The 915629-nt window shown below is 71.3% G+C and carries 823 protein-coding genes, 7 tRNA genes, 8 pseudogenes and 3 riboswitches (2 of these 841 running past the window's edge); of the genes and pseudogenes, 500 read left to right on the top strand and 338 right to left on the bottom strand.

What is annotated here, in order from left to right:
* The 6 genes from PYR72_RS20710 to PYR72_RS20685 form a co-directional block, all read left to right on the top strand.
* On the top strand, positions 1-59 hold the final stretch of the coding sequence (locus PYR72_RS20710; RefSeq protein WP_275456692.1) for a hypothetical protein. The gene continues 1219 nt to the left of window position 1, outside the view; the window shows 59 of its 1278 coding nt (coding positions 1220-1278); its start codon lies beyond the left edge, outside the window; its stop codon occupies positions 57-59.
* A 65-nt stretch (positions 60-124) separates the two neighbouring features.
* Positions 125-724 (top strand): TlpA disulfide reductase family protein, encoded by a 600-nt coding sequence (locus PYR72_RS20705; RefSeq protein ID WP_275456691.1) that lies wholly within the window; start codon positions 125-127, stop codon positions 722-724.
* 10 nt (positions 725-734) lie between these two features.
* A complete protein-coding gene (locus PYR72_RS20700; RefSeq protein ID WP_275460469.1) occupies positions 735-1514 on the top strand; it encodes a cytochrome c biogenesis CcdA family protein in 780 nt (259 codons plus the stop codon).
* A gap of 24 nt (positions 1515-1538) precedes the next feature.
* Positions 1539-3389: a cytochrome c biogenesis protein ResB gene (locus PYR72_RS20695; protein WP_275456690.1), complete on the top strand. Its 1851-nt coding sequence runs from the start codon at positions 1539-1541 to the stop codon at positions 3387-3389.
* Positions 3386-4522 carry a c-type cytochrome biogenesis protein CcsB gene (ccsB, locus tag PYR72_RS20690; RefSeq protein WP_275456689.1) on the top strand — a complete coding sequence of 379 codons (1137 nt, stop codon included), beginning with the start codon at positions 3386-3388 and terminating at the stop codon, positions 4520-4522. The genes PYR72_RS20695 and ccsB overlap by 4 nt, the downstream gene beginning before the upstream one ends.
* A 176-nt stretch (positions 4523-4698) precedes the next feature.
* Entirely contained in the window at positions 4699-6354 is a 1656-nt protein-coding gene (locus PYR72_RS20685; protein ID WP_275456688.1) for an alpha/beta hydrolase, read from the top strand.
* 59 nt (positions 6355-6413) lie between these two features.
* On the opposite strand, the gene PYR72_RS20680 is transcribed toward PYR72_RS20685, so the two are convergent.
* From PYR72_RS20680 to PYR72_RS20670, 3 genes are all read right to left on the bottom strand, one after another.
* Entirely contained in the window at positions 6414-8396 is a 1983-nt protein-coding gene (locus PYR72_RS20680; RefSeq protein WP_275456687.1) for a hypothetical protein, read from the bottom strand.
* A gap of 73 nt (positions 8397-8469) precedes the next feature.
* On the bottom strand, positions 8470-8580 hold the full coding sequence (locus PYR72_RS20675; RefSeq protein ID WP_275460468.1) for a DUF397 domain-containing protein: 111 nt from the start codon (positions 8578-8580) through the stop codon (positions 8470-8472).
* The gene (locus PYR72_RS20670) at positions 8540-9496 is read right to left on the bottom strand and encodes a helix-turn-helix transcriptional regulator (RefSeq protein ID WP_275456686.1); all 957 of its coding nucleotides are present in this window, start codon (positions 9494-9496) and stop codon (positions 8540-8542) included. Before PYR72_RS20670 ends, PYR72_RS20675 begins: the two co-directional genes overlap by 41 nt.
* A 122-nt stretch (positions 9497-9618) precedes the next feature.
* On the opposite strand from PYR72_RS20670, the gene PYR72_RS20665 reads away from it, so the two are divergent.
* The 3 genes from PYR72_RS20665 (at position 9619) to PYR72_RS20655 (ending at position 11856) form a co-directional block, all read left to right on the top strand.
* The gene (locus tag PYR72_RS20665) at positions 9619-9828 is read left to right on the top strand and encodes a hypothetical protein (RefSeq protein ID WP_013001564.1); all 210 of its coding nucleotides are present in this window, start codon (positions 9619-9621) and stop codon (positions 9826-9828) included.
* Positions 9825-10253 (top strand): hypothetical protein, encoded by a 429-nt coding sequence (locus PYR72_RS20660; RefSeq protein ID WP_013001563.1) that lies wholly within the window; start codon positions 9825-9827, stop codon positions 10251-10253. The genes PYR72_RS20665 and PYR72_RS20660 overlap by 4 nt, the downstream gene beginning before the upstream one ends.
* Before the next feature lie 652 nt (positions 10254-10905).
* On the top strand, positions 10906-11856 hold the full coding sequence (locus PYR72_RS20655) for an RIP homotypic interaction motif-containing protein (RefSeq protein ID WP_275456685.1): 951 nt from the start codon (positions 10906-10908) through the stop codon (positions 11854-11856).
* A gap of 39 nt (positions 11857-11895) precedes the next feature.
* Here the strand turns inward: PYR72_RS20655 and PYR72_RS20650 are convergent, their stop codons facing one another.
* The 15 genes and pseudogenes from PYR72_RS20650 to PYR72_RS20580 form a co-directional block, all read right to left on the bottom strand.
* Entirely contained in the window at positions 11896-12282 is a 387-nt protein-coding gene (locus tag PYR72_RS20650; protein ID WP_275456684.1) for a GntR family transcriptional regulator, read from the bottom strand.
* Positions 12275-13066 carry a hypothetical protein gene (locus tag PYR72_RS20645; protein WP_275456683.1) on the bottom strand — a complete coding sequence of 264 codons (792 nt, stop codon included), beginning with the start codon at positions 13064-13066 and terminating at the stop codon, positions 12275-12277. Before PYR72_RS20645 ends, PYR72_RS20650 begins: the two co-directional genes overlap by 8 nt.
* A gap of 137 nt (positions 13067-13203) precedes the next feature.
* Positions 13204-14205, bottom strand: a complete 1002-nt coding sequence (locus PYR72_RS20640; protein ID WP_275456682.1) for a 2-oxoglutarate and iron-dependent oxygenase domain-containing protein — start codon at positions 14203-14205, stop codon at positions 13204-13206.
* Positions 14162-14647 carry a nucleoside deaminase gene (locus PYR72_RS20635; protein ID WP_210550982.1) on the bottom strand — a complete coding sequence of 162 codons (486 nt, stop codon included), beginning with the start codon at positions 14645-14647 and terminating at the stop codon, positions 14162-14164. The genes PYR72_RS20640 and PYR72_RS20635 overlap by 44 nt, the downstream gene beginning before the upstream one ends.
* Positions 14648-14695: 48 nt before the next feature.
* Positions 14696-15121, bottom strand: coding sequence for a gas vesicle protein K (locus PYR72_RS20630; RefSeq protein WP_275456681.1), 426 nt, complete (start codon positions 15119-15121; stop codon positions 14696-14698).
* On the bottom strand, positions 15096-15413 hold the full coding sequence (locus PYR72_RS20625; protein WP_275456680.1) for a gas vesicle protein: 318 nt from the start codon (positions 15411-15413) through the stop codon (positions 15096-15098). Before PYR72_RS20625 ends, PYR72_RS20630 begins: the two co-directional genes overlap by 26 nt.
* A gap of 2 nt (positions 15414-15415) precedes the next feature.
* On the bottom strand, positions 15416-15940 hold the full coding sequence (gvpJ, locus tag PYR72_RS20620; RefSeq protein ID WP_275456679.1) for a gas vesicle protein GvpJ: 525 nt from the start codon (positions 15938-15940) through the stop codon (positions 15416-15418).
* Complete coding sequence (locus tag PYR72_RS20615) at positions 15937-17133, bottom strand: SRPBCC family protein (protein WP_275456678.1); 1197 nt, start codon at positions 17131-17133, stop codon at positions 15937-15939. The genes gvpJ and PYR72_RS20615 overlap by 4 nt, the downstream gene beginning before the upstream one ends.
* Complete coding sequence (locus tag PYR72_RS20610) at positions 17126-17779, bottom strand: ABC transporter substrate-binding protein (protein WP_275456677.1); 654 nt, start codon at positions 17777-17779, stop codon at positions 17126-17128. Before PYR72_RS20610 ends, PYR72_RS20615 begins: the two co-directional genes overlap by 8 nt.
* Positions 17776-18039: a gas vesicle protein GvpG gene (locus PYR72_RS20605; protein ID WP_275456676.1), complete on the bottom strand. Its 264-nt coding sequence runs from the start codon at positions 18037-18039 to the stop codon at positions 17776-17778. The genes PYR72_RS20610 and PYR72_RS20605 overlap by 4 nt, the downstream gene beginning before the upstream one ends.
* Positions 18040-18066: 27 nt before the next feature.
* On the bottom strand, positions 18067-18780 hold the full coding sequence (locus PYR72_RS20600) for a GvpL/GvpF family gas vesicle protein (protein ID WP_275456675.1): 714 nt from the start codon (positions 18778-18780) through the stop codon (positions 18067-18069).
* 8 nt (positions 18781-18788) lie between these two features.
* Positions 18789-19237: pseudogene (locus tag PYR72_RS20595) on the bottom strand (gas vesicle structural protein GvpA).
* 121 nt (positions 19238-19358) lie between these two features.
* Positions 19359-19688 (bottom strand): gas vesicle protein, encoded by a 330-nt coding sequence (locus tag PYR72_RS20590; RefSeq protein WP_275460467.1) that lies wholly within the window; start codon positions 19686-19688, stop codon positions 19359-19361.
* Between the two features lie 88 nt (positions 19689-19776).
* A complete protein-coding gene (locus PYR72_RS20585; protein WP_275456674.1) occupies positions 19777-20553 on the bottom strand; it encodes a MerR family transcriptional regulator in 777 nt (258 codons plus the stop codon).
* A gap of 49 nt (positions 20554-20602) precedes the next feature.
* On the bottom strand, positions 20603-21010 hold the full coding sequence (locus PYR72_RS20580) for a PLD nuclease N-terminal domain-containing protein (RefSeq protein WP_275456673.1): 408 nt from the start codon (positions 21008-21010) through the stop codon (positions 20603-20605).
* Between the two features lie 94 nt (positions 21011-21104).
* On the opposite strand from PYR72_RS20580, the gene PYR72_RS20575 reads away from it, so the two are divergent.
* From PYR72_RS20575 to PYR72_RS20565, 3 genes are read left to right on the top strand one after another with little or no spacing between them, the layout of a single operon-like run.
* Positions 21105-22562 carry a menaquinone biosynthesis decarboxylase gene (locus tag PYR72_RS20575; RefSeq protein WP_275456672.1) on the top strand — a complete coding sequence of 486 codons (1458 nt, stop codon included), beginning with the start codon at positions 21105-21107 and terminating at the stop codon, positions 22560-22562.
* Entirely contained in the window at positions 22559-23461 is a 903-nt protein-coding gene (mqnP, locus tag PYR72_RS20570) for a menaquinone biosynthesis prenyltransferase MqnP (protein ID WP_275456671.1), read from the top strand. The genes PYR72_RS20575 and mqnP overlap by 4 nt, the downstream gene beginning before the upstream one ends.
* A 45-nt stretch (positions 23462-23506) precedes the next feature.
* Positions 23507-24079 carry a Uma2 family endonuclease gene (locus tag PYR72_RS20565; protein ID WP_013001543.1) on the top strand — a complete coding sequence of 191 codons (573 nt, stop codon included), beginning with the start codon at positions 23507-23509 and terminating at the stop codon, positions 24077-24079.
* Here the strand turns inward: PYR72_RS20565 and PYR72_RS20560 are convergent.
* Positions 24069-24680, bottom strand: a complete 612-nt coding sequence (locus PYR72_RS20560; protein WP_275456670.1) for a rhomboid family intramembrane serine protease — start codon at positions 24678-24680, stop codon at positions 24069-24071. The two genes, PYR72_RS20565 and PYR72_RS20560, sit on opposite strands and share 11 nt — an antisense overlap.
* Before the next feature lie 108 nt (positions 24681-24788).
* Between PYR72_RS20560 and PYR72_RS20555 the strand changes: the two genes are divergently transcribed.
* The 6 genes and pseudogenes from PYR72_RS20555 to PYR72_RS20530 all read left to right on the top strand — a co-directional run bounded on the left by PYR72_RS20555 (position 24789) and on the right by PYR72_RS20530 (position 29232).
* Entirely contained in the window at positions 24789-25487 is a 699-nt protein-coding gene (locus PYR72_RS20555) for a UbiX family flavin prenyltransferase (protein WP_078852432.1), read from the top strand.
* A gap of 138 nt (positions 25488-25625) precedes the next feature.
* Positions 25626-26084 carry an Lrp/AsnC family transcriptional regulator gene (locus PYR72_RS20550; RefSeq protein ID WP_275456669.1) on the top strand — a complete coding sequence of 153 codons (459 nt, stop codon included), beginning with the start codon at positions 25626-25628 and terminating at the stop codon, positions 26082-26084.
* Between the two features lie 62 nt (positions 26085-26146).
* A complete protein-coding gene (gene mqnE / locus PYR72_RS20545) occupies positions 26147-27310 on the top strand; it encodes an aminofutalosine synthase MqnE (RefSeq protein ID WP_275456668.1) in 1164 nt (387 codons plus the stop codon).
* 191 nt (positions 27311-27501) lie between these two features.
* The gene (locus tag PYR72_RS20540; protein WP_275456667.1) at positions 27502-28026 is read left to right on the top strand and encodes a GNAT family N-acetyltransferase; all 525 of its coding nucleotides are present in this window, start codon (positions 27502-27504) and stop codon (positions 28024-28026) included.
* Between the two features lie 113 nt (positions 28027-28139).
* A pseudogene (locus tag PYR72_RS20535) lies at positions 28140-28430 on the top strand (DUF4229 domain-containing protein); the annotation flags it as partial.
* 142 nt (positions 28431-28572) lie between these two features.
* The gene (locus PYR72_RS20530; protein WP_275456665.1) at positions 28573-29232 is read left to right on the top strand and encodes a TetR/AcrR family transcriptional regulator; all 660 of its coding nucleotides are present in this window, start codon (positions 28573-28575) and stop codon (positions 29230-29232) included.
* A 167-nt stretch (positions 29233-29399) separates the two neighbouring features.
* Here PYR72_RS20530 and PYR72_RS20525 read toward each other — a convergent pair whose 3' ends face one another.
* Both PYR72_RS20525 and PYR72_RS20520 read right to left on the bottom strand, forming a co-directional pair.
* A complete protein-coding gene (locus PYR72_RS20525; protein ID WP_275456664.1) occupies positions 29400-30698 on the bottom strand; it encodes a DUF6716 putative glycosyltransferase in 1299 nt (432 codons plus the stop codon).
* Positions 30699-30957: 259 nt separating this feature from the next.
* On the bottom strand, positions 30958-31905 hold the full coding sequence (locus tag PYR72_RS20520) for a MaoC/PaaZ C-terminal domain-containing protein (RefSeq protein ID WP_275456663.1): 948 nt from the start codon (positions 31903-31905) through the stop codon (positions 30958-30960).
* Between the two features lie 293 nt (positions 31906-32198).
* Here PYR72_RS20520 and PYR72_RS20515 point away from each other — a divergent pair, with 293 nt between their 5' ends.
* A complete protein-coding gene (locus PYR72_RS20515; protein WP_275456662.1) occupies positions 32199-34157 on the top strand; it encodes a long-chain fatty acid--CoA ligase in 1959 nt (652 codons plus the stop codon).
* 32 nt (positions 34158-34189) lie between these two features.
* On the opposite strand, the gene PYR72_RS20510 is transcribed toward PYR72_RS20515, so the two are convergent.
* Entirely contained in the window at positions 34190-34681 is a 492-nt protein-coding gene (locus tag PYR72_RS20510) for a hypothetical protein (protein ID WP_275456661.1), read from the bottom strand.
* A gap of 160 nt (positions 34682-34841) precedes the next feature.
* Here PYR72_RS20510 and PYR72_RS20505 point away from each other — a divergent pair, with 160 nt between their 5' ends.
* Positions 34842-35333 (top strand): hypothetical protein, encoded by a 492-nt coding sequence (locus PYR72_RS20505; RefSeq protein ID WP_275456660.1) that lies wholly within the window; start codon positions 34842-34844, stop codon positions 35331-35333.
* Here the strand turns inward: PYR72_RS20505 and PYR72_RS20500 are convergent.
* Positions 35317-35826: a GNAT family N-acetyltransferase gene (locus PYR72_RS20500; protein WP_275456659.1), complete on the bottom strand. Its 510-nt coding sequence runs from the start codon at positions 35824-35826 to the stop codon at positions 35317-35319. The genes PYR72_RS20505 and PYR72_RS20500 overlap by 17 nt on opposite strands.
* 208 nt (positions 35827-36034) lie before the next feature.
* Here PYR72_RS20500 and PYR72_RS20495 point away from each other — a divergent pair, with 208 nt between their 5' ends.
* A complete protein-coding gene (locus PYR72_RS20495) occupies positions 36035-36550 on the top strand; it encodes a DUF4115 domain-containing protein (RefSeq protein WP_275456658.1) in 516 nt (171 codons plus the stop codon).
* A gap of 113 nt (positions 36551-36663) precedes the next feature.
* Here the strand turns inward: PYR72_RS20495 and PYR72_RS20490 are convergent, their stop codons facing one another.
* Complete coding sequence (locus tag PYR72_RS20490) at positions 36664-36867, bottom strand: cold-shock protein (protein WP_007490911.1); 204 nt, start codon at positions 36865-36867, stop codon at positions 36664-36666.
* A 378-nt stretch (positions 36868-37245) separates the two neighbouring features.
* Here PYR72_RS20490 and PYR72_RS20485 point away from each other — a divergent pair, with 378 nt between their 5' ends.
* The 5 genes from PYR72_RS20485 to PYR72_RS20465 all read left to right on the top strand — a co-directional run bounded on the left by PYR72_RS20485 (position 37246) and on the right by PYR72_RS20465 (position 42801).
* Positions 37246-38091, top strand: a complete 846-nt coding sequence (locus PYR72_RS20485) for a menaquinone biosynthesis protein (RefSeq protein WP_275456657.1) — start codon at positions 37246-37248, stop codon at positions 38089-38091.
* Positions 38092-38300: 209 nt separating this feature from the next.
* The gene (locus tag PYR72_RS20480) at positions 38301-40025 is read left to right on the top strand and encodes a serine/threonine-protein kinase (protein WP_275456656.1); all 1725 of its coding nucleotides are present in this window, start codon (positions 38301-38303) and stop codon (positions 40023-40025) included.
* Positions 40026-40231: 206 nt separating this feature from the next.
* Complete coding sequence (locus tag PYR72_RS20475) at positions 40232-41032, top strand: A24 family peptidase (protein WP_275456655.1); 801 nt, start codon at positions 40232-40234, stop codon at positions 41030-41032.
* 112 nt (positions 41033-41144) lie between these two features.
* Positions 41145-42344, top strand: a complete 1200-nt coding sequence (gene mqnC / locus PYR72_RS20470) for a cyclic dehypoxanthinyl futalosine synthase (RefSeq protein ID WP_275456654.1) — start codon at positions 41145-41147, stop codon at positions 42342-42344.
* 7 nt (positions 42345-42351) lie between these two features.
* Entirely contained in the window at positions 42352-42801 is a 450-nt protein-coding gene (locus PYR72_RS20465; RefSeq protein WP_275456653.1) for a hypothetical protein, read from the top strand.
* Between the two features lie 61 nt (positions 42802-42862).
* On the opposite strand, the gene PYR72_RS20460 is transcribed toward PYR72_RS20465, so the two are convergent.
* Positions 42863-43882 carry a chitinase gene (locus PYR72_RS20460; RefSeq protein ID WP_275460466.1) on the bottom strand — a complete coding sequence of 340 codons (1020 nt, stop codon included), beginning with the start codon at positions 43880-43882 and terminating at the stop codon, positions 42863-42865.
* Between the two features lie 383 nt (positions 43883-44265).
* Here PYR72_RS20460 and PYR72_RS20455 point away from each other — a divergent pair, with 383 nt between their 5' ends.
* Positions 44266-44964: a demethylmenaquinone methyltransferase gene (locus tag PYR72_RS20455; protein ID WP_059083502.1), complete on the top strand. Its 699-nt coding sequence runs from the start codon at positions 44266-44268 to the stop codon at positions 44962-44964.
* 368 nt (positions 44965-45332) lie between these two features.
* On the top strand, positions 45333-47138 hold the full coding sequence (locus PYR72_RS20450) for a zinc ribbon domain-containing protein (RefSeq protein WP_275456652.1): 1806 nt from the start codon (positions 45333-45335) through the stop codon (positions 47136-47138).
* 92 nt (positions 47139-47230) lie between these two features.
* Here the strand turns inward: PYR72_RS20450 and PYR72_RS20445 are convergent, their stop codons facing one another.
* Positions 47231-47500, bottom strand: coding sequence for a PASTA domain-containing protein (locus PYR72_RS20445; protein ID WP_046773910.1), 270 nt, complete (start codon positions 47498-47500; stop codon positions 47231-47233).
* A 196-nt stretch (positions 47501-47696) separates the two neighbouring features.
* Positions 47697-48203, bottom strand: coding sequence for a GNAT family N-acetyltransferase (locus PYR72_RS20440; RefSeq protein WP_275456651.1), 507 nt, complete (start codon positions 48201-48203; stop codon positions 47697-47699).
* Positions 48204-48349: 146 nt separating this feature from the next.
* Between PYR72_RS20440 and PYR72_RS20435 the strand changes: the two genes are divergently transcribed.
* A complete protein-coding gene (locus PYR72_RS20435; RefSeq protein WP_013001518.1) occupies positions 48350-49642 on the top strand; it encodes a geranylgeranyl reductase family protein in 1293 nt (430 codons plus the stop codon).
* A 309-nt stretch (positions 49643-49951) separates the two neighbouring features.
* Here PYR72_RS20435 and PYR72_RS20430 read toward each other — a convergent pair whose 3' ends face one another.
* Positions 49952-50788, bottom strand: coding sequence for a C40 family peptidase (locus PYR72_RS20430; RefSeq protein WP_059083506.1), 837 nt, complete (start codon positions 50786-50788; stop codon positions 49952-49954).
* A 716-nt stretch (positions 50789-51504) separates the two neighbouring features.
* On the opposite strand from PYR72_RS20430, the gene PYR72_RS20425 reads away from it, so the two are divergent.
* The 16 genes from PYR72_RS20425 (at position 51505) to PYR72_RS20350 (ending at position 70290) form a co-directional block, all read left to right on the top strand.
* A complete protein-coding gene (locus PYR72_RS20425) occupies positions 51505-51864 on the top strand; it encodes an NADH-quinone oxidoreductase subunit A (protein WP_005476348.1) in 360 nt (119 codons plus the stop codon).
* A 14-nt stretch (positions 51865-51878) separates the two neighbouring features.
* A complete protein-coding gene (locus PYR72_RS20420; RefSeq protein ID WP_003998928.1) occupies positions 51879-52433 on the top strand; it encodes an NADH-quinone oxidoreductase subunit B in 555 nt (184 codons plus the stop codon).
* Positions 52430-53173 (top strand): NADH-quinone oxidoreductase subunit C, encoded by a 744-nt coding sequence (locus PYR72_RS20415; protein WP_013001516.1) that lies wholly within the window; start codon positions 52430-52432, stop codon positions 53171-53173. Before PYR72_RS20420 ends, PYR72_RS20415 begins: the two co-directional genes overlap by 4 nt.
* The gene (locus PYR72_RS20410) at positions 53170-54510 is read left to right on the top strand and encodes an NADH-quinone oxidoreductase subunit D (protein WP_275456650.1); all 1341 of its coding nucleotides are present in this window, start codon (positions 53170-53172) and stop codon (positions 54508-54510) included. Before PYR72_RS20415 ends, PYR72_RS20410 begins: the two co-directional genes overlap by 4 nt.
* A 29-nt stretch (positions 54511-54539) precedes the next feature.
* The gene (nuoE, locus tag PYR72_RS20405; protein WP_275460465.1) at positions 54540-55370 is read left to right on the top strand and encodes an NADH-quinone oxidoreductase subunit NuoE; all 831 of its coding nucleotides are present in this window, start codon (positions 54540-54542) and stop codon (positions 55368-55370) included.
* Entirely contained in the window at positions 55370-56725 is a 1356-nt protein-coding gene (gene nuoF / locus PYR72_RS20400) for an NADH-quinone oxidoreductase subunit NuoF (protein ID WP_275456649.1), read from the top strand. Before nuoE ends, nuoF begins: the two co-directional genes overlap by 1 nt.
* Positions 56722-59226 carry an NADH-quinone oxidoreductase subunit G gene (locus PYR72_RS20395; protein ID WP_275456648.1) on the top strand — a complete coding sequence of 835 codons (2505 nt, stop codon included), beginning with the start codon at positions 56722-56724 and terminating at the stop codon, positions 59224-59226. Before nuoF ends, PYR72_RS20395 begins: the two co-directional genes overlap by 4 nt.
* Positions 59223-60587 carry an NADH-quinone oxidoreductase subunit NuoH gene (gene nuoH, locus PYR72_RS20390; RefSeq protein WP_275456647.1) on the top strand — a complete coding sequence of 455 codons (1365 nt, stop codon included), beginning with the start codon at positions 59223-59225 and terminating at the stop codon, positions 60585-60587. Before PYR72_RS20395 ends, nuoH begins: the two co-directional genes overlap by 4 nt.
* Positions 60580-61182, top strand: a complete 603-nt coding sequence (gene nuoI / locus PYR72_RS20385; protein ID WP_059083512.1) for an NADH-quinone oxidoreductase subunit NuoI — start codon at positions 60580-60582, stop codon at positions 61180-61182. The genes nuoH and nuoI overlap by 8 nt, the downstream gene beginning before the upstream one ends.
* Entirely contained in the window at positions 61179-62015 is an 837-nt protein-coding gene (locus tag PYR72_RS20380) for an NADH-quinone oxidoreductase subunit J (RefSeq protein WP_275456646.1), read from the top strand. Before nuoI ends, PYR72_RS20380 begins: the two co-directional genes overlap by 4 nt.
* Positions 62012-62311 (top strand): NADH-quinone oxidoreductase subunit NuoK, encoded by a 300-nt coding sequence (nuoK, locus tag PYR72_RS20375; protein ID WP_005481399.1) that lies wholly within the window; start codon positions 62012-62014, stop codon positions 62309-62311. The genes PYR72_RS20380 and nuoK (PYR72_RS20375) overlap by 4 nt, the downstream gene beginning before the upstream one ends.
* Before the next feature lie 15 nt (positions 62312-62326).
* Positions 62327-64219 (top strand): NADH-quinone oxidoreductase subunit L, encoded by a 1893-nt coding sequence (gene nuoL / locus PYR72_RS20370; protein ID WP_275456645.1) that lies wholly within the window; start codon positions 62327-62329, stop codon positions 64217-64219.
* Between the two features lie 5 nt (positions 64220-64224).
* Positions 64225-65796: an NADH-quinone oxidoreductase subunit M gene (locus PYR72_RS20365; RefSeq protein ID WP_275456644.1), complete on the top strand. Its 1572-nt coding sequence runs from the start codon at positions 64225-64227 to the stop codon at positions 65794-65796.
* Positions 65793-67442, top strand: coding sequence for an NADH-quinone oxidoreductase subunit NuoN (nuoN, locus tag PYR72_RS20360; RefSeq protein WP_275456643.1), 1650 nt, complete (start codon positions 65793-65795; stop codon positions 67440-67442). The genes PYR72_RS20365 and nuoN overlap by 4 nt, the downstream gene beginning before the upstream one ends.
* A 304-nt stretch (positions 67443-67746) precedes the next feature.
* On the top strand, positions 67747-69810 hold the full coding sequence (gene recQ, locus PYR72_RS20355; RefSeq protein WP_275456642.1) for a DNA helicase RecQ: 2064 nt from the start codon (positions 67747-67749) through the stop codon (positions 69808-69810).
* A 42-nt stretch (positions 69811-69852) separates the two neighbouring features.
* Positions 69853-70290 (top strand): DUF5959 family protein, encoded by a 438-nt coding sequence (locus tag PYR72_RS20350; protein WP_275456641.1) that lies wholly within the window; start codon positions 69853-69855, stop codon positions 70288-70290.
* 30 nt (positions 70291-70320) lie between these two features.
* Here PYR72_RS20350 and PYR72_RS20345 read toward each other — a convergent pair whose 3' ends face one another.
* From PYR72_RS20345 to fahA, 7 genes are all read right to left on the bottom strand, one after another.
* A complete protein-coding gene (locus tag PYR72_RS20345) occupies positions 70321-73119 on the bottom strand; it encodes a fumarate reductase/succinate dehydrogenase flavoprotein subunit (protein ID WP_275460464.1) in 2799 nt (932 codons plus the stop codon).
* Between the two features lie 151 nt (positions 73120-73270).
* A complete protein-coding gene (locus tag PYR72_RS20340) occupies positions 73271-74161 on the bottom strand; it encodes an ATP-binding cassette domain-containing protein (RefSeq protein WP_275456640.1) in 891 nt (296 codons plus the stop codon).
* Entirely contained in the window at positions 74145-75161 is a 1017-nt protein-coding gene (locus PYR72_RS20335) for an ABC transporter permease (protein ID WP_275456639.1), read from the bottom strand. The genes PYR72_RS20340 and PYR72_RS20335 overlap by 17 nt, the downstream gene beginning before the upstream one ends.
* A complete protein-coding gene (locus PYR72_RS20330) occupies positions 75158-76519 on the bottom strand; it encodes an ABC transporter substrate-binding protein (protein WP_275456638.1) in 1362 nt (453 codons plus the stop codon). Before PYR72_RS20330 ends, PYR72_RS20335 begins: the two co-directional genes overlap by 4 nt.
* Positions 76520-76551: 32 nt before the next feature.
* Positions 76552-76779 carry a ferredoxin family protein gene (locus PYR72_RS20325; protein ID WP_037723925.1) on the bottom strand — a complete coding sequence of 76 codons (228 nt, stop codon included), beginning with the start codon at positions 76777-76779 and terminating at the stop codon, positions 76552-76554.
* Positions 76780-76812: 33 nt separating this feature from the next.
* The gene (locus tag PYR72_RS20320; RefSeq protein ID WP_275456637.1) at positions 76813-77616 is read right to left on the bottom strand and encodes a GntR family transcriptional regulator; all 804 of its coding nucleotides are present in this window, start codon (positions 77614-77616) and stop codon (positions 76813-76815) included.
* A 592-nt stretch (positions 77617-78208) separates the two neighbouring features.
* Positions 78209-79453, bottom strand: coding sequence for a fumarylacetoacetase (gene fahA / locus PYR72_RS20315; protein ID WP_275456636.1), 1245 nt, complete (start codon positions 79451-79453; stop codon positions 78209-78211).
* A gap of 562 nt (positions 79454-80015) precedes the next feature.
* On the opposite strand from fahA, the gene PYR72_RS20310 reads away from it, so the two are divergent.
* The gene (locus PYR72_RS20310) at positions 80016-80822 is read left to right on the top strand and encodes a Cof-type HAD-IIB family hydrolase (protein WP_059083536.1); all 807 of its coding nucleotides are present in this window, start codon (positions 80016-80018) and stop codon (positions 80820-80822) included.
* Between the two features lie 116 nt (positions 80823-80938).
* Here PYR72_RS20310 and PYR72_RS20305 read toward each other — a convergent pair whose 3' ends face one another.
* Positions 80939-81691 carry a LysM peptidoglycan-binding domain-containing protein gene (locus tag PYR72_RS20305; protein ID WP_275456635.1) on the bottom strand — a complete coding sequence of 251 codons (753 nt, stop codon included), beginning with the start codon at positions 81689-81691 and terminating at the stop codon, positions 80939-80941.
* 4 nt (positions 81692-81695) lie between these two features.
* Positions 81696-81901: riboswitch (cyclic di-AMP (ydaO/yuaA leader) on the bottom strand.
* Between the two features lie 768 nt (positions 81902-82669).
* Between PYR72_RS20305 and PYR72_RS20300 the strand changes: the two genes are divergently transcribed.
* The 4 genes from PYR72_RS20300 (at position 82670) to PYR72_RS20285 (ending at position 87844) form a co-directional block, all read left to right on the top strand.
* Complete coding sequence (locus tag PYR72_RS20300; RefSeq protein ID WP_275456634.1) at positions 82670-83680, top strand: polyprenyl synthetase family protein; 1011 nt, start codon at positions 82670-82672, stop codon at positions 83678-83680.
* Between the two features lie 839 nt (positions 83681-84519).
* The gene (locus PYR72_RS20295) at positions 84520-85902 is read left to right on the top strand and encodes a sigma-E factor regulatory protein RseB domain-containing protein (protein WP_275456633.1); all 1383 of its coding nucleotides are present in this window, start codon (positions 84520-84522) and stop codon (positions 85900-85902) included.
* Between the two features lie 69 nt (positions 85903-85971).
* Complete coding sequence (locus tag PYR72_RS20290) at positions 85972-86931, top strand: ABC transporter ATP-binding protein (protein ID WP_275456632.1); 960 nt, start codon at positions 85972-85974, stop codon at positions 86929-86931.
* On the top strand, positions 86918-87844 hold the full coding sequence (locus tag PYR72_RS20285) for an ABC transporter permease (protein WP_275456631.1): 927 nt from the start codon (positions 86918-86920) through the stop codon (positions 87842-87844). The genes PYR72_RS20290 and PYR72_RS20285 overlap by 14 nt, the downstream gene beginning before the upstream one ends.
* Before the next feature lie 7 nt (positions 87845-87851).
* On the opposite strand, the gene PYR72_RS20280 is transcribed toward PYR72_RS20285, so the two are convergent.
* From PYR72_RS20280 to PYR72_RS20195, 18 genes are all read right to left on the bottom strand, one after another.
* Positions 87852-88454, bottom strand: coding sequence for an NAD(P)H-dependent oxidoreductase (locus PYR72_RS20280; protein WP_275456630.1), 603 nt, complete (start codon positions 88452-88454; stop codon positions 87852-87854).
* A gap of 129 nt (positions 88455-88583) precedes the next feature.
* Complete coding sequence (locus tag PYR72_RS20275; protein ID WP_275456629.1) at positions 88584-88856, bottom strand: DUF6406 domain-containing protein; 273 nt, start codon at positions 88854-88856, stop codon at positions 88584-88586.
* Positions 88857-88860: 4 nt separating this feature from the next.
* Positions 88861-90147 carry a C2 family cysteine protease gene (locus PYR72_RS20270; RefSeq protein WP_275456628.1) on the bottom strand — a complete coding sequence of 429 codons (1287 nt, stop codon included), beginning with the start codon at positions 90145-90147 and terminating at the stop codon, positions 88861-88863.
* Positions 90148-90569: 422 nt separating this feature from the next.
* Positions 90570-93365 (bottom strand): DUF87 domain-containing protein, encoded by a 2796-nt coding sequence (locus PYR72_RS20265; RefSeq protein WP_275456627.1) that lies wholly within the window; start codon positions 93363-93365, stop codon positions 90570-90572.
* Positions 93362-94309 carry a hypothetical protein gene (locus tag PYR72_RS20260; RefSeq protein WP_275456626.1) on the bottom strand — a complete coding sequence of 316 codons (948 nt, stop codon included), beginning with the start codon at positions 94307-94309 and terminating at the stop codon, positions 93362-93364. The genes PYR72_RS20265 and PYR72_RS20260 overlap by 4 nt, the downstream gene beginning before the upstream one ends.
* A 114-nt stretch (positions 94310-94423) precedes the next feature.
* A complete protein-coding gene (locus PYR72_RS20255) occupies positions 94424-94978 on the bottom strand; it encodes an NUDIX domain-containing protein (RefSeq protein WP_275456625.1) in 555 nt (184 codons plus the stop codon).
* Positions 94975-96189 (bottom strand): amidase, encoded by a 1215-nt coding sequence (locus tag PYR72_RS20250; RefSeq protein ID WP_275456624.1) that lies wholly within the window; start codon positions 96187-96189, stop codon positions 94975-94977. Before PYR72_RS20250 ends, PYR72_RS20255 begins: the two co-directional genes overlap by 4 nt.
* Positions 96186-97361 carry a tetrahydrofolate dehydrogenase/cyclohydrolase catalytic domain-containing protein gene (locus PYR72_RS20245; RefSeq protein WP_275456623.1) on the bottom strand — a complete coding sequence of 392 codons (1176 nt, stop codon included), beginning with the start codon at positions 97359-97361 and terminating at the stop codon, positions 96186-96188. Before PYR72_RS20245 ends, PYR72_RS20250 begins: the two co-directional genes overlap by 4 nt.
* Positions 97362-97368: 7 nt before the next feature.
* Complete coding sequence (locus PYR72_RS20240) at positions 97369-97827, bottom strand: hypothetical protein (protein ID WP_275456622.1); 459 nt, start codon at positions 97825-97827, stop codon at positions 97369-97371.
* 117 nt (positions 97828-97944) lie between these two features.
* Positions 97945-98394, bottom strand: coding sequence for a DUF4913 domain-containing protein (locus tag PYR72_RS20235; RefSeq protein WP_275456621.1), 450 nt, complete (start codon positions 98392-98394; stop codon positions 97945-97947).
* A 52-nt stretch (positions 98395-98446) separates the two neighbouring features.
* On the bottom strand, positions 98447-100198 hold the full coding sequence (locus tag PYR72_RS20230; protein ID WP_275456620.1) for a type IV secretory system conjugative DNA transfer family protein: 1752 nt from the start codon (positions 100196-100198) through the stop codon (positions 98447-98449).
* 224 nt (positions 100199-100422) lie between these two features.
* Positions 100423-101904, bottom strand: a complete 1482-nt coding sequence (locus PYR72_RS20225; protein WP_275456619.1) for an ATP/GTP-binding protein — start codon at positions 101902-101904, stop codon at positions 100423-100425.
* A complete protein-coding gene (locus PYR72_RS20220) occupies positions 101901-103394 on the bottom strand; it encodes an SCO6880 family protein (protein ID WP_275456618.1) in 1494 nt (497 codons plus the stop codon). The genes PYR72_RS20225 and PYR72_RS20220 overlap by 4 nt, the downstream gene beginning before the upstream one ends.
* A 139-nt stretch (positions 103395-103533) precedes the next feature.
* Positions 103534-104724, bottom strand: a complete 1191-nt coding sequence (locus PYR72_RS20215; protein ID WP_275456617.1) for a hypothetical protein — start codon at positions 104722-104724, stop codon at positions 103534-103536.
* A gap of 1 nt (position 104725) precedes the next feature.
* Complete coding sequence (locus tag PYR72_RS20210) at positions 104726-105514, bottom strand: hypothetical protein (RefSeq protein WP_275456616.1); 789 nt, start codon at positions 105512-105514, stop codon at positions 104726-104728.
* A gap of 31 nt (positions 105515-105545) precedes the next feature.
* Positions 105546-105842 carry a hypothetical protein gene (locus PYR72_RS20205; RefSeq protein WP_005481354.1) on the bottom strand — a complete coding sequence of 99 codons (297 nt, stop codon included), beginning with the start codon at positions 105840-105842 and terminating at the stop codon, positions 105546-105548.
* 1162 nt (positions 105843-107004) lie between these two features.
* The gene (locus PYR72_RS20200) at positions 107005-107265 is read right to left on the bottom strand and encodes a hypothetical protein (protein WP_275456615.1); all 261 of its coding nucleotides are present in this window, start codon (positions 107263-107265) and stop codon (positions 107005-107007) included.
* Positions 107262-107807: a DUF6668 family protein gene (locus PYR72_RS20195; protein ID WP_275456614.1), complete on the bottom strand. Its 546-nt coding sequence runs from the start codon at positions 107805-107807 to the stop codon at positions 107262-107264. The genes PYR72_RS20200 and PYR72_RS20195 overlap by 4 nt, the downstream gene beginning before the upstream one ends.
* 277 nt (positions 107808-108084) lie before the next feature.
* Here PYR72_RS20195 and PYR72_RS20190 point away from each other — a divergent pair, with 277 nt between their 5' ends.
* The 4 genes from PYR72_RS20190 to PYR72_RS20175 all read left to right on the top strand — a co-directional run bounded on the left by PYR72_RS20190 (position 108085) and on the right by PYR72_RS20175 (position 112876).
* The gene (locus PYR72_RS20190) at positions 108085-109119 is read left to right on the top strand and encodes a peptidoglycan DD-metalloendopeptidase family protein (RefSeq protein WP_059084944.1); all 1035 of its coding nucleotides are present in this window, start codon (positions 108085-108087) and stop codon (positions 109117-109119) included.
* A gap of 149 nt (positions 109120-109268) precedes the next feature.
* Complete coding sequence (locus tag PYR72_RS20185) at positions 109269-110048, top strand: hypothetical protein (RefSeq protein WP_275456613.1); 780 nt, start codon at positions 109269-109271, stop codon at positions 110046-110048.
* Between the two features lie 7 nt (positions 110049-110055).
* The gene (locus PYR72_RS20180; RefSeq protein WP_275456612.1) at positions 110056-112155 is read left to right on the top strand and encodes a hypothetical protein; all 2100 of its coding nucleotides are present in this window, start codon (positions 110056-110058) and stop codon (positions 112153-112155) included.
* Positions 112145-112876, top strand: coding sequence for a hypothetical protein (locus PYR72_RS20175; protein ID WP_275456611.1), 732 nt, complete (start codon positions 112145-112147; stop codon positions 112874-112876). The genes PYR72_RS20180 and PYR72_RS20175 overlap by 11 nt, the downstream gene beginning before the upstream one ends.
* Positions 112877-113007: 131 nt before the next feature.
* Here PYR72_RS20175 and PYR72_RS20170 read toward each other — a convergent pair whose 3' ends face one another.
* The 3 genes from PYR72_RS20170 to PYR72_RS20160 form a co-directional block, all read right to left on the bottom strand.
* Positions 113008-113967 (bottom strand): M28 family metallopeptidase, encoded by a 960-nt coding sequence (locus tag PYR72_RS20170; RefSeq protein WP_275460463.1) that lies wholly within the window; start codon positions 113965-113967, stop codon positions 113008-113010.
* A gap of 117 nt (positions 113968-114084) precedes the next feature.
* A complete protein-coding gene (gene rarD / locus PYR72_RS20165) occupies positions 114085-115044 on the bottom strand; it encodes an EamA family transporter RarD (protein ID WP_059084939.1) in 960 nt (319 codons plus the stop codon).
* 143 nt (positions 115045-115187) lie between these two features.
* Positions 115188-116042: an SDR family oxidoreductase gene (locus PYR72_RS20160; RefSeq protein WP_275456610.1), complete on the bottom strand. Its 855-nt coding sequence runs from the start codon at positions 116040-116042 to the stop codon at positions 115188-115190.
* Between the two features lie 91 nt (positions 116043-116133).
* On the opposite strand from PYR72_RS20160, the gene PYR72_RS20155 reads away from it, so the two are divergent.
* On the top strand, positions 116134-116553 hold the full coding sequence (locus PYR72_RS20155) for a helix-turn-helix domain-containing protein (protein WP_275456609.1): 420 nt from the start codon (positions 116134-116136) through the stop codon (positions 116551-116553).
* Positions 116554-116628: 75 nt separating this feature from the next.
* On the opposite strand, the gene PYR72_RS20150 is transcribed toward PYR72_RS20155, so the two are convergent.
* The 5 genes from PYR72_RS20150 to PYR72_RS20130 all read right to left on the bottom strand — a co-directional run bounded on the left by PYR72_RS20150 (position 116629) and on the right by PYR72_RS20130 (position 123755).
* Positions 116629-117690 (bottom strand): 2-oxoacid:ferredoxin oxidoreductase subunit beta, encoded by a 1062-nt coding sequence (locus PYR72_RS20150; RefSeq protein ID WP_275456608.1) that lies wholly within the window; start codon positions 117688-117690, stop codon positions 116629-116631.
* Positions 117683-119620 carry a 2-oxoacid:acceptor oxidoreductase subunit alpha gene (locus PYR72_RS20145; RefSeq protein WP_275456607.1) on the bottom strand — a complete coding sequence of 646 codons (1938 nt, stop codon included), beginning with the start codon at positions 119618-119620 and terminating at the stop codon, positions 117683-117685. The genes PYR72_RS20150 and PYR72_RS20145 overlap by 8 nt, the downstream gene beginning before the upstream one ends.
* A gap of 323 nt (positions 119621-119943) precedes the next feature.
* A complete protein-coding gene (locus tag PYR72_RS20140) occupies positions 119944-120630 on the bottom strand; it encodes a response regulator transcription factor (protein WP_343245532.1) in 687 nt (228 codons plus the stop codon).
* 360 nt (positions 120631-120990) lie between these two features.
* Positions 120991-122322: a sensor histidine kinase gene (locus PYR72_RS20135; RefSeq protein ID WP_275456605.1), complete on the bottom strand. Its 1332-nt coding sequence runs from the start codon at positions 122320-122322 to the stop codon at positions 120991-120993.
* 212 nt (positions 122323-122534) lie between these two features.
* Positions 122535-123755, bottom strand: coding sequence for a sensor domain-containing protein (locus tag PYR72_RS20130; RefSeq protein WP_275456604.1), 1221 nt, complete (start codon positions 123753-123755; stop codon positions 122535-122537).
* Between the two features lie 289 nt (positions 123756-124044).
* On the opposite strand from PYR72_RS20130, the gene PYR72_RS20125 reads away from it, so the two are divergent.
* The 12 genes from PYR72_RS20125 (at position 124045) to PYR72_RS20070 (ending at position 136128) form a co-directional block, all read left to right on the top strand.
* Positions 124045-124464 carry an NADH-quinone oxidoreductase subunit A gene (locus tag PYR72_RS20125; RefSeq protein ID WP_275456603.1) on the top strand — a complete coding sequence of 140 codons (420 nt, stop codon included), beginning with the start codon at positions 124045-124047 and terminating at the stop codon, positions 124462-124464.
* On the top strand, positions 124455-125132 hold the full coding sequence (locus PYR72_RS20120) for an NADH-quinone oxidoreductase subunit B (RefSeq protein ID WP_275456602.1): 678 nt from the start codon (positions 124455-124457) through the stop codon (positions 125130-125132). The genes PYR72_RS20125 and PYR72_RS20120 overlap by 10 nt, the downstream gene beginning before the upstream one ends.
* Positions 125129-126937, top strand: a complete 1809-nt coding sequence (locus tag PYR72_RS20115; protein ID WP_275456601.1) for an NADH-quinone oxidoreductase subunit C — start codon at positions 125129-125131, stop codon at positions 126935-126937. Before PYR72_RS20120 ends, PYR72_RS20115 begins: the two co-directional genes overlap by 4 nt.
* The gene (locus PYR72_RS20110) at positions 126934-127902 is read left to right on the top strand and encodes a complex I subunit 1 family protein (protein ID WP_275456600.1); all 969 of its coding nucleotides are present in this window, start codon (positions 126934-126936) and stop codon (positions 127900-127902) included. The genes PYR72_RS20115 and PYR72_RS20110 overlap by 4 nt, the downstream gene beginning before the upstream one ends.
* Positions 127903-127904: 2 nt before the next feature.
* Complete coding sequence (locus tag PYR72_RS20105) at positions 127905-128483, top strand: NADH-quinone oxidoreductase subunit I (RefSeq protein WP_275456599.1); 579 nt, start codon at positions 127905-127907, stop codon at positions 128481-128483.
* Positions 128480-129139 carry an NADH-quinone oxidoreductase subunit J gene (locus PYR72_RS20100; RefSeq protein ID WP_275456598.1) on the top strand — a complete coding sequence of 220 codons (660 nt, stop codon included), beginning with the start codon at positions 128480-128482 and terminating at the stop codon, positions 129137-129139. Before PYR72_RS20105 ends, PYR72_RS20100 begins: the two co-directional genes overlap by 4 nt.
* A complete protein-coding gene (gene nuoK / locus PYR72_RS20095) occupies positions 129139-129561 on the top strand; it encodes an NADH-quinone oxidoreductase subunit NuoK (RefSeq protein WP_275456597.1) in 423 nt (140 codons plus the stop codon). Before PYR72_RS20100 ends, nuoK (PYR72_RS20095) begins: the two co-directional genes overlap by 1 nt.
* On the top strand, positions 129558-131552 hold the full coding sequence (locus PYR72_RS20090) for an NADH-quinone oxidoreductase subunit L (RefSeq protein ID WP_275456596.1): 1995 nt from the start codon (positions 129558-129560) through the stop codon (positions 131550-131552). The genes nuoK (PYR72_RS20095) and PYR72_RS20090 overlap by 4 nt, the downstream gene beginning before the upstream one ends.
* Before the next feature lie 6 nt (positions 131553-131558).
* On the top strand, positions 131559-133136 hold the full coding sequence (locus PYR72_RS20085; protein ID WP_275456595.1) for an NADH-quinone oxidoreductase subunit M: 1578 nt from the start codon (positions 131559-131561) through the stop codon (positions 133134-133136).
* On the top strand, positions 133133-134695 hold the full coding sequence (locus PYR72_RS20080; RefSeq protein WP_275456594.1) for an NADH-quinone oxidoreductase subunit N: 1563 nt from the start codon (positions 133133-133135) through the stop codon (positions 134693-134695). Before PYR72_RS20085 ends, PYR72_RS20080 begins: the two co-directional genes overlap by 4 nt.
* A gap of 174 nt (positions 134696-134869) precedes the next feature.
* Entirely contained in the window at positions 134870-135733 is an 864-nt protein-coding gene (gene htpX, locus PYR72_RS20075) for a zinc metalloprotease HtpX (protein WP_275456593.1), read from the top strand.
* Positions 135730-136128, top strand: a complete 399-nt coding sequence (locus PYR72_RS20070) for a YccF domain-containing protein (protein ID WP_013001455.1) — start codon at positions 135730-135732, stop codon at positions 136126-136128. The genes htpX and PYR72_RS20070 overlap by 4 nt, the downstream gene beginning before the upstream one ends.
* Positions 136129-136167: 39 nt before the next feature.
* Here PYR72_RS20070 and PYR72_RS20065 read toward each other — a convergent pair whose 3' ends face one another.
* On the bottom strand, positions 136168-137424 hold the full coding sequence (locus PYR72_RS20065; protein WP_275456592.1) for an APC family permease: 1257 nt from the start codon (positions 137422-137424) through the stop codon (positions 136168-136170).
* 152 nt (positions 137425-137576) lie between these two features.
* Between PYR72_RS20065 and PYR72_RS20060 the strand changes: the two genes are divergently transcribed.
* On the top strand, positions 137577-137843 hold the full coding sequence (locus PYR72_RS20060) for a GlsB/YeaQ/YmgE family stress response membrane protein (RefSeq protein ID WP_059079086.1): 267 nt from the start codon (positions 137577-137579) through the stop codon (positions 137841-137843).
* Positions 137844-137895: 52 nt separating this feature from the next.
* Here PYR72_RS20060 and PYR72_RS20055 read toward each other — a convergent pair whose 3' ends face one another.
* A complete protein-coding gene (locus PYR72_RS20055; protein WP_059079085.1) occupies positions 137896-138384 on the bottom strand; it encodes a YajQ family cyclic di-GMP-binding protein in 489 nt (162 codons plus the stop codon).
* A gap of 166 nt (positions 138385-138550) precedes the next feature.
* On the opposite strand from PYR72_RS20055, the gene PYR72_RS20050 reads away from it, so the two are divergent.
* A tRNA-Tyr gene (locus PYR72_RS20050) sits at positions 138551-138632 on the top strand.
* A gap of 100 nt (positions 138633-138732) precedes the next feature.
* The gene (locus PYR72_RS20045; RefSeq protein WP_275456591.1) at positions 138733-138939 is read left to right on the top strand and encodes a hypothetical protein; all 207 of its coding nucleotides are present in this window, start codon (positions 138733-138735) and stop codon (positions 138937-138939) included.
* Positions 138940-138964: 25 nt separating this feature from the next.
* On the opposite strand, the gene PYR72_RS20040 is transcribed toward PYR72_RS20045, so the two are convergent.
* Positions 138965-139621 carry an SDR family oxidoreductase gene (locus PYR72_RS20040; RefSeq protein WP_013001450.1) on the bottom strand — a complete coding sequence of 219 codons (657 nt, stop codon included), beginning with the start codon at positions 139619-139621 and terminating at the stop codon, positions 138965-138967.
* A 120-nt stretch (positions 139622-139741) separates the two neighbouring features.
* Here PYR72_RS20040 and PYR72_RS20035 point away from each other — a divergent pair, with 120 nt between their 5' ends.
* Positions 139742-140770, top strand: coding sequence for a hypothetical protein (locus PYR72_RS20035; RefSeq protein WP_275456590.1), 1029 nt, complete (start codon positions 139742-139744; stop codon positions 140768-140770).
* A gap of 124 nt (positions 140771-140894) precedes the next feature.
* On the opposite strand, the gene PYR72_RS20030 is transcribed toward PYR72_RS20035, so the two are convergent.
* Positions 140895-142163 (bottom strand): amidohydrolase family protein, encoded by a 1269-nt coding sequence (locus PYR72_RS20030; RefSeq protein ID WP_275456589.1) that lies wholly within the window; start codon positions 142161-142163, stop codon positions 140895-140897.
* Between the two features lie 317 nt (positions 142164-142480).
* Here PYR72_RS20030 and PYR72_RS20025 point away from each other — a divergent pair.
* The 6 genes from PYR72_RS20025 to PYR72_RS20000 all read left to right on the top strand — a co-directional run bounded on the left by PYR72_RS20025 (position 142481) and on the right by PYR72_RS20000 (position 145096).
* A tRNA-Thr gene (locus PYR72_RS20025) sits at positions 142481-142553 on the top strand.
* A 46-nt stretch (positions 142554-142599) separates the two neighbouring features.
* Positions 142600-142672: transfer RNA gene (locus PYR72_RS20020), tRNA-Met, on the top strand.
* A gap of 91 nt (positions 142673-142763) precedes the next feature.
* Complete coding sequence (gene rpmG / locus PYR72_RS20015) at positions 142764-142928, top strand: 50S ribosomal protein L33 (protein ID WP_003948671.1); 165 nt, start codon at positions 142764-142766, stop codon at positions 142926-142928.
* A 149-nt stretch (positions 142929-143077) separates the two neighbouring features.
* Positions 143078-143530, top strand: coding sequence for a MaoC family dehydratase N-terminal domain-containing protein (locus PYR72_RS20010; RefSeq protein ID WP_275456588.1), 453 nt, complete (start codon positions 143078-143080; stop codon positions 143528-143530).
* 7 nt (positions 143531-143537) lie between these two features.
* Positions 143538-143966: a MaoC family dehydratase gene (locus PYR72_RS20005; protein WP_275456587.1), complete on the top strand. Its 429-nt coding sequence runs from the start codon at positions 143538-143540 to the stop codon at positions 143964-143966.
* A gap of 74 nt (positions 143967-144040) precedes the next feature.
* Complete coding sequence (locus tag PYR72_RS20000) at positions 144041-145096, top strand: UDP-N-acetylmuramate dehydrogenase (protein WP_275456586.1); 1056 nt, start codon at positions 144041-144043, stop codon at positions 145094-145096.
* Here PYR72_RS20000 and PYR72_RS19995 read toward each other — a convergent pair.
* Positions 145093-146142, bottom strand: a complete 1050-nt coding sequence (locus tag PYR72_RS19995; protein WP_275456585.1) for an adenosine deaminase — start codon at positions 146140-146142, stop codon at positions 145093-145095. The genes PYR72_RS20000 and PYR72_RS19995 overlap by 4 nt on opposite strands.
* Before the next feature lie 121 nt (positions 146143-146263).
* Entirely contained in the window at positions 146264-147490 is a 1227-nt protein-coding gene (locus PYR72_RS19990) for a pyridoxal phosphate-dependent aminotransferase (RefSeq protein WP_275456584.1), read from the bottom strand.
* 251 nt (positions 147491-147741) lie between these two features.
* On the opposite strand from PYR72_RS19990, the gene PYR72_RS19985 reads away from it, so the two are divergent.
* The 11 genes from PYR72_RS19985 (at position 147742) to PYR72_RS19935 (ending at position 161807) form a co-directional block, all read left to right on the top strand.
* A tRNA-Trp gene (locus PYR72_RS19985) sits at positions 147742-147814 on the top strand.
* Between the two features lie 114 nt (positions 147815-147928).
* Positions 147929-148219: a preprotein translocase subunit SecE gene (gene secE, locus PYR72_RS19980; protein ID WP_059079078.1), complete on the top strand. Its 291-nt coding sequence runs from the start codon at positions 147929-147931 to the stop codon at positions 148217-148219.
* Positions 148220-148296: 77 nt separating this feature from the next.
* Positions 148297-149157: a transcription termination/antitermination protein NusG gene (nusG, locus tag PYR72_RS19975; RefSeq protein WP_275456583.1), complete on the top strand. Its 861-nt coding sequence runs from the start codon at positions 148297-148299 to the stop codon at positions 149155-149157.
* A gap of 178 nt (positions 149158-149335) precedes the next feature.
* Positions 149336-149770, top strand: coding sequence for a 50S ribosomal protein L11 (gene rplK, locus PYR72_RS19970; RefSeq protein ID WP_005481290.1), 435 nt, complete (start codon positions 149336-149338; stop codon positions 149768-149770).
* A gap of 105 nt (positions 149771-149875) precedes the next feature.
* Positions 149876-150601: a 50S ribosomal protein L1 gene (gene rplA, locus PYR72_RS19965; protein WP_184904681.1), complete on the top strand. Its 726-nt coding sequence runs from the start codon at positions 149876-149878 to the stop codon at positions 150599-150601.
* A 236-nt stretch (positions 150602-150837) separates the two neighbouring features.
* The gene (locus PYR72_RS19960) at positions 150838-151767 is read left to right on the top strand and encodes a hypothetical protein (RefSeq protein WP_275456582.1); all 930 of its coding nucleotides are present in this window, start codon (positions 150838-150840) and stop codon (positions 151765-151767) included.
* 292 nt (positions 151768-152059) lie between these two features.
* Complete coding sequence (gene rplJ / locus PYR72_RS19955; RefSeq protein ID WP_013001439.1) at positions 152060-152590, top strand: 50S ribosomal protein L10; 531 nt, start codon at positions 152060-152062, stop codon at positions 152588-152590.
* 120 nt (positions 152591-152710) lie between these two features.
* The gene (rplL, locus tag PYR72_RS19950) at positions 152711-153094 is read left to right on the top strand and encodes a 50S ribosomal protein L7/L12 (protein ID WP_275460462.1); all 384 of its coding nucleotides are present in this window, start codon (positions 152711-152713) and stop codon (positions 153092-153094) included.
* Positions 153095-153740: 646 nt separating this feature from the next.
* Positions 153741-157226, top strand: a complete 3486-nt coding sequence (gene rpoB, locus PYR72_RS19945; RefSeq protein ID WP_059079075.1) for a DNA-directed RNA polymerase subunit beta — start codon at positions 153741-153743, stop codon at positions 157224-157226.
* 103 nt (positions 157227-157329) lie between these two features.
* Entirely contained in the window at positions 157330-161229 is a 3900-nt protein-coding gene (locus tag PYR72_RS19940; protein ID WP_275456581.1) for a DNA-directed RNA polymerase subunit beta', read from the top strand.
* A gap of 200 nt (positions 161230-161429) precedes the next feature.
* The gene (locus tag PYR72_RS19935; RefSeq protein ID WP_275456580.1) at positions 161430-161807 is read left to right on the top strand and encodes an FHA domain-containing protein; all 378 of its coding nucleotides are present in this window, start codon (positions 161430-161432) and stop codon (positions 161805-161807) included.
* Positions 161808-161904: 97 nt separating this feature from the next.
* Here PYR72_RS19935 and PYR72_RS19930 read toward each other — a convergent pair whose 3' ends face one another.
* Together PYR72_RS19930 and PYR72_RS19925 are read right to left on the bottom strand one after the other, a co-directional pair.
* Positions 161905-163209 carry a serine/threonine-protein kinase gene (locus PYR72_RS19930; RefSeq protein ID WP_275456579.1) on the bottom strand — a complete coding sequence of 435 codons (1305 nt, stop codon included), beginning with the start codon at positions 163207-163209 and terminating at the stop codon, positions 161905-161907.
* Positions 163206-164390 (bottom strand): hypothetical protein, encoded by a 1185-nt coding sequence (locus tag PYR72_RS19925; protein ID WP_275456578.1) that lies wholly within the window; start codon positions 164388-164390, stop codon positions 163206-163208. The genes PYR72_RS19930 and PYR72_RS19925 overlap by 4 nt, the downstream gene beginning before the upstream one ends.
* Positions 164391-164610: 220 nt before the next feature.
* On the opposite strand from PYR72_RS19925, the gene PYR72_RS19920 reads away from it, so the two are divergent.
* The 9 genes from PYR72_RS19920 (at position 164611) to PYR72_RS19880 (ending at position 175706) form a co-directional block, all read left to right on the top strand.
* Positions 164611-165090: a DUF1707 and DUF4190 domain-containing protein gene (locus PYR72_RS19920; RefSeq protein ID WP_275460461.1), complete on the top strand. Its 480-nt coding sequence runs from the start codon at positions 164611-164613 to the stop codon at positions 165088-165090.
* A 325-nt stretch (positions 165091-165415) separates the two neighbouring features.
* Positions 165416-165787, top strand: a complete 372-nt coding sequence (rpsL, locus tag PYR72_RS19915) for a 30S ribosomal protein S12 (RefSeq protein ID WP_003948652.1) — start codon at positions 165416-165418, stop codon at positions 165785-165787.
* A 2-nt stretch (positions 165788-165789) separates the two neighbouring features.
* Positions 165790-166260, top strand: coding sequence for a 30S ribosomal protein S7 (rpsG, locus tag PYR72_RS19910; RefSeq protein ID WP_005481264.1), 471 nt, complete (start codon positions 165790-165792; stop codon positions 166258-166260).
* 39 nt (positions 166261-166299) lie between these two features.
* Positions 166300-168426, top strand: coding sequence for an elongation factor G (gene fusA / locus PYR72_RS19905; RefSeq protein ID WP_059079068.1), 2127 nt, complete (start codon positions 166300-166302; stop codon positions 168424-168426).
* Between the two features lie 182 nt (positions 168427-168608).
* Positions 168609-169802 carry an elongation factor Tu gene (gene tuf, locus PYR72_RS19900; protein ID WP_013001430.1) on the top strand — a complete coding sequence of 398 codons (1194 nt, stop codon included), beginning with the start codon at positions 168609-168611 and terminating at the stop codon, positions 169800-169802.
* Between the two features lie 282 nt (positions 169803-170084).
* Positions 170085-170636, top strand: coding sequence for an RNA polymerase sigma factor (locus PYR72_RS19895; protein WP_275456577.1), 552 nt, complete (start codon positions 170085-170087; stop codon positions 170634-170636).
* A complete protein-coding gene (locus PYR72_RS19890; RefSeq protein ID WP_275456576.1) occupies positions 170633-171220 on the top strand; it encodes a hypothetical protein in 588 nt (195 codons plus the stop codon). The genes PYR72_RS19895 and PYR72_RS19890 overlap by 4 nt, the downstream gene beginning before the upstream one ends.
* Positions 171221-171390: 170 nt before the next feature.
* Complete coding sequence (locus PYR72_RS19885; protein WP_275456575.1) at positions 171391-174573, top strand: glycosyl hydrolase 115 family protein; 3183 nt, start codon at positions 171391-171393, stop codon at positions 174571-174573.
* Positions 174574-174587: 14 nt separating this feature from the next.
* Positions 174588-175706, top strand: a complete 1119-nt coding sequence (locus tag PYR72_RS19880) for an endo-1,4-beta-xylanase (RefSeq protein WP_275456574.1) — start codon at positions 174588-174590, stop codon at positions 175704-175706.
* Here PYR72_RS19880 and PYR72_RS19875 read toward each other — a convergent pair.
* Complete coding sequence (locus tag PYR72_RS19875; protein WP_275456573.1) at positions 175700-176491, bottom strand: hypothetical protein; 792 nt, start codon at positions 176489-176491, stop codon at positions 175700-175702. The two genes, PYR72_RS19880 and PYR72_RS19875, sit on opposite strands and share 7 nt — an antisense overlap.
* 113 nt (positions 176492-176604) lie before the next feature.
* On the opposite strand from PYR72_RS19875, the gene PYR72_RS19870 reads away from it, so the two are divergent.
* Together PYR72_RS19870 and PYR72_RS19865 are read left to right on the top strand one after the other, a co-directional pair.
* Entirely contained in the window at positions 176605-177174 is a 570-nt protein-coding gene (locus PYR72_RS19870; protein ID WP_275456572.1) for a hypothetical protein, read from the top strand.
* A 97-nt stretch (positions 177175-177271) separates the two neighbouring features.
* Positions 177272-178099: a hypothetical protein gene (locus tag PYR72_RS19865; RefSeq protein WP_275456571.1), complete on the top strand. Its 828-nt coding sequence runs from the start codon at positions 177272-177274 to the stop codon at positions 178097-178099.
* Here the strand turns inward: PYR72_RS19865 and PYR72_RS19860 are convergent.
* Positions 178039-178992: a helix-turn-helix domain-containing protein gene (locus PYR72_RS19860; protein WP_275456570.1), complete on the bottom strand. Its 954-nt coding sequence runs from the start codon at positions 178990-178992 to the stop codon at positions 178039-178041. The two genes, PYR72_RS19865 and PYR72_RS19860, sit on opposite strands and share 61 nt — an antisense overlap.
* 393 nt (positions 178993-179385) lie before the next feature.
* On the opposite strand from PYR72_RS19860, the pseudogene PYR72_RS19855 reads away from it, so the two are divergent.
* Positions 179386-179563, top strand: a pseudogene (locus PYR72_RS19855) (DUF397 domain-containing protein).
* Here PYR72_RS19855 and PYR72_RS19850 read toward each other — a convergent pair.
* Positions 179503-179955, bottom strand: coding sequence for a PIN domain nuclease (locus PYR72_RS19850; RefSeq protein WP_275456569.1), 453 nt, complete (start codon positions 179953-179955; stop codon positions 179503-179505). The pseudogene PYR72_RS19855 and the gene PYR72_RS19850 sit on opposite strands and share 61 nt — an antisense overlap.
* Positions 179952-180170 (bottom strand): DUF2191 domain-containing protein, encoded by a 219-nt coding sequence (locus tag PYR72_RS19845; protein ID WP_275456568.1) that lies wholly within the window; start codon positions 180168-180170, stop codon positions 179952-179954. The genes PYR72_RS19850 and PYR72_RS19845 overlap by 4 nt, the downstream gene beginning before the upstream one ends.
* A 178-nt stretch (positions 180171-180348) precedes the next feature.
* Between PYR72_RS19845 and PYR72_RS19840 the strand changes: the two genes are divergently transcribed.
* Positions 180349-181176, top strand: coding sequence for a hypothetical protein (locus PYR72_RS19840; protein ID WP_275456567.1), 828 nt, complete (start codon positions 180349-180351; stop codon positions 181174-181176).
* 9 nt (positions 181177-181185) lie between these two features.
* On the opposite strand, the gene PYR72_RS19835 is transcribed toward PYR72_RS19840, so the two are convergent.
* Positions 181186-183975, bottom strand: a complete 2790-nt coding sequence (locus tag PYR72_RS19835; RefSeq protein WP_275456566.1) for a poly(A) polymerase — start codon at positions 183973-183975, stop codon at positions 181186-181188.
* Between the two features lie 6 nt (positions 183976-183981).
* Entirely contained in the window at positions 183982-185658 is a 1677-nt protein-coding gene (locus tag PYR72_RS19830) for an RNA ligase family protein (RefSeq protein ID WP_275456565.1), read from the bottom strand.
* 113 nt (positions 185659-185771) lie between these two features.
* Here PYR72_RS19830 and PYR72_RS19825 point away from each other — a divergent pair, with 113 nt between their 5' ends.
* From PYR72_RS19825 to truA, 33 genes are all read left to right on the top strand, one after another.
* The gene (locus tag PYR72_RS19825) at positions 185772-186506 is read left to right on the top strand and encodes a YoaK family protein (protein WP_275456564.1); all 735 of its coding nucleotides are present in this window, start codon (positions 185772-185774) and stop codon (positions 186504-186506) included.
* 33 nt (positions 186507-186539) lie between these two features.
* On the top strand, positions 186540-186827 hold the full coding sequence (locus PYR72_RS19820; RefSeq protein ID WP_275456563.1) for a hypothetical protein: 288 nt from the start codon (positions 186540-186542) through the stop codon (positions 186825-186827).
* A 409-nt stretch (positions 186828-187236) separates the two neighbouring features.
* Positions 187237-187545 carry a 30S ribosomal protein S10 gene (gene rpsJ, locus PYR72_RS19815; protein WP_003948644.1) on the top strand — a complete coding sequence of 103 codons (309 nt, stop codon included), beginning with the start codon at positions 187237-187239 and terminating at the stop codon, positions 187543-187545.
* Between the two features lie 17 nt (positions 187546-187562).
* Positions 187563-188207: a 50S ribosomal protein L3 gene (gene rplC / locus PYR72_RS19810; RefSeq protein WP_020135811.1), complete on the top strand. Its 645-nt coding sequence runs from the start codon at positions 187563-187565 to the stop codon at positions 188205-188207.
* Positions 188208-188214: 7 nt separating this feature from the next.
* The gene (gene rplD, locus PYR72_RS19805; RefSeq protein ID WP_013001417.1) at positions 188215-188874 is read left to right on the top strand and encodes a 50S ribosomal protein L4; all 660 of its coding nucleotides are present in this window, start codon (positions 188215-188217) and stop codon (positions 188872-188874) included.
* Positions 188874-189293: a 50S ribosomal protein L23 gene (gene rplW / locus PYR72_RS19800; RefSeq protein WP_275456562.1), complete on the top strand. Its 420-nt coding sequence runs from the start codon at positions 188874-188876 to the stop codon at positions 189291-189293. The genes rplD and rplW overlap by 1 nt, the downstream gene beginning before the upstream one ends.
* Before the next feature lie 38 nt (positions 189294-189331).
* On the top strand, positions 189332-190168 hold the full coding sequence (gene rplB, locus PYR72_RS19795) for a 50S ribosomal protein L2 (protein ID WP_055517283.1): 837 nt from the start codon (positions 189332-189334) through the stop codon (positions 190166-190168).
* Positions 190169-190180: 12 nt separating this feature from the next.
* A complete protein-coding gene (rpsS, locus tag PYR72_RS19790; RefSeq protein ID WP_275456561.1) occupies positions 190181-190462 on the top strand; it encodes a 30S ribosomal protein S19 in 282 nt (93 codons plus the stop codon).
* Between the two features lie 42 nt (positions 190463-190504).
* Positions 190505-190852 carry a 50S ribosomal protein L22 gene (gene rplV / locus PYR72_RS19785; protein ID WP_184904641.1) on the top strand — a complete coding sequence of 116 codons (348 nt, stop codon included), beginning with the start codon at positions 190505-190507 and terminating at the stop codon, positions 190850-190852.
* Positions 190852-191685, top strand: coding sequence for a 30S ribosomal protein S3 (gene rpsC, locus PYR72_RS19780; protein WP_013001414.1), 834 nt, complete (start codon positions 190852-190854; stop codon positions 191683-191685). Before rplV ends, rpsC begins: the two co-directional genes overlap by 1 nt.
* A gap of 5 nt (positions 191686-191690) precedes the next feature.
* Complete coding sequence (gene rplP, locus PYR72_RS19775) at positions 191691-192110, top strand: 50S ribosomal protein L16 (protein ID WP_004927269.1); 420 nt, start codon at positions 191691-191693, stop codon at positions 192108-192110.
* Positions 192110-192334 carry a 50S ribosomal protein L29 gene (gene rpmC, locus PYR72_RS19770; protein ID WP_059079052.1) on the top strand — a complete coding sequence of 75 codons (225 nt, stop codon included), beginning with the start codon at positions 192110-192112 and terminating at the stop codon, positions 192332-192334. Before rplP ends, rpmC begins: the two co-directional genes overlap by 1 nt.
* Positions 192334-192621, top strand: a complete 288-nt coding sequence (rpsQ, locus tag PYR72_RS19765) for a 30S ribosomal protein S17 (protein WP_006130775.1) — start codon at positions 192334-192336, stop codon at positions 192619-192621. Before rpmC ends, rpsQ begins: the two co-directional genes overlap by 1 nt.
* 97 nt (positions 192622-192718) lie before the next feature.
* Positions 192719-193087, top strand: coding sequence for a 50S ribosomal protein L14 (rplN, locus tag PYR72_RS19760; RefSeq protein ID WP_003992364.1), 369 nt, complete (start codon positions 192719-192721; stop codon positions 193085-193087).
* A 2-nt stretch (positions 193088-193089) separates the two neighbouring features.
* The gene (gene rplX, locus PYR72_RS19755) at positions 193090-193413 is read left to right on the top strand and encodes a 50S ribosomal protein L24 (RefSeq protein ID WP_013001412.1); all 324 of its coding nucleotides are present in this window, start codon (positions 193090-193092) and stop codon (positions 193411-193413) included.
* Positions 193413-193970 carry a 50S ribosomal protein L5 gene (rplE, locus tag PYR72_RS19750; RefSeq protein ID WP_020135807.1) on the top strand — a complete coding sequence of 186 codons (558 nt, stop codon included), beginning with the start codon at positions 193413-193415 and terminating at the stop codon, positions 193968-193970. Before rplX ends, rplE begins: the two co-directional genes overlap by 1 nt.
* 5 nt (positions 193971-193975) lie before the next feature.
* Entirely contained in the window at positions 193976-194161 is a 186-nt protein-coding gene (locus PYR72_RS19745) for a type Z 30S ribosomal protein S14 (RefSeq protein ID WP_003948630.1), read from the top strand.
* A 215-nt stretch (positions 194162-194376) separates the two neighbouring features.
* Positions 194377-194775 (top strand): 30S ribosomal protein S8, encoded by a 399-nt coding sequence (gene rpsH, locus PYR72_RS19740; RefSeq protein WP_013001411.1) that lies wholly within the window; start codon positions 194377-194379, stop codon positions 194773-194775.
* A 25-nt stretch (positions 194776-194800) separates the two neighbouring features.
* Positions 194801-195340 carry a 50S ribosomal protein L6 gene (rplF, locus tag PYR72_RS19735; RefSeq protein WP_033528347.1) on the top strand — a complete coding sequence of 180 codons (540 nt, stop codon included), beginning with the start codon at positions 194801-194803 and terminating at the stop codon, positions 195338-195340.
* A 3-nt stretch (positions 195341-195343) separates the two neighbouring features.
* Entirely contained in the window at positions 195344-195727 is a 384-nt protein-coding gene (rplR, locus tag PYR72_RS19730; RefSeq protein ID WP_005481210.1) for a 50S ribosomal protein L18, read from the top strand.
* Positions 195728-195766: 39 nt separating this feature from the next.
* The gene (gene rpsE / locus PYR72_RS19725) at positions 195767-196372 is read left to right on the top strand and encodes a 30S ribosomal protein S5 (protein ID WP_009190144.1); all 606 of its coding nucleotides are present in this window, start codon (positions 195767-195769) and stop codon (positions 196370-196372) included.
* 2 nt (positions 196373-196374) lie between these two features.
* Positions 196375-196554 (top strand): 50S ribosomal protein L30, encoded by a 180-nt coding sequence (gene rpmD, locus PYR72_RS19720; protein ID WP_275456560.1) that lies wholly within the window; start codon positions 196375-196377, stop codon positions 196552-196554.
* A 2-nt stretch (positions 196555-196556) separates the two neighbouring features.
* Positions 196557-197012 carry a 50S ribosomal protein L15 gene (rplO, locus tag PYR72_RS19715; protein ID WP_059079051.1) on the top strand — a complete coding sequence of 152 codons (456 nt, stop codon included), beginning with the start codon at positions 196557-196559 and terminating at the stop codon, positions 197010-197012.
* A 242-nt stretch (positions 197013-197254) separates the two neighbouring features.
* On the top strand, positions 197255-198568 hold the full coding sequence (gene secY / locus PYR72_RS19710) for a preprotein translocase subunit SecY (protein WP_275456559.1): 1314 nt from the start codon (positions 197255-197257) through the stop codon (positions 198566-198568).
* A complete protein-coding gene (locus tag PYR72_RS19705; protein WP_046916495.1) occupies positions 198568-199230 on the top strand; it encodes an adenylate kinase in 663 nt (220 codons plus the stop codon). The genes secY and PYR72_RS19705 overlap by 1 nt, the downstream gene beginning before the upstream one ends.
* A 113-nt stretch (positions 199231-199343) precedes the next feature.
* The gene (gene map, locus PYR72_RS19700; RefSeq protein ID WP_275456558.1) at positions 199344-200180 is read left to right on the top strand and encodes a type I methionyl aminopeptidase; all 837 of its coding nucleotides are present in this window, start codon (positions 199344-199346) and stop codon (positions 200178-200180) included.
* Positions 200181-200357: 177 nt separating this feature from the next.
* On the top strand, positions 200358-200579 hold the full coding sequence (gene infA, locus PYR72_RS19695; protein ID WP_003948620.1) for a translation initiation factor IF-1: 222 nt from the start codon (positions 200358-200360) through the stop codon (positions 200577-200579).
* A gap of 73 nt (positions 200580-200652) precedes the next feature.
* Positions 200653-200766 (top strand): 50S ribosomal protein L36, encoded by a 114-nt coding sequence (rpmJ, locus tag PYR72_RS19690; protein ID WP_003998809.1) that lies wholly within the window; start codon positions 200653-200655, stop codon positions 200764-200766.
* 210 nt (positions 200767-200976) lie between these two features.
* On the top strand, positions 200977-201357 hold the full coding sequence (gene rpsM / locus PYR72_RS19685) for a 30S ribosomal protein S13 (RefSeq protein WP_030788235.1): 381 nt from the start codon (positions 200977-200979) through the stop codon (positions 201355-201357).
* A 70-nt stretch (positions 201358-201427) separates the two neighbouring features.
* Complete coding sequence (rpsK, locus tag PYR72_RS19680) at positions 201428-201832, top strand: 30S ribosomal protein S11 (RefSeq protein ID WP_003956432.1); 405 nt, start codon at positions 201428-201430, stop codon at positions 201830-201832.
* A 134-nt stretch (positions 201833-201966) separates the two neighbouring features.
* On the top strand, positions 201967-202989 hold the full coding sequence (locus PYR72_RS19675) for a DNA-directed RNA polymerase subunit alpha (RefSeq protein WP_003966937.1): 1023 nt from the start codon (positions 201967-201969) through the stop codon (positions 202987-202989).
* 173 nt (positions 202990-203162) lie between these two features.
* Positions 203163-203669: a 50S ribosomal protein L17 gene (gene rplQ, locus PYR72_RS19670; protein ID WP_275456557.1), complete on the top strand. Its 507-nt coding sequence runs from the start codon at positions 203163-203165 to the stop codon at positions 203667-203669.
* Positions 203670-203817: 148 nt separating this feature from the next.
* Complete coding sequence (truA, locus tag PYR72_RS19665; RefSeq protein WP_275456556.1) at positions 203818-204681, top strand: tRNA pseudouridine(38-40) synthase TruA; 864 nt, start codon at positions 203818-203820, stop codon at positions 204679-204681.
* A gap of 25 nt (positions 204682-204706) precedes the next feature.
* On the opposite strand, the gene PYR72_RS19660 is transcribed toward truA, so the two are convergent.
* The gene (locus tag PYR72_RS19660; protein WP_275456555.1) at positions 204707-205588 is read right to left on the bottom strand and encodes a hypothetical protein; all 882 of its coding nucleotides are present in this window, start codon (positions 205586-205588) and stop codon (positions 204707-204709) included.
* Between the two features lie 303 nt (positions 205589-205891).
* Here PYR72_RS19660 and rplM point away from each other — a divergent pair, with 303 nt between their 5' ends.
* From rplM to glmM, 3 genes are all read left to right on the top strand, one after another.
* Complete coding sequence (gene rplM / locus PYR72_RS19655; RefSeq protein ID WP_275456554.1) at positions 205892-206335, top strand: 50S ribosomal protein L13; 444 nt, start codon at positions 205892-205894, stop codon at positions 206333-206335.
* Positions 206336-206374: 39 nt separating this feature from the next.
* Positions 206375-206902 carry a 30S ribosomal protein S9 gene (gene rpsI, locus PYR72_RS19650; protein WP_059079046.1) on the top strand — a complete coding sequence of 176 codons (528 nt, stop codon included), beginning with the start codon at positions 206375-206377 and terminating at the stop codon, positions 206900-206902.
* Positions 206903-207136: 234 nt separating this feature from the next.
* Positions 207137-208495, top strand: a complete 1359-nt coding sequence (glmM, locus tag PYR72_RS19645; RefSeq protein ID WP_275456553.1) for a phosphoglucosamine mutase — start codon at positions 207137-207139, stop codon at positions 208493-208495.
* 162 nt (positions 208496-208657) lie between these two features.
* Here the strand turns inward: glmM and PYR72_RS19640 are convergent, their stop codons facing one another.
* Together PYR72_RS19640 and coaA are read right to left on the bottom strand one after the other, a co-directional pair.
* Entirely contained in the window at positions 208658-209590 is a 933-nt protein-coding gene (locus PYR72_RS19640) for a DUF389 domain-containing protein (protein WP_275456552.1), read from the bottom strand.
* Positions 209591-209618: 28 nt separating this feature from the next.
* Entirely contained in the window at positions 209619-210608 is a 990-nt protein-coding gene (gene coaA, locus PYR72_RS19635) for a type I pantothenate kinase (protein ID WP_059079044.1), read from the bottom strand.
* Positions 210609-210839: 231 nt separating this feature from the next.
* On the opposite strand from coaA, the gene PYR72_RS19630 reads away from it, so the two are divergent.
* Entirely contained in the window at positions 210840-211058 is a 219-nt protein-coding gene (locus tag PYR72_RS19630; protein WP_275456551.1) for a hypothetical protein, read from the top strand.
* A gap of 120 nt (positions 211059-211178) precedes the next feature.
* On the opposite strand, the gene PYR72_RS19625 is transcribed toward PYR72_RS19630, so the two are convergent.
* The 3 genes from PYR72_RS19625 to glmS all read right to left on the bottom strand — a co-directional run bounded on the left by PYR72_RS19625 (position 211179) and on the right by glmS (position 215079).
* Positions 211179-212621: an NAD(P)H-hydrate dehydratase gene (locus PYR72_RS19625; protein WP_275456550.1), complete on the bottom strand. Its 1443-nt coding sequence runs from the start codon at positions 212619-212621 to the stop codon at positions 211179-211181.
* Between the two features lie 207 nt (positions 212622-212828).
* On the bottom strand, positions 212829-213200 hold the full coding sequence (locus PYR72_RS19620; RefSeq protein ID WP_013001393.1) for a holo-ACP synthase: 372 nt from the start codon (positions 213198-213200) through the stop codon (positions 212829-212831).
* Between the two features lie 31 nt (positions 213201-213231).
* The gene (gene glmS, locus PYR72_RS19615; RefSeq protein WP_275456549.1) at positions 213232-215079 is read right to left on the bottom strand and encodes a glutamine--fructose-6-phosphate transaminase (isomerizing); all 1848 of its coding nucleotides are present in this window, start codon (positions 215077-215079) and stop codon (positions 213232-213234) included.
* A 170-nt stretch (positions 215080-215249) separates the two neighbouring features.
* Between glmS and PYR72_RS19610 the strand changes: the two are divergent.
* The 5 genes and pseudogenes from PYR72_RS19610 to PYR72_RS19590 all read left to right on the top strand — a co-directional run bounded on the left by PYR72_RS19610 (position 215250) and on the right by PYR72_RS19590 (position 219769).
* Positions 215250-216186, top strand: a pseudogene (locus PYR72_RS19610) (L,D-transpeptidase).
* A gap of 85 nt (positions 216187-216271) precedes the next feature.
* On the top strand, positions 216272-217432 hold the full coding sequence (alr, locus tag PYR72_RS19605) for an alanine racemase (protein ID WP_275456548.1): 1161 nt from the start codon (positions 216272-216274) through the stop codon (positions 217430-217432).
* Positions 217433-217678: 246 nt separating this feature from the next.
* Entirely contained in the window at positions 217679-218926 is a 1248-nt protein-coding gene (locus PYR72_RS19600) for an alpha/beta hydrolase (RefSeq protein WP_275456547.1), read from the top strand.
* The gene (gene tsaE / locus PYR72_RS19595) at positions 218892-219416 is read left to right on the top strand and encodes a tRNA (adenosine(37)-N6)-threonylcarbamoyltransferase complex ATPase subunit type 1 TsaE (protein ID WP_275456546.1); all 525 of its coding nucleotides are present in this window, start codon (positions 218892-218894) and stop codon (positions 219414-219416) included. Before PYR72_RS19600 ends, tsaE begins: the two co-directional genes overlap by 35 nt.
* 161 nt (positions 219417-219577) lie before the next feature.
* Complete coding sequence (locus PYR72_RS19590) at positions 219578-219769, top strand: hypothetical protein (RefSeq protein WP_275456545.1); 192 nt, start codon at positions 219578-219580, stop codon at positions 219767-219769.
* A gap of 426 nt (positions 219770-220195) precedes the next feature.
* On the opposite strand, the gene PYR72_RS19585 is transcribed toward PYR72_RS19590, so the two are convergent.
* Positions 220196-220756, bottom strand: a complete 561-nt coding sequence (locus PYR72_RS19585; protein ID WP_275456544.1) for a hypothetical protein — start codon at positions 220754-220756, stop codon at positions 220196-220198.
* Positions 220757-220880: 124 nt separating this feature from the next.
* Between PYR72_RS19585 and tsaB the strand changes: the two genes are divergently transcribed.
* The 4 genes from tsaB to PYR72_RS19565 are packed head-to-tail and all read left to right on the top strand — an operon-like array spanning position 220881 to position 223436.
* The gene (gene tsaB / locus PYR72_RS19580; protein ID WP_275456543.1) at positions 220881-221546 is read left to right on the top strand and encodes a tRNA (adenosine(37)-N6)-threonylcarbamoyltransferase complex dimerization subunit type 1 TsaB; all 666 of its coding nucleotides are present in this window, start codon (positions 220881-220883) and stop codon (positions 221544-221546) included.
* Positions 221543-222055 carry a ribosomal protein S18-alanine N-acetyltransferase gene (gene rimI, locus PYR72_RS19575; protein ID WP_275456542.1) on the top strand — a complete coding sequence of 171 codons (513 nt, stop codon included), beginning with the start codon at positions 221543-221545 and terminating at the stop codon, positions 222053-222055. Before tsaB ends, rimI begins: the two co-directional genes overlap by 4 nt.
* A gap of 14 nt (positions 222056-222069) precedes the next feature.
* Complete coding sequence (gene tsaD, locus PYR72_RS19570; protein ID WP_275456541.1) at positions 222070-223185, top strand: tRNA (adenosine(37)-N6)-threonylcarbamoyltransferase complex transferase subunit TsaD; 1116 nt, start codon at positions 222070-222072, stop codon at positions 223183-223185.
* Positions 223182-223436: a hypothetical protein gene (locus PYR72_RS19565; protein WP_275456540.1), complete on the top strand. Its 255-nt coding sequence runs from the start codon at positions 223182-223184 to the stop codon at positions 223434-223436. The genes tsaD and PYR72_RS19565 overlap by 4 nt, the downstream gene beginning before the upstream one ends.
* Here the strand turns inward: PYR72_RS19565 and PYR72_RS19560 are convergent.
* Positions 223390-224127: a PH domain-containing protein gene (locus PYR72_RS19560; RefSeq protein ID WP_275456539.1), complete on the bottom strand. Its 738-nt coding sequence runs from the start codon at positions 224125-224127 to the stop codon at positions 223390-223392. The genes PYR72_RS19565 and PYR72_RS19560 overlap by 47 nt on opposite strands.
* 118 nt (positions 224128-224245) lie before the next feature.
* On the opposite strand from PYR72_RS19560, the gene PYR72_RS19555 reads away from it, so the two are divergent.
* A complete protein-coding gene (locus PYR72_RS19555; protein ID WP_275456538.1) occupies positions 224246-225094 on the top strand; it encodes a helix-turn-helix transcriptional regulator in 849 nt (282 codons plus the stop codon).
* Positions 225091-225342: a DUF397 domain-containing protein gene (locus tag PYR72_RS19550; RefSeq protein ID WP_013001381.1), complete on the top strand. Its 252-nt coding sequence runs from the start codon at positions 225091-225093 to the stop codon at positions 225340-225342. The genes PYR72_RS19555 and PYR72_RS19550 overlap by 4 nt, the downstream gene beginning before the upstream one ends.
* A 10-nt stretch (positions 225343-225352) precedes the next feature.
* On the opposite strand, the gene PYR72_RS19545 is transcribed toward PYR72_RS19550, so the two are convergent.
* Genes PYR72_RS19545 through PYR72_RS19530 form a run of 4 tightly spaced genes read right to left on the bottom strand, consistent with a single transcriptional unit; the run spans position 225353 to position 230890 of the window.
* Complete coding sequence (locus tag PYR72_RS19545; RefSeq protein WP_275456537.1) at positions 225353-227638, bottom strand: glycoside hydrolase family 3 N-terminal domain-containing protein; 2286 nt, start codon at positions 227636-227638, stop codon at positions 225353-225355.
* A gap of 57 nt (positions 227639-227695) precedes the next feature.
* Positions 227696-228586 (bottom strand): carbohydrate ABC transporter permease, encoded by an 891-nt coding sequence (locus tag PYR72_RS19540; RefSeq protein WP_275460460.1) that lies wholly within the window; start codon positions 228584-228586, stop codon positions 227696-227698.
* A gap of 19 nt (positions 228587-228605) precedes the next feature.
* A complete protein-coding gene (locus PYR72_RS19535) occupies positions 228606-229529 on the bottom strand; it encodes a sugar ABC transporter permease (protein ID WP_275456536.1) in 924 nt (307 codons plus the stop codon).
* The gene (locus tag PYR72_RS19530) at positions 229526-230890 is read right to left on the bottom strand and encodes an extracellular solute-binding protein (RefSeq protein WP_275456535.1); all 1365 of its coding nucleotides are present in this window, start codon (positions 230888-230890) and stop codon (positions 229526-229528) included. Before PYR72_RS19530 ends, PYR72_RS19535 begins: the two co-directional genes overlap by 4 nt.
* A 129-nt stretch (positions 230891-231019) precedes the next feature.
* On the opposite strand from PYR72_RS19530, the gene PYR72_RS19525 reads away from it, so the two are divergent.
* The 5 genes from PYR72_RS19525 to PYR72_RS19505 all read left to right on the top strand — a co-directional run bounded on the left by PYR72_RS19525 (position 231020) and on the right by PYR72_RS19505 (position 237137).
* The gene (locus PYR72_RS19525; RefSeq protein ID WP_275456534.1) at positions 231020-232081 is read left to right on the top strand and encodes a LacI family DNA-binding transcriptional regulator; all 1062 of its coding nucleotides are present in this window, start codon (positions 231020-231022) and stop codon (positions 232079-232081) included.
* Positions 232082-232739: 658 nt separating this feature from the next.
* On the top strand, positions 232740-234137 hold the full coding sequence (locus tag PYR72_RS19520; RefSeq protein WP_275456533.1) for an endo-1,4-beta-xylanase: 1398 nt from the start codon (positions 232740-232742) through the stop codon (positions 234135-234137).
* Positions 234138-234196: 59 nt separating this feature from the next.
* Positions 234197-235267 (top strand): LCP family protein, encoded by a 1071-nt coding sequence (locus tag PYR72_RS19515; protein ID WP_275456532.1) that lies wholly within the window; start codon positions 234197-234199, stop codon positions 235265-235267.
* A gap of 148 nt (positions 235268-235415) precedes the next feature.
* Entirely contained in the window at positions 235416-235772 is a 357-nt protein-coding gene (locus tag PYR72_RS19510) for a YciI family protein (RefSeq protein WP_059079024.1), read from the top strand.
* 51 nt (positions 235773-235823) lie between these two features.
* Positions 235824-237137 (top strand): DUF6596 domain-containing protein, encoded by a 1314-nt coding sequence (locus PYR72_RS19505; protein ID WP_275456531.1) that lies wholly within the window; start codon positions 235824-235826, stop codon positions 237135-237137.
* A 25-nt stretch (positions 237138-237162) separates the two neighbouring features.
* Here PYR72_RS19505 and PYR72_RS19500 read toward each other — a convergent pair whose 3' ends face one another.
* On the bottom strand, positions 237163-238359 hold the full coding sequence (locus PYR72_RS19500; RefSeq protein WP_275456530.1) for a class I SAM-dependent methyltransferase: 1197 nt from the start codon (positions 238357-238359) through the stop codon (positions 237163-237165).
* Positions 238360-238541: 182 nt separating this feature from the next.
* Between PYR72_RS19500 and PYR72_RS19495 the strand changes: the two genes are divergently transcribed.
* The 4 genes from PYR72_RS19495 to groL all read left to right on the top strand — a co-directional run bounded on the left by PYR72_RS19495 (position 238542) and on the right by groL (position 242720).
* Positions 238542-239468 carry a polysaccharide deacetylase family protein gene (locus PYR72_RS19495; RefSeq protein WP_275456529.1) on the top strand — a complete coding sequence of 309 codons (927 nt, stop codon included), beginning with the start codon at positions 238542-238544 and terminating at the stop codon, positions 239466-239468.
* The gene (locus tag PYR72_RS19490) at positions 239465-240418 is read left to right on the top strand and encodes a polysaccharide deacetylase family protein (RefSeq protein ID WP_275456528.1); all 954 of its coding nucleotides are present in this window, start codon (positions 239465-239467) and stop codon (positions 240416-240418) included. Before PYR72_RS19495 ends, PYR72_RS19490 begins: the two co-directional genes overlap by 4 nt.
* Before the next feature lie 248 nt (positions 240419-240666).
* Entirely contained in the window at positions 240667-240975 is a 309-nt protein-coding gene (groES, locus tag PYR72_RS19485) for a co-chaperone GroES (protein ID WP_013001368.1), read from the top strand.
* A 119-nt stretch (positions 240976-241094) separates the two neighbouring features.
* Positions 241095-242720 carry a chaperonin GroEL gene (groL, locus tag PYR72_RS19480; RefSeq protein WP_275456527.1) on the top strand — a complete coding sequence of 542 codons (1626 nt, stop codon included), beginning with the start codon at positions 241095-241097 and terminating at the stop codon, positions 242718-242720.
* A 93-nt stretch (positions 242721-242813) separates the two neighbouring features.
* Here the strand turns inward: groL and PYR72_RS19475 are convergent, their stop codons facing one another.
* The 3 genes from PYR72_RS19475 to PYR72_RS19465 form a co-directional block, all read right to left on the bottom strand.
* A complete protein-coding gene (locus tag PYR72_RS19475) occupies positions 242814-243521 on the bottom strand; it encodes an ester cyclase (RefSeq protein WP_275456526.1) in 708 nt (235 codons plus the stop codon).
* 93 nt (positions 243522-243614) lie between these two features.
* Positions 243615-244388: an SDR family oxidoreductase gene (locus PYR72_RS19470; protein WP_275456525.1), complete on the bottom strand. Its 774-nt coding sequence runs from the start codon at positions 244386-244388 to the stop codon at positions 243615-243617.
* 135 nt (positions 244389-244523) lie between these two features.
* On the bottom strand, positions 244524-245189 hold the full coding sequence (locus PYR72_RS19465; protein WP_275456524.1) for an MOSC domain-containing protein: 666 nt from the start codon (positions 245187-245189) through the stop codon (positions 244524-244526).
* A gap of 81 nt (positions 245190-245270) precedes the next feature.
* On the opposite strand from PYR72_RS19465, the gene PYR72_RS19460 reads away from it, so the two are divergent.
* Positions 245271-246173, top strand: coding sequence for a LysR family transcriptional regulator (locus PYR72_RS19460; RefSeq protein ID WP_275456523.1), 903 nt, complete (start codon positions 245271-245273; stop codon positions 246171-246173).
* A gap of 65 nt (positions 246174-246238) precedes the next feature.
* On the opposite strand, the gene PYR72_RS19455 is transcribed toward PYR72_RS19460, so the two are convergent.
* On the bottom strand, positions 246239-246574 hold the full coding sequence (locus tag PYR72_RS19455; protein ID WP_275456522.1) for a WhiB family transcriptional regulator: 336 nt from the start codon (positions 246572-246574) through the stop codon (positions 246239-246241).
* Positions 246575-246966: 392 nt separating this feature from the next.
* Between PYR72_RS19455 and PYR72_RS19450 the strand changes: the two genes are divergently transcribed.
* The 4 genes from PYR72_RS19450 to PYR72_RS19435 all read left to right on the top strand — a co-directional run bounded on the left by PYR72_RS19450 (position 246967) and on the right by PYR72_RS19435 (position 251336).
* Complete coding sequence (locus PYR72_RS19450) at positions 246967-247578, top strand: response regulator transcription factor (protein WP_003948568.1); 612 nt, start codon at positions 246967-246969, stop codon at positions 247576-247578.
* A 280-nt stretch (positions 247579-247858) separates the two neighbouring features.
* A complete protein-coding gene (locus PYR72_RS19445) occupies positions 247859-248434 on the top strand; it encodes a sigma-70 family RNA polymerase sigma factor (protein WP_013001361.1) in 576 nt (191 codons plus the stop codon).
* 157 nt (positions 248435-248591) lie between these two features.
* Positions 248592-250094: an IMP dehydrogenase gene (gene guaB, locus PYR72_RS19440; protein ID WP_275456521.1), complete on the top strand. Its 1503-nt coding sequence runs from the start codon at positions 248592-248594 to the stop codon at positions 250092-250094.
* A 117-nt stretch (positions 250095-250211) separates the two neighbouring features.
* Positions 250212-251336 carry a GuaB3 family IMP dehydrogenase-related protein gene (locus PYR72_RS19435; RefSeq protein WP_013001359.1) on the top strand — a complete coding sequence of 375 codons (1125 nt, stop codon included), beginning with the start codon at positions 250212-250214 and terminating at the stop codon, positions 251334-251336.
* Positions 251337-251998: 662 nt separating this feature from the next.
* Here the strand turns inward: PYR72_RS19435 and PYR72_RS19430 are convergent.
* Positions 251999-253207 (bottom strand): nucleotide sugar dehydrogenase, encoded by a 1209-nt coding sequence (locus PYR72_RS19430; RefSeq protein ID WP_275456520.1) that lies wholly within the window; start codon positions 253205-253207, stop codon positions 251999-252001.
* A gap of 280 nt (positions 253208-253487) precedes the next feature.
* On the opposite strand from PYR72_RS19430, the gene PYR72_RS19425 reads away from it, so the two are divergent.
* From PYR72_RS19425 to PYR72_RS19400, 6 genes are all read left to right on the top strand, one after another.
* Positions 253488-255194, top strand: a complete 1707-nt coding sequence (locus tag PYR72_RS19425) for a glycerol-3-phosphate dehydrogenase/oxidase (RefSeq protein ID WP_275456519.1) — start codon at positions 253488-253490, stop codon at positions 255192-255194.
* A 194-nt stretch (positions 255195-255388) separates the two neighbouring features.
* A complete protein-coding gene (locus PYR72_RS19420; RefSeq protein WP_275460459.1) occupies positions 255389-257575 on the top strand; it encodes a serine/threonine-protein kinase in 2187 nt (728 codons plus the stop codon).
* A 411-nt stretch (positions 257576-257986) separates the two neighbouring features.
* The gene (locus PYR72_RS19415) at positions 257987-260638 is read left to right on the top strand and encodes a protein kinase (RefSeq protein WP_275456518.1); all 2652 of its coding nucleotides are present in this window, start codon (positions 257987-257989) and stop codon (positions 260636-260638) included.
* Positions 260639-260901: 263 nt separating this feature from the next.
* On the top strand, positions 260902-262599 hold the full coding sequence (locus tag PYR72_RS19410; protein ID WP_275460458.1) for a serine/threonine-protein kinase: 1698 nt from the start codon (positions 260902-260904) through the stop codon (positions 262597-262599).
* 154 nt (positions 262600-262753) lie between these two features.
* Positions 262754-264547 (top strand): serine/threonine-protein kinase, encoded by a 1794-nt coding sequence (locus tag PYR72_RS19405; protein ID WP_275456517.1) that lies wholly within the window; start codon positions 262754-262756, stop codon positions 264545-264547.
* 175 nt (positions 264548-264722) lie between these two features.
* Entirely contained in the window at positions 264723-266504 is a 1782-nt protein-coding gene (locus PYR72_RS19400) for a serine/threonine-protein kinase (protein ID WP_275456516.1), read from the top strand.
* Between the two features lie 76 nt (positions 266505-266580).
* Here the strand turns inward: PYR72_RS19400 and PYR72_RS19395 are convergent, their stop codons facing one another.
* Positions 266581-267546, bottom strand: coding sequence for an alpha/beta hydrolase (locus PYR72_RS19395; RefSeq protein ID WP_275456515.1), 966 nt, complete (start codon positions 267544-267546; stop codon positions 266581-266583).
* Positions 267547-267908: 362 nt separating this feature from the next.
* On the opposite strand from PYR72_RS19395, the gene PYR72_RS19390 reads away from it, so the two are divergent.
* From PYR72_RS19390 to PYR72_RS19375, 4 genes are all read left to right on the top strand, one after another.
* On the top strand, positions 267909-269300 hold the full coding sequence (locus PYR72_RS19390; RefSeq protein ID WP_275456514.1) for a diacylglycerol kinase family protein: 1392 nt from the start codon (positions 267909-267911) through the stop codon (positions 269298-269300).
* Between the two features lie 469 nt (positions 269301-269769).
* Positions 269770-271425 carry a succinic semialdehyde dehydrogenase gene (locus tag PYR72_RS19385; protein WP_275456513.1) on the top strand — a complete coding sequence of 552 codons (1656 nt, stop codon included), beginning with the start codon at positions 269770-269772 and terminating at the stop codon, positions 271423-271425.
* A gap of 39 nt (positions 271426-271464) precedes the next feature.
* Complete coding sequence (locus PYR72_RS19380; RefSeq protein WP_275456512.1) at positions 271465-273255, top strand: GMC family oxidoreductase; 1791 nt, start codon at positions 271465-271467, stop codon at positions 273253-273255.
* A 239-nt stretch (positions 273256-273494) separates the two neighbouring features.
* The gene (locus PYR72_RS19375) at positions 273495-274286 is read left to right on the top strand and encodes a hypothetical protein (protein WP_275456511.1); all 792 of its coding nucleotides are present in this window, start codon (positions 273495-273497) and stop codon (positions 274284-274286) included.
* A 467-nt stretch (positions 274287-274753) separates the two neighbouring features.
* On the opposite strand, the gene PYR72_RS19370 is transcribed toward PYR72_RS19375, so the two are convergent.
* Positions 274754-275089 (bottom strand): chorismate mutase, encoded by a 336-nt coding sequence (locus tag PYR72_RS19370; protein ID WP_275456510.1) that lies wholly within the window; start codon positions 275087-275089, stop codon positions 274754-274756.
* Positions 275090-275491: 402 nt separating this feature from the next.
* On the opposite strand from PYR72_RS19370, the gene guaA reads away from it, so the two are divergent.
* Entirely contained in the window at positions 275492-277072 is a 1581-nt protein-coding gene (gene guaA, locus PYR72_RS19365; RefSeq protein WP_275456509.1) for a glutamine-hydrolyzing GMP synthase, read from the top strand.
* 27 nt (positions 277073-277099) lie between these two features.
* Here guaA and PYR72_RS19360 read toward each other — a convergent pair whose 3' ends face one another.
* Complete coding sequence (locus tag PYR72_RS19360; RefSeq protein ID WP_275456508.1) at positions 277100-277582, bottom strand: pyridoxamine 5'-phosphate oxidase family protein; 483 nt, start codon at positions 277580-277582, stop codon at positions 277100-277102.
* Positions 277583-277792: 210 nt separating this feature from the next.
* Between PYR72_RS19360 and PYR72_RS19355 the strand changes: the two genes are divergently transcribed.
* Both PYR72_RS19355 and PYR72_RS19350 read left to right on the top strand, forming a co-directional pair.
* Positions 277793-278587, top strand: a complete 795-nt coding sequence (locus PYR72_RS19355) for a class II aldolase/adducin family protein (protein ID WP_275456507.1) — start codon at positions 277793-277795, stop codon at positions 278585-278587.
* A gap of 525 nt (positions 278588-279112) precedes the next feature.
* A complete protein-coding gene (locus tag PYR72_RS19350) occupies positions 279113-280363 on the top strand; it encodes a hypothetical protein (protein ID WP_275456506.1) in 1251 nt (416 codons plus the stop codon).
* On the opposite strand, the gene PYR72_RS19345 is transcribed toward PYR72_RS19350, so the two are convergent.
* The gene (locus tag PYR72_RS19345; protein ID WP_275456505.1) at positions 280336-280575 is read right to left on the bottom strand and encodes a hypothetical protein; all 240 of its coding nucleotides are present in this window, start codon (positions 280573-280575) and stop codon (positions 280336-280338) included. The two genes, PYR72_RS19350 and PYR72_RS19345, sit on opposite strands and share 28 nt — an antisense overlap.
* A 246-nt stretch (positions 280576-280821) precedes the next feature.
* On the opposite strand from PYR72_RS19345, the gene PYR72_RS19340 reads away from it, so the two are divergent.
* The gene (locus PYR72_RS19340; protein WP_013001339.1) at positions 280822-281364 is read left to right on the top strand and encodes a DoxX family protein; all 543 of its coding nucleotides are present in this window, start codon (positions 280822-280824) and stop codon (positions 281362-281364) included.
* A gap of 497 nt (positions 281365-281861) precedes the next feature.
* Here the strand turns inward: PYR72_RS19340 and PYR72_RS19335 are convergent, their stop codons facing one another.
* Positions 281862-283517: a PspC domain-containing protein gene (locus PYR72_RS19335; RefSeq protein ID WP_275456504.1), complete on the bottom strand. Its 1656-nt coding sequence runs from the start codon at positions 283515-283517 to the stop codon at positions 281862-281864.
* A 166-nt stretch (positions 283518-283683) separates the two neighbouring features.
* Between PYR72_RS19335 and PYR72_RS19330 the strand changes: the two genes are divergently transcribed.
* Positions 283684-284973 (top strand): ATP-binding protein, encoded by a 1290-nt coding sequence (locus tag PYR72_RS19330; RefSeq protein ID WP_275456503.1) that lies wholly within the window; start codon positions 283684-283686, stop codon positions 284971-284973.
* The gene (locus tag PYR72_RS19325) at positions 284970-285869 is read left to right on the top strand and encodes a response regulator transcription factor (RefSeq protein WP_275456502.1); all 900 of its coding nucleotides are present in this window, start codon (positions 284970-284972) and stop codon (positions 285867-285869) included. The genes PYR72_RS19330 and PYR72_RS19325 overlap by 4 nt, the downstream gene beginning before the upstream one ends.
* A gap of 289 nt (positions 285870-286158) precedes the next feature.
* On the opposite strand, the gene PYR72_RS19320 is transcribed toward PYR72_RS19325, so the two are convergent.
* Complete coding sequence (locus PYR72_RS19320; RefSeq protein ID WP_275456501.1) at positions 286159-287238, bottom strand: NlpC/P60 family protein; 1080 nt, start codon at positions 287236-287238, stop codon at positions 286159-286161.
* A 522-nt stretch (positions 287239-287760) separates the two neighbouring features.
* Between PYR72_RS19320 and PYR72_RS19315 the strand changes: the two genes are divergently transcribed.
* Complete coding sequence (locus PYR72_RS19315) at positions 287761-288114, top strand: hypothetical protein (protein ID WP_275456500.1); 354 nt, start codon at positions 287761-287763, stop codon at positions 288112-288114.
* A gap of 42 nt (positions 288115-288156) precedes the next feature.
* Here PYR72_RS19315 and PYR72_RS19310 read toward each other — a convergent pair whose 3' ends face one another.
* On the bottom strand, positions 288157-289437 hold the full coding sequence (locus tag PYR72_RS19310) for an NlpC/P60 family protein (protein ID WP_275456499.1): 1281 nt from the start codon (positions 289435-289437) through the stop codon (positions 288157-288159).
* A gap of 8 nt (positions 289438-289445) precedes the next feature.
* Positions 289446-289619: riboswitch (cyclic di-AMP (ydaO/yuaA leader) on the bottom strand.
* A gap of 263 nt (positions 289620-289882) precedes the next feature.
* Between PYR72_RS19310 and pcrA the strand changes: the two genes are divergently transcribed.
* Entirely contained in the window at positions 289883-292393 is a 2511-nt protein-coding gene (gene pcrA / locus PYR72_RS19305; RefSeq protein WP_275456498.1) for a DNA helicase PcrA, read from the top strand.
* Between the two features lie 140 nt (positions 292394-292533).
* Here the strand turns inward: pcrA and PYR72_RS19300 are convergent, their stop codons facing one another.
* Positions 292534-294144, bottom strand: a complete 1611-nt coding sequence (locus PYR72_RS19300) for a M23 family metallopeptidase (protein WP_275456497.1) — start codon at positions 294142-294144, stop codon at positions 292534-292536.
* 400 nt (positions 294145-294544) lie between these two features.
* A complete protein-coding gene (locus tag PYR72_RS19295) occupies positions 294545-295405 on the bottom strand; it encodes an alpha/beta fold hydrolase (protein WP_275456496.1) in 861 nt (286 codons plus the stop codon).
* Positions 295406-296051: 646 nt separating this feature from the next.
* On the opposite strand from PYR72_RS19295, the gene PYR72_RS19290 reads away from it, so the two are divergent.
* Positions 296052-296468, top strand: a complete 417-nt coding sequence (locus tag PYR72_RS19290; RefSeq protein WP_275456495.1) for a cobalamin B12-binding domain-containing protein — start codon at positions 296052-296054, stop codon at positions 296466-296468.
* Between the two features lie 55 nt (positions 296469-296523).
* Here the strand turns inward: PYR72_RS19290 and PYR72_RS19285 are convergent, their stop codons facing one another.
* A complete protein-coding gene (locus PYR72_RS19285; RefSeq protein ID WP_275456494.1) occupies positions 296524-298161 on the bottom strand; it encodes a DUF5691 domain-containing protein in 1638 nt (545 codons plus the stop codon).
* A gap of 62 nt (positions 298162-298223) precedes the next feature.
* Positions 298224-299603, bottom strand: a complete 1380-nt coding sequence (locus PYR72_RS19280; RefSeq protein ID WP_275456493.1) for an SWIM zinc finger family protein — start codon at positions 299601-299603, stop codon at positions 298224-298226.
* A gap of 133 nt (positions 299604-299736) precedes the next feature.
* Between PYR72_RS19280 and PYR72_RS19275 the strand changes: the two genes are divergently transcribed.
* From PYR72_RS19275 to sucD, 6 genes are all read left to right on the top strand, one after another.
* Positions 299737-300891 carry an AAA family ATPase gene (locus tag PYR72_RS19275; RefSeq protein ID WP_275456492.1) on the top strand — a complete coding sequence of 385 codons (1155 nt, stop codon included), beginning with the start codon at positions 299737-299739 and terminating at the stop codon, positions 300889-300891.
* Entirely contained in the window at positions 300888-303302 is a 2415-nt protein-coding gene (locus PYR72_RS19270) for a DUF5682 family protein (protein WP_275456491.1), read from the top strand. Before PYR72_RS19275 ends, PYR72_RS19270 begins: the two co-directional genes overlap by 4 nt.
* Positions 303303-303465: 163 nt before the next feature.
* Positions 303466-304716 carry a VWA domain-containing protein gene (locus PYR72_RS19265; protein WP_275456490.1) on the top strand — a complete coding sequence of 417 codons (1251 nt, stop codon included), beginning with the start codon at positions 303466-303468 and terminating at the stop codon, positions 304714-304716.
* A 243-nt stretch (positions 304717-304959) separates the two neighbouring features.
* Entirely contained in the window at positions 304960-305871 is a 912-nt protein-coding gene (locus PYR72_RS19260) for a hypothetical protein (RefSeq protein WP_275456489.1), read from the top strand.
* A 600-nt stretch (positions 305872-306471) separates the two neighbouring features.
* The gene (gene sucC, locus PYR72_RS19255) at positions 306472-307650 is read left to right on the top strand and encodes an ADP-forming succinate--CoA ligase subunit beta (RefSeq protein WP_275456488.1); all 1179 of its coding nucleotides are present in this window, start codon (positions 306472-306474) and stop codon (positions 307648-307650) included.
* Positions 307651-307671: 21 nt separating this feature from the next.
* Positions 307672-308556: a succinate--CoA ligase subunit alpha gene (sucD, locus tag PYR72_RS19250; protein WP_046915897.1), complete on the top strand. Its 885-nt coding sequence runs from the start codon at positions 307672-307674 to the stop codon at positions 308554-308556.
* Positions 308557-308706: 150 nt separating this feature from the next.
* On the opposite strand, the gene PYR72_RS19245 is transcribed toward sucD, so the two are convergent.
* A complete protein-coding gene (locus PYR72_RS19245) occupies positions 308707-309636 on the bottom strand; it encodes an RNA polymerase subunit sigma-70 (RefSeq protein WP_275456487.1) in 930 nt (309 codons plus the stop codon).
* A gap of 126 nt (positions 309637-309762) precedes the next feature.
* Here PYR72_RS19245 and PYR72_RS19240 point away from each other — a divergent pair, with 126 nt between their 5' ends.
* The gene (locus PYR72_RS19240; RefSeq protein ID WP_275456486.1) at positions 309763-311778 is read left to right on the top strand and encodes a DUF6350 family protein; all 2016 of its coding nucleotides are present in this window, start codon (positions 309763-309765) and stop codon (positions 311776-311778) included.
* Positions 311779-311873: 95 nt separating this feature from the next.
* Here the strand turns inward: PYR72_RS19240 and PYR72_RS19235 are convergent, their stop codons facing one another.
* On the bottom strand, positions 311874-312650 hold the full coding sequence (locus tag PYR72_RS19235; protein WP_275456485.1) for a hypothetical protein: 777 nt from the start codon (positions 312648-312650) through the stop codon (positions 311874-311876).
* 564 nt (positions 312651-313214) lie between these two features.
* Here PYR72_RS19235 and purN point away from each other — a divergent pair.
* The 3 genes from purN (at position 313215) to PYR72_RS19220 (ending at position 315979) form a co-directional block, all read left to right on the top strand.
* A complete protein-coding gene (gene purN, locus PYR72_RS19230) occupies positions 313215-313844 on the top strand; it encodes a phosphoribosylglycinamide formyltransferase (protein ID WP_275456484.1) in 630 nt (209 codons plus the stop codon).
* Positions 313841-315403, top strand: coding sequence for a bifunctional phosphoribosylaminoimidazolecarboxamide formyltransferase/IMP cyclohydrolase (gene purH, locus PYR72_RS19225; RefSeq protein ID WP_275456483.1), 1563 nt, complete (start codon positions 313841-313843; stop codon positions 315401-315403). The genes purN and purH overlap by 4 nt, the downstream gene beginning before the upstream one ends.
* A 186-nt stretch (positions 315404-315589) precedes the next feature.
* A complete protein-coding gene (locus tag PYR72_RS19220) occupies positions 315590-315979 on the top strand; it encodes a hypothetical protein (protein ID WP_275456482.1) in 390 nt (129 codons plus the stop codon).
* Between the two features lie 58 nt (positions 315980-316037).
* Here PYR72_RS19220 and PYR72_RS19215 read toward each other — a convergent pair whose 3' ends face one another.
* Entirely contained in the window at positions 316038-316616 is a 579-nt protein-coding gene (locus PYR72_RS19215) for a hypothetical protein (protein WP_275456481.1), read from the bottom strand.
* A 261-nt stretch (positions 316617-316877) separates the two neighbouring features.
* Between PYR72_RS19215 and PYR72_RS19210 the strand changes: the two genes are divergently transcribed.
* From PYR72_RS19210 to PYR72_RS19175, 8 genes are all read left to right on the top strand, one after another.
* The gene (locus tag PYR72_RS19210; RefSeq protein WP_275456480.1) at positions 316878-317732 is read left to right on the top strand and encodes a bifunctional methylenetetrahydrofolate dehydrogenase/methenyltetrahydrofolate cyclohydrolase; all 855 of its coding nucleotides are present in this window, start codon (positions 316878-316880) and stop codon (positions 317730-317732) included.
* 886 nt (positions 317733-318618) lie between these two features.
* Positions 318619-319143, top strand: a complete 525-nt coding sequence (locus PYR72_RS19205; protein ID WP_275456479.1) for a DUF3017 domain-containing protein — start codon at positions 318619-318621, stop codon at positions 319141-319143.
* A 627-nt stretch (positions 319144-319770) separates the two neighbouring features.
* The gene (locus PYR72_RS19200) at positions 319771-321051 is read left to right on the top strand and encodes an XRE family transcriptional regulator (protein ID WP_275456478.1); all 1281 of its coding nucleotides are present in this window, start codon (positions 319771-319773) and stop codon (positions 321049-321051) included.
* Positions 321052-321723: 672 nt separating this feature from the next.
* Positions 321724-322713 (top strand): malate dehydrogenase, encoded by a 990-nt coding sequence (locus tag PYR72_RS19195; protein ID WP_275456477.1) that lies wholly within the window; start codon positions 321724-321726, stop codon positions 322711-322713.
* Positions 322714-322892: 179 nt separating this feature from the next.
* Positions 322893-323663: a hypothetical protein gene (locus PYR72_RS19190; RefSeq protein ID WP_275456476.1), complete on the top strand. Its 771-nt coding sequence runs from the start codon at positions 322893-322895 to the stop codon at positions 323661-323663.
* Between the two features lie 240 nt (positions 323664-323903).
* Positions 323904-324290, top strand: a complete 387-nt coding sequence (locus PYR72_RS19185) for a hypothetical protein (protein WP_037727198.1) — start codon at positions 323904-323906, stop codon at positions 324288-324290.
* Between the two features lie 21 nt (positions 324291-324311).
* Positions 324312-325496 (top strand): glutathionylspermidine synthase family protein, encoded by a 1185-nt coding sequence (locus PYR72_RS19180; protein ID WP_275456475.1) that lies wholly within the window; start codon positions 324312-324314, stop codon positions 325494-325496.
* Positions 325497-325697: 201 nt separating this feature from the next.
* The gene (locus tag PYR72_RS19175; protein ID WP_275456474.1) at positions 325698-327146 is read left to right on the top strand and encodes a glycine hydroxymethyltransferase; all 1449 of its coding nucleotides are present in this window, start codon (positions 325698-325700) and stop codon (positions 327144-327146) included.
* 18 nt (positions 327147-327164) lie between these two features.
* Here PYR72_RS19175 and PYR72_RS19170 read toward each other — a convergent pair whose 3' ends face one another.
* The 3 genes from PYR72_RS19170 to PYR72_RS19160 form a co-directional block, all read right to left on the bottom strand.
* Positions 327165-327920, bottom strand: coding sequence for a hypothetical protein (locus PYR72_RS19170; protein WP_275456473.1), 756 nt, complete (start codon positions 327918-327920; stop codon positions 327165-327167).
* Between the two features lie 100 nt (positions 327921-328020).
* A complete protein-coding gene (locus tag PYR72_RS19165; protein WP_275456472.1) occupies positions 328021-328932 on the bottom strand; it encodes a hypothetical protein in 912 nt (303 codons plus the stop codon).
* Positions 328925-329545, bottom strand: a complete 621-nt coding sequence (locus PYR72_RS19160; RefSeq protein ID WP_275456471.1) for an RNA polymerase sigma factor — start codon at positions 329543-329545, stop codon at positions 328925-328927. Before PYR72_RS19160 ends, PYR72_RS19165 begins: the two co-directional genes overlap by 8 nt.
* Before the next feature lie 99 nt (positions 329546-329644).
* Here PYR72_RS19160 and trpS point away from each other — a divergent pair, with 99 nt between their 5' ends.
* Together trpS and PYR72_RS19150 are read left to right on the top strand one after the other, a co-directional pair.
* Positions 329645-330712 carry a tryptophan--tRNA ligase gene (trpS, locus tag PYR72_RS19155; protein ID WP_343245531.1) on the top strand — a complete coding sequence of 356 codons (1068 nt, stop codon included), beginning with the start codon at positions 329645-329647 and terminating at the stop codon, positions 330710-330712.
* 219 nt (positions 330713-330931) lie between these two features.
* Positions 330932-331531 (top strand): 2'-5' RNA ligase family protein, encoded by a 600-nt coding sequence (locus tag PYR72_RS19150; protein WP_275456470.1) that lies wholly within the window; start codon positions 330932-330934, stop codon positions 331529-331531.
* Positions 331532-331591: 60 nt separating this feature from the next.
* On the opposite strand, the gene PYR72_RS19145 is transcribed toward PYR72_RS19150, so the two are convergent.
* Both PYR72_RS19145 and PYR72_RS19140 read right to left on the bottom strand, forming a co-directional pair.
* The gene (locus PYR72_RS19145) at positions 331592-332347 is read right to left on the bottom strand and encodes a decaprenylphospho-beta-D-erythro-pentofuranosid-2-ulose 2-reductase (protein WP_275456469.1); all 756 of its coding nucleotides are present in this window, start codon (positions 332345-332347) and stop codon (positions 331592-331594) included.
* Positions 332348-332400: 53 nt separating this feature from the next.
* Positions 332401-333888, bottom strand: coding sequence for an FAD-binding oxidoreductase (locus PYR72_RS19140; RefSeq protein ID WP_275456468.1), 1488 nt, complete (start codon positions 333886-333888; stop codon positions 332401-332403).
* Positions 333889-334031: 143 nt separating this feature from the next.
* On the opposite strand from PYR72_RS19140, the gene PYR72_RS19135 reads away from it, so the two are divergent.
* From PYR72_RS19135 to PYR72_RS19125, 3 genes are all read left to right on the top strand, one after another.
* The gene (locus PYR72_RS19135) at positions 334032-334577 is read left to right on the top strand and encodes a phosphatase PAP2 family protein (protein WP_275456467.1); all 546 of its coding nucleotides are present in this window, start codon (positions 334032-334034) and stop codon (positions 334575-334577) included.
* On the top strand, positions 334570-335511 hold the full coding sequence (locus PYR72_RS19130) for a decaprenyl-phosphate phosphoribosyltransferase (protein ID WP_275456466.1): 942 nt from the start codon (positions 334570-334572) through the stop codon (positions 335509-335511). The genes PYR72_RS19135 and PYR72_RS19130 overlap by 8 nt, the downstream gene beginning before the upstream one ends.
* A gap of 127 nt (positions 335512-335638) precedes the next feature.
* Entirely contained in the window at positions 335639-336508 is an 870-nt protein-coding gene (locus PYR72_RS19125; RefSeq protein ID WP_275456465.1) for a YihY/virulence factor BrkB family protein, read from the top strand.
* Positions 336509-336591: 83 nt separating this feature from the next.
* On the opposite strand, the gene PYR72_RS19120 is transcribed toward PYR72_RS19125, so the two are convergent.
* Complete coding sequence (locus PYR72_RS19120) at positions 336592-337881, bottom strand: D-alanyl-D-alanine carboxypeptidase (protein ID WP_343245530.1); 1290 nt, start codon at positions 337879-337881, stop codon at positions 336592-336594.
* Positions 337882-338008: 127 nt separating this feature from the next.
* Here PYR72_RS19120 and PYR72_RS19115 point away from each other — a divergent pair, with 127 nt between their 5' ends.
* The 4 genes from PYR72_RS19115 (at position 338009) to PYR72_RS19100 (ending at position 341918) form a co-directional block, all read left to right on the top strand.
* Positions 338009-338251 carry a hypothetical protein gene (locus PYR72_RS19115; RefSeq protein WP_013001293.1) on the top strand — a complete coding sequence of 81 codons (243 nt, stop codon included), beginning with the start codon at positions 338009-338011 and terminating at the stop codon, positions 338249-338251.
* A 16-nt stretch (positions 338252-338267) separates the two neighbouring features.
* Positions 338268-339662, top strand: coding sequence for a metallophosphoesterase (locus tag PYR72_RS19110; RefSeq protein ID WP_275456463.1), 1395 nt, complete (start codon positions 338268-338270; stop codon positions 339660-339662).
* A 193-nt stretch (positions 339663-339855) separates the two neighbouring features.
* Positions 339856-341409 carry an ABC transporter substrate-binding protein gene (locus PYR72_RS19105; protein ID WP_275456462.1) on the top strand — a complete coding sequence of 518 codons (1554 nt, stop codon included), beginning with the start codon at positions 339856-339858 and terminating at the stop codon, positions 341407-341409.
* Between the two features lie 116 nt (positions 341410-341525).
* Positions 341526-341918 (top strand): ATP-binding protein, encoded by a 393-nt coding sequence (locus PYR72_RS19100; protein WP_275456461.1) that lies wholly within the window; start codon positions 341526-341528, stop codon positions 341916-341918.
* Positions 341919-342077: 159 nt separating this feature from the next.
* Here PYR72_RS19100 and PYR72_RS19095 read toward each other — a convergent pair whose 3' ends face one another.
* The 5 genes from PYR72_RS19095 to PYR72_RS19075 form a co-directional block, all read right to left on the bottom strand.
* The gene (locus PYR72_RS19095; protein WP_275456460.1) at positions 342078-342884 is read right to left on the bottom strand and encodes a TetR family transcriptional regulator; all 807 of its coding nucleotides are present in this window, start codon (positions 342882-342884) and stop codon (positions 342078-342080) included.
* A 9-nt stretch (positions 342885-342893) separates the two neighbouring features.
* Positions 342894-343412, bottom strand: coding sequence for a DCC1-like thiol-disulfide oxidoreductase family protein (locus PYR72_RS19090; protein ID WP_275456459.1), 519 nt, complete (start codon positions 343410-343412; stop codon positions 342894-342896).
* Positions 343409-343828: a hypothetical protein gene (locus tag PYR72_RS19085; protein ID WP_275456458.1), complete on the bottom strand. Its 420-nt coding sequence runs from the start codon at positions 343826-343828 to the stop codon at positions 343409-343411. The genes PYR72_RS19090 and PYR72_RS19085 overlap by 4 nt, the downstream gene beginning before the upstream one ends.
* Before the next feature lie 121 nt (positions 343829-343949).
* Entirely contained in the window at positions 343950-344375 is a 426-nt protein-coding gene (locus PYR72_RS19080; RefSeq protein WP_275456457.1) for a VOC family protein, read from the bottom strand.
* A gap of 173 nt (positions 344376-344548) precedes the next feature.
* Entirely contained in the window at positions 344549-348040 is a 3492-nt protein-coding gene (locus PYR72_RS19075) for a DNRLRE domain-containing protein (RefSeq protein ID WP_275456456.1), read from the bottom strand.
* Between the two features lie 488 nt (positions 348041-348528).
* On the opposite strand from PYR72_RS19075, the gene PYR72_RS19070 reads away from it, so the two are divergent.
* The 3 genes from PYR72_RS19070 (at position 348529) to PYR72_RS19060 (ending at position 357164) form a co-directional block, all read left to right on the top strand.
* Positions 348529-355809: a polymorphic toxin-type HINT domain-containing protein gene (locus PYR72_RS19070; RefSeq protein ID WP_275456455.1), complete on the top strand. Its 7281-nt coding sequence runs from the start codon at positions 348529-348531 to the stop codon at positions 355807-355809.
* Between the two features lie 127 nt (positions 355810-355936).
* Entirely contained in the window at positions 355937-356365 is a 429-nt protein-coding gene (locus PYR72_RS19065) for a hypothetical protein (protein WP_275456454.1), read from the top strand.
* Positions 356366-356927: 562 nt separating this feature from the next.
* Positions 356928-357164, top strand: coding sequence for a hypothetical protein (locus PYR72_RS19060; protein WP_275456453.1), 237 nt, complete (start codon positions 356928-356930; stop codon positions 357162-357164).
* Positions 357165-357526: 362 nt separating this feature from the next.
* Here PYR72_RS19060 and PYR72_RS19055 read toward each other — a convergent pair whose 3' ends face one another.
* From PYR72_RS19055 to PYR72_RS19045, 3 genes are all read right to left on the bottom strand, one after another.
* Positions 357527-358312, bottom strand: coding sequence for a hypothetical protein (locus tag PYR72_RS19055; RefSeq protein WP_275456452.1), 786 nt, complete (start codon positions 358310-358312; stop codon positions 357527-357529).
* An 87-nt stretch (positions 358313-358399) separates the two neighbouring features.
* Entirely contained in the window at positions 358400-358717 is a 318-nt protein-coding gene (locus PYR72_RS19050) for a helix-turn-helix transcriptional regulator (protein ID WP_275456451.1), read from the bottom strand.
* Positions 358714-359100 carry a type II toxin-antitoxin system RelE/ParE family toxin gene (locus PYR72_RS19045; protein WP_275456450.1) on the bottom strand — a complete coding sequence of 129 codons (387 nt, stop codon included), beginning with the start codon at positions 359098-359100 and terminating at the stop codon, positions 358714-358716. The genes PYR72_RS19050 and PYR72_RS19045 overlap by 4 nt, the downstream gene beginning before the upstream one ends.
* Before the next feature lie 470 nt (positions 359101-359570).
* Here PYR72_RS19045 and PYR72_RS19040 point away from each other — a divergent pair, with 470 nt between their 5' ends.
* From PYR72_RS19040 to PYR72_RS19030, 3 genes are all read left to right on the top strand, one after another.
* The gene (locus tag PYR72_RS19040) at positions 359571-360065 is read left to right on the top strand and encodes a TM2 domain-containing protein (protein WP_275456449.1); all 495 of its coding nucleotides are present in this window, start codon (positions 359571-359573) and stop codon (positions 360063-360065) included.
* The gene (locus tag PYR72_RS19035; protein ID WP_275456448.1) at positions 360058-360456 is read left to right on the top strand and encodes a DUF2752 domain-containing protein; all 399 of its coding nucleotides are present in this window, start codon (positions 360058-360060) and stop codon (positions 360454-360456) included. The genes PYR72_RS19040 and PYR72_RS19035 overlap by 8 nt, the downstream gene beginning before the upstream one ends.
* 337 nt (positions 360457-360793) lie before the next feature.
* Positions 360794-361057, top strand: coding sequence for a TM2 domain-containing protein (locus PYR72_RS19030; protein ID WP_013001272.1), 264 nt, complete (start codon positions 360794-360796; stop codon positions 361055-361057).
* Between the two features lie 201 nt (positions 361058-361258).
* Here the strand turns inward: PYR72_RS19030 and PYR72_RS19025 are convergent, their stop codons facing one another.
* From PYR72_RS19025 to PYR72_RS19005, 5 genes are all read right to left on the bottom strand, one after another.
* Positions 361259-362020 carry a succinate dehydrogenase iron-sulfur subunit gene (locus PYR72_RS19025; RefSeq protein WP_013001271.1) on the bottom strand — a complete coding sequence of 254 codons (762 nt, stop codon included), beginning with the start codon at positions 362018-362020 and terminating at the stop codon, positions 361259-361261.
* Entirely contained in the window at positions 362020-363774 is a 1755-nt protein-coding gene (sdhA, locus tag PYR72_RS19020; protein WP_275456447.1) for a succinate dehydrogenase flavoprotein subunit, read from the bottom strand. Before sdhA ends, PYR72_RS19025 begins: the two co-directional genes overlap by 1 nt.
* A gap of 23 nt (positions 363775-363797) precedes the next feature.
* Positions 363798-364289, bottom strand: a complete 492-nt coding sequence (locus tag PYR72_RS19015; protein WP_275456446.1) for a succinate dehydrogenase hydrophobic membrane anchor subunit — start codon at positions 364287-364289, stop codon at positions 363798-363800.
* A 5-nt stretch (positions 364290-364294) separates the two neighbouring features.
* Positions 364295-364675: a succinate dehydrogenase, cytochrome b556 subunit gene (sdhC, locus tag PYR72_RS19010; RefSeq protein ID WP_078531457.1), complete on the bottom strand. Its 381-nt coding sequence runs from the start codon at positions 364673-364675 to the stop codon at positions 364295-364297.
* A 280-nt stretch (positions 364676-364955) separates the two neighbouring features.
* Positions 364956-365612, bottom strand: a complete 657-nt coding sequence (locus PYR72_RS19005; RefSeq protein WP_275456445.1) for a 2-oxo-4-hydroxy-4-carboxy-5-ureidoimidazoline decarboxylase — start codon at positions 365610-365612, stop codon at positions 364956-364958.
* Between the two features lie 289 nt (positions 365613-365901).
* Between PYR72_RS19005 and PYR72_RS19000 the strand changes: the two genes are divergently transcribed.
* The 9 genes from PYR72_RS19000 (at position 365902) to PYR72_RS18960 (ending at position 374637) form a co-directional block, all read left to right on the top strand.
* Positions 365902-367497 carry a glycoside hydrolase family 20 protein gene (locus tag PYR72_RS19000; RefSeq protein ID WP_275460456.1) on the top strand — a complete coding sequence of 532 codons (1596 nt, stop codon included), beginning with the start codon at positions 365902-365904 and terminating at the stop codon, positions 367495-367497.
* Between the two features lie 175 nt (positions 367498-367672).
* The gene (locus tag PYR72_RS18995; protein WP_275456444.1) at positions 367673-368596 is read left to right on the top strand and encodes a DUF4328 domain-containing protein; all 924 of its coding nucleotides are present in this window, start codon (positions 367673-367675) and stop codon (positions 368594-368596) included.
* 55 nt (positions 368597-368651) lie between these two features.
* Complete coding sequence (locus PYR72_RS18990) at positions 368652-369197, top strand: hypothetical protein (protein ID WP_275456443.1); 546 nt, start codon at positions 368652-368654, stop codon at positions 369195-369197.
* An 85-nt stretch (positions 369198-369282) separates the two neighbouring features.
* Positions 369283-369900 (top strand): hypothetical protein, encoded by a 618-nt coding sequence (locus tag PYR72_RS18985; RefSeq protein ID WP_275456442.1) that lies wholly within the window; start codon positions 369283-369285, stop codon positions 369898-369900.
* 120 nt (positions 369901-370020) lie between these two features.
* Positions 370021-370503: a hypothetical protein gene (locus tag PYR72_RS18980; protein WP_275456441.1), complete on the top strand. Its 483-nt coding sequence runs from the start codon at positions 370021-370023 to the stop codon at positions 370501-370503.
* Positions 370504-370748: 245 nt separating this feature from the next.
* Positions 370749-371339 (top strand): RNA polymerase sigma factor, encoded by a 591-nt coding sequence (locus PYR72_RS18975; RefSeq protein WP_037727235.1) that lies wholly within the window; start codon positions 370749-370751, stop codon positions 371337-371339.
* Positions 371336-372301, top strand: coding sequence for a hypothetical protein (locus PYR72_RS18970; protein WP_275456439.1), 966 nt, complete (start codon positions 371336-371338; stop codon positions 372299-372301). The genes PYR72_RS18975 and PYR72_RS18970 overlap by 4 nt, the downstream gene beginning before the upstream one ends.
* A gap of 327 nt (positions 372302-372628) precedes the next feature.
* Positions 372629-373315 (top strand): RNA polymerase sigma factor, encoded by a 687-nt coding sequence (locus tag PYR72_RS18965; RefSeq protein ID WP_275460455.1) that lies wholly within the window; start codon positions 372629-372631, stop codon positions 373313-373315.
* Positions 373315-374637 (top strand): hypothetical protein, encoded by a 1323-nt coding sequence (locus PYR72_RS18960; RefSeq protein ID WP_275456438.1) that lies wholly within the window; start codon positions 373315-373317, stop codon positions 374635-374637. The genes PYR72_RS18965 and PYR72_RS18960 overlap by 1 nt, the downstream gene beginning before the upstream one ends.
* 284 nt (positions 374638-374921) lie before the next feature.
* On the opposite strand, the gene PYR72_RS18955 is transcribed toward PYR72_RS18960, so the two are convergent.
* Positions 374922-375848: a L,D-transpeptidase family protein gene (locus tag PYR72_RS18955; RefSeq protein WP_275456437.1), complete on the bottom strand. Its 927-nt coding sequence runs from the start codon at positions 375846-375848 to the stop codon at positions 374922-374924.
* A 213-nt stretch (positions 375849-376061) separates the two neighbouring features.
* On the opposite strand from PYR72_RS18955, the gene PYR72_RS18950 reads away from it, so the two are divergent.
* Together PYR72_RS18950 and leuE are read left to right on the top strand one after the other, a co-directional pair.
* Complete coding sequence (locus tag PYR72_RS18950; protein WP_275456436.1) at positions 376062-377642, top strand: methylmalonyl-CoA mutase family protein; 1581 nt, start codon at positions 376062-376064, stop codon at positions 377640-377642.
* Positions 377643-377691: 49 nt separating this feature from the next.
* Positions 377692-378345: a leucine efflux protein LeuE gene (gene leuE, locus PYR72_RS18945; protein WP_275456435.1), complete on the top strand. Its 654-nt coding sequence runs from the start codon at positions 377692-377694 to the stop codon at positions 378343-378345.
* On the opposite strand, the gene PYR72_RS18940 is transcribed toward leuE, so the two are convergent.
* From PYR72_RS18940 to PYR72_RS18925, 4 genes are all read right to left on the bottom strand, one after another.
* Positions 378342-379178: a class I SAM-dependent methyltransferase gene (locus tag PYR72_RS18940; protein ID WP_275456434.1), complete on the bottom strand. Its 837-nt coding sequence runs from the start codon at positions 379176-379178 to the stop codon at positions 378342-378344. The genes leuE and PYR72_RS18940 overlap by 4 nt on opposite strands.
* A gap of 295 nt (positions 379179-379473) precedes the next feature.
* Complete coding sequence (locus PYR72_RS18935; RefSeq protein WP_275460454.1) at positions 379474-380547, bottom strand: acyltransferase; 1074 nt, start codon at positions 380545-380547, stop codon at positions 379474-379476.
* Positions 380548-380642: 95 nt separating this feature from the next.
* Entirely contained in the window at positions 380643-381977 is a 1335-nt protein-coding gene (locus tag PYR72_RS18930; protein WP_275456433.1) for an alpha-2,8-polysialyltransferase family protein, read from the bottom strand.
* On the bottom strand, positions 381974-382951 hold the full coding sequence (locus tag PYR72_RS18925; RefSeq protein WP_275456432.1) for a glycosyltransferase family 2 protein: 978 nt from the start codon (positions 382949-382951) through the stop codon (positions 381974-381976). The genes PYR72_RS18930 and PYR72_RS18925 overlap by 4 nt, the downstream gene beginning before the upstream one ends.
* Before the next feature lie 198 nt (positions 382952-383149).
* On the opposite strand from PYR72_RS18925, the gene PYR72_RS18920 reads away from it, so the two are divergent.
* The 14 genes from PYR72_RS18920 (at position 383150) to PYR72_RS18855 (ending at position 400725) form a co-directional block, all read left to right on the top strand.
* A complete protein-coding gene (locus PYR72_RS18920; protein WP_275456431.1) occupies positions 383150-384517 on the top strand; it encodes a DUF6716 putative glycosyltransferase in 1368 nt (455 codons plus the stop codon).
* Positions 384518-384552: 35 nt separating this feature from the next.
* Positions 384553-386007 carry an N-acylneuraminate cytidylyltransferase gene (locus PYR72_RS18915; protein ID WP_275456430.1) on the top strand — a complete coding sequence of 485 codons (1455 nt, stop codon included), beginning with the start codon at positions 384553-384555 and terminating at the stop codon, positions 386005-386007.
* Between the two features lie 13 nt (positions 386008-386020).
* A complete protein-coding gene (locus tag PYR72_RS18910; protein WP_275456429.1) occupies positions 386021-386959 on the top strand; it encodes an N-acetylneuraminate synthase family protein in 939 nt (312 codons plus the stop codon).
* Positions 386960-387014: 55 nt separating this feature from the next.
* The gene (locus PYR72_RS18905) at positions 387015-388121 is read left to right on the top strand and encodes a hypothetical protein (protein WP_275456428.1); all 1107 of its coding nucleotides are present in this window, start codon (positions 387015-387017) and stop codon (positions 388119-388121) included.
* 141 nt (positions 388122-388262) lie between these two features.
* Positions 388263-389456, top strand: coding sequence for a low temperature requirement protein A (locus tag PYR72_RS18900; RefSeq protein WP_275456427.1), 1194 nt, complete (start codon positions 388263-388265; stop codon positions 389454-389456).
* A 765-nt stretch (positions 389457-390221) separates the two neighbouring features.
* Complete coding sequence (locus PYR72_RS18895) at positions 390222-391475, top strand: amidohydrolase (RefSeq protein ID WP_275456426.1); 1254 nt, start codon at positions 390222-390224, stop codon at positions 391473-391475.
* Positions 391476-391789: 314 nt separating this feature from the next.
* The gene (locus PYR72_RS18890) at positions 391790-392845 is read left to right on the top strand and encodes a BMP family ABC transporter substrate-binding protein (RefSeq protein WP_275456425.1); all 1056 of its coding nucleotides are present in this window, start codon (positions 391790-391792) and stop codon (positions 392843-392845) included.
* Positions 392846-393186: 341 nt separating this feature from the next.
* Positions 393187-394239 carry a BMP family ABC transporter substrate-binding protein gene (locus tag PYR72_RS18885; RefSeq protein ID WP_275456424.1) on the top strand — a complete coding sequence of 351 codons (1053 nt, stop codon included), beginning with the start codon at positions 393187-393189 and terminating at the stop codon, positions 394237-394239.
* A 299-nt stretch (positions 394240-394538) separates the two neighbouring features.
* Positions 394539-396107, top strand: a complete 1569-nt coding sequence (locus PYR72_RS18880; protein WP_275456423.1) for an ABC transporter ATP-binding protein — start codon at positions 394539-394541, stop codon at positions 396105-396107.
* Positions 396107-397252: an ABC transporter permease gene (locus PYR72_RS18875; protein ID WP_275456422.1), complete on the top strand. Its 1146-nt coding sequence runs from the start codon at positions 396107-396109 to the stop codon at positions 397250-397252. The genes PYR72_RS18880 and PYR72_RS18875 overlap by 1 nt, the downstream gene beginning before the upstream one ends.
* The gene (locus PYR72_RS18870; RefSeq protein WP_275456421.1) at positions 397249-398523 is read left to right on the top strand and encodes an ABC transporter permease; all 1275 of its coding nucleotides are present in this window, start codon (positions 397249-397251) and stop codon (positions 398521-398523) included. The genes PYR72_RS18875 and PYR72_RS18870 overlap by 4 nt, the downstream gene beginning before the upstream one ends.
* A complete protein-coding gene (locus PYR72_RS18865; protein ID WP_275456420.1) occupies positions 398520-398912 on the top strand; it encodes a cytidine deaminase in 393 nt (130 codons plus the stop codon). Before PYR72_RS18870 ends, PYR72_RS18865 begins: the two co-directional genes overlap by 4 nt.
* A gap of 87 nt (positions 398913-398999) precedes the next feature.
* Positions 399000-400283: a thymidine phosphorylase gene (locus PYR72_RS18860; RefSeq protein WP_275460453.1), complete on the top strand. Its 1284-nt coding sequence runs from the start codon at positions 399000-399002 to the stop codon at positions 400281-400283.
* 55 nt (positions 400284-400338) lie between these two features.
* Positions 400339-400725, top strand: a complete 387-nt coding sequence (locus tag PYR72_RS18855) for an STAS domain-containing protein (protein ID WP_275460452.1) — start codon at positions 400339-400341, stop codon at positions 400723-400725.
* Here PYR72_RS18855 and PYR72_RS18850 read toward each other — a convergent pair.
* Both PYR72_RS18850 and PYR72_RS18845 read right to left on the bottom strand, forming a co-directional pair.
* Positions 400618-401628 carry a sigma-70 family RNA polymerase sigma factor gene (locus PYR72_RS18850; RefSeq protein WP_275456419.1) on the bottom strand — a complete coding sequence of 337 codons (1011 nt, stop codon included), beginning with the start codon at positions 401626-401628 and terminating at the stop codon, positions 400618-400620. The two genes, PYR72_RS18855 and PYR72_RS18850, sit on opposite strands and share 108 nt — an antisense overlap.
* Positions 401629-401799: 171 nt before the next feature.
* Positions 401800-403107, bottom strand: a complete 1308-nt coding sequence (locus PYR72_RS18845) for an MFS transporter (RefSeq protein ID WP_275456418.1) — start codon at positions 403105-403107, stop codon at positions 401800-401802.
* Positions 403108-403173: 66 nt separating this feature from the next.
* Between PYR72_RS18845 and PYR72_RS18840 the strand changes: the two genes are divergently transcribed.
* Complete coding sequence (locus PYR72_RS18840; RefSeq protein WP_275460451.1) at positions 403174-404142, top strand: LysR family transcriptional regulator; 969 nt, start codon at positions 403174-403176, stop codon at positions 404140-404142.
* Between the two features lie 71 nt (positions 404143-404213).
* On the opposite strand, the gene PYR72_RS18835 is transcribed toward PYR72_RS18840, so the two are convergent.
* Positions 404214-404984: a prolyl oligopeptidase family serine peptidase gene (locus tag PYR72_RS18835; protein WP_275456417.1), complete on the bottom strand. Its 771-nt coding sequence runs from the start codon at positions 404982-404984 to the stop codon at positions 404214-404216.
* A gap of 113 nt (positions 404985-405097) precedes the next feature.
* On the opposite strand from PYR72_RS18835, the gene PYR72_RS18830 reads away from it, so the two are divergent.
* Together PYR72_RS18830 and PYR72_RS18825 are read left to right on the top strand one after the other, a co-directional pair.
* The gene (locus tag PYR72_RS18830) at positions 405098-406261 is read left to right on the top strand and encodes an adenosine deaminase (protein ID WP_275456416.1); all 1164 of its coding nucleotides are present in this window, start codon (positions 405098-405100) and stop codon (positions 406259-406261) included.
* Between the two features lie 133 nt (positions 406262-406394).
* On the top strand, positions 406395-406766 hold the full coding sequence (locus tag PYR72_RS18825) for a hypothetical protein (RefSeq protein ID WP_059078920.1): 372 nt from the start codon (positions 406395-406397) through the stop codon (positions 406764-406766).
* Positions 406767-406858: 92 nt separating this feature from the next.
* On the opposite strand, the gene PYR72_RS18820 is transcribed toward PYR72_RS18825, so the two are convergent.
* The 5 genes from PYR72_RS18820 to afsQ1 all read right to left on the bottom strand — a co-directional run bounded on the left by PYR72_RS18820 (position 406859) and on the right by afsQ1 (position 410758).
* Positions 406859-407059 (bottom strand): PspC domain-containing protein, encoded by a 201-nt coding sequence (locus PYR72_RS18820; protein ID WP_275456415.1) that lies wholly within the window; start codon positions 407057-407059, stop codon positions 406859-406861.
* 124 nt (positions 407060-407183) lie between these two features.
* Complete coding sequence (locus PYR72_RS18815; RefSeq protein ID WP_275456414.1) at positions 407184-407666, bottom strand: VanZ family protein; 483 nt, start codon at positions 407664-407666, stop codon at positions 407184-407186.
* A 127-nt stretch (positions 407667-407793) separates the two neighbouring features.
* The gene (locus PYR72_RS18810; protein ID WP_275460450.1) at positions 407794-408432 is read right to left on the bottom strand and encodes a hypothetical protein; all 639 of its coding nucleotides are present in this window, start codon (positions 408430-408432) and stop codon (positions 407794-407796) included.
* Between the two features lie 50 nt (positions 408433-408482).
* Positions 408483-410033, bottom strand: coding sequence for a HAMP domain-containing sensor histidine kinase (locus tag PYR72_RS18805; protein ID WP_275456413.1), 1551 nt, complete (start codon positions 410031-410033; stop codon positions 408483-408485).
* A 47-nt stretch (positions 410034-410080) separates the two neighbouring features.
* Positions 410081-410758, bottom strand: a complete 678-nt coding sequence (afsQ1, locus tag PYR72_RS18800; protein ID WP_013001223.1) for a two-component system response regulator AfsQ1 — start codon at positions 410756-410758, stop codon at positions 410081-410083.
* A gap of 308 nt (positions 410759-411066) precedes the next feature.
* Between afsQ1 and PYR72_RS18795 the strand changes: the two genes are divergently transcribed.
* On the top strand, positions 411067-411834 hold the full coding sequence (locus tag PYR72_RS18795) for a SigE family RNA polymerase sigma factor (protein WP_275456412.1): 768 nt from the start codon (positions 411067-411069) through the stop codon (positions 411832-411834).
* A gap of 292 nt (positions 411835-412126) precedes the next feature.
* Here the strand turns inward: PYR72_RS18795 and PYR72_RS18790 are convergent, their stop codons facing one another.
* On the bottom strand, positions 412127-412756 hold the full coding sequence (locus PYR72_RS18790; RefSeq protein ID WP_275456411.1) for a uridine kinase: 630 nt from the start codon (positions 412754-412756) through the stop codon (positions 412127-412129).
* Between the two features lie 140 nt (positions 412757-412896).
* Here PYR72_RS18790 and PYR72_RS18785 point away from each other — a divergent pair, with 140 nt between their 5' ends.
* A complete protein-coding gene (locus PYR72_RS18785) occupies positions 412897-413304 on the top strand; it encodes a hypothetical protein (RefSeq protein WP_037723140.1) in 408 nt (135 codons plus the stop codon).
* A gap of 98 nt (positions 413305-413402) precedes the next feature.
* Here PYR72_RS18785 and PYR72_RS18780 read toward each other — a convergent pair whose 3' ends face one another.
* Genes PYR72_RS18780 through deoC form a run of 3 tightly spaced genes read right to left on the bottom strand, consistent with a single transcriptional unit; the run spans position 413403 to position 416708 of the window.
* Positions 413403-414290 carry an aldehyde dehydrogenase family protein gene (locus PYR72_RS18780; RefSeq protein WP_275456410.1) on the bottom strand — a complete coding sequence of 296 codons (888 nt, stop codon included), beginning with the start codon at positions 414288-414290 and terminating at the stop codon, positions 413403-413405.
* Positions 414283-415719: an aldehyde dehydrogenase family protein gene (locus PYR72_RS18775; protein ID WP_275456409.1), complete on the bottom strand. Its 1437-nt coding sequence runs from the start codon at positions 415717-415719 to the stop codon at positions 414283-414285. Before PYR72_RS18775 ends, PYR72_RS18780 begins: the two co-directional genes overlap by 8 nt.
* Before the next feature lie 5 nt (positions 415720-415724).
* Positions 415725-416708, bottom strand: coding sequence for a deoxyribose-phosphate aldolase (deoC, locus tag PYR72_RS18770; protein WP_275460449.1), 984 nt, complete (start codon positions 416706-416708; stop codon positions 415725-415727).
* Positions 416709-416939: 231 nt separating this feature from the next.
* On the opposite strand from deoC, the gene PYR72_RS18765 reads away from it, so the two are divergent.
* Together PYR72_RS18765 and PYR72_RS18760 are read left to right on the top strand one after the other, a co-directional pair.
* Entirely contained in the window at positions 416940-417713 is a 774-nt protein-coding gene (locus tag PYR72_RS18765) for a PH domain-containing protein (RefSeq protein ID WP_275456408.1), read from the top strand.
* A 578-nt stretch (positions 417714-418291) separates the two neighbouring features.
* Positions 418292-420097: a hypothetical protein gene (locus tag PYR72_RS18760; RefSeq protein WP_275456407.1), complete on the top strand. Its 1806-nt coding sequence runs from the start codon at positions 418292-418294 to the stop codon at positions 420095-420097.
* Between the two features lie 10 nt (positions 420098-420107).
* Here the strand turns inward: PYR72_RS18760 and PYR72_RS18755 are convergent, their stop codons facing one another.
* The 3 genes from PYR72_RS18755 to PYR72_RS18745 form a co-directional block, all read right to left on the bottom strand.
* Positions 420108-421739: a phospho-sugar mutase gene (locus PYR72_RS18755; protein WP_275456406.1), complete on the bottom strand. Its 1632-nt coding sequence runs from the start codon at positions 421737-421739 to the stop codon at positions 420108-420110.
* A 299-nt stretch (positions 421740-422038) separates the two neighbouring features.
* Positions 422039-422863, bottom strand: coding sequence for a purine-nucleoside phosphorylase (locus PYR72_RS18750; protein ID WP_275456405.1), 825 nt, complete (start codon positions 422861-422863; stop codon positions 422039-422041).
* A 128-nt stretch (positions 422864-422991) separates the two neighbouring features.
* Complete coding sequence (locus PYR72_RS18745) at positions 422992-423429, bottom strand: gamma-glutamylcyclotransferase (protein WP_045562870.1); 438 nt, start codon at positions 423427-423429, stop codon at positions 422992-422994.
* Positions 423430-423598: 169 nt separating this feature from the next.
* Between PYR72_RS18745 and PYR72_RS18740 the strand changes: the two genes are divergently transcribed.
* Both PYR72_RS18740 and PYR72_RS18735 read left to right on the top strand, forming a co-directional pair.
* Positions 423599-425047 carry an NAD(P)H-quinone dehydrogenase gene (locus PYR72_RS18740; protein WP_275456404.1) on the top strand — a complete coding sequence of 483 codons (1449 nt, stop codon included), beginning with the start codon at positions 423599-423601 and terminating at the stop codon, positions 425045-425047.
* Between the two features lie 194 nt (positions 425048-425241).
* Complete coding sequence (locus PYR72_RS18735) at positions 425242-426249, top strand: DeoR/GlpR family DNA-binding transcription regulator (RefSeq protein ID WP_275456403.1); 1008 nt, start codon at positions 425242-425244, stop codon at positions 426247-426249.
* 111 nt (positions 426250-426360) lie between these two features.
* Here the strand turns inward: PYR72_RS18735 and PYR72_RS18730 are convergent, their stop codons facing one another.
* A complete protein-coding gene (locus tag PYR72_RS18730; protein WP_275456402.1) occupies positions 426361-426927 on the bottom strand; it encodes a TetR/AcrR family transcriptional regulator in 567 nt (188 codons plus the stop codon).
* 313 nt (positions 426928-427240) lie between these two features.
* A complete protein-coding gene (locus tag PYR72_RS18725) occupies positions 427241-429013 on the bottom strand; it encodes a biotin carboxylase N-terminal domain-containing protein (RefSeq protein ID WP_275456401.1) in 1773 nt (590 codons plus the stop codon).
* A 393-nt stretch (positions 429014-429406) separates the two neighbouring features.
* On the opposite strand from PYR72_RS18725, the gene PYR72_RS18720 reads away from it, so the two are divergent.
* The gene (locus PYR72_RS18720) at positions 429407-429862 is read left to right on the top strand and encodes a hypothetical protein (protein ID WP_275456400.1); all 456 of its coding nucleotides are present in this window, start codon (positions 429407-429409) and stop codon (positions 429860-429862) included.
* A 26-nt stretch (positions 429863-429888) separates the two neighbouring features.
* Here the strand turns inward: PYR72_RS18720 and PYR72_RS18715 are convergent, their stop codons facing one another.
* The 4 genes from PYR72_RS18715 to PYR72_RS18700 form a co-directional block, all read right to left on the bottom strand.
* A complete protein-coding gene (locus PYR72_RS18715; protein ID WP_275456399.1) occupies positions 429889-430509 on the bottom strand; it encodes a nucleoside triphosphate pyrophosphatase in 621 nt (206 codons plus the stop codon).
* A gap of 317 nt (positions 430510-430826) precedes the next feature.
* Positions 430827-430955 carry a hypothetical protein gene (locus PYR72_RS18710; protein ID WP_005480905.1) on the bottom strand — a complete coding sequence of 43 codons (129 nt, stop codon included), beginning with the start codon at positions 430953-430955 and terminating at the stop codon, positions 430827-430829.
* Between the two features lie 72 nt (positions 430956-431027).
* A complete protein-coding gene (locus PYR72_RS18705; protein ID WP_275456398.1) occupies positions 431028-431237 on the bottom strand; it encodes an acyl-CoA carboxylase epsilon subunit in 210 nt (69 codons plus the stop codon).
* Positions 431238-431262: 25 nt separating this feature from the next.
* Positions 431263-432870 (bottom strand): acyl-CoA carboxylase subunit beta, encoded by a 1608-nt coding sequence (locus tag PYR72_RS18700; RefSeq protein ID WP_275456397.1) that lies wholly within the window; start codon positions 432868-432870, stop codon positions 431263-431265.
* Positions 432871-433176: 306 nt separating this feature from the next.
* On the opposite strand from PYR72_RS18700, the gene PYR72_RS18695 reads away from it, so the two are divergent.
* Positions 433177-434064 carry a biotin--[acetyl-CoA-carboxylase] ligase gene (locus PYR72_RS18695; RefSeq protein WP_275456396.1) on the top strand — a complete coding sequence of 296 codons (888 nt, stop codon included), beginning with the start codon at positions 433177-433179 and terminating at the stop codon, positions 434062-434064.
* A 251-nt stretch (positions 434065-434315) separates the two neighbouring features.
* A complete protein-coding gene (locus tag PYR72_RS18690; RefSeq protein WP_059084995.1) occupies positions 434316-435479 on the top strand; it encodes an adenylate/guanylate cyclase domain-containing protein in 1164 nt (387 codons plus the stop codon).
* Positions 435480-435560: 81 nt separating this feature from the next.
* Here PYR72_RS18690 and PYR72_RS18685 read toward each other — a convergent pair whose 3' ends face one another.
* On the bottom strand, positions 435561-436358 hold the full coding sequence (locus tag PYR72_RS18685; protein ID WP_275456395.1) for a hypothetical protein: 798 nt from the start codon (positions 436356-436358) through the stop codon (positions 435561-435563).
* A 325-nt stretch (positions 436359-436683) separates the two neighbouring features.
* Between PYR72_RS18685 and PYR72_RS18680 the strand changes: the two genes are divergently transcribed.
* The 3 genes from PYR72_RS18680 to hutH all read left to right on the top strand — a co-directional run bounded on the left by PYR72_RS18680 (position 436684) and on the right by hutH (position 440896).
* Positions 436684-437517 (top strand): enoyl-CoA hydratase-related protein, encoded by an 834-nt coding sequence (locus PYR72_RS18680; protein ID WP_275456394.1) that lies wholly within the window; start codon positions 436684-436686, stop codon positions 437515-437517.
* A 282-nt stretch (positions 437518-437799) separates the two neighbouring features.
* A complete protein-coding gene (locus PYR72_RS18675) occupies positions 437800-438972 on the top strand; it encodes a sensor domain-containing diguanylate cyclase (RefSeq protein ID WP_275456393.1) in 1173 nt (390 codons plus the stop codon).
* A gap of 385 nt (positions 438973-439357) precedes the next feature.
* Positions 439358-440896, top strand: a complete 1539-nt coding sequence (hutH, locus tag PYR72_RS18670) for a histidine ammonia-lyase (RefSeq protein WP_275460448.1) — start codon at positions 439358-439360, stop codon at positions 440894-440896.
* A gap of 79 nt (positions 440897-440975) precedes the next feature.
* On the opposite strand, the gene PYR72_RS18665 is transcribed toward hutH, so the two are convergent.
* Positions 440976-441293: a hypothetical protein gene (locus PYR72_RS18665; RefSeq protein WP_275456392.1), complete on the bottom strand. Its 318-nt coding sequence runs from the start codon at positions 441291-441293 to the stop codon at positions 440976-440978.
* Between the two features lie 110 nt (positions 441294-441403).
* Here PYR72_RS18665 and PYR72_RS18660 point away from each other — a divergent pair, with 110 nt between their 5' ends.
* The 5 genes from PYR72_RS18660 (at position 441404) to PYR72_RS18640 (ending at position 449242) form a co-directional block, all read left to right on the top strand.
* Positions 441404-441748: a hypothetical protein gene (locus PYR72_RS18660; protein WP_275456391.1), complete on the top strand. Its 345-nt coding sequence runs from the start codon at positions 441404-441406 to the stop codon at positions 441746-441748.
* Positions 441749-441977: 229 nt separating this feature from the next.
* Entirely contained in the window at positions 441978-443228 is a 1251-nt protein-coding gene (locus PYR72_RS18655; RefSeq protein ID WP_275456390.1) for an Ig-like domain-containing protein, read from the top strand.
* A gap of 181 nt (positions 443229-443409) precedes the next feature.
* Positions 443410-444888 (top strand): ABC transporter permease, encoded by a 1479-nt coding sequence (locus tag PYR72_RS18650; protein ID WP_275456389.1) that lies wholly within the window; start codon positions 443410-443412, stop codon positions 444886-444888.
* Positions 444889-444954: 66 nt separating this feature from the next.
* Positions 444955-445638: an ABC transporter ATP-binding protein gene (locus PYR72_RS18645; RefSeq protein ID WP_275456388.1), complete on the top strand. Its 684-nt coding sequence runs from the start codon at positions 444955-444957 to the stop codon at positions 445636-445638.
* A gap of 247 nt (positions 445639-445885) precedes the next feature.
* Positions 445886-449242, top strand: a complete 3357-nt coding sequence (locus PYR72_RS18640) for a S8 family peptidase (RefSeq protein WP_275456387.1) — start codon at positions 445886-445888, stop codon at positions 449240-449242.
* Positions 449243-449309: 67 nt separating this feature from the next.
* Here the strand turns inward: PYR72_RS18640 and PYR72_RS18635 are convergent, their stop codons facing one another.
* Entirely contained in the window at positions 449310-450236 is a 927-nt protein-coding gene (locus PYR72_RS18635) for a helix-turn-helix transcriptional regulator (protein WP_275456386.1), read from the bottom strand.
* 170 nt (positions 450237-450406) lie between these two features.
* Between PYR72_RS18635 and PYR72_RS18630 the strand changes: the two genes are divergently transcribed.
* Both PYR72_RS18630 and msrA read left to right on the top strand, forming a co-directional pair.
* Complete coding sequence (locus PYR72_RS18630; RefSeq protein ID WP_275456385.1) at positions 450407-451450, top strand: NAD(P)-dependent alcohol dehydrogenase; 1044 nt, start codon at positions 450407-450409, stop codon at positions 451448-451450.
* Between the two features lie 163 nt (positions 451451-451613).
* Positions 451614-452126, top strand: coding sequence for a peptide-methionine (S)-S-oxide reductase MsrA (gene msrA, locus PYR72_RS18625; RefSeq protein WP_037729864.1), 513 nt, complete (start codon positions 451614-451616; stop codon positions 452124-452126).
* Between the two features lie 66 nt (positions 452127-452192).
* On the opposite strand, the gene PYR72_RS18620 is transcribed toward msrA, so the two are convergent.
* From PYR72_RS18620 to PYR72_RS18610, 3 genes are all read right to left on the bottom strand, one after another.
* Positions 452193-453305 carry a hypothetical protein gene (locus PYR72_RS18620; protein WP_275456384.1) on the bottom strand — a complete coding sequence of 371 codons (1113 nt, stop codon included), beginning with the start codon at positions 453303-453305 and terminating at the stop codon, positions 452193-452195.
* Positions 453302-454942: a M48 family metallopeptidase gene (locus PYR72_RS18615; RefSeq protein WP_275456383.1), complete on the bottom strand. Its 1641-nt coding sequence runs from the start codon at positions 454940-454942 to the stop codon at positions 453302-453304. The genes PYR72_RS18620 and PYR72_RS18615 overlap by 4 nt, the downstream gene beginning before the upstream one ends.
* Before the next feature lie 177 nt (positions 454943-455119).
* Positions 455120-456238: a hypothetical protein gene (locus PYR72_RS18610; RefSeq protein WP_275456382.1), complete on the bottom strand. Its 1119-nt coding sequence runs from the start codon at positions 456236-456238 to the stop codon at positions 455120-455122.
* 194 nt (positions 456239-456432) lie between these two features.
* Here PYR72_RS18610 and PYR72_RS18605 point away from each other — a divergent pair, with 194 nt between their 5' ends.
* On the top strand, positions 456433-457587 hold the full coding sequence (locus PYR72_RS18605; RefSeq protein WP_275456381.1) for a cystathionine gamma-synthase: 1155 nt from the start codon (positions 456433-456435) through the stop codon (positions 457585-457587).
* A gap of 16 nt (positions 457588-457603) precedes the next feature.
* On the opposite strand, the gene PYR72_RS18600 is transcribed toward PYR72_RS18605, so the two are convergent.
* From PYR72_RS18600 to PYR72_RS18590, 3 genes are all read right to left on the bottom strand, one after another.
* Positions 457604-457852, bottom strand: a complete 249-nt coding sequence (locus tag PYR72_RS18600) for a hypothetical protein (RefSeq protein WP_013001184.1) — start codon at positions 457850-457852, stop codon at positions 457604-457606.
* Positions 457849-458340 (bottom strand): sigma factor-like helix-turn-helix DNA-binding protein, encoded by a 492-nt coding sequence (locus tag PYR72_RS18595; protein WP_275456380.1) that lies wholly within the window; start codon positions 458338-458340, stop codon positions 457849-457851. The genes PYR72_RS18600 and PYR72_RS18595 overlap by 4 nt, the downstream gene beginning before the upstream one ends.
* A gap of 98 nt (positions 458341-458438) precedes the next feature.
* Entirely contained in the window at positions 458439-458933 is a 495-nt protein-coding gene (locus PYR72_RS18590) for a MarR family transcriptional regulator (protein ID WP_173402978.1), read from the bottom strand.
* 164 nt (positions 458934-459097) lie between these two features.
* On the opposite strand from PYR72_RS18590, the gene ilvA reads away from it, so the two are divergent.
* Positions 459098-460327 (top strand): threonine ammonia-lyase, encoded by a 1230-nt coding sequence (gene ilvA, locus PYR72_RS18585; protein ID WP_275456379.1) that lies wholly within the window; start codon positions 459098-459100, stop codon positions 460325-460327.
* A 103-nt stretch (positions 460328-460430) separates the two neighbouring features.
* Here the strand turns inward: ilvA and greA are convergent, their stop codons facing one another.
* Complete coding sequence (gene greA / locus PYR72_RS18580; RefSeq protein ID WP_013001180.1) at positions 460431-460931, bottom strand: transcription elongation factor GreA; 501 nt, start codon at positions 460929-460931, stop codon at positions 460431-460433.
* A gap of 197 nt (positions 460932-461128) precedes the next feature.
* Positions 461129-461527: a DUF4307 domain-containing protein gene (locus PYR72_RS18575; RefSeq protein WP_275456378.1), complete on the bottom strand. Its 399-nt coding sequence runs from the start codon at positions 461525-461527 to the stop codon at positions 461129-461131.
* Positions 461528-461778: 251 nt separating this feature from the next.
* On the opposite strand from PYR72_RS18575, the gene mca reads away from it, so the two are divergent.
* Both mca and PYR72_RS18565 read left to right on the top strand, forming a co-directional pair.
* Positions 461779-462630: a mycothiol conjugate amidase Mca gene (gene mca, locus PYR72_RS18570; protein WP_013001178.1), complete on the top strand. Its 852-nt coding sequence runs from the start codon at positions 461779-461781 to the stop codon at positions 462628-462630.
* Between the two features lie 21 nt (positions 462631-462651).
* Positions 462652-462897, top strand: a complete 246-nt coding sequence (locus PYR72_RS18565) for a hypothetical protein (protein WP_275456377.1) — start codon at positions 462652-462654, stop codon at positions 462895-462897.
* 141 nt (positions 462898-463038) lie between these two features.
* On the opposite strand, the gene PYR72_RS18560 is transcribed toward PYR72_RS18565, so the two are convergent.
* A complete protein-coding gene (locus tag PYR72_RS18560; protein ID WP_275456376.1) occupies positions 463039-466314 on the bottom strand; it encodes a tetratricopeptide repeat protein in 3276 nt (1091 codons plus the stop codon).
* Between the two features lie 205 nt (positions 466315-466519).
* On the opposite strand from PYR72_RS18560, the gene PYR72_RS18555 reads away from it, so the two are divergent.
* On the top strand, positions 466520-468151 hold the full coding sequence (locus tag PYR72_RS18555) for a recombinase family protein (RefSeq protein ID WP_275456375.1): 1632 nt from the start codon (positions 466520-466522) through the stop codon (positions 468149-468151).
* A 187-nt stretch (positions 468152-468338) separates the two neighbouring features.
* Here the strand turns inward: PYR72_RS18555 and PYR72_RS18550 are convergent, their stop codons facing one another.
* Positions 468339-468491: a hypothetical protein gene (locus tag PYR72_RS18550; RefSeq protein WP_275456374.1), complete on the bottom strand. Its 153-nt coding sequence runs from the start codon at positions 468489-468491 to the stop codon at positions 468339-468341.
* Between the two features lie 217 nt (positions 468492-468708).
* Here PYR72_RS18550 and PYR72_RS18545 point away from each other — a divergent pair, with 217 nt between their 5' ends.
* From PYR72_RS18545 to PYR72_RS18525, 5 genes are all read left to right on the top strand, one after another.
* Positions 468709-470766 (top strand): thioredoxin domain-containing protein, encoded by a 2058-nt coding sequence (locus tag PYR72_RS18545; protein WP_275456373.1) that lies wholly within the window; start codon positions 468709-468711, stop codon positions 470764-470766.
* A 212-nt stretch (positions 470767-470978) separates the two neighbouring features.
* Positions 470979-472241 carry a glycosyltransferase gene (locus PYR72_RS18540; RefSeq protein WP_275456372.1) on the top strand — a complete coding sequence of 421 codons (1263 nt, stop codon included), beginning with the start codon at positions 470979-470981 and terminating at the stop codon, positions 472239-472241.
* Positions 472238-474007, top strand: a complete 1770-nt coding sequence (locus PYR72_RS18535) for a phospholipid carrier-dependent glycosyltransferase (protein WP_275456371.1) — start codon at positions 472238-472240, stop codon at positions 474005-474007. Before PYR72_RS18540 ends, PYR72_RS18535 begins: the two co-directional genes overlap by 4 nt.
* Complete coding sequence (locus tag PYR72_RS18530) at positions 474004-475299, top strand: glycosyltransferase family 2 protein (protein ID WP_275456370.1); 1296 nt, start codon at positions 474004-474006, stop codon at positions 475297-475299. The genes PYR72_RS18535 and PYR72_RS18530 overlap by 4 nt, the downstream gene beginning before the upstream one ends.
* A gap of 11 nt (positions 475300-475310) precedes the next feature.
* Positions 475311-477770 (top strand): galactose oxidase early set domain-containing protein, encoded by a 2460-nt coding sequence (locus PYR72_RS18525; RefSeq protein ID WP_275460447.1) that lies wholly within the window; start codon positions 475311-475313, stop codon positions 477768-477770.
* Positions 477771-477884: 114 nt separating this feature from the next.
* Here PYR72_RS18525 and PYR72_RS18520 read toward each other — a convergent pair whose 3' ends face one another.
* Positions 477885-478361 (bottom strand): MarR family transcriptional regulator, encoded by a 477-nt coding sequence (locus tag PYR72_RS18520; RefSeq protein WP_275456369.1) that lies wholly within the window; start codon positions 478359-478361, stop codon positions 477885-477887.
* 85 nt (positions 478362-478446) lie between these two features.
* Between PYR72_RS18520 and PYR72_RS18515 the strand changes: the two genes are divergently transcribed.
* The gene (locus PYR72_RS18515; RefSeq protein WP_275456368.1) at positions 478447-479643 is read left to right on the top strand and encodes an FAD-dependent monooxygenase; all 1197 of its coding nucleotides are present in this window, start codon (positions 478447-478449) and stop codon (positions 479641-479643) included.
* A gap of 179 nt (positions 479644-479822) precedes the next feature.
* On the opposite strand, the gene PYR72_RS18510 is transcribed toward PYR72_RS18515, so the two are convergent.
* From PYR72_RS18510 to PYR72_RS18500, 3 genes are all read right to left on the bottom strand, one after another.
* Complete coding sequence (locus PYR72_RS18510; protein WP_275456367.1) at positions 479823-480083, bottom strand: hypothetical protein; 261 nt, start codon at positions 480081-480083, stop codon at positions 479823-479825.
* A gap of 199 nt (positions 480084-480282) precedes the next feature.
* Complete coding sequence (locus tag PYR72_RS18505; protein WP_275456366.1) at positions 480283-480603, bottom strand: hypothetical protein; 321 nt, start codon at positions 480601-480603, stop codon at positions 480283-480285.
* 173 nt (positions 480604-480776) lie between these two features.
* A complete protein-coding gene (locus PYR72_RS18500; RefSeq protein WP_275456365.1) occupies positions 480777-481496 on the bottom strand; it encodes a GntR family transcriptional regulator in 720 nt (239 codons plus the stop codon).
* A gap of 55 nt (positions 481497-481551) precedes the next feature.
* Here PYR72_RS18500 and PYR72_RS18495 point away from each other — a divergent pair, with 55 nt between their 5' ends.
* From PYR72_RS18495 to PYR72_RS18485, 3 genes and pseudogenes are all read left to right on the top strand, one after another.
* Positions 481552-482367: a class I SAM-dependent methyltransferase gene (locus PYR72_RS18495; protein ID WP_275456364.1), complete on the top strand. Its 816-nt coding sequence runs from the start codon at positions 481552-481554 to the stop codon at positions 482365-482367.
* Between the two features lie 90 nt (positions 482368-482457).
* Positions 482458-482922, top strand: a pseudogene (locus PYR72_RS18490) (IS5 family transposase); the annotation flags it as partial.
* A gap of 126 nt (positions 482923-483048) precedes the next feature.
* Positions 483049-484143 carry a hypothetical protein gene (locus PYR72_RS18485; RefSeq protein ID WP_275456363.1) on the top strand — a complete coding sequence of 365 codons (1095 nt, stop codon included), beginning with the start codon at positions 483049-483051 and terminating at the stop codon, positions 484141-484143.
* 666 nt (positions 484144-484809) lie between these two features.
* Here the strand turns inward: PYR72_RS18485 and PYR72_RS18480 are convergent.
* From PYR72_RS18480 to PYR72_RS18465, 4 genes are all read right to left on the bottom strand, one after another.
* Positions 484810-485535 carry a Mut7-C RNAse domain-containing protein gene (locus PYR72_RS18480; protein WP_275456362.1) on the bottom strand — a complete coding sequence of 242 codons (726 nt, stop codon included), beginning with the start codon at positions 485533-485535 and terminating at the stop codon, positions 484810-484812.
* A 33-nt stretch (positions 485536-485568) separates the two neighbouring features.
* The gene (locus PYR72_RS18475; RefSeq protein ID WP_275456361.1) at positions 485569-486234 is read right to left on the bottom strand and encodes a TetR family transcriptional regulator; all 666 of its coding nucleotides are present in this window, start codon (positions 486232-486234) and stop codon (positions 485569-485571) included.
* A gap of 4 nt (positions 486235-486238) precedes the next feature.
* Positions 486239-487828, bottom strand: a complete 1590-nt coding sequence (locus PYR72_RS18470; protein ID WP_275456360.1) for a DHA2 family efflux MFS transporter permease subunit — start codon at positions 487826-487828, stop codon at positions 486239-486241.
* Between the two features lie 134 nt (positions 487829-487962).
* Positions 487963-488721 (bottom strand): hemolysin III family protein, encoded by a 759-nt coding sequence (locus tag PYR72_RS18465; RefSeq protein ID WP_275456359.1) that lies wholly within the window; start codon positions 488719-488721, stop codon positions 487963-487965.
* 348 nt (positions 488722-489069) lie between these two features.
* Here PYR72_RS18465 and PYR72_RS18460 point away from each other — a divergent pair, with 348 nt between their 5' ends.
* From PYR72_RS18460 to PYR72_RS18430, 7 genes are all read left to right on the top strand, one after another.
* On the top strand, positions 489070-490905 hold the full coding sequence (locus PYR72_RS18460) for a phosphoenolpyruvate carboxykinase (GTP) (RefSeq protein WP_275456358.1): 1836 nt from the start codon (positions 489070-489072) through the stop codon (positions 490903-490905).
* Positions 490906-491373: 468 nt separating this feature from the next.
* Positions 491374-492363 carry a serine/threonine-protein kinase gene (locus PYR72_RS18455; protein WP_275456357.1) on the top strand — a complete coding sequence of 330 codons (990 nt, stop codon included), beginning with the start codon at positions 491374-491376 and terminating at the stop codon, positions 492361-492363.
* Positions 492350-492886 carry a hypothetical protein gene (locus PYR72_RS18450; RefSeq protein WP_343245529.1) on the top strand — a complete coding sequence of 179 codons (537 nt, stop codon included), beginning with the start codon at positions 492350-492352 and terminating at the stop codon, positions 492884-492886. The genes PYR72_RS18455 and PYR72_RS18450 overlap by 14 nt, the downstream gene beginning before the upstream one ends.
* Before the next feature lie 159 nt (positions 492887-493045).
* Positions 493046-494329, top strand: a complete 1284-nt coding sequence (locus PYR72_RS18445; RefSeq protein WP_275456355.1) for a hypothetical protein — start codon at positions 493046-493048, stop codon at positions 494327-494329.
* 108 nt (positions 494330-494437) lie between these two features.
* A complete protein-coding gene (locus PYR72_RS18440; RefSeq protein ID WP_013001156.1) occupies positions 494438-495199 on the top strand; it encodes a VWA domain-containing protein in 762 nt (253 codons plus the stop codon).
* Between the two features lies 1 nt (position 495200).
* Positions 495201-495986, top strand: a complete 786-nt coding sequence (locus PYR72_RS18435) for a PP2C family serine/threonine-protein phosphatase (protein ID WP_275456354.1) — start codon at positions 495201-495203, stop codon at positions 495984-495986.
* Positions 495987-496080: 94 nt separating this feature from the next.
* Positions 496081-497244: a hypothetical protein gene (locus PYR72_RS18430; RefSeq protein ID WP_275456353.1), complete on the top strand. Its 1164-nt coding sequence runs from the start codon at positions 496081-496083 to the stop codon at positions 497242-497244.
* Between the two features lie 147 nt (positions 497245-497391).
* Here PYR72_RS18430 and PYR72_RS18425 read toward each other — a convergent pair whose 3' ends face one another.
* The 6 genes from PYR72_RS18425 to PYR72_RS18400 all read right to left on the bottom strand — a co-directional run bounded on the left by PYR72_RS18425 (position 497392) and on the right by PYR72_RS18400 (position 504096).
* Positions 497392-497976 (bottom strand): hypothetical protein, encoded by a 585-nt coding sequence (locus PYR72_RS18425; protein WP_275460446.1) that lies wholly within the window; start codon positions 497974-497976, stop codon positions 497392-497394.
* A gap of 4 nt (positions 497977-497980) precedes the next feature.
* Entirely contained in the window at positions 497981-499585 is a 1605-nt protein-coding gene (locus PYR72_RS18420; RefSeq protein ID WP_275456352.1) for a substrate-binding and VWA domain-containing protein, read from the bottom strand.
* The gene (locus tag PYR72_RS18415) at positions 499582-500772 is read right to left on the bottom strand and encodes a toxic anion resistance protein (RefSeq protein WP_275456351.1); all 1191 of its coding nucleotides are present in this window, start codon (positions 500770-500772) and stop codon (positions 499582-499584) included. The genes PYR72_RS18420 and PYR72_RS18415 overlap by 4 nt, the downstream gene beginning before the upstream one ends.
* Positions 500773-500790: 18 nt before the next feature.
* Entirely contained in the window at positions 500791-501864 is a 1074-nt protein-coding gene (locus PYR72_RS18410; protein WP_275456350.1) for a substrate-binding domain-containing protein, read from the bottom strand.
* A gap of 468 nt (positions 501865-502332) precedes the next feature.
* On the bottom strand, positions 502333-502752 hold the full coding sequence (locus PYR72_RS18405) for a hypothetical protein (RefSeq protein WP_275456349.1): 420 nt from the start codon (positions 502750-502752) through the stop codon (positions 502333-502335).
* Positions 502753-502884: 132 nt separating this feature from the next.
* On the bottom strand, positions 502885-504096 hold the full coding sequence (locus tag PYR72_RS18400; RefSeq protein ID WP_059084843.1) for a pyridoxal phosphate-dependent aminotransferase: 1212 nt from the start codon (positions 504094-504096) through the stop codon (positions 502885-502887).
* Between the two features lie 203 nt (positions 504097-504299).
* On the opposite strand from PYR72_RS18400, the gene PYR72_RS18395 reads away from it, so the two are divergent.
* Together PYR72_RS18395 and PYR72_RS18390 are read left to right on the top strand one after the other, a co-directional pair.
* Complete coding sequence (locus tag PYR72_RS18395) at positions 504300-505148, top strand: hypothetical protein (RefSeq protein WP_275456348.1); 849 nt, start codon at positions 504300-504302, stop codon at positions 505146-505148.
* A 263-nt stretch (positions 505149-505411) separates the two neighbouring features.
* Positions 505412-506320, top strand: a complete 909-nt coding sequence (locus PYR72_RS18390) for a serine protease (RefSeq protein WP_275456347.1) — start codon at positions 505412-505414, stop codon at positions 506318-506320.
* A 9-nt stretch (positions 506321-506329) separates the two neighbouring features.
* On the opposite strand, the gene PYR72_RS18385 is transcribed toward PYR72_RS18390, so the two are convergent.
* A complete protein-coding gene (locus tag PYR72_RS18385) occupies positions 506330-507949 on the bottom strand; it encodes a D-aminoacylase (RefSeq protein WP_275456346.1) in 1620 nt (539 codons plus the stop codon).
* A gap of 49 nt (positions 507950-507998) precedes the next feature.
* Positions 507999-509288, bottom strand: a complete 1290-nt coding sequence (locus PYR72_RS18380; RefSeq protein WP_275456345.1) for an amino acid deaminase — start codon at positions 509286-509288, stop codon at positions 507999-508001.
* A gap of 125 nt (positions 509289-509413) precedes the next feature.
* Here PYR72_RS18380 and PYR72_RS18375 point away from each other — a divergent pair, with 125 nt between their 5' ends.
* The 4 genes from PYR72_RS18375 (at position 509414) to PYR72_RS18360 (ending at position 512634) form a co-directional block, all read left to right on the top strand.
* Complete coding sequence (locus PYR72_RS18375) at positions 509414-510694, top strand: PfkB family carbohydrate kinase (RefSeq protein WP_275456344.1); 1281 nt, start codon at positions 509414-509416, stop codon at positions 510692-510694.
* A complete protein-coding gene (locus tag PYR72_RS18370) occupies positions 510691-511452 on the top strand; it encodes an IclR family transcriptional regulator (RefSeq protein ID WP_275456343.1) in 762 nt (253 codons plus the stop codon). The genes PYR72_RS18375 and PYR72_RS18370 overlap by 4 nt, the downstream gene beginning before the upstream one ends.
* 16 nt (positions 511453-511468) lie before the next feature.
* Positions 511469-511882: a RidA family protein gene (locus PYR72_RS18365; RefSeq protein WP_275456342.1), complete on the top strand. Its 414-nt coding sequence runs from the start codon at positions 511469-511471 to the stop codon at positions 511880-511882.
* Between the two features lie 122 nt (positions 511883-512004).
* Entirely contained in the window at positions 512005-512634 is a 630-nt protein-coding gene (locus tag PYR72_RS18360) for a hypothetical protein (RefSeq protein ID WP_275456341.1), read from the top strand.
* A 105-nt stretch (positions 512635-512739) separates the two neighbouring features.
* Here PYR72_RS18360 and PYR72_RS18355 read toward each other — a convergent pair whose 3' ends face one another.
* A complete protein-coding gene (locus PYR72_RS18355) occupies positions 512740-514116 on the bottom strand; it encodes a M14 family metallopeptidase (protein ID WP_275456340.1) in 1377 nt (458 codons plus the stop codon).
* A 407-nt stretch (positions 514117-514523) separates the two neighbouring features.
* Between PYR72_RS18355 and PYR72_RS18350 the strand changes: the two genes are divergently transcribed.
* Together PYR72_RS18350 and PYR72_RS18345 are read left to right on the top strand one after the other, a co-directional pair.
* Complete coding sequence (locus tag PYR72_RS18350) at positions 514524-514922, top strand: ATP-binding protein (protein ID WP_275456339.1); 399 nt, start codon at positions 514524-514526, stop codon at positions 514920-514922.
* 259 nt (positions 514923-515181) lie between these two features.
* Positions 515182-516504, top strand: a complete 1323-nt coding sequence (locus PYR72_RS18345) for an Nramp family divalent metal transporter (RefSeq protein ID WP_275456338.1) — start codon at positions 515182-515184, stop codon at positions 516502-516504.
* A gap of 10 nt (positions 516505-516514) precedes the next feature.
* Here the strand turns inward: PYR72_RS18345 and PYR72_RS18340 are convergent, their stop codons facing one another.
* Together PYR72_RS18340 and PYR72_RS18335 are read right to left on the bottom strand one after the other, a co-directional pair.
* Complete coding sequence (locus tag PYR72_RS18340) at positions 516515-517789, bottom strand: hypothetical protein (protein WP_275456337.1); 1275 nt, start codon at positions 517787-517789, stop codon at positions 516515-516517.
* A 68-nt stretch (positions 517790-517857) separates the two neighbouring features.
* Positions 517858-518367, bottom strand: a complete 510-nt coding sequence (locus tag PYR72_RS18335) for a SigE family RNA polymerase sigma factor (protein WP_275456336.1) — start codon at positions 518365-518367, stop codon at positions 517858-517860.
* Between the two features lie 158 nt (positions 518368-518525).
* Here PYR72_RS18335 and PYR72_RS18330 point away from each other — a divergent pair, with 158 nt between their 5' ends.
* The gene (locus PYR72_RS18330) at positions 518526-519047 is read left to right on the top strand and encodes a hypothetical protein (protein ID WP_275460445.1); all 522 of its coding nucleotides are present in this window, start codon (positions 518526-518528) and stop codon (positions 519045-519047) included.
* Between the two features lies 1 nt (position 519048).
* Here the strand turns inward: PYR72_RS18330 and PYR72_RS18325 are convergent, their stop codons facing one another.
* The 3 genes from PYR72_RS18325 to PYR72_RS18315 all read right to left on the bottom strand — a co-directional run bounded on the left by PYR72_RS18325 (position 519049) and on the right by PYR72_RS18315 (position 522555).
* On the bottom strand, positions 519049-520053 hold the full coding sequence (locus tag PYR72_RS18325; RefSeq protein ID WP_275456335.1) for a CU044_5270 family protein: 1005 nt from the start codon (positions 520051-520053) through the stop codon (positions 519049-519051).
* Entirely contained in the window at positions 520050-520757 is a 708-nt protein-coding gene (locus tag PYR72_RS18320) for an RNA polymerase sigma factor (protein WP_275456334.1), read from the bottom strand. The genes PYR72_RS18325 and PYR72_RS18320 overlap by 4 nt, the downstream gene beginning before the upstream one ends.
* A gap of 100 nt (positions 520758-520857) precedes the next feature.
* Positions 520858-522555, bottom strand: a complete 1698-nt coding sequence (locus PYR72_RS18315) for a glycoside hydrolase family 18 protein (protein WP_275456333.1) — start codon at positions 522553-522555, stop codon at positions 520858-520860.
* Between the two features lie 336 nt (positions 522556-522891).
* Here PYR72_RS18315 and PYR72_RS18310 point away from each other — a divergent pair, with 336 nt between their 5' ends.
* The 13 genes from PYR72_RS18310 to PYR72_RS18250 all read left to right on the top strand — a co-directional run bounded on the left by PYR72_RS18310 (position 522892) and on the right by PYR72_RS18250 (position 534755).
* A complete protein-coding gene (locus PYR72_RS18310) occupies positions 522892-523761 on the top strand; it encodes a hypothetical protein (RefSeq protein WP_275456332.1) in 870 nt (289 codons plus the stop codon).
* Positions 523762-523849: 88 nt separating this feature from the next.
* Positions 523850-524566 carry a Flp pilus assembly protein CpaB gene (gene cpaB, locus PYR72_RS18305; RefSeq protein ID WP_275456331.1) on the top strand — a complete coding sequence of 239 codons (717 nt, stop codon included), beginning with the start codon at positions 523850-523852 and terminating at the stop codon, positions 524564-524566.
* 166 nt (positions 524567-524732) lie between these two features.
* The gene (locus PYR72_RS18300; RefSeq protein ID WP_275456330.1) at positions 524733-526346 is read left to right on the top strand and encodes an AAA family ATPase; all 1614 of its coding nucleotides are present in this window, start codon (positions 524733-524735) and stop codon (positions 526344-526346) included.
* 458 nt (positions 526347-526804) lie between these two features.
* A complete protein-coding gene (locus PYR72_RS18295; RefSeq protein WP_275456329.1) occupies positions 526805-527080 on the top strand; it encodes a hypothetical protein in 276 nt (91 codons plus the stop codon).
* Between the two features lie 96 nt (positions 527081-527176).
* Positions 527177-528517, top strand: a complete 1341-nt coding sequence (locus PYR72_RS18290) for a CpaF family protein (RefSeq protein ID WP_275456328.1) — start codon at positions 527177-527179, stop codon at positions 528515-528517.
* 136 nt (positions 528518-528653) lie between these two features.
* Positions 528654-529604: a type II secretion system F family protein gene (locus PYR72_RS18285; RefSeq protein WP_275460444.1), complete on the top strand. Its 951-nt coding sequence runs from the start codon at positions 528654-528656 to the stop codon at positions 529602-529604.
* 21 nt (positions 529605-529625) lie between these two features.
* Positions 529626-530528 (top strand): DUF5936 domain-containing protein, encoded by a 903-nt coding sequence (locus PYR72_RS18280; protein ID WP_275456327.1) that lies wholly within the window; start codon positions 529626-529628, stop codon positions 530526-530528.
* A complete protein-coding gene (locus tag PYR72_RS18275; protein WP_275456326.1) occupies positions 530528-531871 on the top strand; it encodes a histidine kinase in 1344 nt (447 codons plus the stop codon). Before PYR72_RS18280 ends, PYR72_RS18275 begins: the two co-directional genes overlap by 1 nt.
* Positions 531864-532577, top strand: coding sequence for a response regulator transcription factor (locus PYR72_RS18270; RefSeq protein ID WP_275456325.1), 714 nt, complete (start codon positions 531864-531866; stop codon positions 532575-532577). The genes PYR72_RS18275 and PYR72_RS18270 overlap by 8 nt, the downstream gene beginning before the upstream one ends.
* A gap of 105 nt (positions 532578-532682) precedes the next feature.
* Positions 532683-532892, top strand: coding sequence for a hypothetical protein (locus PYR72_RS18265; protein WP_275460443.1), 210 nt, complete (start codon positions 532683-532685; stop codon positions 532890-532892).
* Positions 532889-533503, top strand: coding sequence for a pilus assembly protein TadG-related protein (locus PYR72_RS18260; protein WP_275460442.1), 615 nt, complete (start codon positions 532889-532891; stop codon positions 533501-533503). The genes PYR72_RS18265 and PYR72_RS18260 overlap by 4 nt, the downstream gene beginning before the upstream one ends.
* 15 nt (positions 533504-533518) lie before the next feature.
* Complete coding sequence (locus PYR72_RS18255) at positions 533519-534112, top strand: hypothetical protein (protein WP_275456324.1); 594 nt, start codon at positions 533519-533521, stop codon at positions 534110-534112.
* Between the two features lie 7 nt (positions 534113-534119).
* A complete protein-coding gene (locus tag PYR72_RS18250) occupies positions 534120-534755 on the top strand; it encodes an OmpA family protein (protein WP_275456323.1) in 636 nt (211 codons plus the stop codon).
* Between the two features lie 13 nt (positions 534756-534768).
* On the opposite strand, the gene PYR72_RS18245 is transcribed toward PYR72_RS18250, so the two are convergent.
* Positions 534769-535041 carry a winged helix-turn-helix domain-containing protein gene (locus PYR72_RS18245; RefSeq protein ID WP_275456322.1) on the bottom strand — a complete coding sequence of 91 codons (273 nt, stop codon included), beginning with the start codon at positions 535039-535041 and terminating at the stop codon, positions 534769-534771.
* 93 nt (positions 535042-535134) lie between these two features.
* On the opposite strand from PYR72_RS18245, the gene PYR72_RS18240 reads away from it, so the two are divergent.
* Together PYR72_RS18240 and PYR72_RS18235 are read left to right on the top strand one after the other, a co-directional pair.
* Positions 535135-535458, top strand: a complete 324-nt coding sequence (locus PYR72_RS18240) for a hypothetical protein (RefSeq protein WP_275456321.1) — start codon at positions 535135-535137, stop codon at positions 535456-535458.
* A complete protein-coding gene (locus PYR72_RS18235) occupies positions 535455-535667 on the top strand; it encodes a hypothetical protein (protein WP_275456320.1) in 213 nt (70 codons plus the stop codon). Before PYR72_RS18240 ends, PYR72_RS18235 begins: the two co-directional genes overlap by 4 nt.
* On the opposite strand, the gene PYR72_RS18230 is transcribed toward PYR72_RS18235, so the two are convergent.
* The 5 genes from PYR72_RS18230 to PYR72_RS18210 form a co-directional block, all read right to left on the bottom strand.
* Positions 535664-537040, bottom strand: a complete 1377-nt coding sequence (locus PYR72_RS18230; RefSeq protein WP_275460441.1) for an AI-2E family transporter — start codon at positions 537038-537040, stop codon at positions 535664-535666. The genes PYR72_RS18235 and PYR72_RS18230 overlap by 4 nt on opposite strands.
* Before the next feature lie 164 nt (positions 537041-537204).
* Positions 537205-537930, bottom strand: coding sequence for a transglycosylase SLT domain-containing protein (locus PYR72_RS18225; RefSeq protein WP_275456319.1), 726 nt, complete (start codon positions 537928-537930; stop codon positions 537205-537207).
* Between the two features lie 395 nt (positions 537931-538325).
* Positions 538326-539651, bottom strand: a complete 1326-nt coding sequence (locus PYR72_RS18220) for a PhoH family protein (protein ID WP_275456318.1) — start codon at positions 539649-539651, stop codon at positions 538326-538328.
* A 326-nt stretch (positions 539652-539977) separates the two neighbouring features.
* Positions 539978-540751, bottom strand: coding sequence for an isoprenyl transferase (locus tag PYR72_RS18215; RefSeq protein WP_013001116.1), 774 nt, complete (start codon positions 540749-540751; stop codon positions 539978-539980).
* Positions 540752-541392: 641 nt separating this feature from the next.
* On the bottom strand, positions 541393-541554 hold the full coding sequence (locus PYR72_RS18210; RefSeq protein WP_275456317.1) for a hypothetical protein: 162 nt from the start codon (positions 541552-541554) through the stop codon (positions 541393-541395).
* On the opposite strand from PYR72_RS18210, the gene PYR72_RS18205 reads away from it, so the two are divergent.
* Positions 541544-542764, top strand: a complete 1221-nt coding sequence (locus PYR72_RS18205) for a winged helix DNA-binding domain-containing protein (RefSeq protein WP_275456316.1) — start codon at positions 541544-541546, stop codon at positions 542762-542764. The genes PYR72_RS18210 and PYR72_RS18205 overlap by 11 nt on opposite strands.
* Positions 542765-542773: 9 nt before the next feature.
* Here the strand turns inward: PYR72_RS18205 and PYR72_RS18200 are convergent, their stop codons facing one another.
* From PYR72_RS18200 to PYR72_RS18180, 5 genes are all read right to left on the bottom strand, one after another.
* Positions 542774-543568, bottom strand: a complete 795-nt coding sequence (locus PYR72_RS18200; protein ID WP_275456315.1) for a class I SAM-dependent methyltransferase — start codon at positions 543566-543568, stop codon at positions 542774-542776.
* 170 nt (positions 543569-543738) lie between these two features.
* Positions 543739-544272 (bottom strand): carboxymuconolactone decarboxylase family protein, encoded by a 534-nt coding sequence (locus PYR72_RS18195; protein ID WP_275456314.1) that lies wholly within the window; start codon positions 544270-544272, stop codon positions 543739-543741.
* A 79-nt stretch (positions 544273-544351) separates the two neighbouring features.
* On the bottom strand, positions 544352-546718 hold the full coding sequence (locus PYR72_RS18190) for an FtsX-like permease family protein (RefSeq protein ID WP_275456313.1): 2367 nt from the start codon (positions 546716-546718) through the stop codon (positions 544352-544354).
* Complete coding sequence (locus tag PYR72_RS18185) at positions 546715-547401, bottom strand: ABC transporter ATP-binding protein (protein ID WP_275456312.1); 687 nt, start codon at positions 547399-547401, stop codon at positions 546715-546717. Before PYR72_RS18185 ends, PYR72_RS18190 begins: the two co-directional genes overlap by 4 nt.
* Positions 547398-547925 carry a PadR family transcriptional regulator gene (locus PYR72_RS18180; RefSeq protein ID WP_275456311.1) on the bottom strand — a complete coding sequence of 176 codons (528 nt, stop codon included), beginning with the start codon at positions 547923-547925 and terminating at the stop codon, positions 547398-547400. Before PYR72_RS18180 ends, PYR72_RS18185 begins: the two co-directional genes overlap by 4 nt.
* Before the next feature lie 334 nt (positions 547926-548259).
* Here PYR72_RS18180 and PYR72_RS18175 point away from each other — a divergent pair, with 334 nt between their 5' ends.
* Positions 548260-550632 (top strand): transglycosylase domain-containing protein, encoded by a 2373-nt coding sequence (locus PYR72_RS18175; RefSeq protein ID WP_275460440.1) that lies wholly within the window; start codon positions 548260-548262, stop codon positions 550630-550632.
* A 65-nt stretch (positions 550633-550697) separates the two neighbouring features.
* Here PYR72_RS18175 and PYR72_RS18170 read toward each other — a convergent pair whose 3' ends face one another.
* The 3 genes from PYR72_RS18170 to PYR72_RS18160 form a co-directional block, all read right to left on the bottom strand.
* Positions 550698-552812, bottom strand: a complete 2115-nt coding sequence (locus tag PYR72_RS18170; RefSeq protein WP_275456310.1) for a SpoIIE family protein phosphatase — start codon at positions 552810-552812, stop codon at positions 550698-550700.
* A gap of 343 nt (positions 552813-553155) precedes the next feature.
* Complete coding sequence (locus PYR72_RS18165) at positions 553156-553848, bottom strand: DUF402 domain-containing protein (RefSeq protein ID WP_275456309.1); 693 nt, start codon at positions 553846-553848, stop codon at positions 553156-553158.
* Positions 553849-553962: 114 nt separating this feature from the next.
* Positions 553963-555348, bottom strand: coding sequence for a class II fumarate hydratase (locus PYR72_RS18160; RefSeq protein ID WP_275456308.1), 1386 nt, complete (start codon positions 555346-555348; stop codon positions 553963-553965).
* A 207-nt stretch (positions 555349-555555) separates the two neighbouring features.
* On the opposite strand from PYR72_RS18160, the gene PYR72_RS18155 reads away from it, so the two are divergent.
* On the top strand, positions 555556-556290 hold the full coding sequence (locus PYR72_RS18155) for a hypothetical protein (RefSeq protein WP_275456307.1): 735 nt from the start codon (positions 555556-555558) through the stop codon (positions 556288-556290).
* Between the two features lie 618 nt (positions 556291-556908).
* Here PYR72_RS18155 and PYR72_RS18150 read toward each other — a convergent pair.
* Entirely contained in the window at positions 556909-558576 is a 1668-nt protein-coding gene (locus PYR72_RS18150; protein ID WP_275456306.1) for a fumarate hydratase, read from the bottom strand.
* Between the two features lie 167 nt (positions 558577-558743).
* Here PYR72_RS18150 and PYR72_RS18145 point away from each other — a divergent pair, with 167 nt between their 5' ends.
* The gene (locus tag PYR72_RS18145; RefSeq protein ID WP_275456305.1) at positions 558744-559469 is read left to right on the top strand and encodes a DUF1707 domain-containing protein; all 726 of its coding nucleotides are present in this window, start codon (positions 558744-558746) and stop codon (positions 559467-559469) included.
* Between the two features lie 172 nt (positions 559470-559641).
* On the top strand, positions 559642-560019 hold the full coding sequence (locus PYR72_RS18140; RefSeq protein WP_041669242.1) for a WhiB family transcriptional regulator: 378 nt from the start codon (positions 559642-559644) through the stop codon (positions 560017-560019).
* Between the two features lie 172 nt (positions 560020-560191).
* Here the strand turns inward: PYR72_RS18140 and glpX are convergent, their stop codons facing one another.
* Positions 560192-561226, bottom strand: coding sequence for a class II fructose-bisphosphatase (gene glpX / locus PYR72_RS18135; RefSeq protein ID WP_005480703.1), 1035 nt, complete (start codon positions 561224-561226; stop codon positions 560192-560194).
* A gap of 125 nt (positions 561227-561351) precedes the next feature.
* Here glpX and PYR72_RS18130 point away from each other — a divergent pair, with 125 nt between their 5' ends.
* Together PYR72_RS18130 and PYR72_RS18125 are read left to right on the top strand one after the other, a co-directional pair.
* Entirely contained in the window at positions 561352-561870 is a 519-nt protein-coding gene (locus PYR72_RS18130; protein WP_275456304.1) for a DUF4245 domain-containing protein, read from the top strand.
* Between the two features lie 136 nt (positions 561871-562006).
* Positions 562007-563278 carry an IS30 family transposase gene (locus PYR72_RS18125; RefSeq protein WP_275456303.1) on the top strand — a complete coding sequence of 424 codons (1272 nt, stop codon included), beginning with the start codon at positions 562007-562009 and terminating at the stop codon, positions 563276-563278.
* Between the two features lie 81 nt (positions 563279-563359).
* On the opposite strand, the gene PYR72_RS18120 is transcribed toward PYR72_RS18125, so the two are convergent.
* From PYR72_RS18120 to xseA, 3 genes are all read right to left on the bottom strand, one after another.
* Positions 563360-563950, bottom strand: a complete 591-nt coding sequence (locus PYR72_RS18120; RefSeq protein WP_275456302.1) for a malonic semialdehyde reductase — start codon at positions 563948-563950, stop codon at positions 563360-563362.
* Between the two features lie 135 nt (positions 563951-564085).
* A complete protein-coding gene (locus tag PYR72_RS18115; protein WP_013001099.1) occupies positions 564086-564370 on the bottom strand; it encodes an exodeoxyribonuclease VII small subunit in 285 nt (94 codons plus the stop codon).
* A 10-nt stretch (positions 564371-564380) separates the two neighbouring features.
* On the bottom strand, positions 564381-565718 hold the full coding sequence (xseA, locus tag PYR72_RS18110; protein WP_275456301.1) for an exodeoxyribonuclease VII large subunit: 1338 nt from the start codon (positions 565716-565718) through the stop codon (positions 564381-564383).
* 313 nt (positions 565719-566031) lie between these two features.
* On the opposite strand from xseA, the gene PYR72_RS18105 reads away from it, so the two are divergent.
* The gene (locus tag PYR72_RS18105) at positions 566032-567033 is read left to right on the top strand and encodes a 4-hydroxy-3-methylbut-2-enyl diphosphate reductase (protein WP_275456300.1); all 1002 of its coding nucleotides are present in this window, start codon (positions 566032-566034) and stop codon (positions 567031-567033) included.
* A gap of 141 nt (positions 567034-567174) precedes the next feature.
* Positions 567175-567921 (top strand): ROK family protein, encoded by a 747-nt coding sequence (locus PYR72_RS18100; RefSeq protein WP_275456299.1) that lies wholly within the window; start codon positions 567175-567177, stop codon positions 567919-567921.
* Positions 567922-568005: 84 nt separating this feature from the next.
* On the opposite strand, the gene PYR72_RS42970 is transcribed toward PYR72_RS18100, so the two are convergent.
* Positions 568006-568593 carry a DUF6542 domain-containing protein gene (locus tag PYR72_RS42970; protein WP_343245528.1) on the bottom strand — a complete coding sequence of 196 codons (588 nt, stop codon included), beginning with the start codon at positions 568591-568593 and terminating at the stop codon, positions 568006-568008.
* Positions 568594-569023: 430 nt separating this feature from the next.
* Between PYR72_RS42970 and ychF the strand changes: the two genes are divergently transcribed.
* On the top strand, positions 569024-570112 hold the full coding sequence (gene ychF, locus PYR72_RS18090) for a redox-regulated ATPase YchF (RefSeq protein ID WP_013001094.1): 1089 nt from the start codon (positions 569024-569026) through the stop codon (positions 570110-570112).
* Between the two features lie 134 nt (positions 570113-570246).
* Here the strand turns inward: ychF and PYR72_RS18085 are convergent, their stop codons facing one another.
* Both PYR72_RS18085 and PYR72_RS18080 read right to left on the bottom strand, forming a co-directional pair.
* Positions 570247-570510 (bottom strand): type II toxin-antitoxin system RelE/ParE family toxin, encoded by a 264-nt coding sequence (locus tag PYR72_RS18085; protein ID WP_275456298.1) that lies wholly within the window; start codon positions 570508-570510, stop codon positions 570247-570249.
* Entirely contained in the window at positions 570503-570772 is a 270-nt protein-coding gene (locus tag PYR72_RS18080; protein WP_275456297.1) for a type II toxin-antitoxin system Phd/YefM family antitoxin, read from the bottom strand. The genes PYR72_RS18085 and PYR72_RS18080 overlap by 8 nt, the downstream gene beginning before the upstream one ends.
* A 147-nt stretch (positions 570773-570919) precedes the next feature.
* Here PYR72_RS18080 and PYR72_RS18075 point away from each other — a divergent pair, with 147 nt between their 5' ends.
* A complete protein-coding gene (locus PYR72_RS18075) occupies positions 570920-572023 on the top strand; it encodes a hypothetical protein (protein WP_275456296.1) in 1104 nt (367 codons plus the stop codon).
* A gap of 24 nt (positions 572024-572047) precedes the next feature.
* On the opposite strand, the gene PYR72_RS18070 is transcribed toward PYR72_RS18075, so the two are convergent.
* Entirely contained in the window at positions 572048-572677 is a 630-nt protein-coding gene (locus PYR72_RS18070; RefSeq protein WP_275456295.1) for a DUF6000 family protein, read from the bottom strand.
* Positions 572678-572851: 174 nt separating this feature from the next.
* Here PYR72_RS18070 and PYR72_RS18065 point away from each other — a divergent pair, with 174 nt between their 5' ends.
* Complete coding sequence (locus tag PYR72_RS18065) at positions 572852-573025, top strand: hypothetical protein (protein ID WP_199845390.1); 174 nt, start codon at positions 572852-572854, stop codon at positions 573023-573025.
* Here the strand turns inward: PYR72_RS18065 and PYR72_RS18060 are convergent.
* Positions 573019-574128, bottom strand: coding sequence for a threonine synthase (locus tag PYR72_RS18060; protein ID WP_275456294.1), 1110 nt, complete (start codon positions 574126-574128; stop codon positions 573019-573021). The two genes, PYR72_RS18065 and PYR72_RS18060, sit on opposite strands and share 7 nt — an antisense overlap.
* Positions 574129-574384: 256 nt before the next feature.
* Here PYR72_RS18060 and PYR72_RS18055 point away from each other — a divergent pair, with 256 nt between their 5' ends.
* The 6 genes from PYR72_RS18055 (at position 574385) to PYR72_RS18030 (ending at position 581531) form a co-directional block, all read left to right on the top strand.
* Entirely contained in the window at positions 574385-575587 is a 1203-nt protein-coding gene (locus PYR72_RS18055; RefSeq protein ID WP_275456293.1) for a DUF4190 domain-containing protein, read from the top strand.
* Between the two features lie 147 nt (positions 575588-575734).
* Positions 575735-576487 carry a GntR family transcriptional regulator gene (locus PYR72_RS18050; RefSeq protein ID WP_275456292.1) on the top strand — a complete coding sequence of 251 codons (753 nt, stop codon included), beginning with the start codon at positions 575735-575737 and terminating at the stop codon, positions 576485-576487.
* A 370-nt stretch (positions 576488-576857) separates the two neighbouring features.
* On the top strand, positions 576858-577064 hold the full coding sequence (locus tag PYR72_RS18045) for an SPOR domain-containing protein (protein ID WP_013000932.1): 207 nt from the start codon (positions 576858-576860) through the stop codon (positions 577062-577064).
* A 44-nt stretch (positions 577065-577108) separates the two neighbouring features.
* Complete coding sequence (locus PYR72_RS18040; RefSeq protein WP_275456291.1) at positions 577109-577513, top strand: (deoxy)nucleoside triphosphate pyrophosphohydrolase; 405 nt, start codon at positions 577109-577111, stop codon at positions 577511-577513.
* Between the two features lie 414 nt (positions 577514-577927).
* Positions 577928-578335 carry an ATP-binding protein gene (locus PYR72_RS18035; RefSeq protein WP_275456290.1) on the top strand — a complete coding sequence of 136 codons (408 nt, stop codon included), beginning with the start codon at positions 577928-577930 and terminating at the stop codon, positions 578333-578335.
* 682 nt (positions 578336-579017) lie between these two features.
* A complete protein-coding gene (locus tag PYR72_RS18030) occupies positions 579018-581531 on the top strand; it encodes a SpoIIE family protein phosphatase (protein WP_275456289.1) in 2514 nt (837 codons plus the stop codon).
* A gap of 27 nt (positions 581532-581558) precedes the next feature.
* Here the strand turns inward: PYR72_RS18030 and PYR72_RS18025 are convergent, their stop codons facing one another.
* From PYR72_RS18025 to PYR72_RS18005, 5 genes are all read right to left on the bottom strand, one after another.
* Positions 581559-583499: a hypothetical protein gene (locus PYR72_RS18025; protein ID WP_275456288.1), complete on the bottom strand. Its 1941-nt coding sequence runs from the start codon at positions 583497-583499 to the stop codon at positions 581559-581561.
* Between the two features lie 82 nt (positions 583500-583581).
* Positions 583582-584358: a succinate dehydrogenase/fumarate reductase iron-sulfur subunit gene (locus PYR72_RS18020; RefSeq protein WP_275456287.1), complete on the bottom strand. Its 777-nt coding sequence runs from the start codon at positions 584356-584358 to the stop codon at positions 583582-583584.
* A complete protein-coding gene (locus PYR72_RS18015; RefSeq protein WP_275456286.1) occupies positions 584355-586298 on the bottom strand; it encodes a fumarate reductase/succinate dehydrogenase flavoprotein subunit in 1944 nt (647 codons plus the stop codon). Before PYR72_RS18015 ends, PYR72_RS18020 begins: the two co-directional genes overlap by 4 nt.
* A 19-nt stretch (positions 586299-586317) precedes the next feature.
* Positions 586318-587154 carry a hypothetical protein gene (locus PYR72_RS18010; protein WP_275456285.1) on the bottom strand — a complete coding sequence of 279 codons (837 nt, stop codon included), beginning with the start codon at positions 587152-587154 and terminating at the stop codon, positions 586318-586320.
* Between the two features lie 67 nt (positions 587155-587221).
* On the bottom strand, positions 587222-587512 hold the full coding sequence (locus PYR72_RS18005; protein ID WP_275456284.1) for a hypothetical protein: 291 nt from the start codon (positions 587510-587512) through the stop codon (positions 587222-587224).
* Positions 587513-588029: 517 nt separating this feature from the next.
* Between PYR72_RS18005 and PYR72_RS18000 the strand changes: the two genes are divergently transcribed.
* Complete coding sequence (locus PYR72_RS18000; RefSeq protein ID WP_275456283.1) at positions 588030-590321, top strand: ABC transporter family substrate-binding protein; 2292 nt, start codon at positions 588030-588032, stop codon at positions 590319-590321.
* 79 nt (positions 590322-590400) lie between these two features.
* Here PYR72_RS18000 and PYR72_RS17995 read toward each other — a convergent pair whose 3' ends face one another.
* Complete coding sequence (locus tag PYR72_RS17995; RefSeq protein ID WP_275456282.1) at positions 590401-590853, bottom strand: hypothetical protein; 453 nt, start codon at positions 590851-590853, stop codon at positions 590401-590403.
* A gap of 395 nt (positions 590854-591248) precedes the next feature.
* Here PYR72_RS17995 and typA point away from each other — a divergent pair, with 395 nt between their 5' ends.
* The 6 genes from typA to PYR72_RS17965 all read left to right on the top strand — a co-directional run bounded on the left by typA (position 591249) and on the right by PYR72_RS17965 (position 599865).
* Positions 591249-593156: a translational GTPase TypA gene (gene typA, locus PYR72_RS17990; protein ID WP_275456281.1), complete on the top strand. Its 1908-nt coding sequence runs from the start codon at positions 591249-591251 to the stop codon at positions 593154-593156.
* Positions 593157-593620: 464 nt separating this feature from the next.
* Positions 593621-594667, top strand: a complete 1047-nt coding sequence (locus PYR72_RS17985; RefSeq protein WP_275456280.1) for an ABC transporter permease — start codon at positions 593621-593623, stop codon at positions 594665-594667.
* A 100-nt stretch (positions 594668-594767) separates the two neighbouring features.
* Positions 594768-596561 carry an ABC transporter substrate-binding protein gene (locus tag PYR72_RS17980; RefSeq protein WP_275456279.1) on the top strand — a complete coding sequence of 598 codons (1794 nt, stop codon included), beginning with the start codon at positions 594768-594770 and terminating at the stop codon, positions 596559-596561.
* Positions 596562-596659: 98 nt separating this feature from the next.
* Positions 596660-597637: an ABC transporter permease gene (locus PYR72_RS17975; RefSeq protein WP_275456278.1), complete on the top strand. Its 978-nt coding sequence runs from the start codon at positions 596660-596662 to the stop codon at positions 597635-597637.
* A 15-nt stretch (positions 597638-597652) separates the two neighbouring features.
* Positions 597653-598714, top strand: a complete 1062-nt coding sequence (locus PYR72_RS17970) for an ABC transporter ATP-binding protein (RefSeq protein ID WP_275456277.1) — start codon at positions 597653-597655, stop codon at positions 598712-598714.
* Between the two features lie 14 nt (positions 598715-598728).
* Complete coding sequence (locus PYR72_RS17965; RefSeq protein ID WP_275456276.1) at positions 598729-599865, top strand: dipeptide ABC transporter ATP-binding protein; 1137 nt, start codon at positions 598729-598731, stop codon at positions 599863-599865.
* A 236-nt stretch (positions 599866-600101) separates the two neighbouring features.
* On the opposite strand, the gene PYR72_RS17960 is transcribed toward PYR72_RS17965, so the two are convergent.
* Positions 600102-600656 (bottom strand): hypothetical protein, encoded by a 555-nt coding sequence (locus PYR72_RS17960; RefSeq protein ID WP_275456275.1) that lies wholly within the window; start codon positions 600654-600656, stop codon positions 600102-600104.
* Positions 600657-601270: 614 nt separating this feature from the next.
* Between PYR72_RS17960 and PYR72_RS17955 the strand changes: the two genes are divergently transcribed.
* Entirely contained in the window at positions 601271-601654 is a 384-nt protein-coding gene (locus PYR72_RS17955) for a VOC family protein (protein ID WP_275456274.1), read from the top strand.
* A 60-nt stretch (positions 601655-601714) separates the two neighbouring features.
* On the opposite strand, the gene PYR72_RS17950 is transcribed toward PYR72_RS17955, so the two are convergent.
* Genes PYR72_RS17950 through PYR72_RS17940 form a run of 3 tightly spaced genes read right to left on the bottom strand, consistent with a single transcriptional unit; the run spans position 601715 to position 605561 of the window.
* Positions 601715-602698 carry an ABC transporter permease gene (locus PYR72_RS17950; protein WP_275456273.1) on the bottom strand — a complete coding sequence of 328 codons (984 nt, stop codon included), beginning with the start codon at positions 602696-602698 and terminating at the stop codon, positions 601715-601717.
* A 23-nt stretch (positions 602699-602721) separates the two neighbouring features.
* Positions 602722-604512, bottom strand: coding sequence for an ABC transporter substrate-binding protein (locus tag PYR72_RS17945; protein WP_275456272.1), 1791 nt, complete (start codon positions 604510-604512; stop codon positions 602722-602724).
* Between the two features lie 47 nt (positions 604513-604559).
* Positions 604560-605561, bottom strand: coding sequence for an ABC transporter permease (locus PYR72_RS17940; RefSeq protein ID WP_275456271.1), 1002 nt, complete (start codon positions 605559-605561; stop codon positions 604560-604562).
* 460 nt (positions 605562-606021) lie between these two features.
* Between PYR72_RS17940 and PYR72_RS17935 the strand changes: the two genes are divergently transcribed.
* From PYR72_RS17935 to PYR72_RS17915, 5 genes are read left to right on the top strand one after another with little or no spacing between them, the layout of a single operon-like run.
* A complete protein-coding gene (locus tag PYR72_RS17935; RefSeq protein ID WP_275456270.1) occupies positions 606022-607665 on the top strand; it encodes an ABC transporter substrate-binding protein in 1644 nt (547 codons plus the stop codon).
* 6 nt (positions 607666-607671) lie between these two features.
* The gene (locus PYR72_RS17930; protein ID WP_275456269.1) at positions 607672-608595 is read left to right on the top strand and encodes an ABC transporter permease; all 924 of its coding nucleotides are present in this window, start codon (positions 607672-607674) and stop codon (positions 608593-608595) included.
* Positions 608588-609601: an ABC transporter permease gene (locus PYR72_RS17925; protein ID WP_275456268.1), complete on the top strand. Its 1014-nt coding sequence runs from the start codon at positions 608588-608590 to the stop codon at positions 609599-609601. The genes PYR72_RS17930 and PYR72_RS17925 overlap by 8 nt, the downstream gene beginning before the upstream one ends.
* 9 nt (positions 609602-609610) lie before the next feature.
* The gene (locus PYR72_RS17920; RefSeq protein ID WP_013000908.1) at positions 609611-610606 is read left to right on the top strand and encodes an ABC transporter ATP-binding protein; all 996 of its coding nucleotides are present in this window, start codon (positions 609611-609613) and stop codon (positions 610604-610606) included.
* The gene (locus PYR72_RS17915; protein ID WP_275456267.1) at positions 610587-611690 is read left to right on the top strand and encodes a dipeptide ABC transporter ATP-binding protein; all 1104 of its coding nucleotides are present in this window, start codon (positions 610587-610589) and stop codon (positions 611688-611690) included. Before PYR72_RS17920 ends, PYR72_RS17915 begins: the two co-directional genes overlap by 20 nt.
* A 176-nt stretch (positions 611691-611866) precedes the next feature.
* On the opposite strand, the gene PYR72_RS17910 is transcribed toward PYR72_RS17915, so the two are convergent.
* Positions 611867-613984, bottom strand: coding sequence for a prolyl oligopeptidase family serine peptidase (locus PYR72_RS17910; protein ID WP_275456266.1), 2118 nt, complete (start codon positions 613982-613984; stop codon positions 611867-611869).
* 224 nt (positions 613985-614208) lie between these two features.
* Between PYR72_RS17910 and PYR72_RS17905 the strand changes: the two genes are divergently transcribed.
* The 8 genes from PYR72_RS17905 to PYR72_RS17870 all read left to right on the top strand — a co-directional run bounded on the left by PYR72_RS17905 (position 614209) and on the right by PYR72_RS17870 (position 621941).
* A complete protein-coding gene (locus PYR72_RS17905) occupies positions 614209-614403 on the top strand; it encodes a hypothetical protein (protein WP_005480627.1) in 195 nt (64 codons plus the stop codon).
* Positions 614404-614525: 122 nt separating this feature from the next.
* Positions 614526-615497: an N-acetyl-1-D-myo-inositol-2-amino-2-deoxy-alpha-D-glucopyranoside deacetylase gene (mshB, locus tag PYR72_RS17900; RefSeq protein ID WP_275456265.1), complete on the top strand. Its 972-nt coding sequence runs from the start codon at positions 614526-614528 to the stop codon at positions 615495-615497.
* Between the two features lie 64 nt (positions 615498-615561).
* Positions 615562-615993: a DUF6113 family protein gene (locus tag PYR72_RS17895; protein WP_275456264.1), complete on the top strand. Its 432-nt coding sequence runs from the start codon at positions 615562-615564 to the stop codon at positions 615991-615993.
* A gap of 249 nt (positions 615994-616242) precedes the next feature.
* Positions 616243-618288: a hypothetical protein gene (locus PYR72_RS17890; RefSeq protein WP_275456263.1), complete on the top strand. Its 2046-nt coding sequence runs from the start codon at positions 616243-616245 to the stop codon at positions 618286-618288.
* Positions 618289-618452: 164 nt separating this feature from the next.
* A complete protein-coding gene (locus PYR72_RS17885; protein ID WP_275456262.1) occupies positions 618453-619406 on the top strand; it encodes an ABC transporter ATP-binding protein in 954 nt (317 codons plus the stop codon).
* Positions 619403-620143 carry an ABC transporter permease gene (locus tag PYR72_RS17880; protein ID WP_275456261.1) on the top strand — a complete coding sequence of 247 codons (741 nt, stop codon included), beginning with the start codon at positions 619403-619405 and terminating at the stop codon, positions 620141-620143. The genes PYR72_RS17885 and PYR72_RS17880 overlap by 4 nt, the downstream gene beginning before the upstream one ends.
* Entirely contained in the window at positions 620140-621330 is a 1191-nt protein-coding gene (locus PYR72_RS17875) for a sensor histidine kinase (protein ID WP_275456260.1), read from the top strand. The genes PYR72_RS17880 and PYR72_RS17875 overlap by 4 nt, the downstream gene beginning before the upstream one ends.
* Complete coding sequence (locus PYR72_RS17870) at positions 621327-621941, top strand: response regulator transcription factor (RefSeq protein WP_275456259.1); 615 nt, start codon at positions 621327-621329, stop codon at positions 621939-621941. Before PYR72_RS17875 ends, PYR72_RS17870 begins: the two co-directional genes overlap by 4 nt.
* A gap of 72 nt (positions 621942-622013) precedes the next feature.
* Here PYR72_RS17870 and PYR72_RS17865 read toward each other — a convergent pair whose 3' ends face one another.
* Together PYR72_RS17865 and PYR72_RS17860 are read right to left on the bottom strand one after the other, a co-directional pair.
* Positions 622014-622880 carry a transglutaminase-like domain-containing protein gene (locus PYR72_RS17865; RefSeq protein WP_275456258.1) on the bottom strand — a complete coding sequence of 289 codons (867 nt, stop codon included), beginning with the start codon at positions 622878-622880 and terminating at the stop codon, positions 622014-622016.
* Positions 622877-623929, bottom strand: coding sequence for a GNAT family N-acetyltransferase (locus PYR72_RS17860; protein WP_275456257.1), 1053 nt, complete (start codon positions 623927-623929; stop codon positions 622877-622879). Before PYR72_RS17860 ends, PYR72_RS17865 begins: the two co-directional genes overlap by 4 nt.
* A gap of 140 nt (positions 623930-624069) precedes the next feature.
* Between PYR72_RS17860 and fdxA the strand changes: the two genes are divergently transcribed.
* Both fdxA and PYR72_RS17850 read left to right on the top strand, forming a co-directional pair.
* Entirely contained in the window at positions 624070-624387 is a 318-nt protein-coding gene (gene fdxA, locus PYR72_RS17855; protein ID WP_005480604.1) for a ferredoxin, read from the top strand.
* Between the two features lie 137 nt (positions 624388-624524).
* A complete protein-coding gene (locus PYR72_RS17850; RefSeq protein WP_275456256.1) occupies positions 624525-625625 on the top strand; it encodes a bifunctional succinyldiaminopimelate transaminase/glutamate-prephenate aminotransferase in 1101 nt (366 codons plus the stop codon).
* Positions 625626-625731: 106 nt separating this feature from the next.
* Here the strand turns inward: PYR72_RS17850 and PYR72_RS17845 are convergent, their stop codons facing one another.
* The gene (locus tag PYR72_RS17845) at positions 625732-626145 is read right to left on the bottom strand and encodes an ATP-binding protein (protein WP_275456255.1); all 414 of its coding nucleotides are present in this window, start codon (positions 626143-626145) and stop codon (positions 625732-625734) included.
* 312 nt (positions 626146-626457) lie between these two features.
* Positions 626458-627414 carry a heavy metal transporter gene (locus PYR72_RS17840; RefSeq protein WP_275456254.1) on the bottom strand — a complete coding sequence of 319 codons (957 nt, stop codon included), beginning with the start codon at positions 627412-627414 and terminating at the stop codon, positions 626458-626460.
* A gap of 199 nt (positions 627415-627613) precedes the next feature.
* On the opposite strand from PYR72_RS17840, the gene dapE reads away from it, so the two are divergent.
* The gene (gene dapE / locus PYR72_RS17835) at positions 627614-628693 is read left to right on the top strand and encodes a succinyl-diaminopimelate desuccinylase (RefSeq protein WP_275456253.1); all 1080 of its coding nucleotides are present in this window, start codon (positions 627614-627616) and stop codon (positions 628691-628693) included.
* 105 nt (positions 628694-628798) lie between these two features.
* Positions 628799-629557: a TIGR00730 family Rossman fold protein gene (locus PYR72_RS17830; RefSeq protein WP_275456252.1), complete on the top strand. Its 759-nt coding sequence runs from the start codon at positions 628799-628801 to the stop codon at positions 629555-629557.
* Positions 629558-629681: 124 nt separating this feature from the next.
* Here the strand turns inward: PYR72_RS17830 and folP are convergent, their stop codons facing one another.
* Positions 629682-630542: a dihydropteroate synthase gene (gene folP / locus PYR72_RS17825; RefSeq protein ID WP_275456251.1), complete on the bottom strand. Its 861-nt coding sequence runs from the start codon at positions 630540-630542 to the stop codon at positions 629682-629684.
* A gap of 119 nt (positions 630543-630661) precedes the next feature.
* On the opposite strand from folP, the gene PYR72_RS17820 reads away from it, so the two are divergent.
* Together PYR72_RS17820 and PYR72_RS17815 are read left to right on the top strand one after the other, a co-directional pair.
* Positions 630662-631012, top strand: coding sequence for a DivIVA domain-containing protein (locus PYR72_RS17820; protein ID WP_275456250.1), 351 nt, complete (start codon positions 630662-630664; stop codon positions 631010-631012).
* On the top strand, positions 631009-631596 hold the full coding sequence (locus tag PYR72_RS17815) for a DNA-3-methyladenine glycosylase I (protein WP_275456249.1): 588 nt from the start codon (positions 631009-631011) through the stop codon (positions 631594-631596). Before PYR72_RS17820 ends, PYR72_RS17815 begins: the two co-directional genes overlap by 4 nt.
* 23 nt (positions 631597-631619) lie before the next feature.
* Here the strand turns inward: PYR72_RS17815 and PYR72_RS17810 are convergent, their stop codons facing one another.
* The gene (locus tag PYR72_RS17810; protein WP_275456248.1) at positions 631620-632411 is read right to left on the bottom strand and encodes an enoyl-CoA hydratase-related protein; all 792 of its coding nucleotides are present in this window, start codon (positions 632409-632411) and stop codon (positions 631620-631622) included.
* Positions 632412-632787: 376 nt separating this feature from the next.
* Here PYR72_RS17810 and PYR72_RS17805 point away from each other — a divergent pair, with 376 nt between their 5' ends.
* On the top strand, positions 632788-632955 hold the full coding sequence (locus tag PYR72_RS17805) for a DUF3117 domain-containing protein (protein WP_003966491.1): 168 nt from the start codon (positions 632788-632790) through the stop codon (positions 632953-632955).
* Between the two features lie 114 nt (positions 632956-633069).
* On the opposite strand, the gene PYR72_RS17800 is transcribed toward PYR72_RS17805, so the two are convergent.
* Entirely contained in the window at positions 633070-633771 is a 702-nt protein-coding gene (locus PYR72_RS17800) for an O-methyltransferase (RefSeq protein ID WP_078580110.1), read from the bottom strand.
* Between the two features lie 270 nt (positions 633772-634041).
* Between PYR72_RS17800 and sigE the strand changes: the two genes are divergently transcribed.
* The 5 genes from sigE (at position 634042) to PYR72_RS17775 (ending at position 639920) form a co-directional block, all read left to right on the top strand.
* Complete coding sequence (sigE, locus tag PYR72_RS17795; RefSeq protein WP_275456247.1) at positions 634042-634743, top strand: RNA polymerase sigma factor SigE; 702 nt, start codon at positions 634042-634044, stop codon at positions 634741-634743.
* Positions 634740-635933, top strand: coding sequence for an anti-sigma factor (locus PYR72_RS17790; RefSeq protein WP_275456246.1), 1194 nt, complete (start codon positions 634740-634742; stop codon positions 635931-635933). Before sigE ends, PYR72_RS17790 begins: the two co-directional genes overlap by 4 nt.
* A 143-nt stretch (positions 635934-636076) precedes the next feature.
* Positions 636077-638260: a trypsin-like peptidase domain-containing protein gene (locus PYR72_RS17785; RefSeq protein ID WP_275456245.1), complete on the top strand. Its 2184-nt coding sequence runs from the start codon at positions 636077-636079 to the stop codon at positions 638258-638260.
* Between the two features lie 234 nt (positions 638261-638494).
* Positions 638495-638971, top strand: a complete 477-nt coding sequence (locus PYR72_RS17780) for a sec-independent translocase (RefSeq protein ID WP_275456244.1) — start codon at positions 638495-638497, stop codon at positions 638969-638971.
* Positions 638972-639248: 277 nt separating this feature from the next.
* A complete protein-coding gene (locus tag PYR72_RS17775) occupies positions 639249-639920 on the top strand; it encodes a hypothetical protein (RefSeq protein ID WP_275456243.1) in 672 nt (223 codons plus the stop codon).
* Positions 639921-640040: 120 nt separating this feature from the next.
* Here the strand turns inward: PYR72_RS17775 and PYR72_RS17770 are convergent, their stop codons facing one another.
* Genes PYR72_RS17770 through PYR72_RS17760 form a run of 3 tightly spaced genes read right to left on the bottom strand, consistent with a single transcriptional unit; the run spans position 640041 to position 643186 of the window.
* The gene (locus PYR72_RS17770) at positions 640041-641174 is read right to left on the bottom strand and encodes an Mrp/NBP35 family ATP-binding protein (RefSeq protein WP_275456242.1); all 1134 of its coding nucleotides are present in this window, start codon (positions 641172-641174) and stop codon (positions 640041-640043) included.
* A 43-nt stretch (positions 641175-641217) separates the two neighbouring features.
* Positions 641218-641829 carry a DUF1003 domain-containing protein gene (locus tag PYR72_RS17765; RefSeq protein ID WP_275460439.1) on the bottom strand — a complete coding sequence of 204 codons (612 nt, stop codon included), beginning with the start codon at positions 641827-641829 and terminating at the stop codon, positions 641218-641220.
* A 52-nt stretch (positions 641830-641881) separates the two neighbouring features.
* Positions 641882-643186, bottom strand: a complete 1305-nt coding sequence (locus PYR72_RS17760) for a CBS domain-containing protein (protein ID WP_275456241.1) — start codon at positions 643184-643186, stop codon at positions 641882-641884.
* 176 nt (positions 643187-643362) lie between these two features.
* Here PYR72_RS17760 and PYR72_RS17755 point away from each other — a divergent pair, with 176 nt between their 5' ends.
* Complete coding sequence (locus tag PYR72_RS17755; protein WP_275456240.1) at positions 643363-644121, top strand: hypothetical protein; 759 nt, start codon at positions 643363-643365, stop codon at positions 644119-644121.
* 151 nt (positions 644122-644272) lie between these two features.
* Here the strand turns inward: PYR72_RS17755 and PYR72_RS17750 are convergent, their stop codons facing one another.
* Together PYR72_RS17750 and PYR72_RS17745 are read right to left on the bottom strand one after the other, a co-directional pair.
* Positions 644273-644851 (bottom strand): hypothetical protein, encoded by a 579-nt coding sequence (locus PYR72_RS17750; protein ID WP_275456239.1) that lies wholly within the window; start codon positions 644849-644851, stop codon positions 644273-644275.
* 80 nt (positions 644852-644931) lie between these two features.
* On the bottom strand, positions 644932-646056 hold the full coding sequence (locus PYR72_RS17745) for a magnesium and cobalt transport protein CorA (RefSeq protein ID WP_059079208.1): 1125 nt from the start codon (positions 646054-646056) through the stop codon (positions 644932-644934).
* A gap of 588 nt (positions 646057-646644) precedes the next feature.
* Here PYR72_RS17745 and PYR72_RS17740 point away from each other — a divergent pair.
* The 4 genes from PYR72_RS17740 to PYR72_RS17725 all read left to right on the top strand — a co-directional run bounded on the left by PYR72_RS17740 (position 646645) and on the right by PYR72_RS17725 (position 649935).
* Positions 646645-647229: a suppressor of fused domain protein gene (locus PYR72_RS17740; protein ID WP_275456238.1), complete on the top strand. Its 585-nt coding sequence runs from the start codon at positions 646645-646647 to the stop codon at positions 647227-647229.
* 253 nt (positions 647230-647482) lie between these two features.
* The gene (locus tag PYR72_RS17735; RefSeq protein WP_033525501.1) at positions 647483-648124 is read left to right on the top strand and encodes a DUF6758 family protein; all 642 of its coding nucleotides are present in this window, start codon (positions 647483-647485) and stop codon (positions 648122-648124) included.
* A gap of 157 nt (positions 648125-648281) precedes the next feature.
* Positions 648282-649142 carry a PHP domain-containing protein gene (locus tag PYR72_RS17730; protein WP_275456237.1) on the top strand — a complete coding sequence of 287 codons (861 nt, stop codon included), beginning with the start codon at positions 648282-648284 and terminating at the stop codon, positions 649140-649142.
* Positions 649143-649329: 187 nt separating this feature from the next.
* Positions 649330-649935, top strand: a complete 606-nt coding sequence (locus PYR72_RS17725; protein WP_013000871.1) for a MarC family protein — start codon at positions 649330-649332, stop codon at positions 649933-649935.
* Between the two features lie 78 nt (positions 649936-650013).
* Here PYR72_RS17725 and PYR72_RS17720 read toward each other — a convergent pair whose 3' ends face one another.
* On the bottom strand, positions 650014-650166 hold the full coding sequence (locus PYR72_RS17720) for a hypothetical protein (protein ID WP_020113966.1): 153 nt from the start codon (positions 650164-650166) through the stop codon (positions 650014-650016).
* A 237-nt stretch (positions 650167-650403) separates the two neighbouring features.
* Between PYR72_RS17720 and PYR72_RS17715 the strand changes: the two genes are divergently transcribed.
* Entirely contained in the window at positions 650404-651309 is a 906-nt protein-coding gene (locus PYR72_RS17715; protein WP_275460438.1) for an NYN domain-containing protein, read from the top strand.
* On the opposite strand, the gene PYR72_RS17710 is transcribed toward PYR72_RS17715, so the two are convergent.
* Entirely contained in the window at positions 651306-652187 is an 882-nt protein-coding gene (locus PYR72_RS17710) for an alpha/beta fold hydrolase (RefSeq protein WP_275456236.1), read from the bottom strand. The genes PYR72_RS17715 and PYR72_RS17710 overlap by 4 nt on opposite strands.
* Positions 652188-652490: 303 nt before the next feature.
* On the bottom strand, positions 652491-654878 hold the full coding sequence (locus tag PYR72_RS17705) for a DEAD/DEAH box helicase (protein WP_275456235.1): 2388 nt from the start codon (positions 654876-654878) through the stop codon (positions 652491-652493).
* Between the two features lie 501 nt (positions 654879-655379).
* Here PYR72_RS17705 and PYR72_RS17700 point away from each other — a divergent pair.
* Positions 655380-656156: a ferritin-like fold-containing protein gene (locus PYR72_RS17700; protein ID WP_013000866.1), complete on the top strand. Its 777-nt coding sequence runs from the start codon at positions 655380-655382 to the stop codon at positions 656154-656156.
* A gap of 165 nt (positions 656157-656321) precedes the next feature.
* Here PYR72_RS17700 and PYR72_RS17695 read toward each other — a convergent pair whose 3' ends face one another.
* The 4 genes from PYR72_RS17695 to PYR72_RS17680 all read right to left on the bottom strand — a co-directional run bounded on the left by PYR72_RS17695 (position 656322) and on the right by PYR72_RS17680 (position 658270).
* A complete protein-coding gene (locus tag PYR72_RS17695) occupies positions 656322-656594 on the bottom strand; it encodes a hypothetical protein (RefSeq protein WP_275456234.1) in 273 nt (90 codons plus the stop codon).
* A gap of 218 nt (positions 656595-656812) precedes the next feature.
* A complete protein-coding gene (locus PYR72_RS17690) occupies positions 656813-657040 on the bottom strand; it encodes a DUF3107 domain-containing protein (RefSeq protein ID WP_005480533.1) in 228 nt (75 codons plus the stop codon).
* A gap of 168 nt (positions 657041-657208) precedes the next feature.
* Entirely contained in the window at positions 657209-657850 is a 642-nt protein-coding gene (locus PYR72_RS17685; RefSeq protein ID WP_059079265.1) for a TetR/AcrR family transcriptional regulator, read from the bottom strand.
* Positions 657851-658051: 201 nt separating this feature from the next.
* On the bottom strand, positions 658052-658270 hold the full coding sequence (locus PYR72_RS17680; RefSeq protein WP_275456233.1) for a hypothetical protein: 219 nt from the start codon (positions 658268-658270) through the stop codon (positions 658052-658054).
* A gap of 383 nt (positions 658271-658653) precedes the next feature.
* Between PYR72_RS17680 and PYR72_RS17675 the strand changes: the two genes are divergently transcribed.
* From PYR72_RS17675 to moeZ, 7 genes are all read left to right on the top strand, one after another.
* Positions 658654-659715, top strand: a complete 1062-nt coding sequence (locus PYR72_RS17675; RefSeq protein WP_275456232.1) for an alpha/beta hydrolase — start codon at positions 658654-658656, stop codon at positions 659713-659715.
* Between the two features lie 8 nt (positions 659716-659723).
* Positions 659724-661478, top strand: a complete 1755-nt coding sequence (locus PYR72_RS17670; RefSeq protein ID WP_275456231.1) for a DUF3152 domain-containing protein — start codon at positions 659724-659726, stop codon at positions 661476-661478.
* A 222-nt stretch (positions 661479-661700) separates the two neighbouring features.
* Positions 661701-663749: a DUF3492 domain-containing protein gene (locus PYR72_RS17665; RefSeq protein WP_275456230.1), complete on the top strand. Its 2049-nt coding sequence runs from the start codon at positions 661701-661703 to the stop codon at positions 663747-663749.
* Positions 663746-665152 carry a hypothetical protein gene (locus tag PYR72_RS17660; RefSeq protein ID WP_275456229.1) on the top strand — a complete coding sequence of 469 codons (1407 nt, stop codon included), beginning with the start codon at positions 663746-663748 and terminating at the stop codon, positions 665150-665152. Before PYR72_RS17665 ends, PYR72_RS17660 begins: the two co-directional genes overlap by 4 nt.
* Positions 665153-665350: 198 nt before the next feature.
* Positions 665351-666310: an NAD-dependent epimerase/dehydratase family protein gene (locus PYR72_RS17655; protein WP_059079198.1), complete on the top strand. Its 960-nt coding sequence runs from the start codon at positions 665351-665353 to the stop codon at positions 666308-666310.
* The gene (locus PYR72_RS17650; RefSeq protein WP_275456228.1) at positions 666298-667032 is read left to right on the top strand and encodes a spherulation-specific family 4 protein; all 735 of its coding nucleotides are present in this window, start codon (positions 666298-666300) and stop codon (positions 667030-667032) included. The genes PYR72_RS17655 and PYR72_RS17650 overlap by 13 nt, the downstream gene beginning before the upstream one ends.
* A gap of 63 nt (positions 667033-667095) precedes the next feature.
* Positions 667096-668274, top strand: coding sequence for an adenylyltransferase/sulfurtransferase MoeZ (gene moeZ / locus PYR72_RS17645; protein ID WP_013000856.1), 1179 nt, complete (start codon positions 667096-667098; stop codon positions 668272-668274).
* A gap of 89 nt (positions 668275-668363) precedes the next feature.
* Here moeZ and PYR72_RS17640 read toward each other — a convergent pair whose 3' ends face one another.
* The 3 genes from PYR72_RS17640 to PYR72_RS17630 form a co-directional block, all read right to left on the bottom strand.
* Positions 668364-669905: an alpha/beta hydrolase gene (locus PYR72_RS17640; RefSeq protein ID WP_275456227.1), complete on the bottom strand. Its 1542-nt coding sequence runs from the start codon at positions 669903-669905 to the stop codon at positions 668364-668366.
* Positions 669906-670023: 118 nt separating this feature from the next.
* Positions 670024-671568, bottom strand: coding sequence for an alpha/beta fold hydrolase (locus PYR72_RS17635; RefSeq protein ID WP_275456226.1), 1545 nt, complete (start codon positions 671566-671568; stop codon positions 670024-670026).
* Between the two features lie 159 nt (positions 671569-671727).
* Positions 671728-674526: a lysylphosphatidylglycerol synthase transmembrane domain-containing protein gene (locus tag PYR72_RS17630; RefSeq protein ID WP_275456225.1), complete on the bottom strand. Its 2799-nt coding sequence runs from the start codon at positions 674524-674526 to the stop codon at positions 671728-671730.
* A 185-nt stretch (positions 674527-674711) separates the two neighbouring features.
* Between PYR72_RS17630 and PYR72_RS17625 the strand changes: the two genes are divergently transcribed.
* The 6 genes from PYR72_RS17625 to PYR72_RS17600 all read left to right on the top strand — a co-directional run bounded on the left by PYR72_RS17625 (position 674712) and on the right by PYR72_RS17600 (position 685649).
* The gene (locus PYR72_RS17625; RefSeq protein WP_343245527.1) at positions 674712-675077 is read left to right on the top strand and encodes an MGMT family protein; all 366 of its coding nucleotides are present in this window, start codon (positions 674712-674714) and stop codon (positions 675075-675077) included.
* Positions 675078-675388: 311 nt separating this feature from the next.
* Positions 675389-678742, top strand: a complete 3354-nt coding sequence (locus PYR72_RS17620) for an ATP-dependent DNA helicase (protein WP_275456223.1) — start codon at positions 675389-675391, stop codon at positions 678740-678742.
* Between the two features lie 58 nt (positions 678743-678800).
* Positions 678801-682499, top strand: coding sequence for an ATP-dependent DNA helicase (locus PYR72_RS17615; protein WP_275456222.1), 3699 nt, complete (start codon positions 678801-678803; stop codon positions 682497-682499).
* Positions 682500-682509: 10 nt separating this feature from the next.
* On the top strand, positions 682510-683949 hold the full coding sequence (locus PYR72_RS17610; RefSeq protein WP_275456221.1) for a dipeptidase: 1440 nt from the start codon (positions 682510-682512) through the stop codon (positions 683947-683949).
* 123 nt (positions 683950-684072) lie between these two features.
* Complete coding sequence (gene nudC, locus PYR72_RS17605; RefSeq protein ID WP_275456220.1) at positions 684073-685020, top strand: NAD(+) diphosphatase; 948 nt, start codon at positions 684073-684075, stop codon at positions 685018-685020.
* A gap of 95 nt (positions 685021-685115) precedes the next feature.
* Positions 685116-685649 carry a DUF6193 family natural product biosynthesis protein gene (locus PYR72_RS17600; protein ID WP_275456219.1) on the top strand — a complete coding sequence of 178 codons (534 nt, stop codon included), beginning with the start codon at positions 685116-685118 and terminating at the stop codon, positions 685647-685649.
* 81 nt (positions 685650-685730) lie between these two features.
* Here the strand turns inward: PYR72_RS17600 and PYR72_RS17595 are convergent, their stop codons facing one another.
* On the bottom strand, positions 685731-685988 hold the full coding sequence (locus PYR72_RS17595; protein WP_275456218.1) for a mycoredoxin: 258 nt from the start codon (positions 685986-685988) through the stop codon (positions 685731-685733).
* Between the two features lie 236 nt (positions 685989-686224).
* Between PYR72_RS17595 and PYR72_RS17590 the strand changes: the two genes are divergently transcribed.
* From PYR72_RS17590 to PYR72_RS17570, 5 genes are all read left to right on the top strand, one after another.
* Positions 686225-688447, top strand: a complete 2223-nt coding sequence (locus PYR72_RS17590) for an ATP-dependent DNA helicase UvrD2 (RefSeq protein ID WP_275456217.1) — start codon at positions 686225-686227, stop codon at positions 688445-688447.
* 164 nt (positions 688448-688611) lie between these two features.
* Complete coding sequence (locus tag PYR72_RS17585; RefSeq protein ID WP_275456216.1) at positions 688612-688935, top strand: hypothetical protein; 324 nt, start codon at positions 688612-688614, stop codon at positions 688933-688935.
* Positions 688936-689108: 173 nt separating this feature from the next.
* On the top strand, positions 689109-689477 hold the full coding sequence (locus tag PYR72_RS17580) for a WhiB family transcriptional regulator (protein WP_005480495.1): 369 nt from the start codon (positions 689109-689111) through the stop codon (positions 689475-689477).
* Complete coding sequence (locus tag PYR72_RS17575; protein ID WP_275456215.1) at positions 689474-689797, top strand: hypothetical protein; 324 nt, start codon at positions 689474-689476, stop codon at positions 689795-689797. Before PYR72_RS17580 ends, PYR72_RS17575 begins: the two co-directional genes overlap by 4 nt.
* 149 nt (positions 689798-689946) lie before the next feature.
* Complete coding sequence (locus tag PYR72_RS17570) at positions 689947-690156, top strand: hypothetical protein (protein WP_275456214.1); 210 nt, start codon at positions 689947-689949, stop codon at positions 690154-690156.
* 75 nt (positions 690157-690231) lie between these two features.
* Here the strand turns inward: PYR72_RS17570 and PYR72_RS17565 are convergent, their stop codons facing one another.
* Together PYR72_RS17565 and PYR72_RS17560 are read right to left on the bottom strand one after the other, a co-directional pair.
* Positions 690232-691587: an AarF/ABC1/UbiB kinase family protein gene (locus PYR72_RS17565; protein WP_275456213.1), complete on the bottom strand. Its 1356-nt coding sequence runs from the start codon at positions 691585-691587 to the stop codon at positions 690232-690234.
* Positions 691580-692845: a TOMM precursor leader peptide-binding protein gene (locus PYR72_RS17560; RefSeq protein WP_275456212.1), complete on the bottom strand. Its 1266-nt coding sequence runs from the start codon at positions 692843-692845 to the stop codon at positions 691580-691582. Before PYR72_RS17560 ends, PYR72_RS17565 begins: the two co-directional genes overlap by 8 nt.
* A 218-nt stretch (positions 692846-693063) precedes the next feature.
* Between PYR72_RS17560 and PYR72_RS17555 the strand changes: the two genes are divergently transcribed.
* The 4 genes from PYR72_RS17555 to PYR72_RS17540 all read left to right on the top strand — a co-directional run bounded on the left by PYR72_RS17555 (position 693064) and on the right by PYR72_RS17540 (position 696986).
* Positions 693064-693660: a M48 family metallopeptidase gene (locus tag PYR72_RS17555; protein ID WP_079081623.1), complete on the top strand. Its 597-nt coding sequence runs from the start codon at positions 693064-693066 to the stop codon at positions 693658-693660.
* A gap of 243 nt (positions 693661-693903) precedes the next feature.
* Positions 693904-695520 carry a TerD family protein gene (locus PYR72_RS17550; RefSeq protein ID WP_059079180.1) on the top strand — a complete coding sequence of 539 codons (1617 nt, stop codon included), beginning with the start codon at positions 693904-693906 and terminating at the stop codon, positions 695518-695520.
* A gap of 8 nt (positions 695521-695528) precedes the next feature.
* Positions 695529-696206: an AIM24 family protein gene (locus PYR72_RS17545; RefSeq protein WP_275456211.1), complete on the top strand. Its 678-nt coding sequence runs from the start codon at positions 695529-695531 to the stop codon at positions 696204-696206.
* A gap of 27 nt (positions 696207-696233) precedes the next feature.
* Positions 696234-696986 (top strand): AIM24 family protein, encoded by a 753-nt coding sequence (locus PYR72_RS17540; RefSeq protein ID WP_275456210.1) that lies wholly within the window; start codon positions 696234-696236, stop codon positions 696984-696986.
* 194 nt (positions 696987-697180) lie between these two features.
* Here the strand turns inward: PYR72_RS17540 and PYR72_RS17535 are convergent, their stop codons facing one another.
* Positions 697181-697696: an NUDIX hydrolase gene (locus tag PYR72_RS17535; RefSeq protein WP_275456209.1), complete on the bottom strand. Its 516-nt coding sequence runs from the start codon at positions 697694-697696 to the stop codon at positions 697181-697183.
* Positions 697693-699108 carry a zinc-dependent metalloprotease gene (locus PYR72_RS17530; RefSeq protein WP_013000835.1) on the bottom strand — a complete coding sequence of 472 codons (1416 nt, stop codon included), beginning with the start codon at positions 699106-699108 and terminating at the stop codon, positions 697693-697695. Before PYR72_RS17530 ends, PYR72_RS17535 begins: the two co-directional genes overlap by 4 nt.
* 190 nt (positions 699109-699298) lie before the next feature.
* On the opposite strand from PYR72_RS17530, the gene PYR72_RS17525 reads away from it, so the two are divergent.
* The 4 genes from PYR72_RS17525 to PYR72_RS17510 all read left to right on the top strand — a co-directional run bounded on the left by PYR72_RS17525 (position 699299) and on the right by PYR72_RS17510 (position 702604).
* On the top strand, positions 699299-700411 hold the full coding sequence (locus tag PYR72_RS17525) for an SDR family oxidoreductase (RefSeq protein WP_275456208.1): 1113 nt from the start codon (positions 699299-699301) through the stop codon (positions 700409-700411).
* A gap of 270 nt (positions 700412-700681) precedes the next feature.
* Positions 700682-701140, top strand: coding sequence for a molybdenum cofactor biosynthesis protein MoaE (locus PYR72_RS17520; protein ID WP_275456207.1), 459 nt, complete (start codon positions 700682-700684; stop codon positions 701138-701140).
* A 168-nt stretch (positions 701141-701308) separates the two neighbouring features.
* Positions 701309-701440, top strand: a complete 132-nt coding sequence (locus PYR72_RS17515) for a hypothetical protein (RefSeq protein WP_275456206.1) — start codon at positions 701309-701311, stop codon at positions 701438-701440.
* A gap of 66 nt (positions 701441-701506) precedes the next feature.
* Entirely contained in the window at positions 701507-702604 is a 1098-nt protein-coding gene (locus PYR72_RS17510; protein WP_275456205.1) for a PDZ domain-containing protein, read from the top strand.
* A gap of 96 nt (positions 702605-702700) precedes the next feature.
* Here PYR72_RS17510 and PYR72_RS17505 read toward each other — a convergent pair whose 3' ends face one another.
* Positions 702701-703243: a PPA1309 family protein gene (locus PYR72_RS17505; protein ID WP_275456204.1), complete on the bottom strand. Its 543-nt coding sequence runs from the start codon at positions 703241-703243 to the stop codon at positions 702701-702703.
* A gap of 163 nt (positions 703244-703406) precedes the next feature.
* Between PYR72_RS17505 and PYR72_RS17500 the strand changes: the two genes are divergently transcribed.
* From PYR72_RS17500 to PYR72_RS17485, 4 genes are all read left to right on the top strand, one after another.
* Positions 703407-706394 (top strand): UPF0182 family protein, encoded by a 2988-nt coding sequence (locus tag PYR72_RS17500; RefSeq protein ID WP_275460437.1) that lies wholly within the window; start codon positions 703407-703409, stop codon positions 706392-706394.
* 53 nt (positions 706395-706447) lie between these two features.
* Positions 706448-706521: transfer RNA gene (locus PYR72_RS17495), tRNA-Met, on the top strand.
* 171 nt (positions 706522-706692) lie between these two features.
* Positions 706693-708711, top strand: coding sequence for a sel1 repeat family protein (locus PYR72_RS17490; protein ID WP_275456203.1), 2019 nt, complete (start codon positions 706693-706695; stop codon positions 708709-708711).
* Between the two features lie 55 nt (positions 708712-708766).
* Positions 708767-708840 (top strand) — tRNA-Met (locus PYR72_RS17485).
* Positions 708841-708935: 95 nt separating this feature from the next.
* Here PYR72_RS17485 and PYR72_RS17480 read toward each other — a convergent pair.
* From PYR72_RS17480 to hisN, 3 genes are all read right to left on the bottom strand, one after another.
* Positions 708936-709355: a Fur family transcriptional regulator gene (locus tag PYR72_RS17480; RefSeq protein WP_275456202.1), complete on the bottom strand. Its 420-nt coding sequence runs from the start codon at positions 709353-709355 to the stop codon at positions 708936-708938.
* Positions 709356-709404: 49 nt separating this feature from the next.
* On the bottom strand, positions 709405-709839 hold the full coding sequence (locus tag PYR72_RS17475; RefSeq protein ID WP_275456201.1) for a CBS domain-containing protein: 435 nt from the start codon (positions 709837-709839) through the stop codon (positions 709405-709407).
* Positions 709840-710026: 187 nt separating this feature from the next.
* Complete coding sequence (gene hisN, locus PYR72_RS17470; RefSeq protein WP_275456200.1) at positions 710027-710827, bottom strand: histidinol-phosphatase; 801 nt, start codon at positions 710825-710827, stop codon at positions 710027-710029.
* A gap of 332 nt (positions 710828-711159) precedes the next feature.
* On the opposite strand from hisN, the gene PYR72_RS17465 reads away from it, so the two are divergent.
* Positions 711160-711783, top strand: a complete 624-nt coding sequence (locus tag PYR72_RS17465) for a TetR/AcrR family transcriptional regulator (protein WP_275456199.1) — start codon at positions 711160-711162, stop codon at positions 711781-711783.
* 33 nt (positions 711784-711816) lie between these two features.
* Here PYR72_RS17465 and PYR72_RS17460 read toward each other — a convergent pair whose 3' ends face one another.
* From PYR72_RS17460 to PYR72_RS17445, 4 genes are all read right to left on the bottom strand, one after another.
* Positions 711817-712140, bottom strand: coding sequence for a multidrug efflux SMR transporter (locus tag PYR72_RS17460; RefSeq protein WP_013000822.1), 324 nt, complete (start codon positions 712138-712140; stop codon positions 711817-711819).
* Between the two features lie 128 nt (positions 712141-712268).
* Entirely contained in the window at positions 712269-713282 is a 1014-nt protein-coding gene (gene rsgA, locus PYR72_RS17455) for a ribosome small subunit-dependent GTPase A (RefSeq protein ID WP_275456198.1), read from the bottom strand.
* A 16-nt stretch (positions 713283-713298) separates the two neighbouring features.
* On the bottom strand, positions 713299-714630 hold the full coding sequence (gene aroA, locus PYR72_RS17450; protein WP_275456197.1) for a 3-phosphoshikimate 1-carboxyvinyltransferase: 1332 nt from the start codon (positions 714628-714630) through the stop codon (positions 713299-713301).
* Between the two features lie 121 nt (positions 714631-714751).
* On the bottom strand, positions 714752-715474 hold the full coding sequence (locus tag PYR72_RS17445) for a M50 family metallopeptidase (RefSeq protein WP_275456196.1): 723 nt from the start codon (positions 715472-715474) through the stop codon (positions 714752-714754).
* A 104-nt stretch (positions 715475-715578) separates the two neighbouring features.
* Between PYR72_RS17445 and PYR72_RS17440 the strand changes: the two genes are divergently transcribed.
* The 4 genes from PYR72_RS17440 (at position 715579) to rsrA (ending at position 718306) form a co-directional block, all read left to right on the top strand.
* Positions 715579-716394 (top strand): SOS response-associated peptidase, encoded by an 816-nt coding sequence (locus PYR72_RS17440; protein WP_275456195.1) that lies wholly within the window; start codon positions 715579-715581, stop codon positions 716392-716394.
* A 1-nt stretch (position 716395) separates the two neighbouring features.
* Positions 716396-717055: an alpha/beta family hydrolase gene (locus PYR72_RS17435; protein ID WP_275456194.1), complete on the top strand. Its 660-nt coding sequence runs from the start codon at positions 716396-716398 to the stop codon at positions 717053-717055.
* A gap of 268 nt (positions 717056-717323) precedes the next feature.
* A complete protein-coding gene (gene sigR, locus PYR72_RS17430) occupies positions 717324-717995 on the top strand; it encodes an RNA polymerase sigma factor SigR (protein WP_013000816.1) in 672 nt (223 codons plus the stop codon).
* Positions 717992-718306, top strand: a complete 315-nt coding sequence (rsrA, locus tag PYR72_RS17425; RefSeq protein ID WP_013000815.1) for a mycothiol system anti-sigma-R factor — start codon at positions 717992-717994, stop codon at positions 718304-718306. The genes sigR and rsrA overlap by 4 nt, the downstream gene beginning before the upstream one ends.
* A 92-nt stretch (positions 718307-718398) precedes the next feature.
* On the opposite strand, the gene PYR72_RS17420 is transcribed toward rsrA, so the two are convergent.
* Positions 718399-718764, bottom strand: coding sequence for a hypothetical protein (locus PYR72_RS17420; RefSeq protein WP_275456193.1), 366 nt, complete (start codon positions 718762-718764; stop codon positions 718399-718401).
* A 195-nt stretch (positions 718765-718959) separates the two neighbouring features.
* Here PYR72_RS17420 and PYR72_RS17415 point away from each other — a divergent pair, with 195 nt between their 5' ends.
* The 6 genes from PYR72_RS17415 (at position 718960) to def (ending at position 723199) form a co-directional block, all read left to right on the top strand.
* Positions 718960-719301 (top strand): hypothetical protein, encoded by a 342-nt coding sequence (locus PYR72_RS17415; RefSeq protein WP_275460436.1) that lies wholly within the window; start codon positions 718960-718962, stop codon positions 719299-719301.
* A complete protein-coding gene (locus tag PYR72_RS17410) occupies positions 719298-720134 on the top strand; it encodes a hypothetical protein (RefSeq protein WP_275456192.1) in 837 nt (278 codons plus the stop codon). Before PYR72_RS17415 ends, PYR72_RS17410 begins: the two co-directional genes overlap by 4 nt.
* Complete coding sequence (locus tag PYR72_RS17405) at positions 720134-720637, top strand: hypothetical protein (protein ID WP_275456191.1); 504 nt, start codon at positions 720134-720136, stop codon at positions 720635-720637. Before PYR72_RS17410 ends, PYR72_RS17405 begins: the two co-directional genes overlap by 1 nt.
* Positions 720638-720737: 100 nt before the next feature.
* On the top strand, positions 720738-721127 hold the full coding sequence (locus PYR72_RS17400) for a roadblock/LC7 domain-containing protein (protein WP_275456190.1): 390 nt from the start codon (positions 720738-720740) through the stop codon (positions 721125-721127).
* 262 nt (positions 721128-721389) lie between these two features.
* Positions 721390-722397 (top strand): hypothetical protein, encoded by a 1008-nt coding sequence (locus PYR72_RS17395; protein ID WP_013000809.1) that lies wholly within the window; start codon positions 721390-721392, stop codon positions 722395-722397.
* Positions 722398-722548: 151 nt separating this feature from the next.
* The gene (gene def, locus PYR72_RS17390) at positions 722549-723199 is read left to right on the top strand and encodes a peptide deformylase (RefSeq protein ID WP_275456189.1); all 651 of its coding nucleotides are present in this window, start codon (positions 722549-722551) and stop codon (positions 723197-723199) included.
* Positions 723200-723248: 49 nt separating this feature from the next.
* Here the strand turns inward: def and PYR72_RS17385 are convergent, their stop codons facing one another.
* Positions 723249-724211: a helix-turn-helix domain-containing protein gene (locus PYR72_RS17385; RefSeq protein ID WP_275456188.1), complete on the bottom strand. Its 963-nt coding sequence runs from the start codon at positions 724209-724211 to the stop codon at positions 723249-723251.
* A 93-nt stretch (positions 724212-724304) separates the two neighbouring features.
* On the opposite strand from PYR72_RS17385, the gene PYR72_RS17380 reads away from it, so the two are divergent.
* Positions 724305-724475 carry a hypothetical protein gene (locus PYR72_RS17380; RefSeq protein ID WP_162934568.1) on the top strand — a complete coding sequence of 57 codons (171 nt, stop codon included), beginning with the start codon at positions 724305-724307 and terminating at the stop codon, positions 724473-724475.
* A 94-nt stretch (positions 724476-724569) separates the two neighbouring features.
* Here PYR72_RS17380 and PYR72_RS17375 read toward each other — a convergent pair whose 3' ends face one another.
* From PYR72_RS17375 to PYR72_RS17345, 7 genes are all read right to left on the bottom strand, one after another.
* Complete coding sequence (locus PYR72_RS17375; RefSeq protein ID WP_275456187.1) at positions 724570-725580, bottom strand: ribonucleotide-diphosphate reductase subunit beta; 1011 nt, start codon at positions 725578-725580, stop codon at positions 724570-724572.
* Positions 725580-728000: a ribonucleoside-diphosphate reductase subunit alpha gene (locus PYR72_RS17370; RefSeq protein WP_275456186.1), complete on the bottom strand. Its 2421-nt coding sequence runs from the start codon at positions 727998-728000 to the stop codon at positions 725580-725582. Before PYR72_RS17370 ends, PYR72_RS17375 begins: the two co-directional genes overlap by 1 nt.
* A 143-nt stretch (positions 728001-728143) precedes the next feature.
* A riboswitch (cobalamin riboswitch) is annotated at positions 728144-728233 on the bottom strand.
* Positions 728234-728321: 88 nt separating this feature from the next.
* Positions 728322-728828: a GNAT family N-acetyltransferase gene (locus tag PYR72_RS17365; protein ID WP_275456185.1), complete on the bottom strand. Its 507-nt coding sequence runs from the start codon at positions 728826-728828 to the stop codon at positions 728322-728324.
* A 108-nt stretch (positions 728829-728936) separates the two neighbouring features.
* Positions 728937-729926: a nucleoside hydrolase gene (locus PYR72_RS17360; protein WP_275456184.1), complete on the bottom strand. Its 990-nt coding sequence runs from the start codon at positions 729924-729926 to the stop codon at positions 728937-728939.
* Positions 729927-730232: 306 nt separating this feature from the next.
* Positions 730233-731861 carry a sodium:solute symporter family protein gene (locus tag PYR72_RS17355; protein ID WP_275456183.1) on the bottom strand — a complete coding sequence of 543 codons (1629 nt, stop codon included), beginning with the start codon at positions 731859-731861 and terminating at the stop codon, positions 730233-730235.
* A complete protein-coding gene (locus PYR72_RS17350; RefSeq protein ID WP_275456182.1) occupies positions 731858-732127 on the bottom strand; it encodes a DUF3311 domain-containing protein in 270 nt (89 codons plus the stop codon). Before PYR72_RS17350 ends, PYR72_RS17355 begins: the two co-directional genes overlap by 4 nt.
* 237 nt (positions 732128-732364) lie before the next feature.
* Complete coding sequence (locus PYR72_RS17345; RefSeq protein ID WP_275456181.1) at positions 732365-733129, bottom strand: GntR family transcriptional regulator; 765 nt, start codon at positions 733127-733129, stop codon at positions 732365-732367.
* A gap of 370 nt (positions 733130-733499) precedes the next feature.
* On the opposite strand from PYR72_RS17345, the gene PYR72_RS17340 reads away from it, so the two are divergent.
* The 4 genes from PYR72_RS17340 to PYR72_RS17325 all read left to right on the top strand — a co-directional run bounded on the left by PYR72_RS17340 (position 733500) and on the right by PYR72_RS17325 (position 738517).
* Positions 733500-734780, top strand: coding sequence for an extracellular solute-binding protein (locus PYR72_RS17340; RefSeq protein WP_275456180.1), 1281 nt, complete (start codon positions 733500-733502; stop codon positions 734778-734780).
* A gap of 340 nt (positions 734781-735120) precedes the next feature.
* Complete coding sequence (locus PYR72_RS17335; protein ID WP_275456179.1) at positions 735121-736119, top strand: sugar ABC transporter permease; 999 nt, start codon at positions 735121-735123, stop codon at positions 736117-736119.
* Positions 736116-736970, top strand: a complete 855-nt coding sequence (locus tag PYR72_RS17330; RefSeq protein ID WP_275456178.1) for a carbohydrate ABC transporter permease — start codon at positions 736116-736118, stop codon at positions 736968-736970. Before PYR72_RS17335 ends, PYR72_RS17330 begins: the two co-directional genes overlap by 4 nt.
* Positions 736971-736978: 8 nt before the next feature.
* The gene (locus PYR72_RS17325; RefSeq protein ID WP_275456177.1) at positions 736979-738517 is read left to right on the top strand and encodes a glycoside hydrolase family 3 protein; all 1539 of its coding nucleotides are present in this window, start codon (positions 736979-736981) and stop codon (positions 738515-738517) included.
* 354 nt (positions 738518-738871) lie between these two features.
* Here the strand turns inward: PYR72_RS17325 and nagB are convergent, their stop codons facing one another.
* Positions 738872-739657, bottom strand: coding sequence for a glucosamine-6-phosphate deaminase (gene nagB / locus PYR72_RS17320; RefSeq protein WP_275456176.1), 786 nt, complete (start codon positions 739655-739657; stop codon positions 738872-738874).
* 590 nt (positions 739658-740247) lie between these two features.
* Between nagB and PYR72_RS17315 the strand changes: the two genes are divergently transcribed.
* The gene (locus tag PYR72_RS17315) at positions 740248-741723 is read left to right on the top strand and encodes a PAS domain-containing sensor histidine kinase (RefSeq protein ID WP_275456175.1); all 1476 of its coding nucleotides are present in this window, start codon (positions 740248-740250) and stop codon (positions 741721-741723) included.
* Between the two features lie 215 nt (positions 741724-741938).
* Here the strand turns inward: PYR72_RS17315 and PYR72_RS17310 are convergent, their stop codons facing one another.
* Both PYR72_RS17310 and PYR72_RS17305 read right to left on the bottom strand, forming a co-directional pair.
* Entirely contained in the window at positions 741939-742196 is a 258-nt protein-coding gene (locus PYR72_RS17310; RefSeq protein WP_003992873.1) for a WhiB family transcriptional regulator, read from the bottom strand.
* A 318-nt stretch (positions 742197-742514) separates the two neighbouring features.
* A complete protein-coding gene (locus PYR72_RS17305; protein WP_275456174.1) occupies positions 742515-743486 on the bottom strand; it encodes a diacylglycerol kinase family protein in 972 nt (323 codons plus the stop codon).
* A gap of 121 nt (positions 743487-743607) precedes the next feature.
* On the opposite strand from PYR72_RS17305, the gene PYR72_RS17300 reads away from it, so the two are divergent.
* Positions 743608-744060, top strand: coding sequence for a hypothetical protein (locus tag PYR72_RS17300; RefSeq protein WP_275456173.1), 453 nt, complete (start codon positions 743608-743610; stop codon positions 744058-744060).
* A gap of 26 nt (positions 744061-744086) precedes the next feature.
* On the opposite strand, the gene PYR72_RS17295 is transcribed toward PYR72_RS17300, so the two are convergent.
* From PYR72_RS17295 to PYR72_RS17285, 3 genes are all read right to left on the bottom strand, one after another.
* A complete protein-coding gene (locus PYR72_RS17295; RefSeq protein WP_275456172.1) occupies positions 744087-745253 on the bottom strand; it encodes an RNA polymerase sigma factor SigF in 1167 nt (388 codons plus the stop codon).
* Positions 745250-745663, bottom strand: coding sequence for an anti-sigma regulatory factor (locus tag PYR72_RS17290; RefSeq protein ID WP_033525425.1), 414 nt, complete (start codon positions 745661-745663; stop codon positions 745250-745252). Before PYR72_RS17290 ends, PYR72_RS17295 begins: the two co-directional genes overlap by 4 nt.
* A 336-nt stretch (positions 745664-745999) precedes the next feature.
* On the bottom strand, positions 746000-746260 hold the full coding sequence (locus tag PYR72_RS17285) for a UBP-type zinc finger domain-containing protein (protein ID WP_013000789.1): 261 nt from the start codon (positions 746258-746260) through the stop codon (positions 746000-746002).
* A gap of 60 nt (positions 746261-746320) precedes the next feature.
* On the opposite strand from PYR72_RS17285, the gene PYR72_RS17280 reads away from it, so the two are divergent.
* Positions 746321-747916, top strand: coding sequence for a Na+/H+ antiporter (locus PYR72_RS17280; protein WP_275456171.1), 1596 nt, complete (start codon positions 746321-746323; stop codon positions 747914-747916).
* 15 nt (positions 747917-747931) lie between these two features.
* Here the strand turns inward: PYR72_RS17280 and PYR72_RS17275 are convergent, their stop codons facing one another.
* Complete coding sequence (locus tag PYR72_RS17275) at positions 747932-748864, bottom strand: pyridoxal-phosphate dependent enzyme (protein WP_275456170.1); 933 nt, start codon at positions 748862-748864, stop codon at positions 747932-747934.
* 86 nt (positions 748865-748950) lie between these two features.
* Positions 748951-749541: an N-acetylmuramoyl-L-alanine amidase gene (locus PYR72_RS17270; protein ID WP_275456169.1), complete on the bottom strand. Its 591-nt coding sequence runs from the start codon at positions 749539-749541 to the stop codon at positions 748951-748953.
* Positions 749542-749836: 295 nt separating this feature from the next.
* Between PYR72_RS17270 and PYR72_RS17265 the strand changes: the two genes are divergently transcribed.
* The 4 genes from PYR72_RS17265 (at position 749837) to PYR72_RS17250 (ending at position 753764) form a co-directional block, all read left to right on the top strand.
* Positions 749837-751243: a family 2B encapsulin nanocompartment shell protein gene (locus PYR72_RS17265; RefSeq protein ID WP_275456168.1), complete on the top strand. Its 1407-nt coding sequence runs from the start codon at positions 749837-749839 to the stop codon at positions 751241-751243.
* A gap of 78 nt (positions 751244-751321) precedes the next feature.
* Positions 751322-752551 (top strand): family 2 encapsulin nanocompartment cargo protein polyprenyl transferase, encoded by a 1230-nt coding sequence (locus PYR72_RS17260; RefSeq protein WP_275456167.1) that lies wholly within the window; start codon positions 751322-751324, stop codon positions 752549-752551.
* Between the two features lie 280 nt (positions 752552-752831).
* The gene (locus PYR72_RS17255) at positions 752832-753416 is read left to right on the top strand and encodes a dihydrofolate reductase family protein (protein ID WP_275456166.1); all 585 of its coding nucleotides are present in this window, start codon (positions 752832-752834) and stop codon (positions 753414-753416) included.
* A 105-nt stretch (positions 753417-753521) separates the two neighbouring features.
* On the top strand, positions 753522-753764 hold the full coding sequence (locus PYR72_RS17250; protein ID WP_275456165.1) for a hypothetical protein: 243 nt from the start codon (positions 753522-753524) through the stop codon (positions 753762-753764).
* An 82-nt stretch (positions 753765-753846) separates the two neighbouring features.
* On the opposite strand, the gene PYR72_RS17245 is transcribed toward PYR72_RS17250, so the two are convergent.
* From PYR72_RS17245 to PYR72_RS17215, 7 genes are all read right to left on the bottom strand, one after another.
* Positions 753847-754581, bottom strand: a complete 735-nt coding sequence (locus tag PYR72_RS17245; RefSeq protein WP_275460435.1) for a VOC family protein — start codon at positions 754579-754581, stop codon at positions 753847-753849.
* A gap of 220 nt (positions 754582-754801) precedes the next feature.
* Positions 754802-755290, bottom strand: a complete 489-nt coding sequence (locus PYR72_RS17240) for a VOC family protein (RefSeq protein ID WP_275456164.1) — start codon at positions 755288-755290, stop codon at positions 754802-754804.
* Positions 755291-755299: 9 nt separating this feature from the next.
* Entirely contained in the window at positions 755300-755725 is a 426-nt protein-coding gene (locus tag PYR72_RS17235) for a helix-turn-helix transcriptional regulator (RefSeq protein ID WP_275456163.1), read from the bottom strand.
* A 54-nt stretch (positions 755726-755779) separates the two neighbouring features.
* Entirely contained in the window at positions 755780-756676 is an 897-nt protein-coding gene (locus tag PYR72_RS17230) for a carbohydrate ABC transporter permease (protein ID WP_275456162.1), read from the bottom strand.
* A 2-nt stretch (positions 756677-756678) separates the two neighbouring features.
* The gene (locus PYR72_RS17225) at positions 756679-757665 is read right to left on the bottom strand and encodes a sugar ABC transporter permease (protein WP_059079259.1); all 987 of its coding nucleotides are present in this window, start codon (positions 757663-757665) and stop codon (positions 756679-756681) included.
* A gap of 181 nt (positions 757666-757846) precedes the next feature.
* Positions 757847-759208, bottom strand: coding sequence for a sugar ABC transporter substrate-binding protein (locus PYR72_RS17220; protein WP_275456160.1), 1362 nt, complete (start codon positions 759206-759208; stop codon positions 757847-757849).
* Positions 759209-759348: 140 nt separating this feature from the next.
* A complete protein-coding gene (locus tag PYR72_RS17215; protein WP_275456159.1) occupies positions 759349-760368 on the bottom strand; it encodes a LacI family DNA-binding transcriptional regulator in 1020 nt (339 codons plus the stop codon).
* Positions 760369-760549: 181 nt separating this feature from the next.
* Between PYR72_RS17215 and PYR72_RS17210 the strand changes: the two genes are divergently transcribed.
* Positions 760550-761911, top strand: a complete 1362-nt coding sequence (locus tag PYR72_RS17210; RefSeq protein WP_275456158.1) for a mucin-1 — start codon at positions 760550-760552, stop codon at positions 761909-761911.
* A 364-nt stretch (positions 761912-762275) separates the two neighbouring features.
* Here PYR72_RS17210 and PYR72_RS17205 read toward each other — a convergent pair whose 3' ends face one another.
* Positions 762276-762704, bottom strand: a complete 429-nt coding sequence (locus PYR72_RS17205; RefSeq protein ID WP_275456157.1) for an ankyrin repeat domain-containing protein — start codon at positions 762702-762704, stop codon at positions 762276-762278.
* 508 nt (positions 762705-763212) lie between these two features.
* Positions 763213-769021 (bottom strand): annotated as a pseudogene (locus PYR72_RS17200) (DNRLRE domain-containing protein); the annotation flags it as partial.
* Positions 769022-769953: 932 nt separating this feature from the next.
* On the opposite strand from PYR72_RS17200, the gene PYR72_RS17195 reads away from it, so the two are divergent.
* Both PYR72_RS17195 and PYR72_RS17190 read left to right on the top strand, forming a co-directional pair.
* Positions 769954-770499 carry an RNA polymerase sigma factor gene (locus PYR72_RS17195; protein ID WP_275456156.1) on the top strand — a complete coding sequence of 182 codons (546 nt, stop codon included), beginning with the start codon at positions 769954-769956 and terminating at the stop codon, positions 770497-770499.
* A complete protein-coding gene (locus PYR72_RS17190; protein ID WP_275456155.1) occupies positions 770496-771578 on the top strand; it encodes a hypothetical protein in 1083 nt (360 codons plus the stop codon). Before PYR72_RS17195 ends, PYR72_RS17190 begins: the two co-directional genes overlap by 4 nt.
* A 73-nt stretch (positions 771579-771651) precedes the next feature.
* On the opposite strand, the gene PYR72_RS17185 is transcribed toward PYR72_RS17190, so the two are convergent.
* Together PYR72_RS17185 and PYR72_RS17180 are read right to left on the bottom strand one after the other, a co-directional pair.
* Complete coding sequence (locus PYR72_RS17185; protein ID WP_275456154.1) at positions 771652-772365, bottom strand: hypothetical protein; 714 nt, start codon at positions 772363-772365, stop codon at positions 771652-771654.
* A gap of 467 nt (positions 772366-772832) precedes the next feature.
* The gene (locus PYR72_RS17180; RefSeq protein ID WP_275456153.1) at positions 772833-773189 is read right to left on the bottom strand and encodes an ASCH domain-containing protein; all 357 of its coding nucleotides are present in this window, start codon (positions 773187-773189) and stop codon (positions 772833-772835) included.
* Positions 773190-773263: 74 nt separating this feature from the next.
* Here PYR72_RS17180 and PYR72_RS17175 point away from each other — a divergent pair, with 74 nt between their 5' ends.
* Positions 773264-773644, top strand: coding sequence for a hypothetical protein (locus tag PYR72_RS17175; protein ID WP_275460679.1), 381 nt, complete (start codon positions 773264-773266; stop codon positions 773642-773644).
* 12 nt (positions 773645-773656) lie between these two features.
* Here the strand turns inward: PYR72_RS17175 and PYR72_RS17170 are convergent, their stop codons facing one another.
* From PYR72_RS17170 to PYR72_RS17155, 4 genes are all read right to left on the bottom strand, one after another.
* Positions 773657-775348, bottom strand: coding sequence for a mobilization protein (locus PYR72_RS17170; protein ID WP_275456152.1), 1692 nt, complete (start codon positions 775346-775348; stop codon positions 773657-773659).
* A complete protein-coding gene (locus PYR72_RS17165) occupies positions 775338-775943 on the bottom strand; it encodes a hypothetical protein (protein WP_275456151.1) in 606 nt (201 codons plus the stop codon). The genes PYR72_RS17170 and PYR72_RS17165 overlap by 11 nt, the downstream gene beginning before the upstream one ends.
* Positions 775944-776261: 318 nt before the next feature.
* On the bottom strand, positions 776262-777446 hold the full coding sequence (locus PYR72_RS17160) for a DUF3631 domain-containing protein (protein ID WP_343245562.1): 1185 nt from the start codon (positions 777444-777446) through the stop codon (positions 776262-776264).
* Positions 777447-778007: 561 nt separating this feature from the next.
* On the bottom strand, positions 778008-778202 hold the full coding sequence (locus tag PYR72_RS17155; protein WP_061334472.1) for a helix-turn-helix domain-containing protein: 195 nt from the start codon (positions 778200-778202) through the stop codon (positions 778008-778010).
* A 120-nt stretch (positions 778203-778322) separates the two neighbouring features.
* Between PYR72_RS17155 and PYR72_RS17150 the strand changes: the two genes are divergently transcribed.
* Together PYR72_RS17150 and PYR72_RS17145 are read left to right on the top strand one after the other, a co-directional pair.
* On the top strand, positions 778323-778826 hold the full coding sequence (locus PYR72_RS17150) for a helix-turn-helix transcriptional regulator (RefSeq protein ID WP_275456149.1): 504 nt from the start codon (positions 778323-778325) through the stop codon (positions 778824-778826).
* Between the two features lie 21 nt (positions 778827-778847).
* Positions 778848-780002, top strand: coding sequence for a site-specific integrase (locus PYR72_RS17145; protein WP_275456148.1), 1155 nt, complete (start codon positions 778848-778850; stop codon positions 780000-780002).
* A 7-nt stretch (positions 780003-780009) separates the two neighbouring features.
* On the opposite strand, the gene sodN is transcribed toward PYR72_RS17145, so the two are convergent.
* Positions 780010-780405 carry a superoxide dismutase, Ni gene (gene sodN, locus PYR72_RS17140; protein ID WP_005480378.1) on the bottom strand — a complete coding sequence of 132 codons (396 nt, stop codon included), beginning with the start codon at positions 780403-780405 and terminating at the stop codon, positions 780010-780012.
* A gap of 145 nt (positions 780406-780550) precedes the next feature.
* On the opposite strand from sodN, the gene sodX reads away from it, so the two are divergent.
* The gene (sodX, locus tag PYR72_RS17135; protein ID WP_059079257.1) at positions 780551-780985 is read left to right on the top strand and encodes a nickel-type superoxide dismutase maturation protease; all 435 of its coding nucleotides are present in this window, start codon (positions 780551-780553) and stop codon (positions 780983-780985) included.
* Here the strand turns inward: sodX and PYR72_RS17130 are convergent.
* Positions 780889-781518, bottom strand: a complete 630-nt coding sequence (locus tag PYR72_RS17130) for a CGNR zinc finger domain-containing protein (RefSeq protein WP_013000773.1) — start codon at positions 781516-781518, stop codon at positions 780889-780891. The genes sodX and PYR72_RS17130 overlap by 97 nt on opposite strands.
* A 115-nt stretch (positions 781519-781633) precedes the next feature.
* Between PYR72_RS17130 and PYR72_RS17125 the strand changes: the two genes are divergently transcribed.
* The gene (locus tag PYR72_RS17125) at positions 781634-782392 is read left to right on the top strand and encodes a class I SAM-dependent methyltransferase (protein WP_275456147.1); all 759 of its coding nucleotides are present in this window, start codon (positions 781634-781636) and stop codon (positions 782390-782392) included.
* A gap of 106 nt (positions 782393-782498) precedes the next feature.
* Here the strand turns inward: PYR72_RS17125 and PYR72_RS17120 are convergent, their stop codons facing one another.
* From PYR72_RS17120 to PYR72_RS17110, 3 genes are read right to left on the bottom strand one after another with little or no spacing between them, the layout of a single operon-like run.
* Positions 782499-783260, bottom strand: coding sequence for an amino acid ABC transporter ATP-binding protein (locus PYR72_RS17120; RefSeq protein ID WP_275456146.1), 762 nt, complete (start codon positions 783258-783260; stop codon positions 782499-782501).
* Positions 783257-784198: an amino acid ABC transporter permease gene (locus tag PYR72_RS17115; protein ID WP_275456145.1), complete on the bottom strand. Its 942-nt coding sequence runs from the start codon at positions 784196-784198 to the stop codon at positions 783257-783259. The genes PYR72_RS17120 and PYR72_RS17115 overlap by 4 nt, the downstream gene beginning before the upstream one ends.
* 36 nt (positions 784199-784234) lie before the next feature.
* Complete coding sequence (locus PYR72_RS17110; RefSeq protein ID WP_275456144.1) at positions 784235-785200, bottom strand: ABC transporter substrate-binding protein; 966 nt, start codon at positions 785198-785200, stop codon at positions 784235-784237.
* Between the two features lie 610 nt (positions 785201-785810).
* Between PYR72_RS17110 and PYR72_RS17105 the strand changes: the two genes are divergently transcribed.
* The 4 genes from PYR72_RS17105 to PYR72_RS17090 all read left to right on the top strand — a co-directional run bounded on the left by PYR72_RS17105 (position 785811) and on the right by PYR72_RS17090 (position 789204).
* On the top strand, positions 785811-787052 hold the full coding sequence (locus PYR72_RS17105; RefSeq protein ID WP_275456143.1) for an NADP-dependent malic enzyme: 1242 nt from the start codon (positions 785811-785813) through the stop codon (positions 787050-787052).
* Positions 787053-787349: 297 nt separating this feature from the next.
* Positions 787350-788315 (top strand): zinc-binding dehydrogenase, encoded by a 966-nt coding sequence (locus PYR72_RS17100; RefSeq protein ID WP_275456142.1) that lies wholly within the window; start codon positions 787350-787352, stop codon positions 788313-788315.
* A 98-nt stretch (positions 788316-788413) separates the two neighbouring features.
* Positions 788414-788623 carry a sigma factor-like helix-turn-helix DNA-binding protein gene (locus PYR72_RS17095; protein ID WP_275456141.1) on the top strand — a complete coding sequence of 70 codons (210 nt, stop codon included), beginning with the start codon at positions 788414-788416 and terminating at the stop codon, positions 788621-788623.
* The gene (locus tag PYR72_RS17090) at positions 788623-789204 is read left to right on the top strand and encodes a Clp protease N-terminal domain-containing protein (RefSeq protein WP_275456140.1); all 582 of its coding nucleotides are present in this window, start codon (positions 788623-788625) and stop codon (positions 789202-789204) included. The genes PYR72_RS17095 and PYR72_RS17090 overlap by 1 nt, the downstream gene beginning before the upstream one ends.
* A 37-nt stretch (positions 789205-789241) precedes the next feature.
* Here the strand turns inward: PYR72_RS17090 and PYR72_RS17085 are convergent, their stop codons facing one another.
* Together PYR72_RS17085 and PYR72_RS17080 are read right to left on the bottom strand one after the other, a co-directional pair.
* Positions 789242-790303, bottom strand: coding sequence for a PadR family transcriptional regulator (locus PYR72_RS17085; protein ID WP_275456139.1), 1062 nt, complete (start codon positions 790301-790303; stop codon positions 789242-789244).
* Between the two features lies 1 nt (position 790304).
* Positions 790305-791300, bottom strand: a complete 996-nt coding sequence (locus PYR72_RS17080; RefSeq protein ID WP_275456138.1) for a DUF4097 family beta strand repeat-containing protein — start codon at positions 791298-791300, stop codon at positions 790305-790307.
* Positions 791301-791505: 205 nt separating this feature from the next.
* On the opposite strand from PYR72_RS17080, the gene PYR72_RS17075 reads away from it, so the two are divergent.
* Positions 791506-792357: a hypothetical protein gene (locus PYR72_RS17075; protein WP_275456137.1), complete on the top strand. Its 852-nt coding sequence runs from the start codon at positions 791506-791508 to the stop codon at positions 792355-792357.
* 26 nt (positions 792358-792383) lie between these two features.
* Here the strand turns inward: PYR72_RS17075 and PYR72_RS17070 are convergent, their stop codons facing one another.
* The 5 genes from PYR72_RS17070 to PYR72_RS17050 form a co-directional block, all read right to left on the bottom strand.
* Positions 792384-792566, bottom strand: a complete 183-nt coding sequence (locus tag PYR72_RS17070; protein WP_275456136.1) for a DUF6104 family protein — start codon at positions 792564-792566, stop codon at positions 792384-792386.
* 86 nt (positions 792567-792652) lie between these two features.
* A complete protein-coding gene (locus tag PYR72_RS17065; protein ID WP_275456135.1) occupies positions 792653-796414 on the bottom strand; it encodes a multifunctional oxoglutarate decarboxylase/oxoglutarate dehydrogenase thiamine pyrophosphate-binding subunit/dihydrolipoyllysine-residue succinyltransferase subunit in 3762 nt (1253 codons plus the stop codon).
* 434 nt (positions 796415-796848) lie between these two features.
* Complete coding sequence (locus PYR72_RS17060) at positions 796849-797949, bottom strand: HAMP domain-containing sensor histidine kinase (RefSeq protein WP_013000760.1); 1101 nt, start codon at positions 797947-797949, stop codon at positions 796849-796851.
* A 66-nt stretch (positions 797950-798015) separates the two neighbouring features.
* A complete protein-coding gene (locus PYR72_RS17055; protein ID WP_013000759.1) occupies positions 798016-798753 on the bottom strand; it encodes a response regulator transcription factor in 738 nt (245 codons plus the stop codon).
* A gap of 131 nt (positions 798754-798884) precedes the next feature.
* Entirely contained in the window at positions 798885-799559 is a 675-nt protein-coding gene (locus PYR72_RS17050) for a spermidine synthase (protein WP_275456134.1), read from the bottom strand.
* 188 nt (positions 799560-799747) lie between these two features.
* Here PYR72_RS17050 and PYR72_RS17045 point away from each other — a divergent pair, with 188 nt between their 5' ends.
* The 3 genes from PYR72_RS17045 to PYR72_RS17035 all read left to right on the top strand — a co-directional run bounded on the left by PYR72_RS17045 (position 799748) and on the right by PYR72_RS17035 (position 804067).
* Entirely contained in the window at positions 799748-800605 is an 858-nt protein-coding gene (locus PYR72_RS17045) for a rhomboid-like protein (RefSeq protein WP_275456133.1), read from the top strand.
* A 403-nt stretch (positions 800606-801008) separates the two neighbouring features.
* A complete protein-coding gene (gene lon / locus PYR72_RS17040) occupies positions 801009-803411 on the top strand; it encodes an endopeptidase La (RefSeq protein ID WP_275456132.1) in 2403 nt (800 codons plus the stop codon).
* A 161-nt stretch (positions 803412-803572) separates the two neighbouring features.
* Positions 803573-804067: a MarR family transcriptional regulator gene (locus tag PYR72_RS17035; protein WP_275456131.1), complete on the top strand. Its 495-nt coding sequence runs from the start codon at positions 803573-803575 to the stop codon at positions 804065-804067.
* A 16-nt stretch (positions 804068-804083) separates the two neighbouring features.
* Here PYR72_RS17035 and PYR72_RS17030 read toward each other — a convergent pair whose 3' ends face one another.
* Complete coding sequence (locus tag PYR72_RS17030; protein ID WP_275456130.1) at positions 804084-804869, bottom strand: protein phosphatase 2C domain-containing protein; 786 nt, start codon at positions 804867-804869, stop codon at positions 804084-804086.
* 377 nt (positions 804870-805246) lie between these two features.
* On the opposite strand from PYR72_RS17030, the gene PYR72_RS17025 reads away from it, so the two are divergent.
* The 5 genes from PYR72_RS17025 to PYR72_RS17005 all read left to right on the top strand — a co-directional run bounded on the left by PYR72_RS17025 (position 805247) and on the right by PYR72_RS17005 (position 811259).
* On the top strand, positions 805247-808114 hold the full coding sequence (locus tag PYR72_RS17025; protein WP_275456129.1) for a nitrate- and nitrite sensing domain-containing protein: 2868 nt from the start codon (positions 805247-805249) through the stop codon (positions 808112-808114).
* Entirely contained in the window at positions 808111-808614 is a 504-nt protein-coding gene (locus tag PYR72_RS17020) for a roadblock/LC7 domain-containing protein (RefSeq protein ID WP_275456128.1), read from the top strand. Before PYR72_RS17025 ends, PYR72_RS17020 begins: the two co-directional genes overlap by 4 nt.
* Complete coding sequence (locus PYR72_RS17015) at positions 808611-809135, top strand: DUF742 domain-containing protein (RefSeq protein WP_275456127.1); 525 nt, start codon at positions 808611-808613, stop codon at positions 809133-809135. Before PYR72_RS17020 ends, PYR72_RS17015 begins: the two co-directional genes overlap by 4 nt.
* Positions 809136-809352: 217 nt before the next feature.
* Entirely contained in the window at positions 809353-809964 is a 612-nt protein-coding gene (locus PYR72_RS17010) for an ATP/GTP-binding protein (RefSeq protein ID WP_275460434.1), read from the top strand.
* A gap of 59 nt (positions 809965-810023) precedes the next feature.
* Positions 810024-811259, top strand: coding sequence for a styrene monooxygenase/indole monooxygenase family protein (locus PYR72_RS17005; protein ID WP_275456126.1), 1236 nt, complete (start codon positions 810024-810026; stop codon positions 811257-811259).
* 21 nt (positions 811260-811280) lie between these two features.
* On the opposite strand, the gene PYR72_RS17000 is transcribed toward PYR72_RS17005, so the two are convergent.
* The 4 genes from PYR72_RS17000 to PYR72_RS16985 form a co-directional block, all read right to left on the bottom strand.
* The gene (locus tag PYR72_RS17000; protein ID WP_275456125.1) at positions 811281-811952 is read right to left on the bottom strand and encodes a hypothetical protein; all 672 of its coding nucleotides are present in this window, start codon (positions 811950-811952) and stop codon (positions 811281-811283) included.
* 102 nt (positions 811953-812054) lie between these two features.
* A complete protein-coding gene (locus PYR72_RS16995) occupies positions 812055-812369 on the bottom strand; it encodes a hypothetical protein (RefSeq protein WP_275456124.1) in 315 nt (104 codons plus the stop codon).
* A 10-nt stretch (positions 812370-812379) separates the two neighbouring features.
* Positions 812380-813105 (bottom strand): TetR/AcrR family transcriptional regulator, encoded by a 726-nt coding sequence (locus tag PYR72_RS16990; protein WP_275456123.1) that lies wholly within the window; start codon positions 813103-813105, stop codon positions 812380-812382.
* A gap of 290 nt (positions 813106-813395) precedes the next feature.
* Entirely contained in the window at positions 813396-814352 is a 957-nt protein-coding gene (locus PYR72_RS16985) for a diiron oxygenase (protein WP_210533598.1), read from the bottom strand.
* Between the two features lie 171 nt (positions 814353-814523).
* Between PYR72_RS16985 and PYR72_RS16980 the strand changes: the two genes are divergently transcribed.
* Entirely contained in the window at positions 814524-815351 is an 828-nt protein-coding gene (locus tag PYR72_RS16980) for a hypothetical protein (RefSeq protein WP_275460433.1), read from the top strand.
* 9 nt (positions 815352-815360) lie between these two features.
* Here PYR72_RS16980 and PYR72_RS16975 read toward each other — a convergent pair whose 3' ends face one another.
* From PYR72_RS16975 to PYR72_RS16945, 7 genes are all read right to left on the bottom strand, one after another.
* Positions 815361-815849 carry a DUF3291 domain-containing protein gene (locus PYR72_RS16975; RefSeq protein WP_275456122.1) on the bottom strand — a complete coding sequence of 163 codons (489 nt, stop codon included), beginning with the start codon at positions 815847-815849 and terminating at the stop codon, positions 815361-815363.
* A 102-nt stretch (positions 815850-815951) separates the two neighbouring features.
* Positions 815952-817415 carry a penicillin-binding transpeptidase domain-containing protein gene (locus tag PYR72_RS16970; RefSeq protein ID WP_275456121.1) on the bottom strand — a complete coding sequence of 488 codons (1464 nt, stop codon included), beginning with the start codon at positions 817413-817415 and terminating at the stop codon, positions 815952-815954.
* Complete coding sequence (locus PYR72_RS16965; RefSeq protein WP_275456120.1) at positions 817412-818827, bottom strand: FtsW/RodA/SpoVE family cell cycle protein; 1416 nt, start codon at positions 818825-818827, stop codon at positions 817412-817414. Before PYR72_RS16965 ends, PYR72_RS16970 begins: the two co-directional genes overlap by 4 nt.
* 43 nt (positions 818828-818870) lie before the next feature.
* Positions 818871-819227 carry an SH3 domain-containing protein gene (locus tag PYR72_RS16960; protein WP_275456119.1) on the bottom strand — a complete coding sequence of 119 codons (357 nt, stop codon included), beginning with the start codon at positions 819225-819227 and terminating at the stop codon, positions 818871-818873.
* 300 nt (positions 819228-819527) lie between these two features.
* The gene (locus PYR72_RS16955; RefSeq protein WP_275456118.1) at positions 819528-820808 is read right to left on the bottom strand and encodes a HAMP domain-containing sensor histidine kinase; all 1281 of its coding nucleotides are present in this window, start codon (positions 820806-820808) and stop codon (positions 819528-819530) included.
* Positions 820805-821569 (bottom strand): hypothetical protein, encoded by a 765-nt coding sequence (locus PYR72_RS16950; protein WP_275456117.1) that lies wholly within the window; start codon positions 821567-821569, stop codon positions 820805-820807. Before PYR72_RS16950 ends, PYR72_RS16955 begins: the two co-directional genes overlap by 4 nt.
* Before the next feature lie 144 nt (positions 821570-821713).
* Positions 821714-822226 (bottom strand): dual specificity protein phosphatase family protein, encoded by a 513-nt coding sequence (locus PYR72_RS16945; protein WP_275456116.1) that lies wholly within the window; start codon positions 822224-822226, stop codon positions 821714-821716.
* Positions 822227-822330: 104 nt separating this feature from the next.
* Here PYR72_RS16945 and PYR72_RS16940 point away from each other — a divergent pair, with 104 nt between their 5' ends.
* Positions 822331-823134: a nuclease-related domain-containing protein gene (locus PYR72_RS16940; RefSeq protein WP_275456115.1), complete on the top strand. Its 804-nt coding sequence runs from the start codon at positions 822331-822333 to the stop codon at positions 823132-823134.
* Positions 823135-823146: 12 nt separating this feature from the next.
* Here PYR72_RS16940 and ligD read toward each other — a convergent pair whose 3' ends face one another.
* Both ligD and PYR72_RS16930 read right to left on the bottom strand, forming a co-directional pair.
* Entirely contained in the window at positions 823147-824028 is an 882-nt protein-coding gene (ligD, locus tag PYR72_RS16935) for a non-homologous end-joining DNA ligase (protein ID WP_275456114.1), read from the bottom strand.
* A 163-nt stretch (positions 824029-824191) separates the two neighbouring features.
* A complete protein-coding gene (locus PYR72_RS16930; RefSeq protein ID WP_275456113.1) occupies positions 824192-826600 on the bottom strand; it encodes an excinuclease ABC subunit UvrA in 2409 nt (802 codons plus the stop codon).
* Positions 826601-827182: 582 nt separating this feature from the next.
* On the opposite strand from PYR72_RS16930, the gene PYR72_RS16925 reads away from it, so the two are divergent.
* Entirely contained in the window at positions 827183-828286 is a 1104-nt protein-coding gene (locus PYR72_RS16925; RefSeq protein WP_275456112.1) for a Ku protein, read from the top strand.
* Between the two features lie 202 nt (positions 828287-828488).
* Here the strand turns inward: PYR72_RS16925 and PYR72_RS16920 are convergent, their stop codons facing one another.
* Positions 828489-829718 (bottom strand): lysylphosphatidylglycerol synthase transmembrane domain-containing protein, encoded by a 1230-nt coding sequence (locus tag PYR72_RS16920; protein ID WP_275456111.1) that lies wholly within the window; start codon positions 829716-829718, stop codon positions 828489-828491.
* A gap of 679 nt (positions 829719-830397) precedes the next feature.
* Here PYR72_RS16920 and PYR72_RS16915 point away from each other — a divergent pair.
* The 4 genes from PYR72_RS16915 (at position 830398) to PYR72_RS16900 (ending at position 834080) form a co-directional block, all read left to right on the top strand.
* Positions 830398-830796, top strand: a complete 399-nt coding sequence (locus PYR72_RS16915; RefSeq protein ID WP_275460432.1) for a hypothetical protein — start codon at positions 830398-830400, stop codon at positions 830794-830796.
* A 79-nt stretch (positions 830797-830875) separates the two neighbouring features.
* A complete protein-coding gene (locus PYR72_RS16910; protein ID WP_275456110.1) occupies positions 830876-832903 on the top strand; it encodes a hypothetical protein in 2028 nt (675 codons plus the stop codon).
* 202 nt (positions 832904-833105) lie between these two features.
* Positions 833106-833492 (top strand): DUF6083 domain-containing protein, encoded by a 387-nt coding sequence (locus PYR72_RS16905; RefSeq protein WP_275456109.1) that lies wholly within the window; start codon positions 833106-833108, stop codon positions 833490-833492.
* A gap of 225 nt (positions 833493-833717) precedes the next feature.
* The gene (locus PYR72_RS16900; RefSeq protein ID WP_275456108.1) at positions 833718-834080 is read left to right on the top strand and encodes a hypothetical protein; all 363 of its coding nucleotides are present in this window, start codon (positions 833718-833720) and stop codon (positions 834078-834080) included.
* A gap of 74 nt (positions 834081-834154) precedes the next feature.
* Here PYR72_RS16900 and PYR72_RS16895 read toward each other — a convergent pair whose 3' ends face one another.
* The 3 genes from PYR72_RS16895 to PYR72_RS16885 form a co-directional block, all read right to left on the bottom strand.
* Positions 834155-834904 carry a hypothetical protein gene (locus tag PYR72_RS16895; RefSeq protein ID WP_275456107.1) on the bottom strand — a complete coding sequence of 250 codons (750 nt, stop codon included), beginning with the start codon at positions 834902-834904 and terminating at the stop codon, positions 834155-834157.
* Between the two features lie 216 nt (positions 834905-835120).
* Positions 835121-835690: a DUF4232 domain-containing protein gene (locus PYR72_RS16890; RefSeq protein ID WP_275456106.1), complete on the bottom strand. Its 570-nt coding sequence runs from the start codon at positions 835688-835690 to the stop codon at positions 835121-835123.
* Between the two features lie 626 nt (positions 835691-836316).
* Positions 836317-839079, bottom strand: coding sequence for a tetratricopeptide repeat protein (locus PYR72_RS16885; RefSeq protein ID WP_275456105.1), 2763 nt, complete (start codon positions 839077-839079; stop codon positions 836317-836319).
* Positions 839080-842866: 3787 nt separating this feature from the next.
* Here PYR72_RS16885 and PYR72_RS16880 point away from each other — a divergent pair.
* The 15 genes from PYR72_RS16880 (at position 842867) to PYR72_RS16810 (ending at position 854561) form a co-directional block, all read left to right on the top strand.
* Entirely contained in the window at positions 842867-843415 is a 549-nt protein-coding gene (locus PYR72_RS16880) for a hypothetical protein (protein ID WP_275456104.1), read from the top strand.
* 511 nt (positions 843416-843926) lie between these two features.
* Positions 843927-844424 (top strand): hypothetical protein, encoded by a 498-nt coding sequence (locus tag PYR72_RS16875; RefSeq protein WP_275456103.1) that lies wholly within the window; start codon positions 843927-843929, stop codon positions 844422-844424.
* Positions 844425-844878: 454 nt separating this feature from the next.
* Complete coding sequence (locus PYR72_RS16870) at positions 844879-845730, top strand: helix-turn-helix transcriptional regulator (RefSeq protein WP_275456102.1); 852 nt, start codon at positions 844879-844881, stop codon at positions 845728-845730.
* Between the two features lie 93 nt (positions 845731-845823).
* Complete coding sequence (locus PYR72_RS16865; RefSeq protein ID WP_275456101.1) at positions 845824-846213, top strand: ATP-binding protein; 390 nt, start codon at positions 845824-845826, stop codon at positions 846211-846213.
* Between the two features lie 175 nt (positions 846214-846388).
* Complete coding sequence (locus PYR72_RS16860; protein WP_275456100.1) at positions 846389-847243, top strand: sigma factor-like helix-turn-helix DNA-binding protein; 855 nt, start codon at positions 846389-846391, stop codon at positions 847241-847243.
* Positions 847240-848061 carry an integrase gene (locus PYR72_RS16855; protein WP_275456099.1) on the top strand — a complete coding sequence of 274 codons (822 nt, stop codon included), beginning with the start codon at positions 847240-847242 and terminating at the stop codon, positions 848059-848061. Before PYR72_RS16860 ends, PYR72_RS16855 begins: the two co-directional genes overlap by 4 nt.
* A gap of 185 nt (positions 848062-848246) precedes the next feature.
* Positions 848247-848594, top strand: coding sequence for a hypothetical protein (locus PYR72_RS16850; RefSeq protein ID WP_060880825.1), 348 nt, complete (start codon positions 848247-848249; stop codon positions 848592-848594).
* A 5-nt stretch (positions 848595-848599) separates the two neighbouring features.
* Positions 848600-849967 carry an FtsK/SpoIIIE domain-containing protein gene (locus tag PYR72_RS16845; RefSeq protein WP_275456098.1) on the top strand — a complete coding sequence of 456 codons (1368 nt, stop codon included), beginning with the start codon at positions 848600-848602 and terminating at the stop codon, positions 849965-849967.
* Between the two features lie 85 nt (positions 849968-850052).
* Positions 850053-850802: a DUF2637 domain-containing protein gene (locus PYR72_RS16840; protein ID WP_275456097.1), complete on the top strand. Its 750-nt coding sequence runs from the start codon at positions 850053-850055 to the stop codon at positions 850800-850802.
* 16 nt (positions 850803-850818) lie between these two features.
* A complete protein-coding gene (locus PYR72_RS16835) occupies positions 850819-850998 on the top strand; it encodes a mobile element transfer protein (RefSeq protein WP_275456096.1) in 180 nt (59 codons plus the stop codon).
* Between the two features lie 20 nt (positions 850999-851018).
* Positions 851019-851174, top strand: coding sequence for a hypothetical protein (locus tag PYR72_RS16830; RefSeq protein WP_005476066.1), 156 nt, complete (start codon positions 851019-851021; stop codon positions 851172-851174).
* A 20-nt stretch (positions 851175-851194) separates the two neighbouring features.
* Positions 851195-851503 carry a SpdD-like protein gene (locus tag PYR72_RS16825; protein WP_275456095.1) on the top strand — a complete coding sequence of 103 codons (309 nt, stop codon included), beginning with the start codon at positions 851195-851197 and terminating at the stop codon, positions 851501-851503.
* A gap of 120 nt (positions 851504-851623) precedes the next feature.
* Positions 851624-852988: a replication initiator gene (locus PYR72_RS16820; RefSeq protein ID WP_275456094.1), complete on the top strand. Its 1365-nt coding sequence runs from the start codon at positions 851624-851626 to the stop codon at positions 852986-852988.
* A complete protein-coding gene (locus tag PYR72_RS16815; RefSeq protein ID WP_005480293.1) occupies positions 852988-853158 on the top strand; it encodes a helix-turn-helix domain-containing protein in 171 nt (56 codons plus the stop codon). The genes PYR72_RS16820 and PYR72_RS16815 overlap by 1 nt, the downstream gene beginning before the upstream one ends.
* Positions 853155-854561, top strand: coding sequence for a tyrosine-type recombinase/integrase (locus tag PYR72_RS16810; protein WP_275456093.1), 1407 nt, complete (start codon positions 853155-853157; stop codon positions 854559-854561). The genes PYR72_RS16815 and PYR72_RS16810 overlap by 4 nt, the downstream gene beginning before the upstream one ends.
* Before the next feature lie 229 nt (positions 854562-854790).
* Here PYR72_RS16810 and PYR72_RS16805 read toward each other — a convergent pair.
* Positions 854791-854862, bottom strand: a tRNA-Arg gene (locus PYR72_RS16805).
* Positions 854863-855035: 173 nt separating this feature from the next.
* Here PYR72_RS16805 and PYR72_RS16800 point away from each other — a divergent pair.
* The 26 genes from PYR72_RS16800 (at position 855036) to PYR72_RS16675 (ending at position 883850) form a co-directional block, all read left to right on the top strand.
* On the top strand, positions 855036-855554 hold the full coding sequence (locus PYR72_RS16800) for a response regulator (RefSeq protein WP_275456092.1): 519 nt from the start codon (positions 855036-855038) through the stop codon (positions 855552-855554).
* 194 nt (positions 855555-855748) lie between these two features.
* Positions 855749-856903, top strand: coding sequence for an ArgS-related anticodon-binding protein NrtL (gene nrtL, locus PYR72_RS16795; protein ID WP_275456091.1), 1155 nt, complete (start codon positions 855749-855751; stop codon positions 856901-856903).
* Positions 856904-857035: 132 nt separating this feature from the next.
* Complete coding sequence (gene lysA / locus PYR72_RS16790) at positions 857036-858427, top strand: diaminopimelate decarboxylase (protein ID WP_275456090.1); 1392 nt, start codon at positions 857036-857038, stop codon at positions 858425-858427.
* Positions 858428-858872: 445 nt separating this feature from the next.
* Positions 858873-860171 (top strand): homoserine dehydrogenase, encoded by a 1299-nt coding sequence (locus PYR72_RS16785; RefSeq protein ID WP_275460431.1) that lies wholly within the window; start codon positions 858873-858875, stop codon positions 860169-860171.
* 6 nt (positions 860172-860177) lie between these two features.
* Complete coding sequence (gene thrC, locus PYR72_RS16780) at positions 860178-861236, top strand: threonine synthase (RefSeq protein WP_059083611.1); 1059 nt, start codon at positions 860178-860180, stop codon at positions 861234-861236.
* Between the two features lie 451 nt (positions 861237-861687).
* Positions 861688-862641 carry a homoserine kinase gene (thrB, locus tag PYR72_RS16775; protein ID WP_275456089.1) on the top strand — a complete coding sequence of 318 codons (954 nt, stop codon included), beginning with the start codon at positions 861688-861690 and terminating at the stop codon, positions 862639-862641.
* Between the two features lie 408 nt (positions 862642-863049).
* A complete protein-coding gene (gene rho / locus PYR72_RS16770) occupies positions 863050-865074 on the top strand; it encodes a transcription termination factor Rho (RefSeq protein WP_275456088.1) in 2025 nt (674 codons plus the stop codon).
* 165 nt (positions 865075-865239) lie between these two features.
* On the top strand, positions 865240-866973 hold the full coding sequence (locus PYR72_RS16765) for a trypsin-like serine protease (protein ID WP_275460430.1): 1734 nt from the start codon (positions 865240-865242) through the stop codon (positions 866971-866973).
* 211 nt (positions 866974-867184) lie between these two features.
* Positions 867185-868330: an LCP family protein gene (locus PYR72_RS16760; protein ID WP_275456087.1), complete on the top strand. Its 1146-nt coding sequence runs from the start codon at positions 867185-867187 to the stop codon at positions 868328-868330.
* A 175-nt stretch (positions 868331-868505) separates the two neighbouring features.
* Positions 868506-868727 carry a 50S ribosomal protein L31 gene (gene rpmE / locus PYR72_RS16755; RefSeq protein ID WP_028804216.1) on the top strand — a complete coding sequence of 74 codons (222 nt, stop codon included), beginning with the start codon at positions 868506-868508 and terminating at the stop codon, positions 868725-868727.
* Between the two features lie 138 nt (positions 868728-868865).
* Positions 868866-869942 carry a peptide chain release factor 1 gene (gene prfA, locus PYR72_RS16750; protein WP_275456086.1) on the top strand — a complete coding sequence of 359 codons (1077 nt, stop codon included), beginning with the start codon at positions 868866-868868 and terminating at the stop codon, positions 869940-869942.
* 39 nt (positions 869943-869981) lie between these two features.
* A complete protein-coding gene (gene prmC, locus PYR72_RS16745; RefSeq protein ID WP_275456085.1) occupies positions 869982-870827 on the top strand; it encodes a peptide chain release factor N(5)-glutamine methyltransferase in 846 nt (281 codons plus the stop codon).
* A gap of 71 nt (positions 870828-870898) precedes the next feature.
* On the top strand, positions 870899-871546 hold the full coding sequence (locus tag PYR72_RS16740; protein WP_275456084.1) for an L-threonylcarbamoyladenylate synthase: 648 nt from the start codon (positions 870899-870901) through the stop codon (positions 871544-871546).
* Positions 871543-872214: a low molecular weight phosphatase family protein gene (locus PYR72_RS16735; RefSeq protein ID WP_037728589.1), complete on the top strand. Its 672-nt coding sequence runs from the start codon at positions 871543-871545 to the stop codon at positions 872212-872214. Before PYR72_RS16740 ends, PYR72_RS16735 begins: the two co-directional genes overlap by 4 nt.
* 109 nt (positions 872215-872323) lie before the next feature.
* Positions 872324-873562 (top strand): serine hydroxymethyltransferase, encoded by a 1239-nt coding sequence (gene glyA, locus PYR72_RS16730; protein ID WP_275456083.1) that lies wholly within the window; start codon positions 872324-872326, stop codon positions 873560-873562.
* 129 nt (positions 873563-873691) lie between these two features.
* Complete coding sequence (locus PYR72_RS16725) at positions 873692-874984, top strand: MraY family glycosyltransferase (protein WP_275456082.1); 1293 nt, start codon at positions 873692-873694, stop codon at positions 874982-874984.
* Positions 874985-875427: 443 nt separating this feature from the next.
* On the top strand, positions 875428-875865 hold the full coding sequence (locus PYR72_RS16720) for a hypothetical protein (protein ID WP_275456081.1): 438 nt from the start codon (positions 875428-875430) through the stop codon (positions 875863-875865).
* 273 nt (positions 875866-876138) lie between these two features.
* Positions 876139-876909 (top strand): F0F1 ATP synthase subunit A, encoded by a 771-nt coding sequence (gene atpB, locus PYR72_RS16715; RefSeq protein WP_275460429.1) that lies wholly within the window; start codon positions 876139-876141, stop codon positions 876907-876909.
* Positions 876910-876986: 77 nt separating this feature from the next.
* Positions 876987-877220 (top strand): ATP synthase F0 subunit C, encoded by a 234-nt coding sequence (atpE, locus tag PYR72_RS16710; RefSeq protein ID WP_037695385.1) that lies wholly within the window; start codon positions 876987-876989, stop codon positions 877218-877220.
* 41 nt (positions 877221-877261) lie between these two features.
* The gene (locus PYR72_RS16705) at positions 877262-877810 is read left to right on the top strand and encodes a F0F1 ATP synthase subunit B (protein ID WP_275456080.1); all 549 of its coding nucleotides are present in this window, start codon (positions 877262-877264) and stop codon (positions 877808-877810) included.
* Positions 877807-878622 carry a F0F1 ATP synthase subunit delta gene (locus tag PYR72_RS16700; protein WP_275456079.1) on the top strand — a complete coding sequence of 272 codons (816 nt, stop codon included), beginning with the start codon at positions 877807-877809 and terminating at the stop codon, positions 878620-878622. The genes PYR72_RS16705 and PYR72_RS16700 overlap by 4 nt, the downstream gene beginning before the upstream one ends.
* Before the next feature lie 152 nt (positions 878623-878774).
* Positions 878775-880370: a F0F1 ATP synthase subunit alpha gene (gene atpA / locus PYR72_RS16695; protein WP_275456078.1), complete on the top strand. Its 1596-nt coding sequence runs from the start codon at positions 878775-878777 to the stop codon at positions 880368-880370.
* Positions 880371-880391: 21 nt separating this feature from the next.
* Positions 880392-881309: a F0F1 ATP synthase subunit gamma gene (locus tag PYR72_RS16690; protein WP_275456077.1), complete on the top strand. Its 918-nt coding sequence runs from the start codon at positions 880392-880394 to the stop codon at positions 881307-881309.
* The gene (gene atpD, locus PYR72_RS16685) at positions 881309-882745 is read left to right on the top strand and encodes a F0F1 ATP synthase subunit beta (RefSeq protein ID WP_275456076.1); all 1437 of its coding nucleotides are present in this window, start codon (positions 881309-881311) and stop codon (positions 882743-882745) included. Before PYR72_RS16690 ends, atpD begins: the two co-directional genes overlap by 1 nt.
* A gap of 128 nt (positions 882746-882873) precedes the next feature.
* Complete coding sequence (locus tag PYR72_RS16680; RefSeq protein WP_013000654.1) at positions 882874-883248, top strand: F0F1 ATP synthase subunit epsilon; 375 nt, start codon at positions 882874-882876, stop codon at positions 883246-883248.
* A 149-nt stretch (positions 883249-883397) separates the two neighbouring features.
* Entirely contained in the window at positions 883398-883850 is a 453-nt protein-coding gene (locus PYR72_RS16675) for a DUF2550 domain-containing protein (protein ID WP_275456075.1), read from the top strand.
* A gap of 3 nt (positions 883851-883853) precedes the next feature.
* Here the strand turns inward: PYR72_RS16675 and PYR72_RS16670 are convergent, their stop codons facing one another.
* From PYR72_RS16670 to PYR72_RS16660, 3 genes are all read right to left on the bottom strand, one after another.
* The gene (locus tag PYR72_RS16670; protein ID WP_275456074.1) at positions 883854-885674 is read right to left on the bottom strand and encodes a glycoside hydrolase family 18 chitinase; all 1821 of its coding nucleotides are present in this window, start codon (positions 885672-885674) and stop codon (positions 883854-883856) included.
* A gap of 140 nt (positions 885675-885814) precedes the next feature.
* A complete protein-coding gene (locus PYR72_RS16665; protein WP_275456073.1) occupies positions 885815-886456 on the bottom strand; it encodes a response regulator transcription factor in 642 nt (213 codons plus the stop codon).
* Positions 886453-887640: a histidine kinase gene (locus PYR72_RS16660; protein WP_275456072.1), complete on the bottom strand. Its 1188-nt coding sequence runs from the start codon at positions 887638-887640 to the stop codon at positions 886453-886455. Before PYR72_RS16660 ends, PYR72_RS16665 begins: the two co-directional genes overlap by 4 nt.
* A 152-nt stretch (positions 887641-887792) precedes the next feature.
* On the opposite strand from PYR72_RS16660, the gene PYR72_RS16655 reads away from it, so the two are divergent.
* On the top strand, positions 887793-888380 hold the full coding sequence (locus tag PYR72_RS16655) for a hypothetical protein (protein ID WP_275456071.1): 588 nt from the start codon (positions 887793-887795) through the stop codon (positions 888378-888380).
* Positions 888377-888574 (top strand): DUF5708 family protein, encoded by a 198-nt coding sequence (locus PYR72_RS16650; RefSeq protein ID WP_275456070.1) that lies wholly within the window; start codon positions 888377-888379, stop codon positions 888572-888574. The genes PYR72_RS16655 and PYR72_RS16650 overlap by 4 nt, the downstream gene beginning before the upstream one ends.
* A gap of 75 nt (positions 888575-888649) precedes the next feature.
* Here PYR72_RS16650 and PYR72_RS16645 read toward each other — a convergent pair whose 3' ends face one another.
* Together PYR72_RS16645 and PYR72_RS16640 are read right to left on the bottom strand one after the other, a co-directional pair.
* Positions 888650-889222, bottom strand: coding sequence for a cob(I)yrinic acid a,c-diamide adenosyltransferase (locus PYR72_RS16645; RefSeq protein ID WP_275456069.1), 573 nt, complete (start codon positions 889220-889222; stop codon positions 888650-888652).
* Positions 889223-889235: 13 nt separating this feature from the next.
* A pseudogene (locus PYR72_RS16640) lies at positions 889236-889445 on the bottom strand (ABC transporter permease); the annotation flags it as partial.
* Positions 889446-889447: 2 nt separating this feature from the next.
* Here PYR72_RS16640 and PYR72_RS16635 point away from each other — a divergent pair.
* The 4 genes and pseudogenes from PYR72_RS16635 to PYR72_RS16620 form a co-directional block, all read left to right on the top strand.
* Positions 889448-889798: pseudogene (locus tag PYR72_RS16635) on the top strand (TetR/AcrR family transcriptional regulator); the annotation flags it as partial.
* Between the two features lie 129 nt (positions 889799-889927).
* The gene (locus PYR72_RS16630) at positions 889928-890776 is read left to right on the top strand and encodes a 3-hydroxyacyl-CoA dehydrogenase family protein (RefSeq protein ID WP_275456068.1); all 849 of its coding nucleotides are present in this window, start codon (positions 889928-889930) and stop codon (positions 890774-890776) included.
* Positions 890777-890960: 184 nt separating this feature from the next.
* Positions 890961-891284 carry an STAS domain-containing protein gene (locus tag PYR72_RS16625; protein ID WP_059083632.1) on the top strand — a complete coding sequence of 108 codons (324 nt, stop codon included), beginning with the start codon at positions 890961-890963 and terminating at the stop codon, positions 891282-891284.
* A gap of 256 nt (positions 891285-891540) precedes the next feature.
* Positions 891541-894114, top strand: coding sequence for an ATP-binding protein (locus PYR72_RS16620; RefSeq protein WP_275456067.1), 2574 nt, complete (start codon positions 891541-891543; stop codon positions 894112-894114).
* Positions 894115-894214: 100 nt separating this feature from the next.
* Here the strand turns inward: PYR72_RS16620 and nucS are convergent, their stop codons facing one another.
* A complete protein-coding gene (gene nucS / locus PYR72_RS16615) occupies positions 894215-894886 on the bottom strand; it encodes an endonuclease NucS (protein ID WP_275456066.1) in 672 nt (223 codons plus the stop codon).
* Between the two features lie 394 nt (positions 894887-895280).
* Between nucS and PYR72_RS16610 the strand changes: the two genes are divergently transcribed.
* Positions 895281-895673 carry an SCO5389 family protein gene (locus tag PYR72_RS16610; protein WP_005480204.1) on the top strand — a complete coding sequence of 131 codons (393 nt, stop codon included), beginning with the start codon at positions 895281-895283 and terminating at the stop codon, positions 895671-895673.
* A gap of 79 nt (positions 895674-895752) precedes the next feature.
* On the opposite strand, the gene PYR72_RS16605 is transcribed toward PYR72_RS16610, so the two are convergent.
* Positions 895753-896781 (bottom strand): LLM class flavin-dependent oxidoreductase, encoded by a 1029-nt coding sequence (locus PYR72_RS16605; protein ID WP_275456065.1) that lies wholly within the window; start codon positions 896779-896781, stop codon positions 895753-895755.
* Positions 896782-897002: 221 nt separating this feature from the next.
* Between PYR72_RS16605 and PYR72_RS16600 the strand changes: the two genes are divergently transcribed.
* Entirely contained in the window at positions 897003-897353 is a 351-nt protein-coding gene (locus PYR72_RS16600; protein WP_275456064.1) for an ATP/GTP-binding protein, read from the top strand.
* A 19-nt stretch (positions 897354-897372) separates the two neighbouring features.
* Here PYR72_RS16600 and PYR72_RS16595 read toward each other — a convergent pair whose 3' ends face one another.
* The 7 genes from PYR72_RS16595 to mce form a co-directional block, all read right to left on the bottom strand.
* Positions 897373-898239: an ABC transporter permease subunit gene (locus PYR72_RS16595; RefSeq protein WP_275456063.1), complete on the bottom strand. Its 867-nt coding sequence runs from the start codon at positions 898237-898239 to the stop codon at positions 897373-897375.
* Entirely contained in the window at positions 898236-899477 is a 1242-nt protein-coding gene (locus PYR72_RS16590) for an ABC transporter ATP-binding protein (protein ID WP_275456062.1), read from the bottom strand. Before PYR72_RS16590 ends, PYR72_RS16595 begins: the two co-directional genes overlap by 4 nt.
* A 170-nt stretch (positions 899478-899647) precedes the next feature.
* Positions 899648-900418, bottom strand: a complete 771-nt coding sequence (locus tag PYR72_RS16585; RefSeq protein ID WP_013000633.1) for an ABC transporter permease — start codon at positions 900416-900418, stop codon at positions 899648-899650.
* A 2-nt stretch (positions 900419-900420) separates the two neighbouring features.
* The gene (locus PYR72_RS16580; RefSeq protein WP_275456061.1) at positions 900421-901389 is read right to left on the bottom strand and encodes an ATP-binding cassette domain-containing protein; all 969 of its coding nucleotides are present in this window, start codon (positions 901387-901389) and stop codon (positions 900421-900423) included.
* Between the two features lie 275 nt (positions 901390-901664).
* A complete protein-coding gene (locus PYR72_RS16575) occupies positions 901665-902603 on the bottom strand; it encodes a cellulose-binding protein (protein WP_013000631.1) in 939 nt (312 codons plus the stop codon).
* Between the two features lie 258 nt (positions 902604-902861).
* Positions 902862-906713 (bottom strand): polarized growth protein Scy, encoded by a 3852-nt coding sequence (gene scy, locus PYR72_RS16570; protein ID WP_275456060.1) that lies wholly within the window; start codon positions 906711-906713, stop codon positions 902862-902864.
* Positions 906714-906989: 276 nt separating this feature from the next.
* Positions 906990-907430: a methylmalonyl-CoA epimerase gene (gene mce / locus PYR72_RS16565; RefSeq protein WP_013000629.1), complete on the bottom strand. Its 441-nt coding sequence runs from the start codon at positions 907428-907430 to the stop codon at positions 906990-906992.
* A gap of 152 nt (positions 907431-907582) precedes the next feature.
* Here mce and PYR72_RS16560 point away from each other — a divergent pair, with 152 nt between their 5' ends.
* The 3 genes from PYR72_RS16560 to PYR72_RS16550 all read left to right on the top strand — a co-directional run bounded on the left by PYR72_RS16560 (position 907583) and on the right by PYR72_RS16550 (position 911237).
* Positions 907583-908785 (top strand): acetyl-CoA C-acetyltransferase, encoded by a 1203-nt coding sequence (locus PYR72_RS16560; RefSeq protein ID WP_275456059.1) that lies wholly within the window; start codon positions 907583-907585, stop codon positions 908783-908785.
* 36 nt (positions 908786-908821) lie between these two features.
* Positions 908822-909778: a methylmalonyl Co-A mutase-associated GTPase MeaB gene (gene meaB / locus PYR72_RS16555; RefSeq protein ID WP_275456058.1), complete on the top strand. Its 957-nt coding sequence runs from the start codon at positions 908822-908824 to the stop codon at positions 909776-909778.
* Between the two features lie 238 nt (positions 909779-910016).
* A complete protein-coding gene (locus tag PYR72_RS16550; protein WP_275456057.1) occupies positions 910017-911237 on the top strand; it encodes an MFS transporter in 1221 nt (406 codons plus the stop codon).
* 85 nt (positions 911238-911322) lie between these two features.
* On the opposite strand, the gene PYR72_RS16545 is transcribed toward PYR72_RS16550, so the two are convergent.
* A complete protein-coding gene (locus PYR72_RS16545; RefSeq protein ID WP_275456056.1) occupies positions 911323-912036 on the bottom strand; it encodes a PepSY domain-containing protein in 714 nt (237 codons plus the stop codon).
* A 181-nt stretch (positions 912037-912217) separates the two neighbouring features.
* On the opposite strand from PYR72_RS16545, the gene PYR72_RS16540 reads away from it, so the two are divergent.
* Both PYR72_RS16540 and PYR72_RS16535 read left to right on the top strand, forming a co-directional pair.
* Positions 912218-912886, top strand: a complete 669-nt coding sequence (locus PYR72_RS16540) for a response regulator transcription factor (protein WP_275456055.1) — start codon at positions 912218-912220, stop codon at positions 912884-912886.
* Complete coding sequence (locus PYR72_RS16535; protein WP_275456054.1) at positions 912883-914382, top strand: HAMP domain-containing sensor histidine kinase; 1500 nt, start codon at positions 912883-912885, stop codon at positions 914380-914382. The genes PYR72_RS16540 and PYR72_RS16535 overlap by 4 nt, the downstream gene beginning before the upstream one ends.
* Before the next feature lie 32 nt (positions 914383-914414).
* Here the strand turns inward: PYR72_RS16535 and PYR72_RS16530 are convergent, their stop codons facing one another.
* A complete protein-coding gene (locus PYR72_RS16530) occupies positions 914415-914891 on the bottom strand; it encodes a MarR family transcriptional regulator (protein ID WP_013000622.1) in 477 nt (158 codons plus the stop codon).
* Positions 914892-915028: 137 nt separating this feature from the next.
* Positions 915029-915629: the 3' portion of an AIM24 family protein gene (locus PYR72_RS16525; protein WP_275460428.1), read on the bottom strand. It continues 197 nt past the right edge of the window; the window shows 601 of its 798 coding nt (coding positions 198-798); its start codon lies beyond the right edge, outside the window — the gene reads right to left on this strand; the stop codon is at positions 915029-915031.

Here is a 915629-nt window from a genome sequence, read left to right as displayed (position 1 = left end):
TGGGCCAGCGGCCCACGGGCGGGTGGAAGGAGTTCCTGGGGGCCGGTTCAGCCGCCTGACCTGCGGACACGGGGGCCGCTGACCCCGCCCGAAGCCCCCGAAACGGGCATGCGAAACTTTTCACATGAGTGTCCGTACGAGCCGCAGTCGTGCCGCTTTGCTCTCCGCCGGGGCCGCCGCCCTGGTCCTGACGCTGTCCGCCTGTGCGGGCGGCGGCATCGAGGGCGGAGGCGGCCAGACCGGGTTCATCACCGGCTCCGACGGGATCGCGACGGTGAAGAAGGGGGACCGGGACACCGCGCCCGATCTCTCCGGCAAGACCATCGACGGCGACCAGCTGGACCTCTCCGCCTACAAGGGCAAGATCATCGTCCTGAACGTGTGGGGCTCCTGGTGCGCACCGTGCCGGGCCGAGGCGCCCAACCTGGCGAAGGTCTCCGAGGACCTCGCCGGCCAGGGCGTGCAGTTCGTCGGCATCAACACACGGGACACCAGCACCCGGCCGGCGGTCGCCTTCGAGGAGCAGTACAAGGTCACGTACCCGAGCCTCTACGACCCCACCGGCAAGCTGCTGCTGCGCTTCGAGAAGGGCTCGCTCAACCCGCAGCTGATCCCCTCCACGCTGGTCATCGACCGGCAGGGCAAGCTCGCCGCACGCACGCAGCAGGCGCTCAGCGAGGAGAAGCTGCGCAAGATGCTCAAGCCGATCCTCGCGGAGAAGTGACGTGCCCGGAATGTCCGTCACGGCCGCCGCGCTGACCACGACCGCCACCGAGCTGGGCGACACCGTCTTCAACGGCGCCCTGCTGCTCGCCCTGCCGATCGCCGTCCTCGGCGGGCTCGTCTCCTTCTTCTCCCCCTGTGTCCTGCCGCTCGTGCCCGGCTATCTGTCGTACGTCACCGGCGTCGGCGGCACCGACCTGGTCGACGCCCGCCGGGGCCGGATGGTGGCCGGGGCCGGACTGTTCGTCCTCGGCTTCACCTTCGTGTTCGTGTCCGGCGGCGCGCTGTTCGGGTACTTCGGCCGGACCCTGCTGGAGCACCAGGACGTGCTCAACAAGGTGCTCGGCGTGCTCATGATCGCCATGGGCCTCTTCTTCATGGGGCTGATGCCCTGGTTCACCCAGCGCGAGTTCCGCTTCCACACCAGGCCGGCCACCGGGCTCGTGGGCGCCCCGATACTGGGCGCGCTCTTCGGCATCGGCTGGGTCCCCTGCATCGGACCCACCCTCACCTCCGTCAACGCCCTCGCCCTCGAACAGGCCAGCGCCGGGCGCGGGGCCCTGCTGATGGTGGCGTACTGTCTGGGGCTGGGCCTGCCCTTCGTGCTCGCCGCGGTGGCCTTCCGCAAGGCGCTCGGCGCCTTCGCCTGGGTCAAGCGGCACTACGCGTGGGTGCTGCGCATCGGCGGCGGCATGATGATCACGATCGGACTGCTCATGCTGACCGGCGCCTGGGACCGCATCATTCAGGAGATGCAGGTCTGGTCCGCCGGCTTCACCCCTGGGATCTGAGCCAATGACGACGGACCTGAGCCAATGACGACGACCGACTCCGGCAACCGCGAGAACGCCGCCCGGCCCGCGAGCGGGACCCCCGACGACAACGACCTCGGTGCCGCCGGCTCGCAGCTGTCCACCGCACCGGAGGAGGACGCACCCACCCTGCCCTCGCTCGGGGTGATCGGCTGGGCCCGCTGGTTCTGGCGGCAGCTGACGTCCATGCGGGTCGCGCTGCTGCTGCTGTTCATGCTGTCGCTCGCGGCCATCCCCGGCTCGCTGATCCCGCAGTCGGGCCAGGACGAGTCCCGCGTCGCCGACTTCATGCAGCGGCACGACACCCTGGGACCCCTCTACGAGAAGCTCGGGCTGTTCCACGTCTACAGCTCGGTGTGGTTCTCGGCGATCTACATCCTTCTCTTCGTCTCGCTCATCGGCTGCATCGTGCCCCGCACCGGGCAGTTCGTGGGCCAGCTCCGCGGCCGCCCGCCGGGGGCGCCCCGGCGCCTGACCCGCCTGCCCGCCTACGCGACCTGGCGCACGGAGGCCACGCCGGAGCAGGTGCGGGAGGCCGCGCTGCGGGCGTTGAAGAAGCGCCGGTTCCGCGCGCACGTCGCCGGGGACGCCGTCGCCGCCGAGAAGGGGTATCTGCGGGAGGCGGGCAACCTCGCCTTCCACATCGCCCTGATCGTGATGCTCGTCGCCTTCGCCTGGGGCCAGCTCTACCGGTCCGAGGGCAACAAGCTGATCGTCGAGGGCGACGGCTTCTCCAACGTCCTCCCCCAGTACGACGACTTCAAGTCCGGCAACCTCTTCACCGCCGACGACCTCAACCCGTTCAGCTTCGACCTCAGGAGCTTCCGGGGCACGTACGAGACGAGCGGCCCCAACAAGGGCACGCCCCGCGTCTTCGAGGCCGCCGTCGACTACGCGGTCGGCGCCGACGGCAAGGAGCGGTCGACCAGGATCGAGGTCAACAAGCCGCTGGAGATCGGCGACTCGAAGGTCTACCTCGTCAGCCACGGATACGCCCCCGTCCTCACCATCAAGGACGGGCGGGGCAAGGTCGTCTTCCAGGACGCCGCGCCGCTGCTGCCGCTGGACTCCAATGTCACCTCCACCGGTGCGATCAAGGTCATGGACGGTTACACCGATGCCGCGGGCAAGTGGGACCAGCTCGGTATCCAGGCCTTCTTCCTCCCGACGTACGGGGGCAAGAACACCGCCGTGGTCTCGCAGTTCCCCGCGCTGCTGAACCCCGTGCTCAACCTGGAGCCGTACCACGGTGACCTCCGGGTCAACGCGGGCATCCCGCAGAGCGTGTACCAGCTCGACAAGTCGAAGCTCAAGGGGTTCAAGGACTCCAAGGGCGCGCAGGTGCGGGAGAACCTGAAGATCGGCGAGTCCATGACGCTGCCGAACGGCGCGGGCACGATCACCTTCGACGGGGTCAAGGAGTGGGCCGGCTTCCAGATCACCCAGCAGCCCGGCAGCGGATGGGCCCTCGGCGGTGCGATCACCGCCATCCTCGGTCTCGCCGGATCGCTGTTCATCCAGCGCCGACGGGTGTGGGTGCGCGCGGTGGCCGGTCCCGACGGGGTCACCGTCGTCGAGATGGCCGGGCTCGGCCGCAGCGAGTCGGCGAAGGTGCCGGAGGAGCTGGGTGACTTGGCGGCAGTGGTGCATGCCCAGGCGCCGACGTTTGCTGAGCCTGGTTCTGATGGTGAGCCGTCCGCTGATGCCGAGGCCGAGGGCGGTGACGCTGACCGGCGCTTGCACGGTGCCGCTGCGCCCACCCGTGCCGCCCCAGCGGCACGATTGCCCGCAGGTAGTGCGGGCCCCGATGCCCCCCAACCCCCAGCCGTACCGTCCGAAGGGGCCGAGCAGTGACTCTCGCCGCCGCCACCAACGAAAACCTCGCGAACATCAGCAACACGCTGATCTACTCCGCGATGGCCGTCTACACCCTCGCCTTCTTCGCCTACATCGCCGAGTGGCTCTTCGGGAGCCGGAGCAAGGTCGGCCGTACGGCCGCCGCGCTGACCGCCGGCACCAAGGACGCCAAGGACGCCAAGGACGCCAAGAAGACCGACGCGCCCGCGGTGACGGTGCAGTCCGCCGGCGGGACCAGCGTCCTGGAGCGGCCGAAGGTGGTCGTGCGGGCCGCCGCCGGTGCCCGGGACGTGCCGGACGGACCCGGCGCGCACGGCGGGGACGAGCAGGGCGACCTCTACGGCCGTATCGCCGTGTCCCTCACCGCGCTGGCCTTCCTCGTCGAGTTCGGCGGGGTGCTCACCCGGGCCCTCTCGGTGCAGCGGGCGCCCTGGGGCAACATGTACGAGTTCAACATCACCTTCTCCACCGTGGCCGTCGGGGTGTACCTCGCGCTGCTCGCGCTGAAGAAGAACGTCCGCTGGCTCGGGCTTCCGCTGATCACGACGGTCCTCCTCGATCTCGGTCTCGCCGTCACTGTCTTGTACACCGCCAGTGACCAGTTGGTTCCCGCCCTGCACTCGTACTGGCTCTACATCCACGTCTCCACCGCGATCTTCTGCGGCGCGGTCTTCTACGTGGGCGCGGTCGGCACGATCCTGTACCTGTTCAAGGACTCCTACGAGAGCAAGCTCGCGGCCGGCGGGCGGCCCGGCCGGTTCGCGACCTCCGTCATGGAGCGGCTGCCCGCCTCGGCCTCCCTCGACAAGTTCTCGTACCGCGTCAACGCGGCCGTCTTCCCGCTGTGGACGTTCACGATCATCGCGGGCGCGATCTGGGCGGGCGACGCGTGGGGCCGCTACTGGGGCTGGGACCCCAAGGAGACCTGGTCGTTCATCACCTGGGTCGCCTACGCCTGCTACCTGCACGCCCGTGCCACGGCCGGCTGGAAGGGCCGCAAGGCCGCGTACATCGCGATCGTCGCCTTCGCCTGCTGGCTGTTCAACTACTACGGCGTGAACATCTTCGTCAGCGGCAAGCACTCCTACGCGGACGTGGGCCTGGCGGCGCTCCGGTCCGTGGGCGCCTGACCGCCCCGGCCCGGTTCCCTCTACAACTCCGGTACCACTCACCGCCGCCGCGTCATTCCCAGGGGGGAGGGAAGGGCGGCCCGGTGGGGGATCCGCAGGCGTGGCCCCGTCTTGAATGATCTTTCCTGTCCGAACGTGTGACCGGAAGGATCGAATTCGTGCGCAGAAGACGTCTCATGCCCCTGTTAGCCGTGAGCGTCACGGCGACGCTGGCTCCCGCACTCGCCACCTCCACCGCCACCGCCGCTCCGGCGGCCTCCCCGGCGACCACGTCTCTGTCGACCGCCTCCGTGTCGACCGCCTCCGCGGCGACCGCCGGGGGCGCGCTGGACCCGTACGTGAAGCAGAAGCCGAAGTGGAAGCGGTGCCACGCCGACGCTCCCGCGAAGTTCAAGTGCGCCACCATCAAGGTCCCGCTGGACTACCGGGCCCCCGGCGGCAAGCGGATCGACCTGGCCATATCCCGGCTGAGGAGCACCGCCCCCGACCAGCGCCACGGTGTGCTGTTCTCCAACCCCGGCGGCCCCGGGGGCTCGGGGCTCTTCATGCCGCTGGGGGTCCAGGAGATCCTCCCCAAGGCCGCACAGCGCAAGTACGACCTCATCGGCTTCGACCCGCGCGGTGTGGGGCAGAGCAGCCCGGTCTCCTGCGGTCTGAAGCCGAAGGAGGAGGACTGGCTGCGGCCCTACAAGAAGAAGACGTTCGCCAAGGACGTCGCCTGGGCCCGCACCGTCGCGGACAAGTGCGAGAAGAAGGCGGGTGCCACACTCCGGCACATCACCACGCGCAACACCGCGCGTGACATGGATCTGATCCGGGCGATCCTCGGTGAGAAGAAGATCTCGTACCTGGGGTACTCGTACGGCACCTACCTCGGCGCCGTCTACACCCAGCTCTTCCCGGGCCGGGCCGACCGGTTCGTGCTGGACAGCGCGGTCGAACCGGCGCGCGCCTGGCGGGGGATGATCCAGTGGTGGGCAGAGGGCGCCGAGCCCGCGTTCGACCGGTGGACCGAGTGGGCCGCCGCGCGGTCGGCGACCTACGGCCTCGGTGACACCCCGAAGAAGGTCGACCGGACCTTCTGGGACCTGGTCGCGCAGGCCGGTAGGAAGCCCATCGAGGTGGACGGGCAGGCGGTCACCGATGACGACATCCGCAGCGGTATGCGCGGGGCGGTCTTCAGCCCGGACTACGCCTCCGACATCATGATGGAGCTGAAGAAGGCCGCGGCCGGCCGGCCCGCCTCCACGAGGAAGCTCGCGGTGTTCGCCGGCTCCGAGAGGTCCCGGACGGCCGGTGCCGTCGCTGCCGCCAAGGTGCCGGCCGACAACGAGATGGCGAGCTTCTGGGCCGTGGTGTGCGGCGACAACTCGGCCGCGTGGTCCCGCGATCCCGAGAGCTACCGACGGGACGCCATCGCGGACAAGCGCCGCTACCCCCTCTTCGGTGACTTCGCGTCCAGCATCAAACCCTGTGCGTTCTGGGACAAGTCCGTGGAACGGGCGACCAAGGTGAACAACAAGGTCGGCTCCCTGGTCGTCCAGAACGAGTGGGACTCGCAGACCCCGCTGCCCAGCGGTCAGGCCCTGCACGCCGACCTGAAGGGCTCGAAGATGGTCACCGTCCACGGCGGCGAGGGCCACGGCGTCTATCCGAGCGGCAACGCGTGCTCGGACGGCGCGGTCAACGGCTACCTCCTCACCGGGAAGCTCCCGGCGAAGGACGTGACCTGCGAGGCGACGACGGGCTCGAACGAGGAGGCCCGGAAGAACCGGCAGCGGGACGTGCTCCCCGGTTCTCCGCTGCCTCAGCGTGCCCCGGACCGCTTCTGAGCGGTGAAGGCGGGGCGGAACCTCCCGGCGAGGTCCGCCCCTTCGGGCCGGATCGCGGGTCACCCCACGCGCAGGGGGCGGCCCGCGAGCGCGTCGTCCGGCCAGTCCCGCGACGCCCGCCGCAGGAGGACGTCGGCGGCCGGGCGGCCGGCGGAGAGCTGTTCCAGCTCCCGGCCCAGGCGTTCGGCGACCTCCGGGTCCGGCAGGACGAGGGGATCCGTCAGCTGCCACACCGCGTGCAGCACGCGGCGCACGCGCGCGTGCAGGGCCGGGTCCGGGCGGCCGAGGGCCACCGCGCCACGGTCGTCCGGGCCGTCGTCGTCCGGGCCGTGGTCGTACGGGCCGTGGTCGTACGGGGCCGACGCGATGAAGGCCAGGGACGTCAGCCAGGTGCGGAGGTCAGCCCCGGGGAACGTGTCGCAGAGGTGCGCCACCGCGAGGTCCGCGTTTCCCAGGGCGAGTTCGTGGTGGGCCCGGTGCGCCGCGCGGGCCGGACCGTAGTGGTCGGCCAGGGCGCGGTGGACCGCCCGGCTGCTCTTGCGGTCCGGGTCCCGGCGGCGCAGCCCGAGCAGGAGCAGGGTCCGCAGGAAGGGGTCGCCCACGAAGTGGCCGGGCGTCGGGGCGTGGCCCTCCCGGGCAAGACGGTCCTCCAGGGCCAGGACGGCCGGCTCGTCGAAGCCGTCCGGGAGCCGGGACCCGACGAGGGCGAGCGCGGAGTCACGGTCGTGGGCGGCGGCGAGAACGGCCAGCGCGTCGAGGTGGCGCTCGTTCGGGAGGAGACGGTCGAGCAGGACCCGGTACGTGGGGCGTTCGCCGTGGTCCTCGTCCTCGTCGTGCACGACCATGACGGCGGACAACAGCCCGGTGAGGGTGGTCACCCCTCGGGGCAGGTTCTGCCGGGCCGACTCGGCGATCAGCGCCGTGCCGAGCGGGCTGCCGCCGGTCAACCGGTGTGTCGCGTAGGGGAGTCGGGGAGGTACCGGCACCCCCGGGCAGGCCGCGCCGAGGACACGGAGCGTGTTCTCGCGGGAGAGCGGGGGGAGCGGGATCAGCAGGGCGCGGGACGACGGGGTGGCGCCCGGTGTCCAGCCGCTGGTACCGGTCGCCTCCGGCAGGGAGCGGCGGGCCGCGTTCCGCAGCGCCGGGTGGCCCTGCCCCCGCAGTCCGGCGAAGAACGCCACCTGGTCGGCCCGTCCGTCGGCCCGGTCCCGCAGCACCGACTCCAGCAGCCGCCGTCCCGCCGCCTCCTGCACGTTGTCGAGCAGGATCACCGGCCGCCCCGCCCGCTGCGGGCGCGGTACGACCCCCGCGTACGCGTCGTCCAGGTCCGCGAGCAGCGCCCGTACGAGATGGTGCTCGGCGTGGGTCCGGGCGTCGCCGCCCGCCCTGAAGTGCCGTGAGAGGAGGACCAGGCCGCGCTTGGGGTTCCCGGCCGCGTGCGGGTGGTCGCGGTACCAGACCGCGCCCCGGCGCAGCCGCCGGTGCGAGGACGACATCCCCTCGCTGAACGCCTCCAGCGCCGCCTCGATGATCGCCTCCACCGCCGGCCGCCCCTGCGCCGACAACGACGACACCAGCCGTGCCACGGCCTTCCCCACCCACCGTCCCGCCAGCCAGCCGCCCGTGTCGCTCAGCAGCAGGACCCGCTCGGCCTCCGCGCAGATCCTCGACAGTCCGCGGTCGCCCCAGCCCCCGGCCGCGACGGCGAGCAGCCCGCACGCCAGCCGGGGGAACGTGATCCGCCCCGCCCCGGCCACGGGCTCGCCGAGCTGCTCCGCGACGGCCGACAGCGCCTCGTACACGGGGGACCAGGTCTCCGGGGGCCGGCCCGGCGGAGGCCGGTCGAACCGTGTCTCCTCGCCGTCGATCAGCGCGACGGGGGTACGGCCCCGGTGCGCCTCCCGCAGCTCCCGCAGCGCGGTGCTCTTGCCGAGCCCCCGGGCTCCCGTCAGCACGATGAAGGGGAGTTCCTCGGAGTGCCCGTACGCCGTGGGTATGCCGGAGAGGGCGTGGGTCTGCGGTGTCGCCGTTGCCGTTGTCATAGCTGCTGTGGTTATCAACAGCTGCGGAGAGAGGGGCAGTTGTTTCGGAGTACGGCGAAGCCTGCCCGTTCGCTTACGAACCTGACCGCACGGCGCCTATGAAGGAGAGCCAGGCGGAGCGGTTGATGACCAGTACCGGGCCGTCAGGGTTCTTGCTGTCGCGGACGGGGACGAGGCCGGGGATATCGGGGGCAACTTCGATGCAATTGCCGCCGTCGTTGCCGCTGTGGCTGCTCTTGATCCAGATCGCCGTGCTCAGGTCGTACCTGTCCATGACGCTCGTACCCCTCCATCACGTCGCTGATCAGAGCGGCGGACTCGCGGGCTGACGGGATGTCCGCTCTGAGCACATCATAGGTCTGGCTGTCACGCGCGTAGGTCGCCGGATCATTGGCGAAGTGGCCGCTGTGCTGCGACTCCGAGTAGACCCACCGCTCGCCGGGAAGGTCGATCAGCGACATGGAGACCTTGGGGCGGGTGAGCCCGTAGAGATCTGCCGGGACCACCTGGATGCGAATGTTGGGCCGTTGTCCGACGCTGAGCAGATGGGCGCACTGGTCATGCATGACCTCTGGGCTCCCGACCGCGTTGCGCAGGCAGCTTTCGTCCAGAACCGCGATGTACAGCGGGCCACCGTCGGCCAGAAAGCGTGGCTGGCGGCTCATCCTGGCCCGGACACGCTCGTCCGCCTCGTCGCCGGTAAGGACCTGCGAGAACAGCGCGTGTGCGTATGTCGGTGTCTGTAACAGGCCCGGGACGAGCTGCTCTTGGTACTCCCGCAGCCCGACAGCCACCGAGTCCATCTCCACCCGGCGCTCGAACCAATCCGGATGCTGGACGGCCGGATACCAGTCCACCTTGGCCCAGATACGGGCCAACACCCCACCCGAGTCCAGCACCTCATCGCACCGCTTCGCCAACTGCTCGCTCGGTACCCGCGTGCCCGCCTCGACCTTCGCCACCTGCGAACGGTCGCACGGGACCTCTCTCGCCAGTGCCTCCTGCGTCAGCAGGGCCGCCTCGCGGTAGTGCCGCAGCACCTCGCCGAACAGGGCCGAACTCCCCGCCCCGCCCGCCCCTTCCGCGTTCCGCCGTGTCATGACGTCCCCCTCGTGCTGCCCGTGACAAAGGCGCAGTGCCACACGTACCGCATTGAAGGCGACCGTTCCCTTCCGCGACGCTGTGTACACCCAGAGTGACGGAACAGGGCTGTGGAGTGCGCGTGGAACCAGAGGGACAGCTTGTCTACGATCCGCGGACGCGGCGCGTGGGGGAGTACCGGGACAGGGTCGGGCCGTACGCGATGCTGCGCCCGGTGGGCGGTGGCCGGGAGTGGGAGGCGGACCCGGGGACGCTGCGGCCGGCGACGGCGGCGGAGCGGATCGGGGCGCAGGTGAGGGCGGCCAACCAGCGTACGAAGCGGAGGGTGTGACGTTGCGTCGGGATGAGCAGCTGGAGCGCCCGCCCGTTCCGGTGCCGGGTTGTGCGGCCTGCGCCGAGCTGGACGTTCGGCGTGGGGAGGCCAGGGCCCGGTACGACCGGAGCGCGGAGACCGACGCGAACGTGCTGCTGCGGCACCATCAGCGACGGGAGCACACCGGGGGCGGCCGTACGCGCCGGGTGTTCCGGTACGTGCCGTACGTCATCGCGCAGGACGCGACGGCGGAGCCGGAGTACGAGGCGCGGTGTGTGTCGGGGGACGAGACGGAGTGCGGCGCGGAGTCGGGCGTACGGAGTGACGCGGCGGCCGTGGAGGAGTGGCAGCGCAGACACACGCAGGAGACCCGGCACCTGCGCTACCGGCGGAGCTTCGGCGACTACTCGGTGCTGGAGCCGCTGGAGGAGGTGCCGTTGTGATGTCTTTGTCAGTCTTTTGAGGTGATTATCGGGTAACCGCCTTATGGGCTGGGTAGGACGGTCTCACTGTCGGCCGGAGGGGGACGGCGTTGGTGGAGATCATTGCTCTGGTTGCCACGGCCGTGGTGGCCGGTGTCGTGGCGGGCACCCAGACAGGTGTGTCCGAGGGGGTCGTGGAGTGGTTCAGGCGCAGGCGTCAGTGCGCGGCGTTGCCGGGTCCGGAGGATGCCTCGACGGCTCCGGAGAGTGCGTCGCCGGGGCCTGACCCCGGTCCGGGAGAGGGCATCGGGAGCGAGCCCGTGGGGCCGAACGCGGCGACGACCAGCGGGGGCGCGACGTATCACACGCAGATCAGCGAATCCGTCAACGTGTCGGTGGGCAATGGCACGCAGATCAACTACGGCGGGCGGCCGCGTCAGGGCCGCCGACACCCAGGGGGGCGGGTATGAGGGGTGGGAACTCCGGCCGTCACGTCGGCGGCGGCCTCGACCCGGCCATGGCGTTCCGGTCGGCACGCCCTCTGCCGCCTGCTCCCCCGCCCCCGGTGGGCAGGGGGATCCCGAGCGCAGTCCGGTCGGCACGCCCTCTGCCGCCTGCTCCCCCGCCCCCGGTCGGCGGGGGGATCCCGAGGGCGGTCCGGAGGTCGACGCGGGTGGTCCGGCGGGGCCTGCTGTGCGACGCGGTCCTGATCGTGGGGTGCCGAGGGGTGCAGGTCGGCGATCACAACGAGCAGTACAACCAGTACACCTACCGCCTGCGCACCCCGCACCTGGACTTCGCCCCCGTGCTGCGCCGCCCCGACGTGCGGGAACGGCTCGCCGCACTCGCTCTCGACCCCGAGAACCACGACAAGCGGGCCGCCGTCATGGAAGCGCTGGGTGCCCGGACGTGGAGCGTGCGGCGGGACGCGGTGCAACTGCGTGCCGTCCGGCGGGAGGACGGGAGCCGGAGCGTGCCGCGGGCCTCCGCCGTGCCGCCCCCGGTCGAGGAGGGCCGGGGGCAGTCCTTCGTGTTCATCCGCCACTGCCGGGGCGTGCAGGTCGGCCAACGCCTCCGGCAGTACAACGACTTCGCGTATGTGTGCCCGCGCCCCAGGGTCGACGAGCGGCAACTTCTGCGTGAGAGCCCCGGGCTGATGGAGGCGCTGGTCGACGTGGTGACCGGCCGGGCGGCGGCCGCCGCACTCACGGACGAGATCCACCGAGCCTTTGATGCGGCGTCCTTCGCGCCCCCGCCCCACCCGCCGTCGCGGTCCGGAACGCTCCAGGGGTACGACGGCGTCACCGTCGGGCGCGACAGCAGGGCCATCGACGAGTCGCGGCTCACCGCCGAGGTGAACGGGCGGAAGCTCGTACGCGACCTGGGGCGGGAGGCCGGTGTGGTCGCACGGCGGCGCCGGACGCTTGAACAGGACCGCCTCCGGGACGAGGAGCGAGCCCGGGACGTGGCGCGCCGGGCAGAGGAGCGAGCCCGGGCCGAGGAGCGAGCCCGGGACCAGGAACTAGCCCGGGACGTGGCCCAAGCCCGGGCTGCGGCGCGCCGGGACGCGGAGCGCCTCGGCCGCCGGTCTCGGGGGACACCGGGCCGGGGCGGGGGGTTGTGAGCTGAGTGCGCGGCGTTCCCTGAGCGCCACGACGGTGCCTCACGGCCGGTCCGGGCCCAGGGCTTCGCGGACCGCCGTCATGATCGCGTCGGCGTCGGCGCCCAGCGCGCGGGCGGACGCGGTGAAATCGCGGGCGAGCGTGGCCAGTCGGACGGTGTGCGGGCGGGCCGGGCCGGTGGGGGGCGCCGCCACGCGGGTGCCCGCGCCTCGGCGGGTGCGGATCAGGGCGCCGGCCTCCAGTTCGCGGTAGGCGCGGGCCACGGTGCCGGGGGCGAGCCCGAGGTCCGTGGCCAGCTGGCGGACCGTCGGCAGCCGGTCGCCCTCGGCCAGCCGCCCGGTGACGATCAGCGCGGCGAGCTGCGCGCGGATCTGCTCGTACGGCGGGACCTGGCTGGTGGTGTCGACGCGGACGGCGGCCTCACTCATCGTCGGAGGGCCCCTCTGCCGCCTCGTCGTCGACGGCCCGGGGCGCCACCACGGTGACGAGCGACCAGACGACGGTGAACAGGTTCAGCAGGGCCAGCGGGTAGAACACCCAGAAGGTGAGCACGCCCAGCACACCGGCGCAGCCCGTCTCCGTGAGCGCGAGGGAGACCATCAGCACGGCGTACAGCTGCTGGCTCGACACCAGCAGGCCCCAGGCCCCGGTGACCGCCCACGCGCGGTCCCGGCGCTGCTGTTCCCCGCCCGGGCCGTGGGCGATCCGGCGCAGCGCCCAGACGCAGGTGGGGGTGGCTATGGCGAGCGCGCCGAACATCGGGAGGGTGTAGTAGAGGCCGGGCCAGGGGCCGGCGGTCGCGCGCATCCCGTTGCAGGTGAGGGTGAGGACCTTGCCCGTACTGAGGATGCGGGCGGGGTCGACGGACGCCGTGGCGGCCGTGATCACGAGCAGGACGGCCAGGGAGACTCCCTGGAGGGCGATCAAGGGGCCCATGTGCGGAGGGACATGGTCTCTGACCAGGCGCGGGGCGAGACTCGCGGTGCGGACCGCCTCCTGGGGGCGCAGGGTCAGCGCGTCGGCGAGGAGGACCCCGGCCACCGCGCACAGGCCGAACGCGGTGAGGCAGAACACCACGCGCTGCTCGAACTCGACCTCCCCCAGCGTGGACAGCGCCTGGGCGGCCACGAGGCCGATGGCCAGTCCGGACCAGCGGGCGTAGTGATCGGCATGGTCGAGGAGCCGGTGCTGGAACGGGGCGGTGTCGAGCATGCGGAGATCCCCCCGGATCATCTTGTATCAAGCGGTGAGTACAAGATGCCGTGGGCCGGGATCTTGTGTCAAACACTCGATACAAGACGGGACGGTCGCCGGGGCGGGTGCGGTTCCGGGGGAGGCGGCGGGCGGGGTCAGCCGACCGTGATCGAGTCCAGCTGCGCCCGCAGGTAGACGTGCGAGTCCACCGGCGGGTGCGTCACCCGGCCGACCGGCGGCGGCACGGACTTCACGATCGTGCCCGGGGTGCACTCGCCGAAGTACACCAGCGACATCAGCTCCTCGGTGGGTTCGTCGGCCGGGGGCGGCAGCACCCGGTGGCGCCCGGAGCGCCAGCGGTCCCCGGTCCAACGGGCCAGCAGATCGCCGACGTTGACGGTGAAGGCGGCGGGGTCGTACGGGGCGTCCTCCCAGCCGCCCTCGTCCGTGAACACCTGCAGACCGCCCTTCCCGGCCTGCCGGTCGAGGATCGTGACCGTCCCGAAGTCGGTGTGCGGGCCGATGCGGAACTGGCCCGGCGCCGGGTCGCCGATGACGTCCGTGCCCGGGTACCAGTTGATGTTGAAGCCGTAGGTGGGGTGGCTCATGTGCCGGGAGAAGAAGTCCGGCTCCAGACCGAGCGCCTCGCCGAGGAGCGTGAGCAGCAGGTTCTCCAGCTCGCCCATCCGGGCCAGGTACTCCTCGCAGAGCGCCCGCAGTTCCGGCACCTCGGCCGGCCAGACGTTCGGCGCGTACCACTCGGCGTTCACGACCGGGTCGTCGAACGGCTCGTGCGTCGCGAACGTCAGCGACTCCTTGAGGTCCGGCGGGGTCTCCGTCCCCTCCGCGTACCCGTTCGCCTCGGCCCCCGGCCCGAGCCAGCCCCGCCCGCCGACCTTCACCTCGTACGCCCGCTTGGTCTCGGCGGGCAGCAGGAAGAAGGCGCGGGCGGCCTCCCGGACACGGGCGCGCAGGGCCGGGTCCACGCCGTGGCCGGTGACGAGCAGGAACCCGGCGCTCTGCAGCGCCTCGTCGACGGTGCGGGCGATCCGGGCGCGGGCCCCGGGGCCGCCGTCGCGCCAGGGGCGCAGGTCGATGGTGGGGATGCGGGGCCTACCGGCCGCTGCCGCTGCCGTCGCCGATGTCGCTGGGGTCACCGATGTCCTCGTTCCATAGGGCCGGTCGCTGCCGGACGAAGTCGCGCATCAGGGCCACGCACTCCGGGTCGTCGAGGAGCACGATCTCCACGCCGTGCTCGGCGAGCCAGTCGTGCCCGCCGTGGAAGGTCGTGGCCTCCCCGACGACCACCCGCGAGATCCCGAACTGCCGCACCAGCCCGGAGCAGTACCAGCACGGCGACAGCGTGGTCACCATCGTCGTGCCGCGATACGTCCGCTGCCGGCCCGCCGCGCGGAACGCCGCCGTCTCGGCGTGCGTGGAGGGGTCCCCGTCCTGGACGCGCCGGTTGTGGCCGCGCCCGAGCAGCGTGCCGTCCGGCCCGTAGAGCGCGGCCCCGATGGGGATGCCGCCCTCCGCCAGCCCGGTCCGGGCCTCCTCGACGGCGGTGGCGAGCCATGCGCGTGCCTGTGCCTGGTCCATGACCCCACTCTGCCCATGGGACGCCCCTCTCACCTGCGCCGCGCCGGATCAGGGCGGCGGGAGCAGGGGGCCGAGAGGGCCGAGGTCGAGGTTGAGGTCGTCCAGGGTGAGGCCGTAGCGGTCGCAGAGTTCGGTCATCCGGTCGTGCAGGACCATCAGGGTCATGCCGAGCCGTTCCTCCTGGTCCTCGGTGAGGCCGCCCCGGTCGACGCGGTGCAGGGCCTGGCGTTCCATCAGCTGGCGGAGCAGTTCGACGATGGTGAGGACCAGGCGGACGAGGTCCCGCTCGACCGTGTCGGGGTCGGTGCGCAGCCGCCGGGCGACGGCTCCCGGGCCGGCCCGCCCGGCGGACGGCGGGGGCAGGTCCTCCGCCCGCGCGGGGAGCAGGGAGAACGCGCGGCTCGCGGCGTCGGCCACCTCCCGGAGGCGGTCGCCGTGGGGGGCGCCGTCAGACCGGGGGTCCGGGACCGTCATCGGTTCCGCCTCCTTCCAGGGATGTTCCTCCCGGTTCCAGGGACTCCAGGGACGTCCGCTCGGGCAGCTCCAGCGCCCACTGCTCGTCCATCTGTTCGCGTACGGCGACGATCACCGCCCGCAGCGACACCCGCACCAGGTCGATGTCCGCCACGCTGAGGACGAGGTCCCCGGTGAGGACCACACCGCCGCTCAGGAGCCGGTCGAGGAGGTCGATCAGCGCGACCTGCCGCCCGCTGATCGGGCGGTCGTCGTCGGCGTACACATCAGGGCCGTCGGGGTCGCCGTACATGCTCAGGACCGCTCCTCGTCGCTGTCGTCGGCCTCCTCGCCCACCGGCCTGCGCCGCTTGCGCGGGGGCTCGGCCGGGCGGCTCTCGCTCCGGCTCGCCTGGCTCGCCTTACGGCCCGTGGCCCGGCGCTCGGCCGATCCGGCCGGTCGCGGCTTCCGCGCGGGCAGCTCCGGCGGCGCCTCGACGCGTTCGCGCAGCTCTCTCACCTCGGCGCGCAGGCGCTCATTCTCGTCGGCGAGCGAGCGCCGGCCGTCGGAGCGGGACGCGCGGGAGGACAGGGCGGGATCGTGCTCCCACCAGTCGATGCCGATCTCCTTGGCCTTGTCGACGGAGGCCACGAGGAGGCGCAGCTTGATGGTGAGCAGCTCGATGTCGAGCAGGTTGATCTTGATGTCCCCGACGATCACGATGCCCTTGTCGAGCACGCGTTCGAGGATGTCGGCGAGGTTCGCGCTGGAGCCCTGACCGCCGCCGTACGGGTACGGGCTCCGCGTCGGCGAGGGAACGGGGGAGTCGGACGGGGTCACGGCTCGCTCGACCTCCTCCTCGACCGCACCGGTTCGTCGCCCTCGTCGTCCTCGTCCTCAGCCTCCTCGTCCCCGCTCGGCTCCTCGTTCTCGTCCTCGTAGCCGCCCTCGTCCTCGTAGTCGTCCGCGGCCTCGTCGTCGTCCTCCCACTCGCCTTCCTCGTCCTCGTCCTCCGCGCGGGGTTCGTCGTCCTCGTCGTCCCGGTCGTCGTCGTACCGGTCCTCGTCGTCCTCGTCGTACCGGTCAGCCGCGTCGTTGCCGTCCTCGTCCTCGTCCTCCTCCTGCTCCTGGACCTCTCCGTCGCGGATCTCGCCCCGCCAGCCGCCGGTGGCCTCGCCGCGCATCATGACGAACGTGCGGTACAGCTTGAGGTCGAGGCGGGCCCGGCGGCCCTGGGCCCGGAAGAGGCCGCCCGTCTTCTCGAAGAGCCCCTTCGGGAAGTACTCCAGGACGAGCAGCACCTTGGTGAGGTTGTCCCCGAGCGGGTGGAAGGTGACGACGCCCCTGGTGGTGGCCTTGTCGCCCTCGGAGGTCCAGGCGATGCGTTCGTCGGGTATCTGCTCCGTGATGGTGGCGTGCCAGTGCCGGTTCGACTTGGCGACCTTGACGTGCCACTGCGTGGCGACCTCGTCCTTCTGCTCGACGCCGACCACACCCTTGGCGAACCGCTGGAACTCCTCGAACTGCGTCCACTGGTCGTACGCCTCACGCACCGGAACGCCCACGTCGATGTCCTCGATGATGGTGTGCCCCTTGCCGCTGCCGCCCGAGGGATCCTTGCCGTGGCCACCCTTGGAGAGGGCCTCCTTGGCCTTCTCGGCGACGCCCCCCGCCTTCTCGGCGACGCCCCCCGCCTTCTCGGTGACCTCCCCGGCCTTCTCGCCGACGGTGTCCTTCGCCTTGCCCGTGACACCCTTCGCCTTGTCGACCAGCGCGTCCTTGGCATGGGACGCGGTCGATTTCACCGCTCCCGCGCTCATGTCGCCCAGCTTGCGCGCGCCCGTGCCGAGGCCGTGGCCCACGCCCTGGAGCATCACCGAGAGCCGGGCCTGGATGTAGTCCTCCAGCTCCTCCTTCAGCCGGCTCGTGCCCGCGTTGCCGTTCGCGTGCCCGTTCCCGCCGGCTTCCTCGTCCTTCCTGCTGAGGGTGCCGGTACCAGCCGAGCCGCCTTTCGCCGTTCTGCCCTCAGCCATCGCCCTGCCTCCTCGACCGTGAGCCGCTGCCGCTCTTGGAGCGGCTCACGGCGGCGGTCTTCTTCGTCGCGCGCGGTGCGCTCTTGCGGGCCGTGGACCCGCCGCGCGAGGTCGTCGAACGTCCGCCGCTCCTCCGGGCGGCGGTGGTGCCGCCGGACCGCTTGGCTGGCCGCTTCCGGCCCTCCCCGGCCTTCTCGTCCTCCCCGGCCTTCTCGTCCTTCCCGTCGCCGTCGCCGTCGCCGTCGGCGTCTTCGGCCTCGGCCTCGGGATCGGGATCGGCGTCGGCATCCGTGTCGGCATCCGTGTCCGTGTCCGTGTCGGTTTCCGCCTCCGCCGCGTCCTGCGCGCCGTTCCCCTCGCCCCGTTCCCGCAGGCCCGCGGTGCGTTCGTGCAGGGTTCCGGCCAGGCTGTCGGCCTTCGACGACAGCACGGAGGTCGCCGCGGCCTTGCCCGCGCCCGTCAGTTCGGTGCGGATCTGCCGGGTGAGGTCGCCGAGGAACGGGGCGTCGATCGCCTTGCCCAGCTGTCCGGGTCTGACCTGGGAGCCGGCCAGCAGCGCCCCCAGGCCGAGGGCGAGTTTGGCCTTCTTCGTCCGCCCCAGCAGGTACCCGCCGAGGACGGCGGCGCCGATCGTGGCGTTGTTCATGACTGTGCCTCTCTCTGCTGCTGGAGCCGGTAGGCGCTGATCTCCTCCAGCCGGTGCAGCAACTCCTCCTCGCGCCGCGCGAACTCCTCCTCGCCGACCTGCCCCTCACTCCGCGCGCGCTCCAGCCGCACCAGCTCCTCCTGGACGGGAGCCGGGTCGTAGTACTCGTCCTCGGCGGCCTGCCGCACCTTGTCGACCACCCATCCGACGCCCCGCACGGGAGCGAACGGCAAGGTCAGAATGGTTCCGACCAGTCCCACCACAGCGCCTCCTCATCAGGGAACGCGTCAGACGAAGCTGTACGGCGGCAGCGGTCCGCGCAGCCGCAGCTCCACCCCTTCTCCCAGGGCCTCGGCCAGCTCCCCGCCGGCCTCGGCGAACTCCTCGGACCGCTCTCCGTCCACCAGGAAGGAGGCGCTCACGAAGTACTGCTGGGACGGCGGCGAGAGCTGCTCGGCACGGGCGTACGGCCGCAGCGCGGCCAGGGCCTCCTCGCCCAGCGCCTGCTGCCGGGCCTGTACCTCCCCGGCGACGAGTTCACCGAGGGCGAGGCGGTCCTCGTACGTACCGCCGCCCTCGCGGATCGTCTCGTTCAGCTCCCGGGCCTGCGCGGACTCCGTCAGGATGGCGCGCAGCAGGGTGTCCTCGTCCGCCACGCCCTTGACGTTGAACTCCGCGCACCCGGTGAGTTCGTCCAGGCTCCGGGAGTAGATCTCCGCCCGCTCCCGGAGCAGCGCCTCGACGGCGGACTCGTCCTCGGCGACGAACCCGAAGCTCAGCGGGAGGATGGTGCCGTCGGACCAGAGCTGTTCCTGGACCTCGTGATGGGCCTCCACGTCCCGGCGGCTGACCGAGAGCACCTCGGGGGCCTCGCTGACGACGGCGCTCAGACCGGCGCTGCTGACGGTCCGCAGCTCGGCGGGGTCCTCGCCGACGCCCCTGACGTCGTCCAGGCCCAGCGGATGCGCCTGCTTGGTGATGGCGTAGACGTACACCGACATCGGCTCGCTCACTCCTCACGCTCTCGGGAGGAACGGCGGCTCGCGCCGCGCTCGGAGCGCACCCGCTGCCTCTCGCGGCCGGACTCGCGGTCGTCGTCGCCGCGCCCCTTGTGGAGCGAATCGGTGACGGCCTCCACCGCGCCCGTCAGGGCCCCCTTGCTCTTGCCCTTGGCGCCGGACTCGACGGAGTCCCCGACGATGTCCGTCAGCTGGGAGGGGGCCTTGCGTCCCGCTTCCAGGTCAAGCCGGTTGCACGCCTCGGCGAAGCGCAGGTAGGTGTCGACGCTGGCCACCACGACCCGGGCGTCGATCTTCAGGATCTCGATGCCCACCAGGGACACCCGCACGAACGCGTCGATGACCAGGCCCCGGTCGAGGACCAGCTCCAGCACGTCGAGAGGTTCCCGGAGCCACCGCCGCGGGCGGCACCGGCGCCGCCCTCGCTCTGCGGCACCACAGTCACGATCTCTTCCCTTCCGGTACGGGAAGCCGTACGCCGGAGGGCTTTCGGGGCGCGGCCGTGTCGAGGGCCACCGGGTTCCGCGAGGCGGGTCAGCGGTGGCCGCGACCTCGGCGGCTCAGCGGGAACCCCGGTCGACCTGTGCGCGCGTGTACCGCCGGCCGCGCTCGTACGCCAGCAGCTTGCCCGCGGGATCCAGGGCGACCCGGTAGGCGGCCATCACACTGGTCGTCTGCGGGACGCGCTCCAGTTCCAGGACCTCGACCTGGGCCTCCCAGCCCTCCTCGGTCGGCTTCAGCGCGGAAACGGACTCGGGAGCGCGGCCCAGCAGCTCGGCGAGCTGCTCGACCGCGTTCCGCATGGCCTCGGGCGCGGAGACGCGTTCCTCGGCGGGCTCGGACTGCCCCGACGAGGAACGGCGCTTCTCCGACTCCCGGCCGTTCATCACTGTCACCTCTTGTCCGTATACCCATCATCGACCTTTTAAGCGGCATATGTGAATTTCTCGGGCATCGGGTGCCTTCAGCCGGGTGCTTTCAGCCGGAGGTCGCGTCGTCGGACGGTGCCAGACAGCCGTCGGACGGTGTCAGACAGCCGTCGGACGGTGTCAGATACGTGTGCAGCCGGCCCGCCCCCTCCAGCATGGCCGCCGTACGGGCGGTCAACGTGGTGTGACGGGTCGTGACCGCGGTGCGCAGGGCCTCGGTGCCGCCCTCGTCGCGCAGGTCCTCCAGGACGGGGCGGATCTGGTCCAGGAGGTAGTGGCTGCGGCGCAGGGCGAGGATGAAGCGGGCGTCGCGCACCTCGTCGGGGGTGTAGTGGCGGTAGCCGGTGCCGCGCTCGCGGCGGGGCGCGAGGAGACCGGCGGCCTCCCAGACACGGAGCGTCGAGGTGCGGACCCCGAGCAGGGCCGCGACCTCCCCGATCAGCAGGTCGGTGCCGGGGACGTCCTCCTCGGGCGGCTCCCCGGCCGACGTCCGCAGCGCCTCGGCGGTCGCCCGCAGCGCCACCCGCTCCGTGTGCAGCGCCGCGTGCGCCTCGTCCACCAGCGCCAGCGCCCCCGGCACGTCCCCCTCGTGCACGGTCCGCATGATCCGGGTGGCCGCCACCGCCCCGTACCCCTTCGACAGGGCCCGGTACGTCAGCAGGGCGCGCCGGTGCGCGTCCCCGAAGACCCGGTACCCCGACTCCGTGCGCGGGACCGGCGGGAGCACACCGGCCGCCTCGTAGTTGCGGATCTGCTGGGTGGAGACGCCACACAGGCGCGCGAGGTCGACGGGGCGCAGGCGGGGCGGGCGAGGCCGGTGCGGCATGCGGGACTTCCTCGTCGTACGCCGGTCCTCGCCGCCCTCTTCCCGGACGTCAGTCCTCGCTGTCCTTCTTGTCCCGCTGCTCGCCCTTCTCCTGCTCCTGGCGCCTCAACTCCTCCTCGCGGCGGCGGAGGTCGGCCTCCCAGCTCTTGAGCAGGGACTCGTCCTTCTTGTTGTCCTCGGCGAGGGACTTCAGGAACTCGGGGTTGTCGTCGGGGGCGACGTACTCGGTGCGATGGTTGCGGTGCCACTCGGAGGGCGTGCGCCCGCCCGCGGGGCCGCCCCGCAGCTTTCCGGCGGCGAGCCAGGCGATGGGGCCGACGATCCAGAAGAGCAGGATGATGAAGACCCAGGCGATCTTCGGCAGGTGCTTCGCCTCGTCCTCGGGGGTGTTGAGGCAGTCGATGAAGGCGTAGATCGTCAGTGCCAGCGGCACGAGGTACATCAACACCCTGAGCATGGAACGGCCCCCTGGAAGCGGTGGTGGTGACATCGGGGCAGTGCTCGGGGCCCCGTGACGGGGTCAGGGTAGCCCCTCGGGGATACTTGACCGCATGGCTTACGACGATCTTCGCTCCCTGCTCCGCGCACTGGAGCGCGAGGGCGATCTCAAGCGCATCAAGGCCGAAGTCGACCCCTACCTGGAGGTCGGGGAGATCGTCGACCGGGTCAACAAGGCCGGCGGCCCCGCCCTGCTGTTCGAGAACGTGAAGGGCTCCTCGATGCCCCTCGCGATGAACGTCTTCGGCACCGACCGCCGCCTGCTGAAGGCCCTCGGCCTGAAGTCGTACGGCGAGATCAGCGAGAAGATCGGCGGTCTGCTCAAGCCCGAGCTGCCGCAGGGCTTCGTCGGGGTGCGCGAGGCGTTCGGAAAGCTCGGCGCGATGACGCACGTCCCGCCGAAGAAGGTGAAGGCGGACAGCGCCCCCGTGCAGGAGGTGGTCCTCCAGGGCGAGGACGTGGACCTGGACCTGCTCCCGGCCCTCTTCACCTGGCCCAAGGACGGCGGCTCCTTCTTCAACCTGGGCCTCACCCACACCAAGCACCCCGAGACCGGCGTCCGCAACCTCGGCCTCTACCGCCTCCAGCGCCACGACAAGCGCACCATCGGCATGCACTGGCAGATCCACAAGGACAGCCGCAACCACTACCAGGTGGCGGCGAAGAGGGGCGAGCGGCTGCCGGTCGCCATCGCCTTCGGCTGCCCGCCCGCGGTGACGTACGCCTCCACGGCCCCGCTCCCCGGGGATATCGACGAGTACCTGTTCGCCGGGTTCGTCTCGGGCAAGCGGATCGAGATGGTCGACTGCAAGACCGTGCCGCTGCAGGTGCCGGCGCAGGCTGAGGTCGTGATCGAGGGCTGGCTGGAGCCCGGCGAGATGCTTCCCGAGGGCCCGTTCGGCGACCACACCGGCTTCTACACCCCGCAGGAACCGTTCCCCGCACTGAAGATCGACTGTGTGACGATGCGGAAGCGGCCGCTGCTGCAGTCGATCGTGGTCGGCCGCCCGCCGACGGAGGACGGCCCGCTGGGCCGGGCCACGGAGAGGTTCTTCCTCCCGCTCCTGAAGATCATCGTCCCGGACATCGTGGACTACCACCTCCCCGAGGCGGGCGGCTTCCACAACTGCGCGATCATCTCGATCGACAAGAAGTACCCCAAGCACGCGCAGAAGGTCATGCACGCGATCTGGGGCGCCCACATGATGTCCCTGACCAAGCTGATCGTGGTCGTCGACTCCGACTGCGACGTCCACGACCTCCACGAGGTCGCCTGGCGGGCGCTGGGCAACACGGACTACTCCCGCGACCTCTCGATCGTCGAGGGCCCCGTGGACCATCTGGACCACGCCTCCTACCAGCAGTTCTGGGGCGGTAAGGCGGGCATCGACGCGACGAAGAAGTGGATCGAGGAGGGGTACACGCGGGACGGGGGCTGGCCCGACATGGTCGAGTCGGACCCGGCCACGGCGGCGCTCGTCGACCGCCGCTGGAAGGAGTACGGCCTGTGACCAGCGCCTCCGCCGCGATCCCGCAGCCGGGGCGCACCAAGGCGTTCCTGCGGCTGGTGATGATCGAGCACTCGATCTTCGCGCTGCCCTTCGCGTACATCGCCGCGCTCACCGCCATGTTCCGGCTGGACGGCAACGTCCACTGGGTGCGGCTGCTCCTGGTCACCGTCTGCATGGTGGGGCTGCGCACCTTCGCGATGGCGGTCAACCGGATCATCGACCGGGAGATCGACGCCCGTAACCCGCGTACGGCCCACCGTGAACTGGTGACCGGGGCGATGTCGGTCCGGCACGCGTGGACCGGCGCGCTGATCGCCGTCGTGATCTTCCTCGGCTCGGCGGCGCTGCTGAACCCGCTCTGCCTGGCCCTGGCGCCCGTCGCCGTGATCCCGATGGTGGTCTACCCCTACGGGAAGCGATTCACGAACTACCCCCAGGCCATCCTCGGTCTCGCCCAGGCCATGGGGCCCGTCGGTGGCTGGCTCGCCATCACGGGGGAGTGGTCGTGGGAGGCGGTCGTCCTCGGCCTGGCGGTCGGCATCTGGATCGGGGGCTTCGACCTGATCTACGCCTGCCAGGACATCGACTCCGACCGCGAGTCCGGCGTGCTGTCGGTGCCGGCCCCCTTCGGCGTCCCGGCGGCGGTCTGGTCGGCACGGGTCTGTCACGTGCTGACGACGGCCCTGTTCGCCTGGTACGCGGTGCTCACGGACGCGGGTGCGTTCCTGTGGCTGGGGCTGGCGATCGTGGCGGGCGCGTTCGTGTACGAGCACACGATCGTGCGTCCGCACGACCTGTCGCGCCTGAACCGGGCGTTCTTCTCGGTCAACGGGTTCATCGGGATCGCCCTGTTCGTGTGTGCGCTGCTGGATCTGTTGGTTCGCGGCCTGACCCTCTGATTACCGTCGGCCTACCATCGAGGGCAGGACCCCAGGGAGGCCAGCGTGACCGTCTCGGGCATTGACCGCCTGCACTCGCAGCTCAGCAGGCTGGAGGACATGTTCCCCGGCTATCTGACGGAGATTGTCGAGGGCAGCATCGTGATGAACCCGGTCAGGCCGTTCCACGGGAAGACGATCCTGAGGGTGTCAAGGGACCTGGAGGATCAGCTTCCGCCGACCTGGGCACTGGTCAGCGACGTGGCGTTCCCGTTCGACGACGCCAACGAGTTCTGCCCGGACATCGCGGTCATCCCGGCGGAGGCGGAGGCGGAGAACCGCAGCTCGTATCCCGCCGACCTGATCGAGTTCGTGGCCGAAGTGGTGTCGCCGGAAAGCATTCGCCGTGACTACGAGATCAAGCCCCGCCGGTATGCCGCCCTGGGCGTCACCCACTACGTGATCCTGGACCCGCTCCAGGGCCACGCCGTCACGATGTGGAACCCCGGCCCTGACGGCTACCGGGGCCGCGACACCATTCCCTACGGCCCTGACCTGACCCTCGACACCCCCCTGGGCAAACTCACCATCGCCACCGGCCGGCTCCCCGTGGACCCGAAGGCGCGCCCTACGCGGTGAGCGCCGTGCGGGGTCCACGCCGGCGGAACACGAACGCCGCCACCACCCCCGCCACCAGCCCGATCAGGTGCCCCTGCCAGCTGATGCCGGTCTCGTTCGGGGCGATGCCCGCGAAGATCGCGCCGCCCCAGACGGCCGCGACCAGGACACCCACCGCGACTCCCAGCAGCCGGCGCTCGACGAAGCCGGTGACGACGAGGAAGCCGAAGAGCCCGAAGACGACGCCGGAGGCACCGGCCGTGTTCGTGTTGTCGGGGGACACGAGCCAGACGCCCAGCCCGTCCGCGACGATGATCAGCGCGCAGACGGCGGCGAAGCGCCGCAGACCCCCGAGCGCCGAGAGGAACCCCAGCACCAGCAGCGGCACGCTGTTCGCCGCGACATGGCCGAAGCCGAAATGGATGAACGAGGCGGGCACGACATCGGCCAGCTCGGGCACCGAACGGGGGACGATCCCGAAGTCGTCCAGCGCGTGACCCGTCGCCACGTCGATCACTTCGAGCAGCCACAGCAGCGCCACCCAGCCCACCATCAGCTTGGCCGCGGCCTTCGCCCGGTCCCCGTGCGACCACTCCCGCTCGGGACTCAGTGCCCCGCGCATTCCACCCGCCATGTCCGGCCCCCGCCTCGACTCGACTCGTCCCTCCAGGAAAACGGTCATGCCCCCTTGACCGGTTCCCGGCCCGCGGCGCCGGATAGGCTCGGGGTCGTGAACCCAGTCAAGCCAGGGAAGACGCCGCGTACGCCTTGGATCGTAGGGGTGTCCGGCGCATCCGGCACCCCATACGCCGCGGCCGTGCTGCGCGCGCTCCTCGCCGCCGGCGAGAGCGTCGACCTCGTGGTGTCCCGGGCCTCACGGCTCACCCTGCTCGACGAGACGGGCATCTCCTTCCGGGACGCCCACTGGCGCGAGGACCTGCGGGAATGGCTGGCCCGCGGCGCCGACGGCAAGCCCGGCACGTTCGCCGTGCATCTCGACGACGAGCGCGTGCGGTACTGGAGCGCCGGGGACCTGGCCGCCGGACCGTCCTCGGGCTCGTACCCCGTCAAGGGGATGCTGGTCGTGCCCGCGTCGACCGCGTGCGTCGCGGGCGTGGCCCTGGGGCTCTCCAAGGACCTGCTGCAGCGGGCGGCGAGCGTGACGCTCAAGGAGGGCCGCCGCCTGGTGGTCGCCGTACGCGAGACCCCGCTCAACGGCCAGACCCTGCGGCACCTGGTGACCCTGGACGAGGCGGGCGCGACCGTACTGCCCGCGTCCCCGGCCTTCTACGCGGGAGCCACGCACATCCAGGACCTGGTGGACTTCGTCGCCGGACGGGTGCTGGACGCGGCGGGCGTCCCCCACACCCTGTACCGGCGCTGGGAGGGCGAGGTGGGCGGCGCGCGCCCCGCGCACACGACCACCTGAGCGCCCCGCACGCTCACCCCTCGCGACGCACGACCCGTACGACCCGCACGACCAGACGCATCACTCACCCACGACCGCACGCATCACTCACCACGCAACTCTTCAGACGCAACTCTTCAGCGGAAGGCAACCGATCGCATGGACGCGGTGGACAGGCAGCTCATCCAGGCCCTGAGGGAGAACGGCCGGGCCTCCTACGCGGAGCTGGGACGCCTCGTCGGTCTGTCGGGACCCAGTGTCACCGACCGCATCAACCGGCTGGAGGCGGCCGGGGTCATCACCGGCTATCGCGCCACCGTCAACGCGGCCTCCCTCGGCCTCGGCGTGACCGCGCTCATCGGCATCTCCCTCTCCGACGCCGCCGACCACGAGGACGTGGCGACGCGCCTGCGGGACCTGGCCGAGATCGAGGACTGCTGGTTCATCGCGGGCGACGACTCCTTCATGCTCAAGGTGCGCGCCCCCGACGTGGACGGCCTGGAGAAGACCATCCGCCGGCTCTCCGGCACGAAGGGCGTCTCCCGGACCCGTACGACGATCGTGCTCTCCACCAAGTGGGAGAACCGGGTCGGTGAGCTGCCGGAGGAGGAGCAGTAGGGCGGTGCACGTAGGGTTGAGCGGCAAGTCGGTCCAACGGTCGGTCGGTGAAAGGTGTGGGCATGGACGTCGGGCTCAAGCGTGAGCTGGAGGAGAAGGTCCGCTCCGGCGAGCGGCTGACCCGCGAGGACGGCATCGCGCTGTACGAGTCGGACGACCTGGCCTGGCTGGGCGGTCTGGCGCACGAGGTGCGGACGCGGAAGAACGGTGACGTCGTCCACTTCAACGTCAACCGCCACCTGAACATGACCAACGTGTGCACGGCGTCGTGCGCGTACTGCTCCTTCCAGCGCAAGCCGGGGGAGAAGGACGCGTACACGATGCGCATCGAGGAGGCGGTGAAGCTCGCCAAGGCGATGGAGGGCGAGAACCTCACCGAGCTGCACATCGTCAACGGGCTGCACCCGAACCTGCCGTGGCGCTACTACCCGCGCTCCCTCAAGGAGCTGAAGGCCGCCCTCCCGAACGTCTCGCTGAAGGCCTTCACGGCCACCGAGATCCACCACTTCGAGACGATCAGCGGCCTCACCGCCTCGGAGATCCTCGACGAGCTGATCGACGCGGGCCTGGAGTCGCTGACGGGCGGCGGCGCGGAGATCTTCGACTGGGAGGTCCGGCAGCACATCGTCGACCACCGCACCCACTGGGAGGACTGGTCGCGGATCCACCGCCTGGCGCACGAGAAGGGGCTCAAGACCCCCTGCACCATGCTCTACGGTCACATCGAGGAGCCGCGCCACCGGGTGGACCACGTGCTGCGCCTGCGTGAACTGCAGGACGAGACCGGCGGCTTCCAGGTCTTCATCCCCCTGCGGTACCAGCACGACTTCGTCGACATGCAGGACGGCAAGGTCCGCAACCGCCTCCAGGCCCGCACCCAGATGGCGACGGGTGCCGAGGCCCTGAAGACCTTCGCGGTCTCCCGCCTTCTCTTCGACAACGTCCCGCACGTCAAGGTCTTCTGGGTCATGCACGGCGTCCAGACGGCCCAGCTGGCGCTGCAGCACGGCGCCGACGACATGGACGGCTCGGTCGTCGAGTACAAGATCACCCACGACGCGGACAACTACGGCACGCCGAACAAGCTGACCCGCGAGGACCTGCTGGACCTCATCCGCGACGCGGGCTTCCGCCCGGTGGAACGCAACACGCGGTACGAGATCATCCGCGAGTACGAGGGCCCGGACCCGGCCCGCAGGGAGTCCCCGCAGCCGATGCGGGTCTGAGAGGCCGCAGGCGCCCCTGAAAAGCACGGGGCGCAGCCCCTGCTTTTCAGGGGCGCGGGGAACTGCGCGAGAAGCCCCACCGGGCGGACGTGTGGGGGCGAGGGGCGCAGCCCCTCAAGGATGGGACGGGTAGGGGCGGCGGGGGCGAATCCCTCTTGAGGCGAGCCGCACGTAATGACTACGGTCACCCCATGCCCCTTACGTTCCACCTGGACCCGCCCCTCACCCCCACCCTCCACGAGAACATCCTCACCCTCTGGTCGGACGTCTCCAACGCCGGCGGAGCCGTGGGCTTCGTCCCCCCGGTCACCCCGCAGGACATCCGCCCGGAACTCCTCAAGCACCTCACCGCGATGGCGGACGGCAGACACCGCCTCCTCCTCGGCCTCGACGCACACGGCACCCCCGCCGCCACCGCGTTCTTCGCCTTCAACACCCACCGCCTGATGACCCACTGGGTCTGGCTCTACACGGTGATGGTCCACCCCGCCCACCAGGGCAAGGGCTACGGCCGCGCCCTCATGGCGGCGGCCGAGTCCGCGGCCCGCGGCTTCGACGGCATAGACGCCATCCGCCTCACCTGCCGGGGCGGCCACGGCCTGGAGCACTTCTACGCCTCCTGCGGCTACAAGGAGGTCGGCCGGGTCCCCGGCGCCATCCGTGTCGCCCCCGGGGACCACCGCGACGACATCACGATGCTCCTGCCCCTGACCTGAGCCCCGGCAACCCCCGTGCAAGATCGCACGCCGACCGTGCTTCACTGGAAGGCGCCCTTCGGCAGACGCGCCCCTCGGCAACGTCCGGAACGGAAACGGAAGAGTGGATTGAGATGCTCCGCTACACACTGATGCGCCTCGGTATCTTCGCGGGCTGCTTCGTGGTCGTCTGGGGCCTCGTCTACCTCGGCGTCGCGCCGCGCGGCCTCGGCTCCTCCAACGGCATGTGGATGATCATCCTCGCCCTGCTCGTCTCCGCGCCGATCAGCTTCGTCGCCCTGCGCAAGGAGCGCGACCGGGCCTCCGAGCGGATCGCCCCGCGCCTCGACCGCTCCATCGACCGCGTCAAGTCCAACCTCGCGGCCAACCGCAGCCAGGAGGACGAGGCCGACGACGACGCGCGGACGCCGGTGGCGGCCGAGACCGCCGGGCCCGCCAAGACGGCCGAGCCCGCCAAGACCGCCGAGCCCGCCAAGACGGCCGAGCCGGCGTCGGGCCAGGCTTCGTAGAGTCCCTCCCCGCCGCCCGGACCGTACGCTTGCCCGCATGGGTGCTGTGAAGAGCAAACGGATGCCCCGCGCGGTACGCGAACAGCAGATGCTGGACGCGGCGGTGCGGACCTTCGGGCAGCGCGGCTACCGGGCCGCGTCGATGGACGAGATCGCCGAACTGGCGGGCGTGTCCAAGCCGTTGGTGTATCTGTACCTGAACTCCAAGGAAGACCTCTTCACCGCCTGCATCCGCCGCGAGGTCACCGCGCTCACCACCGCCGTACGCGCCGGCGTCGATCCCGAGCTGCCCGCCGACCGTCAACTCTGGGAAGGGCTGCGCGCGTTCTTCACGCACACCGCCCGCAACCCGGACGCCTGGGCCGTGCTGCATCTGCAGGCGCGTACGCACGGCGAGCCGTTCGCCGCCGAAGTGGCGGCGATGCGGGAGGAGATGGTGGCGTTCGTGACCGGGCTGATCCTGGTCGCGGCCCGCGAGGCCCGGCGCGATCCCTCGCTGCCCGAGCGGGAGGTGGCGGGCCTCGCCGAGGGCCTCGTGGGCGCCGCCGAGGCCCTGGCGGCCTGGGCCAACGCGACCCCCGGCATCACCGCCCGGCAGGCCGCCGCGACCCTGATGAACTTCGCGTGGGCGGGCCTGGGCGACCTGATGGAGGGCCGCCCCTGGGCTCCGCCGCCCGAGGGGGAGCCCGGGGAGTAGCGACCATCGTCACCCGCGGCCCGGTGGGGGCTGGTCGCGCAGTTCCCCGCGCCCCTGAAGACACAGGCCCTGCGGGCCTGAAAAGCACAGGGCGCAGCCCCTGCTTTTCAGGGGCGCGGGGAACTGCGCGAGAAGCCCCCACCGGGCCGCGGCCGAACAGCGACCTCCTACGCCGCCCCCCACTTCCGCAGCGTGGGTGCCACCCGCTGCCGCCCCACCCGGTACAGCGACTTCGCCCCGCTGCGGGCCACCCGCCGGACCACGGCCTTGACCCGCCCCGCGTCACCCGCGGCGAACGTCCCCGGCAGCGGCCGCCCCTGCTCGTCCAAGCCGTGCCGCACGAGGAGGTCGCCCAGGTAGAGCCCCGCGCGCTGGGGCGTGTAGTAGGGCCGCAGCGGCGGCAGAACGGCACCGGCGCGCAGCGCGGCGACACGGGCGCGCGCGGCGGCGTACGGCTCGGACTTGCCGATGCCCTGCGCCCCCGACCAGGCCGGGTCGGGCTGCGGCAGCGCCCCCGCGTCGATGTCGTCCCAGGAGGCCAGGCAGCCGGAGTGCAGGAAGTAGTGGTTGCCGTGCGCCTCCCGGACACCGAAGTCGGTGAGGATCGCGGTGGGGATGCCCCGGTGCATCGACTCCAGCGCGGCCGTCGAGCTGACCGTCACCAGCAGATCCGTACGGTCCAGAACCTCGCCCATGTTGCCGTAGACGAGCCGCAGGTTGGGCGGCACGGTGTCGGCCAGCTCCTCGACGAGGAGCTGGTACGGGTCGGCCTCGACGTGGGTGGTCGCCTCCCCCGGCATGCTGCGCAGCTTGATCAGCACCTCCCGGTCGGGGTGCAGACGGGCGTGCGCGGCGGCCCGTTCGAGGAGCGCCAGCCGCGCGGCCTTGCCCTTCGGCACGGACGGCTGCACCGCGAAGGTCAGCGTGAACGGCCGCTCGCCGGCGGCCGACGGCAGGTACGGGTCGCCCCCGAGGAACGGCAGCGCGCACTCCACGACCGTGTCCGGGTCGACGCCCACGCTCGTGAACGCCTTCCGGAAGCGGGCCGCGTCGTAGGCCGAGTTGGCGAGGACGAGGTCGCTGCCGGCGCGGGTCAGCAGGCCGTCGACCATCTTCTCGTAGACGACACCGACGTACCCGGTGACCGTGAGGGGCCGTCGCTCCCGCCCGTCCCACGCGAGCCCCAGGCTGTGCGTGAGCGTGAGGACCGTGCCGCCCAGCAGCGCCATCACGACGATGTCGGCGGCGGCCAGCTCCTCGTCGCCGACCAGCTCGGCGGCGGACACCTCCCGCCGGGTGTCCGGCACGATCCCGATCTCGGCGAGCTGCCGCTCGGTCGGGGTCGACCGGCCGCTCAGGAAGTACGCGTCGAGCGCGTGCCCGGGCGCGAGCTGCCGAGCCACGGCCGCACCCCACTTCCAGCGGGTGTCGGAGTCGGCGAGAACGGCGATGCGTCTGGGAGGCATGGCTCAGGGCCCTTCCTGGCGTGAATCGTCCGGCGCGCGCCCCGGTTCGGCATGTTCGCGCGGTGCGGAGAGATTAAGAAGAAATCCTGAGCGTCGGATGAGCGATTTCCCGCCGTGGAGGGGCCCGGCCGGTGCGGAAGCCGTGCGTCCGCCGCGCCGGGCGCCGCAACTGCCCCGGTTTGTCGGGCAGTTGACGAAAGAGAGCACCGATCCGCGTCGCCTCGGCGTCAAGAAGAGTTCGAGCGATGTTCACGTGTGCTCAGACAACGAGCGGGTACACATGACCGCTCACATGGACCCGCGGCCGGACCCCCGGTCGGCCCGGCGCCGTGGCGTCGCCGCCGCGCAGCTCGAAGCCGCCCCAGGTCTCTCCGTCGGCCGCGTACGTCACCGTGCCCGGCAGGGACACCGGGGCCCGGAACTCCGCGCGGACCAGGGTCGCCGGGGGCGTGCCGTGCTCGGCGAGGCAGCGGGCCACGGTCCACATGCCGTGCGCGATGGCCCGGGGGAACCCGAACAGGCGGGCGCCGAGCGGATGCAGATGGATCGGGTTGCGGTCCCCGGACACCGCCCCGTACCGCCGCCCGACGTCCCCGCCCCACCGCCACTCGACCACCCCGGGCAGCACCGGCTCCCCCTCCGACCCACGCTCCCGCCCGGGCGCCGCCCCGTCCCCCCGTCCGTGCCGGGCGAGATACGTGCTCCGGGACTCCCAGGCGACTCCCACCCCCACCCCGAAGCCGCCCTCCTCCTCGTTGCCGTCGCGCACCTCGGTCACCACCGTCGCCTCGGTGCCCCGGCGGTGGGGTGTCAGCCCGTCGACGTACACGGTGATCTCGTACTCCCCGTGGGCGGGCAGCCGTCGGCGTCGGGTGATCTCGATCGACGTGTGCACGAGTCCGAGCAGGGGCAGCGGGAAGGCGCGGCCGGACATGATGCGCATGGCCAGCGGAAAGCCGAGGACGTGCGGGTACGTCAGCGGGACGGCGTCCTCCCCGGTGGGGAACCCGCAGACGCGCTCGTACGCGGCGAGACGCGCGAGGTCGATCCGGACGCCGGGCAGGAGGAGCCGCGGGAACCCGTCGGCGGTCCCGGCCGGGGAGTCCGCGCCCGCGAGCGCGCGGCTCTTGCGCGGTGAGCGGAGGGCGCCCCTGGCCAGCGCGGGGCCGAGGGCCGGTGGGGCGGCGAGGACGTGCGTCGGCTGCATCGGACGGTCTCCCCTTCCTCGCGCCGGGCTCCGCTCCCCGCGCCGGACCCGCTTCTTACTCATCAGTCAGGTTACCCGAGGTAAGAGCTGGGCAGACCTCTCCGGGCCCGGTGGACATGAACGACCCTCAGGTAACTTGGCACCCCCTTGACCTGCACAGGTACCGCGCGTCGGCGGTCCGTGACACTGCACATCCCCGGCCCCGTTCCACCTCCGGACCATCGCTACACTCACACGCACCTCACACACCAACCCCGTACGATCCGGGCACAACGAACGCCCAGGAGCCGCCCGTGTCCAGCCTCGAACACACCGAACCCGCGCCGGTGGAGCCCGAGTTGAAGCGGCTGGACGGGACCGTGCGGGAGGCGTACGTACCCGCGCTCGCCGAATCGGCGGCCTACGGCTCCCTCGCGGACATCCCGTTCGACAACGCGACCCACGCGCCCGACTCGGTCGTCCTCAGCCGCAAGCGCGGCGGCGGGCCGGCGGACGGGAACGCCGACGGGGACCCGGACCGGGAGCGGGGTGCCGACGCGGGCGACGGCGAGTGGCGGGACGTGACGGCGGCCGAGTTCGCCGCCGAGGTGCTGGCGCTCGCGAAGGGCCTGATCGCCGAGGGGCTGATGCCGGGCGACCGTATCGCGATCATGGCGCGGACGACGTACGAGTGGACGCTGCTGGACTTCGCGGCCTGGGCGGCGGGCCTGGTGACGGTCCCCGTCTACCCGACCTCCTCCGTCTTCCAGACCCGCTGGATCCTCCAGGACTCGGGCGCGGTCGCGCTGGCCGTGGAGACGACGGGCCAGGCCGCCGCCCTCGGCCCCGAACTGGACCGCATCCCCGACCTGCGCCACATGTGGGTCTTCGACAAGGGCCACCTCGGCCGGCTGGCCGAGCGGGGCCGGGACGTGTCCGACCAGGAAGTCGCCGTACGGCGCGGGGTGCTGGGCCCCGACACCCTCGCGACCCTCATCTACACCTCGGGCACCACCGGCCGCCCCAAGGGCTGCGCCCTCACCCACGGCAACTTCTGCGCCGAGGTCGACAACGCGATCGACCTCCTCTACCCGATCTTCCGCGCGAAGACGGACGAGGAGGCGTCCACCCTCCTCTTCCTCCCCCTCGCCCATGTGTTCGGCCGCATGGTGGCGATCGGCTGTATGCGGGCGAGGGTGCGCCTCGGCCACTCGCCGAGCTTCCGCACCGAGGACCTGCTCGCCGACCTCAAGTCCTTCCGCCCGACCTTCCTCCTGGTCATCCCCTACGTCCTGGAGAAGGTCTTCAACACGGCCCGCGCCTCCGCCGAACGCATGGGCCGCGCCTCCTCGTACGACAGGGCCGCCGCCGTGGCCCGCCGTTACGGCGAGGCCCTGGAGGCCGAGCAGCACGGCACCGGCCCCGGCCCCTCCGCCTTCCTCAGAACGGCCCGCACCTTCTACGACCCCCTGGTCTACCGGCGCATCCGCAAGGCGCTGGGCGGCAGGGTCCGTTACGTCATCTGCGGAGGCAGCCCCCTCGGCCGCCGCCTGGCCGCCTTCTACGCCGGCGCGGGCATCGACGTCTTCGAGGGCTACGGCATGACGGAGACGACGGCGGCCGTGACGGTCACCCCGCCCAATCTGCCCCGCCTGGGCACGGTCGGCCGCCCCCTCCCCGGCACGCGCGTCCGGATAGCCGCCGACGGCGAGATCCTCCTGCACGGCGGCCAGATCTTCCGCGGCTACTGGGACCCCCAGGCCGGCGGAGTCGTCCCCGCCGGCCCCGACGGCTGGTTCGCCACCGGCGACATCGGGCGGCTCGACGACGAGGGGTACCTCACGATCACCGGCCGCAAGAAGGAGATCCTCGTCACGGACAGCGGCAAGAACGTGGCCCCGGCCCCGCTGGAGAACTGGCTCCGCTCCCACCCCCTGATCGCCCAGGCCATGGTGATCGGCGACCGCCGCCCCTACGTCACCGCCCTGCTGACGCTCGACCCCGAGGGCATCACCCACTGGGCCCTGATGAACGCCAAGCAGGACCTCCCCCTCGACCACCTCGCCACGGACCCGGACCTGCGAGCCGTCCTGCAGCGCGCGGTGGACGAGGCCAACCGCCTCGTCTCACGCCCCGAGTCCATCCGCAGGTTCACGATCGTCCCCGGCGGCTTCACGGAGGAGGAGGGCCACCTCACCCCGTCGATGAAACTGCGCCGGGAGGTCGTGGAGCGCTCCTTCGCGGACGAGATCGAGGGGCTGTACGAGAAGTAGTCCGCGCCGGGGGCGACGCCCGCGGGACGGACCTACATCCCGGCGGCCGGGTCACCCTCCCCCAGCCCGACCCACCAGTGCCCGTCGTCCTTCACCAGCAGCAGCTCCTGCTTCTGGCCGGTCCTGTCGTAGGTGAGCCGGACGGGATTGAAGTAGTCCACGACCCCCTCCTCCACCAGGACGTCGACGTGCCCGCGCGCCCCCTCGCCGAACTCCCGGACCTGCTCGTAGGCGGCGCCCCGGGGCTCCTCGTACGCGGGCCCGGCCAGCTCCGTCAGCCCTTCCACATCACCGGCCTTGAGCCGCTGCACATAGGCCCGCACGACGGTGTCGACCTCCTCGGCCGTCTCCGCCACATCGGGGTACTCGGACTTGGCGGCCCGCACGGTCACATCAACCGTCGGCGCCCCGGCGAGCGAGTACGGCGCCCGGAACCAGTTCGCCCACACGACCGTCCCGACCCCGAGCACGACGACCAGCCCACCCCAGCCCAGCAGCACGCCCCGCCTCTTCAGTGACCCCACGACCCACCCCGTTCCGTTCCGTTCCGATCCGTTCCGACCAGTCGGCCGATGCCGACCCTCCCTAAGAGTCGTGCCGGCCGGGGGAGGTTGTACGGCCCTGACGCATGCCCAGGCCAACGGCCTGTCGTACGCGCGGACACAGCCGATACCGTGCGGTCGCATGGACCGAAGACGCATGACACGGATGTTCTCCTCTCCGTGGGGCCGGCTCTACACGGCAGCCACGCTCCTGGCCACCGCGCTCTGGATCTGGTCAGCCGTCCGGACCTTCGGAGAGCCGGGCTACCGGGACCCCTTCGCGGACCACCTGTCCTCCGCCGGCTGGGTCGTCTGCCTCTCCGGCTTCGTGTTCCTCGGCCTGCACGAGCGCCGGCTGCGGAGGCGGCGGGGCGAGGCCGAAGCCCTGGACGCACGGCGGGTGCTGGACGGCATCCGTTCCCTGCCCACCTCGGCCAACGGCAAGGTCGCCCTGGCGTTCGCCGCGCTCGGCGTGGCCGGGTGGATCTACGTGGGGGTAGGGGTGCGGCTGCTCGGCTGGGACATGCCACTGTTCCCGCCCGGCGACGACGGAGAGCTGGTCGTCCTGGCCGGGACGGTCGCCTGCGCCACCGCCGCGATCTTCGTGGCCACGCACTTCAAGGAGCGCCGCTGACCCGGCCGACCGACGTCGCGGACAGCTCGGCGACCACCTCGTCGTCCGCGTCCCCCTCACCGGAGGGCACCGGAACGAACCCCAGCGAGGTGTACAGGCGCTCGGCGGCGGTGTTCTCCGGGTGGTACGACAGGCGCAGGACCGTGCAGTCCGGACGGTCCGCCAGCCAGTGCAGCAGGGTCCGCGCCACCGCCCGCCCGACCCCCCTGCCCTGCTCGGCACCGTCGATCAGCATCCCGCCGACCCAGTACGAGCCGTCCTCGTCCCGCCCCCACATGACGTGCCCCACCACGGTGTCGTCGGCGCGGACCGCGAGCGAGTTCCACACGCCCTCGCGGAGGGACAGCAGGAGGTATCGAGCGGCCAGCGCCGGAACGTATCGCCGCTGGCCGTCCAGGGGAGCGACGTCCGCGACGGCCCGCCAGTTCTCGTCGTCGACCTCGTGCAGGGCGATCCGCCGCCCCATCCCGTCCACCAAGCCTTGATCGATCATGCGGGAAGGCTACGGTCGGACCGGCCGGTGAGGAAGGCGGTTCGCGAGGGAGGCGGTTCGCGAGGGAGGCGGTTCGCGAGGGAGGCGGTTCGCGAGGGAGGCGGCCGGGGGACGGGGGCCCGTTGATTCCCCGGCCCGGTTCGGGAACGTCCCCTCGTCCCGTGCCGTCCTAACGTGCGCGGTGTCACACCGGGGGAGGCTGACAGCAGTGGAGTCGGGGACTGATCTGCCGGGGCGTGGCGGCGCCCCCACGGGCGAACGCGGACCCGGTACGGAGGGCGGGGGCACGGGCCGTCCCCCGCGTCCGCGCGGGCCGGTCGCGGCCGTCATCGCCCTGCTCATCGTGGGCGTGCTCGTCGCCGCCGGGGTGTACATCGCGAACCGGGACGGGACGACCGGTGCGTCCCCGGGCCACGGGCCCGCCTCCTCGGCGGCCGACGGGTCCTCGGGCGGCGCCGACGCGAGAGACGGGGCGAACGAGGTCACGGTCCGTGTCACCGCCGAGGACGGCGGGAGCTGGGTCTCGGCGAAGGACGCGGCCGGCGAGCTGCTCTACGAGGGACTGCTCCGGCGGGGGGAGGCCAGGACCTTCTCCGCCGAGGAGTCGATCGATCTGGTCCTCGGTGAGGCGAGCGCCCTCCGCCTCGTGGTGAACGGGAAGAAGATCGACGGGGACTTCTCCGCCGGCAAGGTCACCCGACTGACCTATACGAAGGACGACTGACTCTCCGCGCCCCCGAAAGCCCCGGCACCGGGAAAAGGCAGGAGCCCCTGCGCCGAAAGGCAAGGGGCTCCTTGGGTACTGCGATCAGACGTCGTCAGAGGGGCATCCCTCGATCAGACGGGCGTGACGTTCTCCGCCTGCGGGCCCTTCGGGCCCTGCGTCACGTCGAAGGAGACCTGCTGGTTCTCCTCCAGCGAACGGAAGCCGTTCGCGTTGATGGCGGAGTAGTGGACGAAGACGTCCGGGCCGCCACCTTCCTGGGCGATGAAGCCAAAGCCCTTTTCGGCGTTGAACCACTTCACGGTTCCGGTAGCCATAAGCCCTCCTTGGGCCCAAAGGGTTGCCCTGCTCCAGAACCCTGCAAGTGTGAAAACAAGATGCCGCACAACTGCATACGTCTGAAAAGACGAGAGCCCGCGGTTACATGCTCCGCAGGCTCTGTACTGCAAGGGAAACCAAACTGCAACTTGCGGCGAGCCTAGCACGCGGGCAGGGGAATGCAATAGAGGGCAAGATCACGTCACCCGGATGTTTGATCGGTGCGACTCGGGGGTTGACGCATCGCCTCTTCCGTACCACCGGCCCCACCGGCGACACGCCGCCGAAAGCATTGACACGTGAAGGGCGTCCGGTGTCGGGAGCGCCTCCGGGCCCCCGGAGCCCGCACCGTACCCCATGAGGGCTAGCCTCGCGATGTGGACAATTCTCGCAACCGGCCGCGCGTCGGCCACATCCAGTTCCTGAACTGCCTGCCTCTGTACTGGGGGCTCGCGAGAACGGGCACGCTCCTCGACTTCGAGCTGACCAAGGACACCCCCGAGAAGCTCAGCGAGCAGCTGGTGCGTGGCGACCTCGACATCGGGCCCATCACGCTCGTGGAGTTCCTGCGCAACGCGGACGACCTGGTCGCCTTCCCCGACATCGCCGTCGGCTGCGACGGGCCGGTGATGTCCTGCGTCATCGTCTCCCAGGTACCCCTGGACCGCCTGGACGGCGCACGCGTCGCACTGGGCTCCACCTCGCGCACCTCCGTACGCCTGGCGCAGCTGCTGCTGGCCGAGAGCGTCGGCGTGCGGCCGTCGTACTACACCTGCCCGCCCGACCTCCCGCTGATGATGCAGGAGGCGGAGGCGGCGGTGCTGATCGGGGACGCGGCGCTGCGGGCCAATCTCCTCGACGCGCCGAACTTCGGCCTGGAGGTGCACGACCTGGGTGCCATGTGGAAGGCGTGGACGGGGCTGCCGTTCGTCTTCGCGGTGTGGGCGGCGCGGCGGGACTACCTGGAGCGGGAGCCCGAGGTCACCCGCAAGGTGCACGAGGCGTTCCTCGCCTCCCGCGACCTGTCCCTGACCGAGGTGGCGAAGGTCGCCGAGCAGGCCGCCCGCTGGGAGTCCTTCGACGAGCGGGTCCTGGAGCGGTACTTCACCACCCTGGACTTCCGCTTCGGCGAGCCCCAGCTGAGCGCGGTCGCCGAGTTCGCGCGGCGGGTCGGTCCCACCACGGGATTTCCGGCGGACGTGAAGGTCGACCTGCTTTCCTGAACATTTCCCCCGGAGTTCCCGGTGAAGTTACGGGAATTTCGTTTGACGAATTCCACGGTCCATGGCATCTCCCGCGGACCGGCCGCCGCGGCCCGCATTCCCCTTCGGGCGTACGGCACTACGCTGCTGGGGAGTCGTGCGCCGGGACGAGTTCGTACGGGGGAACCCACGGGGTGGCGCGCGAGAGACGTACGGGGGAGGTGCCGCCCATGCAACCGCTCGATGCCGGCGAGCCCACGGTCGTGGGGCCCTACCGGCTGCTGGGCCGGCTCGGGTCCGGCGGGATGGGCCGTGTCTATCTGGGGCGCAGCGCGGGCGGCCGTACCGTCGCCGTCAAGATCGTGCATCCGCACTTCGCCCTGGACGAGGAGTTCCGCGCGCGGTTCCGGCGCGAGGTCGACGCGGCCCGCCGCGTGGGCGGCTCCTGGACGGCCCCGGTGCTCGACGCGGACCCGGAGGCGTCCGTCCCCTGGGTGGCGACGGGCTACGCGGCCGGCCCCTCCCTCGCGGCGGCGATCGCGGACGGCGGGCACCTGCCGCCGCACTCGGTACGGGTCCTGGGCGCGGGCCTGGCGGAGGCGCTCTCGGCGGTGCACGCGCTGGGCCTGGTCCACCGTGACGTGAAGCCCTCGAACGTCCTGCTCACGGTGGACGGCCCCCTCCTCATCGACTTCGGCATCGCCCGCGCCACGGACGGCACGGCCTCGCTCACCTCCACGGGCGTGTCCATCGGCTCCCCCGGCTACATGTCCCCCGAACAGATCCTCGGCAAGGGCATCACCGGCGCGGCGGACGTCTTCTCCCTGGGCGCGGTCCTCGCGTACGCCGCGACCGGGCAGTCCCCCTTCCCCGGCGACTCCTCCGCCGCCCTCCTCTACAAGGTCGTCCACGAACCGCCGCTGCTGGACGGTCTGGAGGGTGACCTGCGGGACCTGGTCGAGCGCTGTCTGGCCAAGGACCCCACCGGCCGCCCGGGCCCCGACGAGATCGCCCGCACCCTGGCCCCCGAGGGCGCGGCCCGTCTGGTGTCGGCGGGCTGGCTGCCGGGGCCGCTGGTGGAACAGGTCGGCCGCAGCGCCGTCCAGGTGCTGAACCTGGAGGCGGCGGCGGACGTCCCGTCCGGGCCGGTGGGGTTCAGCAGCCCGTCGGTGGCGGGGGGCCCGACCGGTGACGGGCCCGCCGCGAGCGGGGTGTTCGGTCCGCCACCGGTGATGTCGGCACAGGCATCACCGGTGGCGCAGGTGTCGCAGGCGGCACCCGCTTCGCCCGAGACGTATGTGCCGGGGCAGCGGACCGAAGGGGCGGTGGCGGACGCGGTGCCCCCGGTGCCCGGCAAGCTGTCGGTGAGCGTGGCGGCCACGTCCACGGCCGCCGCGAACGGGCGCGGCCGGAGGGTGAGTTGCTCGGTCGCCCTGGCGATCGCGGGAGTCTTCGCGCTGGTGGGCGTGGGCATGCTGGTCGGGCCCGGGACGCTGTGGAACCGGGAGGAGAAGGGCGACGCGGCGGGCAAGGTGCCGTCGGCCGAGGCCAGTCCGAGCGGCAGCGGCCGGGACACGGAGGCGCCGGGGGACGCAACCGGCGAGCTGCCCAGGAAGTATCTGGGCACCTGGGAGGGCGACGGCTACGCCCTCTCCGGTAGCCTCCCCGCCGGCACCTTCACCGTCACCCTCGAACAGGCCGCGGTGGGCGGGACGTTGGGCACGTTCCGCTCCGTCGACCTCCTCGGCGGCACCTGCGACGACAAGCTCGTGCTCAAGAAGGTCACCGAGAAGAACATCGTCGCCACGAGCATCGCCGACACCGAGAACAACCCCGGCACCTGCACGACGAACACCCACGAGATCACCCTCACCCCGGTCGGCAAGGAACTCGACTACACCTCGACCAACGCGGACGCGGGCAGACCGACGGCCCGCCTGGCGAAGGTGGAGTAAGGCAGTCCGCGCCCCTGGACGGCAGAGGGCGTAGCCCCTGCCGTCCAGGGGCGCGGGGAACTGCGCGACCAGCCCCCACCGGGCGGACGTATGGGGGTCGAAGGGGCGCAGCCCCTGGAGGATGGGACGGGTAAGGGCGGCGGGGGCGACAACACGGCGAGAACACCCCGGTTCACCCCCACCCCGCCCCCTCATAGGCTGCCCCCGTGGATCCGGACCCCTGGCTGATCGCACTCACCCTGGCCGCCACCCTCTGGGGCGCGGCCGCGGGCACCCTGCTCCCCCGCCCCGCCTACCGCTTCACGGCCGACGAGGACACCCCCTGGCACCACGCATGCCCCGCCGGTCACCCCCTCACCGGCCCGGCCGGCGGCTGGCTGGGCCCCGCACGCTGCACCACCGTCCCCACCGCCGCAGTCACCCCCACCGCACCACCCGCGACACCCCGACCCCCCACCTGCGCCTACGGCCCCCGCACCCCCGCCGTCGCGACCCTGACCGCCCTCGTCTGCGCCTCCCTCGCCCTCGCCACCGGCCTCCGCCCCGAACTCGCCGTATGGCTGCTCCTCGCGCCCCTGGGCGTCCTGCTCGCCCTCGTGGACCTCGGCGCGCAACGCCTCCCCGACCCCCTCACCCTCCCCTTCGCGGGCCTGGCGCTCACCCTGCTGGGCGGGGCCGCGTTCGTCCCCGAGCACGCGGGGGAGTGGCGGACGGCGGCCTACGGCGCCCTCGCCCTCGGCGGCTTCTACTTCCTCTTCTTCCTCATCCGACCCGTCGCCCTCGGCTTCGGCGACGTGAAACTGGCCGTGGGCCTCGGCGCCGTCCTCGGCTGGTACGGCTGGGGCGCGCTGTACCTGGGCACGTTCGCCGGCGCGCTCATCGGCAGCGCGTTCACCGTGGTCGTGGCGGTCCGGGGCCGTGCGGTGCGCGGGCAGCTGGTGGCGCTGGGGCCGTTCATGATCGCCGGGGTGTACGTCGCGCTCCTGCTGGAGGCGTACGCGGCCTGAACGGGCCCCCGTTCCCGGGTCGTCCACAGGCGGACGGGCTGACGTCGGGTGAGGCCCGGCCCTGGCGTAGGCTGGCTTGGTCTGTTCAACCCTTACGAAAGGGACGCTCCCGGTGACCGAGAAGGCCGACCTCCAGTCCGTTCTCGACCGTGCCGCCGTGGGCGGGCGGATCACGCCAGAGGAGGCGCTCGACCTCTACCGCGACGCCCCGCTGCACGCGCTGGGCGCCGCCGCCGACGCCGTCCGCCGACGGCGGTACGCGGGCACGGAGCACATCGCGACGTACATCATCGAGCGGAACATCAACTACACGAACGTCTGCGTGACGGCGTGCAAGTTCTGTGCGTTCTACGCCCCGCCGAAGGCCAAGGACAAGGGCTGGACGCGCGACCTCGACGACATCCTGCGCCGCTGCGCGGAGACCGTCGAGCTGGGCGGCACCCAGATCATGTTCCAGGGCGGACACCACCCGGACTACGGGGTGGAGTACTACGAGACGCACTTCGCCGCCATCAAGAAGGCCTTCCCGCAGCTGGTCATCCACTCCCTCGGCGCGTCCGAGGTCGAGCACATGGCCCGGATCTCGAAGGTCGGCGTGGAGGAGGCGATCACGCGGATCCACGCGGCCGGTCTCGACTCCTTCGCCGGCGCCGGCGCGGAACTGCTTCCCGAGCGTCCCCGCAAGGCCATCGCCCCGCTGAAGGAGAGCGGCGAGCGCTGGCTGGAGATCATGGAGATCGCACACAAGCTGGGCGTCGAGTCCACGTCCACGATGCTCATGGGCACCGGCGAGACCAACGCCGAGCGCATCGAGCACCTGCGGATGATCCGAGACGTACAGGACCGGACGGGCGGCTTCCGGGCCTTCATCCCGTACACCTACCAGCCCGAGAACAACCACCTCAAGGGCCGTACGCAGGCCACGCTCTTCGAGTACCTGCGCATGATCGCCATCGCCCGGCTGTTCATGGACAACGTCGCCCACATCCAGGGCTCCTGGCTCACCACCGGCAAGGAGGTCGGCCAGCTCTCCCTGCACTACGGGGCGGACGACCTCGGTTCGATCATGCTGGAGGAGAACGTGGTCTCCTCCGCCGGTGCCAAGCACCGCTCCAACCGCATGGAGATCATCGACCTGATCCGCAAGGCAGGCCGCGTCCCGGCCCAGCGGACCACGACCTACGAGCACATCGTGGTCCACGAGGACCCGGCGAACGACCCGGTCGACGAGCGCGTCATGTCCCACATCTCCTCCACGGCCATCGAGGGCGGCACGGCCCACCCCGAGCTGAAGCTGCTCAACGCCAACTAGGGCTCCTGTGCTGACGATTCACGCCGCCGACGAGGTGCGGCGCACCTGGGACGACCCGGAGCCGATCAAGGACGGCGCCGTCGTGGTGGACGGCGCCGTGGTCCGGGCCGTGGGGGCGGCGGACGCCGTCCGGCAGCGGTTCCCGGACGCCCGGGTGCGGCGGTGGCCCGGTGTCCTCGGGCCCGGCCGGGTGCACGAGGGCCCGCTCCCGCAGGCCCCGTCGCCCCGCGAACGCATCCACGAGGTACTGAAGTCGGGCGCGACGGCGGTCCTGGACCAGCACGCCGGCACCCCGGAACTCCGTGCGGCCGCCGAGCGCAACCACCTGGCCGTACTGCCCCGCCCGCACGCCCCGGCGATCGTCGAACTGGGCCGCGCGGACCTGGTGGCCTTCGACGACTCCGGCGCCTGCGTGGCCACGGTGTGCGCGGGGCGCCTGGTCCACCGCCGCCGCTGAGCCGCTGAGCCGCTGAGCCGGTGAGCCGCTGAGCCGGTGACGGGCAGCTCCGTTCCCGCCGTCAGGGGCGCGGGGAGAACGCCTTCCCGAACGCCCCGTCCTCCTGGTCGACCCCACTGCAGTCGACCAGCGCGTCACGTGCCGCGCCCCCGCACTCCCGATCGCGGAACGTCGCCCACATCGACACCCAGGCCACTCCCTTCTCCTCCGCGAACTCCCGTACCTGCGCCGCGTCCTCCAGGGTGAACGTCTCGTTGTCGACGTCGTTGACGCCCGGCATCGGGGTCAGCGCCAGCGCCCTCCACGCCGTCGACTCGCTCATGCCGAGGACCGCGCGCAGCTGCCGGTGCGCCGACTCGGCCGCCCGCTGCGCGTAGTCGCCCATGTCACCGTCGTACGAACGGGCGTAGTTCATCGTCATGATGTTGACCGTGGTGACCTCCACGTCCTCGGCGGCGGCCGAGTCGAGCAGGGCCATGCCGTGGTCGTCGAGGCCGGACGGCATGACGGGGAGGGTGAAGGTGACGGAGAGGCCGGGGCGGTCCCGCTGGAGCAGCGCGATCGCCTCGGAGCGCAGGTCGACGGAGGCGGTGTCCCGCAGCGCGTCGCCCTCGACGTCGAAGTCCGCCGCGGTCGACCCGGCCGCGTCCAGGGCCGCGCCGTACGCCGCGGCCAGCTCGGGCGCGCTGTCGCAGACCTCGGCCAGCTCCGGCCCCGAGGCGCCGCCGAAGGAGACCCGCGCCGAGGCCCCGGAGGCGGTGAGCGCCGTGATCCGGGACCTGACCGCCGGGTCGTCGACGGCCTTCGTGCCGTTCCACGCGGGCGTGCACGCGTGGCCGTCGGCGATCACGAACGCCAGGTGGTAGGCGGCGGCCGACCCGGCGTCGTCGAGGCGTGAGGCGTCGGTGGCGCTCACGTACGGGGCGTACTCCGTGACCGGCCCTGGGGCCGACGGGCCCGTGGCCGAACCGGCAGGGCCCCCGCGTGCGGACCGGGAGCCGTCGGTGCTCGCGGTGCAGCCCGCGCAGGCCAGGACCGCCAGACAGAGCAGTCCGGCGGCGGTTCCCAGGGAATTCCTCACGGTACTCACGAGGGAAATGAAGCACACCCGGCCGCGCTGCAACCGTGCTTCCGCGGAATTGCGGAACCGAAGCCAGGTCACGGAACGGTGACCGGCAAAGGGTTTTCCAGTAGGGCAAACACGGCCTTACCGGTGGCGTGCCCGGCCCTGAAAGCAAACCTCTCGTGCTTCGCAGTCGTTCATGGATTCTCCGGGAAAGCGGACGGGCCGAGGCGTCTCCTTCCGGAATCCCGCGGGAGAAGTCGGGAATTGCCCGACCCATGACCGCTCGCCGTCCGGAAGAAAGCGGGATAGGTCCGTCGGTGAAAATCCCGGCCCCCGTCAGCGCGCGACAGGGCCGGGTGCCGCGGGGGAGTCCGGGCCGTACTGCCACAATGGGGCCCGTGACCCGCGCATCTCTGGACAAGCAGCCGCACGAAGTCGCCTCGATGTTCGACCGCGTGGCGAAACGGTACGACCTGACCAACGACGTGCTGTCCCTCGGACAGGACCGGCGCTGGCGCAAGGAGGTCGCGCAGGCGGTCGACGCCCGCCCCGCCCAGAAGATCCTGGACCTCGCGGCCGGCACGGGCACCTCGTCCCAGCCCTTCGCACGGACCGGCGCGTACGTGGTCCCGTGCGACTTCTCCCTCGGCATGCTCCGGGTCGGCAAGGAACGCACCCCCTGGCTGCCGTTCACCGCGGGCGACGCCACGAAACTGCCGTTCAAGGACGACACCTTCGACGCGGTGACGATCTCCTTCGGCCTGCGGAACGTGCAGGACACCGACACCGCGCTGCGCGAGCTGCACCGGGTGACCAAGCCCGGCGGGCGCGTCGTGATCTGCGAGTTCTCCCACCCGACCTGGACACCGTTCCGGACCGTCTACACCGAGTACCTGATGCGCGCGCTGCCGCCGGTCGCCCGCGCGGTGTCCTCCAACCCGGACGCGTACGTCTACCTCGCCGAGTCCATCCGTGCCTGGCCCGACCAGGCGGGCCTCGCCGAGCGGCTCCTCAAGGCCGGCTGGGACAAGGTGGCGTGGCGCAATCTGTCGGGCGGGATCGTCGCGCTGCACCGGGGGTTCAAGGCCCTCTCCTAGGGCCGCGGGGCGCCCGCCGCACTCCCGTTTCACCCGTACGAGGGATGCCCGCGAGGGAATCCTGTTGACGGGAACCGGTCAACAGAAACTACCGTCCGTTGATACGTCGGCACGCGCCGGTGATGTCCCCCGACGCACCGGCGCTTTCCCGACCACGGCGCATCACGGCCCGAGTTCTCTGGATGACGGAGCGTTCCATGACGTCCTACTGCCCGCACTGCGGAACACCCGGCCCCGACGAGGCGCGCTTCTGCATGACGTGCGGCCGGGAACGCCCTCCGGTCCCGGCGGCGGCGCCCGGCACGGGCAGCGGCGCGACTCCGGCCCCACCGGCCGCCCCGCCGACGGTTCCTCCGACGGTTCCCCCGGTGGTCCCTCCGACGGCGGGGCCGCCCTCGGTTCCGCCGGGCGCCCCACCGCTCGGCCCGCCACCGCCTCCGCCTCCGCCCGAGTACGCCCCCGTCCCCGCCCGACCCTCGCCCCTCGGCGCCTTCCTCGGCCGGGCCTTCCGGGGCGACTGGGCAGGTTCGGCCCTGGCCGCGCTCTGGCCGGTCGGGCTTCTCCTGGTCACGGCCGTCGCCCTGGCCGTCCCGTCGTACGGCCAGGGCGACGGCGGGGGCGAGGAGGACTTCGTCGGCTTCGGCGACCGTCTCGCCCTCGCCCTCGCCGGCCTCCTCCAGGGCCTCGGCGGCGGCTTCACCATCTCCGAGTCCGGCGGCGGCGACTACGCGGGCGACTACCCCTCCACCGAGGGCGCCCTCGCCGTGTCCCTGGTCCCGCTCACGGTCACCGCCCTCTTCGTCGGGGCCCTCTGCATCGGCGTACGGCTGCTCCGCACGCGGCTGGCGACCCGGGGCGCGTACGGAGGCGCGTACGCGAGCGCTCACGGGAGCGCGTACGGGAGCGCTTATGGGGGTGTGCCGGGCGGCGGCACGTACCCCGGCGGGTACGGCGGCACGTACGCCGGGGTGCCCGGGGCGGCGCCCGCCGGCGGCCGTACCGCCGGGCTCGAAGCGGCCGTGCGGGTCACGGTGCTGGTGACGGCCGCCGTTCTCGTGCTCGCCCTGTTCGGGCAGCCCGAGATCGCGGTCGTCGAGGTCTCGACGTCGGTCTGGCGCGCGACCCTCGGCGCGCTGCTGCTCACCGCCGCCGTCTGCGTCGGTCTGCTGCAGCGCGACGACCTGGCGGCCTGGCTGGCCGTCCGCCCCGGCGCCCGGGCCCTGTTCCGGGCGACCGGAACGGCCGTACGGGCCATGGGGATCGTCCTCGCCCTCTGCTCGCTCGTCGCGTTCGTCGTCCTCGCGGCGAACGACGAGTGGCAGGCCGAATGGGACGAGGACCTCAGCCCGCTCCTGCTCGTCCTGCTCGTCCTGCCCAATCTCGCCGTCCACCTCCTCGGGCTCTCCTGGGGTGCGTCCGTCCAGGGCGAGGCGGGCCGTACGGGTCTCGGGGGCGGCTCGTCGTACGACGGCGACTCCTCCGGGGACTACGGATTCGCCGAGTCGAGCCCCTACGGCGGTGGCTACGAGCACCGGGCGTTCGGGCTCTCCGAACTGGGTGACGTCGTGAACTCCTGGGCGGTCGTGGGCGCGTTGACGCTGGGCGCGGTCTGCGCCCTGACCCTCGGGATCGTCGCGGCCCGCCGCTCCTCGGGGCGCGGCGAGCAACTCCTCGCCGCCGGTGTCTTCTTCGGGCTGTTCCTCCTGCTCGCCGGGGTCAGCGGCTTCGGCATGGAGGCGTCCGGTTCCGCCAGGGCGGAGTTCAGCAGCGAGTTCTCGGCCGCGGGCCAGGTGGACGTGGGTCTCGATCTCGCCGAGGCGCTGTTGTTCGGTCTCCTGTGGGTCTTCGGCGCGGCCTTCCTCGCGCCCCATCTGCTCCGGATGACGGGAGCGCGCACGGCGGTCCCCGCCCCGCCGGTCCCGGCCGTGCCCGGCGGCGGTCCGACGGTCCCCGGGGTCCCGCACCAGCCCTCCGTGCCGGCCTCGACCCAGGTCACGGCCCCGGTCGCGGCGGCGTACGAGCCGCCGCTCGTCGAACTCGGCCACCGGTACCAGCAGCCGCCCGCGGCCCCGGCCGGGCCCCGCGGCCGGGCGCTCGTCTGGATCGTCACGATCGTCGCGGCCCTCGTGATCGGCGGGGGAGGGGCGGCGGCGATCCTGCTCTGGCAGAGGTAGCGCAGAGGTGGAGGGGCCCGGAGGGAAGTGGCGGCGACCCGCGCCCTGCGGGGGCGCGGGGGCCGCCCCGGGCCCCGGAGGCGCACGCCGGGCTACCGACGTGCCGCGAAGGGGTCCCCCGGCTCGTCCAGCGCCCTGCGCAACCCCGGCGGCGGCCCGCCGTGCCGGGGTTCGCGCACCCCGCCGCCGTCGTCGCCCGACTCGAACCACACGGTCACCGCGGCCCCGCGCGGCACCTTCACGCCCGGCGGCGGGTACTGCCGTACGACGTGGTCCACGGCGGCGAGTCGGAGGTCGGGCCGGTCGGGCGCGACGAGGGTCAGCCCGTCCGCCTCGGCCGTCTCGCGCGCGTCCACGGCCATCAGGCCGACGAACCGTGGCACACGCACTTCGAATGACTTGGGTGTTATGCGCACAGATGTTCACCCCCAGCGGTACCGGCAGAGTAGCCGCCGAGCGGGCCCGACCGGAAGCGCTGCGTGGCAATCCGTGGTAAATCGCTACGCTGGGTGACGAGTTGACGAAATCCCGAACAGGGAGCCCCTCAGACGGCTCCCCTCACAACGCCAGCCGGTAGCAGTGCCCCTCCTGCCGGGTGACCGGTGTCGTGTACGTCTCCGCCAGCTCCATGCCCAGCCGCCGGGTCACCGCTATCGACCGCTCGTTGCGGGCGTTGACCATCGCGACGACGCTGCCGACGCCCGCCGCGCGCACCCGCTCCAGGGTCTGCGTGGCGGCGGCGGTCACATACCCCTTGCCCCAGTGGCCCCGCGCGAGCCGCCAGCCGATCTCTATCTCCCCGGTCGGGCCCCACTCCCGGGGCCACGGCTGGGCGCCGGTGAAGCCGATGGCCCGGCCCTCCTCGTCGAGCATCGTCCACAGGCAGAAGCCGTGTTCGGCGTCATGGCGGCGCTGGCGCGCGGTGAGCTCCTCGTAGACGGACAGCTCGGCGCCACGGCCGCCGTGGAACTCCATGACCTCGGGATCGTCGAAGATCCGGTGCCAGGCCAAGGCGTCCTCGTCGGTGGGGACGCGCAGCCGTACGTCGGGCAGAGCTCGGTTCACAGGGGCAGCCCTTCAGCCGATGATCGGTACCGCTGAATAGACTGCCCATGTCCGACCCCGGTCGGCACATGTTTTCCGGCCGTCCGGTTCCGCCGGCGGCCGGCAGGCTTCGCTCCGCACCGTCTACTTCTTGGGGAGAACCCGTCGTGACCGAGCCCCAGCCCCTTACCGAACACACCGCCGATGTGATCGTCGTCGGGGCCGGGCCAGCCGGTTCCACCACCGCGTACTACCTGGCCAAGGCCGGCCTGGACGTACTGCTGCTGGAGAAGACCAGCTTCCCGAGGGAGAAGGTCTGCGGCGACGGCCTCACCCCGCGCGCCACCAAGCAGCTGGTGTCGATGGGCATCGACATCTCCGAGGAGGCCGGCTGGCTCCGCAACAAGGGTCTGCGGATCATCGGCGGCGGCGTCCGCCTCCAGCTCGACTGGCCGGATCTCGCCTCCTACCCGGACTACGGACTGGTCCGCAAGCGCGACGACTTCGACGAGCAGCTCGCCCGCCAGGCGCAGAAGGCGGGCGCCCGGCTGTACGAGCGCTGCAACGTGGGCGCACCGGTCATCGACGACCGCACCGGCCGGATCACCGGCGTGCACGCCAAGCTCGGCGAGGAGAAGCGGGAAGTCACCTTCCACGCCCCCCTGGTGGTCGCGGCCGACGGCAACTCCACCCGCCTCTCCCTCGCGATGGGCCTGCACCGCCGCGAGGACCGCCCGATGGGCGTCGCCGTCCGCACGTACTTCACCTCCCCGCGCCACGACGACGACTACCTGGAGTCCTGGCTGGAACTGTGGGACAAGCGCGGGCCGGGCGAGGACCGTCTCCTGCCCGGTTACGGCTGGATCTTCGGCATGGGCGACGGCACGTCCAACGTCGGTCTGGGCGTCCTCAACACCTCCGCCGCCTTCAAGGAGCTGGACTGGCGCGACGTGCTGAAGGCGTGGTGCGCGTCCATGCCCGAGGAGTGGGGCTACACCCCCGACAACATGACCGGGCCCATCCGCGGCGCCGCCCTCCCGATGGCCTTCAACCGCCAGCCCCACTACACCAAGGGCCTGCTGCTGGTCGGCGACGCCGGGGGCATGGTGAACCCGTTCAACGGCGAGGGCATCGCCTACGCCATGGAGTCGGGGCAGATCGCCGCCGACGTCATCGTGCAGGCCCACGCCCGTGCCACCCCCGGGCAGCGCGAACTCGCCCTGCAGCGCTACCCGCAGGTCCTCAAGGACACCTTCGGCGGCTACTACACTATGGGCCGCGCCTTCGTGAAGCTCATCGGCAACCCGAAGATCATGAAGCTCGCGACGCAGCGGGGTCTCACCCACCCGCTGCTGATGAAGTTCACCCTGAAGATGCTGGCCAACCTCACCGACCCCACCGGCGGTGACGCGATGGACCGCATCATCAACGGCCTGAGCAAGGTGGCCCCGAAGGCGTGACGCCCGGTCCGTCCCGACCGGGGTGTGCCGGGCCGTCCCGGAGCACCCCGGTCGGGACGGTGTCACCCGTCGGCCGGCGCCCGGTCACGTACACGCGCGTGCGGAGGTGTACCGGCCCCGGACGCGGGAACCCGTCAGGCGCGACGAGAGGGCCCCGTGGCGGCGGGAGCCGTCCCGTACTCCCGTGCGGGGCGGCGGCGGCCCTGTGGGGCTCCTGGGGCCTTTCCGAGGGCAGCCCGGAGGGCCGCTTCCCCTCGGGGGGAGCGGCCCTCTCGAAAAACGTCGGGGCGACCGCGTGCGGGCGGTGCCTCAGAGCACGCGCACCGCGCCCGTGGCCGGGTAGCCGGAGAGGTCCTGGATGACGACGCCCTTGGAGGGGTTCGCCGCGTCCAGGTACTGGCCGTTCCCGATGTAGACGCCCACGTGGTACGCGGAGCCCTTGGCGCCCCAGTACAGGATGTCGCCGACCTGCAGGTTGGACAGCGAGACCTCGGTGCCCTGCATCGACTGGTCCTGCGAGACCCGGGGAAGGGACACGCCGACCTGCTTGAAGGCGGCCTGCACCAGCGAGGAGCAGTCCCACGCGTTGGGCCCGGTGGCGCCCATGACGTAGGCGTCGCCGAGCTGCGCCTTGAGGAAGGCGATGACCGTGCCGACGCTGCCACTGGCGGGCGCCGTCGTCGTCGTGGTGGTGGTCGACGAGTTGGTCGTCAGGGTGGTCCGCTCGCTGTCGCGCGCGGCACGCTCGGCCTCGGCCTTGCGCTCGGCCTCGGCGGCGGCCTTCTTGCGGGCCTCTTCCTTCTTCGCCTTGACCAGGTCCTTCTCGGCCTGCTTGGCAGCCTGTTCGGCGGCCGTGTCACGCTCGGCCTGCAGCTGGTAGTCGGCCGCCATCGCCTGCGTGGCGTCCGCGGACTGCGCCGCCTGCGTGGCCAGGTCGGCCGTGAGGGTGGGCAGTTCGAGCGTCTGCGTCACCGGCTCCGCCGCGAAAGCCGACGTGGACGCGCCGGCCACTGCCACGGTGCTGAGAACGCCACCGGCGACTCCGGCGCGCATCGCGATCGAGGACGCGTTGCGGCGGGGTTTCCGGTGGCTGCGTATGTGAGCGGTGTGGGACATGGGTACAAGCGGTACCAGCGACTCCTCCATACCTTCAAGAAACGTGTGCTGCGCCACAGTTGTTCAACGGAGGCCCCAAATTCCCTGTGCGTCACTCTTTATTGACGCCGTAACGGGCATAGCGGACACCGGCCATCATGCCTGTGATCATGCACTTTCGTGAATACGTCCGAATTGCCCTGCGCTTACCATCGATCGCAGCGAGTGGCCAAGGCTCGTTGATTTGATCTCGCCGTGATGTGGCACAGGTCACAGAACTGTCACCGCCGACGCGGCGTCCCGCGCGCAGGGCGTCCGCCCCCGGCGCTCGTGAACGCGTGCACGCGTCCACATCCGTGCCCGGGACTCCCTCCGGGGTGTGAACGCCGCGCTCTACCAAGCGACCCCGTCCAGCACCAATTTGCATGCAGCGGAAATCTCTTGATATGGAGACGACCCTCGTGACCAGCGGTAACGAACGAAAATGTCACTTCTGGTGATCAGTCTGGCGCTTCCGGTATGAAGATCGACGGCCCTCCGACTCCATGATCCACCGTCAGGTGGTGGAGATCACAAACTCGGTGCTGTACCCCGTGTCGCAGATCACAGACCGGCAGGCATAGGATGCGGGGCAGTTGGGCTTGTGACCTGCTTCACATGTTCGCGATCTTCGTCGGGACGGGCGGAGTTCGTGGGACCGGTGGGGCGGTGATCAGGGCCGACGCAATCCGCCAGCAGTCAGTGCCGACTGAGAGGAGCGAGGAGCGGTGAACGCCTATGCGCCCATCCTCGTACTGGGAGCCCTCGGGGCAGGCTTTGCGATCTTCTCCGTGATCATGGCCTCGCTGATCGGCCCGAAGCGCTACAACCGGGCCAAGCTCGAGGCTTACGAGTGCGGGATCGAGCCCACCCCCACGCCGGCCGGCGGAGGGCGTTTCCCCATCAAGTACTACCTGACGGCGATGCTCTTCATCGTCTTCGACATCGAGATCGTCTTCCTCTACCCCTGGGCCGTCACCTTCGACGCCCTGGGTGTTTTCGGGCTCGTGGAGATGCTGCTCTTCGTGCTCACCGTCTTCGTCGCCTACGCGTACGTCTGGCGCCGCGGCGGCCTGGAATGGGACTGAGGGGCCTTTAAGCCATGGGACTCGAAGAAAAACTGCCGAGTGGTTTCCTGCTGACCACCGTCGAGCAGGCCGCGGGCTGGGTACGCAAGGCGTCCGTCTTCCCCGCCACCTTCGGCCTCGCCTGTTGTGCCATCGAGATGATGACCACGGGCGCGGGACGCTACGACCTGGCGCGCTTCGGAATGGAGGTGTTCCGGGGGTCGCCGCGCCAGGCGGACCTGATGATCGTGGCCGGCCGGGTCAGCCAGAAGATGGCGCCGGTGCTGCGGCAGGTCTACGACCAGATGCCCAATCCCAAGTGGGTGATCTCCATGGGGGTCTGCGCGTCGTCGGGCGGCATGTTCAACAACTACGCGATCGTCCAGGGCGTCGACCACATCGTCCCCGTCGACATCTACCTGCCGGGCTGCCCGCCGCGGCCCGAGATGCTGATGGACGCGATCCTCAAGCTCCACCAGAAGATCCAGACGTCCAAGCTGGGCGTGAACGCCGAGGAAGCGGCCCGCGAGGCGGAGGAAGCGGCACTCAAGGCGCTCCCCACCATCGAGATGAAGGGGCTGCTGCGATGAGCGACGCGAACGGGTCGAACGGGGTGAACCCCGAGAAGGATCTCGCCGCCTCCAACCTCCCCGGCCAGCGCGGCGACGGCGGTGAGGAGATCCGCGTCCAGCGCGGCATGTTCGGCGCGAACAACGGCGGCGACACCTCCGGCTACGGCGGCCTGGTCCGCTCCGTCCGGCTCCCCGGTGAGGCGAACCGCCCGTACGGCGGCTGGTTCGACGAGGTCGCCGACGAGCTGGAGGGCGCCCTGGAGGAACAGGGCCTGGTCCCGGAGAACGTGATCGACAAGACGGTCGTCGACCGCGGCGAGATCACCTTCCACATCGAGCGCGAGCACCTGCCGACCGTCGCCCGGACCCTGCGCGACGACCCGGCCCTGCGCTTCGAACTGTGCACCGGCGTCTCCGGCGTCCACTACCCCGGCGACAAGGGCCGCGAGCTGCACGCCGTCTACCACCTGCGCTCGATCACCCACAACCGGCTGATCCGCCTGGAGGTCTCCGCCCCCGACGCCGACCCGCACATCCCGTCGCTCGTCCCCGTCTATCCCACCAATGACTGGCACGAGCGCGAGACGTACGACTTCTTCGGCATCGTCTTCGACGGCCACCCCGCGCTGACGCGGATCATGATGCCGGACGACTGGCAGGGCTTCCCGCAGCGCAAGGACTACCCCCTCGGCGGCATCCCCGTCGAGTACAAGGGCGCCCAGATCCCGGCTCCGGACCAGCGGAGGTCGTACTCATGAGCACGCAGCACGCATCGGCGGAGTCCGCCGCCTCGGCGCGCGAGACCACCGAGGGCACCGTCTACACGGTCACCGGCGGCGACTGGGACGAGGTCGCCCAGACCGCGGCCCGGTCCGACGACGAACGCATCATCGTCAACATGGGTCCCCAGCACCCCTCCACCCACGGGGTGCTCCGGCTGATCCTGGAGATCGACGGCGAGACCGTCACCGAGGCCCGCTGCGGCATCGGCTACCTCCACACCGGCATCGAGAAGAACCTCGAATACCGCACGTGGACCCAGGGCACCACGTTCGTGACGCGCATGGACTACCTGACGCCGTTCTTCAACGAGACGGCGTACTGCCTCGCGGTCGAGAAGCTCCTCGGCATCGAGGACGAGATCCCCGACCGCGCCTCGATCATCCGCGTGCTCCTGATGGAGCTGAACCGGCTCTCCTCCCACCTGGTGTGCATCGCCACCGGCGGCATGGAGCTGGGCGCCACCACGATCATGATCTACGGCTTCCGTGATCGTGAACTCATTCTCGACATCTACGAGCTGATCACCGGCCTGCGCATGAACCACGCGTACATCCGGCCCGGCGGACTCGCCCAGGACCTGCCGCCCGGCGCGGTGGACCAGATCCGCGAGTTCGTGAAGAAGATGGAGAAGAACCTCCCCGAGTACGACAAGCTCGCCACCGGGAACCCCATCTTCAAGGCCCGGATGCAGGACATCGGCCACCTCGACCTGTCCGGCTGCATGGCCCTCGGCGCGACCGGCCCGATCCTGCGCTCCGCCGGCCTCCCGCACGACCTGCGCAAGGCGCAGCCGTACTGCGGGTACGAGACGTACGACTTCGACGTCCCGACCGCCGACACCTGCGACTCCTACGGCCGCTTCCTGATCCGGCTGGAGGAGATGCGCCAGTCCCTCCGGATCGTCGAGCAGTGCCTGGACCGGCTGCAGCCCGGCCCCGTCATGGTCGGCGACAAGAAGATCGCCTGGCCCGCCCAGCTCGCCCTGGGGCCGGACGGACTCGGCAACTCCCTGGACCACATCAAGAAGATCATGGGCACCTCCATGGAGGCCCTGATCCACCACTTCAAGCTGGTGACCGAGGGCTTCCGCGTCCCGCCGGGACAGGCGTACGCGGCGGTCGAGTCGCCCAAGGGCGAACTCGGGGTGCACGTCGTCTCCGACGGCGGCACCCGCCCCTTCCGGGTCCACTTCCGGGACCCGTCCTTCACCAATCTGCAGGCCATGGCGGCGATGTGCGAGGGCGGCCAGGTCGCCGACGTCATCGTCGCCGTCGCGTCCATCGACCCCGTGATGGGAGGCGTCGACCGGTGACCACCACCCCCGAGGGCGTCAGCCTGGGCATGCCCCAACTGCCCGCGCCCGACTTCCCGGACGACGTTCGAGCACGGCTGGAGCGGGACGCCGCCGAGGTCGTCGCCCGCTACCCGGACTCCCGGTCCGCCCTCCTGCCGCTGCTGCACCTCATGCAGGCCGAGGAGGGACATGTCACGCGCACCGGCGTGCGGTTCTGCGCCGACGTGCTCGGCCTGACCACCGCCGAGGTCACCGCCGTCGCCACCTTCTACTCCATGTACCGGCGCAAGCCGTCCGGCGACTACCAGGTGGGCGTCTGCACCAACACCCTGTGCGCGGTGATGGGCGGCGACGCGATCTTCGAGGCGCTCCAGGACCACCTGGGCGTCGGCAACGGCGAGACCACCGACGACGGCAAGGTCACGCTGGAGCACATCGAGTGCAACGCGGCCTGCGACTTCGCGCCGGTCGTGATGGTCAACTGGGAGTTCTTCGACAACCAGACCGTCGACAGCGCCAAGCGCCTCGTCGACGACCTGCGCGACGGGGCCGAGGTCGCGCCCACGCGCGGGGCCCCGCTGTGCACCTTCAAGGAGACCGCGCGGATCCTCGCCGGCTTCCCCGACGAGCGGCCCGGGGCCGTCGAGGCGAGCGGCGGCGCGGGCCCCGCCTCGCTGGTCGGCCTCCGCCTGGCCAAGGGCGAGACCGGACCCGCGCGCGTGGTCCACCCACGGGACGGCGGTCCGCAGGACGAGCCGCGCGGCAAGGTGCACGAGCCGTCACCCACCGAGCACCTCAGTTCGCACGACGCGCCGCAGGACACGTCGGCCTCGGACCCTGCCCACCCGGCCGGGCCTGCAGCCGAGGAGGGGGAGTGATGACGTTGGCACCCGAGATCAAGGGCACCAGCCCGGACAAGCTGCTCGCACCCGTGCTGTCGGCCTTCTGGGACGAGGACCGGGCCTGGTCCCTCGACGTCTACCGCAGACACGACGGCTACGAAGGTCTGCGCAAGGCACTGGCCATGTCCCCGGACGACGTCATCGCGTACGTCAAGGAGTCCGGGCTGCGCGGCCGGGGCGGCGCCGGTTTCCCGACCGGGATGAAGTGGCAGTTCATCCCGCAGGGGGACGGAAAGCCGCACTACCTGGTCGTCAACGCCGACGAGTCGGAGCCCGGGACGTGCAAGGACATCCCGCTCCTCTTCGCGAACCCGCACAGCCTCATCGAGGGCATGATCATCGCGTGCTACGCCATCCGGTCCGCGCACGCCTTCATCTATCTGCGCGGTGAGGTCGTCCCGGTCCTGCGACGGCTGCACGAGGCCGTCCGTGAGGCCTACGAGGCCGGCTTCCTCGGCGAGAACATCCTGGGCAGCGGACTCGACCTCGACATCACCGTGCACGCGGGCGCCGGCGCGTACATCTGCGGTGAGGAGACCGCGCTGCTCGACTCGCTCGAAGGCCGCCGTGGCCAGCCGCGACTGCGCCCTCCCTTCCCCGCCGTCGAGGGCCTCTACGCGTGCCCCACTGTCGTGAACAACGTCGAGTCCATCGCGTCGGTTCCCGCCATCCTGCACAAGGGCAAGGAATGGTTCCGGTCGATGGGCAGCGAGAAGTCCCCCGGCTTCACGCTCTACTCGCTCAGCGGCCATGTCGCGAGCCCCGGCCAGTACGAGGCGCCGCTCGGCATCACGCTGCGCCAGCTCCTGGAGATGAGCGGCGGGATGCGCCCCGGACACCGCCTCAAGTTCTGGACCCCGGGCGGCTCCTCGACCCCCATGTTCACCGACGAGCACCTCGACGTGCCCCTCGACTACGAGGGCGTGGGCGCCGCCGGTTCCATGCTCGGCACCAAGGCACTGCAGTGCTTCGACGAGACCACCTGCGTGGTGCGGGCCGTCACCCGCTGGACCGAGTTCTACGCCCACGAGTCCTGCGGCAAGTGCACCCCCTGTCGCGAAGGCACCTACTGGCTGGTCCAGTTGCTGCGTGACATCGAGGCCGGCAAGGGCGTCATGAGCGACCTCGACAAGCTGAACGACATCGCCGACAACATCAACGGCAAGTCCTTCTGCGCCCTCGGCGACGGCGCCGCCTCGCCGATCTTCTCCTCCCTCAAGTACTTCCGCGCGGAGTACGAGGACCACATCACGGGCCGTGGCTGCCCGTTCGACCCGGCCAGGTCGACGGTCTGGGCCGACAAGGACAAGCACGCGGAGGTGAACGCATGACCGTGACCACGAGCGCTCCCTCCGGGGGCGGCGAGGCGGCGGTCCCGCCGGAGGACCTGGTCTCGCTGACCATCGACGGCATCGACATCAGCGTGCCCAAGGGCACCCTGGTCATCCGGGCCGCCGAACAACTCGGCGTCGAGATCCCCCGCTTCTGCGACCACCCCCTCCTCGACCCGGTCGGCGCCTGCCGCCAGTGCATCGTCGAGGTCGAGGGCCAGCGCAAGCCCATGGCGTCCTGCACGATCACCTGTACGGACGGGATGGTCGTCAAGACGCACCTGACCTCCCCGGTCGCGGAGAAGGCCCAGAAGGGGGTGATGGAGCTCCTGCTCATCAACCACCCCCTGGACTGCCCGGTCTGCGACAAGGGCGGCGAGTGCCCCCTGCAGAACCAGGCCGTCTCGCACGGACAGGCCGAGTCCCGCTTCGAGGGCAGGAAGCGCACCTACGAGAAGCCCGTACCGATCTCCACGCAGGTACTGCTCGACCGTGAGCGGTGCGTGCTGTGCGCCCGCTGCACCCGGTTCTCCAACCAGGTCGCCGGCGACCCGATGATCGAACTGGTCGAGCGGGGCGCGCTGCAGCAGGTCGGCACCGGAGAGGGCGACCCCTTCGAGTCGTACTTCTCCGGCAACACCATCCAGATCTGCCCCGTCGGCGCGCTGACCTCGGCGGCGTACCGGTTCCGCTCCCGCCCCTTCGACCTCGTCTCCTCGCCGTCGGTCTGCGAGCACTGCTCCGGCGGCTGCGCCACCCGCACCGACCACCGGCGCGGCAAGGTCATGCGGCGCCTCGCGGCCAACGACCCCGAGGTCAACGAGGAGTGGATCTGCGACAAGGGACGGTTCGCGTTCCGCTACGCGCAGCGCCCGGACCGGCTCACCACCCCCCTCGTCCGCAACGCCGAGGGCGTCCTGGAGCCGGCGTCCTGGCCGGAGGCCCTGGAGGCCGCCGCCCGCGGACTCCTCGCCGCCCGCGGCCGGGCCGGTGTCCTCACCGGCGGCCGGCTCACCGTCGAGGACGCCTACGCGTACAGCAAGTTCGCGCGCGTGGCCCTCGACACCAACGACATCGACTTCCGCGCGCGCGTGCACAGCGGCGAGGAGGCCGACTTCCTGGCCGCCCGCGTCGCCGGCCGGGGCCGGGACCTCGACGGCAGCGGCGTCACGTACGCCGCCCTGGAGAAGGCCCCCGCGATCCTGCTGGTCGGGTTCGAGGCCGAGGAGGAGGCGCCCGGCGTCTTCCTGAGGCTGCGCAAGGCGTGGCGCAAGCACAAGCAGCAGGTGTACGCGCTGGCCACCCACGCCACCCGGGGCCTTGCGAAGGCCGGCGGCACGCTGCTGCCCGCCGCGCCCGGCACCGAGACCGAGTGGCTGGACGCCCTCGCGAGCGGCTTCGGGCTGGACGAGGACGGCACCCGGGCGGCCGAGGCGCTGCGCACCGAGGGCGCCGTGATCGTCGTCGGGGAGCGGTTCGCGGCCGTGGCGGGCGGTCTCACCGCCGCCGTCCGGGCCGCGTCCCTCACCGGTGCGAAGCTGGCGTGGATCCCGCGCCGGGCCGGGGAGCGGGCCGCCGTCGAGGCGGGCGCGCTGCCGTCGGCGCTGCCGGGCGGACGCCCCGCGACCGACCCGCGCGCGCGGGCCGAGGTCGCCGCAGCCTGGGGTGTCGCCGAACTCCCGACGCGCTACGGCCGGGACACCGGACAGATCGTCGAGGCCGCCGCCACCGGAGAGCTCGGGGCCCTGGTGGTGGCGGGTGTCGAGGTAGCCGACCTGCCCGACCCGCCGCGCGCGCGTGAGGCGCTCACCGCGGTGGGCTTCCTGGTGTCGCTGGAACTGCGGCCCAGCGAGGTCACCGACCGGGCGGACGTCGTCCTTCCGGTCGCCGCCGTCGCCGAGAAGGCGGGCACCTTCCTCAACTGGGAGGGCCGCGCCCGGATGTTCGAGGCCGCGCTGAAGCCCGACCAGATGACCCGCCGGGTGGCACCCACCGACGGACGGGTCCTGCAGATGCTGGCCGACGCCATGGACGTCCACCTGGGGCTGCCGGACCTGGCCACCACGCGCGCGGAGCTGGACCGCCTCGGCGGCTGGGACGGCGCGCGGGCCCACGAGCCGGTGGAGGTCGCGGCCGGACTGCCGCGCCCGGCCGCCGGGGAGGCCGTCCTCGCCGGACACCGGCTGCTGCTCGACCAGGGCCGCCTCCAGGACGGCGACGATGCCCTCGCCGGCACACGGCACGCCGCGCACGCGCGCGTGTCCGCCGCCACCGCCGCCGAGGCGGGCGTCAAGAACGGCGACGTCCTCGCGGTCAGCGGCCCCGCCGGAGCCGTCGAACTCCCGCTGCAGATCACCGAGATGCCCGACCGTGTCGTCTGGCTGCCGCTGAACTCCACCGGCTCGGGCGTCGCCTCCGACACCGGGGCGCAGCCCGGCGCACTCGTCCGTATCGGCCCCGCGACGCTCGCCGCCGAGGCCCCCGAGGAGGTGGAGGCATGACCGCGTACTCCCTCGCCGCGGAAGACCTCTCGATGTTCGGCCGCGACCCCTGGTGGCTGGTCGTCGTCAAGGCGGTGTTCTGCTTCGCCTTCCTGATGATCACCGTGCTCTTCTCCATCGTGTGGGAGCGCAAGGTCGTCGCCTGGATGCAGCTGCGCATCGGCCCCAACCGGCACGGCCCCTGGGGCATGCTCCAGTCCCTCGCCGACGGCATCAAGCTGATGCTGAAGGAAGACGTCATCGTCAAACGCGCGGACAAGGTCGTCTACGTCCTCGCACCGATCGTCGCGGCCATCCCGGCCTTCATGGCGATCGCGGTGATCCCCTTCGGCCCGGCCGGCAACGAGGTCTCGATCTTCGGCCAGCGCACCACGATGCAGCTGACCGACCTGCCGATCGCGATGCTCTACGTCCTCGCGGTCGCCTCGGTCGGCATCTACGGCATCGTGCTGGCGGGCTGGAGCTCCGGCTCCACCTACCCGCTGCTCGGCGGCCTGCGGTCCGCCGCCCAGATGATCTCGTACGAGATCGCCATGGGCGCCGCGTTCGCCTCCGTCTTCCTCTACTCGGGGTCGATGTCGACCTCCGCGATCGTGGAGGCGCAGCAGGACCGCTGGTACATCGTGCTGCTGCCGGTCTCGTTCCTGATCTACATCGTGACCATGGTCGGCGAGACCAACCGGGCCCCGTTCGACATGCCGGAGTCCGAGGGCGACCTGGTCGGCGGCTTCAACACCGAGTACTCGTCGATCAAGTTCGCGATGTTCATGCTCGCCGAGTACGTCAACATGGTCACCGTCTCCGCCGTGTCGGTGACGCTCTTCCTCGGCGGCTGGCGGGCCCCCTGGCCCGTCAGCACCTTCTGGGAGGGCGCCAACCACGGCTGGTGGCCGATGCTCTGGTTCGTGGTGAAGGTGCAGCTGCTGCTGTTCTTCTTCATCTGGCTGCGCGGCACCCTCCCGCGCGTCCGCTACGACCAGCTGATGAAGCTCGGCTGGAAGGTCCTGCTGCCGGTCTCCGTGGTCTGGCTGATGCTCGTCGCCACGGTGCGGACCCTGCGCAACGAGAACTACGACTTCGCCGAGATCGCCCTGTACGTGGCCGGCGCCGTCATCGTGCTGTTCCTGCTCTCCGTCGTCGCCGACATGTTCCGCGACCGGCGCGAGGCCCAGGACCTGCCCGCCGAACCGGCCGCCTTCGACCCGATGGCCGGCGGGTTCCCCGTACCGCCCCTGCCCGGACAGACCCTCCCGCCGGTGCCGCGCAGGCGTCCGCGCCGGGAACGGGAGCTGATTGTCAGTGGCGGGTCCGATACTGACAGTGACGGATCTTCGAATGGGAGGGAGGCGTCCGATGGCTGAGGAACCGAAAGAGAACAAGCAGGGGTTCCAGAACCCCGTCGCCGGCTTCGGCGTGACCTTCAAGGCCATGTTCAAGAAGCGGCTGACCGAGCAGTACCCGGAGCAGCAGAAGACCACGGCCCCGCGGTTCCACGGCCGGCACCAGCTCAACCGCCATCCGGACGGCCTGGAGAAGTGCGTCGGCTGCGAGCTGTGCGCCTGGGCGTGTCCCGCCGACGCCATCTACGTGGAGGGCGCCGACAACACCGACGAGGAGCGCTACTCGCCGGGCGAGAGGTACGGCGCCGTCTACCAGATCAACTACGCCCGCTGCATCCTGTGCGGCCTGTGCATCGAGGCGTGCCCCACGCGCGCGCTCACGATGACCAACGAGTTCGAGCTGGCGGACAGCAGCCGAGCCAACCTCATCTACACCAAGGAGCAGCTGCTCGCCGGGCTGGAGGAGGGCATGGTCGACTCGCCCCACTCGATCTTCCCGGGCACCGACGAGCAGGACTACTACCGGGGTCTGGTCACCGAGGCCGCGCCCGGCACGGTGCGGCAGGTCGCCGTCTCCAAGGGCGAGAAGCCAGAGGACGAGGAGGTGGACGCGTGAGCGCGCAACTCGCCGCCTACACCACGTCCACCGGTGAGGCCGTCCAGTTCTGGGTGCTCGGCACGGTCGCCGTCATCGGCGCCCTGTGCACCGTCTTCATGAAGCGGGCCGTGCACAGCGCGCTCTGCCTCGCGGGCACGATGGTGATCCTGGCGGTGTTCTACCTCGCCAACGGCGCCTACTTCCTGGGCATCGTGCAGATCGTCGTCTACACCGGCGCGATCATGATGCTGTTCCTGTTCGTGGTGATGCTCGTCGGCGTCACCGCGGCGGACTCCCTGAAGGAGACCATCAAGGGTCAGCGCTGGCTGGCCCTGCTGTGCGGCGCCGGCTTCGGCATCCTGCTGATCGCGGGCATCGGCAACGCCTCCCTGACGGAGTTCAACGGCCTGGGCACCGCGAACGCGGGCGGCAACGTGGAGGGCCTCGCGGCCCTGATCTTCACCGACTACGTGTTCGCCTTCGAGCTGACCGGCGCCCTGCTCATCACGGCCGCGGTGGGCGCCATGGTCCTCACCCACCGGGAGCGCACCGAGCGCGCCAAGACCCAGCGCGAGCTGGCCGAACAGCGCGTCCGCGAGGGCAAGCACCTCCCGCCGCTGCCGGCCCCGGGCGTCTACGCCCGGCACAACGCGGTCGACATCCCGGGCCTGCTGCCCGACGGCACCCCCTCGGAGCTGACCGTCAGCAAGACGCTGCGGGACCGGGGCCAGGTCCGTGACGTGTCGACCGAGGCGCTCAACGACCTCAAGGCCCTGGAACAGCGCGCCGAGGACCGCCTGGAGCGCACCCCGGGCGGAAACGGCGGCAAGAGCGGGGAGGCATCGAAGTGAATCCCGTCAACTACCTGTATCTCGCCGCCCTGCTGTTCACGATCGGCGCCACCGGCGTCCTGATCAGGCGGAACGCGATCGTGGTGTTCATGTGCGTGGAGCTGATGCTCAACGCCTGCAACCTCACCCTGGTCGCCTTCTCCCGGATGCACGGCAATCTCGACGGCCAGATCATCGCCTTCTTCACGATGGTCGTCGCCGCCGCGGAGGTCGTGGTCGGACTCGCGATCATCGTGTCGCTGTTCCGGTCCCGCCACTCGGCCTCGGTCGACGACGCCAGCCTGATGAAGCTGTAAGGGGTCGGAAGAATCGTGGAGAACCTGATTGCGCTGCTGATCGCGGCGCCCCTGCTCGGAGCCGCGGTCCTGCTGTGCGGCGGCCGGCGGTTCGACGCCGTCGGCCACTGGATCGGCACGGCGCTGGCCGCCGCCTCCTTCGTCATCGGTGTCGTCCTCTTCGCCGACATGCTCGGCAAGGAGGCCGAACACCGCGCGATGAGCCAGTTCCTGTTCAGCTGGATCCCCGTCGAGGGCTTCCAGGCGGACGTCGCCTTCCAGCTCGACCAGCTGTCGATGACGTTCGTCCTGCTGATCACCGGAGTCGGCTCGCTCATCCACGTGTACTCCATCGGGTACATGGAGCACGACGAGCGCCGCCGCTTCTTCGGCTATCTGAACCTGTTCCTCGCGGCGATGCTGCTGCTCGTCCTCGCCGACAACTACCTGCTGCTGTACGTCGGCTGGGAGGGCGTCGGCCTCGCCTCGTACCTGCTGATCGGCTTCTGGCAGCACAAGCCCAGCGCCGCGACCGCCGCGAAGAAGGCGTTCCTGGTCAACCGCGTCGGTGACGTGGGCCTGTCCATCGCCATCATGCTGATGTTCACCACCTTCGGGACCTTCGCCTTCGGGCCGGTCCTGAAGGCCACCGGTGACACCGGCGAGGGCACGCTCACCGCCATCGCGCTGATGCTGCTGCTGGCCGCCTGCGGCAAGTCCGCCCAGGTGCCGCTGCAGTCCTGGCTCGGGGACGCGATGGAGGGCCCGACCCCGGTCTCGGCCCTCATCCACGCCGCGACCATGGTCACCGCGGGCGTCTACCTGATCGTGCGGTCCGCGGACATCTTCAACGCGGCCCCGGACGCGCAGCTCGTCACCACCGTCGTCGGCGCGGTCACGCTCCTCTTCGGTGCGATCGTCGGTTGCGCGAAGGACGACATCAAGAAGGCCCTCGCCGGCTCGACGATGTCGCAGATCGGGTACATGGTGCTCGCCGCGGGCCTCGGCCCCATCGGCTACGTCTTCGCGATCATGCACCTGGTGACGCACGGCTTCTTCAAGGCCGGGCTCTTCCTCGGCGCCGGCTCGGTCATGCACGGCATGAACGACGAGGTCGACATGCGCAAGTACGGCGGCCTGCGGAAGTACATGCCGGTCACCTTCGTCACCTTCGGCCTCGGCTACCTCGCGATCATCGGCTTCCCCGGCCTGTCCGGCTTCTTCTCCAAGGACAAGATCATCGAGGCGGCGTTCGCCAAGGGCGGCACCGAGGGCTGGATCCTCGGCGGCGTGGCCCTGCTGGGCGCGGCCATCACCGCGTTCTACATGACCCGCGTGATGCTGATGACCTTCTTCGGCGAGAAGCGCTGGCAGCCCGACGAGCACGGCCACGAGCCGCACCCGCACGAGTCGCCCAAGGTCATGACGATCCCGATGATCGTCCTGGCCGTCGGATCGGTCTTCGGCGGCGCGTACTTCAGCATCGGCGACCGGTTCCTCCACTGGCTGGAGCCCGTCACCGGCCACCAGCACGGAAACCCGCCGATCGGCGCCGCCGCGGTCACCACGGCCACGGTCGCCGTGATGGTCATCGGCGTCGGCCTCGCCTGGCTCCAGTACGGGCGCAGGCCCGTCCCCGTCGTCGCCCCGCGCGGATCGCTGCTCACCCGGGCCGCCCGGCGCGACCTCTACCAGGACGACTTCAACCACGTCGTCCTCGTCCGCGGCGGGGAGCACCTCACGCGCTCCCTCGTCTACGTCGACCACACCCTGGTCGACGGTGTCGTCAACGGCACGGCGGCCTCGATGGGCGGCCTCTCCGGGCGGCTGCGCCGGATCCAGAACGGCTATGCCCGGTCGTACGCGGTCTCGATGTTCGGCGGTGCTGCGATCCTCATCGCCGCGACCCTGCTGATGAGGGCGGTCTGATACCGATGTCCTTTCCTCTGCTGACAGCGACGGCGGCGCTCCCAGCCCTCGGGGCGATCGCCACGGCCGCGGTACCGGCCCAGCGGCGCAACGCCGCGAAACTGCTGGCGCTGATCGTCTCGCTGGCCACGCTCGTGCTCGCCGCGATCGTCCTGTTCCGCTTCGACCCGGACGGCGACCGCTACCAGCTCACCGAGTCCCACGCCTGGATCGCGGACTTCGGGGTGCGCTACGAGCTGGGCGTGGACGGCATCGCGGTGGCGCTGATCGCGCTCACCGCCCTGCTGATCCCGTTCATCATCCTCGCGGGCTGGCACGACGCCGACCCCGTGGAGACCGGCAGCAAGCGGTGGCGGCCCACCCAGGGCTACTTCGCCCTCGTCCTGGCCGTCGAGGCGATGGTGATCATCTCCTTCGAGGCCACCGACGTCTTCCTCTTCTACATCTTCTTCGAAGCCATGCTCATCCCGATGTACTTCCTCATCGGCGGCTTCGGCGACCGTGCCCACCAGCACGGCGAGGAGACGGCGTCCACGCAGCGCTCGTACGCCGCGGTGAAGTTCCTCCTCTACAACCTGGTCGGCGGTCTGATCATGCTGGCCGCGGTGATCGGCCTGTACGTGGTCGCCGGGAACTTCTCGCTCCCGGAGATCGCCGAGGCCCGCGCCAACGGCACACTGGAGATGGCCACCAGCACCGAGCGGTGGCTGTTCCTCGGCTTCTTCTTCGCCTTCGCGGTGAAGGCCCCGCTGTGGCCGCTGCACACCTGGCTGCCCAACGCCATGCAGGAGTCCACCGCCCCGGTCGCCGTCCTCATCACGGCGGTCGTCGACAAGGTCGGCACCTTCGCGATGCTCCGCTTCTGCCTGGGGCTGTTCCCCGAGGCCAGCGAGTGGGCGACGCCCGTGATCCTGGTCCTCGCGCTGATCAGCATCATCTACGGGGCGCTGCTCGCGGTCGGCCAGCGCGACATCAAGCGGCTGGTGGCCTACGCGTCGATCTCGCACTTCGGGTTCATCATCCTGGGCATCTTCGCGATGACCAGCCAGGGCCAGTCCGGCGCGACGCTCTACATGGTCAACCACGGCATCTCGACCGCCGCGCTCATGCTGGTGGCGGGCTTCCTGATCTCCCGGCGCGGGTCCCGGCTCATCGCCGACTACGGCGGCGTGCAGAAGGTCGCCCCGGTGCTCGCCGGCACCTTCCTGATCGGCGGCCTCGCGACCCTGTCGCTGCCCGGACTCGCCCCGTTCGTCAGCGAGTTCCTGGTCCTGGTCGGCACCTTCGCGCGCTATCCGGTGATCGGGATCATCGCCACCGTCGGCATCGTCCTCGCCGCGCTCTACGTCCTCGTCCTCTACCAGCGGACGATGACCGGCCCGGTGAAGGCCGAGGTCGAGGGCATGCCCGATCTGCGGGCACGGGAGCTCGTGGTGGTCACCCCGCTGATCGTCCTGCTGCTCTTCCTCGGCGTCTACCCGAAGCCGCTCACCGACATCGTCAACCCGGCGGTGGAGCACACCATGTCCGACGTCCAGAAGAAGGACCCCCAGCCCGAGGTGGAGGCGGCCAAGTGAGCGCATCAGCCGTCCACAGCCTGTGGACAACCGCGGCCGACCCGATCACCAAGATCGACGCGCCGAAGATCGAATACGGGCAGCTGTCGCCCACCCTGATCGTCATCGGAGCGGCGATCCTCGGGGTGCTGATCGAGGCCTTCGTCCCCCGCAAGTCCCGCTACTACGCGCAGGTGTTCCTCTCCGTCGTCGCCCTCGCCGCGTCCTTCGCCGCGGTCGTCGCCCTCGCGGCCCGCGGCTACGGCACCACCAAGGCGGGCATCGCCGCCATGGGCGCCGTCGCCGTGGACGGACCGGCCCTGTTCCTCCAGGGCACGATCCTGCTGGCCGGCATCCTCGGCGTCTTCACCTTCGCCGAACGGCGCCTCGACCCCGAGACGCACGGCAACAAGGTCGACTCCTTCGCCGCGCAGGCCGCCTCCGTACCCGGAAGCGACAGCGAGAAGGCGGCCGTCAAGGCCGGCTTCACCACCACCGAGGTGTTCCCGCTGCTGCTGTTCGCCATCGGCGGCATGCTGATCTTCCCGGCGGCCAACGACCTGCTGACCCTGTTCATCGCCCTGGAGGTCTTCTCCCTCCCGCTGTACCTGCTGTGCGCCGTGGCCCGCCGCAAGCGGCTCATGTCGCAGGAGGCCGCGGTCAAGTACTTCCTGCTCGGCGCCTTCGCCTCCGCCTTCACCCTCTTCGGCATCGCCCTGCTGTACGGCTACGCCGGCTCGGTGAACTACGCCACGATCGCCCAGGTCGTCGACGGCACCATCGGCGACATCAACCCCGCCCTCGCCGACACCATGGGCAACGACGCGCTGCTGCTCATCGGCTCCGCCATGATCGTCATGGGCCTGCTGTTCAAGGTCGGCGCGGTGCCGTTCCACATGTGGACGCCCGACGTCTACCAGGGCGCGCCCACCCCGGTCACCGGCTTCATGGCCGCCGCGACCAAGGTGGCCGCCTTCGGCGCGCTGCTCCGGCTCCTGTACGTCGTCCTGCCCGGCCTGCGCTGGGACTGGCGGCCGGTCATGTGGGCCGTCGCCGTCGTCACCATGCTGGGCGGCGCGATCGTCGCCATCACCCAGACCGACATCAAGCGACTGCTCGCCTACTCGTCGATCGCCCACGCCGGGTTCATCCTCGCCGGTGTCATCGCGGCCTCGCCCGACGGCGTCTCGTCCGTGCTGTTCTACCTGGGCGCCTACTCGTTCGTCACGATCGGCGCGTTCGCCGTGGTGACCCTGGTGCGCGACGCGGGCGGCGAGGCCACCCACCTCTCCAAGTGGGCCGGGCTCGGCCGCAGATCGCCCCTGGTGGCGGCCGTGTTCGCGGTCTTCCTGCTCGCCTTCGCGGGCATTCCGCTGACCTCCGGGTTCGCGGGCAAGTTCGCCGTGTTCAAGGCGGCGGCGGAGGGCGGCGCGGGCGCGATCGTCGTGGTCGGTGTGATCTCCTCGGCCATCGCCGCGTTCTTCTACATCCGCGTCATCGTGCTGATGTTCTTCAGCGAGCCGCGGCCCGAGGGGCCGACCGTCGCCGTGCCGTCGCCGCTGACCATGACCGCGATCGCGGTCGGTGTCGCCGTCACGCTGGTGCTCGGCATCGCCCCGCAGTACTTCCTGGACCTCGCGGGCCAGGCGGGGGTGTTCGTGCGGTAGCGCTCCGCTCGGGCGGTGCGGACGTCGCGGGACCCGGCTCCTTCAGGGGCCGGGTCCCGCTGTTCGTACGGGGCCGGGTCCCGCTGTCGCCACCCGGCCGGGACCGCCCCGCACGGGTGGAGCCTGTGGATAACTCTGAGGCTGTCGGTGCGGGCGCCTATGGTGGCAAGGGCTGGAGGAAGCACGGACGGCCCGGCCACGAAGGCTCGGGCCGCGAGAACGCGGGCCGCGAAGACGCAGGGACGCAAGGGCACAGGGCGCAAGGGCACAGGGCGCAGGGACGCAAGGGCGCGGGGGACGGGCGATGATCGGAACGGGCGGGACGAGTGTGATGGCGGACGAAGGCAGGACCACCGGGACGGACAGCGAGGCGCTGGCCGTACTCCACCGGGTCTTCGGGTACGACGCCTTCCGGGGCGAGCAGGCGGCGGTCATCGAGCATGTGATCGCGGGCGGCGACGCGGTCGTGCTCATGCCGACCGGCGGCGGCAAGTCCCTCTGCTACCAGATCCCGTCCCTGGTCAGACCCGGTACGGGCATCGTGGTCTCCCCGCTCATCGCACTGATGCAGGACCAGGTGGACGCCCTGCGGGCGCTGGGCGTGCGTGCCGGGTTCATCAACTCCACCCAGGACTTCGACGAGCGGCGCCTGGTGGAGGCCGAGTTCCTCGCGGGGGAGCTGGACCTGCTGTACCTCGCGCCGGAGCGGCTGCGGCTCGACGCCACCCTCGACCTGCTCGGGCGCGGCAAGGTCGCGGTGTTCGCGATCGACGAGGCGCACTGCGTCTCCCAGTGGGGCCACGACTTCCGGCCCGACTACCTGTCCCTCTCCCTGCTCGGCGAGCGCTGGCCGGACGTGCCGCGCATCGCGCTCACCGCGACCGCCACCCGCGCGACGCACCGCGAGATCACCGAGCGGCTGGCCATGCCCCGGGCCCGCCACTTCGAGGCCAGCTTCGACCGGCCCAACATCCAGTACCGGATCGTCCCCAAGGCCGACCCGAAGAAGCAGCTCCTGTCCTTCCTGCGCCAGGAACACGCGGGCGACGCGGGCATCGTCTACTGCCTGTCCAGGAACTCGGTGGAGCGCACGGCGGAGTTCCTGAGCAAGAACGGCGTCGAGGCGGTGCCGTACCACGCCGGCCTCGACGCGGGGACCCGCGCCGCACACCAGTCGCGGTTCCTGCGCGAGGAAGGGCTCGTGGTCGTCGCCACGATCGCGTTCGGCATGGGCATCGACAAGCCCGACGTCCGGTTCGTCGCCCACCTGGACCTGCCGAAGTCGGTGGAGGGCTACTACCAGGAGACCGGCCGCGCCGGACGCGACGGACTGCCGTCCACGGCATGGATGGCGTACGGCCTCAACGACGTCATCCAGCAGCGGAAGATGATCCAGAGCGGCGAGGGCGACGAGGCGTTCCGTCGCCGGGCCGCAAGCCATCTCGACGCGATGCTGGGGCTGTGCGAGACCGCCCAGTGCCGCCGGGGCCAGCTGCTGCAGTACTTCGGCCAGGAACCGCAGGCCGAGGGCTGCGGCAACTGCGACACCTGCCTGGTGCCGCCGGAGACCTGGGACGGCACGGTCGCCGCGCAGAAGGTGCTCTCCACGGTGGTGCGGCTGCAGCGGGAGCGCGGGCAGAAGTTCGGCGCCGTGCAGATCGTCGACATCCTGCTGGGGCGGCGGACCGCGAAGGTCATCCAGTTCGACCACGACCAGCTCTCCGTCTTCGGCATCGGCGAGGAACTCTCCGAGGGGGAGTGGCGGGGTGTCGTCCGGCAGCTGCTCGCGGAGGGCATCCTCGCGGTCGAGGGCGAGTACGGCACGCTCGTGCTCACCGAGGAGAGCGGGGCGGTGCTGCGGCGGGAGCGGGACGTGCCGCTGCGCAAGGAACCGAAGAAGCCGGCGGCCCCGCGCTCGTCGTCCTCCGGCTCGGGCTCTTCCGGCTCCGGCCGGGGCGACCGCAAGCCGAAGGCGGCGGTCGAACTCCCCGACGAACTGCTCCCCGTCTTCGAGGCCCTGCGCGCCTGGCGCGCCGACCAGGCCCGCGAACAGGGCGTCCCGGCCTACGTCATCTTCCACGACGCCACCCTCCGCGAGATCGCGGCCACGGCCCCCACGTCCGTCGCCGAACTCGGCACGATCAGCGGAATCGGCGAGAAGAAACTGGCCACGTACGGGGAGGGGGTGCTGGGGGTGCTGGGTTCGCTGGGCGGGGACGCCGACGGGGCTCCGGCCCCGGCTCCGGAGGCGGCCCCGGCGGACGGGAACGCGCCGGGTTCGGCCTCGCGGGGCGCCACCGACAGGGGACGACACGACTACGACTGGCCCGACGTGGAGCCGGAGCCCGAGCACGACGACTGGGCCTAGGACGGTGAGGACGGAACGGCCACCGTCGCGAAGGAGACAGCGGTGGAACTCATACGCCTTGCGGACGACGAGAACAGCGTCGTCGTCCGCGTGGTGGGACCGGATGCCGGGTGCCCGCCGCGGGACGGTTGCCTCGACGTCGAGATCACGGTGACCAGCGCATTCGCCAACGGGCATCTCAAGGAGGTGTATCTGCTGCCGGAAGACCTGGAGGACTGGGCGGACGCGCTCGACCTGCTCGCCGAGGGCCGACCGGTGGTGTGGATGGACGACGGCCGTAATCCGGAGGTCCGGATCACACCGACGGGGCCGTACCACTCCCGAGGTCGTGACCTCGAAGCCGTCGAGGTCACGGTGAGGGACCCCGTGGTGTCGCTCACCTCGGTCCGTGTGCTGGTGCGGCTGCCGGACGACTGGGTCCACGCCGAGCGTCTGAGACTCGACCGGGTCCGGAAGGCGTGGCCGCTCCCGCCGGGCTGACTCCGTTCTCGTGGTGTTCCCGCACGTGACCTACGCGAGGCGGTCCGACCGGGCCGACAGCGCGCGGGACGCGTACGCCCTCACGTCGGCGTCGGAATCCTTTGTGGCGGTGGTGAGGGCGGCGCGGGCCTCCTCGGTGGTGGTGTGGTGGGTGAGGGAGAGGACCGTGGCCTTGCGGACGTCGGCGTTGGGGTCGGTGAGGGTGGCGGTCAGGGCGGGCACGGCCACGGGGGAGGGAGCGGTGGACAGGGCCGTGGCGGCGCCGGCGCGGACCTGCCAGGCGGGGTCGGTGAGGGCGGTCACCGCTCGGGCGGCGAGCGGCGGCGGGCAGCCGACGGTGCCGAGAGCGGCGTAGGCGGCGGCGCGGACCAGGGGGTCGGGGTCGGAGGCCAGGGCCGTCAGGGCGGGGAGGACGGCCGGGGGCAGGGGGTGCGCGGCGTCCGCCGCGACCGTGGCCAGCGCCTTGGCGATCGTGACGCGGACCTCGCGGGAGGGGTCGGTGGCCGCGGCCCCGGCCAGTTCGGTGGCGGCGTCGACCGAGACGAGGGCGCGTACGGCCTCGATGCGGACGGCGATGTCGGAGTCCGTCAGGGAGGCCGCGTACAGGGCGGTGTCGCCGAGGCTCAGGGCGCGCAGCACGTCCAGGGCGACGGCCCGGACGACAGGGTCGGGCTCGGCCAGCGCGGCGGCGAGGCCGTCGCGGAGGGCGGGCTCGGGCGGGAGCGTCTCGACGAGTTCCCGGAGCGAGGCCGCCGCGGCGGCGCGGACCTCGGCGGCGGAGTCGCGGAGCGCCCCGGCGAGGGCGCGGCCGGTGCCGGGCGGGACCGTCTCGGTGAGGACGGCGACCGCCTCACGGCGGACGGCGGGCGCCGGGTCGGCCAGATAGGGCCGCAGCGCGGCGAGTTCGGGCTGCTCCTCGGCGAGGGCGAGCAGTTCGAGGAGGCGGGGGGAGGAGGTCTCGGGGGTGGGGTGGGAGGGGAGGGGGAGGGCCCCCTCCCCCGACCCGGCACTCGCCGCCCCCGGAACCCCCGGAACCCCCGCGGCCACCGGCGCCACCTCCCGGGACCCCGCCGTCGCCACGTTCTCCGCGTGGACCTCGCCGAGGTGGCGGGAGGGGCCGCCGACCGGGGTGAACTCCTCGACGGGCACGAGGTAGGGGGCGACGGGGCGGGCGGTGAACTCCATGGCACCGGAGGCGGACTTGCGCAGGTCGAGGTGGTGGAACCAGGAGGCGTCGTCGCGGTGGGGGTGGTCGAGGCGGTCGTGGTAGAGGCCCCAGCGGGACTCGGTGCGGGCCAGGGAGGCGCGGGCGGCCATCTCGGCGCAGTCACGGATGAAGGAGACCTCGGCGCAGCGCATGAGTTCGTGCGGGGTGCGGGCGCCCATCCCGGCGATGTCGTCCCGCATCCGCTCGAAGGACTCCAGCGCCAGGGACAGGCGGGCGCCGGACTTCGGCGGCGCCACGTAGTCGTTGACGAAACGGCGGAGCTTGTACTCGACCTGGGGCTGCGGAGGGCCGTCCGGGTGGCGCAGCGGACGGTAGATCAGGTCGTGCGCCGCGCGGAGCTGGTCGGCGGGCAGCTCGCCCTCGTACGGGGTGTACCGGGAGGCGTCCGCGCCCGCGAGATCGCCGAAGACGAAGGCGCCGATCATGTAGTTGTGCGGGACGCAGGCGAGGTCACCGGCCGCGTACAGGCGGGGGACGGTCGTACGGGCCTGGTCGTCGACGCGTACGCCCGAGGCGGAGTGGCCGCCGCACAGGCCGATCTCCGAGATGTGCATCTCGATGTCGTGGGTGCGGTAGTCGTGGCCGCGGCCCGCGTGGAAGGTCCCGCGCGTGGGGCGTTCCGTCGTGTGCAGGATCGACTCCAGGGCGGAGACGGACTCCTCCGGGAGGTGGCTCAGCTTCAGATAGACGGGGGCGCGGTCGGAGGCGATCTCGGCGGCGAACTCGGCCATCATCTGGCCGGACCAGTAGTCGGAGTCGACGAAGCGTTCGCCGTGCCGGTTGACCTGGTAGCCCCCGAAGGGGTTGGCGACGTAGGCGCAGGCGGGGCCGTTGTAGTCCTTGATCAGCGGGTTGATCTGGAAGCACTCGATGCCGGTCAGTTCGGCGCCCGCGTGGTAGGCCATGGCGTAGCCGTCGCCCGCGTTGGTGGGGTTCTCGTAGGTGCCGTAGAGGTAGCCGGAGGCGGGCAGGCCGAGGCGGCCGCAGGCGCCGGTCGCGAGGATCACGGCTCCGGCGCGCACGGTGACGAACGCGCCGGTACGGGTGTGGAAGCCGACGGCCCCCACCGCCCGCCGGTCCTCGCCCTGGCCGGCCGTCAGCACACGCACCGGCATGACCCGGTTCTCGATGCGGATCCTCTCCCGCATCTCCCGGCGCCGCAGCTGCCGGTACAGGACCTTCTTGACGTCCTTGCCCTCCGGCATCGGCAGCACGTACGACCCGGAGCGGTGCACCTGGCGGACCGCGTACTCGTTGTGCTCGTCCTTCTCGAACTTCACCCCGTACGACTCCAGCCGGCGCACCATGTCGAAGCCGCGGGTGGCGGTCTGGCGGACGGTGGACTGGTCGACGATGCCGTCGTTGGCGCGGGTGATCTCGGCGACGTAGTCGTCCGGCTCGGCGCGGCCCGGGATGACGGCGTTGTTGACGCCGTCCATGCCCATGGCGAGGGCGCCGGAGTGGCGCACGTGCGCCTTCTCCAGGAGCAGGACGTCCGCGCCGTGCTCGGCGGCGGTCAGGGCCGCCATGGTGCCGGCGGTGCCCCCGCCGATGACGAGGACGTCGCAGGTCAGCTCCTCGGCGTCGGCGAGCGCCGGGATCGTGAGGGAGGTCTCCACCGTGTCCACCGGGATGCCTTTCGGGTGTTCCGGTACCTGAGTGCTCGGATGCCTGAGTGGCTCGGATGCCTGGGTGCTCGGGTACCTGGGTGCGCGGATTCTGGGGTGCTCGGATGCCTGGGTGCGCGCTCGCTCAGCCGCTGAGCGAGGTCAGGACGTCGCGGCGCAGGGCCGCGCGCGCCGGGTCGTCGTGGGCGGCGCGGTCGCGGGGGCGCGGAACCTCCCGTACGGCGGTGAGCCGGCCGGAGCCGAGGAGGGCGACGCGGTCGCCGAGGAACAGGGCCTCGTCCACGTCGTGGGTGACGAAGACGACCGTGGCGCCCGTGCCCCGCAACACCTCCACCAGCAGGTCCTGCATCCCGGCGCGGGTCTGTGCGTCGAGCGCGCCGAACGGCTCGTCCATCAGGACGGCGCGGGGGAGCCCGGCGAGCGCGCGGGCCAGCTGCGCGCGCTGGCGCTGTCCGCCGGAGACGCGGTGCGGGAGCTGCCGGGAGTACTCGGCGAGCCCGACCCGGGCCAGCCACGCCTCGGCCTGGGCGCGGCGTTCGGCGCGGGGCACGCCCCGGACGGCGAGCGGGAGTTCGACGTTGGCGCGCAGGGTGCGCCAGGGCAGGAGAGCGTCCTCCTGGAAGACGAGGGCGCGTTCGGCCCCCGGGCCGGTCAGCGGGGCCCCGTCCTGGGTGATCTCTCCGGCGAGCGGTGGCAGCAGGCCCGCCAGGGTGCGCAGGAGGGTCGACTTGCCGCAGCCGGAGGGGCCGACGACGGTGAGGATCTCGCCGGGGGCGATGTCCAGGCCCACGTCCGTCAGGGCGACGGCGTCGGGACGGCCGAGGTCGGCGCGGTGGAGAGCGAGCCGGGTGCCGCGCCCGGCGGCGGTCGCCCGCCGCCCCTCGGCGGGCGGTGCCGGTGTCCCCGCGCTCTCCCCGGCGGCCGGGGCCGGGGCCGGTGTCCCCGTCCCCTCCTCGACGGCCGTCGCCGGTGGCCGCGTACGGACCTGGGCCGGGGTCTCAGACGAGGTGCTCATCACGTGCCTCCTCGGGATCGGTCGCGGCGGGACCGGTCGCGGCGGGATCGGTCGCGGCGGGGGTGGTGGCCACGGCGTTGGTGGTGGTCACGGCGTCGGCGGTCGCGGGGGCGGTCTGCGGTCCTGCGGCGCGGGGCGCGGTGGTGCGCGGCCCCCGGGGACGGGCGGCGGGAGCGGTGGACGTGCGGGGCAGCCAGTGGGTCAGCCGGCGGCCGATCAGCTCCACGGCGGTCGACGTCAGCCAGCCCAGCACCCCGATCGTGGCCATGCCGACGAAGACGCCGGGGTAGTTGACGACCGTGTAGTCCTGCCAGGTGCGGTAGCCGACGCCGTACTGCCCGGAGATCATCTCGGCGGAGATCACACAGATCCATGACACCCCGATGCCGACCGACAGTCCGCCGAAGATGCCCGGCAGCGCGCCCGGCAGGACGACCGAGGCGAGGATCCGCCCGCGGCCGCCGCCCATCGTGCGGACCGCCTCCTCCCACACCGGGGTCAGGGCCCGTACCGCGTGCCGGGTGGAGACCAGCACCGGGAAGAACGCGGCGGTGAAGGTGATGAAGACGATGCCCTGCTCGTTGGAGGGGAACAGCAGGATCGCCACCGGGACGAGGGCGATCGCGGGGATCGGGCGGATCACCTCCAGGACCGGCCCGAGCAGGTCCTCGGCGAGGCGGGACCGGGCCACGAGGATGCCCACCGCCACCCCCAGCACCGCGGCCAGCAGGAAGCCGGTGAGGATGCGGGTGAGGCTGTCGGCCAGGTCGGTCCAGTAGTCCGGACCGGTCACCCGGTCCGCGAAGGCGTGCGCCACGTCGGTGACGGTGGGGAACTGCGAGAAACGCAGCCATACGTCGACGTCCAGGCTGGTCAGCAACTGCCACAGGGCGAGGGCCGCGACCAGGGACAGGGCGCGCAGGCCGTAGCGGGCGGCGGGACGGGGGCGGGGGCCGGGCGTCCGCACGCGCCGGGCGCCGGTTTTCGCGGGGCGGCTCACGAGGCCCGTTCCAGGGCGGCGGCGTAGGTGATGACCTCGGCGTCGTCGTGTCCGGCGACGTACGCCTTCGCCGTGGCCGGGGCGACGAAGGGCAGCAGCCGGTCGCCGTCGGCCACCCACACCGCCTTGTCGGCGAACCACTGGGTGCCGGTGGTGGCGTCCGGGACGTACGCGGCGCGGATGCCGTCCTTGTGTCCGGCGACGTAGGCGAGGAGTTCGCCGGGGGTCTCGAAGGACTTGGTCCCGTCGGCGTTCTTCGGCCAGACCTCGCTCGCGGCCGGGGCCGGTTCCGCCGCGAGCTGCTGCGCGTAGGAGGCGCCGAGGGCCTTGCGGACGTACCGGTCGTCGACGAAGGCGTCCACGTCCACGTCGCCCGTCAGCTTCGCGGCCTTGAGGACCGGCACGTCCTTCTTCAGGGCGGCGATCAGTGCGGGCTTGAGCGCGGGGTCGAAGGTCGCGATGCCGTGGGCGCCGTTGTAGAGGTAGACGACCTCGGCGGGCAGACCGGTGGCGTCGGCGACCTTCTCGGCGGCCTCGACGGGGTGCTCGTGGAGGTAGTCCGTGGCCTTGGCCTGGGCCTTGAGGAAGGCTTCCAGGACGACCGGCCGCTGTCGCGCGAAGTCCTCGCGGGCGGTCACGCCGTGGAAGGTCGGCAGGTCCAGTTGGGCCCCGTCGTACAGGGCCTTCGCCTTGCCCTGGTACGTCAGCAGTCCGGGCCAGGCCACGAACTGCGACAGCGCGTCGGTGCTGCCGGCGGAGAGGGCGGAGGCGCCGACGGCCGGCTGCTGGTTGAGCTTCTCGATGTCCTTGTCGGGGTCGAGGCCAGCCTCGCGCAGCGCCCGTACGAGGGTGCCGTCGGCCGCCGACCCGATGCTCGTCGAGACCTTCCTGCCCTTCAGGTCCTTGAGCGTGCCCAGCTTCGAACCGGGCGCCGTGACGATGGTGTTGAGGCCGCCCCGGAGGTTGTAGCCGGTGGCCGCGACGAGCCGGGTGGGCTTGCCGAGCTGCTTGCCGCGGGCCGCGTTGAGCAGCAGCGGGAAGTCGCCCATCGAGCCGATGTCGATCTTCCCGGCGGTCATCTGGGCGGTGATGGGGGCGCCGGTGGCGTAGTCCTGCCAGTCGACCTTGTACGTGGTCTTCCCGCCCAGCGCGTTCAGCTCGTCCTCGAAGTAGCCGAGGGAGCGCAGGAGGGTGCCCGCGGTGACGGTGTTGATGGTCTTGGACTGGTAGCCGACGGTGACGGTGACCGTCCCGCCGTCCGCCGCGGTGTCACTGCCGTTGCCGCAGGCGGTCAGCGTCAGGGGCAGCAGGAGGGCTGTGGCCAGGGTGACTGCTGTGGTGGCTGTGGTGGTCTTCATGGGAGTTCGGGCCTCTCACCGGAGCGGAGCGTTCAGCGGAGCAGGTAGGGCATGTTGACCGTGACGGCGCCGGTGGGACAGCGGGCCGCGCACGGGCCGCAGTACCAGCACTCGTCGACGTGCATGTACGCCTTGCCGTTGCTCTCGTCGATGGCCAGGGAGTCCAGCGGGCACATGTCCACGCAGAGGGTGCAGCCGTCGATGCACTTCGACTCGTCGATGGTCACGGGCACGTCGGCCCGCTGGGGCGCCACAGGCATGGCTGTCTCCAGGGAGGGGTGGAACAGGGGCTGTTACAGGGAGCGGTGCAGCAGACCGCTCATCGAGATGCGGTCGCCGCGGAAGCGGATGAACTCCAGGTCGACGGGGCGGCCGTCGGCGAGGTGGGTGAGCCGTTCCAGCATCAGGACGGCCGAGCCGCGCGGGGCTTCGAGGACGGCGGCGGAGTGGGTGTCCGCGTTCACCGCCTCCAGGGTGATCTCCGCGTGGCCGAGGCGGTGGCCGGTGATCGTCTCCAGCAGGCGGAAGACGTCGGTGTTCTCCAGGTCGGCGCCGAGCAGTGCCGTGCCGAGGTCCAGGGAGCCGAGGGCTAGGGGGATGTAGGTGAGGTCGAGGGAGAGGGGGAGGCCGTTCAGGCGGCGCAGGCGCTCGATGTAGAGGACGTCGGTGCCGGGCGTGAGCCGGAGGCGGTCGGCCACGGGGGCGGGGGCCGGTGCGGGGCCCATGGTGCGGACCTCGTTGGTGACCGTGCCGTGTTCGCGGAGGGTCTCCGCGAGCCCTTTCAGATGGTCGAGCCCGTGGGGGTACTTCCGGGCGACGACGACGGTGCCGACACCGGGGAAACGTTCCACCAGACCCTCGGCGCGCAGCAGGTCCAGGGCCTCGCGGACCGTGTTGCGGGTCGCGCGGTAGTCGGTGGCGAGGACGGACTCGTGGGGGAGGGTGCCGTCCCCGAAGCCGCCGGTGAGGAGCTGGCGGCGCAGGAGGTCGGCGAGCTGTCGCGCCTGGTCCGCACGCAGCCGGCGGCGCGCGCGGTGGGCGGCGACGGTGGTCGCGCCCTGGCCGGCGTGCTCTCGGACGCGGTCGGTGGGTGGCATGTTTCGAACCATACCGAAATGGTGGGGAAGGAATTGTTGCCGAAGTATTGCGCCACGTCGCCACCCCGGCCCGGCGGTTCTGAGCAGCGGTTATGCGACGGCGTGACGAAGATCTGCCACCGCCCCGTCCAGCAAGTGGGACAGGAAGGCCGCCAACTGGGACACCCTCTCCCCACACCCCGCGCCCCCGAAGGGGCGCGGGGAACGGCGCGAGCAACCACGACGCACGCGGGCGCCGCCGACGAGCCCCGGCCGTTACGGCGAGGAAGCGCCCGTCGGCGCGCAAGTGCGAGGCGCAGCTGATCTGCTGCCGCGCCCCGACAAGGGGCGCGGGGAACGGCGCGAGCAACCACGATGCACGCGGGCGCCGCCGACGTACCGCGGCCGTCACGGCGAAGAGGCGCCGCCCGGTGACCGAGTGCGGGGCGCACTGGAGCCGCCCCCGCTGGTCCGAAGGGGCGCGGGGAACGGCGCGAGCAACCACGACGCACGCACGCGCCGCCGGCGAACCGCCGCCCTCACGGCGAAGAGGCGCCGCCCGGCGACCGAGCGCCGGGTACACCCGACCCGCCCAACACCCCACCGCAGGCGACTAGTCCCGCGCCCGCACCCGCCCCCTCACCTCGCCCAGTTCCACCCGCGTCCCCCCGGGCCCGGGGGCCCAGCCCGTGAGGGTCACCTCGTCGCCGTCCTCCAGGAACGTCCGCTTGCCGTCGGGGAGATCGAGGACGTCCCGCCCGTTCCAGGTGAGCTCCAGCAGCGAACCCCGCTCACCCGCCTCCGCCCCGCTGACCGTGCCGGACCCGTAGAGGTCGCCCGTACGCAGGGACGCGCCGTTGACGGTCATGTGCGCCAGCTGCTGCGCGGCCGTCCAGTACATCGTGGAGAACGGCGGCTCCGAGACGACCTGCCCGTTGATCGCGACGCTGATCCGCAGGTCGTACCCCCCGAGGTCGACGTCCGGCCCGGAGTCGTCCAGATAGGGCAGCAGCGGATGCGTGCGCTCCGGCGGCGCCACCCGCGCCTCGTCCAGGGCCTCCAGCGGAGTGATCCACGCCGAGACGGACGTCGCGAAGGACTTGCCGAGGAACGGACCGAGCGGAACGTACTCCCACGCCTGCAGGTCACGGGCGGACCAGTCGTTGAGCAGGCAGAGCCCGAACACGTGGTCGCGGTAGTCCCGCAGGCCCACCGGCCGCCCCATCTCCGAGGGGACGCCCACCACGAACCCGACCTCCGCCTCGATGTCCAGGCGTACGGACGGGCCGAACACGGGCGCCGGATCGGCGGGCGCCTTGCGCTGCCCGGACGGCCGTACCACCTCCGTGCCGGAGACGACCACCGTGCCGGACCGGCCGTGGTAACCGATCGGCAGATGCTTCCAGTTGGGGGTCAGCGGGTCCGGGGAGTCGGGACGGAAGATCCGGCCCACGTTCCGCGCGTGGTTCTCCGAGGCGTAGAAGTCGACGTAGTCGGCCACCTCGAACGGCAGATGCAGACGTACGCCGGACAGCGCGTGGAAGTGCGGCGCGATCGTCTCCCGGTGCGAGGGCACCGTGAGCCACGCGGTCAGCGCCCGGCGGAGGTCCGACCAGGCGGTGCGCCCCGCCGCCAGCAGGGGGTTGAGCGTGGGGTGGGCCAGGAGCGCCGCGTACGGGGAGCCGAGGGCGTGGGCCGCGGCGGCGGCGTCCAGGACGTGGTCGCCGAGGCGGACGCCGACCGTACGGGCGTCGGAGCCGGCGGGGGAGAAGACGCCGTAGGGGAGGTTGTGCGGCCCGAAGGGGTGGCCCTCGGGGACGTCGAAGGGATCGCCTTCGGGGACATCGAAGGGGGGCATCGGGTGCTGCCTCGCTCTCGTGCTTTCCGTCGTTCCTCTGGTCGCGGCACACGTTACGGGGCGGTGCGAAGATCGGGGAGTGTCTGAAGAGTGCGCAATGTGCCGGTAAGGGAGTGGAAGGGGAGAAAGGTTCCGCCTTGATGGCCCCCGGGGGACTCGGGCGGGCCGAGATCCGGGGGTGGGGGGCCGGCGCGCGGGTGCGTGTGGTGGCGCGTGGCCGGGGTGTGGCGGCCGTCGGCGCGCCCCCGTGGAACCGGCCACGGCGACGCCCCGGCCCGCCGTCCGGAACGGCCCGGTCGTGGCGCGAGGGCTCGACGGACGGACGTACGGACGTACGGAACTGCGCGAGGTCGCCGGCGGCGGGGGTGCGGCGGGCCGGTCGCGGGGTGCGTGCGCGGGATCGGCGGACGGGCGGCGCCCGGACCCGCAGGCCGAGACAGGTCGGCTGAACTACCGTTCGGGCAAAGGGTGTTGACGCGAGGGGCGGTCGCGGTGGCCGGGATGCCGGACGTCGTCCGGCGACCGTCGAACCGATGGGGTGTGGCATCCGTATTCTCTGATCATGGCCGCTCCCACCGCATATTCACTCATCGCCACTGACCTGGACGGAACGCTCCTGCGCAATGACGACACGCTCTCCGACCGGTCCCTCGCCGCGCTGGCGCGGGCCACGGGGGCGGGTGCCAGGCACCTCGTGGTGACAGGACGGCCGGCGCCCAGAGTGCGCCCACTGCTGGAGGATCTCGGCGGCAGGGGGCTCGCGGTGTGCGGACAGGGCGCGCAGTTGTACGACCACGGCGCGGACCGGCTGCTCTGGTCCGTCACCCTGGACCGCGAGCTCGCCGAGACCGCGCTCGGCAAGATCGAGGCCGAGGTCGGGCAGGTGTACGCCGCCGTCGACCAGGACGGCGTCGACGGCCTCACCCTGATCGAGCCCGGCTACCTCATGCCCCACCCCACGCTGCCCGCGGTGCAGGTGCCGCGCCGGGACGACCTGTGGTGCGAGCCGATCAGCAAGGTGCTGCTGCGGCATCCCTATCTGTCGGACGACGAGTTGGCGTCGGCGGCGCGGATGGCGGTCGGCTCGCTGGCGACGGTCACCATGTCGGGGCCCGGCACCGTCGAACTCCAGCCGTGCGGCATCACGAAGGCGACGGGCCTCGCCCTGGCCGCCGACCATCTCGGGCTGACCGCGGACCGGACCATCGCCTTCGGCGACATGCCCAACGACATCCCGATGTTCGACTGGGCCGCGTACGGGGTCGCCATGGCCAACGCCCACCCCGAACTCAAGGCCGTCGCCGACGAGGTGACCCTCTCCAACGAGGACGACGGCATCGCGGTGGTGCTGGAGCGGCTCTTCCCGTGAACGGGCTGTTCCCCTGGGCCCGCCGGCCCAGGGGAGCAGATGGAGCAGATGGAGCAGATGGAGCAGATGGAGCAGATGGAGCAGATGGAGCAGATGGAGCGGATGAGCCGCAGGGCTCAGTAGGCGCCGAAGACGTTGTCGATCGAGCCGTACCGGTCGGCGGCGTAGTTGCACGCCGCCGTGATGTTCGCGACCGGGTCGTACGGGTCGTACGGGGTGCCGGACACGTGGTACGCGGCGAACGTCGGGTCGATGACCTGGAGGAGGCCCTTCGACGGGGTGCCCGCGGCGGCGTTGGAGTCCCAGTTGTTGATGGCCAGCGGGTTGCCCGAGGACTCGCGCATGACGTTGCGGTAGATCCCGTTGTACGTGCCGGGGATCCCCTTCTGCGCCATGATGTCCAGCGACTCGCGGATCCAGCCGTCGAGGTTGTTCGCGTAGGTCTTGGCCGACGCCTGCGTGGCCGTGGACGTCTTGGACGCGGTCGACGCCTTCTTGGCCGCGGCCGGCTTGGTGCCGTTCAGCTTCAGCTTCAGGCCCGGGCGGATCAGCGCCGGGTTGTCGCCGATGGCCGCGCGGTTGTTCTTGTACAGCTGCTGCCAGCCGCCCTTGGTGTGGTGCTTGCGGGCGATGGAGGAGAGCGTGTCGCCGGAGACCACGGTGTACGTCGTGGCCTTGGGCACCACCGCGGCGGGCGCGGCCTGCGGGGCCGACTGCACGGAGGCGGCGGCCTGGGCCGGGGCGGCGGCGTTCGCGGTCGTGGCGACCGTGAGCGGAAGGGCCAGCGCGGCCCCGCCGGTGCCGGCGGCGAGGAGGCCACGGGTCAGCGCGTTGCTTCTGGGACGACGGTGTTTGCCTTGTGCGGGCATGCTGAATTCCTCTCCGTCGCCTGCGAGGTGAGCTGTCGGGTTCGGGCTGGAGATGCCCGGCCTCGCACGTCGTCCCGGCGGCCGCTGTGCGTGCGGCGTCCGCTGGGCGTACTGCGCGTGGCTTCACCCCTAGCCGGTCCGAAGGGGGTTCTTCGGACCGACGGCTTACCTGGGTCCCCCGCTCCTGCCGTGCGTGGATGAGTGGTGATGGGTGGGGAGTCCGGGGCGGCGGCAGGATTCGGCGGTCCGTCCGGACGAGGTGTGAACGTATGCGAGAGCACACGATCGGAACAAGTCCTGGTTTGGCGCTTTGGTCCAGTTGACCTTGAGTTTGCTGCGATTCGACCCAAGATCGGCTCTTCGTCTCCTGGCTCAACTTGCCTACCGCAAAGGGAAAGTCGACGGCATGGCGGGCGGGCGTCGCGTGGCGGGCCGGAGAGGGCTGGTGACTCAACTCACGGGAGGAGTCGGGTGAAATGACGGTAAGTGGTAAATCGGTCAACTCGGACCTGGAGGGGCAGGTTCAAAAGGGGCGAAATCGGGACGTGTGGTGAAGGGGATGGTGGGTCCGGGGCGGGCCGGGGGCGGCGGGGGTGCCGGCCGGAGGTGTGGCTGGAGGTGTGGCTGGAGGTGCGGTCGGGGCGCGGAGGCGTTTCCGCGGGGGAGAACGGGTACGCGTCGCGGGTGGGCGCGGGCAGGGGTGCGGGCCCGGGCGTGGGCGGGCGCGCGGGTGGGCGCGGACGGGTGCGGCACGCGCGTCGATGGATATCGGCGTGTATGAGTTGATCAAGAATGGGAGGAGTGCGGTCCCATACCACTCCAGGCGAAGCCGTGGGCGCTCGCGGTGATCGAAAGGTGACCGGATACGCTGACTCGGGTGATGACAGCGACAGATCGACAAACCGTGTCATCGACCGTGAGAGCGACCTAGACCGACCGTGTGACCGTCATCAGACGTCAGCAGACAGGAGAACCCTCGTGACCGTCGTCGAGCCGTTCGGGCTGAGCGCGCGGGACCAGGCTCTCGAAGCCGATGTCCAGGCCGGAATGGCGGCCGTCGAGGAGGGTCTGCTGGAGGCGACCAAGAGCGAGGTCCCGTTCATCCAGGAGGCCGCCCAGCATCTGCTGCGCGCGGGGGGCAAGCGGTTCCGCCCGCTGCTGGTGATGCTCGCGGCGCAGTTCGGCGACCCCTACGCGCCGGGTGTCGTGCCCTCGGCGGTGGTGGTCGAGCTGACCCATCTCGCCACGCTGTACCACGACGACGTGATGGACGAGGCCGAGGTGCGCCGGGGCGTGCCGAGCGCCAACGCCCGCTGGGACAACTCCCTCGCCGTCCTCACCGGCGACTTCCTCTTCGCCCGCGCCTCGCACGTCCTCGCCGACCTCGGTCCCGATGCCGTCCGCATCCAGGCCGAGGCGTTCGAGCGGCTGGTCACCGGGCAGATCCTGGAGACCGCCGGGCCGCGCGACGGGCGCGACCCGATCGACCACTACCTCGACGTGCTCGGCGGCAAGACCGGCTCGCTGGTCGCGGTCGCCGGACGGCTCGGCGCGCTGATGGCGGGCGCCGACGAGACCGTGGTCGACGTGCTGACCCAGTACGGGGAGCGCCTCGGGGTGGCCTTCCAGCTCGCGGACGACGTCCTCGACGTCGCCTCCGACTCCCACGAGTCCGGCAAGACGCCCGGCACGGACCTCCGCGAGCACGTGCCGACCATGCCGGTGCTGCGGCTGCGCGAGCGGGCGGGGCGGCTGGGGCTGCCGGACGACATCGCCCTGTGCGAGCTGCTCGACTCCGACCTGACCGACGACGCCCGCCTCGCCGAGGCCCTGTCCCGCCTCCGCGTCCACCCCGCGCTGGAGCAGGCCCGCCGCGACACGGTCCGCTACGCCGAGGAGGCCCGGTCCGCCCTGGCACCGCTCCCGGAGTGCGACGCGAAGGCGGCCCTGGTGGAACTGTGCGACGCGGTGGTGCACCGGGCCGGTTAGCCCCGCCGCGGGCCACGGGGTCGGTTGGCTGTGCTGCGGGCTACCGGGGCGGTTTGCCTCGCTGCGGGCCACGGGGTCGGTTGGCTGTGCTGCGGGCTGCCGGGTCGGTTGGCTTCGCTGCGGGCCACCGGGTCGGTTGGCTTCGCTGCCGGCCTGCGCGAGGGCGGGGCCTGTCGGGGCCGGCCCCGGTGGGGTGCGGCGGTCGTCGCCGGTTCGCGGTGCGCGGGGTGCGGGGTGGGGTCGGTGGCCGGGCTCCTGGACCCATGCCGGTCGGCCGCTGGCCGCCGACGGGCGTGAGAGACGTGCGCGGTCGACCACCTCGGGCCCCTGGCCGCCCGGCTGCCGGGCCCGGTCCTGCCTCGTCCCGCAGGACTACATCGCGTACACCTCCCGGCTGCCCTGTCCTGCGCTGCCCTGCGCTGCCCTGCCCTGCCCTGCCCTGCCCCGCCCTGTCCTGTCCTGCGCTGCCCGGCCCGTCCTCGGCACCCCACCCCCCAACGGGCCCCGCACCCGTCGTAGGCCCGGCGGTGCCCCTGACCGGTACGGGCCCGCTGTTGTCCCCCGGGCGCCCGCGCCCGTGCGGGGCGGCAGGCGTGGGCCGGTGGTGTCGGGGTACTCCGACCACACCCCCGGCGGCCGTCCGTCCCGCACGACCCCTACGGGTCGGGTGGACGTTCGGACGCGTTGTGTCATCCCGTAGCAGTACGCCGAGTTGAGCCCGGAGTCTGACGCTTCTCCCCGGCCGATTTGGTCAGATGGGTATCACCACTCCTCACCGATTCGGGTGAGAATGGCGGCTCCTAGAAGATGCCGCCGCCGACGACGGAGGTAAGGCACACATGGCACCGTACGAAACCGACGACAGCGCCCGGTCCGGCGACGCCGCCGTGCTCGCGGCCGAGGCCGAGGAGACGCGCTCGGCACGGCGACGCAAGGCCGCGCGGTACGTCGTCCCGGTCACCGTGCTGGGCGTCGCCGCCGCGACCATCGGGCTCGTCCCGGCCTTCGCCGGCTCCGGTGACCCCGATCTGCCGAAGATCAGCGCGCAGGAACTCATCGAGAAGATCGCAGCGTCGGACGTGGAGCAGGTGTCCGGCACGGTGAAGATCACCACGGACCTCGGCCTCCCCGACCTGGGCGGCCTCGCGGAGGGCCTCGTCTCGCAGGCCGCCCCCTCCGGCGGGGACGGCGCGGACGGCGGCTCGGCCGCCGACCCCTCCGCCAAGCTCCTCGAACTCGCCGCCGGCACCCACACGTTGCGGGTCGCCACCGACGGTCCCGACAAGCAGAAGCTGTCGCTGCTGGACGACGCCGCCGAGTACAGCGTCATCCACAACGGCGACGACCTGTGGGCGTACGACAGCGCCTCGAACGAGGTCTACCACGCGACCGACGCCGGCGCGGGCAAGGACCAGCGCGGGCCCAAGGGCGCCCCCGACGGGTCCGAGGACGTGTCGGGCACGCCGCAGCAGCTCGCCGAGGAAGCCCTGAAGGCCGTGGACGACACCACGTCCGTGACCGTCGACGGGACCGCGCGGGTCGCCGGACGGGACGCGTACAAGCTGGTGATCGAGCCGAAGCAGTCCGGTTCGACGGTCGGGGCGATCTCGATCGCGGTCGACGCGAAGACGGGGCTGCCGCTGAAGTTCACGCTCACCCCGGCGAGCGGCGGCTCGGCCGTCGTGGACGCGGGCTTCACGAAGGTCGACTTCGGCAGGCCGAGCGCCTCGACGTTCGACTTCACCCCGCCGAAGGGCGCCAAGGTCACCGAGGCGGACGAGGCGGGCAGGCAGGGCGACCACGAGTCCGGCTTCGGCGACTCCCTGTTCGGGGAGCCCGGCAAGGGCGAGGGGTTCAAGGACGGGAAGAACACCGAGTCCCGCAAGGAGAGCAAGGGCCCCCGTGACTCCGGGAAGGGGTCCGAGGACGAGTTCGCGAGCGGGCGCGACGGGTTCAAGACGATCGGCAAGGGCTGGAGCACCATCGCCGTGTTCGACGACGGCGCCGAGGGCGGCGGCCTGCCCACCGGCGGCGAGTCCTCCGGCGACGCCCGGGTCGACGGCTTCATGAACTCCCTCGGCGACCCGGTCAAGGGCGAGTTCGGCTCGGGTACGGTCTTCAAGACCCGGCTGATCAACGTCCTGTTCACCGACGACGGCGCGGTGTACGCGGGCGCCGTCACCAAGGACGCGCTGGTGAAGGCGGCCGACGCGGCGAAGTAGCGATGTCGGCCGGTGGGCCGGGGCGGCGACACCGCCGCCCCGGCCCACCGGCCGTACCCGAGGGGAGCCATGACCGACGCAGCCATCCACACCCAGGGGCTGACCAAGACCTTCCGCGGCGGCCAGGTGGCCGTGGACCACCTGGAACTGACGGTGCCCGGCGGCAGCGTCTTCGGCTTCCTCGGCCCGAACGGCTCGGGCAAGACCACCACCATCCGCATGCTGATGGGCCTGATCGAGCCGACCTCCGGCACCGCCCGGGTCCTCGGCCTGCCCATGCCCCGCTCCACCCGGACGGTGCTCCCGCACGTGGGCGCCCTCATCGAGGGCCCCGCGCTCTACGGCTTCCTCTCCGGCCGCGACAACCTGCTGCGCTACGACTCCGCCGACCCCACCGCCGACCCGTGCACCCGGAGCGCACGGGTCGCCGCCGCGCTCGACCGGGTGGGGCTCGCGGCCGCCGCCGGCAAGAAGGCGAAGGCGTACTCGCTGGGCATGAAGCAACGCCTCGGCCTCGCGGCGGCGCTGCTCCAGCCGCGCCGCCTCCTCGTCCTGGACGAGCCGACCAACGGCCTCGACCCGCAGGGGATGCGCGAGATCCGCTCACTGGTACGGGAACTGGCGTCCGACGGCACCACCGTCTTCCTCTCCTCCCACCTGCTCGACGAGATCGAGCAGGTGTGCACCCACGCCGCCGTCATGGCCCGCGGCCGGCTCGTCGTCCAGGGCCCGGTGACCGAACTGGCCGCGGGCGCGCGCGGCCGTCTCGTCGTCCTCACCCCCGATACGGCGGACGCGGCCCGGGTGCTGAAGGAACAGGGCGTCGGGGACGTGGTCGTGACGGAGGACGAGGGAGCCGGGGGCGGCCGGGTGACGGCGGAACCGCCGGCCCCCGAGCGCGACCTGGCCGAACTGAACGCCGCACTGGTCGCCGCGGGCGTCCGCGTCCGCGGCTTCGCCCTCGAACGCGCCTCCCTGGAGGACGCGTTCGTGGCACTCACGGGGGAGGGCTTCGATGTCGCGGGTTGACACGCCGGAACCGGCCGCCACGGCCACCGCCGCAGCCGTCCCTCTGGCTGCCGCAGCCCGCAAGCCCAGCCTCCTGTGGACCCTCGGCCTTTTCCGCAGCGAGCTGCTGACCACCTTCCGCCGGTGGCGGACGATCGCGCTGCTGGGTGTGCTCGCGGCGGTGCCGGTCCTGGTCGGCATCGCGGTGCGGATCGAGACGGGGGACGGGTCCTCGGCGGGCGGCGGCCCGGACGGCGGTGGCGGGCCCGCGTTCATCGCGCAGATCACCAACAACGGGCTGTTCCTGGTGTTCACGGCCCTGGCCGCGACCCTCCCCTTCTTCCTGCCGATGGCCGTGGGCGTGATCGCCGGGGACACGATCGCGGGCGAGGCGAACGCGGGCACCCTGCGCTATCTGCTGGTCTCACCGGCCGGCCGTACCCGGCTGCTGCTCACCAAGTACGCGACGGTCATGACGTTCTGCCTGGTCGCGACCCTGGTCGTGGCCGTCTCCGCGCTGGCGGTCGGGGCACTGCTGTTCCCGCTCGGGGACCTGGCGACGATCTCCGGCACGAGCATCAGCTTCTCCGAGGGCCTGCTGCGCGCGCTGCTGATCGCCCTGGCGGTGGCCGCCTCGCTGACCGGGGTGGCGGCCCTCGGCCTGTTCGTCTCCACCCTCACCAACAGCGGTATCGCCGCGATGGCCACCACGGTCGGGCTCCTCATCACCGTCCAGATCCTCGACCAGATCCCCCAGCTCGACGCCCTCCACCCGTACTTCTTCTCCCACTACTGGCTCTCCTTCGCCGACCTCATGCGCGAGCCGGTCTACTGGGACGACCTCCAGCGCAACCTCGGCCTCCAGGCCCTGTACGCGGCGGTGTTCGGCTCGGCGGCGTGGGCGAGGTTCACGGCGAAGGACATCACCGCCTGACACCGCCTCAGGCGACGACGGCTTCCGTGTCGTAGGGGAAGCGTGCGTACGGCGGCTCGTCGGGCCCGGCGAAGAACGTCTTCGCGCGGGTGAGGGCCGCCGTGTCGCGGAGCACGTCACCGGGCTTGCTGCCGTTGCCCAGCAGGACTCCGCCGAACCGCATGCCCAGGTACGCGGCGGAGTGATTGAGCGTGCCGATGAGCGGCTCGGCGACCTCCTCCTCTTCGTGCGCGAGCGCGGTGACGCCCCACAGGGTGCGGCCGGCCATCGTCGCCTTGAAGTCGACCCCGGGCGTGCGCAGCCACCCCGACCAGTGGTCGAGGTACCGCTTGACCTGGGCGGACACGGAGTACCAGTACAGCGGCGACACGATCACGAGGTCCGTGGCGGCGAGCGTGGTGTCCAGCAGCAGTGCCCTGCTGTCGCCCCGCGGCCGTACGTGATCAGTGTCGTGCCGCAGATCGGCGAAGTCGGGCAGCGGGTGCGCCGCGAGGTCCAGCCAGCGCTGCTCGACCCCCTCGGGCAGCTGCTCGGCGGCCGCGCGGGCCAGCATCTCGGAATTGCCGTCCGACCGGCTGCTGCCGAGGACGAACAGGAAACGTCGGGTCATGGGCTCCCCCTGGGGCGGTGCGTGGATCGGCGGCGCACGACGACTACATGCATGAACAATATATGCGCATGCATGAGTCTGCCAAGGGGAAACTCCGGGGGACGCCTGCCGTGCCGTACGGCGATTCCCTCAGTCCGTGTCGGGCGTGGACTCGACCTTGCGCAGGACCACGTACTGGTCGTCGCCGGTGGCCGGCTTCTCGATCCGCTCGAAGGTCCAGGTCTGGTCCCGGACGGGGAAGGTGTCGCCGATGCCCAGCTCGAATTCCCGGTTCTCGTCGGTGATGACGATGAGGTAGACGGTGGCGGGGCTGTCGTCGGGGACTTGTACGTGACGCACGATGAACCGTGCGCCTTCGGTTCGTCCTTGCGTACCGCTGCGCAGCGCCAGTTGGTTGATCACAGTGTCACTCCGTGGTTGTGTAGCGGTTCTTCAGGTGCTTTCTGAACTCCTTGACAGAAAGCGGGTCCGGGTCCGCCCCGTTGTGCGGGTCTCGTAGGTGTATCAGCCCTCTGTCGTCTACCTCGGTCAGCTCATACGCATGTTTCTCGATGAGCCCATGCGGCAGGGGTCGGGAGTCTTTCTGGATCGCAATGGTTCCCACGAGTATCGGATGTCCATCGACCAGCTTCTCTCGGAATGTGTCCAAGAGCTGTCGGTCCGGGCTGCGGCCTTGCGGGTCGTACCGGGTGGGGAAGTCTTGGGTGTAGGCGGGCTCGCCGGTGAGCTGGGTGAGCAGCTCGGCCCGAACGTTGGGGTTGCTGCCTCGGTCCAGCCTTGCGTATCCCGAACTCGGCTTGGCCCGGTCCTCGCTCCATGTCTGATCGACTCCCGCGATGGCTTTCTCCAGGATGGAGGGCCAGGCCACCTCGCTGTTTCCTGAAGTGGCGAACACGGGGCTTTCTGAACTCATGGTCAGCGTGGGCAGATCTGGTGTGACACTCAGGGTGGTGACGGCACCCGTCGGTTGATAAAGACGCCAGCTGTCTGCATTGGGAGCGTATGTGGTCTGGTGGAGCGTCACTTCGTATGTTCCGTCGTCGTTCTCGCGAACGCATTGTGAAATCAGCTCTGGGCGATGCCCGGCGACCGCACCCATGGTCGCGATGACCCCGCAGTCGTTGAGCATGCCCTGCTGCGTCTGCTCCCGGGCCGGTGGGCCGTCGAAGAGGGGGAGGCGTGTGCCGTCGGGGCGGTCGAGAGGGGTGCCGTACTCGATCAGTGGCCCTATCCCCGGCAGGTCCACATTGTTGAAGTCCGGTCTGTCGATCGTCGCTTCCTTCGGCACCGGTACATCGGCCGGTTTCCCCACGTGCGAGAACACGTCGTGCGCCCAGTCGAGGAAGCCGCCCTCCGCCGTGTCGTCCGGCTCCTCGGCCTCGAAGGGATCGGGGGCCTCCGACAGGGCGGCCTGCGTCATGTCCGTCCGGGTCGGCTGCTCGACCATTGCCGGTTCCGTCGGCACCTCGCTGTCGACGGGGTGCGGTTCGGGTGCCGAGTCCGACTCGGTCGTCGCGGGTCCGGGCGCGGACGCCTCCGGCGGGGCGGGCGTCATGTCGCCGGAGGCGGCGGCCGGTGCCTCTGAAGGATCCGGGGCGTCCCTGGGGACGGCCGCATCCGGGGTCTCCGGGGTGGCGGTTTCGTCGAGATCCTCCGTGGCCTCGATCGGTGGTGGCAGGTCCGTCGGCTCCACCGGGGCAGATGCGTCCACGGGAGCCCTGGGAGCCACGGGCTCCGCAGACTCCGTGGGTTCCGGAGCTTCCAGGTCCTCCCGGGCTGTCGTCGGCTGCGGTGCCTCCAGCGGGTCCGGGGGCTCTGTCGGCTCCAGGTTCTCCGCCCGCCCGGCTGGTTCCGTCGGATCGCTGGGTTCCCTCGGTGCCTCGGGCGGGTGGGGTTCCCCGTGCTCCGCAGGGGCCGGTGTCTCTGCCGGAGTCGGTGCCTCCGTGGGTTCCGGAGCTTCCAGGTCCTCCCGGGCTGCCGCCGGCGCTGGTGCTTCCAGCTGGTCCGGGGGCTCCGTCGGTTCCGGGGCCTCTGTCGGCTCGCCCGTCGGGTCCGGTGCGTCCGTCGGGTCCGGTGCTGTCTCCGGGGGTGGTGGCTGTTCCGTGGGGCGGTCGCTCATGTGGAGGGTCCGGGGGTGGTGTGGGCGCGGTAGAGGCGGACCCACGGGAGGGTCTTGCGCTGCCAGGCGGCGCGGGCAAGGTGGATGAAGACGCAGGCCCGGTAGTCGCGCAGGGCGTCCGGGGCGGAGTCCCGGAGGGGGACCGTGTCCGCCAGCTCGGCGACCCACTCCGTCGTGTCGCTCCACCAGGCCGACTGCTCCGGCTTGGACTTGGGGTACCGAGCGACCCGCTCCTTGAGATCCTTCGCGTTCTCGGGCCAGACGGCAGTACTCGCGCGGGAGCGGAACGCACAGCGGTGGGCACAGCCGTCGCACTCGGGAAAGGGGGACAGGGCGTCGGACACCGGCGTCACCTCCGCCGCGAAATCACGGAAGCGGGAGGCCAGTTCAGGGGAGGTGGCCAAAGGAGCCCGGTGCACGCCCGCCTGCCGCGCCGCCGCCGCGCGGACGTCGGGCACCGTGATCAGAGCCGGGCGGTCGAGGCGGTCGTGGTGGGCGAAGGCGTGAAAGGGCTCCAGGGTGGCCGCGTAGCGCTCCTGGTCCGGGGAGAAGCGCATGGTGCCGCCGATCAGCTCACGATCGGCGACGGCGGGCAGCCGGTGCATGACCTTGAGGTTCGTGTTCTTGTACGCGTCCTCCACGAGCTTGCCGGGAACCTGCTCGACGATGACCACCCCCTCGCCGTACTTCCGGTTCTCGGCGAGGGTGTTGGCGAAGGCCTGCGCCGCCCGCGCCTGGGCGTTGCCCTCCTTCGCGTCACCGGACTGGGCGAGGGGCCGGCCGAGCAGACGGTGTGCCTCCTCGATCACGGTGACGTGGGAGAGCGAGCCGCCGGGGCGGTTCGCCTTGTAGTGCTCGGTCATCGTCTGGAGGATCAGGGCGGTCACGAGCGACTGTTCCTTCTCGTTGTCGCCGATCGCCGCCAGCTCCAGAACCACCGGGCGGCGCAGCAGTTCCGCCACCGGGTAGGAACGTGCCACGTCCAGCGTGCTGCCGCAGGCGCCCTCGGCCAGCGACTCGGCCCGCAGCCGGGACGCGGCCACGATGTTGTCCCGCACCTCGCCGGAGTAGTCCAGCCGCTCGCACTCCCGGCGCATCTCGGCGATGAAGTCACGCAACGTGGGCCACTCGTGGTCGGGGCCCGCGATGTCGGTCGGTACGACGCCCTTGCGCGCGTACGTGGCCCGCAGCGCCCGGTTGTAGATGCCCGGCAGCGGGTCCCACAGGCCGAACGCCGCGTCGAAGCAGGCCAGCAGCCCGGCCACATGGGTGCTGATGCGCACCCCGGCCGGCACCTCGAACGGGTTCAGGCGCAGGGGAGCCGTCGTCTCGTCCCCCACGGTGAGCACCACGAGGTCCTCGAACCCGGGACGTGTGGCGAGCCAGCGGTAGTCGTCCAGCTCGGAGTTGACCGGCTCGATGACGAGGAACGGAACCCGGTGGTCGCGCCACAGCTGCTCGCAGAACGCCAGGGTCGTGTTCGTCTTGCCCGAACCGGTGGTCCCGACGAACAGGGCGTGCCGAGTGAGGTCGTCCAGTCCGATGCCCAGAGGCCCGGCCGGGGTGTCGTGGACGAGCTGGCGGCCCAGGGTGATCGCGGGGCCGTCCGCGCGGTAGGCCGTCTCACCGGCGAGACCGGGGCGGCGCACCGGGAAACCGGTCATGTGGCCGTTCACCGCCAGGGGCAGCCGGAACGCAGCTCCCGCTTCGCGGGCGTCCACCAGCTCCGCGAGGAGCCGCAACTGCGGCGAGAGCGGTTCGGGCAGCCGCCACCAGTGGTCGCCGCCCCAGCGCCCGTGCTCCAGGGTGGTCAGCCCCTGCCAGGCGGCCGGGAGTTCACCGGGGCCGGGCCAGGCCACGCTGTGCGCCGGGCCGCTGAACGTCTCCGTGAGCACTCCCTGCTCACGTGCCCGTTCCTGCGGGGACACCGTCGCGCCGGCCAGCTCGGCCAGCGACTCCGGGATCCTCGCGGGTGAGGCCAGGGCGATCCGGATGCGGAAGGCGCGGCCGGTGTAGCGGCGCGCGGCGTCGGCGTACACCCGGGAGGCGTCCACGGCGAAGGCGTCCGGGGCGAGCTGGGCGCCCGGCGACCACAGACCGTCCGGCACCTGGCCCTGGGTGCCGAGCCGGCCGTACTGCGTGGCGACGCGGTGCAGCAGCGGTCCGAGGTCGTCCGGTACGACGTACGGTTCCAGGCCGATCGTGAGCATCACCGGGTACGGGTGCTCGGCCAGCGCCCGCCACAGCGCGTCCCACGGTGGCGCCGACGCGGTGAACGGCTGGGGAGAGAGGTAGTACCGCACTCCCGCGTCGGGACGGTTGGGCACCCCGGCTCGGTACCGCTTGCGGATCTCGGCCACACCCGCGACGGGCTCGGGCGTGAACGGGGTCAGCAGTCGTGTCACCTCGGCCGGGTCCTCGACCGGGCTCGCGAGCACATGGCGGGGCAGTGCGGCCAGCCGGGCGCGCAGCGCGAGCGCGGCCGCCTCCGCCCGGTCGGGCGTGGCCGCCGACACACGGCCGAGCAGGGCGCAGGTCATGCCCCGCTCCGCTGGATCGGTGAGGTAGCGCAACTCGACGCGCTCGCCGTGTGCCGTGCCCCACTGGCCGGTCAGCCAGGCCGTCTCGGCGGCGACCGCCTTGATCCGGCGGTCGTCCTCCGCGAGATCCGCGTACTCCCGGGTCTCGGTGAGATCGGCCGCGGCATCGACGCGTACCGCCGTCCAGGCCCAGACGGTCGTCCCGTCGGACACGGTCGGCACGCCGGCCGCCGTCCGGTCGGTGGCGCTCAACTCCCGTTCCAGTGCTGCCCGTTCGTGTCCATCGGGGCGTGCGGGGCGACGGGCGGTGCCGGCGGTGCCATGGGTATGTGACCCGTCGGACCCGCCGCCGGGTATCCGGGCGTCGGCTGCCCGGCCGGGTACACCGGCGGGGCAGGAGGTCCGGGCGGGGCGGCCGGGGCCGGGGCCGACCGGACCGGTGGCTCCTGGCCGAAGGCCGAGGCGAGGGGCACCTCGATGCCCTTGATCGCGATCTCCACACCTTCACGGGCTGCCGAGTGCACCGCTTCCCGCATGGCGCGCGGCCGGTCGGTGCGCAGCATCTGGTTGAGGCTGCCCGCGCGGTTCAGCATCGACGCGACGACATCCTTCACGAAGTGCCCGATCACGACGGCGCCGGAGCGGCTGCGCCACATCGTCCAGCCGACGTAGAGGCTGGTGCCGTAGGCGAAGACGGTCACATAGGCCACGTACCGGCCGCTGGTGACGACCAGTCGGTTGTGCACGACCTCCGGCGCGATGTCGCTGCGGATCCGGGCGGGAACGGCGGTGACGGGGATCCGGCGGCCGGTCAGCGCGGCGTAGATCGTCGCGTACGCGGAGGAGGAGGCCGCGGCCTTGTCCTCCAGGAGTGTCTTCCATTCCGAGATCGGCTCGTTCTGCCGGACCAGCAGGAAGACCACCCAGAACATGATGATCGAGAGAATCAGACCGGGGCCGAGGGCGTCGACGTCGGCCGTCAGGAGGGCCGGCAGCAGACCGACGACGAAGAAGACCAGGAACGACGCCACGGCCGCCTGGAACCACAGCTGTCTGACGGTCCTGAACTCCACGGACTCGTCGAAGCTCAGCTCGACGTCCCGGTACTGCAGCGTCTGATTGCGGTACGCCACGTTCGCGCCGACCGCGCCGGAGGCCGCCCAGTCGACGGGGCTCCCCGTCCCTGTCGTGTCCATCGTCCCCGTTCCCCGTCTCCCCGTGCCACGTTCTCCGCGCGCACGTATCCCCGTACACAAGTAGCCCGTAAGCCCTGGCGATTGATCACCCTAGACCAAGGCTCTGACAGTCAGTCACCGGTCCGGTACGGACGACGGCTCGTCGGAGCGTGCCAGCAGCAGGGCCATGACACCGACGAGCGTGGCGCTGCTGACGATCTCCCGGCGGGTGATGAGGCCCGGCACGTCGGTCAGGGGGATCCACTCCAGGCGATCGGACTCGTTGCGTTCCGTGGGCTCGCCGACGCGCCGGGCGTCGTCCGTGCGGAACACGAAGTGCCGGGTGTCGGTGACCCCGGCCGCCGGCTCGGCGTAGACCAGTTCCCGCAGTGACCCCGGCCGCCAGCCGGTTTCCTCCTCCAGCTCCCGCGCCGCCGCCTCCTCGGGGCGTTCGCCGTCCTCGACCAGGCCCATGGGCAGCTCCCAGGCCCAGGTGTCCGTGACGAATCGGTGGCGCCACATCATCAGGACCCGCTGCCGGGCGTCGACGGCCGCGGTGACGGCGAGGTCCCGCAGCCGGACCACGTGGTAGTCGCCGCGGGTGCCGTCGGGCTGCTCGACGTCCAGCGAGCGCAACCGCACCCAGGGGGTGTCGTGGATCACGTGCTCACCGTGGACGGTCCATCTCATGCCGGGTCCCCCGCTCTCGGTCCGGGGTGGTCCCGGACTGCTTCGGCGGCCTGCGCCACCCGCAGCAGCAGTGCCTCTTCGCCGTGCCGCGCCACCAGGTGCAGTCCGAGCGGGCAGCCGTCGGCGCCGAACCCGGCGGGAATGCTGGTGGCGGGGTGCCCGCTGAGGTTGAACGCCCAGGTCAGGGCCGTGGAGTAGCGGTCACCGGGGCCCTCGTGGCCGTGGGGCGCGTTGGGTGTGGTGGGGGTGAGGATCAGGTCGGCCTCGGTGAGGAGCGCGGCGAGCCGCCGGTCGTTCTCGGCACGGAGTTCCCGGGCGGCCCCGAGGGGGGCGGTTCCGGCGTCGGACGCCGGCGCGGAGCGCAGGGCCGACCAGGCGGAGACGGGGTCCGCCAGGCGCGGTGGCGCGCTCGGGCGTACGAGCCGGACGAGGCCGGCGTCCGCGAGGCGGAGCGCGGCGCGGTGGGCGACGGCGGCGGGTTCGGTATCGGTGTCGGCGAACCCGAGGTCGGCCGACCAGACGGCGGTGGGCGGCGGCCCGTACGCGCCCTCGGCGGTCTCGCCCGCCACGCACCGCCAGTACGCCGCCGCGTCCGAGGCGTGGCGGGCGAGGACGCCGGGAGCCGCGAGGCCGGTGCGGTCGGGGGAGGGGAGGCGGCCGTTGGTGGCCTTCAGGCCGACGACGCCGCACCAGGCCGCCGGGATACGGACCGACCCGGCGCCGTCCGTGCCGGTCGCCATCGGGACCAGGCCCGCGGCCACCGCCGCCGCGGACCCGGCGGAGGAGCCGCCCGGCGTCCGGTCGGCCCGCCAGGGGTTGACGGTCCGGCCACCCGCCCCGAGCCCCCAGGTCTGCCAGGGGGTGCCGGGGCCGGGCACGGAGGTCGCCCCCACGGGCACACACCCGGCCGCGACCAGCGCCCGCGCCGCCGCGCTCCGCAGCCCGCCCCGCCCCTTCACCCCGATCGGCACCCCGGCCAACGGCAACCACTCCCCACGAGCGACCCGCACGTCCACCTCGGCAGCCCACCGCAGCGCGTCCTCGGCCCACACCTCGACGAAGGAGCAGAGCGTCGGCTCGGCCCGCGCGATCCGGGTGAGCGCGTCCGCGACGACATCGACGGCGCGCAGCTCGCGGGCGCGCACCCCTTCGGCGGTCCGTACGGCCGAGAGCGGCGGGACGCCGTCGTGCGCGGTCACGGGCGCGGTCACCGGCCCGGTCCGGCCTGCGTGGGCGGCTTCGGCGGGTGGGGGAGCTGGGCACGGGCCTGGGCGGAGGGCCCGGCCGCGGGGTTGACCGTACCGGGGCCGACACCCCCGTTCCCGGCCCCGGTACGGAGTCTGGCCGCCTGCGCGATCGGGTTGCCGGGCGGCTGCGGTCCGGGGGTCTGCGGTCCGGGTGCATGCTGTCCGGGCGTCTGCCGTTCGGGCGTCTGCTGTCCGGGTGCCTGCTGTCCCGCCGCGACCGGGGTCCTGGCCTGCTGCTCCTGCGCGCCGCCGACCGCCTGCTCCTTGGTCAGGTACGGGCGCGGTTCGACCTTCCAGGCGGGGGCGGCCTGGTCCACCTCGCGGCGGACGACGCGTTCCATGAGGGTGGCCATCTCCACGGGGCCGATGCCGCCGGGCACGGGGGTGAGGTGCTGGGGGATGTCGTACGCCGCCCGCTGGACGTCACCCCGCACACTGCCGTCGGCCTGCGGTACGAACCCGGAGTCGACGACGAGCCGGTGATGGGGGCGGAGGTGGTCGGGGCCGAGGATGCCGGGGCTGCCGGTGACGGAGACGACGATGTCGGCGTCCCGTACCCGCCGCAGGTCGTCGCCGGCGTCCAGTTCCATCAGCCGGTGGCCCTGTTCGCGCAGGGTGGTGACGACACCCTGCCCGACGAACCCCTTGCTCCCCACGACCGCGATCAGCGGGTCGTCCTGGGCGAAGGGTTCCACGACCCGGCAGATGCCCTCGGCCGTCGCGCACGCGCGGTACGGGGAGCGGTCCTTGGTGAGCGCGTCGATGTCCTTGGCCGGGTCCATCCGCTGCACGAGCGGCTGGAGGTGGGCCGGCGGCGGGAACTGCACGATGATCGCCCGGGTCGCGTGATCCTGGTTGGCGCGCTCCAGCGTCTCGGCGAACTGCGCACGCGTGGTGCCCGGCGGCATCACCACATGGTCCGCCCGGAATCCCAGGTGCTCGAAGCTCTTCACCTTCTGCTCGGCGGAGACCTTCGACGCCTCCAGCTTGGCCTTCCACTCCGGCGGATCGTTCTCCGCCGCCTGGAAGCGGATGATCGTCACCCGCTGTTCCGTCGCGGCCACGGCGTCCCGGTAGGGGGCGTACAACTCCTTGGCCCGGCGCAGTACGTCGCGCCCCGACACCTGCTCGGTCATCCGCGGCTCACCTCCGTGTCGCTTCGTGGTCGATCCTGGCCAGCACCTGGCCGACCGGTTCGAGCCGGTGGCCGAGGAGTTCCTCCACGTCCTGGGCGGTGAAGGTCCGGTCGCCCGCGAGATCGTCGGTGTATCCCTCCGGGCCCGCCGTGAGGGTGATCAGGGTGAAGGACTCCGGGCCGGTCGGGTCGTGGTACGAGAACGCGCCGAAGTGGGCGATCCAGAAGACCTCGACCGGCTCGGTGCCGAACGCCCGGCGCAGGGCGGGCAGGACGGCGTCGGCGACGCTGCCGAAGTCGTCCGTGATGCCGCGGTCGTCGGGGTTGCTCGCCAGCTCGGACACGACGGCGACCGCCCGGCCGGTGACGGTCGAGTGCACGGCCCGTACCAGGGTGTGCGCCCGGCCCGCCCGGCGGTGGCGCCAGTCGACGACGTCCTCGAAGTACCGGAGGGTCGAGTTGTCCATGAATGTCTCTCCTGTCGGCCGCGGCCGCGATGGTCGATCCGGTTCCGCCGGTGGCCGCCCCGTGCTCGGCCGCGCGCATCGGTTCAGGGTAGGGGGGTGATCCGTCCGGGCCACGGTTCAGGCCCCCGGCCCGTACGGCTCCTCGGCCGCGTACGGTTCCTCGGTTCCGTACGGCTCCACGGGCACCGCTTGTTTCGCCCGGTGGGCGCCCGCCTTGCAGCCCGCGAACGGCCCTGCGGGGGAACGGAGTTCGGCCATGGCGGGACCGAGGTGGTCACGGTGCCAGACCGACGGGCCCGACAGGCCGGCCGTGGGGTCGGTGAGTTCCTGCCAGGCCAGCCACAGGGCGTGCAGCCGCGCCACCGCCTCCAGGTGCTCCCACCAGCGCGGGCACCACGGCTGCTGCGAGGTGACCTCGCGGCCGTAGACCGGGAGGAGCAGGTCCCCGACCCAGACGGCCAGGGCACTCATCTCCTGTGCGTACGCCTCGCCGTCGAGGTAGAGGACGAACGGCGGGGCCGCGGCGGCCGGCTGGGCGAGGCCGTGCTGGTCGACGGTGGTGGTCATCGGGTGCTCCCTTCGAAGAGTTCTTCCGGCCGCCGCGGGGACGGACGCGTTCTCATCTGACGATCGCCTCCGCCGCCCGCGCGGTGATCGCCTTGACCTCGGCCCGCGCGGCGAGGGCGATACGGTCGGCGCCGGGTTCGGCGTACCAGGGGCGCAGGCGGACGAGGGCGGGCCTGACGCCGGTGGCCAGGAGCAGGGCGGTGCCCTTCGGGAGGGCGCGGATGCGGTCGGCGGGCAGAATGCGTTCCAGGCGGTAGGAGGTGGAGCGGGAACGGCCGTCCTTGCTCCTGGAGTAGCTGACCGTCGACACGTCGTGCTCGCCGACCAGCCGGGACACCTTCTCCACGAAGTCGGCGTCGTCCAGACCCGCGCCGAGCAGCTTGATGGTGGCGGCGCTCCAGAGCGCGTCCATGCCCGCCTCGCCCCAGACCCGTGTGCCCTGGCGGTAACTCTGCAGCAGCGTCACGACGTTGATGCCGCGCGAGCCGAAGTGGGAGTAGAGGTCGGGCAGGTCGGAGATGCGGCAGACGTTGGCCGCCTCGTCGAGCACGGCCGTCATCGGCGGGTCCAGGCGGCCGCCCATCCGTTCGGCGGCCACCACGCCCGCGCGCAGTACGGAGTCCGCGCACGCGGCGATGACACCGGCCGCCGAGCCGCCGCCGTCCTTGGACAGGAGGTAAAGGGTGTCGGACGACAGTGCGTGCCGTTCGGGCAGGAACCGGGGCAGGCCCGGGTCCGGGCTCACCCAGGCCGCGATCGCCGGGTCCAGCAGGCAGGCCACGCACTGCCGGGCCGTCTCGTAGATGCCGTCGCGGGTCTCCACCGCGCCCAGGACGGTGCCCTGGAGCTGGTCGGCGAGAGCGGTCATACCGGCGTCGCGGAGCAGGTCGACCGGCGTACGGTCGGCCGGGTCCGCCAGCCAGGCCAGCACCTCGCCCACCTGCCGCTCACCCCGGTTCGCCGCGTGGAACAGGGCCGTGAGGGTGTTCTGGGCGGCGGAGATCCAGAAGTCGCGCTTCGTCGCGTCGTCGTTGACCGCGCCCACGAAGTGGCCGGCGAGACGGCGGGCACCCTCGATGGTGCCCGCGTCGGCGAGCATGTCCCACCACAGGCCGCGCGGGGTGTGCGCGATGCCCTGCGGGTCGAACGTCCACACCGTGCCGACGCGTTCGCGCTCCGCGCGGGTCACGCTGTACACGTCCGCCTTGTTCGAGGTCAGCAGCACGCTGCCACGGGCGCGCAGCACGCGCGGGACGGCGATGCCGGTGGACTTGCCGGCCCTCGGCGCCATCAGGTCCAGCTCCACGTCCTCGTAGCTGCTGCGCAGTTCGGGACCGCCGGGGTCCAAGTCGCCGAGGAGGTTGCCCGTGTCGTCCGGGGCGAGCCGGCCCGACGCCGGCAGGGACGGGCGGAGTTGGCGGGCCCGGGCGGCGGCGCCCTTCGGCAGGAGCCCGGCCAGTTCGCGGCGCCCAGCGAGGCCGGTGGGCTTTCCGCCGCGGCGCCGCAGGAGGACGACCGGGGCGATGAGCAGGGTGAGCGTGGCGCCGAAGACGGTGCCCATGCCGGCGGCGAGCGTGCCGGAGGAGGTCGTCGGCCAGAGGGCGACGGGGCCCTCCGTGACGAGGGTCTTCATCGTGGCCGGGGTGAAGGGGGGCGGGTCCCAGCCGGCTCCGGTGAGGGCTGCGGCGAGGGTGCCGCCGAGCCAGGCGCCGAGGAAGAGGGTGCCGACGAGCAGGGCGGTGACGGGGATGAGCCAGGGCAGGAGGTCGTCGGTGGTGGTGTGCTGGTGTTTGCGTGTGGTCATCTCTGTTCCCCCGTCAGCTGATCGGACTTTTCTTCGCCCCCGCCGCCCCTACCCGTCCGTCCGGTGGGGGCTGGTCGCGCAGTTCCCCGCGCCCCTTGAGGGCCTACGGCCACCTCAGGGGCAAAAAGCACGGGGCGCAGCCCCTGCTTTTTGAGGGGCGCGGGGAACTGCGCGAGAAGCCCCACGCACCCGCACCCGCCCATGAACCGGCACCCCCCACCCCATCAGGCGCCCTTCACCAGCGACGGAGTCCACCGCGTGTTCGTGTTGTGCAGCTCCCTCTCCGTGTCCGTGATCGACACCTTGATCGGGATGCCCGGCCGCCCGCCCACCTTGATCAGGAAGCGCCCACGCCCGGGCGGCTCCTCGTTGCCGCCGGTGCTCGCCCAGCCCGGCGGCGAGGACCACGACGACACGAGGTCGATCTCCCGCTCCGACAGGCCGACGATCTCGCCGAGTTCCCTCATCTCCGTACGGGGAAGGCCGGCGCACACCACCATCCCGGCCCGCTCCACGAAGCCGCGCGCCTTCGCCCGGTCGGCCGCGCTGCCCAGCGCCTCCGCGTCCTTGAGGGTGTGGGTGATCTTCGCGTCGCCGAGACCGAGGGAGCGGTTCAGGCGGGTGAGGGCGTCGATGCGTTCCACGATGCCGGAGGCGGCCCGCAGGGGGCGCCACAGCTCGTCCAGCACCGTGAAGAACCAGCGCTGCGGAGCCAGTCCCGCGTCCGCGAGGGCATGGGCCGCGGCGACCGTGCCGAGACCGTCCGACCAGGCCGCCAGCATCGCCGCGGCCGTGAGCTGCGTGTCCGCCTCACCGATGCGGGAGATGTCCACGCACACGGCCGGCGAGGCCGGGTCGATACGGGTGGAGGTCGCCGAGGCGAAGGTGTCGCCGAGAGGGCCGTCCAGCACGCCCAGCAGCGAGCGGTGCAGCGGGTCCACCGCCTCCTGGTAGCGGGTCATGTTCCCGCGGTCCAGGGTGACCGCGCGGACCCGGTCCGGGCCCTCGTCCAGGACCTTCAGCAGGTCGGGCAGGAGCGGGGCGCGCCCCGGCTTGGCCCGCTCGGTCAGATGGTGCAGACAGGCCGAGAGGACGGACTGCTCGTGGTCGTCCATGGGACGGCCCCGGACGATCGTGATCAGCGCCGCGACCATGTTCAGGACACGCCCGTGCGCCTCCGCCGCCAGCACCCGGCCCCGTTCCCCTCCGATGCGCAGCGCCGCCTCGCCCATCGCACCGGGGTCGAGGACGTTGATGCCGCCCACCCCGCGCCCGATGGAGATCACCTGGCCGCCGAGTGCCCGTACGGTGTCGGCGTAGTCCGGCTTGAGGTCGCCGAGGACCAGCGGCGTGACGCCCGTCGCCGCCATGCCGATCAGCATGCGGTTGACCAGGGTGGACTTGCCGAGGCCCGGCATGCCGAGCATGAAGAGGGACGGGTTGGAGATGTAACGGGCGCGGGTGAACCAGGAGATGGGGTCGCCGCAGACCGTGGCACCCGTGTGCAGGTGCTGGCCCAGCGGCACTCCGGTCATGGGGGCGCCGGAGCCCGCGGCGAACGGCCACAGACCGCACGCCTGGACCGTCGTGGCACGCCACATCGCGGGCGGGTCGACATGGCCGACCTGGCCACCGCCGGGGCCGAACCACCCGCGCGGGGGCGCGGTCTGAGGACGTACGGGACGTACAGCAGCGCGCTTGCTCACAGCGCCTCCCGGAGCTGGTACGGAACGAGGGTGTGCTCCCACGGCAGCAGGCCGACGGGGAGGGTGCAGGTGAACGCCGATGCCTGCATACGGTCGGCGGGGCGCATCAGGATGCGGGACGACGCCTGGAGGTTGCGTACGGTGACCGCCGCGTCCGGCAGCTGCTCCTCGCCGTCCACGGTGACCGTCACCATCAGCGAGAACTCCACGAGCCCGGCACCCGCCGCCTCCTCGGCGGCCGTCTGTTCGGCCGCCTGCATCTCGGAGCTGGCCCGGGCCTGGACCAGTCCCCGCTTGGAGCCCGCCATGAAGTGCGCGGTACGCCGGTCGGCCTCGACGATGCGGGCGGAGGTCGCCGGGTCGATCGGCCGGTAGACGAGCGAGACCCGCTTGCGGCGCGTGCCGGAGGCGGGCTCCAGCAGGCCCCGCAGCACGCTCGACCGGACCGTCCCGCGCGGCGCCAGCGTCAGCATCCAGGTCCGCGAGACACCCGAGTCGTGCTTGTACGCCTGCACCGACTCCACGGCGGCCGCCGGGCCCGCGTCCGCCCAGTCGAGGCCGGTCGTGGACTGCTCGGCCCGCGCGCTCAGCACGTCCGGGGCGACCGCGGGGTCGTACGCCACGCGGACGATCTCCGAGAGCCGCTCGGCGGACAAGGGGTACGCGGAGCCGCCGCCGGCCGCGACCAGGCCGGACAGCAGACCCGGCAGCCGCATGGACAGGTCGGTGATGACGTCCTGGACGTCCCGCTTGGGGCCGCCGGTGGGGCCGTAGGTGAGGGCGATGTACGTGTGCATCTCCGAGGAGGCGGAGGGGTAGCGCGCGACGACCTCCTCCATCACCGCGCGGGCCGCCGCCGGGGCGTCCGGCGCGATGCGCGGCAGGACCTCGGCGGCCAGCCGGGTCCCGGTGTCGGGCGCCGTCTCCACCACGACCTGGGCACCGCGCAGGCCGGGCTCGTGGGAGAGCCGGGCGAGCCAGTCGCCCCAGGACGCCACCCAGATGTCGACCTGCTCGGGGTCGACCAGCGAACCGCCGTCCGGCTCGCAGGCCAGGACCACCGTGCAGAGGTTGCGGCCGGGGTGGTGGAGCACCCCGAAGGCACGGTTGTAGGCGTCCCGGCCCTCGTACATCTTGGTGCGGGCCAGCAGGCCGGGCGGGTGGTGGCGGCCGCCGGGCCTCTTGGAGAGCGGGCCGGAGACGTAGGTGGTCGAGCCGTTCGCCTTGCGCCTGAGCCAACCGATACGCACCGCGACCACCTGGTAGATGTTGCGGCCGTCCACCGTGCGCAGCGCGAGCGGCGCGAGGAAGAGGCCGAGGGGGATGAGGACGAGGATCGCGGCCGACAGCGAGACCAGCGAGGCGAGGAGTGCGACCAGGAGTCCGCCGAAGGCGACGACGGTGCCGAGGAGGCCGAGTGGGCCGAGGCCGGGGCGGCGGGGCCTGCGCCAGTTTCCGTAGGTGGGACGCGTGAGGGCGTCGGTGGACATGGGGTTTCCTTCTTCCGGCTGAGGTCGCTGGGTCGAGTGCCTACGAGCTCGGGTGGATCTGTGTCGGTCTCTGTGTCGGTCTCTGTGTCGGTCGGGGCCGCGGGCCGCCCCGCGCCCCGTCGGGGGCGCGGGGCCCGGCCTACTGGTTGTGGCCCTTCATCCCGTCGTTGTCGTCGAGGGAACCGGCGACCTCGGACGCCGCCTGCATCCCGGTCTGGACGACGACCGCGGCGGCCTGCACCGCGACGGCCGCGCCCGCCGTGGCCGCGCCCGCGGCCGCGGTGCCGGCGGCCGCTCCGGCGCCTCCGGCGGCGCCACCGGCACCGCCCGCCGAGGAGCCCGCTCCCGCCGAGGGCGAGCCCTGGGGGCCCGCGGAGCCGCCGGCCCCGCCACCCCCGCCGCCTCCACCGGCCACGGAGGCGCCCGCGATGCTGACCGCGCCCGAGGCCATGTTGTTGGCGGCGCCCATGGCGACCGTGCCGCCGGAGGTGCCGCCGAGAGCGGCCGTGGCGGGGACGATCAGCTTGAGGAGGGCGGGCAGTGCGAACACCGCCATGATCAGCATGCCCATGCCCGCGATGATCGAGTTCAGGTCCTTGGTGCCCTTGGTCATCGCGGTGGCCGAGTAGATGATCAGGGCCGCCGCCGGCTTGTACAGCAGCCAGGCCGCGAGCCAGCCGATGTGCTTCTTCCACCAGCCCTCGCCCCACCCGGTCATCGAGGAGACGGCGGCCAGCGGCAGCGTGCCGACCAGCATGATCAGGACGCCGATGCGGATGTACATCAGCACGATCTGCACGAAGCTCGACAGCATCACCAGCAGGCCGAAGATCAGGACCAGACCCGGCTGGTTGAGCGTCAGCACGCCCAGCATCGTGGAGGCGTTGTCACCGAGGTCGGACCGCGCGTACACGTCCTTGGCGTACGCGTCCGACGCCGCCATCAGGGCCGTGACCACGGGGACCGAGGCCGCGCCGACGAGGATGACCTTCCACATCCCCATGAACGCCTGCTTCATGGACTGGCCCTTGCGGTCCACCGCCATGCGGATCGCGGCGATCAACAGCGAGGCCACCGCCACATAGGCGACGATCCAGTTGACCTCGGCGGTGATCTGGCCGATGGGACTGCCCGCGGCCGCCTGGCCGTGGCCTCCGCCGTTGCCCGCCGGGTCCTGCACGTCGACGCTCAGCCAGACGCCGTTGAGGGCCTTGAGCACTTCCGCCGCGCCGTCGCCGATCGCCTTGGCGAAGACGACCACGGCACCCTCGGTGAACTGCTTGCCGCCCTCTTCGATCACGCAGTCGTAGAGCTTCCAGGAGCAGGCCATCTCACGCCTCCCAGGTGACGAAGCCGTCGGTGCCGCTGACCTGCGACACCCCGCTGTAGACCGTGCCGTCGGGGTCGGGGCTGAGCTTCCAGTCGCCGTCCTGCCAGCGCATGGTCACCGAGGCGGAGCCGAAGCCGCCGTCGCCCATGCCGCGCACCAGGACCATCACGGTCGCCCGCGTCTCGTCGTACGACAGGACGGTGAAGCCGGCGTAGCCACCGGCGTCCGGCGAGCCCGTGGTGGACTTGTCGGCCTCCTGGGAGCGGCTCGCGATCAGCGCGTCGCGGCCCGCTCCCGGTACGACCTGCCGCTTCACGACCTTGCGCCAGCCGTCGTAGCTGAGGTGGTCGGTGATGGAGTGGGCCGCCATGACGGCGCCCATCGGGGTGTGCGCGAAGCAGAACCAGACCGGCCCGTCGTACTTCAGCGGGCCCGCCGCCTTCGAGACCGGGACCAGACCGGTGCCGTTGGCCTTCCAGCGGAAGTCGCCCGGCGCCTCGGTGGGCTTGGCCTGGTCGCGGTCGTCGGTGCGGCAGCCGGCGGGCCGCGTGTCCGAACCGCTGCCCTTCGAACCGGACTTGTCGTCCGGGGACGAGGTCGAGGTCGGCGCCGGGTCCGGGTCGCCGGACGCGCCGGCCGGTCCCTTCCCGCCGTCGCCCGTCACCGCGAAGAGGACCGCGAGGACGAGCAGCACCACCAGGAACCCGGCCGACAGGATCCAGCCCCGCTGCTGCCAGAACGGCTGCTCCCACTCTCCGCTGCCCCCGTGGGCCCGGCCGGAGTTCAGCATCGTCGCTCCCCCTTTCGACGTGCTCGGACGGCTAGAAGACGAAGTTCACGAGCGGGCCGGCGGTGGCGACCAGGACACAGCCGCCGAGGACCATGCCCAGCCGGCCCATGTGCTCCGAGCCCTCGCCGCGGCGCATGGAGATCGCCATCATCGCGCCGGTGATCAGCACCCCCGCGACGCCCGCGGCGGTGCCGGCCCAGGCCACGATGCCGAGCACGGTGTCGACCTTGCCGGTGAGTTCGGCGGGGGCGTCGCGGTTGGGGTTGGGCACCGTGCCGTCGGCCAGGTAGAGGGACTGATGCGCTTTGGCGGCTATCGCGTGCAGCATGTGGTTTCTCCCCGTGGTCTCGATCGGTCCGTCGTGGGTGGCGGTCCGACGTCGACTGATGTGAGCGGATGGGACATTGGGTGCTTCCGGGGCCGGCACGACGTGCCCGGGTTCCCGGCCGCCCTGTGAGCTTGGCGACTCCCGTGGGGCGAAACCAAGCGATGTAGTGATCCAGCACTAGCCGGTGACGTGCTCGTGACAGACGGGAAGCTCTCGTCATGTCCGGGACAGTGACGTGCCGTCAGAAAGGGCCGGACCTGCGGAGAAGCGGAGCGCTTCGCACCGGCGTTCGCCTTCGACGCGCTTCACATACGGCAACGACCCACCGGTTCCCGAGGAACCGACGGACCGTCGCCCCTGCCTGACGGCGGGTCTGTCGGGCGTGCGCTCGCGGGTCTGTCGAGTGTGCGTTGGCGGGTCTGTCGGGTCTGCGTACGCGGTCCGTCGGGCTTGCTGTGCGCCTGCCGCCGGGGGCCTTGTCCACGGTCTGCTGGGCGTGCGTTCGCGTGCCGCCGGGCGGCGTGTCCACGGCCTGCTGGGCAACCTGCTCGCGGGGCCGTCGGGTGTGCTGTACGCCTTGCCCGCAGCCCGTCGGGCGTGCGTCCGTGTGCCGCCGGGTGCCTTGGCCGCGTGTCTGCCGGGTGCGCGCTCGCGGTCCGGCGGGCGACCTGCTCACGGTCCATCAGGCTTGCGCTCTCTGCGTGCCGCGCGTCCTGCCGTTGCCTGGGGGTGTTCCGCCACGGTCTGCCGGGTGCCTTGTCCGCGGTCTGCCGGGCGGGCGTTCACGGTCCGTCGGGCGTACGTCCGCGTGGTCGCCCGGCGGCTTGTCCGCGGTCCGGCGGGCGACCCGCTCACGGTCCATCAGGCGCGCATTCCGCGTGCCGGGCGGGCGCCCATGGTTTGTCGGGCGTGCTGTCCGCTTGCACGGCTGCACGGCTGCACGGCTGCACGGCTGGGCGGCTTGTCGGGCGACCTGCTCACGGTCCGTCGGGTGCGCCCTGACCGCGGGCCGGGCCAGGCGTCCTGCCACGGTCTGCCCGGCGTCTCACCGCGGTCTGCCGGGCGCCTTGTTCACGGTTCGCCCGGCGTCTCGCCGTGGTCTGCCGGGCGCCCCCTTCGTGGTCTGCCCGGGCGGGCCGGTCGCGTGGTGTCCGTGCGTCGTCTACAGCACGAACGCCACGATCGGGCCCGCCGTCGCCCCGATGACGCAGGCGCCCAGCACCATGGCGAACTGGCTGAGGTGCTCGTCGCCCTCCCCGGACCTCAGGGAGATCGCCATCCGCGACCCGACGAGCAGCAGCCCGCACACCCCGGCCGCGGTCACCAGCCAGGCGAGGATGCTCAGCACGTAGTTCAGCTGGTTGGTGACCGCCGCCGGAGGCCCGGCCAGGGTGGTGGCGACGTCGTGCACGGTGCTGCTCATGGGGTCCTCCCGGTCAGTCGGGCCAGTGCCGCGCTCTCCCGCGGCGGGGGGCCGGTGAGATCGCCGGTGCGCCAGGCGGGCACCCAGGGCACGCGGTAGACGTCGATGACGGAACCGATCACCTTCATCCGCTGCACGAGCTGCCGGGGCAGCCGGCCGGGCGCGTCCGCGACCAGCACGATCGCGTCCAGGTCCAGTCCGGGCGGTGCGTCGCCCCGCCGGAAGATGTCCAGGGTGTGCGAGACCGCGTCGAGCCCGGCCGCGTGCGTACGCCCCACCAGCAGGACCGACGCCGGCTCGCCCTGTTCGGGGCGCGGCCAGTTGCGCCCCGTGTCATGGCCGCCGAAGACCGCCGCGAGGGTGGTGGACCCGGCACCCCCGTGCGTGGCGACCCAGGAGAACCGCCGCGTGCTCGCGGCCGCCCGGGACGGCGGGTCCTGCGGTTGCGCCGCCGGTTCCCCGACCGGCCCGCGCACCCAGATCTCCGGCCCGGCCGCCTGTCCCGTGCCCGGCTGCATCACCGCATCACCGCTCTCCACCACTCCCCGTTTCCACCGCTGATCCCAGCAGTCTTCCTGAGTCCCGGCGTGCCCGTCGCACCCCGGCGCGGTGCCCGCCGCCGGTTCCCTGTCCGGCGAGCCGCCCACCACCGATCTTCACGGCGTACGGACGGCTTGGGAATCGGGGCGTGAGTTCCTGCGACGAGCCTGTGACGCACCGGTGACGCGCGGAACGAGAGGGAGCGGCGAGACTCGTCGACAGGGACTCAAGTGGCAGGAGCATGACTGGACTTCGCCACTGTGGCGCTGAGGGGAGCAGATGTCCAACGGGGGAGGGTCCGTCACGACCTGGGTCGTCGGCGGCTGCGTGGCGGCCGTGCTGATGCCGGTGGTGATGATGGTCGCGGTGAGCGGGGGCGGTGAGGCCGAGGCCGAGGAGCAGGGCGTCGGCGGCGGCCTCAAGGCCGGTCAGGTTCCGGCGGAGTACGTGCCCTGGGTGCTCAAGGCGGGTGCCATGTGCGACGTCATCAAGCCGGCCGTGATCGCCGCGCAGATCGAGGCCGAGTCGGGGTGGAACCCGAACGCCAGGTCCCCGGTCGGCGCCGAGGGACTGAGCCAGTTCATGCCCGGCACCTGGCCGAGCTGGGGCAAGGACGACGACGGCAACGGCCGGGTCTCCCCGTACGACCCCGGTGACGCGATCATGGCGCAGGGCCGCTACGACTGCGCCCTCGCCCGGCAGGTCCAGGGCTACAAGGACAGCGGCCAGGCGACCGGCGAGACCCTCGACCTGGCGCTCGCCGCGTACAACGCCGGGCCGGGCGCCGTCCAGAAGTACGGCGGCATCCCGCCCTACACCGAGACCCGCAACTACGTCGTCCGCATCAAGTCGCTGATCTCCAAGTACGAGTCGGTGGACGACCCGCCGGGCAAGCTCCCGGACGGCAGGAAGATGGCCATGCCGGTCGCCGGCAACCCGCCCGTGACCTCCCCGTACGGCTGGCGCATGCACCCCATCCTCGGGGTCCGCAAGCTGCACACCGGCACCGACTTCGGCGTCGCCGAGGGCAAGCCGGTCCTCGCCGCCCGCGACGGCGTGGTCACCTTCGCGGGCTGGACCAACGGTTACGGCAACCGCGTCGTCATCTCCCACGGAACCATCGACGGCGACCGCATCTCCACGACCTACAACCACATGCTCGGCGGCCTCGGCGTCAGCGCCGGCGACAAGGTGAAGGTCGGCCAACGGGTCGGCCTGGTCGGCTCGACGGGTTACTCCACGGGCGCCCACCTCCACTTCGAGGTGATGCGGAACGACGCGTACGTGGATCCGGCGCCCTGGCTGGGGCTGTAGTGCGTACGCGGGAGACGCGGGAGACGCGGGAGACGCGGCAGATGCGGGAGACGCGGGACACCCGGGGGACACGGGCCACGCGAGCACGGCGCTCGTGGTGGACGACGCGATCGGCGAGGAAGGACACTGAGGTGAGGAGGGGGACGAGGGTGAACGCGAAGCACGAGGCGCGCGGCGGGCGCGCGGGGCGTGACGAGCGCACCGGGTGGCACGCGACCGCGCCCGTGACCGGGGGACGCGGCGGCGCGCGCAGGGCGTGCGCGGCGGTGCTCGCGACGGTGACCGGTGTGGCGGTCCTCGCCGCCTGCGGCCTGGAGGACCACCGCGAGACGGCGGGCGGCGGCACGGCCACGTCCGCCCCGCCCTTCACCCCCAAGGCGCCCCTGCCCTCCGGCCGGCCGCTCGGCCCGGACGCGCACGTCCCGAGCCCCACCGGGGTCGACGGCACCGACGCGACCGCCGTCGCGGAGGCATGGGTGCAGGTCGCGTACGGCCACGACACGAAGTACGACACCGGCCCGCACGACGCCGTCCTGCGCTCCGCCCGCTGGTTCACCGCCGCCAGGGCGAAGGCCGAGCGCTCGTACCGGCCCGCGAGCGGTGCCGGTGAGCAGTGGAACTCCTGGGCCGCGCACGAGGCGTGGACGACCGTCGACGTGGAGGCGGACGACGACGGCGACGCGCCCGCCGACTCGGCCCGGGACGCCTACCGCGCGCTCTTCGTCGACGGCACGGCACACGGCCGTGACGGCTGGACGGGAACCGGGCCGCAGGCCACGGTGTACGTGAAGCTGGTCCGCCCGGGCAAGGGCGAGCCATGGCGGGTGGACGGGGTGCGTACGGTGGAGGCAGCGGTGTCGGCACCGGACCCGTCCGGCTCCGACTCCGCAGCCCCGTCCACGACTTCTCCTTCTGCCCGACCCGAGTGAGGGAACGATGACTCGACTCAGCCGCGAACAGAAGCGGGAACTCAAGCGCACGGGACGCGCGCCGGCCGGGCTCACCCCGATCGACGTACGCGTCTCCGCCGAGACCGGTGCGACGGTCGGCGGCATGCCGGTGCCGTCGGCCGCGGGGGAGAGCCTGCAGCACGCCGCCCTCGACTACCTCCACCGCCTGGCCCTCGCCACCGGCCACCCCGTCCTCGCCACGGTCCACGACGAACGCATCGGCTACGTCGTCCCCCTCCAGGTCCAGGTCGACGGCTCCAGCCACTACGCCGGAGAACCCGTGCGGGTGGGCGAGCCACGGGGGTTCGCGGGAGCGGCCGCGGCCGAGCAGCCGGTCCCCGCGCAGGGCCCTCGTCGCGACAGGTCGACCCATGTCCTGCGCGCGGTGCCCGAGTCGGCAGCCGCCGAGCCGCGGCCGCCGGTCCCCGCGCACCACCTCCCGCCGGAGCCGCGCCGGCAGCCGGAGCCGACACCGGACGGCCAGGCACAGCCACAGGTTCAGCCCCAGCCCCAGGCACAGGCACACCCCCAGGTCCCACCGCAGGCACAGGCCGAGAGCCGGCAGCGTCACGAGGTACGGCCGGAGGCGCGAGCCGAGTGGCAGCAGCACCCGGACGTACGGCCGGAGGCCCAGGCTCCGCCGCAGGCCGCGGCCCCGCCGCAGTGGCAGGCTCAGGCCGGCCCGGAGCCGTCGGGATACCCCGGTCCGGAGGCGCGGCCGTCGGTCCCCGCGCAGCCGAAGCGGGAACCCAGAACGCTCCCGCTCGCGGCGGCGAAGTCCGCCCCCGCCCCTACTCCTGCCCCCGCGCCCTCGCACGCGCCGGAGCCGGTCGCCGCCGAGTTGACGTCGGAGGGGGCCCCGGCACAGCCCATGGCTCCGCAGGCGAAGCGGGAGCCCCGGACGATGCCGCTCACGGCGGCGAAGGAGAAGCGGGAAGGGCCGGCGCAGCCCGCGCCGGGCAGGGTCGCGCCGTCGACGTTCGTGCTGCGCGCGGTACCGGAACCGACGGAGGGCCCCCTGGCCCGCCCGCAGGCCGGGCCACCCCGCACGCCGGACCTCCCGCCGACCCCGCCGGGCGGCGCGTCGGACCCGGACGGCACTCCGCAGGCACCCGGGCCCACCCACGCCCCCGCCCCGGCCACCGGGACCGTCTCGCCGCCGACGGGCGAGTTCGGCCCGCTCCTGGACGTGGAGATGTCTCTCGTCCCGCCGACTCCGGCCTCCCTGGAGCCGCAGCCCTGGCCGCCGGCCCCGGCCGGCGAACCCTTCCCGGAGCAGACCTACGACCCGGTCGTGCCCGCCGACTCCGTGCCCGCCGACTCCATGCCCGTGGACTCCGTGCCGGACGCCGGGCCTGCCTCGCTGGAGCCCCAGCCCTGGCCGCCGACTCCGCCTCCGCTGCCGCCCCGCGCGACGGCGCCCGCGCCCGACCCGGAGCCCGCGCCTCCCGCGCCGCTCCTGCCGGAGGAGTCCGCGACGGACGCCTACTCCGCTCCCGAGTGGGCGGTGCTGGAGGAGGACAGCGACCCGAAGCCCGCGCCGGTCCGGGAGTTCGACGCCGTGGCCGAGGCGGTGCTGGACACGCCGGAGGAGGACGGCGGTGCGGCGTCACCGTTCGCCGAGCCCATGTCCCGCATCAACGAGGCGGTGAAGCTGGGCCGGATCCAGGAGGCCGCGGAGATGGCCGAGCAGACCGTCGCCCAGGCGACCGCCGCGCTGGGCCCGCTCCACCCCGAGGTGCTGAAGCTCCGTGAGCTGACCGCCTACATCGCCTACCTGGCCGGTGACGCCCTCCGCTCCTTCCACGTCTCGCTCGACCTGGCGGGTGTGCGCCACCGTCTGCGCGACGAGCGGGCCGCCTACGGCAACATCCAGAGCGCCGCGGCCGCCTGGCGCGCGGTCCGTGATCCGCTCCAGGGACTGCACCTGGGCCGGGACCTGATCGCCGTCTGGACCGACCTCGCCGCCGACGAGGGGCCCGCCGCCGACGACCTGGAACAGCTGGAGAAGGCCCGCACCCGGATGACCCGCCTCACCGAACGGGCCCGCGCCCTCGACTCCGCCCCGTACGTCCATGGCCAGTGACCTGGGAGGACATCGTCCGGAAGGCGGACCGGCCGGAGGGCCGGCCGGTGGACCGGCCCGGGCATCGGTCGAGGCCGGCGCCCGCTCGCGACGCGCCGTCCCCGCCCCCGCCCCGGACACGCCGGGCGCCCCGGCCGCCGGCCGGGGCGCCCGGGCGGCACGCCTGCGCTCCCCGTACCGGTCGTCCTCCGCACCCCCGGCCCCCCGCCCCCGGGTCGAGGTCACCTTCAACGAGCTGACCGGCACCATGAGCTGGCGCACCCTCGACCGGGCGGCGCCCGCGTCCGGCGCCCGGGACGGCACCGGGCGCACCCCGCACCGCCGTGCGTCCGGGACCGCTCCCTGGAGCGCCCGTGCCGCGGCCCTGCGTTCCGCCGGTGTGGACCCGTCCCGGGCTCCCGCCACCGGTGCCGCTCCGATCCCGACGCACCCCGCCGCCGTACGGTCCGCCCTGAGGGTCGACGTGGCCGCGCTCACCCCCGAGGCCGGGCGGAGCCATCTGGCCCGGCTCGGTGCCCTGCGGTCCGAGGAGGCGGCCGGACTCGCCCACGGCGCGGGGATGCCCGCGGCGGTCGCGTCCCGCCTCCGGTCGACGAGCGCGACCCCGGCCCAGACCCACGCCCTCACGGCCCGCCACGCCTCCGCCGCGACCCGCCCGCCGGCCGCCGCGCCCGTGCGACCGCGAACCCCCGACGCCCCCGCGCACCGGCCGGGACGCTGACCCACCCAACGCGCGCACGCCCAACGCGCGCACGCCCGGGACCGGCCACGGCGCTCCCCGCCGACCGGCCGACCCCGGGCACGCACCACCGGGAATCCAGGACCCCAGGACCCCAGGACTCCAGGCTCTGCCTACTCCGACAGCTCCCACACCGCGTACGCCGCCGCGTCGCTGTTCCGGTCGAGCGCCGTGTCGTTGATGTTCGACGTGTTGTCGCAGGACGAGTGGTAGCAGCGGTCGAACGCCTGGCCGGACGTACCGCCCCACTTGGTGGCCTGCGCGGCGGTCTTCGTGCGGCTGGCTCCGGTGAAGAGGCCGCCGACGGGGACGCCCGCGCTCTTGAACGGCGCGTGGTCGGAGCGGCCGTCGCCCTCGGTCTCGATCTCGGTCGGGACGCCGATCCCGGTGAAGTAGTCCTTGAAGGTCTGCTCGATGACACGGTCGTCGTCGTAGACGAAGTACCCGGGGTTCGGCGAGCCGATCATGTCGAAGTTGAGGTAGCCGCTGATGCGGGCCCGGTTCGCCGAGGACAGGTTGTTGACGTAGTAGCGGGAGCCGACGAGGCCCAGCTCCTCCGCGCCCCACCAGGCGAACCGCAGGTGCTTCGTGGGCTGGTAGTTCGCGCGGGCCACGGCCAGCGCGGTCTCCAGCACGGCGGCGGAGCCCGAGCCGTTGTCGTTGATACCGGCACCCGACGTGACGCTGTCCAGGTGTGAACCGGCCATGACAACCTGATTCGTGTCGCCGCCGGGCCAGTCCGCGATCAGGTTGTAGCCGGTGCGGCCGCCGGACGTGAAGGACTGCGTGGTGGTGACGAAGCCCGCCGCGTCGAGCTTGCCCTTCACGTAGTTCAGCGACGCCGTGTAACCGGCGCGGCCGTGGGCTCTGTTGCCGCCGTTGGCCGTGGCGATGGACTGGAACTGGGTGAGGTGGGCCTTGACGTTGGCCAGGGGGAGGTCGGGCGCGGCGAGCGCCGCGCCGGGGGCGGGCACGGGCGCCGCCCCGGCTATGGACCCGGTGGTGAACAGCGTGGCCACCGCGACGGCGGCGGCGAGGGTGGCGCGGCGTGCGGCTGGAACGGAGAGCTTCATAGTGGGGGCTCCGGATTCCATGGGATCACCCTGGACGCACTGTTGATGTGTCCATGGCGAAACCGGTGAATGAGGTGCCTGGATGGTGCGGGCGGGACTGACTCTCCGTCAAGGGTGCTATTTGGCCAGCGGGGTTCGCGCCTCGGCCACCTCGGCGACGGCGGTCAGCTCCTCCAGCCGCCGCCGCGCCGCCCGTGCCGTCCGCAGCGCGTCCCAGGTCAGCAGCGACAGCGCCAGCCACACCAGCGCGAAACCGGCCCACCGCTCGGGCGGCATCGCCTCGCGGAAGTAGACAACGCCCAGCAGGAACTGGAACACCGGCGCCAGGTACTGCAGCAGTCCCAGCGTGGACAGCGGCACCCGGATCGCGGCCGCTCCGAAGCAGACGAGCGGCAGCGCGGTCACCAGCCCGGTCGCGGCCAGGAGCAGGGCGTGCCCCGTCCCGTGCGCGCCGAAGGTGGCGTCCTGGCGGGAGCCCAGCCACAGCAGATAGGCCAGCGCGGGCAGGAACTGGATCGCGGTCTCCGCGGCGAGCGACTCGACGCCGCCCAGGTTGACCTTCTTCTTCACCAGCCCGTACGTGGCGAAGGAGAAGGCGAGGCAGAGGGAGATCCACGGCGGCCGTCCGTACCCGACGGTGAGCACGAGGACGGCCGCGAAGCCGACACCGACCGCCGTCCACTGCACGGGCCGCAGCCGTTCCTTCAGCAGCAGGACGCCGATGGCGATGGTGACGAGCGGGTTGATGAAGTACCCGAGGGACGCCTCGACCACCTGATGGGCGTTGACCGCCCAGATGTACACGCCCCAGTTGACGGTGATCACCGCCGCCGCGACGGCGACCAGGGCCAGCTTGCGCGGCTGCCGCAGCAGCTCACCGGCCCAGGACCAGCGCCGCAGCACCAGCAGGACGACACCGACGACCGCGAGGGACCAGACCATGCGGTGGGCGAGTATCTCCACCGCCCCGGAGGGCTTCAGCAGCGGCCAGAACAGCGGGACGATCCCCCACATTCCGTACGCGGCGAAGCCGTTCAGCAGCCCTATCCGGTGTTCGCCCCTCGACTGCGCCGCCACGGCCCCTCCTTCTCACCGGCCGCACCACCGCGACCCCAGCCCTGACGAAGGTAACGCCGGGCACCCCCGGCTGTCATGCCCGTATCGGCATACGGTCATGACAGCCGGGGGTGGCTCCTGGAGGAGTGGCGCCGCGCCGGCGGTCAGCCCTTCAGGGCCGTCGCGATCGAGTCCGCGAGCGGGGTGGTGGGGCGGCCGATGAGGCGGGAGAGGTCGCCGGAGGAAACGGCCAGCTCACCCTTCTCGATGGACGCGTCCACGCCCGCGAGGACGGCCGCGAAGCCCTCGGGGAGGCCGGCGCCGGTGAGGATGCCGACCAGCGCGTCGGCGGGCACGGGGTTGTTCGCTATCTCCTTGCCCGTCTGCGCGCTCAGCTCGGCCGCGTACTCGGCGAAGCTCCAGGCGATGTCGCCGCCCAGCTCGTACGTCTGGTTCTCGTGGCCCTCGCCGGTGAGTACGGCGACCGCGGCGGCGGCGTAGTCGGCGCGGGGCGCGGAGGAGACCCGGCCCTCGCCTGCGGCGTGCGTGACGGCGTTGTACTGCAGCACCGGCGCGAGCTGCTCGGTGTAGTTCTCGTGGTACCAGCCGTTGCGCAGCAGGGCGTACGGCAGGCCGGAGGCGAGCAGTGCCTCCTCGGTGGCCCGGTGGTCGTCCGCGAGGGCGGCCGTCAGGCTGCCGGGCGCGCTGGTGTAGGCGAGGAGCGCGACCCCGGCCGCCTTGGCGGCGTCGATCACGACCCGGTGCTGGGCGGTGCGGTCCTTGTCGACCTCGCTGCTGGAGATCAGCAGCACCTTGTCACCGGCGGCGAAGACGCCGTCGAAGGTCTCGGGGGTGCTGTAGTCGGCGACGGCGATCTTCACGCCGCGTGCCGCGAACCCGGCGGCCTTCTCCTCGCTGCGGACGACGGCCGTGATCTGCTCGGCCGGAACCTTCTCCAGCAGCCCCTCGACGACGAACTTGCCGAGGTGTCCGGTCGCTCCGGTGACGACGATGCTCATGGTGAAACTCCTCCAGGGGGGCGGGTACGCCACTAACCCTAGGGAGTGCGCTAACTCTGCGAAAGTACCCACTTTGAAGTAAGGTACTCACATGGCAGTAAGTGAGGTGTCGACGCAGCCCGCGATCACGGACGGGTCGAACGGCGGCGAGGGGATGTGCCCCCACCGCCTCGTCCTGGAGCACGTCACGAGCCGCTGGGGTGTCCTCGTCCTGATCTCGCTCCTGGAGCGGCCCTACCGCTTCAGCGAGCTGCGCCGGGCCATCGGCCGGGTCAGCGAGAAGATGCTGACCCAGACCCTCCAGACCCTGGAGCGCGACGGTCTCGTCCACCGCGACGCCAAGCCCGTCATCCCGCCCCGCGTCGACTACTCCCTCACCGACCTCGGCCGCGAGGCGGCCGAACAGGTCCGCGCGCTCGCGAGCTGGACCCAGGAGCGCATGGACCAGGTCCAGGCGGCCCGCCGGACGTACGACGAGGCGCGCCAGGCGTACGACAGGGCCCGGGCCTGAACCAGCCCCGGGCCCCACGCCTCAGCCGCCCACGCTCAGCCGTCAGCCGTCAGCGTGCGCGCGCAGTCGTTCACCTCAGCCCACGACCGTCCACGTGTCCCCGCCCGCCAGCAGCACCGACAGGTCGCCCTTGCCGAACTGCTCGACGGCGGAGTCGAGTTGGTCGGCCATCTGGGTGTCGTAGACGGGCCGCCGGACGGACCGCAGGACCCCGATCGGGGTGTGGTGGAGGGTGTCCGGATCGGCGAGCCGCGACAGCGCGAACGCGGTCGTCGGGGACGCCGCGTGCGCGTCGTGGACCAGGACCCGCGACTCGTTCTCGGGCGTGACGGTGACGACCCGCAGGTCACCGGTCGCCTCGTCCCGGACGACCCCTCGTGACCGCTCCGCCCCGAACCGGATCTGCTCGCCGTGCTCCAGCCGGATCACGGCCTCCTCCGCCTGCTGCCGGTCCTTGAGGACCTCGAAGGCGTTGTCGTTGAAGATGTTGCAGTTCTGGTAGATCTCCACCAGGGCCGTACCGGGGTGCGCCGCGGCCTGCCGCAGCACCTCCGTCAGGTGCTTGCGGTCGGAGTCGACCGTCCGCGCCACGAACGACGCCTCCGCCCCGATCGCCAGCGACACCGGGTTGAAGGGCGCGTCCAGCGACCCCATCGGCGTCGACTTGGTCACCTTCCCGACCTCGGAGGTGGGGGAGTACTGCCCCTTGGTCAGGCCGTAGATGCGGTTGTTGAAGAGCAGGATCTTCAGGTTCACGTTGCGCCGCAGGGCGTGGATGAGGTGGTTCCCGCCGATGGACAGCGCGTCGCCGTCACCGGTCACCACCCACACCGACAGGTCGCGCCGCGAGGTGGCGAGCCCGGTCGCGATGGCCGGCGCCCGCCCGTGGATCGAGTGCATCCCGTACGTGTCCATGTAGTACGGGAAGCGGGACGAGCAGCCGATGCCCGAGACGAAGACGATGTTCTCCTTCGCCAGGCCCAGTTCGGGCATGAAGCCCTGGACGGCGGCGAGGATCGCGTAGTCACCGCAGCCGGGGCACCAGCGCACCTCCTGGTCGGACTTGAAGTCCTTCATGGACTGCCGCCCCGTGGCCTTGGGGACCAGCTGCAGCAGCTCGTTGCCGATGTCAGCCATCGATGGCCTCCTTGAGAGCCGTGGCGAGCTGCTCCGCCTTGAACGGCATACCGTTCACCTGGTTGTACGAGTGGGCGTCGACCAGGTACTTCGCCCGGATCAGCGTGGCGAGCTGGCCGAGGTTCATCTCGGGGATCACCACCTTGTCGTAACGCCTCAGCACCGCACCCAGATTCCGCGGGAAGGGGTTGAGGTGCCGCAGATGGGCCTGGGCGATGGACTCCCCGGCCGTGCGCAGCCGCCGTACCGCCGCCGTGATCGGCCCGTACGTCGAGCCCCAGCCCAGCACCAGGGTCCGCGCCTCGTGCGGGTCGTCGACCTCGACGTCGGGGACGTCGATGCCGTCGATCTTCGCCTGCCGGGTGCGGACCATGAGGTCGTGGTTGGCGGGGTCGTAGGAGATGTTGCCGGTGCCGTCCTGCTTCTCGATGCCGCCGATGCGGTGTTCGAGGCCGGGGGTGCCCGGGATCGCCCAGGGGCGAGCGAGGGTCTCCGGGTCGCGCTTGTAGGGCCAGAACACCTCGGTGCCGTCGTCGAGGGTGTGATTGGGCCCCTGGGTGAACTGCACGGTCAGGTCCGGCAGTTCGTCCGTCTCCGGGATGCGCCAGGGTTCGCTGCCGTTGGCCAGGTAGCCGTCCGACAGCAGGAAGACGGGCGTACGGTACGTCAGCGCGATCCGTGCCGCCTCGATGGCCGCGTCGAAACAGTCGGCCGGAGTGCGCGGCGCGACGACCGGTACCGGTGCCTCGCCGTTCCTGCCGTACATCGCCTGGAGCAGATCCGCCTGCTCGGTCTTGGTGGGCAGTCCGGTGGACGGCCCGCCGCGCTGGATGTCGATGACGAGCAGCGGCAGTTCGAGCGAGACCGCGAGCCCGATGGTCTCCGACTTCAGTGCCACGCCCGGACCGGAGGTGGTGGTGACGGCGAGGGAACCCCCGAACGCGGCCCCCAGAGCGGCCCCGATGCCCGCGATCTCGTCCTCGGCCTGGAAGGTCCGCACACCGAAGTTCTTGTGCCTGCTCAACTCGTGCAGGATGTCCGAGGCCGGTGTGATCGGGTACGAGCCCAGGTAGAGCGGCAGATCCGCCTGCCGGGAGGCGGCGATCAGTCCGTATGACAGTGCCAGGTTCCCGGAGATGTTCCGGTAGGTGCCGACGGGGAAGGCGGTGGCGGCCGGCGCGACCTCGTAGGAGACGGCGAAGTCCTCGGTGGTCTCGCCGAAGTTCCAGCCGGCGCGGAAGGCGGCGAGGTTGGCCGCCGCGATCTCGGGCTTCTTGGCGAACTTGGCGGCCAGGAACTTCTCGGTGCCCTCGGTCGGCCGGTGGTACATCCAGGACAGCAGACCGAGCGCGAACATGTTCTTGCTGCGCTCGGCCTCCTTGCGGCTGAGGTCGAACTCCTTGAGCGCCTCGACGGTGAGGGCGGTCAGCGGCACCGGATGGACGCTGTAGCCGTCCAGCGACCCGTCCTCCAGGGGGCTGGTCGCGTAACCGACCTTCTGCATCGCCCGCTTGGTGAACTCGTCCGTGTTGACGATGATCTCCGCGCCGCGCGGCACGTCACCGAGGTTCGCCTTCAGGGCCGCCGGGTTCATGGCGACGAGCACGTTGGGCGCGTCGCCGGGGGTGAGGATGTCGTGGTCGGCGAAGTGCAGCTGGAAGCTGGAGACGCCGGGCAGGGTGCCGGCGGGGGCGCGGATCTCGGCGGGGAAGTTCGGCAGGGTGGAGAGATCGTTCCCGAACGACGCCGTCTCGGAGGTGAACCGGTCACCCGTGAGCTGCATCCCGTCACCGGAATCCCCGGCGAACCGGATGATCACCCGATCGAGTCGGCGGACGTCCTTCGTCCCGGCCGGTTTGCGCTGTTCTCTCAGTTCTCCCAGAGCGGCCTCGTCGGCCTGCTCCGCTGGGCTGCTGACCTGGCTGGTCACTGAACTGGACCTCCCTCGGGGCGGCTGTCCGGGAACGACCGTCCCGCCGGCCCTCCCAAGAACAACACTACGTCGGCAAGGGTGACCTTCCCTGACTCTTTCGCCTGATGGACGTTGTTTCGCCCACGCCCGGCGCCCTGACTTGTCATGGTTTACCCGCCCGTGTCACTTCCTTCGAGGACGCGCACCGCCCGGTCGGCGGTTCTCGGCCCGGGCGGCGACGGGCGAGCGGGACGGGCCCGCGTCACCACCTCGCGCGGGCGCGTCCCGCGTGGCCGCCCCGGCTCCCGCCTACTTCTCCTGTCTGACACAGTGTCAGAGGATCATGAATTGAGGTAGGTGAGCACCGCCAGCACCCGCCGGTGGTCCCCGTCGCTCTGGGACAGCCCCAGCTTCAGGAAGATGTTGCTGACGTGCTTCTCGACGGCTCCGTCGCTCACGACCAGCTGCCGGGCGATCGCCGAGTTGGTCCGCCCCTCCGCCATCAGCCCCAGCACCTCACGCTCCCGGGGGGTGAGCCCCGCGAGCACGTGCTGCTTCCGGCTCCGCCCCAGCAGCTGCGCGACCACCTCCGGGTCCAGCGCGGTACCGCCTCGCGCCACCCGGACCACCGCGTCCACGAACTCCCGGACCTCGGCCACCCGGTCCTTCAGCAGATACCCGACGCCGCGACTGGACCCCGCGAGCAGTTCGGTGGCGTAGCGCTCCTCCACGTACTGGGACAGGACGAGCACCCCCAGCTCCGGATGCTGCTTCCGCAGCTGTACGGCGGCCCGTACACCTTCGTCGGTGTGCGTCGGAGGCATCCGTACGTCCGCCACGACCACGTCCGGCAGGTCTCCCTGCGCCGCGAACTCCGTGATCGTCTTGATCAGGGCGTTCCCGTCCCCGACCCCCGCCACCACGTCGTGCCCACGGTCGGTCAGCAGCCGCGTCAGCCCCTCGCGCAACAGCACCGAATCCTCGGCGATGACCACCCGCACCCTGTCCTCCACGCCTCGTCCCCCCATGACACCCGCCCCCGGCCGGCCCGTGCGCTCCGGGCCCGCCCCGTACGACAGCCCCCAGCATTTCAGCATCGGGACGCCAGGGCTCCGCCGAGAGCGGGGATTCAGGTCAGGAACACCGGACAAGTGGCCGAATGCCGCCGCCCTGGAGGGAGAGGGCTCGGAAGTGCGTGGAGGGAGAGGGCTCGGAAGTGCGTGGAGGGGAGGGCTCGGAAGTGCGTGGAGGGGAGGACATGGAAGCGCGTCCAGGGTCGGACACCCCTGGACGCGCTTCCGTGCTTTCCCCGCCGCCGTCGCGCCTTGCCTCCGTCAGGCCGCCCCCACTCCCCTCAGGCCCCCACCCCCCTCAGGCCCCCATCCCCCTCAGACCGCCCGCCACGGCAGCTCCGCCGTCACGCGGGTCGGGCCGCCGGCCGGGGAGTCGACGACCAGGATGCCGTCGACCGCACCGATCCGCTCGGCGAGGCCCGCGAGACCGGAGCCGCTGCCGGTGTCGGCGCCGCCCACGCCGTCGTCGGCGACCTGGAGCATCAGCCGGTTCTCGACCTTCCACACGTCCACGGTCGCCCGCGAGGCCCCCGCGTGCTTGCTGACGTTCTGCAGCAGCTCGGAGACGGTGAAGTACGCGATGCCCTCGATCGCCGGCACCGGCCGCGCCGGCAGGTCCACGTCCACCACCACCGGCACCGTGCACCGCGACGCCACCGAGGAGAGCGCCGCGTCGAGCCCCCGGTCCGTCAGCACGGCGGGATGGATGCCCCGCGCGAGGTCCCGCAGCTCCTGGAGCGCCGTCTTCACCTCACCGTGTGCCGAGTCCACCATCACCGCCGCCGCCCGCGGGTCCTCCGCCAGCTTCTCCTTCGCCAGCCCCAGATCCATGGCCAGCGCCACCAGCCGGGCCTGCGCCCCGTCGTGCAGATCGCGCTCGATCCGCCGCAGATCGGCGGCGGCCGTGTCGACCACGACGCCCCGGTCCGACTCCAGCTCCACGACCCGCGCCCCCAGCCGCGACGGGCCGAGCAGCGCGCCCACCATCACCCGGTCGACCGTCGTCAGACCCCGCACGATCCACGGCGAGGCCATCGTGAACAGCAGCCCGACCAGCGCGGTCATGGTCACCTCGAACGGGTTGTCGAGATACACGGAGTGCGTCTCGTCCCCGTACAGCTGCAGCCCGTCCTGCCCGGCCCACACGGGGAACACCCAGAACCACAGGGGGTACGTCAGCATTGCCCACCCGTACGTCCAGAAGGTCACCGCCACGACGAACGAGAACACCGACCACGGGAACTGGATCACCGCGTACAGCAGCTGCCGCCACGACGACCCGCTGCGCAGCACGGCACCCATCCACGCCATCGCCCCGCGCCCCCTCGGCCGCAGCGGCTCCGGCGCGGACACCTCCGCCCCGAGCAGGGCCCGCGCCCGCGCACGCTCCAGCGCGCCGAACCCCCGGCACCCGGCCAGCCCCGCCGCCAGCACCGGAACCCCGAGGAACGTGATGAGCAGCCCCGCGCCGACCGACACCATCGTCACCGCGTACGTGAACAGCAGGATCCCGACCGGCAGGCCCAGCAGCACGTACCCGAACTCCCGCCAGCTGCGCGCCTCGACCGGCGCCCGCAACCCGGCCGGCAGCCGGTGCCGCCGCTCCTCGCCCCAACTCCCGTACCCGTCCCCGTACTCCATGGCCATCACCGTCGCCCGCCTTCGCTGGTCCCGCAGTCCCGATGTCGTACCTCCACCCTCCTCGCCCCCGCCCGCCGGAACCATGGAGCGCGTCGGCGTCTCGTTGCGGGGGTTTTCCCCACCCCTCCCGGACCCGCTGACGCCGAAGGGGCGCCCACGACCGGTCGTGGGCGCCCCTTCGGCGTCAGCGGGTTCGAGTGGGTCCGAGTGGGTCCGAGTCACCGCCCCCGCCACGGCAGCTCCGCGGTCACCGTCGTGGGCCCGCCCACCGGCGACTCGATCACGAACACCCCGTCGACCGCGTCCAGCCGCTCCGCCAGCCCCGCGATCCCGCTCCCGCCGTCGAGCCGCGCGCCCCCTCGCCCGTCGTCCCACACCTGGATCAGCAGCCGGTCGTCGGACCGCCAGACATCCACCGAGGCGGCCTTCGCCCCGCTGTGCTTACTGATGTTCTGCAGCAGCTCGGACACCGTGAAGTACGCGATGCCCTCGATCGCGGCGGCCGGCCGTACCGCCAGGTCGACGCTCACCTTCACCGGCGCGGCACAGCGCGAGGCGACCGAGGAGAGCGCCGCGTCGAGCCCCCGGTCCGTCAGCACGGCCGGATGGATGCCCCGCGCGAGGTCCCGCAGCTCCTGCAGCGCCAGCTTCACCTCCCCGTGCGCCTCCTCCACCATCGAGGCGGCCGCGTCCGGGTCCTCCAGCAGCTTCTCCTTGGCCAGCCCGAGCCCCATCGCCAGGTTCACCAGCCGGGCCTGCGCCCCGTCGTGCAGATCCCGTTCGATCCGCCGCATGTCGGCCGCGGCCGTGTCGACCACCACCCCCCGGTCGGACTCCAGCTCCGCGATCCGCCGCTCCAGCTCGTCGGACGGCGACAGCAGCGACCGCACCATCGCCCGGTCCACGTTCGTCAGCCCCCGCACGATGTACGGCAGCACCGGCCACGCCACGAACAGCCCCGTGAGGGTGATGACGAACGTCGTGACGGCCCACGGCATCCGGATCAGCTCGTACAGCATCGAACGCCAGCCGACGGGATCCTTCACGCTCATCCACACCTGCGCGACGAAGCCCTCGTCCGCCCGCCGGCCCTTGCCCCGCAGCGGCAGCGGACTCGGCTCGTCCACCCGCACCTTCAGCAGCCCCCGCGCCCGCATCCGCTCCAGCCGTCCCAGCTGCCGGGCCCCCATCAGCGCCGCGGCGAGCAGCGGAAAACCGATTACCGTCAACGTCAGGAAGGCACTGGTGAACAGCACCGTCGTCACGTACACGAACCCGAGCAGCGCGCAGGGCAGGTTCGCCAGCAGATGCGCGATCTCCCGCCACGTCTGTCCCCCGAAGGCGAACCGCGCCGGCGGCAACGGCTCCGACGGCGTCTGGCTGGAGGGCAGCGGACGGCCGTACGGCCGTCCGGAGCCGGAGGTTGGGGATGCGGTCATGCCCTCCACCCTGCCCGCCCGCCCCGGCTCCGCGCCATGAGGCGGACCGCCCCGGCCGCCCTGGGGAAAACCCCACCCCGCCCCGTGCTGCCCCATCCCGCCACTCTCTCCCCACGCGTCGTCCCGCCCGCCCGGCCCGACACCCGGGAGCACCGACCCGTGACGGGCTGCTTACGGTCTCTTTAGCAGGGCCTAGACTCCCGTGCGTACAGATCGTCGAACAGCGAAGCACGTACGGCGTCCGCAGCGCGTCCGTACGAATCGCCTGGCCAGGGAGCGAGGGACGGACGTGCCGGAACCGACCGTCGCCGTAGCGGCGCAGCCGACCGTCGCCGTCGCGGCGGACTACTTCCAGTCCTACTCGGTGGTCGGGCTGCTCGCCGCGGTGGGCGTGCTCTTCGTCGCCGTCGCCTTCGGCGCGGGTCGCCTGCTGCGCCCCGAGGTCCCCACCCGCGAGAAACTCCTGACGTACGAGTGCGGCGTCGACCCCGTCGGCGAGGGCTGGGCCCACACCCAGGTCCGCTACTACGTCTACGCCTTCCTCTACGTCATCTTCGCCATCGACTCGATCTTCCTCTTCCCCTGGGCGACGGTCTTCGCGGATCCCGGCTACGGCGCGACGACCCTCGTCGAGATGTTCGTCTTCCTCGGTTTCCTCGCCGTGGGCCTGCTCTACGCCTACAAGAAGGGCGTCCTGACGTGGACGTGACCCCAGAAACGAACCCCTCGGAGGCGGCGGACGCCCCGGGGCCCGTCCTCCTGCCGGAGCCGAAGCGGCTGGGCGCCCTGGCCCGTCTCGCCCCGGAGCCGATGAAGGTGATCCTCAACTGGGGCCGCCGCTACTCCCTCTGGGTCTTCAACTTCGGCCTCGCCTGCTGCGCGATCGAGTTCATCGCCGCGTCCATGGCCCGCCACGACTTCATCCGCCTCGGCGTGATCCCGTTCGCACCGGGCCCGCGTCAGGCCGACCTGATGGTGGTGTCGGGCACGGTCACGGACAAGATGGCCCCGGCGGTGAAGCGCCTGTACGAACAGATGCCGGAACCGAAGTACGTCATCTCCTTCGGCGCCTGCAGCAACTGCGGCGGCCCCTACTGGGACTCGTACTCCGTCACCAAGGGCGTCGACCAGATCATCCCCGTCGATGTCTACGTCCCCGGCTGCCCGCCCCGCCCCGAGGCCCTGCTCCAGGGCATCCTGAAGCTCCAGGAGAAGATCGCCCGGGAGTCCCTGGGGGAGCGGTACGGCACCGGCGGTGCCGGTACGGCTGCCGGACCGTCGGCGTCGGCCCTGCAGAGCGGCCTGGTGAAGCCGCCCGCCCTCGCCACCGGCGCCGGGACGGCCACCGGCGGCACCACCGAAGTGGGGGACAAGTGACCGGCTGGCTGCCCGCCCCCGCCGAGGAACTCTTCGGCCCGGAGGCCACCGCCGAGGAGTCGTACGGCGTCCTCACCGTGGACGTCCCGTCCGCCTCCTGGAACGAGGCGCTGCGCACGGCCCGCTCCACCCTGGGCTGCACCTACTTCGACTGGCTGAGCGCGGTCGACGAACCGGGCACGGGCTTCCGGGTCGCGGCGCACGTGGTGGCGCTGGCCCCGGTCCGCCGCCTGCTCCTGCGCACCACGGTCCCCCACGAGTCCCCGGTCCTGCCGACCGCCGTCGGCATCTACGCCGGCGCGGCCTGGCACGAACGCGAGACCCACGAGATGTTCGGCGTCCGCTTCGAGGGCCACCCCGCCCTGGACCACCTGCTCCTCCCCGAGAACTTCGAGGGGCACCCCCTGCGCAAGGACTTCGTCCTCGCCGCCCGCGTGGCGAAGGCATGGCCCGGGGCGAAGGAGCCGGGGGAGCCTGCGGCGGGCGCGGCGCACGGTGGGCCGAAACGCCGCCAGATGCTTCCCCCCGGCGTCCCCGACCCCAACGAGTGGGGCCCCCTCAAGGGCCAGCTCCCCCCGGCCCCGGCCCGCGGCACCGCCGACCGCCCGCCCCGACGCACCCGCACCGCGGCCGAGGGCTCAGCAGGCCGTGCGACCGCCGCTCCGGCCCCGGACGCTCCGGTTACGCCGGCCACCCCGCGTCGCGCCCGTTCGGCGGCTGAGGGCTCGGCGGGTCAGAGGGCTGCCGATTCGGCTTCGGACGCTTCGGGTTCGCCGGCCACCCCGCGTCGCGCCCGTTCGGCGGCGGAGGGCTCGGCGGGTCAGAGGGCTGCCGACTCGGCTCCGGACGCTCCGGGTTCGCCGGCCACCCCGCGTCGCGCCCGTTCGGCGGCTGAGGGCTCGGCGGGTCAGAGGGCTGCCGATTCGGCTCCGGACGCTTCGGGTTCGCCGGCCACCCCGCGTCGCGCCCGTTCGGCGGCTGAGGGCTCGGCGGGTCAGAGGGCTGCCGATTCGGCTCCGGACGCTCCGGGTACGCCGACCACACCGCGTCGCACGCGCTCGGCGGCGGAGGGCTCGGCGGGTCAGAGGGCTGCCGTCGGACCGGCTCCGGACGCGAGCGGCAGCCCCACGCCCCCGCGCCGTACGCGTGGCGCGAGCGAGGGGTCGGCCACGCAGCGCGCCGAGTCTCCTGGGACCCAGCCCTCCCCGGCCGGGCCCGACGCCCCCGAGTCCTCCCGGCCCGCCCCCGAGTCCCGGCCCGATCCCGAGTCCCGTCCCGCCTCCGAGTCCCGTTCCGCCTCCGGCCCGCAGCCCTCCTCCGGCAGCGAGACCACCCCCGGCGCCGAGACCACCCCCGGCGCCGAGGCCGCCCCCGGTACCGGGGCCACCCCCGCCGAGCGGACGTCTCCCGCCGGGCCGCGCCGCGCCCGCAGCGCGGCAGGAGGCTCGGCGAGCCAGCGCGAAGCGGCCCCGGACGCGGCCCCGGACGCGGCCCCGGACGCGGCCCCGGACGCGGCCCCCGGCCCGGTCGGGCCCGCGCCCCGCTCCACCCGGCCCGCCCCGCGCAGCGCGGACGCCCCCTGGCACCACGCCCGACCGGCCTTCGACGACCCCAAGCCCACCAGGCAGCCCGAGCCCGAGCGCGACCCCGAGCCAGAGGCCCAGCCCGAGCACGACCCCGAGGCCCAGACCGAGCCGCCCGGTGCCGCGACCGACGACGCGCCCCACGACAGCGGGGACCACGAGGACGACGTCACCCCCCGCGCCACCCCTGACCCCGAACCCCCCACGGGAGGCTCGCAGTGAACGACGCATCGGACGTCGCCCTGCGACTCCTCATCATCTTCGTCGTCTTCCTCACCTTCCCGCTGATCATCGGCCAGACCGAGCACAAGGTGATGGCCCACATGCAGGGCCGCCTCGGCCCCATGTACGCGGGCGGCTTCCACGGCTGGGCGCAGCTCGTCGCGGACGGCGTGAAGTTCGCCCAGAAGGAAGACATCGTCCCGGCCGGCGCCGACCGCCGTGTCTTCCAGCTCGCCCCGGCCGTGGCCCTCCTGCCGTACCTCCTCGTCCTCCTCGCCATCCCGATCGGCCCCGGCGAGGGCGCCGTCGGCGAGGTCATCGACGCCGGCGTCTTCTTCGTCCTCGCGGTGATGGGCGTCGGCGTCCTCGGTTCGCTCATGGCCGGGTGGGCCTCCGCCAACAAGTTCTCCCTCCTCGGCGGCCTGCGCACCGCCGCCCAGCTCCTCGCGTACGAACTCCCGATGCTGCTCACCGCCGCCTCGGTGGCGATGGCGGCCGGCACGGTCTCCCTCGTCGGCATCGTGGACGCCTTCGAGTGGTGGTGGCTCCCCTGGCAGATCGTCGGCGCGATCGTCTTCTTCGTCGCCGGCCTCGCCGAACTCCAGCGCCCGCCCTTCGACATGCCCGTCGCCGACTCGGAGATCATCTTCGGCGCCTACACCGAGTACACCGGCCTCCGCTTCGCCCTGTTCCTCCTCGCCGAGTACGCCGGCATCGTCGTCCTGTGCGGCCTGACCACCGTCCTCTTCCTCGGCGGCTGGCACGGCCCCTGGGGCGCCGAGGGCCTCGGCTGGGTCTGGACCCTCCTGAAGACCGCCGTCCTCGCCTTCGTGGTCATCTGGCTCCGCGTGACCTATCCCCGGCTGCGCGAGGACCAGCTCCAGAAGCTCTCCTGGACCCTTCTCGTCCCCCTCTCCCTCGCCCAGATCGCCCTCACCGGCGTCGTCAAGGTGGTGATCCGGTAGCCATGGCCCCGATCCCCGGCAGTGGCCTCGCCAAGGGCCTGGCCGTCACCCTCCGCACGATGACGAGGAAGACGGTCACCGAGCAGTACCCGGACGTCCAGCCCGAACTCCCGCCCCGCACCCGCGGCGTCATCGGGCTCTTCGAGGAGAACTGCACGGTCTGCATGCTGTGCGCCCGCGAGTGCCCGGACTGGTGCATCTACATCGACTCCCACAAGGAGACGGTCCCGCCCGCCGCCCCCGGCGGCCGCGAGCGCAGCCGCAACGTCCTCGACCGCTTCGCCATCGACTTCTCCCTCTGCATGTACTGCGGTATCTGCATCGAGGTCTGCCCCTTCGACGCCCTCTTCTGGTCCCCGGAGTTCGAGTACGCCGAGACCGACATCCACGAGCTGACCCACGAGCGCGACAAGCTCCGCGAGTGGATGTGGACCGTCCCCTCCCCACCGCCCCTGGACCCCGCGGCCGAGGAACCCAAGGAACTGGCCGCCGCCCGCAAGACCGCGGAGAAACTGGCGGCCACCCGGGTCGCCGAGACGGAACAAGCCGCCCTGACCGAGCCACCGGAGGGAGACGCGTGAGCCTCGTCGCAGCCGCCGCCGTCACCACGACGGACCCCGCCCTGGCCGCCTCCGCCCTGGCCGCCGTCGAGACCCGCGGTTTCCTCTCCCCGACCGGCGTCGAGATCGCCTTCCTCCTCGTGGGCCTGGTCACCTTCGGCGCCGCGATCGTCACCGTCACCACCCGGCAGCTCGTGCACGCCGCCCTGTGGCTGGTGGTGGCGCTCGGCGGGCTCGCCGTCGAGTACCTCCTGCTCACCGCCGAGTTCATCGCCTGGGTGCAGGTCCTCATCTACGTGGGTTCCGTCGTCGTCCTCCTCCTCTTCGGACTGATGCTCACCAAGGCCCCCATCGGCCGCTCCCCGGACGCCGACTCCGGCAACCGCTGGGCCGCCCTCACCGTGGCCGTCGCCGCGGCCGCCGCCCTTGTCTGGGTCGTCGTCGACGCCTTCCGCACCACCTGGATCGACCTCGACGGCCCGGCCGCCGGCTCCACCGAGGCCACCGGAGAGAGCCTCTTCCAGAACTGGGTCCTCCCCTTCGAGGCCCTCTCCGTCCTCCTCCTGGCCGCCCTGGTCGGCGCGATCGTCCTCTCCCGCAAGGCGAAGGCCGACCCGCCTCCCACGACCCCGAAGACCGCCAAGATCCCCGGGTCCGCCGACGGAGGTGCCCGCTGATGCACCTCGCCTACCCGGCCGTCCTCTCCGCCCTCCTCTTCTGCACCGGGCTCTACGGCGTCCTCGCCCGCCGCAACGCGATCCTCGTCCTGATGTCGGTCGAGCTGATGCTCAACGCCGTCAACCTCAACCTCGTCGCCTTCGACGTCTGGCTGAGCAAGGCCGCCGAGGAGACCCTTCACTCCGGCCAGGCCCTGACCCTGTTCACGATCACCATCGCCGCCGCCGAGATCGGCATCGGCCTGGCGATCGTGCTCGCCGTCCACCGCAACCGGGGCACCGCCGACATCGACAAGCTCCGCGACACCGCCGAGGGCCACGAACCCGACGGCCCCGAGAACCCCGACGGCCCCGAAGACCCCGCCGAAGCCGGAGAACCCGGCCGCCCCGGGCGGAGCGAGAAGGCTGAGGCCACCACGTGAGCACGACCACCCTCGCCGTCCTCGTCCCCCTCCTCCCGTTCCTCGGTGCCGCCGCCGGTCTGCTCCTCGGCCGCACCGCCCCCGGCTTCGTCCGCCCCCTCGCCGTACTGCCCACCCTCACGGCCTTCGTCCTGGCCGCGCTGGTCGCCGTACGCCAGGGCGGCGACCGGGCGGTCGACGCGGCCACCCAGCTCACCCCGACCGGCTCGGTCCCCATCGACCTCGCCCTGCACATCGACGGCTTCGCCGCCCTCGTCGCCGTCCTGGTCGGCCTCGTCGCCACCTGCGTGCAGATCTACTCGACGGGCTACCTCCGCGACGACCCGCGCTACCCCTCCTACGCCGCCCTCGTCTCCCTCTTCACCTCCGCGATGCTCCTCGTCGTCTACTCGGGCGACCTGATGGTGCTCCTGGTCGGCTGGGAGATCATGGGCATCTGCTCCTACTTCCTGGTCGGCCACTACTGGGAGACCCCGGAGGCCCGCGCCGCCTCCCTCAAGGCATTCCTGGTCACCAAACTCGGCGACGTCCCCTTCCTGATCGGTCTGTTCGCCCTCGCCACCGACGCCGGGTCGTTCCGGATCACCCGGATCCTGGCCACCGTCGCCGACGGCGGCCTCGACCACCCGACGCCCATCGCCCTGCTGCTCCTGGCCGGCGTCGCGGGCAAGTCGGCGCAGTTCCCCCTCCACACCTGGCTCCCCGACGCGATGGCGGGCCCGACCCCCGTCTCCGCGCTGATCCACGCCGCGACGATGGTCGCCGCCGGTGTCTACTTCGTCGCCCGCCTCCTCCCCGTGTTCGCCGCCTCCTCGGCGGCCCTGCTCGTCCTCGCCATCATGGCGGCCGTCACCATGACCGGCTCGGCCCTCGCCGCGCTCGCCCAGGACGACATCAAGCGCGTCCTCGCCTATTCGACGATCGGCCAGCTCGGCTACATGACCGGCGCCCTCGCCGTCGGCGACCGCGGTGCCGCCGTCTTCCACCTCATCTCCCACGGCGCCTTCAAGGCGCTGCTGTTCCTCGCGGCCGGCGTGATCATCCACGCCGCCGGCACCAACTCCCTGGCCGCCATGTCCCGCATGGGCCACCTGCGCGCCCGCGTCCCCGACGCCTTCTGGACGATGACCGTGGCGCTGCTCGCGCTCGCCGCGATCCCGCCCTTCAGCGGCTTCTTCTCCAAGGAGTCCGTCCTCGGAGCCGCCGAGCACGCCGCCGCCGGCCATGCCGAACCCGTCCCCGGCGCCGCCGGCTGGACCGTCCTCGTCGCCGGCGTCCTCACCGCCCTGCTCACCGCCGCCTACGCCACCCGGCTGTGGCTGCTCACCTTCCACGGCAAGGGCACCGAGGCCCCGGACCACGGCCGCCAGCCCCTCACGATGACCGTCGTGCTCTGGGTGCTCGCCGTCCCCTCCCTCGCCTTCGGCGCGCTCGCCTACGGCAGGCTCCCCGACTGGTTCGACGGCGACGACCTGGCCCCCACCCTGACCACGTCCGTCCTCGGCACGGGCGCCGCCCTGATCGGCGCCCTGCTGACGTACGCGGCCTGGCGGTCCACCCGGGCCGAGGCGGCCCGCGTCCCCCTGGGAGCCGTCGCCGCCCACCCGGAGGCGGACGCCGGCACGGTCGAGGCGGAGGCCATCGCCGGTCACACCCCCGCCTACGGGGACGTGGCCTCGGCACCCGACCCGGCGGACCCGGGCCGCCGGCTGCTCGGCCCGCTGCACCGCCACGCCGCCGCCGGCTTCCACCTGGACGCCCTCTACGCGGCCCTCTTCGTCCGCCCGGTCGAGGCCGGCGCACGTCTCGTCCGGTTCCTCGACCGCGAGGTCGTCGACACCTATGTGAACGGCGCGGGCACCCTGTCCCGCCTGCTGGGCGCGGCCGTCCGCCGGGCCCAGACCGGCAACGTCCAGACCTATGTGAGCGCGCTGCTCGCCGGCACCGTCGTCCTGGTGGTCGCCGCCCTCGTCGTCGCCACGGGAGCGTGAGCAGGCGTGATCGATATCAACGAGTCCGTGATGCAGGTCCTTCTGGCGTTGATCGTCGTCGGCCCGCTCATCGGCGCCGCCGCCGCTCTCCTGCCGGCCCCGCCGGGGCTGAAGGGGAAGTCACCCGAGCAGGCCGTGCTCCGGCACGGCGTCACCGTGACCGGCGCGGTCCTCATCGCCGCGATCGTCCTCGCGCTCGGCTTCGACCACGACCAGCCGTCGAAGATCCAGGCCAGTACGGACATCAGCTGGATCCCGGCACTCGACGTACGCATCCACCTCGGCATCGACGGCATCTCCCTCCCCCTGGTGGTCCTGACCGCGCTGCTGGCCTTCCTCTGCGCCCTCTACTCCTCCTCCAAGCCGCCCACGGGCCCGTCCCCGAAGGCGTTCGTCGCCCTGGTCCTCGTCCTGGAGTCCGGCACCCTCGCGACCTTCGCCGTCCTCGATCTGCTGCTGTTCTTCCTCGCGTTCGAGACGGTGCTCATCCCGATGTACTTCCTCATCGCCCGCTGGGGCGGTGAGCAACGCACACAGGCCGCCTGGAAGTTCATCCTCTACACCCTGCTCGGTTCCGTGGTCATGCTGCTGGGCCTGCTCCTGATCGGAATCAAGGCGGGCACATTCGACATGGTGGCACTCGCCACTGACAGTCACCCCGGACTGACCACCACCGTGCAGGTCGTCGCCGCTCTGTCCATCGGGATCGGACTAGCGGTCAAGACCCCGATGTGGCCGCTGCACAGCTGGCTGCCGGACGCCCACACCGCCGCCCCGACCGTCGGCTCGGTCCTGCTGGCCGGCGTCCTGCTGAAGATGGGCACCTACGGGTTCGTCCGCATCCTGCTGCCGATCACCCCGGACGGGTTCCGCACCTTCGCGCCCTACCTCGGCGCCTTCGCGGTCGTCGGCATCGTCTACGGCTCCCTCGCCTGCCTCGCCCTCGCCAAACAGGGCGCGAAGGGCGACCTCAAGCGCCTCATCGCGTACTCCTCCGTCGGCCACATGGGCTTCGTGCTGCTCGGCATCGCCACGATGACCCCGACCGGCGTGAACGGCGCCCTGTTCGCCAACATCGCCCACGGCCTCATCACCGGCCTGCTGTTCTTCCTGGTCGGCGCCCTCAAGGACCGCACCGGCACCACCGACCTGGACACCCTCGCCCAGGAGACCGGCGCCGCCCTCTACGGCAGGGCCCCACGCCTCGGCGGCCTGCTCGCCTTCGCCGCCGTCGCCTCCCTCGGACTGCCGGGACTCGCCGGGTTCTGGGGCGAGATGCTGGCGCTGTTCGGCGCGTTCGAGCCCGCCGAGGGCCTCAGCCGCTCGGCCTTCCTCACCTTCATGACGATCGCCGCGTTCGGCACCCTCCTCACCGCCGCGTACCTGCTGATCGTGGTCCGCCGCGTCTGCATGGGCGCCGCCCCGCACCCGGACGCCCCCCGGCTCGCGGACGTACAGCCGTACGAGTTCGCGGCCTGGACCCCGCTCGTCGCCCTCACCGTCCTCGCCGGCCTCTGGCCCGCGGCCCTCCTCGGTCTGACCGACCCGGCCGTGCAGCAGCTCCTCGCAGGAGGCACCCGTTGAGCTACCTGGCCGAGTCCGTCGCCCAGTCGGTGGTCCAGTCCGTCGACTGGCTCGCCGTCGCGCCGCCCACCATCGCCGCGGTCGTCGGCCTCGCCGTCCTCGTCGCCGACCTGTTCACCGGCGAGACGAAGCAGGCGGTCCTCGGCTGGACCTCCGTCGCGGGCCTCGTCGTCTCCCTGCTGGCCCTGCTGCCCCTCCTGGACGGCGACCGCGCCACCTTCTGCCTGACCGGCTCCCCGGACGTCTGCAGCTACACCGCCGACCGCTTCACCCTGGTCGTGCAGTTCCTGGTCCTCGGCGGCGCCCTCCTCGCCGCCCTGCTGTCGCTGACGGCCCTGACGGACGAGAAGAAGACCCTGCCCGCGGGGGAGTTCTGGTTCCTGCTGCTGTCCTCCGCGGCCGGTGCGGCGCTGCTGCCCGCCTCCCGCGACCTCGCGACCCTCGTCGTCGCGCTGGAGGTCGCCTCGCTGCCCGCCTTCGCCCTCGTCGGCATCCGGCTCGGCGACAGGCGGTCCTCCGAGGCCGCCCTGAAGTTCTTCCTGTCGTCCGTCACCGCCACCGCCGTCAGCCTGCTCGGCATCAGCTTCGTCTACGCCACGACCGGCACCCTCTACCTCACCGAGATCGCCGACCGCGTCCAGGACGTCGACGGCCAGTTCCACACCCTCACCCAGGCCGGCGTCGTCCTCACCCTCATCGGCTTCGCCTTCAAGACCGCCGCCGTCCCCTTCCACTTCTGGGTCCCCGACACCTACGTCGGCGCCCCCCTGCCCGTGGCCGCCTACCTGTCGGTCGTCGGCAAGGCGGTCGGCTTCTCCGGGCTGATCCTCATCACCGTCGTCGCCCTCCCGTCGTACGCCGACGTCTGGGGCCCCGCCCTCGTCGCCCTGGCCGCGCTCACCATGACCGTCGGCAACCTGGGCGCGCTCGCGCAGCGCTCCACGCGCGCGTACAGCGCGGTCCGGCTGCTCGCCTGGTCCTCCGTCGGCCAGGCCGGCTACCTGCTCGTCCCGATCGCGGCGGCCGCGTACGCCGACAACACCGAGGACGCCCGGAAGGCCGTCGGCTCCACGGTCGCGTACGCCCTGATGTACGCGGTGGTGAACCTGGGCGCCTTCGCCGTGGCCGCCCTGGTCGGCCGTACGAAGACCCTGAACCGTCTCGACGACTACCGCGGCCTGCACGCCTCCCGTCCCCTGTCCGCCCTGCTCCTGGCCTTCTTCCTGCTCTGCCTCGCGGGACTGCCGCCGGGCGTCATCGGCCTGTTCGCCAAGGTCACCGTCTTCTCGGCGGCCGTCGACGCGGGCCTCGGCTGGCTGGCCGTCGTGATGGCCGTCAACGTGGTGATCGCCCTCTTCTACTACCTCCGGTGGACGGCGCTGCTGTTCCGCGCCCGCGAGGAGGACGCCGAGGGCGCGACCACGGGCGAAGGCGCCCAGGTTCACCACCGCGTCCCGGCGCCCCTGACCGCCGCCCTCGCCCTGACCGGCATCGTCGGCATCGCCCTGTCCGGCGCACCCCAGCTCGTCCTGCGTTTCGCGGGCATCGGTCTCTTCTAGGACCCGGGCGGCCGGCCCGCCCCACCCGGACGGCCCACCGGCAGGGCCGCGCGCACAAGGGAACTAGTGCCTCCCGCCTGGCGTTGACCAGTACGGGAAGGTCCACTGAGAGGTGGAGTCGACAGCGACCAGCAAGCAAGGGGTTCCCCTGCCGCACGACTTGGAGGGCGTACCGTGCACCGCCGGCACAACGGGCTCAGGACCGCCGTACTCCTCGGGGGACTGTCCGCACTCATCATCGTCATCGGAAGCCTGTTCGGCCGTGTGGGCCTCGTCATCGCGGTCGTCGTCGCCCTCGGCACGAACGCGTACGCGTACTGGAACAGCGACAAACTGGCTCTACGCGCGATGCGTGCCCGCCCGGTCAGCGAGTTCGAGGCCCCGGCGCTCTACCGCATGGTCCGCGAACTCTCCATGCAGGCCCGGCAGCCCATGCCCCGCCTGTACATCTCCCCGACGGACGCCCCGAACGCCTTCGCGACCGGCCGCAACCCGCGCAACGCGGCCGTGTGCTGCACGGACGGCATCCTGCGCCTGCTCGACGAACGCGAGCTGCGCGGCGTGATCGGCCATGAGCTGAGCCACGTCCACAACCGGGACATCCTCATCTCGTCGGTGGCCGGTGCCCTCGCCTCCGTGATCATGTTCCTGGTGAACTTCGCCTGGCTGATCCCCATCGGCCGCTCGGACGACGACGACGGCCCCGGCCTCCTCGGCATGCTGCTGATCATGCTGCTGGGCCCGCTGGCCGCGTCCCTCATCCAGCTCGCCATCAGCCGCTCCCGGGAGTACGAGGCCGACGCCTCCGGCGCCCACCTCACCGGTGATCCACTTGCTCTCGCCAGCGCCCTTCGCAAACTGGAAACAGGGACCAAGCAGCTGCCGCTGCCCCCGGAGCCCCGGATCGAGACCGCGAGCCACATGATGATCGCGAACCCCTTCCGGCCCGGCCAGGGATTCTCCAAGATGTTCTCGACACATCCGCCGATGGCGGAACGCATCGCCCGACTCGAGAAGATGGCAGGTCGCCCCCAGTGAAGACCATTCTGAACATCATCTGGCTGATCCTCAGCGGCTTCTGGCTCTTCGTCGGCTACCTGTTCGCAGGGTTGCTCCTGTGCATCACGATCATCGGCATCCCGTTCGGCATCGCCTCGTTCCGCATCGGCGTCTACGCCCTGTGGCCCTTCGGGTACAGCGCCGTCGAACGCCGTGACGCGGGCGCGCCGTCCTGCGTCGGCAACATCCTGTGGCTGCTCCTGGCGGGCTGGTGGCTGGCACTGACCCACATCGTCACGGGCCTGGTGCTCTGCGTCACGATCATCGGCATCCCCTTCGGCATCGCCAACTTCAAGCTCGTGCCGGTCTCCCTGATGCCGCTGGGCCGCGAGATCGTCCGCTCCGACCAGCCCTTCGCCCAGCAGCGCTTCTAGCACCTGTCGCCCGGCCGCGGGGGGTCCACCGCAGCGGCCCTACCCGCTGCGTCCGGCCCACCACCGCCGTACGCCGTACGCCGCCGCCCCCACGCCCAGGACGGCGGCGCCCGCGCCCACCGACGCCGCCGGCAGCGCGAACGCCAGCACGGCGCACCCGACCAGCCCGATCACCGGCACCACGCGCGCGAGGGGCGCCGAACCCAGCGTCCAGGCGGACGCGTTGGCGATCGCGTAGTACGCCAGGACGCCGAAGGAGGAGAACCCGATCGCGCCCCGGACGTCGGCCGTGGCGGCCAGCACGGCGACCACCGCGCCCACGGCCAGCTCCGCCCGGTGCGGCACCTGGAAGCGCGGGTGCACGGCGGCCAGGGCGCCCGGCAGATGCCGGTCACGGGCCATGGCGAGGGTGGTGCGGGAGACGCCCAGGATGAGCGCCAGCAGCGACCCCAGCGCGGCCACCGCGGCCCCCGCCCGCACCACGGGCACCAGACCTGGCACCCCGGCCGCCCGCACCGCGTCGGCCAGCGGCGCGGTGGCGTGTCCCAGTCCGCCGGAGCCCAGCACCGCGAGAACCGCGACGGCGACAGCCGCGTACACGACCAGCGCGATGCCCAGCGCGAGCGGGATCGCGCGCGGGATGGTGCGCGCCGGATCCCGCACCTCCTCGCCCAGGGTCGCGATCCGCGCGTACCCGGCGAACGCGAAGAACAGCAGCCCGGCCGCCTCCAGCACCCCGCCCACGCCCCCCGACGCACCGCCGCCCAGCCGTCCCGCGTCGGCCTCCCCGGAGCCCAGGCACACGACCACCACGGCCGCGAGGACCGCGAGCACCACCGCCACGATCACCCGCGTCAGCCACGCCGACTTCTGGACGCCGCCGTAGTTCACGGCTGTCAGCGCCACCACGGCCGCCACCGCCACGGCGTGCGCCTGCCCCGGCCACACGTACGTCCCCACGGTGAGCGCCATCGCCGCGCACGAGGCCGTCTTGCCGACGACGAACGCCCAGCCGGCCAGATACCCCCAGAACGCGCCGAGCCGCTCACGCCCGTACACGTACGTGCCGCCCGACGCCGGGTACCGGGCCGCCAGCCGCGCCGACGACATCGCGTTGCAGTACGCCACGACGGCGGCGGCCGCGAGTCCGAACAACAGTCCCGACCCGGCAGCGCGCGCGGCGGGCCCCAGCGCGGCGAAGATCCCCGCGCCGACCATCGACCCGAGGCCGACGACCACCGCGTCCCCCACCCCGAGCGTGCGGCGCAGCTCGGCGCCCGATCCGGCCTGTGTCATGCGCCGCACCCTACTGACCACCGCAACCGTCGGATGTCGCGTCGGCGTCCTCCCGGACAACAGGGAAGAACGGCATGGTGCCCGGTCTCCGTGTGGGGGGAAACACAGCACGGCCGGCGCGGCTGTACGGCACGAAAGGGCAGGTTCACGGCATGAGCATCATCGGCTGGATCGTTCTGGGGCTGTTGGCCGGCGCCATCGCCAAACTCCTGCTGCCGGGCCGGGACCCGGGCGGCTTCATCGGCACGACCCTCATCGGGGTCGCGGGCGCGTTCATCGGCGGCTGGATCTCCGCCCGCTGGCTGGACCGCCCGATCTCCGAGGACTTCTACGACGGCGCCACCTGGGCGGCCGCGATCGGCGGCTCCCTGGTCCTGCTGATCGCCTACCGCATCCTGTTCGGCCACTCGCGCCGCTGAGCACGTCCGTCGCACGCGAACCCGGGTCCGGCCCGGGTCCGCGTGCGGACGGTCACCGGTAGTTGACGAACTGCACCGCGAAGTCGAAGTCCTTGCCCTTGAGGAGGCTGATCACGGCCTGCAGGTCGTCCCGGCTCTTGGAGCTGACGCGCAGCTCGTCGCCCTGGACCTGGGCCTTGACGCCCTTGGGGCCCTCGTCGCGGATGATCTTCGCCACCTTCTTGGCGTTCTCCTGGGAGATGCCCTCCTCGATCGACGCGAAGAGCTTGTACTCCTTGCCGGACAGCTGGGGCTCACCCGCGTCCAGCGACTTCAGGGAGATCCCGCGCTTGATCAGCTTGGACTGGAAGACGTCGAGGATGGCCTTGACCCGGTCCTCGGAGTTCGCCTCCATCAGGATCTTCTCGCCGGACCACGAGATCGAGGCGCCGACGCCCTTGAAGTCGTAGCGCTGCGAGATCTCCTTGGCGGCCTGGTTGAGGGCGTTGTCGACCTCCTGCCGCTCGACCTTCGAGACGATGTCGAAACTGGAGTCGGCCATGTCCTGTGGCTCCTTGAATTCGAGGTGTCGGGGGGCGACAAGCCTAGCCACCCCGGCCGCCGCGAGTACTGATCAATCAGGTGGCGGAGCACCCCCGGGCATCAGGTATCGTTTACGTCGTTGCCACAGAGCACCGCCGAAAAGCGGTTCGAAGGGCAGCATCCCAGGCGGTGTGCCCGAGTGGCCAATGGGAACGGACTGTAAATCCGTCGGCTATGCCTACCCAGGTTCGAATCCTGGCGCCGCCACGTGGAGGGAAGCCCCTCCGGACTGTGCAAGCAGTCCGGAGGGGCTTCTTCGTGTGCGTGGGTGTCCGGGAGTGTCAGTACGGCCGGGCACACTGACCGCATGTCATCGCGTCGCAGGAACTGCCCCGAGTGCCGTCGTGAGATCGCCGTCGTGGCGGGGCGGTTCGCGCGGCACGATCCGCCCGGAGCCGCCGGGGAGCTGGTGTCGTGCCCCGGGTCGCGCAGGCAGGCCCTGATCGGAGCGGCCCAGCCCGCGCTCGACGGGTACGTCGTGCCCGAATTCCCCGGTCAGCTGCCGCTGTTCTGAAGACCGGGGGACACCCTCCGGTGTCTCAGTTGCCCGCCACCGACTTCACGGCCACGGACACGGGCGTCGAGCCGCTGACGAGTTCCAGGGTCAGACCGGCGGTCGCCGGGGTCTCCAGGAGTTCGGCGAGGGTGGCGGCCACGTCGTCGCGCGGGACGGGGCCCCGGCCCGTGGACGCCTCCAGACGGACGAGGCCCGTGCCGGCGTCGTCCGTCAGCATCCCCGGGCGCAGGATCGTCCAGTCCAGCGCGTCCAGACCGCGTACGTACGCGTCGGCCTCGCCCTTGGCCCGCTGGTAGACGTCGAAGATCTCGTCGCCCTCGTGCGCCGGGTCCGCGCCCATGGACGAGACGACGAGATGACGGCGCACGCCCGCGCGTACCGCGGCGTCGGCGAACAGGACCGCGGCGCCGCGGTCGACCGTGTCCTTGCGGCCCGCCCCGCTGCCCGGTCCGGCGCCCGCCGCGAACACGGCGGCGTCCGCGCCCCGCAGATGCGCGGCGACCTCCTCGACCGACGCCGACTCCAGATCGCACAGCACCGGTTCGGCACCGGCCGCGCGCAGATCGTCCGACTGCTCGGCGCGGCGGATGATCCCCGCGACCTCGTGACCCCGTGCGGCGAGCAGTCGCTCCAGCCGCAGCGCGATCTGACCATGACCTCCGGCGATGACAATGCGCATGACTCCGACCGTACGCCCGAACGGACGCGACCGCCGCACAACCATCCGGCCGTCCCGGGCGTCTCACCCGTGTTCGCCGTGCCGGCGGACAACGGAACCACGGGGGGAAACATCACCGCCATGCGTACAGCCACGCGCAACAAGAACGTCGTACGCCGTGCCTTCACCGGTGCCGGCTGCGCGGCGGCCGTGCTCGTCACGGTGGCCGCGTGCGGCACCGTCCAGAACCTCACCGCGGGTCAGAAGGTCGACGGCGCCGTCGAACGGCTGGGCGAGCAGAAGTCGCTGGCCTTCGGGATGCGGCTCGACGCCGACCCGAAGGACCTCACCGCGCTGATGGGCGAGGACGGCGAGGAGATGCCGCCGGGGATGACGAAGTTCCTCACCGGCCTGCGCGTCGACGTGTCGGTCACGTCGAAGAAGCCGCTGGCCGAGTCCGGTGAGAAGGACATCGCCGGAATGGGCATGAAGGTCTCCGGCCACGACGGTGTGCTCGTCGAGTACCGGGTCGTCGGCGACTACACGTACTACCGCGCCGACATGGAGGCCATGGGCGAAGCGATCGGCCTTCCGTTCCCGAGCGCCGACGAACTGCCCGAGAGCGAGCAGCACTTGCGGCCCGTCCTCGAAGGCGACTGGGTCAAGGTGAACAACGCCGAGCTGCGCAAGGACGCGGGGGCCGGTGCCGGCCCGGGCGGCTCCGACGAGGTTGACGCCAAGACCCAGAAGAAGATGCTGGACGCCGTCCGTGGCGTCGTCGCCCGCGAGGTCGGCTTCAAGACCAAGGACAGCGGCGACGGCACCGAGGTCGTCACGGCCAAGGCCAACTTCCGCGACCTGCTCACCGGCATCGTCGACAAGCTCCAGCCGCTGGAGGGCGAGCTGCCGCCGGGAGCCGAACTCCCCACGGCCAAGGACATGAAGGACGCGCCGAACAAGAACGTCGCGGTCGACTTCACCCTCAAGAACGGCGACCTGACCCGGATCGAGACCGACCTCGCCGTCCTCGCCGACGACCCCGAGGGCGCCAAGGCCCCCCTGGTCCTCACCTTCGGCAAGGCCGGTGACATCAAGGCACCCAAGGGCGCTTCCGAGCTCCCCCTCGACGAGTTCGGCGGCCCCTTCGGCGGCGCGCTGTTCGGCGTCTGACACACCGGCGGGCCCGCAGCACGGGGGAGCGGGCACCCGCCCTCGCGGGCACGCGCGCAAGGAGGCCGGAGAACCTCCACGCGCGCGTGCCGCCCGCCCGGGTACGGGGCGCGGGTACGGCCCTTCACCCCCGCCCCTGCCGCGGCAGATCCACCGCCGCCCCCGCCCCGCCCGCCGCCGAGCCGCAGTACTCCCGTACCGCGCTGGTCCGCGCCACCACGCGCCCCCGGTGCACGACGACGCGGCTGTACCCGAGCGAGAGCACGCCCGCGAGCCGGGTGCCGCGCACGGCGAGGAGTTCGGCGGGGAAGCCGGCCTCGACGCGCACCTCGGGCAGACCGAGCCCCGCGCGCGCCACCCCGCTGACGGCGTCGTACGCCTCCTCGGGCCGCAGCCCGTACCGGGAGGCGAGCAGGAACGCGGCCTCCAGGGGGTCCCCGCGCCCGACGGGGTTCGACACGTCCCGCAGCGCCCCGCTGCCCGCCGCGACGCGCACCCCGGCCGCCCGCAGGAGCCGTACGGGGGCGGTCTCCCGGCCGTCCACGGTCCCGCAGCCGCCCTGCGGGAGGCAGACGACGGTCACGCCGGCCGCCGCGAGCTGGTCGGCGGCCCGTGCGGCGGCCTGCGCGGGAAGACGGCTCAGACCGCCGCACGGGCCCAGCGTGACGCCCGGCCGCAGGCCCCCCGCCATGGCCGTGAGCCGGGCGAGGCGGGCCGGGTCGTCGCCGTCGGTGTGCAGGTCGACCGGGCAGCCGTGCTCGGAGGCGATCTCCAGGACCGCCTCCACGTACCCCGTGGGATCGGGGTCCAGGTCCGGGCAGCCGCCGACCACCGAGGCGCCCATCTTCACCGCGTCCCGCAGGATCGCGAGCCCGTCCGCCCCGGCCACCCCGGTCAGTACCCGGGGCATCGCCACCGTCGTCAGCTCCGCGAGCCCGCGCAGGGTCTGCCGCGCCCGGAGCACCGCCGCCAGCGCCTCCAGACCCTGGACGTCGCCCACGCGCACATGCGAGCGGACGGCCGTGGCGCCGTGCCCGAGCTGCAGCAGCGCGGCCTCCGTGGCCCGGCGCTGGACGTCCTGGCCGTCGTGGGGGACCGGGCCCTCGACGTCGGCCGACAGGGCCGTGTCGCCGTGGGCGTGCGGCTCCGCGGGGGCCGGCAGGAGCAGATGGCCGCCGAGGTCCACCCGGGTGGCGGGTGTCCCGGACGCGGCGGGTCCCGCGCCCAGGCTGCCCGCCGTGCCGACCGCCTCGATCCGCCCGCCGCCCAGCCGTACGTCCACCACCCGGCCGTCGGTCAGCCGCGCCCCGCACAGCAGCAGGGCGCCTGCCTCGTCCGGGCCGGACGGCGGGCCGGAGGAGGAGGGGGACGGCTGCGGCTGGCTGTCGGGCATCGCACTCCCCGGGGGACACAAGATCACGCAGAGTGAGTCGAGCCTAGGCGGGCGGCACCTCCCCGTCGCGGAGGAGCGCAATAGTCGTACCGGTGTGCCTTTCCTGCCGGAGGCGCGCCGCGACGCGCCGGGGAGGGCCGGTGCCGAAGGGGCGCGTGGGGCCCGCGTGGCCTGGGTGAACGGCTCGGGAACGGCGCGGGAGCGGCCCGGCCGACCGCTCCGGAGGACGGCCGGAGGACCGCCGGGCGGCCCATGGATGCGGGCCGGGAAACGGATTTGGGCGATCGGCGGTGGGGCGTGTAATGTCTTCATCGCTCGCCCCAATAGCTCAGTCGGCAGAGCGTCTCCATGGTAAGGAGAAGGTCTACGGTTCGATTCCGTATTGGGGCTCTGGTGTGAAGGGTTCCCGTCGCAAGGCGGGAACTGATCGCATCACAGCGGTGTAGCTCAGTCGGTAGAGCAAGCGGCTCATAATCGCTGTGTCACCGGTTCAAGTCCGGTCACCGCTACTGACAGTAGCCGATTGCGGGGTCGGTCCTTCGATCGGCTACTCTTCTATGCGTTAAACCCTGTCCCATCCGTTCGTCAAGGAGCACTCACGTGGCTGCCACCGACGTCCGCCCGAAGATCACGCTGGCCTGCGTGGAGTGCAAGGAGCGGAACTACATCACCAAGAAGAACCGGCGTAACAACCCGGACCGACTGGAGATGAAGAAGCACTGCCCGCGTTGCAACGCGCACACCGCGCACCGCGAGACGCGATAAATCAGGCTCGTACGCGAGGCCGTCCCCGAGAGATCGGGGGCGGCCTCGCGTCGTTGCACGACCCGTACCGGTCAGTACCGCCGTATCAGCCGTATCAGGGCCGCGTACCGCCCGCCCTGTCCGCCGAGCAAGCAGGAGGTGCCGAGTCGATGGCGCTCGACCAGTCCTTCGTGGGGCGTTCCTACCCGCCCACCGACCCCTACGAGGTCGGCCGGGAGAAGATCCGCGAGTTCGCTGAGGCCGTGGGGGACACCAACCCCGTCTACACCGACCCGGAGGCCGCCAAGGCGCTCGGGTACGCCGATGTGATCGCCCCGCCGACCTTCGTGTTCTCGATCACCTTCAAGGCGGCCGGACAGGTCGTCCAGGACCCCCAGCTGGGCCTCGACTACAGCCGGGTGGTGCACGGCGACCAGAAGTTCGCCCACAAGCGCCCGGTGCGCGCCGGCGACCGCCTCACGGTCACCTCGACCATCGAGGCGATCAAGTCCCTGGCGGGCAACGACATCCTGGACATCCGCGGCGAGGTCCACGACGAGTCCGGCGAGCACGTCGTGACCGCCTGGACCAAGCTCGTGGCCCGTGCGGCCGAGGGGGCGTGAGGATCCGATGACCGCCAAGATCTCCTACGACGACGTCGAGGTCGGCACCGAACTGCCGCCGCAGACCTTCGGCGTGACCCGCGCCACCCTGGTCCGGTACGCGGGCGCCTCCGGCGACTTCAACCCGATCCACTGGAACGAGCGGTTCGCCAAGGAGGTGGGCCTCCCGGACGTCATCGCGCACGGCATGTTCACCATGGCCGAGGCGATCCGTGTCGTCACCGACTGGACCGGCGACCCGGGCGCGGTCGTCGAGTACGGCGTCCGCTTCACCAAGCCCGTGGTCGTCCCCGACGACGACGAGGGCGCGAGCATCGAGGTCAGCGCCAAGATCGGCGCCAAGCTCGACGACAACACCGTCCGCGTCGACCTCACGGCCATGAGTGCCGGGCAGAAGGTCCTCGGCATGTCCCGGGCCGTCGTACGCCTGCCCTGACCGCCCACGCGGCCCGGCCGCACCCCACGGTCCCCCGCCCCTCCCGGGTGCGGGGGTCTCGTACTCTTGAGCCCGTGCAGGAACTCCACGACGCCCCCCTCGCCCCGCTGACCACCTTCCGGCTGGGCGGGCCCGCGCGCCGGCTGATCACCGCGACCACCGACGACGAGGTGATCGCCGCCGTCCGCGAGGCCGACGACACCGGTACGCCGCTGCTGCTCATCGGCGGCGGCTCCAACCTGGTGATCGGGGACCAGGGCTTCGCCGGGACCGCGCTGGTCGTCGCCACGAAGGGCTTCGCGCTCGACGGGACACGACTGGAACTGGCCGCCGGCGAGGTGTGGACCGACGCGGTCGCCCGGACCGTCGAGGCCGGACTCGCCGGCATCGAGTGCCTGGCCGGCATCCCCGGCTCGGCCGGCGCCACCCCGATCCAGAACGTCGGGGCGTACGGCCAGGAGGTCGCCTCCACCATCACCGAGGTCGTCGCCTACGACCGCCGCACCCGCGAGACGGTCACCGTCCCGAACGCCGAGTGCGCCTTCTCGTACCGCCACAGCCGCTTCAAGGACGAGCCCGAGCGGTACGTCGTCCTGCGGGTCCGGTTCGAACTGGAGGACGCCGGCGGCCTGTCGGGACCGGTCAAGTACGCCGAGACGGCCCGCACGCTCGGCGTCGATCCCGGCGACCGGGTGCCCCTGGCCCGGGCCCGCGAGACCGTGCTGAAGCTGCGCGCCGGGAAGGGCATGGTCCTCGACCCCGAGGACCACGACACCTGGTCCGCCGGGTCGTTCTTCACCAACCCGATCCTCGACGACGAGCAGTTCGCCGCGTTCCACGCGCGCGTGCGGGAGCGGCTCGGTGCGGACGTCACCCCGCCCGCGTACGCCGCCGGGGACGGCCACACCAAGACCTCCGCCGCCTGGCTGATCGACAAGGCGGGCTTCACCAAGGGGTACGGCACCGGCCCCGCCCGGATCTCCACCAAGCACACCCTGGCCCTCACCAACCGGGGCGCGGCCACCACCGAGGACCTGCTGGCGCTGGCCCGCGAGGTCGTGGGCGGAGTCCGGGACGCCTTCGGCATCACCCTGGTCAACGAGCCGGTGACGGTCGGCGTCAGCCTCTAGGCCCCTTCACCCGCAGGGCCGGCCAGCCAGTCGTCCACCCCGGACAGCAACTTCGCCCGCTCGGCCTCCGGCGCCGCCGACGCCCGGATCGACTGCCGGGCCAGCTCGGCCAGTTCCGCGTCCGTGAAACCGTGGTGATGCCGGGCGATCTCGTACTGGGCCGCGAGGCGGGAGCCGAACAGCAGCGGGTCGTCCGCGCCGAGCGCCATCGGCACCCCGGCCTCGAACAGCGTGCGCAGGGGGACGTCCTGGGGCTTCTCGTAGACACCGAGCGCCACGTTCGAGGCGGGGCAGACCTCGCACGTCACGCCCCGGTCCGCGAGCCGCTTCAGCAGCCGCGGGTCCTCCGCCGCGCGCACGCCGTGCCCGATCCGTGAGGCGTGCAGATCGTCCAGGCAGTCCCGCACCGAGGACGGGCCGGTCAGCTCACCGCCGTGCGGCGCCGACAGCAGACCCCCCTCGCGCGCGATCGCGAAGGCCCGGTCGAAGTCCCTCGCCATGCCCCGGCGTTCGTCGTTGGAGAGCCCGAAACCGACCACGCCCCGGTCCGCGTACCGCACCGCCAGCCGGGCCAGCGTGCGCGCGTCCAGCGGGTGCTTCATCCGGTTCGCGGCCACCACCACCCGCATCCCGAGCCCGGTCTCCCGCACGGTGGTGTCCACCGCGTCCAGGATGACCTCCAGCGCCGGGATCAGCCCGCCCAGCCGCGGCGCGTACGACGTCGGGTCCACCTGGATCTCCAGCCAGCCCGAGCCGTCCCGCACGTCCTCCTCCGCGGCCTCCCGCACCAGCCGCTGGATGTCCTCGGGCCCTCGGACGCACGAGCGGGCCGCGTCGTACAGCCGCTGGAACCGGAACCACCCCCGCTCGTCCGTGGCCCGCAGCTTCGGCGGCTCCCCGCCGGTCAGCGCCTCGGCGAGCGCCTCGGGCAGCCGCACCCCGTACTTGTCGGCCAGTTCCAGCACGGTCGTGGGCCGCATCGACCCGGTGAAGTGCAGATGCAGATGGGCCTTGGGCAGTTCAGAGAGATCACGTACACGCTCCATCGCCCGATCCTGCCGCACGCCCCCGCCGTCCCGGTAGCGGAATCCCCGAACGTGGTCCGGCTCGCACGAACGACAGGGGGCCGCCCACCGGAATCGGTGGACGGCCCCCTGTCGACACACCTCAGTCCCGGGCCTCCGCCAGGAGCTTCTGGATGCGGGAGACACCCTCGACGAGATCCTCGTCACCCAGGGCGTACGACAGCCGCAGATAGCCGGGGGTGCCGAAGGCCTCGCCCGGGACGACCGCCACCTCGGCCTCCTCCAGGATCAGCGCGGCCAGCTCGACCGTGTCCTGCGGGCGCCTGCCCCGGATCTCCTTGCCGACCAGGTCCTTCACCGAGGGGTAGGCGTAGAACGCGCCCTCGGGCTCCGGGCAGAACACGCCGTCGATCTCGTTGAGCATCCGCACGATCGTCCGGCGGCGGCGGTCGAACGCCAGCTTCATCTCCTCGACGGCCGCCAGGTCGCCGGAGACGGCGGCCAGCGCGGCGACCTGGGCCACGTTGGAGACGTTCGACGTGGCGTGCGACTGCAGGTTGGTCGCGGCCTTCACGACGTCCTTCGGGCCGATGACCCAGCCCACACGCCAGCCCGTCATCGCGTACGTCTTCGCGACACCGTTGACGACGATGGTCTTGTCGGCCAGCTCGGGCACGACCACCGGCAGCGAGTGGAACTCCGCGTCGCCGTAGACCAGGTGCTCGTAGATCTCGTCGGTCAGGACCCACAGGCCCTTCTCGGCGGCCCAGCGGCCGATCTCCTCGATCTGCGCGCGGGTGTAGACCGCGCCGGTCGGGTTGGAGGGGGAGACGAACAGCAGCACCTTCGTGTTCTCGGTGCGGGCCGCCTCCAGCTGCTCCACGGAGACCCGGTAGCCGGTGGTCTCGTCGGCGACCACGTCGACCGGGACACCGCCGGCGAGACGGATCGACTCCGGGTACGTCGTCCAGTACGGCGCCGGGACGATGACCTCGTCGCCCGGGTCGAGGATCGCGGCGAAGGCCTCGTAGATGGCCTGCTTGCCGCCGTTGGTCACGAGGACCTGCGAGGCGTCGACCTCGTAACCGGAGTCGCGCAGGGTCTTGGCGGCGATCGCGGCCTTCAGCTCGGGCAGACCGCCGGCCGGCGTGTACCGGTGGTACTTCGGGTTCTTGCAGGCCTCGACGGCCGCCTCGACGATGTAGTCGGGGGTCGGGAAGTCGGGCTCGCCGGCGCCGAAGCCGATCACCGGACGCCCGGCGGCCTTGAGGGCCTTGGCCTTGGCGTCCACGGCGAGGGTGGCGGACTCGGAGATCGCGCCGATGCGCGCGGAGACCCGGCGCTCGGTGGGAGGGGTTGCAGCGCTCATGGGCCCCATCGTTCCAGACCGGAAACGCGCCGCACACGCGGGTTTCACAGACTGAACAGCGACGGAACAACCGTCCGTATCCGCGGCCGGAAACGGTCGATCTTCGGCGGGCAACGCCCCTGCGGACGCTTTCTGTTCGACGACAGCCCTCGGACCACGTATGCTCTGTCCTCGTTGGTCTTCACCGGCCGCGCCCGTCAGGTGCACACCGTGCACTCGGTCGGATGCGGTACGTTGGTGGAGAACCGCAAAGGGTCGTAGCTCAATTGGTAGAGCACTGGTCTCCAAAACCAGCGGTTGGGGGTTCAAGTCCCTCCGGCCCTGCTACACACTCCTCACGCCAGGATGTGTGCGCATGTACGTACAGCAATGTTCCGCCGTGCGGCTCAGACCGGGCGCGGCACGGCCACGACCCGGACCGGAATCAGGTGAGGATGAATGACGGACGCCGTGGGCTCCATCGACACGCCTGATGCCCAGGACGAGGTGCCCGAGGACAAGAAGAAGACCCGCAAGGGCGGCAAGCGTGCCAAGAAGGGCCCGCTGAAGCGCCTCGCGCTCTTCTACCGCCAGATCATCGCGGAGCTGCGGAAGGTCGTCTGGCCGACCCGCGCCCAGCTGACGACGTACACCTCCGTGGTCATCGTCTTCGTCGTCATCATGATCGGCCTTGTCACTGTGATTGACTTCGGCCTAGACAAGGCCGCCAAGTACGTCTTCGGCGGCTGAGCCGAAAGCGAAGGGCGCCGCGACTTGGCGCCCCTTTTCGCATGTTCCACCCCCATGATCCAGGAAGAAGCAGCCACGTGTCTGACCCGAACCTGAAGGACGCCATGGAGCCTCGCGGTGAAGGTGCCGAGTCCGTGGACGACGAACTCGACATCGTCGAGGGAGCGGACTCCGAGGACGGCGTCGACGAGTTCGAGACTGCCGAGGCCGAGGCGGGGGAGCCGGCCGAGGAAGAAGCCGTGCACGTCGAGGACGACACCGACGTCGAGGACTCCGAGGACGAGGACGCCGAAGAGGCCGTCGAGGAGGAGACCGAGCCGGTCGACCCCGTCGAGGCCCTGCGTGAGGAACTGCGGACCCTGCCGGGTGAGTGGTACGTCATCCACACGTACGCCGGCTACGAGAACCGCGTGAAGACCAACCTCGAACAGCGTGCCGTCTCGCTGAACGTCGAGGACTTCATCTTCCAGGCCGAAGTGCCGCAGGAAGAGGTCGCGCAGATCAAGAACGGCGAGCGCAAGACGATCCGCCAGAACAAGCTGCCCGGCTACGTCCTCGTCCGCATGGACCTGACGAACGAGTCCTGGGGCGTCGTCCGCAACACCCCCGGCGTCACCGGCTTCGTGGGCAACGCCTACGACCCGTACCCGCTGACCCTGGACGAGATCGTCAAGATGCTCGCTCCGGAGGCCGAGGAGAAGGCCGCCCGCGAGGCCGCCGAGGCCGAGGGCAAGCCGGCTCCCGCCCGCAAGGTCGAGGTCCAGGTGCTGGACTTCGAGGTCGGCGACTCGGTCACCGTCACGGACGGCCCGTTCGCCACGCTGCAGGCGACCATCAACGAGATCAACGCGGACTCGAAGAAGGTCAAGGGCCTCGTGGAGATCTTCGGCCGCGAGACGCCGGTCGAGCTGTCGTTCGACCAGATCCAGAAGAACTAGCCGGTCACCGGCTCCTTCCTGGACCGCCGCTTCCGAGCAGGTCAGACGGGCTGTCAAAGCCTGTCTGACCTGCTCGGTTTTTGGCCGCGCATCTATACCCGCTATCGTTGTGCGGTATGCCTTCATCTGGCCGCGAACCGGATGAGGGCGCACTCGAATCGAAAGGACCCGGAGAGCAATGCCTCCCAAGAAGAAGAAGGTCACGGGGCTCATCAAGCTCCAGATCAACGCCGGTGCGGCGAACCCCGCCCCGCCGGTCGGCCCCGCGCTCGGTCAGCACGGCGTCAACATCATGGAGTTCTGCAAGGCCTACAACGCCGCGACCGAGTCGCAGCGTGGCTGGGTGATCCCGGTGGAGATCACGGTCTACGAGGACCGCTCCTTCACCTTCGTCACCAAGACGCCGCCGGCCGCGAAGATGATCCTCAAGGCCGCGGGTGTCGAGAAGGGCTCCGGCGAGCCGCACAAGACCAAGGTCGCCAAGATCACCGAGGCGCAGGTCCGCGAGATCGCCACGACCAAGCTCCCCGACCTCAACGCCAACGACCTGGACGCGGCGTCCAAGATCATCGCCGGCACCGCCCGTTCCATGGGCATCACGGTCGAGGGCTGAGTTCCCCCTTCGTAGAACCTCGCGGCAGCCGTCGACGGCGGCCGCGCGTGGCAGGGCCTGCTCGGCCCGTACCACGACTCCTTTCAAGAACACACAGGAGCAGTTGTGAGCAAGCGCAGCAAGGCTCTCCGCGCTGCGGACGCCAAGGTCGACCGGGACAAGCTCTACGCCCCGCTCGAGGCCGTCCGTCTCGCCAAGGAGACCTCCACGTCCAAGTTCGACGGCACCGTCGAGGTCGCCTTCCGTCTGGGTGTCGACCCGCGCAAGGCCGACCAGATGGTCCGTGGCACCGTGAACCTCCCGCACGGCACCGGTAAGACCGCCCGGGTCCTGGTCTTCGCGACCGGTGACCGTGCCGAGGCCGCGACCGCCGCCGGCGCCGACATCGTCGGCTCCGACGAACTGATCGACGAGGTGGCGAAGGGCCGTCTGGACTTCGACGCCGTCGTCGCCACCCCGGACCTCATGGGCAAGGTCGGCCGCCTCGGCCGCGTGCTCGGTCCCCGTGGTCTCATGCCGAACCCCAAGACCGGCACCGTGACCCCGGACGTCGTGAAGGCCGTCAACGACATCAAGGGCGGCAAGATCGAGTTCCGCGTCGACAAGCACTCGAACCTGCACTTCATCATCGGCAAGACGTCGTTCGACGACACCAAGCTGGTGGAGAACTACGCCGCGGCGCTGGAGGAGATCCTCCGTCTGAAGCCGTCGGCCGCCAAGGGTCGCTACATCAAGAAGGCCGCGATCAGCACCACGATCGGCCCCGGCATTCCGGTCGACTCCAACCGCACCCGCAACCTCCTCGTCGAGGAGGACCCGGCCGCCGTCTGAGCCTGACGCTCACGGCAGCCGCGTCGCGGTCGCACAGCCCTGGCACGAGCCCCGCAGCCTTTCGAGGCGGCGGGGCTCGTGTCGTTCGCCGCCGTGTACCTGTACGGCTGTCCGCGCGTCTCTCCGTGCGTCCGTGCGTCCGCGGGGGAGTCGTAATGCCCACGACAGCCGCCGTCCGGCGGCGCTAGTGTCCCTGCCGTCCCACACGGGTGGGGCGTGAGGTTCCAGGGGGACAGATGAGGTTGGCCGGACACGGCTCCGTACGTCGTCACAGAGCCGTCGGCATCGCCGTCGTGGCCGCGCTGCTGGGCGCAGCCACCGCCTGCGGCGCGGAGCCGGGGGCGGAGACCGGGACGAAGCCGAAGACGCCCGCGGAGGCCGAGACCAAGCCCGCGACGCCCGCCGAGGCCGTGGCCCGGGCCGCGGAGCGGACGACGGACATCGCGTCGCTGCGCTACCGGGTCACCGGGACCCTGCCGGAACACGGGAAGATACGGGCGGAGGCGGCGATGACCGCGCGGCCGACCGCGATGCGGATGGACCTGACCGGGTGGGGCCCGACCGAGGGCAAGGCCCTGGAGGTGCGGTTCGCCGACGGGGTCATCTACGCCGAGGGGGACACGGCCGCCGTCGGCGCCCCGGACAAGCAGTGGATCAGCGCCGGGCCGGCCGTGTGGGGACGCGGCGGAGCGGACAACAACACGTACCGCGTGCTGCCCGCTCCGCTGGAGGCCAGCCCGCTCGCGCAGTCCACGCTCCTCACCGGCGCGAGCAAGGTCGCCGAGGTCGGCGCCGAGACGGTCGAGGGCGGCGGGGCCACGCACTACCGGGGCACCGTCACCTTCAAGAGCCTGCGGGCCGCCCAGGCGGCCGCCAAGGACAAGGCGACCCGGGAGCTGCGGACGACCAGCCTGGACCAGTTCATGATGCTGGGCATCGAGAAGACGCTCACCGTGGACCTGTGGGTCGGCGGGGACGGCCGGGCCGAGCGCTACCGGCTCCGGGGCGAGACCCGCGTCCTGAAGGAGGGGCGCATGGTCGACGGGGGCCCGCTCGACCTGACCGTCACCCTCCTGGACGTCGGCCGGCCGGTGACCGTCGAGACCCCGCCGGCCGAGGACACGGTCGACCTCGCCGAGCGGGTGGACGGGGCCACGGAGGGCTGAGCGGGGGCCTCCGGGGGCGGATTTGCCCGAGAGGGACACGGTCCCGTACTCTTCCGAGGAAGCCAAAGACCGCTGGTCGTTGCCGTGTGCTCGTGAGAGGGCGCGGTGGCCGAAGGATCCGCTGAACCGCGGACGACCCGCGCAGGTGACTGTGGAAGTTGCTCCTGGTCCGGTTCCGTCTTGTGCGGGATTCGTCCGGTCGAGCCACGCCCCGTGCGCCTGCGCCGGGGCGTTTCGTTTTCCCCAGCCCCTTCTGAGCGGTCCTCATCACCCGGAAGGAGGCCGACGCTCTATGGCAAGGCCCGACAAGGCTGCCGCGGTGGCCGAGCTCACGGAGCAGTTCCGTAGCTCGAACGCCGCCGTGCTGACCGAGTACCGGGGTCTCTCCGTGGCGCAGCTCAAGACGCTGCGTCGTTCGCTCGGTGAAGACGCCCAGTACGCCGTGGTGAAGAACACGCTGACCAAGATTGCGGCCAACGAGGCCGGGATCTCGACGCTCGACGACCTGTTCAACGGTCCGACGGCGGTCGCCTTCATCACCGGTGACCCGGTGACGTCGGCGAAGGGTCTTCGTGACTTCGCCAAGGACAACCCGAACCTCGTCATCAAGGGCGGTGTCCTTGACGGCAAGGCGCTGTCCGCCGACGAGATCAAGAAGCTCGCGGACCTCGAGTCCCGCGAGGTTCTGCTCTCCAAGCTGGCGGGTGCCTTCAAGGGCAAGCAGTCCCAGGCTGCGCAGCTCTTCCAGGCGCTTCCCTCGAAGCTCGTCCGCACCGTGGACGCGCTCCGTGCCAAGCAAGAAGAGCAGGGCGGTGCCGAGTAACTCGGCTCGCGAAATGACCGCCGCCTGAGGCAGTCCGCCTCGGGAAGCGGTCGTAGCGGGCCGTCGTACGCCCGCCAGACATGTACATCCGGCACCTGCCGAATTAAGTGGAAGGAAGCCATCATGGCTCTCACCCAGGACGAACTGCTCGCCGAGTTCGAGGGCATGACCCTCATCCAGCTCTCCGAGTTCGTGAAGGCGTTCGAGGAGAAGTTCGACGTCACCGCCGCCGCGGCCGTCGCCGTTGCCGGCCCCGCCGTCCCCGGCACCCCGGCCGAGGCCGCTGAGGAGCAGGACGAGTTCGACGTCGTCCTCACCGGCGCCGGCGAGAAGAAGATCCAGGTCATCAAGGTCGTGCGTGAGCTGACCTCGCTGGGCCTGAAGGAGGCCAAGGACCTCGTGGACGGCGCCCCGAAGCCCGTTCTCGAGAAGGTCGCCAAGGAGGCCGCCGAGAAGGCTGCCGAGTCCCTCAAGGCCGCCGGCGCCTCCGTCGAGGTCAAGTAAGGACGTACCGGTTCGCCGGTTCTCCTGGATCCGCGAGGATCCGTGCGGGGCGGTTTCGAGACAAGCCTAGAAAACTTGTTCGATGCTGTAACGCGAACGTACCGAAGGGCGATCACCCAACTGGGTGGTCGCCTTTCGGTGTTCCGGAACGTCGGCGGACGGCTGCCTTGCACTGTCGGTGGCGGCGAGTATGGTGATCTTCGTCGTGCCTCCGACACCCCAGGTGACGAGCCGCGAGTGACGATCGCGGCACCGGGGTCGGGCATGAGGGGCCTTGACGAACGGCACGCAGCGCGCAATTCTCAGGACGCGTCGTCACACCGATCCGAACTCCGAGGCATGGATCGACGGCGAAGAGGGCAGTATCAACGTGCGTTGAGGGCGTGGGCTTGCGTAGGTGTCGAGAACAACGAGGGTCTCAAAAAACCCGCACTGGACATCAGTGTGCCAAGTGGCTACACTGACCCTTTGCGCTGCCTGTTAGCTGTCCCCTGCCCGTCACCAGGGGCATGCCCTCGCTTGAGCATCGACGAACAGACCATTCCCGACCTGGCCTTTTGGTCAGATCAGGAACAGCCTGCTCTCTTTGCGCATAAGAGGGGCCGGTACGCGCGTAGTGAGTCCGAGCCCTCGGAAGGACCCCCTCTTGGCCGCCTCGCGCAACGCCTCGACCGCGAATACGAACCCCGCCGCCAGCACTGCCCCGCTGCGCATCTCTTTTGCAAAGATCAAGGAGCCTCTCGAGGTTCCCAACCTGCTCGCGCTGCAGACCGAGAGCTTTGACTGGCTGCTCGGCAACACCGCCTGGCAGAGTCGGGTCGAGGAGGCTCTGGAGAACGGACAGGACGTCCCCACCAAGTCCGGTCTGGAGGAGATCTTCGAGGAGATCTCCCCGATCGAGGACTTCTCCGGGTCGATGTCGCTGACGTTCCGCGACCACCGTTTCGAGCCGCCGAAGAACAGCATCGACGAGTGCAAGGACCGCGACTTCACGTACGCGGCCCCGCTCTTCGTCACCGCCGAGTTCACCAACAACGAGACCGGCGAGATCAAGTCCCAGACGGTCTTCATGGGCGACTTCCCGCTCATGACCCACAAGGGCACCTTCGTCATCAACGGCACCGAGCGTGTCGTCGTGTCGCAGCTGGTCCGTTCGCCGGGTGTCTACTTCGACTCCTCCATCGACAAGACGTCCGACAAGGACATCTTCTCCGCCAAGATCATCCCGTCCCGGGGTGCCTGGCTGGAGATGGAGATCGACAAGCGCGACATGGTCGGTGTGCGTATCGACCGCAAGCGCAAGCAGTCCGTGACCGTCCTCCTCAAGGCCCTCGGCTGGACCACCGAGCAGATCCTGGAGGAGTTCGGCGAGTACGAGTCCATGCGCGCCACCCTGGAGAAGGACCACACCCAGGGTCAGGACGACGCGCTGCTCGACATCTACCGCAAGCTGCGTCCGGGCGAGCCCCCCACGCGTGAGGCCGCGCAGACGCTGCTGGAGAACCTGTACTTCAACCCCAAGCGCTACGACCTCGCGAAGGTCGGCCGCTACAAGGTCAACAAGAAGCTGGGTGCGGAGGCTCCCCTCGACGCGGGCGTCCTGACCGTCGAGGACGTCATCTCGACGATCAAGTACCTGGTGAAGCTGCACGCGGGCGAGACCGAGACGGCCGCCGACAACGGCCAGACGATCGTCGTCGAGACCGACGACATCGACCACTTCGGCAACCGTCGTCTGCGCAGCGTCGGCGAGCTCATCCAGAACCAGGTCCGTACGGGTCTGGCGCGTATGGAGCGTGTCGTCCGCGAGCGCATGACGACCCAGGACGTCGAGGCGATCACGCCCCAGACCCTGATCAACATCCGGCCGGTCGTCGCCTCCATCAAGGAGTTCTTCGGCACCAGCCAGCTGTCGCAGTTCATGGACCAGAACAACCCGCTGTCGGGTCTGACGCACAAGCGTCGTCTCTCGGCGCTGGGTCCCGGTGGTCTGTCCCGTGAGCGGGCCGGCTTCGAGGTCCGTGACGTGCACCCCTCGCACTACGGCCGCATGTGCCCGATCGAGACGCCCGAAGGCCCGAACATCGGTCTGATCGGCTCGCTCGCCTCCTACGGCCGCGTCAACGCGTTCGGTTTCGTGGAGACGCCGTACCGCCGGGTCACCGACGGTGTCGTCACCGACGAGGTCGACTACCTGACGGCCGACGAAGAGGACCGGTTCGTCATCGCGCAGGCCAACGCCACGCTCGACGACGGCATGCGCTTCACCGAGAACCGCGTCCTGGTCCGCCGCCGTGGCGGCGAGGTCGACTACGTCCCCGGTGATGACGTCGACTACATGGACGTCTCGCCGCGCCAGATGGTGTCGGTCGCGACCGCCATGATCCCCTTCCTGGAGCACGACGACGCCAACCGTGCCCTCATGGGCGCGAACATGATGCGTCAGGCCGTGCCGCTCATCAAGAGCGAGTCCCCGCTCGTCGGCACCGGCATGGAGTACCGCTCCGCCGTCGACGCCGGCGACGTGGTCAAGGCCGAGAAGGCGGGTGTGGTCCAGGAGGTCTCCGCCGACTACATCACCACCACCAACGACGACGGCACGTACATCACGTACCGCCTGGCCAAGTTCGCCCGCTCCAACCAGGGCACCTCGGTCAACCAGAAGGTCATCGTCAACGAGGGCGACCGGATCATCGAGGGCCAGGTCCTGGCCGACGGTCCGGCCACCGAGAACGGCGAGATGGCGCTGGGCAAGAACCTGCTCGTGGCGTTCATGCCGTGGGAGGGTCACAACTACGAGGACGCGATCATCCTGTCGCAGCGCCTCGTGCAGGACGACGTCCTCTCCTCGATCCACATCGAGGAGCACGAGGTCGACGCCCGTGACACCAAGCTCGGCCCCGAGGAGATCACCCGGGACATCCCGAACGTCTCCGAGGAGGTCCTCGCCGACCTCGACGAGCGCGGCATCATCCGCATCGGTGCCGAGGTCGTCGCCGGCGACATCCTCGTCGGCAAGGTCACGCCCAAGGGTGAGACCGAGCTGACCCCCGAGGAGCGCCTGCTCCGCGCGATCTTCGGTGAGAAGGCCCGTGAGGTCCGTGACACCTCGCTGAAGGTGCCGCACGGCGAGATCGGCAAGGTCATCGGCGTCCGCGTCTTCGACCGCGAGGAGGGCGACGAGCTGCCGCCCGGCGTCAACCAGCTGGTCCGGGTGTACGTCGCCCAGAAGCGCAAGATCACCGACGGTGACAAGCTCGCCGGCCGTCACGGCAACAAGGGTGTCATCTCCAAGATCCTGCCGATCGAGGACATGCCGTTCCTGGAGGACGGCACCCCGGTCGACATCATCCTCAACCCGCTCGGCGTGCCGTCCCGCATGAACCCGGGACAGGTCCTGGAGATCCACCTCGGCTGGCTCGCCAGCCGCGGCTGGGACGTCTCCGGTCTGGCCGACGACTGGGCGAAGCGTCTGCAGGTCATCGGCGCCGACTCCGTCGCCCCCGGCACCAACGTCGCGACCCCGGTCTTCGACGGTGCCCGCGAGGACGAGCTGGCCGGTCTGCTCCAGCACACCATCCCGAACCGGGACGGCGAGCGCATGGTGCAGCCGACCGGCAAGGCGAGGCTGTTCGACGGCCGCTCCGGTGAGCCGTTCCCGGACCCGATCTCCATCGGGTACATGTACATCCTCAAGCTGCACCACCTGGTCGACGACAAGCTGCACGCCCGGTCGACCGGTCCGTACTCGATGATCACCCAGCAGCCGCTGGGTGGTAAGGCTCAGTTCGGTGGCCAGCGCTTCGGTGAGATGGAGGTGTGGGCGCTGGAGGCTTACGGCGCCGCGTACGCCCTCCAGGAGCTGCTGACCATCAAGTCCGACGACGTGACCGGCCGCGTGAAGGTCTACGAGGCCATCGTCAAGGGCGAGAACATCCCCGAGCCCGGCATCCCCGAGTCCTTCAAGGTGCTCATCAAGGAGATGCAGTCCCTGTGCCTCAACGTGGAGGTGCTGTCCTCGGACGGCATGTCCATCGAGATGCGCGACACCGACGAGGACGTCTTCCGCGCTGCGGAGGAGCTTGGCATCGACCTGTCCCGGCGCGAGCCGAGCAGCGTCGAAGAGGTCTGACGGGAGTTCGGCGGCCTTCACCGCGAGAAGCATGAAGGCCGCCGGCCCCAGGACCCCCGTATCAGACCCCATGACTTACAACCCTGAGAGGGATTGACGCATAGTGCTCGACGTCAACTTCTTCGACGAGCTCCGGATCGGTCTGGCCACCGCTGACGACATCCGTCAGTGGAGCCACGGCGAGGTCAAGAAGCCCGAGACGATCAACTACCGCACGCTCAAGCCCGAAAAGGACGGACTCTTCTGCGAGAAGATCTTCGGTCCGACCCGGGACTGGGAGTGCTACTGCGGCAAGTACAAGCGTGTCCGCTTCAAGGGCATCATCTGTGAGCGCTGTGGTGTCGAGGTCACTCGCGCCAAGGTGCGCCGTGAGCGGATGGGCCACATCGAGCTGGCCGCTCCCGTCACCCACATCTGGTACTTCAAGGGCGTCCCGTCGCGGCTGGGCTACCTGCTCGACCTCGCCCCGAAGGACCTGGAGAAGGTCATCTACTTCGCGGCGTACATGATCACGTACGTCGACGAGGAGCGCCGCACCCGCGACCTGCCCTCGCTGGAGGCCCACGTCTCCGTCGAGCGCCAGCAGGTCGAGAACCGCCGGGACGCCGACCTGGAGGCCCGCGCCAAGAAGCTCGAGACCGACCTGGCCGAGCTGGAGGCCGAGGGCGCCAAGGCCGACGTGCGCCGCAAGGTGCGCGAGGGCGCCGAGCGTGAGATGAAGCAGCTGCGCGACCGTACGCAGCGCGAGATCGACCGTCTCGACGAGGTGTGGACCCGGTTCAAGAACCTCAAGGTCCAGGACCTGGAGGGCGACGAGCTCCTCTACCGCGAGCTGCGTGACCGCTTCGGCACGTACTTCGACGGCTCGATGGGTGCCGCGGCGCTGCAGAAGCGCCTGGAGTCCTTCGACCTCGACGAGGAGGCCGAGCGCCTCCGCGAGATCATCCGTACCGGCAAGGGCCAGAAGAAGACCCGTGCGCTCAAGCGCCTCAAGGTCGTCTCCGCGTTCCTGCAGACCAGCAACAGCCCCAAGGGCATGGTGCTCGACTGCGTGCCGGTCATCCCGCCGGACCTCCGCCCGATGGTGCAGCTGGACGGTGGCCGCTTCGCGACCTCCGACCTGAACGACCTGTACCGCCGTGTGATCAACCGGAACAACCGACTGAAGCGGCTTCTCGACCTCGGCGCGCCCGAGATCATCGTGAACAACGAGAAGCGCATGCTCCAGGAGGCCGTGGACGCCCTCTTCGACAACGGTCGTCGTGGTCGCCCGGTCACCGGTCCCGGCAACCGCCCCCTGAAGTCCCTCAGCGACATGCTGAAGGGCAAGCAGGGCCGTTTCCGTCAGAACCTGCTCGGCAAGCGTGTGGACTACTCCGCGCGTTCCGTGATCGTCGTCGGCCCGCAGCTGAAGCTGCACCAGTGCGGTCTGCCGAAGGCGATGGCGCTGGAGCTCTTCAAGCCGTTCGTGATGAAGCGGCTCGTGGACCTCAACCACGCGCAGAACATCAAGAGCGCCAAGCGCATGGTGGAGCGCGGCCGCACCGTCGTGTACGACGTCCTCGAAGAGGTCATCGCCGAGCACCCGGTGCTGCTGAACCGTGCGCCCACCCTGCACCGTCTCGGCATCCAGGCCTTCGAGCCGCAGCTGGTCGAGGGCAAGGCCATCCAGATCCACCCGCTCGTCTGCACCGCGTTCAACGCGGACTTCGACGGTGACCAGATGGCCGTGCACCTGCCGCTCTCCGCGGAGGCGCAGGCCGAGGCCCGCATCCTGATGCTGTCCTCGAACAACATCCTCAAGCCCGCCGACGGCCGTCCGGTGACGATGCCGACCCAGGACATGGTCCTCGGTCTGTTCTTCCTCACCACCGACGGCGAACTGCGTGACACCAAGGGCGAGGGGCGTTCGTTCGCCTCCACGGCCGAGGCGATCATGGCGTTCGACGCCGGCGAGCTGGCGCTGCAGTCCGCGGTGGACATCCGCTTCCCGGTGGGCACCATCCCGCCGCGCGGCTGGACCCCGCCGGAGCGCGAGGAGGGCGAGCCGGAGTGGCAGCAGGGTGACAGCTTCCGTCTGAAGACCACGCTCGGCCGTGCCCTCTTCAACGAGCTGCTGCCCGAGGACTACCCGTTCGTCGACTACTCGGTGGGCAAGAAGCAGCTCTCCGAGATCGTCAACGACCTGGCCGAGCGCTACCCCAAGGTCATCGTGGCGGCGACGCTCGACAACCTGAAGGCGGCCGGCTTCTTCTGGGCGACCCGTTCCGGTGTCACCGTGGCCATCTCCGACGTCGTCGTCCCCGAGGCGAAGAAGGAGATCGTCCGCGGGTACGAGGCGCAGGACGAGAAGGTCCAGAAGCAGTACGAGCGCGGTCTGATCACCAAGGAAGAGCGCACGCAGGAGCTCATCGCGATCTGGACCAAGGCGACCAACGAGGTCGCCGAGGCGATGAACGCGAACTTCCCGAAGACGAACCCCATCTTCATGATGGTCGACTCGGGTGCCCGCGGAAACATGATGCAGATGCGTCAGATCGCCGGTATGCGTGGTCTGGTGTCGAACGCCAAGAACGAGACGATCCCGCGTCCCATCAAGGCGAGCTTCCGTGAAGGCCTCTCCGTCCTTGAGTACTTCATCTCCACGCACGGTGCCCGTAAGGGTCTGGCGGACACCGCCCTGCGTACCGCCGACTCGGGTTACCTGACCCGTCGTCTGGTGGACGTCTCGCAGGACGTCATCATCCGCGAGGAGGACTGCGGCACCGAGCGCGGTCTGAAGCTGCGGATCGCCTCGAAGGACGAGGCCGGCATCCTGCGCAAGGCCGAGGACGTCGAGACCAGCGTCTACGCCCGCATGCTCGCCGAGGACGTCGTCATCGACGGCAAGGTGATCGCGCCGGCCAACGTGGACCTGGGCGACGTGCTCATCGACCAGCTCGTGCACCACGGTGTCGAGGAGGTCAAGACCCGTTCGATCCTGACCTGTGAGTCCAAGGTCGGCACGTGTGCCATGTGCTACGGCCGCTCCCTGGCCACCGGCAAGCTGGTCGACATCGGTGAGGCGGTCGGCATCATCGCCGCCCAGTCCATCGGTGAGCCCGGTACCCAGCTGACGATGCGTACCTTCCACACCGGTGGTGTGGCCGGTGACGACATCACGCAGGGTCTGCCGCGTGTCGTCGAGCTCTTCGAGGCCCGTACGCCCAAGGGTGTCGCGCCGATCTCCGAGGCGGCCGGTCGCGTCCGCATCGAGGAGACGGAGAAGACCAAGAAGATCGTCATCACGCCGGACGACGGCAGCGACGAGACGGCGTTCCCGATCTCGAAGCGCGCCCGTCTGCTGGTGAGCGAGGGCGAGCACGTCGAGGTGGGCCAGAAGCTCACCGTGGGTGCCACCAACCCGCACGACGTGCTGCGCATCCTGGGTCAGCGTGCCGTCCAGGTCCACCTGGTCGGCGAGGTCCAGAAGGTCTACAACTCGCAGGGTGTGTCGATCCACGACAAGCACATCGAGATCATCATCCGGCAGATGCTGCGCCGCGTGACGATCATCGAGTCCGGCGACGCCGAGCTGCTGCCCGGTGAGCTGGTCGAGCGCTCGAAGTTCGAGACCGAGAACCGTCGTGTGGTCCAGGAGGGCGGTCACCCGGCCTCCGGTCGTCCGCAGCTGATGGGTATCACCAAGGCCTCGCTGGCGACGGAATCCTGGCTGTCGGCCGCCTCCTTCCAGGAGACGACCCGAGTCCTGACGGACGCGGCGATCAACGCCAAGTCCGACAGCCTCATCGGCCTCAAGGAGAACGTCATCATCGGTAAGCTCATCCCGGCCGGTACGGGTCTGTCCCGCTACCGCAACATCCGGGTCGAGCCGACCGAGGAGGCCAAGGCCGCGATGTACTCGGCCGTCGGCTACGACGACATCGACTACTCGCCGTTCGGCACGGGCTCCGGCCAGGCCGTTCCGCTGGAGGACTACGACTACGGTCCGTACAACCAGTAAGGCGTACGTCTGAAGCACCGAAGGGCGGTCACCCTGTGGGGGTGGCCGCCCTTCGGCGTGCGCGGGGCCGTGTGCCGCTGATCCCCTAGAATGTGGGACTGCCTTGGCGGCAACGGCGTTCCGTTGCGACGCCCTCCGCGGAGGGCGAAGGACGAAGGCGTGGGGGGCGTATGCGCCGATGCCCGTGCGGAGTCGTGGCCGTGCGGTCCGATCAACTGGTGTGCCGGGCGTGCTTCGCGCCGTACTCCCTCGACGCCTCCACCGGAGTCGAACTCGCTTTCCCCACCGGGGTGTTGACGGTCTCCCCCGGCCGGCCGCTCGTGCTGGGCAGAGAGGCCGACGCGGTCGCGGCCCGGCTGGTCGAACCGTACGGCAACCTCTCGCGTCGGCACGCCTCCGTACGGGTCGACCCGGACGGCCGTGCCTGGATCCGCGACGAGGGCTCGTTGAACGGCACCTACGTCGAGGAACGCAGGATCGTGTCGGGGGAGTGGGTGCCCCTGGCCGTCGGAGACCGGCTCAGGCTCGCGGCCGACCTGTGGGTTCTCGTCCGTGCCGTGGAGGGGGACGACGCATGAGACCCGACGGGTACGCCCTGCCCGAGCCGCTGGCCGGCGGCTTCGGCGTCAGCCGGGAGCGGGGGAGGCGTCGAGGAGCCGGTTCGGACTTGGCCGGTCAACCGGGCAGGCGCAGCCGCTCGATCACGCGGCGCAGTCGGTGGTGCGGCGGCAGGTCGCGGGCGACCTGGTCGCGCAGGCGGTGCAGTGTGGCCTCGGCGTCCTCGTGCCGGCCCAGACCGTCGAGGGACCGGACGCGGCCCAATTGGGCGGCCATCAGGGCGGGATCGGTGTAACGGTCCGCGGTGTGCAGACGCTCCGCGATATCGGCGAACGCGGCGTCCGCGGCGTGGAACCGGCCGGTGGTCAGGTGGTGTTCGGCGTCCTCCAGGGCCTGCCACAGATCGTCGTCCGGTGGTGGGGGCGCGACACCTGTCTCGATCTCGCGTTCCGCCGCCAGATCGACCGCGGCGCCGGCCGACGGCGCCGGGTCGTGGACCACGGGCTGCTCGACCGTCTCCTTCGGCCCGCCTCCCCGCTGCGTGGGCGTGTAGGCGAGCCGCGGTCGGCCGGCCGCCTCCAGCCGGTCCAGGATCGTCCGGAGCCGGACCGCCGAGCTGAAGGCGGTGGGGCGGGCCTTGGGGTCCTTGTCGAGCATGGCCGTGATCAGCGCGGCCAGGTCGGCCGGTACGGGGAGCGGGGGCGGCTCCTCGTTCAGCACCTTGAGCAGTGCCACGTCCCCGTTCGCGTCCCCGAAGGGCGTGCCTCCGGCCAGGAGGGCGTACAGGGTCACGCCCAGCGAGAACACGTCCGACGGGCCTGCCGCCGTGGCGCCGCGTGCCTGCTCCGGTGAGGCGTAGCCGGGTGTGCAGCCAGGGGTCGTACCCCTGCGCGTCAGCAGCGGGGCGGCCGGGGTGAGTGCCGAGACCAGACCGAAGTCGCAGAGCTTGGGACGGCCCGTTCCCGTCAGCAGGATGTTGGCGGGCTTGACGTCCCGGTGCCAGATCCGCAGGCGGTGCGCCGCCGACAGTGCCCCGGCGGACCGGGCACAGACGTCCACGGCCTGCGCCACCGGCAAGGGGCCGCTCTCCCGCAGCTTCTGCGCCAGGCTCGGGCCGTCCAGGAACTCCATCACGGAGAAGGGGGTGCCCTGGTGGGTTCCCCGGTCGAAGATCGTGACGATGTGGTCGTGCGCCAGCCTGGCCAGCGCGCGGACCTCCCGGTCGAAGCGGGCCAGTGCTTCCTGCCGCAGGTCGCCGGAGAGTTCGGCGAGCGGCAGGAGCACCTTGACCGCCACGCGCCGTCCCAGTTGCTCGTCGACGCCGGCGTAGACCTGGCCCTGGCCGCCCGCGCCGAGGAGTCGCTCCAGCCGGTAGCGGTCCGACAGGAGGGCGCCCTCCGCCGACGCGTGTGCGCCGCTCATCCGCGTCCCCCACGGCCACGCGGGGGACGCGCCCGCAGCATCGTCGGGCCCGTGTCGGCGGGAGTCAGCGGACGGGGCGGCTCGGCGGGCGTGCTGTCGAAGACGTACTGCCGGCCGCTCAGTTCCAGGGCGACCGTCTCGTGCAGGCGTACCAACTGCCCGGGACGCAGGATCCAGGTGCCGTCCCGGCGCAGTCGTACGTCGTCGTCGCCCGTCCGGCTGATCACGGTGCCGTTGGAACTGGTGTCCCGGACCCGGACGCGGCCGTCCGTGAACGCGACCGTGATGTGGCCGCGGCTCATCCAGGTACGGGCGGCGAAGCCGAGCCAGGGTGCCAGGGCGACTCCGTCCTGCCGTGCGGGCGCCCGGCCGACGGCGACCTCCGCGCCGAGCGGCACCACGAACCGCGTGCGTACGGTCTCGTCGACCCGCACCTTCAGCTGGACCCGGTCCCGCGTGGTTCCCACCGGGTCGAGTTCGAGTTCGTGGGTGGGGCACCAGACCCTGCCCTGTCGTCGGCGCGGCAGGGGCTGGTCGGTGGTCCGGCCGGTGCCGAACAGGGGACAGCCGGCTTCGGGGCACCGCCAGACCGTGGCGAGCAGATCCCGGCGCACACCGGGGCCCCGGCGGTCGTAGAGCCCGTAGGCAAGCAGGTCGGACTCCTCCCGCTTGCGGGAGATCTGCCACTCCTGAGGTGTGGGCATCACACGCGGGAGCACCGCGATGCCCAGGCCCGACGTGTCCGGTACGGGGCGCAGGAAACTGTCGGTGTTCCCGGCGATCCAAGGGTGGTCGGGAATCCGGTCGGCGAAGTTGTCGCAGGTGACCGCGGGCATGTCCAGGGCCTCGACCAGTTCCAGCAGCCGCGGATCCGCCACCGGCCGTACCTCCAGGAGCCCTTCGGCGGCCCACCGGGCCAGCAGTGCGCGTTCCGCCGCGGTCAGGTGGGTGTCGTGGAGCAGGGACCGGTCGCACACGCCGTAGATCCGGACGGAGTCGTCGCGGGCGAAGACGGCCAGTGCGTCGGCGAGCCGGGTGAGCCGGGACAGGTCGGCGGGGCGTTCGTTGATCAGGCCCTGTTCCCGCACCACGTTCGCGACGTCGACGACGAAGTCCGCGGTCATCGCGTCGAGCGAGAGTCTGGTTCCGGTGTGCCCGCCGCTGCCGTTGCCGGTGTCCATGACGGCTCAGCCTAGAAGTCCCGTTCCGCGGACGGGGCCGGGTCACGGAACCGCGACGGAAGATCGTCGAACCGTGACACAACAGGGGCAAGGGAACCGGTGCTGTGGCTTGCGCGTTGCAGCATCATGGAGGAACAACCAGTCCGGGGGAGTGTTTCTCGTGTCGAACCCGTCGTGGCAGCCGATTCCTTGGCAGCAGCCGCAGGGCAGCAGCCCTTCGATGCTCGCCGCACACGCCGACCGTGAGCGTGCCGTGGATGTCCTGAAGGCGGGGTTCAGCGAGGGCCGCCTGCCGCAGGACGAGTACGAGCGGCGCGTGGAGCGGGCCTACAAGGCGCGCACCGTGGGGGAGCTGTCCCTGCTGGTCGCCGATCTGCCCCAGGGCCCCTCGGGGATGCAGCCGACCGCGATGGGCGCCCCGGTGCCCAGGACGTTCATGCCGGCGCCCCTGCCGCTGCCGGCGACCAACGGCAAGGCCGTGGGCTCCATGGTGTGCGGGGTGCTCACCACCATGACGATGGGGCTCACCGGCATTCCCGCGGTCATTCTCGGCCACACCGCCCGCGCCGAGATCAGGCGTACGGGCGAGGGGGGCGACGGCTTCGCGCTGGCCGGGATCATCCTCGGCTGGCTCTCCGTGGCCGGCTGGGCCTTCTTCCTCCTCCTCATCGCCATTCTGGAGACGTCCGCGACCCCCTGATCCGGTGCCGCGTCCAGGAGTTCGGGGGGCGCGGGACCGTGCCGGCCGCCGGTTCCGCCGTGCGGGCGCCCCCTGCTCAAACCACCGCCCGCCCATTTGTTTTGACCGTAGCGAATGAGGTAGGTACGCTCAGACCTTGTGCCTGGGGTGTGCCCTGGCTCTCGTGCGTGCCTTCAACCGCACAGGGGGAGCCGTAAGCGGCCGCCGTACTCTGCGCCCTTTCTGCCTTGCGGCGGGAGTCTGCAGTTTCGACACACCCGACCGCGTGGGTCGGCGAATGTTCCAGGTTAGCTTCACCATTCGGCACACAGAAACCGGAGAAGTAGTGCCTACGATCCAGCAGCTGGTCCGTAAGGGCCGGCAGGACAAGGTCGAGAAGAACAAGACGCCCGCACTCGAGGGTTCGCCCCAGCGTCGCGGCGTCTGCACGCGTGTGTTCACGACCACCCCGAAGAAGCCGAACTCGGCCCTGCGTAAGGTCGCGCGTGTGCGTCTGACCAGCGGGATCGAGGTCACCGCTTACATTCCGGGTGAGGGACACAACCTGCAGGAGCACTCCATCGTGCTCGTGCGCGGCGGCCGTGTGAAGGACCTGCCCGGTGTTCGCTACAAGATCATCCGCGGTTCGCTCGACACCCAGGGTGTCAAGAACCGCAAGCAGGCCCGCAGCCGCTACGGCGCCAAGAAGGAGAAGTAAGAATGCCTCGTAAGGGCCCCGCCCCGAAGCGCCCGGTCATCATCGACCCGGTCTACGGTTCTCCTCTTGTCACGTCGCTGATCAACAAGGTGCTGCTGAACGGCAAGCGCTCCACCGCCGAGCGCATCGTGTACGGCGCCATGGAGGGCCTGCGCGAGAAGACCAGCAACGACCCGGTCATCACGCTGAAGCGCGCCCTGGAGAACATCAAGCCGACCCTCGAGGTCAAGTCCCGCCGTGTCGGTGGTGCGACGTACCAGGTTCCGATCGAGGTCAAGCCCGGTCGTGCCAACACGCTCGCGCTGCGCTGGCTGGTCGGTTACTCCCGCGCCCGTCGCGAGAAGACCATGACCGAGCGTCTGCTCAACGAGCTTCTCGACGCGTCCAACGGCCTCGGTGCCGCTGTGAAGAAGCGCGAGGACACCCACAAGATGGCCGAGTCCAACAAGGCCTTCGCGCACTACCGCTGGTAGTCGCTCCCCCCATCGAGACCGAGAGAAGACCGAAGCCTTATGGCTACCACTTCACTTGACCTGGCCAGGGTCCGCAACATCGGGATCATGGCCCACATCGACGCGGGCAAGACGACCACCACCGAGCGGATCCTCTTCTACACCGGCGTCAGCTACAAGATCGGTGAGGTCCACGACGGCGCTGCCACCATGGACTGGATGGAGCAGGAGCAGGAGCGTGGCATCACGATCACCTCTGCTGCCACCACCTGTCACTGGCCGCTCGAGGACAACGACTACACGATCAACATCATCGACACCCCGGGTCACGTCGACTTCACGGTCGAGGTGGAGCGTTCGCTCCGCGTGCTCGACGGTGCCGTCACGGTGTTCGACGGTGTCGCCGGTGTCGAGCCGCAGTCCGAGACCGTGTGGCGTCAGGCCGACCGCTACGGCGTGCCGCGCATCTGCTTCGTGAACAAGCTGGACCGTACGGGCGCGGAGTTCCACCGCTGTGTGGACATGATCTCCAGCCGCCTGGGCGCCGTCCCGCTCGTCATGCAGCTGCCGATCGGCGCCGAGGCCGACTTCAAGGGCGTCGTGGACCTGGTCCGCATGAAGGCGCTCGTGTGGTCCGCCGAGGCCGCCAAGGGCGAGATGTACGACGTCGTCGACATCCCGGCCACGCACACCGAGGCTGCCGAGGAGTACCGCGGCAAGCTGGTCGAGGCCGTCGCGGAGAACGACGACGAGATCATGGAGCTGTTCCTGGAGGGCCAGGAGCCCACCGAGGAGCAGCTGTACGCCGCGATCCGTCGCATCACCATCGCGTCCGGCAAGTCCGACGGCGTCACCGTCACCCCGGTGTTCTGTGGCACCGCGTTCAAGAACAAGGGCGTCCAGCCCCTGCTCGACGCGGTCGTGCGCTACCTCCCCACCCCGCTCGACGTCGAGGCCATCGAGGGCCACGCCGTGAACGACCCGGAGGAGGTCGTCAAGCGCAAGCCGTCCGACGACGAGCCGCTGTCCGCGCTGGCGTTCAAGATCATGAGCGACCCGCACCTCGGCAAGCTCACCTTCGTCCGGGTCTACTCGGGCCGCCTGGAGTCCGGCACCGCCGTGCTGAACTCCGTCAAGGGCAAGAAGGAGCGCATCGGCAAGATCTACCGTATGCACGCGAACAAGCGTGAGGAGATCGAGTCGGTGGGCGCCGGCGACATCATCGCCGTCATGGGTCTGAAGCAGACCACGACCGGTGAGACGCTGTGCGACGACAAGCAGCCGGTGATCCTGGAGTCCATGGACTTCCCGGCGCCGGTCATCCAGGTCGCCATCGAGCCCAAGTCCAAGGGTGACCAGGAGAAGCTGGGTGTCGCCATCCAGCGTCTCGCGGAGGAGGACCCCTCCTTCCAGGTTCACTCGGACGAGGAGACCGGCCAGACCATCATCGGTGGTATGGGCGAGCTGCACCTCGAGGTGCTGGTCGACCGTATGCGCCGTGAGTTCAAGGTCGAGGCCAACGTCGGCAAGCCGCAGGTCGCCTACCGCGAGACGATCCGCAAGGCCGTCGAGCGCGTCGACTACACGCACAAGAAGCAGACTGGTGGTACCGGCCAGTTCGCCAAGGTGCAGATCGCGATCGAGCCGATCGAGGGCGGCGACGCCTCGTACGAGTTCGTGAACAAGGTCACCGGTGGCCGTATCCCGAAGGAGTACATCCCTTCGGTGGACGCCGGTGCGCAGGAGGCCATGCAGTTCGGCATCCTCGCGGGCTACGAGATGACGGGCGTCCGCGTCACGCTCATCGACGGTGGCTACCACGAGGTCGACTCCTCCGAGCTCGCCTTCAAGATCGCCGGTTCGCAGGCCTTCAAGGAGGCCGCGCGCAAGGCGTCCCCCGTGCTGCTCGAGCCGATGATGGCCGTCGAGGTCACCACGCCCGAGGACTACATGGGTGAGGTCATCGGCGACATCAACTCCCGCCGTGGTCAGATCCAGGCCATGGAGGAGCGGGCCGGTGCCCGCGTCGTGAAGGGCCTCGTGCCCCTCTCGGAGATGTTCGGCTACGTCGGAGACCTCCGCAGCAAGACCTCGGGTCGCGCAAGCTACTCGATGCAGTTCGACTCCTACGCCGAGGTTCCGCGGAACGTCGCCGAGGAGATCATCGCGAAGGCCAAGGGCGAGTAACGCACTGCGTTGAACCACCGCGTTCCACGCACCGCGTAGACACGCTTTAGGCTTGACTCCGGAGCCTCGTGGGGCAAACAGCCGCAAACACGGTTGTTTGCCCCGGGACCCGGACTTTCCAGCAAAGATCACCTGGCGCCGATGAAGCAAGGCGTTCAGAACCACTCCACAGGAGGACCCCAGTGGCGAAGGCGAAGTTCGAGCGGACTAAGCCGCACGTCAACATCGGCACCATCGGTCACATCGACCACGGTAAGACGACCCTCACGGCCGCCATTACCAAGGTGCTGCACGACGCGTTCCCGGACCTGAACGAGGCCTCGGCGTTCGACCAGATCGACAAGGCTCCCGAGGAGCGCCAGCGCGGTATCACCATCTCCATCGCGCACGTCGAGTACCAGACGGAGACCCGTCACTACGCCCACGTCGACTGCCCCGGTCACGCGGACTACATCAAGAACATGATCACGGGTGCGGCGCAGATGGACGGCGCCATCCTCGTCGTCGCCGCCACCGACGGCCCGATGCCGCAGACCAAGGAGCACGTGCTCCTGGCCCGCCAGGTCGGCGTTCCGTACATCGTCGTCGCCCTGAACAAGGCCGACATGGTGGACGACGAGGAGATCCTGGAGCTCGTCGAGCTCGAGGTCCGTGAGCTGCTCTCCGAGTACGAGTTCCCGGGCGACGACCTGCCGGTCGTCAAGGTCTCGGCGCTCAAGGCGCTCGAGGGCGACAAGGAGTGGGGCAACTCCGTCCTCGAGCTGATGAAGGCCGTCGACGAGAACATCCCGCAGCCCGAGCGTGACGTCGACAAGCCGTTCCTGATGCCGATCGAGGACGTCTTCACGATCACCGGTCGTGGCACCGTCGTCACCGGCCGTATCGAGCGTGGTGTCCTCAAGGTCAACGAGACCGTCGACATCGTCGGTATCAAGCAGGAGAAGACCACCACCACGGTCACCGGCATCGAGATGTTCCGCAAGCTGCTCGACGAGGGCCAGGCCGGTGAGAACGTCGGTCTGCTCCTCCGTGGCATCAAGCGCGAGGACGTCGAGCGCGGCCAGGTCATCATCAAGCCCGGTTCGGTCACGCCGCACACCGAGTTCGAGGCCCAGGCCTACATCCTGTCCAAGGACGAGGGTGGCCGCCACACGCCGTTCTTCAACAACTACCGCCCGCAGTTCTACTTCCGTACGACGGACGTGACCGGCGTCGTGACCCTCCCCGAGGGCACCGAGATGGTCATGCCCGGCGACAACACGGAGATGAAGGTTGAGCTCATTCAGCCCATCGCCATGGAAGAGGGCCTGAAGTTCGCCATCCGTGAGGGTGGCCGGACCGTGGGCGCCGGCCAGGTCATCAAGATCACGAAGTGACCTTGAACTGACCCGGTAGGTCCGAGGACCCGGTTGGGTCCGAGGGCTCGGTAGTTCTCCGGGGAGGCCCGTACGACTTCGGTCGTACGGGCCTCTTCTGTTTCCCCGACTGTTTCCCCGACGCGCGCCGGCCGGTGGGGGCCCTCGGTCCCTCTCTGTCACGCCTTTCCTGTAACGCCTTTCCCTCCCCCGTCCAAGTACAGGTGACAGCACGACCGACCACGGGAGGTACGTACCTTGGCACCGGACAGCAGAGGCCCCGGCGGTCCGCCGGGAGGCGACATGTACGATCCGGCGGCCTTCGAGGTCTTCTACCGCCGTCATGTCGACGCCGTCACCCGCTTCATGGCCCGCCGGGTCACCGATCCGCACACCGTCGCCGATCTCACCGCCGAGACCTTCCTCGCGGTGATCGACTCCGCCCGCGCGTACCGCCCCGACCTCGGCAGCGAGACGGCCTGGCTCTACGGCATCGCGCGCAACGTGGTCGCGGCGGAGGCGCGGCGCAGCGCGCGGCAGAGCGTGCTCGGCGGCCGGATCGCCGGCCGTCGGCTGCTGGAGGCCGACGACATCGGCCGGCTGGAGGACAAGCTCGACGCGGAGGCGGCCGGACGGCGGGCACTGGCCGCGCTGGACGGGCTCCCCGAGGGCGAGCGCGCGGTCGTCGAACTGGTCGCCGTCGATCAGTTGAGCGTCTCCGAGGCCGCCACGGCGCTGGGGATACGCAAGGTCACGGCGCGCGTACGGCTGCACCGGGCCCGCCGGGCGCTCCGCTCGGCGGCGGTGGGCAGTGACCATCCGGCAGGACTCAGCTACGCAGGGGGAGAGGCATGACCACGAGGACGACGAAGACCTTCGAGGACCGGCTGCTGGACGAGCTCCGGCGGGAGATCGCGCTGCGGGCGGAGGACGTGCCGGAGCCCGCGCCCGTGCCCGCGGTCCGCCGCACGGTCACGACCCGGCGGGCGCTGGTCGCCCTCGCGGCGTGCGTCGCGGCGGCGGGGGTGGTGGTGGGGCTGCCGTCGTCGAGCGGTGGCTCGAAGGCGTACGCGGTGGAGCGGAACGACGACGGCACCGTCACCGTGACCGGTGAGGATCTTGCGGCCTGGGAGTACCGGGGAGAGCTGGCGGAGCAACTGCACGCCCTGGGCGTTCTGACGAGTTTCGACAGGCCCAGGAGCGGTTACGTCTGCGCGCAGCCGCGGGGCGAGACGCCGGGGCCGGAGAAGGTCACGGATCCGACCGCTCTGTGGACGTACACCCTGCGTCCTGGCGACACCCTGGTCTTCGAGAACCCGGAGCCGATCAAGGACTCGGTCAGCCCGGCAGGGAGCATGTACGTCGTCAAGGGGAAGGCGAAGCCCTGCAGGGAAGTGCCCTACGAGGGGGCGAAGTGGCTTGAGGAGTCCTTGAAGTGAGGTAGACCGAGCCGCCCGCACGGCATCGACCGTGCGGGCCGCCCCGGGCCTTCGGCACTTCGAAACTATTCGGCGCGTACGACCCGTTGTCCCCTCGCTTCACTCCCTCCACCATTTGTCATGGCGCTGAGCAAATTCAGCCTTCGGGACGACCGGTCGAGGGGTGTGGCATGTCCGCGGACGTCAGTCGGAGAACGGTTCTGGGAGCGGGTGCGGGGCTCGCCGTGGTGCCCGCTCTGCCGGGGGTGGCGCGGGCGGAGGAGGCATCCGTGGGGGGTGGGCCCACAGGGGGCGGGCTCACAGGGGCCAGGCTCACGGCGGGCGGGCCCAAGGTCACCGACCCCGGCGCGTACCTCTCCTTCACGCCCGTGCCGGGGGCGTTCGCGCTGGTCGGTGCGCCGGTGGTGGTCAGCCCCGAGGATCACCCCGGGGTCGTACGGGTCGCGGGGGATCTGCGGGACGACATCGAGCGGGTGACCGGGGTACGGCCGGGGGACGGGACGGCGGCCGAGGTCGTGCTGGTGGGGACCATCGGGCGGAGTCCGCTGATCGACGGTCTGATCGAGGCCGGGAAGCTGGACGTCGACGGGGTGCGGGGGCGGTGGGAGACCTCTCTGCAGACGGTCGTCGAGCGGCCGATGCCCGGGGTGCGGCGGGCCTTCGTGATCGCCGGCAGCGATCAGCGCGGCACGATCTTCGGGGCGTACGACGTGTCGTACGGCCTCGGTGTCTCGCCCTGGTACTGGTGGGACGACGTGCCGCCGGTGCGCCGGGACGCGGTGTACGTGCGGCCGGGCCGGTTCGGGCAGGGCACGCCGGCCGTGAAGTACCGCGGCGTCTTCATCAACGACGAGAACCCGGCGCTCGGGACGTGGGCGCCGGCGTACTTCGGGCCCGGAAAGGCGCCGGGGCACCCCGGGGGCTTCACCGCTGACTTCTGGGCGAAGGTCTTCGAGGTGCTGCTGAGGCTGAAGGGGAACTACGTCTGGCCGGCGGTGTGGGGGCGGGCCTTCGCCGAGGACGACCCGGAGAACCACGCGCGGGCGAAGCAGTACGGAGTTGTCATGGGCACGTCGCATGAGGCGCCCATGATGCGGGGCATCGAGGAGTGGAACCGCCATGCGGTGCCCGCCGTGCGGGACAGTGCGGGCAACGTGGTGACTCCCGGCCGGGACCCCTACGGGGGTACGGGGGAGTGGTCGTACCGCCGGAACGCCGAGGCCATCAGGGCGTACTGGCGGGACGGCATCCGGCGCATGGTCGAGGAGGACTTCGAGGGCGTCGTCACGCTGGGGATGCGGGGCAACGGCGACACGAGCCTGCCCGACGGCGACGGCATCGAGCTGATGCGGGAGATCATCGACACCCAGCGGCGGATCATCGCTGAGGTGACCGGCCGCCCGGTGGAGGAGACCCCGCAGGTGTGGACCCTCTACAAGGAGGTCCAGCGGTACTGGGACCGGGGCCTGCGGGCACCGGACGACGTCACCGTCGTCCTCACGGACGACAACTGGGGGAACATCCGCAAGCATCCGGACCCGGAGGGACCCGTACGGCCCGGAGGCTACGGGTTGTACTACCACTTCGACTACGTCGGTGTCGGACGGAACTACAAGTGGGTCGACACGGCGAACCTCGCGAACCTGTGGGAGCAGCTGCACCAGGCGGACGCGTACGGCAACCACGGGCTGTGGGTGGTGAACGTCGGCGACCTGAAGGGGAACGAGCTGCCGACCGAGTTTTTCATGAACTACGCCTGGAACCCCGGGCGTTGGGGCGTGAAGGAGCTGGAGGAGTGGGAGCGCGGTTTCGCGCGACAGAACTTCGGGGCCGAGGCGGCGGCGGAGATCGCCGAGGTGCTGGGCGCGTACGGGCAGCTCCAGGCCCGCCGTAAGCCGGAGCTGCTGAACCGCCGGATCACCCTCGACGAGGCGAAGGACCCCACGAAGGACGAGCGGGCGATCGTCTACGACGACCGGGAGACACCGTTCTTCTTCGGGCACCGTGAGCTGGAACGCGTCACGGAGGAGTGGCGGGCGCTCGCGAAGCGGGCCGAGCGGGTGGGGCGGCGGCTGCCGGCGGCGCTGCGGGACGCCTGGTTCGAACTGGTCGGCTACGAGGTGGCGGCCACCGCGAACCTGTACGAGCTGCGGGAGGCGGAATTCCAGAACCTGCTGTACGCGCGGCAGGGCCGGGCGGCGGCCAACGGCCGCGCCGAGGCCGCCGAGGCGGGACTCGCCCAGGATCTCGCGCTGGCCCACCGCTTCAACTCCGAGGTGGCGGGCGGGAAATGGCGGGGCTTCCAGACCCAGCCGCACATCGGCTACGGGGACGTGGAGCGCTACGGCCCGAATGCCGGGTGGCAGCAGCCGGAGCGGAACAACGTGGCGCTGCCGGACGAGATCTTCCCCCAGGTGCGGCGGATCGAGGTGCCGGAGGCGGCGGAGCTGGGGGTGGCGCTCGACGGGGCCGACGACGCGGGGGAGTGGTGGCCCCGGTCCCGTGCCGAGGCGGTGCTTCCGGTGCTCAGCCCCTACCAGACCGGGCCCCGGCAGTACGTGGAGGTCTTCAACCGGGGGCGTACGCCCTTCTCGTACCGGATCGAGTCGTCGGCGCCCTGGCTGGTGGTGGACCGGACCCGGGGGCGGGTCGAGGAGCAGGTGCGGGTCGGGGTCCGGGTGGACTGGGGGCGGGTGCCGGCCGGGGGCGCGCAGGCGTCCTTGACGGTGAGCGGGGCCGGGGCCTCCGTCGTGGTGAAGGCCGTCGCGGAGAAGCCGTCGGCGCGTGAGGCGCGCAGGCTGCGGGGGTTCGTCGAGGCGGGCGGGTACGTGGCGATCGACGCCGAGCACCACACGCGGGCGGTGGGGTCGCGCGACGGCCGGGTGGGCTGGCGCCGGATCGAGCGGATCGGGCGTACGGGGGCCGGGGTGACGCCGTGGCCGGTGACCGCCGCCCGGCAGACGCCGGGCGGGTCCGGGCCGCGGCTGGAGTACACGGTCGGTCTGCTGTCGGACGTGGACGAGGTGACGGTGCTGGCGTACCTCTCGCCCCGGAACCCCGCGCTCGCGACGGGCGGGCTGCGGTACGCCGTCTCCTTCGACGCGGACGCCCCGCAGGTCGTCGACGTCCACGCCGTCACCGGGGCCGACGACGGGCTCATGAACAGGCAGTGGGCGCGCCACACCTCGGACAACGTCAACGTGACGGCGACCCGGCACACGATCGCCGGACCCGGGGTGCACCGGCTGACGTTCTGGATGGTCGACCCGACGGTGGTGCTGCAACGGCTGGTGATCGACACGGGTGGGCTGACACCGACGTATCTGGGGCCGCTGGAGAGCCACCGGATCTGAGAAGGGACTCGTAGATGACGTACCTGAACCGCTTTCGCCTGCCCGTGCTCGGGGTGGTCGCCGGAGCGTTGCTGTCCACGGCGGTGGCCGTGCAGCCGGCCTCGGCGCACGGGACTCGTCCCGGGCCGCCGCTGCGGGCGCTCGCCGAGCGGGCCGGCGTCCGCATCGGGACGGCCGTCGACCTGGCGGCCCTCGCGGACGACCGGACGTACCGCAGGACGACCGTCCGGGAGTTCGACTCGGTGACCGCCGAGAACGCCATGAAGTGGGAGTCGGTGGAGCCGCAGCGGGGGGTGTACGACTGGAAGGCCGCCGACGACCTGGTGCGCTTCGCCCGCAAGAACGGGCAGGTCGTGCGCGGGCACACCCTGGTCTGGCACAGCCAGCTGCCGGCCTGGCTGACGGCCGGCGTGACGGACGGGTCGATCGGCGCGGCGGAGCTGCGCGGCATTCTCCGCAAGCACATCACCACCGAGGTGAAGCGGTACAAGGGGAAGATCCAGCAGTGGGACGTGGTGAACGAGGTCTTCGAGGAGGACGGCAGCCTGCGGAACTCGATCTGGCTGCGTGAGCTGGGGCCGTCGTACATCGCGGACGCCTTCCGCTGGGCGCACGCCGCCGACCCGAAGGCGAAGCTCTTCCTCAACGACTACAACGTGGAGGGCGTCAACGCGAAGTCCACGGCGTACTACGAACTGGCGAAGCGGCTGCGGGCCGAGGGCGTGCCGGTGCAGGGGTTCGGCGCCCAGGGGCACCTGGCGATCCAGTACGGCTTCCCGGGCCGGGTCGCGGAGAACCTCGCGCGCTTCGGGGCGCTGGGGATGCGGACGGCGTTCACGGAGGTGGACGTGCGGATGATCCTGCCGGTGGACGAGACGAAGGCGGCGACGCAGGCGAGCTACTACCGGCAGCTGCTGGACGCCTGCCTGGGGGCGCGTAGCTGCACGTCGTTCACGGTGTGGGGGTTCACGGACAAGTACTCGTGGGTGCCCGGGGTCTTCGACGGCGAGGGCTCGGCGACGCCGATGGACGAGACGTACGGGCGGAAGGCGGCGTACGGGGCGCTGCGGGACGGGCTGGCGGACGGGCGCCGTGGGCAGCGGCCGGTGACCGCCGCCTCCGCGGGTCAGTAGCGGCTGCGGAACAGGGCCCGGTCGCCCATGAACTCGCCGGTCATGGCCGCCGCGGCGAGCCGGTCCGCGAAGCGGTCGTACGCCGCGTACTCGCTCTCGGTGAGCGTGACCCGGCGTACGCCCCCGGCCGGGCCGCCAGCCGGGCCGCCAGCCGGGCCGCCGTCCGCGCCGACGGCGTGACGGTCGGGGGTGAGCGCGGCGGCCAGGGTCGTGACGTCCTCGTCGGGGGCGAGGGCCAGGACCGCGACCGTCCGGTCGACGGTGCCGACGTACGCGCCGGGGCTCGGCACGCTCTCGATGTCCGCCGAGCCGTCGGGGTGGTGGGTGACGAGGAGCGAGGGGCTGGCCTTCGCGCCGGCGCGCAGGGCGCGGCGGACCCGCTTGAGGGCGCGCAGGTCCTGCTCGGCCACGGTGACGGGGTGCAGGGGTATCAGCGGGGTGCCGTCCGGGGCGCGCAGCGCGCTGCCTCGGGCGGGGTCCGCGGTGGCGCCCTTCAACGACCGGCGGCTGCGCAGGGCGGGCGGGAACGCCCGGTGGACGTTCCCCCAGGCGTCGAGGGCCCTTGGCGCGTCCAGGCTGGTGAGGTGCTCCAGCCCCGGCGGGTAGGCGGGCGCGATGTGCTCGCCCACGCCGTTCTCCCGCGCGGCCCAGGCCGCGTGGTAGGGGGCGAGGAGGAGGTCGTTGGTCATGTAGAAGTCGTGCAGCCACTGGGGGTCCTGCGGGACGAGGACCGTGACGGTGGCGGGGGTGGTGGCGGGGGCGCGTCCGGGGCGTGCGGGAGGCATGCGGGTCCCTCTCGGCGATATCGTCATCATGACGAGATGCTATCGTCAGGCCGACGATATTCCTAGAGTGAACCGGGCGTCGGCGCTCATTTCGCCTCGGCTAACCTCACCGCATGTCTCTCACCGTTGATCAATTGGCCGGTTATGGGGAGCGGGATCTGGACGCCGATCTGGCGCGCTGGTTCCCCGACGCGTCGCGGGTCGACGTCCCGGCGTCCACCCGCTCGGTCGCACCCTTCCTCGCCAAGCTCCCGCCCGACGCCGCCACCGCGCTGGCCGCCTTCGACCGCCGGGTGCGCTCGGGAACCCTGCCCGGCGGATTCCTCGACATATATGACTGGTCGTACGCCTTCGACTTCGCGGCCAACGACTGCCAGATCCTCGACTCCGACTACGAGACGGAGCTGTCGGACGACGACGTGTGGTCCCTCGGCGCCGACGGGGGAGGCAACTACTACGTGATGCTGGCCAACGGGCGGGTCGCGGTGTGGTTCCACGAGGAGGAGGTCATCGAGGCCGAGACACAGTTCGACAGCCTCGACGTATTCCTCTGGTCGGTCGTCCGCTACCAGGCCGTGCGCGCCGGGGTCCTCGACCTGGCGGCGGTCGAGGCCGACTTCCACGCCCTCGGACAGCCCGGAGTGCTGGCGGAAGGGACCGGGCTCCTCGCCTCGCTGACGTGAGGGCGGGGTGCCAGGCGAGCGGCAAATCCGTCGGGCCGGGTGATCATCCTTGGTACTCTGCCGCCTCCCGTAGGAACGCGCTTTCGAAGAGGTGTGAATGAAGTCAGGCAGACGGACCGTCGCGGTGGCCACGCTCGTGGGGGCGCTCGGGTTCTCGGTGCTGAACGTGCCGGTGGCTCAGGCGGCGGACACCGGGATCACCGTGTCGGACATCGTCATCAACAAGGGCAGGCCGATCGTGGTCGGTACGTCGAAGGTGGTGGAGCCGTCCCTCAGCTTCACCATCTCCCTGCCCCCCGGGTACAGCACGGACGATCCGTTCAGGTACCACGCAGAGCCTTTCCTGTACCACGGCAACTTGAAGACGGCGGCCAAAACCGGAGAGAACTTCATCGGGCCCGGTGGATACACCTGCTACGAGATCACCTCCAAGAGGGCCGAGTGCGAGGGTGAGCTCCGCATCGACCCGCACCCGACCCGCGACAACGTCGACTCCAACAGTGACGCCACCACGTGGAAGGTCGCCGTGTCGCTGCGTCTGTTCAAGAACAGCGGCGGTCTGAAAGCGGCGGAGAGGGAGACCCGGTCCCAGACCGTCCGGCTCAAGCGCGCGGCCAAGGTCACCGCCGACGCCTCGCCCGAGCCGGTCGTCAAGGGCAAGGCGGTCACTGTCACGGGCAAGCTGACCCGGGCGAACTGGAGCACGAAGAAGTACAACGCCTACAGCGGGCGTACGGCCAGCCTGCAGTTCCGTGCCAAGGGCACCGATGGCTTCAAGACCGTCAAGAAGGCCACCACCAGCAGCACCGGTGCGTTGAAGGCCACGGTCGCCGCCTCCGTCGACGGTTCCTATCGCTGGGTGTACTACGGCAACTCGACGACCGGCGTCGCCACCAGTGCGGCGGACCACGTCGACGTGCGCTGACCCTCGCCGCCCCCAGCCCTCGTGAGCGTGACCCCCGCCACACTGGACCGGCAGTCGCGGCAGCGGCTTCCCGCCGGTCCCCGGAAGCCGCGGTCGCAGCCGTCGCAGTTCGTCATCCCGTAGTGGACGGACGGCGGTGACGCCGGGGCCCGGAACGGCGGCGGGGGCGGGAGCTGGGTCGCGAGGCGGTGGGCCAGCAGGGCGGCCGGGCGGTGGAGGGGTTCGTTCGGGAGATCGCCGGTCAGGGCGTCACGTACGGCGGTGGGGGTGAGGTCGCGCTCCAGCCAGGCGGCGACGCCCGGGGCGAGGTGGGCGGTGTCGCAGGCCGAGAGGAGCAGGCGGGGGTCCGCGCGGCGCAGGTCGGCGAGGAGGTCGGTGGCGGTCTGGAGGAGGGCGGGGGAGGGGTAGCCGGGCTGGGGGACGGTGGGGAGGGGCTTGCGGGGCGCCTTCTCCTTCCGGAGCGGGCGGCGTACGGGCTCGTCCTCCGCGTGGCCGTCACCGCGGCCGGGCTGGTTGCAGGAGATCGTGCGGGTGACGATGCGGCCACCGGGAACGCGTTCGCGCTCGCGGCGCAGATAGCCGTGGGCTTCGAGTTCGCGCAGGGCGGCGGCGATACGGGTCGTGCCCTCCGTGAAGCGGCCGGCGAGCGTCTTGATGTCGACGCGGGCGCCCTTCGGCAGCGACTGGATGTGGGCCCCCAGCCCGATCGCGAGGAGCGACAGCTCCGGATGCTGGGCGAGGTGGTTGCCGATCACGGTGAAGCGGCTGGTGTGGCGGGTGTGCTCGTGAATCAGGCCGCCGCCGGAGCGGGGGGCCGGGTGCCGGTTCGGGTGTTTGTTGTCGGCAAGCCGGGCCTGGGCGCGCGAGGGCGCGCTAGGGTTCTGCGTATCCATCGGGAAGGTCTCGTCTTCCTTGGTGGTCAGGCCCTCGCACTGGGATTGCAGTCCCGGCGGGGGCCGTCGTATGTCTGAGGTTGTTGTGCGGTTGCAGTGTCCTGCTGCGCTGAGCGTAAGGGCATCAACCGGCCCGAAATCCAGCCGAGTCGGCGATGTTCACCCGCGAGGGTGAGACCGCCCGCCGGGCGGGAGGAGGGGTGGGGTTTGGTGGGGGTTCTTTCTCTCCCGGGTGCTTTGAAGAAAGACCACCCGTCGCGCCGGAGTCCGCATTTCCGGGTTCCGGTGCCTGTCGGACGGTGACCTCGGCCCAGACCGTCTTGCGTGGGGGCAAATGGTGGCTTGACCTCCGAACCCAAGCACCTGCGCATCCTTGAGCTGCGGTATGGCACGATCCGGGCCCAGGCAAAGAGCAGCCACAGCGGAGGCAACGACGGCAACTCCTGCGTCGAGGTCGCCGTAACCCCCCGGCACTGTCCACGTCCGCGACTCCAAGGACATACGGCTCCCTCAGCTCACCCTCCTACCATCCGCCTGGTCGGACTTCGTGTCGTACGCGGCCGGGGGCTGAGCGCGGACGGCAGAAAGGCCGGGTCTGACCTTGGTGATCGCGGCGAAGTCGTCATCGACGTGGAGCAGGGTCAGGCGATGATGCTCGGCGGTGAGGGCGATCAGGATGTCGATCGGTGAGGGCCCTCTGTGGTGGCCGATCTGCAACAGGTCCCGCTGCACCGCGATGATCTTCGGCCATGGGTCGTCGATGACCGGCACCCAGCTGAAGGTCTGGCCGATCATGGTGAAGAAGGGTTCGTGGTCGCGGTCCGCGCGCAGGCCGGGCATCAGCTCCGATTCGACCGGCGGGCAGATGGCCACCAGGCCGCGTGCCACGCGATCGGGCCACGGCGCCCCGAGTTGGCCGCGCAGGAGCCGCCAGACGGCGGAAGTGTCGGCAAGGTAGGTCACAGCCCCGCTTGCTCCCTGGCTTCGAGTACGTCGAAGTCGAGGAAGTCCTCGGCGTTCGCCTGGAGCCAGCGCAGCGCGCGGGCTCGGTCGTCGGCGCTGATCGCCGCCGCTATGGCCAAGGCCCGGTTGATGGTGTCCCGCTTGGTCTTGGTGCCCAGCTGCTGCTGAGCGAAGGTCAGCATGTCGTCGTCGAGGTCGACCAGGGTCCTGGACATGGGGCCTCCCGCGCGAGTCGTATATACAGTCTCCGATCATATATCAAGCGGGGTCGCGGCAGGGGGGTCTGGCCGAATCCGCCGCTTCCAGGCGTTGCGCATGCTCTGTGGAATCGCCCCGCGATCACTCTTGGTACCCTGCCGCCTTCCGTAGGAACACGCTTTCGAAGAGGTGTGAATGAAGTCAGGCAGACGAACCGTCGCGGTGGCCACGCTCGTGGGGGCGCTCGGGTTCTCGGTGCTGAACGCGCCGGCGGCTCAGGCGGCGGACACCGGGATCACCGTGTCGGACATCGTCATCAACAAGGGCAAGCCGATCGTGGTCGGCACGACGAAGGAGGTGGCGCCACCGATCTCCTTCAACATCGCCCTGCCGGCGGGGCAGAGCACCGACAAGCCGTCCGGTTACACCGCTCACCCCTTCATCTACCGCGGTGACAGGAGCAAGGCCGTCGACACCGGCGACGGCTACATCGGCCCGGGTATCTACACGTGCTTCGAGGTCGACGCCAAGCACGCCCGCTGCGAGGGCGAGTTCCACATCGACCCGCACTGGAGCCGGAAGCAGGTCGACACCAACGCGGCCGCCACGACGTGGAAGACCGCCGTCGTCATGCGGCTGTGGAAGGCGAGCGGCGGCCTCAAGGCCGAGGAGTACGAGACCCGGTCCCAGACCGTGCAGCTCAAGCGCGCGGCCAGGGCCACCGTCGCCGCCACGCCGGAGACCGTGACCAAGGGCAGGAAGATCACCGTCACGGGCAAGCTCACCCGCGCGAACTGGAGCACCAAGAAGTACGGCGGCTACAGCGGCCGTACGGTCAGCCTCCAGTACCGGGCCTCGGACGCCACCTCCTTCAAGACGGTCAAGAAGGTCACGACCGGCAGCACCGGCGGCCTGAACACCACGGTCACCGCCTCGGCCGACGGCTTCTACCGCTGGGTGTACTACGGCAACTCGACGACCGACGCCGTCACCACCGCCAACGTCTACGTCGACGTCCGCTGACCTCCCGCTTCAGCGGAGCGTCGGTACCTCGCCGCCCTCGGCCCTCGTGAGCGTCACCCCCGCCAGGCCCCGCAGCCGACGGTCCGCCACCGCGGCCAGCGCCTCGGCGGCCGGCGGGGTCGGGCCGAGGCCGATGGCATAGCGGGCGGGGGCCGTGGTGAACGGGCGGGGCCAGGCGTGGCAGCCCGGCGCCAGCTCGGCGAGATCGGTGATCAGGGCCCGCATCCGGCCCCGTACCCGGCCCTCGTCCACGAGCCCGTCCGTGCCCGCGCCCGCCGTCACGACCGCCCAGGCGGCGTGGCGGCGGTGCAGTGGGGGAGGGGCCAGGACCTCGGCCCACGAGGCGCCCTCCTCCAGCGACTCCCAGGCCCGGAACAGCTCCTGGGTGATCAGGTCGCGCATGTCCGGCGTGACCTGGTCCGTGCAGGAGCGGACCGGGGCGGACGGCGTGGCGACGGTGAGGGGCCCGGCCGGGGCCCCTTCGAGGCCGCCGACCGGCTCGCGCCAGTCCCAGGCAGCCCAGGTCGCGAAGAAGTGCCGCAGGAGGCCGGAGGGCGGCAGATCTCCCGCCTCGACCGCCGTGCGGGCCGCCAGCACGGACCAGGCCAGGCCCGGCAAACCGCCGAACGGCGCCGAGTCCAGGCCCCGGGCCCGCGCCCACGCCTTGACCTGACGGGCGAGCCCCGCGAACGCCGGACCGTGGCCGCCCACCGAGGCGAGCACCGCCTCGGCGTCGCTCACCGCGCTGAGCGCGAGCGCCGCCGCCTCGCCCAGCTCGGCCCGGCGGGCCACCGCCTCCGCCGGGTCCATCGTCCCGGTGCCCACGACGGCCAGGTCCACGTCCAGGCCGTCGAGCCGCAGCCGCAGCCCGGGGACCCGCGCCCCGACCACCTCGCGCACATCCTCGGCTCCACCCAACTCCCTCCGCAGGGAACCGAGTTCGACGATGCCGGGGAGCGCCGCCACCAGGTCCAGGTCCGCACCGGGCAGCGCGCAGCCCATGCGCCGGGAACCGGCCACATGCACGACACCACCGGGGAGCGCGTCCGCGACGAGGCGCGTGACCCGGTCGACCACGCCGGCCTCGCCGCCCCCTTCGGGGGCGTGGGGCACCGCCTCCTCCGCCCAGCGCACCTCACCCGTCCCCAGGCTCACCGTTGCCCGCACCCGCATCGGCTCGTCCCCGCGCCGCGACAGCAGCGCCAGCTCGCCCACCCTGGCCGACCGGGGGGCGAGCCGGGCCGCGCACGCGGCGGCCAGGGCGTTCGGGTCGGTGGTGCGGCCCAGGCTCAGGTGCGGGGTGAAGCCCTCCTGACGGCCCCGGCAGCGCGGGAAGTGGCGTACGAGGGTGCCGTGCAGCTCGGCCCAGGGCCCCTCGCCGGCCGCCGCCGGGTCCAGCCACACCGTCGCGTCGTCCCGGTGGCCGAACCAGTGCACGCCCTCCAGCCGGATGTCGAACGGAGCCGTCACGGCCGCCCGCATCGATGTCGCGAGCACCGAGGCCGCCTCCTCGAAGGCGTGTTCCGGTACGAAGCCGAAGAGGACGTTCACATGGGGAGGCCAGCGGTGGATCTGCGGGTCGTGCGCACGCCGGATGTCCTGCAGCGGCGGCCACAGCTCCTCCGGAGGGAGCCACGCCAGAGCCGTACGGGCCGTCGGCCGGACGTCCAGCGCCGCGGGGGCGGGGTCGGCGGCGCCGGGCCCCACCTCCGCCCGTACCCCGTAGTGGTCCGAGACGAAGAGCCCGTCCGGCGAGGGCGTGTCCCCGTACAGCCCGGCCGAGCGCACGGCGAGCCCCGGCCCGCGCACCAACACCCGGTCCAGCCGGGACGCCCGGCCCGTCAGGGACGAGACCGCCGCCAGCGGGTTGGCGACCGGGTCGAAGGTCGGGGTCGCGTCGTCGGCGCCGTACGTCTCGCTCCAGGCGTCCCGCATCCCGAGCGTCACCTGGGGGGTGTCGCCGCCGTCGTTGAAGTCGCCCAGCAGGACGAGTCCGGCGTCCAGGGCCGCGAACCCCTCGGCGATCCGGGCCAGTTCGGCGGTCCGGCGGCCGGCGCCGTCGGTGGAGTGGTCGCTGCTCAGATGCGTCGCCGCGACGACGAGGGGGCGCTGCCCCGCCTCCACCACGACCGAGACCACCGCCTTGTGCGGGCCCAGCGCGTGGAACGCGGCCTCCCGCACCGGCAACCGGCTCAGCAGCAGCAGACCGCACTCCGCCACGTCCCGCCCGCGCGGGTCGGACCCCAGCGTCCACTCCGCCCGCACCCATGGCTCGCGCAGCAGCATCGTCAGCAGGGCCGCCTCGACCTCCTGCAACGCGATCACGTCGACCTCGGCGTCCCGCAGGGCGCGCAGCAGCAGTGGCCTGCGCCCGGCGCTGTCGATGAGGTCGGCGTCGTAGCGGTCCCAGAGGGTGTTCCAGGTCAGCACCCGGACGTTGTCCCCGCGGGCCGCTCCGTCGGCGCCCCGGGGGGCGCGCAGCGGCGCCCACTGTTCCCCGTCCCACGCGTGCGGCGTGCGCGCCGTGAAGAACGGCGCCCGCAGCAGACGGGACTCCCGCACGCGCCCCGCGTCCGTCGCGTCGATCCGGTCCACACCCGTCGCCCGGTCCCAGACCACCTCGCCGTCCGCCTCGACGAACAGCACCCGGTGCCACGGGATCTCGCCGCCGGGCACGAACGCGGGCAGCGGGACCCGCTTGGGCGCGGCGCCGCGCTGCAGCACGCCGAACACGAAGCGGGCCGGGTCGAAGCGCGCGTCCCAGCGCACCCGGTGGTAGATCTCCTCGCTCGTCCGCACGGTTCCTCAGACCTCTTCCTCTACGGTCCCGCTCGCCCCGACGTACCAGGTGCGGTGCGCGTCCCCCGGATAGGGCGGGGCGAAGCGGCGGAGCTGGGCGGTGAGCACCCCGGGCGGTACCGGGTGGGCGCGGCGGGAGTCGCGCCGGATCAGCTCGTCCTCCTCGACCAGGACCACGGCATGGGTGACCAGCGCGTTGCGGCGCTCCGCGACCGAGTGCACCAGCGAGCGCTGCGGGTGGGTGAGCGAGGTGGCGTCCCACACCGCCGTCCCGCCGGCGGCCAGCGCCGCGTCCAGCCGGTCGAGCCCCGCGCGCAGCACGTCCGGGTTGGCCCGCTGGTCGGCGCGCGCGCCCCACGCCTCGCGCAGCTCGTCCAGCGAGACGTACGCGTCCACGCCCGCGAGCCCCCGCGCGAAGGTGCTCTTGCCGCTGCCCGACGGCCCGACCAGCTGGATCAGTCTCGGGTAGGCCCCCGACCGCCAGCGCCAGGTCGCGGCGACGGCGCCCTCGCCGTCCGTGACGCGCCCCCGCGCGTACGCCTCGCGCGCCTCGGCCCGGCACCGGACCGCCGCGTCGGGCGACAGCCCGGCGAACGCCTCCCGCAGGACACCCTCGTCCAGCGGCCGCACCTCCTCGGCGTGCAGCGCCGACCACTCCACCAGCTCGCGCGCCGTCTCCGTCGCCGCCGTGGCGCGGGCGACCGCGTGCAGCAGCCCGAGATCGGCGGCGAGGGACAGCCGGGCCAGGCCCGTACGGCGGTCCTCGTCCGGGTACGGCCGGTGCAGCGCGGGATGCAGTCCGACGAGGTCGGCGACCCGGCGCGCGAGCGGCATGCCCACGACCCCGGCCAGCCGGGCCGCCAGCCGCGCACGGCGACCGCCGGGGCCGTGCGCGTGCAGCAGCGCGGCCAGGACGCCGGCGAGCCGGTCGTCACCGGTTTGCCCGCCGGCCGTGTCGAACCGGGCGAGGGCCTCCCGGTCCCCCTCGCCGGGCAGTCCGACCGCCTCCGCCAGCGCGTCGGGGTCGGCGTGCGCGCCGGAGCGCACCGCCCACAGCGGCGCCCGCGCCCCCAGACCGTTCTCGACGACGGCCGCGTGCATCCAGTGCGTGTCCGTCGTCACGTGCCCGGCCCGCACCCACTTCGCGACGCGGGCGCCGAACTCCTGCGCCCCGAAGCCGTCCACGACCCGGACGACGTACCCCTCCTGCCGCGCGAGGTCCGGCCGCAGCGCGCGCAGCGCCCGCTCGTCGAACGCGCCCCGCCACAGGACGCGCGGCACGGGCACGCCGAGTCCGCGCAGAAAGGCCACCGTCCGGTCCCAGTCCAGACAGCGCCCGTCCCCGTCCCACACCGAGAAGCCGTAGAACCAGCTGTCCAGGTCGTCGTAGGGGAGGGAGTGACGGGCGAACATGTTCTCGCCGCACACCCGCCAGCCCCGGGGTATCGCGTGCCCGATCCGGGCCTGGAGCGCCTTGACCCAGGTACGGGAGGGGTGGTGCGCGGAGTCCGGTGAGCGGGCGTGCAGGCCGTCGGCGTACAGCGTGGTGTTCTCGCCGTCCAGCTTCTCGGTCACGACGACCTCGCGGCCGCGCAGCCCGGACAGGTCGGTGACCCGGAGATCGTCGGCGGTGGCGCCGGGGGACCAGGGCAGATGCCGGGTCCGCGGATAGTGCGTACGCATCGTGAACGTTCCCCCGTGACAGCCGGTGTGCCTCAACGGCCGAGGTACCTGATCAGCCTAGGAGCGCGGGCGGGGGGCGGGCGAGCGGATTACCGGCGCCTTAGGGTCCGGTTATGAAGCCCAGAGCGGGCGTCGGGCTCACCTCGGTCATGGTGGCGCTGACGCTGACGACCGGCATGATCGAGGCCGTCAGCTTCCTCGTGCTCGGTCCGGTCTTCACGGCGGTGCAGACGGGCAACCTCCTCTTCCTCTCCTTCGCGCTCACCGGTGCCGCGGGTCTGTCCCCGGCCGCCGCGGGCGTCTCGTTCGCGGGGTTCACGGTCGGCGCGGTGCTCGGCTCCCGGTTCGAGTCGAGCGTGGACGCCCACGGCCGCCGCTGGTTCGTTCCCGCGCTGCTCGTCGAGGCACTGCTGCTGGGGCTCGGCGGACTGGTCGCCTGGCGCACCGGGCTCGACGTGACGGGCGGTCCGGCGGACGATCCGCACTACACCGTCGTCGCCCTGGTCGCCGTGGCCATGGGCGTACGCAACATCACCACCCTGCGGGCACGGGTCCCGGACGTCCCCACCACGGTGTCCACCCGTGCCCTGACCGCGCTGCTCAGCGGCCTGCCCCCGCACCCCGACGGCCATGTCGGGGCGGGCGCCAGGGACGAGGGCCGCCGTCTCGCCTCGGTCGCCGCGATGTTCGCCGGCGGCCTGCTGGGCGCGTGGCTGCTGCTGCGGGCAGGGGTGCACCCGGCGTTGGTCCTGCTGATCCCCGCCGCGCTGGTCCTCGCCCTGGGCGCGGGGTACTGGGCGAAGCGGCGGGGGCGTACGCCGGAGGCGCGCGGCCCGGCCGGATCGTGACGCCCCAGCGAAGTGGCTCTGGATCATGGACGCATGAGTTTCTCAGTGAGCCGTCTCGTCGGTGCGGCTCTCATAGTCGCCGGCATCACCGTCAGCCTCTGGCTGGCCCTCGGCGTACCCCAGGAATGGACCGGAGGGATGCGGTGGGCGGGGGGTGCGCTGCGGCTGACGTCCCTGGGAGTCATCGCCCTCGGAGCCTGTCTGGTGTATCCCGACCGCGCGACGGACACCCCGGGCGACGCCCCGGAGAGCGGCGATGCCGGCGCCTCGCACGGCGCCGATGCCGAGCCCTCGGACGGGCCCGACCCCTCCCGGGTTTGACCTGCGTCACTCTCGGGGTAATCTCTCCGGCTCGATTGGCGGAGCCGGTGGGCCGTATGGCAGACTAGCGGGGTTGCTCGGTCGAGTGTTGATGCTGCGCGCCTCCCGCCGGGAGGACCGGAAGCGAGTCCCACAGTACTCGTCGCCCCAACTGCCTTACGGCAGCGCTGGAGCGGACGTACGGGAATCTTTCGGGAAGTGTCAGTGCGGCGCCGGCCAGGCACCCGGTGGGCTTCTGCCCCCGGCCCACGGCTGTAGGTAGGGCCGTGTTTCCCGGACAGGGGATGCTCGGACAAGGGGCATCTGTGTCAGCGGAAGCGCGACACGCCCGACCGCGTGGGTCGGCGGAGCGGGTGACGGAACACCGGGTTCCAGAGCGTTAAACGAGACAAAGGACTACTGAGTAGCCATGGCGGGACAGAAGATCCGCATCCGGCTCAAGGCCTACGACCACGAGGTCATCGACTCCTCGGCGAAGAAGATCGTCGAGACGGTGACCCGCACTGGTGCGTCGGTCGCGGGCCCGGTGCCGCTGCCCACTGAGAAGAACGTGTACTGCGTCATCAAGTCGCCGCACAAGTACAAGGACTCGCGCGAGCACTTCGAGATGCGCACGCACAAGCGCCTGATCGACATCCTCGACCCGACGCCCAAGACCGTTGACTCTCTGATGCGACTCGACCTCCCGGCCGGTGTCGACATCGAGATCAAGCTCTGAGGGTCGGTGATCTGAGAATGGCTAAGCAGATCAAGGGAATCCTGGGCGAGAAGCTCGGCATGACGCAGGTGTGGGACGAGAACAACCGTGTTGTTCCGGTCACCGTCGTCAAGGCCGGCCCCAACGTCGTGACCCAGGTCCGTACGAACGATGTCGACGGCTACGAGTCGGTCCAGATCGCCTTCGGCGAGATCGACCCGCGCAAGGTGAACAAGCCCCTCAAGGGCCACTTCGCCAAGGCCGACGTCACTCCCCGCCGCCACCTCGTCGAGATCCGTACCGCTGACGCCAGCGAGTACACCCTCGGCCAGGAGATCACCGCCGAGGTGTTCGAGGCCGGCATCAAGGTCGACGTGACCGGCAAGAGCAAGGGCAAGGGCTTCGCCGGTGTCATGAAGCGTCACAACTTCAAGGGCCTCGGCGCCGGTCACGGCACCCAGCGCAAGCACCGCTCCCCCGGCTCCATCGGTGGCTGCGCCACCCCGGGCCGTGTGTTCAAGGGCCTCCGCATGGCGGGCCGCATGGGCAACGAGCGGGTCACCACCCAGAACCTGACCGTCCACGCCGTTGACGCGGAGAAGGGTCTGCTGCTCATCAAGGGCGCCGTCCCCGGTCCGAACGGCGGCCTCGTCCTGGTCCGCACCGCGGCCAAGGGGGCCTGAGGTACCGATGAGCACTGTTGACATCCTTTCGCCTGCCGGCGAGAAGACCGGAAGCGTCGAGCTCCCCGCGGAGATCTTCGGCGTGGAGAAGGTCAGCATCCCGCTGATCCACCAGGTCGTCGTCGCGCAGAACGCGGCTGCCCGTCAGGGCACGCACAAGACCAAGACCCGCGGCGAAGTCCGTGGTGGCGGTAAGAAGCCTTACCGGCAGAAGGGCACCGGCCGCGCCCGTCAGGGCTCGACCCGCGCGCCCCAGTTCGCCGGTGGTGGCGTCGTCCACGGCCCGCAGCCGCGTGACTACTCGCAGCGGACCCCGAAGAAGATGAAGGCCGCGGCCCTGCGCCACGCCCTCACCGACCGGGCCCGTCACAACCGCATCCACGTCGTCTCCGGCGTGATCGAGGGCGAGAACCCCTCCACCAAGGCCGCCAAGTCGCTGTTCGGCAAGATCTCGGAGCGCAAGAACCTGCTCCTGGTCGTCGAGCGCGCCGACGAGGCCGCGTGGCTCTCCGCCCGCAACCTGCCCCAGGTGCACATCCTGGAGCCGGGCCAGCTGAACACGTACGACGTGATCGTCTCCGACGATGTGGTCTTCACCCAGGGCGCCCTGGAGTCCTTCGTGTCCGGCCCGAACAAGGCCAACGACACCGAAGGGACTGAAGGCTGATGGCTATCCGTCACCCCTCCATCGCCTCCAAGGCGGCCAAGGCGGCCAAGGCCGCGCGCGTCGCCAAGGCGAAGCGCCACGCCACCGAGGGCAAGAACACCGTCGTCACCGCGCCCAGCAAGGCGTTCACGGACCCCCGTGACGTGCTGCTGAAGCCGGTCGTGTCGGAGAAGAGCTACGCGCTGCTCGACGAGGGCAAGTACACCTTCATCGTCGCGCCCGGCGCCAACAAGACCCAGATCAAGCAGGCCGTCCAGGCGGTCTTCTCGGTCAAGGTCACCGGGGTCAACACGATCAACCGCCAGGGCAAGCGCAAGCGGACCCGCACGGGCTTCGGCAAGCGTGCCGACAGCAAGCGCGCGATCGTGACCCTTGCCGAGGGCGACCGTATCGACATCTTCGGCGGTCCGACCGCGTAAGCGGGTCGGATCGTCCGATATCGGACGAGGACTGAGAAATGGGAATCCGCAAGTACAAGCCGACTACGCCGGGCCGTCGTGGTTCCAGCGTCGCCGACTTCGTCGAGATCACGCGGTCCACGCCGGAGAAGTCGCTGGTCCGCCCGCTGCACAGCAAGGGCGGCCGTAACAACGCCGGTCGTGTGACCGTTCGCCACCAGGGTGGCGGACACAAGCGCGCCTACCGTGTCATCGACTTCCGTCGTCACGACAAGGACGGCGTGCCGGCGAAGGTCGCGCACATCGAGTACGACCCCAACCGCACCGCGCGCATCGCGCTGCTGCACTACGCGGACGGCGAGAAGCGCTACATCCTCGCCCCGCGCAACCTGCAGCAGGGCGACCGGGTGGAGAACGGTCCCGGGGCCGACATCAAGCCGGGCAACAACCTGGCGCTCCGCAACATCCCGGTCGGTACCACGATCCACGCGATCGAGCTCCGTCCCGGTGGCGGCGCCAAGTTCGCCCGCTCCGCCGGTGCCTCCGTGCAGCTGCTCGCGAAGGAGGGCGCCTACGCCCACCTCCGCATGCCGTCCGGTGAGATCCGTCTGGTCGACGTGCGCTGCCGCGCCACCGTCGGCGAGGTCGGCAACGCCGAGCAGAGCAACATCAACTGGGGCAAGGCCGGCCGCAAGCGCTGGCTGGGCGTCCGCCCGACCGTCCGCGGTGTGGCGATGAACCCGGTTGACCACCCCCACGGTGGTGGTGAGGGCAAGACCTCCGGTGGTCGCCACCCGGTCAGCCCCTGGGGTCAGAAGGAGGGTCGTACTCGTTCGCCGAAGAAGGCTTCGAACAAGTACATCGTCCGCCGCCGCAAGACGAACAAGAAGCGCTAGGAGCGGGTTTAGATGCCGCGCAGTCTCAAGAAGGGGCCCTTCGTCGACGGACACCTCATCAAGAAGGTGGACGCCCAGAACGAAGCCGGCACCAAGAACGTCATCAAGACCTGGTCCCGTCGCTCGATGATCATCCCGGCCATGCTCGGCCACACGATCGCGGTGCACAACGGCAAGACCCACATTCCGGTGTTCGTCACCGAGTCGATGGTCGGCCACAAGCTCGGCGAGTTCTCGCCGACGCGCACCTTCCGGGGTCACGTCAAGGACGACCGGAAGTCGAAGCGCCGCTAACAGCGGGGTGGAATGACCATGACAGACACTGGAAGGACAACCATGGAAGCCAGGGCCCAGGCGCGGTACATCCGCGTCACGCCCATGAAGGCCCGCCGCGTGGTGGACCTCATCCGTGGCCTCGACGCCACGGAGGCTCAGGCGGTCCTGCGTTTCGCCCCGCAGGCCGCGAGCGTGCCGGTCGGCAAGGTGCTGGACAGCGCCATTGCCAACGCCGCGCACAACTACGACCACACGGACGCCTCCTCGCTGTTCATCAGCGAGGCGTACGTCGACGAGGGCCCGACCCTGAAGCGGTTCCGTCCGCGTGCCCAGGGCCGTGCCTACCGGATCCGCAAGCGGACCAGCCACATCACCGTGGTCGTCAGCAGCAAGGAAGGAACCCGGTAATGGGCCAGAAGGTAAACCCGCATGGGTTCCGGCTCGGTGTCACGACCGACTTCAAGTCGCGTTGGTACGCCGACAAGCTGTACAAGGACTACGTCAAGGAAGACGTCGCCATCCGTCGGATGATGACGTCCGGCATGGAGCGCGCCGGCATCTCGAAGGTGGAGATCGAGCGCACCCGTGACCGCGTCCGCGTCGACATCCACACCGCGCGTCCGGGCATCGTCATCGGCCGCCGCGGCGCCGAGGCCGACCGTATCCGCGGCGACCTGGAGAAGCTGACCGGCAAGCAGGTCCAGCTGAACATCCTCGAGGTCAAGAACCCGGAGACGGACGCTCAGCTGGTGGCCCAGGCCGTCGCCGAGCAGCTCTCCTCCCGCGTCTCCTTCCGCCGCGCCATGCGTAAGAGCATGCAGTCGGCGATGAAGGCCGGCGCCAAGGGCATCAAGATCCAGTGCGGTGGCCGCCTCGGTGGCGCCGAGATGTCCCGCTCGGAGTTCTACCGCGAGGGCCGTGTGCCCCTGCACACGCTCCGCGCGAACGTGGACTACGGCTTCTTCGAGGCCAAGACGACCTTCGGCCGCATCGGTGTGAAGGTCTGGATCTACAAGGGCGACGTCAAGAACATCGCCGAGGTCCGCGCCGAGAACGCCGCTGCCCGCGCCGGCAACCGCCCGGCCCGTGGTGGCGCTGACCGCCCCGCCGGCCGTGGTGGCCGCGGTGGCGAGCGTGGCGGTCGCGGTCGTAAGCCGCAGCAGGCTGCCGGCGCCGAGGCCCCCAAGGCCGAGGCTCCCGCTGCCGCCGCTCCGGCTGAGAGCACCGGAACGGAGGCCTGAGGGACATGCTGATCCCCCGTAGGGTCAAGCACCGCAAGCAGCACCACCCGAAGCGTCGTGGCCAGGCCAAGGGCGGGACGACGGTCGCGTTCGGCGAGTACGGCATCCAGGCCCTCACGCCGGCGTACGTGACCAACCGTCAGATCGAGGCGGCCCGTATCGCCATGACCCGCCACATCAAGCGTGGCGGCAAGGTCTGGATCAACATCTACCCGGACCGCCCGCTCACGAAGAAGCCCGCCGAGACCCGCATGGGTTCCGGTAAGGGTTCGCCGGAGTGGTGGATCGCGAACGTGCACCCGGGCCGGGTCATGTTCGAACTGTCCTACCCGAACGAGAAGATCGCCCGTGAGGCCCTGACTCGCGCCGCCCACAAGCTGCCGATGAAGTGCCGGATCGTCAAGCGCGAGGCAGGTGAAGCGTGATGTCGGCCGGTACCAAGGCGTCCGAGCTGCGCGAGCTGGGCAACGAGGAGCTGCTGAACAAGCTCCGCGAGGCCAAGGAAGAACTGTTCAACCTCCGCTTCCAGGCGGCGACCGGACAGCTCGAGAACCACGGCCGTCTGAAGGCGGTCCGCAAGGACATCGCGCGGATCTACACCCTGATGCGCGAGCGTGAGCTGGGCATCGAAACGGTGGAGAACGCCTGATGAGCGAGAACAACGTGACTGAGACGAACACCGAGGCGCGCGGATTCCGCAAGACCCGTGAGGGCATCGTCGTCAGCGACAAGATGGACAAGACCGTCGTCGTCGCCGTCGAGGACCGCAAGAAGCACGCCCTGTACGGCAAGGTCATCCGCAGCACGAGCAAGCTCAAGGCGCACGACGAGCAGAACGCCGCCGGCGTCGGCGACCGTGTCCTCCTCATGGAGACCCGGCCGCTGTCCGCCACGAAGCACTGGCGTGTCGTCGAGATCCTCGAGAAGGCCAAGTAATTTCCTGCGGGGCATTCCTCGCAGGACAGTTCCGCCAGGCTCCGGGGGCCGTTCCTGAACGGCCCCCGGGGAACCGGCAGACAATCAGGAGATAGACGTGATCCAGCAGGAGTCGCGACTGCGTGTCGCCGACAACACTGGTGCGAAGGAGATCCTTTGCATCCGTGTGCTCGGTGGCTCCGGTCGCCGCTACGCGGGCATCGGTGACGTCATCGTCGCCACCGTCAAGGACGCGATCCCCGGCGGCAACGTGAAGAAGGGTGACGTCATCAAGGCGGTCATCGTTCGCACCGTCAAGGAGCGCCGCCGTCCGGACGGCTCGTACATCCGCTTCGACGAGAACGCCGCCGTCATTCTCAAGAACGACGGCGACCCTCGTGGCACCCGTATCTTCGGCCCGGTCGGCCGGGAGCTGCGCGAGAAGAAGTTCATGAAGATCATCTCGCTCGCGCCGGAGGTGCTGTAAGCATGAAGATCAAGAAGGGCGACCTGGTCCAGGTCATCACCGGTAAGGACAAGGGCAAGCAGGGCAAGGTCATCGCGGCCTTCCCCCGCGAGGACCGCGTCCTGGTCGAGGGTGTCAACCGGGTCAAGAAGCACACCAAGGCCGGCCCGACCGCCAAGGGTTCGCAGGCCGGTGGCATCGTCACCGTCGAGGCGCCGATCCACGTCTCCAACGTCCAGCTGGTCGTGGAGAAGGACGGCAAGAAGGTCGTCACGCGTGTCGGCTACCGCTTCGACGACGAGGGCAACAAGGTTCGCGTTGCCAAGCGGACGGGTGAGGACATCTGATGGCTACCACCACGACTCCGCGTCTCAAGACGAAGTACCGCGAGGAGATCGCGGGCAAGCTGCGTGACGAGTTCAAGTACGAGAACGTCATGCAGATCCCCGGCCTCGTCAAGATCGTGGTCAACATGGGTGTGGGCGACGCCGCCCGCGACTCCAAGCTGATCGAGGGCGCCATCCGCGACCTCACCACGATCACCGGGCAGAAGCCGGCCGTCACCAAGGCCCGCAAGTCCATCGCGCAGTTCAAGCTGCGTGAGGGCCAGCCGATCGGTGCCCACGTCACGCTCCGTGGCGACCGCATGTGGGAGTTCCTGGACCGCACCCTGTCGCTCGCGCTCCCGCGCATCCGCGACTTCCGTGGTCTGTCCCCCAAGCAGTTCGACGGCCGTGGCAACTACACCTTCGGTCTCACCGAGCAGGTCATGTTCCACGAGATCGACCAGGACAAGATCGACCGTACCCGGGGTATGGACATCACCGTGGTGACCACGGCGACCAACGACGCTGAGGGCCGCGCCCTCCTTCGTCACCTCGGCTTCCCCTTCAAGGAGGCGTGAGCGAGATGGCGAAGAAGGCTCTGATCGCGAAGGCTGCTCGCAAGCCCAAGTTCGGCGTGCGTGGCTACACGCGCTGCCAGCGCTGCGGCCGTCCCCACTCCGTGTACCGCAAGTTCGGCCTGTGCCGCGTGTGCCTTCGTGAGATGGCTCACCGTGGCGAGCTGCCGGGCGTGACCAAGAGCTCCTGGTAGTCCCTGCTTTTCAGGGATTCCCGAAGCTCTCGGTAAGCACTGGGCGTGTCAGGCGCCCACCCTTCCATGGCTTAGGCTTGGAGGGTTGGGCGCCTGACGGTAGCCCGTACGACTTACTACGCCGTAGGTCCCCGCACCGCACCCGTCCCGCCACCGAGTGGGGAGAGGGATGGCGCATACAGGAAACCCCGGCGAGAGAGGCCGAAGGCCAATTCATGACCATGACTGATCCGATCGCAGACATGCTTACGCGTCTGCGGAACGCGAACTCGGCATACCACGACTCCGTGACGATGCCGGCATCGAAGATCAAGTCTCACATCGCGGAGATCCTCCAGCAGGAGGGCTTCATCACGGGCTGGAAGGTCGAGGACGCCGAGGTCGGCAAGAACCTCGTCCTGGAGCTGAAGTTCGGCCCCAACCGTGAGCGCTCCATCGCGGGCATCAAGCGGATCTCCAAGCCCGGTCTCCGGGTTTACGCGAAGTCCACCTCCCTGCCCAAGGTGCTGGGCGGCCTCGGCGTGGCGATCATCTCCACGTCCCACGGGCTCCTCACCGACAAGCAGGCCGGCAAGAAGGGCGTAGGCGGAGAAGTCCTCGCCTACGTCTGGTAGCGGAAAGGAATCGGAGGAAAAAGCTATGTCGCGTATTGGCAAGCTCCCCATCACGGTTCCCGCCGGCGTGGACGTCACCATCGACGGCCAGACGGTCTCGGTCAAGGGCCCCAAGGGCACGCTGACCCACACCGTCGTTGCGCCGATCGAGATCGCCAAGGGTGAGGACGGCGTTCTGAACGTCACCCGCCCCAACGACGAGCGTCAGAGCAAGGCCCTGCACGGCCTGTCCCGCACGCTGGTGGCGAACATGATCACCGGCGTGACCCAGGGTTACGTGAAGAAGCTCGAAATCAGCGGTGTCGGTTACCGCGTGCAGGCCAAGGGCTCGAACCTCGAGTTCGCGCTCGGCTACAGCCACCCGATCACCGTCGAGGCGCCCGAGGGCATCACCTTCAAGGTGGAGAACCCCACCCGGTTCTCGGTCGAGGGCATCGACAAGCAGAAGGTCGGCGAGGTTGCGGCCAACATCCGCAAGCTGCGCAAGCCCGACCCGTACAAGGCCAAGGGCGTCAAGTACGAGGGCGAAGTCATCCGCCGCAAGGTCGGAAAGGCGGGTAAGTAAGCCATGGCATACGGTACGAAGATCGCTAAGGGCGACGCTTACAAGCGTGCAGCCATCAAGCGGCGCCACATCCGGATCCGTAAGAAGGTCAACGGTACGGCTGAGCGTCCCCGCCTGGTCGTGACCCGCTCGAACCGCCACATCGTGGCCCAGGTGATCGACGACCTCAAGGGTCACACCCTTGCGTCGGCGTCCACCCTGGACTCCTCGATCCGTGGCGCGTCGGAGGACAAGTCGGCGCAGGCCGGCAAGGTCGGCGCCCTGGTCGCCGAGCGTGCCAAGGCCGCCGGTGTCGAGGCCGTCGTGTTCGACCGTGGTGGTAACCGGTACGCGGGTCGCATCGCGGCCCTGGCCGACGCCGCCCGCGAGGCCGGGCTCAAGTTCTGAGCTCGCTGCGTAGCTAGCGGAAAGAGAGAGGTAAATCCAATGGCTGGACCCCAGCGCCGCGGTGGCGGTGCCGGTGGCGGCGAGCGGCGGGACCGGAAGGGCCGTGACGGCGGCGCAGCTGCCGCCGAGAAGACCGCGTACGTTGAGCGCGTTGTCGCGATCAACCGCGTCGCCAAGGTTGTGAAGGGTGGTCGTCGCTTCAGCTTCACCGCGCTGGTCGTGGTGGGCGACGGTGACGGCACCGTGGGTGTCGGTTACGGCAAGGCCAAGGAGGTGCCGGCCGCCATCGCCAAGGGTGTGGAGGAGGCCAAGAAGCACTTCTTCAAGGTCCCCCGTATCCAGGGCACCATCCCCCACCCCATCCAGGGTGAGAAGGCTGCCGGCGTCGTCCTGCTCAAGCCCGCGTCCCCCGGTACCGGTGTTATCGCCGGTGGTCCGGTGCGTGCCGTGCTCGAGTGCGCCGGTATCCACGACGTGCTGTCGAAGTCGCTCGGCTCCGACAACGCCATCAACATCGTGCACGCGACCGTGGAGGCCCTGAAGGGTCTGCAGCGTCCCGAGGAGATCGCGGCCCGCCGCGGTCTGCCCCTTGAGGACGTCGCCCCCGCGGCTCTTCTCCGTGCGCGTGCCGGGGCGGGTGCGTAATCATGGCGCAGCTCAGGATTACGCAGGTCAAGTCCTACATCGGCAGCAAGCAGAACCACCGTGACACCCTGCGTTCCCTTGGTCTCAAGGGCATCAACACGCAGGTCGTCAAGGAGGACCGCCCCGAGTTCCGCGGCATGGTGCACACCGTCCGCCACCTCGTGACGGTTGAGGAGGTCTGATCATGGCGGAGAACAACCCGCTGAAGATCCACAACCTCCGTCCGGCCCCCGGCGCCAAGACCGCCAAGACCCGTGTCGGTCGTGGTGAGGCGTCGAAGGGTAAGACGGCCGGTCGTGGTACCAAGGGCACGAAGGCCCGCTACCAGGTTCCGGAGCGCTTCGAGGGTGGCCAGATGCCCCTCCACATGCGTCTCCCGAAGCTGAAGGGCTTCAAGAACCCGTTCAAGACGGAGTTCCAGGTCGTGAACCTGGACAAGCTCGCCGCCCTCTACCCCGAGGGTGGGGAGGTCACCGTTGCCGACCTGGTCGCCAAGGGTGCCGTCCGCAAGAACAGCCTCGTCAAGGTCCTCGGCCAGGGCGAGATCTCCGTGGCGCTGCAGGTGACGGTCGACGCCGTCTCCGGCTCCGCCAAGGAGAAGATCACCGCCGCCGGCGGTACCGTCACCGAGCTCGTCTGAACACATCAGGCGTCTCGATGACTTGAGCGATCCCGACCGGGGATACCCCACAAATGGGGTATCCCCGGTTGGTCGTTCCTAGGGAGGCAGTCCCGCCGGTAAGGTGGCCTGCACTGTCCGTTTTCACAGGGGACCCCTCACCGGGCACTCGCCGCGGCAGTTAAACGTTACGTAAGTCGTCCTCATCAGAATCTCAAAACCGTCACCCTTGACGCAGTAGCGCGGGGGTCGCAGGAGGCACCGTGCTCACCGCGTTCGCCCGGGCGTTCAAGACGCCCGACCTGCGCAAGAAGCTGCTCTTCACGCTCGGCATCATCGTGATCTACCGGATCGGCACGCACATCCCGATCCCGGGTGTCGACTACACCGCCGTCCAGTTCTGCATCGACCAGACCAAGAGCAACTCCGGTCTCTTCGGGCTGGTCAACATGTTCAGCGGTGGCGCGCTGCTGCAGATCACGATCTTCGCGCTCGGCATCATGCCGTACATCACGGCGAGCATCATTCTGCAGCTGCTGACCGTGGTGATCCCGCGTCTGGAAGCCCTGAAGAAGGAGGGGCAGTCCGGTACGGCGAAGATCACGCAGTACACGCGTTACCTGACGGTCGCCCTCGCCGTCCTCCAGGGCACCGGCCTCGTCGCCACCGCCCGCAGCGGCGCGCTGTTCAGCACGTGCCCGCAGGCCAACGCCATCGTTCCCGACGACTCGATCTTCACCACCCTGACCATGGTCGTCACCATGACCGCCGGTACGGCCGTCGTCATGTGGCTCGGTGAGCTGATCACCGACCGCGGCATCGGCAACGGCATGTCGATCCTGATGTTCATCTCGATCGCCGCCACCTTCCCGTCCGCTCTCTGGTCCATCAAGGAGCAGGGCGACCTGGCGGGCGGCTGGATCGAGTTCGGCATCGTCATCGCCGTCGGTCTGGTCATGGTCGCGCTGGTGGTCTTCGTCGAGCAGGCCCAGCGCCGGATCCCGGTCCAGTACGCGAAGCGCATGATCGGCCGTCGCTCCTACGGCGGCACGTCGACGTACATTCCGCTGAAGGTCAACCAGGCGGGCATCATCCCCGTGATCTTCGCCTCGTCGCTGCTCTACATTCCCGCGCTCGTGGTGCAGTTCTCCAACTCCACGGCGGGCTGGGCGGCCTGGATCACGAAGAACCTCGCGGACACCGCGGCTCCGGCGCACATCACGGTCTACTTCTTCCTCATCATCTTCTTCGCGTTCTTCTACGTGGCCATCTCGTTCAACCCCGAGGAAGTCGCGGACAACATGAAGAAGTATGGTGGCTTCATCCCGGGCATCCGGGCTGGCCGACCGACCGCTGAGTACCTGAGCTACGTACTCAACCGGATCACCTGGCCGGGTTCGCTGTACCTGGGTCTGATCGCTCTCGTGCCGACAATGGCGTTGGCACCCCTCGGGGCAAACCAGAACTTCCCGTTCGGCGGTACCAGCATCCTGATCATCGTGGGTGTGGGTCTGGAGACCGTGAAGCAGATCGAGAGCCAGCTCCAGCAGCGCAATTACGAAGGGTTCCTCCGCTGATGCGAATCGTCCTCGTCGGGCCGCCTGGTGCGGGTAAGGGAACGCAGGCCGCGTTCCTGGCCAGGAACCTGTCGATCCCGCACATCTCCACGGGCGACCTGTTCCGGGCCAACATCAGCAAGCAGACGGAGCTGGGCAAGCTCGCGAAGTCCTACATGGACAAGGGCGAGCTGGTGCCGGACGAGGTCACCATCGCCATGGCGAAGGACCGGATGGAGCAGCCGGACGCCGTGAACGGCTTCCTGCTCGACGGCTTCCCGCGCAACGTCTCGCAGGCCGAGGCGCTCGACGTGACGCTCCAGGACGAGTCCATGAACCTGGACGCCGTGCTGGACCTGGAGGTCCCCGAGGAGGAGGTCGTCAAGCGGATCGCCGGCCGGCGCATCTGCCGCAACGACTCCGCCCACGTCTTCCACGTCACGTACAAGAAGCCCAAGCAGGACGGCGTCTGCGACGTCTGCGGCGGCGAGCTGTACCAGCGGGACGACGACTCCGAGGAGACCGTCCGCAAGCGCCTGGAGGTCTACCACACGCAGACCGAGCCGATCATCGACTACTACAAGGCCCAGGGCCTCGTGGTGACGATCACGGCGCTCGGTCCGGTGGAGGACGTCACCCAGCGCGCCATGGAAGCGCTCAAGCGTGAGGACGACGGCCAGTAGGCCGTCGGACGGTACGTCGGCCGCGGTGCCCGTGAGGGGCGTCGCGGCCGTACTGTTGTGTAGGCACGACCCAGAGTTTCGACATTCGCGGAAGACGGAGAGCGCAGGCCCCCATGGTGCAGATCAAGAGCCCCGAGCAGATCGCCAAGATGCGCGAGGCGGGGCTGGTCGTCGCAGCCATCCACGCGGCCACCCGTGAGGCCGCCGTGCCGGGTGCCTCCACGAAGGATCTCGACGAGGTGGCCCGCAAGGTGCTCGCGGAGCACGGCGCCAAGTCGAACTTCCTCGGGTACGGCGGTTTCCCGGCGACGATCTGCACCTCGGTGAACGAGGTCGTGGTCCACGGGATCCCCAGCGACGAGGTCGTCCTGAAGGACGGCGACATCATCTCCATCGACTGCGGCGCCATCGTCGACGGCTGGCACGGTGACGCGGCCTACACCGCGTTCGTGGGTTCCGGTCACTCCCCGGAGCTGATCGAGCTGTCCCGGGTGACCGAGGAGTCCATGTGGGCCGGGATCGCGGCCATGAAGGTGGGCAACCGGCTGGTGGACGTCTCCCGGGCCATCGAGACGTACATCCGCCGGCAGCCCAAGCCGGGCGGCGGCAAGTACGGCATCGTCGAGGACTACGGCGGCCACGGCATCGGCACCGAGATGCACATGGACCCGCATCTGCTGAACTACGTCGAGCGGCGGCGCGGGAAGGGGCCCAAGCTCGTCCCCGGGTTCTGCCTGGCGATCGAGCCGATGGTGTCCCTGGGCACCCCGAAGACCGAGGTCCTCTCGGACGACTGGACCGTCGTGAGCACGGACGGGACCTGGTCCTCGCACTGGGAGCACTCTGTCGCGCTGACGGAGGCGGGGCCGCTGGTGCTGACGGCTCCCGACGGCGGTAAGGCGAAGCTGGCCGAGTACGGGATCGTCGCGGCTCCGGATCCGCTGGGCTGAGAGCGGCTGCGCCGCTTCCGGGGCGTGCGGCATAAGGATCTTCGACCTTGGGCATCCTTACCCGAATTCGTGTTTCTGGAGGCCCTGGCGTAGACTGACTCGTCGGCTCTCGTGTTTCCGTGTGTCCGCATCCGGTTACACCGAGTCGATCAAGGTAGTCGATTCGAAGGGCGAAGCGTGGCCAAGAAGCAAGGTGCCATCGAGATCGAGGGCACTGTCGTCGAGTCTCTTCCGAACGCCATGTTCAAGGTCGAGCTCCAGAACGGCCACCAGGTCCTGGCACACATCAGCGGCAAGATGCGTATGCACTACATCCGTATCCTCCCTGACGACCGGGTCGTGGTGGAGCTGTCTCCGTACGACCTGACGCGTGGCCGGATCGTCTACCGCTACAAGTAGATCTTGCCCCCGCTCTCCGTGCCCCGATCCGTCGGGTCGCGGGTGGTGGCACTGACCCGGAGAACCTCACCCCATGAAGGTCAAGCCGAGCGTCAAGAAGATCTGCGACAAGTGCAGGGTGATCCGCCGTCACGGTCGGGTCATGGTCATCTGCGAGAACCCGCGCCACAAGCAGCGCCAGGGCTGACGCACGACCGAACCCTCTGCTCTATTCGCAGAGATTCGCGCGACGCAAGCTGAATATGTTCATACGCAGGACCCAGGCGCGCTGAGCGTCTGACACCCCCGGCTCGGAGGCCGGGGACCCGTGCCGTACCTACTCCTCCCCTACAAGAGGAGGCCGGCGGCCGGGGCCCGGTTCTGTGGAAGACCTCCGACAATCACCAGGAGCCATTGAATGGCACGCGTTTCCGGTGTTGACATCCCGCGCGACAAGCGTGTGGAGGTCGCCCTCACCTACGTGTTCGGCATCGGCCGGACCCTCTCCCAGGAGACGCTGGCAGCGACCGGCGTCGACCCGAACACCCGCGTTCGCGACCTCTCCGAGGAGCAGCTCGTCGCGATCCGCGAGTACGTGGACAACAACATCAAGACCGAGGGTGACCTCCGTCGCGAGATCCAGGCCGACATCCGCCGCAAGGTGGAGATCGGCTGCTACCAGGGTCTCCGTCACCGTCGTGGTCTGCCCGTCCGCGGTCAGCGCACCAGCACCAACGCCCGCACCCGCAAGGGCCCGCGTCGCGCCATCGCCGGTAAGAAGAAGCCGGGCAAGAAGTAGTCCTCAGCGGACAACGCTTCATCAGCGGTCTTCGCTGTAGGACCGACCACCTCCCCGTAGGAGTTTGTAGATGCCCCCCAAGGGTCGTCAGGGCGCTGCCAAGAAGGTGCGCCGCAAGGAAAAGAAGAACGTCGCTCACGGCCACGCGCACATCAAGAGCACGTTCAACAACACGATCGTCTCCATCACGGACCCCTCGGGCAACGTGATCTCCTGGGCCTCCGCCGGCCACGTCGGCTTCAAGGGCTCCCGGAAGTCCACGCCGTTCGCCGCGCAGATGGCCGCCGAGTCGGCCGCCCGTCGCGCGCAGGAGCACGGCATGCGCAAGGTCGACGTGTTCGTCAAGGGCCCGGGCTCGGGTCGTGAGACGGCCATCCGTTCGCTGCAGGCGACCGGTCTCGAGGTCGGCTCCATCCAGGACGTCACGCCCACCCCGCACAACGGCTGCCGTCCCCCCAAGCGCCGCCGCGTCTGACCCTCCGGGTCGGACACACGGACTGCTTGGTCTGAGGTTTTCGGGCGGTATGGCTCTTCGGGGCCATATCGCCCGTACCCTTGTAGTTCTCAAGGGCGTCAAATAGTGGGCGCCCCTGACAGAAGGATCACCACATGCTGATCGCTCAGCGTCCCTCGTTGACCGAAGAGGTCGTCGACGAATTCCGCTCCCGGTTCGTGATCGAGCCGCTGGAGCCGGGCTTCGGCTACACCCTCGGCAACAGCCTCCGTCGTACGCTCCTGTCGTCGATCCCCGGTGCGGCTGTCACCAGCATCCGGATCGACGGTGTCCTGCACGAGTTCACCACCGTGCCGGGCGTCAAGGAGGACGTCACCGACCTGATCCTCAACATCAAGCAGCTGGTCGTCTCCTCGGAGCACGACGAGCCGGTCGTGATGTACCTGCGCAAGCAGGGCCCGGGTCTGGTCACCGCCGCCGACATCGCGCCCCCGGCCGGTGTCGAGGTGCACAACCCCGACCTCGTCCTCGCCACGCTCAACGGCAAGGGCAAGCTGGAGATGGAGCTGACGGTCGAGCGCGGCCGCGGTTACGTCTCCGCCGTGCAGAACAAGCAGGTGGGCCAGGAGATCGGCCGTATCCCGGTCGACTCGATCTACTCGCCGGTTCTCAAGGTCACGTACAAGGTCGAGGCCACGCGTGTCGAGCAGCGCACCGACTTCGACAAGCTGATCGTCGACGTCGAGACCAAGCAGGCCATGCGTCCCCGTGACGCCATGGCGTCGGCCGGTAAGACCCTGGTCGAGCTGTTCGGTCTGGCCCGTGAGCTGAACATCGACGCCGAGGGCATCGACATGGGTCCGTCCCCGACGGACGCCGCGCTCGCCGCCGATCTGGCGCTGCCGATCGAGGAGCTGGAGCTCACCGTTCGGTCGTACAACTGCCTCAAGCGTGAGGGCATCCACTCCGTGGGTGAGCTGGTCGCGCGCTCCGAGGCCGACCTGCTCGACATCCGCAACTTCGGTGCGAAGTCGATCGACGAGGTCAAGGCGAAGCTGGCGGGCATGGGCCTGGCGCTCAAGGACTCGCCTCCCGGGTTCGACCCGACCGCTGCCGCGGACGCCTTCGGTGCGGACGACGACGCGGACGCGGGCTTCGTGGAGACCGAGCAGTACTAAGAGCTCGGGCCATCCGGTCCGTACTCGGGTGCGGGTGCGCTGTGGCTTGTCGCGCAGTTCCCCGCGCCCCTTCCAGGCCCCTTCGGGGGCCTGGATCTCTGACGGGCGACCGCCTGCTCAGATACTGACCCCGGTACCTGATACGGCCGGGGCAGACACCTAGGAGAAACACCATGCCGAAGCCCACCAAGGGTGCCCGTCTGGGCGGCAGTGCCGCGCACGAGAAGCTGCTTCTCGCGAACCTCGCGAAGAGCCTCTTCGAGCACGGCCGCATCACCACCACCGAGGCGAAGGCCCGCCGTCTGCGGCCGTACGCCGAGCGTCTGATCACCAAGGGCAAGAAGGGCGACCTTCACAACCGCCGTCAGGTGCTCCAGGTCATCACGGACAAGAGCGTCGTGCACACGCTCTTCACCGAGATCGGCCCGCGGTACGAGAACCGTCCGGGTGGCTACACCCGTATCACCAAGATCGGTAACCGCCGTGGCGACAACGCGCCCATGGCCGTCATCGAGCTGGTCGAGGCGCTGACGGTCGCGCAGCAGGCCACCGGTGAGGCCGAGGCCGCCACCAAGCGTGCCGCCAAGGACGCGGAGGCGCCTGCCGCCGAGGCCACGGTGGACACCACCAAGGCCGACGACAGCGCGGACGAGGCTGCCGAGGAGTCCAAGGACGCGTAAGCGTTCTGCGGGGGCTGCGTTGTCGGCCGCGGGTTCGCCGTGGTTGATCGCGCAGTTCCCCGCGCCCCTGGAAGACGGGGCGCGTCTGAGTGGGTCCGTTCCCGTTACGGGAGCGGGCCCGCTTTTTTGTAGCTGAGAGGATCTTCGTGTGAGTGATGAAGCGGCGCCGGGTCATGTGCGTGTTCGGCTGGACCTGTCGTACGACGGGAGTGAGTTCTCCGGGTGGGCCAAGCAGGCCGGGGGGCGGCGGACCGTCCAGGGGGAGATCGAGGACGCGCTGCGGACCGTGACGCGGTCCGGGGAGACGTACGAGCTGACCGTGGCCGGGCGGACCGATGCCGGGGTGCACGCGCGCGGGCAGGTGGCGCACGTGGACCTGCCGGAGGCGGTCTGGCGTGAGCACCACGAGAAGCTGTTGAAGCGGCTCGCGGGGCGCCTGCCGAGGGACGTACGGGTCTGGGCCCTCAGAGAGGCGCCCAGCGGCTTCAACGCGCGGTTCTCGGCGATCTGGCGCCGGTACGCCTACCGGGTCACCGACAATCCCGGCGGTGTCGATCCGTTGCTGCGCGGCCACGTGCTGTGGCACGACTGGCCGCTCGACGTGGACGCGATGAACGAGGCGGCCCGGCTGCTGCTGGGCGAGCACGACTTCGCCGCCTACTGCAAGCGGCGCGAGGGCGCCACCACCATCCGTACGCTCCAGGAGCTGAGCCTGGTGCGGGGGGACGACGGGATCATCACCGCGACCGTGCGGGCCGACGCCTTCTGCCACAACATGGTGCGCTCGCTGATCGGGGCGCTGCTGTTCGTGGGGGACGGGCACCGGGGCGCCGACTGGCCGGGGAAGGTGCTGGCCGCGGGGGTGCGGGACTCCGCGGTGCACGTCGTACGGCCGCACGGGCTGACGCTGGAGGAGGTCGGCTATCCGGCGGACGAGCAGCTGGCCGCGCGGAGCAGGGAGGCGCGGAACCGGCGGACGCTGCCGGGGGCACCCGGGGCCGGCTGCTGCTGACCCCGGGACGGCCGGGCGGGGGCCGCTATCCCTCCGCGGCGGCGGCCGCCTGGGTCTCGCCCCGGCGGCGGATCTGCTCGAAGGTGGACCGGGCGAGGTCGTCGCCGGCGATGAAGACCGCCTTGTCCTTCTCAGTGACGTCCTTGCCGTCGGTGAAGCCGGACAGGGTGAAGTAGGCGTAGCGGCCGTAGGAGTTGAGGGTCGTCCGGCAGAACGTCGTGCGGCAGAAGGTGGGGACGCCCTCGCCGGAGAGGGAGACGATGGTGCTCTTCTTGTCCCAGTCGTCCTTGACCTTGGTCGCCTTCGCCTCGGTGTCGAACAGGGCGACGCCGATGGTGACCGCGATCTTCTCCCGGAAGTAGGTCACGCGCATGAAGCGGGTGCAGTCGTTGCTGCTCAGGAGGGTGCTCACGGTTCCCTGGACGGCCGAGGCGCAGTTCGTCGTCGAGGCCGTGGCGCCCTTGCGGTAGACGACGTCGTCGCGCTTGGTCAGCTGGGAGCCCGGGAAGAGGATGTTCGGGCTGATCGGCGCCTTGTCCTTGCCCGAGCTGGAGATGAACTCCTTCGGGTCCAGCGGCGGCGGCGCCGAGGTCGGCGCGAAGGACGGGTCGGCCTTGGCGCTGGCGCTCGGGATGTCCCCGGCGGTCGGCAGACTGTTCGGGCCGTTCGCCGTGGTGTTGCCGCTGTCGGTGTTGACGACGGCGACGGCCACGGCGACGCCTATGCCGACCGTGGCGAGGGCGCCGCCGACGATCAGCAGGAGTCTGCGGCGCCTGTTGCGTGTTTCGGACTGCTCGGCGAGTGACGCCCAGTCCGGGGTCCGGTTATTGGTGGAACCCCACTGATTGTCCCACGGATTGTGGGAACCCCCGGGGCTCCACTGAGACCCCCCCTGCCCAAAGCTCATGGGCCGCAGTTTAGACGGACGAAGGCATGCCTCACCCGGTTACGGGTGTGCCCTTCTTCCCTCGGAGGTCAGAGGCGTGGCCGGGGCCGTTTTGACCCGTCCGGGGCAGCGCGAGTACGCTTGCCGCTTGTTATGCGTATTGGCTCGGCCGTTCTCAGGCGCGAAGCCGCTACGTAGGTTCCCTGGAGCAGTTACCAGTGGGCGGCATACGGGCATCGTTCCCGGCACTGTCGTCCCCAGCTGCACGATCGCTTCAGTGATGCCATGTGTCAGCACCCATCCACTGAAGAAGAAGGCTGCGAAGTGCGTACGTACAGCCCTAAGCCCGGCGATGTGACTCGCCAGTGGCACGTCATTGACGCTCAGGACGTCGTCCTGGGCCGTCTGGCTACCACTGCCGCGAACCTCCTCCGCGGCAAGCACAAGCCGACCTATGCCCCGCACATGGACATGGGCGACTTCGTCATCATCATCAACGCCGACAAGGTTCACCTGTCCGGCAACAAGAAGACCCAGAAGCTGGCGTACCGCCACTCCGGCTACCCGGGTGGTCTGCGCTCCGTCCGTTACGACGAGCTGCTGGAGAAGAACCCCGAGAAGGCCGTCGAGAAGGCCATCAAGGGCATGATCCCCAAGAACTCCCTGGGCCGTCAGATGATCAGCAAGCTGAAGGTCTACTCGGGCGACCAGCACCCGCACGCTGCCCAGCAGCCGGTGCCGTTCGAGATCACCCAGGTCGCGCAGTAGTTCCGGCCACCCCAAACAGAAAAGAATCTGAGGAGAACCGTGGCCGAGACCACCGTTGAGCAGCCGGTCGAAGAGACCGAGACCGAGCTCGTCGACATCGAGAGCTACACCACCGAGTCCGAGGTCCCCGTCGAGGGTGAGTACACCTCGGAGTCGCTCGCCGGCCGCTTCGGCGACCCGCAGCCGGCCGCCGGCCTGGGCCGTCGCAAGAACGCCATCGCCCGCGTCCGGATCGTCCCGGGCTCCGGCAAGTGGAAGATCAACGGTCGCACCCTTGAGGACTACTTCCCCAACAAGGTGCACCAGCAGGAAGTCAACGAGCCCTTCAAGGTCCTGGAGCTCGAAGGCCGTTACGACGTCATCGCCCGCATCTCCGGTGGCGGTGTCTCCGGCCAGGCCGGTGCGCTCCGTCTCGGTGTCGCCCGCGCGCTGAACGAGGCCGACGTCGACAACAACCGTGGCGCCCTCAAGAAGGCCGGCTTCCTCCGCCGCGACGACCGTGCGGTCGAGCGCAAGAAGGCCGGTCTGAAGAAGGCCCGCAAGGCCCCGCAGTACAGCAAGCGCTAAATCCCGGCGCTTCGCCGCACCGCTCGCTTCGCCCCGGTGGCACACTCCCTGTGCCGCCGGGGCGGTTTGCGTAGCAGGGTTGACGGTTCATCGCAGACGTACACGCAGACTGTCGGTACAACCCCGAAAGGGGGAGGACAGTCTCAGGGGATGTACTGGGTCCCGGGACGAGAGGGACACTCGGTGGACACCCGGTACGAGCCGCACATTCTCAGCAATTCGGAGGACACCACTGTGGGACGACTCTTCGGCACGGACGGCGTGCGCGGTGTCGCCAACGCGGATCTGACGGCCGAGCTCGCGCTCGGACTCTCCGTCGCGGCGGCACACGTACTCGCCGAGGCGGGAACGTTCGAGGGCCACAAGCCGGTGGCGGTGGTCGGACGGGATCCGCGGGCGTCCGGAGAGTTCCTGGAGGCGGCCGTCGTGGCCGGCCTCGCCAGCGCGGGCGTCGACGTGCTCCGCGTCGGTGTGCTGCCCACGCCCGCCGTGGCCTTCCTCACCGGGGAGCTGGGCGCCGACCTCGGCGTGATGCTCTCCGCCAGCCACAACGCCATGCCCGACAACGGCATCAAGTTCTTCGCCCGCGGCGGCCACAAACTCGCCGACGACCTGGAGAACCGCATCGAGGGCGTGTACGAGGAGCACCGCACCGGGGCGCCCTGGGACCGGCCCACGGGCGCCGGGGTCGGGCGCGTCCGGTCGTACGACGAGGGCTTCGAGCGGTACGTCGCGCATCTGCTGGCCGCGCTCCCCAACCGCCTGGACGGCCTGAAGATCGTCCTCGACGAGGCGCACGGCGCCGCGGCCGGGGTCTCGCCGGAGGTGTTCACCCGGGCCGGTGCCGAGATCGTCACCATCGGGGCCGAGCCGGACGGGCTCAACATCAACGACGGGTGCGGGTCGACGCACCTCGGGAAGCTGCGGGCGGCCGTCGTCGAGCACGGGGCACATCTCGGCATCGCGCACGACGGGGACGCGGACCGGTGCCTCGCCGTGGACCACCAGGGCGACGAGGTCGACGGGGACCAGATCCTCGCGGTGCTCGCGCTGGCCATGCGGGAGCGGGGGGAGCTCCGCTCGGACACCGTGGTCGCGACCGTGATGTCCAACCTCGGCTTCAAGCTGGCGCTGGAGCGGGAGGGGCTGCGGCTCGTGCAGGCCGCGGTCGGGGACCGCTATGTGCTGGAGGAGATGAAGGAGCACGGGTACGCGCTCGGGGGCGAGCAGTCCGGGCACGTGATCATCTCCGACCACGCGACCACGGGGGACGGCACGCTGACCGGGCTGCTGCTGGCGGCCCGGGTCGCGCAGACCGGGCGTACGCTGCGGGAGCTCGCGGGCGTGATGGAGCGGCTGCCGCAGGTGCTCGTCAATGTGCCGGACGTGGACCGGTCGCGGGTGTCCACGTCGGCGGAGCTGGCGGCGGCGGTTGCCGAGGCCGAGGGGGAACTGGGTTCCACCGGGCGGGTGTTGCTGCGGCCTTCCGGGACCGAGCCGTTGGTTCGGGTGATGGTGGAGGCGGCCGACATCGAGCAGGCGCGTTCTGTCGCGGGGCGGCTCGCTGACGTGGTGAAGTCGGCGCTCGGGTAGTTCTTGCGTGCCGGGTAGGGGCGTGGGGTGCGGTTCGTTGCGGGCTGCGGGTGCGTGGGGGCTGGTCGCGCAGTTCCCCGCGCCCCTGAAACGCTGGGGCTGCGCCCCTTGCGTTTCAGACCCCCGCGCCCCTGAAGCGCGGGGGATGCGCCCCCCTGCTCCTCAGTTCGCCGGCTGACGGGTTTTGGACCACAGCCACTTCTGGAGCAGCAGGGTCAGGGTGCCCGCCAGGATGATGCCCAGGAGGTTCAGGAGCAGTTGCTCCGTCGAGCCGGCCGTCTGTTTCATGTCGCCGTAGGCCAGGGCCACCGCCGCGTTCGCGGCCGCCGGGACCGTGGTGACCGAGATGGCCACGCCCACCAGAGCCCCGGACTTCGCCGAGGTGAGGGAGAGGGTACCGGCGATGCCGGCCAGGACCGCCACGATGAACGAGAAGGCGTCGGGGGCGTAGACGAAGGCCGTGTTGGGGCGGTCCGCCTCCAGTTTGGCCTCGGTGAAGTAGCCGAGCGCGTCCATGAAGAGGCTGAAGGCGACCGTCACCGCCATGGCCGCCGCGAAGCCCACGAGGAGCGCGATCAGGGAGCGCAGGGCCAGGCGCGGGTGGCGTTGCACGATGGACGTGCTGATACCGGCCAGCGGGCCGAACTCGGGGCCGACGGCCATCGCGCCCACGATCAGGACCGCGTTGTCCAGGACCACACCGCAGGCCGCGATCATCGTGGCGAGCGTGATGAAGGCGACGTAGGTGACGGAGAGCGTCGACTCCTCGTGGGTGGCGTCCGTCAGGTGCTCCCACAGGACCGCGTCCGCGCCCTCGCCGGGCGCGTCCTTCTCCGCCCGGTCGGCCCGCTCGGAGAGGGACAGGTCGATGTTCTCCACGGCGATGGAGCCGGTCCTGTCGAGGTCCAGCGCCCGCAGCGCGCCGATCAGTTCGTCGCCCGCCTCGCGTGCCACGTCGCACATCACGACGTCGCCAGCGGGGTCGCGGGCGGCACCCGTCATGACGACGAGGTGGGTGGTGCCGACCGTGTCCTCGATCAGGCGCACCACCTCCTCGGTCCGGCCGGACGGGGTGATCAGGCGCAGATGCAGCATGCCCGCAGGGTAGCCGGGCCCCGTCGGGCTACAGCTTGCGGAGGCTGAGGCGGCGGACCTTGTGGTCGGCGCCCTTGCGGATGATGAGGGTGGCGCGGCCCCGGGTGGGGGCGATGTTCTCCACCAGGTTGGGCTTGTTGATGGTGCGCCAGAGGGTGCGGGCGTAGTCGAGGGCGTCGTCCTCGGAGACCTGGGTGTACTTGCGGAAGTAGGAGTCGGGCTTCTGGAAGGCGGTCTGGCGGAGCTTCTTGAAGCGGTTGAGGTACCAGCGCTCGATGTCGTCGGCGCCGGCGTCGACGTACACGCTGAAGTCGAAGTAGTCGGCGAGGCCGACGCGGGTGCGGCCGTCGCTGCCGGGCAGGGCGGGCTGCAGGACGTTCAGCCCCTCGACGATGAGGATGTCGGGGCGGCGGACCGTGAGCCGCTGGTCGGGGACGATGTCGTAGATGAGGTGGGAGTAGACGGGGGCCGTCACCTCGTCCTTGCCGGCCTTGATGTCGGCGACGAAACGGGTCAGGGCCCGGCGGTCGTAGGACTCGGGGAAGCCCTTGCGGGAGACCAGGCCGCGTTCCTGGAGGTCCTTCATGGGGAGCAGGAAGCCGTCGGTGGTGACCAGCTCCACGCGTGGGTGTTCGGGCCAGCGGGCGAGGAGGGCCTGGAGGAGACGGGCGACGGTGGACTTGCCGACGGCCACGGAACCGGCGACGCCTATGACGAACGGGGTGCCCGACTGGGAGCCCTGCTCGCCCAGGAAGGTGTTGAGGGCACCGCGCAGGCCGTCGGTGGCGCCGATGTAGAGGTTGAGGAGCCGGGACAGCGGCAGATAGATGTCCCGGACCTCGTCGAGGTCGATGACATCGCCCAGGCCGCGCAGCTTTTCGACCTCCTCGGCGTTGAGGGGGAGCGGCGTCTTTTCGCGCAGCGCGCTCCACTCGGCTCGGGTGAGGTCGACGTAGGGAGTCGCCTCCGGCCTGGGCCGGTGGGCGCTCCGCGGCAACGAGGAGACCGGTGAGATCACAGTCCATTGTTAACGGAGTTTGAACAGGGTGACGGGGTGGGGTCCGTCACGCCGGGGGGCACGGTAGAGCATCCACCTCTCACTGTGGGTGAAAAGTGACGAAGGTATGGACCTGGGGTGGGGGTGGGACTAGCGTCCGGGCCGCCGGGAGGGAGCCGCCTTCCGGCCGACCCCGGGCTGTGAGCCCGGGGGAATCGAGGTTGTCTGATGCCTTTTGGTGTACCTCTGCGGATGCGGGACGCCGTTCGGCGGAGGGCCGGCCGCGGTGACGCGGAGCTGGCCGGGCAGGTGTGCAGCGAGCTCTCGGTGGATCTGCCGGACGAGGATCTGGGCGAGTGTCTCTCCGACGCGATGGACATGTACCGGATGGGGAGCAAGCCCCGGTGCGAGGAGGCCGAGTACCTGGGGATGGTGCGGGAGGCGATCGAGCGGATCGAGGAGGGGAGTTGAAGGGCTGAGCCGGTCGTGGGGCGGGCCGGTCGGGGCGCGGACCGGTCGTGGGGCGGGTGGTCGGTCGGGGAGAGGGTCGGTCGAGGAGAGGGTCGGTCGAGGAAAGGGTGGCGGTGGGCGTCAGGCCGTGATGTCCCGCCAGGCCGCCGGGATCGACTCCGCCACGTCATGGGCGCCCGCCGGGGCGCCGTCGGCGGCGTAGCGGCCCGCCAGACCGTGCACGTACGCCGCCGCGCTCGCCGCGTCCAGAGGGGAGAGCCCCGCGGCGAGGAGCGAGCCCGCCAGGCCCGAGAGGACGTCACCGCTGCCCGCGGTGGCGAGCCAGGGCGTGCCGGTGGCGTTGACACGGACCGGCGTGCCGGGGTCCGGGGTCGCGATCAGGGTGGTGGAGCCCTTGAGGAGGACCGTCGCGTCGTAGGCGCGGGCCAGGTCGCGTACGGCGGTGAGGCGGGACGCCTCGACCTCCTCGCGGGAGATGCCGAGCAGGGCCGCGGCCTCGCCCGCGTGCGGGGTCAGCAGGGTCGGGGCCGTGCGGGTGCGTACGCTCTCGCGGTCGGCGAGGCGGAGGCCGTCGGCGTCGAGGAGGACGGGGACGTCGGTGGAGAGCGCTTCGGCGACGGGGGCCGGGTCGTCGCCGGCTCCGGGGCCGGCGACCCATGCCTGGACGCGGCCCGCCTTCTTCGGGCCCGTGTCCGAGACCAGGGTCTCCGGGAACCGGGCCAGGACCGCGTCGCCGGCCGCGCCGACGTAACGGACCGCGCCCGCGCCGCCGCGCAGGGCACCGGCGACCGCGAGGACCGCCGCGCCCGGGTAGCGGGCCGAGCCCGCCGCGATGCCCACGACCCCCCGGCGGTACTTGTCACTCTCCTGCGACGGGCGGGGGAGGAGGGCGGCCACGTCGGTGTGCTGGAGGGACTCCAGGGCGGGAGTGTCCGGGAGGGTGTCCGCGAGGCCGATGTCGACCAGCCGGACCGAGCCGGCGTACGTGCGGGCCGGGTCGATGAGGAGGCCCGGCTTGTGGGTGCCGAAGGTGACGGTGAGGTCGGCGCGGACGGCTTCGCCGTGCACCTCGCCGGTGTCCGCCTCGATGCCGCTCGGGAGGTCCACGGCGACGACGGTGGCGGGGGAGGCGGCGACCAGGGCGGCCAGGCGGGCCGCTTCCGGGCGCAGGCCGCCCTTGCCGCCGATGCCGACGACGCCGTCCAGGACGAGGCCGGCGCGGCGGATGTGGGCGTCGGCGGCGGTGGGGGTGGCGGTGGTGCCGCCTGCCCGGAGGAGGGCGTGCAGGGCGGCCGGGTGGGTGCGGTCGGGGGCGAGGAGTACGGCGGTCACTCCCGCGCCCCGCCGTGCCAGGCGGGCGCCGGCGTACAGCGCGTCGCCGCCGTTGTCGCCGCTGCCGGTGAGGACGACGACGCGGCTGCCGTAGACGCGGCGGGGGAGGATGTCGGCGCAGGCGGCGGCCAGGCCCGCGGCCGCGCGCTGCATCAGGGCGCCGTCGGGGAGGCGGGCCATGAGGGTGCGTTCGGCTGTGCGGACGGTTTCTACGCGGTGGGCTGAGCGCATGGGGACGAGTCTGCCTTGTGTGGGGTGCGGGTGGGGTGCGTTGTCGGGTGCGGGTGCGTGGGGCTTCTCGCGCAGTTCCCCGCGCCCCTGAAAGACACAGGCCCTGCGGGCCTGAAAAGCCTGGGGCGCAGCCCGGCTTTTCAGGGGCGCGGGGAACTGCGCGACCAGCCCCCACCCACCCGCACCCGACAGCGCACCCACCTCCCCTCACCCCTCCGCGATCACCACCGCCGACGCCACCCCCGCGTCATGGCTCAGGGAGATGTGCCAGGACGTGACGCCCAGCGCGGAGGCGCGGGACGCCACCGTGCCGGACACCCGCAGGCGCGGTTGGCCGGAGGGCTCCACATAGACCTCCGCGTCGGTCCAGCGCAGCCCGCTGGGCGCGCCGAGGGCCTTCGCGAGGGCCTCCTTCGCGGCGAAGCGGGCCGCGAGGGAGGCGACGCCCCGGCGTTCCCCGCTGGGCAGCAGCAGTTCGCTCGGGAGGAAGAGACGGTCGGCCAGACTGGGCGTGCGCTCCAGCGAGGCGCGGAAACGGTCGATCTCGGCGACGTCGATGCCGACTCCGATGATGGGCATGATCCGCACCCTACGGTGGACGCGGCGCCTCTCACTCCACGGTCACGGACTTCGCCAGGTTCCGCGGCTGGTCCACCTCGTTGCCCCGGGCGGTGGCCAGTTCGCACGCGAAGACCTGGAGGGGGACGGTGGCGACCAGCGGTTGCAGCAGGGTCGGGGTCACCGGGATGCGGATCAGGTGGTCGGCGTACGGGACGACCGCCTCGTCGCCCTCCTCCGCGATGACGATGGTGCGGGCGCCGCGCGCGCGGATCTCCTGGATGTTGGAGACGATCTTGTCGTGCAGGAGGGAGCGGCCCGCGGGGGAGGGGACCACGACGACCACCGGCAGGTCCTCCTCGATCAGCGCGATCGGGCCGTGTTTCAGCTCGCCCGCCGCGAAGCCCTCCGCGTGCATGTAGGCCAGCTCCTTGAGCTTCAGGGCGCCCTCCAGGGCCACCGGATAGCCCACGTGCCGGCCCAGGAACAGGACCGTGTCCTTGCCGGCGAGGGTGCGCGCCAGCTCCCGTACCGGCTCCATCGTCTCCAGGACCCGCTCCACCTCGCAGGAGATGCGGGAGAGGTCGCGGACCACCGCCCGGATCTCGTCGCCCCACTTCGTGCCGCGCACCTGGCCGAGATAGAGGGCGACGAGGTAGCAGGCCACCAGCTGGGTCAGGAACGCCTTCGTGGAGGCGACGGCCACCTCGGGGCCCGCGTGGGTGTAGAGGACCGCGTCGGACTCGCGGGGGATCGTCGAGCCGTTGGTGTTGCAGATGGCGAGGACCCGGGCGCCCTGTTCGCGGGCGTGCCGCAGGGCCATCAGCGTGTCCATGGTCTCGCCGGACTGGGAGATGGCGACGACCAGGGTGTGCGGGCCGAGGATCGGGTCCCGGTAGCGGAACTCGCTCGCCAGCTCCACCTCGCAGGGGATCCGCGTCCAGTGCTCGATGGCGTACTTGGCGATCAGGCCGGCGTGGAAGGCCGTACCGCACGCGACGATGACGACCTTGTCCAGCTCGCGCAGCTCCGCGTCGCGGATGCGGACCTCGTCCAGGCTCAGGGTGCCCGCCGCGTCGATACGGCCGAGGAGGGTGTCCGCGACCGCCTTGGGCTGCTCGGCGATCTCCTTGAGCATGAAGTAGTCGTAGCCGCCCTTCTCGGCCGCCGACGCGTCCCAGTCGACGTGGTAGGAGCGGACCTCGGCGGGGCGGCCGTCGAACGTCGTGACCGTGACGCCGTCGCGGCGCAGCTCGACCACCTGGTCCTGGCCCAGCTCGATCGCCGAGCGGGTGTGGGCGATGAACGCGGCCACGTCCGAGGCGAGGAACGCCTCGCCCTCGCCGACCCCGACGACCAGCGGCGAGTTCCGGCGGGCGCCCACGACCACGTCCGGCGCGTCCGCGTGCACCGCGACCAGCGTGAACGCCCCCTCCAGCCGGCGGCACACCAGGCGCATGGCCTCCGCGAGGTCGTCGCACGAGGAGAACTCCTCGGCGAGCAGATGGGCGACGACCTCGGTGTCCGTCTCGGAGAGCAGGTCGTGGCCGCGTCCCGCCAGTTCGGCCCGCAGCGCGGCGAAGTTCTCGATGATGCCGTTGTGGACGACGGCGACCCGGCCCGCGTTGTCCAGGTGCGGGTGGGCGTTGGCGTCGGTGGGGCCGCCGTGGGTGGCCCAGCGGGTGTGGCCGAGGCCGGTCGATCCGGTCGGCAGCGGGCGGCCGACCAGCTCCTTCTCCAAGTTGACCAGCTTCCCCGCCTTCTTCGCGGCGGCCAGGCCCCCGTCGGCGAGGACCGCCACGCCCGCGGAGTCGTACCCCCGGTACTCCAGCCGCCTCAGCCCGGCCAGGACCACGTCGAGCGCGGACTGTGCGCCGACGTATCCCACGATTCCGCACATATCAACCCCTGTGTCGTACCGCTCGCGACCTGTCGTGTGCCAAGGGTGACTGTACGTGACGCCGGTGGTGTCCGGTGAGCCCGCATATCGGGTGACTTCCTCCGCGCATATCGGGTGACCGTACGCGCGGCGACCTCACCCGGGCGAGTGCGGCACGTATGGCTGATCACATGACGAGCCGACATATGACGAGCGGGCGGCCGAGGTTGCGGACCCTGGCCGTGTGCCTCGCCCTGTTCCCCGCCCTGGTGACCGCGCTCCCCGCCGACGCCAACGCCGCCGCGGCTCCCCGCGTGCCGCTCCGCTCCGCCGTTCCGTCCGGCGACGGCCCCCTCGTCCCGGGTGTGCCGCCCGGCCCGCACCAGCCCTGGCAGATCGACACGCCGGACCAGGCGCTCCCGCCCCGGGTGTACGCGCCCGGCGCGGCGGAGGACGCGGTGGAGCCGAGGCGCGCGGCGGCCGGGACGTACGACCTCATCGAGTACGTGCCGCTCGGCGAGGCCCAGGCGTTCGCCGCGGCCGCCGTCACCTGTACGAAGCTGGTGGGGCCCTACCAGCGGCAGGTCGAGCGGTATCTGCGGCGGAAGGTGGACGGGAAGCAGTCGCGGGCCGACTGTCTGGCGATCCGGGCGTTCCAGATCAAGCAGCGCATCAAGCCGGCGATCGGCTTCGCGGGGCCGGTGACCTGGGCGCGGATGCAGCTGCTGGCCGCCCGCAAGAACCCCAACGCGGCCGGGAAGTGCCCGGTGCGGACGTACCGCGTGGCGTGCGTGGATCTGTCGCGGCAGCTGACCTGGGTGCAGAAGGGGAAGAAGGTGGTGTTCGGGCCGGTGCCGATGCGCAGCGGGCGGAAGGCGTACCCGACCAGGGCGGGGTGGCACAAGGTGTACTGGAAGCACAAGAACCACTGGTCGACGCTCTACAACACGCCTATGCCGTACAGCCAGTTCTTCAGCGGCGGACAGGCGTTCCACGCCGTCTACGGGTCCCTCTACACGGAGATCGGGTCCATGGGCTGTGTGAACCTGCGGGGACGCGCGGACGCTGTGGGGGGTGCTGAAGACGAAGGACCGGGTCTTCGTGTGGGGGAAGCGGCCGGGGAAGTGAGGCGGGCGCGGGCGGGGTCGTTCGTACGTCAGGGGCCGCGCCCGTTCGAAGGGGACGTCCGTGGCTCTGAGACACTGGGGCTGACATGAGTGAGACAGCACCTCTGCGGAGCGCGCCCCTGCGGGCCCGTGCCGAGATCGATCTGGATGCCCTGCGGGCCAATGTGCGGACCCTGCGCGCGCGGGCGGCGGGTGCCGAACTGATGGCCGTCGTCAAGTCCGACGCGTACGGCCACGGGGCCGTCCGGTGTGCCCGGGCCGCCGTCGAGGCCGGCGCGACCTGGCTCGGGACGGCCACGCCGGAGGAGGCGCTGGCGCTGCGGGCGGCGGGTCTGTCCGGGCGGCTGATGTGCTGGCTGTGGGCGCCGGGCGGACCCTGGCGCGAGGCGGTCGAGGCCGACATCGACGTCGCGGTCAGCGGGCTGTGGGCGCTGCGGGAGGTCACCGAGGCCGCCCGCGCCGCCGGACTGCGCGCGCGGGTGCAGCTCAAGGCCGACACCGGGCTCGGACGCAACGGCTGCGCGCCCGGCGACTGGCCGGAACTCGTCACCGAGGCGTTGCGGGCCGAGGCCGAGGGGCTGGTGAAGGTCACCGGACTCTGGTCGCACTTCGCCTGCGCCGACGAGCCCGGTCACCCCTCCATCGAGGCCCAGCTCACCCGCTTCCGCGACATGGTCGCCCACGCCGAGGAGCAGGGCGTCCGCCCCGAGGTGCGGCACATCGCCAACTCCCCGGCCACGCTCACCCTTCCGGACGCGCACTTCGACCTCGTCCGGACGGGCATCGCGGTCTACGGCGTCTCGCCCAGCCCGGAGCTGGGCAGCGCGGCCGACCTCGGGCTGCGACCCGTCATGCGGCTCAGCGCCTCCCTCGCGCTGGTCAAGCACGTCCCCGCCGGCCACGGTGTCAGCTACGGCCACCACTACGTCACGCCCGGCGCCACCACCCTCGGCCTGGTCCCCGTCGGCTACGCGGACGGCATCCCCCGGCACGCCTCCGGCACCGGGCCCGTCCTCGTCGGCGGCAAGTGGCGGACGGTCGCGGGCCGGGTCGCCATGGACCAGTTCGTCGTCGACCTCGGCGGGGACGAACCCGTCGCCGGGGACGAGGTCGTGCTGTTCGGGGCCGGTGACCGGGGCGAGCCGACCGCCGAGGACTGGGCGCAGGCGGCCGGGACCATCGCGTACGAGATCGTGACGCGCATCGGAACCCGTGTCCCGCGCGTCTACGTCGATACGGGTGAATGACCGGGCGCGTGCGGCCACGCGCGCGGCCCCCGAGGATGTGATCACGGGTGTCCGGCGCGGGCGCGCCGGGTGTGAACCGGGGTGTGATCCGGGGCACGTCCGGGCACGGGCATGAGCGGGCGGCCCCCGAACACGAGTAAGTGAAAGACGTACAGGACTGGACACTCCGTACGGATGTGCGGAGCGACAGCGACAGTGGTGGCGGGACCGGCAGCGGGACCGGACGTCGGCGAAGAGGAGCGGGACGTGAGCGAGAGCAGCGCGGAGGCCGTGGAGGCCGTCGCGAGCGCGGCCGCCGCCTCGGCCGCGTCCGGTGACGGCATCTGGCGCAGAGCGGGTGTCGCGGGGGCGGCGATAGGCGTGGTCGCGGCGGGCGCGGCGGCGGGCGTCGCCATAGAGCGGCTCACCGTCGGACGCGGCATGCGCCGCAAGGCCCAGCTCGCGCTCGACTCCACCGGCCCGTACGGGACGCTGCGCGGCACCCCCGGCAAGGCGTACGCCGACGACGGCACCGAGCTGTACTACGAGGTCGACGACGTCGAGCCCGAGGCCGGGCTCTCGCCCCGCAGACGCCGCCTCTTCGGCCGCAAGGCCCCCGCCCCGGTCACCGTCGTCTTCAGCCACGGCTACTGCCTCAACCAGGACTCCTGGCACTTCCAGCGGGCCGCGCTGCGCGGGGTCGTGCGGACCGTGCACTGGGACCAGCGCAGCCACGGCCGCTCCGGCCGGGGCGTGGCCCAGGTGAGGGACGGTCAGCCGGTCGCCATCGACCAGCTCGGGCGCGACCTGCGGGCCGTCATCGACGCGGCCGTGCCCGAGGGGCCCATCGTGCTCGTCGGGCACTCCATGGGCGGGATGACCGTCATGGCGCTGGCCGCGCACAGCCCCGAGCTGATCCGCGAGCGGGTCGTGGCCGTCGCTCTGGTCGGTACGTCCTCGGGGCGGCTCGGCGAGGTCAACTTCGGGCTGCCGGTCGCGGGCGTCAACGCGGTGCGGCGGGTGCTGCCCGGGGTGCTGAAGGCGCTGGGGCAGCAGGCGGCGCTGGTGGAGCGGGGGCGGCGGGCGACCGCCGATCTGTTCGCCGGGATCATCAAGCGGTACTCGTTCGCCTCGCGGGACGTCGACCCGGCGGTCGCGCGGTTCGCCGAACGGATGATCGAGGGCACGCCCATCGACGTGGTCGCCGAGTTCTATCCGGCGTTCACCGAGCACGACAAGACCGAGGCGCTCGTGGCCTTCGCGGAGCTGCCGGTGCTCGTGCTGGCCGGGGTGAAGGACCTCGTCACGCCGAGCGAGCACAGCGAGGCCATCGCCGATCTGCTGCCGGACGCGGAGCTGGTGCTCGTGCCGGACGCCGGGCATCTGGTGATGCTGGAGCACCCCGAGGTGGTGACCGACCGGCTCGCGGACCTGCTCACCCGGGCGGGGGCCGTGCCGGCGGGGGCTACCGTTACTGGTTATGGAAGCGCCAGCAGCACCGCACGCCCCGGGTGAGTCCGGGCCGTCCCTGCGGATCACCGTCCATTCACCCGACCAGATGCTGGAGCTGGGCCGTCGCCTGGCCAAGCTCCTGCGCGCGGGCGATCTCGTGATGCTCAACGGGGAGTTGGGCGCCGGGAAGACCACCCTCACCCGGGGGCTCGGGGAGGGGCTGGAGGTGCGGGGAGCGGTCACCTCGCCGACCTTCGTCATCGCCCGGGTGCATCCCTCGCTGGTGGCGGGGCCGCCGCTCGTCCACGTCGACGCGTACCGCCTGGGCGGCGGGCTCGACGAGATGGAGGACCTCGACCTCGACGTCTCCCTGCCCGATTCGGTGATCGTGGTGGAGTGGGGCGAGGGGAAGGTCGAGGAGCTGACGGACGACCGGCTGAGCGTCGTCATCCACCGGGCCGTCGGGGACACCACGGACGAGGTACGGCTGGTGACCGTCACCGGGCTGGGTGAACGGTGGGCGTCGGTGGAGCTGGGTGTGCTCTCGGCGTGACGCTCCGCGTTTGCGCTCCGCGTTTGCGCTCCGCTGGGTGGGGCGGGGGGTTCCGACGGGGTGTCGGTAAGTGTTGCGCGGGGTGTCCTCGGCGTGGTCACATGGGGACAGTTCTTGGTTAGGTGTACCTAACCTGGCTCGCCCGGCACCAGGAGGCGTCCATGTCGACAGCGGAACACAGGCCGAGGCCGTCCTTCTCCGGGGCGGGCGGGGTGTCGATGCGGGACCTTCTGGCTTCGTGTGCGGCGGCGCGGGCTGTCTCGACACCGCCGTCTGCGCCGCCTGTGGCTCCGCCGGTCAAGGGGGAGGGGCGGCGCGGGGTGGGTGAGCGGCGTCCCAGGGCTGCGGCGTAGCGCTCCGGGTGGGGTGGTCTCGGTGCGTGCGCGGCTGCGGGTGGGTGGGGGCTGGTCGCGCAGTTCCCCGCGCCCCTGAAATGACCGGCGATTCCGCTGGCCGGTGACTAGGAGAGCGCTCGGCTGCCCTCGCCCCTGGAATGACCGGCGGTGCCCCTGGCCGGTGGCTAAGAAGGCGCCCGGCTGCCCGCGCCCTGAAAAGACCGGCGATTCCGCTGGCCGGTGACCAAGAAAGCGCCCGGCTGCCCGCGCCGCTGAAAAGACCGGCGGTGCCCCTGGTCGGTGACTAAGAGGGCGCTCGGCCACCAGCAGTTCCCCGCGCCCCTGGAAGTGACCGGCGATTCCGCTGGTCGGTGACCAAGAAAGCACCCGGCTGCCATCGGAACCCCAGGTGACCAGCAGTCCCCCGGCGGCCACGTCGGACCCCTACTTGACCACGACCACCTTTGTGCCGATGCCCGCGAACAGCCACATCGCCTTGCCGTCCTTGCGGGACTCGCGGATGCCGCCCGTCTTGGTGGCGGGGTCCGGTTCGGGGGTGGAGCCGTCCACCGCCGCGCTGAAGCCGATGGAGACGCCGTCGACCGTGGCGAAGCGGACGACGTTCTCGATGGGGGTGCCGTCGGAGCCGGTGACGGCGGCGGAGCGGGACGAGACCGTGTAGGTCGCGGGGGTGGGGTCGACCGTGCTGGGGGTGACCTCGAACGTGCGGGTGACCTTCTCGTTGGCGCCGACCAGCCAGACGCGGTCGCCGTCCAGGGAGTAGACGACGCGTTCGCCGGTGCCCGAGCCCTCGGGAAGGAGCTTCTCCGTGTCCTTCTTCCGCTCACCGGGAGCCTTGGACTTCGGAAGTGCCGAGGACTTGGAGGGAGACGGCTTCCCGAGGTCGTCGGGCACGTGCGCCGACGCCTGATAGGCGAGGAAACCGACTGCGGCGACCGCCGCCGCGGTGAGCCCGGCCACGAATACCGAGCTGCTGCTGGCCACCTTCTGAGTCCACCTCTCGTACCCACGTACGCCTTTGAAGCACGTCTGTGCTGTGACGGTAGCAGCAGAGGGGACGTGTACCGGGTCGGCCGTGGCCCGGCCCGAAGCGCCGTAGGCTGTTTGCGTGCTCTTGCTCGCTCTGGATACCGCCACCCCCGCCGTCACCGTCGCGCTGCACGACGGGACGGACGTCGTCGCCGCGTCGAGCCAGGTGGACGCGCGACGCCACGGGGAACTGCTGCTGCCCGCCGTCGACCGGGTTCTCGCCGAGGCGGGCACCCGCCTCGACGCCGTCACCGGCATCGTCGTGGGCATCGGCCCCGGCCCGTACACCGGGCTGCGCGTCGGCCTCATGACCGCCGACACCTTCGGCCTCGTCCTCGGGGTCCCCGTCCACGGCCTGTGCACCCTCGACGGACTCGCGTACGCGGCCGGTGCCGAGGGCACGGTCGAGGGGCCGTTCGTGGTGGCCACCGACGCCCGGCGCAAGGAGGTGTACTGGGCGCGGTACGCGGACCCGCGGACGAGAACCACCGAACCCGCCGTCGACCGGCCCGCCGACATCGCCGACACCGTGGCCGGACTGCCCGCCGTCGGGGCCGGCGCGGTCCTCTACCCCGACGTCTTCCCGGACGCCCGCGGGCCCGAGCTCGTCTCCGCGGCCGCCCTCGCGGCGCTGGCCGCCGAGCGGCTGGCCTCGGGCGCGGAACTGGAGGCGCCCCGGCCGCTGTACCTGCGGCGGCCCGACGCCCAGGTGCCCAAGAACTACAAGGTGGTCACCCCCAAGTGACGACCCCGGTGCTGCGCGAGATGCGCTGGTGGGACATCGAGCCCGTCCTGGAGCTGGAGAAGGACCTCTTCCCGGAGGACGCCTGGTCCCGCGGCATGTTCTGGTCGGACCTCGCCCACGCGCGCGGACCCCACGCGACCCGGCGGTACTACGTCGCCGAGGAGGCCGGAGGTGACGGCGGCAGGCGGATCATCGGCTACGGGGGCCTGGCCTCCGCCGGGGACACCGCCGACGTACAGACCATCGCCGTCGCCCGTGAACACTGGGGCACCGGCCTCGGCGCGCTGATCCTCACCGAGCTGCTGCGGGCCGCCACCTCCTTCGAGTGCGCCCAGGTGATGCTCGAATGCCGGGTCGACAACGTCCGCGCCCAGAAGCTCTACGAACGCTTCGGCTTCGAGGCGATCGGCTTCCGCCGCGGCTACTACCAGCCGGGGAACGTGGACGCCCTCGTCATGCGCCTCAACGACCCTTCCGCATCCGTACAAGGAACCGAGATCAATGGCTAGGCATAGGGCTAGGGATGGCAAGGTCAATGGCTGACGAACCGCTGGTCCTGGGGATCGAGACCTCCTGCGACGAGACCGGTGTCGGCGTCGTGCGCGGCACGACCCTGCTGGCCGACGCGATCGCGTCGAGTGTCGACGAGCACGCCCGCTTCGGCGGGGTGGTCCCCGAGGTCGCCTCCCGCGCGCACCTGGAGGCGATGGTGCCGACCATCGACCGCGCGCTGAAGGAAGCGGGCGTGAGCCCGAAGGACCTCGACGGCATCGCCGTCACCGCCGGGCCGGGCCTCGCCGGCGCGCTGCTGGTGGGCGTCTCGGCGGCCAAGGCGTACGCGTACGCGCTCGGCAAGCCGCTCTACGGCGTCAACCACCTCGCCTCCCACATCTGCGTCGACCAGCTGGAGCACGGGGCACTGCCCGAGCCGACGATGGCGCTGCTGGTGTCCGGCGGCCACTCGTCGCTGCTGCTCTCCACGGACATCACCTCGGACGTACGGCCGATGGGCGCGACCATCGACGACGCGGCGGGCGAGGCTTTCGACAAGATCGCGCGCGTGCTGAACCTGGGCTTCCCGGGCGGTCCCGTCATCGACCGGTACGCGCGCGAGGGCGACCCGACGGCGATCGCGTTCCCGCGCGGTCTCACCGGTCCGCGCGACCCGGCCTACGACTTCTCCTTCTCCGGGCTGAAAACGGCCGTGGCCCGCTGGATCGAGGCGAAGCGGGCGGCCGGCGAGGAGGTGCCGGTGCGGGACGTGTCGGCGTCCTTCCAGGAGGCCGTCGTGGACGTGCTGACCCGCAAGGCCGTGCGCGCGTGCAAGGACGAGGGCGTCGACCACCTGATGATCGGCGGCGGCGTGGCCGCCAACTCCCGGCTGCGGGCGCTGGCGCAGGAGCGCTGCGAGAAGGCGGGCATCCGGCTCCGGGTACCGCGCCCGAAGCTCTGCACGGACAACGGCGCGATGGTCGCGGCCCTCGGCGCGGAGATGGTCGCCCGCAACCGTCCCGCCTCCAGCTGGGACCTCTCCGCCGACTCCTCCCTCCCGGTGACCGAACCGCACGTGCCGGGACACCACCACGACCACGACCACGATCACGTGCACGAGGTGAGCAAGGAGAACCTCTACTCGTGACCGTCGCGCTGATGTGGGAGGCGCGGGCGGTGGAGGGCCGGGGCTCCGAACTGCTCGCCTGGGCGCGGGCCCAGGAGCTTCCCGTACGGCCGCTGCGGCGCGAGACGCTGCGCGCGCCCCAGGACCGGGTGCTCGTCATCACCTGGTGGGACGCGGAGTACGACGCCGAGCTGCCCGAACTGCCCGAGCCCGGCGCGGAGTTGGTCAGCCGGGCGGTCCACCGGTGGCGGTTCGAGTCGCTGGACGGCTGAGGCGGCGGTAGCGGCGTTCACCGAGCCGGTCCAGGGCGGGGAAGCCGAGGGCGAGACAGAGCAGCGGCACGCCCCCGACCAGGAGCCAGGTGTGGGGCGGCCGGTCGGTGAACGCCATCCCCATGTCGACCACGAGCATGACGCCCGCGACGACCAGGCTCGCGATCACCGCCCGCCGCGCCGCCGTGCGCCGCCGCGCCCCTCGCGCGATGCGCGCCTCCACCTCCGGCCGCTCCTCGGCCGAGGTGAGCCCGAGCCGCAGGGCGGTGGCGTACAGGTCGGCGACCTCGGCGATCGGGTCGGCCAGCTGGTACTCGTCGAGGTGGGGGAGGCGGGCCCGGCGCCCGTCGAAGGCGTAGAGGTACCCCGACCAGCGGGGGACGCCGCCCTTGTTGTCCTCGACCCGGATGCCGTAGACGTCCGGCCACGCCCAGTGGCGCGTGCGCAGCGGTCCCCGGACGGTGATCCCGTCGGCCGTGACCGACGTCCGCGCCCGCCACTGCTCCAGCACCACCCGGCTCACCGTGGCCGCCCAGGCTGCCACGGCCAGCACGTTCCAGCCCGACGGGCCGAGCGTCGCCATCGCGTGCAGCGCGCTCGCGATGATCAGCGCCGCCGCGACCAGCGTGGTGAGGAAGGCCGGCGGTACTCTGCGCCGTCTTCGGTACTCCCGTTCGATGCCGTCGTCCACCGCGCCGTTATAGCCGCCCTCGGTGAACGTGGGGTAAGGGTGCCCCTCGCGCGTACGGAACGGGGAGTACGCGGCTGTTCGATGGACAGTACCGTGATCGTGCGGTCACTCTGGGTCGATGGTGCACGGTGTGGAGTGGGCGGCGCAGGGGCCGGGCGGTGAGCCCGAGTCGTCGGACAGCATGCGGGCGTTCGGGGCGGTGGTGCGGGCGCTGCGCGAGCATGCGGGGGTGAGCCGGGAGGAGTTCGGGGCGCTCGTCCATCTGTCCCGGCATTCTGTCGCCTCCATCGAGCTGGGGCGACGGCTCGCGGACCAGCGGTTCGTGGAACTGGCGGAGGAGGCCACGGGCGGCACGGGGGCGGTGCGGGGCGCTTTCCAACACATGGCTCGACAGCCGGGGTTGGCGGCTTGGTTCAGGACGTGGGCGAGGTTGGAGCAGGAGGCCGCCGTTCTGGATACGTACGAGTGCAGGCTTGTGCCGGGCCTGTTGCAGCCGGAGTCGTACGTCCGGGCGGTCTTCGAGAACGCGGTCCCGCCCCTCACCGACGGCGAGTTGGACACGCAGGTGGCTGTCCGGATGGAGCGACAGCAACTGTTGCGGGAGCGCCCCAACACCTCGTTCAGCTTCATCATCGAAGAGAGCGTGCTCCTGCGGGGGTTGGGTGGCCAGGAAGTGACGCGCTGCCTCTTGGACTACTTGCTGGAGTGCGCCGCGTTGCGTAACGCGAGCCTTCAGATCATGCCGTTGAAGCGCACGCAGCATGCCAGTCTGTCGGGGCCGCTCCAACTGGTGGAGACACCGGACGGGCGGCGGCTCGCCTATGCCGAAGGGCACATGAACGGTCGGCTCATCGCTGACGCGAAGGACGTGGCTCTCCTCAACCAGCGTTATGCGAAACTGCGGTCGCAGGCTCTCACTCCGGAAGACTCCGTGAGCTTGCTGGAGCGACTGCGAGGAACCCTATGACTACCGCCGAACTCGCTTGGTTCAAGTCCAGCTACAGCACGGACCAGGGTGACAGCTGCATCGAAGTCGCCCTGGAGTGGCACAGGTCCACCTACAGTGGCACCCAGGGTGACAACTGCATAGAGGTCGCCCCCACCCCCACCACCATCCACATCCGGGACTCCAAAGACACCACCCGCCCCCACCTCGGCCTCGGCCCCGCCGCCTGGGCCGCGTTCGTCGTGCACGCGGCGGCCCAGGCGGACTGAACCGCAGACCTCAGCTCTCTGCGGCCCGGACCTCCGTCTCGCAATGCAGCCGGCGGTCCGGGCCGACCTCCCGTACCGGGCCCTCCACCGTCAGCGCGGCGCGGTGGCGGATGTCCGTGCTGGACGCGCCCAGGCGCAGTTCCAGGGCACCCGGTTCCACCACGAGCCGTCCCGAGCGGTCCGCGAAGCACGAGACGTCGGGGTGGAAGCGGAACGTGACCCGCGAGGCATCCCCGGGCCCCAACTCCAGCCGCTGGTAGGCGATCAGACGCGTGTCGGGGCGCGTCACCGAGGCCACCGGGTCGTGCAGGTACAGCTGGACCACCTCCGCACCCGCCCGCTCACCCGTGTTGCGGACGGTCACCGACACGTCGTACCCCTCGTTCTCGAAGTCCGTCCATGCGAACGTCGTGTACGACAGGCCGTGCCCGAAGGGGTACAGCGGGGTCGGGTCGATGCTGCTCGCGCCGCCGAGCAGGCCCATGGGCGGCTGGAGGTACGTCCACGGCTGGCCGCCGGGGCGGTCGGGGACGCTGACCGGGAGGCGGCCGGAGGGGGAGACGCGGCCCGACAGCACGCCCGCCACCGACGGGCCGCCCTCCTCCCCGGGGAAGAACGCCTGCACGGTGGCCGCCAGACGGCCGTTCCAGCGGCCCAGCGCGTAGGGGCGGCCGGTCAGCAGGAGCAGGACCACCGGGGTGCCCGTGGCGACCAGCGCGTCCAGCAGCTTCGCCTGGACGCCCGGCAGCCGGAGGTCCTCCGCATCGCAGCCCTCGCCGGAGGTGCCCCGGCCGAAGAGTGCGGCGCGGTCGCCGAGGACCGCCACGCAGACGTCGGCCTCGGAGGCACGGGCGACCGCCTCGGGGAACCCGCCGGTGTCGGTGCCGTCGACCGTGCTGCCGGCGGCGTACGTGATCTTCGCGTCGGGGAGTTCCGTGCGCAGGGACGCAAGGACGGTCGGGATCTCGATGCCGAGGGCGGTGCCGGGGTGGGCGGGCAGGACGTGGGACGGGAAGGAGTAGCAGCCCAGCATGGCGAGCGGGTCGTCGGCGCGGGGGCCCACGACCGCGATCCGCAGGTCGGGGGCGAGCGGCAGCACGCCGCCGGGGTTGTCCAGCAGGACCACCGACTCCTCGGCCAGGCGGCGGGCCAGGGCGCGGTTGCGCGGGGGGTCGAGGTCCGCGGCGGCGGTGGCCGGCTCGGGGGTCCAGCCCTCGTCCAGGAGGCCCAGTTCGCACTTCTGGAGCAGGACGCGGCGCGCGGCGAGGTCCACCAGGGACTCGGGGATCTCGCCCGTCTTCACGGCCTCGATCAGGGGCTCGCCGTAGCAGCGCAGGCTCGGCAGCTCCACGTCGACGCCGGCGGCCAGCGCGGCGTGCGCGGCCTCGGCGCGGCTGCCCGCCACGCGGTGGTTGGTCTCCAGGAAGCCGATGGCGAAGTAGTCGGAGACGACGGTGCCGGTGAAGCCCCAGTCGTCGCGCAGGACTTCGGTGAGCAGGCGCCGGTCGGCCGAGACCGGGACGCCGTCGGTCTCCGTGTACGCGGCCATGACCGAGCGGGCGCCGCCCTCGCGCAGCGCCATCTCGAAGGGCGGCAGGACCACGTCGGCGAACTCGCGGACGCCCGCGCGCACGGGCGCGTGGTTGCGGGCGCCCACTGAGGCGGCGTACCCGGCGAAGTGCTTCAGCGTGGCCACGATCCCGGCCGACTCCAGGCCCCGTACGTACGCCGAGCCGATGGTGCCCACCAGGTACGGGTCCTCGCCCACGGTCTCCTCGACCCGTCCCCAGCGCGGGTCGCGGACGACGTCCAGGACGGGGGACAGGCCCTGGTGGACGCCGACCGACGCCATGTCGTGGCCGATGTTCCGGGCCATCTCCTCGACGAGCGAGGGGTCGAAGGTCGCGCCCCAGGCGAGGGGGACCGGGTACGCCGTGGCGCGCCAGCTGGTGAAACCGGCCAGGCACTCCTCGTGGGCGACGGCCGGGATGCCGAAGCGGTTCGCGGCCATGATGCGGCGCTGGAAGCGGGCCAGCACCTTGGCGCCCTCGGCCGGGTCGAGGGGGGCCGTGCCGAAGACGCGGGTCAGCTGGCCGAGGCCCCGGGTGATCAGCTCGTCGAAGTCGAACGCCTCCGTCATGCCCGCCTCGTCGGGGGCGATGTCCTCACCGTTCGCGTCGTTCTTCACCCACACGCCGTACAGCTGCGCGGTCTTTTCCTCCAGGGTCATCCTGGAGAGCAGGTCGTCGACCCGGGCCGCTGCGGGCAGGGCCGGGTCACGCCAAGGGGTTGTCATGAAACTCCTTCAGGGGTCGGCGAGTTTCAGAAGGTCGCGGGTGCCGAAGCAGGGGGGTCACTTGCCGCCCACGCCCATCAGCCCGCCCACCAGCGCCCGCCGCGCCACCAGGTACACGGCGAAGATCGGGATGCCGGAGAGGACGACCGAGGCGAGCAGGGCGGGGATGTTGACGCCGAACTGGCTGACGTAGTTGAACAGTCCGAGGGTGAGCACGCGGGGGCCGTCGGACTGGGTGAAGATCAGCGGGAAGAGGAAGCCGTTCCACGCCTGCAGCGCGGAGAAGATGACGACCGTGCTGATGCCGCCCTTGGCGAGCGGGATCGTCAGCTGGAAGAGCACCCGCAGAGGTGAGGCGCCGTCCAGGGCCATCGCCTCGTACAGGTCCTCCGAGACGTCCCGCAGGGTGCCGACCAGGACCAGCACGGAGACCGGCATCGCGAAGGCGGCCGTCGGCAGGATGACGGCCAGGAGGGTGTCGTAGAGGTCGAGTTTGGCGATCAGCAGGTACAACGGCACGACCACCGCCTGCGCCGGGATCGCCACGCCCAGGAGGAACAGCCGGAACGCGGCGTTCGACCAGCGGTCCCGGGTGCGGACAGCCACGTACGCGAGCGGGATAGACAGCACCAGGACGATGCCCACGACCGAGACGGCGACGATCACCGTGTTGCTCATCAGATGACCGAAGCCGCTGGTGAGGACGGTGTTGTAGTTGTCGAGGGTCGGGTCGGTGGGAGGCTTGAGGGGGTTGCCCGTCAGGGCCTTGTCCGCGCCCGTGAGCGACGCCGACAGCATCGCGTAGATCGGGATCAGGACGATGACCAGCCAGACGAACGCGCCCAGGCCCGCGACCGGGTTGGCGCGCCGGGTCCAGTGCCGGCGGCGCCGGGGCGACTCCGTGGACGGGCTCCCGTCCGGCTGCCGGGTCCTCGTGGGGCGCGCCAACGTGTCGTGTGACACTCCGTCACATCCCTTCGCGGGTGCTGCGCATGGCGCCGAAGCCCGTCAGCCGGACCAGGACCAGCGAGAGGCCCGTGGCGGCGATGACCAGGAACGACGCGATGGCGCTCGCGTAGCCGAAGTCGTACGTCTTGAAGCCGGCCTCGTACATCAGGTACGGCAGGATCGCGGTGTCCGTGCCGGGGCCGCCCTTGGTGAGGATCAGGACCGTCTCGAAGTACGTCAGGGAGCCGACGACCATCAGGACCGTGGACGTGGTGATCGTGTGCCGCAGCTGCGGCAGCGTGATCGAGAAGAACTGGCGGTAGCGGCCGGCGCCGTCGATGGCGGCGGCCTGGTAGAGGACTTCGGGGATCTGGCGGGCCCCGCCCTGGTAGATCAGGGTGTGGAAGGGGATGAACTGCCAGCCGCCGACGAAGACGATCGCGAGGAACGCGCCGCTCTGCGAGCCCAGGGTGTCCGCCTGGATGATGCCGAAGTTCGGGTCGAGCAGGGCGTAGAACAGGATCGCGATCGCCGTGGAGGAGAGCAGGAACGGCACGAAGAAGACCGCGGACAGGATCGCGCGGTTGCGCTGCCGGCCCGCCGCCCAGACGCCGAGCAGCAGGGCGATGACCGTCTGGAAGACCCAGCTGGCGACCGTCAGGACGACGGTCAGCCACAGGGACTGGGTCATCCGCGGGTCGTCGAGGAGCTTGCGCCAGTTGTCGAGGCCGACCGGCCGCGGGTCGCCCAGACCGTCCCAGCTGGTGAAGGAGAGGTAGAGGGCGAGGGCCATCGGGACGACCGCGAAGAACGTGAAGAACAGGACACCGGGAAGGGCCCAGGCGGCGTGCGGACGGCCGGCGCGGCTCGCGCGGTGCTCCGGCCCCTTCCGCGCCGTCGGCCCCTTTCCCGCCGCCGGGGCCTTCTCGACCGTGACGGTCACTTGAGCCCCTTGCACGCCGTCACGAACTCGCTCGGCGAGGACTTGCCCGCGAACAGCTTGCCGATCTCCGTGTGCATCTTGGTGCCGAGGCCGTCGCCGAGCGCCTGGTCCCAGGAGAGCGTGAAGGCGGGGGCCTTCTGCACCATGTCGTACTGGAACTTCGCGTACTCGGGGTTCGGCGCGGAGCCGAGGAGGGCGGCCGCGTTCGAGGTGGTCGGCACGTCGCCGTTGTCGATCAGGGCCTTCGCGTACGCCTCCGAGGCGCAGTCCTTGAGGAAGCCGACGGCCAGGTCCTTGTTCTTCGTCCGGGCGTTGATGGACCAGTAGTTGGTGGGGTTGCCGACGACGTTGCGGACATCGCCGGTGCCGCCCTCGACGGTCGGGAAGGGGGCCCAGCCGAGATTGCTCTTGGCGAAGTCCGGGAACTTGCCGAGCTGCGTCGAGTACTCCCAGGAGCCCATCAGGTGCATGGCGGCCTTGCCGCGCGCGAAGACCGCGGGGGCGCCGCCGTTGACGTACGACACCGAGGTGAACTTGGAGCCGAAGGCGCCGTCGTCGACGAGTTCCTTGACCAGTTCGGCGGCCCTGAGCATCGCGGGGTCGCCCCAGCCCTCGAAGTCGCCGTCCTGGATGCGCTTGAAGACCTGGGGGCCGCCGAGCCGGTCGACCAGGTACTCCAGCCACATCAGGTTGGGCCACAGGTCGGAGCCGCCGAGGGCGAAGGGGGTGATCCCGGCCTTCTTCAGCTTCGCGTTGTTGTCGAGCAGCTGGTCCCAGGTGGTGGGCGGCTGGAGCTTGTGCTCGGCGAAGACGGACTTGTTGTAGAAGAGGATCACCGGCTGCATGCCGCGCATCGGGATGCCGTAGTGGCGGCCCTTGAGGTCACCGGCCGAGAGCACCGAGGGCAGGAAGCCGTTCTTGAGCACCGGGTCGTCGTCGATGATGTCGGTGAGGTCGACGAGCTTGCCCGCGTCCTCGTACGGCTTGATCGAGCCGCCGCCCCAGTTGAAGAAGATGTCCGGGGCGCTGGGCGAGCCCATCGCCGTGCGGAGCTTGGGGGAGTAGTCGGAGCCGGGGACCTTCTGCAGCTTGACCGTGCCGCCGGCCTTCTTCGCCGCGGCCGACTTGTTGAACCGGTCGACGCTCGCCTGCTGGACCTTCACCGCGTCGTCGCCGTAGACGAACGCCGTGAGCGTCTTGCCGTCCCCGCCGCCGGCTCCACCGCCGGAGCCGCAGGCGGTGAGGCCGGTGCCCAGGCCCGCGGTGAGCAACGAGGCGGAACCGGCACCGAGGAACCAGCGCCTGCTGAACGGCCGGGCGCCCGTGCTCGTACCGGCGGCCTGACCTCTACTCGACTCCATGACAGCACCCTTCGCGAATGTTCAGCCGTTCGACAAGACGAATGTTTCGGATGACACTTCGAATGTTCCGGGAACGTATGGCCGCCGAAAGGGTTCGTCAAGAGGTCGCGCAGGGATACGATCCCGCTCATGAAGCCCGCGAAGCCCGAGGAAATCCAGACAAGAGCACGTGCGTCCCAGTCCACGCAGACCGCGACGCTCGCCGAGATCGCCCGGCAGGCCGGCGTTTCGGCTCCGACTGTTTCGAAGGTGCTCAACGGCCGTGCGGACGTCGCGCCCGCGACCCGCACCCGTGTCGAGGAGCTGCTGCGCGAGTACGGCTACCGCCGCCGGCGCGCCGAGGCGAGCCGGTCACCCCTCATCGACCTGGTCTTCCACGAGCTGGAGAGCGCGTGGGCGATGGAGGTCATCCGGGGAGTCGAGAACGTCGCGCGCGAGGAGGGCCTGAGCGTGGTCCTCTCCGAGAGCGCGGGGAGGCTCACCCCCGGCCGCACCTGGGCCGACCAGGTCGCCGCGCGCCGCCCGCACGGCGTCGTCCTCGTCCTGTCGGGGCTGGACGAGTCCCAGCGCGCCCTGCTCACCAGCCGCTCCATCCCGTTCGTCGTGATGGACCCCGCGGGCGACCCCGGTGACGACGTGCCCTCGATCGGCGCCACCAACTGGCAGGGGGGCCTCGCCGCGACCCGCCATCTCGTCGAACTGGGGCACCGGCGGATCGGTGCCATCAGCGGGCCCTCACGGATGATCTGCAGCCGCGCCCGGGTCGACGGCTACCGGGCCGCGCTGGAGACCGCCGGGCTGCCGGTCGCGGCCGACCTGATCAAGGCCGGGGACTTCCACCACGAGACCGGCTACCGGCTGGGGCTGGAGCTGCTGCGCCGCCCCGACCGCCCCACGGCGGTCTTCGCCGGCAACGACCTCCAGGCCCTCGGTCTCTACGAGGCCGCCCGCGAACTGGGCCTGCGCATCCCGGAGGACCTGAGCGTGGTCGGCTTCGACGACCTGCCGGTCGCCCGCTGGGTGGGCCCCCCGCTGACGACGGTCCGCCAGCCCCTGATGAAGATGGCCGAAGCGGCAGCCCGCCTGGTCCTGGACCTGGGCCGCCAGGACACCCCACCCACGGCGACAAGAGTAGAACTGGCAACCACCTTGGTGGTCCGAAGCAGCACGACCACACCCCCGGCGCCCTGAAGGGGCACGATTCCGGGGGGCGCGGGGAACGCCGCGATCTTTCCAGGGGCGCGGGGAACTGCGCGATCAACCCCGACGGCGGGGGGCCCGGCAGCGATCCGTACTGGGCAGGTGGGCTGCCGGTTTCTAGGGGCGCGGGGAACTGCGCGAAGAACCCCGACGGCGGGGGGCCCGGCAACGGTCCGCACCAGGCAGGTGGGCTGCCGGTTTCTAGGGGCGCGGGGAACTGCGCGAAGAACCCCGACGGCGGGGGGCCCGGCAACGGTCCGCACCAGGCAGGTGGGCTGCCGGTTTCTAGGGGCGCGGGGAACTGCGCGAAGAACCCCCACGGCGGGGGGCCCGGCAACGGCCCGCACCAGGCAGGTGGGCTGCCGGTTTCTAGGGGCGCGGGGAACTGCGCGATCAACCCCCACGGCGGGAGACCCGGCAACGGCCCGCACCAGGCAGCCGCGCTGCCGCTCTTCCCAGGGGCGCGGGGAACTGCGCGAAAGACCCCGACGGCGCGGCACCCGACCACAAACCGCACCCCGCACACCCCCACCCCACCCCAAGCAGAGCGCCATGGCCAAAAGTTGATGTATTGACGACTCGCACAACCCCCTCCACACTCCTCCGCAGTCAATCGGATGCACAACCGAAACTTTCGGAGGCACCCGCAATGAGAACCCCCAGAAATCCCAGGCGAGCCCGGATCACCCCGCTGCTCGCCACCCTCACCACCCTCGCCGCCGCCCTGATCGCCACCGCCCCCACCGCGAACGCCGCCCACGCCGCCGACCCGCCCCTACGGGACCTCGCCGCAGCCAAGGGCAAAGGCATCGGCACCGCCGTGACCGGCTCCAAGCTCACCGGCACCTACGGCGAGATCGCGGCGAGGGAGTTCAACTGGCTCACCCCGGGCAACGCCATGAAATGGGCCTCCGTCGAGCCCACCCGAGGCACCTTCGACTGGACCGAGGCCGACCGGATCGTCGACTTCGCCGAGGCCCACGACCAGGACGTACGCGGCCACACCCTGGTCTGGCACAGCCAGAACCCCGACTGGCTGCAGAACGGCACCTGGACCCCCGCCCAGCTCGGCCAGCTGATGAAGGACCACATCGCACTGGAGGTCGGCCGCTACAAGGGCCGCCTCGCCGCCTGGGACGTGGTGAACGAGCCCTTCAACGAGGACGGCACCTACCGCCGGACCCTCTGGTACAACGGCCTCGGCACCGACTACATCGCCCAGGCCCTCACCGCCGCCCGAGCCGCGGACCCCACCGCCAAGCTCTACATCAACGACTACAACGTCGAGGGCGTCAACGCCAAGAGCACGGCCCTCTACAACCTGGTCCGCGACCTGAAGGCACGCGGCGTCCCGATCGACGGCGTCGGCCTCCAGGCCCACCTGATCCTCGGCCAGGTCCCCGCCACCCTCCAGCAGAACATCCAGCGCTTCGCCGACCTCGGCGTGGACGTCGCCATCACGGAACTCGACATCCGGATGCAACTCCCGGCCACCCAGGCCAAACTGGCCCAGCAGCGCACCGAGTACGACGCCGTGGTGAAGGCGTGCGTCGCCGTGACCCGCTGCACCGCCGTCACCGTCTGGGGCTTCACCGACTCCGACTCCTGGATCCCGGACGTCTTCCCGGGCGAGGGCGCGGCCACCCCGTACGACGAGAACTACGCCCCGAAACCCGCCTACCACGGCATCGTGACGGCCCTCGGCGGCACGGTCACCGACCCCCCGGTCCCGGACGGCTGCTCGGCGGCGTACACCGTCGCCGGCCAGTGGAACACCGGCTTCACCGGCAACGTGACGATCCGCTGCGCCGCCGGCTCCTCGCTCTCCTCCTGGCGGGTCGCCTGGACCTTCGGCGCGGGCCAGCAGGTCTCCCAGGCGTGGAACGCGACCTGCACCCAGACCGGCACGGCCGTCAGCTGCTCCAACGCCTCCTGGAACGGCGGCGTCCCGAGCGGCGGTTCGGTGAGCTTCGGCTTCAACGGCACCTGGAGCGGCACCAACCCGGTGCCGACCGTGACCCTCGGCCGAGAAGCCCGCGAAGTCTGAGAATTTCCGAAGGAAACGCGGCAGGCAGTTCCTCGCCGTAACAATTCGGACGTACGTTCATGTGTGTGACGGGTGAAGGAAACGGGCGCGGGGACGAGGACAACGGGGACGCGGGCAGACGGCGGCGCCGGCTGAAGATCGCCGGCTTCGCCCTCGCCGGCGTCCTCGTGCTCGCCGCGAGCGGGCTGGGCTGGACGTTCTGGCGGCTCAACGCCAACATCAAGGGCGTCGACATCAACACCGCGCTCGGCGACGACCGCCCCGCGAGAACCACCACGACGGCCGCACCCGAGGCGTCGGCCACCCCCGACCCCCTGCCGAGCGGCGCGCTCAACATCCTCGTCCTCGGCTCCGACTCCCGCAGCGGCAAGGAGAACGCCGCGCTCGGCGGTGGCGACGAGGGCGCGGGCGCCCGCTCGGACACGGCGATGGTCGTCCACGTCGACGAGGGCCGGACCGGGGCGACCGTCGTCAGCATCCCCCGCGACACCCTGGTCACCCGCCCGTCCTGCCCGCTGGAGTCGGGCGGTTCGACGGCGGTGGCGTACAACGCGATGTTCAACAGCGCGTACGCGGTCGGCGGCCCGGTCTGCGCGGTGAAGACGGTCGAGTCGATGACGGGCGTCCGCATGGACCACTACATGGAGATCGACTTCGCCGGCTTCGCCAAGCTCGTCGACGCGCTCGGCGGGGTCACGGTCACCACGGACGAGGACATCGACGACGCCGACAGCCACCTCAAGCTGGCCGCGGGCACCCACCACCTCGACGGCGAGCAGGCGCTCGCCCTCGCCCGCACCCGCCACGGCATCGGCGACGGCAGCGACCTCGGCCGTATCGGCCTCCAGCAGAAGCTGGTGAAGGCCCTGCTGGACCAGATCTCCTCGACCGACCTCCTGACGAACCCCGCGCAGCTCTACCGGGCCGCCGACGCGGTCACCGCGAGCCTCACGACGGACACCGGCCTCGCCTCGATCACCGACCTGGTGCGCCTCGGCCGGAGCCTGGAGGGCCTGTCCTCCGCCGCCACCACGACCGTGATGATGCCGGTCGCGCCCGCCCCGTACGACAGCAACCGGGTGGTGGCACGGGAACCCGAGGCGAAAAAGCTCTGGGAGTCGCTGAAGTAGCGGGCGGCCGCCGCAGCGCGCCGGGGCGAGCGGGGGCGAAAAACTTCTCCCGGAAATTTCGGCGACCGTGTCGATCCGGGGTGCGGCCGTTCGACGCAGGGGTGAGAGTCGGGGAGAAGCCCCGGCCGCCGACGCACCTGGAGTCACCATGCCGCGCTATCTGTCGATGGTCCGGATCGACGAGACCAACGCCCCCGCCGAGGGCCCGAGCCCCGAGCTGATGCAGCGGATGGGGGACCTGATCGAGGAGATGACGAAGGCCGGCGTCCTGCTGGACACCGCCGGTCTGTCCCCGACCGCGCAGGGCACGCGGGTGCACTGGGAGAGCGGGAAGCTCTCCGTCACGGACGGGCCGTTCACCGAGTCCAAGGAGGTCGTGGGCGGGTACGCCATCGTCCAGGCCAAGGACATGGCCGAGGCGATCGAGTGGACCAAGCGGTTCCTGAAGGTGCACGAGGAGCACTGGACGGTCACCTGCGAGGTGCGGGAGATCATGGAGCCCTGAGCCGTCGGGTCCGCTTGGCCGGGGCGCCGACCGGGTGTCTGATGGTGGGCTGTGACCCCACAGCCCACCTCCGCGTCCGGTCCCGCCCCCGCCGACGCCCCCTCGTCCCGGCCCGCCTCCGACGCGGCCGTCGAGACGGTCGAGACCGTCTTCCGCATGGAGTCGCCCCGGATCATCGCCGGGGTCACGCGGATCGTCCGGGACGTCGGGATCGCGGAGGAACTGGCGCAGGACGCGCTGGTCGCGGCGCTGGAGCAGTGGCCGCGGGACGGGGTGCCGGACAATCCGGGCGCCTGGCTGACGACCACCGCCAAGCACCGGGCGATCGACCTCGTCCGCCGCCGGGAGCGGTACGCCAGCAAACTCGCCGAGGTGGGCCGGGACCTGGAGGCGGCGGGGCCCCACCTCGACCGGCCGGCCGACCCGGACGACATCGACGACGACCTCCTCCGCCTCGTCTTCACGGCCTGCCACCCCGTGCTCTCCGCCGAGGCCCGCATCGCCCTCACCCTGCGCCTCCTCGGCGGTCTGACCACCCCCGAGATCGCCCGCGCCTTCCTGGTCCCCGAGCCGACCATCGCCCAGCGCGTCGTCCGCGCCAAGCGCACGCTCGCCACGAGGAACGTCGCCTTCGAGGTGCCGTACGGCCCCGACCGCGAGGCCCGCCTCGACTCCGTGCTGGAAGTCATCTACCTGATCTTCAACGAGGGGTACGCGGCCACCGCCGGAGACGACCTGCTGCGCCCGGCCCTGTGCGAGGACGCCCTCCGGCTGGCCCGGGTGCTGGCCCAGCTGATGCCGAAGGAACCCGAGGTGCACGGCCTGGCGGCCCTGCTGGAACTCCAGGCGTCACGGGCCGCCGCCCGCACGGCTCCCTCCGGGGAACCGGTCCTGCTCGCCGACCAGGACCGCCGCCGCTGGAACCGCCCCCTCATCGCCCGGGGCTTCACCGCGCTCGGCCGCGCCACCGCCTGCGCGCCGGGCGCCCCGGGCCCGTACGCCCTCCAGGCCGCCATCGCCGCCTGCCACGCCCAGGCGTACACCTACGAGGAGACGGACTGGCCGAAGATCGTCACCCTGTACGCCCTGCTGGCCGCCCGGGCCCCGTCCCCGGTGGTGGAGCTGAACCGCGCGGTCGCCGTCTCCATGGCCGAGGGCCCCGGTCCCGCCCTGGAGATCGTGGACGGCCTCGCCGCCGCACCGGCCCTGCGCGACTACCACCTGCTGCCCAGCGTCCGCGGGGATCTGCTGAGGCGGCTGGGCCGGACGGAGGAGGCCCGCGCCGAGTTCGTACGGGCGGCCGGGCTGGCGCGCAACGAGCGGGAGCGGGCGTTGCTGCTGGCGCGGGCGGATGAGGGGGCGTGAGAAGCCCCGCCCGGGGCCGTAGGGGTCAGACCGGGTGGCCGATCAGCATTGCCGGCGCTCCCGCGACCCGGGTCAGGAAGACCGTCGCCGCGTTGCGTCCCTGCGGCTTGACCTTCTTGCGCAGTTCCTCCGGCTCCACGGCCGACCCACGCTTCTTCACGGTCAGGATGCCCACCTCGCGCTCCCGCAGCAGGGCCTTCAACTTCTTGACCCCGAAGGGGAGTCGGTCGGTGATCTCGTAGGCGGTGGCGTACGGGGTGACATGGTGCTCGTCGGCGGTGATGTAGGCGATCGTGGGGTCGATCAGCCCGCCTTCCAGGTCCCGCGCGACCTCGGCGACCAGATGGGCGCGGATGACGGCGCCGTCGGGCTCGTACAGGTACCGGCCGACCGGGCGGACCGGGGGATCGGGCAGCATCGTGTCGGGAGTGGCCCGGATGCCCGCCTCCGCGGGCAGCAGCATCGCGCGCCGCGCCCCCGGGGTGCCGTCCTCGCGGAACCACAGCACGGCCTCCTTCACATCGCCGCCGTCCGAGATCCACTCGGCCTCGGCGGCCGGGGGGATCGCCTCGTGCGGGATGCCGGGCGCGATCTTCAGCGCGCCCAGCGGGGCCTTCAGCGCGGCCGCCACGGCCCAGGACAGGGGCGGGGAGTAGGACTCCGGGTCGAAGATCCGGCCGCGCGCGGAGGAGCGCCGGGCCGGGTCGACGAACACGGCGTCGAACCCGGCGGTGTCCACCTCCGTCACGTCCGCCTCGCGCACCTCGATCAGCTCGGCGAGGCCCAGCGCGTCGGCGTTGGCGCGGGCGACCGCCGCCGTCAGCGGGTCGCGGTCGACGGCCAGCACCCGGATCCCGGCACGCGCCATCGCGATCGCGTCCCCGCCGATGCCGCAGCACAGGTCGGCGACCGACCGCACGCCGAGTGCCCGGAGGCATTCCGCCCGGTAGGCCGCCACGGACGTCCTGGTCGACTGCTCGACACCGTTCGGCGTGAAGAACATCCGCTCCGCGTCCGCCGCGCCGAACTTCGCCGCCGCGCGCTGCCGCAGCCGTGCCTGGGCGAGCGCCGCCGACACCAGGGGGGCCGGGTGGTCCCGGCGCAGCCGGGTCGCCACGGCCAGTTCCCGCGCCGGTTCGGTGTCGCGCACCTCGTCGAGGAGCGCGCGGCCCTCGGGGGTGAGCAGGGGGGCGAGGAAGGCGGCGGGGTCCAGGTCGTTCACCGGGCCATTGTCGGTCAGGGGGAGGGGGCGTGGGCCACTTGGTGGACGGTGGGGGCCGGACGGCGGTGTCGGGGCCGTGGAGCGGGGCCGTGCTGCGAGGATGCGGCGCCATGCGACTCGTACGACAAAATGATGTAAAGAGTGCGAAGCGGGCGCGTTTCTGGGGACGGGGACGGAGCGGCGTGTTCCGGGGCGGTGTCGCCGTGCTCGCCGCCGCGGTCATCGTGTCCGGGTGCGCCAGGGGAGACGGGGAGGACGTCGGACAGGGTGCGACCGGACGGGCGGGCACCACGGGGCCCGCCCATGGCCAGGAGCGCGGACAGCGGCCCCTCCAGGCGCCGGGCGCCCGCGCCCTCGACACGTACGCCGGGAAGCTGCGCCGGGCGCACGCCGCGCGGGTCGCCGCGGCGAAGCGCTGGGGACTGGCCGGGGTGCCCCTGCCCGCGCCGCCCCCTCCGGCCGAGAAGCCGGAACTCCGCACACGCGAGGGGTTCGAGGTCGACGGCCACGAGCGGGACGGACTCCCCCCGGTCCTCACCACCGTCCCCACCCGCGACAGGATCCTCTTCCTCACGATCGACGACGGCGCCGAGAAGGACCCCGCGTTCCTGCGGATGATGAGCGACCTGCGCGTCCCGTACACCGCCTTCCTCAGCGACTACCTGATCAAGGAGGACTACGGCTACTTCGCCCGGATGCGGGACCAGGGCGTGGTCCTCGGCAACCACACCCTCCACCACCGCCCTCTGCGCTCCCTCTCCCGCGCCGCCCAGGAACGCGAGATCTGCGGCATGCAGGACGTGATCGAGAAGCGCTACGGCGAGCGGCCCCGGCTCTTCCGGCCGCCGTACGGGAGCTACGACCGGGACACCCTGCGCGCCGCCGGGTCCTGTGGGATCGAGGTCGTCCCCCTCTGGAACGAGGAGGTCTTCGCCGACCGCTGGGAGCACCGCGAGGCGGACCGCCGGCTCCGCCCCGGCGACATCGTCCTGAGCCACTTCCGCGGCAGGTCCGACGGGAAGGGCACCATGCCCGACATGGTCCGCCGCTTCCTGGACCGGGCCACCGCCGAGGGCTACGCGGTGGCGAGGCTGGAGGACTACCTGTGACGGCCGGCGGGGCGCGCGGGCGTACGCCGGGCTCCCGCGCCCGCACCGCACCCGTCGCACTCGCCGCGCTGCTCGCCCTGGCCGCCCTGCTCCTCCCCGGGTGCGCGGCCGGTCCCGCCGCCCGGCCGGCCGCACCCGGGGCGGGCGCGACGGCGCACGACCCCCGCCCGGTCCCGGACACCCCCGGCGCGGAAGGCGGCGCCCGCGCTCCCGGACACAAGCACCCGCACCCCCACGCGCACCCCCACACGCCCGCGCACCCCCACACGCCCGCGTACCGCCGCTGGGGCCTCGCCGCCCCCCTCGCTCCCCCGCCCCGCGAGCCCGACCGGCCCTCCCGGCTCCGCGCGTCCGGCCCGGGGCTGCCGCCCGTCGTGGACCGCGTGCCGACCCGGGACAAGGTGGTCTTCCTGACGTACGACGACGGCGCGGAGAAGGACCCGAGATTCGTCGACATGGTGCGTGAGCTGCGGCTGCCGGTGAGCATGTTCCTGACGGACAGTGTCGTGGGGCCGGGGTACGGCCACTTCGCCCGGCTGCGGGCCGTCGGGGCGACCGTGCAGAACCACACCCTGGACCACACCGCCCTGCGCGGCCTGCCGTACGCGGGCCAGCGCGCCGAGATCTGCGGCCAGCAGCACAAGCTCAGGCAGCGCTTCGGCGCCCGGCCGACCCTGTTCCGCCCGCCCTACGGCCTCCACGACACCACCACGCTGCGCGCCGCCGCCGACTGCGGCATCGCGGCCGTCGTCCTGTGGCGCGCGTCCATGCAGATCCACGACCTCCGCTACGCCGTCGGCGACCGGCTGCGCCCCGGCGACATCGTCCTGGCCCAGTTCCGGGGCCCGGACCAGCTCAAGGGCGCCACCCTCACGCAGATGACGACGCGGCTGCTGCGCCGGATCCAGGAGCAGGGCCTCACCGTCGGCCGCCTGGAGGACTACCTCTGAGGCGGCGCCGCGGCGCCGGCAGGGCCCGCGGAACGACCCCCGGCGACCGCCCGCCGACCCGCCGCAACCCACTCGATTAGCAGTCCGCTTGACCGAGTGCTAATCACAGTCATAGTCTCAGGTCTGGCACTCCCCCCTGGAGAGTGCCAACCAGCGACGGGCAGGTCCGGCACCCGCGACGACGGATCCACCTGGTCGCCACCTCAGACAGTTAACCCCGTGAGATCTCCGAAGGGGGAGGTCGGATCGTGACGACCACCAGCTCCAAGGTTGCCATCAAGCCGCTCGAGGACCGCATCGTGGTCCAGCCGCTCGACGCCGAGCAGACCACCGCCTCTGGCCTGGTCATCCCGGACACCGCGAAGGAGAAGCCCCAGGAGGGCGTCATCCTCGCCGTCGGTCCGGGCCGCTTCGAGAACGGCGAGCGCCTGCCGCTCGACGTCAAGGTCGGCGACATCGTGCTGTACAGCAAGTACGGCGGCACCGAGGTGAAGTACAACGGCGAGGAGTACCTCGTCCTCTCGTCCCGCGACGTGCTCGCGGTCATCGAGAAGTAAGTCACCTCAAGCACATTCTGCTTGTGAGCTGCGCCCCGGGCCCCCGCCACCTTATGAAGCCGGGCGTCTGGGGCGCAGTTCGTTTCACCCACATTTTCCGAGAGGGCTGAACCGCTCCCATGGCGAAGATCCTGAAGTTCGACGAGGACGCCCGTCGCGCCCTCGAGCGCGGCGTCAACAAGCTGGCCGACACGGTCAAGGTGACGATCGGCCCCAAGGGCCGCAACGTCGTCATCGACAAGAAGTTCGGCGCCCCCACCATCACCAACGACGGCGTGACCATCGCCCGTGAGGTCGAGGTCGAGGACCCGTACGAGAACCTCGGTGCCCAGCTGGTGAAGGAGGTGGCGACCAAGACCAACGACATCGCGGGTGACGGCACCACCACCGCCACCGTGCTCGCCCAGGCGCTCGTGCGCGAGGGCCTGAAGAACGTCGCCGCGGGTGCCTCCCCGGCCGCCCTGAAGAAGGGCATCGACGCCGCGGTCAAGGCCGTGTCCGAGGAGCTCCTCGCGACCGCCCGCCCGATCGACGAGAAGTCGGACATCGCCGCCGTCGCCGGTCTCTCCGCCCAGGACCAGCAGGTCGGCGAGCTGATCGCCGAGGCCATGGACAAGGTCGGCAAGGACGGTGTCATCACCGTCGAGGAGTCCAACACCTTCGGTCTGGAGCTGGACTTCACCGAGGGCATGGCCTTCGACAAGGGCTACCTCTCCCCGTACTTCGTCACCGACCAGGAGCGTATGGAGGCCGTCCTCGACGACCCGTACATCCTCATCCACCAGGGCAAGATCGCGGCCATCGCCGACCTGCTGCCCCTGCTGGAGAAGGTCATCCAGGCCAACGCCTCGAAGCCGCTGCTGATCATCGCCGAGGACGTCGAGGGCGAGGCCCTGTCGACCCTGGTCGTGAACAAGATCCGCGGCACCTTCAACGCGGTCGCCGTCAAGGCCCCCGGCTTCGGCGACCGCCGCAAGGCGATGCTGCAGGACATGGCCACGCTGACCGGCGCCGAGGTCATCTCCGAGGAGGTCGGCCTCAAGCTCGACCAGGTCGGCCTGGACGTGCTCGGCTCCGCCCGCCGCGTCACCGTCACCAAGGACGACACCACGATCGTCGACGGCGCCGGTGACTCCGGTGCCGTGCAGGGCCGCGTCGCCCAGATCAAGGCCGAGATCGAGAACACGGACTCCGACTGGGACCGCGAGAAGCTCCAGGAGCGCCTCGCGAAGCTGGCCGGCGGCGTGTGCGTGATCAAGGTCGGCGCCGCCACCGAGGTGGAGCTGAAGGAGAAGAAGCACCGTCTGGAGGACGCCATCTCCGCGACCCGCGCCGCGGTCGAGGAGGGCATCGTCTCCGGTGGTGGCTCCGCGCTCGTCCACGCCGTGAAGGTCCTGGAGGGCAACCTCGGCAAGACCGGCGACGAGGCCACCGGTGTCGCCGTCGTCCGCAAGGCCGCCGTCGAGCCGCTGCGCTGGATCGCGGAGAACGCCGGCCTGGAGGGTTACGTCATCACCTCCAAGGTCGCCGAGCTGGACAAGGGCCAGGGCTTCAACGCCGCCACCGGCGAGTACGGCGACCTGGTGAAGTCCGGTGTCATCGACCCGGTCAAGGTCACCCGCTCCGCCCTGGAGAACGCCGCCTCCATCGCCTCCCTCCTCCTGACGACCGAGACCCTGGTCGTCGAGAAGAAGGAAGAGGAGCCGGCCGACGCGGGCCACGGCGGCCACGGCCACGCCCACTGACGTCCTCCGTCGGCAAGCCGTAGCGAAGGCCCGGCACCCCTCGGGGTGCCGGGCCTTCGCGCGTTCCACGCCGCCCACCGCTACCGGTACCGCCTACCGCTCCAGTGCGTCGAGCGCGCCCAGCTGCCCCATCAGCCCGAGCCGGTCGTACTCCCACCAGCCCTCGGCGATCTTCCCGTCCGACGAGAAGCGGTGGATCGTCGTGCCGGTCATGGTGGCCTCCCGTCCGGTGGCCGCCATCCCGAGGAAGTCGCCCCGGTGCGTGCCGTTCCACCTCCAGCGCGTGCACACCCGGTCCTCCTGGGCGATCTGGTCCCCGATCACGAACGAGAAGTCGAAGGCGGCCCGCCACATGCCGACCTCGCGCCTGACCGCGTCCATGCCGATGACGTCCTGCGGGTTGGCCGGATCGTGGTCGTGGTAGTCCTCGACCAACAGGTCGTCCAGTGGCGGCAGTTCACCCTCGGTTCCGATCGTCCCGAAGAACCTGCGTGCGGTGGCCGTGTACAACTGCTCGTCGCGCACCACGTCCAGATCGGTGAACGTGGGCATCTCGTCGCACAGCGCCACCATCTCCTGGAAGATCCGCTCCGTCTCCGGCAGCCCGGAGTTGCGCATCGCCTCCTCGTACGAGGGGAACTCCACGATCTCCACGAAGTGCGAGCCGTCCGAGCGGTCCTTCCCGATCACACTGTGTGTCGCGGTCCGCTTCCCCTTGGTCTGCTCCACCCAGGTGTCCATCAGCCGGTTCATCTCGTCGAACCGGCTGGTCCTGCAGTCGATGAGCTGCACGAATGTCATGACACACCGCCTCCGACCCCCCTGGGTCCGGATGAACAGCTCCATTGTCGCGCCGGGCCGCCGCCCCCACCCGCTGGACCGTTCGGGGGACGGCTACTGCGGCCCGTACTTGCGTCCCGTCTTCGAGCTGATCCCGCCCAGCATCCCCCGCGGCACCACCTTCACCACACCCATCAGGGCCTTGTAGCGCGGGTCGGGGACGGAGACCGTCCGGCCCCGGGACAGGTCGGCGAGGGCGGCGGTGACCAGCTTGTCGGCGTCGAGCCACATCCAGGACGGGATGCTGTCGGTGCCCATGCCGGCCCGGTCGTGGAACTCGGTGCGCACGAACCCCGGGCACAGCGCCATCAGCCGCACCCCGGTCCCGGCCAGGTCGCGCGCGGCCCCCTGGGTGAACTGCACGACCCACGCCTTCGACGCCCCGTAGGTGCCCCGCGGTACGAACGCGGCGACCGAGGCCACGTTCACCACTCCGCCCCGGCCGCGCTCGCGCATGGACTCGCAGGCCGCCGAGGTGAGACGCAGGACCGCCTCGCAGTGGACCTTGAGCATGCGCAGCTCGTCGGCCATGGAGACGTCGAGATAGCGGCCCTTGTTGCCGAAGCCGGCGTTGTTGATCAGCAGGTCGACGGGGTTCCTGCGGTCCGACAGGCGCCGCGCCACCGACTCGATGCCGTCGTCCGTCGCCAGGTCCGCCGTCAGCACCTCCGCCTCGACGCCGTGCCGGTCGTGCAGTTCGGTCGCCTGCTCCCGCAGCCGCTTGGTGTCACGCGCCACCAGCACCAGGTTGTGCCCGTCCGCCGCCAGGCGCCGCGCGAAGGCGGCACCGATCCCCGCGGTCGATCCCGTAATCAGAGCCGTTGTCATGGCGCAAGCGTAGTGACCGGAACCGTACGGTCCCCGCCCCCTCCACCGCACGTCCGGCGGCGGTTTCGCCCGTCTTCCGCGGAACATCCGCACCGGCGGGGCGCCTTCACGGACACCGCGCGGCCCGCCGGCCCGTCACTCCTGCCGCGCCGCGTGCTTCCGCGCCCTCTCCAGCAGCTCGGGATGGAGCGCCTCGCCCGCCGCCAACAGCCGTGGCAGCAGGTCGTGTTCGCCCATCGTGGCCCGGAAGGCGAGGTTCACGGTGACGTCGTGGGAGGGCCGGTGGACGATCTCGACGGGGTCCCCCGCACGGATCTCACCGGGCCGGATCACCCGCAGATACGCGCCGGGCGCGCCCTGCCGCGTGAAGCGCTTGACCCACCCCCGCTCGCCGAGATGACGCTGGAAGTTCAGACAGGGGACACGGCCGCACGTGATCTCCAGCACCAGCTCGGGGCCGATCCGCCAGCGTTCGCCGACGAGGGCGCCGGAGATGTCGAGGCCCGCGGTGGTGAGGTTCTCGCCGAAGGCCCCGCAGGGCAGGGTGCGGCCCAGTTCGCGCTCCCAGGCGTCCAGGTCCTCGCGGGCGAACGCGTACACGGCCTGGTCGTCACCGCCGTGATGCTCGGTGTTGCACACCGCGTCCCCGGCCACCCCGCTGGCGCCGACCCCCTTGGGTCCGGGCGCCGCCACCCGCACCGGTCCGTCCACCGGGCGCTTGTCGATGCCGGTGACGCGCTTCGACTCCTCCGGTACGTCGACGGCCCTGGGCCGCCCCACATTCAGCGACAGAATCCTCATACGGGCACGGTAGGCGGCCGGGAGTCAAAGCGTCGACGCGATATTCGGCGCCCCGCCCAAGCCGCGCTTATGCTCGACCGCGTGATCGAGGCCCGTCATCTCCGCGTCCTGCGCGCCGTCGCCGCCACCGGCTCCTTCTCGGCGGCCGGACGCGCGCTCGGCTGCACCCAGCCCGCCGTCAGCCAGCAGATGAAGGCGCTCGAATCCTCCGTCGGCACCCCGCTGCTCGTGCGCACCGGCCGCGAGACGCGGCTGACCCAGGCCGGCGAGGCCCTGGTGCGGCACGCGGCCGGCATCCTCGCCGGGCTCACGGCGGCCGAGGAGGAGGTCGCCGCCATCGCCGGGCTGCGCGCCGGCCGGGTCCGCCTGGTCTCCTTCCCCAGCGGCAGCTCCACCCTGGTGCCCACCGCCCTGGCGGCCCTGCGCGCCGCCCACCCCGGCACCCGGGTGTCCCTGGAGGAGGCCGAGCCGCCGCGCTCGGTCGAGATGCTCCGCGAGGGCGACTGCGACATCGCGCTCGCGTTCCGCTACGAGGGGGCGCCGGGCGCGGAGGAAGGGGAGTGGGCCGACCTGGTCGTCCGGCCCCTGCTCACGGACCGGCTCGTCGGGCTCGTCCCGCAGGGGCACCGGCTGGCCCGTACGGCGTCCATCGGCATCGGGGAACTCGCCGGGGAGCCCTGGATCGCCGGCTGCCCGCGCTGCCGGGGGCAGCTGGTGCGGGTCTGCGAGAGCGCGGGCTTCACGCCCCGTATCGACTTCGCGACCGACGACTACCCGGCGGTGGTCGGTCTGGTGGGCGCGGGCCTCGGGGTCGCCGTCCTGCCGGAGCTGGCGATCGAGTCCGTGCGCCCCAAGGGTGTGCGGATGGTGACGGTCGAGCCGGTGGTGCGCCGGGAGATCGTGGCGCTGACCCTGCCGGACCTGGCCCAGGTGCCCACGGTCGCGGCGACGCTGGACCGACTGGCCGGAGCGGCCGCGCGCTAGCGCCGGGCGGAGGCGCCGGACGGCTCGGGGCCGTCGAAGACTTAAAGAAACGTTCCTTCAGTCGTTCAGTCGTTTGATTCGCTATCGCCCCCCGGCGCGGACGCGGACGCCGTCACCAGCCGGTGGCGCGCCCTGCCCATGAGTTCCTCGCGCTCGTCCTCGGTCAGCCCGCCCCACACGCCGTACGGCTCACGCACCGCGAGGGCGTGGGCCGCGCACTGGGCGCGGACCGGGCATCGCATGCAGACCTCCTTGGCCGAGTTCTCACGAGCGCTCCGCGCCGCACCGCGTTCTCCTTCGGGGTGGAAGAAGAGCGAGCTGTCGACCCCGCGGCAGGCCGCGAGGAGCTGCCAGTCCCACAGGTCAGCGTTCGGTCCGGGAAGGCGGGAGAAATCTGCCATTACGTGTCCCCTTGTTGCCGTTATGGGCGGAGATGTTGCCCATGACCGTACATCGACTATCTAAGGAGATGAAAATATGACTCATTGCGAATCTAGCCTCAGACACCAACAAATGGGAAGAAAAACGGCTGAATGGGGCATAGGTTGTGGTGAAAGATTGAGGGTCCGTTGTGCATGTCTGCACCGTGTGCGCGCCCTCACGTAGAGTGCCGAAGGTAGCCGGCCATCCCGTAACTCTTTCGAGTGACCGTCGTTGAGACGGGCGGAGGCGGTTGAAGGAACAAGCGCTCGGGCAGGCGTTCGTGTCCGCTCGTGAGTGTCGACCGCACAGGTGACGATTTCGTACCAGCCTGGAGGCTCAAGGTGACGCGCATCAGCTGCGGAGGGCGGCCATGACATCCGTCCTCGTCTGCGACGACTCCCCGCTCGCCCGAGAGGCGCTGCGCCGCGCGGTGGCCACTGTGCCCGGCGTCGAGCGCGTGACCACGGCGGCCAACGGCGAGGAAGTCCTCCGCCGCTGGGGGGCCGACCGCTCGGATCTGATTCTGATGGACGTACGCATGCCCGGACTGGGCGGCGTCGAGACCGTACGGCGGCTGCTGTCCGCCGACCCCGGGGCGCGCATCATCATGCTCACCGTCGCCGAGGACCTGGACGGGGTGGCCCTCGCGGTCGCCGCCGGCGCACGGGGCTATCTGCACAAGGACGCCTCCCGCGCGGAGCTGCGCGCCACGGTGACCCAGGCCCTCGCCGACCCGACCTGGCGGCTCGCCCCGCGCCGGCTGCGCTCCGCCGAGATGGGCGCCGCGCCCACGCTCACCGCGCGTGAGATCCAGGTGCTGGAGGGCATGAGCCACGGCCGCTCCAACGCGGAGATCGGCCGAGAGCTGTTCCTCTCCGAGGACACCGTCAAGACCCACGCCCGGCGCCTGTTCAAGAAGCTCGGCGCCTCGGACCGCGCGCACGCGGTGGCGCTCGGCTTCCGCTGGGGCCTGGTTCGCTAGGTGAGCCACGACGGGGGTCCGGGATTCCCCGCCTGCCGCGAGGCGGGCGGGGGTGCTTACCGCGAGGTGGGCGCGGTGGTGAGCGGGGTCGTGCGGAGGCCCGCTGCTCGTTTCGCCGCGGATGCCGCATCCTTGAGGTGTGGAGCTTCTCGGGGAGCAGTCGAACGAGCGGGAGGGGAGGGCGCAGGAGATGGATTCCGGCGCACCTGCTCATAACGCTTCGGTGCACAACCATGGACGTGGCGCCACGGACCGGACGGCCGCAAGGCACCATGGACCGATGCGCGACGACGAGACGACAGCGATCGGTGCGCTCGTGCATCGCGCGGTCGACGGGGACGAGCAGGCCACGCACGATCTGCTCGCCCATGTCCACCCCTTGGCGCTGCGCTACTGCCGGACCCGTCTGTCCCGGCTCCCGGGCGACGCGCGGCACTTCGTGGAGGACCTGGCGCAGGAGGTCTGCGTCGCCGTCCTTCTCGCGCTGCCGCGCTACAAGGACACCGGCAGGCCGTTCGAGGCGTTCGTCTTCGCCATCGCCGGCCACAAGGTCGCCGACCTCCAGCGCGCCGCGATGCGCCACCCCGGATCGACGGCCGTCCCCTCGGACGAGATGCCCGAGCGTCCCGACGACTCACTCGGCCCCGAGGAGCGCGCCCTGCTCAGCAGCGACGCCGAGTGGGCCAAGAAACTCCTGGCCAACCTCCCCGAGAACCAGCGGGAACTGCTCCTGCTGAGGATCGCGGTGGGGCTCACCGCCGAGGAGACCGGGCAGATGCTGGGCATGTCACCGGGCGCGGTCCGGGTGGCCCAGCACCGCGCCCTCAGCAGGCTCCGGGCGCTCGCCGAGCAGTAGCCGTACGGGCTTCCGGACGCCTTCGCGTGAACACGGGAGGTGTGGATTCCGTACGAACATACGAAGCCCGGTATCACTTCGTACCGTGGAATGTGTGCCCCGCGCTTCCCGTTAGCATGGACATCCGCACCGATCAAGGCCATTTGGGGAAGGTGTCATGACTGCCAACGTCGACGGAGTGCCCGAAAAATTCGCGACCCTCGGGCTCACCTACGACGACGTGCTGCTGCTGCCGGGCGCATCCGAGGTGCTCCCCAACGCGGTCGACACCTCGTCCTGCATCTCCCGCAACGTCCGTGTCAACATCCCGCTGCTCTCGGCGGCGATGGACAAGGTCACCGAGTCCCGCATGGCGATCGCGATGGCCCGCCAGGGCGGCGTCGGCGTGCTGCACCGCAACCTGTCCGTCGAGGACCAGGTCAACCAGGTCGACCTCGTGAAGCGCTCCGAGTCCGGCATGGTCACCGACCCGATCACCGTGCACCCGGACGCCACGCTCGCCGAGGCCGACGCCCTGTGCGCCAAGTTCCGCATCAGCGGCGTCCCGGTGACCGACGGCAACAAGAAGCTCCTGGGCATCGTCACCAACCGCGACATGGCCTTCGAGACCGACCGCTCCCGCCAGGTGCGCGAGGTCATGACCCCGATGCCGCTGGTCACGGGCCAGGTCGGCATCTCCGGCGCGGACGCCATGGAGCTGCTGCGCCGTCACAAGATCGAGAAGCTGCCCCTGGTCGACGACGCGGGCATCCTCAAGGGCCTCATCACGGTCAAGGACTTCGTCAAGGCCGAGCAGTACCCGAACGCCGCCAAGGACTCCGAGGGCCGGCTGATCGTCGGCGCCGCCGTGGGCGCCAGCCCCGAGGCGCTGGAGCGGGCCCAGGCCCTGGCCGAGGCCGGCGTGGACTTCCTCGTCGTCGACACCTCGCACGGCCACAACAGCAACGCCCTGAGCTGGATGTCGAAGATCAAGTCGAGCGTCCCCGTCGACGTGATCGGCGGCAACGTCGCCACCCGCGACGGCGCCCAGGCGCTGATCGACGCCGGTGTCGACGGCATCAAGGTCGGCGTGGGCCCCGGCTCGATCTGTACGACCCGGGTGGTCGCCGGTATCGGCGTCCCGCAGGTCACCGCCATCTACGAGGCGTCCCTCGCCGCCCGCGCGGCCGGCGTCCCGCTCATCGGCGACGGCGGCCTGCAGTACTCCGGCGACATCGGCAAGGCGCTGGCCGCCGGCGCCGACACGGTCATGCTGGGCAGCCTCCTCGCCGGCTGCGAGGAGTCGCCCGGTGAGCTGCAGTTCATCAACGGCAAGCAGTTCAAGTCGTACCGCGGCATGGGCTCGCTGGGCGCCATGCAGTCCCGCGGCCAGGGCCGGTCGTACTCGAAGGACCGCTACTTCCAGGCCGAGGTGGCCGCCGACGACAAGCTCGTGCCCGAGGGCATCGAGGGCCAGGTGCCCTACCGCGGCCCCCTGGCCAACGTGCTGCACCAGCTCGTCGGCGGACTGCGCCAGACCATGGGGTACGTGGGCGCGGCCACCATCGAGGAGATGGAGACCAAGGGCCGCTTCGTCCGGATCACCTCCGCGGGCCTCAAGGAGAGCCACCCGCACGACATCCAGATGACGGTCGAGGCGCCGAACTACAGCCGTAAGTAACAGCCGCAGGCAGTCGGCACACTGCTCCAGGGCGGTTCCGGGCACTCCGGAACCGCCCTCGGCGTGCCCGTCGGCGATACTGGTAGACGCTGAACGCATCAGGGAAAGGCCACAGACGTGACTGAGATCGAGATCGGGCGCGGCAAGCGCGGCCGCCGGGCGTACGCCTTCGACGACATCGCCGTCGTCCCCAGCCGCCGTACGCGGGACCCGAAGGAGGTCTCGATCGCCTGGCAGATCGACGCCTACCGCTTCGAGCTGCCGTTCCTGGCCGCCCCCATGGACTCGGTCGTCTCCCCGGCCACCGCCATCCGCATCGGCGAGCTGGGCGGCCTCGGCGTCCTGAACCTCGAAGGGCTCTGGACGCGGTACGAGGACCCGCAGCCGCTGCTCGACGAGGTCACCGGCCTGCCCGACGAGGCCGCGACCCGCCGCCTCCAGGAGATCTACGCCGCCCCCATCAAGGAGGAGCTGATCGGGCAGCGCATCAAGGAGGTCCGCGACTCGGGTGTCGTGACCGCCGCCGCGCTCTCCCCGCAGCGCACCGCCCAGTTCTCCAAGGCCGTCGTGGACGCGGGCGTCGACATCTTCGTCATCCGCGGCACGACCGTGTCCGCGGAGCACGTCTCCGGCTCGCACGAGCCGCTGAACCTGAAGCAGTTCATCTACGAGCTGGACGTCCCCGTGATCGTCGGCGGCTGCGCCACCTACACGGCAGCCCTGCACCTGATGCGCACCGGCGCGGCCGGCGTCCTCGTCGGCTTCGGCGGCGGCGCCGCGCACACCACGCGCAACGTGCTCGGCATCCGGGTCCCGATGGCCACGGCGGTCGCCGACGTCGCCGCCGCCCGCCGGGACTACATGGACGAGTCCGGCGGCCGGTACGTGCACGTCATCGCCGACGGCGGTGTCGGCTGGTCCGGCGACATCCCCAAGGCGATCGCCTGCGGCGCCGACGCGGTGATGATGGGCTCCCCGCTGGCCCGCGCCACGGACGCGCCGGGCAAGGGCAACCACTGGGGCATGGAGGCGGTGAACGAGGAACTGCCGCGCGGCAAGAAGGTCGACCTCGGCACCGTCGGCACGATCGAGGAGGTCCTCACCGGACCCTCCCACACGCCCGACGGCTCCATGAACCTCTTCGGCGCGCTGCGCCGGGCGATGGCCACGACTGGGTACAGCGAGCTGAAGGAGTTCCAGCGGGTCGAGGTGACGGTCGCGGACTCGCAGCACATGCGGTGACGTGTCGCCGCGCTCGGCTTGAGCGGGGCTCTTGGGGCTCGGTCGCCTTCGGGTGACCGGGCCCTTTTGTGTGCCCAAGTGGGGTGGCGGGGGCGTGAGTTGTGGGGTGGGGGCGCGTGGGGGTGTTGGGGACGAATGTGGGCCGAATGGGCGTAGCCGGGCGATAGCGTTCCTGTCTGGCGCCCCAGTTCTGCTGGGAGCCCCCTTCCAAGGACCTGGTCCGGACCCCGCCCTCGGGGCCCGGCCCGATTCCGACGGACCGTCCACCGGGCTGATGGGCGGTGTCGTGGAAGGGGGCGCCCATGGGACGTCACCGCAAGCCCACCCGCTGGGACCGATTCCGTCTTCGGATGGTGCAGTGCCGGAGGAGGTGGATCTTGCGGATTTTCGGATGGTGAGCGGCCGCCCCCACGCGGAATAGGGGCGGACACTCCGTGAACCATCCAGGAGCCTGCCGCAGTAGCCGCTGCGGTGGGCTCCACCTTGTTGGTGAGATGGTGAGCGGCCGCCCCCGCACGAACTAGGGGCGGACACTCCGTGAACCATCCAGGAGCCTGCCGCAGAAGCCACTGCGGTGGGCTTCACCTGTTTTCGTACGGTACCGGGGTGGGGCTGTGTCTGCCACCAGCCCCGGAGGCCGGGGCCGTGTCGTGCGCCCCCTCTCACAACCTGTGCGCCGCCCCCGTGGGCGTGGCCCCCCGGGTGTCCAGCAGGAGTTGTGCCTTCACCGACAGGCCCTGGAGGTCGTAGGTGCGGTGCTGCTGGAGGAGGATCGTCAGGTCGGCGTCGGCGGTGGCCTCGTAGAGGGAGTCGGCGCGGGGGATGGGGCGGTCGAGGACGCTCCAGGTGGGGACGTGCGGGTCGTGGTAGCTGACGTGGGCGCCGAGTTCGATGAGGCGGCGGGCGATCTCGTCGGCGGGGGTGCCCTGTTGGTCGGGGACGTCGGGCTTGTAGGTGACCCCCAGGAGGAGGACGCGGGCGCCCCGGGCCGACTTGCCGTGCTCGTTGAGGAGGGTCGCGGCGCGCTGGACGACGTACTGGGGCATGCGGTGGTTGACGCGCTGGGCCAGCTCGACCATGCGCAGCGAGCGGGGGGCGTGGCCCGCGAGGTCCTGGGGGAGGGCGTGGCCGCCGACGCCGGGGCCGGGGCGGAACGCCTGGAAGCCGAAGGGCTTGGTCTCGGCGCAGCGGATGACGTCCCAGAGGTCGACGTTCAGGTCGTGGCAGAGCGCGGCCATCTCGTTGACCAGGGCGATGTTGACGTGGCGGTAGTTGGTCTCCAGGAGGTGGACCGTCTCCGCCTCGCGCAGCCCCCGCGCGCGTACCACCTTGTCGGTGAGGCGGCCGTAGAAGGCGGCGGCCGACTCCGTGCAGGCGGGGGTGAGGCCGCCGATCACCTTGGGGGTGTTGGCGGGGCCGAAGGCGCGGTTGCCGGGGTCGACGCGGGGCGGGGAGTAGGCGAGGTGGAAGTCGCGGCCCGCGCGGAGTCCGGAGCCCTCTTCGAGCAGGGGGCGCAGCAGGTCCCCGGTGGTGCCCGGCGGGACCGGGGACTCCAGGATGACCGTGGTGTGCGGGCGCAGCCGCGCGGCCAGCGTGCGGGCGGCCTCCTCGACCTGTGTGAGGTCGGGCGAGCCGTCGGCGCCGGGAGGGGTGGGCGCGCAGATGACCGCCGTACGCACCCGGCCGAGTTCGGCGGGGCTGGTGGTGGGCTTGAAGCCGCGGGCGAGCATGCGGCGCAGTTCGCCGGGGGTGAGGGAGCCGGAGTCGGGGCCGGTGCGGTAACCGAGCGTGGCGATGCCGGCGGCGACGGCGGCCTGGGCCAGCGGCAGCCCCAACTGGCCGAGTCCGATGACGGCGAGATCTGCGGGCATGGCGTGGGCCGTCCTTCCCAATAACCGAAGCGGGACAGACGCGCAAGCCCTGTGGACTGGACGAGCGAGCGCAATGTCACACTAGGCGTAAATATGACCGATATGCGGGATTGGGGGGTTGTTTTTCTGTGCGCGTCCCGCGGAGTTATCCACAGGCTGCGGGCGGGTGGTGGCCGAAGTCGGGCGAGAAGGTCAGAATTTTGGGCAGGGGGACATGAGCGGGTCCCGTCCGACGGGCGGGTACCGGCGGGGCCGGCGCGACCGACAGCAGGAGGCAGCGGTGAGGACAGCGGCACTGGGACCGGCGCAGCGCGCCGAGTCACTGGCGGGTATGGCCGAGCGCGAGCTGGACGTGCTGGTGGTGGGTGGTGGCGTGGTCGGTGCGGGCACGGCCCTGGACGCCGTGACCCGCGGTCTGTCCACGGGCCTGGTCGAGGCGCGTGACTGGGCGTCGGGCACGTCCAGCCGGTCCAGCAAACTGATCCACGGCGGTCTGCGCTATCTGGAGATGCTCGACTTCGCCCTCGTGCGCGAGGCGTTGAAGGAGCGCGGGCTGCTCCTGGAGCGGCTGGCGCCGCATCTGGTGAAGCCCGTGCCGTTCCTCTACCCCTTGCAGCACAAGGGCTGGGAGCGGTGGTACGCGGGCTCGGGCGTCGCTCTGTACGACGGGATGTCCATGGCGCGCGGGCACGGCCGGGGACTGCCGGTCCACCGCCATCTGACCCGCGCCCACGCCCTGCGCGTCGCCCCCTGCCTGAAGAAGGACGCGCTCGTCGGGGCCCTGCAGTACTACGACGCCCAGATGGACGACGCCCGCTATGTGGCCACCCTGGTGCGCACGGCCGCGTCGTACGGGGCGAAGGTCGCCAACCGCGCGCGGGTGACCGGCTTCCTGCGGGAGGGCGAGCGGGTGGTCGGGGCCCGGGTGCAGGACGTCGAGGCCGGCGGGGAGTACGAGATCCGCGCCCGGCAGGTCGTGAACGCCACCGGGGTGTGGACCGATGACACCCAGGCGATGGTCGGCGAGCGGGGCCAGTTCCACGTACGCGCCTCCAAGGGCATCCATCTGGTCGTACCCAAGGACCGGATCCACTCCACGACCGGTCTGATCCTGCGCACCGAGAAGTCCGTGCTGTTCGTGATCCCCTGGGGGCGGCACTGGATCGTGGGGACGACCGACACCGACTGGGACCTCGACAAGGCGCACCCGGCGGCCTCCAGCGCGGACATCGACTATCTGCTGGAGCATGTGAACTCGGTCCTGGCCGTGCCGCTGAGCCGCGACGACGTGCAAGGGGTCTACGCCGGACTGCGGCCCCTGCTCGCCGGGGAGTCGGACGCCACGAGCAAGCTCTCGCGGGAGCACATCGTGGCGCACCCGGTGCCCGGGCTGGTGGTCGTGGCCGGCGGCAAGTACACGACGTACCGGGTCATGGCCAAGGACGCGGTGGACGCGGCCGTGCACGGGCTGGACCAGCGGGTCGCGGAGTGTGTCACCGAGGACGTGCCGCTGCTGGGGGCGGAGGGGTACCGGGCGCTGTGGAACGCGCGGGCGCGGATCGCGGCGAGCACGGGGCTGCACGTGGTGCGGGTGGAGCATCTGCTGAACCGGTACGGCTCGGCGGCCGAGGAGGTGCTCGACCTGATCGCCTCCGACCCGTCGATGGGGGAGCCGTTGCACGCGGCCGACGACTATCTGCGGGCCGAGGTGGTGTACGCGGCCTCGCACGAGGGCGCCCGGCATCTCGACGACGTGCTCACCCGCAGGACGCGGATCTCCATCGAGACGTTCGACCGCGGGACGCGCAGCGCGCGGGAGGCCGCGGAGCTGATGGCGCCGGTGCTCGGCTGGGACAAGGACCAGATCGAGCGCGAGGTGCAGCACTACGAGAAGAGGGTCGAGGCGGAGCGGGAGTCACAGCGTCAGCCGGACGATCTGACCGCGGACGCGGCCCGGTTGGGGGCGCCGGACATCGTGCCGCTGTAGCCGGGAGCGCCCCGGTCCGCCGGGTGTCGGCGGGTGGTGTCCGTCCTCCACCCGCCCTCGCCCGTCCCCCACCTGTGTCTCTCCCGGCCCTTCTCGGCCGCCGCCGTGGCGGGTTGAGGGGGCCCAGGGCGTGGGGCGGTTGGCGGGTGGGTGACAATGGAGGCTCTGTCAGGGCGGGTTGCATGAGGGGACGCATGTCGGAGGCGGAGCGGGCTGGGGATTCCCGTCAGGACAAGGACGCACGTCTCCTCGCCGGGCGGTACCGGCTGGGAGGGGTGCTCGGTCGCGGCGGCATGGGCACGGTGTGGCGTGCCGAGGACGAGACGTTGGGCCGTACGGTCGCCGTCAAGGAGCTGAGGTTCCCGTCGAGCATCGACGCGGACGAGAAACGGCGCCTGATCACGCGCACCCTGCGCGAGGCCAAGGCGATCGCACGGATCCGCAACAACGCCGCGGTGACGGTCTTCGACGTCGTGCACGAGGACGACCGTCCGTGGATCGTGATGGAACTCGTCGAGGGCAAGTCGCTGGCCGAGGCCATCCGCGAGGACGGCGTGCTGGAACCGAAACGGGCCGCCGAGGTGGGGCTCGCCATCCTCGACGTGCTGCGCGCCGCGCACCGCGAGGGCATCCTGCACCGGGACGTGAAGCCGTCCAACGTGCTCATCGACAAGCACGACGGCCGGGTCGTCCTCACCGACTTCGGCATCGCCCAGGTCGAGGGCGACCCCTCCATCACCTCGACCGGCATGCTCGTGGGCGCGCCCTCGTACATCTCGCCGGAGCGCGCCCGCGGTCACAAGCCGGGGCCCGCGGCCGACCTGTGGTCGCTCGGCGGTCTGCTCTACGCGGCGGTCGAGGGGGTGCCGCCCTACGACAAGGGGTCGGCCATAGCGACCCTGACCGCGGTGATGACCGAGCCGGTGCCGGAGCCGAAGCGCGCCGGCCCCCTCAGGGACGTCATCTTCGGTCTGCTGACCAAGGATCCCGAGCGGCGGCTCGACGACGCCGGGGCGCGGGCGATGCTCAACACCGTGATCCACGCGCCCGAACCGAAGGACGTCGATCCGGTGGACGCGACCCGGGTCGTGCCGCTGCCGCCGGTGCCGGAGGAGCGCCCGAAGAAGCGCGGTTCCGGTGGCACGGGGGCCAAGGAGAGCGGCGGCGAGCGGCCGCGTGCGCCTCGGTGGTCGATGCGCAAGGGCGCGGCCGGGGCGGCGGCCGCCGGGGCCGGTGCCGGTGTGGCGCGGGGTGCCGGCGGCGGGGCCTCCGGCGGTGCGCCCGCCGGGCCTTCCGGCAAGGCCCCCGGCGGGGCGAACAGCGCGTCCGCGTCCTCGGCGGCCGTGACGACGCGGTCCGCCTCGGTCGGGCTGGCCTCGGGCACCGGTGCCGCGAAGGCCGGCGGCGCCGCGGGGCAGACCCCGAACGCGTCGGCGCCCGGGGTTCCGGGACCGCGTGCGGCGGGCGCCGCTGACAGCGCGGGGGCGGGGAACGCCGGTGCGCCGAAGCGGAGTTCCGGGTGGCCGCAGGTGCCGCCGCCGGACCTGCCGCCGCGGCCGGTGCCGCGCGCTCCGATCACGGACGTGGTGTCGCGGCGGACCCTGGCCGCCATCGCCGTTGCCGTGGTCCTGGTCGTCCTCGGAACGGTCCTGGTGCTCACCCGGGGCAACGACGACAGTTCCGACAACAGCAAGGGCGCCGACACCAAGGCGGCCGCGTCCCGCGGGGCGGCGTCGGGGAGCGACGCCGGCAGCAAGGGCGCGGACGACGACAAGGACGGCTCGGACGGCTCGGACGGCAAGGAGGGGGACAAGGGAAAGGACCAGGGGTCCGATCCCAGCCCGGACGGTGAGACGACGGACGAGGCCGGTGGTCCCGGCGGCAGCTCGCCGAGCCCCACGGGCGGGTCCGACGGCTCCGTGAGCGGTGACGGCTCCGGCTCGGGGACCCTCAAGACCGAGACGTACAAGAGCGGTCAGGGCTTCTCGATCGGGCTGCCCGACGGATGGACGTACGGGTCGACGGACGCCGCCGGTGCCCGCTTCTCCGGTCCCGAGGGCCAGCGGCTGCTCGTCGGCTGGACGACCACGCCGAAGAAAGACCCGGTCGCGGACTGGCGGAACCAGGAGCAGTACATGGTCCGCTCGCAGTACAAGCGGATCCGAATAGAGGCGGTGGACTACCGGGGCTGGAACGCGGCCGACTGGGAGTTCACCTACGTGGAGAGCGGGACGAAGTACCGGTCGATCGACCGCGGCTTCGTCGTCGACTCCCGGCAGGGCTACGCGCTGATGTACACCGCGAAGGCGTCCAAGTGGAGCGGAGAGCTGCGCAAGGACACATGGCGGACCTTCACGAAGACGTTCAAGCCGAAGTCGTGAGGTGCCGGGCGCCCGTTCGTGACGGGGTGAGGGCGCACCGTCCGTGACGGCGTGCGCCCGGGGCGCGCATCGGTCAGTGGTGTGCGCCGGTTCGTGCGGGGCCGTGTCCGTGTGCGGTTTCGTGCCTCGGTTCCGGGGGTCGCAGGGGGCGTGCGGGGGCGCGGGGCGGGGCGGCCCCCGCGATGTGAGCGCGGGCTTCGGTACTTGTGCCCGCCGGGTGAGTTCGGGGGCGGGCCTTCCGGGGAAGATCGGATGCGTTCGAGCACATTCGAGACGAACGAGATATCGCATCGAGTCAATGTGAGTTGCCTCCGGCACGTATCGTGAAGGGCTGCGGACCGTACGCATCAAGAGCGGAACGGGCCACAAGGCGAACGGAATTGACCAAGCGGGCGGTCGGGGGAGGGTGTCGTGGACGAATACGCGGGGCGAGTGCTCGCCGACCGCTATCGCCTGCCGCTGCCGCCCTCCGACGAGTACGAACTCGCCCCGGAGCTGCGCGCCTTCGACACCTACAGCGGTCAGGAGGTCCTGGTCCGGCAGGTGCCGCTGCCCGAGGTCGTCGAGGCGGAGATGCTCGACGCGGACGGGCTGCCCGAAGGCTATGTGGCGCGGGACGGCTCAGGCCACCGGGGAGCGGGGCGCACCGCACGCGGCTCCGCGGACCCCGCCGTACGCCGGGCCGTCGAGGCGGCGCAGGCCGCCGCGCAGATCCCCGACCATCCGCGGCTCGACCAGGTCTTCGACGTGTTCGCCGAGGGCGGCTCGCTGTGGATAGTGAGCGAACTGGTGCCCGCCCGTACCCTCGCGGCGCTGCTCGCCGAACAGCCGCTGACCCCGTACCGGGCGGCCGAGGTCGCCTCCGACGTGCTCACCGCGCTGCGGGCACTGCACGCCCACGGCTGGGTCCACCGGAACATCACCGCCCGTACGGTGCTGGTCTGCGACGACGGCCGGGTGATGCTGACCGGGCTGGCCGTCGGGGCGGCGGAAGAGGCGCTGTGCGGCTACGACCCGGTGCCCGCACGGGAGTTCGAGGACCGGCCACCCGGGGCACCCGGCGGCGGCGCGGTCGTGCCTGCCGTGGGGCCCGGCGGAGGACAGGCCGCGCGGCGTGACCCCGTACCGCCCGGTGGTCTCCCCGCCGCACGCGGGGCGGCGCCCGGGCGCACCGGCGGGAGCACGTTCGGCGCCGGGGACGCGGGCGAGGACCCCGAGGCCGCGCGGCGGGCGGCGATAGAGGCACGGGCGGGACGGACGACGGCCCCGGGCGCGGACCCCTCCGGGGGGCAGCGCGCGCTGGAGGCCGGCGGGGACGCCCGGGCGGCGAGGGCGGGCGCGATCGCCGCGTACCGGGCGGGCGCGCGCGCCGCCGCCCGGGTGCAGGACGACCAGCGGGGCGGACCGGGCACCGGGCTGCCCGCGCAGCGGCCGGCACCGCGGGACACCCCGGCGACGGGACCGGGCCGGGGCGGTGACCCCGCCTCCGGCGAGGGGACGCGCCCGGTGCCGCTCGGCCAGATCGCCGACCCCTACGGTGTCCTCGCGGGCGGCGGCGCCACCAGCGCCTGGCACGGTGCGGCACCCCGCGGCGGGACGACCGCGTCCGCCGCCGGCGGCCGGGGCGTCCCGGCGTCCGGGAACGCCTCGCCGTACCCCGCCGATCCGCTCGGCGACGCCCCGGCGGGCGGCGGCCGGGCCGACGGCGCCTACGACGACGGCGACACCGGCGCACACCGGCTCCCGGGACACGGACACGGGGTGCTCCAGGATTCCCGGCGCGGGCCCGCGACCGCGCTCGCCGCCGAACGGGCGCGGCAGGCACGGATGGCCGTGATCGGGCCGGTCACGGAACGGTGGGCGCCGGAGCAGGCCGGGCCGGTGCACGAGAACTGGCAGCTGGCGGCGCCGATCGGGCCCTCGACGGATCTGTGGGCGCTCGGCGCACTGCTGTTCCGGGCCGTGCAGGGACACGCGCCGTACCCGGAGGAGAACACCGCCGAGCTGGTGCAGCTGGTGTGCGCCGAGCCGCCCGCGTTCGCCGAGGAGTGCGGGCCGCTGCGCCCGGTCGTGGAGTCCCTGCTGCGCCAGGACCCCACCGAGCGGCTGGACTTCGAGGAACTGCGCGGCTGGCTGCGCTCCCTGGTGCGGTCGGCACCCGAACCCGAGGCCGGTACCCATGTCGTACCGGCGCCGCCCGTGGACGCGAGCCGGCTGCCGATCGTACGGCGACGCGGTGAACTCGTGCGCAGGCGCCGGGCCGGGCTGCCCGCGACCAGCGCGCACGCCCGCCACAAGCGCACCCGGGAGAAGCCCCCGCGGCCGCGCTCACTGGGCCGGAACCTGCTCCTGCTGATCCTGCTCGCGCTGGTCGCGGCGGTCACGTACGCCGTGGTGTTCATGCCGAAGGCCGCGCCGAGCGACGTGCGCGGTGACACGGGCAACCGGACGGACGGCGCCGGGCAGCACAGCCCGTCGCCCACGGCGAGCGACGCGCCCGGCTCCGACCAGAACGCCAACTCGCCCGACGGCGGGGAGAAGGACCACGACGAGGCGAGCCCGTCGCAGTCGTCCGGTTCGACGCAGACGCAGACCGGTGATCCCGAGGTCGCCCAGGGCTTCACCCTGCGCAAGGACCCCGAGGGGTTCCAGGTGGCCGTGGCCACCGGCTGGGACCGCGGTGCCAAGAACGGTCGCGGTCAGATCGTGTACTCCCGGGGCGACTTCGAGCTGATCCTCGTCCCCGGGCGGGACAGCAGGGCGACGTACGGCGGCGATCCGCTGAAGTACCAGCGGGAGGGCGAGCGCGAGTTGCAGCCCTTCCGCGACTCGTCCTGGGCCACGTCCACCGGGATGCGGCAGGTCGAGGTGGGCGGGGTGAGCTCGGCCGAGGGGCAGTTCACCTGGCAGGACTCCGAGGGACGCGGCGTCTACGTACGGAACCTCGCGATCCTCCTCGACGGCCGGTACCACGTCGTCCAGGTGCGCGGGCCGGAGGCGGAACGGGACGAGGTCACCCGGCTGTACGAGCAGGCGGCGGCCACGTACAAGGTGACCGGCTAGCGGCTAGCGGCTTGCGGCCTGTGGCTAGTGGCTAGTGGCTCGCGGAGAGCCGGACATGGCCGACGGCTGCTTCGGGAAGGGCGCGCGAGGGCGTCGGCGGGGCCAACGGGCGTGCGGGTGGACGGGCTTCGGAAGGTTGCGTTCCGGCCGTGGAAGCGAGAACCGTCACAGTGCTGTCTCCGTGCGGCCCGGCCGGTTCCCCGGGGCGCGAGCCGCTCCCTAATGTGACCCTGTCAAGAACATTGCGGGGCAACGTGAATCAGATGCAGGGGCTGCTCCTCGCGGGGCGCTACCGGCTGGCCGACACGATCGGCAGCGGAGGCATGGGACGGGTCTGGCGTGCGCACGATGAGGTGCTGCACCGGGCCGTCGCGATCAAGGAGCTGACGGCCGCGCTCTACGTCTCGGAGAGCGAGCAGGGCATCCTCCTGCAACGGACCCGGGCGGAGGCGCGCGCGGCGGCACGGATCAACCACTCGGCGGTCGTCACCGTGCACGACGTGCTGGAGCACGACGGCCGGCCGTGGATCGTCATGGAGCTGGTCGAAGGCGTCTCCCTGGCCGACGCGGTCAAGGAACGGGGGCGCGTCGAGGCGCGCGAGGCGGCGCGGATCGGGATGTGGGTGCTGCGCGCGCTGGGCGCCGCCCACCGGGCCGGCGTCCTGCACCGCGATGTGAAACCGGGCAACGTCCTGCTCGCCGAGGACGGCCGGGTCCTGCTGACCGACTTCGGGATCGCGCAGGTCGAGGGCGACACCACCATCACCCGGACCGGCGAGATCGTCGGGTCCGTCGACTACATCGCCCCCGAACGCGTGCGCGGGCACGACCCCGGGCCGGCGTCCGACCTGTGGTCGCTGGGCGCCACGCTGTACACGGCGGTCGAGGGCAAGTCGCCCTTCCGGCGCACCACACCGCTCACCACGATGCAGGCCGTGGTGGGCGAGGAAGCCGCCGAACCCGCGCAGGCCGGGCCGTTGGGGCCCGTCATCACCGCACTGCTCTGCAAGGACCCGGCGGTACGGCCCGCCGCCGCCGAGGTCGAGCAGATGCTCGCGGAGGCTGCGGAGGGGAGACGGCCACGGGTGGCGCAGGCGTATGTGCCGACCCTGCAGCATCCGGCGGGCGTGGACGACGACGACACGGGCGGCGCCGCCGCGCCGAACGGTGGGGCCGGTGGGGCCGGTACAGCCGGTGCGGCCGGTACGGACGCGGGTGGTGGGCCCGGCAGGGACGATGCGGAGGGCGGGCCCCGTACGGCTACGGGCGATGTGCCCGCCGCCGGGGACCACGGTCCGGGTGCCGGCCCCTTCGGTACTCCGGCCGCTCCGACGGCTCCGTCGTCCACCACCCGGCGGCGCGGCCGGGGCCGTACGGTCGTGGCCGTGCTCCTGCTGGCCGCGCTCGTCGGCGGCGGAGGCGCCGCCGCGATGCACTACGCGGACACGTGGCGCACGGACGGAGGCTCCACGGCCGGGGCGGACGGTGCGGACGACGGGGTGCCCGGCGGGTGGAAGCGCGTCGAGGACCCGGAGGGTTTCAGCCTCGCCCTGCCCCGGGGGTGGAAGCGGCAGGTGAAGGGGACGCAGATCGACTACACCCCGGACGACCGTGAGCACTTCCTCCGGATCGCCGTCGACGACTCGCCGGACTTCGACAGCCCGTACCACCACCAGCTCGACCTTGAGGAGCAGTTGCGGACGGCGCGGCCCGAGTACGAGCGGGTGACTCTGAAGGAGAACATCTTCCGCGACCGGCCGGGCGCCCTGTGGGACTTCACCTGGACCGCACCCGCGAAGGACACGGAGTTTCCCGGGCCGCGCCGGGCGATCGAACAGATGTATCTCTCCCGGGACGGCGTCGAGTACACGGTCTACATGTCCGCCCCCGCGGCCGACTGGAAGACGGCGGAGGAGCAGTTCTACGCGGTGCTGCGCAGTTGGCGGCCGCCGAAGCGATGAGCCGGGGCCGCCCTGCCGGCAGCGGAGCGAACCCGGCACGAGGGTCTCCCGCACGGCGCTCGCGTGGCGCTCGGGGGTCGCGCGTACGTCGCTTGTCGGCCAGGCCGTTCCGCGGCACCGGAGGGTTTCGGTCCGGTGCGGCATGATGGGGCGTATGGGGACCGAGGGGGAGAACGTCCGTCTCATAGCGGGCCGGTACCGGCTGGAGGCCAGGATCGGCCGCGGCGGTATGGGCATCGTGTGGCGCGCCACCGATGAACTCCTCGGCCGCCAGGTGGCGGTCAAGGAGCTGGCCTTCGACGACTCCCTGCCCGAGGAGCGGCTCCGGCAGCGCCGCGAGCGCACCCTGCGGGAGGCGCGCGCGGTCGCCCGGCTCGGGCACCCGCACATCATCGTCGTGCACGACGTCGTCGAGCAGGACGAACGCCCCTACATCGTCATGGAGTTGATCAACGGCGGCTCGCTCGCCGAGCGCATCGAGGCCGAGGGGCCCATGGACGCGCGCGAGGCGGCGCGGATCGGGATCGACCTGCTGGGCGCGCTGCGCCGGGCGCACGACGCCGGGGTGCTGCACCGCGACCTCAAGCCGGCGAACGTCCTGATGGAGACCGGGACCGACCGGGTCGTCCTCACCGACTTCGGCATCGCCCAGGTCGCCGGCGCGACCACGCTCACCGAGAGCGGGTCCTTCGTCGGCTCGCCCGAGTACACCGCGCCGGAGCGGATGGCCGGGACCCGCACCGGGCCGGAGTCCGACCTGTGGTCGCTGGGCGCGCTGCTGTGTGCCGTGCTCAGCGGTGAGTCGCCGTTCCGGCGCGACTCGCTGGGCGGCATCCTGCACGCGGTCGTCGTCGACGAGATCCGGCCGCCCGCGCAGGCCGCGCCGCTCCTCCCCGTCGTACGGGGGCTGCTGGAGCGTGATCCGGACCGCCGGCTCGACGCGACGGAGGCGGAGCGGCTGCTGCGGGCCTTCCGGGAGACCGGCCGGACACCGAGGACGACCAAGGCCCCGAGGACGTCGGCCGGTTACACCCCGACCCGGCGGGACGTGCCGCGCCCGGGGCGGGACGTGCGGCGCGCCGCCGGCGCGTCCGGGGGCACCGCCCCGGAGGGAGAGGCGCGGGGCGGGCAGGCGTCGTCCGGGGGGCCCGCGTCCGGCGGCCCCGAGGTGGCCCTGCGGGAGCAGCCCGCGCAGCAGCAGCCGCGCTCCACCCGCAGCGTGCTGGTCGCGGCCGCGCTGGTGGCGGCGATGGCCGGGGCGGGCGTCTCGGCCGCCGCGCTGCTGATGCGGGAGGGGGACGACGGCGGAGGCGGCGGCACGCCGGGCACCTCGGCACCGCGGACACCGGACGCCTCGCGGACCACGGGTGCGCCGTCCACGCCGGGCGGGTCCGGCGTGTCCGGTGGCGGGTCCGGCACGCCGGGTGCGCCGACGGACGGCACGGCGGGTACGTCGGCCGACGCCACGCCCACGGTCACGCGCTCGCGGGCGGCCACCGCGCCGGCCGCGCCCTCCGGGTACCGGCTGGCCGAGGACGACCGGGGCTTCAGCCTCGCCGTACCGGACGACTTCACCCGGGAGCCGCAAGGGAAGCGGGTGTTCTACATGTCGCCGGGGCAGGTGATCCGGATCGGCGTCAAGCTCGACGACCCGGAGGAGGGCGGGCCGGCCGGCGTGATGCGGCGCGCCCATGAGCAGGGGCCCTCGACGAACCCGGGCTACCGCGACGGCAGGGTCACCGAGACCACCCACGGCGGACGCCCCGCCGCGCTCTGGGAGTTCACCTGGGACGGCTTCAGCGCGGCGGAGGGCCCCCGGCACACGTACGACCTGTGCTGGGAGCAGGACGGGCGGCTGTACGACGTGTGGGTGTCGGCGCCCGTCGGGAAGGTGAGCGAGGCGAAGGAGTACTTCGACGTGGCGGTGGACACGTTCGTCCGCGGGTGAGCGGCGCTTCCGCGCGAGGTGCTTCCGCGAGAGGTCCGGCGGCGCTCCCCGGTGCCCTCGGCCGGCCTGCGCGTTCGTACCAAAGCGGAGATATGCGGCGTTCCGCGTCACGGGTCTGTGACCGGAAAGCGACGGGGGTGGATGTCGGCGGGTTCGCCGCGATACAGATGAGCGTATGAGCAGCGACGGGGGAGCCCCTTACGGATCCGGCTACGGATCCGGCTACGGACCGGACGAGCCGACGAGTTTCGGACTGCAACCGCCGCAGCCCGGCGTGCCGTACCCGGGGAACCCGTACGCTCAGCCGGCGGCGGCGGTGGCTCAGCCGACGCCGTCGCCCGCGGTGCAGGCGCCCTCGCCCGCGATGCAGGCGCCGACGCCGCCTCCCTCGGCACAGGCGCAGGCACAGGCGCAGTCGCAGGCGCAGTCGCAGGCGTCGCCACCCGCGCAGGACCCCGGCACCGGCCGCCTGATCGCGGGCCGTTACCGGCTGCTCGCCAAGCTCGGCCACGGCGGCATGGGCACGGTGTGGCGGGCCCAGGACGAGACGGTGGACCGTGAGGTCGCCGTCAAGGAGCCGCGTGTACCGGACCATCTTCCCGAGCGTGAACGGGCCAACGCCTTCGAGCGGATGCGCCGCGAGGCCCGTGCGGCGGCCCGGCTCGACCATCCCTCGGTCGTGAACGTGCACGACGTGGCGGTCGTGGACGGTCAGCCCTGGATCGTGATGGAGCTGGTCCGGGGACGTTCACTCGGCGACACCCTCCAGGAGGGCACCCTCGGGGTGCGGGACGCGGCGAGAATCGGCCTCGACGTGCTCGGCGCGCTGGAGGCGGCGCACGCGGCGGGCATCCTGCACCGGGACGTCAAGCCGGACAACGTCCTCCTCGGCCGCCACGACCGGGTCGTTCTCACCGACTTCGGCATCGCCCAGATCGAGGGCGAGACGAACCTGACGGACACCGGGGGCATCGTCGGCTCGCCCGAGTACATCGCCCCCGAGCGGGTGCTGGGCCAGCGGCCCGGTCCCGCGTCGGACCTCTGGTCGCTGGGCGTCGTCCTGTACGCCGCCACCGAGGGCGTGTCGCCGTTCCGGCGGAGCAACACGCCGGCGACCCTGCAGTCCGTCCTCAACGCCACGCCGGCGGCGCCCGCCTCGGCCACGGGCCCGCTCGCCGAGGCCATCAACGGCCTGCTGCAGAAGGACCCGGCGCGCCGCCCGGCCGCCGCGCGCGTCCGCGAACTGCTGGAGACGGCCGCGAACCCGCCGGTGCTCGCCCCCACCCAGGAGGTCCGGCACATCGCCGGGCCTCCGGCCGCGAACCACAGGGGCGTCCGGATCGGCCCCAAGACCCTCGCCGGGCTCGGCGCGGTGGTCGTCGCGGCCGCGGTGACGGCGTACCTGGTCGTCGCCGACCCCTTCGCGGGACCCCTGCCGGACGGCTGGAAGCAGCGGGACCTCGGTGCGAAGGTCGCCGCGAGCGTGGGGGTGCCCGGGGACTTCGTGAAGGACACGATCGAACCGGACGCCACGGACGGCACCATCGCGCAGTACAGCGACCCGAGCGGGCTGATCCGGATCAACGTCGACCGGGACGTCAAGAAGGACGACAAGGACGGCGAGATCCCGGACAACGCGCTGGACAAGGCGTACGCCGACTGGGAAGTGGTGAAGGACGGCGAGTACAGCCTGGACATCGCCGACACGCCGACACCGAAGGGGAAGCCGCAGGAGGCGACCTTCGAGGGCAAGGAGGCCGCCGAGAACACCATCAGGTACACGACCACCGACACACAGGCACCGCGGCTGCGTGAGGCGCGGGTCCTGTACTACCGGGCGGACAACGGCGACGTGTACCGGGTCTGGATCGACTATCCGGGCAAGGGACACTTCACCGGGCAGGGCCGCGAGATCGCGCGTACGGCCCTGGCGAACCTGCGGTTGGAGCACACCTAGGCGCTCCGTCACACCTAGGCGCTCCGTCACCCCTGGGCGCTCCGTGACACCCAGGCGCTCCGTCACACCCAGGCGCTCAGTACGCCCGCTCGGCGATCCAGGCCATGACCCGCTCGGCCACCTTCGGGTCGTCCAGCAGCGCGGCGCCGTGCGCGGAACCGGGCACGGTCTTCACCGTGACGCCGTTGGCGGGCATGTTGTGGTCCTTCTCCTCGGCCGTTTCGAGGTCGAGCGAGGGCTGGACGGGCGCGGCGTCGCCCCGGGAGTGGACCAGGTACATGGGCGCGTCGTCGGCCCCGGAGGCCCGGCTCCCGGCCGCCATGTCGTTCCAGGTCTCCCGGCAGCCCGGGCGGGGGGCCGCGGTGGCCGGGTCCTTCGCCCCCTGCGTGGGCGTGTCCGCCTTCTTCCGTGTCTCCTCCGCCGCCCCGGGCCGGGTCTCCGGGGAGCAGCGGGCCAGGATGACGGCGTTGTCGCGGAGCCTGCGCTGCCGGTCCGTCGCGGTGGCGGCGTTGCCGTCCCGCCAGGCGCGGTACGGGTCGACGACGGGGGACAGGCCCACCACGCCGTCGAGGTCGTAGGCGCCGGAGCGGTACGTCGCCACGGTGGTGGCGATCTGGCCCCCGGTGGAGGAGCCCAGGAGCACCATCCGGTGGATGTCGAGGTCGAAGTCGGCGGCGTGGCGACGGATCCAGTCGAGCGCGGACAGGGCGTCGGTGCGCTGGGCGGGCCAGGCGGCGTCGCTGTTCAGCCGGTAGTCCACGGTGAAGACGGCGTACCCGGCGTCGGCGAAGGTGCGCGACCAGGTGGCCCAGCCGGTGTCCTCGTGCCAGTAGCCGCCGTGCAGGATCACGAGGCCCGGCTGCGTCCCGTTCCGTTCCTCGCCGGCGGCGTTCCAGTAGGCGTCCAGGGTCTGCCGGGTGTGCGAGCCGTAGGAGTACGTGGCCTCGTTGCGGTCGGCCGCGGTGCTGTCGCGCGTGTCCGCGACGAGGAGCGCGGCGACCACCGCGGCGCAGAGAACCAGACAACCCCAGAGGCGACGCACGGCCACCCGCCCTTCGAAGAACGACCCGACGGCAGGCGTCCGTTGTCCCCGGGGCGCGGGGTCCGATCGACACGTCCGCGACCGCGTGTGGCTCGTCATGTCCACAGGGGGAGCGCCCACACGGCCTGCTCGCGTGCGCATCCGGACTATAGGCGGCCCGCTCGAACAAAAGCCAAGCGGGTCAGGGTGGTTGCCGTGAAGTGTTCGTGCGCGGCGGTGAAGCGGTCGTGCCCGGCACCGGCGAGCACGGGCGAGCACCGGCGAGGGCGACGCGGCCGGTGTCCCGGAGGCATCGCCTTGTCCGGCCCCTTGCCCCTAACATGCCGTGTCAAGTGCATGATCGGCGCGAAGGGCGAGCGAGCGTGGGCATCGAACACCTGGACGTGCGGGCTCACGCGAGACAGCGCTGGGCGGCCAGGGGCGCACTCGCCTGCGCCGCCCTCGCCGTCCTGCTGCCGCTCGGTTACGCGCGCGCCGCGAGCCTGCTGCTCGTCGCGGGCGTCGTGCTGGGCGCCGGTCTCACGGTGGCCTCGCTGTGGTGGGTCCTGATCCACCGCGGCGCCATCCGGATTGCCGCGGGTGTGCTGGCGGTGGCCGCGCCGGTCGGCGTCATCTGGTGGTTCGCCGCCGTGAACCTGCTGTGGGTCGTGATCGTCTCCGCCGGGCTCTGGGCCGTGGCCGTCTGGTCCGGCAAGTTCGCCCTCAGGACCACCAAGTCCCACCACGTCCATGTGCCCGAGCACCGCACCCCGGCCCCCACCCGCCCGTTCCTCATCATGAACCCCAAGTCGGGCGGCGGGAAGGTCGAGCGCTTCCGGCTGAAGGAGCGCGCCGAACGGCTCGGCGCCACGGTCCATCTGCTCGACCCCGCGCACCACGAGGACGTCGCCGTACTGGCCCGCGACGCCGTCAGGAACGGCGCCGACCTGCTCGGTGTCGCGGGCGGCGACGGCACCCAGGCCCAGGTCGCCGCCATCGCGGCGGCGTACGACGTGCCGCTCCTCGTCATCTCCGCCGGCACCCGCAACCACTTCGCCATGGACCTCGGCCTCGACCGCGACAACCCCGCCGCCTGCCTCGACGCCCTCACCGACAAGGGGGTGGAACTCCACGTCGACCTCGGGTACGCCAGCGGTCATCCGTTCGTCAACAACGCCTCCTTCGGCGCGTACGCCGCCGTCGTGCAGAGCCCCGCCTACCGCGACGACAAGGTCCGCACCACGCTGGAGCTGCTGCCCGAACTGCTCACCCACCAGCGGGGTCCGCGGCTCACCGCCCGCATCGGGGACGCCGTCATCGACGCGCCGCAGGCCGTCCTCGTCAGCAACAACGTCTACCGCAGCGACGACCTCGTCGGCCTCGGCCGCCGCGAACGGCTGGACGCCGGCGTGCTGGGTGTCGTCGGCGTGCGCGTCGACAGCGCCGCCGAGGCAGCCGGGATGGTCCTCGGCCCGAACGCCCCCGGGCTCAGCCTCCTCGTCGCGGACGAGATCGTCGTCGAGGCCGACCGGCCCGAGATCGAGGTCGGCGTCGACGGCGAGGCCCTGCTGCTGCCCACCCCCGTCCACTGCCGGGTCTCGCCGAAGGCCCTGCGCGTCCGCGTGCCCCGCGACCGGCCCGGCGTCCCCGAGCCCAAACCGCCCCTGGACTGGCGCCGGCTGCGCAAGCTCGCCGCCGCGGTCGGCCGCACGGCCCTGCCCAAGCACCGGGAACGGTACGGGTGGGCGCAGCGGTGGTGGGACCGGTGGCGTTGACCGCCCCGTCCCCTTCTGCCCGTCTCCTCCCGTCCGGTCTCCTCCCGTCCGGTCTCCTCCCGTCCGGTCTCCTCCCGTCCGGTCTCCTCCCGTCCGGTCTCCTCCCGTCCGGTCTCCTCCCGTCCGGTCTCCTCCCGTCCGGTCTCCTCCCGTCCGGTCTCCTCCCGTCCGGTCTCCTCCCGTCCGGTCTCCTCCCGTCCGGTCTCCTCCCGTCCGGTCTCCTCCCGTCCGGTCCCCTCCCGCCCCGTCCCCTCCCGTCCTGTTCGCCGCGCCGGTGACCCCCGGCCCGGGGGTGCGTCCCGCGGTTTCGAACAAGGTGACCGACGCCGCATTCGCGTCCGCACGGCACCGCCCGCCGCGCTGATCAGCGACTTCGTTGCCAGCGATCACTGGCGCGTTGTGGACGCCCGGTGAAACCCTGTTACCGCCGGGTACCCAAAGTCGTCCGGTCCGGAATACCCTGCGCGTCATGACGGACTCGCAGGCCCCCGAAAAGACCGGCACGACCACCACGGGAACGACCGGCACGGCACGGACGACCGGCACCAATCCCCTCGCGGCAGCGCCCCAGGGCGCCCGTACCGCCGCCGACGTGGTCACCCCCGAACTGGTCGCCCAGCTCACCAAGGGCGTGGTCGGCTCCGGCCGGACCGCCAACCACACCCCGTTCACCGGTGAGAAGCTGGCCGACCTGCCGGAGTCCACCCCCGAGGACGTGGCGACGGCCTACGAGCGGGCCCGCGCCGCCCAGGCCGTCTGGGCCCAGCGGCCGGTGCGCGAGCGCGCCGCCGTGCTCCTGCGCTTCCACGACCTGGTGCTGGAGCGTCAGGCCGAGGTGCTCGACCTCATCCAGCTGGAGACCGGCAAGGCCCGCCTCCACGCCCACGAGGAGGTCCAGGCCGTCGCGGTCGCCGCCCGCCACTACGGCCGCAAGGCCCCGTTCTACCTGAAGCCCAAGCGGCACACCGGCGCCGTACCGACCCTCACCAAGGTCACCGAGCTGCGCCACCCGCGCGGTGTGATCGGCCAGATCGCCCCCTGGAACTACCCGCTCGAACTCTCGGTCGGCGACGCGATCCCCGCCTTCGTCGCGGGCAACGCGGTCGTGATGAAGCCCGACACGGAGACCTGCCTGACCGCCCTGTGGGCCCGCGACCTGCTCATCGAGGCCGGCCTGCCCGCCGACGTCTTCCAGGTCGTCCTCGGCGAGGGCCCCGTCATCGGCCCCGAGGTCGTCCGGCACGCCGACTACGTCTCCTTCACCGGCTCCACCCGCACCGGCCGCGAGGTCGCCCAGGGCGCCGCCGCCCGCCTCGTCGGCGTCTCCCTCGAACTCGGCGGCAAGAACGCGATGCTGGTCCTCGCCGACGCCGACATAGAGAAGGCGGCGGCGGGCGCCGTCCGCGCCTGCTTCAGCTCCGCCGGCCAACTCTGCATCTCCATCGAGCGGTTGTACGTCCACGAGTCCATCGCCGACGCCTTCGTGGAGCGCTTCGCCGCCCGCACGAAGGCCATGCGCCTCGGCAAGTCCCTCGCGTACGGCGCCGAGATGGGCTCCCTGGTCGGCGAACGCCAGCTGGAGACCGTCACCCGGCACGTCGACGAGGCCGTGGAGAAGGGCGCCAAGGTCGTCGCGGGCGGCGTGGCCCGTCCCGACATCGGCCCCTACTTCTACGAGCCGACCATCCTCGACGGCGTCACGGAACCCATGTCCGTCTGCACCGAGGAGACCTTCGGCCCGGTCGTCTCGATCTACCGCTTCACGGACGAGGACGAGGCCATCGAGGAGGCCAACTCCACCGCGTACGGCCTCAACGCCTCCGTCTGGACCAAGGACGGCCGCCGCGGCCACGAGGTCGCCTCCCGGGTCCGCGCCGGCACGGTCAACGTCAACGAGGGCTACGCCTCCGCCTACGGCAGCGTCCAGTCCCCCATGGGCGGCATGAAGGACTCCGGACTCGGCCGCCGCCACGGCTCCGAGGGCATCCTCAAGTACACGGAGGCCCAGACGGTCGCCCAGCAGCGCCTGCTGCCCATGGCCCCCTCCTTCGGCATGGACGACGAGAAGTACGCCCAGTTCATGAGCCGCAGCCTGCGGGCCATGAAGGCGCTCCGGCTCCGCTAGGTCTTCGGGCCCGCCCACCGTTCTCAACGAGGAGAGCACGTGTCGTACGACTACGACGTCATCGTCGTCGGATCCGGTTTCGGCGGCTCGGTCACCGCCCTGCGTCTGACCGAGAAGGGCTACACGGTGGGCGTGCTCGAAGCGGGCCGCCGTTTCACGCGCGACTCGCTCCCGAAGAACTCCTGGGACCTGAAGAACTACCTCTGGGCCCCGGCCCTCGGTCTGTACGGCCTGCAGCGCATCCACCTGCTGGGCAACGTCATGGTGCTGGCCGGGGCCGGCGTGGGCGGCGGTTCCCTCAACTACGCCAACACGCTCTACGTACCGCCGAAACCGTTCTTCGAGGACCCGCAGTGGAAGGACATCACCGACTGGCAGGAGGAGCTGAAGCCGTACTACGACCAGGCCCGCCGCATGCTCGGCGTACGGCTCAACCCGACGATGACCCCGTCGGACGTGCACCTCAAGGCCACCGCCGAGCGGATGGGTGTCGGCGACAGCTTCCACCTCGCCCCGGTCGGTGTCTTCTTCGGCGACGGTGAGGACGCCGACGGCACGGCGAAGGCCGCCCCCGGTGAGCGGGTGGCGGACCCGTACTTCGGAGGCGCGGGTCCTGCCCGCAGGGCCTGCACCGAGTGCGGCGAGTGCATGACCGGCTGCCGCCACGGCGCCAAGAACACCCTCAACGAGAACTACCTCCACCTCGCCGAGAAGGCGGGCGCGGTCGTCCACCCGATGACCACGGTGGTCGCCGTGACGGAGGACTCGCAGGGCGGCTACGCCGTGTCGACCCTGCCGACCGACCGGCGGCGCAAGGGAGCGGGCCGCGTCCTGAAGGCCCGCCGCGTCGTCCTCGCGGCCGGCACCTACGGCACCCAGACCCTGCTCCACCGGATGAAGGCGAACGGGCAACTGCCGCACATCTCGGACCGGTTGGGCATGCTGACCCGCACCAACTCGGAGGCCCTGGTCGGCGCCCAGACCGACAGCCGCCGCTACCGCAAGGCCCACGGCGTGCCCGAGGTCGACTTCACGCGGGGCGTGGCGATCACCTCCTCCATCCACCCCGACGAGAACACCCACATCGAGCCGGTCCGCTACGGCAAGGGCTCCAACGCGATGGGCGGCCTGTCCATCCTCCAGGTCCCCTACGCGGGCGGCACCGCGACGGACGCCTCCCGTGTCCTCGGGTGGCTGGGACACGCGGTCAGGCATCCGCTGCTGGTGGCCCGTTCGCTCTCCAACCGCCGCTGGTCGGAGCGGACCATCATCGGTCTGGTGATGCAGTCGCTGGACAACTCCCTGTCGACGCACCTCAAGCCGAAGGGGCTCGGCAAGGGCCTGTTGACGGCACGCCAGGGTCATGGCGCGCCCAACCCCAAGCAGATCGAGGCCGCTTCCCGGGCCGCCTCCACCCTCGCCGCCGAGATCAACGGCTTCGCCGGCAGCAACGTGGGCGAGCTGATGGGCACCCCGCTCACCGCGCACTTCCTCGGCGGCTGTCCCATCGGCGCCACCGCGGCCGACGGCGTCATCGACCCGTACCACCGCCTCTACGGCCACCCCGGCATCTCCGTCGTCGACGGCGCCGCCGTCTCCGCGAACCTGGGCGTGAACCCCTCGCTGACCATCACGGCCCAGGCCGAGCGCGCCATGGCGCACTGGCCGAACAAGGGCGAGCCCGACCACCGCCCGGCCCCGGGCGCGGCCTACGAACGGCTCGGTCCCGTGCAGCCGCTGCGTCCGGCGGTCCCGGCGGACGCCTTCGGGGCGCTGCGGCTGCCCCTGGTGCCGGTGCCGACGGTGCCGCCGAAGAAGGAGAAGAAGTAGCGGAGAAGGACCCGCACCCCCCTCCGAGTGCGGGTTCTTCTCTCGTGTGCCAGGTGTGACCCATGAGCCGGGTGAAGGGTTGCCCCCGCGATGACAGTTTTCTTATGTGACCTGGATCACGTCCGACTGGGCCTGGGGCGACCCCCGAAACCGTTTGTGGTGTCGGGTCGCACGCATGATCTGATGTGCCCTGCGATGCCTCTGTGAGGCATGTGAAGAACGCCGTGAGGACGGGGAACATGAAGGTGGGGGACACGAAGGTGGGGGACGTGAACGTGGGGGACGTGAGGTCGAAGGTGTCGCGGGCGGTGGTGGCCGTCTCGGTCGCGGCCGTGCTGGGGCTCACCGCGGCGTGCGGCGGGGGCGGCGACGCGAGCGAGGACGGGGAGGCGAAGCCGTCGGCCAACGGCAGCGCGTCCGCCGGGGACGGCCAGGACGGGCAGGACGGCAAGGGCGGCGGAAAGGCCGCGCTGACCGAGGCCCAGCTGAAGGAGGCGGCCCTCGCGAAGGGGGACGTGAAGGGCTACAAGATCGCTGACATGCCCGCGGAGGACATGCCCGGCGTGCCCGTTCCCGCGAAGCCGGCCGCCTGCCAGCCCCTCGCGAACATGTTCAACTTCACCTCCGACCCGCAGCCGAAGGCCCGCGCGGGACGCACCGTGACCTCCGAGAACAAGCTCTCCGCGAGTGTCGTCTCCCTCGCCCTCGCCGCACACGAGCAGAGCGACGCCGAGAAGGTCATGGCCGACCTGCGCACCGCCACGGAGAACTGCGACGGATACGAGCACGTCGGCAACAAATACACCGGCGTCGAGTCCCTCCCCGCCCCGAAGCAGGGCGACGAGGCCGTCGCGTACAAGCTGAAGGCCGACATCGAGGGGGCCAAGATCCCGATGTCCTTCACGGTGGTGCGCAGCGGTTCGACGCTCATCGGGTTCTACTCGATGAACATGCTGGACGCGGACAAGGCCGAGGTGCCGGCCGCGATCCTCGACGCGCAGGTCGCGAAGGTGGAGAAGGTCGCCGGCTGAGCGGACGGACGACGTGACGAAGGGCCCCGCGGGACGGAAACCGCGGGGCCCTTCCGCGTCGGCACCGACGTCAGGGCCGCGCCGGTGCCTGGCAGCGGCGCCGGGGGGTGTGCGCCGCTTGGCGTGAAGGTGGACGAGGGTGGGGGCGGTGGCGCCCGGCGCACCTGGGGCGTGCGCCTGGTGCCGACCAGGGTGCGGTGCGGGATTCCGCCGGTCGGCCCCGGGCGTCCCCGGAGCCGGCCGTTCTCTTGCGTGACCGGGCTGCTGTCCCCTGCCGTCCGGTCACACCCCTGGAGCGAGGTCCCACGGCGCACGGCACGATCCGTACGCCTCATCGCTCCAGCGGAGCCACGCGTGGTTCTTTCGGGCCCGGACCTGGCTGGCACGGACACCGACACCAACGACGGGCGTCGTACGACGGTCACGCGCCGTACGGGTGAGAGGGCAGGCGTACGTACGTGCGCCGGTCAGACGCGACCCCGGCACAGCTCCAGCAGCGTCATGGCGAGCGCGGTGCCGGGCCTGCCGAGGGCGTCCCGGTAGTGGGCGAGGACGTCCATCTCGCGCGAGAGGTTCACACGGCGGCCGCCGGACTCGATCCGGGTCTGCTGGATCACGGTGGAGACGGCCGTCCGTTCCTGGATCAGGCCGATGATCCGGTCGTCGAGCGCGTCGATGCGTTCACGGGCGTCGGCGATCACCGCGGCCGCCTCGGCGGTGCGGGCGCCGGTGGTGGTCGTCTTCGTGGCGTGGGTGGTCGCGGCGGGCGTGGGCGTGGGCGTGGTCGTGGTCGTGGTGGTCATTGGGGGAGCTCCTGGCCGGGGGGTGAGGTCGGACGTGGCTTCCCGGAGCGGCAGGACCCGGACAACGCGAGGCGCCCCGGACCTGTCGGTCCGGGGCGCCTGGAAAGTCGCTGATCAGTAGCTCAAGCAACACGACCATGGCAGCCGGCGGACCGGATGCCATAGGTAAAGAGGAAGGTCGGGTGCGTGAGCATGGGCGCCAGTATGCCACGGCCTGTCCCGGCCTCGTCCGCACCGGGTCCGCGCCGGGTCCGCGCCAGGTCCGCCCCGGTCCGCTCCCGGGCGGGGCCGGTCCGCGCCCGGGCGGGGCCGGGGCCGGAGTCGCCGGTGGCCCGTTCCGCCGGGGCGTACCCCGGTAGACTCGACCTCACAGACCCCCGCCCCACCGCCGGAAGGCACCCCGTGTCATCAGCGAACCCCGCTGCCGCCGCACCCGACACCGTCCTGGTCGTCGACTTCGGCGCCCAGTACGCCCAGCTCATCGCCCGACGGGTCCGCGAGGCCCGGGTCTACAGCGAGATCGTGCCGAGCACCATGCCGGTCGCGGAGATGCTCGCCAAGAACCCGGCGGCGATCATCCTCTCCGGCGGCCCCTCCTCGGTCTACGCCGAGGGAGCCCCCCGCCTCGACCGCGAGATCTTCGAGGCCGGCGTCCCCGTTTTCGGCATGTGCTACGGCTTCCAGCTGATGGCCACCACCCTCGGCGGCACCGTCGACAACACGGGAGCGCGCGAGTACGGCCGTACGCCCCTGCATGTCGCCAAGCCCGGCAGCACCCTCTTCGAGGGCACCCCCGACGAGCAGTCGGTCTGGATGTCCCACGGCGACGCCTGCTCCGCCGCCCCCGAGGGCTTCTCCGTCACGGCCTCCACCGACGTCGTCCCGGTCGCCGCCTTCGAGAACGACGAGAAGAAGCTGTACGGCGTCCAGTACCACCCGGAGGTCATGCACTCCACGCACGGCCAGCAGGTCCTGGAGCACTTCCTCTACCGGGGCGCGGGCATCACCCCCAGCTGGACCACCGGCAACGTCATCGAGGAGCAGGTCGAGGCCATCCGCGAGCTGGTCGGCGACAAGCGCGCGATCTGCGGCCTGTCCGGCGGCGTGGACTCCGCCGTCGCCGCGGCCCTCGTCCAGAAGGCCATCGGCTCCCAGCTGACCTGCGTGTACGTCGACCACGGCCTCATGCGCAAGAACGAGACCGAGCAGGTCGAGAAGGACTTCGTCGCCGCGACCGGCGTCCAGCTGAAGGTCGTGGACGCCGAGGAGCGCTTCCTGAAGGCGCTGGCCGGGGTCTCCGACCCCGAGCAGAAGCGGAAGATCATCGGCCGCGAGTTCATCCGCGTCTTCGAGCAGGCCCAGGCGGAGATCATCGCCGACGAGGGCCCCGAGGTCGCGTTCCTGGTCCAGGGCACCCTCTACCCGGACGTCGTTGAGTCCGGCGGCGGCACCGGCACGGCCAACATCAAGTCCCACCACAACGTGGGCGGCCTCCCCGAGGACCTGGAGTTCCAGCTCATCGAGCCGCTCCGCAAGCTGTTCAAGGACGAGGTCCGGATGGTCGGCCAGGAGCTGGGGCTCCCGGAGGAGATCGTCCAGCGCCAGCCGTTCCCGGGCCCCGGCCTCGGCATCCGGATCGTCGGCGAGGTCACCAAGGACCGGCTCGACCTGCTCCGCGAGGCCGACGCCATCGCCCGTGAGGAGCTGACGGCGGCCGGCCTCGACCGTGACATCTGGCAGTGCCCGGTGGTGCTGCTGGCGGACGTCCGGTCCGTAGGCGTCCAGGGCGACGGCCGTACGTACGGTCACCCGATCGTCCTGCGCCCGGTGTCCAGCGAGGACGCCATGACCGCCGACTGGTCCCGGCTGCCGTACGAGGTCCTCGCGAAGATCTCGACCCGGATCACCAACGAGGTCGCGGACGTCAACCGGGTCGTCCTCGACGTGACGAGCAAGCCCCCGGGCACCATCGAGTGGGAGTGAGCCCTGCCGCGCTCGGCGTGGCGGAGCTCAGGTCCGTTTGAGGGTCCGCACCGGCTCTCCGGGCTTCCAGACCTGGACGACGAGGTACGTGTCGTCCTCGACGCAGGTCCGTACGACCTCCGTCAGCTCGGTGCGGAAGAGGTGGAACGGCTCCGGCGGTTCCACCTCTTCGCCGTACGCCGCCTTGACGGCGGGATCGTCGACCTCGACCGCCCGCCCGCTCACCCGCACGTCACCGCCGCCCATCTCCGTGCCCGGACCCGGGTTGGCCTGCAGCGAGAACCGCGGGTCCCGGCGCAGATCGAGCGCCTTGCGCGAGTCGGGCATCATCCCCAGCCACAGCTCCCCGTTCACGAACCGGACCTCCAGCCCGGTCGTCCGCGGGGAGCCGTCCCTGCGGAGGGTGGCGAGGATGTGATGGGTGAAGGCACCGAAGCGTGCCTCGACCGTCTGGGCGAGTTCGGGTTCGGCGGCGACGAACGCGCCCCAGTTCGCATGATTCTCCGGCATACGTCGAGTCTCGCGCGGATACCCGACACCCACTGTCCGGTTACCCCGTGCGACGTACGGCGGCGGTCCGACCCGGGTGAACGGTGTGCGGTGTGGCGCGCTTCCGTGACTTGCGTAACGGTTGCGCACTCTCTTCACGGGACGGGCCTGTTCTGCCAGGGGCACCGACGGTAACTTCCGAATCGTCAAGGAAGTCACCCTGGAGGACACATGCACGGGCCCACACCGCCCCTGCCCCTACCCACCGACCAGCTGCGGTTCGCCATGCCGCCGATGCACGAGACGGTGGAGGACGAGCGGCGGCACCGCAAGGAACGCCTGGCCGGGGCCCTGCGGATCTTCGGGCGTCTGGGCTTCGAGGAGGGCGTCTCGGGGCACATCACCGCGCGCGACCCGGAGTTCAGCGACTGTTTCTGGGTCAATCCCTTCGGGATGCCGTTCAAGCACGTCACCGTGAGTGACCTGGTCCTCGCCAACCAGGACGGACAGGTGATCGAGGGCCGCTACCACGTGAACCAGGCCGCCTTCACGGTCCACGCGCAGGTGCACGCCGCCCGCCCCGACGTCGTCGCGGTCGCGCACTGTCACTCCGTGCACGGCCGCGCGCTGGCCGCACTCGGCGAGCTGCTCGACCCGATCACCCAGGAGTCCTGCGCGTTCTACGAGGACCAGGCGCTCTACGACCACTACACGGGCGTCGCCGTCGACACGGAGGAGGGCCGCCGCATCGCCGGCGTGCTCGGCAGCCGCAAGGCGCTCGTGCTGCGCAACCACGGTCTGCTCACGGTCGGCGACTCGGTCGACGCGGCGGCGTGGTGGTTCCTGTCGATGGAACGCTCGGCCCAGGTGCAGCTCACGGCCAAGGCGGCGGGGCGTCCCCAGCTGATCGAACACCGGCTGGCCGCGGCGACGCGGGAGCAGGCGGGCGGCGACCTGGTGGCGTGGATCAACTACCAGCCCCTGTGGCAGGACATCAGCAGGAGCGAGCCGGACCTGCTGAGCTGACCGGGGTCCCTGTCCCCGGGGCCCGAGCCGGTCACGGAGACGCTCGGAGCCGCGTCAACACGGCCACCGGGACGTCACCCCGCCCCTCCCTCGCACGGAGTGGACCTGCCGGACGCGAACCGTGTCCCGTACGGCACAATTCGCTGTCATCGCGGCGCACTTGTACGGGCGCACGGCTGTGGCAGGGAGCGGACGTTCATACGGGTCCACGAGGCCCACGGGGCCCACGAGGCCCACGAGGCCCGGAGTCATCCACGAAGGTGCCGCCGGTGCCGGCACCGGCGGCCGAACCCAGGTGACGGTACTGACGACGGACGACAACGGTCCTGCTGACGGCCGTGCCGAAGACGGCCGCGAAGAGGCGGCCACGACGATGACGGCCGTGTAGAAGACGGTCGTGTGCAAGACGGCCGTGCAGAAGACGGCAGTGACAACGGCGGCGAATGCCGAGGGACGCGGTCGCGCAGGCGGACGCGGTGCGGGAAGGCGGGCTCGGGCGTGGCGGTGCAGGAGGCCAGAGGGGGCATGGGCGCGGCCCATGAGGGCGGGTGCATGTGCGGGGACTGCCCGCACGGGGCGCGTGCGGGACACCGGCGTGCGGTCGCCGAGTTCCTGCTGAAGCGGGAGGAGTTCGCGTCCGGGCAGGGACTGCCGGCGGCCGTCGCGCACTCCGCGTCCGCCTCCCGGCAGTGGGTCTCCGACGAACTCACCCAGTCCGCGGCCCTCGTCGCCGAACGCGGCCGCGTCGAGGGCGAGGCATGGCTCGGCCGTCTGTGGCCGCGCACGGCGATCGTCGTCTGGGCCGCCGTCGTGACCCTCCTCCTCGTCCAGTCCCTCACCGCGATCGGCGCGGGCTGGACGGCCGCCCGCACCGCCGGTCTGCTCGCCGCCCTGCTGGTCGGCGGGGCACTGACGGGCGCCGGGTATCTGCACCGGGCACGCGGCGGCGCCCTCGCCCCCGTCATCGGCGAGGACAACCGTCTCTCCACCTCCCGCGCGATCGCGGCCGCCTGGGTCCTCCTCGTCGCCTTCGCGGTCCTCGTCCTCGTCGGCCGACTGGCCGCCGCCTCCGACCACCGGGAACGCGACGCCCTCATCGCCGGACTCGACCTCACCCGCGGCGCGGGCATCGTGACCGTCCTGGCGGTGGTCTGCGGCATCGCGGTCCTGGTCCGCCGCGTCGTCGGCCTCCGGGTCCTCTCCCAGCGCCTGCAGAAGGTCCGCGCCGCCCGCCCCCGCGCCGCCGACCTCCTCACCGACGACTCCGGCCGAGGCAGCTTCACGGACATCCAGTACGTGCTCGTCAGCGCCGTCGCCCTCACCTTCGCGGCGGTACGCCTCGCCCGTCGCCCCGACCAGCTCCCGGACCTCCCCTGGGGCCTCGCCCTCCTCGTCCTGGTCTCCGCCGCCACCTACGTCGCCGGAAAGTACGCCGAGGGCGGCCGTCCCGTCGTCCTCTCCGTCGTCCGCGCCCGCGAGGCCGGCGACCTCGACGCCCCCATCCGCAACGGCGACGACATCGAGATCCGCGGCGCCGGTTTCGTCCCGCCCGGCGCACAGACCGCCGACCACCTCTCCCGCATGGTCGTCCGCATCGGCGCCGTCCACGTCCACGTCCCCCTCGTCCCCGTCGCCGGCGGCTTCAGCAACCCCACCGACGCCGTCCTCACCGCCCCCGTCCCCGCCGACGTCGAACCCGGCAAGGTCGACGTCCAGGTCGTCACGGCCGCCGGCGTGGAGACCAACCGCTACACGATCGAGGTCTCAGCGGACTGAGCGACCGCGTCGGGGACGGGGAGGATCGCGTCGGGGAGGCGACGGATCGCGTCGGGGAAGGGGAAGATCGCGTCGGGGCAGGACGTGGGCGCCTGCACGGGGGCGAGACGCGGGGGCGGGGCGGCGTAGGGCGGGGTGCGGGGCCGGAGGGCGGGCAGCGGGGGGGCCGGGGCGCCGGGAGGCCGGAGGCGGGCGCGGACTCGGGCGCGCATGGGCGTCGGCGTGGGGCGCAGACACGGTTCGGCGTGGGGCGCAGACACGGTTCGGCGTGGGGCGCAGACACGGTTCGGCGTAGGGACAGCCAGGCCCGGACATCGTCGGCGAAGCCGTAGTGGGCCCCTTCCGAAAAGCATCCCCGACCCGGAAAAACACGCCCGAACCATTGAGCACCCCCACCCCTGCGAACGTATCGTCTGTTGAGGGGTCAACGGCACGGCGGACAAGAGGCGGCGCAGACCATGACTCACGACATTCGCACGGACTCCTACACCTCCTATCGCGATGGCGGCCCCGACTGGCGAGACACCGCCACCCGCTACGCCCTGTTGCCCCTGCGCGTCTTCCTCGGCGTCACCTTCATCTACGCCGGCCTGGACAAACTCACCGACAGCGCGTTCATGGCAGCCTCGGGCTCCGGCTCCATCGGCGACATGATGAGCGCCACCAGGGACTCCGCCGCCATCCCAGCCATGATCGACATGGCCCTCAAGAACCCCGTCGGCTTCGGCTACGCCATCGCCATCGGCGAACTCGCCGTCGGTATCGGCGCCCTCCTCGGCCTCCTCACCCGTCTCGCCGCCTTCGGCGGCGCCCTGATCTCCCTCAGCCTCTGGCTGACAGTGAGCTGGTCGGCATCCCCGTACTACTACGGCAACGACCTCCCCTACCTCATGGCCTGGATCCCCCTGATCCTCGCCGGCGCCCCGGTACTGTCCGTGGACGCGGCCATCCGCTCCCGCCGTCACGGCGGCAGCAGGCACCGCGCACACGCCTACCGCTGAGCCCCGGGCCTCCCCCACCCGGAACGCACCCCACCCTGCTCCTCCCGGCGCAACTCGCTGCCGATTCGGGCTCAGCCCTCGATACCCCACACGGCAGCGCATCCGCGTGTTCCCGGCCGTCCGGGCAGGCTCATCCAGCGGAACCGCTCGGCCCTGTCGCCCCGCCCGGGTCCGCGCCGGTCGCCGTCCCGGCCGCCCCCGCGCTGCCAGCCGTACCGGCATCCTTTGTCGTCCCGGCCGTCCCGGCCGTCCCCGCCGCCCCAGCCGCCGCCCCGCTCTCGAACCCCGGCGGTGCAGACGGCTCTTTGCGTGCGCACGCCCCGCGCCCGCGTATCGCGAGGTTCAGGAGGCCCACCGCCCCCGCCAGACACAGCCCTCCGATCACGAGCGGTATCACCGCGAACCAAGGGGTCTGCCAGGCATCGCTCGCATCGCCCAGATACACGACACCGGCGGTGGTGAGGAAGAGGCCGGCTATGAGCTTCCCCGGCCGGAACTCATGACGCAGCACGGGCCACCTCCGCCTGTCCCACACCGACTTCGAGGTCGATGGCGAGCGTGCCGCCGCCGTCCGAGCCCTTCTCGGGGGAGAGCGTCAGCCGATCGCTCTTGTCCGGTGCCACGTCCACGTCCTCCTTGTCGTCACCCGGCAACTGGATGTCGCCGAGGCCCACTTGCACATCGAGCCGCACGGTGACGTCCCGCGGGACCACCACTCTCACCTTGCCCGCGCCCACCTCCACGCTCGTCGTCAGGGTCTCGCCCTCGGGTATGTCCACCCGGGTCAGGTCCAGCGTGCCCACGCCGGTTCCCAGCTCGTATCTGGGCTCCAGGCTCTTGGCGTTGCGCGGTGTCCACTCCGTACGGGCCCAGTCGGTGGTGATGTTCGCCGGGAGCGCCGCCGTGCACGCGAGCAGCCCCGCGGTGATCAGAGCCAGGAAGATCGACCCCGCTCCCGTACGGCCGAGAAAGGCGCTCAGGGCTATGCCCAGGCCGAACACCGTCAGCGCGCAGGCCAGGCCGGTCTGCAGGCTGGTGGCGAGAGGGTGGCCCTCCCAGGTAGCACCGGTGCCGAGGCCGCCGGCGAGCAGCGCGAGCAGGAATATCCAGCCGCCCGTCCACCGCGGACCGCGCGGTTTCGGCGGTCGCACGGCGCGGATGCCGCGGTGCGGGGGCATGACACCCCCGGCGATGTTGACGGCTGCCGCCATGTCGCGGTCGGCGGACGTCCACGGCCCCCACAGATAGCCCGTGCCGCCCACGTGCTGTCCGTCCTTGATGATCGGATCGCGCCACCAGGAGGGGTAGGCGGATGCCACGGGCGGTGCCTGGGCCTCCGGCGGGGCGTCGGCGACGGCCTGTGCGGCGAGCGGATCGGGGTCGGGGGCGCCGCGCTGCTGAGACCAGTACCCCGCGCCGGCCAGGAGCAGGGAGACGACCACGGAGAAGGTCAGGACGGTGGTGTTGCTCAGCATGGAAAGGAAGACGCCGCAGCCGACCAGCGCGAAGAGCACACCCGCGAGGGCCTGGCCGTCGACCCTGCCGGTCAGCAGCTTGCGTACCTCGTTCTCCTCCTCGTCGTCATACGGTATGAACAGCCAGGCGAAGCCGTAGAAGATGAGGCCGAAGCCGCCGGTCGCGGCGAGCACTGCCAGCACCACCCGGAAGATCACCGGATCCATGTCGCACTGTCGCCCTAGTCCGGCGCAGACACCGCCCAGCGTCTGATACCGCCGGTCGCGGCGGAACTTGTGCGGAGCGGCGGGCCCGCCGGCCGGATCGTCGGGGGAGGGACGCCCCGTCGAGCCAGGTGCGGACGGGCCCGCCGTCCCGGGGGAGGGGCGGCCGGCGGCTCCTGGGGAGGGACGACCGGTGGCTCCTGGGGAAGGCCGACCAGTGGCTCCGGAGGAGGCAGGATCGGTGGCTCCGGGACGGCCGGCGTTCGCAGCCTGATCCGTGTGGGCGCCCGCGCTCGCCCGCTCGGCCGAGCCCGTCTGTCGTCCCGGGTCCGCGTCCGTGCTCCCGTGTGCGCGCGGTTCCTCTGCCCCCGTGCCCGCGGGGGGCACGGCGTCCTGCGGCTCGTTCATGGGCCGCCGGGCGTCCGGACCCGAGCCGGGGCCCGGCTCCGCTGCCGCGTGCTGGTGATCCGTCATGCGTCCATCGTGACCGTCGAGCCGCCTCGATGGCAGTCGGGACGACCCTGGTCGAACCCTGATATCCGCCCCGGGATGTGTTCGATCACGCCCGGACCGAAGATCAGGGGCGTCTCGGGGATCGACCCTGATGCCTCGATCCGCCGTGCGTGTGAATATCGATGGCATGCCGGAAGCCGCAGCACTGCCAGTCGATACTCCGCGGCCCCCGCGCAAGCTCTACCGCAGCAGCGACGGACGCTGGCTCGGAGGCGTGGCGCGAGGGCTCGCCGGACATCTCGGTCTGCCCGTGACCTGGGTGCGGCTCGTCTTCGCCGGCCTCTTCCTCGCGGACGGCCTCGGTGCCCTGGTCTACGCGGCGTTCTGGTTCTTCGTCCCGCTCGGCGTGGGCGGCGTCGACAACCAGCGGCCGCCCGCCCTCGCCACCGAGACCTCCCCCGACGGCCGCCGCAGGCTCGTGGCCCGCAAACCCGACCGCGGCCAGATAGTCGCCCTGCTCCTCATGGTCGTCGTGGCCATGGTCTTCGTCGGCAACGTCGACCTCGGCGGAGCCGCCCGGGCCTATCTCTGGCCCACCGTGCTCGTCGCGGCCGGCGTCGCCCTGGTCTGGCGACAGGCGGACAACGCACGGCGGGCCCGCTGGGCCGAGGTCGGCCGTCGACGGCGGACGATCACGCTCCTTCGTTCCGTGGCCGGCGTCCTGCTGGTCACCGCGGGCGTGTCCGGGATATTCGTCCTGCAGGGCTCGGCCGCCCACCTGGGCTCGGTGCTGCAGGCCGCGCTCGCGGTGCTCGTGGGTATAACGCTGCTGGCCGGCCCGTATCTCGTCCGCATGACCCAGGACCTCTCCGAGGAGCGCCTGATGCGTATCCGCGCCCAGGAGCGCGCGGAGGTCGCGGCCCACGTCCATGACTCGGTGCTGCACACGCTGACCCTGATACAACGCAACGCGGACAGCCCGAACGAGGTGCGCCGCCTCGCCCGCGCCCAGGAGCGCGACCTGCGGAACTGGCTGTACAAGCCCGAGGGCACGGGGAAGGACGAGGACGACGAGCCGGACACCCTCGCGGAGGCCGTGCGACGCAACGCCGCGGAGGTCGAGGACAAGCACGGCGTTCCCATAGAGGTGGTGGTCGTGGGTGACTGCCCGCTCGACGAAGGACTGAGCGCACAGATGCAGGCCGCGCGCGAGGCGATGGTGAACGCGGCCAAGTACGGTGGCGAGGGCGGTGCCGTGCAGGTCTTCGCCGAGGTCGAGGGAAGGACGGTCTTCGTGTCCGTCCGTGACCGCGGTCCGGGCTTCGATCTCGACGCGATACCCGCCGACCGCATGGGGGTCAGAGAATCGATCATCGGCCGCATGGAGCGCAACGGCGGTACGGCACGGCTCCGCGCCGTACCGGACGGCGGCACGGAGGTCGAGTTGGAGATGGAGAGGGCGGAGACGACGTCATGAGTGACGCGAACGGGGCGAACGACCTTGCCGCAGGCGGTTCGGGCACGGGCCCGGCCGGGGACTGGAGCGGTGCGACCGCGCGGGGCACGGACGCGGCCGAGGGTGTGCCCGGCGAGTCCGGCCGGCCCGACTCGCCCTCCACGACCGCCGCGGTCGCCCCTGTCGGCGATCCGACCGGGCAGTCTGCTGCGGTCGAAAGCGGTGCCGGGGCGGGAGCCGCCGTCTCCGGGGCCGGGCGGCACGTCCGGGTCGTGCTGGTGGACGATCACCGGATGTTCCGTACGGGCGTGCAGGCCGAGATCGGGCAGACGGACCGTACCGGTGTGGAGGTCGTCGGGGAGGCGCCCGACGTCGACCAGGCGGTCTCGGTGATCACCAGTACGCGGCCCGAGGTGGTGCTCCTCGACGTGCATCTGCCCGGCGGCGGAGGCGTCGAAGTCCTGCGCCGCTGTTCCGCGTTGATGGCGGATGCCGAACAACCCGTCCGGTTCCTCGCGCTGTCCGTCTCTGATGCGGCGGAGGACGTGATCGGTGTGATCCGGGGAGGTGCGCGCGGCTATGTCACCAAGACGATCACCGGCTCGGACCTCGTCGACTCCATCTTCCGGGTGCAGGAGGGCGACGCCGTCTTCTCCCCTCGCCTGGCCGGCTTCGTTCTCGACGCCTTCGCCTCCACCGACGCCCCGCCCGTCGACGAGGATCTCGACCGGCTCACGCAGCGCGAACGCGAGGTGCTGCGTCTCATCGCCCGCGGTTACGCGTACAAGGAGATCGCCAAGCAGCTCTACATCTCGGTGAAGACGGTGGAGTCCCATGTCTCCGCCGTGCTGCGGAAGTTGCAGCTCTCCAATCGGCACGAGCTGACGAGATGGGCGACGGCACGACGTCTGGTGTGAGGAGCTGGAGGAGCTGACCGCGGGTGTCGGCGACCGGTGGCGCTGGCGGTGCCGGTGCTTCGGGCGGCGGGGCCGGCGCTCGGGCCTCGGCTTCCGGGAGCCGCCCGGTCCCGTTCACCGGCCCCGGACGGCTTGCCCGCCCAGCCCGGCCCGGGGCCGCCCAGCCCCGGCCCGCCCCGCTGCGCGTGCCTCCCGCCCCGTCTGCCCCGCCTCCTGCCAACCGGACGCGTCCTGGCTGGGGCGCCCGGTCGGCAGGCGAGTGTCCTGACCGAAGGCGTCCGGTCACGGGTCAGGTCACCCGCGTGGCTCCCGCGAAGGGCATCTCGTCGAGTGGGGCCACCCGCACCGGGGCCGAGGGGTTGGGCGCGTGGATCATCTGGCCGTTGCCGATGTAGATGCCGACATGGCTGATGCCGGAGTAGTAGAAGACGAGGTCGCCCGGGCGGAGTTCGGAACGGGAGACACGGCGGCCAGCGTTGATCTGGGAGTAGGTGGTGCGGGGGAGGGAGATGCCCGCGGCGCGGTAGGCCGCCAGGGTGAGACCGGAGCAGTCGAAGGCGTTCGGGCCGGTGGCGCCCCAGACGTAGGGGCTGCCGAGTTTGGAGAAGGCGTAGGAGACGGCCGCGGCGGCGCGGGAGTCGGGGGCGTCGGCGGTGGCGGAGGCCGGGGAGACCGGACCGGTGAGGTCGCGCCGGGGCGAGAGGGAGGAGCGGGAGGCGTGCCCCGTGGTGCCGCCCGAGGTGGCGAACCGTGCCCGGTCCTCCGTGGTGAGCCGGCCGAGCAGCCGCCGTGCGTCGGACAGCTTGGAGGTGACGGTCTTCTTGTGCCGCTTCAGCTCGGTCTGGCGCGTCTTGAGCGTGCCCAGCTCGACCCGGGCGGCGCCGCGCAGGCGTTCGATCTCCAGCAGTTGCTTCCGGACGCTGGCGACATCCGCCGACTGCCGGGTGCCGACCCGCTCGGCGAGGGCGGCGCCGTCCAGGTACCGGTCCGGGTCGGCGGAGAGCGCGAGCTGCCACGCGGGGTCCATGCCCCCGCGCCGGTACTGCGCCGCCGCCAGTGAACCCAGCTGGTCCCGTGCCGAGTTGAGCCGTTCGGTGCGGCGGGCGGCCTGGTCGCGCAGCTCCTCCAGGTTCTCCTGGGCCTTGTCGGCCTTCTCCTTCGCGCCGTTGTACTTCTCGGTGGCGACCTCGGCCTCGAGGAACAGCTTGTTCACTTTGGCCCTGACCTGTTCGGGCGTGAGCTGCGGGTCGGCGTGTCCGGTGCCGTCGAATCCGGTCGCCGTCGCGGCGCCCGCGAGGGCGAAGGTCGCGGCCGTGCGGACCGTATGGCCGCCGAGTGAGCGCTGTCTGGGCTTGCGGTGCGCTGCCACGTGGAGTCCACGTCCTCTCCGTACGACCGCCGTCCGCGGTACGGGCAGCGTCTGCCCGTACGGACCGCCTGGGGGGAGCGGTGGCACGTCCGGCGGCGGCCCGCACAGGGGGAGCGGGACGCCGCCGGACCTTCTCGGCGGTGGTGTCCGACTGCCGCCCCTGGCCGGGCGGCGGTGGGGAGCCGGTCACCTGAGGGAGGACGCTAAACCTGGGCGTGAGGGCCCGGTAACGCGTTGTACGGAAGTGGCGTGCACCGACCGTGAGGTGACCGTATGTGACCGTGATCTCACCCTGGCGCCGCCGCCTTCACGCTGAGCGATGACCGATCCGGTCATTTCGGACCACTCGGCGGCGTGACGGTGCTATGTGGCGCATATATGCAAGATCGAGTTCCGTGCCCCGGCAGTCCCAGAGGCTCCGGAGAACCCGGCAGCCCCAGAGGCTCCGGCAGTCCCAGAGGCCCCGGCGGTCCCGGCGACCCCCGCGCCCGGCCCGGTCGAGGGCTCTCATAGGCTCCGCGCATGGACGTACTCATCCACATCGTCGTCGCGCTCCACATCATCGGCATCGCCTCGCTCCTGGGCGGTTTCCTCACCCAGATGAAGGCCATGGGCCAGGGCACCGCCCGCTTCGTGCCCGCCATGCTCCACGGTGCCCTCACCATGCTCGTCACCGGCGTGCTCCTCGTCGGCCTCAACCAGGCCGACGACCAGCCCGTGAACAACATCAAGATCGGCGTCAAGCTCGCCCTGCTGATCGTGATCCTGGGGCTGGTCTATGTGAAGCGGGACGAGGAGAAGGTGGCGAAGCCGCTGTTCGGCCTGGTGGGGGCGCTGACCGTCGCGAACGTCTTCATCGCGGTGCTCTGGACCTGACGGTCCACGCCTCCCGGCGACCGTGCTTCCCGGCGACCGTGCCTACGCCGGCCGCACCACGCTGTGGACCGAGGACTCGCCGTCGTGGAAGACCGACTCCTCGCGGACGTACGTGCCCGGCTTCGGGGCGTGGATCATCATGCTGTTGCCGATGTAGAGACCGACGTGGCCGACGGTGTCGTGGAAGAGGACGAGGTCGCCCGGCCTGGCGTCGGCGAGGGGGACCGTGGTGCCGGCGGCGGCCTGGTCGTGGGTGGTGCGGGGGAGGTCGACGCCGGCGGCCTTCCAGGCGGCCTGGGTGAGGCCGGAGGGGTCGTAGGACCCGGGGCCGGTGGCGCCCCAGACGTACGGCTTGCCGATCTGCGCGCGGGCGAAGGCGATGGCCTTGGCGGCCTTCGTGGCGTACGCGGAGTCCTCCACCGGGACGGTGGACCCCGGGGTGGTGTCGGTGAACGTCCCCGTGCCGGTCGAGGCGTCCTCCGGGGTTGCCCACGAGCCCCCCTGGCCCGCCTGGGAGTCCTGCCCGTCCTGGGGGCCCTGGGCTTCCCGGGACTCCTGGGGCGCCGTCCGGGCCGCCTGCTGCCGAGCGAGTTCCTCCGCCTCGCGGTCGGCCTCCTCCCGCTCGCGCTGCTCGATCGCGCCGAGCCGGGTCCTCTCCTCGGCGGTGAGGGCGGACAGCAGTTCGCGGGCCCGGGCGAGCTTCGCCTGGACCGTGGCCTTGCGGGCCTTGAGGGTGTTCTGTGTCTCGGTGAGCTGGTCGAGGCTGTCGCTCGCCTCCCCGCGCTGCTCAGCCGCCTCGGCCAGGTCGCTCGCAGACTCGTCGACGGCTGCCTTCTGACGGCCCGTCGGCTGACCCGTCGGCTGACCCGCCGACCGGTCCGCCAGCTGTTCCGTCCGCTGGTTCCGGTCGAGGTAGGCCCGCAGGTCGTCCGCCGCCGACGGGGACGCCTGGTCGGAGGCCGCCGCGCCCGTGCGGTTCTCGGCCGCGGCGGGGGAACCCGGTTCCTCCCGCGTCTCGTTGAGCTTCTCCTGGCGCTTGGTGACGGCTTCGAGGAGGGTCTCGACCTGCCTCTTCGGCCTGGGCGTCTTCTCCCTGGCCGTGTTGTAGATCTCGGTCGTCGAACCGGCCCGGCGGTAGAGGTCGCCGACCTTCTTCTCGACCTCCTCCAGACTCGGCTTGTCGTCGGCGGAGGGCGCAGCCGTGGCCGTGGCCGTGCCCGTCTGGGAGAGCAGCGCCACGGAGGTGAGGGCTGCGGTCGCGAGAGCGGGGGTGCGTATGCCCGCGCGCGTTCCGGCCGGACGCGGCTTGCGGTGCGGCGCCATGGTTCGGCGTCTCCTTCCGTGGTCCGCCTACCGAGTTAGCTGTCGGGTTCGGGCGCATGCTTCGGAAGGTTTGCCCTACGGCCCTTGCCGCGTGCGGCGGTCGGGCCGATTCACCCCGGAGAACGGTGGGTCCCCGGCTCCGGCTGCCCCGATGGGCGCACCGGACTCGGCGGAGGTCGTGCGGCCCGGCGACGTTCGCCGGTTGGGTCGTACGGCCCAGAAGAAAAAGTTAGCCAACTCGTGTGGTCCGTGTGAAGGTTGATGTTCGATATGCCCGATACGTTTTCGTGACCTTAGCCTCTTCCGCGTGACAGGCGGTACGCTCGATCGCTCACCGTCGCACCGCGGTCGCGGTACGTGGCGCGGCGGGGCGGGTGCGCGGCCGGACGCGGACTTCCCGGGGCGGCCTCCCGCTGTCAGTGCGGGCGCCTAGACTCGGAGAGCGATGAGCAGCCTCTTTGACGACAGCTTCCTGGCGGACCTCCAGGCCCCCCGCGGCCACGCGGAGGAGCCCCCGCCGCCGCCCGAGGACGATCACGTACCGGAGTCGCTTCCGGACGATCTGTTCGGCGGGAAGTTCGACGTGCCTCCGGACCGGGACGCGTACTACCGCGACGGCGCCCCCCGCCCCGCGATCGACGCGGCGGCGCTGCTGGAGGGGCTGAACGACAACCAGCGCGCGGCCGTGGTCCACGCGGGCTCGCCCCTGCTCATCGTCGCCGGCGCCGGCTCCGGCAAGACCCGGGTGCTCACCCACCGCATCGCGCACCTGCTCGGCGAGCGGCGGGTCCACCCGGGGCAGATCCTCGCGATCACCTTCACCAACAAGGCCGCCGGCGAGATGAAGGAGCGCGTCGAGCAGCTCGTCGGCCCGCGCGCGAACGCGATGTGGGTCATGACCTTCCACAGCGCGTGCGTCCGGATCCTGCGGCGCGAGTCCAAGAAGCTCGGCTTCACGTCCTCCTTCTCGATCTACGACGCCGCCGACAGCAAGCGCCTGATGGCGCTCGTCTGCCGCGATCTGGACCTCGACCCGAAGCGCTTCCCGCCCAAGTCCTTCAGCGCCAAGATCTCGAACCTGAAGAACGAGCTGATCGACGAGGAGGACTTCGCCGCCCAGGCCACCGACGGCTTCGAGAAGACCCTCGCCCAGGCGTACGCGCTCTACCAGTCCCGCCTCCGCGAGGCGAACGCGCTCGACTTCGACGACCTGATCATGACGACGGTCAATCTGCTGCGCGCCTTCCCGGACGTCGCCGAGCACTATCGCCGCCGCTTCCGGCATGTCCTCGTCGACGAGTACCAGGACACCAACCACGCGCAGTACGCCCTGGTCAGAGAGCTGGTCGGCACCTCCGAGCACCCCGTGGACGTACCCCCCAACGAGTGGGACGTACCGCCCGCCGAGCTCTGCGTGGTGGGTGACGCCGACCAGTCGATCTACGCCTTCCGCGGCGCGACCATCCGCAACATCCTCCAGTTCGAGGAGGACTACCCGGACGCGACGACGATCCTGCTGGAGCAGAACTACCGCTCCACCCAGACCATCCTGAGCGCGGCCAACGCGGTCATCGAGCGCAACGAGTCCCGCCGCCCGAAGAACCTGTGGACCAACGCGGGCGCGGGCGCGCAGATCACCGGCTATGTCGCCGACACCGAGCACGACGAGGCCCAGTTCGTCGCCGACGAGATAGACCGGCTGACGGACGCGGGCGACGCGAAGGCCGGGGACGTCGCGGTCTTCTACCGGACGAACGCCCAGTCCCGTGTCTTCGAAGAGGTGTTCATCCGCGTCGGCCTGCCCTACAAGGTCGTCGGCGGCGTCCGCTTCTACGAGCGCAAGGAGGTCCGGGACGTCCTCGCGTATCTGCGTGTCCTCGCCAACCCGGAGGACTCCGTCCCGCTGCGCCGCATCCTCAACGTGCCCAAGCGCGGCATCGGCGACCGCGCGGAGGCGATGATCGACGCCCTGTCGCAGCGCGAGAAGATCAGCTTCCCGCAGGCGCTCAAGCGTGTCGACGAGGCCTACGGCATGGCGGCCCGGTCGACCAACGCGGTCAAGCGGTTCAACACGCTGATGGACGACCTGCGCACGGTCGTCGAGTCCGGCGCCGGACCCGCGACCATCCTGGAGGCGGTCCTCGAACGGACCGGCTACCTGGCCGAGTTGCAGGCGTCCACCGACCCCCAGGACGAGACCCGCATCGAGAACCTCCAGGAACTCGCCGCCGTCGCCCTGGAGTTCGAGCAGGAGTCCGGGGCCGCGGAAGCCGAGGGCGAGGCGGCGGCCGCGAACCCCGCCGGGCTCCCCGCCTTCCTGGAGCGGGTGGCGCTGGTGGCCGACTCCGACCAGATCCCGGACGAGGAGGAGGACGGCTCGGGCGTCATCACGCTCATGACCCTCCACACCGCCAAGGGCCTGGAGTTCCCGGTCGTCTTCCTCACCGGCATGGAGGACGGCGTCTTCCCGCACATGCGCGCCCTCGGCCAGACCAAGGAACTGGAGGAGGAGCGCCGTCTCGCGTACGTCGGGATCACCCGCGCGCGGGAACGGCTCTACCTCACCCGTTCCTCGCTCCGCAGCGCCTGGGGCCAGCCGTCGTACAACCCGCCGTCCCGCTTCCTGGAGGAGATCCCGGCGACCCATCTGGAGTGGAAGCGCACGGGTGCCTCCACACCGGTGTCCTCCGGACCGGCCTCCGGGATCGCGTCCTCGCTGTCGTCGTCCCGGTCCCGTTCCTCGGCCTCGGGGGCGTCCGGCTTCGCGACCCGCCGCGGCAACGAGAAGCCGGTGGTCTCGCTCGCCGTGGGCGACCGCGTCACCCACGACCAGTTCGGTCTCGGCACGGTCGTCGGCGTCGGGGGCTCGGGCGCCAACGCGGAGGCGACGATCGACTTCGGCGACGCCAAGCCGAAGCGGCTGCTGCTGCGGTACGCGCCGGTGGAGAAGCTGTAGCGGAGGGCGCGGGTCCGCCGTCCCGTGACACACGTCGGGCCCCTGCGTCGGCAGGGGCCCGGTCTTCGCTCGGATCCGTCTTGGTTCTGCTCGCTCTTCGTTCCCGTTGTCCGTGACGGTGGCCGCCGCCGCGGCGTCCGTCAGGTCGGGTCCAGTCCGTGGCTGCGCAGCCACGGCAGGGGGTCGATGGCGGAGCCGCCCGCCGGGTGGACCTCGAAGTGCAGGTGCGGGCCGGTCGAGTTGCCCGAGTTGCCGGAGTAGGCGATGGTGTCGCCGGCCTTCACGGTCGTACCGGAGGCGACCTTGTACGTGGAGAGGTGGCAGTACCAGGTCTCGGTGCCGTCCTTGGCGGTGACGATGACCATGTTGCCGTAGGCGGAGTTCCACTGGGTGCGCACGGTGCCGTCGGTCGCCGCCATCACCGGGGTGCCGTACGAGACCGGGAAGTCTATGCCGGTGTGCAGGGACATCCAGTTGACGCCGGACTGCCCGTAGTAGGCGCTCAGTCCGTGCTGGGAGACCGGGAGCGCGAACTTCGGCCGCAGCCGCTCCTTGCGCGCCGCGTCGGCCGCCGCCTTCTTCTGCTCCAGCTCCTGCTGCGCCTTGAGGTCGATGCGCTCCTGCGTCCGGCTCGCCCGGTCGGCGAAGTCGTCGGCCTCGGCGGAGAGGCTCTCCAGCTGGGTGTCGAGCTGGTTGTTGGCGGTGGACGGCTTCACGGCGGTGGCGTCCGACTTGACCGACGCCGTCGTCTCCGTGTCGTCCGACGTGGCGCCGACCGAGGCGGCCGCGATCCCCGCGACCCCCATGACACAGGCCGAGGGAACGGCCACGGTCAGCAGGGCGGAACGTTTGGCCGGAGGCTTGCGGCGCGACCGGGAGGCCGCGCGCGTGGCCGCCCTGCCGGGGCCGGCGCTCCTGGTCTCCGCCGGGGCGACCTCCTCCTCGCCGTCGAGGAGCGCAACGCGGTCCGCGTCCTCGCTCTCGAACTCGTCGTCCTCGGAGGGGTGTTCGTCCTGGTCGAACGGGGCGAGCTGCTCGAAGGTCGCGGTCGCCTGCTGGTGGAAGTCCGCCTCGGCCGAGAGGTCCACCACCACGGTCTGCGGGTGCTCGTGGGCCTCGTACGACTCGGAGGAGCTGCCACCGTGTTCGTACGACTCCGCGGCGGCGTCCTCGTGCTCGTCGCCGGCCGGGGTGCCGTCGCTGTTCCACTGCGTGGCGTCGAACGCGCCCGTGTCGAAGTGCTGGGCGCCGACCCACTGCTGGGTCTGGTCGGAGTGTCCCGACAGGCCCGTCTCGTCGGACGCTTCGGCCTGCAGCCAGCCGCTCGCGTCCCACTGGCCGCTCGCGTCGGGGCCCGACGGCTGGGTCGGGACCTGGGAGAGGTGGTCGTAACCGGCGGACCAGGACGTCGTTTCGTAACTGCCCGTGTCGTACGCGGCGTGGTGCTGCGCGGCGTACGGGTCGTAGTTCAGCGTCTGGTGGTTGCCCGTCGACCACTGCGAGGCGTCGTAGGAGCCGGTGCCGGTGCCGGTGTCATGGCCGGGCAGGTGACCGAAGAGGGGGTCGGTCGCGAAGGTACCGGTGGCGGGGGCGCCGTTGCCGGAGTCGAAACCGGTGGCGGGGACATCGCCGTACGTGGTGAAGTCGCCATAGCTGGCTTCCTGGTGGCCGTACGACGCGTAGTGCGCCGGGTCGGCTTCGGAAGCCGGAGCCGGGGGTGTTGCGGTCCCCGACAGATGACGATCGTTCACCAACTTCTCTTTCGCCTCGACGACAGGGGCTGGCAGAGCAGTGCGGCGACTGTACCCGGCGGTATGCGGGCGCGACAATCTTCAACGGGTTTCGTGCGCGCAGGAAACGGGCATTCGAGCGTCTTTCGGCGGTCAGTGGGGACGACCTTGGCCTTGCGTTCGAGAGCTGTTCGATAGTCGGTCGTCGTGTGGGGGTGACGGGACGCCCGTGCCGCCGGGGTCGAGGCGTTTCTCGGGGTGACGGCGGGCCGGAGGTGGGGCGCGTTCTCGCCGTCGGAAGGAGTGGCGCGGATCGGGCGCATGGTGGGGGCGCGTGGATGTGCGCCGGGTTTACCGCCTTACCTCCCTGTTCTGCCGCCGTGTGGCGAGCGTCACCATGCCGCTCTCGGCGGCAGCGGGCTCACGCGACGGTCAGGCCGCCCGGGCGGGCGGTGCTGCGGACGCCGGTCGACGGGTCGTCCAGCGCCTGCCGTATCTCGCCGACGACGGTGGGGTGCACGGGCAGCGCGAGGTGTCCGATGCCGGTGACCCGGATGTTCCGTGCCACCAGGTCGGGGTGGTCGATACCGGCGGTCTCCAGCGGGACCATCACATGGTCCAGATCGCTCCAGAACGCCACGAAATGCGTACGGCAGCCGGGAGCGGGCTCCCGCAGTTCCTCCAGCACCGCCGAACCGGGCCGCATCTGGCGGACGATGGGGTGCGCGTCCGCCAGCGGCACGGCCAGGGTCCCGCCGTGCGGGGTGCCGAGCGTGACGAGCGTACGGACGCGGAGGTCGCCGCCGAGCCGCTGCACGTAGTACCGCGCTATCAGTCCGCCGAGGCTGTGTCCGACGATGTCCACCCGGTCCTGGCCCGTGCGCTCGCAGACCTCCTCGATGTGCCGGCCGAGCAGTTCGGCGGCGGTGCGGATGTCACGGGTGAGGGGGGAGTAGTTGAGCGATTCGAGGTGCCGGCCGCCGTGCTGGGCGAGGGCGCGGCGCAGCAGGACGAAGACCGAGCGGTTGTCGATGAACCCGTGCAGCAGGACGACCGGGGGCCGCTCCTCGGTGGGGAGCCTGGGGGTGTCCGCCGCGGGGATCTCGGGGGCGGTCCGGCGCTCCTGGGTCATGCCGGACGGATAGAGCAGCAGGTGACCGGCCAGGATCGCCAGTTCCAGTGCGGTCGCCTTGAGCAGTGCCACGGAGAGGCCCGCGAGGCTCGTGGGCAGCAGTCGCTCGCAGAGCGGAAGAAGGGGCGTGACCGCCCTGGTGACCTTCATGCGACCTCCCGTCGGCAGACGGGCGGACGTCTGTGTCCCCCCGTGTGCCCTAGTGAAGGGTCGCGGACGGGAGCGGCGGGTGGCGGGTGCGGGGCGGCGTGACGCGATGCGTGTGGCGCGCGTGACGTGCGGTGCGTGTGCGATGCCTGAGGCGCCGATCACGCGGCGGGGTCCGGCGCTCCCGATCCCCCGCTGCCCTGTCCTCCGCCGTCTGCCGGTGCCGGTCCGTCCCGTCACCGTGACTCTTCGCGGCAGTGGGGCGGTACGGCGTCCTTCCGACGACTCTTCTGGTGCGCACGCTACCCCGTGGCGCGCACGCCGCGGGAGCCTGTGGCGTGCGGCCCGGGCGCAGCCCGGATGCCGCGATCACCTCCGTGATCACCTCGGTCCCCGCGACGCGTGAGCCGCGGAAACCGGGAGCAGTGCGCGGCGAACGTGTCCCATCGTGTGATGTCCCCCTCGCCCAGGACCGCGAAACTGCCGGTTACGGGATGCTGGAGTCAACGTGCGTTCCCTTCCGGGGAACCGCGGTGCGGGTAGGTGTCTTATGAAACCGATGCCTGATGTGAGCGGTTCTGCGCGGTTCGCGCGACATGGGTAGCTGTGTTCTGTTACGGGTTGGTTCAGTCGTTTCATGGAGGCAGTGATGGGTGTGGCAGCCGGTCCGATCCGCGTGGTCGTCGCCAAGCCGGGGCTCGACGGCCACGACCGGGGAGCCAAGGTGATCGCGCGGGCGCTGCGCGACGCCGGCATGGAGGTCATCTACACCGGCCTCCACCAGACTCCCGAACAGATCGTCGACACCGCGATCCAGGAGGACGCCGACGCGATCGGCCTCTCCATCCTCTCCGGCGCCCACAACACGCTCTTCGCGGCCGTCATCGACCTGTTGAAGGAGCGCGACGCCGAGGACATCCTCGTCTTCGGCGGTGGCATCATCCCCGAGGCGGACATCGCGCCCCTCAAGGACAAGGGAGTCGCCGAGATCTTCACGCCCGGGGCGACGACGGCGTCGATCGTGGAGTGGGTACGGGCGAACGCGCGGCAATCGACGGGGACTTAGGGAGGGGCCGCGCCGGTACCCGCACGCCGCCGAGAAGGACGGTCCGGGCCGGCCCTCAGACGCCGTCCGTCCCCGCCAGCTCACCCCGCATCGTCGCCCGCAGCCGCAACGTCGTCGCGAGCCGCTGGAACGCCTCCGCCCAGTACCCGCCCGCTCCCGGCGCCGCGTCCTCCGCATCCTCCGGCGTCGCGGTGAGCGGCTGGAGCCGCACCGCCTCCGCCGGATCCAGGCACCGCTCGGCCAGCCCCATCACACCACTGAAGCTCCATGGGTAACTCCCCGCGTCCCGAGCGATGTTGAGCGCGTCCACCACCGCCCGCCCCAGCGGGGGAGCCCACGGCACCGCGCACACCCCGAGCAGCTGGAACGCCTCCGACAGACCGTGCGTGGCGATGAACCCCGCCACCCACTCGGCCCGTTCCCCGCTTTCCAGCGTCGCCAGCAGCTTCGCCCGCTCGGCCAGCGACAACGCTCCCGGCCCGCCGGCCTCCGGTGTGGAGGGCGATCCCAGCAACGCCCGCGACCAGGCGGGATCCCGCTGTCGCACCGCCGCCCGGCACCACGCCCCGTGCACCTCGCCCTGCCAGCCGTCCGCGACCGGCAGTGCCACGATCTCCGCCGGTGTACGCCCCCCGAACCGCCGTGACCACGCCCCGAGCGGTGTCGCCTCCACCAACTGGCCCAGCCACCACGACCGTTCACCTCGCCCGGCCGGAGCCTTGGCCACCACGCCGTCCCGTTCCATACCGGGATCGCACTCGTGCGGGGCCTCGACCGCGAGCACGGTGGTTCCGGCGGTCGCCGTCGTGCCGCCCGTGTGGTCGACGGACACACACGCGGTCGCCCGTCTCGCCATCCGCCCCGCGAGCGCGGAGCCGGGCAGGGCGGACAGCAACTCCGCGGCCGTGGCCCGCACATTGCGGCTGCGGTCGGCCAACGCGGCCTCCAGGAAGGGCTCGTCCGCCGCCTCCAGCCCCGTGCGCAGCGTGTCGAGGAACAGGAGCCGGTCCTCGGCCCGCTCCGTCGACCACGTGCCCGACAGCATCGCGCGGGCCGAGGCGGCGTCCTCGGCCCGTATCGCCGTGAGCAGGGCGACGCGCTCCGCGAACAGGCCCTCCCGCCACAGGCGCCGGACCCGCTCGGGCTCGTCCGGGCCGGGCAGGGCCGCACCGCCGCCGGGTGCGGCGCGCAGCGCGAAACGCCACTCCTTGTTCAGCCGGGCCAGCCACAACGCCCGCTCGCCCGCGAAGGCGAGGACGGCGGGACGCAGATCGGTACGGCCGCGCGCCGCGTCCAGCAGCGCGGGCAGGGACTGCGGCGGCGCCGCGTAGCCGTGCGCGTTGGCCGAGGCCAGCCACTGGGGCAGCAGTTCCATCAGGTCGGGCGCGGTGCCCCGGCGTCCGCCACCGGTGCCGGGCCGGTCGGCCAGCAGCGTGGCCAGCCTTCGCGCCGCGGCGGGCGGCAGCGGCGGCCGCTCGTCCGGTGCCACCGGCGCCGGCCCGGCCGCCGCCCGCACCGGCCGTATCCCCGCCCGGCGCCGCACGGTCTCCACGGCCGCCGCGTCCAGCAACGCCACGGGCGCGGCGCGCCCCGTCGCGGGCCCGGCCGGCGTACGGCGGTCCGTCCCGAGCAGGGCGGACGTGACCAGCTCCTCCCATGTGGGCCGCGCCGAGGCGTCTGACGCGCTGCTCATGAGGTTCCTTCCGTCCGCCGCGCACCACTGCCCGCCACCATCGCCGCCGCTCCCGCCTTCGCTCAGCACAGCGTCACCGCCGGTCCGGCCGCCTGGCGCGCGCCCTCGGCCTCCGCCCACGCCGTCAGCGGGGTGAAGCCCCGGTGGCCGCACTCGCCGAAGACCGTCACGGGCAGTCCGCCGGAGAGGGACAGCAGACGCCACAGACCGGGGCGGGAGCGGGCGGAGGAGGTGAGGGGGAGGGCGAGATCGCCGTCGGCGTCCGCCAGTTGCCAGCGGTCGCCGTCCGGGACGGGGACCACGCGACCGAGGGTGACCGGGACGGAGTCCAGCCAGGGATCGTCCCGCAGGGCCGCGCCGTAGCGGGCCGCCGCCTCGGACGGAGTGATCCCCGGGGGACGTGCGGCGGAGGGTTCGGGCGCGGTGAAACGCTCGCCCAGGGCCGCCCGCAGCTGACCGGCACCCGGGTACGCCGACACCTCCGCCTCGAAGGCCAGCCCGACCGGCAGCGACAGCTCGGGGGCGCGGCCGGCGGCCCCGTAGGAGAGCAGCAGCGCCGTACGGCCCGACCCGAGGCCGTGCAACCAGATGCGACGGGTGGTCAGGGAGGCGTGGGCGTCGGACGTGTCGTACTGGGCGAGGACGAGCCAGCGGTCGTGGACCGGCGGGCCGTCCGGCGAGCCGGTCAGACCGATCCGGGAGCCGACCGTGGCCGCGAGACCCTTCGGCAGAGCATCGCGGCGCAGCCAGCCCTGGTCGAGAAGGTGCAGCAGAGCGCACTCCTCCAGCAGACGGGCCGGCCAGCCGGGGCCTGAGCCCGGTACGGCGCCCAACTCCCGCACGCGTGCGGCCAGTCCCGGAGCCTGGGCGTCGACCATGCGGGCCGCCGTCTCCTCCCACAGCCCGTACCCCGCCTGTTCCGCGGCGGCCAGGCCGCCGCGGAACAGGTCGGTCAGTCGCTGTTCGAGCTCCGTCGCGCCCGCGGTGACACGGTCGGCGCGCCGCTCGGCCCGGCGGCGCGCCGCCTCGGGGTCAGCGGACGTGGCCCCAGATGCCGCGCCCGTCCTCGTCGTCCTCGCCGCTGTGCGCGTACGGCGGCCGGACAGCCACTGCTGCGCCCAGTCCGGCGCCTGTCCGGACGGCACCGCGGCGGCGTCGCCCGCCCAGAGCAGGAGCAGCCCCAGCGCATGCTTGCACGGGAACTTCCTGCTCGGACAACCGCACTTGTACGCGGGCCCCGCGGAGTCCGCCACGTCGATGATCGTCTGATACGGCTTGCTGCCACTTCCTTTGCACAGTCCCCACACCGTCCCCTCGTCCGAACTGCCAGTACCCGACCACGGCCCTGCCGCGGCGAGTTTGCTTCCGGCTTTGCGCGACGCTGCGTCAGGTGCCAATGCCAGCACCTGCTCAGCCGTCCAGCGCACCCCCTGCTGAGTCATGTTCCGAAGGTAGATCCCACCACTGACAATTGGCTTGCGCGATCCAATTTCCGCAGGTCAGACTGGATTGTCAGTGGCGTGGTGCAGTGTGGTCAGCAGATCCGAACCGGCCGAGCTGGAGGGGGACTCAGCCATGCCTGCGTCCATTGGAACGACCACTGTCGACCCGAGCCGCAACCAGTCCGCGCCCGCGAACACGCGCACGGGCGGTGAGGTGCTGCGGGCGCACGCCGAGCACGCCTTCGCCGAGGAACTGACTGCGCTGGCCGCCCACGACGACCGGCCCCGGCCGGCCCGCTGGAAGCTCTCCCCGTGGGCCGTGGCCACCTATCTGCTCGGCGGGACGCTCCCCGACGGCACAGTGATCACACCGAAGTACGTCGGCCCCCGCCGCATCGTCGAGGTCGCGGTCACCACGCTCGCCACCGACCGCGCCCTGCTCCTGCTCGGCGTGCCCGGTACGGCCAAGACCTGGGTCTCCGAACACCTGGCGGCCGCCGTCAGCGGCGACTCCACGCTGCTCGTGCAGGGCACGGCCGGCACCCCGGAGGAGGCGATCCGCTACGGCTGGAACTACGCGCAGCTGCTCGCCCACGGCCCGAGCCGCGACGCCCTCGTGCCCAGCCCCGTCATGCGGGCCATGGCGGAGGGCATGACGGCCCGCGTCGAGGAGCTGACCCGCATCCCGGCCGACGTCCAGGACACCCTGATCACGATCCTGTCCGAGAAGACGCTGCCGATACCGGAGCTGGGGCAGGAGGTGCAGGCCGTCCGGGGTTTCAACCTCATCGCCACGGCCAACGACCGCGACCGCGGGGTGAACGACCTGTCGAGCGCGCTGCGCCGCCGTTTCAACACCGTGGTGCTGCCGCTGCCGGAGAGCGCCGACGCCGAGGTCGACATCGTCTCGCGCCGCGTCGACCAGATCGGCCGCTCCCTGGACCTGCCGGCCGTGCCCGACGGCGTCGACGAGATCCGCCGCGTCGTCACGGTCTTCCGCGAGCTGCGCGACGGCATCACGACGGACGGCCGGACGAAGCTGAAGTCGCCCAGCGGCACGCTGTCCACCGCCGAGGCGATCTCCGTCGTCACCGGCGGCCTCGCCCTCGCCGCCCACTTCGGCGACGGCGTCCTGCGCCCCTCCGACGTGGCCGCCGGCATCCTCGGCGCCGTCGTCCGTGACCCGGCCGCCGACCGGGTCGTCTGGCAGGAGTACCTGGAGGCGGTCGTCCGCGAGCGCGACGGCTGGACCGACTTCTACCGCGCGTGCCGCGAGGTGAGCGCGTGACGGGACAGGAGGAGGTGCGGGCCCGGGGAGCGGGCGGGGTGCGGGGGGCCGGGCCGCTGCTGCTCGGCGTGCGGCATCACGGGCCGGGATCGGCACGGGCCGTGCGGGCGGCGCTGGACGCGGCTCGGCCCGAGGTCGTGCTGATCGAGGGGCCGCCGGAGGCGGATGCGCTCGTTCCGCTCGCGGCCGACGAGGACATGCGGCCCCCGGTCGCGCTCCTCGCCCACGCCGTCGACGAGCCGGGCCGCTCCTCCTTCTGGCCCTTCGCCGAGTTCTCCCCGGAGTGGGTCGCCCTGCGCTGGGCCCTGGACCACGGTGTCCCGGCCCGCTTCATCGACCTCCCGGCCGCACACACGCTGGCCTGGGAGAGAGGGGAACCGGAGGTAGCCGCTCCGGACGGGCCGCCCGCCGAGCCGGACGAGGCCCTGCGGGGTGATCCGCTCGCCGCACTCGCCGAGGCCGCCGGGTACGACGACGCCGAGCGATGGTGGGAGGACGTCGTCGAGCACCGGGGGACGGGCGGGGACGTGTTCGCCCCGTTCGCCGTGCTGGAGGAGGCCATGGGGGCGCTGCGGGAGGTGTACGGCAGCGCGGGGCGCGACCGTGATCCGGTGCGCGAGGCGTACATGCGCCTGCAACTGCGCGCCGCGCGGGCGGAGTTCGGGGACGACGGCGTGGCCGTGGTGTGCGGTGCCTGGCACGTGCCCGCACTGCGGGAGAAGCGGACCGTGGCCGCCGACCGGGCCGCCTTGAAGGGCCTGCCCAGGGTCAGGGCCGACATGACCTGGGTGCCGTGGACGAACCGGCGACTGGCCCGCGCCGGCGGCTACGGGGCGGGAATCGACTCCCCGGGCTGGTACGGGCATCTGTTCGCCGCACCCGACCGCCCCGTGGAGCGATGGCTCACCAGGGTGGCGGGGCTGCTGCGCGCGGAGGACCGGATCGTGTCCTCCGCCCACGTCATCGAGGCGGTACGGCTGGCCGAGACGCTCGCCGCGATGCGCGGCCGCCCACTGCCGGGCCTCACCGAGACCACCGACGCCGTACGGGCGGTGATGTGCGACGGATCGGACGTACCGCTGTCGCTGGTGGCGGACCGGCTGGTGGTCGGCGACGTCCTCGGGGAGGTGCCCGACACGGCCCCTGCGGTGCCGCTGCAGCGGGACCTCACCCGGCTCCAGCGCGGGCTGCGGCTCAAGCCGGAGGCGCTGGAGCGGGAGGTGGAGCTCGACCTGCGCAAGGAGAACGACGCCGAGCGCAGCCGTCTGCTGCACCGGCTGCGGCTGCTCGGCGTCGAGTGGGGGGAGCCGACGACCTCGCGCGGCAGCACGGGCACGTTCCGGGAGACCTGGCGGCTGCGCTGGGAGCCCGAGCTGTCCGTGCGCGTCGCCGAGGCCGGAGTCTGGGGGACCACCGTGCTCGCGGCGACGACCGCCAAGGCCGAGGCGGACGCCGTCGCGGCCGGGTCGCTCGCCGGCATCACCGGCCTCGCCGAGCGCTGTCTCCTCGCCGGACTCCCCGACGCCCTGCCCGTCGTGATGCGCGTGCTCGCCGACCGTGCCGCCCTCGACGCCGACGTCGGCCGGCTCGCCCAGGCGCTCCCGGCCCTCGTCCGCTCGCTGCGCTACGGCGACGTCCGCGCCACCGACACCCGGGCGCTGGCCGAGGTCGCCGCCGGGCTCGCCGAGCGGGTCTTCGTCGGTCTGCCGCCCGCGTGCGCCGCGCTCGACACCGAGGCGGCACAGGAGATGCGCCGTCATGTCGACGCCGTGCACGGGGCGGTGGGCCTGCTCGGCGAAGCCGCCCCGGCGGTCGCCGCGACGGCGGACGACGCCAGCACGAGCGCGACCGGGACCGGGATACGGGGCCGCTGGCACGCGGTGCTCCACGTCCTCTCCGGACGGGACACGGTGCCGGGTGCGATCCGCGGGCGCGCCGTACGACTGCTGCTGGACGACGGCGAGTTGGCGCAGGACGAGGCGGCGCGGCTCATGGGGCTCGTGCTGTCGCCGGGGACGGCCCCGGCGGATGCGGCGGCGTGGATCGAGGGCTTCGTCGGCGGCGGCTCCGGCGGCGGAATGCTGCTCGTGCACGACGAACGGCTCCTCGCCCTGGTGGACGCCTGGCTCACCGGGGTACCGGCGGACGCGTTCACGGACGTACTGCCGTTGCTGCGGCGGACGTTCTCGGCGTACGAGCCGGGGGTGCGCCGCACGCTCGGCGAGCAGGTGCGGCGCGGACCGGGGCGGCGGGCGAGCGCGGCGGCCGGCGGCGGCGTACCCGGCTTCGCCGACGACCTGGACAGCGGCAGGGCGGACGCGGTGCTGCCGGTGCTGCGGCTGCTGCTCGGTCTCGACGGTGACGACGGCCGGGCGACCACGGAAGACGACCTGGTGGGGGTGGCGGGATGACGACCGAACGACTGCGCGAGCCCGGGCGGGGCGACGGCCCGATGGACGGAGCGAGGGACACCGGAGACGGGAACGGGCGTGGACAGGGAACGCGTCCGGGCAGGCGTCCGGCGACCGTCACGGTGATGCCGCTCTGGGCCCGGCCCGGGGCGGGGGTGCGCCCATGACGACCGGGGCGCGGACGCCGACGGAGGCAGGGGCGGAGGCACGGGCGGAGGAACAGACGGAGCACCGGGCGGAAGCGCGGCCGGAGGACCAGGCGGCGACGGACGCGGCCGACGAACGGCTGCGGCGCTGGCGGCTCGTGCTCGGCGGGGAGGCGGCGGACGGCACCGGGCACACGCTCGGCGGGCGCGACGCGGCGATGGACCAGGCGCTGTCCGCGCTGTACGGGAAGGGGGACAAGCCGCGCGCGGGGCAGGACCGTTCGGCGGGGCTCGGGGCGTCGGCGCCGTCCGTGGCGCGGTGGCTGGGGGACATCCGGACGTACTTCCCCTCCTCGGTCGTCCAGGTCATGCAGCGGGACGCCATCGACCGGCTGGGGCTGGCCGCGCTGCTGCTGGAGCCGGAGATGCTGGAGGCGGTGGAGGCGGACGTCCACCTCGTCGGCACCCTGCTCTCCCTCAACAAGGCCATGCCCGAGACGACCAGGGAGACCGCGCGGGCCGTCGTACGGAAGGTCGTCGAGGACCTGGAGAAGCGGCTCGCGACCCGGACCCGGGCCACGCTCACCGGCGCCCTCGACCGCAGTGCCCGCGTCAACCGGCCGCGCCACCACGACATCGACTGGAACCGCACGATCGCCGCCAACCTCAAGAACTACCTGCCGGACCACCGGACGGTCGTGCCCGAGCGGCTCATCGGCTACGGGCGGGCCTCGCGGTCGGTGAAGAAGGAGGTCGTCCTCTGCATCGACCAGTCCGGGTCGATGGCGGCCTCGGTCGTCCACGCGTCGGTGTTCGGGGCGGTGCTGGCGTCCATGCGGTCCCTCAGCACCCGGCTCGTCGTCTTCGACACGGCGGTCGTCGACCTCACCGACCAACTCGACGATCCGGTCGACGTCCTGTTCGGCACCCAGCTCGGGGGTGGCACGGACATCAACAGGGCGCTCGCGTACTGCCAGTCGCGCATCACCCGGCCCGCAGACACCGTGGTCGTGCTCATCAGCGACCTCTACGAGGGCGGGATACGCGACGAGATGCTGAAGCGGGTGGCGGCGATGAAGGCGTCGGGGGTGCAGTTCGTGACCCTGCTCGCCCTCTCCGACGAGGGAACGCCGGCCTACGACCGCGACCACGCGGCGTCCCTCGCGGCGCTCGGCGCACCCGCGTTCGCCTGCACGCCCGACCTCTTCCCGGAGGTGATGGCGGCGGCGATCGAGAAGCGGCCGTTGCCGATCCCGGACCGTGCGTGAAGGAGACCGCGGACGGACGACCGGACGGAGACGGGTGGGCCGTGACCGACGCGGTAGTCGATAACCGGACAAGGGAGGTTGAAAAGCGGACATGACCCTGCGTCGGTGACAGGGGGCTTGCGCGACGGCGGGAGTCCCGTGCGAGGATCGGCGGCGCTTCACAGCCTTCACACGGGCGTTCGCATCTCATGCGCTTTCACCCCGTACTCCGCCGTTCCGTCGCACGGGAGGGTCCTCCCCGTCTTGACCGCAGCAGCCCCGCTCCCCGGTGCCGGTGCCGTCCTGCGCGTGACGCGCGGGGCGGCCGGGCGTCGTGCGGTGCGGGTGGGGCTGCTGGTGGGCGGGCTGTTCGCGCTGGGCGTCCTGTGCGGCGCGCGGGCGAGCGCGGCGGACGAGGGGACGTCGGCCGTGTCCTCCCTTTCGGCCGCCGTCCCCACTGCCGCCACCGACCGGGTCGCTCCCGGCACCGGGCGGACCGGTCCGGTACTGCGGCCGGTGACCGAGCAGGTCGTACCGCCGGTCGTCCCTCCCGTGTTACGGCCCGTCACCGCGAGCGTGCCGGTGCTGGTGGATGACCTCGTCGAGACGGTCACCGGAGTGACGGCCGGGGTGGTGCCGCAGCTTCCCCCGGCGGGCGGCACGCCGTCGCTGCCCGAGGTGCCGGGGCTCCCGGAGCCGTCCGCGGGGACGACGCTGCCGGCGGAGGCTCCGCCTGTGGCGGTGACGCCGCGGGAGCCGGACCGGGCGGTGGCCGGCAGCCGCGGCCCGGCCGTCGACGATGACGACGGGAGCGGCGGGAGCGGCGGAAGCGGTGGCGAACGGGCTGCCGTCGCCCCCTCCGTCGCGTTCGGGCCGAAGGGTGTGGTCGGCGGCGCGACGGTCGTGTCGGCTCTTCTCCGCGACGCCGGTGCTGGTGCCGGTGCCGGGGACGATTCGCTCGTGCGGGTGTCTGCGCGATGGAGTCCCGGCGGTCCGGTGACCGGCGTCCTCGGCGGACGCTCCGCCGTGGACAACGGCGGGCCCCGCCACATGGAGGCGTCCACCCTCACCTCGCTCGACCGGGCGCCGCTGGGCGTCGTACCCGGCGCTCCCGTGACCGACGCCCCGGACGGCGTCCGGGACCGGCACCGGGACGTCCCCGAGTTCCCCGGCTAGGACCGGTCCCGGCTAGCACCGGTCCTGCCCTGCGCCGGTCTGTCGTCCCCTCTCGCGCGGAGCCCCGGCTCCACGGCCGACGCCTCCGCGGCGCGGCCCCGGCACCGGCCGAGACACCCCCGCGCCGCCCCGGGACATGACCCTCGCCCCGCCCCCGTAGCCGCGGTTTCGGGGGCGGCCCCAGACAGCCGACCCACGGCTCGCACCCGGACGGCCGAAAGCCGTCGGCCCGGTCCGGGCGGGAGTCGGGGACGGTGGCGGACGGTCTCCGATCGGGGAGGAGATCAACCGCCGGGGGCCCTTCGAACACGAGTGAAGGGCCTCGTAGGGACCTCACCGGACGTACCCCCGTCCGGTGAGGTCCCGCATACGCGGCACGGGGTGCCAGTGAGCGCGGCATCATGTGACAGGTATCACCGCTCAGGTGTGACCCGCGATTTAGGGGCCTCCCGGAAGCAGCGATAACCTGCGAGACGGACATGCCGCGCGCTCGGACACCGTGTGCGCCTCCCTTGTGACTCACGGCGGACGTCACGTTGCCCTTCGCGGCACGCCCACGCATCCAACGAACCGCTAGCTCACTGATAGGGACGGACGCGCGTGGACCTGTTCGAGTACCAGGCGAGGGACCTCTTCGCCAAGCACGATGTACCGGTGCTGGCCGGTGAAGTCATCGACACGCCTGAGGCGGCTCGCGCAGCCACCGAGCGTCTGGGTGGCAAGTCCGTGGTCAAGGCCCAGGTGAAGGTCGGCGGCCGCGGCAAGGCCGGCGGCGTGAAGCTCGCGGCGACCGCCGACGAGGCGGTCGAGCACGCGACCAACATCCTCGGCATGGACATCAAGGGCCACACGGTCCACAAGGTGATGATCGCCGAGACCGCTCCGGAGATCGTCGAGGAGTACTACGTCTCGTACCTCCTCGACCGCACCAACCGCACCTTCCTCTCCATCGCCTCCGTCGAGGGCGGCATGGAGATCGAGGAGGTGGCGGCCACCCGCCCCGAGGCCGTCGCCAAGACGCCGATCGACGCCAACGAGGGTGTGACCCCCGCGAAGGCCCGCGAGATCGTCGAGGCCGCGAACTTCCCGGCCGAGGTGGCCGACAAGGTCGCCGACGTCCTCGTGACGCTGTGGAAGACCTTCATCGAGGAGGACGCCCTCCTCGTCGAGGTCAACCCGCTGGCGAAGGTCGCCTCCGGCGACGTCATCGCCCTCGACGGCAAGGTCTCCCTGGACGAGAACGCGGACTTCCGCCACCCCGACCACGAGGAGCTCGTCGACCACGCGGCCGCGAACCCCCTGGAGGCCGCGGCCAAGGAGAAGAACCTCAACTACGTCAAGCTCGACGGTGAGGTCGGCATCATCGGCAACGGCGCGGGTCTCGTCATGAGCACCCTGGACGTCGTCGCGTACGCCGGTGAGAACCACGGTGGCGTCAAGCCCGCCAACTTCCTCGACATCGGCGGTGGCGCCTCCGCCGCCGTCATGGCGAACGGCCTGGAGATCATCCTGGGCGACCCGGACGTCAAGTCCGTGTTCGTCAACGTCTTCGGTGGCATCACCGCCTGTGACGAGGTCGCCAACGGCATCGTCCAGGCCCTGCAGCTGCTCAAGGACAAGGGCGAGGAAGTCACCAAGCCCCTCGTCGTCCGTCTGGACGGCAACAACGCCGAGCTGGGTCGCAAGATCCTCTCCGACGCCAACCACCCGCTGGTCCAGCGCGTGGACACCATGGACGGCGCGGCCGACAAGGCCGCCGAGCTCGCGGCCGCGAAGTAAGGGACGAGGGACAGAACAGCCATGGCTATCTTCCTCAACAAGGAATCCAAGGTCATCGTCCAGGGCATGACCGGTGCCACGGGCATGAAGCACACCAAGCTCATGCTGGCCGACGGCACGAACATCGTCGGTGGCGTGAACCCCCGCAAGGCGGGCACGACCGTCGACGTCGACGGCACCGAGATCCCGGTCTTCGGCACCGTCGCCGAGGCGATCGAGAAGACGGGCGCCAACGTGTCCGTCCTCTTCGTGCCGCCGGCCTTCGCCAAGGCCGCCGTCGTCGAGGCCATCGACGCCGAGATCCCGCTCGCGGTCGTCATCACCGAGGGCATCGCCGTCCACGACTCGGCCGCGTTCTACGCGTACGCCGGGTCCAAGGGCAACAAGACCCGGATCATCGGCCCGAACTGCCCGGGTCTGATCACCCCCGGCCAGTCGAACGCCGGCATCATCCCCGGTGACATCACCAAGCCGGGCCGCATCGGTCTGGTCTCGAAGTCCGGCACGCTGACGTACCAGATGATGTACGAACTCCGTGACATCGGCTTCTCCTCGGCCGTCGGCATCGGTGGCGACCCGGTCATCGGTACGACGCACATCGACGCGCTCGCCGCGTTCGAGGCCGACCCCGACACCGACCTCATCGTGATGATCGGTGAGATCGGTGGCGACGCGGAGGAGCGTGCCGCCGACTACATCAAGGCGAACGTGAAGAAGCCCGTCGTCGGTTACGTCGCCGGCTTCACCGCGCCCGAGGGCAAGACGATGGGCCACGCCGGCGCCATCGTCTCCGGCTCCTCCGGTACGGCCGCCGCGAAGAAGGAGGCCCTGGAGGCCGCCGGCGTCAAGGTGGGCAAGACGCCCACCGAGACGGCGAAGCTCGCGCGCGAGATCCTCGGCGGCTGACCTTCGGCTCGGCCGAGCCTTCGCGGGCCCGCACCCCTCCTCCGGGGGTGCGGGCCCGCAGGCGTTCCCGGGGGCTACCGACGCCACGCGTGCGCCCCCGGCTCAAGACGTCTGCGGCTCAGGACGCCCCCGGCTCAAGACGTCTGCGGCTCAGTGGGCCTCCGGATGCAGCCGTTCCGGTCCGGCGGCGCTGTCCGCCCGGAGCTTGGCCCGCAGCTTCTGCTCAGGGGCGGAGAGAGGGCCGGGGGCCGCTCGCGGCGGGACACCCTGCACCGGGACGCCCGGGGGAACGGGGGCCTCGTAGTGGTCGGGGGCCGTGTGCAGCGTGAGGGCGGTGGTGGTGAGGAGCAGCGTGGTGAAGGCGATGGCGGCGTGGATCCAGCGACGGGCGCGCAGGTCGGCCCGGGCCCGGATCGCGGGGGGCCGGACGGGGCCCGGACGGACGCCGGAGGGGAGTTCGGCCAGGAGGCGGCCGAGGTCGTCGGCCGCCACCGGCTTCGGGAGCCGCTCCGTGACCCTCGCGCGGGCGTAGAGCAGCCGGCCCGCCGCGGCGGGTGTGCTCGACTCCGTCTCGGCGGCGGTGTCGGGCAGGTCGAGCCCGACGCCGTCGTAGAGGAGCAGGGTGCGGCGGTACGGGGGCGGCAGGTCGAGCAGCGCGCTCAGCAGAGCGCGGTCGGTGGGGTCGGCCGGCGGCGGTTCGAGGTGCTGCCGGGAGCGGGGGCGCAGCCGGTGCCAGGGGGAGAGGGCGTACTCGTGGGCCGCCGCCCGCACCCAGCCCGCGGGGTCGCGGTCCACGGCCACCTCCGGCCAGCGGTGCCAGGCGAGCTGGAAGGCGCGCTCCACCGCCTCGCGCGCGAGCCGCCGCTGCCCGGTGAGCAGATAGGTCTGCTGTACGAGGGCGGGGGCGCAGTACGCGTAGAGCGCGTCGAAGGCCTGGCCGGGTGTCAGGCGCGGTGGGTCCGGCGCCGGGAGGCCGGCGTCGGGAGCGGCGTCGCCCGTGCCGAGCGGCTGCTGCTGGTACCACTCGGTTCCGTCCCGGCCGGGCGGCCCGCCGGGCGTCCTGGTCCCGGGCCGGGTCACCGGATCGCCTCCCCCGGAAGCGACCTCCGTTGGACCGATCTGCGTACGAAAAAACACATAAGCACATATTGAGCGACACGTGCACAAATACCCCGTTACACCCGTAAAGCGCGTGTCGTTGGGAGCATGGCCGACGTGACACACGCGACCGATCCGAACGACCCGTCGGCACCCGCCACGGCGTCCGGGGTGCCGATGAGGCCCGTGGCCTCCGCCCCGTCCCTGTACGCGTCCTCGCCCCGGTCGCCGCTGTCGCCGCTGCTCAGGCGGGCGCGCCGACGGTCGTCCAGGCTCGTCGCCGGGGTGCTCGGCGGGGCGCTGGCGGCGGGGCTCGGCCTGGGGGCGTTCGTGGCCCTCGTGACCGTGCTGTGGATCAGTTCGCCGTACCCCGACAGCGGGCCCGGCGGGGCGCTGCACGTGGCGGCGGCGCTGTGGCTGCTCTCCCACGGCGTGGAACTCGTCCGCACCGACACACTCTCCGGCGGCCCCGCGCCCGTCGGTCTCGTCCCCCTCTTCCTGCTCGCCCTGCCGGTGGTCCTGCTGCACCGATCGGCCCGCGACCACGCGGGCGACGGTTCCGGGGTGAGCGCCCGTGCGACGTGGGCCGGTCTGGTCATCGGCTACACGACCGTCGGCGCGGTGGTCACCCTCTACGCCTCGGGCGGAGTGCTGCGGCCGTCGTGGTGGTGGGCCGCGCTGTGCGTACCGCTGCTCGCGGCGCTCGCGGCGGGCACGGGGGTGTGGACGGCGCGCGGGTGCCCCCGGCCGCCGCTGCCCGCGCTCCTCGGCGGCGCCCCCGGGACGGCGGACCGGCTGCAGCTCGCGGCGGCCGCCTCACGTGCCGCCGGGGCGGGCGTTCTCGTGCTCGGCGGCGGTGGCGCGCTGCTGGTGGCCGTCTCCCTCGTGTGGCACGGCGGTGCGACCCGCGACTCCTTCCTCCAGCTCACCGAAGGGCTCTCCGGGCGGTTCGCCGTTCTGCTGCTCTGCCTCGCCCTCGTCCCGAACGCGGCGCTGTGGGCGGCTGCCTATGCCCTCGGCCCCGGCTTCCTGCTGGGCGCCGGACACCCCACCGGCCCGCTGGAAGCCGCCGCTCCGGCCGTTCTCCTGCCCCCGTTCCCCCTGCTCGCGGCCGTCCCGGCGGGCGGGGGCACGCCGGTGTACTGGGCCGTGGGGGCGGTGCCGCTCGCCGCGGGGGTGACGGTCGGCTGGTTCATCGCGGCGCGGGCCGCCGCCGCCCGGCCGGCGCCCTGGTCCGCGGTGCGCACGGGCGTCGCGGCCTTCCTCGCGGCCCTCCTCTCCGCCGCGGCTTTCGCTCTCCTCGCCCTTCTCGCGGGAGGGCGCCTCGGCGTCGCCTCGCTGACCGCGTTCGGACCGGTGTGGTGGCAGGCCGGCGGCGCGGCGGGGGCCTGGGTGGGCGCGGTGGGGATGCCGGTGGCGCTGGCCGCGCGGTGGTGGCGGATGCGCGCCCGCAGGAGAGCGGAGGAGGCCGAGAGGGCCGCTCGGGCGAGGCGGTCCGCGGTGCCGGTGGCCAGGGGCGCCGGGCAGGGCGGGGCGCAGGGGGAGCCCCAGGGCGGCGGGGCCGGAGGCCGGAAGCGGTCGTCGGCGGCCCGGCTGTTCCGGCGCCGGGCGAAGACGAGCGGGGGAGGCGCCGTGGCTTCCGGTGACCCGTCGGGCGGGCTCCGGGCGCCCGGGGCCCGCACCCGGCTCCCCGCGTGGTTCCCGGGTGCGAGGGGCACCGCGGCCGCGCCGGCGATCCCGGTCGGCTCCTCACCCGCCACGGTCGGCGCCCCCGGCCCCCACACCCCCGAGGCGGTCACCGGCACCACCCCTCCCGAGGCCGGCGGAACCGCCACGGCCGCCGCCGGGGCCGCTCCGGGCCCCGTGCCCGACACCACCGGGGACCACGGCGACCCCGTGGACGCCCCGTACGACGCCCTCGACCCGTACGCCTACGAGTCCGCCGCCGCCGTAACCTCACCCGTCTGGGACCCGGACGCCCGCGCCGCTCGCTGGGAGGCGCTGCGGGCGGCATTGCGCGAGGGAACCGCCTCCGACCGGGACGACTCCGACCGCACCCCGCCCCTTGACCGCACCCCGCTCCCCGATCGCACCCTGCCCCCTGACCGCGAGGACCCCGCCTGACGGCACGAAGGCGCGCCGCCGGTCACCCGGCGGCGCGCCTTCATCTTGCTCGGCCGTCAGGGCGCGCTGTCACTGCGCCCGTCAGGGGCGCGCTGTCACTGCGCGCCCAGCACCTCCCGCAGCGGCCCCTCCGGCAGGAGGTCCTTGCAGGCCTGGGCGGAGGTGGTGGTGAGGGAGTCGTTGACGCAGGTGTAGTAGTCCCGGTAGACGAACTGGGCCGTGAAGGTGACGGCGACGATGGCGAGGGCGATCGTGGAGGTCACCAGGCCGCTGATGGCTGCGGTCCGCTGCGGCCGGCCGCTCGGTTCGGGGGTCGCCGGCCGGTCCGGGTCGGGGACGGCCGGCTTGGCGCGCAGGGCGCTGACGGCCCAGTACACGGCCAGGGAGCCGAGCAGCAGGGCGACGTAGGGCCAGGCGAAGAGGGCGAAGAAGAAGGCCCACATACCCGAGAGCAGCGAGTACCGCGCGCGTCGCTGGGCGGGGTCCGTCGGGTCCCAGCGCAGTCCGCCGCCCGGACCACCCTCGGGGCCCTGCCCGGGCCCGCCCTGGCCGCCGGGACGCTGCCCGAAGGGTCCGCCGGAGGAGCGGCCGGGCTGCCGGTCGCTCCACTGACTGCCCCACGGCGTGTGACCGCCGCCGCGTCCCGTGCCGTCGTCGGTGTCGCGGCCGTCCGGCCGGCGCGGCTGCCACGGCCGGTCGGGCGTGCCCTCGGGCGGCGGGGCGAACGGGTTGTCGTCCGAAGCGCCTGCGCCCTGGCCCCGCCCGGGCTGCCCGGACTGCTCGTCGGTGTCCTCGCTCTCGCGCGGAGGCGTGGGCGAGGAACTCCGCTCGCGCAGCAGGAGCGAAGAAAGGCGGAAACTGCGGTCCGGCATCAGGAGTGCGTCTTCCCCTTGGTGAGTACGGCGTGACATCGGTGGTGTGCCCGGTGGTGCCCGGCGGGTGCACGGGACGGTGGACCCGGGCCGCCCTCCGGCGGTGGTCCGCCGGCCCCGGGTGGGTCCGGGTGGGTCCGGTCGTGGTCCCGGGGATGCCCGGTCGTGGTACCTGTCCTGTTCCAGTGGTGATCTCGGCGGTGAAATCTACTGGTAGCGCATGAGCTGTCACTCCTTGAACGCTCCGCACACCGACCGCGTTCCCGAGCCCACTCCCGGCAGACGCTACCTCCCGGCCACGCCCCCGTCCCACGGGGCCGTCCGGAGTGCCGGTATCGTTGCTGGCGGTCGGCCGCTTCGTAGACTTCCCCGTATCGGGGGACCCGAAGCATTCGTACGAAGGTACAAGTGCTCGGTCGGCAGACCTGAAGGTTCCCGTAAAACCCGCGGAACCCGCAGAACCTGCGGAACCCGCGGAACCCGCAGAACCTGCGGAACCCGCGGAACCCGCAGAACCTGCGGAACCCGTAGAAACCGTAGAACCCCCGTAGAAAGGGCCCCACCGTGGCCGCCAAGCCCGTGGCCAAGCGCCTCGTCGTGCTGGTCTCCGGATCCGGCACCAACCTCCAGGCGCTGCTGGACGCCATCGCCACGGCCGGCGTCGAGACCTACGGCGCCGAGATCGTGGCCGTCGGAGCCGACCGCGGTGGCATCGAGGGCCTCGCCCGCGCCGAGCGCGCCGGGCTGCCGACCTTCGTGTGCCGGGTCAAGGACCACGCGACGCGCGACGAGTGGGACGCGGCACTCGCCGACGCCGTCGCCGCGTACGAGCCGGACCTCGTCGTCTCCGCCGGGTTCATGAAGATCGTGGGGAAGCGGTTCCTGGCGCGCTTCGGTGGGCGGTTCGTCAACACCCACCCGGCGCTCCTCCCCAGTTTCCCGGGGGCCCACGGGGTGCGGGACGCGCTCGCGTACGGCGCCCGGGTCACCGGCTGCACCGTCCACTTCGTCGACGACGGCGTCGACACCGGACCGATCATCGCGCAGGGCGTGGTGGAGGTCAGGGACGAGGACGACGAGAGCGCTCTGCACGAGCGCATCAAGGAAGTCGAGCGAAGGCTGCTCGTCGATGTCGTGGGGCGGCTCGCCCGCAACGGCTATCGCATTGAGGGACGAAAGGTAGTTATCCAGTGACCGCCGACAGCAACAAGCGGCCCCTTCGCCGGGCGCTCGTCAGCGTCTACGACAAGACCGGGCTGGAGGAGCTGGCCCGCGGGCTGCACGAGGCCGGTGTCGAGCTCGTCTCCACCGGCTCCACGGCCGCGAAGATCGCCGCCGCGGGCGTCCCCGTCACCAAGGTCGAGGAGCTGACCGGCTTCCCCGAGTGCCTGGACGGCCGGGTCAAGACCCTTCACCCCAAGGTGCACGCGGGCATCCTCGCCGACCTGCGCCTGGAGGACCACCGGAACCAGCTCGCCGAGCTGGGCGTCGAGCCGTTCGACCTCGTCGTCGTCAACCTCTACCCGTTCCGGGAGACCGTCGCCTCCGGCGCCACCCCCGACGAGTGCGTCGAGCAGATCGACATCGGCGGCCCCTCCATGGTCCGCGCCGCCGCCAAGAACCACCCCTCCGTCGCGGTCGTCACCAGCCCCGCCCGGTACGCGGACGTCCTCGCGGCCGTCCAGCACGGCGGTTTCGACCTCGCCACCCGCAAGCGGCTCGCGGCCGAGGCGTTCCAGCACACGGCCGCGTACGACGTCGCCGTGGCCTCCTGGTTCGCGTCCTCGTACGCGCCGGCGGACGACTCGCAGTTCCCCGACTTCCTCGGGGCCACCTGGGAGCGGGCGCACACCCTGCGCTACGGCGAGAACCCGCACCAGCCGGCCGCGCTGTACGTCTCCGGCACCGGCGGTCTCGCCGAGGCCGAGCAGCTGCACGGCAAGGAGATGTCGTACAACAACTACACGGACACGGACGCCGCGCGCCGTGCCGCGTACGACCACGACGCGCCGGCCGTCGCGATCATCAAGCACGCGAACCCGTGCGGGATCGCGGTCGGCGCGGATGTCGCCGAGGCGCACCGCAAGGCGCACGCCTGCGACCCGCTGTCCGCGTTCGGCGGTGTGATCGCCGTCAACCGGCCGGTCTCCAAGGAGATGGCCGAGCAGGTCGCGGAGATCTTCACCGAGGTCATCGTCGCGCCCGACTACGAGGAGGGGGCCCTGGAGGCCCTCGCCAAGAAGAAGAACATCCGGGTGCTGAAGGCGCCGGGCGCGCCCGCCGCCCCGGTCGAGCTGAAGCCCGTCGACGGCGGTGCGCTGCTCCAGGTGACCGACCGGCTCCAGGCCGACGGCGACGACCCGGCGAGCTGGACCCTCGCGACCGGCGACGCCCTCGCCGCCGACGAGCTGGCCGAGCTGGCGTTCGCCTGGAGGGCCTGCCGCGCGGTGAAGTCCAACGCGATCCTGCTGGCCAAGGACGGCGCCTCGGTGGGTGTCGGAATGGGGCAGGTCAACCGTGTCGACTCCGCCAAGCTCGCGGTCGAGCGCGCCGGTGCCGAGCGCGCGCGGGGCGCGTACGCCGCCTCCGACGCGTTCTTCCCCTTCCCGGACGGGCTGGAGATCCTGACCGCGGCCGGCGTCAAGGCCGTGGTGCAGCCGGGCGGTTCGGTCCGTGACGAGCAGGTCGTCGAGGCCGCGCGGAAGGCGGGCGTGACGATGTACTTCACGGGGACGCGGCACTTCTTCCACTGAGCCGCTCCGCGCGTCGTAGGACGTAGGACACAGGACGAAGGGTCCGCCGGGCACACCGGCGGACCCTTCGCCGTGTCCGGCCGGGGCGGGCGCATGCGGAATGGCCGATATCCCGGTGCAGAGGCGTGCGTTCCGCTGCGAGGCTCGGGGGACCAGGCCAGCCATCCGGGACTCAGGGGGGCAGTCATGCGCGACAGATGGAATCGGTGGAATCGCTCGACTCGGCCGGGCCGGGCCGCCGTCATCGGCGCGGTGCTCGCGGTCGCGCTCGGGACGGGAATGGGCGGCAGCGCCGCCGCCACCGAGAACGTGGCGGCCGTGCCCTGCCCGACGGGGTTCGTGTGCCTCTCCACGGATCTCGCAGGTGCGGGCGTCCTTTACCGCGTCGCGGAAGGAGTAGCGGCCCATTTCCCTTCCTCGCCGCGTATCCGTGAGGCCACCAACAACACCCGTATCGACTACTGCGTCGTCGGCAGCTTCACCAGCTATCTGCTCCGCCCCGGCGAGACACGGACCCAGGACAGCGCCGTGCGTTCCGTGATACCCCGTCCGACCGGCGGGACCTGTCGGGCGTGAACGCGCCGAAGGGCCGCAACCCGGCTGCGGGGTACGGCCCTTCGCGTCGCCCGGCGGCTCAGTAGCGCGGGCGGTTGAACCACGCCTTGCCGGCGGCGTTGCCGACGAAGACGGCGATCAGGATGCCCAGCACCACGTGGACCAGGCCGATCAGCACGAACGGGAAGACGCCGAGGATCGCGGTGATGATGCCGAAGACGAGGGTGGCCACGCGTACGCCGTTGCCGCCCGACTTGAACTTCACGGCCATCATGATCGCGTAGCCGAGCCAGGCCGCCGCGAAGATGGCGATCGCCACCATCTGACCGGTGGGAATGTTGCCGAGCGCCTCGGCGAGGGCCGGGTCCTCGGCGCTGTCGCTCGCCGCGGACACCGCGATCGCGGCGATGGCGTAGAGCAGGACGCCGACCACCTGCAGGCCGACGATCACCCACAGCATGATGCGGGCCGCGTTCACCGAGCTGGGCATGGTCTCGGGTGCGTTCGGGTAGCCGCCGTACCCCTGGGAGACCGGCGGGGCGGTCGGGTAGCCGTACCCCGGCTGCTGGGGCGGGGTCTGCTGCGGGTAGCCGTACCCCGGGGCGGGTGGCTGCTGCTGGGGCTGTCCGTACGGGTTGTTCGGGTCGCCGAAGCTCATGCGGGGTTTCCTCCGTTGCCTGGTGCGGGGACGCGCGGCACGGTGCGGAGGAATGCCCTGGATTTTTTGAAATGGTCACGCCCCCCGGCAGTGCCCGCGGCACTGTGTCCCAATCGTTTTATATGCCCGCCCGGATGTCCAGGGAGATACGGCGGGTGTTGTGCAAGTGCAACACATCCGATCTTGGCGAAAGGGCCCGGCGGGCGTCCGCAGGGCGACCGGATTGGAACCCGGCGCCCGTCATCCGCGAAGATTGGGGCCATGAGCGCCCAGATTCTCGATGGCAAGGCCACCGCAGCCGCGATCAAGTCCGATCTGACCGCCCGCGTGGCGGTGCTGAAGGAGAAGGGCGTCACGCCCGGACTCGGCACGATCCTGGTCGGCGAAGACCCCGGCAGTCAGAAGTACGTCGCCGGCAAGCACCGCGACTGCGCGCAGGTCGGCATCGCGTCCATCCAGCGGGAACTGCCCGCGACCGCCACCCAGGAGGAGATCGAGGTGGTGGTGCGGGAACTCAACGAGGATCCCGCCTGCACCGGTTACATCGTCCAGCTGCCGCTGCCCAAGGGCATCGACGAGAACCGCATCCTCGAACTGATGGACCCCGACAAGGACGCGGACGGTCTGCACCCGATGAACCTCGGGCGCCTAGTGCTGAACGAGCCCGCGCCGCTGCCCTGCACCCCGAACGGCGTGCTCACCCTCCTCCGGCAGTACGGCGTCGAGATCAAGGGCGCCGAGGTCGTGGTCGTCGGGCGCGGGGTGACGATCGGGCGTCCGATGCCGCTGCTGCTCACCCGGCGCAGCGAGAACGCCACGGTGACCCAGTGCCACACCGGTACGCGTGACCTGGCCGCGCACCTGAGGAAGGCCGACATCATCGTCGCGGCGGCCGGCTCCGCCCACCTGATCCGGCCGGAGGACGTGAAGCCGGGCGCCGCCGTCCTCGACGTCGGCGTCTCCCGCTCCGCCGAGGGCAAGATCGTCGGCGATGTCCACCCCGGCGTCGCGGAGGTCGCCGGCTGGATCTCCCCGAACCCTGGCGGCGTCGGCCCGATGACCCGCGCACAGCTGCTCGTCAACGTGGTCGAGGCGGCGGAGCGCAGTGCCGGCTGACGGCGGCCCCGAGGGCGTTTCCGGGGAGCGGCGGGGGGCGGGGACGTCCGGGGCGTCGCCTGTCACGCAGGGGTCCTCTGACACGCAGGGGTCCTCTGCGGGGTCCGCCGCGCCGGGGTCTTCCGGCGCGTCCGTGGCGTCGGAGTCCTCTGAGGGCTCCGTCTCGCCGGGGTTCTCTGGGGAGTCCGTCACGGCTGGGAACTCCGGGGCGCCCGTCACGTCGGGGTCCTCTGGGGAGTCCGTCACGTCGGAGTCCTCCGGGACGTCCGGGGAGCCGGCGGCGTCCGCGAAGGCGCCCCGCCCGGGGCGGGCCGAGGCGTCGTCGGAGCCGACGGGTTCGGGTGAGCCGGACGGGCGTTCGGCGGGGGCGACGGGAGCGGCGGAGCCGATGGGAACGGCAGAGACGGCCGGAGCCGCGGAGACCGCCGGAGCCGCGGCGACGGCGCGAGCCGCGAAGTCGGCGCGAGCCGCGAAGACCGCGGGACCTGTGATGTCGGCCGGACCCGCGAAGACCGCCGGAGCGCCGGAGGCCCCGGGAGCCGGGAAGTCGGCGAGGGCTGCCGAGACGTTGGGAGCTGCGGAGGCGACTGGAGTTACGGAGACGGCCGCCGGGGCGGTTGTGTCCGATGCGTCCGGCGTGTCCGGTGGGGCCGAGGAGGCGTTGAGCCCCGCGCGGGCTGACGCTTCCCGGGCTTCGGGGCCGGCAGGGACGGGGGAGGCCGCGCGAGCGGCGGGCGTGGCGGAGACGGCCAACGGGCCGTCGGGCAAGGCCGAACGGCCGCGGGCCGCGGCCGACGGCGGGTCCGGGGAGACGGCGGACGGACCGAGGGCCGCGGGGCGGTCCGGGACGACGACAGACGGGGCTGCGGCGTCGGAGAGGGTGCACATGGCGAAGACCGCGGGGACGAGCGGGGCGGCAGGAACGGCCGAGGCGACCGGGACGGCCGAGGCCGCGGAGGAGATCGAGGTTCGTGATCACATCAGCGTGCCCGACGCCGAGGGCAGGCCCGTCCGTGGCACCCGGCGCTTTCCGATGTTCACCAAGGACACCGCACGGCCCGAGGGCGGTGGCCGGGCGGCGCCGCGCGAGGCGCCCGCGCCCGTGCGCCAGTGGCCGATCCTCGCCGTGCTGTCCACCGTGGCGCTGGGGCTGCTGCTCACCGCCCTGGACGCGTTCCGGGCCGGCACGATCCTGATCGGGGCCGCGCTGCTCGGCGGCGCGGTGCTGCGCTGGGCCGTCCGGGACGTCGGCATGCTCGCCGTCCGCTCCCGCTTCACGGACATGGCCACGTACATCTTCCTGGGCACCGCCATCGTGCTGCTCGCGCTGATGGCCCAGCCGAAGCCGCTGCTGGAGATCCCGTTCCTCAAGGACACCCTGCACTTCACGGTGGGCGACGAGGCAGGCTGAGACACCGCCCGCTGCGACGCGTACGACGGCGGTCCGTCCCCTCCCCCGAGCAAGGACGGACCGCCGTCGCGCTCCACGTTCCCGCCCGGCGAACGCTTCGTTCAACACCTGTCAGCCCGCTGTGGCACGGAAGTGACCATTCCGCCAAGGTGTCCGCGCCCGGCGACGGTGCCGGCCCCGGAAGGAAGCGGAGACGCGCGGCGCGTTCACTGACGCACACGTTAAAGAATTCGGTACCGGAGCGTTCAAGAACAGGGGTGATGTGAGCATTTGAGGTGATCCGGGATGTCTCGTGTGCAGTCCTGTGATTCCGCCCGGAAATCCGGGTGGCCGGTGGGACACTGGATCGCTGACGGTGCGGGGGCGCGCGCGGCGCGCGCTCCTGCCCGAAATGCTCCCGCGCGCCCCTTTCCCGGGAACTGACATCTCGACCGGGCGCATCCCAGTGGGTAGGCCAGAACGGGGCTCGTGGAGGGCCCCGGCCAGGTCCCGGACCAGGATTCAGCGAGGGCATCATGCGCGGCACGCGGACAGCGGGCACGGGGGGCAAGTTCAGAGTCGTACGGAGATCCGTGCGGAGATCCGTACGGGGGGAAGAGGGGGGAAGAAATGCCTCGTTGGAGGGCCTTGCCCGATGAACTCGATCCACAGGTCAGGGAGTTCGCGGGTCAGCTGCGCCGGCTCGTCGACCGCGGTGGACTGAGCATCGCAGCGGTGGCCGACCGCACGGGCTACAGCAAGACGTCCTGGGAGCGCTATCTCAACGGAAGGCTGCTCGCGCCGAAGGGCGCGATCGTCGCGCTGGCCGAGGTGACCGGAACCGATCCCGTCCACCTGGCCACCATGTGGGAGCTGGCCGAGCGGGCCTGGAGCCGCTCGGAGATGCGGCACGACATGACCATGGAGGCCATCCGTATCTCCCAGGCGCGTGCCGCCCTGGGCGAGACGGGCGGCCAGGCCACCGTCAAGGGCGGGGGACACGGCAGGGGAGGCCGGAGCGCGACCGCGACTCCGGGCGTGGCGGGCCCGGCGGGCGTCGCACCCTCGGTGCCGGTGCAGCCGCGCTCCTCGGCCGGCGACCGTGCCTCGCGCCCGCCCTACGGCGGGGGAGCGGCCTCCGCGGGCGCGTCGCGCATCAGTTGGGGTGCCACGCCCTCGGCATCGCCCTCGACATCGCCCTCGTCCTCGACGACGTCCTCGCCTTCGCCCACGGCCGCGTCGCGGGCGGGCGTGACCGGGGGGCGGTCCTCGACTGCCTCCCCCGTCCCGGGCTCGGCGTCGGTGTCGTCGGCGTCACCGCTCCGCGGTGCGGGCGGTGCGGGCGGTGCCGCGGTCGCCGGTGGTGCCTCGGCGCCGTCCGGTGTCTTCGGCCCGCCGCCGGGCGGGGGCCGGCCCGACGCCGGCGAGGCCCGGCCGAAGCGGCGCGTGCCCATGTTCCTCGCGGGAGCCGTCGGAGGTCTCGTCCTGATCGCGGGAGCCTTCTACCTCATCAACGGTGACGGGAAGGACCGGGCGGACGGCAAACCGCCCAGCTCCGCGTCGACCTCGGCCGGCACGAACCCCGACCTGCCGGCGGGTGTGAAGTGCAGTGGCAAGGACTGCGAGGGCAAGGACCCGGAGACCATGGGCTGCATCGGCGAGCTCGTGCGGACCGCCGACGAGGCCACCGTGGGGACCGCGCGGGTCGAGGTCCGCTACAGCAAGACCTGCCAGGCCGCCTGGGCCCGCATCACCGGCGCGGCCCAGGGCGACGAGGTCCAGGTCGCGGCGGGCATGAACAAGCAGACCGCCGCCATCGAAGCGGCAGGCGACAACATCGCCTACACCCTGATGATCAACGTGGAGGACGCGGGCGACGCCACGGCCTGCGCGACGCTGGCGTCGGGCCAGAAGGGCTGCACGGGGTAACGGCAAGCGGGTGGCGGGACGGAGGAGGGGCGGCGACCGGGCGGGGGGTCCGGTCGCGAGGCGGCGGGGGCGCGGCAGTTGGGCCGAGAGCGCGGTCGCGAGGCCGACGGGGCACGGTGGCCGGCAACGGACGGGTCGGTCGCGGGTCGGCGGGGCGCGATCACCCGGCGGCGGGGCCCGATCGCCGACCGGAGGGGCGCGGTGGTGAGGCGGGGGACCTCTCCGCGCGCCCCGGCCCCGGGCAACCGGGCCGGGGCGGAGGGGCAGGATCCACCAGCCGCCGGGGGCGTGACGCACCGTAGCCGTATCCGCCCTGAAAGTAGTTTCGAGGTAAAGGGAATGCGCGCCGGACTCCGGGGCATGCGGACAGTACCCCCACGGGAGTCCGGTCCGCCCGGGAGAGGATCCCCCATCCCCTCCTGGCCCGGCGCCCCCACAAAGGCGGCCGTCTGGTCCCTCCCCCCGGACCGGCGGCCGCCTTTTCATGCCACCCTCTCCGTGTGCGGCGGCGCGGAAGGACTTGTGGGCTGGGCCACACGAACCCCGGCCGTCCGGGATCCCGGATGCGCGATAGCCTGACCACCGATCTCTCTTGACGCCAAGAGATCGATCATTCGTACGTCCCACCAGGGGCAGGGACGCCCCACCGCCAGCTGTCATACGGAGAACGCCATGACCCGCACTCCCGTGAACGTCACCGTCACCGGCGCGGCCGGCCAGATCGGTTACGCCCTGCTCTTCCGCATCGCCTCCGGCCAGCTGCTCGGCGCGGACGTGCCGGTCAAGCTCCGCCTGCTGGAGATCACCCCGGCGCTCAAGGCCGCCGAGGGCACCGCCATGGAGCTCGACGACTGCGCCTTCCCGCTCCTCCAGGGCATCGACATCACGGACGACCCGAACGTCGCCTTCGACGGCGCCAACGTCGGCCTGCTCGTAGGCGCCCGCCCCCGCACCAAGGGCATGGAGCGCGGCGACCTGCTGGAGGCCAACGGCGGCATCTTCAAGCCGCAGGGCAAGGCCATCAACGACAACGCCGCGGACGACATCAAGGTCCTCGTCGTCGGCAACCCGGCCAACACCAACGCCCTCATCGCCCAGGCCGCCGCGCCGGACGTCCCCGCGGAGCGCTTCACCGCGATGACCCGCCTGGACCACAACCGCGCGCTGACCCAGCTGTCGAAGAAGACCGGCGTCCCGGTCTCCGAGATCCAGCGGCTCACGATCTGGGGCAACCACTCGGCGACCCAGTACCCGGACATCTTCCACGCCACCGTCGCCGGCAAGAACGCCGCCGAGGTCGTCAACGACGAGAAGTGGCTCGCCGAGGACTTCATCCCGACCGTCGCCAAGCGCGGCGCCGCCATCATCGAGGCCCGCGGCGCCTCGTCGGCCGCGTCCGCCGCCAACGCCGCCATCGACCACATCTACACCTGGGTCAACGGCACCGCCGAGGGCGACTGGGCCTCCATGGGCATCCCGTCCGACGGTTCCTACGGTGTGGCCGAGGGTCTCATCTCCTCCTTCCCCGTCACCGTCAAGGACGGCAAGTACGAGATCGTCCAGGGCCTGGAGATCAACGAGTTCTCCCGCGCCCGTATCGACGCCTCGGTCCAGGAGCTGGCCGAGGAGCGCGAGGCGGTCCGCGCGCTCGGCCTCATCTGAGCCGACGCCTTATAGCGTGCTCTCGCAGGCCCTGTCCCGGTTTCGACCAGGACGGGGCCTGTTCGTCGTGTACGCCGCTATCGTCGGTGCACGCATGTCGTGAGAACGTCGGCGGCCAGGGCCTCTCCGCACGCTCCCGTCTGCCGCGCGAAGGTGACGACAGGACCAGGGGGGACAGCATGACGAGGTGGGATCCGCACCAAGGGCGCTGGGTGGACGACGATCCCGGGCGCAGTGGTCCGGGGCCGCGTGTGGCCGTCGCCGTCGCCCTCGCGGCACTGCTCGGCGGCGGTCTCGGTTTCGGGGTGTGGACCCTGTCCCGGGACGACGACGGCCCGAGCCGGTCCGCCTCCGCGAGCAGTTCCCCGTCCACGCCGTCGCCCTCCGCCTCGGCGGCCGGCCCGGAGGACGACCGGAACAACGGCCCGGCCACACCGAAACGCTCGGACACGGACGCCGACACGATCGGCACTCCGGACACCCCCGGCTATGTCCGTTCCGACGACCCGGCCGGCTTCACCGTCGAGGTCCCCTCCGGCTGGAAACGCACCGCGAAGACGCCGACGGACAAGCCCACCGTCGTGACCTACGACTCCCCGGACGGCACCCGGATCCTCCAGCTCTTCCTGGTCAGTGAGGGCGGCCCCGCCGAGTCCATGGACCTGGCGGAGAACGCGAACTACGGGTTCGCCCGCCTCCCCGGCTATCGCGCCCTCGACCGCTCGGCGGCCGACGACGACAGCTACTCCGAGGTGGTCTACCGCTTCGACGGCGAGGGCGATCTGGGCCCCCGTCAGGTCATCGACCACCGCTTCCGCACAGCCGACGACAAGATCTACGGAGTCCGCCTCAGCGCCCCCGAGTCGACCCCCCTCGACGAACTCCGGGAACCGGTCGCCATGGTGACCACGTCCCTCTGCCCGACGGGCGCGACCTGCGTACGAGGCTGAGCACGCACCCTCGCCGCCCCCGCACCGGCGACGGACGGTTCCGGGCGAGCGGAGTCCCGCACCGGGCCTTCGCCGGGCCCGGTTGGCCCCTTCGCCGATCCGATCACTAGTGTGAGCGCCGATAAAGCGCACATAAGAATGTGACCGGCCATCACGTACCGCATCACGCACCGCATCGCGTACCGCGGGGCGAGCCGGTCGCGACACAGCAGGGGCCACGGGCCCGACGGGGGAGCACACATGGGAGAGCAGCGCAGGCGACTGCGGTCCAGCACGGTCGTACTCGGTGGGATGGGAGTCGTCGCGGCGGCCCTGACCTCCTGCGGATCCGATCCGGACCGCCGTTGCGTGGACCGCGACAGCTACGACTACGCCAACGGCTACAAGATCATCGCGGACCGGAACTGCAACTCGGGTTCCGGCTCCTCGTCCTACGGCAAGAACAGCAGGAGCAACAGCAGCGGCAACCGGAAGCAGGCCGGTTCGGCCGACGCCGCCTGGTACTACGACGCGGACGTCAGCCGAGGCCGGGCCGAGGACGGCACCTTCAGCCGCAGCGAGGCCGTCGACCGGGACGGCTTCGGCTGCTCGGGGGACGGCGACGGCTCCGGCTCCAGCGGCGGCTGACCCGGCGGACGGGACCGAACCATGGAACGCCGCACCATCGAACCCCGCCCGGGCTGGCAGGAGACCGTCGAGGAACAGGGGCTCATCTACCCCCTGACCCGCCACCCCGACGGCTCCCTGCGCCCCTACTGGGACGAGAGCGCCTACTACGTCTTCTCGCTCCCCGAGATCGAGGCCCTGGAGGAGGTCGTCGAGGAACTGCACGCCATGTGCCTGGCGGCGGCCGCGCACATCGTCGAGCACGACCGCTTCGCCGACCTCGGCATCACCGACCCGCGCCTCGTCGGCCTCGTCGCCGAGGCATGGCGCCGCCGGGCCGAACTGCCCTCCGTGTACGGCCGCTTCGACCTCCGCCACGACGGGACCGGCCCCGCCAAGCTGCTGGAGTACAACGCCGACACACCGACCTCGCTCGTCGAGGCGGCCAGTCCCCAGTGGTTCTGGATGGAGGAACGCTTCCCGGGCGCCGACCAGTGGAACTCCCTCCACGAACGCCTCGTCGACGCCTGGAAGAAGCAGTCCCGCCTCCTCCCGCCCGGCAGCCCCCTGTACTTCGCGCACTCCGCCGGCGACGAACTGGGCGAGGACCTGATGACGGTCGCCTATCTGAAGGAGACCGCCGAACAGGCCGGCCTGGACACCGACTGGATCTCCATGGAGGACATCGGCTGGGACCGCCTCGCGGACCGCTTCGTCGACAAGAAGCTCCGCTTCATCCGCAGCATCTTCAAGCTCTATCCCTGGGAGTGGCTCACCACCGACCGCTTCGCCCCCCACGTCCTCGCCACCCTCGACAACGGCGGCGGCACCGGGACCACGATGTGGATCGAGCCCGCCTGGAAGATGCTCCTGAGCAACAAGGCCCTCCTCGCCGTCCTGTGGGAGCTGTACCCCGGCCATCCGAACCTCCTCCCCGCCTATCTCGACGGCCCCCGTGAACTGGCCGCCACCACCGGCTACGTCGCCAAACCCCTCCTGGGCCGCGAGGGCGCCGGCGTCACCGTCCACGCGGCGGGCAGCGCCCCCGCCCTCCGCGAAGAGCCCTGCTGCTACCAGGAACTGGCGCCCCTGCCGGACTTCGACGGCAACCATGTCGTCCTCGGTGCCTGGGTCGTCGAGGACGCGTCGGCGGGCCTCGGCATCCGCGAGTCCTCGGGACTGGTCACCGACGAGTACGCCCGCTTTCTGCCCCATGTGATCCTCTGACGTCCGCGTTCCCCCTCGCCTTCGCCGTCGTTCGTATGGTGGACGCCCGGGCCCGGGCGTCCACCTTGCCCGATAGGGTGACCAGCGGGCCGTGACTGGCGCGCTGGGATGGGACGGACCATCGGGGAGCGGCCCGGGCAGGATGAGTGCCGTGCGCCTGGGCCGTACCGTGAACGCTGAACGCAACGTCCGGAGGTCCCCATGTCGTCCGAGCCCCTCTCCCACGAATCCACCGCCTTCCGTGCCGCCCTCGACGTGATCCGCGCCGTCGAGCCGCGCGTGGCCGACGCCATCGGCCAGGAGGTCGGCGACCAGCGCGAGATGCTCAAGCTGATCGCCTCCGAGAACTACGCCTCCCCGGCCACCCTCCTGGCCATGGGCAACTGGTTCAGCGACAAGTACGCCGAGGGCACCGTCGGCCGCCGCTTCTACGCCGGCTGCCGCAACGTCGACACCGTCGAGTCCCTCGCCGCCGAGCACGCCAGGGAACTCTTCGGCGCCCGCCACGCCTACGTCCAGCCGCACTCCGGCATCGACGCCAACCTCGTCGCCTTCTGGGCCGTCCTCGCCGACCGTGTCGAGGCCCCCTTCCTGGAGAAGACCGGCGCCCGCCAGGTCAACGACCTCTCCGAGGCCGACTGGGCCGAACTCCGCCAGGCCTTCGGCAACCAGCGCATGCTCGGTATGTCCCTGGACGCCGGCGGCCACCTCACCCACGGCTTCCGCCCCAACATCTCCGGCAAGATGTTCGACCAGCGGTCCTACGGCACCGACCCCGCCACGGGCCTCATCGACTACGAGGCCCTGCGCGCCTCCGCCCGTGACTTCAAGCCGCTGATCATCGTCGCCGGCTACTCCGCCTACCCCCGTCTCGTGAACTTCCGGATCATGCGCGAGATCGCCGACGAGGTCGGCGCCACGCTGATGGTGGACATGGCGCACTTCGCGGGCCTCGTCGCCGGCAAGGTCCTCACCGGCGACTTCGACCCCGTCCCGCACGCCCAGATCGTCACCACGACCACCCACAAGTCGCTGCGCGGCCCGCGCGGCGGCATGGTCCTGTGCGACGACTCCCTCAAGGACCAGGTCGACCGCGGCTGCCCGATGGTCCTCGGCGGCCCCCTCCCGCACGTCATGGCCGCCAAGGCCGTCGCCCTCGCCGAGGCCCGCCGGCCCGCCTTCCAGGACTACGCCCAGCGCATCGTCGACAACTCCCGCGCCCTCGCCGAGGGCCTGACGCGCCGGGGCGCCACCCTGGTCACCGGCGGCACCGACAACCACCTCAACCTGATCGACGTCGCCACCTCCTACGGTCTCACCGGCCGCCAGGCCGAGGCCGCGCTGCTCGACTCCGGCATCGTCACCAACCGCAACGCCATCCCGGCCGACCCGAACGGCGCCTGGTACACCTCCGGCATCCGCATCGGCACGCCCGCGCTGACCACGCGTGGTCTGGGCACCGCCGAGATGGACGAGGTCGCCGGCCTCATCGACCGTGTCCTGACCACCACGGAGCCGGGCACCACCAAGTCGGGCGCCCCCTCCAAGGCCCAGCACGTCCTCGACGCGAAGGTCGCCGACGAGATCTCCCGCCGTGCCACCGACCTCGTCGCCGGCTTCCCGCTGTACCCGGAGATCGACCTCGGCTGACCCCTGCCGCGTGACCGGTCAGACGTCCAGCAGCTCCTGCCGCCGCGGTGGTCCGGACCCGTTCCGGGCCGCCGCGCGGCGCAGCAGGAGCGTGGCGCCCCCGGACCCCAGGACCAGCCCCAGGGCCAGGGCGGGTATCGCCCAGTGGGCCCGGTCTGCCGCAGTCGGTGCGTCCGCCGCGTCCCGTGTGCCGGTGACCGTCCCACCGGAACCGGAACCGGAACCGGAACCGGCACCGGGGTCCGTGAGCGCCTCGGCCGAAGCTGTGTCCTGTCCCGCGTCCGAGGTCTCACCGAGGACCCCGAGACCTCGCAACAGCGCCCGCAGCTCCTCCGACTCCTTCGCCTTGTGCCAGACACCGTCGCCCGAGGCGGCGGTGTCCTGCGCCGTCTGCAGGTCCGTCCGGATCCAGACGTCCTTGGTGTCGGGTGCGGACAGGAACAGCCGGTCCACCCGCCAGGGCGTCACGTCATGGATCATCCACGTCACGGTGACCATGTCGCCCACCTTCTCTCCCCAGGTGTCCTCCGGTCCCCAGTCCGGCGCCTCCTCCCGGCTCCCCTCGAGTGCCGAGCCGGCCGGGGCCAGGAGCCGCTCCAGGAGGTCGTACCGCTTCTCCGTGCCGTACAGCGAGGCCGTCCGCTGACCGGTCGGTGAGACCAGCAGCACGCTGGTCGGCCCACCCGCCACCGAGGGCGGGGCCCCCAGCACAAGCAGGGCCACAGCGAGCAGTAACGCGCCCGTCACCGCCGTCAGTCGTCGCAGTCCGTGCATCCGACACCCCCGATCGATCCCGGTGCGGTCCGTCCGCACTCGCGGTGTCACTCCTGGTACACCGCTCGAAGCCCCGGGGTTCCCACCTCGGCGGGACCGATCAGTCCAGCGACTCCGCGATCTCCCGCGCCCGGTCCTTCGACGCCACGCCCTCCAGCCGCAGCGTGTACGCGTCGCCGTGGACCCACAGCAGGGTGGGCCCCGCCGTGCGCTCGGAACGGGTGAAACGGGAGCCGTCCTCGGAGGTCATCCAGAAGTGCAGGAGGTGCGGGTCCGGGAACCACAGGGCGTCGTAGGAGCCCCCGCCCAGCCGGACCCACTCGACGGCCCGCTCGCCCGCCACGGTCTTGCCGTACTCCGGCGCCAGCCGGGCCGCGTACTCGTCGAGCCGGACGGTGCGGCCCCGCTCCTGCCAGCAGAGGCTGATCACGAAGCGGCCCTTCGGCGCACGCGTCACGGACATCGCGTCCGGGGCGCCCAGCGCACCCGGCACCAGCGGGGCGAACCCCGCCCGCCGCCCTGCCTCGGCGAGCGTGACCGGGTCGGGGCAGCCCGGCGGCCCCGCCCCCGGCGCGGGCGTCGCCGACGGGTCGTACCGCACCTCGACCCCGCCGAAGCCGAACCAGTCACCCACCGCCGCCCGCACCGGCGGGGTGAGGACGAGCACGGTGAGCAGCCCGCACAGCGCGGCCGTCAGCGCGCGCCGGCGTGCCCCGGCCCACCGCCGTACCGCCCGCAGCCGCTCACCGGCGCCCGGTGGCTCGACCACCGGTGCCGGCACCTGCTCGGCGAGTATCTGCCGCAGCACCCGCTCGACCATGGTCTCGTCCCCGTCGGCCCCCGGCCGGTCCAGCGCCCTGCCGAGCGCCCGCAACTCCTCGGGCAGCCGGACGTCACGCCCCACACCGTCCGCGCCACCGCCACGCCCCACGCCACCGCCGCTCTCCGCGCCACCGCCCCCACGCTCACGCTCCCGCTCCTCGCCCCCGGACGGCCGGTCCGGCTCACTCACGTCCCCCACCCCCTCCCGCCTTTCCCAGGGCCTCGCCCGGCTCGAACTCCGGCAGCAGACGGCCCAGCCTGCGCAGCGCCCGGCTCAGCCGGGACTTCACCGTGCCCCGGGGCCAGCCGAGGGCCGCCGCCGTCTCCGGCTCGTCCATCTCCAGCAGATAGCGGTAGGTGACGACCAGCCGGTGCTCCTCGCTCAGCTTCTCCAGCGCGCCCAGCAGCGCCACGCGGCGCTCTATGGCCAGCGCGGCCACCGCCGGATCGGCCGAGGCCGGTATCAGCGGCTCGGCCTCGGCGTACGTCGCCTCGCGGTCGGCCAGGGACCGCTGGCGCCCCGCTGTCCGCACTGTGTTCCTCGTCTCATTGGCCACGATCGACAGCAGCCACGGCCGGAACGCGGAGCCGTCCCGGAAGCGGCCCAGGGAGCAGTACGCCTTGAAGAACGCCTGCTGCACCACGTCCTCCGCGTCCGCACCGGCGCCGAGCGCCCGGGCCGCCCGCAGCGCGATGCCCGTATGGGCGCGCACCAGCTCCGCATACGCCTCCGGCTCCCCGGCGCGCACGCGTGCGATGACCGCGGCCTCATCGACGATGCGGCCCCCCTCCCGCGTTCTCACATCATGGGTACACCGCCCGGACCGGATCGGTTCCCACCCGTGTCACATCTGTTTCCGGTCGGTTCCGGAACGCCCCCCGACACCTGAGAGAATGGGCACATGGCCTCTGACCGCCCACCCGTCGCCCACCACCGCCCTCAGACGGGGCGCTCCGCGCCGCTGCCTGGTTTGCGCGTGCTCTCCGGCATCCAGCCCACCGCCGGCTCGTTCCACCTCGGCAACTACCTCGGCGCCGTCCGCCAGTGGGTGGCCCTGCAGGAGTCCCACGACGCGTTCTACATGGTCGTCGACCTGCACGCGATCACCATCGCCCAGGACCCCGCGGACCTGCGCGCCAACACCCGGCTCGCCGTCGCGCAGCTGCTCGCCGCCGGCCTCGACCCGGAGCGCTGCACCCTCTTCGTCCAGAGCCACGTGCCCGAGCACGCCCAGCTCGCCTGGGTCATGAACTGCCTGACCGGCTTCGGTGAGGCCTCCCGCATGACCCAGTTCAAGGACAAGTCCGCCAAGCAGGGCGCCGACCGCGCGAGCGTCGGCCTCTTCACGTACCCGATCCTCCAGGTCGCGGACATCCTGCTGTACCAGGCGAACGAGGTGCCGGTCGGCGAGGACCAGCGCCAGCACATCGAGCTGACCCGTGACCTCGCCGAGCGCTTCAACGGCCGCTTCGGCGAGACCTTCACGATCCCGAAGCCGTACATCCTGAAGGAGACGGCGAAGATCTACGACCTGCAGGACCCGGCGATCAAGATGAGCAAGTCGGCGTCGACCCCCAAGGGGCTGATCAACCTGCTCGACGACCCGAAGGCCACCGCCAAGAAGGTCAAGAGCGCGGTCACCGACACCGACACCGTGATCCGCTACGACGCCGCCGAGAAGCCGGGCGTCAGCAACCTGCTCAGCATCTACTCGACCCTCACCGGGGCGGGTATCGCGGAACTGGAGCAGAAGTACGCCGGGAAGGGCTACGGTGCGCTCAAGACGGACCTCGCCGAGGTCATGGTCGAGTTCGTGACGCCCTTCCGGGAGCGCACCCAGCAGTATCTGGACGACCCGGAGACGCTCGACTCGATCCTGGCCAAGGGAGCCGAGAAGGCGCGCGCGGTCGCGGCGGAGACGCTCGCCCAGGCGTACGACAGGGTCGGCTTCCTGCCCGCCAAGCACTGAGCCTCAGTGCCGAGCCCCAGCACTGGGCCTCGGCACTGAGCCGCACCACCTCGGCCCCGAGCGCCGACCGCACCACCCGTCGCACCACCGACAGCGCCGCACATCACTCCCGCTGCGCCTGCCCGGAACACCGCCGTGGCCGTACAGTCGATAGCCGGTGCGACGGAGTGCGCCCCGCAGGAACACGACCACCCGCATGACACGACGACAGGAGACGACGTGGGGACCGTAACGATCGGTGTGTCGATCGCGGTCCCGGAGCCCCACGGCAGCCAGCTCCAGCAGCTGCGCGCGGGCTTCGGCGACGCCGCGGCTCACGGCATCCCCACGCATGTCACGCTGCTGCCGCCGACCGAGGTCGAGGCCGGCAGGCTGCCGGCGATCGAGACGCATCTCACCGAGGTCGCGGCGGCCGGCCGGCCCTTCCCGATGCGGCTGTCCGGCACGGGGACGTTCCGGCCGCTGTCACCCGTCGTGTTCGTGCGGATCGTCGAGGGAGCCGAAGCCTGCACCTGGCTGCAGAAGCAGGTCCGGGACGCCTCGGGGCCGGTGGCACGAGAGCTGAACTTCCCCTACCACCCGCACGTCACCGTGGCGCACGGCATCGCCGAGGAGGCGATGGACCGGGCGTTCGAGGAACTCGCAGGGTACGAGGCGCAGTGGCCCTGCACCGGCTTCGCGCTCTACGAGCAGGGCTCCGACGGGGTCTGGCGCAAGCTGCGGGAGTTCGCGTTCGGCGGGTCCGTCGTGCCCTCGCAGGCGGGGGCGCCGGTGGGCGACTCGGTGACGCTGCCGCTCGGAGGGCAGGGCCGGCCCTAGCCCGGTGGACCGGGTCTCCCGGCCCGGAAGTCCGGGGCCGGGAAGCGGCCCGGACAGGATCTACAGCGGCAGGCGGCGGAACACCGTCCTCGGCAGGTGCCGCAGGGCCGCCATCACCACCCGCAGCGAACCCGGGACCCACACCGTTTCCGAGCGTCGGCGCAGACCGAGTTCGATGGCGGTGGCGACCGCCTCCGGGGTCGTCGCGAGGGGGGACTCCGGACGGCCCGCCGTCATCCTCGTGCGGACGAAACCGGGGCGCACGAGCATGACGTGGGCGCCGGTGCCGTGCAGCGCGTCGCCGAGGCCCTGGGTGAAGGTGTCCAGGCCGGCCTTGCTGGAGCCGTAGATGAAGTTGGAGCGGCGGGGGCGCTCGGCGGCGACGGACGACAGGACGACCAGGGAGCCGTGGCCCTGCGCCTGGAGCGCCCGCCCGCACACCAGCGCGGACGAGACGGCGCCCGTGTAGTTGGTCTGGGCGACCCGCGCGGCGGCCACCGGGTCGCGTTCGTCGTCGGCCTGGTCGCCGAGCACGCCGAAGGCGAGGAGGACCATGTCGATGTCGCCCTCGGCGAAGACCTTGCCGAGGACCGCCTCGTGGGACTCGGGGTCGAGCGCGTCGAAGGTGACGGTGTGCGTCTGCGCGCCGAGTCCCCGCAGGTGGGCTGCCGCGTTCTCCAGGTCCTGGGAGGGGCGTCCCGCCAGCCACACCGTGCGGGTGCGGCGGGCGATCAGCCGGCGGGCCGTGGCGAGCGCGATGTCCGACGTGCCGCCGAGGATCAGCAGGGACTGGGGGGTGCCGAAGGCGTCCTTCATGACAGCTCCTGGGTGTGTGGGGGGACAGGGGGTTTCCACGGCGTCCTCGGCGCTCACAGGCCCAGGCGGCGGGCCAGATCCGAGACGAAGACCCCGCCCGGGTCCAACTCCCGGCGCAGTGCCCGGAATTCGGACAGCCGGGGGTACATGGCGGCCAGCAGTTCGGGGCGCAGTCGGGCGTCCTTGGCCAGGTAGACACGGCCGCCGGCGGCCGCGACCTCCTCGTCGAGGGTGTCCAGGAAGGTGCCGAGGCCGGGCAGGCCCGCCGGGATGTCCAGGGCGAGGGTCCAGCCGGGCATCGGGAAGGACAGCCAGCCGGGGTCGCCCTCGCCGAACCGCTTCAGCACGGCGAGGAAGGAGGAGCAGCGGCGCGCCGAGATCCGGCGCACGATCCGGCGCAGTGCCTCCTCGTGGCCGTGTCCGACGACGAACTGGTACTGCACGAAGCCGGACCTGCCGTAGAGCCGGTTCCAGTGCGGGACCCCGTCGAGCGGGTGGAAGAAGGCGGAGACGCGCTGGAGTTCGCCGGTGCGGGAGCGGGGGGCCCGGCGGTACCAGAGGTCGTTGAACAGGCTCATCGCCGTCCGCCCGAGGAGTCCGTCCGGAACATGGGCGGGGGCCGCAGGGAGCCGGCGGGGCCGGAACTCCAGCGGACCGGTGGACGCGTCCGGCCGGAGAGCGCCCCCGCCGGGGAGGAATCCGGTACGCGCGTGCGGGGCCGGCAGCCGCCCCGCACGCGTGCGCGAGGACCGCGGCCCCGGCTGCTCCAGCGCCGACAGGGGCGCGTGGTCGCCGCGGGTGAGGACCGCGCGCCCCGTGGAGGCGCCCCGGGCGAGCAGGTCGATCCAGGCGACGGAGTAGCGGTGGCGGTGGTCGCCGGCCGTCAGGCGGGAGAGCAGGTCGTCGAGGTCGCGGGCGCGTTCGGTGTCGACGGACATCCAGGACGTCTCGACGGGCAGGAGCCGTACGGTCGCGGTGAGGATGACACCGGTCAGGCCCATGCCGCCGGCCGTGGCGTCGAAGAGGGGGGTGCCGGGGACGGCCGTGCGGATCTCCCCGTCCGCCGTCAGCAGCTCCAGCGACAGCACGTGCCGGGCGAACGACCCCGAGACGTGGTGGTTCTTGCCGTGGATGTCGGCCGCGACGGCACCGCCGACGGTCACCTGGCGGGTCCCGGGGGTCACCGGCACGAACCAGCCCAGCGGGAGCAGCACCTCCATCAGCCGGTGCAGCGAGACGCCCGCGTCGCACAGGACCGTGCCGCCGTCCGCGTCGACGGCGTGGACCCGGTCGAGTCCGGTCATGTCGAGGACGGTCCCGCCCGCGTTCTGCGCCGCGTCCCCGTACGCCCGCCCCAGCCCCCGGGCGATCCCCCCGCGCGCCCCGCACGCCCGTACGGCGGCCACGGCCTCGTCGTACGTGCGCGGGCGGACCAGACGGGCGACGGTCGGGGCGGTGCGGCCCCAGCCGGCGACGGGGACGGTGCGGCCGGGGCTGGGGGGCGGGGGAGCCGGAGGGGCCCCGGTGGCGTCGGCTGGCATGCCCGCGACCGTATCGCCGTGTACGCGGAGGAACCGGGCGCGTCGGCGGGGCCGCTCTGCCGCCTCACCGAAATGGGTGATTAATGGGATGTCGTTCTAGATTGCCGCAGCTCCGGGACGGCCACCTAGAAGAGTGGTCTCGCATGGATGAAGTTGACGTCGTCGACGGCGTGCGCGGCCTGGACCGGCGGTTGCTCTCCGGACTGCACGCCCGGGGCGCGGACCCGCGCGTCGCGGCCGCCACGCGCGGACTGTCCCGGGCCGGGGAACACGGCCTGCTCTGGCTCGCGGGCGGGCTGGCGGGCGCCGCCGTCGACCGGGAGCGGCGCGGGGTCTGGCTGCGGGGCACGGCGCTGACCGCCGGGGCGCACCTGGCCAGCATGGGGGTCAAGAGAGTCGTCCGACGGCCCCGCCCCGCGCGCGTGCGGCCCCTGGTCCGCACGGCCGGACGGCACTCCTTCCCCAGCTCGCACGCCAGTTCGGCGGCAGCGGCGGTCGTCGTCGTCGTCTCCCACGGGGCCCCGGGAGCCCGTCTCGTGCTGGCCGCCGCGGCCCCGCTCGCCGCCGCGATGTGCCTGTCCCGGCTGGTGGCCGGGGTGCACTACCCGTCGGACGTGGCGGCGGGCGTCGCCCTCGGGGCGCTCACCGCGCGACTGGGCGCACGCTGGGTGGTGCACGGCCGTGGCTGAGCGCACCGTGCTCCTGGAACGGCGGACGGCACCGGGGCGGCTGCCTCCGAGGACCGGTCTCGCCCTCGGTCTCCTGCGCACCGCCCGCCCCCGCCAATGGATCAAGAACCTCCTGGTCGTCGCGGCGCCCGCGGCCGCCGGGGAACTGTTCACCCCGCGTGCGCTCACCCGGCTCCCGCTCGTCTTCGTCCTCTTCACGGCCTGTGCCGCCGCCGTGTACCTGATCAACGACGCGCGGGACGCCGAGGCCGACCGCGCGCACCCGGTCAAGCGCCACCGCCCGGTCGCCGCCGGACAGGTGCCCGTACCGGTCGCGTACGGCGTCGGCGGCGCCCTGGCCGTCCTCGCGCCCCTGGCCGCCGCGTGGCTCTGCTCGCCGTACACCTGTGCGCTGCTGACCGCGTACCTCGTCCTCCAACTCGCCTACTGCCTCAGCCTCAAGCACGTCCTCGTCGTCGATCTGGCGGTCGTCACGACCGGGTTCCTGATGCGGGCGATGGCCGGCGGGCCGGCGCTGGGCATTCCGCTGTCGCGCTGGTTCCTGATCACCACCGGGTTCGGGGCGCTGTTCATGGTCGCGGCCAAGCGCTACTCGGAGGCCGTGCAGATGGCCGACCGGCCCGGTGCCACCCGGGCGCTGCTCACCGAGTACACGGCCGGATACCTGCGCTTCGTCTGGCAGTTGGCCGCCGGGGTCGCCGTACTCGGCTACTGCCTGTGGGCCATGGAGGAGGGCGGCGTCCCGTCCGCCGGCGTCCTGCCCTGGCGTCAGCTGTCCATGGTCGCCTTCGTCCTGGCCGTGCTGCGCTACGCCGTCTTCGCCGACCGGGGCACGGCCGGCGAGCCCGAGGACGTCGTCCTGCACGACCGCGCCCTCACCCTCATCGCGGCGGTGTGGCTCACCATGTACGGGCTGGCGGTGGCGGACTGGTGACGCGACCGCCCCTGCCCCGCCACCGGGCCCGTGATCGCGCCGGGGGCGGTGGCGGCCGGAGCGGCTGAGCGGGCCGGTACGGGGGTACCCGGCATCGGTCGGCGACGAGTGGGGCAGAGTTCGGATCATGGACTGGCTGAAAAAGCTCCCCGGGGTGGGCCCCCTGGCGGAGCGTCTGATGACCACGCACGCGTGGCGGTCGTACGAGCGGCTGGACCGGGTGAAGTGGACCCGGCTGGCCGCCGCGATGACCTTCATCAGTTTCCTGGCGCTCTTCCCGCTGCTGACCGTGGTCGCCGCCATCGCCGCGGCGACCCTCGGCAAGGACAGGCAGCAGGACCTGGAGGACCGGCTCGCCGAGCAGGTGCCCGGCATCTCCGACCAGCTCGACATCGCCGGCCTCGTCGAGAACGCCGGCACGGTCGGGGTCATCGCCGGCGCGCTGCTGCTGTTCACCGGCATCGGCTGGGTCGGTGAGATGCGCGGCTGTCTGCGCGCGGTCTGGGAGAAGCCGGACCCCGACGAGAACCCCGTCCTAGCCAAGGCCAAGGACACGGGGGTCCTGGTAGGGCTCGGCGGCGCGGTCCTCGTCTCCCTGGCCGCCTCCACCGCCGCCTCCTGGGCCGTCGGGCGGTTCGCCGACGAGCTCGGCATCGACCGCGACGGCTGGGGCGGCATCCTCCTGCGGGTCGCCGCGTTCGCCGTCGCCGTCCTCGCCGACTTCCTGCTCCTCCTCTACGTCCTCACCCTGCTCCCCGGCGTCCACCCGCCCCGGCGCCGCCTCGTCGTGGCCGCCCTCATAGGAGCCGTGGGCTTCGAACTCCTGAAGCTGCTGCTGAGCGGCTATATGCAGGGCATCGCCTCGAAGAGCATGTACGGCGCGTTCGGCGTCCCCATCGCGCTGCTGCTCTGGATCAACTTCACCACCAAGCTGCTGCTGTACTGCGCGGCCTGGACGGCGGAGAGCGGCGAGGAGGCGGTGGAGCCGGCCGACTGAGGGGCGCGGAGGGCACGGGGGCGCGTGCCTTCCCCGAACCCGTCCTCAGCGCACCCGCACCCGCGTACCGCGTCCCGCCCCCTCTACTTCCGCCCCCGCAGAGGCCACTTCCGGTTCACCAGGAACACCGCACCGGCCACCAGCACCAGCACACCGCCCATGATCCCGAGCGCGACCCCGATGCCGCCGCCCCCGCCGGAGGCGCTCGCCGCCACGGACTTGCCACCCGCACCACCGGAGGCGGACGTCGGGGCCGTGGTCCCGGGCCCGGTGGTCGGCTCGGCACTGCCCCCGGAGGTATCCGCGCTCTTGGGCGGCACCAGTTCCCCCACCGGCGTCACCTTGCCCGAAGCCTTGAACCCCCAGTCGAGGAGGCTCGCGGTCTCCTTGTAGACCTGGTTGTGCTCGTTCTTCTCCGGGTGCATGACGGTGACGAGGAGAACCCGGCCGTCCCGTTCGGCGACCCCGGTGAAGGTGGCACCCGCGTTGGTGGTGTTGCCGTTCTTCACACCCGCGATGCCCTGGTAGGAGTCGAGACCACTGTCCCCGGTGAGCAGCCGGTTGGTGTTCTGGATCTCGAAGGACGACCGGCTCTTCTTGCCGTTCTTGCCCTTCTTCGTCTCGCCCGGGAATTTCGCCCGCACGGTCGAGCAGTACTCCCGGAAGTCCTTCTTCTGCAGCCCCGACCTTGCGAACAGGGTCAGGTCGTACGCCGAGGAGACCTGCCCCTTGGCGTCGTAGCCGTCGGGGCTGACGGCGTGCGTGTCGAGGGCCTGGAGCTCCTCGGCGTGCTCGTTCATGTCGGCGACGGTCTGTTTCACACCGCCGTTCATCGCCGACAGGACATGGACCGCGTCATTGCCGGAGCGAAGGAAGACACCGAGCCACAGATCGTGGACGGTGTACTTCTCGTCCTCCTTTATCCCGACCATGCTGGAGCCCGCGCCGATGCCCGCGAGGTCGGCGGGGACCACCTTGTGCTCGTCGTCCTTGTTGAACTTCGGCAGCAGCGTGTCCGCGAACAGCATCTTCAGCGTGCTCGCGGGGGCCAGCCGCCAGTGCGCGTTGTGCGCGGCCAGCACGTCGCCCGACTCGGCGTCCGCGACGATCCAGGAGCGGGCGCTGATGCCCTTGGGCAGCACCGGCGCGTCGCTGCCGAGGACCGCCTGGGTGCCCGGCCTGCCCAACTGCTCGCCGCCGACGGTCGACATGGTCGCCGGGGGAGTCGCGGACGGCGAGGCGCTCGAACTCGGGGACGGCTTCGCCGCGAAGGCCGGGGCGGCCGTCAGGGTCAGCGAGGAGAGGGCGAGGGACAGCAGGGTGGCTGAGGTGACCAGCAGGGGGCGCCTGGCGGTCTTCTGGGAGGCGGGCACGATCGAGAAAGTACATGGCTCCGACCGGTAAATCCCACCGCAGCACGCCGTGGCTCGTTCTCGTCGGCCAGCGCCCCCGCTCGCACCCCGGCGCGAAGACCCCGCGGTCGGCGGCGATACTGAACGCATGAAGCTCAGCCGCCCCCTCTCCTGGTTCCTGCTCGCCTTCGGGGTGTGGAGCTGGGTCATCTGGATCACTTTCATCAAAAACCTGTGGAAGGACGGCAGCGGGCTCGCGTTCGACGACGCGGGCGATCCGACGGCGTACTTCTGGGTGCATCTGACGCTCGCCGTCGTCTCCTTTGCTCTTGGGACGGCCATCGGGGTCATCGGGTTGCGTGGAGTGCGCGCCCTTCGCCGGACCGCGTGACCGGGAGTACGACGTGATGATCATTGTCTTCGTCCTTGTCGCCCTGCTGGTGCTGAGCGCCTTCGGGGCCCTGCACTGGTACGCGTGGCGCCGCCTGGTGCGCGACACGACCCGACGGCCGGGCCTCGCCAGACGGGTGGGCACGGTGGTGTTCGTCCTCGGACCGGCGCTGATGTTCGCGGGGTTCGCGGCCGAGCGCGCGCACGCCCCCTTCTGGCTGCAGCGGACGCTGACCTGGCCGGGCTTCATGTGGCTCGCCCTCTCCCTGTACCTGCTGCTGGCCCTGCTGGCGGGGGAGCTGCTACGGCCCCTGGTGAGCCGTCTGGTGGCGCGGCGCGCCCCGGCGCCCGCGCCGCGGCCCGAGCCGGCGGAACGTGAGCCCGAGCCCCAGCCGGTGCCGGCGGGGGCGCAGCCCACGGAGGCGACGGATCCCGCGCCCGCGCACGCCACGGCCACCGCGACCGCCGCGCCCCCGAGCAACGCACAGGCCACGACCGCCGCGAACACGGCGGCGGCCGCCGAGGCCGGGCCGCCGGCCCCGCCCTCCGCGACCGAGCCCCCGTCCGCCGCCCCGGCCCCCGCCGACCCGTCCCGCCGCCTCTTCGTCTCCCGGGTCGTCGGCGGGGCCGTCGCCGCCGCGGCCGTCGGCACGGTCGGCTACGGCACCTACGGGGTCGTCCGGGGCCCCAAGCTCAAGCGGGTCACCGTACCGTTGGCCAAACTGCCGCGCGCGGCCCACGGGTTCCGGATCGCGGTGGTCAGCGACATCCACCTCTCGCCGATGCTGGGCCGGGGCTTCGCGCAGAAGATCGTCGACACCATCAACTCGACCCAGCCCGACCTGATCGCGGTGGTCGGCGACCTGGTCGACGGTGACGTGGCCGACCTCGGCCCGGCCGCGGCGCCGCTCGCCGGACTGAAGGCGCGGCACGGCAGCTACTTCGTCACGGGCAACCACGAGTACATCTCCGGGGCCGGACAGTGGGTCGAGGAGGTGCGCCGGCTGGGCCTCACCCCGCTGGAGAACGCCCGCCGCGAGCTGCCGTATCTCGATCTCGCCGGGGTGAACGACATCGCGGGCGAGGACGAGGGCCAGGGCCCGGACTTCGCCAAGGCGCTCGGCGACCGGGACACCTCGCGGACCGTCGTGCTCATGGCGCACCAGCCCGTCCAGATCCACGACGCCGTCGACCACGGGGTCGACCTGCAGCTCTCCGGCCACACGCACGGGGGCCAGCTGTGGCCGATGACGTACGTCGCCCAGGCGGCCAATCCCACGCTCGCCGGTCTGGAGCGCTACGGCGACACCCAGCTCTACGTGAGCCGGGGCGCGGGCGCGTGGGGGCCGCCGGTCCGGGTCGGGGCGCCGTCGGACATCACGGTGGTGCAATTGGCGTCGAAGCAGGCGTGACGGGGCGTCAGGACCCTTTCCCTACCTGTTCGGAAGGCTTCTCGGCACGTGTGGGTGAGGCACTTACCGAGTTCTTTCGCAACTCAACAAAACCTGCCTTCCGTCAACACAGTCGACTGTGGTTAGGTGATCCGCGCCACCGCGAAACCACTGTGCGCAGTGGGCCGGGTGGGGTTCTTGGGAGGGGCGCCGGATGCGGTCGGTTCGCTTGAGGATTCTCGCGTCGCTGCTGGTGCTGGCGGTCGCGGCCATCGGTGGCTGGCAGTTGCTGCCGGCCCGGCTGGACGAGAACAGGACGATCACGGTCGGCACGACCGACACGGTCACCTCGCTCGACCCGGCCGGCGCCTACGACGCCGGCTCCTGGGCCATGTACAGCAACGTGTTCCAGTCGCTGCTGACCTTCGAGCCGGGCGGCGCCGCACCGGTGCCGGACGCCGCGCGGAGCTGCGCCTTCGTCGGCAACGCGCTCCTCGTCTACCGCTGCACCCTGCGCCCGGACCTGAAGTTCCCCAGCGGCCGCGAGGTCACCGGCAAGGACGTCAAGTACTCCTTCGACCGGGTCAAGCGCATCAACGCGGAGGTCGGCCCCGCCACCCTGCTCGACACCCTGCGGTCGGTCACCGCGAACGGGCTGACCGTCGACTTCCGCCTCTCCTCGCCGGACGCCACCTTCCCGTTCAAGGTGGCCACCGGCGCCGGGTCGATCGTCGACCGCACCAAGTACCCGACGAACAGGCTGCGCACCGAGGCCGGTGTCGACGGCACCGGCCCCTACTCCCTGGTCTCGATCAGCGCCGAGCAGGCCCGCCTCACGCCCAACCGCGCCTACCGGGGCGTCGCCCCGCTCACCGGCAGCCCCGTCCTCATGCGCTACTACGGCGACTCGGCCACGCTGCAGAAGGCGTGGAAGGCACGCCGGGTCGACGTCGTCACCCGCACGCTGCCGTCGCGGACCCTCGCCGCGCTGTCCCCCAGCGACCCCGACCAGCGGGTCACCGAGGCCGACAGCACCGAGACCCGCAACCTCGTGCTCGACGTGCGGGACGACTCACCCCTGCACGACCGCCGGGTACGGCAGGCGATGGCCGCGCTGATCAACCGCGAGAAGCTGGTCGCCGACGTCTACCAGGGCACCACCGACCCGCTCTACTCGCTCATCCCGGCCGGAATCACGGGTCACACCACCTCGTTCTTCGACGCCAACCCCCAGCCCGATCCGCAGCGGGCCCGCCGCCTCCTCGACGAGGCGGGCGTCAGCATGCCGGTGCGCTTCACCTACGGCTATGCCGAGGGCCGGGGCTCGGCCGCCGCCGAGGCCGCCGAACTGAAGGAGCAGCTGGAGGCGAGCGGCCTGTTCTACGTGACGACCAAGGCGTACGAGTGGACCGACTTCCAGAAGCGGTACGCCGAGGGCAAGCTGGACGCGTACGGGGTGGGCTGGGTCGCCGACTACCCCGACCCCGACACCTTCGGCGGGCCGCTCGTCGGCACCGGCAACTCACTGAGCAACGGCTACAGCAGTGAGCAGGTCGACCGTCTCGTCAAGGACAGCCAGCGCTACGCGGACCGCAGCCGGGCCGTGGCCGACTTCAAGGAACTGCAGGAGGTTGTGGCCCAGGACGTCCCGATGATCCCGCTGTGGCAGCGCAAGGAGTACGTGCTCAGCAGCGAGGACGTCGGCGGGACGCAGTATCTGTCGGACGACACCGGCGTGTTCCGGCTGTGGCGGCTGGAATGGATATGACAGACGCCGCGTGACAGGTGACGTGATCTCGTGGGCCCGGGGCGCGCGGGAGTGACACGGCGCACCCGCCCCGCGCATCTTCTGTGTCGGGGGCGGGTTCGGGGTGAGGAGCGAACGTGCTGAGACGCCACTCCTTCCGGCTGCCCCGCCATCCCGCGTCCGTGGGCCTCGTCCGGCGGCGCGTGCGGGAACACCTGACCGACTGGGGGCACGGTGAAGGCTCCCCGGACCTGGACGACATCGTGCTCGTCGCCTCCGAGCTCGCCAGCAACGTCGTACGCCACGGCCCCCTGCTGGAGCGGGAGTTCGAGGTCGCCGTGACCGCCCTGGCGGACGGGTCCTGCTTCATCGAGGTGTCGGACGAGGGGACGACCGTGCCCCGGCTCCAGGAGGTCGGGGAGTGGGACGAGACGGGGCGGGGGCTGCGGCTGGTGGATCACATCGCGGCGGCGTGGGGGGTGTGGAGCCGGGGACGGCACGGGAAGACCGTCTGGGCGTTGGTGGGGTGACCGTGCCGCTCCCGTGTCCGCGCTCGGCACGGCGGCGTGACCGTCGCTTCCCGGCCCGGAACGACGGCGGGACCGTCGCTTCCCGGCCCGGAACGACGGCGGGACCGTCGCTTCCCGTTCCGCCACGACGGCGGGACCATCGCTTTCCAGCCATCCCGATCAGTCCTTCCGCCCTGCCGCCCCCGGATCGGGCAGTACCTTCGTCATGCCCGGCAGGAAGTCCGTGAACAGCTCGTGGACCTCGCGGACCAGGGGGCGCAGCGCGCGGAACCGGGCGAGGGAGACGCCCCGGGTCGTCAGCCGGGCGCCGCGCTCGGCGAGCCGGTAGCTGCGGGCTCGCCCCTCGCTCCGGTCGAAGACCCAGTACAGGACGAGCCCCATGAGGGAGAGCCACATCAACTCCGGCAGGATCTCCCGGAGTTCGTCCGGAACCTTGGCCCGGGACCCGGCGAGCACCTCGCGGTGGATGGCGATGGACTCCTCGCGCGGCCCCTCCGACTCGGGGGAGAACGGGCTGAGCGGGCTCTGCGGATCGGCCGCGTTCTTGAAGAACTGCGCCGCGAACTCGTGGTACGGCTCCGCCACGTCCAGCCACGCCGTGAGCACCCCGGCGATCCGCGCCTCCAGGTCCTTCTCCCGCTCCAGCACGGGCCGCACCGCCACTAGGTGCTCGGCGCCGATCCGGTCGTAGAACCCCTGGATCAGGTGTTCCTTGCCGGCGAAGTAGTAGTACGCGTTCCCTACGGAGACCCCGGCCTCCTTCGCGATGGCCCGCATCGTCGTCTTGTCGTACCCGCGCTCCTGGAAGAGCCGCAGCGCGGTCTCCAGGATCAGCGCGCGGGTCTGCTCGGACTTCGCGGAGCCCTTGGGGCCGGATGGTTCCGTGCCGCCCCCGGGGCCGTCGGGCTCCGCGTCGAGCCGGTCGGCGGGGGGCTCTGGGCTGGGGCTGTCGTTCGCTGCGGGCACGGGCAGAGCCTAACGAGTCGGGCAGGTACCGGTGTCACAGTCACCGGGAGACCGGTACACCCAGCCGTACCGCCGGTCGTACGCCCATCCGTTCAGCTCGGCCCCGCCGCTCCCGCAGCCCGAGCCGGGCTGCCGGTGCGCGCCCCGCCACTTCGCGGCGGCGAGGACGGCCGTGCGCGCCAGCCGGGCCCCCGCCGGGGTGCTCAGCCGGTGCGCGAGCGGCCGGTGCTCGCGCAGCGCCCACAGACACACGATCCAGGCGGCGGACCCCCGGTACACCTGGCCGCCGTCCCCCACGATCGTGATCTCCTCCAGCGTCGCCCCGTGGTCGAGCGACGGAAACAGCCGCCGCGCCTCCCGCGACCCCGCCGCCACGAACGTCAGCGGAACCAACTGCCGCTGCCTGCCCAGCCATTCCCGCAGGAAGGCGCAGAGCCCGCACCCGGCGTCGAACAGCACGGTCAGCCCGCGGACCGGGACGCGCTCGGCGCCCCGGTCCACGGTGGCCGGCCCGGCCGTGGCGCTCACGCGTGCCCCGTCGGAGCGCCTGTCGGGGTGACCCAGCCCTGCGGCGGGACCGGCGGCAGCTGCTCCCGCTCCATGACGCCCCGCCGCCGGAACCTGTTCAGCACGAACACGTTCCCCAGGTGCAGCGCCCCGAGCACGAGCAGCACCACGCCGAGCTTCGCCGACACCGCCTCGAACACCTCGCGCGGGCTGGTGATGGCGCCGTCGGCGTTCAGGTACAGCGCCACGAAGCCCAGGTTCACGAGATAGAACCCGACCACCAGCAGGTGGTTCACCGCGTCCGCGAGCTTCTCGTTCCCCCGCAGGACGTCCGAGAGGAAGATCCGCCCGTTCCTGCTCAACGTCCGTGCGACCCACACCGTCAGCCCCACGCTGACCAGCGAATAGACGACATACGCGACGACCGTGAGATCCATGTCCCCACCCCTCAGCACCATTCTTGAACGCGTTCAAAGCGTCCTGGGGAAGACTGTAGACCTCTTTTTGAACACGTTCAAGCGATCATCGGGTGCGGATGGGTCGTCCGGTGCGGGCCGGTCATGGGGTGCGGGCCAGCTCCGGCCGCTTGCCGTAGTCCGTGAGCCCGATGACGTTCCCCCAGGGATCCGCGAACTCGACGGTCCATCCGGTGGCGACGGAGAACGGGGCGTCGAGGGGCGGGACCCCCGCCGCCGCGAGGGCCCGTGCGGCGGCCCGCGCGTCGGGCACCTCCAGCCACACCCGCGCGCAGGCCCACGCGGGCGGCCGCTGTGGCAGCTCCTCCTCCACCCGCAGCAGCAGCCCGGGCGTCTCCTTGCCCACCTTCAGCCCCGCGATCCCCGCCTCGTCCAGCCGGAACCCCACCTCGAAACCGGCCCGCTCGTAGAAGGAGACGGCTTGGCCGAGGTCGCCGACGGGGAGCAGGACGTTGTCGAACCCGAGCAGACCGCACGCCTCGTGGGACGCGCGCGACTCGTGCGACATGTATGACCCATGTGACTCTTTGTCTGACATGTCGTCAGATTAGAGCGTCGGCCCTGACGACCACGGGAACGACAGCACGGGCCCGCACGGTCGGCGGACGACGGGACGCGGGGCATGCGGAAGGGGCCGGTCGTGGTGTCCCACGGCCGGCCCCACTCCCGGGCTCGCTCCGGTCAGCCGATGGCGATCCGGGTCTTCCAGTAGCTCGCGGGCGCGATGATCTCCGTACCCGAGCCGGACAGGACGGTCTTGCCGCCGGCGTAGAAGCGGACCGAACCGTCCGCACGCACGGCCCAGATGTCGGGGACGCCGTCCCCGTTGGCGTCCGGCGTTCCGATGAGCAGCGGAACACTGGCCTCGGACCAGTCGGCGGAGCCGTACTCGAGATCGGTGCCGCCGGAGGAGTCGGCGCCGGACGACAGGGAGTCCAGGTCGGTGCCGCCGCCGCTCACCGCTTTGCCCTTGCGGAGCATCAGCTGGGCGTGCTCGTCCGTGCGGTACACCATGTCCGTCACCCCGTCGCCGGTGATGTCCAGCACGGTGACGATGTCACGCTCGGTCCAGGCCGAGGCCGACAGCCGGATCGCCTGGTCGATGGTCGCCCCGTGGTAGCCGGTGAACGCCCAGAGTTCGTCGCCCGCGGTGGCGAAGAAGTCGGTACGGCCGTCGCCGGTGGCGTCACCCGTGGACACGATCTGCGTCAGCGAGGCCGGGCTGGGAGCCCCCTCGGGCAGCAGGATCTCCACCCGCTTGTCGATGTTGACGGCGCCGTAGCCGTCGCCGGGATACACCCACAGCCTGCCGCTGACGCGCACCACCAGGTCCTGGAGGCCGTCACCGCCGTAGATGTCCCCGTTGTGGGTGATCAGAGCGCCCTTGAAGTGCCCGCAGGGCGCGCCGACGTACGGCGGCAGGTCGTCGCCGTTCGGATCCTTGTCGGGGTTGGCCCGGTACGCGCCGGCCATCGAGTAGTCCAGGTCGCCGGAGCCCTTGGTGAGGTCGTTGGTGGCCTGGGAGGGGTAGAGGGACAGGTTGCCGGCCTCGGTGACGGCCATCAGGTCCGGGAGCTTGTCCCCGGTGAAGTCGCCGGGCGAGTCGGCCTGGTCGCGCGGGGAGACGTAGAAGAAGTACTTCGCCGGCTGTGACACGTTGCCGGCGCCGTCCACGGTCCGCACGTACAGCACGTTGGGCCCGGCGGTGGGCGGCTTGGCATTGGTCAGGGTGGCGCTGACGGAGGTCGCGGTGCCGGCCTTCCGGTCCAGATGGAAGGGGTAGCTGGGCGAGTTGAAGCCGTACTCGTACCGCACGACGTCCGTGTTGAGGGCGCGCACGGTGAAGGTGCCCGCCGTGCCGAACTTCTTCGTGCTCCACTTCGAGTCGTCGGCGCCGCTGCCGAAGCCGTTCTCGTCGGTGTCGGCGTTCGGGAAGTCGGTGGAGCCGACCTTGGGCAACTTCGGCGCGGCGGTGTCGAGGACGAAACGGCACGGCGTCTTGGCCGGGGAGAACCGGGAGTACGATCCCGCGTCGTCCCGGGCCCGCACCCGCCAGGAGTAGAGGGTGCCGTTGGTCAGTTTGCTGGTGGGGAATGCGTCGGTCGTCTCCAACGCGGTGCCCTTGTCGTCGTCGTGCGCGTTGACTTTGCCGGTCTTGCCGAGAAGGTCGCCCGTCTTCGCCCATTTGCCGTGCGGCCACAGGTCGAAGTCGAAGTAGTCGAGATTCTTGTCCTTGTCGGACGCCTTCGCGGTGAAGGTCAGACTTCCCGATCCCATCCGGACGTACGGCTGAGTGGTGGTGCATTTGGCGTCGGGGCCGAGGTCGAGGGAGGTGGGAGCGGTGGGCTTGCGGTTGTAGACCAGGTCGAGCACGGGCGGGTTCTCCCCGTTGGCCTGGAATTTCTTCCACGCGTACTGCGAGTTCTCGTCCCGGGCGCGCATTCCGAACGTGATGCTGTCCCGGCCTTCGTCGGCCTTCTTCTGGGCGGCCGCACGGACGTTGAAGCCTTCCCAGGCATCCCGGCAACCGGACTTGTAGCCGTGCGCGAAGCTCTTGCTGGTGATCTTGTTGCCGTCGTGCAGCCTGGGCGCGTTCCTCCAGTTGGTCCGTCCGTTGACCTTTCCGGTGAGATGCACGCTCATCGAGCGGGCGCTGCACGACCAGGAGTACGTCTCCAGCATGTACAGCGTCGCCGACACGATCTTCGTGCCCTTGAGGTCCTTGTCGAATTCGGTGTTGAAGTACGAGCGTGAGGTGCCCCAGGTGTCCGACTCGAAGCCGACCCGGGCCTCGTGCGTACCGCCCTTGTTGAAGCCCTTGCCGTTGTAGAACGTGGCGTTGGGGTGCCGGCTGTACGCGGTGGTCCAGTTCTGGACGTGCTTCTTGACCGACGGGTCGACGAAGACCGGGTACGTGGTGGCCGGGTCGCGGAGGAAGTCCTGATCGGGAGTGAGTAGCCAGTTCCCTCCGGAGAGGTCGGTCTCGACCAGCTCGCCGCGGGAGTCGGGGGAGGGGCCGTCGAGACCGGGCAAGCTCAAGGTGGCCGCCGAGCCGGACTGCGAGGGCTCGGGCGTCGGCTCGGCCGGTGCGGACGGCGGCGGGGAGTCCGACGGAGTGGGCGCGGGGTCGTCGTCCGAGGGCACCGGGAGTTCCTCGGGGTCCGGGTCGATCTGCTCGTCCGTCTCGACGAGTTCTTCCTCGGTGGGGCTCGCGCCGTCGTCCGGCGTGGGCGTGGACGAGTCGACGGGGTCGGGGCTCTCCACGTCGGTGGGCTGCGCGGAGGCGCCGACCGAGCCGTCGGTGACCGCAGGGGCGCCGCTGCTGTCCCACATCAGCGGCGTCGGCGACAGGGCGACCTCTTCACCGTCCGCGTCCTCGGCGGCGAGGACGCCGGTGATCGGGTTCAGCCGGAACGACAGGTCCGGCGAGGTGATGCCGTAGGTGAGCTGCCTGGCGCGCGGGTCCGCCGCGGCCTGCCGGTTCTTCAGGACCAGCAACTGCGCGAAGCCGTCGTCGTCGGCCGTCAGCACCAGATCGGCACCGGGGAAGATCTCCGGGTACAGGGCGCGCGAGCCGTCGACGATCGGAGCGGGGACCGGACCGGGCCAGGTGAGGTGGATGTCGTGGCCGTCGACGGTGAGGGTGACGAGGGTGCTCGCGTCGGCGGCGGCCGTCCTGAGGCTCTTGAGCAGGGAGACCCGCTGCGCGGTGGACCGGGACGCGCGCTGTTCGTCGTCACGCCCTCTGTCACGGGTCGCCTCGGAACCGGCCGAGAACACCATTCTGGTGTTGGTGGCCTTCGGCTCCCAGCCCTTCCCCGTGCGGTGGAGGTCGTAGTCGATGTCCTTCCACTCGCCGCCCACCTTGGCCCGGACCGGGGAGGAGTAGAGCTTCTTGGCCATCCTGCCGTCCGGCCGTGCCCAGGTGGTGGACCGCGCCGTACGCAGCGCCGTGACCTCGACGGGCTTCCCGGTTCTCGCCGCCCGCGCGAGCGCGGCGGCGTCCGTGACCGGCTTCGCCCTCCGGTCGCCGCTCGACCTGTCGTGCGGACCCGGCTCGTCCAAGCCGAGGCCGATGAAAGTGATGCCGGTGGCAGCGAGCGCCGCGGTGAGTACGGCGGCGGTGGTCCGTCCGCCGGGCACGCGACGCCCGTCGCGCTCCTTGCGCGTCATCGGGCGAGTTCCCCTTCCCCCGTGTGGAACCGGCGCGGGACAGGGCTCGGCCGGGCCAGCCGATGATGGCTCACGAGAGCGCTGTCGTCACGCTTCGCGAAATGCGGGCGCCGAATGAGTCGGGCAACTGCGGGAACCGTAAAGAGTGTTGTGAGCGGTCGGCGACAACTGCCCCGGTGCTGAATCATCTTGGGGCGAAGCGTTGCAGACCAGGCGCTAACTGCCTTGATTTCGTGGGCGTTCGCGGTGGGCCGTACTGAATTGCGCAATTGATTGCGGACGGGTCACCGCTTCCGGTAAAGCGAAGCCAAACGCGCTTTAGGGCTTTACTGACCGTTACCATGTGCTACGCACCGTGGTGATCATCACATCCCCACAGTTGATCTAGCGGAAATCCACAAGGGCGACACAGAATCTGCACCATCTGATACGCCATCACGCGTGGTCCCTTCTCGGTCCCGCCTCGAATGGTCCGGGGGGACCTCGCCGTGTTCGGTCGCTTCTTGCCTGTCCGCTCGCGTCGGCTGCGCCGGGTGCGCGCGGCCGTCGTGCCCACGCTCGGGGCGGCGCTGCTCGTGGGGCTGCTGCCCGCGCAGTCGTTCGCGCTGCCGCCCGACCCGGCCGCGGCCGAGAAGGGCCGCGAGACCGTCAAGCTCGAAACGCTCGACGAGGACGAGATCGTCGCCGGAGCGGTCGCCGAACCCGACCTGGAGACGCTGAAGGTCGACGTCCCTCCGGACCGGCAGCAGGCCCCGACGGGCACGGTCACCACACCGGTGTCCGGCACGGAGCCGGTCGACTTCGGCTCGGGCGTGAGCACCGGTCCCGCGTCGGCCCGGACGACCGCGACCGCGCGCCAGGCCGGCATGACCCCCGCCGGAAGTCTCCCCGTCAGCCTCGGTCAGGCCCCGGACCAGGCCGCGCCCACCGGCACCTGGCAGGTCCAGCTCTACGACCGCGCGGCCGCCGTGTCGCAGGGCGTCGACGCAACCGTCGTGAAGGTCCAGGCTCCCGCGACCGGCTCCGTGCCCATCGCGGTCAAGCTCGACTACGCGAAGTTCAAGAACCTCTACGGCGCCGACTGGGCCTCCCGCCTGCGCTTCGTCCAGTTCCCCGAGTGCTACCTGACCAGGCCCGACGACGAGGCCTGCCAGGAGTACGAGGAACTGGAGACCAGCAACGACGTCCAGACCCAGTCGATCACCGCCACCGTCGATACGGCGGCGGACGGGACGGTCACGCCCGCCTCCGCCCGGACGGCTTCCTCCGGCGGGCCGTCGATCGCCCAGGCGTCCTACCGCACGTCGGCGACCGGGGTCACCCCGGTCGCCGCCACCGGTGACACGGCCGTCGTCGGCGCGGTCGACTCCGGCGGTGGCGCCGGCGGCACGTTCAAGGCCACACCGCTGGCCTCCAGCGGCAAGTGGTCGGCCGGCGGTTCGTCCGGCGCGTTCACCTGGTCGTATCCGCTGACGGTCCCGGCCGCCCCCGCGGGCCCCGCCCCCAACGTCGAGTTCAGCTACAACTCCCAGACCGTGGACGGCCGGACAGCCGTCGCCTCTCCCCAGTCCTCCTGGATCGGCGAAGGCTGGGACTACGACGCCGGTCACATCGAGCGCCGTTACCGCGCCTGCCAGGACGACCGCAAGAAGATGAGGTCCGGCACCGCCAACAACACGGCCAAGAAGGACAAGACGTCCGACCTGTGCTGGGTGTCGCACAACGCGGTGATGTCGCTGGGCGGCAGGACGACGGAACTCGTGCGGGACGCCGCTTCCGGCAGCGACCCCGAGAAGGACACCGAGACCTACCGCCCCGAGAGCGACGACGGCACCCGCGTCGAGCACCGCGTCGGCGGCACCAACGGCGACAACAACGGCGAGTACTGGATCGTCACCACCACGGACGGCACGAAGTACTACTACGGGCTCAACCAGGTCGGCGGCGGTCACGCCGACACCGACTCCGTCTCCACCGTCCCCGTCTTCGGCAACCACCCCGGTGAGCCCTGCCACGCCTCGGCCTTCGCCGACTCCCGCTGCGGCTCCGGCAAGAAGCAGGCCTGGCGCTGGGGTCTGGACAAGGTCGTCGACGTGCACGGCAACACCCTGGTCGTCACCTGGAAGCAGGAGACGAACCACTACGCGGTGAAGAAGAAGTTCAAGTCCCCCGAGCAGTACGACCGTTTCGCCTACCCGAAGACCATCGAGTACGGCATGCGCGGGGACCTGACCAAGCCCTCCGCGACCGTCGAGTTCGGGGTGGCGCAGCGCTGCCTGAAGTCGGCGACGGCCTGCGACGCGGCGAACTTCGCCAAGACCTCCGACCCGGGCGCGTACCGCCCCTGGTGGGACACCCCCGGCAACCTCAACTGCAAGTCGACGTCGAAGCTCTGCCCGGCCTTCCCCTCCTTCTGGACGCAGATGCGCCTGGACTCGGTGACGACGAAGGCGGCCCGCGCCGGCCAGACCGGCCTGGGCAAGGTGGACACGTACGAACTCCACCAGTCCTTCCCCGAGGGCTGGTACTACACGTCCCCCGGCCTCTGGCTGAACTCGATCACCCGCCGCGGCTTCGCCCCGGGCGACACCACCGGCACGCTCCAGCACAAGGACGGCGTCAGCTTCGGCGAGTACACGGTCGGCTCCTCCTCCGAGCTGAAGGGGCGGCTGAGGGACCGCCAGCTCCCCAACCTGGTGTCGAGCGGCCCGAAGGACCAGCGTCCGCCCTTCACCCGCCCCCGCATCGGCACGGTGGCCACCGAGCACGGCGGTGACATCGAGATCGAGTACAAGGGCGGCTGCGTGAGCGAGCCGTCGGAGGACAAGGGCAGGGACAACGGCACCTGCTACCCGGTCCGCTGGTCACCGGACGGCGACGAGAAGAAGCCCGCGAAGTCCTGGTTCAACAAGTACGTCGTGCACTCCGTGACCGAGAACGACAAGGTCACCTCGCGGGGCAAGCCGATCTACACCCGGTACGACTACTCGGACCCCGCCTGGGCGAAGACCGACGACGAGTTCACCCGGCCGTCTCTGCGCACGCACAGCGTCTGGCGCGGTTACCGCCAGGTGGCGGTCACCAAGGGCAGCAAGACCACCACCTCTCCGGGAGTGCCGCAGGCGCAGTCCTACTCCGAGACGCGCTACTTCCAGGGCGTCGGCGGCAAGGTCGAGGACTCCACGGGCACGTACACACTCGTCGCCGACGACGAGCCGCAGTACGCGGGCATGGCGGCGGAGACCCTCACCTACCTCGACTCGGACAAGGGCCGGCCGAAGAAGCGCATCCTGACCTACCCCTGGTCGAAGCAGACCGCGTCCCGGTTCCGTGAGGCCGAGGACGGCGCGGACATGGATCCGCTGCTGGCCCACCGCAGTGGGGTGAAGCGTACGGACGAGATCCAGAGGGTCGGTGACAGCTGGCGGGCCGTCCGGACCCTGACGACCGTCGACGACACCTACGGCATCCCGGTCCAGGTCGAGACGGCGGTGGTCGAGCCGGACGGCTCCGGAGAGAAGTTCTCCGACCAGACCTGCACCACGACGTCGTACGTGCACAACACGTCGGCCTGGCTCATCGGCCTGCCCAAGCAGCAGCGCACCACGGGCACCACCTGCGCGGAGCACGACGGTGCCGACCCCGCCACGCAGCTGATCAGCGCGAGCCGCACCACCTACGACAACCAGTCCTACGGCGATGCCCCGACGAAGGGTCTGGTCACGGCCGCCGCCGGGGTGAACGGCGCCGGAACCTCGTACTCGGTCGTCACGAGGACGACGTACGACCCGCTGGGCCGGGTCCGTACCGTCGCCAAGCCGGGTGCCGGTACGACGGAGATGCGGTACACCCCGGGCGACACCGGTGGTCCCGTCACCTCGGTGGAGGCGATCAACGCCAAGGGCCACACGGTCACCACGACCTTCGATCCGGGCCGCAGCCTGGCGCTGACGGTCAAGGACGCCAACGGCCGGGTCACCCGCAGCGAGTACGACGCCCTCGGCCGCTTCGTGAAGGGTTGGTCCCCGTCCCGCTCCTCGGGAGGCAAGACACCGAACGTCGAGATCGAGTACCAGCCGGCGATCGCCACCTCGAAGGAGTCCCGGCCCGCCGCCGTCACGACCAGGTCGCTCAAGGACGACGGCACCTACAGCCGTCAGGTGACCATCTACGACGGCCTGATGCGCCAGGTCCAGACCCAGTCGCAGGCGCACGGCCCCGGCCGCGTCGTCACGGACACCACCTACAACGACCACGGCCTGGCCGACGAGCAGACCAGCGCCTACCTCGCGAAGAACGAGCCGGCGGCCGAACTCTTCTCGCCCAGGTCCAAGTCGCTCGTCCCGACCCGGATCAAGCACCTCTACGACGGTCTGGAGCGGCCGGTCAGCCAGTCGACGTACCACGACGAGAAGAAGGTGTACGCGGCCAGCACGGAGTACGGCGACACCAGCACCTCCGTGGACCCGCCCGGCTCGACGTCGCCGCGCGTCCGGACCGTCACCGACGCGCTCGGCCGCGTCACCTCGGTCGTCCACCACAAGGACGACAGCACGAGCGCCGGACGCACGACCACCTATGGGTACGACGACCGCGGCCTGCGCAACAGCGTCACCGATCCCGCGGGCAACAAGTGGACGTACACGTACGACGCCCGGGGCCGGGTCACCTCCACGACCGACCCGGACGTCGGCAAGACGGACACCTGGTACGACGAGGCCGACCGGCCGTACAAGGTCACGGACGCCGAGAAGCGGACGACGTACACGGAGTACGACGAGCTGGGCCGGGTCAGGTTCGTCCGTGAGGGCTCCGAGACGGCCAATCCCGTCAAGTCGTTCACGTACGACTCCCTGTCGGGCGCCCTCGGTCAGCCGGTCGCCTCCACCCGGCACACCGCGAACGGCGACTACGTCAGCCGCGTCACGGGCTACGACACCGAGTACCGGCCGACGGGCACCGAGACCGTGATCCCCGCCAACACCATGACGACGGGCGTCGCGGGCACATACCCGTACAAGTACACGTACACGCAGACCGGAAAGCCGCAGACGGTCACGCTGCCCTCGGTGGGCGGCCTGGCCCAGGAGAAGGTCGTCACCCGCTACAACAGCGACGGCCTGACCGAGTCGACCTCGGGTCTGGCCTGGTACACCTCCGACGTCACCTACTCGCCGTACGGCGAACCCCTGCGGACGGTGTCCGGCTCCCAGCCGAACCGGGTGTGGACGACCAACTTCGTCGACCCCTACACCGGTCGCCTCCAGCGCACGGTCGCGGACCGCGAGACCGCCGGCCCGCACCGCATCTCGGACAGCTCGTACTCGTACGACAAGTCCGGCGTCATCACGTCGAACGCCCGTCAGCTGTCGGACGCTTCCGGTGACACCTGGGACATGCAGTGCTTCACGTACGACGTGATGGGGGAGCTGGCCAACGCCTGGACGTCGAACATCGCCCCCACGGGCAAGGGCACGGGCTGCAAGGCGGCGAACGGTACGACGTGGGGGCCGCGTACGGACTACGTGGCCTCGTCGGGCCCGGTCGCCGACGCGCCGGACACGGCGAGCGACGCGTCCAGCCCGGACGCCTCGCTCAAGTCGACGCTGGCGGCCACGGCCCCGGCCGCGAACACCGTTTCCACGGGCGCCACGGCCTACCACCAGTCCTTCACCTTCGACTGGTTGGGCAACCGGGTCACCCTGACCGAGGCCGACCCGGCGGACGCGACCAAGAACGTCACCTTCACGTACGGCTACAACACCGCCAAGCAGCCGCACACGATGACGTCGATCGCGTCCAGCCCGGCGGGGCAGGGCAGCACGTACACGTACGACGCGGTGGGCAACACGAAACTCCGTGATCTGCCGGCCGGGGCGCAGGACCTGAAGTGGACCTCGGAGAACAAGCTCGACACGATCACGGTCGGCAACAAGAAGACGACGTACGTCTACGACGCCACCGGCAACCGCCTCCTGGAGAACTCCTCGTCCGGTTCGACGCTGTACCTGGGCGAGACGGAGGTGACGACGGGCAGCGCCGGCGCGATCACCCGTGCCTCCCGGTCCTACGCCCAGCCGGGCGCCCCGACCGTGACCCGCACCGCGACCAGCGGCGCGACGACGGGGCACCAACTCTCGGCCCTCCTCGCGGACCACCTGGGCACGGCGAACACGGCGGTCGCCCTGGCGAGCGGCCAGGCGGTCACCCGCCGAGCCGCCAAGCCGTATGGCGAACTCCGCGGCCCGAAGCCGGCCTCATGGCCCAACAAGCGCGGCTACATCGGCGTCGGCATCGAGGACACGACCACCGGCCTGACCCACATCGGAGCCCGCGAGTACGACCAGAACACGGGCCGCTTCATCTCAGCAGACCCGATCATCGACATCGCGGACCCGCTGCAGATGAACGGGTACGCGTACTCCAACAACGGCCCGGTCTCGAATTCCGATCCGACGGGCCTGTGCCTGACCTGCGGCGAGGGATATCCGATCGGAGGAACGGGCCACAACGGAACCGAGAAGCGCTACGTGGGTGCGCGTCAGGGGGCTTCTCAGGGAGGGGGCGGGGTCGGCGAGCCGAGCCGGACTCCGGAGGCGCAATGGAAGACAGCGCATACTTCGGCATCGAACGACGCGCGTCGCCTGGCTGGACAGTACTACCTCAACGGAACCAACAAGTTCCTCAATACGGCGAGCGGCTACTGGTACCCGCAGACCAACGTGTTCGGTACTCCGGAGACAGTCTGCTTCGGGCGCCTCGCCTGCAACAAGGCGTATGCCTACGCCCTCGACCACCCGGATGATGCGGACGGCGCGAAGGAGATCGCCGCCAACTACTGCGTCGACAATTTCGCGAAATGCCAGAAGGACGCCCGTATCTGGGGGCGGACGATGGAGCTCGGGGAAGAGTTCGTCGAGGCGCTGAGCATGGGCCAGGGCCGCCTCTTCCTGGGCGGCAGTCGGCTGCTCGGAGGATGCACGAGGTGCTTCCTCGCAGGCACCGACGTCCTCATGGCGGACGGCACCACCAAGAACATCGAGGATGTCGAACTCGGTGACAAGGTCCAGGCCACTGACCCGGAGACCGGTGAATCGGGAGCACGCGTAGTCACGCGCCTCATCGTCACGGAGGACGACAAGCACTTCAACGAACTCTCCATCGCCACGGAAGACGGCATCGAAAAGCTCACGGCGACCTATGAGCACCCCTTCTGGTCGCCGTCAGAGGACAAGTGGACCGAGGCCGGCGACCTCGAGCCGGGCATGACCCTGCTCACCGACGAGGGCGACACGGTCATCGTCACCGGGAACCGGGGCTACACGCGGCATGCCCGGACGTACAACCTCACTGTCGCCGACCTGCACACGTACTATGTACTGGCGGGGAAGACTCCAGTCCTGGTCCACAATTCGAACTGCTCCAGTAATGCCAAGATTCTTGGCGATAATCTGGAGGCCTCCGGGGTTGCTCGGCCTGCGGATACTGCCGCGCACCACATCGTGGCCAGCACCTCTCCGAAGGCCGTAGCAGCGCGGCAGCAACTCGCCAAGTTCGGAATCGATATCAACGATGCGAGCAACGGTGTGTTCTTGCCGCGAGGATCGGCGTCCGCGAACCCGACAGGTGCATCAGTTCATTCGCGAATTCACACGAATGACTATTATGCCTACGTCAATGACCTGATCGGCGGTGCGAGAAACGCCAATGAAGCCCGAGACGTGCTAGGCCATCTGCGAAGGCAGCTGCAAGGCGGGTACTGGCCGTAGCCGAGTGTGTAGCCTTGCCGTGGTGCGGCCGCGCCTCTGCGGTCGTACCACGGCAAGGTGGCAGGGATCTTGGAACGAGTAAGGGATGTAGGCGATGAGGCGACCGATCGACTCTGCGCTAGGCGTGGTGCAAGACATCGTTGACCAGGTGGGATCGAGTCGAGAGGTTCCCACTATCGAGGAGGTCGTAGCGGCTGTCCTCAACTTCGAGCGGATTGAGTTCGACGTGCCCTCCGGTGCCGACTCCGACGGTTTCCTCTTTCAGTATGGCGAAGTGAACTGGTTTGCAGAGCCTACTTTCACGGTGGGCTTCGTGCGTCAAATGGAAATCGTTGATGCTGAAGGCGAGCATGAAGGGTATTCGCAGGTTCAGCTTGAGTATAGATACCGAGCCGATGCCGACCTGCAATCGCTTCAAAGTCACAACTCCTGGTGGTTCCGTGAGGGCGGGACGTCGTTCGATGAATGGCTTGAATCAGTGAAGCGAGACCCCGTTTGGGGGATCGTTCGGGACAAGGCTCCTTCGGGATTTGATGTCTCGCAGGAACTCGCTTGAGTTCATTTGTCTGAATGTGCGGATGCGCTCACTGACGGAATTCTGCGCTGAATTCCGGATCGCTTGGCGTGGCAGACTGATGGGCCCCTTCCGAAGCTTCGGAAGGGGCCCATCGGGCGTTTGACGGCAGTGGCTGACGGCAACGTCAGCGGATGAGGGCGGCGCAGGGTGGCGGTTCGTCGCCGTCGCCGTTGGCCGCCATGGCGCTTGTCGGGTGGCCGCAGGGCATGAGTTGAAGAAACATGCCAATCGCTCTTCAAATTCTGGCCAATGGCCAAAGCCGGGAGGCAAACAAAACCCGTGGACTTGGAACGACCTCGGACAGGAGACACTCACTAGAATTCTCAACGATCCGAAGGTGGCAGTACAGTGCTACACCAATAGGTCTGGAGATAACCTTATCGAGTATCATGCTCCATGGGGTGCAGTGCAGTTTAGACAGCCTGGCGGTAGCGGAGACTGGCAACTGCACTCGTTCAGGGACTAGATAACTCCAGATGTGTGGCGGCCTCATCTCGGAGGCCGCCACGTACCTTTCGTTCACCCCGGAAGGATGGGCGGTGTGGGCTTTTACGACCATGATGGCGCTCTGATCGAGGATGCGGTGCTTAGTGACGGCAAGAAAGGGAGTGAGGACCGGGTAGTGGAATTTTGGGACCTCACTCCGGGTGGGCCAGGTGAGCTCATGCATGTTCATGTGAACGCAAGTGGAGAACTTAGCGCAGATATTCTGGATGAGTCGGTGGATGAAGACTTCGCTGATTGGGCTGCATCTGTTGCAAGATCTGAGCTTTTGTAAACCGATATTCGGGCGCTTGTAAATTCTGTATGTTATGAGGGTCGTAGCCGAACGCGCACTATCTGATGGTGGTGGAAGGTATCGGCTCTCGCTTGCAATCACAGCCACTCACCCGCTACCGAGCCGATTCCATCGTCCCCTGGCGGAGGGCTGTGGCTGTCGAGGGTGCGCACTGACGAGTGCGGGCATTACCTCGTCGTCAACGGGGGAGCGTAGCGGCGGTGGCAAGAAGGAACGTGGGCGCAGTGGTGTGCCCGGACGCATAGGTGAGGGGCCGCCCGTTCGTGAAGCGCGGGCGGCCCCCTTGTGAGCTACAGCTTCGAGTCAGGGAGAAGCCCTCGCTCGGCCCCCCTCTGTCAGGCTCAGCAACCCCCCACCCGCCGCGTACTCACCGCGATGTCGTCCATCCGCATCTCGAACGACGATGGTGACGGGTTCGACTGGTACAGCTGCCAGCCCAGCTTCAGTTTGTCGAAGGTGGGGAAGGTGAAGTCGTCGGTCGTGCCGCCGTGGTGCTTCGTGGAGACGGTCAGGTCGGGCTGGGGTTTGCCGTTCAGGTAGACGGTGACGCGGTTGTCCGTGGCGTCCAGGTGGAACTCCGCGCACTGCCACTTCCCGGCCACCGCCGGTGCCGAGGTCTTCCAGTTGGTCCAGTCGCCCGTCGGGCCCAGGTCGGAGCCCACGCCCCAGAAGTTGCCCTTGTCCGTGGGGGCGTACTGGCCGCCGAGGGGGCGGACCAGGGTGGGGGAGTCGGTGCCGGAGGCCTCCGCGAGGGTCCAGTGCGCCCAGTCGGGGGCCGTGGGGAACTCGGTCACCCGCAGCCGCATCCGGGCCCAGAGGCTGTTGCCGGGCGGGGCGAGGTCGGGCAGCACCATGAAGGCGCGGCCGTTGCCCTCGGTGCGGAGGCGGAGCTCCCGGCCGTGGCCGCGCGTGCCGGGGACGACGGTCAGCGTGCCGTCGGAAGCGTCGGTGGTCCAGCCCCGGCCCTTGGTCACCGGGCCGAGCGGGAGACGGTTGAAGTTCTCCCGGACGAGCGTGCCGCCGTACGGGGCGTCGTGGCCGGGCGTCGCCGAGGCTGTGGGGGGTATCGCGATCAGCATCGCGGCCGCGGCCGACAGTGTGGCCGCGGCTTTCCTCAGGATGGTCATGGGGTCAGTGTGTGATCAACCGCCCCATCCGTCACAGGAGTTGGATGCGATCCGGCCAGTCGGGGCCCTGGGCAGGCGCGCACCGGGCTACGCCACCACCACCCGGGTCCCGTTGAAGTTCGCGACGATCTCCAACTCGCCGCCCAGTGCCTCTACGTAGGCCGCGACCGTCCCCACCTCGGCGGACTCCGTCTTCCCGCGCTCGATCGCCGACACCCGTTCCTGTCGTACGTGCATGCGGTCGGCCACCTCCCGCTGGGTGAGGCCGAGTTCCCTGCGCATCTCGGCCAACCGGTGCGCGCGCGCCTCGGCGACCATGCGCCGGGCACCCGCCATGATCTCGTCGAGGTCCTCGGTGTCGTAGACCTCTTCCTTGACCTCGTCCCACGAGTGAAAGCTGGTCATCGCTCAGTCTCCTTGTGACGGCGCCGGGCCAGGTGGTCCAGCCACTCGGTATAGCGTTCTTCGGCCAAGGGCATCGCGTGGCGGTACCACGCCGTCCATCGCCCCGCCTTGTCACCCGCGACCAGGAGTACCGCGCTGCGCTCGGGATCGAAGGCGAAGAGGATCCTGATCTCACTGTCTCCGGTCGAGCCCGGCCGCAGTTCCTTGAGGTGGTGCAGAGCGGACCCCTTGATGCGGTCCACCAGGGGGCGCCCGAGGTCCGGGCCCTCCTCCACCAGGGCCTGAATCGCCTGGCCCACCAGGCGTGCTGAGACGCGGTCGTCCTTGCGCAGTCTGTGCAGCCAGTCGCGGACATCCCCGGTCATCTCAAGATGCCAGGTCATCAGCGATCGCCGTGTAGTACGCATACATGCTAGTACCCTGGTGTACTGCCCGCCATCCGGCCCGCCAGTCCGGCGAGGATCACCCGATGGAGTGGCCACCTCCCGCGGGACGCTTTCTCCCTGCCTGCGATGTCACTTGAGGAGGCAACTCGCCTTCGGTACAGGAACGGAACCCCGCAGACCGGCTGTCCCCTCCATCAGGGCGACCGTATGCTCGATGGCATCCTCAGCAAGGCGATGCTGCTCGCCGGGGGCACGGGGGTCGCGTCCGTGGGATGTGACTCCGCCCACACGCGGGAGCGGGCCGAGGGTCCGGCCGAGGGGGCAACTTCTCTCCGGGCCTTTCCCTCCTGCAATATGACGGACAGCCCATAGTCAGCCGTTCAGCCATTCAGTCGTTCAGCCGTTCAGCAATCCAGTCATTGAGCCGCTCCGGCCGCTCAAGCACACGACACGCAGGAGTCAGTACCGTGACCGAGCAGCCTCAGCAGCCCGCTCAGCCCCCGCAGCCGCCGCAGCCCGGATACGGGTACCCGGGCGCGGCCCCCGGCCAGCCGGGCGCCAACCCCTACGGGGCTCCGCAGGCCGGCGACCCGTACGGGGCCTCGCAGGGCGGCTACCAGCAGCCCGGCTACGGCTACCCGCAGCAGGGCGGTTACCCCCAGGGCGGCGGCTACCAGGTGCCTCCCACGCCGGGCGGCGCGTACACCGGCGACCCCCACGCCCCGTACGGCTACGACCCCTACGGGCGCCCGTACTCGGACAAGTCGAAGATCGTCGCGGGCATCCTCTCGCTGTTCCTGGGCTCCTTCGGTGTCGGCCGCTTCTACATCGGTCACGTCGGCCTCGGCCTCGCGCAGCTGTTCACCTGCGGCGGCCTCGGCATCTGGGCGCTGGTCGACGGCATCATCCTGCTCACCGGCAGCAACACCACCGACTCCAACGGGCGTGTCCTGCGTGGCTGAGCGCGGCCTCACCACCCTCCGGCATCCGGCGGCGGCCCCCCTCGCGGTGGCCGCCGCCGGGCTGGCGGGCGCCGCCTACCTGTACGGCACCAACCCGCACGAGCCCGGCCACGTACTGCCCCAGTGCCCGTTCCGCTATGTCACGGGGCTCCTCTGCCCCGCCTGCGGCGGCACCCGCATGGTGTACGACCTGATGCACGGCCGCTTCGAAGCCGCCTGGCACGACAACCGGATCCTGCTGCTCGCCGCGCCCTTCGCGCTCGCCCTGCTCGGCCGCTGGGCCGTCGAGGGCCTGCGCGGCCGCCGCTGGCGCCCCGAACTGAAGCCCCGCACCCAGGTCTTGATCCTGGGTGTCGCGGTGACGTGGACGATCGTCCGCAACATGCGCTGAGCGGCCTCCGCGCGAACGGGCCGAACCGTATCGGCTTCCCGTTCCCGACCCCCGTAAATCCCTTACGCCCGCTTTATGTTGCCCAGGTGTCGCAAGTTGGCTGGAATCGGATCACGGAATCGGAACGATCGCCGGAATCCCCTCCCGTCCGTCCCTTGCGTCTCACTACGCTGCAACCGCGACAGGGGGGATGACGGGGGACTACGTCGTGCTCATTCGTTGGCCGGTATCTGCCGTGCCCGATTGCTGCCGGTATTTTGCCGCGCCTTCTCTCCTGCGATTCCCCCCGGAGCAATCCGCTTCGGTTGTTTGAGTCAGTACATCCAGGAGTATTTCCATGACCGTCCCCACCCCTGACGCTCCCTTCGGCCACGACCCGCAGGGGCGCCCGTACTCGGACAAGTCGAAGATCGTCGCCGGCGTTCTGCAGCTCTTCCTCGGCACCCTCGGCATCGGCCGCTTCTACGTCGGTTCCGTCGGCGTGGGCGTCGCCCAGCTCCTCACCTGCGGTGGTCTGGGCTTCTGGTCCCTGATCGACGGCATCCTGTTCCTCACGAGCAACGACCGCACCGACGCCCAGGGCCGTGTCCTGCGCGGCTGATCGCGCTGCGGATCACCGCTCGGGTGATCGACCGAAGGGCCTCGTCCGCCACGGAGCTTCCCTCTGAGCTCCGTGCGGGGACGAGGCCCTCGTGCGTGGGCCGCGCGAACGCCGCCGCCGGACACCCGAACGCCGCCGCCGGACGCACGGAGGGCCCGCAGGTGAACCTGCGGGCCCTCCGTCATGCGCCGGGGTGGCGGATCAGAAGCGGCGCGTGATGAGCGCTCGCTTCACCTCCTGGATCGCCTTGGTGACCTCGATACCGCGCGGGCAGGCGTCCGTGCAGTTGAACGTCGTACGGCAACGCCACACGCCGTCACGGTCGTTGAGGATCTCCAGCCGCTGCTCGCCGGCCTCGTCGCGCGAGTCGAAGATGAAGCGGTGGGCGTTGACGATCGCGGCCGGACCGAAGTACTGGCCGTCGTTCCAGAACACCGGGCACGAGGACGTGCACGCGGCGCAGAGGATGCACTTCGTGGTGTCGTCGAAGCGCTCACGGTCCTCGGCGGTCTGGAAGCGCTCGCGCGTCGGCTCGTTGGTGTCCTTCGTGATCAGGAAGGGCATCACGTCCCGGTACGCCTGGAAGAACGGCTCCATGTCCACGACCAGGTCCTTGAGGACCGTGAGGCCCTTGATGGGCTCGATCGTGATCGGCTTCTCGGGGTTGATGTCCTTGATCAGCGTCTTGCAGGCCAGACGGTTCTTGCCGTTGATCCGCATGGCGTCCGACCCGCAGATGCCGTGCGCGCAGGAACGGCGGAAGGTGAGGGTGCCGTCCTCGTCCCACTTGATCTTGTGCAGACCGTCGAGGACGCGCTCCTTGGGGTCGATCTCCAGGACGAAGTCCTGCCAGCTCGCCTCGGCCGCGACCTCGGGGTTGAACCGGCGCACGCGGAACGTGACCGTGATGTAGGGGGAGGCGGCGGACTCCGCCTCGACCTTGTCCAGAACAGGGGTAGCCATCAGTACTTACGCTCCATCGGCTGGTAGCGGGTCTGGACGACCGGCTTGTAGTCGAGGCGGACGGTCTCGGAGCCGTCGTCGCCGACCTCGCGGTACGCCATGGTGTGACGCATGAAGTTGACGTCGTCGCGGTTGGGGTAGTCCTCGCGGTAGTGACCGCCGCGGGACTCCTTCCGGGCGAGCGCCGACACGGCCATGACCTCGGCCAGGTCGAGCAGGTTGCCCAGCTCGATGGCCTCCAGGAGGTCGGTGTTGAACCGGCGGCCCTTGTCCTGGATCGCCACGTTCTTGTACCGCGCCCGCAGCTCGGCGATCTTCTCGACGGCCGTCTTGATCGTCTGCTCGGTGCGGAACACCATGACGTTGGCGTCCATGGTCTCCTGCAGCTCGCGCCGCAGGTCCGCCACGCGCTCGTTGCCGGTGGCCGAGCGCAGGCGCTCGATCTGCTCGACGACGAGCGACTCCGGGTTCTCCGGCAGCTCGACGAAGTCGGCCGTCTGCGCGTAGGCGGCGGCCGCGATGCCCGCCCGCTTGCCGAACACGTTGATGTCCAGCAGCGAGTTGGTGCCGAGACGGTTGGCGCCGTGCACGGAGACGCAGGCGACCTCACCGGCGGCGTACAGGCCCGGGACGACGGTGGTGTTGTCGATCAGGACCTCACCCTCGACGTTCGTCGGGATGCCGCCCATCGCGTAGTGCGCGGTGGGCTGGATCGGGATCGGGTCCGTGTACGGCTCGATGCCCAGGTAGGTGCGCGCGAACTCGGTGATGTCCGGGAGCTTCGCGTCCAGCTGCTCCGGCGGGAGGTGCGTGAGGTCCAGGTAGACGTGGTCACCCTCGGGGCCACAGCCCCGGCCCTCGCGGATCTCCGTGTAGATCGACCTCGACACCACGTCACGCGACGCGAGGTCCTTCATCACCGGCGCGTACTTCTCCATGAAGCGCTCGCCGTCCTTGTTGCGGAGGATGCCGCCCTCACCGCGGGCGCCCTCCGTCAGCAGGATGCCCATGCGCCAGATGCCGGTCGGATGGAACTGGAAGAACTCCATGTCCTCCAGCGGCAGACCCCGGCGGTACACGGCCGCCTGGCCGTCACCGGTGAGGGTGTGCGCGTTGGACGTCACCTTGAAGAACTTGCCGCAGCCGCCGGACGCGTAGATCACGGACTTCGCCTGGAAGACGTGGATCTCGCCGGTCGCCAGCTCGTAGGCCACGACACCGGCGGACTTCTTGACGCCGTCGACCTCGGTGATCAGCTGGTCCAGGACGTAGAACTCGTTGAAGAACTCCACGCCGTGCTTCACGCAGTTCTGGTACAGCGTCTGGAGGATCATGTGACCGGTGCGGTCGGCCGCGTAGCAGGAGCGGCGGACCGGGGCCTCGCCGTGGTTGCGGCTGTGACCGCCGAAGCGGCGCTGGTCGATCGTGCCGTTCGGGGTCCGGTTGAACGGCAGGCCCATCTTCTCCAGGTCGAGGACGGAGTCGATGGCCTCCTTCGCCAGGATCTCGGCGGCGTCCTGGTCGACCAGGTAGTCACCGCCCTTGACCGTGTCGAAGGTGTGCCACTCCCAGTTGTCCTCCTCCACGTTGGCGAGCGCGGCGGCCATGCCGCCCTGCGCGGCGCCCGTGTGGGAGCGGGTGGGGTACAGCTTGGTCAGCACGGCGGTACGGCTGCGCTGCGTCGACTCGATCGCCGCGCGCATTCCGGCGCCGCCGGCGCCGACGATGACGGTGTCGTACTTGTGGATCTTCATGATCGGTTACCTCAGCCCCGTGCCTAGCGGATGTTCGGGTCGAAGGTGAAGATCACCAGCGTGCCCAGCAGGATGGTGAACACCGTGGCGGTGTAGAGCAGGCCCTTCAGCCACAGGCGGGTGTTCGGGCGCTCCGCGTAGTCGTTGATGACCGTGCGCAGGCCGTTCGCGCCGTGCAGCATCGCGAGCCACAGCATCAGCAGGTCCCAGGTCTGCCAGAACGGGGACGCCCAGCGGCCCGCGACGAACGCGAAGCCGATCTTGGAGACGCCGCCGTCGAGGACGAGCTGGATGATCAGGTGGCCGATGACCAGGACGACCAGGACGATGCCGGACAGCCGCATGAAGAGCCAGGCGGCCATCTCGAAGTTGCCGCGGGTGGACCTCGGGGTCTTCTTGGTGCGCTTGCGGGGCGGCTCGATGACGGGGGCCGGGTTGTCGGGGCTGTAGCCCGACAGCTCCCCGGCGCCCTCGACGGGGCCGATGCCGGATGCGGTGGTTTCAGTGGCGGACATCTGTCTCAGCTCCCGAAGACTTCACGGACGGCGTGGCCGAGAACGGGGTACAGGGCCCCGATCATCAGCACCAGCCAGATGCCGACGACGGACCACAGCATCGTCTTCTGGTGACGGGGGCCGTTCGACCAGAAGTCGACGGCGATGACCCGAAGACCGTTCAGCGCGTGGAACAGGATGGCGGCGACGAGGCCGTACTCCAGCAGCGCGACGATCGGCGTCTTGTACGTGGCCACGACCTTGTCGTAGGCGTCGGGGGAGACACGGACGAGAGCGGTGTCCAGCACGTGTACGAACAGGAAGAAGAAGATGAGGACGCCGGTGACTCGATGAGCCACCCAGGACCACATTCCTTCCCGGCCGCGGTACAGCGTTCCAGCCGGCACGGAAGAACCCTCCGGGAGCGGGGATTGGGGCCGGCCGGCTTGCTTGTCGGTCTGACCCGGCCGGGTACGGTCCACCGGCCCCGGCCATGGTAGCGACGTCGTTGCACTTGGCTTAAGCCGGGAGGGTTGGTGTGATCAAACTGGCATACAAAGGGGCACGTAAGGGTGAGTACGGGGCGGCATCCGGGGTGGGGTGTCCGTGCGGTGCCGGGTGCGGGGTCGGTGGGGGCTTGTCGCGCAGTTCCCCGCGCCCCTGGAAGGCGTGCGGGGAACTCGTGCCCTAGGGGGCCCTCGGGGCCTCGAGACGGTTCCTTCGGGTGGTCACGTGGGTGGTGAGGCGTTCCCGTGCCAGGCGGCGCAGTTCCTCGGCGACCACTACCCGTTCCTCCTCCGGGTCGTTGGTCAGGCGGGAGCGGATGCCCTCCAGGGTGCGGTCGAGGAGTTCGTCCGGGCGGGCGGCGGCCTGGGAGATCACGAAGACATGGCCGAAGCGGGCCTCGTAGGCGGCGTGGGCGGCGTTCAGGGCGGTGTGGGCCACGCCGTAGGTGTCGTCGGGGAGGACCGGGAGGGTCTCGCCGGCCAGCGCCTCGGCCAGGTCGGCCGCCGTGAGGTCGTACGCCGCCTCGTCCGACGCGGCGAGCAGGGCGTCCAGGTCGGGGTAGGGGCGGTGATCGGTGAGGCGGTGGGCCCAGCGGAGGCTGCGCAGACAGGTGAGGAGGGCCTGGCGGACCGTGTCGGCGGGGGCGTGGTTGAACCACGCGAGGTCCGACGGGTCGGGGGCGCGGACCTGCTGCGGGAGGGCGACCTGGCCGGGGAGGTGGGGGAGACGGTGCGGAGGCAGCGTGGTTCCTCGGCGGTGCGTAGGGGCCGACGGGGCGGATGAGGCGGGTTGGGCAGGCTGTGCGAAAGGTGCCACCACGTTACCGAGGCGGGTCATGGGCTGTCCGTTCGATGCCCGAAATTCACCCGAACGGGAGAGTTTCGGAACCTGTGGTGGACGGATGGGACAGTGGAACGTCGTAGGTTCGGAGACAGGGCTCGCGAGAGAGCCGGGACGTCGGACACGGCCCGGGCGAGGGCCGGACGAGGAGCGGGGGACCGTGCGGGCGAGAGGTGCGTGAGATGTCGTGGATGCTGACCGGAACCGGGATCGGGACCGGGGGCGCGTCGTGAACCGAGGCCGGCGCAGGGCACCCCGCAGGAAGACGGCGATCACGTCGAAAGGGTTGCTCCTGGCCACCGGGGCCGTCCTGGCGGGCGGCGCGGTCGCGGTGGCCGTCACCGTGCTGCCCGGCGACGCGACACGCACCCCCGGCGGCTCGGAGCCGTCGCGGCCAGGGTCGTCGGTGAACGCCGCCGAGAAGGCCCCGGCCGCCTCCCCGTCGCCCTCGCGCTCCTACCCGCTGTCCCAGAAGCCGCGGACCATCCCCGCCGTACGGCAGCACGAGGCGGCCCGCGGCCCCGGCTGGAAGCCCGCCGAGGGGGGCCGGGTCGTCGTGCGCAACGCCGCGCTGGCCGACGAGGGGCGGCTGACCGCCGGGGAGCTGGGGCTCTCCTACGCGGGGGAGGCGCGGCCCCGCGACGGGGACGTGGAGCTGGCGCTGACCGGGGCGGACCGGCCGAGGTCGGAGGCGTACACGCTGACCGTGAAGAACCGGCGGGTACGCATCGCCGCGCCCGCCGAGGCGGGCGTCTTCTACGGGACGCGCACCCTGAAGCAGGAGGTCCGCGGCGGCGGCACGGCGCCGGAGGGTGTCGTCCGGGACGAGCCGGCCAAGCCGCAGCGCGGGTTCATGCTGGACATCGCGCGCAAGCACTTCACGGCGGGCTGGATCGAGGACCGCATCCGTGAGCTGGGCGACCTGAAGTACAACCAGCTCGGACTGCACTTCTCCGACGACCAGGGCTTCCGGATCGAGTCCACGAGCCACCCCGAGGTGGTGTCCCGCCAGCACCTCAGCAAGGCCCAGGTGCGGAAGATCCTCGACCTCGCGGCGAGCCGGCACATCCAGGTCGTCCCGGAGATCGACTCCCCCGGGCACCTGGGGGCCGTGATCGCGGCCAATCCGTCGCTGCAGCTCAGGAACGCCCAGGGCGTGGCCGCGAGCGGGGCCGTCGACATCGCGAACCCGAGGTCGGCCGTGGTGGTGGACGAGCTGCTGGACGAGTACGCCGGTCTGTTCAAGGGCGCGTACTGGCATCTCGGCGGGGACGAGTACCGGGCGCTGATGGCGTCGAACCCCGAGGCGTCCTACCCGCAGCTGGCCGCCGCCGCGCGCCAGAAGTACGGTCCCGGCGCGACCGTCGCCGACCTCGCGACCGGCTGGCTCAACGACCGCGCGAAGCTGATGCGCGGCCACGGCCGGACCGTGCGGGCCTGGAACGACGGGTTCTTCCGGGGCGGCTCGGTCCAGGCGGACAAGTCGATCCAGGTCGCGTACTGGACGGGCAAGGAGATCGGGGCACGCCCGCCCGTGGAGTACCTCGCCGCCGGGCGGCAGGTGATCAACTACAACGACGAGTACCTGTACTACGTCCTCGGCGAGCCCAACCAGTTCGTCTACCCGACCGGGCAGCGCATCTACGAGTCCTGGACGCCGCGGGTGCTGCGCGGCACGACCGCCGTCCCGGCCCGGTACGACGCCCAGATCCTCGGCGGCTCGTTCGCGGTCTGGTGCGACCTCGCGAACCGGCAGACCGAGGCACAGGTCGCGGCGGGCGTGCGGATGCCGCTGCGGGCGCTGTCACAGAAGCTGTGGGATCCGGGGAAGCCCGCGCTGAGCTGGGCGCAGTTCCGGGAGCTGGCGGGGAAGGTGAGCTGAGGCGGGCGGTTGAGTCGGGGGCCGTCGTGGCTGCTGGGCCGCTAGGAACGCACGGGGCGGAACCGGGTGGACGGGCGGGGCCGGTGGACCGTATGTTCCGCGTGTTCTGATCGCCGAGCGTGAGGGTCTGGGGAGGACCGCGGTCGGCGCGTTTCGATCACACGGGGGCTTCACGATGAACTGCGCGCGCTGCGGGAACCAGGCGGCGGCACCCGGCGGAGAGCTGTGCCGGCCGTGCGAGGCGGCGGTTCCGTCCCGGGGCGCCGATCCGCGTAAGGCGGCCGATCCGCTCGGGAAGGCTGATCCGCTGGGGACGGCTGATCCGCTCGGGAAGGCTGATCCGCTCGGGACGGCTGATCCGCTGGGGACGGCTCCGCCGCCGGTGCACCCGGTCGCCCCGTACGCCGAGCCGCCCCTCCAGTCGCCCCACGGCCCCGCCTGGCTGCGGTCGCCCGTGGCGCTCGGGCGGACGGTGGCGATCCTGCTCGGGGCGGTCGCCGTCGCGGACGTGGTCGCGGTGTGGGCCGACCTCGCCCTCCTCGACGTGTCGGACCGGCTGGCCGGCGGGGACTGGAGCGCGGCCCTGGAGCACGACTCGGACCGGGCGGACGGGCTCGTCGCGCTCGCGGGCGTCCTCCAGACCGTCACCTTCATCGCCACGATCGTCGTCTTCCTCGTCTGGTTCCACCGGGTACGGGTCAACGCCGAGGTGTTCGACCCCTTCGGGCACCGGATGAAGCGGGGCTGGGCGATCGGCGCCTGGTTCGTGCCGGTGGTGAACCTGTGGTTCCCGCGCCGGATCGCGATCGACTGCTGGGACGCGAGCAGCCCGTGGGAGAAGCCGCGGTCGCACGCGCTCGTCAACACCTGGTGGACGTTGTGGCTGATCAGCCTGTTCGCGGGAGAGCTCGGGGACCGGGCGTACCTCAGGGCGGAGGAGATCGAGGAGTACCGGCTGGCCGCCCGGCAGATGCTGTTCGCGGACTCCCTGGAGATCGTGGCGGCGCTGTTCGCCGCCCTCTTCGTCCTCGCGCTCACACGGATGCAGGACGACCGGGCGCGCCGCGGCCCGCGTGAACCGGAACCCGTCACCGGCTGAGCGGATTGCCCGATTCCGGGGGCGAACTGCCGTACATGTGTGGTCTATTCCCGGTATGGGGTACTGGGGGTACTACGTCGTGGGCAGGAGTGTTCGGCCCCTCGCCGAGCTGGACGCGCTGGGCCGGGCCAAGGGGCTGACGCTGTGTGCGACGGCGGCCGGCGACTGGCAGGTGTGGGCGTACCCGACGGGCGCGCCCGGCGCCGGGGCCGAGGGCGGGACCGCGAGCGCCGGTGACGTCGGGAACATGAACGCGCTGGCCCGGGAGACGGGGGCGCCCGCGCTGTTCGGCTACGTCATGGACAGCGACTGCGTGGTCGTCGAGGCCGCCGGGCCGGAGAGCGGGGCGTGGACCACGTGTCTCGCACGGCGGGCCATGGCCGCGTATCTGGGCGACGGTGAGGGGCTCACCGTCGAGGACTACTTCCTCGAACCGGGGGACGCCGCCGAGCGTGCCGTCGCCTGGGCCGCGGAGGCCGGGCGGGCCGTCGAGGCGCGGGCGCTGGCCGATGTGTTGACCTCGGAGCCTGGACCGGCGGACCCCTTGGCTGAAAATATTCTGTTCCGGTTGCTCGACCGGCTCGGGGTCGTCCCTCTGTGACACTCCCGCGCCGTCGCACGCAGTAAGGGGAAGTGCGAGCTCCGTATATCCGGAGTGTGGTCGAGCGGGATACAGGGGAGGCGTGATGAGCCTGGTGGAGCTGTTGGCCCAGGCCGACGAACGCGGTCTGGCGGCAAGCGGACTGGCTTGTCTTGACCGTTGCGTACCGCTTCTCGGGGGCGACGACGAGGTGCTGCGTCCGCTCTGGGCGGAGCTGGTGGACGGCGGCGAGGGGTGGGGGGAGAAGCTGGCGAAGGCACGGGGCGAACTCGCCCTGTCCGATACCGATGCCGAAGCCGATGCCGGCGTCGACGATGGTGCCGGCGCTGGTGGGAGTGGCTCCGCCTCGGACGAGGAGGCGGTCCTGCTGGCCCGTCGGATGCTCGACGCGGTTCCGGACGAGCGGTCCGGGGACGCGCTGCGTGCGTGGGCGGACATCTGCTCCGTCTCCGCGCTGAGGATCCATCAGCTGCTCGACCCGCTGGACGCCGGGGGCGACGACTCGGTGGCGGACTGCCGTGCGGGCCGTACCGAGGGGGCCTCCCATCTCGTCGCCGCCGAGCTGCGCCGGCAGGTCGTCGTGCTCGAACTCCTCGCCCAGCACGGGGCGGCGGGGATGCGGCAGGCGCTGGGCGCGGCCACCGAGGGGCGGCGGGTGCTGCGGGCGGTCGTGTCACGACGCGCGCGGGGGGCGCGGCGGTAAACCTCGGCTCCCTGGCGGGTCCTGTGGGTGTCCTGGGGGCGGGTGTGGCGGTCCTGCGCCGGTGTCGCGCACACGCCGAAATCGCGAAACGTCTCGTGTGGAGCGGGCGCTTTCCCGAGTGTGAGCGCACAGCAGACATTCAGTTCGGGCGGCGCCCCCGGCGTACCGGGGAGCCTCGGCACGCGGGCCGGCCACGACGGCCGGCCCGCGAGCGCGGCGAAGCCCCTCCGGTGGGCGGCCGACGCGGTGGCGATGATGCGGGAAGGGGCGCGGGTGCGTCTCGACTACTCGACACAGAGCCTGTGGCGGGTGGACCGGATGATCGAGGACATACGACGGGAGGGCGTGCCCTACGCCGCCGTGGAGCGGGCGCTGCGGGGGTTCGGCGCGTACGGCGGTGAGGTCGTCGTGCGGTGGGCCGGCGGCGAGTGGGTCCAGTCGGGCGGGGACTTCTGGGTGCGGACCTGGGACGGCCGCTTCTGGGACCCGCTGGACGAGGCCCGGCGCTGTTTCGCCGGTGAGGGTTCGCTGCGGTTGTTGTGCCGTGACGCGATGTCGACCGGCGACGCGATGCCGACCGGCGACGCGATGTCGACCGGCTGACGTGGGAAGGTTCGCCGCCGCGGGTGAGCGGGACCCCGCGCGTGTCCCTCCGCGCCCCCGGACGGGTGCCGCGTGCCGCCGGAGGGCGCCCTGTGACGGCGGTTGACGGTGTGACACTTCCGCGCAGCGCGACGCAGATGACCATGGGGGCTTGGCGGCGGCCGGGACGGTCCCCGCAACGCCATCCCGGCACCGACGCGGCACTGGCTCGGGCAGCCTGCGGCCAGGGAGGGGAACCTCGGCGCGTGCAGGCGTACGACGGGGAGCTGGGCGCGGCCGTCGCGCGGGCCCAGGCCGGGGACGAGGCCGCGTTCGCGGTGGCGTACCGGCTCGTGCATCCCGGACTGCTGGGCTACCTGCGCGGGATCGTCGGCGACGACGCGGAGGACGTGGCCTCGGACGCCTGGCTGGAGATCGCGCGGGACCTCGGGCGGTTCAAGGGGGACGGCGCGGGCTTCCGGGGCTGGAGCGCGACCATCGCCCGGCACCGGGCCCTGGACCATCTGCGGCGCCAGAAGGTGCGGCCCCGGGCGACCGCCCTGGACAACGACCTGCTGGAACTGCCGGGCACGCACAGCACCCAGGACCAGGCCCTGGAGACCCTCTCCACCGAACAGGCGCTCGCCCTCGTCGCCCGCCTGCCACGTGATCAGGCCGAGGCCGTCCTGCTGCGTGTCGTCGTCGGCCTCGACGGCCCCGCCGCCGCCCGTGTGCTGGGCAAACGCCCCGGCGCGGTCCGTACGGCCACCCACCGGGGACTGAAGCGCCTCGCCCAGCTGCTCCGGGCCGAGGGTGTGACGGATGACGGCTCCCGGACGCTGGGGGAGTCGAGATGACCGACAGCGACGAGGGTCCCGGCGGCGAGGACACCGACCACCGCGGCACCCCGCACGCCGACAGGGAAGGGCACGAGATGCCGTCGCGGAGGACGGATCCGGCCGGCGCACGACGCACGGGCGAGGCCCCTGAGGGCGGAGGCGGCGAGCCCCGGGCCGACGGCTGCCGGGGCGTGAGCGACGACGCCGTCGGCGACGGCCGCCCCGCCTCCGACACCGTTCGCGACAGCCACCCCGCCTCCGGCACCGTCGGCCCGGGGTCCCCCGGTACCGGTCCCACCCCGTCCGTCGACTCCCTCCTCGCCGCAGCCGTGCGTGCCGGTACGGGGGACGGCAGTGCGGGGGAGGCGCGGGCGGTGGCGGCCTTTCGGGCGGTGTGGGAGAGAGGGGCGCGTACCGCTCGCACCCGGCGGCGCGACGACTGGCGGCCGAACGCGCGGCGTCGCGTGCAGCGGTCGATCCGCACCACCCTGGCCGCACTGCTGGCCACGCTCGCCCTCGGCGGGGTCGCCGTCGCGGCGATCGGCTCGGCCGCACGTGACGACGAGGGCGCGGGGCGCGAGCACACGGGCGACCACGGCGGGGACCCGCGGCCCCGTACGACGGACGGCGCCCCCGTCCGTCCCGGTCCCGCCACGGCCGGCCGACCCGACCGGGACCGGGAACCCACCGCGTCCCGGCAGCGCGACGACGTCGACCCGTCGCACGCCGGCGGCAAGGGCAAGGGCTACGGCTACGGCAACGGCTACAGCAACGACAACGACAACGACAACGACAAGGGGAAGGGCTACGGCGCGAGCGAGGGGGATGCGCGCAGGCCGTCCTCGCGCCCCGGCGCGACGGGGGTGCCGGACGAGCCAGGTCCGCCGGACGGGGTACGGAAGCCGCCCGGCGCGGAACGCGGCCGAGCGGGCACGGGACGGAAGCCGCGCGGCGAGGTGCGGGCCCCGGAAACGAAGTGAGGCCGGCGTGCTCGCAAGACCCCCGTACTCGCAAGACACCCGGCCGACTCCGCCGATGGCAACGGCCGGGGCCGCCACCCCCCACAGGAGAGGCCCCGACCGTCGCGCGGCACGGGCCGCGCGGCGACCCGTACTACCTACAGCGCCGCCCCCGCGTTTTCTGTCACACCTCTCCGCATCACGAGTTAGTTGCATGTTCTACGGACATGGACGGTCAGCGGTTTCAGGCCGTAACGTGCCTTTCGCGCCGGATCGTGGATGGCGGAAGACCACCGCAACCACAGCGGTCCCGAGACCGCGACCATCGATCGAGGAAGGGGCGCGTGGGTGCTGGGGGACGACGCGGAGCTGACCGCCGCGGTGCTTGCGGCACAGGACGGGGACGAGACCGCGTTCCGGACTGTGTACCGCTCGGTGCACCCGCGGCTGCTCGGGTACGTGCGGACGCTGGTCGGTGACCCGGACGCGGAGGACGTCACCTCGGAGTCCTGGCTGCAGATAGCCCGTGACCTGGAGAGGTTCAGCGGAGACGCCGACCGGTTCCGCGGCTGGGCCGCGCGGATCGCCCGCAACCGGGCCCTCGACCACATACGCATGCGGGGCCGCAGGCCCGCGATAGGCGGCGACGAGACCGAGCTGACCGCCAAGCCGGCCGAGTCCGACACGGCCGGCGAGGCGATGGAGGCCCTGGCGACCGGCCGTACGCTCTCGCTGATCGCCCAGCTGCCCCAGGACCAGGCGGAGGCGGTGGTCCTGCGTGTGGTGGTCGGCCTCGACGCGAAGACCGCCGCGGAGACCCTGGGCAAGCGCGCGGGCGCCGTACGGACGGCCGCGCACCGGGGGCTGAAACGGCTCGCCGAACTGATCGGGGAGAATCCGGAGACGGCTTCGGAGACCGACCCGGAATCCGGTGACCCGCTGGACGCCGTGCCCCGACCGAGAGCCGCGCGTGTGCGCGCGGCCACGTCCGCCGGTGTGACGCATACGCGTTCGCGGACGCAGAAGGATGTGTGATGGCCGACGAGCAGTACAGGTGGCTGAACCGCGACGCCGCGGAGCGGCTGCTGAGCGGGGACCCGCTCGAAGCCGTCGACCCCCACGTCCGTGCTCGTGCCGACCGGCTCGCCGAGGCGCTCGGAGCCCTGGCCGCCGAGGCCGCGCCCGAGCCCGAGCACGCGCAGGATCCCGAACTCCCGGGTGAGGAAGCCGCGTTGGCCGCCTTCCGGATCGCCCGGATCGCCCGGACCGGTCCGGCGGCCCACTCCGGTGACAGCGGCGGGGCCGCGGATCACGGGCGCGGCAGCCGCCCGCACACCACCGCCTCGCCCACGGCCGACGCGGGTCTCGTCCACCTCGGCCGCCCCGTGCGGACGCCCGCCGGACCCGCCGGACCCGGCGGGCGACGGGGCCGCTGGGGCCGCCCCGTGCGGTTCGGGCTGGTCGCGGCGGTGGCCGCCGGGATGCTCGGCGGTGTCACGGTGATGGCCGGCGGCGCGCTGAGCGCCTTCCACGTCGAGGAACCGGAACCCTCCGCCACCGTCTCCGCCGGCGGTTCGCCCGACCGGACGCTGATGTCGCCGTCGCCGAACACCGGCAAGGGCGACGACAGGCGCGGGGCGTGGGGCGGGGCGACGCCCGACCCGTCCCCGCACGCCACGTCGAAGGGCGGCGCCCCCTCCGGCGACGGAACCGGCGGCACCGACGAGGACAAGGGGTCCGGTGCCGGCGGGCAGGGCGACGAGTCCACCCGGCAGTGGCGGAAGAACCTGCTCTCCGCCTGCCGTGACGTCCGCGACGGCAAGGAGCTGGACGCCGACCGCCGGCGCGGTCTGGAGGACGCGGCGGGCGCCCGGGGCAAGGGGCGGCTGAAGCGGTACTGCGAAGGCGTCCTGGCCGGCGGCACGGGCAACCCCGGCAGCTCCGGCAAGGCGAAGCGGTGGGGCGGCACGGGAGCGGGCACCGGGACCGGTACGTCGGACGGCGGCGGCCGCACGGGTGGCGGTGACAAGGCCGCGCGGACCGGCAACGGCTCCGACGATGACGACGACGCCCACCACGGCAAGGGCAACGGTCGCCGCCACGGGAACGGCAAGGGCCGGCACGGCAGCGGAAACGGGAAGGCCGAGGGCGACGGCACCGGCCACCGGCACGGAAACGGGAACGGGAACGGGAACGGCAAGGGTGGCGAGAGCAAGGGCCACCAGGGCGGCAAGGGAAACAACGGCGGCGGTGGCGGCAGTGGCGGCGGTCACCGCGGTCAGCTCGCGGCGGTGACCCCGATCGGCTTCGCAGCGGCCCCCGCCCTCACCCGAACGATCCGCACATACCCTTCCTGACCTGCGGTTTCATATCCGCCACGAATTCTTTCGCGGAACGGGTAACACTTTGGGCCGCCCCGGCGCAGTAATGAGTGAGCCGACTGGTCATCGGCCGTCGCACAGAGCCGGGGTTCCCCCCGTACCTACGGCTCGTGCACCTCGGCGCGGGCGGGACACGTTCCCCCGGTCCCGCCCGCGCCCCATTACCCCCGTGATTCCCCCGTGTCCCCCGTACTTCTCCTGACGCGTGGGACACCCTCCCGCTATGCATCCTGTGACGCACGTCACCCCGGTCGCTGCCGTCACCAGTACACGACGACCTTGTCGCCGTTTCTGACCTGCGCGAACAGCTGCGCGATCGCCGCCTTGTCCCGGACGTTGACGCAGCCGTGCGAGGCCCCGTAGTAGCCGCGGGCGGCGAAGTCGGCCGAGTAGTGGACCGCCTGGCCGCCGCTGAAGAACATCGCGTACGGCATCGGGGTGTCGTACAGGGTCGACCAGTGGTCACGGGACTTGAAGTAGACGTGGAAGAGGCCCTCGCGGGTCGGTGTGTACTCCGAGCCGAAGCGGACCTCGACCGTCCTCAGGGTCCGGCCGTCCACCATCCAGCGCAATGTGCGGCTCGTCTTGCTGATGCACAGCGCCCGCCCGGTCAGACAGCGCGGGTCGGGCGACGCGGCCGGCTGTCCGCCGTACGCGTACAGGTCCCACTTGCCGGGCTCCCGGGTCATGCTCAGCAGCCGGGCCCAGGTGACGCTGTCCGTCTTTCCGGTCCGGGGCAGTCCGCGCTTGCCCTGGAAACCGCTGACGGCCTGGACGGTCAGGTCGTCGTACGTCCCCGTGGGCCCCGTGAAGAGCCACGCGATCTGCCGCAGCCGCGCCTGCAACTCCCGTACGTCCAGTCCCTCGTCCCCCTTGGCCCAGAGCACCGTGGGGGCGACGGTCGGGGTGGGGGAGGGGGACGCCCTCGGCGGTGGGGTCTGCCCCCGTCCCGCCTTGTCGTCGGTGCCGCCGTCGCCGTTGCCGCCGTCGCCGTGGACCGTGCCGCCGCCCGCGGCGGCCGTCTCGCCGGTGCCTTGCTTCGGTGTGCCGCTCGTTGTGCCCGTCGCATCGACGCGTACGGGCCCGCGCTGGTCGCCGTGCACCTCGATCCCCGTGGCCGTGCAGGCGCCGGCCAGGGCGAGTGCCGCGAGCGCGGCCATCGATCTCCGCATGTCCTTGGTACGCATCGAGGCCCCCGTCGTCTCATGATCGGCCGCGTCCGGTCACTCTCCCGGACAGGTTTCCCGGACGTGACCCGCCGCGAACAAAAGGGCATGGTGGTGAGCAAGGTCCCAGCCGGGCGCACTCCACCGGGTGCTGACGCGCCGCTGTGCCCGCCGGGGTCAGTCCGGGCGAGTAACGGGCGAGGGTCCGAACCGGCGATGAGACGGAGGCACACCATGGCGCGCGAGTCGGAGTCCGGACTGCCCATCGAGCCGGTGTACGGGCCCGAGGCGCTGCGGGACTGGGATCCGGCGGACCGTCTCGGTGAACCGGGCGGCTACCCCTACACCCGCGGTATCCACCCGTCGATGTACACCGGCCGGCCCTGGACGATGCGTCAGTACGCGGGGTTCGGGACGGCGGTGGAGTCGAACGCGCGCTACCGGCAGCTGATCGCCCACGGCACGACGGGGCTGTCCGTCGCCTTCGACCTGCCCACCCAGATGGGCCACGACTCCGACGCCCCGATCGCGCACGGCGAGGTCGGCAAGGTCGGCGTCGCGATCGACTCGGTCGAGGACATGCGGGTGCTGTTCGACGGCATTCCGCTGGACGAGGTCTCGACGTCGATGACGATCAACGCGCCCGCCGCCCTGTTGCTGCTGATGTACCAGCTGGTCGGCGAGGAACAGGGGGTCCCGGCCGAGCGGCTCACGGGCACGATCCAGAACGACGTGCTGAAGGAGTACATCGCGCGCGGGACGTACATCTTCCCGCCCGGGCCCTCCCTGCGGCTGATCGCGGACACCTTCCGGTACTGCAGGGCCGAGATCCCGCGGTGGAACACCATCTCGATCTCCGGCTACCACATGGCCGAGGCGGGCGCCTCTCCCGTGCAGGAGATCGCGTTCACCCTGGCCGACGCCGTCGCGTACGTGCGCACGGCGGTCGCGGCGGGGATGGACGTCGACGACTTCGCCCCCCGCCTCTCGTTCTTCTTCGTCGCCCGCACGACGATCCTGGAGGAGGTCGCCAAGTTCCGTGCGGCGCGCAGGATCTGGGCCCGGGTGATGCGCGAGGAGTTCGGCGCGCGGAACCCGAAGTCGCTGATGCTCCGCTTCCACACCCAGACGGCCGGGGTGCAGCTGACCGCCCAGCAGCCCGAGGTGAACCTCGTCCGGGTGGCCGTCCAGGGCCTCGCGGCGGTGCTGGGCGGCACCCAGTCCCTGCACACCAACTCCTTCGACGAGGCGATCGCCCTGCCGACCGACAGGAGCGCGCGCCTCGCGCTGCGGACGCAGCAGGTGCTGGCCCACGAGACGGACGTGACGGCCACGGTGGACCCCTTCGCCGGGTCGTACGTCATCGAACGGATGACCGACGACGTGGAGGCGGCCGCCGTGGAGCTGATGCGGAAGGTCGAGGAGCTGGGCGGCGCGGTCGCCGCCATCGAGCAGGGCTTCCAGAAGGGCGAGATCGAACGCTCCGCCTACCGGATCGCCCAGGAGACCGACTCCGGCGAACGGGTCGTGGTCGGCGTCAACCGGTTCCGGCTCGACGCGGAGGAGCCCTACGAGCCGCTGCGGGTGGACCCGGCCATCGAGGCCCGGCAGGCGGAGCGGCTGGCGAGGCTGCGTGCCGAGCGGGACCGGGCGGCTGTCGACGCCGCCCTCGCCGCCCTGAGGAAGGCCGCCGGGGGCGAGGACAACGTCCTCTACCCGATGCGGGAGGCCCTCAAGGCCCGTGCCACCGTGGGCGAGGTGTGCGGCGCGCTGCGGGAGGTCTGGGGCACGCACGTCCCCAGTGACGCGTTCTGACCGGTATCACCGGACCCGGGTGTCATACCCCCGTGCGACACTCCTGTGCATGTTCGGTGTCACTGACCTTCCCACCTATCTGGCAGGACTCGTCCTGATCGTCCTCCTGCCCGGCCCCAACTCCCTCTACGTGCTGTCCGTGGCGGCCCGCCGCGGGATACGGACCGGGTACCGTGCCGCCACCGGGGTGTGGGTCGGCGACACCGTGCTGATGACCCTGTCGGCGGCGGGGGTGGCCTCGCTGCTGCAGGCCAACGCCGTGCTGTTCGGCATCGTGAAGTACGCGGGTGCCGGATATCTGTCGTGGCTGGCGCTGGGGATGCTGCGGGCCGCGTGGGGGATGTGGCGCGGCCGTCACGAGCCGTCGGCCGAGGGTGTCGCCGCCGAGGCCGTCGAGGGGGAACGGCCGTTCCGGCGGGCGATGATCACCAGTCTGCTCAACCCCAAGGCGATCCTGTTCTTCGTCGCCTTCTTCGTGCAGTTCGTGGACCCCGCGTACGCCTACCCGGCCCTCTCCTTCGTCGTGCTCGGCGTGCTCGCCCAGATCGCCAGCTTCCTCTACCTGAGCGCGCTGATCTTCGGCGGCACCAGGCTGGCCGCCACCTTCCGCCGACGCAGGACACTGTCGGCGGGCGCCACCTCGGCGGCGGGGGCGATGTTCCTCGGCTTCGCGGTCAAGCTGTCGCTGGCGAGCAGCGCCTAGCGGGTGTGGCCGACTGCTGCCTTCGCCTTTCTGATCGTCCTCGTCAGCAGCGGGGGCAGGAGGTCCACGGCGAGGGCGCGGGCGGGGCTCCGGGGCGGGCGGGGCCGGGTCGGGGGCCGGTGGGCCGGCGTCGGGGGGCCGGGGGGTGTCCAGTGGCGGGACTTCGGGAAGGCCGGGGCCTTCATGCCCTTGGACTTGAGGCGGATGATGCGGTGGCCGGCCGCCTGCTGGTCGCTGAGGTGGCAGTCGTCGCGTCGCGCGACCATCTCCAGCAGGGCCTCCTGGACGGGCTCCGGGTCGCCCCACGTGCCGTAGAGCTTCTGCGTGCTGAGGCAGACCGGGTTGAGGCCCCGGTTGAGGACGGCCTCCCACGCGGCGACGGAGACCCCGGGGGTGTGTTCCGAGCGGAAGTCGTCCAGGACGACCAGACCGCCGGGGAGGAGCAGGTCCCGGGCGGCGGTGATGTCGGCCTCGACGTGCTCGTACAGGTGCGAGGCGTCGATGTGCACGAAGCGGCAGGAGCGCGGCTCGACCTCGCCGGGGACGATCGAGCTGGGGCCCTGCAGGACGCGGGGCAGCTCGTCGTGGAAGGAGAGGTAGTTCGCCTCGAAGGCCCGGCGGGTGAGCGTGCTGCGGTACGACTTGGTGGCCTCCGCCGCGTTGGCGTCGTCCGGGGCGTCGCTCTCGAAGAGGTCGCAGACCGTGTAGGACTCGCCCTCCCGGAGGTGCCGGCCGAGGAAGACGGCGCTCTTGCCCATGTAGACGCCGACCTCCAGGAGGTCACCTTTCTGGCCCGCTTCCTCCTGTCGGTCGAGAAGCCAGTCGAAAAGCATTTGGTCGAGCACCGGAAACCAGCCGGGAACGTCGTCGAGTTCACGGGGGAGCCGGATCGTGTCGTGTTCGGAGGTCGTTCCGGAGGGCGTTCCGGATGTCGTTCCGGAGGGCGTTCCGGATGTCGTTGCCGGGGGCATTTCCGGAGTCGTTTCAGAGGCCATGAGGACAGAAGAATCTCTCGCGTCGACGAGGTGACCGTGGACCGTTCAAGGATGCTGCGGAGCCTTACCGGAATGACCGGGCCGAATCCTCGCGCCGGATGAACAGTCGGCCAATTCCACGTTCAGGGACGGTTCAGCGGCGGCGTCCCTGAAGTGAATCGCGCAGCCAGGGCTGCAACGGACGTTCGACCCAGCGGTGCAGCAGCCAGGCGAGCACCAGCATCAGTGCCACCGTCAGTGCGACGGTCACCGACGACGCGACGCCCAGCCCCTGGTGCAGGGCCCGGACCACGGGCCAGCCCAGGTGCTCGTGCACCAGATAGAACGGATACGTCAGGGCGCCCGCGGTGGCCATCCAGGGCCGGTCGAAGCGCCGCAGCAGTCCCAGCGCGACCGCCGCCACGGCCACGAAGCCGGCGCCGACGGCGAGGGCGATGCCCAGTTGGGAACGGTAGGAGAAGAACTCCGGGTCCGGGGCGTGCCACAGGTCCTCGACCGTCCGGTACTGGCTCAGCAGCAGGCTGAACACCACGACCAGCCAGGCCGCGGTGTCCCGGCGGTCACGATGCACCAGATACAGGCCCAGGCCGCCGATGAACAGCGAGGCGTACCGCGGCATCAGGACGACGTCCAGCAACGGCTCGTTCGCGGCCGTGGCCAGCACCGAGGCCAGCGTCCAGCCGCCGCAGAACCACAGGACCCGTCCACGGGTCACCCCGGGCACCACCACGCACAGCGCGAACAGGACGTAGAAGCGGACCTCCGCCCACAGCGTCCAGCACACGCCCAGGACCCGGTCGGCGCCCAGCGGCATCTGCAGCATCGTGAGGTTGACCAGGAACTCGCTGACGGACACCCGCGCGAAACCGGTGACGGGGAGGGCGAAGACGGCCGCGACCAGGATCACCGCCGCCCAGTACGCCGGCAGCAGACGGGCCGCGCGGGAGGCCAGGAACGACCGGGGCGAACGCCCCCAGCCGCTCGCGCAGATCACGAACCCGCTGATCACGAAGAACGCCTGGACCCCGGCCCAGCCGTACGCGAACCAGCCGTGGGCGGTGGGGAACTGCACGGCGGGCGAGGCCCCCCACGCCTTCCCGATCTCCCCGTCGCGCCCGCCGTAGTGATAGGCGGCGACGGAGAGAGCGGCGACCAGCCGCAGCCCGTCGAGCGCGTACAGCCGGGGCCGGGCCGTCCCCGGACCCAGGCCGGGGCCCGGGGAACTGCGCGGCCGGCCCCCGTCCACCCGTGCCCGGGACCCGGCACGCTCGTCCGTCCGCGTCGCGGACGTCACCCCGGGGCTCACCCCAGGGCCGCTCGCTTGAGGGACCGGGCCCGGCGCGCGACTCTTCGCACGGTGGCGTTGCGCGGGATGAACGCGAGCTGCACGGGGATGCCGCCGGGCAGCCCCAGCGAGGTCAGCCGGCGCCGCTTGAAGTACCGCAGGACGTGCGCGTCCAGATGCCGCGTCAGATACGCCTCGGCCTCGCCGCGCAGCGTCGGGTAGATCTTCGGCTGCATCGCGAAGCCCACCGCCCGGACCAGGCCGTCGAGGTCGGCGACGGCCGTGCCCGGCCGCTGCGAGGCGACCGCGTCCCGGTCGCCCAGCTCCGGCAGCAGCGCGTCCACGATCGTGACGGGCACCCGGTTGCTGTTCTCGTACGGGGCGAGCCGGTCCAGCAGCGTGCCGGTGCCGACGCGGGCGACCGGCAGACCGTACAGCGCGGAGGCGGTGAGCAGGGCCGTGGAGAAGCAGCCGACGACGAGGGCCGGACGCATCCGCTGGTAGAGCACCTCGGCGAGGACCGGCGTGTCCAGCACGGTCAGGTCGGCCCCGAGCCGCTCCGCCTCCTTCTCCAGACCGCGCGACCAGCGCGCCGGGGCACTGGGGTGCGGCTTGAACACGACCCTGGTGTGTCCGAGCGCGACCGCGCCCGCCAGCATCCGCACATGGAGGTTCTCCTCCTCCTCGGCCGTGAGGATGCCGAGCGCGGAGAGGTACTGGCCGAGCAGCAGCGCGGGCTCCTCGACGGCGGGCAACGCGTCCCCGGTGTCGACGAGTTCCGCCAGCACCTTCACGAAGGCGTCCGTCGGCACGATCTCCGGCTCGACCCCGAACTCGGTGAGCAGCAGGGGCTTGAGGTCCGGGACGAGGTCCAGGTGGAGGAGACGGTCGATCCGGGTGCCGACCAGTGAGTCGATCTTGTTGCGGGTGGGGCCGTAGCTCATCAGGCCGTCCGCGTACACGGTCACGGGGGCGCCGGTGAAGATCTGGGTGAAGCCGAGCGCCGGGTGCACCTGGATGGACTCCACGGCCAGTTCGACGTCGTCGTCCCCCAGGTTCCACAGGAGCCGCAGATGCCGTTCCCACAGCGGTACGTCGTCCTGGCGCGGGGACCAGCCGCCGGGGTGGAAGGGGGAGATGGTCTCGTTCCAGGAGATCACCTCGTCGAAGCGGCCGCTCAGCCGCTCGAAGCCGGGCATCTCGTCCAGGCCGGTGGCCGTCTCCGGCGTCGCCGCGTTGTTGGAGATCAGCAGGATGCGCCGGGCGGCGGGGCGGAAGCACTCGGTGTCCAGGGCGGCGGCCAGCGTGGCCGTGCCGTACAGCGTGGACGCCATGAAGATCTGCGTGGTCATGCGGCGACCCCCGTGGCGGCGGGACGGCGGCGCAGCCGGCGCAGCCGGGTGGCGCGCTGGACGTCCATGGAGTCGAGCGCCTCGTCGAGCACGTCCTGCGGCATACGGCGCAGCGCGACGGCGCTCATCGACTTCAGTTTCCGTGCCACCGCCGGCTCGAACCTTTCGATGGATCCCAAGTGGTGGGAGATGATCGCGCAATAGGTGCGCACGGCCTTGGGGAGAAGCCTGTCCGCGTCCCGGTCCTTCGCGGTCTCCGCGATGACCTGGTCGAACGCGCGAATGAAGTCCAGCTGCCGTACGTCGCCGATCTGGGTCAGGGAGGACGCCACACCGCGTCGGTAGAAGACGCCCAGCAGCCCGACCGTGGCGAAGGACTCGGCCTCCCGGTGGAGCTTCCAGATCCACGGCCGGTCCTCGGCCGTGCGCAGCCCGTGGGTGAAGTGCAGGACGCCCTTGTCGACCAGCCGGCGGTGGTAGATGCCCGCCCAGGCGAACGCGTAGTCGACGGAGGTGGAGCGGTCGGCGGGCAGGATCGCGTCCCGCGGGTTCATCACCACGCCCCGGCGCCCGTTGGGCACCCGGTGGACGGAACGGGCCCGCCCGGTGCACTGGACGTGGTCCGTGCGCACGAAGTCGCAGCCCAGGTCCTCGATGGCGGCCAGCAGCCGGGGGAAGTAGCCGGGGGCGAGCCAGTCGTCCCCGTCCAGGAAGGTCAGGTATTCGCCGCGGGCGTTGTCGATGCCCGTGTTGCGCGCGGTCGCCAGTCCTCCGTTCTCTTCATGTCTGACATACACCGCCCCCGGCAACTCGCGCTCCGCGCGCGCGAGAATGTCCGGTGTCTCGTCGCGCGAGCAGTCGTCGACGAGAATGAATTCGAAGTCCTCACGAGCATTTGCTCCGAGGCTCTTCAGGGTGTCGGGCGCGTATTGCTGCACGTTGTAGAACGGCACGATGACGGAGAGCTTGACCACCCCCGTGACGTTAGGTGGCCCTCCGGCATTCGTCTTGACCACCCGCTTGATGTCAGGTGAACGACGCGTGGCGGAACCGTGAACCAGGCGCATTCCGCCGTCATTCGCGTCCCGATTCGCCGTTCGGCGGCGTGCTGTTAACCCTTTGTTGTATTCGGGTTGGGCCGTTCAACGGAATCGCTTCCTAGCGTCTTCGATGTGCCAGCAAGTGCTACGAACACCCTGCGAGTCGCCGTACTCGCGGATTCCGACACCCGGTGGAAATGGGGCGCGCTCACCGCGCACCGGCTCGCTCCGGAGGCGTCGGAGGTCCGCCTGGACGGCTTCCTCCTGCGCGGCCGGGCCACTCCCACGGCCCGTCAGCTGCGGGAGGTCGGCGTCCGCGCCGACTCCCTGCGCGAGGTGACCGGCCTCGAATTCCTGCGCGCCATGAAGGAGGCCGCGTACGACATCGTCCTGCTCTCCCTCGTCGGCGGGGGCGTCCAGGCGATGCTGCACGGCCTGCGCCGGGCCTGGGACGGGCGGACGAAGCGGCCGGTGGTCGTCACCGGGTACGTCGGCGTCGTCTACGAGAAGCTCGCCGACGGCCTGCTGCTGCGGCACGGGGCGGACCTCGTCCTCGCCAACTCCCGCCAGGACGCGGACCGGTTCACGGCGGTGTACGAAGGCGTGGGCGCCGACGCCTCCTCGGTCACCGAGGTCGCGCTGCCCTTCCTGGGCGGCACACCCCACCCGGGCGCCGGGGACCCGTCCGCGGAGCAGGGACGCGGGCCCTACACGGTCGTCTTCGCCGTACAGCCTTCCGTCCCGGACAACCGCAGGGACCGTACGTACCTGCTGAACCGGCTGATCGGGCACGCCCGGCTGCACCCCGAGCGTGAGGTGCTGCTGAAGCTGCGCTCCAAGCCGGGCGAGCACACCACGCACATCGAGGAACTGCCCTACCAGAAGCTGGCGGAGAAGCTGCCCGGCGGTCTGCCGCCCAACTTCCGTCTCGCCTACGGGAACATGGGCGAGGTCCTCGACACCACCGACCTGCTGGTCACCGTCAGCTCCACGGCGGCCCTGGAGTCGCTGCACCGCCGGATCCCCACCGTCGTCCTCACCGACCTCGGCATCCGCGAGACCCTCGGCAACCACCACTTCGTGGGCTCCGGCTGCCTCGCCTCCTGGGACCAGCTGGACGCCGGGTACGAGCCGGCGCCGGACCCGCGGTGGGTCGCCCGGCAGGGCGTGATGGCCGGGGGAGCCTCCGGCACGGACTCCGGGGCGGGCTCGTACGCCACCGCCTTCGACGCGGCCCGCGCCCGCGTCGCGAAGCTGGTCGACGCGCCCGGACTGCCGCCGCTCGCGCCGTACTACACACCCGTCACCGCGCCCGGCTACCTCCCCGGCATCCTCGCCCGCCACCACCTCGGACCCGACGGCGCACCGCTGCCCGGGGCACCCGCCGCCGACCGGCAGGCCGGTCCCGTACGGCAGATCGTGCGCCGGGCGGCGCGCGGCGCCTACCGCCACGGGGTGCAGCGCGTGGCGCCCGTCATCCGCCGGATGGGGGAGCTGTGAGCCGCCACCCGTCCCCTGCGCAAGGAGTACAGCCCATGCCCCACCCGGAAGCGGACCGAGCGGCCACCGCGCGCCGCGTCCTCGCCGTGATCCCCGCGCGCGGCGGCTCCAAGGGCGTCCCCGCGAAGAACCTCGCCCCCGTCGGCGGTGTGCCGCTGGTGACCCGCGCGGTCCGCGAGTGCCTCGCCGCCGGGCTGGTGACCCACGTCGTCGTCTCCACCGACGACCACGCCATCGCCGCCGCCGCCCGTGAGTCCGGCGCCGAGGTCGTGCTCCGCCCCGCCGCGATCGCCGGCGACACCGCCACCTCCGAGGCGGCCGTCCTGCACGCCCTGGACGCCCACGAGGCCCTGCACGGCGCCACGGTCGACGTCGTCCTCCTCGTCCAGTGCACGAGCCCCTTCATCCTCCGCGAGGACATCGACGGCGTGGCCCGCGCCCTCGTCGAGCACGGCGCGGACACCGCGCTCACCGTCGCCCCGTTCCACGGCTTCGTCTGGCGCGACACGACGGACGAGCCGGCGGACGGCGCGAGCGGGTACGGGGAGCGCGCGACCGCCGCCCAAGGGCCCGCGCCCGCGTTCGGTGGCGAGGCCGGCGCGGCCGGTGAGGCCCGCCCCGGAGTGCTGGCCGCCGACCCCGAGCCCCCGGCGTACGGCACCGACCGCCTCGGCGAAGCCACCGCCGTGCCGGGCGCCGCCCCGTCCGGTGACGCCCGCGTCACCCCCGGCCCCAGCGCCGGAGGCCACGGCGTCAACCACGACAAGTCCTTCCGCCCCCGCCGCCAGGACCGCCCGCAGGACCTGCTGGAGACCGGCGCCGCCTACGCCATGGACGCGGCCGGGCTGCGCAAGTACCAGCACCGGTTCTTCGGCCGCACCGAACTGGTGCGCACCGACCCCGCGCGGGTCCTGGAGATCGACGACCCGCACGACCTCGCCCGCGCCCAGGCCCTCGCGCCGCTCTTCGACGCGAACCGGCCCGGCGCCCTCCCCACCTACGACGACATCGACGCCGTGGTCCTCGACTTCGACGGCACCCAGACCGACGACCGGGTGCTGATCGACTCCGACGGACGGGAGTTCGTCTCCGTGCACCGCGGCGACGGCCTCGGCATCGCGGCCCTCCGCAGGAGCGGCCTGGAGATGCTGATCCTGTCCTCGGAACAGAACCCGGTCGTCGCCGCCCGGGCCCGGAAGCTCAAGCTCCCGGTCCTGCACGGTATCGACCGCAAAGACCTCGCACTGAAGCAGTGGTGCGAGGAGCAGGGCATCGCGCCGGAGCGCGTGCTCTACGTCGGCAACGACGTCAACGACCTCCCGTGCTTCGCCCTCGTGGGCTGGCCCGTGGCGGTCGGCAGCGCCCACGACGTCGTGCGCGGCGCCGCACGCGCGGTCACCACCGTCCCCGGCGGTGACGGCGCGATCCGGGAGATCGCCGGCTGGATCCTCGGCCCCTCCCTCGACTCTCTCGACTCCCTCACCAAGTAAGGAACCCTCCGTCATGAGCACCAACTCCCGTCTGCGCACCTTCGGTTCGAAGACCGCGGGACCCGGCCACCCCGTCTACGTCGTCGGTGAGATCGGCATCAACCACAACGGTGAGCTGGAGAACGCCTTCAAGCTGATCGACGCCGCCGCCGAGGCCGGCTGCGACGCCGTCAAGTTCCAGAAGCGCACCCCCGAGATCTGCACCCCCCGCGACCAGTGGGACATCGAGCGCGACACCCCCTGGGGCCGCATGACCTACATCGACTACCGCCACCGCGTGGAGTTCGGTGAGGACGAGTACCGCCAGATCGACGAGTACTCCAAGGAGAAGGGCATCGACTGGTTCGCCTCCCCGTGGGACACCGAGGCCGTCGCCTTCCTGGAGAAGTTCGACGTCCCCGCCCACAAGGTGGCCTCCGCCTCCCTCACCGACGACGAGCTGCTGCGCGCCCTGCGCGCCACGAACCGCACGGTCATCCTCTCCACCGGCATGTCGACCCCGCGGCAGATCCGCCACGCCGTCGAGGTCCTCGGCAGCGACAACATCCTGCTCTGCCACGCCACCTCGACCTACCCGGCCAAGGCGGAGGAGCTCAACCTCCGCGTCATCAACACCCTCCAGGCCGAGTACCCCAACGTCCCGATCGGCTACTCCGGCCACGAGACGGGCCTGCAGACCACGCTCGCCGCCGTCGCCCTCGGCGCCACCTTCGTCGAGCGCCACATCACCCTCGACCGCGCGATGTGGGGCTCCGACCAGGCCGCCTCCGTCGAGCCCCAGGGCCTCACCCGCCTCGTCCGCGACATCCGCACCATCGAGGCCTCCCTCGGCGACGGCGTCAAGAAGGTCTACGACTCCGAGCTGGGCCCCATGAAGAAGCTGCGCCGTGTCTCCGGCGTCGTCGCCGAGGCGGAGATCGCGGCGGCGGCGGGCGAGCCGGTCGCGGTCTGAGCCCCCCTCCATCCCTGACCACGGGTCTCCCTCACTACGGGACGGTCGTACGTCGATGAGCCCCCGCGCCGGATCCGCCGGCCCCCACACCCTCGCCTTCGTCGAGAGCCCGGTACAGCTGCTCAACGTGCTGGAGTGGGCGCACGCCCACGCCCTCGGCACACCCGAGGACCCCGGCGCGGGGCCCTTCCGCAGGGGCGGCGCGGGACTCACCCTCGTGGTGCTGTCGCCCAACGACCCCATGACCCGCGGCCAGCTGCGCCGGATGGCGGAGCTGGCCCGGGACGAGGGCCACGACGTGCGCTGGGAGGAGGCGCGCGGCGGCACCGCCGCCCCCTTCCGCACCATCGGCGGCCTCGCCCCGCTGCTGCGCGCCGCGCGCCGCATCGTCCTGGGCGACCCCTTCTCCCGGTACGTGCAGCTGCTGCTGACCATCACCCGGGCCCGGGACGTCGTCGTCGTCGACGACGGCACCGCGACCATGGAGTTCGTCTCCCAGCTGGCCCGGGGCGAACGCCTCGTGCGCTGGCACCGCAAGGGCGGCCGCCCCGGCCCCCGCGACCTGATCTTCGCCCCGGTCTCCTCCAAGGCCCGCAAGCGCCTCACCCCGACCGCCGGCAGACGCGTCGAGGTCTTCTCCTCCATGCCGATCGACGAGACCCCCGACGGCGTCTTCGTCACCGCCAACGACTTCTCCTGGACCCGGGCCCGTTTCGGCCCGCCCCGCCTCACCAAGGGCGCCGACCTCGTGGGCACGTCCCTCGTGGAGACCGGGGTGGTGGACGGCGAGCGCTACCTCGAAGCCGTCCGCTCCCTCGCCACCGCCCACGGTGCCACCCGCTACTTCGCCCACCGCCGCGAGAGCGCCGAGAAGCTCCACACCCTCGCCGCCGCGACCGGCCTGGAGATCGTCCGCCCCGACCTCCCCCTCGAACTCATCGCCCGCCGGGGCCCCATCGGCCGCACGATCCTCAGCTTCCCCTCGACGGTGGTCCACACCCTGCCGCTGGCGCTCGCCGGTACGGACGTGCGCGTGGCGGTCTGCGACATCGACCCGAGCTGGCTGACGGAGAACGCCTCCCCGCGCGCCCAGGGCTTCCTGTCCGGTGTCACGGGCACGGCGCGGGACGTCCACCGGCTGTCGTCGGTCGTGCCGGTCTGACCCGTCCGGCGGCACCCCCGGACGGGCGCCCCGCACCGTGTTCGCTCCGGGGGTATCCGGAGCCGTCGCTTCCCCGGCCGGTCCCCGCCTATCGTGCCGCCTGGCCGGGGAGGCGAAGCGCCCTCCCCGAAAGGGGGAACGGTGACGACACACGGCGAACGCGCGCGGCTCACACCCACGGCGGACGGACACAAGGTCACCCCCGTCGAACTCTTCTTCGATCTCGTGTTCGTCTACGCCATCACCCAGGTCACGGCCCTGATGGCCGCCGATCCCACCGCCCTGAGCCTGCTCGGCGGCATGGTCGTCCTGGCCCTGCTGTGGTGGTGCTGGTGCTGCTTCGCCTGGCTCGGCAACGTCGTCCGCGCCGACTCGGGCGCCATGTCCGCAGTGCTGGTGGCGGTGATGGCGGTCGTCCTGATCGTCTCCCTGACGGTGCCGGAGGTGTACGACGACGCCCCGGGCGGCCTCTACGCCCCCTTGCTGTTCGTCGCCTGCTACGGCGCGGTCCGCGGCCTCCACCTGGTCACCTACTGGCTCTCCGACCCCGCCGACACGGCCCTGCGCGCCACCCTGCGCCGCACGGCCCTGCTCTCGGTGCTCCCGCCCTTCACCCTGCTGCTCGTGGGCGCGGCCTTCGACGGCGCGACGCGGATCCTGATCTGGCTGGCCGCGGTGGTCATCGACTACGCGGGCATCTTCGTCACCGGCCGGTCCGGCTGGCGCGTGGCGTCCCCCGCCCACTTCTCCGAACGCCACGGTCTGATCGTCATCATCGCGCTGGGCGAGTCGATCGTCGCGATCGGCGTCGGGGTGACCGGCTACGCCGTCTCCGGCCCCGTCGTGATCGCGGCGGCCCTCGGCCTGCTGGTCTCCGCCGGGCTCTGGCGCCTGTACTTCCACGGCGTCAGCGAGCCGGCCGAACACCGCCTCGCCGAACGGACCGGCGACGACCGTACGGTCCTGGCCCGCGACACGTACACCTTCCTCCACCTGCCGCTGGTGGCCGGTGTCGTCATCACCGCCCTCGGTGTGAAGACGACCCTGCACCAGGTCGCCGACACGGGCCACTACGCCCTGTCCGAGCCCCTGCACGGCATGCCCGCCTGGGCGCTGGCCGGCGGCACGGGACTGTTCCTGCTCGGCTCCGCCGCGATCCTGCTGCGCACCACGGGCCGCCGTGCCCCGGCCCTGCTCACCGGCGGCATCCTCTGCCTGGCGGCAGGCCCCCTGACCGCCCTCGTCCCGGCGCTGGCCGCCCTGACGGCCCTGACCGCGACACTGACCACGGTCCTGGTCCTCCACGCCCGCACCACCCGGCCGGCGGGAGCCTGAAAAGCGGGGGCGCAGCCCTGGCTCTCCAGGGGCGCGGGGGCCCGACGCGCGCCGCGCCCACCCCGCTACGGCCCCGGTCGGCCGTCTCGACCCCGGCCCGGGCCCCTCGGTGGTGCCACCCACTCGACCCGCGCGCCCCCACGGCGGTGGCCCCGAAGGCCGGCGGGACTGGGCGCGGGGGTGCGGGTGCGGGCCCGGTGGGGGCTGGTCGCGCAGTTCCCCGCGCCCCTGAAAAGCCGGGGCCGCACCCCCGCTTTTCCCTCGCCGGTCACCCGCCCGGTCCTCCTCCCGTCGCCCTCGCGCCCCCCGGTCACCCCCGTGATCCCGGTCACTCCCGCCACCCCCGCGCCACCCACCCGCGCCCCACGGTCCCGGCCCCCGGTTCACCCCCCGCAGCCGCAGGCCAACGCCCCCTCGTGGTCCCGCCGGGGCGCCCTCCCGTCCACCCGCCCGTACGCACGTAGTAACGGAACCCTCACGCGGCGGTGAGGGTTCCGGGACGGTGCGCTGGGCCGGACGTGGTATCCGTGGAGTGTGGGAATCGTCCGGACACCCCCGGACGTTTGAACGATGGGATTCGCGGGCAACCCCGGCGCTCCCTTCTCCGAGGTCAGCCCGCCCGCGAAGAGGCGGCCGGGTATACCCGTCCCTGCCAATACGTATGCGTCGTGCGACCGGAAATCTTCCCCTCACGGGCTGATTTTTTGTTGATCGAGGGTGAGAAGGTCGCCCGATCGCCCTACCCTTCAGAGGGTGAACCAACTGATGTCCCGAGAGTCCGAGGCAGATCTGCCGGGGGAAGCCGAAACATCGCTCCCCGGCACGTTGCCGGAAGCCCTGCGTGCCGAACTCGTCGCCTTCCGCCGCGACTTGCACATGCACCCGGAGCTCGGCAACCAGGAGTTCCGCACGACCGCCGCGATCAAGGCCCGCCTGGAGAAGGCCGGCCTCAGCCCGCGCGTGCTCGACAGCGGCACCGGACTCATCTGTGACATCGGCGACTGGAACGGCACCGACAGCTCCGCGCTCGCCCTGCGCGCCGACATCGACGCCCTCCCCATCCCGGACACCAAGGTGGACTGCGACTACCGCTCCACCGTCCCCGACCGCGCCCACGCCTGCGGCCACGACGTGCACACCACCGTCGTCCTCGGCGCCGGCCTCGTCCTCGCCGACCTGCACCGCAAGGGCCGGCTGCCCCGCCCCGTCCGGCTGATCTTCCAGCCCGCCGAGGAGGTCCTGCCCGGCGGCGCCGCCGACGTCATCAGGACCGGCGCGCTCGACGGCGTCGGCCGCATCATCGCCGTGCACTGCGACCCGAGGGTCGACGCCGGCCTCATCGGCCTGCGCCACGGCCCCATCACCTCCGCCTGCGACCGGCTGGAGCTGTCCCTCGACGGGCCGGGCGGCCACACCGCGCGCCCCCACCTCACCACCGACCTCGTCACCGCCGCCGCCCGGGTCGTCACCGACGTCCCCGCGCTGGTCGCCCGCCGGTTCGACGCCCGCGCCGGGCTCGTCGTGACCTGGGGACGCATCGAGTCGGGCCACGCGCCGAACGTCATCCCGCAGCACGCGGAGCTCTCCGGCACCGTCCGCTGCCTGGACATCAACGCCTGGCGGCAGGCCCCCGACCTGATCCACGAGGCGGTCCAGGAGGTCGCGGTCATGCACCGCGCCAAGCCCGAGATCAACTACATCCGGGGCGTCCCGCCGGTCGTCAACGACCCCGTCGTCACCGAACTGCTGCACGACTCGATGGTCGCCCGCCGCGGCGCCAAGTCCGTCGAGGACACCGAGCAGAGTCTCGGCGGCGAGGACTTCTCCTGGTACCTGGAGCACGTTCCCGGCGCCATGGCCCGTCTGGGTGTCCGCCGTCCGGGCGACCTCACCGTCCGCGACCTCCACCAGGGTGACTTCGACGCCGACGAGCACGCCATCACCGTGGGCGTGGAACTCTTCACCGCGGCCGCCCTCCTGGACGCCCGCATGCGTGCTCTCGACCCCGCCGGTCTCTAGACACCCCTCCGCCACCCCTCCGGTTGCGCCCTGCCCACCCTCGCGGCAGCCTGGTGCGCGTGTCCGTGCGATCACCGTGCGGAGCGCGCACCTTCACGCTGACGTCACCCCTCGTACACGCACAGCGAGGGGCGGGAGAGGCACTGTGTCCGTGAGATCCCTTTCGATCCCATGGTTCACGAGGACGTAACGGCCACCGGCACGAATGGATAACGGCCGGTCGAAACCCCGTTCCCAGGAGGGTCTACGCGCGTTAATGTGCGCCGAACTGAGCACCCGGTCGCGGGGCTTTGCAGAAGATGGGGAACTTCAAGATGCGTCGGATTTCCAAACTGACCCGCGTCGCGGTGGGGGTCGCGTCGCTGGCGCTCGCCGCTACGGCCTGTGGCGGTACCAGCAGCGACAGCAGTGGCAGCGGCGGCGAGACCAGCAAGGGCGAAAAGGGTCTCGCGATCGCGTACGACATCGGCGGCAAGGGCGACCAGTCCTTCAACGACGCCGCCTTCGCGGGCCTGGAGAAGGCTCAGAAGGAATTCGGTTACAAGACCGCGGACATCGAGCCCACCGAGGGCGAGACGGACGCCGACAAGCAGCAGCGTCTGGAGTCCCTGGCCAAGCAGGGCTACAACCCGGTCATCGGTGTCGGCTTCGCCTACGGCCCGGCCATGGAGGCCGCGTCCAAGAAGTTCCCGAAGACGACCTTCGGCATCGTCGACTCGGTCGTCGAGGGTGACAACGTGGCGTCCCTCGTCTTCGCCGAGCAGGAGGCCTCGTACCTCGCCGGCGTCGCGGCGGCCAAGGCCACCAAGACCAACACCGTGGGCTTCGTGGGCGGCGTGGACATCCCGCTGATCCACAAGTTCGAGGCCGGCTACAAGCAGGGCGTCGAGGACACCAACCCGAAGGTCAAGGTCCTCTCGCAGTACCTGACCCAGACGGCCGAAGAGGGCGGCTTCTCCAGCCCCGACAAGGGCAAGGCCGCCGCCGAGGGCCAGATCGAGAAGAAGGCGGACGTGCTCTACGCCGCCGCCGGTCTCTCCGGCCAGGGTGTCATCGAGGCCGCCGCGCAGGCGAAGGTCTGGGCGATCGGCGTGGACTCCGACCAGTACAACCAGGAAGCCCTCGCCAAGTACAAGGACTACATCCTCACCTCCGCCCTGAAGGACGTCGGCGGCGCGGTCTACACCCTCGCCAAGTCCGTCGAGGACGGCAAGCCGCTCACCGGTGTCCAGACCTTCGACCTGAAGGTGGACGGCGTCGGCCTGGCCGACTCCAACCCGAAGATGGCGGAGATCGCCGGCCTGACCGACGCGGTCGCCAAGGCCAAGGAAGGCATCATCGACGGCTCGATCAAGGTGAAGACCGAGTAACGGTCGTCTCTCCGCGCGTGCGCACAGGCGGGGTGGGTGTACCTGTACACCCACCCCGCCTCACTTGTGTCCCCGGTCCCGCGCGGCGCCCCACAGGGGCGCGGGGAACTGCGCGACCAGCCACTACGCACCGGCGGCCGCGGCTTGCTCCGCACCACCCTCCACCTGGCGCCCCCGGGCCCCGGCCCACGTTGCGACACGGCCCCATAACAACGTGGTCCCCCAGGCTTCACCACAAGGGTCTACGCGCGTTACTCTGCGGCGAAAGCCATATAAGGCGCCGATGCTGTGAAGCACCACTGAGCAGTACCCCCCGGCGCTGTACGACAGGAGCACCACACATGCGCCGGGTTTCCCGCCTCGCGGTCGCAGGCGCAGCGACCGCCTCCCTCGCTCTCACCCTGGCCGCCTGCGGCGGTACGTCGACGGACGCCTCGTCCTCCGCCGACGCCAAGGGCGACAAGGGCCTCGCGATCGCCTACGACGTCGGCGGCAAGGGCGACCAGTCCTTCAACGACGCCGCGTTCGCCGGCCTGGAGAAGGCGAAGAAGGAGTTCGGCTACGACACCCAGGACATCGAGCCCACCGAGGGCGAGACGGACGCGGACAAGGAGCAGCGCCTTGCCTCCCTGGCCAAGCAGGGCTACAACCCGGTCGTCGGTGTGGGCTACGCGTACGCCACCGCCGTGAAGGCCGCCGCCGAGCAGTTCCCGGACACCACCTTCGGCATCGTGGACGACTCCACGGTCCAGCTGGACAACGTCGCGGACCTGGTCTTCTCCGAGGAGCAGGCCTCGTACCTCGCCGGTGTCGCGGCGGCCAGGTCCACGAAGACGAACACCGTCGGCTTCGTGGGCGGGGTGGACATCCCGCTGATCCACAAGTTCCAGGCGGGCTTCGAGCAGGGCGTCAAGGACACCAACCCCAAGGCGAAGGTGCTCACCCAGTACCTGACCCAGACGGCCGAGGAGGGCGGCTTCTCCAGCCCCGACAAGGGCAAGACGGCCGCCGAGGGCCAGATCGAGAAGAAGGCCGACGTCGTCTACGCGGCGGCCGGTCTGTCCGGCCAGGGCGTGATCGAGGCCGCCGCCGCGAACAAGGTCTGGGCGATCGGTGTCGACTCCGACCAGTACCGCCAGGAGGCCCTCGCGAAGTACAAGGACTCCATCCTGACCTCGGCGACGAAGGACGTCGCCAAGGCGGTGTACAACCTGGCGAAGTCGGTCGAGGACGGCAAGCCCGGGACCGGTATCGTCAGGGGCGATCTGAAGACCGGTGAGGTCGGCCTCGCCGACTCCCACCCGAAGTTCAAGAGCGACACCGAGCTCCAGGAGGCCATCACCACGGCCAAGGAGAAGATCATCAGCGGCGAGATCAAGGTCAAGACCGGCTGATCCAGCTGTACCACGAGCAGTCGCGCGACCCCGGGGTGTTCAGGCACTTCCGGAGTCGCCGGTAACCGCGGGGTTACGCGCGCTCAACGGGGTACGGGGAGTATCGCTCCCTGTACCCCGTTGTCTAAGCGGCCCCGGGGGCCCCGGGGTGTCGCCCCGGGTCTCCCGGCACCGCTTGGGCGTGTCGCCCGCTTCCGATGCCGTAGGGGCGCTACGCGCGTAGACGACCCCCTTTCCCAGGAGAGTGCGCCATCAACGCGTCCAGCAGCCCTCCGGCCGACGCCGCGGTCAACGAATCGGTGACCGCCGTCGAACTCGCCGGGATCACCAAGCGATTCCCCGGCGTCGTGGCCAACCACGACATCCACCTCACCGTGCGCAAGGGCACCGTCCACGCCCTCGTCGGGGAGAACGGGGCCGGCAAGTCCACCCTGATGAAGATCCTCTACGGCATGCAGAAGCCGGACGAGGGCACCATCGCGGTCGACGGCGAGCAGGTCTCGTTCTCCTCCCCGGCCGACGCCATCGCCCGTGGCATCGGCATGGTCCACCAGCACTTCATGCTCGCCGACAACCTCACGGTCCTGGAGAACGTGGTCCTCGGCAGCGAGAAGCTCCACGGCATCGGCGCCAAGGCCCGCCGCAAGATCAAGGAGATCTCCGAGCGCTACGGCTTCGGCGTGCGCCCGGACGTCCTGGTCGAGGAGCTGGGCGTCGCCGAGCGCCAGCGCGTGGAGATCCTCAAGGTCCTCTACCGCGGCGCCCGCACCCTGATCCTGGACGAGCCGACCGCCGTCCTGGTTCCCCAGGAGGTCGACTCCCTCTTCGCCAACCTGCGCGAACTCAAGGCGCAGGGCCTGGCGGTCATCTTCATCTCGCACAAGCTGGGCGAGGTGCTGTCGGTCGCCGACGAGATCACCGTCATCCGGCGCGGTACGACCGTCGGTACGGCCGTCCCCGCCGAGACCACCCCGCGCCAGCTCGCCGAGCTGATGGTCGGCAGCGAGCTGCCCACCCCGGAGACGGCCGAGTCCACGGTCACCGACCGGCCGGTCCTCACCGTCAAGGACCTCCGCCTGGAGGCCGTCGGCGGCAAGGCCCTGCTCGACGACATCACCTTCACCATCCACGCGGGCGAGGTCCTCGGCCTCGCCGGTGTCGAGGGCAACGGCCAGACCGAACTGGTCGACGCGCTGATCGGCCTGAAGTCCGCCGACTCGGGCACGATCTCGCTCGCCGACGACGAGATCACCGCCTGGCCCACCCGCAGGCGCCGTGAGCAGGGCGTCGGCTACATCCCCGAGGACCGCCACCGGCACGGTCTGCTGCTGGAGGCCCCCCTCTGGGAGAACCGTATCCTCGGCCATGTGACCGAGCGGCCCAACGCCAAGGGCGTCTGGCTCGACCCGAAGGCCGCCCAGGAGGACACCCGCCGGATCGTCACCGAGTACGACGTCCGCACCCCCGGCATCGACGTCACCGCCGCCTCCCTCTCCGGCGGCAACCAGCAGAAGCTGATCGTCGGCCGCGAGATGAGCCACAAGCCGCGCTTCCTGATCGCCGCCCACCCCACCCGCGGTGTGGACGTCGGCGCGCAGGCCCAGATCTGGGACCAGATCCGCGAGGCCCGCCGCGAGGGCCTGGCCGTCCTGCTGATCTCCGCCGACCTGGACGAGCTGATCGGCCTGTCCGACACGCTCCGGGTGATCTACAACGGCAAGCTGGTCGCCGACGCCGACCCCGCCACCATCACCCCCGAGGAGCTGGGCTCGGCCATGACCGGTGCCGCCACCGGCCACCTCGCATCCGAAGAGACCCCCGAGACCTCGGCGGACACGTCCGAGTCTGAGGAAGACGAGGCCCGCTGATGAAGAAGTTCGACAAGGAGCGCGTGCTCCTCGCGGTGGCCGGACCGGTCCTCGCGCTGGCCGTGGCCTTCGTGCTGACCGCGATCGTGCTCCTGGCCTCCGGCAAGAACCCGGTCGAGCCGTTCACGATCATGTTCGAGCAGGCCACGTTCTCCGACATCCAGGTCCGGATCATCAACCAGGCCTCGCTGTACTACGTCGCGGCCCTCGCGGTGGCCATCGGCTTCCGGATGAACCTGTTCAACATCGGTGTCGACGGCCAGTACCTGCTCGGCGCCATGATGGCCGCGATCGTCGGCGCCCACGTCGACCTGCCCGCGGCCCTGCAGATCCCGCTGCTGATGCTCACGGCGATCCTCACCGGCGCCTTCTGGGCCGGCATCGTCGGCGTCCTCAAGGTCACCCGCGGCGTCAGCGAGGTCGTCGCGTCGATCATGCTGAACGCGATCGCCACCTCCGTCATCGGCTACCTCTGGCTGCCGAACGTCTTCGGCGTCAAGGTCGGCAACAACAACACCACCGGCGAGATGGCCGAGTCCGGCTGGGTCCCCGGCATCGACATGGGCGCGGCCGGCGAGATCTACGGCCTGGTGCTGCTCGCCGTCCTGCTCGGCGTCGGCTACTGGATCGTCATCAACCGCACCCGCTTCGGCTTCGACCTGCGCGCCTCCGGCGCCTCGGAGTCCGCCGCCGCGGCCAGCGGTGTCGACCCCAAGCGCATGGTCCTCACCGCCATGCTGATCTCCGGCGGCGTCGCGGGCCTCGCGGGCCTGCCGATCCTGCTCGGCGACACCCACACGTACAGCCTGAACTTCCCCACCGGGATCGGCTTCCTCGGCATCGGCATCGCCCTGCTCGGCCGCAACAGCCCCGTCGGCATCGCCTTCGCCGCCCTGCTGTGGGCCTGGCTCGACAAGGCGTCCCCGGAGCTGGACTTCCACGGCTACGACAAGGAGATCGCGGTCATCATGCAGGGCCTGATCGTGCTCTCGGTCGTCGTCTCCTACGAGACCGTGCGCGAGTGGGGCCTGCGCCGCCAGCAGCGCCGGGTCGGCGCCGAACTGGCCGCGGGCCACGTCCTCGGCGGTCCCGACGCGGACGCCTCCGACAACCACAACGTCAAGAAGGAGGTGTCGGGCCGATGACCACGAGCACCACCGCGACCGACCTCAACCAGCCCTCGCTGGAGCCGACCGCCCCCACCGGGCGCAAGATGTCGCTGCCCGTGCTGCTGCTGGTCATCGCCGGCGTCCTGGCACTCACCTCGATCGTCCGCATCATCACCGGCGCCGACGGCATCACCAACGTCAGTCAGATGTCCACCGCGCTGGAGCTGGCCGTCCCGATCGGCCTGGCCGGTCTCGGCGGCCTGTGGGCCGAGCGCGCGGGCGTCGTCAACATCGGCCTCGAAGGCATGATGATCCTCGGCACCTGGTTCGGTGCCTGGGCCGGCTTCCAGTGGGGCCCGTGGACCGGTGTCCTGGTCGGCATCATCGGCGGCTGCGTCGGCGGTCTGCTGCACGCCTTCGTCACCGTCACCTTCAACGTCAACCACATCGTCTCCGGTGTGGCCATCAACATCCTCGCCCTCGGCGCCACCCGCTACCTCGCGCCCCTCGCCTTCGAGGGCCACCAGGGCGGCTCCGCCAAGCAGTCCCCGCCGGTCGACGCCCTCGGCGACTTCACGGTGCCCGGACTCTCCGACGCGCTCCAGACCCTCAACGAGAAGGGCTGGTTCTTCGTCTCCGACCTCGCCGGCCTGCTCGGCGGCCTCGTCACCAACGTCTCCTGGCTGACCCTGCTCGCCGTCGCGCTGATCCCCGCCACCTGGTGGATCCTGTGGCGCAGCGCCTTCGGTCTGCGCCTGCGCTCCTGCGGCGAGAACCCGATCGCCGCCGAGTCCCTCGGCGTCAACGTCTACAAGTACAAGTACCTCGCCGTGATCATCTCCGGCGGCCTGGCCGGCCTCGGCGGAGCCTTCCTCTCCATCGTCGCCAACCCGTTCTACCTGGAGGGCCAGACCAGCGGCCGCGGTTACATCGGTCTCGCCGCGATGATCTTCGGCAACTGGATGCCGGGCGGCCTCGCCCTCGGCGCCGGCCTCTTCGGCTACACCGACAGCCTCAACCTGCGCGGCGGCTCCGAGAACGTCCACGCCCTGCTGCTGCTCGGCGCGCTGCTCCTGGTCATCGGAGCGATCTGGCAGGCCGTCCGCAAGAAGTACGTCCCGGCCGCGATCACCTTCGTGATCGGCGCCCTGGTCTACGCCTGGTACGCGACCACCAACGAGGTCCCGAACCAGGTCGTCGCCGCCACGCCGTACGTCATCACCCTGATCGTCCTCGCGCTCTCGGCCCAGCGGCTGCGGATGCCGAAGGCGGACGGCCTGCCGTACCGGAAGGGACAGGGCAAGTGACCGCCGTCGACTGGGCCCGGCTGCGCACGGTGGCCCGGGACGCCATGTCCCGGGCGTACGCCCCGTACTCCGGCTTCCCGGTCGGCGTGGCCGCCCTCGTCGACGACGGCCGGATCGTCTCCGGCTGCAACGTCGAGAACGCCAGTTACGGCCTCGGTCTGTGCGCGGAGTGCGGCCTGGTCTCCGAGCTGCAGAACAGCGGCGGCGGCCGGCTCACCCACTTCACCTGCGTGGACGGCAAGGGCGACATCCTCGTCCCGTGCGGCCGCTGCCGGCAGCTGCTCTACGAGTTCGGCGGCGCGGACCTGCTGCTGGAGACCCCGGCGGGCATCCTGCCGCTCTCGGAGATGCTGCCCCAGGCCTTCGGCCCGGACCATCTCACCAAGTAACTCCTGTGCGGCCCCCCTGAGTTGCTCAGGGGGGCCGCACACTTTCTGCAGAACCTCGGAAGGAAAGCCATGACGAAGCCGACCACGTTGTCGATGGACGCCATCTCGGTCATCCGCACCAAGCGGGACCGCGGCGAACTCAGCGACGAGCAGATCGACTGGGTCATCGACGCGTACACCCGCGGCGAGGTCGCCGACTACCAGATGGCCGCCCTCAACATGGCGATCCTCCTCAACGGCATGGACCGCCGGGAGATCGCCCGCTGGACCGCCGCCATGATCGCCTCCGGCGAGCGCATGGACTTCTCGTCCCTGTCCCGCCCCACCGCCGACAAGCACTCCACGGGCGGCGTCGGAGACAAGATCACCCTCCCGCTCGCCCCCCTGGTGGCGGCCTGCGGCGCGGCCGTCCCCCAGCTCTCCGGCCGCGGCCTCGGCCACACCGGCGGCACCCTCGACAAGCTGGAGTCCATCCCCGGCTGGCGCGCCCTGCTGTCCAACGAGGAGATGCTGAACGTCCTGGACGAGGTCGGCGCGGTCATCTGCGCCGCGGGCGACGGTCTGGCCCCGGCGGACAAGAAGCTCTACGCGCTCCGCGACGTCACCGGCACGGTCGAGGCCATCCCGCTGATCGCCTCCTCGATCATGTCCAAGAAGATCGCCGAGGGCACCGGCTCGCTGGTCCTGGACGTGAAGGTGGGCACGGGAGCCTTCATGAAGACGCTGGAGGACGCCCGTGAGCTGGCCTCCACGATGGTGGGCCTCGGCACCGACCACGGCGTGAAGACGGTCGCGCTGCTGACGGACATGTCGACCCCGCTCGGCCTGACGGCGGGCAACGCCCTGGAGGTCCGCGAGTCGGTCGAGGTCCTCGCGGGCGGCGGCCCGGCGGACGTCGTCGAACTCACCGTCGCCCTGGCCCGCGAGATGCTCGACGCGGCCGGTGTGAAGGACGCCGACCCGGCGAAGGCGCTGGCCGACGGCTCGGCGATGGACGCCTGGCGCCGCATGATCGCGGCCCAGGGCGGCGACCCCGACGCCCCGCTCCCGACCTCGCGCGAGCAGCACGTGGTGAAGGCGACCGCCTCCGGCGTCCTGACCCGCCTCGACGCCTACGACATCGGCATCGCCGCCTGGCGCCTCGGTGCCGGACGCGCCCGCAAGGAGGACCCGGTGCAGGCCGCCGCCGGCGTCGAGCTGCACGCCAAGCCCGGCGACACGGTCACCGAGGGCCAGCCCCTGCTGACCCTGCACACCGACACGCCCGAGCGCTTCGACTACGCCCTGGAGGCCGTCGCGGGCTCGTACGACATCGGCGCCCCCGGTACCGCCTACGAGCCGACGCCGATCGTGCTGGACCGCATCGCCTGAGAGGGCCGTGCCCCACGGATCAGGGCAGGCCACGGCGGGTGTGGTCGCCTCCGCGATGAGTTCCGGGACTCCCCCCGGTCTACCGGTCGTGGACGCGACGACACCCGCCGTACTCGTACTGCCAGGCCCTCTCACCCGGGACGAGGTGCCTCGGCTCTGTGCCGAGGTACGCGCACGACTGGAGAGGACCCGGGGCGGGACCGTGGTGTGCGACGTCGCCGGTATCGGCCCGCCGGGCCTGGCCGCCGTCGACGTTCTGGCCCGGATGCAGCTCACCGCACGGCGGGCCGGGGGCCGGATACGGCTGCGGGACCCCGCCCCCGCGCTGGGCGCGCTACTGCGACTGGTCGGGCTTGCCTTCGAGATGGAGGGGCAGGCCGAAGAGGGGGAACCAGCGGGCGGTGTCCAGGAAGCAGTGGAATCCGGCGATCCGGCCCTCTGAGATCTCCAGCGCCTGCACCGCCCACGCGGTGTACCCGCCGCTGTCGGGGTCCGGCTTGTACTGCGCGAAGCCCGGCAGGCCGTTGACCTCGACGGGCACCAGGTGCGAGCCGGCGCAGGCCGCGCCGAGCGTCGTCATGAACCCGGTGATGTCGCCCGTGCCGGTCAGCCAGAGGTCGAACGGCGGCATCGTCATGACCGCGTCCTCGTGCAGCAGGGCCGTCAGCGCCGCCATGTCGTACCCCTCGAAGGCGGCCACATAGCGGTCGAGCAGCTTGCGCTGCTCCTCGTCCAGCGGGTCGGAGACATCGGCCGCCGCGACCTGCCCGTCGCCCTCGGCGAGGGTCGCGCGGGCCCGCTGCAGGGCGCTGTTCACCGAGGCGACGGACGTGTCGAGCAGCTCGGCGACCTCGCTCGCCTTCCAGGCCAGCACCTCACGCAGGATGAGCACGGCCCGCTGCTTCGACGGCAGCTTCTGCAGTGCGGCGACGAACGCCAGCCGTACCGACTCCTTCGCGACGGCGGCCTCCGCCGGGTCGTCGGTCGTCGGCAGCACCCGGGCGTCCGGCACCGGCTCCAGCCAGGTGTTGTCGGGGCGGGGGGAGAGGGCGGCCTGGGCCAGGGGCGTGGAGTCGGTGAGATCCATGGGCCGGGCCCTCTTGTTCCCCGCGGTCAGCATGTCCAGGCACACGTTGGTGGCGATCCGGTACAGCCAGGACCGCAGGGACGAGCGGCCCTCGAACTTCTCGTAGCTCCGCCAGGCGCGGATCATCGTGTCCTGCACGGCGTCCTCCGCCTCGAAGGACGAGCCCAGCATCCGATAGCAGTACCCGGTCAGCTCGACCCGGTGCTTCTCCAACCGGACATCGAGCTCCGCCGTCGCCGTCGCCGTACCGTCACCCATGGCCAACCCACCCCTGTGGCATCCCTGTGCGTACCAACACCTCGGAAGCTACCGCAGCCCACTGACAATGGCCTGGGGAAGGGAGGAAGGGGCAGGTCACAGGGGTGCGGGGCCGTTCGCGAGGGTCCGCGCGGAACCGTCGCGCGGCCCCGTCGGGTCAGCGGGCCGGGGTCAGCAGGCCGGGGTCAGCGCGCGCCGGGCGCGGGCCGCGCGGGTGCCCACCACCGTGATGCCCACGACCCCCAGCACCGCCAGCAGGCCGAGGGCGACCGTGCCGCCCCAGCCCCCCGCGTGGAAGGCGATCGCGCCCAGCGTGCTGCCCGCGCTGGAGCCCACGTAGTACGCGGACTGGTACAGCGCCGACGCCTGGGCGCGGCCCTCCTTCGCGGTGTGGCTGACCGCCGACGACGCGGCGGCGTGGCCCGCGAAGAATCCGGCCGTGATGAGGACCAGCCCCAGCAGCACCATCGGCAGGGAGTCGGACAGCGAGACCAGCAGCCCGGCGGCCGTCGTGGCGCCCGCCAGGTACAGGGTGCCGCGCCGGCCCAGCCGGCCGACCAGCTTCCCGGCGGTCGACGCCGACACCGTGCCCACCAGGTAGACCAGGAAGATCGAGCCGATGACGCCCTGGGGCAGCGAGAAGGGTTCCCCGGCGAGGCGGTAGCCGATGACCGTGTAGACGCCGCCGAAGACCGTCATGAACAGGGCACCGATGGCGTACAGCCGCCGCAGCAGCGGGTTCGCGAGGTGCGCGCGGACCGTGCGGGCCAGCACCGCCGGCCGCAGCGACCCCGCCACGAAGTGCTTCGGCGCCGGGAGCAGCAGCCGGAAGGCCACCGCGCAGCCCACGGCGATCACCCCGAGCACCCCGAGCGCGACCCGCCAGCCCCACTCCTGCGCGACCCAGCCGGTGACGACACGGCCGCTCATCCCGCCGACGCTGTTGCCGGCGACGAAGAGACCGATCGCCGTGATGAGGGCCTTGGGGCGGACCTCCTCCGCGAGGTACGCGGTCGCGGAGGCCGGCACCCCGGCCAGCGCCGCGCCCTGCACGGCCCGCAGCACCACCAGGGCGCCGAGCGAGGGCGCGAAGGGGATCAGCAGTCCGACCGTCACCGCGACCACCAGCGAGGCCGTCATCACCGTGCGCCGCCCGAACCGCTCGGACAGCGCGCTCATCGGCAGCACGAACAGGGCCAGCGCCCCGGTCGCCGCCGACACCGTCCAGCTCGCCGCGCTCGCCGTGCTCGCGAAGCCGTCCGAGATCAGCGGCAGCAGAGCCTGCGTGGAGTACAGCAGGGCGAAGGTCGCGACGCCCGCGAGGAACAGCGCCAGGCTCATCCGGCGGTAGCCGGGCCCGCCCGGGGCCACTCGGGTGTCGACGGCGGACGGGGAGGAGGCGGTGGGGGAGGAGGCGGCGGGGGCGACGGCTGAGACGGCGCCCACGGTGGTGGACGCCCCGGTACTTGCGGAAGGCATGCCTCGAAACTACGTACGCCGCCGTTCATCCGTCCAATGCATGGAACCGCCATAATCGTTCCCGTGATGCATCAGCAGAGGTCAGAGCCGCGCCTGTCACCGTCCGGTGACACAGAAGACATCGAGAGCATCGAGGACATCGTCCTGCGGCTCGCCCCCCGGCTCGCCTACTTCGCCGGAGTCGCCCGCACCGAGCACGTCACCAGGGCCGCGCGCGAGATGCGTGTCCCGCAGTCGACGCTGTCGCGGGCGATGGTCCGCCTCGAACAGGACCTGGGCGTCGACCTGTTCGCCCGCCGGGGGCGCACGGTCTCCCTCACCCACGCCGGGCGCACCTTCCACGCCTCCGTCGAGCGCGCCCTCGCCGAGATCGAGCGCGCCGCCGACGAGGTCCGCGCGGACGCCGACCCCGCCACCGGCAAGGTCGCCTTCGGCTTTCTGCACACCATGGGCGCCGAGACCGTCCCCGGCCTGCTGCAGGCCTTCCGCGCCGAGCACCCCCGCGTCCGCTTCAGCCTCGTCCAGAACTACGGCGAGGCCATGCTCGAACGTCTGCGCGCCGGCGAACTCGACCTCTGCCTCACGTCCCCCGTCCCGGACGCTCCCGACCTGGTGGCCCGCCGCCTCGACGAACAGAAGCTCCGGCTCGTCGTCCCGGCCGACCACCGCCTCGCTGCCCGCAAACGCGTCCGCCTCTCCGAGGCCGCCGACGAAACCTTCGTCACCCTGGAGCCCGGCTACGGCATGCGCCGCATCACCGACGACCTCTGCGAGGCGGCCGGCTTCAAGCCGCGCATCGCCTTCGAGGGGGAGGAGGCGGAGACGCTGCGGGGCCTGGTGGCGGCGGGCCTGGGCGTGGCACTCCTGCCTCCCCCGGCCGTCCCCCGGCCGGGCGTGGTGGAACTGACGGTGACGGCCCCGCGCGCGGCCAGGGAGATCGGTGTCGCCTGGCTCGACGGCCACCCCGATACACCCCCGGTGGCGGCCTTCAAGAAGTTCCTGCTCTCCAGAAGGGGCAACCTGCTGCCCAGCTGAGCCCCAGCAGAGTCAGGGGCGCGGGGAACGGCGCGAGAAACCCCACCGGACCCGCGGCCGCCCCACGAACCTCAGACACCCCTGTGCGAGCGAGCCCCCCCGAAGCCGGAGGCAAGAGGCATCCGCAGCCCCAGCGGCGGCGGAGCGGCGAGCGCGTCCTCCACCGGCCGGGCGAACGCCCTCCCGAACAGCACCCCCATCACGAAGTCCGCGGCCAGCGCGTGCACCTCGTCCCGGTACTGGGTCAACCCGTGCCGGTCCGCGTGCACTTCGAACCGGCAGATGTCGGGGTTCGTCTTCTTCGCCCGCGCCGCGAACCGGAACGACAGCTCGGGATCCACCCGCTCGTCGTTCGTCCCGTGCACGATCAGCACCCGCCGCCCCGACAACTGCTTCACCGGTTCGGGCGGTGCCGCCACGTCCTCCTCGGGCAGCCAGGGGGCGATGGCCAGCACCGAGTTGACGGCCTCGTGCCCGCCCGCGTGCAGTGCCGCCCGCGCCCCCATGTGGAGCCCGGCCAGACACACCGGCACGTCCCCGTACCGCCGCACGACCTCGTCCACCGCCCACTCGGCATCCCGCGCGAGCCGCGCCTCCGTACCGTTCCAGCCCCGGTAGCGGTAGTGCACGACATGGGCCGCCAGCCCCTCCGTACGGCCCGCGCGGGCGAGCCGGCGGCCGAGGGCGCGCACGGAGGCCGTGGCCAGCACGGGGGAGGGTCTGCGGGTGGATGCCTCGTCACCGGCCGGGAGAAGGAGGACCACCCCGCCGACCGTGCTCGGCTCCGGGCCGATCGTCCGCCCAAGTCGGGGCGTACGGACCGGCATTGCTTGCTGCGCCATGACAGAACAGTGTCAGAAGAGAGGGTGTACGCCACCCGTCCTGTGGGTCACCGTTACGTATCGACGCGATCATCCGACAGGCGCTCTACGCGCGTAGGAGGTATCGTACGAAAATGACGAACCAGAACGACCCGACCGGTACCACCCCGGATCCGGACCAGATCCGCCGGGCGCCCAAGGTTCTGCTGCACGACCACCTCGACGGCGGCCTGCGCCCCGGAACCATCGTCGAACTCGCCCGCGACAGCGGGTACGCCCACCTCCCCGAGACCGACGCCGACCGGCTCGGCGCCTGGTTCCGTGAGGCCGCCGACTCCGGCTCGCTGGAGCGGTACCTGGAGACCTTCTCCCACACGGTCGGCGTCATGCAGACCCGTGAGGCGCTCGTCCGGGTCGCCGCCGAGTGCGCGGAGGACCTCGCGGCCGACGGCGTCGTCTACGCCGAGGTCCGTTACGCCCCCGAGCAGCACCTCGAAGCCGGGCTCGGTCTCGAAGAGGTCGTCGAAGCCGTCAACGAGGGCTTCCGCGAGGGCGAGCGCCGGGCCCGGGCCGACGGCCGGCGCATCCGGGTCGGCGCGCTGCTCACCGCCATGCGCCACGCGGCCCGCTCCCTGGAGATCGCCGAACTCGCCAACCGCTACCGCGACCTCGGTGTGGTCGGTTTCGACATCGCGGGCGCCGAGGCCGGCTACCCGCCCACCCGGCACCTCGACGCCTTCGAGTACCTCAAGCGCGAGAACAACCACTTCACGATCCACGCCGGTGAGGCGTTCGGACTGCCCTCCATCTGGCAGGCGTTGCAGTGGTGCGGCGCCGACCGGCTCGGCCACGGCGTCCGCATCATCGACGACATCCAGGTCCACGAGGACGGCTCCGTGAAGCTCGGGCGCCTCGCCTCCTACGTCCGTGACAAGCGCATCCCGCTGGAGCTGTGCCCCAGTTCCAACCTCCAGACCGGCGCCGCCCGTTCGTACGCCGAGCACCCCATCGGGCTGCTGCGGCGACTGCACTTCCGGGCCACCGTGAACACGGACAACCGCCTGATGTCGTTCACGAGCATGAGCCGTGAATTCGAGCACCTTGTCGACGCATTCGGTTACACGCTCGACGACATGCAGTGGTTCTCGGTCAATGCTATGAAGTCAGCATTCATTCCTTTCGATGAACGACTAGCCATGATCAATGACGTGATCAAGCCCGGGTACGCCGAGTTGAAATCCGAATGGCTGTTCCGGCAGACGGCCTCCACCAGCGGTTCTGTCGAAGAACGGGACTGAGCGGCGACTTCGGGGAGCGGTCGTGTCCACGGCGACGCGGCCGCTTTCCGATGTTTGCCTCCGGCGGGACTTTGGTGTTTACGTTTCGGCACCGCTCACCACCCGTCAAACGCATTCCAAGGACGCATTCAACATGAAGCAGTCTGCTGCCAAGACCCTCGGTGTCGCCGTCGTCGGTGCCGCCATCGCCGCTGCGGGCGCGGGTGCCGCGAACGCCGCCCCGAGCGCGCCGGTCGCCCCCGAGGCCTCCCAGGCCCTCGGTACCGTCACCCAGGCGCTGCCCGTGGAGAACGTCACGAAGGCGCTGCCGACCGCCGCCGGTGCCCTCGCCCAGGGCCAGAGCGCGCTCGGCGCCGGCCTGGAGGCGGCCCAGCCCGCCGCCGCCAACGTCCTGGCCGAGGGTCCCACCGCCCCCGTCGCCGGACTGCTCGGCGGCCTCCCCGTCGGCCAGGCCCTCCCCACCAAGGGCCTCGGCGTCAACGGACTGCCCCTCGGCGGCGCCTGAGCCGCACCACGGCACCGGCACGGGGCGCATCCCTGCGGGGTGCGCCCCGTCGGCGCCCGCGACACCGGCCCGGCGGCTCACGGTCGTACGCGTCACCAGGCCGCGCGCGCCTTGCCCTCCGCGGGGAAGAGTACCCACAGCGCTATGTAGAGAAGGAACTGCGGGCCCGGAAGCAGGCACGACAGCAGGAAGATCACGCGCATCGTGGTCGCGGACGTGCCGTAGCGCCGTGCCAGCGCGGCACAGACTCCGCCGATCATGCGGCCTTCGGTGGGGCGGGCAAGGCGGCTCATGAGGGCTCCTTCGTCGGTGTAGGACACCGGCCCACGGGCCGGCGGTGGGGCGGGGCCTCCACCGGCCACCGCTCTCTTCTCCACACCTTCGACGCTACGGTGACGAAGCGGACGAAGCGTCCCTCTACGGAGCCATCCCGACCCTGGGAATCGTCGGGGTCCGACCCTGAGGCATCTCCTCGGGGCGCGGCCGCGTCTCGCCCAGCCGGGTCCGTGCCCTGCGCCGCAGCGCCGACCTGAGCACCGGAACCACCGCGAGATGGGCGAGGCCGACGCCGACCGAGTTCAGCAGGATCGAGTCGATGTCGACGACCTGCCCCGGCACCCCGGTCTGCAGCAGCTCGATGGCCAGCGACAACAGCGCCCCGGCCGCCACCGACCGGGCCAGCGACGCCAGCGGCGACCCGGCCAGCCTGCCGTGCGCCAGCGGCAGCAGGACGCCCAGGGGAGCGAGGAGGGCCAGCCCTTCACCGATCCGGTGGGCCGCCTCCGGCCACCCCAGGGCCAGATCGGCTCTGATCCCGGCGAACGGCCGCAGATTCGCGGGACTCATCCAGGTGACGTCCAGCGGACGCAGCGTGATCCAGGCAACGACCGCGAGATGCACGGCGAGGAGAACACCCCCCGCCGCACGGACACGGATCCCGGCGCTACCGCCGTTCGTACCTTGAGGCTGCACGCCCCCCAAGACGCGGCCCCCGGCACGATCGGTTGCAGGATCTTTCGCGAGGGGCTCAGGAACCCCCGACCTCCGTCGACGGCGGATTGCCCTCTCCCGGGGCCGACTGGGTCTCCGGAGCGCATTCGTAGCGGCGCAGCGTCTCGGCGCTCGTGCTGCCGAGGACCACCGAACCGTTGTCGCCGGCGGCCGCCGAGTCCGCGAAGGTGCAGACGATCTGGGCGAGGGCGAACCGGGGGAGGGCGTCGGGCGCGGTGGACAGCCGCAGGGCGTCCTCGGGGTCGCCCGGCGCGGGCCCCGACACCGTGAGACCGGGCGGGACGGCGGTGCCGTAGCCGGCCTCGTCCTCTATGGCGCTCGGGTCGGCGGACAGGGCGTCCAGCAGGCCCTGGGCGACGACGGCGCGCCGCCGGGCCTCCTCCGTGCCCCCGGCGACCTCCACCGAGCGATTGACCCGCACGAGCGCCCCGGAGCACAGGAGGAACACCTCCACCGGCAGACCGGAGGGCGTCGTCTGGGTGGTGACGTCCGTCGCCGACAGCTCGCACGGCACCATCGAGGGCGCCGGGCCGAAGTCCGTCGGCACCTGGGTGGCCCGGATGCCGCAGCCGGCCAGCAGCCCGGCCAGCGCTCCGGTGGCGGCCAGGACCCGTACGCCGCGCGCGCGTGCGGCCCCTCCCCGTACCTCTGGCACTCGCACGCCCCGCGTTCCCCCGTACTCCCGTCGCCGGGTCGTTCGTATCGTCACTGACCGGCCCCCTCGGGGCCCTGCGGGCCGCCGTCGGCCCGGCCGCCGTCCCGCTCGTCCGCGAGCAGCGAGGCCGCGTCGCGGGGCAGGCGCAGGGTGAAGACCGCGCCGCCCTCGGGGGAGTTCGCGGCGGTGATGTCGCCGCCGTGGATGTGGGCGTTCTCCAGGGCGATGGACAGGCCGAGGCCGCTGCCCTCGGAGCGGGGGCGGGAGGCGCTCGCCTTGTAGAAGCGGTCGAAGACGTGCGGGAGGACGTCCTCGGGGATGCCCGGGCCGTGGTCCCGTACCTCGATCAGCAGGTCCGCGTCGTCCGCGTCGCCCTCGCGGACCCGGACGCGCACCGGCGAGCCGCCGTGCTTGAGCGCGTTGCCGATCAGGTTCGCCAGGATCACGTCCAGGCGGCGCGGGTCGAGCTTGATGATGATGCCGCGCTCGGCGTCGAGGTCCACCGCGTCCAGCCAGGCGCGGGCGTCGATGCAGGCGGTGATCTGGTCGGCGATGTCGACGTCGTCGAGGACGAGACGGGCCGTGCCCGCGTCGAAGCGGGTGACCTCCATCAGGTTCTCCACCAGGGTGTTGAGACGCTGGGTCTCGCTGACGACGAGCCGTACCGCCGGTTCGATCATGGGGTCCAGGCTGCCCGTGTCGGCGTCCAGCTCCTCCTCCAGCACCTCCGTGACGGCGGTGATCGCCGTCAGCGGTGTGCGGAGTTCGTGGGACATGTCGGCGACGAAGCGCCGGGACGCCTCCTCGCGGGCGCTCATGTCGTCGACCTTCTTCTCCAGCGACTCCGCCGCGAGGTTGAACGTGCGGGAGAGGTCGGCCAGTTCGTCCGTGCCGGAGACCCGCAGCCGGGTGTCGAGCTTGCCCTCGCCGAGCCGCCGGGCGGCGACACCGAGGCGCTGCACCGGCTTCAGCACGGTCGTCGCGGCGGCCTGCGCGAGCAGCGCCGAACCGATCAGCGACAGACCCGTGGCGATCCCGAGCGACCAGGCCAGCGAGTTGAGGTCCTTCGCCTCCTCCGCGAGCGACTTGCGCATGTACCCCGTCGGCCCGCCGCCGATCATCTTCGCGCCGCCCACCAGATACGGGGTGTCGCCGTCGATGACCCGCTGCCAGTACACGTGGTACGCGTGCTTGTTGCCGGAGGTGATCTTCTGCCGCTTGTCGACGGCCTTGCGCAGGGACGCCGGCACGTCCTCCAGCGAGAAACCGGTGAGCGCGTTGTCGGTCGAGGCCCCGGTCACCGTCCGGCCGTCGGCGTCCTCGGCGACCAGCAGCACGCTGGAACGCTCGCCGCCGTCCGCCATCCTCCGGGCCGCGAGGCGCAGTTGGTCCTGCGTCGGATTCGGGCGCAGCGTGCTCACATGGCTCTGCATCTCCCGCTCGAAGTCGTTGAGCGCCGCGTCCTGCGCGCGCGTCTGCACGGCCTCGCGGTTGAGCCAGTACGCGATGCCGGACGCCGACACGGCGGCCGTGAGCGCCACCAGACCGAAGACGACCACCAGGCGCAGACGCAGACTGGTGAACCGGATCCGGGACTGCATCTTCCTGCGAGCCGCGGCCCAGCCGCGGATCCCCCCCGAAGCCTTCGTCACTGAGGAGTGTCCAACCGGTAGCCCACGCCGCGCACGGTACGGATCAGCGTCGGCGAGGACGGCACGTCCTCGACCTTGGCGCGCAGCCGCTGCACACACGCGTCCACCAGACGCGAGTCGCCCAGGTAGTCGTGCTCCCACACGAGACGCAGCAACTGCTGCCGGGACAGCGCCTGTCCGGGGCGGCGGCTCAGCTCCAGCAGCAGCCGCAGCTCGGTGGGTGTCAGCTGGAGGTCCTCGCCGTTCTTCGTCACGGTCATCGCCGCGCGGTCGATCACGAGGGAGCCGAAGGTCGCCGCGTCGTTGGCCTCGCGCTCGCCGCGCCGCAGCACCGCGCGGATACGGGCGTCCAGCACCCGCCCCTGCACGGGCTTGACCACGTAGTCGTCCGCGCCCGACTCCAGGCCCACCACGACGTCGATGTCGTCGCTGCGCGCCGTGAGCAGGATGATTGGCAGCTGGTCGGTGCGCCGGATGCGCCGGCACACCTCGAAGCCGTCGATCCCAGGCAGCATCACGTCCAAAACGATCAGATCAGGCCGCTGTTCGCGCAGCAGCTTGAGGCCATCCTCGCCGGTGGCGGCGGTGGCGACACGGTGCCCCTGGCGCGTCAGTGAGAGCTCCAGGGCCGTGCGGATGGCGTCGTCGTCCTCGATCAGCAACAGGGAAGGCACGGGCTCATTCTGGCCCATGGCATGGCGCCGAATCGACCGTTGGAGCGCTCCCACCCGACACCCGCACACGATCGTGCCGTTCGCGTAGCCGTACGACTCTTTTCTGTGATCGTCCTGTCCCCTGACTGGGCCCCGCCCCTGTGACAGCTCTGTGACAGTCGGCGGACACGGCGATGAAGGTGGACGGGCAATCTTTTCGGCACAGGCAAGGAAACACCGCCCGGCAGCACGGGGGGGCGGAGCCGGGGAGTACGAAGAAGCACCACGGCACAGCATCACAACCGGAAGTCCACGACGGGGGGCGCGAGATGAACACGCTGCACAGCACCAGCACTAGCGCAGTTGTCACGCGGCTCCACGACGTCGTCCGGAACACGGAGAAGTCCGGTGCCGTGAGCGGGCGGGGGTGCGCTCGCGGCACCGGGCGTCAGCACACCACGTTCATGTCGGTGGTTGACGCGCACGTGGGGGGAAGCACCACGGGGGTCACGGGGGTCACCCACGGGGGAACGGGGACCGCGTACGGGGAGGGCACGGGGGAGCGCCGGTCTGTGTCGGAGGCGGAGTTCACCGCCTACGTCCAGGAGCGTCGTGCCTCCCTGTACGCAACCGCCTACCACCTGACCGGAGACCGCTACGAGGCCGAGGACCTGCTGCAGAGCGCGCTGTTCTCGACCTACCGGGCCTGGGACCGGATCAGTGACAAGGCCGCGGTCGGGGGATACCTCCGCCGCACCATGACCAATCTGCACATCAGCGCGTGGCGCCGCCGCAAGCTGAACGAGTACCCGACCGAGGAACTGCCGGAGACCGCCGGTGACACGGACGCGATGCGCGGCACCGAACTGCGCGCCGTCCTGTGGCAGGCGCTCGCCCGGCTCCCCGAACTCCAGCGGACGATGCTGGTCCTGCGCTACTACGAGGGCCGCACCGACCCGGAGATCGCGGAGATCCTCGACATCAGTGTCGGCACGGTGAAGTCGAGCATCTGGCGGTCGCTCCGCCGGCTGCGCGAGGACGAGGTCCTCAGCTTCGGCCGTGACGAGGAGGAGTCCTTCGGGGAGCTTGTCGCCTGAAGGTCGGCGGGGGGAAGTAGGTAACGGGGGAAAAGCGGGGGGAGCACGGGGGAGACGAGGGACGTCACGGAGGCGCGGGGGGAGCGCCGACGTGACGGCCGGGGGGTGACCGGCGGGGTCCGGGGGGGGACCACGACGGTGCAACGGGGGAAGCACGGGGGAACACGGGGGAAGGCGGGACTGGAGGGCCGGGGGGTCCGTCCAGTCCCGTTTTCATGTGTGCCCGCTGCCCGCTGCTCGGGCCCGCCGTCCCGGTTCTGCCGTCCCGGTTCCGGCGACCGGGGGCCGGGCCTCAGGCCGTGGCTGCCGCGCCTCGGCCCGCGGCGGCCGCCGACAGACGCCCCAGGGCCTCGTCCCGGTCGCAGGGATGGGCGCCCAACTCCGTCTGCCGGGCCACGATCGAGCGCTCCAGACGCATCAGCCGCCAGCCCCGCCGCAACAGGAACGGCACCGACTTGCGGCCCTCGCGCAGATCGCGCAGGAAGCGGCGGCGGAACGTCTTCACCGCGCCGCGGGACAGGCACAGTGCGTCCGCCAGCAGGCCCAGTTCACGGCAGCGCCCGACGATCTCGGCGGCGAAGATGCCCTCGGCGATGAACACCGGCGTCGGCCCGATGCTCAGCGCCTCCGCGCCGGTCCGCGCGCTGAGCGAGATGTCGTACGCCGGCACGGTCGTACGGCCCGTGCGGCACAGTTCCTCGATCGCGGCGACGGCGGCGTCCGCGTCCCACGACAGCGGGTGATCCCAGTCGATGTCCGTACTGCCCGCCACCTGCGGCAGTGTCGGGTCGTCACCCTCCTTGTAGAAGTCGTCCAGCCGCAGCACGGGCAGGCCGGAGCGGGCGGCGAGGAGGGACTTGCCTGAGCCGGACGGACCGGTCAGCAGGACGACCCGGGTCGGTATCGGAGGATGCGAACTCACGAGAGTCCAGTGTGAGGCATCGCGCGGCTCCCGCCGAGTCGGCGGGTCGCCCTTGGAGCGCACATCACACCTCAACTACCGTTCGTGTCTCTATGATTACTTTCCGAAACGGAAACGTACAGGACAAGGTGGCACCGCTGATGGCTCGACTCTCGGCTCCCCAGACCCCCGACGCCCGGCGCCTGCTGCTGGCCGTCACCACCGCGGGGCTCGCGCTCGGCGCGGGCGCCGGTACGGCCGCGGCGGCGGACGGCGCCGCACCGGTCGTCGACGTGCTGCGCACCCGGCCCACCTCGCTCGGCCAGGTCGACCCGCAGGCGGGCCTGCAGGCCCTCACCGGGACCGTCGGTTACGTCACCGGCCCGGTGGCGGGCCTCAAGCCCAACCCGCTGGCGGGCACGGGCGTCGACCCGCTCGACAACGGGGTGGGCACGCAGTTGGCTGACTTCCAGCCGCTGACGTCCACCGCCCTGACCGGGCCGGTGGCGCAGGCGCCGTCGATCGGGAGCATTCCGGTGCTCGGGCAGGTGGTGGGCGGGCTGCGCTGAGCGCCCGTTGAGCAGCCCGTGACGAGCGCGGGGAACCGCGGGGCCGGACCGGACGGATCGCGCCGTCCCGAGGCTCCCGCGGTTCCCCGCGTCCCGGATCAGTAGGCGGAGCCCGAGGCGCCCAGCGACCCCGTCGGGTGCCAGACCGTCTTGGTCTCCAGGAACGCCGTCATACGCTCCAGGCCGGGCGTGGCCGACCAGTCGTCCACAGGCTGTGGACGCAGGATGCGCTTGAGGTTGTCGGCCGCCGCGATCTCCAGCTCCTTCGCCAGCACCTCGTCCGCGCCGGCCAGGTCGATCGCGTTGACGTCCTGATGGGCGGCCAGCGGCGCCGCGATCTCCGCCGTACGGCCGGAGAGGACGTTGACGACACCGCCGGGGACGTCGGAGGTGGCCAGCACCTCGCCGAGCGACAGCGCCGGGAGGGGGGACCGCTCGCTCGCGATCACGACCGCCGTGTTGCCGGTCGCGATCACCGGGGCCAGGACGGAGACCAGGCCCAGGAAGCTCGACTCCTGGGGTGCCAGGACCGTCACCACGCCCGTCGGCTCGGGGGAGGAGAGGTTGAAGTACGGGCCCGCCACCGGGTTTCCGCCGCCGACGACCTGGGCGATCTTGTCGGTCCAGCCCGCGTACCAGACCCAGCGGTCGATCGTCGCCTCCACCTGGGCGGCGGCCTTCGACTTCGACAGGCCCTCGGCTTCGGCGACCTCGTGCACGAACTGGCCCTTGCGGCCCTCCAGCATCTCGGCGACGCGGTAGAGGATCTGGCCCCGGTTGTACGCCGTCGCGCCGGACCAGCCGCCGAACGCCTTGCGGGCGGCGACCACCGCGTCACGGGCGTCCTTGCGGGAGGAGAGCGGTGCGTTCGCCAGCCACTTGCCCTTTGCGTCGGTCACCTCGTACACCCGGCCGCTCTCGGAACGCGGGAACTTCCCGCCGACGTACAGCTTGTAGGTCTTGAAAACAGACAGGCGGTCAGACATCGAGGTACGCCTCCAGGCCGTGGCGGCCGCCCTCGCGGCCGAAGCCCGACTCCTTGTAGCCGCCGAACGGCGACGTCGGGTCGAACTTGTTGAACGTGTTGGACCAGACGACGCCCGCGCGCAGCTTGTTCGCGACGGCCAGGATCCGGGAGCCCTTCTCGGTCCAGATGCCCGCCGAGAGGCCGTACTGGGTGTTGTTGGCCTTGGCGACGGCCTCGTCCGGGGTGCGGAAGGTGAGCACGGACAGGACCGGGCCGAAGATCTCGTCCCGCGCGATGGTGTGCGCCTGGGTGACGTTCGTGAACAGCGTCGGGGCGAACCAGTAGCCCGCGGAGGGCAGTTCGCAGGCCGGGGACCAGCGCTCGGCGCCCTCGGCCTCGCCGCGCTCGACGAGCGAGGTGATCCGGGTGAGCTGCTCCTCGGAGTTGATCGCCCCGATGTCCGTGTTCTTGTCGAGGGGGTCGCCGAGGCGGAGGGTGGAGAGCCTGCGCTTGAGGGAGTCCAGCAGTTCGTCCTGGATCGACTCCTGGACCAGCAGGCGGCTGCCCGCGCAGCAGACCTGGCCCTGGTTGAAGAAGATGCCGGTCACGATGCCCTCGACGGCCTGGTCGATCGGGGCGTCGTCGAAGACGATGTTCGCCCCCTTGCCGCCCAGTTCGAGCGTGACCTTCTTGCGGGTGCCCGCGACCGTCCGCGCGATCTGTTTGCCGACCGCCGTGGAGCCGGTGAAGGCGACCTTGTTCACGTCCGGGTGCGCGACGAGGGCCGCGCCCGTGTCGCCGTAGCCGGGAAGGATGTTGACGACACCCTTGGGCAGGCCCGCCTGGCGGCAGATGTCCGCGAAGAACAGCGCCGAGAGGGGGGTCGTCTCGGCGGGCTTCAGGACCACCGTGTTGCCGGTGGCCAGCGCCGGGGCGATCTTCCAGGCCAGCATCAGCAGCGGGAAGTTCCAGGGGATGACCTGGCCCGCCACGCCGAGGGGGCGGGGGTTCGCGCCGTAACCGGCGTGGTCGAGCTTGTCGGCCCAGCCCGCGTAGTAGAAGAAGTGCGCGGCGACCAAGGGGAGGTCGGCGTCCCGCGTCTCCTTGATGGGCTTGCCGTTGTCCAGGGTCTCCAGGACGGCCAGTTCGCGGCTGCGCTCCTGGACGATGCGGGCGATGCGGAAGAGGTACTTCGCGCGCTCCGCGCCGGGGAGGGCCGACCACTTCTCGAAGGCTCTGCGGGCGGCCTGTACGGCGCGGTCCACGTCCGCCTCGCCCGCGCGGGCGATCTCGGAGAGGACCTCCTCGGAGGAGGGGCTGACCGTCTTGAAGACCTTGCCGTCGGCGGCCTCGGTGAACTCGCCGTCGATGAACAGGCCGTAGGAGGGGGCGATGTCGACGACCGCCCGGGACTCGGGGGCCGGTGCGTACTCGAATGCGGAAGCCATGGGGATCAGTCCACCGTCACGTAGTCGGGGCCGGAGTAGCGGCCGGTGGCCAGCTTCTGGCGCTGCATCAGCAGGTCGTTGAGGAGCGAGGACGCGCCGAAGCGGAACCAGTGGTTGTCCAGCCAGTCCTCGCCCGCGGTCTCGTTGACCAGGACGAGGAACTTGATCGCGTCCTTGGTGGTGCGGATGCCGCCGGCGGGCTTCACGCCGACCTGGACACCGGTCTGGGCGCGGAAGTCGCGGACGGCCTCCAGCATGAGGAGGGTGTTGGCGGGGGTGGCGTTCACCGCGACCTTGCCGGTCGAGGTCTTGATGAAGTCCGCGCCCGCGAGCATGCCGAGCCAGCTGGCGCGGCGGATGTTGTCGTAGGTCGAGAGCTCGCCGGTCTCGAAGATGACCTTGAGCCGGGCCGAGGAGCCGCAGGCCTCCTTCACGGCGGTGATCTCGTCGTGGACCTTGAGGTAGTTCCCGGCGAGGAACGCGCCCCGGTCGATGACCATGTCGATCTCGTCGGCCCCGGCGGAGACGGCCTCGTGGACGTCGGCCAGCTTCACGGCGAGGGCGGCGCGACCGGCCGGGAAGGCGGTGGCGACGGAGGCGACCTTGACGGTGGAGCCGGCGACGGCGGCCTTGGCCGTGGGCACCATGTCCGGATAGACACAGACGGCGGCCGTGGCGGGGGTCGTGCGGTCGCCCGGGTCGGGGAGGACCGCCTTGGCGCCGAGGGACCGGACCTTGCCCGGGGTGTCCGCGCCTTCCAGGGTCGTCAGATCGACCATGGAGATGGCCAGGTCGATGGCGTACGCCTTGGCGGTCGTCTTGATGGAACGGGTGCCGAGGGAGGCGGCACGCGCCTCCAGGCCGACCGGGTCGACGCCGGGCAGCCCGTGGAGGAAGCGGCGCAGCGTGCTGTCGGACGCGGTGACGTCGGCGATGGGGGCACCTCCCACGCGTTCAGCAGTGGGGGAGTGGGGTGCAGCTGTGGACATGGTCACCAGACGAGCATATCTACGCGCGTAGCAGGTGTACAGCCCCCGGATTGATTGCCGGCGCCCGGGACCCCGGGCGACCGCCGCCCGCGCCGGGTGGCGAAGCCCGGTGCGAACGGCGGCCGCCCGGTCGCGCGCTGCTCCGTGCTCCCGCGCACGCCCGCGCCCTCCCGCGCGGCGCGGGCCGGGTGGGCTGCGAACAGTTCCGGAGCGTCGGGCAGAATCGGACGTATGAGCACCTCGGATCAATCGTCGCCCGAGCCGGAACGCACCTCGGCGGCTCGTGAGCGCGCGGAGACCGGCACGGCCTCGGAGACCCCGAAGGCCGCGCAGGCTCCGGCGACGGCGGCGGCGCCCGCCTCGAAGCCCGCCAAGCCCGTGTACCGGGACCGGGTCTACCGCTCGCCCGCCGGACTGACGGGCGGGGTGTTGCTGCTCGGGCTGATGGCCTGGCTCGGCGGGGACGCGGTGCTGTCCGGGGAGGGGCGTACGCCCTGGCTGGCGCTGGCGTCCCTGCTGGTGGCCGTCCCCTTGGTGGTCGCGTTCTCGGTGCGGCCCGCCGTGTTCGCCAACGACGACCGGCTGCGGGTGCGCAACCCGTTCCGGGTGATCGAGCTGCCGTGGGCGAGTGTCGTGTCCCTGCGCTCCGGCTACACCAACGAGGTGATCGACACGAGCGGCGCCAAGTACCAGCTCTGGGCGATCCCCGTCTCGCTGCGCGGCCGCAAGAAGGCCGCCCGGCACCAGGCCCGGGAGGCGCACCGGGCCGCCAAGGGCGGGGCCAGGGGTGGGGGCGCGGGCGCTGACGCGGGGCGCACCGCCCCGGCCGGGCGGCCGATGCGGGCGGAGACCGACCAGGTCATGGCCGATCTGCGGGAGCTGTGCGAGGCACGCGCGAAGGCGCTCGGGTCCCAGGGGGAGCCGAGCGTGCGGTGGGCCTGGGAGATCGCGGGTCCCGCGGTGGCGGGTGCCGTGCTGCTGCTGGTGCTGATCGCGGTCGGGTGACGGGACTGGGCGGCGGGCCTTCCGGCCGTGGCTGACGGCAACCGTGACCGTGACGGTGACGGCGACTGTGGGCCGGGGTCGGTGGTTGCGGGGTGGGCGGCGATGTCGTCGGCCTCGGAGGCGGGGCTCGGTGCACTCGTCCTGAGGGGTTGGTGCTCGTGCTGATCGCGGTTGGGTGACGGGGCCGCGCGGCGGGCCTTCCGGCCGTGGCTGACGGCAACGGTGACGGTGACGGCGACTGTGGGCCGGGGCCGGTGGTTGCGGCCCGGGCGTAGGGCGGTGTCGTCCGGCCCGGGGCGGGGCTCGGTGTGCTCGTCGTGGAACGGGCTCGTGGGGTGTGACCGGGGTCCGGGGTGGGCGCTTGCCGGATCAGGCCCAGACATCTGTTCTATGGTGGCTGGAAACGCGCCGGACCAGACGTCCGGGAAGCATGCGACGGCCAACACCCGGCGGATCCGGGTGTGTTGGTCCGGAACATGCCCGTGCGTCCCGCCTTCACAGCCCTGTCCGCTTGGATCGCGTCGGATCGCGCGCGGCGAACGGCGTATCGACGACGGCGGCGGAGTGTCCACGAGACGATGACCACGAACCTTGAGCCCCGGCCGCAGGCCGGGCCCGCAGCGCCGCGCGCGCTGCCCGCGACCGCCGTGCCCGAGGGCTGCGTCGCCTGGAGCGGGGACAAACTGCAGGCATGGGCGCGGACCCGGCCGCCCGTGTGGGTGCCGGCCAGGACCCGCCCCCTGCACCTGCTCGCCGTGGTCCCGGGCGGCCTCGTCGTCGGCTTCTGGCTGGCGAACTTCGCGGAGGTGCCCGCCGCACTCGCCGTACTGGTACCCCTGCAACTGGTGTGGACCCTGGTCAGGCCCGAGGTCGTACGGGTCTCGGCGCCCCTGCTCACGCTCCTGCTGGCCTGGGAGGGGGAGACGCACGACGTGCCGACCCTGCTGGGCCTCATCGCCCTGACCTTCACCTGGGCCGCGGCCGAGATCCGGCTGAGCAAGGGGCGGCTGCAGCGGCAGTGGGCCGTGGCTGCCGCCGCGGGAGCGTCCGCCACCGTGCCGGACGGGGCGGGGCCGGTGCGCCGCGGCCGGTTCCTCACGGGGTTCGGGCTCGTGCTGGCCCTCCTCGGGGCGGGGCTGCTCGCCCTCGCCTCCGGCCGGGAGGTCCTCACCGACCGGGACGCCGTCACGCTCGTCGGCTGGTTCGTCGTCGGCTGGGGGCTCACCTCGCTGCTCTCCGGCCGGCTGGGGCGCCGCCGGGCCGCCGCGCTGCGGGGCGCCCCCGTGCCGGTGCTGCGGGTGCTGGTGCGCGACGGCGCCGACGGGGACGCCGAGGTCTTCGCCGCCGACGACGTGCAGGCGCTGCGCCCGCTGTTCACCGTCGCCACCGAGGAGTGGTACGACGACAGCGACGAGGAGTCGGACGAGTCCGACGAGTCCGAGGAGCGCGTCGGGCGGGAGGCGCGGGACGAACTCCTCGACGCGATCGACGATGCCGACGATGACGACGAGGAGCCCGGAGTCCTGCGGGAGGCCGTGCTGTACGGGCCGCCCCACGACGGCGCCGAGGTCGTGATCGTCAGCGCGCCGGAGCGGCCCGCCGCGCCGGAGCGGCCGGACGGGTCGCAGGGGCAGCCGGACCTGCGGAAGCCGGACGAGCGGGACGACGTGGACGTGGCCGGGGGAGTGGGCGGTTCGGCGGCGGACCTGGTCGTCGAGTCCTCCAGCGGCCCGGTACGTCCGCTGACCGAGCGTGCCGTACGGCGCCGGGCCGCCGCGCAGCGGGCCGGGGAGCGGCGGCACGCGGTCCACGAGGAACTGCGCGCCGAGGCGGCCACCCGGAGCCTGGAGCGGCTGCGCGAGGAGCCGCAGCCGGTACGGCGCTGGCGGGCGGGGTGGGCCGACTGGACCACCGCCCTCCTGACGGCCGTCGTGATCGCCGCCGTCGGGCTGTACCCGGACGGAACGGCACGGTACGTCGTCGGCGGTCCGGTCGGCCTCGTCGGCGTCCTGACGCTGCCGCAGCTGCTGGTCTGGCGCATCAGGGCCGACCGCACGGGCCTGTGGCTGAGCGGCTGGCGCCGGACCCGGCACATCGCGTGGGACGACCTGGCGGCGGTCCGGTGCGCCGGGGCCGTGCTGACGGTCGACAGCCACGACGAGTCGTTCACGTCCTGGTCCGTCCGGTCGGAACGCTGGCGCCGGCTGGAGCGAGCACTGCGCGTGGTCCACCCCTACGAGCGGACCGCGGCCGAGATCACCGCCATGTGGCAGGAGCCCGCGCTGCGGCCCGACGGTGAGTACCGGCGCCGGGGGACGCCGCTGTGGCCGCTGGGCCTGGCGCTGGCCGTGGCGTGGGCGGCGGTGCTGGTGCTGGTCCCGTAGGGGGGAGCGGTCAGATGCCCGCGGCCGCCGACAGGTCCCTCTTGATCCCGGCCAGCAGGTCCGCCGCCTTCGCGCGGGCCGCCGGGAGGCCGGCGTGGTCGGCCACCGGCACCACGACCTCCAGGTAGCACTTGAGCTTGGGCTCGGTGCCGCTCGGGCGGACGATCACACGGGCGCCGTCGAGGGTGTAGCGCAGGCCGTCCGTGGGCGGGAGCCGGTCCGTGCCCCGGGTGAGGTCCTCGGCCGTGGTGACGGCCAGGCCCGCCAGGGCCGTCGGGGGCCGCTCACGGAGCCGCTCCATGGCGCGCGCGATGACCGACAGGTCCTCGACCCGGACCGAGAGCTGGTCGGTGGCGTGCAGACCGTGCTCGACGGCGATGTCGTCCAGCAGGTCGAGGAGGGTGCGGCCCTCCTCCTTCAGCCGCGAGGCGAGTTCCGTGATGAGCAGGGCCGCGGTGATGCCGTCCTTGTCCCGGACGCCCTCGGGGTCGACGCAGTAGCCGAGGGCCTCCTCGTAGCCGTAGCGCAGGCCCTCGACGCGGGCGATCCACTTGAAGCCGGTGAGGGTCTCCTCGTAGGGGAGGCCCGCCTTCTCGGCGATCCGGCCGAGGAGCGAGGAGGAGACGATCGACTCGGCGAACGTGCCCCGCACCCCGCGCGCGACCAGGTGGGCGGCGAGCAGCGCGCCCACCTCGTCGCCGCGCAGCATCCGCCAGTCGGCACCGTCCCGCACCGCCGCGGCGCAGCGGTCGGCGTCCGGGTCGTTCGCGACGATCAGGTCGGGGTCCGTCTCACGGGCCTTCGCGAACGCGAGGTCCATCGCGCCGGGCTCCTCCGGATTGGGGAACGCGACCGTCGGGAAGTCAGGGTCCGGCTCCGCCTGCTCGGCGACGAGGACGGGCTCCGGGAAGCCGGCCCGGGCGAAGGCCGCGAGCAGGGTGTCCTTGCCGACGCCGTGCATGGCCGTGTAGACCGTGCGGGCGGTGCGCGGGGAACCGGGCGAGAGGACCGCGTCCGTACGGGCCAGATAGGCGTCCAGGACACCGTCGTCGAGGGTGTCCCAGCCCGCGTCGGGGCGGGGGACGTCGTCGAGGGAGCGTACGGCGTCGATCTCGGCCGCGATCCCGGCGTCGGCCGGGGGCACGATCTGGGAACCGTCGCCGAGGTAGACCTTGTAGCCGTTGTCGCGGGGCGGGTTGTGGCTGGCGGTGACCTCCACGCCCGCGACCGCGCCCAGGTGCCTTATGGCGAACGCCAGGACGGGCGTGGGCAGGGGGCGGGGGAGGACGGCCGCGCGCAGGCCCGCGCCGGTCATCACCGCGGCGGTGTCGCGGGCGAAGTCGGCGGACTTGTGGCGGGCGTCGTAGCCGATGACGACGAGGCCGCCGCCCGCGCCCTGCCGGTTCAGGTACGCGGCGAGGCCCGCGGCGGCGCGGATGACGACCGAGCGGTTCATGCGCATGGGGCCGGCGCCCAGTTCGCCGCGGAGGCCGGCGGTGCCGAACTGGAGGGTGCCGGAGAAACGGGCGGTCAGCTCCGCCGTGTCCGCCGCGTCGATCAGCGCGCCGAGCTCGGCCCGGGTCTCCGGGTCGGGGTCCTCGGCCAGCCACGCCTTGGCGCGGGCGATCAGGTCGTCGTGCACGGGGGTCAACCTCTCGTTCTTTGTTTGTGGATGCGTCGAGATGTGTTGAGGGGGCGGGGGCGGGGGTGCGTGTTCGGGTGCGGGTGCGTGGGGCTTCTCGCGCAGTTCCCCGCGCCCCTAAAAGCATCAGGCCCCTGCGGGCCTGAAAGACCACGGCCCTGCGGGCTTGAAGGACCACGGTCCTGCGGGCCTGAAAAGCATGGGGCGCAGCCCTTGCTTTTCAGGGGCGCGGGGAACTGCGCGACCAGCCCCCACTCACCCGCACCCGACAACACACCCCGCCCGGCGGAGCCCTGCCGCTACAGCCGGTTCAGGACCTGGGTCAGCAGCGCGCCCATGCGGGTCGCCGAGTCGCGGCCCGCCTGGAGGACCTCCTCGTGGTTCAGGGGCTCGCCCGTCATGCCGGCCGCCAGGTTGGTCACCAGGGAGATGCCCAGGATCTCGGCGCCCGCCTCGCGCGCGGCGATGGCCTCCAGGACCGTGGACATGCCGACCAGGTCCGCGCCGATCACGCGGGCCATCCGGATCTCCGCCGGGGTCTCGTAGTGCGGGCCCGTGAACTGCGCGTAGACGCCCTCCTCCAGCGAGGGGTCGATCTCCTTGCACAGGGCGCGCAGGCGCGGGGAGTACAGATCCGTGAGGTCGACGAAGTTCGCGCCGACGATCGGCGAGGTCGCCGTCAGGTTGAGGTGGTCGCTGATCAGCACCGGCTGGCCGGGGCGCATGCCCTCGCGCAGACCGCCGCAGCCGTTGGTGAGGACGACCGTCTTCACCCCGGCCGCGACGGCGGTACGGACGCCGTGCGCGACGGCGGCGACACCGCGGCCCTCGTAGTAGTGCGTGCGGCCCAGGAAGACGAGCGCGCGCTTGCCACCGATCCGGTACGAGCGGACCTTGCCGCCGTGGCCCTCCACCGCCGGCGGCGGGAAGCCGGGCAGGTCGGTGACCTGGAACTCGGCCTCGGGGGCGCCCAGCGCGTCCACGGCCGGGGCCCAGCCGGAGCCCATCACAAGCGCGACGTCGTGGGTCTCGGCGCCCGTCAGCTCGCGCAGGCGCGCGGCAGCGGCGTCGGCGGCGGCGTACGGGTCGCCCTGGATGTCGTCCGGAAGAAGAGATGCGTTCACGCGTCGAGGGTATCCGGTTTGGGCCTACGCGCGTAGATGACGAGGCGCACCGGATCGGGATCGTTGCCTTGTCGTTTCCAACGGCGCGGCCGGGCGCGCGGCGGCCCCGCACGCCCCGCCCCGCGCCCTCAGCAGGGGCGTTTGCGCAGTTCCATCACGTAGTCGTGGGGTGCGCCGGCCGACTCGGCCGCGTCCGCCACCTCGCCGAGGTAGCGGGCCGAGGGTAGCCCGCCCTCGTAGCCGTTGAGGACGTAGACCCAGGCCGGCTCCTCGCCGTCCAGGGTGTGGACGCGGACCCGCATCCGGCGGTATATGTCCAGGCCGACGCCGACCCAGCGGTCCATCGCGTCCTCGTCCATGGGGGCGATGTCGTACAGCGCCACGAAGACCTGGGAGCGCGGTGCCTCCACGACCGTGGCCAGCGCGCCCTCCCAGCCCATGTGCTCGCCGCCGAAGGTCAGCCGCCAGTCGTTCAGCCAGCCGGTGGCGCGCAGCGGGGAGTGGGGTGCCCGGCGGGACATCAGGCGCGAGTCCAGGTTGCCGGCGTAGGCGGCGTAGAGCGACATGGGGGAGAGGGTACGGGAGCGCTCCGCTTGGGGGGCCGGGCGCCTATTGAGGTGGGGGTGCCTGTTGTGTCGCGGGTGCGGGTGCGTTGTGGCTGGTCGCGCAGTTCCCCGCACCCCTTACGGGGCGGCACGCACCCCGACTCGTTGGTGCCCGTGCTCGTGCGGGAGAATGGGGCATGTGACTCGGATCGTGATCATCGGTGGCGGACCCGGCGGCTATGAGGCGGCGCTGGTGGCCGCGCAGCTCGGCGCGGAGGTGACCGTCGTTGACTGCGACGGTCTGGGCGGGGCGTCGGTGCTGACCGACTGCGTGCCGTCGAAGACCCTGATCGCGACGGCCGAGGTGATGACCACCTTCGACTCCTCCTACGAGGAGCTGGGCATCATCGTCGCCGACGACACCCCGTACATCGACACGCCCGCGCGTGTCGTCGGGGTCGACCTCGGCAAGGTCAACCGGCGTGTGAAGCGGCTCGCGCTGGCGCAGTCGCACGACATCACGGCCTCCGTGACACGCGCCGGCGCGCGGGTGATGCGCGGGCGCGGGCGGCTCCAGGGGCAGCAGGATCTCGACGGGTCGCGCAAGGTCGTGGTGCGCGCCGCCGACGGGTCGGAGGAGACGCTCACCGCCGACGCGGTGCTCATCGCCACCGGCGCCCATCCGCGTGAGGTGCCCGACGCCCAGCCCGACGGCGAGCGCATCCTCACCTGGACGCAGGTCTACGACCTGGACGAACTGCCCGAAGAGCTGATCGTCGTCGGGTCCGGTGTGACCGGTGCCGAGTTCGCCGGCGCCTACCAGGCGCTCGGGTCCCGCGTCACCCTCGTCTCCAGCCGCGACCGCGTCCTGCCGGGCGAGGACCCGGACGCCGCCGCCGTCCTGGAGGACGTGTTCCGCCGGCGCGGTATGAACGTCATGGCGCGCTCCCGGGCCCAGTCCGCCAAGCGGGTGGGCGACCGGGTCGAGGTGACGCTCGCGGACGGCCGGGTCATCAGCGGCTCGCACTGTCTGATGGCCGTCGGCGCCATCCCCAACAGCGCGGGCATGGGCCTGGAGGAGGCCGGCGTCAAGGTCAAGGAGTCCGGGCACATCTGGACCGACAAGGTCTCCCGGACGAGTGCGCCGGGCGTGTACGCCGCCGGTGACGTGACCGGCGTCTTCGCGCTCGCCTCCGTGGCCGCCATGCAGGGCCGTATCGCCATGTACCACTTCCTCGGCGACGCGGTGGCCCCGCTGAACCTGAAGACCGTCTCGTCCAACGTCTTCACCGACCCCGAGATCGCCACCGTCGGCTACACCCAGGCCGACCTGGACAGCGGGGCCATCGAGGCCGTCGGGGTGAAGCTGCCGCTGCTGCGCAACCCGCGCGCCAAGATGCAGGGCATCCGGGACGGCTTCGTCAAGATCTTCTGCCGGCCGGGCACCGGCATCGTCGTGGGCGGTGTCGTGGTCGCCCCGCGCGCCTCCGAGCTGATCCACCCCATCTCGATCGCGGTCGACAACAACCTGACCGTCGAACAGATCGCGAACGCGTTCACCGTGTACCCGTCCCTGTCGGGTTCGATCGCCGAGGTGGCGCGCCAGCTCCACACGCGCAAGGCGGGCGAGGGCGTCTGACGGTCCGTCGCACCGGTGGTGCGGCGGTTGAGTGACGGGCTGCGTGACGGGCTGTGTGACGGGCTGCGTGGCGGGTCGTGGGGCCGGTCCCGTGACCGGCCGTGTGGTCTGTTCCGTCCCGGATGGCCCCTATATCACTTCTCGCACCACCCTGCGAACAACTTCTGCTATTCGGCGCAAACTGCTGAAAGCAGATGGTCGTTGGCGTTACTGTCAGTTTCGTGTTCGCTGCAGAACGTCGTCAATTGATCCTCGAAATGGTGCGGGCCAACGGAGCCGTGTCGCTCCGTGAGCTCGCCCGCGTCGTCCAGACCTCCGAAGTGACCGTACGGCGGGACGTGCGCGCTCTGGAGGCAGAAGGACTCCTCGACCGCCGGCACGGCGGTGCGGTACTGCCGGGCGGGTTCACGCGGGAGTCCGGCTTTCCGCAGAAATCTCATCTCGCGACCGCCGAGAAGACGGCCATCGCCGACCTCGCCGCGAGCTTCGTCGAAGAGGGCGAGGCCATCGTGGTCGGGGCGGGGACCACCACGCAGGAGCTGGCACGCCGGCTCGCGCGGGTCCCCGGGCTGACCGTCGTCACCAACTCCCTGCTGGTGGCACAGGCGCTGGCCCATGCCAACCGGGTGGAGGTCGTGATGACCGGCGGGACCCTGCGCGGTTCCAACTACGCCCTGGTCGGCTCCGGCGCCGAGCAGTCCCTCCAGGGGCTGCGCGTCTCCAAGGCATTCCTCTCCGGGAGCGGACTGACCGCCGAGCGCGGCCTGTCCACGTCCAACATGCTGTCGGCGTCCGTCGACCGCGCACTGGTCCAGGCCGCCGCCGAGGTCGTCGTCCTCGCCGATCACACCAAGCTCGGCACCGACACGATGTTCCAGACGGTGCCGACCGATGTGATCACCAGGCTGGTCACCGACGACCCGCCCGGCCACGACGACCGCGCGGTCACCGAACTGCAGGCCCTGGCGGACCAGGGCGTGCAGATCTCCGTGGCCGGGGCGGCGGCCGGCGGCGGCACGGGAGGCGATCCCGTTCCGGCGCGCCCCTCGCGGCGTGACGTGCCGCTGCCGGGACCCCGCCGCAACCAGGTCCACGGCACCGCGCCCCAACTGCGCACCGCCACGGTCCTGGGGGACCAGCCGCCGGTCGGTGAGCGGGAGCGGGAGCGCGCGGCCCGGGTCGCGGACCTGCGGCGCCGGTAGCCGCGTCAGCAGCCGCGCCGCTGTGGGCGGACCTGCGGGCGGGGCGTGCCGTGTGGCCGTACGCCGACCGGTCGTCCACGTCGGCGGGTCGCTTCTCAGGCGTGTCGGCGGCTACGGGCGCAGGCCGCGCAGGGTCAGGGTCAGCAGGCGGTCGGCCAGCCCCGGATCGTCCGGGGTCTCCTCGGCCGCCAGCGCGATCGCGTGGGTGAGCTGGAGCAGGTCGCCGATCGCCACGTCGTCCCGTACGGCGTGGGCGTCCTGCGCTCGCCGCAGCAGGGCGGTGCCCGCCTCCCGGATCGGCGCGCAGCACCGGGCCAGGTCCGAGATGTTCTCGTCCGCGGCGCGGGAGTCCGCGTACGAGACCGTCATCAGGGCCTGGGCCAGACCACGGTATTCGCCCGCACGGGTGATGACGTCGCGCAGCCACGCGACCAGGGCGGCGCAGGGCTGGGGCGCTTCGAGGTGTGTCCGGGCGCGGGCCAGCAGATCGCCCACGGCCTCCTCGAAGACCGCGCTCAGCAGGGCCTGGCGGTTGGGGAAGTGGCGGTAGAGAGTACCGATGCCGACGTCCGCGCGGCGGGCGATGTCCTCCAGCGAGGCGCCGGTGCCATGGGCCGCGAACGCGAGGCGTGCCTCGGTGAGCAGACGGGCGTGGTTGCGGCGGGCGTCCGCGCGCATGGGCCTCCGGCCGGCTGCGGAGGGCCGGGTCCCTGCGGGCGGCTGGGCCGGGGTGAGGCTCACCGCGGTGATCACCTGCTCTCTTCTGCCGGGGGCGTCTTCAGCCTAAGAGCTCGGGTGCCCCGGGTGGGTGCGCGGGTGTGGGTGAGCCGGGGACGGCTTCTCGCGCACGTCCCCGCGCCCCAGGAGACGCAAGTCCCCGCGCCTCGGAAGTCGCAAGTCCCCAAGCCTCGGAAGTCGCAAGTCCCCGCGCCCCGGAAGACGCAAGTCCCCGCGCCCCGAGAAGATGGGGCGCGGGGACTTCAGGTGCTGGTCAGTCCTTGATCTCGCAGATCGGGGCGCCCGAGGTGATCGAGGCGCCGACCTCCGCGCTGAGGCCCTTGACGGTGCCGGAGCGGTGGGCGTTGAGGGGCTGCTCCATCTTCATGGCCTCCAGGACGACGATCAGGTCGCCTTCCTTGACCTCCTGGCCCTCCTCGACGGCGACCTTGACGATCGTGCCCTGCATCGGGGAGGCGAGGGTGTCGCCGGAGGCCGCCGGGCCGGACTTCTTCGCCGCGCGGCGCTTGGGCTTGGCGCCCGCCGCGAGGCCGGTGCGGGCCAGGGTCATCCCGAGAGCGGCCGGGAGGGAGACCTCCAGGCGCTTGCCGCCGACCTCGACGACGATCGTCTCGCGGTCGGAGTCGTCCTCGGCCTCGGTGTCGGCCGGGGCCGCGAAGGGCTTGATGTCGTTGACGAACTCGGTCTCGATCCAGCGCGTGTGGACCGTGAACGGGTCGCTGGAGCCGGTCAGCTCGGGGCCGAACGCCGGGTCCTTGACGACCGCGCGGTGGAACGGGATCGCCGTGGCCATGCCCTCGACGGTGAACTCGTCCAGGGCGCGGGCCGCGCGCTGCAGGGCCTGCTGCCGGGTGGCGCCGGTGACGATCAGCTTGGCCAGGAGGGAGTCCCACGCCGGGCCGATCACGCTGCCGGACTCCACGCCCGCGTCCAGGCGGACGCCGGGGCCGGTGGGCGGGGTGAACGTGGTGACGGTGCCGGGGGCCGGGAGGAAGTTGCGGCCCGGGTCCTCGCCGTTGATGCGGAACTCGAAGGAATGGCCGCGCATCGGCGGGTCGTCGTAGCCGAGTTCCTCGCCGTCCGCGATCCGGAACATCTCACGGACCAGGTCGATGCCGGTGACCTCCTCGGTGACCGGGTGCTCCACCTGGAGGCGGGTGTTGACCTCCAGGAAGGAGATCGTGCCGTCCAGGCCGACCAGGAACTCCACCGTGCCGGCGCCGACGTAGCCGGCCTCCTTCAGGATGGCCTTCGACGCCGCGTACAGCTCGGCGTTCTGCGCGTCGGACAGGAAGGGGGCCGGGGCCTCCTCGACCAGCTTCTGGTGGCGGCGCTGCAGGGAGCAGTCACGGGTGGAGACCACGACCACGTTGCCGTGGGAGTCGGCCAGGCACTGCGTCTCCACGTGGCGGGGCTTGTCGAGGTAGCGCTCCACGAAGCACTCGCCCCGGCCGAACGCCGCGACCGCCTCGCGGACGGCCGAGTCGTACAGCTCCGGGACCTCTTCGAGCGTGCGGGCGACCTTCAGGCCGCGGCCGCCGCCGCCGAACGCCGCCTTGATCGCGATCGGCAGACCGTGCTGCTCCGCGAACGCCACGACCTCGTCCGCGCCCGAGACCGGGTCGGGGGTGCCCGCGACGAGCGGCGCGCCGGCGCGCTGGGCGATGTGACGGGCCGCCACCTTGTCGCCCAGATCGCGGATCGCCTGCGGGGGCGGGCCGATCCAGATCAGGCCCGCGTCCAGGACCGCCTGGGCGAACTCCGCGTTCTCCGAGAGGAAGCCGTAGCCGGGGTGGACGGCGTCGGCGTCCGCGTCCTTCGCCGCCTGGAGGACCTTGCCCATGTCCAGGTAGCTGGTCGCCGGAGTGTCACCGCCCAGGGCGAACGCCTCGTCCGCGGCCCGCACATGCAGCGCGTCCCGGTCCGGATCGGCGTACACGGCCACGCTCGCGATCCCGGCGTCCCGGCACGCCCGGGCGACGCGGACAGCGATTTCGCCTCGGTTGGCGATCAACACCTTGCGCACGATGGCTCCCTCTCCTTGAAACAAGCCGAGTTTAGGGACTGCCGACACGGCGTTTCGACCCGTCCACAATGGTGAGCTTGCCCACACGGAGCGTGAAACGAGGCTCACTCAACCTGCGAAATCCCTTGTCGCACAGCATTGCGCAGGTCTCCATGCGGAAACCCTAGCCCTCTGATGTGGTCAAGGTCTCTGTGCGGCCGCGCTGCGGCCGGTTGGGTTTCTTTGTGGAATCCCTACTAATGGCCCAACGATTCTTTGCTCTCGTGAGAACCCTTGTCCCGGGGTTTACCCGTTAGTAGCGTTCGCGATGTCTGGAACACCTACCTGGGGTAACGACTGGGCCCCGCGAGGCGCTGAGAGCAGCAGGACGAGAGTGGGAAGTGGGTGGGGCCGGTGATCCGCAGACCGGTGGCGGTGGTCACGGCGTTCGTGCTGTTCGTGGAGGGGCTCGGGATCGCCGGGCTGCAGTGGTTCCTGGGCACGGTCGTCGACCGGCAGAAGATGTCGCTCGCCGGGCTGGATCCGGACGCGATGTCCCTCTCCACGAAGGCCGGGGGTGTCGTCTTCGGCCTCTACTTCGTCCTCTGCGGTGTGGTCGCCCTGCTCGTCGCGCTCCGCAACCGGCCCGCCGCCGGGCTCGGGAGGATCCTGCTCATCAGCGTGGCCGTCGTGCACGGGTTGCTCGGCGCGCTCACCGTGGGGCTGGTCGGGTGGGGTGCGTTCGTGTTCATGATGGTGGTGCTCGGGCTCGTGCTGCTCACGCTCATGACGTACGACCGGCAGGACGGGGTCGCCGGTGCCGGCGCTGTGCCGGAGCAGGCCGCTCCGGCCGCTCCCGGCGCCTCCTGACGGGGCCGGTTCGGTGGGGGCGTTCGCTACCTCGCGGGGGGCGCCCACAGCTCCGTGATGCCTACGCCCAGGTGGGCGAGCAGACGGCGGAGCAGGGGGAGGCTGAGGCCGATCACGTTGCCGTTGTCGCCCTCGATGCCGTCGATGAACGGGGCCGAGCGGCCGTCCAGGGTGAACGCGCCCGCCACGTGGAGGGGCTCGCCGGAGGCGACGTAGGCGGCGATCTCCTCGTCGGTGGGGTTGCCGAAGTGGACGACGGTGGAGGCGGTCGCGGACGTGTGGCGGCCGGTGGCCGTGTCGTAGACGCAGTGGCCCGTCTGGAGTGTGCCGGCGCGGCCGCGCATGGACTTCCAGCGGGCGGTGGCCTCCTCGGCGTCGGCCGGTTTGCCCAGGGCCTGGCCGTCCAGGTCGAGGACCGAGTCGCAGCCGATCACCAGGGCGTCCTTCGCCTCGGGCTTCGCCGCCACGACGGAGGCCTTGGCCTCGGCGAGGGCGAGGGCCAGGTCGGCGGGGGTGGGGGCGCTGACGGCGTCCTCGTCGACGCCGCTGACGATCACCTCGGGGGCGAGGCCGGCCTGGCGGAGCAGGTTGAGCCGGGCGGGGGACTGGGAGGCGAGGATCAGGCGGCGGGGCTGCTGGTCGGTCATGTGCGTCAGGGTATCGGCGGGCAGGGGTGGCGGGGGTGGGGTGGTCTTCCAGCGGTGGCTGGGGGTGGGGTGGGCTGCTGTGGGTGGGGGGTTCGCCTGGGGGCGGTGGGTGGGTCGGGGGCGCGCCGGGGGGTGTCCGTCCTCGGAACGGCGCGGAATCGGCTTGCTGGGAGGCGCGGGGCGTTGACGCGCCAACCGCTGCGGGCGGACACCCCCCGGCACACCCCCTTCTCGCCGTACGCGACCGACCCGGCGTTCACCGTCCGTCCAGCATGCATGGGTCGGCCCTTCGTTCACCGTCCGTGGAGGGTGCACGGTCAGCGGAGGCCCAGGACCAGCATGGCCAGGAGCATGGCGCAGGCCATGAGGACGCCGAGCCGCCGAAGCATGGCCTGCGTGTCGCGCAGTTCCTTCGGCGGCTCGTTCTCAGGGTCGGACCAGAGCATGCTGCGATGGTGCCCCGGCCGGGGGGCCGGGCGCCTGAGTACGCGTACTCAAATCGGTAGGGCGGATTCCGCTCAGCCGGGCCAATAGGTGCGGCTCCAGGTGACCGGGCCCGGGGCCGGGAGGCGGCGGGCGGCGATGCGGGACGGGTCGGACCAGGCGTCGCGGGGGGTGGGGGCGGTGGGGGGTTCGGTGGCTGCCGCCGCGGCGCGGGCTCTGACCACCGCCAGGGCGGCGGCCAGTTCCTCAGGGGTCGGGTTTCCCCGTACGACCTTGATGTTCATGACAGTTCCCGGTCGGCTGGAGGGGTCAGAGGGGGATGTTTCCGTGCTTCTTCGGGGGGAGGGACTCGCGCTTGGTGCGGAGTTGGCGAAGACCGCGGACGAGGTGGCGGCGGGTTTCGGAGGGCATGACGACGGCGTCCACGTAGCCGCGTTCGGCCGCCGTGTAGGGGTTGAGGAGGGTGTCCTCGTACTCCTGGATCAGGCGGGCGCGGACCTCTTCGCGTTCGACCTCGGGGGCGGCGGCGATGGTGCGGCGGTGGAGGATGTTGACCGCGCCCTGGGCGCCCATGACGGCGATCTGGGCCGTGGGCCAGGCGAGGTTGAGGTCGGCGCCCAGGTGCTTGGAGCCCATGACGTCGTAGGCGCCGCCGAACGCCTTGCGGGTGATGACCGTGATGAGGGGCACGGTGGCCTCGGCGTACGCGTAGATGAGCTTCGCGCCCCGGCGGATGATGCCCTCGTGTTCCTGGCCGACGCCGGGGAGGAAGCCGGGGACGTCGACGAAGGTCAGGACGGGGACGTTGAAGGCGTCGCAGGTGCGCACGAAGCGGGCGGCCTTCTCGGAGGCGTCGATGTCCAGGCAACCGGCGAACTGCAGGGGCTGGTTGGCGACGATGCCGACCGGGTGGCCCTCGACACGGCCGAAGCCGGTGAGGATGTTCGGGGCGAAGAGGGCCTGGGTCTCGAAGAACTCGGCGTCGTCCAGGACGTGTTCGATCACCGTGTGCATGTCGTACGGCTGGTTCGCGCTGTCCGGGACGAGCGTGTCCAGTTCGCGGTCCTCGTCGGTGAGCGTGAGGTCCGCCTGCTCGGGGAAGGCCGGGGGCTCGCTGAGGTTGTTGGACGGGAGGTAGGAGAGGAGCTGCTTGACGTATTCGATGGCGTCCTTCTCGTCGCCGGCCATGTGGTGCGCGACGCCTGAGGTGGCGTTGTGGGTGCGGGCGCCGCCCAGTTCCTCGAAGCCGACGTCCTCGCCGGTGACCGTCTTGATGACGTCCGGGCCGGTGATGAACATGTGCGAGGTCTGGTCGACCATCACCGTGAAGTCGGTGATCGCGGGGGAGTAGACCGCGCCGCCCGCGCAGGGGCCGACGACGAGGCTGATCTGCGGGATGACGCCGCTGGCGTGGGTGTTGCGGCGGAAGATCTCGCCGTACATGCCCAGGGCCATGACGCCCTCCTGGATGCGGGCGCCGCCGGAGTCGTTGATGCCGATGACGGGGCAGCCGGTCTTGAGGGCGAAGTCCATGGCTTTCATGATCTTTTGGCCGAAGACCTCGCCGAGCGAGCCGCCGAGGACCGTGAAGTCCTGGGAGAAGACGGCTACCGGGCGGCCGTCGACCGTGCCGTAGCCGGTGACGACGCCGTCGCCGTAGGGGCGGTTGTGCTCCATGCCGAAGTCGGTGGAGCGGTGGCGGGCGAACTCGTCGAACTCCACGAACGAGTCCTCGTCGAGGAGGAGTTCGATGCGCTCACGGGCCGTCAGTTTGCCCTTGGCATGCTGCTTCTCCACCGCGCGCTCGGAGCCGGCGTGCGTCGCCTCGCCGATACGGCGCTGCAGATCCGCGAGCTTCCCCGCGGTCGTGTGAATGTCGGTGCTCGTCGGGCTCGCCGACTGTTCCGGCTCGGACATCGGGATGCGGCTCCCTGCCTGCTGATGGGGACGTGAGGGACTCGGTGCGTACGCGGTGGTGCTGGACTCGTGCTCAGAAGTGTGTGGGGTTACTCATCCGTAGCGTAGTGCTGCGCCTACCGTTCGGCAGTGCGGCGTTTACCACACTGCTGACCCCTTCCGCTTGTGCGATCGGAGCGTCGCGGCGGGACACGTCGGAGGGGTGACATCACGAGAGTGATCGAGCGCCCGTGAACCTCGGCTCGTCCGGGCTGGAATCCGTCCCCTTCTCGCGGGGCGGAGGATGTCAAACCTAGGCTGGGTTGCATGACGAACCCGCCAGGTGCACAAGGTGACCCGTCCAGCGGACCGGGTGAGCCGAGGTCGGACCGCTGGTCCGACCTCGGCCGGCCGCCCCTCAACTCCGCCTCCCTGCGCCGGGCGCTGGTCCGGGAGGGCGGCCTGTGGAGCTCCCTGGACGTGCGGCCGGTGGTTGACTCCACCAACACCGACCTCGCGGGGCGCGCCGACCGGCTGCCCGAGGGGGCCGTGCTCGTCGCCGAGGAGCAGCGGGCGGGCCGCGGGCGCCTCGACCGCATCTGGACCGCGCCCGCGCGCTCCGGCCTGTTCTTCTCCGTGCTGCTCAAGCCGGCCGAGGTGCCCGTGGAGCGCTGGGGCTGGCTGCCGCTCCTGACCGGGGTGGCCGTCGCGACCGGCCTGTCCCGGGCCGCCGGCGTCGACACGGCACTCAAGTGGCCCAACGACCTGCTGGTGACCGTGGGGGGCGAGGAGCGCAAGGCCGGCGGGATCCTCGCGGAGCGGGCCGGAGCGGACGGCGTGGTGATCGGGATCGGCATCAACGTCAGCCTGCGGGAGGAGGAGCTGCCGGTGCCCGCGGCGGGGTCGCTGGCGCTGGCCGGAGCCGTGACCACGGACCGGGATCCGCTGCTGCGTGCCGTGCTGCGGTCGCTGGAGGAGTGGTACGGACGGTGGCGGGCCGCCGGCGGCGACCCGTCGGTCAGCGGTCTGCAGGAGACCTACGCCGCCGGGTGCTCGACGCTCGGGCGCAAGGTGCGCGCCGAGCTGCCCGGGGACCGGTCGGTCGTCGGGGAGGCCGTGGCGGTGGACGGGGACGGGCGTCTGGTGCTCGCCACGGAGGACGGGGTGCAGGAGCCGGTGGGGGCGGGGGACATCGTGCATCTGCGGCCCGCGTGACGGGCGAGGCGGTGTGACGTGTGGGGATGGTGGGGCTTGGGCACCCGGGGGCGTGTGTCCGGCGTACGGGCCCGGAGGGCGCTGGTGGGGCGCCGGGCGCGTGCTCCGAGGGGCGCACGCCCGCGCCGGCGCCGTCCCCCGGAAGGGGGAAGCACCCTTCGGCCCACCTCACGGAGTGAGCTGGCGCACACCTGCCGTAGAGTTGAGGCCGGTCGAGTACGTGACCGCGGGAGATCGGAAGGGCAGCAGGAGTGAGCGTCGAGGACACGGGCTCCGGCACGGACGCGGACGACCGCGTGGAGCCGCCCCCGCTCTCGGCCTCGCTCGAGCGGCCGGAGCCCCATGACGTGGACGCCGATGAGGAGGACCCGCTGGCGCTGCGGCTCGAGGGGCTGATCCTCGGGGCCGAGCGCCGGTACACCCCCTTCCAGGCGGCCCGCAGCGCGGGCGTCTCCATGGAACTGGCGTCCCGTTTCTGGCGGGCCATGGGCTTCGCGGACATCGGGCAGGCCAAGGCGCTGACCGAGGCGGACGTCCTCGCGCTGCGGCGGCTCGCCGGTCTCGTGGAGGCGGGGCTGCTCAGTGAGGCCATGGCGGTGCAGGTGGCCCGGTCCACCGGACAGACCACCGCGCGGCTCGCCGAGTGGCAGATCGACTCCTTCCTGGAGGGGCTGACCGAGCCCCCGGAGCCGGGGATGACCCGGACCGAGGTGACGTATCCGCTGATCGAGCTGTTGCTGCCGGAGCTGGAGGAGTTCCTCGTCTACGTCTGGCGCCGTCAGCTGGCCGCTGCCACCGGGCGGGTCGTGCAGGCCGCGGACGACGAGGAGATGGTCGACCGGCGGCTGGCCGTCTGCTTCGCCGATCTCGTCGGGTTCACCCGGCTGACCCGGCGGATGGAGGAGGAGGAGCTCGGCGAGCTGGTCGAAGCCTTCGAGACCACCGCGGCGGACCTGGTGGCGGCGAACGGTGGGCGGCTCATCAAGACCCTCGGCGACGAGGTCCTGTACGCCACCGACGACGCGGGCGTGGCCGCCGAGATCGCGCTGCGCCTGATCGAGACCATGGCCAACGACGAGACCATGCCCGAGCTGCGCGTCGGTATGGCCTTCGGCACGGTGACGACGCGGATGGGCGACGTCTTCGGTTCGACCGTGAACCTCGCGAGCCGGCTCACCTCGATAGCGCCGAAGGACGCGGTCCTCGTCGACGGCGCCTTCGCCGAGGAGCTGACCCGCACGGGCGAGGCCCCCGCCTCCGAGGCCGAGGCCGCCGAAGCCGCGGCCGCCGCCGAGAAGGAGGGTGAGGAGCCTCCGGCGTACCGCTTCGCGCTCCAGCCGATGTGGCAGCGCCCGGTGCGCGGCCTCGGCGTCGTCCAGCCGTGGCTGCTCACGCGGAGGCCGGGGAAGGGCTGAGCCGCCTTCCGTCCGTTCCCGTCGGGGCCGTTGAGCGCCGGGGGCAGCCGTGGCCGTCCGCGGAGTGCCGGATGCCGCCTCTCACCCGCCGAGGGCCTCGTCGACGCAGAGGCCGACCAGCGGGACGCACAGGCCCGGCTTCGCGGGGGTGGCCGTGTCGGCGGGGGCGGCCGGTGGGGGCGGGGAGTCCGGGGTGGCCGGCTGGCGGGGTGCCGCCTCCGGTGGCCGCGTGGGTGCGGGCGGAGCGGGGCGGGGGGATTCGGGAGCGCGGGCCGCCGGGGCGGTGTCCGAGGCGGGCGCGTTTCCGGTGATCTCGTCGCGGGCGTCCGGGCCGGAGGGGGCGGAGGGGATCTCGACACCGATGCCGGGGGCGGGCAGGAGGGTGGAGGGGACCGGCGTGGGCGCGGGCGCTCCCGGGGACCGTGGCGGGGGTGAGGCCGTGGTGCCGCCTCCCATGGGGGCGTCGGCGGTCGGGGTTCCCGCGTCGGCTGGGGGCTCGTCGGCCACCGTCGTACCGGCCTCGGTCGTGGCCTCGTCCGTGAAGCCGTCCGCCGCGCTCGGCGCCGGGCCCGCCGCACTCGCGCCGCCGCCGACGGGGTCCGACGTCACCCGCAGCAGACTCAGCGCTCCCGCCGCCAGCGCCATGCCGCCCACCGCGAACAGCAGCTTGCGGGGCCGGGGCCGCCGGTGCCGGCCGCGCGGCCGGGGTGCCGTCTCGTCCGGCGTGCCGGAGGCGAGGGGCGGGAGGGGTGCCGTCGACGGCCTCCAGGGCGCCGACGGCTCGGGCTCGGGGGTCCGGGACGCCGCGGGCGGCGCCGGAGCCTCCCGGGGCGCTCGTGGTGCGGTGGATGCCGGCCGGGTGGCCGTGTCCGTCGTCATGGTGCGTCCCTCCCCTACGCGCCCGTGTCCGCCGGTGCGCCTGTGGCGGAGCGCAGATTATGTGCCGGGACGGGCGGTGCGGCCGGAGAAGGCCGGGATGTCACTCGTCCGTGGAGAAGATCGTCGGGGTACGTCAAGGGGACGCCTCGCGGGGGCTCCCGTCGGGGTGTGCGCCGGGCGCGCGGATGACGCCGCCGCCCTGCCGTTCCGGATCGTCGGCGCGGTCGCGTTCCGGGTCCGGCTTCGTCCGGGGTTTCCGCCGGCCGGGGGCGGCTGCGATGATCGGGGCCACAGGAGAGTTAACCCGCGTTAACCGGAGGGTTCTATGGGTGACGGTGCGGCAGTGGAGCGGGCGGCAGGGGCGGAGGGGGAGCGGCGGTTCGGGGAGTTCGTCGTGGTGCGGCGGCACGGGTCCGTCGCCGAACTCGCGCTCGACCGGCCCAAGGCCATGAACGCCGTGTCGACCGACATGGCCCGTTCCGTCTCGGCGGCGTGCGTGGCGCTCGCCGCCGACCGTGACGCCCGCGTGGTCGTGGTGACGTCCACGCACGAGCGGGCGTTCTGCGTGGGGGCGGACCTGAAGGAGCGGAACTCCTTCAGCGACGCCGACCTGCTCCGGCAGCGGCCCGTCGCGCGGGCGGCGTACACCGGCGTGCTGGAGCTGCCGATGCCCACGATCGCCGCCGTGCACGGCTTCGCGCTGGGCGGCGGCTTCGAACTCGCCCTGTCCTGCGACCTGATCGTGGCCGACTCCACGGCGGTCGTCGGGCTGCCCGAGGTGTCGGTGGGGGTGATCCCGGGAGGCGGGGGCACGCAGCTGCTGCCGCGCCGGGTGGGCGCCGCGCGGGCGGCCGAGCTGATCTTCACGGCGCGGCGGCTGGAGGCCGGGGAGGCGCGGGAGCTGGGACTCGTCGACCAGGTGGTGGAGGAGGGGAGGGACCGGACGGAGGCCCTGGCGCTGGCCGAGCGGATCGCCGCGAACTCGCCGGTCGGGCTGCGCGCGGCCAAGCGCGCGCTGCGCCTCGGGCAGGGACTGGACCTGCGGGCCGGGCTGGAGGTCGAGGACGCGGCCTGGCGCTCGGTGGCGTTCTCGGGGGACCGGGCGGAGGGTGTGGCCGCCTTCAACGAGAAGCGGAAGCCGGACTGGCCGGGGGAGTGACCGTGCCGGACTGGCCGGGGGAGTGGCCGTGCCGGACTGGCCGGGAGAGTGGCCGGTGGGCCGCGGCGGGTCACCGGCGGGCGGGGTCGCCGTCGGGCCGGGACCCGTCGGACGGGTCGCCGTCGGGCGGGTCATCGATGGGCGGGTCATCGATGGGCAGGGTCGCCGTCGGGCGGGGGCACCGACGGAGGTGGCCGTGGGGTCGGCTGTCATGCGGTCGGCCGTACCCCTGTTCGCTTCACCAACGTCCCATATCATCTGGAACCTCCCTAGCCTGGGGAGATGGGAGAGGACAGGCGGCTGAGGGCCGTGGTGGCGCTGGCCCGTGGGATGGCGGGGGCGCGTACGTCGCCGGAGACGTGGTGGGCGGCCGCGGACGGGTCGTGCCGGGCCCTGTCGGGCAGCTTCGCCGCGCTGTCCGTGTGGGAGCGGGACCGCGGGCTGCTGCGGGTGCTCGTGAACGTGGGGAACCGGGCGGCGGACGAGGAGGAGTTCCCCGAGGAGGAGACGTACCCGGTGCACGAGTTCCCGGAGATCGCGGAGTTCCTGCACGAGCGGTGGCTGGAGGGCGGTGAGCCCAACGCCTGGGTGGAGACCGCCGCCGGACCGGTCGGCGGGCGGCGCCCCGGCGGCTACTGCCACCAGCGGGTGGCCGCCCTGCGCCGGCGCGGCCGCGGCTGCTGCGTGGTGGCCCCCGTCGTGCTGAACGGCCGGGCGTGGGGCGAGCTGTATGTGGCCCGGCCCGCCGGGGAGCCCGTCTTCCACGGCGGTGACGCCGCCTTCGCGACCGTGCTGGCCTCGGTCGTGGCCGCCGGCCTCGCGCAGTCCGAGCGGCTGGAGGAGGCCCGGCGGCTGGCCTTCACCGACCCGCTCACCGGGCTCGGCAACCGGCGCGCGGTCGATCTCCGCCTCGACGAGGCGATGGAGGCGCACCGGCGCGACGGCACGGTGATCAGCCTCGTCGTCTGCGACCTCAACGGCCTGAAGAAGGTCAACGACTCCCACGGGCACGCGATGGGGGACCAGCTGCTGGAGCGCTTCGGGTCCGTGCTGTCGCGCTGTGCGGCCGAACTGCCCCGGGTGCTGGCCGCCCGGCTCGGCGGGGACGAGTTCTGTCTGCTCGCGGTGGGGCCGTCGGCGGACGAGGTGGTACGGGTCGCCACTGATCTCTGCGTACGGGCGAGGGAGCTGGAGCCGGGCGACGGGGTCGCCTGCGGTGTCGCGTCCACCGGGGATCCCATCGGGCCGTTGCGCTCGGCCCGGCGGCTGTTCCGGCTGGCCGACGCGGCGCAGTACCGGGCCAAGGCGGCCGGGTCCGTGGAGCCGGTCGTCGCGGGGCGTGAGGGGGAGGGTGCCGACGACCCGGTCGTCAGCCTGGCGGACCGGCCGCCCGCGCCGGCCGATCCCGCGCACCCGGGGGACCGGCGCCGCATTCGAGGGCGCCGGTCCACCTAGGGCGGGCCGCGCGCGCGGGGTCGAGTCGACGCGCGGCCCTGGGCTGCCCACGGCCAGGGGGGAGTGAGCCGTGGGCCGGTCGGTGGCCCGGAAGGGGCGTGGCACGGGCGTGGCAGGGGTGGACGGCTCCTGCTGGAGCGCGGCCCCGCCGTCGTCCGGTATGTCGACCCTACGCGCGTGTGCCCGCCCTCAACGCTCTGACCTGCCAATTCTGATCAATCTCGGAGCGTTCTCTGATCGTTCTCTGAGCGGATTCTGATCTACGCGGATAGGTGAATGCCGGATTTCGGCAAGATCGTGCGACGGGGGTAAGGAGCCCTTCCGTTCCGCGGTCGTGACATTCGGCGATTCAGTCCCTACGATCCTGAATATGGATATGCACTCTGTGGACACGGTGGTCCTCGGGACGTCCGGGGTCACCGCGGCCGACGTCCTCGCCGTGGCGCGCGCCGGCGCCCGGATCGAGCTCTCCGACGAGGCGGTGGCCGCGCTCGCGGCGGCCCGCGAGATCGTGGACGCGCTGGCGGCCAAGCCGGAGCCCGTCTACGGCGTCTCCACCGGCTTCGGCGCCCTCGCGACCCGGCACATCAGCCCCGAGCTGCGGGCCCGGCTGCAGCGCAACATCGTCCGCTCGCACGCCGCCGGCATGGGCCCGAGGGTGGAGCGCGAGGTCGTCCGCGCGCTGATGTTCCTCCGGCTGAAGACCGTCTGCTCGGGCCGTACCGGCGTCCGGCCCGAGGTCGCGCAGACCATGGCCGACGTGCTCAACGCCGGCATCACCCCCGTCGTCCACGAGTACGGCTCCCTCGGCTGCTCCGGGGACCTGGCCCCGCTCTCCCACTGCGCGCTCACCCTGATGGGCGAAGGCGACGCCGAAGGCCCCGACGGGGTCGTACGGCCGGCCGACGAGCTGCTGGCCGAGCACGGCATCGCCCCCGTCGAGCTGCGCGAGAAGGAGGGGCTGGCCCTCCTGAACGGCACCGACGGCATGCTCGGCATGCTGGTCATGGCCCTGGCCGACCTGGAGCGGCTGTACACCTCCGCGGACATCACCGCCGCGATCTCCCTGGAGGCCCTGCTCGGCACGGACCGGGTCCTCGCCCCCGAACTGCACGCCATCCGCCCGCATCCCGGACAGGCGGCCTCGGCGGCCAACATGCTCGCCGTACTGAAGGGGTCGGGGCTCACCGGGCACCACCAGGACGACGCGCCCCGCGTGCAGGACGCGTACTCGGTGCGGTGCGCCCCCCAGGTGGCCGGGGCAGGCCGGGACACCGTCGCGTACGCGCGGCTCGTCGCGGAACGGGAGCTGGCGGCTTCGGTCGACAACCCCGTGGTCCTGCCCGACGGGAGGGTGGAGTCCAACGGCAACTTCCACGGGGCGCCGGTCGCCTACGTCCTCGACTTCCTCGCCATCGCGGTGGCGGACCTCGCCTCGATCGCGGAGCGGCGCACGGACCGGCTGCTCGACAAGAACCGCTCGCACGGGCTGCCGCCGTTCCTCGCGGACGACGCCGGGGTGGACTCCGGGCTGATGATCGCGCAGTACACGCAGGCGGCGCTGGTGAGCGAGCTGAAGCGGCTCGCGGTACCGGCGTCGGCGGACTCGATCCCGTCCTCCGCGATGCAGGAGGACCATGTGTCGATGGGCTGGTCGGCGGCGCGCAAGCTGCGGACCGCCGTGGACAACCTGACACGGGTGCTGGCCGTGGAGCTGTACGCCGGGACGCGGGGCGTCGAGCTGCGCGAGGGGCTGGTGGCCGCGCCCGCCACGCGGGCCGTGGTGGAAGCCGTGCGGGCGGCCGGGGTCGAGGGGCCGGGGCCGGATCGTTTCCTCGCGCCCGACCTGGAGTTGGCCGACGCGTTCGTGCGGGACGGGCGGCTGGTCGCGGCGGCGGAGTCCGTCACCGGGGTGCTCGCCTGAGGGCCGTGGGCGCTTCGGGTGCGGGTCCGGCGGGGCTTCTCGCGCAGTTCCCACCGAACCTGCGGATGACCACAGGCGGCTACACGCCCCGTACCGGCCCGAGATCCTCCCGCTCGCGGCGGATCGAGTACGCGACGAACGCCGCGCCCAGGCCGAGCATCGCGGTGCCGCCGATGACGTAGGGCGTGGTGTTCGGGCTGCCGGTGTCGGCGAGTTCGCGGGTGTCACCGGTGGTGGCGGACGTGTCGGACGTCGTGGTCGTCTGCTCGCGTACGGCCGTCTCCTGGGTCGCGTTGGCGGACGGCACGAACCAGAGGGCGCACAGCAGGGTGCCCGCGGCGGTGGCGGTCACCAACGACCGGCGGGCGGTGGACGACGCGCGACGTGCGACGGACACGGAATATCGATCCCCTTGTGACGCTGGCGAATTGGCCGTGGACGACGATGCTAATGAAAGGCGCGGGTCGTGGGAAAGTCGCGTGCCCGGTGAGCCGTACGCTCCGGGGCATGAGCACAACGGAGACATCGCAGTTTGTCCGGCTACGCGTCGAATTGGTGGTGGAGGTCGAGGACGTGGAGGCCGTCACCGGCGCCGCTCTGCGGCGGATCGCGGACGATCCCGATATGCCCGCCGAGGAACGGGTACACGCCGAGAGCGCGGTGACCGAGGACACCGCGGAGGCCCTCGCCTATCTGGTCGACCCGTTCGACCTGGTCGGAGAGGTCCCCGGGGTCGAACTGGCCCAGGCCTCCTGGAGCAGTGAGGCAATCGACTACGACCCCGATTCGCCGGAATGGGGTCTCGACGAGGATGATGACGGAGAGGACGAAGAGGAAGACGCGCGCGGCTGAGCGGTCGGGAAATCGATGGTCCCGGGCGGCAACCGTCGCCCGGGGTTCTTTCGTCTCACGGAACGCACCAGTCACTTGCGCACCGCCGGGTCGCCGACGACCCGATGCGAGTGGAGTGGCGTATCCCACATATCCGCAGCAGCGGAACGGCTCGACGCCGTCGTGGTGTTTAAGTGCTAACGGGGATCTTCGGGGTTTTGGGGATTCGGCAACGATGGAGAAGCGTGTGATGACGAACAGTAAGCGGCGCAGGGGCCTGACGGTCGCGTCCGCACTGCTCGGCGGGGTGCTGGTGCTCTCTGCGTGCAGCGGAGGCGGCGGCGACAAGGGGTCCGGGGGCGACGGCGGCGACTCCCAGGCCCAGGCCGACAAGGCGGCGGCCGAGAAGACCTCCGAGGCCGACATCAAGATCACGCCGAAGGACGGCTCGGACAACGCCTCCATCAACAACTCGGCCAAGGTCACCGTGAGCAAGGGCACGCTCACCGAGGTGAAGATGACCACCTCCGACGGCACCGCCGTCGACGGCGAGATATCCGCCGACAAGAAGAGCTGGGCGCCGAGCACCCAGCTGGAGCGGTCCACGGGGTACAAGATCACCGCTGCCGCCGAGGACTCCGAGGGGCGCGAGGCCCACGAGAACGCGGCGTTCACCACGGTCTCGCCCGCCAACAGCTTCATCGGCAACTTCACGCCCGAGGACGGCTCGACCGTCGGCGTGGGCATGCCGGTCTCGATCAACTTCGACAAGGCGATCACCGACAAGGCCGCCGTCCAGAAGGGGATCACCGTCTCCAGCAGCTCCGGCCAGGAGGTCGTCGGGCACTGGTTCAACGCCAACCGCCTCGACTTCCGGCCCGAGGACTACTGGCAGGAGGACTCCACCGTCACCCTGAAGCTCGCGCTCGACGGGGTCGAGGGCGCCGACGGTGTCTACGGTGTGCAGCAGAAGACGGTCACCTTCAAGATCGGCCGCAACCAGGTCTCCGTCGTCGACGCCAAGACCAAGCAGATGAAGGTCATGCAGGACGGGAAGGTCGTCAAGACCATTCCGATCTCCGCCGGTTCGCCCGAGAACAAGACGTACCAGGGCAAGATGGTGATCTCCGAGAAGTTCAAGGAGACCCGGATGAACGGCGCGACCGTCGGTTTCACCGACGACGACGGCAAGGGCGAGTACGACATCAAGGACGTCCCCCACGCCATGCGCCTGACGACCTCGGGCACCTTCATCCACGGCAACTACTGGGGCGCCGACTCCGTCTTCGGCAACGTCAACACCAGTCACGGCTGTGTCGGTCTGAACGACACCAAGGGTGCCAACGACAAGGGCACGGCGGGCTACTGGTTCTACAACAACTCGATCGTCGGTGACGTCGTGGACATCCGGAACACCGGTGACAAGACGGTCGCCCCGGACAACGGCTTCAGTGGCTACAACATGACCTGGGCCGAGTGGAAGGCCGGTTCGGCGGTCTGATCCGCCGTCAGCCGTAGCGCGCCCGGCCGACGCCGAGCCGCCCCGGAGCTGTGCGGTACCGATGCCGCCCCTGTGACACGCAGGGGCGGCATCGGTGTTCCCGGGGCCGCCGCGCCGGGTTCTCATCGGGCTCTTATCGAGGGCTTATCCCTTCATCACACGGCGTCCCTAGCTTGCCGCCATGTTCTTCACCTACCTGAGGCGCGAACTGCGCCGCCGCAGAAAGGCGGCGCTCGTCGTCGCCTCCGGGCTCGCCCTGGGCATCGCCCTGGTCATCGTGGTCAGTTCCGTCTCCTCGGGCATGGAGAAGGCACAGGGCAAGGTCCTCGAATCCCTGTACGGCCTGGGCACGGACATGACCGTCACCAAGGCCGCCGCCGCGGCCGGCGAGGACGGCGGCGAGCGCCCGCGGTTCGAGTTCGACGCCCAGGACGAGGACTCCGACGAGAACCAGAGCAGCGACCTCGTCCGCGTCCAGGGCTTCCAGACGCTGGCGAGTTCGACCGTCGCCGAGGTCGGCGAACAGGCGGGCGTCGCGCGGGCCGTCGGCGGTCTCAGCCTCCAGGTCATCAAGGTCGACGGGCAGTTCCGGCGCGGAGAGTTCCAACAGGACGAGGGCGCCCAGGGGCAGCAGCGGGGCGGTCCGGGCGCCGGCGGCACCGGGCAGCCCGAGGGCCGGGTCGAGGGCGGCGGCGCCCAGTTCGACGTCGACAACTACTCCGTGTACGGCACGGACGTCACCGAGCCCGCGCTGGGCCCGCTCACCTCCTCCAAGATCACCAGCGGTCGTACGTTCAAGACCTCCGAGACCAACGCCAAGGTGGTCGTCGCCGACAGGTCGTACGCCAAGGAGAAGGAGCTGAAGGTCGGTGACGGCGTCACCATCAACAGCGTCAAGTACCGGGTCATCGGGATCGCCACGCCCGACACCGGGGACGCGGCGGCCGACCTCTACCTGCCGCTGAAGCAGGCGCAGACGCTCAGCGACTCCCAAGGCAAGATCACCACGATCTATGTGCAGGCGAGCGACTCGCAGCGCATCGACAGCGTCAAGACCGCCATCCAGAAGAACATCGACGGCACCACCGTCACCACCTCCGCCGACCTCGCCGACACGGTCTCCGGATCGCTGTCGACGGCCTCGGACCTCGCCGCCAACGTCGGCAAGTGGCTCTCCATCGCGGTGCTGGTGGCCGCGTTCCTGGTCGCGGGCCTGCTCACCTCGTCGGCCGTGTCGCGCCGGGTGCGGGAGTTCGGCACGCTCAAGGCGCTGGGCTGGAAGTCGGGGCAGGTGACCCGGCAGGTCGTCGGTGAGGCCGTCGTCAACGGCCTGGTGGGCGGCGCGCTCGGCATCGCGCTGGGCCTCGGCGGGGCGTACGTCATCACGGCGATCAGTCCGACGCTGCAGGCGGAGGTCGGGGCGACGGGCGGCGGGTTCGGCGGACCGGGCGCCGGCGGGCCCGGTGGCGGGGGCTTCCCCGGCGGCGGCCGCCAGGCGGCCTCCAACGCGCTGGACGTGGCGCTCACGGCACCCGTCAGCGTCACGACCATCGGCGTCGCGGTGGGGCTCGCCGTCGCCGGCGGGCTGATCGCGGGGGCGTTCGGCGGATGGCGGGCCTCCCGGCTGCGGCCGGCCGACGCGCTGCGCCGCGTGGAGTAGTTCAGCGGCGCGGCCCACAGACCGCCGCCCGCAGCCAGGACCGTCCGAACTTTCAGGGAGTCGCACATGTACGTACTGACCGGCGTCACCAAGCGCTACGCGCGCGGCAAGGACACCGTCACCGCGCTCGACGGGGTGGATCTCACCGTCCCCGACGGGGACCGGCTGGTCATCCAGGGTCCCACCGGGGGCGGGAAGTCCACGTTGCTGCAGATGCTCGGCGGGCTGGACAAGCCCTCCGAGGGGAGCGTCGAACTCGACGGAACCGACATGGCGAAGCTGTCGGAGACGAAGCTCACCCGGGTGCGCGGCGAGAACATCGGGTTCGTCTTCCAGAGCTTCAACCTGATCCCGACGCTCACCGCGCAGGAGAACGTGGAGACGGCCCTCGTACCGCTCGGGGCCGGGGCCAAGGAGCGGCGGCAGCGGGCCGCGGAGGCGCTGGAGTCGGTGGGCCTCGGGGAACGGCTCGGGCATCTGCCGGCCGAGCTGTCGGGCGGCCAGCAGCAACGCGTGGCGATCGCCCGCGCGTTGGTGAAACGGCCCAAGGTGCTGCTCGCGGACGAGCCCACCGGCAACCTCGACGAGTCCACGCGCGACGAGATCATGGAGGTGCTGGAGACGCTGTGGAAGGAGCACGGCCTCACGTTCATCATGGTCACCCACGATTCGGCGCTGGCGCGCAAGGCCCCGCGGGTCGCGACCATCCGCAAGGGGCGGATCACGGTGAAGGAGAACGCCGGGGCGTGAGCGCCGGAACGCGAGCGACGGCGGGGTGCGCCCCGTGGGTCTCCGGCGAGTTCCCGGGGCGGTGGGGCGCGTGGGCGCTCCGGCCGGGCGCGTGCGAGCCGGGCCGGGTCCGTCTTCGCCGCTTTACGCCCACTCGGGAGGTATGTGACATCAGTTGACCCCCGGTCATACTGCGGAGACCGGGGGGAATTGACGCGTATGTGTGCGGAAGGTCCCCTGGCCGGATGAACCGGAACGAGGGGGAGACTTGCGCGGACACAGCAGGAGCGCGTGCTCGGCCGCGATCGCCACGGTGTCGGCCGTGGCGCTGACGATGGGCCCGACCGGCCCGGCGTCCGCGATGTCCGAGCGCGTGACGGGCATGCCGGGCGTGACCGGCACGGCCGACGTGACCGGCGCCGACAGGGCGGTGAGCCGGCGTATCACTCTCGTCACCGGCGACCGCGTCCTCGTCGACCGCGCGGGCCGGGTGCTCGGCCTGGAGCGGGCCAAGGGCCGCGCGGGGGTCCCGGTGCGGCTGCGCGAGGCCGACGGCCACACCTATGTGCTGCCGGCCGACGCGGCCCGGCTCGTCTCCGAAGGTCGGGTCGACCGGCGGCTGTTCGACGTGACCCTGCTCAACAGGGCGGCGACCCGCGCCTCCCAGAAGCAGGGCCTGAAACTGATCGTCGGCTACACGGGCAGGGCCGCCGACGCCCGGGCGGAGGTCCGGGACGCGGGCGGCACCACGGTCCGCCGCACCTTGAGGACGCTGAACGCCGAGGCACTGCTCACCCCCGGGGACGACGCGGCCGCGCTGTGGAAGGCGGTCACCGACGCCGACGGCACCACCGCCCCCGGGGTCGCCCACATCTGGCTGGACGGCGTCCGCAAGGTCAGCCTCGACAGGTCCGTCGCGCAGATCGGCGCCCCGAAGGTGTGGAAGGCCGGCTACGACGGCAAGGGCGTCACCATCGCCGTACTCGACACGGGCATCGACACGACCCATCCCGACCTCAAGGGCCGGGTGAAGGCCGCCAAGAACTTCTCCACCTCACCCGACACCACGGACAGGTACGGCCACGGCACCCACGTGGCCTCCATCGCGGCGGGCACCGGCGCGCGCTCCAAGGGGACGTACAAGGGCGTCGCGCCCCGCGCCCGACTGCTCAACGGCAAGGTGCTGAGCGACGAGGGCTACGGCGACGACTCCGGCATCGTCGCCGGCATGGACTGGGCCGCCGCGCAGGGCGCCGACATCGTCAACCTCAGCCTGGGCGGCGGCGACACCCCGGAGATCGATCCGATGGAGGCGGCGATCGGCAGACTCTCCGCGGAGAAGGGCATCCTCTTCGTGGTCGCCGCCGGCAACGAGGGCGACGGGGGCGCGGGGTCGGTCGCCTCGCCGGGCAGCGCGGCAGCCGCGCTCACCGTCGGCGCGGTCGACGACAATGACCGGCTCGCCCCGTTCTCCGGCCGGGGCCCCGCCGAGGACGGCCGGATCAAACCCGACGTGACCGCGCCCGGTGTCGCCATCACCGCCGCCGCGGCCCCGGGCAGCGTCATCGAGCGGGAGGTCGGCCAGAAGCCCCCGGGCCATCTGACGATCTCCGGTACGTCCATGGCGACCCCGCACGTCGCCGGCGCCGCCGCCCTCCTCAAGCAGCGGCACCCGACATGGACGTACGCCGAACTCAAGGCCGCCCTGGTCGCGTCCGCCAAGGGGGGCCCGTACACACCCTTCGAGCAGGGCTCGGGCCGTATCCGCGTCGACAGGGCGGTCGCACAGAAGGTCGTCGCCAAGCCCGTCTCGGTCGACTTCGGCGTCCACCGGTGGCCGCACACCGACGACAAGCCGGTCCTCAGGAAGCTCACCTACCGCAACCTCGGCACCACACCCGTCACCCTCGGCCTCACGGTGACCGGCACGGACCCCAAGGGCAGGCCCGCCCCGGCCGGATTCTTCCGGCTCGGCGCCAGGAAGGTCACCGTCGCGGCCCGCGGCCGGGCCACCGTCGGCCTGATCGTCGACACCCAGCTGGGCGGGAAACTCGACGGCTCCTACACCGCGTACGTCACCGCCCGGGGCGGCGGCCGGAGCGTCCGCACGGCGGCGGCCGTGGAGCGCGAGGCGGAGGCGTACGACGTCACGCTGAGGACGGTCGGCCGGGACGGCGGGCCGGCCCTGCACCACACGCTCGACCTGACCGGCGTCTCCGGGCTCGCCCGGGACCGGTGGTTCACGCCGTACGACCCGGACGGCACGGTCGATCTCCGGGTGCCCGCCGGCGACTACATCCTCGACGCCGGGATCGTCGTGGACCCGGAGGACGCCACCAAGGGTGTGGACTGGCTGTCCCGGCCGAGGCTCACCGTCGACCGGAGGACCTCCCTCACGCTGGACGCCCGCACGACGAGGCCGGTGGACGTCACCGTGCCCGACAGCGCCGCCGAACCGCTCCTCGCGGCACCGGGGTTCGTCCTGACGGCGGGCGGGAACGACTACTCCTTCGGCTGGCTGCTCGACTCGTACACGGGGTTCGGCACCGCGCACCTCGGCCCCGCGACCGGCGGCGGCAGGCTCACCCAGACCTGGGCCGGCCAGTGGACGGGCGGCACCGCGCAGTACGCCACCGTCGCCGGAGGCAGGACCGAGAGGCTCGCCACCGGGTACACCAAGCACTGGAGGAAGGGCGAGCTGGCCACCGTGCGCGCCGGCCTCGGCGCGTCCAGCCCCGGCAAGAAGGGCGCGGTCTTCGCCTGGGCGGAGCTTCCCGGCGGCTCCGGCGCGCCCGCCGCGGGTGTCCCACGGCCGCTGCCGGGGCGGCACACGCTGCGTCTGTCGGCCGCGGACGGGGTGAAGTGGACCCTCGACTTCGAGCAGTACGGCGCGGAGGACGAACAGGGCTTCCCGCTCCTCGACGCGTACTACACGACCGGCGCCGGCCGTGCCTACCGGGCGGGCCGGACGTACGCACAGACCTTCAACGTCGGGATCTTCGGCCCGCGGATCGACGGGACCCACGGCATCCGACGGGACGGCGCGTACCTGTACGGCATGCTGCCGATGTTCGCCGACGGCCGGGGGCACGTGGGGGCGTCCTTCTACGAGAAGGTGACGACGACGTTGTACCGCGACGGCGAGAGGTTCGCCTCGGGCGAGGACGCGCTGGACGGGTCGGGCCAGTTCACCGTGCCCGCGGGCCGCGCCGCCTATCGGCTGACGACCTCCCTCACCCGGTCCGCCGACCTGGCCGGGGCCTCGTCGCGGATCGACGCGAGCTGGACGTTCATCTCGGAGAAGACCGCGCGCGACACGAAGCTGCCGGTCTCCACGGTCCGCTTCGCAGCCCCGTTCCTGGGCCTCGACAGCACGGCTCCGGCGGGCCGCAGGGCCACCGTCCGCGTCACCGTGCAGGGCGCCGCCGCCGGCGGGAACCTCGGGTCGCTGACCGTGCACGTGTCGGACGACGGCAGGACCTGGACCGAGGTCGCGCTCCGGAAGGGCGCGTTCACCCACCGGACCCCGGCGGCGGGGAAGAGCGTGTCGCTGCGCGCCGAGGTGACCGACAAGCAGGGCAACACGTCGAGGGTGACGATCCACGACGCGTACGCCGGCAGGTGAGCGGCACCGCCACAGGGGGAACGCGCGATGACGCCGTGGCTCCGGCCACGGCGTCGTCCGGCGTCGCCTACGGCGTCATCTTCGGCGTCCGGGTCGCGTCCGTGCCCCAACTGGCCAGCAGACGCAGGGCGTCGGCGGAGGGGGAGCCCGGTTCGGCGTGATAGGTGACCAGGCTCTGCTCGTGGTCGTCGGGCAGGTGCAGGGTCTCGAAGGAGAGGGTGAGTTCACCGACCAGGGGGTGACACATCCGCTTCACGCCGTGGCTCTTCTCCTTCACGTCGTGCGTCGCCCACAGCCGCCGGAACTCCTCGCTCTTCACCGACAGTTCGCCCACCAGCGCCGACAGCAGTGGATCGTCCGGATGACAGCCCGCGTCCATCCGCAGATAGCTGACGATGTCGGCCGCCTTCTGCTCCCAGTCGACGTACAGGTTCCGGTAGTCGGGCCGCAGGAACACCATCCGCGCCCAGTTCCGCTCCTGCGCGGGCAGCTCCGACCAGTCGCCGAAGACCGCCGCCGCCATCCGGTTCCAGACGAGGATGTCCGCGCGCCGGCCGGTGATGTACGCGGGGACCGTGTCCAGGGTGTCGATCAGCTGCCGCAGGGCGCTGCGCACCTGCTGGGGCCGCGCCGACCGCTTCTTCTTGTGCGCCTTCGGCTTCGCGAGGTGGGTGAGGTGCGCGTGCTCGGCGTCGGTCAGCCGCAGGGCGCGCGCGATGGCGTCCAGCACCTCCGCCGACACGTTGCGCCCGTTGCCCTGCTCCAGGCGTGTGTAGTACGCCACGGACACTCCCGCCAGCTGTGCCAGCTCCTCCCGGCGCAGTCCGGGGACCCGCCGGTGCCGCCCGAACGCGGGCAGCCCCACGTCCTCCGGCTTCAGCCGGGCCCGCCGGGTGCGCAGGAACTCGCTCAGCTCGGCGCGCCGGTCCAGCGCACCGGCGGTCCCGGCCTCCCCGGGAAAAGGTTCCAGCGGGGTCTCGGGCTGTTCGTCCATACGGCCAGTATTCACGGTCGTACGCCTGGCAGCCTGACCCCGCCAGGGGTAGGACCGGCGGACGTACGCAAAGCCGTGACCTGGGTGAGCCTCGCGATGTCGGGCAGGCTGACAGTCGCACCCGGCCGGAAGGCAGGCCGGATGCGGACGACGATCAGGAGAATCCCGGCATGACCACCACTGTCGCCGCCTATGCGGCGCCCGCCGCCAAGGCTCCGCTGGAGCGCACCACGATCGAGCGTCGCGAGGTCGGCGAGCACGACGTGCTGATCGACATCAAGTACGCCGGTATCTGCCACTCGGACATCCACCAGGCCCGCGAGGGCTGGGGCGAGGCGATCTTCCCGATGGTCCCCGGCCACGAGATCGCCGGTGTCGTCGAGGCCGTCGGCTCCGGCGTCACCAAGTTCGCCGTCGGCGACAAGGTCGGCGTCGGCTGCATGGTCGACTCCTGCCGCGCGTGCGAGAACTGCCGGGCGGGCCTGGAGCAGTACTGCCTCCAGGGCAACGTCGGCACGTACAACGCCATCGGCAAGGACGGCGAGCCCACCTACGGCGGCTACGCGGAGAAGATCGTCGTCGACGAGGCCTTCACCGTACGCATCCCCGACGGCATCGCCCTCGACGAGGCCGCGCCCCTGCTGTGCGCCGGCATCACCACCTACTCCCCGCTCAGGCACTGGAACGCCGGCCCCGGCAAGAAGGTCGCCGTCGTCGGGCTCGGCGGCCTCGGCCACATGGGCGTCAAGCTCGCGCACGCGCTCGGCGCCGAGGTGACCGTCCTGTCGCAGTCCCTGCGCAAGAGGGACGACGGCCTGAAGCTGGGCGCCGACCACTACTACGCGACCAGCGACGAGGCGACGTTCAAGGAGCTGGCGGGCACCTTCGACCTGATCCTGTCGACGGTCTCGGCGCCGCTGAACCTGGACGCCTACCTCTCCCTGCTGAAGACCGACGGCGCGTTCGTGAACGTCGGCGCTCCGGAGGAGCCCGTCGCCCTCAACCTCTTCTCGGTCATCGCCGGCCGCAAGACCCTCGCGGGCTCCGGTATCGGCGGCATCCGCGAGACCCAGGAGATGCTCGACTTCTGCGCCGAGCACGGCCTCGGCGCCGAGATCGAGCTGATCCGCGCCGACCAGATCAACGAGGCGTACGAGCGGGTGCTGGCGAGCGACGTCCGCTACCGCTTCGTGATCGACACCTCGACGATCTGAGCGCACCGCCCCGGGCCGGGGGCCCGCCCCTCGCCCGGGGCGGGCCCCCGGCCGGGTGTGGAATCGCACGGGACCCCCACGCGTTGAGGAGGTGGGCAGGGGCCGGCGGTTCGCGGACCGGTCGGCCCGAGGGATTGAGCTGACGATGAGTGGAGGGGCTCCGATGACTGCGCAGACGCAGAGGGCGGTGCTGGCGGGTGGATGCTTCTGGGGGATGCAGGACCTGATCCGCAAGCTCCCGGGCGTCACGGCGACCCGGGTCGGATACACCGGCGGGGACGTGCCGAACGCGACGTACCGCAACCACGGCACGCACGCGGAGGGCATCGAGATCCTCTTCGACCCGGCGCAGACCGACTTCCGCGCGCTGCTGGAGTTCTTCTTCCAGATCCACGACCCGAGCACCAGGAACCGCCAGGGCAACGACATCGGCCTCAGCTACCGCTCGGCGATCTACTACGTGGACGACGAGCAGAAGCGGATCGCCGAGGACACCATCGCGGACGTGGACGCCTCCGGACTGTGGCCGGGCAAGGTCGTCACCGAGGTGGAGCCGGTCGGCCCCTTCTGGGAGGCCGAGCCCGAGCACCAGGACTACCTGGAGCGGTACCCGAACGGCTACACCTGCCACTTCCCGCGCCCGGGATGGCGGCTGCCCGCCCGCGCGCAGGACTGACCTCCGACGGCGCCGGGGTTCCGGCGGTCCCGGCGACGGGCGGCGACCGGGTCGCCGCCCGTCGGCTCAGTCCGTCGCCGTCGGCGTCGTCGTCCCCGCCACCGCCCCGGCCGACGCGTTCCGGATGCGGCAGTAGAACGCGGCCATCGCCTCGCCGCCGCCCCGGTAGCGCCACGGCAGGGCGTTGACGTACCCGTCGACCAGCCTGAACTGTTCGAGCGCGGCGTCGTCGCGGTCCTGCAGCGCGAGGTAGTACGCGAGCAGGTGCCGCAGCTCGGGCAGGCGCGGGTGGGCGGGGTCGGCCGCGGCGGCGTCCGCGAGGCCGGCGTCCACCCGGCCGATCATCCTCGGCGTCCGGTCGACGTCGTTGTCGTCGGACGTGTCGTGCTCGAAGTGCGCGATCAGCGGGAACGCGGTGAGCAGGCTGCCCAGCGGCGCCTGGGCCGCCGCGCGCTCGGCGAACTCCGCCGCCAGCCTCTCCGAGCCCCGCCATTTCGCACACCAGTACTGCAGTGCCGAGAAGTGGGCCTCGTAGTGGTGCGGGGCCCGGGCGGTGATCTCCGCCCACAGCCGGTCCATCTCGGAGTGCGGGTGGCCGAGCCCGAGCGCCACCCAGATCGCGGTGACGTACGGCGTCGGGTCGTCGGGGTTCAGCGCCGCCGCCCGGCCGATCTCCTCGCGGGAACGTTCCAGCATCCGGTGGAAGCCGCCGAACTGCTCACCGGTCGTGTACTGGGCCTTCTTCCCGCCCCGCAGGTCCCAGGCCAGCACCACCGTGCTGCGGGCCCGTACGACGGCGGCGTCCGGGTCGTCGGGGCGGTCCGCCTCCCAGGCGAGCAGCCAGTCGTCCTCCTTCGCCGCGATCTCGCCCAGCAGGTAGGCGGTGAACGACCGGCGTTCCCAGTCCCGGCCGGCGTCGTGCATCAGCTGGGCGGCCGCCTTCCAGTCGCCGCCGCGCACGGCGGCCAGCGCCGGCTCGTGGCCCGGCGGGAGGGGACCGGCGAGCGTGACGTTCTGGCGCTCGGCCGGCAGCAGCCCCAGCGCCTCGGCGGCCTCCCGGCCGGTGTCGGTGTCCGTGCCGGGGGAGAAGAACTCCTTCAGGAAGACCCAGGCCAGCCAGAGGCCGACGAGCACGGTCGGTACCGCCAGGACGGCCAGTACCCACAGCAGTACGGTCATCGCGGGGCGTCCGTTTCGCGGGTCGGGGGGCCCTGGGGCGCGGGCAGCAGGGCCCGCAGCGGGCCCGTGTCGGGGTGGTCGGCGACCGCGGCGGCGATCGCCGGGCCGAGGTCCGTCCCGGTGCCGTCCGGCGCGGGCGACAGCCGTACCGCGGCCGGCTCCGACCAGGAGAACTCCCAGCTCAGCCGGGAGTGGGCGCTCAGCTCGGCCAGCACCATGTCCTGCAGGGCGTCCGTCAGCGCGGGCCGCACGAACTCGCGGAAGGCCCGGCCCCGCGCCTCGGCCGCCTGGTCCGACAGCGGCAGCCGCCGCGCCAGCTGCCACAGCTGCCCGTCGTCGATCACCTTCAGCAGCGCGGCCAGGGACGGGGGGCCCTGGGTGTACATCGCCAGCGCCCGGTGCAGCGCGGTGTCGAGGGCGGCGAGGTTCGCGGCCATCGCGCCGTCGAGCAGCTCCTGCCAGTCGCCGGTGCGCCGGAACCGCAGGACGTCCTCGGTGAGGACCGCGTCCTCCAGCGCCGCGAGGGTCCGGTCGGGGTCGGCGAGCAGGCCGAGCGCCGGGCCCCGGGCCTCGTCCGCGCGGCCGTCGGCGGGCAGTGCCTCGATCCGTGCGACGCGGTCGGCGATGGGCGGGTGCGAGTCGTACGGCGAGGCCGGTTCGGTGGGCAACTCGGCGCGCAGGCCGACCAGTTCGAGCTGGCGGGCGGAGAGCATCCGCCCGTGGCCGCCGAAGAACTCACCGCGCGGCGGGAGCAGCCGGGCCTCGGCGCCGAGCGTGGCGTAGCTGTTCATGTAGAAGCCGAACGCGGCGTCCAGCGCGGGTATCTCGCGCAGTGCCGACGCGGTGGCGTCGCGGCCGGCGATCCGGGCGGCCGCGGCGTCGGCGGCGTACTCCTGGCGGCGTGCGTCCGTGAGCGTGGCGCGGATGTACAGCCTGGCGTAGCAGGTGTAGATCCACGCCATCGCGCGGTAGGTGACGCCCGCGCCCGCCGTGTCGATCTCCTTGGTCTTCTTCCCCCTGGCCGCGGCCCTCGCGTTCTTCTTCTCCAGCCGGGCCCGCTCGCGGCCCGCCGTCCTGTCGGCGCGCTCCTCGAAGTGCCCGATGGTGCGCAGCACCTGGGCCCGGCCGCGGGCCGTGATCGCGGCGAGCCGGGTGTCCGCGTTCGAGTAGTGCCCCAGCTCGTGGGCGAGGACCGCGCGCAGCTGCGCCTCGGTCAGGCCCTGGGCCAGCGGGATCCCGAGGTAGAGGTGGCGCGGACCGGCCCGCAGGCCGAGCAGCCGGGCGTCCTCGCTGACGGCGGCGTTGACGTCGGCCGTCAGGACGATCCGGGAGGGCGCCCGGGTGCCGACCGCGTCGGCCAGGTCCCTGACGGCGCGCCACAGTCCGGGCTCGTCGGCCTCCGTCACCGCCAGGCCCGGCGGGTCCTCGCCCTTCGGTGTGCGCAGCATGAACAGACCGCGCACCAGCGGGATCGCCAGCAGTACGGAGATCACGTAGAGCTTGGCGGCGACGGCGGACGGGGCGTGCAGATACAGCAGGTAGTCGGCGCCGGCGAGCGCCGCCAGCAGGAGCACGCCGAGCAGATGGAAGCCGGCGAGCAGCACGAGAGCGCGCAGCGCGCGCAGGGTCGCGCCCATTGGGCAGAGGTCCCCCCACGGGAAAGATCGCGAACGATCGGTTATGCGGTGAAACTGGCCAGAAGTGGACAAGCTAAGGCGTGTCCATGACCAAAAGGTGTGAGGGGCGGAGTATTTCGCACGGGTGTGCGGGGTCGCAAGGGCTTACCGGACGGCCGCGACCCCGCCGGCGTCACCTCAGTGCGGCAGCGTCGCGGGACTGCCTCCGTTGGCCTCGTATCCCGCCACCGCCAGGGCCCGGTATATCGCGTAGTCCGAGGCCGGGTCGGAGGTGAGCGTCCAGGGAAGGGCGCCCACGTGACCGTCGACGTGCACCAGCTGGTCCATGGCCTCGGACCAGCGCTCGGAGCGGACCAGGAAGAAAACCAGGAGGTGACGGACGTGGGCCAGCATCGGATCGTCCGGCCGCGCCGCGTGCACCGCGTACAGGGCGCCGTGCACCGCCTTGGTGACGACCTCGCTCTGGTAGAAGCCCTGCACCAGATTCACCTCGGGCAGGTGCTCGAAGACCGCGAAGAGCGGCATGGCGGCCAGCAACGACCCCTGCCGGGCCCGGGCCGCCGCCGACTCGGCGAAGGAGTACGCCAGCTCCCGCGAGCCGTGCCACTTCTCGCACCAGTAGTGCAGGGCCGCGAAGTGCGCGCCCATGTGGTCCGGGGCCCGGTCCAGGATCTTCAGCCACAGCTGCTCGAACTCCGCCCGGGAGTACCCCAGCCCGCGCGCCACCGACAGCTCGATGATGTACGGGACCGGGTCGCCCGGCGCCAGCAGCGCCGCGTCCCCGCACGCCGCCCTCGCCTCCTCCATGATGATCCGGAAGTCGTCCGTGCCCGGCGTCGACGTCCGCCACGCCTGCTGCACCAGGAACTCCGCGTGCACCGCCGCACCGCCCGCGTCCTTCGGCGCCTCCGCGCGCCACACCCGCAGCCACTGCCCGCCCGGCGTCTCGCCCACCCCGCCGGGCCGCTGCGCCAGCTCCAGCGCCGCCGCACCCGCGAACGCCTGCACCCGCTGCCACCGGACCTCGCCCGCCGCCTCCGTACCGGCCAGCAGCTGCTGGGCCGCCCGGTGGTCCTGGGAGCGCTGCACCACGTCCAGCACGTCCAGCAGGTCCTGGTCGGGGCCCGGCATCCGCACGTCCAGCAGCTCCTGGCGCACGAACCCGTAGTCCGCCGGGTCCGCCGCGTCCGGGTGCCCCGCCTCCACCTGCTGAATACCGGCCCTGCGACGCGCCAGGACCGGCCACGCCACAAAGCCGATCATGAGCATCGCCATCAGGACCCAGAGAATCTCCATGCCACAAGGGTTCCAGACGCCGCCGACAATTGCCCAACCCGGTCGGGGGCCTGTGGACAACTCCGCGACCGCGGCACGGCCGGGGGCGCGGGGAACCGCGCGACCAGCCACGACGCGGCCCCACCCGCCACGGCACAGGTGCCCCCGCCCCACGAGGCGCCCAGAACCCCCGCGACCGCTTACGCTCGGTACCCATGAGCGACAGCCACACCAGCCAGCACTTCGAGACCCTCGCGATCCACGCGGGCAACACCGCGGATCCCCTCACCGGCGCGGTCGTCCCGCCGATCTACCAGGTCTCGACCTACAAGCAGGACGGCGTGGGGGGCCTGCGCGGCGGCTACGAGTACAGCCGCAGCGCCAACCCCACCCGCACCGCGCTGGAGGAGAACCTCGCCGCCCTGGAGGGCGGCCGCCGCGGTCTCGCGTTCGCGTCCGGGCTGGCAGCCGAGGACTGCCTGCTGCGCACGCTGCTCACCCCCGGCGATCACGTGGTCATCCCCAACGACGCCTACGGCGGCACCTTCCGCCTCTTCGCCAAGGTCGTCTCCCGCTGGGGCGTGGACTGGTCGGTGGCCGACACCTCCGACCCGGCGGCCGTCCGGGCCGCCCTCACCCCGAAGACGAAGGTCGTCTGGGTGGAGACCCCCTCCAACCCGCTGCTCGGGATCACCGACATCCCGGCCGTCGCCCAGATCGCCCGCGAGGCCGGCGCGAAACTGGTCGTCGACAACACCTTCGCCACCCCCTACCTGCAGCAGCCGCTCGCGCTCGGCGCGGACGTCGTCGTGCACTCGCTCACCAAGTACATGGGCGGCCACTCCGACGTCGTCGGCGGCGCGCTGGTCGTCGGCGACCAGGAACTGGGCGAGGAACTGGCGTACCACCAGAACGCGATGGGCGCCGTCGCCGGCCCCTTCGACTCCTGGCTGGTGCTGCGCGGCACCAAGACCCTCGCCGTCCGCATGGACCGGCACAGCGAGAACGCCGTCAAGGTCGCCGACATGCTCACCCGGCACGCGCGCGTGTCGAGCGTCCTCTACCCGGGCCTGCCCGAACACCCCGGGCACGAGGTCGCCGCCAAGCAGATGAAGGCGTTCGGCGGCATGGTGTCGTTCCGGGTCACCGGCGGCGAGGAGGCGGCCGTCGAGGTCTGCAACCGCGCCAAGGTGTTCACCCTCGGCGAGTCCCTGGGCGGCGTGGAGTCCCTGATCGAGCACCCGGGACGCATGACGCACGCCTCGGTGGCCGGTTCGGCCCTGGAGGTCCCCGCCGACCTCGTCCGCCTCTCCGTGGGCATCGAGAACGTCGACGACCTGCTGGAGGACCTGCAGCAGGCCCTCGGCTAGACGCCCATAGGGGCGCTCACCAGCCCGACACGGGTGGGGTCGTCGTCGACGGCGGCTCCACCCAGGGACGGACCGTCAGCGCCCACACGGCGAACGCGACCACGGCGACCGCCAGCACCACCCACAGCACGTGCCGGGCCGCCGTCCGGCGCCGCAGCATGCGCCCGCCGCGCCGTACCGCCACCGCGCACAGATCGGGCGGCACCCGCACCGGCCCGCGCTCCAGGATCTGCCGTACGGCCGACTCGCGGTCCCGCAGACTCATGACGGAGCCACCTCCACCACCTTCCCGGCGGCCGCCTCGCGCGGCGGATGCAGGACCGTCGCCATCGCCCGCAGACAGATCGTCGTCACGCGCTCCACGGGCAGCCCGAGCAGCGCCGCCGTCTGCTCCGCGGCGACCCCCTCGTGCAGCCGCAGGACGAGGATCAGTCGCTCCTGCGGGGCGAGGGCGGACAGGACCCCGCCGGGCGGACGGCGGAAGAGGCCGTGGTGATGCCATGCCCCGCGCGCGAAGCGGACCGCCAGCCGCTGCCGCGTCAGGTCGTAGGGGTCCTCGCCGCGCAGCCGGTCCCAGGCGGCGTAGGTGTGCGCGAGGGCGTCCGTCAGCAGCCGCCGCGCGCGCGGGTTGTCGTCCGGCGGCTCCGCCGTGAGCAGCGTCGCGGTCCGCAGCAGCCGTCCCGCCGCACCCGCGACGAACGCCTCGAACTCCCTTGCCCGGCGGGCGTCCTGGGCAACCTGCCGATCTCGCACCACGCCTCCCGCCTGAGGCCGACCCTGAGGGGAACGGGCCCGGTCCCGGACGAGGGCCCGGTCTCATATGAGGCCAGGAGCGGTGGCGCGGTCAAGGGTCAGGAGGCCGACGGTGCCTCCGGCGCCGCGGCCATACGGGACGAGAGGGCGGAGTTGAAACGGGTGAGGAGGGAGCAGAAGGCCACCCGCTCCTCGGGAGCCCAGTCCTGGGTGAGTTCGGCCATGAGCTGACGCCTGGAGGAACGTACCTCCTCAAGGCGGGACAGCCCGCGCGGCGACAGCTGCAGCACCACCGCCCGGCCGTCCTCCGGGTGCGAGGTCCGCTTGACCAGTCCGGTGTCCACGAGCGGCGCCACCTGCCGGGTGACCGTGGAGGAGTCGATCCCCATGCTCGCCGCGAGCGCCTTGACGCCCATCGGCCCCTCCTTGTCGAGGCGGTTGAGCAGCAGGTACGCGGCACGGTCCATGGAGTTGCGCACCTGCCCGACACCGCCGAGCCGGGTCTGCTCGGCACGGCGTGCGAACACCGCGACCTCGTGCTGCAGCGTGTCGAGAAGACCGTTGTCACCGACGGTCGTCATGTCCATCGACATTTCAGGTGTTGTGGGCATGGCCAAAGGCTCAATTCATGCGTGGGGCGCTGGGTTGGGGGACAGAGTACGCGGACCGGGCGTGGGGTGTACGGGCCCCGGTGAAACCCGGTCCCGCCCCTTGGTCACACCCGCGTTCGGGCCCTGTGAACTGCGAGACTCAGGTCATGAGCTACAGCACGGCTGACTCCTTTCCGCGCGTGACGATCGACGACGTGCGGGGCGCGCAGAAGATGCTTACGGGTGTTTCACGTGTCACCGCCATGGAGGGCAGCAGGCATCTGACCCAGCTCGTCGGCGCGCCGGTGCACCTCAAGTGCGAGAACCTCCAGCGGACGGGGTCCTTCAAGCTGCGGGGCGCGTACGTCCGGATCGCGGGCCTGCTGCCCGAGGAGCGGGCCGCCGGTGTCGTCGCCGCGAGCGCCGGCAACCACGCCCAGGGCGTCGCCCTCGCCTCCTCGCTGCTCGGCGTGCACTCCACGGTCTTCATGCCCCGGGGCGCCCCGCTGCCGAAGATCAGCGCGACCGAGGAGTACGGCGCCGAGGTGCGGCTGCACGGCACGGTGGTCGACGAGACGCTGACCGCCGCCCAGGAGTACGCGGCCGAGACGGGCGCGGTGTTCATCCACCCCTTCGACCACCACGACGTCATCGCGGGGCAGGGCACGGTCGGTCTGGAGATCCTTGAGCAGTGCCCCGAGGTCCGCACGATCGTCGTCGGGGTCGGCGGCGGCGGGCTCGCCGCCGGCATCGCGGTCGCGGTGAAGGCACTGCGCCCGGACGTGCGGGTCGTCGGAGTCCAGGCGGAGGGCGCGGCCGCGTACCCGCCCTCACTGGCCGCCGGGCTGCCCCTGGCGGTGCCGAACCCGGCGACGATGGCCGACGGCATCAAGGTCGGACGGCCCGGCGACGTGCCGTTCGCGATCGTCGCCGACCTGGTCGACGAGGTCCGCACGGTCTCCGAGTACGACCTCTCCAGCGCCCTGCTGCTCTGCCTGGAGCGGGCCAAGCTGGTCGTGGAACCGGCCGGCGCCAGCCCCGTCGCCGCCCTGCTGCGCGACCCGGGAGCCTTCGAGGGCCCGGTCGTCGCGGTCCTCTCCGGCGGCAACGTCGACCCGCTGCTGATGCAGCGCATCCTGCGGCACGGCATGGCCGCCGGCGGCCGCTACCTGCAGGTCCGTCTCCGCCTGACCGACCGCCCCGGTGCCCTCGCGACCCTCCTCGGGGTGCTGTCCGTGGCCGACGCCAATGTCCTCGACGTCAGCCATGTGCGCACCGACCCCCGGCTCGGACTCACGGAGGTCGAGGTCGAACTGCACCTGGAGACCAGGGGGCCCACCCACTGTGCCGAGGTCGACCACGCCCTGCGCGAGGCGGGATACACCGTCATCGACTGACGCGCCGACGCCGGTCCGGCGGAGCGACGAAGGGCCCGGTGCACGACGTGGCCCCCGGCGCCGAAGGGGCGCCGGGGGCCACGGGCGGAGCGGGGGCGTGCGATCAGCTCTGGTAGGGCACGGCCTTGAGGATCTTCACCGAGGCGAACTTGCCGTTCGGCAGCTCGTACTGCGCGTCCTGGCCGACCTTCTTGCCGGTCACGCCCGAACCGAGCGGGGACTGCGGCGAGTAGGTCTCGATGTCGGAGCTGGCGTACTCACGGGAGGCGAGCAGGAAGGTCACCGTGTCGTCCTCGTCGCCGTCGAAGGCGATCGTCACGACCATGCCGGGCGCCACCGCGCCGTCCGCCGACGCCGGCGCCTCGCCGACCTTGGCGTTCTCCAGGAGCTGGGTCAGCTGGCGCACCCGGAGCTCCTGCTTGCCCTGCTCCTCCTTGGCCGCGTGGTACCCGCCGTTCTCGCGCAGGTCGCCCTCCTCGCGCGCGGCCGCGATCTTGGCGGCGATCTCCGTGCGCGCGGGACCAGACAGGTAGTCCAGCTCGGCCCTGAGCTGGTTGTACGCCTCCTGGGTCAGCCAGGTGACGTTCTCGCTGGTCTGGGTCACAGGTGCTCCTCGTAGGTACTGGGAATACAAAGCATCGCCCTACACAGAAGAATGTTCCTTCTCGAGTGGGCGAAACCACGAGCCTAACAATTGGATGGCCGAAGGGGGAGGACATAAACCACAAGCGTTACGTCGGCGCAGGTCACCGCGCCGATTCGGAGAGGCGGGGCGGACCGGGGCCCGGGACGCGGCGGGGTTCAGCCCGCGTGGCAGCCCAGGAGTTCGGCCGTGGTGCCGCGCGAGGTCGTCTTCAGCGTCACGGTCGTGTCGATCTCCGTGACGTCGGCACCGAAGCGGAAGTCGGCGCGGCCGACCTCGGAGCCGTCCTCGGCCTGCGAACGCACGGTGCAGTAGCCGTCGACCCCGGCGTCCTTGTCGCCCCTGAGGTGCACCTTCACCGCGCGCGCGGAGGTATCGAAGGTGTAGATCTCCACGCTGATCCTGTTGCCGGCCACGTAGTGGTAGGCGAACCAGCCGATGAGCACGAGCAGGGCGGCGCCCAGGAAGCCGCCGATGACCTTGAGCCTGCGGTCGGCGCGCTCGTCCGCGGAGCGGCCGTAGCGGCCCTCGGGGAGCCGCGTGCTCGCCGTCGTCATGGTCGTCCTCTCGGAAAGGGGCCGGGAGCGTGCCGCCCGGCAGGGGCGTCCACGTGTCGGACCGGGAATATCCCGCCCCCCGATGCCGTCACTATAGAAGCCCCCCGCCCAGCGCCTGACGGCCGCCCCGCACCGGGTGTCCGAGCGGGACGGCAGTATGGACTCACCGGATCGCGCCGGGCCGAGTCACCGAAGTTCAGGCCGGGCGCCGAGTGACGAGGGAATGAGTCTTGACTGACCAGCTGCGACTGATGGCCGTGCACGCACACCCCGACGACGAGTCGAGCAAGGGTGCGGCCACCATGGCGAAGTATGTGTCCGAGGGGGTGGACGTGCTGGTCGTGACCTGCACGGGCGGGGAGCGCGGTTCCATCCTCAATCCGAAGCTGCAGGGCGACAAGTACATCGAGGAGCACATTCACGAGGTACGCAAGAAGGAGATGGACGAGGCCCGGGAGATCCTCGGCGTGGGACAGGAGTGGCTCGGCTTCGTCGACTCCGGCCTCCCGGAGGGCGACCCCCTGCCGCCCCTCCCCGACGGCTGCTTCGCCCTGGAGGACGTCGACAAGGCGGCCGGCGAGCTGGTCAGGAAGATCCGCGCGTTCCGTCCCCAGGTGATCACCACCTACGACGAGAACGGCGGCTACCCGCACCCCGACCACATCATGACCCACAAGATCTCGATGGTGGCCTTCGAGGGCGCCACGGACACCGAGAAGTACCCCGAGGGCGAGTACGGCCCGGCCCACCGGCCGCAGAAGCTGTACTACAACCAGGGCTTCAACCGCCCCCGCACCGAGGCGCTGCACAACGCCCTCGTGGCCCGCGGCATGGAGTCCCCCTACGGCGACTGGCTCAAGCGCTGGGACGAGTCCGAGCACAAGGACCGCACCCTGACCACGCACGTGCCCTGCGCCGACTTCTTCGAGATCCGTGACAAGGCCCTCATCGCCCACGCCACGCAGATCGACCCCGACGGGGGCTGGTTCCGGGTGCCGATGGAGATCCAGAAGGAGGTCTGGCCCACCGAGGAGTACGAGCTGGCGAAGTCCCTCGTGGACACCTCGCTCCCCGAGGACGACCTCTTTGCGGGCATCCGCTAGCCCTGGGGGACAATGCCAGGCATGAGCGTAAGCCTGGCAGTCACACACCTCGTTCCCCTCGCCAAGGAGCTGGACAAGGACAAGGTCACCCCCGGCGTCCTCGGCTTCATCGTCTTCGCGGTGATGGCTCTGGCCGTCTGGGGCCTGATGAAGTCCATGAACAAGCACATGGGCAAGGTCGACTTCAAGGAGTCGCCCGGCCCGGACGCCTCCGTCGAGGAGACGGCGACGGAGGCGAGCGGCAGGACGACCCCGGCCAAGGGCTGACCGCCGGGCCACCGGCCGACGGCGTGACTCCGTGACACCGCCCGGGTGTCGCGGAGGCACACGGCGTCCTCCGAGCGGCACGGGGCGTCGCCGCGGGGACACGGGGCGTCGCCGCGGTGATCGCCCGGGCGGGTCCGTCGCTCAGCCGTGCCCGCCCGTCACCGGCACCCCCATCACCTCCCGCGCGTGCCGGTTCGGGACCATGCCGAGGGTCCAGGCACGCCAGCCGCTCTCCAGGTTCACCCCCCGCTCCAGCAGCAGCGCGTACGCCTCGATGTACTCGGTGAGTTTCTCGTCACGCAGCGGGTGGTCGGTACGCGACAGATGGGCCAGGTCCTCCTGGGCGACCGCGGTGCCGATCTCGACGCCGCCGGGCGCCGCGTACGGCAGCAGGGTGCACTTGAGGAAGCGGGCCCAGTCCTCGCCGCGGCGGTCGCCGTACGAGGTGAACAGACGGATCGCCTCCTCGCAGAGGTCCAGCGCCTGGGGCGTACGGGCGTTGCCCGCGTCCACCACCGCCAGCTCCAGACAGGTCCACGCCTCGCCGTGCGCGACGCCGATGCGCTGGAAGTCCGCGCGGGCGTCGACGAGGAGCTGGCGGGCGAAGCCGGAGTTGCGCAGCGAGCCCGTCTGCACCGCCCGCTGGTCGCGGGTCACCCGGGCCGAATGGTGCCGCGCGCAGGCCAGGCCGTAGACGTCCCGCATCCGGGAGAACATCGTGCGCGAGCGTTCCAGTTCGCGGACCGCCTGGTCGAGGTTGCCGGTCTCCTCCAGGGCCTGGCCGAGGTAGTAGCCGCTCCACGCCTCGCCGCGGGCGTCCTCGTTGTCCCGGTGGCGCGAGAGGGCCTGGCGCAGACCGTCGACGGCGGCCGACGGATCACCGGCGACGAGACGCGCGCGGGCGAGCTGGGTCAGCGACCATGCCTGGCCCCGGGTGTCACGGGTACGGCCGAACAGGTCCAGGGCGGTGCGCAGTTCATCCTCCGCGCGCGCCACCTCGCCCATGCGCAGCAGCAGTTGGCCCAGCTGGAAGTACGCCCAGCCCTCGCCGTGCAGGGACTCCTGCTCGCGGTGGACGACCAGCGCGCGGGTCAGCAGGTCCAGGGAGTCCGCCAGATGCGAGCGGTCCCGTTCCACCGCCGCCAGGGCGTGCATCGTCCACGCCCGGTCCGCCGCCAGCTGCGGGGCCGACTGGAGCTGCAGCGCCTCCAGCAGCTTCTCCGCCGCCTCGGTCAGATTGCCCTGGTGGTGCAGGGTGATGCCCAGCGAGCACAGGGCACGGGCGGCCCCCGCGTCGTGGTTGGTCTCCCGGTACAGACCGACGACCGACGCGAGCGTCGTCCGGGCCTTGTCCAGCTCGCCCAGCTGACGGGCCGCGATACCCGTACGCCACTGGACCGAGCGGGTCAGCAGGCCCTGGTCCACCGACTGGGCCAGCTCGCTCAGCTCACCCAGGCGGTAGAGGTCGCCGCGCAGCAGGCAGTAGTCGCACAGCGCGCCGAGCAGACTGAGGACCGCCGCCTGGTTCACACCCTCCGCGTGCCGCAGCGTGGAGGTGATGAAGCTGGTCTCGTCGTCCAGCCAGCGCAGCGCCTCGTCCAGCGAGACGAAACCGTGCTGGCCGAAGCGGTCCGAGCGGGTCGACATGTTGCCGTCGACCAGCCGCAGCACGGAATCGGCGAGGTCGGCGTAGGTCACGATCAGGCGCTCCTGCGCGGCCGTGCGCTCGCTCGGCTCCTCCTCGTCGAGGAGGCGGGCGTGCGCGAAGGCGCGGACCAGGTCGTGCAGGCGGTAGCGGTTGCCGTGGACGTGGTCGATCAGGCCCGCGCGGGCCAGCGCGGTGAGGTGACGGGTCGCCTCCGTCTCGTCGGTGGCCAGCAGGGACGCGGCCGCCGCCGCGCCCAGGGAGGCACGGCCGGCCAGCGCCAGACGGCGCAGCAACCGCCGGGAAGGGTCCGACTGGTCGGTGTAGCGCAGCCACAGGGCGCGCTCCACCGGCTCGACCGGGCCGTACGCGCCGAGGTCCGTGGCCAGCCGCTCCGGCGTACGCGGGCCCAGCGACGAACCGGCGACGCGCAGGGCCAGGGGCAGGCCGCCGCACAGGTGCCGGATACGGGCGACGGACGCCGTGTCGTACGAGGCGGACGCCGCCGGCGCGCCCGCGGCCGCGGCCGGGTCCGCCGACGCCCCGGTGCCCGCCGCCCCCGCCCGCAGCGCCGACGCGTCCTGCGCCGCCATGCCGAGCAGGTCCTGCGTACCGGCGGCGTCGAGCGCCTCGACGGGCAGCTGGTGGACCCAGGCGGGCAGGTCGGCGGGCAGGTCGAGCGCGGAGCGGGCGGTGACCAGCACGAGACTGTCGGAGCGCTCGGGGACGAGGGCGCGGACCTGCTCGGGGTCGGAGGCGTCGTCCAGGACGATCGTCACCGGCACGGCCGTCAGATGCTGGTGGTACAGCTCACTGAGCCGCTTGACCTGCTGGTCCTGGGAGGTGCGCTCACGGAAGAGGAGCTGGTCGCGGGGGGCGCCGAGACGATTCAGCAGATGCATCAGCGCGTCCCGGGTGGACAGCGGGGTCTCCTCCGGGCTGTCGGCGCGCAGATCGACCACGCAGGCGCCCCGGAAGTAGTCCCGCAGCTCGTGCGTCGCGCGCACGGCGAGGGCGGTACGGCCGGAGCCGGGCGCGCCGTGCAGCACGACGACCGTGGGCCGCGTCTCGGTCTCGGCGCGGGCCGCCTGCACCCACTGGCGGATCCTGCCCATCTCCGTACGCCGCCCCGCGAACCTCTCGTCCGCCTCCGGGATCTGCAGGAACGACTGCTCCAGCACATTGCGCCGCCGCGCCGCCGCGCTCTTGTCGGCGCCCCGCAGCTGAGGGGCCTTCTTCTTCGGCGTGGACGCCGCGAGCACGCGCTGCTGGTCCAGGAACGGCCGTATCCCGCGCACCTCCAGCGCCGTGAGCCACTGCAGCCGCAGCTGCTCGGGGCCGCCGGGCTGGCCGAGGGCACCCGCGCGGTGGTGCGCCGCGGGAACATGGGAGGCGGTCACCTTCAGCACGGTGGCCACGGCGCTCGCGACGCCGACGATCAGTCCGGTGCTCACCGCGGTGCCGGCGTCGACGCCGAAGGAGAGGTCGGCCACCACCGCCGTGCCGGCGGCGACGCCCGCGACCAGCAGGGGAGTGCCGGCGCCCTCCTTCGCGTAGCGCTGGCGGAAGGTGAGACGGCCGGCCTGCGACTCGTCCAGCGCACGGGTGTACGTCTCGTACTCCTCCGCCGCGTTGCGCGCCATCGTGTCCAGCGCGGCGCGGGCCCGGCTCAGCAGCACCACCCCGTCGGTACGGCCGCCCGACCTGCGGACCTCCTCCTCGACCGCCCGCACCAGCAGCCCTTCGGCCTCCCCCCGGTGGCTGTCCCGCATCACAACGTCCCCCTTCGCCGAAACGGCATGCCTCCGGCCAGTGTGGGGCGCGCGGCGCGACTAATCGAGAGGGCGTGAATCAGCGGGTCGGAGGCTCCGCCCGCTGGTCGGCCGACGGTCAGGGGATTGTGCCGCACTTTGGGAAAATGGGTATCTAAGATCCATTGATTCCGTAGCATCTCCCCTGAAAGTGGAAGGGGTTGCGGTGCGCGAGGATCACACGACACTGGTCGGGTTGGGGCTCAGCCCAGATGAACTGGTCAGTCTGGGACTGGACATGCCTGCGACGGCCGAGCCGGCCGGACTCATGGACATCTACCTGCGACGCAGCAACAAGACGGAGGATCTGACCACTCTCCGAGGGCACTTGCGAGACATGGTGCGCTGGGCGCAGGCGAGTGGGCTCCAGATCCGACGCGTCTGGTTCGAACAGCTTTCGGCGTCGAAGACCTATGTACGTCGGCAGGAGTTCGAGAGCGCCACGCAGGCGGTCATGGAGGGCAAGGTCAAGACGCTCTGCGTGTGGAAGGCCGACCGTTTCGACCGACGTGGCATGGGGGCAGTGGGTCGCATGCTGGACGAGTTCGACCGTCGCCGAGCGAGGCTCGTGTCGGTTTCCGAAGGGCTGGACTCATCGCAGGGCGGACGCATTGTGTTCGCCATCCTGAGCGAACGAGCCAGGGAGGAAGCGAAGGACATCGCGAAGCGGGTCAAGAGCGGCCATGACTCGCACAAGGCGGAAGGCCGACGTGGAACGGGCAGGCCACCTTTCGGCCTCCGTAGTGAGCCGGGAAGCGGCAAGGTCGAACCTCACCCGGATGAGTACCCCACGGCTCGCAGACTCGCGGACCTGATGCTCGACATGAAAACGACGAAGGACGCGGCGCACAGGCTCAATGAGGAAGGGCATCGGACCCGGAGCGGAGCCACATGGTCGCCCACCGCGGTGAGCAAGCTCGCTCAGTCCCCGCTCTTCGCGGGCATGGTCCCGGTCCGGCGGCGCAGGACGGACGAAGCCGGTAACTTTCTGGACAGCTGGGAGGGGTACGGCGAGCCTCTGCGTGATCAGCAGGGCGAGATCGTCATGTGTGGCACGGGTGTGGTCGCCCCGGACGAGTGGTTCAAGATCAAGGCGCTCATTGCCGGGCGGACCGATGAACGCTGGGCGAAGGGGAAGCCGGCAGCAAAATATCTGGGGACGGGGAGCTACCGGTGCGGCCGGATGCGGGACAAGAACGGCACGGGGAAATTGGAGCGGTGCGGTGGCCCGATGAGCCATCGCGGGGGACGTTACCGGTGCGAGGTTCGGCAGACACGTGGTCAGTCGGTTTGTGAAGGTGTCGTGACCCTCGCGGACCGCATCGACCACGCGGTCGGGCAAGCGTGGATCAACCACGTCACGGCCCTTGCGCCCGATGCCCCGGTCGTCGTCGCGATGGCACGGCGGTGGCTCGCCTTCGCAGATCCGGAGAGGCAGGCACAGAAGGAAGAGACGCAGCGGGCGCTTGAGGCTGCTCATGTGCGTGTGAAGAAGCTCGAAGAGGACTTCTACGTCTACGGGAAGATGGACGAAGATCGCTTCGACGTACTGAGCGACGGCCAACGTACCTTCATCGAGAGCATGACCGCCGCTTTGGAGGCTCTGGACACCGGAGCTGATCTCGCTCCGCTCTTGCACATCGAGAAGCTGCGGGAAGCGTGGGAGGTGGCGGACACGGCGCATAGGCGCAGGCTGTTGCAGTGCGCTCTCGGGGAGAAGGGCATCACGGTCGGGCCGGCGGCCCGACAGGGGGATCACACGCCCATTCTTGAGCGGCTTGAGTTCGACTGGATCTGATAGCGGCAGCACGTGGCGCCGCTGATGGACTGGCTGTGCCCGAGTATCTGCCGGTCGGCGGTGGCGGCTGCGGCGAGGGTGCTGAGCGGGGGGCCTGGGTACCGCTGCCAGGCGCAGGCTGACCTTCACGAGTGCCCAACCAAGTCGCGCACGAAGGCACAGAGGCTCGGGGTGCATCGGGGGCCTCTCACTCCGTGGGGGTGAGGATGACGTGCGTGTGAACGCGCACCTGCTCGGTGTCCGGGGTGCTGCCGTCGGGGGAGAACGCGCGGTAGCTCTCCACGAGATCGTGCAGGAACGGTTTCACACCCTGGACCAGTCGTCGCGGGTGCCGAGCCACGCCGCCAACTCCTGGGTGTGATGGTTCGCGACCTCGTGTACGAACATGTCGCAACGCTCTCTTTGCGAGTGATCCGGCGTGGACGGTCGTGCCCTGACCGGACAGGGCTGAGCCGGCTGAGCCGCAGTCCGCCGATCGCGGCTCTGGGCAGGGCTCGGTTGTGAGCCCTCCTCGTGGCAGGTGGGTCGGGGGTCGCGGAGTGCGTAAGGATGGGGTCATGCCCAACCGACTCGCGCATGCCACATCCCCGTACCTCCTCCAGCACGCGGACAACCCCGTCGATTGGCGTCCGTGGGAGCCCGCGGCCTTCGAGGAGGCGCGGCGGCGCGATGTTCCCGTCTTCCTGAGCGTGGGATACAGCGCTTGCCACTGGTGTCATGTCATGGCCAAGGAGTCCTTCGAGGACAAGGGCACCGCCGCGTATCTGAACGAGCACTTCGTCAGCGTCAAGGTCGACCGTGAGGAGCGTCCCGATGTGGACGCTGTCTATATGGAGGCCGTGCAGGCTGCGACCGGCCAGGGTGGCTGGCCCATGTCGGTGTTCATGACGCCGGCCGCGGAACCGTTCTACTTCGGCACATACTTCCCGCCCGGGCCTCGTCAGGGGATGCCGTCCTTCCGCCAGGTGCTCGAAGGCGTCCATCACGCGTGGTCGAGTCGGCGCCAAGAGGTTGCGGAAGTGGCGGTGAAGATCACGCGGGATCTTGCCGAGCGGGCGCTGGGCGCCGGGTCTGACGGATTGCCCACCGGGGAGACCCAGGCCCAGGCGCTGCTTCAGTTGACTCGTGACGTCGACTCCACCAGTGGCTGGTTCAAGGGGAGCACCAAGTTCCCCCCGTCGATGGTGGTCGAATTCCTGTTGCGCCACCACGCGCGAACGGGTTCCGTGGCGGCGCGGGAAATGGCCGAGGGGTTGTGCGGTGCGATGGCGCGGTCGAGCCTTTACGACCAGGTCGGAGGTGGCTTTCACCGTTACGTACTCCTGGCGCACGCCGATGGGCCTTTGGTACCCCACTTCGAGAAGATGCTGTACGACAACGCCCTGCTCTGCCGCGTCTACGCCCACCTCTGGCGGGCCACCGGCTCCGAACTGGCCCGGCGTGTCGCGCTGGAGACGGCCGACTTCATGGTCCGGGAACTCAGGACGAACGAGGGCGGGTTCGCCTCGGCGCTGGACGCCGACAGCGACGACGGCACCGGTTCCGGGAAGCATGTCGAGGGCGCCTACTACGTCTGGACGCCCGAGCAGCTGACCGAGGTGCTCGGCGAGGAGGACGCGGCGCTCGCCGCGCAGTACTTCGGGGTCACCCAGGAGGGCACCTTCGAGGAGGGCGCGTCCGTGCTGCAACTCCCGCAGCACGAGGGCGTGTTCGATGCCGAGAGGATCGAGTCGGTGCGGGAGCGGCTGCTCGCGGCACGGTCGCGGCGCCCCGCACCCGGCCGGGACGACAAGGTGGTCGCCGCCTGGAACGGGCTCGCCGTCGCCGCGCTCGCCGAGACCGGCGCCTACTTCGACCGCCCCGACCTGGTGGACGCCGCGATCACCGCCGCCGACCTCCTCGTGCGTCTGCACCTGGACGAGCGGGCGCGCCTCACGCGGACCAGCAAGGACGGGCAGGCGGGGGCCAACGCGGGCGTGCTGGAGGACTACGCGGACGTCGCGGAGGGGTTCCTGGCGCTCGCGTCGGTCACGGGGGAGGGGGTGTGGCTGGAGTTCGCGGGGTTCCTGCTCGACCATGTGCTCGCGCGCTTCGTCGACGAGGAGTCGGGGGCGCTCTACGACACCGCCAGTGACGCGGAGAAGCTGATCCGCCGGCCGCAGGACCCGACCGACAACGCCACGCCGTCCGGGTGGAGCGCGGCGGCCGGGGCGCTGCTGGGCTATGCGGCGCACACCGGCTCGGAGCCCCACCGCAGGGCCGCCGAGCGGGCGTTGGGTGTGGTGAAGGCGCTGGGGCCGCGGGCTCCGAGGTTCATCGGGTGGGGTCTGGCGACCGCGGAGGCGCTGCTCGACGGGCCGCGTGAGATCGCGGTGGTGGGGCCGCAGGGGCATCCGGCGAGGCGGGAACTGCACCGGGCGGCGCTGCTGGGGACGGCGCCGGGTGCGGTGGTCGCCGTCGGGGTGCCGGACGGCGACGAGCTGCCGCTGCTGGCCGACCGTCCGCTCGTCGGGGGTGAACCGGCGGCATATGTCTGCCGTCATTTCACCTGTGACGCCCCCACGACCGACGCGGACCGGTTGCGGGAGGTCCTCGGAGCGGCCCCGACCGGCTGAAACCCGCCGGTCGGAGACCGGGGCGAGATCGAACAACTACCGGGAAACGGGTAGTTGTGCGGACACATCCGACTACATGTTCCCTCGAACGGAAACACGTTTTTATCCTGAAGGGCTCCCCGGGTTCACAGTTTCCCCCTAGTCTCCTCACAGTGTCGCGGAGGGATAACTCCCTTCGTGGCAGGGGGTTTTCAGATCCGGGGGGATCTCTCTTGCTGACGTCTGTCCTTATAGCCGTCGTCTCGCTTGCCTTGTTCTGGATGGCGGCTTTCACTCTCTGGTGGCAGATGCACGCGTGGCGTACGCCCGAAGTGCTCGCCTCCACCCGGTTCAGCAGACCGGACGGCGACGAACATGTCTCGTTCTCCCTGCTGCTGCCGGCACGCCATGAACAGGCCGTGCTGGACCACACCATCCAACGACTGCTCGAATCGAGCCACGACGACTTCGAGATCATCGTGATCGTCGGACACGACGACCCGGAGACCACCGCGGTGGCCCGGGCGGCCGAGGGCCGCGACCCCCGGGTCCGCGTGGTCGTCGACCACCACGAGAGGAAGAACAAGCCCAGGGCCATGAACACGGCCCTGCCGCACTGCCGCGGCGACGTCGTCGGAGTCTTCGACGCCGAGGACCAGGTCCATCCCGAACTGCTCTCCCACGTCGACCACGCCTTCCGCACCACGGGCGCCGACGTCGTGCAGGGCGGGGTGCAGCTCATCAACTTCCACTCCAGCTGGTACAGCCTGCGCAACTGCCTGGAGTACTTCTTCTGGTTCCGGTCCCGGCTGCATCTGCACGCGCAGAAAGGGTTCATCCCGCTCGGCGGCAACACCGTCTTCGTCCGGACCGCGGTCCTGCGGGAAGCCGGCGGCTGGGACCCCGACTGTCTCGCCGAGGACTGCGACCTGGGCGTACGGCTGTCGAGCGTCGGCAAGAAGGTCGTCGTCGCCTACGACAGCGACATGGTGACCCGGGAGGAGACCCCCGGCAGCCTGGTGTCGCTGATGAAGCAGCGCACCCGCTGGAACCAGGGTTTCCTCCAGGTCTACCGGAAGCGGGACTGGAAGCAACTGCCCGGCTTCCGGCAGCGGTTGCTGGCCCGCTACACGCTGATGACGCCGTACCTCCAGGCCGTCTCCGGGGTGATCATCCCGCTCAACGTGGCCGTCGCGCTCTTCCTCGACGTTCCCGTCGGCGTCGCCTTCATCACCTTCCTGCCGGCCGTCACCGCCCTCGTCACCTTCGTGTTCGAGGTCGTCGGACTGCACGACTTCGGCCGCCAGTACGGCCTGCGCGTCCGCTTCACCCACTACGTCAAGCTGATCGTGGGCGGCCCCTTCTACCAGCTGCTCCTCGCCCTCGCCGCCGTACGCGCGGTGTGGCGTGAGCAACGCGGCCGCACCGACTGGGAGTTGACCAGTCACGTCGGCGCACATCTCGCGCACGTGGACCGAGAGGACGTTCCTGCGTGACCTCCATACTTCCCGCGGCGACCGAGACCGAGGTCAAGGTCCCCGCGCAGCGGACAGCTGCGCCCGCCACCGGTTCGACCGGTCGAACGGCCGCGTCCGTCGCCACTCCGCCCGCCCCGAAACGGCTGCGCGACTCGCGCCCCGACCTCATCCTCTGCGGACTCCTCCTCGTCGCGATCATGATCGTGCAGGGGTGGAACATCGCCGACTACCCCGCCCTCAGCGACGACGAGGGCACCTACCTCGCGCAGGCCTGGGCCGTGCAGGAGGGCAGGGGCCTCGCCCACTACACCTACTGGTACGACCACCCGCCGCTCGGCTGGATCCAGCTCGCCGTCCTGACCTGGATCCCCGCCCAGCTCGCCCCCGAGTCGATGACCGTCGGCTCGATGCGCGGGGTGATGCTGCTGATCAGCGCCGCCAGCGCGGTCCTCGTCTACGTCCTCGGCCGCCGCCTCTCGCTGCCCCGCTGGGCCGCCGGGCTCGGCATGGTCCTCTTCGGGCTGTCCCCGCTGTCCGTGGTGCTCCAGCGGGAGATCTTCCTCGACAACATCGCGGTGATGTGGACGCTGCTGGCGTTCTGCCTCGCCGCCTCACCGAGCCGTCACCTCTGGCACCACTTCGGTGCGGGGCTGGCCGCCGCCGCGGCCGTCCTCACCAAGGAGACGATGCTCCTGGTCCTGCCCGCCGTGCTGCTCACCATGTGGCGGCACAGCCATCGCGACACCCGGAAGTTCGCCCTCACCGGCGCCATCACCGCCTGCGTCCTGATCGGCGCCTCGTACCCGCTGTTCGCCCTGCTCAAGGGCGAGTTGTTCCCCGGCGCCGGCCATGTCTCGCTGTGGGACGGCATCGTCTACCAGATGAGCCGCCCCGGCTCCGGCTTCATCCTCACCGAGGGCACGGGCAGTCACGGCGTCCTGCGGTCCTGGCTGTACTACGACCGGGTCCTGCCCCTCGGCGGACTCGCCGGCGCGCTGCTGCTCCTGGTCACCTGGCGCTGGTCGGTGACCGCGCGCGCCCTGGCCGGACCCGCGCTCGCCGTCGCGATCCTCGCCGGCATGGCCCTGCGCCCCGGCTATCTGCCCGCGATGTACGTCCTGCAGGCCCTGCCCTTCCTGGCCCTCGTCCTCGCGGGCGGCACGGCGAGCGTCGCCCACGGCGTCCTGCGCCGAGGCCGCGGCGCGACGGAGCCGCGTCCCCTCGTCTGGGCGCGCTGCACGGTCGCCGTCGCCCTGGCCGCCCTGGCGACGGCGTACGTGGCCCCCCGCTGGTACGACGGCAACCGCACCGCGATGACGTTCAACGCCAACGCGCCCTACCAGAAGGCCGCCGCGTGGCTCGGACGCGAGGTCGAGGATCCCGGCGGCACCCGAGTCCTCGTGGACGACGCGCTCTGGCTCGACCTCGTCCACGAGGGGTACGAGCCCGGCCTCGGCGTCATCTGGTTCTACAAGGCCGACCTCGACCCGGCGGTGACCAGGACGATGCCGCGCGGCTGGCGCGACCTCGACTACGTGGTCGCCTCCCCGACCGTCCGGCGCGACGCGGCCGACCTGCCCAACGTCCGGCGCGCGATGGAGAACTCGACACCGGTCGCCACCTTCGGCACCGGCGAGGACCGGATCGAGATCCGCAGGATCGAGACCGGCGGCGACGACCGCGCGCGCGGGACCGGCGAGGCGGAGGACGAACGTGTCCGCGGCTCCGGCGAGGCGGAGAACGACCGCGCCCACGGCACCGAGACGACCGGAGGTGGCCGATGACCGGCGGAAGCCATGAGTCCACCGCCCCCGGGCACCTCGGCGACCCGGCCGTACGCGGCGCCGAGGTCCCCGAGCCCGGCGCCGTCACCATCGTCGTACCGACCTACAACGAGTCCGCCAACGTACGGGAGTTGCTGCACCGCATCACGGACTCCGTCCCCGGACGGCTGCCCTGCGAGGTCGTCTTCGTGGACGACTCCACCGACGACACCCCCGCGGTGATCGACCGGGCCGCGCAGGACTGCCCGTTCCCGGTGACCGTGCTGCACCGCGACGAACCGGCCGGCGGACTCGGCGGCGCGGTGGTCGAGGGCATCAGGGCGGCCGGCTGCGACTGGATCGTCGTCATGGACGGCGACCTGCAGCACCCGCCGTCACTGGTACCGGAGTTGGTGGCGACCGGGGAGCGGGCGTCGGCGGATCTGGTGGTCGCCTCCCGGTACATCGCGGGCGGCAGCCGGGCCGGGCTCGCGGGCAGCTACCGCGTGGCCGTGTCCCGGGGAGCGACCTGGCTCACCAAGTCCCTCTTCCCGCGCCGGCTGCACGGCATCAGCGACCCGATGAGCGGCTTCTTCGCGATCCGCCGCAGCGCGGTCACCGCCGACGTCCTCCAGCCGCTCGGCTACAAGATCCTCCTCGAACTCGCCGTGCGCAGCCGCCCGCGCAAGGTCACCGAGGTGCCGTTCGTCTTCCAGGACCGGTACGCCGGCGAGTCCAAGTCCACCGCGCGGGAGGGCTTCCGCTTCCTGCGCCACCTCGTCGGATTGCGCACCGCCTCGCCCGTGGCCCGCATGCTGGTCTTCGGACTGATCGGCGTCACCGGGTTCCTGCCGAACCTGGCCGCCCTGCACGCCCTCACCTCGGCCGGCATGCACTACGTCCCCGCCGAGATCCTCGCCAACCAGCTCGGGGTCCTCTGGAACTTCCTCCTTATCGAGCACCTGTGCTTCCGCGAGCGGCGCAGGCACCGCCGGGGGTGGGACCGCCTGGGCCGGTTCGCGGTGCTCGCCAACGCCGATCTGGTGCTGCGCATCCCGCTGATCGCCCTGTTCGTCGCCCGGTTCGGGATGGGGGCGCTGTCCGCGACCGCGCTCGCCCTGGTGACGACGTTCGTCCTGCGCTTCGTGGCGACCGAGGCGCTGGTCTATCTGCCGCGGAAGACGACCCGCCGTCCGCCGCGAAAGACGTCTCGCCGTGGGGAGCACGGCGAGCAGAAGCAGGCCGAGCAGGAGCAGGCCGAGCGTGAGCAGGCCGAGCGTGAGCAGGCCGAGCCGGCAAGGAGAGCCGTGTGAAGAACCGTCCGATGAGCCACCCGCGGGGCCGCTTCGGCCTCCGCCGCAGACCGGGGCCCCTGCCCAGGACCAGACGCAGCACGGCCCTGCTGGCGGTCGGCGCCCTCGCCGCCGGCCTCCTGCTGGTCTCGCCGCAGTCCGCGTCCGCCGCCAACCTCGTCCAGAACCCCGGGTTCGAGACCGCCGGCGGCGACGGGATGCCGTACTGCTGGGAGAAGTCCGGCTGGGGCGACAACGACTTCACCTTCACCACGGTCTCGGGCGCCCACTCCGGCACCAAGGCCATGAAGGTCGAGCTGACCCGCCGGGTCTCCGGCGACCGCAAGGCCCTCATCACCGAGTCGGCGGCCTGCGCGCCCCCGGTCACGGTGGGCAAGCAGTACGACCTGGCCCTCTGGTACAAGTCGACGACCCCGGACACGTCCGTCACCCTGTTCCGGCACGACACCACCGCCGGCTGGCAGTACTGGACCGACCTCAAGACGCTGGACATGGCCGCGAGCTGGACCGAGGCGACCGTCCGCACCCCCCAGATCCCGGCGGGCACCGACCGGATCACCTGGGGCGTCTCCGTCTACGGCACCGGCTCCGTCACCACCGACGACTACACGATGGACCAGGTCGCCGACCCCGTCCCCCAGCCGCAGTGCACGGGCACGCCGGACGAGTGCCTGAACGGCCGCTGGGACGTGCTGCCCACGCAGAACCCCGTGCGCTCCATGCACTCCGTCGTCCTCAACAACGGCAAGGTGCTGCTGATCGCCGGCTCCGGCAACAGCGAGCAGATGTTCGAGGCGGGCACGTTCACGTCCGCGGTCTACGACCCGAAGAACGGCACGTACAAGCAGATCCCGACCCCGGACGACATGTTCTGCGCGGGCCATGTGCAGCTCGACGACGGGCGGGTCCTCGTGATGAGCGGCAACAAGGCGTACCCGGTGGCGGGCGGGCACGGCTACGAGGGCTACAAGGACTCGTACATCTTCGACCCGGTCACCGAGACCTACAGCAAGACCAACGACATGAACGACGGCCACTGGTACCCGTCGGCGACCGTCCTCGGCAACGGTGACGTCATCTCCTTCGGCGGTCTGCGCGAGGACTCCACGGGGTCGGTGACGGCCGAGCTGTGGTCGGACGCCGAGCAGAAGTGGCTCGAACTCTGGAAGGTCAACCAGACCTGGTCGTACTGGGGCCTGTACCCGTCGATGATCCTCATGCAGGACGGCCGCCTCTTCTACTCCGGCAGCCATGTCTTCGGCAACAACATCCCCGGCACGGGCAGCGCCCTGTACGACTACGGCGCCAACACGATCACGTCCGTCCCCGGCCTGCAGAACAAGGACCAGCGCGACCAGTCCGCGAGCGTGCTGCTGCCCCCGGCCCAGGACCAGAAGGTCCTCACCCTCGGCGGCGGCAACATCGAGTCCAACCCCGACGCGAACCGTCTGACGGACGTCATCGACCTGAAGGCCGCGAACCCCGCGTACGTCGCCGGCCCGCCGATCCCGCAAGGCACGGTGGACCTCGGCAACGGCAAGGTCGCCCAGACGGGCGGCCAGGGCAAGATGTACGTCTCCGCGGTGCTGCTGCCCGACGGCAAGGTCCTGGAGACGGGCGGCGCCCTGCACAACCGCGCCGACCCGGTCTACGAGTCCTCGCTCTACGACCCGGCGACCAACACCTTCGACCCGGTGGCGGCGGACCCGGAGGAGCGTGGCTACCACTCCTCGGCGTTCCTGCTCCCCGACGGCCGGGTCATGGCGACCGGTGACAACCCGGGCAACGGTTCCTGGAACCACGACGTGTCCGTCTACACCCCGCCGTACCTGCTGAAGGGCCCCCGCCCGAAGATCACCTCGGTGATCGACAAGGAGTGGGTGTACGGCGACACCCAGCGGATCACGGTGGACCGGCCCGTCGTGAAGGCGGAACTGATCCGCCCCGCCGCGGTCACGCACTCCTCGGACCCCAACCAGCGGTTCGTGGACCTGCCGCTGTCCGTCGACGGCAACAACATCGACCTGAACGTGACGAGCAACCCCAACCTGGCCCCGCCCGGCTGGTACATGCTCTTCGCGGTCGACGCGAACGGCGTCCCGTCGGTCGCGGAATGGGTCCACCTCCAGGGCCCGTCCGCCCTGGCCCTCGCCTCCGGTGACGCCCCCTCGGCCCACGTCCACGACTTCGCGGACGCCCCGAAGGGCAAGGTCACGGGCCCGGGGAAGAAGACCAGGTCCAAGAAGGTCAGCCCGACGATCTCCGGCTGCGACCGCCACTACGGATCGGCGAACGTCTGCGTCCCGACGGCGTTCCCGGCGGAGGTCGACAGGACGACGGCCGCCCGCTGCGCGTGGCTGAAGAAGAACGACTACGGCCGCCTGAAGGTCAACGGCGGGGACGATCCGCTGAAGCTGGACCGGAACCGGGACGGTGTGGCGTGCGGGAAGGGAGACGTCCGCCGCAGCTGACGTGGCCTTTCCAGGGCACAGGGCACAGGGCCCCGCACCCGGCGGACATCCGCCGGGTGCGGGGCCCTTTCGTGTGTGGGGCCTTGTCGTGCGCGGGGGCGGTCGCGGGCGTCCTCAGCCGGTCTGCCCGGTCAGCTTCCCCGTGGCCTGCTGCTGGACGGCGGCCGAGCGGCGCAGGAAGTCGAGGATCACGTCGAGTTGCTCCTCGGTGTAACCGGCGTACAGCGCCTCCAGACCGGTGACGAAGTCGGCGAACAGGGCACCGAAACTCGCCACGTGGTCCCGGTCGATCTCGACGATCACCCGGCGGCCGTCCGCCCGGTCGCGTGTCCGGCGGACGAAGCCCTTGCGCTCCAGCCGGTCGACCAGCCCGCTCACCGACGCGGGCGCCAGACCGGTGCGCGCGACGATCTCCCCCGAGGTCAACGGCCCCTCCCGCTCCAGCAGGTCGAGGGTCTTCTCCTCCGTCATGCCCAGGCCCATGCGGGCGCCGACCGCGGCGTGGAACATCACCGCCGCGTTGCTGTGCTCGCGGCCGGCCTGATGCAGCGCGGCGAGCAGTTCGCCGCGTCGATCCGCGTCGCTTGACACCCGTGCCACCCTCCCCATAAATTTCGTTCGTACGAACTAAATAACTGTGTGTTATCAGAATAGCACCCGAGGGGGCGGCGTCACAATGACGACGGCATTGATCATCGGCGGGGGGATCGGCGGCCTGACCACGGCCCTGGCGCTGCGCCGCGCGGGTATCGACCCGCTGGTCCACGAGGCGTACGACCGGCCCGACGACTACGTGGGGTTGTTCCTGAACACGGCCTCGAACGGGCTCGACGCGTTCCGCGCCATCGGCGTCGACCTCACCCGCCACGTGGACGGGGTGCCGATCCCCCGTATGGTCCTGTCGAGCGGCTCGGGAAGGCGGCTCGGCGAGGTCGCGAACGGCACCCGGCTGCCGGACGGCTCCGTGAGCGTCTGCGTCCGGCGCGGCGAGCTGCAGCGGGCGCTGCGCGCGCAGGTCCGCGAGGCCGGCATCCCTCTCGCGTACGGCAAGCGCCTCGACACCTACCGAACCCTGCCCACCGGGGTGGTCGCACGGTTCACCGACGGCACCGAGGTCGCGGGTGACCTCCTCGTCGGCGCCGACGGCATCCACTCCCGCACCCGCGCGCTCCTCGACCCGGACGCGCCGGCGCCCCGCTTCACCGGTCTGCTCAGCGTCGGCGGCTACAGCGAGGGCGCCGGGCTGGCCCCCACCACCGGCGTCCAGCACCTGGTCTTCGGCAAGCGGGCGTTCTTCGGCTACCTGGTCCGCGAGTCCGGCGAGATCTACTGGTTCGCCAACCTCCACCGCCCCGACGAACCGGACCGGCGGGACCTGACCGCCATGACGCCTGACCGGTGGCGGCGCCATCTCGCCGACCTCTTCGCCGACGACACGCCCGTCATCGCGCACATCCTCGACCACCTCGTCGGCGAGGTCGGCGCCTACCCGGTGTACGACATCCCGACCAGCCCGGTCTGGCACCGGGGACCGGCCGCGCTGATCGGCGACGCGGTGCACGCCACCTCCCCGTCCGCGGGTCAGGGCGCCTCGATGGCCGTCGAGGACGCCGTCGTACTGGCCCAGTGCCTGCGCGACGCCCCCGACACCGCCACCGCGTTCACCACGTACGAACGTCTGCGCCGCCCACGCGTGGAGAAGGTGGTGGCCTACTCCCGGACACTGTCGGACAGCAAGACCGCAGGTCCGGTCGCCCGCGTCCTCCGGGACCTGATGATGCCCCTCGCGCTGCGGTACTTCGCCAACCCGCAAGCGCACGCCTGGATGTACGACCACCACATCGACTGGGACCGCCCGGTGGCCGTCCGATGACCGCGCGACGCGTCGACCGGCGGCGGCTGCTGAAGCTGGGCCTGCTCGGGATACCGGCGACCGCCGCCGTGGCCGGGGGCGGCCCGGCGTACCTCTGGGCGGGCGCGGACCTCGACACCGCCGGGAAGGTTTTCTTCACCCAGGCGCCCCAACCTTGGCCGGGTGTCTACGGCGCTGCACTAGGTGCGGCCTCTGGGGTACGTGGTGCCCCGCGAGGTCTGGACGGCCTGCCGGCAGTCCGGTGCGGTCGGCGGCACGGGCTGTCCGTCGAGGGCCCGGCACAGAGCGGCGTGGAGGTGTTCGGCTTCGGTGAGCGTGAGGGCCAACTCGGTGTCCGTGGAGTGACCGTCGGCACGGGCAATACGCAGCGGGACGGCGAGGCGGTCGTCGTCGGTCCTGCGCACGGGCCGTCCGGGCGGACGCTCGACGAACCACCTCATGACGCGGCCCCGCTCTTCCCGATCCGCGTGAGACGGTACGTCCCCCAGAGCCGCCGCCCGTCCTCACAGCCGTCCTGAGCCTTGGGCGTGCCCATGCACCCGTCCCCGCACTTCCGGGTGTGCTCGAACCACAGCCGGTAGGCACGCAACATGGGCATCTCACCCCGCCGCACGGCAGCCGCCACCCGCTCGTCCGGCATCAGGAGACCTCCATGAACTGCTGTGCCTGTCGCCTCTGTCGACGGACCTCGGGGGTGAGGAGGTAGGCACCGACGAGAGTGCTGCTGATCTCCTCGGCCGTGATGCCGGGCAGGTCTGCCCCGCGCGCCCACGGGCATCGGGCTCTACGACGCCGGGAGCTCGCGAGGAAGGCGGCCCACATCTCGGGAGAAGGGTGGGGGAGTGACAGCTCCTCGACGCTGACCGGCCCGGTGTCCGCCTCCTGTGCCGCGCGGTCGGAGGCGGGCGTCCCGAGGAGCGTCGCCTTCACTCGTACAAGTGCGCGTGAAAGAAGATGCATCGGCGGTCTCCTTGTCGGATCGGCGATGCCCCGGAGCCGTCGCGAAAGAGTCGCCGGGGTCATCCGTGTCCCTGCAACGGACGTGGCGGGACCGAAGCAGAGGGCTCCACGTGTGGCGCCAAAAAAGAGACTGGACCGGTGGACCGGTCCAGTCAATCGGAACGTCAGTTCGCCTACTGCATGGGGTAGTTGTCGGATAGTTCGAACACGTGCGACGCCGTCACGCCCTCTTCGCAGACGAGCGGCTGGTGGTCACGGTCGAACGCCACATGCAGCAGTACAGCCACCGCCGCCGGCATTTCCACCTCCAGCAAGCGGGCCTCTTCACCGTCGGCCAGCCGTACCGTCGTGACATCCGCCCCTTCCACGGGCGAGCGCCCCGTCTCGCGCCTCACGTAGTGCGTGGTGCCCTCCGCGATAGGGCCCTTCTGGGCCAGGCGCGGGGCCGCGTCCGCGACGGTGGGCGGGAACCAGGCAGTCACCAGCGTGTGAGGCGAGCCATCGTCGAGCAGCACCAGACGGATCCTCCGCAGAGCTTTCTCGCCGGCCTCCAACGCCAGTGCTGCCGCCACGTGCGGTGGTGGGACCGTACGGTCGGGAACGCCGATGCGTCGATACGGGGCGCCGCCCGTCACCCTGGAGGAACCCGCGCGGCGGGCACCAGCCGACCGGGCGACAGGGTTCTCGACGACGACGAAGCCGGAGCCCTGTCGAGCGGAGACCAGGCCGTCGTGGCGCAGGACGTCGTAGGCCTTGACGACCGTGGCCCTGGACACGTCCCACTGCTCCGCCAGATCACGGCCGGAGGGAAGCAGATCGCCCGGTCCGAACTCGCCGTTCGCGACCCGACTGCGCAGATCCTCGGCGATCTGCTCGTACTTCAGCTGCGGCATGGGTCTCATTTCCGATCACTGGACTGGTCCACCGGTGCGCCTCCAGAATGCCCGTATGACGAGCCCTGAGGTAGCGCCGGAGATCGTGAGGTTCTACTCCGAGACCATCGACGAGGCCGACCGGCTGTCCAGGACTGCGGAAGGGCACCTGGAGCTGATCCGGACCCAGGAGTTGCTGCGCCGTCACCTTCCGCCCCCGCCCGCCCGCATCCTCGATGTGGGCGGCGGCCCGGGCGCGCACGCACGGTGGCTGGTGGCGGACGGCTACGAGGTCCATGTCGTCGATCCGATCCCTCGCCACCTGACCCGGGCCGAAGAGGTCGGTGCCACGGCGGAGTTGGGCGACGCCCGCCACCTCGCGGCCGAGGACGCCTCGTACGACGTGGTCCTGTTGCTCGGCCCGCTCTACCATCTCCCCGACCGCGCGGACCGAGACCGGGCCCTCGCGGAGGCGCACCGCGTCCTCAAGCCGGGCGGCCTCCTCGCAGCGGCAGGCATCAACCGCTACGCCTCCCTCTTCGAACACACCGCTTTCGCCCACCTCCACGAGGAGCCCCTGCGAGGCGGCATCTCCACCATCCTCGCCACCCAGATCCACGACGGAAGGAAGGCGTTCACGAAGGCGTACTTCCACACGGGCGCCCAACTCCTCGACGAGGTGACCACCGCCGGGTTCACCTCCACGGAGATCTACGGCATCGAAGGCCCCGCCTGGTCCCTCCTGGCCGCCACGGAACGCCACACGGGACAGCCCCTCACCGACTCCCCCCTCTTCGAATCAACCCTGACCGCGGCCCGCATGGCAGAGCCCTACCCGGAGCTGCTGGCGGCGAGTTCACATCTGCTGGTGGTGGGCCGACGGGCGGAGTGACCGGCTGGCGACGCGCGACAACGATGTGCCAAGAAGGGCGACCATAGCCGCCGCCAACCATCAGCTGGGATCGAACTAGCAAGCATCACCGGCGATCGGACAACGCCGGTCGACCGAGGCAGGGCCGACTCGAAACACCACCTACTCACCGACGGGCAGGGCACCCCGCTCGCGGTCCTGCTGACCGGCGGCAACCGCAATGACGTCACCCAACTCCTGCCCTTACTTGTACTTGATGCGATCCCCCCGGTCCGAGACCGGGTCGGACGGCCCCGCCGCAAGCCGGACTCGCTGTATGCCGACCGCGGCTACAACCACCACATCTACCGCGACCAGGTCCGCGCCCGCGGCACCGTGCCCGTGATCGCCCGCCGCGGCACCCTGCACGGCACCGGACTGGGCACCTATCGCTGGGTGGTCGAGCGAAGTTTTGCGTGGCTGCACGGCTTCCGACGCCTGCGCATCCGATGGGAACGGCGAGCCGACATCCACGAAGCTTTCCTCAAACTCGCCTGCTGCCTCATCGCACACCGACAGCTCGGCTCATTGTGTTAGCCGTTGTTAGTAGGGTGTGATTCAAACGTTCCCTACTGGTGCGAGAGGGCCCTGTCTTGCGCCGGATGGGGAAAATTTGGCGCGCCGTCTTTCTGTCGCTGATCACGCATAGATACATTTAGGTCCGTGGAAGATCGCGAACTCTCTTCATCGCATTGGCACTGGCTCCCGTACGGAAGGGGGCAGCGGGAGCTAAGGGAGGTGATCCGCTCTCGGGTGGCTGAAATGCGTGTCCTCGTTTCTGCTCGAGCGGATCCGGATATTGACCCAGAGGTGAAATTGCTCATCTCGGATGCGGCGCTGGAGGAGCTAAGAAAGGCCGACAAGACCCTTGACCAGCTCAGTGACCGTGGGCGAATCTCTGGGTCGAGCCTCTCTGTCGCGCAGGCTCATCTTGATATGGCGCACTCTCTAATGCTGCGATTGGCGCCATTGGAAATCGTGAGGGCACTATTGCCCGGACTGGTTTCCATCGTGCGTGAGCACCTCTGTGTCACCGACTTGCGAAGGTCGCAAGTCGAAGAGATCGAGCAGCGCGTTGAAGCGGGAAAACCTCTGGATGCTCGGCATCGGGAGTTGCTTATTGATGCGGTAGGCGTTGCCCGACAAGCGCTGCTCCGCGAGAATCTGCGTGTGCGCAACTTCGTAGCAATCGTGTACGGAGTGTTTGCCGCGCTGACGCTTATCGTGATTGTGGTTGCTGTGCTGGGGGCTCTCTTTCCTGATGTGGTGCCCCTCTGCTTTGGTCCCATGGACGTCGGCATCGTATGCCCCACAGCGGATAGTTCAGTTCCTCAGTTTGATCCAGGCATGGAAGACCTGGACAAGGCTTACGGCGACGTTGCGAAGTCGCGTGACTACCTTGTTATTGAACTCGCTGGAATTGGGGCCGCTGCGGTTGCTGCGGCCGTGACGATCCGACGAATTAGAGGAACTGCGACTCCATATAACGTGCCTGTAGCTCTTGCGCTTCTCAAGTTGCCTACTGGCGCGCTGACTGCCGTACTCGGGCTTATTCTGATGCGGGGTGCATTTGTCCCTGGGCTATCGGCTCTCGATTCATCAGCGCAGATTATCGGGTGGGCGATCATTTTCGGTTACGCGCAGCAGATTTTTACAAGGCTCGTCGACCGGCAAGGGCAGGCAGTCCTTGATGCCGTGGGGGGACCGACCCTGCTGCAGCCGGTGTCGGCGCAGGATGCAGGAGAGGTGGCCCGCTGACCCTGTCTGGCGCTGGCGTCGCTGATCAACGAGAAGCCGGACTTGATGGCTCGCGCTGCGCTCCGCGCCACGAAGCTGAAGGCAGCGACAATGCTGATTCTCGTCAGCGCGAGCAGCATAGCCGTCATTGCGGCAACGGGAGTGTGGGCGCTGTTGGGTGGGCTCTACGGTTGTACCAGGGCTGACGAAGACCTCGTCCCCACACTGGTGTCCTTGTCCATCCTCGACGCGCACCCGAGCCAGACGCAGCCCCAAGCCGAGCGGTACTCCGGATGCGATGAGGATGATGGATTCGCCTACGCCGGGCAGTACTACGGACTCACGACATCTTGGGCCAGCGTGCTGGACATCTATCGCAAGGCCGCCACAGAAGACAGTTGGCGACTCAAGGGCGTCAACCCTTCACCGGACAGCCTGGCGACCGACACTTCAGCGCTCTGCTTTGAGAAGTTCGCCGCAGGCACTACCGCCCAACGCGCTGTGTGGTTCCCCGGTGATCTCGGGGACAGCGCCCCCACGACCACGGCTTGGAAGTCACAGCCAGCCATGACGGCACTGCCTGGTGTTGACCCAGCGTCGCCACGAGTTCCGAGGTGGCACCCAGGCTTACAAGGGGCAGCGCACCAAGGCGCTGACCCGCCACCGTGCCCTACCGCGCGCCTCCACTCACCCCGCCCGCCCCCGCAACGCCCCCCGCACGATCGCCTCCAACTGCTCGTGGTGCGCGCCCTTCCAGTACGGGCGGCCGCAGGTGTCGCACTGGGCGAAGACGTCGTAGGACTTGTGGGTGCCGCCCTCCAGGCGGTCGGCTACCTGTTCCTTCGTCGCCGGTTTCAGGAGGCCGTTGCAGGCCGTGCACCGGGTCCAGGGGTGCAGGTCGGGGGCGAAACGGGCCAGGATGTCGGCCAGTTGCTCCTCCGGGTGCGTGCTGTAGACGTACGCGCCGGCCCACAGTTCGCGGCGGCGCAGCAGGCCGCGGTCGCGGCTGAGCAGGACCCGCTGTTCGGCGGCGGAGCGGGTGGCCAGGGCGGGGTCGCCGATGTCCGTGGACTCGTAGGCCGTGTCCACGCCCAGGAGGCGCAGGCGCCGGGCGAGGGTGCCGAGGTGGACGTCGAGGAGGAAGCGGAGCGGGGCGCCGGGGACGCGCTGGGGGCGTTCCACCGGGCGTACGGTCACCGACTCGCCCTGTGCCGGGATGTGGGAGGCCGGGACTTCGCGGCCGTCGACGACCAGCGCGCCCACCTCCGTCAGCGGGACGCCGAGGGACTCGACCACGTGGCCCAGGGTCGAGACGCCGTCCGTGGCCAGCGGGGTCGCGCCCGCGCGGCGGCCGTGCGGGACGAACAGGGCCAGCTCGGGGGCGACTTCGATATGGATCTCGGCGGCTTTCACCTGGTCAGGATGGCACGGGGGAGAGGCGCGGGTTCAGGGAATTTCCCGCTGCAGGCCGTGGTGCAGCGTGGTCAGGGTGCGGTCGACGAGTTCGGCGAAGTCGTCGCGGTGGCCGTTCTCGGCCCAGTAGAGGGAGGTCTCCAGCAGGCCGCCGATCAGGGACATCGCGTAGACCCGTACCTCCAGGCTGTCCGGGTCCCGGCCGGTGCGTTCGCCGATGGCGGTGCAGAGCATGCGGCCCGTCACCGACATGCTCTCCATCATGCGCGAGCGCACCGCGGGGACCTGGACCATCAGGCGCGTGCGCAGCCGCGCCACCGCCGCGTCCTCCTCGACGCCCGTGCGGATCGCCTCGCGCATCAGGTGCCGGATGCTGTCCGTCCAGGGTTCGTCCGCCGGCCGGGCCCGCAGTTCCTCCATGAGGACCGGGTCGAACTCGTCGGTGAGGACGATGTCCTCCTTGGTGGGGAAGTAGCGGAAGACGGTCGACGGCGACACCTCCGCCCGGTCGGCGATCTGCTCGATCGTCGTGGCGTCGTAGCCCTGCTCCTCGACCAGCGCGTAGGTCGCGGTGCGGATCGCCTCGCGGGTCTTGATCTTCTTCCGCTCACGAAGGCCGAGCGGGGGCCGGTCGGTGGGCGTGGCGGTGGGGGTGCCGGAGGGCGTGCTGGTGGGGGTGCTGGGGCGTGCGGCCGTCATGCGGTCATTGTCGGGTATCGGCCCGCGCGTCGGCCAGGTCGGACCCGGGGACCTCGCCGCCGGCCTCCCCGCCTTCCCCGCTCTCCTGCGCCGCCGGCGTGCTCGGCAGGAGGGTGACGGCCAGCAGCGCGGCGACCAGGGCCGCGCCGCCGCACACCAGCAGGACGAGGCCCATGCCGTGGACGTACGAGTCGTTCGCGGACGTGAGGAGATCGGCCGCCCCCGCCCGTTCGGCGACCGCGTGGGCCGCCACCACCGAGTCACCGGCCGTCTCGGCGGCCGACGCGGGCAGCCCGGCGGTGTCGAGCCGGTCCCGGAAGACGCCCGCGAGCAGGCTGCCGAGCAGGGCGATACCGATCGCGCCGCCCACCTGACGCAAGGTCATCAGCAGCCCGGAGCCGGAGCCGGCCCGGTCGGCGGGCAGGGTGCCGAGCGCGCCGGACATCGCGGGCACGATCGAGAGCCCGAAGCCCGCTCCGGCGATCGACAGCCACAGTGCGGTGAAGCCGTATCCGGAACCGGTCGTCGTACGGCTGCCGAGGAGGGCGGCGAAGGCCAGCACCACCAGGCCCGCGCCGACCACGGACCGGGACCCGAAGCGGACCACGACCGGCTGCGCGAGCCGCGCGCCGACCAGCAGGCCGCCCATCAGGGGCAGCAGCCGTACGCCGGTGCCCAGGGCGTCGTTGCCGAGGACTGCCTGGAGGTACGGCGGCAGGACGAACATCAGTCCGGACAGTACGAACATGACGAGGGTCGCGGCGAGGGCGTTGAAGAGGAAGCCGCGGTGGGCGAGCAGTCCCATGTCGAGCATGGGGCGCACGGCCCGCCGTTCGCGCAGGACGAGCGCGGTGATCAGCACGGCCGCCACCGCGAACACGCCCAGGACCAGCGGGTCGGTCCAGCCGCGGGTGGGTGCCTCGATGATCGCGTAGACGAGCGAGCCGAGCCCGGCCGCGGTGAGCGCGGTGGAGAGCGGGTCGACCCTGGGCGAGGCGGGGTCCCGGGTCTCGGGCAGCAGCAGGACGCAGGCGGCCACGCCGATCGCCGCCATCGGGATGTTGATCAGGAACACCGAGCCCCACCAGTAGTGGTCGAGCAGCCAGCCGCCGATGATCGGTCCGAGCGGCAGGCCCAGCGTGGAGCCCGCCGAGACGATGCCGACGGCCTTGGTGCGCTCGTCGGGGGCGAAGAGCGAGGGCAGGACCGACAGGGCGAGCGGGGTGACCAGGGCGGCGCCGATCCCCATGACGGCACGGGCCGCCACGACCGCGTTCACGTCCTGGGCCAGCGCGCCCACGACCGATCCGGCGAGGAAGACGCCGAGCCCGGTGATCAGCATGCGCCGCCGTCCGAACCGGTCGCCGAGGAGTCCGGCCGGGAGCATCAGGGCCGCGAACACGACGATGTACGCGTCCGCCATCCACTGCTGTTCACCAGTGGTCGCGCCCAGCTCTCCGGCCATGGTCGGCAGCGCCACGTTCAGGATCGTCATGTCGAAACCGAGCACCAGCATGCTCGCGACGAGGGCGCCGAGGGCCCACCAGCGACGGGGGTCGGGCCGGGAAGGGAGGTGCTCAGTGACAGTAGCCATGAATTGAGAGTAACTCTCAAAATGTAGTGACTGTCAATGCGTGCGCGCCTTCCGGGCATGCCTTCAGGTCGTCCGGGCGCACGAAAAATGGCCACGGCTGAAAGCCGTGGCCAGGGAGAACGCGGGTTCGCGCGCTAGGCGTGCTGGTACGCCACCAGGGAGATTCCCACGTAGTGCGTGATGAACGCCGCCAGCGTCAGGGAGTGGAAGACCTCGTGGAAGCCGAACCAGCGCGGTGACGGGTCCGGGCGCTTGAGGCCGTAGATGACGCCGCCGACGCTGTAGAGGACGCCGCCGACGATCACCAGGACGAGGACGGCGATGCCGCCGGTGCGCATGAAGTCGGGCAGGAAGAAGACGGCCGCCCAGCCCATCGCGATGTAGCAGGGGGTGTAGAGCCAGCGCGGGGCGCCCACCCAGAAGACGCGGAAGATGATGCCGGCCAGCGCCGCCGCCCAGATGCCCCACAGCAGCCACTGCCCCTTGGCGCCCGGCAGGAGCAGCATCGTCAGCGGGGTGTACGTGCCCGCGATGATCAGGAAGATGTTGGCGTGATCCAGTCTGCGCAGGATGCCGTCCATGCGCGGGCTCCAGTTGCCCCGGTGGTACAGCGCGCTCACGCCGAACAGCAGGCAGGCCGTGAGGGTGAAGATCCCGCAGGCGATGCGTCCGCGCGTGGAACCCGCGAGGGCGGTGAGCACCAGGCCGGCGACGAGCGCGGCCGGGAACATCCCGAGGTGGAGCCAGCCCCGGAGTCTGGGCTTGATCTCACCGGTGATCTGTTGGATCTCGTCGGTGATCGTGTGGGCGATCTGTTGCGGCAGGGATCGCGCGTCGGGATCGCGGCTGTCGGCCGACGTCTCCGCTTGCGCATCGGGGACGGACGCTGTCATGCCCTGCATCGTACCTACGGAACCGTAACTTACGGGAGCGTGCGGGCCGTTCGTACCTCGTTAAGTGGCCATCGTCTCACGCGGGGGACGTACGGGCGACAGCCCGGGCCGCCACTGGGCACCCCTGGTGAAGCGGCGGTGACACAGGGAAACCTCCTGGGTGAAATCGGGCGAGTGGTGATGGTCACCATGCTCACGTGGGCGGCCCTCTGGACATATGGGCGCTCCCGTCGGATGATCAAATGAGTGCGGTCGGCACCGGATGAGCGCCAAGGGCATCACTGATGAAGCATCCGGGCCGCAGCCCCCACGGGGCCTCCAACACAAATCCCTCATTTAGGAGCAATCGTGGCGCGCGACATCGCGGCTCCCCCTTCAACCGTCCCGACCACCCACCGAGAACTCGTGGCGTGGGTGAACGAGATCGCCGAACTGACCGAGCCGGACAATGTCGTCTGGTGCGATGGATCCGAGGCCGAGTACGAGCGCCTGTGCGGGGAGCTCGTCGAGAAGGGCACCTTCCGCCGGCTGGACCCGATCAAGCGCCCGAACTCCTACTACGCCGCGTCCGACCCGACCGATGTCGCCCGGGTCGAGGACCGCACCTTCATCTGCTCGGAGAAGGAGGCGGACGCGGGCCCGACCAACCACTGGAAGGCCCCCGCCGAGATGCGGAAGATCTTCCAGGGCGAGAACGGTGAGAAGGGCCTGTTCCGCGGGTCGATGCGCGGACGCACGATGTACGTCGTCCCGTTCTGCATGGGCCCGCTGGGCTCCCCGCTCTCCGCGCTCGGCGTGGAGATCACCGACTCCGCGTACGTCGCCGTCTCCATGCGCACCATGACCCGTATGGGACAGCCGGTGCTGGACGAGCTGGGTTCCGAGGGCTTCTTCGTGAAGGCCGTGCACACCCTCGGCGCCCCGCTGGAGCCCGGCCAGGCCGACGTGCCGTGGCCCTGCAACAGCACCAAGTACATCTCCCACTTCCCCGAGACCCGCGAGATCTGGTCCTACGGCTCCGGGTACGGCGGCAACGCGCTGCTCGGCAAGAAGTGCTACGCCCTGCGCATCGCCTCGGTCATGGCACGTGACGAGGGCTGGCTGGCCGAGCACATGCTGATCCTCAAACTGACCCCGCCGCAGGGCGAGTCGAAGTACGTCGCCGCCGCGTTCCCGTCGGCGTGCGGCAAGACGAACCTGGCGATGCTGGAGCCCACCGTCAAGGGCTGGACCGTCGAGACCATCGGCGACGACATCGCGTGGATGCGGTTCGGTGAGGACGGGCAGCTCTACGCCATCAACCCCGAGGCCGGCTTCTTCGGCGTCGCGCCCGGCACCGGTGAGCACACCAACGCCAACGCGATGAAGACGCTGTGGGGCAACTCGGTCTTCACCAACGTGGCGCTCACCGACGACGGCGACGTGTGGTGGGAGGGGATGACGGAGGAGACTCCCGCCCACCTCACCGACTGGAAGGGCAACGACTGGACGCCGGACGCCGAGGCGCCCGCCGCCCACCCGAACGCCCGGTTCACGGTGCCGGCCTCGCAGTGCCCGATCATCGCGCCCGAGTGGGAGAGCCCCAAGGGCGTGCCGATCTCGGCGATCCTCTTCGGCGGCCGCCGGGCCACGGCGGTGCCGCTGGTGACGGAGTCCTTCGACTGGAACCACGGGGTGTTCCTGGGCGCGAACGTGGCGTCCGAGAAGACCGCGGCGGCCGAGGGCAAGGTCGGCGAACTGCGCCGCGACCCGTTCGCGATGCTGCCCTTCTGCGGCTACAACATGGGCGACTACATGGGCCACTGGGTCGATGTCGCCAAGGGCAAGGACCAGGCGAAGCTCCCGAAGATCTACTACGTCAACTGGTTCCGCAAGAACGACGCGGGCAAGTTCGTGTGGCCCGGGTTCGGCGAGAACAGCCGCGTCCTGAAGTGGATCGTGGACCGGCTGGACGGCAAGGCGGAGGGTGTGGAGACGCCGATCGGCATCCTCCCGACGCCGGAGGCGCTCGACACGGACGGGCTGGACCTCTCCGCGTCCGACCTCGACTTCCTGCTGACCGTCGACAAGGAGGTGTGGCGGGAGGAGGCGGCGCTCGTGCCCGAGCACCTCAACACCTTCGGTGACCACACGCCGAAGGAGCTGTGGGACGAGTACCGGGCGTTGGTGAGCCGACTGGGCTGACGCCCCCTGCGCTCCGCGGCCGGCCGGATATGGGTTGCCCTGACCAGCGACGTCTCCTCGGCCGGTCGCGGATTCTTTGTGCGCCGGGTTGGTTGGGCGCCCAGGGGCTCGGGGGTGCGGGTTTCGTCGGCGGGTGCGGCTCCGGTGGGGCTTCTCGCGCAGTTCCCCGCGCCCCTAAAAGCACCAGGCCCCTGCGGGCCTGAAAGTCAACGGTCCTGCGGGCCTGGAAAGCTCGGGGCGCAGCCCCTGCTTTTCAGGGGCGCGGGGAACTGCGCGACCAGCCCTCACCGGGCGGACGGCTGGGGGTCGAAGGGGCGCAGCCCCTTGATGGGGGCACCTCCCGCTCGAGCGAAGCCGAGAGTGGGGGAGGGACGGGTAGGGGCGGAGGGGGCGAAAAGCACTGCCGCGCACCGGATTTCGCGGGACACTCGGGACATCCGCACCGAACCCCGAAATGAGGTGAGCGGGGTGCGTACACCCGTAAGTGACCCCCTGAAGATCGGCCCGTACAAGATAGTCGGCCGCCTGGGATCGGGCGGCATGGGCTGGGTCTACCTGGGCCGCTCACCCGCCGGCCGCGAGGTCGCCGTCAAGGTCGCCCGCCCCGAACTCGCCGCCGAACCCGAGTTCCGCGAACGCTTCGCCCGCGAGGTCGCCGCCGCCCGCGTGGTCAGCGGCGCCTACACCGCCGCCGTCGTCGACGCCGACCCCACGGCCGAACTCCCCTGGCTGGCCACCCTGTACGTCCCCGGCCCCTCCCTCGCGGAAGCCGTCCGCGCCGACGGCCCCCTCCCCGAATCCCAGGTCCGCCCGCTCGGCGCCGGACTCGTGGAGGCGTTGCAGGCCATCCACGCGGCCCATGTGGTCCACCGGGACCTCAAGCCGGCCAACGTCCTGCTCGCCCAGGACGGCCCCCGCGTCATCGACTTCGGCATCTCCCGCGTCGACGGCGCCCCCGGTCTCACCCGCGTCGGTGTCGTCGTCGGCACCCCGCCGTTCATGTCGCCCGAGCAGATCCGCGGCGCCCGCGTCGGCCCGGCGAGCGACGTGTTCTCGCTCGGCGGGGTCCTGGTCTACGCGCTCACCGGCCGCTCGCCGCACGGCAGCGGCGAAGGCGTGCGCGTGGAGGTCGTACGAGGAGAGCCCCGGCTCGACGGCGTACCGGCGGGGCTGCGGCCCCTCATCGCCCGCTGCCTGGCCAAGCGGCCCGAGGACCGGCCGCCGCTCGCCGAGATCCTGGCCGAGCTGGTGGAGGAGGACGCGAGCGCCGAGGTGTGGCCGCCACCGCAGGTGGCCCGGACCATCGAGGTGCGGTACGAGGAGCTGAAGGAGCGTCATCTGCGCCGTACGACGAGCGAGTCCGTCCCGTCCTGTCTGCTGCTCCACGCGCAGGCACTGCTCGACGCCGGTCTGACCGACGTCATGGTCGCCGGGGCGGTGGTCCGTGACGGTGCCTGACTTCTTCCCGGACAGGGACTCCCATCCGGGCCGCGACTCCTACCCGGGCAGTGGCTCCTCCGTGGGACGCGACATTCATTCCTCGGTGAACGGCGAGATATACGACCTCGGCACGCACTGGCGGCAGTTGGTGCAGAACTGGGTCGCCCGGCGGAATTACCACACGGTCCACGACACCGTTTCCGTGTCCCTGAGATTCTCTCTCCAGGAGACGGGGCGGATCGTCACGGTGAGATTCATGACCACGAAAAGACTTCTCGTGGCCTTCGCGACGGACGGGCATTTCCTCCGGCAGGACCAGCTCGCCATCGCGGCGGCCGCATCGAACGCGTGGAATACAGAACAATTGATCCCCATGCTTTCCGTGTGGGACGTGCGCGGGCCGCGCCCCTGTCTCGCCGGTGTGTGCGACCTGCCGCTGACGTGCCGTATCACCCAGGCGGACTTCGACGCGCTGGCCCATGACTGGGTGGACCGGGCGCGACAGATGTTCAGCCGGTGCCACCAGGTGTTCAAGTTGTAGAAGTGAAAAGCGTACTGATCGTAAGTTGACGAAAGTCGCCGAAAATCCACCGGCGGAATTCACCAAACCCTTCCGGCCGCCCGGTCACCTGCTCCACTATGGGATGGGCTTTTTCAGGGCCGCGGGGGCGTGCCTTTCAGGCCACGGGGGGTTTCTGCGATGGGTGCGATCAGGCGTTCGCCGTTCGTCGGTGTGCTGGTGGGGTCGCTGGTCGCGCTCGTGCCGGGCGGTCCGGCCGTAGCGGTCCCCGACGCGTGTGCCGACCGGCTCACCGAGCAGTTGAAGTGCTGGGCCGGCGTGATCAAGGACGGTCCCGTCGTGATCACGCTGGACGAGCCCCTGGCGTACGAAAAGGTCGAGGAGGGCCGGCGCCAGGACATCGTGACGCTGCGCCGGGACCCGTACCCGCTCGTGGTCCGGGTACCGAAGGACGGGTCCACCGGAGAGGGCGGTACGGCGCTGCTGGTCCTGGCCGAGGGGCGGCTCGTCCACCCCGACGCCCGCATCGACCGGCTGCGACCCGGCCCGATGCGCGCGCTCAGGGAGGCGGGCCTCTGCGTCGACCGCACCCTGATGTGCGAGCTGATCGAGAGCAAGGACGACAAGCCCGCCCCCCTGGACGGCAGAACGCTCATCGACGAGGGTCTGGCCGCCGACCTCCGCACCCATGTCGACGCCATCGGCCCGGCGCAGGACAAGGAGAAGCCCTCCGCCACGGCCTCACCGGGCGCCAACGCCCAGCAGGGAGGCGAGAAGCAGGGCGGCGACCAGGCCGGCACCACCGACGGCGAACCCGCCGGGTACAGCAGTGCCACCTGGACCGCGTTCTGGATGTGTCTCCTCCTCGCCCTGCTGCTGCTCGCCTTCGTGATCGTGATCCGGCGGTCCAGGGGCCCGGTGGCCGTGGGCCACCGGGCGATCCCTCCCGGACGGACCGCCGGCGGACCCACGCGGACGGCACCGGCGCACGCGGCGCGCGGCGCACTCGGCGGCGGCAACGGCACCCGCGGCGGCGGGCCCGGTAGCGGCGGCGCGACCGGCGGAGTCGGTGGGGCCGCTGCGGTCAGTGGGGCCGCTGGGGCTGGTGCGGCCGGTGGGAGCACAGTCCTCGGCGGCGGCCCTGCCCTCGGCGGCGGTGCCGGGGCCGACGGCGGTGACGAGGCCACCACTCGGCTGCGCGCCTCGCCCACGCCCCGGTACGGGCGTCAGGTGGGGCCCCGCCCGGCGCACTCCCGCACCGCCGTCGTACGGACCGAACTCCACCCGCAGGGCTATGTCGAGCTGGACCGGGTGCTGCGCCGGGCCGTGTGGGCCGAGCCGGGGCGGCCACCGCCCGCGCCCGGCGGGCTCGTCGACGTCACCGACGCGCGGGAACGGGACTCCGACGTCCTGTACGCCTTCCCGGCCACCGCCGCCCGGCACGCGAAGGGCACGCCCAGGTGACCCCGGCGGCACCACCAGAGGTACCCGCACCACCAAGGATTCCCGCACCACCAGCGGTACCCGCGCCACCAGAGGCATCAGCACCACACAGGCACAGGGGGAAGAACCATGCACCGCGAATACCCGCCCACGCTGCCGGCGGAGTACGCCGACATCGAGTTCGAGAACAACGCCCAGCGCATGCCGCTCGTGCTCTGCCTCGACACGTCCAGCTCCATGGCCGGCCCGCCGATCCAGACACTGAACAACGCGCTCGCCGAGTGGACCCGCGAACTCCACGACGACGTCAGCCTCAGCTACAGCGTGGAGGTCGCCGTCGTCACCTTCGGCGGACAGGGCGTCGGCGCCTGGCGCGGACCCCAGCTCCTCGACCCGCGCACCCGCACCAGCCCCTTCATACCCGCGCACGCCTTCCAGGCGCCGCAGCTCACGGCCGCCGGCGTCACCCTGATGACCGAGGCGCTGGAGCTGGCGATGCACATCGTCGCCGCCCGCAAGAGCGAACTGCGGGCCTCGGGACTGCAGTACTACCGGCCGCAGATCTGTCTCGTCACCGACGGCCTGCCCACCGACCCGACCGGTCATCTCACCGACTCCTGGCACCGGCTGGTCCCCGTCCTCGCCGAGGAGCAGAGCGCCCGCCGGTTCCGGCTGTACGCGATCGGCGTCGGCGGGATCACGGACCGGGGCGAGCAGGTACTGAAGGCGTTCGCCCCGAAGTTCAACGCCCGGATCCAGGGATTCCCCTTCCGGGAACTGCTCCAGATGATGTCCGCCAGCGCCAACGCCGAACAGAAGGGGGCGGGGGACGAGGTGTTCGAGAAGATCTTCAGCCAGTTCAAGACACAGCGCCCGGCCTGGGAGGCGTGAGGTGAACGCCGCGCCCTGGCGGATCCACGGGCTGAGCGTCGAGGGCTACCGGCACCGGCGCCAGGGCCTGCCCTGCCAGGACGCGTGCGCCGCCACCGCCACCTCCGCCGTCGCCGTGCTCGCCGTCGCCGACGGGGCCGGCAGCCGGCCCCGGTCGGAGGAGGGCTCGCGGCTCGCGGTGCGGCTCGCGACCGAGCACTTCACCCGGCGGGCCGACGCGGCCGTGGAGGTGCCGCCGGGCGAGGCCGTGCACGAACTGCTGCGCGACGCCCTGCACGACGTGAGCGACGAGTTCCTCGACCGGACCGGGGCCGACGCGCAGGACTTCGCCACGACGCTCACCGTGGTGGTGCTCGCCCCGGGCTGGATCGGCCATGTCACCGTCGGGGACGGGTTCGTCGTCGTACGGTCCGGGACGGAGGACGGGGAGCGGCAGTTCCATCTGCTGCCGCAGGCCGCGGCGGTGAGCGAGTACAGCAACGAGACGGTGTTCCTGACCTCGCCGGACGTGGGGCGCTGGACCCACACCGAGTGCGTCGCGGACGACGGCGTCGACGGGGTGCTCCTGTCCACGGACGGGCTGGCCCAGGCCATGCTCAACCGGTCCGCCGACGGCGCCTCGTCGCCGAACACCTCGTTCGCCGAGGCCGTGTTCCGCTCCCTGGACGCCGCCGCCGAGGACGACCGCGACCCCAACCTGGCCGCCCTGCTGCGCTCGGACCGTCTGACCGCGCTCAACGCGGACGACAAGACCCTGCTGCGGGCCGTCCGTACGCACCGGCGGTGACCGCTCCGCAGGGCGGACGACCCTGCCGGTCACGGCTCCAGGACGACGCGTCCGCGCGACGGCGACCAGCCCCATGACACTCGGAGGTACGGCCATGAGCGGCCGCACGGTCTTTCTCGACGGCAAGCGGGTCACGCTGGCCGAGTTGCCGCTGAAGGGCGGCGGGCAGGCGGCGGTGTACCCCGTGGAGGGGGACACCGGGATCGTCGTCAAGATCTACCGGGACACCCCCGGGCCGGACCAGGAACGGCGACTGGCGCGCATGCTCACGATGTCCCCGCTGGCCGCCCGCCCGACCGACGCCAGCCAGCCGCCCGAACTGGCCTGGCCCACCGCGATCGCCCGGGGGACGAACGGGGAGTTCCTCGGCTACGCGATGCGGCGGTTCGGCGAACCCCAGCACGTCCAGCTCGTCGGACTGTTCACCCGGGTCCAGCGCCTGAAGCTCTTCCCGGACCGGGCCGACTGGCGGTTCCTGCTGGGCGTCGCCTGGAACCTCGCCTTCATGACGGCCCGGATGCACTACGACGACCTCGTCATCGGCGACTTCTCCAGCAGCAACGTCGTCGTCGACGCCAACGGCTTCGTCACCTTCCTCGACTGCGACTCGATCGCCTTCACCGACCCGGTCACCGGCGAACTCTTCCCGTGCCTGATGCACACCACCGACTACTCGTCCCCCGAGCGCCAGGCGGGCGGGCCCGCGACCCGGCAGAGCGACGACTTCGCCCTCGCCGTCCTCGTCTACCAGCTGCTCACCGCCGGCAACCACCCCTTCGGCGGGGTCCCGCACGAGAGTGCCTCCGAGTCGACCGTCAAGGACAACATCGCCGCGAGCTGCAGTTACGTCGTCCGTCCCGAACGGGTCACCATTCCGCGCGGCACGATCGACCCCTCCGTCCTGCCGACCGAACTGCTCACCCTCGCCAAGGCCGCCTTCGGTGCGGGCGTGGAGAATCCGGACGCCCGGCCCAAGGCCGAGGCGTGGCTCCGGGCCCTGGACAAGGAGCGCGGTGAGGTGCGCGCCTGCACGGTACGGCCCCTGCACACGTACGGCTCCCATCTGCCGACCTGCCCCTGGTGCACGCGGGCGGCGGTCACCGGTCACGATGTGTTCAACGGGCCCGGGGCCGCGTCGGTACCGGTCCCTCCGGGGGTTCCGCCGGATCAGCCGGCGTCTCCCTACGCGGTGTTGAAGGTGTTGGCGGTGGTGGTGGGGGTGGTGGTCCTGATCGTGCTCCTGGCGAACCTGGGCTGACGGTGGCTGTTGGCTGTTGGCTGTTGGGGGTGGTGTGGGGTGCGTCGTCGGGTGCGGGCCCGGTGGGGCTTCTCGCGCAGTTCCCCGCGCCCCTAAAAGCACCAGGCCCCACCCACCCGCACCCGGGAACGCGCCGAAGGCACCCCCTCACCCCGACCGGTCCTCCAGATACCGTGTGTGTGACTCCTGGCGGCGAGCCTCCGCATCGCGCAGTGCCGCCGCCAGGCGACCCAACTCCTCCTGCAACAGACCCAGTTGACGTTCAAGATGGCGTTCCGGGGGATCCGCTCCCGGGGTCAGCCGGGTCCACCAGCGGGTGCGGACGAACGTGTCGACCGCCTCGGGGACGTCCTGCCGTACGGCCCGGGAGAGGGCGTGCACGCCCTCGGGATCGCGGGCGAGGATCTCGGCGACCCAGCCGGGGTCGAGGAGGGCCGTCAGGAGTTCGGTCAGCTCGGTGAGGCGGCCGGACGCGGCCGGCGGCAGCTCGATGCCGGCCAGATACTCCCGCAGCGTGCCGAAGTCGCCCCGCAACGCGTCGAGTTGGGCGGACGCGTCGGGGAAGTCCGGCAGCGGGGGCCGCTCCGGCGGGGCGAGCAGCGCGCCCGCCCCGTACAGCCCGACGACCACGACCGGCCAGTACGCTCCCGCGACCCCGGCGAAGGTCAGTCCGAGCCCGGCGACCCCGAGCGCGCTGCCGGTGAGGTTCTTGCGGGACTCGACGTACGTCATGAATCTACTGGTAGCCACGGATCTCCTCGAAGGCGCCGTCCAGCGAGCCCCGTGTGGCGTCGAAGAGGCGGCCGCCGGTCACCTCGGCGATATGCTCCAGTTCGTCCCGGTCGGAGTCGCCGAAGAGGATGGGGAAGACGGGGATGTGCCGGGCGGCGGCGGGCAGCCGCCCGTAGAAGTCGTCGAAGTCGGCCGGGCTCGCCCCCTGGGTGTTCTCGCCGTCCGTCATCAGCACGATCGAGGTGAAGGTGTCCCGGTCCACGGCGCCGAGATGCTCGTACGCCCTGCGCAGCGAGGTGTAGATGGCGGTCTCACCGGCGGCGGACAGCTTCCGGGTGTCGGCGCGGATGCCGTCGAGCCCGGCCTTCGGGTTTTCGGACCGCACGACATGCGTCCGTACGCTCTTCACGTCCGATCCGAACGGCATCAGGGTGACCTCCTCCCGGTCCCGGAAGTCGCCGGTCAGCTCGGTGAGCGCGGTCTTCAGCCGGTCGAGCCGGTCGCCCTCCATCGAACCCGAGGTGTCCAGGACGTACACGGTCCGCGACGGGCGGCGCAGGTCGTTCTCGTACGCGTCGAGAAGGCCGTCGGCGACGGACCGGCTGCCGGGGAAGGGGAGTTCGCGGCGGCGGGTGGTGTCGAGACCGGCCGCGGGCGGGACGGAGGCGACGACCGGGCGGCGCAGCGTCCGCTCGGTGATGAGCCGCTGGACGTCCGGCGTGCGCAGGGCGTCCGTGAGCCGGCGGACGTCGTCGCGGACGTCCGTGCCCGTGGAGGCCAGCGACGAGAGCGGGTAGTCGGCGGTGACGACCCCGTCGCGCGGCCGGATCACCGTCAGGTCCGGCCGCGACTTCAGCACCGACTCGTAGTTGAGGAGCGCGTCGACGTCACCGCGCCGGTCGTACGCCGTCGCCAGCCAGCCCGACGACCCCGACGTCAGCTTCTGCCCCGCGAAGAACCGCTTCAGCCGGGGCGTCGCCCGCGCCACGTCCGCGTCCGTGAGGGCGGACTGGGCGCCGGAGAGTCCCGAGGCCACCGAGATCAGCGTCGAGAAACCCGAGTGGGAGCGGGACGGGTCGGTCATGCCGTACGTCAGCTTCCCGTCCGCCACCGCGTTCTCGATGTCCGACCAGGTGACGGTGTCCGGCTTCCACCCCAGCTTCCCGACGGTCTCCTTCTTCACGCCGATCGCGACGGGGCTGGACATCACCGGCGTCTGCGACACGATCTGCCGTGCCGCGTCCGGGCGGAGCCGCAGGTAGTCGTTGGAGGAGAGCCAGACGGCGTCGTACGTGTCCTTGGCCCCCCGCCGCGCGAGCAGGTCCACCGCGTCGAGCGTGCCCATGTAGGTGGGCCGGACCTTGATACCGGTGTCCTTCTCGACCCGCTCCAGCACCGGCTTCATGTCGGCGAGTTCACTGGAGGCGAGGACGCGCAGGGTGCCGGGGACGTACGGGGTGGTCTTCGCCGGGTCGGGTCCGGGCGCCGCCCGGTCCGCGCCGGTGCAGGCGGCGGTGGCCAGGAGCACGAGCGCGGCCCCCGCGGCGACGGCCGCAGTCGTCCGTGTCCGTGAGCGGGACGCCGTGCCCGCTCTCGTCGGTGTCCTCATCCGAGGCCCCCTTCCAGCGCGCCCTGGTTCCGGCTGCGCTCCAGGTACCGGCTCGCGTTCTGGAGTTCGGAGGTCAGGGACTCGACGGTCGCGGCCATGGTCTCCGTGGCCTGCGCCTTGTAGGTGTCGATGGCGTCGAGGGTGCGGTAGATCTGCTGGAAGGCCGAGCGGAGCGTCTCCGCGCCGACGGCGGGGTCGGCGGCGATGCGCTGGATCTCGCCGCTCTGGGTGGCCAGCATCTCGGCGTTGCCCCGGATCAGGTCCTCGGTGGTGCCGCGCAGGGCGTTGACCTGGTCGACGACCTTCTTCTGGTGGTCGAGGGCGGAGGCGAGCATCACGGAGATGCGCAGCGCCGACACCGTGGTCGTGGCGGCCCGGTCGACGCCCTTGATCAGCTCCTCGTTGTTGCGCCGTACGACGTCCATGGCCAGATAGCCCTGGGCGCAGACGGCCAGCTGGGTGAGCAGGTCCTGGTGCTTCTGCCGGACGGGGAAGAGGACGTCGGCGCGCAGGGTGTCGCCCGCTTGCGGGTCGGCCCCGTCGACGTGCGTCCGGATGTGGGCCTCGACGGCCGTGTCCAGGGCCTCCGTCAGCACGACGTACTCCTGGAGCTTGCCCATGGTCTCCCACAGCCGGACCCGTTCGGTCTGCAACGCGGCACTGTCGCGCCGCAGTTCGTCCTGCCCGCCGCGCAGCGAGCCCACGATCCTGTTCAACGTCCCCTGCGCGGAGGCGTACTTGGCGACGTGGTCGCGCAGCTTGTTGCCGCCCGGCAGCCGGGACAGGAACCTGCGGCCCCTGTTCGCTGGCAGTTCACGCGGGTCCAGGTCCTCCACCACGCGCCGGAGTTCGACGAGCGAGCCCGCGACCTGCGACTGCGCGTCCCCGCCCTTGCTCGGCAGACTGCGTACGGTCCGCTCCAGCATCCGGTTGGACTGCGCGGCGGCGGCGCGCATCTCGCCCGCGCCGAGCGCGGTGATCTCCCCGACCCGGCCGGCGAACTCCGGGGAGCGCGCGTCGAGGGCGGTGAGCCCGCGCACGTACTCCTCGGCCTTGCGGGCCATGTCCGTCCGTACGGACTCCTCGACCGGCACGAGTCCGCCGGCCTTCTCCCGGGGCACGGCGGCGACCGGCGCGGGAGGGGTGAGGGTGAACGTGCTGTCGTCGTTGCCGTCTTCGATGGTCATGTGTCGTCTTCCCCCGTCCTACCGGCCCCTGGCCCGGCGCGCCATCTCGTGCAGCACCTCGGAGGTGGGCACGGGCGCCTGCCGGACGGTCAGCCTCTGCATCAGATGTGTGGTGCGGCCGGCGATCGCCGCCGTGAACTCGGTGGCCGCGCCCTGCGGCCGGAAGCCGTGCCGGGCGGCCAGTTCGCGCAACGCCGGGTCGGTGCCGAGGAGTTCGCCGAGCGCGCGGCCCTCCTCGGTGACCGGCACGACGGTGTGGTCGCTGAAGACGGTGGTGTCCGGGTAGAGGACGACCAGGTCGTCGATGTCCTGGCCCGCGGCGAGCAGGGCGGCCACCTGTGACTCGTAGACGAGCACGAGCGGGCTGCCGACGCCGCTGACGAAGTCACGGAACGCCGCGTCGGTGCTGGGCTGCTGGGCGCCCTGGACCCTGATCAGCTCCCGCATCAGCGGTGCGGTCCGGTCCAGGTCCGCCTTGCTCGCGACCACGCGGCCGCCGTTGGCGACGTTGGAGGCGGCGGCGAGGTACAGCGCGCCCGAGCTGGAGGTGGTCGGGTCGGTGGTGGCGATGTAGAGCAGCCCCATCAACTCGCCGTACTTCTCGGACCCCTTGAGGTCCTGCCACGTCCGGCCCTTCTCGGCGGACTTCAGATAGGCGGCCATGTCGAGGACGCCCCGGTCCTTGTCGAGCGTGGCGAGCCCGTTTCCGCGCAGCACCTCGGCGGCGTCCCGGTGGGCGACCACGACGAGGGGGGAGTAGAAGGGGCGGGGGAGGGGCTCGCGGACCTTGTACTTCGCGGCCAGTTCGTCGGCGGGTGCCTTGCTGGACGGGAACGCGAAGTCGTACCCCTTCAGATCCAGGCCGTCCATGGCCCAGGATCCCGACGTCTCCGTCCTCACGGTGTAGCCCTTGGCGGCCAGGGCCTTCACCACCTGCGGGTCGGCGAAGAACTCCGCCTTCTCCGACCCGATCACTCCTCGCACGGTCTTCGTTGCCGTGCTCGTGTCCCCGGTGTCCCGGCCCGCCACGACGGCTGCCACCACGCCGCCGATCAGCAGGACCGCGAGGACGATTCCTGCGATTCGTCTCACATGGGGAGGGTGCTCCCGGAACCCAACGTTCCTCGGCGTACCGGGTGAACGGGGAGTGAACCGGTGGTCCCGGAACGCAACGGGCGGCTACCGCCGGGGGTGCGCCGGGGGTTCGTGCTCGGCTGCCGGCCCGGTGGGTCTTCTCGCGCAGTTCCCCGCGCCCCTCAAGTTGTCGGGTGCGGGTTCGGTGGGGGCTGGTCGCGCAGTTCCCCGCGCCCCTAAAAGCATCAGGCCCCTGCGGGCCTGAAGCGCCAGGCTCCGCAGAGGTGAAAGCGCCAGGCCCCCGCGCCCCTAAAAGCATCAGGCCCCTGCGGGCCTGAAAGCGCCAGGCCCCTGCGGGTCTGAAAGCGCCAGGCTCTGCGGGTCTGAAAAGCATGGGGCGTAGCCCCGGCTTTTCAGGGGCGCGGGGAACTGCGCGAGGAGCCCCACCGGGCCGGCGCTCGCCGACGCACCCGTACCCCCGAGCTGTCAGGCGCCCAGCGGTACCGCCGCGTGCGCGTGCGCGTCCATCCGTTCCGCCGCCAGGATCGCCGAACCCGTGTCCGCCCGCGACGCCGCGACCACCAGCGCCCGCCCCGCGAGCGCGTGGGCACGGCGGTGGAGCGCGGCCACGTCTCCCTCGCCCCCGCCAGAGACAGAGGCAGAGGCGGACCGGACCGCGGGCAGTCCGCCCCGCAGCCACGCGACCCGCGCGGCCAGCGCCTCCGCGGCCACGTCGAGGTCGGCGGAGGGCGTCAGCGCGCGGAGCTCGTCGGTGGCCGCCAGCAGCGCCGCCAGATGACCCGCGAGCTGGATGTCCAGCTCCTCCTCACGCGAACGGTGAGGGAAGTCGGAGGAGGTCGTGCCGGCCATCGTGTGGACCGACTTCGTGCGGATCGGCTCGTACATGGGATGGCCTCCAAGCTCTCGGACGCCCACTCTACCTTAGATCTCGTCTAAAGTTGAGTGAGGTCCGAAAGCTCTGGCCTTCCTCCCCGGCGCGCCGTCCCGCCCGCCGTCACGCCCGCGTCACGCCCGCCGTCACGCCTGCGCGTACCCGTCCAGGAAGTTCCCGATCCGCGTGATCGCGGCCCGCAGGTCGCCCACCGTCGGCAGGGTGACCACCCGGAAGTGGTCGGGCTCGGCCCAGTTGAACCCCGTGCCCTGGACCACCATGATCTTTTCCTGCCGCAGCAGGTCGAGGACCATCCGCCGGTCGTCTTTGATCTTGAAGACGTCCGGGTCGAGGCGCGGGAAGAGATACAGCGCCCCCTTCGGCTTCACGCACGTGACGCCCGGGATCTGCGTGAGCATCTCGTACGCGACGTCCCGCTGCTCCTTGAGCCGCCCGCCCGGCAGCACCAGGTCGTTGATCGTCTGGCGTCCGCTGAGCGCGGCGACCACCCCGTGCTGCCCCGGCATGTTCGCGCACAACCGCATGTTCGCGAGGATCGTCAGGCCCTCGATGTAGGAGTCGGCGTGCGCGCGGGGACCGGAGATCGACATCCAGCCCACCCGGTAGCCGGCCACCCGGTACGCCTTCGACATGCCGTTGAACGTGAGGGTCAGCAGGTCGGGGGCGACCGAGGCCGTCGGGGTGTGCGTGGCGTCGTCGTAGAGGATCTTGTCGTAGATCTCGTCCGAGCAGACCAGGAGGTTGTGGCGGCGCGCGATGTCCGTGAGGCCGCGCAGCATCGCCTCGTCGTACACCGCGCCCGTCGGGTTGTTCGGGTTGATGATGACGATCGCCTTGGTGCGGTCGGTGACCTTCCGCTCGACGTCCGCGAGGTCCGGCATCCAGTCGGACTGCTCGTCGCAGCGGTAGTGCACGGCCGTGCCGCCCGACAGGGAGACCGCCGCCGTCCACAGCGGGTAGTCCGGGGACGGGACGAGAACCTCGTCGCCGTCGTCGAGCAGCCCCTGCATGGCCATCACGATCAGCTCGGAGACGCCGTTGCCGATGAAGACGTGCTCGACGTCCGTCTCGATGCCGAGGGTCTGGTTGTGCATGACCACCGCGCGGCGCGCCGCGAGCAGGCCCTTCGCGTCGCCGTAGCCGTGGGCCGACGAGACGTTGCGGAGGATGTCCTCCAGGATCTCGGGCGGGCATTCGAAACCGAACGCGGCCGGATTGCCGGTGTTCAGCTTGAGGATCCGATGCCCCGCCGCCTCTAGTCGCATCGCCTCCTCGAGCACCGGGCCCCGGATCTCGTAACAGACGTTGGCAAGTTTCGTCGACTGAATCACCTGCATGCCGTGAGCTTACGGCCCGGTAATGCGATCCGGGTCGTGTTTTCCAACACGCGAGACGGTGCGTATGCCCCGTATTGCCCCTCTACTGTCCTCTCGGTCCCCCGGGAATCTAGAATCCGCCAGCAGAGTCGGCACCCCCACCCATGGCCGGCATCCGCAGGGACACGGCCGTAGGGCACGCGAGACGAAGGCGGCGCGACGAGATGAACGGGGTGGACGGCGTGGACGGCGTCGAGTACGGGCCGGAAGAGGGCGATGCCGGGGCTCGGACGACGTCGAGGGTCTACCGCCCCGTCGGCGACCCCCGTGCCGCACCCGACTACCACGCCTTCAGGGACCCGGCCGCCGCCCACGGCTGGCAGAACGCCTACGACGACACCGTCCAGCTGGACGAGGTCGTGGCGGACGGGCCGGGCCCCGGGGCGGGTCACTCGGCGACGGGCGGTACGGGGGAGCTGGGCGCGGCGTACGGCGGCGCCGAGGCAGGGTGGCCGCACGAGTCGTACGAGTCGTACGAGTCGCACGAGTCGCCCGAGTTCGGTGAGCGGGCGGCGGACGGGCGGGTCGGTTCCCCGGACGCCCGGGGCGCGGGCGGGCGCCGTGCGCGGCCCGTGGGCGGGCGGCGTGCCACGCTCGGGCGGCGTCGGGCCCGGCGGCGCGGCGCGCTGGTCGCGGGCGGTGTCGGCGCCGCGCTGCTCGTGGGCGGCGCGGCGGCGGGACTGGCCGGTCTCGGCTCCGGCGATCAGGAGGCCCCGGGCGTCCCGGCTCCCACCGTGTCCGCCCCTGTCGGAGACCGGTCCGGCGACGGGGAGGCGGATGCTCCGTCGGACGGTGGGACCAGCGGCCCGGCGGCGGCCGGCACCCCCTCTCCGGATACCTCCACCACCCCGTCCGCGACCACCGGGCCCTCCGGCTCCGCCTCCTCGGCCCCGGCCTCCGTCACCCCGTCCACCTCGCCGTCCGCCTCGCCGACCTCCTCCCGCCGGGGCAACGGGAACGGCAAGCAGGGCCGGGGCCAAGGGGTGACGAAGGGCCCCAAGCAGCCGACGTGAGCGGCCCCTCCAGGGGGTCGGTCGGGGGACCTGCCTCGCCCGGCTGACGCACCGGCACACCCCGTCCGCCGGGCACCTCGTCGCGCCCTTGGGTGCCTCCGTCGCCACCCGGCGCCCCTCGTCCTTGGCCGAAGATCGTGCGGCTGGAACCAACTCCTTGCTCGGTCATCACCCGGCCTTCACAATGCGCATGACAAACTGCGGTGGCCGAAAGATCTTCAGTCACCCACGTGGCCCACCACGTAGCAAGAGGGGACCCCCACATGAGAAAGCCTCTCGTCGCCTCGCTGTTCGCCCTGGTGATCGCCGGGTCGGGCGCGGCACCCGCGATCGCCGCACCGGCGCCCGCGGCGGCTCCCGTGACGTCGGCGGTCGGCACCGTCGTCGACACGGCGAACAAGGCCGTGGCCGGCCTCGCGGCCCCGGCCCCGGCGGCCAAGGCCGTCAACTTCGCCGGCACCGTCTCGCTCAGCAACTGTTCCGGCTCGGTCGTGCGGATGCCCGCCTCCGAGGACGACGACCCGGCGCTGGTCATGACCAACGGCCACTGCCTGGAGACCGGCTTCCCGGCCGCTGGCCAGGTCCTCGTCGACCGGGCCTCCACCCGCAGCTTCGGCCTGCTCAACTCCGCCGGCACCCGCGTCGGCACCCTGCGCGCCAACAGGATCGTGTACGGCACGATGACCGACACGGACATGGCGCTGTACCGGCTCACCACCACGTACGCGCAGATCAAGAGCACGTACGGCATCGACGCCCTCGTCTACGACACCGCCCGCCCGACCGTCGCCACCCCCATCACCGTCGTCTCGGGGTACTGGAAGCGGACCTACAGCTGCGCCGTCGACGGATACGCGTACCGCCTGAAGGAGGGCACCTGGACCTGGAAGGACTCCATCCGGTACACCTCCGCCTGCCAGACCATCGGCGGCACCTCCGGCTCCCCGGTCCTGAACAACGCCACCGGCAAGGTCGTCGGCGTCAACAACACCGGCAACGAGGACGGCGGGCGCTGCACCGACAACAACCCCTGCGAGGTCGACGCGAACGGCACCGTGACCGTCCGCCCGGGCATCAACTACGGCCAGCAGACCTGGCACGTCCCCGCCTGCTTCGGCGTGGACAACAAGCTCGACCTCACCCGCAGCGGCTGCATCCTGCCCAGGCCGTAGCGGAACCCGTCAGGCGCCCCGCCGGATCGCCCGGCCCGCCAGCACGTCCGTGCGCCGGCCGTCCTCGATGACCGGGCGGCCGTCGACCAGGACGTACGGGATGCCGGTCGGCAGCGTGCGCGGTGCCTCGTACGTCGACCCGGCGGCCACGGTCGCCGGGTCGAACAGCACCAGGTCGGCGCGGTACCCCTCGCGGACGAGTCCCCGGTCCGCGAGGCCGAGCCGCGCGGCGGGCCGTGAGGTGAGGTGGGCGACGCAACTCTCCAGGGAGAGCACGCCCAGCTCCCTCACGTACCGGCCGAGGTAGTGCGGGAACGTCCCGTACGCGCGCGGATGCGGCTTGTCGCCGCGCAGGATGCCGTCCGAACCGCCGGTGTGCGCGCGGTGGCGCATGACGGCCCGCACGTTCTCCTCGTGCCCGACGTGCTGGAGCACCGTGGAGCCGAGCCGGTCCTCGACGAGCAGCCGGCGGGCGGTCACCCACGGCTCCTCGTCCCGCGCCTCGGCCGACCGTGCGACCGTCCGGCCCACGTACGACGACAGTGCCGGGTCGGCGACGCCCGAGATCTCGACGGTGTCCCAGTCGACGGGCACGCCGTGGCAGCCGTCGGCACCGGTGACCTCCAGGTCGTACCGGACCCGTTCGGCCGTCCCGTCGTCCCTCAGCCGGGCGAGCACCGCCTCCGGGCCGCCCTCACCCGCCCAGCTCGGCAGCAGCGCCACGAGCGTCGTGCAGCCGGCGGTGTAGGGGTAGGTGTCGAGCGTGATGTCCGCGCCGGCGGCCAGCGCGTCGTCCAGGAGCGCCAGCAGCTCGGGTGCCCGCCCCTCGTTCACCCCGAAGTTCATGGTGGCGTGGGCCAGATGCAGGGCGCAGCCGGCCTCCCGGGTCAGGGCGACCATCTCCTCGTACGCCCGCAGCGCGCCCGCCCCGTAGGAGCGGTGGTGCGGGCAGTAGTAGCCGCCGTACGAGGCCACCACCCGGCACAGCTCGGTGAGTTCGGCGTCGCCGGCGTACATGCCGGGGGTGTAGGTGAGCCCCGACGACATCCCGACCGCGCCCTCCCTGAGCCCGGCCGCCACCAACTCCCGCATACGGTCCAGCTCTTCGGGTGTCGCCTCCCGGTCCTCCCAGCCCATGACGAGCATCCGGACCGTCCCCTGCGGCACGAGGTACGCGGCGTTCACGGCGATGCCCTCACCCCCGAAGCCGTGGTCGAGGCGGTCCAGGTACTCGCCGACCGAACGCCAGCTGAAGTCGACGTCCTCGCCGTAGCCGTTCCAGCCGGTGATCGCGCGGCGGACCTCTTCGAGGGTGCGGTCGTCGACCGGCGCGTACGACAGCCCGTCCTGACCCAGGACCTCCAGGGTCACCCCCTGCGCCGCCTTCGCGGTGTGCTCGGGGTCCCGCAGGAGCGCGAGGTCGCTGTGGGCGTGCATGTCGATGAAACCGGGGGACAGGACCAGGCCCTCGGCGTCGATCTCCCGCCGGGCCGTCGGCCGCTGGCACCCGGCGGCGGCCGCCTCCTTGACGATCGTGGTGATCCTGCCGCCCGCCACGACCACGTCGGCCCGGTAGGAGGGCTCGCCGGAACCGTCGACGACCTCGGCGTCACGGAAGACCAGGTCCATGTACCTCACCTCTCGGGCTGTGCCGGGACGGGCAGCGGTCGCCGCGGGCTCAGAAGAACGTGCGGACGTAGTCCACGACGGTGCCGTCCGCCTCCACCACCGGGATCAGCTGCCACTTGTCGAACGACGTGCAGGGATGCGAGAGCCCCAGCCCCACCCAGTCGCCCACCTCCAGCGCGGCCCCGTCCTCGGTGCGCAGCCACGCGTGCTGGTCGGACAGCCCCGTGACGGTGATCCCGGAGGCGTCGCGGACCGCGCCCGTGCCCGCGTCCCGCACCACCTCGGCGGAGGGCAGGTCCAGGTCGTGCGCGGCGTCCCGCTTGCCCGCGTTGGCGAACGCCTGGTCCGGGGCGGGCCGGGACACGACCTGCGCCCAGAGCCGGAACGCGGGCTCCAGGGCGCCCTCCTCGGGGACACGGTTGAAGGGGGTGAGCCGGCGGTAATGACCGGAGTCGTGCGAGACGTACGCCCCCGACCGCAGCAACTTCAGTACGGGCACCGACAGTTCGGGCAGCTCCGCGAAGACCTCGGCGACCGTGTCGAACCAGGCGCTGCCACCCGCGCTGACGATCACCTCCTCCAGGCCCGCGAACCGCCCCGCCTTGTCGAACTCGACGGCCAGCGCGGTCAGCCGGCGCAGCCACGCGCCCACCCGTCCGGGGTCGGCCCGGGGCACCTCGCCCTCGTATCCGGCGACCCCCACGAGCCGCAGCGTCCCGGTGGCGGCCACCGCGTCCGCCACGGCCGCGCACTCCGCCTCCGTACGGACCCCGGTGCGCGCGCCCTCGCCCGCGCCCAGCTCCACGACCACGTCGACCGGGCGGACCGAGGGCCCGGCGGCCCGCAGCGCCGCGTCCATCAGCTCGACACCGCGCACGGAGTCGACGTAACAGACGAACCGGAAGGCGGGGTCGGCGGCCAGCTCGCCGGCGATCCACCGCAGGGCGGCCGGGTCGACGACCTCGTTCGCCAGGAAGACCCGCTCGATCCCGAACTCCCGTGCCACCCGCACCTGATGGGGAACGGCCAGCGTGATGCCCCAGGCACCGCGCTCGATCTGCCGCCAGAACAGCCGCGGTGCCATGGACGTCTTGCCGTGCGGGGCGAAGGCGAGGCCGTGGCGGGCGGAGTAGGTCTCCATCAGTGCCAGGTTGTGCTCCAGGCGCTCGGCGGACAGCGCGAGCACGGGCGTGGTGAAACCGTCGGTGAACAGGTTGAGGCGGCGGTCCGCCAGCTCGGCCACGGTGCTGCCGTCGGCGTCCGGCGGAAGACCCTTGAAGCGGTGGTCGACGCGTTCCGCGGCCAGCCGGGCCAGCGCTTCGGCACTCTCGACGCCCATGGGGGTCCTCCCTGACGGGTGCGTTGCATCCACTGCAACGCCCATTGCACATACCGTTGACAGCTGTCTAACATCCCAGCCGACACCGGGTCAACGGTGCCGAAACCGCGACGAGGAGCCCCATCGTGACCACCGACGGACTCCGCCACCCCGACGCCGCTCCCGCCCGCGTCGACGTCGTCGCGCTCGGCGAGTCCATGGTGACCTTTCTCCCCGCCCGCCCCGGACGCCTCGCCGACGTCCCCTCCTTCGACCGGGCCATCGGCGGTGCCGAGTCCAACCTCGCGTGCGCGCTGGCGGCGGCCGGGCACACCGTCCGCTGGGTGAGCCGGGTGGGGGCCGACGGGTTCGGGGACCACCTGGTCGAGACGATCGGCGGCCACGGCGTGGACGTGACCTCCGTACGACGGGACCCCTTCCGGCCGACCGGCGTGTACTTCCGCACGGCGGAGGACCGGACCGCCGGCACGCACGAGGTCGCCTACTACCGGGCCGGTTCGGCCGCCTCGGCGATGTCGCCCGCCACCGTGGACCTCGCGGCCGTACGCGCCGGACGCGTCCTGCACCTCTCCGGCATCACCGCGGCCCTGTCCGACGACTGCCTGACCCTGCTGCGCGCCCTGACGGCCCCGCACCCCGGCCGCCCGCTGATCTCCTTCGACGTCAACCACCGCCCCACCCTGTGGCGCACCCCCGACGGCCCCCGCGTCCTCCTGGAACTGGCCCGCGCCGCCGACCTCGTCCTCGTGGGCGAGGACGAGGCCGAGGAAGCCTGGGGCGTCACGGGCGGCCCCCGGGCGATCCGCGCCCTCCTCCCGGAGCCGGCGACCCTGGTGGTGAAACAGGGAGCCCACGGAGCCACCCTCTTCGAACGCGCGCCCGCCCCCACGGACCGGCCGCGTACGGCGGCAAGGGGGCGTGCCGGGGGGTGTCCGCCCGCAGCGGCCGGCGTCCACCACCGAGCACCCCTCCCTCCGACGGCGCCCGCCGGACCGAGGACGGACACCCCCCGGCGCGTCCCCGACCCCACCCCCTCCGCGGGCGCCCCCACGCCGACGCGCACCGGACCGGCCACGCCCACCACCTCAGGGGCCGCCCCCGTCGACACGACCACCTTCGTCCCCGCCCCCACGGTCCGGATCACGGCGGCGACCGGCGCCGGAGACGCCTTCGCCGCCGGCTTCCTCTCCGCCACCCTGCGCGCCCTCCCCGCCCGCGCCCGCCTCCGCCACGGCCACCTCATGGCCGCCGCCGCCCTCACCGCCCCCGGAGACCTCGCCACCCCGCCGTCCCGCGACCACGCCGACCGGCTGGCGGCCCTGGACGACGCCACGTGGGGGAGACTGCGACTCGCCCCCGGCTGGACACAGGCCGTTCAGGGCCCCGAGGAGGTACGCACCCCATGAGCCAGACCGTCGACCGCGCGCTGAGCATCCTGCCGCTGCTCGCCGAGGGGCCCGCCGACCTCGGCCGGGTCGCCGACCGCCTCGGCGTCCACAAGTCCACGGCCCTGCGCCTCCTGCGGACCCTGCACGAACACGGCCTCGTCTACCGCCAGTCCGACCAGCGCTACCGCCTCGGCGCCCGCCTCTTCGCCCTCGCCCAGGAGGCCGTCGAGAACCTCGACATCCGCGAGATCGCCCACCCCCACCTCGTCCGCCTCAACGAGCGCTGCGGCCACACCGTCCACCTCGCGGTCCTGGAGGACAACGAGGTCATCTACATCGACAAGGTGGAGAGCCGCTACCCGGTCCGCATGTACTCCCGCATCGGCAAGCCGGTCGCCCTCACGGTCGCCGCCGTCGCCAAGCTGCTCCTCGCCGACCTCCCCGAGCCCGAGCGCCGCGCCCTCGCCGCACGGCTCGACTACCCCCTGTACACGCCCCGTTCGACTCCCGACGCCCCCGCCTTCCTCAAGGAGCTGGCACGGGTCCGCGAGCAGGGCTGGGCCACCGACCTCGGCGGCCACGAGGAGTCCATCAACTGCGTCGCCGCACCCGTCCGGGGCGTCGACGGCCGGGTCGTCGCGGCGATGTCGGTCTCCGCGCCGAACGTCGTCGTCACCGCCGACGAACTCCTCACCCTGCTCCCGCTGGTCCGCCGCGCCGCGGACGCGATCAGCGGCGAGTACTCCGGCAGAACCCCCACGTCAGACCCTGTATGACGGACAAGGATCCCCGATGACCGACAAGATCGCCCTCACCCCCGCGACCCACACCGCACCCCCCGCGAAGTTCTCCCACGGCGTGCGCAAGGGCAACATCCTCCAGGTCGCCGGCCAGGTCGGCTTCCTCCCGGCCGTCGAGGGCCGGCCGCCCACCCCCGCCGGCCCCACCCTGCGCGAACAGACCCTCCAGACCCTCGCCAACGTCAAGGCGATCCTGGAGGAGGGCGGCGCCACCTGGGACGACGTGATGATGATCCGCGTCTACCTCACCGACGTGGACCACTTCGCCGAGATGAACGCGCTCTACAACGCGTACTTCGAAGAACACCTCACCACGGCCCCGGCGGCCCGCACGACGGTGTACGTCGGCCTCCCGGCCGGCCTGCTGATCGAGATCGACGCCCTGGCGGTCCTGGACCCGTCCTGAGCCCGTTCGTACGGACGTGTCCGGATGGCCTGGCGCGGCGCGACGAGGTCCTGAAATCCAGATACGGACATATGCCCGGCCCGACTGTCCCCGGCACAGGATCGTCGACCATACTGCCCGCTGTGGAGCAGCGCATCGGTTCGAACAACCAGCCCCTGGCCGCCGCCGCGGTCGACCCGTCGCACATCCCCGGACTCACGGCACCGGTGTCCGTGACGAAGGAGAAGCAGGAGGAGCCGGAGGACATCAAGCCGACGGAGCCCGTCGAGCCGGACGAGGCTGCCCCGGAGCGGAACGAGCCGGCCGCCGCCGAGGCGTCGAAGTCCCTCGCCAAGGCACCCGCGGAAGCGGCACCGACGGCCGCGGAAGACGCGGAAGAGACGCGGGACGCAGAGGACGACACGGACGGCACGGACGAGCCGGCCGACGGCCCCGTCTTCGAGGCCGCCGACCGCCGCGCGAGGATCACCGCCGACAGCCGTGGCGTGCGGCTGCGCCTGGACGACCAGGAGTGCGACTTCGGCTGGGACGAGATCGGCGCGATCGAGACGGAGTCCCCCCGCTTCGGCAAGCGTTTCACGATCACGGTCCACACCCCGGACCGCCGCTGGTACTTCCTGGAGATCGAGGCCAAGGCCAAGTCGGAGCACGCGGTCTGGGAGAAGCAGATCGACGAGGTCCTGGACGCGTACTTCGACGACGGCGAGGGCGACCACGACGACGAGGAGAAGCCCGAGGACGACGCCCCGTAAGGGGCGCGGGGAACTGCGCGACCAGCCTCAACGGTCCCGCAGTTCCCCGCTCTCAGCGGTGCCCGGCTCTCGCCGGCTCAAGCGGCGCAGCTCAGGCGGCGCAGCTCAGGCGCAGTACTGCGCCTCCTTGCCGATCGACCGGTACATGCAGTCAGAGTTCTCCAGCAGCTGCAGCACCGCGTCACGGTTGCGCGACGTCTCCCGGGCGATCACCTCGTCGGGCGGGTAGAACCCGCCGCCCCCGGCCGATCCCGGATACATCTCGAACGTGTAGCCGAAGATCTTCTGGTTGCCCCACAGCCAGTCGTCTATCGACCCGTCCGTGATGTACAGGTCACTGGACTGCTCGGGCGTGTACCCGTTGCTCGCGGCCATCTTCTCGCCGACCGTCGCGAAGGCGTTGCGGTCGTCCGCCGTCATCCCGGTCGTCGTGTTGGCAGTGGTGTACCCGAACGGCCAGAGCACCAGCTCGCTGTACGTGTGGAAGTCGATCGCGGACTTGATCTGCTGGACCCCGCCCACGACCCGGCCGCGCACGAAGTTCGCGACGACCTTCACCTCGGGCGCCGACTCGGCGGCCGTACCCCGGTAGGTGTCCGAGGACGTCGACCCGGACGAGCCGCCGCAGCAGCCCCAGCGGTAGTTCCAGTTGCGGTTGAGGTCGGTGCCGACGGCCGACGAGCCGCTGTTGGGCTGCCGGTTCTTGCGCCACGAGCGGTACGAGCCCGTGGCGACGTCGTACTCGCCGCCGTCGGGGTTGACGTCCGGGATGATCCAGATCTCGCGGTTGTTCACCATGTTCGTGACCCGGGAGTCGGTCCCGTAGTCGGAGGTCAGCTCGTTGAGCAGGTAGAGCGCCATCTCCACGGTGAGGTGCTCACGGGCGTGCTGGTGGTGGGTGAACAGCACCTCGGGCTCGGCCTCGTCCGTGCCGACGTTGTCGCTGATCTTGATGGCGACGATGTTCCGGCCCTGGTACGTCGTGCCGATCACCCGCTGGCTGGCGATCGAACTGTTCGCCGCGACCACGGAGTTGATCTCGTTCGTCATCTCCGCGTAGTTGTGGTAGCGGGAGTCGGCCGACGGGAAGTCGAACAGCCGTACGTCACCCTCGCCGTTCGAGCGGTCCGGCGCCGCGCCCAGCTTGGTGATCTCGTAGCCCTGTTTCCGGAGCTTCTTGATCTGGTCCGCGCGTCCGGAGACGAAGACCGAGTGGTCGTCGGCGTCGTCCACCGTCACGCCGGCCTGCTGCAGCGCCGTGCGGGACTTGCTGTCCGAGTGCATGTGGACCTCGTACTGGCGGATGTCGTCCGCCGAGGCCCTGGGCCGTTCGGCGCTGGTCGCCGTCGCGTCCGTGGTCGTCGCGGCGACCGGGGCGGCGAGGGCGAGGGCCAGCAGGGTGGCGAGGCCGGCGGTGCGGCGGCCCGATCTTCTGCCCGTGCCCTCGGGCGTGGCCGACCTGCCGCGTATGCGGAGTCGCATGAAGTCTCCTCTGTTCTCCAGGAATTCCGGGGTCTCCGGAAGTGGGGAGTGGAGCGGGGGGTGGATCCTTGCGACGTGCCTGGGGCCCTGCGGACGACCTGCGGGCGTCCGGCGGGCCCTCGTGCGGGTGTGGCGCTCATGGTGGAGGTCTGGCATGACCAGGTCAAGAGTGGGAGGGTGGCCGACGGGTGCGTAAGCCGCGCACAACCGCGTAGGGGTGAATAGGTGTCATAATCCCCTGATTGTGGACGTAACCAGGCAGGAAACAGGTATATGCACGGCCGGAAACGGGTAATCCTCCCCGTGTGCCGCGTACGGACGGCGGCAACCCTGGAAGCATGCTGCATCGCTCCGGGGGTCTCCTTCCGGATTCCGGCCCCCATTTCGCCTCGTACCCTCAACCACCCATGGGCGCGGGCCACTTGAGCGTCGAGTACGACCCCCGTCCCACCGCCGCCGCACAGGCCCGCGCACAGGTGCGCCGGCAGCTGGAGGGATGGGGACTGCTCGACCAGACCGACACGGCGGAGCTGCTGGTGAGCGAGCTGGTCACCAACGCGCTCGTGCACGCGGAGAGCCGGCTGAAGTTGACGCTGACGGCCGCGCACGGCGTGCTGCGCTGCGAGGTGTCGGACACGGACGGCCGCCCGCCCCGGGTGCGCCCGGCGACCACGGAGATATCGGAGAGCGGCAGGGGGATGTTCCTGGTGGACGCGCTGGCCGGGCGCTGGGGCTGCCACCAGGACGGGCCGGGCAAGACCGTGTGGTTCGAGCTGGGCACGTGCGGGGCGGACGGCTGCGGGTAGCGCTCCGCTGGGTTCGGCGGGTCTGGTGGCTTCGGTGGCTATGGGTTGCTCGGGGCCGCCGTTCGGTGGGGCTCCGGTTGTCGTTCGTCCGCCGGTCCGTCGTGGCCGGTCGCGCAGTTCCCCGCGCCCCTGACGGGGCGCGGCCCCCTGGCGGGGTGCGGTCCCCTGGCGGGGTGCGGTCCCCTGGCGGGGTGCGGTCCCCTGGCGGGGGTGGGAGGCCCTCTTGTTCGGGTGGGGGGTTTGGGGTTTCTTGGCCTGCATGGCGGACACCACGGGAAACCCCACAGAAACACCCGCATCATCCGGCCCCAACCCCCCACCCCGCGCATCCAGTTGGAAGTACATCGGCCCCGGCATCGTCGTCGCCGCGACCGGTGTCGGCGCCGGTGACCTCGTCGCGACACTGATCGCGGGCAGCAACTTCGGTTACACCCTGCTGTGGGCGGCCGTCGTCGGCTGCCTCGTCAAGATCTCCCTCGCCGAGGCGGCCGGCCGCTGGCACCTGTCCACCGGCCGCACCCTCTTCGACGGCTGGGCGAGCCTCGGCCGCTGGACGACGTGGTTCTTCGTCGTCTACGTCGTGATCTGGGGCTTCGTCTACGGCGCGGCCGCGATGTCCTCCAGCGCCCTGCCCCTGCAGGCGCTGTTCCCGGACGTCATGGACCTGAAGTGGTGGGCCGTCCTGTGCGGCCTGAGCGGTCTGGTCTTCGTCTGGTTCAACAAGTACGAGGTCTTCGAGAAGGTCATGACCGTCCTCGTGGGCGTCATGTTCGTCGTCACCGTCTACCTGGCGATCAGGGTCACCCCCAACCTCGCGGACGCCTTCGCCGGACTGCTGCCCGTGCTGCCCGACGAGAAGGACTCGATCCTCAACACCCTCGGTCTGATCGGCGGCGTCGGCGGCACGATCACGCTCGCCGCGTACGGCTACTGGGTCAACGCCAAGGGCTGGACGAACACCGGCTGGATGAAGATCATGCGGCTCGACAACCGGGTCGCCTACCTCACCACCGGCATCTTCGTGATCTCGATGCTCTTCGTCGGCGCCGAACTGCTGCACTCCGCGAACATCGCCATCGCCTCCGGCGACAAGGGCCTCATCCAGCTCGGCGACATCCTGGCCGAGGAGTACGGCACGGCCACCGCCAAGTTCTTCCTGATCGGCTTCTTCGCCACCTCGTACACCTCCCTCATCGGCGTCTGGCACGGCGTGAGCCTGATGTTCGCGGACTTCGTGGAGCGCTTCCGCCGCAAGGGGGCGGTGACGGGCGAGGAGGTCGCCTCCGGCCGGCGCGAGAAGTCCTGGCCGTTCCGCGCCTATCTGCTCTGGCTGACCTTCCCGCCCGTCGTCCTGCTCTTCCAGGGCCAGCCGTTCCGCCTGATCATCCTCTACGGCGTCCTCGGCGCGGCCTTCCTGCCCTTCCTCGCCGCCACCCTCCTGTGGCTCCTCAACTCCTCCCGCACCCCGAGGGAATGGCGCAACGGCGCCCTCAGCAACACGATGCTGGCCCTCGCGGGCCTGCTGTTCCTGGTCCTGGCCGTGAAACAGATCGGCGACCAGCCGTGGGCGGACTTCTTCTGAAGCCGGGCCGTCAGCCGAGCGACCTCCATCGCTCGGCGGTGGCGATCTCCTTCAGCTGAGCCAGGGTGAGCGCGGGGGTCTTCCGGGTCGCGGCCGTGTGCTGGGCGCCGGAGTTGAAGGCGCTGATCACGACCCGCAGCCCATCGGTGCGGAGCGTGTCCACGGTCCACATCACGACCCCCTCGCCGCCCTTCTCGCCGGGCCCCTGCCGGGTGGCGACCTTCGTGCCGTCGGGCAGGGTCTCGGCGTCGGCGCCGAACAGCGAGTGCCCGACGTCCGTCATGCCCGGCTGCACATTGACCTGCACCAGGCTCTTTCCCTTGCCGTCGTCGACGACGACGTACGCGGAGTCCGACTCCTGGTTGCCCTCCTCGACGGTGTCGACACCTTCCGGGAGGAGCCCGAGGAGCGTCTTGCGGATGGCGAGGCCGTCCACGGTCGGAGCGTCGACGGGATCGGTCCGCGGCCTCTCCGTCGACGAGGGCTTCCGGCCCGCGTCCTTCGGGATGGCGCCGACGACCTCGCCCCACTGCGGCTCCGTCACGATCGACCGCAGAGAGGACAGGGGCAGCGGGGGTTCGGCACGGGTGACCGGCGCGTCCTTCTGCGCCTTGGCGTTCCACTCCATGACGCCGACCTCGTACCCGTCCGGGTGGACCAGTTGCGCGTACCAGAGCTTGGTGTCCGCGCGGCGGTCGGGGTACTCGTACCCCTGGAAGAGCGTCAGGCGCGAGCCGTCCGGCCGGGTGCTCTCCGTGCAGGAGTCGTACCTGACGGCCGCCTCGGCGGGGCAGGCCGTCAGCTGCCGGGCCTGCTCGCTGTCGGGGTCGACCCGCCCGAGTGTCAGCTCCACCGTCGCCGCGCCCTCCCCGTCGTCGTACACCAGCCGTGCGTACGGCCCCGGCCCCGCGCCCGTGCCGCGTGCGGACTCCCCGCCGACCTTCCCCGCCGGCAGCAGATCCCTGAGCCGCTCGACGAGCTGGGCGCCGGACACCTTGCCGTCGTCGTCCCTGACGTCCGGCCCGCCGGACCGTTCCGCCGCCACGGACTGCTTCCCGCCCCCGCTCCCGGCGCCCGGGAGGAGCACCGTCCCGCCCACGGCGACCAGCGCGATCCCGGCGACGCCCCCCAGCATCGCCGCCCGGCGGCGGAACAGCCGCCGGCGGCCGCGTGCGGCTCCGCCGTCGACCAGGGTGTGTCCCTCGGAATCGAAGCCGTCGCCGGCCCGGCGCAGGGCGTCGGCGAGGCTTTCCTCGAAGGGGTCTGCGGGCGGGTCAAGGGGCATGACGAACCACCAGTTCTCGGAGTGGGTGGGACTGTGGGCGTGCGGGCCGCCGGCATCCGGCGGGGCGCTCAGGGGGTGGCGTACTCACCGATCGTGTTCCCGAGCAGGGCGCGCAGCCGGGCGAGGGCGCGGACGCACCGGGTGCGTACCGCCGCCGAGCTGGTGTTCATCGCCGTCGCGGTCTCCTCGACGGACCGGTCCTCCCAGTACCGCAGGACGACCACCGCCCGGTCCTTGGGCGGCAGTTGGGCCAGCGCCTCGACGAGGGTGAGCCGCAGCGACGAGTCGGAGCCGGGTGCGGCGGGCACGTCCGGGAGGACGTCGGTGGCCCGTTCCCCACTGCTGCGCCGCCTCCGGTGCGCGAGGAAGGTCCTGGTCAGCACGGTCTGCGCGTACCCGACCGGGTTCTCCGCCCGCCGTACCCGTCCCCACTTCACGTACAGCCGCCCGAGCGTCTCCTGGACGAGGTCCTCGGCGAGGTGCGTGTCACCGCCCGTGAGAAGACACGCGGACCGGTACAGATGACCCGCGCGGGCCGCCGCGAACTCCTGGTATCCGTCCGCGCGGACCTGTCTCATCTCCGGCTCCCCCTGAACGAGCTGATGTGGCCGGGGGCCCTGCTCCCCGCCGCTTCTCACTTCCTTGATGCGGTGACCCCCGGGGAATGTTTCACCTACGGGTGAGGGATACGGTGCCGTACGAGCATCATCACGGGGCAGGGGGACGAACAGCCATGGTGGAGCAGCCCGAGCAGGGTGACCGGCCGCCGGCGCCGGGACAGCCGTGGACGCCGCCGGGGGAGCGGCCGGGCTTCGGCCCGCCGCCCCCGCCGTACACACCCCCGGCCGCGCCGCCCGGCCCCCCACAGCCGTACGCGCCCCCGCCCTACGCCCCGCCGCAGCAGCCGTACGGGCACCCGCCGCAGCCGTACGGGCAGCCCTACCCCCAGCAGCCGCCCGCGGGCCAAGTGCCGCTCCAGGGGCCGGAGTTCATGGCGGTCGACCGCCACAACTCCGTGGTCGTCGACGGCGGCGGTGTCGCCTTCGAGGACCACGGCGTCTCCGTCGACTTCCCCTGGCCCGAGATCCGCAGCGTCCACTACAAGGCGAGCGGCAACGGCAAGGCCCTGATGGTGGCCGTGATCCACGTCGACGGCACCTTCTTCGAGTGCTCGGTCGAGGCCAGGCCCCGCGAACGCCTCCACCAGTGGTTCGCCCACCTGGCACAGGTCCTCGGCCACTACCGCCCCCTGGGCTGACCTACGAACCCGGCCGCTCCCGGTAGTCGTCGACGACGGCCCGCTCCAGGACGGCGGTCTCGCTCAGGACCGTACCCTCGGGGCCCATCGGGCCGTCCGCCGTGAGCCGGCTGCGTGCGCCGAGGAACGCGAGGGTGTCCCGGTCGAAGACCCACTCCGTGGCCCACTTGGCGCGTGCGTCGACCCGGCGGATGCCGAGGCCGTGGCGTCCGGCGGGGTCGACCGCGTCGTCGGTGCGGGTCACCCCGGGGATCCTCGCGGCGGCCTCGTAGAACGCGGCGGCGGTTCTGGCCGGCATGACCGTCGTGCCGAGCAGCGAGCCGATCCTGTCGAAGACGGCCTGCGCCTTCTCCTCGCCCTTCCACGTCCTGGTCAGGCGGTACAGCTCGGCCAGCAGGTCGTCGGGGTCGGTGGGCAGCGAGGCCAGCCACCGGTAGGTGGGACGGTCGATCCCGGCGGGGACGCCGGGCGACCCCGCCGGCAGCAGTTCCCGCAGCGGGTAGTAGACACCGTCCTCGTAGTGCAGGGCCTGCTGCTTCACCGGGCCCGGCTCCTGCGACACCCACACCTCCCGCCGGTGCAGCTTCCCCGGCCTGAACGGGCCGTCCTCCACGGCCTCCGCCCCGCCCGTCAGGCTCTTGACGTACACCAGTTGGTCGTCGCGGACCGGCTCCACCTCCGTCCGCGCGGCGACGTCGGCGATCCGGTCGAGCAGGACGACGGCGCTCCCGCCGTCGGAGCGCCGCGGACCGTCGCCGGAGTCCGTGGCCGTGACCAGACCGGCGGTCAGCGCCCCGGCCAGGGCCAGCGCGGCGGCGGGCAGCCACAGCGCCGGGCGGGGCAGCCGCGGGCGGGAGCGGGGAGCCGGCGGGGCGGGAACGGCGGGCGCCGTGGCCCGGTCGTCGTCGATGAGTCGCATCAGACGGTCCTTGTGGTGAGCAAGGCGATCGGGCGGGACGTCCCGTTCGGGCGGGGGCGGCAGCAGCCGGGCCGGCACCTCGTTCATCGGGTTCCCTCCTGGATCTCCTTGAGCGGGCGGGCCGCGAACACGGCCTCGCCCCGTACCTCTCCGCGACCGCGCCCCGGTTCCGTGACATCGACGCTCTCGGCGTCTTCGGGGTCCTCCGCGCGCTCCGCCCGCAGCCGCTCGTCGGTGAGACGGGCCAGCCGCGCGCGGGCCCGCGAGAGCCGCGACCGCACGGTCCCCACGGGCACGCCCAGCGCCTCGGCCGCCTGCCCGTAGTCGAGGCCGGCCCACACGCACAGCGCCAGCACCTCCCGCTCCCCGCGCCGCAGCCGGCCGTACACCTGGCGCACGGCGGCGAGGCGGCGGGCGTCGTCCAGTCGCCCGGCGGTCTCGTCGGCGAAGTCGGGCACCGGGTCCGGGGCGGGCCGGCGGGCCAGGAACGCCAGCCGGCGGCCGAGACCGCGGTTGGCGTTGCGGGCCTTGTTGGTCGCCATGCCCAGCAGCCACGGCTTCAACGAGCCGCCGTCCGGCTCCAGTCGCCGCCGGGTGCGCCAGGCGTCGAGGAAGGTGTCCGCCATCACCTCCTCGGCCGTCGACCAGTCGCCGGTCAGCCGGTAGGCATGGTTGTAGACGGCCCGCGCGTACGCGTCGTAGACCTCCGCGAAGGTCTCCCGGTCGCCCGCCCGGATCCGCGCCCGGACCGAGGTCTCCGCCTCCGCCCCTGCCCGCTCGGGGTCACTCATCTCGTATGCACCTCTCCCACCTCACACCCCTGTCTCTCCGTGAGGCGGGAGAGGTTCCGGTGACCCGCGCCACAGCCGGGCGCGGGTCACCCCGTGCGGCCTACGGCAGCCCGTGCACGTGCTGCCCCACCGCGTTCGACCACGCGTTGCCCGCCGTGGCGTCCCAGTTGGTCGACCAGGTCATCGCACCCCGCAGATCGGGGTACGTCCGCGGCGGCTTGAAGGAGCCGCAGCGCGTGGCGCGGGTCAGACAGTCGAGGGCGTCGTTCACCACGGCCGGTGAGACGTACCCGCTGCCCGCGCCCCGCGTCGAGGCCGGTACACCCAGCCCCACCTGCGAGGGCGCGAGCCCGTTCTCCAGCTGGACGCAGGCGAGGGCGGTGAGGAAGTCCACCGACCCCTGGCTGTAGACCTTGCCGTCGCAGCCGAGCATGGAACCGCTGTTGTAGTACTGCGTGTTGACGACGGTCAGGATGTCCTTGATGTTCAGCGCGGTCCGGAAGTACGCGTTGGACGTCGACTGCATGTCGATGGTCTGCGGCGCCATCGTGATGACCAGCGACGGGCCCGCCTTCGCGGACAGCGACCGCAGCGCCTGGGTCATCCAGGTCGCGTTCAGCCCGTTCTCCAGGTCGATGTCGACGCCGTCGAAGCCGTACGTCCCCATCAGTGCGTACACGGAGTTCGCGAAGTTCGTCGCGGAGGCGGAGTCGTTCACCGCCACCGTGCCGCGCTCGCCGCCGACCGAGACGACGACCTTCTTGCCGGCCGCCTGTTTGGCCCGGACGTCCGCCTTGAACCGGTCGACGGTGTAGCCGCCGAGCCCGGCCGTGTCCAGGTTGAAGGTCACCGCCCCCGGCGTGGCGGTGGCGTCCGCGAAGGCCACGGCGATGATGTCGTACGGAGACTGCACGTCCGACAGCTTCTGGACGGCGGCCCCGTTGTCGAAGTTCTGCCAGTACCCGGTCACGGCGTGCTTCGGGACCCCCGTGCCGCCGCCCGGGGTCGCCGTCGTCGTCCCGGTCACGGTCGCCGAACGCGCCGACTCACCGGCCGAGTTCGCCGCCGTGACCTGGAAGGTGTACGAGGTGGAGGCCGCCAGCCCCGTCACGGTCGCCGACGTGCCGGTCACCGACTGGACCTTGGTGCCGCCCCGGTAGACGTGGTAGCCCGTGGCGCCGGTGACCGCGTTCCAGGCCAGGGACACCGAGGAGGACGTCGAGCCCGACACCGTCACCCCGGACGGGACCGACGGGACGGTGGGCGGCTGGTCGCCGCCCCCGCCGCCGTCGGGGCCGAAGAGGGACACGTCGTCGGCGTAGTACGCGGCCTGCCCGTACCAGCCGTGCGTGTGGACCGTCACCGAGGTCGTCGTGGGGCCGGTGGTGAAGGTCGTCGACAGCTGTGTCCAGGCCGCCGAGTCCGGCGTCCACGTCGAGACGTCGGTCGTGCCGGTGCCGGTCGCGCCCAGGTAGGCGTACCCGCCGCGCACCCAGGCGCTGAGCGTGTACGTCGCGTTGGGCCGGACGGCCACCGACTGGGTGCAGCGGGCGTTGTCCTGCCCGGCCGGGGTCGCCCGCAGCGCGGCCGTACCGCCGTGCACGGGGGAGGAGACGGTGGCGCCGCTGCCCGCCGAACAGTTCCAGTCGCTGAGCCCCGACTCGAATCCGGCGTTCCTGACGTTGTTGATGTCGGCGGCGGACGCCTGTCCGGCGCCGACGAGCGAGAGAGCGAGGGCGAGGGCGGTGGCGACGGCTCCCGGCCGCAGGCGTGTCCGCCCTCGCGCTTCTGTCCGCATATGTATGCGTCTTCCGTGTCTGAACATGCCCGGTACGCTGGTCCAGACCAATAGAGTTGTCAATACTCCCCGCGCGGACGCCGTTCACCCGTCCGGGGGGTCTCAACCGCCGCGACACCCTGCCGAGTTGAGGCATATGCGTCTCACTCTGTGTGGATACGGCCCGTACCTTCGGTGAGTTGATCAAGAAGATCCGGTGTTGATCTGGCCATGCCGTGGATATGGTGCTGATGCAAGAGGACGCAGGAGGGACGGCGGGCGGAACGCCGTTGCTCACAGGGGCCAGCTGAGGCGGTGGGCGACCACCCCGCCCCAGCGAACGGGGTGGTGTGCAGCGTGCCGACCGCGATAGCCGTCACCAGTTCCGGCCTGGTGCTCCCCCCGCTCGACCGGCAGACCCCGCCCGCGGCAGTCCAGCCGCAGGACACCCTCGAAGCCTCCCTGGTCGGCATGCACGCGCTGATCGAGCAGCACGGCTATGTCATCGCCCTGCACTCGGCCTCCGGCCCGTCCGCCCTCACCCGGCGGCTGCACACGGTTCGTTCCGTGCTGGAGAGCGACCGCATCGCCCTGCTCGGCGTGGACCTGCCCCCGCTCGGACTCGCCCTGCTCGCCCAGCAGTTGCGGCAGCTCTCCGCGTGCGACTTCAGCCCGGGCGTGCTCGCCTCCTCCGTACGTCTCCTCGCGCACTACATCTACGCCGGTGCCCTCCTCGGCTCCGTCGCCAAGCTGGACCGGGTGCCGGTCTCGCTGAAGTCGCACGCCAAGTCCTGGCTGCCGGGCGCCCGGTTCGCCGTCCTCGCCAACCCCAGGCCCCAGCTCGTCCGCCTCGACGCCGCCGGTCAGGAGCCCCTCGCCGGGCCCGAGTTCGGCACCCGGCTGCTCGTCGCGCAGGGGCCGCAGCCGCCGTCCGACTGGGTCACCGCGACGCTCGCCCCGCAGTGGCAGGTCCAGGGGTCCCTGCCGGTGCCGCTGCCCGAGGAGTCCGTGCGCTGGTGGGGGACCGGCAAGCTCGTCGAGTTCGCCGCCGGGCTCTCGGACGTCTCCGTGCTCTACCAGCTCGTGTCGTCCGTACGCCGCGAGACGTGCCACTGGTGCGGCCTCGAACTCATCGGCGACCGCTGCGGATTCTGCGCGGCCCCGTTGCGGGAGCCGGAACCCCCCGCCGACGAGGCGCGCACGGCCCTTCCCCGAGGGGCCGCATGACAGCCGTACGACAACTCCACAGCCCACGAGCAGGCGCAGACGGCAGGCCCGCTCGACTGCCCGGCACATCCCCACGAGGTGAGAAGTAGTGAACTCACGCCAGCGCCGCGGCGTCGTCCTGCTGGTCCTCTCGGCCCTGTGCGCCCTGGCCGCCTTCGCCGGGGTGCTCTCGGTGATCCGTGACGTGAACGCCAAGGTCGGGCCCGAGGTGACCGCGTACCGGCTCAAGGGCGACATCGCGCCCTACAAGGAGCTGACGGCGGACCAGTTCGAGAGGATCTCGATGCCCGAGCGGTGGCTGTCCGGCACCGCCGTCACCGATCTCTCCGAGATCCGCGGCAAGATCGCCGTCAACCAGCTGCGCAAGGGCTCCCTGCTCCAGTCCGACATGATCGTCGACCGGCCGGAACTCGAAGCCGGACAGCAGGAGATCGCGATCCTGATCGACGCCTCCACCGGTGTGGCGGGGAAGATCAACCCGGGGTCGCGGGTCAACATCTACGCCACCTTCGAGCAGAAGGACAGCGACTCCAAGAAGGACACGTCCAAGCTGATGGTCACCGACGCCCGGGTGATCGACGTCGGCAAGCTGACCCCCCTGGAGTCCGGCCAGTCCAGCAGCGACCGCCGGCGCACGGCCACCGAGGCCGTCCCGATCACCTTCGCGCTCGACACCGCCGACGCCCAGCGCGTCGCGTTCGCCGAGTCGTTCGCCGAGCACGTGCGGCTCGCCCTCGTCGGGGGCGGCGAGGCCACCGTCGTCGTACCGGACGACCGTTCGTACACCCTCGACGAGGACAAGTAGGAGGCCCCGCGATGAGGTCGGTCCGGAACGTCCGCACGGCGACGCCTCGAACGAGGGTGCGAGTGCCGAGGGTGGGCATGCTCCCGGGGGCACGGCGAACGAGCGCACCCTGCCGGTGCGGGGCGGCCGAGCCCCGCACGTCCGCGAACGGAACGGGGATCCGCCGATGACCATCCGCATCCTCCCCGCCGCCGGGGACCTCGACTCGGCCCGCGCCCTCACCACCCTGCTCGGCCAGCTGGCCGACGCCGAACCGGCACCCCACGTGTCCGACTCCACGGCCCTGCTGGACACCCTGGCGCGGCTGGCCGCCGACTCGCTGGACGAACTCCCCGAAGTGGTGATCGTCCACGAACGCATCGGCCCCGTACCGGCGTTGGACCTGGTCCGCGATCTCGTCCTGCGCTTCCCGGCCGTCGGCGTCGTCCTCGTCACCTCCGACACCAGCACCGGCGTGCTCACCGCCGCCATGGACTCCGGGGCCCGCGGCATCGTCAACCTGCCCCTGTCCTACGAGTCCCTGGCCGAACGCGTCCAGGCCGCCGCCGCCTGGTCGGCCGGTATGCGCCGGCACCTCGGCAGCCCCGCGCCGGAGCTGTACACCGGCCCCGGCGGCACCGTCGTCAGCGTCAGCGGCGCCAAGGGCGGAGTCGGCGCCACGGTCACCGCCGTCCAGCTCGCGCTCGCCGCCCGCGCGTCCGGCCGTACGGTCGCCCTCCTCGACCTCGACCTCCAGTCGGGGGACGTGGCCTCGTACCTGGACGTCCAGTTCCGCCGCTCGGTCGCCGACCTGGCCGGCATCACGGACCTCAACCCCCGCGTCCTGCAGGAGGCGGTCTACGCCCACGACACCGGCATCGCCCTCCTCCTCGCCCCCGCCGAGGGCGAGCGCGGCGAGGAGGTCACGGACCGGGTGGCCCGCCAGGTGGTGGCCACCCTCCGCTCCCGGCACGACGTGGTGATCGTCGACTGCGGTTCGCAGATGACCGCGGCCACGGCGGCGGCCGTGGAGATGGCCGACCACGCCCTCCTGCTGGTCACCCCGGACGTGATCGCGGTACGCGCCGCCAAACGCATGGTCCGCCTCTGGGACCGCCTCCAGATCCGCAAGGCCGAGGAGACCCTGACGGTCGTCAACCGCCTGTCCCGCGCCACGGAGATCCAGCCCTCCCTGGTCGAGAAGGTCACCGGCACGAAGGTGGCCCGCGCCGCCGTGCCCGCCGCCTTCAAGGAACTCCAGTCCGTCGTCGACGCGGGCCGCCTCCAGGACCTCGACGCCCGCTCGACCGTCAAACAGGCCCTCTGGGCCCTCGCCGGAGAACTGGAACTGGTCGCCGCCCCGGAACACGGCCACGGCGGCCGCCGCCGCAGGTCCACCTCCGACCGCGCCCTCGTCCTGCGCCGCAAGGGCGGCGACCGCGGCTCGGTGACCCTCGAATTCGCCGGGATGTTCCCCCTGCTCCTGGTCACCATGACCATCCTCTGGCAGGCCGCCCTCTACGGCTACACCTACACCCTCGCCGGCAACGCCGCCGACGAGGCCGCCCGAGCCGCCACCGCCGCCTACGCGATCGACGGCGACGTGGCCGCCGCCTGCGAGAGCGCCGGCAGCCGGCACCTCCCGAGCGCCTGGTCCGACACCGCCATCGACTGCGCCCCCGCCGGCACCGTCATGCGAGCCGAGGTCCAGGCCACCGTCCCCCTCTTCTTCCCCGGCTTCGACGCAGGCTGGACCGTGGACGGCGAGGCGGGCGCGGCCCTGGAGGCAGCCCCCCAATGACCCAACCAGGAAGCACACACCACACCCCCCGACCGAACCCGGCCCGCCCGACCCATGCACGCCGGACGGTGAACCCGGGACGGACGCCGAACCAACGACCGGACGGTGAACGCGGGGCCGGTCGCGTACGGCGAGAAGAGGCTGTCCCGGCGGGGCGTCGGCCTGCAGCGGTGGTGCCTGCCGAACCGTACGAGGCGGGGCCCCCGCGCCGGGCCGGTCGCGTACGGCGAGAAGGGGGTGTGCCGGGGGGTGTCCGCCCGCAGCGGTTGGCGCGTCAACGCCCCGCGCCTCCCAGCAAGCCGATTCCGCGCCGTTCCGAGGACGGACACCCCCCGGCGCACCCCCGACCCACCCACCGCCCCCAGGCGAACCCCCCACCCACAGAAAGCCGCTGGAACGACCGGGGCTCCTCCATCCTGGAGTTCGCCGGCTTCCTCCCGATCCTGCTCCTCGTGGGCATGGCCGCGATCCAACTCGGCCTGATCGGCTACGGGATCAGCCAGGCGGGCTCAGCGGCCCGCGCGGCGGCCAGAGCCGAGTCACTGCAACCCGGGGCCGGCCAGGCCGCAGGCGTCGCCGCAGCCAGCGCATGGCTGAACCCGGCCCCCGCCGTGGCCCCCGGCACCGACACCACCACCGCCACGGTCACCGTCACCGTCCCCTCCGTGATCCCCCTCTTCGACCCGCTCCCGGTGGAACGCACCGCCACCATGCCCAACGACACCGACGACTGACCCCCACCGCACCCACCCACCCTCCACCCTCCACCCTCCACCCGCACCCACCGTCCACCCACCCCCACCCCCACCCCGAGAGGAGTTGACCAGAAGATGAGCCTGCGATCCCGTATCGCCACCCCCGACGAGGGGGCAACCGGACGCGAGGACGGACACCTCGTGGCCGTCTACCGCGCCAAGCTCCTCGAAGAGATCGACCTGGCCGAGATGTCGGCCCTCACCGCCACCGACCGCCGCGCCCGCCTCGAACGCGTACTCGGCCACATCATCAGCCGAGAGGGCCCGGTCCTCTCCTCGGCCGAACGCTCCCAGCTGATCCGCAGGGTCGTCGACGAGGCCCTCGGCCTGGGCGTCCTCGAACCCCTCCTCGCCGACGCCTCCGTCACCGAGATCATGGTCAACGGCCCGGACTCGATCTTCGTGGAACGAGGGGGCCGCGTAGAACAACTCCCCCTCCGCTTCGCCTCCACCGACCAGCTCATGCAGACCATCGAACGCATCGTCTCCACGGTCAACCGCCGCGTGGACGAGTCGAACCCCATGGTCGACGCCCGCCTCCCCACCGGCGAACGCGTCAACGTGATCATCCCCCCGCTCTCCCTCACCGGCCCGACCCTCACGATCCGCCGCTTCCCCCGCGCGTACACCCTCCCCGAACTCATCGACCTGGGCTCCCTAGACGAGCAGATGCTGATGCTGCTCGCCGCCTTCGTCCGCGCCCGCTTCAACGTGATCGTCAGCGGCGGCACCGGCACCGGAAAGACCACGCTCCTCAACGCCCTCTCCGGCCTCATCCCACCCCACGAACGCATCATCACCATCGAGGACTCGGCGGAACTCCAGCTCCAGCAGGAGCACGTCATCCGCCTGGAATCGAGGCCCGCCAACATCGAGGGCAAGGGCCAGATCACCATCCGCGACCTGGTCCGCAACTCCCTGCGCATGCGCCCCGACCGCATCATCGTCGGCGAGGTCCGCGGCGGCGAGACCCTCGACATGCTCCAGGCCATGTCCACCGGCCACGACGGCTCCCTCGCCACGGTCCACGCCAACTCCGCCGAGGACGCCCTCATGAGGCTCCAGACCCTCGGCTCGATGTCCGAGGTCCTCATCCCCTTCGAGGCACTCAAGGACCAGATCAACTCCGCGGTCGACGTCGTCGTCCAGCTCACCCGCTTCGCCGACGGCTCCCGCAAGGTCACCGAGATCGCCCTGCTCGTCTCCCACGGCCGCGAACAGTTCCGCATCGCCACGGTCTCCCGCTACGCCCCGGACCCCCTCGGCTCCGACCGGGTCGTCCACGGCCGCTTCGAGCACCTGCCGATACCGCGCCCGGTCGCCGAGAAGCTGTACGTGGCCAACGAGCCGCTGCCTCCCGCGTACGGCGTGGCCGAGGCCATCGACCCGCTCCACACCCGCCAGGCCATCGGATAGCCCCGAGGAGGTAGGACCGAACATGGCGACAGCCCAGGCACTCCTGGCCCTCCAGGGCCCCCAGGCACCCCTAGCGCTCCAGGGCCCCCAGATACCGCACACGCCCTTGGCAACCCTGGCCCAGGCCCCCCTCAACCTGGACAACACCACCCTGCTGGCCCTCGGCGCCACCGTCCTGTGCGGCACCCTCGCCGTCGCGGGCGCGCACGCGTACGTCTCCGGCCGTGCCCAGCGCCAGGCCCTGGCCGACCGTCTCGCGGGCGGCCGGGGCGGCGGCCCGACGCGGACGGCGTCCGGCCGCGTCCGGCGCTTCACGGCGGTCGACCGCAGACTGCGCCGCACCCGCCTCGGCCGGGCGATCCACCTCCGCCTGACGACGACGGGCCTCGACCTGACGGCCGGCGAGTTCGCCGCGTACGTCGTCATGGCCGTCGTCGCCCTGTGGCTGATCGCGGCCGCCACCCTGGCCCCCTTCTTCGGCCCCATCGCGGGCGCCATCGGCGTCTGGGCGGCGGCGATCTTCCTCAACTGGCAACGCCAGAAACGCATCGAGGCGTTCATCAACCAACTCCCCGACGTCGCCCGCCTCCTCGCCAACGCCACCGCCGCCGGCCTCGCCCTGCGCACGGCCCTGGCGATGGCGGCGGAGGAACTGGAAGCCCCCGCCGGGGAGGAACTGGCCCGGGTCGCCGACCAGCTGGCCCTCGGCCGCTCCGTCGACGACGCCCTCGGTGAACTCGCCGAACGCCTCCCCTCCCGCGAACTGATCGTCCTCGTCACCACCCTCGTGCTGTCCAACAAGGCGGGCGGCACGGTGGTCAGCTCCCTCCGCAACCTGACCCAGACCCTGGAGGACCGCAAGGAGACCCGCCGCGAGGTCCGCACGATGCTCTCGGAGGTCAACGCGACCGCCTTCACCGTCCCCCTCCTGGGCCTCGGCTCCCTCCTCCTGATCAACTCCTCGAACGACGGAGCCCTCGCCCGGGTGACCGGCTCGCCCCTCGGCCAGCTCCTGGTGCTGATCTCGATCGGCCTCTACACGGTCGGCTTCTTCGTCATCCGCCGCCTCGGCAAGATCGAAGTCTGAGCGGGAGATGGTGACACGACCATGACGACATCGACGCTCCCCCTGCTGCTGGCGCTGCTGACGGCCCTCGCCGTCGCGGGCGCCCTCCTCGGCATCCGGATGATCCGCGCCGACGCGAAACTCCCCAGCGACCTGGCCCTCGCCCTGGAGGTCGGCGCCACCCGCGTCTCGAAGACCGGCTCGGCCGTCGACCGCCTCGGCATGCGCTTCGCCCCGCTCGTCCTGCGCCTCATGGGCCCCCGCCGGGTCGAGGCCAAGCGCCGCCGCATCGACATGGCGGGCAACCCCGGCGGCCTCACCCTCAACCGCTACGCCGCCCGCCGGGCCGTCTACGGCTTCTTCGGCGCTTTCATGGGCCTGGTCTTCCTGACCAGTGACCGCCCCCTCTTCGCCGCCTTCACCTTCGCCTTCGGCCTCCTCGCCGCCGACGCGGCCATCTGGCAGGCCGTCCGCGAACGCAAGGACGTCATCGACCGCACCCTGCCCGACTTCCTCGACGTCCTCGCGGTCGTGGTCTCGGCGGGCCTGGGCTTCCGCCAGGCCCTCGACCGGGTCGCCGAGAAGTACGAGGGCCCCTGGGCGGACGAACTGCGCATCACCCTGCGCCAGATGGACATGGGCGTCAGCCGCCGCCAGGCTTTCGACGAACTCCGCCGGCGCAACACCTCCGAGCAGGTCGCCCAGTTCGTCTCCGCGCTCCAGCAGGGCGAGGAACTGGGCTCCCCGATCGCCGAGACCCTGATCCAGCTCGCCGCCGACATGCGCCGCACCGACGCCCAGAACGCCCGCCGCCGGGCCGCCCGCACCATCCCCAAGGCCACGCTGGTCACCCTGGTCTTCATGCTCCCGGCCACGATGATCCTCATCGCCACGGGCATGTTCCTCGGCTCGGGCACCGACTTCGGCGACATCCTGGGCCGCTGATGAGACGCCGACGCACCCCGCCCCCACCGGGCCACACCCCCGGCACCGGCTACCTCGCCGACGACGCCACACCCCCCGCCACCCTCCGGCTCCAGCTCAACGCTCTGCAGTCCCTCTCCCGCCAGACCTTCGCCGTCCGCCTGGTCACCCTCACCATCGGCACGCCGTTCGCGATGGCCAACACCACGGACGGCCCGCAGAACCACGCCGTGCTCCTCGCCGCCGTCCTCGGCATCACCGTCTCGTACGCCATGCTCAGGGACTGGGACCGCTTCGCCCCCCGCCTCCTCGCCCACCCCACCCTCATGGCCCTGGACCTTCTCTTCGGCGCGGTCCTCCTCCTCACCGCCTCCCCGGCCTCCCCCCTCGCCTACGCCACGGTCTGCACCCCCCTCCTCTCCGGCCTCCTCTACGGCTGGCGCGGCGCCGGCGTCCTCACCGGTCTGCAACTGGCCGTCCTCGTCACCGTCCACCGCACCTGGGAGCACCACCCCGGCGCGGGCGTCAGCACCCTCCTCATCGCCGGGTTCTGCGTCGCGGCCGGCATCATCGGCGTCACCCTGCGCAACCTGATGTTCCGCTTCGGCACCGCCACCCAGGCGCTCTCCGAAGCGACGTCCCGGCTGGCCGTCGCGGAGGCCGTGGAGTCGGAACGCGCCCGCCTGGCCCGCGAACTCCACGACTCGGTGGCCAAGACCCTGCACGGCCTGGCCCTCGCCGCGGACGCCCTGGCCGCCTCGGCGGACCGCCCGGCCCCCGACCCCGCCCAGCTGCGGCGCCAGGCCGGCCTCGTCGCCTCGGCGGCCCGCCGCGCCGCCGCCGAGTCCCGGGACCTCCTCACCGACCTGCGCCGCCACACCGACCTGACCACGACCCCGCCGGCGGACCTGCCCACCGAACTGGCCGCCCGGACGGCGGACTTCGCGTCCCGTACCGGCCTGCCCGCCCGCCTGGCCCACACGGGCGGGACGCCCCCGCCGCTCCCGCCGGAGACGACCCACCACCTCCTGGCGATCACGTCCGAGGCCCTGGAGAACATCCACCGCCACGCGACGGCGACAGCGGCGGAGGTGTCCCTGAGGGTCACCCCGGACACCCTCCACCTCACGATCGCGGACGACGGCGTGGGCCTCCCGCCCGCCCTCACCCTCGAAGAGGCGCAGGAATCCGGCCACTTCGGCCTCCTGGGCATGGCGGAACGCGCGGACCGCGTGGGCGCCGTCCTGCACCTGGGCTCGGACGGCACCGGTACGGCCGTGACCCTGACCCTCCCGCTCCCCGCGCCCCCGGACGGCGAACCGTCCACCCCCGGCCCGCCCCGACAGGAGGCCGCACATGCCTGACCAGCCGCAGGCCCGTCCCGGCCCGCCCCTGCGCGTCCTCGTCGCGGACGACAACCCGGTGGTCCGCGCCGGCCTCACGGCCCTTCTGGACGCGCACCCCGACCTGGAGGTGGTCGCCCAGGCCGTGAACGGCGAGGAGGCGGTGGCCCGAGCCCGCCGCCACCGGCCGGACGTCGCCCTCCTCGACGTCCGCATGCCCGGCACGGACGGCCTCACCGCCCTCCCCGAACTCACCGCGCTCTGCCCCGTGATGATGCTGACGTACAGCACGGAACCCGAGGTCGTGGCCGAGGCGCTGCGCCGGGGAGCGGTCGGCTACCTGGTCCACGGGGAGTTCACCGCCGCCGAACTGATCGCGGCGGTACGGGACATGAGGGAGGGCCGCGCGACCATCTCCGCGACTGTCTCATCCTCGCTCGGCGATTCCTACGAACCTTCACACGAAAGTCACGACCACTCTTCGCATCTGCAACCATCTGTGAAACAGTTCGACCGGCGCTCCTTCGGCCTGAGTTCAAGGGAGGTGGAGGTGATGGACCTCATCGCGTCCGGCATGAACAACCGTCAGATCGCCGCCACCTGCTTCATCAGCGAGAAGACCGTCAAGAACCACATCAACCGCATCTTCGCGAAACTGCACAGCGCGACGCGCAGCGAAGCGATAGCCCACTGGCTGGGCACGACCCCCGGGGGGTGGCCCCGATGACCCCACCCACCCGCCAAAGTTGGGCCCCCGGACCCACTCCCGGTACACGCGGTCTCCCGTACGGTGATCCGGTTGGTGTCGGCATCGCGCGGGAAGGCAACCGCCATGAAGGTGAAGCACCGTTTCGAGTCCTGGAGGACCACCGCCGTCTCCCGCATGCGGGGGAAGGGGCGGGACGCGGGCGCGGGGTTCGTGGAGTACGCGGGCATCATGATCATCGTCGCGGGGATCTTCGTGATGATCGACGGGTTGGGGTTGGACGGGCTGATCTCGAGCGCGATCCTGGCCGCCGTGAGCAACGTCATCGGCGGCTGACGACCCTACAGCCGTTCGACGACCGTGGGTCCACCCTGCCCCTCTACATCTGGCTGACGGCGATTCTGCTGTTCGCGGCGTTGGCCTTCTTCGCGTTCGCCCAGGCGGCGTCCGCCCGTAGCGGTGCCCAGTCCGCCGCGGACGCCGCGGCCCTGGCAGCGGCCCAACAGGCGCGGGACGACCTGTTGCTGGACCTCGGGGACGCCGTCGAGGCGGGCGACGACTGGCTGGACTGGCTGGACCTCTCCGGCGGAGAACTCGCCGGCGAAGGGGCCACGGCCGCCGCGCAGCAACTGGCTGCCGCGAACGAGTCGACCGTCCTCGGCGGCGCTGCGGCGACCGAGGTGAACGGGTATCCGGGTTTCACGGTCGAGGTCCAGACCGACTACACCGTCGGCGAGTCCATTGTTCCTGGCACCGAAAGCATGACCGCCACGGCTGCGGCCACTGCGGTCATTCAGCCACGCTGCGATTTCGCTCTGGACGCGGATCCCACCAAGCCCGTGACCCTGGACTGTGACGGTCAGCCTGTGGACATCGACCCCGGAAATTTCGATCCGGACGACCTTCCCGACGCGTCTGTGATGTTCTCTGTGCGTCTGGCCGAGTGAGAGGAAGCTGTGTCCATGAAGTTCCGGTACACCCTGAAGGGCCGCAGGACTCTGTCCACGGTGACGATTGCCACCGGGCTGGTTCTCACGGTGGCCGGCTGTGGTGGGGGAGGCGACGACGACAAGTCGTCGGACACGAAATCCTCGTCCACGCCCTCCAAGGCCAACGGAGATGACGAGAAGCAGGAGTCCGAAGCTCCCGCCGCGGATTCGGTGCTTGCCGAGGTCAAGGCCGGTGGCCTGACGCTCAAGGTCACATCGGCGGCGCGCGACGGAGGTGGCTTCGTCACGGTCGAGGGCACGGTGACCAATGGCACCGGCAAGCCATGGGTCGGCGCGGACTGGCGGGGTGACGAGAGTGAACTGGTCAAGAACGGCGGATCGATCGCCGGCGCGAACCTGACCGATCAGGCGGGCAAGAAGAAGTACCTCGTCCTGCGTGACACAGAAGGACGTTGCCTGTGCACGAGGTTCACCGGCGGTGTCCTGACCGGGGCGACCACGGAATGGTTCGCCCAGTTCCCCGCCCCCCCAGAATCCACCACCTCCGTGGACTTCCAGGTCGGCTCCATGCCCCCCGCCACGATCGAACTCTCCGAGGGCGAGTGACGTGACGATGACCGCCCCCACCCCCCGCACCACCGTGCTGGCCGGAGCCGTGGCCGTGCTGGCCGCTCTCACCCTCGCCGTGCCGGCCCACGCCGACGACGACCCGAGTGAACCCCCGGGCACCGTCACCACCTCCCCGCCCCCGGAGGTCGACGCCAACAGCCCGGACCTGAAGCTCGCCCAGGGGGCCACGCTCGCGCCCGCGAAGGTGCTGGACATCAAGTCGGTCGTGGAGGACCTGGGCGGCGAGGAGCGCCGGGAGGACACGAACGAGAACGTGACGTTCGCGCTCCAGGCGGAGGTCCTCTTCCCGAAGAACAGCGCGAAGCTCAACCCCCAGGCCCGCTCCCGCATCCAGACGATCGCGGAGGAGATCAAGAAGCAGGACGCGGTCAAGGTCCGCGTCTTCGGCTTCACGGACAACCTCGGCTCGTACGCCCACGGCCTGACCCTCTCCAAGAAGCGCGCGGAGGCCGTGCACGACCTCCTCGCCACCGACCTGGACGGCAACGTCACCTTCGAGGTGCGCGGCTACAGCGAGGACTACCCCATCGCCGACAACGCCACGGAAGAGGGCCGCAAGAAGAACCGCCGGGTCGAGGTCTCGTTCCCGAGGACCGGCGGAACGACGACCGACGGCTGACCGGCGAGGCCGGCTACGGGCCGGTCTCGGCTTCCGGGTACGCGACGAACGTCCCCTTGGCGGGGAGGGTGACGACGAGACCACGCTCCCGCAGCTCGCGGGTGGCCCGGCGGGCGGTCAGGTGGGCCACTCCGTACTCGACGGCGAGATCACGTTCGCCGGGAAGGCGAGCGCCGGGTCGCAGCTCACCCTTGGCGATGCGGTCAGCAATGTGATCGGCCATCTGCATGTAGACGTACGCGATCTTGTGCGGGTCGATCGGTGACTGCTCTGGATCCGAGGTCATTCAAACAACGTACGGCTGCGGTCAGCTGTGCGAATCAATGAGGCGCGCATAACCGCTATACACCGCGCAGTGCTACCCAGTAGCGTGCTGGTCATGCTCGACCACATCCTCCGCATCCTGGTCCGGATGCTGCACACCTGCCTGCCCCATCCCCGCGGCCGACACCGAGCCGAGCCACTTCCGCCCGCGTTTCCGCCCGCACCCCCGACCCCGGCGATCCCCGCCCCGCCCCGCCCACGGCATCCGCGCCTCGGCCCGGACGCCCGCTCCCTGGACGACCGCATCCGCCGGCGCGCCACCCGGGGTCTCCGTGAGCGCCGCCGAGCCCTCTACCTCGCGTCACTCGGTCTGGACGCCGAGCCGCCCGTACCCCGTGAGACACGGGTTCCCGTCGGCCTGGCGGGGGCGGTCCGATGACGCGTCGGGAGCACCGCACCCCGCGCCGCCTGCCGGTCCGCATGTGCGCCCGGTGCGAGGGTGTCGCGGAGAACCCCGTACCGGTCCACGAGCACCACGCGGCCACCGGCCCCGGCTTCAACGTCTACGCCTGCGCGGAGTGCGCCGCGCACTACCCGCCGCCGACGGACGCGTTCGGCGAAGTCACCGACCGCCGCCCGAACGGTTAACCCCCGCCCCCGGTCCGCTCGGCGTACGCCCGCAACGACCCCACCACCGTGTTCGTGACCGCGACCAGCGGCACGGCCACCACCGCGCCGCCGATGCCCGCGATCATGCCCCCGGCGGCGACCGCCAGCACGACGGCCAGCGGGTGCACCCGTACGGCCCGGCCGAGGATGAACGGCTGCAGGATGTGCCCCTCGATCTGCTGCACGGCGAGCACGACGACCAGGGTCATCACGGCCGTGAAGACGCCCTGCGTCACCAGCGCCACCACCACCGCCAGCGCGCCCGAGACGACGGCACCCACCAGCGGGATGAAGGCGAACAGGAAGATGAAGACGGCCAGCGGGACCGCCATCGGCACGTCGAGGAAGTAGATCCCCAGGCCGATGAAGATCGCGTCGATCAGCGCCACGATCACCGTGCCGCGCACGTACGCCGTCAGCGTCCGCCAGGCGCGCGGCCCCGCGTCGGCGACACCCGGCCGGGCCGCCGCCGGCACCAGCTTCAGCGTCCACTGCCAGATCCTCTTGCCGTCGTAGAGGAGGAAGAGCGTGGAGAACATCGTCAGCAGGATGCCGGTGAGTGCCTCGACGAGGACGGTCACGCCCTCCAGGCCCGCCGAGGTGATGGTGTCCGTGTTGTCGCTGATGGCCTCGCGGAGGTTCTTGGCGATGTCGTTGATCTGGTTCTCGGTGACGTGGAACGGGCTGTCGAGCAGCCAGCGTTGCAACTCGTCGATGCCGTCCTGGACCTGGTGGGAGAGGTCGTCGACGTTCTCCATGACCTGCCAGGTGACGAACCAGCCGATCAGCCCCATGACGACGAAGCCGAGGGCGGCGGTCAGGGCGGTGGCGAGTCCGCGCGGTACGCCGTGCCGGGTCAGCCGTGCCACGGTCGGCTGGAGCAGGGCGGTGACGAGCAGCGCGGTGGTGAAGGACAGCACCAGCAGCTGTACGGAGCTGATGATCCGCATCAGGACCCAGACGGTGCCCGCGAGGACGAGCAGCCGCCAGCCCGCCTCGGCCGCCACCCGCATGCCCCAGGGCACCGCGGAGGCGGGATCGGGCCGACGGTGGAGGACCGGGGCGCCCGTCCCGGGCTCCTCCGCGGTCCGGGCATCGGCAGGGGTCCCGGGGACACCGGACGCGGACCCGGCGTCGGAGGCGGGCCCCGCACCGGAGCCGAGGCCGCTGTCACCGTCGCCGTCACCGTCGCCGTCCGCCCGGCTGTCGCGTCGCCGCCCGGCCGGGGCGCCGGGGCCGTCGTCCGGGCCCTCCGACTCCGACTCGATCTCCGCCCGGCGTCGCTCCAGCCGGTCGGCCCATCCGCTCAACCCGGTGCCGACTCTGCCGAGCCACCCGGGCACCCGCGACATCATCCGCCCTCTTCCCCCGTCATCCTTGCTGGTCATCACTCCTCCCGGAGGCCGCGATCCCGCCCGGCGAATCGACCGTACATGGCCGAAGCCCTCCACCAAAGGACGGTGGAGGGCTTCGGAAGGTTGAGCGGCGGGCCATCGGCCCTCGGCGGCCTACGGGCCTAGTACCAGTTGTTGGCCTGCCAAAACGTCCAGGCTTCACACGGGCTGCCGTAGCGCGATTCCATGTAGTTCAGGCCCCACTTGATCTGCGTGGCCGGGTTCGTCTGCCAGTCGGAACCGGCGGACGACATCTTGGAGCCGGGCAGCGCCTGGAAGAGACCGTAGGCGCCCGAGGACGGGTTGACGGCCTTGTAGTTCCAGGTGGACTCGTGGTTCACGATGTTGCTGAAGCACGTCCACTGGTCGCTGGCCACGACGGCCTTCGCCATCGCCTGGATCTCGGCGACGGTGTACGAGCTCTGCGTGGGGATGTCACCGAGCGAACCGGCAGCAGCGGACTTGGCCTTGACCTCGGCCGCCGCAGCTTCCTTCGCCTTGCGCTCCTGCTCGGCCTTCTCCGCCGCCTTCTGCTTGTCGATCGCGTCCTGGGCCGCCTTCTTACGGGCGGTCTCCTCGGCGTCCTTGCGGGCGCTCGCGTCGGCGGCGATGGCCTGGGCGTCGGCCTGAGCAGTCAGGGACGCGGTCTGCACCTGGGCCTGCTGACCCACGGGTATGTCGGCGAGCAACGTGGTGTCGTTCGCGACCGCCTCGGCGTCGTCAGTGGTCGTCTGGGCGGTGCTGCCCGAGGCAACTCCGACGACACTGCCGACTGCGGTGACCGCGGTGGCCGAGGCCACTGCGAATCCCCGGACCGAAATCCGGCTCACACGGTTTCCTTCCAGCATCGCCCGCCTCGGTGACCCTGGCGGACGCAATCGTGCCCCTGACGCTGGCCTCCAACTGCGGGGTCACGGAGGCGCGGGCCCGGTGGGCAACTCCCTTGCGGGAGCGCCGCGTGGTGCTCGGGCGGCATACGACGAAGGCTATGGAGTTGACCTGGTGCTGCTGTGGTGCCGTACCGCTGGGGGTACAGGTGTGTCGTATGCGGGGCCTGACAGAAATGAGACTCTGCCGTAACCAGACACCGGGAGGCAATTCAGTGGTGAGTGTGAAAGCTCACACCTCGTTTGACGCCGGAGATTCACGGAAAGCCGCACACGCCAAGGCGCCGCCCGGCTAGGCTGCTGAGCCTTTTGCCGGGCGGCGCCCAGGGGTTGGGACCTATTCCGGGAGGTCGGTACTAAATCTGCCCGTCCTCCAGCATTTCGGTCACAAGGGCCGCGATCTGGGACCGTTCGGACCTCGTCAACGTGACGTGCGCGAAGAGCGGGTGGCCCTTCAGCTTCTCGACCACGGCGACGACACCGTCGTAGCGGCCGACGCGCAGGTTGTCGCGCTGGGCCACGTCATGGGTCAGGACGACACGGGAGTTCGCCCCGATCCGGGACAGGACGGTCAGCAGGACGTTCCGCTCCAGCGACTGCGCCTCGTCCACGATCACGAACGCGTCGTGCAGCGAACGGCCGCGGATGTGCGTGAGCGGCAGGACCTCCAGCATCCCGCGTGCGGTGACCTCCTCGATGACCTCGCGGCTGGTGACGGCGGACAGCGTGTCGAAGACCGCCTGCGCCCAGGGGCTCATCTTCTCGGACTCGGAGCCGGGCAGATAGCCGAGCTCCTGCCCGCCCACCGCGTACAGCGGCCGGAAGACCATCACCTTCTGGTGCTGGCGCCGTTCGAGCACGGCCTCCAGTCCCGCGCACAGCGCGAGCGCGGACTTGCCGGTGCCGGCCCGGCCGCCCATCGACAGGATGCCTACGTCCGGGTCGAGCAGCAGATCCAGCGCGATGCGCTGCTCCGCGCTGCGGCCCTTGATGCCGAACGCCTCCCGGTCGCCCCGCACGAGCCGGATGTTGCCGTCGGGTGTCACCCGGCCCAGTGCCTTGCCGCGCTCCGACTGGATCGTCAGGCCGGTGTGCACGGGCAGGGTGCTCGCCTCGGGAACGTAGATCGACCCTTCCTCGAAGAGGATGTCGACCTGTTCGCCGGCCAGGGTCAGCTCGGACATCCCGGTCCACCCGGAGGCGTCCGTGATGGCGAGCTCCGCGCGGTACTCCTCGGCGAGGAGCCCCACGGACGACGCCTTGATCCTGAGCGGCAGGTCTTTCGACACCACGGTGACGTCGAAGCCCTCGGCCTGCAGATTGCGGGCGACCGCGAGGATGCGGGAGTCGTTGTCCCCCAGGCGGTAGCCGCTCGGCAGCACGCTGGGATCCGAGTGGTTGAGCTCGACCCTCACGGTCCCGCCGAGCTCCCCGATCGGGATGGGGGCGTCGAGGCGGCCGTGCCGGACCCGGAACTCGTCGAGCAGGCGCAGGGCCTGCCGGGCGAAGTAGCCGAGCTCGGGGTGGTGCCTCTTGGCCTCCAGCTCCGTCACCACGACGATCGGCAGCACGACTTCGTGCTCGTCGAAGCGGCTCAGGGCGTTCGGGTCGGCCAGCAGGACGCTGGTGTCGAGGACGTAGGTGCGCCGGTCTGGCATACGGCGCTTTGTGCTGGTCACCACGGAAGGACGTACCCCCTCGGATGAGGTCGGGGAGCGACGGGTTCGAACTGGGCCGGTCGACGGCGCCGTTGCACGGGCCGGAAACCGGCCCTCCGCTGCTTCGTCCGTGCTGTGACCGCACGATCGGGCTGGTGCAAAGGGCCTCCCGGGCGGACGGCCCCGAGCCGCCCGCTGAGATCCGACACCCGTGGTTCGGGTGTCGACCTGACTGGCTTATGCCCTCGAACATGCGCCGCCATGCCAAGCGGTACGACGGCGTCCCGGTGAACTCCTCGTTACTTCTGTCCCGGACGCACTGGTACGCCCCTCGTCCGCAATACGGAGTTTCAGCCTCCGAAACGACGGCCGCGCACCGCGTAGTCGCGCAGGGCGCGCAGGAAGTCCACCTTCCGGAAGGCCGGCCAGAAGACGTCGCAGAAGTAGTACTCGGAGTGGGCCGTCTGCCAGAGCATGAATCCGGACAGCCGCTGCTCGCCGCTCGTACGGATCACCAGATCCGGGTCGGGCTGGTCGACGGTGTAGAGGTGCCTGCCGATCATGTCGATGTCGACGGACTCGGCCAGCTCCTCCATCGAGGTGCCCTTGTCGTGCGCCTCCAGGAGCATCGAGCGCACCGCGTCGGCGATCTCCTGGCGGCCGCCGTAGCCGATGGCGACGTTGACCAGTATCCCGTCGATGTCCGAGGTGGACTCCTCGGCCTCCTTGAGCGCCCGCTGCATCCCGGGGGACAGCAGGTCCAGCGCCCCCACGTGGTGCACGCGCCAGCGGCCGTCGGCGGCGAGGGAGCGGACGGTGTCCTCGATGATGCCGAGGAGCGGGACGAGCTCCTCCTTGGGCCGGTTGAAGTTGTCGGTGGACAACAGCCACAGGGTGACGACCTTGACGTCCGTCTCGGTGCACCAGCCGAGGAACTCCTCGATCTTGTGGGCGCCGGCCTGGTGGCCCTGCATCGTGGTGGAGCCCGCGGCCTTCGCCCAGCGCCGGCTGCCGTCCACGATCACGCCGATGTGCTCGGGCACCTGGGCGTGGTCGAGGTGGCCCTCGACCCTGCGTGCGTAGACCTTGACCAACAGGCCGCGCAGTGTGTCGCGCAGGTTCACGTGTTCCAGCCCCTCCGGTGCGGTGACGGTCCCCTTGGAGAGCCGAAGCCTACCGGTGCCGGAGCCCTTGGGAGGCCCGGGGTTGGGGGACTTGGGGCCCCTGCCGGGGGGAGTACCGCGGCCCGGCCTGCGGCTGTGTCCCTCGGGCGGGAGGTCGTGCGGGCAGAAAAAACGGGCCGGTCCGTGGGGGGGAGACGGACCGGCCCGAGGGGGGGGTTTCCACCATAACCCTTCGTGAGTGATGCTGCGTGCATCGGCGGGCCACAACTACTCTCCGGAGCCGGACGACAGCGTGACGGTGAATGCGGAAGCGTTCCTTCAGGGCGGGATCCAGGGGTGATCATGGCTGAATCCCGGCGGATTCGAAGGGGGAAAGGCGGTTTCCCGCAGGGAATGTGAGGTTTGCGCGCCGTTGTGCGGCTTCCGGGGAGATCGGGCGTGGCGTCCCCGTACGGGTGAAGCGCGGGAGGAACGCGCGCTTGACGGCCAGGGCGGGGCGCACGGCTTCGCGCAGCCCCCTCCACTGCGCGACGCCGTACCGCGCAGCTTTGCTCACGCGAATTCCCTTGGTCTGAACCTACGTGAGAGGGGTCGGGGAAGCCAAGCCGCAGGCGATAACGATGTGGACACCCCGATATAGGTCAGGATCCGACCTCGATCGGACCTAACGTCGCTCCCACGACGTCCATGACGGCCATGACGGCCATGACGGCCATGACGGCCATGACGGCCATGACGGCCACGACGGCCATGAGGGCGATGACGGCGACGAGCGCGAGGGGTGTACACGCGATGACGGCCACGGGTGCGGGGCGGACAAGGAAGAGCGGGCGGACCGCACAGGGCGGACCGGCCGTGCGGGTCACCTGGGAGCAGGCGAGCGCGCGGCGGACGGAACGGCTGTTCCTGGGGTCACCGGCACCGGCCGGCACACCGGTCGCCGAGGTGGCGGCCGCGCTGCTCGGCGCCCACGCCCAGGTGCTGTCGGCGGCCGAGCTGTCGCTGGGCCTGCGCATGGAGGGGGTCACACGGGCGGACGTACGGGCCGCGCTGTGGGAGGACCGGACGCTGGTGAAGACGTTCGGGCCCCGCGGCACCGTGCATCTGCTGCCCACCGCCGAACTGCCCCTGTGGACGGCCGCGCTCACCGCGATCCCGTCCGGGCCGAGCCCCTTCGCCCCGGACGTACGGCTCGACGAGGAGCAGGCGGCCCAGGTGGTGGCCGCCGTCGGCGCCGCCCTCGACGGGGCCACGCTGACCGTCGACGAGCTGGGCGAGGAGGTCGTCGCACGGACCGGACCCTGGGCCGGGGACCTCGTCATGCCCGCCTTCCAGGGCCTGTGGCCCCGCTGGCGCCAGGTGCTGCACCGCGCCGGCCAGTCCGGCGCCCTGTGCTTCGCCCCCGACCGCGGCCGCAGGGCGACCTACACCCGGCCCCCGCGCTTCACACCCCTGACCTCGCCGGAAGACGGCCTGCCCCTGCTCGTACGGCACTATCTGCGCGCCTACGGCCCCGCCTCCCCGCGCCACTTCGCCCGGTGGGCGGCGGCCCCCGGCGCCTGGTCCGACCGGCTCTTCGCCTCGCTGGACCTGGCCGGCGAGATCGAACGGGTCGACTTCGAGGGCGAGCCGGCCTGGGTGGCCGCGGGCGACACCTGCTTCCCCGAGGACCCCGCCGGCGTCCTGCGGGGCGTCCGGCTGCTGCCCTACTTCGACGCGTACGGCATCGCCGCGCAGCCCCGCGAGCGGCTGTTCCCCGGGGCGGCGTACGAACGCGCCCTCGCCCGTGGGCAGGCGGGCAACCACCCGCTGCTGCTGGTCGACGGCGTGGTCGCGGGCGTCTGGCACCAGCGGCGGCAGGGGCGGCGTACGACGGTCACGGTGGAGCCGCTGGGCCGACTGGACGCGGAGCAGGAGAAGGAGGTGGGGGAGTGGGCCGAGCGGGTGGGTGAAGTGCTGCAGGCGCGGCCCGAGTTGGCGATCGGGAAGGTCACGGTCGGACCGCACGCCTGAGAGCGTCCGTCATCCGGCCGGCTTGCGGGCCTCGAAGAGGTGGCGGGCGCTGTGCGCGACGAACGGGCCCTCCCGCCGGATCCGCTCGTGCAGGGAACGCAGCTGAGGCAGGTACGCCTCGACGGTGAAACCGGGCACCATCCAGACGACCTTCTTCAGGAAGTGCACGACCGCGCCGATGTCGTGGAACTCCATCCGGAGCCGCTCGGCCCGCAGATCCACGATCTCCAGCCCGGCCGCCTCGGCGTCGGCGCGCTCGTCGTCCGGGTGGCGGCCGCGCCGGGTCTCCTCCGGCAGCGGCCCGGTGAAGTGCTCGACCAGCTCGAAGACGCTGGCCGGACCCACGTGCTGGGCGAAGTACGTGCCGCCGGGGGCGAGCACCCGGGCGATCTCCGACCAGTGCGCGCGCACCGGATGCCTGCTGGTGACCAGGTCGAACGCCCCGTCCGCGAACGGCAGCGGCGCGTCCTGCGGCACGGCCACCACCACGGCGCCCCGCGGGTGCAGCAGAGCCGTCGCCCTGGCGACGTTCGGCGGCCACCCCTCCGTGGCCACGGTCACCGCCGGGAGCCGGGGAGCGGAGGCGAGCACCTCGCCACCCCCGGTGTCGAGGTCCAGGGCCGCCGCAGCCCGCCCCAGCCGCTCACCCATGGCCCGCGCGTACCCCCACGACGGCCGGGCCTCCGTGGCCCGCCCCTCGAACCAGGAGAAGTCCCACCCGTCGGTGGGCACGGCATCGGCTTCGGCGACGAGATCGTCGAAGGAGAGGGAGGAGTGGGAGGAGTGGGGGGAGAGGGAGGCCATGGGGACCGATCCTGCCAAGGACGGAAACAGGGCCGCGAGTTGTTTTCCGAAGGGCCGGAGGCCCTTCAGCGGCGCGGGGAACCGCGCGACCAGCCCCAACCGGCCCGCAGCCGCCCCACCACCGCACCCCCCGAACTCTCAGGCGCCCCCCGACCCCACCCCACCCGCGCTCACTCGGAGAGCACCGCCTCCGCCTCCAGCGTGACCCCGACCGCCTGGATCACCGACGCGATCCGGAACGCCTCCTGCACGGTCTCCCGCCCGACCCCCGCCCTGCGCAGCGCCTGCTCGTGCGAGTCCAGACACGCCCCGCACGCGTTGATCGCGGACACGGCGAGCGCCCACAACTCGTAGTCGACCCGGTCCACCCCCGGATCGCCGAGCACCTTCGTCCGCAGCCCGGTCCGCAGCTCGCCGTACGCGTGGTCGGACAGCAGGTGCCGGGTACGGAAGAAGACGTTGCTCAACGCCATCGCCGCGGCCGCCGACTTGGCCGCGGTGTACGCCTCGGGCGACAGCCGGTCCCGGGCCTCCGGCGCCAGCTCGCGCAGCACCGGGGCCGAGCGCGAGGCGATCGCCGCGGCCAGCACCGTTCCCCACAGCCGCTGCTCCGACAGCCCGGAGTCACCGAGGACGGAGTCCAGGTTCCGCCGCAGCTCCCCGGCGTAGTCGGGGATCGCGGACCTCAAGGTGTCGAGCGGCATGGCGTCCTCACTCCGGGCGGGCGGCAGACGGGGGCGGGGATCCAGTGTGGCGGTGCCGCCGCTCCGACGCGGCACCGGCCTACTCCGTACGCAGGCCCTCCGGCCGCACGAGCCGCAGCAGCGGCGGCATGCTCAGCGCCGTGACCAGCAGGACGACGCCCGCGCCGATGCCCGCCATCGACAGCACCCCCGGCCAGTCGACGGCGACCGTGAAGCCCGTCATCTTCATCAGTACCGCTCCCAGGGCCAGCCCGAACGACGAGGCGAGGAAAAGGCCCAGCGTGATCGGGATCGCCGTCTGCCACAGCACGGACAGACCGAGCGTGCGTCGCCGGGTGCCGAAGGCGACCAGGGCCGACAGCAGCTTCCGGCGCTCGCGCAACTGCTCCAGCTGGGAGACCAGGAGGCTCGCGCCGATGAGGACGAGCACGGCGGACGCGCCGACCAGCAGACCGGTGCGGATCTCCGTGAACTGGTCCTGCCGGCGGGTCGAGGTCCACTCCCAGGTCCGGATCAGCGGATCGACGGCAACGGCGGCGTTGCGCACCTCGTCGAGCGCGTTCGGGACCGCGGGATCGGTGCGGACGTAGACGGTGCTGGAGAGTTCCTCTCCCGCCTTCGCGGGCAGGGCGCCCGGGGTGGCCAACAGCCCTTCCCCGCCCGTCCGCAGCGGGTCGGCCCGCTGCTGCACCGGCTTCACCTCGCCCGGCAGCTTCCAGGCGGTCTCGGCCCCCGGCTCCTCCCCGCTGAACGACGGGTCGAAGTACAGCGTCTTCCCCGGGGCGCCCAGCTTCGCGGGATCGGCCTCCCGGACGCGCTCGGGGGTCTTCAGCAGGAAGACGTCACCGTCCCGGCACGAGGGGAGGGCGGCCAGTTCGCGCAGCGCGGCGCAGTCGCCGACGGTCACCCCCACCCACGCCTCGGGGTCCTTGGTGGTGGGGGACGCCTCCGCGCTGGAGAGCACGGCGATGGCCCGGGCCCCCTTGGCCCGCTTCAGCTCCTTGGCGGCGACGCCCACCGGGAGGTCGTCCGGCAGCGTCAGCTCCATCTGGGTCCGGGTGACGTCCTGGCCGGTCGACTCGGTGTACCTGCCCTCGGCGCCGGCGAACAGCATCTGCAGGGCGATCGCGCCGGCCACCGCCACGGCGATGCCGTTGACCATGCGGGCCGCCGAGCCGCTGCTCAGCTGGAGCCTGCGGACCGCCAGCTGCCAGGAGAGGCCGCCGGAGCCGAGCCGGGCGACGAACGCCTCGACCACCCACGGCAGCAGCGCGGTGATGCCGAACAGCAGCAGCACGACACCGCCGGTCACCAGGTACTCGTTGAACGCCCCGCCCTCCGCGCCCTGGCCGATCATCGGGTAGAGCAGGGCGAGACCGCCGAGCGGCAGCAGCAGCCGCCACCAGAGCCTGCGGCGCGCGGGCCTGGCCGTGCGGACCACACCGAGCGGTTCGATGACGACACCGCGCAGCGCGAACAGGGTGACGAGGACGGCGGCGGCGGGCACCGCGAGCGCCACCAGCAGGGCCAGCGCGGGGGAGGGGTCGAGGTAGCTCGGGAACACACTGACGTCGAACACCTCGACCGAGCCGACGACCGCGCGGCCGGCCAGGAAGAAGCAGGTACCGAAGAACAGCCCCAGCACGGCACCCGAGAGCGCCTCGCCCGCCGCGATCCGCCGCGTCATCCGTCCGTCGGAGCCCACCAGCCGCAGCGCCGCCAGCCTGCGGTCGCGCCGGTCGCCGCCGAACCGTACGGCCGTGGCGATGAAGACGGCGACCGGCATCAGCAGCACCACGAAGACGACCAGCGTGAGCAGCACCAGGATCGGGTCCATCTCCTCCTGCTGATCCTGCGGCTGGTCGGTCGTACCGAACCGGTCGATCCGTGCCACCACGGAGCCGTCGAGCCGTTGCGCGAGTCCCTCGGCTCCGGCGTAGTAGGCGAGTTCACCCGGGCCGATCAGTCCGGTCTCGCCGATGGTGCCCGCCGTCCGGTACGGCAGCCGGTCGCGCAGGAGCTCCCCGGCGTCCGACGACAGCAGGTCGGCGAGGGCCGGGGAGACGACCATCTCGCCCACGGCGGGGAACGTCGTGAGTCCCGGCGGCGGCGGCGCGTCCGCGCCCTCCTGTTCGAGGAGCCGTCCCCTGATCTCCTGGTGCCGGTACTCGGTGTCGGTGTCGGCGACGATCAGGCTCCGGTCGGTCGGCTTGGAGCGGGTGTTGTCCTCCAGATAGCCGATGCCCCGGTCCTGCCGGGCGTCCTCACGGTCCCCCCGGGTCTCCAGGGCGTTCGGTATCGCCGTGGTGAGCAGCAGCAGCGCCACGCCGAGTCCCACGCCGACCGCCGTGAGCAGGGCACGCACCCAGCCCTCGCGGCCCCCGGTGAAGGCGAACCTGGCCCCCATGGCCAGGTCCCGGTACCACTGGCGCACGGTGGCGCTCATACGACGCGCTCCATGTCCCGGGACTTCCCGTCCCGTACGACGATCTCCCGGTCCGAGTACGCGGCCACCCGCGCCTCGTGGGTGACGAGGACGACGGCGGCGTTGGTGGACCGGGCGGCCTCGGTGAGCAGTTCCATCACGCGCTCGCCGTTGAGCGAGTCGAGCGCGCCGGTGGGCTCGTCCGCGAACAGCACCCGGGGACCGGTGACCAGCGCCCGCGCCACGGCGACCCGCTGGCCCTGGCCGCCGGAGACCTCACCGGGACGCTTGCGGGCGAGGTCGTCGACCTCCAGGCGCTCCATCCAGCCGAGGGCGGTCCGCTCGGACTCCTTGCGGGAGCCGCCGTTCAGCCGCAGCGGCAGCGCCACGTTCTCCACGCACGTCAGCTCCGGCACGAGCTGGCCGAACTGGAAGACGAACCCGAACTCGCTGCGCCGCAGCGCGCTGCGCTCGCTGTCGTTCATGGTGGACATCTCGCGGCCGTTGTACGTGATCGAGCCCGAGTCGGGCGGCACGATCCCGGCGAGGCAGTGCAGCAGCGTCGACTTGCCGGAGCCGGAGGGGCCCATCACCGCGACGACCTCGCCGGGGTGGATGGAGAACGCGGCGCCGTCCAGGGCGTTGGTCGGCCCGTACGCCTTGCGCACGTCGGTCGCGACGAGCAGGGAGCCGGCGGGGGTCATCGGCGGACCACCGCCTCGGCCAGTCTGCCCAGTCGGGCGGCGGTCAGCTCCAGCCATCGCAGGTCGGCCTCCAGATGGAACAGGGCGTGGTCGCAGATCAGCTGATCGGCCAGGTCGCCCTTGCGCTTGCGGTCGGTGAGGATGCGCATCATGCGCAGGTGCTCGGAACGCTGGGTGTCGAGGATGTCGGCCGCGTCGCGGTCGGTGAGCAGGGCGAGGACGACCTTCGTGTAGAGGGTCGACTGCAGATACGGCTCGGGCTTCTCGGGGGTCGCGAGCCACCGCTGGACATCCGTGATGCCGGCCTGGGTGATGGCGTACCGCTTGCGTTCGGGGCCGTCGCCGGGCTCGACGCCGTCGACCTCGACGAGGCCGTTCTTCAGCAGGCGCGACATCGTCGAGTAGACCTGGCCGTAGTGCAGCGGCCGGTCGTGACCGAACTTCTCGTCGAAGGCCCGCTTCAGGTCGTAACCGTGTCGGGGCCCGGACTCCAGGAGTCCCAGGAGAGTGTGACCGATGGACATGAGCACGACTGTACACAGTGGGTATACACGGCACGTATACCTGCCGTGTATAGAGGTCCACGAGGGCCCGAGGGGGCGCAGGTCAGAGCCGATTGTCACGGTTCTGTCACCGGGGGCGTCTCCAACGCGTGAGCCTGGTGGGGCAACCATCCGGCCTGTTGAAACGTCCGTTCCGGTGGGATGACGTCTGCGACACGCGTGCTCGCGTGCGCATTGTCACGCCGTCACAGAGCGGACCGACTCCCTCTTGCCCCAGTCCTCGGTGTTAGCTTGCTGAGCTGACAACACCCGAGTGACGTATGAGACCGAGCAGAAGTCGGAGCGGACCGGAGCCATGGGACGAGCGGAAGAAAGACGAGCGCGGCAGCGCGGCGGTCGCCGCGCGGCGCCCCAGCGCTCGTCCGGGGGCGAAGCGGCCGGCACGACGACCGTGATAGGCGCGCCCGAGGGCGGTGGCCGGGCGGCGGCCAGAGCGGCGGCCAAGGGAGCCGGCAAGAAGAAGCAGAAGTCCTTCCTGCGCCGCATGTTCACCTGGAAGAAGGTCCTCGGCACGTTCTTCGGCGTCTGCCTGCTCGGCATGGCCGCCTTCGTGGCGCTCTACATGTCGATCGACGTTCCCAAGGACGGCAACCCGCAGGCCACCCAGGAGAGCAACGTCTACGAGTTCTCCAACGGCAAGATCCTCGCCCGCACCGGCAACACCAACCGCGAGATCGTCGACCTCGACAAGGTCCCCAAGAAGGTCCAGCAGACCTTCGTCGCCGCCGAGAACATGAGCTTCTACTCGGACCCCGGCGTCGACTTCAAGGGCATGGCCCGCGGTCTGATCAACACCCTGTCCGGCAAGGGTAAGCAGGGCGGCTCGACCATCACCCAGCAGTACGTCAAGAACTACTACCTGACGTCCGACCAGACGGTGACCCGCAAGCTCAACGAACTGGTCATCTCCCTGAAGCTGGAGCGCAACGAGACCAAGGACTACATCCTCGCCGGCTACATCAACACCAGCTTCTACGGCCGCAGCTCCTGGGGCATCCAGGCCGCCGCGCAGGCGTACTTCCGCAAGGACGCCGACAAGCTCAGCGTCGAACAGGGCGCCTACCTCGCCGCGCTGCTCCAGGCCCCCAGCCAGTACGACCTGGCCACCGCCACCCCCACGGGCCGGAAGCTGGTCACGAACCGCTGGAACTACGTCCTGGACAACATGGTCAAGATGAAGAAGCTGACCACCTCGGAGCGCGCGGGCATGAAGATGCCCAAGCTGAAGCCGCCGCAGGCCGCCCCTGATCTGGAGGGCCAGAACGGCTACCTGGTGAAGGCCGCCAACGACCAACTGGCCAAGCAGCTCGTGACCGACGGCAAAGCGGCCGACATCGAAGAGGCCAGGACGAAGATCGAGGCGGGCGGCTGGACCCTCAAGCTGAACATCAACCCGAAGAAGCAGGCCGCGCTGGAGAAGGCCGTCAAGCAGCGCCTCACCAGCAAGCTCGACACCAAGAAGCGCAAGGTCGACAAGTACATCCAGGCCGGTGCCGTCTCCGTCGACCCGAAGACCGGAAAGATCGTCGCCATGTACGGCGGCGTCGACTACGTCAAGCACTTCACGAACAACGCGACCCGCCGGGACTACCAGCCCGCCTCCACCTTCAAGCCGGTCATCCTCGCCGCCGCTGTCGACGAGGCCGCCGAGACGCAGGACGGCGACCCGATCACCGCCAGCACGGTCTACGACGGTGACAGCCGGCACAAGGTCATGGACAACGGCACCGCGGTCGGCTTCAACCCGCCGAACGAGGACAACGTCGACTACGGCGACGTGACCGTCCAGACCGCCATGAACAAGTCCATCAACTCCGTCTTCGCGCAGATGGGCGTGGACGTGGGCATGGAGAAGGTCATGGAGGTCGCCGGGAAGCTCGGCATGGACACCGAGGGCATGCAGGCCGTGCCCGCCCAGACCCTGGGCTCCATGGGCGCCAGCCCGCTGGAGATGGCCGGCATCTACGCCACCCTCGACAACCACGGCAAGAAGGTCACCCCGACCCTCCTCGCCTCGGCCACGCACCGGGACGGCAAGGTCACCTTCCCCGACCCGATCGGCGAGCAGGTCATCAGCGAGCAGGCCGCCGACACGGTCACCTCGGTCCTCACCGGCGTGGTCGACGACGGTACGGCCAAGACGTCCGTCCGCGACAACCCGTCCCGCAACGGCCAGCAGGTCGCCGGCAAGACGGGTACCTCCGACGAGAACCGCTCCGCCTGGTTCACCGGCTACACCCCGAACCTCGTGACCTCCGTCGGCCTCTTCGGCGAGGACATGAGCAAGAGCGGCAAGCACGTCTCGATGTACAACGCCGTCGGCGTCCCTCGGGTCAACGGCGGTGGCTTCCCCGCCCAGATCTGGGCCAGCTACACCTTCGGTGTGATGGGCAAGCCCACCAAGTTCGACCTCGACACCAAGCAGGGTGCCGCGGTCGCGCCCACCGAGTCGGCGACCCCCTCGCAGACCCCGAGCGAGACCCCGAGCGAGACCCCGTCCGAGTCGCCCTCCAGCGAGCCCCCGAAGTCCGAGTCGCCTTCGGCCCCGGAGACGACCCCGGAGACCACTCCGGAGACGACCCCGGAGGAGACCCCGTCCGGGACACCGTCGGACGACGGCGGCATCGAGTTCCCACCGGATCCCAAGGACCCACAAGTGGACGACTAGCGCGGGATCGGCGTACGACGGAGGGGGCGCCCGGTGATCACCGGGCGCCCCCTCCGTCGCACGCGTCAGGCCGGGTTGAGCTCGAACCAGACGACCTTCCCCGCGCTCAGCCGGGTGGCCCCCCAGCGCTTCGCCAGCCGGTTGACCAGGTAGAGCCCGCGGCCCCCCTCGTCCGTCGCCCGGGCCTGCCGCAGCCGGGGCAGCTGCGGCACGTCGTCGGTCACCTCGCACCGCAGTACGTCGGTCCGCAGCAGCCGCAGGGTGACCGGCCGCGTCGCGTACCGCACCGCGTTCGTCACGACCTCGCTGATCAGCAGCTCGACCGAGTCGGTCAGCTCCTCCAGCCCCCAGCGGGACAACGCGTGCCGGGCCAGCCGGCGCGCCCGCCCCGGAGCCATCTCCTCCGGCTCCAGGAACCAGTACGCGACATCGCTGGGAGCGATCCCATCGAACCGCGCGGCGAGCAGCGCGATGTCGTCGTCCCGGTCCCCCGGGCCGAGCATGTCGAGCACCTCGTCGCAGAGGGCCTCCAGCGGCGGCGGATGGTCCGGCCCGGTCAGCTGCGCGGTCGCGGCCAGCTTCTCCCGCAACTGCTCTATGCCGGTCCAGACGTCCCGCAGCCGGGACTCCACGAGCCCGTCGGTGTACAGCAGCAGCGTGCCCCCGGCCGGCGCGTCCAGCTCCACCGCCTCGAAGTCCACCCCGCCCACACCGATCGGCGCGCCCGGCGGCACCCGCAGCACCTCGGCACGCCCGCCCAGATGCAGCAGCACCGGCGGCGGATGCCCCGCGTTGGCGATGGTGATCCGGTGCGAGACCGGGTCGTACACCGCGTACAGACAGGTCGCCATACGGTCCGTACCGAGTCGCTGCGCCTGCTCGTCGAGGTGGTGCAGCACCTCCTGCGGCGGCAGATCGAGACCCGCCAGCGTCTGCGCGGTGGTCCGCAACTGCCCCATGATCGCGGCCGAGGTCATCGAATGACCCATCACATCGCCCACGACCAGCGCGACCCGGCTCCCCGGCAGGGGAATCGCGTCGTACCAGTCGCCGCCGACCCGCGCGGTCTCGGCGGCCGGCAGATACCGGTGCGCGAGCCGTACGCCGGTGCACTTCGGGAGCGCCTCCGGCAGCATCGTGCGCTGCAGCTCGTCGGCGATGTACGCCTCGCGGCCGTACAGCACGGCCTTGTCGATGCCGAGCGCGCTGTGCGTGGCGAGCTGGGCGGCGACCAGCAGGTCGTCCTGCTCGAACGCCATCCGCTCGGGGCGGCGCAGGAAGACCGCCGCGCCGATCACCCGGCGCCGGCCGCGCAGCGGGGCGAGGATCGCCCGCTGGCCGGTCGGCACCGTCAGCTCGGCGTCCGGGCCCAGCAGTTCGGGCAGCGCGTCGTGCGCGGCCGGGGCGTCCGCGAAGACGGGGCGCACCCCCCGCAGCACCTCGGCCAGTGCCCCGCCGGGCCGTACCTCGCACTGCTCGGCGGTGACGACGGCCAGATCGACGGGCTGCTCCGGCTGGAGCGACGAGGGCATGAAGCCGCCCTCGGTGTCCCGCTCCTCGGGGATCCGGTCGGTGCGGCGCAGCCGCAGCACCATGGGCCCGGTGGGCCGCTCGTCACCGACCGGCAGCGGCTCGCGCAGATACACGAGGATCGCGTCCGAGAACGTCGGCACGGTGGCCCGGCACAGACCCATCACGATCTCGTCCAGGTCTATGCCGCGGGCGATCCGGCGGGTCGCGGCGCCGACGAACCGCAGCCGGTCGCCGTCCCGCCGCATGGGCATGGGGGCGCCCGGCGCCACACCCTGCCCGCTGCGCCGCTCCAGGCCGCCGACGGCTCCGCCGGACCGTTCCGGCTCGCCGCCGGGCTGGGCCGGGATGGTCTCCGGCGCGGGCCGCGGGCGGTGCGGGTCGGGCTCGGTGGCCGCGGGCTGGGAGTGCTCGGAGAGCGCCGGCTGGGCGTGCTCCGAGGGGGCCTGCCCGCTCTTGGCGCAGGCGGCCGTGGTGCCCGGCTCGGCCGGCGCGTCACCCATGCGTGCCTGAGCGGGTAAAGCCGCGGCGGGCGCGGTACGCATCGGCTCCTGGGTACGCAGAAGCGCCCCGCGGGGGTCCGTGGGGCCGGCGCCGCCCTGAGGGCGCTCGTGGGAGGTGGGGTGCTCCGTCACGCGTGTCGAATCCATCCGTCCGGGACTGCGCGTCGTGTGCGCAGTGCGTCCCGCAAACCCGATACTTCGTCCCGCAGAAAGGCCGATACCCGGATTACGTGTCCTGGGAACGGAATTCCCGCGTGGTCAGAGGCAGTTCCTGTGCCACACACGGTACCGGCGGGCACGACGAACGACAGTACAGCCCGTCCGCCGGGCCGTCTCCGGCTCGTCCCGGTGTAACCCTCGTACCCCTTGATCACGTCTTGCCGCCCCTCGGTGACGTACGGTCAAGCCCTGCCCGAACTGCGGGAGTTGCCCCTGTGAACTCTTGCGGAGGACGATCCTACGGTTGCGGACCCGGGGCGTATCAAGGGTCTCATGAGGACAAGTGCGCGGGTGTACGGTCCCAGTCGTCCGGGAGAGACGGTACTCCCCATGCCGGATTCGGGCGCCAGTGCTGCCAGCCGTCCGCGAACGGAGGGCCCCACGCGCGGATCACCTCCACCGCCGAACGGCCCGCCTCCCGCACCCGCTCGGCCGCCGACGCGTCCATCAGCCCGTCCTGCTGGGCCTGCGCGAACTCGTCCTCGTCGAGCCAGGTCCAAGTCCGGTCCGGGAAGACGCAGATGTCCAGGAAGTGGTCCTCGGAGTCCACACCGCCGTCCCAACGGGCCTGCGGCGTCTCCAGGTTGACGTACCAGTTCTTGAAACGCCAACCCTGCTCCCAGAAAAGCCACACCGACCACGGCTCGCCCGGCCGCGCCAGCTTCAGCACCCCGGTGCCGGACCAGCGGCCGAGCCGCACGCTGCGCGGCTTGGTGTAACGGGACGCGAGGGGTTCGGAGTTCGGCGAGGTGCCGTCCGCCAGCACGGGCCGTACGCACTCGGTGCCCGGCGCCAGCCACACGGCCAGCAGCTCGGCGTCGTCGCGTACGACCGTCACGGGGCGCGCGATATGGAAGCGGTCGCCGCCGTTCTCCCGGTAGCGCCACAGGATCTGACTCCCCGGCTCCCAGAACGCCGTCGACCCGCCCGCTTCCACTCGTCTCACCACTCCGTCGTCTCCCATGCGCAGATATTAGGTGTCATGCGCATATGACGCTGCGGTACCGCCCACGGTTCACGCCTGGGCGGGAATCGGTAACCCGGGCGACACCCGGAACGGCCGGAACTCGCCGTGCGGTCACGGCCGTGTCATCCGCAGGACATCCAGCGCCTCGTCGAGCTGCTCCCGGGTCAGGTCGCCGCGTTCCACGTACCCGCCCTCCAGGACGGCCTCCCGGATGGTCTTCCGTTCCGCGAGCGCCCTCTTGGCGACCTTCGCGGCCTCCTCGTACCCGATGTACCTGTTGAGCGGGGTCACCACGGACGGGGACGACTCGGCGTACTCGCGGGCCCGCTCCCGGTGCGCGACGATCCCGTCCACGGTCCGGTCGGCGAGCAGCCGGGAGACGTTCGCCAGCAGCCGGACGGACTCCAGCACGTTCTTGGCGATCACCGGCAGCATGACGTTCAGCTCGAAGTTGCCGGACGCGCCCGCCGTGGTGACCGTGAGGTCGTTGCCCGTGACCTGCGCGGCGACCATGAGCACGGCCTCCGGGATCACCGGGTTGACCTTGCCGGGCATGATCGAGGAACCGGGCTGGAGGTCGGGCAGGGAGATCTCCGCGAGACCGGTCCTCGGCCCCGAGGCCATCCACCGCAGGTCGTTGGCGATCTTGGTGAGGGAGACCGCGACCGTACGGAGCTGCCCGGACGTCTCCACGAGCCCGTCCCGCGCCCCCTGCGCCTCGAAGTGGTCGCGCGCCTCGGTGAGCGGCAGTCCGGTGACCCGGGCGACCTCCGCGATGACGGCGGCGGAGAACCCGGGCGGCGTGTTGATGCCGGTCCCCACGGCCGTTCCGCCCAGCGGGAGTTCGGCGAGCCGGGGGAGCGAGGCCCGCAGCCGCTCCACGCCGTACCGCACCTGGGCCGCGTAGCCGCCGAACTCCTGGCCGAGCGTCACCGGTGTCGCGTCCATCAGGTGCGTACGACCGGACTTCACCACGTCGGAGAACTCCGCGGACTTCCGCTCCAGCGCGGCCGCCAGATGCTCCAGGGCCGGGATCAGGTCACCGGTGACGGCGGCGGTGGCGGCGATGTGGATCGAGGAGGGGAAGACGTCGTTGGACGACTGCGAGGCGTTGACGTGGTCGTTCGGGTGCACGTCCCGGCCGAGCCGCTCGCTCGCCAGCGTGGCGATGACCTCGTTGGTGTTCATGTTCGACGAGGTTCCGGACCCGGTCTGGAACACGTCCACCGGGAAGTGGTCGTCCCAGCGCCCCTCGGCCACCTCCTCGGCCGCCTCCCGGACGGCCTCGGCGATGTCCTTGTCGAGCACTCCCAGCTCGGCGTTGACCGTCGCGGCGGCGCCCTTGATCCGGGCCAGGGCCTCGATGTGGGCGCGCTCGATGCGCTGCCCCGAGACCGGGAAGTTCTCGACCGCCCGCTGTGTCTGGGCCCGCCACTTGGCCTCGGCCGGTACGCGGACCTCGCCCATGGAGTCGTGTTCGACGCGGTAGTCACTCATGCCGGGTACAGCGTCCGGACCGGTCGCGGTGTTCCCGGCCGTCCCCCGTGAGGGTGAGGGAGACATTCCGTACGCCGGCACCGGTGGGCGTGCAGTAGCGTCGGCCCGACGAACCGATCGTCGAACGCGGTGTCGAATACAGCATCGGACGCGGCATCGGACGCAACGTCAGATATGTCGGATGAAATGTCGCAGAAAGAACAAGCATTGAGAAGCGCTGTCATACGCCGGTCCTGCGCGGCCGGTGCCGCCGTCCTGTCCCTCACCCTGCTCGCCGCGTGCTCGGACTCCGGTGAGAGCGGGGAGAAGGGCGGATCGGGCGGCGGGAAGCCTGCCCTCTCCGCCGCGGACCTGGAGAAGGTCGTCCTGAAGGACGGGGACGTCAAGGGGCACAAGGTCAGCGAGCCCAACGGCACGGTGGACCGGAAGACGATCGAGCCCGGCAGCGACGCGTGCGCGCCCGTCGCGTACGCCATGCTCGGCTCCGTGGTCGACGAACCGGCCGCGACCGTGCAGCGCGAGACCCAGAAGAAGATCGACCCCGTGGAGGCCGCCAAGAGCGGTGACGCCTCGGGCCTCGACGCCACCCGCACCCTGCTGCGTCTGTCCGCCTACGACGGCGAGGCCGCCGAGGCCGTGATGAAGTCCCTCACCGCCTCGGCCAAGGACTGCGCGGACGGCTTCGAGGTCACGGCCGACGGCACCTCCCAGCAGGTCACCAAGGTCACCACGGACCCCGCGCCCGAGGGCGCGGACGAGGCGATCGCCCTCACGTTCCTCAGCGAGGCGGAGGGCACGAAGGTCCCGATGAAGGTGGTCGTCTTCCGCCAGGGCGCCACCGTCGGCTACGTCACCGCCCTCAACCTGGCCTCGGCCGCCACGGGCAAGGACTTCGACTTCCCGGCGGAGGTCGTGGACGCACAGGTGAAGAAGCTGGCGTAGGCCCACCGGGACCGGAGGGCCGACAGCCCCGGGCACGGCGACGGGCAGGGGCGGCCGGGGGTGTGACATCCGCCCCCGGCCTGAAGAAGTCGTTGCCCTTGGCGCGATCCCGGACGCCGGCCCTCGCACCGCTCGGCCTCACAGGCTTCGGGCAGCCGCGCCGGACTCCGTCCGTCGGGTGGTTGCCGTCAGCCGGCCCTACGCTCCCGGGCGCGCCGGGGTCGGAGGGGCGACAGCCCCGGGCACGGCGAGGGACAGGGGCCGGGGGCGTGACATCCGCCCCCGGCCGCCCCGGCACGCCGTCGGCCCTCCGCTATGCCAGGCCGGGCCCCCGTACCGGGATGGACGTGAAGGTCGGGGCCGGGGCCGGGTCCTTGAAGAAGTCGTTGCCCTTGGCACGATCCTCGATGGCGGCCCTCGCACCGCTCGGCCCTGGGGGGGCCTCGCAGGCTTCGGGCAGCCGCGCCGGACTCCGTCCGTCGGGTGGTTGCCGTCAGCCGGCCCTACGCTCCCGGGCGTGCCGGGGTCGGAGGGGCGACAGCCCAAGGCACGGCGACGGGCAGGGGGCCGGGGCGTGACATCCGCCCCCGGCCGCCCCGGCACATCGTCGGCCCTCCGCTACGCCAGGCCGGGCCCCCGTACCGGGATGGTCGTGAAGGTCGGGGCCGGGGCCGGGTCCTTGAAGAAGTCGTTGCCCTTGTCGTCGACGACGATGAACGCCGGGAAGTCCTCGACCTCGATCTTCCAGACGGCCTCCATGCCGAGTTCCTCGTACTCGACGACCTCGACCTTCTTGATGCAGTCCTGGGCGAGACGGGCCGCCGGGCCGCCGATGGAGCCCAGGTAGAAGCCGCCGTGCGCGCCACACGCGTCCGTGACCTGCTGCGAGCGGTTGCCCTTCGCCAGCATCACCTTGGAGCCGCCCGCCGCCTGGAACTGCTCCACGTACGAGTCCATGCGTCCGGCCGTCGTCGGACCGAAGGAACCGGAGGCGTACCCCTCGGGGGTCTTCGCCGGTCCCGCGTAGTACACCGGGTGGTCCTTCAGGTACTGCGGCATCTCCTCGCCCGCGTCCAGCCGCTCCTTGATCTTGGCGTGCGCGATGTCACGGGCCACGACCAGCGGACCGGAGAGGGACAGCCGGGTCTTGACCGGGTACTTGGTCAGCTCCGCGAGGATGTCGTCCATCGGCTGGTTGAGGTCGATCCGCACGACGTCGCCGGCCTCGTCGAGGTGCTCGTCCGTGGTGTCCGGCAGGAACCGCGCCGGGTCCGTCTCCAGCTGCTCCAGGAAGACACCCTCGGCGGTGATCTTCGCGACGGCCTGCCGGTCGGCCGAGCAGGACACGGCGATGGCCACCGGGCAGGACGCGCCGTGGCGGGGGAGGCGGACCACGCGCACGTCGTGGCAGAAGTACTTGCCGCCGAACTGCGCGCCGATCCCGATCTTCTGCGTCAGCTCGAAGACCTTCTCCTCCAGCTCCTTGTCGCGGAAGCCGTGCCCGAGCGGCGACCCCTCGGCGGGGATCTCGTCCAGGTAGTGCGCGGAGGCGTACTTCGCCGTCTTCAGGGCGTACTCGGCGCTCGTACCGCCGACCACGATCGCCAGGTGGTACGGCGGGCACGCGGCCGTGCCCAGCGAACGGATCTTCTCCTCCAGGAACTTCATCATGGAGGACTCGTTCAGGACGGCCTTCGTCTCCTGGTACAGGAACGACTTGTTGGCGGACCCGCCGCCCTTGGCCATGAACAGGAACTTGTACGCGCCGCCGTCGGTGGCGTACAGCTCGATCTGCGCCGGCAGGTTCGACCCGGTGTTCTTCTCCTCCCACATGGTGAGCGGAGCCATCTGCGAGTAGCGCAGGTTCAGGTTCAGGTAGGCGTCGTAGATGCCCTGGGACAGGGCCCGCTCGTCCGCGCCCTCGGTGAGCACGTTCTGCCCGCGCTTGCCCATCACGATCGCCGTACCGGTGTCCTGGCACATGGGCAGCACACCGGCGGCAGCGATGTTCGCGTTCTTCAGCAGGTCCAGGGCGACGAACTTGTCGTTGCCGGACGCCTCGGGGTCGTCGATGATCCGGCGGAGCTGCGCGAGGTGCGCCGGCCGCAGATAGTGCTGGATGTCGTGGATGGCCTCGGCGGCCAGCTTGCGCAGCGCCTCCGGCTCCACCTTGAGGAACGTGCGTCCGTCGGCCTCGAAGGTGGAGACACCCTCGGAGGTCACCAGCCGGTACGGGGTGGTGTCCTCTCCCATGGGGAGCAGATCGGTGTACTCGAACTCAGGCATGTCGCCCATTCCTCACTCGACAGAACAGCGCGCTGACCTCCGTTGGCAGCGTCCACCAGCGTAGAACCTGGCCGGGAGGGCGGGCTTGTGAGGTAAGGCTCAGTTCGACGGCCCGGAGTTGTCCACACCCCTGGTCGCGATCTATCGCGAGTGGGTAATCTGCTGTCGTGGACCTTCAGAAGCGCCCCACCCAGCACCCGCCGTTGCCGTCCGCCGAGCTGCGCGCCTCCGACGCCGACCGCGACCGGATCGCCGACCTCCTGCGCGAGGCCCTCGCCGAGGGCCGCCTCACCGCCGATGAGCACTCCGAGCGGGTCGAGGGCGTGCTCGCCGCCAGGACGGTGGGCGAGCTGGACGTCTTCGTACGGGACCTGCCGGCCGGCCAGACGGCCCGCGGGCCGGCGCGCGCGTACGTGCCGCCGGTCTCCTCCGTGCCCAACCGCCCGACGCCCGGCGCCATCCCGCTCGACCCCGACGACCGCCTGGTGGCCGTCTTCAGCTCTTCGATGCGCAAGGGCCGCTTCCGGGCGGGCCGCCGCATCCACGCGTACGCGATATTCGGCAGCGTCGAGATAGACCTCAGCGAGGCGATGTTCGAGCACCGGCAGGTGATGATCAAGGCGATCTCGGTCTTCGGCAACGTCGAGGTCCGCGTCCCGGAGAACGTCTCGCTGCGCGGCAGCGGCGGCGGCATCCTCGGCAACTTCGAGGTGCACGCGCTGGATTCGGACGAGACCGACGCCCCGGTGGTCTACGTGGACGGACTGGCCGTCCTCGGGAACATCGAGGCGAGGCCGAAGCGGGGGAAGGTGATCGCCGACCTCCTCGGCCGGGTCGGGAACCATCTCGCCCGCCGCGTGGACGATCATTTGCGCAGGCACCAGGACCGTTGACGGGTGTGAATCCGGCCCTCCCGGCCGACACCCGAGGGGGCGGGTCCGGTTGTGGCGGTGCGGTGTGGACGGCGAATTCCAGCGGAACGGGACTCAGTGCATAGGCCCGCGCACAGCGGGTAGGCCTTGCTGCATCGTCTCTCGCTCGCGAAGCCGTCGTCAGGAGTAGACCGTGCTGCATCCGCCGCATTCGTCTCTGCAGGTCGCTGCTGTTCCGCCCCAGCGGGTGCCAGTGCGAGACAGGGACCAGGACGCCCCGTGGCACACGGAGGCCGTGTGCCGGCGTGACGAGGCCGGGCTGTTCTTCGCCCCCTCCAAGGAACCCACCGCGTCCCGGCTCTCCCGCGAGGAAGCCGCCAAGCGCGTCTGCGCCCGCTGTCCCGTCATGGTCGAGTGCCGGGAACACGCACTCCTGCAACCCGAGCCCTACGGAGTCTGGGGCGGCCTGACCGCGGCCGAACGCCGGGTCGTCCTGGCCCGCAGGCGCCGCCGGGACGTGGAACTGCAGAAGGCCGCGCGCGCGAACGGGACGATAGCCGCGGCGGGCTGACCCCGCTCCGTACGTCCGGCAAGGGCGCCCTCTCCGCACAAGAGGGCGCCCTGCTGATTGTCGAGGGGCGGCGCGCCCCGTCAGGGGCGCGGGGAACTGCGCGACCAGCCACGACGTACCCGCAGTTCACAACCGACCGCGGCCCCGGCCACCCCCTGCCGGACCGGCGGAGCTACTTGGCCTTCTCGAAGTCGATCGAGCTGTAGGCCCGCAGCTTGCTCAGCCGGTGCGTCGAGTCGATCCGCCGCACCGTCCCCGACTTCGACCGCATCACGATCGAGTCGGTCGTCGCCGTCTCCGACCGGTACCGCACGCCCCGCAGCAGTTCCCCGTCCGTGATGCCGGTCGCCACGAAGAACACGTTCTCGCCGGAGACCAGGTCATCGGTGGTCAGCACCCGGTCGAGGTCATGGCCCGCGTCGATCGCCCGCTGCCGCTCCGCGTCGTCCTTCGGCCACAGCTTGCCCTGGATCGTGCCGCCGAGGCACTTCACCGCACAGGCGGAGATGATGCCCTCGGGCGTGCCGCCCACCCCGAGCAGCAGATCGACACCGGTGCCCTCCCGCAGCGCCAGGATCGAACCCGCGACGTCACCGTCGGAGATCAGCTTGATCCGTGCTCCGGCCTCGCGGATCTCCTTGATGATCCCTTCGTGCCGGGGCCGGTCCAGGATGACCACGGTCACGTCGTCCGGCGCCGACCGCTTGGCCTTGGCGACCCGGCGGATGTTCACGGAGATCGGCGCGTCGATGTCGACGAAGTCGGCCGCCTCGGGCCCGGTGACCAGCTTGTCCATGTAGAAGACGGCCGAGGGGTCGAACATCGTGCCCCGGTCGGCGGCCGCGAGCACGGCGATCGCGTTGGTCATGCCCTTGGCCGTGAGCGTCGTCCCGTCGATCGGGTCGACGGCGATGTCGCACTCCGGGCCGGTGCCGTCACCGACGCGCTCGCCGTTGAAGAGCATCGGGGCCTCGTCCTTCTCGCCCTCCCCGATCACGACGACGCCGTTCATCGACACGGTGGAGACGAGGGTGCGCATCGCGCGCACGGCGGCTCCGTCCGCCCCGTTCTTGTCTCCGCGGCCGACCCAGCGGCCCGCCGCCATCGCGGCCGCCTCGGTCACCCGGACCAGCTCCAGGGCGAGGTTGCGGTCGGGAGCCTCGGAGGGGACTTCCAGTTCGGACGGCAGCTGATGATTCTCGGTCATCGGAGCGCACCTTTCTGATACGACGACGGCCGGACGAGGGTTCCGCTCGACTCTATCGTCAGTCCGACAAAATGAGCAGGGGACCCCACGGATGAGCGGGCCGGTGCACCTGCGACGATGAGGACGTGGCAGGTACGAAAGGCAAGCAGACCGTTCGCGACATGGTCCTCTCCCTGGGGCTCATCGTGCTGGCGGCATGGGTCATCTATCTCTTCATCCCGCACGACGAGACCGAGCGGGAACCGAAGCGCGTCGACTACCGCGTCGAACTGCTGACGGCGCGTCGCGCGGCCTCCTACCCGGTGGCCGCGCCCGAAGGGCTGCCGCAGACCTGGAAGGCGACCTCCGTCCGCTTCCGGGGCGACGAGTCGGACCGCTGGCACCTCGGCTTCCACGACCCCGACGGCGAGTACGTGGCGGTCGAACAGTCGGCCGAGAAACCCTCCCGGTTCATCGAGGACGCCACCCAGGACGCGCGGAAGACCGGCACCACGCAGGAGATCGGCGACCGGACCTGGACCCGGTACGAGGGCGACCGTTACGACGCCCTCGTGCTACGCGGCGAGGGCTCCACGACCGTCGTCACGGGCTCCGCGTCGTTCGACCGGCTGACCAAGATGGCCGAGGCGCTGCGGACGGAGTGACGCCGCGCATGGTGGGCCCGCTGCGGGCGGCGCGAAGGGTGACCCCGCCAGGTGCGGGCGGACACGAGCACGACGAAGGGCCCCGGCGATCCCCGGGTTCTAGTGGTCGTCGCAACACCCCAGTTCAAGGGGTGCGATGGACTTCGAGGTTCGTGAGGAACGGGGCAACTACGGCGCCAAGCCTCTGGTCCGGGAGCGGGAGGAATACCTTCGGCTTGTGGATCTTGGGATAAGCAACACGGAAGCCTGCCGGATCGTCGGCATCAACCGCCGCACCGGCACACGATGGCGTTACGGCCGGCAGGCATCCGGGAAGAAGAGGGCGTACGCGCCCATCGCCGACACCGGGATTCCGTGGGAGCCCCATGAGGTGCCTGCCCGATCGGCGGCAGAGCCCGAAGCGGCTGGCCCGTCCCGGTACCTGGGCGAGGCCGAGCGCATCCACCTCGCCGACCGGCTGCGGGAGAAGGCGTCCATCCGCACGATCGCGGCCGAGCTGGGCCGCAGCCCCTCCACCATCAGCCGGGAGATACGCCGCAACCGGCGGCCCATGCCCAGGGGCGGCTGGGCCTACCAGCCATTCCACGCCCACCGTCGCGCCGAACGGCGACGCCCCCGTCCCAAGCCCGGCAAGATCGGGCAGAACCCCGAGCTGCGGGACTTCATCCAGGACCACCTCACCAAACGGTGGAGTCCGGAGCAGATCTGCCACGCTCTGCGCAGGCGCTTTCCCGACCGGCCGGAGATGCACGTGGTCCACGAGACGATCTACCAGGCCCTCTACGTCCAGAGCCGCGGTGAGCTGAAGCGGGAACTGACACGAGCCCTGCGGACCGGACGCGCCATGCGACGGCCCCGCCGTCAGGCTGCGAGCCGCAGGCAGCGGTTCCCGCACCCGATGGTCATGATCAGCGAACGGCCCGCCGAAGCCGCCGACCGCGCCGTTCCCGGCCACTGGGAAGGCGACCTCATCATCGGCGCCAACACCCGCTCCGCCATCGCCACCCTGGTCGAACGCAGCACCCGCTACCTGATGCTCCTCCACCTTCCCCACGGCCACAGCGCCGCCGCCGTCCGCACCGCGCTGGTCGACACCGTCCAGACCCTCCCACCCCACCTGAAACGATCTCTGACCTGGGACCAGGGCACGGAGATGGCCTACCACCACAACTTCACCGTCACCACCGACGTCCCGGTCTACTTCTGCGACCCGGCCAGCCCCTGGCAACGCGGCTCCAACGAGAACACCAACGGCCTGCTGAGGCAGTACTTCCCCAAGGGCACCGACCTGTCCGTCCACACCCGCGAGGACCTGGACGCCGTCGCCGCCGAACTCAACAGCCGCCCACGCAAAACGCTCGGCTGGGAAACCCCAGCCGAGCGTCTGTCTAAACTGCTCGCGGCTTGATCAACTCACCGCGGTGTTGCAACGACCCCTGGAATTCGCCTCTCGCCGGGGCCCTTCGTCGTCACGCGGTGGTGCCGGGACTCAGACCGTGGTGACGACGTGGTCGAAGTCGAGGCGCGGGGAGCGCGGGTAGGACGCGCCCTCGCCGGGCCTGCCGATGTTGACCACCATCAGCGGGGTGTGGTCGTCGTCCAGGAACTCCTTCTGGACGCCGGCGAAGTCGAAGCCGGTCATCGGGCCGGCGGCCAGGCCGGCGGCGCGGACGCCGATGATGAAGTACGCGGCCTGGAGGGCGGCGTTCATGCCGGCGGCCGACTCGCGGGCCGCGCGCTCGGCGAAAAAGAGGTCCTTGGCCTGCGGGAACGCCGGGAACAGCGTCGGCAGTTCCTCGTGGAACTCGTTGTCCGCGGCGAGGATGGCGACCAGCGGGGCGGTGGCCGTCTTGGCCTGGTTGCCCTCGGCCATGTGCGGCACCAGACGCTCACGGGCCTCGGCGGAGCGGACCAGCACGATGCGCAGCGGCGTCTGGTTGAACGCGGTCGGACCGTACTTGACCAGGTCGTAGATCGCCTGCACCTGCTCCTCGGTCACCGGCTCGTCGGTGAACGTGTTCGCGGTGTGGGCCTCACGGAACAGCAGGTCCTGGGCGGCGGGGTCGAGAACGAGGGACATCAGTCAACCTTCGTGCGATGTGGGGTGTACGGCCTCGACCTTACGCGAAGGAAGTTCAAGTTTCAACCAAAGCGCCTCATGGTGATCCGCTTCACACCTCATCGCCGCGATGGACCCCGCTCGACGGGGCGGGAGTCACCCGGCCCGGCCGTCGTCCTCCGCGCCGCCCTCGCCGTCCTCCGCCAGCGCCGCGTCCAGCCGCTCCCGCGCCCCGTCCAGCCAGCGGCGGCAGACCTTGGCCAGCTCCTCGCCCCGCTCCCAGAGTGCGAGGGACTCCTCCAGCGTCGTACCGCCCGCCTCCAGACGGCGGACGACGTCGATCAGCTCGTCCCGCGCCTGCTCGTACCCCAGGGCGCGCTCGGTCTCCGAGGCCCCGGCCGCCCGGGTCGTCCCGTCGGCCTCGCTCACATTGCTGGTCATGCGGCCCACCTTATGCGTCCCCTCCGACAGTCCCTGTTCCGCCGCCGACAGTCCCTGTTCCGCCGCCGACAGTCCCTGTTCCGCCGCCGACCGTCCCCGCTCCGCCGTCGACCGTGCCCGTTCCGTCGACGACCGTCCCCGTTCCGTCGACCCGGACGACGAACTCACCCCCCGCCACCCGTGCCCGCAACGGCTCGTCCGGCCCGGCCTCGTCCGGCGCGCGGACCACATGGCCGTCGGCCCGCTGCAGCACCGCGTACCCCCGCTGGAGCGTCGCCGCCGGGGACAGCGCCACCACGCGCGCGTGCGTGTGCATCAACTCCGAGACGGCACGGTCCAGATGGTGCCCGAGGCAGCGGCGGCCCCGGTCGAGCAGCGAGGCCACGTGGTCGGCCCGCTCGTCGATCATGCGGTGCGGATCCTCCATCGAGGGGCGCGCGAGGGCGTGCGCGAGCCCCCGCTCCTCCCGCTCCACGAACGCCTCCACACAGCGGCGCGCCCGGTCCCGCAGCCACCGCACCCGCTCGTACTCCTCGCCCACGTCCGGCACGACCTTCTTGGCCGCGTCGGTCGGCGTGGACGCGCGCAGGTCCGCCACGTAGTCCAGCAGCGGGGTGTCCGGCTCGTGCCCGATCGCCGACACGACCGGCGTACGACAGGACGCGACCGCCCGTACGAGCTGCTCGTCGGAGAACGGCAGGAGGTCCTCCACGCTGCCGCCGCCGCGCGCCACGACGATGACGTCCACGTCGTCCAGCGCGTCCAGCTCCTTCACGGCCCGCACCACCTGCGGCACCGCGTGCACCCCCTGCACCGCGACGTTGCGCACCTCGAAGCGGACGGCCGGCCAGCGCCGCCGGGCGTTCTCCAGCACGTCCCGCTCGGCCGCGGAGGCCCGGCCGCACACCAGCCCGATCAGCTGCGGCAGAAAGGGCAGCGCCTTCTTCCGCTCCGGCGCGAACAGCCCCTCCGCGGCCAGCGACTTCTTCAACTGTTCCAGCCGGGCCAGCAGTTCACCGACGCCGACCGGCTTTATCTCCGTGGCCCGCAGCGACAGCTGTCCGCGCGGCGCGTACCACTCGGGCTTCGCCAGGACGACGACCCGGGCGCCCTCGCCGACCACGTCGGCCACCGTGTCGAACACCTGGCGGTAGCAGGTCACCCCCACGGAGATGTCGTGCGACGGGTCCCGCAGCGTGAGGAACACGACGCCCGCGCCCGGACGCCGCGACAGCTGGGTGATCTGCCCCTCGACCCACACCGCGCCGAGCCGGTCGATCCAGCCGCCGATGAGGCGTGAGACCTCGCCGACGGGGAGGGGGGACTCGGCGGACGTGTTGAGTGCCATGTGGCCGAGCGTAGCGGGGGGTACGGACATGGTTGCCTAGCTGCGCGGGAGGGGGTGGGGGTGGCGGGTGCGTCGGCGGCTGCGGGTCGTTCGTGGTTGCTCGCGCAGTTCCCCGCGCCCCTAAAAGCATCAGGCCCTGCGGGCCTGGAAGCCAACGGTCCTGCGGGCCTGAGAAGCACGGGGCGTAGCCCCTGCTTTTCAGGGGCGCGGGGAACTGCGCGAGAAGCCCCACCGGACCGGCACCCGCCCACGCACCGAACCCCCCACCCCCCATCGGCCAAGGCCCCGCCAGGGAACCCCCTACGATGGAGACATGACCGCTTCGCCTGGCCGCCGCCGTGTCCTCCTCGCCGCCCCGCGCGGCTACTGCGCGGGTGTCGACCGCGCGGTGATCGCCGTCGAGAAGGCCCTGGAGCAGTACGGGGCCCCGATCTACGTCCGCCACGAGATCGTCCACAACAAGTACGTCGTGCAGACGCTGGAGCGGAAGGGCGCCATCTTCGTCGAGCAGACGGAGGAGGTCCCCGAGGGGAACATCGTCATGTTCTCGGCGCACGGCGTCGCCCCGACCGTCCACGACGAGGCAGCGCGCGGCAAGCTCGCCACCATCGACGCGACCTGCCCGCTGGTCACCAAGGTCCACAAGGAAGCGATCCGGTACGCCAACGACGACTTCGACATCCTCCTGATCGGGCACGAGGGCCACGAGGAGGTCATCGGCACGTCGGGCGAGGCACCGGACCACATCCAGCTGGTCGACGGCCCCGAGGACGTCGCCAAGGTCGAGGTCCGCGACCCGTCGAAGATCGTCTGGCTCTCGCAGACCACCCTCTCCGTCGACGAGACGATGGAGACGGTCGGCGCGCTCAAGGAGAAGTTCCCGCTGCTCGTCTCGCCGCCCAGCGACGACATCTGCTACGCCACCCAGAACCGCCAGCTCGCCGTGAAGCAGATGGGCGCCCAGGCGGAGCTGGTCATCGTGGTCGGCTCCCGCAACTCCTCCAACTCGGTCCGCCTCGTCGAGGTCGCCAAGCTCGCCGGCTCCCGCGAGGCGTACCTCGTGGACTTCGCGAGCGAGATCGACGAGGCCTGGCTGGAGGGCGTGGAGACCGTCGGCGTCACCTCGGGCGCCTCCGTGCCGGAGATCCTCGTCGAAGAGGTCCTCGAATGGCTGGCCCAGCGCGGCTACGGGGACGTCGAGCTGGTCAAGGCGGCCGAGGAGTCGATCACCTTCTCCCTGCCCAAGGAACTCCGCCGTGACCTGCGCGAAGAGGCCGCGGCCCTGGTCGCCGAGCGCACCGGACAGGGCGCCTGACCGCCGGAACACCCGCCGTACGGCCCCGGAACGTGAAGGTTCCGGGGCCGTACGCGTATCGGGACGTGAGGATCCGACGGCTCACGGCGGCCGGGGCACCTCGGCAACGTGACGGACAGTCGTACGACGTAACGTAGGGCCATGCACATCTTCGGCGTGGACATCGGTGGTTCCGGGATCAAGGGCGCTCCCGTGGACCTGGACCTGGGCGACCTGGCGGACGAGCGACACAAGGTGCTGACCCCGCACCCGGCGACGCCCGACGCGGTCGCCGACGGGGTCAAGGAGGTCGTCGACCACTTCGGCTGGACCGGCCCCGTCGGCATCACCTTCCCCGGCGTGGTCACCGGCGGCGCCACGATCCGTACGGCGGCCAACGTCGACAAGAGCTGGATCGACGTCGACGCGCGCGCCCTGCTGAGCGAGCGGATCGGCGGCCTGCCCGTGACCGTGGTGAACGACGCGGACGCGGCGGGCGTGGCCGAGGTCCAGTTCGGCGCCGGGCGGGACCGGCAGGGCACGGTCATCCTGCTCACCTTCGGCACGGGCATCGGCAGCGCCGTCTTCTCCGACGGCGTCCTCGTCCCCAACACGGAGCTGGGCCACCTGGAGCTGCACGGCCACGACGCCGAGACCCGCGCCTCCACCAAGGCCAAGGAGGACCACGAGCTGACCTGGGAGCACTGGGCCAAGCGGGTCACCAAGTACCTCGCGCACGTCGAGATGCTCTTCTCGCCCGAGCTGTTCATCATCGGCGGCGGTGTCAGCCGCAAGTCGGCGAAGTTCCTGCACCTCATCGAGGGCATCAGGGCGGAGATCGTCCCGGCGCAGCTGCAGAACAACGCGGGCATCGTGGGCGCGGCGATGCGGGCGGCGAAGGCCGGCTAGGACGACGACGGGCGCGCAGGCGCCCGAGCGGTCATCGGGCGCCGACCGGCGACCGGGGCTCCCGCCCGCCTGCCGCCGCGCCGGTCAGCGTCCCCGGGAGACGGAGCCGTGCGGCTGGGCCGGGGGCCTCGGCGCCCGCGGCCCGGCCGGCCCGCGGTCGTACGAGGCCCGGGGACGGACACCGGCGGCCGCCCGGCCCCCGACGTCCCCGTCCCGGGCCGGCCCGCCCTGCCCCCCGACCCGCGCCCGGCCCTCCCGGCCTTGCCGCTCGCGCCCCCGCTCCCGCTCCCTCTCCCGCTCGGCGGCCCGCCGGGCCATCAGCCGGAGTTTGCGCACGGTCACGATGACCCCGGCGACCAGCGTGCCGCCGTACAGCCAGCCCGCCTGCATGGCGAGGGCGGTGACCAGGGCCATCAGATGCCCGCCGAGGCCGCCCTCGCCCTCGGCCAGCAGCGGCAGACCGGCCGCGAAGGCGATCGGTACGACGACGGGGGCGCTCGCCAGGTCACCGCGCCGCACCCACACCGCCGTGAACGCGCTGACCAGCAGGAACAGAACGCCGTACAGGGCCGTCGACGCACCGAACAGCAACCGGTCGAGGCCGGCGAGCACGAACATCGCCAGCCCGCAGAACAGCCCGCAGCCCAGATCGGTGAGGCGCGGATTCGGCATCCGGCGCACGGCCCGCGCCACGCTCCGCACGGCTTGGACCGGTGGTGGTACGGGCCCGCGCGCGACCGGAGCGCGAGCCGGCACGCCCGCGCCGGGGACCCGTCCCGCTCTCCCGGCCTGCGGGGGAAGGGGCGGGACGCCCGGCCGCGGCCCGGTGCGAGGGGTGTGCGGGGACTGCGTCCTCTGCTGCTGCTCCACTCGTCCAACTTAGGTCGGTTAATGTGCCGAATGGGTTCACAGACACGCCGTTGAGCGGACCTTGGCCAAGCGTTCGATACCTCGCCGGACCGGGTGTCGGCACGCCGTAAACTGGGGGATCGGCCGGCCCTCCGGCCGCTGGGGCACGATCCGCCGGACTGGCCTCAGGCCCCAGGCCCCGCCGCTCCAGCCCTCGGCCGCCTGGCCCTCCTACGTACGGGAAGTCGTAAACGTGTCGCTCACGATCGGAATCGTCGGTCTGCCCAACGTCGGCAAGTCGACCCTGTTCAACGCCCTGACCAAGAACGACGTGCTGGCGGCCAACTACCCGTTCGCCACGATCGAGCCGAACGTGGGCGTGGTGGGCGTCCCGGACGAGCGTCTGACCAAGCTGGCCGAGATCTTCAGCTCGCAGCGCGTCCTCCCGGCGACCGTCGACTTCGTCGACATCGCGGGCATCGTGCGCGGCGCCAGCGAGGGCGAGGGCCTCGGCAACAAGTTCCTCGCGAACATCCGCGAGTCGGACGCGATCTGCCAGGTCATCCGTGCCTTCCAGGACGAGAACGTCGTGCACGTCGACGGCAAGGTCTCGCCCAAGGACGACATCGAGACGATCAACACCGAGCTGATCCTCGCCGACCTGCAGACCATCGAGAAGGTCCTGCCGCGTCTGGCGAAGGAGTCCCGCATCAAGAAGGACATCGCCCCGAAGGTCGCCGCGGTCGAGGCCGCCAAGGAGATCCTGGAGAAGGGCGACACCCTCTTCTCGCAGGGCATCGTGCAGGGCTCCGGCAACGAGGAACTCCTCCACGACCTGCACCTGCTCACCACCAAGCCGTTCCTGTACGTCTTCAACGTCGACGAGGACGAGCTGACCGACGAGGACTTCAAGAACGAGCAGCGCGCGCTGGTGGCCCCCGCCGAGGCGATCTTCCTCAACGCCAAGCTGGAGCAGGACCTCGCCGAGCTGGACGAGGCCGACGCGATGGAGCTGCTGGAGTCCGTCGGCGCCGAGGAGCCGGGCCTCGCCACCCTCGCCCGCGTCGGCTTCGACACCCTGGGCCTGCAGACCTACCTCACGGCCGGCCCCAAGGAATCCCGCGCCTGGACCATCAAGAAGGGCGCCACCGCCCCCGAGGCCGCCGGTGTCATCCACACCGACTTCCAGAAGGGCTTCATCAAGGCCGAGGTCATCTCCTTCGCCGACCTGGTCGAAACGGGCTCGGTCGCCGAGGCCCGCGCCAAGGGCAAGGCCCGCATGGAGGGCAAGGACTACGTGATGCAGGACGGGGACGTGGTCGAGTTCCGGTTCAACGTGTGAGCGGATGAAACGGCACCCCGTCGCCGACGTGGCCAACACATGGATCAGAAGGGGCCGGGCTCTCAAGAGCCCGGCCCCTTCGTCGGTCCTGCGCTGGATCGGTGCTGGATGTTCTGACCTGGTGTCAGGGGCGTTCAGGAGTCGTAGACGGTGGAGCGATGCCCCACGTGTACGACCCACACCACCAGCTCGCCGTTGTCGATCGTGTAGAGCACACGGTAGTCACCTACCCGTAGACGGCGGCGGTCGGGTTGCGAGACGAGGGCGGTGGTGTTGTACCCCAGTGGGTCGCTCTCCAGCTCGGTCAGCTTGGCCAGAATGCGCAGCGCCATGTCGCGCGGAACCTTGCGGAGCTCGGCCTGTGCCTCGGGCCGGAAGACGGTGCGATACTCACTCACCGCGCGCCAGCGTCTCCCTCATGATGTCCTCGATCGGGATGCCGGGTGCCGGGTTGGTCATGCGCTCGTCGATGATCCGGTTGATCTCGCGCTCTTCCCATTCCTGGTACTTGCGCAGCACCTCGATGGACACCACTGCGGCGACCTGCTTGCCGCGCCGGGTGATCACGGTGGGCACGTCGTCCCGGTCGGCCCTCTCCACGACCTCGGCCAGATGGGCCCGGACATCGCGGATGGACTCTATGGGCAGCGGCTGTGTCATGCGCTTAAGTGTACCGAGTGTCTCATGTGTACACAAAGACTCGCGGGCCGTAGGGAGGTGCCGAGTAGAGTCGGCCACTGCGGCCCAGGGCGCGTATCGAGTCACGATCGATCAGCCCCGGCCCGGCCTCCCGAATAGGGTGACCAAGTGACGCAAACGCTCCCGTCCCTGATCACCGAGGTGGCGGCACTGTCCGTCGCCGGAGCCGGGCTCCGCCGGTACGAGATGGGCTCGGCCCTGATCGGGGCGGGGGCTGACGCGACCGTCGTCATCCTCGAGCCCGGGGACACCCCGGAGATCAGCGGTGTCCAGAACTCCACCGCGGTGCTCCTGCGCGGCGACGCGGTCCCCGCGCTCCATTCACGGTTCGACTGGGAAGCCTTGCCCCTTCACCTCTACGCCCGCCTGGACCGGGGCTGTCTTCCCCTGGGCACGGCGCGCTGCAGGGGAAGGCCGTCGGCACCCGCCGACTTCGACCATGCCGAATTGGAGTTCGACCAACCGCTGACCCGCGAGATGCTGGACGCGGTCCGACCCGTCCCGGCTCCCGGGCCGGTGCCGGGGGTGGACTGGGTCGACCACGTGGAGACGGATCCGATCCGGGCCCTGGAGTCGTTCGTCCTCGGCTGGTTTCCCGCGGAGGAGGCGGAGCCGGCCGGGAAAGGGAGCACGGCGGGCGCACCGGACGACTTGCCGGAGGCGTTGGCCGCCTTCCACTGCCTGGCCCGTCGCCGCCCCGCTGTCCACCGGTTCCGCAACCCGGTGCTGAAACAGCCCCGGCGGGCTTCCGGGCCGCTCGGTGGTCGGCTGGTCTTCGCCGTGGACGGCGAGGGCACCCGGGATTGGTCCATCCCGTGGCCACCGCAAGAACCGGGCGAAGTCGATCCCCGCGTATGGCTCACCGAGGACCCCTTCGTGGCGGACCCGGAGACGATCCTCGAAGAGGAACCGCTCAGCCGCTTTCTCCTCCAGTACACCCTCTACGAGGCCATGAACGCCGCCCTCTACCAGGCGTCGACCTACTGCATGCCGACTGCGCGCCTCGCCCCGTTGTGGAGCAGGCTGCGCCCCGTGCCCCTGAGCCCGTTCCTGCCGGAATACACCGCCGAGAAGTTCTTTGTCGCCCCGGGACTGCTCACGAGGATCAGCAGCGACGAGAACGAGGCCGCCGTGGCCTTCGCCGCGCTCCACCGCGCCACGTTGACGCCGCTGTGGGAACAGGGGTTTCGCTGGTCTCGCTTCGATGGCTGAGGCATGAGGTCCGGGTGGTGATGCCTAGCCCCGTGACCAGCAGTGGGCGAAGTCGCATTGGAGGTCTGTCCGGTGGCGCTGTTCGGCGAGGGTGGGGCTGGGATAGCCGAGGCGACCCACGCCCTCGACCCACTCGTCCCAGAGGCCGTCGGGCTCCGTGAAGCGGTCGGCGCGGTGGGTGCCGAGGCCGGCGTCGAGGCGGAGGAGGGCGCCCAGGGCGGCGGGCTGGTCGTAGTGGAGGTCGGTCCGGGGGAGGTAGCGGTCGAGGTAGGCGGTGAGGATCTCGGCGTCGGCGTGGGTGCCGAAGCGGGCCAGGGCGAAGCAGTAGGCGTTGCCGGAATAGCAGACCTCGCTGGCCAGGAGCAGGTCGCCGATGCGAGCTCGGAACCGTTCGCGACGGTCGACGCCGATCAGCCAGCCGGCGGTGAGACGTGAGCGCCATTCGTACCCGAGGAGGGCTTCCAGCTCCTCGTCGTCGATCGCGGCGGCGTCAGCGATCAGGTGCCGGGTAAAGCGTGTGGTGTGCCACCACCGGGGGCCCAGGAACCGCCCGCCGTTCAGTACGAGATAGCGCGGGAGGCGGCCGTACATCCTCGTCACATAGCTCTCGACCACGTGGCCGTAGCCGACTTCCGCGGGATGCTGGGACGGCATCGGTCACCTTTCCGGGTACGGGCAGGGACAAAAGTCGCTCACCTGCGCAGTCTCGCCGCAGGCCCCGCCGGGGTGCCAGGGATTTCGCCGTTCGGAGGGGTGGGGCGGGGGTGTCGATCTCCCCGGCCGGGCAGGTCTTTCTCAGGCAGTCGGTCCGGGCCGGGAGGGGACCCCATGTGGGTGGCACTGGCGATACTTGGCGTGCTCGTGGTGTTCAACGGTGAGTTCCGTGTGCTGGCGGTCGCCGCGGGGGCGCTCCTGCTGTGGGTCGGCCACAAGCGGAGCAACATGCTGCTGACGGCGGTCGGCGCGGGCTTCCTCGCGCTGATGCTGTACGCGGCCTACTGACCCCCCGCCAGGCCCGTCTTCAACCCGGCGCCGCACAGCGGCACCACCGCCGTGCGCGCCCCCAGCGCCCCCTCCCGTACGGCCGCCCAGCAGGCCACGCCCGTGGACTCGACGTACAGGCCGCGGGAGGCCAGGTCGCGCTGCGCGTGGCGGAGCTGGTCCTCGGTCACGGTGAGGAAGGTGCCGCCGGAGTCGCGGACCGCGCGGAGGATCTGGCGGGCCCGGGGCGGGCGGGGGATGGCGATGCCCTCGGCGAGGGTGGGGGCCGTGGCGGTGTTCCCGACCAGGTCGTCGGCGCCCTCGGTCCAGGCGTGGGCCAGCGGCGCCACGGCGGCCGACTGCACCGCGCAGAGCGCCGGGCGGCGGTCGATGAGGCCCGCCGCGTGCAGTTCGGTCACGGCGAGGGCCGCGCCCAGCAGCAGCGTGCCGTTGCCGACGGGGACGACGATGACCTCGGGGAGCCGGCCGCCGAGGTCCTCCCACAGTTCGTGGACGTAGGTCTTGGTGCCGTGCAGGAAGTACGGGTTGTAGACGTGCGAGGCGTAGAAGACGCCCTCCGCGTCCGCCGCCTCCCGAGCCGCGCGGGCCGCGGCCTCGCGGCCGCCGTCGACGAGATGGACCTGCGCGCCGTGCGCCCCGATCTGCTCCAGCTTCTTGTCCGACGTGCCGGCCGGGACGTACACCGTGCAGGGCAGCGCGGCCCGGGCGCAGTACGCGGCGACCGCCGTGCCCGCGTTGCCGCTGCTGTCGGCGATCACCCGTCGGGGACCGAGCCGCAGTGCCAGTTCGGCGAGGAGCACCGCGCCCCGGTCCTTGAAGGAGAGCGTCGGCATCAGGAAGTCGAGCTTGGCCCGGATGCCGTCCTTCAGCTCGACGAGCGGTGTCCGGCCCTCGCCGAGAGAGACCGTGGGGGAGGCCAGGGGGAGGCATTCCGCGTAGCGCCAGAGCGAGTTCACGCGCCCGGCCAGGGACTTGAGGGGTGCGGGTGTGGGGGCGAAGTCCAGATCCAGGGGGCCGCGGCAGGCCGGGCAGCACCAGGCGAGGGAGGCGGCGGGGACGCGCGTGCCGTCCGTCGGGCAGAAGCGATCCGGCAGAGGGGTCATGGGCGAAGGGTAGTGGCGTCGGCCGGGGGGGCCGGGATGATCGGTGACGGTGCGTCATGGTGATGCGGGCCGGCGCCGCTCATTGGATGGACACCCGCCCCCCCCACGGGCCGCCCGGCCCCGCGATGCCGCCCCGCCCCGCGATGCCGCCCCCGTATCACTCCGCCCTCCGTACCGCCCACCCCCGTCGGCCGCTTACCATGCGCCAAGTCGTACGTCAGTTCCCACCCGCTCGGCGCAAGGAGCACCGGTACCCGTGGCCACACCCCCGCCCCTCGGCCCCCAGCCACCACAGGGCGGTGGCCCGTTCCCGCAGCCGGGGCAGCCGTACGCGTACCCGGTGCCTCCCCGGGGCCCGGGGCAGGCGTGGGGTCAGGCATGGGGGCGGGCGTACCCGGCGCCGCCGCCCGCCCCGCCCGTCAACGGGCTCGCGATCGCCGCGCTCGTGCTCGGGGTGCTGTGCTTCCTGCCGGGCGTCGGACTGCTCCTGGGCGTTGCCGCGCTGGTGCAGATCCGCAGGAAGGGGGAGCGCGGCAAGGGCATGGCGGTGGCCGGAACCGTGCTCTCGACGGTCGGCGCGCTGCTGATGACGCTCGCGTTCACCACCGGCGGCGCGCGCGACGCGTGGGACGGCCTGCGTGACGCGGCGAGCGGTCTCGGCGGCACCTTCTCGGTGGCCGAGGGCGAGTGCTTCGACACGCCGACCGGCACTCTGGAGGGCTACACGGCCGACGTCGACGTCGTGCCGTGCGACGGGGAGCACGACGCCGAGGTGTTCGCCGGCTTCTCGCTGCCGGACGGCCCCTACCCGGGCGACGACGCGGTCACGGAGGCCGCCGACGACCGGTGCTACGCCCGCTCGGAGTCCTATGCGAGGGACCCCTGGGCGTTGCCGGCCGACGTCGACGTCTACTACTTCACGCCGACCCGGCAGAGCTGGCGGTACGGCGACCGCGAGATCACCTGCATGTTCGGGAACACGGACCCCGAGGGCAGCCTGACCGGCTCGCTGCGGCAGGACGAGACGACCCTCGACGACGACCAGCTCGCCTTCCTGAAGGCCGGCGCGATCCTGGACGACGCCTTCGACGGCGTGCCCGACACGGAGTACGTCGAGGACGACCTGGCGGGGCACAAGGCGTGGGCCTCGCAGGTGGTCCGCGCCCTGAAACGGCAGACGACGGCCTTGCGCGCCCACGACTGGGCGCCGGAGGCCGCGCGGGCGGTCACCGACTACGCCGAGGTCCTGGACCGGGCCCGGGGGCAGTGGGAGGCGGCGAAGAGGGCGAAGGACGCCGACGAGTTCACCGACCACTGGGACAAGGCGTACCGGCTGACCGACGGCCCGAAGGTGGTCACCGCCCGCGAGGCTCTGGGGCTGGCCACCGAGCCACCGGACTACGACGGCGAGGAGGCCGACGGGGGCGGCGACGAGGGCAGGGCCGACGCACAGGTGTGACGGCCCTCAGTGTGGGGAGGAAATGCCTGCACAGGGCCCTCGCGGCACACATGTCATCACATCGAGTGATTCTCTGGCCTTTGCTTGCATGGTCGAACCCACGGTTGCCACGCTGTTGCTGTCTGTACAACCTGATGGGAGTGGCCAGTGACTTTCGGTGAGCAGCCGGCCTATTTGCGTGTCGCGGGTGATCTCCGCAGGAAGATCGTGAACGGATCGCTGCCGCCGCACACCCGCCTTCCCTCCCAGGCCCGTATCCGCGAGGAGTACGGCGTGTCGGACACGGTGGCGCTGGAGGCCCGGAAGGTGCTCATGGCGGAGGGGCTCGTGGAGGGCCGCTCCGGGTCGGGGACGTATGTGCGCGAGCGGCCGGTGCCGCGCCGGGTCGCCCGCTCCGGCTTCCGGCCCGCGGGCGGCGCCACACCCTTCCGGCAGGAGCAGGCCGACCATGCGGCGCGGGGCACCTGGGAGTCGCGCAGCGAGCAGGTCGAGGCGGGCCGGGCGATCGCCGAGCGGCTCGCGATCCCGGTCGGCGACCGCGTGATGTGCACGCGGTACACGTTCCGGGACGCGGGGGAGATCATGATGCTCTCCACCTCCTGGGAGCCCCTCGCCCTCACGGGCCGCACGCCCGTGATGCTGCCGGAGGAGGGCCCCCTCGGCGGCATGGGGGTCGTCGAGCGCATGGCGGCGATCGACGTCGTCGTCGACAACGTCACCGAGGAGGTCGGCGCCCGTCCCGGCCTGGCCGAGGAGTTGCTCGCCCTCGGCGGTGTGCCCGGGCATGTCGTCCTGGTCGTCCAGCGCACCTACTTCGCCTCCGGCCGACCGGTGGAGACGGCGGACGTGGTGGTCCCGGCGGACCGCTACCAGGTCGCGTATCACCTGCCGGTGAAGTGACGCTTGGGGGTGGGTAGTTGGGGCGCCGGAACCTCGGGGACCGCGCACCGAACGTAGTTCGAATTCGGTCGTTCTTGCCGCCGGTTCCCGAAGACGCCCGGTACCGGCCCGTTTGACGCGCACGGCACGGGGCCGCTGCTCGCCGGAGCGCCGGGGGGCGCGCGAGTGGTGATCGACGGCGCGTTCGACGGGGTGCGACTGCCTCGCCTTGGCTGGTTGCGTACCTCTTTGTGAAAAGACAGATTCGCTGCGTGAAGGTTAGGCGTACGCTCGGGCATATGCGGATTGCGGTTTCCTTAGGTGACGGGGCACGGCGGCAGCCGGGGGCGGGACCTGGGCGGGCCGGGGCGGGAAGGAGCGGTGGGGGTCGATGAACGACGGCACGATCACGCTTCCCTGGCTCGTCGTACGGCAGGACGACAACGGCAATCGCTACCGGGTGGGCAGGTACGCGACGCGTGCCGAGGCCCAGCAGATCGCGGACAGTCTCGACAGCCGCGGCCACAAGCAGCTCTACTGGGTCGAACGTATCGGGCAGAACGGCCAGGCCCAGAACGGGCACGGCGGGAGCAACTGATTCACCCCGCCCGGAGCCCGTGTCCGCTCCCGTAGGCTCCGCGCATGACCGAACCGATCGTGGTGGTGGGAGCCGCGCTGCTGAGTGACGGGCGGCTGCTCGCCGCACGCCGCAGCGCACCGCCTGAGCTGGCCGGACGTTGGGAACTGCCGGGCGGCAAGGTGGAGCCCGGCGAGTCGCCCGAGCAGGCGCTCGTACGTGAGCTGCGTGAGGAACTCGGCGTCGAGGCCAAGTCCGCGGAGCGGGTGCCCGGCGAGTGGACGGTACGGCCGGGGTATGTGCTGCGGGTCTGGATCGCGCATCTGCTGTCCGGCGAGCCCCGCCCGCTGGAGGACCACGACGAACTGCGCTGGCTGACCCTGGACGAGGTGTGGGACGTCGACTGGCTGGACCAGGACGTGCCGGCCGTGATGCAGGTGGCGCGGGTGGCCTGGGGCGACGGAGGCTGAGCGACCGGCCCCGGCCGCGCCGCCTTCCGTGAGCCGCGCGACCCCTCGCCGCCCGTGCCGGTCCGTTGAGCCGTGCGACCCCTCGCCGCCCGTGCCGGTCCGTTGGGCCGCGCGACCCCTCGCCGCCCGTGCCGGTCCGTTGGGCCGCGCGACCCCTCGCCGCCCGTGCCGGTCCGTTTCCGGGAGTGCCGTCGCCGGGATCCCGGGTGCCCCTCCCCGTGGGTGAGTATCGTGGCTGCGGGTCCAGGGCGGCCGGTCGCCGGGTGCTCCGCGCTTCTCGCGGGCCCGTCGTGGGTGTGTTCCCTACGCCGTTCGTGCCACAGTGCGCCCTCGTGCGCGGTACTTCGGGAGGGATATCGGGTATGTGCCCCTTAACCCCATGAAACCGGACAAGGCCTGCTTCTGGACTGGGAAGTGATCGGCGTGATCGACAGCGGAGACGGCTGCGCCGAGTGGACCTTTCCCGCGGAACCGGGTGCGGTGCGCGACGCTCGCGCGGTGGTGCGGAGGCAGTTGCACGCATGGGATCTCGACGCGCTCGTGGACATCACCGTCCTGTTGGTGAGCGAGTTGGTGACCAACGCGCTGCGGCACGCGACGGGACCCATCGGGGTGCGGCTCGTGCGTCCCTCCGGTCCCTCGGATGCCCTCCTGGTCGAGGTGTCCGATCCACTGCCCGATCCGCCCCGCGAACGCGCGGCCGACGTCGACGACGAGAGCGGCCGGGGCCTGCGGCTGGTGGCCTGTTCGTCGAGGGCCTGGGGTACCCGTCCCGGGGAAGCGGGCAAGACGGTCTGGTTCGAACTCGCGGTTCCCGGCTGAGCGGTCCGGTCGGTGTGCGTCGGTGTGTGTCGGAGTGTGTCGAAGTGCGGCGGTGCGTAGCGGTGTACATCGGTGTACGGAGTGAAGAACCCGGTGCACGACGGGAGTCCACGGCGTACGGTCCGGGGGAGGGGCGGCTCCCCGGGGCGCGCGTGCGACCGACTGGTTCCGGCCAGTAGGGCTGGCCGGAGTCTTTGGTTCGAGAGGGCACCGCCTGGTTAGAAGACTTGGGACTATGTTCCGGCCGGTCCAAAAACGATCGGGACCGTGCTGTGATCGTGAACACCGTGTTGCGCGGCGCCGTAGTGCTGGATACTGCGGGCAGCCGCCCCTGGTGACCGAAGCCGGACGCGGTGAGCTGGAGGGGACGGTTCGCGTGAGCGAGATACCAGCGAAGGCCACGAAGTCCACGGGTTCCCGGAATCCGTCGGACCGCGCGAGGCCCGAGGCCGCAGAGGATTCCGGCCTGGGCGGAGCCTCGCGTGACGGCGGGCCCGGACGCGACGAGGCGGGCGCCGGCCGTCAGGGCCGCGTGGCCGGGAATCGTGGGCCCGAAAGGCGGCCGTCCGGGGGGCGCGCGGGTTCGGGGGGACCGTCCGACGCGCGGACCGGTGACACCGGCGGGTCCGGTGGTGCCCAGGTCGGCGCGGGTGTCCTGGGTGGTCACGGCACCGGGGACTCGATGTGGCAGACCAGCGCACCGGGTTCCATCTACGACTACATCAAGGTCGCCTCGTTCTCGATCGGGCCCGACGGACTCGTCGACCAGTGGAGCCTGCGCGCCGAGCAGTTGTTCGACATACCCGCCGAGCGGGCCGTGGGGATGGACCCCATCGAGGCGTTCATCGACCCCGACCGGCGCGAAGAGGGCCAGCGGAAAATGGCCGAGGTCCTCGACGGCCGGGAGTGGACCGGTGTGGTCCCCTTCCGGGTGCCGGGTCCCGGCGGAACGGAAGGGCTCGCCGAGGTCTACGTGATGCCCACCACCGTCGAGGGCGGTGAACGGGCCGCCGTGTGCATCGTCGTGGACGTCCGGACCCTGCGCCGGATAGAGACCGACCTTGCCGCCTCGCAGGCGATTTTCGGCCAATCCCCGTTCGGTTTCCTGCTGATAGACACCGATCTTCACGTGCGGCGCGCCAACCAGCGTTTCGCCTCCATCTACGGCGGCGACGTCGACGACCACCGCGGCCGGGGCGTCCACGACTATCTGCAGTCCCCGGAGGCCGAGCGGGTCGAGGCCACCCTGCGCCGCGTCCTGGAGACCGGCGACTCGATCACCGACATGCACATCACGGGCTTCGTGCCCGGCTCCGACGAGCGCCGCCACTGGTCCATCAACCTCTACCGCGTGCACAGCGGCACCGGCCGCCCCATCGGCATCGCCTGGCTCGGCACGGACATCACGGCCCGCCGCTCCGCGGCCCGCGAGGCCGCGGCCGCCCGGCGCAACCTCGCCCTCCTCAACGAGGCCGGCTCACGCATCGGCAACTCCCTCGACCTGGAGACGACCGCCCGCGAACTTCTCGACGTCGTCGTCCCCGGCTTCTGCGACCTGGCCGCCGTCGACCTCTACCAGGGCCTCCTGGTGGGCGACGAGACCCCGCCCGGACTCGCCGACGGCAGCGCCGAACTGCGCCGGGTCGCCTTCGCCAGCGCCGTCTCCGACGCGCCCTTCGTCGGCGGCCCCGCCCCCGTACGAGTCGGCGCGGTCCACCACTACCCGTTCAACTCGCCCTGCGCCGACGCCCTGCGCACCGCCCGTCCGCAGGAGGTGCCGGAGGAGGGCAACCTCATCCAGTCGACGCTCGCCGTGCCGATGGTGGCGCACGACACCGTCGTCGGACTCGTGCAGTTCTCCCGCACGAAGGGCAGCGAGCCGTTCGGCGAACGCGACCGTGGCCTGGCCGTCGAGCTGGCGGCGCGCGCCGCCGTCTGTATCGACAACGCGCGCCTCTACCGCCGTGAGCACGAGCGCGCCCTCATCCTGCAGCGCTCCCTGCTGCCGCCGGGCGACCCCGAGGCTTCCGGTCTCGACATCGCCTGCCGTTATCTGCCGGGCAACGCGGCCACCGAGGTCGGCGGGGACTGGTTCGACGTCATCGAACTCCCCGGACACCGCACGGCCCTCGTCGTCGGCGACGTGATGGGCCGCGGACTGCGGGCCGCGGTGGCGATGGGTGAACTCCGTACGGCTGTGCGCACGCTGGCCCTGCTGGACCTCGAACCCGCCGAGGTCCTCTCGGCACTCGACGAGATCGCCCGTGGCCTCGGCACCCCCGGCGGCGGCCAGTCGGCCTCCCGTACCTCCGCCAGCCGCCCCAGCGACAAGGACCTCTCCGAGGTCTACCTCGCCACCTGCGTCTACGCCGTCTACGACTCGGTCACCCGCCGCTGCACCTTCGCCAACGCGGGGCATCTGCCGCCGGTCCTGGTCGAGCCCGGCGAGAGCGCGCTGATGCTCGACGTGCCGCCCGGCATGCCGCTGGGCGTCGGGGGCGAGCCGTTCGAGGAGGTGGAGGTCGAACTACCCGAAGGCGCACTGTTGGCGCTCTACACGGATGGACTGGTCGAATCGCGCGACCACCCCCTCGACGAGGGCCTCCAGGCGTTCGTCGGCGCGCTCACGGACCCCGACCAGCCGCCCACCTCACTGCGCGCCGACACGCCCCGGTCCCTGGAGGACGTCTGCGACCACGTCCTCAACACCCTCGACACCCACCACGGCGAGGACGACATCGCGCTGCTGATGGCCCGTGTCCAGGGGCTGCCGGAGGACTCCGTCGGCGACTGGACCCTGCCGCGTGAGCCGCGCAGCGTGGGCCGCGCCCGCGAGTACGCCCGCGGCCGGCTGCAGGCATGGGACCTGGAACCCCTCATCGACACCGCGGAACTGCTGGTCAGCGAGCTGGTGACCAACGCGCTGCGGTACGGCGAGGGGGAGATACGGCTCCGGCTCCTCCTCGACCGGACGCTGGTCTGCGAGGTGTGGGACGCGGGGCTGGTGCAGCCCCGGCGGCGCCGGGCCCGTGACACCGACGAGGGCGGGCGCGGGCTGCAACTCGTCGGCCTGCTGTCCGCCGCGTGGGGGTCCCGCCGTACGCCCCGCGGCAAGACCGTGTGGTTCGAACTGCCGCTGCCGGGCGGGGAACACGGGCTGACCGATCCGGCGGAGGCGCTGCTGAGCCTGTTCTAGGGCGAGATGCCGGGCGCCTCGCCCCGGTCAGAACAGGCCGCCCTCCGCTCTGCGGGCGCGGGTCGCCGTTCCGCCGTAGCAGGCGGGGCCCTTCGGCTCGGTCCGGCCGTTCTCGTCGGGCGGCTCGCCGAGCACGATGCCGCCCAGCAGGGCACCGGCCAGGCCGTCGCCGCCCGGGCCGCCGTACGGGTTGCCGTACGCCCGGACGTCCTGCTCGGCGAGGAGCCGGGCCTCCTGGGCGAGGGCGTGGGCCCGCCGGGCGTCCTCGGTGGCGTCGGCGCCCTCCTCCGGCCCGGCCGGATCCTTCGGCGCCACCCCCGTCAGATGCCGTTCCGCCTCCGACAGTCTGATCCTGGCCGGGGCCCCGACCGCCGCCCGGTGCGTGGTGATGAAGTCGGCCGCCGCCGCGACCGCGCTGTGGGCCGGGAGAAACCAGAGGCCCTGGCTCCCGAGCACGTCGAAGGGGTCGTCGTGCGGGCCGCCGGAGCGGGCGCCCTGCGCGGCGGTCACCGCGGCGTGCGCCAGCTCGGCGGCGAGCCGCTCCACCCCGGTCACGAACAGGTCCGCCTGGTCGATGGCGCCCTCGGCCGCCCGCAGATGGACGGCGGCGATCCGCAGGTCGCCCGGGTAGGCGGCCTGGCGGGCCCGGTTCAGCTCGGTGGTGGCGAAGACCAGGCGGTCCTTGGCCTGTTCGACATGGCCGGTGACGGGGAGCGAGACGGCGGGGACGTACGCCTCCCGCAGCTCGGTGAGCGTGGTGGCCGCTGCCGCCGTACGGGCGGCCAGCTCGCGGAAGCGGGCCTCCGCGCACTCCAGAGCGGGCGTGATGTCCCACTCCAGAGCCCGGAGTTGGTCGAAGGCGGGCGTCGCCGTGTCCAGCCGCCGCTGTGCGGTCGTGCAGCGGGTGAGGATCTCCTCCAGCAGCGCGCGTTCCTCGTCGGGCGGCAGGGCGCCGCGCTCCTCCTCCAGCCGCAGACCCGCCCGGCAGGCACCCAGCAGCTCCCGCCGGGCGTCCGCCAACGCCTCCACGAACGGCTGCACCGCGTCCCGCCCCGCGGGGGTCTCGGCGAAGGCCATCGCCGGGTTGAGCACGATCGCGGGCTCCGGCCGCGGTTGCGGCTGCGGCTGCGGCTGGGGGGACCCGGCCTCCGCAGGGCCCTGGGGGTGCGGGTCGGCGTCCGATGGTTCGGTGTCCGCGGCGGCCGGTGCGGTGCCCGACGGCTCGGTGTCCGCGGCGGAGCGCTGCTCCTCGTCCGGCTGCCGTGGTGGTCCGGTCTCCGGGTGCGGACGGGATTCGCTCTCGTCGGCACCCGGGCTCGCCGGGGCGTCCGTGTCCCGGTCCCCGGGCCGGTCCAGGGACGGCTCGGCGGTGTGACCCGGGCGGGCCGCCGCGTAACGGAGTTCCTCGGCGCTGGTGCGGACGCTGTCGTCGGTCTCCACGACGAGCCGCAGGGCCCGGTGGTGGAGGTCGGGCAGCGGGCCGGCCGGCGGTTCGAAGCCGCCGGTCGGCGTCGTCCCCGTTCGGGCGCGGCGTCGGCGTCGTACGAGCGAGTACGTGGCCACGGCGACAGCCGCACCCGCGGCGGCCACAGGCAGGATCAGGTCCGTCCCGGACGACCCGTCGTCCACGGGCGCCGCGTCGGCGGCGCTCACCGGGCGCCCGTCGGTGCCCGGGGGCGCGGACCGCGCCGGACCGGCCGGACGCACCGGGGGCCCGTGTCCCACGGTCGTCACGGCCCGCGCGGGCGGCCCGGACGGCTCGTCGCGGTCCCGGGCGGCGAGTCGTCCGCCCGTGGCGGGAGCCGTGTCGGCGTGGCGGCCCGCGGGCCGCCGTTCGGCCGGCTCCGTCGCCGTGGGCAGCAGAAGCCAGGCCATGGCTGCGAGCACTCCGAAGAGGGTGTGGGCCAGACGCACGGCTATGTGCGACGTGGCGCCCCGCGGTCGGTTCCTTCTCAGACGCGACGTCACATTTGGGAGCGTATGGCCCTCCCCGCGCGGTCGCGAGCGGGATGCGGCGACCGTGGTGCTCAGGCGGGTGCGCGCGCTCCCCTCACCCCGCCGAGGACCGCCTCCTGATCTTCGACCCCAGCCACACCAGCGGGTCGTACTTGCGGTCGACGGCGCGCTCCTTCAGCGGGATCAGCGCGTTGTCCGTGATCCTGATGCCCTCGGGGCAGACCTCGGTGCAGCACTTGGTGATGTTGCAGTAGCCGAGACCGTGGTCGTCCTGAGCCGTTCTCTTGCGGTCCAGGCCGGTGTCCTCGGCCGCGTCCAGCGGGTGCATGTCCAGTTCCGCGACCCGCATGAGGAAACGCGGACCCGCGAAGGCCGGCTTGTTCTCCTCGTGGTCGCGTACGACATGGCAGGTGTCCTGGCACAGGAAGCACTCGATGCACTTCCGGAACTCCTGTGGACGGTCCACGTCCTCCTGCATCATGCGGTACTCGCCGGGGCCGACACCCTCGGGGGCGACGAACGCCGGGACCTCGCGCGCCTTGGTGTAGTTGAACCCCACGTCCGTGACCAGGTCCCGGATGACCGGGAAGGCCCGCAGCGGAGTGACGGTGATCGTCTCCTCCCGGGTGAACACCGACATCCTGGTCATGCACAGCAGCCGAGGACGTCCGTTGATCTCCGCCGAGCACGAACCGCACTTTCCCGCCTTGCAGTTCCAGCGGACCGCGAGATCGGGCGCCTGGGTCGCCTGCAGGCGGTGGATGATGTCGAGCACCACCTCGCCGTCGTTGACGTCGACCTCGAAGTCCTCCAGGCCGCCGCCCTCGACGTCACCCCGCCAGACCTTGAAGTGGGCCGCGTAGCCGCTCATTCGTACAGCTCCTCTTCGGCGAGGTACTTGACCAGCTCCTCCTTGTCGAAGAGGGCGAGCAGGTCGGGACGGATGGCTTCGGTGGTCTCCCGGGTGAGGGCGATCTGGCCGACGGCGGGATCCCAGGTCTCCGGACCGCCGGCCGGGTCCGACAGCCGGCACAGCAGGTTGATCCGGCGCCAGGCGCGGTCCATCGTCGGACGGTCCTCGCGGGTGTGGCCGCCGCGCGACTCGGTACGCTCCAGCGCGGCCCGCGCGACACACTCGCTGACCAGCAGCATGTTCCGCAGGTCGAGGGCGAGGTGCCAGCCCGGGTTGAACTGCCGGTGCCCCTCCACACCCGCCCGGCGCGCCCGCACCCGCAGGTCGGCCAGCTTCTCCAGGGCCTGCTCCATCTCGCCCTCCCGGCGGATGATGCCGACCAGGTCGTTCATGGCCTGCTGCAGTTCCTGGTGGAGCGTGTACGGGTTCTCCGGCGGCCGGCCCGCCTCCAGGCCCGGCTCCGGACCCTCGGCGGAGAACGGCCGCAGTGCCTCGGCGGCGGCCGTGTCGACCTCCGTGTCGTGCACCGGGGGCCGGGTGCCGCTCAGTCCCGCCGTGTACGCGGCCGCGTGCTGTCCCGCCCGGCGGCCGAACACCAGCAGGTCGGAGAGGGAGTTGCCGCCCAGCCGGTTGGAGCCGTGCATCCCGCCGGCCACCTCCCCGGCCGCGAACAGGCCCGGCACCCCGCGGGCCGCCGCCGTGTCCGACTCGACCGCGATCCCGCCCATCACGTAGTGGCAGGTGGGCCCGACCTCCATGGCCTCCGCCGTGATGTCGACGTCCGCCAGCTCCTTGAACTGGTGGTACATGGAGGGGAGTCGGCGCCGGATCGTCTCCGCCGGCATCCGCGTGGACACGTCCAGGAAGACACCGCCGTGCGGGGAGCCCCGGCCCGCCTTCACCTCGGCGTTGATGGCCCGCGCCACCTCGTCGCGCGGCAGCAGCTCGGGCGGGCGCCGGTTGTGGTCCGGGTCCTCGTACCAGCGGTCGCCCTCCGCCTCGGACTCCGCGTACTTCTCCTTGAACACGTCCGGGACGTAGTCGAACATGAACCGCTTGCCCTCGGAGTTGCGCAGGACACCGCCGTCCCCGCGCACCGACTCCGTGACGAGGATGCCCTTCACCGACGGCGGCCAGACCATGCCCGTCGGGTGGAACTGCACGAACTCCATGTTCAGCAGCGGCGCCCCCGCGAGCAGCGCCAGCGCGTGGCCGTCGCCCGTATACTCCCACGAGTTCGACGTCACCTTGAACGACTTGCCGATGCCCCCGGTGGCGACGACGACCGCGGGCGCTTCGAGGACGAAGAAACGCCCGGACTCGCGCTCGTAACCGAAGACGCCGGAGACGCGGCCGCCGTCCTTCAGCACCCGGGTGACCGTGCACTCCTGGAAGACCTTCAGCCGGGACTCGTAGTCGCCGGTCTCCTTGTGGTCGTCCTGCTGGAGCGCGACGATCTTCTGCTGGAGCGTGCGGATCAGCTCCAGTCCCGTACGGTCGCCGACGTGGGCGAGGCGCGGGTACTCGTGGCCGCCGAAGTTGCGCTGGGAGATCCGGCCGTCCTTCGTACGGTCGAAGAGGGCGCCCCAGGTCTCCAGCTCCCACACCCGGTCGGGGGCCTCGCGCGCGTGCAGCTCGGCCATCCGCCACTGGTTGAGGAACTTGCCGCCGCGCATGGTGTCGCGGAAGTGGACCTGCCAGCCGTCACCGGAGTTGACGTTGCCCATGGCGGCCGCGATGCCGCCCTCCGCCATCACCGTGTGCGCCTTGCCGAACAGGGACTTGCAGATCACGGCAGTACGGGCGCCCCGCTCGCGGGCCTCGATCGCGGCGCGCAGCCCGGCCCCGCCGGCGCCGATCACGACGACGTCCCACTCCTGTCGTTCGACCACGGACATCAGAAGCACCCTTTGTCTGTTAGAAGAGGACCGGATCGTCGAAGACGCCGGACGCGACCAGGTACACGTAGAAATCGGCGAGCGCCACACTCACCAGCGACGCCCAGGCCAGCTGCATGTGGCGGGCGTTGAGCTTCCCCACCCACTGCCACATCCGGTAGCGCACGGGGTGCTTCGAGAAGTGCTTGAGCTTGCCGCCGACGATGTGCCGACACGAGTGGCAGGAGAGGGTGTACGCCCAGATCAGCACGATGTTGACGAGGAACACGAGGGTGCCGAGGCCCATGTGGCCCCACTCGTAGTGCTCGTTGCGGAAGGCCAGCACCGTGTCGTAGGTGAGGATGCCGGCGACCAGCAGGGCCGCGTAGAAGAAGTACCGGTGCAGGTTCTGCAGGATCAGCGGGAACCGGGTCTCGCCCGTGTACTGCTGGTGCGGCTCGGCCACGGCGCAGGCGGGCGGGGACGCCCAGAAGCCCCGGTAGTAGGCCTTGCGGTAGTAGTAGCAGGTCAGGCGGAAGCCGAGCGGGAAGATCAGGATGATGATCGCCGGCGAGATGCCCCACCAGCCGCCGAGCAGCTCCCAGTTGGGGCCGCCGCGCATGGGCGCGCAGCGCTCCGCCAGACAGGGCGAGTAGAACGGCGAGACGTAGGGGGCCGCGTAGTAGTGCGCGTCGGCGAAGGCCCGCCACGTCGAGTACACGATGAAGGCCAGCAGCCCGGCGGCCGTGGCGGCCGGGGCCAGCCACCAGCGGTCGGTGCGCAGGTGCGGGGCGGAGATCGCGGCGCGTGTACGGGTCCGTACGCCGCCGCGTCGGGGACGGTGTTCTGTTGCCGGTGGTTCCGTACCAGTGGCCAACGGGGGACTCCCGGTCGGGTTCTTGGCGTCGAGGGGGCTGGGGTTGCGGGGTGGTCGGTGACGGCGGTCAGGGGGCGCGGCGGTCGCGGGAGCCGAGGCCCTCGTCGTCCGAGTCCGTCCACAGGGAGCTGTCGTACGGGGTGTCGGGGATGGGGACGAGGTCGGGGCGGCGCGGCTTCGTCAGGGCGGGAACGGCCTCGCCGAGCAGCGCGACGCTCTCGCGCAGGTGGTCGGCGTCGGTGCGCACGCGGCGTATCTCCAGGCCGCTGCCGCCGAGTTGCTGCTCCAGGCGGCGCACGGACCTGGTCAGTTCGTCCAGGCAGCGCCGGACTGCCGTCAAGTCGTCTTGCACGGACATGACTTGCCCTCGCTTTCAGGGGGTGGTGACCCCAAGGCGGCAATGTTCATGCGCCTGCGAGTGTCGCGCGTCACACGGGCCGGTGGGAAGCGGTGTGCGGTGTTCTTTTGGGCGGGGGAGCTCGGGGGTGCGGGTTTCGTCGGCGGGTGCGGGTTCGGTGGGGCTTCTCGCGCAGTTCCCCGCGCCCCTGAAAGACCAGGCCCTGCGGGCCTGAAAGCCAACGGCCCCGCGGGCCTGAAAAGCATGGGGCGCAGCCCCTGCTTTTCAGGGGCGCGGGGAACTGCGCGACCAGCCCCCACGCACCCGCACCCGACCTGCGACCCACCCGCGCCCACCCGGAGGGACCGCGCGGCCGAACGGGTGGGTTCCGCGGCGCCCTTCGTCGTGTCGGCAGCCCCGCCGGGACCCCGTCCTCTTCAGTGGGCCGCATCCGTCTGATCAGCTCCATATACCGCCGAACGTGATCAGAGCCGCCCCCGTCCCCGTTCTCCCACCGCGGAGCGAGGAGGTCGCAGTGATGCCGATTCCCCACGACCGCGTTCGACCGCGCGCCCTGCGCCGCACCCTGGCGTTCCTGGCCGCGGGCGTGCTCACGGTGCCCGTACTGAGCGGCTGCAGCGAGGAGGACCCGGCCGGCAGACCCGTCGCCGGACAGGACATCGCGCCCGCCGCGCGCGACCTCGTCGCCGACGGCGGCAGCCTGCGCTGGGCCGTGGACGCCGTACCGGAGACCCTGAACACCTTCCAGTCGGACGCCGACCCGACCACGGCCCGTGTCGCCGGCGCAGTCCTGCCGTCGATGTACCGCCTCGACGCCAGCGGCCGCCCCCAGCTCAACGGCGACTACCTGGAGTCCGCGAAGGTCGTCGCACGCGAGCCCCGGCAGGTCGTCCTCTACAAGCTCCACCAGGAGGCGGTGTGGAGCGACGGCCGGGAGATCGGGGCCGCCGACTTCGCCGCGCAGTGGCGGGCCCTGTCCGGCAAGGACGCCGCCTACTGGACCGCCAGGAACGCCGGCTACGAACGGATCGAGAAGATCGAACGCGGGGACAACGACCTGGAGGTCCGCGTCACCTTCGCCCGCCCGTACGCCGACTGGAAGTCGCTGTTCTCGCCGCTGTACCCGAAGCAGGTGATGGGCGCCCCCGACTCCTTCAACGACGGCGCCCGCAAGAAGCTCAAGGTCACCGCCGGGCCGTTCGCGCTGAAGGAGGTCGACCGCAAGGGCGGCGAGGTCACGCTCGTCCGCAACCCCCGCTGGTGGGGACGGACGCCCAAGCTCTCCGAACTGGTCCTGCGCGCCGTACCGCGGGCCGAGCGCGCCGAGGCGCTGGCCGAGGACAAGGTCGACATCGCCGAGATCGACTCGGCGCAGGCCGAGCGGATCACGCTCGCCTCCCGTGACCGGAAGAAGAAGGCGCAGGGTGCCGGGCCGCCGCTCTCGGGCAGCGGCACCCTGAGCCGGGAGGGCGCCCTCGGCCCCGAGTCCGGGCTGACCCCCGCGAAGTCGCTGCGGTCCTGGGCCGTCGCCCACGGCTCGGACGAGAAGGCCGCGGACGACGAGATCGGTGCCCGCAAGAAGCGGCGCGCGGAGATCGCCGAGTACACCGCCCAGCAGTCCGCCCTGCGCGGCTTCGCGGTCCGCCGCTCCCTGGAGCCCGCCTTCACCCAGCTCGCGCTGAACGGCTCCGAGGGCCCTCTCGCCGACGAGCGGGTCCGCCGCGCCGTGGCCCGCGCGATCGACCGCGAGAAGCTCGCCGCCCTCGTCCTGGAACCGCTCGGCCTGCCCGCCGAGCCCGTCGGCAGCCACCTCGCCCTCGCCGGCCAGGCCGCCTACGCCGACAACAGCGGCGCCCTCGGCGACCAGGACGCCGACGAGGCACGGGCCCTCCTCGCCGACGCCGGCTGGGAACAGGGCGGCCCCCTCGAACCAGCCGAGCCCCTTCGGGAGAGCAAGAAGGCGGCCGGTGCGGAAGGGGAGAAGACCGGCAAGAAGGACGCCTCCGGCTCCGACAAGCCCGGCAGGAAGGACGCCTCCGACTCCGGCAAGCCCCGCTCCGACCGGGACGAGAGCACATACGTCGTCGGCGGGGACGACAAGCCGTACGACGCCGACGGGAACCAGAACCTCGCCCAGGACGGCAAGCAGTTCAAGCCGGGGGGCGCGCCCGGCGCGTACGCCCCGCAGGGCACCCGGGCGCCCGCCGCGGCCGCGCGCGGGCCGCTCGCCAAGAACGGCAAGCTGCTGACGCTGCGGTTCGTGCTGCCGTCGGGACCGGGGACGGAGTCGCTGCGGGCCGTCGGCGGGCGGATCGCGGTGATGCTGGAGCGCGTCGGGATCCGGACGGAGATCACGAAGGTCGCCGACGAGAGCTATTTCAAGGACCACATCGCGAACGGGCAGTACGACCTCGCGCTGTACTCCTGGCCGACCTCCGCGTACCCCGCGACCGACGCCCGGCCGATCTACGCCAAGCCGGTGCCGGCGGCCGATGGCTCGCTGAACGTCGAGCAGAACTACACCCGGGTCGGCACGGACCGGGTCGACCAGTTGTTCGACCAGGCGGTGTCCACGCTCGACGAGTCCAGGACGCGCTCGCTGATCCGCAAGGCGGACGCCCGGATCTGGGCCGCCGCCGGGTCCATCCCCCTCTACCAGCGCCCCCAGCTCGTCGCCGCCCGCACCACCCTCGCGAACGCGGGAGCCTTCGGCTTCCAGACCCCGGTCTACGAGGACATGGGCTTCCTGAAGGCGGGCACGAAGGGTGCGAAGGGGGTGAAGGTGTCGGCGAGTCCGGCGTCGCGCTGACGGCGCGCGAAAACTGCGACGGCCGGACCCCAGAAGAGTCCGGCCGTCCTCGCCATCCATGGCGCATGGGCACGCAGGATTAGCAGTACCCGTTCTTAGCGGCTCGCTTGATGGTGCCCGCCTTCGGCTTCTCGGTGCACTTGACGGCGCCCTCGGCCTGGACGCTCCAGCTCGTGGCTTTGCCGCTGCCCTTCTTTCCGAACCCGGTGCCGCGCGCGTTGCAGGTCTTGGCCTCCCAGTAGCCGGAGGCCTTCTTGACCCCGCTGAAGACGACATACGTCCCCGGCTTCTTGAAGTTGAAGGTGACCGACTCGCTCTTCTCGCTGGTCTTCTCGCCCGCCTTGCTGAGCGTCCCCTCGACATGGGCGTCCATGCTGGAGATCACCCAGCTCGCCGAGTAGTTGGCACCGGCCGTGACCGAGCGGCCTGAACTGACCGTATTGCGGTAGACGGCGGACTTTGTGTAGGAGCCCGTGGAGTCCTTGGCGATGTTGATCTGCTTCGCATGGGTGACCACCCACCTCTTGCTCAACTGGATCCACTTGGCGCTCTTGTGTCCGGGTTCACACTTGGTGGGCGCTGCGCCAGCCGTCGATACCGGTCCGAGCACGACGGTGGCCGCTGCAATACCAGTGGCCACGGCCATCGACATCATTTTCCTGCTCACAGGTACCCCCGTCTGCTGGTTGTCCCCGTCTCGTTGACGGGGAATCGTCAAATTACACAGATGTCATCGGGGACCGAATTGAATTGAGGTAGATCTGAGGGAAAGGCGGCCTTCGGTGCGACCCAGCGAGCCCCCCACCCCGACGGCCCCGTACCATGGGGTGAGGCCGTGGCGTGTCCAGCCCGGCAGGGTCCGCGCGACAGATGTCAGCACAGATGTCGGCGCAGGCCGTCCTCACACTCCGGGAGAAGCGCCTCACTATGGCCACGCGCCACGACATCCGCAACGTTGCCATCGTCGCCCACGTCGACCATGGCAAGACCACTCTGGTCGACGCCATGCTCAAGCAGGCCGGTGCCTTCGCCGCGCACGCCGCCGAGTCGCTCGACGACCGCATGATGGACTCGAACGACCTGGAGCGTGAGAAGGGCATCACGATCCTCGCCAAGAACACGGCGGTGAAGTACCACCCGAAGGATGGCGGCGACGTCATCACCATCAACATCATCGACACCCCCGGCCACGCCGACTTCGGCGGCGAGGTCGAGCGCGGTCTGTCGATGGTCGACGCGGTGGTCCTGCTCGTCGACGCCTCCGAGGGCCCGCTGCCGCAGACCCGCTTCGTGCTCCGCAAGGCGCTCCAGCAGCGCCTGCCGGTCATCCTGTGCATCAACAAGACGGACCGCGCGGACTCGCGCATCGACGAGGTCGTCAACGAGACCTACGACCTCTTCCTCGACCTCGACGCCGACGAGGACCAGATCGAGTTCCCCATCGTCTACGCGTGTGCGCGTGACGGTGTCGCCTCGCTGACCAAGCCGGAGGACGGCACCGTCCCGGCCGACAGCAACAGCCTGGAGCCGTTCTTCTCCACGATCCTGTCGCACGTCCCGGCCCCGTCGTACGACGAGGAGGCCCCCCTCCAGGCGCACGTCACCAACCTGGACGCCGACAACTTCCTCGGCCGTATCGCGCTGCTCCGCGTCGAGCAGGGCGAGCTGCGCAAGGGCCAGACCGTCACGTGGATCAAGCGCGACGGTTCCATGTCCAACGTGCGCATCACCGAGCTGCTGATGACCGAGGCGCTCACCCGCAAGCCCGCCGAGGTGGCCGGCCCGGGCGACATCTGCGCCGTCGCCGGTATCTCGGACATCATGATCGGCGAGACCCTCGCCGACCCCGAGAACCCGATCCCGCTGCCGCTGATCACGGTCGACGAGCCGGCGATCTCCATGACCATCGGCACGAACACCTCGCCGCTGGTCGGCCGCGGCGGCACCGGCAAGGGCGCCGACAACAAGGCCGCGGTCAAGGACCGCAAGGTGACCGCCCGCCAGGTCAAGGACCGCCTCGACCGCGAGCTGGTCGGTAACGTCTCCCTCCGCGTGCTCGACACCGAGCGCCCGGACGCCTGGGAGGTCCAGGGCCGTGGTGAGCTGGCGCTCGCCATCCTGGTCGAGCAGATGCGCCGCGAGGGCTTCGAGCTGACCATCGGCAAGCCCCAGGTCGTCACCAAGGAGGTCGACGGCAAGGTCTACGAGCCCGTCGAGCGCATGACGATCGACGTGCCCGAGGAGCACATGGGCGCGGTCACGCAGCTCATGGGTGTCCGCAAGGGCCGGATGGACAACATGTCGAACCACGGCTCCGGCTGGGTCCGCATGGAGTTCGTCGTCCCGTCCCGCGGCCTCATCGGCTTCCGGACCGAGTTCCTGACGCAGACCCGCGGCACGGGCATCGGGCACTCCATCCACGAGGGCCACGAGCCCTGGTTCGGCGCGCTCCAGACCCGTAACAACGGCTCGCTGGTCGCCGACCGCTCCGGTGCCGTCACCGCGTTCGCGATGACGAACCTCCAGGAGCGCGGTGTGCTCTTCACCGACCCCGGCACCGAGGTCTACGAGGGCATGATCGTCGGTGAGAACTCGCGCTCCGACGACATGGACGTGAACATCACCAAGGAGAAGAAGCTCACGAACATGCGGTCCTCGTCGGCCGACTCGTTCGAGGCCATCGTCCCGCCGCGCAAGCTCTCCCTGGAGCAGTCCCTGGAGTTCTGCCGCGACGACGAGTGCGTCGAGGTGACCCCGGAGGCCGTGCGCATCCGCAAGGTCAACCTGGACGCCCGCGAGCGCGCCCGCGCCGCGAGCCGCGCCAAGCACGGCTGACGTTCCGTCACTTTCCGTCTGTGAAGCCCCGGTTCTCCTTCTTCTGGAGAACCGGGCTTCCGGCCTGCCCGCACGGCGGGCAGGTGTCGTGGGGATACCGGGGCTTCCGGGAAGCGTGTGAAGGGCCTGTGGGGGAGGCCGGCGGTTCGTCGCCGGATGTCCGATCGGCTGTCTGAGAGCTGTGAACCGCTGTTCGGATATCGGTGTTGCAGCGATCAAGTTTCGGACATGTAAACAAAAATCGTACCCTGAATGTCCGCTTCGCCGTTTTCCGTTGTGAGCTGTCAAGCGCGACCAGGTGTCAATCTTTGCAATTTTTGCTCAAAATATGGACGGTAGGGAGATCCCTATGCCTTCCGCCCTTGACGCGCGTTGACCCGTTTGGCGAAAGTTCCCCCAAACCACAGAACCTGCCGGTATCTGTGCTGCGCTCAACTCTCCAACCCCCCGGGGGAAGAACAGACATGACCAGTCCAACCAAGGCCGAGGGCTCCGGGTCCGCGGTCGCCTTGGACCCCGAGCTGGCACCGACCAGCGAGAAGGTCGAGCCCAAGAAGCTCGAAGGCCGTTCCCCCGGCCAGCTGATGTGGCAGCGCTTCCGGCGCGACCGTACCGGCATGATCTGCGCCGGGGTAGTGATTTTCTACTTCGTGCTCGCGCTGCTCGCGCCGCTCGTCACCATGCTCAGCGGCACGAACCCGTACACGCTGTACGGGCAGGACCCCACGTACGTGGATGTCAACCCGGTGCTCGACGACTTCGGCCTGCCGCTCGGCTACTTCGGCGGCCTCTCCGGGGACCACTGGTTTGGTGTCGAGCCGCAGTACGGCCGTGACCTGTTCGCCATGCTGATGTACGGCATGCGTACCTCGCTGTACATGGCGCTTGGTGTCACCGTGCTGCTGATGATCACGGGTGTCGTCATCGGTCTGATCGGTGGCTACTTCGGTGGTCGCACGGACTACTGGATCGGGCGCGTCACGGATTTCTTCCTCGCCTTCCCGCAACAGCTGTTCTTCATCGCCTTCATGCCCGTGGTGACCGCGTTCTTCGTGGACCCGCAGGAAGAGACCCCCACCTACTTCCGGGCCGTGGCGATCCTGATCGTGCTCTGGCTGCTGGGCTGGATGGGTATGGCTCGACTGGTCCGTTCGACGGTGCTGTCACTGCGTGAGCGGGAGTTCGTGGAGGCCGCGAAGGTCTCCGGCGCCTCGCCCTGGCGGATCGTCCGCAAGGAGATCCTGCCGAACGTGGTTTCGCCGATCTTGGTGCAGTTCACGTATCAACTGCCCAGCACGATCCTCACCATCGCGTTCCTCTCCTTCGCCGGCGTCGGCTTCGTCGAGCCCACCCCGGACTGGGGACGGCTCTTCGCCGCCGGTGCCAAGTACGCCGAGCAGGACCCGGCGTTCATGTTCTTCCCGGGTGTGGCGCTTGTGATCTTCATCCTCTGCTTCAACCTTCTCGGCGACTCCGTCCGGGATGCCTTCGACCCCAAGTCCGGGCGCTGAACGTCCATTGGTGGGGGGTGACTGCCGCCCCCGCGTCGGCCTACCAGCCGCGTCAGGCAGTACTCATGGATAACAACCGACAGGTAGGTGCTTACGCCACATGAAGTCCTTCAACTCGCGCAGAGCTCGCGCCATAGTGGTCGCCCTCGCGGCCGGCTCCCTTGTGCTCACGGCGTGCTCTGAGAACAAGGGCAACAACTCGGGGAACGACTCCAAGAAGGACCAGAAGGAGGCGGCTGTTCAGTCGAAGGCCGTCACCTACGCCGACGCGGCCGCGTCGGAGGGTCCCGCCGCTCCGGTGGCCGGCGCGAAGAGCGGCGGCACGGTCGAGGTGTACCAGGAGGCGGGCCTCTCGCACCTGGACTCGGGGCAGATCTACGTCTCCGACGGTGGTCAGGTCGCCAACCTGATCTATCGCGGGCTGACCAACTTCCAGGAGGACGACAAGGGCAACATGTCCGTCGTCGGTGACATCGCCACCGACTCCGGTCAGTCCTCCGACGGCGGCAAGACCTGGACGTACAAGCTCAAGGACGGCATCAAGGACCAGAACGGCAACGAGATCACCTCGGCCGACGTCCGCCACACCGTCGAGCGCATGTACGCCGAGTTCATCTTCGACGGCCCGAACTACCTCCAGACCTGGCTGAGTGGCCCGAAGTACCGCGAGGCGCTGCCGGACGGTGGCTTCGGCAAGAAGCACCTGCCGGACTCCGTCCTTGAGACCCCGGACGACAAGACGGTCATCTTCCACTTCGACACGGCGCGTCCGGACCTGCCGCAGACGCTGGCCATGTCGGGCTACTCCATCGTCCCGGAGAAGACCGACACGAAGGAGAAGTACGACAAGGCCCCGGTCTCTCTCGGCCCGTACAAGATCTCCGAGTACAAGGTCGGCAAGACCCTCAAGCTGGTCAAGAACGACCAGTGGGACGAGAAGACCGACCCGGTGCGCCACCAGTACGTGGACGGCTGGAACTTCGACTTCGGTGTCACCGAGTCGACCCAGACCAAGCGTCTGATCGCCGACCAGGGTGCGTCTAAGAACGCCATCCAGTTCACCGGCAGTGTCGAGTCCACCCAGATCCAGGACGTCATCACCGACCCGGCCGTCAACAAGCGGACGATCAAGGGCTACCAGCCCTACGTCATGGTGCTGAACTTCAACCTGGATCGGGTCAAGAACAAGAAGGTCCGTGACGCGGTCACCTACGCAGTGAACTCCAAGTCGCTGATCGCGGGTGAGGGCGGCGCCTACGGTGGCGACCCGGCCCCGAACCTGTTCGCCCCGACCCTGCCGGGCTACGAGGCCAAGTACGACCCGTACGGCCGTCTGAAGACGCCGTCCGGCAACATCGAGAAGGCCAAGGAACTCCTGAAGGACGTCCCGGCCTCCGAGAAGAAGCTGGTCTTCGCCTACCGCAACACCGAGAACGAGCAGAAGCGCAAGGTTGCTCTTGAGGACGCGCTGTCCAAGGTAGGCATCGAGGTCGTCGGCAAGGAGATCGACGCCGCGAGCTTCTACGAGCAGATCGGCAAGATCAAGAACCCGTACGACATCTACGTGACCGGGTGGGGCCAGGACTGGCCGTCCGCGGGCACCGTCGTCACGCCGATCTACGACGGTGACCAGATCGCCGACGGTTCGCCGAACTACTCGCACGTGAACGACCCGAAGGTCCAGGAGCTGATCAAGAAGGCTCTCAGCGAGGAGCCGACCGCGGCCCAGAAGACCTGGCAGGAGGCGCACCACTACATCCTGGAGAAGATCAACCCGGCTGCTCCGCTGTGGTACGCCAAGCAGTTCCAGCTCTACGGTTCGAACATCGGCGGTGCCCGCTACAGCACCGAGTCGAGCTACATCGACGTCAACAACCTGTTCCTGAAGTCGTAACTCTCTACGGCTGATCGCGGGGGTGCGCACCAGGCGGAGCGCACTCCCGCGGTTCCGTGAAACCGTCCACCCTCTCTGAAGAGAGCAGCCTCCCCGCCATGCTTCAGTTCATCATCCGGCGCCTGGCCGGTGCCGTCGTCACCTTGTTCCTCATCGGCGCCGTCACGTTCTTCCTCTTCGTCGCCGGGCCGTCCGACTACGCCTCTCTGGCCTGTGGCAGGGACTGCTCCCCGACGAGAATCGCGGACATCCGCGAGGCACTTGGCCTCAATCTGCCGGTCGCGACCCAGTTCTGGCAGTTCATGTCCGGCATCGTGATGGGCCGTGACTTCCCGGACGGTCACTGCGCCGCCCCCTGCCTCGGTCAGTCGTTTTACTCGGGCGACATGGTCTGGGACACGATCATGGACCGTTTCCCGACGACCCTGACGCTGACCGCGGGTGGCGCGATCTGCTTCCTGATCTTCGGCGTGGGCGCCGGCATGATCTCCGCCTACCGGCGCGGCTCGACGCTCGACAAGTTCGCCACGGGCACATCGATGGTGCTCAGCTCCTTCCAGATCTACTTTCTCGGCCCGATCGCGCTGACGGTGCTCGTCTACAGCACGGGCTGGATGGAGGACCCGAAGTACGTCCCGATCTCTGAGGACCCGGTCGCCTGGTTCGTCGGCATGTCCATTCCGGTCGTCGTGATGGCCACCATCTTCACCGCGCAATACACACGTATGGCTCGCGCTTCGATGATCGAGCAGCTCGCGGAGGAGCATGTCCGCACCGCCCGGGCCAAGGGCATGTCGAAGAAGTTCGTCTTCTTCCGCTACGCCTGGCGCGGTTCGCTCATCCCGATCGTCACTGTCCTGGGCATCGACATCAGCGCCATGCTCGGCGGCGCCGTCGTCACGGAGATCACCTTCTCCCTCCAGGGCATCGGCCGTCTGGCAGTGAACGGTGCCCAGACCAAGGACCTTCCCCTGACGATGGGCGTCATGATGTTCGGTGCCTTCTTCATCCTCATCGTGAACATCCTCACCGACATCGCGTACGCCTGGATCGACCCGCGCGTCCGGCTCTCCTAGGAAGAACGAACCACCGTGACCACACTGACCAAGACCGAGGACGCACCGGCCCCGACCGGGCCCGAGAGCTTCCTCTCGGTCCGTGACCTGCGGGTGCAGTTCTCCACCGAGGACGGCATCGTCAAGGCCGTCGACGGCCTCTCCTTCGACGTCGAACGCGGCAAGACCCTGGGCATCGTGGGTGAGTCCGGCTCCGGCAAGTCCGTCACCAACCTGACGATCCTGGGTCTGCACAACCCACGCACCAGCACCGTCGACGGTGAGATCCTCTTCGACGGCAAGGAACTCGTCACCGCCACCGAGAAGGAGCTGGAGCAGCTCCGCGGCAACAAGATGGCGATGATCTTCCAGGACCCGCTGACGGCCCTGTCGCCGTACTACACGGTGGGCCGGCAGCTGTCCGAGCCGTTCATGAAGCACCGCGGTGCCTCCAAGAAGGAGGCCAAGGACCGGGCCGTCCAGATGCTGGAGAAGGTCGGCATCCCGCAGCCCAAGGTGCGCTTCGACGACTACCCGCACCAGTTCTCCGGCGGTATGCGCCAGCGCGCGATGATCGCGATGGCGCTGATGTGCGACCCAGACCTGCTGATCGCCGATGAGCCGACGACGGCCCTCGACGTGACTGTGCAGGCGCAGATCCTGGACCTCCTCAAGGACCTCCAGCAGGAGTTCGGCTCCGCGATCATCTTTATCACCCACGACCTCGGTGTCATCTCAAACATGGCCGACGACCTGCTGGTGATGTATGCGGGCCGAGCCGTGGAGCGGGGCAGCGTCAAGGAAGTGCTGCGTACGCCCAAGCATCCGTACACGTGGGGTCTGCTGAGCTCGATGCCGCGCCTCGACGGTGACATCCACGAGATGCTGACGCCGATCCCCGGCTCTCCGCCCTCGCTGCTCAACCCGCCCACCGGCTGCCCCTTCCATCCGCGGTGCGCGTTCACCGGCGAGGTCACCGGCACACAGTGCACCGACGCACGGCCCCCGCTGGGCGAGGGTCGCGCATCCGCGTGCCACCTGACCGCGGAACAGAAGCAGACCATCTTCATCGACAAGATCCAGCCCCGGCTGCGCTAGGGAGAACCGAGATCATGAGCGACAACCTCACCCTCCCCGCACAGCAGGGCTCCACCGACTCCGTGAGGGAAACCCTCCTGGAGGTACAGGGCCTGACCAAGCACTTTCCCATCTACGGCGGCTTCCCGATCAAACGCAAGGTGGGCGCCGTACAGGCGGTCGACGGCGTAGATCTGACCGTCGGCGTCGGCGAGAGTGTCGGCCTGGTGGGCGAGTCGGGCTGCGGCAAGTCCACGACGGGCCGGCTGATCACGCGTCTGCTGGAGCCGACTGCCGGGAAGATCACGTACGCGGGTCAGGACATCACGCACGCCTCGCGCCGGCAGATGGCTCCGGTGCGGTCCGAGATCCAGATGATCTTCCAGGACCCCTACTCCTCGCTCAACCCGCGCCAGACGGTCGGCACGATCATCAAGTCGCCGATGGAGGTCAACGGGATCGAGCCGGCGGGCGGTCAGGAGAAGAAGGTCCGCGAGCTGCTGGAGCTGGTGGGTCTCAACCCCGAGCACTACAACCGCTTCCCGCACGAGTTCTCCGGCGGTCAGCGTCAGCGCATCGGGGTTGCCCGCGCTCTCGCCCTGAACCCGAAGCTGATCGTGGCGGACGAGCCGGTCTCGGCGCTGGACGTGTCGATCCAGGCGCAGGTCGTGAACCTGCTCCAGAAGGTCCAGGACGAACTGGGCATCGCATTCCTGTTCATCGCCCACGACCTCGCCATCGTCCGGCACTTCTCGCAGCGGGTGGCCGTGATGTACCTCGGCAAGATCGTCGAGGTCGGCGACCGGGACTCGATCTACAACCGGCCCCGCCACCCCTACACCCACGCACTCCTCTCCGCTGTCCCCGAGGTCGAGATCGCCGAGGAGGGCCAGGACAAGGAGCGGATCCGGCTCTTCGGGGACGTGCCCTCGCCGATCTCGCCTCCGTCCGGCTGCCGCTTCCGCACGCGTTGCTGGAAGGCGCAGGACAAGTGCGCCAGCGAGGAGCCCCCGCTGGTCCAGATCTCCGGCAACCGCGATGGCCACCTGACGGCCTGCCACTTCCCGGAGGAGCCGACGACGGAGGCACGCGGCGAGGACGTCGTGCTGGACCCGGCGCTGAAGGCGTTGGAGAAGGACGCTGAGACCGAGAGGGATGTCCGTAAGGACTGATGGGCGGGATGCTGGGTGATCCCAGGGGTGCAGGTAAGGGCCTGCACCCCTGGGATCACCCCTAGTCTTGAATAGGCCCAATGTCCCCGACGCTCTGAAGCTGTCATCTCTCTACGGCATCGAGGGCTTCGATGCACCATTTGCTCTTCATCGGGGTGGTGCCGCCGACAGGGATTTGGCGCGGTCGATTTATTTGGGAAGCCAGTGAGGAGCTGTCTGCATCAACCTGAACTTAATCAGCGGTTGTACGTGTACCAGCCGACGAGACGCGGTGTGAGTACCGTCGACTTGACCTTCGTTCCCTTGGTGCAGTTCGCGTAGATGTACTGGCTGTAGCCCTTGATCTTCAGGCGATAGGCTCCGTAGCGCGCATAGCTGGTCTTTTTGGGCGGCGTCTTCACCCTGATCTGGTTTCCGATCCTGACCCTGAGCTTGGCGGAAACTTCTACGCCGTATTCATGCTCCACCTCGGCCACTACTGCGGAGGCCTTGGCCTTGAGCTTGCCGCTCACGGTGATGCCGACTTCGCCTTCCGTCTCAGAAGTGAAGACCGAAGTCATGGTCTTCGCACCGCCGTTGTAGTTGGCCAATGTGACTCCGATGCCCTTGTGGATTCCCTTCCCCTGTGCTCTCACGGACTTCTTCGTAGAAGTGGCTACGTACCGGTAGCCCGGCTCGCACGGTTTGGCGAAGGGCCCATGGTCCTTCGCTGCCGCGGGACTGGCCCCGCCCAGCACGCCGACAGCGAGGGCCGGGGCGAGTAGCAGCGATACGACTTTGGAAGTGCGCATGGTGAAACTCCTTGGCGGGTGGCGAATGTTGGTCGGCTGACTGTCCGATGCTCGGCTCAACTGTGCTGAGCATGTCAGTCAGTTGAGTGGTAAGCACGGTATTACTCTGAGTTCTGAGCAACATCTGAGGTTCGGCGCCATAGCCTTGCTGCGTCGCGGATCAGGTACCCCGGGAGCCCGAGTCGGGATTCCTGAAAGCTGGCGAACGGGTGCAAGATGGCTGGACATGTGTCGGCGCATGCCGTTCTCTCCAGCGTGGACTGAGTGCTGATCGATACCGTCGACGCGCAAGGGCGGCCCTGGACGCGGACGCTGGAATCCGGGCCTGGCCGGCGTCTGCCGTCATCATCGGACCGCCCACCGTCCAGTTCGGCGGGTTTCCACTCGTCGTGATCTGTACGTCTCGTCGGACGACGTCTCCGCGGGTACTGTCGCCCGAGGGCTGTCCTGACCGCCATCCCTCCTCGGCGTGCCTGCTGCAGGTGCCCTCCTCTCGGCCCGAGTGAACTCTGGTGCGTATAACCGTGGTTGGAGCAACGGGCGGTGCCGCGGCATACGCCGCGCGCACGGCACACCGGGAACGTACGACCCACTCGACGTCATGGAGACATCAGTTGAGCCAGAGTCATCCCAGCATCCACAGCGTCACCTTCGACTGCACCGGCGACCCCTACGACGTCGCCCTCTTCTGGAGCGAACTGCTCGGCCGACCCCTCGCCGACGACGACAAGCCCGGTGACCCGGAGGCGCTGATCGCCGATCCGGCCGGTGGGCCGCGGTTGCTGTTCGTGCGGGTGCCCGAGGGCAAGTCGGCGAAGAACCGAATCCACTTCGACCTCAAGCCCCACGGCCGCACCCGCGCCGAGGAGGTCGAGCGGGCGCTCGGGCTGGGCGCCCGGGTGATCGCCGACCACACCCGCCCCGACGGCGGCGGCTGGGTGCTCATGGCCGACCCCGAGGGCAACGAGTTCTGCGTGGAGCGGGGGGAGTTGGGCTGACGGGGCAGGCCGGGCCGGCTCGCGCCGAGCCCGGCCCGGCCCGGCCCGGCCCGCTCCGGCCTACGCCAGCCGCACCCGCGGATCGATCAGCGCGTACACCGCGTCCACCACGATGTTCGCGACCACGATCGCGGCCGCGGCGACCAGGACCACTCCGAGGAGCAGGGGGAGGTCGTTGTCGCGGACCGCCTTGATGGAGAGGGCGCCGATGCCGTGCAGGCCGAAGGTCTCCTCGGTGATGATCGCGCCGCCGAGCAGGTAGCCGATGTCGAGGCCGAGGATGGTGACGATGGGGCCCATGGCGCCGCGCCAGGCGTAGCGGAAGAAGACCGTGGACCGGGGCATGCCCTTGGCGCGGGCCGTGCGGACGTAGTCCTCGGCGAGGGTCTCGACCAGCTGGGAGCGGGTCATCCGCGTGTAGTTGGCGGTGAAGATGATCGCCAGGACCAGCCAGGGGAGGAGCAGGCCCTTGAACCAGCTCAGCGGGTCCTGCGAGAAGCCGACGGCGTCCGAGGGGCGGGGCAGCAGGCCCCACTGGTCGGAGAGGTAGTACATCGCCACCACCCCGACGATGTAGATCTGGAGCGAGGAGCCCACCAGGGACGCCGAGGACGCGATCTTGTCCAGGGCGCGGCCCTGCGCCACCGCCGCGATCATGCCCGTGCCCACGCCGAAGACGACGAACACGACCGTGCTGCCGAGCGCGAGCGAGAGCGTGGTGGGGAAGCGGTCGGTGATCAGGCCGAGGACCGGCTCGTGGTTGGTGAAGGAGTAGCCCAGGCAGGGGGCCGGGCAGCGGCCGAGCCCGGCGTAGTCCCGGCCGGCGAACACCCCCACGAGCCAGTGCCAGTACTGGACGGGCAGCGGATCGGCGATGCCGAGGTTGTGCCGGACCAGGGCGAGCGTCTGCGGGGTGCACAGCTTGCCGCAGGCGGCGCGGGCGGGGTCGCGCGGGGCGACGTAGAAGAGGAGGAAGGTGATGGCGCTGATGATCAGGAGGATCAGCAGCGCGCTCAGTGTCCTGCGGGCGACGAAGCGGAGCATGGCGGTTCGGGTCCCGGTCCGGCTCAGGCCTTGGCGTACAGCTTGTGGAGGAGGAACGCCGAGAACAGCGGGTCGAACTGGGCGCCGCCCACCTTGGAGCCGTACAGGTAGTAGCGCCGCTGGTAGGTCTCCGGGATGATCGGCGCCTCCTTGGCCATGATCGACTTGTCCAGCGCCGCCCAGGCCGCGTTCTCCTTCGTGGTGTCGGTGATGGTCGCGTCCTTCTTGATGGCCGCGTTGACCCAGCCCACGTTCAGCTGGGAGACGTTGGGGGCGTTGTTGGCGATGGTGGTGCCGTCGAAGAGCGGCTGGATGAGGGTGTAGGCGGCAGGCCAGTCCGGCGACCAGCCGTACCACATCACGTCGAACTGGTTGTCGATCTGGCCGACCTGGTCGTAGTAGCTCGTCGACTCCACGGGCTTGACGACCGGGTCGAAGCCCGCTTCCTTCAGGGCGTTCGCGATAACGACCTTGGTCTTCTCGTAGGCGTCGTTGCCGCCCTGCGGATAGGTGTAGACGATCTTCTGGCCGAGCTTGCCGGCCTCCTTCAGCAGGGACTTCGCCTTCGCCGTGTCACCGCGGGGGTTCTTCAGCTTCCCGTAGACGTCGAACTTCACCCGCCCGGCGATGTCCGGGCTGAGGATGGTGGTCGCGTAGTCGCCGGCCGAGGGGCCGCCGTAGATGGAGCGGATCTGCTCCAGCGGCCAGGCGTAGTTGAGGGCCTGACGGACCCGGACGTCCTTGATGCGGTGGCAGTTGATGGCGTAGTAGTACAGGCCGGTCAGCAGGCCGTCGATGGTGCGGGACTCCAGGGCGGAGTCGCTGATCACCTTCTGGATGCGCTCGGCCGGCACGCCGCTGTAGGCCATGACCGCGTACCGATCGGTCCCCGAGTCCGCGATCAGCCGGTCGGTGGCGGGCAGGGCCTCGGGGCCGAACTCGAAGACGACGGAGTCCGGGTAGGCGTTGCGGATCGGGTCCGTCGCCGGGTCCCAGTGGGTGTTGCGCACCAGGGTCATGGACTTGTCCACGGAGTGCTGCCTGATGCGGTACGGGCCGCAGGAGACGGGGTCCTTGTCGTACTTCTCCTTGCTGTCGTGCGCGACCGGCACCGCGCCGTAGGAGTGCATCGCCAGCGCCCAGTTGAGGTCGGGACGGGCCGTCTTGAGATGGAAGGTGATGGTCCTCTTCGCGGTGTCCGTGACGACCGAGGAGAGGTGCTTTCCGCTGTACGGGCCCTTGTAGACCGACCGGAAGTCGTTCGAACCGGTGAGCCAGGTCTGGACGTAGGTCGCGCCCTCGGTGGTGAAGCTCGCGAAGCCGCGTTCGATGCCGTGGCGGACGTCGTCGACGGTCAGCTCGCTGCCGTCCTCCCACTTCAGGCCGTCCTTGAGGGTGAACGTCCAGGTCTTCCCGCCGTCCGTCATGGTGCCGGTGTCCGTGGCGAGGTCGCCGACGAGTTTCATCGAGCCGTTCGCGGCGATCTTGTAGCCGGTGAGACAGCGGACGTAGAGGTTCGCGACCGTGGAGTTCCAGGCGAAGTAGATCCGCTGCGGGTCCAGGTGGGAGAAGTCGTCCGGGCCGATCGGGCGGATCGTGCCGCCCTTGCGCGCGCCCGGGACCGCGGGCGCGGGGCCGGTGGAGTCCGCCGCGGTGCCCACGGTGACCTTGGCGTACGTGGCGGCGGAGCCGGAGGCCGCGCCGCCGCCCGCCGTACCGCCCCCGCCTCCGCTGCTGCACGCACTGAGGACGAGGGCGCCGCCGGCCGTCGCGACCGAGCTTGCGATGACGAAGTTCCTGCGGGAGATCGACATGGGTGTCCTGCCTGAATCAGGGAGAAGGAGTGTGCTGCGAAGGGGGCTCAGCGTCTGGTCTTCGGGTCGAGCGCGTCGCGGACCGAGTCGCCGAGGAGGTTGAAGGCGATCACGAAGATCACCATCGAGAGGCCGGGGAAGAGCATGTACGTGATGTCGCTCTGGTAGACCTGCGCGCCGCGCTGGATCATCACGCCCCAGTCGGGGGTGGGGTCGCTGAGGCCGACGCCGAGGAAGGCGAGCGCCGCCTCCGTGGTGACGTACATGGGCAGCGCGAGGGTCGCCTGGATGAGCACCGGGGTCCACAGGTTGGGGAGCAGTTCCCGGAAGACGATCCGGGCCGCCGAGGCGCCGGTGACCTTGGCCGCCTCCACGAACTCCCGCTCGCGCAGGGCCAGTACCTCGCCGCGCAGCAGCCGGGCGATCGGGGCCCAGCCGAACGCGGTCATCACCGAGATCAGGCTCACGACCGTCAGCCAGGTCGGGGTGTTCTCGTCCGGCGAGACCAGGATCGAGATCAGCACCGGCCACATCGCGATGAAGAAGAGGGTGGAGGGGAAGGCCAGCAGGATGTCCACGATCCGGCCCACCAGGTTGTCGACGCGGCCGCCGAGATAGCCGGCCGTCACGCCCACCACGATGCCGAGGCCGGTGACCAGCAGGGTCGTCACCGTGGCGATCAGCAGCGAGTTGCGGATGCCGTAGAGGAGGAGGGTGAAGACGTCCCGCCCGAGCTGCGGTTCGATGCCGAACCAGAAGTCGCCGCTGACCCCGCCGTTGGGCGCGACGGGGAAGCCGAACTGGTTCAGCAGGCCGGGCTGGTTCTGGCCGTACGTCGTGTACGGGTTCTTGCCGTAGAGCCTGGCGATCAGCGGGGCGGCGATCGAGGCGGCGAAGAACAGCAGCACGATGTACGCCGAGACGGTGCCGGCGCGGTCCCTGCGGAAGCGGCGCCAGGCGATGCGGCCGGGGGAGCGGGTGGCTCCGGTTCCGGGCGGGGTGGATGCCGTCTCGAAGGGGGCGGCGGTGAGTGGTGGCGAGGTCCCCATGACGTGACCTTTCAACCGGCTCATGGGGCGGGTCAATGCGTTGCGGGGAGGCTTGACCGGGGGGAGGGGGATTGCCGAACGCGCTCTTACGGGGGCGAACCGTTCTCTTACCGGTTCTTCGGGGTTCTGTAAGGCGCGGGAGGGGGTGGGTGTCTGCGGTGCGTCGGCGGGTGCGGGTCCGGTGGGGCTTCTCGCGCCGTTCCCCGCGCCCCTGAAAGCCCAGGCCCCTGCGGGCCTGAAAAGCGACGGCCCCGCGGGCCTGAAAGCGACGGCCTGCGGGCCTGAAAAGCACGGGGCGCAGCCCCTGCTTTTCAGGGGCGCGGGGAACTGCGCGACCAGCCCCCCACCCGCCCGCACCCGGCAGCGCACCCATACGGCCCCCCAAATGTGCGGTATGCGTGAAACGCGTCGATATTGTCCGGTAACAAGAAGATCGCGCACGTAGGACGAGGAGGCACCCATGCGCGGAGCCACGCACGCTCGATGGATCGCCGGCGCGGCGGCGGTGGCTCTCGCCGCGACCGCCTGCGGGGGCGGGGACGACAGCGGCGGCAGCAGCGGAAGCGGCGACTCCGGTGCCGTGCTCAGCTCCTCGTGGGGCGACCCGCAGAACCCGCTGGAGCCGGCCAACACCAACGAGGTGCAGGGCGGCAAGGTGCTGTCGATGATCTTCCGCGGGCTGAAGCAGTACGACCCCAAGACCGGCGAGGCCGAGGACATGCTCGCCGAGAAGATCGAGACGACCGACTCGCAGAACTTCACCATCACGGTCAAGGACGGCTGGACCTTCAGCAACGGCGAGAAGGTGACCGCCAAGTCCTTCGTGGACGCCTGGAACTACGGGGCGAGCCTGAAGAACAACCAGAAGAACGCGTACTTCTTCGAGTACATCCAGGGCTACGACAAGACGCACCCCGACGACGGCAGCAAGCAGACCGCCGACACGCTCTCCGGGCTGAAGGTCACCGACGAGAACACCTTCACGGTCGCGCTCACCCAGAAGTTCTCGACCTTCCCCGACACCCTCGGCTACAACGCCTACGCGCCGCTGCCGCAGTCGTTCTTCACCGACCACGACGCCTGGCTCGCCAAGCCCGTCGGCAACGGCCCGTACGCCGTCGACTCGTACACCAAGGGCTCCCAGCTGTCGGTGCGCAAGTGGGACGACTACCCCGGCGAGGACAAGGCCCAGAACGGCGGTGTGGACCTGAAGGTCTACACCGACAACAACACCGCCTACACCGACCTGATGGCCGGCAACCTCGACCTCGTCGACGACGTCCCCGCCGCCCAGCTGAAGAACGTCAAGGCCGACCTCGGCGACCGGTACATCAACACCCCGGCCGGCATCATCCAGACCCTGTCCTTCCCGTTCTACGACGCGGACTGGAACAAGGAGGGCTCGGAGAAGGTCCGTCAGGGGCTCTCCCGGGCCATCGACCGCGACCAGATCACCGACACCATCTTCCAGAAGACCCGCACCCCCGCCACCGACTGGACCTCCCCGGTCCTCGGCGAGGAGGGCGGCTACAAGAAGGGGCTGTGCGGTGACGCCTGCGAGTACGACGCGGACGCGGCCAAGAAGCTGATCAAGGAGGGCGGGGGCCTCCCCGGCGGCCAGGTCAAGATCACGTACAACGCGGACACCGGCTCCCACAAGCAGTGGGTCGACGCCGTCTGCAACTCCATCAACAACGCCCTCGACAACGACAAGGCGTGCGTCGGCAACCCGGTCGGCACCTTCGCCGACTACCGCAACCAGATCACCCAGCGGAAGATGAGCGGCCCGTTCCGCGCGGGCTGGCAGATGGACTACCCGCTCATCCAGAACTTCCTGCAGCCGCTGTACTACACCAACGCCTCCTCCAACGACGGCAAGTGGTCCAACGCCGACTTCGACAAGCTCGTCGACCAGGCCAACGCCGAGTCGGACACGGCGAAGGCGGTGGAGACGTTCCAGAAGGCCGAGGAGGTCGTGCGGGACAACATGGCCGCCATCCCGCTCTGGTACCAGAACGGCAGCGCGGGCTACTCGGCACGCCTCTCCGACGTCTCCCTGAACCCGTTCAGCGTGCCGGTCTACGACCAGATCAAGGTCGGCTGATCCTCCGTGGGACGGTACGTCGTCCGGCGCCTGCTCCAGATGATCCCGGTCTTCGTGGGCGCCACCCTCCTGATCTTCCTCATGGTCAACGTGATGGGCGACCCCATCGCGGGCCTCTGCGGCGACCGGGAGTGCGATCCGGCGACGGCCGCCCAGCTGCGCCGCGAGTTCGGCCTCGACAAGCCCGTCTGGCAGCAATACCTGACGTACATGGGGAACGTCTTCACCGGCGACTTCGGCACCGCGTTCAACGGGCAGGAGGTCACCGAGCTGATGGCCTCCGCCTTCCCGGTCACCATCCGGCTGACGATCGTCGCGATCCTCTTCGAGATCGTCGTCGGGGTCTCCCTCGGCGTGGTCACGGGTCTGCGGCGCGGGCGTCCCGTCGACACCGGGGCGCTGGTGGTCACCCTGGTCGTGATCTCCGTCCCCACCTTCGTCACCGGTCTGCTGCTGCAGCTGCTGCTCGGGGTGGAGTGGGGCTGGATCAGCCCCTCGGTCTCCTCCGACGCGCCCTTCGACGAGCTGATCGTTCCCGGGCTGGTCCTCGCCTCGGTCTCCCTGGCGTACGTCACCCGGCTGACCCGGACGTCCATCGCGGAGAACGCCCGCGCCGACTACGTCCGCACCGCCGTCGCCAAGGGACTGCCCCGGCACCGGGTGATCCGCAAGCACCTGCTGCGCAACTCCCTGATCCCCGTGGTCACCTTCATCGGCACGGACATCGGGGCCCTCATGGGCGGTGCGATCGTCACCGAGCGGATCTTCAACATCCACGGCGTCGGCTACCAGCTCTACCAGGGCATCCTCCGCCAGAACACCCAGACCGTCGTCGGCTTCGTGACCGTCCTCGTCCTGGTGTTCCTGCTCGCCAATCTGCTCGTCGACCTCCTCTACGCCGTACTCGACCCGAGGATCCGCTATGCCTGAGCCGCTGCCGGAGGAGCCGCACGTGTCGGGCGGCCAGCGCGCCCCCGAGGGCGGGGCGATCGCCGCGACCGGGCAGGACGGCACCATGGACCTGGCCACCACCGAGGGGGAGACCCTGGAGAAGCGACTGGGCGACGGTCCGGCCGGCGGCCCGGACGACAAGGCCCGCAGCCTCTGGTCCGACGCCTGGCGCGACCTGCGCCGCAACCCCGTCTTCATCATCTCGGCCCTGGTGATCCTCTTCCTGGTCGTCATCTCGCTGTGGCCGTCGCTGATCGCCTCCGGCAACCCGCTCAAGTGCGACCTCTCCAAGGCCCAGGAGGGCGCGCAGCCCGGCCACCCCTTCGGGTACGACGGCCAGGGTTGCGACGTGTACACCCGGACCGTCTACGGGGCGCGGATCTCCATCTCCGTCGGCGTCTGCGCGACGCTCGGGGTCGCGCTGCTCGGGTCGGTGCTCGGCGGGCTCGCCGGGTTCTTCGGCGGCTACTCGGACTCGTTCCTGTCCCGGATCACCGACGTCTTCTTCGCGATCCCGGTGGTGCTCGGCGGCCTGGTGCTGCTCTCCGTGGTCACCAGCAACTCCATCTGGCCGGTGATCGGCTTCATGGTGCTGCTGGGCTGGCCGCAGATCTCCCGCATCGCCCGCGGCTCGGTCATCACCGCCAAACAGAACGACTACGTCCAGGCCGCCCGCGCCCTCGGCGCCTCCAACTCCCGCATGCTGCTGCGGCACATCACCCCGAACGCGGTCGCCCCGGTCATCGTCGTGGCCACCATCGCGCTGGGCACCTACATCGCCCTGGAGGCGACCCTCTCCTACCTGGGCGTCGGCCTGAAACCGCCGAGTGTCTCCTGGGGCATCGACATCTCCGCCGCCTCCCCGTACATCCGCAACGCCCCGCACGCGCTGCTGTGGCCCTCGGGAGCGCTGGCGATCACCGTCCTGGCGTTCATCATGCTCGGCGACGCGGTCCGCGACGCCCTCGACCCGAAGCTGAGGTGAACCGCCGTCATGCTGCTCGAAGTGCGTGATCTGCACGTGGAGTTCCGGACGCGGGACGGGGTCGCCAAGGCGGTCAACGGGGTCGACTACGGGGTGGACGAGGGGCAGACGCTGGCCGTGCTCGGGGAGTCCGGCTCGGGGAAGTCGGTCACCGCGCAGGCGATCATGGGCATCCTCGACATGCCGCCGGGCCGGATCACCGGCGGCGAGATCCTCTTCAAGGGCCAGGACCTGCTGAAGCTCAAGGAGGACGAGCGCCGGAAGATCCGGGGCGCCGAGATGGCGATGATCTTCCAGGACGCGCTGTCCTCCCTCAACCCCGTCCTCTCCGTCGGCGACCAGCTCGGCGAGATGTTCGTCGTCCACCGGGGCATGTCGAAGAAGGACGCCCGTGCCAGGGCCGTGGAGCTGATGGACCGCGTCCGCATCCCGGCCGCCAAGGAACGGGTACGGGACTACCCGCACCAGTTCTCCGGCGGTATGCGCCAGCGCATCATGATCGCCATGGCGCTGGCCCTCGAACCCGCGCTGATCATCGCCGACGAACCGACGACCGCACTCGACGTCACCGTCCAGGCGCAGGTCATGGACCTGCTCGCCGAACTGCAGCGCGAACTGCGGATGGGTCTCGTCCTCATCACCCACGACCTCGGCGTCGTCGCCGACGTCGCCGACCGCATCGCCGTGATGTACGCGGGCCGCATCGTGGAGTCCGCCCCGGTCCACGACATCTACAAGGCCCCGGCCCACCCGTACACCCGGGGCCTGCTCGACTCCATCCCGCGCCTGGACCAGAAGGGCCAGGAGCTGTACGCGATCAAGGGCCTGCCGCCCAACCTGATGAACATTCCGCCCGGCTGCGCCTTCAACCCCCGCTGCCCGATGGCCCGCGACGTGTGCCGCACCGACGTGCCCCCGCTGTACGACGTCGAGCCGGCGGACGGCATCCGGACGAGTGCCTGCCACTTCTGGAGGGAGTGCCTCGATGACCACCACCACGGCTGAGGCCGAACCGATCCTGGAGGTCAGCGGCCTGGTCAAGCACTACCCGCTCACCGAGGGCATCCTCTTCAAGAAGCAGGTCGGCGCCGTGAAGGCCGTCGACGGAGTCGACTTCGCCCTCGGCCGGGGCGAGACCCTCGGCATCGTCGGCGAGTCCGGCTGCGGCAAGTCCACGGTCGCCAAGATGCTGGTCCACCTGGAACGGCCGACCGACGGCTCGATCCGCTACAAGGGCGAGGACGTCACCCAGCTGTCCGGCAAGGCCCTCAAGACCGTCCGCCGCAACATCCAGATGGTGTTCCAGGACCCGTACACCTCCCTCAACCCCCGGATGACCGTGGGCGACATCATCGGGGAGCCGTACGACATCCACCCCGAGGTCGCGCCCAAGGGCGACCGCCGGCGCCGGGTGCAGGAACTCCTCGACGTGGTCGGTCTCAACCCCGAGTACATCAACCGCTATCCGCACCAGTTCTCCGGCGGCCAGCGCCAGCGCATCGGCATCGCCCGCGGGCTGGCGCTGCGCCCCGAGGTCATCGTCGCCGACGAACCCGTCTCCGCCCTCGACGTCTCCGTCCAGGCCCAGGTCGTCAACCTGCTGGACCGGCTCCAGGGCGAGTTCGGACTGAGCTACGTCTTCATCGCGCACGACCTGTCGATCGTGCGGCACATCTCCGACCGGGTCGGCGTGATGTACCTCGGGCGGATCGTCGAGATCGGCCGCGACGCCGAGATCTACGACCACCCGACGCACCCCTACACCCAGGCGCTGCTGTCCGCCGTGCCCGTCCCGGACCCCGAGGCCCGTGAGCACCGGGAGCGGATCATCCTCTTCGGGGACGTGCCCTCGCCGACGAACATCCCCTCCGGCTGCCGTTTCCGCACCCGCTGCTGGAAGGCGCGGGAGCGGTGCGCGCTGGAGGTGCCGCTGCTCGCGGTCCCGGCCGAGTTCCGGCTCACCAGCGGCCCGGCGGCCCACGACTCGGCCTGCCACTTCGCGGAGGAGAAGCAGGTGGTCCCGCCGGAGGGACCGGTGAAAGAAGCGGTGGAGAATCCGACGGACGATCACACGGATGAGGCGGAATAAGCCTACAAATCAGTACCAACCGCGTTAACACGCAGGCAACTCGACCGACCCCGTTCCGATATACGGACGCGGGAATCTACTACGCGTACGGCCGTGCGGGTGCCGTAAACGGGCCGGGGCTCGCCATGTAGCCCCGGCCCGTTGCCGTGCCCGGCCGCCGGACCGGGCCGTGGTGCCTAGGCCGGTCCCAGCGAACGCCTCAGGAAGTCCACCTGGAGCAGCAGCAGGTTCTCCGCCACCTGCTCCTGGGGGGTCATGTGGGTGACCCCGGAGAGCGGCAGGACCTCGTGCGGCCGGCCGGCCGCGAGGAGCGCGGAGGACAGGCGCAGGGCGTGGGCGAAAACCACGTTGTCGTCGGCGGTGCCGTGCACGATCATCAGCGGGCGGTGCGGCTCGGCGGGCGCGGACAGCCCCTCGTCCGTGACCAGTGAACTCCGCGCGTACGCGGCGGCGTCCGCCGTGGGATCGCCCAGATAGCGCTCGGTGTAGTGCGTGTCGTACAGCCGCCAGTCGGTGACCGGGGCGCCCGCGATGCCCGCGTGGAACACGTCCGGGCGGCGCAGCACCGCGAGGGCCGCCAGCCAGCCGCCGTAGGACCAGCCGCGGATCGCCACCCGGGACAGATCCAGCGGATGCGAGGCCGCCAGGTCGTGCAGCGCGTCCACCTGGTCGTCGAGGGAGAGCGTGAAGTCGCCGTCGATCGCCTTCTCCCAGGCGGGGGAGCGGCCGGGGGTGCCGCGTCCGTCGGCGACCACCACCGCGAACCCCTGGTCGGCGAACCACTGCGAGGTGAGGTGCGCGTTGTGGGCGGCGATCACCCGGGGGCCGTGCGGACCGCCGTAGGGGTCCATGAGCACCGGCAGGGGGGTGACCCCGTCGTAGTCCTTCGGCATAAGCAGGGCGCACGGTACGCGGCGTGCGCCCCCCTGTGTGAAGCGCACGCGCGGGGACATACCGGGGTCTTCCGCATAGGACGCCACGGTCGCCACCTGCTTCCCGTCCCGCAGCACCTGGACACGGGTGCCCGCCCGTTCCGGAACGGCCGAGACCAGCACGGTCACACCCCCGGCGCGCACGGCGGAGTGCACGCCGGGCTCCTGCGAGACACGCTCCGTGCCCAGCTCGTTCACGCGGTAGACGTGGATCTCCCCGGTCTCCGGATCGGCCGCCGACGCGCCCGCCGACGCCGAGACCAGGACATCGGCGTCGGCCACGTCCAGCACCGCGCGGACGTGCAACTGCGGTCCCGTCAGGGGTCGTTCGCCGACCGCCAGCACCCGCGCGCCGCCCTCGTCCGCGACACGCACGAGCTGTCCCGACGGACTCCACGAGGGCACCCCGGGGAAAAGATCAAGCCAATGTGGATCTTCGTCGGCGTGCACCATCCGGGTCGCCCCCGTGTCCGGGTCGACGGCCAGGAACACCTGGCTGCGCTGGTCCCGCGCCTGCACCAGGATCAGCGGGGCACCCGCCGCTGACCAGTGCACATGCGCCAGATACGGGTAGCGCGCCCGGTCCCAGACGACCTCCGTGCGGGTCCCGGAGAGGTCGATCACGAAGAGGCGTACGTCCGCGTTGGCGGTCCCGGCGGCCGGGTACGCCACCCGCTGCGGGTCCCGTTCCGGCTGCGCGGGGTCCGAGATCCACCAGCGGCGCACCGGCGTGTCGTCCACGCGCGCCACCAGCAGGCGGTCCGACTCCGGCGACCACCAGAAGCCGCGCGACCGGCCCATCTCCTCGGCCGCGATGAACTCCGCCAGGCCGTGGGTGACGTTCTCCGACTCCTCCTCGGTGAGCGCCACGTCGTCCCCGGCCTCCACGCCGACGACCCGCAGCGCGCCCCGGGCGGCATACGCGACGTACCGGCCGTCGGGGGAGGGGCGGGGATCGATCACCGGGCCGGGAACGGGCAGTTCACGAGCCGTACCGGCCCGCAGCTCGGCCACGAAAAGCCGCCCCGACAAGGCGAAGGAGGCCAACTCCACGGCCGCGTCGGTGGCGTAGCCGACGATCCCGGCGCCGCCCTCGCGCAGCCGCTCACGGCGGGCGCGCTCCTCGGCCGACAACTCCTCCGTGGAGCCGGCGAGCAGCAGACCCGGGTCGGCCGCCACGCGTTCGCCGCCGCCCGGGAGGTCCAGAACCCACAGCTTGCCGGCCCGCTCGGTACCGGACGAGGAGCGCAGGAACACGACACGGGAGCCGTCCGGCGCGACGGAGAAGGCCCGCGGCGCGCCGAGGGTGAAACGTTGTGTCCGGGCGTGTCGGCGGGGAAAGGACTCGGGCTGGGTCGTCATGCTCCGACCATATTGGCCATGCGCCCCCTTGTGCGGCCGTGCGCCGATCGATGCGCGCGTATGGATAGTTATGATCACTACCGCTGGGTGGGTATGAACCTGCTGGCCGCTGTACGGATTCACAACTGCGTCACCCACGTCACCGGTTGACGACGGCTCCGCCGTCAGCCCACGACAACTGCTTCGCTCCCCAGGTCCCAGGGAACTTTTGGAGGTGAGCCGCCGTGGCACTCTCGATTTCGGCGGTGGTGCTGCTGGCGATCATCGTCTTCATCCTGATCAAGAAGTCAGGGCTGAAGGCACCACACGCGATCATCTGCATCCTGCTCGGCTTCTACCTCGCGTCCTCGACCATCGCGCCGACGATCAGCGAGCTGACGACCAACATCGCGGGCATGATCGGCAGTATCAAGTTCTGAGCCTCCGGCCGCCGGGCTCCGCCCGGGCCCGTCCCCGGGCCCCCGGAACCCCGCGGCCGACCGTTCCCGCGGACGACCGCGCCCGGCACGGGCCGGCTCCGGGCGCCTCGTAGGCTTGCCCCATGACGGATCTGCCCTCCTCCGGCCCCCGGCCGGGGGAACCCCTCTCCCGCGTCGGTCACCGACTGCTCCTGGTGCACGCGCACCCGGACGACGAGTCGATCAACAACGGCGCGACCATGGCCAGGTACGCGGCCGAGGGAGCCCGGGTGACGCTGGTGACCTGCACCCTCGGCGAGGAGGGCGAGGTCATCCCGCCCTCTCTCGCGCACCTCGCGCCCGACCGTGACGACACGCTGGGCCCGTACCGGGTGGACGAACTGGCCGGGGCCATGAAGGAACTCGGCGTCACCGACCACCGCTTCCTCGGCGGCCCGGGCCGCTACCGCGACTCCGGGATGATGGGCGTCGAACAGAACGAGCGCCCCGGCGCCTTCTGGTCCGCCGACGTCGACGAGGCCGCCGCCCACCTGGTCCGTGTGGTCCGCGAGGTCCGCCCCCAGGTCCTCGTCACCTACGACCCCGACGGCGGGTACGGCCACCCCGACCACATCCAGGCCCACCGCGTGGCCATGCGCGCCGCCGACCTGTCCGCCGACCCGGCCTTCCGCCCGGACCTCGGCGAGCCCTGGGACATCGCCAAGGTGTACTGGAACCGGGTGCCGCGCGGAGTGGTCCTGGAGGGCTTCGAACGCCTCCGCCGCGCTCTCGCCGAGCCCGGACGGCTGCCGTTCCGGCAGGCCGCGAGCGTCACCGATGTGCCGGGAGTGGTGGACGACCACATCGTCACCACCGAGATCGACGGCACCGGCTTCGCGGCGGCGAAGGCCGCCGCGATGCGCGCGCACGCCACCCAGGTCGAGGTCGCCGAACCGTACTTCGCGCTCTCCAACGCGCTGGCCCAGCCCCTGCTGAGCACCGAGTACTACGAGTTGGTGCGCGGCAGACGTGAAGGGGGGAGCCGGGAGAGCGACTTGTTCGAGGGGATTCCCGGTATTTCTTTCGAGGAACGGCAGAACGGAACGGCCCTGTGATGCGTACGCATGGGTATGACAGACACGTCGTGTGCGCGCACGGCCACCGAGGGGCGGTCCTGCGATGAAGCGGACGGACCGGCCGACCGGCGGGGAAGGCGGCGCGCTCGCCCAGCCGTTGACGTTCCCCACGCCGGCGCGCGCCGCCGCCCACCTGGGGCTCTTCGTGCTGGGAGCGGTGGTCGGGGTGGCCGGAGGGCTGCTCCAAGCGGCCTGGTTCCCCGGCGGATTGCTGCTCGCGCTGCTGGCCGCGGCCGGGCTCTTCCTGGGCGGCTCGCGGGCGACGGGGAGCCGGGCGGGGGCCGTTGCGCCGGCCGCCGGCTGGATGATCTCCGTCGTCCTGTTGACGTCCACGCGGCCGGAGGGGGACTTCCTGTTCGGCGTGGGAGTCGGCTCCTACCTCTTCCTGCTCGGTGGCATGGCTGTTGCTGTGATGTGCGCCACCCTTGGGTGGGGGCGGCAACCGACCGGGCCCGACGCCCGACTTGGGAAGTGACCACCGCTTCGCCGCGGTACGGGGGTGCGGGTCCGGTGTGGGTTTCCCACACGGTCGTGGGATACGCGCCGGAAGTGGCCAGTATGGTGGTGCGCGCCGCCGAGCTGCCCGCTGAGTTGAGGTCGTGACGGGCGGCGGAGCAAACCGGGAGAACCTGCCTTGAGTCGTGAAACTGACACTTCGTCCTCCGGGGCCAATGGGCGCGGCAGCACCGCGTACCCGTCGGGGACACCGCCGTACGGCACGCCCATGGCCACCGAGGCCGGTGCCGAGGCGGCCCGCTCGGCCGCCGCCGAGCGCGCGGACGGACCGAGGACCGAGACCACGCTGACCACACGGGTCCGGATCAACATCCCCGGCTCGCGCCCGATCCCGCCGGTCGTCGTCCGCAAGCCGGTCGCCGACGGCGAGGGCGCCGCGGACGACACCGGGTCCGAGTCGGAGACCACCGGCACCACCGCCATGCCCGTGTTCACGGACACCCCGGCGCCCGCGCCGGAACCGGCCGCGCCGGGCGAGGACAAGCCCACCAGCGACTGGTTCGCGCCCCGCAAGGGCGCCACCCCGGCCAAGGGCACGAGCACCGGCGGCACCAACGGCGCCGGGTTCTCCGTCGGGACGCTCGGCGGCCAGGGCGCCCCCGCGCCGGGAGTCCCCGCCACGGGCCCCCGCCCCGGCGGCACGGGCGGCACCGGTCCGCAGTCCGGCGGCCCCGCGGGCCCGCGCCCCGGCGCGACCGCCGGCCCCCGGCCCGGCGGGACCAACGGCGCCGGCCTGCCCGGGGCCACCGGCGGCCAGCCCGTCGCTCCCGGCCACGGCGGCGGCACCGGCTCCTTCGACGTCTCGGCCGCGCTGGCCGGCGCCAAGCCCGAGCGCGACGACCTGCCGTACTTCTCCGACAACGGCGGACGCTCCGGTCCGGCGGGCCCCACCGGCGGCCCCGTCACCGGCGACAGCCCGCTCGGCCCGCCGCCGGTCCAGGGCGGTCCCGGCGGCCCCGGCTACCAGGGCAACCCCTTCGGCGGCCCCGACGCCGACTTCTCCTCGCCCGGAGCCGCCGGTGCCTACGCTCGCCCCGGCGGCGGCATCAGCGACGACACCGCGGTCCTCACTCCTCAGCGCCAGACCCCCGAGCCGGGCTACGGCGGCTCCGGCCCCGTGGTCGACAACCCCTCCGGGCACACCCTGACCAGCGGCATCCCGGTCGTGCCCCCCGGCACCCAGGGCACGCCGTTCGGCGCGGGCGGCCCCGACGGCGCGGTGCGGCACACCCCGCCGAAGCTGCCCGACCCCGGCCCGCAGCAGAAGGCCGCCCCGGCGAAGAACACCAAGTCCGCCAAGCCGGCCAAGAAGAAGGGCCGCAGCAAGCTCGGACTGCTCCTCGGCGGCGTGGTCGTCCTCGGCGGCGGTGTCTACGGCGCCGGTCTGCTGATGAACCACTCCGACGTCCCCAAGGGCACCACCGTCCTCGGCGTCGACATCGGCGGCGGCACCCGCGACGAGGCCGTGAACAAGCTCGACGCGGCCTTCGGCAAGCGCACCACCCAGCCGCTGAAGCTCTCGGTCGACGGCGACACGGTCTCCCTCACGCCCGACCAGGCCGGACTCCAGTTCGACAAGCAGGCCACGGTCAGCGCCGCCGCCGTCAGCGACTACAACCCCGTCTCGGTGATCGGCTCGCTCTTCGGTCAGCAGCGGGTCGTCGCACCCGTCATGCCCGTCGACGAGGAGAAGCTGCGGGCCGCCCTGGAGCGCGCGGCGGGCGGCGCCGGCTCGGCGAGCGACGGCACCGTCAAGTACCAGGCCGGCAAGGCCGTCCCCGTCTACGGCAAGGCGGGCAAGGGCATCGCCGTCGGCGAGTCCACCACCGCCGTCGAGGAGGCGTACCGCACCCAGGTCGAGACCGGCGGCACCACGCCCGTCCGGCTCCCGACCACGGAGCAGGAGCCCTCCGTCGGCAAGGCCGAGGTCGACCGGTTCATGAAGGAGTTCGCGCAGCCGGCCATGTCGGCGAGCGTCACCGTCCAGACGGACGCCGCGCACGCCGTCGTGCTCAGCCCGCAGAACTCCCTGTGGAAGTTCCTCACCGTCAAGGCCGTCGACGGCAAGCTCGCCGACTCCTACGACGAGACGGCCCTCAAGGAGCTGTACGGCGGCACCTTCGACGGCGTCCTCATCACCCGGGCCAACGGCGAGAAGACCCCGGTCACCGTCGAGGACGTCTACGGCGCCCTCCGCCAGGCCCTGAAGAGCACGACGAACCGCACGGCCACCATCGAGACGAACCCGAGCTAGCGGCTTCGAGCACGACACGCAGGGGGCACCCGGCCCACGCCGGGTGCCCCCTCGTCGTCCTCCGGTGCCGCCCCCGTCACCCCCTCCGGTATGACTTCTGTCATGCCGGGGTCAGGACCGCCGACACTGCCGGACGTACCCCTCTCCCGACGACGATGGTGTCCATGACGACCACGACGAGGGCCACCGACACCACGGTGGTGGGATTCGAGAAGGTGACGAAGGCGTTCGGCGACGTACGGGCCGTGGACGGCCTCACGCTCGCCCTGCACCCGGGGGAGACCGTGGCCCTGCTGGGCCCGAACGGCGCCGGCAAGTCCACCACCCTGGACCTGCTGCTCGGCCTGAGGAACGCCGACAGCGGCACGATCGACGTCTTCGGCACCACCCCGCGCGAGGCGATCGTCGCCGGACGCGTGGGCGCCATGCTGCAGAGCGGCGGACTGATGGACGAGGTGACGGTCGCCGAACTGGTCCGGCTCGCCTGCGACCTGCACCCGAGGCCGTACCCGGTCTCCGAGGTCCTCGCCCGCTCCGGCATCACCCAGATCGCCGACCGCAAGGTCCACAAGCTCTCCGGCGGCCAGGCCCAGCGCGTCCGCTTCGCCCTCGCCACGGCCGGCGACAGCGACCTCATCGTCCTGGACGAGCCCACCACCGGCATGGACGTCACCGCCCGCCAGGCGTTCTGGGCCACCATGCGCGAACAGGCCGACCAGGGCCGCACCGTCCTGTTCGCCACCCACTACCTCGAAGAGGCCGACGCCGTCGCCGACCGGGTGCTCGTCCTGCACCGGGGCCGTCTGCTGGCCGACGGCACGGCCGCCGAGATCAAGGCCAAGGCCGGAGCCCGCAGGATCTCCTTCGACCTCCCGGACGGCGGGGCCGACGAGTCCGCGCTGCGGGCCCTGCCCTTCCTCACCACGATCACCGTCTCCCACAGCGGCTCCGCCGAGGGATCCGGCCGTACCGTCCGCATCCAGTCCACCGACGCCGACGCGACCGTCCACGCCCTCTACGGCCTCGGCGTCTTCCCCCGCAACCTCGAAGTCACCGGCCTCGGTCTGGAGCAGGCCTTCGTCGCGATCACCGCCGCCGAGGAGGCGAAGTCGAAGTGAACAGCCTGATCAAGCTGGAACTCACCCGCGCCCTGCGCAACCGCAAGTCCATGTTCTTCTCGGTGCTCTACCCCTCGCTGCTGTTCCTGCTGATCGCGGGCAACGCGAGCAGCACCGAGAAGCTCGGCGACACCGGTCTGACCCTGCCGACGTACATGATGGTCTCCATGGCCTCCTTCGGCGCCCTGACGGCCGTCCTGATGGGCAACAGCGAACGCATCGCCAAGGAACGCGAGGGCGGCTGGGTACGGCAGCTGCGGCTCACCCCGCTGCCGGGGCGCGGCTACGTGTTCGCCAAGACCGCCGGCGCGGCCGTGGTCAGCCTGCCGTCCATCGTGATCGTCTTCCTGGTCGCCGCCACCGTGAAGGGCGTACGCCTGGACGCCTGGCAGTGGCTCGCCCTCACCGGGGCGATCTGGGCCGGCAGCCTCGTCTTCGCCGCGCTCGGCGTCGCCATCGGCTACCTCGCGACCGGCGACGCGGTCCGCCCGATCACGATGATCGTGTACTTCGGCCTGTCGATGCTCGGCGGCCTGTGGATGCCGACGACGACCTTCCCCGAGTGGCTGCAGGAGATCGCGAAGTGGGTGCCGACGCACGCGTACGCCGCGCTGGGGCAGGCCGTCGAACAGAGCCGGGCCCCGCACGCCGGGGACGTCGCCCTCCTGGTCGCCTACTTCACCCTGTTCGCGGGCGGCGCGGCCTGGCTGTACCGGAAGGACACGCGGAAGGCGTGAGCGGCGTCGGTATCGGGCAGCGCCCGCAGAACCTCAGACAGCGGGCGATCAAGTTCCTCTGGACCGGGATCTGGCTCGCCTATCTGAGCGCCCCCGTCAGCGACCTGCTGCACGGGGGCCACAGCGACGGAGTCGTCGTCCTCGGCTGGATCGGCCTGGTGGCCTTCGTCGCCTGGTACTTCCTGCTGATCTTCCGCACCGGCCGCCGGGACACCACCCGGACGGTGCTCGGCGCGCTCATCGTCCTCGCCGCCCAGTCCGCGCTGCTCTCCCTCAGCCTGGGCCGCGAGTGGCTCGTCCTCTTCGTCTACGTGTCGGTCGCCTCCGGCGCCGCCCTCCCGCTGCGGCTCGCCCGCTTCACGATCCCGGCGGTGTCGGCCCTGCTCACGGCCATCGCCTTCGCCGTGCCGGGAGGCGATGCCTATCTCGCCTCCCTGCTCCTGCCGGCCCTCCTCGGTGGCTTCTCGATGACCGGGGTCCGCGAACTCATCCGCACCACACAGGAACTGCGCGAGGCCAGGGCCACCGTCGCCCAGCTGGCCGCGAACGAGGAGCGGCTGCGGCTCGCCCGCGACCTGCACGACCTGCTCGGCCACTCCCTCTCGCTGATCACGCTCAAGAGCGAGCTGGCGGGCCGGATGCTCCCCGGTCACCCCGAGAAGGCCGCCCAGCAGGTCGCCGACATCGAACAGGTCAGCCGTCAGGCCCTGGTCGACGTCCGCGAGGCCGTCACCGGCTACCGGCGCCCCCGCCTCGGCGCGGAACTCGCGGGCGCCCGGGACGCGTTGACGGCGGCCGGTATCGCCGCCGACCTGCCCGCCGACCCCGGATCTCCCCTCACCGACGCCTCCGAGGACAGCGAGTCCGCCCTCGCCTGGGCCCTGCGCGAGGCCGTCACCAACGTCGTACGGCACAGCGGCGCCCGCCGCTGCACGGTGGACCTCGTCCGCCGCCAGACCCTCGACGGCCCGCTCCTCGAACTGACCGTGGACGACGACGGGACGGGCGCTCCGGCCGGCCCGGCGGGCGCCCCGGCGGACACCCCCGGCAGCGGTCTGGCGGGCCTCGCCGAGCGGCTGGAGAAAGTGGGCGGCACCCTGGAGGCGGGCCGCTCCCGGCACGGCTTCCGGCTGGTCGCCAGGGCCCCCGCCACGCCCCCGGGCCCGGACGTAGGATCCGGCGCATGACGCGCACGATCAAGGTCCTGCTCGCCGAGGACCAGTCCATGGTCCGCGAGGCCCTGGCGGCCCTGCTCGGCCTGGAGGACGACATCGAGGTCGTGGTCCAGGTGGCCCGCGGCGACGAGGTCCTGGCCGCCGCCCGCGCCCACGACGTCGACGTGGCCCTCCTCGACATCGAGATGCCGGGCGCGACGGGCATCGAGGCCGCCGCCGAGCTGCACCGGGCCCTCCCGGCCGTGAAACTGGTCGTCCTCACCACCTTCGGCCGCCCCGGGTACCTGCGCAGCGCCATGGAGGCCGGCGCCGACGCCTTCCTGGTCAAGGACGCCCCCGCCGCCCGGCTCGCCGACGCCGTACGCAGGGTGCTGGCCGGCGAGCGGGTCATCGACCCGACGCTCGCGGCGGCGGCCCTGGCCGGGGGAGCGAACCCGCTGACGGACCGGGAGCGCGAGGTGCTGCGCGCGGCGGCCGACGGCTCCACCAACGCGGAGCTGGCCGAGGCCCTGCACCTCTCCCCGGGCACGGTCCGCAACTACCTGTCGACGGCGATCCAGAAGCTGGCGGTGCGCAACAGGACGGAGGCGGTCCGGACGGCGCGGGAGAAGGGCTGGCTGTGACCGCCGGGGCGGGCGCCCCCCGGGCCGGCGCGAGACCCCGGTGGCGACCACCCCACTGCGTCCGGGGCGCCCTCAGTTCAACAGAGCCCAGGCCGCCCCCGCCTGCCTGCGCACCTTCTCCGCGGCTCCCTCGTCCACCCCGCCCACCACCTCGGCGTACTCCTCCAGCGCGGCGGCCCCCCGCACGTACTCCCCCCGCTGCACGAGCAGCCGCGCCCACTCGTACCGCAGCCGCGCCGGATGCGAGGGCATCGCCAGCGACAGCTCCAGCGCCCACAGCGCGACATCCGTCCGCTCCGGCCGGGCCGCCGCCCACGCGCGCACGTTGTTGAGGACGCGGACCACCACGTCCAGCGGGTCGGCCGGCGTGAGCATCGCGGGATTCAACGGGGCGCCCGTCGCCCCCGCGACCAGCAGCTCCGCGTCGCCTCCGGTCAGCACCCGCCCCCCGTCGAACGGATCGGCGAGCACCTGCTCCTCGGGCGGCCCGAACCCCACCACGAAGTGCCCCGGCAGCGCGACCCCGTGGACCGGTGCACCCGCCCGCCGGGCCACCTCCATCCACACCACCGACAGCAGGATCGGCAGCCCGCGCCGCCGTTCGAGCACCTGGTGCAGCAGCGACGACTCCAGCCGCTGGTAGTCGCCCGGCGAGCCCCGGAACCCTTGGCGCTCCCCGAGCAGCGCGGCCGTCGCCTCCGCCCACGCGCGCGGCCCGCCCGGCCGGTAGGGCATCAGCCCGGCCAGCCGGTCGAGTTCGATCCCGGCGGCGTCGAGCCCCGCCTCGCCGAGCGCCCCGTCGCCCGCCGCCCCCACCAGCAGGCAGAGCAGCGCCAGGTCGGGCCGCTCGGCCCGGGCCTCCTCGGCGAACCGCCGCCGCACCTCGTCGGCCCGCTCCGGCTCCGGGGGCCGCGGCGCGGACGGCCGGTGCCCGCTCACGGCGACCCGTCCGGCGCGGAGGCCGAGTCCGGGCCCCGGCCCTGTGCCGTGGGGCCGGGTTCCGGCTCCCGGTAGTGGTGGTACGCGTGATGCGCCGCGAACCCCATCCCGGCGTACAGCGCCCGCGCACCCGCGTTGTCCGTCTCCACCTGCAGCCAGCCCGCCGAGGCGCCCTCGTCCAGGGCCCGCCGGGCCAGCGCCGCCATCACGGCCGTCGCGAGCCCCCGCCGTCGCTGGGCGGGATCGACCTCGACGGCCGAGAACCCGGCCCACCGGCCGTCCACGACGCACCGCCCGATGGCCGCCGGCCCCGCGCCCTCCGCCCCCGGCACGGTCGCGAACCACACCGAGGGCCCGCTCCCGAGCACCTTCAGCGCGACCTCGCCGAGGCCCTTGCGCTGATAACGGCCGAGCCAGGCCGCGTCCGCGCTCCGGGACAGCTCCACCCCGCCCGCCTCCCCGTCCGCGACCGGCGCGAGCGCCCCGGTCCACACCTCGGCGGTGACGACGTCGACCCAGCCGCGCTCCGCCACCTCGGCGCAGAGCAGCTCATGGGTGCCCTCGGCGCCCGTGGCCAGCTGGAGGAACGCGGGCAGCCCCCGGGCCGCGTACCAGCGGCGTACGGCCGCCAGCGCCTCGTCCAGGGGCATCCCGGGGTCGCCGAGGGGCAGCACCGAGTTGGCGCGCCGGGTGAATCCCCCGGCGGCCCGCAGCTCCCACTCACCGAGCGGTTCGCGCTCGACCGGCTGCCAGGCCCGCGCCGCGACCCGCGCCAGTTCCGCGAAGGAGGCGGCGGGTCCGCGCCGGCGGACGGGCGCGGCGGGGACCACCTTCCCGGCCACCAGCGAGGACTCCTCGATCCGCACCCGCTCCCCGTCCCGCCGGGTGATCAGCAGCGCGCCGTCGTCCCATGATGTGAGAACACCGACCGTGTCGGTGAATTTCCCGCCCTCCGGGCCGCCGTCGACGACGCGCCGCACGGATACGCGTTTGCCCACGTCAGCGGCGGAGACACGGATCGCGAGACGTCCACCGGCAGAGAATTCCACAGGTCCGTCCACCCCTCCTGTTCGGATCATGCCCAGGAACGGAGATACTAGGTGCGGGCATCGACGACGCCGCGCTCCCGCGCGCCAGGCGGCGGAGCCTGAGGAGGCCCGCCAGCGCCCTATGGAGGAGGAACGACAGCGTGACCTACGTCATCGCGCAGCCTTGTGTCGACGTCAAGGACAAGGCGTGCATCGAGGAGTGCCCGGTCGACTGCATCTACGAGGGCCAGCGGTCCCTCTACATCCACCCGGATGAATGCGTCGACTGCGGTGCCTGCGAGCCGGTGTGCCCGGTCGAGGCGATCTTCTACGAGGACGACACCCCGGAGGAGTGGAAGGACTACTACAAGGCGAACGTCGAGTTCTTCGACGAGCTCGGCTCGCCCGGTGGCGCCAGCAAGCTCGGCCTGATCGAGCGCGACCACCCCTTCGTCGCCGCACTCCCGCCGCAGGCCTGAGAGCGACACCGCGGACCCCGCCGGGGTGACGCCCCGGCGGCCCCGCAGCCGCGCCGCCTCGGTCCCGTACGGCCCGATCACCATGATCGCCGTACGGGACCGGGGCGTTCGCCGTACGAGAAAGCGAGCCCGATCCCGTGTCCGTAGTCAGCGACCGTCTCCCCACTTTTCCCTGGGACAGGCTGGAGCCCTACAAGGCGACGGCCGCCGCGCACCCCGGTGGCATCGTCGACCTCTCCGTCGGGACGCCGGTCGACCCGGTGCCCGAGCTGATCCAGAAGGCGCTGGTCGCCGCGGCGGACTCGCCGGGCTATCCGACCGTCTGGGGCACCGTCGAGTCGCGCGACGCGATCACGGGCTGGCTGGAGCGCCGTCTCGGCGCCCGCGGCGTCACCCACCACCACGTCCTGCCGATCGTGGGCTCCAAGGAACTCGTCGCCTGGCTCCCCACCCAGCTGGGCCTCGGCCCCGGCGACCGGGTCGCGTACCCGCGCCTGGCCTACCCGACGTACGAGGTGGGTGCCCGTCTCGCCCGCGCCGACCACGAGGTCTACGACGACCCGACGGCGCTGGACCCGGCCGGCCTCAAGCTCCTCTGGCTGAACTCGCCGTCCAACCCCACCGGCAGGGTCCTCTCCCAGGACGAGCTGACCCGGACCGTCGCCTGGGCCCGCGAGCACGGCGTCCTGCTCTTCTCCGACGAGTGCTACCTGGAGTTGGGCTGGGACGCCGACCCGGTCTCGGTCCTCCACCCGGACGTCAACGGCGGCTCGTACGAGGGCATCGTCGCCGTCCACTCCCTGTCCAAGCGCTCCAACCTGGCGGGCTACCGCGCGGCCTTCCTCGCCGGCGACCCGGCCGTCCTCGGCCCGCTCCTGCAGATCCGCAAGCACGGCGGCATGATGACCTCGGCCCCGACCCAGGCCGCCGTCGTCGCCGCCCTCGGGGACGACACGCACGTCCACGACCAGCGCGCCCGCTACGCGGCCCGCCGGGAGGCCCTGCGCGATGCCCTGCGGGCGCACGGCTTCCGCATCGAGCACAGCGAGGCCAGCCTCTACCTCTGGGCCACCCGGGACGAGTCCTGCTGGACCACCGTGGCCCACCTGGCCGACCTCGGCATCCTGGTGGCCCCCGGCGACTTCTACGGCTCGGCGGGCGACCATCACGTCCGCGTGGCCTTCACGGCGACGGACGAACGCGTGGCGGCGGCGGTGGAGCGCCTGACCAAGGCGTAGCGCGCCCGCCGCCGCACGACCGCGCGGAGGCGGCACCAGAGCCCGAAGGGGCCCGGGGAGAACCCCGGGCCCCTTCGCCGCGGTTTCGCCGCGGTCGGACCGGACGTCAGCCGAGCGGGCTCTGGGCCGGGAGCTGTCCCGTGGGCAGCCCGCCCTTGGTCGCGGTCTTCGTCGTGTCCCCCAGGACGGTGCCGGCGGACCCGGCGGCCTCCCCGGCGGCCTTCTGCGCGACGGGCGTGGTCGTCTTGACGGCCTTCCCGCCGGTCTTGCTCACGGTCGGCACGGTCTGCTTGGACGCCTTGGTGCCGGTCTCGCTGGCGACACCGGTGACGTTCTGCGTCGCGCCGTCCACGGTGGAGCCGGCGTTGGCCCCGTCCACGGCGGACAGGCCGCCGAGGTTCGGGGCGGCCGGGAGTTCGGGCGCCGCACTCGCGGAGCCGGCCGCACCGACCACGGAGGCCGCTCCCGCTGCGGTCAGCAGCGCGGCACGGGCGATCCGGCGGGTCAGGGGGAGGGACATGGTGCTCCTTTGACGGAAGAGAACGGTGAAGTGTCCGTCCGTGCCCGGGAGTTGACCGATCCGGGCGCGGACGCAGTGACTACCGTCCGAAGCCGCTGAAGGTTGCGGCGACCCGACGTAAAGAGTTGGCAATGCGTCGCATGATCAAATGGGGATGCAATCGGACAATCGACACCCGGTCCGACCGTCTGCCGAATCCTTACGGCTCCCCGCTCCCAAGGCATCCCGCGACATCGGGGTGAGCGGCCGCGAAGCCGCGCACCCCGTCCACACCGCGCGCCGCGCGTCCCCCGCGCGGGTGAGGCCCGCGGCCTACTGTCCAGTGACGATTCGGACCTCGGCGGTGGAGTCCGTCCCGCTGTCCGCCCCGCCGTCCGCCGTGGCGCGGGCCTTGCGCCACGCACCGGCCCGGCCCTCGGCGACCCACTCCCGGCCCGCGAACGTGACGCGCTCGACGCCCAGACGGGAGGAGTTGGCCACGGCCCAGTGCGCCAGCTCCCAGCCGCGCCGCCGGACCTGCTCGGCGTCACCGGCGTCCTTGAGGGGAATGGTGACCGCCCCGGCGGCCGGGGAGGCGCTCGGACTCGGCGACGGGCTCGCCTGCGCGGAGGCGCCGCCCCCGGAGCCGACCACCGCCGCCGCCGACTCGAACGCGTCGTCCCCGAAGTCCCGCGCGAGCGCCCCGCGCACCGCGGCCGGTCCGCCCGCGACGGCGGTGCCCGTCCCGGCTGCCACGTCCCGGCGTCCCTCGCAGGTCAGCGAGGCCGCCGACCGCCCGGTCAGCGCGGCGGCGAGCAGCGTGGCGTCGGGCTCGTGCTTGGCGTACGCCTCCGGGTAGCCGCTGCGCTGCACCTTCTGCGCGGCGACCGTCAGCGGCAGCCGCTCGTAGTCGGCGACCTTGACGAGGTGCTCGTAGAACTCGCCCGCCGCGTACACCGGGTCCTGGATCTGCTGCTCGGTGCCCCAGCCCTGCGAGGGCCGCTGCTGGAAGAGGCCGAGGGAGTCCCGGTCGCCGTGCGCGATGTTGCGCAGGCCCGACTCCTGCAGCGCGGTCGCCAGCGCTATCGTCACGGCCCGCTCGGGCAGGTCGCGCGAGGTGCCGACCGCCGAGATCGTCGCGGCATTGGCCGCCTGCTCCGGCGTGAAGTCGTACGACTGGCCGTCGTCCTTGCCGGACACGACCACACACCGCGGTGTGCCGTTCCCTCCGGTCAGATACTGCACGGTGAGATACGCCCCGATCGCGGCGAGCACGACGAACGCCGCCATGAACCGCAGCACGCGACGGCCGCGACGGCGGGGACGAGGACCTGGGGGGAAGGGGTACGGCTCCGACACGCGGTCCAAGGTACTGGACGGTAATGGCACACGTGCAGGTCTTGTGAACAGTGATGTGAACAGCGGGGCGTGAGTGACCGGTTCCGCTCGCCCGGGCGGCCCGCCCCGGCGGCGCGTTAGGGTCGGGGACATGGCCGAGACCCCCATTGACCTCACGCTGGACGCCGCGCGGCTCACCGCGCAGCTCGTCGACCTCCCCTCCGAGAGCGGCACCGAGAAGCCCCTCGCGGACGCGATCGAGACCGCCCTGCGCGCCCTGCCGCACCTCACGGTCGACCGGTACGGCAACAACGTCGTCGCCCGCACGAACCTGGGCCGCGCGGAGCGCGTGGTCCTGGCCGGCCACATCGACACGGTCCCCATCGCGGACAACGTCCCCTCCCGCCTCGACGAGGACGGCGTCCTGTGGGGCTGCGGCACCTGCGACATGAAGTCCGGCGTCGCGGTCCAGCTGCGCATCGCGGCCACGGTCCCGGCCCCCAACCGCGACCTGACCTTCGTGTTCTACGACAACGAGGAGGTCGCCGCCGACCTGAACGGCCTGAAGCACATCTCCGAGGCCCACCCCGAGTGGCTGGAGGGCGACTTCGCGGTCCTCCTGGAGCCCACGAACGGCGAGGTCGAGGGCGGCTGCCAGGGCACGCTGCGGGTCCTGCTGACGACCCGCGGCGAGCGCGCCCACTCCGCCCGCGGCTGGATGGGCTCCAACGCCATCCACGCGGCCGCCCCGATCCTGGCGCGGCTCGCGTCGTACGAGCCGCGGTACCCGGTCATCGACGGCCTGGAGTACCGCGAGGGCCTCAACGCGGTCGGCATCTCCGGCGGTGTCGCCGGCAACGTCATCCCCGACGCGTGCGTGGTGACGGTCAACTTCCGCTACGCGCCCGACCGCACGGAGCACGAGGCCATCGCCCACGTCCTCGAGGTCTTCGCCGACTGCGGGGTCGAGACGTTCACCGTCGACGACCACAGCCCCGGCGCGCTGCCGGGTCTGTCCCACCCGGCGGCCGCCGCCTTCATCGAGGCGGTCGGCGGCACGGCCCAGCCCAAGTACGGCTGGACGGACGTCTCCCGCTTCAGCGCGCTCGGCGTCCCGGCCGTCAACTACGGCCCCGGCAACCCCCACTTGGCGCACCGCCGCGACGAACGCGTGGACCCGGCGCTGATCCTGGCGGGCGAGGAGCGCCTGAGGTCCTGGCTGACGGCATGAGGCGCCCCGGGCGGCGGATCGCGGGCGGACACGCCCACGTCCCCCGCCCGTAACCCGTATGGATCTACGCTGAGGTGAACCACCAGCACGGCGGAGGGAGCGGACATGGCGACCGGCAACCCCGAGGGCAAGGAGCAGCCACCCACGGAGCAGCGGCTGGGGCCGGTGCTGCGCAGGCGGGGCCAGGTCCAGGCGAGCACCACGGACCAGCGGCTGCTGGACGCGGGCGGCCCCTCGGACTGGGTCCACACGGATCCCTGGCGGGTCCTGCGCATCCAGTCCGAGTTCATCGAGGGCTTCGGCACCCTGGCCGAACTCCCGCCCGCGATCAGCGTCTTCGGCTCGGCCCGCACCCCGGCCGACTCACCCGAGTACGAGGCGGGCGTCCGGCTCGGCCGCGGCCTGGTGGAGGCCGGCTTCGCCGTCATCACCGGCGGCGGCCCGGGCGCGATGGAGGCGGCCAACAAGGGCGCCGTCGAAGCGGGCGGCACCTCCGTCGGCCTCGGCATCGAGCTGCCCTTCGAACAGGGCCTCAACCCCTACGTCGACATCGGCCTCAACTTCCGGTACTTCTTCGTCCGAAAAATGATGTTCGTGAAGTACGCGCAAGGGTTCGTGGTGTTGCCCGGCGGACTGGGCACCCTGGACGAACTCTTCGAGGCCCTCACCCTCGTCCAGACCCAGAAGGTCACCCGCTTCCCCATCGTCCTGTTCGGCGAGTCCTACTGGGGCGGCCTCGTCGACTGGCTCACGAACACCCTGATCGCCCAGGGCAAGGCAGCGGAGAAGGACCTGACCCTCTTCCACGTCACGGACGACGTGGACGAGGCGGTGGCACTGGTCTCGAAGGAGGCGGGCCGCTGACAAGGGGCGCGGGGAACTGCGCGAACGGGGTCCGGGGCGGAGCCCCGAGGCTTTGACGCGGGGGTCGAAGGGGCGCCCAGCCCCTTGAGGATGGGACGGGTAGGGGCGGCGGGGGCGAGAAAAACTAGGCCAGCCCCCGCCGGGCCACCGCGGGCACCCGGTGCCCCGCGATCGACGCCACCATGTCCACCACCTGCCGGGTCTCCGCCACCTCGTGCACCCGGTACACCTGGGCCCCCAGCCAGGCGGAGACGGCGGTGGTGGCCAAGGTCCCCACCACCCGCTCCTTCACCGGCCGGTCGAGCGTCTCGCCCACGAAGTCCTTGTTGGACAGCGACACCAGCACCGGCCACCCCGTCGCGACCATCTCCCCGAGCCGCCGGGTCGCCTCCAGGCTGTGCCGCGTGTTCTTCCCGAAGTCGTGCCCGGGATCGATCATCACCGACTCCCGGGGCACCCCCAGCGCCACCGCCCGCTCCGCCAGCCCCACGGTCACCCGGAGGATGTCGGCCATCACGTCGTCGTACTCGACCCGGTGCGGCCGCGTACGAGGCTCCGCCCCTCCCGCGTGCGTGCACACCAGCCCCACCCGGTACCGCCCCGCCACCTCCGCGAGCCGGGGATCGACCCCGCCCCACGCGTCGTTGAGCACGTCCGCCCCGGCCTCGCACACGGCCTCGCCGACATCGTGCCGCCAGGTGTCGACGCTGATGACGACGTCGGGGAACCGCCGCCGCACCTCGGCGACGAACCCCACGGTCCGCCGCGCCTCCTCCGCCGCGCTCACGTCCTCCCCGGGCCCGGCCTTGACCCCGCCGATGTCGATGATGGCCGCGCCCTCGGCGACCGCCTGCTCCACGCGCGCGAGCGCCGGCTCGTCCTGGAAGGTGGCCCCCTGGTCGTAGAACGAGTCCGGGGTCCGGTTCACGATCGCCATGATCACCGGCTCGTGGGGGCCGAATTCCCGCTTGCCCAGCCTGAGCATCCGCCGCGCCCTCTCCCAGTACGTCCCGCCGATCGACGGCCTTGCACAACCGCCTGCGACCTTAACTGTCAGACTCGCATGGCACGATCGGAGCCGAACACAGTCGAGGGGACCCAGCGATGTTCATGTTCTTGTTCCTGGTCGTCGCGCTCGCCGTGGTGGTCGCCGCGGTGACGCTCGCCGTTGTGGGAGGCGGCGACAACGCGGTACTGCCGGAGGCCGAGGGCGAGCGGCTCCACGATCCGCTGCCGGCGGACCGCCCGGTCAACCGCGCGGACGTCGAGGGACTCCGCTTCCCGGTCGCCGTCCGCGGGTACCGCATGGCGGACGTGGACGACGCCCTCGGCCGCCTCAGCGCCGAGCTGGCCGAGCGGGACGCCCGGATCGCCGACCTGGAGTCCGCCCTTGCCGGCGCCCACGCGCCGTCCGTCACCTCGCTGCGCAAGCCGGAGGAGGGTGAACACCCGTGACCGACGGCACCGCCCTGGCCGGCCCCGACGGCGCGCCGCGCTGCCCCTGGGCCCTGTCCACCGAGGACTACATCGCCTACCACGACGAGGAGTGGGGCCGCCCGGTCCACGGCGACGACGCGCTGTACGAACGGCTCTGCCTGGAGGCGTTCCAGTCCGGCCTCTCCTGGATCACCATCCTGCGCCGCCGCGAGGGCTTCCGCGCCGCCTTCGCCGACTTCAAGATCGCCTCGGTCGCCGTGTTCACGGAAGCCGACCAGGAGCGCCTCCTCGGCGACCCCGGCATCATCCGCAACCGCGCCAAGATCGAGGCGACCGTCGCCAACGCCCGCGAGCTGTCCACCTGGGCCCCCGGCGAGCTGGACGAGCTGATCTGGTCCCACGCCCCGGACCCGGCGGACCGCCCGGTCCCCCGCACCCTCGCGGACGTCCCGGCGGTCACCCCCGAGTCCACGGCCCTGTCCAAGGCCCTCAAGAAACGCGGCATCCGCTTCGTGGGCCCGACGACCGCGTACGCCCTGATGCAGGCGTGCGGCCTGGTCGACGACCACCTTGAGACCTGCGTGGCCAGGAGCGCCCCCTAGGGGCGTGAGGGCTCCCCGAACCGTCACCGGCCCAGGTACTTGGGCTCCTCCTTGTCCACGAACGCCCGCACCGCGATCCGGTGGTCCTCCGAGGCCCCGGCGCGGGTCTGCAGCTCGTCCTCCTTCTCCAGCGTCTCCGCCAGCGAGTGGGAGAACCCGTACGCCATCGACTCCTTGATCGCCGCGTACGCCACCGTCGGCCCCTCGGCCAGCATCCGCGCCACCTGCTCGGCGGCGGCGTGCAGTGAGGACGCCGGAACGAGCTTGTTCGCGATCCCCAGCTCGTACGCCTCCTGGGCCTTGATGCTGCGCGGGAACAGCAGCAGGTCGGCCGCGCGACCGGGGCCGATCACCCGGGGCAGGGTCCAGGACACCCCGGAGTCGGCGGTGAGCGCGACCCCGGCGAAGGAGGTGTTGAAGGACGCCGTCTCGGCGACCACGCGGTAGTCCGCCGCGAGCGCGAAGCCCAGGCCCGCGCCGGCGGCCACCCCGTTGACCCCGGCCACCACGGGCTTCGGCATCTCGGTGAGGGCCTTCACCACCGGGTTGTAGTGCTCCCTGACCGTGCTCATGACCTCCCCCGAGCCCTCGACCAGCAGCCCGATGTGCTCCTTGAGGTCCTGGCCCACGCAGAACGCCCGCTCCCCGGCGGCGGTCAGCAGCACCGCCCGCACCGCCGCGTCCCCGGCGGCCGCCTCCACGGCCTCGCGGAGCGCGACCTTCGCCGCGATGTTCAGCGCGTTCATCGCCTCGGGGCGGTTCAGCGTGATCGTCGCGAGTCCGTCGCGCACCTCGTAGAGCACGGTGTCGGCCATGGCGGTTCCCCTCCGGTGTCGCGGCAGGCGGCGTACCGGTGAGTACGCCCTCGTCACAGCACAGCATGGCGGAGATCACGGGTGGCGGCGGGGGCCGGACGTGTGACCTGCGTCAAAGAATCACCAATGGCCGAGCACCGGCCCGGGACCGTGCGGTGGCGCAGTATCGCAGTCACACCGCCGAATTGGGTGGTTTTGCTCGCGCGCGTTGCCCAAGCGATGCCGACCGATGTTGGTCATCGGGTCATGAGATGCGGGATAATGGCCTGGAAGCAATGTGTTCGATGCCGGTGTCGCGTGTCCCCAGGTGGGCCCGCGCCTGCCCTCCCGGGCCGTCGGCTTAGGCGATGAGCTGGTTTCAGGAAGGGGTACGAGCATGGCGGCCATGAAGCCGCGGACGGGCGATGGCCCGCTCGAGGTGACCAAGGAGGGGCGGGGCATCGTCATGCGAGTTCCGCTCGAAGGCGGCGGTCGTCTCGTCGTCGAGCTGACCCCGGACGAGGCAGACGCCCTCGGAGACGCCCTCAAGAAGGTCGTCGGCTGACGCGCGTAGCGACCATACCCTTTCAGTTGCCCCGGCACCGCCGCACCCGGCGGTGCCGGGGCGCTGTCGTACCGGGGGTGCCGCGGGGGCCGGACGGGCCCCGGGAGCCGTCCCTCAGCGTTTGACCGCGCACAGCAGGCCGTCGCCCACCGGGAGCAGGGACGGCACGAGTTCGGGGCTCTCGCGGACCGTGCGCAGCAGCTCCCGCAGCCGTATGACCTCGGTCGGCTGCGGGTTGGAGTCCACGGTGCGGCCGCTGGCGAAGACACCCTCGAAGGCGACCAGCCCGCCGGGTCTCAGAAGCCGCAACGATTCAGCGAGGTAGTCGAGGCACTCCAGCCGGTCGCCGTCGCAGAAGACCAGGTCGTACCCCGCGTCCGCGAGCCGCGGCAGCACGTCCAGCGCGTGGCCGGGGATGAAGCGCGCGCGGTTGCCGGCGAACCCGGCCGCGCGGAACGCCTGCCGGGCGAACTGCTGGTGGTCCGGCTCCGGATCCACGGTGGTCAGCACCCCGTCCGGCCGCATACCGTGCAGCAGGTGGATCCCGGAGACGCCGGTCCCGGTCCCGATCTCCGCCACCGCTTTCGCGTCCACGGTGGCGGCGAGCACCCGCAGCGCGGCGCCCGTGCCGGGCGACACCGAGCGCAGCCCTGCCTCGCGGGCCCGGTCGCGGGCCCAGCGCAGCGCCTCGTCCTCGGCGACAAAGGCGTCGGCGAACGCCCAGCTCGTCAGCCGGTTGCCGGTAATGACCCTCTCCTTATGTCCCCGTGGTTGCCTGGGCGTGACTGTATCCGTTGCCGTCGGGAACCTCCTGATGGGACCGGTCGTTTAAAGGGATGAGTGAGTGACGGGGGCCGCGACGGGGGGCACGGGATGGACGGGGCCGACGAGCGGGCGAGCGGTTCGGGGCAGGTGCTGACCGAGTCATATGGGCCGCATCAGCCGAATGCGCCACATCGGCGCACATCAATTTCCTATAAAACCGCTTATCCGGAGCTAACGGGCGAGGTGGCTATGGTAGGGGCTCCACTGGACACCACCAGAGCCGACAGGGGAGGTGCGGCCGCGCCTGTGGATCGGGGAGGAGTGCTACGGCGCTTTCTCGGATCGGCGGGCAAGCCGAAATCCGTGAACGACACCGCTGACCACAGCCACGCCGCCGTCGCACAGACCGCGACCTTCACCACGGACGCGCACGCGCAGGCGTGGACTCCGCCCACCTGGGAGGAGATCGTCAGCACCCACAGCGGCCGCGTCTACCGGCTCGCCTACCGTCTGACCGGCAACCAGCACGACGCCGAGGACCTCACGCAGGAGGTCTTCGTCCGCGTCTTCCGCTCCCTGTCGACGTACACGCCCGGCACCTTCGAGGGCTGGCTGCACCGCATCACCACCAACCTCTTCCTGGACATGGTCCGGCGCAAGCAGCGCATCCGCTTCGACGCCCTCGGGGACGACGCCGCCGAGCGCCTGCCCAGCCGTGAGCCCACCCCGCAGCAGATCTTCAACGACGCGCACTTCGACGCCGACGTCCAGCAGGCCCTCGACACCCTGGCGCCCGAGTTCCGCGCCGCCGTCGTCCTGTGCGACATCGAGGGACTGTCGTACGAGGAGATCGCCGCGACCCTGGGCGTCAAGCTCGGCACGGTCCGCTCGCGTATCCACCGCGGCCGCTCCCAGCTCCGCAAGGCCCTCGCGCACCGCTCCCCGGAGGCCCGGGCCGAGCAGCGCCGCGGGTTCACGGTGCCGCGGGTGCCCGTGCTGGGAGGAGGGGGCGCGCCCGCGTGAGTGGATCCCGTCCTACGTCTGCCGAGCAGCACCTGGGAGACCGTCTCTCCGCCCTCGTGGACGGAGAGCTAGGTCATGAGGCGCGTGACCGCGTCCTGGCACATCTCGCCACCTGCGGGAAGTGCAAGACGGAGGCGGACGAGCAGCGCCGCCTGAAGAACGTCTTCGCGGAGGCCGCCCCGCCGCCCCCCTCGGAGAGCTTTCTGGCCCGGCTCCAGATGCTCCCGGCGGGCGGCGACGGCGACGGTTCGCCGCTGTCCGGTGGCTTCGGAGGAAGACTCGGGAGCGCGGCCGGCGGGCCCGGACTGCCCGGCTCCTCCGACTCCCGTGACTTCGCCGACTTCGGTGTCTTCGGAACCGGCGGCGACACCTTCGGATACGTCCCGTCGGGACCGCACGGCGGCGCGCTGACGCCGTCGGAGGGCCGTGGAGTGCTGGGCGGCCGCGGTTTCCTCGGTGACCGCGGCTTCCTGAGCGGGCGCGGCTTCCTCGGCACCGACCGCGGTTTCCCGGGCGGCGGACGCGACCTGTCCGGTGCCGGTGACCGTGACGAGGACGCGGGGACGGACGGCCGGGCCGGCCGGAAGGACACCGCCTCCGACGACACCCGGGGCACGGGCGACCGCGGTTTCCGGATCCACGCCGTGAGCAGGCCGGAGTCCGAGCGCTCGGCCTCCCGCGGCATGCGGTTCGCCTTCGTGGCCGCCGGCGCGGTGTCGCTGGCCGCGATCGCCCTCGGCGGTGTGACCAACGTGACTCCCGTCGAGACGGCCGACGCCCGCGGCGGTCCCGGATCCGGCAGCAACGTCACCCCGCTGCGGACGCAGGCCGCGGGCACGGTCCCCGCTCCCGAGTCGCAGCGCCGCCGGGGAACCGTCGTGCCGCTGCTCGGGCAGGGCCGCCCCTCCCTGGGCGAGGCCCCCACCGCACCGACGGAGATCTCCGCGCCCCTGCTGCCCGGGGTCCCCGCCCCGGCCGGCCAGGACCGTGGGGCCCCGCACCCGCTGACGGCACCCGGCACGGTCGGCGCGGCCGCCGTGTCCCCGCTCATAGGCACGCTCACCGCCGCACCCCCGCTGGAGCTGCAGCTGACCGACTGGTCCCCGGCGCCCGAGCTGACGGGCCCGGGCCTGCTGACGGCACCCGACCCCGCCTCGTCCTCCCCACCCCTCTCTCCTGTCCTCCGCTGACCCCGAGTTCTGCCCACCGGCTCCCGAACCTGGTTGAATCCGGAGTGGGCCGTGTCCCGCTCGGGCCGGTTGTGGCCCGCGGCACTCGGTGAACGGTGGGCGGCGGGCCGGTCCTTGGGACGGGCCCTAGGTGTGGGGAGAACATGAACGAGGGGAAGCCCACGAAGGCGAAGTGGTGGAGCCGCCCCCGAGCGCACGGCCCTGGGGCCGACACGGCGGGGGACCACAGCGGCACCGAAGGGCCCGACGGGCTCATGGGGACCGGCGGCGCGGGGGAGAGGTCCGAAGCCGTAGGGCTCGGTGGGGCCGAGGGGGCCGCAGGAGCCGACGGGGCGGTGAGGACCGCTGGTTCGTCCGCCGGGGCATCCGTGGACGCGGTCCGCGAGCAGAACACCGAGGGTGACTTCGAGCTGGCCAGTCCCGCCGCCGGGGCCACGCCCCGGCCGGTCTCCGTGTCGGCCTCCGCGTCGGCCTCCGGCCAGGGGCACGACCCGTCCGGCGACTTCGAGTTGGAGCGACCGGCCACCGCCGTCGCCGCCGCCCGGGTGCCGGACGAGCCGGGCGCAGCGGCGGGTGCCAGGAGCGCCCCCGGAACACTCTCGGAGCGCCCCAGGCCGCTGCACGACCCCGATCCCTACAGCACCCCTCCCTACGGCGAGCCCGGCCCCTGGGCGCCCGCTCCGCCGGTCCAGCACCCGGCGGCGACTGACGCCCACGGGACCGCCGTCGGGACGGTGACCCCGGCGCACGCCGCCCCCACGCCGGGACACGACGAGACGGCACCGCCCGCGGCCGTGACACACACCGGCGCGGCGGTGGCAGCCTCGGCGACACCCCCGCCCGCGCCGGCGGCCCCGCACGCGGACGCGCCCGCGCCCGGAACGGCCGTGCATCCCGAGGCCGCCTCGCCCGTCACGGCGCCGTACGCGCAGGCGTCCGGGCCCGCCCCGGCGCCCTACCTCGATTCCACCCAGCCGCCGGGGGCCTCCTACGCGTATCCCTCGCAGCCGGGACCGCCGGCCTTCGGGGACTCCGCGCAGGCCGTGCCGCCGCCGCCCTACGCGGGAGGGCCGCAGCCCGCGCCGGCCGCCTACCCCGAACCCGCCCGGCCGCACCCGGCCGAACCGCGGGGCCCCTGGCGCACCTACGACCCGTGGGCCGGCTCGGGGTCGCTGCAGCAGAACGGGGCCGCGGTGGACGACCTGACGCGGCGGCGCCGGCGCGGGAGGCGGGGCCTGCTGGTCGGGGCCGTGCTGATCGCCCTCGTGGCCGGGGGCTTCGGCGGGGCCGTGGGCGCGTACCTGGAACGCAACGGCGGGGTCGGTGCGGTCGAACTGCCGCAGAGCAGCGACGGCGTGACCGGGCGGGCGCCCGGCAGCGTCGCCGCCATCGCCGCCGACGCGCTGCCCAGCGTCGTCACCCTCCACGTGAGCGGATCGAGCGCACAGGGCACCGGCACCGGCTTCGTGCTCGACGGGCGGGGGCACATCCTCACCAACAACCACGTCGTCGACCCCGCCGGTACGGACGGCGACATATCGGTGACCTTCAGCGGCGGCGAGACGGCCAAGGCCACCGTCGTCGGCCGGGACACCGGCTACGACCTGGCCGTCGTCAAGGTGTCCGGCGTCAGCGGCCTCAAGCCGCTACCCCTCGGCAACTCCGAGGAGGTCCGGGTCGGCGACCCGGTGGTCGCCATCGGCGCCCCCTTCGACCTGGCCAACACGGTCACCTCCGGCATCATCAGCGCCAAGGAGCGGCCCATCACCGCCGGGGGCGAGAGCGGCGACGTGAGCGACGTGTCGTACGTGGACGCCCTGCAGACGGACGCGCCGATCAACCCCGGCAACTCCGGAGGCCCGCTGCTCGACGGCAAGGGCCGGGTGATCGGCATCAACAGCGCCATCCGGTCCGCGGGCGGCGGCTCCGAGTCCGACGGCGGCCAGGCCGGTTCGATCGGGCTCGGCTTCGCGATCCCCATCAACCAGGGCAAGCGTGTCGCGGAGGAGCTGATCAACACCGGCAGGGCGAGCCACCCGGTGATCGGTGTCACCCTCGACATGGACTACTCCGGCGACGGCGCCCGTATCGGCGACAAGGGCGACGGAGGCGCGGCCGGGGTCACCGCGGGCGGCCCCGCCGACCGGGCGGGCATCCGCTCGGGCGACGTCATCACCGAGGTCGACGGCCAGCGCGTCCACTCCGGCGACGAGCTGATCGTCAAGGTCCGTGCCCACCGGCCCGGCGACCGGCTGGAGCTGACCCTCCTCAGGGGCGGCGACGAGCGGACGGTCACACTCACTCTCGGTTCGTCCGCAGACGACTGACCGTCAGCGGGCGGCCACGTCGGCGGGCCGCACTGACAGCAACCTCACAGGCGGGAGCGCCGCGCGGCCTCCCGCCAGGCAAACAGCTGGGAAAACCGGTCGTCCGGGCGTGGTCCGAAGCCGTGCAGCGGTACCGGATCGCGGGGATGGCCGGGTACCGTGGATCCGGCCCGGACCACGGAAGACCTGCCGAGGCCCGCGGATCGGGACCGAGGACATCGCAAGGAGCTTCAGGTGTTCAATGACATAGGTGCGCTCGAGGTGGTGACGCTCGTCGTCCTCGCCGTGCTCGTCTTCGGCCCGGACAAGCTCCCGAAGGTGATCCAGGACGTCACGCGGACCATCCGGAAGATCCGCGAGTTCTCGGACAGCGCCAAGGCGGACATCCGCAACGAACTCGGTCCGGAGTTCAAGGACTTCGAGTTCGAGGACCTCAACCCCAAGACGTTCCTGCGCAAGCAGTTGGACAACGACGAACTGGGGCTCAAGGAGATCCGCAACGGCTTCGACCTGAAGAAGGAGATGGCCGAGCTGACGGACGCGGTCCACGGCCGCGAGGCGGAGTCGTCGTCCACCTCTTCCGCCGCCGCCATCGGCTCCGGCTCGGACGGCTCCTCGTCGTCCTCGTCCTCCTCGTCCGGCGGAACGGTCGACATGACGAAGAAGCCCGAGGCGGCCGAGCGTCCCCCGTACGACCTGGACGCCACCTGAGCCGTACGGGTCACACCCGTTCGCTCTCGCGCCCGCAGGCCAGGCTCCCGAGCCTGCTCCGGCGCGCCCCCTGACGTGACGCGATTCATACCGCCGCGCACCCCCGTACGGGCCGAAGCCGCCCGTACGCCGTCCTACGCGCCGGGCGCTTTCCCTGCTGCTCGGAGAGCTGTGGCTATGCTGCCCAGTTGTTGTGCGGACCGTAAGGAGAGCGAGCGACGACGCGCCCGTGGGGGGCGGGCCGCTCCGGTCCGTCGAGAGCTAGGAGGCGTCCGGCATGGAGACGACGAGTCGGGTAGGCGCGCAGGCGTCGGCCGCGGAGGGCGGACAACAGGTCCCCTCCGCCCGCCGCACGGTCGATGGTTACCTGCTGGCGACCTTCCCCTGGTACGGCCTCGACGAGGCCTTCACGGGACCGCGCTGGCTGATGCAGGTGGGTATGTCGGCGGAGGGAGCCGTCGAGCACGGTTCGATCGGACACGGCGACGAGCCCTCGGTGCGCAACGAGTACACCGCCGCGGCGGACGACGAGGTCAAGGAGCGGTTCGCGGTCGTGGTGACCGTCGCCGCGAACGACGTGCGGCGCAGCGCGGACGGCACGGGTGTCCTGGAGGCCACGTCGGTCTCCTCCGCGGCGTGGCTGGCGGGCGTGGGGCTGCTGTCCTTCACCTGGCCGGGACAGCTGGACCACATCCGGCGGGACGACTGGCTGGACCAGCAGACCGAGACGGCGTGGGTCCTCGCGGACGACCTGGCCGGGCCGGACTGGTCGACCCTGTCCCTGCCCGTGGACGGGGTGCCGACGCCGTTCCACTACCGCGAGTCCGAGTTCGGCTGGGTGCTGGCCGGTTCGACCTCGCAGGGGGTGCACGTGGGGGCGTACGGGCGGGGGATGAGCGCGTACGGGCTCGGCTTCGCCGCGATCAAGGACATCGAGGGGTACGCGTAGGGCGTCGAAGGGCACCGCCGGGTGATGCGGGGGTGCCCTTCGTCTCCCTCGGGGTGTGGTGGTCCGGGAGCGGTGGGTGCCGTCGTGGCTTCGACAGGCGCCCGGTGCCCCCGGACCGGCCTAGAACTTGTTCCGCGGGGTGATGCCCAGGCTCATGCCCGACAGGCCCCTCTGGCGGCCGCCCAGCTTGCCCGCGATGGCCCGCAGGGCCGCGCCGGCGGGGGAGTCGGGGTCGGAGAGGACGACCGGACGGCCGTCGTCGCCGCCCTCACGGAGACGGACGTCGATCGGGATGCTGCCCAGGACCGGGACGGTGGCGCCGGTGGTGCGGGTGAGGCCGTCGGCGACGGTCTGGCCGCCGCCGGTGCCGAAGACGTCGACCATCTCGTCGCAGTGCGGGCAGGGCAGGCCCGCCATGTTCTCGACGACGCCGACGATCTTCTGGTGGGTCTGCACGGCGATGGACCCGGCGCGCTCGGCCACCTCGGCCGCCGCCTGCTGGGGCGTGGTGACGACCAGGATCTCGGCGTTCGGGACCAGCTGGGCCACCGAGATCGCGATGTCGCCGGTGCCCGGCGGGAGGTCCAGGAGCAGCACGTCCAGGTCGCCCCAGTAGACGTCCGCGAGGAACTGCTGCAGCGCCCGGTGCAGCATCGGGCCGCGCCAGACGACCGGGGTGTTGCCCGGGGTGAACATGCCGATCGAGATGACCTTCACGCCGTGCGCGGACGGCGGCATGATCATGTTCTCGACCTGTGTGGGACTGCCGTCGGCGCCCAGCATGCGGGGCACCGAGTGGCCGTAGATGTCGGCGTCGACGACACCGACCTTGAGGCCGTCGGCGGCCATGGCGGCCGCCAGGTTCACGGTCACCGAGGACTTGCCGACGCCGCCCTTGCCGGAGGCGACGGCGTACACGCGCGTGAGGGAGCCCGGCTTGGCGAACGGGACCTCGCGCTCGGCCTGGCCGCCGCGCAGGGCCCCCGCCAGTTCCTTGCGCTGCTCGTCGCTCATGACGTCCAGCTCGACGGTGACGCCGGTGACGCCCTCGACCGCCGCGACGGCGTCCGTCACCCGCTGGGTGATCGTGTCGCGCATGGGGCAGCCCGAGACCGTCAGGTACACGGCGACCGCGACCGCTCCGTCCGCGCCGATCTCCACCGACTTGACCATCCCCAGTTCGGTGATGGGACGGTTGATCTCGGGGTCGTTCACCGTCGACAGTGCCTCGCGCACCGCGTCTTCCGTAGCCATAGGGTCGATGGTACGGCGACCCGCGCGGCCCCTGGGAGCCCCGTCAGCGGTCGCCCTTGTCACGTCCGCGCGGGTGTTCCGGCGGGAATACCGTCCGGGCGCCGCGCGGCCCGTCGGCGTCGTGCTCCTGCAGCTCCCTGACCAGGTCGTGGAGCTCCGAACGCAGCCAGTCGCGGGTGGCGACCTCGCCGAGGCCGATGCGCAGGGCGGCGATCTCCCTGGTCAGATACTCGGTGTCGGCGATCGAGCGCTCGTTCTGCTTGCGGTCCTGCTCCAGGTTGACCCGGTCGCGGTCGTCCTGGCGGTTCTGCGCGAGCAGGATCAGCGGGGCGGCATAGGAAGCCTGCAGCGAGAGCATCAGGGTCAGGAAGATGAAGGGGTAGTTGTCGAAGCGCAGCTCGCGCGGGGCGGAGACGTTCCACACCACCCACAGGATGATCACGACGGTCATCCAGACGAGGAACGTGCCCGTGCCCAGGAAGCGCGCGATCCGCTCCGAGAGCCGTCCGAACGCCTCCGGATCCCACTCGGGCAGCAGTTTGGCCCGGCGCGGCAGCGGCTGGTCCAGACGCGTCCGGGGGCGGGCGGTGGCGCCGGAGAGCGTGCGCTCCCGCTGAGGGCCTCCGGAGGACGACACGCGCTCCCGTCCGCCCACGCCGGCGTGCGCCCGCTCACGGCCCGTGTGCCGCCCCTCGCGCCCGTCCCGGTCAGGAGCCATCGGAAGCCTCCTCGGGCGCGACCGTCACGGAGTCGTCCTCGTGCAGATGGAACTCCGTCTCCCGCCAGTCCTCGGGCAGCATGTGGTCCAGCACGTCGTCCACGGTCACCGCGCCCAGCAGCGAGCCGCTCTCGTCCACCACGGGCGCCGCGACCATGTCGTACGTGGCGAAGAATCCGGCGACGGCCCGCAGCGCGGCCTCCGGGTCCAGCGGCTGGAGACCGTCGTCGAGGATCGAACTGACCAGGGTGTACGGCGGGTCCCGCAGCAGCCGCTGGAAGTGGACCGTGCCGAGGTACTTGCCGGTCGGGGTCTCGTCCGGCGGCCGGCACACGTACACCTGAGCGGCCAGCGCGGGGGACAGGTCGGCGTTGCGGACCCGCGCGAGGGCGTCCGCGACGGTCGCGTCCGGGCGCAGCACGATCGGCTCGGTGGTCATCAGACCGCCGGCGGTCTTCTCCTCGTACGCCATGAGCCGTCGTACGTCCGCCGCGTCCTCCGGCTGCATCAGGGTCAGCAGCCGTTCCTGCTCCTCCTCCGGGAGCTCGGCGAGGAGGTCGGCGGCGTCGTCCGGGTCCATGGCCTCCAGGACGTCGGCGGCGCGCTCCTCCTTCAGCTTGCCGAGGATCTCGATCTGGTCGTCCTCGGGCAGCTCCTCCAGGACGTCGGCGAGCCGGTCGTCGTCGAGGGCGGCGGCGACCTCGGCCCGGCGCTTGGGGGAGAGGTGGTGCAACACGTTGGCCAGGTCGGCCGGGCGGAGCTGTTCGAAGGTCGCGAGAAGGTTCTCGGCGCCCTGCCCGTGCTCCTCCAGCGAGAACCCGGTGACCGCCGACCACTCCACGGTCAGCGTCTCGCCCTTGTGGCGCCGGAACGCGCCGCCCTTGCCCTTGCGGACGAAGACCCGGTCGATCTCCCAGTCCCGGCGGGCCGGCAGCTGCTGCACCGAGATGTCGAGCACCGTCACCTCCTCGCCCGTGTCCACGAGCTGGACCCGGCGGTCCAGCAGTTCCCCGACGACGAGACGTTCGGTGGGGCGCTGTTCGAACCGGCGCACGTTCAGCACACCCGTGGTGATGACCTGGCCGGACTCGATGCCGGTGACCCGGGTCATGGGCAGGAAGATCCGGCGGCGGGTGGACAGTTCGACGACCAGACCGAGCAGCCGCGGCGGCTTCCGGCCCACCCGCAGGATGGCGACGAGATCGCGGACGCGGCCCACCTGATCGCCGTTCGGATCGAAGACGGCGACGCCGGAGAGATGGGAGACGAAGATCCGGGGCGCGACCGCCGCCATGAGCCGCCCCTTTCCTTCCCGTCGCGAGGGGAATGTCCGCCGAGGAGGGCTTCAGGCTAGCCCGTCCCGATCGGATATGCCCTGGTGAGCGGTGCGGCCGGACTGGCTCCTGAGTGCCCCCGGAGCCCCGGTACTCTGCGGTACGCCTGGACTCCCCACGAAGAGGTGCATCGCCTGTGACTGTGATTCCCCGTACCCGAAGGGCCGCACTGGTGAGCGCCGTCTGCACCCTGGTGGCCTGCGGGCTGGGGCTGACCGGATGCGGTGAGGACCCCGACGAGGGCACGAACGGGGTCGGCAGACTGGAGCCGGCGAAGATCCAGAGCACGACCCGGGCGGCGGCCGCGGCGGCGGACACGGTCCGGCTGTCCGGCGCGGTGGTGACCAGCGGCAAGACCTACCGGCTGGACATGCGCCTGAAGGAGGACGGCGGCACGGGTTCGGTGACGTCCGAGGGGTCCACGTTCCGGCTGCTGAAGGTCGGCGAACACCTCTTCCTCAAGGCCGACAAGGACTTCTGGGACCACCAGGACTCGGGGAAGAACGGCGCAGGCCACGACGGGGGCGAGACGGACGCGGCGGACAAGCTGGACGGCATGTACGTGAAGGTGCCGACCGGGGACCCCGCCTACAAGCGCTTCAGCGGCTTCACCGACAAGAACGTCCTCCTCGGCAGCCTGCTCACCCTGCACGGCTCGCTCTCCAAGGACGGCCACCACGAACAGTCCGGCACCCGCACGATCCGCATCAGCGGCGACAAGGGCTCCGGCGGCACCCTGGACGTCTCCCTGGAGGGCACCCCCTACCCCCTGCGCCTCGTCCGCGCGGGCGACGCCGGAACCATCCTCCTCACCGACTGGGGCAAGGACTTCACCCTGAAGGAGCCGGACGCGAAGTCGGTCGTGGACTACGGCCGACAACTGCCGACGTCGTAGGCCGGCACCCTCCGGTCATGGGCCGGGTCTCTCGGGACGTGTGCGGGATCTCTCCGGTCGGGGCCGTAGGCCCGGACCACTGATTGCCGTCGGCGCGCATCCTCGGCCCGCACCCCTCGGGCCGCCGGCCCGCACCCCGGTGCCCGTCGCCTCAGCCTCGCTTGCGGCGGCCGAAGAGCAGGCGGGGTACCGCCGCCGGGATCGGTGCGCGCGTCGTCGCCGAGGTCGGTAGCGGAGGCTGCGCCTGGTCGCCGTCGGGGGCCGGGATGGTCGTTCCCGTCGGCTCCAGGCGGAGCACCCGGCACTCGCGGGCCCAGCGGGCCGGCATCGCCTCGCCGTCGGGGGCGTTGAGGCGCTTGCCCTTGAGCTCGGCCACGGCGGCCTCCCACGCGGGGGAGCCGGGGGCCAGCTCGACGACGCGGGCGGCCCAGGCGACGAGCCGGCCGCCCTTGTCCTTGCTGCGGACGGTCACCACGGCCGCACCCCCGTCGACCAGGTCCGGGAACGGCTGCTCGCCGGGCCCGTCACCGACCAGACACGCCGCCCCCTCGTGCCAGACGTGCCACAGCGCGCGCGAGGGCGCCGCCCGGCCCGGGAGCGCCTCGCCGCCCCGCACCCAGACGAGCCCGGACTTCTTGGTGGCCTCTTCGACGAGGGCCTGATCGAACAGCGCGTCGCCCGTCGGCGGGGCGACGGTCGGCGCACCGGGGGCCGGGGAGTCGGAGGTCATGGGGGCAGCCTAACCGTGCCCCCGCCGGACGCCCCGGCCCCCGCCACCGGTGCCGGCCGGCCCACCCGGCCCCGCGCCGTCTACAGCCAGCCGTTGCGCTTCAGCGTGCGGTGGATGCCGAGGCAGAGCGCCACCGTCACGCCGAGGACGACCGGATAGCCGAACTTCCAGTGCGTCTCCGGCATGTAGTCGAAGTTCATGCCGTAGACCCCGCACACCATCGTCGGGACGGCGATGATGGCCGCCCACGACGTGATCTTGCGCATGTCCTCGTTCTGCGCGACGGACGCCTGGGCCAGGTTCGCCTGGAGGATCGAGTTGAGCAGTTCGTCGAAGCCGACGACCTGCTCCTGCACGCGGGCGAGGTGGTCGGCGACGTCACGGAAGTACTTCTGGATGTCGGGGTCGATCAGCCGCATCGGCCGCTCGCTCAGCAGCTGCATGGGCCGCACCAGCGGCAGCACCGCGCGCTTGAACTCCATGACCTCGCGCTTGAGTTGGTAGATCCGGCCGGCGTCGGTACCCCGGGGCGTGCCCTTGCGCCCGGGGGAGAACACCTCCGTCTCCACCTCGTCGATGTCGTCCTGCACGGCGTCGGCGACGGCCACGTACCCGTCGACGACATGGTCGGCGATGGCGTGCAGCACGGCCGAGGGGCCCTTGCCGAGCAACTCCGGGTCGTCCTGCAGCCGGTGACGCAGCGCCCGGAGCGAGCCCTGCCCGCCGTGCCGCACCGTGATGAAGAAGTCCCGCCCGGTGAAGCACATGACCTCGCCGGACTCCACGACCTCGCTGGTGGCGGTGAGTTCGTCGTGCTCGACGTAGTGGATGGTCTTGAAGACGGTGAACAGGGTGTCGTCGTAGCGCTCCAGCTTCGGCCGCTGGTGCGCGTGCACCGCGTCCTCGACGGCCAGCGGGTGCAGCCCGAACTCGGCGGCGATACCGGAGAATTCGGCCTCGGACGGCTCGTGCAGGCCGATCCAGACGAAGCCGCCGTCGCGGCGCACCTGACGGATCGCCTCGTGCGGGGTCAGGTTGCGCTCGAAGGCGACGCGCGCCCCGTCGCGGTAGACGGCGCAGTCCACGACGGCCGTCGCCGCCTCCGCCGGACGCGTGGCGTCGTACACGCCGCCGTCCTTGCGCAGCGACAGGCGCGAGGGGCGGGACGGGCGGACCGCGGCACGCAGGTTGTGGATCATCGACATGAGCAGGCTCCTTCGCAACGAAAGGCCGCCGACGACGGTTGGAACTACCCGGAATGGGGACGTTGTGACTTCGGATGTTTCGCACGTCCACAAAGCGGGGAGCACCGCACCGTCGCGGTGACAGCTTCGCTTGATTCAGATCGGGCGACGCCCGGCCGGTGAGAGCGGGGGACGTCCGATCGGCGATTCGGATCAAGACGGGAAAGAAGTGCTCTTCCGATGCGCGACGACCGGCGAGCGGCACGACGCGGAACGAGGGTGGTAGCCGACGGAGCGAGAACTACGGCTACGGCGGGAGCTACGGAACTCGGCGAGCGGAAGAGCGGGTGGTACTGCCAGGTCGACTTCGGTCCATCGCAGCCCCACCTCCTCCGGCCGGTCCCCCGTAAGGGACGTTCCATACCCCGTTCGGGGTTCCCCGTAGGGGAGTCAGTCCTATCGGCCCGGGACGCGAAGGCATGAGAAGCCTTGAGCGCGAGGCTGCAGCGTGCTGCCCGCATGCTGTCCCGACCGGCGGCCCAGAGTAACAGTCGGCTGTGGTGTCAAGGCGCCCGTTTGCCGGTTCCTGACGAGTTCTATGCTCGCATCATGGCTGATGTTCTTCCGTTGGTGGAGGCCCGTTTGCGCACCGCGCTGGGCGAACCGGACGCGCGCGCCGCGGTCACCTTCCTCGGCACGGACCGTGTCGAGGTGCTCCGTTTCGCCGACGGCGACGTCGTCCGGTACGCCACGCTCGGCATGTCCGGCCAGCCGATGGCCGACCCCGCCGCGGTCCTCGCCGACCCGGTGAAGGGCCCGCGCGCCGAACTCGTCCTGTCCGTGCGGGGCGGCATCGCCGACACCGACAAGGTGCTCCGCCCGCTCGCCGTGCTCGCCGCGTCACCGCAGGTAGAAGGGGTGATCGTGGCGCCCGGCGCCTCTCTCGACGTGGGCGGTCCGCTGTGGCCCGGCGCCCCCTTCACCTCCGTGCTCGTCGCCGAGTCCGGCGGCCTGGTGGAGGACCTCGAACTCGACGCGCCCGCCGACCCTGTACGGTTCCTGCCCCTGCTGCCGATGACCCCCAACGAGGCGGCCTGGAAACGGGTGCACGGCGCCCAGGCCCTCCAGGAGCGCTGGCTCGCCCGCGGTACGGACCTCCGTGATCCGGTCCGCGCCTCCGTGCCCCTCGACTGACCGAGGGCCGACCGAACGGTCCCGTACGGCTTCCCCGTGTGACGGACGGCACGCCATACGTGACCGGAGGCGGCACGGCGGGTGGCCGAAAACCGCCGCTTCCCTTGGTCGTGTGGGCAGTTGATCCCGGCGGCCGGTCCGGCGGGCCGGCCGCCGCCCGGAGGCGGGCGGTCGTGTGCGGAATGTGACGCGCACACGCCGGTCGGGTGATCGTCCTTGACGCGGGGAAGCACGGGGAGGACCGTTGGGCCCTATGAGGGGCGAACCCAGTTGCCCGAAGTGTGGTGGCCGGGTCAGGGCTCCCGGCCTCTTTGCCGACTCCTGGCAGTGCGCCGCGCACGGGACGGTGCACCCGCTGCAGCCCGTGATCCCGCCCAGCGTCGAGGCCCTCAGCGTCGTGGTGCACCGCGCCAAGGTGCCCGTCTGGATGCCGTGGCCGCTGCCCGTGGGCTGGCTGTTCACGGGGGCCGCGTTCGCCGGTGACGACCGCAGCGGCGGACGCGCCACCGCCGTGGCCTGTTCGGGCCCCGGCCCGCTCGGCGGTGTCGGAGAGCTCGTCCTCATCGCGGAGGAGCTGGGCGTCGGCCTCGGCGCGCGGTACGCGGGCATCGACGGCCCCGACCCCGGGCCGTATCTGAGTGTGGAGAAACCACCCCAGGCGAAGGTGCTCGCCGCCGGCCGCCCCACACCGCTGTGGCACGTCACCGGCACACCGGACGACCGTGCCGTCTTCGCGGGGGAGGCCCTCGGGCTGTGGCTGTGGGCGATCGTGTGGCCCGAACAGACCGGGCTCCTGATGTACGACGAGCTGGTGCTGACGGACCTGCGGGACGCGGGGGCGGAGGTGGAGCTGCTTCCGTGCGGGGCGCTCTCGCCGCGCATCCTGGAGCCGTAGGAGTGGCCGTTCCCCGAGTCGTGGGAGTGTCCGTCCGGCCGTGCTCCGGTCCGCCCCTGTAGGGGGCAGTCCCGGGTTTGGGGTGTGACAGAACCGGTCGCGGAGAACGCTATCCTTGAGCGTCCGCTTCCGTTTCCCCACGCCAGGAGTCCGCGTCGTGCGTATCGATCTGCACTGCCACTCCACGGCCTCCGACGGCACGGACACCCCCGCCGAGCTGGTGGGCAAGGCACGCGCGGCCGGGCTCGACGTCGTCGCGCTGACCGACCACGACACCACGCGCGGGCACGCCGAGGCGATCGCCGCCCTGCCGGAGGGGCTCACGCTGGTCACCGGCGCCGAGCTGTCCTGCCGCCTCGACGGCGTCAGCATGCATATGCTCGCCTACCTGTTCGACCCCGAGGAGCCCGAGCTGCTCGCCGAGCGCGAGCTGGTCCGGGACGACCGTGTGCCGCGGGCCCGCGCGATGATCGGCAGGCTGAACGAGCTGGGTGTGCCGGTGACCTGGGAGCAGGTCGCGCGGATCGCCGCCGGCGGTTCCGTGGGGCGCCCGCACGTGGCCACCGCCCTGGTGGAACTCGGTGTCGTACCGACCGCGAACGACGCCTTCACCGAGCAGTGGCTCGCCGACGGCGGCCGTGCCCACGTCCAGAAGCACGAGACGGACCCCTTCGAGGCGCTCCGGCTGATCAAGGGCGCCGGCGGTGTCGCGGTCTTCGCCCACCCGGCCGCCGCCAAGCGCGGTCGGACCGTACCGGAATCGGCCGTCGCCGAGCTGGCCGCCGCCGGACTGGACGGCATCGAGGTCGACCACATGGAGCACGACCCGGCGACCCGGGCGCGGCTGCGGGGGCTGGCGAAGGAGCTGGGGCTGCTCACCACCGGGTCCTCGGACTACCACGGCAGCCGCAAGACCTGCGTGCTCGGCGAGTACACGACCGACCCCGAGGTGTACGGCGAGATCACCCGCCGGGCCACCGGGGCGTTCCCCGTCCCCGGGACCGGCGGAGCCCGCTAGGCCGCGTCCGGCCCATGGCCTGTCGTCAGCTCCCGTCAGCCTCGCGGCGGCCGCTCTCCGGGCGGGACGGGCCTCCTCCCGATTCCTCTGCGGAAACGATTGCCCACCGTGGTGACCGGCCACCACACTGAGCTGCCCTCTCCGCTGTCCTCCCTGCCCCGTTCTTCACTCCCCTCAAGGCACCCCTGTGTTCGATCTCGCCGTTTTCGGTTCCCTCTTCCTCACCCTCTTCGTGATCATGGATCCCCCCGGGATCACCCCGATCTTCCTCGGGCTCACGGCCGGGCGACCCGCCCGGACGCAGAAGCGCATGGCGCTCCAGGCCGTCTGCGTGGCCGGAGGCGTCATCACGGTCTTCGGGCTGCTCGGCCACCAGATCCTGGACTACCTGCATGTGTCCGTTCCGGCGCTGATGATCGCGGGCGGGCTGCTGCTCCTGCTGATCGCGCTCGACCTCCTGACCGGCAAGACGGACGAGCCGACGCAGACGAAGGACGTGAACGTCGCCCTCGTCCCGCTGGGCATGCCCCTGCTGGCCGGCCCCGGTGCGATCGTGTCGGTGATCCTGGCGGTGCAGAAGGCGGACGGGGTGGCCGGTCAGGTGTCGGTGTGGATGGCGATCCTGGCGATCCACGTCGTGCTGTGGCTGACGATGCGGTACTCGCTGCTGATCATCCGGGTCATCAAGGACGGCGGTGTGGTGCTGGTGACCCGGCTCGCGGGCATGATGCTCTCCGCGATCGCCGTGCAGCAGATCATCAACGGGGTCACCCAGGTCGTCCGGGCCTCGTAGTCCACGGTTCCGGGCATCACAGAGCCCCGTACGGCGCGGTTGCCGTACGGGGCTCCGAAGTGTGTACGGGCCCGCCCGTTACGAGGCGGTCACGTCGGCCGGGCGGATCCACAGGCGCTGCCCGATGGCGGCGGCCTGCTGCACGATCCGGTTGACGGAGGCGGCTTCCACGACGGTGCTGTCGACGGGCGTGCCGCTGACATCGTCGAGTCGCAGGATTTCGAAGCGCAAGGGCTTCTCCCTTCGTCCGGTCATCCTCCTGAGGAGAACTACTGGCGGTGGTTCACGGGTCATCGGTGCCCGTGTTCCATGAGGATTCAACGGTATGCGTGTTACAAACATTCCTTACGCTAAGGAAAATTTTCGAGAACCTAATTACTAGCGGGTAAGCGGTGTGGCGTCCATGTCTACCGGCAGGCAGGAAGACTGATTGGGACCGGTTGTGTTCGCAGCGTGACCGCCGGGACAATGGACGTGATGAACGACGACCTCCTGGCGCTCGCCGCCCGCATCGACCGGACGAACGAGCTGCTGCACCGCATGCTCGCCGAGGTGGCGAAGACACCCTCGACGCACGCGATCTTCGTCGACGCCGGGTACCTGTACGCGGCCGTGGGGCGCCTCGCCGCGGGGACGGAGGACCGGCGGTCCTTCGACCTCGACGCGGAAGGACTCATCGACGCGCTGATCGACAAGGCACGCACGATCTTCGCGGACAGCCGGCTGCTGCGGGTCTACTGGTACGACGGGGCGCGCCGGCGCATCCATACGGCCGAACAGCAGTCGATCGCCGAGCTGCCGGACGTGAAGGTGCGGCTGGGCAACCTCAACGCCAACAACCAGCAGAAGGGCGTCGACTCCCTCATCCGCACCGACCTGGAGTCACTGGCCCGGCACCGGGCGATCAGTGACGCGGCCCTGATCGGCGGCGACGAGGACCTGGTCTCGGCCGTCGAGGCGGCCCAGGGCTACGGGGCGCGGGTCCACCTGTGGGGCATCGAGGCGCCGGAGGGCCGCAACCAGGCCGAGCCGCTGCTCTGGGAGGTCGACAGCCAGCGGACCTTCGACCTCGACTTCTTCAAGCCGTACGTGTCACGCCGGGCCGCCGCCACGTACGACGCGCCCACCGGTGCCCGTCCCAGCCGCGAGGACGTCCGCTTCGTCGGCGCCCAGATCGCCGCGAAGTGGCTCGCCTCCCGGGGGCGGGAGACCCTCCAGGAGCTTCTCCACAGCCATCCGTACCTGCCCGGCTCGGTCGACCAGGACCTGCTCGTCGAGGCGGAGGGGCTGCTCCAGTACTCGCTGCGGGGCCAGGCCGACCTGCGCCGCGCCCTGCGGGACGGCTTCTGGGAGCACCTCCGGGCGCAGTACTAGGCGGAGCGGGCGACGCGGTCCCAGAAGCCGATGAGGGCCTTCGCGGTCGCCTGCGGCTGATCGGTGTTCGGGGAGTGCTCGGCGTCCCGGACGACGGTGCGGTGGGCGTTCAGCCGCACGGCCATGTCGTCGAGGAGCGGGATCGGCCAGGTGTCGTCCCGTTCGCCGGACAGGACGTGCGTGGGCAGGTCCACGGCGGCGAGTTCGGCGACGCGGTCGGGCTCCACGCAGAGCTGGCGACCCGTCGCGACGAGCTGGGCGGGGCTGGTGGCGAGCCAGCGGCGCCGCAGGTCGGCGCGATCGTCCAGCCCTTCGTCGAGGGCCCCGGTCTCGGTCTCCTCCGGCTCCGGCGCGTCCATCGCCTGGATGGCGTCCCACACCTGCTCCATGTCCATCACCGCGAGGGCGTCCCGCAAGAGCTTCACGCGCTGCTGCTGGTCGGCCGAGATCTGCGCGGGGCCGGAGGCCATCAGGGTGAGCGAGGCGAAGGGGGAGGCGTCCAGCAGCAGGGCGGCGCGGGAGATCTGGCCGCCGAGGGAGTGGCCGACGAGGTGCAGCGGGGTGCCGTCGCTCACGGCCTCCGCCTGGGCGAGCAGATCCTTCGCCAACTCCGCCTGCGCGTAAGGAGCTTCGTCGTCCTCGGCACCCGGGCTCTCGTACTGTCCGCGTCCGTCCACCGCCACCGACCGGTACCCGGCCCGCGCCAACGGCTCGTGCAGCGCGATGAAGTCCTCCTTGCTCCCCGTGAACCCCGGCACGAGCAGCACGGTGCCCTTCACCGCGGCCCCCGCCTCGATCACGGCGAACTCCCCCCGAGGGGTACGCAGACGGTACGCCCGGGCACCGGCGGGCGGGGTGAAGGTAGGCGGACGGCTCATGGGGGGAGCGTAACGGCCCAACACCCCCGAAGAAGCAGAGGGCACAGCCCCGGCCTTTCAGGGGCGCGGGGAACGGCGCGAGAACCCCCACCGGACCCGCACATGGGGTGGAAGGGGCAGCCCCCCGCTTTTTAGGGGCGCGGGGAACGGCGCGAGAACCCCCACCGGACCCGCACATGGGGGTCGAAGGGGCGCAGCCCCTTGGATGGGAAGGGTAGGGGCGGCGGGGGCGAGGAAACCCGGGAAAGACCGAAGGCCCGGCCCCCCGGAAGGGGGACCGGACCTTCGCTGGACCGGACGGGCTCAGCCCTCCGCGGCCTCCACGACGGCGGCCGCGGCCTTACGCGTACGCCGACGCGGAGCCGGAGCCTCGCCCACCACCCCCGCGTCCTCGGCGGCAGCCGGAGCCGCTGCCTTACGCGTACGACGAGGCTTCGTGGCCTGCTCCTCCGTCGGCTGGGCCGGAACCGCCGCCTCGGCGCCGGCCGCGGTCTTGCGGCTGCGGCGACGCGGCTGGGCCTCCTCGACGGTGTCGACGACGGCCTCGGCGGCGCTGTCCGTGGCCTCCACCGCGGGGGTGGCGGCCTTGCGGGTCCGGCGGCGAGGCGCGGCCGGCGCCTCCTCGACGACGGCTTCGGCCTCGACGGCCTTACGCGTGCGGCGACGCGGCTTGGCAGGAGCCTCCTCGGCCGTCACACCCTCGGCCGTGTCGAGCGCGGCCTCGGCGGCGGGCGCCACCGCCTTGCGGGTGCGGCGGCGAGGCGCGGGCGCGGCCTCCTCGGCGACGGCCTCCACCACGGGCTCGGCGGCGGCTGCAGTCTTGCGGGTGCGGCGGCGGGGCTTGGGCTCCTCGACGGTGTCGACGGCGGCCTCGGCGGCGCTGTCCGTGGCTTCCACCGCGGGGGTGGTGGCCTTGCGGGTGCGGCGGCGGGGCGCGGCCGGGGTCTCCTCGGCGACGGTCTGCGTCTCCGTGGCGGTGGCCTCGGCCTCGACGGGTGCGACGGCCTTGCGGGTGCGGCGGCGCGGCTTGGCGGGTGCCTCCTCGGCGGTCACACCCTCGGCCGTGTCGAGCGCGGCCTCGGCGGCGGGAGCCTCGGCCGCCTCCACCGACTTCCGGGTGCGGCGGCGACGCGGCTTGGGCGCCTCCTCGGCCGACTCGGCGGGCGAGGCGGCGACGCTCTCGGTCACGGCCTCGGCCGACGTGCCGCCGACCGTCTCGACCACGGCCTCGGCAGCGGGGTTCGCCCCGGCACGGGTACGGCGACGACGGCGAGGCGTACGGGTCTCGGCCTCGGCCTCGACGGAACCGGCACCCGGCGCCTCCGCGGACTCCGACGGCCTCGTGACGGCCGCGGCCTCCGGGGACGCCCCGTCCACGGTGGCTCCACCACGCGTACGGCGGCGGCGACGCGGCGTACGCGCCGGGCGCTCACGCTCGCGCTCGGACGACGAGGAGGGAGCGGACGAACGGCCGCCACGACCGCGCGGACCACGCCCGCCCGGCTCTCCCAGGTCCTCCAGCTCCTCGGCGTCCAGGCCGGCCCGGGTGCGCTCGGAGCGCGGCAGGACACCCTTGGTGCCCGCCGGGATGCTCAGCTCCTCGAAGAGGTGCGGGGAGGTGGAGTACGTCTCCGGCGGGTCGTTGAACCCGAGGTCCAGCGCCTTGTTGATGAGCTGCCAGCGCGGGATGTCGTCCCAGTCGACGAGGGTGATCGCGATGCCCTTGGCGCCCGCGCGGCCCGTACGGCCGATGCGGTGCAGGTACGTCTTCTCGTCCTCGGGGGACTGGTAGTTGATGACGTGGGTGACACCCTCGACGTCGATGCCGCGGGCGGCGACGTCGGTGCAGACGAGGACGTCCACCTTGCCGTTGCGGAAGGCGCGCAGGGCCTGCTCGCGGGCACCCTGGCCGAGGTCGCCGTGGACGGCGCCGGAGGCGAAGCCCCGCTGCTTGAGCTGGTCGGCGAGGTCGGCGGCGGTGCGCTTGGTGCGGCAGAAGACCATGGCCAGTCCCCGGCCGTCGGCCTGCAGTATGCGCGCGACCATCTCCGGCTTGTCCATGTTGTGCGCGCGGTAGACGTGCTGCGAGGTGTTCGCCACCGTCGCGCCCTCGTCGTCCGGGGCGGTGGCCCGGATGTGCGTCGGCTGGGACATGTAGCGGCGGGCCAGGCCGATGACCGCGCCCGGCATGGTCGCCGAGAACAGCATGGTCTGGCGCCGGGCCGGAAGCATGTTGATGATCTTCTCGACGTCGGGCAGGAAGCCCAGGTCGAGCATCTCGTCGGCCTCGTCGAGGACCAGGCACTTGACGTGCTTGAGGTTCAGCTTCTTCTGGCCCGCGAGGTCCAGGAGCCGGCCGGGCGTGCCGATGACGACGTCGACGCCCTTCTTGAGGGCCTCGACCTGGGGCTCGTAGGCGCGGCCGCCGTAGATCGCCGTGACACGCACGTTGCGCACCTTGCCGGCGGTCAGCAGGTCATTGGTGACCTGGGTGCACAGCTCGCGGGTGGGAACGACGACGAGCGCCTGCGGCGAGTCGACGAGGTCCTCGGGCTTGGCGCGGCCGGCCTCGACGTCGGCGGGGACGACGACGCGCTCCAGCAGCGGGAGGCCGAAGCCCAGCGTCTTGCCGGTGCCGGTCTTGGCCTGGCCGATGACGTCGGTGCCGGTGAGGGCGACCGGGAGCGTCATCTCCTGGATGGGGAAGGGGTTGATGATGCCGACGGCCTCAAGGGCCTCGGCCGTCTCGGGAAAGATGCCGAGATCTCGGAAAGTCGTAGTCAGGGTGCTGCCTCTTCTGTGTACGCGGTGTGAGGCGAGCGCGGGGGTCGTGTCGGACCGTGCCGGGGACGTCGGCCGCCTCACGGGCGGACCGTGTGGCACGGGACCACTGCCGACGCTCTAGCGCTCATACCGCTGAGGGGTTCCCTCCGGACGCCGTACGCGAGGTGCCGTACGGAGAAGAAGGGCTGTCGGGTCGGAGCCGATCGGGCCACCGACCGGGCATCCTCATGCGTGCGGCCTGTCGAGATACGGTCGAACGATCGAACTACGTCGACGTACCAGCAGGCGCATTACCACCATACCCCGGAATCGCGCATATGCGATGGCCGATTTGGTCACGTAGTGGTTGTCACACTGAGGGGCACGCGATGCGGCCGGGCCCTTCCGCCCTGCGCGGAGCGGGCTATTGTGCGCTTCATGACCACGTCTGACAAGCCTGAGAACGCCACCGGCGACGCGTCCGCCGACGCCGCCGACACCGCCGAGGTCACCGGGATCGCCGCCCAGGACTGGGCCCGGGCCTCCGCCGACCCGCAGTACCGCGCGGCGGTGGTGGATCTGCTGGGGGCGCTGGCGTACGGGGAGCTGGCGGCGTTCGAACGGCTCGCGGAGGACGCGAAGCTGGCGCCGACCCTCGTCGACAAGGCCGAGCTGGCGAAGATGGCGGCTGCCGAGTTCCACCACTTCGAGCGGCTGGCCGGCCGCCTCACCGAGATCGGCGAGGAGCCGACGCGGGCCATGGAGCCGTTCGTCGACGCGCTCGACGGCTTCCACCGGCAGACCGCGCCGTCGGACTGGCTGGAGGGGCTCGTCAAGGCGTACGTCGGGGACTCGATCGCCAGTGACTTCTACCGGGAGGTCGCGGCGCACCTCGACTCGGACACGCGCGGGCTGGTGCTCGCCGTGCTCGACGACACGGGGCACGCCGGGTTCGCCGTGGAGAAGGTGCGCGCGGCGATCGACGAGGACCCGCGGGTGGGCGGCCGACTGGCGCTGTGGGCACGGCGGTTGATGGGGGAGGCCCTGTCGCAGTCGCAGCGTGTGGTGGCGGACCGGGACGCCCTGTCGACCATGCTCGTGGGCGGAGTCGCCGACGGGTTCGATCTGGCCGAGGTGGGCCGGATGTTCTCCCGGATCACCGAGGCGCACACGAAGCGGATGGCCGCGCTGGGCCTGGCCGCGTGAGCGTGCGGGTGTGAGCACCTGATCGTGGGCGACTAGTCGTCGTGGGGTGCGGTGCCGTCCTGGGGGTGCCGGCCGCCCGGACCGGGCCGGGCGCGCGGGTCCCCGCGCCCCGGGGCGGGCGGCTGTGACGCCGTCAAGGGGCCTTCCGGCCGGGACGCTTCGCGCTCAGGCGGTCGCCGAGCTGCTGCGTCGAAAGCGTTCGGTCGGCCGCAGCAGCAGGGACAGGGAGGCCGCCGCCACGACCAGCGCGCCGGTGAGGATCAGCGGATAGTTCGCCGAGCCGAGTGCCGTGTGCGTCAGGAAGGCGCCGAAGAGGGCGCCCGCGGTGCCGGTCGGCAGGACCAGGGCGCGCGACGGCAGACGGTGGGGCAGGCGGTACACGGCGGCACACGCCAGGGCGAAACCGAGGAGTGCGGATCCGAGCGCTTCCAAGAACATGTTCGGGTTCCCTCCCACACGGCCTGGCCTGGGCAGATCGTTCGTAGCCGGTACTACCCGCACGCCGTCGCACGCAATCATCGTCCGTCCCCGGGATGTGCCTCCGCCGAGGGGTTCGGCCGGTGGGAACCAAGGAACACGGACGTACGCGGACATACGGAGGGGCCCGGTGGTTTTCACACCACCGGGCCCCTCCGTACGTCCTCCGTGCCTCGTGACTACAGCGCGCTGAAGCCCACCTTGCGGACGGCCGACTCGCCGATGTCGACGTAGGCGAGACGGTCGGCCGGGATCAGCACCTTGCGGCCGTGCTCGTCCGTGAGGCTCAGCAGCGCCGACTTGCCGGTGAGCGCCTCGGCAACGGCACGCTCGACCTCCTCGGCACTCTGACCGCTCTCCAGAACGATCTCGCGGGGCGCGTGCTGCACGCCGATCTTGACCTCCACGGCTATGTCCCTCCGACGGTCAGTGAAGTGCGCGGGCTCCCGCGCCGTACCCAGCACACATTAGCCCGGTGAGGGGACGTACACGCTCCGCCCGAGAACGCCAGGAGCGAACAGGATGCGGGAATTCCGACCGGTGTCACCAACCGCCGTTCCGCGGAGGGGCGGCGCTCAGTGCTGGTCGATGCCGTGCAGGGGGAAGCCCGCGATACCGCGCCAGGCCAGCGAGGCGAGCAGCTGGACCGCCTGCTCGCGCGGGACGCTGCGGTCGCTGTGCAGCCAGGAACGGGCCACCACCTGGGAGAGACCGCCCAGCCCCGAGGCCAGCAGCATCGACTCTGCACGGGAGAGACCGGTGTCCTCGGCGATGACGTCGCAGATGGCCTCGGCGCACTCGTTGGTGACCTTGTCCACGCGCTCGCGCACGGCGGGCTCGTTGGTCAGGTCCGACTCGAAGACCAGCCGGAAGGCGCCGCCCTCGTCCTCCACGTACGCGAAGTAGGCGTCCATCGTCGCCCGGACGCGCTGCTTGTTGTCGGTCGTCGAGGCCAGCGCCCCGCGCACGGACTGGATGAGGGACTCGCAGTGCTGGTCCAGCAGCGCCAGATAGAGGTCGAGCTTGCCGGGGAAGTGCTGGTAGAGCACCGGCTTGCTGACTCCGGCGCGCTCGGCGATGTCGTCCATCGCGGCGGAGTGGTAGCCCTGGGCCACGAAGACTTCCTGGGCGGCGCCCAGCAACTGGTTCCGTCGGGCTCGGCGGGGCAGCCGTGTGCCTCGCGGGCGCGCCGCCTCTGTCTGCTCGATGGCTGTCACGCCGCCTCCCAAGATCGTCCACATGCGGGTGTGCGCCGCGCCGCCATCGTACTTTTCGGTAACCCCGGTGTGCGCGGTGAGAGCGCAGAATTTCACGGACCGGACGGCGGGGAAAGTGCCGCGGACCACGCCAAACAGGGGCATGGCGGGCAGCGGGAAGCCCTTTCTCGTCACCTGTCGTCGTCCCTGGTGGGGGTCGGGTTACCGGTAGTCGTCCTCGTCGAGGGAGACCACGCGGGCCTGCTCCGCCAGATCGGCCTCGTTGGCGGCGCCCGGGTCGGCGTCGGTCAGTGGGTCGTCCCGGTGCGGGGCGACGTCCTTGTGCTGCTCGGCGGCATCGGCCTCCGGGGCCTCGACGTCGTCGAACTCGGTGGAGTCCTCCTCGATGAAGGTGTCGGGATCGCTCGGATCGACGGCCATGGTGGGTCCCCTTCCTGCTGCGCCCTGCTACCGCTCCCGGTCCTGCCCCGGTGCCGTCGGAACGTTCCCTGAGGCGGCCGGGTCACGTACGGGTGCCCTGTTCGCGCGCCTGGATGCCCTCGGTTACGAGCCTAGGAGAAGGGGGAACGGGGCGCTACGCGATCACCGGCGGCCCGGCCGTGAGCCCGGTGAGCTGCGCCGACGGCCCGGCCGTGAGCCCGGTGAGCTGCGCCGACGGCCCGCCGCCGGCCAGGCGACGACGGCTCCCCGGCCGTGCCCCCTGCTTCTGGCCGCTGCGCCCCGCACACATGGCTGAATTTAAGTCCGTACCTGTGACGGCGAACACATGAGTCACTGCGTGATCGTCTCGTAACATTGCCCGCATGTCTTCGACCGAGCTGCCGTCCCTGCTGACCGCCACCGCATCGCCGAAGGCGAGTGCCGTGCGTGTGGCGCCCGGCGAGAGGATGAGATCGGTCCGGCTGCCGGGGGTCACGCTGGCGGTGCGGTCGAGGCCGCCGGCGCGCGAGGGGCTGCCGCCCGCTCTGTATGTGCACGGCCTGGGCGGTTCCTCGCAGAACTGGTCCGCGCTGATGCCGCTGCTCGACGGGCTCGTGGACGGTGAGGCGGTCGACCTGCCCGGCTTCGGCGACTCCCCGCCACCGGACGACGGCAACTACTCCGTCACGGGGCACGCCCGCGCGGTCATCCGCCACCTCGACGCCGCCGGGCGCGGCCCCGTGCACCTCTTCGGCAACTCCCTCGGCGGCGCGGTCGCGACCCGGGTCGCCGCCCTCCGCCCCGATCTCGTCCGCACCCTGACCCTGGTGTCGCCCGCCCTGCCCGAACTGCGTGTGCAGCGGACGGCCGTGCCGACCGCGATGCTCGCGCTGCCCGGCATGTCGGCCCTCTTCACCCGCTTCACCAAGGGCTGGACCGCCGAGCAGCGCGTACGCGGGGTCACGGCGCTCTGTTACGGCGACCCCGGCCGCGTCACGGACGAGGGATTCCGCAACGCCGTGGAGGAGATGGAGCGTCGCCTCCAACTCCCCTACATGTGGGACGCGTTGACGCGTTCCGCCCGGGGAATCGTGGACGCCTACACCCTGGGCGGGCAGCACTCGCTCTGGCGCCAGGCGGAGCGCGTCCTCGCCCCGACCCTCCTTGTCTACGGCCGCCGCGACCAGCTCGTCGGCTTCCGCATGGCGCAGCGCGCCGCCCGCGCCTTCCGCGACTCCCGCCTCGTCTGTCTGCCGGACGCGGGGCACGTGGCGATGATGGAGTACCCGGAGGCCGTGGCCGCCGCGTTCCGTGAACTGCTCGCGGACACCGGGGAGTCGGGCGGCGGGGCGGCCCCGTCGGTGGCGGAGACCTGGGAGCCGGACGCCGGTGTCCGATCGGTTGCCGACGGACCACCACCGGGCTCGTCCGGCGGGGGGAGCTGAGGCGCGGCGTGGGACGGCACAGCCGCAAGGGGCGGGCGCCGAAAGGCGACACGAACGAGAAGCCCGGGAAGCCCGAGAAGCCCGGGAAGACCGAGAAGACAACGACGACCGGGCCGGTGACCTCGGCCTGGTCGGGCGACGGTCCACCGGCCGCGCGCCGCACATCGGGCACACAGGGGGGTCCGGGGGTTCAAGGGGTCCGGGGCATGGACGGCTACGGTCGGCCTCATAGCCAGGGGATGCAGGGATTCACCGGCGGTGCGCCCGGGCAGCAGGGTGCTCGTCTTCCCGATGGCACTCCGGCGCACGGCTTCCCCCGTCTGCCCGAGGGCGTGCCGGCGCACGCCGTCCCCCGTTTCGCCGACGGCACTCCGGCGCACGGCTTCCCTCGCCTTCCTGACGGCACGCCCGCGCACGGGATGGCCCGCCTCCCCGACGGCACGCCCGCGCACGGCTTTCCCCGGCTCGCCGGTGGCGCTTCCGCCCACGGGTATCCGCCGAGTCGTGGTGAGCACCCCGAGCAGCGTGAAGCCGGGGGCGGTTGGGGGCACTTGGGTGCTGACGGGCGCCGGACGGGTGCCGGACACGGCGTGGCGCACGGGGCTCCCGCGGGGGCCCCGTATGGTGTGCCGGGCGAGGCGCCACCCACCGGCGCCCCGTACGGCGGACCTCCTGAGCGTTCCGGTCGCCGCATCCCCATTCCCCGGCAGCGGCAGGAGACCATGCCTTCCGGTGGCCCCCGCCAGGCATATCTGGACGCCTTCGACGAGGTCGACGACGCCTTCGCACCCGGTCGGACACCTCGTGCCGCATCGGATGCCGCGGACGGCCGGACCGAGACGGCTCTCCGCGAGAAGCCGCTGCGGGAAGGGACACGGGAGAACCCGCAGGGTCGGCCGGAGCCGGGGGAGCGCCTTCCGCGCGCCGGGGCCGAGCCCGGGGAGACGGCGAAGGCCGGCAAGGGACGGGCGTTCGCCGGCATCGCGGCCGCGGCGGTCACGACCGTACTGGCCGTCGTCGTGGGCGGCCAGATCGCCGCCGGACAGGACGACGCCGCCCCGCAGCCGCAGGCCGCCGACGCCGGCGAACGCGAGGTGCGCGGCGCCTCGCGCGGCGACGACCGGCCCACACCGTCCGGTGCGCCGAGCCCGAGTGTGACCCCGTTGTCGTACGACCAGAAGATGGACCGGACGTACCCGCTCGCGGCGGATCTGGAGGGCGGCGGGAAGTTCGAGGCCGTCAAGGGCTTTGCCAAGGCGCCGGGGAAGGGGCAGAAGTACCGCTACCGCGTCGACGTCGAGAAGGGACTCGGTCTGGACCCCGAGCTGTTCGCCGAGGCGGTGCAGAAGACCCTGAACGACGAGCGGAGCTGGGCCCACGGCGGCGGCCGTACGTTCGAGCGGATCTCCTCGGGCACACCCGACTTCGTGATCACGCTGGCCAGCCCGGGCACCACGGCCACCTGGTGCGCCAAGTCGGGGCTCGACACGACCGTGGACAACGTGTCCTGCGATTCGGCGGCCACCGAACGCGTGATGATCAACGCCTACCGCTGGGCCCAGGGCTCGAAGACCTACGGCGACCAGATCCACGCGTACCGGCAGATGCTGATCAATCACGAGATCGGCCACCGCCTCGGCTACAGCCACGTGACCTGCGACAAGGACGGTGAACTCGCCCCCGTCATGCAGCAGCAGAGCAAGTTCCTGACGTACGACGGGATCACGTGCAAAGCCAATCCCTGGGCCTATCCCGGTAGTTGACGGGGCGTGTGAGGCGACCCCGCACTACCTGACGCAGTGTGATGGGCTGATCCCCTAGCGCGACAAAACGCGCCCCGCCAGGGAAAGTTACGACCGTTCACCCCTTTTGGTGGTGCGACGGACAACCGTCCGTCGCACCCCCGCCTCGTCCGCATACGTTCGTCCCGCTGCGAGCCGCCGGGTGAACGGCGGCTTCTCAAACGGGAGATCGGGGGTGCACGCGTGCGCATCGGACTGCTTACGGAGGGTGGCTATCCGTATGTGAGCGGTGATGCCAGGCTCTGGTGCGACCGACTCGTACGTGGGCTGGCGCGACACGAGTTCGACATCTACGCGCTCAGCCGGAGCGAGCGGCAGGAGGACGAGGGCTGGATCCCGCTGCCGCCCCAGGTCAGCCGGGTTCGTACGGCTCCCCTGTGGACCGCCGAGGACGACGGGACCGTCCATGGGCGCCGGGCACGGCGGCGCTTCGCCGAGGCGTACGGCGAACTGGTGTCCGCGGTGTGCTCAGAGGCATCCGGCGACGGGGCGGCCGTTGAGGCGGACCGTTTCGGCAGCGCGTTGTACGGGCTGGCCGAGCTGGGCCGCGAGGAAGGCGGCCTGGTCGGTGCGCTGCGCTCCGAGGCCGCCGTCACCACACTGGAGCGCGCTTGTCGCGCGCCGGGCGCACTGCGAGGGGCGCGCGAGGCTCGCGTACCGGATCTGCTGACGGTCGCCGCACACCTCGAACGCGCCCTGCGCCCCCTCTCGCTCGACTGGTACGGGGACGACGGGCTCGGCTCGGTCGACCTGTGTCACGCGACCGCCGGGGGCTCGGCCGCGCTTCCCGGGCTGCTGGCCCGGCACTTCCACGGGGTGCCGCTCCTGGTCACCGAGTACGGCGTGCCGCTGCGGGCGCACTACCTCGGGGCAGTCGGTGAAGCGCCGGTGCGCGCCCTGCTCGCGGCCTTCCACCGGCGGCTGACCGCCGAGGTCTACCGGCAGGCCGCCTGTCTCACCCCCGGCAACACCCACGCCCGGCGCTGGCAGGAGCGCTGCGGCGCCGACCGGGCCAGGATCAGGACGGTCTACCCCGGCATGGACGCCGCCCGCTTCGCGGAGGTGGGCGAGTCGCCGGAGTACGCGGATCCGTACACCGTCGTCTGGGTCGGCCGCATCGAGCCCGCCAAGGATCTGATCTCACTGCTGCACGCCTTCGCCGAGATCCGCCGGGCCGAGCCCAAGGCACGACTCAGGATCATCGGAGCGGCGGCGGGCTCCGAGGCCACCGCCTATCTGGGCCACTGCAGAGCCCTGGCCGCGCAGCTCTTCCCCGACGAGGCGGACGGCCTCCACGCGGTCGGCGACAACCCCGTCTCCTTCGAGGAGATCGGCGACCCGGCCGTCCCCGATGTGGCCGGTGCCTACGCGGCGGGTGCGGTGGTCGTGCTGTCCAGCGTCGTCGAGGGCTTTCCGATCAGCCTGGTCGAGGCCATGTTCTGCGCCCGGCCGACGGTCTCCACCGATGTGGGCGCGGTCGTGGAGGTCATCGGCGGCACGGGCCTCGTCGTTCCTCCGCGCAACCCGCGGGCGCTGGCCGAAGCGTGCGTGGCGCTGCTGCGGGAGCCCCAGCGCCGTGCGCGCCTGGGCGCGGCCGCCCGCGCACGCGCTCTCGAACTCTTCACGGTGGAACAGAACGTCGAGGCATTTCGTGGCATCTACCTGGAGGTCGTCTCCCAGGCCCCGGTGCGCAAGGTCGTCCTCGACGGCACCGGGGAACCACTGCCCTTCGGAGCTCCCGCCGAGGCCCGGGTACCCGGCCGCTGGACCGACTCGCGACTGATGACGGGCGGCTTCGGTGTGGCCGGAGTGGCCGGGGTGGCGGGCATCGCCGGGGTCGCGGGGGGTGCCGGCGGCCCGGGGCGCGGGGCGGCCGGGTCCGGGCGGCCGCGCTGGGCCGTCGACGCGCCTGAGTCGGCGGCCGCACCGGTCGTGGGGACCACGGCGTCGGCCGCGGCGCCGACTGCGGCGCCGACTGCGACGGCGGAATCGGCATCGGAGTCGGCATCGGCATCGGCGTCGGCGTCGGTCGTGCCCCCGAGTTCCGGGGCGCCTGCCATGGCCACGGCTTCCGGCTCCGCGCCCGCCGCCGCGTCCGGCGCTGTGCCCGCCACGGCGGCGCCGTCCACCCCTTCGGCCTCGGACGCGGTCCCGGTCCCAGTTCCGGCCGTGGAGAGGTCTCCGGATACGACCGCCGGGCAGCCCGTGCCTGCGGGGGAGGGCGCGCGATGAGCGAATTGCGGCTGGACGGGCTGGGCGGGCTGGACGGATGGGAGGGGCGAGAGGGGCTGGATGGACCCGAGGGGCTGGATGGGCGAGACGGGCAGGTCGGACGGGAGGTGTTCGATGTGGCCGATGGCGTCGCGGAGTTGGACCGCTCGGGCGTCGAGCCCGGCGGGGCCGGTGTGATCGGTGCGGCCGTCGCGGGATGCTCGTCCGGTCCGCACCCTCCGCCGGATGCCATGACCTCGCCCGCTCTCCAGGCGTCCCACGACCTCGTCGCCTCACTCGAACCGACCGCGCGCCCGGGCGAGCACGGCCCCTCCGCCCCCTCACCCACGTCCGCGCCCCGACGCGGCGCCGTCGACCCCGTGAAGGCGTTGATGCACCGGCACCGGGACCTCTGCGAACGGGCCGTGGACCCCTTGGAGATCGCCGCCGGGCTGGAGGCGCACGGGGTGACCGACCGCACCGCCGCCCGCTTTCGACACCGGGACGTCTTCTCCCTCGCCGAGGAGATGTACGCGCGGGTGTCGCGGGACGGGGAGGAGGTCACCGAGCGCGAGCCGGTGCCGAACGCGCCCGGCGCGCGCGGCGGCTGGGCCGTGCTCGCCCTTCTTCCGGGCGCCCTGTGCGCGGCGGCTGTCGTCGGCGTGCGCCTCACCGACGGCCGGCCCCGTCTCGCGGTCGCCGCGGCCGGCGCACTCGCGGTGGCGCTCGCCCTCCGCGTCGCCCTCGACCGCGGCCCCCTGCGCGCCCCCTCGGACGCCACCGGCCGTACCCGCGTCTGGACCTGCTGGCTGGTCGCGTACGCGCTCCTCGGCGACGGCCTGCTCACCGCCGGTCTCGACGACGGTCCCCACGGCCCGTGGCCCCTGACCGTCGCGCCGGTGCTCGCGCTCGCGCTGTCCTGCGCCCCCGCCGTCTGGTGCGCCCAGCTCCTCGCCACCGGTGCCCGCCGCAAACTCGCCTCCAGCCGAGGTCTCGCGGAGTTCGCCGACTCCGTCAAGCCCCTGATCCTCGGCGTGTTCGCGCTCCACCTCTGCGCCCTGGCCGCCCTGCTGGCGCTCTGCGCCGAGGTCCTGCACGAGCCCTCCTTCCACGCCGGCGCGGGCGCCCTCGGCGCACTTCTCCTCCTCGCCCGCCTCCTCATCGCCCACGGAACCCCTCAGGTTCCGGTCGTCGTCCTCCGCGCGGCCGCCCTGGCCGAGGCGCTCGCGCTGGGCACGGTCTTCGCGAGCCGCCTGCCCGGCTGCTCCCTCCTGGCCGTCCCCGTCCGTGCGGTCGTGGACGCCTGGGGGGCCGGGGCCCTACCCGCCCTTGTGTGCGGCACCGCCGCGCTCGTCCTGCTCGTCCACGCCACCCGCACGCTGACCCGGGCCTCGGCCCACTCCCTGCCCTCCGGGGCGACCTGACCCGTCCGAGGCCCTTCGCCCGGCGGCCACACGTCGCCGTACGAGGTCCGGGCCGACCGACGCCCGGGGCTCGCGTCCCGGGCGCCCGTCCCGCGGGGCCGACACCGCGGGCCACCTCATCACCCACGGCACCACCCCATAAGGAGAACGCCAGATGATCACCTCCCGAACCGGAGAACCCGCCCCGGGAGCCGCCCGATGAGGGTCCTGCTGATCGGAGCCAACGGGTACCTCGGCCGCTTCGTCGCCGAGCGTCTGCTCGCCGACCCGGCCGTACAGCTCACCGCGCTCGGCCGCGGCGACGACGCCGACGTACGGTTCGACCTCGCCACCGGCAGCCCGGGCGCGCTCACCCGCTTCCTGGACGCCGTCCACCCCGGAGTCGTCGTCAACTGCGCCGGAGCCACCCGCGGCGGCGCCCGCGAACTCACCCGGCACAACACCGTCGCCGTCGCCACCGTCTGCGAGGCCCTGCGCCGCAGCGGCTGCGGCGCCCGCCTGGTGCAGCTCGGCTGCGGCGCCGAATACGGACCCAGCCAGCCCGGGTCCTCCACCGCCGAGGACGCCGTGCCCCGCCCCGGCGGCCCGTACGGCGTGAGCAAACTCGCCGCAACCGAACTCGTCCTCGGCTCCGGCCTGGACGCCGTGGTCCTGCGCGTCTTCTCGCCCGCCGGGCCCGGCACACCGGCCGGCTCGCCGCTCGGCCGGCTCGCCGAGGCCATGCGCCGCGCCATGCAGTCCGGCGACGGCGAACTCAAGCTCGGCGGCCTCGGCGTCCAGCGCGACTTCGTCGACGTCCGCGACGTCGCCCGTGCCGTCCACGCCGCCTCCCTCTCCGCGGCTCAGGGGGTGATCAACATCGGCTCGGGCCGCGCCGTGCGCCTCCGCGACGCCGCGGCCGTCCTCGCCCGCGTGGCCGGCTACGGCGGCGCCCTCCACGAACTCGACGCTCCGCCCGGCCCCCTCAGGCCCACCATCGGCCACCCCCGCCCCGAACCTGACCACGCCACCCCCGTCTCCTACCCCTACCCGGACGGGTGCGGCAGCTGGCAGCAGGCCGACGTCCGCACCGCCCGGGACCGCCTCGGCTGGCGACCCAGGATCAACCTGGAGGAATCTCTCGCCGACATCTGGATGGAGGCGGCGTGCCGTATCTGACCCCGGCGCCCTCCGCCATCGCGCACACCGGCCTGAGCCTCGGCTTCGGCATCCCCGGCTATGCCCACCCCCTCGTCGCCCCCTTGGAATGGGGTGAACTCGCCCGTCCCGGCACCCCTTTGCACTGGGTCGTCCTGAACATCTCCGACGGTCCCGGCACCCGCCCCGACCCGCACTGCCTCGAAGCCGCCGGACGGCTGCGGAACGCGGGCGTCCGCGTCCTCGGCTACGGGGCGCGCGCCCTCGGCGACATCGCCTCCGACGCGCGCCGGTATCTCGACTGGTACCGCACCGACGGGTTCTTCCTGGACCGCTGCCCCACCGAACACGGCGCCCTGCCGGACACCGAGCGCACGGCCACCGCCCTCCGCGCGCTTCTCGGCGGCGGGCACCTCGTCCTCGGGCACGGCACCCACCCGCACCCCGGCTATGTCGACATCGCCGACCAACTGGTGACCTTCTCCGGGCCCTGGAGCGACTACCGCTGGTCGCAGGCGGCCGAGTGGACCGCCGACCATCCGCCCGAGCGCTTCTGCCACTTCGTCCACGGCGTTCCGCGCGGACACCTCGACGAGGCACTGCGCGTCGCCCGCTGGCAGGGTGCCGCCACCATCTACTTCACCGACCGCAGGGACCGCGGCGGCCGGACCGACCCTTGGGAGACGATGCCCGGCTACTGGGACGACATCGTCTCGCTGGTTGGAACGGGTGTCTCGGAATGAAAAAGGGCGTGGCAGTGTTACGGGGAGAACAACTGTAGTGATTGACCGACCAACGGAGTCCCCGTGTCGCTGCCACCCCTGGTCGAGCCCGCTTCCGAGCTCACCGTAGACGAGGTCCGCAGGTACTCCCGCCACCTGATCATCCCCGACGTCGGGATGGACGGGCAGAAGCGGCTGAAGAACGCCAAGGTGCTGTGTGTGGGCGCCGGCGGCCTCGGCTCCCCGGCGCTGATGTACCTGGCCGCGGCGGGCGTCGGCACGCTCGGCATCGTGGAGTTCGACGAGGTCGACGAGTCGAACCTGCAGCGCCAGATCATTCACAGCCAGGCCGACATCGGCCGCTCCAAGGCCGCGTCCGCGCGCGACTCCGTGCTCGGGATCAACCCGTACGTGAACGTGATCCTCCACGAAGAGCGGCTCGAGGCCGAGAACGTGATGGACATCTTCAGCCAGTACGACCTGATCGTCGACGGCACGGACAACTTCGCGACCCGCTACCTGGTCAACGACGCGTGCGTGCTGCTGAACAAGCCGTACGTGTGGGGCTCGATCTACCGCTTCGACGGCCAGGCCTCCGTGTTCTGGTCCGAGCACGGACCCTGCTACCGCTGCCTCTACCCCGAGCCCCCGCCGCCGGGCATGGTCCCCTCCTGCGCCGAGGGCGGTGTCCTCGGTGTGCTGTGCGCCTCCATCGGCTCCATCCAGGTCACCGAGGCCATCAAGGTCCTCACCGGCACGGGTGAGCCGCTGGTCGGCCGCCTGATGATCTACGACGCCCTGGAGATGCAGTACCGCCAGGTCAAGGTCCGCAAGGACCCCGACTGCGCGGTCTGCGGCGAGAACCCCACCGTCACCGAACTCATCGACTACGAGGCCTTCTGCGGCGTCGTCTCCGAGGAGGCACAGGAGGCGGCGGCCGGCTCGACGATCACTCCCAAGCAGCTCAAGGAGTGGATCGACGACGGCGAGAACATCGAGATCATCGACGTCCGCGAGATCAACGAGTACGAGATCGTGTCCATCCCGGGCGCCAAGCTGATCCCGAAGAACGAGTTCCTCATGGGCACCGCCCTGGAGGCCCTCCCGCAGGACAAGAAGATCGTCCTGCACTGCAAGACGGGTGTCCGCAGTGCGGAAGTCCTGGCCGTCCTGAAGTCGGCGGGCTTCTCCGACGCGGTCCACGTCGGCGGCGGCGTGATCGGCTGGGTCAACCAGATCGAGCCGAGCAAGCCGGTCTACTAGACCCGCGTCCTCCCGGCAGGGGCTCGGCACCACGGGTGCCGGGCCCCTCGCCGCGCCCGCCCGTACCGGGGCGCGGCGGCCCTCCCGGGCTACGAGCAGACTTTGCCGTCCTTCGGCACCGTCCCGTCCAGCAGATACGCGTTCACCGTCGAGTCGACGCACGTACTGCCGCTGCCGTACGCGCCATGGCCCTCGCCCTTCCAGGTGAGCATCACACCGACGTCCTCGCCCAGTTCCGCGGCCATCTTCCGCGCGCCCTCGTAGGGCGTCGCCGGATCCCCGGTGTTGCCCACCACGAGGACGGGCGCGGCCCCCGGTGCGCTCACCTCCGGTGAGTCCGTCAGGCCCGGCACCGGCCAGTCGTGGCACCAGCCCGCGGTGTCCCACCCCAGGAACTCGCCGAAGACGGGCGAGATCTCCCGGAACTCGGGCAACAGCCTCTTCGTCTCCTCCACGCTCGGCCGCTGCCTCTGGTCCAGGCACGATATGACCCGTTGGGAGTGGGTCGTCGTGCCGTAGCGGCCGGACGGGTCGCGTTCGTTGTACCCGTCGGCCAGCGCGAGCAGTTCGGTGCCGTCGCCGTCCTCGGCTGCGTCGAGCGCGCTGGTCAGCGTGGGCCAGCTCCGCTCGCTGTAGAGCGGCAGGACGATACCGGTGGTCGCCAGCGTCTGGGTGAGTTCGCGGCCGGACGTCGTCGCCAGTGGCTTCGCGTCGATCCGCTCCAGCAGCTTCTCGATCTTCCGTGTGCCCGCCTCGGGGTCCTGGCCGGTCGACTTCAGGTAGTTGTCGAGAGCCCGCTGGAAGCCCAGGGTCTGGTTCTTCGCGTGGCCCACCGTGTCGGCGGTCGGGTCGACCACCGCGTCCAGGACCAGGCGCCCCACGTTCCGGGGGAACAGGTGGGCGTAGACCCCACCCAGTTCGGTGCCGTACGAGATACCGAGGTAGTGCATCTTCTCGTCGCCGAGGACCCGGCGCATGACGTCCATGTCGCGGGCGGTCTCGGCGGTCGAGACGTGTGACAGCAGCTTGCCGGCGGCCTTCTCGCATCCCGCGCCGAAGTCGGCCGCGTCCTGGAAGAAGGCCCGCTCCTCGGCGGCGTCGTCGGGGGTGGCGTCCACCGACTCGCTCGCCTGGATCTCCTTGTCGCCGCGGCAGCGCACCCCCTCGCTCCCGGCCACCCCGCGCGGGTCCCAGCTCACCAGGTCGTACCGCTTGTGCAGTTCGCTCGTCAGTCCCGCGTACGACGGCAGCATGGACACGCCGGAGCCGCCGGGGCCGCCGAAATTGAACAGGAGGGAGCCGAGGCGTTCCCCGGCGTCGCCGGTCGCCTTGCTGCGGATCAGTGCGAGCCCGATCGTCCCCTTGTCCGGTTTCGCGTAGTCCAGCGGGACCCTCAGCGTCGCGCACTGCCAGTCCCCGCCCGGTGCGGGGCCCTCCGAAGTCGCCTCGCAGCGATCCCAGTCGAGCTTCTGGCGCGGCGCCGGCACCGGCGACCCCGGCGGTGCGGGTGAGGACGACGAGCCCTTCGCGTCGTCCGCCTTGTCACCCGCTCTGTCGTCCGCACCGCCGCTGCATCCGGTGACCAGCAGCACGGCAGCAGCCAGGGCGGCCCCCCGTGTCAAGCGCGCCATGCTTGCCTCCCCCTCCAGCGATGTCGTCCGCCGGATGTCCCGAATGGCGGTCATGCCATGGTATGCGGACCGTCGTGAACGCCGAGACAGCCTGTGGATAACGTTCTGACCTGCACATTCATGAGCAGACCGTGCCTGCTTTCGGGGTCTGTCCCCTGAGCAGGTAGCCGTCCACGGCCTTCTGGACGCAGGTGTTCCCGCTGTTGTACGCACCATGGCCCTGTCCCCGGTACGTCAGCTCGACCCCGACTCCCGCGCCGAGGGCCTCGACCATCTTCCGGGCCCCCTCGTACGGCGTGGCGGGATCGCCCGTGTTGCCGATCACGAGGATCGGCGCCGCTCCCGGGGCCCGCACGTCGGGATGGTCGGCCGCACCGGCGACGGCCCAGTCCGTGCAGGTGAGCAGGGACCAGGCCAACCAGTCGCCGAAGACGGGGGAGGCCGCCCGGAACTCGCCCAGCCGCGCTTCCACGTCGGCGGTGGTGTAGCGCGGCGCGGAGTCCGCGCAGTTGATGGAGACGTTCGCCGCGGTGAGGTTGCTGTACTCGCCGTTCTCGCTGCGCCCGTTCATGGAGTCGGACAGCGACATCAGCAGGCTGCCGTCCCCTTCGTACGCCAGCTCGAGCCCCTGGGTCAGGTACGGCCAGAGGTCCTGGGAGTACAGGGCCTGGGCGATCCCGCTCGTGGCGAGGGTCTGGGTGAGGTCGCGGGGGAAGATCCCGTCGATCGGCTGGGTGTCGAGGTCGTCGAGCAGCTTGGTGATCCGGTTCTCGACGTCCTGCTCGCTGTCGCCGACCGGGCAGTCCTCGGTCTTCGACACGCAGTCCCGGGCGTAGTTGCCCAGCGCCAGCTGAAAGCCCCCGGCCTGTCCGAGCGAGCCCTGCTCCGCCGTCTGTGTCGGGTCGACGACCGCGTCGAACACCGCGCGTCCGACCTTCCGCGGGAACAGGTGGGCGTAGACGCCGCCGAGTTCCGTGCCGTAGGAGATGCCGAAGTAGTGGAGCTCGTCGTCGCCGAGGACCTGCCGCATGAGGTCCAGGTCGCGGGCCGCGTCCGTGGTGCGCACGTGCGGGAGGGTCTTGCCGGAGTTCTCCTCGCAGGCGGCGTTGAAGGACTTGGTGGTGTCGAGGAGCTTCCTCCGCTCGGTGGCGTCGTCCGGGGTCCCGTCCTGTTGGAAGTACTCGTCGAGTTGCTCGTCGTCCTCGCACCGCACGCCCGCGCTGCGGCCGACCCCTCGCGGGTCGAAGCTGACGAGGTCGTAGCGGGTGCGCAGGGTCGCGTAGTCCTGCGCGGAGGCCGGCAGCGACTTGACGCCCGAGCCGCCCGGGCCGCCGAAGTTGAACACCAGCGAGCCGATGCGCCTGCTTTTCGCGCCGCTGGTGCGCGCCCGGATCAGCGCGATGCCGATGGTGTCGCCGTCGGGCTCGTCCCAGTCGAGGGGCGCCTTCATGGTGGCGCACTGCCATTCGTCCCCGTCGGGCAGCGGGGAGGGCGCGGTGCCACCGCCCTCGGACTCGGACGGGGCCTCGCAGGTCTTCCAGCTCAGCTTCTGCGTGGTCAGGTCCGTGTCGTCCCCCTTGACGTCGTCGCCGCACGCCGCCAGGGAGAGCAGGACGGCGGCCGTGGCCACGGCGACGGCACGGGAGCGGGGCGAGGTGGGCATGCCCCCATCGTGGAGGCGGCCGGGTCGATGCGCCCCGGGGCACGGGCCGTGCGGGTGAGCGGCGCCACGGCGGCACGCGCGCGGGCGGGTGAGCGCGGGACGCCCCCACGCGCGCGTGCGCCTCCTGGGCCGCGTCAACAACCCTGCGGGTCAATACACCTAGAGCGCGCCCTTCCGCGACAACTGGTTGAAGGCCAGCCATCCGGGAAGCACCGGCAGCCACAGGGTGAGCAGCCGGAACAGCAGCACGGCCGGCGCGGCGACCTCCTTGGGGAGGCCGACCGCGATCAGACCGACCGTCAGGGTGGCCTCCACCGCGCCCACACCGCCCGGGGTCGGCGCCGCGGACCCCAGCGCGTTGCCCGCGAGGAAGACGACGGCGACGCTGGCGATGCTGATCGAGACGTCCTCGTTGCCGAAGGCGCGGATGGAGGCGTCCAGGCACATCACGAAGCAGCCCGTGAGAAGCAGCATGCCGCCGATGCCGGTCACCAGCTTCTGCGGCCGCTGCAGCACGTCGAGCATGCGCGGCACGACACCGGCGAAGAGCGAGCGCACGCGCGTGACGACGAACTTGCGCAGGAACGGGATCGACGTGACCACCAGCACGAGCACCGCAACGGTCAACAGGCCCGCGATGACGGTCCGGGACGGCGACAGGGACGGCGTCTTCTCCGTGCCGGTCAGATAGCCGAAGGCGAGCAGCATCAGGATGTGGCAGCCCAGGCCGAAGAGCTGGGACGCGCCGACACTCGCCACCGCGAGACCGGGCCGCACCCCGGCGCGCTGCAGGAAGCGTGTGTTCAGTGCCACACCGCCCACCGCGGCCGGCGCCACGATCTTGACGAACGAGCCGGCTACCTGGGCCCCGACCGTCCGCAGGAACGGCACCCGCTCCGGCACGAAGCCCAGCAGGCTCATGGCCGCCGCGACGTAGCTGAGCGCGGAGAAGAACACGGCGGCGGCGACCCAGCCCCACTCGGCGTTCTGGATGAGCGGGCCGAACTCGATGTGGGTCAGCTGGGTCAGCAGGAAGTACGCGCCGATCGCGCCGGCGATGAGACTGATCAGGGTGCGGGGCTTGACCCGCTCCAGCCGGGCCGGTTCGACCGGTGCCTGAGGCCTGATCAGCAGCACCTGGTGCCGGATCTGGGTGAGCAGGTCCTCTTCGCGGGCCTCCTCCAGGGCCTCGTCGATCGCCCGCTTCTCCGCCCGCTGCTCGGCCCGTACGGCCTTCTTGTCGGCCTTGGCGGGTTCAACGGCCGCCTTGCTGTGCTCCTCCGCGCGGGCCTGCTTGGCCAGATGGGATGCCTCCAGCACCGCCTCGCGCTCGCGTTCGGCCCGTTCCCGGGCCAGTCTGCGCAGGGTCGCGCGCGTGGAGCGCGAGAGGGCGATGGGCTGCAGCAACGGCAGGCAGTCGGCCACGGCGTCGGGGCCGAGCACGCTCACCGCCGAGGCCACCGCGCGTTCGGCGCCCACGCGCAGGCCCAGGGTCGTCAGCAGCTGGGAGACGTCCATGCGCAGCACCAGGTCGCCCGCCGCGATCTCGCCGACGCGCAGATCGGTCAGGATCACCGTGCCGGAACGATCCACCACAATCGCGTCCCCCACGAGCCTGCGGTGGGCGATGCGCCGCGACTGCAGGGCCTTCACCTGGTGCCAGGTGTCCGACATCAGCGCGTCGGTGACCTCGTCGTCCGCCAGGGAGTCCAGGGTGCGGCCGCCGGTGTGCTCGTAGACGAGCATCACGGCGTCCGGTCCGAGTTCGGAGGTCGCGATCAGCTTGGGCGCGTTGGCGCCGGCCGCGATGGCCGCGTACGCGAGGAGCGCCTCCTGCTCCAGTGCCTGGCGCAGTGACTGCAGGCTGCGGCGGGTGGTGATGCCGCGCAGCGTCAGCCGCCGCCAGACGCGGTAGAAGAACCCCTGCGCCTGTTGTTCCCGGTCGACGACGGTCACGTCCAGGGGCGGGCCGTCCTCCAGGGTCACGAAGTACCGGCGGCCGCGGTCACCGCCCTCGGCCGTCTCCGGGACCTCCTCACGGGCCGCGCTCACCGGTCTGAAGCCGACACGTCTGAGGCCGGCCATCAGGGTCCGGCCGGTCGGGCGTACGTTCGGGGAGCCGACCGCGTAGAGGGTCCCGTAGGCGACGGTCCAGCCGATGAGCACCGTCAGGATGATCGAGAACGGTGTCGTGTAGCCGGTGACCAGCATCGAGAAGGCGTCCAGCAGCAGCACGATCCACAGCACGGCCCGCCAGCGGGGTCTGCGGGACATGCCGACGGCGGTCATGTACGCGATGACCGGTGCGAGATAGCCGTGCACGGGGTCGGTGAGCGCGTGCATGCCGCCGGGTGAGGGTTGGGTGAGAGCTTCCTGGATCGAGTCCGGGGCCGCTCTGGCGACCCACAGGTCGGTCGCCAGCGTCACTCCGTGTGCCAGGACCGCCGCGAGCACTCCGTCGGCGATGCGCAGCCCGTCCCGCTTGATCAGGCGTTCGATCGCGAAGGCGACCGGCACCAGCAGGATGGCGATGCTGGACCCGAGGCCCGCGAGATTGATCAGCAGATCGGGCGCCTGGCCGGTGCCCTTGTTGATGTCCTGTTCGAGGCCGGAGGTGGTGCCGTGGGCGAACGCGGCAATCGCCAGCAGCAGGACGATGCCGAGGATGCCGACCGACAGCCGCATGAGGTCGGAGGGACGGTGCACGCGCGCGGGGAGCAGCGGTTCGTCGCCCTCGACCTCCTCGGCGTGGGCCTCCTGCGCACCGTCCGGCCCGACCTGCCGGTCCTTGTCCTCCTGTGTCACCGGGGAGGCGGTTTCGGCCACGGCCGGGACGGGGTCCGGGGCCTTCTTCGAGACGTTCTCGGTGCCCTCGCCGCCCTCCTCGGCGGTGTCGGGGCGCGAAGAGGCGTCAGAGGTGCCCGCCGCGTCATCGGGGTGCACGCTCTGCTGTTTCATCGTCTCTTCTTGGTCTCGTATCACCAGTCACCGCCCGCACGATGGTGGCATGCCGGGTGGGCACACAGGGGCATCAGGGTGCAATGCGGGGGCGCACAGTCTGCCCGAAGACCGCCCCCGGGGCGAGGCACGCACGCGTCGGCCACCTTGTCCCATTGTCGGTGGGGTGGGGCAGGATGGGCCGGATGAGCGAGGAGAGCCTTCCGGCGGACGCCCTGCCGGAGTACGCGGAGCGGGTCCTCGAGGTCACCGACCTGATCCCGCCGGGGCGTGTCATGACATACGGGGACGTCGCCGAATGGCTGGGAGAGGGCGGCCCGCGCCAGGTGGGCCGCGTGATGGCCCTCTACGGAGGAGCGGTCGCCTGGTGGCGCGTCGTCCGCTCCGACGGCGTCCTGCTGCCCGGACACGAACTGAGAGCCCTGGACCGCTACCGCGTGGAGGGCACGCCCCTGCGCGAGGCGAGCCGCGCGGCCGAGGGCCATGTGCCGCGCGTCGACATCAGACGCGCGCGCTGGGACGGCGGCGGGCACGCGGAGGAGCGCGAGTGACAGCCGTCGGGGCCCGGCCGGCTCCCGTGCGCCCCTTGCTCCGTACGAGGGAAGCGGGGGACGCCGGCAGCATGCCGTACGTTCGTGGGGCGAGGGACGCACGTGCCGCGCGAGTCGGGAGGGAACAAGGGGAAGCTCTGCTTCCGCAGCACCCGTCGGCGTAGCGTCGGCTCCGCATGTCCCCCTCACCCCGCGGCCACCGCCCTCACCGGGCGGCGGGCCGCGCACCCGTCCCCCGACCACCACCCCCCGGCTTCGGCGCGCCGCGCCGGCAGTGACATCTCGCACACCCACCAGGACCGGCGAACCACGTGAGCTCCTCTTTCTCCACCAGGCGCCCGTCGCACCCCGAGGTGCGACAGGGGAGCCGTGGCGCTTATCGACTGGTGCGTACCCCACCGGCCCGAAGGAACCCCCCTCCTCTGGACGCCGAGCAGCGCGCGGTGGTTGACCACGGAAGCGGCCCTCTGCTCGTCCTCGCGGGTCCGGGCACCGGCAAGACCACCACCCTTGTCGAGACCGTCGCGGCCCGCGTCGCCCGGGGAGCCGACCCCGCGCGCGTCCTGGTCCTCACCTTCAGCCGTAAGGCCGCGGTGGAGCTGCGCGACCGGATGGCCCTGCGCATGGGCGCCGCGCGCGCCCCGCAGGCCACCACCTTCCACTCCTTCTGCTACGCCCTGATCCGGGCCCACCAGGACAGCGACCTGTTCGTCGAGCCCCTGCGGCTGCTGTCCGGCCCCGAGCAGGACGTGGCGGTACGCGCGCTGCTCGCGGGCCAGCCCGACCTGGAGCGGCTGGGCCTGGCGCACGTGCGCTGGCCGGACGAGCTGCGTGCCTGCCTGACCACGCGCGGGTTCGCCGACGAGGTCCGCGCGGTCCTCGCCCGGAGCCGCGAACTGGGCCTGGCCCCCGAGGACCTGCGGGCCTTCGCCACGCGCATCGGCCGACCGGACTGGATCGCCGCCTCCGCCTTCCTCGCCGAGTACCTCGACGTCCTCGACCTGCAAGGAGTGCTCGACTACGCGGAACTGGTCCACCGCGCCGTGCTCCTCGCCGGCCGCCCCGGCGTCGCCGAGCGGCTGGCCGCCCGGTACGACGCGGTCTACGTCGACGAGTACCAGGACACCGACCCCGCCCAGGTACGGCTCCTCAGGGCCCTCGCGGGCGGCGGACGCACCCTGGTGGCGTTCGGCGACCCCGACCAGTCGATCTACACCTTCCGGGGCGCCGACGTGAACGGCATCCTGGAGTTCCCCTCGGCCTTCCCGCGCGTGGACGGCCGCCCGGCCCCGGTCGCGGTCCTCCGGCACTCCCGCCGCTCGGGCGCGGACCTGCTGACCGCCACCCGGCTCCTCACCCAGCGGATGCCGCTCACCCGTCTCCCCGCCGAGAAGGTACGGGCCCACCGCGAGCTCCGGCCCGTACGGGACGGGGGACGCATCGAGGTCTACACGTACCCGACCCCGGGCACCGAACTGGACAACATCGCGGACGTGCTGCGGCGGGCCCACCTGGAGGACGGCGTCCCCTGGAGCGAGATGGCCGTCCTCGTGCGCGCCGGCGCCCGCACGATCCCCTCCATGCGCCGCGCCCTCACCGCCGCGGGCGTCCCCCTCGAGATCGACGGCGACGATCTGCCCCTGCGCCACGAACCCGCCGTCCAGCCCCTGCTGACGGCCCTGCGGGCGGTCGCGCGGGCGGAGCTGGGGACGGCGGACGCGGCAGCCCCGGCCGAGGAGCCCGACGGCCAACCTCACGACCCGTCCATCGAGCCTGGCCCGCCGCGGTCCTCCTGGCTGGACACCGAGACCGCGCTCACGCTTCTCGCCTCCCCTCTCGCCGGCATGGACACCGCCGACCTGCGGCGCCTCGGCCGGGCGCTGCGCGAGGAGGAGCGGGCCGGCGGGAACCCCGTACCACCCCCCTCGGACGAACTGCTGACACGCGCACTGGCCGAACCGGAGCGACTGGTGGCGCACGATCCGGTGTACGCGCGGGGGGCGCAACGCCTGGGCGCACTGCTGCGGAAGGCTCGCGAGCGCCTGGCGGGCGGCGGCACCACCGAGGAGGCGCTGTGGGAGCTGTGGGACGGCACACCCTGGCCCCGGCGCCTGGAGCGGGCCGCACGGCGCGGCGGTGCGGCCGGGCGCAACGCGGACCGGGACCTCGACGCCGTGTGCGCGCTGTTCGCCACGGCGGCACGCGCGGAGGAGCGCACCGGCGGGCTCGGCGCCCTCAACTTCCTGGCCGAGATCGAGGCCGAGGACATCGCCGCCGACACGCTCACCGGACGGGCCGTACGCCCCGACGCCGTTCGCCTGATGACCGCGCACCGCTCCAAGGGCCTGCAGTGGCGCCTGGTCGTCGTCGCGGGTGTCCAGGAGGGCCTGTGGCCGGACCTGCGGCGTCGCGGCTCGCTCCTGGAGGCCGACCGCATCGGCCGCGACGGCCTCGCCGAGCCGCTCACGCCGGGCGCGCTGCTCGCCGAGGAACGCCGGCTGTTCTACGTGGCCGCCACGCGCGCGCGGGAACGCCTCGTCGTCACCGCGGTGAAGGCGCCGGCCGACGACGGCGACCAGCCCTCCCGCTTCCTCGCCGAGCTGGGCGTCGAACCCAGGGACGTCACCGGGCGCCCCCGTCGCCCGCTGTCCGTCGCCTCCCTCGTCGCCGAACTGCGCGCCACCACCGTGGACCCGCGCGTGTCGGAGCCCCTGCGCGAGGCCGCGGCCCTGCGCCTGGCGAGACTGGCCGCGCTCAGCGACGAGGACGGCCGACCGCTGGTGCCGTCGGCCCACCCGTACCGCTGGTGGGGGATGTTCGAGCCCACCGAGAGCAAGGTGCCGCTCAGGAACCGTGACCAGCCCGTCGTGCTGTCCGGCAGCGCCCTCGACCAGCTAGCCAACACCTGTGCCCTGCAGTGGTTCCTGGGCCGCGAGGTGAAGGCGGACGCGCCCGCGACCGCCGCCCAGGGCTTCGGCAACGTCGTCCACGTGCTCGCCGACGAGGTCGCCTCCGGCCGGACCCCCGCCGACCTCGACGTCCTCATGGAGCGCCTCGACTCCGTGTGGAACGCGCTCGCCTTCGACGCGCCCTGGAAGTCGGAGCAGGAGAAGCAGCACGCGCGTGTGGCCCTCGAACGCTTCCTGAAGTGGCACGTCATGGACCGCACGGGCCGCACCCCCGTAGCCAGCGAGCACGACTTCGACGTCACCCTGGAAGCGGGCGACTACGAGGTGCGCATCCGCGGCTCCATGGACCGGGTCGAGACCGACACCGAGGGTCGCGCCTACGTCGTCGACTTCAAGACGGGCAAGCAGGCCGTGAGTTCGGCCGAGGTCACCCGCCACCCCCAGCTCGCCGTGTACCAGCTCGCGGTCCGCGAGGGAGCCGTCGACGAGCCCTTCGGCGGCGTACGGCCCGAAGCGGGCGGCGCCGAACTCGTCCAGCTGCGGCAGGGCGCCGCCAAGAAGAACGGCGGCGAGACCGTCCCCAAGGTGCAGGCCCAGGAACCCCTGCAGGGCGAGTGGGTGGGCGATCTGCTGGCCACGGCCGCGGGCAAGGTCCTGGACGAACGTTTCTCACCCACCGCGGGACAACACTGTGCACACTGCGCTTTCCGGGCGTCGTGCAGTGCCCGCGCGGAGGGCCGGCACGTGGTGGAGTGAGGCCGCCCGCGGGACGGCCCGGCCACCGTTGTCAGTGGCCCCCGCTAGCCTCTCTGGAATGTCCGCCCGTATCAGCGACCCCGAGCAGCTCAAGGAGCTCCTCGGCATCCCCTTCACCCCGGAACAGACGGCCTGCATCATCGCGCCGCCCGCCCCGCAGGTGATCGTGGCCGGAGCCGGGTCGGGCAAGACCACGGTGATGGCCGCGCGCGTGGTGTGGCTGGTCGGCACCGGACAGGTCGCACCCGAACAGGTGCTCGGGCTGACGTTCACCAACAAGGCGGCGGGCGAACTCGCCGAGCGCGTACGCAAGGCCCTGGTCAGGGCGGGCATCACCGACCCGGACGTGATCGACCCCGACCACCCGCCGGGCGAGCCGGTCATCTCCACGTACCACGCCTTCGCGGGCCGCCTGCTGACCGACCACGGCCTGCGCATCGGTCTGGAACCCACCTCCCGGCTCCTCGCCGACGCCACCCGCTACCAGCTCGCCGCCAGCGTCCTGCGGGAGTCGCCGGGCCCGTACCCGGCACTGACCCGCTCCTTCCCGGACCTGGTCGGCGACCTGCTGACCCTCGACGCCGAACTCGCCGAACACCTGGTCCGGCCCGAGGACCTGACCGCCCACGACACCGAACTGCTGCGCGAGCTCGAAGGCGTCGAGCTGACCAACGCGGACCTTCGCAAGGTCCCCGAGTCGGCCGCGGCCCGACGCGAACTCACCGAGCTGGTGGTCCGCTACCGCGCGGCCAAGCGCGAGCGGGACCTCCTCGACTTCGGCGACCAGATCGCCCTGTCCGCCCGCCTCGCCGGGCTCCCCGAAGTGGGCCGCGTCCTGCGGGACGAGTTCCGGGTGGTCCTGCTCGACGAGTACCAGGACACCTCGGTCGCCCAACGCGTCCTGCTGGCCGGACTGTTCGGTGGCGGCACCGGCCACCCCGTGACCGCGGTCGGCGACCCCTGCCAGGCCATCTACGGCTGGCGCGGCGCCTCCGTCGCCAACCTCGACGACTTCCCCGACCACTTCGCCCACCCCGACGGCCGGCGCGCCACCCGCCAGGCGCTCAGTGAGAACCGCCGCAGCGGCGGCCGTCTGCTCGACCTCGCCAACGGCCTCGCGGAGCCCCTGAGGGCCATGCACGCGGGCGTGGAGGCCCTGCGGCCCGCCCCCGGCGCCGAACGCGACGGCGTGGTCCGCTGCGCCCTGCTGAGCACGCACACAGAGGAACTGGACTGGCTCGCCGATTCGATCGCCCACCTCGTGCGCACCGGCAAGGAACCCGGCGAGATCGCGGTCCTGTGCCGCACCGCCGGCGACTTCGCCGAGATCCAGGGCGCGCTCGTCGCCCGTGACATCCCGGTCGAGGTCGTCGGCCTCTCCGGACTGCTCCACCTCCCCGAGGTCGCCGACCTCGTCGCCGTCTGCGAGGTCCTCCAGGACCCCGGCGCCAACGCCTCCCTCGTCCGCCTCCTGACCGGCCCCCGCTGGCGGATCGGCCCACGTGACCTCGCCCTCCTCGGCCGCCGGGCCAGGCTGCTCGTCTCCCACGCGCGCGTGGACGGCGACCAGGACCCCGACCGCCGGCTCGCCGCGGCCGTCGAGGGGGTCGACCCGTCCGAGGTGATCTCGCTGGCGGACGCTCTGGACACGTTCCTCGAACTCCCGCTCGAAGCTGAGCGTGAGAACGACGGGCTGCCGTTCTCGCCGGACGCGCGCGTGCGCTTCGCCCGGCTCGCGACCGAACTGCGCGACCTGCGCCGCTCGCTCGCCGACCCGCTCATGGACGTCCTCCATCGGGTGCTCGCCGTCACCGGCCTGGAAGTGGAGCTCTCCGCGTCCCCGCACGCGCTCGCCGCCCGCCGCCGCGAGACCCTGTCGAACTTCCTGGACATCGCCGCCTCCTTCGCCGCCAACAGCGCCGGTGAGGCCACCCTCCTCGCCTTCCTCGGCTTCCTGCGCACGGCCGCCCAGTACGAGAAGGGCCTCGACAACGCGCTGCCCGGCGGCGAGAACACCGTCAAGGTGCTCACCGCCCACCGGTCCAAGGGCCTGGAGTGGGACGTCATCGCCGTCCCCGGCCTGGTCACCGGCACCTTCCCCAGCACACAGGGCCGCGAGAAGTGGACGGCACAGGGCAAGGTCCTGCCGCACGCGCTGCGCGGCGACGCCGACACCCTTCCCGACGTCGGCGCCTGGGACTCGCGCGGGTTGAAGGCGTTCCAGGAGGCCATGAAGGACCACCAGCACACCGAGGAACTCCGCCTCGGCTACGTCACCTTCACCCGGCCCCGCTCCCTGCTCCTCGGCTCGGGGCACTGGTGGGGCCCGTCCCAGAAGCGCCCGCGCGGGCCGTCCGACTTCCTCACCGCCCTCCACGACCACTGCACCGCCGGGTACGGCGAGATCGAGGCATGGGCCGACGAACCCGAGGAGGGCGCCGAGAACCCGGCCCTGCACCGGTCGGCGGCCGAGCACGCCTGGCCCCTTCCGCTGGACGACGCTGCCCTGCTGCGCCGCCGCGCCGCCGCAGCGACCGTACTGGCCCACCTGGAGAGGGCCGCGTCCCACGAGGCCACCGACCCGGCCGGCCGCGCCTCGGGACACCCTTCCTCCGACCACCCGTTCTCCGACCATCCCTCCTCCGACCATCCGGACTGGCCGCCTCCGACGGACGACGAGGAGCCCTCCTACGAGGACGTCCACCCGGACGACGTGCCCCACGAGGACGACCTGCCACCGGCGGACGCCTTCGGGGACCCCGGAGACGAGAACCACGGAGACGAGAACCCCGGAGGCGAGGACACCGGCGACTGGGACTCCTGGTCGTCGGACCGGCCCGCACGGACCGTGCACGCGCGCGAGGAGCGCCCCGAACAGGACGCGCGCCCGCCGGTTGCGGTGCCGCACGCCCGCAGGCACCCCGCGGCGTCCGGCCTCAGCCCCGAGGAGGCCCGCATCGTCGCCTCGTGGGACCGCGACCTGGACGCCCTCACCGGAGAGCTCCTGCGGGCCCGCGCCAAGGTCACCGACGTACCCCTGCCCGCGTCGCTGACGGCGGCGCAGCTGATGCGGCTGGCCGCCGATCCGGACGGCTTCGCACAGGAGCTCGCGCGCCCCATGCCACGCCCCCCGCAGCCCGCGGCGCGTCGCGGCACCCGCTTCCACGCCTGGGTCGAGGCCCGCTTCGAAGAGCTGCGGCTGCCCATGCTGGAGCCCGGGGAACTGCCCGGCAGCGAGGCGGAGATCGACGACGAACGGGATCTGGAGGCACTCAAGGAGGCATTCGAACGCACCCCCTACGCGCACCGCACGCCGTATCGCGTGGAGGAGCCCTTCCAGCTGGGGATCGCCGGACGCGTCGTACGCGGCCGCATCGACGCCGTGTACCGCCTGGGCGACGGCGACGGCGACGGGGAGAGCAACGGTGACGGGACGACGTACGAGATCGTCGACTGGAAGACCAGCCGCACCCGCACCGCCGACCCGCTCCAGCTCGCCATCTACCGGCTGGCCTGGGCCGAACAGCAGGGCGTGCCCCTGGAATCCGTCGAGGCGACCTTCCTGTACGTCCGCACGGGCGACGTCGTACGGCCCGAGAACCTGCCCGACCGGGACGCGCTGGAGCGGCTGCTCCTGGAGGATCCCGGCGCCGACGCGGCACCGGATCCCGGCGCACGGCGGCCGAGACCGGCCGCGTACCGCACCGGGGCGGTCGCCGACGAACCGCCGGACGAGCACGTCGGTGCGGGCCGATAGGCTCGTGAGCATGAGCCAGTCCGTTGACAGCGACGTCAGCGACGTCAGCGACGTCAGCGACGTCACCGTCGTCCGTACGTACATCCAGGACCACCGTGCCGCCTTCCTCGACGACCTCGTGGAGTGGCTGCGCATCCCGTCGGTGTCCGCGCAGCCGGAGCACGCGCCGGACGTACGCCGCAGCGCCGACTGGCTGGCCGCCAAACTCCGGGAGACCGGCTTCCCCACGGCCGAGGTCTGGGAGACGCCGGGCGCCCCCGCCGTCTTCGCGGAATGGCCCGCCGAGGACAAGAGCGCCCCCACCGTCCTGGTCTACGGACACCACGACGTGCAGCCCGCCGCCCTCGGCGACGGCTGGGACACCGAGCCGTTCGAACCGGTGATCCGCGGAAACCGCCTCCACGCGCGCGGAGCCGCCGATGACAAGGGCCAGGTGTTCTTCCACACACTCGGTGTCCGCGCCCACCTCGCCGCCACCGGCCGGACCGCCCCCGCCGTCCACCTGAAGATGCTGATCGAGGGCGAGGAGGAATCGGGCTCCCCGCACTTCCGCGCGCTCGTCGAGGAACACGTCGAGCGGCTCGCCGCCGACGCGGTCGTCGTCTCCGACACCGGCATGTGGGCCGAGGACACCCCCACCGTCTGCACCGGCATGCGCGGCCTTGCCGAGTGCGAGATCCGGCTGTACGGCCCCGACCAGGACATCCACTCCGGCTCCTTCGGCGGCGCCGTGCCGAACCCGGCCACCGAGATCGCCCGCCTCGTCGCCGCTCTGCACGACGAGCACGCGCGCGTGGCGATCCCCGGCTTCTACGACGGCATCACCGAACTCACCGACCGCGAGCGCGAACTCTTCGCCGAACTGCCCTTCGACGAGGAGCGTTGGCTGCGCACGGCCCGGTCCACGGCAGCGCACGGCGAAAGCGGCCACACCACCCTGGAACGCGTCTGGGCCCGTCCGACCGCGGAGGTCAACGGCATCGGAGGCGGCTACCAGGGCGCGGGCAGCAAGACGGTCATCCCCTCCTCGGCCATGGTGAAGCTGTCCTTCCGCCTGGTCGCCGGACAGGACCCGGACCACATCCGCAAGGCCGTCACCGTCTGGGCCGCCGAGTGCGTTCCCGCCGGGATCCGCCACGAGATCACCTTCAGCGGTTCCACCCGCCCCTGCCTGACACCGCTGGACCACCCGGCCCTGCGCTCACTGGTACGAGCCATGGGCCGCGCCTTCGAGCAGCCGGTCCGCTACACGCGCGAGGGCGGTTCCGGCCCCGCCGCGGACCTCCAGGAGGTCCTCGACGCACCCGTGCTCTTCCTGGGCATCTCCGTCCCCTCCGACGGCTGGCACGCCCCCAACGAGAAGGTCGAACTGGATCTGCTTCTCAAAGGCGTCGAGACCAGCGCGTACCTCTGGGGCGAGCTGGCCCGGAGCCCCCGCGAGGGACACTGAAGAAGGCTCCGCACACCCGAGCCCGCACACCCGAGCCCGCACACCCGAGCCCGCCCACCCGCCGCACGCCCCGCCGAACCGCCCGCCCCATCAACCGTTCCACCGGGGGAGTTGGAAGCACCCGTGACCACCTGGACCGACCACACCGCAGACCGCCCCATCGCGCTCACCGCCCCCAGCGGCATCGACCGGGCCGCCCACCACCGGCTCGACGAGGCCTGGCTCGCGGCGGCGTGGAGCCACCCCACCACCCGCTGTTTCGTGGTCTCCGGCGGCCAGGTCCTCATCGACGAGACCCCGGACGGCACCACCGAACTCGTCATGACCCCCTCGTTCGAGGCCCCGCTCACCGAGGCGCACCGCTACTTCCTGGGCACCGACACCGACGGTGTGAGCTATTTCGCACTCCAGAAGGACGCGCTCCCCGGCCGCATGGACCAGTCCGCGCGCCCGGCGGGCCTGCGCGAGGCGGGCATGCTGCTGTCGCCGCGCGACACGGGTCTCATGGTCCACGCGGTCGGCCTGGAGAACTGGCAGCGCACCCACCGCTTCTGCTCCCGCTGCGGCGAGCGCACGGTCATCGCGGCGGCGGGCCACATCCGCCGCTGCCAGGCCTGCGGCGCCGAGCACTACCCGCGCACCGACCCCGCGGTGATCATGGCGGTCACGGACGACGACGACCGCATCCTCCTCGGCCGCCAGGTCCACTGGCCCGAGGGACGCTTCTCCACCCTCGCGGGCTTCGTGGAGCCCGGCGAGTCGATCGAACAGTCCGTGCGGCGTGAGGTCCACGAGGAGGTCGGCGTCACCGTCGGCCAGGTCGAGTACGTCGCCAGTCAGCCCTGGCCCTTCCCCTCCAGCCTCATGCTGGGCTTCATGGCCCGGGCCACCTCGACCACCGTGGACGTCGACGGCGACGAGATCCACGAGGCCCGCTGGTTCTCCAGGGAAGAACTGCGGGCCGCGTTCGAGTCCGGGGAGGTCCTGCCTCCCTACGGCATCTCGATCGCGGCCCGGCTGATCGAACTCTGGTACGGCAAGCCCCTGCCGACGCGAAGCCACATCGGGTAGCACCCGTACGCGCGGTCAGGGCTCGTCGGTCGTGGCAGGCAGGACTCCCAGGTCGCGGCGGGCCGGGACTCGCCCGTGGCGGCCGGGACCGGTCCGTGGCGGCCGTGACGTGGCTGCCGCTGCGCGCCGATCTTCTGCTGGACCTGTGTAGGAGCGAGGGGTTCGTGAGCCGCGATCAGCAGTCGGCCCTCCCGCCACGACCAGTTCTGCCGGACATGGCCGCAGCACGCGGTCGCGGCCCGGCTGACGCTGTCGAGGCCCATTGGCAGTCCCTGCGGCTCAGCTGGCAGTGGCGCCGTGCGGTGCACCGGATCCGCATGCCCGGCCGCCCCTATCCGGACATCGTTGCGCTGCTGGAGGCTGCCGCCGCTCAACCACGACTCCGGCGGCTGTATCCGTTCACCAGCCACTTCGCACTGGCCTTCAGCTCCTCCACCGGCTACCCCTGGACCATGCAGGCCGGATCGATCGAGCCCTTGTACAACGGACGGTTCAAGGTGCGTCGACGCGGTTCTGCCGCCGTGATCGGCGAAGTCGGGAGTGCCGAAGAGGCTGTGGCCCTCGTGCTCGAACTCCTGCCCACCGGCCACGAGCCCGTCATCACCGCCTCCACGGACGAGCACATGTGAGTTCTGGAGGCGACGGTGGACGCGGCCAAGGAAGCAGCCCTCGTCCGTGCGGGAGCGAGGGCTGCTTTCCGAGAGACGGGCTCAGGCGCCGAGAGCCTGCTTCACCTGGGCAAGGCTCGGGTTCGTCATGACGACCTCGACGCCGCCGTTGGAAGGAATCACCTGAACAGTGGGGACCGTCTGATTCCCGCCGTTCGCCTTCTCCACGAAGGCGGCGGACTCCGGGTCGTGCTCGATGTTGATCTCGTTGTACGCGATGCCCTCACGGTCCATCTGGCTCTTCAGCCGACGGCAGTAGCCGCACCACGTGGTGCTGTACATCGTCACAGTGCCCGCCATGTCCCTGGCGCTCCTTCACGGTCTGAGGGGTGCTGGTCGCAGTGAGTGGAACGTACGCGACGGGCCCACCATTCCCCTGTTCGGGTGGCGTCCACCACCCCTGCCCCCTACCGGGCGCACCGGGGACACCGGGTGAGCCCGGAGCACAGGAGGCGCTTGCCGCATTAGTACGACTGCGAGGGCCCGCCTGTGGACAACTCGCTCGGCCGTCTCCGGGGACCTGGCAGCATGGCCGTGTGACAGCAGCAACGCACTCCACCCTCTTCCCGCGGGTCCCCGACTCGGCCGACGCGGTGCTCGAAGGGCTCGACCCCGAGCAACGCGCGGTGGCGACGGCCCTGCACGGCCCGGTGTGCGTGCTGGCGGGCGCCGGTACGGGCAAGACCCGGGCGATCACCCACCGGATCGCCTACGGCGTGCGCGCCGGGATGCTCCAGCCCGCCAGTGTGTTGGCCGTCACCTTCACCAACCGCGCCGCCGGCGAGATGCGCGGCCGCCTCCGCCAGCTCGGCGCCGCCGGAGTCCAGGCCCGGACGTTCCACTCGGCCGCGCTGCGCCAGCTCCAGTACTTCTGGCCGAAGGCCGTCGGCGGTGCCATGCCGCGCATCGTCGACCGCAAGATCCAGCTCGTCGCGGACGCGGCCGCCGCCTGCCGCATCCGTCTCGATCGCAATGAACTCCGCGACGCCGCAGCGGAGATCGAGTGGTCCAAGGTCACCCGGACCGTGCCCTCCGACTACGCCGCCGCGACCGCCAAGCACGGCCGCGAGGCCCCCCGGGACCCGGCCGAGATCGCCCAGATCTACGCGACGTACGAGGAGCTGAAGCGCGAGCGGGCCGTCATCGACTTCGAGGACGTCCTCCTGCTCACGGTCGGTATCCTCCAGGACCGCCAGGACATCGCCGAGCAGGTCCGCTCCCAGTACCAGCACTTCGTGGTCGACGAGTACCAGGACGTCAGCCCCCTCCAGCAGCGTCTGCTGGAGCTGTGGCTCGGTGACCGGGACGACCTGTGCGTCGTGGGCGACGCCAGCCAGACGATCTATTCGTTCACCGGTGCAACTCCCGACCATCTGCTCGACTTCCGCCACCGTCACCCCGGGGCCACCGTCGTCAAGCTGGTCCGCGACTACCGCTCCACGCCGCAGGTCGTCCACCTCGCCAACGGTCTGCTGTCCCAGGCCCGCGGCCGCGCCGCCGACCATCGCCTCGAACTGATCTCGCAGCGCCCCCCGGGCCCGGAGCCCCGCTACACCGAGTACACGGACGAGCCCGCCGAGGCCGAGGGCGCCGCCCGCCGCATCCGGGATCTCGTCGCAGCCGGTGTGCCCGCCGGCGAGATCGCCATTCTCTTCCGGACCAACTCCCAGTCCGAGACCTACGAGCAGGCCCTCGCGGACGCCGGGGTGCCCTACCAGCTGCGCGGCGCGGAACGCTTCTTCGACCGCCCCGAGGTACGCAAGGCGGGTGCCGCGCTGAGAGCCGCCGCCCGCTTCGGCGGCAACGACACCCTGCTCGAGGACGCCGTCGACCTTCCCTCGCAGGTACGGGCCGTGCTGTCCGGCGAGGGATGGACCGGTGAACCGCCCGCGGGGTCCGGCGCGGTCAGGGAACGCTGGGAGTCGCTGGCGGCCCTGGTGAACCTGGCCCACGACTTCGCCGCGGCCAGACCCGACGCCACACTCGGCGACCTCGTGGCGGAACTCGACGAACGCGCGAACGCCCAGCACGCCCCGACCGTCCAGGGCGTCACCCTCGCCTCCCTGCACTCCGCGAAAGGGCTGGAGTGGGACGTCGTCTTCCTGGTGGGTGTCGCCGAGGGGATGATGCCGATCACCTACGCGAGAACGGACGAACAGATCGAGGAGGAGAGACGCCTCCTCTACGTCGGGGTCACCCGGGCGCGCGAGCAGCTCTCGGTCTCCTGGGCCCTGTCCCGGGCGCCCGGTGGCCGTCCCAGCCGCCGTCCCAGCCGCTTCCTCGACGGACTGCGCCCCGGCTCCACTGCCAGGGCGGGCCGGACCGGAGCCGGGGGCACCGGGGGCGTCGAACGGGGCTCGGTGGGCGGCCGAACGGGTGACGGCACGGCCGGCGGCACCGAGGCGGTCGCCCGCCGCACCAGCCGGACGCCCGCCCGCTGCCGTGTCTGCGGGCGCACCCTGCGGGACGCCGGTGACATGAAGCTGATGCGCTGCGAGGACTGCCCCTCCGACATGGACGAGGGCCTATACGAGCGACTGCGCGAGTGGCGCGCGGTCCAGGCGCAGCGCAGCGGCCAACCGGACTTCTGTGTCTTCACCGACAGAACCCTGATGGCGATCGCGGAAGCGGGGCCGAGCACTCCGGTTGAGCTCGGTCGCATCCCTGGTGTGCGCACCCGCAAGCTGCAGCGCTACGGGGCCGATGTTCTCGACATCTGCGCAGGTCGGGAGCCTGGGTGCGAGGACCGGAACGACTGATGCGAACTCGTCGAAAAAATAGTTTGCGCATGCCCCGGGAATCCCCATAGGTTCTTAGGCACGAGAGCAGCGGCCTTCTCGGAGGCCCCGGTTTCGTGGTGTACTTCATATCCGTCGGATTGGCTCGCGCCGGTCCCCATAGACGCCGAGAGGAGGCGAGTCCAGTGATCAGCATCAACACCAGCTTCACCAGCACGGTCAAAATGACCGATCGCTCGGCCGTCTCCCTGTGCATGCTCGGCGTCTCGAACCTGGGTACCGGTCTGTCCGCCATCACTGGCGACCGTCCGGCTCCCTCCGTGTCTCTGGCGGGTCTTCCCGTCCGTGAGCGCAATGAGCGACCGACCAAGGCACTGGAAGCAGCAGTAGAGGCACAGGCCCAGGCCTATGCCTTCGCAGCGGCCGGTGCCGGATTCCGGAAGCAGACGACGCAGCACCACCTGATGTGGGCCTTCCGTGGGCCTGAACCCTGGAGTGATCCAGCCTGATCGACGATCAGGCCGGCGCCTTCAGGGCCGCGGAACCCCATCCGGGATCCGCGGCCCTTCTGTTTGTCCCCGATCGGGGACTACAGAGCGAAGGGGCCTCGGGACAAGAAAAGAACCCGGTACCAGCCGCCACCGGCCAACAGGCCGGAACGACCAGACGAGGAAGACGAACCGTGCAACTCGAAGCGCACGCCCCGTCCGTACCGCCTTCCGAAACGATCCCCCCGCCCGGCCTCACGGAGGACTCCACCTTGACCCCGCTCACCGCGCTCACCGCGCTCGACGACGCCATCGAGAACCTGGGCGTACCCGTCCCCTGCCGCTCCTACGACCCGGAGGTCTTCTTCGCCGAGTCGCCGGCCGACGTCGAGTACGCCAAATCCCTCTGCCGTACCTGCCCGCTGATGGAGGCCTGCCTCGCCGGCGCCAAGGAGCGGCGTGAGCCCTGGGGTGTCTGGGGCGGCGAGCTCTTCGTCCAGGGTGTCGTCGTGGCCCGCAAGCGGCCCCGTGGCCGCCCGCGCAAGAACCCGGTCACAGCATGAACATCACCGGAACCATCGACCGCCCCCTCACGCACGATCCCAAGAAGCAGGCCCCGATGAAGCCGTCCACGAGCGAGCCCGCCGGCTCCGCGACCTCACACTTCACCACCACCGGCGCGAACACCTCGCGTCAGAACAGGACCCGAGAGATGCATCTCATGCCAGAAGCCCTGGCTCGTGCGCATATGCACGAGCGCCTGCACCAGGCCGAGCAGGAACGCCGGGCCATGCGCCTGGCGGTCGCCCGCCGGATGCAGCGCCGGGCCGAGCGCGCGTCGATGCGCGCCCGCCGCGCGCTCGCCATGGCGGTCATGCAGTAGCCGCCGCGCGGCGACCGGCATAGCCGGCCCGGCCAGGCACATCAGAACCACCGACAGCAGTGGCTCCCCGCGGGGGCCGGTCCGAACGGGCCGGCCCCCGCGGTGCGTGGTGACCACGGATCCGCGGAGCGCGGGGCTATCGTCGCCGGGTGACGAGTCTTTCCGGAGACAGCGACAACAGCGGCTCGACCGCAGAACCCCACAGCCTCGTGTGCGCCCGCTGCGGCACCACCGCCACAGCCCCTCAGCCCCTGTGGATCTGTTCCGTGGAGCACGGCCGACGGCACTACTTCTGCGAGAACTGCACCCGGGAGAATCTGCGGGCCATCGAGGGACGACTGGACTCGGCCTGGTGGTGAACCCCGGTCCGCGTCCCGGGCAGTTCCTCGGGCCGGGATCGCGCGGGCGGCCGACGAGGTCGCCGCGCGAACCGCTCACGCCTCCGCGGCCGATTCGTCCTCCTCCTCGTCGGGCAGGAAACCGGGCAGCCACTCCTCCAGTTCGTCGCGCATGCGGACCGTCGCGCCGAGCTGGCACAGGACACCGATGGTGCTCAGCGTCACCCGGTGGATGAGGAGGTAGGACGGGGGCAGGTTCAGCTGCTTGCCCAGCTGATGCGCGGGGGAGCGGGGGTCGGCGATGCGGGCGGCCTGACTGCGCATCCAGCCGCGGGCGAAGGAGAACTCGTCGGCGCGGACCGGTTCGATGATCGGGTGCAGATAGTCGAGGACCGCGTCCGGATCCAGGTCTATCGACTCCTTGACGAATCCCTCCGTGCGGAGCATCTCGTAGACGGCTTCCGCCTCGCCCTCGATCGTCAGCCGAAGGGCCGCGCCGATCGTGGCCGGCAGGCCGCCCGGCAGCCGGTCCACCGTGCCGAAGTCGAGGACGCCGAGGCGCCAGCCGAGCTTCTCGTCCGGCAGGAGGCGGAAGTTGCCCGGATGCGGGTCGGCGTGCAGGAGTCCGGTGCGGGCCGGACCGGAGAACAGGAAGCGGGTCAGCAGCTGGCCCGCCCGGTCACGATGCTCCTGAGTGCCGTCGGTGATCACCTCGGAGAGAGGGGTGCCCTCCATCCACTCGGTCACCAGCACCTGCTCGCATTGGTGCACCACGGCGGGGACCACGACGTCCGGGTCGTCCGCGAACTCCTCCGCGTGCGCCTGCTGGGCCTGGGCCTCCAGGCCGTAGTCGAGTTCCTCGGAGACCCGGTCCCGTAGCTCCGCGATGAGCGGCTTGATGTCCATCCCGGGGATCAGCGGGCCCAACAGGCGTGCGAACCGGCTGAGCTGGCCGAGGTCGGAGAGCAGGGCCTCGCCCGCGCCCGGGTACTGCACCTTCACCGCGACAGCGCGGCCGTCGTGCCAGACCGCGCGGTGGACCTGGCCGATCGAGGCCGCGGCGGCCGGCTTCTCCTCGAACTCCAGGAACAGCTCCTGCCAGTCCTCCCCCATGCGTTCCTCCAGTACGGCGTGCACCGTACGGGTCGGCATCGGGGGAGCGGCGTCCTGGAGTTTCGTCAGAGCCGCGCGGTAGGGGCCCGCGACCTCCTCGGGGAGCGCCGACTCGAACACGGACAGGGCCTGCCCGAACTTCATCGCACCGCCCTTCAACTCGCCCAGGACCTTGAACAGCTGCTCCGCCGTGCGTTGCTGGAGTTCGCGGCCCACCAGCTCCGCCGACTCACCGACGATCCGCTTGCCGAGTCCCCAGGTGGCCCGGCCGGCGATGCCGAGCGGAAGCGCGGCGAGCTTGGCGGTCCGGGTGACCGCCTTGCGGGGAAGATCAGACATGCGCCCTCCAAGTCCCAGCAGGCCGTGCCGCGTGTGCCTTGCGGGACAACCTCGTTGACCGCTGTTGCTCCGCCATTGTCGCGCGCGTCTCCCCCTCCTTCGGGGTGTGTTCCCCGTTACCTTTCGTACCGTCGCCGTTTTCGGCGGCCGAGCAGGAGCACGCGGCGTGGGGCCACACCGGGCGCGGGTGCCAGTCGAAGCCCGGTGCCGAGACCTCCCAGCGGGCTCCCGCACTGGACGGCAGCTGCCCGTCGAGGAACGCGAGCGCATGCCCCGCGGCCAGTCCCGCGACGGTCGTGGCCAGCGTGACATCACAGGCTTCGAGCTGATGGGGGCGACCGGAGCGCCACTGCGCGACCAGCCGCGGCCAGGTCTCGTCGCGGTCGGCACGGCTCTGGTCGAGGCAGCCCGCGCACCCCGTCTCGCCGGGCAGGACCAGCGGGCCGACCACGCCGGTCCCCTCCACCACGCCGGCATAGAGGTGCGGTGTGCCCGAGGTGATGAGCGGTTCGGCAGCCGACGGCTTCGGAGCGTGGACGTCGACACCGGCACGCGGGGCGAGCACCACCAGGGAGAAGCCCGGCTCCTCGCGCAGGCGGTCCATCGGCGTGTCCTCGGCCGGGTGCGCGTGCTGCCGGGCCCCGCGGCGGCGACGGGGCGGGCGATCGGGTGCCGCGTGGCGGGCGGCGCGGCGCGCGGCCATGTCGCGGCGCTCCCCGATCGACTCGGCCGGCAGGCCACCGGGCGTCACGTCCCACCGCTCGACCCGGCCGACATCGCGTACGTCCACCTCACCCACGCCGGCGGCCGCGAGCAGGGAGGCGAGCACCGCGCCCACCCTGCCCGCACCCCGTACCTGCACTCTCAGTGACCGGCGGGCCGCCAGGCGTTTCACGGCGTCACCCGGTTCAGGCGTGATCAGTGAGAGCGCGGCGGAGTCGGGACGCAGCCGCTCCATCACCTCGCGTTTGCCGCGCAGCTCGTCCGCGGCCGGACCGCCGCCCGTCGCGTCGTCCAGCAGGCCGGATCGGGTGAGCCGGTCCACCAGGCCATCCACATGGCCGTCCGGCAGGCCCATCCGGCGTCCTTCCTCGCGCAGGAGCGGCAGCCCGCGTGTCCCGTCCAGCAGGGAGAGGAAACTGCCGGTCGCCGTGTCCATCGGGCCCAGCACCATGGCGTGGGCCGGTGCCAGACCGAACTGCACGGTGTTGAGGTCCCGCCAGCCGCGCCGGAGCGCGGGCTTCACCATCGGATGCATATCGGCCCCCGTCAGCCCTGAATCGGTCGCTGTGTGCCGGCGGTGCGAGCGCACGGTTCGCCGACGAGTGCCAGCATGCACGGACTGCGACGATGCCTGCCGAAAGTTGTCCACAGGCGACGCCATCCGTAGTACAAATCCGGCGCTCGGAGGGCGGATCGATACCGAACCCTTCCGGAGGCGGGACTTCCCCCGTGTGCAGCGGGTAACGTCGGGACGTGCCCGCCGACCCACTGCACCGCGCCGGAAAGCCACAACGCAGCACGACGAGCCAGCCGCCGAGCGGCTCACGAGCGAGCGCGATCGAGGTCCGCAGGAGCGCGCGACGGCGTAGAACCGTCTCCGCGTACCGCGAGGGCGATCGCACCGTCGTGCTCATCCCCGCCCGGATGTCCGAGGCCGAGGAGCAACGCTGGGTGACCGTCATGCTCGACAAGCTGGCGGCGCAGGAAAGCAAACGGCGTCTCGGCGACACCGAACTGACGGAGCGCGCCGAGCGGCTCTCGGACCAGTACTTCGGTGGTCGCGCCCGCCCCGCATCCGTGCGGTGGGTCACCAACCAGAACACCCGCTGGGGCTCCTGCACCCCCGCCGAGGGCAGCATCCGCCTGTCGCACCGGCTGCAGGGGATGCCCGAGTACGTCGTCGACTACGTCCTTCTCCACGAACTCGCACACCTGCTCGTACCGGGGCACGGCCCCCGCTTCTGGCAGCTGCTGGAGGCGTATCCGCGCACCGAGCGGGCGCGCGGCTACCTCGAAGGGGTGGTCGCCGCCGACCGGCTGCCGCACCTGCCGGTCGCCCCGGACGAGTGACACTGCTCCCCGGCCGCCCGGCGGACCGCGGTTCCACCGGTGCTCCGCGGGCGCGAGGCGGCTCGGAGGAGAGCATCACGGAAGGGGCGTCTCGCATGTGTGTGCGTTTGCGGGACCCGTGACCGAAGTCGCGCTTTTGTACCGTCTCTGTACCAGCCTCGTACGCTTCACGACTTTGCGGTTAGCCTGACGCGACGCACTCGCAGGCGCACGCACTTTCGGGATGGGGGACGGTCGTAACGCATGGCCAGGGAATTCCAACGCGGCCACAAGGCCAAGATCAGTGACCTCACCGCGGGTACGGATCTGTACGTAGGCGTACAGATCTCCGGCCCCGGGCTGACCTTCGACATCAGCTGCTTCGGTCTCGACGCCGACGAACGGCTGTCGGACGACCGCTACTTCGTCTTCTTCAACCAGCCGAAGTCCCCCGAGGAGTCGATCCAGCTCCTGGGCGCGCAGTCCGGTGACACGGAGTCCTTCCGCGTCACTCTGGACAGGATCCCGCCCCAGATCCAGAAGCTGTCCTTCACGGCGACCATCGACGGCAACGGCCAGATGTCGCAGATCGCCCCCGGGTACGTCCGTATCGTCGCGGGTGGCGAGGAGGTGGCCCGTTACCCGTTCGACGGCTCGGAGTTCTCCACCGAGCGTGCCGTGATGCTGGGCGACTTCTACCTGAAGGACGTGTGGCGGTTCGCGGCCGTCGGACAGGGTTTCGACGGCGGCCTCGACGCGCTGCTGAAGAACTTCGGCGGCGAGGTCGCCGAGGAGGAGCCGGCCGCCGCACCGCAGCCGCCGCAGTCCGGTGCCGCCCCCGGCTTCGCCCCACCCGCGTTCGGCGCCCCCGCCGCTCCGCCGGCTCCGGCCCCCGTGCCCCCCCAGGGATACGCGCCCCCGGCGCCCTCCCCCTCCGTGCACGCCGCGCCGACCATCGCCGCGCCCCTGCACACGCCGCCCGGCGGCACGGTCCCGCCCCCGGCACCGCCGGCCCCGCAGGGTGGCCCGTTCACCCCGCCCGGCGCGCCGCCCCAGGGCGGTCCCTTCACTCCTCCGGGCGCGCCGCCCCAGGGCGGCCCCTTCACGCCCCCCGGCGCCGCCCCGCAGGGCGGACCGTTCACGCCCCCCGGCGCTCCCGGCGCCTTTCCGGGGCAGGCCCAGCCCTTCGGCGGTGGCACGCAGCTCGCGCCGGTGCCGCCGGAGGCGGGACTGCGGGCCGTCCTGACGAAGTACTCCGAGGCACCCGTCGGTGACCGCTGGACCGAGCAGAACCCACAACTGGTGCGGACGACGCTCACCAAGGGCGCCAACATCCTCGCCAAGCAGGGCAGCATGGTCGCCTACCAGGGCGACATCGACTTCGCCCACAAGGGTTCCGGTCTGCTCGGCAAGTTGACGGGCCAGCTCACCGGCCAGGGCATGTCCCTGATGCGCTGTTCCGGAGACGGTGAGGTGTTCCTCGCGGACGAGGGCAGCCGCCTCTTCGTCATCCGTCTGGAGAACGAGCAGCTCTACACCAGCGCGCCGGGCGTCCTCGCCTTCGACGAGGCCCTGGACACGGAGGTCCGCCGGATCGAGGGCGCGGGCCTGCCGGGCGGCGGCCTGTTCAGCATGCTCTTCTCCGGTACGGGCGCGGTCGTCGTCAAGACGCGCGGCGTCCCCGTCGTCCTGCCCGTCGGCCCGGCCACCTACGTCGACGGCAACGCCGTCATCGCCTGGTCCGCGGGAGCGCAGGCCGTCACCACCACCTCGCTCAGGCTGCGCCGCTCCGGGTACGCCCGGCAGACCCAGGAGGCCGTCAACCTCCAGTTCCGCGGCGCGCCCGGCAACTTCGTCGTCGTCCAGCCCTTCGAGGTGTGAGGCAGAGCATGGACCTCCAGACACTCAACGCCCACCGCTCCGCCGCCACCGGCGTCCGTATGAGCGTGCACAGCTCCAAGACGCTCAAGGTCACCATGGTCACCGGCCAGGACCTCCTGGCCAAGGCCGGCTCGATGATCGCGTACGACGGCTACGTACAGTTCGACGGCCCGCCCGCCACACTGCGGCGCAGCGCGGAGGAGATGGTCAGCGGCGAGGGCGGCAAGCTCATGCTCTGCCGGGGCGACGGGGACCTGTACCTCGCCGACTACGGCGGCGACGTCCTCATCCTCCATCTGAACAACGAGGCCCTGTCCGTCAACGGCCCCACGCTCCTGGCCTGCGACGCCTCGCTCCAGCTCTCCATCGAGCCGGTCAAGGGCCTCGCCAAACTCTCCGGGTCGGGCCTGACCAACCTCGTGATCCGCGGCACCGGATGGGTCGCCCTGGTCAGCCGGGGCGTGCCGATCTCCCTCGACTGCGCCGAACGGGAGACGTACGTCGACCCGGACGCGCTGATCGCCTGGACCGACGGCCTCGACATGAAGGCCCGCCGCACCATCAAGGCCGGCGCGCTGATCGGCCGGGGCAGCGGCGAGGCCTTCCAGATCGGTTTCAAGGGACGAGGCTTCGTCGTCGTCCAGCCCAGTGAGGACACCGGCGACCGTTTCAAGATCCGTGGCTGACCGGGACCGAGAGGAGAACAGCACACCATGCACAGCACGCTCTTCGCGCACATCCCGGTGAACCACACCGAGCGCTACACACTGCAGAACCCGCAGCTGCTCAAGACCGACATCACCATCGGCAGCAGCCCGGTCCTGGCCCGCCAGGGCGCCATGGTCGCCTTCGAGGGGCAGGTCGACTTCGACAGCCAGTACCGCAACCGCAGCTGGCGCAACGCCGAGCGGATGACCGGTGAGCGCCTCGAACTCATGCGCTGCAAGGGCAACGGGGTCGTGTACCTCGCCAACTTCGCGCAGTACCTGCACATCATGGAGGTCGGCGGCGGCATCACCGTCGACTCCTCCGCCGTCCTCGCCTTCGACGGCTCCCTGAACGTCGGCATCGTCGCCGTGGACAGCGCCGTCGAGGTGGCCTCGGCCGGGGCGTACAACCTGGAGCTGTCCGGTGGCGGAAAGGTCGTCCTGATGACCTCGGGGGAGCCGCTCGCCCTGGAAGTGACGCCCGAGAAGAACATCTGCGTCGACTCGGACGCCGTCATCGCCTGGTCCACCTCGCTGCGGACCCAGCTCCAGGCGCCGACCTCGACGTCCGCGGTATGGCGCCGCAGGGGCTCCACCGGTGAGGGCTGGGAGATGCACTTCGGCGGCCACGGACATGTCCTGGTACAGCCGAGCGAGCTGCTGCCGCCGCAGCATCTGCGCACGTCCGGGGTGCTCGGGCAGTTCGGCATGGGAGGCGGCGGTCTGAGCGGCAACTCCCTCGGGGGCAGCCGCAACTGACGACGGCACGCGCGTCGGCACATGGGTAAGGGGCGTCCGCCTGGCGGACGCCCCTTACTGTGTCCGTTCCCCCGGCGGGGGCATGCCCACGATCCGCCGGCAGCACACCCCTCGCCCGCCGACGCCACACCGAAGAGCGACGCCGAAGAGCGACGCCGAAGGGTGACGCCGGCGAGTGGCGCCGAAGAGCGGCGTCAGAGCCGCGCTCGTGCGGCGTCCAGCAGACGTACGACCGAGTCGTCGGCGACGGCCGGGACCTCGTCGTAGGGGAACCAGCGCAGGTCGAGGGACTCGTCGCTGATCGCCTCGACCGCGCCGACGGGGGCGAGGGCGGCGTACTGGACGTCGAGGTGCCAGGCGCACGGCGTGTGATGGCGGTCGAGACGGACCGGACCGCCGGGCAGGAGCGTCAGGCCCGCGATGCCGGACTCCTCCGTCGCCTCGCGCAGGGCGGCGCCCGCGAGCGTGCTGTCCCCGGGCTCGCAGTGGCCGCCCATCTGGAGCCACATGCGCAGTTTCCTGTGGAGCGTGAGCAGCACCCGGCCGCGCTCGGGATCGATCACCAGGCCGCTCGCCGTGATGTGCCCGTCGCCGCACGCCTTCCACATGCCGTCCGGGTGGGCGGCGAGGTGGTCGAGATATGCCTGGCGCAGCTCCGCCTGGTCCTCGTAGCTCTTGAGTACGAGGACCGCGTCGTCGTGCAGGCTCACTCGGTGTCGTCGTCCTTCTTCTTGAGGTCCGGCTTCTCGGTGGAGCCGCCCGCTGCCTCGCCGAGCATCTTGTCCAGCTCGGAGAAGTCCATCTGCTCACGGTGGACGAAGCCGTCCGGGTCGTCGAGGTCGGAGGCGGTGGGCAGCATGTCGGGGTGGGCCCACAGCGCGTCGCGGCCGTCGACACCGCGCGCGTCGGTGAGGGACGCCCACAGACGGGAGGCGTCGCGCAGACGGCGGGGGCGCAGCTCCAGACCGATCAGCGTGGCGAAGGTCTGCTCGGCAGGGCCGCCCGTGGCACGACGCCGGCGCAGGGTCTCGCGCAGCGCGTCCGCGGACGACAGGCGCGGCTTCGCGGCGGCGTGCACCACCGCGTCCACCCAGCCCTCCACCAGTGCCAGAGCGGTCTCCAGACGGGCCAGGGCGGCCTTCTGCGCCGGGGTGTCCTCCGGCTGGAACATGCCCTGCTGGAGCGCCTGCTGCAGCTCCTCGGGGTTCTGCGGGTCGAACTGGCCGACCACGTCCTCCAGCTTGGCCGTGTCGACCTTGATCCCGCGCGCGTAGCCCTCGACCGCGCCGAACAGGTGGGAGCGCAGCCAGGGGACGTGGGCGAAGAGCCGCTGGTGGGCGGCCTCGCGCAGGGCGAGGTAGAGACGCACCTCGTCCTTGCCGACGCCCAGGTCCTTGCCGAACGCCTCCACGTTGAGCGGCAGCAGCGCGGCCTTGCCGGCCGGGCCGAGCGGCAGGCCCACGTCGGTGGAGCCCACGACCTCGCCCGCGAGCACTCCCACGGCCTGCCCGATCTGCTGGCCGAACATGGCACCGCCCATCGACTTCATCATGCCGATCAGCGGGCCGGCCATGGCCTGCATCTCCTCCGGCAGGATGTCGCCCATGGCGCCGCCCACGCGCTCGGCCACCGGGTCGACGAGCTCCTTCCAGGCGGGCAGGGTGGCCTCCACCCACTCCGCGCGGCTCCACGCCACGGCGGAGCCCGCACCGGACGGCAGGGACGTCGCGTCGTCGAGCCACAGGTCCGCCAGGCGGACGGCCTCCTCGACAGCGGTGCGCTCCGCCGGGCCGACACTCGCGTCCTTGGTGCCGTCGGCGGTCCCCTGGGCGACCGTCTGGCGGGCGATCTGCTTGGCCATGTCCCAGTTCACCGGACCGCCCTCGTACGAGAGCATCTGGCCCAGCTGCTGGAAGGCGGCGCCCAGGTCGGTGGGGTTCATGGAACCGAACATCGCGGCGAACGGATTGTCGGCGCCGGGACCGCCGGCCCCGGGGAACCCGAAGCCGAACGGGTTGGCCGGTCCCTGACCACCACCGCTCTCCTGGTCCTTCTTCTTGCCCTCGTCGCCGTCGTCCGGCTCCTCCGGCGGAAGGCCGAATCCGAATGGGGTGTCACTCACGGGATTCCTCGGCTGATAGGGCCATCGGTTTTCTCCGACGGCGCGGCTGCCCGAACACCACCCAGCCTAGACACCACGGCGGGTTAAGGCCTCGGTGCTCCGCCGACCGATGGCCTGCGGCAGGATGGATGCCACCTGGTACGCACGCGTCGCCCGCGTTCGTACTGAAGACAACCGCTGGAGACGCCCGGTGAGTTCCCCAGATCCACAGGTTCGCGCAGCGCGAAACCAATCCACCACTCCCGCCGTGCGCGGGCCCGTCGTCGCGGTCACCGGTGCCGCGTCCGGCGTCGGAGCGATGCTCACCGAGCGGCTCGCCGAGTCCGACCGGATCCGCCAGGTCATCGCCATCGACGAGCGGCGCGGCGACTGCGCGGCCGCGCAGTGGCACATCCTGGACGTCCGGGACCCGGCGATCGCCGAGAAGCTGCGCGGGGCGGACGTCGTGGTGCACCTGGCGGTCGACCTCGACCTGGGCACCGACGCGGCGGCCCGCAGCGCGTACAACGTGCGCGGGACGCAGACCGTGCTGACGGCGTCCGCGGCGGCCGGGGTGCACCGGGTGGTGCTGTGCACCTCGGCGATGGTCTACGGCGCGCTGCCCGACAACGAGCTGCCGCTCTCGGAGGACGCCGAGCTGCGGGCGACCGCCGAGGCCACCGGGGTCGGCGACCTGCTGGAGATCGAGCGCCTCGCACGCCGGGCGCCGCGCGCCCATCCGGGCCTCAATGTCACCGTCGTCCGCCCGGCGACGCTCGTCGGAGGCACGGACACGGCCCTGACCAGGTATTTCGAGTCGCCGCGGCTGCTGGTGGTGGCCGGATCGCGGCCCGCCTGGCAGTTCTGTCACGTCGAGGACCTGTGCGGCGCGCTGGAGTACGCCGTGCTGGAGAAGGTCGACGGGGAACTGGCCGTCGGCTGCGAGGGATGGCTGGAGCAGGAGGAGGTCGAGGAGCTCAGCGGGATCCGGCGCATGGAGCTGCCCTCCGCCGTCGCACTCGGTGCCGCCGCCCGGCTGCACCGGATCGGGCTGACGCCGTCGCCGGCCGGGGACCTGGCCTACACGATGTATCCGTGGGTGGTGAGCGGGAGCCGGCTGCACGACGCCGGGTGGCGGCCGTTGTGGACGAACGAGGAAGTGCTGGCGGAACTGCTGGAGGAGGTCGCCGGGCGGCACACCGTGGCCGGACGTCGGCTGGGGCGCAAGGACGCGACGGCGGCGGGTGCCGCGGGGGCGACGGTCGCGTTGCTCGGCACGGCGGCGCTGGTGCGGCGGGCCCGGAAGGCGCGGGGCCGGCGCTGAGGACGCCTCCCTCGCCGAAGGCCCCCTCGCCGAAGGGAGCCTCGCCGAGGAGCGTCCCCGCCGGGACGGGGCGGCTGGGAACCGCCACGCCTGCCGGGACCGCCATGCCTGCCGGGACCGCCACGCCCGCCGGGCCGGCCGTCCCGGCGGAACGACAGCCGTCGGGTGGCTCTGCCGTGTCCGCGCCTGTAGGTACCGCCCAGCCGCTCCGCGCGCGTACGTGCGTTTTCGGCCTCGTCGGGCCGGGGGCGGGTGGGGCACGATGGGGGTATGGCAGTCAATGATGATCATCCCGGTGAGCAGGGGGCCGAGGAGCCCGTCAAACTGATCGGGATTCGGGAGACGGCACTCTCCGTCGACGAGGTGTTCCGTGCGGTCGGGGACGACGCGGCCGGAGGGACCGCGCTGTTCGTGGGGACCGTGCGCAACCACGACGGCGGCGCCGACGTCGACGAGCTGGGCTATTCGTGTCACCCGACGGCCGAGGCCGAGATGCGGCGGATCGCGGAGAAGGTGGTCGCCGACTACCCGGTGCGGGCCCTCGCGGCCGTGCACCGGGTGGGGAACCTGGAGGTCGGAGACCTGGCGGTGGTCGTCGCCGTGTCGTGTCCGCACCGGGGCGAGGCCTTCGAGGCGTGCCGGAAACTGATCGACGACCTCAAGCGCGAAGTGCCCATCTGGAAACACCAGAAATTCTCCGACGGCACCGATGAATGGGTCGGCGCGTAGCCGGGACCGTGACCGGAACGCGCCCGTGCGCGTTCCGGTTGCGTAACCCGCCCCCCGGCGCGAGCGTTGACGGAGCGGACGGTTAATCTGCTGATCAGTCAGTTGTGGTTGTTTGACAGGGGTTGGGAGGCCGGCATGGCGGCGCTCGCCTGGTTGCTGATTCCACTCGTGGCCGCGATCGGTGCCGGACTGTGGGGCGGCTGGGCCAGCCGGAACCGCAGGAGCATCGAGGACGGCACCGAGCTCGCGGGCTACTCCCGCTTCCGCGAGGCCATGGAACGGTCCCATTCCGGCGGCTAGGGTCGCCCCACCCCGGACGGACGGCCCCGACAGTGCGCCTACATGCCTGTCCCGTACTGTCGTTCCATGCCACGCCGCACCGCGACGATGCTCGCCTCCACGCTGATGCTGATCGCACTCCTGTGCGCGGGTGTGATCATTCCCGTGCCCTATGCGGAGATGTCGCCGGGGCCGACGGTGAACACCCTCGGGAAGCACGACGGTGAGCCGGTGCTGCAGATCTCCGGGCGCAGGACGTACGCGACCAGCGGGCATCTGAACATGACCACGGTCCGCGTCACCAGCGCCGACTACCGGATGAACCTGGTCGAGGCCGTGTACGGCTGGCTTGCGCACGACAACAAGGTCGTGCCGCACGACACGCTCTACCCGGACGGCAAGACCAAGGAGCAGTCGACGCAGGAGAACGCCGAGGAGTTCAGCCAGTCCCAGGAGAGCGCCAAGGTCGCGGCCCTGAAGGAACTGGACATCCCGGTGCGGTCCTGGGTGATCGTCTCCACCGTGCTCAAGGACTCACCGGCCGAGGGCAAGCTGCACGCCGGCGACGTGATCAAATCCGTCGACGGGACGGCGGTCAAGGTGCCCGAGGACGTGGCGAAGCTCGTCACCCGGCACAAGCCGGGTGAGGACGTGGACTTCGTCATCGTGCCCGCCAAGGCCCAGGCCGCCGCCGAGAAGGCGAACAGGACGGCGACCGAGACCGAGAAGGTCACGATCACCACGGGAAAGTCCGACGACACGGGTGAGGAGCGCGCGATCGTCGGCATCTCGGCCGGGACCGACCACACCTTCCCGTTCACCATCGACATCAAGCTCGCCGACGTCGGCGGCCCGAGCGCCGGACTGATGTTCGCCCTCGGCATCTACGACAAGCTGACTCCGGGCAGCCTCACGGGCGGGAAGTTCGTGGCCGGCACCGGCACGATCGACGACCAGGGCAAGGTCGGCCCCATCGGCGGCATCGAGATGAAGACGGTCGGCGCGCGGGCCAAGGGCGCCCGGTACTTCCTGACGCCCGAGGACAACTGCGCCACCGCCGCCCGGGACGTCCCCGCCGGGCTCACCCTCGTCAAGGTCGGCACCATCCGGGACGCACTGGGCGCCCTGAAGGACATCCGCGCCGGTGACACCGCCGACCTGCCGAAGTGCACCACGAAGGGCTGACGGGACACGAGGGCCGACGCGGAGCGGACGTACGTACGCGCGCGTGGGGGGCGCTCCCGGGGGTCGGGGGCGCCCCCCACGCGCGTGGCGGCGGATTCAGTCCACGAAGGTCGCGGACAGGGCCTCCGCCAGGCCCGGCACCAGTTCCGGGCCGGTGAGGACCTCGGTCGGGGTGTCCTTCTCGCGCAGGCGCAGGGCCGAGTCACGGGAGCCGTCCCGCAGGACGGCGACCGTCATACGGACCTCCTGGCGTTCCGGGTGGGAGGCGACCCACTGGGCGAGACGGGCCTCGTCGAGGTTCTCGGGGACGGACGACTCGGCGGACGGCGGCAGCATCAGCCGCTCCACGGTCAGCGCGCAGCCGACCACCGCGTCGGGCCAGGCGATGGTGCCGAGGAACTCGTCCAGCGCCTTGCCCGCGGGAATCTCGTCCTGCTCGATCGGGGTGAGACCGGCGGTCTCGGACTCGTCCTGCAGTCCGAGCTGGGCCGCGAGGGCGGGTTCCTGGGACCGCAGACGCGCGGTATCCACCAGGGCGAAGAGGCGAGCGGGCTGGTCCCAGCCCAGGCCGGAGGCGTACTCGTCGATCTCGAGCACGGCCCGGGTGAGGGGGTTCGCTGCCATGGGAGTGTTGGACATGGTCACAATCCTGCCTCGTTCGTCCCCCGAAACGGGAACCGAGTAAAGCGTGAGTAAGTTGCATAGGTGAGGCCCCTGCGATCACGGGGCCCGCTGGCGGGTCCGTAGACGCGGGCCTGACGTATCGACAGCGAACTTCGAGGTGCGCACCTTGGCTTTCCAGATGCCGGACCGCGGCGGAGGCCCGACGGGGCCGCGGATCAGAGTGGGCCGACCGTCCCGACGTGTCCGGACGCTGCTCATGACGTTGGGCGTCCTTGCCGTCCTCGGCATGGTCTTCGTCATGTTCGCGGGATTCTGGACGGACTGGCTCTGGTACCGGTCGGTGAAGTATTCGTCCGTCTTCACCACCACGCTCTGGACGAAGATCGGGCTCTTCTTCGTCTTCGGCCTGCTGATGTCGGCCTCGGTCGGCTTCAACATCTGGCTGGCGCACCGGCTGCGGCCGCCGCTGAGCGCCATGTCGATGGAGCAGCAGAACCTCGACCGGTACCGGATGGGCATCGCGCCCTACAAGAAGTGGCTGCTCCTCGGGATCACCTCCCTGGTGGGCCTCATCGCCGGCGCCTCCGCCTCCGGGCAGTGGCGCACCTGGCTGATGTGGGTCAACGGGGTGTCGTTCGGACAGAAGGACCCCCAGTTCGGTCTGGACGTCTCCTTCTACGCCTTCGACCTGCCCTGGTACCGCTTCCTGCTCGGCTTCGGCTTCGCCGCGGCCGTGCTCTCGGTGATCGCCGCCGCGCTCACGCACTACCTGTACGGCGGCCTCAGGGTCACCTCCCCGGGCGCCCGCGCCACCGCCGCGGCCACCGGGCACCTGTCGGTGCTGCTCGGGATCTTCGTCGCCCTGAAGGCGGTCGCGTACTGGCTCGACCGGTACGGGCTCGCGGTGAAGTCCAGCGACTTCAAGGCGACCGGCAACTGGACGGGCCTGAGGTACGTCGACGCGAACGCGTACCTGCCGGCCAAGACGATCCTGTTCTGCATCGCCGTGATCTGCGCGCTGCTGTTCTTCGCCACCATCTGGCGGCGCACCTGGCAGCTGCCCGTCATCGGCTTCGGCCTGATGGTGCTCTCCGCGATCCTCATCGGCGGGCTGTACCCGGCGATCGTGCAGAAGTTCCAGGTCCAGCCGAACGAGCAGGCCAAGGAAGCGCCGTACGTCGAGAAGAACCTGGAGGCGACCCGGCAGGCCTACGGCATCGACGGGACGGACGTCGAGGAGTACTCGGGTGTGAGCGACACCACGGACAAGGCCAAGCTCCGCAAGGACGCCGACACCACGGCCAGCATCCGCATGCTCGACCCGAACATCGTCTCGCCGACGTTCCAGCAGCTCCAGCAGATGAGGAACTACTACGCGTTCCCCACGAACCTGGACGTCGACCGGTACAGCAATGAGGACGGCGCGGAGCAGGACACGGTCATCGGTCTGCGCGAGCTGAACCTCGCCGGCATCCCCAAGAACAACTGGATCAACGACCACTTCCGCTACACCCACGGCTACGGCGTGGTCGCCGCCAAGGGCACCGAGGCCACCTCCGGCGGCCGACCGGTGTTCACCGAGTCCGACCTGCCGTCCAAGGGCGACCTGGGCAAGTACCAGCAGCGGGTGTACTACGGCGAGAAGACCACCCAGTACTCGATCGTCGGTGGTCCCCAGGACGAGATCGACTACTCCGACGACAGCGGTGAGAAGACCACCAGCTACAAGGGCAAGAGCGGGGTCAACCTCTCCAGCCCGGTCAACCGCGCCGCGTACGCGGTGGCGTTCAACGAGCCGCAGATCCTCTACTCCGGCGCCATCGGCGAGGGTTCGCGGATCCTGTACAACCGCACGCCCAAGGAGCGCGTCGAGGCGGTCGCCCCCTGGCTGACCATCGACGGCGACGCCTACCCGGCCGTCGTCGACGGGAAGATCCAGTGGATCGTCGACGCGTACACCACCACCAACGGCTACCCGTACGCCTCCCGCACCACCCTGGGCGACACGACGGCCGACTCGCTGACCGCGGACAACAGCCAGCGCGCGGTGGTGGCCCAGCAGAACCAGGTCAACTACATCCGCAACTCGGTGAAGGCGACCGTCGACGCGTACACGGGTCAGGTCAAGCTCTACCAGTGGGACACCAAGGACCCGGTCCTGAAGACCTGGATGAAGGCGTTCCCGGACACGGTGGAGCCGAAGACGGCGATCTCGAAGTCGCTGGAGGCCCATCTGCGGTACCCGCAGGACCTGTTCAAGGTCCAGCGTGAGCTGCTGACGCGCTATCACGTGAAGGACGCCGAGACGTTCCTGAGCGGCAGCGAGGTGTGGCAGGTCCCGGACGACCCGACCAACACCTCGGGCAACGCGGTGCCGCCGTACTACCTGAGCATGAAGCTGCCGGGACAGACGGAACAGGCGTTCTCGCTGACCACGACGCTCACGCCGAACGGCCGGGACAACCTCAGCGCCTTCGTGGCGGTCAACGCCGAGGCGGGGACCAAGGACTACGGCAAGATCAGAATTCTGAAACTGCCGACCAGCGAACCGATCGACGGACCGAAACAGGTCCAGAGCCAGTTCAACTCCGAACAGGACATCGCCGAGACCATCAGCCTCCTCAAGAGAGGTGACTCACAGGTCGAGTACGGCAACCTCCTGACGGTCCCGCTCGACGGCGGACTGCTCTATGTGGAACCCGTCTATGTGCGAGGCGGCGGGCTCAAGTACCCGCTGCTGCGCAAGGTGCTGGTCACCTACGGCGGCAACACGGCCTTCGAGGACACCCTCGACGAGGCGCTCAACAAGGTGTTCGAGACCGAGGGTTCGCCCACCGAGCCACCGGCGGACGACCCCGACGAGGGCACCGACGAGCCGCCGGCGTCCGGTGATCCGACCGTCCAAGAGGCCCTGGAGGAGGCCCAGAAGGCGTTCGACGAGGGGCAGCAGGCCCTCAAGGACGGCGACTGGGAGGCGTACGGCCGGGCCCAACAGGACCTGGAGGACGCGCTGAAGCGGGCCGAGGACGCCCAGTCCAAGGCCGACGGGACCGGCGGCAGCGGCAACGACAGCGCCGACAAGAGCGACAGCGCCGACAAGAGTGACAAGAGCAACAAGAGCGACGGCGGCGACAAGAACGACGACGGAGGCGCCGGAAGCGGCTGAAAAGGCTGATGCAGGGCTCCACCCCGCACCGTGGTACGGTTGCAACGCAACGGCGCGGGGTGGAGCAGCTCGGTAGCTCGCTGGGCTCATAACCCAGAGGTCGCAGGTTCAAATCCTGTCCCCGCTACTGAAGTTGAAGGCCCGGATCCTCATCAGGATCCGGGCCTTCGACGTGTTGGCGGGGAGAGTCGGCCAATCTGTGTTTCACTTGTCGCTCTGTGGGCATGTCGACAAAACGCTGTAGTGACCTCAATGGCTGCGGTATACCAGGTGTACCCAGGTTGCAGGTGGTGCGACGATGGACGTTATGGGGGACAAGGCAACTCTGTTGGAGACAGGGCGGTTTGCGCAGCGTGCCGACTTTGCGCAGCCTGACGACTTTGTGCTGCCCGCAGACTTCGCGGCGCCCGCCGAGTCCACCGCGTCGGTCGAGTCTGTGCGTACGGCGGACGAGGACGAGACGGGGGACGCCGTGGAGGAGGCGCGTCAGCGTCTCGCCGCCGAATCCGGCGACGCCGAGGCGATGAGCGTCGTCGGAGCCATGCTGCTGCGCCGGGGCGACCTCGACGGGGCCGAGCCCTACCTGCGGGGCGCCACCGCCGCCGGGGACCGCGCGGCCGCCAACAACCTGGGCGTCCTGCTGCACCAGCGCGGTTACGCCGACGAGGCCGCCAGCTGGTGGCGGGTCGCGGCCGTCGCCGGATCCGCCGCGGCCGCGCACGCGCTCGGCCGGCACCACCGCGAGCGCGGCGACGAACCGGCCGCCGAGTACTGGCTGCGCCAGTCCGCCGAGCAGGGGCACGCCCTGGGTGCGTACGCCCTCGCCGACCTGCTGGAACACCGCAGTGACGCCGCCGCCGAGCGGTGGATGCGGGCCGCCGCCGAGCGCGGCCACCGCGAGGCCGCCTACCGGCTCGCGCGGGCGCTGGACCAGCTCGCCGAGCAGGAGGAACGCGCCGCCGTGCGCGAGGGGCGCAGAATCGCGCGCGCGGCGTTCGAGGGCGCGGGCGCGGGCCGTGACACCGCCCGCGAGGGGCGCCTCGTCGTGCGGGAGGGCCGCGCGGCCGCACGGGCCGGCGAGTCCGGCGCGGGCGACGGGGTCGGCGCCGCCGCCGAGGAGGCCGAGCAGTGGTACCGCCAGGCCGCGGCGCGCGGGCACCGGCGGGCCGCGCTGCACCTCGGGGCCATCCTGGAGCGGCGCGGTGAGCACAAGGAGGCCGGCCGCTGGTACCTCACCTCCGCCAAGGACGGGGAGCCGCGCGCCGCGTGCGCGCTCGGGTTCCTGCTGCGGGACGCGGGCGACACGGAGAGCGCGGCCGTGTGGTGGCTGCGGGCCGCCCAGGACGGCGACGGCAACGCGGCGAACGCGCTGGGCGCGCTGCACGCCGAGCGAGGCGAGACGCAGACCGCCGAGCGGTGGTACCGGGCGGCGATGGACGCCGGTGACGTCAACGGGGCGTACAACCTCGGGCTGCTCTGCGCCGAGCAGGGGCGGACCGCGCAGGCCGAGCAGTGGTACCGCCGGGCCGCGTACGCCGGGCACCGGGAGGCGGCGAACGCGCTGGCCATCCTGTTGCTGCAGGTCGGGGACACCGCCGGGGCCGAGCCGTGGTTCTCCAAGGCCGCGGAGGCCGGCAGCGTGGACGCCGCCTTCAACCTGGGCATCCTGTTCGCCGGGCGAGGCGACGACGTGACGGCGCTGGTCTGGTACGAGCGGGCGGCCGCCGCGGGCCACACCGAGGCGGCGCTCCAGGTCGCCATCGCGCGGCTGCGGGACGGCGACGAGCGGGCCGCCGAGCGGCACCTGCGGTGTGCCGCGGGCGGCGGCAGCGCGGAGGCCGCGTACCGGCTGGCCGCCGTGCTGGACGCGCGCCGCCCGCCGGCGCCCGCGCACGAGCTGGGGGAGCCGGTGCGGGAGAAGAACGAGTGCGAGGAGTGGTACGAGAGGGCCGCGTCCCAGGGGCACCGGCGGGCGCAGGTACGGGTCGGGATGCTCGCGGCGGGGCGGGGCGACGTGGCCGAGGCGGCCCGGTGGTACCGGGCCGCGGCGGAGTCCGGGTCGCGGAACGGGGCGTTCAATCTGGGGCTGCTGCTCGCCCGTGAGGGGAGTGAGCCGGAGGCCGCGTTGTGGTGGGCCCGGGCCGCCGACGCGGGGCACGGGCGGGCGGCTCTGCGGCTTGCCCTCGTCTACGCGCGTCGGGGTGAGCTGGTGGAGGGCAAGCGGTGGGCCGACCGGGCCGTGGCGCTCGGACCGGCGGAGGTCAGGGAGCGGGCGGCACGGCTGCGGGACGCGCTGCGGGACGAGCTGTCGGCGTAGGCGCTGAATGGATTTGCGCTGGTCGACGGGCTTGACGTAATGTTCAGTTCACCGACGCGGGGTGGAGCAGCTCGGTAGCTCGCTGGGCTCATAACCCAGAGGTCGCAGGTTCAAATCCTGTCCCCGCTACTGAAGACCCAGGGCCCGGAACCGATCAGGTTCCGGGCCCTAGGTGTATGCCCCCGAGCGTATGCTGCCGGGGGCTTCGTCGTGCGACGCCGGGGCTAGGCCGTCGTCGCGCAGGCCGGGCACAGGCCCCGGTAGGTGACCTCCACGTCCGAGACGGTGAAGCCGAAGCGCTCGGCGGCGGGGAGATCGGCGAGGGGGTTCCCGGTGGGGTGGACGTCCCGGATCGTGCCGCAGCGGGCGCAGACCAGGTGGTGGTGCGGGCGGTGCGCGTTGGGGTCGTACCGCTTGGCCCGCCGGTCCGTGGCCACCTCCAGCACCTCGCCGAGGACGACCAGCTCACCCAGGGTGTTGTAGACGGTCGCCCGGGAGATCTCCGGCAGCTTGGCGACGGCACGTGTGTGCACCTCGTCGGCCGTCAGATGGACGTGTTCGCCGTCGAGCACCTCGGCCACGACACGCCGCTGTGCGGTCATGCGCCATCCGCGTCCGCGCAGCCGTTCCAGAAGGTCACTCATAGCCACCAGCGTAACAGCCTGGACGAACAGTTCCCGAACGGATGTGATTTTAGATCTTGGCTTGACTTGGAATCGATCCAACATGGGATCGATCTCTACCGGCGTGCTGCCGGGCCGGGGTCCAGCAGCGGATGATGTCGCGGACCGAGACGATGCCGATCGCGGCTCCCTCGTCGAGGACGATCAGATGGCGGAAGCCGCCGTGGGTCATGGCGCGGGCCGCTTCCTCCAGGGTCCAGGACGGCGTGGCGAACACGACGTCGGTGGTGGTGTGGGCATGGGCTCGCTCGGCGTCCGGGCTCTGGCCCAGGCCGACGGAGTTGAGGACGTCGCGTTCGGTCAGTATCCCGAGTCCGCCGGCGTCCGGGTCGAGGACCACGGCCGCGCCGATCCGGCGGGCCGACATCAGGGCGGCGGCCTGCCGGAGAGTGTGATCGGGGCCGATGGTGAGGACCACTGTGCTCATGGCGTCGCGGACGAGCATGGAGTTCAGCCACCTCCTAGGGCACCCCGGTGACGGATAGTTCAGGCCCGGCGCCGGAGGCGCCAATTGAGCACTGCACAAGTTCACAAGTGGGGGAGCTCTCAATGTGGCAGGCAAAGCGGAGGTCAACAAGGGGGCGTGCGTGGTCAGTTCGGGGCGCCTCGGGATCACTCCGGCAGGGGAGCGGTCAGTAGCGCTCGTTCAGGTAGCCCAGCAACTCGTCGTGCAGCAGACCGTTCGACGCCGCCGCGTTGCCGCTGTGCGGGCCGGGGCGGCCGTCGAGACCGGTGAAGCTGCCGCCCGACTCGGTGACGATGATCGCGTTGGCGGACATGTCCCACAGGGACAGCTCGGGTTCGGCGCAGATGTCCACCGAGCCCTCGGCGACCATCATGTACGGCCAGAAGTCGCCGTACGCGCGCGTACGCCACACCTCGCGGGTCAGGTCCAGGAAGCCGTTCAGGCTGCCGCGCTCCTCCCAGCCGCTGAGGGAGGAGTACGCGAAGGACGCGTCCGACAGCCGCGCGACGCGGGAGACGTGCAGGCGGGAGGCCGAGCTGAGACTGCGGCCCGTGAAGGCGCCGTGGCCCTTCGCCGCCCACCAGCGGCGGCCCAGGGCGGGGGCGGAGACGACGCCGACGACGGGCTGGTAGCCGCCCTCGCCCGCTTCCATCAGGGAGATCAGGGTGGCCCAGACGGGGACGCCCCGGACGTAGTTCTTGGTGCCGTCGATCGGGTCGACGACCCAGCGGCGGGGGCCGGTGCCGGCCAGGCCGAACTCCTCGCCCAGGATGGCGTCCCGGGGTCGGGCGCGCTGGAGCTGGCCGCGGATGAGCTCCTCGGCGGCCTTGTCGGCCTCGCTCACCGGAGTCATGTCCGGCTTCGTCTCGACCTTCAGGTCGAGGGCCTTGAAGCGGGCCATGGTGGTCGCGTCGGCGGCGTCCGCGAGGACGTGGGCGAAGCGGAGGTCGTCGAGGTAGTCGGCCATGTGGCGAACGGTATCTGTCGAGGTCGGTACGGGGCTACAGGGGGCCGGAGGCAGGTCGGGGCACCGGGGGCTCGGGGAGGTCCGGGGCCGGGGCAGAAGCGCCGGACGGCGCGAGCGCGGAGGGCTCGGCGTGAATGTCCCGCCGTGGCCGTGGGCAGACGACGGGGAGTCACCGACGGGGGTGAGGGCGGGCGCCGTCGAGGTGGGGCGGCACGTGCCGCGCGCGCCGGCCGGTGTGCGCCCCCGGGGGCCGCCGCGAACTCTTGACAGTGACTTGATGCGCGTCAAATCTGAGGGCCAGAGCCGCCCGCTCGCTTGTTAGGGAGGCGATGATGCCTGCAGCGCGGGAATCCTTGCTGGACGCCGCTTACACGGCGCTGATGCGCCGGCCGTGGTCCGCCGTACGCATGGTGGACGTGGCGGCGGTGGCGGGAGTGTCACGTCAGACGCTGTACAACGAGTTCGGCAGCAAGGACGGACTCGCCAGGGCTCTGGTCCGGCGGGAGGCGGACGGCTATCTGGCGGGCGTGGACCGGGCGCTGGCCACTCCCGCGGACACCCGGGACCGGCTGGCCGCGACCGCCGAGTGGACCGTGCGGGCCTCGCGGAACAACGTGCTCGTCCGGGCCATGCTCACCGGCTGCTGGAGCGAGCGGCTGCCCTCACCGACCCTCTCGGCGGTGCCCTCGTCCTCCGTCGTGCCCGCCCAGCGCCGTGCGGACGGGCCCCTGCCCGCGCCCACCGACTTCGTGGCGCTGGTGCGCGAGCGGGCCGTCGCCGCGCTGTCCGGGTCCGGCGCTCCCCGGCCGGACCCGGGGGAGCTGGCCCGGTCCTGCGAACTCGCCGTCCGGCTCGCCCTGTCCTGCGTGGCGGCGCCCCCGGCGGAGGGCGGGGTCACGGACCTCGTGCGGACCGCGCTGCCGCGTCAGCCCGGCCGGTCCCTCAACCACCTGTAGCCGCGGCGGCGCCGTTCCCCGCCGGGGCGCGGACTACTGGGCGGACCCGGACAGTTGCAGACCCACGACCCCCACGATCACCAGGGTGATCGAGACGATCTTCAGGGTGGAGACGAGATCGCCGAGGAAGATCATCCCGTAGATCGCGGTGCCGGCCGCGCCGATGCCCGTCCAGACGGCGTAGGCGGGGCCGACGTCGAGCTTCTTCAGGGAGAGGGTCAGCAGTCCGAAGCTGCCGAGGGCGAAGACGCAGAAGGCGACCGTGGGCCAGAGCCTGGTGAAACCGTGCGACAGCTTCAGACAGACGGCGAACCCGGTCTCCAGCAGCCCCGCCACGACCACCAGCAGCCACGCCATGTCTCGTCCTCCCGTGTCCCCGCGTTCCGTGACCGCTCGGGCCGCTCCCGGCGATCTCGTCCGCTCCGGGTCCGACTTGGTGCGATTATGCACTTACCGGGTGGGCGGGGGCGCAAACAACGCGGAGGTCAGTCGCCTTCCCGTCGTTCGCGCGTCGAGAGGAGCCTGCGCAGGGAGTAGAGCCGGGCCGGGTCCGCGTGTCCGTCCGCCACCCACTGGTCCAGGGCGCAGTCCTGCTCGTCGTGACTGCACGCGCGCGGGCAGCCCTCCGTGCCCGGCACCAGGTCCGGGAAGGCGTTGATGACCCGGGACGGGTCGATGTGGGCCAGGCCGAACGACCGGACGCCCGGGGTGTCCACCACCCAGCCGCCGTCCGAGTCCGCCAGGGGCAGGGCCAGCGCCGAGGTGGTGGTGTGCCGGCCGCGGCCCGTCACCGCGTTCACATGACCCGTCGTACGACGGCGGTCCTCGGGTACCAGGGCGTTCACCAGGGTCGTCTTGCCCACGCCGGAGTGGCCGACGAACGCGGTGACCCTGCCGTCGAGGTGGACGCGGACACGGTCGGCGGCGCCCCCCGACTCCAGTTCCTCGCGGCTCGTCACGACGTACGGGAGGTCGATGTCGCCGTAGAGCTCCAGGAGTTTGTCGGGCGAGGCCAGGTCCGACTTCGTCAGCACGAGCAGAGGCGTGAGACCGGCGTCGTAGGCGGCCACCAGACAGCGGTCGATCAGCCGGGGCCGGGGTTCCGGGTCGGCGAGGGCCGTGACGATGGCGAGTTGGTCGGCGTTGGCGACGACGACCCGCTCGTAGGGGTCGTCGTCGTCCGCCGTGCGGCGCAGCACCGACGTGCGGTCGGCGATGCGGACGATCCGGGCCAGGGTGTCCTTCTTGCCGGAGAGATCGCCGACCAGGGCGACGGTGTCGCCGACGACCGCCGCCTTGCGGCCCAGTTCCCGGGCCTTCATCGCCATCACCACACGGTCCTCGACCAGACAGGTCAGCCTGCCCCGGTCGACGGTGAGGACCATGCCCTCCGCCGCGTCCTCGTGCTTGGGACGGATGTGTGTACGGGGACGGTTGCCCTTGCGGTTGGGGCGGCTGCGGATGTCGTCCTCGTCGGTGTGCTTGCCGTAACGGCGCATGATCCCGGTCCGCCCGTCAGTTCTTCCCGAGCATCCCGGTCCACAGGTCGGGGAAGTCCGGCAGGGTCTTGGCGGTCGTCGCCACGTTCTCGATGCGCACACCCTCCACCGCCAGGCCGATGATCGCACCGGCCGTCGCCATGCGGTGGTCGTCGTACGTGTGGAAGACACCGCCGTGCAGGGCGCGGGGGCGGATGTGGAGGCCGTCGGCGGTCTCGGTGACGTCGCCGCCGAGTTCGTTGATCTCCTTGGTGAGCGCGGCCAGGCGGTCCGTCTCGTGCAGGCGGAGGTGGGCGACGCCGCGCAGCGTCGAGGGGGAGTCGGCGAGGGCGGCGACCGCGGCGATGCCCGGGGTCAGCTCGCCGACCTCGCTCAGGTCCACGTCGATGCCGTGGATCGCGCCGGAGCCGGTGAACACCAGGCCGTACTCGGTCAGTTCGCAGGTGCCGCCCATCTCCGTGAAGATCTCGCGGAGTTGGTCGCCGGGCTGGGTGGTGCGCGCGGGCCAGTCGGGGATGACGATCTTGCCGCCGGTCACCAGGGCCGCCGCCAGGAACGGCTGGGCGTTGGACAGGTCCGGCTCGATCGTCAGGTCGCGGCCGAGCAGCGCGCCCGGCGTGACCCGCCAGACGTTCGGCTCGCCGCCCGACTCCGGGGTGTCCACCTGCGCGCCGACCGAGCGCAGCATGTCGACGGTCATCCGGATGTGGGGCAGGGAGGGCAGGGTCGAACCGGTGTGGCGGACCTCCACGCCCTGGTTGAACCGGGGGGCCGAGAGCAGCAGCGCCGAGACGAACTGCGACGACGAGGACGCGTCGATCGCCACCGGGCCGCCGTCCAGCGCGCCGCTGCCGTGGACCGTGAGCGGAAGGGCGCCCCGGCCGTCGTCGTCGATCCGGGCGCCGAGGACGCGCAGGGCGTCGATCACGCCGTGCAGCGGGCGCTCGTAGGACCGCGGGTCGCCGTCGAAGCGGATGGGGCCGTCGGCGAGGGCGGCGACCGGGGGGAGGAAACGCATGACCGTGCCGGCGTTGCCCACGTCCACCGTGGCCGGGCCGTGCAGGCCGGTGGGCAGGACGCGCCACGCCTCGCCGGAACCGCCCGCGCCGGAGGAGCTGGAGGAGACGGTCTCCTCGATGCCGACGCCCATCGCGCGCAGCGCGCCCGCCATCAGGAGGGTGTCGCGGGAGCGCAGGGGGCGGCGCAGCCATCCGGGCTCGCTGGCGAGGGCGGCGAGGACGAGGGCGCGGTTGGTGACGGACTTGGACCCCGGGACGTGGACCGTCGCGTCGACGGCTCCGCTCGCGTGCGGGGCGGGCCAGAGGTCGGGCTGTGCGTTCAGGGCCATGCGGCCCACTTTAGTGGGGGTTGCCTCCGCCCGGTTCCGCCGGTTGACATGCGTCGCCCGCCGGATGCGGCTTTCGCCGTGGCCGGTCGCGCGGGTCCCCGCGCTCCGCGGGCCGCCGGAGTCAGAGGTTCAGCAGCCAGCGGCCGCCCCCCGTCAGAGCGCACAGCGACACCACGTGGAACATGACCAGCCATACCGTCGCCGGGACGTGGGTCAGACGGGAGAGCTGGTCCGCGTCCGAGTCGCCGGCCCCGCCGCGGCGGCGTTTGGCCTGGAGTTCGAACGCCGGGCGCACACCGCCCAGCAGCAGGAACCAGACCACCGCGTAGGCGAACGCGGCCTGGACCTGGGGTCCCGCGAGCCAGGAGACGACCACGAAGGTGCCGCCGGTGACGAGGACCGTGAGCGCGCCGTAGGCGTTGCGGATCATGACCAGCATGGCGATCAGCAGGATCGTGGCGAGCCACAGCAGCAGGGTGATGCGGCCGGAGCCGAGGAGGGCGGCGCCGCCGAGACCGAGGAGCGGCGGAGCGGTGTAGCCGGCGGCGGCGGTGAGGATCATGCCGATGCCGGTGGGTTTGCCGCGGCTCACCGTGAGGCCGCTGGTGTCGGAGTGCAGCCGGATGCCGGTCAGGGTGCGGCCGGTGAGCAGCGCGACCAGACCATGGCCGCCCTCGTGGGCGATGGTGATGGCGTTGCGCGAGAGGCGCCAGACGCCGTGCGGGACGATCGCCGCGAGCGCGGCGACCGCGGTGGCTATGACGACCCAGAGGTCGGGTTCGGGCTGGGTGCCGAAGATCTCGTCCCACAGACTCGCCAGCGAGGTGGCTGCGGTGCTTTCCATGTTCTGCTGTGGCTCCTCGGGGTCGCGATCGGCTGGGGTCGGCGGGTGAGGCCGGGTGCGGGGGCGGTGGTCGGGTGACGGGTCGGCCTGGCAGTGTGGCACCTATGTGCGGACGGTATGCGTCGAGTCGTAGGCCCGAGGATCTCGCAGGAGTCTTCGAGATCGAGAAGTGGGAGCCGGAAGAGACTCTGGAGCCCGATTACAACGTGGCTCCCACCAAGGAGGTCTACGCGGTTCTCGACCGCCCTCTGAAGGACGCCGACGACAAGCGGCCGGTTCGCCAGCTCCGGAAGCTGAAGTGGGGGCTGGTCCCGTCCTGGTCCAAGAGCCCCGAGGGCGCCGCCCGGATGATCAACGCCCGCGCGGAGACCGTGCACGAGAAGCCGTCGTACCGCCGGGCCTTCGCCACCCGGCGCTGCATCCTGCCCGCCGACGGCTACTTCGAGTGGGTCACCGGCGCGGGGGAGCGGGAGCTGGAGGTCGAGGGGAAGAAGAAGCGGCCGCGCAAGCAGCCGTACTTCGTGCTCCCGGCCGACGGGTCCGTCTTCGCGATGGCCGGGCTGTACGAGTTCTGGCGGGACAGGACGCTGCCGGACGACCACCCGCGGGCCTGGTGGGCGACCTGCTCGGTGATCACGACGGAGGCCGAGACGTCCCCGCTGGCCGTGGCCCCGCAGGACGGCCCGCGCGCGCTGGCCGATATTCACCCCCGGATGCCGTTGATGCTCACGCCCGACCGCTGGGACGGCTGGCTCGATCCGGCCCGTACGGATCCGGACGATCTGCGGGCCCTGCTCGAACCGCCGCCCGCCGGGCTGATGCGCGCCTACCCCGTCTCCACCGCGGTCAGCAATGTCCGCAACAACGGCCCGGAGCTGCTGAAGGAGCTGGAGGGGCCCGAGGAGGGCACACTCTTCTGACGTGACCGAGATCGAGGCAGCAGCGAACGCGGCGGCGCGGGAAGAGATCGACACCGAGGCCGGTACGGCCCGTGTCAGCTGGTACGAGGCCGAGGCGCCGGAACGCGTCCTCGCCCTCGGCCATGGCGCCGGCGGCGGTGTCGAGGCCCGTGACCTCCGGGCCCTCGCCGCCGTGCTCCCCGCGCACGGCGTGAGCGTCGCCCTGGTGGAGCAGCCGTGGCGGGTCGCGGGGAAGAAGCTCGCGCCCGCGCCGAAGACACTGGACGTGGGCTGGCGCGGACTGTGGCCCGCGCTGGCGAGGCCGGGACTCCCGGTGATCGCGGGCGGACGGAGCGCCGGGGCCCGGGTCGCCTGCCGTACGGCGACGGAGCTGGGCGCCGTGGCCGTCCTGGCGCTGAGCTTTCCGCTGCATCCGCCCGGGCGGCCGGAGAAGTCGCGGGCGGACGAGCTGCTGGGGGCCGGCGTGCCCACGCTCGTCGTCCAGGGCGGGAACGATCCGTTCGGGAAGCCGGAGGAGTTCCCGGAGGGCTCGTACGGGCTCGTCGAGGTGCCCTACGGCGATCACGGGTTCGCCGTGCCGAAGAGGGCGCCCCTCGGGCAGGAGGAGGCCCTGAGCGTGCTCACCGACGGTGTCGTGGAGTGGATCGCGTCACTCGGATGACGGGTCGGGCGGTGGCCGGGAATGCGGAGCGGCGGGCCTTGGTTGTGCGGATCAGACAGTGCGAAAGACCGTGCTGACCGCCCTAGGAGAGGAAGTCCGCCGCATGGGTTCGACCTACTGCCCGAGCCGCAGCAGCCGCGCTGACCTGGACTGGACGGTGCTGCACGCGGCCAAGAGCGGCCCTGTTCGGGCGGCGGCGGGCATGGATCGTCGTCTATCCTCCGATTCTGGTGGTACCGGTTTCGGTATCGCACAGACGCTGGAGGAGGTGGGTCCGGTCACTGGGACCGACGCAGGGACCGAACGGGGCCAGGCGGAGCAGCCCGAGGGCACCGAGACCGCCGCGGAGCGCAGCGCCCGGTTCGAGCGGGACGCCCTGGAATTCCTCGACCAGATGTACTCGGCCGCGCTGCGCATGACGCGCAATCCGGCCGACGCCGAGGACCTGGTGCAGGAGACGTACGCGAAGGCGTACGCGTCCTTCCACCAGTTCCGTGAGGGCACCAACCTGAAGGCCTGGCTGTACCGCATCCTCACGAACACCTTCATCAACTCGTACCGCAAGAAGCAGCGCGAACCCCAGCGCTCCGCGGCCGAGGAGATCGAGGACTGGCAGCTGGCGCGCGCCGAGTCGCACATGTCGACCGGACTGCGCTCGGCCGAGTCGCAGGCGCTCGACCACCTGCCCGACTCGGACGTGAAGTCGGCGCTGCAGGCGATCCCCGAGGAGTTCCGCATCGCCGTCTATCTCGCGGATGTCGAGGGCTTTGCGTACAAGGAGATCGCCGACATCATGGGGACACCCATCGGTACGGTGATGTCCCGGCTGCACCGGGGCCGCCGTCAACTGCGCGGCATGCTCGAGGACTACGCCCGCGACCGCGGGCTCGTCCCGGCCGGCGCCGGAGAGTCGAACGAAGCGAAAGGCTCGGGCTCATGAGCTGCGGAGAGCCGCACGAGACGGATTGCAGCGAAATCCTCGATCATCTCTACGAGTTCCTCGACCGGGAGATGCCCGACGCCGACTGCACCAAGTTCGAGCACCACTTCGAGGAGTGCTCGCCCTGTCTGGAGAAGTACGGGCTCGAACAGGCCGTGAAGAAGCTGGTCAAGCGGTGCTGCGGGCAGGATGACGTGCCGACCGACCTGCGGGCCAAGGTGATGGGCCGGATCGATCTGATCCGGTCGGGGCAGACCGTGCCCGAGCACGATGTGACGGCGGCCTCGCCGGCCGCCCCTCAGGAGAGCTGAGAACCACCGGGGCGGAGCCCGCCGCGGGAAGGGCCGTGCGGCCCCTCCCGCGGCGGGCTCCGTCGTCGCGTCGGAGGCGGGGCGGAAGCGGCTCAGACCTCCAGGCCGTTCTCGATGCGCTTCAGGCCGTGCCTGGCCAGCGCCAGGTTGCTGCGGGAGCGGTCCAGCGCCAGGTAGAGGAAGAGCGACCCCTTGCTGCTGGTCAGCGGCCGGATCAGGTGGTACTGCTGACCAAGCGTGATCAGGATGTCCTCGATCACGTCGTTCATGTCCAGCGAGGCCAGCGTGCGCATCTTGGCCCGCACCACCTCGGTGTTGCCGGCCGCCGCCAGCTCCAGATCGAGATGCTGTCCGCCGCCGAGGGTGCCGAGCGACATGCCGCTCTCGTAGTCGACCAGCGCGACGCCGACCGCGCCGTCGAGAGCCATGGCTTCCTTGAGCGCCGTCTCGATGTTCATATTGCTGCCCCAATTCCTCAGTGCTGCTGACCGGTCACTGTCCGGCCAACTACGATCGACGCGAGTGACCTACCGGTCACAAACATCAACTTTTGGCCTTGTTGTGCAAGTTGGCGTTCAAAGTACTGCGCGGCGCGTGAACGTGGAGGGCGAATGGGGGGACTTGAGGAAAGGAAGCCTGCGCTCCAGACCTCCTTGGACCGGCTTCTCGACTCTCCCGGTGTCGTCGGTGTCGCCCTCGTCGACGCGGTCACGGGTCTCACGTACGCCACGGCGGGCGACGCCGCGGCGGCGGGGACGGGGGTGGAGTGCTCCGATCTCGCCACCCTGATCTCCGAGCGGCTCGGCGCCGCGGGGGCCGAGGGGGAGTTGGAAAGCGTGGTCATGACGAGCAGACGACGCCACCAGGTGCTGCTCTCCGTGGACCGGTCGGCCGGCGACCCGCTGCTGCTGGCCGCCGGACTCGACCGCGACCGGGCGAACGTGGCCCTGGCGCTGCGCAGCCTCGGCGACCGGGTCCGCGAGGTGCTGGCGTGAAAACACCCTCGGCCCGCAACGTCCCCGCGCTCCTCCAGGCCCTGCACCAGGAGGGCCGTACCTGCACGGTCCTGGTCTCGGGCTCCCCCGGTGGCACGATTCACCTGCGGGGCGGCCTGATCGGCGCGATCGAGACACCGGGCGCGCCGACCGCGACGTCCGCGCTGCTCTCCTCGGGCCGGATCGACGACGACGCCTGGCTGGCGGCCTGCGCTGCCGAACCCGACGCCGACCGGCTCGGCCCGCACCTGGTGGCCGCCGGCCTGATCGGCGCCGCCGAACTGGAGGTCGTCTGCACGGCGGCCCTGTTCGACGGGGCCTTCGCGATGGCGCTCAGTGCGCCCGGCGGCTGGGAACTGACCGCACGGCAGCCCACCCTCCTCGTCCGTCCCGGTGTCGAGCCGCGCCCGCTGGCGGAGGAGACCACCCGGCGTATGGCGCTGCTGACCGCACTGTGGGGCCCCGCGGGCGACCTGGCCCGTGCCCGGCCCGAGGTGGTCACCGGACGCGGCGGCCCGGAGCACGACGGCCGGCTGACCCGGCGCCACCGCGACCTCGTCGACAGTGTGAACGGCCGCCGCACGCCACGCGACATCGCCTTCGCGCGGGGCCGCGGCCTCTACGCGGTGATGCTGGACCTCATCCGGCTGGAATCGCTGCAGGTGATCCGCTGGCGGACCAGGGCCGAGCCCGGTGGCCGCCCCAGCACGGCGCCCCGGACACCGCGGGCGCAGTCCGCCTCCGAGGAGCCGTCCCCGAGAGCCGGCCCCCTGCCCCGACGCAGGCCCGGTGGAGGCTCTCCGATCGGAGACCTCGGAGCGAAGGACGGGTAGTGAGCGCCGACAGAGACCCGGCCCGCAAGCGCCGCATCCGCAGCAAGGCCGCCCGCCTCCGACGGCGTCCGGCCCGGGGAGCGGCCGCGGCCGACCGCCCGGCCCCGCCCACCGGCGCCCGGCCGGCCGCCGCACCGCTCACCCCGGCCGACGGACGGCCGCCGTCCGCCGAACCGGACAGCGCGCCGGCCGGACCGCGGCCCGCCGCGCCCGTCCCCCCGACCGAGGGGACCGGGGCCGCCGGCGTCGTCGGGGCACCACCGCCGTCACCCGTACGGGATGCCGCCGGACGACCCCCGTTACCCGTGCGGGGAGCCACGCCGGCCCCCGTGAACACCGGGGACGGCACGCCGGACGGCCCGGCCGTGCCGCCGCCCTTCCCTTCCCTGTCCACACTGTCGGCCGAGGAACTGCTCGCCGACCGACCCTCCCTCGACATGCTGCGGCGCGTCCGCCGCGGACTGCGGGCTCTCCCCGAGTCCGACGGGCACCTCTCCGACTGAGGGGTGCCCGAGACCCCCGTACGGCACCCACGGTGCCCGGCACCGCCTGCCGCCCGGACGGCACACCACCGCAGACATCTGGACCAAGGAGCACGTCCTCATGACCGCACACGCATCGACCGAATCGCTGATGGACATCCTGGCCTCGCTGCGTGACCGGGTGATGGGCGTCGCCGAGAGCGTCCTGTCCACCGTGGACGGCCTCCTCGTCGTCGCCGACGTCGACAAGGTCCATCCCGAGTCCGTCGCCGCGCTCGCCGCCGCCACCCTCGGCGTCAGCCGCCGCATGGCCGACCAGTCCGGTGTCGGTGCGCTCCGCGAGGTCGTCGTCCGGTGCGGTTCCGGGCACGTCATCGTGGTCGCCGTCGGCGAGCGCACGCTCCTGACCGTCATGGGCGACGACGGCCTCGACCTCGCCGCCTTCCAGCGCGAGTCCCCGGCGACCGTGGAACAGCTCACCAAGGTGCTCGCGGCGGACGTGGCGAACTGAGGAGCGGGTACGGCCTCGTCGACCGCCGGTGCGGTGCCGGCCGTCGTCCTGCCGCGGGTGTTCCGTCCCCCGGTGGTGAGCCGCTCGTGAGGGTACTGTCGAGAGACTGTCTGACCCCGCCCGTGGTGGGGTAACCCATGGGTAATGAGCGGCCCTCCACGCGGTCGTGGTTGGATGCGAGGGAGAGGGTGTACCGGGGGCGGCGGCCGGCCCACTCCGACGGGAACTGACAGGCGGGAACCGTAACTGGCAGGCGGGAATCGTGAGGATCTTCGGCAAGGGACGGCATCGGCCCTCCGCCTCTTGGCGGCAGGCCACCGATCGTGCGTTCACGCTGATCGGTGACGGTCGGTACGAGGACGCGGGCGCGCTGTTGACACGTGCCGCGGACCTGGAGCCCTGGCTGTCCGAGTCCTGGTTCAACCTCGCCCTGCTGCACAAGTTCCGCCACGACTGGGAACAGGCGCGGGCGGCCGGTCTGCGGGCCGTGGCCCTGCTCGACCGGGAGACCGGGGCGCCCGACTGGTGGAACGTGGGCATCGCCGCGACCGCCCTCCAGGACTGGCCGCTGGCCCGCCGCGCCTGGCAGGCGTACGGGCTGCGGGTCCCCGGGGGCGCGTCCCGGCCGAAGCCCGGCAGCGGCCCCGGCGACAACGGCGAGCCGGTGGGCATGGACCTCGGCAGCGCGGCCGTACGGCTCTCGCCGGAGGGCGAGGCCGAGGTCGTGTGGGGGCGGCGGCTCGACCCCGCGCGGATCGAGGTGCTCTCCATTCCGCTGCCCTCGTCCGGGCGCCGCTGGGGCGAGGTCGTCCTGCACGACGGGGTGCCGCACGGGGAGCGGACCACGGCCGCGGGCCACGCCTATCCGGTGTTCGACGAGATCGAGCTGTGGGCGCCCTCGCCCGTGCCGACCTGGGTGGTGCTGCTGGAGGCCGCGACCGAGGCCGACCGGGACGCACTGGAGCGCCTCGCGGCGGACGCCGGCTTCGCGGCGGAGGACTGGTCCTCGTCGGTGCGTCTGCTGTGCCGGCTCTGTTCGGAGTCGCGGATGCCGTCCGACGAGGGGGACGGGGAGCATCTGGACCCGCACGACCACAGTGAGCCGGGGCACCCGGGGCCGCTGGGACATGTCACGGACGGGCAGCTGTGGGCGCCGGAACGGGAGTGCGGGGTGGCCGCGCCCGCCTCGCTGGTCCGGGGGTTGCTGGACGGATGGGTGGCCGACAGTCCGGACTCCCGTGACTGGCGGGATCTGGAAGAGGTCTGTTGAGGGCTCGCGGTCCGATTTTCGGCCGCGGGTCCGGTGGGGGTTCTCGCGCGGTTTCCCGCCCCCTGCACAGGCGCCCCCCGAGCGGTGCGATCCCCGTACCCTGTATCAGCAACTTCACCGCTTGTTGTTTTGAGGAAGGCGTACGTCTGTCATGGCCCAGCAGGACACCGATCAGCAGCACGTGGGCGTGCTCCCCGTCGACGACGAGGGCTTCGTCGTCGACACGGAGGACTGCGAGGAGCGCGAGCAGGCGTACCGCGAGCGCGGCACCTCGCTGCCGATCACCGTGGTCGGGAACCCGGTGCTGCACAAGGAGTGCAAGGACGTCACGGAGTTCGGTGACGAGCTGGCGAAGCTGGTGGACGACATGTTCGCCAGCCAGCGCACGGCGGAGGGCGTGGGCCTGGCCGCGAACCAGGTCGGCGTCGACCTGAAGGTGTTCGTGTACGACTGCCCGGACGACGAGGGCAAGCGGCACACCGGTGTGATCTGCAACCCCAAGCTGGTCGAACTGCCCGCCGAGGCGCGCCGGTTGGACGACAGCAACGAGGGCTGCCTGTCGGTGCCGACCGCGTACATGCCGCTCGCCCGCCCCGACTACGCCGAGGTCACCGGGCAGGACGAGAAGGGCAACCCGATCAAGGTGCGGGGCACCGGTTACTTCGCGCGCTGCCTGCAGCACGAGACCGACCACCTGTACGGCTCCCTCTACATCGACCGCCTCTCCAAGCGCGACCGCAAGGACGCCCTGCGGCAGATGGCCGAGAACGAGCCCCGCTACCCCGTGGTCGCCAACGACTGAGCCCCTCCGCCCTGCGCGCCGGGCCCGCCGGGCCGCCTCCTCAGGCTCCTCAGGCCGCCTCCGGGCCCCGGAAGGTCCGGCGGTAGGTCTGTGGAGTCGTACCCAGCGACCGCACGAACTGATGGCGCAGGGCGGCGGCGGTGCCGAAGCCGGTGCGCCAGGCGATCGTGTCCACCGTCTCGTCCGTCCCCTCCAGCAACCGCTGGGCCAGCAGCACCCGTTGACGCAGGATCCAGCGGTACGGCGTGGTCCCGGTCTCCTGCTGGAAGCGGCGGGCGAACGTGCGTGGGGACATGTGCGCGCGGGCGGCGAGCTGCTCGACGGTGACCTCCTCGTCGAGGTGCTGTTCCATCCAGACCAGCACCTCGCCCACCGTGTCGCACTGCGAGCGGGGCAGCGGACGTTCGATGTACTGCGCCTGGCCGCCGTCGCGGTGCGGCGGCACCACCATCCGCCGGGCGATCTTGTTGGCGACCTCCGGGCCCTGTTCCTTGCGGACGATGTGCAGACAGGCGTCGATGCCGGCCGCCGTGCCCGCCGAGGTGATCACCGGGTCCGCGTCCACGTACAGCACGTCCGGTTCGACCACCGCCCGCGGATACTGCCGGGCCAGCTCCTCCGCGTGCTTCCAGTGCACCGCGCAGGGCCGCCCGTCCAGCAGGCCGGCCGCCCCGAGCACGAACACCCCCGAGCACACGCTCAGCACCCGGGCGCCCCGGTCGGCGGCCCGCCGCAGCGCGTCCAGCAGCTCCGGCGGATAGGTCCGGTGCACATAGCTGTCACCGGCCGGTACGACGACCAGGTCGGCCTCTTCGAGCCGGTCCAGCCCGTACGGCGTGGAGACCGTGAACCCGGCCGGGGTGCGCAGGGTCGGGCCCTCCGCCGAGGCGACCGCGAAGTCGTACACGGGCAGGTCGTCATCGCTGCGGTCGAGGCCGAAGACCTCGCAGACGACACCCAGTTCGAAGGGATGCACGCCCTCCATGAGGACGGTGGCCACGTTTTTCAGCATGCTGCCAGTGTGCCTGGCAAGTGGCAGTAATTCGAGGGGGTGCGGCAGTCCTGCCACTGTTTGTCAGGAGTATTCGGCGCCAAAGTGGTGTCCATGGAAACGACACAGCTGCAAGGACTCATCGGAACCCTGGCCGTTCTCGGACTGCTCGCCCTGGTCGCACTGCCCGCGATCGTCGGCATCGTGCACGAGTGGCGCGTCGACCGGCAGCTCAGGCAGGCGCAGGAACGGCGGGCGTCGCACCACATCGCCCGCGCCGCCTGATCGCGGCCCCGGTGCCGCTGACATGTCCCCGGCGCGACGACGACCACGAGGGTCGTGCCGGCCGGGGACGCGGTCCGCTGAGGACCTCGGCGGCCTAGAAATCCTCGTCCAGGTCGACGGTGCCCTCCACCGCGACCTGGTACGCCGACGGACGGCGTTCGAAGAAGTTGGTCAGCTCCTGGACACCCTGCAGCTCCATGAACGAGAACGGGTTCTGCGAGCCGTAGACCGGCGCGAAGCCGAGGCGGGTGAGCCGCTGGTCGGCCACACATTCCAGGTACTGCCGCATGGACTCGGTGTTCATGCCCGGCAGGCCGTCACCGCACAGATCGCGCCCGAACTGCAGCTCGGCCTCGACGGCCTCCTTCAGCATGTCGGTGACCTGCTGCTGGAGCAGTTCGTCGAAGAGCTCCGGCTCCTCCTTGCGGACGGTGTCCACCACCTCGAAGGCGAAGGACATGTGCATGGTCTCGTCGCGGAACACCCAGTTGGTGCCCGTCGCCAGACCGTGCAGCAGTCCCCGGCTGCGGAACCAGTAGACGTAGGCGAAGGCACCGTAGAAGAACAGGCCCTCGATGCACGCCGCGAAGCAGATGAGGTTGAGCAGGAAGAGCCTGCGGTCCGCCTGGGACTCCAGACGGTCCAGCTTCTCCACCGAGTCCATCCACTTGAAGCAGAACTCCGCCTTCTCGCGGATGGACGGGATGTTCTCCACCGCCGCGAAGGCCGCCGCCCGGTCCGCCGGGTCGGGCAGGTAGGTGTCCAGCAGCGTCAGATAGAACTGGACGTGCACGGCCTCCTCGAAGAGCTGGCGGCTCAGGTAGAGCCGCGCCTCGGGGGAGTTGATGTGCTTGTAGAGGGTGAGCACCAGGTTGTTCGCCACGATCGAGTCGCCCGTCGCGAAGAACGCGACCAGCCGGCCGATCATGTGCTGCTCACCCTCGGACAGCTTTGCCAGGTCGGCGACGTCCGAGTGGAGGTCGACCTCCTCGACGGTCCAGGTGTTCTTGATCGCGTCCCGGTAGCGCTCGTAGAAGTCCGGGTAGCGCATGGGGCGCAGAGTCAGCTCGAAGCCGGGATCGAGCAGGTTCTGGTCGCTGGACATCACTGACAGGCCTCGCAGGACTCGGGGTTCTCAAGGGAGCAGGCGAGGGCCTCTGCGGAGGTGGCCTGCTGCACGGGGATGGTCTTCTCGGGCTGCGGCTCCTGGGCCGGGGTCCGGCCCTGGGCCGCGCGGGCGATCCGGGTCGCCGGGCGCGAGCGCAGGTAGTACGTGGTCTTCAGCCCCGACTTCCAGGCGTACGCGTACATCGAGGAGAGCTTGCCGATGGTGGGCGTCTCCAGGAACAGGTTCAGCGACTGCGACTGGTCCAGGTACGGGGTGCGCGCGGCGGCCATGTCGATCAGGCCGCGCTGCGGGATCTCCCAGGCCGTGCGGTACAGCGCCCGGACGTCGGCCGGGATCCACGCGAAGTCCTGCACGGAGCCGTTCGAGTCGCGCAGGGCCTCCCGGGTGCGGGCGTCCCAGACGCCCAGCTCCTTCAGGTCCTTCACCAGGTACGAGTTGACCTGGAGGAACTCACCCGACAGCGTCTCGCGCTTGAACAGGTTGGACACCTGCGGCTCGATGCACTCGTACACCCCGGCGATCGAGGCGATGGTGGCCGTGGGCGCGATGGCGAGCAGCAGCGCGTTGCGCAGGCCCGTCGTCGCGACGCGCTCGCGCAGGGCCGCCCAGCGCTCCGGCCAGGTCGGCTCGACGCCGTAGTGGTCGGGGTGCAGTACGCCCCGGGCCGTGCGGGTCTTCTCCCAGGCCGGCAGCGGGCCGTTGCGCTCGGCGAGGTCGGTGGACGCCTCGTACGCGGCGAGCATGATCCGCTCGGCGATCCGCGTGGACAGCGCCTTCGCCTCGGGGGAGTCGAAGGGCAGGCGCAGCTGGAAGAAGACGTCCTGCAGGCCCATCGCGCCGAGGCCGACCGGGCGCCACCTGGCGTTGGAGCGGCCCGCCTGCTCGGTCGGGTAGAAGTTGATGTCGACGACGCGGTCGAGGAAGGTGACGGCCGTCCGGACGGTCTCGTCCAGCCGCTCCCAGTCCAGGTCGCCCGCCGCCCGGTCGACGAACGCGCCCAGGTTCACCGAGCCCAGGTTGCAGACCGCGGTCTCCCCGTCGTCCGTGACCTCCAGGATCTCCGTGCAGAGGTTGGAGGAGTGGACGACGTGGCCCGGCTCGGCCGTCTGGTTGGCCGTGCGGTTGGCCGCGTCCTTGAAGGTCATCCAGCCGTTGCCGGTCTGCGCGAGGGTGCGCATCATGCGGCCGTACAGATCACGGGCCGCGATCGTCTTCCGCGCCAGGCCCTTCGCCTCCGCCGCGCGGTAGGCGGCCTCGAACTCCTCGCCCCACAGGTCGACCAGCTCGGGCACGTCGGCCGGGGAGAACAGCGACCACTGCTCGTCGGCGTTGACCCGGCGCATGAACTCGTCCGGGATCCAGTGCGCGAGGTTCAGGTTGTGCGTACGGCGGGCGTCCTCACCGGTGTTGTCGCGCAGCTCCAGGAACTCCTCGATGTCGGAGTGCCAGGTCTCCAGGTAGACCGCGGCCGCGCCCTTGCGCCGGCCGCCCTGGTTCACGGCGGCGACCGAGGCGTCCAGCGTCTTCAGGAACGGCACGATGCCGTTGGAGTGCCCGTTGGTGCCCCGGATCAGCGAACCGCGCGAGCGGATGCGGGAGTACGACAGGCCGATGCCGCCGGCGTGCTTCGAGAGGCGGGCCACCTGGTGGTAGCGGTCGTAGATGGAGTCCAGCTCGTCCAGCGGGGAGTCGAGGAGGTAGCAGGAGGACATCTGGGGGTGGCGTGTGCCGGAGTTGAAGAGCGTGGGGGAGGAGGGGAGGTAGTCGAGGCGGCTCATGAGGCCGTAGAGCGCGGCGACCTCGTCCACGGCGCGCGGGGTGTCGTCCTCCGCCAGGCCGCTCGCCACCCGCAGCATGAAGTGCTGGGGCGTCTCGACGACCTTGCGGGTGAGCGGGTGCCGGAGCAGATAGCGGCTGTGCAGGGTGCGCAGGCCGAAGTAGCCGAAGCGGTCGTCGCCGGCCGGGTCGACCAGGGCGTCGAGACGCTCACCGTGCACGCGGACGAACTCCGCGGTGCGGTCGGCGACGAGACCCTCCCGGTGGCCCACGGCGATGGACTCGGTGAACGTCGTGACGCCCTGCGAGGCGGCCTCGGCGCGAATGCCGATGGCCAGCAGACGGGCGGCCAGCTTCGAGTACGCGGGGTCCTCGGAGATCAGCCCGGCGGCCGTCTCCGTGGCGAGCTCGCGCAGTTCCGCGACCATCTCGGCGGAGTCCGCGCGCGAGGACCGTCCGCGCAGCGCGGCGGCGGCGACCCGGCCGGGGTCGGCGTCGGGGAGGTCGACGGTCAGCTCGGTCAGGGTCCGCAGCAACGCGGTACCGGGACCGTCGGTCTCCGTCGCCGGGTCGGCTGAAGCCAGGTCGGCTGAAACCGGGTCGGCTGGCGCGATGGTCACGTGGGGCTCTCCCTCGCTCGGCAAGGGGCCCGGCGGAGGGCAGGCGGCAGCTCACGAGCGCACGGGGCGTCGCGTCCACCGGCCCATTCCACGAGGCCCGGACGTCAGGCACCCGGACCGGACGGCCGGGCGCGCTGTCGGCAGGTGTTCGGACTGAACAGGCGTGCGCAGAAGGGCATGAACGCACGCGAGTACACCGTTGCGGGACAGTTCCGGATTCGCACCGGATTCCCCTGCGGCGACAGCGAGCATGAGCATACATCTAGTGCCGGGGCGCGGTGTCACCCCCACATGTTGTGTCGCGTTCGGCTTCGCAGGGTGTCAGAGCGTCAACTCATAGGTGAGCAGAGTGATGTCCGGGGCCTCGGGGAGAGGGCTCCAGTCACGCTCCGGTGTGCGGCTGAAGCCCAGACGTTCGTAGATGCGATGGGCCGCGTGCATGCTCCGCTGGGTCGACAGCACCACGCGTACACAGCCCCGCACGGTCCGGGCGCGCTCCACGCAGGCCCGCACGAGGGCTTCGCCGGCGCCCCGCCCGCGGGCCTGCGGAGCGACCGCGAGCATCCGTATCTCGGCCTCGCCCGCGCGGGCGATGTCGGCCAGGGGGCCGCCCGCCGGGACGAAGGTCGCACCGCCGAGGACACGGCCGTCCGCCACGGCGACCAGCACGTCGGCCGCGGTGGCGCGCTCGGCCACGTTCCGCAGCTCGTCGAGGTACCGGTCGCTCTCGCCGAAGTCCAGCAGTCCGTCGCCGAGGTAGGCCTGTGCGGTGATCTCTCCGAGGACCGCGTACTCCTCGGGGGTCGCCGTCCTGATCGTGATGTCCATGCGTCGCAGTGTGCATCAGGAGCGGTCTCGCGCGGCTCCGGTTGTCCACAGGGGCGATCGCTCGTCGGATGATCCGACCGGGCGGGTCCCGCGGCCGGCGAGAGTCGGTCAGTCCACCGCCGGCCACCGGGGCATGGTCGCCACGAAGTCCTTGCTGAAGTCGCGGGTCCCCGGTCCCAGGGCGACGCGGCCGGTGGCGCGGAGGCGGGCGGTCAGGGCGGGGGACTCGGAGTAGTGCACGCGCGGGGCGCCGGCCGGGACGAACACGGTCTGGCCCCGCGTGAGTTCGCTCGCGCATTCGACGACGACGGCGCCCTCGGCGGCGGCCACGAACGCCTCGTCCCCGCAGACCCCCACGGCCAGGGGATCGTGCAGCGGGCAGGTGCCGTCCCCGCCGTGGCGGCTGTAGGCGTCCATGTACGTGCGCATCAGCCGGGCGGCGAGGGCCGTGCCCGGGCCCGCGGCCTCCAGGGCGGCCAGGTCGGCGGGGCGGAACAGCCAGCGGTGCGAGGCGTCCAGGTCGACCATGGTGAACGGGATGCCGGAGGAGAGCACGACCTCGGCCGCGTCGGGGTCGGCCCAGATGTTGAACTCGGCGACCGGGGTGATGTTCCCCGGCACCTGGGCGGCGCCGCCCATGAACACGAACCTGCCGACCCGGCGGGCGAAGCCGGGGTCCTCCAGCAGGGCGACGGCGACGTTGGTCAGGGGGCCGGTGGCGCATACCGTCAGCTCACCCTCGTACTCCCGGGAGAGGCGGAGCAGGGCCTGTGCGGAGGACTCCGTCGGGTGCGGGGCCGTGGAGTCGGGCAGGGTCTCGTTCCCGAGGCCCGCCCGGCCGTGGAAGGCGGATGCCTCCCGGTAGGGGAGGCGGGAGAGGGGGCGGCCGGCGCCGCGGTGCACGGGGGTGTCCCCGTCGATGCGGAGGGCTCGGGCGAGGGCTCTGGCGTTGGCGTAGGTCGCCTCGGCGGGGAGGTTGCCGCCCACCGAGGTGTAGGCCTTGAGGTCCCACAGGTCTGTGCCCAGGAGGTACTGCAGGGCTACGGCGTCGTCGATACCGGGGTCGCTGTCCAGGACGATCGGTGCGCGAGCGGTCACCTTGTCAGGGTAGCGGGGCGTTTCTCGCCCCCGCCGCCCCTTCCCGTCCCGTCCTCCAGGGGCTCTGCCCCTTCGACCCCGAGGGTGCGTTCGTCGGGTGCGGGTGGGTGGGGGCTGGTCGCGCAGTTCCCCGCGCCCCTAAAGGCGCAGGCCCCTGCGCGACCGGCTCCCACCGGACCCGCACTCACCCGCCCCCCGAACCGTGCGCCACGAAGGGGGTCGAAGGGGCAGCGCCCCAGGAGGACGGGTCGGGTAAGGGCGGCGGGGGCGGAACACCCCGCGCCGCCCCGGAACCCGGTGGGAGGGCTAGTGGCTCGACCCCGCTGTCGCCGGGGGGAGTTCCACCTGGACGCCCGCGTCGCCCGCGTCCGCCGTGTAGTCCTCCGGGCTGGTCTCGTCGATGCCGTCGGGGGCGTTGAACGCCCGCAGGGCGAAGGTGAGGACCACCGTGACGACCACGTTGAGGACGAACGCGGTCAGGCCGATGTAGCCGATCTCGCCGATGCCGGGGATCTCCGCGGAGGAGCCGCCGAAGTGCTTCTGCGTCGGGGAGGCCACGCCGTACGCGGCGATCGTGCCGTACAGCATGCCGACGGCCCAGCCCGCGAGCAGGGCCCAGCGGTGGCACCACCGGGTGAACAGACCGCCGACCAGCGCCGGGAAGGTCTGGAGGATCCAGATGCCGCCCAGCAGCTGGAAGTTGATCGCGACCGTCTTGTCCATGGTGAGGACGAAGGCCAGGGCACCCACCTTCACCAGGAGGGACACCAGCTTGGAGACCTTGGTCTCCTGCGCGGGAGTGGCGTCCGGCTTGAGGAAGTCCTTGTAGATGTTGCGGGTGAAGAGGTTCGCCGCCGCGATGGACATGATCGCCGCGGGGACCAGCGCGCCGATGCCGATGGCCGCGAAGGCCACGCCCGCGAACCAGTCGGGGAACATCGTCTCGAACAGCTGCGGAATCGCCAGCTGGCCGTTCTGCACCTGGACGCCGGCCGCGATCGCCATGAAGCCCAGCAGGGCGAGCAGACCCAGCATCAGCGAGTACAGCGGCAGGATCGTCGTGTTGCGGCGGATGACCTCGCGGCTCCTGGACGACAGCGTCGCCGTGATCGAGTGCGGGTACATGAACAGCGCCAGCGCCGAGCCGAGGGCCAGCGTCGCGTACGTCCACTGGTTGGCGTCGCCGGGGACGAGGGCACCGCGCGGCTTGTCCGTCGCCGGGTTGGTCTGGCTGTACGCCTCGCCCGCCTTGGCGAAGATGTCGTCGAAGCCGCCGAGCTTGATCGGGATGTAGATGATCGCCACCGCGATGACGAGGTAGATCAGGGTGTCCTTCACGAACGCGATCAGCGCGGGAGCCCGCAGACCGGACGAGTAGGTGTAGGCGGCCAGGACGCCGAACGCGATCAGCAGCGGCAGGTCCTTGACGAACCAGTTCGTGTTCTCGCCGCCGCCCACGCCCATCACGTCCAGCACGGCCTGGATGCCGACCAGTTGGAGGGCGATGTACGGCATCGTCGCCAGGATGCCGGTGAGGGCGACCGCCAGCGACAGGCCCTTGGAGCCGAAGCGGCCGCGTACGAAGTCCGAGGTCGTCACATAGCCGTGCTTGTGGGAGACCGACCACAGGCGCGGCAGGAACGTGAAGATCAGCGGGTACACCAGGATCGTGTACGGCACCGCGAAGAACCCGGCCGCGCCCGCCGCGTAGATCGCCGCGGGGACGGCGACGAAGGTGTACGCCGTGTAGAGGTCGCCGCCGAGCAGGAACCAGGTGACCCAGGTGCCGAACGACCGGCCGCCGAGGCCCCATTCGTCGAGGCTGTGCTCGTTCTCGGCCTTGCGCCAGCGTGCGGCCAGGAAGCCCATCACGGTGACGGCCAGGAAGAAGAAGATGAAGACGGCGAGTGCCACGCCGTTCACGCCGTCCTTCACTTCGCCGTACCCCCGTCCTGCGCCGGGGACCTGCGGGCGCGCTGGTCACGCTGCCACAGGACGTACGCGGTGGCGGTGAGCGCGGTGGAGATGAGCACCCAGGCCATCTGGTACCAGTAGAAGAAGGGGATACCGATGAACGTCGGGTCCGTCTTCGCGTACGAGCCGACCCAGAGCATCGCCACGAACGGGGCGAGCAGGCACAGGGCGATGACGACTCTGACAGGTGTCACCACCGGTGGTCCCACTTCAGGCGCTTCTGACATGTCCCGGTTCCGTCCCCTCACTGGTACGCCATGGATCGCCGCTGATCATGTGCTCGACGCGCAGGAAATCTAAGGGACGGGTTCCGTCGTCCGGAACCCCCTGTCCGGATATCGGATGAGGAGGTTGTGTGTTCAGGGGGCGCCCAACTCCTGGCAGGGGTCCGCTTCCTGGCGGACCGTAGACCAGGAGCGCGGGTCGCGCCACACCGCGTGCACCACCTGTGACGCGGCGCGGGGTCAGTCCTGCGGGCGCTTGAGCCGCGCCACGAACTTGTACCGGTCGCCGCGGTACACCGACCGCACCCACTCCACGGGCTGTCCCTCCTGGTCCAGAGAGTGACGGGACAGCATCAGCATCGGCAGGCCCACGTCCGTGCCCAGCAGGCCGGCCTCGCGCGGGGTGGCCAGCGAGGTCTCGATGGTCTCCTCGGCTTCGGCGAGCCGGACGTCGTACACCTCGGCCAGCGCGGTGTAGAGGGAGGTGTACTTGACCAGTGACCTGCGCAGGGCCGGGAAACGCTTGGCGCTCAGGTGGGTCGTCTCGATCGCCATCGGTTCGCCGTTGGCCATGCGCAGGCGCTCGATGCGCAGCACCCGGCCGCCGGCGGTGATGTCGAGCTGCCCCGCGAGCGTGTCGTCGGCGGTGATGTAGCCGATGTCGAGGAGCTGGGAGGTGGGTTCGAGGCCCTGGGCGCGCATGTCCTCGGTGTACGAGGTGAGTTGCAGCGCCTGGGAGACCTTGGGCTTGGCGACGAACGTGCCCTTGCCCTGGATGCGCTCCAGCCGCCCCTCGACCACCAGCTCCTGGAGCGCCTGCCGCACGGTGGTGCGCGAGGTGTCGAACTCGGCGGCGAGGGTGCGCTCCGGCGGGACCGGTGTGCCGGGCGGCAGCGTCTCGGTCATGTCGAGCAGGTGCTTCTTCAGGCGGTAGTACTTGGGCACGCGCGCGGTACGGACGGTCGCCCCGTTCTCGTTCTCCGCACTGCTGACGTCGGTGCTCATGCTCCGCCTTCCCGGCTCCTCGTGGCGTGATCCCTCTGTATACCTCTGCGGGCCCCGCTGGTCTAGTCCACGAAGGAGTCTGTGCTGGTCCACTCCGTGGCGGTGCAGTGGTCTACCCGAAGAGTGTGGCCCAAGCGGGCCTGTTTTCGCTGGCTTATTACATAAAGGTTCTTGCATATGTAGGTCGCATAACGGCTGGTGAGAGGGGGTTCGAGCACTCTTGACACCGCGATTGGTCTGAGCCAAGCTCCGCCTACTGGTCTACACCATTGGTCCAGGTCCTGGCCCCAGGGGCGGTACGTCCTGTCACCGAGGGGAGCAGGGGGGTTTGTGGCATCCCTGGAGCAAGGGCATCCCTGAGGAGGATGGCGTGAAGAGGAAGCTGACGACCGCGATCTGTGTCGCGGGCATGATGGTCTCCATCGCGGCGTGCGGGGGCGGCGAGAAGAAGAGCGCGGACACCGGGGCGGACACCAAGGAGCTGACGGTCTGGCTCACGGTGGACGCGCAGAACAACTGGCCCGAGCTGGTCAAGGCCGCCGACGCGGCGATCGAGAAGAAGCACCCCGGCATCACCATCACGCACGAGTACTACGGCTGGCCCGACAAGAACGCCAAGCTCGACGCGGTCCTCGCCACCGACAAGGCCCCCGACGTGGTCGAGATGGGCAACACGGAGATGCTCGCCTACATGGTCAAGGGCGCCTTCGCCCCCCTCGACGCGGCGAAGTTCGACAACTCGGGCGCGTGGCTGGACGGTCTCAAGGCCTCCGTCACCTACGAGGGCAAGACCTACGGCGTGCCGTACTACGCCGGCGGCCGCGTCGCCAACTGGCGCAAGGACGTCTTCGCCGCCGCGGGGGTGAAGTCCCCGCCGAAGACGTACGCCGAACTCACCGCCGCCCTCGACAAGGTGCAGAAGAAGCGGGGTGACAAGTTCAGCGCCTGGTACCAGCCCACCCGTGACTGGTACGCGGCCATGTCCTTCGTCTACGACGCCGGCGGCTCGATAGCCGTCGAGTCCGGCGGCAAGTGGAAGGCCAACCTCTCCTCGCCGGAGTCCGTCAAGGGGCTCACCGAGTTCAAGAACGTCGTCGACTCGTACATGCACGGCGACAAGACCAAGGACGAGTCCGACCGGTACATCGTCTACGGCCAGGGCAAGTCGGGCATGATCTTCGCCCCCGCCTGGGAGGGCGCGACCGCCGCGGCCAAGGAGAACGACAAGACCGGCAAACTCGCGGGCAACGTCGAGAACTTCGTGATGCCCGGACCGTCCGGCAAGAACCTCCCCGTCTTCCTGGGCGGTTCCGACCTCGCCGTCCCGGTGAAGTCGGACGCGCAGACCGTCGCCGCCGAGTGGATCAACGCCTTCACCGGTCCCTCCGGTCAGAAGGGCCTGATGGAGAAGGGCAACCTGCCCAACAACAAGACCGACCTCGCCACCCTGAAGGACGACCCGGCGACGGCGGTCCCGGCCACCGCGGCCGAGTCCAACTGGTTCGTCCCGATGGCGCCCGGCTGGGGCCAGGTCGAGAAGGCCCAGATCCTGCAGACGATGCTGCAGTCCATCGGCACCGGCAAGAAGTCGGTCGAGGAGGCCGCGAAGGCGGCCGACGCCGAGATCGACAAGGTCATCAACAACCAGTGAGGTGACCCGCCGGTCGGGCCCGGGCGAGGTCGCCGGGCTCGGCCGGGGGTGCCGCACGGTTCGGCCGTGGCGCCGGACGGTTCGGCCGTGGTGCCGGACGGTTCGGTAGTGGTGCCGGACGGTTCGGTCGTGGTGCCGCACGGTTCGGCCGGTGGGGGACACCGGCCGGGCCGGTCGACGACATCGGTTCGGCCGGTGGGTGATCCAAGAAAGTGCCGCGACGGGGGCAGGTTCGGTGCCGGTGCGTCGTGGCTGGTCGCGCAGTTTCCCCGCGCCCCTTTCGGGGCGCAGCCCCTCGCGGAGGCTGCCCGGCCCCTCTTCATCTGCTTAGGAGCGCGCGATGAGTGCCGCAGACACGACTGCCCCCGCGAAGGTGCCGCCCGCACGGTCGGGGCCGCCGCCACCGCCACCGCCGACGGCCCCGGAACGTCCGGCCGGGAAGCGGGGGTCCGGCGGGGCCGCCGTGCCCTGGGCCCTCCTCGCCCCCTGTCTGCTGATCCTCGCCGTCGTCCTCGGCTACCCGCTCGTCCGTCTCGGGACGCTGTCCTTCCAGGAGTTCGGCCAGTCCCAGCTGTGGGGGTTCAAGCCGGCGGAGTCGGTCGGCTTCGACAACTTCGCCAAGGTGCTGGGCGACGGCGAGTTCTGGACGGTCGTCGTGCGGACCGTCGTCTTCGCCACCGCCTGCGTCGTCTTCACGATGGTCATCGGCATGGCGGTCGCCCTGCTGCTCCAGCGGGTCTCCGGCTGGGTGAAGACACTCGTCAACATCGCGCTCGTGGCGAGCTGGGGCATGCCCATCATCGTCGCCACCACCGTCTTCAAGTGGCTGTTCGACTCCGACTACGGCATCCTCAACGCGCTGCTCAGCAAGCTCCCCGGCGTCGACATGATCGGCCACAACTGGTTCGCCAGCGGCCCCGAGGGCCTGGCCGTCATCACCCTGCTCGTGGTGTGGGGCGCGGTCCCGTTCGTCGTCATCACCCTCAGCGCCGGGCTCACCCAGGTCCCCAAGGAACTGGAGGAGGCCGCCCGTCTCGACGGTGCCGGCGCGTGGGGCGTGTTCCGCTACGTCACGCTCCCCATCCTCAAGCCGATCATCGTGATGCTCACGACCCTCTCCGTCATCTGGGACATGGGCGTCTTCCCCCAGGTCTTCGTCATGCGCAACGGCCACCCGGAGGCCGAGTTCCAGTTGCTCACCACCTACTCGTACGACAAGGCGTTCGTGGTCAACGACTACGCGCAGGGCTCCGCGATCGCCCTGCTCACCGTGCTGTTGCTGCTCGGCGTGATCGGCGTCTACATGCGCCAGATGCTGAAGATCGGAGAGGTCGAATGAGCACCGCCACCGCCACCGCCACCGCCTCCGGTCCCCGCAGATCCAGGCTCGGCTGGAACCTGCTCGGCCTGTTCGTCTTCGTCACCGCGGGCTTCCCCGTCTACTGGATGCTGAACACGGCGTTCAAACCGGCCAAGGACGCGATCGACCCCGACCCGAGCCTGCTGCCGACGTCGGTCACCTTCGCCAACTTCGGCCGGGCGCTGGACATCGCCGACTTCTGGGGGCCGGTCGGCCGCAGCCTCGTCGTCTCCCTCACGGTCGTCGTGATCGGCATCGTCGTCGGCCTGCTGGCGGCCCTCGCCATCTCCCGCTTCGCCTTCCGCGGCCGGAAGGTGGTCATCGTCGGCATCCTGGCCGTGCAGATGGTCCCGCTCGTCGCGATGATCATCCCGGTCTTCCTGCTCCTGAACGACCTCGGCCAGTACGACCGCCTCAGCGGCCTTGTCCTCACCTACCTGACCTTCATCCTCCCGTTCACCGTGTGGACCCTGCGCGGCTTCATCGTCAACATCCCGCGCGAACTGGAGGAGGCGGCCATGGTCGACGGCTGCTCCCGCACCACCGCCTTCCTGCGCGTGGTGTTCCCCCTGCTCGCGCCGGGCATGGTGGCGACCTCGGTCTACGGCTTCATCCAGGCGTGGAACGAGTACCTCTACGCCCTGATGCTGATGAGCCAGCAGAACCAGACCGCGACCGTCTGGCTCGGCAACTTCACCACCAAACACGGCACCGAATACGCCCCGATGATGGCCGGCTCCACCCTGATGGCCGTGCCGATCGTCGTCCTCTTCCTCCTCGTCCAGCGCAAGATGGCCGCGGGCCTCACCGCGGGCGCCGTGAAGGGATAACCACCCTGATGTCACCGACGACATTCGCCACCGGCTCGCCCGGCTCGCACTCCGGACAGAACGGCCTCGCGCGGGACGCGCTGACGGTGCTGCAGCCCGGCTTCACGGGCACCACCGCCCCCGAATGGCTGCTGCGGCGCCTCGGCGAGGGCCTCGCCTCCGTCGGCCTCTTCGGCCGCAACATCACCTCGCCCGGACAGCTGGCCGCCCTCACCGCCCGGCTGCGCGCCGAGCACGAGGACGTCCTCGTCGCGATCGACGAGGAGGGCGGCGACGTCACCCGCCTGGAGGTGCACGCCGGCTCCTCCTTCCCGGGCAACCACGCCCTGGGCGCGGTCGACGACGTGGCCCTGACCAGGGACGTCGCCTTCGCCCTCGGCCGCCGCCTGGCGGAGTGCGGCGTCAACCTCAACTGGGCCCCCTCGGCCGACGTGAACGCCAACCCGTCCAACCCGGTCATCGGGGTCCGCTCCTTCGGCGCCGACCCCGGCCTGGTCGCCCGCCACACGGCCGCCTACGTCACCGGGCTCCAGGACGCGGGCGTCGCCGCCTGCACCAAGCACTTCCCCGGCCACGGCGACACCGCCGTCGACTCCCACCACTTCCTGCCCCGCATCGACGCGGACCGCTCGCTCGTGGACTCCCGGGACCTGGCCCCCTTCCGCGCCGCCATCGCCGCCGGCTCACGCGCGGTGATGAGCGCCCACATCCTGGTCCCGGCCCTGGACCCCGACCTTCCGGCGACGCTCTCCCGCGGCATCCTCACCGACCTCCTGCGCGGCGCACTCGGCTACGACGGGCTCATCGTCACCGACGGCATGGAGATGCGGGCCATCGCGGGCACCTACGGCATCGAACGCGGCAGCGTCCTCGCGCTGGCCGCGGGGGCCGACGCCATCTGCGTCGGCGGTGGCCTCGCCGACGAGGAGACCGTCCACCGCCTGCGCGACGCCCTCGTCACGGCCGTGCGCGACGGCGACCTCGCGGAGGAACGCCTGGCGGACGCGGCACGGCGGGTCCGGGCGCTGGCGACCTGGACCCGGTCGGCGGCCGAGACCCCCGGCGGGACCGTCGGTGCCGACCCGGGGATCGGTCTCGTGGCCGCTCGCCGCGCCCTGACGATCACCCGCGCGCAGTCCTACGAGCCGCCCACCCAGCCCCTCTACGTCGCGGCTTTCGCCCCGGTCGCGAACATCGCCGTGGGCGACGAGACCCCCTGGGGCGTCGGCGCGGAACTGGCCCGCCTCGTTCCCGGCACCGAGACGGGCACCTTCGCCGGCGACAGCGCCGGAGCCTCGGCCCTGTCGGTCGCGGGCACCCGCCGCGTGGTCGCCGTCGTCCGGGACGAACACCGCCACCCGTGGATGACCGCGGCCCTCGACCTGCTCCTCGGCACCCGCCCGGACACGATCGTCGTGGAGATGGGCATCCCCCAGGCCCCACCCCGAGGCGCCCTCCACATCGCGACCCACGGCGCGGCACGGGTCTGCGGCCGGGCGGCGGCAGAGGTCATCGCGGGCGTACGCGGCGAACCGGAGCGCGGCTGAGGGCGGCGGCGCGCGGCGAAGCGGCGGAACACTTGACCGACGGGCGTGCGCCCAGGAGCTCCGAGCGGCCGGGCCAAGGGCTCTGGGCTGTCCGGCCGGGGCGGACCGACGGCGTGGCACGGGTCTGAGGCCAGACCACGGCAGAGGCCATCGGCCGCCGTTCACCGGTAGCCGGAGCGCGGCTGAGGGCCGGGGCCCACGGCGAAGGGGGCACTATGGACGGGGCCGCGCGGTACCGCGGGGCGCCGCCCCCGCCCGTCCAGCCCCTCGGCGTCGGCGGCGCCCCGCGCTCCCCACACAAAGGCGCCACGGCCCCGATCCCCGGCCGTGGCGCCCGCGCATACTCCCGGTGCTCTAGATCCCCTGCCAGGCGGGCTTGTTGCCGAACGTGTACCGGAAGTAGTCCGCCAGCTTCAGCTTCGACGCGGCGCCCTCGTCCACCACGACGGTCGCGTGGCGGTGGAGCTGCAGCGCCGAGGCCGGGCAGACCGCCGCCACCGGCCCTTCCACGGTCGCCGCGACGGCGTCGGCCTTGCCCTCGCCCGTGGCGAGCAGCACCAGGTGCCGCGCCTCCAGGATCGTGCCGATGCCCTGGGTGATCACGTGGTGCGGCACCTGATCGATGTCACCGTCGAAGAACCGCGCGTTGTCGATCCGGGTCTGTTCGGTGAGCGTCTTGATCCGCGTCCGGGAGGCGAGCGACGAGCACGGCTCGTTGAACCCGATGTGCCCGTCCGTCCCGATGCCGAGCAGCTGAAGATCCACACCCCCCGCCTCGGCCAGCGCCCTGTCGTACGCCTCGCACGCCCCCAGCACGTCCTCGGCGGTCCCGTCGGGCCCCATGAACGCCTCCAGGCCCAGTCCCAACGGCTCCAGCACCTCCCGCCGCAGCACCGAGCGGTACGACTCGGGATGCTCGGCCGGCAGCCCCACGTACTCGTCGAGCTGGGCGACCCGGGCTCGCGAGGCGTCCACGGCACCGGAGCGCACCTTCCCCGTGAGCGCGGTGTAGATGGGCAGCGGGGTCGAACCCGTGGCCACCCCGAGCAGCGCGTCGGGCTTGCGCCGGAGCAACTGCGCCATCGCCTCGGCTATGAGTTCGCCACCCGCCTTGGCATCCGGAACGATGACAACTTCCACGCTGGGCCTGCCGATCTGGAAAGAAGGACTCGAAAACTCCCGGCCCGGAGCTGGGTCGGGCACATCTCGTGTGGTGTAGACCAATCTAGCAGGGGTGGTTCCCGTTCCCACAGGGGCGAACGGGGAGGCGCGGGTCACCCCGGCGTCCGGCGTTCCCGCCCGCCGCCGGACCGAAGCGGGCTACGCTGCGAGTGTCTCGTCGGCGTATGGCGGGCAGGGGAACAACAACAAACATCCGCCAACGCATGGACACACGCAGTGGTCTAGTCAACAATGCGGGTAGGGCGTGTGATCGATCAGCGGCCCCCGGCCGCCGGCGATCGCACACGAACGAAGAAGAACAAGCCTCCGTCTTCCCCGCACAGGAAGACGGACCGAGGAACCGGCGCTCTCTGCCCTGACTGCTCCGGATCCTCACCTTCGGCCGACCGGGACCGCACACCCCACGGCCGATGTTGCTCCGGGCTGCGGTGCCGGGAGGGTTGAGGGTCCCTCTCAGGCGCCGCGGCCCGCGGGTGTTTTCCGGGGACGTCCAGGACCGCCACCGGTGCTTTCCGGTCATCTTCGTACCGCCAGGTACGCTCGCACACGTGCCCTCCATGAACGAACTCGTCCGCCAGCACACCGCTCTCAGCGACTCCGACCTGGAGTGGCTGCATCTGCTGGTGTCGGAGTGGCAGCTGCTGTCCGACCTCTCCTTCGCCGACCTGGTCCTCTGGGTCCCCACCCGCGACGGTACCCGCTATGTCTCCGTGGCCCAGATGCGCCCCAACACCGGCCCCACCTCCTACCAGGACGACATGGTCGGCCACCTGGTCCCCCGGGGCCGCCGCCCCCTGCTGGACGCTGCCCACGACGAGGGCCGCATCGTCCGCGAGGGAGACCCCGAGTGGCGCGAGGAGGTGCCCGTACGGGTCGAGTCGATCCCCGTGCGCAGGGAGGGGCGGGTGCTCGGCGTCATCGCGCGCAACACCAACCTGCTGACCGTGCGGACCCCGAGCCGACTGGAGCTGACCTACCTCCAGAGTGCCTCCGACCTGGCCCAGATGATCGCCGCGGGCGCGTTCCCGTTCCCCGACCAGCAGGTCGACATGGACGCCTCGCCGCGCGTCGGCGACGGCCTCATCAGGCTCGACGCCGACGGCATCGTCCAGTACGCCTCGCCGAACGCCCTCTCCGCGTACCACCGCCTCGGCCTGGCCGCCGACCTCGTCGGCTGCCATCTCGGCCGTACGACCGCCGAACTCGCCCCCTCCCGGGGCCCGGTGGACGAGGCGCTGGCCAAGGTGGCGAGCGGATGGGCGCCGCGCGAGTTCGAGATCGAGTCCAGTGACGGCGTGATCCAGTTCCGGGCGATCCCCCTCAAGCCCAAGGGCCCGCGCATCGGTTCGCTCGTCCTGCTCCGGGACGTGACGGAACTGCGGCGGCGCGAGCGCGAGTTGATCACCAAGGACGCGACCATCCGGGAGATCCACCACCGGGTGAAGAACAACCTGCAGACGGTCGCCGCGCTGCTGCGCCTCCAGGCCCGGCGCATCGAGTCCGAGCGGGGCCGCGAGGCCCTCGAAGAGGCGGTACGACGGGTCGGGTCGATCGCGATCGTGCATGAGACGCTGTCCCAGAACCTGGACGAGCGGGTGGAGTTCGACGAGATCGCCGACCGGGTGCTCGCCATGGTCGCCGAGATCTCTCCGGGCAAGGTCGTCGGCTGGCGCACCGGACGCTTCGGCATCCTGGACGCGGAGGTCGCGACCCCGCTCTCGATGGTTCTCACCGAGATCCTGCAGAACGCCCTCGAACACGGTTTCCGCGAGGGCGACACCGGCACCGTCGAGGTCTCGGCCGTGCGCGGCGGCACCACCAAGGAGACCCGCCTTCTCGTCACCGTCCAGGACGACGGGGTCGGCCTCCCCGAGGGCTTCGACCCGCACCGCTCGGGCAACCTGGGCCTGCAGATCGTACGGACGCTGGTCGAGGGCGAGTTGGGCGGCACCTTCGACATGGTCCCGGCCCCCGAACAGGGCACCCGGGTGATCCTCGACATCCCCGTGCGGGCCCAGAAGTAGCGGCGGGAAGCAGCCGGCGTACGGCGTCCGTGGCGGTCGAGGCACCACGGACGGCGTACCGGAAACAGCACCGAGCCCCGGACCATCGTGTGGTCCGGGGCTCGGGCTCGTGGCTGGTTAAGCGCACCGGGGGCACTGCGCGCTGCGGCTCGGGGGCGGGAGAAGCGCACTCGCTGTGCGCGCCGCCAAGCTCAGGCTATTTGCTGGGTGGGATGTCAGGCGGATGCCTGACGGGCCCGGTTGCGGGCGGCGCGGCGCTTCATGGCGCGGCGCTCGTCCTCGCTGAGACCACCCCAGACGCCGGAGTCCTGGCCGGACTCAAGCGCCCACTGCAGACACTGCTCGATAACCGGGCAGCGACGGCAGACAGCCTTGGCTTCCTCGATCTGCAGCAGCGCAGGACCGGTGTTGCCGATGGGGAAGAAGAGCTCGGGGTCTTCCTCGCGGCAAACGGCGTTGTGACGCCAGTCCATGGCTGCTACCTCTCCTTGGTATTACTTGCACGTTGCTTGTGAATGTGAACGCTTTCACGAATCCCTCAACAAGTGAAGGGCCGATCACCAGACGGACTGGTGTGGTCCTGTGGATTGAGGAGGGGTTCTGGCGCTTGCTTGAGCCGGTGTTGCGGGCTGTCCCGAGCGCCACGTAGAGACTCGCAAACCTCAGCGGCGGATACAACCCCTTCCGGAAAGTTTTTTTTGATTCCTCGGTGTCGACTGTGTCACAGCCGTACTTCCATGGGGTGGACCCTGGCCTAAACGTTCGAGTGGAAGGACTTTTGCCCGTTCCGCTCACACAATCACACGCAGTGCACGGCGTACGCCTGTGAACGTCACGCTCGTCCGCAGTCCGAGGTGGTCGCCGTCCATCTGGAGGGGGAGGGGGACCTTCGAATGCAAGGTGAAGTCGGTCAGATCGTGCAGGGTGGTGGCGTGCTTCCCACGGGGTCCGCGCTCGGGGGACGAAGTGAGCAATTGTGTGCCATACCGGGCGAGCGCGGGCGTCGACATGCGGCTCAGGCCGAGCACGTCGAGGCCCTTATCGAACGAGGCCTTAGGCGACGCGTACACCGGGCGATTACCCAGAAACGTCCACGGGGACGTGTTGCAGACTATGGACAGCACAAGATCCGAAATCGGATCCTGGCCCGGCCTCTCCACGGAGATCGTGCCGAGTCTGCGATGCGGCTCTTCCAGGAACTGCCGAAATGCCTGACGCAGGTAAAGGGCGTGTGTGGATTTCCGTCCGCGTTCCCGTTGTTGCTCGACCCGGCCGATCACACCCGCGTCGAATCCGAAGCCGGCGCAGAAGGTGAACCAGCGCGACGGCACCGCCTCGTCCTCGGTGCCCGGGGTGCCCGAGGCCTGACCCAGGCCGACCGTGCGCTCCCGGCTCTCGCGCAGGGCGTCGAGCAGGACGCCGGTCGCCTCCACGGCGTCGTTGGGCAGCCCCAGCGCCCGGGCGAAGACATTGGTGGATCCGCCGGGGACCACGGCGAGGCGGGGGAGGCGGTCGGGATCGGGGCCGTGGTGCAGCAGGCCGTTGACGACCTCGTTGACCGTGCCGTCGCCGCCGAGCGCGACGACCAGTTCGATGTCGCCCTTGCCCTCCGCGGCCTGCCGGGCGAGGTCCCGTGCGTGGCCCCGGTACTCGGTGGTGACCGCCTCCAGCTTCATCTCGCTGGCGAGGGCGTGGATCAGGACATCGCGCGTACGTGCGCTTGTGGTGGTTGCCGCCGGATTGACCACGAGAAGTGCACGCATGGGTTGCAGCGTACCTACTGGGTGGTACCCGGCCCATACCGAGGTGCGGATCAAGGGGGAGATCGGGTAGTGACGATGAGCACGTGGGGGCGCGTGACGGGGTCAGGGCTACCCTTCACGGGTGAGCCCTGAGCAGACCTCCCCACCGGACACCTCCGACGCCGAGCCCCGTCCCGGGCGGCTGACCGCCGCGGCGGCACTGGCCGTGCTGGAGGGGGTGGCCCTGCTGGTGGGCGGCGGGGCGATGCTGGTGCTGGGCCTCGGCGGCGACTCCGACGACGTCAGCACCGGCGTCACCGGAGGGATCACCCTCGTCGCGCTGGCCCTGCTGCCGCTGATCGCCGCCCGCGGGCTGCTGCTGCGCCGGAGCTGGAGCCGGGGACCCGCCGTCATCACCCAGATCATGGCGCTGCCGGTGGCCTACAACCTGCTGCGCGCCGACAGTGTGGCGATCTGGGCCGGCATCGTCCTGGCCGTGGTGGCCGTCGCCGCGCTGGTCCTGCTGGTCAATCCCGCGACGACCCAGGCCCTGGGGATCCAGGGGCCGGGCCGGTCGGAGGAGACGAAGCGCTGACGCGCGGCGCGGGGGCGCGCCGCCGGCTACTCCTCCACGAGCAGCTTCTCCCGAAGCTGCGCCAGGGTCCTCGCCAGCAGCCGTGAGACGTGCATCTGCGAGATGCCGACCTCCTGGGCGATCTGCGACTGGGTCATGTTGCCGAAGAACCGCAGCAGCAGGATCCGCTTCTCCCGGGGTGGGAGGTCCTCCAGGAGAGGCTTGAGGGACTCCCGGTACTCGACACCTTCGAGTGCCTCGTCCTCGGCGCCGAGGGTGTCCGCGACGGCCGGGGACTCGTCGTCGGTGTCGGGGACGTCCAGGGACAGCGTGGAGTACGCGTTGGCCGACTCCAGGCCCTCCAGGACCTCCTCCTCCGAGATGGCCAGCTTCTCGGCCAGCTCGTGCACGGTCGGCGAACGCCCGTGCTGCTGGGACAGCTCGGCCGTGGCCGTGGTCAGCGCGAGGCGCAGCTCCTGCAGCCGGCGCGGCACCCGCACCGCCCAGCCCTTGTCGCGGAAGTGCCGCTTGATCTCGCCGACGACCGTCGGGGTGGCGTACGTGGAGAACTCCACGCCGCGGTCCGGGTCGAAGCGGTCCACCGACTTGATCAGTCCGATGGTGGCGACCTGCGTCAGGTCGTCCAGCGGCTCCCCGCGATTGCGGAAGCGGCGCGCGAGGTGCTCCACGAGCGGCAGATGCATCCGGACCAGCCGGTTGCGCAGCTCCGCGTACTCGACACTGCCGTCCGGCAGGGCGCGCAACTCGATGAACAGGGCTCGCGCCCCGCTGCGGTCCTGTGGGTCGTGCTGGGTGCTGCGCACGGTCTGCGCGTTCTGCGCGGCCGCCTCGTCGTGTCGCTCGTGCTCGCTCATAGTCCCGCCCGCCGTCACCGTTCCCCCGGCTCCCGACCGTGATCGAGTGGGGGAGGCCCCAGTCCGCCCTCGCGAGGACGTGGTGATCCGCGGGACACCTTCCGGATCCCGCTGCCCGTCGGAGGGCGCCTCGCGCTCCTCGCCGCCGGCCGGCACCGTCCACCGAGGCGTTCCGGCCGCCGCCGAGGACTCGTCCTCCGGGTGCGGTCTGGCCTGCTCGGGGATGCCGTCGACGCCGTCCGCCAGATGCGCCGGCCCGCCGCGGCCGCCGTCGTCCTCCGCGGGAAGTTCCCGTGTGCCGCGTTCTTCGTCCCGCACCGGCCCGTCCCCGTTCCTCACGCCGGCCCGGGTCCCGCGCCGCGCTGTTTGTAGAGGCTGATCGAAACGGTTTTGTCGTCGGCCACCGCGGAGGAGACCTTGCCCGCCAGGGCCGACAGCACGGTCCAGGCGAAGGTGTCGCGCGAGGGGGCGTGGCCGTCCGTGGTGGGGGCCGAGACCGTGACCTCCAGTGAATCGTCGACCAGACGGAAGACACAGCTGAGCACCGAGCCGGGCACGGCCTGCTGAAGCAGGATCGCGCAGGCCTCGTCGACCGCGATGCGCAGGTCCTCGATCTCGTCGAGGGTGAAGTCCAAACGGGCCGCGAGGCCGGCCGTCGCCGTACGCAGCACCGACAGGTAGGCACCCGCGGCCGGCAGCCGGACTTCCACGAAGTCCTGGGTCCCGGGCTCGCCTGCGATCTGGGACACCCTCACCTCCAAGGTGGTACAAGCTTTTACGGGGGCCGAGGGTCGCCCCCCGGGGTAACGCGCTACGTGGTTCAGCGGTGACGCTATCGCGCTACCGAGCGCCGTGTCCTCGGGGTCCGGGGGACCCCACCCCATGCTGTCACTCATAGTAAGCCTATGAATACGCTCGGTGGCTAGAGGTCTGCGGGCCTCAAATAGGAAGAGCGCGCGCCGGATTGACGTACCCAGGCGCCGGACTGCCGAACCGTGTCACACGAGTACGTCGACGTGTCACGGGGTGACATGGTTCCGTCGTGCGACATCTCCGCTGCGATGGTCATACCGGTACAGGTTCCGTCATACGAGTACATGGTCGACGAAGCACCAACGCCAGGTCTCGCCCGCCTCGAACGTACGCATGATGGGATGGCCGCTCTCCTTGTGGTGCGCGGTCGCGTGCCTCATCGGGGAGGAGTCGCAGCAGCCCACGTGCCCGCACTCCAGGCACATCCGCAACTGCACCGGATGACTGCCGGCGGCCAGGCACTCGGGGCAGGTGTCGCTCAGGGGATCGGGCTCGGGGTGCGGCAGCGCGTCCGTGTGCGTGCACTGTTTCATGATTGCCAGGTTACGACGGGTGCGCGGAACGCCGCGCGGAAAACGAAGGCGGCGGAAGCGATGCACTTCTTGCCCTTGCTGTTGCTGGTCGCCGGGAGCGCGACGGTCGCCGGAGCCGCCCGGCGTACGCCGGTGCCCGCCCCGCTGCTGCTGGTCGCGGCGGGGCTCGCGGTGTCGTATCTGCCCGGAGTGCCGCACTACGAACTCGACCCCGAGATCGTCCTGCCGCTGATCCTGCCCCCGCTGCTGTACACGGCCGCCAGCGACAGCTCCTACCTCGACCTGCGGGCCCAACTGCGGCCCGTGGCGCTGCTGTCGGTCGGCTACGTGCTCTTCGCGACCCTCGCGGTCGGCTGGGCGGCCTACCAGATCGTGCCGGGGCTGCCGCTGACCGCGGCGCTGGTGCTCGGCGCGGTGATCGCGCCGCCGGACGCCGTCGCGGCGACGGCGGTCGCCCGGCGGGTGGGCCTGCCCTCGCGGATCACCACGATCCTGCAGGGCGAGTCCCTGGTGAACGACGCCACCGCGATCACCGCCTACCGGGTGGCCCTCGCGGCCACCGTCGGTGAGGGCGCGAGCTGGTCGGGCGGGACGGTCGACTTTCTGGTGGCGGCCGTCGGCGGCGTCGCGGTGGGCCTCCTGCTGATGGTGCCGATCCACTGGCTGCGCACCCACCTGAAGGAGGCGCTGCTCCAGAACACCCTCTCCCTGCTGATCCCGTTCGTGGCCTACGGGCTCGCCGAGTGGGTGCACGCCTCCGGGGTGCTCGCCGTGGTCGTCGTCGGCCTGTACCTCGGCTACCGCAACTGGCAGGTCGACTTCGCCACCCGGCTCCAGGAGGAGGCCGTCTGGAGGATGGTCGCCTTCCTGCTGGAGTCCGCCGTGTTCGCCCTCATCGGCCTGCAGCTGCCGGTCGTGCTCGAAGGGCTGGGCGAGTACGAGGGCCTCCGTGCCTCCTGGTACGCCGTGGCCGTCTTCCTGGTCGTCGTCGCGTCCCGGTTCGTGTGGGTGTATCCGGCCACCTTCCTGCCACGCATGCTGTCGCCGCGCATCCGGGAACGGGAGGAGAACCCCACCTGGAAGGGTCCCTTCGTCATCGCCTGGGCCGGCATGCGGGGCGTCGTCTCGCTGGCCATCGCCTTCTCCATCCCGCTCACGGTGAACGGCGGCGACCCCTTCCCCGAACGGAACCTGATCCTCTTCCTGACCTTCACCACGGTCATCGGGACGCTCGTCATCCAGGGGCTGACCCTCCCGCCGCTCATCCGCGTGCTGAAGCTGCCGGGACGCGACCAGCAGGCCGAGACGCTGGCCGAGGCCAACGCCCAGGCCCAGGCGTCCCGCGCCGCCGAAGCCCGGCTCGACGAACTCCTCGCGGACGAGCGCAACGAGCTGCCGCCCCCGCTCGTCGACCGCCTCCACACCGTCCTGGAACGACGCCGCAACGCCGTCTGGGAACGGCTCGGCGCGGTGAACCCGGTGACCGGGGAGAGCGTCGACGACACCTACAGCCGCCTCTCGCGCGAGATGATCGGCGCCGAGCGGGAGGTGTTCGTGAAGCTGCGCGACGGCCGCTACATCGACGACGAGATGCTGCGCACCCTGCTGCGCAGGCTGGACCTGGAGGAGGCGGCGGTCTACCGGGAGGCGTCCTGAGACGGCTCCGGGGCACTACGGCCGGGGCGCGTGCTCCTCGAAGGGGCGTCCGGTGATCACGGCGGCGACCCTCGTCCCGGGCGCGAAGGCGCCCTCCGCCGCCAGGGCGACAAGTCCGTAGAGCACCTTGGCGACATAGAGACGCTCCACGGCCAGGGAGTGGCGGGCCTCGAAGTCCAGGGCGAAGGCGTCCAGTTCGGGCGTGGTGCGCGCGTAGCCGCCGAAGTGGAAGCGGTCGTCGAGGCGCCAGTCGCCGCGCGGTCCGCCGAAGGCCCGGTCCTGCAGCCGTCGTATCTCCTCTTCGAGGAAGCCCCCCTTGAGCACGGGAATCCCGAGAGCGCGCTGGTCGGGGGCCAGGCCGGCGGCCAGTCCCGCGAGGGTGCCGCCGGTGCCGCAGGCGATGGCCACGACCTCGGCCCGGCCGCGCAGTTCCGCCCCGAGGTCCCGGCAGCCGCGCACTGCGAGGCTGTTGCTGCCGCCCTCGGGGACGACATACGCGTCCTCGGCGCCGACGGCGCGCAGGAGGGCGGCCAGTGCGGCCGGGTCGGACTTGTGGCGATACGTCGATCTGTCGACGAAGTGCAGCCGCATGCCGTCCGCCGCGCAGCGGGCCAGGGACGGGTTGAGCGGGCGGTCGGCCAGCTCGTGGCCGCGGACCACGCCGATGGTGGACAGGCCCAGGAGGTGACCCGCGGCGGCGGTGGCGCGCAGGTGGTTCGAGTAGGCGCCGCCGAAGGTGAGCAGCGGCCGGCCGGCCGCTGCGCGCAGACTGGGGGCCAGCTTGCGCCACTTGTTGCCGACGAGCCGCGGGTGGATCAGGTCGTCCCGTTTGAGGAGCAGCCGGACGCCGTGGCGGGCGAGGCGCTCGTCCGTGACCTCCTGGAGGGGGGAGGGCAGCCGGGGTTTCAGGACGGCGGCAGGGTCGGGGGCGGAGGGCTGGCCGGTCACGGGTCCATTGTCGGACACGTGACCGGTGGGTGTCCGGCCGCCCGCGCTCGCGTCGCCCGTGCTCGCGCCGTCGCCCGGGGGCGCGGCTACGCCAGGCGGTCCCGGACCCGTTTTCTCATGGCGGCCATGGTGAAGCCCCGGGGGTCGACCTTGCCGGGCTGCCATTCGAGGTGACCGATGACGGACCGCTGGTTCCAGCCGTGGTGGCGGCAGATCGCGGCGGAGACGCGTTCGATGGCGTCCAGCTGGACCTCGGGCCAGGGGTCCTGGCCGTCGCCCAGGTTCTCGCACTCGAAGCCGTAGAAATGGCGGTTGCCGTCGGTGTTGGACTCGTTGTCCGGCGGGAGCGACTTCTCGGCGATCACGGCCCGCAGTACGTCGTCGTCGCCGAGACCGGCGTGGTTGGCGCGGCCGTAGCCGACGAGATGGACGCGGCCGTCCTTGGTGATGACGCCGTGGCACAGCGGGCCGGGCAGGCCCGAGTAGCCGTTGCGGCAGATGCGTACGGTGCGCTCGCTGCCGGAGGTGACGGTGTGGTGGATCATCACGCCGTGGACGGGCCCCCAGGGGCCCACGTGGTTGCGGTTGTGATGCTCCCAGTCGCCGACCTCGACGACCCGGAGGCCCTCGTTCTTCAGGACGGTGAGAAACCTGCCCGCGGACATGGGTGGGGCCATGACCGACTCCTTCGTGCCGTGCGACGGCCGCTGGTCGTGGCCGCCTCGTACGCAGGCTTGTACCCCCGAGGCGCGGCGCGAGCGAGTCGTCGGCGGGGCGTGCGGGTGGATCCGGTCAGATTCACCCGGGGCTCGGACTGGTGCGCGAGCGAGGCGACAAAGGTGACGGATATGCCCAGTCTCCTAAGATCCATTCCCGCTCTTTCGGGTAATAGCACCAACACGCTCCGTGATGCGAGGCTGGTCGCGAGATCGGTGACCGCGAGATCAGTGCACACCCGGAGGGGAAATCCGTATGTCGGTAGGCGAAGAGGTCCGCCCGCAGCAGGACAAGCCGCAGCAGAGTCTCGGCACGGCCGCTGCCCGGAACCTGGCCACCACCACGAAGTCCACACCCCAGATGCAGGAGATCAGCTCGCGCTGGCTGCTGCGCACCCTTCCCTGGGTGAACGTGCAGGGTGGCACGTACCGGGTGAACAGGCGGCTCACCTACGCGGTCGGGGACGGCCGCGTCACCTTCGTGAAGACCGGAGACCGGGTCGCCGTCATCCCCGCGGAGCTGGGCGAGCTGCCGGCCCTGCGGACCTACGAGGACATCGACGTGCTCGGCGAGCTGGCCCAGCGGTGCGAGCAGCGGGAGTTCGGGCCCGGTGACGTGCTGGCCGAGTTCGGCAGCCAGGCGGAGGAGGTGTTCCTCCTCGCGCACGGCAAGGTCGAGAAGATCGGCACGGGTCCCTACGGCGACGACGCGGTCCTCGGCGTGCTGGCCGACGGCGCCTACTTCGGCGAACAGGCCCTGATCGACCCCGAGGCCATCTGGGAGTACACGGCCCGCGCGGTCACCGCGTGCACGGTGCTCGTCCTGCCGCGGCGCGCCGTCGAGCAGCTCGCCGAGCGGGCCGAGAGCCTGAGCGAGCATCTCCAGGAGCTGCGCGCGATCCCGTCGCAGCGCACCAACAAGTACGGCGAGAAGGAGATCGACCTCGCCGCCGGCCACAGCGGTGAGCCGGACATCCCGCACACCTTCGTCGACTACGAGGCGGCACCGCGCGAGTACGAACTCAGCGTGGCCCAGACCGTCCTGCGCATCCACACGCGCGTGGCCGACCTCTACAACCAGCCGATGAACCAGACCGAGCAGCAGATCCGGCTGACGGTCGAGGCGTTGAAGGAGCGCCAGGAGCACGAGCTCGTCAACAACCGCGAGTTCGGCCTCCTGCACAACTGCGAGTACGACCAGCGGCTGCAGCCGCACGACGGTGTGCCCAGCCCGGACGACATGGACGAACTGCTCAGCCGCCGTCGGGGCACCAAGATGCTCCTCGCCCACCCGCGCGCGATCTCCGCGTTCGGCCGCGAGCTGAACAAGCGCGGACTGGTCCCCGAGACGGTCGACATCGCCGGGAACCGCATTCCCACCTGGCGCGGTGTGCCCATCTACCCGTGCAACAAGATCCCGGTGACCGAGGCCCGGACCACGTCGATCATCGCCCTGCGTACCGGCGAGGACGACCAGGGCGTCATCGGTCTGCGCGCCTCGAGCATCCCGGACGAGATCGAGCCCAGCCTGTCCGTGCGGTTCATGGGCATCAACGAACAGGCGATCATCAAGTACCTCGTGACGGCCTACTACTCGGCCGCGGTCCTGGTCCCCGACGCGCTCGGCGTTCTGGAGAACGTCGAGATCGGCCGCTGGCGGTGACCCTGGCGGACCGGATGCCGTGCGCCCGCCCGTCGGGGCGGGTGCACGCCGGAAGCACCCGCCCCCCGGGGCGACCTCATGGGTGAGTTCATGGCGGGGGGCGGGGAGCGGGCGGCCGGGGCGCAGGCGATCGGCGCCCTGTCCGTGGCGGGGCTCCTGAGGCCCATGGGGGACCGGGGCCGGAAGCGGAGGGGAGTCCTGGAGCAGGAGGGGAGCGGGGAGCCGGCGAGCACCGTGCCTCCCGGCGGAGACCGGGACGCGCAGGGCCGGGCGGACCGGGTGACTCCGTCCGGCGGACAGGAGGCGGCGGAGATCCTGGAGCGGGCCCGGGTGTCCGTCGACCCCGAACTGCGCCGCGCCGTCGGGTCCTTGCCCCGTTCGATGCGCCGGGTCGCGCGCTACCACTTCGGCTGGGAGGACGCGGACGGCACCCAGGCCGCCGGGAACGCGGGCAAGGCGATACGCCCGGCGCTGGTGCTCGCCGCCGTGCACGCGCTCGGCGGGCGCGAATCCGTCGCCGCGCGGGCCGCCGCCGCGGTGGAACTGGTGCACAACTTCACCCTGCTGCACGACGACGTGATGGACCGGGACACCACGCGTCGGCACCGGGCCACCGCGTGGACCGTGTTCGGCGTCCCCGACGCGATCCTCGCCGGGGACGCGATGCAGGCGCTCGCCCAGCGACTGCTCGCCGAGGACCCGCACCCCGCCTCGGCCGCGGCCGCCGCGCGGCTCGCGTCCTGCGTCGTCGAACTCTGCGCCGGCCAGCACACGGACACCGAGCTGGAGGGACGCCCGCCGTTGGACGTCACCCTCGACGAAGTGCTCACCATGGCCGAGGCGAAGACCGGTGCGTTGCTCGGCTGCGCCTGCGCGATCGGCGCGCTGTACGCGGGCGCGGCCGAGGAGGACGTCGAAGCGCTCGACGCGTTCGGGCGGGAGGCCGGGCTGGCCTTCCAGCTCATCGACGACGTGATCGGCATCTGGGGGGACCCGAGCCGTACCGGCAAGCCGGCCGGGGCGGATCTCATGGTCCGCAAGAAGTCCCTCCCGGTGGTCGCCGCGCTAGCCTCCGGCACCCCGGAGGCCACCGAACTCGCCGAGCTGTACGGACTGCCGTACGCGCAGGGCGATCTGGAGCGCACCGCGCTCGCGGTGGAGCGGGCCGGCGGCCGTGAGTGGGCACAGATCCAGGCCGCCGACCGGATGGCCCGGGCGGTCCGGGAACTGTCCCGGGCGGTCCCCGACCCGGAGTCGGCCGGCGGGCTCCTCGCACTGGCCGAGTTCGTGACGCGACGCAGCAGCTGAGCCCGGCGGATGCTCCGGAGGCGGTCGCGCCGCGCCGACCTGACCCGGCGTGGTGGCGGCGACGCCTTCGGACGACCGGCGGGTCCCGCACATCCCCACGGTGTGCGGGGCCCGCCGGTTCTTCGTGCCGCCGCACTCGGCCCGCGCGCGCTCCCTCCCGCACCGGCACCTGGGCGGGGAACCTCACAGGCTTGCCACCACTACGATTGAAGTACTATAAATACAGTGGTTCATCGCTCACGAGGTGGCCCGCCTGTCGGATGAGGGAAGAGAGACCGTTTTGCGCAAGCTCACGTACGTCGTCGCCTGTTCGATCGACGGGTTCATCGGGGACCCGGAAGGTGACGCGTCCTACATGTACCGCTTCGTGGTGGGGGACTTCGCCGCCTACCTCACCATCGAGCACCCGGACATCAACCCGAGCCATGTGCGCCGGCTCGTCGGCACGGACGGTCTGCCGAACAAGGAGTACGACACGATCGTCCAGGGCCGCGCCAGCTACGAGGTGGCGCTGAAGGAGGGCATCACCAGCCCGTTCTCCCATCTGCGCGAGTACGTGGCCTCGCGCACGCTGAAGGAGTCGCCCGACCCGCACGTCGAGATCATCTCGGACGACCTGGTCGGCAAGGTCCGTGAGCTCAAGGCGGAGGACGGCGAACTCGGCATCTACCTCTGCGGCGGCGCGGCCGTCGCGGGAGCGCTGATCGACGAGATCGACGAGCTGATCATCAAGACGTACCCGGTGGTGCAGGGCAGCGGCATGCCGATGTTCGGCTCCGGCTTCAGCGTCTCGGAGTTCACGCTCGACGAGGTGCGCGGCTTCGACAACGGGGTGGTCGTGCGCACGTACAGCAGGAAGCGCTGAGGGAGAGGCACCCCGCGGCTGTGCCATGTCCAGCGCGGGTGGCCGGGCGCCGGTGGTCCGTGCACGCGGGGAGCGGCCCGGCCCGGTCGGCTCTACGCTGAGGACATGGGCATCGACGAGCAAGTCTGCCCGGTCTGCGGACAGCCTGTGGCCACGGTCGTACGGCGGCACAAGACGCTGGGCGCGTGGGTACCCGTATGGAGTCCGGGGCCGTGCAGGAATCACGAATGTGCGGCGTACGTCGACACGGCCGTCGCGGCCGAGGAGGCCACCGCCGAGACGCCCCGGGCGGGCGAGACGGGCGGGACGGGCGGGACCTCCGGGGTGCACACCCAGGAGAGGGCCTGACGGGTCCGGCCGTCACCACCTGCCGGGCCGCGCCGCAGTTCGCCCGTGGCCCCGGTCGCCCGGTGTTCGGGGCCCGAGGGGTTCACGGAGTGCCCGGTGGCAGTCCGCCTGTCTCCGGGGACCGGCCGGTCAGGCAGTACGTGCCGCCCGCCAGGTCGCGCATCACCGTCCAGTGCGGATGTTCGGCCACGACGGTGGCGCCGAGCCTCTCGTGGCGCGCCCGGGTGGCGCCGATGTCCGCGCAGGCGAGGTCGAGATGGGCGGAGGCGGGTCGGGCAGCGTCCAGGCGCTGGAGGAGGATGCGGAAGGGCAGCCCGGCCGGTGGCCGCACGACATGGAACTCCGGCCGGGAGCCCGGACGGGACTCCCACCCCGACAGGGCCGTCCAGAACGCGACCTCCCCGTCGAACGCGGCCGGCGCCACGTCCAGGCACACCTGGTCCAGCCGGCTCCCCTCGACCACCGGCGGCCGTACCGACTCCCCGTGCCACGGCACCGCGCAGAAGAGGTGCCCGGCGGGGGAGCGCAGCACCGCCCAGCCGTCGGCCGGGGCGACCACCTCGGCGCCGAGCCGGACCGCCCGGTCGACCAGGGCGGGAACGTCCTCCACGGCCAGGTCCAGGTGAGCGCCGCCGTCGCCGGAGACGACACCCTGCGCCTTGACGCACGCGTCGCCGGACCCGGGCAGCAGGGTCACGAACTCACCCCGGTCGCCCCGGGGCTCCGACACTCCCGTCGCCGTGACCGCCGTCCAGAAGGCGCACGCCCGCGCGAACGCGGCCGCCGGCCGGTCCACGAAGGCGTATGTCCACCGGATCGCCCCCGGCGCCGCGCCCGCCCCGCCATCGCGCGGGGCGGTGTACTCGCCGCCTTTGCCGTTCCCGTCCGCTCCGGCCACGGCACCACTCCTGTCGTACGGTCCGGCCCCTGCGGCCGGACGCGTCGTACGGTCTCCCGTCCCGCGCCTGCGCGCAACGAGGTTTCCGCTGTTCCGTCGCCCGGCGCCGCCCCGCGGCGGCCCCCGCAGGGCCTGCCGCCTACCGTCGGCGCTCCATGAACCGCAGCATGTTCCCCGCCGGGTCGCGGAAGGCGCAGTCGCGGACGCCGTAGGGCTGGTCCATGGGTTCCTGGAGGACATCGGCGCCGGCGGCCTCGACGCGGGCGTAGAGGGCGTCGCAGTCGGTGGTGGTGAAGTTGACGCCGCGCAGGACGCCCTTGGCCAGGAGCGTGGCGATGGTCTCGCGGTCGGCGGGGGAGATGTCGGGGTCGGCGGCCGGGGGTTCCAGGACGATCTCGACGTCCGGCTGGAGGGGGGACCCCACGGTGACCCAGCGCATGCCCTCGAAGCCCACGTCACCGCGGACCTCCATGCCCAGCACGTCCCGGTAGAAGGCGAGCGCCTTGTCGTGGTCGTCGACGGCGAGGAAGCACTGGGCGAGCCTCACCTCCGGGGCCGGGAGACCGTGCCCGGCGCGTGTGACGTTCGGATCTGGGGCGGGTGTGACGTTCGGATCTTTCGTAGCCATGCCCTCACGCTAGGACGCTTCACCCGGCTCCGCCGTGCGTATGCGATGCCGGGCCGGGCGGGTCAGGCGTCTCGCCACGCACGCGGGGATCGCCGCGCTCTCCTCGTGCGAGCGCGCCCGGTAGGCGCTCGGGGTCTCGCCCACCAGCTCGGTGAAGCGCGAACTGAAGGAGCCCAGCGACGTACACCCCACGGCCATGCACACCTCGGTCACCGTCAGGTCGCCGCGCCGCAGCAACGCCTTGGCGCGCTCGACGCGGCGGGTCATGAGATAGCCGTACGGGGTCTCGCCGAAGGCCGCGCGGAAGCTGCGCTGGAAGTGTCCGGGGGACATCAGCGCGGTCCCGGCGAGCGCGGTCATGTCCAGCGGCTCGGCGTACTCACGGTCCATGCGGTCCCGCGCCCGCCGCAGCCGCACCAGATCGTCCCGGTTCATGAGGCCAGCATCGCACCGGCCACCGACAACGGGGAGGCGCGGCCGGTGCGGTCGTCACCCCTTGACGGCCGAGTTGGCCACCCCCTGGACGAACCATCGCTGGAAGAAGGCGAAGACGATCAGGACCGGGAGGACGAGGAGGACACCGAAGGCGAGGATCTGCCCCCAGTCCGGGGGCTGCTGGCCCTGGAAGACGCTCATCTCCAGGGGCAGCGGGCGTACCGACGGGTCGGAGACCATCAGCACGGGCCACAGGAACGAACCCCACTGGGTGAGGAAGGTCAGGATCGCGACCGACGCGAACGCCGGCTTCGACATCGGGACGATGATCGCGAAGAAGGTCCGCCAGGGACCCGCGCCGTCCAGCCGGGCCGCCTCCTCGATGCTCGGCGGGATCGAGCGGAAGAACGTGTGGAACTGGTAGACCGAGAAGGCGTTCGCGACGAAGGGGAGCGCCTGGATGAAGAGCGTGTTCCGCTGGTCGTTGAACAGGTAGAACAGCGGTACGGCCACCGACTCGAACGGCACCAGCATCAGCAGCAGGACGAGGGTGAAGACGGCCTCCCGGCCCCGCCAGCGCAGCCGCGACAGCCCGTACGCCGCCATCGAGTTGACGAAGAGGCCGCCGGTCACCACCACGAACGCCAGCAGCAGCGAGACGCCCATGAACTGCCAGAAGTAGCCGGTGCTGTCGGAGTTCAGGCTGTCCAGGACGGCGGCGTAGTTGTCGAAGGACAGGTGGGTGGGGAGGAAGCCGGACAGACCGTCCAGGACCTCGTCGGACGGCTTGAGGCTGCCGAGGAGGAGGTAGAGCACCGGCAGCGTGAAGACGAAGGCCAGCACGGAGAGGACGGTGTAGTCGAGGAACCGGCGCAGCCGGGTGCGGGACGCGCCGGCACCCGGGCGCGTGCTCGTCGGCGGACGCATGCGCGTACTCATGGTCGTGCTCATGCTCAGTCCTCGTTGTCGGGCCGGACGACACGGCGCTGGATCAGGGTCAGGGCGACGACGATCAGGAAGAAGACGACGGTGATCGCGGACGCCTGGCCGACGTTGTTCTGGTCGAAGGCCGTGGTGACGGCCTGGTACATCACCGTGCGCGCGGCGTCCTCGTCGAGACCGCCCCCCTTGACCAGCACGTACACCTGGTCGAATACCCGGAACGACAGCACCGAGGTGAGCATCGCGACGAAGACCAGGGTGCCGCGGATGCCGGGCAGGGTGATGTGCCGGAACTGCTGCCAGGTGGAGGCCCGGTCGAGCCGCGCGGCCTCGTAGCGCTCGTCCGGGATCTGCTGGAGGCCGGCGAGCAGGATGACCATCTGGAAGCCCACGCCCTGCCAGACGGAGAGCACGATGATCGAGGCCATCGCCGTCAGCCCGTCGCCGAGCCAGTCGAACGCGCCCCAGTTGCCGAGGCTGAGCGCGTCCAGCACGGAGTTGAGCATGCCCTGGTCGCTGCGGGCGAGGATGAGCCGCCAGATCACGGCCACGAGTGCCATCGGGAAGACGACCGGCATAAAGAACAGCGACCTGAACAGGCCGATCGCCTTCAGCTTGCGGTTCAGCAGGATCGCCAGACCCAGGGCGAGGCCCGTCTGGAGGGGGACGACCACTACGGCGAAGGTCAGGTTGTTGAGCAGCGCCCGCAGGAACGGGCCGGACAGGTCGGGGTCGGTGAACAGCCGCCGGTACTGCTCGACGCCGAAGAAGGTGGGTTCCAGCGGGGAGCCGAGGCGCACGTTGTAGAAGGAGAGCACGACGGCGTAGCAGAAGGGGATGCCGACGAAGGCGATGAGTCCGGCGACGGCGGGGGCGGACATCAGCAGTCCGTGCAGCCGTTCGCGGTTCCGGCGGGGCGGCCGCCGGGCCGGTTCGCCGGCGGGCGGGGCCTGCTTCCGGCCGGGGCCCGCCGCGGGCACGGGTTCCACGGGTTCCACGGTTTTCACGGGAGGGGTCCTCTTCCCGGCCGGGCGGGCGGCCACGTGGTGGGCGCCCGCCCGGCCGATCGGTTCGGCTGAACCCGAGGGATTCGGCTGAACCCGATGGGTCCTGGGGGTCTGACGGGGGGCGTGGGGCCGGGCGGTCGCGTCGTTCCCGCGCCCGCCGCCCCGAACGCGCCTACGGGATCGCGTAGCCGGCGTTGTCCGAGAAGTCACGGTCGATGGCGCGGGCGGCCTTCGACAGGGCGGCCTTCGGGTCGGCGCCCCCGTAGATCGAGTTGAGGGCCTCGCTGAACTTCGCGGTCACCACCGGGTATCCGGCGGTCACCGGCCGGGTGACGGCGACACAGGACGTGCTGATGTCGATGTCGCCGCAGGGCTTGGCCAGCTGGTCCGCGAAGAGCTGGAGCGGGCCGCCCTTCTTGTACAGCTCGCTGGCGGCCAGCGCCGACCGGGTCGCGGGCGGGGCCCCGTTGGCCTTCGTCATCGCGCCGACGTTGGTGTCGTCGAGGAGGAAGTCCAGGAAGGAGCCGGCGGCCTTGGCGTTCTTGGAGTTCGCGCCGACGCCCCAGGCCCACGAGCCCTGGCCGGTCTTCGGGCCGTCGCCGAAGTCGGGCAGCGGCAGCACGACCAGGTCGTCGCCGAGCGCCTCGCTGTAGGCGGGGTACATCCAGTGTCCGACCCAGCTGAGGGCGACCCGGCCCTTGGCGAAGGCGTTGCCGTCGGTGTTGGCGTCGACGGTGCTCTTCCAGGACTGGAAGGTCTTCATGGCGGCGACCACGGCCGGGCTGTCGAGCGCGCCCTCCGCCTTGCCGTCCTTGAGCAGGGCGCCGCCGGCCGACCAGACGATCGGGGCGAAGCCGTAGGTGCCCCACTCGGTGGCGTACCCGTTGCCCTCCTGGAGGTCCAGGACCTTGCCGTCGGAGTCCTTCGCCTTCAGCGCCTTCAGCGCGGCGTCGAACTGGTCCGCCGTCCAGGCGTCGTCCAGCCCCTTCGGGTACGTCACCCCGGCCGCGTCCAGCAGCTTCCTGCTGCCGTACATGCCGAGCCCGGAGTCGAACATGCCCAGGCCGTAGTGCTTGCCGTCGATCTCGCCCTGCGCCTTGTTCGCGTCGGTGGCGTTGTCGAGGGTGCCCGCGGAGACGTAGTCGTCGAGCGGGGCGAGCTTTCTCGTGTAGACGAAGTTGGCCATCGTGGGGCCGTCGAACTCCAGGACGTCCGGGAGCTTGTCGGCCTCCGTCGCCGTGATCGTCTTGGTGTAGTCGGTCTCGGGTATCAGCTTCAGCTCGACCTTCACCTTGTCCTGCGAGGAGTTGAACGACTTCACCGCGTTCTGCAGCGCCTCCGCCTCGCTCTTCTGCCCCTGGTGGGCCCAGACGCTGATCGTTCCCTCACCGCTGCCGGCTTCGGCGGACGTGTCGCCGCCACCGCCACCGCCACCGCCGCAGGCGGCCAGGGCCGCCAGGGGGAGGGCCAGGGCCAGGCCCGCACGGGCGGTGCGCCGGAACCTCTTGGCTGTCGAGCTGGGGGTCGGGGTCATGGTGTGTGCCTCCGTGCGGGGATGAGGGTGGGAGGAGCGGGTGGCTCGGTGCGTGCGGGGGGCTGGGCTCTCGGGTGGGGAGGCGCCGGCGCGCTCGGACGGGGAGGGGGCGTGCGCGCCGGCGTGTTCGGGTGGGGAGGTCACTGCGGCCCGCGCGGGCGCGGCGGCGCCGTCGTCTCGCGCAGGACCAGCCGGATGGGCATCTGCACATGGCCGGGCTGCTCGGCCTCCGGCTCGTCCAGCTGCCGCAGCAGCAGCCGGGCCGCCTCCGCGCCCTGCCCGGCGACAGGCTGGGCGACGGTGGTCAGGCCGACCACGTCGGCGAGTTCGTGGTCGTCGAAACCGACCACGGACACGTCCTCCGGCACCCGCAGCCGATGCCGCCGGAGCGCGCGCAGCGCGCCCATCGCCATCTCGTCGGACTGGGCGAACACGGCGGTCGGCGGCCGGGACACGGCCAGCAGCTCGGTCATCGCCCGCTCACCGCCGTCCACGGTGTAGTCGCCGTCCGCGACCAGCGCGGGATCGTGCTCGATCCCGGCCTCGGCGAGGACGTGCAGATAGGCGGCCCGGCGGTCGAGGGGCGTGGTCCAGTGCAGGGGGCCGCTGTCCCCGGAGATCATGCCGATCCGCCGGTGGCCGAGGTTCGCCAGATGCCGTACGGCGCTCTCCGCGCCCGCCCGGTCGTCGATGCCGACCACGGTGAAGCCGGGCCTGGGACCCCCGACGGTCGAGGCCAGCGGCACCCCGAGCGAGCGCAGGGCCGCCGACTCGTCCTCGTCCGGGATGAGCAGCGAGAGCACCGCGTCGACGCGCTTGCGCACCGGCAGCTTGGTGAAGAAGCGCTTGCGCGCCTCGGTCGAGCCCAGGTTGTACAGCAGCACGTCGTAGCCGGCCGCGCTGAACACCTGCTCGGCGGCGTCCAGCACGGTGCCGAAGAACCAGCGGCCGATGTACGGGGCGACGACGCCGATCGTGTACGTGCGCCCACTGGCCAGGCTGGACGCCGAGCGGGAGGCCGTATAGCCGAGTTGTGCGGCGACCGCCGCGATCTGGGCGCGCACCTCGTCCGAGACGCCCGTCCGGCCCCGCAGCGCGCGGGACACGGTGGACGCCGAGACCCCGGCGGCGCGGGCGACATCGGTGATGCTTACCGTCACGGCGGTTTTCTCCCGTCGGTTTCACGTCGATGTGGTCGGTGGGTGACGTGACCGTAAACCCGACCTCCTTGTTGCGCAAGCGTTTGCGTTCAGTTTTACTTGCGCTGATTCTCAAGCGATACCTTCCGGAACCATGGTCAGCGCACACGTTTGGGCGCTGTGAGCGACAGGACTGCTGCGCATGCGATACGCCCCGCCCGGCCTCTGCGTGAACGACTTCGCCCTGCTCCGCGACGACGACGGCACCTACGCGGTGCTGCACCTCCAGGGCCCCTGGACCGCCGACTTCGACCATCTGCGGATGGAGACCTCCTACGGCCGGGCCACCTCGGCCGACCTGGTCGGCTGGCGGCCCGAGGGCACCGCGTTCGGCAACGGCCTGCCCGGCCGCTTCGACCAGCGGGCGGTCTGGACGATGCACCCCTTCCGTCACGGCGCCGGCATGGCGATGCTCTACACGGGCGTGAGCGGACTGACGCCGGAGGGCTGGCCGCTGCAGTCCGTGGGCCTCGCGTACTCCGACCGCAGGGACGGCACGGGCTGGCGGCGCCACGGCACGTCACCGGTCGTCGAGGCGGACCCCCGCTGGTACCGCACCGCCGACCGCATGGGCTGGCGGGACCCGTTCGTCGTACCCGACGACGAGGGCGACGGCTGGGCGATGGTGATCTGCGCCAGCGACGCCTCCCTCCCCGTGGAGGTCAGCGGCTGCGTCGCCCTCGCCACCTCCACCGACCTGGAGCACTGGACGGTCCACCCGCCCCTGATCTCCCCCGGCGACGTCGACGAACTCGAATGCCCGGTCCTGGAACGCCTCGACGACGGCAGCTGGCTGCTCCTCGGCTCCATCGGCGCGACCCGGGGCTTCGAGGCGTGGACGGCTCCGCGCCTGCGCGGCCCGTGGACCCGCCGTGGCCCACTCGGGCCGACGGGGGCGTACGCCCCGCGCGTCATCGCCGACCCGGACGGCTCCCGGGTCGTCCTGCACACCACGCCCCGCCGCGTCGGCCTGACCGACACCGGCGACCACTGCCGGGGCATGCTCGCCCAGCCCAAGTCCCTGGTGACGGAGGAGGGTTCGGCCCCCCGGCTGATGTGGTGGCCGGGCCTGGACGACTGGCTCGGCGAGGAGACGCAGGCCCCCGTCCCGCACGCCGTCGGCGAGGTCGAGGTCGGCGGCGACCCCGTCGACGTCACCCTGCGCAGCGCCGCCCTCGGCCCCGACCGCGCCGGGAGCCCCGCGCTCGGCGTCGGCTGCGACGGCAAGAACCTCCGGATCACCGGTGCCGCCGGCACCCCCCTCGCCGAGACCGTCCTCCCCGAACCGGCCGCCACCCTGCGCATCCTGACCGTCGGCGAGTACGTCGAGGTCTACGCCGACGGTGTGTTCGTCCTGACCGCGCTCTCCTACACGGGCGCCCCGGCCCCGTGGACGGCGGTCGCCGGGGAGCGCACGTGGACGGTCCCCGTCCGCCCCCTGCGCCTCCCGGCCCCGGACCGTGACGACGCCTCGGCGGTCTGGCCGGGCCCCGACGCGAGTTGACCGGCGCTCAGGGCCCGCGCGCGCCTCGCGCACGCCAACCGGCCCGGGGCAGGACCACACCAGGCCCGGAACACGACCGCGCCCGGCCCGAACACGACCGCACCCGGCCCGTGACACCGCCGTACGGGACGGCGGCATACGGACCGGGTGCGGTCGAGAGAGGCCGGGTCAGGCCTTCTTGGTCTCCTAGTAATGGGCCGGGTCGGTGACCTGCGGGGATCTTCGCTATGGGTCGCTGACCTGGCTTTTTGGTGACTGGTGGCGATGGGGTGCGACGGTCTTGATCGGGTGTTCTGCGGACTGTGTGCGGACTGCTGGGCTAGATGGCTGCTGTTATCGCTGCCTCGCCGCTTCGGTGCGAGCGTCAGGGCGGGCCATCGGTTGGTGCGCCTGCCAACAGGAGGAGCTCGACTATCTCGGTGTGGCCACCGTCCTTGGCCCATTCAAGAGGAGAGTGGCCCTCGCCGCCGTCCTCGCGGAGATCAGGGCTGGCGCCATGGACGAGGAGCTGACGTGCCACATCGATGTGCCCCCAGGCGGCTGCCGCACAGAGAGGGGTTCCTTCTGCTTCGTCAAGACTCTCGGCATCCGGGGAGGCCCCTACATTCAGCAGGTAGGTGACGATCTCAGTGGCTCCGCTTACCGCAGCCGCGTACAGGGGCGTGGTGCCATCTGCATTGGCACCGTTGGGGTCGGCGCCCGCGCGAACCAGTGCTCGCACAACGCCGACCCCATCGAACTTCGCTGCCTCAACCAATCTTCTTGAGAGTTTCTTCTGCCTTCGTCTGTTCACGGCGGCAAGCGTAGTTGGCGTTCCGTGTCGGTGAATACGCCTTACCTGGGCGGGCAGATGGCGATGGTGCCGGTACCAGGGAAGGGAGGGCTGGCCACCACGTGAGCCGCCAACCCCCTTCCACGAACCTCACATCATCGTTCGCGTGACGTCAGGGGCCGCACCCGCACAAACTGCCGTACGTCCCACGCCACACGTCGCTGTAGAACATGACACCGTGGGACCAACGGTTCATGCGTCGCATCCAGTCCGGTGGATTTCGAGTGTGGATCACCCTGGGGTTGTAGTCCGCGTCGAAGAACTGAGCCACACGGCTCTTGGTGCACCACCTGCCATGGTTGGTGTCGCAGTGCTTTGTTCGGCAGCCGCGTGGCGCCTGACTGGAAGCGTCCTTCTTAGCCGCCTTCTCTGCGTCGGACTTCGTCTTACCAGAGCCGGCGCCCCAGACGAAGCCGGTGCACTTGGGGTCGTTGCCGACCAGCTTGCACTTGGCCTTGCACTTCCAGGCTTGGCCGTCGAGGTCGTACTGGCTGATCGGGTCGCCAGGGTAGCCGTAGAGGTTTGCCCCGCCCCCGACGATCGGGTCGACCGACAGGAAGCGCCCGGTGCCTGGGTTGTAGACACGAACCCCCATCAGGGTGAGACCGGTGAGCGTCTCACTTGAGCGTTGCTTTCCGCCCAGCCAGCCGTAGCGGGTGTCCTGCTGATTCGCTCTCGGGTTTCCGTTCTCGTCACTGTCGAGTGCGAGCGGAGCCGCGCTGCTGTCCAGCGGAAGCATCAGGGCGATGTCCCCGTGGATGTTGGTGAGCTGCAGAACCCGATCTCCGGTCTTGCTGGTCGTCGCGGTCAGTTCGCCGCTCGCGGTGGAGACATTGCGGGTCACTGCCCCGGTCGAGGTGTTCTCGACGATCCAGCGGGGGCTGTCGGACTCGTTGCAGTAGTGGTTCAGCTTGGTCTGCACCGTGGTCCACGTGCTGCCGCTGCCGGTCTCCACGGTCCAGGAACGGAAACGCTGTACCGCGTCCAGAGCCCAGGTCTGACGTTCGCCGTTCGCGGTCTGCCGGTAGACGAGGTCGTTGACGTAGAAGCTGAACGTCCCGTTGCCCGGGACGGCGGTGGAGCGCCCGAACGCGTCGTACGTGTAGCCCGTGTCGACGAGCCTGTCAGCGCTGTCGTACGTGTAGCTGGTGGTGGTACCTCCACTCGTCGGGCAATCGGCACCCGGAGTGCCGGTAGCGGCGGTCATAGACTTGCGGTTGGTGCGTGCGTCGAAGACGTACGCGTGGCGGGTGCAGATCGTCGCCGAAGTGTCCTCGACGGTGGTGAGCCGGCCGACGGCGTCGTACCGGTAGGTCTGGTCGGACCATCCTGCATGCCCAGACACCTGGTCGTGAACCGTTGTGGCCACCGTGTCCGAGTAGACGATCGTGCCGTCGTTGTCCCGGGTGTAGGTGCGGTTGACCGTGGCGCCCGTCGGGTCATCGGTCACATTGAGCGTGTAACCGCCGGGCATCGCCTCACTGCTGACCGCACCATCCGCATCGTACGTCGTCTTGAAGGCACCGGCCACTGAGTCCGTCGTAGTAGTGGCCAGGCCGCGTGGTTCAGCGGAGTGGTCGTAGGTGTACGTGACGGTGGAGGGGACGGAGTCGCTGACTTTGACAGGACGGTTGAGGATGTCGTATCCGGTTGTGGTCTTGCCGCCGTCGGCATCTGTGTAGGACACCAGTCGGCCGAGACGGTCGTACTGCTTGAAGATAGACCCGGCGGTCGGCGACACGGTCTTGACGGCGCGCCCTGTAGCTTCGTCGTACTCCGTCGTGCTCTCCGGTACTGCTTGTCCAGTGCCGCCGCTCGTGGTCACCGTGGTGACCCGGCCGGCCGGGTCATAGGACGTGGTCGTGGTCCGAGTCACACCGTTAGCGCTGTCCATGACCTTGGCCGGGTTACCCCACCAGTCGTATTCCGTCGTAGTGGCCGGCAGCGCGGTGGGGTTGGACCCGCCGTCGGCGATCGCGCCCGCAGGGCTGGTGGAGCACACCTGGTCGGCCCATTCAGGGCGCCCCTGGCAGGTGCCGGTTCCGGTTGCTGACCAGTAGGCGATCACCTGGGTCGTGGCATCGGTTCCGGTGGCGCCGGGCTGGATCTTCTTGGTGATACGGCCTTGGGCGTCGTACTGCGTCGTGGTGGTCAGCGAAAGGTCGCCCGGGTCCTGGATGGACCTGACGGGAAGGCCCTTGGCCCAGTCGTACTCGGTCTGCGTTATCCGGGCTTCGCCCTGGACGCCGGGGTGTTCGCGCACCTCAAGCCCCGTGGAGACCTCTGTGACCTGGTCCTTGACCGTTGCTGTGCCGTTAGTGGGACGTCCCTCGTCATATTTGGTCAGTGTCCAGGAGCGACCGGTCACGGATGTACCGGCGGGGACAAGGGTGGTGGTGCCGGACTTGAGTTCCGAGGTGAGATCGACCCGGCGCAGCGGCCCGAACTCTTCCAACTCGCGGACACCGTTGCTGTTGTACACCCACCGGCTGGACAGCAGATCGGCGCGCTCGGCGCTGGTCAGCTGACCGATACCCAGCTGGGCCTGCTGTGCCCGGTCAGCGGCGGTGAGCCCGAGCGCGATGGCCCGGTTGGCGGCGGAGAGCAGCCGGACGGTGTTGCCGGAGCGGTCATGCTCGGCGGTCGTGGTGTGTCCACCGGGTACGACGAAATTGGCCTCCCGCCCGGAGGCCCCCAGATAGTGGATGCTGGCGCGGGCGTAGTCGGTGCTCGTGAGGCTGTCTCCGGCGTGGGAGGCAGGCGTGACATCCGCCAGGAAGATCGCGGTCGCGTCGGTGGGGGCATCGGTCTGGCCCCACTTCCTGACATCAGTGGCGCCCATCGAGTACGGGGCGGTCGTGCCGGTCAAGGGCACGTCGTAGACGAGACTGGTGACAGCCTCGCCCTCCACCACGTCAAGGGTGCCCTGCTGCAGTGCAGGCCGGGAAACCGCGAGCAGCATTCCGTCAGCAGCGGCCGAACTGGCCCCGGCCTTGCCGTACGTGAAGTTCCAGGGCAGGTCTCCGGGCTGGGTGAGTTGGGTGACTCGACCGGAGCTGTCGTAGCTGTAGCTCGTCTTCAACGCGGGACTGATCTTCGGGTTCCAGGCTTCGCGTAGTCTGCCCAGGCCGTCGTAGGCGTAGGTTTGAACGGTCTTGGACGTGGAGTTCGCCGCGCCGGGTTCCGTTGCCCAGAGCCGGATCTCCTTCACCTGCCCGTTGTAGTCGCCGAGGACGCTGCTGGTTGCGCTCGTGGTCGTTGCGTAGACGAACTCCAGCACGCGGCAACCGCGCGTACCGGGGTCCGACGAGCAGGACGCCGAGGCAGCGCCGGAGTTCGGGGCGATGACTCGCTTGGGGCGGGCGAGGGTCTTGCCGTCTGTGGTGATGGTTTCGGACACGACGGTGGTGCTGGCGTTGGTGAGGCCGGCGGGCTCCACCTTCGACACCTGCCATGTCGTGGCACTCGCGCCGGGCTTGGTGAAGACAGTTTGGATGCCCTCGGTGTCGGTCAGCGTGAAGCTGCCGTTCACGCTTCCCGTCAGGGTGAGGGATTCCGCGCCCGGCTCGGGGATCCAGCCGTCTTCGGCAGCGTTGGCGGTGAAATGGATGCTGTTACCGTCCGCCGAGACCACGTCGACGGCCGTGCCGGATATCTTGCGCAGGTAGGTGGAATTCGACTCAGTGAGCTGCGCAACAGTGCCGGACACCCACTCCTTGCCAAAGATGGCAGCCTGGCCCTCGTCCTGCGCGCCCCTGCTGGGAGTCCGCGACGAGGCAGTGCGCGAGACGGAGAGGGCGAACCCGGAGACATCTGTTTCGGAAATGGTGTAGTCACCAGTGAGCAGGTTGACCAGACCTGGGCCGAGGCGCTCGGTGGTGGCACCTTCGGCGTTGCGATCAACCACTACCGTCAGTGGCTCAGTGCTCCCGGAGGCGCTGCCCGGGCCGGTGAAGTCAGCCTTGAGCTGCACCGTCCCGTCGGGGTCGACGGTGCTGGTGGCGTTCCACACGAGGGCGGCGTTCTTGCCGTTGGTCAGGGTGACTGGCCACGCGGTGAGCGGGGTGCCGCTGGCGGTGACGTCGGCGGCGGGGATTCTCACCCAGGTGTCGGCCTCGGAGCGGCGCCAAGAGAAGGAGACGCTGTTGTACTTACCTGCGTCGGCCTCGGCGACCAGCGGCAGGCGGCGTGCGGTGCGCTCGCCGTCGGAGGGTTGGACGAAGCCTCCGGGGCCGACGTGGAAGGTGTACTCGATCGCCTCGGACTTGTTGTCCGCCTTGTCCACGGCCCGTACCTGCAGTGTGTGGGTTCCGTCCTTGGGTGGGGTGATGCTGATGGCCTTGGCGGCGGTGGAGCCGCCGGTTGTGGCCTTGGTCCAGATCACGCCGTCCAGCGACCACTCCAGCCAGTTGTGGTCCGAGGCGGGCGGAGTGACCGTGAAGGTGCCAGCCTGGCCCGCACCCTTGACCCAGGAGCCCGAGGGATAGTCCGTGGAGACAATCTTCGTCGGGGCGGACGGGGCGCTGGTGTCTACAGTGAAGGTCTTCCACGCCGACCAGCCGTTGTTGTAGTGCGCGCCGTCGTACGGGCTCGTGCGGAACTTGTAGGTCTTGCCGTTGCTCAGCACTCCGGACGGCACAGTCACCGAGGCGACCTGACCGGAGGGCACGTACTTCGAGACGATGACGTCGCCGACCTGGGTGTTGGTGGCGCTGTCGTAGATCTGGAAGGTGCCGTTGACCTTGTCACCGTCGGCGTCGACGAAGGTGTCGCGCAACGTCGGGGTGGTGGTGTTGACCGTGTAGGCCCCGCCGTAGGAGAAGTACGGCGGGCCGGCCTCCTGCTTGGTGCCGGTGCGCGGCCGGTAGTTGTAGTTCACCACCAGCTTCGGCGGGTTGGAGGCGGCGTTGGCAGAGTTGACGCGCTTCCACTGGGCGACCGCGGTCTCGCTGGAGGCGCGCAGGCCCATGTGGCCGCGGGTGGCGTTGGCCGAGGCCCACTCCTGCACCAGCGAGGTCACATCGGAGTTGATCCAGCCGTCCGGTTGTGTGGTGCACGCGGCGTTGCCGCGGGTCTCGGTGGAAGTGGCCTTCTTCGCTGTCCACGACGGCTGCGCCGTCCAGCGCGACGATGTCGACGCCGCGCCAGTCGACCACACCTCCCACGGGTAGAGCGCACAGTCGGTGTTGTTGCCCGAATGGAAGTTCCACAGCGACAGTTTGGCGTCCAGGACCAGTGCATCCTGGATTGGTGTGGTGTTCCAGGAGATGAACGACCGCGCTGAGCGCGGGGTGCCGTCGGAGTTGGTAGTACCCGGGTTGCCGAGGTCCAGTTCGGTGTCCGTGGACCAGTCGACCGTCTCGCCCTGCTGCACGTAGGTGTCGAAGACGTTCGACAGCGACGAGGTGGACGGGTCGACCGTCACTGGGTAGGTGGTGTCCGGGTCTGCGAGGAACTTCGCGTCCGGGGTGACCACCAGGTCGACGGAAGAACCTTTCTGCAGTACCTTCAAGTCGACCCTGGCCCGGTTCGTATGCTCGCCGGACCGCTTGTCCACGGTGGCGTCCCACATCACCGGGGCAGGCATCACAGCCTGCTTCTTGTTCTTCTTGTCGGTGAACTGGACGCTTCCGTCGGCCAGTTGCTTGACCTTCAGGCCCTTAGCCCTTAGCCCTTAGCGGCAGCGTGTAGGAGTAGCCGCCCGCGTCGGGGCGCTGTTTGAGCTCGACGTACTGCTCGAAGCCCGTGCGTGTGGCCTCAACGACCACGTCCGCGCCGGGAACGGCGTTTACGTACTCCGCACGCGTCCCGTCCAGTTCAGGCTTCGGTAGCCCGCCCTTCCACTGCAGGGTGATCTGCTGGTCACCCTCGCCGAGCGTCACCAAATCGGTGGCCTTGGCCTCGCGTGCCGCCCTCAGGGACTTCGCCGGAGTGCCAGTCTTGCCGGCGAGCCGCAGACCTTCCGGGTGCGCGACGGGCGCCACCCCTGAGCCGGATTCACGCAACTGCACGTTGACGTTGACCCACTTGTCACCCCGCTTGAAGCGGACCGGGCCGGCCGCGAACTCGGTGGTGAGGCTGCCGTTCTTGTTCGCCCACGTCGTCGACGTCTCGGTGCGCTCCGAGAGTGCTTCGACCCGTTTGCCGGACAACCTTGCCGCGACACGGGCAGAAGGTATGTCGGTGGCCTGGGTCGCCGACGTCTTCTTGGGTTCGTACGCGGTCTCGGGCGGCGAAGCCGCCCCCGAACTCGTCGCTTCGAGCAGGGTGATGGCCAAGGTGATACTGCCCGCTGTCCAGCGAACGCTTCCCCCGAGCCAAGGCCGCCCGCGCCGTCGTGGTGCGGGTCTGTGAACCGTCATGATTCTTCGACCTCTCGCACTTCAGTTGCATCACCCACGTGATGCCAATGCGAAGGTATGTGTCAGATAAAGATCGGAAACGATGACAAGATCGTAGAAGGTGGACAGGGCGATCGCCGTCCGCTTCAGTGATCTGCATCACTCTGGAGCGGTAACTGCCCTGAGTGGTCTCGCTGTTCACTTCGGTGACCGTTGGAATTCGGCCGCCAGTGGCTGGCAAATTCCGCCAGTGTGCGCGTTCTAGTCCGCTCTGGGCGTCGGTAGAGACGCGCAAATGCAGGTGGCCTGGCAAGGGTGTACCACTCTGCTGTTGGGCGCGGGCGAGTTCGTCGTCAGGCAGTTGGAGGCCGATGTTGCTCGGCTCGCTCGCGCCTACGTCAGCCATCAGCTGATGGAGCTGTACATCGAGATCAAGCGGCTGCGCGACGGGGCGTTCGAGTTGCTGCGCGGACGCCAGATCCCCGGCAGACCGCTGACCTGTACGTCGCGGCCTCACGGTTGTGCGGGCTGTCCGCGCACGTCTGCTTGGACCTGGGCGCCTACGACTCCGCTGCCACTCACGCTCGTACTGCTCGGGTGACCATCCCTCGTAGCGTGGAGCTCTTGATTGCAGAGGAAGTTGGGATTCATGTGGTCCTAGTAGTGGGCCGGGTCGGTGACCTGCGGGAATGTGTCCTGTGGGTGGCTGACCTGGCCTTTTGGCGATTGGTGGCGATGGGGTGCGACGGTCTCGATCGGGTGTTCTGCGGACTGTGTGCGCACTGCGGGATGTCCGCTCGCTCATCCGCGTAACTTTCACGCGGCGCCGGACACAAACATGGTGAAGCCATTGTGTGGGGAGGGTGGGCGTGAGCAGACCGATGGGCGACCCGCAGGGGTTCGAGGAGGTCTACCGGCGTACCTACCTGCCCGTGCTGCGGTTCCTGCGCAGGCGTCTGCCGGCGAATGCGGCTGAAGACGCGGCGGCAGAGGTGTTCTTGGCGGCTTGGCGGAACCGACACGAACTTCGTGGCAAGGAGCTGCCCTGGCTGTACGGCATCGCTCGTCGCGTCGTGGCCAACACCGTACGAGCGCGAGGTCGAGCTGATCGTCTGGATGACCGTATACGTGCCCATCACGACGATGGAGTCGAACCCGCGGCTGAGGAGGCGGTCCTGCACAGGCTGGGGGCACGAGGCGCCTTGGGGCGCCTTCCGGAACACGAGCAGGAGGTGCTCCTTCTCGTGGCCTGGGACGGGCTGTCCGTGCGGGACGCGGCCAAAGTGATGGGCTGTACTTCGGGGGCATTCAGGGTCCGTATGCACCGCGCACGTCGAATGTTGGAGGCGGCGGTGGCCGCGGACGAAATTCAGGTACCCGAGGCAAGACTGCCGGTGGACGGGAGGACAGGGTGAAGGGCGATCTCAGGAAGGTGCGGGAGATGGCGCCTCCCGACCCGCAGGCCCGGTTCGGCCGGGACGGTGTGCTTCCAGACCGCGCCGAGCGGGAACTGGCTGTGCTGCTTGCCACCGCGGAACAGACCGCTCCGCGCCCCCGCACGGGCATGTCCCGTCGGCGGGTTCTGCTGGCAGGCGGGGTGGTGGCAGCGGGCACCGCCGTGGCCGCGTCCGGTGAGCTGGGCCGATTGCTGGGCGCAGAGGGAGTGGAGGCGCAAGCGATGACGACACCACCGGTTCTTGACCTGCGCAGGATTGCCGGCAGGTCGCCGCACGACGTGCTGAGCCAACTGGCCGAGAAGGTCGGCGAACTCGCCCCGGACACAGTGCACGGCCCGTACTTGTACACCAAGAGCTGGGGTTGGGCGCTGAACTCCGCCGGTGACGTCCCGGGAGGCGTCGCCAACGCTGCGGTCCCGACCGTGACGGAGCAATGGATCAACACCTCCGACGGGGCGGGCCGCGAGCGCCGGAAGTACGGCAAGCCGTACTTCCCCAACCCGGACCAGGAACGGGATGCCAGGGAGGCAGGGCTGATCGAGGGCAAGGGCCTCAAGGACACGACGTACGGCCCGGGCCACTTCGCGCAGGACTCCGAGTGGGAGGTGCTCCTGCCTTTCTCGACCGATCCGGATCGGCTGCTCGCGCAGCTGAAGGAGGTCAACTGGGAAGGCGGGCGATTGATCTGGGGCGTCTCCGCGATGCTCGACGCTGCTCAACGAGCCTCGGGTGGCATCATCGAACCGGCGCTGCGCGCGGCAGCGCTACGGGTCCTCGCCGATCAGACCGACGTGACGGTCGCGACGACAACCACCTGGCACGGCCAGCAAGCCCTCGCCATCACACAAGAGGGCAGGCACAAAGCAGCGACATTCAGGGACTCCCTGCTCCTTGACCCGGCGACCGGCTATCCGCTGGGCGGCGAGGAAGCACTGCTCGGCGACCCGCTGAAACTGAACATTGCAGTCCCGGGCACCGTGTCGGTGAATGAGATCCTGTCACGCAGCACGGCAAAGGACAGCAAGCACAGGGCATGATGCGAAGCGATGCGCCCGCAGGGCCGTTGGCCTTGCGGGCGCATCTACTCAAGAGCGGTGCTTCATGCCTTCGTCAGGGGCAGGCTACGACGAATCGAGCCTTGTTGTTGTCGGACGAGGCTACCTGTGCGTTCTTGCTGATTCCTTCGCGCATGGTCCAGAGATGGGCCATGCCCCCGGTGTAGACGCGGATGTCGTCCAGCCACCCCGTGTTGACCCACGACGTGACTTTCTTGGAGAATCCCCAGTCGGCAAGGTCGATGAATTCACCGTCGCAGTAGGGATGGCTCCACTGCAAGCGCCGAGGAATGGGACTGGCGCTGCTGGAGACGCCCTTGTTGAAGTTCTTGTAGTTGTAGAAACAGTACCAGCGGACGAAATTGCCCATCGGGCACCCTTCCACCTTCTCATCCTGGATTCCGCCCTCAGAGCGAGCGACTTTGCCGGCTGCCCGGGCGTCGTTGTCCAGCTCGCTGTACAGAGCTTCGAGAGCTGAGCTCGGTTCGGGGTTCGAGTCCTCACCGAGGCCGAAGACCAGTACGGGGGCGGCGCTGTCGCCCCATACGAGTTCGTTGGCGCTGATCTGTCGTCCGCCCGGCACCTGTGCCAGTTGCTCGTCGATTTCGGCTTGGAGGGCCACCTGCTCCTCGTCGCTGAGCGCCTCGACGTTGGCTCTGTCATCGGCTGCCGCGACCGTGGGCAGGGTTCTGGAGTTGCTCGCCGACGCGCTGACCGTCCCCGCGGCCAGGAGTCCCAACAACGCGCATATCCCGAGTATGAGTCTCATGGGATGACGTAAGTGACTGAAGGACACCGATTCTCCTCTGCATGATCCGGCGTGGACATGCCGAGGCTAGGCATCGGTGGAGGTGTTAATCAAGCGGCATTACTAATTGACGCTAAGTAGTTCTTGATCGTTCCGGAGGGGCGTTAAATCAAGTCTTGCTGGCCGATTCCGTTCGCTTGGAAATGGTCAACCGTGTCATGGGTGATCCGCAATTCCGCGGTCCGGGATGTCGCTTATGGCGCTTTTTCTGAGTGGAGGTCATGATGGAACCTCTCATTCCTTCGAATATTTGCCAAGCGTGGCGAAAAATTCTATTGAGGTGGTCAGTCCCTCTTGGGGATATCGTCCGGCGTGTGGTTCTGGATCGGCGGCCGGATTGATTGGATCGAGCGTGGATGCCCCGCCATATTCCGTGTCTAGTCCCCGAGCCTGAACTGCGAACAAGGCAGAGCGTGGCTCGAACTCCTCTAGCCGTTAATCTGCTTGACCTCGATGGCGAGGGCGCCGAGAGCTTCTTTCTCGGGTGGGTAGATGGTGCGGATGTTGGCGAGCTGCTGATCGCGTGTGGCGGTCGGGTTGATGTTGGCGGGTCCCTCTGCGTCGAGCAGCGCTTCAAAGTCGGGGTACTCCGTCACCCGCTTGACCTTCACCTTGCAGGTTTCGTCGGTGCCCTTGATGCGGAAGCGGATGATGTCGCCGGCGCCGAGGTCGGCAAGGCGCGGGTACTTCACCCGCACCTCGATGGTCTTGGTGCCTGTGGCGACGAGGTCGAAGTACTGGCGGTAGAGGTTGAGTTCGTGGACGCGGGGTGTGGTGTCGGTCATGGGGCGGGAACGCTCCTGGGGGCTGGTGCGGTCATCATGCGGCTGATCTCGGCGGCCGAGTACGAACGGAAGAAGTGGCGGGGGTCGGACAGCAACGTATCGGTCATGGCCTGCAGCTGCTCGGCGGCAGCGGGCGGCGGGCGACGTCCCTCGGTACCGGACGCGGCCCGGCCCGCATCTCGCTCAGCACCCGCTTCTCTCTGGAGAAGGCCCCGGCCTTCCTGGGCGAGGAGTTGGGCCGCGTGGAGACGATCGAACTGCCCGGCACCATCACGGTCCAGCACCCCGAGCCGGTCATCGCGCACATGGCCTCTTACCGGGCTTGGGAGGACCAGCACGACGTGCCTTTCGAGGCCACGATCGAGCGGGCCCGCGCGATCCTCGTCGATCACATTGCCCGGTATGGGGCCTTCGAGGTCACGTGCCTCGGCGGCATCCTCGTCTGCCGTCGCTGACAGCCGACTTGGCTATCGCCGTCGGCGGCGTTCCGTAAGCCGTTCGCTCACCGGCGTGGGCGTGGGCTGTGGTGTGGGCGTCACGGGTGCGGTGACGCGGGTGCTCAGGCTGCGAGCTGCCTGAGCACGCCTGTTCGGCTGCACGGCGATGCGCCAGTTGAGGACCTCGGCGGGGCGATCGGCGGTGTCGAGTTCTCGCCGTGCGGCGACTTCGGCCAAGAGGCGTCGGGGGTTGTGGCCGGCGGTCTCGGCGCGGGCGAGGGCCGTGGTCAGGGCCGGCCAGGTGGGATCGGCGAGGACGCGGTCGGCGTGGTCGGGGAGGACTGCACGCAGATCCTGCTCGAAACGGCTGGCGGTTGTGGCGCGCGGTGCACGACGGGCTAGATCCGCCAAGACCGGCTGGGCGGCCTGCTGGTAACCGGCCTGCAGGTGGCGGAAGGCTTCTTCGGCCGCTGCGGCCTGCTGCTCGTGGCCGCGCTGCTCATGCCACTTGGCGGCCGCCCGCGCCACGTGGAGCGCGGCGAAGATCAGGGCGATGGCGAGTCCGCCCGGATCGTGCGTGGCGTAGGCGAGTTCCTTGGCGGCTTCCCGTAGGGCGGTGGCAGCCTGGTGATCGGCTCGGATCGCCGAGCGGCGGGCCCGGTTGAACGCCCTTGCCGCGGCTTGCAGTTCGGCCCGGTGTCCGCCCTTGGTGGCCAGGGCCAGGTTGTGGAGGGTGTCGCCGAAAGCATCCAGATGTCCCAGGGCCATGGCGTCGTCGCCCGAGTCGAGGACGGCATGGGCGTCGCGGACGGCGGTCTCGGCGCGGCGCCACGGTTCGGCTGGGTCCGCCGCCTGCTCGGGGCGGTCGGCCAGGTCCTGGGTGGGAAGGCGTTCGCAGAGGCGGTTGTAGGACAGGTCGGGAGCAAGCCGTGAGCCGCCGTACCAGACCGGCTCACCTTGGGTGGTGTCGCCGGGCGCGGCCAGGCTGTAGCCGGTCACCGCACCGGTGTCGGGGCCGATGCGCGGCCTGACCTGGATGCCGAGGGAGCGCAGCACGGTGAAGTACTCGTCGATGCTGGGTACGGCGGCGGCGACCGCGTACGCCTGCTCGCGCAGCCACTCCCGCGCGGTCTCATCCCGGCCCTGGCGTTCCGCCTTCGCTCGCTCGGCGCCGGTCGGGGTACGCGGGGCGGTGAGGTCGCCGGACTTCAGGCGGCGCAGCCCGAACTCGGCCTCGATCTTTCGGCATTCGCGCTGTGCCCGCCAGCCGTCCCGGTTCGTACGGGGGCGGCGGCCGTCGGCTCGGACGCTGGTGGCCATGATGTGGATGTGGTCATCGGCGTGCCGGACTGCGATCCAGCGGCACGCCTTGTCGTCTCCCTCGGGGGCGATGCCCGTGGCTGCTACGACGCGGTGGGCGACCTCGGCCCACTCAGCGTCGGTGAGGTAGCGGTCGCCGGGCGCGGTGCGCACCGGGCAGTGCCACACATGCTGTGGTGGCTGCTTTCCGCCGAGTTCCCGGGTGCGCAGGTCGACGTGGTGGTCCAGGCGCCGGGCGAGTTGGGTGTAGGTGGCGGTGAGGTCGCGGCCGGGGTCGGGGGCGCCGGCCAAGTCCCAGGCGGCCACGATGTGGGGGTCGGTGTGTTCGTCGCGTCGCCCCTTGCCGAAGAGGTAGTTGATCAGGCCGAGCGTGCTGGCGCCGGTGGAGACGTCAGGAACCATGACCAACCCCTTCCGCCAGGAGCTGGTCCATCAGTGCGTAACTGGCCTGGGCGGCCTGCTCAATGCGTTCGAGGACGGCCTCGGCGCGCTCGGGTATCGCGCCGGAGTGGATGGCTGCCGCGACCTGGTTGAGGTTGGCGCCGACCCGGTTCAACGCTTTCGTGTGGGCTTCGATGGCCTCCACCAGCGGGCGGACGGGGTCGTCCTCCGGGCTGCCGACCATGCCGGCCTTGCCGAGCGCGACGGCGAGGGCGGCGTCGCCGACGAAGCTGGCGAACTTCTGGTGGCGCCGCTTGGCCTCGGCGTCGATGAGACGGACTGCCGTCGGCGTGAAGCGGATCTTCTTCTCTTGGTCGCGCTTCTCGATAGTGCGCTTGCGGTTCATCCGCGCGGGCAGCGCGGGAGCGTCGGGCTCACGCCACGAGGGCTGCTCGACGGCGGCGGGCGGTCGACGGTCAGACGGCTCGGCATGTGGGGTGACGGAGTCGGTGACGGGCTGCTCGGCGCTGTCGGCGGCAGACGCGGTGCGGGGCTCGTTCATCCCCTCCTCAGGCTCGGGCGCCCGCTGGCGCCCGGCCCCCTTTCCCTCCGCCACCCCAGGGGCGGAGGCAAGCGCGGACGAAGCCCCTTTAGGGGCTCGTTCGCTCCAGCTTGCTGCTGTTCGTCGGTCCCGGTTGAACCAACCCCAGCGGCGGGGAGAAGAGGGGTTCGTGTCGTTCGCAGTGTCCATGTTGGTGCTCCGGTGCAGCGAGGGATGGGGCTGTGTCACGTCCGTCGCATCCGTCGCATGCCTGGTCAGCACAGGTACGGACACGCGGGCAGGTACGGAGAACTCCGTCCCGGCGAGAGAGTCCGTCCCCGCGCTGACCTGCGCGGGGACGGATGCGACGCAGTGATACGGACCCCGGTGGGATCAGAGGGCGCGCTTGAGTCCGGCGGGGCCACCAGGCGGGCCGACAGGCAGCGTCCCCGCCGGGGCGGCGGGCGGCCTGCTCTGGGCCATGCGGGCAGGGGCAGCGCCGCGTTCGGGCTCGGGTGCCGCCTCGACGAGGTCGGGGCAGTTGCGGGCCCAGGCGTCCAGGAAGCGGTTGCGCATGTACGCCTTGGCCTGCCTGCCCTTGTCGAACCGGTAGTTGGCCGGGCTGATGTTGAAGTCCCGCAGCAGATTGCTCAGGTGGTAGGCGTTCAGCCCTTTGGTGCCGTGCTCCGCCCACGGGGCCTCGGCGTCCTGGAGGAGCGCGGCGACCAAATCCTGGGTGGACAGGGCCTCGGGGTTCTCCGCCTGCGCGAAGATGCGGTGGATGTCGCGCAGGAGCCGCGTCTTCAGGCTGCTCTGCTCGTCCTGGGCCGCCTCGTGGCGGGTCATGGCCAGGCAGGCGGCACGAGCCTGGGCGGGCCAGTGGCCGCCGGCCAGGTCGGCGATGATGACCAGCGGCTCCCAGGTGTCCGCCGCCCGGTCCTCCACCGGCATGTGCGGCACCATGCGGGCTGCCTGCCCGCGCAGCGGACCCAGCCATGCGGTCAGCCGGTCACGTAGCGCGTTGAGTTCTGGCACCGAGTACCGGGAGCGGAAAGGGGTGACCCTTTCGCCCGGCTTGCGCTTCTGCATCCGCAGAACGACCGCCCGGTCCATGACCGTGTCCGGCAGGTCGCCGATCCCCGCGATGGCGGCCATGGCGAAGGTGGGGAACGGGGTCGGTTTGTGATCCGGACCTGAGATCCGCCAGGCGGGCCGGTTGCGCTGGTGGCCGGCATTCAGCAGGCCGCGCAGGATCTCACTGTCACCGCTCGCCTTAGGGCCGAAGATGGTGTCCGCCTCGTCCACCAACATGGTGGGCGGGTTCTTGCCGATGATCCGGAAGATGACCGCCGGAGAGGTGTTGACCGTCATCATCGGCTGGTGCACGGTCTCGTGGAGGACGTCCAGAACCCGGGACTTGCCGCACCCCTTCGTCGGGCTCACCACCGCCAGACGCGGCGCGTGCTGCAGAGCCGTCTGGATGTGCGTGGCCGCCACCCACAGGGTGACCGCGGTCAGCGCCTCCTCGCTGGGCAGCACCACGTACTTGCCGATCGCTGCCCGCAATTCGTCCAGCAGCGCGACCCCGTCAGCAGCTACCTGCGCCCGCGCGCCTTCATGGACTCCGTTACCTGCCTTGCCATCGACGAGTGCGATCTCGTGCTGTTCGGCCTCCACGGGACCGTCGGTCCCCGGTGAGAGACGAGGACCGACGCTCCGGTCCCCATTGCGGTCCCCTGGTGCAACTCCCGCGTCTCGGGGACCGGTCCCCGGTGTCACGCTGCTGGCCTGCACGTTTCCAGCGGATGTGGATATGGGGACCGCGACTTGCGGTGACAGGGGACCGGGTGCGTCGCGGGGACGGTCCCCCGACACCGCATCAGCGGAGTCCTGGTCCCGGCGGCGCCAGGGGGTGCCACCGCCGGGGACCGCTGTCGTGGGCCAGACGGCGGGGGATGTGTTCGTCGTGGTGGGGGACATAGAGTCCTCCATAGACGTTCCTCTCCGTGAGGGGCAGGACGGGCGACGTCCCGCCCCTCACCAGCTCGTACGTTCAGGGATGGGCGATCGGCAGGGGAATCTCCGGCCCTCGGCGTTGGCGCGCCGGGGGCCGTTTCTGTGTCCGGAGTTTCCGGCGGCTCAAGAGGCCAGACCCCACTCGTCTCGGCCCTCGATCAGCGTCCGCTCGTAGCGCAGCAGCTCGGCCTCGGGGTACAGCACCCGCTTGCCGATCTTGATACCGCGGGGGCCCTTCTCGATCTGGCGCCAGTAGCGGACGGTGCTCTCCGCTGTGCGGTAGCGCTCGGCGACCTCGGCGGTGGTCAGGTATCGCATGCATTCCCAATCGACTAGGCGGCAATCCGGTCTGCATAGTTTGTACTCGACGATCGCCGGTTAATCAAATCGGCAAGTGTGTGTTTCAATTGGGAAAGTGATGGTCGTGATGGAGGTCCGATGACAGGTGACAAGGTCGACGGCGGTGAGGTGCCGCTGCTGTACAGCGAAGGCAACATCGCCGCGCGGGTGGCGCTGGAGCGCGAGGTCAGGGGGTGGAGCACGACCGAGTTGGCAGATCGGGTGTCCAAGGCCGGCGTCAAGATGAACCAGACCGCCGTCTGGCGCATCGAGAACGGCACCCCACGCCGCCGCATCAATGTCGACGAAGCCCTCGCCTTCGCCCGCGTCTTCGAACTGCCCCTCGAAGAGCTGATGTCCCCGCCTCTGGAAGGGCTGGATCTCGACAGCAGACGGCTCGTCCAGGAAGCCGTCGAGGCGTACTACGAGACACGCGACGCCGAAGACCGACTGCACCACGCAGTCGTCGGCATCGCCGAGCACATCCAGGCCCACCCCGACAGCTCACGGGCCATCCACGAGCAGTGCCTTCGCCTCATGGGCGACGAGCGCGACGCCCGCACCCTCACCGAGCACATCGAGGGCGGCGGCTACCACCGATAACCAACCCAAGGGAGAAGCCACTTGGCGAACATCCAGAAGCGCCCCAACGGCAAATGGCGGGCCCGCTACCGCGACCTCGACGGCAAGGAGCACGCCCGCCACTTCGACCGCAAGCTCGACGCCCAGCGCTGGATCGACGAGGTAACGGCCAGCATCGTCACCGGCCAGTACGTCGACCCGCAGGCCGGACGAATCACGTTCGAGAAGTACGCGAAGAAATGGGAGGAGGCACTCATCGCAAGCGAGGCGGGCGAGCGGATCACCGACAACGCGCTCCGGCTCCACCTCGTCCCGGCGCTCGGCTCCCGCGCGATGGCGGCGATACGCCGCAACGACCTTCAGGTGCTCTTCAAGAGCCTGTCCGAGCTGCTCGGCCCCGGCAGTGTGCGCAACGTCTACGACGTCCTCGTACGCCTCATGACGGCGGCCGTGGAGGACAAGGTCATCGCGTCCAGCCCCTGCCGCCGGATCACGCTTCCGCCCATGCAGGACGAGGAGGTCACCCCGCCCACGGTCGCGCAGGTCGAGGCCATGGCCCGCGTGATGCCGCCGTACATCCGCGCGGCGGTCGTCACGCTCGCCGGATCAGGCTTGCGAATAGGAGAGTTGCTCGGCCTCAAGGTCTCGGATGTCGACTTCAAGGTCGGCACGATCCGCGTCGAGCGACAGCGCCTCCAGTCCGCGAAGATCGGCCCACCGAAGACCGCCAAGTCCCGACGCACCGTCCCGGTCGGCGAGGTGGTCACCGACGCCCTCCTCGCGCACCTCGCCGCACGCCCCTCCAAGGAGTGGCTGTTCACGATGGAGGAGGGAGAGCCCCTCAACTACCGCCGCTGGAAGACGGAGTGGAACTGCGCCCGCAGGACGCTCCAAGCAGCGGAGAACGAGGCGGCCGAGCGCGAGGGCCGCAAGCCCGTCGAGCTGCCGCACACGGTGACCCATGACCTGCGCCACTTCTACGCCTCCGCCCTCATCGCCGGCGGAGCGAGCGTCAAGCAGGTCCAGCTGGTCCTCGGCCACGCGTCCGCCGTCATCACGCTGCGGATCTACGCGCACCTCTGGCCGGGCGAAGAAGACCGCACCCGGACCGTCATGGACGCCGTGCTCGGCGGCATGCGGACCGGGTGCGGACCGGTTGACCTGGCGACCAAGGAAATCGCAGGTCACATGGCGTGATCAAAGATCAAGCCTTCTTGGTCTCCCAGAAGATCTTGTCGATCTGGGCGATGTAGTCCAGCGCCTTCTGGCCCGTCGCCGGGTCGGTGGACGCCTTGGCGGCCGAGAGGGCCTTCAGGGCGTCGTTGACCAGCTGGTGCAGCTCCGGGTACTTCTCGAAGTGCGGAGGCTTGAAGTAGTCGCTCCACAGCACCGAGACGTGGTGCTTGGCGAGCTCGGCGCGCTGCTCCTTGATGACGGTCGCGCGAGCCTGGAAGTGAGGGTCGTCGTTGGCGGCCATCTTGTCCTGCACGGCCTTCACCGACTCCGCCTCGATGCGGGCCTGGGCCGGGTCGTACACACCGCAGGGCAGGTCGCAGTGCGCGCTGACCTTGACCTTGGGGGCAAACAGGCGGGAAAGCATGGAGCATTCCTTCCTCGTGATCGTCTTCTCAGGTGGGACATTACTCCCTGCGAGAGTGGTTTTCGCGGGTGCCCCCATGGGCTTAGGGCAAAAGTCCGGGGTCAGACTGGGACCGGTGGAGGAACGGAACGGGGAGGTGCCGGAGATGCCGGAGCTGTCGCGGGAGAGCGAGCGGGGCGGTGCCCTCCTGCCCTTCGGAGTGGCCGAGGTCACAGGACCGTCTATGGTTCCGACCCTGCGCCACGGCGACCGGCTGCTCGTCCACTACGGGGCCCGCCTGCGGGTCGGGGACGTCCTGGTGCTGCGGCACCCCTTCCAGCAGGACCTGCTCGTGGTGAAGCGGGTCGCCGAGCGGCGCGACGGCGGCTGGTGGGTGCTCGGGGACAACGCCTACGCCGGCGGGGACAGCACCGACTACGGGGTCGTGCCCGACGAACTCGTCCTCGGCAGGGTGCGGTTCCGCTACCGGCCCCGGCCGGACGGTCAGCGCTCGCCGTTCGCGCTGGCCCGCTGGGCGCTCTCGGCCGCGCGTCCCGTGCTCGGCGACCGGTCGGCCTCCAGGCGTTTGCGGGCCCGGTAGGCCGCCACGTTGGCGCGGGTCGCGCAGCGGTCGGAGCAGTAGCGCCGGGAGCGGTTGGTGGAGGTGTCGAGGTAGGCGTTGCGGCAGGGTGCCGCCTCGCACAGGCCGAGCCGGTCCACGCCGTACTCGGTGAGGTGGAAGGCCAGGCCCATCGCCGCGATCGCCGCGTAGCCCGCCGTCGCGTTGGAGGGGTGGTCGGCCAGGTGCATGTGCCACAGCGGGCGGCCGTCGTCGTCCCGGAAGTCGTGGCCGGAGATCTGCGGGCTCACCGGGAACTCCAGCAGCAGTGAGTTCAGCAGGTCCACGGCGAGGGTCTCGTCGCCGCCGTTCGCCGCCTCGAAAACCGAGCGCAGCCGGGCCCGTACGGACCGGAACCGGGTCACGTCGGCGTCCGTCGCCCGCCGGGCGGCCTGCCGGCTGGGCCCGAAGAGATCGCGGACGGCCTCCACCGAGGTGAGCGTGTCCTTGCCCCGGTCCGGCTCCTCGGTGTTGACGAGGCGTACGGCGTAGTCCGAGTAATGGGCCAGTTCCACTTGTAGTCCTTACGAGGGCGCTCTATTGTCGTGGTGCGGGTCAGGTAATGGCTGCTCGTGCTTACAGGGTATTACGCGGTAGGCGGAAGACGCGGTACGCGGAGGAAGGGGCCTCATGACCACCACGGCCGGCACCGACTGGCACGCCTGGCAGGAGAGCTGGGACCGGCAGCAGGAGTGGTACCTGCCGGACCGTGAGGAGCGGTTCCGGGTGATGCTGGACATGGTCGAGGCGTTCGCCGGACCCGAGCCCCGCGTCCTGGACCTCGCCTGCGGTACGGGTTCCATCACGTCCAGACTGTTCGCGCGGTTCCCGAAGGCCGTCAGCACCGGTGTGGACCTCGACCCCGCGCTCCTCACCATCGCCGAGGGCACGTTCGCGGGCGACCCGCGGGTCACCTTCGTCACCGCCGACCTCACCGACCCCGACTGGACGGCCCGGCTGCCGTACGACACGTACGACGCCGTCCTGACGGCCACGGCCCTGCACTGGCTGCACAGCGAACCCCTCGCCGCCCTCTACGGTCAGGTCGCGGAACTCGTCCGCGACGGCGGTGTCTTCATGAACGCGGACCACATGATCGACGAGACGACGCCCCGGATCAACGCGGCGGAGCGCGCGCACCGGTACGCGGGTATGGATCGAGCCAGGGCGGACGGCGCCGTCGACTGGGCCGCATGGTGGCAGCTCGCCGCCCAGGACCCCGTGCTCGCCGCGCCGACGGCCCGTCGTTTCGAGATCTACGGGGAGCACGCCGACGGTGACGTCCAGAGCGTCGACTGGCACGCCCGCACCCTGCGCGCGCGGGGCTTCGCCGAGGCCCGCGCGGTGTGGTGCTCGCCCTCCGACTCGCTGGTGCTGGCGGTGAGGTAGCCCGCCGCCCGCACGGACGGACGCACGGAACGGGTGTAGGGAACGGGTGTACGAGCAAGGGGCGGTACGGGATCCCGTACCGCCCCTTCGCCGTCGCGCCCCGGTGCTACAGCACCTTGGACAGGAACGACTGGGTGCGCTCCTCCTGGGGGTTGGTCAGCACGTCACGGGGGTTGCCGGACTCGACCACCACACCGCCGTCCATGAAGACCAGGCTGTCGCCGACCTCACGGGCGAAGCCCATCTCGTGGGTGACCACGATCATCGTCATCCCGGACTCGGCCAGGTCGCGCATGACGTCGAGGACGTCGCCGACCAGCTCCGGGTCCAGCGCCGAGGTGGGCTCGTCGAAGAGCATCAGCTTCGGCTCCATGGCCAGCGCCCGGGCGATGGCCACGCGCTGCTGCTGGCCGCCGGAGAGCTGGGACGGGTAGTTGCCCGCCTTGTCGCCCAGGCCGACGCGCTCCAGCAGCTCGCGGGCACGCTCGCGGGCCTGGGCGCGGCTGACGCCCTTGACCTGGACCGGCGCCTCCATGACGTTCTCGGTGGCCGTCATGTGCGGGAACAGGTTGAAGCGCTGGAAGACCATGCCGATGTCCCGGCGCTTGACCGCGACCTCGCTGTCCTTCAGCTCGTACAGCCTGTCGCCCTTCTGGCGGTAGCCGACCAGCTCGCCGTCGACGTACAGCCGGCCGGCGTTGATCTTCTCCAGGTGGTTGATGCACCGCAGGAAGGTCGACTTGCCGGAGCCGGACGGGCCGATGAGGCAGAACACCTCGCCCGTCTGCACCTCCAGGTCGATGCCCTTGAGGACCTCGACGGGGCCGAACGACTTGTGGATGCCCTCGGCCTTCACCATGGCGGTCATGCCGAGACTCCCTTCGGGCGGCGCGTGGGCAGCACGGCCGCCTTGAAACGCTGCATCGGTGTCGGCGGGAGGGACCGCGAGGAGCCCTTCGCGTAGTGCCTCTCCAGGTAGTACTGCCCGACGCTGAAGATGCTGGTGAGGACCAGGTACCAGGCGGCGGCGAGGAACAGCAGTTCCACGATGGCGCCCGAGTTCTGGCCGATGTCCTGGGCCGCCTTCAGCAGATCCACGAACTGCACCGTCGACACGAGCGACGTGGTCTTCAGCATGTTGATGACCTCGTTGCCCGTGGGCGGCACGATCACGCGCATAGCCTGCGGGATGACGATCCGGCGCAGCGTCTTGGCGTGGCTCATGCCGAGCGCGTGCGACGCCTCGGTCTGGCCCTCGTCGACCGAGAGCAGACCGGCGCGGCAGATCTCCGCCATGTACGCCGCCTCGTTGAGACCGAGGCCGAGCAGGGCCGTCAGCAGCGGCGTCATGAACGAGGACCAGTAGTCCTTGTAGATGGGGCCGAGGTTGATGTACTCGAAGACCAGACCCAGGTTGAACCAGACGAAGAGCTGGACCAGGACCGGGGTACCGCGGAAGAACCAGATGTAGAACCACGCGATGGACGAGGTCACCGGGTTCTTGGACAGCCGCATCACGGCGAGCAGGATGCCGCCGACGACGCCGATCACCATGGAGACCACGGTGAGCAGCAGGGTGTTGAGGACACCCTCGATGATGCGGTCGTCGAAGAAGAAGTCGGGGATCACGCCCCAGTTGATCTTCTTCGCCTGCGCGAACGCGTAGACGATCGAGCCGAGGAGAGCGAGCGCGATGGCCGCGGACACATAGCGTCCCGGGTGCCGGACCGGAATCGCCTTGAGCGCTTCCGGACCGGCGGGGGGAGTGTCCGAGGGACCGTCCGTCTTGCTGACGTCAACAGTCACGGGTGGAGCCTTTGCCTTTCAGAACCGAGCCGAGAATCAAGAGCCGCCGTTGACCTTGGCCTCGGTGATGGCGCCGTCCTCGACGCCCCACTTCTTGATGATCTTCTCGTACTCGCCGTTGTCGATGATCGCCTGGACGGCGTCCTTCAGCGCGTCGCGCAGCTCGGTGTTGTCCTTGGCGAGAGCGATGCCGTACGGGCCGGCCTCGACCTGGTCGCCGACGATCTCGAAGTACTTGCCGCCGCCGGAGGTCTTCACCGAGTACGCGGCGACCGGGAAGTCGGCGGAGACGACGTCCGCGCCCTTGGAGCGCATCCGGGTCTCGGCCTCGGGGTTGGTGGCGAAGTCCTCGATCTTGAGGGCCTTCTTCTTGTCGTCCTTGCACTTCTTCGCCTGGTCCTTGGCGAGGTCGTGCGAGAACGTGTTGCGCTGCACGGCGATCGTCTTGCCGCACAGGTCGTCCCAGGTCTTGATGCCCTGGTCGTCGCCCTTGTTGGTGTACAGCGAGACACCCGCGGTGAAGTAGTCGACGAAGTCGACGCCGGCGCCGACCTTCTTGCCGGTGTCGGAGTCGATGCCGTCCTGGCGGTCCTTGGTGTCGGTCATGGCCGACATCGCGATGTCGTACCGCTTGGCGGCCAGACCACCGATGAGGGTGTCGAAGGTGGCGTTCTGGAACTTGAAGTCCACGCCGAGCTGCTTGCCCATCGCCTCGGCGATGTCGATGTCGAGACCGACGACCTTGCCCGTCGCGTCCTTGAACTCCACCGGGGCGTACGCGATGTCCGATCCGACGTTGATCACGCCCTTGTCGCGGACGGACGCGGGCAGCTTGCCGGCCAGCGGGGCCCCGCTGGTGGAGGCGGTCTCCGAGCCGCTGTCCTTGCTCTTGGTCTGGTCACCGCAGCCGGTGAGCAGCAGGGCGCCCGCGACCGCGATCGCTCCGACGGCGGCTGTACGGGAACGCAGGCCGGTCGTACGACGGGTGGTGCTTGCGGTCATGGTGGGTTCCTCCGGCGGGGGTGGTGTGGAGTTGCCGACAGGTCGACGATTAACACGCGTCTTCGAGTGTGGCGACCTCGTGTGATTACGGCATCTTGCCATTCGGGCATGTGCAATCAGATGACCGGCCATGTCAAAATCGGATAACGGGTGACCCCCGTATGACCCACGAACCGCCGCGGACCGCGTGATCACACCGGATGCTGTGCGGGAATCCCTCCTTCCGGCCGCAAGATCTTCGGCGCATCTCAGGATGCGGTCGATGGTGAACCCCGCACACATGGCTGTACAGGACTTGTCGTGACGTGTACCGACTTGCCCCGTTTTCGGTCGATGAATCGAACGATCCATGATCGTCTTTAAATGACCTTCGGGTTGTGACCTTCGAGGTATCAAGACGTGTGGACTCGTCGTCGGCGCCGTCCGTCCGGTAAGAAGGTTCCTTACACCCCTCATCCGGGGCCCAGGGCGCGTGTGCGGCGCGCCCGTCGCGTCTGAGCCCGCATGTGTCGCCGTACGTATCGGTGACCTGGGACTTACGCGGTGCCCGCCCGCTCCCGAACCGGGAGCGGAACACCCTCAAACCATGAAGACCTAAGGGGTAAAACAAGTGGCAGCGGAGATTGTCAATCCTCGCACCGACAGCGGCGACGGCAGTACGGGTCAGGAGGGCGGGGGGGAGCCTCTCAATTCCCTCGACTCCTTCGACCCCGCCTTCGCCCTGCACCGCGGCGGCAAGATGGCCGTGCAGGCCACCGTGCCGATCCGGGACAAGGACGACCTGTCCCTCGCCTACACGCCCGGCGTCGCGCGGGTGTGCACCGCCATCGCCGAGCAGCCCGACCTGGTCAACGACTACACCTGGAAGTCCTCGGTCGTCGCCGTCGTCACGGACGGTACGGCGGTCCTCGGGCTCGGCGACATCGGCCCCGAGGCATCCCTCCCCGTGATGGAGGGCAAGGCGATCCTGTTCAAGCAGTTCGGCGGCGTCGACGCGGTGCCGATCGCGCTCGCCTGCACGGACGTCGACGAGATCATCGAGACCGTCGTCCGGATGGCGCCCTCGTTCGGCGGCGTGAACCTGGAGGACATCTCCGCGCCCCGCTGCTTCGAGATCGAGAAGCGGCTCCAGGAAGCCCTCGACATCCCCGTCTTCCACGACGACCAGCACGGCACGGCGGTCGTGACGCTGGCGGCGCTGCGGAACGCGGCGCGGCTGACCGGGCGGGGCCTGGGTGATCTGCGCGCGGTGATCTCGGGTGCCGGAGCGGCGGGGGTCGCCATCGCCAAGATGCTGCTGGAGGCCGGGCTCGGTGACGTCGCCGTCGCCGACCGCAAGGGCATCGTCTCCGCGGACCGCGAGGACCTCACGCCGGTCAAGCGGGAGCTGGCCGAACTCACCAACCGGGCCGGGCTCTCGGGCTCCCTGGAGGACGCCCTCGCGGGCGCGGACGTCTTCATCGGCGTCTCCGGCGGTACGGTCCCGGAGGAGGCGGTGGCCTCGATGGCCGAGAACGCGTTCGTCTTCGCCATGGCCAACCCCAACCCCGAGGTGCACCCGGACGTCGCCCACAAGTACGCGGCGGTCGTCGCCACCGGGCGCTCCGACTACCCCAACCAGATCAACAACGTCCTCGCCTTCCCGGGGATCTTCGCGGGGGCCCTGCAGGTGCGGGCGTCGCGGATCACCGAGGGGATGAAGATCGCGGCGGCCGAGGCGTTGGCGTCGGTCGTGGGCGACGATCTTGCGGCGGACTATGTGATTCCGTCGCCGTTCGACGAGCGGGTCGCTCCTGCCGTGACCGCGGCGGTCGCTGCGGCGGCCCGGGCGGAGGGTGTGGCTCGGCGCTGAGCCGTGCGGGGTGGCGGCGGTTTCTTTTCGCCCCCGCCGCCCCTACCCTTCCCATCCTCAAAGGGCTGCGCCCCTTCGACCCCCAGGCGTCCGTTCGGTGGGGGCTGGTCGCGCAGTTCCCCGCGCCCCTGAAAAGCGGGGGCTGCGCCCCGCGCTTTCAGGCCCGCAGGGCCTGTGTCCTTCACGAGCAACGCACCCGCACGGCCCGCGTCCGAAGCGTGGAGGTTCGGGCGACGGGACGCGTGTCACAGTGGTCCGTGGTTCCATCGCTCCCGGCGTCCCCCTATGGTCAGGCGCATGTTCGCTGCCTACGCCGCCCGTATCGACCGTGACCGACCGCTCGACGGACTGGAGTTGGGGGACCGCCCGGCCCCGGAGCCGAGGCCCGGCTGGACGACCGTGAGGGTGAAGGCCGCCTCGCTGAACCACCACGACCTCTGGTCCCTGCGCGGCGTCGGCCTCGCGGAGGACAAGCTGCCGATGATCCTCGGCTGTGACGCCGCCGGTGTCGACGAGGACGGCAACGAGGTCGTCCTGCACTCGGTGATCGGCCAGACCGGACACGGGGTCGGCCCCCGAGAGCCCCGCTCGATCCTCACCGAGCGCTACCAGGGCACCTTCGCCGAACTCGTCTCCGTCCCCATCTGGAACGTCCTCCCCAAGCCCGCGGAACTCTCCTTCGAGGAGGCCGCCTGTCTGCCCACCGCCTGGCTGACGGCCTATCGCATGCTCTTCACCAACGCGGGCGTCCGCCCCGGCGACTCGGTCCTCGTGCAGGGCGCCGGCGGTGGTGTCGCGACCGCCGCGATCGTGCTCGGCAAGGCGGCCGGACTGCGGGTCTTCGCCACCAGCCGTGACGAGGCCAAGCGCAAGCGGGCCCTGGAACTGGGCGCGGTGGAGGCGCTGGAGCCGGGGGCCCGCCTGCCCCAGCGTGTCGACGCGGTCATCGAGACCGTCGGTGCCGCCACCTGGTCCCACTCGGTGAAGTCGCTGCGGCCCGGCGGCAGCCTCGTTATCTCGGGCGCCACCAGCGGCGACCGCCCCTCCCACGCCGAACTGACCCGCATCTTCTTCCTCGAACTCAAGGTCGTCGGCTCCACCATGGGCACCAAGGACGAACTGGAGGACCTCCTCTCCTTCTGTGCCGCGACCGGTGTCCGCCCCGTCATCGACGAGGTGCTGCCCCTGGACCGCGCCCGCGAGGGCTTCGAACGCCTCGCGGCGGGCGACCAGTTCGGCAAGATCGTGCTGACCGGCCCCTGACGATCTCGGTAGGACGACGGCCGGCCCGGTCATCCGGGCCGGCCGTCGTCATGTCAACCAGGGTTGACGACGCGGTCGTGTCAACTTAAGTTGACATCATGACCGAAGCAACGGATCTCGCCGAGCGCGCGGGCGACCGCGACCCCCGGGTCGGGCTGCGGGCCGTCGCCGCCCTGCGCAGGCTGCTGGAGCAACTGGAGTCGGTGCAGGTGCGCAGCGCGCGCCTTCAGGGCTGGTCGTGGCAGGAGATCGCCGCGGAACTCGGAGTGAGCAGGCAGGCCGTGCACAAGAAGTACGGGAGGCATTGATGTTCGAACGGTTCACGAAAGACGCCCGTGCCGTGGTCCTGGGAGCGGTGGACCACGCCGAACGCGCCCGCGCGGCGGAGGTGACCGAGGAACACCTCCTCCTCTCCCTGCTGGACCGCGAGGCCTCCCGTGCCTCCTTCGCCCTGACCGTGCTGGGACTCGCCGGGGCCGGCCGCCGGGAGTCGGTCGAACGGGACCTCGCCGAGGCCCGCCGCCGGGGCGGGCTCTCCCGCGCCGACGCGGACGCCCTCTCCGGCCTCGGTATCGACCTCACCGAGATCGTCTCCCGCGTCGAGGAGACCCACGGGGCGGGGGCGCTGGCGCCGGACCCGAAGGGCGCCCGACGCGGCCGGGGGCGCCTCGCCGGCCACCGCCCCTTCACCCGCGAGGCCAAAGGCGTCCTCACCCGCTCCCTCCGCGCCGCCCACGCCCACCGTGACCGGTACATCGGCGACGAACACCTCCTGCTCGCCCTCACCACCCGCCCCGGCGTCCCGGCCGAGGTCCTCGCGGACCATGGGGTGACGTACGAGGCGCTGGAGCGGGTGCTCTACGGCGGCGGGGAGGCCGAGGCGGGGTGAGCGGCGCCCGGGGTGGTGGGGCGAGGGCTTCCCCGGCTCACTCCTTGGGCACCCGCAGCACCGCACCGATGTGGGCCGCCGCTGTCGACAGATGGCGGCGGGCGTCACGGAGCTGGTCCTCGGTCACGCCGTGGTCGCGGGCCGCGTCGCGGATGTCGTCGCGGAAGCGGTCCAGGAGACGGTCGAGGTCGCGGGCCGGTTCACCCGTGGGCGCCTCGTGGACCCAGGCGGGCTCGTAGTCGGCGGGGAACTCCTCGGGAGTGACGGAGTAGTCCGCTGCCCCGGCCCCGGCCCCGGCTCCCGCGCCGCCGGTCGCCCCCGAGCGTCCGAAGCCGAAGTCCTTGCCGAACTCCTTTCCGAAGTCCTTCCCGAACTCGCCGAACTCCTTGGCCAGTTCGGTCAGCCCCTCCCGTACGCCCGTCGGCCAGTCGCCCCGGGTGAAGTGGTCCTGGACGTGGTCCTGGACCCGTTTGGCGATGCGCTGCAGCTCCTCCTGGGCCTGGGTGCGGGCGTGCTCCTGCGCCTCCTTGGCCTGGCGGCGGGCCCGCTGGGCCTCCTCGCGGGCCCGCCGGCTCTCGTCCTTGGCGCGGCGGGCCTGCTCCTTCCACTCCTGCTTGACGCGACGCATCTCCTCCTTGGCGGCACGCCAGGCCGCGTTGTCCTCGGCCTCCCCGGGCGCCCCCCGGTCCCCGTCACCCGTCCCGCCTCTCCTGCGGGCCTCGGACGCGGCCGCCCGCATCTCGCGGCGCAGGTCGCCCGCCGCGCCCCGTACGTCGGCCCGTATCTCGGCGGCCAGCTCCGCGACCGACTCACGGATCTCCAGCTCCAGATCGGCCAGCTCGCCGCTGCGGTCGGCCAGTTCGGCGCGGCCCGCGTCGGTGATCGCGTACACCTTGCGGCCGCCCTCGGTGGTGTGGGTGACCAGTCCCTCGGCCTCCAGCTTGGCCAGCCGCGGGTAGACGGTGCCGGCCGAGGGGGCGTACAGGCCCTGGAAGCGTTCCTCCAGCAGCCGGATCACCTCGTAGCCGTGGCGCGGCGCCTCGTCCAGCAGCTTCAGCAGGTACAGCCGCAGGCGTCCGTGGGCGAAGACGGGAGGCATGTCAGAACACCTTCTTGTCGGTCGTGCGGTCGGTCGCGGCGTCGGCCGGGCCCGTCGGCGGGGGCGGGTCCTCGCCGGACGGTCCCGAGGTGCCCTCCGTCGCGTCCGGAGCCGTCCCCGTGCTGTCGTCCTCCTGCTCCTCCCCGGATCCGCCCGGGCTCCCGCCCACCGGTCCCCACGGTTCGTCCTCCGTGGGGGGCCGGCGGAGGAGGGCTATGGAGCCGGAGACGGTGGTGGCCCTGAGGCGGCCGCTGCCCGTGCCCAGCCGGCCGGTGACCTTGTGGGCGCCCCAGGGGCCGCTGACGTGGAGTTCCTCGAAGGCGTTGGAGATCGTCCCGCCGGCGGTGTTGGCCTCGACCTCGGCGTCGGCCGGGTGGGGGAGGCGGATGGCGATCTCGCCGGAGACGCTGCTGAGGCCGACGTCTGTGGGGCCGCCCGCGGGGTCGAGGTCGAGGATGATCGAGCCGCTCACGGACTCGGCCTTCACGCGGGGACAGGACCCTTCCATCACGGTCAGGTCGCCGGAGACGGAGCTGAGCCGGAGATCGCCCGTGAGGGCCTGCGCCTCCACGCTTCCCGAGATCGTCGTGGCGCGCACCGGGCCCGCCAGCCCGACCAGGGTGGTGTCGCCCGAGACGCCCTTCACCTCCGTACGCCCCTCCAGTCCGGACACGACCGCCGTGGCGCCGACCACGCCCACCTCGACACGGGTGGCCGCCGGGACGGCGAGCGACACCAGGACGTCCCGGCGTCGGCCCTTGCGGTCCAGCCATTCGAGGAAGCCCTTCCAGGGCAGGTCGTCGTAGGCGACGGTCAGGGTGCCGTCCTTCTGGGTCACCGTCAGGGGCGGGCCCTCGACGGCGGACACCTCCAGGCGGGCGGAACTCTCGTCGGTGCCCACCACGTTGACCGTTCCGTTGACGACTCGCACACGCAGTGCCGTCACCGGCTCGTCGAACGTGAGCCTCCGCGGCTCGGCGACGGACCACACGGACATGGAGCTGACCTCCTCGGCAGACCCGGCAGGAAGAGACGACGAAGGCGAGGGCGCGGGCGGGACGAGCCCGAGGGCGTACGCGACCGGCACACACGCACTATCGTGTTCTCGCTACTCACGATATATCGCGGTCACGGAAAGTCAATACACCCGTTCTGGTGACCCCGCAGGTGAATCCAGGACAAATCGCCCTAGCGTGGAGGGCATGTCGACGGAACGCTCCCAGGGGCCCCGCGCCCCCCGGCCCACCCCCGCCCCCGGTGCGCTCCTGCTCTGCCGGGCGGACCCCGACGCCGTCGCCCCCGTCGCCCAACTGCTCCGCGAGCGCATGCTGCTGACCCCGGCCGGATCCGAGTGGACCGCGCTGGTGCCCGAGGGAAAGCCCTGGCTGCAGGGCGGCGAACCCGTCGACCGCGTCCTCGGCGGCTGGGCGAGCGCCCTGGCCGTCGGCGTCACCTGGCCCGTGCTGGCGCTGTGGTGGGACGCGGACCGCAGCGGCTACACCCTCGCCGCGGGCTTCCGCCGCACCGTCGGCTACGAGTGGCTCGCGAACGGGACCCCGGTCGGCGAGGACGAGGCGATGCGTACGTTCGCCGCCCGCCTGGACCTGGACCCGGTCCTCGACGCCCAGTCCCTGGAGGACCTCACACGCGGCGACCCGGAGGCCGACGCCCGCTCCCGGCTGCGCGGGCTGCTCGCCGTCCTCGCCCGTGCGGGCGTGACGCTCCCCGCCGGTCTCGGGCCGGGCGAACCCGCCGACCGGCTCCGCGAGGTCGCCCGCGTCCAGCCCGGCGTCCAGCGCATCGAGTGGACGGGGTGGCGCGGGGCGGTCCGTTCGGAGCTCGACGCCCTCGAACGGGGACGCCTCGGCCCCTGGCTCCCCTGGGCCGGCACTCCCCGGGCCCGCGCCCTGGCCGCCGCCCAGCTCCTCGCCGGACTCCCGCTCACGGCCTGGGGCCTGCATCGCCGGAGCCCCGGCTGGCTGACCGCGGGCGGCCTCCTCCTCGCCCACGGCGCGGTGGGCCTGCTCTACGACCTGTCCCACCCGCGCGACTGATCATTTCCCCGTTGCCGAGGGGGCCGCTACTCGTCCTCGTCCTCGTCGTCCAGCCGCGCCAGCCAGGTCGCCAGCCGCTCCACCGGAATCTCGAAGTCCGGGTTCAGATCCACGAAGGTCCGCAGCTGCTCGGCCAGCCACTCGAAGGTGACCTCCTCCTCGCCACGCCGCTTCTCCAGTTCCTCGATGCCACGGTCCGTGAAGTACATGGGTCAAGGATAAGTGCGGGAAAACGGCCGGGCCGCACCCCCGGGAGAGGGGGTGCGGCCCGGCCGCGTGCCTTCGTCGAGCGCGGTTACGCCTCGAACACCTCACGCACCAGCTGCTCCTGCTCGGCCTGGTGCCGCTTCGCCGAACCCACCGCCGGCGACGAGCCGTGCGGGCGCGAGATGCGCCGCAGCCGCTCGCCGTGGGGGACGTCCGCGCCGACCGCGAGGTCGAGGTGGTCGATCAGGTTCAGGGCGATGAACGGCCAGGCGCCCTGGTTCGCGGGCTCCTCCTGCGTCCACAGGTACTTCTCGGCGTTCGGGTACTTGTTGACCTCCGCCTGGACCTCGGCACCCGGCAGCGGGTAGAGGCGCTCGATACGGATGATCGCCGTGTCGGTGATGCCGCGCTTCTGACGCTCGGCCTCCAGGTCGTAGTAGACCTTGCCGGCGCAGAAGACGACCTTCTTGACCGCGTTCGGGTCGACCGAGCTGTCGCCGATGACCGGGCGGAACTCGCCGCTCGTGAACTCCTCCGCCTTCGACGCGGCGGCCTTCAGACGCAGCATCGACTTCGGGGTGAAGACGACCAGCGGCTTGTGGTGCGGGTTGTGCACCTGCCACCGCAGGAGGTGGAAGTAGTTCGACGGGAGGGTCGGCATGGCGACCGTCATGTTGTTCTGCGCGCACATCTGGAGGAAGCGCTCCGGGCGGGCGGACGAGTGGTCCGGGCCCTGGCCCTCGTAGCCGTGCGGGAGGAGCAGGGTGACGCCGGACGTCTGGTTCCACTTCTGCTCCGCCGACGAGATGAACTCGTCCACGACCGTCTGGGCGCCGTTGACGAAGTCGCCGAACTGCGCCTCCCACAGCACCAGGGACTCGGGACGGGCCAGCGAGTAGCCGTACTCGAAGCCCATCGCCGCGTACTCGGAGAGCAGGGAGTTGTAGACGTTCAGCCGCGCCTGGTCCTCGGAGAGGTACATCAGCGGCGTGAACTCCTCGCCCGTCTCACGGTCGATGATCACCGCGTGACGCTGGCCGAAGGTGCCGCGCTGCGAGTCCTGACCGGCGAGGCGGACCGGAGTGCCCTCCAGCAGCAGGGAGCCGATGGCGAGGGTCTCGCCCATGCCCCAGTCGATCGTGCCGTCCTCGACCATGCCCGCACGGCGCTGCAGCTGCGGCAGCAGACGCGGGTGGGCGGTGATGTGGTCCGGGACGTTGACCTGGGACTCGGCGATGCGCTTGACGGTCTCCGCGGTGATCGCGGTGTTCACCGAGACCGGGAAGCCGTCCTGCGGGGCGTCGGCGTCGGCGGACGCCGCCGGCTGCGCGATGGCCTCGCGGACCTCCGTGAAGACCTTCTCCAGCTGGCCCTGGAAGTCCTGCAGCGCCTGCTCGGCCTCTTCCAGGGTGATGTCGCCGCGACCGATGAGGGACTCGGTGTAGAGCTTGCGCACCGAGCGCTTCTTGTCGATCAGGTCGTACATCAGCGGCTGGGTGAAGGCCGGGTTGTCCGACTCGTTGTGACCGCGGCGGCGGTAGCAGATGAGGTCGATCACCACGTCCTTGTTGAACGCCTGACGGAACTCGAAGGCCAGCCGCGCGACGCGGACCACGGCCTCCGGGTCGTCGCCGTTCACGTGGAAGATCGGGGCCTCGATCATGCGGGCCACGTCGGTGGCGTACATCGAGGAACGCGACGACTCGGGAGCCGCCGTGAAGCCGACCTGGTTGTTGATGACGATGTGGACCGTGCCGCCGGTGCGGTAACCCCGCAGCTGCGACATGTTCAGGGTCTCGGCCACCACGCCCTGGCCCGCGAAGGCCGCGTCGCCGTGCAGGGCCACCGGCAGGACGGTGAAGTCCGTGCCGCCCTTGTTGATGATGTCCTGCTTGGCGCGCGCGACGCCCTCCAGGACCGGGTCCACGGCCTCCAGGTGCGAGGGGTTCGCGACCAGGCTGACCTTGATCTGCTCGCCGTCGAGACCCGTGAAGGTGCCCTCGGCGCCCAGGTGGTACTTCACGTCGCCGGAGCCGTGCATCGACTTCGGGTCGAGGTTGCCCTCGAACTCGCGGAAGATCTGCGCGTACGACTTGCCGACGATGTTCGCCAGGACGTTCAGCCGGCCGCGGTGGGCCATGCCGATGACGACCTCGTCGAGACGGGACTCCGCCGCCGAGTCGATGACCGCGTCCAGCAGCGGGATGACGGACTCGCCGCCCTCCAGGCTGAAGCGCTTCTGGCCGACGTACTTCGTCTGCAGGAAGGTCTCGAAGGCCTCCGCCGCGTTCAGCCGGCGCAGGATGCGCAGCTGCTCCTCGCGCTCCGGCTTGGAGTGCGGGCGCTCGATGCGGTCCTGGATCCAGCGGCGCTGCTTCGGGTCCTGGATGTGCATGAACTCGACGCCGGTCGTACGGCAGTACGAGTCGCGCAGCACGCCGAGGATGTCGCGGAGCTTCATCAGGGACTTGCCCGAGAAGCCGCCGACCGCGAACTCGCGCTCCAGGTCCCACAGGGTGAGCCCGTGCTCGGTGATGTCCAGGTCGGGGTGCTTGCGCTGGCGGTACTCCAGCGGGTCGGTGTCGGCCATGACGTGGCCGCGGACCCGGTAGGAGTGGATCAGCTCGAAGACCCGGGCGGCCTTGGTGACGTCGTCGTCGTGGCTGGCGTCGATGTCCTTGAGCCAGCGGACCGGCTCGTAGGGGATGCGCAGGGCCTCGAAGATGTCGTCGTAGAACCCGCCCTCGCCGAGCAGGTAGTTGGCGACGATCCGCAGGAACTCGCCGGAGGCGGCGCCCTGGATGACCCGGTGGTCGTACGTCGAGGTCAGCGTCATGACCTTCGAGATGCCCAGCTTGTTCAGGGTGTCCTGCGAGGTGCCCTGGAACTCGGCCGGGTAGTCCATGGATCCGACGCCCATGATGACCGACTGACCGGGCATCAGACGCGGGACCGAGTGGACGGTGCCGAGGCCGCCGGGGTTGGTCAGGGAGACCGTGACACCGGTGAAGTCGTCCATCGTCAGCTTGCCGTCACGGGCGCGGCGGACGATGTCCTCGTAGGCCTGCCAGAACTCGAAGAAGTTCAGCGTCTCGGCCTTCTTGATGCCCGCGACGACCAGCTGGCGGTCGCCGTTGGGCTTCACCAGGTCGATGGCGAGGCCGAAGTTGACGTGCGGCGGCTTGACGAGGGTGGGCTTCCCGTCCTTCTCCGCGTAGTGCCAGTTCATCGACGGCATCGTCTTGATGGCCTGCACCATCGCGTAGCCGATCAGGTGCGTGAAGGAGATCTTCCCGCCCCGGGCGCGCTTGAGGTGGTTGTTGATGACGATGCGGTTGTCGAACAGCAGCTTCACCGGGACCGCGCGCACGGACGTGGCCGTGGGCAGCTCCAGGGAGGCGTTCATGTTCTTCGCGACCGCGGCGGCGGGGCCGCGCAGCGTGATCAGCTCCGGGCCCTCGGCGGGCGCGGCCTGCTTCGCGGGGGCCGCGGCGGCCGGCTTGGCCGGTGCGGGCGCGGCGGCCGCGGGCTTCGCGACGGCAGGTGCCGGAACGGCGGCGGGCTTCGGGGCCGCCGGCGCGGGCGCGGCCGGAGCCGCGGGAGCGGCCTGGGCCGGCGCAGCGGGTGCCGCGGCCGCGGTGCTCACCGGAGCCGAGGCGGCAGGTGCGCCCGGCTTGTAGTCGGCGAAGAAGTCCCACCAGGCTCGGTCTACCGAGTTCGGGTCCTGGAGGTACTGCTGATAGATCTCGTCGACGAGCCACTCGTTCGGACCGAACGCCGCGGCGGGGTTCTTACCCGCTTGGTCTGCGTCGGTCGAGATGCTCGAGTTACTGGGGGACTGTGGCGACACGGCGGCAACCGCCCTCTTCCGCTTCACAAGGTGATGGACAGCGGGAATCAAGGCTACGCCCCCGTGGCCGTGAAGGTCAGGCCGAGTCCGCTCTTCGTCGCGTAAGTCACATCGGAAAGCGCGTTTCGGGGGTGGAAATGGCGGGAAACAAGCGTGGTTCCGGTCCGGAATCGGGCTGGGGGGTGCACACCGGGCATGCGTCGGGCGGGGCCTGCGGATATGTGCACGCGGCCCTCGGTCCGAACGCACCTGATCACACGTGTCCGGCTGCGCGGAACCGCCGTGGATCTTGTCGCTCCGCTTCGAACTTTACGTCAACTTGGGGGAGATGTAAGCACCGGGAGGATGAGCGATATTCGGCAATGGCGAGGGGATTCAGCCATGCATGATGTGGGTATCAGCGGATTTTCCGCCCGCGGCCGTCCCTGCCCCGCTCATCCGTTTCCTCCCGGTAGGAGCACCCGGATACGGCAGCCCTTCGGGGACTCGGCCACGCCGATACGGCCGCCGTGCAGGTCCACGGCCCAGCGGGCGATGGCGAGCCCCAGTCCGGTGCCGCCGTCGCTGCCGGGGCCGTGCGGGGAGCTGACGGCGCCGCGGTTGAAGCGCTCGAAGACGCGGTGCCACTCGGATTCGGGGATGCCGGGGCCCTCGTCGAGGACTTCCAGGTCCAGGGAGTCGGTGGTGGGGCCGCGGCGGGCCTTCACCGTGACGCGGCCGTGCGCCGGGCTGTGCTTCACCGCGTTGTCGATGAGGTTGGCGACGACCTGGTGGATGCGTTCCGGGTCGGCGTTCGCGGTCAGCTCCGGCGGATGGACGTCCAGGTGCAGATGCACGTCCGTGCGGGTGTGGTTGCCGGAGCCGGAGGTGATCCCCCCGCGGGCCGAGGAGACCATCTGGGCCTCCTTGAGGACGCCCGAGAGGTACGGCCAGACCTCGAAGCGGCGGCGGCGGAGCGGGACCACGCCGTTGTCCAGGCGCGAGAGGTCCAGCAGGGTCTCCACCAGCCGCCCCAGGCGTTCGGTCTGCTTCAGGGCCGTCCGCATCGTCTCGGGGTCGGCCTGGGTGACCCCGTCCACGATGTTCTCCAGGACCGCCCGGAGGCCCGCGATGGGGGTGCGCAGCTCGTGGGAGACGTTCGCCACCAGCTCCTTGCGCTGACGGTCCTGCGCCTCCAGCTCGTCGGCCATGAGATTGATCGTGTGGGCGAGGTCGCCCAGCTCGTCCCGGCGGTTCTCGCTGACCCGGCGGGTGTAGTCGCCGCGGGAGATGGACCGCGCCACCGCGTTCATCTCGTCCAGGGGGGCGGTGAGCGAATGCGCGACGAACTGCGTGATCAGGAGTGTGGCGATCATCGAGAACACCGTGATGAAGCGCAGCTCCGTCTTGGTGTGCACGGCGATCATCGACAGACCGGTCGTGATCAGGACCGAGATGACGACGAGCGCGCCGAGCTTCGTCTTGATCGAGAAGGGACGCAGACCGCTCAGCGGTCCCGCGCCCTTGCGTGACCCCGGGTCACCGACTCCGCTCATGACGCCACCAGCCCTCTGTCCCTGTGTGCCTGGGTATGCCCGCGTACGCGGTGCGCCGGCACGGGATCAGGGAGTCGGGGTCTCCAGGGCGTACCCCACGCCGTGCACCGTGCGGATCCGCTCCGCGCCGATCTTCCGTCGCAGCGCCTTGATGTGGCTGTCCACGGTCCGCGTCCCGGACGCGTCCGCCCAGTCCCACACCTCGGCGAGCAACTGTTCGCGCGAGAGTACGGCACGCGGGGTGTTCGCGAGACACACGAGGAGGTCGAACTCGGTGGGCGTGAGGTGCACGTCCTCGCTGCGCACCCGGACGCGGCGCTGCGCGTGGTCGATCTCCAGCTCGCCGAGGCGCAGGATGCCCGAGCGCGGGGTGGTGGCGGCCAGCGCGGCCCGTTCCACCCGGCGCAGCAGGACGTGCACGCGGGCGGCCAGTTCCCGCATGGAGAACGGCTTGGTCATGTAGTCGTCCGCGCCGACGCCGAGCCCGACCAGCATGTCCGTCTCGTCGTCCCGGGCGGTGAGCATCAGCACGGGGACGGGCCGCTGGGCCTGGACGCGCCTGCACACCTCCAGGCCGTCGAAGCCGGGCAGCATGATGTCGAGGATCAGCAGGTCGGGCTGCCACGCCTCCGCGGTGTCGACGGCGGCGGGCCCGTCGGTCGCGGTCTGCACGACGAAACCCTCGGCGCGCAGACGGGCCGCGATGGCGTCGACGATCGTCGGGTCGTCCTCGACCACCAGCACCCGGCGCTGTGCGCCCGGGGTCGCCGTGGTGCCGCTGTGGGTGGTGTGTGTCTGCTCCATCGCCCGCCCCTGTGTTGCTTTCCGGAATCCGTGGGGTGATCCCTTGACTACGCATGGCTGCGCATGACTGCGATTGACGCTTGAATGATCGGCGTCAGGCAAGCAGGGTACGGGCAGTCACCGCACCGCGGCTATCCAGGTCGGACCGCGAGGTGCACCACGTCCGGAACTCCCCGGGCAACCTCGATCTCTTCGGTACGCACCTGTTGGAACCCGGCATTCCGCAAGGTTTCCTCGAATTCCGGAGAAGGCTGCGCCGACCACACGGCCAGCACCCCGCCCGGCCTCAACACCCTTGCACAGCTTGCCAATCCAGCAGGTGAGTACAGGTTTCCGTTGGACTCGGAGACGGTCCAGTCGGGCCCGTTGTCGATGTCCAGGCACAGCGCGTCGAACGTGTCGGATGTCTCATTGACGTACGCCACGAGATCGGCTTCCACGATGGCCGTGCGCGCGTCCCGCAGCGCCCGCGCGGACACCACGGACAACGGGCCCGCCCGGTGCCACTCGATCACGGAGGGTTCGCGTTCGACGACCGTGATCGTTCCCCAGCGGAGGTCCGCGGCCGCGTGTGCGAGCGAGAAGCCGACGCCCAGCCCGCCGATCAGCACACTCGGCCGGGAACGGCCGTCCAGCGCGTCGAGGGCGGCGTCGACCAGCAGCCGTTCCGAGCGGCCGTCCGAGGTGTCCATCAGGAAACAGCCGTTGGCGATGATCTGCAGCAGTTCCCCGTGCCTGCGGAGCACGACCTCCCCGTAGGGGCCCTCGCGCCGGTCGATGACTTCGGGTTCGTCGGTGATGGGCATGCGTCCATCCTTACCCGTGTGCCGCGCGGGGGCCGTCGTTTTTCGGCGGCGGGCGCGGGGCGCGCACGGCTGCCGCCGGGGCGTCGCGGCTGTCGAATCGCTGTGAATCCGGGCGAGGGTGGCGGAGGTCACAGACAGGGGCGTATCGGAGCGTCGAGGGTGGGGCGAAACGGAAGGAGCGCCTCACGTTGGATGGGGAGAACCTGGAGGCCGGGGCGCGGGCGGCCGGGGCCGGGGTGCGGCCGTCGGTGAGCGGGAGCGGGCCCGTCCTCGACGGCATTCCGCGGCAGCCGGGCGCGGTGTCGGCGCGGGTGCCGGACGCGGAACGGGAGTGCGCGGGCCGCGCGGGACCCGTGATCGCCCCGGGTGCGCGCTCGCGGCTCCCACGGCCCTGGCGCCTGCTCCCCACCCCCGTCGGTACGCCCTTCACCTTCTTCTACGCCTGCGTCCTGGTGGTCACCTCGGCCGTGGCCGAGTACGCCGATCCCGCCGTGGTGCACGCGCTCCACCAGGGTTCCAGCACGGACGTGGCCCACCTGGTCCTGGCCCCGGCGCTCGTGCTGTCCGCGAGCGCGCTGTGGGTCGCGGGCGGGGTCGCGTCCCCGTACGCCGTGGCCTTCCTGCTGGTCCTGACCGCGCTGGAGCGCCGGATCGGCGGCCGGCGCACGGCCGCGGTCTTCCTGCTGGGCCATGTCCTCGCCACGCTGGCCACGGAGGTCCCGGTGGGGTTCGCGGTGGTGGCGGGCCACCTTCCCGGCAGCTCCCTCCACCGCCTCGACTACGGCATCAGCTTCGGTGTGGCGGCGTGTGTGGGCGCGTTGGCGGGGCTGCTGACGCCGTGGCTGCGGTGGCCCCTCCTGCTGCTGTTCTCCGGCATGCTGCTGGACGACCTGATCGCCTACACGGACCCGATGACGAACTGGGGGCACGTGCTGTCCCTGGCGATCGGCGTGGCGACCTGGCCACTCGTACGCCACTGGCGACGGACGGACCGGGACCGCCGGGGGGCCGAGGCGGAGGACGGCTGTCGCCCGGATCCGCGCTGACGCCCGTGGCTCCCGGTTCGGGTGAGGCCCCGTCACTCCGGGGCCGTACGAGGGGCCGTCGCGCCGGGGATGGGCGGGCATCCGGCAAGTCCGGGCCGTGCGGGTGTCCGTCGACCTCGGCTCGCGTGCAGGCCCCTGGGGCGAGGCGGGCCCCGTCGCCCCGGCCGGTGCGCCCGCCCGACGACGTGGGACGCCGGGCCCGCGTGGACGAACGGCCATGCGGGAGTCCGTCCCTCCGGCGCCGGCGCCACCTCGCCCCAGGCCCACCCCCCCGCGACCTCCGTTCCACCCCCTTCCCCGCCCCGCTGATCGCCCACAGCGAACGTCTCCTCCCCCGGGGAACATTCCTCGGCTCATGTGCATTGAGTCGGCATAGCTCAACTTGACTGCCGAGGGAGAGATCATGGCTTCGACGTCCGCACCGCTCACCCTGCCCGTGTTGCCGCTCGACGGGGAGGTCGTGCTGCCGGGAATGGTGGTGCCGCTGGACCTCAACGACACGGATGTACGGGCCGCGGTGGAGGCCGCGCAGGCGGCGGCGCGGGCCGAGCCCGGGAAGCCGAAGGTGCTGCTGGTGCCGCGGATCGACGGGGCCTACACGGGCACCGGTGTGCTCGGGACCGTCGAGCAGGTCGGACGGCTGGCCGACGGCGACCCCGGCGCGCTCATCCGCGCGGTGCGCCGGGTGCGGATCGGGGCCGGGACGACCGGGCCCGGCGCCGCCCTGTGGGTCGAGGGCACGAGCATCGACGAGAGCGTGCCGGAGCCGCTGCCCGGCCAGGTCGCCGAACTCGCCAAGGAGTACAAGGCCCTCGCCACCAGCTGGCTGCGCAAGCGCGGCGCCTGGCAGGTCGTGGACCGGGTCCAGGCGATCGACGACGTGTCCGCCCTCGCCGACAACTCCGGATACTCGCCGTTCCTCACCACCGAGCAGAAGATCCAGCTCCTGGAGACCGGCGACCCCGTCGCCCGGCTGAAGCTCGCCACCCAGCAGCTGCGGGACCACCTCGCCGAGCAGGACGTCGCCGAGACCATCGCCAAGGACGTCCAGGAGGGCGTGGAGAAGCAGCAGCGCGAGTTCCTGCTGCGGCGCCAGCTCGAAGCCGTCCGCAAGGAACTGCGGGAACTCAACGGCGAACAGGACGGCGAGGAGTCCGACGACTACCGCGCGCGTGTCGAGGCCGCCGATCTGCCCGAGACCGTACGGGAGGCCGCGCTCAAGGAGGTCGACAAGCTGGAGCGCTCCAGCGACCAGTCCCCCGAGGGCGGATGGATCCGGACCTGGCTCGACACCGTGCTCGAACTCCCCTGGAACGAGCGGACCGAGGACGCGTACGACATCCGGGGCGCCCAGCGGGTGCTCGACGCCGAGCACGCCGGGCTGCAGGACGTGAAGGAGCGCATCACCGAGTACCTGGCCGTCAGGAAGCGGCGTGCCGATCGCGGGCTCGGGGTCGTCGGCGGGCGGCGCGGCGGTGCCGTGCTCGCGCTCGTCGGGCCGCCCGGCGTCGGCAAGACCAGCCTCGGCGAGTCCGTCGCGCACGCGATGGGGCGCAAGTTCGTCCGGGTCGCGCTCGGCGGCGTACGGGACGAGGCGGAGATCCGCGGGCACCGGCGTACGTACGTCGGGGCGCTGCCCGGGCGGATCGTGCGTGCCATCAAGGAGGCCGGGTCCATGAACCCCGTCGTCCTGCTCGACGAGATCGACAAGGTCGGCTCCGACTTCCGGGGCGACCCGGCCGCGGCCCTGCTCGAAGTCCTCGACCCCGCCCAGAACCACACCTTCCGGGACCACTACCTGGAGGTCGAGCTGGACCTGAGCGACGTCGTCTTCCTCGCCACGGCCAACGTGCTGGAGGCGATCCCCGAGGCCCTGCTCGACCGCATGGAGCTGGTCCGGCTGGACGGGTACACGGAGGACGAGAAGGTCGTCATCGCCCGGGACCACCTGCTGCCCCGTCAGCTGGAGCGGGCCGGGCTCGGCGCCGACGAGGTCGTCCTTGACGAGAGCGCGCTGCGCAAGCTCGCCGGCGAGTACACGCGCGAGGCGGGTGTCCGCAACCTGGAGAGGTCCGTGGCGCGGCTGCTGCGCAAGGTCGCGGCCCAGCACGAACTGGGGCGGCGCGAGCTGCCGTTCACGGTCACCGACGGCGATCTGCGCGCCCTCATCGGGCGTCCGCACCACGTGCCCGAGTCGGCCCAGGACCCGGCGGAGCGGCGGACGGCGGTGCCGGGTGTCGCGACCGGGCTCGCGGTCACCGGAGCGGGCGGCGACGTGCTCTACGTCGAGGCGTCCCTCGCCGACCCGGAGACGGGCGCGGCGGGACTGACGCTCACCGGCCAGCTGGGTGACGTGATGAAGGAGTCGGCGCAGATCGCGCTCTCCTTCCTGCGCTCGCACGGCGCGGAACTGGAGCTGCCCGTCGCCGACCTCAAGGACCGGGGCGTGCACATCCACTTCCCGGCGGGCGCGGTCCCCAAGGACGGCCCGAGCGCCGGCATCACCATGACGACGGCCCTCGCCTCGCTGCTGTCCGGGCGGCTGGTCCGCACGGACGTGGCGATGACGGGGGAGGTGTCGCTGACCGGACGGGTGCTGCCCATCGGCGGGGTGAAGCAGAAGCTGCTCGCCGCGCACCGGGCCGGTGTCACCACCGTCATCATCCCGAAGCGGAACGAGGCGGACCTCGACGACGTGCCCGCCGAGGTCCTCGACAAGCTCGACGTCCACGCCGTCACCGACGTCCGGCAGGTCCTGGAGCTGGCGCTCGCCCCGGCGGGGGTGGAGGTGCCGGTGGCGGCGTAGCGGCGGGCCTGAAAAGCCGGGGCGCAGCCCCGGCTTTTCAGGGGCGCGGGGAACTGCGCGACCAGCCCCGCCGGACCCGCGGGCGACCTGGACGGTGTGCCGCCCCGACCTGCGAAATACTGACCCGCAGGTACCGGACATCGGAAAGCGGGAGCGCTGACGTGCACGACGAGGGCGGAAACGGCGACGGCGGCGGTCTCGGGGCCGATGTGCCGGCGGGCGCCATGGACCAGGCGTTCCTGGCGCTGGAGCGGGAGTTGACGGTCCTGCTGCGGCGCGCCCGCGCCAAGTCCGGGGAGATGGCCCGTGCCGTCCACCCCGACCTGGAGTCCGCCGCCTACGGCCTCCTCGCCCGCCTCGACGAGGCCGGCCGGCTGCGCGCCACCGAACTCGCCGCCTACATCGGCGTCGGCAAGGCCACCATGTCCCGTCAACTGCGCGCCCTGGAACACCTCGGCCTGATCGCCCGCGAACCCGACCCCGCCGACGGCCGCGCCTGGCTCGTCCACCTCACGGAGGAGGGCCGGGCCCGGTTCCGTGCCGTCCGGGACGCCCGCCGGGTCGCCTACGTACGGCAGCTCGCGGGCTGGGACCGGGACGAGGTGGCCCAACTGGCCCATCTTCTGCACCAGTTGAACCGCGGCGTGGAGGGCTGAGCGGCGCGGGCCGCCCTCACTCCCGCACGAACACCACGCTCGCGTCGTCGTGCCGCTTGGCGCGGCCCAGGAACGCGCGGTCCACATCGGTGGATTCGAGTTCCCGCACCCGCCGCACCAGACCGTGCGCCCCCACCTTGCGGACCAGGGTGAGGCAGGCCGTCCAGTCGCCCTCGCGGAACGTCTCCACCCAGCGGCTCGCCCCGTCCGTCAGGGCGAGGAGCGACCGCACCTCCGCCCGGGGGACGGCCCCCGTCACCGCCCGGGCCGCCACCGCCGGATCGGCGGCCGCCGTCCAGAAGCCGCCCTCACGGTTGCGCACGGTCGAGTCGACGATCGCGGCCGTGGCCCGGGCGGCCGGGGGCAGCAGGGACAGCCGGTCGTCCAGGACGGCCGTCACCGTGCCGTCCGTCCGTTCGAGCAGCAGGGCGGAGTCCGACAGCACCAGGTACTCCACGGCCGTCGGCGACCAGCGGGCCAGGGCCACTGTGGCCTGTGGTGTGCGTGGGTGAGAAAGGTCACAGGTTTGGACGTGGGCCCGGGCGGTACGGGAGATGGCCTGTGAGAGCACGTCGGACAAGGGCGAATCCCGCTCCGAAACGGACAGTTCGGTCAGGGTGCCGCCGAGGCGGGAAGTGAACCATGCGACCGAATGTCGACAGCCGAAGTCGTCGGGCGGTGGCGTCACGCCGTCCAGCACGACGAGGGCGCCGCCCTGTCCCCCCGCGGGCAGGGCCACCGACGCGAAGTCCTCGTTGGGGCGGAGGGGGTCGCCGGGCTCCGAGACCAGTTCGGTGCGCATTCGGCCAGTCTGCACGAGCCCGTCACGGGATTCGTGGGAGGCCGGCCACGGTCGCCGCACGACCCGGACCCTCCCCGGGGACCGCCGGGTTTGGCATGGAATGATCGTGAGCGGTGAAGCGCGGCGGCGAATACTGTCAAAGCGCGTCGCCGACGTCCAACCGGCCCGACGTGCGGGGCATCGCCGCGAGCCGGGGGAACTTGCTCGCCAACTCCCCGGCGATGTTCACTCCTTCGGGTGGCGGGACGGATGATGCGGGACCGCTGCCCACCGGCACTGGGAGGGTCGGGAGCCGTACCGGGGGGACGGCCGTATTTGACGAGTTGACGGATCGTCACCCGGGCCCATGGGTACACGAGTCAGGAATGCGAGCACCGGTGCAGAAGACGCGGCCTCGGCGCGCAGACAAGCAGGCAGCCTCCAAGGCCCCCGCGGCCTCCCCGAACCAGCAGGGGACGGCGCAGGCCCCGGCCGTCGGCACCGGGCGGAAGGCTCACGTACGCAACCGGCTCATCGTCGCCGTGGCCGTCGTGGCCGCCGCCATAGCGGGTGCCGGGGCGCCCTCCGTCCTCGCCGCCTCGGAGCAACTGCACGACACCCAGAGCCTGGTCACCCTCGCCGGGCAGACCCAGGAGACGCTCACCCTGGCGCACGCGCTCGCCGACGAGCGCGACGAGGTCACCGCGTACATCGCCGCCGGACGGCCCGCGTCGGCCGAGCCCAGCAAGCAGCGCAGCGACCGCGTCGACACCCAGGTCGCCGAGCTGCGCGCCGACACCGGCGGCTCCGCCGCGCTGCGGGAGACGGTCGAGAGCGCCGAGTCCATCGCCGCCGTACGGCAGGCGGCGCTCACCGGCAAGAGCAGCGCGCTCGAAGCGCACACGGCGTACACCGCCGTCGTGGGCGAACTCCACGCCCTCGCCGAGGAGCTGGCCGAGCGGCTGCCGCCCCGCGCCGGCGGCGGCGCCCACGCGCTCGCCGAACTCGACACCGCCGTCCAGCAGGCCGCCGCCGCCCGCGGACTGCTCGTCGCCGCGCTCAGCGTCCCGAAGACCACCGAGACGGTCATCGACCCCACCACCGGGCTGCCCACCACCACGACCGGTGTCTCCGCCGCCGACGAGAAGCAGCGCGACGCCCTCACCGCCGCCGCCCAGCAGGCCCGTGTCCGCTCCGACGCGGCCCTCGCCCAGTTCCGCGAGACCGCGCCCGCGGCCGGCCGCTCCTCGTACGACGCCACGGTCACCGGCCCCGAGGCCGCCGCCGCCGACACGTACCTGGCCGACCTCACCGACCAGCCCACGCTCTCCGCCCGCGAGGCGGGCACCGGCGTCAAGAAGGTCGACGCGGCGCTCTCCGCCCGCGTGGACCTGATGCGCGGCGCCGAGTCCTCCCTGTACGACCGGCGCACCAAGGACCTCGCCCAGCTGCGCGACGAGGACGTCACCGCGCTGGAGATCCGGGTCGCCGTGCTCGGCGCCCTGATGCTCCTCGCCGTCGGCGTCGCCACCGGCATGGCCCGCTCCCTCACCCGCCCGCTCGCCGTGCTGCGCATCGGCTCCGCCCGGGTCGCCAAGGACCCGGCGACCGAGGAACCGGTCAAGTTCACGGGACGCAACGACGAGTTCGCCCAGGTCGTACGCTCCGTCAACGCGCTCCACGCGCACGCCGTCGCCCTGCACGAGCGGCTCGCGCCCCTGGAGGGCGACCGCAAGCACCTCATCGGCCAGCGCCAGACGATGGCCGACGACCGTGACCGGCTGCGCGCCGAACTCGCCGACGCCACCGCGCACCTGACGAAGGTCCGGCACAGCGTCCACGCGACCTTCGTCAACCTCGCGCTGCGCTCCCTCGGCCTCGTCGAACGGCAGCTCGCCGTCATCGAGTCGCTGGAGGAGCGCGAGCAGGACCCCGACCGGCTCGCCACGCTGTTCAAACTCGACCACTTCGCGACCGTCATGCGCCGCCACAGCGAGAACCTCCTCGTCCTCGCCGGTCACGAGCACGTCCAGCACCACGCCGGCCCCGTCCCGCTCGTCGACGTCGTCCGCGCCGCGGTCAGCGAGATCGAGCGCTACGACCGCGTCCGCATCGGCGCGCTGCCGCCGGGCGCGCACGTCGCCGGGTTCGCCGCCGACGACCTCAGCCACCTCGTCGCCGAACTCCTGGAGAACGGCACCTCGTTCTCGCCGCCGGAGACGACCGTCGAGGTCTCGGGCCGGACCACGGGGGACGGCGAGATCACGCTCTCCGTCCAGGACGGCGGCATCGGCGTCGCCCCCGACCGGCTCGCCCGGCTCAACTCCCGCCTCGGCGACTTCGACCCCGAGGCGCCCTACGAGCAGGAGGACGGCCAGGGTCTCGGACTCGGCCTGTACGTCGTCGCCCGCCTCGCCCACCGGCTCGGCACGCCCGTACGGCTCCAGCCGCACGGCTCGGGCGGCACCCTCGCGCTCGTCGTCCTGCCCAAGGCGCTGCTGGCCCCCACGCCCGCCGTGCCCGTGGGAACCCCGGCCTCGCTCACGCCCTCGCTCTCCCTGCCGGGTGCCGAGGCAGAGGCCAACGCGAACGTCCTGCCCGGCCGTTCGGTCGCCGTACGCCAGCCCGAGGGCGACGGCGACCCGCTGATCGAGGCGGCCGAGCGGGCGCTGCTGGCGAGGGAGGCCGTGGGGACGGCCGCCGAAGCCGCCGAGACCACCGGGAACGTCGTACCGGAAGACGACGAACCCGGCGCCGGCCCTCTGACCGGGGCCGAGTCCGTGTCCGAGACGACGATGGAGCTCTTCGCTCCGGTGACCCCGGGGAAGGGCACCGGCGAGGAGAGCGACGACCCCGTCGCCGCCGACGGCACCGACGCCGACGATCCGGACACGATCGAACCCGACACCCACGAGCGAGCCGCCGACGAAGGGAACGCGGCGCGCGCGACGGAGGTGTCACGGGCCGGGACGGAGGGGCCGGGGAACGAGGAGACCCCGCGCCTCACCGACAAGGGTCTGCCCAAGCGCACACCCAGGATCACCGCGCCCACGCCCACGGCACCCCCGCCTCGCGCCGGGGGTGTGAACGCCGACGAGCTGCGCCGTCGGCTCGGCGGGTTCCACCAGGGTGCCAAGGAGGGGCGCCGCGACGTCGAGGCGGAGATCGCCGAGCAGTCGGGCGAGACGCGGATGCCCGCGGCCGTCGAGTACCGGACAGAGGCAGTTGACACCACGGGGGGCACTTCCGAGGAGGAAAGCAGTTGACCGCGCCCATGACCTTCGGACTGAGCAGTGAAGCCCGCAACCTGCACTGGCTCCTGACCAACCTCGTCGAGGAGGTGCCGGGACTGCTGTCGGTCGCGGTGGTCTCCTCCGACGGCCTGCTGCTGCTCTCCTCCGACCCCGGCAGGGTCGCCGAGGCCCGCCGGGCGCCGCAGGAGCGGACCCAGGGCCCCCGGGGCTCCGCCGCCGACCTGGCCACCATCGTCTCCGGCATCGGCAGCCTCACCATCGGCGCCGCCAAACTGATGGAGTCCGGCGCGGTCAAGCAGACGATGGTCGCGATGGACGCCGGCAGCCTCTTCGTGATGTCGATCAGCGACGGCTCGCTGCTCGGCGTGCACGGCGCCCCCGACTGCGACATGAGCGTGGTGGCGTACCACATGGCGCTCTTCGTGGGCCGCGCCGGCCACGTCCTCACCCCGGAACTCCGCAGCGAACTCCGCAAGTCCCTGGAGGCCGAGGGGGCCGGGAGCCCGCGATGACCGGCGGCCAGAGCCAGGGACCGGCGCACGGGCCGGGCCACAGAAGGAACAGGACGCGCGCCCACGAACCCGGCAAGCCGAAGCGGCCGGGCCCGCCGAAGGGCGCGAGGAAGCAGTCCGTGAAGCTCCCCGTGCGGGGCGGCGACCGCAAACCCGCCCGCGTACGCCCCTACTCGCTCACCGGCGGCCGTACCCGCTTCGGCCACGTCCTGCTCGTGGAGACGTTCGTCGCCGTCCTCGAAGCCCCGGCCGGGGGACCCGCCCACCTGCCGGGCGGCGGGGCAGGTTCACCCCAGCCCAAGGTGATGCCCGAGATGCGGGCCATCGTCGAACTCTGCCGCCGCATGCGGACGGTGGCGGAGATCTCCGCGCTGCTGAAGATGCCGCTCGGTGTGGTCCGCGTCCTCCTCAGCGATCTCGCGGACCAGGGAAAGATCCGTGTGTACGGAACAGGTCACGGCCCGGGACAGCCGGACCGCGCTCTGCTGGAAAGGGTGCTGAGTGGACTCCGCCGTCTCTGACGCCGCCTCGGCCGGCGTCACCCCCGACGCCCCGGCCGGCGTCACCCCGGGCGCCGACGACGACGCCCCCCGCGTCGAGGTCGACGCCGACGCCTTCCGTGTCGACGCCGACGCCGTGCGCGCCGGGCTCGGCGCACCCGGCGTCGATGTGGACACGCCCCCGCCCGGGGGCTACGCCCGCGCCGCGTCCCGCGGTCTCGACCGGCTCGCCGACACCGTGGCGAGCGAAGCCGGGCCCGAGACCGAGGAAGAGCTGAAACCCTGGCAGTCCGACCTCAGCCGGGCCCCCATCGCCACGAAGATCGTGGTGGCGGGCGGCTTCGGCGTCGGCAAGACCACCTTCGTCGGCGCGGTCTCCGAGATCACCCCGCTGCGCACCGAGGCGCTGATGACCGAGGCCAGCGCCGGCACGGACGACCTCTCCGCGACACCGGACAAGCTCACCACCACCGTGGCCATGGACTACGGCCGTATCACCCTCGACGACGACCTCGTCCTCTACCTGTTCGGCACGCCCGGCCAGGAGCGGTTCTGGTTCATGTGGGACGACATGGTGCGCGGCGCGATCGGCGCCGTCGTCCTCGCCGACACCCGCCGCCTCGACGACTGCTTCCCCGCGCTCGACTACTTCGAGAGCAGCGGGCTGCCCTACGTCGTCGCGGTCAACGTCTTCGACGGCAGTGTGCGGTACGAACCCGAGGACGTCCGGGAGGCGTTGACCGTGCCCGCGCACGTACCTGTAATGATCATGGACGCACGCAAGCGGGCCTCCGCGATGGAGACCCTGCTGGCGCTGTGCGGGCACGCGATATCCCTCAGCCCCGAGTAGTCCCTCCCGCACGGGAGCGGCACACGGGACGCCACGGACGAACCAGGAGACCTGTCCGGATGCGGAAGATTCTCGTCGTCGGAGCCGGCCAGTCCGGGCTGCACCTGGCCCTCGGCCTCCAGTCGCACGGGTACGAGGTCACCCTGATGTCCAACCGGACCCCCGACGAGATACGCGCCGGCCGGATCATGTCCACGCAGTGCATGTTCGACTCGGCGCTGCGCCACGAGCGCGACCTCGGCCTGAACTTCTGGGAGGCCCAGGCCCCGAGGATCGAGGGCGTCGGTGTCTCCGTCGCCGGGCCGGACGGTGAGCGCGCCGTCGACTGGGTCGGCCGGCTGCGCGGGTACGCGCAGGCCGTCGACCAGCGGGTCAAGATCGCCGGCTGGCTGGAGACCTTCGCCCGGCGCGGCGGTCAGCTGGTCGTCCACGGCGCCGCGGTCTCCGACCTCGACTGGTTCTCCCGCGTCTACGACCTCGTGCTCGTCACCGCCGGCAAGGGCGAACTGGTGCGGATGTTCGCCCGCGACGCCGCCCGCTCGCCCCACACCGAGCCGCAGCGCTCGCTCGCCGCCGTGTACGTGCACGGCCTGCGCCCGCGCCCCGAGCACCCGGAGCTCGACGCGGCCCGGTGCAACCTGGTGCCCGGCCTCGGCGAACTCGTCGTCCAGCCGGTCCTCACCACCTCCGGCCGGGCCGACGCCCTGTTCTGGCTGGGCCTGCCCGGAGGTCCGCTCGACGTCTTCGACGGCGTCCGCGGCGCCGAGGAGCAACTCGCCCTGACCCTCGACCTGATGAAGCGGTACGTCCCCTGGGAGTACGCGCGGGCCACCGGGGCCGAGGTGACCGACGCGGGAGCGGCCCTGACCGGCCGCTACACCCCCGTCGTCCGGAACCCGGTCGCACGGCTGCCCGGCGGCGTCCCGGTGCTGGGCGCCGGGGACGTCGTCGTGGCCAACGACCCGCTGACCGGCCAGGGCGCGAACGCGGCGACCAAGTGCGCGGCCGTCTACCTCGCGGCGATCCTCGACCACGGGGACGGGGAGTTCGACGAGGCGTGGATGCGGCGGACGTTCGAGCGCTTCTGGCAGGTCGCGGGGCCGGCCACCAAGTGGACCAACACCATGCTGGCGCCGCCGGCCGGGCACGTGCTGGAGCTGGTGGACGCGGCCGAGGGGCTGCCGGTGGTGGCGGATCGTTTCGCCAATGGGTTCGACGATCCGGCGGACTTCGAGGGGTACTTCTACGAGGCGGAGAAGACCCGGGCGTATCTCTCCGAGGTCTCCGGCGGGTAGCCGCCTCCCCGCGCGCCCGTCCTAGAGGGGCGGGAGCTTCGGGGCTTCGGCGCCGGCTGTCCGCTCCGACTTCCTGAGACCGTCCAGCTGGGCCGGGGTGAGGGAGGCGAGGAGTTCCTCGATCTCGTCCAGGCGGTCGGACGCGGTGCCGTGCTCCCTGCTCTGCCGCTCGGCGAGGGTGAGCTGACGGTCGAGGGCCACGCGGGCCCTGCGGGCGAGGGCGGCGGTGTCCTGTTCGCCGCGGGCCAGCCGCTCGACGGTCCCGGCGCGCTCCCGGGCCACCTGCCCGATCACATGCCCCTGCTCCAGGGCCCGCCGCGGGTCACCGGTCATCAGCAGACGTACGTACGGGGAGAGCGCGGTGCTGCTGTTCTGGTACTGCTGCCGGGCCAGCCGGCCGGCCGCGCCCCGGCTGTCGTACAGGGCCAGCCGGGCCCTCGCGAGCCGCCGGTCGAGGCCCGCGACCACGGCCCGCTGCCTCGCCAGCTCGCGGTCGGTCGCGGTGTACGCCTCGGCGGCCTCCTCCGACTCCCGGTACAGGCGCCGCAGATCGGTGAGGAGATCGGCGACCGGGCGCTCGCCGGGCGGTTCCGGCGCCGTCGCGACCGGAGCGGGGGCGGCGGCGAGGAGGGCGCCGGCCGTGAACACCGTCACCGTCGCCGTACCGACCAGACGCAGCAGCCTTGCTGACATGTCGTCACCTCCCGTGCGCGGGTGGGCCGTCCACCTCGCACCGGCAGGATGGGAGGAGCCGGGGGAGGGCGCGCGCCGGGTGGACCGTTCGCCGCCCGGGTGTCACTCGTCGGTGGGGCCGGGGCGCGCGGGCGGCGTGGCGGACGGCCGCGCCGGGGAGCCCGGCCTCGACCAGGGCCATCGGGGGCGGCGGCTCGGGTCGGCGTCGGGGGCGTACTCGTACTTCCACAGCTGGTGCACGAAGCCGCCCCGGCCGGCGTCGACCCGGCGGTAGACCAGCACGGTCGGCGGGCCGCCCGCCGCGTCCGGGACCGGAACCCGGTACGTCTTCGGGGGGTGCCCGGTGATGCCGAGCAGCACGGGCAGGACGCGCCCGTCCAGGGGGCCGCCCACGAAGGGGGTGTCTTGGCTCTTCACCGGACCAGTGTCACAGCAGGTGGGCCGCGTCGCCGACGACGGGCAGGACACGGCGGGCCAGCGCGCCGACCGCGCCCGCGGAGGTCTCGACGGACAGGGCCCGCCGGACGGCGGCGGCGGTCTGGGGGTCGCGGCCGGCGGTCGCGGTGAGGCAGGCGACGAACTGCTCCACGAGCCAGTCGCGGAGTTCGCCGACGTCCGGCTGTTTGCCCTCGTCGAGCCAGATGAGGGAGGCGGCCTCCACGGACGTGATCCACATCCGGACGGTCATCCGCAGCCGCAGGCCCGGCTCGGCCACCTCCAGATGCCGCAGGATGTGCTCGGCGGCGGCGCGCCGGACCCCGTCCACGATGGCCGTGGCCCGGGAGGTCTCCACGACACTGCCGCCCTGCAGGAGGGCGCTGAATCCGGTGGCGTGCCCGTCCACGAAGGTCAGGTAGCGGTCGAGAGCGCGGGCCAGGCGGCTGGTGAGGGGGCCCTCGGCGGGCTCGTCGAAGCAGTGCTCCAGCTCCTCGGCGGCCGACCGCAGGGCCGCCTCGTAGAGCTGCTGCTTGCCGCCGGGGAAGTAGCGGTAGACGAGGGGGCGGGAGACACCGGCCGCCTCCGCGACGTCGTCGAGGGAGACGTCCTCCGGGGCGTGGTGCGCGAACAGCTCCAGCGCGGCGTCCAGCAGCTGGCTGCGCCGCTCTTCCACGCTGAGCCGACGGTACGCGCGGGTGGGGGCCTCGGACGTCATACCTCGCAGGGTAGTCGGGGGTGCGGGGGGTGCCGTGCGGTTCGCGTCAGGGGGTGGGGGTGCGGGTTCGTCGGCGGGTGCGGGTGGGTGGGGCTTCTCGCGCAGTTCCCCGCGCCCCTGAAAAGCAGGGGCTGCGCCCACTGCTTCTCAGGCCCGCAGCGCCGGTGGCTTTCAGGCCCGCAGGGCCTGGGCTCTTAGGGGCGCGGGGAACTGCGCGACCAGCCCCCACGCACCCGCACCCGCTCACGCACCGAAACCCCCCACCCCCTACCGCGCCCGTCCGGAAACGCTCACGCCAACAACCCCGACGACCGCCACATCCGCCGCCCCACCCCCTGGAGCACCCCGATGTCGTCCAGGAAGTCCGTCAGCTTCTTCGCCCCGGTCTGCATGATGTCCCGCCGATGCGCACTCGCCCGCACCTGCGCGAGCGCCACCCGCCGGTCGAGGCCGACGTTCGTGTAGACCTCGGGGTTGATGAACGCCACCGCGAAGACGCGGGCGAACTCCCCGGAGGTGACCCGCGTGAAGCTCCGGGACAGCCGCGGAGCGGTCACCATCTGGCGCCGCAGCTCCTCGCGGGCGTAGCGCACGTGCCGGGCCTCCTCGACGACATGGATCCGGGTGACGCCCCGCACGAGCGGCTGGACGCGCTCGTCCGGGAAGGTCAGCCGCTGCATCCAGTCGAGGATCTCCTCACCGAGGAGCGTGGAGGTGAACGACCCCGGGGTCGTCGAGATCGTCTTGAACAGGCGCCCCAGATTGTGGTGCAGCCGGCTCACCGGGTAGTAGGGGGTGCCCCCCTTGCTGATCAGCCGGGCGAACATCTTCGAGTGCCGGCACTCGTCCTCGATCTCCGTCAGCGCGTACCGCACGTGCGCGCTGGTCGCCGCCTTGTCGTAGATGTGCCGGACGAGCAGCTGCATGAGGATGATCTCGAACCAGATGCCGAGGGAGGCCAGCGCCGCCGCCTCGTGCTGGGACAGCGCGATCCGCTGCTCCTCGGACATCCTCCGCCACATCGGCGTGTCGTACAGGGACACCAGCTCCGGCGGCCAGAACCACTTCCCCTCCTCGAAGGGGGCGTCCCAGTCCAGCTCCTTGTCCGGGTCGAAGGAGTGCTTCGCGGAGGACACCAGCAGCCGCTCGGCCACCTGTTCCCGGTCCTTGAGGAGCCCGAGCGCGTCGCGCAGCACCTCCGCCTCCGACACCGGGTTCGTCGTGTTCACCGAGGGCACCGTGGTCATGGCTGTCGCAGCTCCTCGCAGGGAAGTCCGTGCCGTTACCGGCGGTCATCGCTTATGAGACTACTTGTCAGCAAGGCCGTCAATCCTTTGCGCGCCACTTGTCGACGGCCGACGGACCGAACGGCCGGTTCCCCGCCGGGACGGCGGGTGCAGTAGCGTGCTGGCGTGTCCATGCCTCCACCGCACCCCCAGCAGCAGCCCCAGCCGTACGGTCAGCAGCCCCAGCACCCCGGCCCGTACGGACAGCCGTACCCGCCGCAGCAGCAGCCGCAGCCCTATGGTCAGCAGCCGTACGGCCAGCCGTATCCGCCGCAGCAGCCCGGTCAGCCGCAGCCCCAGGGATGGCAGCCCCCGCCGCCGCCGAAGAGCCGGGTGGGTCTCGTCCTCGGGATCGTCGGCGGGGTCGTGGCGCTCACGGTGGTCGTCGCGGTGGGGCTGTGGGTCGTCGGTACGCAGAGCACGAGCGGGTTCCCCGAGGCCGAGTACAAGCTGGCGCTGCCGAAGACCGTGCTGGACGACGAGTACAAGCTCGCCCGGGACCTGTCCGACTCCTCGGGCAAGCAGGTGGCCGACGAGGCGGAGGGCGCCTGGGACGCCCGGGACGTCAAGGCCGCCGTCGGGCAGTACACCGCGGCGGACGGCTCCCAGGGCGCCCTGGTCGTCTCGGGCATGTACGGCCGGTTCAAGAACACCGACGCCGCCCGCGACAACATGCTGAAGGGCGCGGCCGAGGTCGACTCGATCACGGTCGCCGTGCAGCCCCAGGACTTCACCCCCGGCGACTCGGGCCTCACCGTCAGCTGCCAGGTGGTCACCCAGAAGCAGGCCGGCAGCGAGATCACGTACCCGATGTGCGCCTGGGCCGACGGCAACACCGGCGCCTCCGTCGCGGAACTTGGCGCGGCGAGCGTCGGCCAGGACCCCTCGAAGGTGGACGTCGAAGCATTCGCGGAGCGGACCCTCGACGTCCGCTCCGAGATCCGGCAGCGGATCAGCTGACGCGGCGGATCAGCTGACGGCGGCGTCCGGCAGGAGCGGCGCCGCCGGTCCGGCCGGGAACGGCGTGCGCAGGGTGAACGCGTACGGCGTGGGGCCGTGGGCCCGGAGGTGGAGGAGCCGTTCCTCCGCCTCGGCCACGGTGGGTCGGTGACCGGCGGGCACCCACCACAGGGTGGCCATCGCCTCGGCCACCTGCTCGAACCACTCCCGCCTGCGGGCCAGCAGCTCCCGGTGCCGTCCCTGGTACATGAAGGCGGTGAGGGTGTCGGCGTCCTCCCACACGGACATGTTGACGATCAGCCACTCGTCACCGAGAACGGGGACGTCCGTGGCGTTGCCGGAGTCGCTCTGCAGGCGCCAGACGAAGCCGGCGGAGGAGTCGGCGACCGCGTTCACGGGATCGAGCCCGTCCACGAAGTCCTTCAACCGCGGTGAGTCCAGCGGGGCTTTGAGGCGGGCGATGTTGACCTGGGCGAGTTCGTACGCGGCGGTGGTCATGCCCGCACGATAGGTGGGGCGACTTCCCCCGTCCCACCCGTTTTCGCCGTCGTCAGCCGTCGTCAGCCGTCGTCAGCCGTCGTCAGCCGTCGTCAGCCGTCGTCAGCCGGAGCCCCCGAGCACCGCCCGCATCACCTCCCGCGCGATCGGCGCCGCGTCCCCGCCCCCGCTGATCTCCCCCCGTACCGCCTCCGCGTCCTCCACCACCACCGCCACCGCCACCTCGGGTTCGGGCGCGCCGTCGGACTGGGCCCAGCCGACGAACCAGGCGAAGGGGGTCCCGGAGTTGCCGATGCCGTGCTGGGCGGTGCCGGTCTTGCCGCCGACGGTGGCCCGGCGCAGGGCGGCGTTGGCGCCGGTGCCGTCCTCGACGACGCCCCGCATGAGGTCGCGCAACTGCCGCGCGGTGCCCGGACCCATCGCGCGCCGGAGGGTGCGCGGGCCCGCGCCGGCGACCGTGCGCCCGTCCGCCGTGGTGGTGCGCTCCACCAGGTACGGCGACGGCACCGAACCCCCGTTGGCGACGGCCGCCGTGACCAGGGCCATCTGCAGAGGGGTGGCCCGGGTGTCGTACTGCCCGATGGAGGAGAGCGCGAGCTGGGCCCGGTCCATCTCGGTGTCGAAGGTGCTGGGCGCGACCCGGAACGGGATGCGCGGGCCCGCGTCGTCGAAGCCGAACGCACGTGCCGTGTCCGTCATGGAGCCGAGGCCGACGTCCACGCCCAGCTTCGCGAAGACCGTGTTGCAGGACCACTCGAAGGCGTAGCGCAGGGAGGCGTTCTCGCAGCCCTCGACCTCGTTGGAGAGGGACGTCCTGGTGCCCGGCAGGGTGTACGGGGCGGGGGAGCGGGTGGGCGCGTCGACGTCCGTGACCACCCCGGCGTCCAGCGCGGCGGCGGCCGTCACCACCTTGAACGTCGAACCGGGCGGATAGGTCTGCCGCACCGCCCGGTTGAGCATCGGCCTGCTCGCGTCCCCGTTGAGCCGTGTCCACGCCGCGGTCACCTCGGGGCCGTTGCCGGAGAGCACGGCGGGGTCGTACGAGGGGCGTGAGACCAGCGCCAGGACGCGCCCGGTGGCCGGTTCGAGCGCGACGACCGCGCCCCGGCGCGCGCCGAGCCCGAGGTAGGCCGCGCGTTGGGCCGCGTCCCGCAGGGTGGTGACGACCTCGCCGCCGGCGTTCTGGTCGCGGGTGATGTCGTTCCACAGGGGGAGGAAGGAGAGCAGCGGGTCGCTGCCGTCCAGGAGGGAGTCCTCCGCGTCCTCCAGGAAGGTCGTGCCGTACACCTGCGAGGCGAAGCCCGTGACCGGCGCGTACAACGGGCCGTCCCTGTAGGTCCGTTCGAAGCGGAGCTGCTCGCCCGTGTCCTTCGAGCCGGTGACCGGGCGTCCCTCGACCACGATGTTCCCGCGCGGCTGGCTCCATCGGGCGATCACCGGGCGGCGGTTGGCGGGACTGTCGTCGTAGGCCCGGGACTGGAAGACCTGGACGCGGGTGGCGTTGACGAGGAGCGCGACCAGCAGCAGGGCGCAGAGGGCGGCGGCGCGGCGGATGCAGGTGGTCATGCGCCGAGGACCTCCGGGCCGGTGTTCGGGCCCGCGGGGACGGGCATGGTGCCGGCCTGCCGCCTGGCCGAGTCGCTCATCCGGATCAGCAGGGCCACGATGATCCAGTTGGTGACGACGGAGGAGCCGCCCTGGGCGAGGAAGGGCATCGGCATGCCGGTGAGGGGGATGAGGCCGGTGACACCGCCCGCGATCACGAAGACCTGCAACGCGATGATCGAGGCGAGACCGCTGGCCAGGAGACGGCCGAAGGGGTCGCGCAGGGCGAGGCCGGTGCGGAAGCCGCGCTCCACCAGCAGCGCGTAGAGCAGGAAGATCGCGGCGAGACCGGCCAGCCCCAGTTCCTCGCCCGCGGTGGCCAGGATGAAGTCGGACTTGGCGGCGAACCCGATCAGGACGGAGTGGCCGAGGCCGAGTCCGGTGCCGAGCACCCCGCCCGCCGCGAACGAGAAGAGGGACTGGGCGAGCTGGCCCGGACCCTGACCCGCCTCGATCGACGCGAAGGGGTGCAGCCAGTCCTCGACCCGGCTGTGCACATGCGGTTCGAGCCAGCCGACGGCCACCGCGCCCACGCAGGCCAGCAGCAGCCCCACCGCGATCCAGCCGGTGCGGCCCGTGGCCACGTACAGCATGATCACGAACAGTCCGAAGAACAGGAGTGAGGTGCCCAGGTCCCGTTCCAGGACCAGGACGCCGACGCTCAGCAGCCAGATGGTGACGATCGGGCCGAGGACCCGCCCGGTGGGCAGTTGGAGGCGCTTGAAACGCCAGATCCGGCGCCCGGCGTACGCCAGCGCGTTGCGGTTGGCCGCGAGATAGCCGGCGAAGAACAGGGCGAGCAGCACCTTCGCGAACTCGCCCGGCTGGAGGGAGAACCCGGCCAGCCGCACCCAGATCCGGGCCCCGTTGACCGGCGGGAAGAGGATCGGCAGCGCCAGCAGGGCGAGCGCGGCCACCACCGAGACGTACGCGTACCGCGCCAGCACGCGGTGGTCGCGCAGCAGGGCCACGACCGTGATGAACAGCGCCATCCCGAGCGTCGACCAGTTCAGCTGCGCGGGCGCCGCCTGGTCGGCCGGGGTCTCCAGGTCGAGCCGGTGGATCAGCACCAGGCCCAGGCCGTTGAGGAGCACCGCGATCGGCAGCAGCAGCGGATCGGCGTACGGCGCCCGCAGCCGCACCGCCAGATGGGTCAGCAGCGCGAGCACGCCGAGCCCGGCGCCGTAGTCGCCGGCGCCGGGCGGGACGGTGCCGTTCTTCGCCAGACCGACGGCGCAGTAGCCGGACACGGAGAGCAGGACGGCCACGACGGTGAGGGCGAACTCGACGCCTCGGCGCCGGAGCGGGCGTACGGCGGGCGGGGACGGGTCCGAGGGACCCGCCGCCAGGGTCGTTCCGGCCTTGGTGGTCATGCCCGGAACTTACCTAAATGAGATGTCTTGCGGGTCTTGTCGCTCAGGCGCACGTGCGTGGCGTTTTGAAGGCGTCGATGTAGTGGGCCGATCCCCAGGCCCAGGTGCCGTCGACCAGCAGGTACCACTGCCGGGTGCCGCCGACGCTCTGGCCGTCGGCCCGGCAGTAGATCTTGACGATCTCGCCGTGGCGGGCGACCCGGACGACCGCGCCGCCGCGGGTCGGCGCGCTGCGCAGGATCAGGCCGGTACGGGCGACGACCTCGCCCTGGACGATCTGCTTGCTCTCGCGGGGGTCCTCCTGTCCGGCACCGGCGGCGGGAGTCGTGGCCGCGAACGCCACGAGAGCGCCACCGGCAGCCGCTATACCGAACCGCATGAGCAGAATCCGCAGGGACATCTGATGCTCCTCCAGGAAAACGGGGCGAATCTGACTATCCGCCACGCTAGGAGGAGGTCGGGCGGGGCGCCTTTCGCGATGGGCCATCGGAGAAACGACGCTCTCGGGGGAGCGGGGCCAAGTCGCCGCGCACGGCGGCCCCGCGGGCCCTGCCCGGGCAGGGGTGCGGCCCCGTCCCTCAGGGGAGCGGGGTCCTCCGTCCTTTGGGGCGTCGGGACCTTCGTCCTTCAGGGGCGTGGGGACCCCCGTCCTTCAGGCGCGCGAGGACCCCCGTCCTTCAGGCGCGCGGGGATCGCGCGGTCAGTCCCCGTCGGCCGGCAGTCGCAGAACCGCCGAAGCGCCCCCGTCCGCCGCGTTCTCGAACCGCAGCCGTGCTCCGAGCACCTCCGCCTGCCCCACCGCGATCGTCAGCCCCAGCCCATGTCCCTTGCGGGAACCCTCCGTACGGAACCGCTGCGGCCCCTCGGTCACCAGATACTCCGGAAACCCGTCCCCGTGGTCCCGCACGGTCACCACGGCCCCCTCGGCCGTCGCCTCCACCGTCACCACCACCGGAGGCCGCCCGTGCTTGTGCGCGTTGGCCACGAGATTGCCCAGCACCCGCTCCAGCCGTCGCCGGTCCGTCTCCACGCACGCGTCCTCCACGACCCGGACCTCGGTGTCGCCGCCGGCGTGCGCGGCCACCCGCCCGGCCAGCACCCCGAGGCGGATCGCGTCCACGTCCAGCCGCTCGCCGCCCGCGTCCAGCCGCGAGATCTCCAGCAGGTCCTCGGTGAGCGTCCGCAGCGCGGCGACCCGGTCGCGCACCAGCTCCGTCGGCCGCCCCGGCGGCAGCAGTTCGGCCGCCGCGTGCAGCCCGGTCAGCGGCGTCCGCAGCTCGTGCGCGACATCCGCGGTGAACCGCTGCTCGCCGACCAGCTTGCGCTGCAGCGTGGACGCCATGGTGTCCAGCGCGGCGGCCACGGCGGCCACCTCGTCCCGGTACCGCGACGGGTCCGTCGTACGGGGGTCGTCGACCCGGGCGTCGAGGTCGCCCGCGCTGATCCGCCGGGCCACCTGCGAGGTCGTGCGCAGCCGCCGGGTCACCCCGGTGACGCCGAGCGCGCCCACGGCCAGCGTCACCCCGATGGCCAGCGCCGAGGAGCCCAGGATGGCCCGGTCGAGGTTCTCGATCGTGGCCGCGCTCTGCGCGTAGTCGATCCGCACGGCCAGGGTGCCGCCGTCGGCGGGCGCGGCCGCCCACATCGCGGGGAGCCCGTCGGCGCTCCCGACCATCGTGCCGCGCCGCCCGCTCACCGCCAGCTCGCGCAGCGGCCCCGGCAGCGCCCGCGCGTCGAGGGCGGAGTCGGGCGGCAGCCGGTTCCCCGCCTCGTACGCCCGCACCGCCCCGTCGAGCCGGGCGAGCGCGCGGGAGCGGGCGTCGCTGACGGTCCGGTCGGTGACGGACACGTGCACGAGCGCGCCGAGCAGCGCCGCGAGCCCGCAGCACATCACCGTGATGAAGGCCAGCGCCTTCCAGGTGAGCGAGGAGACCCAGCGGCGCAGGACGAACCGTTTCCGCGCGGTCCGCTCCGCGCTCATCGCGGACCGCCGGACGACGAGGGACGGGCGGTGGCGGCCGGTGCCGTCGTCGCGCCGCCGGGCGACGGGCGGGCCGGTCCGCCCACGCGCAGGATCTCGTCGCGGGTGAGCAGCATCGCCTGCTGCTCCTCGTCCCAGCTCCACTGGGTGCGGTACTCGTAGCCGACGATCGCCGCGGGGGAACGGATGATCACGGTACGTCCGGCCAGCTCCACCGCGAGCACCGCGTCGTCGCTCGCCAGCACCTGCACCAGCCGGCGGTCCCGGAGCGTGTACATCCGCACCGCCGTCTGGTTGCCGGGCAGCAGCCGGAAGCCGAGCACCAGGTCGTCATGGCCGTCGCCGGTGAGGTCCCGGTAGTAGGCCCGCAGGACGGGGCACTCGGCGCGGTCCCCGTCGCCCTCGCAGTCCGCCATGCGTGCGGTGGTGCCGCCGTAGACCGCGTCGGGCCCGGAGTACATCTCGGGATGCGCGGCGATCTCGGCGCGCACGACGGCCACCGGGTCCACCTCGTGGACGTCGCCGCCGGGGACCTCGACGCCCTTGACGACCTCCGTCTCGGCCTCGCCGTAGTCGTAGGCGGGGGAGGAGGCGGGCGGCTCCCCGGGCCACAGCCGGGTCGGCCCGCTCGCCGTGGGCGTCGCGCCCGCGCTCACCAGACCCCCGGAGTCACCACAGGCCCCCAGCAGCAGGGAGGCGGCCACGGCGACCGACGCGAGGACGGCCACACGCGCGGCACGGCTGGGCACACTGGGCACCACGGGGCTCCTGGGGGCGTCGATACGGTCCAGTACACCCTATTCGTGCGGAAGTCCCGTGTCCGCGTCCGGCCGGGCGTACCGCGTCCAGCGTCCGGACAGGGCGTACCGCGCCCTGGGCCCGGGCGGACGGGCCGAGCCCGCCCGCTACTCGGCCAGCTCCTCCAGTAGCCGTACCGTCGGCAGCCCTGTGTGCAGATACTCCACGAACAGCTCGTTGTGCAGCGCCCACGGTGAACGGCGGGTGCGGATCAGCCGGATCGCCTCCTCGGCGGAGTGCCCGTCGCGGATCAGCGCGTGCGCCACCACCAGACCGGACCGGTTGTACCCGCTGTAGCAGCGCACGAGCACCCGCTTGCCGTCCTCCAGCGCGTCGCACGCCGCCTGCGCCAGCCGCATCACACCCGCCAGCTGCGTACCGTCCAGAGGCCCGTCCGGGATCGGCCACACATGGTGCTCCACGCCGTCGTCCGGCCCGTACCCCGGCAGCCGCAGCAGGGTCAGCACCAGATCGAACTCGTCGCGTACGACCGCGAACTCGATGTCCCCGGTGCCGGTCCGCCCCGCGAACTCGTGCCCGCCCATCCACAGCCCGGGCACGATCTCGCTCCACGGTTCGCCCGGAGCGGGCACACCCGGTTGCTTCCTGCGCGTCCGCAACGGCGCCTCCCCAAGCCCCTGACGACAGGTCGTCACCCCAAAGGTAACCGGGTTCTTGCCGATGGAGCACCCCGCCTGTTCCCATGGTCGTGGGGTGATGGTGCATGAGCCGACTGCGCGTCATACCGACCTGGCGGCACGGACAGGAACGCCTGTACGTGTGCCGGACCGACGGGAGGAACGTCGCCTGGTACGACCGTGAGGCCGGCCGGGTGAACCTCCTCAGCGAGGAGCTGAGGGAGGACGTGCTGGCCGCGCTCGGCCCCTTCGTCACCGGCCCCGTCGCCGTGGGCCCGCCCCCCGTGCCCACCCCCGCCGAACTGGCCCGGCTGAGCCTCCACCCGGACGACGACCTGGCCCCCAACCGCCCCGGCGAGGCGCTGCTGATCGCCCTCGACCGCGCCCCCGGGCCCCCGCGCCGGCTGCGCCCCGACCCGCGCCGCCGCGCCCTGGCCGCCGAGCAGGCCGTCGGTGACGCGCTGGACCGGCTGGAGGGAGCCGGCTGGCACACCCTGCACTCCGTGCCGCTCCCCGGCGGCGACCGCATCCACCACCTGCTGATCGGCCCCGGGGGACTGTTCTGCGTACGGTCCCTGCACGCGCGCCGGCAACGCGTCGTCGTCACCGATCCGATGGTCGCCGTCGGCCGGCACGAACCCCACGCGTTGCTGCGCGCGCTCCGCGCCGAAGCCGATCGCGCCTCCTACGCCCTCACCGCCGAGGTCCGTCCCGTGCTCGCCCTCGTCGAGCCGGCCGGCCTCGACATCACCACGCCCCCGCGCGAGGTCCGCGTCCTGCGCGACACGGACCTCGCCCGACTCGCCCGCGCGGGCGGGCAGTTGAAGCCCGCGGACGTGGAAGGGCTGCACGCGACGGCGCGGGACCGGCGGACCTGGACGCGCGTGTAGACCGGTGGACCGTCACGGCAGGGAGTGCGCGGCCTCCGGGTCGAGGAGCGGCGCCAGCAGATCGCCGTGGGCCCGCAGGCGGGCGGCGATGTCGGGGGCACGGAACACCAGGTGCGCGGGGGAGGCGCACTCCTCCACCTCGGACCACGTCACCGGCGCGGAGACGGTCGGCTCGGGGCGGGCGCGGAGCGTGTAGGGCGCCGCCGTGGTCTTGCGGGCGGCGTTCTGACTCCAGTCCACGAACACCTTGCCGGGGCGCAGGCTGCGGTTCATCCGGTGCACGACCAGGCGGGGCAGCGCCTGCTCGGCCTCGACGGCGAGTTCCCTGGCGTACTCCGACACCCGCTCCGAGGACGCCCCGCGCACCGCCGCCAGCAGGTGCAGCCCCTTCGACCCGGACGTCTTCGCGTACGCCTCGATCCCGTCCTCCGCCAGCCGCTCCCGCAGCCAGCGGGCGACCTCGCAGCACTCGACGATCGTCGCGGGTTCCCCCGGGTCCAGGTCGAAGACCAGCCGGTCGGCCTCCTCGCCGGAGCCGACGGTCCACTGCGGCGTGTGGAACTCGGCGACCTGGTTCGAGGCCCACATCAGGCTCGCCAGGTCCTGCACCAGCACCATCCGGGCCGGACCCTCCATCCGCCGCACCTCGGCGGTGGTGACCCAGTCCGGCGTGCCCGGCGGCACGTTCTTGGTGAAGAAGACCTGTCCGCCCGGACCGTCCGGGTACCGGAGGAAGGAGACCGGACGGTCGCGCAGATGCGGCAGCAGGGCGTCCGCGGTCGTGGCGTAGTAGTGCAGCAGCTCACCCTTGGTGAAGCCCGTCGCCGGGTGGAGGACCTTCTCCAGATTGGAGAGGACGACCCGGCGGCCCTCCACCTCGGTGATCGGTGTCATGGCGACAGAATTTCACGGTTCGCGGTGAAGGGTGAGGAAGGGGGTGAATGCGACGAAGGGGGCGCATGCATGTGTGCCGGTGGGTCGTGCACGTACGCCGGTGGGTCGTGTACGTACGTCGGTGGGTCGCGTGTATGTACGCCGGTGAGCCCGCCGTGGGCGGTCAGGCCCCCACGTACGCCGCCAGGTGTTCGCCGGTGACGGTCGAGCGGGTCGCGACGAGGTCGGCCGGGGTGCCCTCGAAGACGACGCGGCCGCCGTCGTGGCCGGCGCCGGGGCCGAGGTCCACGATCCAGTCGGCGTGGGCCATGACCGCCTGGTGGTGCTCGATGACGATCACCGACTTGCCCGCGTCGACGAGCCGGTCGAGCAGCCCCAGCAGCTGCTCCACATCGGCGAGGTGGAGCCCCGTGGTCGGCTCGTCGAGCACGTAGACCCCGCCCTTGTCACCCATGTGCGTGGCCAGCTTCAGCCGCTGCCGTTCGCCGCCGGAGAGTGTGGTGAGCGGCTGGCCGAGCGTGAGGTAGCCGAGCCCCACGTCCGCCATCCGCTCGATGATCCGGTGGGCCGCCGGGGTACGTGCCTCACCGGCGCCGAAGAACTCCTCCGCCTCGGCCACCGACATCGCCAGCACCTCGCTGATGTCCCGCCCGCCGAAGCGGTACTCCAGCACCGACGCCTCGAACCGCTTCCCCTCGCACTCCTCGCACGTGGTGGCGACACTCTGCATGATCGCCAGATCGGTGTAGATGACGCCGGCCCCGTTGCAGGTGGGGCAGGCCCCCTCGGAGTTGGCGCTGAACAGCGCCGGCTTCACCCCGTTGGCCTTGGCGAACGCCTTGCGGATCGGGTCCGCCAGCCCGGTGTAGGTCGCCGGATTGCTGCGCCGGGACCCGCGGATCGCCGTCTGGTCGATCGCCACGACGCCCTCGGCCCCCGCCTGCCGGGCCATCGACCCGTGCACGAGCGAGCTCTTGCCGGAGCCGGCGACCCCGGTGACGACGGTGAGCACGCCGAGCGGGATGTCCACGTCGACGTCCCGGAGGTTGTTCGCGTTCGCCCCCCGGATCTCCAACGCACCGGTGGGCGTGCGCACGGACTCCTTCAGAGCGGCCCGGTCCCCGAGATGGCGGCCGGTGACGGTGTCGCTCGCCCGCAGCCCTTCCAGCGTCCCCTCGAAACAGACGGTGCCGCCCGCCGTGCCGGCGCCCGGGCCGAGGTCCACGACGTGGTCGGCGATCGCGATCGTCTCCGGCTTGTGCTCCACGACGAGCACGGTGTTGCCCTTGTCGCGCAGCCGCAGCAGCAGGTTGTTCATCCGCTCGATGTCGTGCGGGTGCAGCCCGATCGTCGGCTCGTCGAAGACGTACGTGACATCGGTGAGCGAGGAGCCGAGGTGGCGGATCATCTTGGTCCGCTGCGCCTCGCCACCGGAGAGCGTGCCCGAGGCCCGGTCGAGCGAGAGATAGCCGAGACCGATCTCCACGAACGAGTCGAGGGTGTAGTGGAGCTCCGCCAGCAGCGGCGCCACCGACGCGTCCTCGATCCCGCGGGCCCATTCCGCCAGGTCACGGATCTCCATGGCACAGGCGTCGGCGATGTTGACCTTGCCGATCCGTGAGGAGCGCGCCAGCTCGCTGAGCCGGGTGCCGTCGCAGTCCGGGCACTCGGTGAAGGTGACCGCCCGGTCCACGAAGGCCCGGATGTGCGGCTGCATCGACTCGCGGTCCTTGGCGAGGAAGCTCTTCTGCAGCTTCGGGATCAGCCCCTCGTAGGTGAGGTTGACGCCGTTGATCTTCACCTTGGTCGGCTCGCGGTACAGGAAGTCGTGCCGCTCCTTCTTGGTGTACTCGCGGATCGGCTTCTCCTTGTCGAAGAAGCCCGACTCGGCGATGACCCGCACCACCCAGCCGTCGCCGGTGTAGGTGGGGATGGTGAACGGGTCCTCGGAGAGCGACTTGGAGTCGTCGAACAATTGTGCGAGATCGATGTCGGTGACCTTGCCCCGGCCCTCGCAGTGCGTGCACATCCCGCCGGTGCGGCTGAAGCTGACCTTCTCGGTCTTGGTCCTGTCGGCACCCCGGTCGACCGTGAACCCGCCGCTCGCCGAGACCGAGGCGACGTTGAAGGAGAACGCTCCGGGCGGACCGATGTGCGGCTCGCCCAGCCGGCTGAAGAGGATGCGCAGCATCGCGTTGGCGTCGGTGGCGGTGCCGACGGTGGAGCGCGGGTCGGACCCCATCCGCTGCTGGTCGACCGTGATCGCGGTGGTCAGCCCGTCGAGCACGTCCACCTCGGGCCGCGCCAGGTTCGCCATGAAACCCTGGAGGAAGGCGCTGTACGTCTCGTTGATCAGCCGCTGCGACTCCGCGGCGATCGTGTCGAACACCAGCGAGCTCTTGCCCGAACCCGAGACGCCCGTGAACACCGTCAGGCGGCGCTTGGGGATCTCGATACTGACGTTCTTGAGATTGTTCTCCCGGGCCCCGTGCACACGGATCAGATCATGGCTGTCGGCGGCGTGCGGCCCGGGCGACCGCTCCTGCGTCCCCGCCCTCGTGGCCTTGGTCATCGTTCCTCCATCTGTCGTGCGGAGCCGCGTCCCGCGGTCCCGCCGGCGTCGCCCGACCGGCTCCGATCCGCTGGGAAGGGTACGTGCGGTGGTGCGTATTCCGGATGCATTTCCGTGAGGCCGGGATAAAACGGGCGTTCGGTCGATCGGGTTGATGGGGTCGGTCGGTCGGGCGGTCGGTCGGGCGGGCGGGCCGCCTGGGCCTGATGTCCGATCGGGCCGCTCGGGGCCGGTGACGTGCTCTCGGTGCGCTTGGGGGCCGTGGGTGCCTTCGGTCGGCGTCGGGCGGGTCGGGGGCCGTGGGTGCCTTCGGTTCGGTGGGTTCGGTCGAGGGCCCAGGTGTTCTCGGTCGGTGTGAGCCGCTCGGGGGCCGCGGGGTGTCCTCGGTCGGCGCGGGCCCGTCGGGGCCCGTGGGGTGCCCTCCATCGGTGCGGACCGACCGGCGGACGCCTGGCGTCGCACGTTTCACGCTAGGCGCGCCCCGCCCCTCCGCGCTTCTCGAATCCTGACCGGCCCGCCGGGCACCTCTGAGGGGTCCGCGTTACGGTGTGGACAAACCGGAAGCAGGGAACCGAAAGGTGCGTGCTGCCCGTGCGATCCATCTGGAACGGTGCGATCTCCTTCGGCCTGGTCAGCATCCCGATCAAGCTGGTGAACGCGACCGAGAGCCACTCCGTCTCCTTCCGCCAGGTCCACCTGGAGGACGGCGGCCGCATCCGTTACCGCAAGGTCTGCGAGCTGGAGGACCGCGAGGTGACGCAGGGGGAGATCGGCAAGGCGTACGAGGACGCGGACGGCACGATGATCCCGATCACGGACGAGGATCTTGCGTCCCTGCCCATCCCGACGGCCAAGACCATCGAGATCGAGGGCTTCGTACCGGCCGAGAGCGTCGACCCGCTGCAGGTGGACGCCGCGTACTACCTCGCGGCGAACGGTGTCCCCGCCGCCAAGCCGTACACCCTCCTCCGCGAGGCGCTCAAGCGCAGCGGCAAGGTCGCCATCTGCAAGTTCGCGCTGCGCGGGCGCGAGCGGCTGGGCATGCTGCGGGTCGTGGACGACGTCCTCGCCATGCACGGGCTGCTCTGGCCCGACGAGATCCGCGCGACGGACGGGGTCGCCCCCGACACGAGCGTCACCGTCCGCGACAAGGAGCTCGACCTCGCGGACGCCCTCATGGACACCCTCGGCGAGGTCGACTTCGCGTCGCTGCACGACGACTACCGCGAGGCGGTCGAGGAGCTCGTCGCGGCGAAGGCGGCCGGGGAGGTCACACCCAGCGCGCCCGCTCCGGCCCCGGGAGGCAAGGTCCTCGACCTCATGGCCGCCCTGGAGAAGAGCGTCCGCGAGGCCAGGGAGTCGCGCGGGGAGGACGTCGCCGACATCACCCGCCTCTCGTCCCGGCCCACCCCGAAGCAACCGCCGGGCAAAAAGTCCACCACGACGACCCGAGGGACGGCCGCCGCCCCGAAGAAGTCCACGACCAGGTCCGCCGAGCCGGCGAAGAAGACGGCCGCGAAGAAGTCGACGGCCAAGAAGACGACGGCGTCCAGGACGACGGCGGCGAAGTCCTCGGCGTCCGGAACGTCGGCGGCGAAGTCCGCCTCGGCCAAGTCCACGGCGGCGAAGAGCACCGCGAAGAAGACCCCGGCGAAGAAGACGACCGCCCGCAAACGCTCGGCCTGACCGGCCCGGGCTCCGCCGCGGAGCGCGCCCCACGGGAGACGAGCCCCCACGGGAGACGAGCCCCCACGGGAGACGAGCCCCCACGGGAGACGAGCCCCACGCGGAACGAGTCCTACGCGAAACGAGCCGTACGCGAAACGAGCCTTACGCGGAACGAGCACGTTTCCTTCGAGCCGGCCCCTTCCTCCCACCGTCCCCCGGCTCAGAGAACCTTCGCCCGTACCAGCGCGGAGAGCACGAGCGTGCCCGGCAGGAGCGGGAGCCAGACGGTCAGGACGCGGTAGCCGATGACCGTCGTGGTGGCGAGGCTCGCCGGCGCGCCGAAGGCGACGAGGGCGAAGACGAGCGCCGCGTCCATGGGGCCGAGGCCCCCCGGCGCGGGCACCGCACCGGCGGCGGTGCTGGCGACGAGGTACGCGAAGAGCATCTGCGTCCAGGACACGGGCAGCCCTAGCGAGGTGCCGACCGAGGCGACCACGGCCCCCTGGCACAGGGGGAACGCGGCGGCCCCGCCCCACAGGGAGACGGCGCGGACGGGACGGCTGTGCACGACCCGCGTGTCGGTGAGCGCGGAACGCAGCCCTCCGATGAGGGGGCGCCGCAACGGCCGTACGGTCGTGATCAGTGTGACCACGGCGGCCAGACTGACCCCGGTGATCGCGCCGACCAGGGCGAGGGTCTCGCCCTTGGGCAGGAGTTCGGTCAGGCGGAGCGTGCCCGGGAACGCCACGACGAAGGCGACGATCACCAGGGTCTTGGCGACCGGCTTGACCGCCGAGTACAGCGCGAGCGAGGAGGTCGCCCGCGCGAGGGGGATGCCCCGGCGCCGCAGGAAACGCAGGACGACGGCGTGGGCGCCGATGTTCCCCGGCAGGGCGTGCCCGGCGGCACCCGCGGCGAACTGCGTCGCCAGCAGCTGCCCCGGCGGAAGCCGCTCCGGCACGGCCCCCTGCCGTACACAGGCGGAGGCCACCGAGCACAGGGCCGTGAAGAACGCGCCGGCCAGCAGCCACCAGGGGTCGGCCGAGGCAAGCCGTACGGCCCCTTCATGGACCGTCCGCCAGTCGAAGGCCGCCCAGGCCGCGAGCAGCACGAGAGGCAGCAGCGTCAGCGCGAACCGCAGCCGCCGGGCGTTGACGGCGGTACGGGCGGGCAGCAGCGCCCGCAGCCTGGCGGGCGCCAACGCCTCCGCCCGGGCGGCACAGTCGGGTTCCGGCAGCGGCGCGGGACACGCGGCGCGGTCAGATTCCGCGGACTCCGCGGGCTCCGCGAGCGCCTCGGGTACGGCGTCGGGGCCCGAGGCCGAGGTCCGGCCGGGGACCTGGGTGGGGTCCGAGCGCCGGGCCGGGCTGGGTATCAGGGGCAGGGGGTCGGTGACCGGGGACGGGGTGGGCCGCGAGGGGGGCGGCGCGTCGAGCGGGAGCGGGAACAATGGGCACGTCGTCCTTCCGCGTCGCGTCGGTACGGTGGGGGACCGCTCCGACGGAGGCAGGGCAAGTCAAGAACGAAGGGAACCCCAGGACCGTTCCCACCCCAAATGACTCCCCGGTATGCGCCACCCGAACTCCTGCCACCGCCGGAACGACGACACCGCGTCCCAGCAGCGACTCTGTCGCCGGAGCCCGCACTGTCCCCTCCGCCCCGTATGAGACACAAGTCACGTCCCGGAGGCCCCGCGCGCCCGGCTTCGTGCCGGGATCACACCTCGCCCGCACCGCACGCCCGTATCGGCCCGCACCCTCCGCCCCGGGAGCGCCGTCGGGCCGGGGAGGGCCGGTCGGCCGCAGCGGGACCCGGGCCGGCGGAGCGGACCCTCGCCGCAGGCGACGGCGCCGCCGCCGTGGTCGTACGGTCCACGACGGCAGCGGCACCTCACCCCACCTCCGCCGCACCCCGAGATCGTGCCGGCCCCGATCCCTTCCCTCGGGGCGAAGCCCCTGGTGACGGCGAGGTCGAGAGGGTCCGCCACACGTAAACTCCCCACGGACAGAACCAGTTCACCGAGCCCAGAGGCCACCGCACCGCATGAAACCCCCCACACGTACCGCCCCGACACCGTGGTGACCTGGAAGGGGACCGAATCCGTGGTGCCCTCGGAGGGGACCGGATCCGTGGTGCCCTCGGAGGGGACGCCCCGCGCCACCACCCGCCCGCCCGCACCCCCCTCCGCACCCGCCCGAGTGACGGTCTGCCGGGACTGCTGCTGCGGCACCCCCAAACTCCCCGGCGTGGACCACGAGGGCCAGACCGCCCGCCTCCGGGCCTCGGTCCCCACCCGCGTCTCCACCTGCCTGGACGCCTGTGACCAGGCCAACGTCGTCGTGGTCCAGCCCTCCGCGGCAGGCCGCGCCGCCGGCGCCCGCCCCGTCTGGCTGGGCCTGGTCAACGACCCCGACGCCACCGAGGACATCGTCACCTGGGTCCGTTCCGGTGGTCCGGGCATCACCCCCATGCCCCCCATTCTCGACCTCTACCTCTTCACCCCGCCCCACCGCCGCCCCGCCACCTGACGGCCCCCACCGCCCAAGTCCCGCTTCGGCCGTGCCAGTTGCCCCGCTCGGCGAGGCGCGGCGGGCGTAGTCTGCGGGGATGCACTACAAGGTATGGGACGCGCATGCCGTGGAAGCCTTCGGTGCAGCGCCGCTCACGCGTCAGCAAAGGGCCTTCCTCGAAGGTCTCCTGCGGATGCTGGATCCGCGTGCCTACGCGACCGAGCATGTGTCCGCGGTCAACAGCGCCCTGCTGACCCTCATTCGGGTGCACCACGCTCTCGAAGGAAACGTCTCGGCCGAGAGGCAGCCGGTCACCCGCCTGCTGAAACGGCTGACAGCCCCGGCGCGGGTCAACATGGACACCGCCAGCCTGGTCTTCGCCACCGTCCCCGACAACGCGCGACACCTGCGCGCCGCCCGGCGTCTGGTGCACACACTGGAGGCGACGCTCACCGACTCCACCCCGGACCACGTGAAACGGAACTACGCGGCCCGGCTGGGGCGACTCATCGCGCCGGCGTCGAGATCCGTCCGGGACTGGCTGGTCCCCCTGTGGGAGTCCCGGACGACCCCGGCAGCGGCGGTCACCCTCCACAACGAGATAGCCGTCGCGGTCGCCCTGCACGGACGGGACGGACTCGACCTGCGGACCGACCTGATCGCTCTGCTGAAAAGAACCTCGCCCCACGCGCCGACCGCGGAGCAGATCGCGGCGGTCCTCTGGCCGGCCGAGCGCCCCTTCAGGGTGGGCCTGGTCGTCACCGGCACCCGGGAACTCAGGAACCTGGATCTCCTGCTTCCCGGCGCGAGACAGCGGCCGGTGCCCCGTGACGCCGAACCACCGCACGAGGCGCAGAGGCAGGACACACGGCGCCGTTTCCTCGGCCGTATCGCGGCGGGCCTGGACGGCCCCGCGGTGCTGGTGACACTCCCCGTCCACGCGGCCGACACGCACACCGCCCTGCGCCGAGGGCGGCGGAAGCTGAGCGAGGTGCTGGACCAGTACGCGGCGGGCCAGCGGCTGAGCCGCCTGTCCCTCCACCCCCTGCTGTTCGCCACCGACACGAGCGCACACGTGGTCCACGACGACGCGAGGTCGAAGACCACCAAGGCGGCGCTCCCGCTGACCACCCACTGGCCGGCCTCGCTGGGCCCGGCCCTGCGCGCGGCCCACCTGGCGCAGCAGGTCGACGCTCCGATGACGACCGCGGGCCTGGTGTGGAGCGCGGTCGAGTCGGTGGGGATGAAGTCCGCGGGACTCGACATCCTGGCGAAGGCCTGCGCACTGCACGCGGCGCGGCAACAACTCCTCGGACTGTGGCAGGTGGTGCTGTTCTCCGCACAGGCGACGGTGAGGCACGCCGCCTGGCACCACCGGGAGCACGAGCGCAGGCTGGCCCGCCTCGCGCGCAGCATGGAGAAGGTGAGGGACAAACCGTCCCCTTCGGCCCGCCGGGCCCACGAGGAGATGTCCGCACGCCACTCCGCCCTGCTCGCGCAGGCGGACGAGGCGCGAACGACGCACGACCACCTGACCCGGGAGACCGACAGCCTGCTGCGGGCGCTGATGAGAGTGATCCTCAAGGACGGAGGCGACAGCCCGGACCACGGGCCGAATGGCGCGATTCACCTCAACCGATGGTTCGCCGTGCTGGCACCACCCGAAGGCGCCCCCGCCGACATCCGGTCCGCGAACAGCTCCCTCGCGACCCTCGTCGCCCTGACGGACGGCCTGGCCGCGGAGCAAGTAGCCACCTGGCAGCGGCGGCTCGCGCACCCCGCGGAATTCGCGACGTGGCTGCACGATCAGCAGAACACCGTCCACACCCAGCTCACTTGGCTCTACGCGATGCGCAACGCGGCATTCCACCAGGGTGTCTTCGCCAAGCCCGCGGACGAACTCACGGCCCAGTCCGCCCTGGGCCTGATCGACACGGTCCTGGAGTTCCTGGGCCACTGGAGCAAGAAGGAGGTCGAGGCAGGACTCCCCCTCACCCGCCCCTACCAGGTCCTCGAACAACTGGCGGCACGACAGACCGACCTCCAGGCCAGACTGACCACGGACAGCACGAGCCACCCCCTGGACCTGGACCACATCACCGCCCCGCCGACCACCACGCCCTGAGCGCGAAAACGCGCAACGGCCCGGGCCCGTCCGACCCGCAGGAACCGAACACTCCGCCGCATCTCAGCCGCGCACCCGTCACCCGACGGATGCTGCCCGCACCTGCCGCGTCGCATCCCGCCTCACCAGCACGCTCCCACCCCGGACGTCCCGTCCGGTTCGCGCTCTACACCGTGACCGGCAGCCTGGAGACCCTCACGTCATGGGGGTTCTGAATGAGAAGCCGCGCCGCATCGGCCGAGGACAGAACAGCTGCCCGCACTGCGGCCTCCCGCAGGACCGGGTGGCGACACTCGAACAGACCTGGGTACTGCTGGAGCCCGACATGCGCCCGCCGGCCCACACGGTGCCGGCGGAGTACCGCTGGATCGAGCTGTCCGACGGCCGGGTGACGGTCTACGGAGTCTGCCCGCCGGACCAGTTCCAGTGCTGCCGCATAGAACACCGCCTGGCCTGCCCGCAGCAAGCGCTCCCGGACCTATGGCCATGGCTGACCAGCCTGCGAGAAGAAAACACAGGACAAGCCCACCGCCAGAGCGCCCCGGAGCCACCACACATACCCCCACAGGACTGGCCGGACGCCGGCTGACGACGCCAGGGCAAGCCCTCCCCCCGGCCCGAAGCAGCTGTACCGAGACCCTCCCCAGTGCCCTCGAACAACTCACAGGACCGCAGCAGGCTGTGCACACCGAGCATTGCGGCGGCCTGCGGGCGGGGCCGCACCCCGGTGGCCCGCGTGCGCGGGCGGGGTCCGGGCCGGCTATCGACGGCAGGCACGACCTCTTAAAAGTTGCTGGTCAGATACGGTGACGCAATGAACGAGAGCCTGCCCGTCGACGTAGCCGACGTGCTTGCGGCAGTCCTGAGCGGGGACACCCCGGCTCATATCGCGCTCCAAAGACAGGTTCCGCACCTCAGCGTGCGAGCGCGCTGCACCTGCGGTTGTGGCACCGCCTACTTCATGCTCGACACGAGCAAGGTGGAACCTGCGCCCACCGGCCCCGGCACGGTAGTAGCGGGCAAGGCGCAGCTCGTCACCGAAGCCGGCGAGTGCCCCGGCGAGGTGCTGGTCTTCACCCAGGACGGCTACCTGTCCTGGGTGGAAGTCTGTTCATGGAGCGACGACATCGAAGTGACACTGGCCGCCGCGCGTCACTGGTTGCAGACAGGCTCTTGACGCCGACAACGGCGCCCAGCGGCCTCCGAGACACAGCCGACATCACGAGTTCAAGTGCAGCAGCGAAGATCCCATCAGCCCCATTGGTCAACGACTGCTTCCTCGACGCTGAAGACGACGTCACACTCGGCGCACTGCGCATCGCCGAAGACATAGGTCAGCTTGTGGGCGATGTCGGGCTGGCCGTCTGCGAGTGCGCGGGAGTGAAGGCTCTGGCCAAGCCCTTCCAAAGCTGTGGGGCTCTGGGGCCGTAGGGGCACCTGTCCCGCGGACGTGGAGGCTTTCATGTACATGCTGTCCGTGGTCGAGAAGAAGCCGTACTCGCCGAAGACGATGAAGTTCTCCGCGCTGCACGAGGGGCAGGGCACCTCGTACTCCTCGTCGTTCAGCCCGTCGAGCTGCTCACCCCACACCTCTACGCCCTGGAAACTCAGCAGCGTGCCGAGCAAGTGGACGTAGTGCGCAGGATTGCCGGTGAGCCCCGGGTCCTGCAGCGCTTCCTCGGTGAGGTGCGCCAGGACGGATATCTGGGAGGCGTAGGCCACTTGGGGATCGTCGCCGCCGTAGGGCCGATCCGTGCTGGCCACGATGGAGCCGGCCAGACACAGGGGCATCTGCCGGTCCGCGGCTGACCACCGCCGCGCCATCTCGGTCAGAGCGGGCAGCGCCGCGTAACTCGCCGAGTAGACGGTGCCCTGATGACACAGCCGGGACCAGAGCTCGTCCCAGAGGGGGTCCAGCGCGCCAGGGCCGACTGCGTCGAGCAGGCCGGGAACGTCTTCCGCCGTGCCGTAGGCGTGGTGCAGCTGAGACCAGTCAGTCATACCGATGATCAAAGCACGGCACCGCCGGACAGCGCTGCGATGGCCCGTTTCTGGTGCGGCCGCCCGACTCGCGGTGGCCGGGGTGCCACCACGCCTCCGGCGCCCACGAAGGCGTGCTGTGCCACTGACCCGCACTGATGCGCAAGGTCTCGCAAAAGTGCAGGTCAGAGCGTTGCGATCGTCGTGCAGGCAGCTCGCTCTGCGGGGACGGTGGGGTCAGGAAGGCTTGACCCTCGAGACCGGGGTGGCGGTCACCTTGTTGTCGCACAAGGCCCACCACCCGTCGTTCAGGGCGACCTGGTGCTTCCCGGAGCGCGGCAGCCCGATGACCATCGTCGGATACGCCTTCGGGGTCTTGCCCGACACGCAGTAGCCGTCGCCCTCCCCCTGGACCTGGACGAAGGTCAGCTTCACCCACGCCTTGCCGCGCGGCCGGACCGTCACGGTGGCCGCCTTGCCCTTGCGGGTGACCTTGAGCGGAGTGTTGTGGGCGGGGGAGCCGTTGCCGGCACCCGCGACCGTCGGCCAGCCCTTCAGGACGCACGTCCTCGTGGAGACATTCTTGAACTGCACGACCGCCGCCCCGGTCCCGGTCCCGACGGGCGGGTGGGCGGCCTGCCGGGCGCTGACCTGCAGGGCGGAGGCCGGGCAGGCGGTCGGCGGGGTGGAGGTGGTGGTGCTCGCCGCGATGGCGGTGCCGGGCAGGACGCCGGTCACCGCCGCCGCGACGGCCGTGACCGCCGTCGTCGCCAGAGCCGCCCTGCGAAAGCCGTTGTTGTGCCGCATGCTGTCGTCCCCCTGAGTCGTCTCGTACGCGGGTTTCGGTGGTCGGTTGGTGCCCCGCGGTACGTCGTGGTCTAGATACGTGAGTGCAGACAGGGCGGGAGAACGGCAGGTTCCGTGCGGCGACGACTCGTGACGGAACGGTGACGACAGGCGTCACCGTCCCGCGGCAACGGACTTGCAAGAGGCCAGGCCCTGGCTTCTCGGGCATGGTCGGCCGACACGGCGGAGCAATCGGGCGACTGAGCACGGATCGGCAACAGAGCGGGATCGGCTCAACGCCAGGCTCTAGTGCAGGTACATCGCGACCAGTGCGCAGCAACGACAAAGAGCGGGCCCCAGTGAGACTGGTTCCCGCTCTTCATGCATGGCACCTGCGCTACTCAACCGCATCATCGTGCTGGCTGAAGCGAAGTGCCCCCGGCAGGATTCGAACCTGCGCACACGGCTCCGGAGGCCCATTCACTCTCAGGGAAAGTCGCTGGTGAGCGCTCTGTGGATGCTCAGTTGGCTGCGGTCAGTCCACAAATAGTCCGCGGGCAGCTGACCAGCGCCTGATGCTTTCGATCTAGAGCTGACCGTGACGTGTGGCCTGCGAGGTTGGTTCGGCATGGATTGGTCAGTGAGGGTCATACCGGTGGCTCGGGAGGGGCTGGTGGGGGCTGGGGAGCGGCGGCTGTCGCTGGCGTTGCTGTATCTGTTCGCCGTAGGGCTTCTACAGCTTCGCGGGCGTGAGCGAGGCCGTTGCGGGCGGTGAGGGTCTTGGGGTGGTCGGTGCCGCGGATCCGTTCGCTGTCGGCCACAACCTTCTCGGCGAGATGGAGGGCCTTCAGCGGTTGTCCGGTAGCCAGGTAGGAGATCGCCAAGTTGTAGCGGGCACTGAGGGTGTCGGGGTGGTCGATGTCATGGATGCGTTCGCTGTCGGCCAGGACCTTTTCGGCGAGGTTGAGGGCTTTCTGTGGGTGTCCGGTAGCCAGGTAGTAGTTTGCGAGGTTTCCGCGGGCCATGAGGGTCTCGGGGTGGTCGGTGCCGTGGATGCGTTCGCTGTCGGCCACTACCTTTTCCGTGAGATCGAATGCTTCTTGCTCTTGCCCGGCAGCCCAATAAGAGTTGGCGAGGTTTCCGCGGATGCTGAGGGTGTAAGGGTGATCGAGGCCGAGGATGCGTTCGCTGTCGGCCAGGACCTCTTCGGCGAGGTTGAGGGCTATCTGTGGATGTCCGGCAGCCCGGTAAGAGTTGGCGAGGTTTCCGCGGGCGGTGAGGGTGTCGGGGTGGTTTGTGCCGTGGATGCGTTCGCTGTCGGCCAGGACATTTTTGGCGAGGTTGAGGGCCTTCTGTGGGTGTCCGGCGGCCAGGTGGAAGCTGGCCACGTTGTGGCGGGCGGTGAGGGTGTCGGGGTGGTCGAGGCCGAGAATGCGCTCACGATCGATCAGGACCTTTTCGGCGAGGTCAAGGGCCTTCTGTGGGTGTCCCGCGGCCAGGTAGAAGCCGGCGACGTTGTGGCGGGCGGTGAGGGTGTCGGGGTGGTCGAGGCCGAGAATGCGCTCACGATCGATCAGGACCTTTTCGGCGAGGCTAAGGGCCTTCTGTGGGTTTCCGGCGGCTTGGTGGGAGTTGGCAAGGTTGTGGCGGGCGGTGAGGGTGTCGGGGTGGTTGGCGCCGTGGATGCGTTCGCTGTCGGCCACAACCTTTTTGGCGAGGCCAAGGGCCCTCTGTGAGTTTCCGGCGGCTTCGTGGGAGTTCGCGAGGTTGTTGCGGGCGGTGAGGGTGTTGGGATGGTCGAGGCCGTGGATGCGTTCGCTGTCGGACAAGACCTTCTCTGCGAGATCAAGGGCGTCTTGGGCGCGCCCGGCAGCCAGGTAGGACACGGCGAGATGGTGGTGGCTGGTGAGGGTGCTGGGGTGGTTGGTGCCGTGGATGTCGATGCTGCGTCGAACGATTCCCTCGTCGTACTCGGTCGCCTGCTGGTAGAGACCCGCTTTCCTGAGGCTGCTGCTGATTTCATGAATACACGGGTGGGTTGTGGGCTGCCACAGAGTCGGGTTGGTGTGGTGATCAAGGTGAACCGTGTTGGCTCGCAAGATGGCCGACAATTCCCGGTTCTCGTGCTCAAGGACGGGCCACAGACTGCTGATCGCGTCCGCCGCGGCACGAGCGGCAGTGGGCAGGGAGCGAGGCGGGATGATCTCGCGGACGGCACGGGCGGTCAGCGCGTGCATCCGGACGGGCGCGGTATCGGTGTCCTGGGTGATGAGGGCGTAGGTACGCAGACATTCCAGGGCGCTGCGGACTTCTTGCTCGGTGACGGCCAGGTGATGTCGACGCAGCCAGCGACGTTGCGCGGGGCGGGCGCTGCGCAGGTGGTGGAGGGCGGGTGGTGTGGTCCAGAGGTCGACGGGGTGGCCGAGGGGGTCCGCAAGGGAGAGAAGGTGAAGCAAGGGCCGGGCGAGGCGGGTGGTATCGGTGTCCACGACGGCGTCGAGCGAAAGCAGCAGGGCGGTGGTGACGGGGCGGCCGTAGCCTTCGGTGTCCGCGCTCGGCGGGAGCAACTCGCCCAACCTGCTGCCGGTGCCGCGCAGGAGAGTGAGGTAGTCCGTCATCGTGCGGCGTTTGTTGATGAGGTAGGCGGCGGCGTGGCCGAGGGCGAGCGGGAGGTGGCCAAGTTCCGCTGTGAGTTCGTCAGCCTGGTTGGAGTCGTGGAGGTGGGGGTAGCCAGCGTCGGTGAGACGGCGGCGCAGATAGGCGCGGGCCTCTTCCTGACTGTAGAGGCCGAGCCGGATGAGGGAGCGACCCTGACCGCTGAATTGGGCGTCGTCGCGCCTGGTGGTGGCCAACACCCAACCGTTACGGGCTCCGCTGTCTGGCCACCATGCCTTGATGACCTCCGGGTCGGTGATGCCGTCCAGCACTACCAGCCACTGCCGCTGCGTTGCCGCGAGCCATCGCAAAAACACTCGCGCCGCCGCAGTGCTGTCGTCTGCGGCAACTCCGGCAAGCCCCAGCTGTTCGGCCGCCTCCGCGTAGGCGGTGATGATTTGGTCAGGGTCGGTTGCCTTCGCCCACACCAGAACATCAAGACCCGTTCCGTCGGAACGTTCCCGGTCCCGCATCTCTCGCGCCAGGGACGCCGCGAGCTGGCTCTTGCCTACCCCGCCGTTCCCCGACAGTACGACCTCACTGTCCCTGGAATGCGCCTCTTGGACTCTTTCTCGCACCGCCGTACGCGGCTGGAACGCCGCCGCTAGCCGCGGCACACTCCCCACCCGTACTGGCCACTGCACCGACCGCTTCGGCACTGATGGGAGATACACGTGCACATCCCCCGCGACCTGGTTGACATTCCCCTGCGCTCGCACCTGCTGCCGGATGCGACGATCCCCCGCACTGTCCATCAAAGCTCCCTGTCTCAGGCGCGGTTACCGCCCACTTGGTCGATATCGCCGCTGCCGTCACTGCGGGCCCTCTGCCGAACGTCCTCACGCACCGCACCACCTGGCGCCCCAGGCCCCACGCCATGACTGCCGCCTGTCTGCCGGATACCACCATGGCCACGTGCCGCCTGCCGGACCCGACGCATTCCGCTCCCACCAGCCTGGGACGCCCACCAGCCCAGCGCGGCCAGTACCCCCGCCGCGACCACGCCGGCCACCGGACCGATCACGTCCCACGGATCGTTGCCTCCGTCCGACAGCACCGCCCACGGCACCGCCACGACGAGAAAGGCCACGACCGAACTCGCCACCGCCACCAGCCACCGCACCGCAGCCTGCACAGCTACCCCGATTCGTACAGCGAACTCACGAAGAATCAGCTCATGTTGGCACACCAGACTTCACGCGGAACGACAACAACCGGAAGTGGGACAGGATCCCAGGCGACCACACCTCAGCTTGGGAAGCTTGGGGCACCTATGGCCCGGTTGGTGGGTTGAGGACAGGATTCGAACCTGCGACACCCGCTTTAGGAGTTCGATCCGAGCCCGCTTCAGCTGCTGTTGGCGACTGGTGCGACGGCCGGACAAGGATGCTGGTGTACGCCCCCGTCCGGCATCGTTGATGTCAGATGTGGATGTCAGAACGGGAGTTGTTCCGGCTCCTCAGAGGTCCGCCGGGCGAACTCGTCGACGACCTGCGACACGCCTGCATTACGCGATGGCTGAACGCTGGAGTCTCTATCGCAGAGGTAGCCCGGTGGGTTGGCAGCTCGCCTGAGCTCATCCATCGCCGGTACCACGGCTTCTTCGACGGTCGCGAGGAAGCAGCATCGCCGACGAGGGAGACATGGCATAGTCACGCGAGCTCCTATTTGCAGCACCTGCGCTTTGTGCCGTTCACTACCGAAAAGACTGGTGCGGTAAAGGTGTGCTTGCCCGTGTGGCAGGACCACTCGCACTTCAGATTGCTCTTTATGCGGAGGTTGCCTGGGGTGCGACTCGGATTCTTCAAGCAACGGATGAACCTAGCGGCAATGTCAGGGAACAGCTCTGCAAGTGACTCGCCAGGCGGTGCCATCGAGCGTGCGACATTGTTCTTGTTGATGCCTTGCCGATGGCATGCGTGACAACCGGAACCACTGATGGCCCTGTTGCGGATCATCGTTTCCCAGGTGTTTCCGCATTTGATGCACTGCCATTGCGCTACATCGAAGGAGGAAGGAGAGCACAAGCTTAGGTCGTACTCGGGGCGGGTGAGATTTTTCCTGAATTCGATTAGAAGGTCGGAATTCCGCTCAGCGACGGATTCAAACCTTACCCGCCCCTTAATTGCAGCCCAAGCGTCTGCGGCCTGTCCGAGGGCTATGCCTCTTTCTTCCTTATTGAGAGGTTCGAATGGCAAGCCGCGAGCGATTAATATGGGGCGAAGGGATTGCGCCCAAGTCCACGGGTTGATGCCATCCTTGGTGCTGTCAATAACTTCTACGTGATCCCCTGGAATGGCGGGGAGGCCCTGGGCGCGAACCCGCACATAGTCCAAATCACAGAGAAGCGTGCACTTCCTGGCGTCCTTTTCTCTGTGCCTATTCGTGCTGTGTGTGTGGAATGGGTCTAGGTCCACGTAGAGCCGAACTGCCGGGACGAAGAGATCCACTCGGGGGCGGCGCCCTGATAGGCCGCGTACATGCTCTACGACGTAGTCGCATACTACGTCGGTTCTCGTTGCTGCTATCAGTAGAGACTGCACTTCAAGTTCGAAACGGGACCTGCCTGCTGAGGTGCACTTGGGGCATCCGGAGCCATAGGTCCGGGACAGGACGTTAGCTTCCCACTCGTGCCCGTGATTGCATCGCCAGAGACATCGGTCATTGCTACGGATGCGCAGACGTTCGGGGCCATTTCCTGGCGTCGTTAGATTTTCCATGAAAGATTGACTAATCTGTGGGTAACGTTCCTTTAGCGACTCCCCTTCTTTGGGTGTTCTGCGCCGTGCGGCAATTCGACGATCATAGCATTTACGGCACCCGGATCCGCTTCGGTTCCTGTGGGAGGCGACGCGAGAGGCGACAGAAGCTATCCAGGTGTGCCCGCAAGTTGAGCACAACCATGTGCACTTATCGGCAGATCCTGGTCTGAGCATGGTTAGATCATGATCGGGAGTTGTCTCATTGTTGACGAACTCCGAGGCGATCTGACCGAGTACATCGTGTGCGGTCAGAGAGGTGCTCTTTGGGCTACGTCTCCAGCTTCCGCGTCTTGCTGCAAAGCAGGCGGGGCATCCCGTTTTTCCGGACACGCGATTCTGTGGAACAGCTACCCATTCGTTGCTACAGGAGCGGCAGCGCCAGCGACATTTATAATTGCTGTGCGGCTTGAGCTGTGAAGCAGTGAGTTCGTTCTCTAGATTGGCGACGAATTCTAGGGCCAGTTCAGGGTGCAGATCTGCCAGTGACGTGCCCGGATGCGCTATCCTGCGCGCATTAATTGTCCGTAGCCGTCCGCATTTCGGACACCCACTACCTGCCCCTCTGCGGACTCGGGCATTTGGTGTCGTGCTCCACTGGCTGCCGCATTGTCCGCAGTGCCATTGGCACATCTTGTTCGAGCTGGCGTGGATGTCGGATGCGGTGCGTCCTGGGTGGCCGTCGATTGCAGTGAGCTCTGCCGCGATCTCTGGGAAGCGGTCTTGTAGGGATGCGCCAGGCGGCGGCGTCTGCCAGGATGCCCGTCGGCATTGCGCGCAGCCGCTGCCTGAGCGGATTCGGGCGTTTGGTGTCGTGCTCCACTGGATGCCGCATTGTCCGCAGTGCCATTGGCACATCTTGTTCGAGCTGGCGTGGATGTCGGATGCGGTGCGTCCTGGGTGGCCGTCGATTGCAGTGAGCTCTGCCGCGATCTCTGGGAAGCGGTCTTGTAGGGATGTGCCAGGCGGCGGCGTCTGCCAGGCCCCTTGTGATGCCGTCCGCCGGCACTGTGAGCAGCCGCGACCGCCCGCTTTCGTCCGATCGACTACTCGACCGCGCCATTGATGGCCACACGTGCCGCAGGACCAGAGGACCGTCCGGCCGCTGCCGGTAGTGAGGGTATCTCGATCAACGGCTGCGGGTTCAACGGCGCTGATTTCTGCAAAGACAGCAGGATGTGTATCGCGCAACATGCGGCGTAAGACCACATCTTCCCCCTGATGCAGGACAAGGGCTCATATTACAGAGCCACCGCCTGCTGCACCGGCGGTCCAGAGGTCGCGGCAGACGGAAGCAGCGTCTCTGCGACCCGACTGTGTCGGTGCTGTGTAGCAACGAGCCGTCCTGGCTGACCGATTGCTGTTGTGGCCTCGGCTTCTTCTTGCCCTGTGTCTTGCCGGGGATCTTGGTGAGCTGGGTTTTTGCTGGTCAGGGGTGATGGACTCGTGCGCCTGGTGGTCGTCGTTGGTCGTCATTGGCCACTGGTGAGCGGCCTTGGACGGTCCAGGGACGGCCCAGCTATGCCGCCTCCGGCTGACGGCCAGCACCTCGATGCGCCGCGTACGAACCTCAGCCGACGACAGTCAACCAATACGGCGGGTGCGCCGACCGACCACGCGCGCGTATGTCTCGTTGCACCCCCACCGGCCTCAGCCACGTTGCTACGTCGTCGACCAGAGCAAGCCGTGACGGCCGGCACGTGACGACGAAGCCTGAGCCCTCAGCTTGGCAAGCTGAGGTGATCTATGGCTCGTTGCGGGCCTGACCTGCTGCGGAAGTGCGTTGCCGACCATCGGCGCGTCCGTTGCTTCCGCGGTGTTCCCCGTGGTTTCCCGCACGATCTGGCACGCCTGTGGCACGACCGCTTTCTCGTGGGCGGGCATCCCTGGGTACCTGGCGCTCAGAAGACGCGGACACACCCCCCAGTGCCTGGCACACGCGCGGGACAGCACTCAGCCGATGGCCTGTCAGCCGGTCACGTGGACCGGTAGCATGCCGCGCGTGAAGAAATGCGCCAGATGCGGCGAGCCTTTCGATGAAGAAAAGGCGCGAAGCCTTTTCGATCCTGAATACGGGAAGAATATCTATGACGGGAAATATCGAGCCGAAGTCTGCCACGATTGCGTGATGCTCGACATGGATTCCGACGAACTCGAAGAGATTTGGTTCGAGTGCGACGACTGCGAAGGGACTACTAAAGTATTCGTCCCTGACGGCCCAGACGAGAATGTGGGAAGCATGCGACGGTGCCCCGGATGCGACGGGTTGGGTATGTACGAGGGCACGCGGGATGACCTCCCGTCCAAATCCAAGCGGGTCTTCGATTTCTGACCACCTGGCAAGCTGCAAGGATCCCTGGGTCGTCATGTCGGAGACATTAGACCTCCTAGCAGTGTGGCTGACCTCGCTGTTCGGCCTGGCTGCTTACCATCACACGCACAACTGATCATCGGCGGCTGTGACCTGCGGCTGCCTAATCGATCAACGCCCTGACCTGCTGCTGAGCTGTCGGCAGTTGTCGACGTTGGTCATCGTTGAGCGCTCTTCCACGGCCCGAGGACGGCCAGGGAGGGCGATGGCGTAGGGGGGTGACGATTGCCTGGGGCCTGCTGGCTCTGCGAGTGGGACGTCTGTAGGGCGTGAGGCGTCCGCAGGGTCGGCGGTCGACATATCTCAGCTGGAGAGGGGCCGTCGTTGACCGCGTTGGGCACAAGGTCTGACACGATGCGGCACGCACCGACACTCATTCTGGGAGTTCACCCACCTCCTGACAGCCCCACGACCGGGAGTGGTAGAGCAAGGTCATGTAGACACAAGAAGTGTTGCGAGATAAGGATGTTCCATGGCGGCAATCATCATCTCGGCTATCGCCGTAACGCTTAGCCTGGTCTCGCTTTTCTTGAGTCGACGTAAAGACCAGCGAGACAATTTTCTAAAGCTCCACGAGTTGCTAATTAGCCCTGAGCTGCAAAACGGCAGGCGCGTTCTGTTTGAGCTGTACGCGCAAGGTAGCCGTGTGGAAGACCTTGACGCAGCCGACTACGCAAGCGCGAATCGGGCTTTGGCGGCGTTCGACGTCGCAGGGCTGTACTGTCATAAGAAGTACGTGAAGGAGGGCGAAATTCTTGACCTTTGGGCCCCCTCGCTGACCAGGACGAAGTATGCTGCTGTTCCATTTATTCAGCATCGAGATGCATTTTGGTCAGGCGTTCCCACGTGGCCGCACTACCGCCGTCTCGCTGACCGGGCGGAAGAGCACCTTAAAACGCAGGGAGTCGACATTGATCAATTCATCGTTCCGCGTCCTTCTCTTCCCCCGAACCCTGCGGATCCCTCATAATTGCTTCACGCTGTTGATGCAGGGTTCGACGATCCCAAAACATCACCAGTTTCGAAGATCGCGTGTGCCGGTCGCGCCTGAGCTGCCCGGATGCTGACCTCGGCAGATGTGGACGGTACGCCGCGATTTCCCGCGATACTCCGCCCAATAGGGCACGCGAAAGACACGGACGCTATCTCTGGATCAGTGGCCATCGACGCACGTGGGAGCCGACCGCCCCAGCCACTGAGGGTCTCTCCCCACCTCATGCCCACAGCTCGTCAGCGCGCCGCCGGGCGCGGCCAGCCGGGGCGCAGACAGGAGGCAGGCCGCGCCGCAGAGGCGGCGCGCGCCCGCGCCGTGCGCGGGCCTTGAACCAGTAGAGAAAGTTTGAATCACGCGCTACTGGCGGCTTGTTGATCTTGGTCGTGCTCCTGCGCTGGATGCTGGGCCCTCGTGGTGTAGAACCCTGGGTATGGGGAGTGAGCGGCGGGAGCGGATGGCTGCGCTTGGGGCGCGTCTGCGTGTTCTGCGGGCGGATGCCGGTCTGACGGGTGCTGTTCTGGCGCAGCGAGCCGGTGTTGGGCAACCAACCGTGTCCAAGGTCGAGACCGGGCGGATGGTTCCCAGCTTCGATGTTCTCGACCGGCTCTCCCGGGCCCTGGGGCTCGATGAGTCGACCTCGGGTGAGGTGCGGGAGCTCCTGGCCGCTGTGGAAGCGGCAGTTGACACGGCTCCGCAGTCCGAGCCGGATGCGCTTCCCGGTGCCGTTCTGGATGGTGCGATCCGCGGGGCCCGGGTCGTGCGGTCGTTTCAGTGTGTGGTGCTGCCGGCCATGCTTCAGAGTGCCGAGTACGCCCGTCACGTCTTCGCGAGTGCTCCCGATGCTGACCCCGAGTCCGTCGGCCGTGCAGTCGCTGCCCGTGTGGAGCGGCAGAGCGTTCTCTACGAGCCGGGCCGTGAGTCCGTATTCGTCGTCACTGAGGGTGTGTTGAGGACCTGGCCCGGAAGCCCGTCGCTCATGCTCGCCCAGCTTGACCGTCTGCTCGCTGTCGAGAGCCTGACCACCGTGCGGCTCGGAGTGATCCCATGGGATCGGCCGGTACCACTCATGCCCCGGCATGGCTTCACCCTGTGCGACCGGGGTGCCGTCGTGGTGGAGGCGTTCCAGGATGAGCGGGTCTCGCATGAGGCGGATGAAGTCGCCTCGTACGAGGAAGTGTTCGGTTCCTTCGACGGCGCGGCCGTCTTCGGTGGTGAGGTGCGAGAACTGCTGTTGCGGGTGATGAAGGAGTATCGCGACCTGGCGGACACCGTCACTCCATAGAGGAATAATTCCTCTAGATGCCTTGGTTGGCGGTCTAGTCGGGGAATACTCTGCCTCCTGTGCTGTCTAGCCCTCTAGACAAGGAGTCTTCCCATGTTCACCAAGTGGTGCCGCGCCTTCCCCGGACTGCCGGACCAGGTAGCCGAAGCCCGTCACTTCGTCGCCGCCCTCCTCCAGGAATGGGGCGTCGCCGATGACGCGGTCCTGGTCGTGAGCGAACTCGCGACCAACGCCGTCCGGCATTCCCTCAGCGGTTCGGCAGGCGGTTGGTTCCTCGTGGTCGTCGGCTTCCGGGCGGACGGCGTGCGACTCGAAGTGGTCGACCAGGGCGGCGACAACGTCCCCGAAATGTGCGACGTGGTCAGTCAAGACGCCGGCGGTCGCGGCTTGTGGCTCGTCTCGGCCTGCGCAAAGGATTGGGGCGTGAAGGATGTCCCGAGCGGGCGCACTGTGTGGGCCGACCTGGTCGGGGGCGGCGCCTGATGGGAGTTGGCGGGGCTCCTGCTGTCCGCTGTCGCGTCGGTGGTGGCGGGTGAGCCCTCGGGGTGTACCTCGGCGCAGATCCGGTTTCTACGTGATCGGCGCTCTCTCGGGCCGCCTGCTTCCACCTTTTCTGTCTAGGGGCCTAGACTTCGGGGGAGTCCTAGGAGGTGAAGGCATGTCGGACGAGTTGCGGCGGATCATGTCGATTGATGATCCGTACCTGCTCCTGCGTGAGGTCACGACCCGGTTGGCGGACGCTCAGCAGGAGGTGACAGAGCTGGCGCGGCTTCGCCGGCGCGTGGTTCAGGATCTCCACGCGCAAGGGCTCTCGTACGCGCAGATCGCCGAGAAGGCTGGTCTGAGCCGTGGCCGGATTCACCAGATCCGCCACACTGGCCCGGCCCCCGAAGGTGCCTTCTTCGGCGCGGGTATCGTCACGGTGATCACTCCGCTGCGGCGCGTGGACGACGTGAAGAAGCGCACGGTCGTCGCCATGGACGACATGAACTCGGGCAAGCGTCTTGAGGACTTGGCGAAGTCGTACAGCCTCGATGTCGCTACCGGCAACGTGCTCGTGAGCGGTGAAGTCAACCTCAACCGAGACGGTCTGATCGTCGTCTGCGGTCCGGGCATGTCCGAGGACATGCGCGAACTGTACGCCCAGGACCCGGTTCTCAGTTGGCAGCACGAGGACGGCGAACCCTGGACGCTGCTGGACCGGCGCACCGGCACCGTTCACCGTTCCGGGCAGGACGGTGATCCGGCTCGCCCGCACGACGTGGGGTACCTCGGCCGGCTGCCCCGCCCGGACGGCAAGGGGTCGGTGCTCGCCATCGCTGGCATCCACACCCAAGGCTCCCTCGGGGCGGTGCAGTTGCTGGCGTCGGACCTCAATGCCCTGTGGGGGCAGGTCGGTGATCGCCGGTTCTCCACGCTGGTCGGAGTCGAGTACGACCCGGAGACCAGCGAACCGCAGTCCGTAGAGCTGGTCTGCCCGCTGTACCTGCACGACGAGGAGACCGGGGCGTGAGAGTCGCCCTCGGCTCCCTCCCCTCCGAACCAGGCCAGGAGAACGAGGACTTCGCCGCCGTCGCTCCCGGTGCCGCCGTCCTCCTCGACGGCGCCGGGGTGGCGGGGGCGGAGACCGGATGCGTGCACAGCATCGCGTGGTTCTCCGGGACCCTGGGCGCGCTGTTGCTGCGATCCATCACCGCGGATCCGGGCCGCTCCCTCGCTGACTGCTTGGCCGACTCCATCGCCTCGGTTCGCGCCCTGCACGGCGACAGCTGTGACCTGACCTACCGGGCCAGTCCCACCAGCACGGTCGTGGCCGTCCGGGCCTGTGACAAGGAACTGGAGTACCTCGTCCTAGGTGACTCCTCCCTGCTGCTCGACGAGAAGGGCGGGGGCTGCGCGGTCGTCACTGACCGGCGCTTGGACGAGGTCGGCAAGTCTCTTCGGGGCCCGGTCGACGCGCATCCCACCGGCTCACCCGAGCACGCTGCCGCACTGGCCGAGTACCGCGACGCGCTGACCGGTCTGCGTAACCGGCCGGGCGGTTTCTGGATCGCCGGCCCCGACCCCCGGGCGGCTGGGCACGCACTGACCGGGTCCGTGCCGCTCGACTCCCTCAACTCCGTGAGTCTCCTGAGCGACGGGGCCACGCGACTGGTCGACCGGTTCGAACTCGCCGACTGGGCAACGGTGTTGGACTTGCTCAACACGTCAGGGCCGGACGAGTTGATCCGCATGGTCCGGGATGCTGAGGTTGGGGATCCTCACGGTCGGCGTTGGCCGCGCGGCAAGGCTCAGGACGATGCGACGGCCCTTCACTGGGTGCTGGCGTAGAACCGTTCGGGTCCCGGTCGGAGCTCTCCTCGTATACCCCCCTAGACAGTTGATGGATCGTCGGGTTACTGTTGGCGTCAACCCCCCTAGACAGTTCGGGCGGGGTCACCTTCCTGCTGTCTAGGGGGGTATCCAGGCCGGATCGGCGTCGAGAGAGGCGCCACCAACCAAGTGAGGTTCGAAGAATGCGTGTCATCCCCGTCGACACTTCCGCCGCGACGCTGCTGGTCACCAAGCTGCCTGAGACCAAGGTGAAGGACCGTCAGACCGGTGAGATCGCCATGGACCCGGTGACCAACGCCCGGCTCATGGTGCTGGAGCTGGTGTTCATCGCGTCGGGCGGTTCCGACATGATCAAGGTGACGGTGCCGGAGCCCGGCATCGGTGAGGGTCTGGTCATGGGTGCCCCGGTCGTCCTGTCCGGCCTGGTGGCCCGGCCCTGGGAGAGCGAGTTCGGCGGCCGTGCCCGCCACGGCATCGCCTACCGGGCCGACGCCGTTATGGTCAACGCTCCGGCTTCGGTGCAGGGCTGAGCGCCATGACCGATTCCGTCTGGACACTGATCCTGGTGCTGCTGGCACTGGCCGCGCTGTTCGTGATGCGTCGGCGGACGCCGGTCCTGTTCTGGTGGCTCGTCGGGTACCCGGTCATCGCCCTGCGCGTGCTCGCCTCGTACCGGGCGACCATGGACGCCTGCGGCCTGACGGTTCCGGCTTCGGCCGTCCGTCGGGCCACGGCCCGGATGATCGGGCGGGAAGCGGCCCCGGTGCCGCCCCGGCGGTCACTTCCACGTCCTACCGGGTCCGGCCTCGTGATGCAGTTGCGTATGGCGGCCGGGCAGGCACCCGAGGACTTCACAGCCTCGGCCGACCGGCTACGGCACGCTTGGGGCGCTCATGCCGTGCACATCCGCCCCACCAAGCCGGGACGGCTCGAACTGCGCCTGATCGGCTGGGACGTGCTCTCCGACGTACGTCCCGCCCGCCGCTGGCGGGGGAGTGGTCCGCTCACCCTCCCGCTGGCCCTGCGGGAAGACGGTCACTGGCACGTACGGGACTTCCGCACCGTGCCGCACGAACTGATCCTCGGCGCCACGCAGTCCGGCAAGTCTGTCTACCTGCGCAACCTGCTGTGCGGGCTGGCCCGGCAACCCGTCGCCCTCGTCGGCATCGACTGCAAGTGGGGTGTCGAACTGGCGCCGTTCGCGCCCCGACTCTCGGCCCTCGCCGACACCTCGGACCGTGCCAACGACATCCTTGACGCCCTCCTGGAGGAGATGGAGGCACGGTTCCGGCTCATCGGCCTGTCGAGCGTGGCCGGGCCGGACACCGTGCTCACCTCCGACGTATGGGGGCTGCCGGACGAGGTGCGTCCGGTGCCGGTCGTGGTCGTCGTCGACGAGGTCGCGGAACTCTTCCTCGCCGCCAGCCGCGACGACGAGAAGCGACGCGATGCCATGGTCACCAAGCTCATTCGCCTCGCCCAGCTCGGCCGCGCGGCCGGCATCTACCTGGAAGTCTGCGGGCAGCGCTTCGGCTCTGAACTCGGCAAGGGCGCCACCATGCTCCGCGCCCAGCTCACCGGCCGTGTCTGCCATCGCGTCAACGACGAGACCTCGGCGAACATGGCGCTCGCCGACATCGCTCCCGAAGCGGCCCTCGCCGCCACGTCCATTCCGGCCGTCCGGCCCGGGATCGCGGTCGTCGGCGACTCCTCCGGCGGCTGGTGCCGCGTCCGCTCGCCCCACCTCACCCTCGACGAAGCGGCGGCCATCTGCCGCGACACCTCCGGCCTCGTCCCGGACCTGCCCCGGCTCGCCAACTTCCGGCCCGCCGTCGCGATGAAGCGCACCAAGTCGGCGCCGTCCTCCGCTGCCGCACCCGCCGCTCGGCCGGTCACCGAGTAGCCGCAACGCCCCTCCCCGGTCGGCGTGACCGCCTCACGCCAAGGTCCTTACCCCTCCATGCCCGAAATTGGAAGGAGACGAGCCGATGCGCGCCCAACTGACCCGCCTGGACGCCGTGATCATCCAAGCCGTCATCGCGGGCGCCCTGTCCTTCTCCCACCTCCACGACCTCGCCGAAGCGGCCGGGCAAGGCGGCTGGAAGGCATGGGCCTACCCCATCAGCGTTGACCTCCTCCTGGTCGCCGCCTGGCGGAAGATGCGCGAACAACAGCGGGCCGGACAACCGGCCGGGGGCCCACGCCTGTGGTTCCTCGTCGCCCTCGCCGCATCCCTCGGCGCCAACGTCGCCACCGCGGGGCTCCTCGACCTCGACCACGTCCCCGCCTGGCTCCGGGTCGTGGTCGCGGGTTGGCCGGCCGTCGCCTTCTTCGGCGGCACGCTCCTCGCCCACGCCCCCAACCATCCCCAGGAATTTCCAGTAGTCCCGGCCCTGTCGACGGAGGGCCAGCACGACGAACCGCACTCCGCTCCGGCCGCTGTCGACCTGGCAGACCGAGACGCGCTCCCGGAACCGTCGACAGTCCCGGCCCCCACGCCCGCTCCTGAGCCCACGACCAAGGAGCTGGCCACAACGGCCGAACCGGTTGACCTCACCCTCGACCGGGCCCCGACACCCGTACCCGCCGTCGCGCTGCCTCCCGCCCTCGTCGACCGCGTCCGTGCCCTGGCCGACGAACACCACTCGGCCACTGGCCACCCGGCCGACCCCGACGCCGTACGTGCCCGACTCGGCCTGCCCCCGTCCATGACCGCATCCGTCGCCGCCCACCTCTGAGAAAGAGGAGCCCGCCATGAACCGGCGCTTCCGCAACGTCCGCCGTATCGGCCCCGTGAACGTCGCCTCCTACATCGAACGCGGCAAGCACCGCCACCTGGCCGCCTGCACCGCGCCCCGCTGCGACTTCTCCGCCGAGTACGACTCCCGCGCCGCCGCCGAACTCGCCGCCCGTACCCACCGCTGCCCGGCCTGACCTGACAGGAGACCAACTCCATGGACGTTCCGCTCTGGCTCGCCCTGCTCTGCGTCGGGGTCCTGGGCGTCAAGCTCATCCGCCCGCCCTGGTGGCTCATCACCGTGCTGCTCCTCGGCGGCTACCTCATCGCCGACAGCCTGCTGGCCCCCGTCATCAACTCCCTCGTCAAGTAAACGAGAAAGGAGATCCGTCCATGCTCCGGCCGAAGATCCCGACCATGCCTCAGCCGACCGGCCTGGTCACCCCGCCCGTCCTCGTCGAGCCGACCGGCGCCGTCACCCCGGCGGCCCTGACCCCGCAACCGGTCCCTGCCACTCCGGCCCCGTCCCGCCCCGCAGTCCAGCTCACCCCCGGCACCGCGCTCGCCCTCGTCGGCGGCGGCACCGCCGTGGTCCTGGTCGTCGGCGCCGTCCTCGTCTCCATGCTCCTCGCCGTCGCCGTCACGGCCGCCTCGGTCGCCGTGTGCGCCGTCGTCATCCGCTCTCTCCTGACCCACCGCTGACCCACCTCTGACGCGACAGCTCCACGGGCCCACCCCTACCCACACTGTCTAGCCCCCTCGACAGAAAGGCTGGGCCCGTCACACCTGAACCCCTGCAAGGATGCAAGGAGGAACCCGCACATGCGTCCCCTGGCTCCCCTCGGAGCCATCCGCCACCTCGCAAGCCTCGCCCGACACGGCGACCTCGGCGCCTACGCCCGACAGATCCAACATCTCGGCGGCTGCGAGCGGCCCGTCCGAATGGAAGGCCACCGCCTCGACGTCCACGCAGCCACGGGAGAGATCGTCCGCGAGATTGCCGATACCGACCTTCCGGCCGGACAACTCCTCATCCGTTGCAACAACCGCCGGGCCACCCGGTGCGCCGCCTGCGCCGAGGTGTACCGCAAGGACACGTTCCACCTCGTCACGGCCGGACTGAGCGGCGGCAAGGGCATCGGCCCTGCCGTCGCCCAACACCCCCGCGTCTTCGCTACCTTCACCGCCCCCTCCTTCGGCCCCGTCCACAACCGCCCCACCGGCGGCCGGTGCCGCTGCGGCCGCGCCCACCCGGAGGACGACTCCGCCCTGGGCACCCCGCTCGACCCCGACCGGTACGACTACCGCGCTGCCGTCCTCTGGAACGCACACGCAGGTGCCCTCTGGGCCCGCTTCACTACCTACCTGCGCCAGCAACTCGCCTCCCGCGCGGGCCTCACCCGCTCGGAACTCCGTGACTCCCTCAAGGTGTCGTACGCCAAGGTCGCCGAGTACCAGCGGCGCGGCGCCGTCCACTTCCACGCCGTGATCCGCCTCGACGGCCCGGAGGGCGCCGAGGACACCCCACCGCCGTGGGCCACGACCGAACTCCTCACCGACACCATCCGCACGGCGGCCCGCCTCGCCGAAACCCCCGGCCCGGTCCTCGACGGACACGCCCACACCTTCCGCCTCGGCAAACAGCTCGACATCCGCCCCATCCGCTCGGCCGACTTCGCGGGCACCTCGGAACTCTCCAGCCGCGCCGTCGCCTCGTACATCGCGAAGTACGCGACCAAGGGCGCCGAGACGGCCGGCACCCTCGACCGCCCGATCCGCAACCCGATCACCGACCTGATCGGCTCCGGCGTCACCGACCACGCCCGACAGCTGATCCTCACCTGCTGGCACCTCGGCGCCCGCCCCGAACTCGAAGACCTGCGCCTGCGCAAGTGGGCCCACATGCTCGGCTTCCGCGGCCACTTCTCCACCAAGTCCCGCGCCTACTCCGTCACCCTCGGCGCCCTCCGCCAGGAACGCGCCGACCACAACGAAGCCCTCACCCGCGCCCGCGCCGCCGAAGCGGGCCGCCCGATGCCTGACCCGGACACCGTGCTCGTCCTCTCGCACTGGCGCTTCGCCGGCACTGGTCTGACCGCTGCTGAGACCTGGTTCGCCACCTCACGGCGACCCGCTGTCCCCGACACGGAAGGAGACTCGGCGTGGATCGCCGACGAGACGAACTGATGACTGTCCCGCAGGTCCTCACCGAGCTGGGTGGAATCTCCCGCCGCACCTTCTACCGCTGGCGTGAGCTGGGACAGGCTCCGGAAGCGATCAAGCTCCCGAACGGTGAACTCCGCTTCTGGCGCAGTGACTTCACCGCGTGGCTTCACGGACTCGGGGAGGCGGCGTGAAGTCGCATGACGTGAAGGTGTGGAGCATCCGTAAGCGGCCGTACAAGACGCCGTCCTACGACGTGCGATGGAAGGTCGGCGATGTCCCGCCGTTCTCCGAGACCTTCCGAACGAAGGCACTCGCCGACAACTTCCGCGCGAAGCTGCTTCGGGCTGCGCAAAAGGGCGAGGCATTCGATACGGAAACCGGGCTGCCGGACTCCATGGCACCGGTCAAAGAGTCCCTCTCCTGGTACGACTTCGCGCGGGCGTACGTCGCCATGAAGTGGCCGCATGCTGCCCCGAACTCGCGAGACAGCCTGAACGAGACGATGACGCTCGTCACCACTCAGCTCCTGGACGACCGGCCCGGTCGTCCGGCAGACGATGTGTTGCGGCGTGCGCTGCGCGGCTGGGCCTTCGTCGTCCAGGCCCCGGACGTGGAAGCGCCGCCGGTAGACATCGCCAATGCCCTCCGCTGGGTCGCCAAAGCCTCGTTGTCGCTGGCCACGCTCAAGAATGCGACAGACATCCGCAGCGTCCTCGACTCGCTCAAGCTCACGTTGTCCGGGGCCTCGGCCGCAGCTGAGACGGTGCGGCGCAAGCGAGCCGTCCTGTTCAACGCCCTGGCCTATGCGGTCGAGTTGGGCGAGCTTCCGGAGAACCCGGTCACGCTCGTGAAGTGGAAGCTGCCGAAGGTAACCAAGGAGGTAGACCGCCGAGTCGTGGTGAACCCTCGGCAGGCTGCTGAACTCCTGGGCGCTGTCTCATACGTCGGTGGCTATCGTCGGGCACGTGGGCGCCGCCTGGTCGCGCTTTTCGCCTGCATGTACTTCGGTGGGCTTCGGCCGGCGGAAGCGGTGGCGCTGCGTCGTCCGGACTGCATGCTGCCGGACGCCGGGTGGGGCTCGCTGATCCTGGAGAGGAGCCGTCCCACCGTCGGCAAGCGTTGGACCGGCACAGGGGAGGTGCACGACAACCGCGGGCTCAAGAACCGGCCCGCGAACGAGACCCGCGTCGTTCCGATTCCGCCCCGCCTTGTCCGCATCCTGCTCGCGCACATCAAGGAGTTCGGTACGGCCAAGGACGGCCGGCTGTTCGCCAATGAGCGCGGGGGAGTGGTCGCCTCCACCACGTACTGGCGTGTCTGGGACGAGGCTCGGCACCTGGCGCTCACGCCGGAACAGGTAGCCTCGCCGCTGGCTGCCCGCCCGTACGACCTGCGGCACGCGGCGCTCTCCTCCTGGCTCAACGCTGGTGTGGACCCCACCGAGGTCGCGGAGCGCGCGGGCAACAGCGTTGAAGTGCTCCTGAGCCGGTACGCCAAGTGCCTCGACGGTCGGCAGGACGTCGCCAATCGGCGGATCGCCGAACTCCTCGGCGAGGATGACGACCAGGAGGACGGGTCCGGCGCCGGGCTCTGATCCACGCACTCCTCACGCACACCTGCGGCATGATGGCCCCTGGACTACGGTCCGGGGGCCTCGTCGTTTCCCTGGCCCCACCTGCGGATTCGTGCCCTGCGGCCAGTCCACACATAGTCCACAGCACCCGACATACGGCCGCTCCGAGCGGCACACGGCTGCACATACGCGAAGACCCCGTCCTCAGCGAAAGCGCTGATGGCGGGGTCTTTGGGCACCTCATGCAAGGTGCCCCCGGCAGGATTCGAACCTGCGCACACGGCTCCGGAGGCCGTTGCTCTATCCCCTGAGCTACGGGGGCGTGTCGGGCGCCTTGTTCGGCGGCGACGGGTAGAACCCTACCAGCTCTCCGGGGGAGATCATGAACGGTTTCCGGTGGGCCGAGGGCGGGGTTGAGCTGGGGGAGGTCGCCCGCAGGGGGTGGAAGTGGGGAAAACCCGGACGCGGCGGTGCGGGCGGACCTACTCTCGAGTTGTGCCAGGCGTGTCCGGCCGGGTCCTTGTTGTAGACGACAACAAGGTCATCCGGCAGCTGATCAGGGTCAACCTCGAGCTGGAGGGCTTCGAGGTGGTGACCGCGGCCGATGGTGCCGAGTGCCTGGACGTCGTTCATCAGGTGCGGCCCGACCTCATCACCCTCGACGTGGCCATGCCCCGGCTCGACGGCCTCCGTACCGCCGCCCGGCTGCGTGGTGACGCCCGGACGCGACGCCTTCCCCTCGCCATCGTCAGCGCCTGTTCGCAGTACGAGGTCGAGGCCGGGCTCGACGTCGGCGTCGACGCCTTCCTCGCCAAGCCTTTCGAACCGGCCGAACTCGTCGCCCTCGTGCGGCAGTTGATGGAGCAGGCGAGGTCCGCTGACGGCGAGGACGTGTCGTACGGGATCGGCGTCGACGGCCCCGCCCCCGCCGGCGTCCCGCTCGGCGGGACCGAGCACACCGGGCACACCGGGCACAGCGAGTGGCCGGAGCGCGCCGGCCGCACCGGTACCTGAGTCTGAGTCTGGGGCTGGGGCTGAGTACAGGGTGAGGGGCCGTCGTCATATCTGATGGTCCGCCCCCCGCGCCTCTCGATGCTCCTCTCCGATCGGGGCGGGTCCGCCGCAGGTCGCCCCAGCCCTGTCCACATCCCGGACCACGGGCCAAACCGGCTCGCATACCCACCCCCCTCCTCCCCTACGCTTGTCCCGTGACCCCCGTCGAGCTCTCCCGTACCGTGCTGCGCGCGGTGCGTCGTGCTGTGGAGGACGGGGAGCTGAGCGTCGCCGTACCCGCACGTGCCGTGGTGACCCCGCCCGGGCCGGGAGGCAGCGGGGACTACGCGACGAACATCGCGCTGCAGCTGGCCCGGCCCGCCGGGCGGCCGCCGTTGCAGGTCGCCGAGATACTGCGGCCCCATCTCAGCAGCACCGAAGGCGTCGCCGCCGTCGAGATCACCGGCCCCGGGTTCCTCAACATCTACCTCGACCGGGCCGCCACCACCACGCTTGTGCGTCGCATCCTGGGGACGGAGGGGACGGAGGGGACGGAGGCGACCGGCTTCCTTCCCTACGGGCACAGCGACACCCTCGCCGGGCAGGTCCTCCGGCTGCGCATCCCGTACGACATCCGGGCGGAAGTCGTCGCAGACGCCCTCGTGCGGATCGTCGCCAGCCAGGGCGGTCGCGTCGAGGTCGATCACATTCGGCCCCAGCACATCGCCGTCGCCGGCCAAAGCGCCAACGGGGGCCCCGATGGCCCCGACAACCCCGGCGGCCCCGACAGCCCCGACGGGTCCGACGGTCCCATCGACCTCCGTCCCGTCCCCGCCCCCGAGGACCCCACCCCCCTCGGCCCCGACGCCCTCCGCTGGGCCCTCCTGCATCCGGCCGCCCACGACCGCCCCCGGATCACCGCGGACCTCCTCGCGCAGCGGGCGGGAAACCCCCTCTTCCGGGTCCGTTACGCCCACGCCCGTGTCCGCGCGCTCACCCGCAACGCCGCGGCCCTCGGTTTCACGTCCTCCCCGGGCCCCCTCGGCATCCCCTACGCCCCGGCCGAGTCCCACCCCCACCCCTCCGCCACTCAGCACACCGCCGACCCGTCCGCCCCCCTCCTCACCGCCCTCACCACCTACCCCTCCACCCTCACCCGAGCCGCCACCCTCCGCGCTCCCGATCGGCTGGCCCGGCACCTGGTCGTCCTCGCCGACGCCCTGCTCGCCTTTCAGCACACGGTGCTGCCGCGCGGCGACGAGAAACCCTCGGCCGCCCACCGGGCCCGGCTGGCGCTTGCCGAAGCCACCGGGACGGTGCTGGCCGGCGGCCTGTCCCTGCTCGGCATCGACGCACCCGCCTACCTCTGAGCGGGCCCGCGGAGCCGAAAGCCGTCGTAGCCGTGGTCCACGCCCGGACCCGGCCCCGTCCGGCCCAGGCCGAGCCCCGGTCGCCGGCCCCGCCCCGCAGCCACACCAGAGTTCACAGAAAGCCGTACAGACATGAGCCGTTCCGCACACCCCGCCGGCCCCCGTCACGCCGACGTGCTTCCCGAGGGGCACTACGCCGCCCCGCCCGCCGACCTGAACGCGCTGGACCCCAAGGTGTGGGCGCAGACCGTGACCCGGGCCGACGACGGAGTCGTCAGCGTCGGCGGGATCGATGTGAAGGCACTCGCGGAGGAGTTCGGTACGCCGGCGTACTTCGTCGACGAGGCCGACTTCCGGGCGCGGGCGCGCGCCTGGCGTACGGCCTTCGGGCAGGACGCCGACGTGTTCTACGCGGGGAAGGCGTTCCTGTCCCGGGCCGTCGTGCGCTGGCTGCACGAGGAGGGGCTCAACCTCGACGTCTGCTCGGGTGGTGAGCTGGCGACCGCGCTCTCCGCCGGCATGCCCGCCGACCGCATCGCCTTCCACGGCAACAACAAGTCCACCGACGAGATCCACCGTGCCGTCGAGGCCGGCGTCGGCCGTATCGTGCTCGACTCCTTCCAGGAGATCGTGCGGGTCGCGCACATCGCCCAGTCGCTCGGCCGGCGGCAGCGGGTGCAGATCCGCGTCACCGTGGGCGTCGAGGCTCACACGCACGAGTTCATCGCCACCGCCCACGAGGACCAGAAGTTCGGGATCCCGCTCGCCGGCGGACAGGCCGCGGAGGCCGTGCGGCGGGCGCTCAAGCTGGACGGGCTCGAACTCATCGGGATCCACTCCCACATCGGGTCCCAGATCTTCGACACCTCAGGGTTCGAGGTCGCCGCCCACCGTGTCGTCGGACTGCTCAGGGACATCCGGGACGAGCACGGCGTCGAGCTGCCCGAGATCGACCTCGGCGGCGGGCTCGGCATCGCCTACACCAGCGCCGACGACCCCCGCGAGCCCCACGAGATCGCCAAGGCCCTGACCGAGATCGTCAACCGGGAGTGCGACGCCGCCCGGCTCCGGACCCCGCGGATCTCCGTCGAGCCGGGGCGCGCCATCGTCGGCCCCACCGCGTTCACGCTGTACGAGGTCGGCACCATCAAGCCGCTGGACGGGCTGCGGACGTACGTCTCCGTGGACGGTGGCATGTCCGACAACATCCGGACCGCGCTGTACGACGCCGAGTACAGCGTCGCGCTGGTGTCGCGGACCTCCGAGGCCGAGCCGATGCTCGCGCGCGTGGTCGGCAAGCACTGCGAGAGCGGTGACATCGTGGTGCGGGACGCGTTCCTGCCGGCGGACCTGGCACCGGGTGACCTGATCGCGGTTCCGGCGACGGGCGCGTACTGCCGTTCGATGGCGAGCAATTACAACCACGTGCTGCGGCCGCCGGTCGTCGCCGTCAATGATGGACAGGCCCGCGTCATCGTCCGCCGGGAGACGGAGGAGGATCTGCTGCGTCTCGATGTCGGATGATTTACACCGCGGCCGCTGGTACGTACGCGGTGCACGTGCTCCGTACGCGGTGTACGTGCTCCGTACGCGGTGCACGTGCTCCGTGCGCGGTTCGGGCGGTCCATGCGCCGTTCGTACGCTCCGCGCGCCGGTTCGAGTGGTCCGCCGATCCGCGCGCGGGGCGGGCGGTGCCCGCATCCGCACACCTGCGCGCCGGGCGACGCACCCCCACGCCACGCGCCCGGCATCGCACGGCACCACGTCACACCGGACCGGACCGGACTGCACCGCACCGCACGACAAAAGAACATCACCAAACCCGGGCCGAAAGATCTCCGTCTTCAGGCCCGGTGAAAATGAAATAGATGTCTCACGATCCGGACGAAGGATAGAAACTCCCGTCCGGTGAGTGAGACTGGTTCCACCGTATTCGGTATGTCGGTATGTGAGGAAACGAGGTCGGATGATGCGTACGCGTCCGCTGAAGGTGGCGCTGCTGGGCTGTGGGGTCGTCGGCTCAGAGGTGGCGCGCATCATGACGACGCACGCCGACGACCTCGCCGCCCGTATCGGCGCCCCGGTCGAGCTCGCGGGCGTGGCGGTACGCCGGCCCTCGCGGGTGCGCGCGGGCATCGACCCGGCGCTCGTCACCACCGACGCGACCGCCCTGGTCAAACGGGGGGACATCGACGTCGTCGTCGAGGTCATCGGCGGGATCGAGCCCGCCCGCACCCTCATCACCACCGCGTTCGAGCACGGAGCCTCCGTCGTCTCCGCCAACAAGGCGCTCCTCGCCCAGGACGGTGCCGCGCTGCACGCCGCCGCCGGTGAGGCCGGCAAGGACCTCTACTACGAGGCCGCCGTCGCCGGCGCCATCCCGCTGATCCGGCCGCTGCGCGAGTCCCTCGCCGGCGACAAGATCAACCGGGTGATGGGCATCGTCAACGGCACCACCAATTTCATCCTCGACAAGATGGATTCCACGGGCGCCGGGTATCAGGAGGCCCTCGACGAGGCCACCGCCCTCGGATATGCCGAAGCCGACCCGACCGCCGACGTCGAGGGGTTCGACGCCGCCGCCAAGGCCGCGATCCTCGCCGGTATCGCCTTCCACTCGCGCGTACGGCTCGACGACGTGTACCGCGAGGGCATGACCGAGGTGACCTCGGCCGACTTCGCCTCCGCCAAGAACATGGGCTGCACCATCAAGCTGCTCGCCATCTGCGAGCGGGCCGCGGACGGTGGCTCCGTCACGGCGCGCGTGCACCCCGCGATGATCCCGCTGACCCACCCCCTGGCCTCCGTGCGCGGCGCCTACAACGCCGTGTTCGTGGAGTCCGACGCCGCCGGGCAGCTGATGTTCTACGGGCCGGGCGCGGGCGGTGCCCCCACCGCCTCCGCCGTGCTCGGCGACCTCGTGGCCGTGTGCCGCAACCGGCTCGCGGGCGCCACCGGACCCGGTGAGTCCGCGTACGCAGCCCTGCCGGTCTCGCCGATGGGCGACGTGACCACCCGCTACCACATCAGCCTCGACGTGGCCGACAAACCGGGCGTTCTCGCCCAGGTGGCGACCGTGTTCTCGGAGCACGGGGTGTCGATCGATACGGTGCGGCAGCAAGGACGGCAAGACGGCGGTGGCGAGGCCTCTCTCGTCGTCGTGACCCATCGCGCCTCGGACGCCTCCCTCAGCGGGACCGTCGAGGCGCTGCGCAACCTCGACACCGTGCGGGGTGTCGCCAGCATCATGCGGGTTGAAGGAGAGTAACCAGCAATGACCCACCAGTGGCGCGGAATCATCGAGGAGTACCGGGACCGGCTGCCCGTCTCCGACAGCACGCCGGTCGTGACGCTCCGCGAGGGCGGCACGCCCCTCGTACCCGCGCAGGTGCTCTCCGAGCGCACGGGCTGCGAGGTCCACCTCAAGGTCGAGGGTGCCAACCCGACCGGGTCCTTCAAGGACCGGGGCATGACCATGGCCATCACGCGGGCGAAGGAGGAGGGCGCCAAGGCGGTCATCTGTGCCTCCACGGGCAACACCTCCGCCTCCGCGGCCGCCTACGCGGTCCGCGCGGGCATGGTCTCCGCCGTGCTCGTCCCGCGCGGGAAGATCGCGCTGGGCAAGATGGGCCAGGCCCTCGTGCACGGCGCGAAGATCCTCCAGGTCGACGGCAACTTCGACGACTGCCTCACCCTGGCGCGTGAACTGAGCGACAACTACCCGGTGGCGCTGGTCAATTCGGTGAACCCGGTGCGTATCGAGGGCCAGAAGACCGCCGCGTTCGAGATCGTGGACATGCTCGGCGAGGCCCCCGACATCCACGTCCTGCCGGTGGGCAACGCGGGCAACATCACGGCGTACTGGAAGGGCTACACGGAGTACGCCGCCGACGGGATCGCGTCCAGGACCCCGCGCATGTGGGGATTCCAGGCGTCCGGTTCCGCGCCCATCGTGCGCGGCGAGGTCGTCAAGGACCCGTCGACGATCGCCACCGCGATCCGTATCGGCAACCCCGCGTCCTGGAACTACGCCCTGGCCGCGCGGGACGAGTCGGGCGGCCTCATCGACGAGGTGACGGACCGTGAGATCCTGCGCGCCTACCGGCTGTTGGCCGCGCAGGAGGGCGTCTTCGTGGAGCCCGCCTCCGCCGCCTCGGTGGCCGGTCTGCTGAAGGCCGCGGAACTCGGCAAGGTCGACCCGGGCCAGACGATCGTCTGCACGGTCACCGGCAACGGCCTCAAGGACCCCGACTGGGCCGTAGCGGGTGCCCCGCAGCCCGTCACCGTCCCGGTCGACGCGGCGACGGCGGCCGAACGCCTCGGTCTCGCCTGACCGTACGTCGCCGTACGTCGCCGTACGTCGCCGTACGTCGCCGTACGCCGACGCCCGGGCGACCGCGGACCGAGGCTTACGCGACCGCGGACCGAGGCTTACGCGACCACAGGCCGGCGCTCGCCCGACCACAGGCCGACCGCTCGCGTATCCTCTTGCCCAGCCTTCCGAAAGACCTGGGAGTCGCGCGTAGACGGCGATTCCCGGGGGATAACCCTGACAGGACCCGACAGGGGGTGCACAGGGGGCTTACGACACGCATCGTGCGCCTCTTGTGCGCCCTATGTCGCCACAGAACCTTCCTTCGATAGGCTGTAGTGAACCCGCCCGCCGCATATGCCCCCCTGGGGTGCGGCGCCGTGCCGTCCTGAACGGCCGCAGGGTCCTCACGTACGCATCGAATGTCATTCGACAATCGTCGATCCCGCAGCTCAAGGAGAGTCATCGAGCGATGGCCGGTCCAGCGTTCCGCGCCGCCGCCGTACGGGTGCGCGTCCCCGCCACCAGCGCCAACCTCGGCCCGGGCTTCGATGCCCTCGGCCTGTCGCTGGGGCTCTACGACGACGTGGTCGTCCGGGTGGCCGACTCCGGCCTGCACGTCGACATCGCGGGGGAGGGCAGCGAGACGCTCCCGCGCGACGAGCGGCATCTGCTCGTCCGCTCCCTGCGCACCGCCTTCGACCTGCTGGGCGGACAGCCCCGGGGCCTCGAGATCGTGTGCGCCAACCGCATCCCGCACGGCCGCGGCCTCGGCTCCTCCTCCGCCGCCATCTGCGCCGGCATCGTCGCCGCCCGCGCCGTGACCATAGGCGGCGACAACCGGCTGGACGACGCCGCGCTGCTCGAACTGGCCACGGAGATCGAGGGCCACCCCGACAACGTGGCGGCCTGCCTCCTCGGCGGCTTCACGCTCTCCTGGATGGAGGGCGGCGCCGCGCGCGCGATCAGGATGGAGCCCGCGGATTCCATCGTTCCGGTGGTTTTCGTCCCCGGGAAGCCCGTGCTGACGGAGACGGCGCGCGGACTGCTCCCGCGCACCGTCCCGCACGTCGACGCCGCGACCAACGCGGGCCGGGCGGCGCTCCTGGTGGAAGCCCTGACCAGGCGCCCCGAGCTGCTGCTGCCCGCCACCGAGGACCGGCTGCACCAGGAGTACCGGGCGCCCGCCATGCCGGAGAGCACGGCCCTGGTCGAGCGGCTGCGGGCCGACGGCATCCCCGCGGTCATCTCCGGCGCCGGACCCACCGTCCTGGCCCTGGCCGACGACGCGAGCGCCGACAAGGTGGCCGATCTCGCGGGTGCGGGCTGGGCCGCCAACCGGCTGGACCTCGACGCCCGAGGGGCGTGCGTCCTGCCGCTCACCACCACCGTCACCGGACCCGGCGCCGACAGCGCCGAGGAATAGCGGAGTCCGGTTGCGGGATTTCGAGAGGGGGAATGTTTGTTGGATCCGGTAGTGTTAACCTCAAGTCTGCACCTGCCCCAGCCATGGCGAGGTGCTTATCGTCCCCGTCAGGGACAACCTTTCTTCCGGGAGTCTCCCCAGCCGCACTGTGCTTCGTACGTCAAGCTCTACGCCGTACGCAGGCACTGAGCGGTCTGCCGAGCAGGCCCCGGAACCGGCGCGTCGCCGATCCCCGTGACACTGACACTCGGTGCCACGGCCCGGAAAGCGCCGAATCATCAGAAATCTCCTCCGCCGCCTTTGGCGGACCACCGCCCCGGCACGGTCCACCCGAACAGGGCCGAAGCCGGACAGCACAAACGGTCGCCGAGCCAGAAGGCCGACGTCCGCTCCAGGGAAGGACCCTTCGTGAGCGACACCACCGATCTGATGGGCGCACGTGTCGAGGACACCGCTGCCGCGCCCGCCACGGACGCCGCGCCTGCCAGCGGTGCCGGCTCCCGGCGGCGCCGCGGCACCGGCCTAGAGGGCATGGTGCTGGCCGAGCTGCAGCAGGTCGCATCCGGCCTCGGCATCAGGGGCACCGCGCGGATGCGCAAGAGCCAGCTGATCGAGGTCATCAAGGACGCGCAGGCGGGAGGGGGCGCCCCGGCCAAGGCCGAGGCGGCCACCGAGACCAAGCCGAAGCGCCGCGCCACCTCCAAGGCGCGCACGGGCGACGACGCGGCCCCGGCCGCCGAGAAGGCCCCCGCCAAGAAGGCCGAGGCGCCCGCCGAGAAGGCCGAGAAGGCCGTGGCCCAGCAGCAGATCGAGATCCCCGGCCAGCCGGCCGGCGGGGACGAGGCGCCCACCGAGCGCCGTCGGCGCCGTGCCACCGCCGACGCGGGCAGCCCCGAGACGGTCACCGCCGAGGCCAAGAGCGAGCCGAAGGCCGAGACGCCGGTCCAGGCCGAGGCCAAGGCCGACGCCGGTGACCAGGGCGAGGCCCGTCAGGGCCGCCGTGAGCGCGGCCGTGACCGCGGTGAGCGCACCGACCGCGCGGAGCGCGGCGAGCGCGGCCGCCGGGGCAAGGGCGACGAGCAGCAGGGCGGCGGTCAGCAGCAGCGCGACCGCGGTCAGCAGCAGGGCCAGCAGCAGGGCGGCGGCCGTCAGGACCGCCAGCGTGACAACGGCCCGCAGGACGACGACGACTTCGACGGCGGACGCCGTGGCCGTCGCGGCCGCTACCGCGACCGTCGTGGCCGTCGCGGCCGTGACGAGATCGGCGCCCCCGAGCCGCAGCTCGCCGACGACGACGTCCTGATCCCCGTCGCGGGCATCCTGGACATCCTCGACAACTACGCCTTCATCCGTACCTCCGGCTACCTGCCGGGCCCGAACGACGTGTACGTGTCGCTCGCCCAGGTGCGCAAGAACGGCCTGCGCAAGGGTGACCACGTCACCGGCGCGGTCCGCCAGCCCAAGGACGGCGAGCGCCGCGAGAAGTTCAACGCGCTGGTCCGGCTGGACTCCACCAACGGCATGGCGCCCGAACACGGCCGTGGCCGCCCGGAGTTCAACAAGCTGACGCCGCTGTACCCGCAGGACCGGCTCCGTCTGGAGACCGACCCGGGGGTGCTCACCACCCGCATCATCGACCTCGTCGCGCCGATCGGTAAGGGCCAGCGCGGTCTGATCGTGGCCCCGCCGAAGACCGGCAAGACCATGATCATGCAGGCGATCGCCAACGCGATCACGCACAACAACCCCGAGTGCCACCTGATGGTCGTCCTCGTCGACGAGCGTCCGGAAGAGGTCACCGACATGCAGCGGTCGGTGAAGGGCGAGGTCATCTCCTCGACCTTCGACCGCCCGGCCGAGGACCACACGACGGTCGCCGAGCTGGCCATCGAGCGGGCCAAGCGGCTCGTCGAGCTGGGTCACGACGTGGTCGTGCTGCTCGACTCGATCACGCGTCTGGGCCGCGCCTACAACCTGGCGGCGCCGGCCTCCGGCCGCATCCTGTCCGGTGGTGTCGACTCGACCGCCCTGTACCCGCCGAAGCGCTTCTTCGGTGCGGCCCGCAACATCGAGGACGGCGGTTCGCTGACCATCCTCGCCACCGCGCTGGTGGACACCGGGTCCCGCATGGACGAGGTCATCTTCGAGGAGTTCAAGGGCACGGGCAACGCCGAGCTGAAGCTGGACCGGAAGCTCGCCGACAAGCGCATCTTCCCGGCGGTGGACGTCGACGCGTCCGGTACCCGTAAGGAAGAGATCCTGCTCGGCAGCGACGAGCTGGCCATCACCTGGAAGCTGCGCCGTGTGCTGCACGCGCTCGACTCCCAGCAGGCGATCGAGCTGCTTCTCGACAAGATGAAGCAGACGAAGTCGAACGGCGAGTTCCTGCTGCAGATCCAGAAGACGACGCCGATGCCCGGTAACGGCGACTAGTCGAGCAACGGCGGCTAGTCGAAAAGCACTGCGCTGGGGCCACCCTCCATGTGAGGGTGGCCCCAGTTTGCTTGAGGGGACACGTGTACGATCACGGTCTTCATGCTCGGAACAATTGTTGTACTCCCAGGGGGGAATCGAGTGGCTAGACCCTTGTCCGGAGCCATGGCCGCCGCGATAGCGGGGGCGTTGCTGCTGACGTCGGCGAGCGGGGTCTCCGCCGACACCGGCACGACGCCCGACGCACTGGACGTGCGGATCGCCAAGGCCATGGCCGCGGACGACTCCGCGAACGCGAACCTTCCGGAGCGGCAGCCGTCGTCGAGCGCGAGCTCCGACGGTGGCCTCGAACGGTCCGCCCAGATCATCGGCGGCTCGACGACCACGATCGGCTCGGCGCCGTGGATGGCGCAGCTCTGGTACTACGACCCGACCCAGGACCTCGGCTTCTTCTGCGGCGGCTCGGTCGTCTCGCCGACGAAGATCCTCACCGCCGCGCACTGCGTCGACAAGGACTACTTCGACTGGGTCAAGTACGGCGAGATCATCACCGGCACCGACCAGCTGCCCACGGCCGTCTACAACGAGGACGGCACCCTCGACCACGTCGACTACCACGGCGGCACCCGCAGCACGCTGTCGCGCCAGTGGAACCACTCCTCGTGGGACGAGGACGCGATCGACAACGACGTCGCCGTCCTGACGCTGTCGGCGCCGGTCAAGGCCACGCCGATCAAGATGACGACCTCGGACGACACCGCCTCGTACACGGCCGGCACCTCGGCCAAGGCGTACGGCTGGGGCCGCACCAGCTCCCAGAACGACGACATCTCGCAGACGCTCAAGACGGCCACGCTGCCGATCGTGAGCGACACCACCTGCGGGAACACCTGGGGCAGCTACTTCATCAAGGGCCACATGGTCTGCGCGGGCAAGCCCGCCGGCGGCACCGACGCCACGACCACCGCCACCTGCAACGGTGACTCCGGTGGCCCGCTCGTCGTCAACAACAAGGTCGTCGGCGTCGTCTCCTGGGGCGTCACCGACTGCGTCTACAAGGGCGCCTACCCGGTCTTCGCCAAGGTCAGCAAGTACGTCGGCGCGACCTACCCGCGCGTCGACGACGCCGCCATCACCCGGGACGGCAAGGCCGACGTCTTCCTGCGCAACAAGGAGACCGGCACGGGCTACGTCCGCGCCTCCACGGGCTCCAAGCTGGCCGACCGCGCGTCGCTGAGCTCCAACGGCAGCTGGACCGGCTACAACCTCGTCCAGCAGACCGACCTGAACCGGGACGGCTACCAGGACTTCGTGCTGCGCCGCTCCTCCGACGGTGACGTCTTCTGGCGGCGGTACGTGCCCTCGTCCAAGACCTGGACGACCACGCAGATCTTCGACGACTGGAAGACCCGCACCCGGATCATCACCCCGGGTGACGTCACCGGCGACGCCCTGCCCGACATCCTCTCGGTCGACTCGGCGGGCTCCCTGTGGATCTACCCCGGCAAGGGCACCGGCTCCTTCGGTACCCGCGTCAAGGTCAGCACGGGCTGGAACTCGTACAACGCGGTGCTCGGTCACGGCGACTTCACCGGCGACGGCAAGGCCGACCTGATCGCGCGCACCAAGACCGGCTCGAACATCTACCTGTTCAAGGGCACCGGCAAGTCCGGCACGGGCGCCTTCGCCGCCAAGATCAAGGTCCGCTCGGACTGGAGCTCCTACAACACGCTGATCACCCCCGGTGACGTGAGCGGCGACGGCAGGGCGGACCTCCTGGCCCGTACCCCGGCCGGCACGCTCTACCTCTACAAGGGCACCGGCAAGGCCACGAGCGAGATCTTCGGCACACGCGGCTCGGTCGGCACCAGCTACGCCCAGTACGACCTGCTCGGCTGAAACACCAGGTGAGCCCGGCTCCTCGGGCTCATCGGTCACTCACGGTGCCCATCGCGTTTTACGCGATGGGCACCGTTCGTTGTGCAACCCTTTCCCGGATTACTCCGTCTGACCGAACGGAGTGACCATGGAGCGGTATGGCCACATCCGTCCCGGCAGGCCTGGGCCTGAACGCAGGGGGTAACCGACCGGAAAGAGAACCGAGGAGCAGATGTCCGCCGAGAACACGCAGGCAACCGGCAACCCGGGCCGTCCCGGCACCACCGGCCCGCGCCACCGGGCGAGCAAGGGCCGCCGCCGCAGGACACGCGGCGGTCACAGCAGAGCGGCGGTCGCCGTCCTGTGGACCGCGGCGGGTGTGCTCGTGCTGGGCGGCACGGGCATCGGGTACCTGTACTTCAAGCTCAACGGCAACATCAAGAACGTCGACATCAACCAGGCCCTCGGCACCGACCGGCCCCTCGACGTCGACAACGGCTCGCAGGACATCCTCGTCCTCGGCTCCGACACCCGCTCGGGCAGCAACAAGAAGCTCGGCGGCGGTGTCGACGACGGCAGCGCCCGCTCCGACACGGCGATGGTCGTGCACGTCTACGAGGGCCACAAGCGGGCCAGCGTGGTCTCCATACCCCGGGACACCCTCGTCGAGCGGCCGGAGTGCACCGACGCCAAGGGCACGACGCATCCGGCGGCCTCGTACGCGATGTTCAACTCCGCGTACTCCACGGGTGGCGCGGCGTGCGCGGTGAAGACCGTCGAGTCCATGACCGGCATCCGCATGGACCACTACATCGAGGTCGACTTCGAGGGCTTCGAGAAGCTGATCAACGTCCTCGGCGGGGTCGACATCACCACCACCAAGGACATCAAGGACCCGGACAGCCATCTGAACCTGAAGGCGGGGGAGCACACGCTCACCGGCAAGCAGGCCCTCGGCCTCGTCCGCACCCGGCACGGGGTCGGCGACGGGTCCGACCTCGGGCGCATCCAGCTCCAGCAGGCGTTCATCAAGGCCCTCATCGCGCAGGTCAAGGACGTCGGCATCCTCGGCAACCCGAAGAAGGCGTACGACCTCGCCGTCTCCGCCACCGACGCCATCACCACCGACTCCGACCTGAAGACCGTCAACGACCTCGCCTCCTTCGCGAGCGGCCTCAAGGGCATCGGCGCCAAGAACATGACGATGGTGACCATGCCGGTCCAGTACGACCCCGACGACCCCAACCGCGTCCTGGTGGACGAGGCGAAGGCGAAGCAGGTCTGGGCGGCCCTGAAGGCCGACCGGCCGATCCCGAGGTCGGCGACGAAGGGCACGGCGACCGGCAGCGCCGAGGGCGTCGTGCGCGCCGGCACCTGAGCGGCACGGGGAACCGGGGCGGCCGTAAGCCGGGCCGGGGGCGCGGGGAATACCTGAGCCCACCCCCTGGTTTGGGGAGATGGCACCAGTGCTGGCAGACTGGTACGTCGGCTCCGGTTCACGCTCCCGCATCCCGCGGCGGCGACCCGGCGCCCTCCCGAACCTAGGAGACACCTTGAAGCGCGACATCCACCCCGAGTACGTCGAGACGCAGGTCAGCTGCACCTGTGGCGCGTCGTTCACCACCCGTAGCACGATCGAGAGCGGCACCATCCGTGCCGAGGTCTGCTCCGAGTGCCACCCGTTCTACACGGGCAAGCAGAAGATCCTCGACACCGGTGGCCGCGTGGCCCGCTTCGAGGCCCGCTTCGGCAAGGCCGCCGCTGCCAAGAAGTAGCGAGCCCCCAGCGCCGGTCCGCGGTGCCCCTCCGGGGGCATCGGGACCGGCGCTTTGCGGTGCAGCGCACAGGCACGGACCGGGGGCGACACCCCCGGGACCGGCCCACTCACAACGTTCGTACAGGGAGCCGGAGAGATGTTCGAGGCGGTCGAGGAACTGGTCGGGGAACACGCCGACCTGGAGAAGAAGCTCGCCGACCCGTCGGTCCACGCGGACCAGGCCAACGCGCGCAAGCTGAACAAGCGCTACGCGGAGCTGACCCCGATCGTCGGCACGTACCGCACCTGGAAGCAGACCGGCGACGACATCGACACGGCCCGCGAGTTCGCCGCGGACGACCCGGACTTCGCCGCCGAGGTCAAGGAGCTGGAGAAGCAGCGCGAGGAACTGACGGAGAAGCTGCGGCTGCTCCTCGTCCCGCGCGACCCCAGCGACGACAAGGACGTCATCCTGGAGATCAAGGCCGGTGCGGGCGGCGACGAGTCCGCCCTGTTCGCCGGTGACCTCCTGCGCATGTACCTGCGGTACGCCGAGCGCGTCGGCTGGAAGACCGAGATCATCGACTCCACCGAGTCCGAGCTGGGCGGTTACAAGGACGTCCAGGTCGCCGTGAAGACCAAGGGCGGCCAGGGCGCCACCGAGCCCGGCCAGGGCGTCTGGGCGCGGCTGAAGTACGAGGGCGGGGTGCACCGCGTGCAGCGGGTGCCCGCGACCGAGTCGCAGGGCCGCATCCACACCTCCGCGGCCGGTGTGCTCGTCACCCCCGAGGCCGAGGAGGTCGACGTCGAGATCAACGCGAACGACCTGCGGATCGACGTCTACCGCTCCTCCGGACCCGGCGGGCAGTCCGTCAACACCACCGACTCCGCCGTGCGCATCACGCACATCCCCACCGGAGTCGTCGCCTCCTGCCAGAACGAGAAGAGCCAGCTGCAGAACAAGGAGCAGGCGATGCGTATCCTGCGCTCCAGGCTGCTCGCGGCGGCGCAGGAGGAGGCGGAGCGGGAGGCCGCCGACGCCCGCCGCAGCCAGGTCCGCACGGTCGACCGCTCCGAGAAGATCCGCACGTACAACTTCCCGGAGAACCGCATCTCGGACCACCGGGTCGGATTCAAGTCGTACAACCTGGACCAGGTCCTGGACGGCGAACTCGACGCGGTGATCCAGGCCTGTGTCGACGCGGACTCGGCCGCGAAGCTGGCGGCCGCGTAAGGCACGCACGAGCACGAAGAAGTACGACGGAGGACTTGCGTGAACCTGCTGCTCGCGGAAGTGGCCCAGGCCACCCAGCGCCTGGCCGACGCCGGCGTGCCCTCGCCGCGCAACGACGCGGAGGAGCTCGCCGCGTTCGTGCACGGCGTGAAGCGGGGCGAGCTGCACACCGTCAAGGACTCCGACTTCGACGCCCGGTACTGGGAGGTCATCGCCCGGCGCGAGCAGCGCGAGCCGCTCCAGCACATCACCGGGCGCGCCTACTTCCGCTACCTCGAACTGCAGGTCGGGCCAGGGGTGTTCGTGCCCCGGCCGGAGACCGAGTCGGTGGTCGGCTGGGCCATAGACGCCGTGCGCGCGATGGACGTCGTCGAGCCGCTCATCGTCGACCTGTGCACCGGCTCCGGCGCCATCGCCCTCGCCCTCGCGCAGGAGGTGCCGCGCTCGCGCGTGCACGCCGTGGAACTGTCCGAGGACGCCCTGACCTGGACCCGCAAGAACATGGCGGGCTCCCGTGTCGACCTGCGCCAGGGCAACGCCCTCGACGCCTTCCGCGACCTCGACGGCCAGGTCGACCTGGTCGTCTCCAACCCGCCGTACATTCCGCTCACGGAGTGGGAGTACGTGGCGCCCGAGGCCCGCGACTACGATCCCGAACTCGCCCTGTTCTCGGGCGAGGACGGCCTGGATCTGATCCGTGGCCTCGAACGCACGGCGCATCGGCTCCTGCGCCCCGGAGGTGTCGTCGTCATCGAGCACGCCGACACCCAGGGCGGCCAGGTGCCGTGGATCTTCACCGAGGAGCGGGGCTGGGCCGACGCGGCCGACCACCCGGACCTCAACAACCGGCCGCGGTTCGCGACCGCCCGCAAGGCGCTGCCCTGATGCGCACGAGCAGGGGCACGCGCCCCGTCACCACCCCCCAGCAGCAGTACGTGTACGAGGAGGCCCGCTAGATGGCACGGCGATACGACACCAACGACGCGACCGACCGCGCCACCGGTCTGCGCGAGGCCGCGTCCGCCGTCCGCCGGGGCGAGCTCGTGGTGCTGCCGACGGACACCGTGTACGGCATCGGCGCGGACGCCTTCACCTCCGAGGCCGTGGCCGACCTCCTGGAGGCCAAGGGTCGGGGCCGCAGCATGCCCACACCCGTGCTCATCGGCTCCCCGAACACCCTGCACGGCCTCGTCACGGACTTCTCCGAGATGGCCTGGGAGCTGGTCGACGCCTTCTGGCCGGGCGCGCTGACCCTCGTCGCCAAGCACCAGCCGTCGCTGCAGTGGGACCTCGGCGACACCCGGGGCACCGTCGCCGTCCGTATGCCGCTGCACCCGGTCGCCATCGAACTGCTGACCGAGGTCGGCCCGATGGCGGTCTCCTCGGCCAACCTGACCGGGCACCCGGCCCCGGAGAACTGCGACGCCGCCGAGGCCATGCTGGGCGACTCCGTCTCCGTCTACCTCGACGGCGGCCCGACCCCCGGCAACGAGCCGTCCTCGATCGTCGACGTCACGGGCAAGGTGCCGGTCCTGCTGCGTGCGGGAGCCCTCTCGGCGGAGGAGCTGCGCAAGGTCGTACCCGACCTCGAGGTGGCGAATTGACGGCCCCTGACGCGGGGCGTGGCATATGGGACGGGGAAGAGACGCGGACCTTCACGGGGCTGCCGCGGGACACCTTCCGCATCCTCCACGTCAGCACAGGCAACGTGTGCCGCTCGCCGATCACCGAGCGGCTGACCCGGCATGCCCTGGCGGACCGGCTCGGCGACCCGCTCTGGGGCGGTCTGGTCGTCGAGAGCGCCGGGACCTGGGGGCACGAGGGGGCGCCCATGGAGGCGAACGCGGAGGCGGTCCTCGCGGACTTCGGCGCGGACGCCTCCGGCTTCACCGGGCGTGAGCTGCTCGACGAGCACGTCATCCGGGCCGACCTGGTGCTGACGGCCACCCGGGACCACCGGGCCCAGGTCATCTCCATGGGGCACTCCGCCGGGCTGCGCACGTTCACCCTCAAGGAGTTCACCCGCCTGGTCCGCGCCATCGACCCCACCACCCTGCCCTCCCTGGAGGAGGGCATGGTCGTCCGCGCACGCGCGCTGGTCCGTGCCGCCGCCGCTCTACGCGGGTGGCTCCTGGCCCCCACCGCCGAGGCCGACGAGGTCTACGACCCCTACGGCGCCCCTCTCCCGTTCTTCCGGTCGGTCGGCGACGAGATACACCAGGCGCTGGACCCCGTGGTGACCGCGCTGACGGGGGTGCCGGCCCGGGCGTAGCCGTCGCCGGGCCCCGAACCCGCGGACGTCGGCGGGCACGACATCGCGCATGCGGGGCGTCCCGGGCCTACATTGGTGCTACGTCACCGTCGACGCCCCGGAGTCCACCATGTCGGTCACCCCTGTCCTAGAGGCCGATGTCCTGCGGCGGCAGGACCCCGAACTGGCCGACATCCTGCTCGGCGAGCTGGATCGGCAGACGACGACGCTGCAGCTCGTCGCCGCGGAGAACTTCACCTCGCCGGCCGTGCTGGCCGCCCTCGGCTCACCGCTCGCGAACAAGTACGCGGAGGGCTATCCGGGGGCCCGGCACCACGGCGGCTGCGAGATGGTGGACGTCGCCGAGCGGCTGGCCGTGGAGCGGGCGAGGTCGCTGTTCGGGGCCGAGCACGCCAACGTCCAGTCCCACTCGGGCTCTTCGGCCGTGCTCGCCGCGTACGCCGCCCTGCTGCGCCCCGGCGACACCGTGCTCGCGATGGGCCTGCACTTCGGCGGTCACCTCACCCACGGGTCGCCCGCGAACTTCTCCGGCCGCTGGTTCGACTTCGTCGGGTACGGGGTCGAGGCGGAGTCCGGGCTCATCGACCACGAGCAGGTGCGGACCCTCGCGCGCACGCACCGCCCCAAGGCCATCGTCTGCGGGTCGATCTCGTACCCCCGCCACATCGACTACGCGTTCTTCCGCGAGGTCGCCGACGAGGTGGGGGCCTATCTCATCGCCGACGCCGCCCACCCGATCGGGCTGGTCGCCGGGGGAGCGGCGCCCAGCCCGGTGCCGTACGCCGACATCGTGTGCGCCACCACGCACAAGGTGCTGCGCGGGCCGCGCGGCGGGATGCTGCTGTGCGGGGACGAGCTGGCCGAGCGCGTGGACCGGGCGGTGTTCCCGTTCACCCAGGGCGGCGCGCAGATGCACACCATCGCCGCGAAGGCCGTCGCGTTCGGCGAGGCGGCGACACCGGCGTTCACCGCGTACGCCCATCAGGTGGTCGCGAACGCCCGCGTCCTGGCCCGGGGGCTGGCCGAGCAGGGGCTCGGGGTCGTCACCGGCGGCACCGACACCCACCTGCTCACCGTCGATCCCGCGCCGCTCGGCGTCGACGGACGCACCGCCCGCGGCCGGCTCGCGGCCGCCGGGATGGTCCTCGACTGCTGCGCGCTGCCCCATGGCGACGCCCGCGGCCTGCGGCTCGGTACCGCCGCGCTGACCACCCAGGGCATGGGCGAGACGGAGATGGCCCGGCTCGCCGTGCTGTTCGCGGGAGCCCTGCGGGACGGCGGGGACGGCAAGCGGACGCGTGAGGACGTACGGGAACTGGCCGGAAGATTTCCGCCGTATCCGCGCTGAGGTGGGGTAGACGCACCACCGTGCACAGCATCACGTGCAACCATCGTCGCTACCCGGATGTCCTCAACCTTATGCGCGCCTCGCTAGGGTGTGGGGCTGTGATGGCCAGCGAGACCTGTGGGGAAGCCTGTGCGTGAATACCTCCTGACGCTCTGCATCACGGCCGCGGTGACGTACCTGCTCACAGGGCCGGTGCGGAAGTTCGCGATCGTGGCCGGAGCCATGCCGGAGATCCGTGCGCGCGATGTCCACCGAGAACCGACACCGCGCCTCGGCGGCATCGCGATGTTCTTCGGACTCTGCGCCGGTCTGCTGGTCGCCGACCACCTGACCAACCTCAGTGAGGTCTTCGCCAAGTCCGACGAGCCCCGCGCGCTGCTCTCCGGGGCCGCGCTGATCTGGCTCATCGGCGTCCTGGACGACAAGTTCGAGATCGACGCCCTGATCAAGCTCGGCGGCCAGATGATCGCGGCCGGTGTGATGGTCATGCAGGGTCTGACGATCCTCTGGCTGCCGATCCCCAGTGTGGGGATCGTCGCCCTGACCCAGTGGCAGGGCACCCTGCTCACGGTCGCCCTGGTCGTCATCACCATCAACGCGGTCAACTTCGTCGACGGCCTCGACGGACTCGCGGCCGGCATGGTCTGCATCGCCTCCGCCGCGTTCTTCATGTACGCCTACCGCCTCTGGTACAGCTACGGCATCGAGGGCGCGGCCCCCGCCACCCTCTTCGCGGCGGTCCTGATGGGCATGTGCCTGGGCTTCCTGCCGCACAACATGCATCCCGCCCGGATCTTCATGGGCGACTCCGGCTCGATGATGATCGGCCTGGTGCTGGCGGCCGGCGCGATCTCCATCACGGGTCAGGTCGACCCGGACGTGATGAACCTGTACGGCTCGGAGCGCAGCACGGTCTACCAGATGGTGCCGGTCTACATCCCGCTGCTGATGCCGCTGACCATCATCGCGATCCCCGCGGCGGACCTGATCCTCGCCATCGTGCGGCGCACCTGGCGCGGCCAGTCGCCGTTCGCCGCGGACCGGGGGCATCTGCACCACCGCCTCCTGGAGGTCGGGCACTCGCACAGCCGGGCCGTGCTGATCATGTACTTCTGGTCGGCGGTCATCGCCTTCGGCACCCTCGCGTACACCGTGAACGCGGCGTCCATGTGGATCGTCCTCGCCATCGCGATGTTCAGCGGAGCGGGTCTCTTCCTCCTGCTGCTGCCCCGCTTCACCCCGCGCGCGCCGCGCTGGGCGCAACGCATCGTGCCGCCGCGCTACCGCCGCCGTACGGTCGTCCCCGCCACCGCCCCGGAGCCGGCGGCGGACTGGACCCCGTCGCTCAACGGTGCGACGGCGATCGGAGGCCGGGCCCACGAGCACGAAGCGGAACGCAGCCCGGCGGGCGCGGGCCGCTGAGCCGCGACCGCGCGGCGCGGGCGCCGACGCGGTGCTCGGACGATCTTCGGGAAACGGCTGGAGGCCGTGTGCGGACGTCGCACACGGCCTCCAGCCGTCCGTCGTGAGGGCGCACGGGCCGGGCGTCGCGCTGACGGCAAGGTAAGAATCTGACTAACGCTTTGCCGATGCCATGCAAGAACCTGACGGTGCAAAACGGCCTTATACCAGACAAGTCGGCCTGGTTTTTGCACAGAAGGGCAGGTTCACTCTCATGTGTGACACCTGGCACAGCATTCAGGTAAAGACCTCATCAAATAGTTTGTGATACGGTTCACGAGAACCCGGGACAGAGTCGAAGGACCGCAATGCGACGGTCCGCAGGCGTGAGATGTCCGCTCGCCCCCGGGGTCTACGCTCGTCCATGACGACACCCTGCCCCCTCAGCAAGCGGAGTTGCCGCCATGCCGTCCAATGACGTCCGGACCCTCGTTCAGGCCGCCGTACCCACGGCAGCCGTCGGCGCGATCGCCGCTGTGGTCAGCGGCGTGGTCGTCGGAGGCAAGGGGGCTCTCGGTGCTGTCGTCGCGACGGTGATCACGATCCTCTTCATGGGAATCGGGCTCTACGTTCTGCAGCGCACCGCCAAATCGCTTCCTCATCTGTTCCAGATGATGGGCTTGATGCTCTACGCGGCACAGATCCTGCTGTTGTTCATCTTCCTGTCCGCGTTCAAGAACACCACGCTGTTCCACCCCCGGGCTTTCGCATTCACGCTCGTCGCCACCACGCTCGTGTGGATCGCGGCACAGACGCGCGCGCATATGAAGGCCAAGATCCTCTACGTCGAACCCGATGCGTCCACGGGCGGAAAGCCCGAAAAATCGGGGCACTCGTCGTGAGGAGTAGGGCCGGGATAAGGGCGTGTACGAAGTCCTGCTATCGTCCGGTGCCAACTGCGGCATCGCGGGCGCGGGCATCTGAGCTGACGCCTGCTCAAACGCGAGGCTTGATGCCCCCCAGCCGCCCCCACATCCGTAACACCAGTCCAGTGCCGACCCGCGGCTGCGCGCCGCGCCGACACAACGAGGTTGCCGTACCCATGCGTCACGCCGAAGGAGCCCGTGGTGAGTGCTGACCAGACCCAGCTCGCCTTTGACTGGAGCTGTCGGATCATGTCCGACAACGGCTGTGGCTTCCCGGCTCCGGGCCTGCACTCGTTCCTCTTCAAGCCGATCGCCACGGTCGGGGGGTTCGAGTTCAACAAGGTGATGCTGCTCGCGCTCATCACCACCCTCCTGGTGATCACCTTCTTCACCCTGGCCTTCGGCAAGGCCAAGGTGGTACCGGGCAAGCTGCAGATGATCGGTGAGGCCGGCTACGACTTCGTACGCCGCGGCATCGTCTACGAGACGCTGGGCCGGAAGGAGGGCGAGAAGTACGTCCCGCTGATGGTCTCGCTCTTCTTCTTCATCTGGGTCATGAACATCTGGTCCGTGATCCCGCTGGCCCAGTTCCCGGTCTCGTCGATCATCGCCTACCCGATGGTCCTGGCCGGCATCGTCTACGTGGTCTGGGTCTCGATGACCTTCAAGAGGCACGGCTTCGTCGGCTTCTTCAAGAACGTCACCGGCTACGACAAGTCGCTCGGCCCGGTGCTGCCGCTCGTGATGGTCATCGAGTTCTTCTCGAACCTGCTGGTCCGGCCGTTCACGCACGCGGTGCGACTGTTCGCCAACATGTTCGCCGGCCACCTGATGCTGGTCATGTTCACCGTCGCCTCCTGGTACCTGCTGAACAGCTGGATGATCCCGGCGGCCGGTGTCTCCTTCGTCATGACCATCGTCATGATCCTCTTCGAGCTCTTCGTGCAGGCCGTCCAGGCGTACGTCTTCGTGCTCCTCGCCTGCTCGTACATCCAGGGCGCGCTCGCCGAGCACCACTGAGCCCCGCCGCTTCACCCACCCCCAGAACGTCCGGTGGCCAACCCCCGCCGGTCCTTGAAAGAGAAGGAAGAATCAGCATGGCTGCCATGGAGACCCTCGCCGCCCTCGAAGGCAACATCGGTGCTGTCGGCTACGGCCTCGCCGCCATCGGCCCCGGCGTCGGCGTCGGCATCATCTTCGGTAACGGCACCCAGGCCCTCGCCCGCCAGCCCGAGGCCGCCGGCCTGATCCGTGCCAACCAGATCCTCGGCTTCGCCTTCTGTGAGGCGCTCGCCCTCATCGGCATCGTCATGCCGTTCGTCTACGGATGATCGAGCCCTGACGAGCGAACCTTTCAACGAGAGGCACTGATGTGATCGCCAACCTGGTACAGCTGGCGGCCGAGGAAAAGCAGAACCCGCTTATTCCTCCCGGCCCCGAGCTGCTCGTGGGCGCCATCGCCTTCGCCATCGTGTTCTTCTTCTTCTGGAAGAAGCTCCTCCCGAACATCAACAAGGTTCTGGAAGAGCGTCGCGCGGCGATCGAAGGCGGTATCGAAGAGGCCGACGCCATGAAGGTCGAGGCCCAGAGCGTGCTCGAGCAGTACAAGGCTCAGCTCGCCGAAGCCCGGCACGAGGCCGCGCGGCTGCGCCAGGAGGCGCAGGAGCAGGGCGCCACGCTCATCGCCGAGATGCGGGCCGAGGGCCAGCGGCAGCGCGAGGAGATCATCGCCGCCGGTCACTCGCAGCTGGAGGCCGACCGCAAGGCCGCCTCTTCGGCGCTGCGTCAGGACGTGGGCAAGCTCGCCACCGACCTGGCCGGCAAGCTCGTCGGTGAGTCCCTGGAGGACCACGCCCGGCAGAGCCGCGTCATCGACCGTTTCCTCGATGATCTTGAGGAGAAGGCCGAGGCCGCGCGATGAACGGAGCGAGCCGCGAGGCCCTGGCAGCCGCACGGACGCGTCTCGACGCGTTGACGGACTCCACGTCCGTGGACGCGGCGCGTCTCGCCGACGAGCTGGCCGCCGTCACCGCGCTGCTCGACCGTGAGGTGTCGCTGCGTCGGGTCCTCACCGACCCGGCGCAGGCGGGCGAGGCCAAGGCCGAACTGGCCGGCCGTATCCTCGGCGGCCAGGTCGGCGCGACCACGGCCGACCTGGTGTCCGGTCTGGTGCGCTCCCGCTGGTCGCAGCCCCGCGACCTGGTGGACGCGCTGGAGCAGCTGGCCTCCGTCGCCGACCTCACCGCCGCGCAGCAGTCGGGCTCGCTCGACGACGTCGAGGACGAGCTGTTCCGCTTCGGCCGGATCGTCGCCTCGAACACCGAGCTGCGGTCCGCGCTGACCGACCGTGCCGCCGGTGCCTCGGCCAAGGGCGAGCTGCTGCGCAGCCTGCTCGGCGGCCGCGCCAAGGCCACCACCGAGCGTCTGGTGACGCGACTCGTCGCAGCGCCGCGTGGACGTAGCCTGGAAGCGGGACTCGACTCCCTGTCCAAGCTCGCCGCCGAGCGCCGTGACCGCGTGGTCGCCGTCGTCACCTCGGCGGTCCCGCTGAGCGACGCGCAGAAGCGCCGCCTCGGCGCCGCCCTGGCGAAGCTCTACGGCCGTGCCATGCACCTCAACCTCGACGTGGACCCAGGCGTCCTCGGCGGGATCCGGGTCCTGGTCGGCGACGAGCTGATCAACGGCTCGATCGCGGACCGGCTCGAGGACGCCGGCCGCCGCCTGGCGAGCTAGCCCAAACTTCATAGCAGTAAGTAGCAGTACGTACGCATGTCTGCGGCCCGGTTGGGCCGTGCAGAGGATTCACCTCTTTCAGGGGGGAGTCCGGTAGTTCAGGTCCCCCCAAAGTGAAACTTCGGGCCCAACAAGGAGAGCAGGGAACCCAGATGGCGGAGCTCACGATCCGGCCGGAGGAGATCCGGGACGCGCTGGAGAACTTCGTCCAGTCGTACCAGCCGGACGCGGCCTCGCGCGAAGAGGTCGGTACGGTCACGCTTGCCGGCGACGGCATCGCGAAGGTCGAGGGTCTTCCCTCGGCCATGGCCAACGAACTGCTGAAGTTCGAGGACGGCACCCTCGGCCTCGCGCTCAACCTGGAAGAGCGCGAGATCGGCGCCATCGTCCTCGGTGAGTTCAGCGGCATCGAGGAGGGCCAGCCGGTCAGCCGTACCGGTGAGGTCCTGTCGGTCGCCGTGGGCGAGGGCTACCTCGGCCGCGTCGTCGACCCGCTCGGCAACCCGATCGACGGCCTCGGCGAGATCGAGACGTCCGGTCGCCGTGCCCTGGAGCTGCAGGCTCCCGGCGTCATGGCCCGTAAGTCGGTGCACGAGCCGATGGAGACCGGCTACAAGGCCGTCGACGCCATGACCCCGGTCGGCCGCGGCCAGCGTCAGCTGATCATCGGCGACCGCCAGACCGGCAAGACCGCCCTGGCCGTCGACACGATCATCAACCAGCGCGACAACTGGCGCTCCGGTGACGTGAACAAGCAGGTCCGCTGCGTCTACGTCGCCATCGGCCAGAAGGGCTCGACCATCGCCTCCGTGCGTGGCGCCCTCGAAGAGGCCGGCGCGCTGGAGTACACGACCATCGTCGCCGCCCCGGCGTCCGACCCGGCCGGCTTCAAGTACCTGGCGCCGTACACCGGTTCGGCCATCGGTCAGCAGTGGATGTACGAGGGCAAGCACGTCCTCATCATCTTCGACGACCTGTCGAAGCAGGCCGACGCCTACCGCGCCGTGTCGCTGCTGCTGCGCCGCCCGCCGGGCCGTGAGGCCTACCCGGGTGACGTCTTCTACCTGCACTCCCGCCTGCTGGAGCGCTGCGCGAAGCTCTCCGACGAGCTGGGTGCCGGCTCGATGACCGGTCTGCCGATCGTCGAGACGAAGGCCAACGACGTCTCGGCGTTCATCCCGACCAACGTCATCTCCATCACCGACGGCCAGTGCTTCCTGGAGTCGGACCTCTTCAACGCCGGTCAGCGCCCCGCGCTGAACGTCGGTATCTCCGTCTCCCGAGTCGGTGGTTCCGCGCAGCACAAGGCGATGAAGCAGGTCTCCGGCCGTCTGCGCCTCGACCTCGCCCAGTACCGCGAGCTGGAGGCGTTCGCCGCCTTCGGTTCCGACCTGGACGCCGCGTCGAAGTCGCAGCTGGAGCGGGGTCAGCGTCTGGTCGAGCTGCTGAAGCAGCCGCAGTACCAGCCGATGCCGACCGAGGACCAGGTCGTCTCCGTCTGGGCCGGCACCACCGGCAAGATGGACGACGTCCCCGTCGCCGACGTCCGCCGCTTCGAGAAGGAGCTGCTGGAGTACCTGCACCGCAAGGAGCAGGGCCTCATGACCTCCATCAAGGAGGGCGGCAAGATGTCGGACGACACCCTCACCGCTGTCGCCGACGCGATCGCCGAGTTCAAGAAGCAGTTCGAGACCTCGGACGGCAAGCTGCTCGGCGAGGACGCCCCGGCCGTCAACGTCTCCAAGTGACGTAAGGAAGGGACCTGACTCATGGGAGCCCAGCTCCGGGTCTACAAGCGTCGCATCCGATCCGTCACCGCGACCAAGAAGATCACCAAGGCGATGGAGATGATCGCCGCCTCGCGCGTCGTCAAGGCGCAGCGCAAGGTGGCGGCCTCCGCGCCGTACGCGGCCGAGCTCACCCGCGCGGTCACGGCGGTCGGTGCCGGTTCGAACACCAAGCACCCGCTGACCACGGAGGCGGAGACGGCGACCCGTTCCGCGGTGCTGCTCCTCACGAGCGACCGCGGACTGGCCGGCGCCTTCAACTCCAACGCCATCAAGGTCGCCGAGCAGCTGACGGCGCGCCTCCAGGCGGAGGGCAAGGAGGTCGACACGTACATCGTCGGCCGCCGCGGTCTGGCCCACTACAACTTCCGCGAGCGCAAGGTCGTGGAGTCGTGGTCGGGCTTCACCGACGAGCCCACCTACGCGGACGCGAAGAAGGTCGCGGGTCCGCTCATCGAGGCCATCGAGAAGGACACGGCCGACGGCGGCGTGGATGAACTCCACATCGTCTTCACCGAGTTCGTCTCGATGATGACGCAGACGGCGCTCGACGCCCGTCTGCTGCCGCTCAGCCTCGACGAGGTGGCCGCGGAGTCGGCGCCGAAGGGCGAGATCCTTCCGCTGTACGACTTCGAGCCGTCGGCGGAGGACGTCCTCGACGCCCTGCTGCCGCGCTATGTCGAGAGCCGTATCTACAACGCGATGCTCCAGTCGGCCGCTTCCAAGCACGCCGCCACCCGCCGCGCGATGAAGTCGGCCACCGACAACGCGGGCGAGCTGATCAACACGCTCTCCCGCCTTGCCAACGCGGCCCGCCAGGCCGAAATCACCCAGGAAATCAGCGAGATCGTCGGTGGCTCCGCAGCCCTGGCCGACGCGAACGCGGGGAGTGACAGGTAATGACGACGACAGTTGAGACGGCCGCTGCCACGGGCCGCGTCGCCCGGGTCATCGGCCCGGTCGTCGACGTGGAGTTCCCCGTCGACGCCATGCCCGACATCTACAACGCCCTTCACGTCGAGGTCGCCGACCCGGCCGAGGACGGCGCGAAGAAGACGCTGACTCTGGAGGTCGCCCAGCACCTGGGTGACGGCCTGGTCCGCACCATCTCCATGCAGCCCACCGACGGTCTGGTCCGCCAGGCCCCGGTCACCGACACCGGTGCCTCCATCACCGTCCCCGTCGGCGACTTCACCAAGGGCAAGGTGTTCAACACCCTCGGTGAGGTGCTGAACACCGACGAGAAGTACTCGGGCGAGCGCTGGGGCATCCACCGCAAGGCCCCGAACTTCGACGAGCTCGAGTCGAAGACCGAGATGTTCGAGACCGGCGTCAAGGTCATCGACCTTCTCACCCCGTACGTCAAGGGTGGAAAGATCGGTCTGTTCGGTGGTGCCGGCGTCGGCAAGACGGTGCTCATCCAGGAGATGATCTACCGCGTCGCCAACAACCACGACGGTGTCTCCGTGTTCGCCGGTGTCGGTGAGCGCACCCGTGAGGGCAACGACCTCATCGAGGAGATGGCCGACTCGGGCGTCATCGACAAGACCGCGCTGGTCTTCGGCCAGATGGACGAGCCCCCGGGCACCCGTCTGCGCGTGGCCCTGGCCGGTCTGACCATGGCGGAGTACTTCCGCGATGTGCAGAAGCAGGACGTGCTGTTCTTCATCGACAACATCTTCCGCTTCACCCAGGCCGGTTCCGAGGTCTCGACCCTGCTCGGCCGTATGCCCTCCGCGGTGGGCTACCAGCCGAACCTGGCCGACGAGATGGGTCTCCTCCAGGAGCGCATCACCTCGACCCGTGGTCACTCGATCACCTCGATGCAGGCGATCTACGTCCCCGCGGACGACCTGACCGACCCGGCCCCGGCCACCACCTTCGCCCACCTCGACGCGACGACGGTTCTCTCCCGTCCGATCTCCGAGAAGGGCATCTACCCGGCCGTGGACCCGCTGGACTCCACGTCCCGCATCCTGGACCCCCGCTACATCGCGGCGGACCACTACAACACGGCGATGCGCGTCAAGACGGTCCTGCAGAAGTACAAGGACCTCCAGGACATCATCGCGATCCTCGGTATCGACGAGCTCGGCGAGGAGGACAAGCTCACCGTCCACCGCGCCCGTCGCGTGGAGCGCTTCCTGTCCCAGAACACCCACGTCGCCAAGCAGTTCACCGGCGTCGACGGGTCGGACGTGCCGCTGGACGAGTCGATCACCGCGTTCAACGCGATCATCGACGGTGAGTACGACCACTTCCCGGAGCAGGCGTTCTTCCTCTGCGGTGGTATCGAGGACCTCAAGAAGAACGCGAAGGAGCTCGGCGTCAGCTGACGTCAGGCACTCGTGGCAGAGGGGGCGAGACCGTACCTCTTGGGGTGCTGTCCCGCCCTTCTCTGTACTCCCACTAGAATTGACCCAACACCCGGCGGAACCGCCGGGTGGTGACCCGAGGAGCCATCTTGGCTGCTGAGCTGCACGTCGCGCTGGTCGCGGCCGACCGAGAGGTCTGGTCCGGCCAGGCCACCCTGGTCGTCGCCCGTACCACGTCCGGCGACATCGGCGTCATGCCCGGTCACCAGCCGCTGCTCGGTGTGCTGGAGTCGGGCCCGGTGACCATCCGTACGAGTGACGGCGGCACCGTCGTCGTCGCCGTGCACGGCGGTTTCATCTCGTTCGCGGACAACAAGCTGTCCCTGCTGGCCGAGGTCGCCGAGCTGGCCGACGAGATCGACGTCCAGAGCGCGGAGCGCGAGCTGGAGCGGGCGAAGGCGGCCGGCGACGCCGCCGCCGAGCGCCGCGCGGATGTACGACTGCGTACGGCGGCGGCGCGCTGAGCCCGCACGCCGTGTGATGCTGTACCTCAGCCGCGGCTGGGTCTGGATGACTTCATCCTGATCCGGCCGCGGCTGAGGCGAATGTGGGTGTTTTTTACGTTCCATTACCTAGCAGTGGCATTACCTAGGAGACGAGGAGGTCGGTGTCGATGGTCCTCGCTCTGGCTGTGTGCGGGTCGGTGATCGCGCTCGTGGTGGTGGGGCTCTTCGTCTTCGGACTGCGCAGGCGCCTCATCCAGCGCTCCGGCGGCACCTTCGACTGCAGCCTGCGCTGGAACGCGCCCGAGAAACCCGGGGACGGCGAGAGCGGCAAGGGCTGGGGCTACGGAGTCGCCCGCTACAACGGCGACCGCATCGAGTGGTACCGCGTCTTCTCGTACTCCATCCGCCCCCGCCGTGTCCTGGAGCGTGCCGCGATCGAGGTGGCCGGGCGCCGCACCCCCGAGGGCGAGGAGGAGATGGCACTCCTCTCCGACGCCGTGATCCTCGCGTGTCTACACCGCGGGACCCGGCTCGAACTGGCGATGAGCGAGGACGCGCTGACCGGTTTCCTCGCGTGGCTGGAGGCAGCCCCGCCCGGTCAGCGCGTCAATGTGGCCTAGCTTCTACTTGAGTCCATTGCTGATCGCGTTCACCAGCTCTCCGTTGCCCGTGTCGCCGCTGAACTCCCAGAAGAAGGCGCCGCCCAGGCCCTGGTTCTTTGCCCAGGTCATCTTTCCGGCGATGGTGGACGGGGTGTCGTAGCTCCACCAGTTGCTGCCGCAGTGGGCGTAGGCCGTGCCCGCGATGGTGCCGGTGACCGGGCAGGAGTTCTTCAGGATCTTGTAGTCCTCGATGCCCGCCTCATAGGTGCCGGGGGCCGCGCCGGTCGCCGTGCCGCCGGGGGCGGACTGGGTGACGCCGGTCCAGCCGCGCCCGTAGAAGCCGATGCCGAGCAGCAGCTTGGAGCCGGGGACGCCCTTCGCCTTCAGCTTGGCGATCGCGTCGGCGGAGTTGAAGCCCGCCGCCGGGATGCCGGGGTAGGAGGTGAGCGGCGAGTGCGGGGCGGTCGGGCCGTCCGCGTCGAAGGCGCCGAAATAGTCGTACGTCATCACGTTGTACCAGTTCAGATGGGTCGCGGCGCCGCCGTAGTCGGCCGCGTCGATCTTGCCGCCGGAGGAGCCGTCGGCGGTGATCGCGGCGGTGACCAGGTAGTTCGCGCCGAACTCGGTACGCAGGGCGGACATCAGGTTCTTGAAGGCCGCCGGCCCGCTGGTGTCACACGTCAGACCGCAGGCGTTCGGGTACTCCCAGTCGATGTCGATGCCGTCGAAGACGTCGGCCCAGCGCGGGTCCTCCACGACCGCCTTGCAGGACTTGGCGAAGGCGGCGGGGTTCTGCGCGGCCTGGCCGAAGCCGCCGGAGTAGGTCCAGCCGCCGAACGAGTACAGCACCTTGATGTGCGGGTACTTCGCCTTGAGCTGGCGGAGCTGGTTGAAGTTGCCGCGCAGCGGCTGGTCCCAGGTGTCGGCGGTGCCGCTGACGGACTGGTCGGCGGTGTAGGCCTTGTCGTAGGCGGCGTAGGTGTCGTCGACCGTGCACTGGCCGTTCTTGACGTTGCCGAAGGCATAGTTGATGTGGGTGATCTTGGATGCCGAGCCCGAGGTCACCAGGTTCTTGACGTGGTAGTTGCGGCCGTAGACGCCCCACTCGGTGAAGTAGCCGAGGTTGATCTTGGAGCCGGGGTTCGGGTTCGTGCCGCCCGTGGTGCGTACGGCGGCCGCGCCGCTCAGCGGTCCGGTCTGGTCGGCGGTGTCGCGGGCCTGGACGGTGTACGAGTAGTCGGTGCCGGCGCTCAGGCCGGTGTCGGTGTAGGTGGTGCCGGTGACGGTGGCGACCTTGGTGCCGCCCCGCAGGACGTCGTAGTTCTTGACGCCCTTGTCGTCGGTGGCGGCGCTCCAGCTCAGTTTCACCGAGGTGGTGGTGACGTCCGAGGCGGTCGGGGTGCCGGGGGCGGAGGGGGCCGCGTCACCGGGGACGGACGGGCCGCCGTCACAACTGCCGCCGTTCAGCTTGCAGTTCGAAGGGGAGCCTGAGCCGCTCCCGTTGAAACCGAAGGAGACGGAGGCGCCCGGGGCGAGGCTGCCGTTCCAGGACTTGTTCTTGGCGGTCCAGTGGGTGCCGGAGGAGGTGACGTCCGCGTCCCAGGCGGAGGTGACGGACGTGCCGGAGGGGAAGTCCCACTCGACGGTCCAGGAGCTGATCGTGGTCGTCCCGGTGTTCTTGACGGTCCACTTGCCTTCGAAACCGGAGCCCCAGTCCTGGGGTTTGGCGTAGGTGGCGGTGGCTTCCGTGGCCGCGTGCGCGGGGGTGGCGAGGCCGACCAGTCCGAAGAGGGGGAGGAGGAGGGTGGCGAGACCCGCTGTGAATCTGTGCCTGAAGCGCATGTGCGCCTCCTTGTGGGGTGTCTTGAGCATGTGCTCTTGAACATGAGCATGACGTGGCGCAGTGGGGCGAGAATAGAAAGGTCTGGACCATAGGTCAATGGGTCTGGACCAGTGCGCTCATGCGGGACACCCCGGGAAGGTCAGACCCCCAACTCCCGTGCCAGCACCGCGGCCTGCACCCGGCTGCGCAGGTCGAGCTTCCCCAGCAGACGGCTGACGTGCGTCTTCACCGTCGCCTCGGCCATGTCCAGCCGTCCGGCGATCTCCGCGTTCGACAGGCCGGCACCCAGACAGCCGAGCACCTCCCGTTCCCGCCGGGTGAGCGAGTCCAGGACCACCGGGTCGACCGCGGGTTCGCGTGCGGGCCCGGAGGCGAACTCGGCGATCAGCCGCCGGGTGACGGCCGGGGCGATCAGCCCCTCGCCGCGCCCCACCGTCCGTACCGCCTCGACGAGGTCCCTCGCCTCGGTGTTCTTCAGCAGGAACCCGGCGGCGCCGGCGCGCAGTGCCCCGAAGACGTACTCGTCGAGGTCGAACGTGGTGAGCACCAGGACGTCGGCCAGGCCCTCGGCGACGACCTGGCGGGTCGCCGACACCCCGTCCAGGCGGGGCATCTGCACGTCCATCAGCACCAGGTCCGGCCGCAGTTCGCGGGCGAGCGCGACCGCCCGCTCCCCGTCCGCCGCCTCGCCGACCACCTCGATGTCCGGCGCGCTGCGCAGGATGAGGACCAGCCCGGCCCGTACGGCGGACTGGTCCTCGGCGACGAGCACACGGATCATGCGGGTTCTCCTTCGGTGACGGGGAGGGTGGCGCGGACGCTCCAGATCTTGCCCCGGGCCGTGCCCTCGGGGCCCGCCTCGAAGGTGCCGCCCAGCAGGGCGACCCGCTCGCGCATCCCGACCAGTCCGGCGCCGGAACCGGGGGCGCCCGGCCGGTCGCGGTCGCCGTACGGGCTGGTCACGTCGATACCGAGGGAGCCGTCCGCCCGCCGCAGCACCACCGCGACCCGGCCGGGGGAGGCGTGCTTGAGGGCGTTGGTCAGCGACTCCTGGACGATGCGGTAGGCGGCCAGTTCCACGGGGGCGGGGAGGGCGCCGCCGTGGCCGGCGTCGAGGGTGACGTCGAGGCCGTTGGTGCGGGCGCCCTCGACGAGGGAGCCGAGCCCGTCGAGGGTGGGTGCGGCGGACGGTTCGGTGTCGGCGCCGGCGTCCCGCAGGATGCCGATCAGTCTGCGCATCTCGGCCAGGCCCTCGACGCTGTTCTCGCGGATGACCCCGAGGGCCTCCATGGAGGTGTCCGGGTCGTCGAGGGAGAGCGCGGCCGTGGAGTGGATCGCGATCGCCGAGAGGTGGTTGGCGACCATGTCGTGCAACTCCCGTGCCATGCGCGCCCGTTCGGCCGCGACGGCCTGGGTGCGGTCCATCTCCGCCAGCAGGGCGGTCTGTTCGGCGCGCAGCCGGGCGGCCTCGGCGGCGTCGCGGTGGTTGCGGACGATCAGGCCGGTGGCGGCGGGCATGACGGAGACCAGGCCGACCACCACCCCGATGAGCAGCGCGTCCGGCTTCCGGAAGGCCATGAGCGGGACCACGGTGAAGGCGACGGTCACCAGTCCGCAGACCAGGGGCACCCGGCGGGCCGTGGCGGTCCGGCCGTACAGCACGGCGGCGTACACCAGGTCGGTGAACATCAGGACCGTGATCAGGTTGCCCTGGGTGATGGTGTCCAGCGTCAGCGCGGCCCAGCCGACCAGCAGGGCGGTCCGCGGCATGGTCCGGCGCAGCGCCTCGCAGCCGGCCATCACGACGAGGGGCGGCAGGACCCACCCGTGGGCCTCCAGGACCACGATCCCGTCGTGCGGGGTGCGCACGTCGAGGCCCAGCCCCCACAGCAGCAGCCCGCCGAGGAGTCCGGCGGTGGCGATGTACACGTCCGTGCGGTGCGGGCGGGGCGGTCGAACGGCCATGTCCCCATCCAACACGCGACGAGCCCACGGCGCCTGATCCCCGGGAACGGTCCTGGACTGCATCCTTCGATGTACGGCGACCTCGTCACCGCAGACGACGCATCGGCGGCGGCCCGCCGGGAGCCTGGAAGGGTGACCGAGAGGAGCGAGTCGTGATCGTCGCGTTGATCATCGCCTGTGAGGTCGGCTTCTGGGTGCTGCTGGCGCTGGCCCTGGCCGTCCGCTATCTGCTGAAGAGGCGCCGGACCAGTGTCGTGCTGCTGCTCTGCGAGCCCGTGCTGGAGCTGGTGCTGTTCGTCGTGACCGCGATCGACCTGAAGAACGGCGCCGAGCCCAGCTGGGAGCACGGGATCGCGGCCCTCTACATCGGCTTCACCGTGGGCTACGGCCACTACATGATCGGCCGGATGGACGTCTGGGCGGCGCACCGCCTGGGCGGGGGCCCCAAACCGGCGGGGCCCCCGAAGTACGGCCTGGCCCGCGCCCGCCACGAGGGGATGCTGTGGGTGCGGACGGTGGTGGCGGCCGGGGTGGCGCTGACCCTGCTCCAGCTGGCCGTCTGGTACGTCGGCGACGACGGGAACGTCGATTCGCTGAGGTCGTTCCAGTGGCTCGCCCTGCGGGGCGCGGGCATCCACGGCCTGGTCGCCCTCGCCTACACGATCTGGCCGAAGAAGGACCCGGGCGCGTCGGACACCGGGGAGCGGGTCACCGTCGAGAAGGAGAGGGCCGGACGATGAGCGCGACGGCGGCCGGCAACCTGCGGGACGGGGCCGGCACCTTCGTCGCCGGCCTGGTGCTGTGGCTCTTCACGGACGGGGTGGAGGTGCCGGTCGTGACCCTGACCAAGGTCGGTGCGGTGATGATGTGCGTGGGCGGCGTCCTCATCACCACCGGCCTCTACCAGCGGGTTCGCGGCACCCGGGGGTCCTAGCCCGGGCAGGTCGTTCGGATCACGCCCGGGCCGCAGGGTTCCGCTACCGCTCCCCGCCCGGGCCGCAGGGTTCCGCTACCGCTCCCCGCCCGGCACCCACAGCACGTCCCCGGTCTCCTTGTTCGCCGTCCTCGCCAGGATGAACAGGAGGTCGGAGAGGCGGTTGAGGTAGGTCGCGGTGAGGGGGTTCATGTCCTCGCCGTGGGCCTCCAGGGCCGCCCACGTCGAGCGCTCGGCCCGCCGGACCACCGTGCACGCCTGGTGCAGCAGGGCCGCGCCGGGGGTGCCGCCGGGCAGGATGAAGGAGCGGAGCTTCTCCAGCCGCTCGTTGAACCGGTCGCAGTCCGCCTCCAGCCTGTCGACGTAGAACTGCTCGACGCGCAGCGGCGGGAACTCGGGGTTGTCGACGACGGGCGTGGAGAGGTCCGCGCCCACGTCGAACAGGTCGTTCTGGACGCGGGTGAGGACCTGGACGATCTCCTCCTCCAGCCCGCCGAGCGCGATCGCCGTCCCGATGGCCGCGTTGGCCTCGTTGGCGTCGGCGTACGCCGAGATCCGCGGATCGGTCTTGGGCACCCGGCTCATGTCGCCGAGGTTGGTGGTGCCCTTGTCGCCGGTCCTGGTGTAGATGCGCGTCAGATTGACCATGCGACCAGCGTAGTTAGGCCCCGGCCGTCCGAAAGACCCGTGTGCCCACCGTCACGGCGAGCCCCGCGAGACCGACGGCGACCAGGACGCCCTGGAGCATGGCCGGGGTGGCGTACGCCCCGAGGTGCGCGTCACGCATCGCGTCCACGAGACAGCGGAACGGCACGAAGCGGGACAGGACGTCCGGCCGGCCCGGGGCCAGGGACACCGGCGGCACCAGGCCGGGCGGTCTCGCCGCGCGTGGGCCTGATGGAGGGCTACGACCGCTTCCTGCGGGCCATCCACGAGGCGCCCGCCCTGCGGTCCCGGCTGTGGAGCATCCGGCAGGAGGTCCAGGACAACCTGGAGGCGGCCCTGCGGGAGGAGGCCGGCGCGGCTCCCGACGACGCGCTGCCCACCCTGATCGCGGGTCAGATCAACTGGGTCCACCGGACGGTGACGGCCGTCGTCGGACGCGAGATGCGCGCCGGGCGCAATCCGGGCGAAGTGTCCCGAGAGGTGCTTCTTCTCCTGGACGGGACGGAGGGCCTGTTGAGCGAGAAGCTGCTCAACTACGCCGTACGCCCCTCTCCGTGAGCGCTGCCGGTGTGATGTCCGCCCCTTGAGACGTGACTCGCGTTACTAAGCGGTCACACGGACCCTCACGAGCGCTAGTGTCCGCCGGAGAGGTAACCCATCGACAGCGCGTACCAGGGGAGTCGCACAGTGGCACGGAAGCTCGCCGTCATCGGAGCCGGGCTCATGGGGTCCGGCATCGCCCAGGTGTCCGCGCAGGCGGGCTGGGACGTCGTGCTGCGCGACGTCACCGACGAGGCGCTGAACCGTGGCATCGGCGGCATCACGGCGTCGTTCGACAAGTTCGTGGGCAAGGGCAGGCTGACGGCCGAGGACGCCGAGGCGGCGCTGGGGCGGATCACCGCCACCACCGACCTCGACGCGGCGGCCGACGCGGACGTCGTCGTCGAGGCCGTCTTCGAGAAGCTAGAGGTCAAGCACGAGATCTTCCGGGCCCTGGACAAGGTCGTCCGCGAGGACACCGTGCTCGCCTCGAACACCTCGGCCATCCCGATCACCAAGATCGCGGCGGCCACCGAGCGGCCCGAACGCGTCGTCGGCGTCCACTTCTTCTCGCCGGTGCCGATGATGCAGCTGTGCGAACTGGTGCGCGGCTACAAGACGAGCGACGAGACGCTCGCCACCGCGCGGGAGTTCGCCGAGTCGGTCGGCAAGACCTGCATCGTCGTCAACCGTGACGTCGCCGGCTTCGTGACCACCCGTCTCATCTCCGCCCTCGTCGTGGAGGCCGCGAAGCTGTACGAGTCGGGCGTCGCCACCGCCGAGGACATCGACCTCGCCTGCAAGCTGGGCTTCGGCCACGCGATGGGACCGCTGGCCACCGCCGACCTGACGGGCGTCGACATCCTGCTGCACGCCACGAGCAACATCTACACGGAGTCCCAGGACGAGAAGTTCGCTCCTCCGGAGCTGATGCGCCGGATGGTGGACGCCGGTGACATCGGACGCAAGAGCGGGCAGGGCTTCTACAGCTACTGACGCCGACCCGTGCGGCACGGGCGGCACTTCCCACGCATGTGAACGCATGAGCCTCTTGGGCCTCACCCCTTGAGGTGAATTCGGTATCGGTTCGCTCACAGACGGCAACCTGGCGGTGCCCAACGCCGTCAGACGTTGCATCACCCACATCACGGAGTACGAGACGCACTCACGGGGAGCGCTTATGTACATCAGGGGCGACCACGCCGAGCTGGTCGTCGGGGGCCGCCTCGACGTACGCAGCGCGGCGGACGCCCGTACGGTCCTGCACGCGGCCGTCGACGACGGAGCCGGCGACCTGGTGCTCGACCTGTCAGAGCTGGACTCCTGGGACGCCACCGGACTCGGGGTGATCATGGGAGCCCACCGGCGGGCGGGGCGGTGCGGACGGCGGCTGGTGCTGCGCGCCGTACCGCCGCAGATGCAGCGGCTCCTCGTGGCCACCCGGCTGCACCGCATCCTCGCCATCGAGGGCGGTATCGGTCTGGAGTCGTTGCCCAGAGTCTGAACGCGTGTGCGGATCTCTACGTATGGCTCGGTGTGTGCGGGACACCCGGCCGGTGCACGCCGCAATCCTCACGAGACTGTGATGTCTCGGACAGCGTGGGACCCCGGACTGTCGTAGATACTGTGCAAAGGTTTAGGGTTCGGCTGCCCGCTGCCAGCTACCCTCGAGCGGGTTCCGGACCAGAAGCGACAGCGCGGTGTGCGACCAGGCCGGGAGGGGCTCCAGCACACGAGACGCTTTTGGGGGGCTTGAACCGATGGACCCGAACAGCCGGGGACCCGAAGAGTACGGCCACGACGACGCACAGGCGCAGAGCAGACGTCCGGCGCGTGACGCGCTGACGCAGGACTTCGACCGGCACGCTCCGGCGCTCGCCCGCACCGTCCGGCTCGTGACGGGCGACTTCCTCCTCACCGTCAACCCCGTCGACGGCAGCGAGATCGAGAACTGCCCGCCGGGCGAACTGCCTGGTCGGCCCGCGAAACACACGTCCGACGAGCGCGCCGCCCTCGACCGTGCCGCCCGCCCGCCGGTGCCCCCGGGCCCCTCGCTGCCCCGGCTGCCGCTGATCCAGCGCGACGAGGAGCGGGAGCGGCTCGTACGGCTCCTCGCCCGCGGCCGCTCCGTCCGCCTCACCGGCGCGCCCGGCTCGGGCCGCACCACCCTCCTCGACGCGGTCGCCGAGGACTGCGCGGACCTGGCCCCCGACGGTGTCGTCCGGCTGAGCGGTTTCCGGCGCACGGTCGACGACCTGCTGTACGAACTGTTCGCAGCCGTGTACAGCACATCCGGGTTCCGGCCCGCCCCGCCGCAGGTCGCCGACGTCGTGCGGGAGATCGGCGCGGTCGTCGTCCTGGACGACCTGGAGTTCGGCGGCATCGCCCTCGACGAACTCCTCGACGCCACCCCCGAGTGCGCCTTTCTGATCGGCGCCACCCCCGACACCCCGCTGCCGTCCGCCGACGCGCCCCTGGAGGAGGTCGTCCTCGGAGGGCTCGACCGGGCCGGCAGCGAGGAGCTCCTGGAGCGGGTCGTCGGGCGGGCGCTCACCGAGGACGAGTCCAACTGGGCCGGCGACCTCTGGTTCGAGTCCGAAGGGCTGCCGCTGCGCTTCACCCAGGCCGGGGCACTGCTCAGGCAGCGCGACCGGCAGCGGGCCGGCGAGGACGCCGTCGACGAGTTCGGGGTCTTCCAGGAGGCGCCGTCACTGGTCGACGCGTCCTTCGGGCCGCCGGCGGACGAGCGTGACGTCCCCCTGCCCTCCCTCGCCGAGGGAGCCGCCCCCGCCGCGCTGCTCGCGTCCCGGCTGGGCTCCTCGGCCCGCGAGACCCTCCGGTTCGCCGTCGCGCTCGGCGGCGAGATCCCCCACCAGGCGCACCTGCCCGCCCTCGTGGGTGACACCCACGCCGACGCGGCCCTCGGCGAGCTGGTCGGCTGCGCCCTGGTGACACCTGTCGGTGCCCGTTACCGGCTCGCCGCCGGGGTGCGCACGCAGCTGGAGGCCGCCGGGTACGCCGACGACGCCGGGACGCGCGCCGAGGCCGCCGCCCAGCACTACGCATGGTGGGCCGGGCACCCCTCGGTCACCCCCGAGCGCGTCTCGGCCGAGGCGGACGCCGTCCTGGCCGCCCTCACCGCGCTCGCGCCGGCCACGACCCCGCCCGGCGAGGGCGAGGAGAGCGCCGCCGTGGTGCTGGCCCGGCAGGCCGCGCCCGCGTTCGCGGCGGGTCAGCGCTGGAGCGCCTGGGAGCGGGCGCTCCGGGCCGGTGCCGAGGCCGCCGGCCTCGCCGACGAGACCGCCGAACTGGCTTACTTCCACCACGAGCTGGGTGTCCTCGCCCTGTGCTCCGGACAGCTGGAGCGGGCGCGGGCCGAGCTGGAGTCCTCCATCGGGCTGCGCAACGTCCTCGCGGACAAGCGCGGCACGGTCGCCGGCCGCCGGGCCCTCGCCCTGGTCGCCGACCGCTCCGGGACGACCCCGCCGGCCGGCGGTCCGGCGGTGGGGGAGGAGGTACCGGACGTCCGGCACCCGGAACCGGGTCCGCTCGGGGGCGGGCTCTCCGCCTACACACCCCTGGGCTTCGGCACGGCCGGTCCGGGAGCGACGGGCGCGGCGGCGGCCACCGGCGGCGGCTCCGCGGTGTACCCGCCGGCCGACGACGGCATCCTCGTCACGCACGGGTCCGGCGGCGCCACGCCCGCGCACCGGTTCACCGGTCTCAGGAGCCTCGTCGGGGGTGCCCGGCGCAACCTGCTCGCCACGGGCGCGGGAGCGCTGCTCGTCGCCGTGCTGGGAACCGTGGTGACCCTGGGCGCGACCTCCGACCGCAAGGACGACACCCCGGCGGAGCGGGTCGGCGTCAACCCCTCCGCCAGCGCGGGCGTCGACGACGGCGGGCTCGTCGCGGACCGTCCCAAGACGGGCGGGGACGACGACACCCCGGGTGCCGTGCCCGAGCCGACCGACCCGGGCCCGGACGGCACCTACGGCACGTCGGACGACCCGACGCCCACGGGCAGCGCGGGGCCGTCGGACGACCCGAGCGGTACGGAAGGGCCGACGGGCAAGCCGACGCCGACCCCGACGAAGTCGTCCCCGAAGCCGACGCCGTCGGACTCCGAGGACGAGTCCGGCTCGCCCACCCCGACCCCGACACCCACGCCCACGCCGACTCCCACGCCCACCCCGACGCCGTCCGGCGGCAGCGAGAACCCGCCGCCACCGGACGACACCAGCAGCGCGAGCGCACCCACCTCCGCCCGTGCCGTCGAGCCGACGGCCGCCGCCCCGGAATCCGGCGCCGGCTCACCCGGCGGGACGACGGCCTGAGCCGCGTTCCACCCGTTCGACGCGCCGTTCGACGCGGGAGGGCCGGGTCCGTTCCTCGGACCCGGCCCTCCCGGGGTCGTGCGTCGGACGCCGACCGAACTCAGAACAGCCGCAGCTTGTCGTCCTCGATGCCGCGCAGGGCGTCGTAGTCGAGGACCGCGCAGCCGATGCCGCGGTCGGTGGCGAGGACACGGGCCTGGGGCTTGATCTCCTGGGCGGCGAAGATGCCGCGGACCGGCGCGAGGTGCGGGTCGCGGTTCAACAGCTCCAGATAGCGCGTGAGTTGCTCGACCCCGTCGATCTCGCCGCGCCGCTTGATCTCGACCGCGACGGTCGCGCCGTCGGCGTCCCGGCACAGGATGTCGACGGGACCGATGGCCGTCATGTACTCGCGGCGGATGAGCGTGTAGCCCTCGCCGAGGGTCTCGATGCGGTCGGCGAGGAGTTCCTGGAGGTGCGCCTCGACGCCGTCCTTGATCAGGCCGGGGTCGACGCCCAGTTCGTGCGAGGAGTCGTGGAGGACCTCCTCCATCGTGATGATGAGCTTCTCGCCCGCCTTGTTGATGACGGTCCAGACGCCTGCCTCGTCCCCGGCACCCTCCTTCAGCGTGCAGGGCGGCGACATCCAGTTGAGGGGCTTGTAGGCCCGGTCGTCGGCGTGGATCGAGACGCTGCCGTCCGCCTTCACCAGGATCAGGCGGGGGGCCGAGGGGAGATGGGCGGTGAGCCGGCCCGCGTAGTCGACGGAGCAGCGGGCAATGACGAGACGCATGGTCGGCAACGCTATCCGACGCCGACGGGTGCGCGCGATTCGACCGCCGTGGGCGTCCGGCCCGGAGGTCACCCCGCGGCCGGTGCCGGGGGCCGGGGGCCGTTCGACGCGCGGCCGGTCCCGTGCGGTCGCTGTCGCCCTCCGTCACCCTCCTCCGGCCTCTCACGTGGGCTTCCGTCGTCCTCCGGCATGTGCCGCTGTCAACTCCTGTTCGGCATTGGCTGATTGTGTGCGTCCCACGTCGTGTCGGTGCGCGCAATCTCCTGGTGCGGCCCCGTTCGGTTCCTTACCGTAGAAACTGGAGGTCGCGGACCGTGCACTCTGCGTGTTCGGCGTGCGCTCTCCGACCCTGTCCGTCAACCCCTGTTGTTGTGGGGGTGCGAGAGGAGAACCCATGTCGCTCGACGTCTCACCGGCCCTACTCGAACAGGCCGAGCGAGGCGAGGTCGACGAAGCCGCCTTCGTCGACTGCGTCCGGACCTCCCTGCCCTACGCGTGGGAGATGATCAGCTCTCTGGTGGCCCAGCTGAAGGTCGACGGCGGAGAGTTCGCCGACAACCAGACGCCCCCGCCGGACGAGCAGGCACGCGGACAACTGCTGCGCGCGCTCGCCAGCGACGCGATTCGCGGCGCGCTGCAGCGGCACTTCGGTGTACGGCTGGCCTTCCAGAACTGCCACCGCGTGGCGGTGTTCCCTCTGGACCCGTCCGTGGACGACAGGCTGGCCCGCTTCACCTCGATCCGCGGCCAACTCCTCAACCAGTCCCCGGAACTCAGGGACTGCTGAGGTCGTGACGCAGCACGGCTTGCCGCTCCAACCGCGGGAGGTGCATCAGTAACCGGGGCGGCAAGCTCCCCGCAGTGGCTCAGCCGAGGTGAGGCAGCACCTCGGCACCGAGTCGTCGTACGTTCTCCTCCGTCGCCGCCAGGTCGCCGGAGCCCTCGACCAGCAGGGCGAAGCGGGAGATGCCCGTCCGCTCGCTGGTGGCCGCGAGGCGGTCGGCGCACAGCCGGGGGGTGCCCACGGGGTGCAGCCCGCAGAGCAGTTCGGTGTACGCCAGCGGGTCCCGCATGGCGCGGGCCCGGCCGTCGACGGTCACATGGGCGTCGAGGCCCTGCTTCAGCCAGCCCGGCATCGCCTTGGTGAGCGCCTCCACGGCGTCGGTGCGCCGGTCGGCGATCTGGCAGACGCCGGCCGAGACATGGGCCGCGCCGGAGATCTCCTCCGGCGAACGGCCCGCCGCCCGGGCGTGCTTGCGCCACAGGGCGACCATCTCGGCCTTCTCCTCGTCCCCGACGTGCATGCCGAGGAGCATCGACAGCCCGCGCTCGGCGGCCAGCCTGACGCTCGTCGGCGAGGTGCAGGCGACGACGACCTCCGGGCCGGGTGTCTCGTCCAGGTCCTCGGCGGGCCTCGGGACGACCGGGACCTCACGGAAGCTGAATCGTTCCCCCGACGCCGAGACCGAGGGCTCGCGCAGCCAGCGCATGAGCAGATCGAGTGATTCCGGGAAGCCCGTCTCGTACGCCGGGAGTCCGGCGCCGAACACCTCCAGGTCGACCCACGGGCCGCCGCGTCCGACCCCCAGCGAGAAGCGTCCGCCGGACGTCACGTGCAGCAGGGCGGCCTGTTCGCCCAGGGCCACGGGGTGGACGGTGGGCAGTACGCTGACCGCCGTGCCGACCCGGATCCGCCGGGTGCGGCCCAGCAGCAGCGCGGCGAGGGTGATCGCCGACGGGCAGGTGCCGTACGGCACGAAATGGTGCTCGGCCAGCCAGACCGCGTCCAGCCCGGCCTCCTCGGCCACCTCCGCGGTCCGTACCGCCCGGTGGAGCGCCTCGCCCTGACCCTGGCCGGGGAACTGGGCGCCCAGTACAAATGTTCCTACGTGCATCGCTCTTCCTGCTTCCTCGGCTCCGACTCGGGAGCTCCCCCACCGGCATAACCGGGGGACACGTGACGAAGTCACGGCCTGGCGGCGAGATTTGCGGATTGTCTGCAGAATGGGCCGGGCGGAGGGCGATCTGGGGGGTTTGGTGACGTACGCATACCCCCACCGGGCCCGCGTAGGCTGGAGACCGGCCCTGCCCCCCGTCGAGCCCCGTGAGGTGTCCCGTGTCCCCGCGTCGCAACCGCCCCAAGGACCAGGCTTCGTCGGGTCCGTCGGGTCCGTCAGGCCGCAGCGCGGAGGAGGACCGGTCCGACCGCTACGGCGGCTGGCAGACCAGCGAGCCCTGGCGGGGCGAGGAGTGGAGCGTGCGCCATGTGGCGGGCGCCAGCGCGGCGGGCAAGACCTACCGCTGCCCCGGCTGCGACCAGATGATCGCCTCGGGGGTCCCGCATGTCGTGGCTTGGCCCGAGCACTCGGGCGTCGACGAGCGTCGGCACTGGCACAAGGCGTGCTGGAACGCGAAGGACCGCCGCACCTCGCGGGTGCAGCGGTCCCGTAACGCGCCGAGGTTCTGACACCCCCTCGGCCGGAAGGTCAGACGTCCCGCTTCTCCAGCAGGGCGTACGCGCCCACGAACGCCACCCCCGCCAGCGCGAGCATGATCCACAGGGGCTCCCAGCCGGACGGGCCGGACTGGCTGATCTCCGCGCCGTAGAAGACGCTGAGCTGGCTGGGGATCGAGTACTCCAGCAAGAACTCCTGGACGTCCCTCAGTGACTCCGAGAACATGAAGATCGCGATGACCAGCGGGGCGAGGAAGACGCCGAGCATCAGGGTGATCGCACCCGCCGAATGCCGGATCAGCGAACCCGTCAGCAGCGCCAGCAGCCCGAACAGCGCGAGGTACAGGCTCACACCGACCGTGCCCTTGAACCACTCGCCGCCGTCGGGGCTCGTGACGCCGTTGCCCTCCAGGATCGCCACCTGCGCGAAGCCGACGAAGGCCGTGGTGACCACCGTGACCGTGAAGGTGAGGGCGAAGAACACGATGGCCTTCGCGGCCAGGACCCGGCCGCGGCTCGGGCACGCGGTCATCGTGGTCCGGATCATCCCCGTGCCGTATTCGGAGGCGGTGGTCAGCACCCCGAGCGTGAGGATGCAGACGCTGCCGATCATGACGCCGAACAGGCCGAGGCCCAGCGGGGACTCGCCCTCCAGGTTCATGTCCGCGGAGGCGGCGATCAGGGCGAAGAGCAGACCCAGGCCGATCACCAGGACGACGAAGACGCCGAGTGTCCAGATCGTGGAGCGGACCGACTTGATCTTCGTCCACTCGGAGGCGATCGCGTGCCCGAGGTGCGTGCGCACCACCGGGATCGGCGAGGTGTACGACGTGCCCGGCGCGCCCTGCCACTGGGGGGCGGGCGGCGCTTGCGTGAGGGGCGGCTGGGGCGTGCTCATCGGGCGTCCTCGGACTTCGTCAGGTCGGCGGCGGGCGCGGCGGAGGCGGCCGCGGCGGGGGCCGGCGCGGCGGCGGGCTGCGCGGGGGCCGGCGGGGCGGCCTGGGCGTACGGGTTCGGCTGGGGCTGCCCGGGAGCCGGGGCCGCGGGCGCCGGAGCCCCGTAGGGGCCGGCCGGCGGGGCCGGGTGGCCCTGCGGCGCGTACGGCTGACCCGGCTGCGGTGCCGGCGGGGCGTACCAGCCCGGCTGGCCCTGTCCGGGCACCGGCATCGGCGGCTGCGCGCCGGGCGGCAGCGGCTGCTGCAGACCGGCCTTCTGGTCGATGGTCGAGCGGTAGTCGACGGCGCCCTGCGTCATCCGCATGTACGCCTCCTCCAGCGACGCCTGGTGCGGCGACAGCTCCCACAGGCGCACGTCGGCGCCGTGCGCGAGATCGCTGATGCGGGGCAGCGGCAGCCCCATGACCCGCAGCGCCCCGTCCTGCTCGGGCAGCACCTGGCCGCCCGCCTCGGTCAGCGCGGCCGTCAGCTTCTCGCGCTGCTGCGGCTCGGCGTCCGGAGTCCGTACGCGCGCGAAGTCGGCGGAGTTCGCCGAGATGAAGTCCTTGATGCTCATGTCGGAGAGCAGCTGCCCGCGCCCGATCACGATGAGGTGGTCGGCGGTCAGCGCCATCTCGCTCATCAGGTGCGAGGAGACGAAGACCGTACGGCCCTCGGCGGCGAGCGCCTTCATCAGGTTGCGGACCCAGAGGATGCCCTCGGGGTCGAGGCCGTTGACCGGCTCGTCGAAGAGGAGCACCTGCGGGTCGCCGAGCAGCGCGGCGGCGATGCCGAGCCGCTGGCCCATGCCCAGGGAGAAGCCCTTGGAACGCTTCTTGGCCACGTCCTGCAGACCGACGACACCGAGCACCTCGTCCACCCGGCGGGCCGGGATGCCGGACAGCTGGGCCAGGGACAGCAGGTGGTTACGGGCGTGCCGGCCGCCGTGCACCGCCTTGGCGTCGAGGAGCGCGCCGACCTGCCGGGCCGCGTTCGGCAGCTTGCGGTACGGATAGCCGCCGATCGTCACCTGCCCGGAGGTGGGATTGTCCAGGCCGAGGATCATGCGCATCGTCGTCGACTTCCCGGAGCCGTTGGGCCCCAGGAAGCCGGTGACGGCCCCCGGCCGCACCTGGAAGGAAAGGTTGTACACGGCCGTCTTGGCGCCGTAGCGCTTCGTCAGGCCGACTGCCTCGATCATGCTCCGCACCCATCGAACGGTTCAGGACGTCTCAGGACGTCGGGGCGCACGCCCCCGTAAGGATTAGGAGCTTATCGGGACGCTGACGGTTCCACCCAAGAGCAGGTAAAACCTCGCAGGTCACGCGCCCCTTGCTTTGGCATGTACGTAACCGCTGGTCAGGCTCCCGCTCATGCGTCGCGCCGCTTCAGCATCAGGTATCCGCCGAGCAGGGCCGCCGCCACCCACAGCGCCATGATGGCGAGACCGCCCCAGGGCCCGTACGGCGTGTCGTCGTCCACGGGGGTCACCACCTGCATGATCCTGCTGCCGGCCTGGTCGGGCAGGTACCGGCCGGCCTTCTCGGTGGCGCCGACGTTGCCCAGGATGTTGGAGATCAGGAAGAAGAACGGCATCAGGATGCCGAGGGACAGCATCGGGCTGCGGAGCATCGCCGCCACCCCCATGGAGAACACGGCGATGAGGGTCATGTAGAGGCCGCCGCCGAAGACCGCGCGCAGGACGCCCGGGTCGTCGATCCCGGCGCGGTGCGGACCGAGCATCGCCTGCCCCAGGAAGAACGTCACGAAGCTGGTCGCGAGCCCCACCGCGAAGGCGAGGGCGGTGGCCACCGCGATCTTGCCGAAGAGGAAGGTGCCGCGCTGCGGCACGGCGGCCAGCGAGGTCCGGATCATGCCGGTGCTGTACTCGTTCGACACCACCAGCACCCCGAACACGATCATCGCCAGCTGCCCGAGGGTCATCCCCGCGAAGCTGATGAACGTCGGGTCGAACGACAGCCGGTCCCGGCGGCTCAGGTTGTCGAACTCGTTCTTCGACAGCAGCGAGATCAGCACGCCGAGCGCGATCGTGACGACCCCGGCCAGCGACAGCGTCCACACCGTGGACGCCACCGACCGGATCTTCGTCCATTCCGAGCGGACCACCTGGGTGACGGCCATCGTCAGCCCTCCCGCTTCCAGGAGCCGCCCCAGCCGGGGACGGGTGCCGGTTGCGCCACCGGGGTGCCGTCGTGCGCGTGGTACTCCACCGACTCGGCCGTCAGCTGCATGAACGCCTCCTCCAGCGACGCCTGCTGGGGGCTCAGCTCGTGCAGCACGATCCGGTGCTGGGCGGCCAGCTCACCGATCTCCTCGGGTTTCCCGCCGTCCACCTCCAGCGCCCCGTTGCCGCTCTCCACGACCGTCGTGCCGACCGCGTGCAGCACGTCGAGCAGCCGCTCCCGCTGCGGTGTGCGAATGCGTACGTACGCGCGTGAGTTCTGCCGGATGAACTCCGCCATGGAGGTGTCCGCGAGCAGCCGCCCCTGCCCGATGACGACGAGGTGGTCGGCGGTCAGCGCCATCTCGCTCATCAGATGCGAGGACACGAACACGGTCCGCCCCTGGGCCGCGAGGGACTTCATCAGATTCCGGATCCAGTGGATGCCCTCGGGGTCGAGGCCGTTGACCGGCTCGTCGAACATCAGGATCCGCGGGTCGCCGAGCAGCGCGCCGGCGATCCCGAGCCGCTGCCCCATGCCGAGCGAGAAGCCCTTGGCCTTCTTCCGGGCGACCGTGGTGAGCCCGACCGTGTCCAGGACCTCGTGCACCCGGGCCCGGGGGATGCCGTTGCTCTCGGCCAGGCAGAGCAGGTGGTTGAAGGCGCTGCGGCCGCCGTGCACGGCCTTGGCGTCCAGCAGCGCGCCGATGTACGTCAGCGGGTCCCGCAGGCCCGCGTAGTGCGTGCCGTCGATCCGGACGTCCCCCGCGGTGGGCCGGTCCAGCCCCAGGATCATGCGCATGGTCGTCGACTTGCCGGCCCCGTTCGGCCCGAGGAAGCCGGTCACCATCCCGGGCCGCACGGCGAAGGTCAGGTTGTTCACCGCCACCTTCTCGCCGTACCGCTTGGTCAGCCCGTCCAGCTCGATCATGCGGCCACGCTAGAACGGGGCCCGGTGGCCTGCCACCGGAGCACTGGTGACTGCCGGTCATCCCCTCAGGGGCGCGGGGAACTGCGCGAACAACCCCACACGGCCGGCAGCCGCGTCACCAGGGAAGCCCCCGAGCTATGAGGCACCCGGCCACCCGGCCACCCGGCCGGACGGCCCCGTCGCCACCCCCGGCACACCGAAGGCCCGCGCCCCCCCGGAGGGGAGACGCGGGCCCGATGGTGCCTCGTCCGGCCGGTGCCGTCAGGGTGACAGGGTCACCGGGACTGCTGCGCCGGAACCCCGCGGGAGATCGGCTCGTCGTCGGTGACCGGCGTGCCGGCCGCGGCGACGGCCGCACCCGTGAGGGTCGCCAGCATCTCGCGCACGTTCGTCAGCTGGGCGTTGATCGAGTCGCGGCGGTTGGTGAGCGCCGCCAGCTCGCGCTCGGATTCCGAACGGATCCGGTCGGCCTTGGCGTTCGCGTCCGCGACGATGTCCTCGGCCTGACGCTGCGCGGTCTCCACCGTCTGGCGGGCGCGGCGCTCGGCGTCGGTGCGCAGCTTCTCGGCCTCCAGGCGGAGCTGCTCGGCGCGGTGCTCGATCTCGGCGAGACGCTTCTCCGCCTTCTGCTGACGCGATGCCAGGTCCCGCTCGGACTGCTCGCGGCGCTTGGCGAGGTTCGTCTCGAAGTCGGCGGCGGCCTGGGCGGCCTTGGCGCGGGTCTCCTCGAAGAGGGCGTCCGCCTCCTCGCGCTTGGACTGCGCGTCCTTCTGCGCCTCGGCGCGCAGCTGCGAGGCGTCGCTCTTGGCCTTCTCGACGATCCGGACGCCCTCGTCCTCCGCCTTGGCCTTGCGCTCCGCGGAGAAGGACTCCGCGTCGTTGCGCACCTGCTGGGCCGCCGACTCGGCGAGCTCGCGGTGCTGCTCGGCGGCGCGGCGGGCCTCCTCGCGCAGGTCCTTCGCCTCCTCCTCGGCGAGGCGGAGGATCTTCTCGACGCGCGCGCCGAGACCGGCGTAGGACGGCTCGGCGTCGGTCACCGCGGCCTGGGCGTTCTGCGTCTCGAGGTGGAGCTCCTCGATGCGCTTCTCCAGAGCGGTGATGCGGGCGAGCGCGGAGTCACGGTCGGAGACGAGCTTGGAGATACGTTCGTCCACCTGAGCGCGGTCGTATCCACGCCGCACAAGCTCGAAGCCGTAGGGGGAAGTGTCGCTCATGGGGTTCCTGTCGAATGAGACCGGTGAGGTGATAGGTGGAATCCTAGGGGGCGAAGCGGCGTGTCATCGAGCAGATGCACGTTTGATCTGGAGAATGACACCCCTTTTGAGTGGCCGACCATCGGAATACTTGCCAGAAACTTTGCGTAAAGGCCCTGAAAGCACAGACGGCACAGATGGCAAGCACAGAACGGGCACAAAATGGTGTCCGTAGGGCTTGAGGCGGAGCGGGAAGATACCCGCAACGCCCCCGCACCGCTAGCCGTCTGACGACTTGCCACCCGAACGAGTCGCACCCGCCGTGGCACCCGTCTTGACTCCACCGTCCTTGCCGCCCGACGGGGCCTCAAAAGACTCCAACGCCACCAGGACGTCCTGGACACGGGAGATCTCGGCATTGATGTCCTCGCGGCGCCGGACCAGCACCTCCAGCTCGCGCTTGCCCTCCTCGACCGTGCGGCGCGCCTCGCGGATCGCCTCGGCCTTCAGCTCCTCGGCCTCACGGACGAGCGTGGACTTCTTCTGCTCGGCCTCCTTCAGGAGACCCTCGGCCTTCTTCACCGCCGCGATACGGACCTTGCCGGCTTCGGAGTTGGCCTCGGAAACGATCTCCTTGGCCTTCGACGTCGCCTTCTCCAACTGCTCCTCGGCGGCTTTGATCAACGCGTCACAACGGTCACCGGTCGATTTCATCGTCTCGGCGGCCTCACGGCGGGCCCGCGTGTGCAGCGCCTCGATCTCGGCGGTGATGCGGTCCCGCAGCTCCTCGGCCCGCTCCCTTATCGCGGTCGCGTCCCGGCGCGCCCCGACCAGCAGCTCGTCGGCGTCCGTACGGGCCTTCTCCACCGTGGAGTTGCCCTCGACGGTCGCCTCGGCGACCAGCCGGTCGGCCTCCTTGCGGGCCGCCCCGACCATGGAGTCGGCCTGCCCCTCGGCGTCCGCGGTGGTCTTCAGGGCCTGCGACTGCGCCTCGGCGAGCAGCTTGTCGGCCTCGGCCGCCGTCTCCGTGATGAGCGTGTCGACCTGCTCGGCGGCCTCGGAGCGCCGCTTGTTGGCGTCCTTGCGGGCCGCGTCGAGCGTGTTGTCGGCCTCCTCGCGGGCGTGCGCCATGAGCCGGTCGGCCTCCGCCTCCGCCTCGGCCCGCGCGCGCTCGGCGTCGGCCCGCACCCGCTCGGCGTGCGCCTGCGCGGAGCCCACCGTCTCGGCGGCCTCGGCCCGCAGCCGCTCGGCCTCGTCGGTGGCCTCGCCGATCAGCCGGTCGGCCTGGGCGACGGACTCGGCCCGTACGCGCTCGGCCTCCTCGTTGGTCTCCCGCGTCAGCCGCTCCGCCTCGGCCGTCACCTCGGTGATGAGGGTGTCGGCCTGGGTGGCCGCGTCCGACCGCATGCGGTTGGCGTCGTCGCGGGCCTCCGCGCGGGTGCGCGAGGCGTCCTGGTCGGCCCGCGCGATGGCGTCCGACGCCTCCGTACGGACCCGCTGGGCGTGCTCGGACGCCTCCGAACGGATGCGCTCCGCCTCGCCGATGGCCTCCGCGACCGTGCGCTCGGCGAGCGCCTTGGCGGCCTCCGTCTCGTCCCGCGCCTCACGGCGGACCCGGCCCGCGTCCTCGGCGGCCCGCTCGCGCTCGGCGTAGGCGTCGGCGCGGACCCGGTCCGACTCCTCCTCCGCCTCCCTGCGCATCCGGTCCACCACGTGCTCGGCGGTGTTGCGCAGCCCGGCGATCTCCTCCTGGGCCTGCTCGTGCAGCCCGGCGACGGACTCCCGGACCTGCTGGGCGTGCGTCTCGGCCGCCGACACCATCTCGCCGGCGCGCCGCTCGGCCTCCTCGACCAGCCGTACGGCCTCGGCCTGCGCCTCCTCCACCCGGGTGCGCGCCGAGGCCAGCAGCTCCTCGCTCTGCTCGCGGGCCCGACGACGCTCCTGGTCGGCCTCCTGCCGGGCCGCGCCGAGCAGCTCCTCGGCCTCGCGGCGGCGCCGGGCGGCCTCCTCCTGCGCGGCGGCCAGGGTCTCGGACGCCTCCGTGGCGAGCCGCTCGGCCGCGGCCTGAGCCTCCGCACGTACCCGGTCGGCGGTGTCCTTCGCCTCGGACTTCAGCCGCTCCGCCTCGGCCGCGGCCTCCGACCGCAGCCGTACGGCGACGGACTCGCCCTCGGCGCGGGACGCGGACGCGTCGGCGGCGGCCTCGTCACGCAGCCGCTCGGCCTCGGCCGCGGCCTGCGCCTGGAGCGTACGGATGCGCTCGGCCGCCTCGGAGCGCAGCCGGTCGCTCTCCTCGCCCGCCTCGCGGCGGATCCGCTCGGCCTCGGCACGGGCGTCGGTGAGCGCCTCCTCGGCGGAGGCCAGCCGGCTCTCGGCCTCGGTGTGCAGCCGGGTCAGCTCCTCGGCCGCCTCGGCCTTGCGGGCCTCGACGCCCCGCTCGGTCTCCTCGCGCAGCTCGGCGGCGGCGCGCTCGGCCTCGGCCTTCAGCTCCTCGGTCTGCTCGGCGGCCTCGGCGCGATAGCGCTCGGCCTCCTTGCGGGTGCGCTCTAGGGTCTCCTCGGCCTGGCGGCGCAGCGTGGACGCGCGTTCGATGGCTTCGGTGCGGACCTTCTCGCTGTCCGCGGTGGCGCTCTGCCGCAGCTCGTCGGCGTCCGTGCGGGCCTTGGCGAGCAGCTCCTCGGCGGTCTTGGCCGCCTCCTCGATCTGCTGGACGGCCTCGCGCCGGGCCTCGGAGCGGATCCGCTCGCCCTCGGCGACCGCGTCGGAGCGCAGCTGCTCGGCCTCGCCGCGCAGCCGGCGCGCCTCCTCCTGCAGCTCGACCGTCTTGGCGCGGTACTCCTCGGTGTCGTCCTTCGCCGTGCCCTTGAGCTGTTCGGCGAGGTCGTGCGCCTCGGCGCGCAGCCGGTCCGCCTCGGCCTCGGCCTCGGCGCGGATGCGCTCGGCCTCCTCTATGGCGGCCTTGGTGGTGCTGCGGGCCTCCTCGGACGCCTTGTTCAGCACGTCCTCGGCGGTCTTGGCGGTCTTGGCGAGGGCGGAGGCGGACTCCTCCGCGGTGATCGAGCGGGCCTTCTCGGAGGCCTCGGCGACGATCTTCTCGGCCTGGGCCTTGGCGTCGGCGACCACCTCCTCGGCGGACGCCTTGGTGGCCTCGGCCTCCTTCGTGGCCTCCTCGACCAGCCGGGCGACCTGCTCCTTGGCCGTCCGCGTGCGCTGCTCGTTGGTCGACTCGGCGCCGGCGACGGACTTGGCCGCGTTCTCCTTCGCCTCCGTGACCAGCTTCTCGGCCTCGGCGCGGGCCTCGCGCAGCGCCGTCTCCGCCTCCGCCATCCGCTGCTCGGCGGTCCGGCTCAGCTCGGACGCCTGGCGGCGGGCGGAGTCCGACTCGGTGGCGGTGGAGGTGCGCAGCTGCTCGGCGTGCTCGGTGGCCTCCTGCGCCTGGGTGGAGGCCGCGTTCAGCAGCCGCTCCGCCTCGGCGCGGGCCCGGCGCAGGATCTGGTCGGCCTCGCCGCGGGCGGCCTCGGCGTCGCTCTGCAGCCGCTGGCGGGCCTCGGTGGCGAGCCGTTCCGCCTCGGCGCGGGCGGCGGCCAGCGCCTGTTCGGCCTCCGCGCGGGACTCGTCGACGAGCCGACGGGCCTGGGCCTCGCTGCGGGCGCGCAGCTGTTCGGCCCACGCCACGTTCTCGTTGACGTGCGACTCGACCGTCTGGCGGCGCTCGGACAGCTCCTGGTCGAGCTGCTGGCGACGGGTGACCGCCTCCTGGTGCAGCTCCGCCTGGAGGCGCGCGGCCTGCTCGGCGTGCTCCTGGAGGATGCGCTGGGTCTGCGCCCGGGCCTGGCTCAGCTCGCGCTCGGCGTCCGTGCGCAGCTGGTCGGCCTGCATCTGGGCCTGGCGGAGCATCTGCTCGGCCTGGTACCCGAGGTCGCCCCCGGTGTCGTAGGCGGGCCGGGACATGAGGGTGCGGCGCGCCTCGTGCAGCTTGGCGCGCAGCACCTCGACCTGGTAGCCGAGGTCCTCGGCGTGCTGGATCGCCTTTTCCCGCTCGGTCTTCAGCCGCTCCATCTCGGCCTCGAACCGAGAGAGGTGGTCGACGTCAGCCGCCGGCTCTCGCTCCTGGCGTTCGTAGCCCCGCACTGCGCGGTCCCATCCGTCCCCTGGTCGCAACCTCTGGCAAACGAGCTCCGTCCAACCGCCGAACGGGGCCCCCGGGGAATGGTGTCAGATCAACGGCGGAGCACGGGCTGCCGCCCTCACCCTCGTCCCCCGAAACCTGGACCCCGGCCCTCGGACAGCCGCTGGTGGATCGCCGCGGTGCCCTTGGATCCCGCTCGTCGGAAGGCGGCGGAACCCGGGCCGTCCCCCTCGAAGGCGACGGCCGACCCCAACCCTACCGGCCCATATGTACGGGGGTCAGTGCTCAGGTGACTCAACTGGCGCCGAAGTGACCAGTTCTGTCAGTACGCCATGGCAATCCTTGGGGTGCAGAAACGTGATCCGTGACCCCATGGAACCGACTCGCGGCTCCTCGTACAGGACGCGTACGCCCTTGTCCTTGATCGCGGCCGCCTCGCCGTCCACGTCCGCCGTGCCGAAGGCGATGTGGTGGACGCCCTCGCCGTTCTTGGCCAGCCACTTCGCGACGGTGGAGTCCTCGCGGGTGGGCTCCAGGAGCTGCAGGTAGGAGGCGCCGCCGTCGTCCGTGCTGTTGATCCTGAGCATGGCCTCGCGCACGCCCTGCTCCTCGTTGACCTCGGAGTGGTACACCTCGAAGCCGTAGGTGGCCCGGTAGAACTCGACGGTCCTGTCCAGGTCGAAACAGGCGATTCCGATGTGGTCGATTCGCGTCAGCATGGTGTCAGTGCAGCGCCCCGGCGCCGGTTACGCAACGTGCGCGCGATCACACCGACAGCCCGGTGACGGCACGGAGTGCCACTCAGTACATTCGAAGTAAACCCTCGTTCACTCACTTCTCGGCCGTGCAGGCTGGAAGGGGATCGCACCTCATGACTGGAACGAACGGCAGGACCTCGGTGATCGTCGCGGGCGCCCGTACGCCCATGGGACGACTGCTCGGCTCGCTGAAGTCCTTCTCCGGAGCCGACCTCGGCGGATTCGCGATCAAGGCCGCCCTCGACCGCGCGGGCATCGGCGGCGACCAGGTGCAGTACGTGATCATGGGCCAGGTGCTCCAGGCCGGGGCGGGGCAGATCCCGGCGCGCCAGGCCGCGGTCAAGGCCGGCATCCCCATGAACGTGCCCGCGCTGACGATCAACAAGGTGTGTCTGTCGGGCCTCGACGCCATCGCGCTCGCGGACCAGCTGATCCGCGCCGGCGAGTTCGACGTGGTCGTGGCCGGCGGCCAGGAGTCCATGACGAACGCCCCCCACCTGCTCCCGAAGTCCCGTGAGGGCTACAAGTACGGGGCGATCCAGATGCTCGACGCGATGGCGCACGACGGGCTCACGGACTCCTTCGAGAACATCGCCATGGGCGAGTCCACCGAGAAGCACAACACGCGCCTCGGCATCCTGCGCCCCGAGCAGGACGAGATCGCCGCCCAGTCCCACCAGCGGGCCGCCGCCGCCCAGAAGAACGGCCTCTTCGAGGCGGAGATCACGCCGGTCGAGATCCCGCAGCGCAAGGGCGAGCCGGTCCTTTTCAGCCAGGACGAGGGCATCCGCGGTGAGACCACCGCCGAGTCCCTGGCCAAGCTGCGGCCGGCCTTCGCCAAGGACGGCACGATCACGGCCGGCTCCGCCTCGCAGATCTCCGACGGCGCGGCGGCCGTGGTCGTCATGAGCAAGGAGAAGGCGCAGGAGCTGGGTCTGACCTGGCTGGCCGAGATCGGCGCGCACGGCAACGTCGCGGGCCCGGACAACTCCCTGCAGTCGCAGCCCTCGAACGCGATCCTGCACGCCCTGAAGAAGGACGGCCTGGACGTCGCCGACCTCGACCTGATCGAGATCAACGAGGCGTTCGCCGCGGTCGCCGTGCAGTCAATGAAGGACCTCGGCGTTTCCCCCGAAAAGGTGAACGTCAACGGGGGCGCGATCGCCCTCGGGCACCCCATCGGCATGTCCGGCGCCCGACTCGTCCTGCACCTGGCCCTGGAGCTGAAGCGGCGCGGCGGCGGTGTCGGCGCGGCCGCGCTGTGCGGCGGCGGCGGACAGGGTGACGCGCTGGTCGTGCGGGTGCCCAGGGCCTGAGTCCCCGGCGGGGCCTTCTTCGTGAACGGAGCTGTGATGCAGGACGTCTCCACCCTGGTGACCCAGGCCAGGGAAGGCCGGCCGCGGGCCGTGGCCCGGCTGATCTCCCTGGTGGAGGGGGCGTCCCCGCAGCTCCGTGAGGTCATGGCGGAGCTGGCCCCGCTCACGGGCGGGGCGTACGTCGTCGGCCTCACCGGCTCGCCCGGCGTCGGCAAGTCCACGTCCACCTCGGCGCTGGTGACCGCGTACCGCAGGGTCGGGAAGCGGGTCGGGGTGCTGGCGGTGGACCCCTCCTCGCCCTTCAGCGGGGGCGCGCTGCTCGGGGACCGGGTGCGGATGTCGGACCATGCCTCCGACCCCGGGGTGTACATCCGTTCGATGGCGACACGGGGGCATCTGGGGGGTCTGGCGTGGGCCGCCCCGCAGGCGATCCGGGTGCTGGACGCGGCGGGCTGTGACGTGATCCTGGTCGAGACGGTCGGGGTCGGACAGTCCGAGGTGGAGATCGCCTCCCAGGCGGACACGTCCGTGGTGCTGCTCGCCCCCGGGATGGGGGACGGCATCCAGGCCGCCAAGGCCGGGATCCTGGAGATCGGCGACGTCTACGTCGTCAACAAGGCCGACCGGGACGGCGCCGACGCGACCGCGCGCGAGCTGAACCACATGCTGGGGCTGGGGGAGTCCCGGAAGCCGGGGGACTGGCGGCCCCCGATCGTCAAGACGGTGGCGGCGCGGGGTGAGGGGATCGACGAGCTCGTGGCGGCGCTGGAGAAGCATCGGGCGTGGATGGAGGAGCGGGGGGTGCTGGCCGAGCGGCGGCGCGTGCGGGCCTCTCGTGAGGTGGAGGCCATCGCGGTCACGGCGCTGCGATCGCGGATCGCGGACCTGCACGGTGACCGGCGGCTGTCCTCGCTGGCCGAGCGGATCGTGGCGGGGGAGCTCGATCCTTACCGGGCGGCGGACGAGCTGATGGCGGGGCTGACAGCGGGCTGACGGGGGGGCTGGCGGGAGGTGCGTTTTCGGGTGCGGGTGGGCGCGGGGCACTGCGCGACCGGCCCCCGCCCACCCGCACCCGCCATCGGACCTTCGCCCCCAAGGTCCTTCGCCGGCTGCTAGCTTGGCCGCATGTTCCTTCTTCGTGCGTAGAGGCGGACCCTTCCGCGGGCGACGTGTCGTCGCCGCGCGGGACATCGGTGTCCCCCTTTTCGCCTCCGAGTGAGGAACCTTTCGCATGTCCGCGACCATTCCGCGGCCGTCGTACGCCTCGGTGCTCCGCATCCCGTACGCCCGCCGCACCTTCGCCGCCGTACTCGTCGGCCGGCTCTCCTACGGCATGGTGTCCGTCGCCGTGCTGCTCGCCGTGTCCCGGACGACGGGGTCGTACGCCGTCGCCGGCACGGTGCTGGCCCTGTTCGGGGCCACCAGTGTCCTGCTGTCACCCGCGCGGGCGGCGCTCGTCGACCGGTACGGCCCCCGCCGCGCGCTGCTGCCGATGGCCTCGCTGTACGCCCTGCTGCTCGGCGCGCTGGCCGGGGCGAGCCGGCATCCGGGGGCGTCCGGGGCGCTGCTGGGGACCGTCGCCGCGGCGGCGGGGGCCTGTACGCCGCCGCTCGGACCGACGATGCGGACGGTGTGGAGCGAACTCACCGCCTCGGACGAGGGACTGCAGCGGCGCGCGTACAGCCTCGACGGGGTCGCGGAGGAACTGCTGTTCGTGTCGGGGCCGCTGGTGGTGGGCGTGATCGTGCAGGTCGCCTCCCCGGCCGCCGCCCTGGCCGTGGGGGCGCTGCTGGTCGTGACCGGGACGTTCGGCTTCGTGACCTCTCCGGCCGTGGCACGCACGCCGGGGCGCGCGCCGGAGCCGGAAAAGGGGGCCCGGGAACGGAAGCCGCGCACGGTGACCGGGATCGTGCCGCCGGTCGTCGCGGCCGCCGGGGTCGGACTGTCGATCGGCGCGCTGGACCTGCTGGTGCTGGCGTTCGCCGAGCACCACGGGCGCGGGGACACCGTCGTGGCCTGGATCTTCGCCGCGCTGTCCGCCGGGAGCGCGGTGGGCGGCCTGGTGTACGGCGCGGTCGACTGGCGCTCCGGTGCCCGTGTGCGGCTCTGCCTGCTGACGGCGGGCCTAGGCCTCGCGCTCGCCGGTGCCGGGCTCGCCCCGGGCCTGGCCGTGCTCACCGGCGCCGTGGTCTGCGCCGGTCTCTTCGTCGCCCCGGCGCTGACCACGGCGTACCTCGTCGCCGACGCCGCCGCCCCGGCCACCGCGCGCACCCAGGCCGGTGCCTGGGTCAACACCGCCGTGAACGCCGGTATCTCGGCGGGCGCGGCCGCCTCGGGCCTCTTGGTGGCCCACTTCTCCCCGGCCCTCGGCTTCGCCCTCGCGGGGGCCGCGGCCCTGCTCGCCGCGGCGGCCGTCGGTCTCGGGCTGTCCGGGGCGGGCACCGCGGCCTGAGACGACGGCAGAGGCACCCGGTGCCATGCGCCGGGTGCCTCTGCGTGTGGGGGGAGGGGGAAGCCTCGTGGTGCGGGGCGGGACGTCAGTCCTCGGTGCGGTCGGCGGTGACTTTGCCGGAGCCGAGGGCGACCCGCCAGTCGCTGCCGGTGCCGTCGGCGGCGGTGGTGTCGACCTCCCAGGCCCGGTCCGTGCTCTCCTCGTCGAGGTCGACGGAGGTCACCGTGCCCTTGGCGGCGGCGGCCTCGGCGGCCTCGGCGGCGGTCACCGAGGCGCCCTTCAGCGCGGCCCGGATCTGCCGGGTCTCGGCGGCGTCGTCCCCGTCGTCGTCCCGGTCGGCGTGCGAACCGAGCACCTTGCCGGTGCGGGGGTCGACCTGGACGCTGAACCAGTTGCCGCCGTCGGTCAGGACGTCGACGTCCCACACCAGGTTCGTGCCCTCGTCGTCGAGGTCGGCGGAGACCGCCGTACCGGCCTTCTCCTTCAGGGCCGTCGTGATCGCGTCGGCGGCCGTGACCTGGCCGGCCTTGGCCTCGGCGGCGTTCTCGGCCTTGTCCTCGGCGTCCTGGTCCGTGTCGCGGGCGGCCTGGTCCTCGGCCCTGTCCTCGGCCCGGTCCTCGGCCTTGTCCTGTGCGGTGTCGTCGGCGTCGTCGCGGTCGTCGCCGCGGTCGTCGTTCGACACCGACACGGTCTTCCCGGCCGGCGCCTCGTCGTCACCCGCGACCGCGATGGCGGTCGCGGTGCCGCCGCCGATCAGGGCGACGGCCGTGACGGTGGCGATGACGATGTTGCGCTTCATGGGATTCCTCCAGGATGCGACTGGCCGCGACCAGTAACGGATGATGTCGCCGGTTGCAGCGGGCTTGTCGGGCTCGTCGGCCTCGTCTGCTTTCGACGGGAACCAATCTGGCCGAGCGACGCTGAAGCGGACCTGAAGCCCCCTGAAGACCGCTTCAGGTTCGGTTTGCCAAGCTGAACGCATGCGCCTGTTGATCGTGGAAGATGAGAAGCGGCTCGCGGTGTCGCTGGCCAAGGGGCTGACGGCCGAGGGATACGCCGTGGACGTCGTCCACGACGGCGTCGAGGGCCTGCACCGCGCGAGCGAGGGGGCGTACGACCTCGTGATCCTCGACATCATGCTGCCCGGCATGAACGGCTACCGCGTGTGCGCCGCCCTGCGCGCCGCCGGCCACGACGTGCCGATCCTCATGCTCACCGCCAAGGACGGCGAGTACGACGAGGCGGAGGGCCTCGACACGGGCGCCGACGACTATCTGACCAAGCCGTTCTCCTACGTCGTCCTCGTGGCCCGGGTGAAGGCGCTGCTGCGGCGGCGCAACGCCTCGGGCGGCGCCTCGCCCGTGCACGAGGTCGGCGAGCTGAGGCTCGACACCGCCGCCCGCCGCGTGTTCCTCACCGAGGACGAGGTCTCCCTGACCACCAAGGAGTTCTCCGTCCTGGAGCAGCTGGTGCTCAGAGCCGGCGAGGTCGTCTCCAAGGCGGAGATCCTGGAGCACGTCTGGGACTTCGCCTACGACGGCGACCCGAACATCGTCGAGGTCTACATCAGCACCCTGCGCCGCAAGCTCGGGCCCACGCGCATCAAGACCGTGCGCGGCGCCGGCTACCGGCTGGAGGCCCGCCCGTGAAGCGCAGCCTGGGCTCGGTGCGGGCCCGCGCCACCCTCGCCGCGACCGTCGTCGTCGCCGTCGCCCTGGTCGCGGCGGGCGCCGCCGTCCTGCTCTCCCTGCGCTTCTCCCTCGTCGACAAGGCGGACACCGAGGCCGACTCCGTGGCCCGCAACGCCGCCTCGGCGCTGGCCAACGGGTTCGCCTACGACGAGCTGAGGCTGCCGGACGGCGACGAGAACCCCGTCGAGGTGCTGGACCGCGCGGAGAAGCCCGTCGCGGTCGGCGAGGACGTCGAGGCCATGAACGTGACCGCCGTCGCCTCGGACCGGCTGAACTCCGAGACCAACGACGACGCCGACGACCGCGCGGAGGGCGACAGGGACGCCGAGGACGAGGGCACGCTCGGCCCCCGCGAGGTCGCCGACGAGACCTGGTACGGCGAGGGCACCGCGACCGTCGAGGGGGTGACGGCCGACTACCGGTTCGCCGCCGTCGACGTGGTCACGCCCGCCGGCGTCCCGCTCACCGTCTACGCGGGCGCCCCGCTCGCCACCGAGGAGGACGCCGTCGGCACCGCGCTGACGACGATGCTCATCGGGCTGCCGCTGCTGCTGCTCACGGTCGGCGCGGTGACGTACGTCGTCACCCGGCGGGCCCTGCGTCCCGTCGAGGACATCAGGTCGGAGATGGCCGCCATCACCGCGTCCGAGGATCTCTCCCGGCGCGTGCCCGAGCCGGACACGCACGACGAGATCGCCCGCCTGGCGCGTACGACGAACGAGACGCTGGCCGCGCTGGAGACCTCGGTGGAGCGGCAGCGGGCGTTCGTCGCGGACGCCTCGCACGAGCTGCGCAGCCCGATCGCGTCGCTGCGCACCCAGCTCGAAGTGGGCGCGGCCCATCCGGAGCTGCTGGACCTGGAGGGGGCGGTCGAGGACACCGTACGGCTGCAGAGCCTCGCCGCCGACCTGCTGCTGCTGGCCCGGCTGGACGCGGGGGAGCGGCCGCCGCCGGAGGCGCGGTTCGACCTGGCGCAGGCCGTACGGGACGAGGTGGCGTCCCGGGAGGGCGTGGCCCTGGACGGCGACGGCCCGGTGGAGCTGCACGGTTCGCGCAACCAGATCCGCCGCGTGCTCGGCAACCTGCTGGACAACGCCCGCCGCCATGCCCGCGACCGGGTCGCGGTCACCCTGCGCACCGTCCCGGGCTGGGCGGTCCTCCAGGTCACGGACGACGGGGCGGGAGTTCCCGAGGCCGACCGTGAGCGCGTCTTCGAGCGCTTCGTCCGGCTGGACGACTCCCGGGCGAGGGACGACGGCGGCGCGGGCCTCGGCCTGGCCATCGCCCGGGACATCGCCGTACGCCACTCGGGGACCCTGACGGTCGGGGACGCGCCCGGCGGGGGAGCCCTGTTCGAACTGCGGCTGCCCCTGGAGACACCGGGGCGGGGGGCGACACCCGAGGATCCGCCGCGGGGGCGTCGCCAGTCGCGCCGGTCCCGGGGCCGCGGCTGACGCCCGGCCCCCGGCTCGTCCCGGTCACCGGGTCAGGGCCTGCCGCGGTGGCTCCGCAGGTGGTCCGCGATCGGCCCCAGCGACCGGTGCAGGTCGTCCAGCGACTCCTGGGGCAGCAGGTCGATGAAGTGCCGACGCACTGAGGCGACATGATGCGGTGCCACCCGCCGCATCGTCTCCAGGCCGTGCTCCGTCAGCACGGCGAACAGGCCGCGCCGGTCGGACTCGCAGTTCTCCCGGCGCACCAGGTCCGCGTTCTCCATGCGGGTGATCTGGTGCGAGAGGCGGCTCTTGGACTGGAGGGTGGCGGCGGCGAGGTCGCTCATCCGCATCCGGCGGCCCTCCGACTCGGAGAGGTTCACCAGGATCTCGTAGTCGTTCATCGTCAGGCCGAACGGCTGCAGGTCCCTTTCGAGCTGGTGGGTCAGCAGCCTGTTGACGTCCAGATGGGTGCGCCAGGCGCACTGCTCCGCATCGGTCAGCCAGCGCGTGGCCGTTTCGGTCTCCATGAATGAAGTCTACCTAAAATGTTGAAAGGCGAACTAGTGAGGGCGGGGTGGTTCCGGTCGTACGGACAGGTCGGGTCGTACGGGGGTGGAGCATGACAACGCGCACACGTTCGATGTCACACTCCGCAGACTACCGCTCACAGCCCGAAGCGACGCTGGAGGTCACCCAGCTGTCCGGGAAGGCGCGGTGCCCCCATCGGCTGTCCGTGGTGGCCGGGTACCCCACCGCCACCGGGTACGCCCGGCTCGTGCGGGACCACGCCCGTGGCCTGCTCCGCCATGAGGGTCTCGGAGGACTGCAGCAGTACCGTGCCGGCCCCGACGAACTCGAACTGGTGCTCCTCGCCGGAGGCGCCGCCGATGCCCGTCATCGCACGTAGGCCGCCCATCACGCCCGCCATGTAACCGTGGTCGTAGTGGTGGCAGGGCGAGGGGCAGTCGGCCCACCCGACCAGGGCCTGCGGGTCGACCCGGATGGGGGGTTCCATGAACACCACCGGGCCGTTGGAGGCCGCCACGAACTTGCCCGTTCCGATGAGGGTCAGGAAGCCCGGAACGATCGACTGCTTCAGCGCGAGACTTGGCTGAAAAGCGAGGAGATTGCCGGAGCGAATGGTCAGGTTGCCGTCCTCCAGGTCATACGAATTGACGTCGAAGGCCCGGTCGGCGAGGAGCATCTTGCCCGATCCCTCGGCCACGACCCAGTCGCTGGCGTGCAGAGGCGAATGGAACGACGTA

Origin of the sequence: Streptomyces sp. VNUA24 (genome assembly GCF_029167005.1) — a bacterium.
Classification (GTDB): Bacteria; Actinomycetota; Actinomycetes; order Streptomycetales; family Streptomycetaceae; genus Streptomyces; species Streptomyces scabiei.
This window is presented reverse-complemented; position numbering and strand designations above follow the sequence as displayed.

What these genes read in the sequence shown, in the direction of transcription:
- PYR72_RS18475 (WP_275456361.1), bottom strand. Translation starts at nt 486,234, where the DNA reads ATGACGGCCGCACGCCCCAGCACCCCCACCAGCACGCCCTCCGGCACC.
- PYR72_RS16990 (WP_275456123.1), bottom strand. Translation starts at nt 813,105, where the DNA reads ATGACGTCCGAGGCCCCCACCCGCGCGTACCGTCGGCTCAGCGTGGAA.
- PYR72_RS17830 (WP_275456252.1), top strand. Translation starts at nt 628,799, where the DNA reads ATGGCGACCGGCAACCCCGAGGGCAAGGAGCAGCCACCCACGGAGCAG.
- PYR72_RS16625 (WP_059083632.1), top strand. Translation starts at nt 890,961, where the DNA reads ATGTACATCAGGGGCGACCACGCCGAGCTGGTCGTCGGGGGCCGCCTC.
- PYR72_RS18735 (WP_275456403.1), top strand. Translation starts at nt 425,242, where the DNA reads ATGGTCGTTGGCGTTACTGTCAGTTTCGTGTTCGCTGCAGAACGTCGT.
- PYR72_RS19420 (WP_275460459.1), top strand. Translation starts at nt 255,389, where the DNA reads ATGTCGGAGGCGGAGCGGGCTGGGGATTCCCGTCAGGACAAGGACGCA.
- PYR72_RS16620 (WP_275456067.1), top strand. Translation starts at nt 891,541, where the DNA reads ATGGACCCGAACAGCCGGGGACCCGAAGAGTACGGCCACGACGACGCA.
- PYR72_RS20215 (WP_275456617.1), bottom strand. Translation starts at nt 104,724, where the DNA reads ATGGCCTGCTCCTGGAAGCTCTACGACTGCGTGATCGAAGAGGGCGGC.
- PYR72_RS19315 (WP_275456500.1), top strand. Translation starts at nt 287,761, where the DNA reads ATGGACGTACTCATCCACATCGTCGTCGCGCTCCACATCATCGGCATC.
- PYR72_RS16585 (WP_013000633.1), bottom strand. Translation starts at nt 900,418, where the DNA reads ATGGCCGTCACCCAGGTGGTCCGCTCGGAATGGACGAAGATCCGGTCG.
- rplB (WP_055517283.1), top strand. Translation starts at nt 189,332, where the DNA reads ATGGGAATCCGCAAGTACAAGCCGACTACGCCGGGCCGTCGTGGTTCC.
- PYR72_RS20680 (WP_275456687.1), bottom strand. Translation starts at nt 8,396, where the DNA reads ATGACAACGGCAACGGCGACACCGCAGACCCACGCCCTCTCCGGCATA.
- PYR72_RS19075 (WP_275456456.1), bottom strand. Translation starts at nt 348,040, where the DNA reads ATGACGCGCAAGGAGCGCGACGGGCGTCGCGTGCCCGGCGGACGGACC.
- PYR72_RS17660 (WP_275456229.1), top strand. Translation starts at nt 663,746, where the DNA reads ATGAGCGAATTGCGGCTGGACGGGCTGGGCGGGCTGGACGGATGGGAG.
- lysA (WP_275456090.1), top strand. Translation starts at nt 857,036, where the DNA reads ATGAGCCGTTCCGCACACCCCGCCGGCCCCCGTCACGCCGACGTGCTT.
- PYR72_RS19220 (WP_275456482.1), top strand. Translation starts at nt 315,590, where the DNA reads ATGCGCGACAGATGGAATCGGTGGAATCGCTCGACTCGGCCGGGCCGG.
- PYR72_RS16690 (WP_275456077.1), top strand. Translation starts at nt 880,392, where the DNA reads ATGGGAGCCCAGCTCCGGGTCTACAAGCGTCGCATCCGATCCGTCACC.
- PYR72_RS18080 (WP_275456297.1), bottom strand. Translation starts at nt 570,772, where the DNA reads ATGACACAGCCGCTGCCCATAGAGTCCATCCGCGATGTCCGGGCCCAT.
- glmS (WP_275456549.1), bottom strand. Translation starts at nt 215,079, where the DNA reads ATGTGCGGAATCGTGGGATACGTCGGCGCACAGTCCGCGCTCGACGTG.
- PYR72_RS18745 (WP_045562870.1), bottom strand. Translation starts at nt 423,429, where the DNA reads ATGTCGCTCTACGCCGCCTACGCCGGCAACCTGGACTCGCGCCTGATG.
- PYR72_RS16785 (WP_275460431.1), top strand. Translation starts at nt 858,873, where the DNA reads ATGCGTACGCGTCCGCTGAAGGTGGCGCTGCTGGGCTGTGGGGTCGTC.
- PYR72_RS16540 (WP_275456055.1), top strand. Translation starts at nt 912,218, where the DNA reads ATGCGCCTGTTGATCGTGGAAGATGAGAAGCGGCTCGCGGTGTCGCTG.
- PYR72_RS19145 (WP_275456469.1), bottom strand. Translation starts at nt 332,347, where the DNA reads ATGAAGGACGCCTTCGGCACCCCCCAGTCCCTGCTGATCCTCGGCGGC.
- sodN (WP_005480378.1), bottom strand. Translation starts at nt 780,405, where the DNA reads ATGCTTTCCCGCCTGTTTGCCCCCAAGGTCAAGGTCAGCGCGCACTGC.
- rplD (WP_013001417.1), top strand. Translation starts at nt 188,215, where the DNA reads ATGAGCACTGTTGACATCCTTTCGCCTGCCGGCGAGAAGACCGGAAGC.
- PYR72_RS18870 (WP_275456421.1), top strand. Translation starts at nt 397,249, where the DNA reads ATGACCACGAGCACCACCGCGACCGACCTCAACCAGCCCTCGCTGGAG.
- PYR72_RS18605 (WP_275456381.1), top strand. Translation starts at nt 456,433, where the DNA reads ATGAGCGACAGCCACACCAGCCAGCACTTCGAGACCCTCGCGATCCAC.
- PYR72_RS20445 (WP_046773910.1), bottom strand. Translation starts at nt 47,500, where the DNA reads ATGGCCGTGGACGCGCGCGAGACGGCCGAGGCGGACGGGCTGACCCTC.
- PYR72_RS18255 (WP_275456324.1), top strand. Translation starts at nt 533,519, where the DNA reads ATGAAGTTCCGGTACACCCTGAAGGGCCGCAGGACTCTGTCCACGGTG.
- PYR72_RS20330 (WP_275456638.1), bottom strand. Translation starts at nt 76,519, where the DNA reads ATGAAGACCACCACAGCCACCACAGCAGTCACCCTGGCCACAGCCCTC.
- PYR72_RS16575 (WP_013000631.1), bottom strand. Translation starts at nt 902,603, where the DNA reads ATGAGCGACACTTCCCCCTACGGCTTCGAGCTTGTGCGGCGTGGATAC.
- PYR72_RS19205 (WP_275456479.1), top strand. Translation starts at nt 318,619, where the DNA reads ATGGCGAAGACCGCGGGGACGAGCGGGGCGGCAGGAACGGCCGAGGCG.
- PYR72_RS18415 (WP_275456351.1), bottom strand. Translation starts at nt 500,772, where the DNA reads ATGACCATCGAAGACGGCAACGACGACAGCACGTTCACCCTCACCCCT.
- PYR72_RS18355 (WP_275456340.1), bottom strand. Translation starts at nt 514,116, where the DNA reads ATGCGACTCCGCATACGCGGCAGGTCGGCCACGCCCGAGGGCACGGGC.
- PYR72_RS18545 (WP_275456373.1), top strand. Translation starts at nt 468,709, where the DNA reads ATGCCCAACCGACTCGCGCATGCCACATCCCCGTACCTCCTCCAGCAC.
- PYR72_RS20500 (WP_275456659.1), bottom strand. Translation starts at nt 35,826, where the DNA reads ATGATCGATCAAGGCTTGGTGGACGGGATGGGGCGGCGGATCGCCCTG.
- PYR72_RS17510 (WP_275456205.1), top strand. Translation starts at nt 701,507, where the DNA reads ATGCCACGCCGCACCGCGACGATGCTCGCCTCCACGCTGATGCTGATC.
- PYR72_RS18990 (WP_275456443.1), top strand. Translation starts at nt 368,652, where the DNA reads ATGGGGTACTGGGGGTACTACGTCGTGGGCAGGAGTGTTCGGCCCCTC.
- PYR72_RS19455 (WP_275456522.1), bottom strand. Translation starts at nt 246,574, where the DNA reads ATGGCAGATTTCTCCCGCCTTCCCGGACCGAACGCTGACCTGTGGGAC.
- PYR72_RS18380 (WP_275456345.1), bottom strand. Translation starts at nt 509,288, where the DNA reads ATGGGCGTCGAGAGTGCCGAAGCGCTGGCCCGGCTGGCCGCGGAACGC.
- PYR72_RS20365 (WP_275456644.1), top strand. Translation starts at nt 64,225, where the DNA reads ATGTCCTTTCCTCTGCTGACAGCGACGGCGGCGCTCCCAGCCCTCGGG.
- PYR72_RS20210 (WP_275456616.1), bottom strand. Translation starts at nt 105,514, where the DNA reads ATGCTGAACTCCGGCCGGGCCCACGGGGGCAGCGGAGAGTGGGAGCAG.
- PYR72_RS16900 (WP_275456108.1), top strand. Translation starts at nt 833,718, where the DNA reads ATGAACGAGAGCCTGCCCGTCGACGTAGCCGACGTGCTTGCGGCAGTC.
- PYR72_RS18785 (WP_037723140.1), top strand. Translation starts at nt 412,897, where the DNA reads ATGGCTCGACTCTCGGCTCCCCAGACCCCCGACGCCCGGCGCCTGCTG.
- PYR72_RS17490 (WP_275456203.1), top strand. Translation starts at nt 706,693, where the DNA reads ATGGACGTTATGGGGGACAAGGCAACTCTGTTGGAGACAGGGCGGTTT.
- PYR72_RS18175 (WP_275460440.1), top strand. Translation starts at nt 548,260, where the DNA reads ATGGGACGAGCGGAAGAAAGACGAGCGCGGCAGCGCGGCGGTCGCCGC.
- fusA (WP_059079068.1), top strand. Translation starts at nt 166,300, where the DNA reads ATGGCTACCACTTCACTTGACCTGGCCAGGGTCCGCAACATCGGGATC.
- PYR72_RS16905 (WP_275456109.1), top strand. Translation starts at nt 833,106, where the DNA reads ATGGGGGTTCTGAATGAGAAGCCGCGCCGCATCGGCCGAGGACAGAAC.
- atpE (WP_037695385.1), top strand. Translation starts at nt 876,987, where the DNA reads ATGGCTGCCATGGAGACCCTCGCCGCCCTCGAAGGCAACATCGGTGCT.
- PYR72_RS17540 (WP_275456210.1), top strand. Translation starts at nt 696,234, where the DNA reads ATGCACAGCACGCTCTTCGCGCACATCCCGGTGAACCACACCGAGCGC.
- PYR72_RS18420 (WP_275456352.1), bottom strand. Translation starts at nt 499,585, where the DNA reads ATGAGGACACCGACGAGAGCGGGCACGGCGTCCCGCTCACGGACACGG.
- PYR72_RS18915 (WP_275456430.1), top strand. Translation starts at nt 384,553, where the DNA reads ATGCCCCACCCGGAAGCGGACCGAGCGGCCACCGCGCGCCGCGTCCTC.
- leuE (WP_275456435.1), top strand. Translation starts at nt 377,692, where the DNA reads ATGTTCGGTGTCACTGACCTTCCCACCTATCTGGCAGGACTCGTCCTG.
- PYR72_RS19475 (WP_275456526.1), bottom strand. Translation starts at nt 243,521, where the DNA reads ATGACATTCGTGCAGCTCATCGACTGCAGGACCAGCCGGTTCGACGAG.
- PYR72_RS20235 (WP_275456621.1), bottom strand. Translation starts at nt 98,394, where the DNA reads ATGACCACCACCGTCGACCAGCACGGCCTCGCCCAGCCGGCCGCCGCG.
- PYR72_RS19055 (WP_275456452.1), bottom strand. Translation starts at nt 358,312, where the DNA reads ATGACCATCCTGAGGAAAGCCGCGGCCACACTGTCGGCCGCGGCCGCG.
- nuoF (WP_275456649.1), top strand. Translation starts at nt 55,370, where the DNA reads ATGACGTTGGCACCCGAGATCAAGGGCACCAGCCCGGACAAGCTGCTC.
- PYR72_RS16760 (WP_275456087.1), top strand. Translation starts at nt 867,185, where the DNA reads ATGTCCGCCGAGAACACGCAGGCAACCGGCAACCCGGGCCGTCCCGGC.
- PYR72_RS18250 (WP_275456323.1), top strand. Translation starts at nt 534,120, where the DNA reads ATGACCGCCCCCACCCCCCGCACCACCGTGCTGGCCGGAGCCGTGGCC.
- PYR72_RS16835 (WP_275456096.1), top strand. Translation starts at nt 850,819, where the DNA reads ATGAACCGGCGCTTCCGCAACGTCCGCCGTATCGGCCCCGTGAACGTC.
- PYR72_RS17350 (WP_275456182.1), bottom strand. Translation starts at nt 732,127, where the DNA reads ATGTCAGAAGCGCCTGAAGTGGGACCACCGGTGGTGACACCTGTCAGA.
- PYR72_RS18600 (WP_013001184.1), bottom strand. Translation starts at nt 457,852, where the DNA reads ATGAGTCTGCGGGACCGCGAGTCGGCCGTACGGCAGATCCTGGAGCGC.
- def (WP_275456189.1), top strand. Translation starts at nt 722,549, where the DNA reads ATGGCCCAGCAGGACACCGATCAGCAGCACGTGGGCGTGCTCCCCGTC.
- PYR72_RS16985 (WP_210533598.1), bottom strand. Translation starts at nt 814,352, where the DNA reads ATGACCACGGTGCCCTCGGTGAACACGACGAACCCGGTGTCGGAGGCG.
- atpB (WP_275460429.1), top strand. Translation starts at nt 876,139, where the DNA reads ATGTCCGACAACGGCTGTGGCTTCCCGGCTCCGGGCCTGCACTCGTTC.
- PYR72_RS18740 (WP_275456404.1), top strand. Translation starts at nt 423,599, where the DNA reads ATGGGGCATGTGACTCGGATCGTGATCATCGGTGGCGGACCCGGCGGC.
- PYR72_RS17845 (WP_275456255.1), bottom strand. Translation starts at nt 626,145, where the DNA reads ATGTCCCTCCCCCTGACCCGCCGGATCGCCCGTGCCGCGCTGCTGACC.
- PYR72_RS18630 (WP_275456385.1), top strand. Translation starts at nt 450,407, where the DNA reads ATGACCACCACTGTCGCCGCCTATGCGGCGCCCGCCGCCAAGGCTCCG.
- mqnE (WP_275456668.1), top strand. Translation starts at nt 26,147, where the DNA reads ATGGACGTCGGGCTCAAGCGTGAGCTGGAGGAGAAGGTCCGCTCCGGC.
- PYR72_RS17055 (WP_013000759.1), bottom strand. Translation starts at nt 798,753, where the DNA reads ATGGAGCAGACACACACCACCCACAGCGGCACCACGGCGACCCCGGGC.
- PYR72_RS18060 (WP_275456294.1), bottom strand. Translation starts at nt 574,128, where the DNA reads ATGACCCCTCTGCCGGATCGCTTCTGCCCGACGGACGGCACGCGCGTC.
- PYR72_RS16590 (WP_275456062.1), bottom strand. Translation starts at nt 899,477, where the DNA reads ATGATCGAGGCAGTCGGCCTGACGAAGCGCTACGGCGCCAAGACGGCC.
- PYR72_RS17330 (WP_275456178.1), top strand. Translation starts at nt 736,116, where the DNA reads ATGAGCACCGCCACCGCCACCGCCACCGCCTCCGGTCCCCGCAGATCC.
- PYR72_RS16740 (WP_275456084.1), top strand. Translation starts at nt 870,899, where the DNA reads ATGGCACGGCGATACGACACCAACGACGCGACCGACCGCGCCACCGGT.
- PYR72_RS20140 (WP_343245532.1), bottom strand. Translation starts at nt 120,630, where the DNA reads ATGGGGGGACGAGGCGTGGAGGACAGGGTGCGGGTGGTCATCGCCGAG.
- PYR72_RS18890 (WP_275456425.1), top strand. Translation starts at nt 391,790, where the DNA reads ATGCGTCGGATTTCCAAACTGACCCGCGTCGCGGTGGGGGTCGCGTCG.
- PYR72_RS19885 (WP_275456575.1), top strand. Translation starts at nt 171,391, where the DNA reads ATGTCCGCGGACGTCAGTCGGAGAACGGTTCTGGGAGCGGGTGCGGGG.
- PYR72_RS18645 (WP_275456388.1), top strand. Translation starts at nt 444,955, where the DNA reads ATGTACGTACTGACCGGCGTCACCAAGCGCTACGCGCGCGGCAAGGAC.
- PYR72_RS19185 (WP_037727198.1), top strand. Translation starts at nt 323,904, where the DNA reads ATGGGAGAGCAGCGCAGGCGACTGCGGTCCAGCACGGTCGTACTCGGT.
- mce (WP_013000629.1), bottom strand. Translation starts at nt 907,430, where the DNA reads ATGCTGACGCGAATCGACCACATCGGAATCGCCTGTTTCGACCTGGAC.
- PYR72_RS17310 (WP_003992873.1), bottom strand. Translation starts at nt 742,196, where the DNA reads ATGGACTGGCGTCACAACGCCGTTTGCCGCGAGGAAGACCCCGAGCTC.
- PYR72_RS19295 (WP_275456496.1), bottom strand. Translation starts at nt 295,405, where the DNA reads ATGAAGGTCACCAGGGCGGTCACGCCCCTTCTTCCGCTCTGCGAGCGA.
- PYR72_RS18515 (WP_275456368.1), top strand. Translation starts at nt 478,447, where the DNA reads ATGACGACGGCATTGATCATCGGCGGGGGGATCGGCGGCCTGACCACG.
- rplK (WP_005481290.1), top strand. Translation starts at nt 149,336, where the DNA reads ATGCCTCCCAAGAAGAAGAAGGTCACGGGGCTCATCAAGCTCCAGATC.
- PYR72_RS16890 (WP_275456106.1), bottom strand. Translation starts at nt 835,690, where the DNA reads ATGCGGCACAACAACGGCTTTCGCAGGGCGGCTCTGGCGACGACGGCG.
- PYR72_RS20395 (WP_275456648.1), top strand. Translation starts at nt 56,722, where the DNA reads ATGACCGTGACCACGAGCGCTCCCTCCGGGGGCGGCGAGGCGGCGGTC.
- PYR72_RS17805 (WP_003966491.1), top strand. Translation starts at nt 632,788, where the DNA reads ATGGCGGCCATGAAGCCGCGGACGGGCGATGGCCCGCTCGAGGTGACC.
- PYR72_RS19920 (WP_275460461.1), top strand. Translation starts at nt 164,611, where the DNA reads ATGCTCGCCGCACACGCCGACCGTGAGCGTGCCGTGGATGTCCTGAAG.
- rpsJ (WP_003948644.1), top strand. Translation starts at nt 187,237, where the DNA reads ATGGCGGGACAGAAGATCCGCATCCGGCTCAAGGCCTACGACCACGAG.
- PYR72_RS20635 (WP_210550982.1), bottom strand. Translation starts at nt 14,647, where the DNA reads ATGGACCAGGCACAGGCACGCGCATGGCTCGCCACCGCCGTCGAGGAG.
- PYR72_RS17655 (WP_059079198.1), top strand. Translation starts at nt 665,351, where the DNA reads ATGAGGGTCCTGCTGATCGGAGCCAACGGGTACCTCGGCCGCTTCGTC.
- PYR72_RS18885 (WP_275456424.1), top strand. Translation starts at nt 393,187, where the DNA reads ATGCGCCGGGTTTCCCGCCTCGCGGTCGCAGGCGCAGCGACCGCCTCC.
- PYR72_RS16870 (WP_275456102.1), top strand. Translation starts at nt 844,879, where the DNA reads ATGGGGAGTGAGCGGCGGGAGCGGATGGCTGCGCTTGGGGCGCGTCTG.
- PYR72_RS19520 (WP_275456533.1), top strand. Translation starts at nt 232,740, where the DNA reads ATGAGAACCCCCAGAAATCCCAGGCGAGCCCGGATCACCCCGCTGCTC.
- PYR72_RS16530 (WP_013000622.1), bottom strand. Translation starts at nt 914,891, where the DNA reads ATGGAGACCGAAACGGCCACGCGCTGGCTGACCGATGCGGAGCAGTGC.
- PYR72_RS18370 (WP_275456343.1), top strand. Translation starts at nt 510,691, where the DNA reads ATGAGCCAGACCGTCGACCGCGCGCTGAGCATCCTGCCGCTGCTCGCC.
- PYR72_RS19590 (WP_275456545.1), top strand. Translation starts at nt 219,578, where the DNA reads ATGTCGACAGCGGAACACAGGCCGAGGCCGTCCTTCTCCGGGGCGGGC.
- PYR72_RS20135 (WP_275456605.1), bottom strand. Translation starts at nt 122,322, where the DNA reads ATGGCCATGGAGTACGGGGACGGGTACGGGAGTTGGGGCGAGGAGCGG.
- rplC (WP_020135811.1), top strand. Translation starts at nt 187,563, where the DNA reads ATGGCTAAGCAGATCAAGGGAATCCTGGGCGAGAAGCTCGGCATGACG.
- PYR72_RS17550 (WP_059079180.1), top strand. Translation starts at nt 693,904, where the DNA reads ATGGCCAGGGAATTCCAACGCGGCCACAAGGCCAAGATCAGTGACCTC.
- PYR72_RS18160 (WP_275456308.1), bottom strand. Translation starts at nt 555,348, where the DNA reads ATGAGTGACTACCGCGTCGAACACGACTCCATGGGCGAGGTCCGCGTA.
- PYR72_RS19140 (WP_275456468.1), bottom strand. Translation starts at nt 333,888, where the DNA reads ATGCCAGCCGACGCCACCGGGGCCCCTCCGGCTCCCCCGCCCCCCAGC.
- PYR72_RS18225 (WP_275456319.1), bottom strand. Translation starts at nt 537,930, where the DNA reads ATGCTGGAAGGAAACCGTGTGAGCCGGATTTCGGTCCGGGGATTCGCA.
- recQ (WP_275456642.1), top strand. Translation starts at nt 67,747, where the DNA reads ATGATCGGAACGGGCGGGACGAGTGTGATGGCGGACGAAGGCAGGACC.
- PYR72_RS19895 (WP_275456577.1), top strand. Translation starts at nt 170,085, where the DNA reads ATGTACGATCCGGCGGCCTTCGAGGTCTTCTACCGCCGTCATGTCGAC.
- PYR72_RS18760 (WP_275456407.1), top strand. Translation starts at nt 418,292, where the DNA reads ATGACCACGAACCTTGAGCCCCGGCCGCAGGCCGGGCCCGCAGCGCCG.
- PYR72_RS17640 (WP_275456227.1), bottom strand. Translation starts at nt 669,905, where the DNA reads ATGGCGCGCTTGACACGGGGGGCCGCCCTGGCTGCTGCCGTGCTGCTG.
- rplO (WP_059079051.1), top strand. Translation starts at nt 196,557, where the DNA reads ATGGCGGAGAACAACCCGCTGAAGATCCACAACCTCCGTCCGGCCCCC.
- PYR72_RS17505 (WP_275456204.1), bottom strand. Translation starts at nt 703,243, where the DNA reads ATGTCCAACACTCCCATGGCAGCGAACCCCCTCACCCGGGCCGTGCTC.
- PYR72_RS18765 (WP_275456408.1), top strand. Translation starts at nt 416,940, where the DNA reads ATGAGCACCTCGGATCAATCGTCGCCCGAGCCGGAACGCACCTCGGCG.
- PYR72_RS20585 (WP_275456674.1), bottom strand. Translation starts at nt 20,553, where the DNA reads ATGCCGCACCGGCCTCGCCCGCCCCGCCTGCGCCCCGTCGACCTCGCG.
- PYR72_RS17185 (WP_275456154.1), bottom strand. Translation starts at nt 772,365, where the DNA reads ATGAGACTCATACTCGGGATATGCGCGTTGTTGGGACTCCTGGCCGCG.
- PYR72_RS17120 (WP_275456146.1), bottom strand. Translation starts at nt 783,260, where the DNA reads ATGACCGCCATGGTGAAGGCCGAGGGCATCCACAAGTCGTTCGGCCCC.
- PYR72_RS20295 (WP_275456633.1), top strand. Translation starts at nt 84,520, where the DNA reads ATGGCACCGTACGAAACCGACGACAGCGCCCGGTCCGGCGACGCCGCC.
- PYR72_RS17385 (WP_275456188.1), bottom strand. Translation starts at nt 724,211, where the DNA reads ATGCTGAAAAACGTGGCCACCGTCCTCATGGAGGGCGTGCATCCCTTC.
- PYR72_RS16940 (WP_275456115.1), top strand. Translation starts at nt 822,331, where the DNA reads ATGAGCCGACTGCGCGTCATACCGACCTGGCGGCACGGACAGGAACGC.
- PYR72_RS16850 (WP_060880825.1), top strand. Translation starts at nt 848,247, where the DNA reads ATGCGTGTCATCCCCGTCGACACTTCCGCCGCGACGCTGCTGGTCACC.
- PYR72_RS16845 (WP_275456098.1), top strand. Translation starts at nt 848,600, where the DNA reads ATGACCGATTCCGTCTGGACACTGATCCTGGTGCTGCTGGCACTGGCC.
- PYR72_RS18930 (WP_275456433.1), bottom strand. Translation starts at nt 381,977, where the DNA reads ATGACCACGCAGATCTTCATGGCGTCCACGCTGTACGGCACGGCCACG.
- PYR72_RS18680 (WP_275456394.1), top strand. Translation starts at nt 436,684, where the DNA reads ATGGGTGACGGTGCGGCAGTGGAGCGGGCGGCAGGGGCGGAGGGGGAG.
- PYR72_RS17760 (WP_275456241.1), bottom strand. Translation starts at nt 643,186, where the DNA reads ATGGCGGCGGTCGCGCCCCGGATCTTCGTCTCCCATCTCTCCGGCGTC.
- PYR72_RS18230 (WP_275460441.1), bottom strand. Translation starts at nt 537,040, where the DNA reads ATGTCGCGGGTGCCCGGGTGGCTCGGCAGAGTCGGCACCGGGTTGAGC.
- PYR72_RS19195 (WP_275456477.1), top strand. Translation starts at nt 321,724, where the DNA reads ATGACCCGCACTCCCGTGAACGTCACCGTCACCGGCGCGGCCGGCCAG.
- PYR72_RS19285 (WP_275456494.1), bottom strand. Translation starts at nt 298,161, where the DNA reads ATGAGCAGCGCGTCAGACGCCTCGGCGCGGCCCACATGGGAGGAGCTG.
- PYR72_RS20010 (WP_275456588.1), top strand. Translation starts at nt 143,078, where the DNA reads ATGGCGCTCGACCAGTCCTTCGTGGGGCGTTCCTACCCGCCCACCGAC.
- PYR72_RS17735 (WP_033525501.1), top strand. Translation starts at nt 647,483, where the DNA reads ATGAGGGGCGAACCCAGTTGCCCGAAGTGTGGTGGCCGGGTCAGGGCT.
- PYR72_RS19515 (WP_275456532.1), top strand. Translation starts at nt 234,197, where the DNA reads ATGTGTGTGACGGGTGAAGGAAACGGGCGCGGGGACGAGGACAACGGG.
- PYR72_RS18005 (WP_275456284.1), bottom strand. Translation starts at nt 587,512, where the DNA reads ATGTCCGTGCAAGACGACTTGACGGCAGTCCGGCGCTGCCTGGACGAA.
- PYR72_RS20290 (WP_275456632.1), top strand. Translation starts at nt 85,972, where the DNA reads ATGACCGACGCAGCCATCCACACCCAGGGGCTGACCAAGACCTTCCGC.
- PYR72_RS18825 (WP_059078920.1), top strand. Translation starts at nt 406,395, where the DNA reads ATGAAGCAGTCTGCTGCCAAGACCCTCGGTGTCGCCGTCGTCGGTGCC.
- PYR72_RS18590 (WP_173402978.1), bottom strand. Translation starts at nt 458,933, where the DNA reads ATGTCGATGGACATGACGACCGTCGGTGACAACGGTCTTCTCGACACG.
- PYR72_RS19875 (WP_275456573.1), bottom strand. Translation starts at nt 176,491, where the DNA reads ATGCCTCCCGCACGCCCCGGACGCGCCCCCGCCACCACCCCCGCCACC.
- PYR72_RS20540 (WP_275456667.1), top strand. Translation starts at nt 27,502, where the DNA reads ATGCCCCTTACGTTCCACCTGGACCCGCCCCTCACCCCCACCCTCCAC.
- PYR72_RS20280 (WP_275456630.1), bottom strand. Translation starts at nt 88,454, where the DNA reads ATGACCCGACGTTTCCTGTTCGTCCTCGGCAGCAGCCGGTCGGACGGC.
- PYR72_RS17960 (WP_275456275.1), bottom strand. Translation starts at nt 600,656, where the DNA reads ATGCGCACTTCCAAAGTCGTATCGCTGCTACTCGCCCCGGCCCTCGCT.
- PYR72_RS19995 (WP_275456585.1), bottom strand. Translation starts at nt 146,142, where the DNA reads ATGGAGCGTGTACGTGATCTCTCTGAACTGCCCAAGGCCCATCTGCAT.
- rpsK (WP_003956432.1), top strand. Translation starts at nt 201,428, where the DNA reads ATGCCCCCCAAGGGTCGTCAGGGCGCTGCCAAGAAGGTGCGCCGCAAG.
- PYR72_RS17345 (WP_275456181.1), bottom strand. Translation starts at nt 733,129, where the DNA reads ATGAGCACCGACGTCAGCAGTGCGGAGAACGAGAACGGGGCGACCGTC.
- PYR72_RS19450 (WP_003948568.1), top strand. Translation starts at nt 246,967, where the DNA reads ATGACATCCGTCCTCGTCTGCGACGACTCCCCGCTCGCCCGAGAGGCG.
- rplP (WP_004927269.1), top strand. Translation starts at nt 191,691, where the DNA reads ATGCTGATCCCCCGTAGGGTCAAGCACCGCAAGCAGCACCACCCGAAG.
- rplQ (WP_275456557.1), top strand. Translation starts at nt 203,163, where the DNA reads ATGCCGAAGCCCACCAAGGGTGCCCGTCTGGGCGGCAGTGCCGCGCAC.
- PYR72_RS16595 (WP_275456063.1), bottom strand. Translation starts at nt 898,239, where the DNA reads ATGAGCACGCCCCAGCCGCCCCTCACGCAAGCGCCGCCCGCCCCCCAG.
- thrC (WP_059083611.1), top strand. Translation starts at nt 860,178, where the DNA reads ATGACCCACCAGTGGCGCGGAATCATCGAGGAGTACCGGGACCGGCTG.
- PYR72_RS20205 (WP_005481354.1), bottom strand. Translation starts at nt 105,842, where the DNA reads ATGCTGCACGCGATAGCCGCCAAAGCGCATCAGTCCCTCTACCTGGCC.
- PYR72_RS19430 (WP_275456520.1), bottom strand. Translation starts at nt 253,207, where the DNA reads ATGCCCGCAGATCTCGCCGTCATCGGACTCGGCCAGTTGGGGCTGCCG.
- PYR72_RS16665 (WP_275456073.1), bottom strand. Translation starts at nt 886,456, where the DNA reads ATGATCCGTGTGCTCGTCGCCGAGGACCAGTCCGCCGTACGGGCCGGG.
- PYR72_RS17180 (WP_275456153.1), bottom strand. Translation starts at nt 773,189, where the DNA reads ATGACCGACACCACACCCCGCGTCCACGAACTCAACCTCTACCGCCAG.
- PYR72_RS17770 (WP_275456242.1), bottom strand. Translation starts at nt 641,174, where the DNA reads ATGGCTACGGAAGACGCGGTGCGCGAGGCACTGTCGACGGTGAACGAC.
- PYR72_RS18960 (WP_275456438.1), top strand. Translation starts at nt 373,315, where the DNA reads ATGGCCGACGAGCAGTACAGGTGGCTGAACCGCGACGCCGCGGAGCGG.
- PYR72_RS19290 (WP_275456495.1), top strand. Translation starts at nt 296,052, where the DNA reads ATGGGTGTGGCAGCCGGTCCGATCCGCGTGGTCGTCGCCAAGCCGGGG.
- PYR72_RS19405 (WP_275456517.1), top strand. Translation starts at nt 262,754, where the DNA reads ATGGGGACCGAGGGGGAGAACGTCCGTCTCATAGCGGGCCGGTACCGG.
- PYR72_RS16970 (WP_275456121.1), bottom strand. Translation starts at nt 817,415, where the DNA reads ATGACCACCTGCATCCGCCGCGCCGCCGCCCTCTGCGCCCTGCTGCTG.
- PYR72_RS18300 (WP_275456330.1), top strand. Translation starts at nt 524,733, where the DNA reads ATGACCATCCGCATCCTCCCCGCCGCCGGGGACCTCGACTCGGCCCGC.
- PYR72_RS18165 (WP_275456309.1), bottom strand. Translation starts at nt 553,848, where the DNA reads ATGGGAGACGACGGAGTGGTGAGACGAGTGGAAGCGGGCGGGTCGACG.
- PYR72_RS17220 (WP_275456160.1), bottom strand. Translation starts at nt 759,208, where the DNA reads ATGACCCCGACCCCCAGCTCGACAGCCAAGAGGTTCCGGCGCACCGCC.
- PYR72_RS17945 (WP_275456272.1), bottom strand. Translation starts at nt 604,512, where the DNA reads ATGTCGATCTCCCGCAGGAACTTCGTCATCGCAAGCTCGGTCGCGACG.
- PYR72_RS18700 (WP_275456397.1), bottom strand. Translation starts at nt 432,870, where the DNA reads ATGTCCGAGCCGGAACAGTCGGCGAGCCCGACGAGCACCGACATTCAC.
- PYR72_RS19350 (WP_275456506.1), top strand. Translation starts at nt 279,113, where the DNA reads ATGGGCGCGGCCCATGAGGGCGGGTGCATGTGCGGGGACTGCCCGCAC.
- PYR72_RS20150 (WP_275456608.1), bottom strand. Translation starts at nt 117,690, where the DNA reads ATGGCTGACATCGGCAACGAGCTGCTGCAGCTGGTCCCCAAGGCCACG.
- PYR72_RS18170 (WP_275456310.1), bottom strand. Translation starts at nt 552,812, where the DNA reads ATGGATTCGACACGCGTGACGGAGCACCCCACCTCCCACGAGCGCCCT.
- PYR72_RS20045 (WP_275456591.1), top strand. Translation starts at nt 138,733, where the DNA reads ATGTCATCGCGTCGCAGGAACTGCCCCGAGTGCCGTCGTGAGATCGCC.
- PYR72_RS17420 (WP_275456193.1), bottom strand. Translation starts at nt 718,764, where the DNA reads ATGAACATCGAGACGGCGCTCAAGGAAGCCATGGCTCTCGACGGCGCG.
- PYR72_RS17150 (WP_275456149.1), top strand. Translation starts at nt 778,323, where the DNA reads ATGACAGGTGACAAGGTCGACGGCGGTGAGGTGCCGCTGCTGTACAGC.
- PYR72_RS19550 (WP_013001381.1), top strand. Translation starts at nt 225,091, where the DNA reads ATGACTACCGCCGAACTCGCTTGGTTCAAGTCCAGCTACAGCACGGAC.
- PYR72_RS16550 (WP_275456057.1), top strand. Translation starts at nt 910,017, where the DNA reads ATGTCCGCGACCATTCCGCGGCCGTCGTACGCCTCGGTGCTCCGCATC.
- PYR72_RS18190 (WP_275456313.1), bottom strand. Translation starts at nt 546,718, where the DNA reads ATGAGCGCCACCGTGCGCCAGTGGTACCGGGACCTGGCCATGGGGGCC.
- rpsG (WP_005481264.1), top strand. Translation starts at nt 165,790, where the DNA reads ATGCCTCGTAAGGGCCCCGCCCCGAAGCGCCCGGTCATCATCGACCCG.
- PYR72_RS19310 (WP_275456499.1), bottom strand. Translation starts at nt 289,437, where the DNA reads ATGGCGCCGCACCGCAAGCCGCGTCCGGCCGGAACGCGCGCGGGCATA.
- PYR72_RS18465 (WP_275456359.1), bottom strand. Translation starts at nt 488,721, where the DNA reads ATGACAGCGTCCGTCCCCGATGCGCAAGCGGAGACGTCGGCCGACAGC.
- PYR72_RS19080 (WP_275456457.1), bottom strand. Translation starts at nt 344,375, where the DNA reads ATGTCGCACGAGTCGCGCGCGTCCCACGAGGCGTGCGGTCTGCTCGGG.
- PYR72_RS18650 (WP_275456389.1), top strand. Translation starts at nt 443,410, where the DNA reads ATGTTCTTCACCTACCTGAGGCGCGAACTGCGCCGCCGCAGAAAGGCG.
- PYR72_RS17110 (WP_275456144.1), bottom strand. Translation starts at nt 785,200, where the DNA reads ATGACCGCAAGCACCACCCGTCGTACGACCGGCCTGCGTTCCCGTACA.
- PYR72_RS17015 (WP_275456127.1), top strand. Translation starts at nt 808,611, where the DNA reads ATGACCGGCGGCCAGAGCCAGGGACCGGCGCACGGGCCGGGCCACAGA.
- PYR72_RS18995 (WP_275456444.1), top strand. Translation starts at nt 367,673, where the DNA reads ATGAACTGCGCGCGCTGCGGGAACCAGGCGGCGGCACCCGGCGGAGAG.
- PYR72_RS16605 (WP_275456065.1), bottom strand. Translation starts at nt 896,781, where the DNA reads ATGCACGTAGGAACATTTGTACTGGGCGCCCAGTTCCCCGGCCAGGGT.
- PYR72_RS20065 (WP_275456592.1), bottom strand. Translation starts at nt 137,424, where the DNA reads ATGACACAGGCCGGATCGGGCGCCGAGCTGCGCCGCACGCTCGGGGTG.
- aroA (WP_275456197.1), bottom strand. Translation starts at nt 714,630, where the DNA reads ATGGCCCTGAACGCACAGCCCGACCTCTGGCCCGCCCCGCACGCGAGC.
- PYR72_RS16885 (WP_275456105.1), bottom strand. Translation starts at nt 839,079, where the DNA reads ATGGACAGTGCGGGGGATCGTCGCATCCGGCAGCAGGTGCGAGCGCAG.
- PYR72_RS18315 (WP_275456333.1), bottom strand. Translation starts at nt 522,555, where the DNA reads ATGCGGACAGAAGCGCGAGGGCGGACACGCCTGCGGCCGGGAGCCGTC.
- nuoH (WP_275456647.1), top strand. Translation starts at nt 59,223, where the DNA reads ATGACCGCGTACTCCCTCGCCGCGGAAGACCTCTCGATGTTCGGCCGC.
- PYR72_RS18905 (WP_275456428.1), top strand. Translation starts at nt 387,015, where the DNA reads ATGAGCCCCCGCGCCGGATCCGCCGGCCCCCACACCCTCGCCTTCGTC.
- PYR72_RS20530 (WP_275456665.1), top strand. Translation starts at nt 28,573, where the DNA reads ATGGGTGCTGTGAAGAGCAAACGGATGCCCCGCGCGGTACGCGAACAG.
- pcrA (WP_275456498.1), top strand. Translation starts at nt 289,883, where the DNA reads ATGAGCAGCCTCTTTGACGACAGCTTCCTGGCGGACCTCCAGGCCCCC.
- PYR72_RS17235 (WP_275456163.1), bottom strand. Translation starts at nt 755,725, where the DNA reads ATGAACCGGGACGATCTGGTGCGGCTGCGGCGGGCGCGGGACCGCATG.
- PYR72_RS20520 (WP_275456663.1), bottom strand. Translation starts at nt 31,905, where the DNA reads ATGCAGCCGACGCACGTCCTCGCCGCCCCACCGGCCCTCGGCCCCGCG.
- PYR72_RS19210 (WP_275456480.1), top strand. Translation starts at nt 316,878, where the DNA reads ATGAGCGCCCAGATTCTCGATGGCAAGGCCACCGCAGCCGCGATCAAG.
- PYR72_RS17575 (WP_275456215.1), top strand. Translation starts at nt 689,474, where the DNA reads ATGAACATCACCGGAACCATCGACCGCCCCCTCACGCACGATCCCAAG.
- PYR72_RS16830 (WP_005476066.1), top strand. Translation starts at nt 851,019, where the DNA reads ATGGACGTTCCGCTCTGGCTCGCCCTGCTCTGCGTCGGGGTCCTGGGC.
- PYR72_RS20650 (WP_275456684.1), bottom strand. Translation starts at nt 12,282, where the DNA reads ATGAGTGAGGCCGCCGTCCGCGTCGACACCACCAGCCAGGTCCCGCCG.
- PYR72_RS19370 (WP_275456510.1), bottom strand. Translation starts at nt 275,089, where the DNA reads ATGACCACCACGACCACGACCACGCCCACGCCCACGCCCGCCGCGACC.
- PYR72_RS18430 (WP_275456353.1), top strand. Translation starts at nt 496,081, where the DNA reads ATGAGCGGCCGCACGGTCTTTCTCGACGGCAAGCGGGTCACGCTGGCC.
- PYR72_RS17380 (WP_162934568.1), top strand. Translation starts at nt 724,305, where the DNA reads ATGGAAACGACACAGCTGCAAGGACTCATCGGAACCCTGGCCGTTCTC.
- PYR72_RS20310 (WP_059083536.1), top strand. Translation starts at nt 80,016, where the DNA reads ATGGCCGCTCCCACCGCATATTCACTCATCGCCACTGACCTGGACGGA.
- PYR72_RS18660 (WP_275456391.1), top strand. Translation starts at nt 441,404, where the DNA reads ATGAGCACAACGGAGACATCGCAGTTTGTCCGGCTACGCGTCGAATTG.
- PYR72_RS20490 (WP_007490911.1), bottom strand. Translation starts at nt 36,867, where the DNA reads ATGGCTACCGGAACCGTGAAGTGGTTCAACGCCGAAAAGGGCTTTGGC.
- PYR72_RS17210 (WP_275456158.1), top strand. Translation starts at nt 760,550, where the DNA reads ATGCGATACGCCCCGCCCGGCCTCTGCGTGAACGACTTCGCCCTGCTC.
- PYR72_RS17740 (WP_275456238.1), top strand. Translation starts at nt 646,645, where the DNA reads ATGGCTGATGTTCTTCCGTTGGTGGAGGCCCGTTTGCGCACCGCGCTG.
- PYR72_RS17820 (WP_275456250.1), top strand. Translation starts at nt 630,662, where the DNA reads ATGTTCATGTTCTTGTTCCTGGTCGTCGCGCTCGCCGTGGTGGTCGCC.
- PYR72_RS20600 (WP_275456675.1), bottom strand. Translation starts at nt 18,780, where the DNA reads ATGTCGGTGTACGTCTACGCCATCACCAAGCAGGCGCATCCGCTGGGC.
- PYR72_RS20155 (WP_275456609.1), top strand. Translation starts at nt 116,134, where the DNA reads ATGGCAGTAAGTGAGGTGTCGACGCAGCCCGCGATCACGGACGGGTCG.
- PYR72_RS16895 (WP_275456107.1), bottom strand. Translation starts at nt 834,904, where the DNA reads ATGACTGACTGGTCTCAGCTGCACCACGCCTACGGCACGGCGGAAGAC.
- PYR72_RS20040 (WP_013001450.1), bottom strand. Translation starts at nt 139,621, where the DNA reads ATGCGCATTGTCATCGCCGGAGGTCATGGTCAGATCGCGCTGCGGCTG.
- PYR72_RS19190 (WP_275456476.1), top strand. Translation starts at nt 322,893, where the DNA reads ATGACGAGGTGGGATCCGCACCAAGGGCGCTGGGTGGACGACGATCCC.
- PYR72_RS20480 (WP_275456656.1), top strand. Translation starts at nt 38,301, where the DNA reads ATGCAACCGCTCGATGCCGGCGAGCCCACGGTCGTGGGGCCCTACCGG.
- PYR72_RS19880 (WP_275456574.1), top strand. Translation starts at nt 174,588, where the DNA reads ATGACGTACCTGAACCGCTTTCGCCTGCCCGTGCTCGGGGTGGTCGCC.
- PYR72_RS18115 (WP_013001099.1), bottom strand. Translation starts at nt 564,370, where the DNA reads ATGACCAGCAATGTGAGCGAGGCCGACGGGACGACCCGGGCGGCCGGG.
- sodX (WP_059079257.1), top strand. Translation starts at nt 780,551, where the DNA reads ATGCCGGAGCTGTCGCGGGAGAGCGAGCGGGGCGGTGCCCTCCTGCCC.
- PYR72_RS20320 (WP_275456637.1), bottom strand. Translation starts at nt 77,616, where the DNA reads ATGCCACCCACCGACCGCGTCCGAGAGCACGCCGGCCAGGGCGCGACC.
- PYR72_RS17750 (WP_275456239.1), bottom strand. Translation starts at nt 644,851, where the DNA reads ATGACCTCCGACTCCCCGGCCCCCGGTGCGCCGACCGTCGCCCCGCCG.
- PYR72_RS18000 (WP_275456283.1), top strand. Translation starts at nt 588,030, where the DNA reads ATGCCGATTCCCCACGACCGCGTTCGACCGCGCGCCCTGCGCCGCACC.
- PYR72_RS19470 (WP_275456525.1), bottom strand. Translation starts at nt 244,388, where the DNA reads ATGACAACGGCTCTGATTACGGGATCGACCGCGGGGATCGGTGCCGCC.
- rsgA (WP_275456198.1), bottom strand. Translation starts at nt 713,282, where the DNA reads ATGCGCCGTTACGGCAAGCACACCGACGAGGACGACATCCGCAGCCGC.
- PYR72_RS16980 (WP_275460433.1), top strand. Translation starts at nt 814,524, where the DNA reads ATGCCTCCACCGCACCCCCAGCAGCAGCCCCAGCCGTACGGTCAGCAG.
- PYR72_RS20240 (WP_275456622.1), bottom strand. Translation starts at nt 97,827, where the DNA reads ATGGACAACTCGACCCTCCGGTACTTCGAGGACGTCGTCGACTGGCGC.
- PYR72_RS16815 (WP_005480293.1), top strand. Translation starts at nt 852,988, where the DNA reads ATGACTGTCCCGCAGGTCCTCACCGAGCTGGGTGGAATCTCCCGCCGC.
- PYR72_RS18970 (WP_275456439.1), top strand. Translation starts at nt 371,336, where the DNA reads ATGACCGACAGCGACGAGGGTCCCGGCGGCGAGGACACCGACCACCGC.
- PYR72_RS19660 (WP_275456555.1), bottom strand. Translation starts at nt 205,588, where the DNA reads ATGAGCTTTGGGCAGGGGGGGTCTCAGTGGAGCCCCGGGGGTTCCCAC.
- PYR72_RS18850 (WP_275456419.1), bottom strand. Translation starts at nt 401,628, where the DNA reads ATGGGTGACGGTACGGCGACGGCGACGGCGGAGCTCGATGTCCGGTTG.
- PYR72_RS16700 (WP_275456079.1), top strand. Translation starts at nt 877,807, where the DNA reads ATGAACGGAGCGAGCCGCGAGGCCCTGGCAGCCGCACGGACGCGTCTC.
- PYR72_RS18470 (WP_275456360.1), bottom strand. Translation starts at nt 487,828, where the DNA reads ATGGCTACTGTCACTGAGCACCTCCCTTCCCGGCCCGACCCCCGTCGC.
- PYR72_RS19275 (WP_275456492.1), top strand. Translation starts at nt 299,737, where the DNA reads ATGCCTGCGTCCATTGGAACGACCACTGTCGACCCGAGCCGCAACCAG.
- PYR72_RS18270 (WP_275456325.1), top strand. Translation starts at nt 531,864, where the DNA reads ATGCCTGACCAGCCGCAGGCCCGTCCCGGCCCGCCCCTGCGCGTCCTC.
- dapE (WP_275456253.1), top strand. Translation starts at nt 627,614, where the DNA reads ATGGCCGAGACCCCCATTGACCTCACGCTGGACGCCGCGCGGCTCACC.
- PYR72_RS18895 (WP_275456426.1), top strand. Translation starts at nt 390,222, where the DNA reads ATGTCCCGAGAGTCCGAGGCAGATCTGCCGGGGGAAGCCGAAACATCG.
- PYR72_RS20695 (WP_275456690.1), top strand. Translation starts at nt 1,539, where the DNA reads ATGACGACGACCGACTCCGGCAACCGCGAGAACGCCGCCCGGCCCGCG.
- PYR72_RS20610 (WP_275456677.1), bottom strand. Translation starts at nt 17,779, where the DNA reads ATGAACAACGCCACGATCGGCGCCGCCGTCCTCGGCGGGTACCTGCTG.
- tsaD (WP_275456541.1), top strand. Translation starts at nt 222,070, where the DNA reads ATGGCAAGGTCAATGGCTGACGAACCGCTGGTCCTGGGGATCGAGACC.
- msrA (WP_037729864.1), top strand. Translation starts at nt 451,614, where the DNA reads ATGACTGCGCAGACGCAGAGGGCGGTGCTGGCGGGTGGATGCTTCTGG.
- PYR72_RS17100 (WP_275456142.1), top strand. Translation starts at nt 787,350, where the DNA reads ATGTTCGCTGCCTACGCCGCCCGTATCGACCGTGACCGACCGCTCGAC.
- rpmC (WP_059079052.1), top strand. Translation starts at nt 192,110, where the DNA reads ATGTCGGCCGGTACCAAGGCGTCCGAGCTGCGCGAGCTGGGCAACGAG.
- glpX (WP_005480703.1), bottom strand. Translation starts at nt 561,226, where the DNA reads ATGACCGAGAATCATCAGCTGCCGTCCGAACTGGAAGTCCCCTCCGAG.
- PYR72_RS17560 (WP_275456212.1), bottom strand. Translation starts at nt 692,845, where the DNA reads ATGCATCCGATGGTGAAGCCCGCGCTCCGGCGCGGCTGGCGGGACCTC.
- PYR72_RS18065 (WP_199845390.1), top strand. Translation starts at nt 572,852, where the DNA reads ATGTGGGTGGCACTGGCGATACTTGGCGTGCTCGTGGTGTTCAACGGT.
- PYR72_RS20505 (WP_275456660.1), top strand. Translation starts at nt 34,842, where the DNA reads ATGGACCGAAGACGCATGACACGGATGTTCTCCTCTCCGTGGGGCCGG.
- PYR72_RS19360 (WP_275456508.1), bottom strand. Translation starts at nt 277,582, where the DNA reads ATGCCGGAGAATCATGCGAACTGGGGCGCGTTCGTCGCCGCCGAACCC.
- PYR72_RS16820 (WP_275456094.1), top strand. Translation starts at nt 851,624, where the DNA reads ATGCGTCCCCTGGCTCCCCTCGGAGCCATCCGCCACCTCGCAAGCCTC.
- ilvA (WP_275456379.1), top strand. Translation starts at nt 459,098, where the DNA reads ATGAGCTACAGCACGGCTGACTCCTTTCCGCGCGTGACGATCGACGAC.
- PYR72_RS17635 (WP_275456226.1), bottom strand. Translation starts at nt 671,568, where the DNA reads ATGCCCACCTCGCCCCGCTCCCGTGCCGTCGCCGTGGCCACGGCCGCC.
- PYR72_RS19820 (WP_275456563.1), top strand. Translation starts at nt 186,540, where the DNA reads ATGAGTTTCTCAGTGAGCCGTCTCGTCGGTGCGGCTCTCATAGTCGCC.
- PYR72_RS17445 (WP_275456196.1), bottom strand. Translation starts at nt 715,474, where the DNA reads ATGGAAAGCACCGCAGCCACCTCGCTGGCGAGTCTGTGGGACGAGATC.
- PYR72_RS18390 (WP_275456347.1), top strand. Translation starts at nt 505,412, where the DNA reads ATGAGAAAGCCTCTCGTCGCCTCGCTGTTCGCCCTGGTGATCGCCGGG.
- fahA (WP_275456636.1), bottom strand. Translation starts at nt 79,453, where the DNA reads ATGCCCCCCTTCGATGTCCCCGAAGGCGATCCCTTCGACGTCCCCGAG.
- rpsE (WP_009190144.1), top strand. Translation starts at nt 195,767, where the DNA reads ATGGCTGGACCCCAGCGCCGCGGTGGCGGTGCCGGTGGCGGCGAGCGG.
- PYR72_RS18560 (WP_275456376.1), bottom strand. Translation starts at nt 466,314, where the DNA reads ATGCGGGACAGCCACCGGGGGGAGGCCGAAGGGCTGCTGGTGCGGGCG.
- PYR72_RS17910 (WP_275456266.1), bottom strand. Translation starts at nt 613,984, where the DNA reads ATGACGACCCAGCCCGAGTCCTTTCCCCGCCGACACGCCCGGACACAA.
- PYR72_RS19085 (WP_275456458.1), bottom strand. Translation starts at nt 343,828, where the DNA reads ATGGATCTCACGGTCGTCGCGTATGTCGTCTATTCGCTGGTCAGCGTG.
- PYR72_RS18320 (WP_275456334.1), bottom strand. Translation starts at nt 520,757, where the DNA reads ATGAGTGACCCCGAGCGGGCAGGGGCGGAGGCGGAGACCTCGGTCCGG.
- PYR72_RS18495 (WP_275456364.1), top strand. Translation starts at nt 481,552, where the DNA reads ATGACGAGCCCTGAGGTAGCGCCGGAGATCGTGAGGTTCTACTCCGAG.
- PYR72_RS18635 (WP_275456386.1), bottom strand. Translation starts at nt 450,236, where the DNA reads ATGGACGAACAGCCCGAGACCCCGCTGGAACCTTTTCCCGGGGAGGCC.
- PYR72_RS19335 (WP_275456504.1), bottom strand. Translation starts at nt 283,517, where the DNA reads ATGACGGATCACCAGCACGCGGCAGCGGAGCCGGGCCCCGGCTCGGGT.
- PYR72_RS19235 (WP_275456485.1), bottom strand. Translation starts at nt 312,650, where the DNA reads ATGCCGGACCGCAGTTTCCGCCTTTCTTCGCTCCTGCTGCGCGAGCGG.
- PYR72_RS17630 (WP_275456225.1), bottom strand. Translation starts at nt 674,526, where the DNA reads ATGAAACAGCAGAGCGTGCACCCCGATGACGCGGCGGGCACCTCTGAC.
- PYR72_RS18795 (WP_275456412.1), top strand. Translation starts at nt 411,067, where the DNA reads ATGAACACGCTGCACAGCACCAGCACTAGCGCAGTTGTCACGCGGCTC.
- PYR72_RS17260 (WP_275456167.1), top strand. Translation starts at nt 751,322, where the DNA reads ATGGGTGAGTTCATGGCGGGGGGCGGGGAGCGGGCGGCCGGGGCGCAG.
- PYR72_RS18240 (WP_275456321.1), top strand. Translation starts at nt 535,135, where the DNA reads ATGCTCGACCACATCCTCCGCATCCTGGTCCGGATGCTGCACACCTGC.
- PYR72_RS20700 (WP_275460469.1), top strand. Translation starts at nt 735, where the DNA reads ATGTCCGTCACGGCCGCCGCGCTGACCACGACCGCCACCGAGCTGGGC.
- PYR72_RS20245 (WP_275456623.1), bottom strand. Translation starts at nt 97,361, where the DNA reads ATGACCGAGCAGGTGTCGGGGCGCGACGTACTGCGCCGGGCCAAGGAG.
- PYR72_RS19015 (WP_275456446.1), bottom strand. Translation starts at nt 364,289, where the DNA reads ATGTCCGCCACTGAAACCACCGCATCCGGCATCGGCCCCGTCGAGGGC.
- guaB (WP_275456521.1), top strand. Translation starts at nt 248,592, where the DNA reads ATGACTGCCAACGTCGACGGAGTGCCCGAAAAATTCGCGACCCTCGGG.
- PYR72_RS18710 (WP_005480905.1), bottom strand. Translation starts at nt 430,955, where the DNA reads ATGCTCTGGTCCGACCCTGAGAACGAGCCGCCGAAGGAACTGCGCGAC.
- PYR72_RS18575 (WP_275456378.1), bottom strand. Translation starts at nt 461,527, where the DNA reads ATGACGACGGCGAGCACGCGGCTCCCCGAGGGCCGCTACGGCCGCTCC.
- PYR72_RS17985 (WP_275456280.1), top strand. Translation starts at nt 593,621, where the DNA reads ATGACCAGTCCAACCAAGGCCGAGGGCTCCGGGTCCGCGGTCGCCTTG.
- PYR72_RS17285 (WP_013000789.1), bottom strand. Translation starts at nt 746,260, where the DNA reads ATGAAACAGTGCACGCACACGGACGCGCTGCCGCACCCCGAGCCCGAT.
- PYR72_RS17265 (WP_275456168.1), top strand. Translation starts at nt 749,837, where the DNA reads ATGTCGGTAGGCGAAGAGGTCCGCCCGCAGCAGGACAAGCCGCAGCAG.
- PYR72_RS19030 (WP_013001272.1), top strand. Translation starts at nt 360,794, where the DNA reads ATGACCGTCCCCACCCCTGACGCTCCCTTCGGCCACGACCCGCAGGGG.
- PYR72_RS17400 (WP_275456190.1), top strand. Translation starts at nt 720,738, where the DNA reads ATGACCGCACACGCATCGACCGAATCGCTGATGGACATCCTGGCCTCG.
- PYR72_RS20175 (WP_275456611.1), top strand. Translation starts at nt 112,145, where the DNA reads ATGGCCAGTGACCTGGGAGGACATCGTCCGGAAGGCGGACCGGCCGGA.
- PYR72_RS18185 (WP_275456312.1), bottom strand. Translation starts at nt 547,401, where the DNA reads ATGACCCCCGCCGGCTCCCTGCTCGTCGCGACCGACGTGCGCAAGGCG.
- PYR72_RS20550 (WP_275456669.1), top strand. Translation starts at nt 25,626, where the DNA reads ATGGACGCGGTGGACAGGCAGCTCATCCAGGCCCTGAGGGAGAACGGC.
- PYR72_RS17155 (WP_061334472.1), bottom strand. Translation starts at nt 778,202, where the DNA reads ATGCGATACCTGACCACCGCCGAGGTCGCCGAGCGCTACCGCACAGCG.
- groL (WP_275456527.1), top strand. Translation starts at nt 241,095, where the DNA reads ATGGCGAAGATCCTGAAGTTCGACGAGGACGCCCGTCGCGCCCTCGAG.
- PYR72_RS19105 (WP_275456462.1), top strand. Translation starts at nt 339,856, where the DNA reads ATGCGGTCGGTTCGCTTGAGGATTCTCGCGTCGCTGCTGGTGCTGGCG.
- PYR72_RS16910 (WP_275456110.1), top strand. Translation starts at nt 830,876, where the DNA reads ATGCACTACAAGGTATGGGACGCGCATGCCGTGGAAGCCTTCGGTGCA.
- PYR72_RS20525 (WP_275456664.1), bottom strand. Translation starts at nt 30,698, where the DNA reads ATGCCTCCCAGACGCATCGCCGTTCTCGCCGACTCCGACACCCGCTGG.
- PYR72_RS20230 (WP_275456620.1), bottom strand. Translation starts at nt 100,198, where the DNA reads ATGACCACACGCAAACACCAGCACACCACCACCGACGACCTCCTGCCC.
- PYR72_RS19870 (WP_275456572.1), top strand. Translation starts at nt 176,605, where the DNA reads ATGTCTCTCACCGTTGATCAATTGGCCGGTTATGGGGAGCGGGATCTG.
- mca (WP_013001178.1), top strand. Translation starts at nt 461,779, where the DNA reads ATGGCCGTGCACGCACACCCCGACGACGAGTCGAGCAAGGGTGCGGCC.
- PYR72_RS18655 (WP_275456390.1), top strand. Translation starts at nt 441,978, where the DNA reads ATGACGAACAGTAAGCGGCGCAGGGGCCTGACGGTCGCGTCCGCACTG.
- PYR72_RS18345 (WP_275456338.1), top strand. Translation starts at nt 515,182, where the DNA reads ATGGCGGACACCACGGGAAACCCCACAGAAACACCCGCATCATCCGGC.
- PYR72_RS18275 (WP_275456326.1), top strand. Translation starts at nt 530,528, where the DNA reads ATGAGACGCCGACGCACCCCGCCCCCACCGGGCCACACCCCCGGCACC.
- PYR72_RS18070 (WP_275456295.1), bottom strand. Translation starts at nt 572,677, where the DNA reads ATGCCGTCCCAGCATCCCGCGGAAGTCGGCTACGGCCACGTGGTCGAG.
- PYR72_RS18245 (WP_275456322.1), bottom strand. Translation starts at nt 535,041, where the DNA reads ATGACCTCGGATCCAGAGCAGTCACCGATCGACCCGCACAAGATCGCG.
- PYR72_RS18040 (WP_275456291.1), top strand. Translation starts at nt 577,109, where the DNA reads ATGACCGAACCGATCGTGGTGGTGGGAGCCGCGCTGCTGAGTGACGGG.
- PYR72_RS20255 (WP_275456625.1), bottom strand. Translation starts at nt 94,978, where the DNA reads ATGAGATGGACCGTCCACGGTGAGCACGTGATCCACGACACCCCCTGG.
- PYR72_RS16645 (WP_275456069.1), bottom strand. Translation starts at nt 889,222, where the DNA reads ATGGTCAATCTGACGCGCATCTACACCAGGACCGGCGACAAGGGCACC.
- PYR72_RS18940 (WP_275456434.1), bottom strand. Translation starts at nt 379,178, where the DNA reads ATGCTTTTCGACTGGCTTCTCGACCGACAGGAGGAAGCGGGCCAGAAA.
- PYR72_RS17335 (WP_275456179.1), top strand. Translation starts at nt 735,121, where the DNA reads ATGAGTGCCGCAGACACGACTGCCCCCGCGAAGGTGCCGCCCGCACGG.
- PYR72_RS19180 (WP_275456475.1), top strand. Translation starts at nt 324,312, where the DNA reads ATGGAACGCCGCACCATCGAACCCCGCCCGGGCTGGCAGGAGACCGTC.
- PYR72_RS18840 (WP_275460451.1), top strand. Translation starts at nt 403,174, where the DNA reads ATGCATCAGCAGAGGTCAGAGCCGCGCCTGTCACCGTCCGGTGACACA.
- PYR72_RS19545 (WP_275456537.1), bottom strand. Translation starts at nt 227,638, where the DNA reads ATGACAACCCCTTGGCGTGACCCGGCCCTGCCCGCAGCGGCCCGGGTC.
- PYR72_RS17080 (WP_275456138.1), bottom strand. Translation starts at nt 791,300, where the DNA reads ATGTCCGTGTGGTCCGTCGCCGAGCCGCGGAGGCTCACGTTCGACGAG.
- PYR72_RS19240 (WP_275456486.1), top strand. Translation starts at nt 309,763, where the DNA reads ATGGCCGACGTGACACACGCGACCGATCCGAACGACCCGTCGGCACCC.
- trpS (WP_343245531.1), top strand. Translation starts at nt 329,645, where the DNA reads ATGGCCTCTGACCGCCCACCCGTCGCCCACCACCGCCCTCAGACGGGG.
- PYR72_RS17500 (WP_275460437.1), top strand. Translation starts at nt 703,407, where the DNA reads ATGCCGGACCGCGGCGGAGGCCCGACGGGGCCGCGGATCAGAGTGGGC.
- PYR72_RS19410 (WP_275460458.1), top strand. Translation starts at nt 260,902, where the DNA reads ATGCAGGGGCTGCTCCTCGCGGGGCGCTACCGGCTGGCCGACACGATC.
- PYR72_RS18500 (WP_275456365.1), bottom strand. Translation starts at nt 481,496, where the DNA reads ATGCCGCAGCTGAAGTACGAGCAGATCGCCGAGGATCTGCGCAGTCGG.
- PYR72_RS18200 (WP_275456315.1), bottom strand. Translation starts at nt 543,568, where the DNA reads ATGGCCTCCCTCTCCCCCCACTCCTCCCACTCCTCCCTCTCCTTCGAC.
- PYR72_RS17745 (WP_059079208.1), bottom strand. Translation starts at nt 646,056, where the DNA reads ATGTCGATGATCCACAACCTGCGTGCCGCGGTCCGCCCGTCCCGCCCC.
- PYR72_RS19325 (WP_275456502.1), top strand. Translation starts at nt 284,970, where the DNA reads ATGAGTGACGCGAACGGGGCGAACGACCTTGCCGCAGGCGGTTCGGGC.
- PYR72_RS18715 (WP_275456399.1), bottom strand. Translation starts at nt 430,509, where the DNA reads ATGACCGACCAGCAGCCCCGCCGCCTGATCCTCGCCTCCCAGTCCCCC.
- PYR72_RS17520 (WP_275456207.1), top strand. Translation starts at nt 700,682, where the DNA reads ATGGCAGTCAATGATGATCATCCCGGTGAGCAGGGGGCCGAGGAGCCC.
- atpA (WP_275456078.1), top strand. Translation starts at nt 878,775, where the DNA reads ATGGCGGAGCTCACGATCCGGCCGGAGGAGATCCGGGACGCGCTGGAG.
- rpmD (WP_275456560.1), top strand. Translation starts at nt 196,375, where the DNA reads ATGGCGCAGCTCAGGATTACGCAGGTCAAGTCCTACATCGGCAGCAAG.
- PYR72_RS17375 (WP_275456187.1), bottom strand. Translation starts at nt 725,580, where the DNA reads ATGTCCAGCGACCAGAACCTGCTCGATCCCGGCTTCGAGCTGACTCTG.
- nuoI (WP_059083512.1), top strand. Translation starts at nt 60,580, where the DNA reads ATGGCTGAGGAACCGAAAGAGAACAAGCAGGGGTTCCAGAACCCCGTC.
- ligD (WP_275456114.1), bottom strand. Translation starts at nt 824,028, where the DNA reads ATGACACCGATCACCGAGGTGGAGGGCCGCCGGGTCGTCCTCTCCAAT.
- PYR72_RS19265 (WP_275456490.1), top strand. Translation starts at nt 303,466, where the DNA reads ATGACGACCGGGGCGCGGACGCCGACGGAGGCAGGGGCGGAGGCACGG.
- PYR72_RS19400 (WP_275456516.1), top strand. Translation starts at nt 264,723, where the DNA reads ATGAGCAGCGACGGGGGAGCCCCTTACGGATCCGGCTACGGATCCGGC.
- PYR72_RS19215 (WP_275456481.1), bottom strand. Translation starts at nt 316,616, where the DNA reads ATGAGCTTCGGCGACCCGAACAACCCGTACGGACAGCCCCAGCAGCAG.
- PYR72_RS20560 (WP_275456670.1), bottom strand. Translation starts at nt 24,680, where the DNA reads ATGCGCGGGGCACTGAGTCCCGAGCGGGAGTGGTCGCACGGGGACCGG.
- PYR72_RS17675 (WP_275456232.1), top strand. Translation starts at nt 658,654, where the DNA reads ATGTCTTCGACCGAGCTGCCGTCCCTGCTGACCGCCACCGCATCGCCG.
- PYR72_RS17950 (WP_275456273.1), bottom strand. Translation starts at nt 602,698, where the DNA reads ATGCTCCGCTTCGTCGCCCGCAGGACACTGAGCGCGCTGCTGATCCTC.
- PYR72_RS20130 (WP_275456604.1), bottom strand. Translation starts at nt 123,755, where the DNA reads ATGACCGCATCCCCAACCTCCGGCTCCGGACGGCCGTACGGCCGTCCG.
- PYR72_RS18180 (WP_275456311.1), bottom strand. Translation starts at nt 547,925, where the DNA reads ATGTCCATCGGTCACACTCTCCTGGGACTCCTGGAGTCCGGGCCCCGA.
- prfA (WP_275456086.1), top strand. Translation starts at nt 868,866, where the DNA reads ATGTTCGAGGCGGTCGAGGAACTGGTCGGGGAACACGCCGACCTGGAG.
- PYR72_RS19125 (WP_275456465.1), top strand. Translation starts at nt 335,639, where the DNA reads ATGGACTGGCTGAAAAAGCTCCCCGGGGTGGGCCCCCTGGCGGAGCGT.
- PYR72_RS16610 (WP_005480204.1), top strand. Translation starts at nt 895,281, where the DNA reads ATGTCGCTCGACGTCTCACCGGCCCTACTCGAACAGGCCGAGCGAGGC.
- PYR72_RS19825 (WP_275456564.1), top strand. Translation starts at nt 185,772, where the DNA reads ATGAAGCCCAGAGCGGGCGTCGGGCTCACCTCGGTCATGGTGGCGCTG.
- PYR72_RS19330 (WP_275456503.1), top strand. Translation starts at nt 283,684, where the DNA reads ATGCCGGAAGCCGCAGCACTGCCAGTCGATACTCCGCGGCCCCCGCGC.
- nuoE (WP_275460465.1), top strand. Translation starts at nt 54,540, where the DNA reads ATGCCCCAACTGCCCGCGCCCGACTTCCCGGACGACGTTCGAGCACGG.
- PYR72_RS18730 (WP_275456402.1), bottom strand. Translation starts at nt 426,927, where the DNA reads ATGCGCGCGGACGCCCGCCGCAACCACGCCCGTCTGCTCACCGAGGCA.
- PYR72_RS20430 (WP_059083506.1), bottom strand. Translation starts at nt 50,788, where the DNA reads ATGGAGGAGTCGCTGGTACCGCTTGTACCCATGTCCCACACCGCTCAC.
- PYR72_RS17715 (WP_275460438.1), top strand. Translation starts at nt 650,404, where the DNA reads ATGGACGTGATGAACGACGACCTCCTGGCGCTCGCCGCCCGCATCGAC.
- PYR72_RS20060 (WP_059079086.1), top strand. Translation starts at nt 137,577, where the DNA reads ATGAGCATCATCGGCTGGATCGTTCTGGGGCTGTTGGCCGGCGCCATC.
- rsrA (WP_013000815.1), top strand. Translation starts at nt 717,992, where the DNA reads ATGAGCTGCGGAGAGCCGCACGAGACGGATTGCAGCGAAATCCTCGAT.
- PYR72_RS18280 (WP_275456327.1), top strand. Translation starts at nt 529,626, where the DNA reads ATGACGACATCGACGCTCCCCCTGCTGCTGGCGCTGCTGACGGCCCTC.
- PYR72_RS19930 (WP_275456579.1), bottom strand. Translation starts at nt 163,209, where the DNA reads ATGAGCGGCGCACACGCGTCGGCGGAGGGCGCCCTCCTGTCGGACCGC.
- PYR72_RS19510 (WP_059079024.1), top strand. Translation starts at nt 235,416, where the DNA reads ATGCCGCGCTATCTGTCGATGGTCCGGATCGACGAGACCAACGCCCCC.
- PYR72_RS16960 (WP_275456119.1), bottom strand. Translation starts at nt 819,227, where the DNA reads ATGTCCCTGCGGATTCTGCTCATGCGGTTCGGTATAGCGGCTGCCGGT.
- PYR72_RS18835 (WP_275456417.1), bottom strand. Translation starts at nt 404,984, where the DNA reads ATGGCGCAGCAAGCAATGCCGGTCCGTACGCCCCGACTTGGGCGGACG.
- PYR72_RS16840 (WP_275456097.1), top strand. Translation starts at nt 850,053, where the DNA reads ATGCGCGCCCAACTGACCCGCCTGGACGCCGTGATCATCCAAGCCGTC.
- PYR72_RS18100 (WP_275456299.1), top strand. Translation starts at nt 567,175, where the DNA reads ATGCACATCTTCGGCGTGGACATCGGTGGTTCCGGGATCAAGGGCGCT.
- PYR72_RS20415 (WP_013001516.1), top strand. Translation starts at nt 52,430, where the DNA reads ATGAGCGACGCGAACGGGTCGAACGGGGTGAACCCCGAGAAGGATCTC.
- rpsM (WP_030788235.1), top strand. Translation starts at nt 200,977, where the DNA reads ATGGCACGCGTTTCCGGTGTTGACATCCCGCGCGACAAGCGTGTGGAG.
- PYR72_RS17000 (WP_275456125.1), bottom strand. Translation starts at nt 811,952, where the DNA reads ATGTCAGCAAGGCTGCTGCGTCTGGTCGGTACGGCGACGGTGACGGTG.
- PYR72_RS17615 (WP_275456222.1), top strand. Translation starts at nt 678,801, where the DNA reads ATGTCCGCCCGTATCAGCGACCCCGAGCAGCTCAAGGAGCTCCTCGGC.
- PYR72_RS18120 (WP_275456302.1), bottom strand. Translation starts at nt 563,950, where the DNA reads ATGTCCCTCGTTCTCGACCCCGCCGCCCAGGACCTGCTGTTCCGTGAG.
- PYR72_RS18830 (WP_275456416.1), top strand. Translation starts at nt 405,098, where the DNA reads ATGACGAACCAGAACGACCCGACCGGTACCACCCCGGATCCGGACCAG.
- PYR72_RS18875 (WP_275456422.1), top strand. Translation starts at nt 396,107, where the DNA reads ATGAAGAAGTTCGACAAGGAGCGCGTGCTCCTCGCGGTGGCCGGACCG.
- PYR72_RS17785 (WP_275456245.1), top strand. Translation starts at nt 636,077, where the DNA reads ATGAACGAGGGGAAGCCCACGAAGGCGAAGTGGTGGAGCCGCCCCCGA.
- PYR72_RS20630 (WP_275456681.1), bottom strand. Translation starts at nt 15,121, where the DNA reads ATGACGGTCCCGGACCCCCGGTCTGACGGCGCCCCCCACGGCGACCGC.
- PYR72_RS17915 (WP_275456267.1), top strand. Translation starts at nt 610,587, where the DNA reads ATGACCACCACCACGGCTGAGGCCGAACCGATCCTGGAGGTCAGCGGC.
- PYR72_RS20580 (WP_275456673.1), bottom strand. Translation starts at nt 21,010, where the DNA reads ATGCTCAGGGTGTTGATGTACCTCGTGCCGCTGGCACTGACGATCTAC.
- PYR72_RS18265 (WP_275460443.1), top strand. Translation starts at nt 532,683, where the DNA reads ATGAAGGTGAAGCACCGTTTCGAGTCCTGGAGGACCACCGCCGTCTCC.
- PYR72_RS20325 (WP_037723925.1), bottom strand. Translation starts at nt 76,779, where the DNA reads ATGCCTGTGGCGCCCCAGCGGGCCGACGTGCCCGTGACCATCGACGAG.
- PYR72_RS20645 (WP_275456683.1), bottom strand. Translation starts at nt 13,066, where the DNA reads ATGCTCGACACCGCCCCGTTCCAGCACCGGCTCCTCGACCATGCCGAT.
- PYR72_RS18150 (WP_275456306.1), bottom strand. Translation starts at nt 558,576, where the DNA reads ATGCCTGAGTTCGAGTACACCGATCTGCTCCCCATGGGAGAGGACACC.
- PYR72_RS18335 (WP_275456336.1), bottom strand. Translation starts at nt 518,367, where the DNA reads ATGAGACAGGTCCGCGCGGACGGATACCAGGAGTTCGCGGCGGCCCGC.
- PYR72_RS19375 (WP_275456511.1), top strand. Translation starts at nt 273,495, where the DNA reads ATGAAGGTGGGGGACACGAAGGTGGGGGACGTGAACGTGGGGGACGTG.
- rplJ (WP_013001439.1), top strand. Translation starts at nt 152,060, where the DNA reads ATGGCAAGGCCCGACAAGGCTGCCGCGGTGGCCGAGCTCACGGAGCAG.
- PYR72_RS20685 (WP_275456688.1), top strand. Translation starts at nt 4,699, where the DNA reads ATGCCCCTGTTAGCCGTGAGCGTCACGGCGACGCTGGCTCCCGCACTC.
- PYR72_RS17050 (WP_275456134.1), bottom strand. Translation starts at nt 799,559, where the DNA reads ATGCCCATCACCGACGAACCCGAAGTCATCGACCGGCGCGAGGGCCCC.
- PYR72_RS19025 (WP_013001271.1), bottom strand. Translation starts at nt 362,020, where the DNA reads ATGGCTACCCCTGTTCTGGACAAGGTCGAGGCGGAGTCCGCCGCCTCC.
- PYR72_RS18195 (WP_275456314.1), bottom strand. Translation starts at nt 544,272, where the DNA reads ATGCCGCTCGACACCTTGAGGTCCGCGATCCCCGACTACGCCGGGGAG.
- PYR72_RS20615 (WP_275456678.1), bottom strand. Translation starts at nt 17,133, where the DNA reads ATGGCTGAGGGCAGAACGGCGAAAGGCGGCTCGGCTGGTACCGGCACC.
- PYR72_RS20105 (WP_275456599.1), top strand. Translation starts at nt 127,905, where the DNA reads ATGGCCCCGATCCCCGGCAGTGGCCTCGCCAAGGGCCTGGCCGTCACC.
- mshB (WP_275456265.1), top strand. Translation starts at nt 614,526, where the DNA reads ATGACGGATCTGCCCTCCTCCGGCCCCCGGCCGGGGGAACCCCTCTCC.
- PYR72_RS17975 (WP_275456278.1), top strand. Translation starts at nt 596,660, where the DNA reads ATGCTTCAGTTCATCATCCGGCGCCTGGCCGGTGCCGTCGTCACCTTG.
- PYR72_RS17270 (WP_275456169.1), bottom strand. Translation starts at nt 749,541, where the DNA reads ATGGCCCCACCCATGTCCGCGGGCAGGTTTCTCACCGTCCTGAAGAAC.
- PYR72_RS20005 (WP_275456587.1), top strand. Translation starts at nt 143,538, where the DNA reads ATGACCGCCAAGATCTCCTACGACGACGTCGAGGTCGGCACCGAACTG.
- PYR72_RS19345 (WP_275456505.1), bottom strand. Translation starts at nt 280,575, where the DNA reads ATGCGCGCCCGAGTCCGCGCCCGCCTCCGGCCTCCCGGCGCCCCGGCC.
- PYR72_RS18845 (WP_275456418.1), bottom strand. Translation starts at nt 403,107, where the DNA reads ATGCCTTCCGCAAGTACCGGGGCGTCCACCACCGTGGGCGCCGTCTCA.
- PYR72_RS18610 (WP_275456382.1), bottom strand. Translation starts at nt 456,238, where the DNA reads ATGGAGATTCTCTGGGTCCTGATGGCGATGCTCATGATCGGCTTTGTG.
- PYR72_RS19745 (WP_003948630.1), top strand. Translation starts at nt 193,976, where the DNA reads ATGGCGAAGAAGGCTCTGATCGCGAAGGCTGCTCGCAAGCCCAAGTTC.
- PYR72_RS20305 (WP_275456635.1), bottom strand. Translation starts at nt 81,691, where the DNA reads ATGCCCGCACAAGGCAAACACCGTCGTCCCAGAAGCAACGCGCTGACC.
- lon (WP_275456132.1), top strand. Translation starts at nt 801,009, where the DNA reads ATGGCTTCGACGTCCGCACCGCTCACCCTGCCCGTGTTGCCGCTCGAC.
- PYR72_RS17070 (WP_275456136.1), bottom strand. Translation starts at nt 792,566, where the DNA reads ATGTACTTCACGGACCGTGGCATCGAGGAACTGGAGAAGCGGCGTGGC.
- PYR72_RS18400 (WP_059084843.1), bottom strand. Translation starts at nt 504,096, where the DNA reads ATGCAGGTGATTCAGTCGACGAAACTTGCCAACGTCTGTTACGAGATC.
- PYR72_RS19045 (WP_275456450.1), bottom strand. Translation starts at nt 359,100, where the DNA reads ATGACCTGGCATCTTGAGATGACCGGGGATGTCCGCGACTGGCTGCAC.
- PYR72_RS20035 (WP_275456590.1), top strand. Translation starts at nt 139,742, where the DNA reads ATGCGTACAGCCACGCGCAACAAGAACGTCGTACGCCGTGCCTTCACC.
- PYR72_RS17840 (WP_275456254.1), bottom strand. Translation starts at nt 627,414, where the DNA reads ATGGCGGCGTTCGTCGTGCTCGCCGCGATCGGGGCGTATCTCACCGTG.
- PYR72_RS18775 (WP_275456409.1), bottom strand. Translation starts at nt 415,719, where the DNA reads ATGGCTTCCGCATTCGAGTACGCACCGGCCCCCGAGTCCCGGGCGGTC.
- PYR72_RS20220 (WP_275456618.1), bottom strand. Translation starts at nt 103,394, where the DNA reads ATGTCCACCGACGCCCTCACGCGTCCCACCTACGGAAACTGGCGCAGG.
- PYR72_RS19050 (WP_275456451.1), bottom strand. Translation starts at nt 358,717, where the DNA reads ATGACCAGCTTTCACTCGTGGGACGAGGTCAAGGAAGAGGTCTACGAC.
- PYR72_RS19890 (WP_275456576.1), top strand. Translation starts at nt 170,633, where the DNA reads ATGACCACGAGGACGACGAAGACCTTCGAGGACCGGCTGCTGGACGAG.
- PYR72_RS19640 (WP_275456552.1), bottom strand. Translation starts at nt 209,590, where the DNA reads ATGCTGCATCTGCGCCTGATCACCCCGTCCGGCCGGACCGAGGAGGTG.
- PYR72_RS17965 (WP_275456276.1), top strand. Translation starts at nt 598,729, where the DNA reads ATGAGCGACAACCTCACCCTCCCCGCACAGCAGGGCTCCACCGACTCC.
- PYR72_RS20575 (WP_275456672.1), top strand. Translation starts at nt 21,105, where the DNA reads ATGGCTTACGACGATCTTCGCTCCCTGCTCCGCGCACTGGAGCGCGAG.
- PYR72_RS18620 (WP_275456384.1), bottom strand. Translation starts at nt 453,305, where the DNA reads ATGACCGTACTGCTGTGGGTACTGGCCGTCCTGGCGGTACCGACCGTG.
- PYR72_RS18985 (WP_275456442.1), top strand. Translation starts at nt 369,283, where the DNA reads ATGAGCCTGGTGGAGCTGTTGGCCCAGGCCGACGAACGCGGTCTGGCG.
- PYR72_RS20030 (WP_275456589.1), bottom strand. Translation starts at nt 142,163, where the DNA reads ATGCCCGACAGCCAGCCGCAGCCGTCCCCCTCCTCCTCCGGCCCGCCG.
- PYR72_RS19135 (WP_275456467.1), top strand. Translation starts at nt 334,032, where the DNA reads ATGGATGAAGTTGACGTCGTCGACGGCGTGCGCGGCCTGGACCGGCGG.
- PYR72_RS19865 (WP_275456571.1), top strand. Translation starts at nt 177,272, where the DNA reads ATGAAGTCAGGCAGACGGACCGTCGCGGTGGCCACGCTCGTGGGGGCG.
- folP (WP_275456251.1), bottom strand. Translation starts at nt 630,542, where the DNA reads ATGCTCAGGCTGGGCAAGCGGGAATTCGGCCCCCACGAGCCGGTGATC.
- PYR72_RS19170 (WP_275456473.1), bottom strand. Translation starts at nt 327,920, where the DNA reads ATGCACGGACTGCGACGACTGACGGCGGTGACGGGCGCGTTACTGCTC.
- PYR72_RS17895 (WP_275456264.1), top strand. Translation starts at nt 615,562, where the DNA reads ATGAAGCGGACGGACCGGCCGACCGGCGGGGAAGGCGGCGCGCTCGCC.
- PYR72_RS18205 (WP_275456316.1), top strand. Translation starts at nt 541,544, where the DNA reads ATGACGGCCACGGGTGCGGGGCGGACAAGGAAGAGCGGGCGGACCGCA.
- PYR72_RS17565 (WP_275456213.1), bottom strand. Translation starts at nt 691,587, where the DNA reads ATGTCTGATCTTCCCCGCAAGGCGGTCACCCGGACCGCCAAGCTCGCC.
- PYR72_RS17465 (WP_275456199.1), top strand. Translation starts at nt 711,160, where the DNA reads ATGCCTGCAGCGCGGGAATCCTTGCTGGACGCCGCTTACACGGCGCTG.
- PYR72_RS17125 (WP_275456147.1), top strand. Translation starts at nt 781,634, where the DNA reads ATGACCACCACGGCCGGCACCGACTGGCACGCCTGGCAGGAGAGCTGG.
- PYR72_RS17305 (WP_275456174.1), bottom strand. Translation starts at nt 743,486, where the DNA reads ATGCGTGCACTTCTCGTGGTCAATCCGGCGGCAACCACCACAAGCGCA.
- PYR72_RS17475 (WP_275456201.1), bottom strand. Translation starts at nt 709,839, where the DNA reads ATGCTCGTCCGCGACGCCATGAGCACAGTGGTCCTCACCATCGGCCCC.
- PYR72_RS16825 (WP_275456095.1), top strand. Translation starts at nt 851,195, where the DNA reads ATGCTCCGGCCGAAGATCCCGACCATGCCTCAGCCGACCGGCCTGGTC.
- PYR72_RS19115 (WP_013001293.1), top strand. Translation starts at nt 338,009, where the DNA reads ATGAAGCTCAGCCGCCCCCTCTCCTGGTTCCTGCTCGCCTTCGGGGTG.
- PYR72_RS20340 (WP_275456640.1), bottom strand. Translation starts at nt 74,161, where the DNA reads ATGAGCACCTCGTCTGAGACCCCGGCCCAGGTCCGTACGCGGCCACCG.
- PYR72_RS20190 (WP_059084944.1), top strand. Translation starts at nt 108,085, where the DNA reads ATGTCCAACGGGGGAGGGTCCGTCACGACCTGGGTCGTCGGCGGCTGC.
- PYR72_RS18325 (WP_275456335.1), bottom strand. Translation starts at nt 520,053, where the DNA reads ATGAACGAGGTGCCGGCCCGGCTGCTGCCGCCCCCGCCCGAACGGGAC.
- PYR72_RS16720 (WP_275456081.1), top strand. Translation starts at nt 875,428, where the DNA reads ATGCCGTCCAATGACGTCCGGACCCTCGTTCAGGCCGCCGTACCCACG.
- PYR72_RS17030 (WP_275456130.1), bottom strand. Translation starts at nt 804,869, where the DNA reads ATGCGCACCGAACTGGTCTCGGAGCCCGGCGACCCCCTCCGCCCCAAC.
- tsaE (WP_275456546.1), top strand. Translation starts at nt 218,892, where the DNA reads ATGGAAGCGCCAGCAGCACCGCACGCCCCGGGTGAGTCCGGGCCGTCC.
- PYR72_RS17925 (WP_275456268.1), top strand. Translation starts at nt 608,588, where the DNA reads ATGCCTGAGCCGCTGCCGGAGGAGCCGCACGTGTCGGGCGGCCAGCGC.
- PYR72_RS17610 (WP_275456221.1), top strand. Translation starts at nt 682,510, where the DNA reads ATGAGCCAGTCCGTTGACAGCGACGTCAGCGACGTCAGCGACGTCAGC.
- PYR72_RS17170 (WP_275456152.1), bottom strand. Translation starts at nt 775,348, where the DNA reads ATGGTTCCTGACGTCTCCACCGGCGCCAGCACGCTCGGCCTGATCAAC.
- PYR72_RS18565 (WP_275456377.1), top strand. Translation starts at nt 462,652, where the DNA reads ATGAGCGTAAGCCTGGCAGTCACACACCTCGTTCCCCTCGCCAAGGAG.
- PYR72_RS16560 (WP_275456059.1), top strand. Translation starts at nt 907,583, where the DNA reads ATGACTGGAACGAACGGCAGGACCTCGGTGATCGTCGCGGGCGCCCGT.
- PYR72_RS18705 (WP_275456398.1), bottom strand. Translation starts at nt 431,237, where the DNA reads ATGAACATCAAGGTCGTACGGGGAAACCCGACCCCTGAGGAACTGGCC.
- PYR72_RS20670 (WP_275456686.1), bottom strand. Translation starts at nt 9,496, where the DNA reads ATGACACGGCGGAACGCGGAAGGGGCGGGCGGGGCGGGGAGTTCGGCC.
- PYR72_RS17935 (WP_275456270.1), top strand. Translation starts at nt 606,022, where the DNA reads ATGCGCGGAGCCACGCACGCTCGATGGATCGCCGGCGCGGCGGCGGTG.
- PYR72_RS18365 (WP_275456342.1), top strand. Translation starts at nt 511,469, where the DNA reads ATGACCGACAAGATCGCCCTCACCCCCGCGACCCACACCGCACCCCCC.
- PYR72_RS18805 (WP_275456413.1), bottom strand. Translation starts at nt 410,033, where the DNA reads ATGCAGTCCCGGATCCGGTTCACCAGTCTGCGTCTGCGCCTGGTGGTC.
- PYR72_RS17325 (WP_275456177.1), top strand. Translation starts at nt 736,979, where the DNA reads ATGTCACCGACGACATTCGCCACCGGCTCGCCCGGCTCGCACTCCGGA.
- PYR72_RS17810 (WP_275456248.1), bottom strand. Translation starts at nt 632,411, where the DNA reads ATGGCCGACACCGTGCTCTACGAGGTGCGCGACGGACTCGCGACGATC.
- meaB (WP_275456058.1), top strand. Translation starts at nt 908,822, where the DNA reads ATGCAGGACGTCTCCACCCTGGTGACCCAGGCCAGGGAAGGCCGGCCG.
- PYR72_RS19175 (WP_275456474.1), top strand. Translation starts at nt 325,698, where the DNA reads ATGTCGTCCGAGCCCCTCTCCCACGAATCCACCGCCTTCCGTGCCGCC.
- PYR72_RS16965 (WP_275456120.1), bottom strand. Translation starts at nt 818,827, where the DNA reads ATGACCACCAAGGCCGGAACGACCCTGGCGGCGGGTCCCTCGGACCCG.
- PYR72_RS18295 (WP_275456329.1), top strand. Translation starts at nt 526,805, where the DNA reads ATGGCCGCGATCCAACTCGGCCTGATCGGCTACGGGATCAGCCAGGCG.
- PYR72_RS16955 (WP_275456118.1), bottom strand. Translation starts at nt 820,808, where the DNA reads ATGAGCGCGGAGCGGACCGCGCGGAAACGGTTCGTCCTGCGCCGCTGG.
- PYR72_RS19005 (WP_275456445.1), bottom strand. Translation starts at nt 365,612, where the DNA reads ATGACCCGCCTCGGTAACGTGGTGGCACCTTTCGCACAGCCTGCCCAA.
- PYR72_RS18685 (WP_275456395.1), bottom strand. Translation starts at nt 436,358, where the DNA reads ATGACGACGGACACGGCCACCCGGCCGGCATCCACCGCACCACGAGCG.
- rplX (WP_013001412.1), top strand. Translation starts at nt 193,090, where the DNA reads ATGAAGATCAAGAAGGGCGACCTGGTCCAGGTCATCACCGGTAAGGAC.
- PYR72_RS20170 (WP_275460463.1), bottom strand. Translation starts at nt 113,967, where the DNA reads ATGAAGCTCTCCGTTCCAGCCGCACGCCGCGCCACCCTCGCCGCCGCC.
- PYR72_RS18440 (WP_013001156.1), top strand. Translation starts at nt 494,438, where the DNA reads ATGCACCGCGAATACCCGCCCACGCTGCCGGCGGAGTACGCCGACATC.
- PYR72_RS16675 (WP_275456075.1), top strand. Translation starts at nt 883,398, where the DNA reads ATGGTCCTCGCTCTGGCTGTGTGCGGGTCGGTGATCGCGCTCGTGGTG.
- PYR72_RS19280 (WP_275456493.1), bottom strand. Translation starts at nt 299,603, where the DNA reads ATGACTCAGCAGGGGGTGCGCTGGACGGCTGAGCAGGTGCTGGCATTG.
- PYR72_RS17595 (WP_275456218.1), bottom strand. Translation starts at nt 685,988, where the DNA reads ATGGCGGGCACTGTGACGATGTACAGCACCACGTGGTGCGGCTACTGC.
- PYR72_RS18405 (WP_275456349.1), bottom strand. Translation starts at nt 502,752, where the DNA reads ATGTACGAGCCGATCCGCACGAAGTCGGTCCACACGATGGCCGGCACG.
- sdhA (WP_275456447.1), bottom strand. Translation starts at nt 363,774, where the DNA reads ATGAAGATCCACAAGTACGACACCGTCATCGTCGGCGCCGGCGGCGCC.
- PYR72_RS17095 (WP_275456141.1), top strand. Translation starts at nt 788,414, where the DNA reads ATGACCGAAGCAACGGATCTCGCCGAGCGCGCGGGCGACCGCGACCCC.
- PYR72_RS17980 (WP_275456279.1), top strand. Translation starts at nt 594,768, where the DNA reads ATGAAGTCCTTCAACTCGCGCAGAGCTCGCGCCATAGTGGTCGCCCTC.
- PYR72_RS19845 (WP_275456568.1), bottom strand. Translation starts at nt 180,170, where the DNA reads ATGTCCAGGACCCTGGTCGACCTCGACGACGACATGCTGACCTTCGCT.
- PYR72_RS19705 (WP_046916495.1), top strand. Translation starts at nt 198,568, where the DNA reads ATGCGAATCGTCCTCGTCGGGCCGCCTGGTGCGGGTAAGGGAACGCAG.
- nucS (WP_275456066.1), bottom strand. Translation starts at nt 894,886, where the DNA reads ATGCGTCTCGTCATTGCCCGCTGCTCCGTCGACTACGCGGGCCGGCTC.
- PYR72_RS17775 (WP_275456243.1), top strand. Translation starts at nt 639,249, where the DNA reads ATGGAGACGACGAGTCGGGTAGGCGCGCAGGCGTCGGCCGCGGAGGGC.
- PYR72_RS18290 (WP_275456328.1), top strand. Translation starts at nt 527,177, where the DNA reads ATGAGCCTGCGATCCCGTATCGCCACCCCCGACGAGGGGGCAACCGGA.
- PYR72_RS19525 (WP_275456534.1), top strand. Translation starts at nt 231,020, where the DNA reads ATGAAGCCCGCGAAGCCCGAGGAAATCCAGACAAGAGCACGTGCGTCC.
- secE (WP_059079078.1), top strand. Translation starts at nt 147,929, where the DNA reads ATGACGGACGCCGTGGGCTCCATCGACACGCCTGATGCCCAGGACGAG.
- PYR72_RS17705 (WP_275456235.1), bottom strand. Translation starts at nt 654,878, where the DNA reads ATGACGCTCCCGGTCGCCCTCACCGGCACCGACGTCATCGGCCAGGCC.
- PYR72_RS19385 (WP_275456513.1), top strand. Translation starts at nt 269,770, where the DNA reads ATGACGGACTCGCAGGCCCCCGAAAAGACCGGCACGACCACCACGGGA.
- PYR72_RS16660 (WP_275456072.1), bottom strand. Translation starts at nt 887,640, where the DNA reads ATGGCCGTTCGACCGCCCCGCCCGCACCGCACGGACGTGTACATCGCC.
- PYR72_RS18615 (WP_275456383.1), bottom strand. Translation starts at nt 454,942, where the DNA reads ATGGGCGCGACCCTGCGCGCGCTGCGCGCTCTCGTGCTGCTCGCCGGC.
- PYR72_RS17870 (WP_275456259.1), top strand. Translation starts at nt 621,327, where the DNA reads ATGACGCGCACGATCAAGGTCCTGCTCGCCGAGGACCAGTCCATGGTC.
- PYR72_RS18385 (WP_275456346.1), bottom strand. Translation starts at nt 507,949, where the DNA reads ATGGACCTGGTCTTCCGTGACGCCGAGGTCGTCGACGGTTCCGGCGAG.
- PYR72_RS17280 (WP_275456171.1), top strand. Translation starts at nt 746,321, where the DNA reads ATGCACTTCTTGCCCTTGCTGTTGCTGGTCGCCGGGAGCGCGACGGTC.
- PYR72_RS17075 (WP_275456137.1), top strand. Translation starts at nt 791,506, where the DNA reads ATGTCGACGGAACGCTCCCAGGGGCCCCGCGCCCCCCGGCCCACCCCC.
- rplR (WP_005481210.1), top strand. Translation starts at nt 195,344, where the DNA reads ATGGCATACGGTACGAAGATCGCTAAGGGCGACGCTTACAAGCGTGCA.
- atpD (WP_275456076.1), top strand. Translation starts at nt 881,309, where the DNA reads ATGACGACGACAGTTGAGACGGCCGCTGCCACGGGCCGCGTCGCCCGG.
- PYR72_RS18510 (WP_275456367.1), bottom strand. Translation starts at nt 480,083, where the DNA reads ATGAGGTGGTTCGTCGAGCGTCCGCCCGGACGGCCCGTGCGCAGGACC.
- PYR72_RS19840 (WP_275456567.1), top strand. Translation starts at nt 180,349, where the DNA reads ATGAAGTCAGGCAGACGAACCGTCGCGGTGGCCACGCTCGTGGGGGCG.
- PYR72_RS16975 (WP_275456122.1), bottom strand. Translation starts at nt 815,849, where the DNA reads ATGACCACCGCCGCGTACGAACTCGCCCAGGTCAACATCGCCCGCCTC.
- glyA (WP_275456083.1), top strand. Translation starts at nt 872,324, where the DNA reads ATGTCGGTCACCCCTGTCCTAGAGGCCGATGTCCTGCGGCGGCAGGAC.
- PYR72_RS18105 (WP_275456300.1), top strand. Translation starts at nt 566,032, where the DNA reads ATGACCGCTTCGCCTGGCCGCCGCCGTGTCCTCCTCGCCGCCCCGCGC.
- PYR72_RS17085 (WP_275456139.1), bottom strand. Translation starts at nt 790,303, where the DNA reads ATGCCTCCCGTCTTCGCCCACGGACGCCTGCGGCTGTACCTGCTGAAG.
- PYR72_RS19445 (WP_013001361.1), top strand. Translation starts at nt 247,859, where the DNA reads ATGCGCGACGACGAGACGACAGCGATCGGTGCGCTCGTGCATCGCGCG.
- PYR72_RS18910 (WP_275456429.1), top strand. Translation starts at nt 386,021, where the DNA reads ATGAGCACCAACTCCCGTCTGCGCACCTTCGGTTCGAAGACCGCGGGA.
- rplF (WP_033528347.1), top strand. Translation starts at nt 194,801, where the DNA reads ATGTCGCGTATTGGCAAGCTCCCCATCACGGTTCCCGCCGGCGTGGAC.
- PYR72_RS20625 (WP_275456680.1), bottom strand. Translation starts at nt 15,413, where the DNA reads ATGTACGGCGACCCCGACGGCCCTGATGTGTACGCCGACGACGACCGC.
- PYR72_RS17460 (WP_013000822.1), bottom strand. Translation starts at nt 712,140, where the DNA reads ATGGCGTGGCTGCTGGTGGTCGTGGCGGGGCTGCTGGAGACCGGGTTC.
- PYR72_RS16545 (WP_275456056.1), bottom strand. Translation starts at nt 912,036, where the DNA reads ATGAAGCGCAACATCGTCATCGCCACCGTCACGGCCGTCGCCCTGATC.
- rpsH (WP_013001411.1), top strand. Translation starts at nt 194,377, where the DNA reads ATGACCATGACTGATCCGATCGCAGACATGCTTACGCGTCTGCGGAAC.
- PYR72_RS19465 (WP_275456524.1), bottom strand. Translation starts at nt 245,189, where the DNA reads ATGAGGATTCTGTCGCTGAATGTGGGGCGGCCCAGGGCCGTCGACGTA.
- PYR72_RS18505 (WP_275456366.1), bottom strand. Translation starts at nt 480,603, where the DNA reads ATGCATCTTCTTTCACGCGCACTTGTACGAGTGAAGGCGACGCTCCTC.
- PYR72_RS20420 (WP_003998928.1), top strand. Translation starts at nt 51,879, where the DNA reads ATGGGACTCGAAGAAAAACTGCCGAGTGGTTTCCTGCTGACCACCGTC.
- PYR72_RS17060 (WP_013000760.1), bottom strand. Translation starts at nt 797,949, where the DNA reads ATGAGCGGAGTCGGTGACCCGGGGTCACGCAAGGGCGCGGGACCGCTG.
- PYR72_RS18820 (WP_275456415.1), bottom strand. Translation starts at nt 407,059, where the DNA reads ATGAGCCGCCTTGCCCGCCCCACCGAAGGCCGCATGATCGGCGGAGTC.
- PYR72_RS20285 (WP_275456631.1), top strand. Translation starts at nt 86,918, where the DNA reads ATGTCGCGGGTTGACACGCCGGAACCGGCCGCCACGGCCACCGCCGCA.
- rpsQ (WP_006130775.1), top strand. Translation starts at nt 192,334, where the DNA reads ATGAGCGAGAACAACGTGACTGAGACGAACACCGAGGCGCGCGGATTC.
- PYR72_RS18955 (WP_275456437.1), bottom strand. Translation starts at nt 375,848, where the DNA reads ATGCGTACCAAGGACATGCGGAGATCGATGGCCGCGCTCGCGGCACTC.
- PYR72_RS20200 (WP_275456615.1), bottom strand. Translation starts at nt 107,265, where the DNA reads ATGAGCAGCACCGTGCACGACGTCGCCACCACCCTGGCCGGGCCTCCG.
- PYR72_RS19860 (WP_275456570.1), bottom strand. Translation starts at nt 178,992, where the DNA reads ATGGATACGCAGAACCCTAGCGCGCCCTCGCGCGCCCAGGCCCGGCTT.
- PYR72_RS19630 (WP_275456551.1), top strand. Translation starts at nt 210,840, where the DNA reads ATGCGGGACGCCGTTCGGCGGAGGGCCGGCCGCGGTGACGCGGAGCTG.
- PYR72_RS19830 (WP_275456565.1), bottom strand. Translation starts at nt 185,658, where the DNA reads ATGCGTACGCACTATCCGCGGACCCGGCATCTGCCCTGGTCCCCCGGC.
- PYR72_RS17885 (WP_275456262.1), top strand. Translation starts at nt 618,453, where the DNA reads ATGACGACCACGACGAGGGCCACCGACACCACGGTGGTGGGATTCGAG.
- PYR72_RS17625 (WP_343245527.1), top strand. Translation starts at nt 674,712, where the DNA reads ATGAGCGAGGAGAGCCTTCCGGCGGACGCCCTGCCGGAGTACGCGGAG.
- PYR72_RS19530 (WP_275456535.1), bottom strand. Translation starts at nt 230,890, where the DNA reads ATGGAGTCGAGTAGAGGTCAGGCCGCCGGTACGAGCACGGGCGCCCGG.
- PYR72_RS20055 (WP_059079085.1), bottom strand. Translation starts at nt 138,384, where the DNA reads ATGGCCGACTCCAGTTTCGACATCGTCTCGAAGGTCGAGCGGCAGGAG.
- PYR72_RS20180 (WP_275456612.1), top strand. Translation starts at nt 110,056, where the DNA reads ATGACTCGACTCAGCCGCGAACAGAAGCGGGAACTCAAGCGCACGGGA.
- PYR72_RS18425 (WP_275460446.1), bottom strand. Translation starts at nt 497,976, where the DNA reads ATGACGTACGTCGAGTCCCGCAAGAACCTCACCGGCAGCGCGCTCGGG.
- rpsC (WP_013001414.1), top strand. Translation starts at nt 190,852, where the DNA reads ATGGGCCAGAAGGTAAACCCGCATGGGTTCCGGCTCGGTGTCACGACC.
- PYR72_RS16765 (WP_275460430.1), top strand. Translation starts at nt 865,240, where the DNA reads ATGGCCGCCGCGATAGCGGGGGCGTTGCTGCTGACGTCGGCGAGCGGG.
- PYR72_RS18045 (WP_013000932.1), top strand. Translation starts at nt 576,858, where the DNA reads ATGAACGACGGCACGATCACGCTTCCCTGGCTCGTCGTACGGCAGGAC.
- PYR72_RS16650 (WP_275456070.1), top strand. Translation starts at nt 888,377, where the DNA reads ATGAGCGCGACGGCGGCCGGCAACCTGCGGGACGGGGCCGGCACCTTC.
- PYR72_RS19625 (WP_275456550.1), bottom strand. Translation starts at nt 212,621, where the DNA reads ATGCGCTCAGCCCACCGCGTAGAAACCGTCCGCACAGCCGAACGCACC.
- rpmJ (WP_003998809.1), top strand. Translation starts at nt 200,653, where the DNA reads ATGAAGGTCAAGCCGAGCGTCAAGAAGATCTGCGACAAGTGCAGGGTG.
- PYR72_RS16865 (WP_275456101.1), top strand. Translation starts at nt 845,824, where the DNA reads ATGTTCACCAAGTGGTGCCGCGCCTTCCCCGGACTGCCGGACCAGGTA.
- rplE (WP_020135807.1), top strand. Translation starts at nt 193,413, where the DNA reads ATGGCTACCACCACGACTCCGCGTCTCAAGACGAAGTACCGCGAGGAG.
- PYR72_RS16860 (WP_275456100.1), top strand. Translation starts at nt 846,389, where the DNA reads ATGTCGGACGAGTTGCGGCGGATCATGTCGATTGATGATCCGTACCTG.
- PYR72_RS18525 (WP_275460447.1), top strand. Translation starts at nt 475,311, where the DNA reads ATGAGCCACCCGCGGGGCCGCTTCGGCCTCCGCCGCAGACCGGGGCCC.
- hisN (WP_275456200.1), bottom strand. Translation starts at nt 710,827, where the DNA reads ATGGCCGACTACCTCGACGACCTCCGCTTCGCCCACGTCCTCGCGGAC.
- alr (WP_275456548.1), top strand. Translation starts at nt 216,272, where the DNA reads ATGAGTGAGACAGCACCTCTGCGGAGCGCGCCCCTGCGGGCCCGTGCC.
- PYR72_RS18675 (WP_275456393.1), top strand. Translation starts at nt 437,800, where the DNA reads ATGGGAGAGGACAGGCGGCTGAGGGCCGTGGTGGCGCTGGCCCGTGGG.
- PYR72_RS18950 (WP_275456436.1), top strand. Translation starts at nt 376,062, where the DNA reads ATGGCGCGCGAGTCGGAGTCCGGACTGCCCATCGAGCCGGTGTACGGG.
- PYR72_RS17695 (WP_275456234.1), bottom strand. Translation starts at nt 656,594, where the DNA reads ATGTTCTTGGAAGCGCTCGGATCCGCACTCCTCGGTTTCGCCCTGGCG.
- PYR72_RS42970 (WP_343245528.1), bottom strand. Translation starts at nt 568,593, where the DNA reads ATGCCGAATCCGCGCCTCACCGATCTGGGCTGCGGGCTGTTCTGCGGG.
- PYR72_RS17230 (WP_275456162.1), bottom strand. Translation starts at nt 756,676, where the DNA reads ATGAGCACGACCATGAGTACGCGCATGCGTCCGCCGACGAGCACGCGC.
- PYR72_RS18395 (WP_275456348.1), top strand. Translation starts at nt 504,300, where the DNA reads ATGAACGGGGTGGACGGCGTGGACGGCGTCGAGTACGGGCCGGAAGAG.
- PYR72_RS17250 (WP_275456165.1), top strand. Translation starts at nt 753,522, where the DNA reads ATGGGCATCGACGAGCAAGTCTGCCCGGTCTGCGGACAGCCTGTGGCC.
- PYR72_RS18445 (WP_275456355.1), top strand. Translation starts at nt 493,046, where the DNA reads ATGGGTGCGATCAGGCGTTCGCCGTTCGTCGGTGTGCTGGTGGGGTCG.
- PYR72_RS19960 (WP_275456582.1), top strand. Translation starts at nt 150,838, where the DNA reads ATGAGGTTGGCCGGACACGGCTCCGTACGTCGTCACAGAGCCGTCGGC.
- PYR72_RS18350 (WP_275456339.1), top strand. Translation starts at nt 514,524, where the DNA reads ATGGGCGCGGGCCACTTGAGCGTCGAGTACGACCCCCGTCCCACCGCC.
- PYR72_RS18695 (WP_275456396.1), top strand. Translation starts at nt 433,177, where the DNA reads ATGACGAACCCGCCAGGTGCACAAGGTGACCCGTCCAGCGGACCGGGT.
- PYR72_RS20260 (WP_275456626.1), bottom strand. Translation starts at nt 94,309, where the DNA reads ATGGACACGACAGGGACGGGGAGCCCCGTCGACTGGGCGGCCTCCGGC.
- deoC (WP_275460449.1), bottom strand. Translation starts at nt 416,708, where the DNA reads ATGTCCACAGCTGCACCCCACTCCCCCACTGCTGAACGCGTGGGAGGT.
- PYR72_RS18235 (WP_275456320.1), top strand. Translation starts at nt 535,455, where the DNA reads ATGACGCGTCGGGAGCACCGCACCCCGCGCCGCCTGCCGGTCCGCATG.
- PYR72_RS20705 (WP_275456691.1), top strand. Translation starts at nt 125, where the DNA reads ATGAGTGTCCGTACGAGCCGCAGTCGTGCCGCTTTGCTCTCCGCCGGG.
- rpsS (WP_275456561.1), top strand. Translation starts at nt 190,181, where the DNA reads ATGCCGCGCAGTCTCAAGAAGGGGCCCTTCGTCGACGGACACCTCATC.
- PYR72_RS19555 (WP_275456538.1), top strand. Translation starts at nt 224,246, where the DNA reads ATGGTGCACGGTGTGGAGTGGGCGGCGCAGGGGCCGGGCGGTGAGCCC.
- PYR72_RS17920 (WP_013000908.1), top strand. Translation starts at nt 609,611, where the DNA reads ATGCTGCTCGAAGTGCGTGATCTGCACGTGGAGTTCCGGACGCGGGAC.
- PYR72_RS18030 (WP_275456289.1), top strand. Translation starts at nt 579,018, where the DNA reads ATGTGGCAGACCAGCGCACCGGGTTCCATCTACGACTACATCAAGGTC.
- PYR72_RS17090 (WP_275456140.1), top strand. Translation starts at nt 788,623, where the DNA reads ATGTTCGAACGGTTCACGAAAGACGCCCGTGCCGTGGTCCTGGGAGCG.
- PYR72_RS17440 (WP_275456195.1), top strand. Translation starts at nt 715,579, where the DNA reads ATGTGCGGACGGTATGCGTCGAGTCGTAGGCCCGAGGATCTCGCAGGA.
- PYR72_RS19620 (WP_013001393.1), bottom strand. Translation starts at nt 213,200, where the DNA reads ATGCCCATCATCGGAGTCGGCATCGACGTCGCCGAGATCGACCGTTTC.
- typA (WP_275456281.1), top strand. Translation starts at nt 591,249, where the DNA reads ATGGCCACGCGCCACGACATCCGCAACGTTGCCATCGTCGCCCACGTC.
- sucD (WP_046915897.1), top strand. Translation starts at nt 307,672, where the DNA reads ATGGCTATCTTCCTCAACAAGGAATCCAAGGTCATCGTCCAGGGCATG.
- PYR72_RS20410 (WP_275456650.1), top strand. Translation starts at nt 53,170, where the DNA reads ATGAGCACGCAGCACGCATCGGCGGAGTCCGCCGCCTCGGCGCGCGAG.
- PYR72_RS19110 (WP_275456463.1), top strand. Translation starts at nt 338,268, where the DNA reads ATGATCATTGTCTTCGTCCTTGTCGCCCTGCTGGTGCTGAGCGCCTTC.
- rplW (WP_275456562.1), top strand. Translation starts at nt 188,874, where the DNA reads ATGGCTATCCGTCACCCCTCCATCGCCTCCAAGGCGGCCAAGGCGGCC.
- PYR72_RS16930 (WP_275456113.1), bottom strand. Translation starts at nt 826,600, where the DNA reads ATGACCAAGGCCACGAGGGCGGGGACGCAGGAGCGGTCGCCCGGGCCG.
- PYR72_RS18855 (WP_275460452.1), top strand. Translation starts at nt 400,339, where the DNA reads ATGAGTTCCGGGACTCCCCCCGGTCTACCGGTCGTGGACGCGACGACA.
- PYR72_RS17710 (WP_275456236.1), bottom strand. Translation starts at nt 652,187, where the DNA reads ATGAGCCGTCCGCCTACCTTCACCCCGCCCGCCGGTGCCCGGGCGTAC.
- thrB (WP_275456089.1), top strand. Translation starts at nt 861,688, where the DNA reads ATGGCCGGTCCAGCGTTCCGCGCCGCCGCCGTACGGGTGCGCGTCCCC.
- PYR72_RS19355 (WP_275456507.1), top strand. Translation starts at nt 277,793, where the DNA reads ATGCACGGGCCCACACCGCCCCTGCCCCTACCCACCGACCAGCTGCGG.
- PYR72_RS18125 (WP_275456303.1), top strand. Translation starts at nt 562,007, where the DNA reads ATGGACTTCGAGGTTCGTGAGGAACGGGGCAACTACGGCGCCAAGCCT.
- PYR72_RS17005 (WP_275456126.1), top strand. Translation starts at nt 810,024, where the DNA reads ATGCGGAAGATTCTCGTCGTCGGAGCCGGCCAGTCCGGGCTGCACCTG.
- PYR72_RS18020 (WP_275456287.1), bottom strand. Translation starts at nt 584,358, where the DNA reads ATGAGCGGCTACGCGGCCCACTTCAAGGTCTGGCGGGGTGACGTCGAG.
- PYR72_RS16670 (WP_275456074.1), bottom strand. Translation starts at nt 885,674, where the DNA reads ATGCGCTTCAGGCACAGATTCACAGCGGGTCTCGCCACCCTCCTCCTC.
- PYR72_RS17545 (WP_275456211.1), top strand. Translation starts at nt 695,529, where the DNA reads ATGGACCTCCAGACACTCAACGCCCACCGCTCCGCCGCCACCGGCGTC.
- PYR72_RS19990 (WP_275456584.1), bottom strand. Translation starts at nt 147,490, where the DNA reads ATGAGCGCTGCAACCCCTCCCACCGAGCGCCGGGTCTCCGCGCGCATC.
- PYR72_RS16875 (WP_275456103.1), top strand. Translation starts at nt 843,927, where the DNA reads ATGGCGGCAATCATCATCTCGGCTATCGCCGTAACGCTTAGCCTGGTC.
- PYR72_RS16580 (WP_275456061.1), bottom strand. Translation starts at nt 901,389, where the DNA reads ATGATCGAGCTGGACGGGCTGACCAAGCGGTACGGCGAGAAGGTGGCG.
- PYR72_RS18780 (WP_275456410.1), bottom strand. Translation starts at nt 414,290, where the DNA reads ATGTCTGACCGCCTGTCTGTTTTCAAGACCTACAAGCTGTACGTCGGC.
- PYR72_RS18530 (WP_275456370.1), top strand. Translation starts at nt 474,004, where the DNA reads ATGACCGGCGGAAGCCATGAGTCCACCGCCCCCGGGCACCTCGGCGAC.
- map (WP_275456558.1), top strand. Translation starts at nt 199,344, where the DNA reads ATGGTGCAGATCAAGAGCCCCGAGCAGATCGCCAAGATGCGCGAGGCG.
- rplV (WP_184904641.1), top strand. Translation starts at nt 190,505, where the DNA reads ATGGAAGCCAGGGCCCAGGCGCGGTACATCCGCGTCACGCCCATGAAG.
- nuoK (WP_275456597.1), top strand. Translation starts at nt 129,139, where the DNA reads ATGCACCTCGCCTACCCGGCCGTCCTCTCCGCCCTCCTCTTCTGCACC.
- PYR72_RS19925 (WP_275456578.1), bottom strand. Translation starts at nt 164,390, where the DNA reads ATGGACACCGGCAACGGCAGCGGCGGGCACACCGGAACCAGACTCTCG.
- PYR72_RS17890 (WP_275456263.1), top strand. Translation starts at nt 616,243, where the DNA reads ATGGCCACCGAGGCCGGTGCCGAGGCGGCCCGCTCGGCCGCCGCCGAG.
- PYR72_RS17940 (WP_275456271.1), bottom strand. Translation starts at nt 605,561, where the DNA reads ATGGGGACCTCGCCACCACTCACCGCCGCCCCCTTCGAGACGGCATCC.
- PYR72_RS18340 (WP_275456337.1), bottom strand. Translation starts at nt 517,789, where the DNA reads ATGCCCCTTGACCCGCCCGCAGACCCCTTCGAGGAAAGCCTCGCCGAC.
- xseA (WP_275456301.1), bottom strand. Translation starts at nt 565,718, where the DNA reads ATGGCACTCAACACGTCCGCCGAGTCCCCCCTCCCCGTCGGCGAGGTC.
- PYR72_RS19675 (WP_003966937.1), top strand. Translation starts at nt 201,967, where the DNA reads ATGCTGATCGCTCAGCGTCCCTCGTTGACCGAAGAGGTCGTCGACGAA.
- PYR72_RS17240 (WP_275456164.1), bottom strand. Translation starts at nt 755,290, where the DNA reads ATGGCTACGAAAGATCCGAACGTCACACCCGCCCCAGATCCGAACGTC.
- PYR72_RS17680 (WP_275456233.1), bottom strand. Translation starts at nt 658,270, where the DNA reads ATGGCCGTCGATCCGAGCGATCCCGACACCTTCATCGAGGAGGACTCC.
- PYR72_RS19340 (WP_013001339.1), top strand. Translation starts at nt 280,822, where the DNA reads ATGACTCACGACATTCGCACGGACTCCTACACCTCCTATCGCGATGGC.
- PYR72_RS18015 (WP_275456286.1), bottom strand. Translation starts at nt 586,298, where the DNA reads ATGTCCGTGGTCGAACGACAGGAGTGGGACGTCGTCGTGATCGGCGCC.
- PYR72_RS17365 (WP_275456185.1), bottom strand. Translation starts at nt 728,828, where the DNA reads ATGGACATCACGATCAGGACGGCGACCCCCGAGGAGTACGCGGTCCTC.
- PYR72_RS20160 (WP_275456610.1), bottom strand. Translation starts at nt 116,042, where the DNA reads ATGAGCATCGTCGTCACCGGAGCGACCGGACACCTCGGCAAGTTCGTC.
- PYR72_RS17480 (WP_275456202.1), bottom strand. Translation starts at nt 709,355, where the DNA reads ATGAGTGACCTTCTGGAACGGCTGCGCGGACGCGGATGGCGCATGACC.